We start from the raw sequence: 646570 nt of genomic DNA, 5'->3' as shown, positions 1-646570 counted from the left end.
AGTCGCCCCATTCCAGACTGGCTTTGGAGCCGATCACGCGAATGCTCTGACTATCCATGGAGCCGGCGTTCACTGCCGATGCCCACATCCTGCCCACGGCGCCGCCGTGGTAGTGCATCAGAACCATCGCATTGTCTTCCAGCGGCGCTCGCGAGGGGATGAAGCTTTGGCGATCGCACAGCAGCTCCTTGATATGCAAGTCCGGCATCACCAACTGAGAGATGTAATAGGTATGAGTGGAAATATCGCCCAACACAAAGCTCGGCCCGGAGATCTTGGGGTCAACACGCCATTTCGCCGCATCGTTGCCCTTCTCCGCCGCCGCGTCGGAACTGAAGCCGTGCGTATATTGCAACTCCACCATTCTCACTTCGCCAATTTCGCCTTTGGCGATCATGGCGCGCATCTGCATCAGCAAAGGATGACCGGAAAAGCCGTAGGTAACGCCGACAATCAGCCCTTTCTCTTCAGCCAGCGCCTTAATTTCTCTAGCCTCTGCGGTGGTGAAAAACAGCGGTTTTTCGCAAATGACATGAATACCGGCATTCAACGCCGCGCGAGTGATTTCATAGTGCGTGCCGTTAGGCGTGGCAATGCTCACCACTTCCACGCCATCCTCGCGCTTCGCTTCCTCTTCCAGCAGTTGGCGGTAATTGTCATAACAGCGCTCCGCCGCTATACCCAGATTGACGCCGAAATCCCGTCCCCGCTCGGCGTCAATATCAAATGCGCTGGCGACCAGTTGATAAGCGGTGTTATCCCGCAGGGCGCCGCTGCGATGTTTGTAGCCAACCTGACTTAGCCGGCCGCCGCCAATCATTGCCCAGCGTAACGGACGAGGTATTTTTCTTTCACCATTAATCATTTTCAGGCTCCTTAGAGGCTTTTGCACCCGGGTGCAAAAAATTTAGACAACAGACCGTGACAGAGTTATGAAGTAAAGTTGATTGATAACCACGCCTGCACTTTTGATAGAAGGCGGGATTGAAGTCAATCGTCAGGATGCAAAATTGACGTAGCTGATCACAAAATTTCAACAAAATGCACCCGATTGCAATCCGCCGCCGTCATACCGTGAAGAGATTAAATATTTTCGGAAATCAGCTCTGAAAAAACCGCAGACGTGGAAGGATCAATAAGAATAATTTAATGGGAAAAGCGTGACGCCAGTAATGATATAAGGCTGATGGCCGCCTCTCGGCAAAGCAGTAAGGGTATCGAAATTTCAAGTGCAGGTTGAGATTAACTCACTGAAACACCAGACACTTTCTTTGATTTAAGCAAGCTTGTTTTTTACAAAAACATAACAACTCCCGCCAGCCGGAAAATTCGTTGCCAGACAATGTAAATCAAAAAATATTAAATATTATTAACCATACTCAAAGAAAGGTTTCTGAGCATCCGAACGCTTTATATTCGTCTGCCTATGGCCGTTAAACATTGCCTTCCCATCCCCGCTTCATGCCAGCGGAAGCAGGCGATTTTGCACAACGTCTTTCATCACCAGAGTGGAGGTGAGGCGCCTGACCCCGGGCAGAGTGGACAACTTATCGTCATAGCATTGCTGGAAAGCGGGCAAATCCCGGGTAATAACATGGAGGATATAGTCAGGATCGCCAAAAAGCCGCTGGCCCTGAATAACCTGCGGGATCTCCACGATAGCCGATTCGAAAGCGTCTACGGCGTGGCGATCGCCTTCTTTCAGGGTAACAAAAACAATGGCGGAAAAATTAAGCCCAAGGTTGCAGGGTTCGAGCTGAGCACGATATCCCCTGATAACGCCGGACTGCTCCAGCGCGCGCACCCGACGGTGACAGGGAGAGAGACTGAGTCCGACCCGCCCGGCGAGTTCAGTGACAGACAGACGCCCGTCCGACTGGAGTTCAGCAAGAATTCTTCGATCTATCTTATCCATATGGAAGATATTTCCTTTTATTACGCGAATAGCGCAAATAATTGGCAGCACATTCTAACAAGCTAAGGATATTCTTTCCATGCATTGAACAGCAGCGGACTCAGCCAAATCCGGGACGAAATGGCGTGAGTCCGGCCAGAACAGCAATCAAGGAGAAAAAATGACAATACCGGTGAATCAACCGTTCGCCAAGCCGGCCCGCGAGAGTGTGAAACCGTCATGACGTTCAGTATCATTGCGGCATTCTGGGCAGTATCCATTCTGTTTATCATTACCCCCGGAGTGGACTGGGCCTACATGATTTCGGCCGGCATGCGCGGGCGCGTCGTGGTGCCTGCGGTGACCGGGCTGTTATTCGGTCATCTGACGGCCACCCTGATCGTCGCCGCCGGCGTGGGGGCAATCGTCGCCGACAACCCCATCGCCCTCACTGTGCTCACTTTCACCGGATCGGCCTATTTACTCTGGCTTGGCGTCAATATGCTTATCCATCCCCCTGTTCCCGGCGCGGGCCATATACAGGACTCCGGTTCATGGACGCGCTGGGCCGTCAAAGGCGCGTGCGTCAGCGGCCTGAACCCCAAAGTTTTCCTGCTATTCCTGGCTTTGTTGCCACAGTTCACCGATCCCGCCGCCGCTTGGTCGGTTCCGGCACAGATCATCGCGCTGGGGTTGATTCATGTCTTCAGTTGTGGCGTAGTCTACCTGTTTGTCGGCTTGTGTTCGCAGACCGTGTTACAGACACGTCCGCAGGCGGCACGGAGCGTCAGCAGGATTTCCGCTACTGCCATGATAATCATCGCCGTGCTCCTGATTGCCGAACAGGTTATCATCTAAGGAAAATCTCTTATATTTTTGAGGAAAACACGATGAGTGAACAATCTTCCCCGTATGGAAACGGCTCACCCTCCGGCATTACCGGGTCACGTGTACGTATCCCACACCTTCAGCAGATGAAGGCCCGGGGACAGAAATGGGCGATGCTCACCGCTTATGACATGTACACGGCGGCAATTTTTGAAAGCGCGGGGATCCCGGTGCTGTTGATCGGCGATTCCGCTTCCAACAATGTCTACGGAAATGACAGCTCGCTGCCGATAACGGTAGACGAGCTTATCCCGTTGGTGCGCGCCGTGAGCCGCTCTACCCGTAGGCCGCTGGTGATTGCCGACCTTCCTTTCGGCTCCTATCAGGCATCCCCGGAGCAGTGTTTTCACACCGCGGTGCGTTTCATGAAGGAAGGCGGCGCCCACGCCGTCAAACTCGAAGGCGGCATAGAAATGCTGCCGCAGGTCGAAAAACTTGCCCATTCCGGTATCCCCGTCATGGCGCATATCGGCTTTACCCCACAGGCGGAGCATCAACTTGGCGGCTACCGTATTCAGGGGAAAGGCGAAGATGCCCAGCGTCTTATCGATGCCGCCCGGGCCTTTGAAGCCGCCGGCGCTTTCGGCTTGCTCATCGAGATGGTGCCCGGCGACGTCGCCGCGGAGATCACCGCCGCCGTATCCATCCCCACCGTGGGTATCGGCGCAGGCAATCAATGCGACGCTCAGGTGCTGGTCTGGCAAGACATGGCCGGTCTGCGAACCGGACGCCTGCCGCGCTTCGTTAAGCAATATGCCGACATGAACACCTTGCTCCATAAGGCGGCGCAAGAATATGCCGCCGATGTTGAAGCAGGAACCTTTCCCGGTCCCGAGCATACGTTCTAATCCGGGTATGGCGCTCACCCCGGATCAACCGGGGTGTAATAACCTGATAACCATGGCGTTATCGCCCTCCGCCCAGGCAGGACACCCGCAAAATGCGGGTGTCCGACCGAGAATCGTTAAATCAGTCCGGCCTGATAAGCCAGACGCTGCAAGTTGTTATAACCCAACGTGGCATAAGTCAGCGGATGCGCCACGGCGGGATCCTGCTCGGCTTCCACCACCAGCCATCCCTGATAATTGTGCGCTTTCAGGATGCTGAAAACCGACGGATAATCGACACAGCCGTCGTCCGGCACGGTAAATACGCCGCTGAGTACCGCATCCAGAAAGCTGGTTTTACGGCTTTTGACTTCCCGCAGCACCTCGGCGCGAATGTCTTTGCAGTGGACGTGATTAATGCGTCCTATCCAGCGTTCGGCAACCGCCGCCGGATCGGCGCCGGCAAAGGTCAGATGCCCGGTATCCAGCAGCAAACCGACTTCCGGCCCGGTATGCTCCATCAGGTTGTCTACGTCCTGCGCACTTTCAATTACCGTTCCCATATGGTGATGATAGGCAATCCGAACGCCCTGACGTTGCGTATAACGGGCAAACTCAGTGAGCTTCTCGCCGTATTCCCGCCAGCGTTCGGCAGGAAATTGCGGACGCAGATGCACGGGCTTTTGCCGGTCGCCATGCACGGCGCCGGTGACCTCGGCAAATACCATCACGTCGGCGCCCAGATCGCGCAGCAGGGTGAGATGATCCTGTACCGCGTCGATCTCCTCTTCCACCGAACGCGTGAGCAACTGTCCGGAATACCATCCCGATACCAGACGAAGATCGTGCGCTTGCAAAATCGGCCCTAACACGGCGGACTGACGGGGAAATTTATTTCCCAACTCAAAACCGGCGAATCCCGCCTGTTTACCTTCTTTCAGGCAGGTTTCCAACGATGTTTCGGCGCCAAGCGATGGCAGATCGTCATTCGTCCAGGTGAGCGGATTAATACCAAGTTGAACGGCCATACTCGTTTCCCTTAATCATATTTTTAACCGAGCGAACCCGCGCTCAGCACGCATAATGAAGTTCTGAAGCCAAAATAAATAAAACATTTATTTCAATTACAGAGAAAGTAGGAATGATATTTTTGCGTACCGGTTAACATTTTCATGACAAATACCGCTATTTTTGCAATCACAATCACATGTCGAATGCACGGCAAGATGGCGTAATACGGGAAACCGCCACAAAAAACTTCCGGGAGAAGTTTTTGACGTCGCGACAGCGACGGCTGTAAGGAGACGGGCAGAGCTGGCACGCTTATGTTATAAACCCCGACGCCCCTGACCACAGGGACGCCGGGCGCGCGCTATTCCGCGCGCTGGCTGTTGCCTATCTGCCAGATGAAGGTGGGCGGCGTGCCGTTGACTTCCCAGGCGCCGATATTTCGGATCTTATAAATAACCGGATTGTGCGAGGCCAGCGTGCGCGCGTTGCGCCAATGACGATCCAATGCCTTGCTCACCCGGGTATCCGATGCGCCCAGCGCATCAAACAGCGCGGTGGCCGCACGGGGAACCAGTTCGACGGCAATGGCCTGGGCCTTTGCCGCATCGACTTCGGCCGCGATATTCGCCTCCAGTTCCGCAGCGTCGTCACCGGAGAAATGCGCTTCATAGGCGCGCTGTAGCGATACGGTCGCGTCGAGCACCGTGGCTTCGACGGCATAGGACCAGGCGGCAATCTGCCCGACCACCTGTTGCACCTGTACGTCGTCTTTCACCCGATCGCCGTTCCCGTGGCTGTAGATTCGCGTGCGCTGCCGCACGCCCTGCGACGCATCCCGGGTGACGGCCCTGCCGATACCCGCCAGCGCCGCCAGCAGCACATGCTGGTAAAACGCCGTCTGGTAGCGAAAGCGATCGGCAAAATCATAAACATGTTGCGCCTCGACGTACGCCTGATAAAAGCGGGTGGTGCCGCTGCCGGTTAGCCGCTGACCGAAACCATCCCAGTCGTCATCGCGCTGCACCCCCTCCTGCCGGGTGCTGACGATGGCGATCGCCGCACCGCCGTTGTCGGCGCGTTCGGCATAGACGTCAATCCAGTCGGCGAACAGCGCACCGGTACTGTAGAACTTCTCTCCGTTCAACAGCCAGCCGTCCTTCGTCGCAGTCACTTTGGTGTTGACCTTGCCCAGCGTAACCGCGCCGATTTCAGTCCAGCCGCTGCCCACCATCTCTCCAGCGACAAAACGCTGAAACCAGCGCTCGCGCTCGGGGCTATCCGGCGCGTTCAGCCGATCTTCGACGAAGGCCAGATGCGCGCGCCACGCCTGGGGCAGATTGGGATCGGCTTCCGCCAGTTCAATCAGCAGTTGGAATAACTGCGGCAGCGACGCCCCATGCCCGCCTTTCTCCTTCGGAAGCCGCACCGTGCCAAACCCCGACTCTTTCAGCCAGCGGATCGGTTCATAGGGAAGCTGGCGAGTGCGCTCCCGCTCCAGGGCGCCGGCGGCAATGTCGGCAAAAATCGGGCGAAACCGCGCGGCCAGCCGCGCGTAGTCGGTTCCTGTTGCAATCAAAGGGGTTGCGCTCATGCTTCACTCCTTACGTCGTTGTCGTCATCAATATCCTGTTTCGTCGGCTCATGGCGCACCGCCAACAGGAAAATAATCGGCAGAATGGCGCTGATGGAGACCAGCCAGAACATGTCGGTGCCGAATCGCGCCTGTAGAATAGGCAACACAAACAGCGCCAGCGCACTGCCTACCCCCGACAGCGAACGGCTGAAGCCCACGCCGGTCGCGCGAATGGAAGTCGGATAAGAGAGCGCCGGATAAATCATCAGTTGCGCCCCCGGGCCAAAACCTTCCGCAAACAGCCACAGCCCCAGCATGGCGATGGCAATGACGACGCCGAGGGTCGCCTGTGGCTGACCGATCAACGCCAGCGCAATCAGCGCGATAAACTGGAGGGCGAATCCGGCAATCGCCACGTGGCGCGACGGGTATTTCCACGCCAGACGCATGCCGAGCAGACCGCCGGTAAAGGCAAACAGCGCGTTTAGCCCCAACGAGGCGGAGATGGTTTCAAATACCCCGGCGCCCAGAAACTGCGCCAGAATGGAGGGCAGGAAGAACGCGATGGCGGTATATTCAAAAGAAATACACACATTCATCACCCCGGCCACGATGGTGCGCTCGCGATAGGGTTTCTGGAACAATACGCGGAAACTGGGCTGCGGCGGCCTGGGCCTCTCGACCTCGGGTCGCTCCTGCGGCGCTTCGTGCGCCTGAATACCGTACGAATCACGCAGGATACGCACCGCATTTTTCAAATCGCCCTGATTGGCGGCCCACAGCGGGGATTCATTCATGAATTTCCGCCGCACCGCAATAATCAACAGCGCGGGTACGGCGCCGAACAACAGCGACGCGCGCCACAGCCAATCCATATGCTCCGCCGGCAGCAGGAAGTAGAGGCCGAAGATAATCAGAAAACACATCGATGAGGCGGCGTACCACATCGGGCACCATGCGGCAAGACGGGAGGCTTTGTTGCCTTTGCCGCTAAATTTGGAAAACTCCGCCAGATAGGCCATCGCCACCGGCAGATCGATACCGACCCCGATGCCCATCAGGAAACGCGCGCCGATCAATACCCAGACATTCGGCGCCAGTCCCGCGGCGATCGCCGACACCACGAAGAACAGCATGTCCGCCATAAAAACCGAGTAACGCCCGTACTTATCGGTTAACCAGCCGCCGATCAAATTACCGATAATGGTGCCGATCATGATCGATGAGGTCACCAATCCGGTAACCACCGGCGTCAATGAAAACTCCCTGACCACGTCGTCAATACCGTATGAAAGCGTGGTCAGATCGTAGGCGTCCAGAAATATCCCGCCCAATGCCAAAAAGACGATCATTCGCGCATAGCTGTTATTATCGGTGCGGGTATTGATTAACCGCGCCACATCACCGGCCGAACGAACGGGCGCCGATAATGATGAGTTAAACTCATCATCGATATTTAATGTACTCATTATTCCCTCTTGATATACGTTATTTTATGCAGGTGACTCGCTATTTATAAGGTCAATTGAAATATCTAATCTCAAGTTGATTAATACGCAGTTCTGGCGTATTCGGCATTCATTAACGCCGGATATATTTATTCCCTGGATTAGGGAAATACTTTTCCGCTGGAACCTATTTCCTTTATTTAAATAACCCATTCCTATTTTTATTATGGAGGGAATAGTTTTCGATCGGATGCTAAGAAAATAAACGCCCGCGGTTCCGGTAGCGTAATACGCCCGCCATAAGCCCCGGTATGGCGTTTATCCTGATGGAAAAGAGAAATCATGGCAGTTGCTCTCCCACGCGTTCGCCCTCGGTCGCGCGCGTCGGCGCCCCCCGCCGATAACCGGCGCCCGGATGCGGCGCAGCCAGACGCGGCCCTTGTCCGAACAATTTTTCACGCAGGGTGCCTGGCGCGTAGTCGCGTTTGAACACGCCCCGGCGCTGCAACTCCGGGATCAGCAGGTCGACCACATCGGTAAAGGTTTCATGGGTGACCGCATACGCCAGATTGAAACCGTCAACGTCGGTTTCCTCCACCCATGATTGCAACTCGTCGGCCACCGTCGCCGCGCTGCCGACCAGCAGCGGCCCAAAACCGCCGATCCCCACCCAGTCGGCCAGTCCCTGCACCGTCCACTGCCGGTCGGGATCGGCGGTGGAGAAGGTTTCGACCGCCGATTGAATGGCGTTGGTATGCAGGTGCTTTAACACCTGATCCGGCCGGTATTGGCCGAAATCAATCCCGGTCCAGCCGGAAAGCAGCGCCAGCGCCCCTTCATAACTCACCCAGGACTTATATTCCCGCCATTTGTCCTGCGCATCTTTATCGGTTTCCCCGACGATAACGGTCTGTAGGTTGAAAATTTTAATCGCATACGGATCCCGACCGGCTTCGGCGGCGCGGCGGCGAATATCCGCCACCGTTTTCTTGAGCAACACGGTGGACGGCGACGCGACAAACACGCACTCCGCATGTTGCGCCGCGAACTGTTTGCCCCGGCTGGAAGCGCCGGCCTGATACAGCACCGGCGTGCGCTGCGGCGAAGGCTCGCACAAGTGAATACCGGGTACCTGAAAAAAATGGCCCTGATGGTTTATCGGATGAATTTTGCTCGGATCGCTGAAAATACGCCGCTGACGATCGCGTAGAACCGCGCCCTCTTCCCAACTGCCTTCCAGCAGTTTGTACACCACCTCCAGATACTCGTCGGCATAGTCGTAACGCGCATCGTGGTCGGTCTGAGTCTGCTGACCGATATTGCGGGCGCCGCTTTCCAGATAAGAGGTGACGATATTCCAGCCGACCCGCCCTTTGGTGAGGTGATCAAGCGTGGAAAGTCGGCGGGCAAACGGATACGGATGCTCAAAAGACAGCGAGGCGGTCAACCCAAAACCCAGATGCTCGGTGACCAACGCCATCGGGGTAATCAGCGCCAGCGGATCATTGACCGGTACTTGCGCCGCCTGCCGGATCGCCGCGTCGCCATTGCCGTTCAAGACATCGTAAATGCCCAGAACGTCGGCAATGAACAGGCCGTCAAACTTGCCCCGCTCCAGCAAACGGGCCAGATCGGTCCAGTATTCCAGATCCTTGTATTGCCATGCGCGGTCGCGAGGGTGCGCCCACAAGCCGGGCGACTGATGACCGACGCAGTTCATATCAAAGGCGTTAAGCCGAATTTCACGTTGTGATGACATAATTTTCTCCACGGTGTACCCCAAACGGCGCGCCGGCCGGGTATTGTTAGCGGTTGACTCGGGCAGATGGATTCAGGATGAGGCGGGACATCGTTGCGCGGCGGCGGACGCGGCGGCAGCCAGTAGCCGCTGAGCGATGGCCTCGGCATGGTCGGCCACCTGCGGGAAACCGATCAACTCGCCAAAGCGCCCTCGCGCCGCGGGGCCGGCGACCAGCAAATGCGGATTCGCCCGCCCATGCTGGTTAATCGCCTGACTGTCCTCATTCACCAGCAACCCCAAACCGAGCGGATCGGCGCGCAGTTCGCCGCGTCGCGCCAGCGCCCGAAACAGCGGATTGCTGTCCAGCAGCGTTCCGTGAGCCGGGCCGGTGGTGACGATCAACTTATCGGCATACAGCATTTCCAGCGGCCCGCCGCGGGGCCGCAGCGTCAGGGCGATGACATTGTCGCTGTCGGCCGCCGCCTGTTGCAGGCGGGCGGCCAGCACGCGCAGCCCGCCGGCAGCCTGTTGTTGCGCCAATAACGCGCTGACCTGCGGCGCGATACGGTAGCGGTGCGCATCCCAGTAGGCGCGCAGGTGGCGTAAAAAACGCCGCTGCTCGACGAGCGGCCACTGTTGCCACAACTGCTGTCCGTGGGTGCGGATTTCATCCAGCACCTTCTGCCAGGGAAGCCGCTGCGCCGCGGCCCGGCGGATATCCTGCCGGATGCGCCGCAGCCAGCCGCGCGGGGTATTCGGCAGCGTCGGCGCTGCCGCCGGCGTCCAGTCGGGGAAGTCCTCGGTGATATTGGGCCGGGACAGCAGACCGTGACGGGAAAACGCCACGATGGAACCGCGGTGGCCGCGCGAGTGCAACGACGCCGCCATATCCGCCATGGTTAGCCCGGTGCCGATAATCGCCACCCGATCCGTCGCCGCGACGCCATCCAGCGCCCCGTTGCGCCAGGGATCGGCGATCAGGCCGGGGTGGTTCGCCAATTTCTGCGCCAGCGGGCGCGGCAGCGACGGCCGTGGATGACTGATGGCCAGCACGACTTCGTCGGCCTTAAGGCGCACGCCCTTTTCCGTGACGACGACGCCGTTGCGCCAATCAACGGCGCGGTCTTGCAGATGGCGCAGATTACCTGCTCTGCCGCTTGCCGCCTGGACGAATTTTTCCGCCATATAGCGGCCGAACGCGTTGCGCCGCGGATAGATCTTACCGTCATGCCAGCGCGCTTCGGGGTCGTCGCGCAACCCGCCGACGGCCTCGAACCAGTGTTCAAAACTGTCCTGTTCCGCAGGCGACAACGCCATTTTTTCCGCCGGCACATTAATACGGTGCGCCGCGTCGATGGTGGAATAGGCCACGCCCTGCCCCACCTGCGCGCGCGGCTCCACCACGGTTATCTCCAGCTCCGGCCGCGCGGCGCGGGCCAGATGGATCGCCACCGCCGCGCCGCTAAAGCCGCCGCCGATAATCACTACCTGCCGTTTAGACATACTCTGCTCCGTGACGCCGACGTACTCAGCTCGCGCTGACCTGTTTAACCGGCCGTTTATCTCCGCCGATGGTTTCGCCAAACGGCCCGGTATTCACCTGACGCGCCTGGCGTTCCGCCGCTTCCGATACCGGCAACAGCGGCATCACCAGTTCGGCGAAGCGATGGGCTTCTTCAAGGTGCGGATAGCCGGAAAAAATAAAGTTCTCAATCCCCAGCGCCTGATACTCGCGGATGCGCTCGGCAACCTGTTGCGGATCCCCCACCAGCGCGGTTCCGGCGCCGCCGCGCACCAGCCCTACGCCGGCCCACAGATTGGGGCCGATGCGCAAACTGTCGCGCGAGCCGCCGTGCAGGGCGCTCATACGCCGCTGCCCGGTGGAATCCATGCGCGCAAAGATTTTCTGAGCGCTGGCGATGGTGTCTTCATCAAGATGGGCGATCAGGCGATCGGCCGCCGCCCAGGCCTCGTCCTCGGTTTCCCGGACGATCACATGTAAACGAATGCCGTAACTCAGCGTCCGCCCTGCTTCCTGCGCCCGCCGGCGCACCAGCGCCAGTTTCTCCGCCACCTGCTCAAGCGGTTCTCCCCAGGTCAGGTAGCTGTCGATCTGGCTGGCCGCCACATCAATCGCTTCGGGCGAGGAGCCGCCGAAATAGAGCGGCGGACCGTTTTTCTGTACCGGCGGGAACAGCACTTCCGCCCCTTCGACATGGAGATGTTTTCCCTTGAAGTCGACCTTCTCTCCTTTGAGCAAACGTGAATAGACGGTGAGAAACTCTTGCGTCACCTCGTAGCGTTCGGCGTGGCTGAGAAAGATGCCGTCCCCGCGGTTTTCTACCGGATCGCCGCCGGTCACCACGTTGATCAACAGGCGACCTTCGGATAAGCGATCCAGCGTAGCGGCCATGCGCGCCGCCAGCGTCGGCGGTTGCAACCCCGGACGCACCGCCACCAGATAACGCAGACGACGCGTGATCGGCGCCAGCGCCGAGGCAATCAGCCATGAATCCTCGCAGCTTTTACCCGTCGGGATCAGTACGCCGTAGTAACCGAGATTGTCTGCGGCCAGCGCCACCTGTTGCAGATACTGAAGATCCACCGCACGGCCCCCTTCAGCGGTGCCGAGATAACGGCCGTCGCCGTGGGTGGGTAAAAACCAAAAAACGTTGATATTTTGTTTCACCGGTTGGCTCATTATGCATTTCCCATATAACGATATGTCTTATTTATAGATAGAAAATCACACTTTCGTTATAACGATGCGAGCACAATGCATGCCAAAATAAACACTGGATAAAAACAATAAAAATCAATTATTTATAAATTAAAGCCGCTTTAATTCCTGCTGCAAATGCAACAGCTGGCCAATAGCGTCTGCTGCATTTGCAGCTTCTCCCATCTCGCCCCCTCTCGCCCTTTAACAATCACTCAGATAGGATTTTCACACCGCTGTAACCACGGAGCTACTTATGCATAACCGACGCCCCTTCGCCTCAGATAAACCGGTATTGATCGATCCCGCCTCCATTGCTTTTCAGACTGTACTGGATCAACTGGCGCCCACCGACGCCACGGTGTTGATTGTCGGCGAAACCGGCACCGGTAAAGAAGTGGTTGCACGCTATCTGCATCACCATAGCCCGCGGCGTCAGCAACCCTTTCTGGCCGTCAACTGCGGCGCGCTGACGGAGAATCTGGCCGAAGCGGAACTGTTCGGCCATCAGAAAGGCGCTTTCACCGGTGCGACCGAAACCCACCAGGGGTGGTTTGAAGCGGCCGAGGGAGGAACCTTGTTGCTCGACGAGATCGGCGAACTAAGCCTGTCGCTACAGGTTAAACTGCTGCGGGTGTTGCAGGAGCGGGAGATCACCCGGGTCGGCTCGCGTAAGCCAATCAAGGTTAACGTGCGCGTCATTGCCGCCACCCACGTGGATCTGGCGCACGCCATCCGTGAAAAACGCTTTCGTGAAGATCTCTACTATCGTCTCAATGTCGCGGCCGTCGCCCTGCCGCCGCTGCGGCAACGCCAGGAAGATATTCCACTGCTGGCGGAACATTTCCTGTCGCTGTACGCCCGTCGTCTGGGGCGGCCACAGTTGCAGTTGACGCCGGAAGCCCACCAGATGCTGATGGATTACCCGTGGCCGGGAAATATTCGTGAGCTGGAAAATACGTTGCATAACGCCGTGCTGCTAAGCAAAGATCCGGTGATCCATCCTCAGCAACTGCGGCTCGGCGCATTAACCGAAACGCCGTTCGCCCAGAATTCGGAGACGCTGGATCGCATTATCCGCCAGCATTTGCAGAACGATAGCGATCGGATATACCAGCGCGTTACCCAGTCGCTGGTGCGCAATGCGTTTGAAATCTGCCATCGCAACCAGATACAGACCGCGGCCATGCTGGGGATCAGCCGCAATAGCCTGCGTACCCAGTTGGCGCACCTGGGCCTGATAAAGCCGCGACAGAGCGCCGCGACGGCCATACGCTGGCATAAAGATTGTCCCGTCCCGCGTCACGACCGGGAATTGCGTATCGGCTATCAGAAGTTCGGTAATCTGGGGGTGCTGAAGGCGCGGCAAAGTCTGGAATCGCTCTTCGCCGGACAAGGCGTCAGCGTATCATGGAGCGAATTCCCGGCAGGTCCCCAACTGCTGCATGCGCTGCACAGCGACGAAATCGATTTCGGCACCACGGGAGAAGTTCCGCCGATTTTCGCCCAGGCCCAGGGCTGTCCGTTAGTGTATGTGGCCTACGAACCACCGGCGCCGCAGAGCGTGGCGTTGCTGGTGTTGCACGACAGTCCGATCGCCGGCGTCGCCGAACTGCGGGGCAAGCGTATCGCCGTGAACAAAGGTTCCAATGTACATTACCTGCTGCTTCAGCTACTTGATGAACACGGACTGAGCTTGCAGGATGTGCGCATTGTCTATGCGCCGCCGAAATACCCGCTGGCCCCCAGTGATTATCAGGCGGTGGACGCCTGGCTCTTGTGGGATCCGCTGCTTAGCGATGCCGAACGTAACGGCGATCTGCGGGTGCTTGCCGACGGCCGCCAGCGGGTGCAAAACCAGCAGTTCTATCTGGCTCGGCGCCGGTTTGCGGAACAGTCGGAGGATATCTTGCGGCAGTTGTTCGGCGCGCTACAGAAAACCGGCAATTTCATCGACCATCAGCGCGCCGAAGCCACGGCGCTGCTGTCGGCTGAGTTGGGCTTGCCCTGCGCAACGCTGGAACTTGCCCTTTCCCGCCGCCGCAACACCCCCGCCGCGATGAATAGCCATGTTATTCGCGAGCAGCAAATTATCGCCGACCGTTTCTTCGCCCTGGGATTGCTGCCTCGCGCCATTAATATCAGGGACGCCATTTGGCAAACCCATAAGCAGGCACAGCCCGTCATGACCTAAGGCTGAAAATAACCACAGGCGCAATAACCGTTGCCGGAGGCGACGACGGATTGCTATTGCCGATTTTTAGCTATCCACAGCCATAAAACGTATTTCTTCCGTTGTCGTTCAGGTAATAGATTAGTTATCCAACTGTAAATCATTTGCAACGAGTAACAAGAGGCAATCCGCCCGCGCATTAATAGGCACATCGTTAAGTGATTTTTATATTAAGCAGGATGACATCTTTAGGAGAGACAATGAACGTTATTACCCTTGCCGGCAGTCCGCGTTTTCCATCCCGATCCACCGCGCTTCTCACCTATGCCCAACATTGGCTGGAAAAAAAAGGGATTAACGTTATTCCCTGGAATTTATTTAATTTTGATCCGCAAGATCTGTTATACGCCAAATTCGACAGTCCCGGCCTGAAGGTTTTTGTCGATCAGTTGACCGAGGCCGACGGGGTGATCATCAGTACTCCGGTCTATAAAGCCTCCTTTACCGGCGCGCTGAAAACCCTGCTCGATGTTTTGCCGGAGCGCGCATTTGAAAATAAAGTGATTCTACCGGTGGCGAGCGGCGGATCTTCCAACCATATGCTGGCATTGGATTATGCGCTTAAACCGGTACTTAATGCGCTGAAGGCCCAGGAAATCCTGCACGGCGTTTTCGCGCAGGACAGCCAGATAACCCACTACGATCACCGTCCGGAATTAAGTCCCTCCCTTGAATCACGCCTGACAGACGCGCTCAACGACTTTTCGCGCGCGCTGGAACGACAGAATTATTTTAACGCCTTTTCCCGGCAACGAATCAGGCCCGGCGAACAACAACCGTCGGCAATGAGTCGGTAGCCGACCGCAAATTGTTCCTCCGCTGCAAGAAAACCGTTAAAGCCCTGTGACACGGGAGAGGGAAAATATGACTCAAAGACAGCTACCCGCCTGATACGCCATAACGTGTACCGCATCGCGCCTTTGCCTGGCGGATAATATCGTTCGCCAGTTGGGGCGGCAGTCGCTGCTCCGCCGGAAAATAGTCCCGGCCCAGCAGCCGGTATTTGTCGCGGCCTAAACGGTGGTAGGGCAGAATTTCATAGCTGACCTGCGCCAGCGGAAGAATGAAGTCGATAATCGGTTTAATGTCGTCCCAGGTGGCGTTAAACCCCGGAATCAGCGGTGTGCGGACATGAATGGGCAAGCCGGGGAACGCACGGCGTAAACGCAATAAATTGGTCAGAATGCGGCGATTGCCCCGTTGGGTAAACCGGCGGTGCCGTATGTCGCTCAGGCTTTTAACATCAAAGTAAACGGCATCGGCGTAGCCGGCGACCTCGCGCAGAACCGGCCAGTTGCCGTCGCCGCAGGTTTCCAGCAGCGTATTGATATTTCTTCTCTTTGCTTCCTGCAATAGCGCCAGCGCGAACGCCCCTTGCATCAAGGGTTCGCCACCGCTCAACGTCAACCCGCCGCCGGAGCGCCGATAAAAAATCGCGTCGGACTCCACGATATCCAGCACCTGCCCCACCGTCATCCGTTCGCCAAAATGATGCAAAGCCCGCGTCGGGCAACTGGCGATGCATTGCAGACAGTGAGCGCAGCGGCGGCGGTCAATACTTATCTCTCCCGACGGCGCATAACCCAGCGCCGCCGTCTGACATTGGGGGGCGCACAGCCCACAGATCGCGCCGCCCAGACATTTGCGGACATCAACGGCGATTTCCGGCTTGCCCATCTGGGATTCGGGGTTACTGCACCACGCGCAGCGCAGCGGGCAACCTTTCAAAAACACTACCGTGCGGATCCCCTCCCCGTCATGCAGAGAGTAACGCTGAGTATTAAATACCCAGCCCGTAGGCTGTTCGGCGCGAAACGACATGGCAGGTTTACCGTAACCGGAAGCTGTAACTAACCGTCAGCAGCGGAACATCCGTCAATGACGACATCCGTCTAAAACATTTCATGCCCGGTGCGGGCGATCAGGTCATCCTGTAAATCCGGCGACAAATCGGTGAAATAGGCGCTGTAACCGGCGATACGCACAATCAGCCCGCGGTAACGTTCGGGATCGGCCTTGGCCGCCAGCAACGTTTCGCGGTTAATGACGTTAAACTGCACGTGCCACAATTTCAGATCGCACCAGGCTCGGATCAAATCGCACAGTTTGCGCGTTCCCATCTCCCCCGCGACAATCGACGGCGTGAATTTAATATTCAGCAATCGCGCCGCCCGTTCGCGGAACTGGTAGTTCTTGGTCTGATAATTCGACAGCAGCACCGCCGTCGGCCCTTTGCTATCGCATCCCTGAGAGGCCGATGAGCCATCCGACAGCGGCATCCAGGCCTTACGGCCGTTTGGCGTGGCATGCACCACTTTGCCGAACGGCACGTGGGAAGTGAAAGGCACCAGCCGAAGGTCCAGATGCACGCCCAGCGTTCGCGAATATTTACGGGTGAATTCCAGGCACACTTTATCCAACGCTTTGCCGATATCATCGGCATAGGGATCGTTGTTGCCGTATTTAGGCGCGTTCATCAGCAGGGCGCGCAGCACCTGATGATGTTCAAAATCGTTTTCCAACGCCGCCAGCAACTGAGACATTGAAACGCGCCGCTCTTCGTAGACCAGTTTTTTAATCGCCGCCAGCGAATCAATCACCGTGCCGTAGCCCATAAATTCGAAGTAGCCTAAATCAATCCCGCCGTCGATCGTCGGCTGATGAATATCTTTGCAGGCCGCCATGGCTAAGTCATGCAAGGCCGAGCCTAGCGGCCAGGCAAAATGCTTAGCCCGTAAATCGATGATGATCTTTTGCTGGATAAAGGCGTGGCGCAGAAAATTAATATGCTGCCGGATATAGGCCTGCCAAAAATCCTCCCATGTGGCGAAATTCAGCGGGTCGCCGGTTTCCAGACCGAGCCGTTCTGAACCGTAGCGTTTCATCCGCCCGTTATAGAGCGTCATTTCCAGCGCCGCCGGGAAATTGATATAGGCGCAGGGGCTGGTATAAGTATCGCGGTTCGGCATCCGGCATTCGGCGCAGCCGGAAACCGCATAGTCATAGGCCTGAGAAAATTCGGCCCCCTTGGATAGCAGCAAGGGAACGACTTCCTCATCATTAATCAATTTAGGAAAGCCGGTGCCCTCTTTAATCGTCTCCGCGATATCGTGAAGAAAACGCGCCGGCGTACGATTGTGAATACGGGCGGCCAGATCGGGATAATGCAAAGGAAACTCGCGTTTGGAGCGTAAAAACAGGTGCGACAACGCGTTGGTGGCATCCATACCGTCCGGCGTCTGCCCGCCGATGGTCACCGCCTCCCAGTGCGCATAGCCTTCGTTAAACGCGCCCCCGGTCGGTGAGATATATAAGTCGACGAACTGCGCCATGGATACCCACACGCAGGACAACCACTCCAGCGCCTGCTCGTCATTCAATACGCCCTGCTCGATATCCCGCTGATAATAAGGGAAAAGATACTGGTCCATCCGGCCATTGGAAATAATGGTGCCGGTTTTCTGTTCCAGGCGGGAAAAGAGCTGGGTAAACCACTGCGCCTGAAGGGCATCGCGAAAGTCCCGCGCCGGGTGTTCCGGCACCCGCTCGCAGCGCTCGGCAATCTCCAGCAGCTCCTGCCGCCGCCGGAGATTATTTTCTTTCTGCGCCAATTCTCCGGCAAGCCGCGCATGACGCTTCGCCCACAGCACGATCGCATCGGCGGCGATGATAATCGCCTGTAAGAACGGCGCTTTTTCCACGCTATCAAGCGGATTAAACGGATCCAACTGCGCCAGCCGCTGCTCGGCGTCCTGACGGATACCTTTAAACCCCCGCTGCAATACCTTTTCATAGTCATGCACCCATTGAATGGATGAGCGGAAAGAGGAGGTTTCATTGACGATAAAGCGGGAAGTCTGCTGGTCTTGGGGATCATAGGTCAGGCGCAACGTCTCTTCCGGCAATGCCTGAGACAGGCTCTCATGATAGGTTTTACCTTGCCAGTATGGGGAAATCTCCTCACGGATAACCGCGCTGTCCTGCTCATCAATGGTAAACGGCGACGCCATCCGGGAAGGAAGCTGACTGATGGCGGCATCAAGAAAATCGCCATCCAGCTCGGGATAAAGAATGCCATAACGCCCCGGCTTACCGGCCCGGCCGACGATCAACTGTTCATCATCAATATAAACCGTGATGTTCTGCGCAATGTGATACATCGCCTTCGCCCAGCGCAGGATCAATAATTGTCCTTCCGTGGCGCGCATCGACGCGGTGAAATAGCGGGCGCGCTCCACGTCAATGCCGGGTTTCCCCCGCTGGATTTCGGTCAATATCTTATCTGTCCTGCGCTGTTGTCTGGCCTGTGGAGCCGCGCTGGATTGTAAAAGACGCGATTCCTGCGGACTCAGTACCGGTGCTTCCTGACTCATTACCCGTTCTCCGCTTTACGCGCGTTAGCCGGCCACGCGCTTATTCGTTAACCTGTTGGCGGTCGATCTCCGCGCTTTCCCCGGAATGCGCCTCACGCCGGTTAAAAATATGTTCCAGCACTTCCTGCTCCAGCGCCGCCAGACGAGGCAAACCCCGCTGCCTCGGCCGCGGTCGAGGCAGATCGATAGTCAAATCCAGACCGATGGTTCCCTGTTCGATCAGAATCACCCGATCGGCAATACCAACCGCCTCGCTGACATCGTGCGTCACCAGCAATACGGTAAAACCCAGATCCAGCCATAAACGCTCGATAAGCTGTTGCATTTCAATGCGGGTCAGCGCATCCAATGCGCCAAGCGGCTCATCAAGCAGCAGCAGGCGCGGACGGTGGATCAGCGCCCGGGCTAACGCCACGCGCTGCTTTTGCCCGCCGGATAACGCCGCCGGCCAGTCGTTTTCCCGCCCGGCAAGCCCTACCGCGTCCAGCGCTTCCCGCGCTTCGGCTTTCCAGTCCCCCGTCAGGCCGATGCCCACATTTTCAATCACTTTCTTCCAGGGAAGCAGCCTGGCATCCTGAAACATCAGCCGAATATCCTGACGAAATTGATGCAGCGGCTGATTTCCCGACAGTAGTTGCCCGCCGTTGGGCTTTTCCAGCCCGGCGAACAAACGCAGCAAGGTGCTTTTGCCGCAGCCGCTGCGTCCGACCACCGCGACAAACTGCCCGGCGGGGATCTGCAAATCCAGGCTATGCAATACCGAACGCTGATTAAAATGCTTATCAAGCCGCTGCGTGGCGAGCGAAATGCCCTGATTGACGGAATAGATACGGGCGCTCATGCCTCAACCTCCGGTTGATTGATAGGAAGGATGCCAACGCAGCCAGCTTCGCTCCAACAGGCGGGCGGCGATATCCGCCAATTTGCCAAGCACGGCATACAGGATAATGGCCATCACCACGACATCGGTTTGCAGAAATTCACGGGCATTCATCGCCAGATAACCGATCCCGGCGCTGGCGGAAATGGTTTCCGCCACAATCAGCGTCAGCCACATCAGGCCAAGCGCAAAACGCACGCCGACCAAAATGGAAGACAACGCGCCGGGAAGAATAACCTGACGAAACAGCGCAAAGCCGGACAGCCCGTAATTACGCGCCATTTCCACCAGCCCGGCATCGACCTGGCGCACCCCGTGGTAAGTATTCAGATAGATAGGAAAGAAGGTGCCCAGCGCCACCAGGAAAATCTTGGCCGATTCATCAATCCCGAACCACAGAATAACCAGCGGGATCAGCGCCAGATGCGGAACGTTGCGCACCATCTGCACCGTACTGTCGATCAGCAGCGCGCCGAAGCGCGATAGCCCGGTAATCAATCCCAGCAACAAACCGATGCTTCCGCCGATGCCGAAGCCCACCGCCGCCCGCCAACTGCTGATCGCCAGGTGTTGCCATAATTCGCCGCTATAGGCCAGCGTCCAACCCGCCTTAAGCACCGCGCCCGGCGCCGGCAGTATGCGGGTGGACAACCAGCCGGCCGTCACCGCCCCTTGCCAGGCGATAATCAATAACGTCGGTATCAGCCAGGGGATCAGCCGCGTCAGCGTCTGTTTAACTATGATATTCATCGAATTCTTCTCCTGATAAAACGCGTTGACGGAGTAGTAAGTGATGGATTACTGAGGCTGAGCCCACACCGCCTGCTTGATATCCAGCTTTTGCGGAATCAGCTTCAGGTCGGTGAAGGTATCGGCGATACGCTGCTGGCCGGCTATCACCTCCGGCGAAATAAACTGCGCGTCATAGCCCTGCCGCTCGACGGCAACCAGGGCGATATCCTCAGGCAACCCCAGCAGCGGCGCGACCTGACGGGTAACCGCCTGCGGGTCCTGCGTGGCTTTCTTGCCGATGAGGCGGATTTCTTCGATCAGCGCGCTGATGACCTGCGGGTGTTTAGCGGCGAAGTCGCGGGTCGCCAGATAAAACTGATAATTATCGACGATACCGCGGCCGTCCCGCAGCACGCGGGCATGGATCTGTTTTTCCGCGGCGGCGCTAAAAGGATCCCAGATAACCCAGGCATCGACGCTGCCATTTTCAAATGCCGCGCGGGCATCCGCCGGCGGTAAATACACCGGGGTAATGTCGCTGTATTTCAGTCCGGCTTCGTATAACGCCCGCACCAATAAATAGTGAACGTTAGAACCTTTATTTAACGCCACTTTCTTTCCTTTTAATTCCGCCACCGAACGCAGCACGGAATTTTCAGGCACCAGAATAGCTTCCGCCGCTGGAGAAGCCGGTTCGTTGGCGACATAAACCAGACTGGCCCCGGCCGCTTGGGCGAATACCGGCGGCGTTTCCCCGGTAAAGCCAAAATCGATGGAACCGACATTTAATCCTTCGAGCAATTGCGGGCCGCCGGGAAACTCCGTCCACTTCACCTTGACCCCTTGCGAACGCAATCGTTTTTCCAGCGCACCTTCGCCCTTCAGCAACACCAGCGTGGTGGCGGATTTCTGATAGCCAATGCGTAAAACGTCTTCTGACCAAGCGGCGGCGGAAAATGCCATAGAAATAATGAAAAGAAGACCATAACGGAGGAAGCCGATCATAAATGCACCGTAGAATAGAGACAATAATTGTGCATCCTAGCCCTATCAACCGGCAGTATGAAACATCAGTTATTGATAAGGATATCGATTATTTATCTAACGGGTTATTTAAGGAGAAATATATTTTCCACCCATCCATTAATATACGTTTTCTATTAACGCGGTTGATGACAACGTTTGACGTTGCTGTTAATTACCCCCTCCCAGCCTCCCCCTTGTCAGTTGTCTCTTAGTCACAATGATTTCCCGATAACGATATATATAAGTTCAGCGCTATTCGTGCGCGAAAAGAAAGGCTTTTTCATGCCACGTCGTAGCACGCGCCCGACGCAGGGTGGTTCAAACGCCACCACCCTCCGGACCCGGGCTTGTGGCTGAAATCACGCCGCTGACGCGGTACCTTCGGCGGACGCCCCCTTTTCCGAACCGCCAGTGACGCGTTCCCGACGCGGCACTGGCTTGAGCAGCATCCATGCTGCTCATTCGCGGGGTCGTTCACCTCAGCGTAATTTCTTACGCCGTGGGGCGAACGGTTTAAGCACTGAATATATATTTAATATCAGTATGTTAAATATAAAATATTAACAAGGGACTTTTGTGGGGATTCCTCAGCACTCCCGGCTTCCCCTTGTCAGGGGGAGGAGCTAACATATTAAATTAAAATGCCGGGTTTCTCCCTGGGTGGGGGTATCAGCAACTTCGATTAAAAAGCTAAAATGTTAATACCAACGGTGATAAATATTTAAAAAATCGCACCATTACTTGCCATTTATTTTACTCCACGTCCGAGACGCATTTACTTTTCTTAAAATAGCATTAAGGCATATCCAATAGTGAAAAACCGGCAATAAAAAGACAACTATCGTCTTTGACAGTTTTTATTTTTTTATCAAGCATAGCTTTTGTTTTCTCTATTTTATGGGATGCCAACTATGCCGCTATTATTATATTGGGCTAATCGCCGACGATTAGTCGCCTTGCCGCTGTTTTTATTATTCATTTTCATATTATCGATATTCACGCTTCCCCCGGCTCAGGCTGAATCGACGCTGCGCATTGGCTACCAAAAATCGTCTACGCTGCTCACCATTCTGAAGTTGCAGGGCGCTCTGGAAAAAACGCTCAATGAACAAGGGGTAAAGGTTACCTGGCATGAGTTCTCCAGCGGATTGCCGTTACTGGAGGCGCTTAATTTGGGCAATGTGGATATTTCCGCCGACGTGGCGGATACCGTACCGGTGTTCGCACAGGCGGCCGGGGCAAAGCTGACCTACGTGGCGCTGGAAACCCCCTCCCCCGCGGCGCAGGCGATTCTGGTGCCGGATCATTCGCCGCTCAACAGCCTGGCGGAGTTGAAAGGCAAGCGCATTGCCGTCACCAAGGCGGCAGGCAGCCACTTCTTGCTGATCGCCGCGCTCGCCAAGGCCAATCTCTCTTTTAAAGATATTACGCCGGCCTACCTGACGCCGGCCGACGGCCGGGCGGCGTTGGAAAATGGCAACGTTGACGCCTGGGTAACCTGGGAACCCTTCGTCTCCAGCGCCATCGTTCAGCAAAAAGCCAGGGTGCTGGCCGATGGCGAAGGGCTGGCAAGCTATCAGCGCTATTATCTTGCCGCAACGAACTACGCCCGCCAACATCCTGAAATTCTGAATATTATTTTTCAACAACTGGAAAAAACCGGCCAGTGGGTGAAGGCGAATCCCGATCAGGCGGCGGCGTTGCTGGGGCCGCAGTGGGGCAATCTGGATAGCGATACGGTCAAGCTGGCTAACGCCAACCGCACCTATCAGGTACGGCCGGTCACGCCGCAAAGTTTGGGTGAACAACAACATATCGCCGATGCCTTTTTTAATGAAGGCCTGTTGCCCGAGCGTATCAACGCTCAGGAGGTCGCGATCTGGCATCCGACTACGGGGCAAAGCCAATGACGGCTGGCCGCGAGCGCAACCGGACGGCGCATCGCTCGACGGTAAGCAGGTTGGTTGAACAGGCTCGTCATGCTCAGCAAGGTATTGAACATTACCATCAACAACAAATCGATCGGGTGGTTGACGCGGCGGCCTGGGCGATTATTCACCCGGAGAATAACCGGGCGTTGGCGGCCCAGGCCGTTGCGGATACCGGCCTGGGCGACATCGAAGATAAAGTGGCGAAGAATTACCGCAAAACCATCGGCCTGCTGCGCGATCTTCAGGGGAAACGCACCGTTGGGGTCATTAATGAAATTCCCGCTAAAGGCATTATTGAAATCGCACGGCCGGTGGGGGTTGTCGCGGCAGTCACGCCGTCCACCAACCCGGTCGCCACGGTGATCAATAACATCATCAACGCGATCAAATGCCGCAACGCCATTATTCTTGCGCCCTCCCCCGCCGCGGCAAAGGTGTGCGCCCGCATGCTGGAGTATATCCATCACGAACTGGATTTCGTGCAGGCTCCGCGCGAACTGGTACAGATGCTGCCTATCGCGGCGGATCGCGCCCAAACGGAAACGTTACTGCAACAAGCCGATCTGGTCATCGCCACTGGTTCGCCAAAAAATATTGCCGCCGCGGCGCAGAGCGGCACGCCGGCCTTTGGCGTCAGCGCCGGCAATGTCGCCAGCATCATCAGTGAAACCGCGGATATTGAGGCCGCCGCCGCCCGCATCGCCGCATCCAAAACCTTTGACAACGCCACCAGCTGTTCCGCGGAAAATAGCCTGATTATTCCCGCTTCCCGTTATCGGCAAACCATTGCGGCATTGCTGGATCAGGGCGGCGTGTTATTAACGCCGGCGGAAAAACGGCAGCTACAGCAGGCGCTCTGGCCGGAGGGGAAGTTGGCCCGCCACAGTATTGCCCGCCCCGTCAGCCGGCTAGCGGAAATTGCCGGATTGACGCGACAAACGTGTCATGAGGCGCGTTTTCTACTGGTGGAAGAGCAAGGGATCGGCCCGGCGTTCCCTTTCTCCGGCGAAAAACTCTCTCCGGTATTGACTCTGTACCAGGTAAAAGATTTTCACCATGCCTGTGAGACGGTACAGGCGATCTACCGCTGGCAAGGCGCCGGACACTCGGTCGGCCTGCATACCCGCGACAACAACGAGGCCTTGCAGGCCGGGCTGCTGCTGCCCGCCAGCCGGGTTATCGTCAATCAGGCGCACTGTTTCGCCACCGGCGGCAATTTCAACAACGGCCTGCCTTTTACCCTGACGCTCGGCTGCGGCACCTGGGGCAAGAATCATTTCTCGGACAATCTCAACTACCGTCATTTTTTTAATCTGGTCCGGGTTTCGTCGCCGATCCCCGAAAGCGTACCGGCGCTGGAAGACGTTCTGGGCGGCTATTTGCACAGGCGCTATCCATGAGCACGCAACCCGCTACGCTACAGGACATTTTATTGCGGCAGGCGGCTAAGCGCCCGGACGCGCCGTTTATCGTCGCCGGCGAATCGCCTGACGCCCTGAGTTTCGCCCAGCTATTACAGAGCACCACCGCCACGGCGGCATGGCTGCACGAGCAAGGCTGCCGGCCGGGAGATAACATCGCCTTTCTGTCGGAAGGCGGTTTTCATACCGTCAGACTGGCGCTCTCTTTGATGCTGGCCGGCTATGTGGTGGCGCCGCTTAACCTGCTGGCGACCGACGATGCGCTGGCGCGAATTATTCCCCACAGCGACGCGCGGATCATTTTCACCACGCGCCAGCTCACTCCCCGCTTGCAGGGCATACTGCAACGGCTTCCCGCGCAGGAAAGGCCGTTGATGATCACCCGCGAGCGCTGGCCTGCCGCCGAACAACCGTTATCCAGGCATTCCATCCCGCTCTACCGGCCGGCGCCGGCGCAACCCGCGTTACTGATGTACACCTCCGGCACCACCGGAAACCCGAAGGGCGTGTTGCTCAGCCATGCCAACCTGTTCGCCGCCGCGGGTGAAATCAGCCGCTGGCACCGGCTTGGCCCGCAGGATCGTTTGCTGAGCACCCTGCCGGTTTACCATATTAACGGCTGGGTTATCGGCGTACTGGTTCCGCTCTTTTCAGGCGGCAGTCTGGTCGCCATGCGGCGTTTCTCCGTTTCCGCATGGTGGAAAACGGTCGAGAACCATCGCTGCACCTGGCTGAATCTGGTGCCCACCATGATTGCGTTCTTATTAAATGCCGATACCGGCGGCGCACGGCGCTATCCTCGGATAAGGTTTGCCCGTTCAGCCTCCGCGCCGTTACCTCAGACACACCATGAACAGTTTGAGCAACGTTTCGGCATCCCGGTGATTGAGGGCATGGGAATGACGGAGTCCAGTTCGCTGGTTTTCTGTAATCCTCACGCACAACGGGTATTCGGCAGCGTCGGGCTACCCTGCGGCGTCGAGGCGGCGGTCATCAATAAGCAAGGGGAACGGCTGGCGGATAACCGCGTGGGGGAAATTATTCTGCACGGCGCCGGCGTCATGAATGGCTACTACAACGATGCCGTTCAGACGGCCTCCGCCATCGATCGGGACGGATGGCTACACACCGGTGATTTAGGCTATCGCAATGATACCGGGTTCTATTTTGTTACCGGCAGGCTGAAGGAGCTGATTATAAAAGGCGGCGAGAATATCGCGCCGCGGGAAATCGACGATGCGCTGGTCAGCTACCCGACGATTATGGAGGCCGCCGCTTTCGCCATTGCCGACGCCGACTACGGACAGGACATCGCCGCCGCCATCGTCCTTAAGGCCGGTTGCCGGCTGGATGAAGAGGCGCTGCGCGAATGGTGCGGGGAAAAACTGGGGAAATACAAAACGCCGCGTTATTTTTATCTGGTGACCAGCCTGCCTCGCGGCGCTTCCGGTAAAATTCAGCGCCTTAAGCTGGGTGAACAACTGATGGTTAATTCGGCGAATACGCTTAACGCCCAAACCTAGCCAGGCAACGCGCCGCGAGTGAATATCAACGGGATAACCGCTACGGCGTCCGTCCGTGCCAGGGGGTCAGCTTGCGTTGCAGGTAGCGCAGCCCGATTTCCATCACAAAAGCGATGCTCGCAATCACCAGGATCCCCAGAATCACCACCTCCGTCACCAAAAACTGTGAGGCGGCCTGTACCATAAATCCCAGCCCTTGCGTCGCCGCCACCAGTTCCGCGGCGACCAGCGTTGACCAGCCCACCCCCAGCCCGATTCGCACCCCGACCAGAATATCCGGCAGCGCGCCGGGGAAAATGACATAGCGGATAAGCTGTAACGGCGTCGCCCCCAGTGTCTGGGCCGCGAGGATCCTGGCTGGGTCCGCACTGCGCACGCCATCGGCGGTCGCAATCACGATAGGAGCGAGAATAGCCAGATAAATCAACAACACCTTGGAAAACTCGCCAATGCCGAACCAGATAACGATCAGCGGAAGATAAGCCAGCGGCGGGATGGGTCGATAGAACTCGATTAACGGATCAAACACCCCACGGGCAATCCGGCTACGGCCGATAGCGACGCCCAGCGGGATCGCCGTCAATAACGCCGCCAGTAGCGCCAACCCGATACGTTGCAGGCTGGCGGACAAATGATGCCACAGCGTGGCATCCATATATCCGACGGTAACCAACTGCCAAAACCGCCGTAATACCGCGCCAGGCGCAGGAAGAAATAACGGTTCTATGATATTGAAGCGGGTTGCCAGCCACCATGCCAGCAACAGCGCGCTGATGCTGATAGTGCTGACGGCAAAGAGCGGGAGCGGTTTGGTAACCGTTGGCCGTTTCCGGGGGGCATTTTGCTGTGTGGTCGGGTTCTCGACGGCGCTCATGGCTATGTATCCTCATCGCGGTTTGAAAACTGTTCGCGTTCGGCGAACACGCGGGAAAGAACATGTTCTCGCATATCAATAAACGACGGATCGGATTTTATGGCCCGCGCGCTTTCCCCATCCGCATAGCGTGAGCCAAATTCAAGCTTCAGATGCTCGATAATCCGTCCTGGATGGGGCGACATAACGATCAGATCGGTAGCGAGGAAGATGGCTTCTTCAATATCGTGCGTGATCAAAAAAACCGGCTTAACCGTTTTTTTCCACACCGTGAGCAACAGTTCCTGCATCTGTTCACGCGTGAACGCATCCAGCGCGCCAAAAGGCTCATCCAGCAGTAAAACCTGCGGATCGGCCGCCAGCGCTCTGGCAATACCGACACGCTGCCGCTGCCCGCCGGAAAGCTGCCACACCGCCCGGCGGTCATAGCCGCTCAATCCGACCTGCGCCAACAACCGCCGCGCCTTCTGTTCGCGCTCGACCGTCGGCACGCCGGCCAGTTCCAGCCCAAAGGCCACATTGCCCAGTACGTCCCGCCAGGGCAGTAATACATCGTGCTGAAACACGACGCCGCGATCCGGCCCCGGCCCGGCAACAGCCTCGCCGTCAAGCGAAATAGCCCCCGCAACGGGATGGAGAAATCCGGCTATCAAATTTAGCAACGTGGTTTTTCCGCTGCCCGACGGGCCCAAGGCCACCATCAATTGTCTGGCGGATAGCGTAAAAGAGATATTTTCCAATACCGCCTGTTCGCTATTGGTATAACGCGCGCTAACCCGTTCAAGTTTCAGTAATGTCATCGTGTATCCGCTGGCAAATCACGCCCGCGCCGGCAAGGCGCGCGGGCGCGTCAAACATCATTCGGGAACAAACCTGGCGGTAACATAGGGCGAGTAATCGGGTAAAACCGCATCAATGCGTCCCTGTTCCTTGAGAAACGCCGCCGTATCGCTAATCGCCTTCACGGTTGGCTCGGCAAGGGACTCCCGTTGCTCCTCCGCCAAAGGATAGGTATTTCCCTGCAACAAACCGGGGATATCTTCCGCTTTGGCGCCGGTGATTTTCACCAGCTTATCGATGTTGCTTTTATCCGCCAGCCAGGCTTGCGGATCCTGGCGGTAGCGGGTATAGGCATCCTGGGTGACGTTGGCAAACGCTTTTGCCGCCTGCGGATGCTTCTCGGCAAAATCCTTGCGTACCAGCCAGACATCAAACGTCGGCGCGCCGAGATTGGCCAAATCCCCGGAAGAGATCAAAACATCGCCGCTCGATTTCGCCACGCCAAGCGCCGGATCCCAGGTATAGGCGGCATCAATATCGCCACGTTGCCAGGCAGCGCTGATAGCCGGCGGATTCAGATTCAGGATCTGTACTTTTTTCGCATCGATATTCCAGTGCTTAAGCGCGGCCAGCAAACTGTAATGGCTGGTGGAAACAAAAGGCGTCGCGACCTTCTTGCCGATCAAATCTTCGGGCTTTTCGATACCGGCCCCGTTGCGCACCACCAGCGCTTCGCTGGCCCCCAGTTTGGAGGCGATCAACAATGTTTCAACCGGGACTTTCTGACTCACCGCGGCGGCATAGGGACTGGATCCCAAATAGGCTATCTGCACATCGCCGGAGGCCACCGCGGCGATCACTTCCGCACCGGCGTCAAATTTTCGCCAGTCTATTTTCAAACCGGTCGCTTTTTCATAAACGCCATCGGCCTGAGCCACCTGCGAAGGATCCGGAATCGTTTGGTATGCCACGGTAAGATCGGCGGCGCTCGCCATAAAGCTCAAACTGATTAACATCGTTGCGGCTAACACCGGCCGTAAAAACAGATATCTCATTGTCATCCCCTATATACTCGTCATACTTCAAGTTGCATATGCGTTGGCTTTCCCGCGACTCGAATTATTTAGCGTATTAAATAGAAATGTTACTTTCCTTTCTTTTATCAGCACAATATACGATGAAAGCAATGGATATAAACACGTTATCTATATAACTTATAAAACTAATATTTTCTAAAAAACGTCTATAAAATCGCACGATCCAAAACCGGCGAAGTAACCTATCCAATAGATTTCGAGTTATAGAAAGGCGGCGACGCAGCGAACCTAATTTCCCGGCAGCGCGTTCAAGTCATAGTGAAATAAGCAAACGCATCGACATCGAAATTTATCGATAGTCTTTTCATGGTAATAATCTTTGAAATTCTCACCGTTCATCGGTTTATCAAAATACCATCCCTGCCCGACCGAATTCGGACATTGCTCTCCGGGCGGTTCAACAAGCTCATCAAGATAGGACTGAAACTCGATCTCCAGGACGTCGTTAATATCAAGATTGATGCTCAGGTAAAAATTTCTATTCAGAACCAGAATATCCTTTAGCTCTTCCAACGCCATGCGCGTTATCTGTCGGGTGATTTGCCCGATAATTCCCAGCTTCATGCCACGCCTTTCACCTCGACCACGTCCGCGGCTTATCCTCTGGCGCAGAAAACAGGATGTAAGTATAAATATGAAATAATTATTGGAATAAAAAACTAAATATTGTGTTTTTTCATAATTAAATTGTGCCGAATCGTATCAGTGGTGTTTCATATGCCTCAACGAAACCCATCCGCTTTAACGGTGGTTTCATCAATCCTCAGACTAAAAAGGTAAATGAAAATGCGTACATCAGTAAAAAACATCACGACGGTAATCGGCTTCTCACTGGCGGCAATGATGAGTATCCCGGCGGCGCAGGCAATTGAAGGCGGCGTTGATGTCGGTAAAAACTTTACCGACGTGAATATCGGAATGGGACAACACTCTTCCGGCCTGTATATCAACGGCGGCTGGGTTAAAAATAATGAAAACGGCCGTGAAGTGGCCGGGGCCGAAACCGGGATCAATCTTCCCGCCGGTCCGGCGCGGGTCAATCTCGGCATTCAGGCTAATTATATCAAAGGTTCCAACGGCAGCAGCGAAGGCGTGGTTTTCCCGGTCGGCGCCGGCGTGCAATTACCGGTTAGCGACTCGGTCGGGCTGTATGCCAGCGCTTATACCGCTCCCCGTCAGTTGAGCAACAGCACAAAAAATTATCTGGATGTGGATTCCGGTCTGAGCTGGAAGCCGGTGCAACCGCTGACGCTGAAAGCCGGTTATCGCTATATCGGTATGGACGGCAAAAACCAGCGCCCTAATGAACGTCTGGTGGAAGGCCCTTACGTTGGCGGCCAAGTGAGTTTCTAAATAAATTTCTATCCCTACCCAACCTTTGTTGTGCGCTCGTCAAGAGCGCACGTTTATTAACATCAGGACAGATCAATGAGTCGTGGTAAATGTTATTTCTGGCTTTTTATCGCGGTAATTACTGAAATATTTGCAACCACTATGCTGATTTTATCCGACGGTATTAGTCGGGCGATCCCATCGGTATTTGCAACCCTCGGTTATGCCGTTTCTTATTACACCCTGACGCTGGCGTTGAATCGAATTCCAATGGGTTTTGCCTACGCGATTTGGTCCGGTATCGGCATTCTGGCGACCAATATCCTCGGCACTATTTTATTCAATGAAACATTACAGAGCGGGGCACTGATTGGCATGTGGTTAATTATTATCGGCGTGCTGATTATTAATTTACTGTCAAATACCGAAACACAGGCGGAAAGAATATGACAATTTTGCTTATGGCGACGTTGTGGTTATTTATCGCGGTATTGCTGGAAGTCACCGGCACCAGCCTGCTATTAAAAACCCAGAATTTTCGTAAATTTATTCCGTCAGTGCTGGTGATCGGGTGCTATTTGGTCTGTTTCTACGCACTGGCTCAGGCAATGTCGCTTATTTCTCCCGGACTGGCTTATGCCTTGTGGTGCGGGCTGGGCATCATTTTGATTGCCTGTTCAGGATTTATTTTTTATCAGCAGAAACCGGATAGATTCGGCGTAATCGGTCTGTGTTTTATCGTCACCGGCTGTATAACCATGGGATTATTCAAATGATGAACAACCACAAAAATGAATTATCCGGACGCATCAACAGGCTGCGTAACCACTATTTGCAGGCCAAGCCCTTTATTTCCATTTCACGCGCCCGGGCGGTAACGGAAATTTATCAACGCCACCCCGGCATGCCCGCCATTTTGCTGCGTGCGCTGGCTTTTCGCCGCGCCTGCCAAATCGCGCCGTTGGTGATAGAAGAAGGCGAGTTGATTATCAGCCATCCCGCGGGCCGGGCGCGCGGCGGCGAAATTTCGCCGGAAATCGCCTGGCGCTGGGTGGCGGACGAACTGGACACCATGACCGAGCGCGCTCAGGATCCTTACTTTATCAGCGAAGCCGACAAGCAGGAGCTGCGTGAACGCATTTTCCCGTTCTGGCAAGGGCGTTCACTGGATGAGATGGCGGAAACCCAACTGCGTCAGGCCGGGTTGTGGGCCTGGAGCCATGATGAAAACATTTGCGATTTAACCATTAAAACCCAGAATGGCGGCGGCGATACCTGTCCGGGGTATGACAATATCCTGCTGACCCAGGGCATGGCCGGCATTCGGGAACAGGCGCGCCAGTCGCTGCTCGCCCTCTCTGGCGTCAGTGATGAAGAGATGGAAAAACAACATTTCCATCAGGCGGTGATCAACACCTGCGACGGCGTGATTGAATATGCGCACCGCTACGCCGCCTATGCACAACAGCTTGCCGAACGGCAGACTGAGCTGTCGCGCAAGGCGGAGCTGGAGCGGCTGGCGGAAATTTGCCTGCGCGTGCCGGAACATCCGCCGCGCAACTTCCATGAAGCGCTGCAATCCGTTTGGTTCGTTCAGTCCCTGTTTATTCTGGAGGAGAACCAAACCGGCATCTCTCTCGGGCGGGCCGATCAGTATCTATGGCCTTATCTGGAAGCCGATCTGTCGAACGGCACGCTGACGGAAGCGCAGGCAGAAGAGCTGATCTGCTGCTGGATGATCAAAATGTCGGAATGCATGTGGGTATGCAGCGCCGATACCGCCATGTACTTTGCCGGCTATCAGCCTTTTATTAATCTGGTGGTCGGCGGCCAGAAACGCGAAGGCGGCGATGCCACCAATCCGCTCTCTCTGCTGTTTATGGACTGTTCGCGCAAGCTGAAGTTGTATCAGCCGGGGCTGGCGGTGCGGATCCATAACCGTACGCCGCAGAATTTCATGCGCAAAGTGGTGGAGGTGATCCGCGCCGGCATGGGCTTTCCCGCCTGTCACTTTGATGACGCGCATATCCGTATGATGCTGCGCAAAGGTTTTGACTACGAAGACGCCCGCGATTACTGCCTGATGGGCTGCGTGGAGCCGCAAAAATCAGGCAAAATCTATCAGTGGACCTCCGTCGGCTACACAACGTTTACCGCCGCCATTGAGCTGGCGATAAACAACGGCAAGCGCGCCAATGGTAAACAGGCTGGCCCCGCCACCGGCGACATCAGCACTCTGACGGACTATGCCGCTTTCGAACAGGCGGTTAAAACCCAGTTAAGCCATATTATTCGTCAGGCGGCCAGAGCCACGCTGATCGTACAGAAACTGCACAAAAGCTATGCGCCCAAACCGCTGATCTCCTGCCTGATCGAGGGCTGCGTCGCCTCCGGGCGCGATGTGATGCACGGCGGCGCCGAAATCAATAACGGCCCGGGGCTGATCTGGACCGGTATGGCGGACTTCGCCAACTCGATGATGGTGATGCGCGAACTGGTCTATCGTCAGGGCAAAGTCACGGCGGCGGAAATGGCGCTGGCGCTGCGTCATAACTTCTGCGACCACGCGGAACTGCGGGAACAGTGCCTAAATGTCGCCAAATTCGGCAACGATATCGAGGAAGTCGACCTGATCGCCCGCGATCTGATCCGCTTTATGGAATATGAGCACCGTCAGTACCGTATGCTGTACGGCCCGTTCACTCACGGTACGCTGTCCATTTCCAACAACACCCCGTTCGGACTGATCACCGGCGCGCTGCCCAGCGGCCGTCTGGCGGGGCAACCGCTGGCCGACGGCATCAGCCCGTCCCAGCAGTCGGATGTCGCCGGGCCGACGGCCATTATCAATTCCATCAGCCGTATTAACGTCGAAGAGATGGAAATCGGCATGGTGCATAACTTCAAGCTGCTGTACGGCATGCTGGATACGCCGGAAGGCGAACAGGGGATCATCCATCTGCTGCGTAGCGCCAGCCTGCTGGGCAATGCGCAGATGCAGTTCAGCTATGTGGATAACGACACCCTATTGAAAGCGCAGCAAGATCCGGAGTCCTACCGCAACCTGATGATCCGGGTCGCCGGTTATAGCGCATTTTTTGTCGAACTTAGCCGGGAGGTACAGGATGAAATCATCAGCCGCACCCTGCTGCGCCACTTCTGATCTGCGGTACTGCCGCGGTCGGGTATTCAATATCCAGCGCTTTTCATTGCACGACGGGCCGGGCATCCGCACGGTAGTGTTTTTACAAGGCTGCCCGATGCAATGCGCCTGGTGCGCCAACCCGGAGGGGATTTCACCCCATAGCGAGATGCGGTTTGCCGGCGCTTCGGCGCCGCGCCGGGTCGGCGAGATTTACACCGTCGAACAGGTTCGCCAAAAAGTCATAGCCGACGAAGCGCACTATCGGGTCTCCGGCGGCGGGGTCACGCTCAGCGGCGGGGAAATGGCGCTTCAGCCGGCGTTCGCCCGCGCGCTGCTGGCCACGCTCAGGGAAGAAGGTATTCATACCGCGGTGGAAACCTCCGGTTTTGCTCCGTGGTCAGCGCTGGAGCAAGCCTGTGAATACAGTCAATTAATCATGTATGACCTGAAGCTGGCGAATAACAGCATGCATCTGCATTACACCGGCGTCGGCAATCGGCCTATTTTGCGTAATCTGCAACGACTGCTGGCCGGGGATATTCCGGTGCGTATCCGAATTCCGGCGATCCCGCAGGTCAATGACGGGCCGGAACAGGCGGAGCAAATGATGGCGCTAATCCGTACGCTCAGCCGCCACAGCCGCTGCTTTACCGGCATTGATTTGTTGCCTTACCACCGTTTCGGCGTGAATAAATATGCGCTATTGGGCAAACCTTATCGCTATGGCGAACTGCACCCCAATCCCGGCCCGGCCGACATCGCTGTATTGCAGCGCGCGGCGGAACGTCACAGTTTGAGCACAACGGCGCTGTCGCACTGTATCGCCTGAGCCGCAGACCGGGGCTGACGCTCTGGTTCGCCGCCGGCCTCCTATTTCGACCAGGTTGCACATTATGAAAGATATGTTTAATAACAGGATCTCGCGGGTAAGCCTGTTGCTGCTGAGTTTACTGCTATCCGGGCCGGCATTGGCAACGGACGGCCCCATGGCGGCTACGGTCAGCGTCGCCAACGCGCATCAGGAAGCGGTGCAAACTTATCTGGGGCGCATTGAATCCCTGCGTTCCGCTGACATCGTCTCGCGGGTGGAAGGCATTATCGCCCGGCGTCATTTTCACGACGGCGACCGGGTTGAGGCCGGTCAACTGCTGTTTGAGATTGATCCGGCGCAGCAGCAGGCCGCAGTTGCCCGGGCCAAAGCCGCCGTCGCCAGCGCCAGAGCCGGCGCCAACCACGCCCGGCTGCATTTTGAACGCCTCGGTCGGCTTACGGTCAGTCGGGCAGTCAGCCAGGCGGATAAGGATACGGCCAAAGCCAATTGGGATATCGCCCAGGCGACGCTGGCGCAGGCGCAGGCCGAACTGACTACGCAGCAGATTTCGCTCGGCTATACCCGTATTAGCGCGCCTTTCAGCGGACGCATCAGCCATAGTCCCTATCACCAGGGAACGTTGGTCGGGCCGGCGACCGGCACGCTGGCGACGGTAACGCAGCTTGATCCGCTGCGGGTAGTTATCGCGGTCAACGAACCGGACTATCTGCGTAATCTGTCGAAAAACGATGCCGACGGCGCGCCGCGGCTTGACCGTCTGTCGCTTCGGTTACGACTGAGCGACGGTTCACCTTATCCCTATAGCGGTATCTTTGACGCCCTTGATAACCACATCGATCCGCTGACCGGCACCGTCGCGCTGCGCCTGCAAGTCCCCAATCCTCAGGAAAAGCTGCTGCCGGGCGGCGTGGTCAATGTCACGTTGCATACACCGGCGGCCGCCAGCCGCTAAGGAGGGAATCGTGTTACATTTTTTCATCAGAAGACCCAAGTTGGCGATGGTTATCGCGCTGATCACGGCGCTATGCGGATTGCTGGCGCTACGGCTTATTGCCATGGAACAATTTCCGGATATCACGCCGCCGGTGATCGGCGTCAGCGCCTTCTATCCGGGCGCCAGCGCCCGCGACGTCTCGCAGGCGGTAGCCGGCCCGATTGAGCGACAGCTCAACGGCGTCAGCCATATGCTCTATATGGAGTCGAACAGCAGCAACAATGGGCGCTACCAGTTGAATATGACTTTTGCCAGCGGAACCGACCCGGACATGGCGATGGTTGAAGTGCAAAACCGACTCTCTCAGATCAGCGCCCAGCTACCGCCGGAAGTGAACAGTCAGGGCGTGACTGTCCGTAAACGCGCCACCAATATTCTCATGGGGATCAGCATCGTTTCACCCGCGAATACCTTTGATAATCTCTACCTGAGTCATTTTGCCCGTCAGCGCCTGATTGACGTATTGGCCCGCATTGACGGTATTGGCGAAGTAGACATGTTGGGCGCACGGGATTACAGCATGCGCATCTGGCTCGATCCGCAACGGATGGAGGCGTTGCATATCAGTAGCGACGAATTGATCGCCGCGCTGAGACAGCAAAACGTACAGGCGGCGGCGGGCCAGCTAGGCGCCGCCCCGGCGCCCGTATCACAACAGCAAACGCTGACCCTGAGCGGACAAGGCCGGCTCGCCACCCCGGAAGCCTTCTCCCGGATTATCCTGCGCAGCAATGCTCAAGGCGGGATGGTGCGGCTGGGAGACATCGCTAAAATCGAACTGGGCGCGGAAAATTATCAGATTAATGCGGCTGTAAACAATACCCCCGGGGTACTGCTGATGATTTATCCGGCGCCGGGGGCTAATGCGCTGAGTCTGGTGAGGGCGATTAATCAGGAGATGGCGCGTCTGGCCGTCGATTTTCCCGACGACATCCAGTATCAGGTGAAATTCGACGCCAGCGACTCGGTTCGCGCCTCATTGCAGGAGATCCTGTTTTCGCTGGCGCTGACGCTGCTGATCGTACTGGCCGTAGTCTATCTGTTTATGCAGAGCCTGCGGGCCACTCTGATTGTGGCGCTGACCATTCCGGTCTCGCTGCTGGGTACGGTGGCCGTGCTGTATTTGACCGGCTATAGCCTGAATATGCTCAGCCTGTTCGCCATGATTCTGGCGCTGAATATTGTGGTCGACGACGCCATCGTGGTGGTGGAAAACGTCGAACGGCTAATGAGCGAAACCGTAGGGAAAAGCGCGCTTCAGGCCACCAGGGAGGCGGTCGGCCAGATCGCCGGGCCGGTTATTACCACCACGCTGGTGCTGCTGGCGGTGTTTGTGCCGGTCGCGATGCTGCCCGGCATCACCGGCGAGCTGTACCGCCAGTTTGCCGTTACGCTGTCCACCGCCATGGTGCTTTCCAGCGCCAACGCCCTGACCTTGACCCCCGCGCTGTCGGCGCTGCTTTTACGTCCTCGCCCGTCGCCACCGGCAGGATTTTTTGCCGGATTCAACCGGCTGCTTGGCGCGACCCGGGAAGGTTACGTGAAAATGAGCAATGCCATCAACCGCTATGGCACGGTTACCCTGGTGGTTATTGCCGGCGCCGTGGCGATCACTTGGCTATGTTACCGTCAGCTTCCCACCACCTTTTTGCCGCAGGAAGATCAGGGCTATCTGTTTGTGAATGTGCAACTACCGGATGGCGCCTCGTTGGAACGCACCCAGAGCGTACTGGATCAGATGTATCAGCATCTTTCAACCAATCCGGCGGTTGAGGACGTGATCAAGGTCGCCGGTTTCAGCCTGATGGGCGGCGGCAACGCCGCCAATACCGGGTTTGCGATTATCATGCTGAAACCCTGGGAAGAACGCCCGAGCGTCGATCGGCTATTGCCGGAGATCCAGCAACAGCTTATGGCCGTGCCGTCGGCGATGTTGATGGTGGTCGCCCCTCCCCCCATCAGCGGTCTGGGAAATGCCGCCGGCTTTGATCTGCAACTTCAGGCTTTTGAAGGACAGTCGCCGCAGGAGCTGGCCCGCATCAGCCACGCCATCATTATGGCGGCCAATCAGCAGCCCGAATTACAGCGCGTGTTTACCACGTTCAGCGCCAGCGCGCCGGAATATACCTTGACCATCGATCGTGAACGCGCGGCGTTGTTGCAGGTGCCGGTAGACCGTCTGTTCGCCACGCTTCAGACCGCGTTTGGCGGCACGCTGGCCGGCGATTTTACCCACCATAACCGTTTGTTCAGGGTACAGGTGCAAAATGAGATGAGCTTCCGGCAACGCAGCGAACAAATCCACCGGATGTCGGTGCGCAGCGACAGCGGCGCGCTGGTGAATCTCAGCCAGTTGGTGTCGCTACAGCCGTCGCTCGGTTCGCCCTTTCTGACCCAATACAATCTATTTCCGTCGGTGGCGATCGCCGGCTCCGGGGCGGAAGGGGTACGCTCGGGACAGGCAATGCAGGTGATGGAACAGGTGCTGTCGGAACATTTACCGTCAGGGTATGGCTACAGCTGGAGTGGATTATCCCTACAGGAACAGCAGACCGGCGGACAAATTGTCTATCTCGTCCTGGCGGCGCTGGTGTTCGCCTATCTGTTTCTGGTGGCGCAATATGAAAGCTGGAGTATCCCGGCGGCGGTACTGCTCTCAGTGGTTTTTGCGTTGGCGGGCGCCGTAACCGGACTCAAACTGACCGGTCTGTCCAACGATATTTATGCGCAAATCGGCCTGATGCTGCTCATTGGTTTGGCCGCCAAAAATGCCATACTGATCGTTGAATTCTCCCTCAGCCTGCGGAGCCAGGGATACAGTCTGCAACAGGCCGCGCTTCAGGGAGCCAGGCAACGCTTCCGCGCCGTTATCATGACCGCCGTTTCATTTATTATTGGAGTGGTGCCGCTCATGTTGGCGGGCGGCGCCAGTGCGCTGAGCCGGCAGGTCATCGGCGTCACGCTGTTCGCGGGCATGCTTGCCGCCACGACCGTCGGCATACTGTTTATTCCGGCGTTATATCTGCATATTCAGACGCTGCGGGAACGCTTTCACCAACCGGCGGCTTCCGGGGAGCACACACCATCAGAAGGACATCGGCATGAACAACATTGATCGCTCGCGTGATACCGTACTAAGAGGCATGTTGCTGCTCGCTTGCCTGGTGATAGTCATGATCGGCATTCGCCTCGCCGCACCGATTATCGTGCTGCTGTTGCTGGCTTTGTTTCTGGCGATTGTCCTGGAACCACTGATCGTCATGATGTCGCGTCTGGGGCTGCCGCGCCTTGCCGCCATTGCGCTGCTAAGCGTGAGTCTGTTGATCGCTCTGCTGCTTTCGCTGGTAAAAATCATGGGGGCGCTGCCCGAACTGACGCAAATGATCGCCCAAATGCGCGGATTGCTGGCCGCTCATCTCATTACCGTGTTGGAACCGCTTACGCGGGCGGGGCTGTCGTTGACGCCAGATGAGGTGATGGCCTTAATCGATCCCAGCCAGCTCCTGAGAATGGCGACCCGGACCGTCGGCCGGATATCCGGGATCCTGTCAGCCGTGCTGGTGGTATTCCTGATGGTGATATTTATGCTGATAGAGGCGCCTGCGCTGGCCGCCAAAAGCCATCGTCTGTTGCGGCACTCTTCCGCCGGCATTGACGCCATTCGCCAGGGAATAGGCTATGTGACGCACTATCTGGTGTTAAAAACGCTGATTAGCCTGCTGAGCGGTCTGGCGGTCTGGGCCGCCCTGTTCCTGCTGAACGTGAAATTTTCTTTCATCTGGGGCGTGCTGGCGTTTCTGCTGAATTTCATTCCGGTGGTGGGCTCCGTGGTCGCCGCCGTCCCGCCCTTGATCCAGGCATTCCTGTTCAACGGCTTTGCAACCGGCGCATTGGTGCTGCTGGCGTTTCTGTTGATTAACCTGATCGTGGGATGCTTGCTGGATCCCTACCTGATCGGGCGTAAGCTCAATTTGTCCACCAGCACCGTGATCATATCGTTGCTGGTATGGGAAGGGTTGCTGGGAATGACCGGCGTGTTGCTGGCCGTGCCGCTGACCATGTCGGTCAAATTAACGCTGGAGCAAATCCGCGGCGGCAGAAAACTGGCTTTTCTGCTGGCGGCAAAAGCCCCCGGCGCCTGAACCGACCTATTCCGCCACGTAGCAATCCGCCAGCAGTGGCGGACGTAAACTATACTTTGCGGAAAGCTCCATTATATAATCACCGTTACTTGGCAGGCCGTCCCTTTCTACAGGTAACTTGATGATTTATATCATAGCGGAGGAGATCAGATTCAATCCCGATGATTGTACCCTGGTAAACCATCAAGACGATGATTTTATTAAACTTAGCATCCCCGCCTGCCGTTTGCTCGAACAGTTGCTGCTCTCCGGCGGAGAAACCCTGACCCGGGAATATCTGCTGACCGAGGTATGGGACAAATATGGCCTGCGCGGCACCAATAGCAATCTCAACCAATATATCAGCATCCTGCGCCGCGCTCTGGCCGGCTATGGCTGTGAAAATCTGATCGTCACCATTCCCAAAATTGGTTTTCGTCTGAACACCGATATCCCCATCCATCGCGATGACGCTGCGCCGCCTTTATCCCTGGAGCAACCGCTGCCCGTGGAGGAAACGCCACCCGTCGAACAGGCGCCGTCCGCAGTTCAGCCCCCCGAAACACCGGCGAATCCGGCACAAAATGGCAGCAACAACAAAAGAAAAACCTGGTTTCTGATTTTGTGCGTCGGCTTTAGTCTGCTGCTAGTGGGATTGCTGCTTCTCCAGTTCCGGGATCCGCTGGAAGAGCGGGAGATCGAGCCGGTGAATGATGTGTTGCAGGGAGATTGCAACGTCACCTATCTCAAAAACATGGATAGCAAAGATCGGGAAGCGATCGATAAACAGATCGTAAAAATTCTTGATGAGAATAAATTACAGTGCGGCAAAAACCGAAAAATCATTTTCGATAATTATACGTCCTATTCCACACAAAGTTATGGCCGCACCATGTTGTCATTTTGTCAACTGGGGATAAAAAATGACATTATCTCCTGCGATAATTTTTATTATTACGACTGGAGATAACGTTGAAAAAATTCAGCCGCCATACGGTCATCGCCATCGGTATTCTGTCGCTGCTGATTGTGCTATTTGCCGTGCTTTTTTCCAGTCAGCACACTATCTGGCCGTTTAAGTGTTCGGCCTTTACCCGCTATAACCTGTCACAGGATGATAATCATCTGGAGTTTTATCTTGCACAGGATCTGCGCTTTCAGGACAAAAATTCAGGCTATTTTTTACTGAACGGCCGCGCTATTCATAATGAAAATATCACGGTTCTCAACCGTACACTCCATCTGGGACAAGGAGGGAAAATCGATAGCGATACCTTCCGATACCAGATCAACGACATTGTGGCCTCGCCAACGGATAACACCCCGGATGCGCTATTCAATCAGTTGCTCGCGGAATTAATCATCGATAATAGGACGCTGCAACTGGATGTGATTCCCATTCAGGACAAATCCTATCTGATTGGCGGCCCGATTTCTTACCTTTTCACCTGTACCACCTATTAAACGCCCGTTGCGTTGCGGCAACGGGAAACGATCTCAATCGGGAATAATGCCTCGTATGCGCGCTGCCGAGCATACGAGGCAAGCGTCAGCAAATACTGTCGGCGATAAATAACTGACGCGGCGCCCGGGTTAAACGGGCGTATCCCTGCCCGGTAATGGCAATGGTCTCGCTGAAAGCCAGCCCCTCGGCATAAATATACATATGAAATACCATGTCCGGTTTGAGACGCCACTCCGCGTTGGGTAAAAAGACGCGGCTGAAATCGCTGGTATGAGGCGTAGATTGCGAATAATACCCCAATGTATATCCGGTAATATTGACATAATCTTCCCGCAGGCCGGCCGCCAGCACGGCATCGCGGGCCAACGCGTCAATATCTTTCGCCAGCGCGCCTGGCCGCATGGCGGCAAACTGCGCGTCCTGAATCTTGATTAGCTGTTCCGCTATCTCCTGTTGTCGTTGCGATGCCCGTCCGACGATCGCCGGGCGCATCAATCGGGCGTGGTAGCCATGCAGAATTGGCAACAGCTCCATATGGACAATATCCCCCGTCGCCAGCGGCCGATCGTGCAGATTACCGTGCAAAAAACTGTTCCCGACGCCGCTGGTGATAATGCCGTAGCGGGAGGAATCCAACCCGTTTTGCATAAACACCTGATGGACGATAGCCGCCGCATCACGTTCGGTCTTGCCTACGCCCAGCCCGGAGACCGCGGCGGACAAAGCGATATCGCCCACCCGCGCGGCTGCGGAAATATAGTCAATCTCCCGTGGCGTTTTGCACTCCCGCAGCCGTTCCAGTACCCCGGAAAAATCGCGGAAAGGCTGGGTGGCAAGACGGCGTTGCAGGCGATTAAAACGGTTCAACGTCATACAGTAAGAATCAAAATCGACGCCGATTTTCAGTTGCTCCCAGCCACGCCGCACGATGGTGTCGACGACCACGTCGATAGGATCTTGCCAGTCGGCAAAAGTCACGGTATCCGTTATCCAACTGTTTTCCTGAAAAGTATGCTCATCCATCGCACGGAATACCATCACCGGTTCACCTTCTAGCGGTAATAAACAGGCGCGGTACATATTTTCGGAAATGCCGAATCCGGTCAGATAAAATAAAAATTCCGTTTGGTCGATCAATAATAGATCGACGTCTTTGGCGCGCATATGAGAACGCGTCTGTTCGACGCGCTGATGATATTCTTCTAATGAAAAAATCAAATTTTGATGACTATTCATTTTTATTCCTTCAAAAAACTCACAATATTGCTATCGTTTTCTTGTTATTAAGTTAGCGGTCAGCAACGTGACAATGGTAATCAGAACCAGCAATACGCTCACCGCCGCAATAGTCGGATCGAGCTGGAACTGTACGCTGTTCCATATGCGCACCGATAGCGTTTGCGCTTCATTGCCAGCCATAAACATCGCAATCAATAACTCATCAAAAGAGCTGAGAAACGCGAAAATCGCCGCCGATATCATGCCCGGGGCGGCGAGTGGAAAGGTAATACGCCGAAACACGGCAAAGCTGCCGGCGCCAAGGCTCATCGCCGCATACTCAAGCTGGCGGTCTATTCCCTGTAAAGTGGAGGAAATAATAATCGTCGCCACAGGTAATGAAATTATCGTATGACCAATAATAATCGCGCTGATGCTATTAAATATATCCACAGCGGAAAAGAAAAATAACAATGAGAGCGCCGATATAATATTAGGAACGATCATCGGCAGTAATACCAACACATAGATAATTTTCTTACCGGTAAAACGAAAGCGAACCAATGCCATCGCCATAAATAGGCTTAATATCATCGCCAGTAGCGTCGCCATCATAGCGATACGGAAACTCAGCCATAGCGAATCCAGCCAGCCCGTATCGGTCAGCACCTTTTCCATCCAGCGCAGGGAAAATCCGCCAGGCGGAAAAGTCAGATAGGCCGACTGACTAAACGCCAGCGGGAAAATAATCATGATGGGCAACGCCAGAAATAACAGCACCAGTATCGCCATAATCAGCGAAAACAGCCCCGGTTTGATGGTACTCATTGTTTTGCCTCGAACAAGCGATCTAACCCGATCAGCCGCTGATAAAGCCAGAATAGCAATAACGTACAGACCAGCAATACCGATGACAGCGCAGCGCCGAATCCCCAGTCGAAATAAGTTTCTATTTGGCTTTCAATCACCATCGAAATCATTGTCTGCTGCGGGCCGCCCATCAGCGCAGGCGTAATAAAGAACCCCAGAGACAAAATGAACACCAGCAACCCGCCGGCCGCCACGCCAGGCAAAGAGAGAGGAACGACGATCCGCCAAAAGGCCCGGCGACGGGAAGCCCCCAGGCTTTCCGCGGCGCTCAGCAATCCCAGGTCAATTCCGCGCATTACGCTGTATAGCGCCAGAATCATATAAGGCAGCAGAATATAGGTCATACCGATCAACACGCCCGTTGAGGAATACATCAGCTTAAGCGGTTCGCTGATTAACCCGGTGGTGATTAAAAGCTGGTTGATAATACCTTCGCTCCCCAATAACACCATCCAGGCATAAGTGCGTACCAGCACACTGGTGAAATAAGGAATAATCACCACAATCAGCAAGATATTCGCCGTACGGGGTTGCAGCCTTGCCAGAAACCAGGCCAAAGGATAACCCAGCAGCAAGGTGCTTAACGTCACTAACAGGGAAATACGCAGGGTGATCCACAGCACATTCAACCAAACAGGCTCATGGAGAATCCGCAGGTAGTGCATCCAGGTAAAATCCGGGCTATAGACGCTGACGCTCAGCATTTTTATCAACGGATAAATAAAAAATATCAGCAGCGCCAGCAACGACGGCGCCAGCAGCAGCCAGGGCTTCCAATGCCGCCGGGCCGGTATCGGTAAACTCATGCGCCTTGTTCTCCGGCAATAAACCACAGGCTTTCCGGCCGCCAGCCGAGAGAAATCGTCATCCCGGGGGTTATCGCCCTTTCCAGATCGATATTCTGAGTCTGAACCAGCAGCGCCGTGCCATCATTAAGCCGCACGGTCACTTTCACCGTATGTCCCAGATACAACACTTCACTGACCACCGCGTTGACCGCCAGCCGCCCCGCCGCCGCCAGACGAATCTTCTCCGGGCGCAACACTGCGGATACACGCTGTCCGCCGGACAGATGCCTGACTCCCCGCCCGCGGACCCGTTCGCCGCTATCTAACCTGACGTCATAGCCCGCGGCATCAACCCCATCGATATACCCGCCGATAAAGTTGGACTGGCCGATAAATTCGGCGACCCAGCGGTTTTCCGGCCGCTCGTACAAAGATTGCGGGGTGTCGATTTGCGCAATCCGCCCATCCTGCATAACCGCCACCCGATCGGAAAGCGTGAGTGCTTCTTCCTGATCATGGGTGACGAACAGAACCGTCGCCCCACATGAAGTATGCAGGCGTTTTAATTCCAGTTGCATATACTCGCGCAGTTTTTTATCCAGCGCCCCCAGCGGCTCGTCCATCAACAGCGCCTGAGGTTCGAAAATCAATGCTCTGGCCAGGGCGATCCGCTGTTGCTGCCCGCCGGATAACTCATCGGGCAGCCGCTGACTTTTATCGGACAACTGCACCATGTCCAGGGCATCGGCCACTTTCCGCCGGATGACTTTCCCCGACACGCCGCGCATTTCCAACGGAAATGCCAGGTTGCGGAACACCGAGAGATGCGGGAATAAGGCGTAATTCTGGAACACCACCCCCAGATCCCGTTTGGCGGGCGGTAAATCCGTCACATTCTTGCCGCCGATCAGGATCCGACCGGCGGTCGGCGCCGTAAACCCTCCGACCATCATCAGCGTGGTGGTTTTCCCCGACCCGCTGGCGCCCAGCAGCGTAACGAACTCCCCCGGTTCGACCTTCAGATTCAGATTATCCACCGCGGCCGTCTGACCAAAACGCCGGGTCAACCCTTCCAGACGAAGCTCCGCCCCCGCCTTCACCTGGCGGGAACGAAGTAACAAATTAGCGCCACTCATTAAGCCTGACCCAGGATCCACGGTTGCCAGACCTTGCCCACCTGTTCCAGATTTTCCGACCACCACTGCGCATCCTGCACAAAAGTATGTGAAAAATATGCCGGGTTCGAGGGCAGCTTCATCCGATCTTCCGGCCGCACAAAGTCGAAGGCTTTTTTATTAGTCGGGCCATAGGCGATATACTGGGTCAGCTTGGCCTGAACCTCCGGCTGCAAGGCGAAATCAATCAGCAACTGCGCATTTTCAGGGTTCGGCGCGCCTTTAACCACGCTCCAATATTGCACCTGCTGTTTAGCCTGATTCCACTCGATCGCCAGCGGCGCTCCCTGATCGATTAACGCCTGCGCCCTGCCGTTCCAGATAGCGCCGACTACCGCATCTTTGCGTTCCAGTAACTGCGCGGAAACCGCGCCGGTGTCCCACCATTTTGAAACATAAGGTTTGATTTTGCTTAAAGAGGCAAACGCGCGCTCGATATCGACAGGGTAGATCTGCGATTTATCCACACCGTCAGCCAACAACGCAAACTCCAAATCAATCCCGCCGGACCGCATATCCGCCAACGTTCGGGCGCCGGGAAACTGCCTGGCGTCCCAAAATTCCGCCCAGCTTTTAGGGTGCGATTCTGCGCTAAAAACATCGGTGTTGTAGGCGATAACGGTGGCGAACAAAAGATTGCCGACCATATTCGGGTGGCGAAGTTCCGGCAGAATGTCATTCGGATCACAGAATTTCATTGCCGAGTAATTGATGGGAGCTAATATGCCGGCTTTATCCAGATTAAACTGAATAATATCGCCTAAATCCAGAACATCGATGCTTACCCGCCCAGCTTTTACCATTGCCAATATTTGCGAGGCTGTTGTCGTTATAACTTTGACATTAACGCCGGTTGCCGCAGTAAAAGGCTTATAAATAGCGGTATCCATTGCTTCCTGATAAGCGCCGCCTAATCCCCGGACAATCACTTCCTGATTTCCTTTGGCGAATGCCGCAGGAACTGAAAAAGCGCCAAGCGCCACGCCTGCGCTAATAATGGAGCTTTGTTTTATTAACCGGCGACGTACGGTATCAATACTTTCCACTGCTGATTCCTGACCGGTGGAAAGTCTATCTTCATTTTTATTACTCATACTCATTGTCCTTTGATAAAAGATAACGAAAACCACTCCATTCTGGTATAAATAATATATTAACAACAAATATTACTTTTTATTTAATCTTTTATTTATAAGTGTTTCCCTGGTGTTGTCATTTTTCCAATGACCAAGCAATTCCCAAACTTTATCCGACTCTTGTAGTTTTCCTCTTACATTTTCCGTATTTCGCACCACCATTTGTGACATTAGCCAATCAGCTATAATCAACGTTCCGATCTGTGACCACCAGGCTACCTGCGACGTACTGTGGGCGACATAAAGCGCCTCATTAGATTCGTTAGCTAATGGAGATGAAGGTCGATCGGTCACCGCGACGATATAGGCCCCACGAAGACGGGCAAGATGCATCATTTCAATGGTATAAGGAATATAGCGTTCATACCCGATGCCGATAAAGACATCTTCCTCACTCACATGCCTTATACGGTCGGCGATGTCGCCCACGCCAATATTGAACACTTCCGCATTTTTCAGCACATTGAGCTGCATTGCCAGATAGACGGCCATGGCGTGGGTGGTGCCATGCGCCGTAACCCATATACGCCTGGCCGACACCAATTTATCGGCGATACGAACAATGGTTTCCGGTTGATTTAAGGCCGCGGTTTGCTCTATTAACAAACTGCCATTTGCAAATACCTGTTCTTTTAATTCAGTATCGCTTGATGACATCGGAGCCCATTGGAATACACCGCTTAAGCCCGTTTTTTCAATCAACGCCTCGCCCAGATCTTCACGCAGATGCGTATAACCACGGTAGCCTAATGCACGAGAAAACCGGATTATCGCCGCATCGCTCACATTTATCGCCCCCGCTAACTGCTTGGCCGTCATGAACGCCACTCGTTCCTTATTCCTTTCGATATAACGAGCAATAAGCTGCTGTGCCGGCGTCAGACTTGAAAAACGTTCACCGACCAGACTTGTGAAATTCATATACACCCCAATAATTTCGTGACTACAGTAAAATGCAAACATGTTGTGTTTGCAACAATAAAATTCATTTTTTTAAAACTGACATGCAAAAACAATGCAAATCAGACGGATATATTTAAATCAATTGCTACAGCAATAAGAAATAAACATATCAGACACATATATAGGCTGTTAATAGTTTCATTTACATGATAGCTATCATTCCATAAAAATATAAAATAGATAATATAGTTCATTATTATCTATTCCTCCTGTTAACAGGCGAAAACAAAGGCAGATTCTGTCAAAATGTAGATGAATCGCGAGGTGAGACGGAAAAAAGATCGCACTTTTTCCCGTCGATAGAGAGGTAAGTAATATACCGAGCTATCCGCCGCAGGTTTCAGTTATGCCGGCAGGACAATATGGCTGTCCGCCAACTGCCCCATATTATTGTGCATCGCACAGGCGGCATCGATCAGATGCATGGCGATGGCCGCGCCGCTGCCTTCGCCAAGCCGCATGCCCAATTGCAAATAAGGCTCCAGTTGTAAATGGCGCATAGCAATCATCGCGCCCTTTTCCGCCGAGAGATGGGAAGGGATCAGATAATCACGCGCCTGCGGCGCGATACGGCAGACGGCCAGCGCCGACGCATAGGAAAGAAAGCCGTCCAGCACCACGGGTAACCCAGCGGCCGCGGCCCCCAGCATGACGCCGGCCATGCCCGCCAGATCGAAACCGCCGACTTTAGCCAGTACGTCCACGCCGTCATGGGCGTCGGGTTGGTTAAACGCGATGGCTTCACGCACCACGGCCACTTTATGATCTAACCGTTCGCTGGGGAAGTTGGCGCCGATACCGACGACCTGATGCGGGTCGCTATCGGTTAATACGCTGACCAGCGCGGCGGCGGGGGTGGTATTCGCCATCCCCAACTCACCGACGCCAAATACCCGGACACCCTCAGACGCCTGCCGCATGGTCAGCCGCGCGCAGTCGAGCAGCAAACCTTCGGCCTGTTGGCGCGTCATGGCCGCTTCACGGCGAATATTGCCGCTACCGCGCCGAACCTTCATGTTCAACACGCCGGGCAAGGGATCGCTGTCGATGCCGACATCGACAATTTTCACCTCGGTGCCGGCATTGGCGGCCAGTACGCAAACGCCGGTAATCCCTTTTACCATATTGGCGGCCTGAATCGCCGTCACCGCGCGCGGGGAAATCGCCACCCCCTCGTCATAGACGCCGTGATCGGCCGCCATCACGATAATCTGCTTGCGGGCGACCTGATGGCCGGCTAGACCGCGCATGCCGGCAAGCTGGATTGCCAGCGTTTCCAGTCGGCCAAGGCTGCCTGTCGGCTTCAACAAGCCGTCAATCCTGACGGCGGTATGCTGCATGGCGGCCTTATCCAGCGGAGCAATGGATTCCACCAGCGATGAGAGTGTTTGCGGTAAGTGTATTTGCATCATGTTGTTCTCGTTATTAAACGCTTAGCCAACGCGCCCGATGATTAAATGCCTTCAGCGTGACAAAGCCATCCTGAATATCCAGCACGCTGTAGGCGTCTTGATCGAAATGAAAATGCCACATCGCGGAGGGTGGCATCGCCAACAGCGTCGCCAGCAATAAACTCAACCCCCCCTGATGCGCGACGATCAGTTGATTATGTTTAGTGTTCTGCGTCAGTAATGTCTGAGCGAAATTTTCCACTCGCGCCGCAAACGCAGGAAAGGCCTCTCCGCCTGTCGGGCTGGCCTGCTGCCAGTCCGCTACCCAGGCGGCCCAACCTTCGGCATCCTCATGCTGCAAGTCGCGGTGATGGCGCATTTCCCAGTCGCCAAAATGCATTTCGTTCAGGCAGGGATCGGCAATAGCCGTTATTCCCCGGGCGGCCAGCACAATTTCCGCCGTTTGCTTCGCCCGCCATAACGCGCTGCTGACGGCGGACGAAAAGACAACATCGGCCAGCCAGCCGGCCGTCTGCCGAGCCTGCGCCACGCCGTTTTCCGTCAGACCGACATCGGTTGAACCACAAAAAACGCCGCTGAGATTGGCCTCAGTCTGTCCGTGCCTGACCAGAAACAACCGCATATTTTCCCCTTATCTTTCGTCTTATCTTCACCACCTGCCGCCAATGCTTCACAGCAGAGCCAGTAAAAACGCCAGTTCGCCGATTTCCGCCGCAGCGCCAAGCGTGTCGCCGGTTTGCCCGCCCAAACGACGGCGCAGGTAAGCGCCCAGCAGCCAGATAAGCATCAGGGTGACGCCAAACGCCAACAACGCCGGCCCCTGCCCCAGCAGCCCCGCCAGCAAAACGCCGCCGCACAGCGTCGCCAGCGTTTGCCGCCCGCTAACCCGGCCGATATACAGATTGCCCAGCCCGTTGCCCTCACGGGCATAGCGCTGACGATACATCAGCAGCACAATGGCCGTGCGGCCGGTCACCGAAGCCGCCGTCAGCATCGTCAGCATCGTCAGCATCGATGTGCCGCGCAACGCCAGCTCACTGACCACCAGCACTTTGGCGATCACAATAAAAATCAGCGCCAGCCCGCCATTGGTGCCAAGTCGGCTGTCGCGCATAATTTCCAGCATTTTTTCGCGCGTTCGGGCGGAAAACACGCCGTCACAGGTATCCGCCAACCCATCCAGATGAAAGGCGCCGGTAATCAGCGCCAGCGCCAACACATAGGCCAATGCCGCCAACGGCACGCCGCTCCACGGCGCAACCGCAACAAACACCGCGCCGGCAATTCCCCCCACGATCAGGCCGATAAACGGAAAGCCGATGATGCCCCGCACGTACTGCTGCATATCCAGCCCCTGCGTCCAGCGTGCCGGCACGGGAATACGGGTCATAAATTGCAACGTGGCGAGAAACAGACGCAGACTCATTTGATTTTTACCTCAATGCCCGACACCACCAGATAAACCGATTCCGCCGCCGCGGCCAGCCGCTGGTTAACGCGCCCGGCGATATCCCGGAAGTGCCGCGCCAGACGATTTTCCGGCACAATGCCCATGCCCAGTTCGTTGGTGACCAGATAGATCGGCGCGGCGCTGTATGAGCAGGCGGCGATCAATTCGTCGATCTGCTGCCCGATAGCGGCCTCTATCGCCGGGAAATCCATCTGTTCAGGCGATGTGTCCCCCGCCTGCTCGAATAGCACATTGGTTATCATGGTGGTGATGCATTCGAGGATCACCGCTTCATCCCCGGCCACCTGATGCGCGATCACCGCCCCCAGATCGCGATAGCCTTCCCAGGTGCGCCAGTGGGCCGGACGGCCCTGCTGATGCCGCCGCACCCGCTCGGCCATCTCATCGTCGGTCACCACCGACGTGGCGATATACAGCACCCGATCGCGGCATCGCGCCGCCAGTTTCTCCGCCAACGCGCTTTTACCGCTGCGCGCACCGCCAGTAATTAAAATCACCTTCAACTCCTGTTCTGGATACGCGACTTGTCGCCCTCGGATTGCAGACACCGATATATCGCCGCGATATCAATATGCTCGCGCATCGCCGCCGCCAGGATATCGAACTGCCGCTGTTTGTGAGCGGCATAATCAACCACCTCGCCGTCAAATGCGGCCAGACCTTTACGCTGGCGCAGCGAATCCAGCAAGGCGCGGGTAAACCCGCCGTTATCAAACAGACCGTGAATATAGCTGCCGATCACGCTGCCGTCCGCGTTAATCGCCCCGTCGTATCGGGTAATCGGCTGACCGTTACTGTGCGTCAAGGTGATAAATGGCGCGGCCTGCCCGCCAAGACGCGATGTTCCCATGTGGATTTCATAACCGCTAATCGGCATCGCCGATCCGGTTATCGCCATGCCCGGCAGCGACGGCTGACAGCGTCCGCTGACGCGCGTGGTGGTTTTTTCCGCTGCGAACTCGGTTTCGATATCCAGCAACCCCAGCCCATCCATCTGCGCAAGCCCCGACTCCACGCCATCAATAATCCGTTTGCCCAGCATCTGATAGCCGCCGCAAATACCGATAATCGGCACACCGGCCTGATGCCTCGACCGCAACGCATCGCCCAGCCCGTTTTGTTGCAGCCACTGCAAATCACCCAGCGTATTTTTACTGCCGGGCAGGATAATCAAATCCGCCCCTGCCAGCGCCGACGGCCGCGTGACGTAGCGCAAGCGCACATCCGGCTGGCAAGTCAGGGCGTTGAAATCGGTAAAGTTGGCGATATGCGGCAGCCGCACCACCGCAATATCCAGCGCTTTCGCCGCCTCCCTATCGTATTTTCCGCTTTGCAGCGCCACGCCGTCTTCGTCTTCCAGTTCGATATTCAACCACGGCATAACGCCAATCACCGGCACGCCGGTCAGCGCTTCGATCTGCGCCAGCCCCGGTTCGAGCAAGGCGACATCGCCGCGAAACTTATTGATGATCACGCCTTTCACCCGCGCTTTCTCTTCAGGACGCAACAGCGCCAACGTGCCATAGATGGCGGCAAATACGCCGCCGCGATCGATATCCGCCACCAGCAGCACCGGCGCATCGGCCATTGCCGCCATGCCCATATTGACGATATCCCGATCGCGCAGGTTGATTTCCGCCGGACTGCCGGCCCCTTCCAGCACCATGACGTCATATTCGCCGGCCAGGCTGTGGTAGACCGCGTGAATTTGCTGCTGTAACCGCGGTTTATACTGATGATACTCAACGGCATCCATATTGCAGGCCACTTTGCCCATCAGCACCACCTGGGACTTACGATCGCTGGTCGGCTTAAGCAACACCGGATTCATACGCACATCCGGCTCGATCCCGGCGGCCTCCGCCTGAAATATCTGTGCCCGTCCCATCTCTTCGCCGTGCGGCGTAATACCGGAATTCAGCGCCATATTCTGCGATTTAAACGGCGCGCAGCGATAACCATCCTGCATAAAAATCCGGCACAGTCCGGCGACCAGAACGCTTTTACCCACGTCCGACGCCGTTCCCTGAATCATGATGGACAGACTCATGCGACTTCTCCTCTGCCCCGCTCACGCAGCAAGGCAAACAGCTGTTGTTCCGTTTTACACAGCGGCAAGCCCAGTTCACTGTGCAGCTTGATTAACCACGGCTGCGCCAGTCCCGCCTCATTTAGCTGCTCTCGGCGCAAAAAAACCTCGGCGGCGGCGCCTTCGCTAATCAGCCGCCCGTGAGACAGCACGTACAGGTAATCGCAAACCGTGTAGATTAAATCGATATCGTGGCTGGAGATGATGACCTGCTTTCCCTGGGCGACGATGCGCTCAATAATGGCAATCATCTGTTCACGGCCGGACGGATCCAGCCCGGCGGTGGGTTCGTCCAGCAGCAGGTATTCCGCTTCCATCACCAGCGCCCCGGCAATGGCGACGCGCTTTTTCTGCCCGTGGCTGAGGTACTGAATCGGCTTATGCCGAAATCCCTGCGCGTCCACCAGCGTTAACGCCCGATCGACCCGCTGGGCGATGAGGGTTTCATCCATACCGAGATTGCGCAGACTGAAAGCAATGTCGCTGTCGATATCGGTATAAAAAATCTGTTGTTCCGGATCCTGAAACACCGTGGCAACCTGCTGGCGCAGCCGGCGTAGCCCGGCCTTGCCGTAATCAATAGGCTGCCCGTTCCAGCGCACCTCGCCCGTCTGCGGGCGCAAAAGGCCGGTCAGATTCATAAACAGCGTGGATTTACCGCAGCCGTTCGCCCCGATCACGCCCGTGACCGGGTGCCGGCTGAAATCCAGCGTCAGATCGCGCAGGATCGGCTCATCCTGATAGCGAAAACTCAATCGTCGGGTCGCTAACATGCTTGACCTCTTTTCACAGATGAAAATCTCCCTGATAGAGTTTGATATCCAACGATGTCACCATCTGCTGATAGCGGGTCATGACCCGCATAAACAGCATGCCAATCAGCATCGACAACGAACGATAGCTGTTACCCAGCGAGGTGTAGCCAAAACGCAGCGACTGAGCGCGCTGGATAGCCACCGCCTCATCAAGAAAAATAAAGATAAACCGCCAGGTCAGCAAAATTTGCTCGGTCAGCACTTGCGGCACGCGACAGCGTTGCAGTATCTGAATCAGCTGCGGAAATGGCGTATTCAGCACGAACCAAAAGGTGGCCGACAGCGCCGCCAGACTGCGCCAGAACGTCTGATTCGCCGCGCTCAGCCCCTGCGGATCCACGCCCAGCCAGAACCGCCCCAGCGGCAGACTCCACAATAGGGTTTCCGGCTGGCGGGACACCGATAGCACAATCGCGACCAGCCCCACCAGCAGAAAGCCCAGCGGCACCGCCAGCCATTTCAGATAGCGAACCGGGCCGACGCGCAGCAGCCAGCAGGTCAACACGGCGATAAACCCCAGCAGCAGCGCCTGATACAGCGGCGGGCAGCTCATCGCCAGCAGCAAAAACAGGCCGTAAAGCGCCAGTTTGCGCATGGGATCAACCTGCCGCCAGCGGCTTTGATAACTCAGCTTGTCAATGCCCAGCATGATCGCTGCGCTTGCCGCGGTAATAGCCCAGAATGTAAAAGATCACCGCCGCGCCTAACGATCCTTGCAGCGTAAACAGTAAGCTTTCAATTTCACCGCTGGCCGGTTCATACAGCGGCTGGAACCAGGGTTGATAGTCCGGCGCGGTTTGCGTAATCAACGTTTCCGCCTCACCGTCCGACCCTCCGTATTCGCCGCCGTGATCGATAAAAAACGGCAGCAGCACCAGCGCGATCACCATCGCCAGCAGAATAAGATTCTTTTTCATATTAGTGATTCCCCGCATGAATAAGCCGACGTTTGGTCAACTGATCGTAAATCATCACCGTCAGCAGCCCTTCCGCAACGGCGATCGGCACCTGCGTCAGGCAAAAGATCCCCATGAATTTCACCACCGACGCCATCATCCCCAGTTGCGGATCGGGGAAGGCGACGCCCAACTGAACCGACGTCACAAAGTAGGTCGCCAGATCCGCCAGCATGGCGCACAGGAATACCCCGACATCGCGGCGCACGCCGGCTTTACAGGCCAGTTTCCATACCAGATAGCCCACCAGCGGGCCGATCACCGCCATCGACATGCCGTTCGCGCCCAGCGTGGTCAAGCCGCCATGCGCCAACAACAGCGCCTGAAACAGCAACACGATCGCCCCCAGCACCGCCACTACTGCCGGCCCGAACAAAATCACCGCCAGACCGACGCCGGTGGGATGCGAACAGCTTCCGGTCACCGAGGGGATCTTCAGGGCGGAAAGCACGAAAATGAACGCGCCGCACAGCGCCAGCAGGACTTTCTGATTGCTGTCTTCGCTGACAATCTGGCGCAAACGCACCAGCCCCATAAACAGGCAGGGCAGAAACAGAACCCACCAGGCCAGCGCCCACAGCGTCGGCAGGAAGCCCTCCATGATATGCATGGCGAAAGCCTCCTGCGGCGCCAGCATCAGCAACAGCGCCATTGCCAGCCCGGATAACGAGAGTTTCTTTAATTGTCGTTCCATAGGTTATTCCTCTGCATCCCACTGTTTATTAACAAGAATAGTTGAGAAGTAAGGCAATGGCTGATCGTCCGCCACTTGATCCAAACGCCGCCAGCACTGCTCACCGGGCAGCGAGGCGTCCGCCATCAGCAACGCGTGTCTGAACAACCCCAGCCGCGCCAGCAGCGCGCGCACTAGCGTAAAACGGCCGTACACTTTCATCAGCACCACGCTGTCATGGGTCAGCAGCGCCCGTTCCAGCTCGGCTTCCGGCGCGGTACAGGGCATCACGGCCAGCGACTGTCGCTCCATCGCCAGCGGTAAGGCGGAGCGCGCCGCAATCGCCGCGAATGACGTCACGCCCGGCACGATTTCCAGCCACGGCTGCCGGCCGATACGCGCCAGCAGAAACACCCAGGTGCTGAACAGCATGGCGTCCCCCAGGGTGATAAAACCGACCTGTTTGCCGTCGGCGACATCGCTGGTCAACTGCTGCGCCATATCGTCCCAGACGGCTTCTTTCGCGTCATTCCCGGCGCTCATAGGAAAATGGCGGGTGCGGACTTCCGTCGCCGGCGACAGATATTCGCGCACGATGGATAACGCCAGGCTGTCGCCGCCTTTGCGACCGGCGGGCGCATAGAGCAGATCAAGCTTGCCGATAATGCGGGCGGCGCGCACGGTAATCAGATCGGCGGCTCCCGGCCCTACGCCCAGTGCATACAGTCTGCCGGTCATTACGCGGCCTCCTGTTCTTGTAGACGTAGCGCCGCCTCAAGATGTTGAGCAAACATTTGCCGGATAAGCGGATTTTCCCCCAGCCCCCGCAACCAGCTTTGGGTGTCGATCCCGACGGCTTCGAGCCGCGATTTCCAGGAATCGGCTTCGTCAGAGGCCATATCGTTGATCGCGTGATCGCCCGCCACCAGCATCAGCGGCATCAGGTGGACTTTCCGCACCCGCTGCTGTTGCAAACGCGCAATGATATGATCGATTTCAGGGTAACTTTCCACCGCGCCCACCAGGGCGGGGAAGTTCTGCGACGCCATCAGGTGATCGAGACAGGCATAGGCCGAAAAAGCGGGATGGCTGGCGCCATGCCCCATAAACACCACCCGTTCGTCGGCCGCCAGCGTCGGCATCTGCCCCCGTAACGCCGTCATCAACCGCGGGTAGTCATCAAAGCCGCTGAGCAGCGGCGCGCCCAGCGCCAGTCGCTGGAAACGGTTGCGAAACGCATGGACTTCACGAACCACTTTTTCGAATTCATCGCCGTTAATGACATGCAGCGACTGAACGGCCACATCCTGATACCCCGCCTCGGCCAGCCGGTTAAGCGCCTGGCCGGGATTGTCTATCTGCAAGCCGTCGCGGTTATGCAGCTTGCGGATAATCATTTCGGAGGTAAAAGCGCGAAACAGATCGCGATCGCCACAGGCGGCGGCCAGATGTTGCTCGCACGCATCAATATTCTTTTCTCGGGTTTGTGGGTAGCTAGTGCCAAAGCTGATAATCAGCAGCGCTTTTTTCATTTTATTCTCCTCGCGTTATTACTCTTGCCGCGCCTGCCAGCAGGCCAGCCGACGGACAAAATCCTCCAGTGACGCAATCCGTTCCTTCGCTTCCGTCACCCCTGACGCCGCCGGGCGGCAGACCACGATGCAGGGGATATTCAGCGCCAGACAGGGGGCGACCTTTTGCCGATAACCGCCTTCGGCGCCGGACTCTTTGGTGATCACCACGTCAGGCCGACAAAGTTCATACAGTGCCCGATTGAACGCGGCGCTGAATGGCCCGCACTGGGCAATAATCTGTTCAACGCCCAGCCCCAGCGCTTCGCATTGCGCCAGCACGGACGCCGTCGGCAATACGCGCGCCAGAAGATATTTTCCCGGCAGATTTTGCCGGTATGCCGCCAGATCTTTACTGCCGGTGGTCAGCAGCACGCGCGATCCCAGCGTGCGGGCCACGGCGCAGGCCGCCTCAAGGCTGTCCGCCTTATGCAGTAATGGATGATCGATGGCGTCAATGTCGCTCGGCCGCTGATAGCGGGTCAGCGGCAGCCGGAGACGACGGCAGGCGGCGCTCACGTTCTGGTGCAACGCCTCGGCATAGGGGTGAGCGGCATCGATCACCCAACGCACCTGCCGGGCGGCGAGATAATCCGCCATGCCGTCGGTATCCATGCGCCCGACCACCACCTCACCGGCGATGTCGCCGGCCAGTTGTTTTCCCGTCTCGGTGGCGACGGACAGACGGTAGCCTTCGCCCGCCGCATCCAGCGCCTGACAAATCAGCCGCGCATCGCTGGTGCCGCCAAACACATGGATCGCCGGGGCGCTCACAGTTCATAGCCTCGTGGCGTGATCATCAGGCCGTCGCGGCAATAGGTGGTCTTGTTGCCGACGATCACCAGACTGGTCATATCCACCGGAGTGAAATCCATATCGCCGAAGGTGGTGATCCATTTTTCCTGTTTCTTTCGCCCGGCGGCTTTTACCACGCCAACCGGCGTTTGCGGCGATGTCCACGGTTTCATTAGCTCAAACGCCCGCGCCAGATGCCCTTCGCGCCCGCGACTGCGCGGATTGTAGAAGCACACCACAAAATCGGCCTGCGCGGCGGCGGCGATACGTTTTTCAATCACCGGCCACGGCGTCAGCAGATCGCTCAGGCTGATATGACAGAAGTCATGCATCAGCGGCGCGCCTAATAGCGAAGCCGCCGCAATGCTGGCGGTGATCCCGGCCACCAGTCTGACTTCCAGATCCAACCGTTGCTGACCGACCAGCTCCAGCACCAGCCCGGCCATGCCGTAAATACCCGCGTCGCCGCTGCTGATCAGGGCGACGTTGCGGCCCGCCATCGCCAGATCGATCGCCGCCTGACAGCGTTCGATCTCTTTGCACATGCCGGTTTTGATCACCTGTTTATCACCGGTTAACGGCTTCACCAGATGGGTATAGGTTTTGTAGCCCACCACGATTTCCGCCTCGCGAATGGCGGCAATCGCCTCCTGCGTCATCATGGCTTCACTGCCCGGCCCAATGCCGATCACGGTTAACATTAATGCGATACTCCCAGGGTAATAGTGACCCCCTGCTGACGCAGGGTATGACCGATCAACCGGCCCTCGCTCATCAGCCAGGCCACCGGTTGCGAAACGCTGCCGACGCCCACCGTTTGGCGCACAAATTCAGAAGCGGGAAAACGTTGTTCGTGAGGGCTGAGCTCATCAACGCTAAACAGCTCGAACGGTACGCGCCAGCATTGCGCCAGCTGCTGTAAGGCCGGCTCGTCCTTTTTAATGGCCGCGCTGCCGATGGCCCGCAACGCCAGCGGGTCGAAATGGTTTTCCGCCAACTGCCGCGACAGCAGTTCCACCAGCGTTTGCAGCGACGTCGCCCGCCGGCAGCCGATGCCTGCCACCACGCGGCGCGGCACCAGCTTATACACCGGCAACGGCAATTCCGGCAGGCTATCGCGCAGGCTGACGCACACCAACGCATCCAGTTCCGGCAACGCGTCCAGACGGTCTACCGCCACAAAACCGCGCACGTCGCAGCGCTCACGTTCGCAGGTTAACGGCGCATCCCACCACAGGCCGACTTTCCGATCGCTGACCAGCATCTGGTTGATGACTTTTACCGCATGGCGGAAATCCTGCATCTCGGCGTCCAGCTGCGTCGCCAGCGTATCCAGCGCCGCCAGTTGATTCACGTCGGTGGCGGTGGTGATCACCGGATCGGCCCCCAGCAGCCCGGCCAGATAGCGCGTCAGCGCATTGGCGCCGCCGACGTGCCCGGACAGCAGACTGATAACGTGTTGCCCTTGCTCATCAATCACCACCACCGCCGGATCGGTCATTTTGTCGCTGACCAGCGGCGCGATACTCCGTACCGTCAGCCCCGTCGCGCCAATGACCACCAGCGCGGTGTACTGTTTGAACGCCGCGCGCAGGGTATCGCCGAAGCTGCCGTTGAAGGCGACGCACCCCGGCTCCAGCAGTTTTTCGCTGGTAAAGCAGGTCAGCGGTAAATGCGCCCGTAAACGCCGGGCGAGGCGAACGCCGCCGGGCGTCAGACAAAACAGCGCGATGGATTCAGGCTTGACGATATTCATGGCTAAACTCCGCGTCATAGAGTCGTGAATAGTGGTATTCCTCACCGAGAAAGGCGCCGACCAGAATCAGCGCCGTTTTACGGATCGCCGCCGTCCGCACCTGGTCGGCAATGTCCGCCAGCGTGCCGCGCACCGTGCGGCTTTCCGGCCAGGTGGCTTTGTAGACCACCGCGACGGGGGTCGATAGCGGATAGCCCCCCTCGACCAGTTGCCCGACCACGCCGTGAATGTCCTGCACCGACAGAAAGATCGCCATGGAGGTCTGATGCGCGGCAAAGGCGGCCAGCCGTTCGCGCGGCGGCATCGGCGTGCGCCCTTCGATACGGGTAATAATCAGGCTCTGCGCCACTTCCGGTACGGTGTATTCCACCCCAAGCTGCGCCGCCGCGCCCAAAAACGCGCTGACGCCGGGAACGGAAACAAAACCGATGCCGTGTTGCGCCAGCGCTTCCCCCTGTTCGCGAATCGAACCGTACAAAGAGAGATCGCCGGTTTGCAGCCGCACCACCCGTTTGCCTTCACGCACGCCGTTCACCATCAGCGCAATGATTTGATCCAGCGTCAGTCCGGCGCTGTCATGACGGGCGGCATGCGGCGGGCAATAGTCGAGTAATTCGATATTAATCAGCGATCCGGCGTAAATCACCACGTCAGCCTGTTGCAACAGGCGGTAGCCTTTCAGCGTAATTAACTCGCGGTCGCCGGGGCCGGCGCCCACGAACCAGACTTTGCGGGCCTCAACGTGTTTGCCGGATGTTTCAGCATGCTCAGACATGGTTGCTCTCCTTGCGGCAGGAAATAAGATAGGTGGGATTATTGGGTTTAAAGTAGTGCCCGTCGCCGAGCGGCGTCAGGGCTGAAACCTGTAATTGACTGCATTCCAGCGACATAACGCTCAGCGACTGCAAATGCGCCAGCGCGGTTTGCAGGTTATCCAGCAGGATAAAGGTCAGCGCCAATCGTCCGCCGGGGCGCAAATGCGCCAGCGCCCAGTCGATCAGCGCGGTCAGTCGCCCTCCGCTGCCGCCGATAAATACCGCGTCAGCCGTTATGTCGAGCGTCATCGGCGCTTCACCGCCGATGATTTCCACATTCCGGCAGCCAAACCGCCGACGGTTCTCTTCAATCAGCGCCAGCGCCGCCGGATTGCGCTCGATCGCCGTCACTTGTAGCCGCGGATAGCGCAATGCCGCCTCCAGCGCCACGCTGCCGGTTCCGGCGCCGACGTCAATCAGGCATTGCGCCTGCGACAGTTCCAGCCGTTCCAGCGCCAGCAATCGAACCGGCTCTTTGGTCATCGGCACCCGTTGGCCGCGTAAAAACTCGTCATCTCTCATTGAGGATCACCACCACGTTGATGTCATAGTGTTGCGCCACGTCATGCGGTTGCAGGCGGTGGATACGTTCATCCGGCAGGGAAAGGTTTTCGCCGACAATCAGCGTCCGGCTGAGCCGCCGTTGCACAACGGCGTCCGCAATCGCCCGTGGCCCGATGCGTGAATCCGTCACCATCGCCACTTTGTCATGCTGTAAAATCCAGTCGAAATCCGGCGCCCGTCCGTGGCAGCTGGTCAGGTAAATATCGTTCATATCCAGCGCGATACGGGCGCATAGATACTGTATGGCGCTGATGCCGGGAATAATCAGCAGCTCGTCCGGGGAGAAATGCACCGACAAACGCTTACCGATGCCGAACAGCAAGGGGTCGCCGGAGGCGAGCACCACCACCTGATGGGATTTTTGCTCATCAAGCCACTTCATCAGCCCGTCGATATCGGCATCCAGCCTGCGGGTCTGGCCGTTAAAATCGGGAAACATCGCCAGATGCCGCGCCCCGCCGACCAGAATATCGGCGGCGGCAATCGCCTGCCGCGCTTCCGACGTCAGATACGCCGCAGAACCGGGGCCGATGCCCACGACCACAATCATCGCAGCGCCTCCACAATGTCGGTCAGCGGCCGGTTGGTTCCCAGCACCTGATTATCAAAAGAGAACAGAATGGCGTCGATGCGCGGCGGTTCATTGGAGAAACGCAGCATCTCGTTTACCCGTTCACAAATACGCTGCGCAATACGGTCATACACCGCCTGCCAGCCGTGCTGCGCGATCAGCTCCATCGCGGCTTCGGTGGTATCGCAGTGGTTGACCGCCAGCAATAAATCCTGCGGCGCGCCCATTAGCGCCAGATGGGCAATCAGCGTCTCCATGCGTCCGTCGGCGATATGGCTGTGGGTATGGAAGATCCCGGCGGCCACCTTGACCAGCTTGCCGGGATGGCCGATCAGCGCCACATGGCGAAATTTCAGCCGTACCGTTTCCTGCAACATGTAACCGACAAAGTTGCTCATGGTAACCACCCATTGACTATCCAGCCCGAGCTGTTCACGGACAAAGCGCTCGCCGTGATTGCCCGGCACCAGGATCACCTTGTCCAACCCCGCCGCGCGCTTCATTTCCAGCTCCAGCGCCAGCGAGCGTTTCCAGCTCTCTTCCGACATCGGCGTCACAATGCCGGTGGTGCCGATAATGGAAATGCCGCCGAGAATGCCCAATCGGCCGTTATAGGTTTTTTTCGCCCTTTCCTCACCCTCCGGGGCAAAAATTTCTATTTCCGCGCCGCGTGTCGGGCCGATAACCTCGCGCACCGCCGCTTCAATGGTTTGCAACGGCGTGCGGTTAATCGCCGGACTGCCTACCGGCAAGCCGATGCCTTTGCGCGTTACGGTGCCGACGCCTTCGCCGCCGCGGATATGAATATCACCGTGTTCACACAGGGTGACGCGGGCAAAAATCAGCATGCCGTGGGTGGCGTCAACATCATCGCCGCCGTCCTTGCGAATGGCGGCCGTCGCCTGCTGTCCTTCAATCAGCGGCTGTTCCACATTGAGGTACAGCGTGACGCCTGACGGCGTGACGATGGAAACCTGATCGATCACCTGCTGGCGCAGTACCATCAACGCGGCGACCCGCGCCGCGGCGGTGGCGCAAGAGCCGGTGGTGTAGCCTTTGCGGTATTGCCTGCCGTTATGCCAGACGGTGTCCAACCCGGTATCGTTGTTCACAGCGTCTCCCGAATGCGATAAAGGATGGCGTTAACGATCGCCGCCGCGACATTGCTGCCGCCCTTGCGCCCCGCCGCGGCGATACAGGGCAGATCGCTGTGCATCAGCGCCGCCTTTGATTCCGCCGCGCCCACAAAACCGACCGGTACGCCGATCACCGCCAGCGGCGACGCCTGTTGCGACGAACGCTCCAGCAGGCGAAACAGCGCCGTCGGCGCGTTGCCGAACACGAAAAGCTTATCGCCCGCCTCTTCCAGCGCAATATCCACCGCCGCCATCGAGCGCGTCATATTTTCGGCGCGCGCCCGCGCCACCACGCGGGGATCGCTGATAAAACAGCGGCATTCGCAGCCAAGTTGCGCCAGCAGCGTTTTATTGATGCCGGACAGTGCCATGGTGGTATCGGTATAAAGGATGCAACCGTCCCGCAGTGCTTGCGTAATCCGCGTTAATACCGCGGGCGAAAACCACAGTACGTCCAACCAGTCGAAATCCGCCGTGGTATGGATCACCCGTTTGATGACCGCCTCCTGATCCGGATCGACAAAACGGTAGCCGGGGCGCTCGCGGGCGATGATATCGCTGATAATGGCAAAACTTTGCCGTTCAATTTGCTGGGGTTGCTGGAGATAATTCATCGGGTTTCCTTGTTTTATACGCCGAAGGCGGCCGACAGCAAAAGAGACGTCAGGGCGAACAACAGCAGCGCCAACAGTGAGGCCACCCTCATCAGATTGATGCTGCGCGGGATGTCGTTCAGCGTAATCTCCCGGCATTCGTCGCCAATCCACGGTTTTTCCACCCGCTCGCCAAAATAGTTGTTCGGCCCGCCGAGACGTACGCCAAGCGCCCCGGCCACCGTCGCTTCCGACCAGGCGCAGTTAGGGCTGGAATGCTGATAACGATCGCGCCAGCCGATGCGCAGCGCCTGCCGATAATCGGCGCGCAGCAGCCAGGCCGCCGCGCTCAGCAACAGCCAGCTCAACCGGGCGGGGATCAGATTCGCCAGATCGTCCATACGGGCGGAAACAAAACCAATGGCGCGATATTTGGCGTTTTTGTAGCCCACCATAGAATCCAGGGTATTTACGGCTTTATAGGCCATCGCCAGCGGCACGCCGCCAAGCAGCAGGAAAAACAGCGGCGCAATCACGCCGTCCACGCTATTCTCCGCCACCGTTTCGACCACCGCGCGGGTCATCTGCGGCTTTTCAAGCTGCGAGGTATCGCGCCCCACAATCCACGACAGTTGACGGCGGCTCTCTTCCAGCGAGCCATGTTGCAAGGCCTGATGCACCGCCATCGCGGCGTCACTTAAGCAACGGCCCGCCAGCAGGGTATAAATCATCCACACGGCGGCCAGCCAGCCCAGCCACGGATGAATCGCCGTCATCAGGGCAAGCACGCCCCAACTCAGCAGCCAGGTCAGGCCGACCACCGCCAGCCACAGTAGCGCGCCGCCCAGCCACAGCGCGCGTTCACTGACGCAACAGGCGCGGATTCGGGTTTGCAGCCATGAAATAAGATGGCCCATCCAGCGCACCGGATGCGGCCAGCGCGGCGGATCGCCCAACCAGCAGTCAAGCAGAAAGGCGGCAAACCAGGCGGAGAGGATCATGACGCCCTCCCGGCATGGCTAAACCAGCGCTCAAGCAGCCCCGGACGCTGGGCAAAATGGAGATGGAGATAGCTGGCGCAGGTTTGCTGAAGCTGGTATCCCCCCCGCCACCGTTTGACGACCGCGCCATCGCGCGATTTTGTACAGTCGAAACGGGGCGACAGCGAGGTGGCGAAATCGGAATAATGAAATTCATGGCCGCGCAGAATCTCGCCCCGCGCCGCCAACAGCGTATCGGTCAAGGCCTGAGCCTGACAGTAGCCAAAGCGGGTCAGCCGTTTTCCCATCCGGCTTTCACCGGGCAGAATTCCGCTCATGCGATGCCGCCGGCCGCCGGCGTCCGTCAGCCCTTCCCCCAGATACATCAATCCGCCGCATTCGGCGTACAGCGGGATATTGCGCCGATGCGCATGCCGTAACGCATCGTGCATCGCGGTATTGGCCGCGAGTTGCGCGGCATAAATTTCAGGGTAACCGCCGCCGAGAAAGATCATCTGACAGTCGGGAAGCCGGCGGTCATGGATCGGACTGAAGCGTTGCAGGCGCACCCCCGCCTGCTCCAGCAGATCGAGATTGTCCTGATAATAGAAATTGAAGGCTTCATCGTCCGCCAGCGCCATCGTCAGACCTTCGCCCAGTTCAGGCGCGGATAAGGCGGGTAATTCGCCGTCGGGGGGCCGAACGCCGGCGCATAAGGTCAGCAGACGATCCAGATCGAGGGTTTCTTCAATCTGCATCGCCAGTTTCCGCCAGCGGCTATCATCATAGGCCTGTTCCCGCGCCGGGATCAGACCCAGGTGGCGGGAAGGCAGTTCGGTGTCGGTCATGACCGGTAAGCGGCCCAGCACCGGAATACCGCAATAGTGCTCAATGGCGCGACGCAGTAATTGATAGTGCTCCACCGAATTGACGCGATTGACAATCACGCCGGCAATGGTCAACGCGGGGTCGAACTGGCGAAATCCCATCACGGTTGCCGCCGCCGACGTGGATACCGCCTTGCCGTCCACCAGCAACACCACCGGACAGCCGAGCTGTTTAGCCATGGCGGCGGTGCTGCAATAGTCAGGGTCCGTGCCGTAGCCGTCGTACAGCCCCATAGCCCCTTCGATCACCGCCACGTCGGCATGGCGCATACGCTGGTTATACAACCCGTTAAGCGTCGCCGCGGGAAGCATGAACGCATCCAGATTACGCGACGCCACGCCGCATACCGCGCTATGCCAGCCGCTATCCAGATAGTCAGGCCCCACCTTGAAGGGCTGCACAGACAGCCCGCGCCGCATCAACGCCCGCAAGATACCGAGCGTAACGGTGGTTTTGCCGCAGCCGCTGCCGGTGCCGGCGATAACAAACGCGGTTTTATTTCGCCTCTGGCCCGCTGGCGCGTTCTTCTGCTGTTCTTTTACACACGGCATAAAAAATCCCGACGTCATCGGTCGGGACAGGTAATGTCACAGGGTGCGCAAGAGCGGCGTTGCCGCTGCACGCATCGGATGACAACCCGCTTCCCGCCGAAGGAGTTGAATCTGTCATCATCAGGTCGGTCTTCTGGCTTAGCGTCATCCTTCCCCGAACCTTCCCAATCGCAGCGATCAGTGGCTTTTTACGGGGTCGTCGGCATCACAGCAGCGGGGGCTGCGGGGGAATTTCACCCCCTTCCCAGTTGTCATGCAGCATGACAACATACAGAATCGATCGTCGTTTTCCGCGTTCGATTCTAACCTGACAACATATGGTTATTATTTCTCTACATACCCTGAACCATTACAGCCAATATAATCTTTCCATTCACAAAAAAATGGCTGAGTTTATTTTCTTTAAGGGAATATCTTGCCGCTCGATAGCAAAATATTGTCCTTTCTCCCGGGCTAAAACGCGGCTTTGCTACCTGATTGCCGCAACGGGCAATAACAAAATATAGTCATTGCCAATACCGAACGGCGTTACCGTTTAGCCATAAATGGTTAAAGCGGAGAGAACCAATCTGCATCATACTGACTTCTGAAGTCGATCCTTTGATATCGTGCATAAAATGAAGAGGAAAATCACAATGCAAAACATACGCGGCTTTGCCGCTCTAGATTCAACCAGCCCATTGGTTCCGCACCAGTTTGTCCGCCGGGATCCGCGAGAAAACGATGTGGTGATCGATATCATCTATTGCGGCGTGTGCCATTCAGACATTCATATGGCGCGCAACGAGTGGCATATGAGCCAGTATCCGATTGTTCCGGGACATGAAATCATTGGGAAAGTCGTCAGCGTCGGTAAAGCGGTCGATCGCTTCAAAGCAGGGGACTGGGTCGGCGTAGGCTGTATGGTGGATTCCTGTCAACACTGCGATGCCTGCGATGAAGGGCTGGAGCAGTATTGCGAAGAAGGCGCCACGCTGACATACGGCAGCGTCGATCGCCACGACAATCTGCCGACCTTCGGCGGCTACTCCGAGCGGATTGTCGTTGCAGATAATTTTGTGCTCAGCGTGCCGGAAGCGCTGGACATGAAATCCGCCGCACCGCTGCTGTGTGCCGGCATCACCACCTACTCGCCGCTGAAGCACTGGAACGTCGGGCCGGGCGACAAAGTGGCCGTTGTCGGGCTGGGCGGTCTGGGTCATATGGGACTGAAGTTCGCCAAAGCGATGGGCGCGGACGTCACGCTATTTACCCGCTCTCCGGGAAAAGAGCAGGAAGCGCGGCGCTTAGGCGCCGATCGTGTGGTTATCTCCACCGATTCGGCACAAATGGACGCCGTCGCCAACCACTTCGACATTATTCTGGACACGGTGCCGATGCAGCACGACCTTAACCCTTACCTGGCGACGCTGAAGCGCGACGGCACGCTGATTCTGGTCGGGTTGATTGAGCCTATCGAACCCACCCTGCACAGCGGGCCGCTGGTGATGGGCCGTAAGTCGATTGCCGGTTCGCTGATCGGCGGCATCGAAGAAACCCAGGAAATGCTGGATTTCTGTGCCGAACATGGCATTAACTGCGACGTTGAGATGATCGCTATGCAGGATATCAACACGGCATACGATCGGATGCTAAAAAGCGACGTGCACTACCGATTTGTCATTGATATTGCGTCATTAAAGGCAAGTTTTCAGGATTGATTGTCACACCAGCGCCGTTATATTCCGCTACGGGAGTAACGGTGTGAACCTCAATATGGCTTAATACGCTGATTTCTTTGTGAAAAATTCGGTCGTCATCCACGAAAACATCGGCGGAGGCACTTTACGTTTTCTAAACCCGCTTACTGCCGCTCGTGTTCCACGCTGGAACGGAACACCTGCGGCGTCATCTGATAAGTCTGACGGAATACCTTGCAGAAATAGCTGGTCTGGGAAAACCCCAGATTTTTGGCGATGCTGGCAATACTCCAGTCGCTGTGGCGCAACATTTCACGGGCGTTCGCCATACGCTGACGGTTCACCCAGGCGTTAAATCCAATTCCTTGATATTTCTTGAAAAGCTTACTGAAATAGTAAGGGCTAAGATACACTCTGGCCGCCACATCCTCCAGCCGCAGTTCCTCTGATAAATGCGCATCAATATAGCGCAGCGCCTTTTTCATTTTGGCGTCATGCGGCTTCGGAGAACGGCTTTTACCCGGTTCGCCGGATTCGTCGCTGTCTCTGATAACCACAAAATTAAGGTGCTTCTTTAGACAATTTTCCACAATCAGCTTCAGCAGATCCGCAGAGGCAATAACCCGCGAGTAATCCATGATCGGCACATTATGGAACTCATCCACCAACACGGGATCCTTTTGCCAGCGATCGTCAACATTAATCACGTTAATCAACGACACGTCATTACGCAGACGCACCTGCCCGCAGAGCACGAAACCGACAAGATGCCCGGCGATCACCAGTGGAATAGAGAAGTCCGTTAGCCCGGCATGGCAACGGTAAATACAAGGCTCATTGGATTTTGACGCTTCAAAGCCACCACAGCGATCGCTCATACGGCAACGGTAATGATTAACCGGATCCTGACGCATTAACTGGCAGAAAGAGGTAAAGTTAAACAGATCGGAAATCTCCTCTCCGTGAATATTCACCACCACCACCGCCAGTCCGGTTGCCTGAGAGAAATCCTGGGCGATTTTATTTATGAGCTCTGAGTTAAGAGAACTGGCAGAAATCATGATAAAACCCCCTTGGTGTATTTTAAATTATTGTTAATAACAATAATCAGTATTTAACAAATTCGTATTACCACTCCCCGCATCAACGCTTTTGGTTTCTTCGCCCCAAATAAATAAATAACCTTAGCAGACTATATTTGCGATTGGTCACTATTTAACCTATTCATCAATCGCGATCACGAAATTTCCTCATCCTGCCTCTTTATCCCATTGCCGGAGGGCAATCAGTTTACCGACAGCGTAAAAAATAACGGTATGCCGCCAGAATGAGGAAACACATCATGGCTTTCCGTCCTCCACGACGCAGGTATTACAGGGTAGATTCTTGCCAATTAAATAGCGGTAACAGGCGGCGCCCAGACACGCGCCAATAATCGGCGCCACAATCGGAATAATGAAATACGGAATATCGCGCCCGCCCGTCATCGCCACGTTCCCCCAGCCCGCCAGAAAAGAGAACAGTTTCGGCCCGAAATCACGGGCAGGATTCATGGCAAACCCGGTCAACGGCCCCATGGACGCGCCAATCACCGCCACCAGAATACCAATCAACAACGGCGCCAACGGCCCGCGGGGCACGCCGTTGCCATCATCGGTAATCGCCATGATGAGCCCCATCAGGATCGAGGTAATCACCACTTCCACCCCGGCCGCCTGCCATACGTTGATGGCCGTTGCCGGATAGGTACTGAAGATGCTGGCCAGTTGCAGGCTATCCACACTGCCGCGCACCATGCCGTGCGCCGTTTCAAACTCGATAAACAGATTATGATAAAGCGCATACGCCAGCGTGGCCCCGCCAAACGCGCCCGCAATCTGCGCCACGCTGTAAGGCAGCACTTTATGCCGGGGGAAACAGGCAAACAGCCAGAGCGCAATGGTTATCGCAGGATTCAGATGCGCGCCCGAAATTCCCGCCGTCAGGTACACCGCCAGTGAGATCCCCAGCCCCCACACGATGCAGATTTCCCATAGGCCTAAGCCCGCGCCCGCCACTTTCAGCGCGCAGAGACTGCCAATCCCGAAAAATAGAAACAATCCCGTGCCAAGAAACTCCGCAATACATTGAGCCTTCAGTGAATCATTCATAAACGTTACCCTGCCTTCGTTATTAATATGAAATACCGGCGTGCGATCGCGCTTTGTCTGTCTTACACGCGGGTTTCGGGCAATGCTGCGGCTACTATAGAGAGCGGGTGAAGCAAAGTGTTGGCGTAATCTGTCGGTAAACGGCAAAAAAATAGAGCGCCGATAACACTTTCTTGTCATCTCCCTGCCGCGCATTTTTGCGCAGGCCTTATTTTTCCTGATGAATAACGCCGGTTTGTTATTTAACGCAATATGAATTTATTGCTCTATTCTCTTTTCGTTATTGCTATCCATCTCGCAATTTTTATTTCCCCAATAATTTCAGCTTTATTAAAAAACGCGCGCAAATAGCATAAAACCACTCCATTGTCATGCTGATTTTAATAAAAATGGAAAGGGGAAAACGAATATTAACAATAGCGAAATTGCTTTAAATCGATTCAAAAACAAGCAGTTAATATAAACCCATGCCAATATTTTATTATCCCGTCGCCAACCATTCCCGCCAATAAACTCAACGCAGCCATTCTTTTTCATCGCTTATTTGTATAGTCATCGCATCGCTATCCTGACAATCACGTCGAGGTAATTTATGCAACAAGAAGCATTAGGCATGGTGGAAACAAAAGGGTTGACCGCCGCCATCGAAGCCGCCGACACCATGGTGAAATCCGCCAATGTGACGCTGTTTGGCTACGAGAAAATCGGCTCCGGTCTGGTCACCGTCATCGTTCGTGGTGATGTCGGTGCGGTAAAAGCCGCGGTGGACGCCGGGTCGTCGTCCGCCGCCGCCGTCGGCGAGGTGATCTCGACGCATGTGATCCCGCGCCCGCACGCCGATGTCGAAAAATTCTTACCAAAGGAAACTAGCCAATGAGCAGCAATGACCTGGTCGAACACATCATGGCCCAGGTGATGACAAAAATCGGCGCGTCTTCCCCATCCTCCACTCACACAACGCGAGATACGGCTATGGCTGAAAAAACCTGTGGTTTAACCGAGTTCGTCGGCACCGCGATTGGCGACACCGTTGGTCTGGTGATCGCCAACGTCGACAGCGCCCTGCTGGATGCCATGAAACTTGAAAAACGCTACCGCTCTATCGGCATTCTGGGCGCGCGCACCGGCGCAGGCCCGCACATCATGGCGGCGGATGAAGCGGTGAAAGCGACCAACACCGAAGTCGTCAGCATCGAACTGCCGCGCGATACCAAAGGCGGCGCCGGGCACGGCTCACTGATTGTTTTCGGCGGCAACGACGTCTCCGACGTAAAACGCGCCATCGAAGTCGCGCTGAAGGAACTGGATCGCACCTTTGGTGATGTTTACGCCAACGAAGCCGGACACATCGAGCTGCAATACAGCGCCCGCGCCAGCTATGCGCTGGAAAAAGCCTTTGGCGCGCCGATTGGCCGCTCCTGCGGGGTGATCGTCGGCGCGCCGGCGGCAGTGGGCGTGCTGATGGCGGATACGGCGGTGAAATCCGCCAATGTGGATGTGGTGGCTTACAGCACGCCGGCGCACGGCACCAGCTACAGCAATGAAGCCATCCTGGTCATTTCCGGCGACTCCGGCGCCGTGCGTCAGGCCGTGATTTCCGCCCGTGAAATCGGCAAAACGGTATTGGCGACGCTGGGTTCGGAACCGAAAAACGATCGCCCCTCCTATATCTGACGCCACAGCGAGGCAGTTTCATGAAATCGAAAAGATTTGAAGCATTGGCGAAACGCCCGGTCAATCAGGATGGTTTTGTCAAAGAGTGGATCGAAGAAGGCTTCATTGCCATGGAGAGTCCGAACGATCCCAAACCGTCGATCACGATTCAAAACGGCGTGGTAACCGAGCTGGACGGCAAACCCCAGTCCGATTTCGACCTGATCGACCACTTTATCGCCCGGTACGGCATCAATCTCGATCGCGCGGAAGAGGTGCTGCGGATGGACTCCGTCAAGCTGGCGAACATGCTGTGCGATCCCAATGTCCCGCGCAGCGCCATCGTACCGCTGACCACGGCGATGACCCCGGCGAAAATCGTCGAGGTGGTGTCGCAGATGAACGTGGTGGAAATGATGATGGCCATGCAAAAAATGCGCGCCCGTCGCACGCCGTCCCAGCAGGCTCACGTCACCAATGTCAAAGACAACCCGGTGCAGATTGCCGCCGACGCCGCCGAAGGGGCGTTCCGGGGTTTTGACGAACAGGAAACCACCGTCGCCGTCGCCCGCTATGCGCCGTTCAACGCCATGGCGCTGATGGTGGGTTCACAGGTGGGCCGCCCCGGCGTGTTGACCCAGTGTTCGCTGGAGGAAGCCACCGAACTGAAACTCGGCATGCTCGGCCACACCTGCTATGCGGAAACCATCTCCGTTTACGGCACCGAACCGGTGTTCACGGATGGGGACGACACGCCCTGGTCGAAAGGTTTTCTCGCCTCGTCCTATGCCTCGCGCGGCCTGAAAATGCGCTTTACCTCCGGCTCCGGTTCCGAAGTGCAGATGGGGTATGCCGAAGGCAAATCCATGCTGTATCTCGAAGCCCGCTGTATCTACATCACCAAAGCGGCCGGGGTTCAGGGCCTGCAAAACGGCTCGGTCAGCTGCGTGGGGATCCCCTCGGCGGTGCCGTCAGGCATTCGCGCCATTCTGGCGGAAAACCTGATCTGTTCGGCGCTGGATCTGGAGTGCGCCTCCAGCAACGACCAGACCTTTACCCACTCGGACATGCGCCGCACCGCGCGTCTGCTGATGCAGTTTTTACCGGGCACCGATTTTATCTCCTCCGGTTATTCCGCCGTCCCCAACTACGACAACATGTTCGCTGGCTCCAATGAGGATGCGGAAGATTTCGACGACTACAACATCATGCAGCGCGACCTCAAAGTCGACGGCGGTTTGCGTCCGGTTCGCGAAGCCGATGTGGTCGCCATCCGCAATAAGGCCGCGCGCGCCCTACAGGCGGTGTTTGCCGGCATGGGGCTGCCGCCGATTAGCGATGAGGAAGTCACCGCCGCCACCTATGCCCACGGCTCCAAAGACATGCCGGAGCGCAATATCGTCGAAGACATCAAGTTCGCACAGGAGATCATCAGTAAAAACCGCACCGGGCTGGACGTGGTGAAAGCGCTGGCGCAAGGCGGCTTTGAAGATGTCGCCCAGGACATGCTGAATATTCAGAAAGCCAAGATTGCCGGCGACTACCTGCACACGTCGGCGATTATCGTCGGCGACAGTCAGGTGCTGTCCGCGGTGAACGACGTCAATGATTACGCCGGGCCGGCCACCGGTTACCGGCTGGAAGGCGCGCGTTGGGAAGAGATCAAAAACATTCCTAACGCGCTTGATCCCAACGAGCTGGGCTAAGGGGTTCCGTCATGGTGGAGATTAACGAAAAGCTATTACGCCAGATTATCGAAGGCGTACTACAGGAAATGCACGACGAGAACAAAACCGTCTCGTTTAAACAGCCGGGCGCGCCGGCAACAGACGCCGTGACATCGGCCGCGGGCGACGGCTTTCTGAGCGAGGTCGGCGAAGCGCGTTCCGGCACCAGCCAGGATGAAGTGATTATTGCCGTCGGGCCGGCATTCGGATTGTCGCAAACCGTCAATATCGTCGGTATTCCGCATAAAAACATTCTGCGCGAACTTATCGCCGGGGTTGAGGAAGAAGGGCTCAAGGCGCGGGTGATCCGCTGCTTTAAATCCTCGGATGTGGCGTTTGTCGCCGTTGAAGGCAATCGACTCAGCGGCTCCGGGATTTCCATCGGCGTGCAATCCAAAGGGACAACCGTGATCCATCAACAGGGATTACCGCCCCTGTCCAATCTGGAACTGTTCCCGCAGGCCCCGTTGCTGACGCTGGAAACCTATCGGCAGATCGGCAAGAACGCCGCGCGTTACGCCAAGCGGGAATCGCCCCAGCCGGTGCCGACCCTGAACGATCAGATGGCGCGGCCGAAATACCAGGCGAAATCCGCCATTCTGCACATTAAAGAAACCAAATACGTGGTGACCGGCAAGAATCCGCAGGAACTCCGGGTGGCGATTTAACAAAGGAAAACACAATGAATTCCGAAGCTATTGAATCCATGGTTCGCGATGTTCTCAGCAAGATGAACAGCCTACAAGGGCAGACGACGACACCCGCCGATACGGCCGCCGCAAGCACGACAGGCATCAAGGCGAAGGTCGCCGATTATCCGCTGGCGAACAAGCACCCTGACTGGGTGAAAACCGCAACCAATAAAACGCTGGAAGAGCTGACGCTGGCTAACGTGCTTAACGGCGGCGTGACCCCGCAGGATCTGCGCATTACGCCGGAGATCCTGCGCATTCAGGCCGATATTGCCCGCGACGCCGGGCGCGATCGGCTGGCGATGAACTTTGAGCGCGCCGCCGAGCTCACCGCCGTTCCCGATGACAAAGTGCTGGATATTTATAACGCCCTGCGCCCCTACCGCTCCAGCAAAACGGAGCTGTACGCCATCGCGGACGATCTTGAACAGACCTACAAAGCCAAGGTCTGCGCCGCCTTCGTGCGGGAAGCGGCTGATTTGTATGTGCAGCGCAAAAAACTCAAAGGCGACGATTAGTTAACCCGACTTTTACCACCATCAGGAGCTGGTCATGCGTTACATCGCCGGAGTAGACATTGGCAACTCGTCAACAGAAGTGGCGCTGGCCGAGTGTCAAGCTGACGGGCAACTGCGCTTTGTCGCCAGTACGCTGACCGAAACCACCGGCATCAAAGGGACACAGCGCAACGTCTTTGGCATTCGGCAGGCGCTGGCGCAACTGGTGGAGAAAGCCGGGATCGCGCAGCGCGATATCAGCCTGATCCGCATCAATGAAGCCACGCCGGTGATTGGCGATGTGGCGATGGAAACCATTACCGAAACCATTATCACCGAATCCACCATGATCGGGCATAACCCGAAAACCCCCGGCGGGCTGGGGCTGGGCGTGGGACTGACGATTGGTATCGGCGATCTTATGACCCGCGATCCGGCGCAGCCTTATATTCTGGTGGTTCCGGCCGCCGTTGATTTCGCCGATGTCGCGGCGATTGTCAATGCCGCCAGCGGCGCGGGTTATCGGATTACCGCCATCATTATGCAACGTGACGACGGCGTGCTGGTCAGCAACCGTCTGCATACCCCGCTGCCGGTGGTGGACGAAGTGCTGCACATCGACCGCATTCCCCTCGGCATGTTGGCCGCCGTCGAAGTGGCCATGCCGGGCAAAGTGATTGAAACCCTTTCCAACCCCTACGGCATCGCCACGGTATTTTCCCTTAACGCCGAAGAAACCAAAAATATCGTGCCTATTGCCCGGGCCTTGATTGGCACGCGTTCGGCGGTGGTGGTGAAAACCCCGGCAGGCGATGTGAAAGCGCGTTCGATTCCGGCGGGACATTTGGAACTGTATGCCGATGGACGCACTCTGCGGGTTGACGTCGCCGCAGGCGGCGAGCCGATCATGAAAGCGGTCGACAGTTGCCGCAGGCTGGATAACGTGACGGGCGAAGCCGGCACCAATATCGGCGGCATGCTGGAACACGTGCGCCAGACGATGGCGGAACTGACCAATCGCCCGACCAAAGAGATCTTTATTCAGGATCTGCTGGCGGTGGATACCGCGGTGCCGGTAAACGTCACCGGCGGGCTGGCGGGGGAATTCTCCCTCGAACAGGCCGTGGGCATCGCCTCAATGGTGAAATCGGATCGTTTGCAAATGGCGCGCATCGCCAGTGAAATCGAAACGTCGCTGCACATTGCCGTACAAATTGGCGGCGCCGAGGCGGAAGCCGCCATTCTGGGCGCATTGACCACGCCGGGCACGCGACGTCCGCTGGCGATTCTCGATCTCGGCGCAGGTTCCACCGACGCCTCCATCATCAATACGGATGGCGACATTGTCGCCACCCATCTGGCGGGCGCGGGCGACATGGTCACCATGATTATCGCCTCGGAACTCGGTCTGGAAGATCGCTATCTGGCGGAGGATATCAAAAAGTACCCGCTGGCAAAGGTGGAGAGTCTGTTTCACCTGCGTCATGAAGACGGCAGCGTGCAGTTTTTCCCCCATCCGTTGCCCGCCGAGGTGTTCGCCCGGCTGGTGGTGGTGAAACCCGACACTCTGCTGCCGTTGCCGGGAGATTTTTCGCTGGAAAAAGTTCGCACTATCCGGCGCTCCGCCAAAGAACGGGTATTTGTCACCAACGCCTTGCGCGCGCTGCGTCAGGTCAGCCCGACGGGCAATATCCGCGATATTCCCTTTGTGGTGCTGGTCGGCGGCTCCTCGCTGGACTTTGAAATCCCGCAGTTAGTCACCGACGCCCTCGCGCACTACAAGCTGGTGGCCGGTCGCGGCAATATCCGCGCCATTGAAGGCCCGCGCAACGCGGTGGCGACCGGTTTGATTCTGGCTTACCAGAAGGAGCGCCATTGATGAATCTGCCGCCTGACGATAGACCCGCCATCCTTATCAGCGCCCATGCCACCAGCGAGCATATCTGGCGGCAGGTTCTGCTGGGCATTGAAGAAGAGAGTATTCCCTGGCGCTGGCAACAGGACGGCGACGGCGATCTCGCCCAACGGGCCTGGCAGGCCGCGGCCCGTTCGCCGCTGCTGGTCGGCCTGGCCTGCAACGGCCATGAAATGGTGGTGCATTACCGGAATTTACCGGCCGCTCAGCCGCTTTTCCGCCTGCGGGGGCAGCAGAATGAAGACGCGCTGCGCCGGCTGGGCAACAACGCCGCGCGGCTGGTTAAAGGGTTACCGTTTAAATGATCATTTTATTCAACCGGGGCGATAGCCCTAAACAGGAGAAGTAAAACATGAACAACGCATTAGGGCTGGTCGAAACAAAAGGTCTGGTGGGCGCCATTGAAGCCGCGGATGCCATGGTGAAGTCAGCCAACGTGCAGCTGATCGGTTACGAAAAAATTGGCTCCGGGCTGGTGACCGTTATGGTTCGCGGCGATGTCGGCGCGGTAAAAGCGGCGGTCGATGCCGGCGCGGCGGCGGCCGGCGCGGTGGGCGAAGTGAAATCCTGCCACGTTATTCCGCGTCCGCACAGCGAGGTTGAAGCGATTTTACCGGCATCGGCCTGATAGCTGAAAAATAGCGTAGCAGACACAGGAGCGCAGCGTGAAAACGTCACTGGGTTTACTTGAAGTTAGCGGTTTAGCGCTGGCGATCGGCGTGGCTGACGTGATGGCGAAAGCCGCCTCGGTCACGATCATCGGCATGGAAAGCACCAAAGGCTCCGGCTGGACGTTGGTTAAAATCGCCGGCGATGTGGCGTCGGTCAACGCCGCCATCGCCGGCGGCGCGGCATTGGCCCGTCAACATCATGGGCTGGTCGCCAGCGCGGTGCTGGCGCGGCCGGCCGACTCACAGAAGGTTCATTGGCAACCGACTCGGCCACCGGGCGTACCGGCCACTACGCCCCCGATCGACAACCCCGTGTCAGCGCCAGTCGCTGACATCCCGTTATCAGACGCCGATACCGCCGCTGACGCGCCGCAATTCGCAGCGGAAACGGAGACAGAAAGCGCCATCGCGGCCGCCCCCTCCGTGCGGCCGACCGCGCGCTGCAATCTTTGTCTCGATCCAGCCTGCCCGCGGCAGAAAGGAGAGCGCCGTTTTTTATGTATTCATACCGGTAAACGAGGTAAAGCGTGATGGAAAAAGCATTACTGGAACCTGTCGTCAGCAAGATCCTCGACGAAATGCGTCTTCGTCCGATCCCGCTAGGGGTGTCCAACCGTCATCTGCATCTGTCCGGACAGGATTACCAGCGGCTGTTTCCCGATCGCCCGCTGACGGAGAAGAAAGCGCTGCGCCAACCCGGCCAATTCGCCGCCGAACAGACCGTTACGCTGGTCGGCCCCAAAAGCAGCCTGAAAAACGTCCGCATTCTGGGGCCGCTGCGCAGCCGCAGTCAGGTGGAAATTTCCCGTACCGACGCGCGCACGTTGGGCATCGCCGCCCCGCTGCGCATGTCGGGTAATCTGGACGGCACGCCGGGCATCCGGTTGGTCAGTCCCTATGCGGAACTGGAACTGCCGCAGGGGGTCATCGTCGCCCAGCGCCACATTCATATGTCGCCGCTGGATGCGCTGATCTATCGGGTGCGCCACGGCGACAGCGTACAGGTCGCCATTCAGAGCCGCGGACGCAGGCTGATATTGGATGATGTCGCCATCCGCGTATCCGAGCAAATGCGGCTGGAGCTGCACATTGATACCGATGAAGCCAACGCGGCCGGCGCAGACGACCCGGACGCCGTCGCCACGCTGGTATCAGGCGCATGAATCTCACCGCGCCCCAGATGGAAAGCGCGGTGAGCCGCATCGTCACGCGGCTTGCCGAGCGCGAGCGCCGGGTCTATGCCCTGCGTTTGCATCAGCTCAGCATGGGTATCGATCCGACGATATTCGTCAGGCATGCCACGCTGCATCTGGTGTTGCCTGATTTAGCGTTTCTGCGGCAGTTTGCCGCCGCGGATAACCGCCATTCGGCGGTGGCCGCGTTGCAGGAGGCGCTGTCGTGGGGGATGCGAATCCATATCAGCCTCCATCGGCAGTTGCTGGGCGCATTGCCGGTTAAAGCGCTGAGCCGGTTGCCGCTCAGCTTCAGCGACCATCAGGGACACGATGTCAGGCTATTCGGCGGTCCGCTGCTGAGCTATCGGGATATTGCCGCGCAGAAACCGGGCTGGCTGGTTGTTCAGCGCAAGACGCTGATAACGCCGTTGGTGCGGGACAGTCTGCTATCGCGTCACATTCAACTGTTAAGGCAGGAGTAAATCATGCAGCTAGCCAGAGTGGTGGGATCGGTGGTGTCAACCCAGAAGTCGCCTTCGCTTAGCGGCAGAAAATTGTTGCTGGTGCGGCGGGTGACGGGCGATGGATCGTTGCCGCCGGACGGCGTGGAGCCGGATGAAGTGGCTGTGGATTCGGTTGGCGCGGGAGAAGGCGAACTGGTGCTGTTGTCCTCCGGTTCCAGCGCCCGGCGGGTGTTTGCCGCCCCCAATGAGGCCATCGATCTGGCGATTGTCGGCATTGTGGATAATTTTTCGCGTTAACAGGAGCGACCGTCTGATGAGCATTTATACCAAAACCGGCGACGCAGGCACCACGGCGTTATTTACCGGCCAGAGGGTGAAGAAAAGCCACCCACGGGTTGAAGCCTACGGCACGCTGGACGAGCTGAACGCCGCGCTCGGCCTGTGCGTGCGCGTAGTGGATAACCAGGAAAACGGCCGTTTGCTGGAGACGGTGCAATATCAGCTGTTCTATTTCAGCGCCGAATTGGCCAGTGAAAACGCGGAACCTCTCGCCGCCGGACGACGCTGGATCGAAGCCGGGGATATCGTGGCGCTGGAACAGGCCGTCGACCGCTGTATGTCGGCTGTACCGCCGGTCAACGGGTTTGTCTTGCCCGGCGTCTGCGAAGCCGGCGGCCGTCTTCATTTCGCCCGTACGCTGGCGCGCCGCGCCGAACGCAGGCTGGTGGAACTGGCGGAGCAGGCGCCGATCAGGCCGGTGCTGCTGCAATATCTGAACCGACTGTCGGATTGCCTGTACGCCCTGGCCCGCGATGAAGATCACCGCCATCGGCAAGCGAGGATGGTCGAAACGGTGCTCAGCCGCTATCTGGCCGCCGCCTCAGCCGCACAGCCCATCGCCTCCGCCGCGCTGGCCTTCGCCGAGGTTCATCAACTCATCAAGACGGCGGTAGATGCCGCCATCAAGCTCCATGTCCCCGTGGCGATCGCACTGGCCGATCGCCACGGCAATTCAATTATGACCTATCGCATGCCGGATACCCTGCTGGTCAGCAGCGAGCTGGCGCCGAAAAAAGCCTGGACGGCGGTGGCGATGAAAACGCCCACCCATTTGCTGGGGCCCAGCATCCAGCCGGGCGCCGAGCTGTTTCAGCTTGAGTCCAGCACCGGCGGCAAGGTTGTCACCTTTGGCGGCGGTTATCCGCTGTGGCGAAACGGCCGACTGGTGGGCGGGCTTGGCATCAGCGGCGGCAGCGTCGAACAGGATCAACACATTGCAGAAGCGGCCATATCGGCTTTACACCTGGGGAATGAATAATGAACACCACTGAGCTTGAATCTCTCATTCGCACTATCCTCACCGAACAACTGATGCCGGATGCCGCGCCCGACCATGCCGCCTGCGCTATTTTCGCCGGCGTGGATGAAGCCATTAACGCGGCGCACGGCGCTTTCCTGCGTTATCAACAAAGCCCGCTGAAAACCCGCAGCGCGATTATCAGCGCCCTGCGCGAACAGCTACAACCCCACCTGGCGACATTGTCCGAGGAAGGCGCGCGGGAAACCGGCATGGGTAATAAAGAAGATAAGCTACTGAAAAACAAGGCCGCGCTGGATAATACGCCCGGTATTGAAGATCTGACCACCACCGCCCTGACCGGGGATGGCGGCATGGTGCTGTTTGAGTTCTCGCCGTTTGGCGTCATTGGCTCCGTCGCGCCCAGCACCAACCCCACGGAAACCATAATCAATAACAGCATCAGCATGTTGGCGGCGGGCAACGCCGTCTATTTCAGCCCGCATCCCGGCGCTAAAAATGTGTCGCTGAAGCTGATTGCCCTGATTGAAGAGATCGTGTTCAACAGCTGCGGCATCCGCAATCTGGTGGTGACGGTCGGCGAACCCAGCGTTGAAGCCACTCAGCAGATGATGGCGAATGAGAAAATCGCCCTGCTGGCGATTACCGGCGGCCCCGCCATCGTTGCGATGGCGATGAAAAGCGGCAAAAAAACCATCGGCGCCGGCGCCGGCAATCCGCCCTGTCTGGTGGATGAAACCGCCGAACTGGTCAAAGCCGCGCAGGATATCGTTTCCGGCGCGTCTTTCGACTACAACCTGCCCTGTATTGCCGAGAAAAGCCTGATTGTGGTGGACAGCGTGGCCGATCGGCTGCTGCAACAGATGCAGGCTTTCGACGCGTTGCTGATTACCTCACCGCAGGATATCGACAGCCTGCGCCAGACCTGCCTGTCGCCACAAGGGCATGCCAATAAACAACTGGTCGGCAAAAGTCCGGCGCAGTTGCTGCAAGCGGCGGGTTTGCCTTGTCCGGCCAAGCCCCCGCGGCTTTTGCTGGTGGAGGTAAAAGGCGACGATCCGCTGGTGACCAACGAACAGTTGATGCCCCTCCTGCCCGTGGTGCGGGTGAAAGATTTCGACGCGGCGCTGGAGCTGGCGTTACAGGTGGAGGGCGGGCTGCATCATACCGCGATCATGCATTCGCAGAATGTCTCCCGCCTGAATCTGGCCGCACGCCGGCTCCAGACCTCCATTTTCGTCAAGAACGGGCCTTCTTATGCCGGCATCGGCGTCGGCGGCGAAGGATTTACCACCTTCACCATCGCCACCCCGACCGGCGAAGGCACCACCTCAGCCCGCACCTTTGCCCGACAACGCCGCTGCGTGCTGACAACCGGCTTTTCCATTCGTTGACTGGAGCGCGTATGAAACGCTTTTCCTTACAGACCCGAATTTATAGCGGCAACGGCAGCCTCAGCGTGTTGCAGCGCTTTCATCAGCGCAAAATCTGGATCGTCTGCGATGGTTTTCTGGCTACCTCGCCGCTGTTGACCAACCTTACCCAGACGTTGCCGGCGGATAACCAGATCGACCTGTTCAGCGACATCACCCCCGATCCGACCATTGCGACCGTGGTCAAGGGGATCGCGCAGATGCACGCGTTGCAGCCGGATGTGGTGATTGGGTTTGGCGGCGGATCGGCGTTGGACGCCGCCAAAGCTATCGTCTGGTTCAGCCGTCGGCAGGATATCGGGATTGACACCTGCATCGCCATTCCGACCACCAGCGGCACCGGCTCTGAAGTGACCAGCGCCTGCGTGATCGGCGACCCGGAAAAAGGCATCAAGTATCCGCTGTTCGACAACCAGATTTACCCCGACATCGCCATCCTCGATCCGTCGCTGGCGCTCTCCGTTCCCCCGGACATCACCGCCAATACCGGCATGGATGTGCTGACCCATGCGCTGGAGGCCTATGTCTCGCCGCACGCCAGCGACTTCACCGACGCGCTGGCGGAAAAAGCGTTGCAACTGGTGTTTCGCCACCTGCCGACGGCCTGTAGCAACGGGGATTGCGTGATTACCCGGGGGAAAATGCACAATGCCTCAACGCTGGCGGGCATGGCGTTCAGTCAGGCCGGACTGGGGCTGAACCATGCCATTGCCCACCAGCTTGGCGGACAGTTTCACATTGCGCACGGGCTGGCGAACGCCTTGCTGCTGGCGCCCGTCCTTCGCTTCAACGCGCAGGATGAACGCGCCCGCAAGCGCTACGCCCGGCTATCCCGGCTGTGTCGGTTCAGCCCCGCCAAAGGGGACGATCGCGGTGCAGTGAATCAGTTGATTCACCAGATTGAGCAGCTCAAACGCCAGTGCGGTTTACCGCGTCCGCTGGCGGCTCTTAAGGTGACGCAAAGCCAACTGCTGGCGCGCATTCCCGACATGATCCCCGCCGCTCAGGCGGACGTCACGCTGCGCACCAACCCGCGTGAAGCCAGCGCCGGGGATATCCGCCGGGTGATTGAAGCGTTATGCGATTAACGCACCGTATCGCTCGCGATAAGAGGAACAGAGGATGAGCGTGTTAACCCTGCCGAATGCGCCGATTTACGGTTCGCTGACCGACTGTGACGCGGAAACGATCCGCCAGCGGGTACGGCTGGCCGGCGTGGTGGGCGCGGGCGGCGCGGGATTTCCCACCGCCGTAAAGCTACAGGCGCGGGCAGATCTTTTTTTGGTCAACGCCGCCGAGTGCGAGCCGATGCTCAAGGTCGATCAGCAGTTGATGTCCCGGCAGGCGGCGCCGCTGATCCGCGGCATCTTATATGGCATGACGGCGACGGGCGCGCAGCAGGGCATTATCGCGCTGAAAGCCAAATATCGCGGCGCCATCGACGCCCTGACGCCGCTGCTCCCCCCGCAGATCCGCCTTCATATTCTGCCGGATGTTTATCCGGCGGGCGACGAAGTGATCACCATCTGGCTGGCGACGGGTCGGCGCGTTCCGCCCGCCGCCCTGCCCATCAGCATCGGCGTGGTGGTGAATAACGTACAGACCGTGCTCAACGTGGCGCGCGCCGTGGAAGAACAGCAGCCGGTGACGCATCGCACCTTGACGGTTAACGGCGCCGTGGCTACGCCGCTGACGCTGACCGTACCGCTCGGCGTCAGCTTCCGTGAGGTTCTGACGCTGGCCGGCGGCGCCACCATCGACAAGCCGGGGTTTATCAACGGCGGCCCGATGATGGGACACGCCCTGAGCGATCTCGATCTGCCGGTCACCAAAACCAGCGGCGGTCTGCTGGTTCTGCCGGCCGACCATTTGTTGCTGACCCGCCGCCTGCGCAGCGATCGGGATATTCTGGCGATTGCCCGCACCGTGTGCGAGCAGTGCCGCATGTGTACCGAGCTGTGCCCCCGTCATCTGGTGGGGCATGAACTGTCGCCGCATCTTTTGGTTCGCGCCGTTAACTACCAGCAGGTCGCGACCCCCGACGTCCTGCTGAGCGCGCTGACCTGCTCGGAATGCGGCCTGTGCGAAAGTTACGCCTGCCCGGTGGATATTTCGCCCATGCGCATTAACCGCCTGTTGAAACAGCAGTTGCAAACCCAGGGCGCACGCTATCAGGGCGAGCTTTATCCGGCCGATCCGATGGCGAACTATCGCATGGTGCCCATTTCGCGGCTGATTACCCGCCTCGACCTCGCCCAATGGTATCAGGACGCGCCGTTTGTTGAGATGAATTATCAGCCTGAACACGTGGTGCTGCCGTTACGCCAGCATATCGGCGCACCGGCAGAAGCGATGGTTGCCGTTGGCAGCACGGTTCGTACAGGGCAACCAATCGCCGCCATCCCGGACAACGCGCTGGGCGCCCCGGTTCACGCCAGCATTAATGGGATAGTCGCCGAAGTGAGCGCCTCCGCCATCGTTATTACCGCCCATCGCACCGCCAGAGGATAAGAGGTATGTCACACGCTATTGGAGTTGTGGAATTAAGCAGTATCGCCAAAGGCATGGAGGTGGCCGACCTGATGATGAAAAGCGCCCGCGTCGATTTGCTGGTGTGCAAAACCCTCTGCCCCGGTAAATATCTGTTGATGATTGGCGGAGACGTGGGCGCCGTAAGTCAGGCGGTACGACACGGCGAGCAGCAAAGCGGCAGCTTATTGGTCGACAGCCTGATCCTGCCCAATATCCACGCGTCGGTCCTGCCGGCGCTCAGCGGCCTTAATCCGGTGGCGAACCGGCAGTCCGCCGGCATCGTCGAAACCTGGAGCGCGGCGGCCTGCATCGCCGCCGCCGACCGCGCCGTGAAAGCCGCCAACGTAACGCTGGTACGAGTACATATGGCCTACGGTATCGGCGGTAAATGCTATCTGGTGCTCACCGGCGATATCGCCGATGTCAGCACCGCCGTCGAGGTCGCCGGCCAGAGCGCGGGGGAAAAAGGATTGCTGGTTTACCGCAGCGTGATCCCCCGTCCGCACGATGCCCTGTGGCGCCAACTGGTACAGGAGGCATGATGGAAACCACTCACCCAACCGAGCGGGTTATTCAGGAATATGTGCCCGGCAAACAGATCACGCTGGCGCACCTGATCGCCAACCCCAACAAGGCGCTATACAAAAAACTGGGGCTGAGTGATAGCAGTACCGCGATTGGTATCTTGACCATCACCCCCAGCGAAGCCTCAATCATCGCCAGCGATATCGCCACCAAGTCCGGCGCGGTGGAAATCGGTTTCATCGATCGGTTTACCGGCGCCGTGGTGATCACCGGCGATGTGTCCGCGGTGGAATATGCCCTTAAACAGGTGACCCACACGCTGGGGGATGTGATGAAATTCACCGCCTGTTCGCTGACCCGGACCTGACATGATGCGACGAATCATGCTGATCGGCCCCAGCCAGTGCGGCAAAACGTCGTTGATTCAGCGTCTGCACGGCGAAACGCCGCGCTACCAAAAAACACAGGCCATCGACTGGCGGGACGGCGCCATCGATACCCCCGGCGAATATCTGGAGAACCGTTGTCTCTACAGCGCGTTGCTGGCCAGCGCCGGTGAAGCCGAGGTGATCGGGCTGGTGCAAAACGCCGATGCCGGCCAGAGCTGGTTCGCCCCCTTGTTCGCCTGCGTATTTAACCAGCCCGTCATCGGCATCATCAGCAAGGCCGATACCGTCAGCGATCCGGCGCGGCTGGCGTGGGCGGCGGACAGCCTGCGTCAGGCGGGCGCCCACACGCTATTCACCACCTCCGCCCAGACCGGCCTTGGGATGGCGGAACTCATGGCTTATTTAGACACCGTGGGAGAGTCGTATGTCCGGTAAAATAATGGCGATTAACGCCGGCAGTTCTTCATTGAAATTTCAGCTGTTCGTCTTGCCTGCCGAACAGGTGCTTTGTCAGGGGCTGGTGGAGCGCATCGGTTTGCAGGATGCCGTCTTTACCCTGCGCGCCGGCGATAAGACGTGGAGCGAGACCCGCCCGATCGCCACCCACTATGACGCGGCGACCCTGCTGCTGGACGCGCTGCTGGCGCACGGCATTCTTGCCTCTCTGGACGAGATTGACGGCGTCGGTCACCGGGTGGCGCACGGCGGCGAATATTTCCGTGATTCCATCGCTATAACCCCGGATGTTCTGACCAAAATCGACGAACTGGCCGCGCTGGCGCCGCTGCATAATCCCGTCAACGCCGTCGGCATCCGGGTGTTTCAGCGAGCTTTACCGCACGCACCGGCGGTCGCCGTCTTCGATACGGCGTTCCACCAGACGCTGGAACCCGCTTCTTACCTTTACCCTTTGCCCTGGCGTTACTATGCCGAACTGGGCGTGCGCCGCTATGGCTTTCATGGCACCAGCCATAAATACGTCGGCGCGCTGTGCGCCGAACGGCTGGGGAAACCGCTTGCGACGCTGCGTCTGATCTCCTGTCATCTTGGCAACGGCTCCAGCATCTGCGCCATCCGAAACGGCGAATCCATCAACACATCAATGGGATTTACCCCGCAGGCCGGGGTGATGATGGGAACACGCAGCGGCGACGTCGATCCCTCCATTCTGCCGTTTATCCAGTTGAAAGAGGGAAAAAGCGCAGAGGAAATCAACCAGTTGATCAACAACCAATCCGGTCTGCTCGGCGTCTCCGGCGTCTCGCATGATTACCGCGATGTCGAACAGGCGGCGCAGGCTGGCAACCCGCGAGCGCAGCAGGCGTTGCAGCTGTTTGCCGAGCGCATCCGGGCGGTTATCGGCAGCTATATCCTCCAGCTCGGCGGCCTTGACGCGCTGATTTTTACCGGCGGCATCGGTGAAAACGCCCAAAATGCCCGGCGGCAAATCTGTCATAACCTGGGTTTTCTCGGCATCGCGCTGTGCGAAGAGAAAAACCGCCGCAATGCGCCGTTCATCCAGCAGGACGCCTCCCCGGTAGCCATTGCGGTGGTGAATACCAATGAAGAATTGATGATCGCCCGCGATGTGGCGCGTATTGCCGCAGCGGCGGCCATGCCGCGTTTCCCCGGTCAGTTACAGTGAGAACGATGATGAATAACGGAAAAGTTTGGCTGGTTGGCGCCGGACCCGGTGACGCCACATTAATCACGGTAAAAGGTTTGCACTGCATACGTCATGCGGACGTGCTGGTGTACGATCGGCTGGTGAGTTCCGATCTGTTGGTAGAAGCCCCTGCCGATTGTGAAATGATCAACGTGGGTAAAATGCCCGACCATCACCCCGTGCCCCAGCCGCAAATCAACCAGACGCTGGTCGAGTGCGCGCAGCGGGGGCTGAACGTGGTTAGGCTGAAAGGCGGCGATCCTTACGTCTTCGGGCGCGGCGGCGAAGAAGCGGAAGCGCTGTCGCTGTCGGGCATCGCGTTTGAAGTTGTGCCCGGCATTACCTCCGCCATCGGTGGACTGGCCTATGCGGGGATCCCGGTGACGCACCGGGACTTCTCGTCCGGCTTCCACGTCATTACCGGCCACCTGCGTCAGGGCAACCAACCGCAGGACTGGGCCGCGCTGGCCAAACTCGACGGAACGCTGGTGATCCTGATGGGCATGGCGCAGCTGTCCGCTATTTGTCAGCAGTTGATTGCCGGCGGTAAATCGCCGGCGACGCCCGCGGCAGTGGTGATGTATGCCAGTCGCCAGCAGCAGCGTACCGTCAGCGGCATGCTGGCGACGCTGGCCGACGAGGCGACCGCGGCCGGACTCTCTTCACCGGCGTTAATCGTGATTGGCGATGTGGTCAGGCTACAATCCGTGTTGTCCTTTACGCCGGAGCCTCTGACATTGGCCGCGGTTTCCTCGCTTATGCTATGCTGACCCCATTGAAATCAGGGAGATAATCAGGACATCATGAGCGAACATGGCGGCAATGTGCTGGAAATGGCGGCGAAAATCGGCGTGAACGCCGATGACATTATCGACTTCAGCGCCAACATCAATCCGTTGGGTATGCCCGCGTCGCTAAAAACGGCTATCGTCAGCCAGCTTGAGCGGGCAGAACGTTATCCCGATGTGGAGTACCGCGAGCTTCATGCCGCCCTGGCCCGTGCGCACGGCTGTTCAGCGGATAATCTTATCGCCGGCAACGGCGCCACCGAACTGATTTATGCCGTGGCGCAATACCTCCAGCCACGGCGGGTGCTGCTGTTAACGCCGGGGTTTGCCGAATATCGCCGCGCCCTGCTGCGCGTCGGCTGCCAGATCGATGACTATAGGATGTCGGCAGAGGACGGTTTTCAGCCCGATGCCCGACTGTTAACCGCGCTGGACAACACTCGCTACGACTGTCTGTTTATCGCCACCCCCAATAATCCTACCGGGCTGATGCCCGACAGCGTGCTGTTGCAGGCCATTGTTGAGCGCTGCCGCCAGCGCCATACGGCGCTGATCGTCGATGAGGCTTTTATCGATTTTCTACCCGATGCGCCGGGGCTGATTCCCCAGCTATCCGCCTTTCCACAGCTTTATATCCTGAGATCGCTAACCAAATTTTTCGCCATCCCCGGTCTGCGCCTCGGCTATTTGGTCAGCGCCGATCGGGCGGCTATCCGGGCCATGAAGCAGTCGCGGGAACCCTGGACGATTAACGCGTTCGCGGCGCTGGCCGGTGAAATCATGCTGGACGATCGGGCTTATATCGACGCCACTCACCGCTGGCTTTATCAGGCACGACGCTGGCTTTATCAGGCGCTGGCCGCCATGCCGGAATTACAGGTCTGGCAACCGACAGCCAACTATATTTTCCTGCGCTGCCTACGCCCGCAAACCGATCTCCAGCAAGCGTTGCTGGAACAACGCATTCTTATCCGCGCCTGCGCCAATTACCCCGGCCTCACCGCCAACGATTACCGGGTCGCCATCAAAAGCGAGGCGGATAACCAGCGGTTAGTTGCCGCGCTGCATCAGGTATTCGGTCATGGCTGACGCCCGCTGTCCCGCCTCCTGCGGCGAACTGCTTCAGGGATGGATTCTGGGCGGTGAGAAGCTGATCTCCTGCCCGGTGGACTGGTTCAGCGAGGTCTCGGTGACGGATGGGCAACCCGGCGTAACCGAACGTCCGCAGATGCGGCGGATGCTGGAAACCGTGGTCGCGCACTTCGGGCTGCCGCCGGATACCGCTTATGGCCTGCACATTGACTTCACCTCCACCATCCCGGTCGCCAAAGGGATGGCCAGCAGCACCGCGGATATTGCCGCCACCGCGCAGGCTACCGCCCGCCATCTTGGCGCAACGCTGGATGAAGCCGCGCTTGCCGCACTCTGTGTTCAACTGGAACCCACCGACAGCACCCTGTTTCGTCAACTCACGCTATTTGATCATCAAACCGCCGGTACAACGATTTCCTGCGACTGGCAGCCAACGATGGATATTTTACTGCTGGAAAGTCCGCAAACCCTGAACACAGCGGATTACCATCGCCTCGACCGTCGGCAGGCATTACTGGACAACGCCGATGCGCTGGAACGCGCCTGGCGCTTGTTCCGCGCGGCGGCGAAAACCGGGGATCCCGTCAAGCTGGGAGAAGCCTGCACCCTCAGCGCCCGCGCCAGTCAGCATATGCTGGTCAAGCCGGCCTTTATCGATCTGCTCGACCTGGTTGAAAGCAGCGGCATTTATGGTTTGAACGTGGCGCACAGCGGCAGCGTGGTAGGGCTATTGCTGGATCGTCATCATCATGATGTGGAAAAACTAAGCCGACAGCTACATCAAAAAGGAATATTGCGGCATTACCCTAATCAGTATCTGCTGCCGATGATCGCCGGTGGCGTGCGGTAAAAATGTGCTAATAATCGAAACAGGCAGGGAAACCTGCCTGTGAAAAGATAAATGTCATTGCGGATGGAAATTAACGCGGGCCCGGCTGGCCGCCATGCATTCCCTGGAAGCCACCGTGTGGGCCGCCACCGCCACCACCGCCGCCATGACCGCCGCCCGGAGGCGGAAACAGACAACCGCTTAATGCGGTAACTAATGTAATCACCCCGATGATTTTAAAAATACGACTCATGTTTACCTCTGTATTAATGGGACTTCACAGGCGAAGCATAGAGGGGAGCGAATCGGCAAACAATGCGGAATCTTCCTGAAAAGATCCTTATAAATCCTTGGTTACACTCGCTTACTTATTCTTTGCACAAAAAAATCATAAAAATATTGCTCAGCAACGGACTGAGGGGGCGAACAGGATGGCCGTCCTACGCTGCAACTTTCCCTGACAGGTATTCAATCTTGTTAATAAACAGCATCATTATTCCATTTATCGGAGAGGCTGTTTCAACGATAATATAAGTGATTTATATATCGTTGATAAAACTTACCTTCCAGGGAAAAACTTATCAATTGACGGCTTTAGCATTGCTATCAGAACATCATAAAATCTTAAGGCTACACTCGGGAAAGATTTTATGACAAACCCAAAAATAATTATTAGTAATAAAGTGAAATTTTTAAATGATGTTGCTGAAGAAAGTCCCCCTGAATTAGCTCAGGGCTTATCATACAGACACATTATGCTTTTATCGCTCGGTGGGGCTATTGGAGCTGGTTTATTTATGGGGTCAGGCGCGGCAATTTCAATCGCGGGTCCCAGTCTCTTACTTGCTTACGCTATTTCAGGCCTTTTTGTTTTTATTATTTCCCGCGCAATGGGAGAGTTGCTTGTCAATAACCTAAATCTCAAAAACTTTTCAGATTTCGCAACGGAATTTATTGGCCCCTGGGCAGGATACGTCACCGGGTGGACCTACTGGATGAACTGGGTTCTAGTTGGCATTGCGGAAATTACCGCTATCGGCATGCTGTTTAATTTCTGGTATCCCGACTTGCCACAATGGGTACCTGGCCTGATTGTCCTGTCACTTCTCGTTACACTGAATTTTTTTAATGTTCGATACTTTGGTGAAACTGAATTCTGGCTGGCATCAATCAAGATCGTCGCTATTATTGCTCTGATCGTTGGCGGGAGTATCTATATTCTATTTATGGCTGACAGTTCAGAAAATGTGTCCTTCAGTAACGTGTTTTCTCATGGGGATTTTTTTGCATCCGGATTACATGGGTTCTTGATGGTGTTACCCATTGCCGTTTTTTCTTTTGGCGGGATTGAAATCGTCGGATTAATGGCATCTGAAACCAAGCAGGCTGGAATAAATATTCCAAAGGCGATAAATGCCCTTCCTGTCAGGATTCTGGTGTTTTATATTGGTTCAATATTTATCATTATGTCTTTATTCCCCTGGACTGAAGTTCGCCCCAATGAAAGTCCTTTCATCTTATCTTTTGAGAAAATAGGCTTACAGGCGGCTGCCAGCATCATGACAATGGTGGTGATCTCTTCTCTCGCTTCTTCATGTAACAGCGGTCTTTATGCCACAACACGCATGTTATATACATTATCTCTGCGTGGTAATGCACCAGTTAGCCTGAGTAAACTAAATAATAACAGGATCCCGGCAAAAGCGTTGGGTGTATCATTTATAGCCATGCTAACCGGTGTCCTGCTTAACTATCTTGTCCCGGATAAAATATTTGGCTATCTGATGACTGGCGTACTGGTTATGTTACTGTGGATCTGGGGTATTATCATTGCATCTCATTTCCGTTATCGTAGAAAAAGAAAGTTTGACAACCTGACTTTCAGATTGCCTTTGTACCCTGTTTCAGGTTTGGTCTGCGCTGTATCTATCGCGTTCCTGTTCGTTCTGATCCTGGTGTCCAGTGATACCAGAATTGCCGGGGTAGTCGGTATTATATGGTTTTCATTGCTAACTATTTTCTGGTTGAGCAAAAAACGACACACTTCATAAAATACACTACATGTGCGCTCCGGCGCACATGCGTGCACGTCCGAATAGTCTATTTTTTATGGACGTTTACATGATTCGGTTTCTACTCTAAAGTTTACGTTTTAGCGGTGATCTTTCATTATAATGTTAAAACATATCCCCAATTTGAATGCGATCCATGCAGTTGTCATCTGCTCGAAATTTTGCAGCATTAGCAAAACTGCCCTTTTTTTACATAAAACGCAAGGCGCTGTCAGCAGACAAATTAAACAAATAGAAGAAATGTACGGTCTGACGATTTTTGAGCGCTCCCTCAGTGGCATGGTTCTCACGCCGGACGGAGAGCGTTTCGTGGAAACGTGCAAACAGATCCTTGAAATGGCGGAATACCTGAATTTTTCTGTAAAGAAGAATAAAAGAACCTTTATCATTCGTTCGCCTTCCACGTTTGCGATAAACCTGCTGATGCCAAATTATCAACGGTTGCGCTCAGTCATCGCCGATGAATATTTAAAGATTGACACATCGTTTGACGATTTACAAAAACAGGAGTCAGAACCGGGTGATACCATTGATGTAATAATTACCCGAGGTGAACAGGGGCTCCCTTCTTTTATTGCCATTGAGTTATTTTCAGAAACATTGAACATGGCATGCACACCGGCGATCGGTCATCAAATTAATGCCGATGCGGAAGAAATTTCAAAGCTTTGTTTAATTAAATCGGATAAATCAATGCATAACTGGTCTCATTGGCTGCGAGATAATGGCTTGCCATTCCTGACAGATATGAATACCGTCACTTTTGACACCTTAGAAATAAGTATGTCCGCCGCAGAAATAGGTGTCGGACTGGTCCTGACAGACCCTCTAATGGCAACATCAAGAGTACAAAATAATAAACTAATCTTCCCCTTCCCAAACAGTATTAAAACGGGGAAAAATTACTACATTAATATTCCAGAACGAAATAGACAGGATAAAAAAATCACCTTATTGGTTAATGAAATAAAAAATTTATCGTATTTATGAATAAATTTGGCGGGGGTATGAATAACTATCCATTGCTCATGCGTATTGTTTTATAGAGTATAATCTCCACACATTTTTATTTGGAGGTATTATGTCTTCTCAGCAACTTTGTTCGGACTATTTGAACGCTCTGAATGCAGGTGATCTTCAGTCCGTCCTGAGCCTGTTCACTCCAGATGCAGTGGTTCAGTCTCCGCTGTATGGTTCCTGCAAAGTGAGTGATTTTTATTACGAACTTTTCAATGATACCAGCCGTTCTGATACCACGCTGTTAAACGTATTCAATACGTCGAGCAGCAGTAATACTATCGCTCTACATTTTAATTATAAATGGACTTTCGCCAACGACGAAGTAGTCAATTTCGAATGTGTTGATGTATTCAGGATCAATAAAGATAAACCGGTGTTTGAATCCATCACCATCATCTACGATACCGCCCCCATTCGGCAGCAGTTTGAAAAAATGAAGGTGCTTGCTCACTCCTGACGAAAAAGTCGGATGGAGACATTCTCTCCCTGTGCATGGATGCCTGGGAATGAATGCGGAGTCCGCACCTTGCGGGCTTTTAGACCGGCCACACTTAATCAGCCGGATATCACTTCTATAGGCAACAGTACCGGGAAGATGGGGGTTAAATATTGGGAACTTTGCGGGACACGTACCCTTTGTTCTGCCCGTGCCGTAGCTATATTATCACGTGACAAAAAACGCCAGCGGGTTTGAATCGCTGGCGTTTTTTGCTCAGAGGCTTATCCGTAACAACTTATTCCAACCATTCGGTATGGAATACCCCTTCTTTGTCGGTACGTTTATAAGTGTGCGCGCCGAAGTAATCGCGCTGCGCCTGAATCAGGTTAGCGGGTAATACCGCGGAACGGTAGCTATCGTAATAAGCGATAGCGGCAGAGAAGGTCGGCGTCGGGATACCATGCTGAACGGCATACGCCACCACATCGCGCAGCGCCTGCTGGTACTCGTCGGCAACCTGCTTGAAATACGGCGCCAACAGCAGGTTGGCGATATCCGCTTGCTGTGCGTAGGCATCGGTGATGGTTTGCAGGAACTGGGCGCGAATAATGCAACCCGCACGGAAAATTTTGGCGATCTCACCGTAGTTAAGATCCCAGTTGTTTTCTTCAGATGCCGCTTTCAACTGAGAGAAGCCCTGCGCATAAGAGACAATTTTCCCCAGATACAGCGCCCGGCGAACTTTCTCAACGAATTCCGCTTTATCGCCATCGAACGGTTTAGCCTTCGGCCCGCTCAGCACTTTGGAGGCGGCGACGCGTTGCGCTTTCAGCGATGACAGGTAACGGGCAAACACGGATTCAGTGATCAACGACAGCGGTTCGCCCAGATCCAGCGAACTTTGGCTGGTCCACTTACCGGTGCCTTTGTTCGCCGCTTCATCCAGAATCACATCCACCAGGTATTTACCGTCTTCATCTTTCTTGGTGAAGATGTCGGCGGTAATTTCGATCAGATAGCTGCTCAGTTCGCCTTTATTCCACTCGGAGAAAGTGGCGGCCAGCTCTTCATTACCCAGACTCAGGGCCTGCTTCAACAGCGCATAGGCCTCGGCAATCAGTTGCATATCGCCGTATTCAATACCGTTGTGCACCATTTTTACATAGTGACCGGCGCCATCGGCGCCGATATAGGCGACACAGGCTTCACCTTCGGCGCGAGCGGCGATTTTTTCCAGAATCGGCGCAACCAGCTCATACGCTTCTTTCTGACCGCCAGGCATGATGGAAGGCCCTTTCAGCGCGCCCTCTTCACCGCCGGAAACGCCGGTGCCGATGAAATTGAACCCTTGCTCGGACAGCTCGCGATTACGACGGATCGTGTCTTTATAATAGGTGTTGCCACCGTCAATCAGGATATCGCCCTTATCCAGGTACGGCTTCAGAGACTCAATGGTTTTATCGGTCGCTTCTCCAGCTTTAACCATCAGGAGAATCCGACGCGGTTTTTCCAGGGAGCCGACGAACTCTTCAACGGTATAACAAGGCACCAATTGTTTACCCGGATTTTCTGCAATCACTTCGTCAGTTTTGTCTGAAGAACGGTTAAAAATGGAAACGCTATAGCCACGGCTTTCGATATTCAGCGCCAGATTGCGCCCCATCACCGCCATACCAACAACGCCAATTTGCTGTTTGGACATTAAAGCAACTCCTGTCTGAAGGATAACCTGCCTGCTACGGCTTATACCCGCAGGCAATAAAAGCAGGCCCACATGGTAACTCAGCTTAGCGCAGGTGAATAGTGATTGGTTTGATAGCCGCCCCTGGCGATCTTACCCTCTATACTATGGAGCCTTGCCACACATTTTAGACACCGATCCCTCCCCGCGCGGGCAGGAGCCTGCGGGAATCACGGGAAATGCCGACCGCCTCACTATTTCAGAATAAACAATCGTTGCAGTTCGCGCCGGTTGCGGGCGCCCGTTTTACGATACAAATTCTTCAGATGCGTACGCACGGTGTTCACACTCAAATTTAGCTGTTCACCAATTTGCTCGTTATTTATGCCAACCCCCACCAGGGTGGCGACGGCCTGCTCGGCAGGCGTGATCTTTCTGGCACCGTCGTTCACCCGCTCCCGGCAGACAACGGGCTGATCTTTCAGCAACGGAGCATAGAGCATGCGGGCAAATACGCGCGTCTGGGCCAGTTGAGCTTTCATGCTGATACTTTCGTTAGTCTGATTTTTAGCGGATTGCTGAATCCCCCATACCGCCACAGGCAACCCCAACGAGCGGATAACGGAAACCATGGTCACTCCGCCAACGCCCACCAGACGAGGCGTCACATTAAGCTCTTTCACTATGGCGTCGGAAAGCGTGCGGATCACCGGGGCATTAATGGAGGTGACGGGAGCGTCCGGGGTAATTTCCACATATTCGAAGGCAAAAGAAACCTTCTCTCTTTTCTCGATAAACACCGCCAACTGCTGCAATTCCTGCATCACCTGTTCAAGCTCGCAATTCGGCATCAGACGAATATCCAGATAAAAAATAAAATTCGCCGGGACGTGATTTAATCCGGTGCAGTTTGTTTCCGCATGCGTTGGCGTGATGGTGGAGGTGGGAGGAATAAAAAAAGGATCCGGACAGGCGTAGCGCTTGCGAATATGCTTCAGGCGAGAAATAAACAAGGCCGCCGCTTCAAAACAGTTTGGCCCCTCGCTAAAACCGGCATGATATTCTCTTCCTCGCGCATCAATACGCACCCAGGCATTACGCTTTTCCCCAATCTCGATAATACTGCCGGTTTCGTTGCCATAATCCGGCACCACAATCAGATCCTGCGGGCGAAATAGATTAGGGCTTTTATTCAGAATATGGCCGATACCTTTGGTGTAGTCGGTAAGACCGGCGCTGGTGAATATTACGCCCACTCCCATCGGGGAAGAGATATTTAATTGTTTTATTGTTTCCAGCAGTAATAAAGCGGAGACAATGCCCTGATTATTATCTTCTACCCCCCGGCCATATAGCCTGTCCCCGTCAACCCGCAGCGTAAAAGGATCGCTGACCCAATTTTCCAGCGGACCGCTGGCCGCGACATCCATATGGGTCACAATCCATAGCGTTTGTTTACAACTGGGCGGTAAATAGTGCGCCACCAGATTAGGCCGCAGCTTTTTATGTGCCCGGATATCCAGCGAGTCCATGCGCTGTACCCGGCACAGGCCATTATGATACAGCCAGCTTTCTATCCACCGCGCTTTAACTTCCTCACCCTCACCACCATGCTCCGGATTAATCGCCGGGCGGCAGACCAGTTCACGATGGAGTTCAATCACCCTGCCTTCTTTTTCTTCCAAAGCCTGTAACAACTTATGCATAAGAGCGACCATCGCTGAATGAGGAAATGTTTCTACTATATCAATTACCTGTGCAGAGGAATGTTTACCGTGATCAAGTCACAGTGTAAATATAAAATTAGTCTCACCCCCCGCCAGCCGGCTATTTTTATCACCAGGGGGGTGAGGGTCTCATGCGGAGATCATACTTTATCGATAAAACAACAGGTTATGTAAACCCAAGGGGGTGAGCATCCTCACTTATCAGCATTATCTTTTTGCTTCGCACTTACACGTTGTTTGCTGCCGCTCCCTGTCTGGCCGCGTATTCTCTTCAGATAAAAATAAATGTATTACATCTAGGGGGGTGAATATTAAATCAGACAAAAGGCGATAGGAATATTATTCTATTTCGTTAATCTGAAAACATTACAGTAGGTAGCACGCCAAAAAATCAGGGAGGATAATATTTTCCTTCCCATAGCCATATTATTTTATCCTTTTATTTCCCGGATATAGATCATCCGGATTTTATTACACGGTTGTCACATTAAATAACTACACTGGCACAGGAATAAAAAAATGAAAAAAACACTCGCCATTATCAGCCTGACTGGCGGACTGATGGTTAGCGCATATGCCGCCGCGGATACGAATGAAAAGAGCAGGCGCTTTTATCAGGATAAATTAACCGGCGGTATTGCACTGGTTTTTTTATCCGGAGAGTCTCAGGAATCGGTTTATCATCCGGATAACGGCGGGAAAAAAGCCAGTGAACTGGACTGGAAAATCAACAGCGCGGCTATTCTGAAAGCCGACCTGAATTACGATATTCTGCCCCGCCTTAGCGCAGGCCTGCGCGGCTGGACCACGCTTTCCTCTGGCGACGGCACCATGGACGATTATGACTGGATTGACGACAGTCAATCAGGCTGGTCGGACTGGAGCCATCACGCCAAAACCGATTTAAATTATGCCAATGAAATTGATGTGAATATCATTGGCTGGCTGGCCAAAGCCCCTGATTACAAAGTCGGCGCGACTTTCGGCTACCAGAGAACCGCCTTTAGCTGGTCAGCGTACGGCGGCGAGTTCAACTACGATAACGGCCAGGATATTTTCACTTACCCCAACGGCTACAAGATAATCGGCTACCAGCAAAAATACAGCATGCCTTATATCGGACTAATTGGTTTATGGCGCTTTCAGGATTTCGAACTTGGCGGCCTGATAAAATTCAGCGATTGGGTCGAAGGGAAAAGCAATGATGAACACTATGCCAGGGACTTGACCATACGTACTCAGGGAAATAATGCCCGCTACCTCTCCGCTACCGTTAGCGCCGGTTATTATATTTATCCAAAAACAAAAATTTATGCGGAAGCCTCCTACAATCGTTATGAGGAAGCCAGAGGCGGTATGGAATGGCGAGAAGAAGGAGAAACTGAGTATCTCGATGGTGACTGGAACGGGATGGATAATAAATATTACACATTATCTTTAGGCGTGAAATATATATTCTAGCCGCTATTAGCAGTGTTAATAAATCAAACAATAGATTTCGAGTTGCAGTAAAGCGGCGACTGGGAAAGTCGCCGAAAACGTGGATCATTCACATATCATGTGGGGTAATTGCAATGGGAAAATATACCAAGCCTGTTTTCGTGAACCAGCTTTTATCGGACAGAACGATAAAAACGGCAAGTAAATTTATAGCCTATAAATCCTGGAACGATGCCAATCTGTGGTTTGCAGAAGTCGTCGACAATGGAAATGCTTTTTTCCACTGGCATCAGGGGAAGAAAGCCGAAGGCCATAAGGACACCATAATCAATTATATTACCGCCGACGGCACGCAATGGCAGGCCACGATTAAAGATTATGTCTTCTTTCACTCCCCCAATGGAGATATTGCCAAAGGTCATTCAGATAGCAACATCGCTTATATCAGTGGCGATAACAAAGCTTATGAAGGTAGTTTTGCCGAATGGTTTGATGAATAGAAACCATGATTAAATGCAGATAAGCGATATAAAGGAGACGCCAGACGGCGTCTCCTTTAATCGTTGCGATGAGTAGAGGCGCGCATGACTAAAGCGGCATCGGATGGCAATCCTGTGCAGGAGAGCTTCTCGCCTGCACAGGGGGAATGCGGAAATAACAATGGCGGAAGGGTCTACGCGACAAACGCTATGCGGAGACAGCGGATCAGGCCTGCTTTGCTAACAGTGCCTTAATGCTTTCTTTGAATTCCGCCCCGAAATCCGGGTTGCGCAAACCATAGGTGATAAACGCCTGCGCATAACCTAGCTTACGACCGCAGTTAAAGTTTTTACCCGCCATCTGTACCGCATCAACCTGCTGAGTGGGGATTAGCTCGGCAATAACGTCGGTAAGCTGAATGCGCCCCCAGGCGCCGGGTACGGCTTTCGCCAACAGCGGCCAGGCATCCGCGGTCAATACATAGCGGCCGACCGCCGAAAGATCCGAACCCGCCGCAGAAGGCGCTTCCGGCTTCTCGATCATTGAGGTAATGGCTGAAGCATCACCCGCATTGACCAGCGGCTTTTCACATTCAACCACGGAATACTCCGGCAGGGCTTCATAAGGGCGGTGTTTTACCAATACCTGGCTGCGCCCCGTCTGTTCAAAACGCGAAATCAGCAACGCCAGATTGTCTTTGGTCTGATCGGCGGTATTCTCATCCAGCACCACGTCCGGCAACACCACCACAAACGGGGAGTCGCCAATAATGGGTTTCGCACAGGCAATCGCATGGCCCAAGCCCAGCGTTTCACCCTGCCGCACGTTCATGATGGTCACGCCTTTCGGGCAGATGGCCTGAACTTCCGCCAGCAGTTGCCGCTTGGCCCGCTCCTCCAACAGGGACTCGAGCTCAAACGAGGTATCAAAGTGATTTTCAATCGCATTTTTAGAGGCATGGGTAACCAGCACAATATCTTTGATACCCGCATTGGCACACTCGTTAACGATTTTTTCAATTACCGGACGATCGACCAACGGCAACATTTCTTTCGGGATCGCTTTGGTCACCGGCAACAGATTCATCCCTAAACCAGCAACAGGGATAACGGCTTTCAATGATGTCATGAATGGATTCTCTTCATCGGGTTGTTTTCACTTGGTAACACAGTAACTGCTGTGTCACGCATGACATTAAGATTACACCTAATCTTGCGCAAAGCGATCGCAGGGATGGATTTTTTCCGCGACATCGGACAATTCTGGTGTTACCACCAGCGTTGATCAATCTTAAGGATTAAAGCTCGATATCACTTTAACAAAGCAGCTCATCCTTGACTGGCCTTATGATATAGATACGCCATACTCGCCACTCACTCTGCATAACGCCGTTATATTGCATGTTGATTCAGATGATGTGCCGGAAAACTCCGGTATTACAGTAAATGAAACACTATACTGCGTGTGTGACGCTGCCATTTTTAGGGATAAAGCAGAGTTATTGGTTGTTGCAGATAGCACGTCGGATTCAAGCATTTGCAATGCACCTTGCGACGAAGACATTCTCGAAAACATCGCACGGACGCGCTTGCTATATGTTCCGTACCCTGCCGCCGTAGTCCCAATAATATCAATGTCTATTATTGCATTATGAATCTTTGACGCCTCATTAAATGACACAGTCATCAACTCGGCTCCCTTTACGCTAATGGTTGAAAGTTTGATTTGTTTCTCGATAAAAGTGGCCGCAGTCGTGTTTGAGTTCGTCAAAGATATTTGACGCTTTGCAGAGTCAATTGGGGCAACAGCTCCAGTATTAACAGCATGATATGAATCGCCAATGCCATTTAACGAAGGAATACCGGAGATGAAAGCTCCATTGGGGAAAGAACCACCGACTACGCATATCGCTGAACATGTTGAGTCAGAGTAAATAGGGCGGGTATATCGTTTAGTATACGAAGCTATATTGCTTACAAGCGGCATAACATTGCATCGTTGTGACGTTCCATAAAAACCAATCATCGGATACAAGTTATCATCAGCCGGGATCGAACGGATCGTTCCGGGATGAATATTCACACCTGTACTGTTCGTTACTGAAATGACTTCTTTCCATGTTGAAGGTAAATCATAAAACTGGTCAATATTAGGATGAATATCAACGTATGAACTGCCAATAACCTCTATCAATGCTGAGGTCGCCTTCAGTTTCTGCCCGCATTTCACGGCGGTTATATCAATCTCAATATATTGAGAGTTAATAATACGAGCAATACTCCCATCAATGTCACCAACCTCGATACCTCTAAATTGTGACCATTTAGTGCCAGTGACTCCGGCGGAATCAGCACCGATATACAGGAAGTCACCCAACCCATTGTAACTAATGATATTTGATGCGTTAGTCTCACCGTTTCTATTTTGATAGATTCTACTGATAGAACGGTCATTATACCCATTACCAGTGATGAGAATATTTGATATTATATTTCCGCCACCTTCTAATCCATCTCCAGAATTATAACCATCGGCGATCGATGTGTTATCGAGATAGTAAATGGCGTTACAGTTATGTAATTTCCAATTAGTCATTGAACTAAGAAATAGGACCTTACCGTTAAGACCATACTTAACATCAATGCAATTAATTGAATCAAATTCACTCCAAGCTAGTACATCCACATAAACAACCACATCTACCTTAAATTTATTACCATCGCAAGTAAAATTGTCAATCTTAACAAAACCACAATATTGCCCTGATTGCGTAGCGTAATTCTTAGTTCCAACAATAAAAAATGCGCTTATATCAACATTATCCCCTCCTGAATTGTCGACCTGAATTGCAGGTGTAAACCCAGATAAAGCGCGTAACCCACCATTCGTGATTCTAATTCCAGAACAACGATAACCAGATGCAATGTCATCCTGCACTTTAAGCGGCTTAGAAATATTATAGGTGTGTCCATAAAAATCTATAGCGCCTCTGTCAGTGTATTGAACAGAGAAATTGGAACCCGCATTGGGGAGAGAAAGGCGAACTGAATCAATTAATAGTTGAATGGCCGCAGTGGAATCAAAATCAGTAAATCCGGTTTCATGACACGAATGCGCACCAAAATTTCTTGGATCGTTCAGCTCCCATTGGCTTAAAAAGCCCCGACACAACCACCCCTGAAAAGACTGAGTCGGAGTCGTGGTGAAAGGTGGAAAACAATATGGCAGTTTCCCCATCCACTGGTACCACATTCCGGATGCTTCATCTAAAACGACATCGTAGTGTCGGGAAACAGTTCCGCCTGTGGAGAATGTCATTGAGCGCTTTTTATATCGCTGTTTCTCAATGCCCTCAATTAAACTTGCTCCGGTTGGCTTAGATAGCTCATTCCGTAATGCGGCATCAATCCCTTTCCCTGCACCGCCAGCCGATTCTGTCGTCGAACTGGCAGGAGCGACTTTGGGCAGGGTTCGGGTCCACTGGTCATATTCCCCATCGCTTCCGCTGGAAAGATCTTTGTTAAAAGTGCTGATGGTATTACCCACCTCAAAAGACTTCTTCGTGATATAGCCATACTTCAGCATCGCCTAGTGTCATCAGAATCAGTACCAGTCAGTGTACGGCGTTTTCGCCCCAAATGATCAAGTCAATATTTGTCACTATAGTTTGCAGCTTTATCGAGATTTTGAATATTGCAGAAAAGGTCTTTTGCGTCGTAAGCCGTTACTTACAAAAGGTATTGTAAAAAATCCTCTGACGGTTCCTCTTGAGCTAATGGAACCTGCGGTGGATAGGGCTTCATATTTCATTAGCATGATTTGTGCTATTTTTCATAAATTAGTGCTTTAAATAGGATTAAATTTAATCCTAATATAAAGATTCGTATTTCTCCGTTATAACACGCCATGTATATTCTCTATTGGCAATCGCGCTCATTTCAGGTCCTATATTGTGCTCCATATTTTTTGAGATCAACGCAATAAGCTCGTCACTATTTTTAAAATAGAATGCATTATTTTCGGTTGTATATCTATTAAAGCTACAATCAAATGCATAAATATTTACTGCAAAATGCATAGCCTCAACGAGTGAGGGATTTGTACCGCCAGCAGAATGTCCGTGGATGTAACCGATACAGTTATCTCTTAAATAGAATAACTCTTCCTGATCATACACAGGATCAATTAAATCTAAGTTAGCATACTGAGAATAATTCTTTCTCAAATTAGAACCATAAATACTATTATTCCAATTCCCCACGATTTTTAATTTTTTTGTTGTTTTTGCGAAGGAATCCAAAATCATTTTTATATTATTTTCCGGCTCAATTCTACAAACAGAAAAAAAATAATCACTTCTTTTCTTTTCAGTATTAAACTGAACAGCATGATCACCACCATAAGCTATAACTTCTGGATAAACACCGTAAGTAGTATTTACATATTCAGAAATAGCAATATTATCAGCAATCACCACGTCAGAATATTTCACTGCAAAATATTCTGATTTTTTTAAAAACCATCTAGCCAGACTGTTCCACTTATCTCGTTTCCATTCCAATCCGTCTATATTAGTAATAACCTTTGATTTAGATATATACTTCAATAATGGCAAAAAAATGCAACCTGACACACCTAAAATCAATATCACATCTGTTTTATAAAATAAACATTTAGCAAGAGAAAAAACATCGTAGAGTATACTTTGAATTCCGTTTGCTTTTAAGTTGATATACCTTAACTCTGCTCCTTTATATTCTTTTATTTTATCCTTGTATGTTTTAGAAGAACAGTAAATGACATATTTTATTCCATTTGTTCTATAGTTGTTTAAGTTATCAACAAGCGATTCAAATCCTCCATAGCATGCAGGTAGACCAACAGTGCCAACGACTGAAATTTTCTTCATATATTTACATTTACCGTTAATTATATAGAAACAATCACCGAATTACATTATAATTCATCTTACTAATAATAAGATGAAAATAAAAAAGCTATATTTCTTTTAAATGATTGCAAAGTAAATCCTTTACGGTAAATGAAATTATAAACCGAAAGTAAACCTGCAGACTCACTAATAAGATGAGTATCATATATTATTTTACGATCATCATTACCAAGGTTTTTATAGAAATACCTTTCAAATAATTTATCTTGTAAAAAAACTTTTCTCCTGAAATTTTTCACCCTTTTAAATCCTTTAAAAGAGACTAGAGAATAAAAATATCTTGTTAAACTGTTATTCTGTGCCCCTAAAACATTTCCGCCATGTTGCCTATAAAGCATTGTTGATTTTTTTACTGTAATAATTTGACCGAAATATGTAGCCACAAGAGCAAACCACCAGTCATGCATTGCAATAAAATGCTCATCTTCTATTTTTGGTAATGCAATATCCACGAGAGGTCTAGTGAGGCATACCGTACAACCTACCACATAATTCTGGAACAAAATCTGCTTCTTTTTTTTCGCCACATCTAAATCAATATTAATATATTCATAAAATGAATGACTAATTTCCTTTAGATGTGCATCAACCACTTTCAAGTCAGTATTAACCAGTAATGGTTGATGGATTCCGTGTTTATTGATCTCCTGTAGACATAATTCTATTTTATTATCTAGCCAGACATCATCTTGATCAGAGAAGAAATAAACATCAGCATCAACATTTCGAATAAGATAGAAGAAAGAGCCCGATGCGCCTCTGTTCATATCATCATCTATAATGACAATTCTATTGTCCTTATTAGCGTAACTTCTTATTATATCCTTTGTTCTGTCCGACGAAGAATCATCTCGGATATAGAGTGAGAAATATTTATAACTTTGATTCAAAATAGAATCGATCTGTTCAGAAATGTATTTCTCACCGTTATATGCGGATAATAAAATCGCCACACTGTAATTATTTTTCTTTTCCATTTACTTTATCTCTTTATTAGAACAGGGATTTCTTTATACTTACTGGCATCATTAATGAAAAAGCCTGAGAACAGAGAATATAATATTACTGATACCGATGAAATTATTACCGGGTTACTAAAGCCTGATAAAATAAAAACAAAAAAAGATAATAGGTTAAAATAACAAACACTACTTCTAGTTGTTTTCATAAACAAACCAATCATTCCGAGAAGAAGCACACATGTAACTATTGCGAAAAGCACAATACCCAGTTGCATAATCAATGCAAGTATCATTACTTCATAACCATACTTTAATCTATCATTTCTTATGTAATCAGGGAGATAAGAACCTAGTCCTTGCCCAAATAAAGGATTATTAGCTATCCCATCTAATAATGCCTTTGATTGCCGATATTTTTCTCCCGAAGACAGAGCTCCTTCCGCAAAAAGTCGATGATTAATTGAGGAAATCAGATCAAACGGAGTAAAAAGGCTTATAGCAAAAACGGCTAAGACAACGAACAATGTAAATATGGTGAAGAACACGAACTTTTTCTTTACTAACATTTCATTAACAAAAAACAGAAAAACAAAACTGACCCATATATATCGAGTAAAGGATAAAAATATTGTAACAATGAAGCATAATTTTATTATTTTTTTCCACTTAATATTGCAATAGTCAGTAAAAAAGAACAAAAACACTAAAAGATAATCATTAACGCCAACAACTCTTATAAAACCAGAAATACCTATATACCCCAATGAACTCATATCTGGAGAAAAAAGGTTTATAGCATCCTGATCAAGCATATTCCAAAAAATCAGCAAAACCAATATAAATTTAATAATTGCGTATGCAAAACCACCATATATACAAGCCTTAACAAATTGTTCAAACTTAATTGTGTCATTTTTTAATGCAACATATATTGTTATAAATATAAATATAGAAAGTAAGACACTATTGAGTAAAGTTATAGACTCTACATAAAACATCCTAGTGGTAGAAAAATATAAATAAGAAGATAATAGAATTATTATTATAGACAGCGCACTGAACATCGTTAATCTTGATATGTGCTTACCATCCATAGATAACAAAAAAGAGATCATAACAAGAACGATGACACCATATTTAATTGCAACACCAAACCCAAGAGGAAAAGAAACAAAAATAAAAGCAAGGATTAAAATACTAAAATTTAAAAGAGGTACGCGAAAACTACCTTGCATAATAATCACCCTTATCTGATGATTGTAATCATCATCATAAAATCATTAGAAATATATCAATCAATAAATTTTATATGTATATAAAATATTTAGAAAAAACCATAATAAACACATAGTTTAAACAGTTCAATAACAGACACTATTCACCTAAAACATCATCTAACCACTTGTCTAATGAATAATTATTTTTTACTGAACCAAAACTAACAGTATCTTTATTTTCTTTAATAAAGGTTATATCAATTTTAGGTTGATCTTGATCGATAATACTAATTTTTTCATCATTAAAAAAATCGTAGTAAATAACATCCTTGCCTGTTGTTATCAACTTACGATCAAGACCTAATGTTTCAATAGAACGCATTGTTAATCCGGTTTGATCTGGATGCGGTAAATCTAAAACACAGAGAGATTGCATATTCAATTTGAGGACTTTATCATACGATAACTTTCTAAAATGTATATCTCTTGATTGCCCTTTAAGCCATAGTTTTATCCAATGAGGGAAACCCGTTATTAGATAGGTATAGGTTTTTAGATCATTAGCAGCGGATTGTGCTTGTATCTCCCTAATCTGCTCTAATCGAGAAGATTGCAGAAGACCAATGAAAATAATATCATATTTGTAGGTATTATCATTACTATTACTTAATTCCTCTTTAACCCGATAGAATAAAGGTCTAAATTTAATTGAGGGGAACTTAAGTGCGTCATGCCTATCAAAAGATAAAACTTTATCAAAATAATCTAACCTTTCAATGAGCTGTGGATAGCGAGTGATTGAATCCCATTCATATAATATAAATTCACTATTAGATAATATATTTCTTAGATTTCTAATAAAATCATTACTATAGTCAGTCCCCTTAATTATGAGCACTTGCTCATACTTCTCTTTCTTTACATGATTTAATATTTTTTCTTCATGCCATTTTTGCAGATATTGAGCAGCATTAGGAATACGATAAAAAAGCCCCCCCCAGGGTCTCTGACGCAGAAAATAGGGCTTATCGATAAAAGCGGTAACATCACAACCGCGCTCAATCATGCGATTAACAATCGCATTTTCATAATCATAAAACCCTATCCCAATAAATAATATTTTACGCCCAGAAAAACTCATTTATACAACCCTTTCTCTTTCATTTCCTGGATACTGGTTTCATAGCTATCCACCTGGGTTTCTTGTGTCATTACCCAATCGACAAATTTCCTGATACCTTGTTCAAAGCTCACCGATGGCGTAAAATCCAGCACCGCTTTGATTTTATTAAGATCGGCAATATTATGCCGGATATCGCCCACGCGAAAATTACCAGTTGTTTTTACTGCCGCAGTCGAGCCATAGGCCTGAACCAGGGTATTTGCAACATGCGTAACGCTGGTTGATACACCGGCGCCAACATTAAAAACGTGCCCCGCTGCAACTGGATTTTCAATGCCGGCAATCGTGGCATTCACCACGTCATCAATATAAACAAAATCACGGCTTTCCTTTCCGTCTTCGAAAATGAAGATATCGTTACCATTACGAATTCGGGTCGAGAAAATAGAAAGTATCCCGGTATAAGGATTTGATAGCGATTGTCCCGGACCGTAAACATTTTGATAGCGGAAAGCGACGGCAGGAATATTCAGCGCCTTGCCCGCGGCCAAAACAAGCTGCTCTTGAGTTTGTTTTGTAATGCCATAGATTGAAGAAGGATGAATTTTGCTATCTTCGTGCGTAGTCAGCATTTCAACATTACGCGCGCATACCGGGCATTTCACTTCAAAATCGCCCTTCTCCATATCATCGGCATGCCGAGACTCCGGATAAACCTCACCGCACTCATCACAAGCATAACGGCCTTCACCGTAGATTGCTCGCGAAGATGCAACAACGATTTTTGAAACCTCATGCGGTTCATTCGCGAGCAGATCCAAAAAGATCCCGGTGCCTCCGACGTTAACATCGGTATATTGCTGAATCTGGTACATAGATTGACCTGTACCGGTTTCCGCTGCCAGATGAACCACGCAATTTTGACCTTTCAGAGCTTTCTGCCAGTCATCTTTTGAACGCACATCGCCATGAATAAAGGTAACTTTATCTTTAATACTTTCATACAGCGGTGAATGATCGCCATGAATCTGGGGGGATAAATTATCTAAAACTGTGACGTTCCATCCTTTTTTAATCAGCGCAAGCGCCAGGTTAGAACCGATAAAACCCGCTCCCCCGGAAATAAGAACATTATGATTTGACATATTTACTCCTTGTTTTTTTCAACAGATAACCATGACTGGGTTACCGGATCATATTTTTTAATTATTCTTGCTGGTATCCCAGCGATAACACATCCTGAAGGGAAATGTCCTTTAACAACCGAATTAGCGCCGACAATACAGTGATCGCCCAATGTTGTTCCAGCCAGAATACGTGCCCCTGCCCCGAGGAAGCAACGTGAACCAATACTGATAGGATTGTGTATTAAGGGTTGTTCTAATACATTAACATCAATATCTCTATATTCATGTTCCGTGTCATTAATCATCACGTCGATTGAGATCGTAACATCATCGCCGATATTCAGATTTCCTGCCGCAATAATGTGACATCGCTGCTGAATACTCACCCTATCTCCAAATGTTATCTCAGGGGAAAAGACCTTATCGCCATATTGGCTGATACCTTCTATTCGAGCGTGATGCCATATTAAAACATTACTTCCAGATGAAACATATTCCGGAGTCCAAAATATAGGTTTAAAAACAATGAGATGACTACCACACGATTTCATTCTGGGGCGATAGAAGAGATAGGTATAATATTTTCGAGACAAAAGATAAAAAAACTGTAATTTTCTTGAAAAAGGCATATTACTGAAATTTTTTATCTTTCTAAATATCTTATTCACTAGTGAGCTCAATTTAATGTTTATTATTTAAAGTATTGGTTATCGATATTTTATAATTATTAATATTATAACCAGTAATATATTTCAGCCTTGACTCAACCTCAACCCAGAAATCTTCAGTGCAGATTTCAGACTTTACTTTACTAATTTTAGTCATCAATGATAATTCATCATCGAAACCATCATCCATGACGTTAATACTATCATCAGCATCTTCATCAATATATCGTAAGCTTGCACAGTTATTCATATAGCTATCATAATAGGCCGTACTGTTGTACGAAATCGTCATGTGATACTTATCTGATTCCAGCAAAGACTTTATCGTGCCTGAAGCACATAAAGAAAATCCATATTTTTCAAAGATCTCATTATAATCATTGATCTGCAAAGACGGGTGCATCTTTACATCAATTTTAATTTCCGGATCCTGCAACTTCAGCGATGATAACAGTTTTAACATTTTCATGTTATTAGCGTGAAAGGTGTATCTAGACAATAGAACTAAAATACAGGGCTTGCCTTGTAATGTTCTTTTACCCAATTTTTTAGTCTCATTAGGATAACCGGCAACTAACATTTGCTCACGTGGTACACCATAACGAGAAAATTCGTTTTTTGTATATTCCCCCCAGCATAACAGCCGATCAGAAATAATATTTTCGTATGCAATCATATCTATATTTTTATTATCACAAATAAAATACAAGCCATGTTGTAGGGTGTAAGTGCGGATATTCTTATTTTTAAAAAAGGTATCTAAAACCCCTTCATCCATATGTGAACTACAAAAAGCGATATAAGCTTCTGGCATATCCACTCTTTTTTTTTCTAATGTATCGATGTAGTTCATTAAATAGGAGAAGAAAGATGAAATAAGTATTTTATCCTTAAAAGAAATCCCATCAACTCTCGAGAAAACAAATCGTATTGCTTTGATGATGTTAATTAAATTGACCTTTATCCTTTTTTTATTGTGATTAAGATCAATAAGGGGGCCTGGAACCTGTTCACGAACATAATTTAACAGTGAATAATAATCATCACGGCCATACCCCCCCATAGAATACAAAAAGAAAGGTTTTTCCTGCCCTACAGGTAGTTCAACATCTCGCGAGGAAAAAAATCGGGTTATATCCCAATAATTAAATACCTTTTTACCATAAATAATAGATGCCAACTCCACAGAAATAATTTTATGTAAGGGATACCCTCTGTAATTAAAAGATAGTTTCCCTTTATATTCTTTATATTTTAAGAAAAAGTCTTCCACCAGAATACCTCTATTAGGAATAGCCAAATACTATTTGTTTTTTTTGATGAGATAAAAAGATTTATACGCGCGCAGTAAGAAAACAGTCACTTCGGCAAGTAACGTTAATAACGCGATGTATAGCGCCATAACGTGTCCTGTAACATAGAGTACGGCTAAGCCTATAGAGTAAAAAGAAGCACCAATCATAAGAGTTTGATTAGCGACTCGATGAAATCCCAGACTGCCTAAAAGAGGAAATCCCAAAAATGACGAAGGCACGATAAACAAACAGGCAATCATAAATATTTTCACCAGAATAACTGCCGTTTCAAATCCTTCGCCAACGTACCAATAAATAACATCATCCACCCATCCCCAAAGTAAGGCACAAGCGATAAATGCAACAACCATAAGCGCACTACAAGTCATTAATAAAAAACGGACATCTTTTCTAAAAACCATAAAAGGATAAAAGGCCTGTGTTACCGCAGCAATAGCCATTTGTCCGAGTTTATAAAACTGATCCGCCACAGCATAAACGGCAGCGTCACTGGTTCCTGCAACACGTGAAACAATAAAGACCGACGCCTGCGTGTACATCGCCACCATGACTCGCGGCGCATAAAATCCCATCGCATTTTTCAACAAAAACGTCATATCCGCATAACGACACAAGGTAAATCCGTATCCCCGCCATTTGCTATATATAAGTGAAAAAATCATACAGACGATGGAAGAGAGGCCTAGCGTATAAGTAACCAGGTAAAACTCGGCAGAGCTGTGAACGAAGAAATAGATAACAGCAAGCATAACCAGTTTACTGAGCACGGTAGCAAAAGTAATAATTTTAAGGGCTTCGATACCTTGAAATAGCCAGTTCGGCTGTAACGATGTCGCCACCAGGAAAAGCCAGAAAGGTACGGCATAACTGAAAAAGTGGTGTGGGGGAGCCAACAGCACAAAAATAGCAAGGCTCAATAGCAATATTGGTATTTTTATTAAAAAGGAGGCTGATAACAATTTTCCTACATATTTAGGGTCTTCACGATGTTCCGAGACTTCCTTTATTAAATATAAAGCCATCCCTAAATCAACAATCACGAAAGCAAAGCTGGAGAGTGAGACACCTGACACATACAATCCATATTCATCTTTGCTTAATCTATTGATTAACAACGGCGTTAATATAACGCCGACAACAATTGAGCTGGCTTGAGTAATAATAGTTGCCAGAATATTAAAAAAAAGGTTTAGCTTTGGATGAATTGGTTTCATGAATGGTCTTTTAATTATATATTTTCAGATAATTTTAAAAAAATGGGCTTATTTTTAACCAAAAAGCCCATTTAAAAATAATCAATGAATTAGTCAACGTTCATAATTTTTAATACTTTTTCAACATCCTCAGGCGTATCGATTGCCAGACTATTGCCATGGAGGCTAACCATATTGACGTCATATCCCAGTTCCAGAAAACGCAATATCTCGATATCTTCCTCATTTTCAAAGGGGGTTTTTTCTTCACATGAAGAAAAATCCTGCAACGCCTTGATCGGAAAACCATAAATACAAATCTGCTTCCAGGATTTGTTAAATACACCAGTCTTACTGGAAGGAATCGCGGCACGGCTCATGTACATCAAGCGTCCATCAGGACGGAAAACAACCTTCGGGATGGTTTTACTTTCATATTCGGAAGGATCCGTAATTGGAGCCATGCCATTAACAATGGAATCCGGCTTACGCAAGCATTCGTCAATGATGGTTTTAATATCGTCTGGATTAATGATAGGTTCATCGCCCTGAACGTTGACGACAAAATCCAGATTGCCGATTTTCTGACACGCTTCATGGACACGATCCGTTCCCGTCTTGCATTCACGAGACGTCATAATAACATTTGGAGTAAATGTTAAACAAAAATCCAGAATTTTTTCATCATCGGTCGCGATGTACACCCTATCGGCTTCAACAGCCAGGCAGCAACGCTGCCAGACTCGTTTTATCATCGGCACACCATTCAACTCGATAAGTGGCTTACCAGGTAAACGGGTCGATTGATATCTTGCTGGTATCACTATGGCATAATTCATATATCACCTAATTATTTCTAAATGAGTAAAGTCCTTTATCTCATGACCGGTAAAACTTGCCGATGATCTCACTAAATTTGCTGCCGTAGATAACCCCGAAACAAACATAAAATCAATTTTATTTTCCTTGGCCGCAGTTAAATCCCCTAATGCATCACCAAACATAATGCCGTTTCGATAACCTCGTTCAAGAATTTTTTTTATATTATTAGCTTTCGACTCTGGAGAACCAAATATTCCTGAAAAATAGCTATCCAGGCTCCTCGCAGAAAATACATCCCGCAGTTCCTGTTCATCGGAACCGCTGGCCACATACTTATCTTCTTTAATAGCCGTTATAAATTCAATAAATCCTGTATTGAGTTTTGCTTCTTTATAGAGTTTTTTACAAAAATCCGCATAACGGTAAAGAATATTATCGTACTGCTGCTGATATTGTTCCTTTGAGCATAATAAAATATTTTTTAGAAAATACTCAATATGAAGGTAACGGGAGCGCCCGAAATTTTGAGAAAAATAATCGATACACTCATTGACCCGATGCACTGGGTAAGAACCCAGTGCTTTTTTCATCGCATCCAGTTTTAGCTGGTTTGAATCAAGGATAACGCCGTCACAATCAAAGATATATACATCATGATCAGACGAGAGGCGCATAAATCGAACCTTTTTTAAGCGGATAGGACGTAGGCGTTAATGAGATGATCTCTTTCTTCTCTTGATAGTCATTAATCCTAATGATCAGATCCACCATTTCCTGTTGCCTGTCATCACCTTTTTCATAGCCATCAAATCCCACCAGCCTTATGGATGATGAATTTGCGGCTAACGCTGCGGAAATCGCGTAACCGATGGTCAACTCAGAGGGGATTATGCAATAACTTTTTTCTACTGCATATTTTTCGGCCTCTACTCTTAGACCATAGTCAAAAATTTCCGTTTTCGGACTCAGGTAGGACAATTCGTCATTATTGAAACGATGCTTGGGAAGAATTAACGGCTTCGTCAGACTGCTATACTTGTTTTTATCTGCCAAAAACTTGGTGTTATGAGAAATAATATAATAACTGACGTACTCTGCCGGGATATTCTTATTCACATTGATGGATAGCACAATTGGCTGATGCTCGACAATATAATCGATAATGCCGTTCTTATAGCGCAACACACTGTCGCCGCTACCAATAATCAGTACCTCACGATTGGCGAACCGCCCGCTCAAATCATCGCCGCCTGCAACAGTATCGCTATCTTGATCGTTAAGTTTTAAAGCCTGTTCTAATACCTTACCGCTGTAGGAGGAGGCCTGCGCCTTACTGAGGTAATCTATTGCGCCGACAATTTCATCAGGCCCATAGCGCTCATTGGATAACAGGTTCTGTACATACGTTGGATGCACATTGTTCTGCGCTCCGATGAAATAGAGAAAATTACTTCCCCAACCATATGCCTTCTGCATCTTGTCAAAATGCCTGACCACCAGATCGTAAACGGGAGCCGGGTTATAAGGCGATCCGGACTTACTCAATACGGTTAGCAGGTTTTCAGTCTGCGCGTTACCTGCCCCACGCCCCATACCTGTTACAGTAACATCCAGCCAGGTAACGCCATCTTCGTAGGCCATTAACGTGTTATCAAGGGCTTTGGCCATGTTATTGTGCGTATGAATACCTAGCTCGCCTTCCCAGTGAATTCTCAGCGCCTGAATAATTCGCTGAACCTCTTTGGTATCCATATTGCCTAAAGAGTCAGCAAAATAAAGCACATCAAGACAGTTCCATGCTACAGCCTGCCGGGCTTTCTCAGAAATAACTTCACTGGGCTTGCCGCCAGATTGCATCAGATTGAATCCGACTTTATAGCCTTTTTGCTTCAATGCCTTGGCGATTGCTCCCGATTGCTCAACTTCATGAAAGTGGGCGGCAATACGCACTAAACTGATTTTACTTTCTGTCTTATCGACAAATAATTTATTAATCGCCTCTTCTACCGGCATATTTGCAGAAAGAACCGTTTTAGCATCAATCATGACACCATAAACCGGCCCCTCTGGCAGAACCAGACGGTTGACCAAACTTTCTGTCGTGTAAGCAAAAGGCCCTAAAAAACCATTTTGAGGAAAGTTACGCAATCCCAGTTCGACATAATCAATCTTAGCTGCGGCAACCGCTGCCAAATATGCATTGACGACCTCAAAATCGAAATCCCAATTGTTGTAGTAGCCACCGTCACGTAGAGTACAGTCCAGAATTTTCATTCCCATTACCTCTTTTAAGAATAAGTTTGTAATTCGATAAGTCCGCCTTAAAACACATCTGCTTCAGACAGTCTTTTCGCATTCTTGTCCTTCTCTGAAAGTAACGGCTGTATATCCAGCGGCCACTCGATACCAATACTTTCATCATTCCATAAAACGCCGCGGTCACTTATCGGCGCATAGTAATTGGTCGTTTTATAAAGAAACTCTGCTGTTTCGCTCAATGTCAGGAACCCATGAGCAAAACCGGCCGGGATCCAGAACTGTCGTTTATTTTCTGCGGAAAGATGGACCCCTACCCACTGCCCAAAAGTGGGAGAAGACTTTCTTATATCGACCGCAACATCGAACACCTCGCCAACAACACATCTAACCAGTTTATCCTGTGCGTGCGGGGCCAATTGATAATGCAAGCCGCGTAATACGCCTTTGGATGATTTTGAATGGTTGTCCTGAACAAAGTTTATAGAATATCCAATGGCTTCTTCGAAATTTTTCTGGTTGAAACTTTCATAAAAAAAACCGCGATCGTCGCCAAAAACAGTAGGTTCGATAATTTTTACAGCAGGAATTTTAGTATCGATTATTTTCATGGTTATCACTTATTTATACAGTTGAATATTCTCAAGTGCTTTTTTCCAGTCGCTGGGATGAATATCAAAGAATTGATTTATTTTACAGCAGTTCAATTTTGAAAAGTGCGGTCGCTTTGCAGGCGTGGGATACTGTTCTGTTTTTAGATCATTGAGTTCGGGCTTTCTTTCCAATATGTTTTTTTCTACCGCGATATCGAATATTTTCTCAGCAAATTCAAACCAGCTGACATAAGGTATGCCGCTGAAATGATATATACCCCAGTGGGTTGTTTTTTGAGCGTGGATTTTTTTTGCAATTATAATTAAGGCGTCGGCGATATCGCCAGCGTAAGTCGGGCCGCCAAACTGATCGGCGACAATACCGAGTGAATCACGATCCTTACCCAGACGAAGCATGGTTTTTACAAAATTATGACCATCCTCGCCAAAGACCCAGGCCGTTCTCAGAATAATATGTCGCTCACAGGCCTGCGCGACGGCAACCTCGCCGGCATGTTTACTTTTACCGTAAACGCTTTGCGGATCGATAGGATCCGATTCAACGTAAGGCTCGTCGCTGTCACCATTGAAAACATAATCGGTTGATATATGTAATATTGCCGCTCCGTTTTCCTCCGCGGCCTCAGCCAGAAATTGCGGCCCGTCTCGATTGATTTTATAAGATAAATCTATTTCCTGTTCTGCTTTATCAACTGCGGTATGGGCGGCAGCATTAATAATTACGTCCGGCTTAAATGTAGCGACGGACTGAAATACCGCTTTACGATCGGTAATATCCAGAACGTCCCGATCGACTGCAAGCAATTCCGTACAGCCTTGCAAACGCTCAACCAGACGGCTTCCTACTTGTCCATGAGCACCCGTAATCAATATTCTCATCATCATTTATCTCAAACAGTTGGTTTAAGCAGCGATATTAAATAACGGCCATAGTCATTTTTCAGCATAGGCTCGGCTAAAACGGCAAGCTCATTATCGTTCAGCCAGCCGTTGCGCCAGGCGATTTCTTCCAGACAAGCAACTTTCAGCCCTTGAACATGCTCAATGGTTTCGACAAAAGAGGATGCCTCATGCAAACTTTCATGAGTCCCTGAATCCAGCCAGGCAAATCCGCGCCCTAGCAATTCGACATTAAGGCTACCATCATCCAGATACATTTGATTGACCGCGGTAATCTCTAATTCACCTCGACTTGACGGTTTAACAGCCTTCGCAAAATCAATAACTTGATTATCGTAGAAATAAAGTCCCGTTACAGCCCAGCTTGATTTCGGTTTTAGCGGCTTCTCTTCAATTGAAAGAACTTTATTATCTGCGTCGAATTCAACCACGCCAAAACGTTCAGGGTCTTTTACACGATAACCAAATACTGTCGCGCCGCACTCCCTGCTTGCTGCCTGAGCCAGCGTTCGCGAGAATGACTGTCCGTAGAAAATATTATCACCCAGCACCAGACAACAGTTATCATTGCCGATAAATGATTCTCCGATAATAAAGGCTTGCGCCAAACCATCAGGACTCGGTTGAATAGCATATTCAATATTAATACCGTATTTGCTGCCATCGCCTAATAAGCGATGAAATGCCGTACTATCCTCTGGTGTCGTAATAATTAACACATCACGGATACCTGCCAGCATAAGCGTTGACAAGGGATAATAAATCATCGGCTTATCATAAACCGGTAATAATTGCTTTGATACACCGAGCGTGATCGGATAAAGGCGCGTTCCAGAACCACCCGCTAAAATAATACCTTTCATTATTTCTCTCCCGTACCCAAACGTTCCCGGCTATACGATCCGTCTAGAACCCGGCTCCACCATTCTTTATTATTCAAATACCACTCAACCGTTTTCTTTATTCCTGAATCAAAAGTCTCCTGAGGCCGCCAGTCTAGCTCATTGGCTATTTTACTTGCATCGATTGCATAGCGCGCATCATGCCCAGGACGATCCTTGACGTAAGTAATTAAATCCTTATAAGCACCGACATTCGCTGGCTTATTTGGTGCTAACTCTTCAAGTAGGGAACATATTTTCTCAACCACCTCAATATTAGCTTTTTCATTATGTCCGCCAATATTGTAGGTCTCGCCGATAACTCCGGTAGTCACTACGGTATAAAGCGCTCTTGCATGATCTTCAACATACAACCAGTCACGAATTTGTTTACCATCGCCATAAACCGGTAACGCTTTGCCTTCCAGCGCATTCAGAATAATCAGCGGGATCAGTTTTTCCGGAAAATGGAAGGGGCCATAGTTATTCGAGCAATTAGTAATCAGTGTTGGTAATCCATACGTTCGATACCATGCACGCACCAGATGGTCGCTTGAAGCCTTTGATGCGGAATAAGGGCTACTTGGTGAATAAGGCGTCAACTCAGTAAATAAATCGTCCTTACCATGCAGATCCCCGTAGACCTCATCGGTTGATATATGATGAAAACGAAATTGTGCTTTTTTCTCGTCGGAGAGCTGATTCCAATATTGCCGCGCAGATTCCAATAATGTATACGTGCCTACAATATTGGTTTCGATAAACGCGGACGGCCCATCGATTGAACGATCAACATGACTCTCAGCCGCCAGATGCATCACAGCATCCGGCTGATATTGTATAAAAACACGATCTAATTCTGTACGATTACAAATATCGATTTTTTCAAAAATATACCGTTCGGAATCACTAACTTTATTAACTGATTCTAAATTTCCAGCATAAGTTAATTTATCGATATTGATAACTAAGTCGTTAGTATTTTTAATAATATGGCGAACGACTGCCGAACCAATAAATCCGGCACCACCAGTAATTAATATTTTCACTATTAGCCCTTTGTGTTAAAAGAACAAGAATAGTACCTTGCCGATATATGACCAGCAAGGTAATTAAAGAGATAAGCAATTATTTATCAGATTTATAATCGTATGTATAATAATGATAATTACCATAACCATAGTAACTGGCTGCGCGTTTTACAATTGCGTTCAGAATCACACCTTTAATCTCTGCACCATTTTGCTCAAAGCGACGAATACTCACCTCAATCTCTTTTAATGTATTCAGCTCAAAGCGAGCAACTAATAGTGAGGTTCCGGCATGACGGCTAATAATAGCAGCATCAGTTACCGCTAATATAGGCGGTGTATCAAGTAACACAATATTGTAGTTCTCTCCAGCCCATTTTATAAATTCAGGGAAACGGCTATGCATCAGCAACTCAGAAGGATTAGGCGGAATTTGTCCTCTTGGGATAAAATCCATATTTTCTACCGCCGTTTTTCGAACTGTTTTTTCTGTAATTACTTGCCCAGATAAAATATTGGATAAACCGTTACCACCATCAGTTCCCATTAATTCATGAGCATACCCTTTACGCATATCACAGTCGACAATCAAAACTTTCTGTCCTGATTGCGCAATAACCGCCCCCAGGTTGGCACTAACGAAGGTTTTACCAATCGCCGGACTGGCGCCGGAAATCATCAATACATTGTTTTTCGCTTCCATCATTGCGAAATGCAAGCTGGTGCGTAAGCTACGGATAGCTTCAATAGCCAAATCCGTTGGATTACCGACAGCTAGCAACTCATTCGAACGGGCGTTAATTTTCTTGTTCTTATTACGAACAAATAGCTCTCTGTCTTTTTTCTGCTGCCATTCGGAAAGCGGTACGCTGGCGTAAACATTAATACCTAATTCCTCCAGTTGCTCCGGGCTTTCAATACCCCTATGCAACATGGTCTTAAGTACTACAAAAGCGGTGGAAAGCATTCCACCTAAAATCAGGCTTAATAAAACGATTAATGGCTTTTTAGGTTTAACCGGCTTTAACTGCGTAGCGGCCGAGTCAATAATACGCACATTACCGACCACGCTGGCTTTATTGATACTAAGCTCCTGCTGCTTATTCAACAGTTGCATATATACTTCCTGCCCAGCTTCAACATCGCGAGTTAATCGCAGAATTTCCTGCTGGGTTTTTGGCATGCCGCCGACACGTTTATTTAATTTGTCTCTTTCTTGCTCCAGCGTTACACGCTTTTCCATCAAAGCCCGATAAGCCGGGTGCTCTTTGGTATACAGCTTGGAGATTTCCGCTTCTTTAAAGGTCAGTTCATTTAGCTGCGATTCGACAGACACCATTGTGTCTAATACCGCTTTAGCCTCTAACGATAAATCAACGGATTCATTTAGTTGGCGAAATTTATTCAGTTTATTTTCAGAATCATTCAACGAATCGCGGACACTCGGCAATTGCTCTTTTAAAAACTCTAGGCTTTTCCCCGCCTCTTCTGATTTTCGCTCTACATTTTGCTGCAAGTAATTCTGGCTAATACTGTTTAAAATTTTGCTGACTTTAGCCGGGTCTTCCCCTTCCAAACTAAGCTGCAAAACGCCGGTATCTTTGCCAGTATCGCCCACAGAGAAATTAACAAGTAGCGTATTAATTGCAGTTAGCTCATTAAGTTTTTTTAATCGAAAAACAGTGCCTTCCGACGCAGCAATATCACTGACTAATAGCGAAAGTCCATTCTGCTTTTCTAACTGACCAACGGTGCCAGTGAGGCTAACAATATCGCCGGCGGTTAGCTGATAAGTTGTGTTACTTAATATCTTCAGTTCAATTTTTTCATCCTGCCAGGAATCAGGAACTTCGAGACGAGAAACCGCTATTTCCCCTGGTTCTTCATTTAAGATTCGAGCTAATCCTTTGCCAAAAACAGGAAAATATTTTTGTTCAACCACCGTATCTAAAGAAAGATCGCGAATCGTTTTTCCGATTACCATACGCGATCTAATCAGTTCAACCTCCGCCGCCGACTGTGGCTTCGCCTCCGGCAGCATACTGGAGATATCACTCAATAGCTTGTTACCTGAGTTCTGCTCTACCTGAATTAAGGCATCAGCCTTGTATATGGGGGTCGCCAGCGTGGCATATAAAATCCCGACAATAGCGAATAGCGCGGTAACACCGATAATAAACCATTTATTATCCAGCAATGTTCCTAATAAACGCCCTAAATCAATCTCATCCGAATTCGTTTCAGATGCTTTTACTGAAATTTTCTCTGCCATGGGTTTCCCTGACTTGTTAACTTAACGGCTTAATGCTTGCACCCATTTCTGGGCAGATTGCTCAAGTTGTGAATAGACGAATTCAAACGCTTCGCGGCTTTTACGATAAGGGTCGGCAATTTCCTGTTGATTCAGCCAGTAGCCGAATAGCATGGTTTTACCGCGAACCTCTGGCGCAATTCGGCAAACAGCATCGATATGGCCTTTTTCCATCACCAAAATCAGATCATACTGACGGCATAAAGCGGAGGTAAGTTGCTGAGCGCAATGCCCTTCAAGCGAAAGACCATGTTGGCTGGCCACATCTGTTGCAGTCGCCTCTGCCGGTTTGCCTACCAATGCCCCCAATCCAGCTGATGCAATCTGTTTCGCGGGTAACGCCTGTTTTAACAACCGCTCCCCGGTAGGGGAGCGGCAGATATTGCCCACACAGACCACTAAAATAGACTCAAACATTGTTATCTCTATGGCCAGTTACGGATACGTAAAGTGCCTTCGGTCAATTCATTAAAGCCAGAAATAGTCGGGACAATCTGACTGATTACACGATTCCAACGCACCAGCGGCGCCGTAGTGACATAAACAATGTCATACGGTTGTAGCTGGAATTCAGTCCCCATCACCAGCGCGGTAGCGTCTGCTGTATTTAACTGATAAATATTCGCCAGTTTTTTACCCTCGGTGCCGCGTAAGGAGCGGATCACAAATACCCCGGTGGCATCAGCAACGGACTGTGATATCCCCTCTGCATTACCCAACGCTTCGGTCAGCGTCATACCGCTGCGATCCATTTTCAGCGTACTCTGCTTACTGACTTCGCCCATCACAAAGACTTTCAGATCGTCGTTACGGGGAATATAGAGGATATCACCGGGATACAGCAGACGGTTTTGCGACAGGTCGCCATTTTGCATCAGCGCCTGGAGGGAGATACGTTGCTCTTTGCCATTATGGGTCAGGATAATATTACGCCAGTCGGCATTCTCCGTTAACCCGCCGGCTTTATTAATAGCGTCCAGCACCGTCAACGGCACGTTGGTAATTTCCTGTTGACCCGAAGTGGTCACTTCTCCGGTCACATAGGCTTTTTGCGATCTGAATGCGGCAATACTGACGTCAACCTGAGGGGATTCGATATACGTCGCCAGGCGGCCCATAATCTCATCACGCACCTCAGTCACCGTCTTACCGGCTACTTTTACCTTGCCAATATAAGGATAGAAAATCGTACCGTCGGAGTGTACCCAGTTGCCAGTATCGGCAGCCGTACGGTATGTCCCTGCCGGGGTGGTTAACTCAGGGTGATCCCACACTGTCACCATGATCACATCACCAATACCGATACGGTATTCATAGCGCTGTAACTCTTGATCCAGCTGTGGATTGGTCTGCGCCACCAGCGGCTTAAGGCGCATTTTATCCACTAAAGATGGGGTTAGCGGATAAACATTGACCAACTTATTAATATCAAAATCAGCATCCTGCTGCTTTACAACCTCTTTTCCACTGGTGGAAAGGTGCGTGCCGGGAATAATGGTGCAACCACTCAGCAGCACTGCGGATACCATCAGCGGTATCAATTTTAACCTGTGCTTTATCATCCTGTGTATGCCATCGCTTTTAATTGAAATTTGCGCAAGTCCCTATAAAACAAACAATTCTTATAGAGAAGATTTATTCAAATAAAACCCGCCATCAGACATATAAAAGGCGAGTAATTCAACATCTTAACGATGTTGCTCCGAACGACGTGTTACCGCACTCTGACCGTGGTTGATACGCCGCACCCAAGTCAGTACCCGCCATATACGTGTAATTGACCAGAAATAACCCGCGAACGCCGCCACAAACGCGCTTAACATCATAAAATCAGTTGCGCCATTGCGCTCGCCAATGATACCAATTGCGGCAAATAAAAGTGCGGCGGCAACGATAACAACCAGAACCTGCCGCGGCGTTAACCCGCCGCGCATCAAGATATGATGCAAATGTTCGCGGTCTGGTTTGAACGGGCTATGGCCTTTACGGATTCGGCGCACCATAATGGTGATCATATCCATCAAAGGGATGGCGATAAGCCATAATGCCGTAACCGGGCGCATTACTGCATCTTCGCCCTGAGTCGCCAGTATCAAAAGCCAGATGACCGTAAAACCAATCAGCGTGCTGCCCGCATCCCCCATAAAGACCTTAAATTTAGCGCCCAATGGAATGCCCAGATTAAGCATAATATAAGGCAGCGTAGCTGCAAGCAGACATACGCTCCAGCTCGCCAATTCGTGATGTTCGCCGAGATAAAATACCACCGCCAGCGCACCGAACGTCACGCAGGAAAGCGCACCCAGCAGGCCATCGATCCCATCCACCATATTAAAGGCATTGATGGCTCCCCATACGGCAAACAGCGTCACACCATAGCCTATAACGCCTAAAAACAACTCGTAACCAAAAAGAATGTTTCCCAACGAGACAAGATACAACCCGGCATACATCATCACGCCGGCGACCAGCGCCTGTAAGCCGATACGGGGCAGTACCGGCAGGTCAAAACGATCGTCCAGTACGCCAATGATCAACAGCGCGCTGGCGCAGACCATATAAAGGGAAAAATCAGGTAGCCATTCAGAATGAAGCACATACAACACCCACAGCGCCAGATAAATTGAAACCCCGCCGACCAGCGGAATATGCCCGTGGTGTTTTTTACGTACATTGGGTTTGTCCACCAACCCTACTTTTACCGCCACTTTTCTCGCCAAGAACAGCGCAACGAATGCGCTGATAAGAATAACCGTGAATTCTTGCATTTTTGCACCATCATCAACCGTTATGAATATGTAGCATCAGACACGCTACCGCCCTTGGCTTATAGCAACCAATGCGCTGTAAAAGTACGGAACGCCATCCTGCTGGCTGAGGCTTTGGATGCGTAAATCACGCCAATTACGCGACATCGCGATGCTTATCCAAAGCTGAATTATAATTAACAAAATTTTAACAATTATGTTTTATTAAAATAAGGTGACACTCATTACAAAAACCGAATTTTGTACCCTCATAGTATTGACGAGTAATTGCAGAGCACAAGGATAAGATGTTTTAAGCAGAGTTTTTCAGAATAAGACTACGCGTATCCATAACTGTGCTGCCTCCATTAGAACAAAACACTAACTTAAAGGATGAAATCAGTAGGTTTTGGTGAAAGTTTTATTAAAGATAACAGCATGTACAGCCGTAAAATTATGGTTACCATTCAGACACATTCTATGCACCGTTTGACAACACTTCAAACATTACGCGCTGGGGCAAAGCCATAAGGCTAAAAAATGTATGAATACGCGTTATTTTTAATCAGTTTTATAGCCACTGGTTAACATCACGGCTCAGATCGCGCTTATGTCCTGTTCTCCTGTTGAAATTAAGTGATACGAGTACAACTTGAGCACAACAGTTTTCATCACCGAAAAACCGACAACAAATCCTCACAAATTCTGGTTCATCGGTGTTTGCCCTGATACGCTAACAGACGTCATATGCAAATAAAGGTGAAATAAAAAGTATGGAGTGGATCGCAGATCCAACGATATGGGCCGGTCTGGCCACACTCGTCGTACTGGAACTGGTGCTGGGAATTGACAATCTCGTATTTATTGCCATTCTTGCCGAAAAATTACCCAAAGAACAAAGAGATAAGGCCAGAGTCGTTGGCCTGTTGCTGGCACTGGTAATGCGGCTGATTTTGTTATCGTCGATTTCCTGGCTGGTTTCTCTGACCACCCCACTCTTCACGCTCCTTGAGCATGCATTCAGCGCCCGTGATGTCATTATGCTGGTTGGCGGCGTGTTCCTGCTGTTTAAGGCCACGGTAGAACTCAACGAACGGCTGGAAGGCAAGGATCAGCAGCAGCAGGCACAGCGTAAAGGCGCGCGTTTCTGGCCTGTCGTGGCGCAAATCGTCGTACTGGATGCTATTTTCTCGCTCGATTCAGTTATTACCGCCGTCGGTATGACCGACCACTTGCTAGTGATGATGTCTGCGGTGACGATTGCCATCTTCCTGATGCTGTTAGCCAGCAAACCGTTGACCCGCTTTGTCAGCGCGCATCCGACCATCGTCATCTTGTGTCTGAGCTTTTTGCTGATGATCGGTTTCAGCCTGGTCGCGGATGCATTCGGCTACCATATTCCCAAAGGCTACCTCTACGCCGCGATTGGTTTCTCGGTACTCATTGAGTTGTTGAATCAGGTGTCGCAGTTTAACCGTCGCCGTTTTCTTTCCTCTTCCGTTCCCTTGCGTCAACGTACCGCTGAGGTCGTTCTGCGTATTCTGCGGGGGGATCATGATGAAGCGGAGTTGGACAATCAAACGTCAGCCATGATTGCGGATAATGCGCATACCGGCCAAGAGGTGTTCAATCGGCAGGAGCGCCGTATGATAGAGCGCGTGCTTGGCATGGCGCAGCGAACCATCAGCAGCATTATGACGTCCCGCCATGACATTGACCCGGTGGAGTTGAATACTTCTCAAGACCAACTGGCGCAGATATTAAAAACCAATCAGCACACCCGTCTGGTCCTAATCGACAGTAACACTTCAGATGAGCTGCTGGGGATAGTGAACGTCACAGACCTGTTGCAGCAACAGCTAAATCATGAACCTTTTGATCTGCGTATTCTGGTCCGCCAGCCACTGGTTTTTCCTGAACAGCTTTCGCTGTTGCTGGCCCTTGATCAATTCAGGGAAGCACGAACCCACTTTGCGTTTGTCGTTGATGAGTTTGGTTCGGTGGAGGGCATTGTCACACTCAGCGATGTGATGGAAACCATTGCCGGCAACCTGCCATTGGCCGGGGAAGAACTGGATGCCCGCCATGATATTCAACAGAATGAGGACGGCAGTTGGACGGCGAATGGTTATATGCCCCTGGAAGATCTGACCATGTACATCCCGCTCACGCTGGATGAGAAACGTGAATACTACACGCTGGCGGGGTTATTGATGGAGCATTCTCAGCGTATCCCGCAGGCCGGCGACACCCTGTCTATTGATGGCTACCAGTTCACCATTCTCTCCGTAGAAAGCCATCGTATTGTGAAGGTGCTGATCACCCCGAACGGCGGGCCGCAATCTGATTTCGAGGTCTGACGATATAGCCGCCATCGTTCCCATCTCCTCTACGTTGGCGGCGCAGACCTGAATCATTTCTCCCGACAGGCTTATCATAAGTGGATTGAAAACCTCCATTTCTCAATCTGTCTTAAAAATCTCAGCGTTATCCCCGATGAGAAAATCATGACCATCGCGCAACAGTTGGAACAGATTGGTTTTAAGAAAGGGATGGAACTAGGGATAGAAAAAGGCATCAAAAACCAGCGTACGGCAAATCCCCCCTTACCCACGACGACGTGGCGCAGTTAGCGAAAGAAGCGCATCAATCGTAAAACCTATGCTTACAGCCGATCGAGTAATTGTTTCAGATCCTTACCTTTCTGACTTTGCTGATTTTCGTCGGCCCAGTCATTCAGCCGTTTTTTCAGTTCGTTTTGCAGACGCTTACGCAGCAGTTGATCCACCTGCAACTGATAATTCAGCTTGTCCCACGAACCGTACAGCCGTAACGGAATCGCCGTATCCCGCAATACCTCAATCAACTGCTCATCGCCCTGCCAACCATCGGTAACCCGCACGTTCAGGTTGGTATCGCAGGTTCTCGCCAGAAGGTTAATCTGCCCGGCCCCGGTCAATGCCAGAAATTCAGAGCTGCCGCTCAGTTCATTTATCTTCAACTTGCCTGCGTTCAACTGCACGTTTGCCGTCAACTGCCGCACCTCGGTATAACGTTCGTAGCGTTCCTGACCTCGCACACTGTTGCTACTGCGCACGACGGCCATTTGCACCATCTGCTGAATGTTCAATCCGTGGAAACGCAGATTGCTGGCTTGCAGCGCCGCGCTCCCCCGCCACTGCTGCATCAAGGCCGGCAGAGTAAAGGAATCGCCGCCGAACTCGCCGCGCATGGAGAGCTTACCGCTCAGGCTTTCCGGCAAGGCAAATGCCGCCGTCAGCGGTGCGATATCGATATTATCCAGTTCCGGCTGAATAGTGATGACGGGAGATGCGGTGATATCCATCTTGCCAGGCAGAGAAAAATGTCCCGCTCCCAATTTTCCACTCAGCGTGGCGATATCCAATAGCCCCTGCTGATTGGTTGCCTGAAGAGTGAACTGACTGACATCAAGGCCACGGTAAATCAGCGAGTCGGCTTGCAATGACAGTCGAGCGGTAAATCCTTGCAGGTCGCCCGCACCCTTATTTGGCAGCGCTTCTTCAGCAGAGATTACCGGTTTTCCCGCTTTAATCTGACCGGCAGAGGCGCCGCGATCGGCGGCAAGTGTGATACCAAGCAGTGAATCCAAATCAAGCTTGTCAGATTTCAAATCCGCCACATACTCGGGAATATCCCCGAACGTCGCGCTGCCGCTGCCCGTCAGTTGACTTTCATTGGCGCTCAGCGCCAGTTGGTCGACGGTGATTTTTTCAGGCTGTCGCTGATAGCCGGCTTGTAAACTGCCGCTGCCGCTAATCCCGCCTTCGGGAATACCCGCACCTTGAATCTGGTAGTCCAGCTTGCTGATAGTCGCATTAACCTGCTGTGGGAAGTGCTGCATATCCATATCCGCGGACAGAGAAAAAGCCACATCCCGCTGATCGCGATTAACCCGGCTGGAGAGAGTAATACTCACCTGGCGGTTGTCATGCCGTTCCATCAATAAATTGATATCGCGGACGTTGAGTTGTTCATGGTCATTACGTTGCAGAATCAACAGACTGTCGGCGATCCTGAGTTTATCGATATCCAGTCGCCAGCCTTGTTCTTCGGCGGGCGCGGGCGAACCTGATGGGGCAATGGGCGCATTGCTGGGCTTTTTCGCTTCGCTTTCCGGCGTCAGTTGGATCACCGCGCCTTTCAGCATCACCTGCTTGACTGCCAGCCGGTGGGACAACAGCGGCAGGAGCTGTACATCAAGCCGCATATTTTCCGCGCTAACCACCGGCGCCGTCGAACCCGGCGCGCTTAACGACATACCGCCGGACAGAATGCTCAACTGCGGCCAGACATGCCAGCGCAAGTCGCCATCCAGCCGTAGCTGATAACCGCTACGCTCCTCGACTTGCCTAACCATATAAGCGCGAAAGTCATTGGGATTCACCAGCACTACCAGCGCCGTCATTCCTGCCACCAGCACAACAAGCAGAATTGCCAGCGTTGTCAGAAATCGTTTCATGCCATCCTCATTGTCATTCGCCTTAAGCCATAGTCAGTCTTTGTCGATCCGGCTCGCCACCGCGCCCTGCTGATCTCTATATTTGGCATCCTGACGACGGTTGTAGGGACGCGCCGCCGGCCCCGATAGCGGCTCAAAACTCAGCGCGCCAATCATCATGCCGGGACGTAGCGCCAGCGGCAACTTACCTGAATTATAGAACTCCAGCACAATTCTTCCTTGCCAACCTGGATCGATGCGGTGCGCGGTGACGTGAACCATCAGCCCTAAACGCGCCAGCGAAGAACGCCCGTCGAGCCAGCCGACCAGGTTATCCGGCAAAGTCACCGACTCCAGCGTGACCGCCAGCGCCAATTCCCCCGGATGCAGAAAGAAGGCTTCGCCTTCCGGCAGATTGATTTCATCGCTCATTACGCGATCCAACGCCGCGCTGACTTCATCTTTCGGACCGCTTAAATCAATAAAGGCCGCCGTATGCCCGCGGAATACCCGGAACTGATTGCCCAAACGGACATCAACGGTCGCGCCATTAATTCTTTCTGTTGGCGGGCGGGGCGTAATTGACAACCGGCCATCATCCAGCCAGGCCTCGATATCACGATCACACAGTCTCATCTTCTTCTCCACTCGACATCGGTATTAGGTAACAAAACCCCAAAAGATTACTCAAAGAACTGGCTTATCTTGGCTTTCAGAATATCAATCGCAATGCGGTTTTTCCCGCCGCGCGGCACGATAATATCGGCGTATTGTTTTGACGGCTCGATGAATTGCAGGAACATGGGACGCACCGTTTTTTGATACTGCTCCATCACCGAATCCATTGAACGGCCCCGTTCGTTGACATCCCGGCGCATGCGGCGCATCAGGCAGATATCCAGCGGCGTATCGACAAAAATGGAAAAGTTCATCTCGTCACGCAGACGGGCTTCCGTCAGCAGCAGAATGCCTTCCAGAATAATCACCTTCTTCGGCTCAAGGTGCACGGTTTCCTGCATACGGGTATGTTCAACATAGCTGTACAAGGGAAGTTCTATCGCCTGACCGGCTTTTAACATTTGCAGATGCATCAGCAGCAGGCTGTGATCCATCGCGTTCGGGTGGTCGTAGTTTGTTTTGACCCGCTCTTCCATCGTCAGGTGGCTTTGATCTTTGTAGTAGCTGTCTTCGGGTATCACACCAATATGTTCGTCACCCACCTGGTCACGCAATTCACGGTACAACGTGCTGGAAATAAGACTTTTACCGGAAGCAGACGCACCCGCTATCCCGATAATGACACACTGATGAGACTGATCAGTCATGGTATTAACGACCTGATTAACATAAATAAAGAGAGGGATACACCAAAGGTGCTGTGACGCGGCAATTATAGGGAGTTAGCGCTGTTCACGCCAGCCTTTAGGCCGACGTCGACGTAAACAGCGCAACTCGGGTGGATAATGCCGCTACTGCATACCTGTTTCGTAGCGGCAGGCAACGGCTTACACCGCGCGAAAAGCGATCTCCGTCGGAATAACCTCGCCCTGCCAGTAAAGCTGTGCGGCGACCTGGCCGGCCAGTTCACGGTATAATGAGGTAAATTCGCTCTCAGGATGGCTGACCACCGTCGGTTCCCCGCGATCCAGATCTTCACGCAAAGAGATATGCAGCGGCAGTTGCCCCAATAGCGCGCAGTGGTATTTTTCCGCCAGTTTTTGCGCGCCGCCAGTCCCGAAAATGGGTTCCAGATGACCGCAGTGGCTGCAAATATGCACGCTCATGTTTTCAACGATGCCCAGAACCGGCACGCTGACTTTCTCAAACATGGCGATCCCTTTCATGGCATCCATCAATGCGATATCCTGCGGCGTGGTCACCACCACCGCGCCGGTGACCGGAATACTTTGCGCCAGCGTCAGTTGGATATCCCCGGTTCCCGGCGGCATGTCCAGCACCAGATAATCCAGATCCGGCCACAGGGTGTCTTGCAACAGTTGCAGCAGCGCTTTGCTGGCCATCGGCCCGCGCCACACCATGGCGTTATCATCGGTAACCAGATAGCCAATCGAATTGGTCGCCAGTCCGTGCGCCATAATCGGCGCCATATGCTGGCCGTCCGGCGAGGTCGGACGTTCGCTCGCCGCCCCCAGCATGGTCGGGATCGACGGCCCGTAAATATCGGCATCCAGAATACCGACATTGGCTCCTTCCGCCGCCAGCGCCAGCGCCATATTCACCGCGGTGCTGGACTTGCCGACGCCGCCTTTGCCGGAGCTGACCGCGATAATGTTCTTCACGCCTTTCACGCCGGCCTGATCGTTCACCCGGCGCAGCGTGGCGATATTATGCGTCAAACGCCACTCTACCGCGTTGGCGCCTGACAGGCGCAGCAGCTCATCACTCACCGTCTCTTTCAACGCTTCCAGACCGCTCAGCCAGGCAAACGGCATCGTCAATTCAATATGCAGCACATCATCCAGCAGCGCGCAGTGGTGCAGCGCATTCAGCGTCGTCAGATTATTTTTCAACGTCGGGTGCTGAAACGTCGACAGTACCCCGGTAACCATGGCGCGCAGCGCTTCCGGACGCTGTTCGGGGAAGTTAGGGTTCATTCCGGCTCCTTGAAATTCTCATTATTTAACCGATAAAAAACGGTTATAGCATACCAGAAGCACAGCGCGACTTGCGCGATCGGGCGTAAAAAACCCTGACGGAGGTACTGAATCATCCGTTCGGGCCGATCAGACTTCCCTATAGCGACAGGTTTAGACGCGGCAGCGGTTTACGCCGCAAGCCGCTATCGGTTAACATCGGTTTCCCTCTATCACAAAAGAAAGCAAGTTCCTCATGACTCAAGTCGCAAAGAAAATATTGGTAACGTGCGCGCTGCCTTACGCTAATGGTTCGATCCACCTCGGTCATATGCTTGAACACATTCAGGCGGATATCTGGGTTCGTTACCAGCGAATGCGCGGCAACCAGGTTTATTTTATCTGTGCGGACGATGCCCACGGCACGCCGATCATGCTGAAAGCTCAGCAGATGGGAATCGCGCCAGAGCAGATGATTGCGGCGATGAGTCAGGAACATCAACAAGATTTCGCCGGTTTCAACATCAGCTATGACAACTATCACTCGACCCACAGTGAAGAGAACCGCGAGCTGTCCGGTCTGATTTACCGTCGGCTGAAAGAGAACGGTTTTATTAAAAACCGCACTATTTCTCAGCTTTACGATCCGGAAAAAGGCATGTTTCTGCCCGACCGTTTCGTGAAAGGCACCTGTCCAAAATGTAAAGCCGCCGATCAGTACGGCGATAACTGCGAAGTTTGCGGCGCGACCTACAGTCCGACTGAATTGATCGACCCGAAATCCGCGGTATCCGGCGCCACGCCGGTGATGCGCGAATCAGAGCATTTCTTCTTTGATTTGCCGGCTTTCAGCGACATGCTGCATGCCTGGACGCGATCCGGCGCGCTACAGGAACAGGTCGCCAACAAAATGCAGGAGTGGTTTGACGCCGGCCTGCAACAGTGGGATATCTCCCGCGATGCGCCCTACTTCGGTTTCGAAGTGCCTGACGCGCCGGGCAAATATTTCTACGTCTGGCTGGACGCGCCCATCGGCTACATGGGTTCATTCAAAAACCTGTGCGACAAACGCGGCGATATGGATTTCGACGAGTTCTGGCGCAAAGACTCCAGCGCCGATCTGTATCATTTCATCGGCAAAGACATCGTCTATTTCCACAGCCTGTTCTGGCCGGCCATGCTGGAAGGCAGCGGTTTCCGTAAGCCCACCAACCTGTTTGTGCACGGTTATGTAACGGTCAACGGCGCCAAGATGTCCAAGTCACGCGGCACGTTCATCAAGGCCGATACCTATCTGCAACATCTGGATGCCGACTGCCTGCGCTATTACTACGCGGCGAAGCTCTCTTCGCGCATTGACGATATCGACCTCAATCTGGAAGATTTCGTTCAGCGCGTGAACGCGGATATCGTCAACAAACTGGTGAATCTGGCCTCGCGCAACGCCGGGTTTATCAGCAAGCGTTTTGACGGCAAGCTGGCGGATAAGCTGGCTGACGCCGCGCTGTACCGCACCTTTACCGATGCCGCGGAAACTATCGCCGAATCCTACGCCAGCCGCGAATCCGGCAAGGCAATCCGTGAAATCATGGCGCTGGCCGATCTGGCAAACCGTTATGTGGACGAGCAGGCGCCGTGGGTGGTGGCCAAAGCAGAAGGCCGCGATGCCGATCTTCAGGCGATCTGTTCCATGGGCATCAATCTGTTCCGGGTATTGATGACCTATCTGAAGCCGGTGCTGCCGGCGCTGGCGGAGCGTGCGGAAGCGTTCCTGAATCAGGAACTGAAGTGGGATGAAATCACCACGCCGTTGCTTAATCATCAGGTGAACACCTTTAAAGCCCTTTTCAACCGTATCGATCTGGATAAGGTTAACGCCATGGTGGATGCGTCCAAAGAAGATATGGCGACGGCAAAAGTCGTGACCGGCCCGTTGGCGGACAACCCGATTCAGGAAACCATAAAGTTTGACGATTTTGATAAGGTGGATATGCGCATCGCCCTGATCAAACAGGCTGAGTTGGTTGACGGTTCCGACAAGCTGCTGCGCTTAACGCTGGATCTGGGCGGCGAAACCCGTCAGGTGTTCTCCGGTATCCGCACGGCTTATCCCGAACCGTCCGTACTGGAAGGCCGTCTGACGGTAATGGTCGCCAATCTTGCGCCGCGCAAAATGCGTTTTGGCGTATCGGAAGGCATGGTGATGGCCGCCGGCCCGGGCGGGAAAGATATTTTCCTGCTCAGCCCGGATAGCGGCGCTCAGCCGGGTATGCAGGTCAAATAATCCCCACTCAGGCCGAACATCTGTTCGGCCTGTTATTTTCCCCACTTTTCCTCATTTCGCCGCGCTGATTTTTGTTCATTATTCCGTTACACGCCATATCCCAAATTAAACACATATTTAACTCGCCACCCCAATAAATGTGATTCATATCACATAAACCATTCCCACGAATAAGTAATCAACGACTTTAAATAGTTAAATTTTGATTTCGCGCAAAACCCACAAATTGTGTGTTGATAAATTGCCTGCAATAAAAACGACACATAATAAAACAGGGAAACTAATGCAACTGAATCGAAGAGGTTTCTTTAAAGTTTGCGCGGGAGGGATGGCCGGCACCACGCTCGCGGTATTGGGTTTCACACCAACGGAAGCAATGGCATCAGTACGTCAATACAAGCTGTTACGAGCCAAAGAAACGCGCAACAACTGCACTTACTGTTCCGTTGGCTGCGGCATTCTCATGTACAGCCTGGGCGACGGGGCAAAAAACGCTAAACCCTCTATTTTCCATATTGAAGGCGATGCCGACCATCCGGTCAGCCGCGGTTCGCTATGTCCCAAAGGCGCCGGTCTGGTGGACTATATTCACAGTGAAAACCGCCTGCAATACCCGGAATATCGCGCGCCGGGCGCCGACAAATGGCAGCGCATCAGTTGGGATGAGGCCATCGACCGCATTGCCCGGCTGATGAAGGCCGACCGCGACGCCAACTTTGAACGCACCAACGCCCACGGCGCCACCGTCAACCGCTGGCTGACGACCGGAATGCTGTGCTCCTCCGCCGCCAGTAATGAAACCGGCGTTCTCGACCAGAAATTTACCCGTGCGCTGGGTATGGTCGCCATCGACTGTCAGGCGCGCCTGTGTCACGGCCCTACCGTCGCCGCGCTGGCGCCGACCTTTGGTCGCGGAGCCATGACCAACAACTGGGTCGATATCAAAAACGCCAACGTGGTGATCGTCATGGGCGGCAACCCGGCGGAAGCCCACCCCGTCGGTTTTAAATGGGCTGTGGAAGCCAAAACCCATAACGATGCGAAACTGATCGTCGTTGACCCGCGCTTTAACCGCTCGGCCGCCGTGGCGGATCTGTACGCGCCGATCCGCGCCGGCTCAGACGCCGCGTTTCTGCTCGGTATCGTCAACTACCTCATCACCCACGATAAGATCCACCGCGAGTACGTCGTCTCCTACACCAGCGCCAGCCTGATCGTGCGCGACGATTTCAGTTTCGATGAGGGGCTGTTCAGCGGTTACGATGAGCAAACCCGCCAGTATGATAAATCCAGTTGGCAGTATGAACTGGATGCATCCGGCTTCGCCAAACGCGACGTCACCTTGTCGCATCCGCGCTGCGTGTGGAATCTGCTGAAGAAACACGTGGAACGCTATACCCCAGAGATGGTGACCTCCCTGTGCGGCACCTCCGCGAAAGATTATGCGGAAATCTGCCGTACGCTGGCGGAAACCTGCGTCCCCGACAAAACCGCCACTTTCATGTACGCGCTGGGCTGGACGCACCACACCAACGGCGCCCAGATTATCCGCGCGGCGGCGATTATCCAACTGCTGCTGGGCAACATCGGCATGGCGGGCGGCGGTATTAACGCCCTGCGCGGCCACTCCAATATTCAGGGGTATACCGACCTCGGTTTGCTGACCACCAACCTGCCCGGCTATATGCCGTTGCCGTCCGAAAAACAGGTTGACCTGAAGACCTATCTGGGACAAATCACGCCGACCGCCCTGCTGCCCGAACAGGTTAACTTCTGGAAAAACACCCCAAAATTCTTTATCAGTATGATGAAGAGTTTCTACGGCGAACATGCCCAACCCGCAAACAACTGGGGCTATGACTGGTTGCCCAAGTGGGATCGCAGCTACGACGTCATGGCGCAGACCGAACTGATGATGGAAGGCAAAATGAACGGTTATATCGTTCAGGGCTTTAATCCTGTCGCCGCCTTTTCCAACAAAAATAAAGCCACGCAAGCGCTGTCCAAACTCAAGTTCATGGTGACCATTGACCCGCTGGCGACGGAAACCTCCACCTTCTGGCAAAACCACGGCGAGTTTAACGACGTCGATACGCAGTCCATCCAGACAGAAGTGTTTCGCCTGCCATCATCCTGCTTTGCCGAAGAAAACGGCTCTATCGCCAACTCGGGACGCTGGCTGCAATGGCACTGGGCGGCGGCCGAGCCGCCGGGAGAAGCGCTGCATGACGGCAAGATCCTCGGCAAATTACTGATGCGCCTGCGGGAGCTTTATCAGGAAGAAGGCGGCGCGTTTCCGGAGCCGTTGATGAATATCAACTGGAATTATCAGGATCCGCAAGACCCGACGCCGGAAGAAGTCGCGCGCGAAGCCAACGGCATGGCGCTGACGGATCTCTATGACGACAGCGGCGAACTGATGCTGAAAAAAGGCCAGCAAATCGCGGACTTCTCGCAGTTGCGCGATGACGGCACCACCGCCAGTTTCTGCTGGATTTACGCCGGTAGCTGGACCGAAGCCGGCAATCAGATGGACAAACGCGACAACGCCGATGCCGGTCTGGGCTGTACGCCAAACTGGTCATGGGCCTGGCCGCAAAACCGCCGCATTCTGTACAACCGCGCCTCGGCCGATCTGCAAGGCAAGCCGTGGGACAGCAAACGCAAGCTGCTGGAATGGAACGGCCGGAAGTGGCAGGGGATTGATGTGCCGGACTTTGCCAGCGCCGTTCCGCCGGGTAAAGATACCGGGCCGTTTATCATGCTGCCGGAAGGTCTGGCGCGGCTGTTCTCCGTGGATAAACTGGTGGATGGCCCGTTCCCTGAACACTATGAACCGATTGAAACCCCAATCGGCACCAACCCGCTGCACCCGTCCGTGGTGTCAAGCCCGGCGGCGCGTCTGTTTGCCCGCGATGCGAAAACCATGGGGTCAGCCAAAGACTTCCCTTACGTTGCAACAACCTACTCGATTACCGAACTGTTCCGTCACTGGACAAAACACGCACGGCTGAATGCCATTGTACAACCAGAGCAATTTATCGAAATCGGTGAAAATCTGGCGCACAGCAAAGGCATCAAAGCGGGCGATGAGGTCAAAATCTCCTGTCAGCGCGGCTACATCAAGGCCAAAGCGGTGGTGACCAAGCGCATCAAAACGCTGCACATCGCCGGTCGTAGCGTGGAAACCATTGGCATTCCGTGCCACTGGGGTTTTGAGGGCGCCACCCGTAAGGGGTTCCTGGCTAACACGCTCACCCCCAGCGTCGGCGACGCGAATACACAAACGCCTGAGTACAAAGCGTTTTTGGTTAATGTAGAGAAGGTGTAAGGGTAGCCAACCATGTCAATGCAATCTCAAGATATTATTAAACGTTCGGCCACCAATGCCTTCACGCCGCCGCCGCAGGTGCGTAGTGATAAAAGCGAAGTGGCGAAACTTATCGACGTCACCACCTGTATTGGCTGTAAAGCCTGTCAGGTCGCCTGCTCTGAATGGAACGATATTCGTGATGAAGTCGGTCACAATGCCGGGGTTTACGATAACCCGGCCGACCTCAGCGCCAAGTCCTGGACGCTGATGCGTTTTTCCGAGATCGAAGAAAATGACCGCCTGGAGTGGCTGATCCGCAAAGACGGCTGTATGCACTGTAGCGATCCCGGCTGCCTGAAAGCCTGTCCGTCCGCCGGCGCAGTGATTCAATATGCCAACGGCATCGTGGATTTTCAGTCCGAACACTGTATCGGCTGCGGCTACTGCATCGCCGGTTGCCCGTTCAATATTCCACGGCTGAATAAAGACGATAACCGGGTTTACAAATGTACGCTGTGCGTTGACCGGGTCAGCGTCGGGCAGGAGCCTGCCTGTGTGAAAACCTGCCCGACCGGGGCGATCCGTTTCGGCACCAAAGAAGAGATGAAACACCTGGCGCAGGAACGCCTGGTCGACCTGAAAAAACGCGGTTATTCACACGCCGGTCTTTACGATCCGCAAGGCGTCGGCGGCACGCACGTGATGTATGTGCTGCACCACGCCGACAGACCGTCGCTGTATCACCATCTGCCGGATAATCCGCAAATCTCCACCCCGGTCAATCTGTGGAAAGGCATTCTCAAACCGCTGTCGGCGCTCGGGTTTGTCGCCACCTTTGCCGGACTGATGTTCCACTACGTCGGCATTGGCCCCAATACGGAAGAAATGGAGCACGACAATGAAGGGGAGAACAAACATGAGTAAGCAGAAAATGATTTTGCGCACCAAATTCATCGATCGCATCTGTCACTGGATCGTGGTGATCAGCTTTTTTCTGGTTGCGCTGTCCGGTATCGCCCTGTTCTTTCCCACCTTGCAGTGGCTGACGCAAACATTTGGCACGCCGCAGATGGGGCGGATCATGCATCCTGTTTTCGGGGTATTGATTGTTATCTGCCTGATCCCGATGTTTATCCGTTTTGTCGGCCACAATATTCCGAAACGCGGCGACCTGCCCTGGTTTCTCCATATCGTTGAGGTATTGAAAGGCAACGAGCATGAAGTGTCCGATGTGGGCAAATATAACCCCGGGCAGAAAATGATGTTCTGGAGCATCATGGGCTTAACGCTGGTATTGCTGATTACCGGCATCATCATGTGGCGCCCGTACTTCGCGCATCTATTTCCCATTGACGTGGTGCGTTATGCCATTCTGATTCATGCGACAGCGGCTATCGTGCTGATCCATGCCATTCTGATCCATATGTATATGGCATTCTGGGTCAAAGGGTCGATTAAAGGCATGATCGAGGGCAAGGTTTCCGAACAGTGGGCGAAGAAGCACCATCCCCGCTGGGCGCGCAGCCTGAAAGAAAAATCCCAGGTGAAAAAATAACCCCGTTACGCTCCCCGCCAACGCCCGGCATAAATATTCGGCGTGCCTCGGCGTAAGCCATTACGCCGAGGCGGGCGTTCCCGCGAATGCGCCGCAGGACGTGGAGTCGGCGAATAGGCAAACTAAAGGTTATAACTTACGCCCAAAAGTCATAACGTTACCCCATTCCTCCATTATCGCTTAGCAGTTATGATGCGCTATCGTCTTAAAATAGACATCCAGACATAAAGATAGCCATAAATTGTGTATAACACACAACATTGCTGAGACACCATGGAGCTGATAATGAAGAAATTCACCCCCGCCCTGCTGGCATTAAGCCTGATCGCGTCGTTACCTGCGTTTGCCGGCCAGACAACCGCAATTGCCCCTATTCCTGCCAGTCTGGCTCAGCACGACGGCCCGGTACGGATCGCGGTTATCCGCAATCTGGGTTCTGACGACAACACCACCCAGTTTATCTCCGGCGTACTCGAAGAAGGCAAAAAGCTGGGCTTTAAGGTCAGCACCTTTCTGAGCAACGGCGACGATGCCCGCTTTCAGGACTTCGTGAATCAGGCTATCAGCCAGAAATACGACGGCATCATTCTGTCACAGGGACGCGATCCCTATTCGACCGAGCTAATCAAACGCATCGTCGACAGCGGTATTGCGGTATCGGTGTTTGATACCGCCGTTAACGGCGAGATCCCGGGTGTTACCGTCACCCAGCAGGATGATGCCTCCCTGACCGATGAGTCATTCGGTCAACTGGTTAAAGATTTCAACGGTAAAGCCAATATCATCAAACTGTGGGTCGCCGGCTTTCCGCCAATGGAGCGTCGTCAGGCCGCCTATCAGCAAATCCTGAAGGCCAACCCCGGCATCAAAGAGCTGGAATCCATCGGCGCCGTCTCTTCCGATGTGCAGGGCGATACCGCCAACAAAGTCGGCGCGGTGCTGGCCAAATATCCGAAAGGCAAAATCGACGCCATCTGGGGCACGTGGGACGCGTTCAGTCAGGGGGCTTATAAGGCATTGAAAGAAAACGGCCGTACTGAAATCAAACTCTACAGCATCGATATTTCCAATCAGGATCTGCAACTGATGCGGGAAGCCAATAGCCCGTGGAAAGTGAGTGTGGCCGTCGATCCTAAGCTGATTGGCAAAGTAAACCTGCGTCTGGTCGCCAACAAAATCGCCGGCGAACCGACTCCCGCCACTTATGAATTCCGCGGCGCATCCATTCCTCAGGCGCTATTAGCCAGTCAGCCTGGCCCGGTAAACGTTGCCGGTCTGAGTAAAATTATTCCCGGCTGGGGCCAAACCGATGATTTTATTGCGCCCTGGTTTGCTACATTGGAAGCCAAACAGGCTAAATAACAGGGAGATAACCTATGGCATCCACGCCTCTGCCAACGCCGGAATACAGCCGCAATATGCGGTTAATCGGACACAGCGATCAGGGAGGCCGACCTGATGGCGTACAGGTGATGGTTCATCGCGGTTATGCCTATATCGGGCATATGGTTTCACAGGGGGTATCGATTGTTGACGTGTGCGATCCTAAAAACCCGAAGCCCGCCGGGTTTATCGCCGCGCCGCCGGGAACCTGGAATATCCACCTTCAGACGCACGACGATCTGCTGCTGGTCGTCAATGCCCGGGATCTGTTCGCCGATGCCAGCTTTGCCGAAGAAAAAGTCTACTACACCCGCGCCGTCGCCGAGACGATAAGCACCCGGCAGCAGGGAAAAAGCTGGAGCGCCGGGCTGCGTATTTTCGATATTTCGACGCCGGATAAGCCGCGCGAAATCAGCTTCCTGTCGCTGGACGGTATTGGCGTTCACCGTATCTGGTACGTCGGCGGCCGCTGGGCCTATGTTTCCGCCCTACTGGACGGATACAGCGATTACATTTTTCTGACTATCGATTTGGCCGATCCGCAACGCCCTCAGGTCGCCGGGCGCTACTGGCTGCCGGGGATGCATAGCGCCGGCGGCGAGCAGCCGACCTGGCCGGAAGGTAAACGATATGCGCTGCATCACGCCATTATCAGCGGCGATACGGCTTACGCCAGCTGGCGCGACGGCGGCTTAACGCTGCTGGACGTCCGCGATCGCCACAAGCCTCAGCTTATTAGCCATCGTAACTGGAGCCCGCCTTTCGGCGGAGGAACACATACCGCGCTTCCGCTGCCCGATCGTGATTTGTTAATCGTTCTGGATGAAGCGGTGCTGGATAATCAGGAAGATGGCGAGAAGCTTATCTGGGTGTTTGATATTCGCGAACCGGCCAATCCGGTCAGTATCGCCACCTTTCCACAGCCGACCGAAACGGATTATGTGAAAAAAGGCGCGCACTTCGGCCCGCATAACCTGCACGAAAACCGCCCGGGCAGCTTTATCAGCTCAACGCTGATTTTCGCCACCTATCAGAACGCCGGCGTCAGGGCTTACGATATCAGCAACCCCTATCGACCGAAAGAAACCGGCGCGCTGGTGCCCGCCGCGCCGCAACGCATGATAGACAAGCGCCCCGGCCGGCCGTCGGTGATTCAATCCTGTGATGTGTTTGTCGATGCCGAAGGCATTATCTACAGCACCGACTACAACGCGGGCCTGTCGATCATAGAGTATCGCGGTTAAGTCATGCGCTCAGCCCCGTTGCACACCTGTCTCTTATACACAAATGCAGGGACTCATGACGGTTTTTCCGTTACCCGGCGTAAGAAATTATGCTGAGGTGAACTTGACCGCCGAGTGAGCAGCATGGATGCTGCGAAAACCAGTGCCGCGTCGGGAACGCGTCACTGGTGGCTCGAATAGCGGTCATGGGCGCCGAGGGAACCGCGTCAGCGGCATAATTTCAGCCGGAAGCCAGAGGTCAAGGAGCTGCGGCGATTGAGCGCTCCTTGTCGGGCGCGTGCTTCGCCGTGGCATGAAAATACCTTTATTTTCGCGCACGAAATAGCTCTGAACTCACAGAGACTATTATCGGTAAATATGTGACTAATAGACAGAGCACGAGGTGCTGAACGCCAGGCTCCCGCTGAAACTCAATCCAGCGCCAACACGCTCACCCACATCGGCCCCTGCCCCACCGCATAACGCGCCAGCGGCTGTAATCCGCCATCAGCCCCGTTAATACGATACACCTCGATATGATCCGATTTCTGTCCGGCGGAAATCAGGAACTCGCCGTTATGATCGATATTGAAGCCGCGCGGCTGTGTTTCCGTCGGCTGATGGCCGGTCAGAGACAGCGTGCTGCCATCTTCGGATACCTGGAAAATGCTCAGCAGGCTGGCGGTGCGATCGCTGATGTACAGAAAACGGCCATCGGGCGTGATGTGAATATCCGCCGCCCAGCGCGTATCGGCAAAATCGGCGGGCATGGCGTCCAACGTCTGGACTTTCTGCAATTGGACGTTCGGCGCGTCGAGCTGATAAACGTCCACCGAACTGTTCAGTTCATTGACGCAATAGGCAAAGCGTTGGTTGGGGTGGAATGCCATATGGCGCGGCCCCGCCCCTGCAACGGCGGCCATGGCCGGCTGACGATGTACGCTCAGTTCGCCCGTTTCCCCCAGATCGTATAAACGAATGCGATCTTCTTTCAGGCAAGGCGCCCAGATCACCGCATTGTGCGGGTCGATATTGGTTGAGTGGCACCCCTCCAAACCGTCCAACTGCTGGATCGGCTCGCCAACAATGCCATTCGCGTCAATCGGGCTAACGCTGACGCAAGCGCCGCTATAGGAGGCGCTGAACAGGAAACGGCCGTCCCGATCGGTAGAAAGATGGGTCGGGCTGCCGGGCAAGGATGCGGCGCCCGCGTCCGTCAGCAGACCCCGATCGTCAATGCGGTAGTTGATGACGCGAAACTCGGGGCGAACCCCCACATACAGATGGCGTTTATCAGGCGCAATCACCATCGGTTGTACCTGCCCGGGCACATCAACAACCTGTAATAATGTCAGTCCGCCTTGCGTGCCGAGTTGCCACACATGGATCTGCTGACTTTCCGGGCTGGCGACATAAACTACTTGCTGCATCGTATTCTCCTCATTCATGCGACGTTCACTGCTCAAGCATAGGCAGAGTTTTTTATCAAAAACAGAGATAAGTCATACGACTCATATTTTCGCAACCTGACTTCCAGTGTAACATCATCGTTAATAGCGTTATTCTACAGACACTTTGCGAGACTACTATGACCTATCGCGTAATTGCACTCGATCTCGACGGAACCTTATTGGATCGACAGAAAAAAATCCTGCCGGAATCACTTACTGCATTAGCGCTGGCACGTCAGCAAGGTATAAAAATCGTGATCGTTACCGGACGTCATCACTCAGCCATTCACCCTTTTTATCAGGCGTTGCAACTTGATACCCCGGCCATCTGCTGTAACGGGACTTATGTGTATGATTATCGGTCAGGTCAGGCGTCTCATGCCAATCCGCTGACCGCCGATCAAGCCAAACGCGTGCTCAGCCTGCTGCAAGAGTTTGATATCCACGGCCTGATGTATGCCGACGACGCGATGTATTATCAGTATCCTACCGGGCATGTTATCCGTACTCAGGCATGGGCCTCGACATTACCGGAATTGCAGCGTCCGCTGTTCAAACAGGTTGAAGATCTGGTTTTGCAAACGGATGACGCATTGTCTATCTGGAAATTCGCCACCTCTCACGCCGATATCCCTACCTTAAACAATTTCTCCCGCGTCGTGGAGCAACAGCTCGGTTTGGCATGCGAATGGTCGTGGCAGGATCAAGTCGATATCGCCCAAACCGGCAACAGTAAAGGCAAGCTGCTGCAACAATGGGTTGAAGAACAAGGCATCAGCATGAAAGAAGTGGTCGCCTTTGGGGATAACTTCAATGACCTCAGCATGCTTGAAGGCGCCGGACTCGGCGTGGCGATGGGCAACAGCGCCGATGAAATCAAAGCCCGCGCCGATCTGGTTATCGGCCACCATGAACAGCCCGGCATTGCCGAGGTGATCCGCACCCGAGTCTTGTCGTAACGGCTTATACCTCGCTCCACCTCAACGCCGGACAAAGCGCTCAGGGCCTTGCCCGGCACGTCGCACCTTATGGTTAGAGTACGCTGCCGAACGTTTGCCGCAAATGCGCTCCCGCGCCCAACAACCCCGGCTGTTGATGCGTAATCAGAAAAACCGGAATATCGGCAAGGTAGTCTTTAAAACGCCCTTTGTCCTCAAAGGCGGCGCGAAAACCGGAAGCCTGAAAAAAAGACAGAAAGCGCGGCACAATCCCACCGGCGATATACACGCCGCCAAAAGTTCCCAACGTGAGCGCCAAATTACCGCCAAACCGCCCCATCATCGAACAAAACAGCGACAGCGCCCGATGGCAGTCAACATCATACTCCGCCGCCAGCGCGCGCTCGGACACCGCCCGAGGCAGCAGATTTTGCGGCTCGCGCCCATCGGCCAGCACCAACGCGCGATAAAGATTGACCAGTCCCTGCCCGGAGAGCAACCGCTCTGCGGAAACATGCCCCCACTGCCGACGCAAGACTTGCAATACGCGATCTTCTTCATCGCTGCCGGCGGCGAAGTCTACGTGTCCGCCTTCCCCCGGCAAGCTGATCCAACGGTTATCCACCCGGAGCAAATGCGCGACCCCAAGCCCGGTTCCCGCCCCATAGACGGCAACGGGCTGGTTGGCGACCGGCTCGCCGCCTCCGATCTGGATAAGCGAGGTTTTCTCCAGCACCGGAACCGCCATGGATACCGCGGTAAAGTCATTGATGACCTCAAGGTGCTGCAATCCAAGCCCGGCCTTCATCTGCGCAATAGAAAACTCCCAACTATGATTGGTCATGGCGACCCAATCGCCGGTAATCGGACAGGCAATCGCCAGGCATGCCGCCTCGACGGTGACGGCCTGATCGCCCAGATAGTCGCGGATAAGCGTCTCAAGGCTGGGAAATTGCCGCACCGAATACGTCGCCAACTGTGATAACGAGCCTGTTGTCATGTCGCACAGGGCCAAACGGGTATTTGTCCCCCCCACATCGCCAACCAGCGCATAATGCGTCATTGTGTTACTTCCCCAAATTGAAAAGATAATGTGGTTACGATAACGCGACCTTATTCAAATCGCGACAACACAGCACACAATATTCAGGGAAGAAATCAAAGCGGATTTTTTCAGACAGGATTTTAAAAAAATAATCAGTATGTTAAGCCGTTATCGAAACGCTTTTTACCTGCGCATAAAGTTGCTGCTGCGGATGCAAGGCCAGATCGTCGCGCGCCCACGGCGAGATCCTTGCCCATAGAATCTGGTTGCCGACAACCAGCTTAACTTCTACCTGGTCGTCAACCTCAATGCACTCCACCACATCGGCAGGGAGAATATTACGGATACTGCTCACTTCGGGCGGCGCGAGCACCAGCGATACATCGGCGGCGTTAATGCGGATACGCAACGGCGTGTCCGTAGGCGCGTCCACCTTTCCCACCCACAGATGCCGGTCGCCCAGCGACAGCGCGGTCATCGCGTAACGGTCGTGGTGCGCAAGCACACGGACGTTCAATATGCTGCTTTGCTCTTCCCGCGGCAGCCAGGGGCGTAACGCACTGCTGGCCCAGACTTCCTCCAGCCCTCCCAGCGCCTTTACTTTGCCCTGATCCAATACCAAAACACGATCCGCCAGCCGAAGAATTTCTTCCATACTGTGGCTGACATACAGGATGGGAATGTTCACTTCTTTCGCCAGCCGCTCCAGATAGGGCAACAGTTCCCGTTTGCGCGGTAAATCGAGGGAGGCCAACGGCTCATCCATCAGCAGCAGTTCCGGCGCGGTCAATAATGCGCGACCAATCGCCACGCGCTGCTTTTCCCCACCCGATAACGTTAGCGGATAGCGATGCAGTAAATGTTCAATCCCCAACAGCGCGACAATATCATCAAACTGTTGCGACATATGCGCCGCCATGCCATAGCGCAGATTGCCGCGCACCCGATAATGCGGGAACAGGCGGGCATCCTGAAACACATAGCCGACATGACGCTTTTCCGGCGGCAGGGAAATACGCCGCCGGGTATCCACCAACACCCGATCGTTGAGAACGATGCGCCCTGACCTGGGCTGGGTCAATCCCACAATGGCGTTGATTAACGATGTTTTCCCCGCGCCGGAGACGCCAAAAACGGCGGTAATGCCGCTGGCGGGCAAATCCGCCTTAACGCTGAGGTCCAGTTCGCCAAGCTGCTGGTTAAAATCGAGTTGTAGCATTATCCCCCCAGCCGCTTACGGCTCCAGCGCGTCAACCATTCCGACAGTAACAGCGACACCAGCGAGAGCGCAATCGCAATGATGCACAGCCGCGCGGCGGCGGACTCCGCGCCGGGGGTTTCGATCAGCGTATACATCGCCAGCGGGATGGTTCTGGTCTCTCCGGGAATATTGGAAACAAAAGTGATGGTGGCGCCGAATTCCCCCAACGAGCGGGCAAAGGCCAACACCGTGCCGACAACGATGCCGGGAAAGGAAAGCGGTAAGGTAACGGTAAAAAATACCCGCCAGGGCGCCGCCCCTAACGTACGGGCAGCCTGTTCAAGACGCGTATCCACCGCTTCCAGCGACAAACGAATCGCTCTGACCATCAGGGGAAAAGCGACGATCGCCGACGCCAGCGCCGCGCCGCGCCAACTGAAACTGAAGCTAAAACCAAACCACTCATACAGCCAGACGCCAATAATCCCGCGACGCCCCATCGCAATCAGCAACACATAGCCAATGACGACCGGCGGCAACACCAGCGGCAGATGGATAATACTATCAAGCAGTGATTTACCGGGGAACCGACAGCGCACCAAAACCCACGCCATCAGTATCCCCAGCGGCAGGCTGCAAATCACAGCCACAACAGAAACTTTGAGGCTCAGCTCAACGGCCTGCCACTCATAGTCACTTAGCATCTAGTCACTTAGCATCATTAACGGGGAGTGAATCCATAGCGTTTAAAGATCGCCGCGGCTTCCGGTGTTTTCAATTGCGCGTAAAAAGCGGTCACCGCCGGATTTGTACGATCTTTTACTATCGCCATCGGATATTCCACCGGTTTATGGCTGTTGGCGGGAAATAATCCGACCACCTTGACCTTATCGCTGGCGACGACATCCGAACCATACACAATACCCAGCGGCGCTTCTTCACGCTCAACCAACGCCATGGCGGCGCGGACGCTATTCGCGCGCGCCATCAAGGGGGAAAGGGCATCCCAGGCTTTTAAGTTTTGCAGCGCTTCTTTGGCATAGATACCGGCGGGAACATGGTCCGGGTCGCCCACGGCCAATCGTCCCTCTTTCAGCAGACTTTTCCAGTCGGTATTTTCATTGATGGCGAGATCTTTCAGCGGGCTGGTGCTGGGGGCAATCACCACCAGTTCATTGCCTAACAGCGTATAACGGCTATCCGTTTCTATCAGATTTTTATCCTGGACGTAATTCATCCACTGCTGATCGGCGGAAATAAACATATCGGCAGGCGCCCCCTGCTCAATCTGGCGCGCCAGCGTCGACGATGATGCGAAGGAAGCGACAATCGTGACGTTTTTCTCTTTCTGGTACTGTGTGGCAATCTCTTGCAATGCATTCGTCAGTGAAGCCGCGGCGAAGACCGTCACCTTTTCTTCCGCCGCCATTGCCGGAACCGCCATCCCTACGCTGAGCGCCAGCGCAGCAAACCCTTTCAACCATTGCCGTTTCATCTTCGTCTCCCGACCGTTACCGTTATGTAATGAATCATATAACGAAAAATCAGCGACTGTCATGCAATTTATCGGGACGGTCGGCGCAAGCGGGAGGAAATGTCCGGCGGAACGCCGGACATCAAAATCAGGGGAGTAAAAAAGTCAATCAATGCTGCTTTTTAGCGGTGCGATCTTCTAAATGACCTATGTTCGAAAGAACGTTAAACACCTCGCCCAGGCCATAAATGGCGCCCAGAATAATCGCCATCATGACCGGCACCATGGCTATGGCAAATAGCAGACTCGTTAATAATTCCAACATGCTTACCTCACTTATCGCAACGGTCAGCGTTAATCCCGTGGCTAACGCAATAAACTGTTTCTATCATAGTCATAGTGACTTCCCCACAGTTTAACCCAATCAAAGAAAATAAGGCGGCCATTCGTGCGATTTGCCCCGGATGGAAAAAATGACGACAATACAGACTGATAAAATGAAACATCATCAGGCCCTTAGCCATGCAAGCTGAAATCCTTCTTACCCTGAAACTCCAGCAGCGGTTGTTTGCCGACCCGCGGCGCATCGACTTACTGAAACAAGTCCGTCATACCGGTTCAATCAGTCAGGGAGCCAAGCTGGCGGGGATCAGTTATAAAAGCGCCTGGGATGCCATCAACGAAATGAATCAGTTAGCTGAGCAAACATTGGTCGAGCGCATGACCGGCGGCAAAGGCGGCGGCGGCGCCCGGCTCACCCGCTATGGCGAACGGTTGATTCAGCTTTATGACCTGATGGCGCAAATCCAGCAAAAGGCTTTTGATGTATTGCAGGAAGACGATTTACCGCTGGACAGCCTGTTGGCGGCCATTGCGCGTTTTTCGCTACAAACCAGCGCGCGTAACCAATTTTTTGGAACCGTGCTCGCACGCGACGATGGGCAAGTGCAACAGCATGTGGATATTTTGCTCGCCGATGGTAAAACCTCCATCAGCGCATTGATAACCCAACACAGCGCCGAGCGGTTACAACTCAAATCGGGAAAGGAAGTGTTGGTGCTGATTAAGGCGCCCTGGGTGAACGTATGCGCGGCGTCCTCCCCGGCAACGAAAGCGGATAACCGCCTTCAGGGGCGGATCAGCAGCATTCAGCCCGGCGCTGAAAACAGCGAGGTGTTGATCGCACTGGCCGGCGGGGAGACGCTGTGCGCCACCGTTCCCAATGATGTTGTCTCACAACAGCAGCTCAGGCGCGATCAGGACGTCAGCGCGTATTTTAATGCCGACAGAGTCATTATCGCGACGCTCTGCTAAACATTAACCCGATCGAATAGACCGCCTGGGTGGGTTTATTTCCGACAAACAAATAGCATGCGCAAAAACCGCCATCGCTAAATTTTACACCCCGATGCAGGAAGGTAGAAAAATGTCGTTGTTGAAAATATCGCAAGGGTTATTCCGGCTAAGTGATACCCGTATGTTGCGTCTGGATGAACTGACCCTCGCGCAACATCAAAGCTGGGCGTTCGTCGGCGCAAACGGCAGCGGAAAATCGGCGCTGGCGCGGGCCTTGTCCGGCGAGTTGTCGCTGCTGAGCGGCGAACGCCGGTGCGATTTTCAGCGCATCGTCCGATTATCCTTTGAACAGTTGCAGCAGTTGGTCAGTGCGGAATGGCAGCGCAACAATACCGACATGCTAAGCGCCGATGAAGACGACACCGGTCGCACCACCGCAGACGTGATCCAGGATACGGTAAACGATCCGGTTCGCTGCCGGCAGCTCGCACAACAGTTTGGTATCGAGCCTCTGCTGGATCGCCGCTTCAAGTATCTTTCCACCGGCGAGACACGTAAAACCATGCTGTGTCAGGCGTTGATGCCGCAGCCCGACCTGCTTATTCTGGACGAGCCTTTCGACGGACTTGACGTGTCCTCGCGCGCTCAACTTGCCGCGCGACTGCCGGAGCTTGCCGGCCAGGGATATACGCTGGTGCTGATCCTCAATCGCTTTGACGATATTCCTGATTTCATCAATCACGTCGGTATCCTTGCCGACTGCACGTTGACCCGTAACGGAGACCGTAAGGATATCCTGTCGGAAGCTCTCATCGCTCAGTTGGCCTACAGTGAAAAGCTGTCAGGCACCGCGCTCCCTGAACCGGAAGATCCCCGGCAGTCTGCCGCGCTGCCCGCCGACCAACCGCGCATCACGCTGCGCAACGGCATCGTGAAGTACAACGATCGCCCGATCCTGCACGGATTAACCTGGGAAGTGCTGCCCGGCCAACACTGGCAGATTGTCGGCCCGAACGGCGCAGGCAAATCCACCCTGCTGAGCCTGATTACCGGCGACCACCCGCAAGGCTACAGCAACGATCTCACGCTGTTTGGCCGTCGACGAGGAAGCGGAGAAACCATCTGGGATATCAAACGGCATATCGGCTACGTCAGCAGCAGCCTGCATCTTGATTACCGCGTCAGCGTCAGCGTGCGCAACGTTATTTTGTCCGGTTTTTTTGATTCTATCGGCATTTATCAGGCGGTTTCCGACCGCCAGCGCCAATTAACCGACCAGTGGCTGGCGTTGCTGGGTCTTGACGGCGCTATCGCCGATACGCCGTTTCAATCGCTGTCCTGGGGCCAACAGCGGCTGACGCTGATCGCCAGAGCATTGGTCAAACACCCCGCTTTGCTGATCCTCGACGAACCGTTGCAGGGATTAGATCCGCTTAACCGTCAGTTGGTGCGGCGCTGGCTGGATGTTTTAATCAGCGAAGGCGATACGCAATTGCTCTTCGTCTCTCATCATGCGGAGGATGCGCCGCTGTGCATTACGCACCGGCTAACGTTCGTTGCCAGAGACGATGTCTATGACTACCAGACGGAAGAGGTTCGCCCCGCTTCTGGTTAACTAACAAAAAGTAAAATCCCTCTGGATTCCGATTGATTTTCTCAAGCCAAATCAGAATTCTATACCATCGATAATAACCGGCGCTGTTTTCGCCGTGGATCACCTTTCCCGGCAGCAAGCCATGTTATTTTTTGTCAAATCGTCACAACAGAGGTCATTATGAACGTTCTGGTTACGGGGGGATGCGGTTACATAGGAAGCCATACCTGTGTACAACTGCTGGCCGCCGGGCATCACCCGATCATTCTCGACAATTTATGCAATAGCAAAGCCAGCGTGGTTAAAACCATAACGCAATTGACCGGGAAAACCCCCGTTTTTTATCAGGGCGATATCCGTGACGGCGCGTTGCTGAATGACATTTTTTCCCGCCATGCCATTGGCTCCGTGATCCACTTTGCAGGCCTGAAAGCCGTCGGGGAATCCGTTCGGCAGCCGCTCGATTATTATGGCAATAATGTCTATGGCACGCTGACGCTGGTTGAGGCGATGAAAAAAGCCGGCGTGAAGAACCTGATTTTCAGCTCCTCCGCCACGGTTTATGGCGATCAGCCCCAAATCCCGTATCAGGAAAGCTTCCCGACGGGCCATCCCGCCAGCCCTTACGGCCGCAGCAAGCTGATGGTCGAGCAAATTTTACAAGATTTGCAACATGCACAACCGGAGTGGAGCATCGCCCTGCTGCGCTATTTCAATCCGGTGGGCGCGCACCCTTCAGGCGAAATGGGCGAGGATCCCCAGGGAACGCCCAACAACCTGATGCCTTATATCGCCCAGGTTGCGGTTGGCCGCCGGGAATCACTGGCTATTTTCGGCAATGACTATCCGACGGCGGACGGCACGGGCGTACGTGATTATATCCATGTCGTCGATCTGGCCGATGGACACGTCGCGGCGATGAATAGGCTGCAAGACCGCGCCGGAGTTCACATTTACAATCTGGGCGCCGGAGTCGGCTACAGCGTATTACAGGTGGTTGACGCTTTCAGCGAGGCTTGCGGCAAACCTGTTGCCTACCACTTCGCGCCACGCCGGCAGGGCGACCTGGCCGCCTATTGGGCCGATGCGGAAAAAGCCGCCGCCGACCTGAACTGGCGGGTCACACGCTCGCTGGAAGAAATGGCTCAGGATACCTGGCGCTGGCAATCCGCCCACCCTGAGGGCTATCCGGACTAACGTCGTGCATCACAGGAGCAACGTATGTTGGATGAAAAAACCGCGGCGCTGGCGCCGGACGGTCAGCCGTTTCAGTTAACCACGCTACAGAACCTGGCTGGCATGCGCGTTTGCTTTATGGACTGGGGCGCAACCTGGCTTTCCTGTCAGCTTCCGGTACAGGACGGGATTCGGGAAGTACTGCTGGGCTGCGCATCGCCTGAGCAATATCCGCAACAAAACGCCTATCTCGGCGCATCGATTGGACGTTATGCCAACCGCATCGCCAATGCCACGATCCGTCGCGGAAATGACATTTTTCATCTGACCGCCAATCAGGGCCGGAACCAGCTACATGGCGGACCGGAGGGGTTTCACACCCGGCGCTGGCGCATGCTCAGTCAGGATGCGTCACAGATCACCTACCAACTGTATTCGCCGGATGGCGATCAAGGGTATCCGGGGCAGCTTAACGTTCAGGTATGTTATCGTCTGACTGAACATAACGCGCTGGAAATCTCGTATCGGGCCACCGCCGAGAAACCCTGCCCGGTGTGCTTAACCAATCATGCCTATTTTAATCTTGACGGCAGCCCGACCGACGTACGCCGACACCGGCTGCAACTGTTCGCCGATTATTACCTGCCGGTAAACCAGACGGGTATTCCCAACGGCGATCTGGCTCAGGTGCAAAACACCGGAATGGATTTCCGTCAACCCAAAACGCTGGAACAGGACTTCCTGCGGGACCAGGATCAGATTGCCGTCGGCGGCTACGATCATGCCTATCTGTTGCACCGAGTCTGTGGCTCCAGCGAAAGTCCGGCGGCCAATCTGTGGTCGTCGGATGGCCGCGTGCTCATGAGCGTATTTACCAGCGCGCCGGCATTGCAGCTCTATAGCGGAAACGTTCTGGCCGGTACGCCATCGCGCGAAGGCGGCGTCTATGAAAATTGCGCCGGGCTGGCGCTGGAAAGCGAATTTCTGCCCGACAGCCCCAATCATCCTAACTGGCCGCAGCCCGATTGTTGGTTAAGACCGGGGAACGTTTATCGTTCTGATACGACGTACCAGTTTTTTTTCAGTAACGGTTAAACAATCAACAATTAACCTATTGATAACATTGACGGCGGCATCTTCCGCCAATTTACAAAACTCTTCAATTCGCCGCTTGCTGAGGTTAGATTCAGACGATTACACTGCCATGACTTTCTGTAAGGAAACGTTATGTCAGCATCCGGTTTATCGCCATCGTTCATTCATCATCTGCGCCACAAAGGCAGGTGGGGATGGCTATTAGCGTTATGCTGGCTATTTCTGAATGCGCAACTGGCCATCGCCGGACATCAATGCGACCTGACCGTCAGCCATGTCTCTCCATCCATACAGCACCAAGCGCACCTGCAACAAACAACGTCGCATTTTTCTCACCATGATGCGATGGCGAAACCTTCGGCCGACCAGCAGACGCCGCTGTGTGAAAAACACTGTGTGCCAGACACCATCAAGCAAGACAATGCCTCTCTGATATCATTGGCTCTCCCGGTCAACAATGACCTGGTCCTGGCGGCTCAGCCGCACGAGGCGAACGGCGCCAATCATGTCTGGTTCTCTCCCCCTGTCGCCGGCCCGCCGGCTGAAATCCGTTTCTGCCGCTTTAGAGAATAGCTCTTTGATGATGACACGCTTGCGCCGATTGGCGTAATCAACCGTTATTCATCGTTTTTATGGAGCTATTATTATGCGCACCGCTTATGTGGCGTTTATCGCCAGCCTGCTTTTTTCTTCCCCGTTGTGGGCGAATGGACACCAACATCACGCCATGACGCCGCCGGATACCGCCGCCAGAGTGTATCAGGCCACCGGTACGATAAAACAATGGAATGCCGACAGCGTCACCATTTCCCACCGTCCGATCGCCGATTTGCAGTGGCCGGCCATGACCATGGCGTTCAGGCTGCCCGGCGTCTCCGGCGAATTTAATCCCTTACCGGCGGATACCCTCGTGGCGTTCAGTTTTATTCAAAGCGACAGTGGTTATACCTTGACCGCGATTACGCCACAGCAACCATAACCGGGGGATAAAATATGAACACCTCCCGGCACCTCTCGGTAAGAGCGTGGTTGGCGATGTTGCTGTGGCTGCCGGCCGTGTCATTTGCGGCAGATCTGGACCTTGATCAGGCTTTACAGGCAGCGGAACGCTATTCCGCCGATCTGTCGGCCAATCAGCACCAGATTCGCGCGCTGCAAAACATGGCCGACTCCGCCACACAGCTTCCCGATCCGCAACTCAGGTTCGGCGTGGAAAACCTGCCATTAGGGGGCAACAGCGGTAGCCGACTGACGCGTGAAGGCATGACGATGCAACGTATCGGCGTCATGCAAACCTATGTCAGCAGCACCAAACGCGAAAACAAGGCGCAAACATTCCGGGTGGAAGCCGATAGTCTGCGCAGCAACAGCGAAACCATCCGCGCCCGTCTGCAACGGGAGACCGCGCAAGCCTGGCTGGAACTGGCGCTGTCCCAACAGACGCTGAAAGCAGCGCGGTCGCTGGTTAACGAAAGCCAACGGCAGATTGCCTTGCAAAAAGCCGGCGTAGCCGCGGGCGTCGAAGCCAGCAGCGTGCTGGATGCCCGTCTGACGCTGGCGGCAATGCAGGATACGCTGGCCGATGCCGAACGGGATGTTCTGATAGCAAAGGCCAGAATGGCGCAGCTTATCGGCCTGCCTGATATCAACGTTCGCGGCGATCTCCCCCGCTTTGAGCGGTTACCCGCCTCGCCCGATGAACTGAGAAAAATCATTCATCTGCACCCGGAAATGCAGTTGGCGCAGCGTGAAGCCGAACTTGCACAGGCGCGATCGGCGCAATCGGCCGTCGCGGCCATTCCCGATGTCGGCGTCGAAATTTACTATGCCAAACGCGGAAATGACTACGACGATATGGCCGGCGTGATGGTGACGGTCGATCTGCCGCTGTTCAAATCCAAACGGCAGGATAAAGACTACGCCGCCGATGTGGCCCGCAGCCAGGAGGCCCGCGACAGGGTGTTATTGGCGGGCCGGGAGCATCAGGCGCAGCTCGACACGCTGATAGCGCAATATCAGGCCGCCCAGTCGCGCTGGCAGCGCCAGAAAAACCAGGTGCTTCCTCTCCAGCATCAGCGCATCGGGCTGATTCAGGCCCAGTATCAGTCCGGCAGCAGCAACCTTGCCGACGTGCTGGAAGCCCGCCGTTCAATGCTCGAAAGCCAGATCGCCACACTGAACGCTACGCGGGAAATGGCTCGGCTTTGGGCGGACATTCGCTATCTGACGCCACAGGGAAACCCACGATCATGAATAAACCACTCGCTATCAGTCTGCTCGCGCTGGCGCTCGCCGGCGCTATCGGCGCCGGTTATTTCTGGGGCAGTCTGCAACACCGGGCGGCTACGCCCGACACGCCGGCGGCGGCCGATCGCCCGGTACTGTATTGGTATGATCCGATGGTGCCCGATAAACGTTTCGATAAGCCGGGTAAATCGCCGTTTATGGACATGCAGTTAATTCCCCGTTATGCCGATGAGGCACAAGATGACGGCGGCGTAACGATTAGCGCCCGTCAGCAGCAGAATCTCGGGGTTCGCATCGCGCAGGCGGAGATTCGCAGCGTCAACCTGCAAACCTCGGGCTATGGTTCCGTCGCACTTAACGAACGCACGCTGCGCACGCTGGTCGCTCCCAGCGGCGGCATTGTCGAACAGCTTAATGTCAACGCGCCGCAACAACAGGTTAATAAAGGGGAAACGCTGGCTATGCTGTGGAACCCCGCCTGGGCCGCGGCACAACAGGAATATCTGGCGGTACGGCAGTTGGGCGACCGTTCGCTGACACAGGCGGCGCGTCAAAAACTGTCGCTGCTGTTTATGCCGGAAGCGGTGATCCGTCAGGTGGAGCGCAGCGGACAGCCGCAGCCGCGAATGACGATTACCGCCCCCGAGGCCGGTTATGTGAATAAGCTCGAAGTCCGTGCCGGCATGCAGCTAACCCCGGCGCAACCGCTATTCGAGTTGGCAAGCCTGGATCCGGTGTGGGTGGAAATCGATTACCCGGAAGCGCAGGCGGCGCAGTTGACGGTTGGCGGCGAGATGATCGCCAGCAGCCCCGCCTGGCCGGGAAAAACCTTCCATGGAACCGTCAGCGAGCTGCTCCCGGTGCTGGACAGCACTACCCGCACGCTGAAAGCCCGGGTCATCGTGGAAAATGCCGGACAACAGTTGAAACCGGGAATGTATCTGTCCGTACGGCTCGCCAACGCCAAACCACAGCGGCTGTTGATGATCCCTCAGCAGGCACTGCTGGTTAGCGGCAGTCAAAACCGGGTATTACTGAGCGAAGGCGACGGCCATTTTGTTCCGCGCAACGTTACCGTTGGGGTCGCCCACGACGACTGGGTTGAAATCTCCGCCGGGCTTAATCAAGGCGACAACGTCGTGACTTCCGGTCAGTTCCTGATTGACTCCGAAGCCAGCCTGAGCAGTTCGCTGTCTCAGTTTGGCGATGCGCAGCCGGAGACATCACCGCAGGCGCAGACCGGCGACGGCTCAACAACCGGCTATCGGACGCAAGGGGTCATTAAGGCGATTAACGGCAATCAGCTCACCATTGAACATGACGCCGTTCCGGCGCTTAACTGGTCGCCAATGACCATGGATTTCGCGCTGCCGCCAGACGGCTTGCCGCAAGGTATCGGCATCGGCAGCAAAGTCAGCTTTGGCTTCACTATGGATGACAGCGGCATTCATATTCAGGACATCTCACCGCTCAACGATCCTCATGCCGGACATGGAGGCCACCCATGATTGCCTATGTCATTCGCTGGTCGCTGAAAAACCGGCTGCTGGTACTGCTGGCCGCATTACTGATGGCCGCCTGGGGGATCGTCTCGTTGCAGAAAACGCCGCTGGATGCCCTGCCCGATCTGTCTGACGTGCAGGTCATTATCCGCGTCAGCTATCCGGGCCAGGCGCCGCAGGTGGTGGAAAATCAGGTCACTTACCCGCTGACGACCACCATGCTGTCGGTGCCGGGAGCGAAAACGGTACGCGGCTTTTCCATGTTTGGCGATGCTTATGTCTATATTCTGTTCGAGGATGGCACCGATCCTTACTGGGCGCGTTCCCGCGTACTGGAATATCTCAGTCAGGTGCAGTCCAGTCTGCCGGCGGAGGCAAAAACCGCCCTTGGGCCGGATGCCACCGGCGTCGGTTGGATCTATGAATATGCCCTGGTCGATCGCAGCGGCAAGCATAGTCTGGCCGAGCTGCGCGGCTTGCAGGACTGGCTGCTCAGGTTCGAACTGAAAACCGTTCCCAACGTCGCCGAGGTCGCCAGCGTCGGCGGCATGGTGAAACAGTATCAGGTGGTGGTCGATCCGGAGAGGATGCGCACGCAGAATATTAGCCATCAGCAGATTATTAGCGCCATTCAGGCAGCCAATCAGGAAAGCGGCGGTTCGGTACTGGAATTGGGGGAGGCGGAATACATGGTGCGCACCGCCGGCTATCTGAAAAACGCGCAGGATTTCAACCATGTGGTCATCACCACCCGCAATGGCATTCCGGTGTTGCTGCAAGATGTCGCTTCCCTGCGGGAAGGCCCGGAAATGCGCCGGGGCATCGCCGAACTGAACGGCGAAGGCGAAGTGGCGGGCGGCATCATTGTGCTGCGCTACGGTAAAAACGCGCTGGAGACGTTATATGCGGTTAAGGCGCGGCTACAGGAAATTCAGAAAAGCCTGCCCGCGGGCGTAGAAATCGTCCCCACCTACGATCGCTCGCAGCTGATTGAACACGCTATCGAAACGCTGAGTCACAAACTGCTGGAAGAGTTTGCGGTGGTGGCGGTGATTTGCATCCTGTTTCTGTTTCATTTCCGTTCGGCGCTGGTGGCGATTATCAGCCTGCCGCTGGGGATACTCGGGGCGTTTATTATCATGCGCTATCAGGGGGTTAACGCCAACATCATGTCGCTGGGCGGGATTGCGATTGCGATTGGCGCCATGGTGGATGCGGCCATCGTGATGATAGAAAACATGCACAAAGTGGTGGAGCAATGGCGTCATGACCATCCTGGGAAAAACCCGCAGGAAAAGGAGTGGTGGCAACTGGCGGAGCGCGCCGCGACCGAGGTGGGTCCGGCGCTGTTTTGCAGTCTGTTGATCATCACGCTCTCCTTTGTGCCGGTTTTCTCGCTGGAAGCGCAGGAAGGCCGCATGTTTTCGCCGCTGGCGTTCACCAAAACCTATGCCATGGCGGTTGCCGCCGGATTAGGCATCACCCTGATCCCGGTGCTGATGGGCTATTTCGTGCGCGGGAAAATTCCCGATGAGCAGGCCAATCCACTGAACCGCTGGCTGATCGCCGGCTATCAGCCGGTACTCCAGAAAGTGCTGAGCTATCCCAAAACCACCTTGCTGGTTTCCGGCGCCTTATTGCTGCTCACGCTATTCCCGCTCAGCCGCCTCGGCAGCGAATTTATGCCGCCGCTGGATGAAGGCGATCTGCTGTATATGCCTTCCACCCTGCCCGGTATTTCCGCCCGGGAAGCGGCCCGACTGTTGCAGTTGACAGACCGGCTGATCAAAACCGTTCCTGAGGTTGAGTCGGTTTTTGGTAAAGCCGGCCGGGCCGAAACCGCCACCGACCCCGCGCCGTTAACCATGCTGGAAAGCACTATTCGCCTGAAGCCTCGTGACCAGTGGCGTCCGGGCATGACGATGGATAAATTGATCGCCGAACTGGATAGCACCGTCAACCTGCCGGGGATCGCCAACGTTTGGGTGCCGCCGATCCGTAACCGCCTGGATATGCTGGCGACCGGCATCAAAAGCCCGGTGGGCATCAAGGTGAATGGCAATAATCTGGCGGATATCGAGCGGATTGCGGCGCAAATCGAACGGGTGGTGAAGAACGTGCCGGGCGTGACATCGGCACTGGCCGAACGCCTGGCCGGCGGCCGCTATATCGATATTGATATCGATCGCCTGCGGGCCGCCCGCTACGGCGTTTCGGTAGCGGAGTTGCAGTCGCTGGTATCGACCTTGATCGGCGGACAGAACATCGGTGAAACCATTGAGGGACGCCGGCGCTATCCCATCAATATCCGTTATCCGCGCGAACTCCGCGACTCACTGGAAAAACTGCGCGCTCTGCCGGTGGTAACGGCTGACGGCGCCCGCGTCACGCTGGCCGAACTGGCCGATATTCGCGTCAGCGAAGGCCCGCCGATGTTGAAAAGCGAGAACGGCCGCCTGTCCGACTGGATATATGTCGATCTGCGCGGCCGGGATCTCAAATCCGCCGTAGAGGAAATGCAGCAGACCGTCGCACAACAGGTGACGCTGCCGGAGGGCGTTTCACTCAGTTGGTCGGGACAATTCGAGTATCTGGAGCGCGCGACGGAAAAAATGAAAATTGTCGTCCCCTTTACGTTGATCATCATTTTCGTGCTGCTGTACGTCACCTTTAACCGGATCAGAGATGCCTTGCTGATTATGGCCACGCTGCCCTTTGCGCTGATCGGCGGGGTCTGGCTGCTCTATATTCTGGGTTATAATCTGTCCGTCGCCGGGGCGGTAGGGTTTATCGCGCTGGCAGGCGTCTCGGCCGAATTCGGCGTCATTATGTTGCTCTATCTCAATCATGCGGTGGAAAAACACCGCATTCCGGGACAGTCGTTATCGCGGCAGCAGTTAATGGATGCCATTCACGAAGGGGCGGTGTTGCGTGTACGGCCTAAAATGATGACCGTCGCGACGATTATGGCCGGTCTGCTGCCGATCATGTGGGGCGGCGGCAGCGGTTCGGAGATTATGCAACGCATCGCCGCGCCAATGATTGGCGGCATGGTCAGCGCTCCGCTGCTTTCCATGCTGGTGATCCCGGCGGTTTATCTGTTATTGCATAAGAATGATCCCGATCCGCTGAAACGATAAAGCTGAGCGTGATTTTGAACAAACATAGCGCGGATAAATGACGTTGATGGGCGACTATCGATTGCCGATAGCCGCTCTCCGCCCCTATAATGGAACGAGTTATCACAGAAATCTTAGGATATGAAGGAGTTTAGCTATGGCTGTAACTAAGCTGGTACTGGTAAGACACGGTGAGAGCCAGTGGAACAACGAAAACCGCTTCACCGGCTGGTACGATGTTGACCTGTCCGAAAAAGGCCGTGCAGAAGCGAAAGCCGCCGGTAAGCTGCTTAAAGACGAAGGTTTTGCTTTCGACTTTGCTTACACCTCGGTGCTGAAACGCGCTATTCACACACTGTGGAATGTACTGGACGAGTTGGACCAAGCCTGGCTGCCGGTGGAAAAATGCTGGAAACTGAATGAACGTCATTACGGTGCTCTGCAAGGTCTGAACAAGGCCGAAACCGCTGAGAAATACGGCGACGAGCAAGTAAAACAGTGGCGTCGCGGCTTTGCTGTTACCCCGCCGGAACTGACTCGCGATGACGAACGTTTCCCAGGGCACGATCCGCGTTACGCGTCGCTGAGCGACAAAGAGCTGCCGCTGACTGAAAGCCTGGCGCTGACCATTGAACGTGTTGTTCCTTACTGGAATGAAACCATCCTGCCGCGCATCAAAAGCGGTGAGCGTGTCATTATCGCCGCTCACGGCAACTCGCTGCGTGCGCTGGTTAAATACCTGGACAACATGGGTGAAGATGAAATCCTTGAACTGAATATCCCAACCGGCGTGCCGTTGGTTTATGAGTTTGATGAAAACTTCAAGCCGATCAAACATTACTACCTGGGTAATGCTGATGAAATCGCCGCAAAAGCCGCGGCGGTAGCGAATCAGGGTAAAGCCAAGTAAAATTACCTGGTTTAAAAAAAACCCGGCCGATAAAGCCGGGTTTTTTATTGACCGTTATTCCGCCATTATCTGCTGCGGCGCTCACGCACCGCCGACGCCAACTGACGCAACAGCGCTTGCGTATCTTCCCATCCGATACAGGCATCCGTGACGCTGCGGCCATAGACCAGCGGTTCATTACTCTCCAGATCCTGATTGCCTTCAACCAGATGGCTTTCCACCATCACCCCTATAATCGCTTTTTCGCCCTGTGCAATCTGGCCGCTGACGTCTTCACATACGTCCATCTGCTTTTTAAACTGCTTGCAGCTGTTCGCATGGCTGAAGTCAATCATCACCTGTGGCGACAACCCGGCTTTCTCCAGCCCCGCCTTTACCTCTTTAACATGTTGCGCACTGTAATTCGGCGTTTTGCCGCCACGCAGAATAATGTGGCAGTCGCTGTTGCCGCTGGTATTAACGATGGCCGAATGCCCCCACTTGGTGACGGACAGGAAGCAGTGCGGCGCGCTGGCCGCATTTATTGCGTCAATGGCAACCTTGATGGTGCCGTCAGTGCCGTTCTTAAAACCGACCGGGCAGGACAGGCCGGAGGCCAACTCACGATGCACCTGAGATTCGGTCGTCCGGGCGCCGATAGCCCCCCAGCTCATCAGATCCGCAAGATATTGCGGTGTGATCATATCCAAAAACTCACCGGCGGCAGGCATACCGGAATCATTAATATCCAGCAGTAATTGACGTGCGATACGCAGACCGTCGTTGATCTGGAAACTATGATCCATATGAGGATCGTTAATCAGCCCTTTCCATCCCACCGTCGTGCGCGGTTTTTCAAAATAAACCCGCATCACCACTTCCAGATCGTCATTTAGTTCATGACGTAACTCAAGCAGGCGGGCAGCATATTCCTTGGCGGCTTTAGGATCGTGAATCGAACATGGGCCAATAACCACCAGCAAACGATCATCATTGCCGTTCAGAATTTTGTGAATGGCAGTTCGCGCGAACGAGACGGTTTCCGCGGCACGATCGGTCGCCGGGAATTTCTCCAACAGGGCGACGGGTGGCAAAAGTTCTTTAATCTCTTTAATCCTTAAATCATCATTCTGGTAATTCATAATAATTCCATCGATTCCAAAGCGGTATTTTTGACCCATATCCAACGCACGATATACAAGATAGCGAATAGATTGAAAAACTGAGCTGCCATAATGCAAGTTGACTATTATATGCCAAGCAGGCGACTTCATCGCGCTGAAATAGGCTATGTTTACATGATCAAATGCTTTCAGATGCGGAATAAGGTGTATTTTCACCATACGGAGCGCGCACGGCCTACGTAATATACACAGGCAGGCGCTTTTGATATCGCGTCAAAGCGCACAACATTGATAATCAGCAGAATATTTTTTCACCGCCGATTGCAGTACAGTGACAGGGTAATCGGCTTATACACCACTCAGGATGGACTATGGCGCATTCCCACCACCATGCAGAATCGGGCAACAGTAAACGTCTGCTCGCCGCATTTATTGTTACCGCGACGTTTATGGTGGCGGAAGTTATCGGCGGCCTGCTTTCCGGCTCGCTGGCGCTGCTTGCCGACGCCGGTCACATGCTGACCGATGCCGCGGCGCTGTTTGTCGCTCTGCTGGCCGTGCGTTTCGCGCAGCGTAAGCCCAACGCGAATCATACGTTTGGCTATCTGCGCCTGACCACTCTCGCGGCTTTTGTTAATGCGCTGACGCTGGTGGTTATTACCGCATTTATATTCTGGGAAGCCATACGGCGCTTCTATGATCCTCAGCCGGTGGCCAGTGTGCCGATGCTGATTATTGCCGTGGCCGGTTTGCTGGCGAATATTGCCGCGTTCTGGTTATTGCATCACGGGAGCGAAGAAAAAAACATTAATGTCCGGGCGGCGGCGCTGCACGTACTGGGCGATTTGCTAGGTTCAGTGGGGGCGATTATCGCCGCGTTGGTTATTCTGTTTACCGACTGGACGCCGATTGACCCCATATTGTCGATATTGGTGTCCTGCCTGGTGTTGCGTAGCGCATGGGCGCTGATGAAAGAGAGTATTCACGAGTTACTGGAAGGCACGCCCGGCCAGATAAGCGTTGATGCGCTGAAGAAAGATCTGACGCTGAATATCCCGGAAGTACGCAATATTCATCATGTGCATCTGTGGCAGGTGGGCGAAAAGCCGTTAATGACGCTGCATGCGCAGGTGATCCCGCCTTACGATCATGACGCGTTGCTGAAACGTATTCAGGAATATCTGTTGAAAAATTATCAAATCGGTCATGCCACGATTCAGATGGAGTATCACCACTGTGATGATGACCACTGCGACATTCATCACGCAGCAGGCCATCATCATTGAGGCCGTTACGGCCTGGCGTGTGATAACGGACTGGAGCGGTTTTCCTGCGCGCTTTTAATCCACAGCCAGGAACCGTTCAGCGCAATCAGCGTCAGAATAGCGTATTCCACCGCCATGGCGTACACCCCCTGATAGGCGAAAATCACCACGCAAATAACATCAATGACCACCCACAGCAGCCAGTTTTCAACGTACTTACGCGTCATCAGGATCATCGCGACAATCGACAAGACCATCATCGTGGAATCCCAGAACGGAAAAGCATCCGGCTGGAGTTCCGGCATCTGTACACCTAATCCGAGCGCTTGCATGCCTGAAACCGCCATGCGCGTCAGAACGGCGAAAACGGCGTCGATATAAAACGTCATTAACCCGATGGCGACCACACTCACGGCAGACCAGCCGATCAGCTTCGGCAAGGGAAGCCAGCGAATTTTAAGCTCAACTTCGTGAGACTCGGTTTTGCGCGTCCAGGCGTACCAACCATAAATATTGGCGGCAAAAAAGAAAATTTGCAGCAGCAGGCTGGCATAGAGTTGGATCTGGAAAAAAATCACCGCAAACAGCGTGACGTTAATCAAACCAAACAGGTAGTTAATGGTTTTTTCCAGACTTGCCAACCAGATACAAAGTAACCCAAACAGCGTGCCTATCGCTTCTATCCAGGAAAGATCGTATCCCCCCGTCCCCAAAGGAATATGAACCAAAATATTACTGGTACTGAAAAAGTCCATCTCGCCATCCTGTCTGAGTAATAATGCGCTAATTTATTTTTTACGTTGCCTACGCATAAATGAAAATCACGATCTATCAGGCATTTCCGCGTACACGTAGTTTCAGTGTAGCAGCGAATTCGAGCATTCTGTTTAACGGGATCAACGCGCCTTCCCTCAGCGCGGCATCGACGTGAATTTCATGTGCCTCCCCGCCCTGTTCCAGGCCCTGAGCAATCGCTTGCAAACCGTTCATCGCCATCCAGGGGCAATGCGCGCAGCTGCGGCAGGTTGCGCCCTCGCCGGCGGTCGGCGCTTCCAGTAAGGTTTTACCCGGACATGCCTGCTGCATTTTATAAAAAATGCCGCGATCGGTAGCCACAATCAGTTCCCGCTGAGGCAAGGTTTGGGCGGCCTGAATAAGCTGGCTGGTGGAACCGACGGCATCGGCCATCTCCACGACGCTCTGCGGTGATTCCGGATGCACTAAAATAGCGGCGTCGGGATACAGCGCTTTCATGCGCCTTAATGCCTGAGTTTTAAATTCATCATGCACAATACAGGCGCCCTGCCAGCACAGCACATCGGCGCCGGTTTGCTTTTGCACATAACTGCCCAGATGACGATCGGGCGCCCAGATAATCTTTTCGCCCAGGCTATCCAGATGTTCAATCAACTCCACCGCGATGCTGGAGGTCACTACCCAATCCGCACGCGCTTTTACCGCCGCTGACGTATTGGCGTACACCACGACGGTGCGATCGGGATGACTGTCGCAAAAACGATTGAACGCTTCAATGGGGCAACCGAGATCGAGCGAACATTCAGCCTCAAGCGTTGGCATCAGCACGGTTTTTTCCGGGTTAAGGATTTTTGCCGTTTCCCCCATAAAACGAACCCCCGCGACCAACAGCGTCGATGCGGGGTGCGTACTGCCAAAGCGCGCCATCTCCAGCGAGTCGGCGACACAGCCGCCGGTTTCCTCGGCCAGGGATTGAATTTCCGGATCGGTGTAATAATGCGCCACCATCACCGCATTTCGCTGCTGCAATAAGACTTTTATCCTGCTACGGTAATGTTGCTTTGCTTCAGCCGATAACGGCTTAGGCTTCGCAGGAAAGGGGTAAATCGTTTCATTGCTATCAAAAAGGATGCTCATTATGGGTTTCCATGATGACAACGCTGAGATCTGAAACAGCAAAAGCCGCCTAACTCAGATCGTAATGTTTTTTATCCTAAACAAAATACCGAAAAAAAAGCCTTGAGTCGCCATTTTTTGTCTAAAAATCGATAATTTGTTTATTTAACTTAAAATGAAACGATAACGTCGGCTTTATTCTTCAACCAAAGAGCCGCTGCCAATACAGCGAGATGGGAATAACCAGCAACAACGCCGGCAGAAAATTCACCACGGCAAATAACTTAATCTGGGCAATCCGCAATCCTACCGCGATCATAATAATGCCGCCGCAGGCAGAAAAATCGCCTGTCGAGACCACCGTCATAAACGGCATTATCAACTTGGCGGAGAAAAACAGTAACGATTGGATAATAAGCTGGGGAATGACGATCGACATGACCGCAAAGCCAAGCGTAATAGAGAAAATCAACGCGGTAAAAACATCCAGCGCCGACTTGATGATCAGTAATTGATAATCGCCAGTGAGCCCTTCGGTCAAGGCCCCGACTACCCCTGTCCCGCTGGCGCAAAACAGCACGATCAGCGCCGTAAAGTTCTGCGCGTAAACATCCTGCGGCAAGCGGTGTTCAGGCGCTGGCAGTACGCGGCTAAGCACGCGTTGGATCGCCATACCCGCCTGCTGAACGCCATATTCCATACGGCACAACTCACCAACCGCAACGCCGATGATGACCGCCAGCGCCACCGCCGGCAGTTGCTGGACTTTAATCACCAGCGTCACGCCCATTGCTATCGACACCATGGCAAATGCAGGAGGCAGACCATCTTGTAAACGTTGCGGGATAAAACGCCGCAATGCGATACCCAACCCGCCACCGATGAGGATTGCGGCACCATTAATCAAAGGACCTATCATCAAAACTCCCTAACCACTGCGATACGAGCTTATTACGCGACAACCGAGACCAACTTCACCGGAGTTGAAACAAACCGACTGGCTGGCTTTAGCGGGCCATTGCGCCAGGCCAAGGGAACGTAATATACCGTAAACCATCAGGTAACGCTGAGCAGGTCGTGCCGAAAAGACCTAAAAGTCAGGTTTGATTCAAGATTAGAAATTGATTTTTGTCTGGGCAGGAAAATCAGGAAGTGGTGGGTCGTGCAGGATTATTCGGCCTACGGCCTCACCCTTCGGGTCAACGCTTGCGCGTTGTTCAAAATCGACGATATCGATTTTGTCGAACCTTACGGTTCTCATCCTCACGATTCTAAACCGCTTTCCTAATTTGAAATTGGTGGGTCGTGCAGGATTCGAACCTGCGACCAATTGATTAAAAGTCAACTGCTCTACCAACTGAGCTAACGACCCGCTGTGCGGAACTGCTAATAAAACTGACTGCCGTAATGGGTGGGTCGTGCAGGATTATTCGGCCTAAGGCCTCACCCTTCGGGTCAACGCTTGCGCGTTGTTCAAAATCGACGATATCGATTTTGTCGAACCTTACGGTTCTCATCCTTCACGATTCTAAACCGCTTTTCTTAATTTGAAATTGGTGGGTCGTGCAGGATTCGAACCTGCGACCAATTGATTAAAAGTCAACTGCTCTACCAACTGAGCTAACGACCCCAATTCATGCTGCTTTAGCGTTTCGTTCTTGCCTTGGCAACGGCGGCATATATTACTAATTTAAATTTTCAGCGCAACCTATTTTCCATAAAAACGGTTCGACTGCTTATTCTTCAAACGTTAAGGCACAAAAATCACTCATAACGAGCAACTTTTGTGCCTGTGAAAAGCGATCACGATGCAGATAGGCGTTTTTGAGCCTGTTTGGCGCTTTCAGTATTGGGGTACAATTTTACGACCTGCTGGTAAACGGCTTTGGCTTTATCGGCCTGCCCTTTTTCCTGCATGATCACCCCGACTTTCAGCAAGGCTTCCGCACTTTTTGGGGATTTAGGATAGTTTTTTACTACATTGGCAAAGTAGTAGGCGGCGTCGTCTTTATTGCCCTTGTTGTAATTCAACTGCCCGAGCCAGTAATTGGCATTGGGCTGATAGGTCGAATCCGGGTATTTTTTGACGAAAGCCTGAAATGCGCTGATGGCCTGATCGTACTGTTTTTTCTCCAGCACCAGGGCGACAGCCTCATTGTAATCCGTGTTGACATCACCGGTACTGGCCGGCGCCGCACTCGTTGCGGCACCGGTATTCGACCCCGCAGCAGGCGCGTTATCTGACGGCGCAGTTGATGATGTCTGCGAGTTCAATCCATCAATTTGCTGATAGATCTGTTTTTGCCGTTCAACAACCTGATTCAGTTGATACTGACTTTCCTGAATCTGCCCGCGTAAATTATCAATATCACGCTGCGTATCAGAAAGCTGTTGCTGAAGTTGAGTTAAAAGCTGGCTGTGAGCGTTGGAAATACGCTCCAGTTGCGTGACTCGATCTTCCACCGAGCCAGAGCCGACATTACTGATTGGCGCAGCCAGGACAGTAGCGGCCCAGGGGGCCGCTACGCCAACCAGTAACGACAGACCCAACAAGTGACGTCTGAAGTTACTGCTCATGCGATTCTCTTAATAGACCAGAACGGCACGACGGTTTTTGGCATAAGCCGCTTCGTCATGACCCAGAACGGCTGGTTTTTCTTTACCGTAAGATACGATAGAGATTTGATCGGAAGAAACGCCTTTACCTTGCAGATACATTTGTACCGCGTTGGCGCGACGTTCACCCAGAGCGATGTTGTATTCCGGCGTACCGCGTTCATCCGCGTGACCTTCGATAGTCACTTTGTAAGACGGGTTGCTACGCAGGAATGACGCGTGCGCGTCCAGCATTTGAGCGAAATCGGAACGAATATCGTACTTGTCCAGATCGAAGTAAACGATATTGTTACGCTGTAATTCCTGCATCTGTAGACGAGCCTGCTCAGAAGAAGACGCATTGCCGTCCATCATACCGTTACTGCCGCCAGCGGCGCCGATTGAAGACTGATCATTGTCCGCATTTTTGTTAGAGCTACATGCGGCAACTGCCAGTACCGGCAGAGCCAACATCAGGCCTTTCAGCACTTTATTGAATTGCATCTCGTTATGTCCTTTAAATGGTTTATTGTACATATCTGCACTTATAGATACGGCGACCAGGCAGGGAATTTAACCTGTCCATCCGTCGCCGGAAGACGCGCTTTGAAACGCCCATCTGTCGAGACTAGCTGTAACACGGAACCCAGCCCTTGTTTGGAGCTATAGATAACCATGGTGCCATTAGGCGCGATGCTTGGCGTTTCGTCCAGGAACGTGTCCGTTAATACTTGTACGGCGCCCGTTACCAGATCCTGTTTGGCAATATGCTGAACGCCGCTATTGGAGCCAACCATTACCAGAAATTTACCATCGGCGCTCACTTCAGAATCCTGATTTTGGGCGCCTTCCCAAGTCAGACGTTGAGGTGAACCGCCGTTCACATTCATTTTATAAACCTGAGGACGACCGGCCTGATCCGAAGTATAGGCCAGAGTCTGACTATCCGGGAACCAGCTCGGTTCCGTGTTATTGCTGCGTCCGTCGGTTACCTGACTCATTTGGCCGGAGCTGAGATTCATGACGTACAGATTCAGGCTGCCGCTCTTGGACAGGGCAAACGCCAGTTTGCTGCCGTCAGGAGAAAAAGAAGGCGCTCCGTTATGACGCGGGAAAGAAGCGACCTGACGAATCGCGCCGTTTGCCAGCGTCTGGATAACCAGCGCCGAACGTCCGCTTTCAAAGGTAACGTAAGCCAGTTTGCTGCCGTCCGGCGACCAGGCGGGAGACATCAAAGGTTCGGGAGAGCGGTGCACCACAAACTGGTTGTAGCCGTCATAGTCCGCAACGCGCAGTTCATAAGGGAACTGACCGCCGTTGGTCTGCACGACATAAGCGATACGGGTACGGAACGCGCCTTTGATGCCGCTCAGTTTTTCAAATACTTCATCACTGGCGGTATGCGCGGCATAACGCAACCATTGTTTGGTCACTTTGAACTGATTCTGCGCCAATACGCTACCGGGATTGCCGGAGGTATCAACCAGTTGATAAGAGATAACGTAGCTGCCGTCGGCGCTGGGCTGTACCTGACCGACAACCACGGCGTCGATACCCAGCGCGGTCCAGGCGGCAGGCGTCACTTCGGATGCCGTTGCGGGTTGCTGGGGCATACGGCTGGCATCGATCGGATTGAACTTACCGCTGTTACGCAAATCGGCGCCCACGATACCGCCGATATCCTCAGGCGCGGCGCCCGGCCCCGCCCATTTGAACGGCACAACGCCGATCGGACGCGCGGAGTCTACCCCCTGGGTAATCTCGATACGAACTTCCGCGTGCGCTACCGCGGCAAACAGCATCAAAAAGCTTAATGCAACTTTAAATACCTGCTTCATTTGATCTCCCTTATCCAGACGCGAAGTCTACGATAAATATACCCTTCATCTTTCAAGTTGCAGGCGCGTTGGCTGCTCGAATTATTCGGCCCTTTTCTGGGCCTCAGCCGCCGCAAGCAGCGTTCAAATCTGCTCCAGCAAAGTTGTCACCCGAGTTACTTACTGATGTAAGCTCCTGGGATTCGTTCGATTGCCGTATTCCTGCACCTTGAAATATATTGGCTACAGCAGAATTTTAACAAAAACAAACCAATGTTAACAAAACACCATAACCTGGTTTGCTTACCATAGTAATAATCTTAAACCCATATCGGTAAACAGCCCGGATTACTGCGGTTTAAAGTCTATCGGTGCATTTTTGAAAGCCTCATAAACATCCGTACTTGGCGGTCTCGGAATTCTGGCTTGCCTTGCCGCAGCAATCGCCGCCTGACACAATGCGGGATCGCCGCCTTCAGCATTCACATCGATCAACAAGCCATCTGGCGCAAGTTTGATACGTAATGTGCAGGTTCGTCCTTTATAGAGCTGCCAGTCATAAAACTTGCTTTGGATAGCCGCCCGAACCTGACTGCCGTAGCTGTCCAGCGCCGCGCCGGACGCGCCGCTTTGTTTGTTGTTTCCAACGCCGGCCGGCGCGCCGCCGCCTGATCTGGGGGCATTTTTTGATGATGCCAGTCCGCCCAGCAAATCATCAACGGCGCTTTCCTGTTTAGCCGCTTCCGCGGCCGCCCTCTTTTTCTCATCCGCCGCTTTTTTTGCCGCTGCGGCGGCTTCAGCTTTCTTTGCGGCCTCAGCCGCGGCTTTCTGTTTTGCCAATTCAGCGGCTTTTGCCGCCTCTGCTTTGGCGGCTTCCGCCGCTTTCTGCTTCGCCGCCTCGGCAGCGGCTTTGGCTTCCTCTTCCGCTTTTTTCTTCGCGGCCGCCGCTGCGGCTTGCTGTTGAATTTCTTGTTCGGCTTTTCTCTTCGCATCAGCGGCGGCTTTCGCCTGTTGTTCCGCATCGGCTTTCGCTTTCGCCGCGGCGGCCTCGGCCTGCTTCTGCTGCTCTCTCGCCTGTTGCGCGGCGGCTTCCGCCTGCTTACGCTGCTGCTCCTGTTCCTGCGCCTGCTGTTTAGCCTCTTCCTGCGCCTGCAAACGCTCTCTTTCCAGCTCTTTCAGCCGCTGTTGCTCTGCCGCCTGCTTCTGCTGTAGTTCTTCCGCCTGTTGCTCAGCCTGTTTTTTACGCAACTGTTCGGAACGCTGAGCATCGGTCTGCTGTTGCTGCTGACGGTTGTATTGCTCGGCAACGGCGCTGGGATCGACCATGACGGCATCAATTGACGAGCCGCCTCCGCCTCCGCTGGCTTCCATCGTTTGCGTAAACGAGCTCCAGATCAGCAAAGCAATCAGTAGGACATGCAGAACCACCGAAATAATAACGGCGCGTTTCAGCTTGTCGTTTTGTTCGGTTGCTTTTAGCACAATCGATTCCCAAAAACAGTGTTGCCAGAAATATGCTCAATGTACATCGCGCTGATTCAGATTGGTTGCGTCATCAGCCCAACGGATTTGACCCCAGCCTGATGCAGCAGGTTCAGTGCTTTAATAATTTCATCATAAGGAACATCTTTTGCACCGCCAATCAAAAACACCGCTTTGGGGTTTGCCGCCAGACGCGTCTGCGCTTCAGCAATAATCTGTTCCGCCGGAAGCTGCTCCATCCGGTTCTGCTCCACCACCAGGCTATACTGCCCGACGCCGGAAACCTCGACGATGATCGGCGGGTTATCATTACTGGAAACCGTTTTTGAATCCGTCGCGTCCGGTAAATCAACCTCGACGCTCTGCGTGATAATCGGTGCGGTGGCCATGAAAATCAGCAACAACACCAGCAGGACGTCCAGTAATGGAACAATGTTGATCTCGGACTTCAGTTCACGACGCCCTCTGCGTACTCGTGCCATGCTGCCCCCTGATTATTTGCCGCTATCGCTGGAGAAAGCTTGACGGTGCAGGATGGCGATGAACTCTTCCATAAAGTTGTCATAGTTCTGCTCCAGCTTGTTGACGCGCTGATTAAGACGGTTATACGCCATAACCGCGGGGATAGCGGCGAACAGACCGATCGCCGTGGCAATCAAGGCTTCAGCGATACCCGGCGCCACCATCTGCAAGGTTGCCTGCTTCACCGCGCCCAGCGCGATAAAGGCATGCATGATCCCCCAGACGGTGCCAAACAGGCCGATATACGGACTGATGGAACCTACCGTACCCAGAAACGGAATATGCGTTTCCAGCGTTTCCAGCTCACGGTTCATGGAAATACGCATCGCGCGCGATGCCCCTTCCACCACGGCTTCCGGCGCATGATTGTTGGCGCGGTGCAAACGGGCAAATTCTTTGAAACCGGAATAGAAGATTTGTTCCGTACCCGTCAGGCTATCGCGGCGGGTCTGGCTTTCCTGATACAGTCGGGACAACTCGATGCCGGACCAGAACTTATCCTCAAACGCTTCCGCATCACGCGTCGCCGCATTCAGAATTCGGGTTCGCTGAATGATAATCGCCCAGGAAGCAATGGAAAAACAGATTAAAATCAGCATGATTAGTTTGACCAGAAGGCTTGCCTTCAGGAACAAATCAAGAATGTTCATGTCAGTCACTGCTTAAACTCCGCGACAATAGACTTAGGAAGCGCAATTGGCTTCATTTGAGATGGATCGATACATGCGATCAAAACTTCGGCATGGCTCAATAAGGTACCATGTGAATTGAGAATGCGCTGTGCGAACGTCAGCGAAGCGCCGCGGATCGAAACGATCTCGCTTTGCACTTCCAACAGGTCGTCAAGGCGCGCCGGGGCAAGATACTCCACCGTCATCCGGCGAACAGCAAAAGCAACATGCTCACTCATTAAAGCTTGCTGGTGAAAATTGCGCTCACGCAACATTTCGGTTCTCGCCCTTTCATAAAAGGCGACATACCGCGCGTGATAGACAACACCACCCGCATCAGTGTCTTCAAAATAGACCCTAACTGGCCAGCGGAACAACGTATTACTCACTCTATATCCCGGTAATGCACTAAACATCGTTACTATACGCAAGAGAAATGAGGTTTGGAATGGATTGTAACAGCGGAAAGAAAATAATTATGGGTTGCAGGCAACCCATAACAAAATGGAATAGAGGGCTATTTTAGCGAAAGAAGTAATACAAACCTGCGGCCAGGATCACAAAGGCCGGAAGGGGCGCGAAAAACGCGCGCCAGCGCAGCCGCCGAGGACGAAAACCAACGCCGTGAACCACGCCGGCGCACACCGCCCAAATCAGCAAAAACCCCTGCCATACCGCCAGTTCGCTGGTACGCGCGGCAAAGCGCGACGGATCCCAGAAAACGCAGCCGGCCACCAGCAGCGCCATGATCAGGGAAAGAGCCCGTAACGGGCTCTTATCCATCAGGCGATAGAGTCTATCGACCAAATCACTCATTGTGTTTTATCTTCACTCTCTTTGCTTGCCTCGCTCTGCTCAAGCGCCAGGGCGGTAATAATCCCCAGTGAACAAGCAAGAAGCGTTCCGAGTATCCAAGCGAAATACCACATAAATTAAGCTCCTTACTTAGTACATCGAATGAGTGTTTTGCTCAATATGTTCTTTGGTGATGCGTCCGAACATTTTGTAGTAACACCACGCGGTATAAGAAAGCACAATCGGGACGAAAATGATCGCGACGATGGTCATGACTTTCAGGGTCAACAGGCTTGAGGTCGCATCCCACATGGTCAGGCTGACATTCGGCACCGTAACAGACGGCATGATGAACGGGAACATCGCAACGCCGGCCGTCAGAATCACACAGGCAATGGTCAATGAGGAGAACAGGAATGCCCACGCGCCTTTCTCGGCCCGCGCCATGGCGATAGTCAGCAAAGGCAGCACCACGCCCAACGCCGGAATAGCCCACAGCACAGGATGATTGTTGAAGTTAATCAGCCAGGCGCCAGCCTGATGCGCGACTTCTTTATGCAGCGGGTTGGACTCGGCCGCCGTGTTCATAACCGACGTCACCACATAACCATCAATGCCGTAAACCACCCACACGCCCGCCAGCGCGAACGTCACCATCATCACCAGCGCAGAAATCTGCGCCGCCGATTTTGTACGCACGTGCAGATCGCCCGTCGTACGCATCATCAGATAGGTCGCCCCCTGCGCCACAATCATCGTCAGGCTGACAATACCCGTCAGCAGGCCGAACGGATTGAGAAGCTGGAAGAAGTTTCCGGTGTAGTACAGTCGCAGATATTCATCCACATGGAACGGCACGCCCTGCAACAGGTTACCGAACGCCACACCGATCACCACCGGCGGAACGAAGCTACCGATGAAGATGCCCCAATCCCACATGCCGCGCCAGCGCGGATTTTCGATTTTTGAACGATAGTCAAAACCGACGGGACGGAAGAACAACGATGCCAATACCAGAATCATCGCAATGTAAAAACCGGAAAACGCAGCGGCATACACCATCGGCCAGGCGGCAAATAGCGCGCCGCCCGCGGTGATCAGCCACACCTGGTTTCCATCCCAATGCGGCGCGATACTGTTGATCATCACCCGGCGTTCCGTGTCGCCACGGCCCATCAGTCGAACCAACACCCCCACGCCCATGTCAAAACCATCGGTGATGGCGAAACCAATCAGCAGAATGCCAATCAACAGCCACCAGATAAAACGCAATACTTCATATTCGAACATAGTGGACTCCTGTTTACCGTGCTTCCTGCGCAACCGCTATGGGCTGTTCAAAGTGGTAACGCCCTGTTTTCAGGCTGCTTGGCCCCAGACGCGCGTACTTGAACATCAGATACATTTCCGCGACCAGGAACAGCGTATACAGGCCGCAAATCAGCGCCATAGAGAACAGGATATCCCCTGCCGTCAATGATGAGGTGGCGACCGCGGTCGGCAGTATTTCACCAATCGCCCAGGGTTGACGGCCATACTCAGCGACGAACCAGCCCGCTTCTACGGCAATCCACGGCAGAGGGATGCCATACAGCGCGGCGCGATGCAGCCATTTTTTCTCGCCGATTTTTCCACGCAGCACAGTCCAGAAAGACAGGCCGATGATAATCAGCATCAAAATGCCGCACGCCACCATGATACGGAAAGAGAAATACAGCGGCGCAACGCGTGGAATGGAATCTTTGGTCGCCTGCTGAATCTGCGCTTCCGTCGCATCGGACACGGTTGGCGTATAGCGTTTCAGCAGCATACCGTAACCCAGATCCTGCTTGGACTGGTTGAAGGCTTCTTTAACGGCGGGATCGGTGTTGCCCGCACGCAGTTCTTCCAGCAATTGATAAGCCTTCATACCATTACGGATACGCACCTGATGCATTTCCATCAGTTCTTTCAGGCCGGTCACTTGTTTATCGGTGGAACGCGTGGCAATCAGCCCCAGCACATACGGGATCCTGATGGCATAGTTGTTTTCCATATTATCCTGATTCGGCAAACCAATCAGGGTAAAGGAGGCCGGCGCAGGCTGGGTTTCCCATTCAGCTTCGATGGCGGCGAGTTTGGTTTTCTGTACGTCCCCCATTTCATAACCGGACTCATCGCCGAGGACGATAACGGATAAAACGGAAGCCATGCCGAAGCTGGCGGCAATGGCAAAAGAACGTTTGGCGAAAGCGATATCACGGCCTTTCAGCAGATAGTAAGAGCTGATACCCAGAATGAACATCGCGCCGGTACAGTAACCCGCGGCGACCGTATGAACGAATTTCACCTGAGCAACCGGGTTCAACACCAGATCGGCAAAGCTCACCATTTCCATACGCATGGTTTCAAAGTTGAAATCAGAGGCGATAGGGTTTTGCATCCAGCCGTTGGCCACCAGGATCCATAGCGCAGAGAAGTTGGAGCCGAGCGCGACGAGCCAGGTAACCGCCATGTGTTGTACTTTTCCCAATCGGTCCCAGCCGAAGAAGAACAGACCAACAAAGGTAGATTCGAGGAAGAATGCCATCAGGCCTTCAATGGCCAGCGGCGCGCCAAAAATATCCCCGACGTAATGCGAGAAATATGACCAGTTGGTACCAAACTGAAACTCCATCGTCAGCCCGGTCGCGACGCCCAGAGCAAAGTTAATTGCAAATAACTTGCCCCAGAACTTAGTCATATCTTTATAGATTTGTTTGCCGGACAGCACATATACCGTTTCCATAATCGCCAGCAAAAACGCCATCCCCAGCGTTAATGGCACGAATAGAAAATGGTACATCGCGGTTAAGGCAAACTGTAAGCGTGACAGTTCGACTATATCAAACATCTTGACTCCTTGCTCCTCGCAGGAAGGTTTTAGCTTGCAGGATCCCGCAAGCCGCTAAACACCCGTCAGTGAACACCCAAAAAGAACACAACATTAAATTACTTCAGCCCAGGCTTTAGCAAACGCCGGTAAATTGGCGAATCAAACAGCAAGCCAAAGAAAAATCACAAATATTGCCAGTATCGTATCCTACAGAGTATCAGTATATTACGCCTGTAATCCCCTACAATAAATAGGTTTTTACGTGACATGGATTGGGTTTTTGGTTGCAAATCATTTTACCGGCAAACCCGGTGTTTCTGAATAATTGATTTGGCGCAATTTAAGCTTATTTTTTAAAATATATCCATAGGTGAATTTTGATCTAAAACAAATTAACTCCTTTTTGTTAATTAATGGTTTGCGTTAATTTCACACTTACCTGCATTGTTAAATATATGTGATTTTATAGTTTAAATTAAAATCAAGCCGGTAATATATTTTTCACTTTAATATCGATTATTCATCCTGAATGCGTTTCCGTTCCATTCCTGCACTTTTTAGTCATGTGCTTTGTTTATAGACCATAATTAAGTATTTTTATTGTTAGCGTATTGTTATATGAAATTAACAAAAATCATTACTCATTAGAACTGGCTGAATACATTAATTTTTCTCTATAAAAAAAGCCACCCTGAGGTGGCTAAACATGTCGAACGTTAACAGCATTACATTAATAACGATTGTGTTATTCGCTCATCAGCGGGAAAGCACGGATTTTACCGCCTCGCCGATATCGGCCAGACTGCGCACCGTTTTTACCCCGGCCGCCTCCAGCGCGGCAAACTTATCGTCAGCGGTGCCCTTACCGCCGGCGATAATCGCCCCGGCGTGCCCCATGCGCTTGCCTTTCGGCGCGGTTACGCCCGCAATGTAGCTGACCACCGGTTTCGTCACGTGATCTTTGATATAGGCCGCGGCTTCTTCTTCCGCCGTCCCGCCTATTTCACCGATCATCACAATCGCTTCAGTCTGCGGATCCTGCTCAAACAGTTTCAGGATATCAATGAAGTTGGAACCGGGGATCGGATCGCCGCCGATGCCCACACAGCTCGATTGCCCCAAACCGGTATCGGTGGTCTGTTTTACCGCTTCATACGTCAGGGTGCCGGAACGGGAAACAATACCCACTTTCCCCGGCAGATGGATGTGACCGGGCATGATGCCGATCTTACACTCGCCGGGCGTAATAACCCCCGGACAGTTCGGGCCGATCATCCGTACGCCGCTCTGATCCAGCCTGACCTTGACCGTCAGCATATCCAGCGTCGGGATACCTTCCGTAATACAAATAATCAGCTCGATACCGGCGTCAATCGCTTCCAGAATAGAGTCTTTACAAAACGGCGCCGGCACATAGATCACCGAAGCCGTCGCCCCGGTGGCTTCAACGGCTTCACGCACCGTATTGAAAACCGGCAGACCGAGATGTTCCGTACCGCCTTTACCCGGCGTTACGCCTCCCACCATCTGCGTACCGTAAGCAATCGCCTGCTCGGAGTGAAAAGTCCCCTGACTACCGGTAAAACCCTGGCAGATAACTTTGGTGTTTTTATCGATCAGAATGGACATTATTTACCCCCCGCTGCCGCAACAACTTGCTGGGCCGCATCCGTCAGGCTGGTCGCCGCGATAATATTCAGGCCGCTCTCCGCCAGCTTTCTGGCGCCCAGTTCGGCGTTATTCCCTTCCAGGCGAACGACTACCGGTACATTGACGCCGACTTCGGAAACCGCGCCGATGATACCGTCGGCGATTAAATCGCAGCGCACGATGCCGCCGAAAATATTGACCAACACCGCGTTGACTTTGTCGTCGGACAGGATGATTTTGAACGCTTCCGTCACCCGCTCTTTGGTTGCGCCGCCCCCCACATCAAGGAAGTTGGCCGGTGCGCCGCCGTGTAGTTTGACGATATCCATGGTGCCCATTGCCAGACCGGCGCCGTTCACCATGCAGCCAATGTTGCCGTCCAGCGCCACATAGTTGAGTTCCCATTGGGCGGCATGCGCTTCACGGGAATCTTCCTGACTCGGATCGCGCATTTCACGCAGTTCAGGCTGGCGGAACAAGGCGTTGCCGTCGGCCGCCAATTTACCGTCCAGACAAATCAAATCGCCCTGTTTGGTAATCACCAGCGGATTGATCTCGACCAGCGCCAAATCACGCTCCAGGAACATCGTCGCCAGCCCCATGAAGATTTTGGTGAACTGCGCCACCTGCTTGCCGCTTAAGCCTAATTTAAAGGCCAGTTCGCGCCCCTGATAGGGCTGCGGCCCGGTCAGCGGATCCAGCGCGGCTTTATAAATCAGCTCGGGCGTTTCTTCCGCGACTTTCTCAATCTCTACGCCGCCTTCCGTTGACGCCATGAACACCACCCGGCGACTGCCGCGGTCAACCACCGCGCCCAGATAGAGTTCTTTGTCAATGTCGGTGGCCGCCTCCACCAGAATCTGATGAACGGGCTGCCCTTGCGCATCCGTTTGATACGTCACTAGGTTTTTACCCAGCCAGCTTTCTGCGAATGCGCGGATATCCTCTTTATTGCCGACGACTTTTACCCCGCCGGCTTTACCGCGTCCGCCCGCGTGAACCTGGCATTTCACCACCCACGGGCCGACACCGATTTTCGATGCGGCTTCTTCCGCCTCGCGAGGTGTCGTACAGGCAAAGCCGACCGGCGCCGGTAACCCATATCGAGCAAATAATTGTTTTGCCTGATACTCATGTAGATTCATGATGTTCTATCCATTCAGGTTTAAAGATATGCCTATCTTATATTTATTGATAACGCCGCCGACAAGGCGGCCTGCATAGCACATACATAGATAAAGGGCGGTAAGCATTCGATGGCTTACCGCCCAATGGATCAGATATCCAACAGCAAACGCGTGGGATCTTCCAGCAGTTCTTTTATCGTCACCAGGAAGCCCACGGACTCACGGCCGTCAATCAGACGATGATCGTAGGACAGCGCCAGATACATCATCGGCAGAATGACCACCTGGCCTTCCACCGCCATCGGACGATCTTTAATCGCATGCATACCCAGAATGGCGCTTTGCGGTGGGTTAATGATCGGGGTGGACATCAGCGAACCAAAGACGCCGCCGTTGGTAATAGTGAAATTCCCCCCGGTCAGTTCTTCCACGGTCAACTTACCATCACGACCTTTCAGCGCCAACTCTTTGATCTTCTTCTCGATCTCGGCCATGCCCAGCCTATCTGCATCTTGCAGAACCGGCGTAACCAGACCGCGCGGCGTCGACACCGCAATACTGACATCAAAATAGCTGTGGTAAACCACGTCTTCGCCATCAATGGAAGCATTCACTTCCGGGAAGCGCTTCAGCGCCTCAACCACCGCCTTGATATAGAAAGACATGAAGCCTAACCGGATGCCGTGGCGCTTCTCAAACACTTCGCCGTACTGCTTGCGCAAATCCATGATGGGTTTCATGTTGACTTCATTAAACGTCGTCAGCATCGCGGTGCTGTTTTTCGCTTCCAGCAAGCGCTCCGCCACGCGTTTACGCAAGCGCGTCATCGGTACGCGTTTTTCGCTGCGGCCGCCAGGGGCAGCAGGGGCAGACTCGGTAGCCGGAGCGGGAGACGCGGCGGGCTTTTCCTCTTTCCCGGCATCTTTCTTGCGCGCCGCCAGATGTTTCTCGACATCTTCGCGGGTAATTCGCCCGCCGACGCCGCTGCCTTTAATCGCGGAAGCATCCAGGTCGTGTTCCGCAATCAGGCGGCGGATCGCCGGGCTGAGCGCATCGTTATTTTCCTCTTCCAGCGCGGCCGTATGGCGCTGTGCCGGCGTGGACTCCTTACTCTGAGACTTCTCGCTGGTTTCTTTGCCGGAACTGTCGCCCGGACGCAGGCGGGCCAGCACCTGACGAGAGGTTACCGTGGCGCCTTCATCTTCCAGAATCGCATCCAGAATACCGGCTTCAGACGCCGGTACTTCCAGGATGACTTTGTCGGTTTCAATCTCGACCAGCACTTCATCACGCTGGACGCTATCGCCCGGTTTTTTATGCCAGGTAGCCACGGTTGCATCGGCTACCGATTCAGGCAGGTCAGGGACGAGAATATCTACGCTACTCATTATCTATCCTTTTATTTAATCAACGTTCAGCGCGTCATTAACCAGAGCTTGCTGCTGTTTCTGGTGTACGGACAAATAGCCAACGGCGGGTGAAGCGGAGGCTGGACGTCCGGCGTAACGTAAAGAAGCCCCGAATGGTATGACTTCACGGAAGTGGTGCTGGCTGCAATACCAGGCCCCCTGGTTCAGCGGCTCTTCCTGACACCACACGAAATCATGTACGTGGGAGAACGGCTCCAGCGCTGCCTGCACCGCCTGGTGCGGGAAAGGATAGAGTTGTTCGATACGCACCACGGCCACATCTTTTTGATCATTTTTACGACGCTGTTCCACCAGATCATAATAAACCTTACCGGAACAGAGAACGACGCGCTTGATCGCCTTGGGATCCAGATCGTCAACCTCGCCGATCGCCGGCTGGAAATGACCGTTGGCCAGTTCATCCAAAGAGGAAATAGCCAGCGGGTGACGCAACAGCGATTTCGGCGACATCACAATCAACGGACGACGCATGCCGCGCAACGCCTGACGGCGCAGCATGTGATAAACCTGGGCCGGCGTGGACGGAATACAAACCTGCATATTCTGTTCGGCGCACAATTGCAGATAACGTTCAAGCCTGGCCGAGGAGTGCTCAGGCCCCTGTCCTTCATACCCGTGCGGCAACAGCATCACCAGCCCACACATCCGGCCCCACTTCTGCTCGCCAGAACTGATGAACTGATCGATGACCACCTGGGCGCCGTTGGCGAAATCGCCAAACTGCGCTTCCCAAATGGTCAGCGTGCGCGGCTCCGCCGTCGCATAGCCGTATTCAAACGCCAATACCGCTTCCTCGGAAAGCACGGAGTCCCAGACTTTGAATTCGCCCTGCGCATTATGCACATGTTCGAGCGGCGTATACCCCGAACCATTCTTCTGATTATGCACCACCGCATGGCGATGGAAGAACGTGCCGCGGCCGGTGTCTTCGCCTGACAGGCGCACCGAAATCCCGTCATCAACCAGCGTGGCATAGGCCAGCATTTCCGCCCCGCCCCAGTCAAACGGCTTATTGCCGTTGGCCATTTCCGCCCGATCGTGATACACCTTGGCCACCCGCGGCTGCATATCTATCGCCTCGGGAATTTCGCTGATGCGTTTGGCAAGCTCCTGCAAGCGCTTCATTTCAACCTTGTTCGGGTAGGGTTCGTCCCATTCGTGATTCAGATAGGGCGACCAGGTGAAGGACTGCATGTCCATCTCGCGCCACTCGTCCACCACGCATTCCCCGTCATCCAGCGCATCGCGATACAGATTGACCATCTCGGTGGCGTCTTCCAACGTGACCACCTGTTGCTGTTCCAGGCGATCCGCATACACTTTACGCGGCGTCGGATGCTTTTTGATTTTCTGGTACATCATCGGCTGAGTGGCGCTCGGCTCATCCGCTTCGTTATGGCCGTGCCGACGGTAGCAAATCAGATCGATAAACACATCGCGCTTAAAGGTATTACGGAAATCCAGCGCCAGACGGGTAACAAAGGCCACCGCTTCCGGATCGTCCGAATTAACGTGGAAAATAGGCGCCTGAACCATTTTACCGATATCCGTACAGTATTCCGTGGAACGGATATCCAGCAGGTTCGAGGTGGTGAAACCGATGCGGTTGTTAATCACGATACGCAACGTTCCGCCCACTTCATAACCGCGCACTTTGGACATGTTCAGCGTTTCCTGCACCACGCCCTGTCCGCTGATGGCCGCGTCCCCATGAATGGTAACCGGCAGAACCAGCGTACCGACCGGATTATCCAGCCGGTCGAGCCGCGCGCGCACCGAACCGGTCACCACCGGACTGACAATCTCCAGATGCGAAGGGTTGAAGGCCAGCGCCAGATGCACCAGCCCGCCCTCCGTTTCCAGATCCGAGGAGAACCCCTGATGGTATTTCACATCACCGGTGCCCAAATGCTCTTTATGCTTGCCGGCGAACTCATCAAACAAATCCTGCGGCTTTTTCCCCAACACGTTAATCAGCACATTCAGACGGCCCCGGTGCGCCATGCCCAGCACCACTTCACGCGTGCCGTTATTGCCCGCATGATGAACCATCTCTTTCAGCATCGGCACTAATGCATCGCCCCCTTCCAGCGAGAAACGCTTGGCGCCGGGGAATTTCGCGCCGAGATAACGCTCCAGCCCTTCCGCCGCGGTCAGCTCTTTCAGGAAACGTTTTTTCTCATCGGCGCTAAAGGACGGCTGCCCCATCACGGACTCAATACGGTGCTGGATCCAGCGTTTTTCTTCCGTATTGGTGATGTGCATGTATTCCGCCCCGATCGGCCCACAGTAGGTCTGTTTCAGCGCTTGATACAGTTCACCCAGTTGCATGGTGTCCTTGCCGATGGCAAACGACCCCACGTTAAAGGTTTCCTGCAAATCATCCTGCGTCAGATTGTGATAATCGAGATCTAGTTCGGGCACCGGGATCTGAGTGCGTAAATTCAAGGGATCGAGATTGGCCTGCTGGTGACCGCGGAAACGGAAAGCATTGATCAACTGCAATACCTTAACCTGCTTCGCATCACTATCAGGATCGGTAATCGACGAGGTGTGACGTGAAGAATCTTTCGCCAGACGGCGAAAATATTCCCGTGTCTTGGAATGAAATTGATCCGGTTTGATCCCAGCCGTTGGCAACTGCTGGAAGATCGAGCGCCAGCTGAGATCGATAGAATCCGGGTCAGTTAAAAAATCTTCATAGAGCTGCTCTATGTAGGACTGGTTCGCGCCCGCCAGATAGGAGGAATCCAGCCAGGCCTTCATTGCGCCGTTCTGCATTATGATCCCTTAAGCTAATAAGCTTCAGTTTTCGCCGTGGTTAACATGTCAATCGTGCCGTATAAAATCGGTTGCCGTAAAAACGGTTCGCTTGCCGTACATCCGTACGCGCTGTCAAGGCATCCACTACCTTTTAAGGAACCTTTAAAAACCGCTTCTGACGCGTAAGCCGGTTTTTAAAGGTTTCCTGCCATCCCCCGGAGCTTGGCGGCTTCCGGGGGATATGCCGGTCTTTACTACATCACCTGTTCCGTCACGGCCGTCTGGTTACCCATTACGCTGTAGCAACATGGATTTAATATGACCAATCGCCCGCGTCGGGTTAAGCCCTTTCGGACAAACACTGACGCAATTCATAATGCTGTGACAGCGGAATACGCTGAAAGCATCGTCCAGATTGTCCAGGCGCGGCTTGGTTTCCGTATCGCGGCTGTCAATCAGGAAGCGGTATGCGGCCAACAGGCCCGCAGGGCCGACAAACTTATCCGGGTTCCACCAGAACGACGGACAAGACGTTGAACAACAGGCGCACATGATGCATTCATACAACCCATCCAGTTTCGCCCGTTGCTCCGGTGATTGCAGATGCTCGCGCGCCGGTGGATTCTTCCCATTATTCAACAGGTAAGGTTTTATTTTCTCATATTGGGCATAGAATTGCCCCATGTCCACTACCAAATCACGCACAACCGGCAATCCAGGCAGGGGGCGGACGACAATTTTGCCGTTTCCGCGCCGCAGCGCTGAAATCGGCGTGATGCAGGCCAGCCCGTTTTTACCGTTCATGTTAACACCGTCTGAACCGCAAACCCCCTCGCGGCACGAACGGCGAAATGACAACGTTGGGTCCTGTTCTTTCAGCAGAATCAGGGCATCCAGCAACATCATGTCGCGCCCCTCCTCCGCATCCAACTGGTAGTCCTGCATCCGCGGCGCATCATCGGCATCCGGGTTATAGCGATAAATGGAAAATTCAAGTTTCATCAATCGATCTCCGCGGTCAATAAGTACGCACTTTCGGCGGGAAGGCCGGGCGCAGTTTAGGCTGCATGTTTACCTTACGGCGCGTCATGCTATCGGTTTGCGGCAGATACAACGAATGACATAACCAGTTTTCATCGTCACGCTCAGGATAGTCGAAACGGCTATGCGCCCCACGGCTTTCGGTACGGAAATTGGCGGAAACCGCGGTCGCATACGCCGTTTCCATCAGGTTCTCCAGTTCCAGGCATTCCACACGCTGGGTATTGAATTCAGTGGAGCGATCGTCCAGACGGGCGTTTTTCAGCCGTTCGCGAATCACCTTCAATTCTTCCAGTCCTTTCGCCATTGCATCCCCTTCGCGGAATACCGAGAAGTTGTTTTGCATGCAGGCCTGAAGCGCCTTACGGATTTCCACCGGATCTTCACCCGAGGGGGTGTTGTTCCAACGATTCAGGCGATCGAGCGAGGCCTCGATATCCGACTCGCTGGCGTCACGACTGACGCCCTGCTCGTCCAGCGATTCCTGCAAATGCATCCCGGCCGAACGACCGAATACCACCAGATCGAGCAACGAGTTGCCGCCCAGACGGTTGGCGCCGTGAACCGATACACAGGCGATCTCGCCGACGGCAAACAGGCCGGGGATCGGCACATCTTCGCCTTTTTCGTTGACCGTCAGCGCCTGTCCGCTGACGCGGGTCGGGATGCCGCCCATCATGTAATGACAGGTTGGAATAACCGGAATCGGCTCTTTAACCGGATCAACGTGGGCAAAGGTACGGGACAGTTCCAGGATGCCCGGCAGACGTGACTCCAACACCTCTTTACCCAGGTGATCCAGCTTCAGCTTGGCGTGCGGCCCCCACGGCCCTTCACAACCGCGCCCTTCGCGGATTTCGATCATAATAGAGCGGGCGACCACGTCGCGACCGGCCAAATCTTTGGCGTTCGGCGCGTAACGCTCCATAAAACGTTCGCCATGCTTATTCAACAGATAACCGCCTTCGCCGCGGCAGCCCTCGGTCACCAGCACCCCGGCCCCGGCGATACCGGTGGGATGGAATTGCCACATCTCCATATCCTGCACCGGTACGCCGGCGCGCAACGCCATGCCGACGCCGTCGCCGGTATTGATGTGCGCATTGGTGGTGGACTGATAGATACGGCCCGCGCCGCCGGTCGCCAGTATGGTGGCCCGCGCTTTGAAATAGACCACTTCGCCGGTTTCGATACAGATAGCGGTACAGCCCACCACCGCGCCATCCTGATTTTTAACCAGATCGAGCGCATACCATTCGGAGAAGATGGTGGTATGGTTTTTCAGGTTCTGCTGATAGAGCGTATGCAGCAAAGCATGACCGGTACGGTCGGCCGCCGCCGCGGTACGGGCCGCCTGTTCGCCGCCAAAATTTCTGGACTGTCCGCCAAAAGGACGCTGATAGATGCGGCCATCGTCCAGCCGGGAAAACGGCAATCCCATATGTTCCAGCTCCAGAACCGCTTCCGGGCCGGTTTTACACATATATTCAATCGCGTCCTGATCGCCGATATAGTCGGAACCTTTCACGGTGTCATACATATGCCATTCCCAGTTGTCTTCATGGGTATTACCCAGCGCCACGGTAATACCCCCCTGTGCGGACACGGTATGGGAACGGGTTGGAAAAACTTTGGATAACAGGGCGCAGGAGAGGCCCATCTGGGATATTTGCAGCGCGGCGCGCATACCTGCGCCACCCGCGCCGACCACAACAGCATCAAATTCTCTAATTGGCAAATTCATTACACCCCCCACACCACTATCGTTCCATAAATGACGTACACCAACAGCGCGACCACAATCGCCAACTGTAAAGTCAGGCGTAAGGCCAGCGGTTTAATGTAGTCGGTCAGCACTTGCCACATCCCTATCCATGCATGTACCAGGATGGAAAATAACGTCAGTAGCGTAAATACCTTGGTGAGGGGCATAGCGAAGAAGCCACGCCAGACTTGATAGGTGATATCGTCGGCCGCGATAATAAAGCCGAGCAGATAAATCACATACAGCACGATGACGATGGCGGAAGCGCGGATCAGTAACCAATCTTGTACGCCATTGCGTCCTAATGCAGAAGCATTGCTTACCATACGAGGACTCCAGCCAGAAATGAAAGCACGACGGAAATGATAAAAGAGAGAGTTGCAGAACGTTTACCGGCAATAAGATCTTCTTCTATATAGCCAAAATCCATCATTAGATGGCGTAAGCCACCTACTATATGATAGGCCAACGCGGTAAGGATGCCCCAAACGATAAATTTCACGATGAAACCGTCCATCATTGCTGCAACCTGTAGAAAGCCATCCTCAGAAGAAAGAGAACGTCCTAACAGCCACAGTAAAATACCGACGGCGACAAAAGTGATAACGCCGGAGACGCGGTGAAGAATAGAAGCTATCGCAGTAACGGGAAACCGGATCGTCTGTAGATCCAGATTAACAGGTCTTTGTTTTTTCACGGATTTGCCCACACAGCTTTTATTATTTTATCTTCCTCCGGACCTGAATTGAGGTCAGACAGCATAAATGTCGAAAACCTGAAGCCGGTTTTACGGTACGCGCTCAAACATCGACATTCCGGTGTCTAAACAGCGCATGATCCATTCATACTGGGTGCTCCTACTGCAGGGTATTCCGGAGACCTGGCCGAAGTATAGGTGCTTCACATTCTTATTACAATTCCCACACAAACCGTTTGGAAACATTTCCCTTGAATAGTGATTTAGGTCACGAATTTCACAATTCAGCTAAAATCAATTATCTAATTTGACAAAAACTCAACATTTAAATTACAACTACGCCGTTAAATTCCCTATGATGTGTTAAAGCTCAGCGGTTACACTTTCCCGCCGGCATAACTTATGTAACAGTGAAGGTGAGAATCCGCGTAAAAGTCATAGGTAATGGCTATGATTAATTCAGGGAATGGTTAATTATCTGGAGAACGGTGTATCCATCCGGGATGTGGCTGGCCGGGTTTCATGACCCTGCTCTGTACCCTACTGACAGATGTGTCGCTACAGAGTTTCGCCAACTTATCATTCACATCCGGTGATACAGGTATGTACGGTATTTCTTCGGTGGAAAATTTTAAAATTAAAGCGCTAAGGAGAATATAAATGGCTGATAAAAAAGCGACGCTTACTCTAGATGGTAAAGAACCTATTGAACTTGACGTACTGTCCGGCACGTTGGGGCATGATGAAATCGACATTCGTTCTCTGGGTTCCAAAGGCTATTTCACTTTTGATCCCGGTTTTACGTCCACTGCGTCCTGCGAATCAAAAATCACCTATATCGACGGCGATGAAGGGGTTTTATTACACCGTGGATTCCCTATCGCGCAGTTGGCGGAGAAATCCAACTATCTTGAAGTCTGCTACATTCTGCTGTTTGGCGAAGTGCCGACGCAAGAGCAATACGACACCTTTAAAACCACGGTGACGCGGCACACCATGATTCATGAACAGATCACCCGCCTGTTCCACGGCTTCCGTCGTGACTCACACCCGATGGCGGTGCTGTGCGGCGTTACCGGCGCGCTGGCCGCGTTCTACCATGACTCGTTGGATATCAGCATCGAGCGCCACCGCGAAATCGCCGCTTATCGCCTGCTGTCTAAAATGCCGACCGTCGCCGCGATGTGTTACAAATATTCGCTCGGCCAACCGTTTGTTTATCCAAGAAATAATCTTTCCTATGCCGGTAATTTCCTGCACATGATGTTCTCCACGCCTTGTGAGGAATATGTGGTGAATCCGGTGTTGGAACGGGCGATGGATCGTATTCTGATCCTGCATGCCGATCACGAACAGAATGCCTCGACGTCAACCGTGCGTACCGCCGGCTCTTCCGGCGCCAACCCGTTCGCCTGTATCGCCGCGGGGATCGCCTCGCTGTGGGGCCCTGCGCACGGCGGCGCGAACGAAGCCTGTTTACGTATGCTGGAAGAAATCAGCTCGGTTGAGCATATCCCCGCCTTTATCGAACGCGCCAAAGACAAAAATGACTCTTTCCGTCTGATGGGCTTCGGCCACCGGGTTTATAAAAATCATGACCCGCGCGCCACCGTGATGCGTGAAACCTGCCACGAAGTGCTGAGGGAATTGGGCCGAAAAGATGATTTGCTGGAAGTCGCCATGGAGCTGGAAAACATCGCGCTGAACGACCCGTACTTTATTGAGAAAAAACTGTATCCCAACGTCGATTTCTACTCAGGCATCATTTTGAAAGCGATGGGCATTCCATCTTCCATGTTCACCGTGATTTTCGCGATGGCGCGAACCGTGGGCTGGATTGCGCACTGGAATGAAATGCATGACGACGGGATTAAAATCGCGCGTCCGCGCCAGTTGTACACCGGCTACGACAAACGTGATTTTAAATCCAATCTGGAAAACAGCTAACCGGGTCGCTCCCTCCCAGCTCCCCCGACTGAACTGAATCCCTAAACTTGGGCATCGGTTTTAGACGGGGGAGCTAACGCTGAGTTTCTCCCTCCCCTGTCCTGTCAGGGAAAAGTTGGAAACCCTACACGCCAGGCTTGCCCTTTTCTTTATTTCTGACAGCCGGGACACCAGTAAAACGGGCGCGCCGCCAGCATGGTTTTCTCGATGATATGCCCGCACCGCACGCAGGCTTCACCTCCACGATGGAACACCTTGAGAGAAAAAACGGCGCCGTGATGCCGATTTTCATCTACTACAGCACCACGGGTGTTATAGGATAAACGCGGGATATCAAGCAGCGCCTGACTCAAAATTTGCCGTTGTTCACTGCTCAAATCCTGCGCGCAATGCTGTGGAGCCAGTTGCGCCTGCCAGAGGATCTCGACCCTGAGGTAGTTTCCCAGACCGGCGAGAAAAGACTGGTCGAGCAATAACCCGCTGAACCGACGGCGGCGAAAACGCGGCGATAATAACCGTTCGCCGACCTGCTCGGCCGTCAGCGAGAGATCCAATACATCAGGCCCGATGCGCTGCAAAAACGGGTGCGAGGAGAGCGCGTCCACCGTCAGCATCTCAATGTCAGACGCGCTGTAGAGCAGAGCGGCCCGCTCCGCCGTTGCCAGTCTGACGCGCAGATCGCGTTTCGTTTCCGGCGTCTCGTCCGCACCTGCCACTCGCCATACGCCATATAACTGGTTATGACTGTAAAGCACCAGACCATTGGTGAAATAGGTCAACAGGGCTTTTCCACGCGTCACGATCCGCTCGATCCGTTGCCCGGTCAACGCCGCCTCATACGGCTTCAATTCAGGGAACGCGAACCAAACGCGGGTCAACGGCTTTCCGACGACCGCCGCCGTCAGCATATCTGCCGCACGGCGGATTTCAGGTCCTTCCGGCATCGATTGCTCCGTAATTATTGCTCAACATTGGCTTTCAGCGACGTTCATGCCGCGGCAACGGTAATCTGATGCTGGGAAAAACAGTTACGTAACTTACGCGCGAAGGTCAGCGCATGCGGACTGTCGCCATGTATGCAGACCGTGTCCGCCTGTACGTTCACCCAGGAACCATCACTGGCGCGCACACGCTGACGCTGAATCATTTCCAACGTTTGGGCCAGTGCGAGATCGTCGCTGTTAATCAGCGCCCCTGACTGTTTACGCGGCACCAGAGAACCGTCAGGCAAATAACACCGATCGGCAAACACTTCCTGCCGGGTCATCAAGCCTAAACGCTGTCCGGCCCGAATCAACTCGCTGCCGGCCAATCCCACCAGCCGCAGGGCCGGATTAATCACTTTCACCGCGCGGGCGATGGCATCCGCCAATGCCGGCTCGCGGGCGGCCTGATTGTAGAGCATGCCATGTGGCTTGACGTGAACCAGCTTTCCCCCTTCGGACGCCGCTATCGCGGTCAGCGCGCCAATCTGGTACACCATCTGCGCAAACACCGTCTCCGCGGGCAACTGCATCTCTTTGCGGCCAAAATTTTCACGATCGGGAAAGCTCGGGTGGGCGCCAATCGCCACGCCATAGTCGATGCCCCAACGCACCGACTGCCGCATAGTCTGTGCGTCTCCGGCATGAAATCCACAGGCTATATTCGCCGAACTGACCAATTTCAACAACGCTTCATCATTCTCGCCGCCTTCGCCCAGGTCGGCATTCAGATCAATAACCATGTAGCCTCCACGCCAGTTGTTCCAGATAACGCCGCTGTTCCTGCGCCGCCTGTTGAGCCTCCGCCAGCGTACAACGGATAAAATGCACCGGTTCACCCAGACGGATTTGCGCCAGATGATACAAATCGGCGTCGATCACGCAGGCGATACGCGGATAGCCGCCCGTGGTTTGCGCATCGGCCAGCAGCACAATCGGCTGACCGCTATGCGGCACCTGCACCACTCCCGGCAACAAACCGTGCGACGGCATTTCACGCAACGTCGTTCGTTGCAGTTCCGGCCCTTGCAGACGATAGCCCATCCGGTTGCTTTGCGGGCTGAGGTGCCAGGGCGTACGCCAGAATGCCTCCCGCGCCTCTTCGCTGAACTCCTGATACTCCGGCCCCGGCAAGGCCCGTACGCGATTTCCGAACAGCAGTTGCTTAACCCCGGTTTCCCTGGCCGGCAATCGGGACGCGGCTCCCAGCAAAAGCTCATCGCCATCCTTCAGCAAACGCCCGGCAAAGCCGCCAAAACCCGCCTTTAGATCGGTACTGCGCGACCCTAACGCTTCCAGCACCTCAATGCCGCCGGAGAACGCCAGATAGCTGCGCATACCGTGACGCGGTAAATGCATTTTTAATGTTTGCCCGGCTTCCACCGCGAAACGCCAGCCGGTCCACAGCGGTTTACCATCCAGCACGGCATGGCAGTCCGCCCCGGTCAGCGCGACCCAGCAAGGCGAAGTAAAGGTGGCGACGAAATTTCCCAGCGTGATTTCCAACGCCGCGCTATTCTCCGCGTTCCCCACCAGCAGATTGGCCATTTTCAGCGCGGGAATATCAAGCGCGCCGGACTGACTGATGCCCAGACGGCGAAAGCCGAACCGCCCGGTATCCTGTACCGAGGTGTACAGCCCGGCATGAATAATCTTCAGCATATGCCCTCCTTCTGCGGCAGAAAGCGAACATTATCGCCGGGGCGCAGCAAGGTTGGCGGCATACTCTGTGGATTAAATAAGGTCAGCGAGGTGCGGCCAATCAATTGCCAGCCGCCTGGCGTGGATAACGGGTAGATACCGGTCTGGGCGCCGCCGATGCCGACCGATCCGGCGGCGACCTTCAGGCGGGGATCGGCCCGGCGTGGAGCGTGCAATTTTTCATCCAACCCGCCCAAATAGGCAAACCCCGGCTGAAAGCCAAGAAAATAGACGATATAGCGGGCGGAAGCATGCGCTTCCACCACCTGCTTTTCCGTCATATTGCAGTGATCGGCCACCCACGCCAAATCAGGCCCCGACTCGCCGCCGTACACCACCGGGATATCAATGTCACGGGGATCGAATACCAATGACTCGCTCTCTTCCCACCAACGTTGCAGCCGCTCAATGGCCTCCAACGCAACCTGTTGCGGCTGCGCCAGAAAAACCGTCAGGTTATTCATGCCGGGAATCGCTTCCTGCACCGCTTCATGGTGGTTCAAACGCTCGGCCAGCCCCCAGATGCGCTGCTGACTTTGCAGTGTCATTGGCGGTTCCAGCTCCAGAACCACGGTCTTCTCGCCCAGCAGATAACATCGTGCCCGTTGCAATCTTTTCTCCTGAATCGCGTTGTGTGCCTTTCCTATGATTATGGGGAAAGCAAGAAAGATACCAAAATGACTTTTTATGCTGTTTTTTGCCGTTTTTAATCCTATGCCTTTAATAAAAAAGCATTAACCATCAGGCCGGATTAGGGATATCAATAAAGGTCACGTCAAAACCGTGCTGCTCGGCCAACCAATCTCCCAGCGCCTGGATGCCTCCCCGCTCAGTGGCATGGTGTCCGGCCGCAAAAAAGTGCAGCCCCATTTCCCGGGCGATATGAATCGTCTGCTCCGACACTTCCCCCGTAATAAAGGCATCGACCCCGAACCTGGCCGCCTGCTCGATAAAACCCTGTCCACCGCCGGTACACCAGGCAAGGCGTTGTATCTGTTGCGGTGCATTATCCCCACAATGTAGCACCGAACGCCCCAGACGGTTTTCCAAACGATGGCATAACGCCTCGCCGCTCAGCGGCTGGAACAGCTCGCCATACGGCAGCAGCGGCTCAATGGCGCCCAGGATGTCGATTTCCAGCAACGCCGCCAGTTGCGCGTTGTTGCCCAACTGCGGATGCGCATCCAGCGGCAAATGGTAGCCATATAAATTGATATCGTTAACCAGCAATGTTTTCAACCGGTTACGCTTCATGCCGCTCACAATCGGCGATTCGTTTTTCCAAAAATAGCCGTGATGCACCAGAACGGCATCGGCCTGATATTCAACCGCCGCATCCAGTAATGCCTGAGAGGCCGTCACTCCGGTGACAATACGCCTGACCTCGCTGCGCCCTTCAACCTGCAAGCCATTCGGCGCGTAGTCCTGAAAAGCTTCAACGCTAAGCTGTTGATTGATCAATTTTTCCAAATCGCTATTACGCATACTTACTCTTCTCTGTGTGATCGTGATTCGCCCCGGCCGACATTTTCGCCGCCTGAAAAGCCGCCAGCGTCTGCTGTCTCGCCTGTTTATGATCGACAATCGGCAGCGGGTAGTTTAACTGGCGCGACTGTCGATCGGCCCAGCGATGAGGCTGGTGAATATCTTTATCGGACACCTCTGCCAGTTCTGGCAACCAGCGGCGGATAAAGGTTCCCTGCGGATCGAATCGCTCGCCCTGCGTGGTGGGGTTGAAAATACGGAAATAGGGCGCCGCGTCCGTGCCGGTGGAGGCCGCCCACTGCCAGCCGCCATTATTCGCCGCCAGATCGCCATCCAGCAACTGTGACATAAAATAACGTTCGCCCTCACGCCAGTCGATAAGTAAATCTTTTACTAAAAAACCGGCGCAAATCATACGCAGGCGGTTGTGCATCCAGCCGGTTTGATTCAACTGGCGCATGGCGGCATCCACTATCGGATAGCCGGTTTTCCCCTGCTGCCATGCGGCCAACACGTCAGGCGCGCGCCGCCATTGCACCCATTGCGTCCAGGCGATAAACGGTTTATGCCGGCACAAATCCGGCCAGAACACCAGTAAATGCCGATAAAACTCACGCCAGATCAGCTCATTAAACCAGATAAACGCCCCGCTCTCGCGCTGTTCCAGCATATCCGGGGATTCAGCGCGCAGACGGTTAAAACATTGGCGCGGCGAGATGATGCCCAACGCCAGATAAGGCGATAGCTTGCTGGTTCCCGCCAGCGCGGGTAAATCCCGCTGGCGTGGATAATCCTGAACCTGCTCACGGCAAAACCGGCGAAGCTGACGCAGCGCCGCCGTTTCACCGGCAGGAACATCCCGGTCAACCTCTTGCCGGGGATAGCTGAACGGAGTTAATGCCTGCGTGATAGCGATCGCGCCATCGCTTCTCTGCTCGGGCGCCGGAACGCTGTTGATATCGGCTTCCAGCAGGCGTTTAACGAAAGCCTGACGGAATGGCGTGAATACCTTGTACATCTCGCCATTGCCGGTCAGTACGCTACCGGGCGGCAACAGCAGGCTGTCGTCAAATCCCCGACACTCGACGCTTCCTGCCAACAGCGTCTCGACCTGACTGTCGCGCCGACATTCGTTAATTTCATACTGACGGTTGTAGAACAAATGCGTCACGGCCTGCTGCTGACAAAACTGCACCAGCCAGTTCGCCGCGGCGGAAAAATCAGCGCACTCATGGTAATAAAGCGCGATCCCTTTTTCCGCCAGCGCCTGCTGTACCAGCCGGAGATTCTCCAGCAGGAAAGCCGCCTGCCGTGGCGCCATATCATGCTGTCGCCACTGCTGAGGCGTCGCAATGAATAGCGCCAAAACCCGGGCTTGCGGATCCTGGCAGGCCGTATACAACGCTAAATTATCCGTAATGCGTAAATCATTACGCAGCCAGACCAAATGCGTGGACATGCATCATCCTTACTCGTTGGAAACTAGTGACCATACCGTAACCGCAATGCTTCCGGATAAGGCTCAAAATAACGCTGCTCCGCCAGATAATCATCCGGATACTCCGCCATGTAATGCTTCAGCAGGGTGATCGGCGCCAGCAGAGGTTGCAATCCCTGTCGATAACGGTCGATGAGTTGCGTCAGTTCCTGTCGTTGCGAGGGACTAAGCTGGCGGCGGAAATAGCCCTGAACGTGCATCAGCACATTGGTGTGATTACGCCGCGTTGCCGGATGCGTCAGCAGCTTCATCAGCCGCAGGCGATATTCCGCCACAAACTCATCCAACGACGCCCACCGATCCATCCCGGCCACAAAACGCCCCAGCTCACGGTATTCCGGCTGTGAATGCGCCAGCAGCAACAGTTTATAACGACTGTGAAACGCCATCAGCGCCCCGCGGCTAAGACCTTGCCGCCAAAGCTGGTGCAACTCGTGCAACGTATAAACCCGTTCGATAAAATTTTCCCGCAATCCCGGATCGTGCAAACGGCCATCTTCTTCTACCGGCAGCCAGGGCATCTGGCGCAGCAGCGCCTGAGTAAACAGGCCGATACCGCTTTTGCATGCATTTTTTTGCGACGCATCATAGACCTTTACCCGCTCCATACCACAGCAGGGCGATTTAGCGCAGACAATATAGCCGCACAGATGCTGTAACTGGCTGACTTTTTCGGCGGAGAAGCGCTGCATCCGTTGAGTCATATCCAGCGGCGAACCATTACTGGCGCGCAGGGTAATGTTTCCCGCCGCGTCTTTTATCAGCCGCAATGCCGGACGGGGCACCGGTAACCCGACGGCGAGTTCCGGACATACCGGCTCAAAATGGAAATATGGCGCCAGTTGCTCAACGGCAAACGCCAGACGTTTATGCCCGCCGTCAAACCGCACCGCGCTTCCAAGCAGGCAGGCGCTGATACCAACCGGGATCTGATTGAACATCATGATTTCCCCTTATAAAAAATAATCCTCTGTTTTCAGCATAGCGGATCCCACCCTGATCCTGTGCCGTGATAGGGAAATTGCGGGAAATTAAAGAAACAAATCATGAACGTGAGAACGGTGTGGCTTATATAAAGCAAAAACCCCCGCCGTAGCGAGGGTTACATAAAAATGGGGTGCGACAGCAAATTTATCCGAACTATTCATTCATACCACGCGCGCTCAAGGCCGCATACGAATGAAGCCAGCGCGCCGCAGCCGGCAAAATAGCGCTATATCAATAAAAATCACACGCCGCCGATTCTGACTGCGCCATCCAGACCGGTTTATCGCTGGTTTTCAACCAGACACGGTGCAGATAGCTATAAAAACGCGCGCGATCGCGTCGGAACAGCATTACCGGCAACGCGGCGATACCGATACATATAACAGCAATACGGCGCAGGAGAATACGGTGTAAAGGATAAGCAGTATAGAGCGACATAACGATCCTCCTCCAAAGGGGTGAGTTACCGTTCTCGGCAGGCGACTCACCGTCACGATAAAAGCAGAACAGGGAAATTGGTTAAAACTTTACCGCTTTTAGTGAAAGTTTACTACTCATCGGACCAGAAAAAGATCAAATAATCGCCAAAATTTTCTCTATTAGGTCATTAAGTTACTAATTGGTTAAAAATAAACATAATAGACGTTAAGGATTAGCCGCCTTTTAACCGAAACGTCGAGGGGTTAACGTTTTACACCGTAAATCTGGTTGTCGACGGCCCACCCGGCGTAGCATGCTTATTTTTCACCTTTCTCTTTTCTTATTCAGGGATTTCATATCATGAGTAGCTGGTTAATCTATGCCTTGCTTTCTGCCCTGTGCGCCGCGTTGGTCGCCCTGTTTGGAAAAATCGGCCTGCAAAATCTGGATGCCAATACCGCAACCGCTATCCGCGCCGTGGTAATGGCGTTATTTCTGATCGGCGTGGTGATTGCGCAAGGGAAAACCGCGCTGGTCGGCGAGGTCATCGCCAACAAAAAAGCCTTGTTGTTTATCCTGCTCAGCGGTGTGGCCGGCGCCATGTCGTGGCTGTTTTACTTTGTCGCGCTGAAAAACGGCAACGTCGCGCAAGTGGCGCCGATTGACAAGCTCAGCGTGGTATTTGCCGTGGTGCTGGCGGTGATATTACTGGGTGAAAAGATTTCGCTGATGGCCGCCGCCGGCGTGGCATTGATTTCTGCCGGCGCGTTGATGGTGGCGCTGGGATAGCCGCTGTAAAAAAGGCGCTGCATCGCAGCGCCATTCGCTTATTGGGTATTCGCCAGTACCGCGCCGACAATCTCTACCGCTTCTTTCTCAATCCGTTCCCGGTGCTCGGCGCCCAGGAAACTTTCGCAGTAGATTTTATAGGCCTCTTCAGTACCGGAAGGGCGCGCGGCGAACCAACCGTTATCGGTCATCACTTTCAGTCCGCCAATCGCCGCGCCGTTACCCGGCGCCGCCGTCAAACGCGCGGTGATGGGATCGCCCGCCAACGTATCGGCTGACACCTGTTCCGGCGATAAGCGGGATAACGCCGCTTTTTGCGCATGGGTCGCCGGCGCCTGGATACGGTTGTAGCTTGGCGCGCCGAAGCGTTTTGCCAGCTCGTCATAATGCTGCTGGGGATTTTTACCGGTCACCGCCGTAATCTCCGCCGCCAGCAGACACATAATGATGCCGTCTTTATCCGTTGACCACGGCGTGCCGTCAAAGCGCAGGAATGACGCGCCGGCGCTTTCCTCGCCGCCGAAGCCGAAGCTGCCGTCAAACAGACCATCCACAAACCATTTGAAGCCGACCGGCACTTCCACCAGCTTACGCCCCAGATCCGCCACCACGCGATCGATCATCGCGCTGGAAACCAGCGTTTTCCCCACCGCAACCGACTGACCCCACTGCGGACGATGCTGGAACAGATAATTGATGGATACCGCCAGATAATGGTTCGGATTCATCAGGCCGGCCGGCGTGACGATGCCGTGGCGGTCATAATCAGGATCGTTGGCAAACGCCAGATCAAACTTGTCACGCAGCGCCAGCAGCCCGGCCATCGCCGACACCGACGAACAGTCCATGCGGATCACGCCGTCATGATCCAACGTCATAAAGCGGAAAGTCTGGTCGACGGCATCATTCACCAGCGTCAGATCCAGTTTGTAATGCTCGGCGATGCGCTGCCAGTAAGCAATACCTGAACCACCCAGCGGATCGACGCCCAGTTTCAGGCCCGCACGTTGAATGGCGGCCATATCAATCACGCCGGTCAACCCTTCAACATAAGGTTGCACCAAATCCTGTTCGTGTACGTAACCGCTCTTCCAGGCTTGCTCCAGCGTAATCCGCTTCACATCCCGCAGTTCATCGGTCAGCAGCGCATTCGCTCGCTGTTCGATCACGCTGGTGACGTTGGTATCCGCCGGGCCGCCATTTGGCGGATTATATTTAATGCCGCCATCTTCCGGCGGATTGTGAGACGGGGTGATAACAATGCCGTCCGCCTGTGCGCCGCCTTGACGGTTATGTACCAGAATGGCATTGGAGACGGCGGGCGTCGGAGTGAAACCGTTATCCTGCTGGACGATGACATCCACGCCGTTTGCCGCCAGCACTTCCAATACCGAAATAAAGGCCGGTTCGGACAGCGCATGGGTATCCTTGCCGACGTAGCACGGGCCGCTGATGCCTTGCTTTTTACGCTCTTCGGCAATGGCCTGGGCTATCGCCAGAATATGCGCTTCGTTAAAACTATGACGCCCCGCGCTACCGCGATGGCCGGAGGTGCCAAACTTCACTGCATGCGCCGCATTCCCTACTTCCGGACGCAGAACATAATATTGTGACGTCAACTGCGCCACATTGATTAAATCGCTTTGCCGGGTAGGCTGTCCGGCTCGGGGATGATTAGCCATCGACGTTTCTCCCTGACGCTATTGAAAGTTAAATTGTTCCGCAAACCTTCTCTGTCAGTTCCGCGGGGAACTGCATTGTCAGCATAATGTGTTCCACCATGCTGCGTTTACGACCGGTATTGGTATTGGTAATAACCCAGTATGGCGTACCCGGGATATGTTTGGGTTTGGTGTGTGTGCCATGTTGAAGCAAGGTTTGCTGATCGCCGGCAAAATAAACCCGCGTGCGCCCATGAAGCGATTCCGTCGCCAGCGCGAATTCCTGCGGCGATAGGAGATACAGCGTGGACAATACCAGCATAAAACGATTGATGGCCTTATGCTGTTCTGCATATTCATCCGACAGCAACAGCTCACGCAGCGCCCGAACCCGATCGCCCGGATGCAAGGAGGCGGCGGGTTGCGCATTGACCGCCGCATCCGCCGACGGCATCGCCGTGGATTGACCGGCGGTAAATTTCAGCATACGCCGTAAAATATCCGATGCGCTTTCACCGATGTGCTGTGTGTGGCTGGCGATATAACGATAAAGCTCTTCGTCGACTTCAATAGTTTTCATCTTTATCCAGTACTGTTTTTTATTACTCAGATCAATCGTCAAGGATTATACAAGCGATCAAACTCGCTCGAACAGCGGCAGAACGCGGACAAGGCAAAAAGTCGGATTATGCCTTACTGTCTCGGTTCCCGTTCAAGCAGCCATAATTGCTTTCTTCCGCGGCAACATAATGTCGTAAGGTCATGATACCCTAAGCGCCTGTCTCTCTGAATGAACTTCACCATGAAATTGAATTATCGCAGGCATTATGCGCATCAACCCAATGGCGGATTACCCGTTGTCCTCATTCACGGCCTGTTTGGCAATCTGGATAATCTTGGTGTACTGGGGCGGGATTTGCAAAGTCAGCACGACGTTTTACAACTTGATTTACGCAATCACGGTCTGTCGCCGCGCTCGCCACAGATGACCTATCCGGCGATGGCGCAGGACGTTGTGGAACTGCTGGACGCGTTGAACATTACGCGAGCGATTATTATCGGTCATTCCATGGGCGGGAAAGTCGCGATGTCGCTTAGCGCCGTTATCCCGCAACGGCTGGAAAAGCTGGTGGCGATTGATATCGCACCGGTCGATTATCAGACGCGTCGGCATGATTCGGTCTTTGCCGCGTTGCGCGCCGTCACCGATGCCGGCATGACCTCCCGTTCGCAGGCGGCAGCCCTGATGCGTCAATACCTGAAAGAAGAAGGGGTTATTCAATTTCTGTTGAAATCATTTCAACAAGGTGAATGGCGCTTTGACGTGCCGATTCTGTGGGATCAATACGAAAATATCGTTGGTTGGCAGGAGGTTCCCGCCTGGCAGGGGCAAATTCTGTTTATCCGCGGCGAAAATTCGCCCTATCTGGATGATATCCATCGCGATGCCGTGCTGCGTCAGTTCCCGCAGGCTCGCGCTCATGCGATCGGCGGCGCAGGCCATTGGGTACATGCCGAAAAACCACAGGCGGTATTACGCGCGATTCATCGTTTTCTGGACGCCGGTTAAGCGGCCCCCCGGATTAACACAGTTAACCGTTGTCGCCGCCAGTACGGCTGGGGTATGATGACGCCCGCAGTAGAGGGAAGGCTGATTCAGCCGCAGGCATTGTAACCACATCATCAAGATGCATACCGGCTATTTAAGGACATATGCGTTTTGGTTCGAATACCTTGCAGTATCATTACCTATGGCAAAAGAACAAACCGATCGCACCACGCTGGATCTGTTCGCAGATGAGCGTCGCCCGGGCCGTCCGAAGACCAACCCGCTTTCACGTGATGAACAGCTAAGAATCAATAAGCGTAATCAACTGCGGCGCGATAAAGTGCGTGGGTTGCGGCGGATAGAATTGAAAATTGACAGCGAAGCCGTCGATATACTTAACCATCTGGCTGACCAGCAGAATATCAGCCGTAGCGAACTGATTGAACAAATGTTGCTGGCTCAATTGGCCGGGAAAAAAACCTGAAACTCCGCGTTTCTCCCGGCAGTGCGGCATCATCCCTGATGCCGGATAAAATCAAAATCAGAATTTTTCCCAATTATCATTGCCTGGCGGCAGCGCTTTTTTACTCGCCCCTGCCAGCGGGGCTTTTGGAATAAGCGTTGATTTTGCCGCCGTCGCCGGGTGTGAATATTGCTCGGAAAGTTGGAACAAGGCGATAGTCTGGTTCAGCACCGCCGCCTGCTCTTCCAGTGACAATGCCGCCGAAGAGGCCTGCTCGACCAATGCCGCATTCTGCTGAGTCACGCTGTCCATTTCCGAGACCGCCTGCGCGACCTGAGCGATCCCCTTGCTTTGCTCTTCCGATGCGGAAGCGATTTCACCCATAATATCGGTTACGTTCGTCACCGCCCGGACAATTTCCTGCATGGTATTCCCGGCATCTTCAACCAGATGAGAACCGCTATCCACGCATCTTACCGAGTCTGAAATCAGCCCTTCAATCTCTTTGGCCGCCTGCGCGCTGCGCTGCGCCAGGCTGCGCACTTCCCCCGCCACCACGGCAAATCCGCGTCCCTGCTCACCCGCGCGCGCGGCTTCGACCGCCGCGTTGAGCGCCAGAATATTGGTTTGGAAAGCAATACCGTTTATCACCGTCGTAATCTCGGCGATTTTCCGCGAACTGCCGGAAATCTCCGCCATGGTTTTCACCACGTTGCCGACAATATCGCCCCCTTTCTTCGCCGTCGTTGAGGCTTGTAAAGCCAACTGGCTGGCATGGTTGGCGTTTTCGGCGTTCTGTTTCACCGTTGCCGTTAACTGTTCCATGCTGGCGGCGGTTTCTTCCAGAGCCGAAGCCTGCTGCTCGGTACGTGATGACAGATCGTTATTGCCAGAGGCGATTTCCGAAGCCCCCTGATAAATAGAATCCGTGCTATTTCTAATCGTGCTGACCGTGTTCGCCAGGCTGGTTTGCATTTCACGCAACAGCGGAAATAATTTACCGACGCAGTTACGGCCGAAATCAATAATTGGCTTGCCTAACTGACCGGATGCAATCACGCTGAAGTGATCGCGCAAATCATTCAATGGCCGCACCAGACACATCACCAGATAACGATCGGTCAGAAACAGCAGCATCAACCCAATAATCAAACCGGCCAGCAAAATGTTCTGACCAATGGCGGTAATCTGTTCAAAGCGGGTTCCAGCGGCGGAAAACTGCTCTGAACCGGCCTTATTGAACGCCGTTAACGACGCGCCGAACTGACGACTCAGCGGCGGAACAACATTTTTCGCCTGATTCTGATAATCATCAAATTCGTTTGCCGCGGCTTTTTGGTATAAAGGTTCAACGCCCTGGGTAATCAGGTTATTCCAGTCACGGCTCACCGCCTGCACCAGCGCATCGTCCAGCCCTGCGTGGTCTATGCCATTAAACGCCGCCAAATCCGCTTTTAAGGTATTAAGCGCATTCAAAGAAGATGCCTGCTCTCTGTCCGCCGCTTCATTATCGCCGTTGCGACGTGCATCAACGGCGCGAGCCAGGCGCGTCACCATGCGAAAATATTGATCGTTGCCCTGATTAACAAAATTCATATTTTGCACCAGGAGGCTACTGGTCTTGGACGTTGTCGTCATCTCTTTGAAAGAAAACATGGTGTATATCGACACGCCGCCCCAGAGCACACAGAAAGTGCCAAGCACCCATAGCATGGCCGTTCTGATGGCAATGTTCTTTAAAAATTTCATGGTTCACTCCGAACTAAACACACATAAAAGGACATTTTCATCGTCATTCAACAATGAAACACAGAAATTCATGCCAACAAGATATGTCACCTTTATCTGGCGCTAACGTTCCGTTATGTTGAAAACAGATAAAATCACGTTAACTAAATCGACAAAGTTCAGAGAACATTTAGAGTCAGGGCGGTTCTTATGCTCATTTATTTTCTATTCTGTGAACAATTTCATAACTCGCCATACACATAATTTTTTAAGTTTAAAGAGATTACGTTAAAAAATTTAATCACCAAGGGTCGCCAGCCGGAGCGACAACTGGAAAATGCGTATCAGCAAAATACCCGCCACAATTTACCGATGCTTACCGATACGAGTTTCTCATGCCGGGCGCGTCTGCTATTATTAGCCGATAAGTGGGTAAAACACGGCATCATACCATTAAGAATCAAGAGGTTATTCAATTCATGGCACTCATAGGAATTTTCTTTGGCAGTGACACTGGCAATACCGAGAACATTGCCAAGACGATCCAACAGCAACTGGGAACCGACGTTGCCGAAGTTCATGACATCGCCAAAAGCAGCAAAGAAGATCTTGAAGCGTTCGATATTTTATTGCTCGGTATCCCTACCTGGTACTACGGGGAAGCGCAGTGCGACTGGGATGACTTTTTCCCTACGCTGGAAGAGATCGACTTCAGCGGTAAACTGGTTGCCTTGTTCGGCTGCGGCGATCAGGAAGACTATGCCGAGTACTTCTGTGACGCCATGGGCACCATCCGCGATATCATTGAACCGCATGGCGCGACGATTATTGGACACTGGCCGACGGAAGGGTATTACTTTGAAGCCTCTAAAGGTCTGGCTGATGACAACCACTTCATCGGTTTGGCCATCGACGAAGATCGTCAACCCGAACTGACCAGCGAGCGCGTTACAGCCTGGGTAAAACAGATCGGCGACGAACTGAATCTGAAAGAACTGGTAGGCTGAGCCGATTCTCTGGCTCTGATGACACTCTCGTCAGAGCCAGATTGATAGAAAAAACCTCTCATAAAAATTGATACATTTTTTTAACTTCTCCTTATAAGTATGTACAATACCCACATCGGTTCTGTGCGTTCATTGAACGTTCCTCATTTACCAACAATACATTGCATGGTACACCTGTAGTGTATGTGGAAATAATATTGTTAACATTCCATGGTTTTCATTTTGAATGCGCAGTTCTATAATTGGGACGTTATTACATTTTTTGAGCCGACCGATGACATAGGCTAGGTAGCCTCCATTGATAAGTAAGCAACAGGACTAAATCCGCATGACTGACAACAACATCGCATTAAAGAAGGCCGGCCTGAAAGTCACTCTTCCAAGACTGAAAATTCTGGAAGTGTTGCAGGACCCGGAGTGCCATCACGTCAGTGCGGAAGATTTATATAAGAAACTGATTGATATGGGTGAAGAGATTGGTCTGGCGACCGTCTACCGCGTACTGAATCAGTTTGATGATGCGGGGATCGTAACCCGTCATAATTTTGAAGGCGGTAAATCCGTTTTTGAACTGACGCAGCAGTATCATCATGACCATCTGATTTGTCTGGATTGTGGCAAAGTGATTGAATTCCGTGACGAATATATCGAAGCACGCCAACGCGAAATAGCGGAAAGACACGGTATCAAGTTGACCAACCACAGTTTGTATCTGTATGGCCATTGCAGTGAAGGGGATTGCCGTGAAGACGAAACCCTGCACGATGCAAGAAGATAAATCGACCGCATAAAAAATCGCCTGAAGCGATTTTCAGACCATTGACATAGCCTGTTATTAGGGAGAGCGTGGCGAGGGGCCGTAGCGGTGTAAGCCGCCGACAAATTTGCCAGGAGCAAATTTGAACAGCATTTATGCTGGCCCGCAGGGTGGGGCACAAGGATGTGTCCCATAATGGCCCCTCGGTACGGTAGGCCCGGGTATCTCAGGCTTACGGACGACTTTGTCAGCAACCTCTTTTCAACGTCGCTTGCGACGACCCGTAGGGTGACGGACTTCCTGTCCGTCATAAAATAAAACCGCCGAGGCGGTTTTATTTTTGGTTTACTCTGCAAGCCAATCCCGCTATCACCCCACCCAGGTATCCCGCAGGCCTACCGTGCGATTAAACACCAGATGTTGCGCGCTGGAATAAACCCGATCGGCGCAGAAGTAGCCTTCGCGCTCAAACTGATACGCTTTTTCCGCTTCCGCCTGCGCCAGACTCGCCTCAACGAATCCCTGCACCACTTTCAGCGATTCCGGGTTGATGGTTGACAGGAAATCATCCGCCGCCGCCGGATTGGCGACGCTAAACAGACGATCGTACAAGCGGAACTCCGCCGGCAACGCATGCGCTACGGACACCCAGTGAATCACGCCTTTTACCTTGCGGCCATCAGCCGGATCTTTACTTAAGGTATCCGGATCGTAGCGACAGTAGATGGCGGTGATGGCGCCCTGCTCGTCTTTATCAATATGTTCCGCTTTAATCACATAAGCGTTACGCAGACGAACCTCTTTACCCAGCACCAGACGCTTATACTGTTTATTGGCTTCCTCACGGAAATCAGCGCGATCGATATACACCTCGCGGCTGAATGCAACCTGACGGGATCCCATTTCCGGTTTATTCGGATGATTCGGCATCGTCACCCACTCTTCATGATCGGCGGGCAAGTTTTCAATCACCACTTTCACCGGGTCAAGAACCGCCATGGCGCGCGGCGCATTTTCATTCAGATCGTCACGAATACAGGATTCCAGCGCGGCCATTTCAACGTTGTTATCCTGCTTGGTAATACCGATGCGAACGCAGAATTCACGGATAGACGCGGCGCTGTAACCGCGACGACGCAAACCGGAAATGGTCGGCATCCGCGGATCGTCCCACCCCTCGACAATCTTCTCGGTTACCAGTTGGTTCAGCTTACGCTTGGACATAATGGCGTATTCGAGATTAAGACGTGAGAACTCATACTGCCGCGGATGGCAAGGTATGGTGATGTTATCCAATACCCAATCATACAGACGGCGATTATCCTGAAACTCCAGCGTACACAAAGAGTGCGTCACGCCTTCCAGCGCATCGGAAATACAGTGGGTAAAATCATACATCGGATAGATGCACCACTTATTTCCCGTTTGGTGATGTTCGGCAAACTTAATCCGATACAAAACCGGATCGCGCATCACCATAAACGACGAGGCCATATCAATCTTGGCGCGCAGACAAGCCGTTCCCTCGGCGAAGCCGCCGTTACGCATTTTTTCAAACAGCGTCAGGTTTTCCTGCACGCTACGATCGCGGTACGGGCTATTTTTGCCCGGCGCCGTCAGCGTGCCGCGATATTCACGGATCTGCTCCGGCGTCAATTCATCAACGTAGGCCAGCCCTTTGCTAATCAGTTCAACCGCATACTGATGCAGTTGATCGAAATAATCGGAGGAATAACGAACCTCGCCGCTCCATGAGAACCCCAACCATTTAACGTCGCGTTTGATTGACTCAACGTATTCAATATCTTCTTTTACCGGATTGGTATCGTCAAAACGCAGGTTGCATTGCCCGTTGTAGTCCTGGGCAATGCCAAAGTTCAGACAGATGGATTTCGCATGCCCGATATGAAGATAGCCGTTAGGCTCCGGCGGAAAACGCGTCTGAATATGGTCATGCTTACCGGATGCCAGATCTTCATCAATAATCTGACGGATAAAGTTGGTTGGGCGGGCTTCAGCCTCACTCATGCTTGCTTCCTCAATGCTAAAACGACATATAACCGCCAATGATCCAACAAGCTACGCCGGGAAACAACCGTTAGTTTCATTAAAAAACAAAAACGGGATGAGATAACGATCCCATCCCGCAAATTTCCTTTCCACCGCGTTAGCCGCGCGCGATGGAAAGCCTGAGCCAGCCTTACTCTGCGCTGACTTTCTTCAGCGCGGACGCTAGCGACTCAGCCTGAGTGCCGACCACAATCTGCACATTCTGCTTATTCAGCCGAATGACCCCCGCCGCGCCCAGTCGCTTGGCCAAGCCTTCATCAACCTGACCGGAGTCGACCACGTTCAACCGCAGGCGAGTGATACAGGCATCGATGCCCAGCAGATTGTCTTTACCGCCCAGAGCCTGCAAATAGCCCCGGGCCAGCGTGAGGGCGTCGCCGGATGACGACGTGGCCGTTGCGGCATTCACATCATAGCCATCCGCTTCGCTGCCGCTTACCGCCAGTTCGCGTCCCGGGGTCAGCAAATTGAAACGCGTGATGGTGAAACGAAACGCCAAATAGTAAACGACGAAGAACGCCAAACCCTGCGGTATCAGCATATACCACTGCGTTGCCAGCGGATTACGCGACGACAGCATCATATCCACCAGTCCGGCGCTGAAGCCGAAACCGGCAATCCAATGCATGCTGGCCGCAATAAACACCGATAGCCCGGTGAGCAACGCGTGCAGGACATAGAGCACCGGCGCCACAAACATAAAGGAGAACTCCAGCGGCTCAGTGATGCCGGTAAAGAATGAAGCAAAAGCCGCGGCAATCATAATCCCGGCGACCTTGCTTTTGTTTTCCGGGCGCGAACAGTGATAAATGGCCAACGCCGCCCCCGGTAGACCAAACATCATAATCGGGAAGAACCCGGCCTGATAACGACCGGTAATGCCGACCACGGCTTTACCGGCTTCGATAGACTGCTGCCCGGCCAGGAAATTAGGAATATCGTTAATTCCGGCGACATCAAACCAGAACACCGAGTTCAGCGCATGATGCAGACCGACAGGGATCAACAAGCGGTTGAAGAACGCATAAACCCCGGCGCCCACTGAGCCTAGCTGCTGAATAGACTCACCAAAAGCGACCAGTGCGTTATAAATAACCGGCCACACATACATCAGAATGAACGCAACCAGGATCATCAGGAACGAGGTAAGAATAGGCACCAGGCGGCGTCCGCTAAAAAACGACAGCGCTTTCGGCAACTCAACCTGGCTAAAACGGTTATACAGCTCTGCGGAAATAACCCCGACCAAAATACCGATAAACTGGTTTTCGATCTTACCAAACGCGGCAGGCACCTGATCCAGTGGAATTTTTTGAATCATCGCCACCGCCGCCGGCGAGCAGAGCGTGGTCAGAACCAGGTATCCGACAAAACCGGTTAATGCCGCGGCGCCGTCTTTATCTTTCGACATGCCATAGGCGACCCCCACTGCAAACAGCACCGCCATATGTTCAATAATGGCGGCGCCTGATTTAATAAATAGCGCGGCCAACGCATTTTCACTCCCCCAGCCGATCGGATCGATCCAGTAGCCGACCCCCATCAGGATGGCGGCAGCGGGCAGCGTGGCGACGGGCACCATCAACGCCCGACCTATTTTTTGTAAATAGCTAAGAATACTCACCTTTTCCTCTCTTTCCCTTATGGGACCCAAAACTGCCAGTCATACGTGCTCACTGCCGGGTAAAACCACTGTGGGTGGCTTTGGCATGGAGTGTAAGAAAAATATTTCGCTACGCAAATTAAACCCTAACATTATGTGATATCAATCACTAAAAAACCGCATATGAAAATTTTATATCTGAATAAAACCCCAACTTATTTCAAGATAAAAAAAAACAGGCTACACTGGCGCTCCGTTCTATTTCAGTATCGAAACGCGCCAATCGCACGATTTAGCCCGATACTTAATTTTACCGCTATCGAATAATCAGGAGACCACTGATGAGATTGATTCCTCTAACCACCCCGACGGAAGTCGGTAAATGGGCCGCCCGTTATATCGCCCGAAAAATTAACGACTTCAACCCCAGCGCCACCCGTCCTTTTGTCCTCGGTCTTCCCACCGGCAGTTCGCCGCTGGAAGCGTATAAGGCGCTGGTCGCGCTGCATAAAGCCGGACAGGTGAGCTTTAAGCATGTAGTGACCTTCAATATGGATGAATATGTCGGCCTGCCCAGCGATCACCCTGAAAGCTACCGCAGCTTTATGCATCAGAATTTTTTCAATCACGTTGATATTCCGCAGGAAAACATTAACCTGTTGAATGGCAACGCGGAGGACATTGCAGCGGAGTGTCGCCGCTACGAAGAGAAAATCCAGTCTTACGGTAAGATCCATCTGTTCATGGGGGGGGTTGGAAATGACGGACATATTGCCTTCAATGAACCTGCATCTTCTTTAGCTTCCCGGACTCGTATCAAAACCCTGACGGAAGAGACTCGCCTCGCCAACTCGCGTTTCTTTGGCGGCGACGTTAATCTGGTGCCTAAATTTGCCCTGACGGTTGGCGTTGGTACGCTGCTGGATGCCGAAGAAGTGATGATCCTGGTCACCGGACGCAACAAAGCACAGGCATTGCAGGCGGCGGTAGAAGGAAATGTGAACCATATGTGGACCATCAGTTGCCTGCAACTTCATGCTAAAGCCGTGATGGTATGCGACGAGCCTTCCACCATGGAGCTGAAAGTCAAAACCGTTAAATATTTCCGTGAGTTAGAAACGGAAAATATGAAAAATCTTTAATCTGTAGCCGGGAGTTGATGATGTACGCTTTAACAAATGGCCGGATCTACACCGGCCACCAGGTGCTTGATAATCATGCCGTGGTGATTGCCGATGGTCTGATAGAAAATGTTTGCCCCATTAGCGACCTGCCGGCCGGGCTGGAAAAACATGACCTCGGCGGGGCGCTGCTCGCTCCCGGATTTATTGATTTACAGCTGAACGGCTGCGGTGGCGTTCAGTTCAATGACTCGCTGGAATCCATTTCAGTCCAGACGCTGGAAACCATGCATCAGGCTAATCTGAAGTCGGGATGCACCAGTTTTTTACCTACGCTGATTACCTCCAGCGACGAATTTATGAAACATAGCGTGGAAGTCATGCGCGCCTATCTGGCGCAGAACCAGCATCAGGCGCTGGGTCTGCACCTCGAAGGGCCTTGGTTGAACGTGATAAAAAAAGGCACGCATAATGCGGCGTTTATTCGTCAACCGACAGCGGAGCTGGTGGACTTTCTGTGCAAAAACGCCGATGTCGTCAGCAAAATCACGCTCGCCCCGGAAAAAGTGTCATCCGTGGTGATCCGTCAGTTGGTCGAGGCCGGCATCGTGGTGTCCGCCGGACACTCCAACGCCACCTGGAAACAGGCCAAACAAGGCTTTGCCGCCGGCATCCGTTTTGCCACCCACCTGTTTAATGCCATGCCTTACCTGACCGGCCGCGAGCCAGGCCTGGTCGGCGCGGTGTATGATGCGCCGGAAATCTACTGCGGTATTATTGCCGATGGTTTACACGTTGACTGGGCCAATCTCCGTATCAGCAAACGGATCAAAGGTGAAAAACTGGTTCTGGTGACTGACGCAACCGCGCCGGCCGGCGCGGATATTGACCAGTTCATTTTTGCCGGTAAAACCATATACTATCGCGACGGCCTGTGCGTGGATGAGAACGGCACACTCAGCGGTTCTGCCCTCACGATGATAGAAGCGGTACGCAATTGTGTGGAACAGGCAGGTATCCCGCTGGATGAAGCGCTCAGAATGGCAACGCTTTATCCGGCGCGGGCCATCGGCACAGACAAACGGCTGGGCAGCATTGAAAGCGGTAAAGTGGCTAATTTGACCGTATTTGATCGTAATTATCACATTCTCAAAACTTTTGTTGGCGGCAACGACATGTTAACGGCGACAAAGAATTGACCACAGACGAGTGACTTTTTAATGACCACAGGCGGACAAGCTCAGATAGGGAATGTTGATCTGGTTAAACAATTGAACAGTGCGGTCGTGTATCGTCTGATTGATCAACAAGGCCCCATTTCACGGATACAGATTGCGGAACAGAGCCAGCTTGCTCCCGCCAGCGTCACTAAAATCACCCGTCAACTGCTGGAGCGCGGGTTAATCAAAGAGGTTGACCAACAGGCTTCAACCGGCGGCAGACGCGCTATTTCCATTGTTACCGAAACGCGTTCGTTTCATACCATTGCCGTTCGTCTCGGGCGCTATGACGCCACCATCGCGCTATACGATTTGCAGGGAAAAGCCTTGGGCGAAGCGCACTACAACCTGCCGGAGAAAACCCAGGAAACGCTGGAAACCGCCCTTTTTAAAGCCATCAGTCATTTTATTGAGCACTATCGGCACCGTATCCGTGAATTGATCGCCATTGCAGTGGCTTTGCCTGGCCTGGTCGATCCCCTTGCCGGCGTGGTTCGTTATATGCCGCATATCGACGTCAACGACTGGCCGCTGGTCGACCATATTCAGCGCCGTTTCCATGTGACCAGCTTTGTCGGGCATGATATTCGCAGTCTGGCGCTGGCTGAACATTACTTCGGGGTAACGCACGACTCGCTGGATTCGATTCTGGTGCGCGTTCACCGCGGCACCGGCGCCGGTATTCTGGTTAACGGACAGATATTTCTCGGCAATAACGGCAACGTCGGGGAAATCGGACATATTCAGATTGATCCGCTGGGGGAACGATGCCACTGCGGCAATTTTGGCTGTCTGGAAACGGTGGTGGCCAATGCGGCTATCGAACAGCGGGTGCAACACTTATTGCAACAAGGTTATCCAAGTAAGATAACCGGAGATAACTGTACGATTTCAACGATATGCAAAGCCGCCAACCGGGGCGATATGCTCGCATGCGAAGTCATTGAACATGTCGGGCAATATCTGGGTAAAGCCGTATCGATCGCCATTAATCTCTTCAATCCGCAAAAGGTGGTGATTGCCGGTGAAATCACCGCGGCCGAAAAAATCCTGTTGCCCGCCATTCAGCGCTGCATCAATGCCCAAGTGCTGAAGGACTTTCGTAACAACCTGCCCGTGGAAGTCTCCAGCCTGAACCACCTCTCGGCGATTGGCGCCTTTGCGTTGGTAAAACGCGCCATGTTGAATGGCGTTTTGTTGCAATATCTGCTGGAAACGCAGTGATATCGGATTAATGCGCTAATGTCGGATTATCAAATCACTAAAAATCCGGCCATTCCACTCGATTAATTTGTCGATTATTCATCAAAATGCCATATAAATTATTCAAACATCATCAATATGGCTTTTTTCATTAGATGATATTGAATTCTTATGGCATTTTGATGCTAAATCATTGTCACTGACACGGCATTTGTAATCATGATGCAGAAAAAACGGAAGGCGATGTCGCTATCCGTGAATGACATCTGATTAATCTAAAACATCTAGGGAGTCATCCATGTGTTCTATCTTCGGTGTGCTTGATCTTAAGACCGATCCTGTTGAAATGCGTAAAAAAGCGCTGGAGTTATCACGCTTGATGCGCCACCGCGGGCCTGACTGGTCCGGTGTTTATGCCAGCGATAAAGCGATTCTGGCCCATGAGCGTCTGTCTATCGTCGACGTGAATACCGGCGCTCAGCCGTTATACAACGCGGCGCGTACCCACGTTCTGGCGGTTAACGGCGAAATTTATAACCATCAGGCATTGCGTCAGCAATATGGCGACCGCTATGCGTTCCAGACCGGCTCCGATTGCGAAGTTATCCTGGCCTTGTATCAGGAAAAAGGCCCGGAATTCCTGGATGACCTGCGCGGCATGTTTGCTTTCGCGCTCTACGACAGTGAAAAAGACGCTTACCTGATCGGCCGCGATCACTTAGGCATCATCCCGTTGTACATGGGTTACGATGAGCACGGCAACTTCTACGTGGCTTCAGAAATGAAAGCGCTGGTTCCGGTATGCCGCACGATTAAAGAGTTCCCGGCCGGCAGCTATCTGTGGAGCAAGGACGGAGAAATCCGTGAATACTATCACCGTGACTGGTTCGATTATGAAAATGTAAAAGATAACGAAACCGACGCCTATGCCCTGCGTGACGCGCTGGAAGAAGCGGTAAAAAGCCACCTGATGTCCGATGTGCCTTACGGCGTACTGCTCTCTGGCGGTCTGGATTCCTCGGTTATCTCCGCGATCACCAAAAAATACGCCGCACGCCGTGTTGAAGACGACGAGCGCAGCGAAGCCTGGTGGCCTCAGTTGCACTCTTTCGCCGTCGGCCTGGAAGGCGCCCCGGATTTAAAAGCGGCGCAGGAGGTGGCTAACCATCTGGGCACCGTCCACCATGAAATTCACTTTACGGTACAGGAAGGATTGGATGCGATTCGCGATGTGATTTATCACATTGAAACCTATGACGTGACCACTATCCGCGCCTCGACGCCGATGTATCTGATGTCTCGTAAAATCAAAGCGATGGGCATCAAGATGGTGCTGTCCGGCGAAGGCTCCGATGAAGTGTTCGGCGGCTATCTGTATTTCCACAAAGCGCCAAACGCCAAAGAGCTGCACGAAGAAACCGTGCGCAAATTGCTGGCGCTGCACCAGTACGACTGCGCCCGCGCCAACAAAGCGATGTCGGCCTGGGGCGTGGAAGCGCGTGTGCCTTTCCTGGATAAAAATTTCCTTGATGTGGCGATGCGCATCAACCCGCGCGACAAAATGTGCGGCAACGGCAAGATGGAAAAACACATCCTGCGCGAATGCTTTGAATCATACTTGCCGCACAGCGTCGCATGGCGTCAGAAAGAGCAATTCTCCGACGGCGTCGGCTATAGCTGGATTGATACGCTGAAAGAGGTTGCCGCTCAACAAGTTAGCGACCAACAGTTGGAAACCGCGCACTTCCGTTTCCCGTACAACACGCCGACCTCCAAAGAAGGCTATTTGTACCGTGAAATCTTTGAAGAGCTGTTCCCGGTGCCGAGCGCCGCAGAATGCGTGCCTGGCGGCCCATCGGTTGCCTGTTCTTCGGCGAAAGCCATTGAATGGGATGAATCCTTCAAAAAGATGGACGATCCGTCGGGTCGTGCGGTTGGCGTGCACCAGTCCGCATACTAATCCCGGTTTTGTTTTTCGTTATGCAACGGGCCTCGCAGGCCCGTTTTCGCCGTTTGATAGATTGGAAAAGCGGGCTTTTTGACGCTTTTCTCACCAGACTGTTCACAACCCAAACAAACGGCGGCAGGGAAGTCATTTTCGGGAAAAAATTTGTTGACGCAATTAGACCAACTACGCATAATGCGCCCCGCAACGCCGATGAAGGTGACGCGGAAAAGATGGCTACGTAGCTCAGCTGGTTAGAGCACAGCACTCATAATGCTGGGGTCACAGGTTCGATTCCCGTCGTAGCCACCATCTTTTGCGGGAGTGGCGAAATTGGTAGACGCACCAGATTTAGGTTCTGGCGCCGCAAGGTGTGCGAGTTCAAGTCTCGCCTCCCGCACCATTACTTTCACGGCTTGAGATTATTTTTTAAGCATGAATCCTGTATTGGGGTATCGCCAAGCGGTAAGGCACTGGTTTTTGATACCAGCATTCCCAGGTTCGAATCCTGGTACCCCAGCCATATTTAAGCGGGTAATGCTGAAAAAGTAATTGCACAATTGGGGTATCGCCAAGCGGTAAGGCACTGGTTTTTGATACCAGCATTCCCTGGTTCGAATCCAGGTACCCCAGCCATCTATTTGATGTTTAAAGATTTTTGTTGTAATATAACAAAAATGGCAGTACGATTTGGCTACGTAGCTCAGCTGGTTAGAGCACAGCACTCATAATGCTGGGGTCACAGGTTCGATTCCCGTCGTAGCCACCACATTTTTGGGGTATCGCCAAGCGGTAAGGCACCGGATTCTGATTCCGGCATTCCCAGGTTCGAATCCTGGTACCCCAGCCAAATAGAGAAGCCCGCTAACGCGGGCTTTTTTATATCCGAATATCGGCTGACTCTTGTACGACCTTCCTCTTTTTTCTGGTTGCAGCGACGTTGGCCGCGCTTGAAATCTCCCCGGTATCACGCCGTGCGACACGGCGCGGCAACAGAGACGTCATCAAACCCCGATGGCATATTTCAGCGCCTGCTGCTTTAATTTTCCGGCCCGCTGCGCGGCCATCAAGGCCAGATTGCGGATCAGGCTCACCGGCGGCAACGCATTACTGAAAGCGTAGTAAAACAAGTCCATCCCGCTTTGCATCAGCAGATTATCAGGCATGCGACGACACTGGTAACGACGTAATACAGACTCTGAATGCCAGCTCTCGCCGGCATCCCGGGCATTGTTCAGCACATCCAGCAAAGCTTCCACATCCCGGTAGCCGAGATTCACCCCCTGCCCCGCCAGCGGATTGATCGTATGGGCCGCATCCCCCAGCAATACCAACCCCTGCTGAACATACCGTTGCGCATGACGCCGCACCAGCGGAAACGAACCGGCAGACAGCGATTTAACCGCCCCCAGACGCGCCGGGAAGGCAGCCGCAATCTCTTTGTCCAACTGTGTTAACGGCATAGCCTGAAGCTGACGGATCTTCTGAGGGCTGTCATACCATACCAGCGATCCCCAGCGGTCAAAAAGCGGCAAAAACGCACGCGGGCCGGCCGGCGTAAATTGTTGCCAGGTAACATCCTGCTGCGGCGATGGCATCTCAACGCTTATCAACATACAGGACTGACGATATTGCCAACCCCGGATGCCGATCCCCGCCTGCCGCCGTACCTGGGAATTAGCCCCGTCAGCGCCGATCACCAGTTGCGCCGTCAGGCGCTGCCCATCATCAAGCTGAACGCTCCAGCCTTCTTCCGTCTGTCGCAGGCTTTTCAAATTGGCCGGACAATAGCATTGGCACTGTTCCACTTCACGCAGACATGACCAGAGCGCCAGTTGCAATACCCGGTTCTCAACCATAAAACCCAGCTCGGGCAAAGGGATATCCGCCGCGTCAAACACCACGCGGGCATTATCCCATTCCCAGGTTTCCAAACGGCGATAGGGCGCGCTACGCATCTGCTGAACCCGTTGCCAGGCGCCCAATTGCTTTAACAGGGCGACGGACGCATACCCGATCGCCGAAATGCGCAGGTCAGGCGGACTGGCCGCATCAAACGGCGCAGGCTGTTCATGTTCAATCACGGCCACCCGAAACCCGTTCCGGGCCAGCCCCAGTGCCGCAGCTGCCCCCACCATGCCGCCCCCGACGACGATCACATCATAATGCATTCTGGTTTTGTCCCTATCCGGCTATGCTTATCAACAGCGATAAAAACAGTGTACTGGATTTCAACCGACTATTTCACCCAAGCCGGGTTTAATAAATGCGAAGGCGTTTATAAAAACGTAAAGTTTGTGGACGCTGGTCACCACGGCGGCAAAAGATTACAATACGCGCCCCGAGTAAAGGGAAAGCTTTCTTACCCGCACTGAGTAATGGCAAGTCGATGACAAAAAAACTGCATATTAAAACCTGGGGCTGTCAGATGAATGAATACGATTCATCCAAGATGGCTGACTTACTGGGAAGTACGCACGGTTATGAACTAACCGAGGTCGCGGAAGAGGCCGATGTTTTGCTGCTGAATACCTGTTCTATCCGTGAAAAAGCGCAGGAGAAGGTCTTCCATCAACTTGGCCGCTGGAAAGCGCTGAAAGATATCAACCCGAATCTGATTATCGGCGTCGGTGGCTGTGTGGCTTCACAGGAAGGCGCGCACATCCGCGAACGCGCGCACTATGTCGATGTGATTTTCGGCCCTCAGACATTACACCGTCTGCCGGAAATGATTAATCACGTCCAGGGCACCCGCAGCCCGGTCGTGGACATCAGCTTCCCTGAAATTGAGAAGTTTGACCGCCTGCCGGAGCCGAAAGCCGAAGGCCCGACGGCGTTCGTCTCCATTATGGAAGGCTGTAATAAATACTGTACCTTCTGCGTTGTGCCCTATACGCGCGGCGAAGAAGTCAGCCGCCCGTGCGATGACGTGCTGTTTGAAATCGCGCAATTGGCGGAGCAAGGGGTACGCGAAGTGAACCTGCTGGGGCAGAACGTCAACGCTTACCGCGGCGCCACCTACAACGGCGACATCTGTTCATTCGCGGAACTGCTGCGTCTGGTGGCGGCCATTGACGGTATCGACCGCATTCGTTTCACCACCAGTCACCCGATTGAATTTACCGACGACATCATCAGCGTTTACGAAGATACGCCGGAACTGGTGAGCTTCCTGCACTTGCCGGTGCAAAGCGGCTCCGATCGCGTGTTGACCATGATGAAACGTCGTCATACCACGCTCGAATACAAGTCGATTATCCGCAAGCTGCACAACGCGCGCCCCGGAATTCAGATAAGCTCTGACTTTATTATCGGTTTCCCCGGCGAAACCCAGGCCGACTTTGAACAAACCATGAAGCTGATTGCCGATGTGAATTTCGACATGAGCTTTAGCTTTATTTATTCCGCGCGCCCGGGCACGCCGGCGGCGGACATGGTCGACGATGTTCCTGAAGAAGAGAAAAAACAGCGTCTGTACATCCTGCAAGAGCGTATCAGCCAGCAGGCAATGCAATACAGCCGTCGTATGCAGGGAACCATTCAGCGTATTCTGGTGGAAGGCACATCGCGTAAGAGCGTGATGGAGCTGTCCGGCCGCACGGAGAACAACCGCGTGGTCAACTTTGAAGGCACGCCCGACATGATCGGTAAATTCGTCGATGTGGAAATCGTTGACGTTTACCCCAACTCATTACGCGGTATCGTGGTGCGTACCGAAGACCAGATGAATCTACGCGTTCATGAGTCCCCTTCCGACGTCATCGCGCGTACCCGTAAAGAGAACGAAATCGGGGTTGGCATCTACCAGCCTTAATTGACGTCACACCGGACGACATCTTGATTATGGGTGGCATTGCCACCCTTTTTTTGCGAATAGCTACCCCAATATCGGTATTGCGACTTGCGCCAATTGTCATTAGCGATAAATAATTCATGAATATGGCGCATAAAAAATCGCGCAATCCGATACCGGTCTGATAACCCCAAGAGGAATAATTTGAACCTAACGACAAAAGAAATTGCCCTTGAACCCGCGGACAACCATCGTCTGCTCAGCCTCTGCGGCCCGTTTGACGACAACATAAAACAACTGGAGCGCCGTTTAGGCATCGAAATCAACCGGCGGGATAATACATTCAAGCTGTCAGGCAAAGCGCTTTGCGTCGAGGCCGCCGCCGATATCCTGCAACGTCTGTATGTTGATACCGCGCCGGTACGCGGCGCGATTGGCGACATTGAACCCGAGCAAATTCACCTCGCGATTAAAGAATCGCGCGTGCTGGAACAATCGGCCGAAAGCGTGCCGGATTACGGTAAGGCGATTAACATCCGTACCAAACGTGGCGTGATTAAACCGCGTACGCCCAATCAGGCGCAATATATTGCCAATGTGCTCGACCACGACATTACCTTTGGCGTAGGCCCGGCGGGTACGGGGAAAACCTATCTGGCCGTGGCGGCGGCGGTTGATGCGCTTGAACGTCAGGAAATACGCCGTATTTTGCTGACGCGTCCCGCCGTTGAAGCCGGGGAAAAGCTGGGGTTTCTGCCCGGCGATCTGAGCCAGAAGGTCGATCCTTATCTGCGTCCGCTGTATGACGCGCTGTTTGAAATGTTGGGGTTCGAGCGGGTCGAAAAGCTAATCGAACGTAATGTGATCGAAGTCGCGCCCCTGGCTTACATGCGTGGCCGTACCTTGAACGATGCATTTATTATTCTGGATGAAAGCCAGAATACCAGCATTGAACAAATGAAAATGTTCCTGACCCGCATCGGGTTTAACTCCAAAGCGGTGATCACCGGCGACGTCACGCAGATTGATTTGCCGCGTAACCAGAAATCGGGCCTGCGTCATGCCATTGAAGTGCTGGCCGAGGTCGAGGAAATCAGCTTTAACTTCTTCAACAGCGAAGATGTAGTGCGCCACCCGGTCGTCGCACAGATTGTCAATGCTTATGAAGCCTGGGAGCTTGCCGATCAGAAACGCAAAGATGCCCTGGCGGAACAGCGTAAGCGCGAAGCACAGGCGGCGTCAGAACAGGAACACAAATGAGTCAGGTCATTCTCGATTTACAAATCGCCAGCGAACCGCGTCAGGGATTACCTGACGAAAAGGATTTCCAACGCTGGCTGGAAGGGGTGTTGCCCCAGTTTCAGGCGGTTGCAGAGGTGACGATCCGTATCGTCGACGAAGCGGAAAGCCACCACCTGAATCACACCTATCGGGGTAAAGACAAGCCGACCAACGTGCTGTCCTTTCCGTTTGAGGCGCCGCCGGAAGTTGAACTGCCGCTGTTGGGCGATTTAATCATTTGTCGCCAGGTGGTTGAACAGGAAGCGGCTGAACAACAAAAGACGCTGGAGGAGCACTGGGCACATATGGTTGTCCATGGTAGTCTGCATCTGCTAGGTTATGATCATATCGAAGACGGCGAAGCGGAAGAAATGGAAGCGCTGGAAACGGAGATTATGCAGAGTATGGGGTATTCCGATCCCTATCTTGCAGAAAAAGATAACCTTGCCGAATACGAATAAATAGATAATTCTGTTTTTACCCAATAGCCATTTTCCACGTCAGTCAGGCTGCACCACGTTGATTTCCAACCTGCTGATAATTATTCATTAACATGAGTGATATTATTAAAACGCCATGAGCGACGACCATTCTCAAAACAGCGATAGCCCCAGTCCCAAGAAGGGTTTCTTTTCTCTTATTCTCAATCAGCTTTTTCATGGCGAACCCAAAGATCGTAACGATCTGCTGACGCTCATCCGTGATTCGGAACAGAACGAACTGATTGATCCGGAAACCCGCGATATGCTTGAAGGCGTGATGGATATCGCTGAACAGCGCGTGCGTGACATCATGATCCCACGTTCGCAGATGATTACCCTGAAACACAATCAAACGCTGGAAGAGTGCCTGGATGTCATTATCGAATCCGCGCATTCCCGTTTTCCGGTCATCAGCGAAGATAAAGATCATATCGAAGGCATTCTGATGGCCAAAGACTTGCTGCCTTTTATGCGCAGCAATTCTGAACCGTTCAGCATGGATAAAGTGCTCCGCTCCGCCGTAGTGGTGCCCGAGAGCAAGCGCGTTGACCGGATGCTGAACGAATTCCGCTCCCTGCGTTACCATATGGCCATCGTGATTGACGAATTTGGCGGCGTCTCCGGTCTGGTCACCATTGAAGACATTCTTGAATTGATCGTCGGTGAAATTGAAGACGAATACGACGACGAAGAAGACCGGGATATCCGTCAGCTTAACCGCCATACCTACACGGTGCGCGCGCTCACCGATATTGAAGACTTCAATGAGGCGTTCGGCACCCAGTTCAGCGACGAAGAGGTTGACACCATTGGCGGCTTAATCATGCAGTCTTTCGGGCATCTGCCCGCCCGTGGGGAAACCATTGAAATAGAAGGTTACCTATTTAAAGTCGCCATGGCCGACAGCCGCCGTATCATTCAGGTACACGTCAGGATCCCTGACCATTCGCCTCAACCGCATTTGGAAGACTGAATCAACAATGGCTGTAGCCTCTCTACTTCAACGCCAGCAGGTTCGCGCCCTGCTGGCGCTCTTGCTCGGCGCTTTCGGCACGCTGGCGTTTTCTCCCTTTGATTTCTGGCCGGCCGCGCTGATTTCCTTGATGGGATTGCAGGCGCTGACGCTGAATCGCACGGTGCGCCAGTCAGCCTGGCTTGGTTTCAGTTGGGGATTCGGCCTGTTCGGCAGCGGGGTAAACTGGGTCTATGTCAGCATCGCGCAGTTTGGCGGCATGCCCGGGCCGATCAATATCGCGCTGGTGATACTGCTGGCCGCCTATCTGGCGCTCTATCCTTTGCTCTTCTCCGCGATGCTCTCACGCGTGTGGCCTAAAACCACTTGGTGGCGGTTAGCGATTGCCGCGCCGGTGCTATGGCAGGTGACTGAATTTCTGCGCGGATGGGTGCTCACCGGTTTTCCGTGGCTCCAGTTTGGTTACAGCCAGATTAACGGGCCGCTGAAAGGCATTGCGCCGATTCTGGGTGTCGATGCCATTACTTTCCTACTGGTTAGCATCAGCGGCTTGCTGACTTTCGCGCTGCATCAGCGCAGGATCGGGCCGGCGGTCATCGCCCTTGCGCTGCTGGCGCTGCCATGGCCGCTGCGTAATATTCAGTGGTTCACCCCGCTGCCTGAACGCGAGGTGAATGTAGCCCTGGTACAGGGAAATATTCCTCAGGCGTTGAAGTGGGATCCGGATCAGTTACGCAACACGCTAAACGTTTATCTGAACAACACCCTGCCTTATGCAGATAAAGCCTCGATTATTATCTGGCCTGAATCAGCCGTTCCCGATGTCGAAAACCATCAGGGAGCTTATCTTACCCAGGTTGATGAGCTGCTGCGCCGCCGCAATAGCAGTCTGGTCACCGGCATTGTTGATACGCGTCGCAATGGCGCGCAGTATGACTATTACAACAGCATTATCGTGCTGGGTGACCAAACCCCGTACCGCTACCCGACCAGTAACCGTTACAACAAACATCATCTGGTGCCGTTCGGCGAGTTTGTCCCGCTGGAGACGCTGCTGCGCCCGATCGCTCCGCTTTTCGATTTGCCGATGTCCTCTTTCAGCCGCGGCAATTATCTCCAACCACAGTTGAATGTTAACGGCTATAAGCTGACGCCAGCCATCTGTTATGAAATTATTCTCGGCCAGCAAATGCGGGATAACTTCCGTGAAGACACCGATATGCTGTTAACCATTTCGAACGACGCCTGGTTCGGTCACTCTATCGGACCGTGGCAGCACTTCCAGATGGCGCGGATGCGCGCGCTGGAATTAGGCCGCCCGTTGATTCGCGGCACCAACAATGGCGTGACCGCGGTGATCGCGCCTGACGGCGAAATCAGCGCCAGCCTGCCGCAGTTTACCCGCGCGGTACTGGATACCCGCATCGTTCCCACTTCCGGGCTTACGCCCTATGCGCGTTTCGGTTCCTGGCCGCTGTGGGCGATTAGCCTGCTCGGCGGCTTTTTCGCCATTATCTTCAGCCTGCGCCGCCGTTAGCCTCTTCTCCCCCCACTCAAGGCATGTTAACGCATGCCTTTATGCTTTCATTTTCCAAGTCACCTCCGTCGTTCCCCTTTCACGCGACGGCGGAATCGCTCAGTCGCCGACTGGTCGCGCCTTGATGCCTATCAGGTATAGTTATTAACTGGCATGTGTTTTGCTTATTTCTATTATTGTAAATGATTGTCTCAACGTTTTTTGCCGTTTCGCACTGAAAAAGCACGCTTTCAGAGCAAACGCCGCACCATGTTTGTGCATATGGGCTTTATTGCCGCCATTTGGTGCGGAGTGACTCGCAAAAAACAAACATTTCGACATCAATCTATTTACAATAAGCTACTTTTTAACAGTATACATCGTTACGTCGCTCTTTAGCGGTGCATGATTTTGGTACCGCGGAAGTAGCAGAACGTCAGCATTGATTTAGCGGCACGATTTTAGATATACAACTACAGATCCACAATTACAGCGCCATAACTACAGCAAAGGAGTTAGAACATGCAAATGCGTAAACTGGCACTATCACTGCTTCTGCTCGGCACCACAGCCAGCCTGGCGGCTCAGGCCGAAGAACTGACGGGTACGCTGAAAAAAGTAAAAGATAATGGCGTTATCGTTATCGGCCACCGTGAATCATCCGTTCCTTTTTCTTATTACGATAACCAACAAAAAGTCGTCGGTTACTCGCAGGCCTATTCGGATCAAATCGTAGAAGCCATCAAGACGAAACTGGATGCGCCTAACCTGCAAGTCAAGCTGTTGCCTATCACGTCTCAAAACCGTATTCCACTCTTGCAGAACGGAACCTTCGATCTGGAATGTGGTTCGACGACCAATAACCTGGAACGTCAGAAACAGGCCGCTTTCTCCAACACGATTTTCGTTGTCGGTACGCGTCTGTTAACTAAAAAAGACTCCGGCATTAAAGACTTCCCTGACCTGGCGGGTAAAACCGTCGTCGTCACCTCCGGCACCACCTCTGAAGTTCTGTTGAATAAGCTGAACGATGAAAAACAGTTGAAGATGCGCATCATCAGCGCCAAAGACCATGGCGACTCTTTCCGTACGCTGGAAAGCAGCCGTGCCGTGGCCTTTATGATGGATGACGCGTTGCTGGCCGGTGAACGCGCCAAAGCCAGAAATGCCGATCAGTGGGATATCGTCGGCACCGCCCAGTCGGAAGAAGCTTACGGCTGTATGTTGCGTAAAGACGATCCTCAGTTCAAACAGCTGGTCGATGAAACCATCGCTTCAGTACAAACCTCCGGTGAAGCGGAAAAATGGTTTGATCGCTGGTTCAAACAACCCATTCCGCCAAGAGATCTCAATTTGAATTTCGAACTTTCTGACGAAATGAAAGCCCTGTTCAGCGCGCCAAATGATAAGGCTTTAAACTAATTAATAATGAGAATAAGGGCAGAACGCTCTGCCCTATGATTGCTGATTCGTGGCAGGACAGACGGACATGCGCTGGTCGTTCCCCAGCGCATGTTAATGCCCAATAGATTTCGAGATGCGGGAAGACAGGCAACACGCCTGCAACTTGCAAAATAACGGGTATATCGCCGCTCATCAATCTTCGGGGTAGCTTCGCTACCCTTTTTTTACCGGAGTTTGTTATGTCAATAGATTGGAACTGGGGCATATTCCTGCAAGCAGCCCCATTCGGCAACACCACCTATCTCGGGTGGATATTGTCCGGCCTGCAAGTCACAGTCACATTGTCTATTTGTGCCTGGATCATCGCGTTTTTCGTTGGATCTTTATTTGGTATTTTACGTACCGTTCCCAATCGCTTTCTTTCAGCCATCGGGACCTGCTACGTGGAATTATTCCGTAATGTGCCGCTGATCGTACAATTCTTTACCTGGTATCTGGTGGTGCCGGAACTGCTCCCCCCCGATATCGGAATGTGGTTTAAAGCTGAACTCGACCCCAATATCCAGTTCTTTTTATCGTCCATGATTTGTTTGGGCTTATTTACCGCCGCCCGCGTGTGCGAACAGGTTCGGGCAGGCATCCAGTCGCTGCCGAGCGGTCAAAAAGCCGCCGGGTTGGCAATGGGATTGACGCTGCCGCAGACCTACCGTTACGTCTTACTGCCTAACGCCTATCGCGTTGTTGTTCCGCCGCTCACATCGGAAATGCTCAACCTGGTCAAAAACTCCGCCATCGCCTCGACGATCGGGCTGGTGGATATGGCGGCGCAGGCTGGCAAACTGCTGGATTACTCCGCCCATGCGTATGAATCTTTCACCGCGATTACGCTGGCCTATGTCGGTATCAACGCAATCATTATGCTGATCATGCAGGTGGTAGAGCAAAAAACCCGTTTGCCGGGCAATATGGGGAGCAAATAAGCCATGTATGAATTTGACTGGAGCTCAATCGGGCCGAGCCTGCCCTACCTGTTACAAGGCATGGCGGTTACGCTAAAAATCACCGTTACCGCCGTGATCGTCGGTATCATCTGGGGAACGATTCTGGCGGTTATGCGGCTCTCGCCGCTAAAACCCATCAGTTGGTTCGCCAAGCTGTACGTTAACGTGTTCCGCTCCGTGCCATTGGTTATGGTGCTGTTGTGGTTCTATCTGGTGGTGCCGAGCTTATTACAAAATGTGCTTGGCCTGTCACCGAAAACAGATATTCGGTTAATTTCGGCTATGGTAGCCTTTTCATTATTTGAGGCGGCATATTACTCTGAAATTATCCGCGCAGGCATACTCAGCGTATCACGCGGGCAGTCATCCGCGGCATTGGCGCTGGGAATGACGCAGTGGCAATCCATGAAGCTGGTTATCCTGCCGCAGGCATTCCGCGCCATGGTTCCCCTGCTGCTGACGCAAGGTATTGTGCTGTTTCAGGATACATCGCTGGTTTACGTGCTCAGCCTGGCTGATTTCTTCCGTACGGCCTCCAGCATCGGCGAACGTGACGGCACGCAAGTTGAAATGATCCTGTTTGCCGGATTTATCTATTTCATTATCAGCATTAGCGCATCAATGCTGGTCAGTTACCTGAAAAAAAGGACGGTTTGATGATTTTCCTGAGAAATATTTCTAAATGGTATGGCCAATTTCAGGTGCTAACCGACTGCTCCACGGAAGTGAAGAAAGGCGAGGTGGTGGTGGTTTGCGGGCCTTCCGGCTCCGGTAAGTCTACCTTAATCAAAACCGTTAATGGCCTGGAGCCGATCCAAAAAGGCGAGATTGAAGTCAACGGTATCATCGTTAACGATAAAAAAACCAATCTGGCTCAGCTACGCTCGAAAGTAGGCATGGTTTTCCAACACTTTGAACTGTTTCCACATCTGTCCATCATCGAAAACCTGACGCTGGCGCAGATAAAAGTGCTGAAACGGAATCGCGAAGAAGCGAGGGTCAAAGCGCAAAAACTGCTGGAGCGCGTCGGGCTGTCGGTTCAGGCGAACAAATATCCCGGTCAGTTGTCCGGCGGGCAGCAACAGCGTGTGGCGATTGCCCGCGCGCTGTGCATGGATCCCATCGCGATGCTGTTTGACGAACCCACGTCGGCGCTGGATCCGGAAATGATCAACGAGGTGCTGGACGTTATGGTTGAACTGGCACAGGAAGGGATGACCATGATGGTGGTGACGCACGAAATGGGTTTTGCCCGCAAGGTGGCGCACCGGGTCATTTTTATGGATGAAGGAAAAATTATTGAAGATACGGCGAAAGACGATTTCTTCAATAATCCGCAGTCCGACCGAGCCAAGGATTTTCTGGCGAAAATCCTGCACTGATGTACAGAAAGCGTGCCTCAGGGCACGCTTTTTCATCAAACCATTACGGCTGGAAAGGCTGCCGGTGAAAAAGATCGTGTGAACATTTCGGGCAAAGCGGCAAAATTTCCGGCGTATAAAACGCGATATGATGGTGGCATTTTTCACACACCAGATTGCCTAATCCCACGACTTCACCGCTGTGATAGACGCCGTGATGGCTGACATCCTTAAAGATTTCACGCCATTCCAGCTGCGTTTTATCCGTAATATCCACCAGTTCCTGCCATAGACTCTCCTTGATGACCCGCATAAAAACGCTATCGGTAAATTCTTCCTGACTCTCGCCGTAGCTACGTGCGAACTCCTCCAGATCCCGCTGTACCGCCTGAATCACCTGCTCGATTTCTTTTTGCGTCAACGCCGAGCTTTCCTGCAATTTCTCCCGGGCGCTTTGTACCAGACCATCAATATCCCGTTCGCCATTATTCAGCCGGGCCGTCACTGAAGCCATTAATTCGCGATAGTAGCGGGCAACTTTACTCATGCTTCCTCCTGAATATGCCGGTTGAAATACGTTGCGCAACCATTCCTGGCGTCTGACCGATTCCCCTCTATTTTAGCCTATTTTCTTTTCACAACCGGTACTCCCCCTATATTTGAATGATTTTTATCCGTTTTCGCTTCACAGATCAGAAATATTCCTCAGGCGGGAACAGGGTGTTGTTGCCTCAGTCGCTTATCAGCTATGCTATGCGGATCTTTAGTTATGAATCAGAACACGCTACTGCCGTAGCCATTCTTTACTTAATAGGACCCCTGGCAGCCATGCAAGAGCAATACCGCCCAGAAGAGATAGAAGCGCACGTCCAGCTTCATTGGCAAGAGAAGCAGACATTCAAAGTGACCGAAGAACCTGGCAAGGAAAAGTACTACTGCCTTTCCATGTTGCCCTACCCTTCTGGCCGTCTACACATGGGACACGTTCGTAACTACACCATCGGCGATGTGATCTCTCGCTATCAGCGCATGCTGGGGAAAAACGTCCTACAGCCGATTGGCTGGGATGCGTTCGGCCTGCCGGCTGAAGGCGCCGCGGTAAAAAACAACACCGCGCCCGCGCCGTGGACGTACTCCAATATTGAGTACATGAAAAACCAGCTCAAGCTGCTGGGTTTCGGCTACGACTGGGATCGCGAAGTCGCCACCTGCAAACCCGATTACTATCGCTGGGAACAATGGTTCTTCACCAAACTGTATGAAAAAGGTCTGGTTTATAAAAAAACCTCCGCGGTGAACTGGTGTCCGAACGACCAGACCGTTCTGGCCAATGAACAGGTTATCGACGGCTGCTGCTGGCGCTGCGATACCAAAGTCGAACGCAAAGAAATCCCCCAGTGGTTTATCAAAATCACCGATTACGCCGATCAACTGCTCAACGATCTGGATACGCTGGAAAGCTGGCCCGAACAGGTCAAAACCATGCAGCGCAATTGGATTGGCCGTTCCGAAGGCGTTGAGATCGCCTTTGAGGTGGCAGGCAGTCAGGAGAAGCTGAGCGTCTATACCACCCGCCCGGATACCTTTATGGGGGTGACCTATGTCGCCGTCGCCGCCGGCCACCCGCTGGCGCAGCAGGCCGCCGTTAATAACCCGGCGCTGGCTGACTTTATTGACGAATGCCGCAATACCAAAGTGGCGGAAGCGGATATGGCCACCATGGAGAAGAAAGGCATGGCTACCGGCCTGTATGCCATTCATCCGCTGAACGGAGAAAAAGTCGCTATCTGGGCCGCCAACTTTGTGCTGATGGATTACGGCACCGGCGCCGTTATGGCGGTGCCGGGACACGATCAGCGCGATTGGGAATTCGCCGCCAAGTACGGCCTGACGATCAAACCGGTGATCCTGAACAGCGATGGCAGCGAGCCGGATTTGTCCGCTCAAGCGATGACGGAAAAAGGCCGTTTGTTTAATTCCGGCGAGTTTGATGGTTTGGATTTTGAAGCCGCCTTTAACGCCATTGCCGACAAACTGGTGGCATTGGGGATCGGCGAGCGTAAAGTCAATTACCGCCTGCGCGACTGGGGGGTTTCCCGCCAGCGTTACTGGGGAGCGCCAATCCCGATGGTGACGCTGGAAGACGGCACCGTGATCCCCACGCCGGAAGATCAACTGCCGGTGGTATTGCCGGAAGATGTGGTGATGGACGGCATCACCAGCCCGCTGAAATCCGATCCGGAGTGGGCCAAAACCACGGTTAACGGTCAGCCGGCGCTGCGTGAAACCGATACCTTCGACACCTTTATGGAGTCGTCCTGGTATTACGCGCGTTACACCTGTCCACAGTATGATCAGGGCATGCTGGATCCGGCGGCGGCCAACTACTGGCTGCCCGTCGATCAGTATGTCGGCGGCATCGAACATGCCATCATGCACCTGATGTATTTCCGCTTTTTCCACAAGCTGATGCGTGACGCCGGGCTGGTCACCTCGGATGAACCGGCCAAACGCCTGCTGTGCCAGGGCATGGTGCTGGCGGACGCGTTCTATTACCTGGGCGATAATGGCGAGCGTAACTGGGTTTCCCCTATCGACGTCACCCTTGAGCGTGATGAGAAAGGCCGTATCGTCAAGGCCGTCGACAACCAGGGCCGGGAAGTCGTCTACGCGGGTATGAGCAAAATGTCGAAGTCTAAAAACAACGGCATCGACCCGCAGGTGATGGTTGAAAAATATGGTGCGGACACCGTTCGTCTGTTTATGATGTTCGCCTCGCCGGCGGAAATGACGCTCGAATGGCAGGAATCCGGGGTTGAAGGGGCGAACCGCTTCCTGAAACGCGTCTGGAAGCAGGCTTTCGAGCATACGGCCAAAGGCCCGGCTCAGGCGCTGGATGTGGCGACGTTAACCGAAGATCAGAAATCACTGCGCCGCGATCTGCATAAAACCATTGCCAAAGTGACCGATGATATCGGTCGCCGCCAGACCTTTAACACCGCCATCGCCGCCATTATGGAGCTGATGAACAAGCTGGCCAAAGCGCCGCAGGACAGCGTACAGGATCGCGCTCTGACTCAGGAAATCCTGCTGGCGGTTGTTCGTATGCTTTATCCGTTCACCCCGCACATTTGCTTTGCGCTGTGGCAGGCATTGCAGGGTGAGGGCGACATTGATACCGCGCCCTGGCCGGTCGCGGATGAAAGCGCGATGGTGGAAGATTCCAAACTGGTGGTTATTCAGGTCAACGGTAAGGTACGTGGTAAAATCACCGTTGCCGCCGATGCCACTCAGGATCAGGTGCGTGAGCGCGCTGCCCAGGAACCTCTGGTAGCGAAATATCTGGACGGCGTCACTGTGCGTAAAGTGATCTATGTCCCTGGCAAACTGCTTAACCTGGTTGTGGGTTAAGGCAAGGAGGAGCTGTGCGACATCGTCTATTCACGTTGTTGCTGGGGCTGGCGGTGTTAGCCACCGCCGGTTGCGGTTTCCATCTGCGCGGCACGACACAAGTGCCTGCGCAGCTACAAACGCTGGTGCTGGACAGCAGCGACCCGTACGGCCCGTTAACCCGCGCGGTGCGTGAACAGTTGCGTCTCAACGACGTGACCATCGTTGCGGATGCCGCACGGCAGGATATTCCCTCGTTGCGGATCCTGAACGCCTCGGAAAACAAAGACACCGTCTCGATTTTCCAGGATGGGAAAACGGCGGAATACCAAATGGTATTGGTGCTCAGAGCGCAGGTGCTGATGCCGGATGAAGATATCTATCCGCTCAGCGTAACGGTATTCCGTACATTCTTCGATAACCCGTTAACCGCACTGGCGAAAGACGCCGAGCAGGATATTATCCGGCAGGAAATGCGTGAGCAGGCGGCAACCCAGTTGGTGCGCAAGCTGCTGACTATTAACGGCAGCGAAGAAATCAAAAACCGGCAGTCGCACACGGCGGCAGCCGTCACCCCGCCATCCGCGCGTCCATGATTCGGCTTTACCCGGAACAACTCGCCGCGCAACTCCATGAGGGGTTGCGCGCGTGTTATCTGATCTGCGGCAACGACCCCCTTTTGTTGCAGGAAAGCCTGGACGGCATTCGGCGAGCGGCTCAGCAGCAGGCGTTCAGCGAACACTTTAGTTTCACGCTGGACGTTCACACCGACTGGGAAGCGATCTTCAGCGCCTGTCAGGCCCTTAGCCTGTTCGCCACCCGTCAGACGCTGTTGCTGACATTGCCTGAAAACGGCCCTAACGCCGCGATGGCTGAAAATCTGATCAAACTGTCTGGTTTATTGCATCAGGATATCTTACTGATGCTGCGCGGTCACAAGCTGACCAAGGCGCAGGAAAACAGCGCCTGGTTCAAAGCCTTGTCGCAGGACTGCGTTTATGTGAACTGCCTTACTCCGGAGCAGGCGCAGTTGCCGCGCTGGGTGGCTAACCGCGCCAAATCCATGAAGCTGGATCTGGACGAACCGGCAAGCCAGCTCATCTGTTATTGCTATGAGGGTAATCTTCTGGCGTTGACGCAAGCGCTGGAGCGCCTGGCGCTGCTTTATCCCGACGGCAAGCTCACCCTGCCCCGCGTGGAGCACGCGGTCAACGACGCGGCGCACTTTACCCCTTACCACTGGCTCGATGCGTTGCTGGCGGGCAAAGCCAAGCGCGCCTGGCACATTTTGCATCAGCTCAGGCAAGAAGACTGCGAACCGGTTATCCTGCTGCGAACGATACAGCGGGAACTGCTGTTGCTGCTTACGCTAAAAAGGAAAATGACGAACGCGCCGCTGCGGGCGCTGTTCGATCAGCACAAAGTCTGGCAAAACCGCAGAGATTTATTAACTCAGGCGCTGCAACGGTTAAGCATGGCGCAGTTGCAGCAGGCCATCGGCCTGCTGGCTAAACTGGAAATTACCTTGAAACAGAACTATGGTCAGTCTGTCTGGCCTGAGCTGGAAACGCTCTCCATGATATTGTGCGGAAAAGACTTACCGGAGAGCCTGTTGGATGTTAACGCGTTTGACCACCCCAAATGATTTAGGTAAACAAGCCGGTCCCGCTTCTCTGACCGCATTTTTCGGGGGAACGTTCGATCCCATTCATTACGGACACCTTCAACCGGTTAGCGCGCTGGCGAAAATTGTCGGGCTGAACCAGATCGTTTTGCTGCCGAACAATGTGCCGCCTCACCGGCCGCAACCCGAAGCCAGCCCGCAACAGCGGCAACGCATGGTTGAACTGGCGGTTGAAGCCAATCCGCTGTTTAGCGTGGACGACCGGGAGTTACGGCGCCAGCAGCCGTCATACACCATCGATACGCTGGAAGCGCTGCGCGCCGAGCAAGGAAATGCCGCGCTGTTGGCGTTTATCATCGGACAGGATTCGTTACAGACGCTGCATCAATGGCACCGCTGGCAAGATATCCTCAACGTTTGCCATCTGCTGGTTTGCGCCCGCCCGGGCTACCGTTCGGAACTGGCGACGCCAGCGTTACAGCAATGGCTGGAAGCCCACCTGACGCAGGACACCCGCGCCCTGCACCAACGCCCCCACGGACTGATCTTTTTAGCCGACACGCCATTGGTGGCTATTTCCGCCACAGAAATACGCCAGCGACGACAGCAAGGCCTCGACTGCGGCGATCTGTTGCCCCCGGCGGTGTTACGCTACATCAATGAGCACGGGCTATACCGGTAGCCACAGCTTTATACCACTCATCAGAACTGCGTGATATACTCCGCCGCTGGTTTCAATCACGGGAAAAACCGTTAATATCTGCAATTATGCGGCGAAAAATGGTCTTTCTATACCTAATTCAGCGCAATAAGCGTCCATCAACGTTGATGGGCAGCCATCGAGGGGGAACCTTTGCAAGGCCAAGCACTCCAAGATTTCGTTATTGATAAGATAGACGATTTAAAAGGTCAGGATATCGTTGCACTGAACGTGCAGGGTAAATCCAGTATCACCGACTATATGATCATCTGTACCGGCACCTCCACCCGCCACGTCGCGTCCATTGCCGACCATGTGGTGCAGGCGTCGCGAGCGGCCGGATTGATCCCGTTTGGCGTGGAAGGCGAAAATGTCGCCGACTGGGTGGTGGTCGATCTGGGTGACGTGATGGTTCATGTGATGCAGGAAGAGAGCCGTCAGTTATACGAACTGGAAAAGCTTTGGGGCTAGCATGAAACTGCAACTGGTCGCCGTCGGCACCAAAATGCCGGATTGGGTGCAGACAGGCTTCACCGATTATCTCCGCCGCTTTCCCAAAGATATGCCATTCGAACTGACCGAAATTCCGGCCGGCAAACGGGGCAAGAATGCGGACATCAAACGCATTCTGGAACGCGAAGGTGAACAAATGCTGGCGGCCGTGGGTAAAGGCAACCGTATTGTGACGCTGGATATCCCCGGCACACCGTGGGAAACCCCGCAGTTGGCCCAGCAACTGGAACGCTGGAAACAGGACGGGCGCGACGTCAGTCTATTAATCGGCGGCCCTGAAGGGCTGGCGCCTGAATGCAAAGCGGCGGCGGAACAAAGCTGGTCGCTGTCGCCCTTGACGTTGCCTCATCCGCTGGTACGCGTACTGGTGGCGGAAAGTCTGTATCGGGCCTGGAGCATTACCACCAATCATCCTTACCATCGGGAGTAAGGCGCTACGATGAAACACGTGAAATAAACCGCGGGATGAAAATAGAACGCAAACCCTTTCGTGATTATACGGCGGAGTCCGCCCTATTCGTGCGCCGCGCGCTGGTGGCGTTTCTGGGCATTTTGCTGCTTTCCGGCGTATTGCTCGCCAATCTCTATCATCTGCAAGTTTTACGCGTCGATGACTACCGTACCCGATCCAATGAAAACCGTATCAAACTGGTGCCGATCGCGCCCAGTCGCGGCATTATCCACGACCGCAACGGCATTCCGCTGGCGCTGAACCGAACGATCTACCAGTTAGAACTGGTGCCGGAAAAGGTGGATAACCTTCAGGAAACGCTGGCGGCGCTGAAACCTATCATCGATCTGAGCGATGAGGATCTGGAGAGCTTTGAAAAAGAACGCAAGCGTTCGCGCCGCTTTACCTCAATTCCGGTTAAAACCGGTCTGGATGATATTCAGGTCGCCCGCTTTGCGGTTAATCAATACCGCTTTCCCGGCGTGGAAATCAAAGGCTATCAGCGCCGCTATTACCCCTATGGCTCCGCGCTGACCCATGTTATCGGCTATGTTTCGAAAATTAACGATAAAGACGTCGAACGGCTGAATAAAGAAGAAAAAATCGCTGATTACGCCGCCACCCACGATATCGGCAAATTGGGCATCGAGCGTCATTACGAAGATTTGCTGCACGGCAAACCCGGCTATGAAGAAGTCGAGGTCAATAACCGCGGCCGGGTGATTCGCCAGTTGCATGAACAGCCGCCGCAGGCGGGAAGAGATATTTATCTGACGCTCGACCTGAACCTGCAAATTTATATCGAAAAACTGCTGGAAGGCAGCCGCGCCGCCGTCATCGTCACCGATCCGCGCGACGGCGGTATTCTCGCGCTGGTTTCCACGCCCAGCTATGATCCCAACCTGTTCGTGGACGGCATATCCAGCAAAGACTATAACCAGTTGCGCAACGATCCTAACCGCCCGCTGATCAACCGGGCGACGCAAGGGGTGTATCCGCCGGCCTCCACGGTAAAACCCTATATTGCCGTTTCAGCCTTAACCGCCGGGGTTATCACCCCCAACACCACGCTGTTCGATCCGGGCTGGTGGCAATTGCCGGGTTCGGAAAAGCGTTTTCGTGACTGGAAAAAATGGGGCCACGGGCGGCTTAATCTGACCAAGGCGCTGGAAGAATCGGCGGATACCTATTTTTATCAGGTCGCCTATGACATGGGTATCGATCGTCTGTCGGAATGGATGAATAAATTCGGTTACGGTGAAAAAACCGGTATTGATATCTCTGAAGAAAGCGCCGGCAACATGCCGACGCGCGAATGGAAACTCCGACGCTTCAAGAAGCCCTGGTATCAGGGCGATACGATCCCGGTGGGAATTGGGCAAGGGTACTGGACGGCGACGCCGATGCAGATGAACAAATCGCTGACCACCCTGATTAATGACGGACAGGTGAAAACGCCGCACCTGCTTCACAGCACCAGAGAAAACGGGACGATTATTCCTTACCGTCAGCCTGAGCATCAACAGATTGGCGATATCCATTCCGGTTTCTGGGAAATCGCCAAAGACGGCATGTACGGCGTGGCTAACCGCCCGAATGGCACGGCGCATAAAAGTTTTGACAGCGCGCCTTACAAGATTGCGGCCAAGTCCGGCACCGCGCAGGTTTTCGGCCTGAAAGAAAATGAAACCTACAATGCGCACAAGATTGCCGAACACTTGCGCGACCATAAGCTGATGGTGGCTTTCGCGCCCTATGACAGTCCAAAGGTCGCGGTATCGATCATCCTGGAAAACGGCGGCGCCGGCCCCACGGTCGGCACCATCACCCGACAGATCCTTGACCATATTCTGTTAGGCGATAACAATACCGAATTACCGACCGCGCCGCCGGCGCCGCCGGGCAGCGAGAGCGAGTAACAGACATTCATGACGGATAACCAACAAAAAGGCTCGATCTGGACGAAAATCCATATCGACTTTCCTTTCCTCCTCTGCATCCTGGCATTGCTGGGCTATAGCCTATTTGTTATGTGGAGCGCCAGCGGTCAGGATGTCGACATGATGGAGCGCAAAATTGTTCAGATCGTGCTGGGGTTGATTGTCATGGCGATCATGGCGCAAATCCCGCCGCGGGTTTATGAAGGGTGGGCGCCTTACCTGTACGTCGTCTGCGTTATCCTGTTGTTGCTGGTGGATATTTTCGGTCAAATCAGTAAAGGGGCCCAACGCTGGCTGGATCTGGGATTTGTACGTTTTCAGCCTTCGGAAATCGCCAAAATTGCGGTTCCGCTGATGGTCGCCCGCTTTATCAACCGCGATATGTGCCCGCCCTCGCTCAAAAATACCGGCATCGCGCTGGTGATTATTTTTACCCCGACGCTGCTGGTCGCGGCGCAGCCGGATTTAGGCACCTCCATTCTCATCGCCGCCTCGGGGCTGTTTGTTCTGTTCCTCGCCGGGATGAGCTGGCGGTTAATCGGCATCGCGGTTCTGTTGCTTGCCGCTTTTATTCCTATCCTGTGGTTCTTCCTGATGCACGACTACCAGCAAGCGCGGGTGATGATGTTGCTGGATCCGGAGAGCGATCCGCTGGGAGCGGGCTATCATATTATACAGTCGAAGATCGCGATTGGTTCCGGCGGTTTGTCTGGCAAAGGCTGGCTGCATGGCACACAATCGCAGTTGGAGTTTCTGCCGGAGCGCCATACCGACTTTATCTTCGCCGTGCTGGCGGAAGAGTTAGGGTTAATCGGCGTACTGATCCTGTTGGCGATGTACCTGTTTCTGATTATGCGCGGTTTGGTTATTGCGGCTAACGCCCAGACCTCATTCGGTCGGGTGATGGTTGGCGGACTGATGCTGATTCTGTTCGTCTATGTTTTCGTCAATATCGGGATGGTCAGCGGTATTCTGCCGGTTGTTGGCGTACCCTTGCCGCTGGTCAGCTACGGCGGTTCGGCGCTTGTCGTCTTAATGGCGGGATTTGGTATCGTGATGTCGATACATACTCACCGCAAGATGCTATCCAAGAACTTATAAACCGAGGTGAGCAATGCGTAAGGATTGGCTTTGGATTGGCGTCGTAACCCTGACGCTCTCGGCCTGTACCGTCACGGAACAGCGGACGACGCCCCCTGTCAGTGACGTATACAGCGGCCCCGTTGAAGAAATCGGCGGCGCCGAGCCGCGTTATGAACCCTATAATCAGGGCACATTGCAAGACTACACCGTCAAAGGCAGGACTTATAAGGTCATAAAAAATCCGCAAAACTTCAGTGAAACCGGTCTGGCGACCTGGTATGGCGAAGAGGCCAGCGGTAATCAGACGGCTATTGGCGAAGTGTTCGATCCCAACGCCATCACGGCCGCCCATCCTACGCTGCCTTTGCCCAGCTATGTTCGCGTCACCAACCTCAGCAACGGCCGCCGTCTGGTGGTTAGAGTGAACGATCGCGGGCCGTATACGCCGGGCAGGATCATCGATCTGTCTAAAGCCGCCGGCGATCGCTTGAACATTTCCAACAATACCAAAGTTAAGGTTGATTTCATCAACGTTGCGCCGGACGGTACGCTGTCCGGCCCCGGCACCATCGGCACTACCGTCGCCAAGCAAAGTTTCGCGTTGCCCGAACGCCCCAGCTTCGGCGCCAGCGGCCTCGGCACGCCGATGATGGAAAGCACCATGCCTGCGGCGGGCGCGATCCAGCCCGTCAGCAACAGTACCTTGAGCGCGCCGGCCGACGACACGCTGCCGCAGAGCAGTCCCTCACCCCGCAGCGGCGGTTTCCTGGGCGCCCCCTCCGCGCTTCCCGCCGGCGTGATCGAAACCACGCCGTCACCCGTTGCGGCGCCATCGGCCGCGACTGACTCGCCTGCGTCGACGCCCGCCGCCTCAACGGCCGATGGACGCTATGTGGTGCAGGTTGGCGCGCTCAGCGATCAACAGCGGGCGCAGGAGTGGTTGCGCAGTCTGCGCGAACGCTTTCACGTAACGGGCAACGTCACCAGCAATAACGGGTTATATCGCATCCAACTGGGGCCATTCCAGAATCGTCAGCAAGCGGTTGAACTTCAACAACGTTTGTCAGTCGAAGCTCAGCAGCAATCCTTTATTACCGCGGCGCCCGGCACGTTATAGCCAGGGGAGATCCCCCCTGATAAGCATGCTCCTTGCGCCGAATGGCGATGGCCCCGATCATCGGTAACGTCGCCATAAGTCATCACGGGTACAAAGGGACGCTGTGATATCAAGCACAGCGACCTTTTTGCAAAATCGCGTAACGTAATGTCTGGTGCCGGCCTATTTCTCATCTGCTATAGTGTGGCTCGTTTTTAACTCATACCCACGGATGTTGTTGTTCCAATCATGAATACTGTAAACACGTCTCGTTTTACTAAACGCACTGCGTTTGGCGCTTTGCTCGCCGTTAGTGCGTCTTCCTTTGTTTATGCCGACGACATCAATCTTAAAACGATGATCCCCGGCGTGCCGCAAATTGATGCGGAATCCTACATCCTGATTGATTACAACTCCGGGAAAGTGCTGGCTGAAATGAACGCCGACGCACGCCGCGATCCGGCCAGCCTGACCAAAATGATGACCAGCTACGTCATCGGTCAGGCGATAAAGTCAGGGAAAATCACGCCCAACGATATTGTTACCGTCGGCAAGGATGCCTGGGCCACCGGCAACCCGGTTTTTCAGGGTTCGTCGCTGATGTTTCTGAAGCCGGGCGATCGCGTGCCGGTTTCGCAGCTGAACCGCGGCATCATTCTACAGTCCGGTAATGATGCCTGCGTGGCGATGGCCGACTATGTGGCCGGCAGTCAGGATACGTTCGTTAATTTGATGAACGGCTACGTAAAAGCGCTTGGCCTGCAAAATACGCATTTTGAAACCGTACATGGCTTGGATGCGCCGGGGCAGTTCAGTTCGGCGCGTGATATGGCGCTGATCGGCCAGGCATTAATCCGTGACGTGCCGGAAGAATACGCGACCTATAAAGAAAAGGAATTTACCTTCAACAATATCCGCCAGACCAACCGCAATGGTTTGCTGTGGGACAGCAGTCTGAATGTTGACGGCATTAAAACCGGTCATACCTCATCTGCCGGTTATAACCTGGTCGCCTCCGCGACTGAAGGCCAGATGCGGCTGATTTCAACGGTCATGGGCGGGCGTACCTTTAAGGGGCGCGAAACCGAAAGCAAGAAATTGCTCACCTGGGGTTTCCGTTTCTTCGAAACCGTCGCACCGCTGAAAACCGGTAAAGAGTTCGCCTCGGAACCCGTCTGGTTTGGCGACAGCGACCGCGTTGCACTCGGTGTGGAAAAAGATGTGTATCTGACCATTCCCCGCGGCCGAATGAAAGATCTGAAAGCCAGCTATGTACTGACCACCACCGAACTGCACGCGCCGCTGAGCAAAAATCAGGTGGTTGGCGCGATCAACTTCCAGTTGGACGGCAAAACCATAGACCAGCGGCCATTGGTAGTGATGAATGAAGTCAAAGAAGGCGGTATTTTCAGCCGCATGGTTGACTACATCAAGCTGATGTTCCACCACTGGTTCGGCTAATCCCCTTGTATGGGGACGAACGGCCCCCATATAAGATAGGAAGACATCCACTCCCGCTCTTTCAGGCGGGAGTTTAATTTATACCATTCCTTTTTCACTCTGGAGCGCAGATGAAAACCAAATTAAACGAACTGCTCGAATTCCCCTGCCCTTTTACTTACAAGGTTATGGGATTAGCAAAACCCGAGTTGGCCGATCTGGTGGTTGAAGTGGTGCAGCGTCACGCGCCCGGCGATTACACGCCGCAGATCAAACCCAGCAGCAAAGGCAATTATCATTCCGTTTCCATCACCATTAATGCTACCCATATTGAGCAGGTGGAAACGTTGTATGAAGAGCTTGGCAATATTGAAATCGTACGGATGGTGTTATAATTTTCCGCATCTTTCCTTAACCTGAAGATGACACGCTTGCTACAGGATAAGATCGTCGTACGCCAATTCAGCGTACAACCTTATGAGCCGGTTTCGCTGGCGATGCATAAATTCACCGATCTGCGCGATGATAAAACGTTGGATGAAATCTGGCTGGTTCAACATCATCCGGTATTCACCCAAGGTCAGGCAGGCAAATCGGAACATGTTTTGATGCCCGGAGATATTCCCGTCATACAGAGCGACCGGGGCGGTCAGGTCACCTATCACGGGCCGGGTCAGCAGGTGATGTACGTTCTGGTCGATTTAAAACGACGTAAGCTGGGCGTCCGGCAGTTAGTGACCGCGATAGAAGAGACAGTCGTCAACACGCTGGCCCATTTTCAAATCGACGCCCACGCCCGAACCGACGCGCCGGGGGTTTATGTCGGCGAACGTAAAATCTGCTCGCTGGGCTTGCGTATTCGTAAAGGCTGTTCTTTTCACGGTTTGGCGCTGAATATCGCCATGGATTTGTCTCCTTTCCAGCGCATCAATCCCTGTGGTTATGCCGGAATGCAGATGACCCAGATAAGCGACCTGGTTCCCGGCGTCACCCTTGAAGACACCGCACCGGTGCTGGTTAACATGTTCCTGCAATTACTGGGTTATCAACAGCATGATTGGCTTAACTGGGATATGGCCGCAAACGGCGACCCGCGCCCGCAATGAAGGCATGTCTTGTTGCTCCCCGGTACGGAATATCGCCGTAGCGATCACTACTCACATTTTATTTACATAATTTCTTCATTTTGATTGCTCAACAGCTGATTGTGGTTGGGCAAGATGATATAATTTTGAGAGTTTATTAAAAAAAAGTTTAACTAAAAATATAACCCTTTGAGTTTTATTCAAAAAACGAGTCAGAACTGGAACTTACGCAAACATGAGTAAACCGATTCAGATCGAACGCGGCGTAAAATACCGCGATGCCGATAAAATGGCGCTAATTCCGGTGCGTACCGTGGTGACTGAACGTCAGGAGATACTGCGCAAACCTGAATGGATGAGAATCAAACTCCCGGCGGACTCCAGCCGTATTCAGGGCATTAAAGCCGCGATGCGTAAAAACGGGCTGCACTCGGTTTGCGAAGAAGCCTCCTGCCCGAATCTGGCGGAATGTTTTAACCACGGCACGGCCACATTTATGATTCTGGGCGCCATCTGCACCCGGCGTTGCCCGTTTTGCGACGTCGCCCACGGCCGGCCGCTCACGCCGGACGCCAACGAGCCGGAAAAGCTGGCGCAAACCATCCATGATATGGGGCTGCGCTATGTGGTGATCACCTCGGTCGACCGTGATGACCTGCGTGACGGCGGCGCCCAGCATTTTGCCGACTGTATCAGCGCCATTCGCCGTAAGAATCCGCAAATCCGTATTGAAACGCTGGTGCCGGACTTCCGCGGCCGAATGGATCGGGCATTGGATATTTTGACGGCGACGCCGCCGGACGTATTCAATCACAACCTCGAAAACGTACCGCGCGTTTATCGTCAGGTTCGCCCCGGCGCCAATTACGAATGGTCGTTGAAGCTGCTGGAAAACTTCAAGAACGCGCATCCCACTATCCCGACAAAATCCGGACTTATGGTCGGCCTGGGTGAAACCAACGCCGAGATTGTCGAGGTGATGCGCGATCTGCGCCGCCACGGCGTGACCATGCTGACGCTGGGGCAATATCTGCAACCAAGCCGCCATCACCTGCCGGTGCAGCGCTATGTCAGCCCGGACGAATTTGACGAAATGAAAGCCGAAGCCATGGCGATGGGCTTCACCCACGCGGCCTGCGGCCCGTTTGTTCGCTCTTCCTATCATGCGGATTTGCAGGCAAAGGGCATTGAGGTCAAATAAGCGCTTATAATTAGTTACATATTGGGCGTGGGTAATCGCCAACGGACGGCATTAACCGTCCGTTTGCTTTTCAGCCGCGGATTATGGCTCTTTGCGGTGTGTATCATTCATCGCCGCGGAATCGTCAGCGGCAGAGGGCTTGGAGGCTGGGTCATCATTCATCGCTTTCTTGAAACCTTTGATGGCGGCGCCTAGATCGCCTCCCAGGCTGCGTAATTTATTGGTGCCGAACAGCAAAACGATCAAGGCGCCGATGACCAACAGTTTGGCGATACTGATACCTTCCATACTTACCTACCTGATTACAGATGCCGGATAAGCCAGCGAATAAATAATATTCTCTATGTAAAACCTTACCGACAACAATACAATCACCATCTGTAACAATTTAAGACGCCGGCACAAGCCGCACCTGAGTTTTCGTGTTTACTTAAAATCGTCTGACAACTTTCACAGCGAGATAAACTGTAAAAAGATCGGCTAAAGGCGTAAACTTTTCCCTGCCAACAAAGGAGATGATATTCCTCCATAACCGCCATTTGGCTAATGATGTCTGCGCATCCCCGAAGGAGGCGTAGCGTTGTGGTTCCCTCTCTCCGAGTTACTCCGATTCACTGTTAACAAAAGGTGTCTATGTTTAGTACGTTACTCGCGGTATTTATTGGCGGTGGCGTCGGCAGCGTTGCTCGCTGGCAGCTAGGCATGCGATTGAATGGTGTTTACCCCGCCCTGCCGATAGGAACGCTATTAGCCAACTTGCTGGGTGCATTTATTATCGGCGGCGCCCTGGCTTTTTTCCTGCGCCATCCTCTCGACCAACACTGGAAAATGCTGATTACTACCGGGCTATGCGGCGGTTTAACCACGTTTTCGACCTTTTCAGCTGAAGTGGTCATGTTTCTGCAAAGCGGGCATTTTGCTGCCGCAGGCATTCACATATTGCTCAACCTGGCCGGGTCTTTATTAATGACCGCACTCGCCTTCATGCTGGTCGCCTGGGCGGCAACGCATTAGGTATGATGAAAAACCGGGGAAGTCAGGATAACTGACCGGGAGAAAAAATGCCGGGAACGATCTTGAACATCACTGAAAGCGGCCCATAGAGTGGTTCCTGCTCCCATAAAAAAAACCCACCATAAGGTGGGTTTTTCAAGAAATCGGTATAATTAAATAGCGATAACGTTAGCAGCAGACGGCCCTTTCGCACCGCTGGTGATTTCAAACTCTACGCGCTGACCTTCAGCCAGAGTTTTGAATCCATTGCTCTGGATGGCAGAGAAATGTACAAATACGTCTTTGCTACCATCTTCAGGAGTAATGAAACCGAATCCTTTGGACTCGTTAAACCACTTAACGCTACCTTTAATCTTAGACATCAAACTTACCTTTACATGAATGAAAGACACAAAATCTGTGTCAGGTACAGTACAGCAATAGATTGGCCGTTTGTCCAGTTTAAGATGGGTAAAAAGTGATAAAAATCGCTAAAAAAAGGTGTCTGAATGCTGAGCAGACAAATTTTAACGCGATCCATATCTCAGTCTGGTACGTTGAGCCCTAACCCATTACTTTTTATGGTATCCCTTGCTCAAGGAGAACGGTGATGAAAACATTAGGGCTTATCGGGGGAATGAGTTGGGAATCGACGATCCCTTACTACCGCACCATCAATGAATACGTCAAAAATCAGCTCGGCGGACTGCACTCGGCCAAACTCATTCTGCACAGCGTCGATTTTCACGATATCGAACAGCTTCAGTCGCGGGGGGATTGGAAACAGGCCGCCCAGGTGTTGTCAGATATCGCCATTGGCTTAGGCAATGCGGGCGCAGAGGCTATCGTCATCTGCACCAACACCATGCATAAGGTTGCTGATACCGTAGAGACGGTCAGCCGGCTTCCTCTTTTACACATTGCCGACGCAACCGGAGAATACATAGATAAGCAGGGGATAAGAAAAGTCGGTTTGCTGGGAACCCGCTACACCATGGAGCAGGATTTTTACCGGCAAAGAATCCATGACCGCTATGGTATCGAGGTTATCACCCCTGACAAACCGGCAAGAGAGACGATAAACCGCATTATTTTCGAAGAGTTGTGCCAGGGAAAAATTGATCCCGGATCGCGCCGGAAATACCGGGAAATCATCCAGCGGCTTGAGCAACAAGGCGCCGGCGGCGTGATTCTCGGTTGTACGGAAATACCATTATTATTGAGCGCAGAGGATGCCAATGTTCCTCTTTTCGACTCCGGAGTCTTACATGCGCTGGCCGCGGCCAAATATGCATTAGCCATTTAATAACAAACAGTTAAATTAAAATTCCTTGCGAAAAAATAATAGCCTCTTTTATTTACTCAGGTTTCCTCATTTTACGCAAAGAAAAAAGCAGCTCCCGGTGGGTAACTGCTTTATTTGCTCGATCTTCCTGGTATGCAATGGCAGGTGTAACGTTTAATTATTATTTGCGTAACATTGCTTCAATAAAATCTTTCCAATGACTCACTTCTACTTCTATCATGGGAACCTCTTGGTAATTAACGGCGACGTATTATACGCACACTTTTTAACCAGGTGAAATAGTTCTGTAAGTATAAAAAGTATACTGCCGCTCATTTTTGTTTCTCAGTTCACTGTGGATCTCGCCGTTTTTTTTCGGCATGCTGGATCACCACGATGTCAGGGCTGTTCCCCTCGCTGTGCCGCTCGACAACCCTCATTCAATCCATTAAGCAGAAAGGACATTAATAACAATGACGCTGACCATGTACGGTATCAAAAACTGCGACACCATAAAAAAAGCCCGCCGCTGGCTGGAACAGCAACAGGTTGATTACCGCTTTCATGATTATCGCGCCGACGGCCTGGACGAGCAGCGACTTCAGCATTTTATCGAGCTACTGGGCTGGCAGTCATTAATCAACACGCGCGGCACGACCTGGCGTAAACTAAGCGAAGAACAGCGCAACATCATTAATAGCAACGCCGCCGGCAGCGAAACCACGGCAAAAACGCTCATGCTGGCGCAGCCCGCGTTGATTAAACGGCCGCTGTTAGTGACAGACGCTGGAAAAGCGCTGCTTGGTTTCAGCGACGACAGCTACCAGAAATTTATCGCGGAGAACAAATAACGTGTCTTGTCCGGTTATCGAACTCGCTCAACAGTTGATTAAACGCCCTTCCCTCAGCCCAAATGATGAAGGCTGCCAGGAACTCATGACCGAACGCCTGAAAGCCATTGGCTTCACCATTGAACCGATGAATTTCGGCGATACGCAAAACGTCTGGGCCTGGCGCGGCACCGGGAAAACGCTGGCATTCGCCGGGCACACCGATATCGTGCCAAGCGGTGACGAAAGCCGCTGGCAGCATCCGCCTTTTGAACCCACCATTCGTGACGGCATGTTATACGGCCGCGGCGCGGCGGATATGAAAGGCTCACTGGCGGCCATGGTGGTTGCCGCCGAGCGTTTCGTCGCCGCCAACCCCGACCATCAGGGACGGCTGGCTTTTTTGATCACCTCGGATGAGGAAGCCAGCGCCGTTAATGGTACGGTAAAAGTGGTTGAAGCCCTGATGGCGCGTAATGAGCGATTGGATTATTGCCTGGTGGGCGAACCGTCGAGCACCGCTATCGTCGGCGACGTGGTGAAAAACGGCCGCCGTGGCTCCATTACCGCCAATCTGCGCGTACAGGGCGTTCAAGGCCACGTCGCCTATCCGCATCTGGCCGACAACCCGGTACACCGGGCAATACCGGCGCTCAATGAGCTGGTTGAGACGCAATGGGATCAGGGTAATGAATTTTTTCCCCCCACCAGCATGCAAATCGCCAACGTTCAGGCCGGCACCGGAAGTAATAACGTCATTCCCGGCGAGCTGTTGGTACAATTCAATTTCCGGTTCAGCACCGAACTGACGGACGAACGCATTAAACAACGCGTTGCAGAACTGCTGGACCGTCATCAACTGCGCTACACTATTGACTGGCAGCTTTCCGGCCAGCCGTTCCTGACCGCACGCGGGGAACTGGTCGACGCGGTGGTTAACGCCGTAGAGCATTATAATGAAGTCACGCCGCAGTTGTTGACCAACGGCGGCACATCCGATGGGCGTTTTATCGCCCGTATGGGCGCTCAGGTGGTGGAGCTTGGGCCGGTAAACGCCACTATTCATAAAGTGGACGAGTGCGTCAGCGCTGCGGACTTGCAACTGCTCAGCCGGATGTATCAGCGGATTATGGAGCAATTGATCGCATGATTACTCATGCCATGCTAACCGGGAAAAACGACAGTCATCTGGTTACGCTCAGCGGACACCATCGCCTTCAGCCTGAAGCGGCTATCGCGTTTCAGGCTTTACAGCGCGCAGCGGAAAAAGACGGATTTAACGTACAACCTGCCAGCACCTTTCGTGATTTCGATCGCCAGCGTTTGATCTGGAACGGTAAATTCCGCGGAGAACGCCCGGTAATGGGTGAACAGGGTCAGCCGCTGGACGTATTATCGCTGGATGACGGCGAACGCTGTGAAGCCATTTTAAGGTGGTCGGCAATGCCGGGCGCCAGCCGTCACCACTGGGGCAGCGATCTGGATATCTACGATCCGGACCGCCTCCCGAAAGGGCAAAGGCTACAGTTGGAACCCTGGGAATACGAATCCGGCGGTTATTTCGCCGACCTGAACGACTGGCTCAGCCGGCATATGCATGAATTCGGCTTTTATCGCCCTTATGAACACGATCTCGGCGGCGTCGCCGCCGAACTCTGGCATATCAGCTATTATCCATTGGCACAGCATGCGGAAAAACAACTCACGTCGGGCATTATTTTGTCCGCCTGGCGAGGTGAGGATATCGCCGGTTATGACTGGCTATGCGAACACCTGCCGCAGTTGTTTACCCGTTTTATACACAACGTCGACGAGGCTTAATCATGGCATGGCTGGCTGATTACTGGTGGATAATCCTGATTATCCTGTTCGGAATGTTGTTGAACGGCATTAAAGAACTGCGCAATGTCGACCATAAACGTTTTCTGCTGCATAAGCCGAAACTTCCCCCGCATCGGGACAACAACGATAAATGGGATGAAGAAGACGATGACTGGCCGAAGAAAAAACCCTGAGCAATATCCTACTACGTTACATATAGCTCATATCATCTTTCCTCACACGGATACGCAGCTATGTCCAATCTTTCTGAGCCATGCACCTACCGTGGTTGGCACCGCTGAATGGCTTGTGGCTTCTCAGGGAAGAGGATCACTCTCGGCCGGAAACCACATCGCCACTCCGCGCCCAGTTGCGCCAATACAGACTGGCAGTCAAATCGTACTCACGCAGCGCGCCAGCCGTTTCCTCACGCCACTGCCGCAGCATGGTTTTTTTCCCCGATAGGCCAAGTACGCTGACAATCCGTTCCCCCTGCATGGGTTCTTCGATCAGCAAACGTAATGCGGGAAGAGGAAGTTCTGAGCTGAAAACCAGCCGCGATAGCGCCGCGTAACAGGCTTCCATTGGCCGGTGGGCAAACGCAAAACCGGCCAGCGTGCGCCAGTCCTCCTGCTCCAGTTCCGTCGTTTCGTCCAGCGGCAATGATAAATCCAGCGGAATAAGGCGTCGCAGCCAGAACCAATCCCGCGCCAATTGCCGCACGCCCTGCGCCGCCAGCGAGCGGCCTTTCGAACTCAGGGGCAATATCGCCATCGCGTTGTAACAGCCGCTGCTGGCTTCACGATGGCTGCCGATGCGCACCAGTTGAAAACCGCATGACCGCCAGAATGCCCACAGATCCGGTTGATAGCCAAAACTGACCGACAGAAAATCCAATCCTTGTTCATCTGCCGCCCGCTGTTGAAATGCGATTAAAGCCCGCCCAATGCCCTGTCGCCGGTAAGTCGCGGCTATCGCGATGCGGCTGACTCTGCGTGAACGAAGCATCGGCGCCATCCATTGCCCGCCGTGCGCGGCCAACGACTGGGCCACCAGATTACCGCGCGGCCGTCGCCGTCCGGCCCACACCTCATGCGCCAGTTCACCGGTTAAGCCGCCTTCCTCCACCATCCACAGTATGCCGCTAAGCGATCCGGCCACGCTGGCGCTGCACACCTGCATACCCGGCGCATCCAACAGGCGACGTAAATCAAGGGGAGAGGTACGGTAGTGAGCGCTGCACAACAAAGCATAACACTGCTGTAAACGCTGCGGATGCAAGAGCCAACTTTGCGCGCTCTCCTCGCTGAGCGCCGGTGCAGCTCGCGGCGCAACAGGTGCTCCGGCATCTTCAGACCGGCATGACTCGGTGAACAGCAGCGCATTATCCACGATGCGCTCCAGCGGATCGTTTTTAGCCCAGCGTAACGGTTCATCCAGAGCGAACGCCTGCCATTGCGGCAGTGAGGCGCAGAACTTCAACAGGAACCCGCGCCCGGTGCCTTCATATCCCTGTACGGTGGTCGTGAGCAAAACTCGCGGGAAATAGCTCACCAGTTCGGCGAGCAACGGCGATGGGATCGCGGCGGCTTCATCAATCAGCAGCCAGTCAACAGGGGGGAAAGGATTGAGACGGCAATACGCCAGCAAGGCATCCGGCGCCCAAAACCGCGCGTCCTCCCGAGCATAATGTTGTAATACATCCGTCGCCGAACGAGAAGGCGCGGTGATCCAACAGGTTGCCGGACAACGGTGCGTCAACATCCCCGCCAGCGCTGATTTCCCCCGTCCTCGCGGGGCGGTGACGACATAAACTCCCGGCGATGCCGCACTCAGCGTTTGCAGAATGGACAGTTGTTGAGCGGTTGGTTGACCATCGGCGGACCGCCAGTCAGGCCGGGGAGCCAATGGACGGATAGCCGCCTCACTCCCCTGACGCCAGATGACGACATCATCATCCGCCAGCAAATGGCGCTGAAAATGCCGCACAAAATGCGGAGTGGCGATAGGCCGGGGCTGCTCACTCCAGCGCAGGCTGTCTTCATCAGGCTGCGCCGACCATGAGCGCCACTCAGGCGCCAGCAGGATCAACCAGCTCCCCGCCCGCAACGCGCCCGCCAACATCGCCCAGGCTTCCACATCCAGCCCCTGCCGGGCATCAAATACCGCATGGGTGAATTCCCGCCCGAGCAATGTGCGCACTTTGCCCACGGGCAATGCCGTCAGGCCGTTCGGCGCGCAGGAACCGATCCACAGACCGTCGCCGTCAAGTTGACTACGCAGAGTTAACGCCTGTTTGCCGCACCAGTCGGCATCCCCGCTGAGCACCATCAGGCGACGAACGCCGGCACGCTGCTGTTGGCGCTGGCCGTTGGCAAAATCGGAACAGAAAACGTTCATCGGCGGCGGAGACGATCAGGTTTTGCCGATCAACAGAGAAAGCAGACCCGCGGCGATCAGCGGCCCGACGGGAACGCCGCGAAACAGCGCCACGCCCATGACGGTGCCGACCAGCAGCCCCGCAACCACCGACGGCTGGCTACTCATTAGCGAAACGCCGCGCCCGCCCAACCAGGAAACCGCCACGCCGATCACAATCGCCAGTATCGATTTCCAGCTCAGGAACGAATTCATCACCTCGCCGGCGGTAATTTTTCCACTGGCAATGGGCGCCATCACCCCGATAGTCAGAATCACAATACCGATGCTTAGACCGTATTTTTCCACCCACGGAAAATAGTTATTCAGCGGCGTAATACGTACAGCCAGTAAAATCAGAATCGCCAGCGTAACGGTCATGTTATGGCTGATGATTCCCAGTCCGGCCAGCACCAGTAAAATTAACAGCGTCGGATCAAAATAGGCCATGAAAAATCCTTGCCCGAATAGCAGAGAAGAAAAAAGAAAATAGCGATGTTCGCGGCTTTCGCCAAGGCGGGCAATAATAGCACTAAATAAGCAGTCGGCGCAGGAGGATATCGGACATCAATCCATCAATCACGGAGAGGCCGTTTATTGAAACGGGGAATAAGTTGCCAGACCTGTTCAGCATCTGACAACCTGAAACGAAAACGATTGCGCAGTTAGTCTAATTTTACGCCGATACGCTGTGCGACTTCTTCGTACGCTTCAATTACTCCTCCGAGGCTTTGGCGGAAGCGATCTTTGTCCATTTTGTTCAGCGTGGCCTTATCCCACAGGCGGCTGCCGTCCGGCGAGAATTCATCGCCCAATACCACTTCACCTTTAAATAAACCGAACTCCAGTTTGAAATCCACCAGGATCAGACCGGCGTCATCAAACAGTTTGCTCAGGACGTCATTCGCTTTATAGCTCAGTTCTTTCATGCGCGCGAGATTCTCTTCACTCACCCAGCCGAACGTTTTGCAGTAAGACTCGTTTACCATTGGGTCGTGCATGGCGTCATTTTTCAGGAACAGATCAAACAGCGGCGGATTGAGCGCAATCCCTTCTTCAACCCCCAGGCGTTTTACCAGCGAACCTGCGGCGCGGTTACGCACAACGCATTCTACCGGCACCATATCCAGTTTTTTCACCAGCACTTCGTTATCAGACAGCAGGCTCACCATTTGCGTAGGGATTCCGGCTTCTTCCAGTTTGCTCATGATGAAATGGTTGAACTTGTTGTTCACCATCCCTTTACGATCGAACTGCTCAATGCGCTGACCATCCAATGCTGACGTATCATTGCGAAACTCCAGCACCAGCAGGTCAGGATCTTCGGTGGTGTAGACGGTTTTCGCCTTTCCACGATACAACTCAGCTAGCTTTTGCATCTTTATTACTCCACACAGTGAGGGCCAACCGCATACGGCCCGAGAATTTAACGCCTAGATTGCTTAATGAAGAAGGGCCGGATAATCCGACCCTTTCGAGTTACTGACTGAATGCCGCCTGGAATACCGATACCAGCGCATCGTTTTGCGACTGACTTAGCGTATGTCCTTTGGAGTCAATAAATTGCAGACTGCTGCGGTTATCAAGATCGCCCACCTGCAATTTGTAATCCCCGTTGGGAAGCTCAGGATTTTTCGCGCCTAGCCCATCCCATACGCTGCTGCCCGGCTCCTTGTAGGTGACGGAAACCGAACCCTGCGGACGGCTGCGATCGGTAACCGTCATACCGATTTTATTCAACGCCGTCGGCAAACGTTCCCATACCAGGGAATAAGGCCCGCGCACCACCAACAGCGGCAGACCCGTATCATCCGCCCCGCTCTGCACATCCAACGCACCGTTGGCGCGGTTTGCCAGCGCGCTTTCACGCGCGGTCGCCTGATTATCCAGGGCCTCGCTGAGCGTATTCAGCATCAACCCCGTGTAACGTTGGATTTGAGCAGGCTCAGTGACCGGATTATTCTGCTGCTGTAATGCCAACAGTTTCACCACCAGCGCGACCTGATACCCTTGCTGCTGCACGGCTATCTGATAACGGCCCTGATATTGAAGATCTTCATCCTGACGCGCCCAGGTGATCCAATCCGTCGTCAAGGTCTGCTCGGCATCCTGACGGCGGGCGATGGTGAAGCCTTTATCTTGCAGGATACCAACGACCTGAGACCAAAGCCGGCTGTTTTGCGCACTGTTTTCCAATAACAGTGTCGCCGTGCCGCCCGAGATTTGGGTACGGGAACCATTCAACAAAGCCAATGGCTGCAACGGCGGACGAATGTCCAGTTCTTTGCCTACCGCGCCATTCAGGGTAACTGGCGGTATATCATAATCCCCATTCTGCACCGGTAAAATCATTCCGGCCGGCGTGTTCAGCGCTTTCTGCGTCGGCGTCTCCAGATAGGATTCATCGCCGCTTACCTGACGCTTATAGCGCTGATCGCTGGAACAGGCAGTTAGCAACATCACTAACGATATGCCGACTACTTTTGCCACCATCGACTTTTGTAATGAATCAGTCATTAAATCTCCCTAACGATTACAGCAAACCAGCCTGCTTCAATGCGCGCGCCACCACCGTCCGACCGGAGTCGGTCAGTGGCGTCATGGGCAGGCGAAGCGTATCGGTCGCCATGAGTCCCAACTCCTTACAGGCCCACTTCACCGGGATCGGATTGGGTTCAACAAATAATTTCTGATGCAACGGCATCAGGCGCTGATTTAACCGGCGCGCCTCGACAAAATTGCCCTGCGCCGCCAGTCTGCAAAGCTCGGCCATTTCTCGCGCGGCAATGTTCGCCGTGACGGAAATCACCCCTTGACCGCCGAGTTGCATGAAGTCCAGCCCGATATCGTCATTGCCGCTCAGCAGACTGAAGTCTTCACTAACCAGCTCTTGGATCTGACTTACCCGACTTAAGTTCCCTGTCGCTTCTTTAATCGCGACAATATTTTTAATTTCGGACAAACGCGCCACGGTTTCCGGCAGCAGGTCGCAACCGGTACGGGAGGGTACGTTATACAGGATTTGCGGCAGGTCGGTATGTTCGGCAATCGCTTTAAAATGCTGAAACAGCCCTTCCTGCGTCGGCCGATTGTAGTATGGCGTGACCGACAGGCAGCCGACGACGCCGGTGCCGTGAAACCGCTTGGTCAGCGAAATGGCTTCGGCGGTGGCATTGGCGCCGGTTCCGGCGATCACCGGGATGCGGCCATCGCTCAATTCCAGCGTGGTCATCACCACATCGCCATGTTCCTCGTGGCTCAGCGTGGCGGATTCGCCGGTTGTTCCCACAGAGACAATCGCCGATGTACCGCTAGCGACATGATAATCAATCAGTTTTTTCAGGCTGACGCGGTCGACGGCGCCTTTGGCGTCCATCGGCGTAACCAGCGCAACAATACTTCCCGTAAACATTGGCCATCCCCTCCACAAACAAGTGCTTCATGGTACTTTTGACCTCTATGCAAAAGCAAGCGCGCAAGGACGTTGTAGGTATCTGACACACGTTTTTTTATGATACCGCGGGCGGCATTAAAAACTCTTCTGAGGTTTTTATTCCGAGCAGAAGGCTCCCCCACAAATCTGGGAAAAGAATTTCTGTAAGTGTAGTGAGGGTTTCGTGCGCACTAATCTCAGTCGATTTCTGCGACGGTCGCAGCACGCGCCCGACACGAGGGGCTTTTCGCGGAAATCGCATCGCTACGCGATGCCTTCGGCGTTTGTGACCGCTGATCGGGCCGCCAGTGACGCGCTCCCAGCGCGGCACTGGCTTTCGCGACGTCCTGTCGCTCACCCGGCGGTCACATCCACCTCAGCGCGATTTTTTACGCGAAAGAACTCCCTAAAAAACAATATCCTGTTATCTAAGATGATTTATCAAATAACGACTAATTATTGTAGAAATACCTCAGCCCTGCGGGCCGCCGCGTTGCGGCGTTAAAAATTGCTCCCGGCAATTTTTTATGTTTACCATGTGGCTTTGGGAAGACGTACAGGAAGCATTATTTTGCCTAGCTCACAAGAACACTATCTGGTTATCACCGCCGTGGGAGCCGATCGCTCAGGAATCGTTAACGCGATTACCCGCCACGTCAGCAGTTGCGGCTGTAATATAGAAGATAGCCGTCTTGCCATGTTGGGTGAAGAATTTACCTTTATCATGTTGCTTTCCGGGAGTTGGAACGCCATTACGCTGATCGAATCCACCCTGCCGCTAAAAGGGGCGGAGATGGATTTATTGATCGTGATGAAACGAACGGAATCGCAGGCCCGGCCGCCAATGCCGTCCACCGTTTGGGTCAAAGTGGATGTGGCGGACTCACCGCACATTATTGAGCGTTTTACCGATCTGTTTGACTCTCATCAAATGAACATTGCTGAATTAGTCTCTAAAACTCAACCAGCCAAGGGGGAACAACCGCCGCAGTTGTATATTCAGATCACCGCGCACAGCCCTGCCACGTTGGATGGTTCAATTATTGAGCCAGCCTTTTATCAGCTATGTACAGAACTGCACGCGCAAGGCAGTATTAGCGTTGTGAACTATCCACAGCATGAAGAAAAAGACGGAGAGTAGTGATGAACACACTGAAAGCCGGTGATATGGCACCGAAATTTAGCTTGCCCGACCAGGATGGCGAACAAGTAAATTTAACCGACTTCCAGGGACAGAAAGTCTTGGTGTATTTTTACCCCAAAGCCATGACACCGGGGTGTACCGTTCAGGCCTGCGGTCTGCGTGACAATATGGACGATCTGAAAAAATATGGCGTCGAGGTTATCGGGATCAGCACCGATAAACCAGAAAAACTGTCCCGCTTTGCCGAAAAAGAGTTGTTGAATTTCACGCTGTTATCTGACGAAAACCATCAGGTCGCAGAAGGATTCGGCGTCTGGGGCGAAAAGACGTTTATGGGGAAAACCTATGACGGTATTCACCGCATCAGCTTCCTGATTGATGAAAATGGCAAAGTGGAAAAGGTGTTTGATGATTTCAAAACCAGCAACCACCATGACATCGTTCTGGACTACCTGAAAACCGCCTGAGTTGTTTCGTTTTGGCGATATCGCCGGTGCTTTGCCTAGTAAAGTACCGGTTGCCTCATTGTCCTTCCTGCGCGCCGGACAAAGGATATTCCCGGTCTGCTCCACGATTTTCCTGTATAAATATTTCTTTGTGCGCCGCTGCTGTCTAAGATGCTTATCAAAGCGCTTCAATGTTGGTTGTTGATAAAGGTTGGCTTCCGTTATGTCTAGTCGGTTAAGAAAAACGGTCATTGCCGTTCTGTTAGGGACGATGCTGACCGGTAATACGCTTCCCGTTCAGGCCGAGATCCAGGATCGGCTGCCGGATATCGGCACCACCGCCGGCGGCACGCTCAGTATCAATCAGGAACTGGCCATGGGCGATTTTTATGTCCGTCAGCTACGCTCAGGCGCGCCGCTGATTAACGATCCCCTGCTGTCCAATTACATCAACCAACTCGGAAATCGTCTGGTAAAGCAGGCCGATTCCGTACGCACGCCTTTTCATTTTTTCCTGATCCGCAATGATGACATCAACGCCTTCGCCTTTTTTGGCGGCAACGTGGTGCTCCATTCGGCTTTATTTCACTATGCGGATAACGAAAGCGAGCTGGCTTCCGTTCTGGCGCATGAAATTTCGCACGTGACGCAACGCCATCTGGCCCGAGCCATGGAGTCGCAACAGCGCAGCGCGCCGCTGACCTGGGTAGGCGCGCTGGGTTCCATTCTGCTGGCGATGGCCAACCCGCAACTGGGTATGGCCGCGCTGAGCGGCACCATGGCCGGCGCGCAACAGGGGATGATTACCTTTACCCAGGGTAATGAACAGGAAGCGGATCGCATTGGCATTCAGGTGTTGCAGCGCGCCGGCTTCGACCCGCAGGCCATGCCGAATTTCCTGCAAAAATTAGCCGATCAATCACGATATACATCGAAACCGCCGGAAATTTTGCTCACTCACCCCTTGCCGGAAAGCCGGTTGTCCGATGCGCGTAACCGGGCCAACCAGATGCGCTCCAGCCCGATGCAATCATCCCAGGATTTCCTGTTTGCCAAAGTACGTACTTTCGGCATGTATGGTTCGGCGAACAGGCCGCTGAGCGATGACTTGCTGGACGCCTGGGCGAAAGGCAACGTACGTGAACAATTGGCGGCCAAATACGGTCAGGCGATCCGTTTTTATCAGGCCAAAAAATACGATGAAGCGCGGAATGTGTTGCAACCGCTGTTGAATCAGGCTTCCGACAATCCGTGGTTTCTGGATTTGATGACCGACATCGATCTGGGGCAAAACCGCGCCGCGCAGGCGATCGCCCGGCTGCAAAACACGCCGGGCGCACAGACGAATCCCGTACTCCAGCTCAATCTGGCGAACGCCTACGTTGAGGGAAAACAGCCTGCGGCGGCGAGCAGAATTCTCTATCGCTATACTTACGCCCACCCTGACGATCCCAACGGCTGGGATTTACTGGCGCAGGCGTCCGCCGCACAGGGATCGCGGGCGGAAGAGTTATCCGCCAGGGCGGAAAGTCTGGCGCTAAACGGACAGCTTGATCAGTCCATTCGTTTGCTGAGCAATGCCAGTTCACTGGTAAAACTCGGCAGTCTGGAGCAGGCGCGCTATGACGCCCGAATCGATCAGCTACGCCAGCTTCAGCAGCGTTTCCAGCAGTACCAGAAAACCTAACGCCAGATAATTGAGGATGACTGACCGTGACCGAACACGTAACCATTTACCATAACCCGCATTGCTCCAAAAGCCGGGAAACGCTGGCGCTGCTGGAACAGCGCGGCATCCGGCCCCGGGTGGTGTTGTATCTGGAAACGCCGCCCGATGCCGAAACGCTGACGCGTTTGATTCATCAGCTTGGTTTGACCAGCGCACGCCAACTGATGCGGCAGAAGGAGGAGATTTATCGGCAGTTGAATCTTGCCCGGAGCACGCTGACCGAAACACAGCTTATTCAAGCCATGGTCGATCACCCCAAATTGATTGAACGCCCTATCGTGGTTGTCGATCAACAGGCGCGGATTGGCCGTCCGCCCGAACAGGTATTGGAAATACTGTAAACAAGACGTTCCGATTACAACCCGAGGATCTCTTTTACAAACGGAATGGTGAGTTTGCGTTGGGCGGTGATTGACGCGTGATCAAGCTGATCCAGCGTCATAAATAACGTGCGCATTTCACGATCCAGACGCTTAAGCAGAAAACGGCTGACGTCTTCGGGCAGTTCGAATCCTCGCAGTTTCGCCCTCAGTTGCAACGCTTCGCCTTTTTCTTCATCCGACAACGGCTGGAGCTTATAAATCTGCCCCCAGTCGAGCCGTGAGGAAAGATCGGGCAAATGCAGATTAAGCTGACGGGGAGGACGATCGCCGGTGATCAACAAGCGGGTATGTCCGGCTTCCTGAATGCGGTTATAGAGATCGAACATCGCCATTTCCCAGGCTTCATCACCGGCGATTGACTCGATATTATCGATGCAGACCAACGCCAGTTGTTCCATGCCATCCAGCACTTCCGGCACGAAATAGGCCCGTTTATCCAGCGGCACATAGCCGACAGCCTGACCATGACGGGATAAATCAGCGCAGGCCGCGTGCAACAGATGACTGCGCCCGCCCCCTTCCCGCGACCAGAAATAGATATAACTGCCGTGCTCCTGATGCAAAGCCGCGGTAAGCGCGGCAAGGAGAGACGCATTTTCTCCCGGATAGAAACTGGCAAACGTTTCGTCATCCGGTAAATAGAGTGGCAATGAAAGCTGTGCCGGCGTGTTCAGAATCACCTCAAGCAAGACTGGCAGGAAAACGAACTGAGTCTATCACAGAAACCCAGCCCTGTTGAGGGCGTCGCAAACGCCCCGCAACAGGATAAAACGGCGCGGAGAGTAAAATCCGCCATCGGTAGAAATCACCTTAACGCTGCGCCGTTTCTTCTTCATCCGGCGCATCAAGAATCACTTCTTCTTTGCGGAACAGGCTAATAACCTTGAACAGCAGACTCATGCCGATACCGACAATCGTCGCCAGCGCCATGCCTTTCAGCTCGGTCGCCCCCAGATGAACTTTCGCGCCGCTGACGCCGATGATCAGGATAACCGAAGTTAGAATCAGGTTTTGCGCCTTGTTGTAGTCTACTTTGGATTCGATCAGCACACGGATGCCGGAAGCGCCAATGACCCCGTACAGCAGCAACGACACCCCGCCCATTACCGGCACAGGCACCGCCTGGATCGCCGCCGCCAGTTTCCCGACGCAGGACAGCAGGATCGCCAGAATCGCCGCGCCGCCGATAACCCAGGTGCTGTATACCTTGGTGATAGCCAGTACGCCGATATTTTCACCGTAGGTGGTATTGGGCGTTGAACCAAAGAAGCCCGACAGCACGGTGGAAATACCGTTGGCGAACATCGAACGGTGCAGCCCCGGCTCGCGCATTAAGTCTTTCTTCACGATGTTGGCCGTGACCACCAGATGCCCGACATGCTCGGCAATGACGACCAGCGCCGCCGGCAAGATAGTCAGAATGGCGAACCACTCGAAACGCGGGGTGTAGAAGGTCGGCAGCGCAAACCAGTGCGCCTGGCTAATGGGGGTAAAATCCACTACGCCCATGGCAAACGACAGCGCATAACCCGCCAGTACGCCAATCAAAATTGGGATAATCGCCAGAAAACCGCGAAACAGCACCGATCCGAGGATCGTTACCGCCAACGTGGTCAATGAGATGGTGACGGCCGTGGTATCCACAGAGGCGCCGTCGGCGGGCAATAATCCGGCCATGCCGGCGGCCACGCCAGCCAGCTCCAGGCCGATAACGGCAACAATAGCGCCCATCGCCGCCGGCGGAAACAGCACGTCCAGCCAGCCTGTCCCGGCTTTCTTGACAATCAGCGCCACCAGACAGAACAGCACGCCGCACATAATAAAACCGCCCAGCGCGACCTCGTAGCCCAGCGGCAACAGCAGCAGTACCGGCGAGATAAAGGCAAAACTGGATCCCAGATAGGCCGGGATTTTCCCTTTACAGATAAACAAATAGAGCAACGTCCCGATACCGTTAAACAACAATACGGTCGCCGGGTTGATTTTGAACAGGATCGGCACCAGCACGGTGGCGCCAAACATCGCAAACAGATGTTGGAAGCTCAGCGGTATGGTTTGTAACAAGGGTGGCCGTTCACTTACCCCGATGGCGCGACGAGTCATCTTTGTATCCTCTGTAACATGGCTATTTGTGGTCTGCGGGCAAACTCCCGCGCCGGTTATTACAGCCAGACTTATCCCGCGCCGCGGTAGCGGCGCAGCATTGTTCCGTGCTGCATGGTGTCGTTGTTATTCAGATGCGGCTCCGCCGAACCGCAGAGCGGCGAGTCTGAAGGCCCGCCGCAAAAAAAAGCCGACTAATTAAGTCGGCTGCTTATTATTTCGTACCAAATATTTTATCGCCCGCATCGCCCAGGCCCGGCATGATGTAACCATGCTCATTTAGACCTTTATCAATCGACGCCGTGTACAGTTCTATGTCCGGATGGGCTTTTTCCAGCGCCGCAATCCCTTCAGGCGCGGCAACCAACACCAGCACCTTAATGCTCCGGCAACCCGCTTTTTTCAGCAGATCGATGGTGGCAATCATCGAGCCGCCGGTCGCCAGCATCGGGTCGACCACCAGCGCCATACGTTCTTCAATATTAGAAACCAGCTTTTGGAAATACGGCACCGGCTCCAGCGTCTCTTCATTACGGTAGATGCCGACAACGCTGATACGGGCGCTGGGCACATTTTCCAGCACGCCGTCCATCATTCCCAAACCGGCGCGCAGGATCGGCACCACGGTAATTTTTTTGCCCTTGATTTGATCGACTTCAACCGGGCCGCACCAACCGTCAATGGTCACTTTCTCGGTGGCTAAATCGGCCGTGGCTTCATAGGTCAATAAACTCCCCACTTCGGAGGCCAACTCACGGAAACGTTTTGTACTAATCTCGTTCTCACGCATCAGGCCCAGTTTATGTTTGACGAGCGGGTGTTTCACCTCGACGATCTTCATCATTATTCTCCCCTAAGCAGTGGACGGACAAAAAAACGCCGCTTGCGGCGGCCCGCAGGGTGGAGGCAGGACGCCCGGCATAAAAAAATCGCCGGATTATACCGCTTTTTGACTGAGCCGCATACGATTTAAGCCTGATCCAGATCAACCGGCAAGGGAAATTACCAACGATAAGGAAAAATGGAAACCCGGCGACACATCGCTCGCAAACGTTTGCTCACGCTGTTAGAATTAGCGCGCTTCATGGTTGAACCACCATCGTTTTGAACTACAGATTGTGTTAACCATAACTTGTTTTTAACCACAAATTGTAACCTCCGTGGGGACTCCGCAGTGACCGACAAAACCTCTCTCAGCTATAAAGACGCAGGCGTGGATATTGATGCTGGCAACGCATTGGTGGATCGTATCAAAGGTGTAGTGAAACAGACCCGTCGCCCGGAAGTCATGGGAGGCCTGGGTGGTTTCGGCGCCTTGTGCGCCTTACCGCAAAAATACCGCGAACCGATTCTGGTTTCCGGCACTGACGGAGTCGGCACCAAGCTGCGTCTGGCGATGGACCTTAAACGTCACGATACCATTGGTATCGATCTGGTCGCCATGTGCGTTAACGATCTGATCGTTCAAGGCGCAGAGCCCTTATTCTTCCTCGATTACTACGCAACGGGCAAGTTGGATGTCGACACCGCGGCCAGCGTGATTACCGGTATCGCAGAAGGCTGTAAGCAATCCGGTTGTGCGCTGGTGGGCGGCGAAACGGCGGAAATGCCGGGCATGTACCACGGCGAAGATTATGACGTCGCCGGTTTCTGCGTGGGCGTGGTCGAGAAATCGGAAATCATCGACGGCAGTAAAGTGCGCTCAGGCGACGCGCTGGTTGCTCTGGCGTCCAGCGGCCCGCATTCAAACGGCTACTCGCTGGTACGCAAAATTCTCGAAGTCAGCAAAGCCGATCCGGAGCAGGTGACGCTGGAAGGCAAATCACTGGCCGACCATCTGCTGGCGCCGACGAAAATCTATGTGAAATCCATTCTGTCGCTGATTGAAAAGGTGGATATTCACGCTATTTCTCATCTGACGGGCGGCGGTTTCTGGGAGAATATCCCACGCGTATTGCCGGAAGGCATGCAGGCTGCGATTGACGAATCAAGCTGGCAGTGGCCGGCGGTATTTAACTGGCTGCAACAGGCCGGTAATGTCAGCCGTCACGAAATGTATCGCACTTTTAACTGCGGTGTGGGTATGATTATCGCACTGCCGGCCGAGCAGGCAAATGAGGCCGTTGCGTTGTTGAACGACAGTGGCGAAAGCGCATGGAAAATCGGCGTCATTACGCAAACCGACGCCGGAGACACAGTGGTCATTAACTGATGAAAAACATCATTATCTTGCTATCAGGTCAGGGAAGCAACTTGCAGGCGTTGATTGACGCCGGCAAGCGCGGACGCATTAAAGGAAAGATAGCGGCAGTGTTCAGCAATAATCCTGAAGCCCCGGGCTTACAGCGAGCGCAGGATGCGGGCATACCGACGCATGTCGTCAGCCCGGAAGAATTTGCCGATCGGGACGCCTATGATGCCGCCATGGCGCAGGAAATCGAGCAGTATGAACCGGAGCTCATCGTGCTGGCGGGCTATATGCGGATCCTCAGCCCCGCTTTTGTCGCGCAGTTCGCGGGTAAAATGCTCAATATCCACCCCTCGCTGTTGCCGAAATATCCGGGGCTGCACACGCACCGCAAGGCGCTGGAAAATAGCGATGGCGTACACGGCGCTTCCGTGCATTTCGTAACGGATGAGCTGGACGGCGGGCCGTTAATTCTCCAGGCCAAAGTCCCGGTTTTCAGCGATGATACGGAAGAAAGCCTGAAGGAACGCGTTCAGACGCAGGAGCATACTATTTACCCGATGGTGGTTGGCTGGTTCCTTTCCGGTCGGCTGATCATGCGGGAAAACGAGGCCTGGCTGGATGGCGTGCGCATTCCCCCGCAGGGTTATGCCGCCGAATAGCGTATACGGTCAGGCGCACACCCGCCCGGGTGCGCCTGATTTTTAATCCTCACACGGCTTCACGATAAATCTCCTGGATTCTGATGGCACCATCCAGAATATCCATAAAAGCGCTGACCACCTCAGGATCGAAATGAGAGCCTGATTGCGCCTTGATATAATCAATAGCCTGCTCATGCGGCCAGGCCGGCTTATAAGGGCGTTCTGAAACCAGCGCATCGAACACATCCGCCACGGCGACAATACGTCCCGGCAACGGAATATCCTCCCCCGACAAACCGCCGGGATAACCATCGCCATTCCATTTTTCATGGTGCGTCAGCGCGATATTGCGAGACATCACCATAAGCTGGGAATCGTCGCCGGCCAATATTTCGGCGCCGATAACCGTGTGCTGCCGCATGACTTCCCATTCGGCGGCGTTAAGTTTGTCAGGCTTGAGCAGGATCGCATCCGGAATACCGATTTTCCCCACATCATGCATTGGGCTGGAATGCAGAATCAGTTCGACGTCGCTTTCGCTCCATCCCAATTGGCGCGCCAGCAATGCGCAGGTATGGCTCATGCGCATAATATGGCGGCCGGTTTCGCTGTCACGGTATTCCGCCGCCCGGGCAAGGCGACGCACCACCTGTAGACGGGTGTCAAGCAGTTCCCGGGTGCGCAGGCGAACCATCTTTTCCAATACATCGTTCTGTTCGTATATCAGCCGATGAGCCAGATGGGCATCAAGCAGGTTACGCACCCGCATCAGCAGTTCGGTGCGATCGAAAGGTTTATTGACATAATCCCGCGCCCCGGCGCTCAGCGCTTTCAACAACCGCTCACGCCCGTGCTCCGCCGTCAGCACCATGATCGGCGGCAACAGCGGATCGTGCAACATTTTCAACTGCTGCATCAGTTGGTAGCCGTCGATATGCGGCATATTAATGTCCAGCAGGATCAGATCAGGGCGGGCTTCCAAATAGGTACGCAGCACCAGGCGCGGATCCTGAACGCTGACCAGACGGCAATAGCCTTCGCTGGACAACAGCTTTTCCAGCACCTTGAGGTTCGCCGCTTCGTCATCAACAATGAGGATACGAGCATCATTATGCTTGTTCATCATGGCGTAAATTCCCCCTATCATCGTACAGATGAGCGTCAATACTGGCCAGGAACCGACCGATATCCAACGGTTTGGTCAGGTAATCGGCAAAACCCGCCGCCATACCGCGCTCAATATCCTGCGGCATAACATTGGCCGAGACGGCAAATACCGGTACATGCCGTAGCCGGACATGAGACTTAAACAGCGCCAGCACTTCATAGCCATCCATGCCCGGCAGGTTGATATCAAGCAGAATCAAATCAGGCTGATGCGTCACGGCATACTCGATCCCCTCTTCCGGAGTATGCATCGCGACAAGTTGGATATGACGCAATTTATCCAGGATCTGCGCCACCAGCTTGAGATTCACCGGGTTATCGTCAATATATAGAATGCAATGCCGCCGCTGTCCGTCGATAAACGGCCTGGGCCGGGCCGCCGCCGGCCTCGCTTCCGTCGGCGGCAGCCGCGGATCGGCCAGCGGCAGCTCCACCCAGAAACGACTCCCCTTGCCAGGCACGCTTTCCACGCCGATTCTGCCGCCCATGGCGTCGATCAGCCTGCGGGTGATCACCAGACCGATGCCGCTTCCCTCGATAGCGCCACGCTCCTCATCAAGCCGGTTAAAGGGCTGGAACAACTCCCCCATACGCTCGCGGGCAATACCGTTTCCGGTATCGACAACGGCGATACGCAGCCCGTTTTGCCGCGTTTCCAACGCGATACGCACTTCGCCCCCGGCGTTATTGTATTTGATGGCGTTGGACAACAGATTCAGCAACACCTGCTTGAAACGAACCGGATCGGCGCTGACCGTCAGCTGTTCGGGAACATCCAGACGCAGGGTTATTTGCCTGTCCGCGGCCAGCGGTTGGATCAGTTGCCGGCAGTCGCGCATCAACGCGGACAGATCCACCGCTTCTATCGACAGAGACACGACGCCGGATTCGATCTTGGCAAGATCGAGAACATCATTGATCAACCCCAGCAAATGTCGCCCCGCCTTGAGGATTTCCGTCACATTGTCTAACTGATCATCGTTCAGTTGCTCATCGAACGCCAGGATCTGGGAAAACCCCAGAATGGCATTCATCGGCGTGCGCAACTCGTGACTCATGCTGGAGAGAAATTCAGATTTGGCCCGGTTGGCGCGTTCCGCTTCAATCTTGGCGACCTTCAGCGCCCGCTCGCCCTCTTTTTGCCGGGTGATATCAAGAATGGTGGTCAGACGCAGCCCGCGGCCGCCAAAATCCTGCTCCCTGCCGCGCACAATGGCGGGAAAAGTGGTGCCGTCCTTTCTCAGCATCTCGGACTCATAGGACTCGGACCATTTTTCACCGATCAGCTGCGTCGCCATCGGCACCGCCGTCGGACTGGTATAAGAGAGCACCGGCTGACCGATGGCGTCCTCGCGCCGACAGCGGAACAGCTCAAGCCAGCGCGAGCTGACGTCAACGATAATGCCCTGCGGGTCGAACACCACCACCCCTTCGTCGACATTATCCAGAAAGAAACGAAAACGCGCTTCGCTCTCGATCAACTCCCGCTCCGTCTCTTTGAAGCGAGTGATATCAAGATACAAACACAGCAGCCCGACCAGTTCGCCCCGCGCATCGCGCAGCGGAACCTTATTCACGCTCAGCCAGCGTTGCCCGCCCGTTTGCCGTTCGACAGACTCAACGGCATTCATTCTTGGCTGCCCGCCGTTCAGCACCGCCAGATCATCCTGACGATATTTCTCGGCCAGCGCCGGTTCAAACAGTTCAAAATCATCGCGCCCGACGATCTCGCCGGGATCGTTTCGTCCGGCATCATGAGTAAAATAGCGATTGGCGCCAAGATAGCGCAAAGAGAGATCTTTCCAGAACACGCCGGCCGGCAGGCGATCGAGGATTAATTGCCACAGGCTGCCCGAGTCCTGCGGGCACACCGCGTCAAGCAGCAACGCCAACTCTTGCCCGTCCCGCAAGGCGGGGGAAAAATAATCGACGCCTTGCTTTTGCCAGTAGATCTGCCTGGCGATACGGGTGGAACCATCAGTAAAGGCGATCCAGAGGGCAACGCGGCGCCCGTAGCGCGATAACTCATCGTGCCGCGCCGACGCAAGCTCGTCCATCCAGTCCAGCGAGGTAAGCAATATATCGCCATCGCCGACGGGTTGCGGCACGTGTTCCAGCGTGGCGCACTGCACCAATGTTAGCGAAGACAATTTTAGTGAAGACAATGAGAATTCCGACAGATCCACCCCATCACCGCACCGACCGAGCACAATCAGTCGGCCAGGAGGTTGAGCGATAGCGGATTTTATAAGTTTCTGGCGCTGATCCCCGGTCTGGCGGTACGCCCCCATTCTCTTTCTCCTGCACAGCAAGTTTTACGGGTAACATCGTATCGCATCACCATAAAATTTTCACTAACCATAGGAATTTTCTGATATTAGAGCAAACGGTAACTCGACTTTCGCCCGCCGCTTTTCGTCGCCGTCCGGCACTTTAATTATTTACTTAACTCTGCGTAATTTTCAGATCTGTAACGGTATTTTCCGCCGGCGCGAATTAACCCTACTCGCCACGTGTTGAAAACAAGAATGACAATGATTATCTTTCGCCGCCCACTTTTATGCAGAGTTAATCATGCGTATCGCCATCCTGGTTTTTTTATCCCTACTTAGCCCGTTATCGCCGGCTAAAACCGTCACGGATATGCTCGGTCGCCAAGTCGAGATCCCGGACAATCCGCAGCGCATTATCCTCGGTGAGAGCCGCATGCTGTATACGCTGGCTTTGCTTGAACCGGGCAACCCGGCAAAAAATGTGGTGGGCTGGCCGGGCGATATGCCGCGTTATGACGCGCAGAGTTGGCAACGCTATACGCAAAAATTTCCGCAGATCGCCCAAATCCCGCAATTAGGCAACGGCAGCCTGCAAACCATGAATGCGGAGTCGCTGCTGCCGCTCAAACCCGATCTGGTTATTTTGCCGCGGCTGGCAAAAACCGCCGCCAACGAAGACCGGCTGCTTCAGACGCTGACCAACGCCGGCGTCCCGGTCATTTATGTCGATTTACGCGTCGACTTACTCAATCACACCTTACCCAGTATCCGACTGTTGGGGGAGGCATTGAATCAGCCGGAACGCGCGGCGGCATTCAGCGCCTTCTATCAACGGCATATGGATAGGGTCCGTCAGCGCATCGAGCAATATCACGGTAAAAAAACCACCGTGATGCTGCATCTGCATCTTGGTCGCCGCGATACCTGCTGCACCACCGCGGTGGGCGGAAATCTGGGCGACCTGCTGAGGTTTGCCGGCGGTGAAAACATCGCCGCCGGCGTCATCAGCAGCGTCTATGGCGAACTGAGTCCGGAACGGGCGCTGGCCGCCAAACCGGATGTCTACATCGCCACCGGCATGGCGGGGCCGCAAGGCAAACGCTTTTCCAGCCTGATGCTTGGGCCGCAGGTCGCGGAACAACAGGCCGACAGCAGCTTCCGCGATTTGATCCGTCAGGAACCGATTTTGTCTCATCTCGACGCGGTGCGAAACGGTCGGGCATGGAGTATGTGGCACAACTTTTACCTCAGTCCGTATCACGTGGTGATGGTCGAAATGTTTGCCAAAGCGCTCTATCCCGATTTGTTCACCGATATCGATCCGCAACACACGCTACAAGCGCTTTATCAGCAGTTTTTACCTATTGATTTTTCAGGGACCTATTGGAGTCATCTCACTCATGAATAATAAGACATGGCGTAACGGCTGGCCGTTGCTGGCGCTGTTGCCGTTCAGTATTCAGGCCGCAACACAATCCAAAGACGATACGCTGGTGGTCAGCGCGACAACGGCGACGCAGGCGGAAGCAGAAACCGGCTACCAGCCGCACAACACGGTCACCGGAACGCGCACTGAAAGTCGTCTGCTGGATGTGCCGCAGGCGGTCAACGTGGTGCCGACGCAAGTGCTTGAAGATCGCGCGGTACGCAATATTGATGAAGCGTTGTACAACGTCAGCGGCATCACGCAAGCCAATACGCTCGGCGGCACGCAGGATGCGCTCATCAAACGCGGCTTTGGCGACAACCGGGATGGCTCCATTCTGCGTGATGGCATCCGTTCTATTCAGGCGCGTAACTTCACCCCGAGCAGCCAACGGGTGGAAGTGCTGAAAGGCCCGGCCTCCATGTTGTATGGCATGGGCGAACCCGGCGGCGTGATCAATATCATCAGCAAAAAACCGGAGTTAGTGCAAAAAACCCATATTGAAGGCTGGGGCAGCAGCTTTAACGGCGGCGGCGGCCAGTTGGATGTAACCGGGCCGCTGGGCGCCTCGGGGCTGGCTTACCGTATGGTGATCGATCACGATGAAACCGATTACTGGCGTAACTTTGGCCGCAACCGCCAGACCACCATTGCGCCGTCCCTGATGTGGTACGGCGAGGACACCACGGTGCGCGTGGCATACGAGCACATGGAATATCTGACGCCATTCGATCGCGGCACCATTATCGATCCCAATACCGGTAAACCGGTGAACACCCCGCGCGATCGTCGTTTCGACGAACATTACAATACCACCCGCGGCGATCAGGACAGCATCACGCTACAGGTGGACCGCAATCTGACCGATCGCTGGAAAAGCAGCCTAACCTATTCCTATAACCGCAACCGTTATAGCGATAATCAGGCGCGGGCCATGAGCTATAACCCCGACACCGGCATATTGACCCGCCGTCCCGACGCCACGGGGTACGCCCACGCCCAAACCCAGATGGCGCAGTTTACCCTGAACGGCGATGTTGACTGGGGACGCATTAATCACCAGTTGCTGTTCGGCTTTGACTACGAAGCCGACCGCACTTTCCGCGGCGATATGATCCGCGGAACAAATAACAGAACAGACTTTAACATCTACAATCCGGTGTACGGTCAGTTGGCCGCATCGACCAACGCCATCGCGTCAGACAGCGATCAGCGGGAAAATATCGACAGCACCGGTTTCTTTATGCAGGATGCCATTCGCCTTAACGACCGCTGGTTGTTGCTGGCCGGGCTGCGCTACGACAGCTTTGACGTCATGGCCGGTAAAGGCCGTCCGTTCGTCACCCGCACCGACAGTTCCTACAGCCGGCTGGTGCCGCGCGCAGGGGTGGTTTACAACCTGACCTCGTATTCGTCGCTCTATGCCAGCTACAGCGAGTCGTTTAAGCCGAACGTTTCCATTGCCACGCAAATCGGCGCGCTGCCGCCTGAAATCGGCACCGCCTACGAGATCGGCGCCAAGCTGGATCTGCCAAACCGGATCACCGCGAATCTGGCGTTGTTCGATATTGAAAAACGCAATGTGATGGTCAGCGAACTCGACGGCAATGGCGATAGCGTGACCCGCACCGCCGGTAAAGTCCGCTCGCAGGGAGTTGAATTGGATCTGGCGGGTAAGCTCACCGATTCGCTCAGCCTGATCGGCTCCTATGCCTATACCGATGCCAAAGTGACGGCTGACCCGGAAAATAACGGCAATGAAATGACCAATGCGGCCCGTCATACCGCGTCGCTGTTTCTGACCCAGGATTTCGGCGCCACCGGCTTACAGTCGGGGGATAACCTGCGCGTCGGCGCCGGGGCGCGCTATGTCGGCCGCCGGGCGGGGGATGCGGCAAACAGTTTCTATCTGGACGATTACACGGTCGCGGACGCCTTCCTGGCGTATAGCCTGCCGCTGAATGGCTATAAGGTGAAATGGCAGCTCAACGTAAAGAACCTGTTTGATAAAATCTACTACCCGTCCAGCGGCAACAACCTGCGCGTCGCCATCGGCGAACCCCGTCAGGTGGTGCTGCGCGCCAGCGTGGATTTCTAAACCGTATCCGCCTCATTCCGTTTCACCGCGGAATGGGGCGTGGATTCGGTCGCCCCTCCCGCCGTTCTGTATCGCTACCCGGCAAACTGCCGGAATAACGCCTTACCGCGCAGCAATCGCAATCCCAGCCAGCCGCCGCACAGCGACAGCAGCAATGCCGCCGACAGCGGCAGCGTCACCCACATCGCCACGTTCGGCTCCCAGGGGAAGTTGAATACCTTACGTTGCAATAACCATAATGCGGCTTCCGCGCCAATGGCGGCGGCGATGCCCGCCACCAGCCCCAGCACGGCAAACTCACACCATAGCGTCGTGCGCAACAAACGCAGCCCGGCCCCCAAGGTGCGGTACACCATCAACTCCTGCCGCCGCTGACGCATGCCCACCTGAATTTGCGCCATCAGCAACAGCACGCCGCAGAACAGCACCAGGATCACCATGATTTCCAACGCCCGGCTAACCTGCTGCAACACCTGCCCGACCTGACGCAGGATACTGCCGATATCCAGTACGCTCAGCGTCGGGAATTGACGGTTTAGCTGGGCGATCATTTTTTCATCGCCCTCATAGCGGAAGCTGGTCAGCCACGACTGCGGCTGACTATCCAATGCCCCGGCAGGAAAAATAAAGAAGAAGTTCGGGCGCAGACTTTCCCAGTCCACCTGACGGAAGCTGGTCACTTTGGCGCTGAATGGCTGCGTATCGCCGGTAAAGGTCAGCGTATCGCCGATCTTAATCCCCATCTCTTTGGCTTCGTTCTCTTCCATTGAGACTTCACCGGCTTGCGGCGCCTGCCCTTCCACCAGCACATTGTGCTCGGGGATGCCGTCCAGCCAGGTCAGGTTCAGTTCGCGATTGACCGTGTTGCCGCCGGGATCGTCTTCATGGATGATTTCCGTGGCTACCTGCTGATTAATTTCCGTCAGACGCGCGCGGATAATCGGATAAAACAGCTCCGGCTTAACCTGATGCTGCTCAAGGAAGGTTCTTACCTGCGGCACCTGCTCGGCGGTCATATTCATCAGGAAGTAATTCGGACTGCCCGGCGGCAACTGCTGCTGCCAGCGTTCCAGCAAATCGCCCCGCATCACCAGCAACAGCGCCAGCAGCATAAACGACAGCGAAAAAGCGGCCAGTTGACTCAGCGTCGACCACGGCTGACGCAGCAGACGGTTAATCGCCAGGCGCAGCGCCAGCCGCTTAACCGTCAAACGCCGTAGCAACAGCAACCCGCCCCAGCCAATCACGCCCAATAACAGCGACAGCACCGCCATACCGCCCAGCAATGACCACAACAGCGTACCACCGCCGGACAACACGGCCAGCATCCCGATAACGATCAGCGCCACCGCCGGCAGGTAATAGCGCAGCGGCCAGACATTGGCCACCACATCCTGACGCAGTACGCGCAGCGGTTGCGTCGCCAGCAATAAACGATACGGCCGCAGCCCCACCAACAGCGAGATCAGCACCAGCGAGCCCAACGCCCACACCCACGGCCACAGACCCGAGGCCGGCAGCGCCGCAGGCAACACCGGCGCCAGCATTTTCATCAGCAGCGCCTCAAAACCGAGGCCGACAAGGCTGCCGCACAGGGCCGCCAACCCCAACACCGACAGCCACTGCCCGACAATCAGCCGCCGCAGCGCCTGCCGTCCGGCGCCCAGCGTTTTTAATACCGCCACCAGATCGTAACGGCTGCGGCAATAGTGCCCCATGGACACCGCCACCGCCGCGATAGACAGCAGCAGCGTCAACAGCGCCGAGAGCAACAGGAATTGCTGCGAGCGTTTCAGCGACTGACTCAGCGCGCCCTCGGAATCTTCCATACCGTACCAGCGCTGATCGGGCTTGAGCAGCGGCTTGATAAAATCGCTAAAGCCGTCGATCTGCCGCGCATCCCCGGCAAACATATAGCGCCAGGTAATCCGACCGCCGGGCTGGATGGCGCCGGTTTTTTCCACATCGGCCAGGTTCATCAAAATACGCGGCGCGGTCTCAAACGGATTAAAGCCGGAATCCGGTTCCTGAATCAGCTCGCCGGCAACGCGCAGAGAGGTATCGCCCACATCCAGACTGTCGCCGACCGCTAACCCCAACAGCGCCAGCAGACGCGGCTCAACCAGTACGGTTCCGGGCTCCACCCGCAGCCCGCTCGGGCGCGTCAACAACTCGCCGTATAGCGGATAGCGTTGATCGGTGGCTTTCACCCGCGCCAGCTGCGGCGTATCGCCGGCGAAGGTCATGGTCATAAACGAAATCTGCCGGCTCAGCGTCAGCCCTTGCTGCTGCGCCGTCTGAAGCCACGCCTCATCCACCGGACGCGAGGCGCGCAATACCCGATCGCCGGCCAGAAAATCGCGGCTTTGCTGACTCAGCCCTTTTTCCATCCGGTCGCTGATATTGCCCAGCGCCAGCACACAGGCCACCGCCAGCGTCAACGCCAGCCAGACAATCAATAATGAGGGGGAGCGCCATTCGCGCCAGAACCAGCGCCAGATCATAGGTCTTCCCTCAGTTTGCCGTCCACCAGACGCAGCCGCCGTTCGCAGCGTGCCGCCAGTTGCTCATCATGCGTCACCAGAATCAGCGTGGTGGCGTAATCCCGGTTCAAAGAAAACAGCAAATCGACGATACGCTCGCCGGTTTTGCGATCCAGATTGCCGGTCGGTTCGTCGGCGAACAGCACTTTGGGACGACCGCTAAAGGCGCGGGCCAGCGCGACACGCTGCTGCTCGCCCCCTGAAAGCTGGGCGGGAAGGTGATGCAGACGCTCCCCCAGCCCCAACTGCTGCAAAAGCTGTTCGGCCTGCCCGCGGCTGTGGCTATCGCTCTCCCCGCGCAGCAGCGCGGGCAACTGCACGTTTTCCAACGCATTCAGCGTCGGCACCAGCATAAACGACTGAAACACAAAACCCACATCACGGGCGCGCAGCGCCGCGCGCCCCTCTTCGTCCAGTTTGCCCAGCGTTTCGCCCATCAGGCTGACGTCGCCTTCACTGCCGTCATCCAGTCCGGCCAGGATCCCCAGCAAGGTAGACTTGCCCGATCCCGACTCGCCGATCAGGGCGATTGTCTGCGCGGGTTTGACAATCAGCTCAACTCCGGTAAGGATGGAAAGCCGATGTTCCCCTTGACCAACGTGCTTACTAAGATGATGAACTTCAAGAATGTTTTCCGCGGGCCCGGTTTTGGTTGGCATAACGCTCGCTGGACTGGTCTTCGCAAACATGTTTTCGTCCTTTTGCTTCTGGGATTATTCAGTGTACGCGCTTTCGCGGCGGATACTTTATTGATACTGGGCGATAGCCTCAGTGCGGGCTATCGAATGCCGGCGGCCAACGCCTGGCCGGCCTTGCTGAATCAGAAGTGGCAGACGCTGCCGGAAGGCGCCGCCGTTATTAATGCCAGCATCAGCGGCGATACCGCCACGCAAGGTCTGGCGCGTCTTCCGGCGTTGCTGGAACAGCATCAGCCGCGCTGGGTACTGATTGAGCTTGGCGGCAACGATGGGCTGCGGGGGTTTCCGCCGCAAAACATCGAACAGGATCTGAGCAAAATCATTACCCTGGTCAAACAGGCAAACGCCCAACCGCTGCTTATGCAAATCCGCCTGCCGACCAACTATGGCCGACGCTACACGGATTCATTCAGCGAGGTGTATCCCCGCCTGGCAAAACAGTTTGATATTCCTCTGGTGCCGTTCTTTATGGAGCAGGTGTATCTTAAACCAGAGTGGATACTGGAGGATGGGATCCATCCAACCCGTGACGCCCAACCGTTTATTGCCGACTGGATGGCGCAACAGTTGGAACCCTTAGTTAAGCATGAGTCTTGATAAATAGGGCTTTTCAATTAGGTAAAGTTATGCAAAAAACGGTTTTAATTACCGGATGTTCCAGCGGAATCGGCCTGATTGCCGCGCAGGATCTGCAAAAACGCGGCTACCGCGTGATCGCCGCCTGCCGGCGCGCTGAAGATGTCGCGCGAATGGCGGCGCTGGGTCTGGAAGGAATCGAGTTGGATCTGGACGACGGCGCCAGCATTGAGCGCGCCGCCGCCGACGTCATTGGACTGACCGGGAACCGTCTGTACGCCCTGTTTAATAACGCCGGATATGGTTTATACGGCGCATTGAACAGCATTTCGCGTCGGCAGTTGGAACAGCAGTTTTCCAGCAATCTGTTTGGCACGCATCAACTGACGCAATTATTGCTGCCGGCGATGTTGCCGCACGGCGAAGGCCGCATTATTCAGACCAGTTCGGTGATGGGATTGGTCGCCACGCCCGGACGCGGCGCCTACGCCGCCAGTAAATTCGCCCTTGAAGCCTGGTCGGACACGTTACGGATGGAGCTGCACGGCAGCGGTTTGCACGTCAGCCTGATCGAACCCGGCCCGCTGGCGACCCGCTTTAGCGCCAATGTCGATCAGACGCAGACCGATAAACCGGTGACCAATCCCGGCATCGCCAAACGCTTTACGCTGTCGCCCGAAGCGGTATTGCCCAAACTGCATCACGCGCTGGAAAGCCCGCGCCCCAGGCTGCGTTATCCCGTCACGCTGGTTGCGCACGGCTTATCGTGGTTGCGTCGTCTGTTGCCCGGACGCTGTCTGGACAACGTATTACGCACCCGCTCCTGATATTGGCTTGAAGCGGCGCATTTTGCCCCCATTTATAGCCAAAACGGCTGAGAGAGAACTCCAATGCTAGAACAACAAGCAACGATTATTGATATCAACGAATCCAACCTGCATCAGGTGCTGGAACAGTCCGCGACCCTGCCGGTTCTGTTCTATTTCTGGTCGGAACGCAGCCAGCACTGTCAGCAACTGGAACCGGTGCTGAATAAGCTGGCGCAGGAATACGCCGGGCAATTTATTCTGGCCAAAGTCGATTGCGACGCCGAACAGCACGTCGCGGCGCAATTCGGCCTGCGCGCGATCCCGACCGTCTATCTGTTCAAAGACGGCCAGCCGCTGGATGGTTTTCAGGGGCCGCAGCCGGAAGAAGCCATCCGTGAACTGTTGACTCGCGCATTGCCGAAAGAAGAAGAACTGAAGGTCGCCGAGGCGCAGCAACTGATTCAGGAAGATAAACTGCCGGAAGCGATGGTGTTGCTGAAAGACGCCTGGCAGCTTAGCCAGCAGCGCAGCGACATCGGCCTGATGCTGGCGGAGATTCAAATTCAGCTCAACCGCAGCGAAGACGCCGAAGCCGTGCTGGCGACCATCCCGCTACAGGATCAGGATACCCGTTATCACGGTCTGGTGGCGCAGATTGAATTGCTGAAGCAGGCGGCCGACACCCCGGAAATCCAGCAATTGCAACAGCAGTTGGAGGCCGACCCGCAGAACGCGGAGCTGGCGGTACAGTTGGCGTTGCAGATGCATCAGGTCGGACGTAACGAAGAAGCGCTGGAGCTGCTGATGGGCTTCCTGAGAAAAGATCTGGGTGCGGCGCAAGGGGCCGCGCGTAAAACGCTGATGGATATCATGGCCGCGCTCGGCACCGGCGACGCCCTCGCCGCCCGCTATCGTCGCCAGCTCTATTCGCTGCTGTATTAATCGCGGTTAATTCCACCCGGCCTCCCCTTTCCCGGGGAGGAATCCCCAGAAAGTGATTAAGTATTATTTGATCAATCACGTTAAATAACAAAAGGTTGTTATTTAGGGGTTCTCTTGGCGTAAAAATTGCGCTGAGGTGGGCGGGGCCATGGGGCGGCGGCGCTTGAGCCACCCCATGTCGGGCGCGTGCTGCAACGGTTGCAGAAATCCGCATTGGTTAGTGCGCACGAAACCTCACTGCACCGACAGAAACGCTTCCCCAAATTTGTGGGGATCCCTCACCTTTCAAGGAAGGTTAAAACCCAATAATTTTAACAAGTTAGCCAATTAAGAATCGCATACTCAGTCCAGCGTTTCCAACACCGTGATCCAGCCGTGGCCGCCGTAGACCGGCCAGCCATTAAGCCAACGGCGCAACATATTCATTGCCAGCATCGCCACCACTTCCTGATGCGTCTTCAGGCTATAACGCTGCACGTTGAACTGTATCGCCTGGGCAAATGTCCCTTGCGGCGTGTGCAGCGCAATCGCCAGCCGATCGTTTTGCCGCTCGCCCACGCTCAGCGCCAGCGCCGACTGATGGCGTTCGGCCAGTTGACGGGTATCGTCGGCCAGCCGCGCTAAATCCTGCGAATCCGCTTTTGCCGGCAATTCTCCCCCGGCCAGAGGGACGTTTGCCGACTGTAGCTGCCAGTTCAGCAAGCCGGCGGTAAAATGTTCGCTTACCGCCAGTTGAAGATGCCGTTCAACCAGGCGCCGGGCCAACTGAGCGGGTAAGCCTTCCGTCCCTTCGAATAGGGCGTTTTCCCCGGCGACGGCGCGCACCTGTTCCCATAACCGCTCCATCGCCGCCCGTTGCGCGGCCGGCCCGGTCAGCTTCAACTCAATAATCGGCATGGCGGAGCGATATCCCAGCACCACGCCCGGCGGAAGCGCCAATCCATCCAACTGGCTGGCAAGATCGCTTTCGGAACGGCCAAAGGTGGTTAAGCGCAAACACAGCGGCGGCGGAGCAATCGTAAAGCGCTCGCGCAGACGCGGCATGATTTGCTGATCCACCATGACCTTGAATTCCGAGGGAACCCCCGGCGTAAAAAACATCAGGCATTGGTTCAACCGCAAGGCGAAACCGCATGCCGTGCCGACTGGATTGTCGACCATTTCGGCGCTGGCCGGGATCTGCGCCTGCTTACGGTTGCTCGGCGCCATCACCCGGCCGCGCTCGGCAAAAAAAACCTCCATCCGCGCCAGCCAGTCGGCGTGTTCGACCAATCCTTCACCGGCCGCGGTCGCCGCGGCCAGCGCGCTCAAGTCATCGCTGGTTGGCCCCAACCCGCCGTTTACAATCAGGATATCGGCAATCCGGCTACGCTGGGTAATCGCGGCGACCAACGCGTCGAGATCATCCCCCACCGTCATACGACTGGTCATCGGCAGCCCCTGTTGGAACAGGTAGTCCGCCAGCCAGGCCGCATTGGTATCAATAATCTGACCATGCAACACTTCATCGCCGGTACATAACATCTCGACCCTAAGCATGTTTTACTCCTGTTTATGGCAAACGGGCGCGATCGCTCGCGCCCGTCATAACTTCCGATACCTGTGGAGGGTAAGGCGGGTTATCAGAAATTCAGACCAACGCCGATATAGGCGGAATCGGCCAGCGTGTTATCTGAGCGGCCGCTCTCGCCGGCCATGTTGATATAACGATACCCCACATCCACATTGAGCGGCCCGACGACATGCCAGCGAACCCCCGCTTTACCTTCAACGTAGTGATCGACGTGGCTGGAGAAGGCGTCCGGCGAATAATAACCCTCGCCGTACACAGAGAAGTAACGGTTGATCGGCCACTGTACGCCGCCGCCCAGCGCCAGCGCATGTCCGTCAGAGCCGCGATCCTGATTCAGATACAGCGCCTTGCCGCCAAGCGTGACTTTCAGCGGGCCGACCGGCAGGGTGTAGCCTAGTCCGAAGCCGTAAACATCGTTATCGTTGTCGCCATGAGCATAGCTCACATTACCGGACAGCCCGGGCACCAGCAGGCCAAACCCGGCGTTTGCGCCCACATAGTCACGTCCGGCTTCCCCGGAGATGCCAATGGCGTAAACGGAAGACGTCGCCAGCAGCAAACTTCCTGCACAAGCAATCACAAACTTTTTCATTGTTAATATCCTTAAAACCGTTGTTAAACGCACGTGCAAAATATGTCGATATCGTCGCCGATTCTACCCGAATCGGGCCGCTACTCCAGCACGATATTGTGTTAAAGCGGTATTTACGCCGTTAAAACGCGCCGGAAAATTCCAGCGGCGCTCCCGGAAGCATAAAAAATGATTAGCGTCGCTTATTTGGCTAAAAACCCCATAATGAATAATAGTATTTAGGGCAAAGACTCAAAAACGTAGAGTAATAAATATAAGGAACACATGATGAGCAAGAAAAAGCTGACGACGGTCGCCGGCGCTCCCGTTGTGGATAACAACAATGTCATTACCGCCGGACGGCGCGGCCCGATGTTAATGCAGGATGTCTGGTTTCTGGAAAAACTGGCGCATTTCGATCGTGAAGTGATCCCCGAACGACGGATGCACGCCAAAGGTTCCGGCGCACACGGCACGTTCACCGTCACCCACGATATCACCCGTTATACCCGTGCGAAAATCTTCTCTGAAGTCGGTAAACAAACCGAGATGTTTATACGCCTTTCCACCGTGGCGGGCGAGCGCGGCGCCGCCGACGCAGAGCGCGATATCCGCGGTTTCGCCATGAAATTCTATACCGAAGAAGGCAACTGGGATCTGGTGGGCAACAATACCCCGGTATTCTATTTGCGCGATCCGCTGAAGTTTCCCGACCTCAATCACATCGTTAAACGCGATCCGCGCACCAACCTGCGTAACCCGGTCTACAAATGGGATTTCTTTTCCCAACTGCCGGAATCGCTGCATCAGTTGACGATTGATTTCAGCGACCGCGGTTTACCCAAGTCATTTCGTCATATTCACGGTTTCGGCAGCCACACCTACAGCTTCATCAATGCGGCCAATGAGCGTTTCTGGGTTAAATTCCACTTTATCTGCCAGCAGGGGATTGAAAATCTGATGGACGATGAAGCAGAGGCGCTGGTTGGTAAAGATCGTGAAAGCGCGCAGCGGGATTTATTCACCGCCATTGAAAACGGCGATTTTCCCCGCTGGAACCTGAAAATCCAAATCATGCCGGAAGCGGAAGCCTCGCAGGTTCCCTATAATCCGTTTGATCTGACCAAAGTCTGGCCGCACGGCGATTATCCGCTGATCGATGTCGGTTTTTTTGAGTTGAACCGCAACCCGGATAACTACTTTTCCGAAGTGGAACAGGCCGCCTTTAATCCGGCACACATCATTCCCGGCATCGGCTTCTCACCGGATAAAATGCTGCAAGGCCGTCTGTTCTCTTATGGCGATGCCGCACGCTATCGCCTGGGGGTCAACCATCATCAGATCCCGGTCAACGCCCCCCAATGTCCGTTCCACAACTACCACCGCGACGGCGCGCTGCGCGTCGACGGCAACAGCGGCAACGGGGCGACCTATGAACCGAACAGCTTTGGCGTCTTTCAGGAGCAGCCAGACTTCAGCGAACCGCCGCTCACGCTGGATGGCGCTGCCGATCATTGGAATCACCGTGAAGATGAAGACTATTTCAGTCAGCCGCGGGCGTTGTTTAATCTGCTGAGCGAAGAAGAACACCAGCGCATGTTCCAGCGTATCGCCGGTGAACTGTCGCAGGTGCCGGAGTTTATTCAGGATCGTCAGATTGCGCTGTTTAACCGCGTTGATCCGGCCTATGGCGCCGGGGTGGCGAAAGCGTTAGGGAAATAATCGGCAGGCGTGAGGTCATCCTCACGCTTTTTTCCTGTCGTTCAGGCCATCGACCCACAATTTTACCTGCTGGCGGGAGAGCTTAATCCCGCCGCTTTTCAACGCCTCGGGCAACAGATAATAGGCGACCGGACGCTGAAACCCCGGCAACTGCGGCAGCAGCCAGTCACGGATCTCATCCGGCGTTGTCGCGCCGCTTATTTCCACCACCGCCACAGGACGCTGACCGAACTCCACGTCATCAATCGGCACCACGCAGGCTTGCTGAATATCCGGGTGCGTAAGCAGCAGCGACTCGATATTTTCCGGCTGAATCCCCTCGCCGCCGCTGAAAAACTGATTATCCAGGCGGCCCAGAATGCGCCACTCGCCCTTATCGAAACAGCCGCGATCCCGCGTATGGAACCAACCCTGTTCGTCGACCAGCGGAACTAGCCGTCCGTCGCGCCAATAGCCCGAAGCCAGCGTACTGCCGCGCAGCAAAATTTCCTCGCCCGCCAGACGGATCTCCCGCCCGCTAAGCGGAAGCCCGACGCCGGCACGGCCGTCGGCGCGTTTGGCGCACACCGTCGAAGCCAGCTCGGTTAAACCGTATCCGCACCAGCACGTCACGCCGTGGACCTCCGCCTGCCGGGTTAACGCCGCCGGGATCGTCACCCCGCCCAGCAACACCGCTTTCAGCGTCGGGGGCAGCCTATTTTGCGTTAACAGCCGCCATAGCTGGGTCGGCACCAATGAGGCATGCGTACACTCCTGCAACGCCGTATCCAACGGCCGATCGGCGCGTACCACCAGCGTGGCGCCGGCGGCCAACCAGCGCCACACGATGCCCTGCCCGGACACATGAAACAGCGGCAACGACAGCAGCCAGCTATCTCCATGGGAGAACGCCATCATCTGCAACACGCCCCCGGCGCTGGCAAGGTGGGCAGCAAAGGTATGCGCGGCGGCCTTGGGCAAGCCGCTGGATCCCGAGGTTAACGTCAGCGTCGCCAGCCGCTCCGCTTGCCAGGGCAGCGCCGGTGGGGAAGAAGGCGCATCGACAGGGTCATGCCGTAACGCCGCCACCCCTGACGACCACGGCCGCCCATTCAGGCATAGGCCGTAGCGGACGTCCAGTGAATGCAGCAGGGAGTCGGTTAATGATTCAGGCAGTTGCGGATTGAGCGGCAACAGCCGCGCGCCGCACCGTAACAGCGCCAGATAACAGAACAGCATGGCGGGGCTGTTCTTACCGCGCAGCACCACGCCGCAACCGGGCGCGACGCCCTGCCGCTGAAAACCGCAGGCCAGTTGATCGACCCGCTGCGCAAGCTCCCGCCAGTTCCAGCGTCGCTCGCCGTCGATCAGCGCGTCTGACCGGGAGGCATGGCCGGCCCAGTGACGCCAGGGCCAGTCGTTCAGGATTGCCATACCCGTTCCAGTTGGTCGACCGCCAGCAGCGGTAATTCGCTTTCCGGCCAGGGCCGTATCACCTGCGACTGCATCAAATCCAGCGTATCCAGCCCGGGAATGGTATCCGGCGTCAGCCAGTGCGCCAGACGCGCCAGTTGGCTTAATCCCAGACTGGACTCAATACTGGAGCTGATGACCGCGGTCAGCCCCGCCTGATGCGCTTCCCGCACCAGTTGCCGACAGCGCGTCAGGCTGCCGACCAGCGTCGGTTTGATGACGATGGCGCTGACGCCCGGTTCGGCCTCGACCCGAAAGTCGGCTTCGCGCACGCTTTCATCCCAGGCGATATTGATGCCGGTGTCCCGCGCAAACTCGCGGGATTCCTGACGGGTTTTGCAAGGCTCTTCCAGAAAAGCGATGCGCGAACGCAACTGCGGCGCCACATAACGGGCGAACCCATCCGCTTTGGCCCGCGTCCAGCCGCGGTTGGCGTCCAGACGCAGTTTCAGATCCGGCAACGCCTCCAGCAGCACGTTGACGATCATGCCGTCACGCACCGCCTCATACAGACCGACTTTAACTTTGGCGACTTTCTCGCCCGGCAACGCCTGAAGCATGGCGAATAGCTCATCCGGATCGCCATTGCACAGCGGCGCCTTACGGTAATCCGCCGTCACAGGCAGCTCCTGATTCAGCTCAGCCAGCGCCACGCTCAGACCAAAGGCCACCGACGGCGGGACATCATCCGCCAGTTCGTCGCCGGCCGCCCAGCGCCGTAGCTGCGCAAGCGTCGCCGCTTCGGCCTCCGCCAGCGTTTCCACGCTGAACTCAGGCAGCGGCGCAATCTCGCCCCAGCCCTGCCGCTCGCCCTGCTGCAAACAAACGATCAGCCCGTCGCGGGTTTTCAGGCGCTGATTGCGCAACACCACCCCGGCCTCCATCGGCACGCGGTAGCGATAGACGTTAACCTGACGCATTACGGATTCCGTTTGAATTTACTGAAATCGGGCTGACGTTTTTCATTAAAGGCATTACGGCCCTCCTGCCCTTCGTCAGTCATATAGAACAGCATGGTGGCGTTACCCGCCAATTCCTGCAAACCGGCCTGCCCGTCGCAGTCGGCATTCAACGCCGCTTTCAGGCAACGCAAGGCCATCGGACTGTTTTGCAACATTTCTCGGCACCAGCGTACGGTCTCTTTTTCCAGCTCGGCCAGCGGCACCACGGTGTTGACCAGCCCCATATCCAGCGCTTGCGCGGCATCGTACTGGCGGCACAGGAACCAGATTTCGCGGGCCTTTTTCTGACCGACGATCCGCGCCATATAAGACGCGCCCCAGCCGCCGTCAAAGGATCCGACGCGCGGGCCGGTCTGACCGAAAATGGCGTTCTCCGCCGCGATCGTCAGATCGCACATCATATGCAGCACATGTCCGCCGCCGATGGAGTAACCCGCCACCATCGCCACCACCGGTTTCGGGCAGGTGCGGATTTGGCGCTGGAAGTCCAGCACGTTCAGATGATGCACGCCGCTGTCGTCCTGATAGCCGCCGTAGTCGCCACGGACTTTCTGGTCGCCGCCGGAGCAGAAAGCTTTATCGCCCGCGCCGGTCAGAATAATCACGCCGATGCCGTCATCATGACGGGCATTATCCAGCGCCTGGATCATCTCTTTCACCGTTTGCGGGCGAAAAGCATTACGCACCTGAGGACGATTAATGGTGATTTTGGCGATGCCGTCAGCGGATTTGTGATAGAGAATATCGACGAAATCACCGCTGCAATCGTGCCATTCCACCGGGGCGTAAAGCAGTTCTTCACTGGGATAGAGCATAGTAATTAGTCCTTAACGGGATGCGAAATAAAAGAAAGTATCCGTGCGGCATACGCCGCCGGATTGGCCTGATGCGCATTATGGCCGGCCTGCGCCACGCTCAACAGCGGCAAAGCATACTGCTGCGCCAGCGCCTGAAACTTAGCGTCTCTGGCGCCGCACAGATAAGCAAAAGGAACCGCCAACCGCCGGAGTTTTTCTCCCAGCCAGGGCTGACGCCCCAGCGAGGTGGCCTCCAGCATATCCGCCACCGCCGCGCCATGATTGTGGCGGCGCAGGGAGACGAGACTGGCGCGCTGTTCGGCGGTTAAATCAGCAAAAACCGCCTGCTGATACCAGTCATGCAGTACGGTTTCCAGCGGTTCATGGCGAAAACGCCGCGCCCAGCGCGCATCATGCAGGACGCGCTCTTCGCGTAATGACCGCACGGGCAGCCCCGGGTTTCCTCCCTCGACCAATAACCCTTGCAGACCATGATGCTGTCCGCAACAGGCATGATACATGGCGATGCGGCCGCCCAGCGAATACCCCAGCAGCCAATAACGCTCAATGCCTTGCCGCTGCAAGGTGGCGTTCAACCCCTGACTCATCTGCGCAAAACCGCCGGGCGTCACGCCGCGCGATCCGCCATGCCCCGGCAAATCCACCAGCAGCAACGGCCAGTGGGTGAAAAACGGCGCTATCGGCCGCCAGTCTTCGGCGCTGCCCAACAGACCGTGCAGACATACCAGCCACGGCTGCAAGGGCGCGGGATCGCAGCCGACGACTTTCTGGCTGTGCATTACCAAGCGGCGACCTGCGAGACTAAAGCGTTGAGGGTTTCCGCGCCGTCTTTCGGCGGGACGACCACCTCCAACAGCGTTACGCCGCCCTGCTCCCAGCCCTTCGCAACGGATTGGGAAAGCTGGGTCCAGTTATCCGCCCGGACATAATTCAGCCCGAACATGGCGGCGGCATGACTGAACTCCACGTTTTGCGGCATACAGTAAAATGCCTCCCGCTGCGCCGCCGGCGTCGGCAGCAGCGAAAATATCTGCCCGCCGTTATTGTTTACCACGATAAGCACCAGCGGCGCCGGAGCGTGGCGCAGCAAGGCCAGCGCATTGAGATCGTACAACGCGGACAGATCGCCGACGATCCCCAGCGTCGCCTTGCCATTCGCCCGCTGGACGCCCGCCAGGGTCGAGATCAAGCCGTCGATGCCGCTGGCTCCCCGATTGCCGTACACCGGGTACGCCTGCGGTAACTGCGCCAGCGCATCGATAAGGCGAACCACCAGACTGTTGCCGACAAACAGTTGCCCCTCCGCGGGTAACAATTCCGGTAGGCGGTGCGCCAGTTGGGCTTCGCCAAACCGATCGGCCAAATAGGCGGCGGCATGCCGTTGCGCCCGCAAAGCGTAAGCGCTCAGTTCGTCAGCCCAGGGCGCCCGCGTCAAAGCCGGATGCGCCGCAAGCCAGTCGCTGATATCGGCAATCAGGCGGCGACCGCGATGGTGCGCCGGATCCAGACGGCCGGGCAGCGCATCCACCAGCCAAAACGTCTGCGGCTGGCAGTGTTCCTGCCACTGTAACAGCCGTTTCCCGGTCAGATTCGCGCCGAACTGCACCACAATGTCGGCCTGCCGCAAACATGCGGCCGCCGCCGGATGCGCCAGCCAGAGATCCGCGCAAGGCAACGGCTGACCGCTTTGCGACAGTACATCGCCAATCAGCGGCCAGCCAAGCGCGGCGGCCCACTGCGCGATCTGCGCGCCCTGCGCCGGGCTGACCTGCCCGACAATCGCCACCCCGCGCTTTTGCCGCCATTCATCCCAGTCACGCTGAACCGCCAACGCTGCGCACCGCATTTCACGCAGCCAAGGTTCGTCGTGCCGCCACCAGTCGCCCAGCGCCATTAGCCAGTCGCGGTATGCGGCGTCATCATCGGCGCCATATAAGGGTTCGGCAAACGGACAATTAATGTGTAACGCACCGTGAGTAAGTTGAGCCATGACGCTGTCCAGCGCGGATACCAGCCAGCGGGCCGGAATATCGGGCGTCGGGCGCGGCAGATTCAGCGCCAGCGTTGGGTGAGCGGCATAGAGCCCGTGCTGGCGAATAGCCTGATTGGCACCGCAGTCGATCAATTCAGGCGGGCGATCGGCGGTCAGCACCACCAGACGCTCGCCGGTCAGCCCCGCCTCGATAATCGCCGGATAAAGATTCGCGGCCGCCGTGCCTGACGTCACCACAATCGCTACCGGTTCGTCGGCGGCTTTCGCCAACCCCAAAGCCAAATGCCCTAATCCCCGCTCGTCAAAATGGGTGTGGCAAATCAATGCGCCATGCTCGGCGGCGGCCAGCGTCAGCGGCGTAGAACGGGAGCCGGGCGCAATGCAGATGTGGCGGACGCCATGACGGGTCAGCGCCTCAAGCAGCAACGTTGCCCAGCGACGATTAAATACACTTGTCGACATGTTTTACTCAACAATCCAGGTTGCGGTTTCTGACAATAATTATAATTTTTTCCGTTCCGCCGACTTTGATATAAACCCGTACGGGACACAACAGACATAAAACAAAACTATGACACATCGCCCTCTAGCAGGGATTTTAACCCGGCGGCTTTGTTTTCCAGCTCCAGCCATTCCTGTTCCGGATCAGAACCCGCCACAATGCCGGCGCCGGCGTACAGCTTCAAAATATTGTCGCTGATTTCGGCCGAACGCAATGCGACGCAAAACTCCGCCTGCCGACGGGACAGATAGCCCGCGGAACCGGCATACCAACCGCGCTCGAACGGCTCATGCTCGGCGATGAAGCGTCGCGCGACGCCTCTGGGAATACCGGCCACCGCCGCGGTGGGCTGCAAATCATGGAGACAAACGGCGTCCGACCGCTCCCGCAACTCAGCCTGAATGGCGCGACGCAGATGCTGTACTTTGCGCAAACCGACGATTTCCGGCGGCATCACATCCAGCGTCAGCGCCGACGGTTGCAACTGCCGGCAAATATCATCCACCACCAGCATATTTTCGTACTGATTTTTGCTATCCGTCATCAGCCAATCGGCAAGGGCCGCGCGCTTACGCTCATCTTTATCGCTCGCCACCGTGCCGGCCAGCGCCTCGGTTTCGAGCAGCAAATCACGGCGACGATAAAGCCGCTCGGGACTGGAGCCGAGAAACGCCTGACCGGGGTCATGGGCCAGCATGAAATGGAAACAGCGGTGATTGACCGCGCGGCTGGCCGCGATAAAGGTGGTGGCCCGCAAAGGCCGCGCCAGCGTTAGCGTCGTCGCTCTTGCCAGAACCACTTTCTTCATTTCTCCGGCGGCGATATCCCGCAACGCCCGCCGCAGCAGATTGTCCCAGTCCCGGCGATCCGGCTGATGCTCAACCGCGTTGATCTCGGCCTGCAAGGGCGGCAACGGACGCATCGGCAACAGAAAATTGATGAATGCCGACGCTTCCTCGGCATCCAGTTGCAATGAGGTTTCACTGAATAAGTTTATGCGCAGGCTCAGCGTATTTCCCTGCCGTAATAACTCGACGCGCGGCAAGAAGAGATAGCCGGGGGATACGCCCCGTTCCCTCTCGGCGGAGGTCTGGTCAAAAGCGTTCAGCCCCCAGATCCGCACGTTCTGGTCACAATCTTGTTGCACAAGGAACGCTTCCGCATCCTGAATCCGCTGAAAGCCGCAGACGCGCCCGCAAACCGCCGCCTCTTCGTTTTCCTGTCGATGCTGCCAGTAAAACTGCGGATACGCGGGCTGCGTCGCCAGCCACGACAATAATTCAGACGGTTCACTGAGGGTCAATGAACGCGTTATCTGTCTGAACCCCGCGCTTGCGGGCTGTGGTTCGCGCAAATCCTGCTGCATGTATCGCAACAAGTCGGAAAGTTGTTTCAACGTAACCCCGGTATCCTAACGTAAAGGACGGGATTATACGGAAAAAATGGCGCCGTGGGTGAGAGGTTATGCAGAGAGTCCGCGGCTTATCTTTAACGCCGCCGAGGTTAACTTATCTGATTATTACGCCCTCCTTGAGCGGGAGGCGATGAACTCTTCGATTCAGCTAGGTAATTATGGTAGAAAGAAGCCCTTATTTCGTCCATTTAGGTAGTATCGTTCCATTTATGAGCACCACACTGAGTTCCGACGCGTCCTGTATCAGTCAAAAACAGCCGGGCAAAAAAGCGCAGGTCGCCACGCGTATCACTTTTTTTGTCGCCGGTTTGGCGATGGCCTCCTGGGCGCCGTTAGTGCCTCTGGTTAAAAATCGTCTGGCAATCAGCGACGCCTCTTTGGGAATGTTGTTGCTTTCCCTCGGCATCGGTTCGCTGCTGGCGATGCCATTCACCGGATTGCTGACCGGCAAACTGGGATGCAGAACCGTTATATTGCTGGCCGGCGCCGCGCTTTGTCTGGTGCTGCCGCTGCTGACGCAGGCAGATACGCTGCCGCTGATGGCGATTACGCTGCTGTTTTTCGGCGCGGCCATCGGCATGATCGACGTATCCATGAATATTCAGGCGATCATTGTCGAACAGGCCGGCGGGCGGGCGATGATGTCCGGCTTTCACGGCTTTTTCAGCATTGGCGGGATCGCCGGCGCGGGCGGGGTCAGCATGTTGCTGTGGCTGGGCTTGTCTCCCCTGATGGCGATTCTGACGATTGTCGTGGTGTTCCTTATCTTGCTGTCTGTGGCGCAAAGCCATCTGCTGCGCGCCACCCGGCACGCCGAGGGCGGCCCGCTATTTGTGATCCCGCGGGGTTGGGTGATGTTTATCGGCCTGCTGTGCTTTATTATGTTTCTGACCGAGGGAGCGATACTCGACTGGAGCGCGTTGTTTTTAACCGTGGAGCGTAACCTGAGCAGCGCCCAGGGAGGCATCGGCTATGCCGCGTTTTCCGTGGCGATGACGTTGGGCAGACTGAAGGGCGATCGTATCGTCAATGCGCTGGGGCGTTACGCCGTCCTGATGGGAGGAAGCCTTTGCGCGGCATTGGGCCTGCTGTTGGCCATCAGCATCGACAATGCGGCGATAGCCGTCCTCGGTTTCGTCATGGTGGGGATTGGCGCATCAAACGTGGTTCCGATCCTTTTCAGCGCGGCGGGTAATCAAAAAATTATGCCGGCGAATCTGGCTATCGCCTCGATTACGACTGTCGGTTACGCTGGTATTCTAATCGGCCCGACGCTGCTGGGGTTTATCGCTCAGCTAAGCAGTCTGGCGGTGGCATTTGGCAGCGTCGCGCTATTGTTATTGATCGTCAGCGCCAGCGCGCGCGCCGTTATCCGTTAATCAGGAGCGTTAATCAATGCCCGCAATAATAATGCGCTATTTTGCTTTGTTCATCGTGCTTTTGCTGCTGGTGACCGGCTTGTTTAGCTATAACTACCTCAGTAGCTGGCTGACCGAGAAAAAGCACGCATTGACGGACATCGCGCAAGGCGTCCAAAAGCGCATTGATACTTATCGTTTCTTTACCTATCAGATATATGGCGGCCTGAACAACGAGCCGCCGCTCGCCGACGCCCCGATCAACTCCATCAATCTGATGCCGAATGTGTTTTACGTGGAGAAAAACGGCCAAAAAACCGATGCGTTGATATTCGGTCAGCATGATGAAAGCACCTTGGTTTCCGTACGCCGGATATCGCGCTATCTGGACATCCTGTGGGGCGCGGAAAGCGATGTTTATACCATGTATTATCTTAACGGCATCGATAACAGCCTGACGATGATTTCAACCCAGACCTTGAAAGACATCTCATCCCAGTTCCGGGGAAACTATATCACCGCGATCGCCGAAGCGCGCCGCACGGAAATGCTGCAACAGGCCAACGCATTGGATGAGCGCGAAAGCTTCTCTCCCATTCGCAAACTGCGATTTTACAACAATTACTATTTCACACTGCGAACCACTTTCAATCAGCCCGGCCATCTGGCGACCATCATTGCCTTCGACTTACCGATTAACGATTTGATCCCGGCCAATATGTCGCGCGAGAATTTTATGCTGCGGCAAGACATACCAAGCAGTTTTGACGCCAACAGCGGCAGCGAGGATATGACGACCGCTCAATTGAACGGTTCATTCCTGGAGATATCCTCTCTGCTGGTCAATGCGCCGGTAAAAATCGTTTTCCAGGTCCCGATAAAAGTGCTGGTCACCGATATGCTGCGCAACAATGTGTGGCTGCTGTTGCTGAATCTGGTTTTGCTGCTGCTGGCGTTTTCCGGACTGTATTCGTTTCGCAAAAAAAATGCGCACCCCGGCGAAGACCTGTCGCAACGTCTGAGAAAGCAGTTGAATATCTATAATGAAACCATCGGCAATATTCCGATGGGCATACTGATTTATGACTTCAGCAGCAACAAAGTCATCATGCAGAATGAACTGGCGGAGAACTTGTTGCCGCACCTCAGTCTGCAAAAAATCACCAATATGGCCGACGAACATCAGGGGGTCGTTCAGGTCACGGTGAATAATGAAATGTATGAAATACGCCAGTTACGTAGTCAATATTCGCCCGACTATTGTCTGTTTCTGCTGCGCGAACAGGACAGAGAAATTCTGGTTAATAAAAAGCTACAGTTGGCGCAGCGTGAATATGAGAAAAACGTTCAGGCCAGAAGGCATCTGTTCAAAAATCTATTGAACGAATTCAAACAACCGTTGCTTTCCCTACGGCAGAGTATCCTTTCCCTGCGCCGCACCGATGATATTGCGGAACAGCGGCAGATCGTCCGACAGCTTTTGACCGAGGCCGGCTGCGCCATCGAATTGCTGGAAAACATCGCCTTGCAGGAAAAACTGGAGACGCAGCAATGGCAGCCCGCCCATGCGCGTTTTTCTCCGCTGACCGTCGTGGATAATTTATTGCTGGAATTATTGCCGAAGATTAACCAAAAAGGGCTCGGCCTGTTTAACCATTACAAACTGGATATTAACCAAACCTATCTGGGCGATAGCGAACTGCTGAAGAAAACCCTGTCGTTGCTGCTGAATTACGCCATCACCAATACTGACTACGGCAAGATTACGGTTTCTGTCGATCGTGACGCCAATGAGCCGAAAAAACTGATCGTTCAGGTCAGCGATACCGGCGCCGGGATCTCGGGAAACGAGCAGGATAATCTTGACTACCCCTTTTTAAATCCGACGACGGCGGATCGCTTCAGTCAAAATTCAGGATTGACCCTATTCCTGTGCAATCAACTGTGCCATAAACTGGGCGGCGAGTTGCATATCAACAGTAAACCGGGGCTGGGCACACACTATATTTTGACGGTAACCGCGGAGCCGGAAGCCTTGCCGGTCGAGGAAGAGAAGCTGCTGGACGGCATTAATGTCTTACTGGATATCACCTCAGATGAGGTACGGCATATCGTTAGCCATATGCTTACCGGCTGGGGCGCCAATTATCTGCTGGTCGACGATCGTCAGGTCAATCAGCAGGCCGATCTGTGCGTCACCGACGATCCGGAAAGAAACGCGAATTATTCCATATTGCTCAGCGGCGATGATACCGAGTTGGTTTCTCTGGGATCGCATCGGCTGCGGGCGAATTATAATATCAGCCAGCTCTTGCTGGAAGCGCTGCTGAAATTGATTGAGCAACAGCTGGAAATACCGGTGGATACGGCGTCGGCGGAGGATAACCATGATACTGATGCCTACGCCCGTCAATTGGCGTCAAGTGATTATTATTCTCTGTTTGTCGAGACAGTACCGGATGATTTAAAGAGGCTGTATACTGAGACGCAACAGGGCGATTTTTCATCACTTGCGCAAACGGCACATCGGCTGAAAGGCGTGTTTGCCATGTTAAATCTGCATCCCGGCAAACAGCTGTGTGAGCAGCTTGAACAGCATATTACCGCGCGCGATAGTGTACGGATTGAAAATAACCTTCATGAAATTGGAGGATTCGTCAGTGCATTACTACAGCAAGGTAGCCAACCTATGAGTAACCAAAACGATGAGTAACCTAAACGTAATTATTGCCGACGACCATCCTATTGTCCTTTTCGGCATCAGAAAGTCGCTTGAACAAATTGAATGGGTCAATGTGGTGGGCGAATTTGAAGATTCGACAGCCTTGATCAATAACCTGCCAAAACTGGACGCCAACGTTTTAATTACCGATTTGTCCATGCCGGGAGATAAATACGGCGACGGCATAACGTTAATTAAATACATTAAACGCCATTTTCCCCATCTCTCTATTATTGTTCTGACCATGAACAATAACCCGGCTATTCTGAGCGCCGTGCTGGATTTGGATATTGAAGGCATCGTACTCAAACAAGGCGCGCCGACGGACTTACCCAAAGCCCTGGCGGCATTGCAGAAAGGGAAAAAATTCACGCCGGACAGCGTCTCCAAAGTGCTGGAAAAGATCAGCGCCAGCGGTTACGGCGACAAGCGTCTGTCGCCGAAAGAAAGCGAAGTATTGCGGTTATTCGCCGAAGGTTTTCTGGTAACCGAAATTGCCAAGAAACTGAACCGCAGTATTAAAACCATCAGCAGCCAGAAAAAATCAGCCATGACAAAATTAGGCGTGGATAACGATATTGCGCTGCTGAATTACCTTTCTTCGGTGAACGGCCATACGCCGCAAGCAGAAAAAGAGTAAGCAAAGCGCCGACCGGCACGGCAACAGGCAGCGGATAACGTTGCCTGAGTTTCGCATCCTTTCTATTTAATCCCCCGGCCCTCCCCTTCACAGAGGAGGGCGTAAGGCGATTTTTTTACTCAGGTTTCTTTCACCTGACGCACAACGTTGCTGTAATACGTCAGTGTCTGCTGCAAGGTATCCAGCGTTACCGGTTTTGATAAACAATTATCCATGCCCGACTGTAAACAGCGCTGTCTCTCTTCGGCCAGCGCATTCGCCGTGACGCCAATAACCGGGAACGTCCGCCCTGATTCACGTAAACGCTGGGTTAATCGGTAACCATCCATATTCGGCATATTGACGTCGGTCAGCACAAGATCGATGTTGTTTTTACTTAATACGCTCAGCGCGTCTACGCCGTCGTTTGCCGTCATCGCCTTATACCCCAACGATCCAAGCTGATCGGCCAGCAAGCGCCGGTTAATCGGATGGTCATCGACCACCAGAATCATGATGTCGCCATTCTCGATACGGCCATAGCGGGTCAACGGCGTCGAAAGTGCGGAATGCGAGCTATCGTTTATATCCGCACGGTAAATTTTCTCTAGTAAATCCGGGAGATACCGTGGCGTAGAGGTACTGTGCAGCCAATGACCGGGGCTGATTTCCTGCGCCGAACCGGTATGCGAACCGCTAATTTCAATATGCGCCCGCGCCTCAAACGTCTGCGACAGCGCATAATCGCTGACGATCACATCATCAGCGGCGATCGTCTGGCGCTGATAGCGGCAAGCCTGTAGCCCGTGCGCCTGTAGAAAAGCCAGCAGGTAAGACTCCAGCCGCGCATTACGCACCATAAGCCAGCACTTTTTCCCCTGCAAACCGGCATTAATCGCCACCGGGACATAGCGCGCCTTATAGAGAGGAAGCCTTATGCCGAACTGACTGCCCAACCCCGGCTCCGACTCAATGGTGATATCGCCGTCCATTAGGTTGACCAGTTTCTCACAGATCGCCAGCCCCAGCCCGGTACCCTGGAAATGACGCTGCACGCCGCTGCCGGCCTGAAAGAACGGATCAAACAGCTTCACGGTTTCACGGGACGGGATCCCGACCCCGGTATCGCGCACCTGAAATTCCAGATAACCGTCACGGCAGCCCACCTGGAAAATAATGCATCCCGTATCGGTGAATTTAATGGCGTTGCTCAACAGGTTGGACAACACCTGCTGCAAACGCACCGGATCGCCGGACAGGCTCACCGGCACATTCGGATCGATAAAGCAGTACAGCGAAAGACGTTTTTTCACCACCAGCGGTAAATAATTGCTGGTGATGTGGCTGATCACCTCATGAGGCGCGAACTCACAGGGTTCGATTTTCAACTGTTCAGATTCAATCTTGGAAAAATCGAGGATATCGCTGATGATTTTCAACAACAGCGAGGATGAATTATTCATCGCCGCGACCAGACGATTCGCATCCTTGGGCAGGGCTTTGGTTTGTAATAAGTCCAGATTACCGATAATGCCATACAGCGGTGTGCGCAATTCGTGACTCACCGTGGCCAGGAACATCGATTTGGACTGGCTCGCCTGTTCCGCGGCATTGGCCATTTCCTGCAACGACTCTTCCATTTTCACCCGGGCGCTGACATCCAGCAGCACGCAAATCGCCACGTTTTCATTACGATAGCGCGAATGCACGAAGCTGATTTGCAGATGATGGTTTCGGCTGGTCATCACATCGACGAACTTGGATTGCTGCTCGCAGATAATGCGGGTAATGCGCAGGCGATCTTCATGCGTCAGCAAGTTCAGGTAATTATGCGCCAGCTCATTACTGAGAATATTGGTGCCGTCGTTAATGCGCAGGATGCAAATCCCCACCGGGGCGGATGCCACAATTTTACGGTTAAACTGTTCGTTTTCTTCCAACTGGAACGCATTGACTTCGGCAGGCAACAGCATTTTCCGCTCAAAGATCCACGCCAGCGCAAACAGCAATAAAGCCGATAGCGCATTCAGCGCCGCCATATTAATTATCAACGTGCCGATATGAGACAGTAATACTTTTAACGGCAACGAATAAATGATGCTGAAAGACGTGGGCGACAGATTTTTTTTCAGGATAATTTCATCATAGCCATTCACGTAGCCAAAGTAATTATGCTCTATCGGATAATTGCTCACCGAAGAGGTGTAACGGCCCACGCCCTCGGCAAACTGCAAAACCGTCTGATTATATTGATTGATCAGTTTGACATTTATCGGGAATTTCCCCAAGGAGACGAAATCGTCCAGGCGGATCGTCTGCTCGATCCCCATGATCACTTCCAGCTTATTACCGATATAAATCGGCGTCAGCGCATACAGATAACCGACGTCCGGTATTGAGGCCGGGGTAATCCAGTAGACGGTTTCATCCCGGGCGACGGAGGGAATGGAGTTTTTCTGCTCCAGAAAACGATCCTGAACGTTTTTAAGCAGGTTATCGCGATCAAGCGACGGGTTGCGGATACCGAAATCCACCATACAGCGCCGATCGCCGCCGACAAAAAATACCCGGTTCAGATCGTACACCGCCGAAAAATTTTCTCGCCAGCCGGTAAAAAAATCACTTAACGACGCCAGGGGGCTATTGTTTCCCCCACCATTAACCGCGCAACTCGCCCCGGGATATAAGGGATAAATCGATAACGTCGAGCTTTCATCCGCCGGCGGGTGTTGATTGCCGGCGGCGGCGTTCATCAGGCGGTTTGCCGCCAAATATTTAAGCTCGCGCACCACATCGGCCGCGTGACGAATATATCCCTGAGCCTGATCGAAGCTCAGGTTATATTCCTGGCGCAGTTCTGATTCTTTTTTATCCAGCGTCTTACTGATATAAAACACGGATATCAGCGCGCCAAGCACCCACAGCATAACGGCCACCACCCGAAACAAATAGCGGGAGACTTTTAATGTCGTATGGAACGAGGCGAGATATTTCAAGTGGATACCGTTGGATTAAGAAAAAGATTAACGAGCGCCATAAACCTGTCGATACACTACCGATCCTGCATAAAAAAAGCCAGCGCATCACACGCTGGCTCAGGGTTATTGCGGCTAAAACGACGGCTTATTCTTCGTCGTCTTCCGCGATGTCGTCATCGGCATCAATGTCGTCGACGGCATCGTCGTCTTCGGCAATTTCACCGTCAACGCTGACCACGCCATCCAACTCTTCATCTTCCACCGGTTCCGCCACACGTTGCAGACCAACGACTTTTTCATCTTCCGCCGTACGGATCAGCGTAACACCCTGGGTGTTGCGCCCGACAATACTGACTTCAGACACGCGGGTACGAACCAGCGTACCGGCATCGGTGATCATCATGATCTGATCGGCGGCGTCAACCTGTACGGCGCCAACCACTTTACCGTTACGCTCGCTGACCTTGATGGAGATAACCCCTTTTGTGGCGCGGGACTTGGTCGGGTACTCGCCGACCGCGGTACGCTTGCCAAAACCATTTTGCGTCACGGTAAGGATATCGCCTTCGCCGCGCGGAATGATCAGGGAAACGACACGATCTTCGCCTTGCAGGTTGATACCGCGCACGCCGGTCGCGGTACGTCCCATCGAGCGCACCGCGCCTTCCGAGAAGCGAACCACTTTCCCGTCCGCCGAGAACAACATCGCTTCGTCGTTGCCGTCGGTCAGGTCGACGCCAATCAGCTCATCGCCATCGTGCAGGTTAACGGCAATAATCCCGGCGCTGCGCGGACGGCTGAATTCAGTCAGCGCGGTTTTCTTCACCGTACCGCTGGCGGTAGCCATAAAGACGTGGCGACCTTCTTCATATTCACGCACCGGCAGAATGGCGGTGATACGTTCATCCGGCTCAAGCGGCAGCAGGTTGACGATCGGGCGGCCGCGCGCGCCGCGGCTGGCTTCCGGCAACTGATAAACCTTCATCCAGTACAGACGACCGCGGCTGGAGAAGCACAGGATCGTATCGTGGGTGTTGGCGACCAGCAGACGGTCGATGAAATCCTCTTCTTTAATCCGGGCGGCGGATTTACCGCGTCCGCCGCGACGCTGCGCTTCATAATCGCTCAGCGGCTGATACTTGACGTAACCCTGATGCGACAAGGTCACGACGACATCTTCCTGATTAATCAGATCTTCGATGTTGATGTCCGCGGTATTGACGGTGATTTCAGTACGGCGTTTATCGCTGTATTGATCCCGGATGGCTTCCAGCTCTTCGCGGATCACTTCCATCAGGCGTTCCGGGCTTGCCAGGATGTGCAGCAACTCGGCAATCTGCGCCAGCAGCTCTTTGTACTCATCCAGCAGTTTTTCATGCTCCAGGCCGGTCAGTTTCTGCAAACGCAGATCCAAAATCGCCTGAGCCTGTTGCTCGGTCAGATAATAACGGCCCTCGCGGATACCGAACTCCGGCTCCAGCCAGTCAGGACGCGCGGCGTCATCGCCCGCCCGTTCCAACATCGCGGAAACCGTACCCAGCTCCCACGATTGGGCGATCAATCCGGCTTTTGCTTCCGCCGGGGATTGGGCGCGGCGGATCAATTCGATAATCGGATCGATATTCGCCAGCGCAATCGCCAGACCTTCCAAAATGTGCGCGCGATCGCGGGCTTTACGCAGTTCAAAAATCGTCCGCCGGGTAACCACCTCGCGGCGGTGGCGAATAAACGCGGAAATAATATCTTTCAGCGGCATGATCTTCGGCTGGCCCTGATGCAGCGCCACCATATTAATGCCGAAAGAGGTCTGAAGCTGCGTCTGAGAATACAGATTGTTCAGCACCACTTCGCCGACCGCGTCGCGTTTAATCTCAATGACGATACGCATACCGTCTTTGTCAGACTCGTCGCGCAGCGCGCTGATCCCTTCAATACGCTTGTCTTTCACCAGCTCGGCGATTTTTTCAATCAGGCGCGCTTTGTTCACCTGATAAGGAATTTCATGCACGATGATGGTTTCACGCCCGGTTTTAGCGTCCGCTTCCACTTCGGCGCGGGCGCGGATATAAATCTTGCCGCGTCCGGTACGGTAGGCTTCTTCGATACCGCGCTTACCGTTAATGATGGCGGCCGTCGGGAAATCAGGCCCGGTAATGTGCTCCATCAAGCCTTCAAGGCTGATATTTTCGTCGTCGATATACGCCAGACAGCCGTTAACCACTTCCGTCAGGTTATGAGGCGGAATATTGGTCGCCATCCCGACCGCAATACCGGAAGAGCCGTTGACCAGCAGGTTAGGGATCCGGGTCGGCATGACGTCGGGAATTTGTTCCGTGCCGTCATAGTTCGGCACAAAATCAACGGTGTCTTTTTCCAGATCGGCCAACAGTTCATGGGCGATCTTCGACATGCGAACTTCGGTATAACGCATTGCCGCCGCGGAGTCGCCGTCAATGGAACCGAAGTTGCCCTGGCCGTCGACCAGCATATAACGCAGTGAAAATGGCTGCGCCATACGCACAATCGTATCGTAAACGGCCGTATCACCGTGCGGGTGATATTTACCGATCACATCCCCGACCACACGGGCGGATTTTTTGTAAGGCTTATTCCAGTCGTTCCCCAATACGCTCATCGCGTACAGTACGCGACGGTGTACCGGTTTTAGTCCATCACGAACATCTGGTAACGCACGCCCGACAATAACGGACATGGCATAGTCCAGATACGAGCTTTTCAGCTCTTCTTCAATGTTGACCGGTGTGATTTCTCTGGCAAGGTCGCTCATGGAGCCGCTATCCCTCTATTTATGCATCTACCCGAGTTCAAAAGGTGAAAAAGTATATCACAAACCGCCGTTTTGGGGAAAACTCCCCGGCAAGCGACAAAGGATATCCGCCCGGTCACGCCGTAGGAAAATCGATGATAACTACAACATTACCGGCGCTGGCGATATACTCGCAGCCAATGAAGATAACCAAAGGTCGTGATTGCATATGAATGCAGAACAGCAAACCCCGAATGTCGACCATCAGGAAATCGCCAAATTTGAAGCCATTGCTTCACGCTGGTGGGATCTGGAAGGCGAGTTCAAACCGTTGCACCGCATCAACCCGCTGCGTCTGGGCTACATTTCACAACATGCCGAAGGGCTGTTTGGCAAAAAAGTGCTGGATGTAGGCTGCGGCGGCGGCATTCTAGCCGAAAGCATGGCGCGCGAAGGCGCGGAGGTCACGGGGTTGGACATGGGCGCGGAGCCGTTGCAGGTGGCCCGTCTGCATGCGCTGGAAAGCGGCATGGCGGTAAATTACATTCAGGAAACCGTGGAAGCGCATGCCGAGGCGCATCACGGCGAATACGACGTCGTGACCTGCATGGAAATGCTGGAACACGTTCCCGATCCGCAGTCGGTGGTTCAGGCCTGCGCCAGTCTGGTCAAACCGGGCGGTCACGTGTTCTTCTCCACCATTAACCGCAACGCCAAAGCCTGGCTGATGGTGGTGGTCGGCGCCGAATACATCCTGAATATGCTGCCGCACGGCACGCACGATATTAAAAAGTTCATCCGCCCCGCCGAACTGATCGGCTGGATCGACGCCACGCCGCTGCGCGAAAAACATATCACCGGCTTAAGCTATAACCCGCTGACAGACCACTTCAAGCTCTGCCCGAATGTGGAGGTCAATTATATGCTGCACACCCGGCACGAAGCGTAAAACGCGTTATACCCGTGCAAGCGCTGAGGTAAGCGGCATGGACGCCGCGAAAGCCAGCGCCGCGCCGGACAGGAACGCTTCCCCAAATTTCTGGGGACTCTCAACTCGCAGACGGGCATCCCCTGCCCCCTACAAAGACACAACATGAATCAGACGATTCCGAGCTTCAGCGGCGGTTTTATGCATTGCGCAAGGCGATAATTCGCATCGCGAACAAGAAAGCGGCAACCGATCAATTATTTAGTTTTTTTATCCCGATGTATTGACATGAGCAGAGGCCGCGAGCGAACCGGCATTTAGCGAATCAATAACATTTACTACCCAAGTTATCCACAATTTAGCCTGATTTTGTTCACTTGCAATAACCCGTTTTTCTCACTATCTTGTTATCAAACTAAACTCACCCCCCTATATATAGTGTTTGCATCCGGCGAAAAGGTACGACTGTGCCTGGCGCTTTATTTTGTATGACGCAACCAACGTAGGGTTAAAAAAACGGATAGGTGTTACATCCCATGAACCAGAGCCTGCTAGTAACCAAACGCGATGGCAGTAAAGAAAGAATCAATCTGGATAAAATCCACCGAGTCATTACCTGGGCCGCGGAAGGATTACATAACGTCTCTGTTTCTCAAGTGGAACTGCGCTCCCACATTCAGTTTTATGACGGCATCAAAACCGCCGATATTCATGAAACCATCATTAAAGCGGCGGCCGACCTGATCTCGCGTGAAAGTCCCGATTACCAGTATCTGGCCGCGCGTCTGGCGATCTTCCATCTGCGTAAAAAAGCCTACGGCCGGTTTGAGCCGCCCGCCTTGCTGGATCACGTCGGCAAAATGGTCGAGATGGGAAAATACGACAAACATCTGCTGGAAGACTATAGCGCGGAAGAGTTTGCCGTCATGGACGGTTTTATCGACCACTGGCGCGATATGAATTTCTCTTATGCGGCGGTCAAACAGCTCGAAGGGAAATATCTGGTGCAGAACCGCGTCACCGGCGACATCTACGAAAGCGCGCAGTTCCTGTATATCCTGGTGGCCGCCTGCCTGTTCTCCGGCTATCCGCGTGAAACCCGCCTGGATTACGTAAAGCGTTTCTACGATGCGATCTCGACCTTTAAAATTTCCCTGCCGACGCCGATTATGTCCGGCGTGCGCACCCCGACCCGCCAGTTCAGCTCCTGCGTGCTGATCGAGTGCGGCGACAGCCTGGACTCCATCAACGCCACCTCCAGCGCCATCGTCAAATACGTCTCCCAGCGCGCCGGCATCGGCATCAACGCCGGCCGCATTCGCGCGCTGGGCAGCCCGATCCGCGGCGGCGAAGCTTTTCATACCGGCTGTATCCCGTTCTACAAGCACTTCCAGACCGCGGTTAAGTCCTGCTCTCAGGGCGGCGTGCGCGGCGGAGCGGCAACGTTGTTCTATCCGCTGTGGCATCTGGAAGTGGAAAGTCTGCTGGTGCTGAAAAACAACCGCGGCGTGGAAGGCAACCGCGTCCGTCATCTCGACTACGGCGTACAGCTTAACAAGCTGATGTACCAACGTCTGGTGAAAGGCGGCGACATTACGCTGTTCAGCCCCTCTGACGTGCCGGGGCTGTATGACGCCTTTTTTGCCGATCAGAACGAATTTGAACGTCTGTACGTGCAATACGAAAATGACGACAGCATCCGTAAGCAGCGCATCAAAGCGGTGGATCTGTTCTCGCTGATGATGCAGGAACGCGCGTCAACCGGTCGTATTTATATCCAGAACGTGGATCACTGTAATACCCACAGCCCGTTTGACGCGCACATCGCGCCGGTGCGCCAGTCCAACCTGTGTCTGGAAATCGCGCTGCCGACCAAGCCGTTGTATGACGTCAATGACGAAAACGGCGAAATCGCGCTGTGTACGCTGTCCGCCTTTAACCTCGGCGCCATCGACAGCCTGGACGATCTGGAAGAGCTGGCGACGCTGGCGGTACGCGCGCTGGATGCCCTGCTGGACTATCAGGACTACCCGATCCCGGCGGCCGAACGCGGCGCGATGGGGCGTCGTACGCTGGGTATCGGCGTCATCAACTTCGCTTACTATCTGGCGAAAAACGGCGTGCGCTATTCCGACGGCAGTGCCAACAATCTGACGCACCGCACCTTTGAAGCGATTCAATATTATCTGTTGAAAGCGTCCAACGTCCTTGCGCGCGAGCAAGGCGCCTGCCCGTGGTTCAACGAAACCACCTACTCGCAGGGTATTTTGCCGATCGATACCTACAAGCGCGATCTCGACGCGATTTGTAACGAACCGCTGCATTACGACTGGGAATCGCTGCGTAACGATATTAAAGAATACGGTCTGCGCAACTCGACGTTGTCGGCCCTGATGCCATCGGAAACCTCTTCGCAGATTTCCAACGCCACCAACGGCATTGAACCGCCGCGCGGCCATATCAGCGTTAAGGCGTCGAAAGACGGGATCCTGCGTCAGGTGGTGCCTGAATATGAAACGCTGAAAGACGCTTACGAACTGCTGTGGGAAATGCCCAATAACGACGGCTATCTGCAACTGGTCGGAGTAATGCAGAAATTTGTCGATCAGGCGATTTCGTCCAATACCAACTATGATCCGTCACGCTTCCCGTCGGGGAAAGTGCCGATGAAGCAGTTGCTGAAAGATTTGCTGACCGCCTATAAATTCGGCGTCAAAACGCTCTACTATCAAAACACCCGTGACGGCGCCGAAGATGCGCAGGACGATCTGCTGGCGGAGCCGCAGGACGATGGTTGCGAAGGCGGCGCCTGCAAGATTTAAGCTACGGACATAGGCTGCCGACGAACGCTCCACTTCCCCCTTTTGTCCCAGGGAGAAGCCGGGAGGGTTTGTCGGCAACCTCGCGTTCTTTTGGAGATATCAATGGCCTACACCACTTTTTCGCAGAATAAAAATGACCAACTGCTTGAACCGATGTTCTTCGGTCAATCGGTTAACGTCGCCCGTTTCGATCAGCAGAAATATGAAATATTTGAGAAACTCATTGAGAAACAACTTTCTTTCTTCTGGCGCCCGGAGGAAGTCGACGTTTCCCGCGATCGCATCGACTATCAGGCATTGCCCGATCATGAAAAACACATTTTCATCAGTAACCTGAAATACCAGACATTGCTGGATTCCATTCAGGGGCGCAGCCCGAACGTCGCCTTGCTGCCGTTGATTTCCATCCCCGAATTGGAAACCTGGGTGGAAACCTGGGCATTTTCGGAAACCATCCATTCGCGCTCCTACACCCACATTATCCGCAACATCGTCAACGATCCGTCGCTGGTGTTTGACGACATCGTCACCAATGAGGAAATTCTCAAACGCGCCAAGGACATTTCCGCTTACTACGACACGCTGATCGAAATGACCAGCTACTATCATCTGCTGGGCGAAGGCACGCATCAGGTCAACGGCAAAACCGTTACCGTTAACCTGTATGAACTGAAAAAGAAACTGTATCTGTGTCTGATGAGCGTTAACGCGCTGGAAGCGATCCGCTTCTACGTGAGCTTTGCCTGTTCGTTCGCCTTTGCCGAACGTGAGTTGATGGAAGGCAACGCCAAAATCATCAAGCTGATTGCCCGCGACGAAGCGCTGCATCTGACAGGGACGCAGCATATGCTGAACCTGATGCGCGGCGGCCATGACGATCCGGATATGGCGCAAATCGCCGAAGAGTGCCAGCAGGAGTGTTATGACCTGTTCGTGCTCGCCGCCCAGCAGGAAAAAGAGTGGGCGGAATACCTGTTCCGCGACGGCTCGATGATTGGGCTGAACAAAGAAATTCTCTGCCAGTATGTGGAATATATTACCAATATCCGTATGCAGGCGGTGGGTCTGGCGCTGCCGTTTGAAACCCGCACCAACCCGATCCCGTGGATTAACGCCTGGCTGGTTTCCGATAACGTTCAGGTCGCGCCGCAGGAAGTGGAGGTCAGCTCCTATCTGGTGGGTCAGATCGACTCTGAAATGAACGCCGATGATCTGAGCGATTTCCAGCTTTGATGGGTGCCGGAAAAGTATGACTACCTCGACCATCACGCTGCGCACGTCCGGTGCGCAGTTATGCTGTTCCGACGAGAGACGCTCCTTACTGGATGTGCTGGAATCCAACCGGGTCAGCGTCGAATATCAGTGCCGCTCCGGTTATTGCGGCTCATGTCGCGTGCGTCTGCTCAAGGGCAAAGTCGCCTACCGCCAGACGCCGCTGGCCTGTATTCAACAGGATGAAATTCTGCCCTGCTGCTGTATGCCGCTGGACGATATTGAACTGGATATGTGACGCCGGGCGTCAGGCCTGCGCCGGTTCCGCCGCAACCGGCTGCTCGGCCAGCCAGCCGAAAACTTCGTCAATGCCAAGCACATCCGCATAACGGGCGTTAAGATCCAACAGCGTAAAATCCAATACTGACTGACTTCTATCGCCGGCAATCTCGCGCGGCAATACCACGTGGAACCCATCCTGGAATGCTTCAATCGCCGTGGCGCGCAAACTGCCGCTGGCGGTCACCCCCCCCAGAATGACCGTATCCACCCCCTGCCGCTTCAGCCACGCCGTCAGATCGTGGCCGTGCAAATCGGAGATATAGCAGGTGGATTGCATCCGATCGAACGCGATGTCTTCCAACGCCGCATCGATCTGATTAAGGTAGGCATCCTCCGTCAGCGCCGTGATTGAGGAGAATTTTTTCCCCCACATGCGGGAAAAGTGGTGATCTTGCTGATAAATCGTGCGGCTGAATACCGTCGGCAATTGATGTTGCCGGGCCAGTTCCAGCAACTGACGCAGCGCGGTTTTATTAAACGACGTATTGATCGCCAGCGTGGATCCCGAATCCATAAAGGCATAGGTCACGTCCCGTATCAGAACGGCCGCCTTCGAGCCAAAACCAATTTTACTGGCAAACCCGGTCTGTGAATAAATGCGCTGGATTTCATCGGCCAGGTAGCGACGCTGGCCGCCGGGGGTGTAAACCACCTTAAGGCCATAGGTTTTCACCTCGCCATTCTCCTCCAGGCGCCTCAAAGTGCTGGCGGAGATCCCCAGCATTTTCGCCGCATCGGAAACCGTCAATAATTTATCGTACATAACACGCCATCCTGGTTAACCGGAAAAACCACCACGCACAGTCCGTGCACAAAAAAATGCCAGGAGCATTTTTCAACGCCGCTTGCGGCGGCCCACAGGGTGACGGGCAAGGATAGCCCGTCATAAAAAAAATGCCAGGAGCATTTTTCAACGCCGCTTGCGGCGGCCCGTAGGGTGACGGGCAGGGATAGCCCGTCATAAAAAAATGCCAGGAGCATTTTTCAACGCCCGCTGAATTGACCGGCGGGCAATTTATTTTCATTGCTGGCAGACCGGAGGTAAATAGGCATGCCAGTCGGTCATCTGCTGGTAGTACAACCCCAAATCCGCCAGCGCCTGTTCATTACCGTGCCGGGCGACCCACTGCATACCAATAGGCAATCCCGAACGGGAAAAACCGACCGGCAGCGTCAGCGTCGGCACGCCGGCGTTGGTAAACGGCATATTAAACGCCGGCGAACCGGTAAGCTCCAGGCTATACGGCGCCAGCGTCGGCGTGGCGGGCGTCATCAGGATATCCACCCCATCAAACAACGCCGCCAGCTCCGCACGGTAACGCGCCCGGGTCTGCTGGGCTTGCAGATACTCATGGGCGGAAATCTCCAGCCCCTGTTGCAGGAATTCCTGTAAATAAACGCCGAATAACCCCGGCGTTTTCAGGAAATTGGGGCGATGATAGGCGGCGCATTCAGCCTGCATCACAATCTGATGCGCCTGACAGGCCGCGTCAAAGCTTTCCGGCAGCCCGATACGTCTTAGCCGAACGCCGTGTCCGGCCAGTTGATCCATCGCCCGCCGACAGGCCGCGCCTATCTCATCATCCACATTGGCAAACCACGGATGTTCCACGATACCGACAGTATAATCGTGCTTCTCCCTTAATTGCAGCGGCATATAAGGCAGCGAATGGGTGGCTTCATCTTTCGAGTCCGGGCCAGACAGCGCGTTATACACCAGCACCGCATCCTCAACCGTGTGAGTAAAGGCGCCGACATGATCCAGCGACCAACTGGCGGGGATAACCCCGGCTTTACTGATGCGCCCATAGGTCGCTTTCAGCACCGTGACCCCGTTAAACGCCGCCGGACGGGACAACGACCCGGCGGTCTGCGTTCCCAGCGTCATCAGCGCCATGCGCGCGCCAAGCGCGGCGGCAGAGCCGCTGCTGGAGCCGCCGGGCGTATATTGCGGATTCCAGGCGTTGCCCGTTTCGGGCGGCGTGCCCCAATTGGCGAACTCCGTCGTCGTCAGCTTGCCCAGCAACAGCGCGCCCATCTCATCGAGCCTATCGACTACGCTGGCATTTTCGCCGGAGATCATCCCCTGACAAACTTTGGAACCGCCTTCGGTGGGCAGCCCGCGCGTATGGAAGATATCCTTGGCGCCATAGGGAATGCCGAATAGCGCAGGCTTACAGGCAATCGCCGCCATCTGCCGATCCAGCTCCACCGCCCGCCGTTTGGCGCCGTCCCGATCGAGATAGCGCCAGGCTTTGATCTGACCATCACGCTCATCGATACGCGCCAGAAAATGACTCAGCAACTCGCCTGGAGACACTTGACGCTGCGCCAGCATCCGCCGGGTGGCGGCGATAGTGGCAAAAGGCGAATGGTCCAACATGTTTTTCATAAAGCCGCTCCTTATCAGGGTTTGCTGGCGAACTGACCATCAACAATCTGTTCATAAGGCATATCCTGCGTGATATTGCCGACGAATTTCTGGATATCGATAGCAGTGGTAAACGCCAAAGGAGAAATCACCGCGTCAGCGGGATAGACACTGCTGTCGATCATCCGCTGTACCGCCGCATCCACCACTTTGGCGTCCAGGGAGGAGAACTCCAGACGGGCCACTTTTTTCGCTTCATCCGGGTGTTGGCGTATAAAAGCCAGCGACTCGTTGATGGATTTGACGAAACGGGCGACCAGTTGAGGATTGTCGGTGATGATTTTCTCCGAGGTATTGATGGTGGAAAAAGCGTACTCAGGGTAGTCGCGGGTAAAGTCGTAAATCACCTTCAGCCCCTGCCCTACCCCCTGATCGGCCTGCGGTTCATAGACCACCGCCACGTCTGCTCTGCCGGCCAGCAACGGCCCCAGTTCCGAGCCATTCTGGACTTCGTTAATCGTGACGTCTTTCTTGGGATCCAAACCATGTTGTTGCAGCAAACGCAGCAGCAGCGTGTTGGACGTACCGGGAGCCAGCCCGGAAACCAGGCGTTTCCCCTTCAGGTCGGCCGGCGAATTAAAGGTAAAGTCCGGCTTGGCCAGTATCCATACCGGCGCGCTGTTAGCGACGGCGCTGACCGCCTTGGCGGTGCCGCCTTTCTGCTGAGCGAATCCCACATGCTCAGGACCGTGAACCGAGAACTGCGCCTCGCCGGACAACACGGCCGCCAGCGCGGTAGGGCCGGACCCCGCCGACCGAATGGTCGCCACATCAATCTGATTCTGAGCGAATATCCCCTGATGTTTCGCCACATAGACCGGCAGATACAGCAGCGAATGAAACGCTTCGGTTACCAGCACGCGATCGGCCTTGCCGTCAGCGGCGAAGCTGCCGGCGGAGCCCAGAGTAAAGACAGCGGCACACAGCCATGAAACCAATTTATTCATCGTCGAACTCCTTCGATTAATGGGTTACGGAACAAGCAAACGACATGACTAACGATTGGCGGACTGGCGTTCCCAGGGCAGCAGCCAGCGCTGTAGCTGGATAACCAGCAGATAAAGTACGATAGCGACAAACAGCAGGGTAAAGACGCCGACCCAGACCACATTGAGATTGAACAGGTTGCCGGCGACGAAAATCATTTTGCCCAGGCCATAATCCGAGGAGATAAATTCGCCCCCGATATCGGCAATCAGCGCGAAACCGATATTCAGGCGGAAGGCGGAGATGATCCATGGCAGCGTGGACGGGATCACCACTTTGCGGAAAATCTGGTTCTTGTTGGCGCCGAGCGAGCGCATCAAATTCACCTGGTTGTTATCGATCTGGTGCGTTCCCTGCCACGCCGACAGCAGCGCCACGATATAGGTGGCGATGAAAGCCAGGGCGATTTTGGAAAACATGCCGGACCCGAACCAGATAATAATGATGGGAGCCAGCGCGATTTTCGGCAGCCCGTTCAAGGCGATAAAAAACGGATCGAGGATGCGCGCCAGCGCCGGCGAATACCACAACAACAGCCCGGACAACGAGCCGAGCAGGCTGCCGAGCACAAAGCCGATCACCGTGGCGTAGACCGTGACATAGGTATTGGTCAGCAGTTCGCCGTTAGCCGACAGGCGGACAAACTCATGCCAGATCCCTGCCGGAGAGCCCATCAAAAAGGCATTGACCATGCCGGTATCCACGCCGTATTGCCACAGCCCGACCATCGAGATGAGGATCAGCGCGCGCCAGCTATTATCTTTCAATAGCCGCAACAATTTCTTTCTGCGTCGGCGGTTCAGAGCCGACAGCGCGGAACGATTTTTATCCGTAGCGGTCGCTGGCATATTCATGGCCGTCCTCCCAACTGAATATCCATATCAGCCCATATATCATCGAAAAACTGCTGAAAACGCGGATCTTTTCGGGCGCCCATAGCGGAACCGTGTTGCTTGGCCAGGCCCACTTCATAGGTTTTTTTATTCCACGTCGGTCGCTGCGACATCACCACGATGCGATCGGACATGGAAATCGCCTCGCCAATATCGTGGGTGATCAGCACCACCGTCTTGCCATATTCATTGAGAATCGACAGGATCTCCTCTTCCAGCACCAGCCGGGTTTGGTAATCCAGCGCGGAGAAAGGTTCATCGAGCAGAATGATGTCCGGATCGATGACCAGCGTGCGGATCAGCGCCGCTCTTTGGCGCATGCCGCCGGAAAGCGTGGCGGGATAGGCATGGGCGAAATCCCCCAGACCATATTTCAGCAGATAGGCCATGGCCCGTTCATGGCGTTCTTTCTTCGGCACTTCGCTGATTTCCAGACCCAGGCAGACGTTATCGAGGATGGTGCGCCAGGGAAACAGCAGATCCTTTTGCAGCATGTAGCCCACCCGGCCTTTCTTAGGCATGGCGTAATATTGGTCAAAGACCTGAATTTCACCGGCGGAGGGCGCCAACAGTCCGGCGATCATGTTGAACATGGTGCTCTTGCCGCATCCGCTGGGGCCGACAATACTGATAAATTCGCGGTGATAAATATCAATCGAGATGTCTTTAATCACGTCCACCACGTTTTCATCGTGATCAAGAAACTGCTTTTTTACTCCTCGCATCGAGATTGCAACCGGAGGCGACGCGGAAGCGGTTGTCGGTGTCTTGTTTATTGCAGGTGAAAGGCTCATCACATACTCCTGATTAACAGCATTCCCAGAGACGCCATTGCCGTAGCACGGGTGCATCGCCGGATATAGATCAAGAATCAAGCAAATCGATTGCGCAAAACCACCGTAGCAAAAACTTTCCAAACTTGTCTAATACGACAAACTTATCAAACTTGTCGTATTTTTCACTCGTCCGATTTTACTCACGCGGCAAGATCGAGAGAGAAAGAATGCCGAAGGCGACAAAACGGGGGAAAATAACCACAGAACAACGGATCCCGGCTACGCTTGGGTTACACTAACGGCAGATAAAACAATCAGGAGGTTTTAGACCATGCTTACCGTCATTCCTATTTTGATCTTTGTTGCGCTCATTCTTGTCTGGTCAGGCATCAAAATCGTCCCGCAGGGTTATCAATGGACTGTCGAACGCTTCGGCCGCTACACCAAAACGCTGATGCCGGGGCTTAATCTGGTCGTTCCTTTCATGGATCGCGTCGGCCGGAAAATCAACATGATGGAACAGGTACTGGATATTCCGTCCCAGGAAGTCATCTCGCGCGACAACGCCAATGTGGCGATCGATGCCGTGTGCTTTATTCAGGTGATCGACCCGGCGCGCGCGGCGTATGAAGTCAGCAATCTGGAACAGGCCATCGTCAACCTGACCATGACCAACTTCCGTACGGTGCTGGGTTCGATGGAACTGGATGAAATGCTTTCCCAGCGCGACAGCATTAACAGCCGGTTACTGCATATCGTCGATGAAGCCACCAACCCGTGGGGCGTTAAAATCACCCGTATTGAAATCCGCGATGTGCGCCCGCCGGCCGAGTTGATTGCGGCGATGAACGCGCAGATGAAAGCGGAGCGTAACAAACGCGCCGATATTCTTGAGGCCGAAGGGGTGCGCCAGGCGGCGATTCTGCGCGCCGAGGGGGAAAAACAATCGCAGATCCTGAAAGCCGAAGGGCAGCGTCAGTCGGCCTTTTTAGAAGCGGAAGCGCGTGAACGTGCGGCGGAAGCCGAAGCGCAAGCCACCAAAATGGTGTCTGAGGCCATCGCCGCGGGCAACATTCAGGCAATCAACTATTTCGTGGCCCAGAAATATACCGATGCGCTGCAACAAATCGGCTCATCCAACAACAGCAAAGTGATCATGATGCCGCTGGAAGCCAGTAATCTGATGGGCGCGATTGGCGGGATTACCGAGCTGATAAAAGATAGTCAGGACAGTCGGAGTAAATAATGGGGATTGAACTGGTGATGGAAAATGCGCACTGGTTCTGGCTGTCACTCGGTGGCCTGCTGCTGGCGGCCGAGATGCTGGGCGCCAGCGGTTATCTGTTATGGAGCGGGATCTCCGCGATACTGGTCGGCTTACTGGTCTGGCTGGCGCCGGTGGGATGGCCGTGGCAGGGCGTTACGTTCGCCATTCTGACCATTGTCACCGCCCTGCTGTGGTGGTACTGGCTGCGTAAGCGAACGCTTACTCGTCCGGCATCGACGCTCAACCAGCGCGGTCAACAGTTAGTGGGACTGCGGGCCACGCTGACGGAACCGGTGGTGGACGGCTTTGGCCGCGTCAGAATCGGCGACGGCGCCTGGCGGATAAAATCCGAACAGGATTTGGTTGCCGGTACGCAGATTGAAGTGATCGCCGTTGAAGGCATTACGCTGCACGTGCGTCCGGTTACGCCATAACACAACCGGTCATTCGGAGCGCGATTTTGGCCCCGAATGACAACATCCGGCAAGATGATTAATAATCGGACAGTCGGCGCCGCTGTCTCCCGGGCACTGTTCCGCCAGCGAGAGTAAACGCTCGCGCATCACTTTTAGCGCCTCGATATGTTCTTCTATTTCATGTACTTTTTGCAACGTGCGGGCTTTCACATCCGCACTGTGGCGCAAAGGATCGTTAAACAACGCCACCAGTTCGCGGCACTCGTCCAGGTTAAACCCGACCTGACGCGCCTGACGCAATAGCGTCAGCTCTTCGACATGATGCGCGTTATAGCTACGGTAGCCATTTTCAGAGCGTAACGGCGCGGTCAGCAACGCTTTCTCTTCATAGAAGCGAATGGTTTTACTGGTAAGGCCGGTTTTTTTCGCCACATCGCTGATGTTCATTGTTTCCCCCTTGACTCTCCCCTTGCTGGAGGGTTTACCCTGCTTAATAACTAGTGTAAATCAGTCAGCCGGTCAATGTATTTGACCATCGATTGCGATCTCAGGAGAAGATAATTATGTCGCAAACCACCGTGTTGTCATTGCAGGGATTAACCTGCGGACATTGCGTCCAGCGGGTTAAAAAAACGCTGGAGGCGCTGCCGGATGTTGAACAGGCAGAGGTCACGCTCGATGGTGCCAGGATCACCGGCGATGCCGATGCCCAGACGCTCATCGACAGTATCGAACAGGCGGGCTATCAGGCCAGCGTACAGGAAGCCGCGCCCCCAAAAACTGAGCCGCTGGCACAGGTAGCGACCACGCCGGAAACGCTGCCAGCGGCCCAGAGTGATGTTCCGGCAGCGCGGATTGACGATGATAGCGTGCAGCTTCTGCTTCAGGGGATGAGCTGCGCCAGCTGCGTCAATCGGGTGCAAAATGCGTTGCAGAGCGTGGCGGGCGTCACGCAGGCGCGGGTTAATCTGGCCGAACGCAGCGCGCTGGTCAGCGGGCACGCAACGCAGGCGGCGCTGATTGCCGCCGTCGAACAGGCGGGCTACGGGGCGGAAATCATTCAGGATGAGGATCAGCGCCGCGCGCGTCAGCAGCAAACCGCACAACAAAATATCCGCCGGTTTCAGTGGCAGGCCGCGCTGGGTTTACTGCTTGGTATTCCCCTGATGCTCTGGGGCGTACTGGGCGGCAGCATGACCCTGACGCCGGAAAGCCGCACGCCGTGGCTGGCGATTGGCGTACTGACGCTGGCGGTGATGGTTTTCGCCGGGGGACACTTTTACCGTAATGCCTGGCGCAGCCTGAAAAACGGCGCGGCCACGATGGATACGCTGGTCGCGCTCGGCACCGGCGCCGCCTGGCTGTATTCCATCACCGTTAACCTGTGGCCCGATATTTTCCCTATGGCGGCGCGTCACCTTTACTATGAAGCCAGCGCGATGATTATCGGCCTGATTAATCTCGGCCATGCGCTGGAGCAGCGCGCCCGTCAGCGTTCTTCTCACGCGCTGGAAAGGCTGTTGGACTTAACGCCGCCGACCGCGCGCGTCGTCACGGCAGAAGGCGAGCGACAGATCCCCCTGTCCGAGGTGCAATCCGGGGTGACGCTGCGTCTGACCACCGGCGATCGCATTCCGGTGGACGGTGAAATCCTGCAAGGGGAACTGTGGGTCGATGAAGCAATGCTGACCGGCGAACCGATCCCGCGGCAAAAAACCCCCGGCGACGCCGTACATGCCGGGACGTTGGTGCAGGATGGCGGCGCGCTCTTTCGCGCCGACGCGATCGGCAATCAAACCACGCTGTCACGCATTATCCGCTTGGTCAGGCAGGCGCAGAGCAGCAAACCCGCCATCGGCCAGTTGGCGGATCGGATTTCCGCCGTGTTCGTCCCGGTGGTGGTGGCTATCGCCGTGATCAGCGGCGCGATTTGGTTCTTTGTCGGGCCGCAGCCGCAAATCGTCTATACGCTGGTGATTGCCACCACGGTGCTGATCATCGCCTGCCCCTGCGCGCTCGGGCTAGCGACGCCGATGTCGATTATTTCCGGCGTCGGACGCGCCGCCGAACTGGGGGTGCTGGTGCGGGACGCGGATGCGCTTCAGCAGGCCAGCAAACTGGATATTCTGGTGTTCGATAAAACCGGCACCTTAACCGAAGGTCAGCCACGGGTGGTCGAGATTCACACCTTTGGCGCGGTGACGGAACAACAGGCGTTAAGCTGGGCGGCGTCGCTGGAGCAAGGCTCCAGTCACCCGCTGGCGAAAGCCATTGTCGAGCGGGCGAAAGGGCTGACGCTCACCGAGGTTAACCGGTTTCGCACCCTGCGCGGGCTGGGCGTCAGCGGACAGGCCGACGGGGTATCGTTGCTGCTGGGCAATCCGGCGCTGCTTAAGCAGCATCAGATTACCGCCCGGCAAGACGATGTGCCGATCGACGAACAGGCGCAGCGCGGCGTCACGCCGGTTTTACTGGCGGCGGACGGTCAAATTGTCGCCATGTTCTCCATTCGCGATCCCCTGCGGCAAGACAGCGCCGCCGCCCTGCAACGCCTGCACCGGCAAGGTTACCAGTTGGTGATGTTGACCGGCGACAACCCAGTGACCGCCAACGCCATCGCCAAGCAGGCCGGGATCGACCAGGTGATTGCCGGCGTACTGCCGGACGGCAAGGCGGACGCCATCAAAAAGCTTCAAGCGCAGGGAAAACGCGTGGCGATGATTGGCGACGGCATCAACGATGCGCCGGCGCTGGCGCAGGCCGACGTGGGGATCGCCATGGGCGGCGGCAGCGATATCGCCATCGAAACCGCGGCCATTACGCTGATGCGCCACAGCCTGCACGGCGTGGCCGATGCGCTGGCGCTGTCCAACGCCACGCTGCGCAATATGAAGCAGAACCTGCTGGGCGCGTTTATCTATAACACATTGGGTATTCCGATCGCCGCCGGCGTGCTTTATCCCCTGACCGGTACGCTGTTAAGCCCGGTGGTGGCCGGGGCGGCGATGGCGTTGTCCTCCATTACGGTGGTCAGCAACGCCAACCGGCTGCTGCGCTTTAAACCGAAAGGATAATAGACGACGGCCGGCAATATACCGTCATCTGCGCTTTTTCAGCCGATTACCGGTACAACTTATCCCGTTTAGCGTTTAGCATAGACGTGTTGATAAGGAGACAGGATCTATGGGGCCACTGCTGCGTCGAATCGCGACTTTCCTTGGGTTTATTTCGCCGCTGGCTTACGCCTACCCGGCGGTGGACATTCAACTGGCGGATCGGCGCCAGTTTCATCTGGTCGGCAGTATTCATATGGGCAGCATGGATATGGCGCCCCTGCCTGATGCACTGCTAAAACAGTTGAAGAGCGCGACCGCGCTGATTATCGAGGCGGATATCTCGGATCCCGGTTCGCCGTTTGAACATAACGAAACGGAACCGCCGCTCGCACAGCGTCTGAGCCCTGACAACTATCGTCAGTTGCAACAGATCTGCGAAACGCTGGCTTTCAGCGAAAGCAGTATCGATCGACTTCCCGCCTGGCAGGCGGCGCTGATGCTACAGGCCAGACAGGCGCAGCTGCTGGGACTGCGCCCGGATTACGGCATTGATTATCAATTGATTAATGCCGCGAAATCTCAAGGCCTGCATATCATTGAGCTTGAGGGACAGCAAACACAGGTTGATTTACTCCAGCAGTTGCCGCATGGCGGGTTGCTGCTGCTGGAAGATACCCTTACTCACTGGCATGCCAACGCCCGCCTGTTGCAAACCATGGTGGGCTGGTGGCTGGACAGCAAACCCGACAGGCTGACGTCCGCCCTCCCCGCAACGTTCGGCAATGAAATGACCGATCTGCTGATGAACCAGCGTAACCGACGCTGGCAACAACAGCTTCAGGCGCTGCCTGCCGGAAACTATGTGGTTGCCGTCGGCGCTCTGCATTTATATGGTGATGACAACCTACCCGCGTTATTACAGGCAAATTGAGCAAAACATCATCTAAGGATATTTGAACCATGACACCCGCAGTCAAACTGCTTGAGAAAAACAACATCGCCTTTACGTTACACAGCTATCATCACGACAGCGATGAGACCAATTTTGGCGAGGAAGCGGCCAGAAAACTGGGGCTGAACAAAGATCGGGTTTATAAAACGCTGCTGGTGGCGCTGAACGGCGATGCAAAAAATCTTGCCGTCGCCGTTACGCCGGTCGCCGGCATGTTGGACTTGAAGAAAGTGGCCCGGGCGCTATCGGCCAAAAAAGCCGATATGGCCGATCCCGCCATCGCTCAACGGGTAACCGGTTATCTGGTGGGCGGCATCAGTCCATTAGGGCAGAAGAAGTTATTGCCGACGGTTATTGACCAGCCCGCGCGACAATTCGATACCATTTATATTTCCGGCGGCAAACGAGGGCTGGATATCGAACTGGCGGCGGAAGACCTCGGCCGTCTGTTACGGGCGACCTTCGCGGATATCGCCAAGCATGACGGGTAAATAACCCAATATCCCCGTCGGACGGCGGAGCCAATATACTCAGGCCGTCAGACGGGCAAAGCCGTCCCGTATTTCCTGTTCGGGCAGTTCCCGGCCGATAAACACCAATACGCTTTGTCTTGCTTCGTCATCCCGCCATTCTCTGTCCCAATCGGCGCTGTACAGACGTTGTACGCCCTGAAACAGCAGACGGCGCGCGTCGTCTTTAATCGCCAGAATGCCTTTATAACGCAATAAATTATCCGCGTAGTTCACTAGGAAACCTTCCATCAGATCAGACACGGCGGCGAGTTCCACCGGCGCATCGAAATAAATCACGATAGACTGAATATCATTTTGCGCCGGCGCCACAAAGCGGAATACCGGCGTATTCAGCGCCAGCCGGTCGTTAAGAATAAAGCCTTCAATATTGAATAAAACGCTTAAGTCAATGTCCCCGTTCACCACCGGATAAACCGGCGCTCGGGCATTAATACGCTGCAAGCGCGAGATCAGCGCGTGGTCTTCGCCGGCAATATCGGTTTTCGTCAGCAGAATTCGATCGGCATAACCAATCTGCGACTGCGCAATTGTAAACTGATCGAGCTGTTGCTGGGCGTGTACCGCATCCACCAGCGTAATAATGCCGTCCAGAACGAAACGTTCGCAGATGATTTCATGGGAGAAGAACGTCTGCGCCACCGGGCCGGGGTCGGCCATGCCGGTACACTCGATCACCACGTGATCGAAGTCCAGCGAACCGTCGTCAATGCCGTCCAGTAAATCCAGCAGCGCGTCGGCCAGTTCGTTCGCCTGACTACAGCAGATGCAGCCGTTGCTCAGCGTGGTGATTTTGCTTGCCCGTTCGCCGATCAGCGCATTATCAATCGGCACTTCGCCGAATTCGTTTTCAATCACCGCAATCTTATAGCCATGATCGGCATTGAGAATGTGCCGCAACAGGGTGGTTTTACCCGCGCCCAAAAAGCCGGTCAGAATGGTGACATAAAGAGGTTGAGTCATAACTGCTCCCGATAGACTAACAGCAACGCATCCCGCCTTTTCCATCTCCGCCATAACGCGCCTGCTGGCGTTCGCGGAAAAATTCTTTATAGGTCATAAAAGGCTTATCAGGATGGTTGGTCTGCATATGCTGGACATAGGTTTCATAGTCTGGCATCCCCACCAACATTCGGGCCGCCTGACCTAAATATTTACCTGCCTGTCCCAGATTGCCAAACATAGTTGCCTCCTGTTTAACGCCGCTTGCGATGGCCACGATAAAAATACCCCACATAACGTTTATACATTATGCGGGGTATTTATGGTATCACCCGATTAGTGGCTGGATGAGATCTGCACGCCGCCTTCCGGAACCGGTACGTATGGCGTTTCATTATCCGAACTGTTCGGATCCTTACGTGCCTTCAGCGCCGTTTTAATACCGTAGGCGATGATGCTGTAGACCACAATCAGGAACAGAATGCTCAGGCCGGCATTGGTGTAGTTATTGATCACGATATGGTTCATATCGCTGATTTGTTGGGCCGTCACCTCGGCGCCGCTTTCCGCAATCTTCTGCTTGTACACGTTGGCCTGGTAGAAGAAGCCTTCAAGCTGCGGATTGTCGCTGAACAACTTGAGACCAAGCGCCCAGGTGGTGCAAATCAGCAACCACACCGCAGGAACCAATGTCACCCAAATGTATTGGGTACGTTTCATCTTGATTAACACCACCGTACCCAGCACCAGCGCAACGGCCGCCAGCATTTGGTTGGAGATGCCGAACAACGGCCACAGGCTCTTCACGCCGCCCAGCGGATCCACCACGCCCTGATAGAGCAGGTAGCCCCACAGGCCGACGCACCCGGCGGTGCCGATAATCCCCGCGACCAGCGAATCGGTTTTCTTCAGGAACGGCACAAAGTTGCCCAGCAAATCCTGCAACATAAAGCGACCGGAACGGGTGCCCGCATCCAACGCCGTCAGAATAAACAGCGCTTCAAACAGGATACCGAAGTGATACCAGAAGCCCATGTTCGCGCCAGGAATGATTTGGTGGAATACGTGGGCAATCCCCACCGCCAGCGTCGGCGCGCCGCCGGCACGGTTCAGCACGGAAGGCTCACCGATGTCTTTGGCGGTTTGCAGGATCTGCTCCGGCGAAATCACAAATCCCCAGGAACTGACCGCCGCCGCGGCATGCGCCGAAACATCCTGCAATTGCGCCATGATCATCGGCGCGTCAGCGGTGCCCAGTTGATGCAGGTTGGGCATGGTGATCCCTAACGCGGCCGGCGGGGTATTCATCGCAAAATACAGACCGGGTTCGATAATGGAAGCCGCCACCAGCGCCATAATCGCGACGAAAGACTCCATCAGCATGGCGCCGTAACCAATAAAGCGCGCGTCGTTTTCGCTGGCCAATAGCTTCGGCGTGGTGCCGGAGGCGATCAGCGCGTGGAAGCCCGACACGGCGCCGCAGGCAATGGTAATAAACAGGAAAGGAAACAGCGTGCCTTTCCAGACCGGCCCGGTGCCGTCGACAAATTGCGTCACCGCCGGCATTTTCAGATCCGGATTCAGGATCACGATGCCGATAGCCAGACCGACAATCACCCCGATTTTCAGGAATGTCGCCAGATAATCGCGCGGCGCCAGAATCAACCACACCGGCAACAGCGCCGATACAAAGGCATAGCCAATCAGCGTATAGGTGATGGTGGTGTCTTTAAAGGTCAACGCCGGGCCCCAGTACGGGTCGTGGGCGATCACACCGCCGAACCAGATCGCCAACAGCAGCAGCACCACACCGATGACCGACACTTCGCCCACGCGTCCGGGGCGAATAAATCGCATGTAGATCCCCATAAACAGGGCAATCGGCACCGTCGAACAGACGGTAAACACGCCCCACGGGCTTTCCGCCAGCGCTTTCACCACGATCAACGCCAGTACGGCCAGAATGATGATCATAATCAGGAAGCAGCCAAACAGCGCGATGGTTCCCGGCACCGGCCCCATTTCTTCCTTGATGATTTCACCCAGCGAAGCGCCGTTACGACGCGAAGAGATAAACAGCACCATAAAGTCCTGCACCGCCCCGGCCAGCACCACCCCGGCCAACAGCCACAGCGTGCCCGGCAGATAGCCGACCTGAGCGGCCAATACCGGCCCGACCAGCGGCCCGGCGCCGGCGATGGCGGCAAAGTGGTGGCCGAACAGCACATTGCGGTTAGTCGGCACAAAGTTCAGTCCGTCATTGTTGACCACGGCCGGCGTGGCCCGCGACGGATCCAGTTTCATCACCTTCTGGGCGATATACAGACTGTAGTATCGGTACGCCACCAGATAAACGGCGACGGAGGCGACAATAATCCACAATGCGCTGACATGCTCGCCACGGCGTAGCGCGACCACGCCGAGACAGGCAGCCCCTATGATCCCTAAGATCAGCCAGGGGATGTGTTTAAGAATGGTGCTGTTCTTCATAAGACATCCTTCATTAAAATATAAATCGTCATTATTTAATTCTAAGTTTTATTAAAAAAATCAATGCGATAATAAATCCATCGCGTATTGGGCTCGGACAAATAGGGAATAATGCGGATGCAGAGGCGGTAACAGCCCGACCCGGCTCAAGGCAGGGTTGCGGATAAGTGCAAGTAACAAGGAAACCGTCATCGTGTTCTACCGAAGCACCGCTGGTGACGGGACATTACGGCAGCGTACGTAGGCGAACTATCGGTATTTCGCTAGCCGGTAAAATAGCGTACTAAGCGGTTAGAATCGTCCGGTGAGCGGTTGGCGGGAAAATGCTTTGCAATGAAAACGATTACCGTCGGGCAAAATTAAGCTGCGGCGTCAGAAAGGCATGACGAAAATATTCGCGAATAGCCTGCATCGGCGGAGTAAATTCAGCGTCACGATGCCAGGCCAGCCCGACGCTCATCGGGTGCACGGTATCTTTCAGCGAGCGAGTTTCGATGCGCCGCCCTTCCAGCGACCACGGCCGGTAAACCAGGTCGGATAAAATCGCCACCCCGAGTCCGTTCGCCACCATGCTGCGTACCGCTTCGACCGAGCTGGTGCGCAGCATAATGCGCGGACGATATCCGCTCTGATCCCAATAGCGCATCGCGCTGTGATCCGCCTCATCGACCGTCAGCATAATAAACGGTTCTTTCGCCACATCGGCCAGACTCACGTCCGCTTTGTCGCATAACGGGTGGCGGCTGGGCAGCCATAGACGGCGCTCGGAGTTAAACAGCTTTTCCGCGGTAATTTCCGGGTGAGTCAGATTCGCGGTCAGAACCAACGAAATATCAAAAGAGCGGTTGATCAGCCCCTGCTCGATGTCGCTGCGTTCCCGTTCATTCAGATTGATGGTGATATGCGGGAAACCGTAGGACAGACGTTGCAGGTGAAACGGTAAAAAATACCCCATGACCGTATAGCTGGCCGCGACATTCAGCGATCCCTGAGTGTGATTATCGGTAAGCGGCACCGTCATCGCATCATCGACGCTGCGCAGAATGGAATAGGCATGATTAAGAAAGTAGCTGCCGTTTTCGGTCAGCGTCATACCGTGAACCGACCGCAGGAACAACGGTTTGCCCACGATGTTTTCCAGCTCCTGAATCGCGGTGGTCACCGCCGACTGTGAAATATTCAGATGAATCGCCGCCTGGGATATTTGCCCCATCTCGGCGGTAGCGACGAAATAGCGGATTTGACGCAGTGTGATCATATCGTTCTCTTATTGATGGGAGCGTTCTGTTTTTCAGATATTCTGCTATCTAAAAATACGTCTTTCCGAATGGAAAAAATTCACTTTATATTATTTTTAAACATAGTAATTACAAATAAGAAATAATTATGAAATATGAAATCGATCTGAATTCCGATATGGGCGAGAACTTCGGCCCGTGGGTAATTGGCGATAACGTCGATAAAGAGATTATGCCTTATATCAGCTCCGCCAATATCGCCACCGGGTTTCACGCCGGCGATCCCAATACCATGAGCCAGACTATTGAACTGGCGAAATATCATGGCGTCGCCATCGGCGCTCATCCCGGCTTTCCTGATTTAGTCGGATTTGGGCGGCGGCATATCAATATTCAGCCGCAAGAGATCGTTAATGACATTATTTACCAGTTAGGCGCGCTGCGTGAATTCGCCACGCTTCATCAACTACCGTTGCAACATATAAAACCGCACGGCGCACTGTATATGCACCTCGCCAGGGAACAATCCGCCGCACAATTATTTATGGAAACGCTGCATACGCTGGCTCCTGATTTATTGTTGTTCTGCATGCAGGGATCTGCGATCTGGCAGGCGGCGAAAAAATTACAACATCCTGTTATTTGTGAATTTTATGCCGACAGGGATTATGACCGCAGCGGGTCGATCGTATTTACCCGCCGGGTCGGTCAACTCGATCCCGAGCAGGTGGCGCAGAAAGTGTTGCGCGCCTGTCAGGAAGGAAAAGTCCGTACCGTTGAAGGCGATGATATTCCCATCGTATTCGATTCAGTTTGTATTCACAGCGATACGCCGGGGGCGCTGACATTAATTAAAGCCACACGCGAACGGCTTAATGATGCAGATATTCATGTTAAACCGCCAGCCAGAATAATTTCTTATCCCACATCTTAATAAGTAAGGAGCATTTGAGATGAAAGAATACGAGGTATGTTCTCCCTTACCCGGCATTTTTTATCGACGACCCGCACCGGATGCCGCCGTTTTTATTGAAGAAAAAGATATTGTTACTGAAAACACCGTGATTGGCTTAATTGAAGTGATGAAACAATTCAGCGAAGTTTATGCGGAACAAGCCGGAGAATTAATTTCGTTTAACGTCAACAACGGCGACGCCGTTGAACCGGGACAGGTCATAGCCATCATAAAAACCAATACATAAGTACCACAAGAATATTTTTCCGAGGAGGTGGAAATGGGAATACCAATAACAAAACTACTGATCGCCAATCGCGGCGAAATAGCAGTACGAATCATCCACTCGGCCAAAAGCCTCGGGATCCCCACGGTGGCGGCATGCAGCGAAGCGGATGTGGATTCTCTGCCCGCCCGTCTTGCCGATGAGGTTTATGTTCTTGGTCCGGCCCGCGCCGACCAAAGCTATTTGAATTTTGATGCGCTGCTCCAGGGAGCCCGCCACTGCGGCGCCAATGCCATTCATCCGGGATATGGTTTTCTGTCTGAAAATGCCGACTTCGCACAGGCGGTTGAACAGGCCGGATTGCTGTTTATCGGCCCTACGCCGCAAACCATCCGCATGATGGGAGACAAAGCCGTTGCCAGACGCACCGCACAGGCGGCCGGCGTTCCGGTGGTGCCCGGTTCCGCCGCCGCGCTGGGCAATATTGAGGACGCCTTGCGCTGCGCGGAAGAGATTGGTTATCCGCTGCTGATTAAAGCGGCGGCCGGCGGCGGAGGCCGCGGTATACGCACCGTCGCCAATGCGGCGGAGCTGGCGCGTGAGTTTCCCATCGCTCAGAACGAGTCCAACAGCGCGTTTGGCTGCGGGGACGTCTACCTGGAACGTTTTATTCAGCGCGCCCGCCACATCGAGGTGCAAATACTCGGTGACGGCGAGCAGGTCGTACATCTCTATGAACGCGAGTGCTCATTACAACGGCGGCGGCAAAAAATATTTGAAGAGGCGCCCTCGCCGGCGCTCTCCCCTGTTCAGCGTGAAGCCATTTGCCGCAGCGCCCTGCAACTGGCGTTGCAGTTGGGTTATCGCGGCGCGGGGACGCTGGAATACCTGTTTGATGAGCAGAGCGGTGAATTCTATTTCATTGAAATGAATACCCGGATTCAGGTGGAACACCCGGTGACCGAGATGGTCACCGGCGTCGATCTGGTGCAGTGGATGCTGCGTATCGCCCAGGGCGAAAGGCTCAGTCTGCGTCAGCAGGATATCACCCTCAGCGGCCACGCCTGCGAGATGCGTATCAATGCCGAAGATCCGGATCGCAATTTTTTCCCCTGCCCCGGCGTGGTGGAAAAACTGGTATGGCCGCAGGGCCCGGGGATCCGGATTGATAGCCATCTGTTCAGCGGTTACCGCATCCCGCCCTATTACGACTCCCTGTTGGCGAAACTGGTGGTTCATGGCGGCGATCGTCAGCAAATGTTGGCGCGCTCGGAACAGGCGCTGCGCCAACTGCGCCTGACGGGGATCGCCACCACGCAATCGCTGCATCAGTGGCTGATCGCCGATCCGCGCCTGAGGGCCGGACAATTTGATACCACTGCGTTGGAAAGCTGGCTGCAAGCGCGCGCGCAAACCAAGACGCCGGCGTCCCGGGAGGCCTGATATGAAGAACACCGCAATTCGTTACAGTTTTGGCGGCGATGAGCATCTTTTCGCTGAAATTGATGAAGCCATGTCGCTGTCCGCGTTCTTTCGCGGCCTGGCGATCACCCGCGCCGTGGAGCAACAGGCGATCCCCGGCATTCTGGATATCTGTCTGGCTAATGCCTCTTTTCAGATCCGTTTCAATCCGGATATCGTTGCGCCGCAGGCGCTGCTGGACGCCGTGCGACAGGCGGAAAGCCAGGCGCAAACGGTCAACCGGCTTGAGACGCGCATCATTGAAATTCCGGTGTTATACAACGATCCATGGACGCATGAAACGCTGATGCGCTTTCGCGATCGTCATCAGGACCCCGCCGCCACCGATCTGGAATACGCCGCCCGCATCAATGGTTATCAGAATATCGACGAATTTATCGCCGCCCACAGCGGAACGCCGTGGTTTGTGTCGATGGTCGGGTTTGTCGCCGGTCTGCCGTTTATGTTCCAGATGGCCGAACAGGAAAAACAGATTCAGGTTCCCAAATATCTGCGTCCCCGCACCGACACGCCGCGCCTGTCGCTGGGACACGGCGGGTGTTTCGGCTGTATTTATTCGGTGCGCGGCGCCGGGGGTTATCAGCTATTTGGCGTCACCCCCGCCCCCATTTATGACCCGCAGCAGCATCTGGACTATTTGCGGGAATCGCTGGTGTTTTTCCGAACCGGCGACATCGTGCAGTTCAAACCCATTGACCCGTCGCGCTATGACCAGTCGGTGCAGGCGGTTGAAGCGGGAACCTTTGATCTGCGTATCCGGCCCGTGACGTTCGAACTGGATCAATTCATCGCCGATCCCGCCGGCTACAAACACTATCTTCAGGAGGTGCTGTATGCAGATTAATGTCCTCAAACCCGGACTGGCGACCTCGGTGCAGGATACGGGCCGTGAAGGGTATTACCACCTCGGCATCCCGCCTTCCGGCGGTCTGGATCAGTATTCGCTGCGCATGGCGAATCTGCTGGTCGGTAACCCCGACTCCGCCGCAGTGCTTGAAATCACGCTATTGGGGCCGGAGCTGGAATTTACCGGCGCAGGCGTGGTGGCCCTTTGCGGAGCGAGCATGAAACCGCAGTTGGATGGCGCGGAAATGCCGATGCATACCGCCTTTAGCGTCAAGGCCGGGCAGATACTGCGTTTTGGTTACGCCGCGTCAGGTTGCCGCAGTTATCTGGCCGTGGCGGGCGGTATTGACGTGCCCGTCGCTCTGGGAAGCCGCTCCACTTATACATTGGGGGCGCTGGGCGGATATCAGGGGCGTCGCCTGGCCGCCAATGATGTGTTGCCCGTCGGCGTGGCGGAAACAACAGCCCGCCCCGGCGTCACCGTACCCGCCGACTACCTGCCGGTATTCGGCAAAGACGTCTCGCTGCGCATGGTGCCCGGTCTGTACATCCATCGTCTGACACCGGAGGCGGCGACGCAGTTTTTCGCCGATAGTTGGTCGGTGGGCACCGAGGCGGACCGCATCGGCTATCGGCTGAAAGGCGGAAGCCCGCTGGCGTTCCTGCCGCGTACGCCGCCGTTTGGCGCGGGATCGGATCCATCCAATATCGTGGATGCCTGCTATCCGATTGGTTCGATACAGGTGCCGGGAGGTTTGGAACCGATCGTCCTGCTGCGCGATGCCGTGTCCGGCGGGGGATATATGACGCTGGGAACGGTGATCGCCGCCGATCTGGATATCATCGGGCAGTTGCAACCCAATCATCGCGCACGTTTTGTACCGATCACCCTGGAAGAAGCCCTGCTAGCACGACAGCAATATCGTCAACGTCTGGAGCGGCTTGAACATCTGTTTGTGAACTAAACCCGTCTACACCGGACGTCTCGCCTGTCGGTTTTGGTCTGGCTAAAACCGCGGGTCTGTTCGCCTTTAATCGACGGTTTCAATCACAATCAGGCCCACTGCTATCTGGCAAGGTATTGCCTGCTTTCTGGAGATTTACCATGGCTGATTTATCGCAAGTTGAAGATTCGTATGACGCCACATCCGCCAAAACGGTCACAGACGCGGAACGAATGGGAAAATTTTCCCTGACGATGGCCTGGTGGGCAGTATGCAGCGCTATTTTCTATATCGTGGTCGGGGCTTCGCTGGCGCTGAGCTATGGCGCTAAAAACGCCATTATCGGCATGATTCTTTCGGTGATCGGCTATGGGCTGGTTAATGCGGCGATTAGCCGTTTTGCCATCCGCAGCGGTTTATCCGTCGCGCTGTTTTCCAATTTGCTGTTCGGGCGCCTCGGTTCGGCGCTGGCTACGCTGATTTTCTTTTCGACCGCTATCTATTACGCGGTATTTGAAGGGGCGGTAATCGCCTATGCGATCCATCATCTCTTTCCACAACTGGCCTATTACTGGGCGGCGCTGATTGTGGTGTTATACAGCGTGCCGCTGATTTTCGGCAGCGTACAAAACTGGCTGGATAAGTTTAACGGCGTTTTGCTGCCGTTCTACCTGTTCGGTTTGCTAATCACCGTGCTGGTTTCGATTAACCACTATGGCTATCAGTCGCAATGGCTGGATTTGGGGCCGGGATCGCCGCCCGCTTATGGCTGGTGGAACTGCTTCACTTACTATATGGGGGTATGGATCCTGATGATGTATACCTTCGACTACGCCCGTTTCGGCAAACGGGAAGACAGCGATTACCATGCGCGGTTTAACTTCGGCATGCCATTCTACCTGATCACCTTTTTGCTGAACGGCGTAGCCGGCATTTATCTGGTCAGCACCTTTGAGCAGCAAGGGGGCGTGAGTGAAATCTCGGTGGTGGTCGCCATCCTGAACTTACTGGGGTTATGGGGATTGCTATTCGTCTGGATCACCCAGACGCGGATCAACACCGCCAATTATTATCTGGCAACGGTTAATATGCAGGTATTTTTCGACCGCCTGTTCCGCCTGCGCGGACGTAAAATCGTCTGGGCGTGCATTGTCGGCGCGGTGGTCTATGTCCTGATGCTGGCGGACATTTTTTCCTACATTCTGCAAGCATTGGCTTATCAGGGCGTATTCGTGGTGGCCTGGGTCGGCGTAGCGCTGGGACATATTTTTTCCGACGCCCCGACAGTCGAGCGGCATACGGAACAAACCTTTAGCCTGCGCGGGCTCAGCGCCTGGTTTTTAAGCGTGAGCGCCGGCATTGCGCTGATGCACGGCAGCGCGGCGCTGCAATCGTTTTCCGCGCCGACGACATTCGCGATTGCTCTACTGTTGTATCGCTTCTGGCCGCGTCGACAAACAGCGCACGTCTGACCGAAAGCAAACAGGCGGACTACGCGCTCCGCGGTCCGCCTCCCCAACAGTTTACTTATAAACAATCTCGCCTTGCGGCTCATAGGCCGCCGCGTCCAGCGGCGAGTGCTTCTCGATGTACTGTTTCAGCACCTCGGCATCAATAAAGCCGGTATTAACATAGCCGGGCAAGTTATCGATCCGCGGATATCCGTCGCCGCCCATGGCGTTAAAATTCAGCGTCGCCATACGGTAGACTTTATCTGACTGCAATGGCTCGCCGTTGATTTTTATATCGCGCACGTTTTCGCCATCCGCCGTCAGGCTGACGTTAAGGAATTGAGCATAGGCGCCGGAATCGACCTCTTTATTCGCCGCCACCGCCAGGTATTTTGCCACCTCGCTGCCTTTCATATCCACATAGACCAGCGTGTTGGAAAACGGCTGCACTTTCAGCACATTTTTATAGGTGATGTCACCGGACTCAATCGAATCACGTACGCCGCCGCCGCTCATTACCGCAAAATCAGCATTCGCGCGCTCACGCTGGGCTGACAGCAATAGCCGCGCCAGATTGGTCTGGTGGAACCGTACCTGATTGCGATCGCCTTCCAGCTTGCCCTTGACGCTCCCTATTTTGACATCCAACTGCGCCTGCCCTTTTTCCTGGAACGGGGTCAGCATTTTCAGCACCGACGCATCCTGCTGGATTTCATGCGTATAGAAAACCCGCTCTGTTTTACCGTCCGCCGTCTCAACTTTTTTCTTAAGGTTGACCGGGATCAGCTGATAGTGCTCCAGCTTCAGTTCTCCATTACGGAAGGTAAAATCCGCCCGACCGACATATTTGCCCCACTCATGCGCCTGAACGATCCAGATACCGTTCTGACGATCGGGAGCGCAAGGCGTACCCGGTACGTAGTCCACCTGCTTTTTATTCTCGCCGGCCATGCACACCGGATCCTGCGAATGGCCGCCGACAATCATATCCAGATACCCCGCCGGCAGGCTGCGCGCCATTTCCACATCGCCCGGCGCGTTCGAACCGTGTCTGCCGTCGTCATAATGCCCCATATGGGTCGCGGCAATGATGACATCGGGTTTTTCATTTTTACGCAATGACTCGACAACCTGCTTCGCTTCCGCGGCGGGCTGACGAAATTCGATATCGGTGAAATATTCAGGATTGCCTAATTTGGCGGTATCATCGGTGGTCAGGCCGATCACGGCAATTTTCACACCTTGTTTATCAAACAGGGCGTACGGCTTGAATAACCGTTCATTGGTGCTTTTCTGATAAATATTGGCTGACAACAAAGGGAAACTGGCCCATTTTTCCTGCTGTCTCAAGACGGAGAGCGGATTATCAAATTCATGATTACCCAACGCCATCGCATCGTAACCCACCATATTCATGCCGCGAAAATCGGGTTCGGCGTCCTGTAAGTCCGATTCGGGAACCCCGGTATTAATATCCCCGCCGGACAACAACAATAAACTGCCGCCTTTGCCGGCGACCTCCTGGCGGATCTGATCAACCAAGGTTTTCTGCGCCGCCAGCCCATACTCACCATGATCGTTGTGCCAAAAATGACCGTGGTGATCGTTGGTATGCAGTATGGTGATGGCATACGTTTTATCCTTTTCCCAGGCTATCGCCCCGAACGGCGCCAGCGCCAGCGATATCGCTACAGCGCAACCCAATGTTTTTGTTGAAAAACGCATGAAAAATCTCCGTTTATTTTAGATACCCGAATAGAAAGAACGGTCAGAGAAAACGGGAAAAGCGGCGATACGCTGCGTGCGCTGTCGCCATTCTCCTAACGATCGGCTCTCTATGATAGACATATATCATAAAAGAACACAGCATCGGTCTGTCCGCCCGTTGTCTTCGCATCGTAATGAATTCTTCATAATATGGAGAGTTCATAGGAGTAATCCGTTGTTATGCCTTTTATTCCCTATTTTCTATGCTTTATTACTGACGGATAGCATTTTTTTACTGAATAAGCGGAGAAATCGTAAGGTATAATCACTAAGAAGCAGGCTTAACAGTGATAATTACGCATGTTTATCAACGCTTATCTGAAGAAACCGTGCTTAAATATGTGTTACCATGTAAAAATGCTGGTAAGCTAACATTTTTAACAGAATACTTGTTTTACCCAAGCAACATTTCTCTATATGCAATAGAATTTATGTAAGAAGTCCGCTCATTCACGTTTCAAACATGGCAAAAGGAGTCGGGATGCATGCTGCAACACCTCTAATTTCAACTATCGCCGGAGGGCTGGTTCTTGCCTTCCTTCTCGGTATTCTGGCAAACCGCCTGCGCATCTCCCCACTTGTCGGTTATCTGGCTGCCGGTGTGCTTGTCGGGCCGTTTACCCCGGGATTTGTCGCTGACACCTCTCTGGCGTCGGAATTGGCCGAACTTGGCGTTATTCTGTTGATGTTTGGTGTGGGTTTGCACTTCTCTCTGAAAGATCTGATGGCGGTTAAATCGATCGCCATTCCCGGCGCCATTGCGCAGATCGCGGTAGCCACGCTGCTGGGGATGGGGCTTTCCGCCATGCTGGGCTGGAGTCTGGCAAACGGTCTGGTATTCGGTCTCTGCCTTTCAACCGCCAGTACCGTCGTATTATTGCGCGCGCTGGAAGAACGTCAGTTGATTGACAGCCAGCGCGGCCAAATCGCCATCGGCTGGCTGATTGTCGAAGATTTGGCGATGGTGCTGACGCTGGTTCTGCTGCCTGCTTTTGGCGACATGGTTGGCGCGGAACATGCCGATACCGGCAAGCTGCTGCGCGATCTGGCCTGGACCATCGGTAAAGTCATCGCTTTCATCACCTTGATGGTTGTCGTCGGGCGTCGTCTGGTGCCCTGGGTACTGGCCAAAAGCGCCAGCACCGGCTCCCGCGAGCTATTCACGCTGGCGGTGCTTGCCATGGCGCTGGGCATCGCCTTTGGCGCCGTGAAACTGTTTGATGTTTCCTTTGCGCTGGGCGCGTTCTTTGCCGGCGTGGTGTTGAACGAGTCGGAGTTAAGTCAGCGCGCCGCGCATGATACGCTGCCGCTACGCGATGCTTTTGCGGTGCTGTTCTTTGTTTCCGTCGGCATGCTGTTCGACCCGATGATCCTGCTTAACGATCCGGTTGCGGTTCTGGTTACCCTGGCGATTATCGTCTTTGGCAAGTCAGCGGCGGCTTTCATGCTGGTTCGGCTGTTCGGCCACTCGAAACGTACCGCGTTGACCATTTCCGCCAGTCTGGCGCAAATCGGCGAATTCGCCTTTATTCTTGCCGGACTGGGCATTGCGCTGGGGCTGCTGTCCGAAGAGGGGCGCAGCCTGGTGTTGGCGGGGGCTATCCTGTCCATCATGCTCAATCCGGTGCTCTTTACCCTGCTCGAACGCTATCTGGCTAAAAATGAAACCATTGAAGAACAGATAGTGGAAGAAGCGATCGAAGAAGAGAAACAGATCCCGGTCGATTTGTGCAACCACGCCCTGCTGGTCGGCTATGGACGAGTGGGTAGCCTGATAGGCGCCAAGCTTCATCAGGAGGGCATTCCGGTGGTAGTGGTGGAAAACTCCCGCGCGCGCGTCGATGCCTTACGGGAACAGGGCATCAAGGCCGTACTCGGCAACGCCACCAAACCGGAGATTATGGAAATCGCCCGTCTGGACTGCGCCCGCTGGTTGCTGCTGACCATCCCCAACGGCTATGAAGCGGGTGAGATTGTGGCGGCGGCACGAGAAAAACGGCCTGATTTAGAAATTATTGCCCGTGCTCATTACGATGATGAAGTCAGCTACATCACCGAACATGGCGCCAATGAAGTGGTTATGGGCGAGCGAGAAATCGCTAACAGCATGATTACCTTACTGAAGCTGGAAGACATTGCCAACACTCCTCAGGAATGTCCGATCTGACATCTTGCCGGCGGGCTATGCCCGCCTTTGCTTTCCGCCTACTCTGTTTTTGTCACCAGTTGTTCCAGTAGGTCAATATGCAGGGGATCGTCGTTTAATGCCGGAATGTAGCTGAATTTTTCACCCCCCGCATGCAGAAATATCTCTCTGTTTTGCTCCTGAATCTCTTCCAGCGTTTCCAGACAGTCCGCGGCAAAGCCCGGACACATGATCTGAATATGTTTAACTCCCTGCGCCGGCAGCCCTTTCAGCGTTTCATCCGTATACGGCGTCAGCCAGGGTTCACGTCCAAAACGCGATTGAAAGGTCACCAGCACTTTCTCCTCAGGTAATCCCAACGCCGCGATCAGCGCCCTGCTGGTCGCCATACAGCGCTGCGGGTAATCATCCCCCTCGCTGGCATAGCGTACCGGGATACCGTGATACGAGAGCACCAGCCGGTCTGGTTCCCCCTGTTGCGCAAACGCCTGTTCAACGCGGGATTTCAACGCGGCAATATAGGCAGGATGTTCGGCATAGTCGCGAATAAAGCGGATAGCGGGCAAGCGGCGGTATTGGCGCAACAGCTTCGCTAGCCCGTCCCACACGGCGGCGGTCGTCGAACAGGAATACTGCGGATACATCGGCAGCACCACCAGTTGAGTGACCCCTTGCGCCAACAGCTTGTCCAGCGCCGAGTGCAGGCTGGGAGAACCATAGCTCATCCCCAGCTCTACCGGGACGTCCGGCATACGGCTTGCCAGCGCCTGTTGCTGCCGACGGCTGAACACCAGCAATGGCGAGCCTTCCGCCATCCAGACCGACTGATAGAGCTTCGCCACTCGCGGGGCGCGGGTAGGCAGGATCACGCCGCGCAGCAGAGGCCACCATAGCAGACGCGAGGTATCAACCACTCGCCGGTCGCTCAGGAATTCAGCCAGATAGCGTTTCACCGCCTGCGGAGTTGGTGCGTCGGGGGTGCCTAAATTCACCATCAGCACGCCGTACTTCTGTTGCGTCATCACTGACTTCCTCTTATAGACAAGCCGGTTAACGCCAGCCTATCCGTGCTAAATATCAGGCTTCTATTGTAGCTAAAAACAGCGAATAAAGATGGCAAGATAGTGGGGATAAAACCGATGCCATCAATAGAGAGAAGTGATGTGATGCCATGCCAAAAAAAATGCCAGGCAACCGCCTGGCATCACTGGCACGGCTGAGCGGAGAATTAACCCAGAATGGTTTCCAGTTCAGCGCGCACTTCGGCAACTTTGCGCGTGCCTTCCACTTTGAAGTAGCGCGTATTGCCGGCATCCGCTTCTTTCTGGTAGTAAGCCACCAGCGGCGCCGTCTGTTGATGGTATTCCACCAGACGTTTGCGCACCGTCTCTTCCTGATCGTCTTTACGGGTGACCAACTCTTCACCGGTAACGTCGTCTTTGCCCTCCACCTGCGGCGGATTAAATTTCACATGGTAGACGCGGCCGGAAGCCGGGTGTACGCGACGCCCGACGATACGATCGACAATCAGTTCGTCAGGAACCGCAAACTCGATAACGTAATCCACGTTGATGCCCGCCTCTTTCATGGCATCAGCCTGGGGAATTGTCCGCGGGAAGCCATCCAGCAGAAAACCGTTACGACAATCGTTCTGGGCGATACGTTCTTTTACCAGGGCAATAACCAATTCATCAGTGACCAGTTTACCTGCATCCATGATTTCTTTAGCCTGTTTGCCCAATTCAGTACCGGCTTTTACCGCTGCACGCAGCATGTCACCGGTGGAAATCTGCGGAATACCGTATTTTTCCATGATGAACTGAGCCTGAGTACCTTTGCCTGCGCCCGGAGCGCCCAGCAGAATAATACGCATTGCGTAAATCCCCTTGCTATAGAGTATTTATAAAATAAATTTGAAAAACGCTAAACCATACCATCCCGGGCGCTTATCCTCAAGGAACGGGCACGTTTCAGCCTCTACGGCGCCGATTATTTTCCGGTTAATCCAGACAGTATTTTCTCAAAATCATTAAACGAACAGAAGCCATCGGCATTGACCGGGCAGTCTTTCAGCTCAAGCGTGACGCGTTGCGGCGGATTGGCCCGATTAAGCTGCGCCAGGGTTCTGATCTGATCGGTGGATTGATAGACATACTCCATTTTCAACAGCGACGCGCCGCTGGTTTTATCTTTCCAACGCTCAAATACCACTTTGCCGCCGATCGGCGTGGTTTCAAACTGATTTGGCAGTTTGTAGGGTTTAACGCCTAATGCCGAAAACAGCGATGCGACGTTTGAGTCGTGGCCCACCAGGAAAGTAAATTTCGGCATGTTCCCGCCGAATGAACGTTCCAGTTCTTTGACCAGATTCACGGAGACTTCTTTGGCGACGACCGGGGCGCTGAACACCACGCTGTTGTAGTACTCTTTGATCGACACCAACGACTCGAACTGCGCGTTGTCTTTGATTCTGCCCCAGCCGACATTCTCGATCGGCGCGCCTTCATAATATTGCAAAATAAAGGCATCCGAAATTGAAGTTCCCGTTCTTAGCGGGCCGGAGACGCCGGGTTCCTGATCCGCCACAATTTTCACTGTGGTTGGCTGGGCCGTGAGATCGCACTGCTTGTCGTTTTTACAATTTGCCGATTCAGCATAACGGATCACCTGCGCCATCTGCTGATAGGTTGGTTTCAGGCTCTCATTCAGACCATCCAGGCCTTTTTCACCTGCCGTTTTATTAATTGAATCAATGGCCCGCTGCTTAAAGTCAGCGCTGCCGTCGCGAATAATCGGGTTAAACGTCGCATCCATGGTGCCTAATTTTTCTTTATGTTCCACCGGTACGATGCAGCCCGGGAATGCGCCGATGGAGAAGTATTGCGCGGTCGCAATCGTGCGTTGCAGACTGTTGGCGTAAAAACGCACGTCTTTTTCCGTCGGGCAGGTATCAGCGGCTAACAGGTGGTTATCTACCAGCCATTCGCTGAAATAGTGGCCGAAGAAAGCTTCTAATGCGCCTCCCCGCGTGGTCAGATAGCTGCTGGGGGTGTCCCATTGCGGCCAGGCGTCCGGCGTCATTTTACCGAGGGTACTGCTGGGGCTTGCCAATGGCGCCCGCAAACCGTGGCGGCTAAATACCACCACCTGCTCCAACGCAAAATTATCGCCGCTGGCCAGAGTTTCCGTTGAAAATGGCAATAGTAAAGGCAGACAAAACAGTGCTTTCATTTTTAATGACATTCCGCACTCTCCTCGTTGAGAAAATGTTATTTCTCATGTTAAAAAAAGAAAATACTGTAAACCGATACAATATTTTTCGCCGTTAGCATCCATTACATCTTGTGCCTGATTGCGGGTTAATTACAGCTCGATGTTATAAAGAATAATCAAAGTGTGATTCAAATCATGTAACCTCTGCCGAGTATTACCGCGATTCATCGATAGCGAAAGCATTGCTTGATCAGATTCTGGTTATTTTATCTCTTACCGCGTTAATTATTTCTCTTTGTGAATTATGTTATTTTTTTGCATTCCGTTATAAAAATCAATTTAAATCATAATGTTGTAAAACACCGAACGGCGTATCAGTTGTTCCATTGGTGAATATTGAAGCAAAAAAAATCCCCCCGATAAACTCGGGGGGATGGGTTTGGAAGAGACCGGTATAAACCAATCAGAGAGACATCAGGCACTCAGCAGCTGATTCATCCGACGGATAAACTGGTTCGGATCGTCCAGCGTACCACGTTCAGCCAGTAAAGCCTGATCCAGCAGCAATTCCACCCACTCGGCGAACTGCGCGTCGTCGCTCACCTCAGCCGCGCGCTTGACCAGCGCATGTTCCGGATTCAGTTCAAAAAGATACTTCACTTCCGGCGCCTGTTGCCCCGCGGCGGCAAACAGTTTCGCCATCTGGGTGCTCATTTCATTGGCGTCAGTGGTGACAATCGCCGGCGTATCCGTCAAGCGGTGCGTCAGGCGCACGTCTTTCACCCGATCGCCCAGCAGCGTTTTCACTCGCTCAACGAAAGGCTCCAGCGCTTTTTCCGCTTCTTTCTGCGCATCGTTTTCTTCATCGGCCAACTTATCCAGCGCGTCATCGGCTTTGCTGACCGACTGGAACGGTTTGCCGTCGAACTCGGTCAGGTAGCTCATCATCCATTCGTCGATACGATCGGAGAGCAACAGCACCTCAATGCCTTTCTTGCGGAACAGTTCCAGATGCGGGCTGCTCTTCGCCGCGGCGTAGCTGTCCGCGGTGATGTAGTAAATCTTATCCTGACCTTCCACCATCCGGCCGACATAGTCTTCCAGCGATACCGTCTGCGCCGAATTGTCATTGTGGGTACTGGCGAACCGCAGCAGCTTGGCAATCGCTTCGCGGTTGCCGCCATCTTCGGCCGGACCTTCTTTCAGCACCAGACCAAACTGTTGCCAGAATGTCTGATATTTTTCCGCGTCGTCCTTCGCCAGCTTTTCCAGCATCTGCAATACGCGTTTGGTCAGCGCGTTGCGCAGGTTCTGAGTGACGCGGCTGTCTTGCAGAATTTCACGGGAAACGTTCAGCGGCAGGTCATTGGAATCAATCAGGCCGCGGACAAAGCGCAGGTAGTTCGGCATAAACTGTTCCGCGTCATCCATAATGAATACACGCTGTACGTAAAGTTTCAGGCCGTGCTTATGGTCGCGGTTCCACATGTCCCACGGCGCCTGGGAAGGAATATACAGCAGGCTGGTATATTCCTGCTTCCCTTCAACCCGGTTGTGGCTCCAGCTCAGCGGATCGGTAAAGTCATGGGCAATATGCTTGTAGAATTCAGTATATTCTTCATCGCTGATGTCGGATTTACTGCGGGTCCACAGCGCCTGGGCTTTGTTGATCTTTTCCCAACTTACCGTTGCTTCGCCGCCCTCTTCTTCACTCTCCTGACGAGACTCGATTTCCACCGGCAGAGCGATATGGTCGGAATATTTGCTGATGATGGAACGTACGCGCCAGTCATCCAGAAATTCATCTTCCCCTTCACGCAGGTGCAGGGTAATTTCAGTCCCGCGATCTTCTTTGGTGATATCCGCAATGGTGTAATCGCCTTCGCCGGCGGATTCCCAATACACGCCTTGATCGGCGGCGGCGCCCGCCGCACGGGTACGCACGGTGACTTTATCGGCCACGATAAAGGCGGAGTAGAATCCCACGCCGAACTGACCAATCAGTTGGCTGTCTTTTACCTGATCGGAACCCATGGATTCCAGAAACGCCTTGGTCCCGGATTTGGCGATCGTCCCCAGGTTATCAATCACCTCATCGCGGCTCATACCGATGCCGTTGTCGGAAATCGTCAGCGTGCGTTTTTCCTTATCGGTGGAAACGCGTACGCGCAACTCGCCGTCCCCTTCGTATAATTCAGGCGAGGACAGCGCGCGAAAACGTAATTTATCTGCCGCATCGGAGGCATTGGAGATCAGTTCACGCAGAAAGATTTCTTTGTTGGAATACAGTGAATGGATCATCAAGTGCAGCAGTTGCTTTACTTCAGACTGGAATCCGCGGGTTTCTTGGCCTTTCATACTCATTGTTGCTTACCTCAATCCTAATATTATTCAGGCTGATTAAATTAACGATAAGCAGCAGATGGGGATCATCAGAGAAGATTTCAAGGGCGGCGGAAAATTCAGCGTAGAGAAAAGAGCTGAGAAATGAAGCAATAGCCTGGCTATCAGGCGAAGGCCCGACAGCCAGGGGATTTAAAACCGGAAAGGCTGACGACCGGCCAGCGAATGAGAAAGCGTGGTGCCATCCACCATTTCCAGCTCGCCGCCGACCGGGACGCCGTGTGCAATGCGGCTGGCCATCACGCCATGCTGCGCGCACAGTTCGGCGATATAATTCGCCGTCGCGTCGCCTTCCACCGTCGGATTGGTCGCCAGAATGACCTCGCTGATGGATTCGCTTTGCAGCCGCTCCTCCAGCCGCCCCAGACCGATATCATCCGGGCCGATGCCATCCAGCGGCGACAGGTGCCCCATCAACACAAAATAACGCCCGGCGAACTGCCCGGTCTGCTCGATGGCGTGGATATCCGCCGGGCTTTCCACCACGCAGATTTGACCATTCTGCTGGCGCCGGGGATTCGAACAAATCGAACACACATCCTGTTCGGTAAAGGTGCGGCAATCTTCGCAGTGACCGATTTCAGACATCGCCCGAGTCAACGACTGCGCCAGGCGCATTCCCCCGCTGCGATTGCGCTGCAACAGGTGAAACGCCATGCGTTGGGCTGACTTCGGCCCCACGCCCGGTAAACAGCGCAGCGCCTCCATCAACGATTCAAGAAGCGGACTGGTTTGCATCAGAACGGCATCTTGAAGCCTGGCGGCAATTGCATACCGCTGGAGACCGAGGCCATTTTTTCTTTCTGCGTTTCAGCAACGCGACGGGCGGCATCATTGAATGCGGCGGCGATCAAGTCTTCCAACATATCTTTATCGTCTTCCATCAGGCTGGGATCGATCTCCACCCGGCGGCAGTTGTGCGCGCCATTGATGGTGATTTTGACCAGCCCCGCGCCCGATTCGCCAGTGACTTCCAGATTTGCAATCTCTTCCTGCATCTGCTGCATTTTTTCCTGCATCTGCTGGGCTTGCTTCATCAGATTGCCAATTCCACCTTTACCAAACATAGTTTTCTCTCTATCACTTCGGGCTGCGTACACGCAGCGGTTAAACAGGGCGGATACTTTCTTCGTCCAGTTCCGCATCAAAAAAACGCCGCAGCGTTTGGATCGTATTATCGGCCATAATCGACTGGCGCGCCTGCGCCAGCTTTTCTTCGTAAATCGCCTGACGCCACTCCAGCGGCGTCAGCACCGCCGGGTTATCGTCTTCCGTCACCGACAACGCGATGGGGTGGCCATAGTGCGCGCTCAAGGCGTCGGTCAGCGCTTTTTGCGCCGCCGGCGAATTGAGGTGACGCTGGGATGAACGCAGATGCAGATGTATTTTACCCGCCTCCGGGCGTTCCCTGAATGCATTTAACGCCAGCTGTTGTACCAGTTTTGGTAACGACAGGCGATGAATTTCCGCCGCCCACTCATCACGTTCCTGCGCTTCCTCCGCCAGGCGGGCGGCCAGCTCGGGCGTTTTTTCATGCTCCAGCGCCGAGCGCAACGCCTTTGGCGTGGTCACGTCGGCTTTGACGACTTCGGTTTTTTTCTGCGCCCGCCAGCGATACGCTTCTTGTTTTTTGGGTTCTGACGACGCGCCGTCTTTGGCATTTTGCCGCTGCATACTGCGCTCGGTCACCGAGGCTAAACGCTCAAGCGCCGAGTTCGCCGGCCGCGTTTTACTTAACGCCGCCGGCTCAGTTTTTTTTGGCGGGGTTGCCCCCTGCTTACGCAACAGTTGGCTGCGCGCCTGCAAGAGCTGTGACGTGGCATCAGAAAGCCCGTTATCGGCATTTATATCCGTCGGCTGTTCCGCCCCGGGGGGGGCGAAAGCCGCAGGCTGAAAATCAGAGGGAGCCGCGAACGACGCCGCCGGCTCAGACGGCGGCGGCGCACTCTCCTGCCGCGAGGTTTCTAATGGCGGCGCGGTTGTTGATGGCGGGGAGGAAACCGGCGCGGATTGCGGTGCGATATTCGTCTGAGCGACGCCGGAAACCGGCGACGCCGGCGCTTCGATGATCTGTTTAGGATGAAAAGCCAGCGCGCGCAGCAGCGTCATTTCGACTCCCATACGGCGATCCGGCGCATACGACAGTTCTTTGCGGCCGATCAGCAATGTCTGGTAGTAGAGTTGGACATCGGCAGGCGGTATGGCGCGGGCCAAATCCCGCAGCCGGGCTTCGACCGCCGCATAATCATGACTGAGGGCGGCCGGCAGTAGCTGAACCATGGCAATGCGGTGCAATAACGTCAGGGTTTCAACCAATAACGATTCCCAGTCGACGCCCCGCGACGCCGCCTGATCGAGCAAAGACATCACGCGCGCGCCGTCGGCTTTCACTAACGCTTCGATGATCGCCAGCGGCTGCTCGTCATCCAGCGTGCCCAACATCTGACTGACCGATTCGGTCGTCACCTGCCCTTGCCCCATGGCGATCGCCTGATCGGTGAGACTGAGCGCGTCACGCAGGCTGCCGTCGGCGGCCCGGGCCAGCAACTGCAACGCCCGGGGTTCGCTCGCCAGATGTTCCGCTTGCAACACGCTCTCCAGATGCGCCCGGATTTGCTCGACATCCAGCGCCTTGAGATGAAATTGCAGACAGCGCGACAGGATCGTCACCGGCAACTTTTGCGGATCGGTGGTTGCCAGCAGAAATTTTACGTGCGGCGGCGGTTCTTCCAGCGTTTTCAGCAATGCATTAAAACTGTGACGCGACAGCATGTGCACTTCATCGATCAGGTACACTTTAAAACGCCCGCGCGCCGGCGCGTACTGCACGTTATCCAGCAGATCGCGGGTATCCTCGACCTTGGTGCGCGAGGCCGCATCGATTTCAATTAAATCCACGAACCGGCCTTGCTCGATTTCACGGCAGTTATCACACTGGCCGCAGGGCGTCGCCGTTACGCCGTTTTCGCAGTTTAGCCCTTTCGCCAGCAAACGGGCGATGGTGGTTTTTCCTACGCCGCGCGTGCCGGAAAACAAATAGGCGTGATGGATCCTGCCTAAAGAAAGGCCATTGGCTAAGGCGGTCAGGACATGCTCCTGACCGACGACATCAGCAAAGGTTTGGGGACGCCACTTACGGGCAAGAACCTGATAGCTCATCAATACCGCAACAGTCGAGTTATTGAAGAGGTCATGCTAACACAGCCGCCCGGCTATCGGCGAGACTGTTGTGATCAATGTCCGGGGAAGTCAACCAGACTAAAGCAGGTGACGCCCATCGTTTCCAGACGCTGCGCGCCTCCCAGATCGAACAGATTAATCACAAAGGCCGCATCATTTACCGCACCGCCTAAACGACGGATCAGTTTTACCGTCGCCTCCACCGTTCCGCCCGTTGCCAACAGATCGTCGATGACCAGCACCTTGTCATCGGCGCCAATCGCATCCGAGTGAATTTCCAGGCTATCGGTGCCATATTCCAGCTCGTAGCTTTCGCTGATGGTCGGACGCGGCAATTTACCCGGTTTACGCACCGGAACAAACCCGACGCCCAGCGCCAGCGCCACCGGCGCGCCGAACAAAAAGCCACGCGCCTCCGTGCCGACGACCTTGGTGATCCCCGTATTACGGTAACGGTTCGCCAGCATATCAATGCTGGCGGCATAGGCTACCGGATCTTCCAGCAGACTGGTGATGTCACGAAACAGAATGCCCGGTTTCGGATAGTCGGGGACGCTTTTAATGCTGTTTTTAATTAATTCTGATTGTTGCGCTGTTGCGGTCATTATATGTGTGCCTGATAAAACGTTCTGATCATACCAATGCCGGCCGTTATTGCCCGCCGCGCCGCCATGATATTGATGGCCCGACGACTTTCGTTAAAAGTGAATAGCGATCCGCGCACGAAAACGCTCAAATCTAGTCAAACTGCCCGGTAAATGCAACACTCCCGGCCATCTCAGCGTATTTTTTAGAGCTTGCCGCATCCCTATCCCTATGGTTCGTTGGAAATTTTTTGTTGTTCTGAAGCAACAACCGGCAGACGAAGCATAAACGTCAGCAAAATCGCCAGAATAACCAACAACAAGACGCGCACCCAACTGATTTTAACCAGCCAGAGCGAGAGAGCAAACGTCAATAAAATGACGCTAACCGCTTTCCATTTCGCGCCGGGCGGCAAAGCCCGATATTGCTGCCAGTGGCGCAAATATCCGCCAAACCAGGAACGGTACAACAGCCAGTAATGAAAACGCGGCGACGAACGGGCAAAGCACCAGGCGGCCAACAATAAAAACGGTGTCGTCGGCAACAGGGGCAGCACCACGCCTAACGTCGCCAGAACGACGGCCATCCACCCTATGACAATCAGCACCGCGCGATACATATTCACCTTTAATCCGTTGACTGTTGACGGGTAAGTGAAACGCTACCCTACAGCCTCACTCTACCACCAACATCGACCTCCTGTTAATCGGCAATCATTGACGCGATACCTGGCAAAGAGGTTGTATCAACGGGTATTCACGGGCAAGCTGAGCTACCGACCCGCCGCTTGCTAATCGAATTAAGGAACAGCGTGAATACTCACAAACTGCTGCTGGCGCTTGAACAACAAATTGATACGCTGGCGAAAGCGATCGAGCCGCTGGCGGATAAACCGGTCCCTCGGTCGCGCTTCGATCGCCAGCTATTCAGCAGCTATGGCACCCGACTGAAAGATTATTTCAATGAGGTTAACCAAAATCTGCACGCCATCCGGCAGTTAGTGGCCGAACAACGTTCCGATCGCGTCGCGTTTATGGCCGAAAAGCTGGTGAGGCAAATCACGGCGCTGCAACGTGAACTGGCGACCCAGCCGTTACGACGTCAGGAATTGGCGGCGGAAACGCTGCCGCAGGATCTTTACCATAAGCTGGCCGAACATCAGGACTACGAGCGGCGCCTGCTGTCCATGATTCAGGACAGAGAAAGCCTGCTGAACGTTCAGACCAACTTCAGCGAACAACAACGACTGCAAAAAGAGCTGGCGGCGCTCGAAGGACGGTTATCGCGCTGCCGACAAGCACTCACGCGACTGGAACGATTAATTGAACGCAGGGAACAGGGGTTGTAAATTCTGGCGATCCCCCCTTAAATCTCTGCTATATCTGAAAGGCCTATGCTGAGCACAACTAAGGTGGATTCATTATGTCACTGGAAAATGCCGCCCCGGAAATCAAGCTGGCCGTCGATTTGATTATGCTGCTGGAAGATAACCAGATCGAACCGCAAGTTGTCCTGGCCGCCCTCGATATTGTGCGCAACGACTTTCAGAAAAAAGCGCAGCAGGAAAAAAATACGGCGTTAAAGTAAGTTCGCCCCAAAGTAGAAAAAGGCATGGACAGGTACGCAATAGCCATCGCTCGCTATCTATTGGGCTAATGGCGCGACCGCCGCTCTCTGCCTCAGACCGGCTGGCGCAACGCGGCGCTGAAGCGAAGCATATCAATAAAGGAGTCGACCAGCGCCGGAGCTTCCTGCTCGAGATCGAAACTCTCCGGCATAAACAGCCAGTTTTCCATGATGCCGGAGAAATAGGCGCGCATTGCGATGGCCGCGCGCCGGAGATGGATATCCGCCGGCAACATTCGCATACGAATACAGCGTGCCAAATTATTCTCAATATCGTCATAGCAGCCGAGATAAATCGCTTTACGGGTGTTATAAGACTGCAATAATTCACCGACAAACTCACACTTGTGAAAGATAATCTCGACCATCGAGCGCCATTGTGGGTCACTGACGGTTAAACGAAGCATATAAATCAATAATTCACGCATCACATAGAGTGGATTATCAGGAAATTTTGTCTGATACTCTATTTCAAAATCACTGATTTTTGATTCAGCCAGCGTCCATATTTCGTCAAACAGCTCAGTTTTATTTTTAAAGTGCCAGTAAATGGCACCGCGGGTCACGCCAGCGGCCGTCGCAACGTCGGTGAGGGAGGTAGCCGATACGCCATGCTCGGAGAATATTCTCAACGCCGCATCTAATATCTGTTGTCTGGTTTCCAGAGCCTGCTGTTTGGTTTTTCGTGCCATATCGCTGTATTTGAAAGAAAGTGTGATTTACATACATTCGAGTATGTATGTAACATAGCATGAACATAAAATTATCGCAGCAATGGGTTTTAAAGCGCGTGATCCATTGGTCAATTCAAATCGGACACTTGAGGTTTATCTATGAACAAAAACAGAGGGCTAACGCCTCTGGCGGCAGTTCTGATGCTTTCTGGCGGCTTAATTCTCGCAGGATGTGATAATAGTGAACAGCAGCAGGCCGGTGCGCAACAGGCGCCTGAAGTCGGAATAGTGACGCTGAAAGCGCAAGCGCTGAATGTCACTACCGATTTGCCGGGCCGAACCAATGCCTATCGCATCGCCGAAGTTCGCCCTCAGGTCGGTGGGATTATCCTGAAACGCAATTTTGTTGAAGGTAGCGATATTCAGGCGGGTTCATCGCTATATCAAATCGATCCTGCGCCTTATCAGGCTGATTACAATAGCGCCAAAGGTTCATTGGCTCAGGCCCAGGCAAGCGCTGAAATCGCCCGCCTGACCGTCAACCGTTATAAACCCTTGCTGGGAACCAGCTACATCAGTAAGCAGGATTACGATCAGGCCGTCGCGACGTCACGCCAGGCGGATGCCAGCGTGCAGGCAGCCAAGGCCGCGGTAGATAATGCCGAAATCAATCTTGCCTATACCAAGGTCAACGCCCCGATATCAGGCCGGGTGGGTAAATCGACGGTGACGGAAGGCGCGCTGGTTTCCAGCGGCCAAACGGTCGCCTTAACCACCGTGCAGCAACTCGATCCCATTTACGTCGACGTGACCCAATCAAGCAATGACTTCCTGCGTCTGAAAAAAGAACTGGAAGAAGGCAAGCTAAAACAAAGCGAAGGCAAAGCCAACGTTCGTCTGCTGTTGGAAAATGGTGCTGAATACGCTCAGCCGGGTACGTTGGAATTTTCCGATGTCACCGTGGATGAAACGACCGGTTCGATCACCCTGCGGGCGATCTTCCCCAACCCGCAACACGATCTGTTACCCGGTATGTTCGTTCGCGCACGTCTGGATTCCGGCGTGCAGGACAACGCATTGTTGGTTCCGCAGATGGGCGTTAGCCGTACCCCGCGAGGCGAGGCGACGGTAATGGTTATAGGTGAAGGCGATAAAGTCGAACTCCGCAATGTGGTAACGTCAAAAGCAATCGGTAATACATGGCTCGTCACCGATGGTTTAAAAGAGGGTGACCGCGTCATTGTTACCGGCTTGCAAAAAATTCAGCCCGGTTTACAGGTGACAGGAAAGGAAGTCGCTCAAGAGAATGATCAGTCGCAATCGTCGCAGGCTGAATCCGCGAAGTCTTAACAGGAGCCGGTAATTCATGGCTAAGTTTTTTATTGATCGCCCCATTTTTGCGTGGGTAATCGCCATCGTGGTGATGTTGGCCGGGGCACTGGCGATTGTAAAGTTACCCATCGCTCAATATCCGACTATTGCCCCGCCGGCAATTGAAGTTACGGCAAGCTATCCGGGAGCGGATGCCTCAACGCTGCAAGATTCGGTGACGCAGGTTATCGAACAGAATATGAACGGCATCGATCACCTGATGTATATGTCATCCAGCAGTGATTCATCAGGCACCGCGCAGATTACTCTAACCTTTGAAGCCGGCACCGACCCGGACATCGCACAGGTTCAGGTGCAAAACAAACTCCAGTTGGCAATGCCCCTCCTGCCGCAGGAAGTTCAGCAGCAAGGGGTTAACGTCCAGAAATCCAGCAGCAGCTTCCTGATGGTCGCCGCCTTTATCAATAATAATGGCGAAATGACGCAACAGGACATAGCCGACTACGTGGCGGCCAATGTGCAGGATCCGATCAGCCGTACCAACGGGGTCGGCGATGTTCAGCTATTTGGCGCACAATATGCCATGCGAATCTGGCTGGATCCGAACAAACTGAACAATTACCAGTTAACAGTCAGTGACGTCACTTCCGCCATTACGGTACAAAACAACCAAATCGCCGCAGGTCAGTTGGGGGGATCGCCGCCGGTTGCGGGTCAACAATTGAACGCATCGATCATTGCGCAAACGCGGTTGAAATCAGCTGAAGAGTTTTCCGAAATTCTGCTGAAGGTGAATACGGACGGCTCACAGGTACGCCTGAAAGATGTGGCGCGCGTTGAGCTTGGTGCGGAAGGTTATGACGTTATCGCCCGCTACAACGGCCAGCCGGCCGCCGGTATCGGGATTAAACTGGCCACAGGCGCCAACGCCCTGAATACGGCATCGGCGGTGAAAGCCGAATTATCCCGGCTACAGGAATTCTTCCCGACCGGATTAAGTGTGGTTTATCCCTACGATACGACGCCTTTCGTTCAAATCTCCATCAACGAAGTGGTGAAAACACTGGTAGAAGCCATCGTGCTGGTGTTCCTGGTGATGTATCTGTTCCTGCAAAACTTTCGCGCTACGCTGATCCCGACGATTGCCGTACCCGTGGTTCTGTTGGGCACATTCGCCATTCTTTCCGCGCTCGGTTATTCCATCAATACCCTGACCATGTTCGCCATGGTGCTGGCGATCGGGCTTTTGGTGGATGACGCCATCGTGGTGGTGGAAAACGTGGAACGCGTGATGGCGGAAGAAGGTTTGCCGCCGAAAGAAGCGACCAAGAAATCAATGGGGCAGATACAAGGGGCGCTGGTTGGGATCGCACTGGTGCTCTCCGCGGTATTTGTTCCAATGGCCTTTACCGGCGGCTCTACCGGCGCTATCTACCGCCAGTTCTCCATTACCATCGTTTCCGCGATGGTGCTCTCGGTGTTAGTCGCGCTGATTTTAACCCCGGCGCTTTGCGCCACGTTGTTGAAACCGATCGCCAAAGGCGATCACGGAACGAAAACAGGCTTCTTCGGCTGGTTCAACAACCTGTTTGAAAAGAGCACGCACCATTACACCGATAGCGTTGGCAACATTCTTCGCAGCACCGGCCGCTATCTGCTGCTTTATCTGCTGATTGTCGTCGGGCTGGCGTTCCTGTTCCTGCGTTTGCCCAGTTCCTTCCTGCCTGAAGAAGATCAGGGCGTACTGCTCAACATCGTGCAGTTACCGGCCGGGGCCACACAGGAAAATACCCAGAAAGTGCTGGACAAGATAACCAGGCACTATCTGGATAATGAAAAAGACACCGTCAACTCAGTCTTTTCGGTTAACGGTTTCGGCTTCTCCGGCCGTGGTCAGAATGCCGGCCTGGCCTTCGTCAGTTTGAAAGACTGGGGTGAGCGTTCAGGCGCAGAGAATAAGGTTCCAGCTATCGCCGCCAGGGCCAACGCCGCGTTCAGTCAGATTAAAGAAGCAATTGCCATCGCCGCGAACGTTCCCGCGATTGTCGAACTGGGAACGGCCACCGGTTTTGACTTCCAGTTGGTCGATCAGGCCAACCTGGGTCATGAACAGCTAACCCAGGCGCGTAATCAACTGTTGGGCATGGCCGCGCAACGACCAGATACGCTGGTGCAGGTTCGTCCTAACGGCATGGAAGATACGCCGCAGTTCCGGCTCGATATCGATCAGGAAAAAGTCCTCGCCCTTGGCGTTTCCCTGTCGGATGTCAATGCCACGCTGGCAACGGCGCTGGGCGGAAGTTATGTTAACGACTTTATCGATCGCGGCCGGGTGAAGAAAGTCTATGTTCAGGGGGACGCGCCGTTCCGTATGCTGCCGGATGATATCAAAAACTGGTATGTACGCGGCAGCAATGGGCAAATGGTTCCTTTCTCCTCGTTCTCACAAAGCCACTGGGAATATGGTTCTCCGCGTCTGGAACGTTACAACGGCCAGCCATCCATGCAGATTCAGGGTGAAGCGACGCCAGGTAAAAGTACCGGTGAAGCCATGGCGCTGATGGAAGAGTTCGTCACCAAGCTGCCGCAAGGCATTGGGTATGAATGGACAGGCATGTCCTACCAGGAACGATTGTCTGGTAGCCAGGCCCCGGCGCTGTATACCATCTCCCTGATTGTCGTGTTCCTGTGTCTGGCGGCCCTGTACGAAAGCTGGTCGATTCCCTTCTCGGTTATGCTGGTCGTACCTTTGGGGATTCTGGGTGCGGTTATCGCCGCATCCATGCGCGGCCTTGAGAACGACGTTTACTTCAAGGTGGGCATGCTGACAACCATTGGGCTGTCGGCAAAGAACGCCATACTGATCGTCGAGTTTGCCAAAGACCTGATGGAAAAAGAAGGCAAAGGGCTTGTTGAGGCGACGCTGGATGCGGTACGTATGCGTTTGCGTCCGATCCTGATGACCTCCCTCGCCTTTATCCTCGGGGTTGTCCCGCTGGTTATCAGCTCCGGAGCGGGTTCCGGCGCTCAGAACGCCGTGGGTACTGGCGTAATGGGCGGGATGATTACTGCTACCGTGTTGGCGATCTTCTTCGTTCCGGTATTCTTTGTGGTGGTTCGCCGCCGCTTCGGAAAGAAAAACGAAGATTTAGAACCACATAATCAGCAGACAGATCATCACTAATCCTCTCTCTGATTTCAAAAGGCCGCCTCCGCGGCCTTTTTTATTGCCCCCTCCCCTTCAACGCATCGCAGGCGCTGAACGAACCATGACCTTATAAATATCAAGGTTGATCCGCATGGCAAAAAAGCGCAATATTAAGTTATGTTATAACATAACAATAGAGGCGATATGAAAACAGGCATTCATCCTGACTACCGGACAGTGGTGTTTCATGATACCAGTGCCGATGCGTATTATAGGGTCGGTTCAACCATCCAAACCGAGCGTACTATCGAACTGGAAGGCGTTAGCTATCCTTATGTCACCATTGATGTTTCTTCCGCATCCCATCCTTACTATACCGGGAAGCAGAAAGAGTACGCCAAAGAGGGCAGCACTGCGCGCTTCCAGCAGCGTTTTGGGCGTTTCTTCAGTAAATAGAGAGGAATATTCAGATGCAGGTGCTTAGTTCGCTGCGCTCCGCGAAAAACCGCCATAAAGACTGTATCGTAGTACGCCGTCGCGGACGTATCTACGTGATATGCAAAACCAACCCTCGGTTTAAAGCCGTACAGGGCAGAAAAAAGAAAAAAGGCTAATCATTTACCTGTAACAATTCACTACAGCTCTGTTATATATGTAACAGAGCTTTTTTAACAATTGAATAAAAACAGACAAAACAATAGGATAAAAATGGCCCGTGACGTCTTTTCTTTACATATACGACTACCCCGCCACTTCTTATGCCATAGGGCCGGAGTCTAAACACAAATTAATTTAATAAGCTAATATTAGGATATTTCCATCACCATTCCGCTGCCTTAAAGTTCAGTGATTTAATCACGACAAATAGCACGAAAAACCTTATCTAATGTTCGAGAATCTTACCGACTCTTTTGCTATAGTTATATACAGGGCGGTATGATAGGTATCAAGATAGCATCAGCATGCCCGCGTCCATTAAAACGAAAATAGGCTGCCGATATCGGGAGGTGTAAAAACCATTGCAGGCTAAATTGTGGTTGTCGAAATCCATGACGTTGAAATCTCGCTTGTAGACACCATGATTGATTGTAGAAACATGGTAAGGCTATTCTCTTATGAGTTATGTCAGTCTCAGTCACACTGAATAACGGCTTAACGGAGGGATTGATATGGATGAGTACACACCCAAACATTATGATATTGCCCAACTCAGATTCTTATGTGAAAATCTGTGCGACGAAAGCATTGCAACGTTAGGCGATAGCAGCCACGGCTGGGTCAATGACCCGACATCTGCGATCAATCTCCAATTAAATGAACTTATTGAACATATCGCTACATTTATTCTTACATATAAAATAAAATACCCTGATGAAAGCGAGCTTTCTCAGCGAGTTGAAAAGTATTTAGATGATACCTATGTACTGTTTAGCAACTACGGCATCAATGATGCGGAGTTGCGCGGATGGCAGAAATCTAAAGAAAGATTATTCGGAATGTTCTCAGAAGGGAACATCTGTACGCCGGCTAAAACTTAAGCAATAATTTATCTTATATTAATTAACCACCAGGTACTGTTCGCATAAAGGCCAACATGAAAAAAATCGATTATTTGATGCGTTTACGTAAATGCACAACCATTGACACGCTAGAACGCGTTATTGAGAAAAACAAGTACGAACTCTCCAATGATGAACTGGAGATGTTCTATTCCGCTGCGGATCATCGTCTGGCAGAACTGACGATGAACAAACTCTATGACAAAGTCCCCACCGCAGTATGGAAATACGTCCGTTAATTCTTTGACGTAAAGCACATAAGTACCGATATAAAATACATTGCGCCGATAACATTATCGGCCTTTGTTTCTGCTGTCTTTGTAATAAAGCAAGACGTGTAAAAAAGTGTATTCCAGATAAAAGAAATAATTAGAATAGTGACTTTTATAAAAGCCATGAGAACACCATGTTTTATACTTAATCATCAATCCAACGGCTGACCGCGCCAGGTCTAATAACCCTGATTATTCAGTACCCATTTAAGTAAACATAACTCGTACAGATAAATCGCTGCGGATAGTTTGTTATTAAAAACACATCGTTTGATAACCAAATAGATTGTGCCAATAAACGCACGTTACGCGTCGGCTATTGCCGCTACATTATGTAGACCAGTGCGCGAGCATACCTAAAAGCAGTTTCCATAATGGCGTAACGAGTATGGCACCCGACAAAGCGCAGGGAATAAACACTGGGGGAGAATTGGTGGAGGCCCTGCCAGCTACATCCCGGCACACACGTCTCCTGCTGCGGCTGCTTCCTTCCGGACCTGACCGAGTCCACAGGTTAGTGTTGCGGGAGAACCGACAGGGCCTCCATTGACAGCTCTTCTACTAACACATGGGTTACTATAGAGCGGTGGGCATTATGGGTGATGGACGGTTCAATTGCAAGCTGACGCCGTCTAACCGGTGTTTTCTTGCCCAATACACTATGCCACTATAGGTTCTTCACCATTTAGCGCTGGAAATACCGAGATCCTTTGATGACCGCAGAACATGACAGTTTTCGCCAACGTGTTTTTCAAATCGTGGCCGCCATCCCTTACGGAAAAATTGCAACCTATGGCGATGTCGCTCTTCTTGCGGGTTCCCCCCGCGCTTCCAGACAAGTAGGCGGTGTATTAAAACGTTTGCCTGAAGGCAGTAAACTCCCCTGGCATCGGGTTATTAATCGCAAAGGTGAGATATCGCTTATCGGTGCCGATCGCCAGCGCCAAAAGTCAGCGTTACGGGCCGAGGGAGTTATGTTTAATCGTCAGGGGAGAATCGATCTTGATAAGTTCCGCTGGCGGTACGCGTCATAACACGCTGACGCGTACCGTTTTGGCTGGTTACCAACTGGATGATACGGGGGCCGATGGCGTTATTGACGAAGGCGCTGATGTCAATGAACCGGTGCTTTTTGCCGGTAAAGGAACGGATGCGACCGGCACCATAACCAGATCGGCATTATTCACACCATTAGTGATAACCGGTAAGACATTTTCCGTCACCATCACGATTCTGTTATCTATCGCAATAGCGGCGCTGAGTAAAATGCGGGCATTAGGTTGAATGTCCGCCGGGTTATACGGCAACACAAACTGGAACGGCGCCTGTTTCCCTTCAGTGCGGGTTACGCGCTGGGTAATCACTTTTGAAGGCGCATCTGCCAACGTTGCATCGGATACCGTTACCGTCACGACCGCATTAGGCGGTAAGGCAATACGTTGACGAATATTGACCGTCCCGCTGACCGCCGGCATTGCTACCGCCGGATGCTGGCTAGAGACGCTGGTTACCGGCGCGCCGGTATGAGGAGAAACACCATAGTCGCTCTTCTCAGCACAGGCCGCCAACGTCATCGATAACGTGATACCACCTAAAATATGCCATAATTTCATTCGGTCTATCTCCTTTTATTATTGTCAGTCTGCCGATTTCAGAGAAACCAGCGTTCTTTAAAGAGTATGAGTCACTTAATAGAATAATTATGGTGCAAAATTCTGATATTTTTTGATAAATGATTTAAATCACTAATTTCAACCCGTTAGCTCCGTAACTAAATTAGTTATGGAAGAATTCCACATCGTGTTACTTTCAAAATGATTCTCAATCAATGAGGCCGATACCATGAGCCAGGCATTACAAAATCTCCTCGACCTCCTTAATCTGGAGAAAATTGAGGAAGGATTATTTCGGGGACAAAGCGATGATTTAGGACTGCGTCAGGTATTCGGCGGTCAAGTGGTGGGTCAGGCGCTGTCAGCCGCCAAACAGACTGTTCCAACAGACCGCGGCGTCCATTCATTTCACAGCTACTTTCTGTTACCTGGCGATAGTCAGAAACCCATTATTTATGATGTGGAAAATCTGCGTGACGGCCATAGCTTCAGCGCCCGTCGGGTCAGCGCCATTCAGAACGGGAAACCGATTTTCTATATGACGGCGTCATTCCAATCTCATGAGGTGGGTTTTGAACATCAGAATGTGATGCCGGTGGTTACTCCGCCGGAAGATCTCAAGTCGGAGCAGGATATTGCGCAAAGTATGGCGCACCTATTACCGCCACAATTTCGCGATAAGTTCACCCGTCCACGGCCCATTGAGATGCGTCCGGTAAAGTTTCATAACCCGCTGAAAGGAAAAGTGGAAGAGCCGATACGACACGTCTGGTGCCGCGCCAACGGATCATTGCCGGATGATGAACATATCCATCAGTACCTGCTTGGCTATACGTCCGACTGTAATTTTTTGTTAACGGCGTTACAGCCGCACGGCGTCGGTTTTCTGGAGCCTGGCATGCAGGTAGCCACTATCGACCACTCGATGTGGTTCCACCGTAATTTTCGTCTGGATGACTGGCTGCTGTATACCGTAGAAAGCACATCCGCCTCTGGCGCCAGAGGTTTTGTACGCGGACAATTTTATACCCGCGACGGTGTGCTGGTGGCCTCCAGCATACAAGAAGGCGTTATGCGCCGACTCCCACATTAAGAAGCCATAAAAAAAAACAGGGCGCGGAGATCGTCCGGCGCCCTGTTCATCAACCTCTGTTTATACTACTTACTGGTTGTATGCATTCTCGCCATGGCTGTTGACGTCCAGACCTTCGCGCTCCTGCTCTTCCGGTACGCGCAGACCTACAATCATATCGGCCACTTTGAACGCGATGAAAGCCGCCACGCCAGACCATACGAAGCAGACGATAACGCTGAACAACTGCACCCAAACCTGCTGAGCCATAGTCACGCCTTCGGCATAGCCGACGCCGCCCAGGGATGCGGAAGTGAATACGCCGGTCAGAATACAACCCACGATACCGCAGATGCCATGGACACCGAACACATCGCATGGGTCATCCACGCGCAGCCATCTTTTCAGTACAGTGACGCCCCACAGACCGGCAAAACCACCCGCCAGACCGATGATCAACGCGCCGCCGACTCCAACCGTACCCGCAGCAGGCGTAATCGCCACCAGACCGGCGATACAACCCGAGCACGCGCCCAACAGTGAAGGCTTACCGCGCGCCATCCACTCACCGACGACCCATGCCAGAATCGCAGCGGCGGTTGCGACAACCGTATTCAGAAAAGCCAGACCCGCAACGCCATTCGCCGCACCCGCAGAACCGGCGTTAAAGCCGAACCAACCGATGTACAGAATCGCCGTACCAATAAACACCATCGGCAGATTGTGGGGTTTAAAGGCTTCTTTACCGAAACCGGCGCGTTTGCCCAGCAGATAAGCGCCGACCAGACCCGCGACAGCGGCGTTAATATGCACGACGGTGCCGCCTGCAAAGTCCAGAGCGCCATCGGCCGCCAGATAACCGCCACCCCATACCATATGGGTCATCGGCAGGTAGGAGAAAGTCAGCCACAGCGCAACAAAGATCAGCACCGCAGAGAAACGGATACGCTCAGCAATGGCTCCCACAATCAGCGCCACAGTGATACAGGCGAAAGAAGCCTGATAAGCCACATGAACATACTGATAAAATGTTCCGGTGATCGAATCAATGGTAATACCGTTCAACATGAAGTTGGAAAAACCGCCAAAGAAAGCGTTACCTTCACTGAAAGCCAGGCTATAGCCGTAGACGACCCATAGAATACAAACCAGCGCAAAAGAAATTATCACCTGAGACAGCATGGAAAGCACGTTCTTGGAACGAATCAGACCGCCATAAAACAGGGCAATTCCAGGTATAGTCATAAACAGTACCAACGCGGTACAAATCATAATAAACGCATTATCTGCTTTATCGATCGTTGGTGCGGCAGCCATCGCCCAGGACGGGAGCAAAGCAGCCACACCAAGACCTAATGAGGAGACAAGTTTTTTCATTTTCATCCATCCCTATTTACGAATCTAAGTCAGGCGTTAAAGTGCGGCTTCGTCGGTTTCGCCGGTACGAATACGAATAACTCTTTGTAATTCAGCGACAAAAATCTTACCATCGCCAATTTTTCCGGTATAGGCCGCTTTACTGATCACATCAATAACCTCATCCAGTTGATCATCAGCAATCGCGATATCAATTTTTACTTTTGGCAAAAAGTTAACGCTGTATTCCGCGCCACGATACAACTCAGCGTGCCCTTTCTGACGTCCAAATCCTTTCACTTCAGTGACCGTGAGTCCCTGAATGCCGACGGAAGATAAGGCTTCGCGCACATCTTCCAGCTTGAATGGTTTTATCACCACAGTAACCAGTTTCATTCATCATCCCCCTAACCGTTAAGTTCAGACTTACGTCCGCTGCTATCTCGGATTACGATCGTTTCGAATTATCTTCACGCAATGATTAAAGCAAAGGGTGTGCCATAAATGATTTATCTTACGGATATCAAGGAACCGAACGTGGTTCAGGTCTGTTGATGGCGAGAAAAGACTCTCCGGAGAAAAAAAATCAAATAAAGCGGCGCACGCATCGCACCACTTAGGTGCAATACGCGTAATTTTAGTGCATGGCGGCTAAAAACAGAATGAATATGCTTAGTGATGGTGCGAAGCAACGAACAGCCCGCGGCCTGTGGTTGTACTTATAGGTGCATCCCGATCACGACACCGGAGCAGACTCATGGGTAACCGCCGCCGCCAGTTCCTCTCCCGCCAGTTGCAACTGATACATCTGGTAATAACGTCCCTGCTGGCGCAACAACTGCTCGTGCGTGCCTTGTTCGACGGTTTGTCCATGATGGAGCACCATAATCGTGTCGGCCTCGACAATCGTCGATAAGCGATGAGCGATAACAATCAGCGTGGTTTGCGCCCGTATGATGTTTAACGCCTTTTGCACCGCCTGTTCCGTTCCGGAATCAATGTTCGCGGTTGCTTCATCCAGGATCAGGATCTTGGGGGTTTGCACCAGCACCCTGGCGATCGCCAACAGCTGTTTCTGCCCGGTGGACAAATTGTTCCCCTGCTCCCCAACGTGAGTATGGAGCCCGTCAGGAAACGAACGCACCAGATCGGATAGCTGCACAATATCGAGCACTCGCCATACGTCGTCTTCACTGATATCACGGCCCAACGTAACATTGGTATACATAGACTCAGCCAGCACCACGGGATCCTGCTGCACCATCGCGATGCTCTGGCGTAACGCCTGATGCGATAAGGTCGGCAACGGACGCCCATCCAGAAGAATTTCACCTTTATCCGGCGAGTAATATCCCATCAACAGGCTGGCCAGCGTACTTTTGCCGCTGCCGGTATGCCCGACCAGCGCAACAAACCCCCGGGCCGGTATAGTCAGTGAGATATGTTGCAGGACGTTTTTGTCCGTACCGTAAGAAAAGGAAACATCATTAATCTCGACGCGCCCCTGGGTAAGCGGCCGCGCGTCGCCGCCATAGCCTTGCTTCGCCCCGTCCATCAGTTCGAAGATCCGTTCACCGGCGACCACCGCCTGTTGCAACATCGACTGCTGGGTGGTCAACTCAATTAATGGCTCGTTTAGGCGCCCGAGATAATTAATAAACGCATACAGCACGCCAACCCCGACCGTGCCTACGGAACTAAAGCCAAATTGCATCAACAGCCCGCACAGCACCAGCGCCGAAAACAGGCTGAGCAACGGACGCAACAGAAACCCATCCAACCGCAGCGTCTGCATACGCGCCCGATAATGCTCGCGGCTGGCGTTGCCCAGCTTTTCACCAAAGCGCGCCTGCTGGCGAAATTGCTGAATAACGCCCATGCCGTTGATAACTTCATTGAAGCCGTCGTTAATGTCCGCCAGATAACTACGCACCCGGCGCACGATGGGCGTACTGTAACGCTGATAGATCATCATGACGGTCAACACCGCCGGGAAAATCGTCAGCGCGACCAGCGCCATCCGCCAATCCAGGCTAAACATCGCCACCAGCATGGCGCCAATCAGCGCTGCGCTGCGCAATGCCGTTGACACCACCATGACATACAGATCTTTCACCACCTCCGTGTCGTTGGTTACACGCGATATCAGCTGCCCGACCGGTTGAGTATCGAAAGTGCTGAGCGGCTGACGCAGTGCCGCGTCCATGACGTCAGTGCGCAGCTGTTGCACAACCCCGACGGCCACCCGGTTAAATAACAGTGTCTGGAAATAGTGCAGCACGGCGGCCAGAATCTGCAACAGGAGATAGGCGGCGGCCAATCCAGCGGCCAACGCATACGGAAACTCGCCTTTCGCCACAAGATGGTCAATAAAGTAACTCACCAGAACCGGGCCGGAAACCTCAGCGGCGGCGGCCACCCACAACATCACTATCCCCACCGCCAACGGCTTACGCCACGGCGAGCCGTAGGCCAGCAACCGTTTTAATGTCGGCCAAAGCTGTCGAGGACTATTCATTGTTTTCCCCTTCCGCCAGCGGCACATCATCCAGTGCGGCTTCTAATTGCTGATAGCGGTACATATCGCGATACCAGCCGGCCTGGGCGACAAGCTGACGATGACTGCCTCGTTGAATGGTCTGCCCGTGCTGGAGCACCAGGATCTCATTCGCCTCCGTTAAAGCAGAGAGTCGGTGCGCGCTGATAATCAATGTCCGCTGCTCGCCCCACTGTTTAAGATTTTGCAGGATCTGATGTTCCGTCCGCCCGTCAACCGCGGACAAGGCGTCATCCAGGATCAGAATTTCCGCTTCCAGCAATAACGCCCGGGCAATCGCGATGCGCTGTTTCTGACCGCCGGACAACATGACGCCGCGCTCCCCCACTTCGGTGTCATACCCTTGCGGAAGCCGCAGAATGTCATCATGCACGCTGGCCAGGCGGGCGGCTTGTTCGATATGTTGCCGGGTGGCGTCAGGGCGCCCCAACGCAATATTGTTCGCCACCGAATCAGAAAACAGGAACGGTGTTTGCCCCACGACGGCAAAACGGTGACGCAATTCATCCAGCCGAATGCTCGACAAGGGAACGTTATGATAGCGAATATCGCCTGACTCAATATTAAAGTGGCGAAGAATAAGCGCCAGCAAGGTACTTTTGCCTGAGCCGGTAGGGCCGCACAGCCCGAGCACCTTTCCCGGCTTCAGCGTAAAGTTGACATCTTTCAGCACCCCTCGGGGGCTATCAGGATAATGAAACGCATGAATATTAACCTCAAGCGCGCCACGCTCAGCCGGCAGGGATTGCGTGCCGTCCGTGACGACCAGATCTTCCGACAGTAGCTGGCGAATACGGCTATAGGCCGCGCTGCCGCGTTCAACGATATTGAACATCCACGCCAGCGCCAACATCGGCCAAATCATCAAACCGAGATACATAACAAAACTGGTCAATAGCCCCAGCGTCAATGAGCCATTGATCACCATCCAACTGCCGCCGCCGATAGCCAGCAGATGCGACAGCCCGATAGCAATGTAAATAGTGGGATCGAATCGCGCATCTACCCGTGCGACATACATGTTCTTGGCCCCCGCATCCGCGGCGACCTGAGCAAAACGCGCCGACTGATAGTCTTCCAGACCAAACGATTTAATCATGCGAATGCTGGTCAGACTTTCCTGCGCCTGATCGTTAAGCGAGGAAAATGCCGCCTGAGCCGATTTAAAACGGTGATGCAACTGTGTGCCGTAGTGTTTGATAATCAGCGCCATGATCGGCATCGGCAACAGCGCCAGCAATGTCAGTTGCCAGCTTATCTGGGTGCACATGACAACCAGAACCGCGCACCCCATCACCATCGAATCGACCAGCGTCAGCACCCCCTCGCCGGCGGCAAAGACCACGCGGTCAACATCATTGGTGGCGCGAGCCATCAAGTCGCCGGTGCGGTGGCGGAAATAGAAAGCAGGATGCTGGCGACTGAGTTGACGGTAAAAATCTTCACGTAACTCAACCGCCAATTGATAGGATGCGCCGAACAGCAAAACGCGCCAGACACAACGCAGCAGATAGACCATTGCCGCGGTCAGCAGCATAACGCCGATCCACTTCATGATCTCGGCCGCGGGCATATTGTGTTGCGTGACGCCATCAACCACCACGCCGACCAGTCTGGGGGGCAGCAATTGCAGAATGGCGATCATAATCAACAAGGCCACCGCGCCTAAATAGCGCCGCCATTCTCGACGGAAATACCAGCTTAGTTGAGCAAACAGTCTCACGCAGTTTTGATTCCAATATTCAGAGGAGTTGGTATGAACCCGGAAAAATGATTATACAGAAACCGATGGCTGATGAATTACAGCGATAATGGCAGTGCCGTAGTGTATTTGATGCGCTCCATGGCAAAACTGGATGTCACATCCACCAGCCCGGGAATGCCGTTCACCAAGCGCTTATAAAAATCATCATAGCTTTTCATATCAGCGACCTGCACCTGCATAAGATAATCATACTCTCCGGCCATCCGATAGAAAGACAATACTTCAGGCATTTCCGACACCACGCGGGTGAACGTTTGATACCACTCGCTATTGTGTTGCTGAGTCTTGAGCAATACGAACGCCGTTAGCCCCAACCCCAATCGTTCGTTATCCAGTAATGCGACGCGCGCCCGGATATAGCCCTCTTCTTCCAGCTTCTTCAGCCTTTTCCAGCAGGGCGTCGAGGTCAGATTCACCGACTCAGCCAGCGTTTGCAGCGAAAGCGTACAGTCCTGTTGCAATAAGCCCAATAAAGCACGGTCTATTTTATCTAACATAACGCCATTCCGTAGAAAACTTTCCTCTAAACTGCCCCATTTGAAGATAAAAAGGCAACCTTTTTTTCCTGAAAACTCGGTAATCTACTCATCATCAATGCTGAACGGACCGACATCATGACCAACACCTGGGTAAAAAACGCTATCCATGCCATAGAAGCTGATTTCCAACGTTCAGCTGATACGCACCTGATCCGACTAACCTTACCGGATTACCCCGGTATTTATTTCTATTTAAAAGACGAAAGCACGCATCCCAGCGGCAGCCTAAAACACCGGCTGGCCCGCTCTTTATTCCTGTATGGCCTGTGTAACGGCTGGATAAAACAAGGAACGCCGATCATCGAAGCCTCATCCGGCAGCACGGCCGTCTCCGAAGCGTATTTCGCCCGCCTGCTGGGGCTGCCGTTTATCGCCGTTATGCCCGCCTGCACCGCCAAACGGAAAATCGAGCAAATCGCTTTTTATGGCGGACAATGCCATTTCGTCGAACAGGCCGGACAAATCTATGCGGCCTCGGAGCAATTAGCCCGACAACTGAACGGCCATTATATGGATCAGTTTACCTACGCCGAGCGGGCGACCGACTGGCGAGGCAATAATAATATCGCCGACAGCATCTATCGCCAGATGTCACGCGAACCCTACGCAGTCCCCGACTATATTGTCATGAGCGCCGGTACTGGCGGCACCTCAGCGACACTGGGACGCTACATCCGCTATCAGGGGCTGAATACGCAACTGGTGGTGGTCGATCCTGAAAACTCCGTTTTCTACGACTGCTATCAACAGCGCGATCGCGCCCTTATCGGCAAATGCGGCAGTCGAATCGAAGGCATTGGCCGCCCACGGGCGGAGCCGTCATTTATTCCCGAGGTTATCGACAGCATGATACGCGTTCCTGACGCGGCCAGCATTGCCACGCTCTACTGGCTGGAAGGCATTCTGGGCCGCAAGGTTGGCGCGTCCACCGGCACCAATGTCTGGGGAATGCTGCATTTGGCCCGGCAAATGATGGCGCAGGGTAAACAGGGCGCGATTGTTACCCTGCTATGCGATAGCGGAGAACGCTATCTGGACACCTACTACAACAGCGCCTGGGTTGAAAAAAATATCGGCGACCTTACGCCCTATCTCAATATGCTGAACGCCAAAGCAGAATCCAACTCCGCGGCGGCGCTGGACATGGCCTGACGCCTGTGCAAGAGAAAGCGCCGCATCGCTGAACGGCGACGCTTTTTCAGGTAACATAGCGGTTTTCCCCCTCAGGGCAGCCCGTTCGCCTTGAGGCTCAATGCGTCAAGGTGAATGAAAAATGAAGCGCGCTGTTGTCGTTTTTAGCGGTGGACAAGACTCCACAACCTGCCTGATTCAGGCTCTGAAACACTATGATGACGTCCACTGTATAACGTTCGATTACGGCCAACGTCACCGGGCGGAAATCGAGATAGCCAGAGAACTCGCGCAGCAACTCGGCGCTACGGCACACAAGGTGCTGGACGTCGGACTACTGAATGAACTGGCCGCCAGCAGCCTGACGCGCGAAAACATCCCCGTCCCTGACTATGACGCCGATACGCAGGGGCTTCCCAGCACGTTTGTCCCGGGCCGAAACATCCTTTTTCTGACGCTGGCCTCCATCTATGCCTATCAGGTCGGCGCGCAAGCCGTAATCACCGGCGTGTGTGAAACCGACTTCTCCGGCTACCCCGACTGCCGCGATGAATTCGTCAAGGCATTGAATCAGGCGGTCACCTTGGGTATTGCCCGCGATATCCGTTTCGTCACGCCGCTGATGTGGCTCAATAAAGCGGAAACCTGGGCGCTGGCGGACTATTACCAACAGTTGGACACCGTCCGTCACCACACGTTGACCTGCTATAACGGCATTAAAGGCGATGGCTGCGGCCATTGCGCCGCCTGCCATTTACGCGCCAAAGGACTGGAACAGTATCGGCGCGATCCCGTTGGCGTGATGACGGCGCTGAAACAAAAAACTTCCGGGAGTAGTTTTTGACGTCGCCACGGCAACCCGCAAGGGTGGCGGCCAAGAATGGCACGCCACAAAAAAACGGCCTAAAATAGCGCGCGTAACAAATGTCAGGCAGGCCCAAATACCAGCCGAGCTTGCCTGCGCTTGATGATTTCCCTGATGCGCGATAACACTTTAAACAAACCGCCGCAGGCCAAAGACAAGGAAGCCACCGCATCTCAAGCCCGACGAATGGCGTTCAAGTACGCCAATAACTCGCCCTCCAGCGGTAACGTTTTTTGCCCGACAAGATCGATGCAGACAAATGTCAGCGTTGCGTCCGCAACAATAGTGTTATCGGACAGGCGGGTAACAGACTGACTCATCACGCCGCTTCTGGCGCCAAGCTCCAGCAATGCGCTGTCAATACGCAATTCATCCCCCAATACCGCGGGTTTGCGATAGTTGATATTGATATTCACCACGACAAAAGCAACATGCTTGCTTTTCATCCAGCCGAAAACCGCTGACTTTTCCAGCCACTGCCAACGCGCCTCTTCTAAAAACTCCAGATAACGGGCGTTATTCACATGTTGGTAAACATCAATGTGGTAACCACGAACGGTGATGAAAGTCTGCATAAAACCCTGCTCCTGCGGCAAAAGATCCGGATAACCCGTATCACTGTTATCCAGCCTAGCAGAGCGGTTCGCAACCGGCGGCCACTTCGCCACGCGGTTGCGAAAATCATCACAATTTTAAGCGTGACAGATTGCGCTCAACCAAGGCGGCGCCAATCCCGGGGACTTCCTGCAATTGTTCTAGCTGCGTGAAAGGGCCGTTCTGTTCGCGATAATTGACGATTGCCTCCGCTTTTTTAAGGCCGACGCCGTTCATCACCGCGGCCAGATCTTCCGCCGTTCCCATATTAATGCTTACCTCGTCCTCATCAGTGGCGGGCAATAACGTTTTTTCCGATTGTTGAACGCTGGGCGCAGACTTCGCTGCGTTTCCGGTACTTTCGGTGCTCGGCGCGGCCTGAGCGATTAAAGGTAACCCAGACAGACTCATGCCGACGATCAAGCAAAGCGCTTTTACTCCTGACTTTTTCATGCTGTTTCCTCCGTGTGTTTGACAGCATGGCTACCTTGCCGCAGGCGTGATTTCATCGCAAATGGCATTCTCTGAATATGGAAAAGGCCGCGAAAGCGGCCTTTTCCTGTTGCAACGATTTGCAAATTTATGCGGAGCTTATTGCTGTTCCTGCGCCGCCGCACCCATTTTAATTTTGGCTTCGCTGCGCAAACTGGTCAGCAAGGCATCAAATAGCGACCCCACCGAACTTTGCTGTATTTGATTGGCAAACTGCTCTTTCTGTTGGTCGGTCAGTTGATGCGGCGTAACGCTGTCCAGCGCCACCAATACCACATTGCCGGCCTGATCCTGAGAAATACCATAAGAAGGCCGATCGTTGACCGGCAGCGGCAGAGCAAAAATAGACTCCGCCATTGCATCCCCCTGGGAGATGGAAGAGAGGGTTTTTGGCTCGCTAAAGCTCAGATTGGCGGCTTTAAGCGCGTCATCCTTACCTTGTTTCAGCTCAGCCAGCATTTTTTCAGCTTCAACCCGCGCCTGCTGTTCCGCCTTCTGACGCTTAACCGTCTGTATGACCTGTTCGCGCACCTGATCCAACGGACGCGTGCTTTCCGCTTTATGCTCAGTAATCCGGATCACAAACGCGCGATCGCCATCGACATTAATCACATCGGAGTTACTGCCCGGCCCACCATTCTCGCCCGCCAGTCCGCCATCGAAAATCGCCTGGGTGACCGGTTGGAAATTCAATGCCGCAGGCACTTGCTCGCGGGTAAACCAGTCGGTTTGCGTGGCTTTCACGCCTGCGGCTTCTTCGGCGGAGGCCAAAGACTCGTTGTCGTTGCTGGCGGCTTCGCTGACTTTTTGCTGCAATGCATAATACTCATCGAGCGCCTTTTCATGCTTCACTTTGGCGGCGATGTCGTCACGGACTTCACTCAACGGTTTGACCTGCCGAGGTTGAATATCATCAAGACGGACGATCAAATACCCAACGGAGGATTTTATCGCCGCAGAAACCTGCCCCTTTTCCGTCAGATTGGCTTGCTTGAGCTCATCAATGGTGGAGTTTTCATCCATCCATCCCAAATCTCCGCCATTGCGGCGCGAGATCACATCGGTAGACTTTTCTTTCGCCAGCGCGGCGAAATCGGCGCCTTGCTCAAGGCTATCCAGCACAGACTGCGCATCGGCTTCGGTTTTCACCTGAATAACGCTGAATTTCCTGCGCTCAGGCTGGGCGTAGTCACTTTGATTTTTTTCATAAAAATCGGCGATTGCGGCATTATCGACCGTGATTTTATCCATGATGCTCGCCGCATCCAGCGTGATATAGCTCACCTTGAAGGCTTCCGGCGCCAGGAAACGCGCCTGGTTCTGATCGTAATAGCTCTGGACTTCATCATCGGAAACGTTTTGCGTCTTGGCGTTGGCCTCAACGTCGATGGTCGCCAGACGAATAACCCGATCCTGAGCGGCCTGCTTAACCAGATTGTCGATTTCCTGCGGCAGAATGAACGCCGTATTGCCAAATCCGCGAATAAGTTGCTGTGAGGTCAACTGCTTACGCAACAGCTCGGCGTACATATCGGGCGTCATGCCCAGACGACGAACCTGAGCCAGGTATTTTTCATTATCAAAGCGGTTATTGGTTTGAAACGCAGGGACGGCGAAGATCGCCTGTTTGATTTGATCATCGCTGATATTCAACCCTAACTTATCAGCGTACTGATCCAGCAGTACTTCATCAATCAACTGTGCAAGAGACTGCCTGCGCAGTTGCTGCATATAACCGTCATTACTCGCCAAAATAGAAAAATTCTCACCCAGCGCTTCCTGCTGGCGGCTACGTTCGTTTTGTACCGCCTGTTCAAGCTGAGCCCGGGTAATCTCCTGCCCATTAACCTTCGCCGCATAGTCTCCGGAACCACCGATAAGATAATCGCCAACGCCGGTTAAAACGAATGACGCAATAATCAAGGCAAGAATAATTTTGAGCACGACGTTATTAGCGGCCGCGCGTAAATTGTCCATCATGTGTGACAACACTCCGCTGTAGTATGGATAACACGCCCTGCGCCGGCCTGAACCGTGCGTCCTTGTATTACTATGGACTGCAAACAAGGCCTGGGGCGTTTAAGCTCTGTCTGACAATAGTAACCTGAATTGCCAGTAAAAAAACATCAGGCATGTTTTTCAACATCTTTAGCGACAGCCCGCAGGGTGACAGGTATCTCCGCCCGTCATAAAAAATCGCAAAGCGATTTTCAACGTCGCTTGCGGCGGCCCGTCATAAAAAAAGGCACATCATAAAATGATGCGCCTCATATCTTACCTTACCAATATCTTTGCGTCAGATAATGTTTGGCAACACAGCGTGTTATCCGCCAAACCTGTGACGTAATAATCAGTTAACGGCGTCTTTCAATGTTTTACCCGCACGGAAGCCGGGAACTTTTGCTGCCGGGATACTGATCTCTTTACCCGTTTGCGGATTGCGGCCGGTACGAGCAGCGCGTTCACGCACTGAGAAAGTACCGAAACCAACCAAAGCAACATCATCCCCATCTTTCAGAGACTCGGTAACGGAACCAATAATTGCATCTAACACACGCCCTGCCGCCGCTTTGGAAATGTCAGCATCTGCGGCAATTTTGTCGATCAATTGTGACTTGTTCACTCTCTCATCCCCTCTGGAATTCAACTGTCGCGCTGAAATTTCCTAAAACACGACACGTAACTTTATATCAATCCTGTCAGACCTTAGCAAGTTACAGCTAAAACCAACAGTGCTCTAACTTAGCGGTACAAAAAAAGGCTGGCAAGCACGATTTAACTTACCAGCCCTGATTTTATCAAGGGTTTTTGCGATAGGTCACTATTTTGCCTTGGCGGTGGAGTTGGAGCTAACCACCTGCATGCCATAAGGCGCATTCAGCAACGCCAGCGCTAATACTTCCTCGATGCGTTTCACCGGATGGATATCCAGATCGGCAATGACATTTTGCGGGATGTCTTCAAGATCGCGCTTGTTATCATCCGGTATCAATACCGTTTTGATGCCGCCACGGTGAGCGGCCAGCAGTTTCTCTTTCAGGCCGCCGATCGGCAGCACCAGACCACGCAAGGTAATTTCACCCGTCATCGCCACATCTGCCCGCACCGGATTCCCCGTCAAACACGACACCAGCGCGGTGCACATCGCAATCCCCGCGCTCGGCCCGTCTTTTGGCGTCGCGCCTTCAGGAACGTGAACATGGATATCGCGCTTCTCATAGAAATCCGCATTGATGCCCAGTTTTTCCGCTCTGGCGCGCACCACGGTAAGCGCGGCCTGAATCGACTCCTGCATGACCTCGCCCAATGACCCGGTATAAGTCAGCTTGCCTTTACCGGGAACACAGGCGGTTTCAATGGTCAGCAAATCGCCGCCGACCTCCGTCCACGCCAGACCGGTTACCTGACCAACGCGGTTTTCTTCGTCCGCCCGGCCATAGTCGAAACGCTGTACGCCAAGGAAATCCTTAAGATTATCGCCCGTTATCTGGATATGTTTAACTGTTTTATCCATCAGCAGCATTTTTACCGCTTTCCGGCACAGCTTGGAGATTTCACGCTCCAGATTACGCACGCCGGCTTCACGGGTGTAATAGCGGATAATGCCGACAATCGCGCTATCTTCCACGGACAGCTCGTTTTTCTTCAGCGCATTGCGCTCTATCTGCTTCGGCAAAAGATGCTGTTTGGCGATGTTTAATTTCTCGTCTTCGGTATAACCGGAAAGACGGATCACTTCCATACGGTCAAGCAGCGGCGCCGGAATGTTCATTGAGTTGGACGTGGCGACAAACATCACGTCCGACAGATCGTAATCCACTTCCAGATAGTGATCGTTAAACGCCACGTTCTGTTCCGGATCGAGGACTTCCAGCAAGGCGGACGCGGGATCGCCGCGCATGTCGGAAGACATTTTGTCGATCTCGTCCAACAGGAACAGCGGGTTTTTCACCCCGACTTTCGCCATCTTCTGAATCAGTTTGCCCGGCATGGAACCGATGTAGGTGCGCCGGTGGCCGCGGATTTCCGCTTCATCGCGCACGCCGCCCAGCGCCATACGCACATACTGACGCCCGGTCGCCTTGGCGATGGACTGCCCCAGCGAGGTTTTACCTACCCCCGGCGGCCCGACCAGACACAGAATCGGCCCTCTGATTTTGCTGACGCGGCTCTGCACCGCCAGGTATTCCAGAATGCGTTCTTTTACCCGCTCAAGACCATAATGGTCGGTATCCAGCATTTCCTGCGCCTTGAGCAAGTCTTTCTTCACTTTGCTGCGGGCATTCCAGGGAACCTGCACCATCCAGTCGATGTAGCTGCGCACCACGGTCGCCTCGGCGGACATCGGCGACATCATCTTCAGCTTTTGCAATTCCGCTTCGGTTTTTTCCCGCGCTTCCTTCGGCATTTTCGCCGCGTCGATCTTGCGCTTCAGCGCTTCATGTTCATCCGGCGCATCGTCCATTTCGCCAAGTTCTTTCTGAATCGCCTTCATTTGCTCATTCAGATAGTACTCGCGCTGGCTCTTCTCCATCTGTTTTTTAACCCGGCTGCGGATCCGCTTCTCAACCTGCAACAGGTCAATCTCGGATTCCATCATCGCCATCAGGTACTCTAAACGCTCGGTGATGTCGGACATTTCGAGCACCGACTGCTTATCCGCCAGTTTCAACGGCATATGCGCCGCGATGGTATCGGCCAGACGCGCGGCATCGTCAATGCTGTTCAGCGAGGTCAGGACTTCCGGCGGGATCTTTTTATTCAGCTTGATATATCCCTCAAACTGATTGATCGCCGTGCGCATTAATACTTCCTGCTCGCGCTCATCAATCGCCGGGGAGTCCAGATATTCGGCCTGCGCGGCGAAATGCTCGCCGCTGTCGGAAAGTGTCGTGATCCGCGCGCGCTGCAACCCTTCAACCAGCACTTTCACCGTGCCGTCCGGCAGTTTCAGCATTTGAAGAATTGAGGCTACCGTCCCTACCGAGAAAAGATCGTTAATACTTGGCTCATCCGTTGAGGCCTCTTTCTGCGCCACCAACATGATCTTTTTATCATGATCCATTGCAGCTTCAAGGCACCGAATTGACTTCTCACGACCAACAAACAACGGAATCACCATGTGCGGATAAACCACCACATCGCGCAGCGGCAATACGGGGATTTCTATGCGTTCGGAACGCTCAGGGTTCATAGAGCTCTCTCTTAGTTTCGTTTCCGCCAGGTTAAGGGAATCTCGTGAAACGCGATCTTCACGGGTTTCACCAAATAGGTATTCGAGTATATGGGGATAAATATCTCACATTCAACGACCAGAACGCGTGTAAAAGCGAATGGGGGATAAAATCCCCCATTTTTGTCTTGCAGAACGGTGTAATCGGCTAATTATTCGCCGGATGCCTGCTGCGCTTCGTGTTTGCCATAAATCAGCAAAGGCTCGGACTGGCCGGCGATGACGGACTCGTCAATCACCACTTTATCGACGCTTTCCAGCGACGGAAGATCGTACATGGTCTCCAGCAATGCGGCCTCAACGATGGAGCGCAGACCGCGAGCGCCCGTTTTACGCGCCATCGCTTTCTTGGCGATAGCCGTCAGAGCGTCATCACGGAACTCCAGTTCAACGCCTTCCAGGTTAAACAACGCCTGATACTGTTTCGTCAGGGCGTTTTTCGGTTCGCGCAGGATCTGGATCAGCGCGTCTTCGCTCAACTCTTTCAGCGTGGCGACCACCGGCAGACGACCGATAAATTCAGGGATCAAACCAAACTTGATTAAATCGCCGGGTTCGACCTGACCCAACAGTTCGCCTTCCGTCGCCTTTTCAGCCGTGCCTTTTACCGTCGCGCCGAAACCGATACCGCGCCCGGTGTCGGTACGCTGCTCGATAACCTTATCCAGCCCGGCAAAAGCGCCGCCGCAGATGAAGAGGATCTTGGAGGTATCGACCTGCAAAAACTCTTGCTGCGGATGCTTGCGCCCGCCCTGCGGCGGAACGGCGGCGATAGTGCCTTCAATCAGCTTCAGCAACGCCTGCTGAACCCCTTCGCCGGACACGTCGCGGGTAATCGACGGGTTATCGGACTTACGTGAAATCTTGTCGATTTCATCGATATAGACGATACCGCGCTGCGCTTTCTGCACGTCATAGTCGCATTTCTGCAACAATTTCTGGATGATGTTTTCAACGTCTTCACCGACATAGCCCGCTTCGGTCAAGGTTGTCGCATCCGCCATGGTGAACGGTACATCAAGGAAACGCGCCAGCGTTTCGGCCAGCAAGGTTTTACCGCTACCGGTCGGACCAATCAGCAAAATATTGCTTTTGCCCAGTTCGATGCCGTTACTGCTGTCGCCGTTGCGTAACCGCTTGTAGTGGTTGTACACCGCAACAGCCAGCACTTTCTTAGCCTGTTCCTGACCGATAACATAATCATCAAGATGGTGACGAATTTCGTGTGGCGTCGGCAGTGCGCTGCGTTCACGATGCGGCGCCACTTCTTTAATTTCTTCGCGAATAATGTCGTTACACAAGTCAACACATTCATCGCAGATATACACTGACGGCCCGGCAATCAGCTTGCGTACTTCATGCTGGCTTTTGCCGCAAAAAGAACAGTACAGCAACTTTCCTGAACCGTCTTTGCGCTTATCTGTCATGAGTAAAACCTCTTCTTAGTCTTTTGCCCGCAGGCCAATCACAGCGATATCGCTACAGCGAACGCCGATATTCATAGCCGATACGCGCCAAAAACATCGCAAACAGACCATCGGTCGAACACTGATTAAACTATCAACATAGCAGATTATCACTCACGGTGAGTAAATACAGAATCCACCAAGCCGTAGTCTACTGCCTCATTGGCAGAGAGGAAACGGTCACGTTCCGTGTCTCTTTCTATCACGTCAAGAGACTGGCCCGTATGTTTAGCCATCAATTCATTCATTCTGGCTTTTACTTTCAATATTTCTTTGGCATGGATTTCAATATCCGTCGCCTGCCCCTGGAATCCGCCCAGCGGCTGATGAATCATTACCCGTGAGTTGGGCAGGCAGATACGTTTGCCTTTCGCGCCCGCCGCCAGCAGGAACGATCCCATGGAACATGCCTGCCCCATACAAATCGTACTGACATCCGGCTTGATAAACTGCATGGTATCGTAAATGGACATGCCGGCAGTAATGACGCCCCCGGGAGAGTTGATGTACAGGAAAATGTCCTTTTCCGGGTTTTCAGCTTCCAGAAACAACATCTGCGCCACAATCAGGTTCGCCATATAGTCTTCGACCTGACCGGTCAGGAAGATTATCCGTTCTTTCAGCAGACGGGAATAGATATCGTAAGAACGCTCCCCACGAGAGGTTTGCTCAACCACCATCGGCACCAGGGCCATGTGGGGTGCTTGTGTTTCTTGTTCGCCACTGTATGACATTCACGTCTCCTAGATAAAATACGTCCTGCACCATTATCGCCCGATTCTACTTGAGATAAACGATGATGACCATGCTCATGCATTCGGCGCGCGTATCCGTGGGACAACACGGTTAGCGGACGTCCCTAATGATACCGGACTTTTCTCTTCACTTATGTGGGGCATTCATAGCGTTTTTCAAGCTTACACTATCCATTGTTTTATATTAAAGCGTAATCAGCCTCGCCCCCCGGCTGGTTAGCTTTCCCCTCTGTTACATAATAGTGCAATTTAAGGTTCGCCGTTTAACAACAAACAGAGGATACGGCTATCATTCAAATAGAAAAAACCCGCGCCATAAGGCTACGGGCTTTTATTGACAGGGAAACATCTCCCCTGACGCAGCAGCGGAATGATGCTTATGCGGTAGCAGGCGCAGTCTGATTCATCAGTTCATTAAAGCTGACGGATTTCTCAACCACTTTTGCTTTGGCAAGCAGTGTTTCAACCGCTTGTTCTTCCAATGCAACGTTACGCATGTTGTTCATCAGTTCTTTGTTTTTGCTGTAGAACTCGATAACTTCCTGCGGATCTTCATAGGCGGAAGCCATCTCTTCGATCAGTGCGTTGACGCGCGCGTCGTCGGCTTTCAGTTCATTGCTGCTGATGACTTCGCCCAGCAACAGGCCGACAATAACGCGACGCTTGGCTTGTTCTTCGAACAGTTCGCGCGGCAGTTCCAGCGCCTGTTTTTCATTGCCGCCAAAACGTTGCGCGGCCTGACGGCGCAGAACGTCAATTTCACCGTCGATCAGCGCGGCAGGCACGTCGATTTCATTCGCCTTGACCAGACCGTCGAGAACCTGGGTTTTCACACGGTTACGCACCGCGCCTTTCAACTCACGTTCCATATTCTTGCGAACTTCGGCGCGCAGACCTTCCTGAGAGCCATCTTCCACGCCGAAACGCTTAATGAATTCTTCAGTCAGTTCAGGCAACTCGCGCTCTTCCACTTTCTTCAGAACGATAGCGAATTTAGCCGCCTTACCTTTCAGGTTTTCAGCGTGGTAGTCTTCAGGGAAATTCACATCAATGGTGAACTCTTCGCCGGCTTTGTGACCCACAACGCCGTCTTCAAAACCGGGGATCATACGGTTCTGGCCCATAGCCAGTACGAAATCGGAGGCTTTGCCGCCTTCAAACTCTTCGCCATCGATAGAACCGCTGAAGTCGAGAGTAACGCGATCTTCAGCCGCCGCCGCGCGATCGGTTTCTTTCCAGGTCGCCTGTTGCTTACGCAGCGTTTCCAGCATGGTATCCACGTCGGCGTCAGTGACTTCAACCACCGGTTTTTCAACTTCGATGGCTTCCAGATCTTTCAATTCGACTTCCGGATAAACTTCGAACTCCACAGAGTATGTGAAGTCGCCGCCCACCTGATACTCACCCGGAACATAGTTCGGCGCACCAACTGGGTTAATCTTTTCTTTGATGATGGCGTCAACGAAATTACGCTGCATCAAATCGCCCAGCACGTCCTGACGCACGGATGCACCATAACGCTGAGCGACAACGTTCATCGGCACTTTGCCTTTGCGAAAGCCGTCAATACGTACTTTTTTGGCCACGTTGACCAGTTCGCTCTTAACTGCACTCTCAATGCTGTCAGCAGCAACGGTAATCGTTACACGGCGCCCAAGGCCTTGAGTGGTTTCAACAGAAACTTGCATCTTGTTACCTCAAAAAATCACAGTGCTCGGTCAACCCCAAAACTATTCTCACAACAGCAAAACCCGTTTCGAACAAGCGCCAACCGGCACGTCGAAAAGGCCTTACGGAACCGGGACGGCCACCATGTCGTTACCAGACCCGATTCCCTGTAGTCAGAAGCGTCCCGAATACATTCCGGAAAAATAGACGCGGCATTATAGCGGTATAGATAGGATGAGTCGAGGACGGCGGGCAGACTATTACAACAGGACATTCACACTTTGATGAATAACCCGTTCGCAAACGGGTTATATCAAGAATTATGACATGATGCCGGCGCCGCCGCAGGGGGGTGATGAAGGAACGCTATTCTGCAAACTCTCCCATTCTTTTCGCGTATAGGTATGCAGCGCCAGCGCGTGCACCGTAGTGGCCAATTCCGCGGCCAATAACGCATAGATAGCCCGATGGCGGCCCAACACCCGTTCCCCGGAAAAACGTTCGCTGACTATCACCACCTTGAAATGGCTTTCAGATCCCGCGGGCACGTTATGACGATAGCTTTCATCGATCACCTCCAGGTGGAGCGGCTCGAATTCCACACGCAATTTTTCTTCTATGACTTCACGTATCATACGGCTACCCCTTCGGCTTTAAAAAAGTTCGCTGTCCCACATCCATTTTAGCTGCTTTGCACAGCGCTATGGCTCTGTAACATAACTATTAAGGGAAAAATAGCAACCGGCCGACATTTATTCAGCGGTCTCGATGTGATAAAAACGATTTTGCCAGAGGTAAGGGAGAGAAAAGATAAATTTCAGGAGAAATTACCTACTCTCCGCTCTTTCCCCTGTCGGCGGCAATGATATGATATCGGGAATTTTTATCAGCTCACCACCCTAATCATTACTGAGAAAATACCAATGTTAAAAAAATTATTTTTCCCTCTTCTGGCCGTACTGATACTTGCGGGTTGCGCAAACAGAAGCAATACCCTCAATATTACGCCCAGCATCAGCCTTCCCTCACAGGATCCGACGCTGATGGGCATTACGATCAGTATTAACGGCGCGGACCAGCGTGCCGATCAGGCGCTGGCTAAAGTTAACCGCGACGGGCAATTGCTGACCCTGACTCCGTCACGCGACCTGCGTTTCCTGTTGCAGGAGGCGCTGGAAAAACAAATGGCCGCTCGCGGCTATATGATCGGCACCGGCGGCCCGGTCGCGTTGCAGATCGTGGTGAATCATCTTTATGCCGATGTATCCGAAGGCAATCTGCGTTACAACATCACCACCAAAGCGGATATTTCGATTATTTCCCAGGCGAACAACGGCAACAAGCAGGTTAAAAACTACCGGGCGACCTATAGCGTCCAGGGCGCTTTTACCGCTAACAATCAGAACATCACCAATGCCGTTAATACCGTGTTAAGCGATGTCATTAACGATATGGCGCAAGACACCAGCGTCAGCACATTTATTAAAGAGAACGCCCGTTAATTACTTCAATCCGCTTCCTTTGCTCTGCAACTTCCCCTGCGGAGCAAGGGAAAGGACTTCCCATGCTTAGTCGTATCATCAATCTGTTTAGTCAGCGTAATTCGCTTTTCCTGCTGCTGCTCGGGTTTGCTTCCGGCCTACCGCTGGCGCTTACCTCCGGCACCTTGCAAGCCTGGATGACGGTAGAAAATGTCGATCTGAAAACCATCGGATTTTTCTCTCTGGTCGGTCAGGCGTACGTCTTCAAATTTCTGTGGTCGCCCTTGATGGATCGCTACACCCCGCCTTTTCTCGGGCGCAGACGGGGATGGCTGCTGCTGAGCCAACTGTTGCTGATCGTGGCGATTGTCTGCATGGGCTTTATGAATCCCGCTCGCGATCTCTGGTGGCTGGCCGCGCTGGCGGTACTGGTTGCGTTTTGCTCGGCGTCACAGGATATCGTGTTTGATGCCTATAAAACCGACCTGCTGCCGCCGGCGGAGCGCGGAACCGGCGCCGCCGTTTCAGTATTGGGGTATCGACTGGCGATGCTGGTCTCCGGCGGACTGGCGTTGTGGATAGCGGACAGGCTATTGGGCTGGCAGGCGACTTACTGGCTGATGGCGGGATTAATGCTCATCGGCGTGCTTGCCACCCTGCTGGCCCCCGAACCGGATAACAGCCAGCCCGCTCCGCGGACGATGGAACAGGCCATCGTTGCGCCGCTGCGTGACTTTTTCGGCCGCAACAATGCCTGGCTGATCTTACTGTTGATCGTGTTGTACAAATTAGGCGATGCCTTCGCCATGAGCCTGACGACCACGTTCCTGATCCGCGGCGTCGGTTTTAACGCCGGGGATGTCGGTCTGGTAAACAAAACGCTGGGCCTGTTTGCCACGATTGTCGGCGCGGTTTACGGCGGATTGCTGATGCAACGGCTGACGTTGTTCAGGGCATTGATGCTGTTTGGTATTTTGCAGGCGGTATCCAATGCCGGCTACTGGTTGCTGGCGATCACCGATAAAAACCTGTTCAGCATGGCCAGCGCCGTTTTTCTGGAAAACCTGTGCGGCGGAATGGGAACCGCGGCGTTTGTCGCGCTATTAATGACGCTGTGCCACAAATCTTTTTCCGCGACGCAGTTTGCCTTGCTGTCGGCCCTTTCCGCCGTGGGACGGGTGTATGTCGGCCCGATTGCCGGCTGGTTTGTCGAGGCCCACGGCTGGGCATGGTTTTATCTGTTTTCGATCGTCGCGGCCTTGCCAGGTCTGTTTCTTTTAATGGTGTGCCGAAGAACATTGGAATACACGCAAAAAACCGACGCTTTCCTGTTGCGTCACTCGTTTCCCGGTTATTACAGCGCGGCATTGCGTACGCTGGCTATCGGTTCGAGTCTGTTGGGCTTGTGGTTAGTGCTGCTGATAACCAATGCCATGGGGTGGACTGCCCTGCCATGGCTGGCCGATTACGTGTTGATGGCGGGCGGCGGACTGGCGCTGCTGGGCATTCTACTCGGCAGCCTGCTGGACTATCTTTCACTGCGGGCGCCGTCGAAACGTTACGGCTGAGCGGCGTCAAAGGGATAAAAGCGCCTTATTCTGTGGTTTTATCCCCTTATTAAATTATTTTTTTGTAAATAATCGGGTAAGGGGAAAAATTTATTTCATACGGCAACCTTTTTCGTAAACCTATTTTGTTTTTTTGACGAAAATGCTTGCCATACCCAAAATATCTACTCTCTTGAAAATAAAAGTCGCTATGGGTTGTAATTTTTTATTATCAATCCATACTTTTGCCTGGGTAAAACGTTAATTACCTGTTTTTAAATACCATTTTTTATTTACTGCTGTCTTTGTGACAATTCGTGCAAAAAGCAGCAACAACTGGCTGACATAACCCTAATCATGTTTACAGTACAGTAACCTTCCCGTAAAATGCCCGCTCGCGTGAAATGACAATAGAGCCCTTGTAATTGAGGTCGCTAGATGAGACTCAGGAAATACAATAAAATTTTTGGGATGTTGTCTTTATTTGCAGCCACAGCACTGCTCAGCGGCTGCGATATGGCATTGATGAACCCCAAAGGACAAGTCGGGTTAGAACAACGATCGTTAATACTGACCGCCATCGGGCTGATGTTGATCGTTGTCGTTCCCGTCATCATTATGGCCATTGCCTTTGCCTGGAAGTTCAGAGCTTCCAATGAGAAGGCGAAATATACTCCCGATTGGTCCCACTCCAACAAGATCGAAGCTGTTGTCTGGACAGTGCCCATTATCATTATCGTTATTCTTGCAGCGATTACCTGGAAAACCACCCATTCGCTTGATCCTTATAAGCCTTTGGAATCCGACGTTAAACCCATTAATGTCGAAGTGGTTTCCCTTGACTGGAAATGGCTGTTCATTTACCCGGATCTGGGGATTGCCAGCGTCAATGAACTCGCTTTCCCTGCCGACACGCCTGTTGCATTCAAACTCACCTCTGACTCAGTGATGAACTCGTTTTTCATTCCTCGTCTCGGCGGACAAATCTATGCAATGGCCGGCATGCAAACCAAGCTGCATCTGATTGCCAACGAAGCGGGTAAATATGATGGTATTTCCGGCGGTTACAGCGGAAGAGGCTTCTCGGGAATGAAGTTCACGGCTATCGCCACGCCTACCCAGCAGGAGTTTGACCAATGGGTTGCCAACGTTCGTGCGTCTTCCAAGACACTCAACAGCATGGATGAATTCAACCAACTGGCCCAGCCAAGTGAATTTCATCCCGTGGAATACTTCTCCAGTGTTCAACCGGATTTATTCAGGAATATTATTCTCAAATTCACAGGCAACAACATGAACATGCAGCATCATGGCGAAGGCATGAAGCACGATGAAAACATGCGCCACGATGAGAGTATGAACATGGGCGAGCATGGCTCGCACCAAGGAGCCGAGGGATAATACGATGTTCGGAAAACTTACACTTGATGCGGTTCCGTATCATGAACCTATTATCATGGTCACCGTGGCGGCGATCATTGTCGGCGGCCTGGCGCTGCTGGCGGCACTTACCTATTTCGGCAAGTGGAAATGGTTATGGACAGAATGGTTTACCTCTGTAGACCATAAAAAGATCGGCATCATGTATGTCATCGTCGCGTTGGTGATGATGGTTCGCGGTTTTGCCGACGCCATTATGATGCGCGGTCAACAGGCGCTGTCCTCCGCCGGTGAAGCCGGCTTCCTCAACGCGCACCACTACGATCAGATCTTCACCGCTCACGGCGTGATCATGATCTTCTTCGTGGCGACCCCGTTCGTCGTCGGTTTGATGAACCTGGCGGTTCCTCTGCAAATTGGCGCCCGCGACGTGGCCTTTCCTTTCCTGAACTCGCTGAGTTTCTGGTTATTTGTGGTCGGCGTCATTCTGATCAACATATCGCTGGGAATCGGCGAGTTTGCCCAAACCGGCTGGGTGGCTTATCCGCCGCTTTCCGGCAAGGAGTACAGTCCCGGCGTCGGGGTCGATTACTGGATATGGAGTTTACAGATATCCGGTCTGGGCACCACGCTGACCGGGGTCAATTTCTTCGCCACCATCATGAAAATGCGCGCGCCGGGCATGACGCTGATGAAAATGCCGGTCTTTACCTGGACGGCCCTATGCACCAACGTCCTGATTATTGCCGCATTCCCGATCTTGACGGTGACTATCGCGTTGCTGACGCTTGACCGTTACCTCGGCACCCATTTCTTTACCAATGATATGGGCGGCAACATGATGATGTACATCAACCTGATTTGGGCCTGGGGCCATCCCGAGGTGTACATTCTGGTGCTGCCGGTATTCGGCATCTATTCCGAAATCGTGGCCACATTCTGTAAAAAACGCCTGTTCGGCTACACCTCGCTGGTATGGGCGACCATCGCGATTACCGTATTGTCGTTTATCGTTTGGCTGCACCACTTTTTCACCATGGGGTCCGGGGCGAACGTCAACGCCTTCTTTGGTATCGCCACCATGATTATTTCAATCCCGACCGGGGTTAAAATCTTCAACTGGCTGTTCACCATGTATCAGGGCCGCATTCAGTCCCACTCCGCCATGCTATGGACCATCGGCTTCATTATCACCTTCTCCATCGGCGGGATGACGGGGGTTCTGCTGGCCGTACCGGGAGCCAACTTCGTCCTGCATAACAGCCTGTTCCTGATTGCTCACTTCCATAACGTGATCATCGGCGGTGTGGTATTCGGGTGCTTTGCCGGTATTACTTACTGGTTCCCGAAAGCATTCGGCTTCACCCTGAACGAAACCTGGGGTAAACGCGCTTTCTGGTTCTGGATCATCGGCTTCTTCGTCGCCTTTATGCCGCTGTATGTGCTGGGCTTCATGGGCATGACCCGCCGTTTGAGTCAGCAGATTAATCCTGAGTTCCATGCATGGCTGGTGGTTGCTTCGGTAGGGGCGGTGCTGATCGGTATCGGCGTACTGTGCCAAGTGATGCAATTCTACGTCAGTATTCGCGATCGCCACCAGAACCGCGATTTGACGGGCGACCCCTGGGACGGCCGCACGCTGGAATGGTCAACCTCTTCTCCGGCGCCGTTCTATAATTTCGCCACCGTGCCGCACGTTCATGAACGCGATGCGTTCTGGGATGCGAAAGAGAAAGGCGAAGCCTACCGGAAACCGGCCGGCTATGAAGAGATCCATATGCCGAAAAACACCGGCGCGGGCGTCATTATTTCCGCCTTCAGCCTGGTGTTCGGTTTTGCCATGATCTGGCATATCTGGTGGATGGCGATTATCGGCTTTGCCGGAATGATCGTGACCTGGATCGTGCATAGCTTTAACCAGGATGTTGACTACTACGTCCCGGTTAAGGAAATCGAGCAAATTGAGAATCAGAATTTTGATCAAATCAGCAAAGCAGGTCTGAAACATGTCAACTGAAACTCTGACCAACCATAGCGCAGCCCATGCCGAGCATGGGCACCACGATGCAGGAGCCACCAAAGTATTCGGCTTTTGGATCTACCTGATGAGCGACTGTATTTTGTTTGCGTCTTTGTTCGCAACCTATGCAGTGCTGGTTAACGGTACCGCCGGCGGTCCGACAGGGCAGGACATTTTCGAACTGCCTTTCGTGCTGGTCGAAACCTTCGTCCTGTTGTTCAGCAGTATCACCTACGGCATGGCGATGATCGCCATGAACAAGGGCAACAAGTCGCAGGTTAACGCCTGGTTGGCGATGACCTTCCTGTTTGGTCTGGCGTTTATCGCGATGGAAATCTATGAATTCCATCACCTGATCGCCGAAGGCTTTGGCCCGGATCGCAGCGCGTTTCTGTCGGCGTTTTTTGCGCTGGTGGGGACGCACGGTATCCACGTTACCGCCGGCCTGATCTGGATCATCATCATGATGGTTCAGGTTTCCAGCCGTGGTTTGACCGCGACGAATAAAACGCGTCTGATGTGCCTGAGCCTGTTCTGGCACTTCCTTGACGTGGTATGGATTTGTGTCTTCACCGTTGTTTATCTGATGGGGGCGATGTAATGAGTCATTCTACCACCGATCATGCAGGCGCCAGCCACGGCAGCGTCAAATCCTACCTGATAGGTTTTGTGCTGTCGGTTATTCTGACAGTGATTCCTTTCGGCCTGGTCATGGCCGGCTCCGCTTCACATAACGTCATTCTTCTGACGGTCCTGGGATGTGCGGTGATTCAGATTCTGGTGCACCTGGTGTACTTTCTGCATCTGAATTCGTCCTCTGAAGAGCGTTGGAATGTGGTGGCCCTTGTGTTTACCGTCCTGATTATCGCAATTGTCGTTGTCGGCTCCATCTGGATTATGATGAGCGCGCACCACAACATGATGATCCAGTAACAGAGCCGTAAAAGATGATTAAGCAATACCTGCAAGTCACTAAACCAGGAATTATTTTCGGTAATCTAATTTCTGTTATCGGCGGATTTCTCCTTGCTGCCCAGGGCAGCATTGATTATGTCCTGTTTCTCGCCACCCTCGTTGGGGTATCGCTGGTTGTTGCGTCCGGTTGCGTGTTCAACAACGTCATCGATCGCGATATCGACAAAAAAATGGAGAGAACCAAGAATCGGGTTCTGGTAAAGGGACTGATTTCACTGAAAGTCACGCTGGTTTATGCGGCGGTGCTGGGTATTGCGGGCTTTGCGTTGCTGTATATCGCCGCCAATCCGTTAGCCATGTGGCTGGCCGTGATGGGCTTCGTGGTTTATGTCGGCGTCTATAGCCTGTACATGAAACGCCATTCTGTTTACGGCACGTTGATTGGCAGCCTGTCAGGCGCCGCGCCGCCGGTTATCGGCTATTGCGCCGTCAGTAACCAGTTTGACGCCGGCGCCCTGATTCTGCTGCTGATTTTCAGCCTGTGGCAGATGCCCCACTCCTACGCCATCGCCATTTTCCGACTCAAGGATTATCAGGCGGCCAATATCCCGGTGTTGCCGGTAGTGAAAGGCATTTCCGTGGCGAAAAACCATATCACGCTGTATATTCTGGCGTTTATGGTTGCGACCCTGATGCTCTCTTTAGGCGGTTATGCCGGTTACAAATATCTGGTGGTGGCCGCCGCCGTCAGCGTATGGTGGTTGGGCATGGCGCTGTCGGGCTATAAAAACGCCAATGACGACCGGGTATGGGCCAAAAAACTGTTTGTGTTTTCCATTGTCGCCATTACCTCGCTGAGCGTGATGATGTCCGTCGACTCCATCGCTCCGACGCAGGACGTGTTGCTGACCTACCTGCGCTGACAAAAGCCGCATTCGAAAACTCAGGCGGATTTATCCGCCTCAGATCATTGACAAAGCCTGTTATTAGGGAGAGCGTGGCGAGGGGCCGTAGCGGCGTAAGCCGCCGAAGCGCCCCTCGGTACGGTAGGCCCGGGTATCTCAGGCTTACAGACGACTTTGTCAGTAACCTCAGGCGGATTTATCCGCCTGTTGTTTTTTTATACCGCCCTCTTCGACTCCGCCCGCCAAATAACGTAACAAACCTGTCGTTTACGCAATGATGGATAACCAACTAGAATAGCGCCGACTGTTTTCCCGAGGTATCAATGAACGATAACAAAATGACCCCAGGCGAGCTCCGTGCGACATGGTGCTTAGGCACGGTATTTTCTCTGCGTATGCTCGGCATGTTTATGGTGCTGCCCGTTCTGACCACCTACGGTATGGCGTTGCAAGGCGCCAGCGAAGCCCTTATCGGTATTGCTATCGGCATCTATGGCCTGATGCAGGCCATTTTTCAAATCCCATTCGGACTGTTGTCAGATCGCGTTGGCCGAAAACCGTTAATCGTCGGCGGATTGCTGATTTTTGCGCTGGGAAGCGTGATTGCCGCCCTCAGCGATTCAATCTGGGGCATCATTCTTGGCCGCGCCTTGCAAGGATCGGGCGCTATCTCCGCCGCCGTCATGGCCTTGCTTTCCGATCTCACCCGCGAGCAGAACCGCACCAAAGCCATGGCGTTTATCGGCGTCAGTTTCGGCGTTACCTTCGCCATCGCCATGGTTTTAGGCCCCATCGTCACCCATGCGTTTGGATTACAGGCGCTTTTCTGGGGCATTACCCTGCTGACGCTGATCGGCATTGTGATTACCCTTACCCTGATCCCCGCCGCCCCGGCCCATATACTGAACCGCGAATCGGCGATGGTGCGCGGCAGTTTTCATAAGGTCTTGGGCAATAGCCGGTTACTGAAGCTGAACGTGGGCATCATGTGCTTACACATTCTGCTTATGTCGAGCTTCGTTGCATTGCCAAGGGTGCTGGAACAAGCCGGGCTGGCGCCGCAGGACCACTGGAAAGTCTATCTGGCGACCATGCTGATTTCATTCGCCGGCGTAGTGCCCTTTATTATTTATGCCGAATTGAAACGACGGATGAAGCAGGTGTTCGTCGGCTGTGTCGTGGTGCTTATCGCCGCCGAGCTGGTGCTGTGGTCGGCAGGAAATCAACTCGGATACCTTATCCTCGGCGTACAGCTTTTCTTTCTGGCATTCAACGTGATGGAAGCCCTGTTGCCTTCGCTGATCAGCAAAGAAGCGCCGGCCGGATACAAGGGCACGGCGATGGGCGTCTACTCTACGACGCAGTTCCTCGGGGTCGCGATTGGCGGCAGTCTTGGCGGAGGGGTATTCGAATTGTACGGCGCGGCGTTTGTTTTCATCGCTGGCGCGGCGATTGCGGTTATCTGGCTGATGGTCAGCCTGACCATGCAAGAACCGCCCTACCTCAGCAGCCTGAGAATTACGCTCTCCGATTTCGCCTTACGCAACGGCGATCTGGAGCAAAAAATGCGCACTCAGCCCGGCGTCGCGGAAGTGATTATCGTACCCGATGAGTTCAGCGCCTACGTCAAAATCGATAACCAGAAAATCAGCAGACAGCAGTTAGAGCAGTTGGTCAGCCAGCCGTGAAAAACAGACCGGCCGCGCTGACCTGTTACCGATTAATCACGGAAGTTCGTGAACTGGAACGGTTGCCCCAGGTCGGCGCCGCGCACCAACGCCATGGCGCCTTGTAAATCGTCGCGCGATTTCCCCGTCACCCGCACCTGCTCGCCCTGAATCTGCGCCTGTACTTTCAGTTTGCTGTCTTTAATCAGCTTAACGATTTTTTTCGCCAGCGTACTTTCAATCCCCTGCTTCAGTTTGGCCTCGACGCTGTAGGTTTTACCGCTGTGTTCTATCTCTTCGGGGATCTCCAGCGAACCGCCTTCAATACCGCGCTTCAGCAATTTTTCTCGTAGGATATCGATCAATTGCTGTACCTGAAAATCCGACTCGCTGGCCGCTTTGATGCTTTGTGATTTTTCATTCAGTTCAAAGCTGGCCGGAACATTGCGGAAGTCCCAACGGGTGCTCAGTTCCCGCGTCGCGTTTTCCACCGCATTACGGACTTCCTGCATATCAATTTCCGAAACAATATCGAAAGACGGCATAATTTGTTCTCCTGACAAGTTTGGCTGGCGAGCATCATAACCGCTCCTTTGTCATAAATAAAATACGAGCCGATAGCGAGCTTATCATCGTCAGACTTTACTCTTCGACGCAGACTCATTAGCCTGATATGCAAACTGCCGATAACAATAATGGCCTATGTTGGGCCTGGACAAGAACGTCTGTTCCCGTATCAACAAAGGGAGAATAAAATGAAAATAACCGTTCTTGGTTGCGGCGCGCTCGGGCAACTATGGCTCGCGGCTCTGCATCAGCAAGGCCATGATGTCCAGGGATGGCTGCGTATTCCGCAGCCTTTTTGTCCGGTCAATGTGATCCGGTTGAACGGCCAGCACTGTAACCTTAACCTGACGGCTAACGACCCCGACCATCTGGCGCACAGCGAGTTATTGTTAGTGACGTTAAAGGCCTGGCAGGTTTCCAATGCCGTCGCCGCATTACTGCCGCGACTCAGCCCGCATTGCACCATCTTGTTATTGCACAACGGCATGGGCACGCGCGAGGAGTTACCGCCTCTCAGGCAACCGTTGATTTTCGGCATCACGACCCATGCCGCTCGCCGTGATGCGACCACCGTGGTGCATGTCGCCGCAGGCACGACACATATCGGCTCGGTTAATGATGCGGACACGCACGGCTACCTTGCTGAAGTGCTGCATCAGGCTTTACCCGACGTTGCCTGGCATAACAATATTACCGCGACCTGCTGGCTGAAGCTGGCGGCCAACTGCGTCATCAATCCGTTAACAGCGCTCTATCAATGCACCAACGGAGAATTGCAGGCTTACCCGCAACAGCTTGAGTCGCTTTGCCGGGAAATTGCCGAGGTAATGGAGCGGGAAGGTTTTCATACCTCGGCGGATAGCCTGCTACTCTATGTTAACCAAATCATTCAAAACACGGCGGCCAATACCTCTTCCATGTTGCAGGATATTCAGGCTCAACGTCACACCGAGATTGACTATATCACCGGTTACCTGCTGCGGCGCGCGCGCGCCCACGGCCTGAGCGTCCCGGAAAACAGCCGTCTGTTTGAACAAATCAAGCGAAAGGAAAATGAATATGAACGCATCGGTACTGGTGTGTCTGGCTCCTGGCAGTGAAGAAACGGAGGCCGTCACCACGATAGATCTGCTGGTCAGAGCCGGCATTCAGGTGACGCTTGCCAGCGTCGCCAGCGACGGCAACCTGGAAATCACCTGCTCCCGCGGCGTGAGGCTTTTAGCCGATGCCCCGCTGGTGGCGGTGGCGGATCGGCACTTCGATGCCCTGGTGCTCCCCGGCGGGCTGCAAGGCGCCGAATGTTTCCGCGATAGCCCCGTGTTGGTGGAGTGTATTCGTCAGGCGCATCAGGAAGGGAAAATCGTGGCGGCGATGTGCGCCACCCCGGCCTTGGTGCTTGAACACCATCAGCTTTTCCCGATCGGGAATATGACGGGCTACCCGGCGCTGAAAGATAAAATCGCGCCAGAAAAATGGATGGAAAAACGCGTGGTTTACGATCCGCGCGTCAGCCTGCTGACCACGCAGGGGCCGGGAACCAGTATGGATTTTGCCCTGAAATTGATTGACCTGCTGCTGGGCAAGGAAAAAGCCGCCGAGGTGGCGGCGCAATTAATTCTGCCGCCCGGTATCTATAACTATGCGGATTAATTAATAGACTGATTGATCAATCCGGCGTGAAAATGCCGTCCCACAGGTGAGACGGCATGGTTCAAGCGTTTATATTACGCGTTCACGGTTTTATTGGTACTCAATTGGGTGCGTTGGCGTTCCAGTTCCAGCGCGCCCCGATGAGACAGATAGCAGAAAATAATGCAGCAAACGATGCCGCCCATCAGCAGGTAAAAACCGCCATGCCAGCCTGATTTATCAACGATAAAACCAAATAGGCTGGTTCCCAGGCTGGCGCCCAGAATATAGCTCATAAAGCCGCGCAGACCGACCGCGGAGCCGACGGCAAAACTGGGAACAATCTCCATAGTTTGCACGGAAGCCAAAAATTGCGGCACATAGATCAGGCAACCCACAATCGCGGCAAAGAAGGTGACCACCAGCAGTGAATCCGATTTCCAGTATCCGATCAGGCAAATGAAAATCAATGCCATACAAATCATCGCCAGCGGCATACGACGCCCGCGGAACAACTTATCCGACAACCATCCGGCAAATAAGGTTGACGGGATCGCTGCCCATTCAAAAAATAAAAACGCAACGCTCATTTCACTCTTGGTGAAATGCTTTTCGCTTAACAGGTAGATAGGCAACCAGCTAATTATCCCGAAGCGCACCATATAGACAAAAACATCGACGAAAGAAATGTACCAGGCATGTTTATTTTTCAGCACATAGGTACAAAATATCTGCCACGTGGTCATATTTTCCGGCGCGGCATGCGACTGCCCGGCGGTATCAATGACAATTTCATCCTTGATGATCCGGTGGAGAGGGGGCAGGCCTTCACTAACGGGAGAACCTTTCCCAATCATCATCACTACGCCCGCCATTAAAATAGCGATAACGGCCGGCACGATATAACTGGCGGTCTGCCAGTGTTCGCTTCCCAGAAAAGCGAAGGCGGTGCCGACTATCGGCGCGACAATACCGCCGCCCACATTATGAGAAATATTCCATACCGCGCCGACGCGTCCCCGTTCGTGCCGGGGAAACCAGTTGGCAATGGTGATAAAGGATGGCCCTACTCCCATTCCCTGGAAAAAACCATTACAGACCACCAACAGGGCAAATAGCCAGAAAGCGCCGCTGAAACCCATGCCGATATTAACCAGCGCGCACAGCAACAGGCCGATCGCCATATACATTTTGGGATTCGCCTTATCCGCCAGGGTGCTCATAAGGCCTTTACTGATGCCATAGGTCATCAGCATACAACTGCTGAGCAGGCCGATCTCCGTCGCGCTTAAATGTAACTGTTCCTTTAAATACGGCGTGGAAAGCGTGAAGTTATTACGAACAATATAATAAGACAAATAACCCAGAAAAACGCCTAAAAGCGCCTGAATTCGATTACGCTGATAAACCACCATAATTTCATTATCAGGAACTTTGTGCGTTGCGATTCTGGGTTTAATAAATGAAAACATAATTTTACCCTGGTGTTATAAATAATTAATAATCATACCCATCAACCCGAATAAAATACTCGAATGATGTATTGACGGAATAAACAACGATATATCACTATGACATGACCGGATGTTTCACTCTATTTCACTGCGGTATGAACACAGCATGAATAGATTGAAAGCAGGATGCAACCGCCTGGTTTTGAGTCAAAACTGACTCAAAAAAATAAAAATTACGAGTCAATATTATCTCAATTTAATTATTTTATTTTTTATTTCCCTTTAGGCCGGTTAAAATGGTAAAAAACGGAACAAATTATCATTAAACACTTTATTCTCTATTTTTTATTTTTTTGATGCGAGTCACACAAAACAGGTGTAAGAATGCGTTCGTTCAGGCTGGTCACGATCTGGCTTATAAACTTTCTGATGTTGTCGCCGCTGTGGGCCAATGAATTGGTTATCGCCACCACCTTCTCGCCCGAGGCAACGGCGAAGATGATGTCTCACTGGCACAGGCAATCGTCATCCCTGCCTGTGCGCACCCTGAACCGTACCAGTTCTTCGCTGGAACGCCTGATGGATACGCCATTAAATGACGGCATCGATCTGATCCTGACCTCATCCCCTATGCTGATGCAACATTTGCAGGATCGCCAACTGCTGTCGCCAATCCCTGTTCTTCCGCTGGAAAGCCAGCGTCTGGTTCCCGATTCCATTCGCGGCAGCGCCGCCGCCATCGCGATTTCCGGGTTTGGCATTCTGGCGAATTCCACGGCGCTGCAAGAGAAAAATCTGCCGCCGCCGGCTAGCTGGGATCAGCTAAAAGATCCTCGCTATCAGTCGTTGATTTTGATGAGCAGCCCTTCCCGGTCGGATACCAGCCACCTGATGATTGAAATGCTGCTGCAACAACAGGGGTGGCGGCAAGGCTGGGCGACGCTGATGGAAATTTCCGGTAATCTGGCGACCATTTCCTCGCGCAGTTTTGGCGTGGCCAGCAAAATAAAAACCGGACTGGGCGTGGCCGGGCCGATCATCGATAATTACGCCACGCCGTTGCTAAAAGATCCGCATCTGACATTCCGTTATATTCCCCAGGCCGGCGCCGCTCCTACGTTTATCGCCATTGCCCGTAACAGCGCCAATAAAGATCTGGCGATACGTTTTATTCATTTTTTGCTCAGTAAACAGGGGCAGGACATTCTGGCGGATAACGATACCGGCAAATTCCCGGTTTTCCCTCTGCCCGCGCATAACCCGCGCGCCCAGCAACAATTTATTCTGCTGCAATCATCGCCGCCCGATTACCGCCGCGTTTTACTGCGCCAAAAATTGGTTCAGCGGCTGTTCGACACCGCGATTACCTTCCGCCTGAACCAGTCTCAGGATATATGGAAAGCGCTGCATAATGCGGAAACGCGTCTGCACCGCCCGTTGCCCGACATTCGCGCCCAACTGACCGCCATGCCCGTCAGCGCGCAACAGGCCGACGACCCTGACTATCTGCGGCAATTCAATCAGTCGGCCAACAATAGCGTTCCGCTTGAATCACGCTTGATTGAATGGCAACGGTTTTTTCAGCATCAACATCAGCAGGCGCTCCAGCAACTGGAGGCGGTGGGTGATTAAATTTTTTAAAACCATGACCATCAGCAACAGCTTACGCTGGGCGTTTGCTTTCGGCGCCGTATTGACGCTCTCCGTCAGCGCCATCAGTCTGTATTCATGGCGTGAACAAAGCTCGCAGATCCGCTATGCGCTAAACGAGTATTTTCCCAAAATCCAGGCGTCTTTTCAGCTTGAGGATAATCTTAATATTCTAATTAAAGAGCTGAATGAATTTCTGACGGCGGAGAGCACCAGCCTCAGGCTACAGCGACGGGAACAAATTCTTTCCCGGCTGAATATCATTCACAAAGCCAGCCGGCAGTTAACCTTTGACGATCGCCATCTGCTGGAAGAGACGATCCGGCAGATGCGCAGCCTGTTGACCCAGCTCGACGGCATATTGGCGGCCAACCTGGTTATGCGGGAAAAAGCCAATGAAATGACCACCCGCATCAACTGGCTGCATGATGATTTTAATCTTGAATTAACCTCGCTCTCACAGGATATCAGTTGGCAGCAAAGCTCGTTGCTGGATCAATTCACCCAAAGCGCCGGGCAAAATAAAAACCCGCGCTTGCAGGATACGTTGCGGAATATTCAGGATGAGCTGCAACTGATTTACACCTTAGCCCATATCGAAAACCAGATCGTCGACGATTTACGGGAACAGCTGGCCGATCGGCATAGTGAAAATCTGGACAGCCATATACGCTATCTGAACTACCTGAGACAATCCGTCGACGACCTTATTCAGTCGTTGTCCCGTCATCCCAGCACCGTCACGCTGCGGCAAACCATCGACGAACTCTTGGCGCTGGGACTGGAAGAAAACAAATTACCGGCAATGTTGCGCGATCGAAGCCGGATTCAGGCTTCCCTCCGACAAACGACCCGTAGCAAGGAACAGGCGCTGAGCCAATTTCGCCATCAGATTGAACAGCAGTTGGGTAATAACCACCAGCAACTGCAAACCTTTAACCAGCGCCTTGAACATATTATGAATATCAGCGGCATGGTGATGGTGATAGCAACGCTGCTGGCGTTGCTATTCGCTTTTATCCTCAATCATGTCTATATCCGCTCGAAGCTTATCAAACGTTTCACCCAACTTAATCAGGCGGTCGCCAGGCTGGGGTACGGCGATCTGAATACCTCGATTCCGGTGTATGGGCGCGATGAACTGGGGCGTATTGCCGGTTTGCTGCGCAACACCCTGCATCAGATCAAGCGCCAACGTTCGCAGCTTGAGCAGGAAATTACCGAGCGTAAAGCCATTGAAAATAACCTGCGCACCGCCCAGGATGAATTGATTCAGGCGGCCAAACTGGCCACGGTCGGGCAAACCATGACCACCCTGGCGCATGAAATCAACCAGCCGCTCAATGCCCTTTCTCTGTATCTATTTACCAGCGAACAGGCCGTGAATCGGCGCGATCGGGACACTGTCGCCGCTAACCTCACGAAAATGCGCGGCTTATTACAACGCATTGACAGCATTATTCGCCAACTGCGGCAGTTTTCACGCCGCAGCGACAGCGATGCCCCGCTCGGCCCCATCGATTTACGTCACGGCCTTCTCGCGTCCTGGGAGCTATTGGCCCTGCGTCACCGCCCGCTTAACGCCCAACTCATCCTGCCGGAAACGCTGGATCGGGTGATTGGCGAAGATATCAGGGTGCAACAGGTGCTGGTCAACCTGCTGACCAACGCGCTGGAAGCGACGAGCGAGGCAGCGCCGCGCATCACCATCAGTCAAACCATGCAGGGCGGCGAGTGTCTGTTGCTGATCGAAGATAACGGCCCCGGCTGGCCGCTGATATTGGCTCCCCGGCTGTTGAAACCTTTTACCACCAGTAAAGATATCGGCCTGGGAATCGGCCTGTCCATCAGTCAGTCCATCATGCGACAATGCGGAGGAGAACTGTATCTGGCATCAACGTTGGATCGGCATGCTCTGGTCATTCTACAGTTCAGGAAATCAGATGACGTTAACTGAAGAACAACACGTCCTTTTAATTGATGATGATAACGATGTACTCGACGCCTACTATCAGATGCTCAAGCAGGCGGGCTATCAGGTCGTTCCCTGTAATAATCCCCAGCTCGCCGTTGAGATGATCCCGGACGAATGGCCTGGCGCGGTCATCAGCGATGTTTATATGCCGCAACTCTCCGGTCTGTCGTTACTGGAATATTTATTAAACCGGGATAAGCAACTGCCGGTGTTGCTGATAACCGGCCATGGCGATGTTCCTATGGCCGTCGAGGCGGTCAAAAAGGGGGCGTATGATTTTCTTGAAAAACCCGTCATGCCGGAAAAACTGCTGCGCTGTTTGCAGCAGGCGCTAAAAGAACGTCGACAGTTGATCCAACGCCGCCGCTGGCAGCGCAGTCAGTTGGCGGAAAATCTTATCGGCGTCAGCGGGTGGAGCAAGCAATTACGCGAGCGGCTGCAAATGCTGGCGGAAACCCGTATGCCGGCTTTTTTCTATGGCGAACTGGGCACGGGCCGGACGCTGGCGGCACGCCATCTGCACCAGCTCAGTATGAACCGCCACTTGCCGCTGGTCGTCTTTGACGCCGCCAGCGACCGGGCGGAAACGTTTGAAGAACACTGCGCGCGGGTACGGCAGGGAACCCTGATCGTTCGCAATATTGAACAGCTCAACCATCAGCAGCAGTATTTTTTGGCTCAACAGCAAAGCGATGAGGAGCGCGCGTTCAGGCTGCTGGCGATCGGCCAGCAGTGCGCAACCCGGTCGGCGACGCAGCAAAAAATCCTACCTGAACTTTATTATCAGTTTTCCATGACCCAGATAGAATGCGTGCCGTTATCCAAACGCCCGGGCGATATCGAACCGCTGTTTCGCCACTATCTCAAGCTGGCCTGCCAACGGCTCAACCGGGAATATCCCACGCTGAGCGATACATTTAGCAAAAGCCTGTATCGCCGCAGTTGGAGCGGCAACATCAAAGAGTTACGCAACGCGGCCGAATTATTCGCCGTTGGGGTAATGCCTATCGCCAGCGACGAAAAGGAGTGGGTCAGCCAGAGCGCCACCCCCACCCCGCTCGACGACCGCATCGAACAATACGAATGCCAGATCATTACGGAAGCGCTGGATATTCATCAGGGACGGATTAACGATGTGGCGGAATACCTTCAGGTGCCGCGCAAGAAGCTCTATTTAAGAATGAAGAAATACGGCATTGATAAAAAGGATTATCGCTTTTAACCGGCACCCGCGCCGCCGCCGGAAACCGACGGCGGCGCGGCGACGATCAGGGACGGTAGACTTTTACGTTGGTGAACCCTTGCTCATGCAGGTAAAGCGCCTGTAAACGGCTCATCACGCCACGCTCGCAATACAGCAGATAGGTTTTGCTCTGATCCAGGTCGCCGAACTGGGTGCCCAATTTATAGAACGGCAGCAGCCGGATCTCAATCTGCTCCAGCGCCAGCGGCTTATCTTCCTGCTCGTCCGGCGCGCGGATATCCAGCAACACATCGGTAGGCGCGAAAGCCACCACCGTTTCCACCTCAACCACTTCCTGACGGGTTTGCTCGGCAATTTCGCGAATATCAATATTGCGGGCTTCACTGACCACCCGATCCAGAATAGTGAAATCGAAATGGCTCTCTTCGTGCTCGATTTTCGCTTTTACCGCTTTCACCGTGGGGCTTTTGGAGATAACCCCGCAGTATTCCGGCATGGTCTTGGCAAAGTCTTCCGTGCCCAGTTCACGCGCCTGCTTGATAATGTGCTCTTTGTCATGAGAAATCAGCGGACGCAAAATCAAGGTGTCGGAGGCGTTGTCAATCAAACGTAAATTGGTGAGCGTCTGGCTGGAAACCTGGCCCAGCGCTTCCCCGGTCACCAATGCCTGCACGCCGTAGCGCTCCGCCATTTGGGAAGCCGCGCGCACCATCATACGCTTAAGCACCACGCCCATCTGACCATCGTCGATTTTTTCCAGGATCTCGCCGACCACCGGCTCAAAATCGATGGCGATAAAACGCACCCGATGCGAGCTGCCGTAACGATTCCACAAATAGTGAGCCACCTGCTTTACGCCGATCTCATGCGCGGCGCCGCCCAGATTAAAAAAGCAGTAGTGTACGCGGCAGCCGCGACGCATCAGCATGTAACTCGATACGCCGGAATCAAAACCGCCCGAAATCAGCGACAGCACATCTTCCTGCGTCCCGATAGGAAAACCGCCGATACCTTCGTAGCGGGCATTAATCAGCAGTAAACGATCCTGATCGATTTCCAGATGAACGGTAACCTGCGGCGAGGTAAGATTGACCCGGGCGGTTTCAATATGTTGATTCAGACCGCCGCCGACATAGCGTTCCACGTCCTGCGAGCTAAACTCATGTTTACCGCGACGTTTTGCGCGAACGCAGAAGGTTTTCCCTTCCAGTTGTTCACGGTACAGCGCCAGCGTTTGCTCGAAGATGTCATGAACGTCGGTATATTCGCGATCTTCAACGTCAAGAATATGGTGAATGCCGGGAATGCGCGTCAGAGCGTCGCGAATAATCTCGCGCCGGCTCTCGTCTTTTGCGCGAACTTCGATATGATCCCAGTGACGGACAACCGCCAGCGCGTCATCATAATGTTTTAATACGTTGCGAATGTTTCCGGTCAGAATCTTGATAAAGCGCAACCGCACAGATTGGCTCTTGATGGTGATTTCCGGGAACAATTTAATGATAAACTTCATGGTGGCTGTCGTTACTTGGTCAGAACGGCGTAAAAAAATTTACCCCGAGCGCTAAAATCACGTTATCGGTAAAATCGGCCGGACAAGGATGATTTTACCCATAGCATCCAGGGCGCGGAGTATATCATTATATATACTCAAAGTAATTGGCGTTGCATCCCGGCGGTAAACGCCCCCCTCGCCGGATAATCCGCCGCCCAGGCCAGGGAGAGACAGCGTCTGCGACTTGCCGGATAACGCGTATAATGGCGTCGTTATACGTTGGCGATCACACGAAACAACGCTATGCAGCGACAAGGCTACGGCGTATAAAACCAGGATCCTGAAAGACTATGCCCAAGAAAACCGAGCAGCCAGCCAGCTTTGAAAGCTCACTGAACGAGCTGGAAAAAATCGTTACCCGTCTTGAATCCGGCGAATTGCCATTGGAAGAGGCGCTAAATGCGTTTGAGCAGGGAATACAGCTTGCGCGTCAGGGACAGCAAAAGCTGCAACAGGCGGAGCAGCGGGTACAGATTCTGCTGAGCGACGAACCTGATGCGGCATTATCCCCCTTTACCCCGGACAGTGAATCGTTATGACAGACTTCACTGAGCAATTGAATGCTCACTCCCAGCGGACCAATCGTGTGTTACGTCATTTTATCGCCGCACTTCCCTTTCAGAGGAGTCCACTGGTCAATGCCATGGAGTATGGTTCACTGTTAGGCGGCAAGCGACTCCGTCCGTTCCTGGTTTATACTACTGGTGAACTGTTCGCTATGCCGTTGGAAAGTCTGGATGCGCCCGCCGCCGCGATAGAATGCATTCATGCCTATTCATTAATCCATGACGATCTTCCGGCAATGGACAATGATGATCTGCGCCGCGGTCAGCCGACCTGTCATATCAAGTTCGGCGAGGCAGGCGCCATTTTGGCCGGCGATGCCCTGCAAACGTTGGCATTCTCAATTTTGGCCGACGCGCCGATGCCGCAGGTCACCGACCGCTCCCGGCTGGCGATGTTGTCTGAACTGGCGCTGGCCAGCGGCGTTGCCGGCATGTGCGGCGGTCAGGCGCTGGATTTGGCGGCGGAAGGCCATCAGGTGGATCTCGCCGCGCTGGAACAGATCCATCGTCATAAAACCGGCGCACTGATCCGCGCAGCGGTAAGACTTGGCGCATTGGCGGCCGGCGATCAAGGTCGCGCGGCGCTGCCTTATCTCGATCGCTACGCCGACGCTATCGGGCTGGCGTTCCAGGTGCAGGACGATATTCTGGATGTGGTTGGCGACAGCGCCACGACGGGCAAACGTCAGGGCGCCGATCAACAACTGGGCAAGAGCACCTACCCCGGATTACTGGGGCTGGAAAACGCCCGGAAAAAAGCTCGGGAGCTTTATCAGGAATCACTGGCATCGTTGGATGATTTAGCCACTTTCAGCCAGGCACCACTGAATATTGCGCCATTACAAGCGCTGGCGAATTTTATCGTTGAGCGCAATAAATAAAATCTCTGAATGAGTCTCTAATGAGTTTTGATACAGCGAAATACCCGACATTATCGTTAGTGGAAACACCCGATGAACTACGTCTGCTACCGAAAGAAAGCCTGCCGAAGCTGTGTGATGAACTTCGTCAATATCTGCTGGACAGCGTCAGCCGTTCAAGCGGCCATTTTGCCTCAGGGTTGGGCACGGTCGAACTGACGGTGGCGTTGCACTATGTCTACAACACGCCGTTCGATCATCTGGTCTGGGATGTCGGGCATCAGGCCTATCCGCACAAGATCCTGACCGGCCGCCGCGACCGCATTTCAACCATCCGGCAGAAAGGCGGTTTGCACCCTTTCCCGTGGCGGGATGAAAGTGAATACGACGTATTGAGCGTCGGTCATTCCTCGACCTCCATCAGCGCCGGGTTGGGTATGGCGGTGGCCGCCGAACGCGAAGGAAAAGGCCGCCGCACCGTTTGCGTGATTGGCGACGGCGCCATTACCGCCGGTATGGCGTTTGAAGCCATGAACCACGCCGGCGACATTAAATCAGACCTGCTGGTGGTGCTGAACGACAATGAAATGTCGATTTCAGAAAACGTCGGCGCGCTGAATAACCATCTGGCGCAATTACTGTCCGGCAAGCTCTACGCCAGCCTGCGCGAAGGCGGAAAAAAAGTGTTATCCGGTCTGCCGCCGATCAAAGAGCTGGTCAAACGCACGGAAGAGCATATTAAAGGGATGGTGGTTCCCGGCACCCTATTTGAAGAGCTGGGCTTTAATTATATCGGCCCGGTGGACGGCCACGATGTGCAGGCGTTGGCACAGACGCTGAAAAATATGCGCAGCCTCAAAGGCCCGCAGTTGCTGCATATCATGACCAAAAAGGGCAAAGGCTACGCGCCGGCCGAGCAGGATCCGATTAGCTGGCACGCCGTGCCCAGGTTCGACCCCGCCAGCGGCACGTTACCGAAAAGCAAAGACGGCGCGTTGCCGACCTACTCCAAAATTTTCGGTCAATGGCTACAGGAAACCGCAGCCAAAGACAGCAAACTGATGGCCATCACCCCCGCCATGCGCGAAGGCTCAGGCATGGTGCAATTCTCCCGTGATTACCCGCAGCAATATTTTGATGTGGCGATTGCCGAACAACACGCGGTGACGTTCGCCGCCGGATTGGCCATCGGTGGTTATCATCCGGTGGTGGCGATTTACTCGACCTTTTTACAGCGCGCCTACGATCAGGTTATCCATGACGTGGCGATTCAGAATTTACCGGTGCTGTTCGCCATCGACCGCGGCGGCATCGTCGGCGCCGACGGACAAACCCATCAGGGCGCATTCGATCTGTCATTTTTACGCTGCATACCGAACATGATCATCATGACGCCCAGCGACGAAAACGAGTGCCGTCAGATGCTGTATACCGGCTATCACTATCAGAAAGGCCCGACGGCGGTGCGTTACCCGCGCGGCAACGGCACAGGGGCCGCACTGGCGCCGCTGGCTGAAATACCGATGGGTAAAGGCGTGGTTCGCCGTCAGGGTGAAGAGATCGCCATCCTTAACTTCGGCACGCTATTGCCGGAAGCGCAAAAAGCGGCAGATAAACTGAACGCCACGCTGGTCGACATGCGTTTCGTTAAGCCATTGGATGAAGCGCTAATAGTGGAACTGGCTAAAACACACGGCACGTTTGTGACCGTGGAAGAGAATGCCGTTATGGGCGGCGCCGGCAGCGGCGTAAATGAGCTGCTGATGGCAAAACGTATTACGGCTGCGGTACTCAACCTCGGCCTGCCGGATAAATTTATTCCACAAGGCGGTCAGGAAGAGATCCGTGCCGATATCGATTTAGACGCCGCAGGCATTGAGCGCAGAATAACCCAGTGGTTGAAGTAGATAACGCAGAAACAGGCCGGACAGCACATCTGGCCTGAATATCCTCTCGCGCGCCACGCTCAGTTCAGGCGCTCAATATCCGTCCCGCCCTACCAGCCCATGTCTACACAGACCCGGCATTCTAGCGTGTTTTTTTATCCGGCAACGGGAACCACCGCGCATCACTCGCCACTAAGATGGGAAAATGGAGGGGATGGAGAGGACGGAATGAACAAACGCGCTTTTCATATTGTCATGTCCCGGCTGATGAAATCATACAATATTGATACCACAAAAGCGGCTCAGAGCGGACATGACGTCTATATCATGACGCTGGAAGACGGCACCTCAATCTTTTTAATGGGCAACCAGCAGGAGTACCTGAACATCATGAGTCCCTTTGCCAGTCTGGAACAAGGGATAAACACGGCCAGCGGCACCCTGTTGTCACTTCTGGCGATCAATGCCTGGAGCCCCCGCCATCCCATGTTTACGCTTGGCGTTGATATTCACAAGATGAAAATAATACTTTCGTGTCGGCAGGCGCTCGCAGAACTGAATGACAGCGAAACGCACAAGCTGGTTCGCACTTTTATTGAAACGGTATTAACACTTCAGACATGGCTACGCCGGCAGGCGAAAGACGCGCGGAAAGCATAACGTTCGTTTCCGGTTGGAAACCGGGCCTATTACAGACCAATAAAGCAACAGATAAACAAGGAAGTCACCATGTTAAACCCATTGCAAAACCGATATTTTAGCGGCGAGAGGGCCGTCGATCCTCTGGCGAATTTCAATCGGGAATCCGTGGTGAAACTGCATGATGCGGTGAGTGCGGATTTTCTCGGCATCAGCCGTTTCGAAGGCAAAAACATTCGGGTTGACTCGTCTACCATGGAAAATCTGAACCTGGCACAGGAAACCCTGCGCCAAGTAAAAATGATGCTGCCTTATGGCGCGGGTAATCAAAAAGCCGATATTATCGCGACGCAGGGGGAAAGCGCGGTACGCGTGTTGATGCATAGGGAAAAATCCGATTCCCCTTTTCCGATGGTAAATGCCAGAGAAGCGGCCCGCTATCAGGCAGGCAACTGCCATGAACATGCCGATTTGGCCTACACGCTGCTGGCCGGGAAAAAAGTCGATGCCCCGGTACAAATCGTCGACGATAAAAACTGGGAGCATGAATACGTGTTGATTGGCGATCCGCGCGACCAGACGTGGGGTGAACAAAAAACCGTGGTGGTTGATCCCTGGGTTAGACTCCCCACGGCGGCAACCCTGGCGCAAACCAGCAACAGAAATCCAGAGTCACACGCACAATCTCAAAGAGAGCGAAATGCGGAACCCGCACCGGCGGCGCTGGCATTACATAACATCAAACACGTGACGAGCGCGGAAGTAGCCCAATTCATAAGAGAAGAGCACATGCCCCAAATCGGCCCCGAGTTTCTTGCATGGATCCTCAATCCCGAGATCCCGGAAGGGGCTGATGCAAGCGAAGCTGAATTACTCGATGAGAAAAACGTCGCTAAAGATCCAAGTACGCGCTATTCCAGCCACTTTTTCAATGCCGCATCAATGGATAGCATTGCAAAAACCACGGTTGATCACCAAAAGGCCGCGCAACGCGCCTGGGACGAGATGCGCGCCATGACGCGTGATTAATGGCGACGGCGGCCTGATACAGGACGGGAAAGAGGATCAAAAAACGGGCCAGTGATACCCCAACCCGTAAATAATCCCCGCGGAAATAACGCCTGCGACGATGTCGTCGATCATAATCCCCATCCCGCCGTGCACATTGCGATCAAACCAGCGGATTGGCCAGGGTTTCCAGATATCCAGGCAGCGAAACACCACAAAACCCGCGGCAACCCATTGCCATTTATCCGCCGGCAACGCCATCAACGTTATCCACATGCCGACAAACTCGTCCCAGACGATACTGCCATGATCGTGAACGCCCATGTCTTTAGCTGTCTGATGGCACAGATATACGCCGATACAGATGCTGAACATCACCACCAGCGAATACAGCTCAAGCGGAAGAAACGACATCACATACCACAGCGGGATCGCCGCCAATGACCCTACCGTACCCGGCATCCAGGGCGACAAACCGCTGCCGAACCCGGTCGCCAACAAGTGCCACGGGTTGCGTAAACGCAGTCGGCTTTTCGCCGTTTGCGACCCTTTAGTTTTGTTCGCTAAAATGGTCATATCCTTTCCAGTTCAACGTAATCTCTTTCTCATCCCGGAAAAAGCGCAACCCTTCCGACGAGGGGCCGATTTGCCCAATACAGGTATAATCTGCGCCCAGATGCCCTAATGCGATATCCAGAGCGCCACGATTGATTTCCGGCACGGTAAAACACAGTTCATAGTCTTCACCGCCTGACAGCGCCCAACGCAGCGCCTGCTCCTCATCCACGCGATCGCGCAAATAAGCAGAATAAGGGATCGCGTCCAGATTGATCCGCGCGCCGCATTCACTGGCTTTCAGCACATGTTGTAAATCAGAAATCAGGCCGTCGGAAATATCAATCGCCGAACTCGCCAAATCCCGCAGCGCCTGTCCCTGCAATATTCGGGGCTGCGGGCGCAGATGACGCCGGATCAGCGCCTGACGGGCGTCCTTCTCGCTAACCTGCAATTTATTCTGCAAGATCGCCAAGCCGGCGGCGCTGTCGCCCAACGCTCCGGTGACATAGATCCAGTCGCCGATTCGGGCGCCGGCGCGGGTCAACGCTCGGCCAGCCGGAACCAAGCCATAAATCGTCAGCGTCAGGCTAAGCGGACCGCGGGTGGTATCGCCGCCGATGAGCTGCATACCATAATAATCGAGCAGCTCAAACAGGCCGTCGCTATAGGCCGACAACCAGTCACTGTTGCTTTCAGGCAGGGTAATCGCCAGGGATAGCCAGGCGGGATCGGCGCCCATTGCCGCGAGATCGCTTAAGTTCACCGCCAGTGATTTATAACCCAGATCGGAGGGGGAGATATCAGGCAGAAAATGAACGCCAGATACCAATGTATCGGTACTTACCGCCAGTAATTGTTTCTCTGCGACCGTCAGTAACGCGCAATCGTCACCGATGCCCAACTCAACATCCCGGCGTGAACTTCTGACCCGATTGAAATAGCGGGCAATAAGGTCAAACTCACCTTTAACCATAACCTTTCCAGCCAGCGTTTATACCCGTCATCTTTCAAGTTGCCGGCGTATGGGTTTCCCGCATCTTGAAATCTATTGGGGATAATTCAAAAGATCAGGGCCGGATATCCGGCCCTGACTCACTTATTTCTTGCCTTTGCGCACGGTGGGCGCGGCTTTATCAAGTACGCCATTCACAAATTTATGGCTATCCTCTGCACCAAATACTTTCGCCAGTTCAATGGCCTCGTTGATAGCCACTTTGTAAGGAACATCCTCACGTTTGCTGAGTTCAAATATCGCCAAACGCAGAATGGCTCTTTCCACCTGACCCAGTTCATCGAGTTGACGGGACAGGAAGGGCGCCATCAGTTGATCCAGCTTTTCAGCCTGGGAGGCAACCCCCGCCAGCAGCTCACGGAAATAGGTGATGTCGACATCTTTGACATCCTGCTCGCTCAGGAATTGGAGTTCAATATCGGCAATATCGTTTTTAGACAACTGCCAGGAATAAAGCGCTTGAACCGCACATTCACGGGCGCGGCGACGAGCAGCAGGTTTCACGGAATTCCCCTTACTTAATCAGGCTTACTTGATAGCTTTCAATACGTTAATCATTTCTAGCGCGGTCAGGGCGGCTTCAGCGCCTTTATTACCCGCTTTGGTGCCGGCACGCTCTATCGCCTGCTCAATGCTTTCAGTGGTCAGTACCCCAAAGGCAACGGGGACTTCACTCGTCATGGCGACATGAGACAAACCGGAACTGCATTCGCCGGCAACAAATTCGAAATGGGCGGTTCCACCACGGATAACCGTTCCCAGTGCAACCACGGCGTCATACCCCCCGTTTTGGGTGCTCTTGGTCAGCGCACGCACGGCCAATGGCAGTTCATAGGCGCCGGGAACCCAAACGACGGTAATATTCTCGTCTTTAACCTGGCCGATGCGCTTTAAGGCATCAATCGCGCCTTCCAACAGGCTGTCGTTAATGAAGTGGTTAAAACGGGCAATGGCAATCGCCACGCGGGCATCAGGAGTCGCGACAACACCTTCGATAACGTTCATAACATTCCTTTATCTGGTCTTTATACCCCGCAGGGGGGCGGATTCTATCATATTCTTCCGGCCACGTATCCGGTTTTGTCGGCCCCCGCTTGCGCATTTAAAGGGCGTATCGGACATCATGAGCGAAAGAATAATAAACGATTAATTTTTCGGCTTTAAGCGCAGCCGCAAATCCGGTCCTATTTGGCGGACATCACGTATTTCAAATTCGGGCGCTTGCGATAGCCGGCTTAATCCCGGCAGCACGCAAAGCGCGCGCGCTTTCTCCCCCAACAGTTTTGGGGCAAGGTAGACAATCAGTTCGTCGACCACGCCCGCCGCTAATAACGCGCCAGCCAGACTCGCGCCCGCTTCCACCCATACCGAATTAATCTGCCGTTTCCCCAGCACCATCAGCAGCGCAACCAGATCGATGCCGCCATTGTGCTGCGGCAGTCTCAGTTGCTCGACCGTTTCCGGCCATGTCTGCTCATCCGTTTGCGAGCGCGCCAGCCAGGTTCGCCCCGGCTGCGCAATGAGGCGATGATGAGGCGTAACGCGTTGCCGGCTATCGACAATAATACGCACGGGCTGTCTTACATCCGCTTCGCTATACTTCCGCTGCGTATCGGCATCCAGTTCTTGCCAGCGCACCGTTAGCGACGGGTCATCCGCCAATACCGTGGCGCTGCTGCTCAGAATGGCGGCGCTTTCCGCCCGAAACCGCTGTACGTCCTGTCGGGCCTGAGCAGAGGTGATCCACTGGCTTTCCCCCGAGGCCATTGCCGTTCGCCCGTCCAGCGACGCGGCCATTTTTAGCCGCACATAGGGAAACCCGGTGCGCATGCGCTTCAGAAAGCCGAGGTTGATGTTCTCCGCCTCGGACATCATCAGACCATGGCTGACGGTAATCCCCGCCTGTTGCAGGCGATGTAGCCCGCGACCGGCCACCTGCGGATTGGGATCCTGCATGGCGGCGACCACGCGCGAGATCCCCGCCGCGATCAGCGCGTCGGCGCAAGGAGGCGTTCTACCGTGGTGACTGCATGGTTCCAGCGTGACATACGCGGTTGCGCCGCGAGCCAACTCGCCGGCCATCCGCAATGCGTGAACTTCCGCATGAGGCTCGCCGGCCCGTACATGGTAACCCTCGCCGACGATCCGCCCCTCCCTGACTATCACGCAACCGACATTGGGGTTAGGCGCCGTCGTAAAACTGCCGCGCCGCGCCAGTTCAAGCGCCCGCGCCATATAGAATTCGTCTTGTGGACTCACCATTCCCGCGCTTCTCATCTCTGACGCCCCGGCCGTATCATGCCTTATCCTGTAGGCGAGCGATCTCTTCGCCGAATTCCCGAATATCCTCAAAGCTGCGATACACCGAGGCAAAGCGGATATAAGCCACTTTATCCAGCTTTTTCAGCGCATCCATCACCAGGCCGCCGATCATTTTCGCCATCACCTCACGCTCGCCGGTCGCTCGCAGTTGGGATTTAATATGATTAATCGCCATTTCAACATCATCAGAACTGACCGGCCTTTTCTCCAACGCTTTAAGCATACCGCTGCGCAATTTATCTTCATTAAAAGGTTCGCGCACATCGTTGCTTTTCACCACTCGGGGCATAACCAGCTCCGCGACTTCAAAGGTGGTAAAACGTTCATTGCAAACCAGACACTGCCGGCGGCGGCGAACCTGCGAACCTTCGCCGACCAGGCGGGAATCAATGACTTTGGTATCAACAGCGGAACAAAACGGGCAATGCATGATGTCTCCTGACCACTAATCCTTCACAGAAAGACAGTTTACCCTGAATTAATAGACTAACCAAAACTCCTGAACATTGTTGCGAACAGCCTCGCACGCTCAGGCGTCGGCCTGAAAAAAGCCCGCGCGTCTATACCCAATAGATTGCAAGATGCGGGAAACCCATACGCCGGCGACTTGAAAGATGACGGGTCTATAACTTGCCCGTAATCACGACTACACTATCAATAAAGGCAACCGAAGGATTAGTAAGTAAAACCTCGAAGGGGAAAAACAGAAATGATAACCCGATACCGCATGCTGGCTATGTTGCCGGCAATGGTTTTCCTGGCTGGCTGCGCGCAACAACGCCCTTTGCCACAGTTACAGAATCAGTTGGGTCAGTTAAATCAGCAGTTACGAACATTGACCGATCGGGCAACGCTGCTGGAACAGCAAAATGCGCTGAATGCGCAATCAACCTCCGGCGTTTATTTGCTGCCTGCCGCGCAAGACGGCGCAATCGTGCAAAGCAGTATCGGCCAACTTGGCGTATCGCTCAGCAATGTCGAAACCGAGGCCAACGGCACCCGCGCGCTGCTGCATATCCGTCTTATCGACAACGGTCTGTTGCCCGCGTTCAGCGCTCAGCTCGATTGGGGCCAACTCGATCCCGTCAGCGGCAAGCCGTTAACCAGCGATATGCAGACACAGGCTTTGATTTTTTCACCGTCGCTGTTGCCAAAACCCGAGGCGGCGATTGAACTGCGGCTCAGCGGAGTATCGCCGGAACAACTGGGATTTATTCGGTTGCATAACATCCTGCGGGAAGAACAGACCTCGCCCCCGGTCGCCAGCATTGACGCACCTTGATTTTTAGCGCCGACAGGCATTCTTCCGACGAAAAAAAACCCCAAAATGGGGTTTTTTATTAGGCTATACCGAACGCTTACGGCAGTAATGAGGGTTGATCGGCGCCCTCTTTTTCCACCTTCTGCACCAGCAGGTGTTCGCGCTTCATCCCCAGCTTCAGCGCTAGCGCGGAAGCCACATAGATCGAGGATACCGTACCGATCGAGACGCCGATCAGCATCGCCAGCGAGAACCCTTCCAGCATCGCGCCGCCGAAAATGTACAGCATCAGCACCACCACCAGGGTGGTTGCCGACGTCATAATGGTACGGCTCAGCGTTTGCGTCAGAGAGACGTTCATAATCTCATACGGCGTACCGCGGCGAATTTTACGAAAATTCTCACGGATACGGTCAGAGACCACAATACTGTCGTTCAGCGAGTAACCGATGACCGACATCAGCGATGCGACAATCGTCAGGTCGATCTCTATCTTGAAGAGCGACAGCACACCCATGGTGATAATGACGTCATGCGCCAGCGCTATCACCGCCCCTAACGCCAGCCGCCATTCAAAACGGAAGCCGACATAAATCAGGATACAGATCAGCGCGCTCAGCAACGCCATCCCCCCCGCCTGGGCTAAATCGCTCCCCACGCTGGGACCGACGAACTCAATCCGTTTTACCGTCGCGTGCTGTTCAGTGCCCTGATTGATCACGCTCAATACGCGGTTGCCAAGCTCCTGACCGGAGGTGCCGATACTCGGCGGCATCCGCACCATCACGTCGCGGCTGCTGCCAAAGTTCTGGATCAGCGGATCGTGAAACCCGGCTTGCTCCAGCGAATCACGGATCAGATCCAGATCGGCTGGCTTTTCGAGATTGATCTCAATCACCGTACCGCCGGTGAAATCCAATCCCCAGTTAAAACCCCGTACGCCCATCACAATTAACGAAAGGATCAACAGCGTTCCTGAAATCAAAAACGCGACGTTGTCCCAACGCATAAAGTCATGAACCCGGCGTCCGTAGTTCAGTTGTTCAACAGTATAATCCTGTGCCACAACGCACTCCTCAGATAGACAGCTTGTTAATGCGTTTGCCGCCGTAAAGCAGGTTAACGATGGCACGAGTACCGACGATCGCCGTAAACATCGAGGTAGCTACCCCGATTGCCGTCGTGATGGCAAAACCTTTGATCGAACCCGTTCCCACAGCGTAAAGGATAATGGCGGTGATCAGGGTGGTCAGGTTGGCATCCACGATACTGGAGAATGCGCCCTTATAACCCTCATGAATCGCCTGCTGGACGCTGCGTCCGTTTCTCAGTTCTTCCTTGATACGTTCGTTGATCAGCACGTTGGCGTCAACGGCCACCGCCAGCGTCAATACGATACCGGCAATCCCCGGCATGGTTAGCGTCGCCCCCGGCAGCAGAGACATGACGCCGACGATCAACACCAGGTTCGCCACCAGCGCGGTTGTCGCAATCACGCCGAATTTACGGTAGTAAACCACCATAAAGACGATTGATGCGACCAGCCCCCACAGACAGGCCTCCAGCCCCTGGGTAATGTTCTGCATCCCCAGCGTCGGCCCGATGGTGCGTTCTTCCACAATCTGGATCGGGGCGATCAACGCGCCGGCGCGCAGTAACAAAGACAGTTGACGCGCTTCGTTGGGGTTATCAATGCCGGTAATACGGAAGCTGTTGCCCAGACGTGACTGAATGGTCGCCACGTTGATCACCTCTTCCTGTTTCTCCAGAATCGCCCGGCCGTTGGCGTCTTTCTTGCCGCTGTCTTTGTATTCAACAAACAGCGTCGCCATCAGCTTGCCGATACTGTCTTTGGTGAAGTTGGACATGGTGTTGCCGCCCGCGCTGTCCAGCGAAATGTTCACCTGCGGTCGGTTGTACTCGTCGTTGCTTGAAGTGGAATCGGTGATGTGATCGCCGGTCAGGATCACGCGCTTAAACAGCACCACCGGCGCACCATCGCGCATGTGTTTCACTTCGGAATCGCCCGGCACGCGGCCATTGGCGGCGGCGGTCGCATCGGCGTCGCTGTTCACCAGACGGAATTCCAGCGTCGCCGTGGCGCCCAGAATCTCTTTCGCCCGGGCGGTGTCCTGAATACCAGGCAATTCAACCACGATGCGGTCGGCGCCCTGACGCTGCACCAACGGTTCCGCAACGCCAAGCTGGTTGACACGGTTACGCAAGATATTGATATTTTGCTGAACCGCATATTCACGCGATTCACGCAGGCGCTCATCGCTCATTACCGCCCGCAACAGATTGCTGCCGCTGGCGCTGATGACCAGATCGCGGTGACGAGAGCTCAGGTGACTCACCCCGCTATCACGCGTTTGCGCATCGCGGAAACGAACTTCAACGCCGTAATTATCGATTTTACGTATCGCGGCGTAAGGAATGTTTTGCTCGCGCAAATCGCTGCGCAGGGAATCCATCGATTGTTCTTGCAGCTTGCCCAACGCGGTGTCCATATCCACTTCCATCAGAAAGTGAACGCCGCCGCGCAGATCGAGGCCGAGCTTCATCGGCTCCGCCCCCAGGACACGCAACCATGTCGGGGTGGCCGGCGCCAGATTGAGCGCTACAACAAATTTATCGCCCAGTTCACTCAGGAGGGCTTCACGGGCACGGATCTGAATGTCCGGATTGGAGAAGCGAGCCAAAATCGCACCATCTTCCAATGCAATCGACTTACTGGCGATATTTTGCTCTTGTAATACATTCTGGACTTGGATCAGCGTCGTTTCGCTGGCGGCGGTTCCCCGCGCGCCAGTAACTTGTACCGCCGGATCCTCACCATACAGGTTAGGAAGCGCATAGAGCAGACCAATGACCAAAGCCACGATCAGCATCAGGTACTTCCACAAAGGATAACGGTTTAACACGGCAGTTCCCTTCGGGAAAATCAAAAATTACAGGGCTTTAATAGTGCCCTTCGGCAGCACGGCAGCCACGAAATCACGTTTGATAACCACTTCGTTGGTATCATTCAACGCAATGGCTATGTAGCCAGTCTCAGACACTTTGGTTACGCGCCCGACCAGACCGCCGGTGGTCAAGACTTCATCACCCTTGCTGATGGAATCCATTAACTTTTTATGCTCCTTGGCGCGCTTTTGCTGCGGACGCAGGATCATAAAGTAGAAAATCAGACCAAAAACGGCCAGCATAATAACCAGAGAGTACGGGCTTCCCTGAGCCGGAGCGCCAGTCGCTGCTACAGCATCGGAGATAAAAAGACTCATTTAAATTTCCTCTTTGTTATCAAAAAGATAAGTTATCAATATTACAAAAGTGAATAATATAAAAATCACACTAAGGCTGATTGTCAGTTGCTATTAGACACATCTTCAACAAGCGGTGGAATCGGTTTGCCTATCCGTTGGTAAAAATCCACCACAAAGCGTTCTAATTTACCCTCTTCGATGGCCTGACGTAAACCCGCCATCAGACGTTGATAATAACGCAAATTATGAATGGTATTGAGTCTTGCGCCGAGTATTTCGTTGCAACGGTCGAGATGATGCAAGTAAGCGCGGCTATAATTGCGACACGTATAGCAATCACAGTGGTCATCAAGCGGGCGAACATCATCCTTATGCTTCGCATTACGGATTTTCACCACGCCGTCAGTGACGAACAAATGACCGTTGCGCGCGTTGCGCGTCGGCATGACGCAGTCAAACATATCAATACCGCGACGGACGCCTTCCACCAAATCTTCCGGTTTGCCGACGCCCATCAGATAACGCGGCTTGTCGGCCGGGATCTGCGGGCAAACATGCTCCAAAATACGGTGCATATCCGCTTTCGGTTCACCCACTGCCAAACCGCCCACAGCGTACCCATCAAAGCCAATGTCTACCAGTCCTTTTACCGATACGTCACGTAAATCTTCGTAAACGCTGCCCTGAATAATACCGAACAACGCATTCTTGTTATTCAGTTCGTCAAAACGCTGACGGCAGCGTTTCGCCCAGCGCAGGGACATTTCCATCGAGCGCTTGGCGTAATCCCAGTCGGCGGGATAAGGGGTACATTCGTCAAAGATCATCACCACGTCAGAACCCAGATCGTACTGGATTTCCATCGACTTTTCCGGGCTGAGGAAAATTGAATCGCCGTTGATGGGGTTGCGGAAATGCACGCCTTCTTCGGTGATCTTGCGGATATCGCCCAGGCTAAATACCTGAAAACCGCCGGAGTCCGTGAGGATCGGGCCATGCCACTGCATAAAGTCATGTAAATCGCCGTGCAGCTTCATGATTTCCTGCCCGGGGCGCAGCCACAGGTGGAAAGTGTTTCCCAGCAGAATCTGCGCGCCGGTGTCTTTGACTTCTTCCGGCGTCATGCCTTTGACCGTACCGTACGTGCCCACCGGCATAAATGCCGGGGTTTCCACCACGCCGCGCTCAAAAATCAATCTGCCGCGACGCGCCCGGCCATCGGTTTTTTGTAATTCGTATTTCACTTCACCTCCAGCATCAGAAAAACAGTCTGATGTTGCTATTGATAATGCCTGTCGAACGCCTGACAGAACCTGGTCTGCGGCGCGGATATAAATCAGAGATCGGGCGGTGACGCCACATTCTCTTGCTCAGCGGCAGGATTGCGCGTGATAAACATGGCGTCGCCGTAGCTGAAAAACCGGTATTGCTCGGCCACCGCCTGCCGGTAGGCCGCCATCGTGTGTCGGTAGCCGGCAAAAGCCGACACCAGCATGATCAATGTCGATTCCGGCAGATGGAAATTGGTGACCAGCGCGTCGATAATCCGGTAGTGATAACCAGGATAGATAAAAATACGGGTATCGCCGAAAAAAGGTGCGATAAGCGCATCCTTACTGGCCTGGGCGGCGCTCTCCAGCGAACGAACCGAGGTGGTGCCCACGGCAATCACGCGATTGCCCCGCGCTTTGCAGGCCAGAACCGCCTCTACCACCGCCTGCGGCACTTCGGCGTATTCGGCATGCATAACGTGATCTTCGATGGTCTCGACGCGTACCGGCTGAAACGTCCCGGCGCCGACGTGCAGGGTGACAAACGCCATTTCCACGCCTTTGTCGCGCAAAGCCGCCAGCATCGGTTCATCAAAATGCAGGCCGGCGGTGGGCGCCGCCACCGCACCCGGCCGCTGGCTGTAAACCGTCTGATAAAGCTCGCGATCGGCCGCTTCGTCCGGCCGATCGATATAGGGCGGCAGCGGGATATGTCCGATATCATTCAGGATCGTCAACACGTCGCGGTCATCGTCAAAATGCAGTTCAAACAAGGCGTCGTGACGGACGGCCATCGTCGCCCTGACGCTCTCGTCATCGCCCAGCAACAGCTCGGCCCCGGGTTTTGGCGCTTTGGACGCGCGGACATGGGCCAGCACCCGATGCTCATCCAGCACACGCTCGACCAGCACCTCCAGCTTGCCGCCGCTGGCTTTGCGACCAAACAAGCGGGCCGGGATCACCCGCGTATTGTTAAACACCAGCAGATCGCCGGCATCCAGCTTATCCAACAAATCGGTAAACACGCCGTGCGTCAGATTTCCCGTCGGCCCGTCCAGCGACAACAGGCGACAACCGCTGCGCTGAGCCTGTGGATAATGGGCGATTAATGATTCAGGAAGTTCAAACGAAAAATCGGCAACACGCATGACAATTCACTTAGCTGGTTAACACATTAAAAAAGGGCGGCCTAGTCTAGAGCCGCAAGCGCATGGCTGCAAGAAATAAGCACCCAAGTCGTAGAATGCATTATACTGTCGCGATGAATTTTCTTGCTCATCTCCATTTAGCCACGCTGGCCGACAGTTCGTTGCTAGGCAACCTGATGGCGGATTTCGTTCGCGGCAATCCTCAGGACAGCTATGCCGACGATATCGTCGCCGGCATTCGTTTACACCGGCGGGTTGATGTCCTGACCGATAGCCTGTCGGAAGTCAAACAGGCGCGTCAGTATTTCAGCGATGATTATCGGCGGGTGGCGCCAATTACCCTTGATGTGCTGTGGGATCACTTTCTGGCGAGACATTGGCGACAGTTGGAACCCGGCATGTCGTTGTCTTTATTTGTCCGTCAGGCGCAATCGTGCATTACGCCGCATCTGGCGCAAACGCCCGAACGCTTTCAGCATCTGAATCATTACCTCTGGCCGGAACGCTGGCTGGAACGTTATGCCGAATTGCCGTTTATTGCCGATGTGCTGCACAGAATGTCGGTGCGTCGCCCCAAACTGGCGGCGCTTTCCGGTTCATTTAGCGATATCGAGCGACATTACCCTCAATTTGAAACACTTTTCTGGCAGTTCTATCCACGGATGATGCTGCTGGCGAAGACACGGCAGCTATAAAACGGCGGGTTGATTATCACGTTGCCCGACGGTATTTACCCTTTTAAAGGCAAAGGACAATATAAGACTTTGATATATATTGCCTATTGGTTTAATAGCTGAAACCTATCTTATCGATTGGTCTGTTTGACTGTATTCATACCGGCGAAATCCCTATACTTATTGATGTTTTTCACATCAATCCAATATAAACAATTATTTACAGGAGTAATTATGGTCCTGGTAACTCGTCAAGCCCCTGACTTCACCGCCGCAGCCGTTCTCGGCAGTGGCGAAATCGTTGAAAATTTCAACCTGAAAAAACACATCAGCGGTAAGCCGGCGGTGATCTTCTTCTGGCCGATGGATTTCACCTTTGTTTGTCCGTCAGAACTGATTGCGTTCGATCACCGTTACGCGGAGTTCCAGAAACGCGGCGTTGAAGTGGTTGGTGTTTCTTTCGACTCAGAATTCGTGCATAACGCGTGGCGTAACACCCCGGTCGATAAAGGCGGCATCGGCGAAGTGAAATATGCCATGGTTGCCGATGTTAAACGTGAGATCCAGAAAGCTTACGGTATCGAGCACCCGGATGCCGGCGTGGCGCTGCGCGGATCGTTCCTGATCGACAAAGAAGGCATTGTTCGTCATCAGGTGGTGAACGATCTGCCGCTGGGTCGTAACGTTGATGAAATGCTGCGTATGGTCGACGCGCTGCAATTCCACGAAGAACACGGCGAAGTGTGCCCGGCTCAGTGGGAAAAAGGCAAATCCGGTATGGGCGCATCTCCGGACGGCGTCGCGAAATACCTGTCTGAAAACGCCGACAAACTGTAATATTTCACCGGTCGGTGGTTTATCAATCATAAAAGCCAGTCGCCAACGCGACTGGCTTTTTTATATCCATTGCTTTTTTATTCAACGCTATTATCCCTTGATACACGTTCAGTCAAAACAAAAGGAGAAGACATGCAACAGAATCTGACGCTGTGGCTGGAAAATGCGGGAGTGCAATACGCCGGCATGATTGCGCTACTGATTGTTCTGGGGCTGATACTTCTGGTCTCTGCGGTCATTCATCTTATTTTGCATCAGGTGGTGCTAAAACGGATCATCGTACGCTCGCTGAATAAACCCGGAACCGGCGCCCCATCCGGCTGGAAGTCGGCACTCACGCAGCACGGTCTGTTTAACCGCTTCGCTTTCCTGTTACAGGGGATCATTCTTAACATTCAGGTCGTGCTGTGGTTACCGGCGCAAAGCGAAACGCGTGAAGCGCTGGTGATCGCTTCTCAAGTCTGGATTATGGTTTTTGCTTTGCTGGTGCTGTTTTCCCTGCTGGATATCTTGCTCGCGGTCTCTTCACGCGCCAAAATCGCCACACAACTGCCGCTGCGGGGGCTGTTTCAAAGTCTGAAACTGATCGCCACGATAGTGATTGGCATTATGGTGGTTTCGTTACTGATAGGAAAATCGCCGCTGCTGCTGATCAGCGGGTTGGGCGCCATGACCGCCGTTTTGATGTTGGTCTTCAAAGATCCCATTATGGGGCTGGTCGCGGGGATCCAGCTCTCAGCCAATGATATGCTATCGCTGGGCGACTGGCTGGAGATGCCGAAATACGGGGCCGACGGCGCGGTGACGGACATCGGTCTGACCACGGTCAAAGTCAAAAACTGGGACAATACCATCACCACCATTCCCACCTACGCGCTGATTTCCGACTCATTCAAAAACTGGCGTTCCATGTCTGAATCCGGCGGACGACGCATCAAGCGCAGCGTAAATATCGACACCACCAGCGTGCATTTCATGACGGAGGAAGAACAGGCGCGGCTGATACGCAGCAAGCTGCTGTCGCCGTATATCCAGAATAAAACCAGTGAACTGGAACGCCATAATGCGCAAACGGATGCCGACCTTGCTTCACCGCTGAACGGCCGCCGGCTGACTAACCTTGGGACATTCCGCGCCTATCTTCAGGCCTATCTACGCGCACATCCGGGGATCCACAAGGGGATGACGCTGATGGTGCGCCAGTTGGCTCCCACGCCGGAAGGGCTGCCGCTGGAGATCTACGCCTTTACCAATACCACCGCCTGGGTGGAATATGAAAGCATCCAGTCGGATATCTTCGATCACATTTTCGCCATCCTGCCCGAGTTCGATCTGCGCGTGCATCAAACCCCAACCGGCAATGATATGCGGGTCATGGCGCAGCGGGCATGAACGCCCGCTTTTTATCTTACTTTTGCTGACGTTTTATCTTAATCACATAGCCCGCCAGCAGCAGCGCAATCCAGATCAGGCCGACATACAGGGAAACGCGGGTCGCAGGGAAATAACCGATCAGACCGATGATAAACAACAGGAAAACGATGCCGAACACCGAGGTCGCCACACCGCCGCGCAGCGGAAAGGCCAGCGACTTCACCGCTTCGCGGCTTAAACTGCGGCGGAAAGCGATTTGGGAGCACAGGATCATGATCCACACCCAGACGGTGGCGAAGGTTGCCAGCGAAGCGATAACCAGAAAGACTTTGCCCGGCATAATGTAGTTCAGATAGACCGCCACCAGCAGCGCCGACATCATCACCACGACCGTTACCCACGGAATACCTCGTTTAGACACCCGGGTGAAGGCTTTTGGCGCATGGCCTTGTCCCGCCATGCCGTGCAGCATACGCCCAACGCCAAACACATCGCTGTTGATCGCCGACAGTGAGGCGGTGATCACCACAAAATTCAGGATACCGGCCGCCGCAGTAATCCCCATATGCTGGAACGTCAGCACAAACGGGCTGCCGTTGGTGCCCACCTGATCCCACGGATAAATCGACATGATCACAAACAGCGTACCCACATAGAACACCAGAATGCGCCAGGGCACGGAATTGATGGCGCGTGGGATAGATTTTTGCGGATCTTTGGCCTCACCGGCGGTGATACCGATGATTTCCACCCCGCCATAGGCGAACATCACCAGTTGCAGCGACAGGATCATGCCCATCACGCCGTTACTGAAAAACCCGCCGTTGGTCCACAGGTTATGAATGCCCGTCGGCTCGCCGCCGTTGCCAATGCCCCAGACGATGATGCCAATCCCGGCGACGATCATGATGATAATGGTGGCGACTTTGAAAAAGGACAGCCAGAACTCCAGTTCGCCGAACACTTTTACGTTCATCAGGTTAATCGCCCCGATGATCAGCACCACGCTGAGTACCCAAACCCAGTGGGGAACGGCCGGAAACCAGACGCCCATGTAAATACCAAATGCCGTGACATCGGCGATGGCGACAATCAGCATCTCAAAGCAGTAAGTCCAGCCGGTGATATAGCCCGCCAAAGGCCCGAGATAATCCTGCGCGTAGCGGGAAAAAGAGCTGGATTGCGGGTTGTTGACCGACATTTCACCCAGCGCCCGCATAATAATGTAAGCGACGAGTCCGCCAATCAGATAAGCCAGCAAAACGCTGGGCCCCGCCATCTGGATGGCGCTGGCTGAACCATAAAAAAGACCGGTACCGATCGCCGAACCCAAGGCGATAAAACGGATATGCCGCGTACTTAACCCACGCTTGAGCTTAGTGGATTGTTGTTCCATAAATAAGCAACCCTGTTTTACAAAAGAAAAAACCACAGGCAATGGCCTGTGGTGCTAGATCAAAAACTCACCGTATTATTGATGTACCGTGACTTCCTGACGGCTACACAGCCGATCGTAAATCACCGCTGCCAGCAAAATCACTAATGAAGGCGGCAACCAGGCCAGGCCCTGCTCACTCAGCGGCAGGTTCAGACTCCACTCGGGCAGCAACGATTTGAAAGTCGACGATTTTATACCATCAATCATGCCGAACAACAGACTGATTAACATCACCGGCGCCACAATACGCGAATAATTATTCCACCATTGCCGCGTAAAACTCAGTAAAACCAGGACGATACAAGGCGGATAGATCGCCGTCAGCACCGGGATGGAAAGCTGAATCAGATGGCTTAAACCCAGGTTTGACACCACCATGGAGAAGCCGCCCAGTATAAATACCAGCGTGCGGTATGAAAACGGCAGATACTGGGCGAAGAACTCGGCGCAGGCGCACGTCAGGCCAACCGCCGTGACCATGCAGGCGATAAAGATCAACAGAGACAGGAAGCTGCTTCCCACATTCCCGGACGTATGCTGAACGTAGGCATGCAGAATTTCAGCCCCATTTTGCGCTTCCGGCACCAGCACGCCGCTGACAGAACCTAATTGGAACAGACTCAGGTACACCAGCGCCAAACCGATGCCCGCAATCAACCCGGCCCACACGGTATAGCGGGTAAGCAGTTTAGCGCTTTCGACCCCGCGCGAGCGCGCCGCATTAACGATAACAATGCCGAACACCATCGCACCCAGCGTATCCATGGTGAGATAGCCATTCACAAACCCGTTGGAAAACGGCACATGCTGATAGGTATCAATCGCCGGAAGGGGCGAACCCGCCGGCCACATGACCGCGGCAATACCCAGCACGGCCAGCGCGGCTATTTTCAACGGCGCCAGCACATGCCCCACCGTATCCAACAAACGCCCGGGATACAGCGAGATTGCGATAACAATCGCAAAATAGATCAGGCTATAAATTAATAACGGAGCAGCGCCATTTCCCACCAGCGGGGCAATGCCTACCTCGAACGATACGGTAGCGGTACGCGGCGTCGCAAACAGCGGGCCTACGGCCAGATAACAAACCGTCGCCAATACCACGCCCGCTTTCTTGCCAATCGGGGAGCTTAATGCATCAATTCCCCCGCCAACCCGCGCCAGCGCAACAATAGTAAGCACCGGCAAACCGACGGCGGTAAGCAGAAAGCCAAACGCGGCTACCCAGACGTGTTCACCCGCCTGTAACCCCACCATCGGCGGAAAAATGATATTCCCCGCGCCGACAAACAAGGCAAAGGTCATAAAACCTAATGCCACGATATCTTTGGACGTTAAACGATGACTCATAGTTATGTCGTGTTGCCTGTATCAATCGATAGAAAAGGAGAACTGTGCTGCTGATCGCCGTTCGTCACGACGGGCGTTCGCATGCTCATAAGCAGATTTATTGGAATTATATTTTGGCGCACAGCCATATTGGGGGGTAAGTAAAACGTTTATAGCGGAAAAAGACAAGACACAATCTAAAAAGCAGAGTTTTTGACTAAATCAAGACAATTATTTGGTAGATAAAATTGCTTATCGCTTATTGCTTGCTACATGATTTGTGCATTTATTGACGACTTAGTGCAATAAAACCGAAAAATAATCACTATAAATGCGCGCTTAAGCCATAAATAAATCTTATTTACTTAAAAAAAGCCGGATCTCACGATCCGGCTCAGACCGTTGACAAAGCCCGTTATTAGGGAGAGCGTGGCGAGGGGCCGTAGCGGCATAAGCCGCCGGAGCGCCCCTCGGTACGGTAGGCCCGGGTATCTCGGACTTACAGACGACTTTGCCAGCAACCGCAGCCGGATCTCACGATCCGGCTGCGGCCTATAACAGCGAAAAAGACCGGCTAACCGCCCATCACCACACCTGACGGGCAATATCGACAACCCGCTTCAACTTATTCCACTGCTGCTCTTCCGTCAGACTATTGCCCTCTTCGGTGGAAGCAAAACCGCACTGCGGGCTGAGACAAAGCTGGTTGATATCGACGTATTTCGCCGCTTCGGCAATACGCGCCTGTACGCTTTCCACGCTTTCCAGATCACCGTTTTTGCTGGTAATCAACCCCAGCACCACCTGCTGGTGGCCCGGTTTTATAAAGCGCAAAGGCTCGAAGCCCCCAGCCCGTTCGGTGTCGTATTCAAGGAAAAAGGCATCTGCGTTGACTTCACCGAACAATATTTTCGCCACTGGCTCATAGCCGCCCTCGGAAATCCAGGTAGAGCGGAAGTTGCCGCGGCACACATGCAGACCAATCACCAGATCGGCGGGTTTATCCGCCAGCGCCTTATTCAACACATCGGCATAAATACGCGCCAGCTGTTCGGGATCCTCACCCCGCTCGCGGATCTGTCGTTTCTGATCGTCGGAACACAAGTACGCCCATACGGTGTCATCCAGTTGCAGGTAGCGACAGCCCGCCGCGTAAAAGGCGTGGATCGCGTCACGCCAGGTTTGCGCCAGATCGTCAAAATAGGCGGACAGATCGGGGTACACCGTGCTGTCAATGGCTTTACGACCGCCGCGGAAATGCAGCACGCTGGGGCTGGGGATGGTCATTTTCGCCACCGCATCGCCTGAAATACTATTTAGATAACGAAAATCCTCCAACATAGGGTGCTGGTGATTGAAGCTTACTTTTTTCGTCACCCGGATAGCATGTGACTTGGTCTGAATCCCGTTAAATTGAATGCCCTGCTCCGCCTCATAACGTTCAACCCCGTTCAGTTCGGCAAAGAAATCAAAATGCCACCAGGCGCGGCGCAATTCACCATCCGTGACGACCTGCAAGCCCGTTTCACGCTGCCGCTCGACCAGCCGGAGAATTTCCCGATCTTCTATTTCGCGCAGCTGCGCCCCATCAATCTCACCGGACTGATACTGTAAGCGAGCCTGTTTGATTGCCGCGGGACGCAGCAAACTGCCGACCACATCGGCACGAAAAGGGGGAAGTGATTTAGCCATTGTTGCTCCTGACAAGCCGCCGGTGCATCAACAGAGGATGAGCGGCAAATAGTTTCGTTGTGAGATATTCCATTATGGCGTAGTAACTGACGGGATAGTCACCTTGAAAGCAAAATCAGCCATCTGGACGTCTAAAGTTGGCATTTATCCTGTCATGCGCATTGATGCAGAGCAATGGAATAATTTTCACATAACGTGAAATAAATTCATCTTGCAACGGGCTGGCGTTGGGAATCAATCAGCGCGGCAGGCACAATCAACCGATTCGGCAGCGTAAACATAAAACGGGAGCCGACGCCATCCTCGCTCACGATCTCCAAACGGGAATCATGGTGGCTGAGCGCATGCTTAACAATCGCCAACCCCAGCCCGCTCCCCCCGGTCTGCCGCGAACGGGCTTTATCGACGCGATAAAAGCGCTCGGTCAAACGAGGCAAATGTTCCGCTGCGATCCCCGGCCCGTCGTCACTGACCTGAAAGCGCGCGCCCTGTGGAACGTTCTGCCAGCCAACCTCAATGCGCGTACCTGCCGGCGTATGATTAATCGCGTTATACACCAGATTGGAAACCGCACTGCGCAGTTGTTCCTCATTACCGAAAATCTGAAGGTCTTCATTTATGCGAAACACGATCTCATGCCGCCCCTGGCTTAACGTCTGGGCTTCACGCTCAACTACGCGCAACATTAGCGGTATATCGACTTTCTCATGCAGATCGATTACCGCCGCCGCTTCGATACGCGACAGGGTTAAAAGCTGTTGCACCAGTCCGTCCATGCGCCGGGTCTGCTCCTGCATGGTATTCAGGGCTTTATTGCGCAGAGCATCATCCAGCGAGTCATCCTGCATCATCTCCAGATATCCCTGCAATACGGTCAGCGGCGTGCGCAGCTCATGACTGACATTGGCGAAGAAGTTACGTCTGGCCCCTTCCAACTGGTGCATTTGCGTAATATCACGCACCACCATCAGCTGTTGTCCTTCGGAATAAGGCATCACCCGAAATTCGAGGTGGCGGGCATGACTCAGTTGCAGCGTTAACGGACGGCTGAAATCCTGTTTTTTCATATAGCCGGCGAATTCAGGGTGGCGCAGCAAGTTGAGGATATTCTGGCCGTTATCTTCCGGCCAGCGTAGGCCGAGCAGATGCTGGGCCAGATGGTTACACCAAAAGATCGTGCCCTCTTCGGTAATAATTACCAGTGCATCCGGCAGGGACTCCGCGCCGCTGCGGAAACGCTTAATCAATAATGCCAGCTCGCGCCGACGCCGACGATTACGCAATTGCATCTGATAAAGGCCGTAAAACAGCGGCTCCCAGCTCCAGCGGCCGGGAGGCGGCGTCATGCTGCGATCGACCCACAGCCAGTGGGAAAGTTTAAGTTGGTTATAAAAATTCCAGCCTAGCGCCGCCAGAACGGCGGCCAACAGAAACCAGGGTAGATAGCCGAAGATCAAACCCAGCAACAGCGCGGGCAGGCAAAAAAAAACCAGCTCCAGCGCCAGCCTTTTCCATGAGAGACGTTCTAGCACGTTAATGTTTCTCCGCTATGCCAGCCTTCAGTAACGTGTTGAAAAACGGTATCCCGTTCCGCGAACGGTCTGCACCATTTTGTCATGACCGCTGGTTTCCAGCGCTTTACGCAACCGGCGGATATGAACATCAACTGTCCGATCTTCAACATAAACGTTAGTGCCCCATACATGATTCAGCAACTGTTCACGGCTGTAAACCCGCTCAGGATGCGTCATAAAGAAGTGCAACAGTTTAAATTCCGTTGGCCCCATATCCAGCGCCAGCTCGCCCGTCGTCACCCGGTGCGAGGAAGGATCGAGGTTCAGGCCGCGCATTTCTATGACGTCTTCAACCGCCATCGGCGAGATACGGCGCATTACCGCCTTAATGCGCGCCACCAACTCTTTAGGCGAAAACGGTTTAATGATGTAATCATCCGCCCCGACCTCAAGCCCGCGCACGCGATCCTCTTCTTCACCGCGGGCGGTCAACATCATGACCGGTATATCGCGGGTAAGCGCCTCGCGCTTCATATGCCTGATGAATTGCAAGCCCGATCCGCCCGGCAACATCCAGTCCAGCAACACCAACTCAGGGAAAGGTTCCGCCAATAGTGCGACTGCGCCGTCATAATCTTCGGCTTCGACTGGCTGATAACCATTCTGCTCCAGTACAAAGCATACCATTTCACGAATCGGTGCTTCATCTTCCACGACCAATATGCGTCTTGCCATCATTAATCCGCCGTTAATCATCGTCGCCGTTAGCATACGGAAAGCATTATGCGTCAGTTTTGTGACATATTTATGAAAAAAATGCAGGAGCATTTTTCAACCTCACCCAGTGACGGCCCGTAGGGATGGGGCAAGTAGAAAAATCGCCGGGAGCGATTTTCAACGTCATAACGTCATGTAGTACTGAGGGATCCTCAGAAAATAATTAAGTATTCTTTAAATAACACAAGGTTATTTTTTAGGGTGTTCCCTTCGCGTAAAAATCGCGCTGAGGTGGGCGGGACCGCCGGGTGAGCGGCAAGGACGCCGCGAAAGCCAGTGCCGCGCCGGGAGCGCGTCACTGGCGGCCCGAACAGCGGTCTCGAACGCCGAAGGCATCGCGCAGCGACGCGATTTCCCGCGAAAAGCCCGGGGCCATGGGGCGGCGGCGATTGAGCCGCTCCATGTCGGGCGCGTGCTGCAACAGTTGCAGAAATCCGCATTGGTTAGTGCGCACGAAACCCCTCGGCCTGGCAGAAATTCTTCCCCCAAATTTGTGAAGTTTCTTCAGCATGCAGTGAAGGCCCGGCATATTTTCGAGCCGCTTTCCAAACTCATGTTTTCGCAACGACAGTTGCCCCTACGGCTGTTTATAATCAATGGCATTGCTATTACACGCCACTCAGGGAGTTCCATGCGCATTATTCATACCGCCGACTGGCATCTGGGGCAGTATTTTTATACCAAGAGCCGCGCGGCCGAGCATCAGGCTTTCCTGCACTGGCTTATCGCCCAGGTCGAGCAGCATCAGGTGGATGCGGTAATCGTCGCGGGCGATATCTTTGATAATGGTTCGCCGCCCAGCTATGCGCGGGAAATGTATTACCGTTTCGTGGTTGAACTGCAACGTACCGGCTGCCGGTTAGCGGTATTAGGCGGCAACCACGACTCGGTCGCCACGCTGAATGAGTCCCGCGATCTTCTGGCCTGCCTGAATACACAGGTCGTCGCCAGCACCGACGGCGATCTCGACAAGCAAGTGTACGTGCTGAAAAACCGTCAGGGGCAGCCCGGCGCCATACTGTGCGCCATTCCTTTTTTACGGCCGCGCGACCTGATAACCAGCCAGGCAGGGCAATCCGGCGATGAGAAACAGCAGGCCCTGCTGGATGCCATCACCACGCACTACCGGCAGTGTTACCAGTTGGCCTGTCGGAAACGCGACAGGCTGGGGTCGCCGTTGCCCATTATTGCCACCGGACACCTGACCACCGTCGGCGTCACCGCCTCCGATTCCGTGCGCGATATTTACATCGGTACGCTGGATGCGTTTCCGGCGCAGGCGTTTCCTCCGGCGGACTATATCGCCCTCGGCCATATTCACCGGCCGCAGCGGGTGACGAAAAGCGCGCATATTCGCTACAGCGGTTCCCCTATCCCGCTCAGTTTTGATGAATTAAGCAGTGAGAAATCGATTTGTCTGGTCACCTTCGCCGCCGACAGCCCGCCAACGGTGGAGACGCTGCCTGTTCCGATGACCCAGCCGATGCAGCTTATCAAAGGCGATCTGGACGACATCGAACGCCGGCTCGCGGCCTTTAACGATTATCAGGGTGAAAAACCAGTGTGGCTGGATATTGAAATCACCACGCAGGATTATTTGAGCGACATCCAGAAACGCATTCAGACGCTGACCGACGCTTTACCCGTCGAGGTTCTGCTGTTGCGCCGCGCGCGCGAACAACATCTACAGGCGATTGTCCGGCAAGAGAAGGAAACGCTGAATGAGCTGACGGTGCAGGATGTTTTCGAACGGCGGCTGGCCACGGCGACCGATCTGGAGGAAAGCCGCCAGCAGCGCGTACGGATGCTGTTCGATCAGGTTATTGATGAATTGGAAAACGGTGAGCACGTCGAATGAAAATACTTAGCCTGCGCTTAAAAAACCTCAATGCTCTAAAAGGCGAATGGAAAATTGATTTCAGGCAGCAACCTTTTTCCAGCAATGGTCTGTTCGCCATTACCGGCCCCACCGGCGCGGGGAAAACCACGCTGCTTGACGCCATTTGCCTGGCGCTGTATCACGCGACGCCACGGTTAAAAAATATTTCCGCCAGCCAGAATGAGCTGATGACCCGCAACACCGCGGAATGTCTGGCGGAAGTGGAGTTCGAGGTCAAAGGCATCGGTTATCGCGCCTTCTGGAGCCAACGCCGGGCCAGAAACTCGCCTGACGGCAACCTGCAAACCCCGAAAGCCGAACTGGCGCGGATTGATGACGGCAAAATCCTGTGTGAAAAACTGACCGAAAAACTGGAGATGACCGCCGAGCTCACCGGGCTGGATTTTGGCCGTTTCACCCGCTCCATGATGCTGTCGCAGGGGCAGTTCGCCGCTTTTCTCAATGCGGATGCCAATGAGCGCGCCGAACTGCTGGAAGAACTGACCGGCACGGATATTTACGGGCTTATTTCCGAGCGCGTTTTCGATCGCCACAAACAGGCGCGGACAACGTTAGAAAATTTGCAGGCGCGGGCTTCAGGCATTGAGCTGCTGAACGACGAACAGCGTCAGCAATTGGAAGGGCAACTGTCGTCATTGACGCAACAGGAGCAGGCGCTGATTGCCGAGCGTGAGCAAGCGCTGACTCATCAACGCTGGTTTGAACAGCGGGAGCAGTACCAACAATCGCTGACCACCAGCCAGGAACAACGTACGGCGGCGGAAACGGCCATCCGGCAGGCCCAGCCTGCGCTCGAACGGCTGGCGCAAAATGAACCGGCGGAAAAACTCAGGCCGCTCCAGCAGGAGAAAGAACGTTACCAGTTGGAGTCCGACTCGCTGTTACAGCACATTGCCCGCCTGAAGGAACAGCAGCAAACGCAGCTAACCGCCGTGGAGACACTCCGCCGACAGGAAGAACACGCCATACAAACCCTGCGTCAGCACGCGGATTACCGTCAGCAGCAGGAGACGCTGATCGGTGAACGCGTCATGCCGCTGGATCACCAGATCCAAACCCTGCAACAGCAGACAGAGAAACAGCAGCGCGATCTGGATCAATCGCAAACGCGCCAGCAAGCCGACCGGCTTAAGCTGACGCAGACGGAACAGCAGTACCGGCTTGCTCAGCAACGGCTTGAGCAGTTACGGGACTATCGCCAGCAGCACCCGCATCATCAGCGCTGGGGGGAATATCTTTCCCTGTGGCGCACGCAGTTTCAGCGGCTGCAACAGCTTGGGGAAGACTGCATAAACCTGACGCAAAAGCAGTCGCAGTACGCTTTGCAAGCTGCAACGCTGGAGAATAACGCGGCTCAGTCAGCCACGCAGCGAACCCGACAGCAGACGGACGTCGATAACGCCCAGCGGCAGTTCGCGCAACATCAGCAAGCAATGCAGGAACAGGAAGCGCAACAGCCCATCACTGTTTTACATCAGCAGCTTAGCCAGTCGATTACGCAACGCCCCGCGCGCCAGCAGTTGTCCACCATCAGCGCATTGTTTCATGGCGTTGACGCCCGCAGGCGGCAACTGGACACACAGTGCGACCAGATACGGGAACAGATCGGACAACAGGAAGCGCAACAACGGCAACAGCGTAAAACCTGCGAGCAGCGCCGTGAATATCTGGCCGAGGTGGATAAAAACCATCAGTTGGAAATGCGCATCGTTCGGCTGGAAGCAGAAAGAACCCGGCTACAGGCGGGTGAGGCTTGCCCCCTCTGCGGCTCCACCCACCATCCGGCGGTTGAGCGTTATCAGGCGCTGCAACCGTCGGAAACCGAGCAACGCCTATTACAGTTGAGTCAGGAAGTCAGCCGCCTGGAAAGCGAGCTGACGCAGACTGACGCCACCTTGGTTGCATTACGGCAACAGCATCAACGGTTGCTGAGCGAACGCACCCAGCAGGACGAGGAATACCAGACCTTGCTGCAACAGTGGCAGGATGTCAGTAAGCGCTTACAAGTAGATTACGCGCCGCAACAGACCGCCGAGGTGGCCGATTGGCTGACGCAACGTGAAGCATCGGAACAGCAGCTCCAGCAACAGATTTCAGTGCGTGAGCAGGCACAGCGGCAATGGCAGGAAAGTAAGGATTCACTGACTCATGCGGATGCACTGCTGCAACGCACCCTACAGCAGATAGCGCTCAATACCCAGCAGCGGCAAACGCTGAAAAATGCCCAGGATGACCTCCAACGAGCACTGCAAGAGACGCAGCAACAGCAAACACAGCATCAGCAGGAGATGGAAAACACGCTGGCCGGGTTTGACCTGACCGTACCGGATCCGGCGGAGCAATCAGCCTGGCTGAAGCAACGCGCTGAAGAGTGGCAGGTATGGAAAGACGCCGAGCAGGAACAACAGCGGTTAATCAATAGCCAGACGGCATTGGAAGCGGAACGGCAGCATCTCACGAAATCCATTGCCGAGACCGAACAACAGCTATCGGCCTTACGACAACAACAGGCGGCGCATCTCAAAACGCTGGAGGAATGTCAGCGGCAGCGGCGACAGTTGTTCGGCGATCGGCAGACGGCCGAGGTCGGCAATCAGTTGCGGCTGCAAAGCCAACAGCACGAGCAAACCAGTCAACAGACTCAGGCGCAACGCCAGCAGGCGGAGTCGGCACTCAGCCGCTTAACCGGCGAGTTGACAGGGGTACAGCAGCAGCAGACCCGCGTGGCGGCATTGCATCAGCAAGCCGCGCTGAGCTTCGCTCAGGCGTTACAGGACAGTATTTTTGCCGATGAACCGGCGTTTAAACGCGCCTTACTGAATGAACAAGAGCGCGACGAACTGCGCGACCGGAAGGAAAAACTGCACCGGGAATGGCAACAGGCCGCCGCCCTTTATCAACAGGCGGAGCAGCTCCTGAACCGGCACCAACAACAGCGCCCGGAAACGCTGGCGGCAGAGGAAACCCCGCTCGCTCTGCAACAAAGACTGCTCGAATTGAGCGAAAGACTGAAAACCAACCTTCAGCAGCAGGGGGAAATCCGTCAGCAGCTCACCACCGACCAACGCCACCGCCAGAATCAGCAGGCGCTGCTGGCCGAAATCGCCCATAGCCAGCAGCACTATGACGACTGGAGCTGTCTGAACGAACTTATCGGCTCGCAGAAAGGCGATAAGTTCCGCAAATTCGCGCAAGGACTGACGCTGGATCATCTGGTGTATCTGGCCAACCTGCAACTCGCCCGTCTGCACGGGCGCTATCTGTTGCAACGTCAGGCCAATGACGAGTTGAAGTTACAGATCGTGGATACCTGGCAGGCCGATGCGCTAAGGGATACCCGCACGCTTTCCGGCGGAGAAAGCTTTCTGGTCAGTCTGGCGCTGGCGTTGGCGCTCTCCGACCTGGTGAGTAATAAAACCAGTATCGACTCGCTGTTTCTGGATGAAGGCTTCGGCACGCTGGACGCCGAAACGCTGGATACCGCACTGGACGCGCTGGATAACCTCAACGCCGCCGGTAAAACCATCGGGGTAATCAGCCACGTCGAGGCCATGAAAGAGCGCATTCCGGTGCAGATCAAGGTCGCCAAGGTTAATGGCTTAGGCATCAGCCGGTTAGCGCCGGAATTTGCGGTGTAGCCGACGTTCTGGCCGCCGATCAATCTTATTTTATGCAACATGATCCGGCTGAATTCGTTATCATGCGCGCTGCATCAATGAACCTGCGTGCAAGCTTGCACGCCCAGTCAGGGATAACGCCATGCTGTGGTTTAAAAATTTAATGATTTACCGCTTAAATCGGGAAAACGTTTTATCTGCGGATGAGATGGAAAACCAGTTAAGCGCCTTTGCTTTTACGCCGTGCGGCAGTCAGGACATGATGAAGACGGGTTGGGTGTCGCCAATGGGTTCCCACAGCGATGCCTTAACGCATGTGGTTAACGGGCAGATCGTTATCTGCGCCCGTAAAGAAGAGAAAATCCTGCCCTCGCCGGTTATCAAGCAGACATTGCAGGCCAAAATCGAGCGGCTGGAGGCGGAACAACACCGCAAGCTGAAGAAAACCGAAAAAGACGCCCTGAAAGACGAAGTGCTGCATAGCCTGCTGCCGCGCGCATTCAGCCGTTTCAGCCAAGTCTGGTTGTGGATCGATACCGTCAACGGTTTGATCATGGTCGATGCCGCCAGCGCCAAAAAAGCGGAAGACACGCTGGCATTATTGCGTAAAACGCTGGGCTCGCTGCCGGTGGTTCCACTGACCATGGAAAACCCGATCGAACTGACAATGACCGAATGGGTGCGCGCCGGCGAACCGCCCGCGGGTTTCGCTTTACAGGATGAAGCCGAGCTGAAAGCGATTCTGGAAGATGGCGGCGTGATCCGTTGCAAAAAACAGGATCTGGTCAGTGACGAAATTGCCGTGCACATTGAGGCGGGCAAGCTGGTCACCAAACTGGCGCTGGACTGGCAGGAACGCATTCAACTGGTGCTGTCGGACGATGGTTCGCTAAAACGACTGAAGTTTGCGGATACGTTGCGCGACCAGAACGACGATATCGATCGGGATGATTTCGCGCAACGCTTCGATGCCGATTTTATTTTGATGACCAGCGAACTGGCGGCGCTAATCAGCAATCTGATCGAGGCCCTGGGCGGGGAAGCGCAACGCTGATTTCAGCGTTTACGCCATTGCGCCCCCCGCCGCGACGGCGGCGGGGGGCCGCCTGATTACACTTTGAAGTGCCCGATCACCGCGTTCAAATCTTCCGCCTGCGACTGTAAGGCCGCCGACGCCGCGGCTGACTCCTGAACCAACGCCGCGTTCTGCTGCACCATTGAATCCAACTGCGCCACCGCCTGATTGATTTCATGGATGCCGCGCATTTGCTCATCCGCCGCATGGGTGATTTCAGACATCACCGTCGTTACCGTTGATACGCCGCCCACAATTTCGTTCATGGTATTGCTGGCCTGACGAACCTGGGACGAGCCGGAGGCGACGCTGTCGACGGTCGACTCGATCAGGCCTTTAATCTCTTTCGCCGCCTGGGCGCTACGCTGCGCCAGACTGCGCACCTCCCCCGCCACCACCGCGAAACCGCGCCCCTGCTCGCCCGCGCGAGCCGCTTCCACCGCCGCATTCAGCGCCAGAATATTGGTCTGGAAGGCAATGCCGTCAATTACGCCGATGATATCGCCGATTTTACCCGACGCGACCACGATATCGTCCATCGTCACAATCACATCAGACACCACTTTCCCGCCGCTGCTCGCATCCTTCGACAGCAGCAGCGCTTGCTGATTAACCTGCTGCGCCGAGCTGGCGGACTGCGTCACCGTTGCGGAAATCTGCTCTAACGCCGCGGCCGTTTGCTGAATGCTGGAAGCCGCAGACTCGGTGCGCGACGACAGGTCATTATTGCCGGCTGATATTTCATCCGCCGCCAGCTGTAGCGAGGAGCTGATATCACGGATCTGAATCATCACCACACTGAGCTTGTCGATAAAGGTATTAAACGAACGGGCGATCTGCGCCACCTCATCCTGCCCTTCATCCGGCAGGCGCTGGGTCAGATCGTTGTTGCCGTTGCTGATGTCGTCCATCGCATCACGAATCAGCAGCAAACGCTTCAGCGTGGACGTAATCATGACCCCAATCACCAATGACCCGAGTAAAGCAATCAACAGCAGCGTCCCGACAGAGGTAAACAGCAAAGAACGCATGCCTGCGGTGGCTTCGGTTTTATCCAGCGCCACCAGCATAGTCCAGTCGGTGCCGCGAATAGGCTGGGCGAGAACCATCTTCGTGGCGCCGCCAAAATCAACATCAAGCGGATCTTTTGACGCCTGCACCGTACTCAGATCGATACCCGATGCGATATCAGTAATATTCTTCAACGTCAGTTTTTCATCCGGGTGGGCGATGATGGTGCCGTCGCGGGCAATCAATACGCCAAAACTCGACGGCGTCGGATGAATTGACTTCACGTTTTCGATCACATTCTGCATCGTCAGATCGCTGCCCAGCACCCCCTTGACCGTGCCGCCATCCATAACCGGAGCCGCGAAAGAAACGATCAGTTCTTTGGTCGACACATCAACATAAGGCGCGGTGACAATCGGTTTTCTTTCCCTTACCGCCTGCTGATACCAGGGACGGATGGTCGGATCGTAATCAGCGGGGATCCCGACGGAGTCGGAAAACTTCGCCGTTTTATCCTCGTATCCCATGTAAACATTGATGAACCCGCCTGAGGCGGCGATCTGCTTAAACACAGGAACCGGATCATCATCGGTCAGTACGCTGTCGTTGAGGGCGGTTACCATCTGGGTTTTAGATTCCACCCACTCGCCGATCGCCATGCTGTGGCTGGCCGCAATCGCATGCAGCATGTTGTCGATGGATTCCTCATTAGAATTATCGGCTATGGTGTAATTAAGAAAAGTGTTAATGGCGAGAGAAAGTACAACAATTGCCGTACAGGCCGTTAGAATTCTGGCTCGTGTCGTTTTCAGCATAGCAAGCTCTTAGCATGGAAAGGTTATGCAAATCATAACGGCACAAGGAAATAAAACTTGAGGTGGCTCACAAACATGAGCGGGAATTTATCAGGAAACGAATAAGAAAACGCTAGTATGTTCTGCCGGATTTAAAACAAATATGGGTCATTAAGGTTCAAGCGACGGCCGAAAGTCAGCTGATTTCATCAAAAGTTTTAATACTCGCGGTATATAAAACTTATTGCTCATAACAAGGAAAGCTGCTCCCCTGAAGCACGAAAAGCAGCCTTGAATAAGAAACTAAATTAAACGTGGATGACTACAGGTATTTACACAAATAAGACGTGTCTTCGGCGACCTGTAAGTTGAATTCACTCTGCGCCGGAACAAAAAACGAATCGCCCGGCATAAAAACCTGCCAGTCAGGCGCCCCCGGCAACAAAACCTTCAAAGCACCGGTAATCACCGTCATCTCTTCGGCTTGACCCGTACCGAACGTATATGTTCCCTCTTCCATGACCCCGACACTGGCACGGCCGATACTGCCGCTGTCAAAACCAATAGATTTCACTTTCCCTGCAAAATACTCGTTTACCTTCAGCATAGCGCGGCACCTATAGTCGAAAAAACCTAGAAAATTCATCTTAAAAGGAGAACAGCGCCGTTGTCACTATCTATTCAACGAAAGTGCGTTGCCGGTAGCATCGACTGGCGATTATTTTAGCCATTCAGGAAAATGCCTGGACTAGGCCGCCGACAATCGCAGAATTCGCATCACATTCGCCACGATAGCGGCCGGATCTTGCCTCGCATCAATGACATGATGAGCGACTTCGCGGTAGAGCGCCTCGCGGGCGGCCAGTACGTCCGCCATTTCTTCCGCGATGGGGCGCCCGGTCAGGGTAGGCCGCTGATGATCCTGCGGGCTGGCTTCCAGGCGCCGGGCCAGTAATTCGGCGGGGGCATGGAGATAAATGACCGAACCTTTGCCGCTCATAAAGCGTCGGTTCGACTCGGACAGCACCATTCCACCACCGGTGGCGACCACGCGACGTCGGGCGGTCACATCCTGCAATGCCCGGCTTTCCCGTTGACGAAAACCGTGCCATCCCTCCTGCGCCACAACGTCGGCAACCGTCATCTGACTGCTCTGCTGCATAAACAGGTCGGTATCGACAAAATCATATCCCAACGCCTGAGCCAGTCGGTTTCCTACGGTGGTTTTACCACAGCCTCTGGCGCCAACCATAAAAATGGGTTGTGTCATCTAATGACGTATCCTTATTTTCACCAAGCCCGTTCTGAACATCATGATACCGCCGCCGGGATTACCCACTCTGTCGAGGGATGAATCATACCGATAAAATTCACGGATATGAAAGCCGCTTCGCAAAGAAAAAGCCCCGTAATCGATATAACGGGGCTATCGTTTTTCACCGACGTCGATATCAGTATGTGTGGAAATATTCCTGAATCACTGCCGGATTCGTGGTTTTCGTCAGCGCCAGCATCAACAGAATACGAGATTTAGCCGGATTCAGCGAATCGGCGACCAGCCCTGGCTGGGAAGCATCCGGCGGGACAATGCCGCTGCCGGTACGGCTGGCGCGAACCACGACCACGCCTTTACTCTCTGCTTTGCGGATACCCGCGTCGCTGCGTTTAGACACCGTACCCGCCCCCATACCGGCATAGACAATGCCCTTCACGCCATGCGCCAGCGCCGCATCATACATATATTCAGGATCATCCTGATATCCGTAAATAATATCTACTGCCGGCAGTTTTTCCAGGTTGGCGACATCGAAGACGGAACGGGTGGTATGAATTTTATCCAGACGATTCTGGAAATAGACCTTGTTACCGATAATCACCCCCAGGTAGCCTTCTTCCGGCGCCTTAAAGGTATCCAGCGTGGAAGCATTGGTTTTGGTGATAAAGCGGGCAGAACCGATACGATCGTTCAGCACCACCATAACGCCACGGCTACGCGCGTTTTTATCCGCCGCCACTTTAACCGCGCCGTACAGATTCATCGGGCCATCAGCGCTGATTGACGTCGCCGGACGCATCGCCGCGGCGAACACCACCGGTTTGTCGCTTTTTACCGTCAGGTTCAGAAAATAGGGGGATTCATCAAGCGTATCCGTACCATGAGTGATAACCACGCCATCCACATCGCTGCGCGCCAGCAGTTCATTGACTCTTTTACTCAGCTTCAGCAAAACGTCGCTGGTCATGTTTTCACTGCCGATATTGGAGATTTGTTCACCTGAAATATTGGCAAGCGTTTTCAGTTCCGGCACGGCATTGATCAGCGTATCCACGCCCAACGCCCCCGCTTTATAACCTGTCGTTTGTGTATTGGCTGCCGCAGAACCCGCTATTGTCCCGCCGGTTGCCAGGATCACAATGTTAGGCAGGTTTTCCGCCGCAGGCGACAGAGTAGAAAAACAAACAACAATCACCACAAACAGTGAATTAAATATCCTTTTCATAACCTATACCAACCCAATATGTTAAACGGCAGCCATTTCGACACGACTTGATCCGCACCCGAACGCCGCCTGTGAGTAATGGAACGATCCTTTCTGCCAGCAGACGGCCGACATTGGCGCTTATCATGCCCCAGCGCTCGCTGACTGTATAGCTTTGCGTATAATATCATTGGCATAGATTATATTTTTGCTCTATCGGCTCATCGATTGATCTGCGCCACGGCATCCTGACTTGCCAGCGCGCGCGCGGTGCCGGTCAATTCCGATAGCTGGCCGTTGTGCATTTCAAGCAGGCGGTCGGCGTGTTCAAAATAGCGATCGTCATGACTGATCGCGATAATCGTTTTGCCCAGCGCCTGAAGCTGAGGCAGCAATTCGAGATAAAATACCCGCCGAAATTGCGGATCCTGATCGGCGGCCCATTCGTCCAGCAACAGAATATCCCGCTGTTCCACCACGGCCAGCAGCAGCGCGATGCGTTTGCGCTGCCCCTGAGAGAGCTGTAGATTCGTCACGCGATAATTATCCAGCTCGAGTTTCTGGCGCATATTGAGCCGTTCCAGCCAGTCATCCATCAGCGCCCTATCAGGCGTAGCCCCCTGCGGGCCGATCATTTGCCCGAAGAGATGGAAGTCGGTAAAGACGGCGGAAAACAGTTTTTGATAATCGGGCAATGTCGCTGCGGTTATCGGCCGGTTATCCAATAATAAAGCGCCGGATACCGGAGTGTATAAGCCGGTCAACAGCATCGCCAGCGTCGATTTGCCGCTGCCGTTCCCGCCGATCAGATAAACCAGCTCCCCGCGCCGGATGGTCATATTTATTGGCCCGACTTCAAATTCCGCGCCGGCGTAACGAAACACCACATCGCGCAGTTCCAGCGTTTGCCAGCCAGTTGGCGCGGTTGCCGGAGGAAATTCAGGCCGGTAGTCGGCCAGCTTGAGTCCGTTTAATTTATTGAACGCGACCTGAGCGCTGATCAACGTGGGTAATGCCCCGACGGCCTGAAGCAAAGGGGTACGCAAAAACAACAGGGTTAATGAATAGGTCGCGGCGACATTGGTATCCGACCATCCCAGATTATTCGCCATAAAAAACACCGCGCCGATCGCGCCCAGCATCATGATGTTGGACCAGTTCACCGCGCTAAGATGGAAAGTATCCGCCCGGATGATATTCCGGCGGTAGTCCTGGGCGTTGACCTGATAAATCTCTTCATACAGCTTTTGCGCCCGCTCACGGTTCAGCGCCAGCTCTTTACGTCCTTCAATCGCCATCTGATAATCTTTCTGGAGGCGATCTTCCGCTTCGCGCACGTGGGTAAGATGATGGTATACGCGAGAAACCAGGATAAAACCGCCCCAAATGGTGATCGTAATCCACAGCGATGTCACGGCCAGCATTTTCGGCGACAACCAGGCCAGATAAACCGCAGAGCCAAGCGTTAACACTATCCCCTGAATCAACTCCGGCAGGCGGACAAAAGCAAGCGTGATATTACGAATGTCGCTGGAAAGGCTGGCAAGCAATTGCGCATTCCCTAACTGTTCGATGCGCGCAATATTGGTATCCAGAATACGTTTAATAAACTGCCCGCGCAGTTGATAGACAAAATGGTGCCCCAGCGCCGTCAATGCCAATTGAGAAGCCAACGTCACCGCCATCAGCAATATCAGCAATCCCAGGAACTGAGGCAGCACGGCCAGAGACTGGTTGGCGGTTTCAATCAACTGCACGTTGATAAACGCGATCAGGCCGATTCCCAGAGCGGCGCTGACAATGCTTAATAAGATAACGGCCAGAAAAGGCCAACGGTATTGTTGATAAACGATACGAAGCAACTCCATGACATTCTGTTCTCTATAATGATGGGAATCGCACGCAGTGTAATATGCCGGGGGTTGATATCAAGAATAATTCTCATATAAAGGCACGGTTGTACCGCGGATAAAGGTTCGGCAGACGACGACATCGCTGTTGTCAGAGTGAGATACACGGGAAAATGCATGAGGCGCGCGCCGTATGCGGCCCGGGGTAGAGTTAATCGCCAATCGTTGAATCACACATCGACCGACGGTTCCCTCCCCGACGGAGGCAGGAAAGGAACCTTGTTATTAATACATCAATAAAAACATGGCTGCGCCGAAAGACAGCAACTTTATGTTTAACTTATATTTTATTTACCTTGGCATTCTTGACCTGCCACTTGGTGTCCGTGGTCAAGGTGACATTCTTCATCGTCACCACGATGGGCTTTTTAGCATTCTCGCCATTAATCACCACCACGCCACTGGTTTTAGATGTGACATTCGTAAAGGTTATTCCGCTCCAGTCAGGAACGGTATTGCCGCTTTTTTGCTCATAAACGGTATCAATGACAATCGGCTTAGCCACATTAGTCATAGTGACGTTTTTGTAAGTTACGCCGTTGACTATGCCGGCAGCGGATTTATCGCTTTTTATTCGTAAACCGTTGGTGGTTCCATTCATGATTAAATCATCTACCAGAACGCCATATACCCCCATGGTTTCACTGCCGATCGACATCCCGTGTCCCGAGCCAAACTGGTTATGAATGATAGAAATATTTTGCGCCGACGCTCTTCCGCTGTACGCCTTTATCGCCACGTTATCGTCGCCAGTTGAAATATTGCTGTAGGCAATGGTGATGTTTTGCGACGATATCGGATCGATACCATCGGTGTTTCTTGCGGTGGCGGGGGTTTTAATCGTGGTTTTCCAGGCGGTCAATCCATCGCTATCGCTGAATACGACATGGAAATTAGGTGAATTAGTCAGTGTAACGTTGTAAAGCGTAAAATTTTTACTCTTGTTAATCTGAATCAGACGCGGAGCATTCTGCTTCATTTTTTTCACTTTGGCACTAGCCGCTAACGCCCACCAACTGACCTTTTTATCCTGAAGCGCGACGCCCCCTTGCCCATCAATCGTTCCCGGCCCATAAATGCCGCTGTTTTGCGCAGCGTTGACTTTAATCAATGGCAAACAACCTTTGCCGCTATTGTCCAACGTCCCGCAAGTCCCAGACCCTGCATTAAAAGCCGCCGCATTATTAACCGCCCGTAACGTAACGCCTTTATCTATCCACAGGCTCACACCGGAAGGGATCGTTATCGAACCACTGAGAAAGACCGCAGACTTACCCCCGGCGGCCAATTTCACCGCCTTGCCTTGAGAGCAAGAATTTAGCGCTTTCTGAATATCCTTAGTCGCAATGCTGCCCTGAGACTGTAAGACAGCACAGGCGGCCGGCGTCGTTGGCATTTTGACAACGCGGGTATCGGCGGCATGTGAAGAGAAACTGGCCATCCCGATAAAACCAAAGAACAATGATAAAGAAATTCCGTCTAATTTATATTCCATTTCCAAACCTCATTTTAATACCTATCATCTTTCACACTGCAAATAGAGTAGCGGCCCTCGCCTCGATCCTCTCCGTTACTGACTGGAGTAAATATGCGTTCGACGGCCGCCGCTCTGTATCTTTAAATTTATTAGGCATAGCGCTTGATATTAAGTAAAAATCCATTTGTATAAAATCCGCCAGATGCATTAAATTGATAATCATTCCTATTAATAGATTTTCTATCAGGATACTTTCCATGCAATATCTTATTTCTGCTTTTTGCAGTAATAAAACGCAACTGGACGCAGTCAACCATATAAAAACGATCGACAACAGAAGACATCTGAATTTATATCAGGGCGGGTCATCATATTACATTGAAATATAATTACAACACAAAATTGAAACCGTAAACGGCTCCCGCAGTTTCAAATAACATTAACTTACCTCAACTTATAATCATTAATAAAAAGTAATAAGCAGCAAACAATAACAAAGTAAATTATATCAATAAATTGATTTTATTTTAGTCATTTCGCAATATTCATCCGGTATATTCAAGAAGCCGGCCTATTTGCTTCTTATTTAAGGCGGTGATATCCCCATCACTCTATTAAAAGCTTTGCAGAAAGCGGAATCTGCAACGACGAAAATATTTCGCACGTCAAAATGTCAATGCATAAATACCCTGTACCCCCCCAAAAAAGCACGTTGCTGGATACGCACACGCTCTATATTATGCACGAATGATTTCCGCACCGGTTCATGCTCAATACGATTCACTGCGGTCTATGAAAACAGGCGCATACGGATGCTTCAAAGATCATCAATGGGAAAGCGGGCTTTTTGGCCCCGCTTTCCGATAAAAGCCATGGCAGTATTCTCCAGCATGGTCATCGGCGTTTTCCTGCTGTTGATTTCCGGCTGTACGGGCGCACAGCAGGATATCATGCCGCTGGGACAAACCTCATTTGCCCGCTATCAACAGGAAACCGCACGATGGGTAGAACAACACCGCGCTTTCCAGACTACCGATAAAAATCTCGAACTGGTCTGGAATACGCCGCAGGAAATGCGTCCGGCAGGTAAGCCAACCAAGGGCATTTTACTGGTTCACGGTCTGGGCGACTCCCCCGGTTCATTCAACGACATCATGACGCGGCTGGCGGAACAAGGCTTTCTGGTCAGAACCGTGCTGCTGCCGGGGCATGGCACCCGCCCCGCCGATATGCTGCATATTACCGTGGATGACTGGCGCAGAGTCGTCGCCGAACAGGCGGCCATTCTCAGCCATGAGGTGGATGACGTCTATCTGGGCGGTTTTTCCACCGGAGGCAATCTGGTGCTGGAATATGCACTTAGCCACCCGGAAATTAAAGGATTAGCGCTGTTCTCTCCGGCGATAAAATCCAACGAGCGTTATGATTTTCTGACGCCGCTGCTTTCCGTCTTTACCGACTGGATACTAAAACCCCGGCCCGGCAACCCGCAACAGTTAATGACGCGTTATATGGTGGTGCCGACCAACGGTTTCGCCCAGTTTTATTATTCCAGCCGCGCCGTGCGAACGCAGTTGGCAAAAACCACCTACGACAAACCGGTGTTGATGGTGCTTACCGAGCATGATTCGGTGCTGGACACGCCTTATCTGCTTGAGCTGTTCGATCGCAAATTCACCCACTCGCGCAGCAGGCTGATCTGGTACGGCAACCCGCCCGCAGGCTCTTCCCCATCGCGCGTGCTGATCCGCCGCGACTATTTACCCGAGTGGCGGATCAGTCAGTTCTCCCATATGTCGATTCTGTTTTCGCCAGACAATAAAGAGTATGGCAAAGAAGGCTCGGTGATCGTCTGCGCCAACGGACAAACGCCGGTCAGCCAGCAGGTCTGTCAGGACAGAAACAGGCTATGGTATTCCGACTGGGGCTATCAGGAAGAGGGAAAAACCCACGTCCGTTTAACCTTCAATCCCTATTTCGACTGGCAGACTCAGGTGATGAACGCGGTATTGGCTGGCGACTAATCGGGGATAATGCAGCACGTCGCTTTTCAGCTTTAAAATCAGGATCGGGAGCGCATTGAATATCAGGGGATCATCTGCCATAACATCACTATCACCATAATCGCAGGTTGATGGCATGAGATTTGATTTAACGGATCTTCGTCTGTTTTTGCATATCCAGAAAGCAGGCAGCATTACCGGGGGCGCCGTGACGTCCAATCTGACGCTGCAAGCAGCCAGTGAGCGCGTCAGGGGCATGGAAAATGAACTCGGCGTGCCGTTATTATTACGTTCAAAAAACGGCGTCACTCTGACCGAGGCGGGCTATTCACTGGTTCATCATGCCACGATCATCCTGCATCAGGTCGAACATATGCGCAGCGAGTTACATCAATACAGTAAAGGACTACGCGGCCATATTCCCCTGCTGTGCAATTCCGCCGCGCTGAGTGAGTATTTACCTGAACTGCTGGGGCAGTATTTACTCATACGTCCCAATATATCGATCGCGGTGAATGAACAGCTCAGCCGCGACATTGTTAACGAGATTAAAAATCAAACCGCGGATTTAGGCATTGTGGCGGACACCGTGCAGCTAAACGGATTGGAAACCCGCCCTTTCCGCCAGGACGAACTGGTGGCGGTGGTGCCCGGCGACAGCCGGTGGGCGCAACATGACATGATAGCGTTTGAAGCCATCGTCGGGGCGGAATTTATAGGGCTGAGCGCCGGTTACGCCTTGCAGGAACATATTGACGAACACGCCAGAAAGCTGGGCCGACGTTTAAATTATCGCGTACGGTTAGCCAGCTTCGACGCGGTTATGCATGTCATTCAGCGCGGTATCGGCGTGGGTATTCTCCCCCGACATGCGGCAAATCGTATGATGCATTCGCTTGATATCCACTGCATCGGGTTGTCTGACGTTTGGGCAAAAAGAAATCTGGTTATCTGCGCCCGCCGGTTTTCAGCGTTGCCCGGTTATTTTCAGGAATTCGTTGAGTTTATTACCCTGCGGCAAAAGGGATAAACATATACCCGCCCAGCGTCATTAACCCTGCAAAAAAGCACTGCCGAAAGGTTTTCTCACTAATGCGGTGGCGCAGACGTTGCCCAATCATCATACCGAGGATAGCGGGAAGAAGCGCGAAACACGATATCCCAAGATCGATGCCGCTCAGCCCTATTCCCTGAGCCAACTGTATCGCCAGTCCGATGGTTGAAACCGTAAAAGCCAACCCTAATGACTGCACCAGGTCGTGTTTATTCAGCCCCAGACATTGCAGGTAAGGCACAGCCGGGATAACAAAAACCCCCGTCGCGGCGGCAATCGCGCCGGTAACGTACCCCGCCAGCGGCGATAGCCAGACTTCGTGGCGGCCGGGCTGAGGCAGTTTTTTTGCCAGTATTCCCCATATGCCATACAGAACCAGAATCAGTCCGATAGCCGCCCCCGTCCAGGAAGATGAGGACGTTAAGGTCGGTAATCCTCCCCACAACGTGCCGATGATGATGCCGGCAAATAACGACCAAAATCGCTTAACCAGGCTTAGGAACGCCGGGCCGCAAATCAATTGCCAGATATTGGTGACCAGAGAGGGGATAATCAACACCCCTGCCGCTGTCGTCGGCGACATAGTGAGCGTTAATAATCCCATGGCAATCGTCGGCAGCCCCACGCCAATGATGCCTTTGACCATCCCCGCCAGTAAAAAAACGATAAGAATTACCGCCATGACCATGTCCTGAAAATAAGGTAAACAATGGCCTCATTGTCACGAAACGGTCTTGCGGGGTATATGCGGATTTACCTGAGGCTGACTAAAGGAAAAACAGACGTGAACAGCAGGAGGAAACGTATAGATGCCGGCAAGAACCGGCGACAGAACCGTTGATTTGTCGCCGATATCACCAATATTGATTAATACCCCTGCCGCGCCCGGCCAACCGCCTCACCCAGTTGCCACACCGCCATTGCGTAATGGGTACTATGGTTGTAACGGGTAATGGTGTAGAAGTTAGGCAAACCATACCAATACTGGTATCCGCTGCCGATGTCGAGACGCAGCAGACTGGCCTCTTCATAGCCACCCAGCGTACTCTGCGGCCTTAGCCCGGCAGCCTGTAACGTCGAGAGGGAATAGCGCGTATTGAAGCCATGGGCCAGCGATGGCGCCTGACCGATCGCCGGTACAGCCACAACGCCCCCTTTGCGCCAGCCGTGTGCTTTAAAGTAATTGGCTACGCTGCCGATGGCATCCACCGGATCCCATAGATTGATATGCCCATTGCCATCAAAATCAACCGCATAGTTTTTAAACGACGACGGCATAAATTGACCATAGCCCATAGCGCCCGCATAGGAACCCCGCAAGCTGAGCGGATCATTCCCCTCGTTGCGGGTCATCAGCAGAAACGTTTCCAACTCGCCGGTGAAGTACGCGGCGCGGCGCGGGTAGTCGAAAGACAGGGTTGCCAGGGCATCAATAATGCGGGTTTTCCCCATTATCCGGCCCCAGCGGGTTTCCACACCGATAATCCCGACAATGATCTCCGGGGGAACGCCGTATATTTCCCAGGCGCGTTGCAGCGCGTCTTGATGCTGATTCCAGAAAACCACGCCGTTTTGTACGTTATCCGGGGTAATGAACTGATTACGGTAACGCGTCCAGGCCCCGTTCGGCCCGGACGGCGGGCGAGGCACGGTTGGCGGCGGCGTTGGCGCCTGTCTATCCATCAGACGAATCACCCAATCCAGCCGCTGCGTCTGAGCCAATACATCGTGCAGTTGCTGGCGGTCAAAACCGTGTTCACTCACCATTTTGTCGATAAAGCGGTTCGTCGCCGGATTAAAAGCAAAATCGCCGCTCTGCAAATGACCGGTATGCGCAGGCTCGAGCAGAAAACCGCCTTTAAAGGGATTGCCCTGAGGCGCTTCGGCTGACGGCGTCGGCTTACTGCTACAGGCGGAAAGCAAGGCAAGCAGTGAAACAAGAATAGCCAAATGACGCATTGGATGTCCGTCTAAACAGATGAAAAAAGAGTCGTTGCTATGGTAAAGCATCGCCTGACGTGAAAAAACCACAAAATGCACCCTGTTTTCCGCTGAAAGCCAGGGTGCTTTATGATCAGTTTTTCTTCACAAACTCGGATTTCAGCTTCATGGCGCCAAAACCGTCAATCTTGCAATCGATATTATGGTCGCCTTCAACCAAACGAATACCTTTCACCCGCGTACCCATTTTCAATGGCGAAGAACTGCCTTTTACTTTGAGATCCTTAATCACGGTAACGGTATCGCCATCCGCCAGCAAGTTGCCGTTGGCATCTTTGACGATCGGCCCTTCTTCCTGAGCAGCCGAATCACCATCCATTGCCCATACATGCCCACACTCAGGGCAGTTCAGTAATTCATTATCCTGCCAGGTATATTCAGAGTGACATTTAGGGCAATTCGGTAGCTGTTGCATTATAAAATTCCTGAAAATAATAAAGTTTATGAAAAAAGCCAATAAAATCAAAGATTGTGTTACCAGCTACCGATATTTTAGCGCGTTATGCGCATCCTGAGTAGTCATCGATTGGCGATACCTGAATCATCTCACTATCTTGCCGTCCCGCAGAATAAACATCACTTTCCCATCCCAGAACTCAGCGATAAAAATATCTTCATCCTTGAGACTACGCTCATTCAGTTCGCCTTTTAGCCACTCTTGATCTTTTTCTATTTGTTCCAACTCTTCCTGTCTGACTTTACCGTCTTTCATAATAATAACCGAGGGCATTTTCGCGTTATCACAAACAACCGTCAGTTGACCGCTGGGTTCTATTTGAGCATAGGTGACCTGCTGGAACGAATTGATTCCCTGCGAATGTAATTGAGAAGCGATATTCAAAATATCTATTTTATTTTTCTTACGCAGAATATTGTCCATGATAAAGCGCCCCTTCTTAACGATAGGCAGCGGATTACCGATGGCTATTGCACGGAAAAAATTAACATGCTTAGTGATGGCATTGAGCAGCGATATCAGCCCGACGCCAATAAATAACACCAGCACATATTGCTGAAGCGGTATGCTATCACTGTATATCACCCCGCCGATTATCCCCCCTAGAACAAAATTCCCAATAAAATCAACTGGCGTCATCTGAGAAAGCTGCGTTTTCCCTGAAAGATTCAGGTGCATGATTACAATAAAAAATCCAATGATGAACTTTATTAATACTAAGCCGTAGTATCCCATATATCCTCTGTCCCACTCGTTTACCAAACCGCCAATCAAAAAGCCGCGCCAAGGCGCCTTCTAGGCCGTCACTGAAAAAACCTCATGCTGTTTATCCAGCCAGCACAACCGCTTCCAACCATGATGTATATAGATGAAAATCAGCAGCCCTGCTGTATTTTTCAGGAAAACCGCCCTCACGCATCGAATTCCTGCGCATCCGGAACAAGGTTTCGCCGGTAAAAAGCGCGGCAATTCAAACGATTTATTACAAGTTTCCGACGGCAGGCAAGGCGTATATCATTTAATGACGATGCTACACTTCCATCTTCTCTCGCCATTATTACCTTTATAATAATAATCTGGCTAATTATGATTCAAAAAAGACCGGATACAAAAAGAACTGCCCAATAAAGACTATTGACTCATCCACCAAAAAAATGTAGAAATCAATTAAAAACAGCCAACTCAAAATAATCTTTTTTTAAGACGCATAGCAACATGATTCCATAAATAAATACAAAAAATTTAATACTATTTATAATACGATAATCATAAACGGCGAAACAGAGTGGCAAAAGGAAAGGGATTAACATCCCTTTCCAGGATAAACGTGATATAAACAAGATATATCAGCAAAAGGTTCAATGTCTTTTATTTTTGCATCTTTGCTGTAAGGCTTTTTTGGGTGTCCACGTAGTTATTTTTCAGACGAAGTCGTTCCCTGACATTCAATCCTGAGGTTATGATTTCTTTTATCCATTACTCATTCCCTTGGTTATCCGTTCTGCTAATCAGCTAAATTTTAGCCTTTCGGCTCAATCCCCTGCTTACGAAGCGCTTTACACGCCGGTTCTTTTAACCCGTTTCCCAAGCTGACACCTTATTTTGCCACGACTTTATCAAACTGTTCGTAGTAGCTCAGGTGAGATCCCTATCCGAAAGGTATTGGTCTACCAGACAAAGACTCCCCCTGTTAAGCAAACTAACAATATGGCTATCGACAAATCCAGAAGCTCCCTTCATGAAGATCAGCATTTTCAGCATGTTAACGCGGGAGGTTTTAACCTGTTCCTGCGATTGATAGCGGGGCGCATTATGCTTGATGACACACCGTTAGAACGAGAAAAATCATCGCAGTAGCGGGCAAAGTTGCGAGCCGTTTCGCAGGCATAACCGATACTCGTAAAATCAGATACATTTACCATCGTTGCTCTGATAACTTCCTGTAATGCTTTACCAGTATTAGCGCTACGCCTGACGGGAGCACCCTGTCGCTGAATGAATAATGTAGGGTTTTTAGAGGTTCTGATTTCCCCCTGAACCCCACAGGTGAATCACGCGGCATGTCGGTGATAAGATAAGATTTCTAACAAGATACACCTTTTCTGGCATACTCCCAGGCGACAAATTAATGGGTTTAGGTAGGTTTTTGGCGCTTTTATCAGCGGCCGCCTGAGCTAACAGACAGAGTAAAAACCGAGTAAAATCAATATGAATGAGTCTATTGACAAGGACCTTTCCAGCCATACGCCAATGATGAAACAGTATTTCAAGCTCAAGGCGGAGCATCCGGAAATTCTGTTGTTCTACCGTATGGGTGACTTTTACGAGCTGTTTTATGACGATGCCAAACGGGCATCGCAGCTTTTGGATATCTCACTGACCAAACGCGGAGCATCCGCCGGGGAGCCGATTCCCATGGCCGGCGTTCCCCATCATTCCGTCGAAAACTATCTTGCCAAGCTGGTGCTGTTGGGCGAGTCGGTCGCTATCTGCGAACAGATCGGCGATCCCGCCACCAGTAAGGGGCCGGTGGAGCGCAAAGTCGTGCGTATCGTGACGCCCGGCACCATCAGTGACGAAGCGTTGTTGCAGGAAAAACAAGATAACCTGCTCGCCGCCATCTGGCAGGACGGGCGGGGCTTTGGCTATGCCACGCTGGATATCAGCTCCGGCCGTTTCCGGGTCACCGAACCGGCCGATCGGGAAACCATGGCCGCAGAATTACAGCGTACCAATCCGGCGGAATTGCTCTACCCCGAGTCGTTTGAATCCATGTCACTGATTGAACACCGCCACGGGTTGCGCCGCCGTCCGCTGTGGGAATTTGAACTGGACACCGCCCGTCAGCAGCTCAATCTGCAATTCGGTACGCGCGATCTCACGGGATTTGGCGTTGATCAGGCGAAGCTGGCGCTGCGGGCGGCGGGCTGTCTGCTGCAATATGCCAAAGATACTCAGCGCACTTCCCTGCCGCATATCCGCGGCATCACGATGGAACGTCAGCAGGACGGCATCATTATGGATGCCGCCACGCGGCGTAATCTGGAACTGACGCAGAATCTGGCCGGCGGTACGGAAAATACGCTGGCCGCGGTGCTCGACTGTACGGTGACGCCCATGGGCAGCCGGATGTTGAAACGTTGGATCCACATGCCCAGCCGCGATATCGCCGCGCTGACGCAGCGCCAACAGGCCATCAGCGCGTTGCAGGATATCACAGCGGAATTGCAGCCTTATCTACGGCAGGTAGGCGATTTGGAACGTATTCTGGCGCGTCTGGCGCTGCGTACCGCCCGCCCGCGCGATTTAGCGCGTATGCGCCACGCCTTTCAGCAATTCCCCGAGATTCGTGCGCAGTTGGCGCCGTTGGAAACGGACGCCGTCCGCCAGCTAGTCGGCCAGATTGGGCAATTCGACGAGCTGCTGGATCTGCTTGAACGCGCCATCGTCGAGGCCCCGCCGGTGCTGGTGCGCGACGGCGGCGTGATTGCAACGGGCTACAACGCCGAACTGGATGAATGGCGGGCGCTGGCCGACGGCGCCAGTGATTATCTGGACAGGCTGGAAATTCGCGAGCGCGAAAAACTGGGGCTGGATACGCTCAAGGTCGGTTTTAACGGCGTACATGGCTATTATATTCAGGTCAGCCGCGGCCAAAGCCATCTGGTGCCGATACATTACGTTCGCCGCCAGACGCTGAAAAACGCCGAACGCTATATCATCCCGGAGCTGAAAGAATACGAAGATAAGGTGCTGACCTCCAAAGGCAAAGCGCTGGCATTGGAAAAAGCTCTCTATGATCAACTGTTCGATCTGCTGCTGCCGCATCTGGCGGAACTCCAGCAAAGCGCGGCGGCGCTCGCCGAACTGGATGTACTGGCGAATCTGGCGGAGCGCGCGGATACGCTGAACTATGTGTGCCCGACGCTAAGCGATAAGCCCGGTATAAAGATCGCCGGCGGACGTCACCCGGTAGTGGAACAGGTTCTCAGCGAACCCTTTATCTCGAATCCGCTGTCTCTCTCCCCCCAGCGCCGTATGCTGATCGTTACCGGCCCGAATATGGGCGGAAAGAGTACCTATATGCGTCAGGCGGCGCTGATCGTGCTGATGGCGCATATTGGCTGCTTCGTTCCTGCCGATCAGGCGGTTATCGGCCCGGTGGATCGTATTTTCACCCGCGTGGGCGCGGCGGACGATCTGGCTTCCGGCCGCTCGACCTTTATGGTGGAAATGACGGAAACCGCCAACATCCTGCACAACGCGACGGAAAACAGTCTGGTGCTGATGGATGAAATCGGCCGGGGAACCTCGACCTACGATGGATTATCGCTAGCCTGGGCCTGCGCTGAAAATCTGGCTAACCGCATCAAAGCCATGACGCTGTTTGCGACTCACTATTTCGAACTGACCAATCTGCCGGAAAAAATGGAAGGCGTGGTAAACGTCCATCTGGACGCTCTTGAGCATGGCGATACCATCGCCTTTATGCACAGCGTGCAGGACGGCGCCGCCAGCAAAAGCTACGGACTGGCGGTGGCCGCATTGGCGGGGGTGCCGAAAGACGTCATTAAGCGGGCGCGCCAAAAACTGAAAGAGCTGGAGACGCTGTCCAATAACGCCACCGCCAGTCACATTGATGGCGCACAGCTGGCGTTGCTGGGTAATGAGGAGCCGTCACCGGCGATGGAAGCCCTGGAATCGATCGATCCGGATGCGTTAACGCCCCGTCAGGCGCTGGATTGGCTGTATCAGTTGAAGAAGATGCTGTAAGCGGCGCGTTTTTATCATGCACCTAAAAAAGCGCTGATTGCCGACAAAGTCGTTTGTAAGCCTGAGATACCCGGGCCTAGCGTACCGAGGGGCGCTCTCCCTAATAACGGGCTTTGTCAACAGTCTGAAAAGCGCTGATTTTTCAGCGCTTTTTCATTATACGCCGATGCTATTCAACGGGTGGGTCACACCGTTGGCGCGCATTCATCTGCACCTCATCGCTGTCCGGCACCAGCGCTTTGGTCATCTGTCCCTCCTCCATTGAGGGAACGATGGCGAAATGCGCCGTCAATATCGTAAACACCGGTTCACCTGCGGCGCTTCGGGCGTTCATATACTGTTTTTCCAACGCCAGCGTATTATCCACCACAAAGGTTTTTCCCGTCGCGCAATCGGTAAAGGTCGCCGCATCCGCCATATAGCGATACATGCCTTTCATCGCCATCGGCGTATCGGGTAAAGCCAGTTCTGTGGCAATCAGCCGATAGGCGTGAGAAGACGGAATAGGCACGCCCTGTTGATCCAGCATCTCCAAATCTTTTCCCAGCGGGCGAAAATAACGCTTTTCCCCCTCACTGTTGGTTAACACCAATTTGTCCGCCGTCCGCCGCCACTGACCATATTCAGCAAAGACCGACGTTCCCTCGCGCGTCGTCTGATAATGCTGACGTAAGACAAACGTGCCGTCTTTTTCCAGAAACAGCGACGTATCGATCCCCTCACAGTCAGCACAGGGCAGTGTTCCACGATAGCTTTGCGCCATCGGTTGAAGCGGTTCTTCCTGCATCCGTGAACGTGTATGACACCCAATCAACGCCGATATTACCGCAGTCAACAACACGCCAATCGCCAGTTTTCTCACCATTATTCTCCCGCTGGGGTTGTCCTGTTACCGTTATTCATTTTATTGGTGATTTCTTATACCGTTCATCAACATAGCGAACAATCATCCCTGTCTCGGGGCTATTTGCCAGTCTGCGAACGTCATTTCCAGACTATTCTCACTGTCTGACAGCCAGATAGTTCCTTCCTGCAAGGTGGCCTGTAGCGTCATATTACGCTTTGCCAACGCGGCAAGCTGCGCCAACTGGCGATCGTCCAGAAAATATATGGTCAGGTTCTTATACCCTGCCACCTTGTCCGCGATGTTTTGCCACCATACCTGCGCAGCGCGCTCGCCATAGGCGTACAGCACCACCGAACGGGATTGGTTGCAGGCTTTTTTCAGCCTCTTCTCATCGGGTAAACCCAGCTCAATCCACAGTTCCAACTCCAGCGTGTCATTACGCCGCCAGATTTCCGGCTCATCGTCAGCGCTTAACCCTTTGGTAAAACGTAAATTTTCATCCGCATGACAAATCCAGGCCAGCAAACGCAGCATCATCCGCTGTTCCGTTTCTGAAGGATGCTGGGCGATAGTCAGGTTGGCGTCATGGAAAAAATGACGATCCATGTCCGCAATATTAATCGCTGCCTTGTAAACCGTTGCTTTTAATGCCATCTGTAACCTCACGTTTATCCAGCGACAGTGTACTTGAGTTAGCGCTATCCTCACAGTAAAGGTGATATCTGCTACATAACCGAACGATTAGGTGTTTGAGGAATACTGATATCCTGCCAATGCCTATGCTATAGTCGATTTGATAAGTAGAGTTTATCTCCGTAGGCTTACAACATCGGCCACAGTCATAATCAAGGTGCATGAATGTCTACCGGGTTAAGCTTTCAAGGGAGGATATAGTGCAAAAATACGGTGAATTAGTACGCCGCTTATACGCAGAGATCGCCAGCGGCGATCTGGGCTATATACCCGACGCGCTGGGTTGTGTATTGAAAACCCTGGATGACATTGCCGCTAACGGCGAATTGCCATCCTCTGTCAGGGAACAGGCGGCTTATGCCGCCGCTAACTTATTGGTGAGCGATTATGTCAATGAGTAACGAATATCAACCCATCAACTGTGATGATTACGACAATCTGGAAGCCACCTGTCAGCAGAATTTGACGCTGACGCTGGAGCTGCGTAATGGTGAAATCGTTACCGGTAAAGCCAGTGACATGATCTCACGTAAGCATGTTGAATATTTGGTGATCGAAGAGTCCGGTTCAAAGCGGGAATTGCGCCTCGATCACATCGTCAGCTTTAGCCATCCGGAAATAGGAAAAGTCGTCGTCAGCGAGGCTTAACCAGCAAACTTTTCTCTAAAACGGACAACTTCGGTTGTCCGTTTTCATTTCAGTTACGCCAGACAATATGCCAGCACGGCTCATCGTCCCGCGCCTGTCCTTCCAGCGTAACAAACCGCCCTAGCGCGGCGATCAATCGGTCATCGTAAAAAACCAGCGGGGTGCGATCCCGCAACCACGGCGGCACAGCCAGCTCCTGCCAGAGTTTCTTGATTTGCCGCCCGCCAGCCCGCCCCACAATGCGTACCGTGCCGCCGGTGGTGAAACGTATGCTTACCTGCTCGCCGGCGCGCGGCGCGCGAACGGCGGTTCCCCCTTCATCCGCCAGCGAGAGATCCCCCAGGCCATCAGGTAACGTTAATCCGCCGGATCCCGGCGACCACGGCAATATGTGGTCTTTCAGCGAGTGCATCAGCGGCAGCACATAAAGGCGCTGGCGAAAACGCCGGATTTGCCATTGGTTTAGCCGTAACACCGGATCGGCATCCTGACGGCTGACGGCAACTTCATGCCATAACCGTTGCAACTGATCGCGCGCAGGCATCGACGCCCCCTGCTCAGCCAGCCAGCGCCGCAATAAAGCAAAGCGCCTGACCGGGCTCAACGACGACATGCCTTCAATGCTCAGGGAGCCATCCGGCCGACACAGTTCCCGTAACGACTCGGCCAAAAGTTCATCAAGCAGTTGTTCCTGCTCGGCGCAGAGCTGCGCGCTACGGGCCACCGCCGCGGGAAAATGCGGCCAGCGCCCGGTTAATAAAGGAAGCACCTTGCGGCGCAAAAAGTTGCGGTCGAAGCGCTCATCCTGATTGCTGTCATCTTCAATCCAGCGCAGTTGATGCCGCCGCGCATACTGCTCCAACTGTTGACGAGAAAAACCCAGCAATGGACGCAGCAGGGTGTGGTTATCGCATAGGGTGCTGGCGGCCATCGCGGAAAGCCCGGCCGGCCCGCTGCCACGCTTGAGCGCCAGCAAAAACGTTTCGCTTTGATCGTCCAGATGCTGTGCCGTCAAAAGCGCCTCATCATCCAGTAAATGCGCGTTTAAAGCCCGGTAGCGCGCCTCACGCGCCGCCGCCTCAATACCGCCGTTTTGCGCATCGACATTCACTTTCAGCTCCGCGAAAGACACCTGCCATTGCCGACATTGCCGGCGACAGTGCTCAGCCCAACTATCCGCCAACGGATTTAGACCGTGATTAACATAGGCGGCGCGGACAACGACATGATTACGCTGGCGCAGCGTGACCAGCAGATGCAACAAGACGCTGGAATCCAGCCCGCCGCTGTAAGCCACCAGAATCTGCCGATGTCCCGCCGTCTGTGACGCGAGGGAGGCAAGCAAAATATCTTCAGGTTCGCTCACGGATTCAACTCTCATACAGCTCTAAAGGCAACCCATCGGGATCGCTAAAGAAAGTAAACCGTCGCCGCGTGTCAGCGTCAATGCGCACCGGCTCGCAACTCACCCCGGCCCGGGCGAGCGTAATGATAGCCTGCTCGACATCCTCAACCGCAAAAGCCAGATGCCGCAAACCGCAGGCTTCCGGCTGGCTGACGCGCGGCGGCGGCGAAGGGAAAGAAAATAGCTCTACCAGATAACATCCATTTAACGCCAAATCGCCCTTCCAGGAGTCCCGCTCCGCGCGATAGATCTCATTCATCAGGGTAAAACCCAGAATATCGCAATAGAATCTTTTACTCCGCGCATAATCGGCAGCGATGATAGCAATATGGTGAATACCCTGTAGTTTTAGCATAGCGCTATCCTGTTCCCTCCCGCGAATTGTCTTGCTCATGATGATCGGCATAATCAAAAGACGCCGACCGATTGTAATCGTGATGCCTGGCGCAATCTACAGCGACAATCTGACACGGAAAGCCGATACCAAACACGATATATCACCGGGGCAGATGTTACGCCCAGGCGCAAGATATCTGCTAACCTTTATTTTTATCCTGCTGTGCTCTCCGCTGTTTCCTGCATTGCAATGAATCGTCGGCCTGATTTTCAGTCAGTTTCCTTTGTTGGTGCTAAGCAGCGGACTGACGCTGCTGAAGTGATTAGGCGGCACCAAAAAAATAACCATTTGAATCATAAAATAATATTAAAAATAAATTTATCAGTCCGGCTGTTTTAATCGTTAGCAATGGAGCAAACGTCAATGAACATTAATTTTTATGTCACCTGCCTGGGCGATGCCTTAAAAGCCAGGATGGCGCGTGACACGGTGTTACTGCTTGAGAAATTGGGCTGTAAGGTTTTTTTTCCAGAAAAACAAGGCTGTTGCGGCCAGCCGGCACTGAACAGCGGCTATGTCGAAGATGCCAAACCCGCCATGAAGTCGCTAATCATGGCGTTGGAAGAAAATGATTATCCGATAGTTTCCCCGGCCGGCTCCTGCACCTATGCCATCAAAAGCTATGCCGGGTATCTGAGCGACGAACCGGATTGGGCGCGGCGCGCGCAGGCCGTGGCCGATCGAATGCAGGATCTCACTTCGTTTATCGTCGATATTCTGGGCGTGGTCAACGTCGGCGCCTCTCTGCCCGGTAGGGCGGTCTATCACCCCTCCTGTAGCCTGTCCCGCAAACTGGGCATCACCGATGCCCCGCTCACGCTGTTACGCCATGTGAAAGGACTTGAGCTGATACCTTTCGAACACCAGGAAACCTGCTGCGGTTTCGGCGGCACTTTTTCGGTCAAGATGGCCGAAATCTCCGGTGAAATGGTCAAGGAAAAAGTGCGGCATCTGATAGCCGCGCAGCCGGACTATCTGATTAGCGCCGACGTCAGTTGCCTACTCAATATCGGCGGCAGACTCAGCCGGGAAAAACATCCCGTCAAAGTAATGCATATCGCCGAAGTGTTGATGAGCCGATAAGGGGGCCGCGTATGTCTTTGAAAACCAGCAAAATCGATTTCAGACCGCGTATCAACGCCGAAATGCAGGACGCTATCATGCGGCGTAACGTTTCAATGGCGCAGGAACGCATCGGCGCCAACCGGCAAAAGATGGTGGAAGAGTTGGGGAACTGGGAACAATGGCGCGAGCAGGCGGAACACATCCGTAATCACGTACTGGAAAACCTTGACGCCTATCTGTACCAGTTGACGGAGAAAGTGCATGACAACGGAGGACATGTCTTTTTCGCCCGCACCCACGAACAGGCCACCGACTATATTCTGAAGGTGGCGCAGGCCAAACAGGCCAAAAAAATCGTGAAGTCCAAATCGATGGTCACGGAAGAGATCGGCATGAACCCCAAGCTCCAGCAGGCGGGAATTGAAGTGGTGGAAAGCGATCTGGGCGAATTTATTCTCCAGTTGGATGAGGATCCGCCGTCGCATATCGTGGTGCCGGCGATCCATAAAGACCGTCATCAGATTAGACGCATACTGAGCGAGCGTTTGGGCTACAACGGCCCGGAAACGCCGGAAGCCATGACCTTATTTATCCGTCAAAAGATCCGTCAGGATTTTCTAACCGCCGATATCGGCATTACCGGCTGTAATTTTGCCGTCGCCGAAACCGGCTCGGTGTGCCTGGTGACCAACGAAGGCAACGGACGGCTTTGCACCACGCTGCCGAAAACCCATATCGCGGTGATGGGCATGGAGCGTATCGCGCCGACCTTTGCCGAAGTCGACGTATTGATCACCATGCTATGCCGCAGCGCGGTGGGCGCCAGACTCACCAGCTACAATACCTGGCTGACCGGCCCGCGCCGGCAAGGCGATATTGACGGACCGGAGGAATTCCATCTGGTGATTATCGATAACGGACGCTCCCGGGTGCTGGGTTCCGAATTCCGCTCGGTCCTGCGCTGTATCCGCTGCGGCGCCTGCATCAATACCTGTCCGGCCTATCGTCATATCGGCGGACACGCTTACGGCTCAATCTACCCCGGCCCTATCGGCTCCGTGCTGTCGCCGCTGTTGGGCGGCTACAAAGATTTTAAAGATCTGCCTTACGCCTGCTCGCTGTGTACCGCCTGTAATCAGGTCTGTCCGGTGAAAATCCCGCTGGCGCAATTGTTGCTCAAACATCGCCGGGTGATGGCGGAACAGGGATTGACGCCCAAAACGGAACAACGGGTTATCAAACTGTTCAACTATGCCAACGCGCATCCCGGCTTATGGAAAGTGGGGATGGTGGCGGGCGCCAAAGCCGCCAAATGGCTGATCAAGGATGGCAAGGCGCCATTGACGCTCGGCGCGCTGGGCGCCTGGACGCAGGCACGCGACTTACCGGCAGCAGACGGCGAAAGCTTCCGCAGTTGGTTCAAACGCCACCAGTCCGAGGGGAAAAATAATGCTTAATCAACAAAACCGTGACGACTTTTTAGCGGAAATTGCCCGACAGCTTGGCCGGGAGGTACGCCATACGCCGGTTGGCGCCGTGTCGGAGGTCGAACTGCTGGCGCAAACGCGCCTGACGGATCTGTCGCGGGATCAGCGCTGTCAGGCCTTTGTCGATTTCGCCCGCGACATCCTTAAAGCCCATTGTGTGCTGACATCAGCGGAGGCGCTACAGGGAAATTTGCTGGCGCTGTGCGAAGAGTATGGCCGAACGCCGGTGGTGGTCAGCGGCGACGCGCGTCTGGAAGAACTGGGCATTACGCAGACCTTGCAACGGCATTACCACGCCCATGTCTGGCGACCGGCGGCGCGGCAGGAGAATATTCGGCTGGCCGAACGGGCAAAAATCGGCGTGGTCTATGCCGAGGCGGGACTGACGGAGTCCGCGGGCGTGGTGCTGTTTTCCGCGCCGGAGCGCGGCTGCTCAATCAGCCTGCTGCCCGAAACGTCCATTTTTGTGCTGCGCAAAAGCGCCATCCTGCCGCGTGTGGCGCAGTTGGCGCAACGGTTGCATCATATGGCGCAAAACGGCGAACCTATCCCAGCCTGTATCAATCTGATCGCCGGCCCCAGCTCCACCGCCGACATTGAATTGATTAAGGTCGTCGGGGTACACGGGCCGGTGAATGCGGTGTATCTGATTATTGAAGACTGCTGATGCCGATAAAAAAACCCGCAATCCTGTTGGATGGCGGGTCTGTTTAATCGTTGCCGCGGCAACGGCGGGTATCAGCAGTAGCCGTAATTCATCAGACGTTGATAGCGGCGGTTCAGCAGTTCTTCTTCACTCAGCGCGTCCAAATCCTGGAGATCGGCCAGCAGTTGAGCTTTCAGTGATTCAGCCATCGCCGGCACATTACGGTGCGCCGATCCCAACGGTTCAGGGATCACGCTATCAATCAGCTTAAGCTCTTTCAGACGCGGCGCCGTGATGCCCATCGCTTCCGCAGCCAGCGGCGCTTTATCCGCACTTTTCCACAGGATAGAGGCGCAGCCTTCCGGTGAGATCACGGAATAGGTGCTGTATTGCAGCATGTTGACTTTGTCGCCCACGCCAATCGCTAGCGCGCCGCCGGAACCGCCTTCACCGATAACCGTACAGACGATAGGCACGCTCAGGCCGGACATTTCACGCAGGTTGCGCGCAATGGCTTCCGACTGACCACGCTCTTCGGCGCCCACGCCCGGATAAGCGCCCGGCGTATCAATAAAGGTAATGATCGGCATTTTAAAGCGTTCGGCCATTTCCATCAGGCGCAACGCTTTGCGATAGCCTTCCGGCGCCGGCATACCAAAGTTGCGGCGAATTTTTTCTTTGGTCTCACGTCCTTTCTGATGACCGATGATCATCACCGGGCGCCCGTCCAGACGCGCAATCCCGCCGACTATGGCTTTATCATCGGCATAGGCGCGATCGCCGGCCAGTTCATCAAAGTCGGTAAAGATGTGCTTGATGTAGTCAAGCGTATACGGACGCTGCGGGTGGCGCGCCAACTGCGCGACCTGCCAGGCGCCAAGATCGGAGAAAATTTTACGCGTCAGTTCAACGCTTTTCTCACGCAGGCGCTGGACTTCTTCGTCCAGATTAATATCCAATTTTTCGTCTTGACGGCTGACTGCGGTCAGCGAGTCAATTTTCGCTTCCAACTCTGCAATCGGCTGCTCAAAATCAAGAAAATTCAGACTCATAGTATTCCTATATTAGTCAAATTCCAGTTCCACCTGCTCATTACCCACTAATGTGCGCAGATCGTTCAGCAGCGTATCGGTCGGCGTTATCCGCCATGCGGCGCCGAAACGCAACCGCGCGCGCGCATCTTCGCGTTGGTAATAGAGATGCACTGGGATCGTCCCCGATCGATGGGGTTCCAACGATTGGCGGAGACGGTTTAATAGCTGGTCATCAATTTGCCTGTCAGTCAGCGAGATAGCAAGCCCGCGCGCGTATTTTTCCCGTGCTTCGCTGATATCCATTAACTCGCGGACGGTCATTTTAAGCCCGCCGCTGAAGTCATCAAAGCTGACCTGTCCACTGGCGATAAGGATACGGTCTTTTTCCAACAAATGCTGATATTTTTCCAACGCATCGGTGAACAGCATGATTTCCAGACGTCCGGAGCGGTCGTCCAGCGTACAAACGCCAATGCGGTTTCCCCGCTTGGTGACCATGACCCGGGCGGCTAACACCAGCCCCACGGCCGTGGTCATTTTGCCCCGCTCGGTCGGGTGCATATCTTTCAAACGCAAGCCGCCGGCATAGCGTTCGATCTCCTTAAGATATTGGGTGATCGGGTGGCCCGTCAGATATAGCCCCAGCGTCTCGCGCTCGCCGTCCAGCACCACCTGCTCCGGCCACGGCGGCACCGTGCTGTAAGACTGCTCGACCTGTTCAGGGGCGTCGGCCAGCACGCCGAACATATCCACCTGCCCGATGGCTTCGGCTTTTGCATGCTGATCGGCCGCTTTCAGCGCATCGCCCAGCGAATTCATCAGCGCGGCGCGATGCGGCCCCAGGCGGTCAAACGCCCCGGACATAATCAACTTTTCCAGCACCCGGCGGTTCAGTTTCTTGATATCGGTACGGGCGCAAAGGTCAAACAGCTCTTTGAAATAGCCGTCCTGATTGCGCGCCTCGATAATCGCCTCAATAGGCCCTTCGCCTACGCCTTTAATCGCGCCGATGCCGTAAACGATTTCACCGTCATCGTTGACGTGAAAATGATAAAGCCCGCTGTTGATATCCGGCGGCAGGATTTTTAACCCCATACGCCAGCATTCGTCAACCAGCCCGACCACTTTATCGGTGTTGTCCATATCGGCGGTCATCACCGCCGCCATGAACTCGGCCGGATAATGCGCTTTCAACCACAGGGTTTGATAGGAAACCAGCGCGTAGGCCGCCGAGTGGGATTTGTTAAAACCATAACCGGCAAATTTTTCCACCAGATCGAAGATTTTAACCGCCAGTTCGCCGTCGACGCCGCGAGACTTGGCGCCTTCTTCAAAGCCGCCGCGCTGTTTGGCCATTTCGACCGGGTTCTTTTTCCCCATCGCCCGACGCAGCATGTCCGCGCCGCCCAGCGTATAACCGGCCAGCACCTGCGCAATCTGCATCACCTGTTCCTGATACAGGATAATGCCGTAGGTCGGTTCCAGCACCGGCTTCAGCGACTCATGCTGCCACTCGATGTCCGGATAGGAAATCGCTTCACGGCCGTGCTTGCGGTCGATAAAGTTATCCACCATGCCGGACTGTAGCGGCCCGGGGCGAAACAGCGCCACCAGTGCGATCATATCTTCGAAACAGTCGGGCTTCAGCCGTTTGATCAAATCCTTCATGCCGCGCGATTCAAGCTGGAAGACCGCGGTGGTTTCCGAGCGTTGCAGCATGTCAAAACTCTTTTTATCGTCGAGCGGGATAGCCGCAATGTCTATCGGCTCCAGCCCCTGCTTGGATCGTCGGGCGTTGATCATCTCCAGCGCCCAGTCGATGATGGTCAGCGTGCGCAAGCCAAGGAAGTCAAACTTCACCAGTCCGGCATATTCGACATCGCTTTTATCAAACTGGGTAACCGGATGGTTGCCTTCCGCATCGCAGTACAGCGGGGCGAAGTCGGTGATCTTGGTTGGCGAAATCACCACCCCGCCGGCGTGTTTCCCGGCGTTGCGCGTCACCCCTTCCAGCTTGCGCGCCATATCGATGAGGGCTTTGACCTCCTCATCCGCTTCATAAATTTCAGGTAATTGCGGTTCCGCCGCGAACGCTTTTTCCAGCGTCATCCCCGGATCGGGAGGAACCAGTTTGGAAATGCGATCGACAAAACCATAAGGATGGCCCAGCACCCGCCCAACGTCGCGGATGACCGCTTTCGCGGCCATGGTGCCGAAGGTAATTATCTGCGATACCGCATCGCGGCCATACATATCGGCCACGTGATCGATCACCAGATCGCGTTTTTCCATGCAGAAATCGACGTCAAAGTCAGGCATGGAGACACGCTCGGGGTTCAGAAAACGTTCGAACAGTAGGTCAAACTCCAGCGGATCCAGATCGGTGATTTTCAGCGAATACGCCACCAAAGAACCGGCGCCCGAGCCACGCCCCGGCCCCACCGGCACGTCGTTGTCTTTGGACCACTGAATAAACTCCATCACGATCAGAAAGTAACCGGGGAATCCCATCTGGTTGATGACTTTAAGTTCAATATCCAGACGTTCATCATATTCAGGGCGCTTTTGCGCCCGTTCTTGCGGATCGGGGAACAGAAATTCGAGACGCTCCTCCAGCCCCTCTTTGGCCCGCTTGACCAGATAATCCTCGGTAGTCATATCCCCGGTCGGGAACTGCGGCAGGAAGTATTCGCCCAACCGAATGGTCACGTTACAGCGTTTGGCAATCTCTACGCTGTTAGCCAAAGCTTCGGGGATATCGGCGAATAGCTCGCACATTTCCTCTTCAGTACGCATATATTGCTGCGGACTGTAATTTCGCGGCCGCTTGGGGTCGTCGAGCGTATAACCGTCGTGGATCGCCACGCGGATTTCGTGCGCATCAAAATCATCTTCACTAATAAAACGCACATCGTTGGTCGCCACAACCGGCAGCCCATGTTTGGTCGCCAGTTCAACGGCGGCATGCAGATAGCTTTCTTCGTCGGGACGGCTGGTGCGGATCAGTTCCAGGTAATAACGATCGGGGAAATATTGCTGATAAAATGCCAGACACTGCTCGGCCTGCGTCTGGTTGCCGCGCAGTATAAACTTGCCGACGTCGCCGTGGCGGCCGCCGGATAACAGCAGTAGTCCGTTATTGCGCTCAATCAGCCAGTCGCGATCTATCGTTGGGCCTTCGGCCCCGTAGCCGCGCTGATAAGCGTGGGAAATCAACAGCGTGAGATTCTGGTAGCCTTCGTTATCCATCGCCAGTATGGTGAGGTGAGCCAGTTCATCGCCTAATTCTTCACTTGCGACAAACACATCGGCGCCGATTATGGGTTTGATGCCGGCGCCATGCGCGCCGCCATAGAACTTCACCAGTCCGCACAGGTTGGTGAAGTCGGTAATCGCCAAAGCCGGCATGCCCATCGCCGCCGCTTTCTTTACCAGCGGCCCGACCTTAGCCAGCCCATCGATCATGGAATAGTCACTGTGCACACGCAGGTGAACAAAACGTGGTTCGGCCATCTCCAGATCCCAGAATTTATCGATTAGTCAGCACGGCGATAAGCCACCACCGAGCCAAGAGTTAATGATGATTAAGCCAGTCCCAACGCCCGTTTAACCGGGGCGAAACTCCGGCGATGGAACGCGGTGGCGCCCAGCACCGCCAGTTTCTCTAAATGGAAAGCGGTCGGATAACCTTTGTGCTGCGCAAAACCGTATGCCGGAAAAAGTTTATCCAGCGCCACCATTTCACGGTCGCGTGTAACCTTGGCCATGATGGAGGCCGCGCTGATCTCCGCCACACGGCTATCGCCTTTCACCACCGCTTGCGCCGGCATGGGCAAAACAGGACAGCGATTACCGTCGATCAAGACAAAATCCGGCGTCAACGCCAGTCCGGCCACGGCCCGCTGCATCGCCAGCATAGTGGCATGCAGAATATTCAACCGATCTATCTCTTCCGGCTCCGCCCGTCCGAGGCTCCAGGACAGCGCTTTTTCTTTTATCTCATCATAAAGCGCCAGCCGGCGTTTTTCACTCAGTTGCTTTGAATCCGCCAACCCGACGATAGGCCGGGAAGGATCGAGAATAACGGCGGCGGTGACGACGGCCCCAACCAGCGGCCCGCGCCCCACTTCGTCAACCCCCGCAATACAACAGTAAGCCGGCGGGTAGATAAACATCTCACTCATGATTTTACTAATTCCAGTACGGCTTGTGCCGCCTGCTCGTCGGCATTACATCGAATCTGCTGATGCAAATCCAAAAACGTCGCCTGCAAAGCGGCCGTTTGGTTTTTATCGGCCAGCCACGGCATCAATGCCGCCGCCAGTTTATCCGGCGTACAATCGGTCTGTAGCAGTTCCGTCACCAGCTCGCGTCCGGCCAGCAGATTCGGCAGAGAAACCCACGGCGTCTTCACCAGCTTCTGCGCCAGCCAGAAAGTGAACGGTTTCATCCGATAGCCCACCACCATCGGGCATTTCGCCAGCATACACTCCAACGCCGCGGTTCCCGAAGCCAGTAAGGTTGCGTCGCTGGCGACCATCGCCTCCCGCGCTTGCCCATCCAGTATATGAACCGGCAGATCAGGCGCTACGGCATTTTTTATCCGCTCAAACTGTTCGAGACGCTTGTCATTCACCAGCGGAACGACAATTTCCAGCGCAGGAAAGCGCTGACGCAATAACCGGGCGGTATTCAGAAAGTCGGCGCTGAGCATCTCCACTTCAGCGCCGCGGCTGCCGGGCAACAACGCCAGACAGAGACTGTCGGCCGGGATCCCAAGCGTTGCCCTGGCGGCCTGTTTGTCCGGCTGCAAGGGCATGGCGTCCGCCATGGTATGGCCGATAAAACGACAGGGAACGTTGAAACGATCGTAAAACGCTTTTTCAAAAGGCAAAAACGCCAGCACCAGATTGGTGGCCTTGCCGATTTTAAAAACGCGCTTTTGACGCCAGGCCCACACGGAGGGGCTGACATAATGAATGGTGTTGATCCCACGCTGCTTCAGGCTGCCTTCCAGCGTGATATTAAAATCCGGGGCATCGATACCGACAAAAACGTCGGGCTTAAGCGCGGTGAAACGCTGCGTCAAGTCCCGACGAATTTTAAGCAAGCGCGGTAAACGTTCGAGCACCTCGACGATGCCCATAACCGCCAGCTCTTCCATCTCGTACCAGGCTTCACAACCTTCCGCCTGCATGCGCGGCCCGGCGACGCCAACAAAACGCGCATCAGGCGCTTTCGCTTTCAACGCGCGAATCAATCCGGCGCCCAGAATATCGCCGGAGGTTTCTCCGGCGACCAATCCAATAACCAAAGGACGCGGCGGCATGGATTAACGAATGATGCCGCGGGTCGAACGGGCGAAGAAATCGATAAACGCCTGTACGGCCGGGTGTTCCACCGCCAGCGCCTCAATTTCCGGTTTTACCTCATCCAGCGTTTTGCCGCTGCGGTAAATCAGCTTGTACACATTGCGGATAGCATGCTGGGTTTCTTTCTCAAAACCACGGCGCTTCAGCCCTTCAATGTTCAGGCCAAACGGCGTGGCATGGTTGCCCTGCGCAATCACGAATGGCGGCACATCCTGCGCCACGCCAGAGCATCCGCCGACCATCACATGCGCGCCGATGATGCAAAATTGATGCACCGCCGTCATGCCGCCGATGATCGCAAAATCATCCACGGACACGTGTCCGCCCAACGTCGCATTATTGGCAAGAATACAGCGGTCGCCAATTACACAGTCATGCGCGATATGCGTGTTGATCATCAGCAAATTATCGCTGCCGACTTTAGTCAACCCACCGCCCTGCTCCGTGCCACGATGAATCGTGACGCTCTCGCGTATACGGTTACGATCGCCGACTTCCACGCGAGTCGGCTCTCCTGCATATTTCAGATCCTGATTCACTTCGCCAATCGAGGCGAATTGATAGATTTCGTTATCGCGGCCAATCCTGGTGATGCCATTAACCACAATATGCGACTTCAGCACAGTACCTGCACCGATCTCAACCTGAGAACCGATATGGCAGAATGGGCCGATATGGACACCGGCACCAATGATAGCGCCATCTTCAACAATGGAGCTGGGATGAACAAAGGCGGTTTGATCAATCACGTTATCAGGCCTCCCGACGACGAGCGCACATCATTGACGCTTCGCAGGCGATTTCGCCATCAACCTTGGCGACACCTTTAAAGCGGGCAACGCCGCGACGCTCTTTAATGAATTCAACCTCCAGGATCATTTGATCCCCTGGCTGTACAGGGCGCTTAAAACGCGCCTCATCAATTGCCGCAAAATAATACAGTTCGCCAGGCTCCAGCCTGCCGACGCTTTTAAACGCCAGAATACCCGTTGCCTGCGCCATTGCTTCCAGGATCAGCACCCCTGGGAAGATAGGTTTGCCCGGGAAATGCCCCTGAAAGAAAGGCTCATTGAAAGAGACGTTTTTAACCGCCCGCAAAAATTTGCCTTCTTGAAAATCCAGGACACGATCAACCAGTAAAAACGGAAAACGGTGCGGTAATAATTCTAAAATCTCTTCAATATGCAGAGTATGAGTGTCAGTAGTCAAAATACTCTTCCTGTCCATAAAAACTGATGCCATCAACAACACGGCCTGCTCAGATCCTAAAAAAGGGGATCTTCAGGCAGGCCGCAAATAAGGGAACCCCAGTGATTAGCTATTATCGACTTTTCGTTCAACGGCTTTTAACCGTTTGCTTATATCATCAATATTCATCACCAGCGCGGCGGTCTTACGCCAAACTTTATTGGGTTGCAAAGGAATGCCCGAAGAGTATACCCCAGGTTCGGTGATCGGCCTCATTACCATGCCCATTCCAGTCACCGTGACTTTATCGCAGATCTCCATGTGACCGTTGATCACACTGGCTCCACCGATCATGCAATAACGACCGATTTTCAGGCTGCCGGCCATAATGACGCCGCCGGCCACGGCCGTATTGTCGCCAATCACCACGTTGTGCGCAATCTGGCATTGATTATCAATGATCACCCCGTTGCCGATGACGGTGTCATCCAATGCGCCGCGGTCGATGGTGGTGCTTGCGCCGATTTCGACCCGGTCGCCGATTCTGACCGTGCCCAACTGCGGGATCTTGATCCAGTTGCCGCGATCGTTGGCATAGCCAAAGCCGTCGGAACCGATAACCGTTCCCGATTGAATCAGGCACTGTTCGCCAATTTCAACGCTGTGGTAAACCGTTACATTGGCCCACAGCCGGGTGCCGGCGCCAATACGGGCATTCTTGCCGATAAAACAGCCCGGGCCGATGATTACGCCATCGCCCAGTTGCGCACCGGATTCAATGACGGCATTCGCCCCGACGGAAATCTGTTGCCCCAACGTCGCATCAGAAGCAATAACCGCGCTGGGCGCGATATCCGTAGCGGGAGCCGGCGTGGTATCCATCAGTTGCGCCATACGCGCATAGATCAGATAGGGGTTTTTCACCACCAGCGCCGCAACCTCACAGTAAGGTAAATCCGCTTCCGTCAGTACGACGGCGGAGGCCTGCGTCTGCGCCAGTTGCTCACGATAGCGACTGTCGGACAGAAAGGTAATCTGCCCTGATTTCGCTGAATGCATAGAAGCAATACCGGTGATGACAAGACTGCCATCACCGTGTAATTGCGCATCCAACTGTTGTGCTAACGCATCCAGTCGAATCGAATACATGAATTATTTAACCTGTTTCAGCACGTCGGCAGTAATGTCTTTGGCATTGGCGGAATAAGCGACGGCGTTAGCGTCGATCACCACATCATAACCTTCTTTGCTGGCAACAGATTTCACTGCATCCTGAATACGGGTCAGGATTTTGTTACGTTCTTCCATCTGGCGACGGCGATTGTCTTGCTCAAAAGCCTGCGCTTTGGTGGAGAACTGCTCGCGCTGCGCCATAACGTCTTTTTCCATCTTGCTGCGCTCGCTCGCTTTCATGGTAGAACCGTCACGCTGCAACTTTTGCATTTTGGTCTGCAAACTGGTTTCCATCGTTTGCAGTTCGGAAGCACGGCCTTTGAATTCATTTTCCAACTGCTTAGCGACCGTTTCGCGCTGCGGCAACTGTTGGAAAATGCTGGATACGTTAACAACGGCAATCTTGTCAGCAGCTTGAACGCTGGCTGAAGCAGCCAATGCTAAACCGAGGCCTGCGGCACACAACCACTTTTTCACTATAAACTCCTCAACCTAACCTAATTTGTGTCTTATACACATTCAATGTGCATAGCATTATCAGCCTCTCAGCCTATATCCGCTATGCGATTTGTCTTGCATACGATCTTGCCGACGTTACATTACCAGGTTTTGCCAATATTAAACTGGAACTGCTCCGACTTGTCTCCATCGTATTTTTTAACCGGCTGGGCATAAGAGAATACCAATGGCCCAAGCGGAGACATCCATTGCAGGGCGATACCGCTGGAAATACGGAAGTTACCCGGCTTGCTGTAATCAGGAACGCCCGCATCAATGGTCGCCTGCGTATTCTCCCAGTTGGTATCCCAGACCGTACCGCCATCAACGAAGAACGACGTACGCACCGAGTTGGCGTACTTCTCGCTGATAAACGGCGTCGGCACAATCAATTCCGCGCTCAACACCGCCATGGCGTTACCGCCGACCGCATCGTCCAGATTGTCTTTATCAATCGGACAATTGGCATACGAGGCCGCCCCTGTCGCACACTGATAATATGCCGCTTTAGGCCCGATGGTATTTGACTGGAAGCCACGCACCGTACTCGAACCGCCGGCATAGAAGTTATCGTAGAACGGCACTTCTTTGCTGCCCAGACCATCGGCATAGCCGGCCCGGGCGCGCCCCATCAGCACCCAGTTACGATTTTCGCTCAGCGGAACGTAAGTCGCGGAATCAAACGTCAGCTTGTAGTATTCGTTATCCGAACCGGGAATGGTGACTTTGGCGTTGGCGGAAGCGCGGGTGCCCGAGGTCGGGAAATAGCCGCGATCCAGATTGTTGTAAGTCCAGCCGGTATTCAGGAAGAAATCATCGGCGCTGAAATCGGCGCTGGATTTGTTCCCTTCCGCGACCACTTCCGGATTCACGCCGACGGAATCCAGATAGCGCCACATCGCCACCTGCGGCAACATATCCGACAGGTCGTTATGGACGTAATCCACGCCTAAACGCAGCGAGTTGTTCTCGTTGATCGGGAAGCCTAACGTACTGCCGATACCGTAGCTGGTATTGGTGTAGTCAGACAGATCCGCATCGTAGGCTTCAAACTTGTTGTAGAAGATACGGCCGCCGAGGCTGACGCCGTCCACCGTGAAGTACGGATCGGTCAGCGACAGCTCGACATAGGTCTGGTAGTCGTTTTTCGTCCCGCTGATGCCCACAGAATTACCGGTTCCCAGCCAGTTATCCTGCTGAACCCCGGCCTGGAAGCTGACGCCGCTTTCCGTACCAAAGCCCACGCCGAAGTTAAACGTCCCGGTGTTGCGCTCTTTGACTTTGTAAGTCACATCCACCTGATCGGCCGTACCGGGAACGCGTTGGGTTTCTACATCGACGCTTTCAAAGTAGCCCAGTCGATTCAGCCGCTCTTTGCCCTGCTCGACTAAATCGTTGCCTAACCAGCCGCCTTCCATCTGGCGCATTTCACGCCGCAGCACCGAGTCTTTGGAGGTATCGTTGCCATCAAAACGGATACGGCGGACATAGAAGCGGTTGCCGGCATCAACGTTGATATTCAGCCTCACGCTCTTATCCGCGTCGTTGATCTCAGGCTGAGTCACCACGCGCGGATAGGCATAACCATAACGGCCCAATAGCTTTTTGATGTCTTCTTCCATGCGGGTGACTTTCGCGCCGTTATACAGTTCACCCGGCTCAATTTTCGTCAACCCTTCGATTTCCGCTGAATGGCCGGCCAGGTTGCCCTTAACGGCTACGCCGGACAATTTATATTGATCGCCTTCGGTCAGGTTAATCGTAATGTAGATGCCCTTTTTATCGGGCGTCAGACTAACCTGAGTGGAATCAATGTTGAACCGCGCGTAACCGCGATCCAGATAAAAGCTGCGCAACGTTTCGAGGTCGCCGGACAGTTTTTGTTTCTGATATTTGCGATCGCCGACCACGTTCCACCACGGCACTTCGTCGCGCAGTTGGAAACGGGAGATCAGCTCATCGGAACTGAATGCTTTATTGCCGACGATATTGATCTGCTGGATCTTGGCGGACACCCCTTCGGTGAACACCAGCTTCAGATCGACGCGGTTACGGGGCAACGGCGTGACGACCGCTTTGACCGACGCGCTGTACTTGCCGACGCTGTAATAGAAATCTTCCAGCCCTTTCTCAATGCTGGAAAGCGCGGTACGGTCCAGCGCTTCACCGACCCGCACGCCGGATGCCTCCAGATTCTCCTTCAGCATGTCGTCTTTTACCGACTTGTTGCCGGAAAAGGTCACGCTGGCGATTGTCGGACGCTCCTTGACCTGCACGATCAGCGTTTCGCCATCGCGCAGGACACGGACATCTTCAAAATTTCCGGTAGCGAACAAAGCGCGGATGGTATTACCGATATCATCATCACTGACGGTATCACCAACACGCACTGGCATACTGAGTAGTGCCGCCCCGACGGCAACCCGTTGCAGGCCCTCGAAATGAATGTCCTTCACTACGAACCCGTCTGCACCGTATACGGTGGCGCTGCTAAACAGCAGCGACGCTATGAGCAACTTTTTCATCGCCATCGTTGTTATGCGTTTTTCCTAACCTAATCTCACGCCTAAAGGCGAGAGAAATCATTGAAAAGTGCGAGTCCCATTAACAACATCAGCAACACCGTACCGATGCGGTAGCTAAAGTCCTGCACACGCTCAGAAACCGGCCTGCCCTTCAGTTTTTCAACCGCAAGAAAGAGCAGGTGTCCACCATCCAATACCGGCAGCGGGAACAAATTGATGATCCCCAGATTGACGCTGATTAAGGCCAAAAACATCAGGTAGTAAATCAATCCGTAATCCGCTGACATTCCTGCGCCCTGAGCAATCGAGATCGGACCGCTCAGGTTATTCAGCTTAACATCACCCGTTACCAGTTTGCCTAACATACTGACGGTCAACTTCATCAATTGCCAGGTTTTATCTGTTGCCTGATAGATGGCGCTAAACGGCCCATACTGACGTACCGTTCTGTATTCCTCAGGCAGCGGCGTCACCGTCGGCATTACGCCGGCAAACCCCTCCGTCCCGCCATTACCTACCGACTTGCTGTCGGGTGTCAAGGTCAGGGGCAATGTTACACCGCCTCGCTCAATATCCAGCGCAATATTTTGACCGGGATTGTCGCGAACCGCCGTAACAAAAGACCGCCAGTGCGTTAAAACCTGCCCGCCGACTTTAACGATCCTGTCCCCAACTTGTAAACCCGCTTTTTCTGCCGCCGACCCGGGTTGTACCTGAGCAAGCACGGCTTCAATCTGCGGCCCCCGGGGAACCATCCCCAGCGAGGTCGCCGGATCCTGTTTGTCCGGCTCAAACTGCCAGTCACGCAGATCCAGCGTTTTGCGCACTACCTGATTGGAGCCTAAAGGCGCAGCGCCAATCACAACTTCACTGTCGCCGATTTTGCCGATCAGGGCCAGACGCGCCGTATCCCAGTCAGGCGTTTCGATGCCGTCAACCGACTTTAGTTCAATTCCTGCCGACATTTCAGCCTGCGATGCGATAGAGTTGGGCAATATTTCACCAACCACGGGACGAACGCCCGGCACCCCGATAATAAACACCAGCCAATACGCGACGATGGCAAACAGGAAATTGGCGATAGGCCCCGCGCTGACGATAGCGGCGCGCTGCCAGACGGTTTTGCTATTAAATGATTGATGACGAAATTCCGGCGCGACGCTATCGACGCGCTCATCAAGCATTTTGACATAACCGCCAAGCGGAATCAGGGCGATAACATATTCAGTGCCGAGCCGGTCGCGGCGGCGCCACAATGCCCGACCGAAACCGACGGAAAAACGCTCGACTTTAACGCCGCAACGACGAGCTACCCAGAAGTGGCCAAACTCATGCACGGTGATCAATATCCCCAATGCGATGATAAATGCGGCCAGGCTCCAGAGGAAATTCATCATAAATAGTCTCTAACGTCTCATGCTAAACGGCTTTAAATATCAACAGCATCAGGCAGGAAAACACCGGTACGGCTGCTGTCAGGCTATCAATACGGTCCAATACGCCGCCGTGTCCGGGGATCAAATGACTGCTGTCTTTAATGCCGGCTTCGCGTTTAAACATGCTTTCGGTCAAATCACCCAGCACCGACGCCAACACCGCCACAATGGAACAGACCAGCAGCGTCGATGACGCAACGGTCAAAGGAGCATAACGGCTGAACAGCAGGGAAATCACGGCTGAGGTGATCAGCCCGCCGATTAGACCTTCCCAGGTTTTTCCCGGGGAAACTTTCGGCGCCAGTTTACGCTTGCCAAACAATTTTCCAAACATATAGGCGCCGCTGTCCGCTCCCCACACCAGCAGCATGACATACAACAGCCACCAGGCGCCGATAAAAGAATTCACATCATAATTATATTGACGAAGGGCGACCATCCCCCAGAAAAAAGGAACGATCGTGACGACCCCGAAGACCACACGCAGAACACGCGAATGGCGCCATAAGGCTGCGGAAGCGGGATAGAACAGAACCAGAAACAGCGCGATCAGCCACCAGGCGAGAGAAACCCAGAGCGCGGCGCTGACTTGCGGTACATGTATCGAATAATGGTACGCCGGAAGCGTCAACAACATCAGCGCCAGCAAAAAACCGCACAGAATAGCCAACCAAAGCCGCTGACCATAGGAGGCGAACCCGGCAAGTTGTCCCCATTCCCAGGCGGCCAACATGCAAACAGCCAGCGTCACCAGCGTAAAGCCCACCGGGGGCAACAAAAACAGTGCTGCGATAACAATCGGAATTAAAATTAAAGCTGTAATCAGGCGATACTTCAGCAAAAGTTCCCCCTAGGATGCATCCGCATCGATAGGTGTTGTTCCCCCGAAGCGACGCTCGCGTTGTGCAAATGCATTCAGCGCACCTTCAAAGACATGTTCATCAAAATCAGGCCAAAGGACATCGGTAAAATAAAGCTCGGCATACGCAATTTGCCATAGCAGGAAATTACTTATCCGATGTTCGCCACCGGTTCTGATTACCAGATCAACCGGAGCCAGTTCATTCAGGCAAACATATTGGCATAATGAATCTTCATCAATACTGTCAGGACGCAATGTTCCCTCTTGTACCTGCTCAGCAAGCCGTCGTACGCCCTGAATGATATCCCAACGGCCGCCATAATTCGCAGCAATATTCAGCGTCAGCCCCTGATTATTTTGTGTCAGCGCTTCCGAGCGACGGATACGCTCTTGTAAACGCAGGCTAAAACGGCTGATATCACCGATGATGCGTAAGCGAATGTTGTGTTTATGCAGGCTTTTCACTTCACTGTCCAGCGCCCGGACAAACAGTTCCATCAAGGCGGTGACTTCCTGCGCGGGACGATTCCAGTTTTCGCTGCTGAACGCATAAAGCGTTAACGCATCAAGTTCATGGCTGACGGCAAAACTGACCGCCCGGCGTACGGATTTCACGCCGGCCTGATGGCCGAAAATCCGCAGTTTTCCCCGGTTTTTAGCCCAGCGGCCATTTCCATCCATGATGATGGCGACATGCCGAGGCCCAGCGAATGACAGATTATTAGCACTTTTTTGATTATCGGACGGCATAACGCGTACTTATTTCCTCAAACAAGAAATACAACAGTCCTTCCGTAACATCAGACGCTGTCAGCGCAAAAAAGCCGTGAACGATCACGGCTTAACTTCACCACCGGCGCAAAAAACATCGCTAAGCCAGTTGTTGAGCGGCGCAGACTATACCATCTCAACCCCCCATGAACAAATTGCGCCACGGAATACATTAGCTATAACGCATTAGCGTCTGTGTCGCGGTCTGCCTGGCCCATAGATCGATAGACAGAACTTCATCCACGCTTACCGGCTCCGGCAATGCGAGTTGCTCAACCACGCGCTGATTAACAGCGGCAATGTCTGTGAAACGAATTCGTGACTGTAAAAATGCAGCGACCGCGATTTCATTGGCGGCATTCAACGCCGTGGTCGCCGCCTGACCGTGATTACAGGCATCAATCGCCAATTGTAAACAAGGATATCGCTGATAGTCCGGCGCAGAAAAGGTCAAGGCGCCCAACTGGCAAAAATCCAGGGTTTTCACGCCTGACACCACCCGATTGGGGTAAGCCATTGCATGAGCAATCGGCGTACGCATATCCGGCGATCCCAACTGAGCCAGCACGCTGCCGTCAACATAACGCACCATGGAATGGATCACTGACTGAGGATGGACGATCACTTCCATCTGCTCAGCGGATGCGTTGAACAGCCAGCGCGCCTCAATGTACTCCAGCCCTTTATTCATCATAGTGGCGGAATCCACTGAAATCTTACGTCCCATCGACCAGTTAGGGTGCGCGCAAGCCTGATCGGGCGTCATGCCCGTCAGCGTTTCTAGCGGCGTTTCGCGAAACGGCCCACCGGATCCGGTGAGAATAATACGCTCGACGCCATACTGTTCTAAAGAAGAGTAGCCTAACTGGCGCTGAATTTGCTCAGGTAAACTCTGAAAAATCGCATTATGCTCACTGTCGATAGGCAATAGTTGGGCGCTGCTTTGGGCCACCGCATCCATAAACAGGCGTCCGCAGGTTACCAGCGACTCTTTATTCGCCAGCAACACCTGTTTGCCGGCGCGGATGGCGGCCAGCGTCGGCAGCAGACCGGCGGCGCCGACGATGGCCGCCATCACCTGATCGACATCATCCAGTGCGGCCAGCTCGCATGCCGCCTGCTCACCGGATAATACTTCAGTCCGGCAGCCGTATTGCGCTAGCTGTTGACGTAATAATTTGGCGGAAGCTTCATCCGCCATTGACGCATAGGCCGGTCGAAAGGTTAAGCACTGCTCCAGCATTCGCTCGACGTTATGCCCCGCCGATAATGCTTTCACCGCAAATTGGTCTGGGTTTGCCTTAATCACCGCCAGAGAACTGACGCCAATCGAACCGGTCGAGCCAAGAATTGTCAGTCGCTTCATTACAATGCTCTGAATAACTGGATTTGATTATAGAGACTAGTCTGAGACGATTGCCGTGATATGTCTACGACATTCATAACAAACGAGTTCACCGGCCAACACGGAGCTGGCCCGCAACAGTGGGTTCATTAAAAACAAAGCGCCGCCGGACAGCGGAATGCGAAACGCACCCCACTCTCCGGCGACGCTATCAAAACGAGGTGGATTAAAAATCCATCAGCTCCGCTTCTTTCTCTACCAGCGCGGCATCGACTTTTTTGATATAGCTATCAGTCAGTTTCTGCACATCCTCCTGAGCGCGGCGTTCTTCATCTTCGCTGATCGCTTTATCTTTAAGCTGTGCTTTCAGCTTATCGTTGGCGTCACGACGCACGTTGCGCACGGACACACGCCCCTGCTCCGCTTCGCCACGCACGACCTTAATCAGATCCTTACGACGTTCTTCCGTCAGCGGAGGCAGCGGAACACGAATGACAGAACCCGCAGACGAAGGATTCAGCCCCAGATCGGACGACATGATCGCTTTTTCAACCGCCGGGCCGAGGGAACGATCGAATACCGTAATCGCCAGCGTGCGGGAGTCTTCCACCACCACGTTAGCCAGTTGGCGCAGCGGCGTGGCGCTGCCGTAATATTCGACCTGAATACCGTCAAGAATGCTGGGTGAAGCGCGGCCAGTACGAATTTTGCTGATCTGATTTTTGAAAACCTCTACGCATTTTTCCATGCGCGTTTCAGCATCTTTTCTGATTTCATTAATCACGTTGTGAACCCTTGAAAACTGGTTGCCTGACAGGCCATACATCAAGCACGGCCCGGTGAATAATTTATACCAACATATAGCTGGCGATATATAACCATTTAATGACGGATATCTTACCCCATTTTCAGGATTATCCGTTATTACTGATCAACGTCCCTTCTTTCTCGCCCATGACCACGCGACGCAGCGCGCCGGGTTTGTTCATGTTGAAAACCCGGATAGGCAAGTTGTGGTCGCGCGCCAGAGTAAAAGCGGCTAAATCCATCACTTTTAACTCACGCTCCAACACTTCCTGATAGCTCAGTGTTTCATGCAATACCGCAGCGGGATCCTGTACCGGGTCAGCGGAATAAACGCCATCCACTTTTGTCGCCTTCAGCACCACGTCGGCTTCGATTTCGATACCGCGCAGACAGGCAGCCGAATCGGTCGTAAAGAAAGGATTACCCGTCCCTGCGGAGAAAATCACTACGCGATTATTGCGCAACAGACTAATGGCTTCCGCCCAGCTGTAATTATCACACACGCCATTCAGCGGGATGGCGGACATCAGGCGTGCGTTTACGTAGGCGCGATGCAACGCGTCACGCATCGCCAGACCATTCATGACCGTCGCCAGCATCCCCATGTGATCGCCCACAACACGGTTCATCCCTGCTTTAGCCAGACCGGCGCCGCGAAACAGGTTGCCGCCGCCGATAACCACGCCGACCTGAATGCCCAACTCAACCAGTTCTTTTACTTCCTGCGCCATGCGATCCAGAATGCTCGCATCGATACCAAAACCTTCGGTTCCCTGCAAAGCTTCGCCACTCAGCTTGAGCAGAATTCGTTGATATACGGGTTTTGCATTGGTTGCCATGGTGTTCTTGTCCTACAGGCTGTCATCGTATTGGGAGTTGTTTGTCACACTTACCGCTATTCATCAGAATGCGAACCGCGAATAAATGCGCTGAATTTATTTTGGCTGGATAAAAAGGAACCGCCAACTGGCGGCCCTTTTTTTATGATTAAGATTGCTTACTCATTGCGGCAACTTCAGCAGCAAAGTCAACTTCAGCTTTCTCAATGCCTTCACCCACTTCAAAACGGATGAAGCTGGTTACGTCGGCTTTATGCTCTTTCAGCAGATCGCCTACGGTTTTGCTCGGTTCCATAACGAAATGCTGACCGGTCAGGGAGATTTCACCGGTGAATTTGCGCATACGGCCTTCAACCATTTTTTCTGCGATTTCACGCGGCTTGCCGGATTGCATCGCGATATCCAACTGAATCTGGTGCTCACGGGCGACCACATCGGCAGGAACTTCTTCAGCTTTAACATATTCCGGCTTGCTGGCGGCGATATGCATGGCGATGTGCTTGATCAGCTCTTCATCGGCGCCGGTTGCTGCAACCATTACGCCGATACGCGCGCCGTGCAGGTATGAACCCAGCGCGTCGCCTTCCTGAATCGCGATACGGCGGATATTGATGTTTTCACCAATTTTAGCCACCAGCGCCGTACGCTGTTCTTCGAACTTCGCTTTCAGGACTTCAACATCGGTGATGCGCTCGTTCAGCGCTGCGGCAACCACATCTTCACCGAAAGCCTTAAAGCCGGCATCTTTAGCCACGAAATCGGTTTCGCAGTTCAGTTCAACGATGACGCCATATTTTCCATCGGCGGCGATTTTGGTCAGGATGATACCTTCAGCGGCAACACGGCCTGCTTTCTTGGCAGCTTTCGCCTGGCCGGATTTACGCATGTTGTCGATAGCCAGCTCGATGTCGCCATTCGCTTCAACCAGCGCTTTCTTACATTCCATCATGCCTGCGCCAGTACGCTCACGCAGTTCTTTTACCAGGGCAGCGGTAATTTCAGCCATTATCTTTTCCTCGGTTATCTCGCGGGGAGATAAGTAAAAAAGGGGCCTTAACAGGCCCCCTAACCAACATATCTCAATACCTGGTTAATAAGGGCTCGACAGAGCCAGTCTTATTATTCAGCTTCTACTAAGCCTTCTTCCGCTTGTTCAGCCAGATCCTGAGAACGGCCTTCACGAACGGCGGTCGCAACAGCGCTCAGGTACAGGCTAACTGCACGGATGGCGTCATCGTTACCAGGGATGATGAAGTCAACGCCATCCGGATCGGAGTTGGTATCAACGATAGCGAATACCGGGATACCCAGGTTGTTGGCTTCTTTGATTGCGATGTGTTCGTGATCGGCATCAACAACGAACAATGCGTCTGGCAAACCGCCCATATCCTTGATACCGCCCAGGCTGTTTTCCAGCTTGTCCAGTTCACGGGTTCGCATCAGCGCTTCTTTCTTGGTCAGTTTGTCGAAAGTCCCATCCTGAGACTGCGTTTCCAGATCTTTCAAACGTTTGATGGACTGACGAACGGTTTTCCAGTTAGTCAGCATCCCGCCCAGCCAGCGATGGTTCACAAAGAACTGATCGCAGCTGTTGGCAGCGTCTTTTACCGCTTCGCTTGCTGCGCGTTTAGTACCAACGAACAGAATTTTGCCCTTGCGAGAAGCAATTTTGCTCAGCTCAGCCAGCGCATCGTTGAACATCGGTACGGTTTTCTCAAGGTTGATGATGTGCACTTTATTACGAGCGCCGAAGATGAACGGCTTCATTTTCGGGTTCCAGTAACGGGTCTGGTGACCGAAGTGTGCGCCAGCCTTGAGCATATCGCGCATGGAAACAGTTGCCATGATTACCTCTATTAATTAAGTATGGGGTTAAGCCTCCACGTGTCCCATTGCGCCGACTCCTCAGGTGAAATACCGTTGGAGCACCCCGGCGAACGTGCCGACACGTGTGTGTTATATACACAAAGTGAGTTTAGTCGATGCGGCCAAATATCATGCAAAAACATCTAGCCGGATCGTCGGCGCGCTTTATATCATAAATCCCCCACAGACACCAACTTTTGTTGCTTTTCGTGCCATAGCGGCAGAATGATAATTTGGCAAGCCGGCGATAGGGCTGATAACATACGTTACTAGTTATTTAACGACCTTAATTTTTCGTGTCTTAACACGACACCTGCGGACAACATTAATGGCAATATCAATCAAAACTGCTGAAGATATAGAAAAAATGCGCGTAGCCGGTCGTTTGGCGGCCGAAGTACTGGAAATCATCGAACCTTACGTCGTACCCGGCGTCAGCACCGGCGAACTCGACAGAATCTGTCACGATCACATCACCAACAAACAACATGCGATCTCCGCCAGTCTGGGCTATCACGGATTTCCTAAATCCGTGTGCATCTCCGTCAATGAAGTGGTGTGTCACGGTATTCCGAGCGAAGAAAAAATCCTGAAAGATGGCGACATCGTCAATATTGACGTCACCGTGATCAAAGACGGTTTTCACGGCGACACGTCGAAGATGTTCATCGCCGGCAAACCCACCATTCTTGGCGAACGCCTGTGCCGCATTACGCAGGAAAGCCTGTATCTGGCGTTGAACATGGTTAAGCCCGGTATCCGCTTGCGTTCTCTGGGTAAAGCCATTCAGAAATTCGTCGAAGCGAACAACTTTTCTGTTGTCCGTGAGTATTGCGGTCATGGCATCGGTGAAGGATTCCATGAAGAGCCGCAGGTGCTGCATTACGATGCGGACGACGGCGGTGTGGTTTTGCAGGCCGGTATGGCCTTTACCATTGAACCGATGGTCAACACCGGTGATTATCGTATCCGCACCATGAAAGACGGTTGGACGGTAAAAACCAAAGATCGCGGCTTGTCAGCGCAGTACGAGCATACTATCGTGGTAACCGAAAACGGCTGCGAGATAATGACGTTGCGTAAGGATGACACCATCCCCAACATCATCACGCATCAACAGTGATATTGAGCCGGCGAACGCCGGCTTTTATTATGGCAGGCAGGGATCGCCGGCCACCCCGAGGGCTGTCGCAAGCGACGTTTAAAATCACTCCCGGCGATTTTTATAGGTTGCGCATATGACCAACAAAAACCTTTCACCAGCGATTCCTGTTGAAACCCACACGGCCGCACAGCCTCCTGATTCGCCGCTGACTTATCGTGACGACATGCTGAATTGCCAGACGTTGAAACAGCGACTGGAACAATTTCAGCTCTGGCTGGGAACGGAATTTAAATCAGGCGTCAGCGCCGAAACGCTGATTGCGGCCCGAACCGAGTTCATCGATCGTTTACTCCAGCGGCTGTGGTCTTTTTACGGTTTTGAAAACACCGCGCAAACGGCCCTGGTTGCCGTCGGCGGCTACGGTCGCGGCGAACTGCACCCGCTGTCGGATATTGACGTTCTGGTGCTTAGCCAGGACAAACTCGACGAAAAGCGCTCACAACGCGTGGGCGCTTTTATTACGTTGCTGTGGGATCTGAAACTTGAAGTCGGCCATAGCGTAAGAACGCTGGAACAATGCTTACAAGAAGGGCGGGCCGATATTTCCGTCGCCACCAACCTGATTGAATCCCGCATGATATGCGGTGATGTCGCCCTGTTTCTCAATTTGCAAAAACAGGTATTCAGCGAAACGTTCTGGCCTTCTTCGGCGTTTTTCCCGGCTAAAATCGTCGAACAACAGGAACGCCATCAGCGTTACCACAGCACCAGCTACAATCTCGAACCCGATATCAAAAGCAGCCCCGGCGGATTACGCGACATTCACACCCTGTTGTGGGTCGCCCGCCGCCATTTCGGCGCCACCTCGCTGGACGAAATGGTCGGTTTTGGTTTTCTGACGGAAGCCGAGCGCAAAGAGCTGAATGAGTGCCAGAGCTTTCTATGGCGTATCCGCTTTGCCTTGCATCTCATGCTGCCGCGCTACGATAACCGCCTGTTATTCGACCGTCAGCTCAACGTCGCCCAGCTTCTGCAATATCAGGGAGAGGGGAATGCGCCGGTAGAGCGCATGATGAAAGACTTCTATCGGGTGACTCGCCGCGTCAGCGAACTGAACCATATGCTGTTGCAACTGTTTGATGAAGCCATTCTGGCGCTGGATACCAGCGAAAAACCGCGCCCGATCGATGACGAATTCCAACTGCGCGGCAATCTGATTGATCTGCGGGATGAAACCTTGTTCATCCGTAAGCCGGAAGCCATCATGCGCATGTTTTACCTGATGGTGCGCAACCGCGATATCGCCGGCATCTACTCCACCACCCTGCGCCAATTGCGCCATGCGCGGCGTCACCTCGCCAGTCCGTTGTGCACCATTCCAGAAGCGCGGCAGCTGTTTATGAACATACTGCATCACCCGCATGCCGTCAGCCGCGCCCTGCTCCCCATGCACCATCACAGCGTGTTATCGGCCTATATGCCGCAGTGGAGCAATATCGTCGGGCAAATGCAGTTTGATTTGTTTCATGCTTATACTGTCGACGAACATACCATTCGGGTGCTGCTGAAGCTGGAAAGCTTTGCGAATGAGGATACCCGTTCGCGCCATCCGCTATGCGTGGAATTGTACCCGCGTCTTCCCCAGCCTGAGCTGCTGTTGCTCGCGGCGCTGTTCCATGACATCGCCAAAGGCCGCGGCGGCGATCATTCGGAACTCGGAGCACAGGATGTGCTGGAATTCGCCGCCCTGCATGGGTTGAATTCTCGTGAGGCGCAGCTTGTGTCCTGGCTGGTGCGTCGCCATCTGCTGATGTCCGTTACCGCGCAGCGCCGCGATATTCAGGATCCGGCGGTCATTCAGCAGTTTGCCACGGAAATGCAGAGCGAAACCCGTTTGCGCTATCTGGTCAGCCTGACCGTCGCCGATATCTGCGCCACCAATGAAACCTTATGGAACAGTTGGAAACAAAGTCTGTTGCGCGAACTCTATTTTGCGACCGAAAAGCAGCTTCGCCGCGGGATGCAAAATACCCCGGACCTGCGCGAACGCGTACGCCACCATCGTTTACAGGCGCTGGCTCTGTTGCGCATGGACAATATCGACGAAGAAGCGCTGCACAATATCTGGGGCCGTTGCCGGGCCGACTATTTCCTGCGGCATTCCCCCAACCAACTGGCCTGGCACGCCCGCCACCTGCTGGAACACGATACCAACAAGCCTTTGGTATTAATCAGTCATCAGGCCAGCCGGGGTGGAACGGAAATTTTCATCTGGTGCCCGGACCGGCCGTATCTGTTTGCCGCCGTGGCCGGTGAACTGGATCGTCGTAACCTCAGCGTTCACGATGCGCAGATCTTTACCAGCCGTGACGGGATGGCCATGGACACGTTCATCGTGCTGGAACCGGACGGCAGCCCGCTGGCGCAGGATCGTCACGAAATGACGCGTTACGCACTTGAGCAGGCGCTGACGCAGCGTGACTATCAGCATCCGCGCGCGCGCCGCCCGTCGCCGAAATTACGCCACTTCAGCGTACCGACCGAGGTCAGTTTTCTGCCGACCCATACGGACCGACGCAGCTATATGGAACTTAGCGCCCTCGATCAGCCCGGGCTGCTGGCCCGCATCGGCGAAATCTTCGCCGATCTCAATTTATCGCTGCATGGCGCCCGCATTTCCACTATCGGCGAACGGGTGGAAGATTTATTTATTCTGGCGGACAGCGACAGGCGAGCGCTGAAACCGGAATTGCGTCTTAAATTGCAAGAACGGTTGACAGAAGCCCTTAACCCAAACGATAAAGTACCATTGAGTTAATTTTCACAATCAGGAAAGAGAAAACAGGATGCATCAACAATTACAGAACGTTATCGAAACCGCCTTCGAACGCCGCGCCGAGATTACCCCGGCCAACGCGGACAGCGTCACGCGCGAGGCCGTCAATCAGGCCATCAGCCTGCTGGACAGCGGCGCGCTGCGCGTCGCGGAAAAAATCGACGGTCAGTGGGTCACTCATCAATGGCTGAAAAAAGCCGTGCTGCTCTCTTTCCGCATTAACGATAACCAGCTTATTGAAGGCGCGGAAACGCGCTATTATGACAAAGTGCCGATGAAATTCGCCGATTATGATGCTGAACGTTTCCAGCGCGAAGGTTTCCGCGTCGCGCCGCCGGCCAGCGTACGTAAAGGCGCATTTATCGCCCGCAATACCGTGCTTATGCCCTCTTATGTCAACATCGGCGCCTACGTCGACGAAGGCACTATGGTAGACACCTGGGTGACGGTCGGCTCCTGTGCGCAGATTGGTAAAAACGTCCACCTGTCCGGCGGCGTCGGCATCGGCGGCGTACTGGAACCCTTGCAGGCCAACCCCACCATCATCGAAGACAACTGCTTTATCGGCGCACGCTCCGAAGTGGTTGAAGGCGTGATCGTTGAGGAAGGTTCGGTCATCTCAATGGGCGTATTCATCAGCCAAAGCACCCGAATCTACGACCGTGAAACCGGTGAAAGCCACTATGGACGCGTACCGGCGGGTTCGGTGGTGGTGTCCGGCAACCTGCCGTCCAAAGATGGCAGCCATAGCCTGTACTGCGCCGTTATTGTCAAGAAAGTGGATGCGAAAACCCGCGGAAAAGTGGGTATTAATGAGTTATTACGCACCATCGACTAAACTGAATCTGGCGGGTTATCCAACCCGCCATTTTTATCGCCGACTCTCCCCAGCGTATTGCTGTACCCATCATATTGAATCGCGCCAGAAACACCCCGGCGTCAGGTAAGTGGGGTATGTCACAGATAAAGCAGGCTGCTTATCAGTATGATAATTGAACTATTTTAACATCAAAGGTGGCGTTATGTATGACAATCTGAAAAGCCTGGGTATTACCAATCCGGATGATATTGATCGCTATAGCCTGCGCCAGGAAGCCAGTAACGACATCCTGAAAATATACTTTCGCAAGGACAAGGGCGAGTTTTTCGCCAAAAGCGTGAAGTTCAAATATCCGCGTCAGCGTAAAACCATCATGGCGGACAATTCCGGTCAGGGTTACAAAGAGATCAATGAAATCAGCCCTAACCTACGTTATGTTATTGATGAGCTTGACCAAATCTGTCAGCACGAGCAGGTGGAAGTCGATTTAAAACGCAAAATTCTTGACGATCTGCGCCATCTGGAAGGCGTGGTCTCCAACAAGATCGCCGAGATCGAAGCCGATTTAGAAAAGCTGACCAAAAATCGCTGACCTCCTCTGCAATCACCACACAGTATAACGGGAGCCTTGGCGCTCCCGTGTTGTATTCACATCTTACTGTTCTATGGAATCCGCCCACTGTTCCACCCACGGGCAGGAAATCACTTCCGGTTCAGGGTGTTCAATGGCGTCAATATCCAGTACGTCGCCAATACGTTTTGCGCCGATTTCCTGCAACAACGCATCAAACTGATGACCGCCGCCGCAGAAATTCTCGTAGCTGCTGTCACCCAGAACAATCAATCCATAGCGCAGTTCCGGTTGATAGCCACCCTGCTCCCGCAAGGCCGCGTACAAGGGAGCAATGGAGTCAGGCAGCTGCCCCTGCCCCGTCGTTGATGTCACCACCAGCACATAATGTTCACGGTAGTTCAGCCATGACTCCAGTGACGCATCCTCATAAACCCTGACCTCATGCCCGCGTTCTTTGAGGATATTTTCTGCTTCTTCGGCTACCAGCAATGCATTTCCGTAGACCGTGCCAACAAAAATACCAATCTGCGCCATGATTCTGACTCCCTTTTTATTTAATACCCGATGAAATACCCGCTATCCTGACCCGACGCAGCAGGAAACTCAACCCTTTCAAAGTCAGGGAGAATCCCCTGCCAGCCAAACTGCGACATCACCCCCTGCCAGGCCGCATCCCAACGCGCATGCAGCGTCAGCATCCGGCCGCTTACCGGGTGAGGCAAGCTTAGTCGGCTGGCATGCAGCATGAGTCGGTCACAGGAAAAATGTGCATGCATCCCCCGATTCTGCCGCAGGTCGCCATGCGTACTGTCGCCAATAATCGGATGGCGAATATGCGACATATGACGCCGCAACTGGTGCTTGCGACCGGTTTGCGGCGTCAGCTCCAGTAAACTATAGCGTGATGTGGGGTAACGACCGATAGCCACCGGCATTTCAGCCTGTGCCAACGTCCGATAATGGCTTACCGCCGGTTGAGGCGCTTTATCCGGATTGGCAAATTTATCCGCGATTTTGTCCAGCTCTTCCGTCAAAGCGTAATCAACCACGCCGTCATCCAAAACATAGCCTCGCACCACGGCATGATAGAGCTTCTGCATCTGATGCTGTTCAAGCTGCCTGGACAACCGGCGGGCGATTTCGCTGGAAAGCGCCAGTAAAAGCACGCCGGAGGTTGGTCGATCAAGACGATGAACGGTATAGACATGCCGACCGATTTGATCGCGCACCGTCTGCATAACAACAACTTTTTCTTTGCGATCCAGCCAGCTACGATGCACCAGCCACCCGGCAGGCTTATTTACCGCCACCAGATGCTCGTCTTGATAAATGATCTCAAGCATGGCGGTTTTCATCCGATAGACGGTGACCCGGCTCATCTTTGTCAAACAAGGCATCAAGCTGCGCAATAACCATCAGAACCGGTTCTCTATCAGACGAGGCGCCTTCCAGCGCCTCTTCGAAATACGGCAACAAAGATAATTCAGCGGGTAGCGGCGCACCGCCGTCAAGCAGCGCATGCATACGCGGCAACAGCACCCACTGTAACCATTGCTCCGCCGTCATGGTGTCAATGCAGAAAGGTTCTACGCTGGCAAAAGCGGCGGCCTCCGGCGGTAATTCCTGCCAGAAAGGGCTGCCTCGTAATACACGTTCGATATCCAACAAAGACTGACGCACCTGATTCTCTAAACTCATGCGATTTCTCACGGCTTAAGCCTGTTGCAGTAGGCGGCGAAGCATACCATTGATATTAGTCTCGCCCAATATTCGCGTTTCGGTAAACAATTCGGCAAAAAAATGGGGGCACTGATTGCTCAGTACCCCCGGTTCGTTTTATAGCCATCCCGCTACACCTTTGCGTCCCTGCTCATCCGTGAAAACTTTTCCTGAGTGGTCTTCCTAACCGACTATCCCTGCTGGCGTCCTACTTTCGTCCTGACTGATCCATCCTGTATCATCCATGACTAAATTCCTTTAGGCTCCAGCCCCACCGACATTCCCGATCGGTTCTCAGTCTCCTTCCTGGAGGTGTCCCTCGCTTCTTCCTGAAAACGTCGTTCATTCGTCAAATAAACCTTGATGAACCCGCCATCATCTTTACCGACGATTACCGCTACATCCAATACAACCGGTTACTAATTTAAGTAATAAGATGTATTAATTGTTCGAATTCAGCAAGAGGCAAGCGACATAGTTTATCCGCTGCCTTTATGGCAAAAGAGAGAAAAAAACATTAACACACTAATTAATAATAGAAAAATTAAAATAAAAACCAAGCTCAATATGAAAGATACGAGATCTCTTACAGCAAGTGTAAGAGATCTCTCACATCACGAAAAGTGAAACATGATTAATCATTAGGACAGTAACGGACGAAGCTGGGAAAGAAACACTGCCAGCGTCGGCGCCAAAACTTGATGTTTTTTCGTCCCAAATTCTTCAAGAATGATCTGGCCGGAGACATTACACAGTGAAATCATCGTCATTTCAGAATCGGTCGTGGCTAAAAACAGCGTCGGAGGCAATTTAAGCCGTTTCTGCGTCAGCAGATGGCCGATCAGATTTTCCTGCATGCGGGAAAAATCCTCTTCGCTCCAGACCTGGAGCACAACACAGGAAACCGAGCCAAATTGCGCCGCCATATCGCCGGCATATTGCATGGTATAAAAAGCATGGATATCCGGGTGCAAGCTAATATCCAGCGCGCGCTCCACGCCATCCAGCGTCGCAGCGGGTAAAAATGGCTGCGGCAACCAGTAAACCGCATCATCCTTAGTGTCTGTAATACAAGGGGAAGGCACGCCGTATAAAGCCTCGCTGGCTGGCGCGCGCCCGGTTTCCTGCCGCCAGGACTCGACATAACGCCGGGTAAATGCCGTCAACGCCTGAGTTACCTCATGATCCATAATTTTTCTCATCATTCTATTAGTCGGGTTACACTAGTCATTATTGTATCTTCTTCTATCAAGGCAACAGCATGTCCGCTTACGACAAGCATCAAGCCCTGAGCGGGCTGACGCTGGGGAAACCCACTCCTTATCACGATCGCTACGATGCCGGTTTATTGCAGCCGGTTCCCCGTAGCCTGAACCGCGAACCGCTCGGCATCTTTCCGCCGGATCTGCCGTTTCATGGCGCGGATATCTGGACGCTTTATGAGCTTTCCTGGCTGAACAGAAATGGCGTTCCGCAAGTCGCTGTCGGTGAAATGCGTCTGGACGCCAACAGCCTGAACCTGGTTGAGTCCAAAAGTTTCAAACTTTACCTGAACAGCTTCAATCAAACCGTATTTGATAGTTGGGACGATGTACGCGCCACGTTAATAAACGATCTCGCCCGGTGCGCGCAAGGACAGGTCAGCATAACACTGTTTAAACTCAGTGAACTTGAGGGACAACCCATTGCCGCATTCAGCGGCGAATGTATCGACGATCAGGATATCCGGATCGACGACTACACCTTCAGCGCCGACTATCTGGCCGCGGGCAATCAAGACCAGACATGGACGGAAGAAACGCTGGTCAGCCACTTACTTAAGTCTAACTGTCTGATCACCCATCAGCCGGACTGGGGCTCGGTGCAGATCCACTACCGCGGAAAACGCATTAATCGGGAGTCGCTGCTGCGCTATATCGTGTCATTCCGCCATCATAATGAGTTCCATGAACAGTGCGTAGAGCGGATTTTTAACGATCTGATGCGTTATTACCAGCCGGAAAAACTCAGCGTGTACGCCCGTTACACTCGCCGCGGCGGGCTGGATATTAATCCATGGCGCAGTAACTATCCTTTCACCGCGCCTGACGGACGATTGCCGCGTCAATAAATGCGTAGCGCTACGCAACTTCGGTTGCCCATCGCCATCATGATTGGAAAAAATGATGGGAGCGCGCTAAGGTGGACACAGATGAAAATAAGCGCTGAATCGACGGATTTTACTGCGATTAAAGGAGCAAAATTGATTACACATATCAGCCCGTTAGGGTCAATGGATTTGTTGTCACAGTTGGAAGTGGACATGCTGAAAAGCACCGCCAGCAGCGATCTTTACCGTTTGTTTCGTAACTGTTCCCTCGCCGTATTAAATTCCGGTAGCCAGACGGATAACAGCAAAGAGCTGCTTTCCCGTTATGAAAACTTCGATATTAACGTGCTGCGCCGTGAACGCGGCGTCAAACTGGAGTTGGTTAACCCTCCTGAAGAAGCATTTGTTGACGGTTATATTATCCGTTCGCTTCAGGCCAACCTGTTTGCCGTGCTGCGCGATATCCTGTTTGTGAATGGGCAAATCACCAGCGCGGGCCATTACCAGAATCTGGATCTGGAAAATTCCGCGCACATTACCAATATGGTTTTTTCTATTTTACGTAACGCCAGAGCGCTGCACGTGGGGGAAGAACCTAATATGGTGGTGTGTTGGGGCGGTCACTCAATCAATGAAACCGAATATCTCTACGCGCGGAAAGTCGGCAGCCAGCTTGGCCTGCGCGAGCTGAACATCTGTACCGGCTGCGGCCCCGGCGCGATGGAAGCGCCGATGAAAGGCGCCGCGGTCGGACATGCCCAGCAGCGCTATAAAGACGGGCGCTTCATCGGCATGACCGAACCATCCATCATTGCCGCTGAACCGCCTAACCCGCTGGTGAATGAATTGATCATCATGCCGGACATTGAAAAACGTCTGGAGGCCTTTGTACGCATCGGTCATGGCATCATCATTTTCCCCGGCGGCGTCGGTACGGCGGAAGAGTTCCTGTACCTGCTGGGTATTATGATGAACCCGGAAAACAGCGAGCAAGTATTGCCGATCATCCTCACCGGGCCGGAAGAAAGCGCCGATTATTTCCGCGTGCTGGATGAATTTATTATCGGCACTTTAGGACGTCAGGCTCGCCGCTACTATTCCATCATTATTAATGACGCGGCGGAAGTGGCGCGCCAGATGAAGAAATCGATGCCGTTGGTGAAGGAAAGCCGTCGTCATACCGGGGATGCGTATAGCTTTAACTGGTCGTTGCGCATCGCGCCAGACCTGCAAATGCCGTTCAACCCCAGCCATGAAAATATGGCCAACCTTAACCTGCATCCCGAGCAGCCCGCGGAAAAGCTTGCCGCCGCGCTACGTCGCGCTTTCTCCGGTATAGTTGCCGGCAACGTTAAGGAAATCGGTATCCAGGCCATCGAGCAGGAAGGGCCTTATAAGCTGCATGGGGATCCGCGGATGATGAAAAGTATGGATATATTGCTACAGGGTTTCGTTGCACAGCAGCGCATGAAACTCCCTGGCAGCGCTTACATTCCATGCTACGAAATCTGTGCCTGATGTTATGCATACCGGCTATTACGCGATGCTTGATATTACCGCGCATCGAATCGGTTAAACGCGATTCGATTAGGCGATTCGATACAGACCTCACGGGGAAGTAACCCTTCCCCGCACACACGGATGACCCTATCAGGAAACTGCCTATGCCTGTACATTTGCTGATTGTCGATGCGCTTAACCTGATACGTCGGATTCATGCGGTACAAGGCTCGCCCTCCGTCACCGCCTGTCAGCATGCATTAAATCAACTGCTGCAACATAGCCAGCCAACGCATGCTGTCGCGGTATTTGACGACGAAGACCGAAGCACCAGTTGGCGTCATCAGATTTTACCGGATTACAAAGCCGGACGAACGCCGATGCCGGACGATCTCAAAGGGGAACTGCCGCAGATTAAAGCGGCTTTTGCCTCAATGGGCGTTGCCAGTTGGCATTCACCGGGCAACGAAGCCGACGATCTGGCCGCCACGCTGGCGACCAAAGTGGCGGCCTCCGGATATCAGGCAACCATTGTTTCAACCGATAAAGGCTATTGCCAGCTATTGGCGCCGACGATCCAGATCCGTGATTACTTTCAGAAACGCTGGCTCGATTTGCCTTTTGTGCAGCAGGAGTTTGGCGTCTTGCCGCAACAGCTTGCCGATTACTGGGGATTGGCCGGCATCGGCAGCAGTAAGATCCCCGGCGTCAGCGGCATCGGCCCCAAAAGCGCCGTGCAGTTGTTGCAACAGGCCGGCAGTCTGGATGCGCTTTATCAGGATCTGACGAATGTGCCGGAAAAATGGCGGAACAAGCTTGAGCAACAGCGGGAAATGGCGTTTATCAGCCGAAAGGTGGCAACGCTCAGTACCGAGCTGACGCTGAACGGCAATCTGCAACAGTTGAGATTATCGCCGCAGCATCATTAAGCCCGGCTCTCTCGCCTTCTTTCTATCTTTAACCCGTCGCCTATACATACAGCGCTTTGCCGCTGCACGTATAGGAAATGATAATGATGGAAAGGCGGTGAAAAACTATCGCTCGTCGCGCCGACCCGGCACGGCGGCCCAGAATCGCCGTGCGTGTACCGTCACCTCTTCACGATCGTGATACAACTGTTTGGCATGCACCTCGGCATTAATACCGTTCTCAGCCAGACGCGCGTTAAGCAAAGCCAGATTCTGCGAGACTTCCTCATAACGCTTTTTCATCGGCAATTTCAGATTGAATATTGCTTCGCGGCACCAGCCTTTTACCAGCCAGTCGGCAATCAGACTGGTTACCTTGGCCGGTTTTTCCACCATGTCGCACACCAGCCAGTAAACGTTATTACGCGGCGGTTCAAAGCGGAAACCATCGGCCTGATGATGCATCACCTGCCCGGTGTCCATCAGACTTGGCGCCATCGGGCCATTATCCACGGCGTGAACCATCATGCTGCGTTTCACCAGTTGATAAGTCCAGCCGCCGGGACACGCGCCCAGATCAACCGCATACATACCGCTGCCGAGCCGTTCATCCCACTCATCCGCCGGGATAAACACGTGGAAAGCCTCTTCCAGCTTCAACGTCGAGCGGCTGGGCGCATCCGACGGGAACTTCAGGCGCGGGATCCCCATGTAAAACGGAGAGTTGTTGCTACTGTAAGAGTAACCGACATAACAGCAACCGGGCGCGATAAACAGCACATGCAGCACCGGTCGGTCGGCTTTCTCATATCCCAATAAAATCTTGTTCTCACGCAACGCCGCACGTAGAGGCACGGTAAATTTGCGGCAGAATTTCATCAGTTCCTTACTTTCATTGGTGTCCGGCACTTCAACACGCAATTCACCCGCGCGCTCGATAGCCCCCGTCAGCATCCCGACAATCGGCGTAATGCGATCTTCCGGCGGCAGATCGCGCAGCAGTTCGCCGCTGATGAACATCTGCCGGGCAAAAATCAACTCATGAAACGGCAGCTCTTTTATTAGTCGCTCCGCATCTTCATGCTGATAGCATTCAAAGATCACATAGCCGCTGTTCTCTTTTACTCTGGCAAAACCATAGGCGTTATGGTGCGTGGCTTTTTCCGTTATTTCCGCCGCACACTCTTTCTCAAATCCCGGGCGACAGTACAGAATCACTTTATTCATGGCGTTCAGCCTTTCTCTTCAGACGCAGTGCGCCAACCAACATTAATAACCACCCAACCAGAAAACAGAATCCACCAATCGGCGTGACATAAACCCAAAGCCTCAGAGGCGACAGGGCCAAACAGTACAGGCTACCGCAGAACAACACCGTCCCCAGGGCCAGAAAAACGCTGCTCCAGTAGAACCACAGATTGCTGCGCTGATACATGACGATAGACAACGCCAGAATAGCCAGCGTATGAAACGCCTGATACTCCAGCCCGGTATGCAGCCAGGCGAGTTCGTTCTGGCCCAGCGTTTTGCTTAACACATGGCTGCCGAATGCCCCCAGCGCGACAAAAACAAAACCGCTGACGGCGGCAAACACCAGCATGAATCGACCATTCATCGTTTTATCCAATAGCGTCGTGTGTAAATTCGAGACGATGCGCTTCGCCTCAGCGCGTACCGTTATCATAACGAAAACGAAACTTTTCCTGCTCATTGGCCGCCCGAGCCAGGATCCAGTGTCGGAAAGCGGCTATTTTACCCAGTTCTGCCTGACTGTCATGACATACCAGATAAAAAGCATTTTTGCTGACCAAAACGTCATTAAACGGACACACCAGCCGACCGGCCTCGATTTCCGTCTGCGCCATAACATTATTTGCCAGCGCCACGCCCTGCCCGTGAATTGCCGCCTGAAGCACCATCGCGCTATGGCTGAAAATCGGCCCCTGCTGCACATTGATCTGCACGCCAAGCTGACGCGTGTAGGTCAGCCAGTCACGGCGCGAGGCGTCATGCAGCAACGTGTGCGCCGCCAGATCGTCCGGCGTTTTCAACGGATGGTTGCCGGTCAACAATACCGGCGAACAGACCGGCAACAGATATTCGGCGTACAACTTTTCCACCCGCAGCCCGGGCCAATTGCCACGGCCGTAAAAAATAGCCACATCCACATCGTCCGACAGGCGATCTTCATCCCGATCGACGGCCTGAATGCGCACATCGATACCGGGATATTCAGAGTTAAAGCTCGACAAACGGGGAACCAGCCAGTGAATGGCAAAGCTGGGCAGCAGACTGACCGTCAGCGCCCCCTTGGCGCTGCGCGACTGCAATTTACGGGTCGCTTCATTAAGTGAAGAGAAAATTTCTTTAATATCAAGGTAATAACTTTGACCTTCTTCCGTCAGCAGCAAGGAGCGGTTACGGCGGCGAAACAGTTTAAGCCCCAGGAAATCCTCCAGTGACTTAATTTGATGACTCACCGCCGCCTGCGTAACGAACAACTCTTCCGCCGCTTTGGTGAAGCTCAGGTGACGGGCTGCCGCATCAAATACACGCAAAGAATTGAGCGGAGGTAGACGTTTTGACATAAATAAAATTCTTTTATTTACCGATAAATAACGCCTTCGACGCGCGGATTTATCTATTAGTTTTTATAATCCGAGCCATTATAATTTGTCCGTTGAGGATGTACCAGCAAATACCTATATTAGCGCGACTTCCTGAGCCGGAACGAAAAGTGCGGAGGGGTGACCTGAGGTGCTTTTGGCTTGTGGTTGTGATGTTGTGTTTGCTGTTTATTGTCTGCCTTTTCAGACGCGGTAGCGAGTCTACCTTATTTCACTTCCTGTACATTTACCCTGTCTGTCCATAGTGATTTTATATATAGCACCGCAAATCGCGGTGCTTTTTTTTATCTGCAATATCAAGCCGCCGACCATAACTACTTCGCTTCCACCATTTCCTTCACGTCAGCGCGGTTAATCTGCTGATTCTGCCCGTATGCGTCGGTATAACTGATCATACCGGTATCCGTATCAACTTTCGGTTTGCCATCGGCTACAATCGTGCGCCCGTCGTTGGTATGCAGGACGTAATTGCTCGAACAGGCCGCCAGAGAAAATGCCATAACAATCGCCGCCAAAATAGAAATTTTATTCTTCATAATCAACTCCAATTGAATTTAAATGTTCTTTAATTAGCCTTATACACAAGTAAACTCTGAAACTTAACACTTTAAAGCGTAGCAAGGTTTGTTGGTTTTTCCACAAAGTAATGTTAAGTATAGTCCTAAACTTGTTTCACCCGGGAAAATGGGACAGGATCTGACTCCCCAAAAGAGGATGACCATGACACCGTTTAACGCCACAACGTTTCGCCAGCAGTTTCCCGCGCTCAGGGATGGCGCCGTGTATCTGGACAGCGCGGCAACGGCCCTGAAGCCACAGACCGTGATCGACGCCGTGCAGCAGTTTTACAGCACGGGAAACGGTACGGTTCACCGTAGCCAACATCGGGCGGCTCAGGCGCTGACGCACCATTTCGAACAGACACGGGAACAGGTGGCGACGCTGCTTAATGCGGAAGATCCCTGCGCCATCGTCTGGACTAAAGGCACGACGGAAGCGATCAATCTGGTCGCTCAAAGCTATGCCCGTCCGCGTCTGCAACCCGGCGACGAAATCGTCGTCAGCGAAGCGGAACACCACGCCAATTTAATCCCCTGGCTGATGGCGGCGGAACAGACTGGCGCGCGGGTGGTGAAACTGCCGGTCGGCGCGGATGGGTTGCCGGATATCGGGCGGCTTGCCGATTTACTGACGCCGCGCTCCCGATTGCTGGCGCTGGGCCACATGTCCAACGTCACCGGCGGTCTGCCCGATTTGGCGACAGCCATTCAGCTTGCTCATCAGTACGGCGCCGTGGTGATGGTCGATGGCGCGCAGGGAATGGCGCACTGTCCGCCCGATGTTCAGGCGTTGGATATCGATTTTTACGCTTTTTCCGCACACAAGCTGTATGCCCCCACCGGGCTCGGCGTGTTGTACGGCAAACCGGCGTTGCTGGAAAGGATGCTTCCGTGGCAGGGCGGCGGCAAAATGATGACCCAGGTTTCCTTTGACGGCTTTACCCCGCAGGCGATCCCTTACCGGTTTGAAGCCGGTACGCCGCACATCGCCGGGGTACTTGGCCTTTCCGCGGCGCTGGATTGGCTGTCCCCGCAGGATTGGCATGGCGCGGAGCAGTATAGCCGGGATCTGGCCCGCCAGGCAGAATCTCAATTGGCGCAATTCCCGGGATTTCGCAGTTTCCGCCGTTCTGATTCCAGCCTGCTTTCTTTCACGTTTTCCGGCGTGCACCATAACGATCTGGTCACGCTGCTGGCCGAAAGCGGCATTGCCTTACGTGCCGGACACCATTGCGCACAGCCGCTGATGGCGGCGCTGGGAGTCAACGGCACGCTGCGCGCCTCGTTTGCGCCGTATAATAATGAGCAGGACGTTGCCTCGCTGGTCACGGCCATCGGTAATTCACTTGAATTACTGACCGATTAATCGATATGAAAAACCATGACTGATATTGCCGATACTCCCCACCCTTTCGGATCTCAGATTAACGCTGACGATCTGCAAATCCGTTTTGATGCCTGTCGTTCATGGGAAGAGCGCTACCGGCAGCTGATTTTATTAGCCAAACAGCTCCCTTCGCTGCCGGAAGCGCTGCAAGACGACGCCATTTCGCTGTCTGGCTGTGAAAACCGCGTCTGGCTGGGCTATCAGCGGCGGGAAGACGGCACATTGCATTTTTATGGCGACAGCGACGGCCGCATCGTGCGCGGCCTGCTGGCGGTGTTACTCACCGCCGCGGAAGGAAAAACCGCGAGCGAACTGCTTCAGGACGATCCGCTGGCGCTGTTCGATCGGCTGGGGCTACGCGCCCAACTCAGCGCCTCTCGCTCCAGCGGCTTAGCGGCGCTGGCCGCCAGAATTCGGGAGATAGCGGAACACGTTTGCGCGCAATAACCGAAACAGCCTGCCGCACCGCGTGAGGTTAACCCTGTGACCGGCGCGTCGCTTTCGCCATCATCTTCTTCAACACATGGGAAACGGCGACAAAACCAAAGGTCGCCGTCACCATGGTTGCCGCGCCGAAACCAGAAGCGCAGTCCATGCGCATTGCGCCTTCGGCGGTGCGGCGCGAGGCGCAGACGGAGCCGTCCGGCTGCGGATACACCAGCGGTTCGCTGGAAAATACGCAGTCAATGCCCAGTTTCCCTTTGCTGTTTTTCACCACGTTAAAATCATGCTTCAGCCGTTCACGCAGTTTGGCCGCCAGCGGATCCTGAATGGTTTTGGCCAGATCGGCCACGTCAATACGCGTCGGGTCAATTTGCCCGCCCGCCCCGCCGGTGGTGACCACCGGGATTTTATAGCGGCGGCAGTACGACAGCAGGGCCGCTTTCGGACGAACGCTATCAATGGCGTCAATCACATAGCTGAAATTGCGGTCAAGTAACTCCGCCACATTCTCTGCGCTGATGAAATCGTCCACGCAGGTGACCTTGCATTCCGGGTTAATGGCCAGAATACGTTCCGCCATCACCTCGGTTTTCGCCTGCCCGGTATGCTGGCGCAACGCATGGATCTGCCGGTTGGTATTGCTGACGCACACGTCATCCATATCAATCAGCGTGATGGCGCCAATACCGGTGCGGGCCAGCGCTTCCGCCGCCCAACTGCCCACGCCGCCGATGCCAATCACACAGATATGAGCCTGAGAAAACAGCGCCAGCGCCTGCTGACCATATAACCGCGCGGTGCCGCCGAAGCGCTGTAAATAGGCTTCGGAAAATTGCGTACTCATTAACAACCGACCTTTGACTCAGGGAAAATAAAAACGCCTCAGGATAGCGCTAAACCCGCACCACATCCACCAGACAGCTCATGGCGTTCGGCCCCTGAGTGAGTGAAGAGGTGCCGATATCCAGCGTCAGGACGTTCGCGTTGCCCGATTGTTCGACCGGGTGCCACTCTTTGCGCCCAAACCCCGGTTCAAACCAGGCGCCGGTGGACATAATCACCACGCCCGGCGTCACGCCGTCGGTGATCCGCACGCCGGCCAAAATACGGCCGCGATCGTTTCTGACTTCCACCTGTGAGCGGTCGGTAATCTCACGCGCCGCCGCATCCTGCGGATGCATATAGAGCGTTTCTTTACCTGCCGTTTTATTGGCTTCAACCTGCGGCGTCGCCGCCAGTTGGCTGTGCAGCCGATCGGAAGGCTGGATGGAAATAAAGTGCAGCGGCCATGTTTTGCTGGCGGGCGCACCCAGCCATTCAACCGGCGGCCGCCATTCAGGATGCGGCGCAAAGTCGGGGTAGTCGTAGCCGGCAATGGTCGAACTGAATAGCTCTATTTTGCCGCTCGGCGTTTGCAGCGCATGTTGCTGCGGGTCGCGGCGGAAATCTTCAAAGAATACGAACGGCTTTTCATCCATCGGGATCTCGACATGCCCATGGCGCCAGAATTCATCGAATGACGGCCACAATTGCCCGGCGTCGTTCTGTCTGGCTCGGCAATCCGCATACAGGGTTTCCAGCCATTGCCGCTCATTACGGTTTTGGGTGAACGTCTCCTGATAGCCCAGCCGTTCGGCCAGTTCGCTGAAAATATCGAAGTCATGACGCGCCTGGTGCTGCGGAGCAATCGCCTGATGCATGGCAAAAATAAAACGGTCGCGGGAAGAGCCGCCAATATCATTACGCTCCAGCGTCGTGGTCACCGGCAGCACGATATCCGCCATCTGCGCCGCCGGCGTCCAGACGATATCCTGAACGATGACCGTATCCGGCCGGCGCCAGCCTTCAACCAGCCGGTTCAACTGCTGGTGGTGGTGGAAAGGATTGCCCCCGGCCCAGTGAATCAAATGGATATCAGGATAGGCGTGAGTTTCCCCCTGAAAGGTGTACGGCTGCCCCGGATTCAGCAACATATCGGCGATACGCGCGACAGGGATCGCCCGTCCGGCATTCGCACAGGAGGGAGAAGCCGGCGCGGGCGTCGAAATACGTTCGTTGCCCACGCTGTTCATCGAACCATGTCCGAACGAAAAACCGCCGCCCGGTAAACCGACCTGCCCCAGCATGGATGAGAGCGCGATCATCATCCAGTAAGGCTGCTCGCCGCGGTGCGCGCGCTGGACGGAATAGGAACAGGTAATAAAGCTGCGCACCCCGATCAACTGTCGCGCCAGGCGCTGGATACGTTGCGCCGGAATACCGGTGATGGCGCTGGCCCATTCCGGAGTTTTGGCAATCCCGTCGCCGCGCCCGTGCAGGTAATCCGTCAGTTGATCGTAGCCCACGCAGTAGCGTTGCAGAAAATCCTTATCGTCGGCGTTCAGCCGCTGGATTTCATAGCCCAGCGCCAGCATCAGCGCCACGTCGGTATTCGGGCGGATAGGGATCCACTCGGCGTTGACAAACTCAGGGCAGTCGTCACGCATCGGGCTGATGTTAATCACCGGAATGCCTTTTTCCACCAGCTTTTCCAGCGCGGGCTTAAGCGTATGATGCCCGGCGCCGCCGGAGGCGACCTGGGCGTTTTTCAGCGCCAAACCGCCGAAAGCGAGGAAAATATCGCAGTGTTCGGCAACGCTGCGCCACTCGGTCACTTTTCCGGTCAGGGGATGAAACGTGCCGATCACATAAGGCAGGAAAAACTGCGCCGCTCCCCAGCTGTAGTTGCCCAGTTGGTCGACCGCCCCGCCGCCGGAGAAATAGAAACGACGCACCTGCGAGCGCGCATGATGAAAACGCCCGGCGGAAGACCAGCCGTAAGAGCCGGCAAACAGCCCGTCGGCGCCATACCGATCGCGCACGCGGCGGTTCTCCGCAGCCACCAGATCCAGCGCCACATCCCAGTCAACCTCAACAAACGCTTCCTTACCCCGCAGCGTGCGATCGCTGTTCTCGCGTTTTTGCAGCCACGAACGGCGTACCGCGGGACGGCGGATGCGGCGTTCCGAATAGACCAACGGCACAATGGAGTCGAGCATGGCGGAGGGAGCCGGATCGTCCGCAAACGGCTCACAGCGGATCAATTTTCCGTCCTCAACAACCGCGGTAAACGCGCCCCAGTGTGCAAGGTGTGGATAACGCTTAATCGACATGACGACCTCGTGGTAAGTAGTTAGCGGACTATATAATAGCGTGGTTCCGCACCTTACCCAATCGCCGAAATCGCCAATGATTTATGCGTAATTCGAAATTGCTTATGCGTATTTCAACCTGTGGAACACGAATTAATTCAGTGGATTATTAACCAACAACGAGCCTGAACCAGGGGTCTTCATTGCCGGATTGCCCTGAGAAGCACTGAACAACGTATTATCACTTTGGGTGTTTTTCAGTACCCATACCCGCCCATAGTGGTTATAGAACCCCGCCGCATGACCCGCCTCATGCCCGATGCCCTGATAAATATCGAAGTGCTGGCCTTTAATCGCGCCGCCGACATCCAGCGCAATCATCACGCGCATTTCATACTTACCGGTGAATTTCCCTTCATTATCCAGCAAAGGCACCTCCGCCAGCAGTGCCGTACCCGGCGGGATCAGCGAACGATCCGACGCCACGGACGCTTTAGCCACCAGCGGCACCGCGCTGGCGCCTTTGACTGGCGCGGACATCATCGGTTTAAAGAATACAAAAGACGGGTTCTGTTCCAGCAACTCCCGCACTTCATATTCGCTGCGCTGTTCCGCCCACTTGCGGATAGCCTGCATAGACATCTCTTCACGCGCCACCTCGCCACGGTCGATCAGCACCTTACCGATACTGCGATAGGCATGACCGTTTTTACCGGCATAACCAAAGAAAGTCAGCGGGCGACCGTCGCCAAAATCGATGTAGGCGCTGCCCTGCACCTCCATCATAAAGTTATCCACCAGTGAATTCGACCAGGCCAGAATCAGGCTGTCATCCAACGCCCCGGAATAGATAGCGGCGCGATCCGGCAGGCGGCGGTTTTTCTTGCCCCGTGACGGCATGGCGTAGAGCGGATGGCGAAACTCTCCCTGACGGGTATAGCGGGCTTGCAGCACCGGCGTGTAATAACCGGTGAATTGGACGTTGCCGAAGTTATCCACGCCTTCCATCTGCCAGGCGCTCAACCCGAATTTGCTTAGCTCGCGGGTATCGGCGCCGGACATCATCCAGTTTTCTATCGCCTGAAAGGTATTGGTGTTGCGGGAGTACAGCCCCGGAGATGCCGCCCTGATTTCAGAGACCTGGGTGACAAAGTCGCGCGCATTGACCGGTTTCCCCTTGGCGCTCGGCTCATTCACCAGTTCCAGAGGCTGATTGAGGTGTCCGTCTTTATACTGCTGGCCCCGATCGGTCGGCCTGGACTGACACCCAGCCAAAATGGCGATCACCACGCCGGTCAGCACATATTTTCCCCAACATCCTTTCATCTTCGTTGCGCTCTCTTTTGACATCGACGGATTCACCGTCGAACGATAACAAACACCTATATAGAAAGAAACGACCCCGGATAAAAAATAGCACAGCCATGCCATTCAGGACGGCGAACGTCGTTTATCCACATGAAACCCCATGACATTGTGTATAAAAAACAATCTATTGGGTGGTAAATTCAGCACCCGTGCGGGTTATCCCGTATTTTTTACAGAAATAGGTTGCATAGAAGTTCATGGGGAGTATAGTGCGCATCCACGGACGCGGGGTGGAGCAGCCTGGTAGCTCGTCGGGCTCATAACCCGAAGGTCGTCGGTTCAAATCCGGCCCCCGCAACCAATTTGATGTGTGTAAACCATCAAAAGAAGTACGATATCAAGACGGACGCGGGGTGGAGCAGCCCGGTAGCTCGTCGGGCTCATAACCCGAAGGTCGTCGGTTCAAATCCGGCCCCCGCAACCAATTGATAATCAATAGCTGAACACCCTTAACGGGTGTTTTTTGCTTTCTGAGATACCCCATTCCGATCAACATTCATTTGCTACAGCCAACGCCCCTGTCTCCCTGCCTTAGTTAGCGCCCCGAATGCGCGGCAAAATAGGCCTTGATACCGGTAAGAATAGATTCGGCTATCTGTTGCTGGAACTGACTGGTGCGTAATTTGCGTTCTTCTTCCAGATTACTGATAAATGCCGTTTCCACCAGAACAGAGGGGATATCAGGGGCTTTCAGCACCGCAAACCCGGCCTGATCGACGCTATTTTTATGCAGACGATTCACCTTGCCCAGCCGGGTCAATATTTCCTTGCCGAACTTCAGACTGTCGTTAATGGTAACGGTCTGCACCAGATCAAACATGGTATGGTCGAGATAGCGATCGCCGCTCATGCTCACCCCGCCGATTAAATCCGATTCGTTCTGCGTCTGCGCCAGAAAGCTTGCCGCGGTGCTGGTCGCGCCTTTTTTGGACAGCGCGAATACCGACGATCCCCTTGCCGCGCGATTGGTAAACGCATCCGCATGAATAGAGATAAACAGGTCGGCCCGCTGCTTGCGCGCTTTCGCCACTCGCACGCGCAACGGGATAAATACATCTTCATTGCGGGTCATATACGCTTTCATATTGGGTTCACGATCGATCAAGGCGCGCAGGCGGCGGGCTATCTGCAACACAATATCTTTCTCGCGCGTTTTGTTTTTACCAATCGCGCCGGGATCTTCACCGCCGTGGCCGGGATCAAGCATAATGACCAGCGGACGATCGCGCCCGGCTTTCCCGGCTTGCGGCGCCTCCGCCGGCAGCGTGCGCTCCAGATCGCCCTTATTGTAATCCTCCAACAGCGCCAGCAACGGGTCGTCTTCGTTGTCATAACGTCCTGGCAGCGGATAGAGATCCATCACCAGACGGTGTTTGAATTCCGCGACCGGGCTCAGCGTAAACAGCTTGGCATCCGTTCCCTGCTTTAATTCCAACACCAAACGCACCGTATTTTTATCAAACTGGCCGATTCTGGCATTTTTAATCAGCGGATCGTTTTGCTGAAACTGACTGGAAATATTCTTCAGGACGTTATTAAGGTGGATATTTTCAATGTCCACCACGATGCGATCCGGATTGCTAAGGGTGAACTGCTTGTACTTAAGCGAATGATTTGATTCCAGCGTGACGCGGGTATAAGAAGAAGAAGGCCAGACGCGCACGGCAATCACCTGCGCGACCGCGGCCATCCCGACACCGCTCACGCTTAACAGCCAGGTTGCCGCAGCGCTTTGTAACAGGCGCCGCCGAGTCAGATTGTGATTCGAATGAGACATGCAACTCCGGTCTGATTACTGTGTTATTGCCAGGCACTGAGCGTAGGGATAAGAAAATTTTCAAAAACTTTAACCAATCTCCTCTCCCGTGTCATGCAAAAATCATTTTTATGCTTTACCGACGGTATCTTTCAGGCACAAAAGGGATAAATTCTTAATTTACCCTTCCGGTCTTTCAGCGATGACTTACCCCTTGCGTTTTTCCCCATAAAGAATAAAAATACAAAAATTACGAATAAAAATTCAAACAGGAGTCCCAGTGAAGGAGCGTAGTACAGAACTGGTGGAAGGCTTCCGCCACTCGGTTCCCTATATCAATGCCCATCGCGGCAAAACCTTTGTCATCATGCTGGGCGGCGAAGCCATTGAGCATGAAAACTTCGCCAGCATCATTAACGATATCGGGCTGCTGCACAGCCTGGGGATTAAGCTGGTGGTGGTTTATGGCGCCCGCCCGCAGATTGACAGCAACCTGACCACCCATCACTACGAGCCGCATTACCACAAAAATATCCGCATCACGGACAGAACCACGCTGGAGCTGGTTAAACAAGCCGCCGGGATGTTGCAGTTGGATATCACCGCCCGGTTGTCGATGAGTTTGAATAATACGCCGCTACAGGGCGCGCACATCAACGTCGTCAGCGGCAACTTTATTATCGCCCAGCCGCTTGGCGTGGATGACGGCGTGGACTACTGCCACAGCGGACGCATTCGTCGTATCGACGAAGAAGCCTTGCACCGCCAGTTGAATAGCGGCGCGATTGTCCTGCTGGGGCCGGTCGCGGTTTCCGTCACCGGGGAAAGCTTCAACCTGACCTCGGAAGAAGTCGCCACCCAGTTGGCGATCAAGCTGAAAGCCGAGAAAATGATCGGTTTCTGCTCTTCACAGGGCGTGATCAACGAAGAAGGCAACATCATTTCCGAGCTGTTTCCGGACGACGCCCAACGGCGCATCGAAACGCTGGAAGAACAGGGCGATTACCAATCCGGTACGGTCAGATTCCTGCGCGGAGCGGTGAAAGCCTGCCGCAGCGGCGTACGCCGCAGCCATTTGATCAGCTATCAGGATGATGGCGCGCTGCTTCAGGAACTGTTCTCCCGCGACGGGATTGGCACGCAAATCGTAATGGAAAGCGCCGAACAGGTACGCAGGGCGACGATTAACGACATCGGCGGCATTCTGGAGCTGATCCGCCCGCTGGAACAGCAGGGCATTCTGGTCAGGCGTTCCCGTGAACAGTTGGAAATGGAAATCGATAAGTTTACCGTGGTGGTGCGGGATAATCTGACCATTGCCTGCGCGGCGCTTTATCCTTTCCCGGAAGAGAACATCGGTGAGATGGCCTGCGTCGCGGTGCATCCGGACTATCGTAGCTCCTCGCGCGGCGACATGCTGCTACAGCGAATCGCGGCCCAGGCTCGCCAGCAAGGACTGAAAAAACTGTTCGTCCTGACCACCCACAGTATCCACTGGTTCCAGGAGCGCGGATTTTTACTCGCTGAAGTGGAAATGCTGCCGAAGAGAAAGCAGGAGCTGTACAACTATCATCGCCGTTCAAAAATCCTGGTTCTGGATCTGGCCTGAGCCCTGGCGATGCGAGAACGGTCGGAATACGTAGCGGCCTGGCTATTACGATAGGGTAAGTCTACTTTCGACAATATAAAAAAATGCTGTTCCGGGAAGGGGTTAAATATTCCGGAACAGCAAAAAGTGTAGCCAATTTACCCAATATCTGCGTTATTCCCCCCAGGGAGGCTCAATCCGGATACGCTCCAATGGCCCGACGATAAATACATAAGAAATAAGCCCAATTACGCCCATCGATCCCACATACAAAATGGCATAATCAAACGATTGAGTGGCGGACAAAATAAAGCCAATCACTAACGGCGTAACGATGCTGGCCAGATTGCCGCACATGTTAAAAACCCCGCCGGCTATTCCCAGAATTTCTTTAGGTGAGGTGTCGCTTAATACACACCACCCCAGATTGCCGAAACCTTTGGCAAAGAAAGCCAGGCTCATTGCCGCAATAACCACCACCTCCGACCCGGTGTAATTAGCGGCGACGATAGAGCAAGAGAGCAACATGCCGCAGATAATCGGGAGTTTGCGTGATATTGTCAGACTATAGCCGCGCCGAAGCAGATAATCTGAAAAAACACCGCCCATGAGTCCGCCAATAAATCCGGCGATAGCGGGCACAGAGGCCACCAGACCGACTTTCAGTATCGACATCCCTTTCGCCTGATATAAATAAGTCGGAAACCAGGTAAGAAAAAACCAGGTTATTGAAGTAACACAAAACTGGCCGATATAAACGCCAATCATCATGCGATTAACGCAAACCACTTTAATTTGTGAGAAACTGATTTTGTTTTTCTTAGCACTGCTGCCTAAATGAGGTTCTCCGCCGCCAGAACGAATATAGTCCATTTCCTCCTGATTAATGCGTTTATGCCTGAAGGGTTCCTGAACGTAGATAAACCAAAAGCCGCCCAATACAACCCCGATAGCGCCAATATAATAAAATACATAGTGCCAGCTCAGGTTATGTAAAATAACCGTCATCAATGGCGTAACGATACCTAAAGAAATATATTGTGCAGCTTGATAAACAGAGGTAACGAATCCCCTTTCGTTATTGGGAAACCATTGTACGCTAAGGCGACTATTGGCCGGGAACGCCGGAGCCTCGATAGCCCCCATCATTAACCGCAGTATAATCAAAACGATAAGCGGGGATGCAAAAAGATAAATGGTTCCCTGAAACATCGTGACAATGGACCAGGCGATTAACGCGCAACCATACACTAAGCGCGATCCAAATTTATCCAGTAATAATCCCCCTGGAATTTGCATAATAACGTAGGAAATGCCAAAAGCGGAAAAAGCCAGCCCCATGACTTCCGGATCAAAACCTAACTCCTTACTCATAAATGGAGCAACAACTGAAAGCGTCGCCCGGTCTGCATAATTAAAAACAGTTGCCAGAAAAAGAAATAATAGAATTACATACCGGACATTCGTCCGCTTTTTTAATGTATTCATGACAGACAACTCCTGTTAATAAGGGTTGCATTTAATTGGATTTGTAGGGATACAGATAAAAACCGTGACTGATGGCATAAAGATCAGTCACGGCGTTCATCAGGGACGTTTACCAAACTCGCAAGCCAGCGTGGTCCATTTTCGAGCTTGTTCACTGAGGGTAAATCCAAGCCCAAGGCGTTCAGAAACCCACATACGGCCGTCACGCAGCTCAAGCTGTTCGTTAAAGAGCGGGTTTAGCCATTCGAAATGTTCAAGCCAGGGTTCGATAGGATAGGCGGCAGCCAAATGCAAATGGACTTCCATCGCAAAATGGGGGGCCAGTTTACGACCATGCTTCGCAGCCAGATCCATGATTTTCAAAAAAGGCGAAATCCCGCCAACACGCGGGGCATCGGGCTGTACAAAATCGCTGGCGTTGCCGAGGATCAGCTGTTCATGCTCCCGAAAACTGGTCAACATCTCACCGGTTGCGATAGGTGTATCAAGGGCTGAAGTCAGTGCGGCGTGCCCTTCCACATCGTAGGCATCAAGAGGTTCTTCAATCCAGACAAGATTGAATGCTTCCATCTTGCGCCCCATGCGAATTGCCGTTTCACGATCCCATTGTTGATTGGCATCCACCATCAGCGGGAATTCATCCCCCAAGGCCTCACGCACCGCAGTGAGGCGGCGAATGTCTTCTTCAGTGTTGGGCTGCCCCACCTTCAGTTTTATTCCGCCAATGCCGCTTTCACGTGAAATAACCACATTTTTTAAAACCTGCTCCAGCGGCGTATGCAGGAACCCGCCGGAGGTGTTATAGCACTGCACGGAATCACGATGCGATCCCAGCAGTTTCGCCAGCGGCAAACCGGCGCGTTTGGATTTCATATCCCACAGCGCAATATCGATTGGCGAAATAGCCTGCACAGCCATGCCGCTACGTCCGACAGAGGCCCCGGCCCACAGCAGTTTGGTATAGATTTTGTCAATATCGCTGGGATCTTCGCCAATCAGGTTATCAGCGATTTCTTTGGCATGGGCATAGATACCTTGCCCTCCGGCACGTTTTGAGTAACTGAACCCCACCCCTTCAAAACCATCCCGACTGCGAATTTCAGCAAAAATAATCGCGACTTCGGTGAGCGGCTTTTGTCGGCCAGTAAGCACTTTTGCATCGCTGACGGGCGTTGCCAGAGGTAAAAAGGCCAACGAGATTTTCACCCATACGATCCGATCCCCTGAATCAGCAGCGGTTCTGGCATTGGTGACGTTGGCGTAGCTTACGGCATCTGAGTTAGCACTGATGGTCATCTTTCATCTCCAATAAAATGATTGCGCAATCATTAATAAACCCGATATAAAGACATGACCATGAAAAGAGCTTAATCTTGCAAAATAGATCACAAAATAATCGATAAAAACAAAAAATCGCCCATGAAAAAATAAAATATGTTTGCGCAATCATTAAGAGAAATGTTTTTTCAGAGAGCCTATCCTCCGAGCTTCAGCAGGAAATGACGGGACAGACGAAGAGAGTGATCCTGATACGGTAAGTCTCTGTTCAATGGATAGATGACTGGAAAATAAGCGCACCATCAACGATAATCCGACGGACATGAGGTCAGATGTCTTACAAAAGGGAGCCTTGATTGAAAAGCGGTAAAAATACCGGCAATAGCCAGCAACGCCCCCCGACGCTGGAAGACGTGGCTCGTGCGGCAGGACTGTCGCCAATGACAGTCAGCAGAGCGCTGAACAATCCCCAAATTGTCCGGCCGGAAACCATAGGCAAAGTGATGGAAGCCGTTCGAGCCACTGGCTATATACCCAATATGTTAGCGGGTGGTTTAGCGTCCAAACGCAGCAAGCTTATTGCTGTCGTCGTCCCTCAGATAAATAACAACATGTTCGTTGATACCGTGCAGGCGATTAGCGACGAGCTTGCGGTACGTGGTTATCACATGTTGCTGTGTGTCGCAGGATACACGCACGAATCTGAAACCGATATTGTGGCGACCATTCTTTCTCGTCGTCCGGACGGCATTGTCCTCACCGGAATTCACCACTCTTCGGAGTTAAAGAAAATTATCCTCAACGCCAGTATTCCGGTGGTGGAAATCTGGGATCTGACCCCGACACCGCTTGATATGCTGGTCGGTTTTTCTCATGAAAGAATAGGCAATGCCATCGCTCAGTATTTACTGATCAAAGGCTACTTGCGACTCGGCCTGCTCTGGACAGAAGACAGACGAGCCGGACAGCGTAAGAAAGGAATTCATGAGATTATGCAAGCGCAGCCAGGCTGCCATATCAGCGAAACATCAGTCCCTTTACCCGCGACCTTAGCCCTGGGACGTCGCGGATTAAGCAATCTTCTTGCCGATGGCGGCAGATTCGATGCCATCATCTGTAGTTCCGATACTCTGGCGCAAGGCGCCATTATGGAAGCCGGCGTAAGAGGATTGAGCGTGCCGGATAAACTGGCGGTGATTGGATTTGGCGACCTTGATTTTGCGTCGCACAATACGCCTTCGATCACCACAATCAGAATTGATCGCTGGAAAATAGGTAAAGACGCCGCCGCGATGCTGGCAGAAAAAATCGAGGGGAAAAACGTTACGGAACCCATCGTGGATATTGGTTTTTCACTGATTGAACGTGAATCCGCCTGATAAACGCTATCCGGATTACCCCCGCCGCGACGAAGCCCACGGATAGGCTGAGCAACGCAGCCAACGCAGCCAACGCAGCCAACGCACATGCAGCTTGAAGTATGACGGGTAATAAGCCTAATCATTCTCGCCGGATACAATCAGGTTTATTCGCTCCACCAGCCCGCTGTGTCGCTGGGTCGGCGTTTTCACCGCCCGACACAAAATCTTCGTATCGCCATATAACGAAAGGCGCTGACGGGCCCGGGTGATGGCGGTATAAACCAGCTCCCGCGTCAACACCGGCAGGTACTGATTCGGCAATACCAGTGCGGTATGCTCAAACTCCGACCCTTGCGATTTATGTACCGTCATGGCATAAGCGGTGTCATGCGGCGGCAAACGGCTGGGGGCCACCGCCTTGGTTTTTCCATTCGGTAACTGGAAATAGACCCGCAGTTCAGCATGTTCACTCAACATGGCAATACCGATATCACCATTAAATAATCCCAACACCGCATCATTACGTTCGATCATTACCGGGCGGCCGACATACCAGCGATTGAGTGGATTGCGGCTACTCTGAATCAGCCCGGTTTTATGCAACGCCTGTTCGATTCGCTGATTAAGCCCCGCGACGCCAAATGGCCCCTCGCGCAGGGCACACAGTTGACGATAACGCTGGAAAGCCAGCAGAACCGCTTCCGGACTGGCACCGGAGGCAAGAAGTTGTAGATAATCACGGTAGCCTTCAACCCCCTGAGCCAGCATCCGTCGGTAATCTTCCGTTTCCTCCAGCGGGTGACGGGCGATATCCGTAAACGTACCGTTCAAAACAGCAAGAACACGCCGCTCGTCACCGTTATTTACCGCCAGCGCCAGTTGCCCAATACCAGAATGCCGATCAAAGCGATAGCTCCTGCGCAGCAGACAAATGCCGTCTCCCACGCTCGCCGGGCTTTCCGCTCCATTATCGTCCAACCGGCAACCGGTCAACCGCTGTAGCTGTTGCGCTCTGGCGCTGCTATACCCCGCTTCGGCAAAACGACAGATATCCCCCAGCACCGCCCCCGCCTCGACCGACGCCAGTTGATCGCGATCGCCCAGCAAGATAACTCTTGCCTGCTCAGGCAGCGCGGCAATCAGGTTAGCCATCATCGGCAGATCCACCATCGAGGCTTCATCCACCACCAGCACATCAAGATGCAGCGGGTTCCCCTGATGATGACGCAAACGCTGGCTGTCCGGCACCGCCCCCAATAAGCGGTGAAGCGTTGTTGCTTCCTGTGGAAAACAACCGCGATGAACCTGGCTCAACGAGAGGTTATTCAACGCCGCGCCCAGCGACTCCGTCAAACGCGCGGCAGCTTTGCCCGTCGGCGCAGCCAGTTGAATACGCAACGCCCCCTCCGTATTAAGCTGAATCAAAGCGGCCAGCAGTTTGGCAACCGTGGTGGTCTTCCCGGTGCCAGGGCCACCAGAGATGATAGCGATGCGCCGGGTCAAGGCCACCGCGGCGGCAACTTTCTGCCAGTCAATCTCGTTGCCGATAGCGGGGAACAGCGTATCAAGCACCGCACGGATAGCGGGTTCATCGACCGGGAAATGGTGATCTTGACGGGCAATAAACCGCGCCACCTGCCCTTCGCTCTGCCAGCTGCGCTGCAAATAGAGCTTTTCCCGCCGTAACACCAGCGGCGTCGGACGGCTGCCATCGCCGACCGCCGGGGAGCCGAGTAAATGTTGTCGCCAGCCGGCGATATCCGGCTGACCGGCGGCCGCCAACAGTAACTGCGCCAGTTCGCGATCGCGCCCATCAAACAGCAGCGCAGACTGTAACGTATCCAGCGGCAGGCAAACATTCCCGGCACCTGACTGAGCACTCAGACAGGCCGCGGCCAACAGTAAATGAGGGTGGTCATCGTCTGCCAGCATTCTGGCGAACTGAATATCCAATGGGCGCAGAAGCCGACGCTGCAATGCCGTTTCGAGTAATTCAAGCATGACTGGCATCCTGTATCGGCGTTCCGTCAAACAGTTGATCCAACCCGGTGATAAACGCTTCCGGCGGACGGAAATAAAACACCCCGTTACCGGGGTAACGGTCATCGACACCACGCAGAAACAGGTAAAATACACCGCCAAAATGGCGTTCATAATCATAGTCCGCGATGCGGTGACGCAGGTAGCGGTGCAGCGCCAGACTATAAAGCTGATACTGCAAGTCATAACGGTGCGCGGCCATTGCCTGCATCATGGCAGGCTGCGTGTAGGCGCTGGCATCGGCCCCCAGCCAGTTGGACTTATAATCCAGCAGGTAATAGCGTCCTTCCCAGCAGAACACCAAATCGATAAACCCCTTCAGCATACCCTGAACCTGCTGAAACGACAGGGGCGGACATTGCGCGGACAAAGGATCATATCGCTTCGCCAGACGATCGAACTGTACCGCCTGCATCGGCGCCTGAATCGGCAAATAAAACTGTAGTTCCGCCTGCTTATGCCGGGCATCCAACGCCGACAATGTTATACCTTCATCATTCAACGGCGTGGTCAACACGGTGTCCATCCATTGGCGCAGTGTCGGATGCCAGAGATCTTCCAGCCCCTGCGCTTGCAGTTGTTCCGCCAGCCATGTTTCATCGACCGGTTGCGTAAAATCCAGCGTTTCAAACAGACTATGTAAAAACGTACCGGGACTCGCGCCTCGCGGGAAAGTATGCGGGGTGAACAGCGTTTCCCGCTCCCCCTGACGCTCCCCCATCGCTTCAATATCCAGACGCGGCATCAGTTCCTGTACGGCGGAAGAACCATGCTGCTGCAAACCGGAATAACTGGTCACCCGCCAGCCATCACGCAGCATTCGAACGCTGCGCCGCGCCAGTAGTTCAGGCCGGTCAGACACGCCGGGTTGCCAGGCGATTTCATCGCCAGGCTGTACCGGAGTTAATGCCACACCGTCCCCCGCCATTCCTTCAAGCTCGGTCGCCAGCGCCGCCGCATCCATCTCTTTGCCGCGTTGGAGCAAATATCCAAGCGCACTCAGGTGCATGTCGCTGCTTGCATCTTTCTTGCGTGTGCGCTGAAGTGGCGCGACCCCGACGCTACAGTGATAGATGGAACGGGTAAGCGCCACGTACAATAAGCGCAAATCCTCCGCCAGACGTTCTTCTTCAGCCAATGACTGGCTTTCCTCACCGTTATGGAGATCCAGCAAAGCCTGATAACTGCTTCTGTCGTGGTAAACCCCTTGTGACTGCACCCGAAAATTGCTGATAAACGGCAGCCAGACCAGCGGATATTCCAGTCCTTTTGATTTATGAATAGTCACGATCTGTACCAGATGACGATCGCTTTCCAGGCGGAGCTGCTGGTTCTCCGCCTGCGGATTGGGCTGGGTGATCTGCTGCGATAGCCAGCGCACTAATGCGTGCTCGCTGTCCAGCGCCGACGAAGCATCCTGCAATAACTCACCGATGTGCAGAATATCCGTCAACCGTCGCTCGCCATCGACGCTGGCGAGCAGATTCTCCGCCAGTTGGTGGCGGTTCATGATCGCCCGCAGCATCGGCAATACGCCGCGTTGACGCCAGAGCGCGCGATAACCAGCGAATTCATCAACCAGGGCATCCCACGCCGCTTCGCTGCGGCTTAATGCATCTACCGCCCGCGCGTCCAACCCCATCAGAGAGGTCGCCATTGCGCTACGTAGCGTTCTTTCCTGCTCCGGCGTCAGTACCGCCTGCAACAGCCACAACAGGTCACGGGCTTCCGGCGTGGTGAAAACGCTGTCACGGTTAGAAAGATAAACCGATGGGATCGCCAGCCTGCTGAGCGCATCGCGCACCAGCGCGGCTTCATGACGACTGCGCACCAAAACGCTCATATCAGAGGCCTGAACCAGACGCCGCGCTTTACCGGTTTCCAGCCAAGCCTCATTTCGCTGGCTGGCGGCCAGCCAGTCGCGGATCTGCGCGGCGCACTGCCGGGCCATTAACTGCTGATAGTCGCCAACGCCAATGGACTCTGCGCCCGTCAGCCACAACTGAAGCGCAGGCTGCGGCTCGCCTGCCACATTAAAAACCAGATCGCGTTTCGGCGCGGCGGGTTCGACGGCAAGAAAAGGGATGTCCTTAAAAATAAAAGGATGGTCAATTCGCTGAAATAAACGGTTCACGCCCCGAACCATCTGGTGCGACGAACGCCAGTTGGTGTCCAGCGTATAGTGGGCGCTTACCTCAGAGCGGGCGCGCATATAGGTGAAAATATCCGCCCCGCGGAATGCATAAATCGCCTGTTTCGGATCGCCGATCAACAGCAGGCCACACTGCGGCTGGCCGAGATACAGCGTGCGGAAAATCCGGTACTGCTGGGGATCGGTATCCTGAAATTCGTCGATCATCGCGACGGGATAGCGTTCACGAATTGAACCCGCCAGCAGTTCACTTCCAGGCTGCTGCAACGCTTCATCCAGTCGGCTCAGTAAGTCATCAAACCCTAACTCCGCCCGCTGGCGTTTTTCTTCCCGCACCGATCGGCGAATCTCGCTCAACGCCCGCACCATCACTAAATCACGCAGCGAGAGAGAGGCGCTGAGCAATCTGTCGGTTGCCTCAAATACGGCATGTACCGGCGGTTCGCCTTTTTTGGTTTTCTCCGCCAGCGTCTGTTGACTGAACCTGTCCAGCTCTTTCGGCAACTGATAATCCTGCGTTTGCTGTTCGGCCCACAGCGTCACTTTCTGCAACCAGTTGGGCAGATTTTTACTGCTGTAGCTGCGTTTATCCACACCAGATGCGCCGATCAGCGCCCCCAGATCCGCTGAGGCGGCCAGCCACTGCCGCTTGAAATCATCAATAGCGGCAGTAATCTTCTGGTGCCGGCTCAGCAGCGTCTCATCCTCCTCCGGGGGATGACGAAAAACCGGACTTTCACCCTGCAAGTATGGCATCAGGTCAGCCAGTAAACTCTCCGGCCCATTCCATTCCAGCCCCACCACTCGCGCCACCTCCACCGGCAGCGGATAACAATAGCGACGCCAGAAATCGGCACAGGCCTGACGACGCAACGGCTGTTCATCCTCTATCAGTTCCTGCTCAAACAAAACGCCGGACTCAAAGGCATTAGTGCTTAACATTCGCTGACAAAATCCATGAATGGTGTAGATGGCGGCTTCATCCATCTGGCGTTCGGCGCCAAGCAGTATGTCGGCCGCGCCGCCATGATCCTGGATCTCATCCAGCAGCAAGGTAAGCAGCGGATCCTGACTGCCCCCACGAATACAGGCAATACGCAGCGCGTGGATCTTCTCACGGATACGCTCACGCAGTTCTTCCGTGGCTGCCTCAGTAAAGGTCACCACCAGAATTTCTTCCACCAGCAATGGACGCGGGTAAGCGGACTGCCGCCCCAACCCCAGCAGCAGACGTAAATAAAGCGCAGCCAGCGTGTAAGTTTTCCCCGTCCCTGCCGACGCCTCAATCAGCCGCTCCCCCAGAAGCGGCAACGTCAGGACGTTCAATGATTGCGGCGCGGCATGCTTCATTTTTGCGTACCCTTGCCGATCGATGCGCCGTTATTCAGGGTAGACTCGCTCTGCAACCCGCTCGTGGCGCTCATCGCCGGCGCTTGCTGTAATGGCAGCGTTTTCTGCAACGAAGAGGCGTCAGGATAGGTATGCCAACCCTGTGGCGCGGCATACTCCGCCTGACCATGATGGCTGCCGGAGATTTGCGACAATACCGCCAGCCCTTCAGGCTTCAGCGTCTGCCGGAAGAAATCAGCCAGTTGCGTCACCGTCAGCGGCTTAATTTCGGCAATCAGCTTCTCACGGGTATCAAACGCAAAATTCTCCCGATCCAGATCGTTGGTAAAGCGTCCGACTTCTTCACTGAGCGTTTGCGGACGCTGGCTGAGTTCATTAATCACGCCCTGTTTGTACTGCGCAAAATCTTCAGCCTTCATCGCCCGCAGCCGGTTTTGCGCTTTTTGGTAGAAATCCTGATAGCGCGGATACAGATAGGCAGGCTGTTTACTGTTGCTTTGCAGCAGGAAACCCATCCCCCATTGCCGCCCGACGGACATCGGGAAAGCAAACACCGCATACCCCAACTGCTCTTCCGTTCTTAGCTGACTGTAAAACCAGGGCTGAATAATCTGCCCCAGCACGGCGCTATAGGCCATGCTTTGAATTTCACTATATCCAGTCGGAATGTACACCGCCGCCAGCGCGGAGTCGGTGCTGCTGCCCGGACGCTGCAAATTGGCCCGCTGCGTTTTACGGATCTGCACCTCAGCGCTACGCCACAGGGTTTCTCCGCCACAGTTCAGGCGTTCTTTTAACGTCTGCGCCAGTTCCGTAACCTGCTCAGGCCGCAAGTTACCCACCACCAGCATTTCCGGCGTGGCCTTTTGCAACAACGCGTTTCGATAATCAACAATATCTTGCAAGCGGATATCTTTCAGCAAATTACGGCGTTCAGAACGTTCAGTATAAGGCACCTGCGACAGCGCCTGTATTGGCTGTATGGCTTGTTCAAACGCTTTCGCTTTTTCCGCCGAGTCCAACTGTTGCAAATACCAGGATTTAGCCTGCTGAAGCTGTTCTTCCGTCGAGGCGAAAGAGGAATAGCCCTCCACCAGCGCCAGTAAAAGCTGGGGCAGCCGCTGGGTATAGCCATTGGCGTTGATCACCAAACCATCATTGCTGGAGGTGGAAAAGCTGATGCCGCCCACTGACGCCTGATAGCTCAGCTCATCCAACGCCAGACCGGCCAGATAATCATTCAGCGCGAACAGAACCTGATTGCGCGCCGAGCTGCGGGCTTCTTTATTGCGCAACAGCAGCGTGATATCCGCCTTGGGTTCGTCGGCGAAATAGCGGCTGGGCATATACATCACCCGCAACCCGGGCTGTTGCAGCAACATTTTCGGATGCGTAATGCCGGTATCCGCCTCGATCAGGGAAAAGTCGTCCGGGATGTAGGGATTGATGGCGGGTAAGGTCAGTGAGATGTTCCGCCCCAGTTTTTGCCATTTGGCGAACGTCGCCTCGGAGACTTTGTCGACCTGATAAGGCGCGTCAACAAAATAGGCCACTTTGTTGTGGGGTTCATCCGGGCCGATCAGCCAGATGCGGGCATTCTGCGGCGTCATATAATCCAGCCGCTCGGCGATGGCTTGCGGATCGTAGCGATCGGCCAGATACATGGCATCCAGCGTATGCTCTACCGGCACCCGCAACATGGTGTCCACCAGCCATTCAATATAATCCATATCGCGGCTGATAGAGGGATAGCGGAAATCCAGATCCAGCACATTGGCTATCTCATCAAAATAGCGCTGCTGGATGCCTTCCCGACGCACCAGTTGCAGGTAATTGAAGATTGCCGCAATGACGTCATCGCGCTGCGCCAGCCCTTTATCCGTTAACGATGCGGAAATCGCAAAGATGCCGCCGTTGCGATCGATAACCGGGTCCGCCCCTGCCCCAATCGATTCAACCAATCCTTCTTTTTGCAACCAGTCCGATAGCGTGTTCTGGCTGCGGTTACCGATCAAATAACCGATATAGGTGTCCGTTTTGCTGCGAAACGCCTGGCTGTTGTTTTCCACCCGGAACTCAATCCGCAGCTGTTTGCGTGGCTGGGCCGGGACATAGTGGATCATGATGCCGCGCTGTTTTTCGGTGGTTACCGGTACGGTAATCGGCGCAATGCCGGCATCATGATTGGCAATACGGCCAAAGGTCTCCGCGGCCAGTTTTGCCAGCGCCGGTAAAGGCTGATTACTGTAAATCACGCCTTTCATCAGATTGGCCGAGTAATAACGCTGATAAAACTTCACCAGTTCGTCATGCAGCTTGCTGCCTGGCTTATCGCTCAAGGTGTCGAGGTTGCCGCCGGAGAATCGCGAACCGGGATGCGCCGGATTCAATGTCTCCGCCCCCACCTGCGCCATGCGATGACCATCGCGGGAGCGCGCCATGGTCAGTTCCGCATTCACCGCATTGCGTTCGCGATCGGCGTTAACCGGATCAAGCAAGGGTTCAGCGATGGCATCCGCCAGACGATCGACCGCCGGTTGCAGCGCGTCATTTTCCACTTCCAGGTAGAACGCCGTGCGGTACGACGCCGTGCTGGCATTGTGGCTGCCGCCGTGTTTTTTCAGGAACTCAGACAACGCTTCCGGCTGTGGATAGCGCTTGGAACCCATCAAAACCATATGTTCGAGATAATGAGCCAGCCCTAACTGATTATCCGGATCTTCCAGCGATCCGACCGGCAATGCCAGTGAGGCCAGGGATTTTGTCGCCTGCGGATCGGAAACCAACAGTACGGTCATTCCGTTATCCAGTTTTATCGCCTGATACTGGCGTGGATCTTTCTCACTTTTACGAATCGTTTGCGCCAGCGGCTGCCAACCGGTTTCCGCCCAACTTAACGGAAGCCAGAAAGTGAGTAAAAAAAACAATCCGGTCATCCAGATAAACTGCTTACGCATGCATTTCTCCATAGCCTTCACGTCAACCAACTTTTTATATAAATCAAACCAGATTAGAACGGATTGGCGGCAGCAACCAGGTTTGCGCCGCTTCAATAACCTCATCCATACGCCTTTCATCCAACTCACGAACAATCCGCTGTAGGTAATAATCCTCGCTCTCACCCATCATACCCATATTGCCCTGCCAGGCCTGTAGAAGCTTGGCTCGCGCCTTACCTTGCGTTTCTTCATCCCAGAGGATCCTGTCGCCGTCACGGTCATAGCATTGGGTTAACCATGCGCTGCCCGACTTATTCAGCAGCAATAACGGCTTATTCATCCCTTGCTGATACCCCTCCAGCATCAGTTGCAGATATTCCCTTGCCTGCCCGACCGGTATGGAGGCAAAACGCCAGAGGGTTTTCTCACGCCCGAACATCCGGCTTTCTCCCTGACCGCCAGCCAGGCACCAGACCAGATGTTCCAGCCATAAGGTAATGCCGTCCGTCATTGACAATTTACCCGGCCGCCAGCGTATCAGCCCATCGTGCTGCACCTGAGCCAGCCAACCGCTGACACGCACGCCGTCAAGCCTGATATCCACCTCCAGACTGTCTGCCTTGCCCGGCGTCAGCTCTGCGCATATGCGTTCAGCCAGGCCTGACATTTCCTGTTGCTGAGCCTGCCAGTATAGTTCGCCAAAAGCGCCATACGGCAGCCCGCCCGCCGCGCGGATACGACGATATAATCGCTCAGGATCGCCCTGTGCTATCAGGGTATTAAGCAATTCGGTATTCAACTGATAGCGGCTTAGGTTATCCACGGTAAAGGGCTCTTCATCAAGCAGATCATCATTTTGCAGCATGAAATTCACCCCCAGCCGCAGTTGGAAGAAAGCCCTGATCGGATGACGATAAAAACGCTTCAGGTCATCCAGACTGATGTCGGTATAATGTTCCAGGGGCAGTTCCCGATCGAAATCAGGTTGCGATTGCCCCTGTCTGTTTGCCGCCGCCAGCCATTCCGCAGCAAAACTCAGCGGCGCAGGAGGAAGAAAATTTTGCGCATCGAACGGCATACGGCTGTGCTCATGACACAAATGGCGTGCGACGCGTTCCGCGCTGGTATCAATATCGCAATCCTTGTCTTGCGGCAGATAATAACTTTGCGCAATGTATTCCATCAGTTCACTGACCAATACGGACGGATAGCGACGGGTATTGTCCTGTATCGAGCGGCCTATATAGCTGATATACAGTTTGTGCTGCGCTGAGAGCAACGCTTCCAGAAACAGATAGCGGTCGTCATCACGCCGGCTGCGATCGCCACGCTTAAATTTCCTCCCCATCAGATCAAAACCAAGCGGCGGCAACGTCCGTGGGTATACGCCGTCGTTCATTCCCAGCAGGCATACCACTTTAAATGGGATGGAACGCATCGGCATCAGCGTACAAAAGTTGATGGCGCCGGCCAGAAAGCGCTGGCTGAGCCGCTCCTGATCGAGCCTGCGGGAAAGTTCGTCTCGCAACAGCGAAACCGGCACCAGCTGTGGATAGCGGGCCGCCGTTCCCATACTGATAATGTGCTGCCACTGTTTTTCAATCAGCGTCAAGGCGGCTTCAGTATCACTGTCCGCGTCAAAAAAAGTATCAATCAGTTGCCGACATAAAGGCAGCCATTCGGTCAGGGTTCGGGGCTGCTGCAAACGGTGGCGCCATTGGTTAAGCTTCATTAAGAGTTCAGCTAACTGACCGGCCAGTTCGGCTATCAGGCCGCTGGATTCGTCATAGGGCAACACGCCTTGCCAGTCGCCCGTAGTGCTGTCCATCGCATAGCCCAGCAACATTCTTGTCAACCCGAAACGCCAGGTATGCTGTCCTGTTGCCGGCAGCATCAGGTCGCGCACGTTGTCATCATCCAGCCCCCAGCGAATACCGGATTCCACCACCCACAGGCGCAAACGCCGCAGCCCTTCTTCCTGAATGCCAAAACGTGCCGCCAGTGCAGGCACTTCCAGCAAGGCCAGCACCTGTTCAGCGGTAAAGCGGCTGTTGGGCAAATCAAGCAGGCTAATCACCGCCGGTAACGCAGGGTGAGCATGCCGTACCCGCTGATCGGAAATGGCGAAAGGCAGATAGCGATCTTCCGCGGCATTGCCAAACACGGCCTGAATAAACGGCGTATAGCTATCGATATCCGCCATCATGACGATAATGTCGCGGGGAGTCAGCTCCGGGTGATCGGCCATCATGGCAAGGAGTTGATCGTGCAGCACTTCAACTTCCCGCTGCGGGCTATGGCAGGCATGCAAATCAATGGTTCGATCGCCAGGATCCAACTGACGTTTTCGAGTACTGGTTTCCAGAGAGGCTTTACTCAGCGCCACCACGCTGTGATCTTCCAACTCCAGGATATCACGCTGTATGGTTCGCAGCAGATTATCGGTATCCAGATCGACAAAAGCATCCACTTCCTGCACATCATCAAGCTCAGCCAGCAGATAAAGATGATCGCGGCCCAACTTCCCCCAGGAAGCGAGCAGCGGGTTATTCACCCACTGTTCGCCTTCGGTATCAAACAGCGAATCAACCTGTTGCGCATCGCGGAACAATGGACGGTAATCTGCCGACTGAGCGTTATCCCAGCAATGCAGTCGTCGGCTGCGGGTTTTCAGCCTGGCCAGAAACTTGTAATCCTGAATGTCGCTCCAGTAATCGCGACAGGGATTGGTGAACAGCAGGTGAACATCACTATGCCGGGCCAGCGCCCGCAATGCCTGCAAATACACCGGCGGCAAAGCGGAAATACCGCAGATAAATATCCGCGGCGGCAGCCCGGTCGGACAGGTTTTCGCCTGCTCCAGTTTTTTGATAAAACGCTGGTACAGATTGGCATGGTGCCACTCAGGCTGGCCCAGTTCACGGGTATAGTTCAACAGCGCACACCATGACGCCGCCTGCCACTGTTGGTTGCTCCCCAGACCGTCAACCTGTTTTCCCTGTTGCCACAGGTCTATCCACTCTGGACGGTAAATCAGATACTGATCGAAAAGGTCGGCAATACGCCCGGCAAGCTGATGCAGTTTACGCTGGTCGCCATCCTCATGTAGATAATGACGCAAGGAAGCAAAAGCGGGCTGCTCCAATTGTTCAGGCAACAGGTGCATCAATTTCCAGGTCATCGAATCTTTACTGAACGCGCTTTCTTTCGGGATATCCGGCAGAATATGACGGCACATGTCCCACAGAAAAACGCCGGGCAGCGGAAAATGGATATTGGCCGCAATACCGAAATGCTCAGCCAGCTCAATCTGTAACCACTGCGCCATCCCGGGGCTTTGCACCAGAATAACTTCCCGCTGAAAGGGATCTTGCAGAGGCTGACGTTTAATCAGCTCAACCATCAGCCGTTTTAAGATATCCAACTGATTTGAATGATAAACCGTAAACATCCTGCTCCTGTCCCGCTGATTATACTTTGTTGCCCGTTACGGATGATGTCGCGCGGCGAAGTCGCTCGCCGTCCGGCAAAACCAACGCGTAAGCTGCGCCTGATAATGCCGCGGCGTGATTGCCGTCGCCGTCACCTTGCGACATTCCGCACTCTGCGCCTGTTCCGACAGCGTGAATCGCCATCCGCCTCCCGTCGCTAATGCATCGTACTTCATTGCTTCATACGCCGCCAATTGCTGGTCGGCCAGCCGCCATGCCTGACGCTGCTGCCATTGATGATTGAACGACTGTTGCAATACCTGATGATATTGCAGCAGCCCAATCAGCGACACCGCCAACAGTAACGCAGCCACCAGCGTTTCCGGCAGGCTAAAGCCATTCTGCTGAAGCGGCCGCCCCCGGCGCGCCCTATTCCGAATCAGCACAGTGAGCCGCATCCTTATCCGGACAAAAATCCAGCCAGCCATGCGACACAGGCCGCAGCGTAGCATTCGCCGACGCCGAGGTTAACAATACGACTCTCTGATATAACACCAGCGGACGCGACTGCGCAGGGATTCTCCCCTCGCCGCGCAACAGCCACCGCCCCTCATCAGAGGCCTTTTTCAGGCAGGCCTTCAAATCCTCCGTCGCCAGTATCTGACATTGCCAGCCTGCTTCCGTTGCGCGCCAACGCAGACTCATCGCCCAATTCAAAGAGGACAGCGCCTGATTAAAGGCGCGCAGATAATGGCGCTCATCATTCCCCATCCGTACTGCCGCATCCAGTTGGCGCTGCAAACCGGACATGAGCAGTAGTCCGACGATGGATATCAGCATCACCATCGCCAGCGTTCCGCCGCCGGACTGCGAAGCCTTTTTCATTGATTGCGCCCGACGATCAGACGGGTGATTTTCCGCCGAACAACCGGCCGTTTCGTCCAGTAGCCGGCCAGTTGCAGCTCATACAGAACCACGCCCGGGCGCTCGGCCAGACGTTGCAGACGGAACTGCGTGAGCGCCACTTCCCGTGGATCAAACAGTTTTTCCCAGCGGTCGCCCTGACAATGATGAACCCCGCTTTGAATCTCCAATGCGCCGGCGCGCAGACGATAGCCAAATGATTCGGCATCCTGCTGCTCTCCCCCGTCCCAAACACCGTTACGGTTTAAATCATAGGATACATTCAAACAGCTTTGCGGCGCTTCCCCGGGATACTGCCCGATGCTGAGCGCGCGCCCCCGGCATTCGCCGGCACAAAAACCGGCTCGCCGCAGATCTTTTTCAATGCCGGAGACAACCTGACTGAACAACTGCTCCAGCCGGAAATGCTGGGCGCTGTTCTGGCTTTGCGCACGCAATATCGGATACAGCTGTGCCGCAGACAGCATAATCAGGCTGCTCAGGCTGAGCGCCAGCAGAACCTCCGCCAGCGTGAATCCCTGTTCCCTTAGCATAACGGGATAGCCAGAACCGGCTGCGCTTCGCTGCACAAACGCATACGGCCGCGTACGGATATCACCAACCGCAACCGCCCGGCCGGATTCGTCAGCGTAATGTGTCCGGCCTGGGCGGCATTGCGCAAACCGTAAAACGCAAAGGTATCGCTGGTGGATCGCAATACGGAGATATCATTATTGGCGCGCATAAACTGCTGTCCATCGCTTTCACAACAAATATGGTTTTCATCGCCGCCCGCGCCGCAACCGCTCATCTTATCGCTGCCGCCCGCCGCGCCGTTTATGCACCAGTATTCATCCTGCCGTACAAGCCGTACCGTCCGGGTTTCATTATGCCAATACGCATTGGCCTGAATCCGGTTTAAATAATCCAATAGTTGCTGCGCGTTCTGCTCCAGACGCAATGCCTGTTGATAACCGCCCCAGCTATGCAAGCCGCCGCCAGCCAGTAGCGCCACAATGGTCAGAACCATCAATAATTCAAGCAAGGTAAACCCCCGCGGTTGTCGGTTAACTGTTTTCATGCCGACAGTGTAGAAATTTTAGTGAATCAATACAGGGGATTAACGGCGTTATACGAGAAGACGCGCAATGTTTTATTGCAACGATGCAACGGGGGAAATAAAGCGGCGAGGAGAAAGGAAAAACGCGAAAAAAGTAAAGCGATAAGGGCCGTGGAAGCGGCCCTGCAAACCCGTCGACCTCAAATAGCCACCGGCGCTTTAATCGGCGGATGCGGATCGTAGCCTTCGATTTCAAAATCTTCAAAACGGTAATCAAACAGCGTATCGGGACGGCGTTTGATCACCAGCTTCGGCAAGGCCCGCGGTTCGCGGCTCAGTTGCAGATGCGTTTGTTCCATATGGTTGTTGTAGAGATGGGTATCGCCGCCCGTCCAGACAAAGTCTCCGACTTCCAGGTCGCACTGCTGCGCCACCATATGCACCAGTAAGGCATAGCTGGCGATGTTGAAAGGCAAACCGAGGAACACGTCGCACGAGCGCTGATAAAGCTGGCAGGATAATTTGCCATCGGCAACGTAGAATTGGAAAAACGCGTGGCACGGCGCCAGCACCATCTTGTCCAACTCCCCCACGTTCCAGGCGGAAACAATAATGCGGCGAGAATCGGGATCCTGTTTCAACTGGGTAAGCACTTTTTTCAACTGGTCGATCTGACGACCGTCGGCCGCGCCCCAGGCGCGCCATTGTTTGCCGTAGACCGGGCCGAGATCGCCGTTTTCATCCGCCCATTCGTCCCAGATACTGACCTTGTTATCATGCAGATACGCCACATTGGTGTCGCCATTCAGGAACCACAGCAGCTCATGAATGATTGAGCGCAGGTGGCAGCGCTTGGTCGTGACCAGAGGAAAACCGTCCTGTAAATTGAAACGCATCTGATGGCCGAAAATCGACAGCGTACCGGTGCCCGTGCGATCGGCTTTCGGCGTCCCTTCCTCAAGCACTTTTTTCATCAGATCCAGATACTGTTTCATACTACCTCACCACGAATATTAAAGAATTACGGCTGATTATTGCTGTGCCGGCCGACGATAGGCCCAAACCATCAACACAACCCCGGCTATCACCATCGGTATCGACAGAATTTGCCCCATGCTGAAGATATTGCTGAATAACCCCAGTTGCGCATCGGGCTGGCGGAAAAACTCTGAAATGATACGGAATACGCCATAGCCGATCAGGAATAACCCAGAAACGCTGCCCATCGGACGCGGTTTACGGATAAACAGATTCAGTATGATAAACAGAACGATGCCCTCAAGCAGCATCTGATATAACTGAGAAGGATGCCGCGGCAGCATGCCGTACTGATTAAAAATCGCCTGCCACTGAGGATTACCGACCGCCAGCGCCAGATCTTCGCTGCGTGAACCCGGAAACAACATCGCCCACGGCGTATCGGTGGTAACGCGTCCCCACAGTTCGCCGTTGATAAAGTTACCCAGACGCCCGGCCCCCAGACCAAACGGGATAAGCGGCGCAATAAAGTCAGCCACCTGAAAGAAATGGCGTTTGGTTCGACGGGCAAACCACAACATCACGCAGATCACGCCGACCAGACCGCCGTGGAATGACATTCCGCCATCCCAGACTTTAAACAGATAGAGCGGGTTATCCAGAAACGACGGCAACGCATAGAACAGCACATAGCCCAGGCGGCCGCCGATAAATACCCCGAGGAAGCCGATATACAGCAGGTTTTCGACTTCGTCTTTGGTCCAGCCGCTGCCCGGTTTGTTGGCGCGACGCACCGCCAGCCACATGGCAAACACAAACCCAACCAAATACATCAGTCCATACCAGTGCAAGGCCACCGGGCCGATGGAAAAAATCACCGGATCAAACTGAGGAAACGCCAGATAGCTTGTCGTCATAGTTCACCACATATTTTGTTTTATTGTTCCCGGCTACGGGGCTATTAATATGCCGAGGCAGGAATCAGCCCTGACTTATGACACCATCTGATATCAGGAACCGTCGCCGATACAGCGGTAGCGGCCTAAGCCCGGGCATTTCGATCCAGACGCGATTAAGGTTGTCATCACCGCATTTCTCATCTTTTTCCTGCAAACCGCGGTGGCGAATCATAGCATAGCGCGCCGGGTAGGTTGCTTATCCGGCAGGGAAAAGTTCTGTAAAATATTTTATGCGGCAAGGGAATAGCGAGATCGGCAATCAGCGTCCGCCGCGGATCAGCCCCCCCAGCCCGCGCTCTTCAATAAAGATCGATGCCCATTGCCTTACTTCGCTGGCGCTCTGCGCCTTCAGCAAGGTTTCAACCAGCGCCTGCGCCTCGGATAAATCGATCTGCCGCAGCAGATATTTAATCCTCGCCACGCTGCGGCCATTCATACTCAGCGTGCGATATCCCAGCCCCATCAGCATTAATGCGCCCAGCGGTTCCCCCGCCATCTCGCCGCAAACCGACGCTTCGATATTGTGACGCCGGCACGCGCTTGCAATCACATGCAACGCCTGTAGCATCGCCGGATGCAGGCTGTCATACAGAGAGGCGACATGGACGTTGTTACGATCCACCGCCAGTAAATACTGGGTAAGATCGTTGGTTCCAACGGAAACAAAATCGACGCGTGAAGCCAGATGCGACAGCAGAAAGATCATCGACGGCACTTCGATCATAATGCCGATACGGGGTTTGGGCTGAGGGAAGCCCAGCAGTTCCTCAACTTCAGCGGCGGCCTGGTCGATCAAACGACGCGCTTCATCAATTTCATCCACACTGCTTACCATCGGCAACAGAATATTCAGATTGCCGATATGCGCATTCGCCCGCAGCATGGCGCGCACCTGAATTAAAAATATTTCCGGCTGATCGAGGGTAATACGAATACCGCGCCAGCCAAGGCACGGATTCTCTTCACTGATGGGCAGATAGGGCAACGGCTTGTCGGCGCCGATATCCAACGTACGCAATATCACCTGACGCGAGGGATAGAGCCGTAACATGCGTTGATATTGGGCCATTTGTTCATCTTCAGACGGAAAACCGCTCTGAAGCATAAAAGGGATCTCAGTTCGATACAGACCTACGCCATCAACCTGATTAATAAAAAGTTTTTCATGTTCTGCGCTCAAGCCGGCATTCAGCATCACCTGAATACGCTCACCGCTTTTCAGGACGGCCGGGCGCTCCATATCGCCTTCCGTCAAACGGGTTAGCTCATTTTCCTCAATCAACAGACGTTGATATTCCTGCACCAATACCGGTTCAGGATCCACCAACAGTTCGCCGCGATAACCATCAATAATCAACAACCGCTGATGCAGCAGCTCAGGCTGAATATCCGCGCCGACCAGGGTGGGGATCCCCATGGCCCGAACCAGAATGGCGGCATGGGAATTTGCCGCGCCATCGTATACCACGACTCCCGCCAGCCGCTCCGGGGGCAGCTCCGCCAGCAGGGTGGCCGTGAGTTCATCGGCCACCAGAATGAACCGATCGGGCCATTGCCCGATACTTTGCGCATTATCGTCAAGATGGAACAGCAGCCGCTGTCCCAAAGCACGCAAATCGCCGGCGCGCTCGCGCAGATAGGTGTCCTGCAAATTGGCGAACTGCGCCGCAAAACGCTCAATCACCAGCTTGACCGCCCATTGCGCCGCGTGACCGGCATCCACTTCCTGAAACAGTTCGCGCTTTAGACGGGCGTCATTCAGCAGGTGAGAATACAAGTCGAAAATGGCCGCGCTCTCTTTTTGCGCGCTGGCGCTAAAACGTTTACTGAAGCGCCGAAACTCCGCCGTAGCGTCCTCTAACGCCTGCGTTAACCGGGCGCGCTCGCGTTCGCTATCCAGACTGGAAGCCGGAAAAACCTGATCCAGAGAAGGTTGGCTGCAATCCTGCCAGCCGGGGGCGATGGCCACGCCGGGCGAGGCCGCCAGCGCCTTGATTCGCGTCTGACGGTATTGACTGAACAGCGTTTTAATCTGCGCCTGGGAAAGAATGGCCGCCATCTGCGTGGCCAGCGTCACCATAAACGACTCTTCGTTTTTATCAAACTGTCGGTGTTCGCGCTGCTGCACCACCAAAACCCCCAGCAGTTGACGGCGATGGATAACCGGCACGCCCAGGAAAGAGCGGAAGTGCTGTTCTTTTACGGCAGGAATATATTTGAAACTGGGATGGGTGCGGGCATCCGCCAGATTAATCGGCTCGGCGCGTTGCCCCACCAGGCCGACCACCCCCTGACCGAATGCCAGCGTGACGGTGCGCCCGCGTGGTTTCTTCAACCCGCGCGTCGCCATCAGGTAGTAACATTGGTGATCGCGATCGGCCAGATAAATCGAACAGACTTCCGTGTCCATTGCCTGGCAGGTTTCATTGACCAGAATGTCCAGCGCATCATCAAGGCGGGCCGCCGCCGCTACTTTTTCGACAATTTCTCGCAAGCGCGTGAGCATGATGTGCCTGAATTACCCTCTCTTTCGCCGGGAGCCGGACGGCGGCGCAGTCCGGGCAGCAGTATTCTCCTGAAGTTGTATCACCGGGCTGATAAATTCCTTCATCACCCGACGATAAACATCACGTTTGAAAGAAACGACCTGACGTACCGGATACCAGTAACTGACCCAACGCCAGCCATCAAACTCAGGCGTGCCACTGCTTTGCATATTGATATCCGACTCATTACACATCAACTGTAGCAGAAACCATTTTTGCTTTTGGCCGATACATACCGGTTTTGTATCCCAACGCACCAAACGTTTTGGTAATTTATAACGTAACCAGTTGCGGGTAGATGCCAGAATCCGGACATCTTTTTTCTTTAATCCCACTTCTTCGAACAGTTCACGGTACATCGCCTGCTCCGCGCTTTCACCGGGGTTAATTCCCCCCTGTGGAAACTGCCAGGAGTGCTGACCGTAACGACGGGCCCACAAGACCTGTCCCTGCCGATTACAAATTACAATACCAACATTCGGGCGGTAGCCATCATCATCGATCACCGACTACCTCGATAGACTTATAATGCAAAGATGACCTGATTGTTTCACACTCCCGGCAGACGGTAAACTACTGCTTGGCTCAGTTATCTTTATAATAAGATATGGATAACCCACAGATCTCCTCGAAGTTATAAACATGTTAAGTCCCACACTCGCGGTTTATTCACTATTTCTGTGGACATCTTTGTGTAGAACCCATGAAAAAGTGAGCACAACCTATTTCCGCAATGGGTAATGAGCATCTCAACCAGATAAAAAATAATCCTTTATTTTCATCACATTAAATCATTAATCCGCGGTAAAACCACCGTCAAAGATCCTGATTAAATTATTATCATCACAATACTGGCGAAAGATCGCTCTATACCGATTTTATCCACAGGACATCATCGCAAATCAGATAAAAAACCGGCAAAAACAGCAAAACCGGCGCGCGTCAAGGCTGTAAATCAAACCAGTAATCCGTATTTATACCGGTTATCCAAGAAATCTGTGGATAAGCTAGTGTAAGATCCTGTTCATTGTCGGTGTCTACAGGTGCACAGTTTATGAAAATAAGAGACGAGGATGGTTATCGCAGCAAAAAAAATCGCTAAGAATCATGCTATTATTGATTTCCTCAACAGATCCTCTGACTGTGCGTTAATGTTTTTCTACCGCTGTGTTTTTTTTGAGCGGAAAAAATCGGACGATATACTTTATGAATTCACCCTCCGTTCTTACTACCCCGCCGCTTAGCGAACAGGAATTGTTGCTACGGGCGCAGTCGCTTGCCGGTTATAATCTGGCTGAACTGGCGGACATCGCGCAACTGCCGCTGCCGGCGAATCTGAAGCGGGACAAAGGCTGGATTGGCACGCTGCTGGAGCGTTTTCTGGGCGCCAGCGCGGGCAGTAAACCCGAGCAGGATTTCCCCGATATCGGTATTGAACTGAAGACCATTCCCATTGATGAGCAAGGCAGGCCGCTGGAAACCACGTTTGTATGCGTGGCGCCGTTAACCGGCAATAGCGGCGTAACATGGGAAAGCAGCCACGTTCGGCACAAGCTGGCGCGGGTATTGTGGATCCCGGTGGAAGGCTCCCGGCCGATCCCTTTGGGCGAGCGGCGCATCGGCGCGCCGCTGATCTGGAGCCCCAGCCGGGAAGAGGAAGATCGGTTGCGCCGCGACTGGGAAGAGTTGATGGATCTGATCGTGCTCGGCCAGGTGGAAAGTATCACCGCACGCCACGGTGAAGTGCTACAATTACGCCCCAAAGCGGCAAATAGCCGTGCCCTGACGGAAGCGATTGGTGAATTCGGGCAACCCATCCTGACCCTGCCCCGTGGATTCTACCTGAAGAAAACATTCACGGCTCCCCTATTGGCGCGCCATTTTCTGCTGTAATCAACCACGCTTTCTCTTGCCTGTTCACTTGTCTGACAGCGTATAATACCGTTTACATTTCGTTTAAGGTGCATTGATATAATGTTTGATTGGATTGTTGATCCGAATGCCTGGTTGGCACTGGGAACGCTGACTATTCTGGAAATCGTTCTTGGTATCGACAACATCATTTTCCTGTCGTTGGTGGTCGCCAAACTCCCCAAAGCCCAACAGAATAAAGCCCGTCGGATCGGCCTTATGGGCGCCATGCTGATGCGTCTGGGGTTGCTGGCCTCGATTGCCTGGGTTATCCGCCTGACCAACCCGCTGTTTACCGTATTCGGCAATGACATTTCCACTCGCGATCTGATCCTGTTTTTCGGCGGGTTGTTCCTGATCTGGAAGTCGAGCAAGGAAATTCACGAAACGGTGGAGGGGGGATCGGAAGATCACGTCTCACAGGTGCATTCATTTTTTGGGGCGATCGTGCAAATCATGCTGCTGGATATCATCTTTAGCCTGGATTCGGTGATTACCGCCGTCGGCCTGTCCGACCATCTGTTTATTATGATGGCGGCGGTGATTATCGCGGTCGGCGTGATGATGTTTTCCGCCCGGGCCATCGGCGAATTCGTTGAGCGACACCCATCGGTCAAAATGCTGGCGCTGTCGTTCCTGATATTGGTCGGCTTCACGTTGATTCTGGAAAGCGTCGAGATTCATGTGCCGAAAGGCTATATCTACTTCGCCATGTTCTTCTCCATGTCGGTGGAAGCGCTGAATCTGCTGCGCGGCAAAAAAGCCAAAACAACGCAAACGCATTGAGCCTGTCCGGGCGGCATCGCCGCCGCCCGGATTACATCGCGTTGCCCCGACTGATTATTCATTTTTTCCATTATTCTTACTTAATCCTTACCGACTATTTGCTAGACTCATTCGAGAATCTTCAATTTTTTTGCTGTAATGACGGGTAAGTATGATGAAAGTTCGGATCAAAATAGCGATAGCGTTGGCGTTGCTGTTCACCCTCAGCGGTTGTTCCAGCCACTATGTCATGGCGACCAAACAGGGGCAGATGCTGCTGACGCAAAGCAAGCCGGAATTGGATAAAGACACCGGAATGCTCAGTTACGTTGATGAACAAGGCAATAAGAAACAGATTAACCGTGATGATATTTCGCAGATCATTGAGCGTTGATTTTCGAATTGATTCTTTTATCCCGCGGCCCCGGCCGCCCATGTCGAATATATAAAGACGCTTCCCCACATGACCCGGCTTCGTTATAGTCAAATGCTGGCGCGTAAATACGCGCCCGGCTATTTTCAGACATAAAGGAAGCTGGCAATGCTATATCACCGTATTCCCCACAGTTCTTTAGAAGTGAGTGTGCTGGGCCTCGGCACGATGACCTTTGGCGAACAAAACAGTGAAGCTGAAGCTCATGCCCAATTGGATCTCGCCATTGCCGCAGGGGTCAACCTGATTGATACAGCAGAAATGTATCCGGTGCCCCCACGCCCGGAAACTCAGGGATTAACCGAAAGCTATATTGGCTCCTGGCTGAAATCCCGCGGCGGACGCGAAAAAATCATTCTGGCCAGCAAGGTCGCCGGGCCGGTGCGCGGTAACGATAGCGGTATCCGTCCTCAGCAGGCGCTGGATCGTAAAAATATCCGTGATGCGCTGGACGCCAGCCTGACCCGCCTGAACACCGACTATATCGACTTATATCAACTGCACTGGCCGCAGCGACAAACCAACTGCTTCGGTAAACTGGGCTATCAATATACGGATGAAAAGCCCGCGGTTACATTATTGGAAACGCTGGAAGCGCTGAATGAGCAGGTTCGGGCGGGTAAAATTCGCTATATCGGCGTTTCCAACGAAACTCCGTGGGGCGTGATGCGTTATCTGCATCTGGCGGAAAAACACGATCTGCCGCGCATCGTTTCCATTCAGAATCCCTACAATCTGCTGAACCGCAGTTTCGAAGTCGGCCTGGCGGAAATCAGCCAGCATGAAGGCATCGAGCTGTTGGCCTACTCCGCGCTGGCGTTTGGTACGCTGACCGGGAAATACCTGAATGGCGCCAGACCGGCCGGCGCGCGTAACACGCTTTACAGCCGCTTTGTGCGCTATACCGCCGAGCATACCCAACTGGCGATTGCCGAATATGTGGCGCTGGCGCAAAAGCACGCTCTGGATCCCGCGCAAATGGCGCTGGCCTTCGTCCGCCAGCAACCGTTTGTCGCCACGACGCTGCTGGGCGCAACCTCGGTCGATCAGTTGCAGATCAATCTGGACAGCCAGAACCTGACGCTGGACGGTGAAATACTGGATGAACTGGACGCTATCCACCGTCGCTTTACCTATCCCGCCCCCTGAGCAGAGAGCGTTTTAATGACACCGCTGAGGCGGTGTCACAGTTTGAGCGTGATATATCACGCTGCGCTGTCGGATAGTCATGGTTAATTTAAGCGAAAAAGACCGTTACCGTTTATCTTTCCCGCTGAGATCAATTCAGCGAACGCAGTAATGCCTTGCGTTGATCTTCCAGCGCGGTTACCCGGCCGCACACGTCATTGCCGAAATTTTGAAACGCCATTTCCTGATTATTCCACTCGGTCTGAATGGCTTTCTGTAAACCGCCGAGATTGCCCATCATCGCCTGTAGCGGATTGCCGCCGTTCGACATTTGCTTCACGCCCATTTCATTCAGGCTGTCTTGCAATACGCCGCCCATGCTTTGTTCGACGATCTGCCGGCCATCCTGCTCTACCTGTTTCACCGCCTGATGGTGAAAGGTCAAACCGTCGCTGCGATGCTCAATGATACGGTTCATCTGCTGTTTGAGCTGACCATTCAACGTGGTCAGCCGGTTGCGTACGTTACTGCCGCTGCCCAGCTCCTGCACGATGACTTTATCCAACGCCGCACGCGCCTTTTCCAGATGCTGCTGCGCTCCCTGATCGATCCAGGGAAGCTGCTGGCGTAAATCCGCCTGATAAGCTTTCGACTGCCGGCGCTGATCGGCATTAAGGGTCAGCGGCGTCCCGTTACGCACGATGTCTCCATCCGGAGAAATCTGCAAATTCCCGCTGGCGCCCACCACCTGCACATGTTGCGGGCTGATGATGATATCGTCCTGTGGATTAACGTTGCACTGGTACGCGGCCTGAACCTGCCAGGACAGCAACATCAATAAACCCAGAGTCATTTTACGTAACATATTTTCTCCTGAGGGAAACAACGGAGGCAGCGGAAGTGAGGAAATCCGCCCGGCGGCAGGCGGAAAAAACTGAATAACCTCGGCGTTACCCGGCCGGCCCGGAACTTAAAGCAGATCGTCGGGTAAATCCCACCAGATATCAAACAGATCGCTGACCTTAACCTCGGTCAGTTTCTGCTCTTCCAGCCAGCGGCTGACCAACTGGCGGTGTTCGTCCGTACAGTGACCGATCTTCTGTAGACAGACCAGCCCTTGCCATTGCAGATAACCGCTGCCTTCAAACGCCAGACCGTTAGGTTCAATCACATCATCAACAAACTTGTCCATCATCCGGTCGATATCTTCAACGCCGGTTCCTTCAGGAAAACGCCAACTGACGGAAAAGCCCAGTTCCTGAAACTCATCAATATGTAGTTTTTTACGTAAACGACGGCTACGAGCTTGTGCCATTATTTCATCCTCTCAAACATAAGATCCCAAACACCATGCCCTAAACGCTGGCCGCGAACTTCAAATTTCGTCAGCGGACGTGATTCCGGCCGCACAACATAGTCATTATTATCGGAAAGGTTGCGATATCCTGCGACGGCGTTCATCACTTCGAGCATATGCTGCGCGTAAGGTTCCCAGTCCGTCGCCATATGGAACACGCCGCCGATTTTCAGTTTGCGCAGCACCAGTTCAACAAACGGCGTCTGCACAATACGACGCTTATTATGGCGCGCCTTATGCCACGGATCGGGGAAGAAAAGCTGCACCATCGACAGGGAACCGTCAGGGATCATATTTTCCAGCACTTCCACCGCGTCATGACACATCACGCGCAGGTTGCCGACCGCGCTCTCCTGCGCGGAAGAGAGACAGGCGCCGACGCCGGGCAGGTGCACTTCAATTCCCAGGAAGTTCTGCTGCGGATGCTGCGCCGCCATGGTCACCAGCGATGCGCCCATCCCGAAACCGATCTCCAGCACCACCGGCGCATCGCGCCCGAAGAGTGAAGTAAATTCCAGCGCTTCAGTCTGATAGTCGACACCCATCACCGGCCAAAAGTTATCCAGCGCCTGTTGTTGCCCGTTGGTCAAACGTCCCTGACGGCGAACAAAACTGCGTATACGACGCAGCGGGCGTCCGTTTTCATCAAATTCCGGTGAGATGACGTTATTAATCATAAAGAGTGCTTACTGTCTGTCCGATTTCATATAAGGAAACGCGCATTATGCAAGGATACCGTGGTTTAGCAAGAGCGCCGCCTCGGAAAGTTCCGGTTTACAGCACATTAACTCTGTGCTGGAATCGCTGTCAGACTTTCTACCTGCCGGATAGTGATCCCTTTTATGATGCAAGCGCAACAGTTCGCGCACCAGGTGCTGAACTGGTATCAGCGTTATGGCCGCAAAACCCTGCCATGGCAGCTTGAGAAAACACCCTATAAAGTATGGCTGTCCGAAGTGATGTTGCAACAAACGCAGGTCGCTACGGTAATCCCCTATTTTCAACGTTTTATGGCCCGTTTCCCGGACGTGGCCGCGCTGGCCGCGGCGCCGCTGGATGAAGTGCTGCACCTGTGGACCGGCCTGGGCTATTACGCCCGCGCCCGCAATCTGCATAAAGCGGCGCAAACGATTGTTGCCCGCCACGGCGGCGTCTTTCCCTCGACATTCGATGAAGTCGCCGACCTGCCGGGCGTGGGGCGCTCCACCGCCGGTGCGATATTGTCCCTGTCGCTGGGGCAGCGCTATCCGATTCTGGACGGCAACGTAAAACGCGTACTCGCCCGCTGCTACGCGGTTGACGGCTGGCCGGGCAAGAAAGAGGTGGAAAAAAAATTATGGGCCATCAGCGAAGATGTCACGCCGGCGGAAGGCGTCAGTCAGTTTAATCAGGCCATGATGGATCTGGGGGCGATGGTGTGTACCCGCAGCCGCCCCAAATGCGAGCTGTGCCCGCTGAATACCGGCTGCGTGGCCTATGCCGACCACAGTTGGGCGCAGTACCCCGGCAAGAAACCCAAACAGACGCTGCCGGAAAAAACCGGCTGGTTTTTGCTGCTGCAACAGGGCTCGAAAGTATGGTTACAGCAGCGCCCCGCCGTTGGCCTGTGGGGCGGGCTGTTTTGCTTTCCGCAGTTCGGCGAACGCGGCGAATTGGAACTCTGGCTGCAACAACGTGGTCTGAACGCTGACGGACTGCAACAGCTCGTCGCTTTCCGCCACACGTTCAGCCATTTCCATTTGGATATCGTGCCGCTCTGGCTGGATGTATCGCCGCGGGACGACGCCCCAAAAAGGACCTGCATGTATGAAGGCGCGGGTCTCTGGTATAACTTAGCGCAGCCGCCTTCCGTCGGACTGGCGGCCCCGGTTGAACGCCTGCTGCGCGAGTTAGCCCAACCGCAGCCGACACGATTGAATTCCTGTGCCATTGATGAGGAAAAAGCATGAGCAGAACGATTTTTTGTACATTTTTACAACGAGATGCCGAAGGACAGGACTTTCAAATCTATCCGGGCGATTTAGGCAAACGTATCTATAACGAGATATCCAAAGAAGCCTGGGCACAATGGCAGACCAAGCAAACCATGCTGATTAACGAGAAAAAACTCAGCATGATGAACGTCGAAGATCGCAAGCTGCTGGAACAGGAGATGATCAAATTCCTGTTTGAAGGTAAGGACGTCCATATCGAGGGGTTTACCCCCCCGAGTCATTGATATCTCAGGGCCTGACGGCCCTGTTGCGTCCTTAACTCCGACACGGCTTGATATATGAAGAAAATTTTAGCTCTGCTGGTTATTGCACCGTTATTGGTTTCCTGTTCAGGAAATAAAGGCAGTACCGACAATGAAGAATTCATCAAGGACACCAACGCCTTTGATATTCTGATGGGGCAATTCGCCCACAATATCGAGAATATCTGGGGCATGAACGAAGTGCTGATTGCCGGGCCGAAAGACTACGTAAAATATACCGATCAATATCAGACCCGCAGCCACATCAACTTTGATGCCGGTACTATCACTATTGAGACGATTTCGGCGACGAACTCCACCGCCAGCCTGCGTCAGGCGATCATTACCACCCTGCTGATGGGGGATGACGCCACCAACACCGATCTGTATTCCGACGCCAACGACATTCAAATCAGCCGGGAACCCATGCTCTACGGTCAGGTGCTGGACAATACCGGCCAGGCCATCCGTTGGGAAGGGCGTGCCGCCAGCTTTGCTGATTATCTGCTGCAAAACCGGCTGCAAAAACGCAACTCCGGGCTGCATGTCATCTGGTCCGTCACGATCCAGTTGGTGCCGAACCATCTGGACCAGCGGGCGCACAAATACCTGCCGCTGGTGCGTAAAGCCGCCGAACGCTACGGTATTGAGGAGTCGCTGATCCTCGCCATTATGCAGACGGAGTCCAGCTTCAACCCTTATGCGGTAAGTCGCTCCGATGCACTGGGATTGATGCAGGTAGTGCAGCACAGCGCAGGCCGCGACGTCTTCAAAATGAAAGGAAAATGGGGACAGCCGAGCCGCAGCTATCTGTTCGACCCGGAAAACAACATCGATGCCGGCACCGCTTATCTGTCGATTCTGAAGAACAGCTATCTGGCCGGCATCAATAACCCGACCTCGCGGCGCTATGCCGTCATCACCGCCTACAACGGCGGCGCGGGCAGCGTGCTGCGGGTGTTCTCCAGCGATAGAGGACGCGCGGTGGACGTGATCAACAACATGTCGCCAAGCGAAGTCTACGATACGCTGACCAGCAAACATCCGTCAGGCGAATCGCGCCGTTATCTGTACAAAGTGAATTCGGCGCAGAAGAATTATCGTCGCTAATCTAATATAGAAATAGCCTCTGGAGTCGCATCTCCAGAGGCGAACTTTGCAGTCACCGTTCACGTCATACATCGTGCCCTCCAGCCGAACGTTCGGCGTCAAGCAAGACATGGCTCTTTTGGGCGAGGCTTTACTTTATCGCTTCGGGTATCGCTGACGCCGCCATTGCGCTGGATCTCGATATTTACGAGGGAGAACTGGCGCCGTACATTGTTGCGTTAGCCCACATAGTCACGCTTATGATCCTCATGTATCTTATCGTAACGAAAGATACCCGCCGGACGAGCAATGCCGACCCGGTAACGAAAGAACAGGAAAAACCGTCAGAAGTCCATCCCCCCAGGGAATGGCCAACAACCGCAATGTGTTCGGGCGCCACGTTTCCGACATCCCTCCGCTGTTGCACCGCGGTTATCACCCGGCTGAGATCATCAGGGCGCAGCCATAAGCTGGCAGCTATGCCGTCGTCCATCTCTGCGGTGGTGGTGCCAGGGTGGTTTGGCGCCGCAACGATATAGCCTTTTTGCACCAGCGCGTGCGCCAGCCAGAGTTGATTGCGCCAACTGCCGCCATATCCATGAGAAATAACCACCAGCGGATGTATCCCAGACTCCGGTTCAGCATTTTCGATCGCCGACAAACCGAAAAAAGCGGGATTATCCCCGATAAGCGTGGCGCGCTGTGATGATAAGGTCGGGTAAAGCACCGCTACATCGAGTTTCCGATCGGCTAAATCTTTCGTTAAAACACATGCCGCAACCCAACATTCTGCAAAGCCAGCGCAGGGAAACTCCACAAACAACTCCACATTAAAATCACAATCGCACTCTTCATCCTACATCCTCTCCTATTAAAGATAGACTGCTCTTTTAGCGTCAATCCCTAACCGATGAGACCTGAAACGCGATTCAGCTCCTTTTATTTACCACGATGATCTTTGTCTGAACCTCCCTTAACGAGGTAGGGAACAAACCGATCATCGCTATATAGACGACCGGTCTATTAATATGTATAGTGACTACATGAGCAAAACACATAAAGCGGAACTCACCCGCCAACATATCCTCGACACCGGCCGCAAGCTGGTGCTGCACAAGGGATTCAGCGGCGTGGGCCTTAAAGAAATACTCGACGTCTGCAACGTGCCCAAAGGCTCGTTCTATTACTACTTCCCTTCCAAGGAGCAGTTCGGTTGCGTATTGCTGGAGCAATACGTCAGCGATTACGAACAGCGTCTCGACGTATTGCTGGCGCCTGACACCGGCAGCGGATACCAGCGCCTGATGCGCTACTGGGCGGCATGGATCGACGATCCGCTGCTGGGCGGCTGGGCGGAACACTGTCTGGTGGTCAAGCTTGCCGCCGAAATCGCCGACCTGTCCGAAGAGATGCGCCTGATCCTGTGCAATGGCGTAACGCGACTGGTGGCCCGCATCGCCGAAGCGGTGGCCGACGGCCAGCGTGACGGTTCGCTACGATCGGTTCAGGCGCCGGCGGACACCGCCCAAACTTTATACCAGTTCTGGTTGGGTGCGGCGCTGCTGTCTAAGCTAAATAAAGACAAGGCGCCATTGCGGCACGCTTTATCGACCACTGAATTGCTGCTCGTTCCGATGGGTGGCGCGGCCGGCGCCTGATTGCATCAATAGCGCGCGGCTCCCTGAAATGCAAACCAAGGAATTCTTGATATGAAGATCTTAATCGTCCTTACCTCACACGACCGCCTCGGCGATACAGGCAAGAAAACCGGTTTCTGGCTGGAGGAATTCGCCGCCCCTTACTATGCGTTCAAGGATGCGGGCGCGCAGCTGACGCTGGTTTCGCCGCTGGGCGGTCAACCGCCGCTGGATCCCAAAAGCGACGAACCGGAAGCGCAGACCGCCGCGACCGAACGTTTCCGTAAAGATCCGCAAGCCCAGCAGGCGCTGGCCGACACCGGCAAGCTGGCCGATGTGCGCGAGTCTGATTTTGATGCGGTGTTCTATCCCGGCGGCCACGGCCCACTGTGGGATCTGGCCGAGAATGCCGACTCGATCGCGCTGATTGAAGCCTTCGATCGCGCCGGCAAGCCATTCGGACTGGTCTGCCATGCACCGGGCGCGCTGCGCCACGTGCGTGCCGCCGATGGTCAGCCATTGGTAAAAGGACGCAAGGTGACCGGCTTCTCCAATAGTGAAGAAGACGCGGTGCAATTGAGTCATGTGGTGCCGTTCCTGATTGAAGACGAATTCAAGCGTCAGGGCGGTCTGTATGAGAAAGGCGCCGACTGGCAACCCCACATCGTCACCGACGGTCATTTGATCACCGGGCAGAACCCCGCCAGTTCCGAGGCGGTGGCCGCAGCCCTTATCAAGCAGCTAGCTTGATGATTCATCCCCCTTTCAACACGTTCTGGAGTCAATGATGAATGTTTCCGATGCCGCGTCAACGCTGGCCGCGACCGTAGCCGCAATGAAGCAAGCCCATGTGCAGGATGGCCCGGCCAGCGCCGAATTGCGCCGTGATCGACTGGCGCGCGCCGCCCAACTGCTCACCCGCCATCGCCAGGAACTGGTGGCGGCTATCGGCGCCGACTACGGACATCGCAGTCCCTACCAGAGCTTGCTGGCTGACGTGCTGTCTCCTATCGGCACGTTACAGTACGCCGCAGAAAACGTGGAACAATGGATGCAAGCCGACGAACAAGCAGCGCCAGCCCCCGGCATGCAGGCACGGGTGCAATACCAGCCGCTGGGCGTGGTCGGCATCATCAGCCCGTGGAACTTCCCGCTCAATCTGGCATTCAGCCCCTTGGCGGGCGTACTGGCCGCGGGCAACCGCGCCCTGATCAAACCGTCAGAGCTGACTCCGCGTACCGCCGCGCTGCTGGCCGACCTGATCGGTCGCTATTTCGATCCGCTGGAACTAACGACCGTGCTCGGCGACGCCGATATGGGCGCGGCCTTCAGCGCGCAGCCTTTCGATCATCTGGTGTTCACCGGCAGCACCACCGTCGGCCGTCATGTGATGCGCGCGGCGGCGGAAAATCTGGTGCCGGTAACGCTGGAGCTGGGAGGCAAGTCGCCGGTGGTGATCGATACCGATGCCGATGTACAAATGGCCGCCGAGCGAGTTCTGACGATCAAAACCTTCAACGCCGGTCAGATCTGTATTTCCCCCGATTACGTGATGCTGCCTGACAGCGCCCGTGACGCCTTCGTGGAACATGCGCGCAGCTTCATCACCCGTAGCTTCCCGACGTTACAGCAGAACCCGGACTACACCGCGATCATCAACGACCGCCACTTCCAGCGTCTACAACGCCTGCTGGACGATGCGCGCGCCAAAGGCGCCACGGTCATCGGGCTGGAACCCGAGGGCGAAACCCACGCCGACGCGGCGACCCGCAAGATGGCGCCGACGCTGGTGCTCGACGCCACCGACGAAATGCTGGTGATGCAGGAGGAAATCTTCGGGCCGATCCTGCCGCTCAAAACCTACCGTCGCATTGATGAGACACTGGATTACATCAACGCTCATCCGCGTCCGCTGGCCGCTTACTACTTCGGTCAGGCTCCGGAGCGCCAACGGCAGTTTGCCGAACGCACCACCTCCGGCGCGCTGGTGATCAATGACGTAATGACCCACGCCTTGGTCGAGAGCATACCTTTCGGCGGGGTGGGGGCCTCGGGCATCGGCGCCTACCACGGTATCCATGGCTTCCGCCGCTTCAGCCATGCCAAAGCGGTGGTCGTGCAGAGTCCTGACGGTGAATTCAATCTACGCATGCGCGCGCCCTATGCCGCCAACCAGACGCAGATTGAGGCACTATTTGGCGATTGAGCCCTGTCGGCGATTGACCATGCAGCCGATCCCTGGGATCGGCTGACATTCATCGATTAATGATATCAATGACTCCAACGCAGCCAGGTCAGGTTTGCGCCTGGAGTCAGGATTAAATGCAACAAGCGCCATTGCGCAATTATCCGCCAAACCACGTCAGAATGTTTCGCTTTCCGCTCAGTCCATAAACGCATTTTTTGCTACCTGTGACGATAAAAGGTAGCATCACTGCCGTTCTTTAACGCCATGTGACCTACATTTATAAAATAACCCTATACTCGACATGGTCAGTTCAGGTTCAAAATACGCATAGCTATAAGTATTCATCTCAGCATGAATGACGGACAGGGATACAGGTAAGTAATGACGCAAAGCAATAAAACAGGCATTGGACAGGATACAAATCAAAGACGTTGGCTGGACTCGCATGAAACAGGTTATCACAAGGGATTGGGCAATCGTCACGTTCAGATGATCGCCATCGGCGGCTCAATCGGCACCGGTCTTTTTCTCGGCGCAGGCGCACGTTTACAAATGGCCGGCCCTGCGTTGGCGCTGGTCTACCTGATCTGCGGCATCTTCTCTTTTTTCATTCTGCGCGCGCTGGGCGAGTTGATCGTCCACCGCCCGACCAGCGGCAGTTTTGTCTCTTACGCCCGTGAATTTCTGGGAGAAAAAGCCTCCTACGTAGCAGGCTGGATGTATTTTCTCAACTGGGCGATGACCGGCATCGTGGATATCACGGCGGTCGCGCTTTACATGTACTATTGGGGAACATTTGCCGATGTGCCGCAGTGGATGTTTGCGCTGGGCGCGTTATCGATCGTTACCATGATGAACCTGATCGGCGTGAAATGGTTTGCCGAAATGGAGTTCTGGTTCGCGCTGATTAAAGTCGCGGCCATTTCGCTGTTTCTGGTGGTCGGTACGGTCTATCTCGGCGTCGGCGCGCCGCTGGACGGCAACCCGACGGGCTTCCATCTGATCACCGATAACGGCGGCATCTTCCCTCACGGCCTGTTGCCCGCCTTAGTGCTGATCCAAGGGGTTATCTTTGCTTTTGCCGGTATTGAAATCATCGGCATTACCGCCGGCGAATGTAAAAACCCGGAAAAAGTGCTGCCGAAAGCGGTAAACAGCGTCATCTGGCGCATCGGACTGTTTTATGTCGGCTCGATTGCGCTGCTGGTCTGTTTGCTGCCGTGGAACGCCTATCAGGCGGGACAAAGCCCGTTCGTTACTTTCTTCAGCAAGCTGGGCGTTCCCTATATCGGTACGATCATGAACATTGTCGTGCTGTCGGCGGCGCTTTCCAGTCTGAACTCCGGCCTGTATTCCACCGGACGAATTCTGCGCTCTTTGGCATTGGGCGGTTCAGCGCCCAAATTTCTGTCCCGGATGAGCGCCCAATCAGTGCCTTATGCCGGGATTCTCGTCACGGTAAGCATTCATGTTATCGGTGTATTCCTGAACTACATCGTCCCGTCTCAGGTATTTGAAATTGTGTTGAACGTCGCCTCACTCGGCATTATCTCTTCATGGGGATTCATTATTATCTGTCAGATGAAGCTGCGTAAGGCTATCCGTCTGGGTAAGGCGCAGCCCGTCTCGTTTAAAATGCCGGGCGCGCCGGTAACGTCGTGGCTGACGCTGGCGTTTTTGCTCGGCGTCATGGTGCTGATGGCTTTTGATTACCCCAACGGAACCTGGACTATCGCCTCTATCCCCGTTCTGGGATTGATGCTGGTGGCCGGATGGTCAGGGCTACAGAAGCAAAAAGTAAACCAGCCGCACACCGCACCGGAACAGGAATCTACCGCTAACTGATACGGAAAGCGCGATCTCTCAGGCCCGCTGCCGGGCCTGAGGACAGCACAAGATTTATTGCTCGATGACATAACCGTACAGCCGCTTGCCGCCATCTTCCTCGGCCACGCTGTAGACGCCTTGCAGCTCGGGCGAGAACCCCGGCAACAGGTTGATGCCGGCTTCCAGCGCCAGAAAATAACGCTGCACCGCCCCGCCCCACACTTCCCCCGGCACCACGCACAGCACGCCCGGCGGATAAGGCAAGGCCCCTTCCGCCGCGATGCGGCCGGCGGCCTGAGCAATCGGCACCAGTTCAATGTCGCCGCGCACAAACGCGCGGTTTGCGTCCTGCGGCAGCATCACCGCCGGTGGAAAAGCGTCTTTACGGAACATCGCCTTTTGCAGATCTTTCACCTTGTGGCTGGCATAAAAATCATGCATTTCCTGACAGAGCCGGCGCAACGTGTAGCCGTGATAGCGCTGTTCATATTTGTGATACAGGCTTGGCAACACCTCGCTCAACGGCGCATCCCGGGCCATCAACTGCTCGAAATAGACGATAGCCTCAACCAGACGCTGCATTTTGATACTGTCTTCCGCCGGCGTCAGCAGGAACAAAATCGAATTCAGATCGCATTTTTCAGGGATGATGCCATGTTCACGCAGATAGTTTGCCAGAATGGTCGCCGGAATACCGAAGTCGGTGTATTCGCCGCTGACCGCATCGATCCCCGGCGTCGTCAGCAGTAATTTACAGGGATCGATAAAATACTGATCCTGGGCATAGCCATCAAAGGCATGCCACTTTTCACCCGGCTCGAAATTGAAGAAACGCACGTCATGCGCCATCACGTCGGTATCATGATCCTGCCACGGTATTCCCGCCACGGTTGTGGGCACGAACGGTTGAATCAACTCACAGCGCGCCAGCAACTGTTTACGCGCCTCAATGCCGGTTTTCACGCACTCCAGCCATAAACGACGCCCGCTGACGCCCTCATGCATTTTGGCGTTCACATCCAGCGCGGCAAACAGCGGGTAGAAAGGACTGGTCGACGCGTGCAGCATAAATGCGTTGTTAAAGCGTTTATGGTTGCAAAAACGCCGCTGCCCTTTGATGTGGGTGTCTTTCTTATGAATCTGCGAGGTTTGTGAGAATCCCGCCTGCTGCTTATGCACCGATTGAGTGACAAAAATGCCCGGATCGTTCTCATTCAGCTCCAGCAGCAACGGCGAGCATTGCTCCATCATCGGAATAAACTGCTCGTAGCCCACCCAGGCAGAATCAAACAGAATGTAGTCGCACAGATGACCGATGCTATCAACCACCTGACGCGCGTTATAAATCGTGCCGTCATAAGTGCCAAGCTGGATCACCGCCAAACGGAACGGACGCGTCTCATCGGCGCGCGCCGGCGCCACTTCACGCACCAGATTGCGCAGATAAGCCTCATCGAAGCAGTGTGCGTCGATCCCGCCGATAAAACCGAAGGGATTACGCACCGTTTCCAGATAAACCGGCGTCGCTCCGGCCTGGATCAGCGCGCCATGATGGTTGGACTTATGATTATTGCGATCGAACAACACCAAATCACCCTGGGTCAGCAACGCATTGGTCACCACCTTATTGGCTGCGGAAGTGCCATTGAGCACGAAATAGGTTTTATCCGCATTGAACACCCGGGCGGCGAATTTCTGCGCGCTCTTGGCGGCCCCCTCATGAATCAGCAAATCGCCCAGCTTGACATCGGCATTGCAAATATCCGACCGGAAAATGTTTTCGCCATAAAAATCAAAAAACTGCCTGCCGGCCGGATGCTTACGGAAAAACTGCCCGCCCTGATGTCCCGGACAGGCGAAAGTGGTGTTTTCCATATCGACATACTTGAGCAACGTATCGAAAAACGGCGGCAGCATGGCATCCTGGTACGTTTGTGCCGCATTCTCCAGCACCCCGGCATGCGCACCCGCATCATCCAGCAATAGCCACTCGCTGCCGGTCGGCAACATTTCAGACAATGAATCGGCATCATTATTCCGCACCACAAAAGCCGGAATAGTAAAACCGGTATGGTGTAACAGCGACAGGATCCCGCAGCGAGCTTCCTCAATAGAGACAACTACGGCAGCCACATCGGTAAAATCAGTGTGACTCAGCGCAACAATTTCGCGTGCGGTGATTAAACGGTCGGCAACCGCCGCATTAGCCGCAATTTTTAACTGTTTCATGTAACCAAACCCAAACGGTTAAGGATGAGTGTACGTGCCCGGAAGACACAGCGCAGGGATAACGAATCCCGACCAATCACAATGCCGATCGCTGACGACAAGCGCATGATCCCTACAGTTATTACTGTAGGTTAAGAATGGATAAACTGGGGTCAGCACCATCCGATAGACATCAGTAAAATCAGAGTAAAACTCTATTTTTAATCATGCCTAACAGTGAGCGTACGGACGCCTCACCGCATGGTGGCGAGGGATAATCGAAGAAGCGAAAAGAGGCGGCTGGCAAAGGAAACATGCTGCGACGTCATCAAAGATCCGGCGCAGTAATTTCGCACCATGAGCAATGAATCCGACATATCAGCAGCCCTCTTTAACCACAGGTGAACAGGGAGTTCAGGTGAATAGTAAAGTTAAAAACCGCGCAATATTGGCATTATTTTTCATCAAATTCAAGAAACGAGCGCCCCTCATTTAGCGCCAGAACATAACATTTGCACCAAAGACGCCGCCGCCAATAAAAACCGTCGCCGCACCGATTGCCGAAAGAATAAATCAGGCCTGTCGGCTGGCGTCATTAATTGCCCGAAAATAGAGCAAGCACGCGGGTTTGTGACAGAAACCCGTTGACGACGCGCAGGCAATACGGTTTAATGCGCCCCGTTGCCCGGATAGCTCAGTCGGTAGAGCAGAGGATTGAAAATCCTCGTGTCCTTGGTTCGATTCCGAGTCCGGGCACCACCTTTCCTTTTTTATGCCTCTTTATCAATTCCTATGTGTATGCAATTCAATAAGTTGGCGTAAAAATCTTTCCCGATGCGTTTTGGTTTATTCCTTCGTATCCGGAAAATTTGGGGTCAGATTGCGGGTCGTTCAGTTCGATGAACGAAGGAGACCCTCACATGGCCCTGAATGACAGCAAAATCCGCGCAGCCAAATCTCGCGCAAAATCCTATAAACTCACCGATTCGCAAGGTCTGTACCTGACGGTATCCGCCAGCGGCGCTAAGTTATGGTATTTCCGCTATCGCCTCGGTGGTAAGGAAAACCGTCTGGCCTTTGGCCCCTACCCGCAAACTACGCTGGCGGAAGCCCGTGAAAAGCGCGACATCGTCATGTTTTTCGAGTTTATACGAATCATCAAGTAGGAGAAGAGATAACTTCCGCTTGGGGAAAACATTGTAAATAATGACGGTGGACTCAGAGCATCCCCCCACATATTCGCAAGGAGCGACCGCAAGCCATGCCGGTGTTCCATGGTGAAGGATTATCCAGGCACTATAAAGTATGTACGATTTCCATTGAAAACCAATTATTAACACTGGGACATTATGATACTAAGTATCATTTCAGACCGTTGACAAACCTATCACCCTTTATCGAACAGTGATAATGGAATGGAAGAGTAAAGCGTCCGCGCCAGGGATGGCGCGGTTCGAGCTTACAGGGACGTACTTGCAGCGTCTTTACGATCCATCCATTATCGCCGCTCACCAGACTTTGTCAGCAACCTCTTATGATACTAAGTATCATTTACTTCTTGTCGTTGGACTCTGCCATACGCTGATATGCCGGGTCAGTGTCACGCGGTGACTGTTTACTCATTTCTCTGTAATGTGTTACACCTTGACGGAAATACTCACGCAAATGTTCGACCTGCTCAGCGATGACTGGCAGAGTCATCGCTGAAGTGAAGCGGAAACAGCGTTCAACATCTTGAAAGGGATGGGGCTTAAATCTCGAAAACTTTACCCCCGGCAGGCACGCCCTGCCCACTTTTATAAGATCCCGGCCTAATCTGGTCAGTCTGTAGATTGTTAAACTTGGCGTAGTTTGCCATCGCATCCTGCGTGAATCGCCTCGACTCATCGTGGGTGACATGCGAAGAGCTTTGTTTTCGGTAGTAAGTAATCGTAATAGTTTTATCCGAACTCATGTTTTGAGTCATATAAAGTGCCATATTTCTTCTCTCTTTGGTCTGATAAAATGGGCAGGGAAAATATTTCTTGCTTGAAAATAAGGTCAAACACTAATACGAAGTAATCTTGCTGCCTTGTCAGCACTCACAGTTAAAATAGATGGTAAATAAAAAATATAACTTCATTGGATAATTAAAAATCCCCGCTCCTCAGTTGGAAATGGATGGGGTTTATTTTTAAAGATAGATATTATGCAAACTTTCGTCAAAAAATTTGTCATGCAATATATATCGACACATGATTTTCTATTTTTTATGAAATAAAACTCTTTTAAAAAGTATTAATAAAAACAATAACCAGAATTATAAAATGCAATATAATAATTGCATATGTATTATTTAGGAGTGAAACCATACAATATTCATTAATTACATAGCGCCATTTCCCCCGCCAGTAAAACGTAACTTATGAGCTTCGCTGCCCTTCAGGTCATAGCGAATCTCCTGCGTTCAGATTGCGAGAAAATTCCACTAACTAACACTCTGCTTTTTTGGGAGGATTACCCAACCCTTTGAAGTTATATCGTTGATTAACTGAGGAAAAAGCCTCTTAAAAAGAGCAATACGCTTGAAAATGTTATGGTAAGACCTCAAAAAGTTGTTTATTGATATCAACTAATTAGAGAATATTTCAGTTTTCTAAAAAGGGGGCTACGGCCCTATAATCCCCCCATGTAATACCGAACCTAGAATAATAATCCGCTAATTATTTTTGAATTAATTTCCTCCTAACTAATAGTTTCTTTACAATAGAAATACTAAAAGTATCATTTTTTAATTTTTTCTATTATTTTTCTAAAAACTAAACTATGGTTTTTTTAGGTCGATGAGACCTATTTCTCTCACTGATATTATCTGAAAATTTTCTTTCGGATAATACAGTGTTTCCATTGATAAATGTATATTTCAACGGAGAGCTATTATATGGCTTCTATTACTGATTATCCGGATTTTGACAATCCGATTACCTCCTTGCTTGAAGGCAATGATTCTTCAATCCTGACTGAAAATGCTCTTCAGCTACTAGAGGGCGATTTAATTGCCCTGTCATGGAAAAATCACACGGTCCGGACTGAAAAACTCAATGTCCGAGATTTAAACTCAATCGAAGAAGCATTCAGCAATCATAGTCTCTATGGCTCATCGACTAGCCCGGTTGTTGGCGCAAGCTGCTGTTGTTCTTGTACACCATGCTGTTGTACAGCCGTAGCTGTGGTACACGCAGCTTAATTTGAATGATTGCACTGCCATCACGACCTCCTGATGGCAGTGCAACTCCTGTTATTGAAGCCATTAACCGGGCATAGAAGGAAACTTCATGAATGATAAACTAATTCTGTTACCGATACAGATCATTGAAACGGAAGATGCGGTCATCCTTAAAAGAGGTCTGGCACAGCTATTAATTCCGGATACAAATATTTTGCTGATTATCCGGGTAATCCAAAAAGCGTTGTTACAACAGCCTTATTCTGTTGCTGAACTGAAGTCTCTGTTTGCCGCGCCGGTGCAACCGCTGGTCGAAGAACTACTGAACAAGCTTTTGGAAAAACGTTTTTTACAATTGCAAACCGATAAAGGGCCTACCGATCAACAGCTATCCGTTGATCCTGCTCAGGAAATATTTTACTGGCATTTTAATCAATATCAGCAACAGATAGCCAACACCCTCAACCAGAAATATTGGTTATTTGTCGGTATTAACAAACTCAACATGCTGTTGCTTCAGGCCATGCAACGGGAAGGATTGCAGAATTACCTGATTGTTGATGATCCGATGCTGAGAAATATTGACTTCTTTGACGATAACCACCAACTGTCGGCTGACTTCTGGCAGCAGCAGACAGACCGTATCGTCAGTGAAGACCAGCTATTTTTAGGTAAATACAATGCGCAAATCGGTTTTGTGGTTGCCGCCTCGGAATTTGGCAGCTTCTTCTTGCTTGAACGTTGGAATGAATATGCGATCAAGCAGAAACTCACGTTTTATCCCGTGTTGCTGCAAAACATGGTTGGCTATGCAGGCCCTTTGGTTATCCCGCATGAAAGCGCGTGTTTGACCTGTCTGAAATCACGACAAAACTCGCATAGCAACGGATTTGCAGAGCGCCGAACCACAGAACAATACGCCTTTGCTGGTCAGAAAGTCGCCGCTTACCACGAATCGATGCTGCATACTCTGGCAGCCGTTGCTCAATTTGATCTCGTGAAATTTATTAGCAACATTCAGTGGGAAGTCGGCACGTTGTGTGAGATTGATTTGCTCGCTGGCAGCATGACCAGACGGAAACTACTGAAAGCTCCCCGTTGCTCCATCTGTAGTGGTTTACATGACGCCCCTCAGGTCAACCTTTATCAACAAATTACCTCTGATGATGCATGGCAAGAGATTAGGCAAACGGTAGGTGATTATGAAAATTGAGTTACAAAGCCCATTATCCCGTATGGCGGACGCGATGCCGTATCTTTTAGACAACCATGTCGGCATTATCGAGCAAGTACAGGAGCATCCAGTAGAAGCTGATTCGCCGAGATTTTTCCGCTACATCTGCACGGCAGCAAATACCACTGCTTTTGGTGAGCATCGTAATTTCGCGGTTGGTGGCGGAGCTGCCACCAGCCGTGAAATGGCTCTGGCCAAAACCATTGGCGAAGCAATAGAACGTTATTGCGCGGCAATTTACGATAAGACGCAAATGCCGCTGACCAGTTATGATCAGGCGCCTTTTCCCTGCGTGCATCCAGAGCAATTTGTGCTGTATACGTCAGCACAACACAGCTACAGCGACTTCATGTTCGATCCGTTTTTACCGTCGTCGCCTGTCCGTTGGGTCCCTGCATTAAATTTAAAAACCAACCTGCAAATTCATGTACCGGCCGCAATGGTTTACGTGCCTTACTTTTTTTACAAGGATGGTGATGAGACGCCAATCGGCCAGCCAATTTCCACCGGCCTGTCCTGTCATTGCAGCTATGAAGAAGCGGCGATAGGGGCATTGTGTGAAGTCATTGAGCGGGATTGCTTTATGATCACATGGCAAGCAAGACTGAGCCGCGATCAAATCAGGCAAGATAACCTTTCTGCGGTCAATCGCGATTTAATACAACGGTTTACTGCCGTCGGTTATCAGGTGTACCTGATGGATATCAGCAATGAAAGCCAAATTCCGGCGGTCATGGCTGTTGCACGTCACAATACAGACTATGTACCGCTGGTCGTGGCGGCATCTGTCGCGCTAAATGGTGAAGAAGCGATCCGTAAGGCATTGGAGGAATTGGCGCACACGGAGCGATATGCTTTCCAGATGAAAGGCGAAGTACCGCGACTTGAAGATGATCCCGAATACGACAACATTCAGGGGCAAGCAGATCACGTCAATTTCTGGCTCGATCCGGCCAATGCCCGACATGCCGACTTTCTGCATGCATCAAACCATTTCCGTGATTATCGCGATATGCCTGATTTTACCGGCCAGACTCATGCCATCAGCTTACGGAATCTGGTCAATAAGTTGGATCAGACGGGTTATCAGGCGCTGATCTGTGACATTACGTCATCAGACGTCCGTGAACTTGGCTTTTGGGTTCTCAGAGCCATAGTGCCTGGCTATCACCCGTTGTTTATGGGGTACCACCACAGACCTCTGGGCGGTAAACGCTTATGGCAAGTGCCGCAGTTGCTTGGTTTCCCTGGCTTAGCCCCTGGCGCTACCGACAACCCATTTCCTCATCCATTCCCGTGATCGCTGCTACAAAAGGCCATTTATGCTGAATTCTTTATGGAAAAAAACCGAACTGGAATCTGACTCCGCCGACATGGCTTGGGAGCAATTCCATGAAAGTTCCAAAACTAGTCGTTATGATTTGGCGCTGCCAACTGAACAGATTGTTGCCGAAATGGATAATCTGTATACCAGTCTGCCATATAAAAACTTCAAACCCATTCCGTTACCTGAAACGTTGTCCCCCATCAACGCTGATTTCGCCACCGTTATCCAGGCCAGACAAACGCCTGTCGGGGTAACAAGCGCGCCGCTAACATTGACACAACTGCGCACTGTTCTGCATTTCGCCTATGGCGAGACCAGAGATAACAAAGACAATCCAGGTATTCATCGTCCCTTCCGAACAGCCCCCTCAGGCGGTGCGTTGTACCCGCTGGAGTTGTATTTTTACCACTCTGGACAGGTCGAAGGCTTGGCTGCCGGGATTTATCACTACTCGCCGGCACTGAATGCCCTGCATTTTATCAAACCCGGCAATTTTCATTCAGAGTTGGCACAAGCTTTAGTCGAGTTTCAGAGCCATCTGGCAGAACAGTTATCCGTGGTCATCTTTATCACCGCCATGTTTCAACGTTCCATTTTTAAATACCGTAATAAAGGCTACCGTTTCTGCCTGCTGGAAGCCGGGCACGTCGCGCAAAATATTAATCTGGCCGCCACCGCATTACAGCTTGGCGTAATCAATATTGGTGGTTTTTATGACCGTAAAATAGATGACCTGTTGGGGCTAGACGGTCTGAACCATTCCATTCTTTACATGAACGGCCTGTGTGCGGGAGGGAACGATGCCCCAGATGCCCGCTGAGCTGCCGGTGATAGTCCGTCAAATAGCGCCGCCTTTACTTGAGGTCTGGTACTGGCACCGACTTTGTGATTTACAGATTCAAATCGGCTGGCAGGATGCCAGCGCTGATTGCCTGTTCGCAGACCTGAGCTTAGGAAGCTGGCGTGGGCACTGGTTGGCGCATCAGTTGGCGGCTCAACTTGGTATATCGGCGCCAACCAAAGTACAGCCCGAGTTACACGGCAGCACGTCTTTACAGGGGCAATATGCCGACACTATTGGACAACTTATTGATAATGAAAATGAAGGGGATAAAAATTTCATTACCGCGTATCAATTTGCCCGCCGCTTGATAGCGGCATTCACGCAGCAACAACGAAAGTTTATCCTCGTTGTCGCCCCTATCGCTCATCAGCTTTGGGGCAGTGAGAATCTACAATTGCTCAGGTTATTGGCAAGTGCCGCGCCGGCTTATGGTTTCCGGCTGGGCTTGTTATTACGCACAGATGCAAACTTACCGGAATTAGCAGGCTTTCAATTCAAAGCCAATAACCAACCGGCGCAGCAATCCAACCCGGAGCGCATGACTGCGTTACAATGTGCGGAATTTTCTATTCCGGGCTTATTATCAGCAGACTGGCTGCGACCCGATTTCGAACTGCCGCCAGAGATCTTACCGCTTGCTGACGGTCAACTGCTGTTATCACCTAATTTACGACCGTCACAGTCCGTCATTCCTGTCGACCTATCACTTCTGCCCGATGAGCTAAAGGTTGTGTTTGCATTACAGCAACAGCCGCAGGATATTGAATTTTTACAACAACAAGCCGGGACACGCTTTGCGGAAGGCGGCTACGATCTGGCTTATTTAATCCTCGCACAGATCGAAAAATCGCCGTTATCTGTTTTGCAGCAGGCGCTAATAGAAGCACAAAAACAGAAGATTGCTATCGCTTTAATGGATTTTCCCCGGGCCGCAGCCGGCGCTTTACCTGATGTAAGCCTACCCGATGAAGTACGGGCCTCACTCTATCAGAGCAAAGCCTGGGGGCTGGTCATGACCGGTCAGCCGGTTCAAGCCGAGCAGTATTTTGCCAAAGCCCGCCAGTTGTTGGATCCGCAGCGCGACCCTCGTTTGTATCTTTATTTACTGAATATTTCGGCGCTAAACCAGTTGCGACTAGGGGATGCTCAAGCAGCGTTGACGATCGAAAAAAACATTGAGCAGCAATTGTCTCTGTTACACACTCCAGATTGGCACCTGATTTATATTAATTGCCTGAACCTGGCCCGCATTTATAAAAAACTGCGGAACTTCCCCAAGGCAGAGCACTATTATCGCCAGGGCTTTTTGGTGAATCACCAACTGCGTAATGAAAGCGATTTGCTCTATATGAATCTTTGTCTGGCTCAACTAGAAGCGTTACAAGAACGGCATCAGCAAGCCTTGCATTATTGGCTCCGGGCAGCGTTGCATTGGCTGTCAAACCCTATGCCGGAAGCATTGGCTCCCAGAGTCGCGCAAGCAATTTTGAACCGGCCGTTGTCAAACAAAGAGTCCAGCCCAGAGCAAATTTCCGCCAACCTGTTGCAAAGCCTACAGCAATGTTGCCAACAACTGGGTTTACCCGTGCGCAGCGCTGACCGCTGTATTGCCTTTGGTCGCATTAGCTACGCAGGCCAGGCGCAACAATGTATTGGATTACCGGGGATCAGCCTATTAATCAGCAGGGAATATTCGGTGCAAGCGCCCTTTGATGGGGTTGCCTACCGGCAACTTAATCAATGGGTGCTGGGACTATTACAGATACTACTACCGCAGCTTGAACTTGGCGGAATCCGCAGTTTGCTAACCGATCAACAATATGGCGTTGAATTACCCGCTACAGCCAGAGAAACTTTATGGTCATGCCTAACATGGCAGGTGCCGGAACTGATTTTTGCCGGTCAGCGGTATGATGTTCCCTTGAAAGACAACAGCACCACAGCAAAAACGCCGAATCCATCCCAGCTCAGTCATACGGCACTGCTCAATAGTTTTCGCGTGATGCACAGCAGAGCCATCAGTTATGTACAAAACGGCCCGCAGGGCTGGTTGGTCGTGTTTAAACGCTACCGCTCTGCTTTAAAACTGTCTTCCCGACAGCAAGCTTTATTACAATATGTACAGGAGGGGCGTGATCTGGAACAACTGTGTCAATTCCTGCAAATAGCTCCTGAAGAATGTCTGAGCTGGTTGCATCAATTGACCGCACAGCGGCTGATACAGGTGCACTGATGAACACGATATTACCTTTTACACTTGAAGCTCAGCAGGGACATTTGCAGTGCTGGGCAGCGATTGCCATCTCACTTGGGCGCTTTTATCAACGACCGCTTGTCCCAACGCAGCAGGAATTTGCCCACCAAGTTTTGGGCGCCAATTGTGATCAGGTATGTCCCCCCTTACAGGCGATGCGGCATATGCAATTGGAATACCAGGAACGAGAAGGCATGCTGACACTAAGGCAGCTCAAAGCCCAGCTACAGGCGGGTCATCCGTTATTAGCGGCGATGAGATATTTCATTGGCTGGCATCTGGTAGTCATTTATGGTGTTGATGAAGAGGAACAAGTATGGTTGGCCGATCCATTATACGGTTTGCATTGTTTGCCTTACGAGCAACTACAGCAAAGTTACCTGCAACATTATCAGTGGAGTCACAGCTACCTGTTTGTTCGCCATCTTGAACCGCTGACAAGTTCAACCGGGTTGAACTAAGCGGTCTGAATTTACACGCGGCCTTAGCGCGAGAAGTGGATAATAAACCGGGAACCCACATCGCCCTCTTCAACGGCAATACTCCAGTTGTGCGCTTTGATGATCTCCTCACAGATGGCCAGCCCAAGTCCCGCGCCCTCGCTGGTCATATCCGCAGGGCGCCAGAACCGTTCAAACAGAAACGGGCGATACTCAGGTTTTATTCCCGGCCCGCCATCGGCGATCTGTATAAAATCGTGCTGTACCAGAATCATTACTGCCCGATGGACGGGTGTGACATTAATGGCATTTTCCAGGAGATTTTTTATCAAAATAAATAACGCGCTTTTATCCGCTTTAATCCACGGAAGCGCTTTAGACACTTCCAGATTCACCTTCACCTTTTTGCTCTTTGCTTTACGGCTGAGGTAGGTAATAACGTCCAGCATTACCGCAACCCGATCCACATCCTCAAATTTATAGTTATGCCGTTCACTGACCTCGGAAAGGTGCAAAAGCTGTCTGACCTGCCGCGCCATAAAATCGATATCCTGAAATAGCACCTCTTTATTTTTTATTTCATCCTGAAGTTCAATTTGACCCCGGAGAAGCGTTAGCGGCGTTTGCAGCTCATGCGCCGCCGCGGCGAGAAAATTTTGTTGTACATAGAAACCTTGTTCTAAACGTTCCAACACGCCATTAAATGCCACGATAAGCGGCTTAATTTCCAGGGGAACATTTTTCCCTGCCAGGCGCAGACTTAAATTACCCGGCGTGATGGAAGCGGAAATGTCGGAGGCCTGTTTTAGCGGGCGAAGAATATGTCGAATGGTCAAGGGAAAGATCAGGGCGAAAATGCAGGTGACGATAAAAATACTCCAGCCAACCACTTCCAGCACCGGATCGAGCTTAATATCCAGAATCGCGCGGCCAAAGTCGAAGCTTCCAACGCTTTGTACCGTAAACCGTTGCCCCTGATGGTGAAAATTGAGTGTCGCCAAAACATAACGTTTATAATTAATGCTGATTTCACGCTGGCCTTCTGATTCCGCAACTTTCCCGGCCGGCCCCCATTTGGTCAGGCGGCCATCTTGTTTTTCTTCGGTTGAAGAGAGAATAAGGTTGCCGTCACTGTCATAAATGCGATACATCAGCGCGGTGGACGCCTCTTTGTACAGCGTTGCGCGTGGCTCATCTAACGTCACCGACACAGGTTGGCCCTGCGCGTCGTAATGGATTCCGGCGATTACTCGCCGCGCCGTTTCCAGATTTTCATCCTCTATCCACATCTGTCGGGGCGAATAGTTGAAAATACCCAGCACCATCGTTGCAATCAGTGCAAGACTTGCCGTCAGCGACACGATGCTTACCAACCATAACCTAGCCGTCAGGCTGCTCATCCAGTTTTTCATCATGCGCATGCGTCCTCTTTTTTCGCCCTGATGCAGAAAGGCTTATTGCTTGCTTTGCAGTGCGAAACCGATACCGCGGATATTGACGATATGCGTCCGGTCATTCAGTGATTTCATTTTCTTTCGCAGCCGGTGCACCGTGACCTCAAGCGCATTGGGGGTCACCGGCTCACTTAATCCCCACGCCGCATGTTCCAACGCGGCGTGCGCAACCACCTTTCCTCTGGCATTGACCAACGCCAATATAATTTGCAACTCCGCCGGCGCCAGCACCACCGAACGGTCGCCGGATTGCAATCTATGTTCACGCGGATCGACACTCACCCCGGCAAAGTTTGGCGTTAACGGGATCAGGTCAGCCGGGCGTCGTAGTTGGCTTCTGACGCGGGCAACCAGTTCCGCCATAGCGAAGGGTTTCGTCACGTAATCATCGGCCCCGTTTTCCAGGCCGGCGATGCGATCGTGTAAGGCATCCCTCGCGGTCAAAATCAGGCAGGGCGTCTTCACTCCCGAGGCGCGTAGCTTATTGAGAAAAATCAGCCCGTCGCCATCGGGTAGCCCGCGATCAATAATGATCACGGCATAGTCAGCCATCTTCAGGCCACCGGTCGCTTCAGAGATAGTGGAAAAGATATCTGTCTCAATGCCGACCTGTGCAAGAGCCTGTCGGATCATGCCGGCCAAACGCGGGTGGTCTTCAAGCAGGGCGATGCGTGACATAAATGGCCCGTCAGTTAAAATTGATACAAATAGTAAAGGCTTGCGGCAGGAACCACCGAATGATCCACTAACGGACTGTCGGTAACGCCACGACCCAGTCGCGTAAGGCTAATATCAATCCCAAGTTTTTGATGCTCAGCCAGACGATAGTCAAATCGACTGCCCAGCGAAAAGTTATAGGTTGATTCGCCATCATAGGCCGCGCGCCCTGCTCTGGTTTCTGACTCCCGGACGCCGTAATAGTAATCCACATTTTTATGGCTCAGCCATTCCGCGCTGACATAGGGCGTGAGCGACCAACGGGTATAGTTAAAATCTTTACCAAAATGAATTTTTGACTTTTGCCCCTTGCTCCCCGCGGTCAGGAACTCACCGGAGAGCGTGCCGAAACCGGTATTCCAGGCGACGGTCGGGCCATACCAGAAAGCCCCCTTACGTTTTTCCATCCCGCTAAGCGCGGAGGAATCCGAGCCTTTATAGCCATCTCCCAGCGCGTACTCGCCGCGTAAGGTCACGCTGACATCGCTCCAGCGGCCAACTTTCAGATCCAGTTTGTTCGCAAAAAAATGCACCCACTTATCGTCAAAGTACAGAAGAGGCAACGGTGAAAATGATGAGCGGACGCCCTCATAGGGTGATTCTTCATACCCGACACCGACGCCCAGTCCCCATTGTGTGACATTGGGTTCATCGCTTAACAGGGTAAAACCCGAAGCGGTGTTCTCAACCGCACGATATTTTTCATCGGCGGCCCATAAGCCTGCTGACGGTAAAAAGAGTACCGCAGTAAATAATGGTAATGGCCAGGTAAAGGTTGACGTTTTGCTCACAATTGTTCCCCAATGGCAGCGACAGATAGGGGAATCGTAGAACCGCCGGACTTACGGTTTACTTACGCTCCGTTGCTAGCTAACGGAAAATACAGCGCGAAGGAACGACACGTCTTCCGTCATCGCCTACGCTCTACAACCGTCGTGCCGCCAAACATCAATTGCTGCGCCATCGGTCGGCCCATAAAGCGTTCAGGAAAGATCGGCTCCAGAGCGCTGGCTTTTTCGAGGCGGTCACGCTGCTCTTCGCTGAAGACGACGGCCAAGGCGCCGAAATTGTCCTCGGCCTGCGCGATCGTTCGCGCCCCCACGATCGGCGAGACCACGGCCGAATTGAGCAGCGTCCAGGCAAGCGCCACCTGCGAGCGCGAGGCGCCCAGTTCCCCGGCGATATGGCCCACTACGTCGGCGATATCCAGCGCGCGTTCGTTCAGATGCCCGGTGGATGCGATAACGCCCTTGCGCGTCGGCGAGACATCGGCCGCATTCTCGTCGGAAAGATCGGCACGGCTGTATTTGCCGGTGAGGATCCCGCCGCCGAGGGGAGACCAGGGCAGCACGGCAAGGCCCAGCGCCTGCGCCATCGGAATCAGCTCGTGTTCGACGGAGCGCTCGATCAGGCTGTACTCGATTTGCAGCGCGACGAACGGCGACCAGCCACGCAGGTCGGCCATCGCCTGCATCTGCGCGACGCGCCAGGCCGGCGTATTGCAGATCGCGAGGTACAGGATCTTTCCATCCCGCACCAGATCATCAAGCGCCCGCATCACCTCTTCGGGAGTGGTGGTGAAGTCCCAGGCATGGACGTGGAGGAGGTCGATCCGATCCGTATCGAGTTGGCGCAGGCTGGCCTCGACCGAGCGTATAAGGTTGAAGCGGTGATTGCCGCCCGAATTCGGATTGCCCAGCTCACGCGCCATGGTGAACTTGGTGGAGAGGACGATGCGCTCCCGCTTGTTTTTGATGAGGCCGCCCAGGATTTTCTCAGAGCTGCCGTTGGTGTAGTTGACGGCGGTATCGATGAAATTGCCGCCGCGATCGACATAAGCATCGAAGATGCGCCTCGCCTCGGCAGCATCGGCGCCCCAGCCCCAGTCGGAGCCGAAGGTCATGGTGCCCAGCGCCAGGGGCGATACACGAAGGCCGGATCGTCCGAGCAAACGGTACTGATCGAGAGAAGTTGACGTTGTCATGCGTTGCAGTCCTTTCGGTTTACGTGATGTGTGGCTAGGTTGCCCCATCGTCGTCTGGTTGATGTAAAACCAGGTAGCCTTTTTGTCCGGCTTGCTTGCACGATCGTCCGAAATGCTGATAGGTTGAGTTTTGTGTTCTGCAATTACGGCGGCGACATGAAACCAATGAATACGCTCGACACGCTCATCGACCTCATCAGCCGCCATGCGCCAGCCGATGGCACTTATGTGAGCGCCATTCCCGGAGTATCACTGCTGCGCGCGTCTTCCCCAACCATGCCAATGCCGGTGATCTATGCGCCAACGCTCTGTCTGGTCGCTCAAGGCACCAAGCAAGCGGCCCTCGGCGCGACGACATATCGCTACGACCCCGCGCATTTCCTGGTCGCCTCCGTTGAGCTGCCGGTGATGGGGTCGGTGATCAAAGCGAGTGCGAGCCACCCCTATCTGTGTCTACGGCTCGACCTGGATTCTGCCGAACTATCGGATCTTGCGATCCGTTATCCGGCGGCGCCGTCCGGGGATGAGAGCGCCATCCCCGCCGGGTTGACGCTGAACAAAACCACCCCGCAATTGCTCGATGCAGCGATACGCCTGGTTGGTTTGCTGGATACCCCGCATGACATCGAGGCCCTCGCCCCGCTCACCCTTCGTGAAATTCTTTACCGCCTCTTGACCGGGAACGGCAGCGGCGTGATCCGTCATATGGCCCGGGGAGATAGCCGGCTTAACCAGATCGCCCGAGCCATCGTCTGGATCAGGGCACACTTCCGCGGCCCTTGCCGCATCAAACACGCCGCGGAGGTCGCAGGGATGAGCAGCTCGACCTTTCACCTTCATTTCAAAGCAGTCACGACCATGAGCCCTCTTGAGTTCCGCACGCAACTGCGGATGCAGGAAGCTCGGCGACTGATGGTGAGCGATGCCGCGGACGCCGCCAGCGCCGGCTTCCTGGTCGGCTATGAAAGCCCTTCGCAATTCAGCCGCGACTATGCGCGGATATTCGGCATGCCGCCGGCCAGGCATGCCAGCCAGACGAGACGGCAAATTATCGCAGACACGCCGGATACGCACAGGCCGGTGTGACATACCGCAACAGCGGCTGCGTGCGCACCGTGACCGATCGTGCCTTTGCCGATCTCGGCCGCATTGATGTAATCGTCTCCAATGCCGGTTATGGCATCCTCGGCCCGGCGGAAGCCGTGTCTGATGAACAAGTCCGCCAGATTATCGATACTAACCTCGTCGGCTCCATCATCCTCATCCGCGCCGCGATCGCGCACTTGCGCAGTCAAGGGGGAGGACGCGTGTTGCAAATCTCCTCGGAAGGGGGGCAGATCGCCTATCCAGGGTTCAGTCTCTATCATGCCACCAAATGGGGTATCGAAGGCTTCGTCGAGGCGATAGCCAGGGAGCTTGAACCCTTCGGCATCACCTTCACCCTCGTGGAACCGGGGCCGACCGCCACCAATTTCAAGAACGGTATAGTGCGGCGCGGCATTGATTCGGGCGCGTTCGCGTTCACCGGCGATGCGGGAAAGATGGTAGATCGGATGATCGAAACGATCGATGCGGGGACGACACCGCTGCGTCTGACGCTCGGAGCATCCGCTTTCGATGGTATCCATGCGGCGCTCCGGCAGCGGCTTGCGGCTCTTGACGCGCAGAAGGACATCGCGTATTCGGTGGAGTTGGATCGATAACGGGCAAAGGAGACGACGCTCCTTCACCTTATTTCACAGGAAGCGCGTGAGATCGTAACGACCTTTCCGCGCTTCATACTGACCGCTGACCTCCGGCGAGTTTCGTGCACGGGTATCGTTGCCGTAGCCCTAAGTGGAAACCTGAATGAGTGATTGAAGATAATCAGCCTATCACACTGAATGCCTATTGCAGTATCCAGTGTGAATGAAGGCCATGATTATCGCGGATTAACTTAATTCTCGATTAATATACTTCACTCCCTCTACACGTTGCTCTACCACATAGCCTTTTAAGCGTTCTAAAAATGATGATAGAACGCTATCTTTTCTGTTATCCCTGCTGACGAAGTAATACCCTTTTCCGGAGTAAACCGCGCACTTGAAAGGCATAACCAAGGTATTATTTTCAAGTTCCTTTTTCACCAGGTTAATATCAACAATGGCCATCCCCAATCCCTGGACAGCGGCGGCGATGGCTGAGTCCATAGACTCAAACTCATATCGATTGATGATTTTAACCTTATCCTGTAAATCGTATTCTTTACGCCATAATAACCAGTCAATCTCTTTCGATTTAGTATAAATAAGATCAATAGCAAGCGGTATACCGTTGCCAAGAGAGTGTAATAAATCAGGTGATATGACCGGCGTTATACATTCAGAAATTAATAAGGTACTATTCCAATCATTAGGGAACAAACCATCCCCATAGAGAATCATGCCATCATATCCCTGCATATCAAGAATTGACGAATAATAATCATCTCGTTTATTTTCAATAGTCACTAAAGGTAACATACTTTTTTTGCCAAGCAGCCTTAACACCGGAATAATCCAGCGCAATGCAAAAGCAGCAGGTGAATGAATACGTAATACCTTTTCATTATAGTGAAAATTCTCACAGGCCCTACACAGAATTACAAATGCATATTGGAGTTCTTTCGCCAACTGTTCTCCATCTGAGGTTAAGAATATCCTTGGTCCATTACGTTCAAACAATTTCTTACCAAAAAAATCCTCTACGGTATGTATATGTTTACTGATTGCGCTTTGTGTAATTGATAACTCACAAGCGGCATGAGTAAACGACTGATGACGCGCAGCAGACTCGAAAGCCTTTAATGCGTAGAGAGGTGGGGTTTTCATCCAATCCATTAAATTTACCTCACAAGACTCCAACTGTAAAAATCCTTTAACTACAATTCCATTTAAAGGGATAAAGCCACCCCAAAACAACCACTATAGGATTTATCTTAAAAAACAAAAACATGCATTATTATAAATAAGCACGCTAAGTATTAACCAGTATGAGAATTAGTAATCATCATAATGATAATTTTCCTTTTTCATAGGGAAAATAAACCCTGTATAAAACAAATCGAAATACGGAATTATTGTTAACTAAGAAACTTAAAAACTAATTTTATTTCCGATATTTTAAATCAGGTGGATTATATCCCTTCTTAACCGGTAAAAGGAATTAGGTTATGACTGTTTTTTCGGATTTCAAAAAATATTCGCTAACGCATTCAAACGCAACAGCTATTATCTTCAATAACCGTAATATATCTTATTCTGATGTACTTATTCTCAGCGAAAAGATTGCGGCTGGTTTGCGACGGGCTGGTTTATTCCCAGGAGACCGCATTTCCGTACATATTAGCAATCGCCCTGAACTTATCTCGGTTTACTATGCGTGCCTGAGTATCGGCGCTATTTTAGTTCCACTCAGCCTTCGGCTATCCGGTAGTGAGGCAAAGCAGTTAATTACCCATAGCGCCTCACGCTTCTATATCGGTGACACGGAACAATATCACGCATGGCGGCAAGCTGTCGATTCCTGTGAGACGCTGGAAAAACGCTGGATCTTAGATCTGCCCAGCACTGAGGAAACCGCGCGCACGCGTTCCTGGGATACGTTAACCCGCCATGCCGCCTTTTCCCCAACCGATAGAGCGCCGCAAGAAATTGCCTCTATCTTTTACACTTCCGGGACAACGGACCAGCCCAGAGGGATTGTCTATACACAACAAACCCTGATTAATTCACTAAATCAGGTCGACGCGACCATGAATCCCAAGGTCAACCAGCATAGCGGAAACCGTTTACCGATCGCCTCCATGGTGGATTTCATCAGCCCCTGGAGCATACTCACCTCTCTCACCGCACTGCGCCGCGGTCTCCCGGTGTTCATGGCCGCCGCCCACGATACCCAGGCTATTTTACACCAACTGCAAAATGACAAACTTGCCTGGGTCATCGGCACGCCAGCTAATTTTCAAGCAATCATGGATGCGACTGTCCAGCAAAACATCGCGCTTGATCTTAGCAACACGGTGTGCGTGGTCGGGGGAGATGCATGTCCGCACGACCTTAGCCAGAATTTTCTCGCCTATTTTGGCGCCCGCATGCAAAGCTCCTACGGCCAGACGGAATTAGGCGGTCCGGTGATCTATCATCCCGATCTTTGTTCTCTTGACGAGCCTGCCATTGGCTGGCCACTCCCCGGCGTTGAAATCAAAATCGACGGTGGTCCTGGGCATAGGGGCCAATTGCTGCTGCGTTCTCCGGCCAGAACGCTAGGGATTTGGAACGGCAGCGAAGTTGATCCTTTTCCGCCGGAACAATGGATAGCCACGGGCGACACTGTCCGGCAAGAAGCCGACGGCAACCTGCTATTCTGCGGTCGCCAAAAAGATCAAATAAAGATTGAAGGATATCCGGTATCACCGTTAGAGGTTGAAAAGGCGCTTGTCCAACATATCGATATCATGGCGGCAATTGTCTTTGGCATTCCTGACGCGGTGGCGGGCGAACGCATTATAGCCATGATTCAACCCGTTCCCGGACGCCGTCCCGACCCACAAGCCTTACGTTCACACTTGTCCGATCATATCGCCAATTATAAACACCCTGCCGAATTCATTTTCGTTGAAAAACTCCCGGTGATGACCACGGGGAAAATCAGTCGACGACGGATCGCGGCGGAATTTCTCTCAGCCACGCATTAGACAAACGATACCCGAAACACGCTTTGCCGTTCATGCCGGCCGGATTAGCGCTGAACTCTTCAGTGCACCGCCCGTGTCCGACATCCCTATGGAATACCCATCAATACTATTGGAGATCGTACCTTGAAAAACATAGAAAACACCATTGTCAGCATCTTAATCGACGATTTATTTATCAGTACTCCGCGTTCGGAAATCGACCTCGATGAAAATATGCGCGACGGACTGGGACTGGACTCCCTCGGTTTTAGCGAGCTTCGCGCTCAATGCGAATACGCCTTTAACGTCAAGATTGAAGACGAGTATTTCACGCCGAAATACTTCGATTCGATCCGCACGCTCTCTCGCCTGATCGCCGACCTTCGCGCCCCTTCCGACAACGGAGATAATGATTGATGAACACGGAAACTTACACCACAGAGGAACGTCAGCCGCGGGTTATGGGATTCACCGAACTCAAAGGGTGGTTACGACATCGCCATCCGATGGTTTTCCTTGACCGCGTGCTTGACTACGAACCCGCCGACTATATTAAAACCCTGATGGCGGTGTCGGGTCAGACGGACGCCATCGCCGGACACTTCCCTGAACGCGCCATTTTCCCCGCCAGCCACATGATGCAAGCCATCGCCCAGTCAGCCATCATTCTGTTTCAACTCTCGACCGCGCCGTTAACCGATGACGAAGTCACGCTGATCGGTTCGCTCAAATCCAGATTTACCCGGGTTGTCGTGCCGGGCGACCAAATCATCTTTGAACTGCATTGCGAAAGTCTGCGCGGCAACTTCCTGACGTTTTCCTGCCGAGCGGCGGTGTCCGGCCACACCGTGGGAATGGTCAAAGGTTCGCTGGTGCGACAGAAAGTATCAGACCTGGGAGTTCAATTATGGTGAATGCTCATTCATCGGTCTGGGTTACCGGAATGGCCTGGTCTACGGCGCTGGGCGATGAGGTAACGACGGTGTGGGAGTCGCTGCTCGCGGGTCACTCCGGCATCACCGACGTCGATGCGCCCTTCCCGCTGCGTAGTCATCTCGCCGCGCCATTGGCGGCGTTGCCCCTGGAGTGGCCGGCACCGCAACGTCAGCACGCGTTGACGAAAAGCACCGTGCTGAAGGCGCTGAAAGACGCCGGCATCGCACCGGACGATCCAGACATACTTCCAATATTGGGCACCAGCTACGGCCATCATTTAGATTCGCCCGACACGCGCTCGCTGTCCGAATGGTCGACCAAGGCGCTACAGGATGCCGGCTGCGTGGCGAAGCCGATAACGGTGAGCACCGCGTGCTCGGCGGGCGCCGACGCCATTTTGGCCGGGCTGAACTTCATCCGCTCGGGAGCCGCGGAGCTCTGCCTATGCGGCGGGGCCGATATTCTCACCGTGGGGAAACGACTCAGCCACTCGCGGCTTGGCACCCTGTCGACCGATGGCCTGCGCGCTTTCGATGTCAGCCACAACGGGACCGTTCTCGGCGAAGGCGCCGCCTTTCTGGTTCTGGAGTCGGCGGAACGGGCGCGGCGCCGGGGGGCGCGGCCTTATGGCATCGTAGCGGGAGCGGGGTCGGCAAATGACGCCGCCAGCGCCGTCGCTCCCGACATATCCGGTAAAAACGTGATTCTGACGGTGCAAAGGGCGTTGGACAGCGCGGGGCTGACGCCAGCGAACATCGGGATAATCAACGCGCACGGCACCGGCACGCAGGTTAACGATAGCGTGGAAGCCAAAGCCTATTCGCAGATCTTTTCCGCTGTGCCGCAACCGCCGATCTTATTCGCCACCAAAGGCGCTTTCGGACACACACTCGGCGCGACCGGAGCGATCGAAGCCATCGTCGTATTACAGGCGCTGAATACGCAACAGATCCCGCCGATTCACGGCTTGCGGCAACCGCTTGCCGCTCTCCGCCTGCCGATCGCCACGCAACAAACTGCGATACGCCACGCCGCCGCCGGACTCAGCGTCACGTTGGGATTCGGCGGTTTCAACACCTGCCTGGTTTTCCAAAGCGCCGGGAGCGAAGCACGATGAAAGAACTCGATATATTGATGCCCCAGGGCCTAATCACCTTGGGCCAAGGCGTGTCCGTCGCCCCCGACCTGGCTACCTTCAAGCCCGTGCAGAAAGTGTCGCTGTATGCCGATCCGCTCTCATGGCTCATTCTGGAAGCCGTGGAGCAGGCAATCGGCGAACATCTCGACGCCATTCTGTCGGCAAGCCCGTCCGTGGGACATATCGCCATCAGCGATCACTGTACCCTTCACACCATGCGCGCCATCGCCAAAACCATTCCTTCCGGCCATATCTCGCCGCTGCGTTTTTCCGGCGCCTGCCCGGGCATGATCTGTAGCCTGCCTTCTCAGTTTCTGAAATTCAGCGGCCCAAGCATCGTATTCTCGATGCCGCCGGAAAGCGCGCTCCCTTATGCGGCCGTGCTGGCCCGGGCATGGCTGCATGAACATTTAGCGACCCACGTCATTATCACCGTTCACGCCATGGACGCCTCGGGCCACCGCATCATCAGCACGGTCGTGACCGACAACAGCAGGGAGATGACGCAATGAAAACGCCCGTGAAAATCACCCCGGACTCGGCGCAACGCTTTATCAACCAGTTGGTTCAGGTCGACCTGCCGCAGGATGCCGCGCCGCAGATCGTCGTTGCGAAAATACTGGAAAATATTCGCGCGCAGGGAATCGAACCCGGTGAGCCGGTTATGGTCGCCATGCCGAACAGCGTGCAATTCGTGGCGGTGGTCTTCGCCCTGCTGGCCCACGGCGCGGTTCCCGTGCTGCTGCCGTCGTCGGCGCCGGCGTCCCGAATTCAGCGAATCGGCCAGGTGATTGGCGCCAATGTCCTTATCGCGCTGCACATTGCCTCCGGTCTGGCGCAAACTCAGCCGACGCGACCGCTGACTCAGGCGGCCAAACTGGCTGTGCTGGGTCAGGTTAAGGCGCGACGCTATCGTCCGGGAGAGATCATTCTTCTCACATCGGGAACCTCCGGCATCTTTAGCGGCTGTTTATTCACCATTGACGCGCTTTTTCTCAATGCCTCCTACCATGCGCAAGCCGTTGAGCAAACCCCGGCCGATCGGGTGCTTATCAACCTGCCGATGTATTACTCCTACGCCTTCGTAGCGCAGTTGCTTTCCACCTTCGCGCTGGGAAACAGAGCCATCATCGCCGGGCCGCCTTTCACGCCGCGCAATTATGAGCAAACGATAGAAACGCACCAGATAACGCAGTCATCCCTGACGCCCATGATGATCGACGCCTGGCTGCAAAGCGGTTCCGAACGGCTTCCGGCGCCGTTGCGCCGTCTAACCATCGGCGGAGACGCGATCAATCCCGGCGCGGTGGAAAATATGCTGGCGCGCAATCCGGGGATCGAACTTTATCTTACCTACGGTCTGACGCAGGCCGGCCCGCGCGTGGCGACACTCGCCGCACATCGCGAACCGCCCGATAAATACGCGTCCGTCGGTTTGCCTTTCCCGGAGGTCAAGACTTACCTGCGCAAAGAACACCCGGACGATGCCGCCGGCGAACTCATCGTCGAAACCGGCAGCGGGATGATCCGCCGGATTAACGGGCGCGACGATGAAGCGGATACGCCGCTCAATGGCGTCCGGCGCGTCATCTGCACCGGCGATCGCTTCATCATTGATGACGACGGCTATCTCTTTTTCCAACATCGCAATCCGACCTATGTCATGAGCCGTGGTGAAAAAGTCTGCCTGAAATCCGTCTGTGAGATAGCCGAAACCATCGCCGGGATTTCCCGAGCGGAAGCCTGGGTGCACCAAAACAACGGCGATAGCGGTGAAGTGGCCTTCACGCTCGACGTCTATTGTCATGACGGCTCGCTCACCGAAGGCGATATTCGGCGGCAGTTGGGGAAAGTCCTGCTGCGTAGCGAACTGCCGAAAAATCTGGAAATTCACCCGGCTTCGGACATCGGCTGGCGGAAAACCGCCTCCGCCGCAAACGCCGTCACCAAATAACAGGAGTTCACCTTATGGACGCATTTAATTTGCCTTTGATTATCTCGGGCGAATCCGAGCTGGCGCTGGCCGCTACGGCCGAGCAGTTGCACGCCGAAATCGAATCCATGCCGGATGAGGCGTTACAGGAAGTTTGCCTGCGCCATCTCGCCGCGCCCCACGCCGCGCAGCGCGGCGCGGTATTCGCCGCAGACAAAGCCGGGTTCATGAAAGGGCTTGCCGCGCTGGCGCAAGGCCGCATCGCGCGCAACGTGCTGACCGGCAGCGCCGACGCTGGGCAGCGCCCGGTGCTGATTTTTCCCGGCCAGGGGCCGCTTTGGCCGGGCATGACCACCGAACTGCTCACCGCGCTTCCCGACTATCGCCAGCGGGTTAACGATTATGGCAACGCGCTGCAATCGCACCTTGACTGGAACCCCGCCGACGCGCTCGCCGCTGGCGAAGAATTCACGCGCCTGGCGCGGATTCAGCCGATACAGTTCACCATGGCTTCCGCGCTGGCGGATGCATGGCGCGCTTTCGGCATCCGTGAAGCGGCGGTGGTGGGCCACTCGGTGGGCGAAGCCGCCGCCGCTCACGCCGCCGGCTATTTAAGCAGCGAGGATGCCGCCAAACTGGTCACGCTATGGGGCAATGCGCTCACCCGCATTGAAGGACAAGGCGCGATGATATCGGTCGCCGCCTCTGTCGATACCCTCACGCCGCTACTGAAAAAATGGAACGGCAAGCTGGCTATCGCGGCGATCAACAGCCCGAAAAGCGTGACCATCAGCGGGAGCACGGCTGACACCAATGCGCTGCTGACCACGCTGACGGAAGAGGGATTCTGGGCGTGGAAAGTACCGGGGGGCGACGTCGCCGGCCATTGTCCGCAGGTGGACATCCTGCGGGAGGATGTTATTGACCAGGCGCCGCGCCGCGTTCTGTCCTCCGCGCATGCCGCCTACTACTCCTCAGTGACCGGAACCCGACTCAACGCCGACGATTTCACGCCCGAGTATTGGTTCCGCATCCTGCGCGACACCGTTCTGTTCGAGAACAGCCTGCGCGCCCTGATTAACGACGGTCATCGCCTGTTTATCGAGGTCAGTCCGCATCCCGTGCTGACGGCGATCGTAGACGAACACCTGCGTGCCGCCGGCGTGCGCGGGGCAGCGATACCCACCCTCGACCGCAGAAAAAGCGACCGGGAAAGTTTCATTTATGCGCTGACCCACGCGTTCATCAACGGTGCGCCGATTGAGTGGCATACCGTATTCCGCTATTTCTTCCCACATCTGGCGGCGCAGTTTAACCACGCCGTGTCGCTCGCGACGCCTGCTGACAAGACGCCGCCCGCCAGGGAAAACGCCGTTTCCGGCGATGACGGCGCGCCGCCGCAAGGCGCCGACGTCGATCGCGCGGCATTGGCCGAGCGCAGCCCAGCCGAACAGCGTGAAATCCTGCTGGATTTGGTGGCTCGTGAAACCAAGGCGCTGTTGGGACATGCGTTCTCCTCGGATACCCAGGCTTTCCGGGATATCGGATTCACCTCGCTTACCGTGGTGGAATTCGCGCGCGGGCTTTCGGTGGCCACCGGGATCGATTTACCGTCCACGCTGGTCTACGACCATCCCTCGCCGCGGGCGCTCAGCGAATACCTGCGCCACGAGCTTGGACTGATCTCGCCCGACAGCGAACAGAACGCCTTTGAAAGCGTCTCCCGCGACGACGACGACCCTATCGCCATCATCGGTATGGCTTGCCGCTATCCCGGCGGCGTCACCACGCCCGAAGCGCTATGGAATCTGGTGTTGGAAGGCCGGGACGCCATCGGCGACTACCCGTCGGATCGCGGCTGGGATACCAAAAACCTGTACGATCCTGAACCGGGCCGCCTCGGCAAAATCTCCACCCGCGCCAGCGGCTTTCTGTATGAGGCTCCCCTGTTCGACGCCGGATTCTTCGGCATTTCACCGCGCGAGGCCTTAACGCTGGAACCGCAGCAGCGGCTGTTACTGGAAATATCCTGGGAAGCCGTCGAGCGGGCGGGGATCGATCCCGCAACGCTGCACGGCTCCCTCACCGGGATCTATGCCGGGGTGATGTCGACGGAGTACGGCACCCAAATTCAATACGCGCCGGAAGAGGTTTCCGGTTACGGCTACATGGGAACCGCCACCTGCGTCGCCTCGGGCAGGGTCGCCTATAGCCTCGGTCTGCAAGGACCGGCCGTCACCATTGATACGGCATGCTCTTCTTCTCTGGTCGCCATCCATACGGCATGTGAAGCATTACGCAGTAACGACTGCAAACTGGCGCTTGCCGGGGGCGTCACCGTCATGCCGACGCCGGGCGTACTGATCGACTTTTCTCAACAGCGCGTGCTGGCGCCGGATGGCCGATGCAAAGCGTTCTCGGCCTCAGCCGACGGCGTGGGGTTGTCCGAAGGCGCCGGCATGCTGTTGCTGGAACGGCTTTCGCAGGCCCAGGCCAACGGCCACCCGATTCTGGGCGTTATTCGCGGCAGCGCGGTCAACCAGGACGGCGCCTCCAACGGGCTGACCGCCCCCAACGGCACGGCGCAGCAGCAGGTGATCCGCCATGCGCTGGTCAACGCGGGTTTAGCGCCTCAGGATATTGACGTGGTTGAAGCCCACGGCACCGGCACCCGCCTCGGCGATCCGATAGAAGCCAACGCGCTGATGGCTACCTATGGCCGGGAACGCCCCGCGGAACGCCCCTTGATGCTCGGGTCGATCAAATCCAACATCGGCCATACCCAGGCCGCCGCGGGGGTGGCGGGGGTGATCAAAATGGTGATGGCTTTCCAGCATGGCGTGTTGCCGCGCAGTTTGCATATCACCGCCCCCTCGACCGAAGTGGACTGGTCGAACGGCGCTATTCGCTTACTCACGGAACAGCAACCGTGGCCGCAGGTTGACGAGCGCCCCTGTCGCGCCGCCATTTCTTCGTTCGGGGTTTCAGGCACCAACGGTCACCTGATTGTGGAACAGCCGCCGGCGTCGCCGATTGCCGCCAGCCTTCCCGACGGCACGCCGCAGGAAATGCTCTGGCCGATTGCGGCGAAAACGGACGCCGCGCTGCGTAAGCAAGCCACGCGGCTGCGCGAACATGTCCTCAGTCAGCCGACGATTGATCCCGTCAGCATCGGCTATTCACTGGGCGCGTCCCGTAGCCGGTTTGCCTGCCGCGCCGCGGTGTGGGGACAGTCACGGGACGCGCTATTACAAGGATTGCAGGCGCTTGCCGACGGTCAGGATCACCCGATGCTGATCGCAAACACCCTGACGGCGGGCGACTCAGGCAAGCTGGTCTTCGTCTTCCCGGGACAAGGCTCACAATGGCCCGAAATGGGAATGGCGCTGTATGACGCGTTTTCCGTTTACCGCCAGGCCATCGATCGGGTTGACGAAGCGCTTCGTCCCTATGTGAATTGGTCGCTGATCGACGTGCTGCGCGGCGCCCAGGACGCGCCGCCGTTGGAACGGGTCGACATCGTGCAACCGGCGCTATTCGCGGTGATGACCGCGCTCGCCCGCCTGTGGCAATCTTTTGGCTTTACGCCGAATGCCGTAGTGGGTCATTCGCAAGGGGAAATCGCCGCCGCCTATATCGCCGGAGCGCTCACCCTACAGGATGCGGTAAAAATCGTCGCCTTGCGCTCACAACTGATGCTCAGCCAGGCCGGCAGCGGCGCGATGGCGATGATCGGCCTGTCCGAGGAACAGGCCAAAACGTTCGTCGAACAGGGCGACGACGACATTACGCTGGCCGTTTTCAACAGCCCGATCGCAACCGTTGTCTCTGGCGATACCCAGGCGATCGACGCTTTGCTGCGCCGCTGCAAAAAAGAGCGGATACGCGCGAAGCGGGTTGCCGTTGACGTCGCGGGGCATTCTCCCCGTCTCGACGCGCTGCGCCCGGTTCTGATGCAGCTATTCTCCGGCCTGACGCCACAGGCGACGCGCCTCGCCTTTTACAGTACCGTGGACGGCTACCCCCATGCTACGCCGCTCGGCGGCACGATGCTGGACGCCGAATATTGGTGCGATAACCTGTGCCATCCGGTGCGCTTCGCCGATACCGCGCTGGCGTTAAGCAAGGCGGGAACCATGACCTTTCTGGAATGCAGCCCACACTCGGTGCTGCTGCCGGCGCTGGAGGAAACCGTCGGCGACGCCGCAACCGCCATCGGCTCCATGCAGCGCAATAAGCCCTCCGTCCAATGCCTGACCGAGGCCATGGCGCGGCTTTACGTCCACGGTCACGACATCAACTGGCGCGCCCTGCACCCCACGGCCAATCTGGTTGACGTTCCCACCTATCCTTTCGAGCACCGTCACTACTGGTTGAACTCGCAGGTCTCCAACGATGTCGCCACAACCGGGCAACGTTCGGCGGAACACGCCCTGCTGAGCGCGATCATTGACCTGCCGGACGATGAAGGGGTGCTGCTGACGGGGCGCATCAGCCTGACCAGCCATGCCTGGCTCGCCGATCACGCCGCCTCCGGCGTGGCGCTGCTTCCCGGTACGGCTTATCTGGATATGATCCAATACGCCGCCTTGACGACGGGCTACAACCACATCGCCGAGTTGGTCATCCAGGCGCCGCTGGTACTTCCTGAGCAGGGAGAGCTTGATTTACAACTCCGCGTCGGCCGTCCTGACGACCGTGGGCTACGCGCGGTAACGCTCCATGCGCGGCGACACGCCGACGACGACCAGGAATCCCCGATATGGACATTGCACGCCAATGCGCAATTACTGCGCGACGCGGCGTTGCCCGAATCCCCCTTCTCCAACCAGGACTGGCCGCCGGTTGACGCCGAGCAAGTGGATCTTGCCGACCTTTATCAACACCTCGCCGCCGCCGGTTATGAATACGGCCCGGCCTTTAAGGGGCTTGCCGCCGCCTGGCGCAGCGGCGATTATTGGTATGCCGAGGCAAACCTGCCCGACGACCTGTCGCTGAACGGGCACCGTCTTCACCCCGCGCTGCTCGATACCGTGCTCCATACTATCGCGCTGCCTGCCGGCGACGACCAGGATGCGGGAGAATTGCGCTTGCCGTTTGCATTCAGCGGCGTGACCATTGCCGACGCCCAACCGCGACAACTGCGCGCGCGGCTGCATTTGGCGAAACCCGATACGGTCAGCGTGGTCGCCATCGACGAAACGGGCGAGCTTGTCCTCTCCATCGAGGCGCTCAATCTGCGTGAAACGACGCGGGACAAACTGCGCGACCTATTACGCATCCAACCCGAACACGATCTGCTGCGCACCACCTGGAGCCCGTTGCCCACCGCGTCCAGGGCGAAAGATGCCCCGCCGCTCGCCGCCTGGGCGTTGCTCGGCGCCGACACGACCGACGATGCCGCATTCAGCGCCCTTTCCCGTTACCCGACGCTGCCCGAGCTGCAAACGGCGATGACGTCGGCCACGCCGCCCGATGTCATCGTCTGGCCGTTGCCGACCGAACCGGCCGCCGACGCGCCCAGCGCCACGCGTGCGCAGTGCGAAAAGGTGATTCATCTGCTCCAGACCTGGCTGGCTGACGAGAAAATGGCGCATACGACGCTGTTCGTCATCGCCCGCCACGCCATCGTCACCGCCTCGAATGAACGTGTTGATTTCGCCCACGGCGCGGCGTGGGGGCTACTGCACTCCGCTCAGAGCGAAAACCCCGGCCGGATTGTCCTGCTCGATACGGCGCGCCCGCTTGCCGATACGGCGCTGCTGAGCGCGGCGTTGGCCAGCGACCGCCCGCAGTTGGCGGTGCGTCAAGACAAACTGCTTATCCCTCATCTGACCCGGCTGGTGAAAAACGAAATGCTGACGCCGCCTGCCGATACGCCGTTCTGGCGCATGGATATTCCAAACGCGGGCAATCTCGATAACCTTACGCTCAAGCCCGCGCCCGAAGCGGCCGCACCGCTGAGCCGCGGCCAAATACGACTGAGCGTCCGCGCGGCGGGCGTCAACTTCTACGATATCGTCTGCGCGTTGGGTCTGATCCCCCCGCAGCATGAGTTCGGCACGGAAGCCGCAGGGGTGATTGCGGAAGTCGGCCCCGGCGTGAAGCGTTTCAAAGCCGGAGACCGGGTGATGGTCATGACAGAAGGCGCCTTTGGCCCGACCGTCATTGCCGATCAACGCACCACGGTTCCGATCCCAGACGACTGGTCGTTCGCTCAGGCCGCGGGCGTTCCCGTCGCATTCCTCACCGCCTTCCACGCCCTGACGCAGCTTGCGTCTCTGCGCCGCGGCGAAAAAGTTTTGATTCATGCGGCGGCCGGCGGGGTCGGCCAGGCGGCTATTCAACTGGCGCGTCATCTGGGCGCGGAAATCTTCGCCACGGCGCACCCTGACAAGTGGCCGATTCTGCGTCAGCTCGGCATTGCCGACGACCATATCGCCAGCTCGCGCACGCTGGGCTTTGCCGAACAATTCCGCGCCGTGCTCGGCGATCGGGGAATCGATGTGGCGCTCAACTCATTGACCGGCGAATTCATTGACGCCACGATGGCGTTGATGGCGGCGGACGGCCGGTTTGTCGAACTCGGCAAAACCGATATCCGCGACGCCGGCCAGGTCGCCGCCAGCCACGCCGGCCTGGCGTATCATTATCTTGATCGCCCCGACAAAGATCCGGCGCAGACGGCGAAAATGCTCGGCGAGTTGCTTGAACTGATGCGCGCCGGTTCGCTGACGCCGTTGCCCGTTACGGCCTTCGATATCCGGGAGGCGGTTCAGGCTTTCCGCCTGATGCAGCAGGGACGTCACACCGGTAAAGTGGTGCTGACCTTTACGCACGCGCTAAACCCCGAAGGAACGGTGCTGATCACCGGCGGGACCGGGACGCTCGGCGGCCTGCTCGCGCGCCATCTGGTAACCGAGCACCAGGTGCGCCGCCTGATTCTGGCCAGCCGCCGCGGCCCGAATGCCGAAGGTGCGCATCAGTTGAAAGCCGCGCTGGAAAGCGCGGGCGCCACGGTCGAACTCGCCGCCTGCGACACCGCCGACGCGCAGGCGCTGCAAACGTTGCTCGACGCCATCCCGTCCGCTCATCCGCTCACCGGGGTGTTCCACACCGCCGGGGTACTGGCCGACGCCACCATCGCCAACCTGACCGCCGATGACATCAACACGGTCTTCACGCCGAAAGTCGATGCGGTCTGGCACCTGCATGAAAAGACCCGGCATCAGGATCTCGCGGCCTTCGTACTCTACTCCTCCAGCGCCGGCACGCTCGGCAGTCCTGGCCAGGGGAACTACTCGGCCGCGAACCGGACGCTCGATGCGCTGGCCCATAACCGTCGTAGCCAGGGCTTGCCCGCCACCTCCCTCGCCTGGGGCTGGTGGCAGCCGGTCACCGGGCTTTCCAGCCAGCTAAGCAACACGGATAACGCGCGTATCGCCCGCACCGGTCTGGCTCCCATCACGCCGGAACACGGGCATGCGATGATCGACGCGGCGTTGACGCTGCCCTATGCGGCGCTCACCGCCGCCCCGCTCAATCCGCAAATGCTGCGTAAGAACAGCCGGTCGGGAAGCCTGCATCCGTTGCTGGAGCGTCTGGCCGGGCCGGCAAGCGCGCGTCGGGCATCCGCCGACAATCAAAAAGCGCCGGATCTTCGCCAATCGCTGGCCGCGCTGGAGCCCGCCGCGCGACTGAAACAGTTGCAAACCGCGATTGCCGTCAACATCGCCGCCATCCTCGGTCTGGATGACGCTTCACGCCTTGCGCCCGAGCAGTCTTTCAAGGAAAGCGGCATCGACTCGCTGATGGCGCTGGAACTGCGCAATCGCCTGGCGACGGCTTCCGGTCTGCGCCTGCCGGCCACTTTGACCTATGACTACCCCACGCCGGCGGCGCTCGCCGAATACCTCGACGAACAGCTTTTTGCCGGACTGGATACGGCGTCTGACCCGTCGGCGACGGAAGAAAAAGAGGAAGCGCGTATTCGCGACATCCTCGCCGCGATCCCGCTTTCGCGTCTGCGCGATACCGGACTGCTCGATATGCTGCTTCAGGCGGGAGACGACGCCGCAAGTCCGGCCAAAAATGCGGAAAACAATCGAGTAAAAAGCATCCAATCCGCCAGCACCGACGAGCTGGTATCCCTCGCGTTATCCACCAAGGAAGAAAATTATGACTAGCATGTCAGGACACCCTTCGGCTAAGCAGCCAAACCGTGCTCAAATGCCCGCGGAATCCTCCCCGACGTCAGGCGGAAATGATGCCTCTGCACGCCTGACTGAAGCGCTGCGCAGCAGCTTACTGCTTAACGAACAGTTAAAACGCAGTAACCAAAAGCTGAGCCAGGCCGCGCACGAACCCATCGCCATCGTGTCGATGGGCTGCCGCTTGCCCGGCGGTATCCGTTCTCCCGAGCAGCTTTGGCGGTTGCTGGACGACGGCGCGGAAGCTATCGGCCCCTTTCCCGCGGATCGCGGATGGCGGATCGACACCCTTTTTGAGCAGGATCCGACGCTTAAATCGATCGCCGATTCGTGGAAAGGCGGCTTCCTGGAGGACGTCGCCGGATTCGACGCCGGTTTTTTCAAAATTTCCGATCGGGAGGCGCTGGCGATGGATCCGCAGCAGCGCCTGCTGTTGGAAGTCGCCTGGGAAACGCTGGAACGCGCCGATATTGTTCCCGCCTCGCTAAAAAACAGCCAGACCGGGGTATTTATCGGCACCACCCATAATGGCTATCTCGCCGATATTGAACGGCGCAATCCCGCCGCCGACGGCTATCGTCTGCAAGGCGGCCTGAGCAGCATCGCTTCCGGTCGAATTGCCTATGCGCTCGGGCTGAACGGCCCGGCGCTTACGGTGGATACGGCGTGCTCATCCTCGCTGAGCGCCCTGCATCTGGCCGTCCGCTCGCTGCGCGCCGGCGAATGCTCGCTGGCGATCACCGGCGGCGCGACGGTGATCGCCTCGCCAGAGGTTTTCGCGGAATTTACCCGTCAGGGCGGCTTATCCGCCGACGGGCGCTGCAAAGCCTTCGCCGACAGCGCGGACGGCACCGGGTTTTCCGAAGGCGTGGGGCTGTTGCTGCTGGAGAAACTCTCCGACGCGGTTCAGGCCGGACATCCGGTTCTGGCGGTTATTCGCGGCAGCGCGATTAACCAGGATGGCGCCAGCAACGGACTCACCGCGCCAAACGGACCGGCGCAGGAACAGGTCATCCGCCAGGCGTTGAAAAATGCGCAACTGACATTTTCCGACATTGACGTAGTGGAAGCGCACGGCACCGGGACGACGCTCGGCGACCCCATCGAAGCCAATGCGCTGCTCAACACCTACGGCAAGCATCGGCCTGAAGATCGGCCGCTGTGGCTGGGTTCGCTTAAATCCAATATCGGTCATGTTCAATTGGCCGCCGGCGTTGCCAGCATCATCAAAATGGTGATGGCGTTTCAGTATCGCGTATTGCCGAAAACCCTTCATGCCGACGTTCCCTCCAGCAAGGTAGATTGGTCGCAGGGCGCGATCAGATTGCTTACCGCCCCGCGTCCCTGGCCGGATACCGGGTATCCCATGCGGGCGGCGGTGTCGTCGTTCGGCTTTTCCGGCACCAACGCCCATCTCATCCTTGAAGAGGCGCCGTCGCTTAACGCGTCGCCGGTGAGCGACGCCCCCGGTCTGACCTTCGCGGCGCCGGAGCTGGCGCTGCCGCTTTCCGCGGCTTCGCCAGGCGGATTGCGCGCCCAGGCGGCAGCGACGGCCGAACGGATCAGAGAGGCCGGGGAGGATGAGTTCGCCGCCATCGCCTTCTCTTTCGCCACCACCCGGACGCACTTCGACTACCGGGCCGTCGTCACCGCGGCAAACCGCGAGGGGATAATCAGCGCGCTGGAAGCGCTGGCCAACGATAGCTACGCCCCCGGCGTCGTCCAGGGCGTCCGTTCGCCGTCGGGGAATACCGCTTTTCTGTTTACCGGCCAGGGCGCGCAATGGCCGACGATGGGACAGGAGCTTTATCGGCTCTCCAGCGTATTCGCTCAGGCGCTGGATGAGGTGTGTGAGCACCTGGACCCGCTGTTGCCGCAGCCTCTTAAAACCATCATGTTCGCCGAAAAAGGCTCCGCCGAAGCCGACCTGCTGGATCGCACCGATTTCACTCAGGCGGCGCTGTTCGCCTTTGAAGTCGCCCTGTATCGAACCGTGACCCACCTCGGCCCGACGCCCGACATGGTGGTCGGACACTCCATCGGCGAAATCGCCGCCGCCCATATCGCGGGCGTTTTCTCTCTGGCCGACGCCGCCAAATTCGTCGCCGTGCGGGGAGGACTGATGCAATCGATTAGCGCTAAAGGCGCCATGGTGGCGATTGAAGCCGGCGAACAGGAGATTCTGCCTTCACTGGCGGGTTATGAGACAGCCGTTACCATCGCGGTGGTGAATACCCCGTCGTCAGTGGTGATCTCCGGGGATACCGACACCGTTCTGCAAATCGCCGAACAGTGGCAGAGCCGCGGCTATCGCACTCACCGTCTGCGAACCAGCCACGCCTTCCACTCGCCGCATATCGATGTCATCGTTGAGACGTTGCGGAGTACGCTCGCGACGCTCGCCTTTAATCCTCCCGCCATGCCGATTATATCTACCGTCACCGGCGAGCTGCTCTCCAACGAGCAGGCCTGTTCTCCTGACTATTGGGCCACTCAGGCGCGGCGGGCGGTTCGTTTCGATGCCGCGGCTAACTGGCTGCTGGCGCATAATACCGTCACCGCGCTGGAAATTGGCCCCGATGGCGTGCTGACCGCGATGGGCCGAACCAACGACGCGGCGCGTCAGTTGGACGGCGAATCCGACACCGTGTGGATCGCCCCTGTGCGCAAGGAGCGAGAGGAAGGGCGCCCGTTGTTCGCCGCGCTGGCGAAACTCTACGCCCAGGGACTGCCGCTGGACTGGACGAAGCTGCTTGCCCGCACCCGGAGCGTACCGCTGCCCACCTATCCTTTCCAGCACCGTCGCTATTGGCTGGAAGCGCCGTCGCCACGATCGGCCTCCGGCGGCGGACTACGCGCGCTGACGCACCCGCTGCTCCAAGCCGGGATCGAAATGGCCGACCGGCAAGGCTGGATATTTACCGGACAGTTGGACGCCGCTAAGCAACCGTGGGTGAGCGAGCACAAAGTGGACGGCGTCACCGCGGTGGCCGGCGCCATGACGATTGAACTCATTCAACACGCCGGAGCGCAGATCGGCTACGCCTGCATCGATACGCTGGTGCTGCACTCGCTGTTTATGCTGCCCGACGATGTGGTGGTCGACATCCAACTACGCGTTGGCGAAGCCGACGAAAACGGCATCCGCCCCGCGGACTTCTACTTCCGCTACCCGCAATCTTATGCTGACTCCGCGGAAGAGGAAAATACCTGGCAACGGCACGCCATCTGTAAACTGGCGCCGACCGATCGCAACCTTCCGGTATGGCCGGATCTGAACATGGAGACCTGGCCGCCCGCCGGGGCGCAGCCGCTCGATCTTAGCGATCTGTACCACCAGCACCGCCTCAGCGCCCTCGGCCCGGCCTTTCAGCGGCTCAAGTCCGCGTGGCGCGGCAATGGCGGCATCTATATTGAGACCGAATGTCTGCCGGAAAACGTCACAGACAACCATAAATTCGATATCCACCCTTTATTGCTGGACGCCGGAATGCAGTCCGCCTTTATCGATGCGACGCAAGAAACCGACGGACAGATACAAGTGGTTTTTTCGTTCAACGGCCTGAAATTCTATTCTTTGGGCGCCCGTCGGTTGCGCGGACACATGATCACCAAGCCCAGGAGCGCATCCACGCCGGATCACAGCGAACACCATTTGCGCCTGGTCGACGAGATCGGCACGCCCGTCGCGGAAATCGATGGCCTGGTACTCAAAGCGTTTAATCCGCAAACCCACACGGCTCCCCGTCGCCAGCAGCCCTATCATCTGGCGTGGCGCGACGTCCCCGCCGACACGGCGGCGGTAAACAACCTGTGCTGGATTATCCCTCAGACCGCTTCCCGCCAACGCCTGATTACTCAATTGAGCGAGGAGGAACAAACCCGCGTATTCAATGATAGCGAAACGGCGCTGGCTTCTTTCTCTGCCGCGTCGGACTATGCGGCCGCCCTCTTCATCTGTCCCCTCGCCGATGACGATGATATCCATCAGCCGCTGCGCCAGTTGCTCGACCTGGTGCAGAACTGGCTGGCCGCCCCGCAAACCGCGCATTGTCCCCTGGCGGTGGTCACGCAACATGCGGTCGCGACCCATGACGGCGAAGATGTGCCGAACCTCACGCAGTCTCCCTTGTGGGGACTGCTGCGTACCGCCCAATGCGAACACCCCGGCCGTTTCTTGCTGCTTGACGTCGATGACCTGGATGCCTCATGGCCGCAGTTAAGTACGGCGGTCGGCGTAGCGCTGGCGCGCGAACCTCAACTGGCGCTGCGCCGCGGCGGCCTGCTTGCGCCACGGCTGGTGAAAACCTCCGCCGCGCGCACGGCTGCCCATCAGGAGGAAAGTTCAGCCCTGATGCCCCCACGTCCTCTCGCCCCCGAGGGCACCGTTCTGATCACCGGCGGCACCGGCGCGCTTGGCAAAACCGTGGCGAAACACCTGGCCGAGAAGCACGGTATTCGCCACATTCTTCTTGCCAGCCGGACCGGACCGGACGCGCCCGGCGCTGACGACGTGATAAAAGATCTGGTCGGACTCGGCGTTGCGGTAACGATCACCGCCTGCGATATCGCCGATCCACAGGCGGTGCAAGCGCTGCTCGGCGCGATTCCACTGACGCATCCCCTTACCGCGATTATCCACGCCGCCGGCACCGTCGATACCGCGGAAATCCGCGCCATGACGCCTGAGCAGATAGACAGCGTGTTGCGTTCCAAAGCCGATTCGGCGTGGAATCTGCATCGCCTCACGCAACATCAGGATCTGGCCGCTTTTGTGCTGTACTCGTCGGCGGTAAGCCTGCTGCCGCAGAAAGGGCAAGGTAATTACGCCGCCGCCAACGCGTTTTTGGACGCATTGGCCCATCACCGCCGCCATAAGGGGCTTCCGGCCACCGCCATGGCCTGGGGGATGTGGGCGGAACGCTCAGAAATGGGTAAACAACTGGGCGCCGAAGGCATACAAGACATTATTGATTCGGGACAAATTCCACTCTCCATCCCGCAAGGGCTGGCCTTCCTGGATGGCGTTATCGGCACCGACGCCGATCCCCATCCCCCGCATCTGCTCCCGACGCGTTTGAATCTGGAGGCGTTGCGCGCTCAAGGTTTGGCAGTCTTACTCACCGAACTGTTGCCCGCCGCTTCGACGCCCCAGAGCGCCGCCGGCACGGCCCGGCAGATTGCCGCCATGCCGGAGGCGGAACGCGGCGCCTATCTGACCAAGCTGATCCTTCAGCATGCGGGCGAAGTGCTAAGCCATCCCGACCCTAAATCCATCAGGGTCGATGTGGAGTTCATCACGCTGGGATTCGACTCATTGACCTCGGTGGAAATGAGCAGCCGGTTAGCGTCTGTCGTCGGGATACGGGTGCCCGCCACGGCGATTTTCGACCATCCGACGCCACAGGCGCTGACGCTGTACTTACTCGGCCAACTGAACGAGACGAATGAGGCGCCCCGTCAGCCGCCGCAGCCCGCCTCGCGCAGCGACGGGTACTACGGCCTGTTGCAGCAAGCCGTCCAGCAAGGGATGACGCATGAAGGTCTGAGCGTCATCGCCGGCGCGGCGCGGCTGCGCCCCCATTTCGCGCATTCCGAACACCGCCGGTACGCGCCAGAGGTCACCTGGCTGCGCCGGGAACCGCAAAAGCCGCTGCTGATTTGCCTTAACTCATTCATTCCGGCGGCTGCGAATCTCACTTACCAGCGATTGTGCTCCGCGCTAAACGGTCAATACAGCATGGTGACCGTACCGCTTCCCGGCTTCCAACACGATCCTCTGCCCGATAACGACTATGCGGCGGCCGAAGCGCTGGCTACCGCGGTGGAAAACTGCGCCGCGGGGCAAGCCTTTACGCTGGTCGGCTTTTCCACCGGCGGGCTGGTCGCGCACGCGGCCGCCCATCGGCTGGAAGCGCGCGGCATCCAGCCGCAAGCCGTGGTGTTGATCGATAGTTTCCCTCCCGCCGCGATGAGCGACGCGGCATTGGAGGACGTGCTGCGGCTGTGGATGGCGTCAAAAGGCGAATTCTGGTCAGACGAGGATGACGGCATCATGGCGCTGGCCTGGTATCTCGACCTGTTCGGCATGCGGTGGTCGCCCTCGCGATTGAGCGCGCCGGTGTTGATGCTCCAGGCGGCGGACTACCCCGCTTCCGCGCAACCCGAACGTTGGGCAAGCGAATGGCCGAACCTGGTCAAAAACCTCACCACGCCGGGAAGCCACTTCCAACTGCTTACCGAGTATGTTGAGCACACGGCGCGCAATTTAGCCGTTCTGCTGCACGAGGCGGGGGACGGCGATGACCACAATGACAATGTCTCTACCAGGAAAAACCGTACGCGAGGAAAGACGCAAAAAGCGTAGCTGGCGTCTCGTTGCCGTGGCGCGTCACGGCAACGAGACATGATAACGATGGGATTTTCACAGGAGATAATCATGATTGAAAAGCATTACTTATCCCTATTCAACGCGTCGGCGCTGTTCAAAAGTTTGGGGTTTTCCATCGTCGAAATCAACGACGACGCCCTCATTATGGAAATTGCCGATGACAACCCCTGTCATCAAGGCGGATTTGGCGTACTCGCCTCAACGGGCATCAACGGCGCGGTGGTCAGCGCCGCCCTGGAATCTGCGATAGGTTTATGCGGATTCCGGGCGCTTGGCGGCCAGCCTGCCGGAGTTATCGAATTGTCGGTAAAACTGCTGAGAGTGATACGCAAAAAACCCTGCCGGGTTGAAGCCCGCATCGACAATAAAAATCATCATCTGGCCTTTGTATCCGCAACGCTGTATAGCGCGCGCGGCGGTATTTGCGCCACAGCGACGGGCATCGTCGTTAAAAGCAAAAGCAGTGAAAGCCAGTCCGACGATCTCGATGAGCCGCTCAACGGCCGGTGATCCCGATATTCAGTCTTACGTCAGCGCAAGCGTCCCGTCACGCCTCGTTCCGCTGTTTTTATAGCGAAACCGGGGCGGTGTGGAAAAGCGCGCAAATTTAGGAAATGAATTTTTTCAGACAAGGAGTACGAAAATGACTACGGATTTTGCTATTCCAAAAACCATGAAAGCCTATCTTATTCGGCCTGAACGCTATGGCGATCCTATTACCGCCATTCAACCCGAGATCGTCAATATTCCCGAACTTTCCCCCCAGCAGGTGCTGATTAAAGTCATGGCCTCCGGGCTGAATTATAACAATGTCTGGGCCGCCACCGGGAAACCGGTGGACGTCATTTCCGCCCGCCGTAAAAAAAATAAACATGCCGAACCTTTTCATATCGGCGGTTCCGAAGCCTCCGGCATTGTCTACGCCGTAGGCGGCGAAGTCAGTAACGTCAAGGTCGGCGACGCCGTTGTCATTTCCTGTTCGGTCTACGACGCGACGTCCCTTGAGTCCCGCGTCGCCGCGGACCCGATGTTTACCCGTAGTCAGGAAATCTACGGCTATGAAAGGAATTACGGTTCGTTTGCCGAATATACCGTGGTGGAAAACTACCAGTGTTATCCCAAACCCGATTTCCTGACATGGGAAGAGAGCGCAACGCTGATGCTGAACGGCCCCACCGCCTATAAGCAATTGACGCACTGGGCGCCGAATATCGTAAAACCCGGCGATCCCGTGCTGATTTGGGGGGCGGCCGGCGGGCTGGGATCCTTATCGGTGCAAATAGTGAAAGCTCTCGGCGGGCTTCCCGTCGCGGTGGTGTCCAGCGAAGAGAAAGGAGAATACGTACGCGGACTCGGCGCCGTGGGATATATCATCAGGCGGAAATACTCACATTTCGGACGGCTTCCCGATGTCACCACCGATGAACACGCCTCATGGTCAAGAACCTTCGCCAATTTCAGGCGCGACTTTTTTAAAGCGCTGGGTAAAAAGGAACTCCCCAAGCTGGTGATCGAGCATTCCGGCCAGGACACCTTCCCGACCTCGCTGCAAATCTGCGATCATTCGGGCATGGTTGTCACCGTCGGCGGGACATCCGGCTATAACTGCGATTTTGATGTCCGTCACCTCTGGATGCACCAGAAAAGAATCCAAGGCTCCCACTATGCCAATATTCGGGAATGCTGGGAATTTCTCCACCTGGTTAACCAGAAAAGAATCGTTCCGACGATGAATAGGGTGTTTAAGTTTGATGAAATACCGTATGCCCATCAGCAGCTCTTAGAAGGGAAAATATATGGCAATGCCGCGGTGTTGATCAATGCAACGTCGCCCCGACTCGGTTCGGTTACCGAGCAGGCGGATACAACAACGGGCAACCCCGACTTTAAAACACCATTGCTCGCGTAATCCCGTGACGACCGTGAATTTGTTGCAATAAAACGTCAGCGACAGCCCCCGGCATGAGCGTTAGCCTCGCCATGCTTATAAAACCTGACCGTCAGAAAGCGCTCCCGCCGGAGTGCTTTCTGATTTTCTATTAACCACTAATGGGAATGAGGAAGAATCTCCCCAGCGGCAGGCCCGCGTTTGGGGCCGACATCGCGCGTTCAGCTACAGACTTAAAGGTAAGCGCCGATGCCTGAATGCGGCATAGTTCATAAATCATCTTTTCCTGCACAAACCCGTTTCAGTCCACCAGATCCTGCAATTCACTGACTGTGGTACGGCTCGATAATGCAGAAAACTCACCAAACAACGGGTCCCATTCCTGAATATCCAACTCCGCAATGAGGTCTTCACGCATGAAAGGATCGGCGTTAACCAGCGCCTGTACTTCATCAAGGTTCTCGGCCCTGAAAATCAGAAAGCCGGCCCGTAGCGGAGTGCCTTTTAGCGGCCCGGATGCAATCAGCTTCCCTTTTTTAATAAGATCCTTCAGGTAAAGCACATGTTCCCGAACAAACGAATTCCACTTCGCGCCTGCCGGATGATCCATTCTTACAATATAGATACTCATGATTTACCTCTTACTTGATGATTAATCAAAGCGAGTGTAATGAGCATTAATAGTATTTAAAATAGGCTGTAATCGAGTACTGAAACAATCAGGAGTTGTTAATGCTGGATAAGCTCACCGGTATTCGTGTCTTTGTCGCTGCGGTGCAAACGGGTTCTTTTGTCGCCGCAGCGCAGAAACTGAGCATGTCGCCGCAAATGGTGGCGCGACACATCGCCACGCTGGAAAAACAGCTGTCGACGCGCCTGCTGAACAGAACCACACGCAGGCAAAGCCTCACCCCAACCGGCAGTCAGTACTTCAGGCGCTGCGAGGCCATTTTGCAGGCCATTGATGACGCAGACAGTGAAGCCAGTGGAACCGCTGAAATACCTGCTGGTACGCTGCGGCTCAATGCCCCGGTGACATTTGGACACTATGCCCTGGTAGGTTTCCTCTGCCAATTTCTTCAGCGCTATCCGCAAATCAGTATTGAACTCATACTGTCAGACGAAGTTATCAACCCGGCCTCAGAAGGTTTTGATGCGGTGATCCGCATAGGCGAGCTGGATAAAGACCTCCGACTGGCAGCAAAGCCGTTATCCGCGTATCGGTTTATTGCCTGCGCTGCGCCTGAATACCTGGCAAAGCACGGCTGGCCGCGGCACCCCTCCGACCTGAAACATCACCAGTGCCTTGGTTTTTCCCCCTGGCAGGCAGGGTTAACCCATCGCTGGCCGTTTATCAGCGCAGGTGGACTCAGTGAGGTGATGGTGAGTTCCCGGCTGGCGATTAACGATTGGGGCGCCATGCTGGAAGCGACGTTAAAGGGGGCTGGAGTGCTGATTGGCTATGAAAAAGCGCTTGAGCAACCGCTTAAGCAAGGACAGCTTGTGACCATCCTCGCTGACTATCGATTTCCCGAGCGAGCAATGCATCTGCTGTATGATCCCTCGCGTGCAAAAGAAACCCGCTATAAAGTTTTCATCGATGCGTTATGTCAATATTTCAACGAATGAACAATTTCATGCACTGCCAGATCGCTATCCGCCGGCGCCGGGAATAGCTGATGTTTTCAACGGAACCACTCGTTAAGTTAACCTGCCGTGTTATCCCCCATAAATAATTTAGCTGAAAAGTGCCAGCGCGATACGATTCATATGTAATACTTATTGATAACAGGCAAAGAATAAACTTTTCCTTGTGACTCTCTCTATTTTACAGAGGGATCGCATGTCGTACTAAAATCCCATGACGACGTTATCGTGATTGCCGTAATTATTGTATTTACATTACCAGCAAGCCGTTTTATCACACTACTCTATTTATTATACCCTTTAATAATTTCAAATAAAATAAATCCCATAATCAAAACTCATCATGAGTAGAAGTAACCTTTTTAATTACTATTTTCCGTTTTTATAAAAAAAATAATGCTGTATATATTCATAAACAACACAGTCCATAATAATTCATGAACCATCTGCTTTTCCGAAAAATTCATTGGGTATTAGACAAATAAACGGACCAAGTTATATGAAGAATACAATCGCTATTGTCGGCGCAGGATCTTTAGGCAGCGCATTAGTCAAAAGACTACTTGATTGTGGCTATCCGGTGTCGGTATTTAACCGAACCAGAGATAAAGCCGATCGCTTGATCGATTATGGAGCGACACCGGTTTATAAAATACAGGATATTTTTAACGACCGTTGTCTTATTGCTATCGCCTGTCTAAAAGATGCGGACAGTATCATCGCAACATTTAAGCCGCTGCTCAATAGCCACGGCAATCCTGTTCAGAAAAAACTGCTGATTAATACAAGTACGCTGGGACCGGAAGAATCCCGTCGCGTTGAAGCGTTTATGCGGAAAATTCCGTTGGAATACGCAGAGCTGCCGGTTTCCGGAGGGCCTGAAGGCGCGCTTCAAGGCAAGCTGGTTGCTTATATGGGGCCGGTAGCGGATATCTTTCGCCCGATAATCCTGGAGATTGTAGCGGCCCTGTGTAATCGCTATTCGTTGATGAGCAGTAATCACCATGCTCAGGCAATGAAGGTGGTTAATAATTATTGTGAAGCGATGAATATGGCTGTCGCCGCCGAAGCCATTTCTCTGGCGGAAGAAATAGGATTAAGCAAAGAGGAGATTTGTGAAACCTTGCCGCTGGGCCGAGGCCGATCCGTTTATATGGATGTACTATTAGATAAATATCAACGTGCTGACCGCTCTATTTCTTTTCCACTGGATCTTCGCGTTAAAGATCTCTTACTGGCCGCGCCTATTTTCGAACAGAGCGGCATCCAGAGTTTTTTCTATCCACAACTATCTGAAGCTTATAAAAAAGCATTAGCAGATAACCCGTCCCGTGTTGATCAGAGCGCCTATTTTGAGTTTTTTAAGGCCTACAACCATAAGTAATTATTTATTGATATAAGAGGAACCGTTTATGAAAAATCACCGTCATCTTACAAGCACCACGCCGGATAAACGCCGTCATACTTTGAAGCAGGTGCTGGAAAATAAACAAAGTATCCGGGTGATGGAAACGCATAGTCCGCTGGCCGCGTTGCTGGTAGAGCAGGCTTCTTATAACAAGGATGGAAAAGTAATTGAATTTGACGCCTTTTGGTCAAGCTCATTAACCGATTCAACCGTACGGGGTAAACCCGATATTGAATTGTTGTCGCTGAGTAGCCGTTTAAATAGTATTGCAGATATTTTTGATGTTACGACCAAACCCTTAATCCTCGACGGTGATACAGGCGGACAAATAGCGCATCTGCCTTATCATATCAATGCAGCGGAAAAAATAGGGGTATCTTCCATTATTATTGAAGATAAAACGGGTTTGAAGAAAAACTCCCTTTTTGGCACGGACGTAAAACAAACGCAGGATGACCCCGCCCGCTTCGCCGAGAAAATAGCCGCCGCCAAGTCAGCACAACTTACTGATGATTTTATGGTCATCGCCAGAGTTGAAAGTTTAATTCTGGATGCGGGAATGACGGATGCGATTGACCGGGCCCTCACCTACGTCGCTGCCGGCGCGGATGGCATCATGATCCACAGCCGTAAAAAAGACCCGCAAGAAATCATCGAGTTCTCACGAATATTTAAGAAGTCCGCGCCAAACGTCCCATTGGTCTGCGTTCCCACCAGCTTCAACGATATTACCTTCGATCAGCTTACTGATTATGGTTTCAATATTGTCATTTATGCCAATCATTTGCTGAGAGCATCCTATCCGGCAATGAGAAATATTCTTGAGGATATCTTAAAGAATGGCCGCACGCTGGAGATTGAGGATAAGTGCTTGCCGATAAAAGAGATCCTGGAGTTGATTCCCGGAACAAAATAACGCGCTCGACACCGTATTTAACGGTGTCTCTTTCTAAATACTCAAGAGAGATACTATGATTTCTGCAAACGATCTTATCGCGTTATTGCGTGAACACGAGGTGGATTTTTATACCGGCGTGCCGGACTCGCTGTTAAAAGAATTCTGTCGGGCGCTCTCCGCGGCAGACGATGGCATCAATCATGTCACGGCCTGCAATGAAGGGGCCGCCATGGGGATAGCCATCGGTCACCATCTGGCCACCGGCCACATTCCGGCGATTTATTTGCAAAACTCGGGGCTGGGCAATTTGGTCAATCCCTATTGCTCACTGGCCGATGTTCACGTGTACGCGATCCCTGCCCTGCTGATTATCGGCTGGCGCGGAGAGCTCACCGACAGCGGAGAGCAGTTGCATGATGAGCCTCAGCACGTCAAGCAAGGCCAGGTCACGCTGAGCTTGCTGGAAACGCTGGATATTCCTTATTACGTCGTTGACGGCAATCAGGCGGATTTACCCGCCGAAGTGGCCTCACTGCTTGAACGGGCTAAACAGGAGCGGCGTGCGGTCGCGCTGGTATGCAGAAAGAACACGTTTTCGCCGACGCTCGCCGATGTGCATATTCCCAACCCAGCGGCGGAAAAAGGGGTAATGACCCGTGAAGAGATCGTTGCCTGCTGTCTTGAAATTCTGCCGCCTTCTCTGCCCATCGTCAGCACAACCGGTATGCTTTCGCGCGAATTGTACGAACTCCGCGAACGTAACCAGATCAGTCATGAAAAAGACTTTCTTACCGTAGGCGGCATGGGCCACGCCTCTCAGATTGCGCTGGGTATTGCGTTGGCCAATCCGCAACGGCAGGTGGTGTGCATGGATGGCGATGGCGCGGTACTTATGCATCTGGGGGGATTGACCAATACCTCACAGGTAAACAACATCCTGCACATCGTCATCAATAACGGCGCTCATGCCTCGGTCGGCGGTCAGGTCACTCTGGCCGCCAACCTGCGCCTGTCGGATATCGCCCACGCCATCGGTTACAGCTATACGCAAACCGTCACCACGGCGCTGGAGCTGGCGCTAAGCCTTACCCACGCGCTGTCACGACCGCAAAACGCCTTTATTGAAGTGCTATGCCGCACCGGACACCGCGCCGATCTCGGGCGCCCTAAACGAACGCCCATCGAAAACAAAACCGACTTTATGAATTTCCTGCAAACGTAATCGTGCACCCGTCGCCATTTATGTCGGGCTGACAAGTGCCAGCCCCCGAGTGGCGCTGATGCTGACATTGTCATCTGTAGCCGGATAACGGCACGCAGAGACGCTGAAAGTTATCCACTTTGACAGGACAGGCTAATGATTAATACCGCTATTCGCCAGCACTGGATGTCAGTGCTGGCCCATAGTCCGACGTCAGAATTGACCGAACTGTGGCAGTCTCTCAACCTGACGCCCGAGTATCACCTGATTCGATCCCCCGAGGTCGGGTTGCTTCAGGTTCAGGGACGTATGGGAGGAGAAGGACGACGTTTCTTTATGGGAGACGTGACCGTCACCCGTGCGGTAGTGCAGCTTTCAGGCGATGATAACGGCGGCTACGGCCACAGTTATGTTATCGGTCGCAATAAAGCGCACGCCGAACTGAGCGCGCTCATTGATGCGCTATTACAAATACCCTCGCAGTACGATTTACTTCAGGTTCGCTTGATTACCCCGCTGCACACCCGGCTAACCGCAAAGCGTCAGCAGCGGAAACGAGAGATTGCCACCAGTCAGGTCGACTTCTTTACTCTGGTAAGGGGGGAAGACTAATGAAGCTGCTCAATGGATTTGCCGATCCCGTTGACGATGCGCAACGCGCGTTTCGGCTGATACTGAAAGCGATGAGCGAGCCCGGCTTGCCGGTTACGTTGAATGACGGCCCGGACTGGCAACCGCTATCCCCGGCGACCAGCGCCGTCTTGCTCACCCTGGCGGACAATGAGACGCCGCTCTATCTTTCCGCTCCGTTCCGCGACGATCGGATTATCCACAATCTGCGTTTTCATACCGGGGCGCCGCTAACCGACCAGGCTTCTCAGGCGGCGTTTGCGGTGCTGGATAATGCGTTTCCCGCCACGCTGCTGGATGCGTTTGCCGGCGGCAGCGATGAATCCCCGCATTACAGCACCACACTGATCCTTGAAGCGCCTTCGCTCAGCGGTGCGCCCCCCTTGACCTTAAGCGGCCCTGGCATTCAGCAGCGGCGTACCTTTAGCGTACCGCTCCCGGAACACGTCAGACACTATCTCTGCCGCCGCCCGGTCGCCTTTCCGCAGGGACTGGATTTCATTTTCACCTGCGGCCGGCAATTACTGGCCGTTCCGCGCACAACCCATGTGGAGGAGAGCTAATGTACGTTGCAGTGAAAGGCGGCGAAAAAGCGATTACCGCCGCGCATCGCCTACAGGAACGACTACGCAGAGGCAGCGATGCCGAGCTGGGTTGTCGGCAAATAGAGCAACAGTTGGAGCTTGGCGTACAGCGGGTGATGAACGAAGGGGGAATTTACGATACGCAACTCGCCTCGCTCGCCATCAAACAGGCCAGCGGCGATCTGGTGGAAGCGATCTTCCTGCTTCGCGCCTATCGAACCACGCTGCCGCGCTTTATGGTCAGCGAACCGCTCGATATGGCGGGCATCCGGCTGGAGCGGCGAATTTCCGCCATTTATAAGGATCTGCCCGGCGGCCAGATTCTGGGGCCGACCTACGATTACACCCACCGCCTGCTCGACTTCGGGCTGTTAAATGAGCATGACGCTCCGCCGCTGGCTCAGTCAGACGAACCGGCCGCAACGCCGACGGTAACCTCGTGTCCGCGCATCTTTGAAATGATGACCCGGGAAGGCTTGATTAGCGCCGAAAATGATGACGGCAGCGAACCTGATGATATTACCCGCCATCCTATCAGTTATCCCTGTAGCCGATCGGCCCGTCTGCAACAGTTGGTCAGAACCGATGAAGGATTTTTGCTGGCGCTGGGCTATTCCATTCAGCGCGGCTACGGCCGCAATCACCCCTTTGTCGGCGAAATTCGCACCGGCTACGTCAGCCTGAGCTGCACCCCGGAAGAGCTGGGTTTTTCGATTGAGATCGGCGAAATATTGCTGACCGAATGTGAAATGGTCAACAACATCAAAACCACCGACACAGGCTGCCCTTGTTTTACCCGCGGTTATGGCCTGGTATTCGGCCGGGCGGAACGCAAAGCGATGTCGATGGCGTTGGTGGATCGCGCGCTGAGAGCCGCCGAGTACGGCGAAACGGTTGCCGGACCGGCACAGGACGAAGAGTTCGTGCTATCACATGCCGACAGCGTGGACGCCTCCGGCTTCATCTCACATCTGAAACTCCCTCATTATGTCGATTTTCAGTCTGAATTGGATCTGCTTAGGCAGTTACGCCGTGACTTTGAGGAGGGGCGTCATGAGTGATGATATTTTAACCGGCTACAACATGGGTTATCTGGACGAACAGAGTAAACGGATGATCCGCCGGGCGATCCTCAAAGCGGTGGCGATCCCCGGCTTTCAGGTTCCTTTCGGCGGACGCGAAATGCCGATGCCCTATGGCTGGGGAACCGGCGGCATCCAGGTGACCGCCAGTCTGATCGGGCGCGACGATACCCTGAAAGTGATCGACCAGGGCTCGGACGACACCACCAACGCCGTATCCATCCGCCACTTCTTTCAGCGGGTGGCGCAGGTCGCCACCACTACGCGGGTCGGCGAGGCGACATTGATTCAAACCCGGCACCGCATCCCCGAAAACCCGCTGCGCGCCGATCAGATCATCGTATACCAGGTGCCGATCCCTGAGCCTCTACGCTTTATCGAACCGCGGGAGACCGAAACCCGCAAGATGCATGCGCTGGAAGAGTATGGCGTGATGCACGTTAAGCTGTACGAGGATATTGCGCACCACGGACATATCGCGACGACTTACGCTTACCCGGTATTGGTCAACCATCGTTACGTGATGGATCCCTCGCCGATCCCCAAATTCGACAACCCCAAAATGGATATGATGCCGGCGTTGCAGCTATTCGGCGCCGGACGTGAAAAACGCATCTACGCGTTGCCCCCCTTTACTTCGGTAAAAAGCCTGGATTTTGAAGATTATCCTTTTTCCGTTCAGCAGTGGGACGAACCCTGTGCGTTATGCGGCGCCAGGAACAGCTTTCTGGATGAGGTGGTGCTCGACGATCGCGGAAATCGCATGTTTGTCTGCTCCGACACCGATTTTTGCCAGCAGCAGCGAGAGGAACAAGGATTATGAAACCGTCACAAATGCAGCAGCAGTCGTTATTGAGCGTTCGTAGTCTGACCCATCTGTATGCGCCCGGCAAAGGCTTCACCGACGTTGATTTTCAGCTTTATCCCGGCGAGGTGCTGGGGATTGTCGGTGAGTCCGGCTCAGGAAAAAGCACCTTGCTTAATGCGCTGTCAGGACGCCTGAAGCCGCAGCAAGGCCAGGTTCTTTACCTCGATAAAGACAATACCGAGTTGGACGTATACGGCATCAGTGAAAACCGGCGTCGACAGATTCTGCGTCGCGACTGGGGCGTCGTCCATCAACACGCGCTTGATGGCCTGCGTTCCCGGGTTTCCGCCGGCGGCAATATCGGCGAGCGGTTGATGGCCATCGGCCACCGTCATTACGGTTATATCCGCCGGCAGGCGGAAGAGTGGCTCGAAAGCGTCGAAATTCCGGCGGATCGGCTGGATGATTTTCCGACCACCTTTTCCGGCGGTATGCAGCAGCGTCTGCAAATCGCCTGCAATCTGGTTACCTCCCCGCGCCTGATCTTTATGGATGAACCCACCAGCGGACTGGATGTCTCGGTACAGGCACGCCTGTTGGATCTGTTGCGCAATCTGGTGATGGAAATGGGGCTGGCCGTCATTATCGTCACGCATGACCTGGGCGTCGCCCGGCTACTGACCCACCGGCTGATGGTTATGCAGCAGGGTCGGATCGTAGAGAGCGGGTTAACCGACCGGGTACTTGACGATCCCCTCCATCCTTATACCCAACTGCTGACGTCGTCTGTGCTGATGTAGTCATGGGGAAAACGTTCATTACCTGTTGACGAGCAACACGGGAGCAACACTATGTGTGATTCAACATCTGAAATACAGGTTGCGGTAGAAAATCTATCCAAAACTTTTGTATTGCATAACCAGCGCGGAGTCCGGCTACCGGTACTATCGGCTATCAATTTGCAGGTTAAAAAAGGGCAGTGCATCGCGTTGCACGGTCATTCAGGCTGCGGCAAATCCACCTTGCTGCGCTCACTTTATGCCAATTATCAGGCTGATGAAGGGCATATCTGGATCAATCATCGGCAGCATCCGGTGGATATCGTCACGGCCGGCGCCCGCACCATTTTTGCCGTCCGTCGCGAAACGCTGGGCTGGGTAAGCCAGTTTTTACGCGTGATCCCGCGCATCAGTACGCTGGACGTCGTGATGCAGCCGCTACTGGAACAAGGGGTGGAGAAAGCGGAATGCGCGGCAAGGGCCGAGCAATTGCTGTCCCGGTTACGTATTCCATCGCGTCTGTGGTCATTGGCGCCTTCGACCTTTTCCGGCGGCGAACAGCAACGCATCAACATCGCGCGGGGTTTTATTACCGATTATCCCATCCTGTTGCTGGATGAACCCACCGCATCCCTTGATGATAAAAATCGCCGCACCGTGGCGGCGCTAATCGAGGAAGCCAAACTGCGGGGAACGGCGATTATCGGCATCTTTCATGACAAAGAAATCCGCGAACAGGTGGCGGACAGCCTTTTCATCATGCCGGACCCTGCATCGGGACAGGGAGAAAAACCATGATTATCAATAATGTCAAAATAGTGACGGAAAACGAGCTGATGTTGGGTTCGGTCGAAATAACCAACGAAATCATTCATCACTGTTCAGACTCCGTCAGCCATCTACCGCAGGCGCTGGATGGCGAAGGCGGCTGGCTGCTGCCAGGGTTGGTTGAACTGCACACCGATAATCTGGAAAAGTACTTTACCCCGCGCCCCGGCGTAAGCTGGCCGGCAAACTCGGCCATGAAAAATCACGATGCGGGAATTATCAGCAGCGGTATCACCACCGTACTGGATGCGGTGGCGATTGGCGATGTGCGGGCGGGCGGCGATCGCATGGAGAACGTGCAAAAGATGATCGATGCTATCCACTATAGCCGGCAGAACGGCCTGAATAGAGCCGAGCATTATCTTCATTTGCGCTGTGAGTTGCCCCATGAAACGACGCTGCCGCTTTTCGAGCGGTTGAAAAACACCCCGGAATTGTTGCTGGTTTCATTAATGGATCATTCGCCAGGCCAGCGGCAGTTCGTCTCACCGGAAAAATACCGCACGTACTATCAGGGGAAATATCATCTGAGCGACAGCCAGATGGATGCGTTTACCCAACAACAGATCGCTTTCGCCAAACGCTGGTCGCAGCCTAATCGCGAGGCCATTGCCTCGCAATGCCGGTTGCAGGGACTGGTTCTGTCCAGCCACGACGATGCGACCGCCGCACATACAGATGAGTCATATAAGCTGGGGGTCACTATCGCCGAGTTTCCCACCACCCGGGAAGCGGCGCAGACGGCGTATCAGCAAGGAATGCAGGTCATGATGGGCGCTCCCAATGTGATCCGTGGCGGATCGCACTCCGGAAACGTCTCGGCGCATCTGCTGGCGCAGGCGGGTCTGCTCACCATCCTCTCGTCCGATTATTTCCCCGGCAGTCTGCTGGAGGCGGTCTTTAAGCTTGCCCACGATGAAACATTGCCCTACACCCTGCCGCAGGCGGTCGCATTGGCGTCATTAACGCCGGCCAGGGCGCTGGGTCTGAATGACCGTGGCTCCATTGCCGAAGGAAAACGTGCGGATATGACGCTGGTCAGGGAATTCAAGGGGGAACCCTACATTCAGGCGGTCTGGTGTGGCGGGCGGAGGGTATTTTGATGGCCAGATTGATTTATCTTATCGGCGCCTCCGGCTGCGGCAAAGACAGTCTGCTGGGCGCACTGCGCGCGTCGGACACCAAACATATTTTAGTGGCCCATCGCTATATCACCCGCCCGGCGTCATCGGGCAGTGAAAACCATATCGCGCTCAGTGAGCGGGAGTTCCGGTTCCGTCATCGCCATGGGTTATTTTGTTTATCCTGGCAAGCGCATCAGTTGTATTACGGCCTGGGTATTGAAGTCGACGTTTGGCTGGAGAAAGGCATTGATGTGATTGTTAACGGATCGCGCGCCGATTTGCCGCAGGCGGACAAACGTTATGGCGATCGCCTGTTACCGATTTGCCTGACCGTTCCGCAAAAAATTTTGGAGCAGCGTCTGAGAAAACGCGGGCGGGAGAACGAACGGCAGATTGCAGAGCGTCTGCGTCGCACGGTGAACTATCAGGCAACCGTGCCAACGAGCTGCGCATATTTGTCCAATACCGGTCCGCTGGAGCAGACCGTCCAGGCTTTTTGGCAATGGTTGAATAAAACTGAAGACCCCGCCCCGGCAGGGAGACGGTTCGATGACTAACTCCCCCCGGTTCTCGCTAACCTTTACCGGCACCGGCGGCGTTCACGCCGCCCCCCTCTTTGGCTGCCAGTGCCCGGCCTGTCAGCGGGCGCGTACGATGCCAAAACATCTGCGGCGCCCCTGTAGCGCGCTGATAGATTGCGAAGGAGAACTGACATTGCTGGATGCCGGGCTGGACGATTTATCACAACGTTTTCATCCCGGTCAGCTACAACGCATTTTGCTCACGCACTATCATATGGACCATGTCCATGGACTGTTTCCCTTACGCTGGGGAAAGGGAACGCCTATTCCGGTTTACTCTCCCCCCGACCCTGTTGGCTGTGACGATCTATTCAAACACCCGGGTATTCTGGATTTTCAATTTCTCAAGCACCCGTTCCAAGCTTATCCGATGGGGAATATGCGTGTTACCCCCGTTCCGCTCAACCATTCTCGTATAACCTGGGGCTACGTTATAAGCTGGCGGCACAGCAAGATTGCTTATCTTACCGACACCAGGGGATTACCGGCGAATACCTATCATTTTCTGTCTCAGCAGAAGATAACCTGCCTGATTATTGATTGTACTTATCCGCCAGGCGAGCAAAGAAACCACAATGATATTAATCAGGCAACCGAGTTATATTACGCCCTGCGCCCCGGCAGAATGCTGCTGACGCACATCGATCATACTCTGGATGAGTGGTTAATAACCCATAGGCTTCCGACAGGAATGGCGGTGGCGCAAGACAACCAAACCCTTTGCCTTGACTAACCGCCGCCATCAGGAGGTACGAGAATAGCGGCATATACTTAATGAGCAAACTTTATTGAATATCTCTATTAAGAATAAGGTTCTAAAAATGTTTTCTTTTTATAACACAAAAATTATTACTCAATATAATTCACTGAATCTACTCTTTCCTCGATGATTTCGTTTTTCAGAAAATCATTCAGCAAGATAATATTTTTATTATAAATATGATTTTTCGGCCATACGAAATAATATCCATTTCCAGTACGGACTGCGTTTTTGAATGGCAGAACGAGCGTTTTATTTTCAAGTTCCCTCATCACCATGTTTATATCAACAATGGCTACGCCCAATCCATGAACGGCAGCGCTTATGGCAAAATCCATCGAGTCAAACTCGTTCTTATGAGCAACTTTTAGTCCAATATCCCCACGCATCCCTTCACACCATAACGACCAGTGATCTGCTTTTGATTTGGAGTATAAAAGATTAATCCGGAGACCGTTAATATCGCCGCATCGCGGCAACACGCCAGGGGCGCAAACAGGAATCAGCCATTCATCAAGCAGCCGGGTAACCTCCCATTCTTTAGGAAAATCACCGTTCCCATACTGGATAGCTCCATCATATTTACCTCCATTAAAATCAATGCATTCCAAATTAAGGCCGTTACTATCCAATCCAACCATTGGATAATCTTTCTTAGTATATAGTTTTCTGATTATCGCAATAAGCCAGCGTAACGAAAAAGTTGTCGGCGCTCGAATTTGTAACATATCCCTCTCGCCAGAAAACTGCTCGCATGCGATACATAGAGAGGTAAACGAAAGTTGAATTTCTTTAGCAAAACATTCCCCGTCAGGCGTTAACAAAACCCTGGGACCCTTTCGTTCAAATAACCTACGGCCAAAAAAAACTTCAAGTGTATGAATATGTTTGCTGATTGCGCTTTGTGTAATAGATAACTCATTCGCTGCCTGAGTAAATGATTGGTGGCGAGCTGCTGACTCAAAAGCTTTTAATGCATATAGCGGAGGCATTTTTAACCAATCCATATCCATATACTCCTATAAAGGAATAATCCTTGTTATTATTTAGTTACCACGATCGAGCCTACTTTTTACCGTAGGTAGGGAAATATCGCAATAAGATTCCTCTGTTAAAATACGATTAACAATATAATTAAATAATTTTAAATATAATAATAATAAAATAATGAATCACGGTTATTATTTAATAACAACATCTCCTGCTTTATAAAAAAGCATTTAAAGTTAAATCCCAACATGATGATTTTTTTACATAAATCTTACATAATTCATGATCGTCTCCCGGGTTAACGGCAGAGATGAGTCATGGCGTTATTTCTCGTTATCCCTTGCTAAGCTATCTGCTCCGGGAGAAGAGAATGACGAGAAATTTAGATGGCTAGGCCGTTTGGATGGCAACTTTTCCCGGAGAAAATTTGAACGCTGCTTACTGCGGCCCCAAAGGAGCGAGGCCCAGAAAAGGGCCAGGTCCCTCAGCCGACACACATGCAATGTGAAGTATGACGAGTGCAACTATTTTCCCTGGTGAAGGACATTGTTCACTTAATCCTGTGAATCTGACATTATATATATCTTTATCTTTTATGTTCGCAGTACGATTCTACGATACCGCAATACGCGCGCGTTAGAACGGGTAAAGATCACTCTTGTTTGATAAAAAAATTTATGTTATTAGCCAACTTTCAAATCAGCAAACATACTTCAATATGTTAATAATAAGGAGACGAAGAATAAAATGAATTTGAATATCACCGATAACCCGGATAAAAACGAAGAAGAGTTTGTTATTCAAAGCCTGTGGAAACACAATCAGCAATATGACGACGTGGATATTCATCCATTATTTTTAAACGTCAAGGACGATACCGGCGCCATCGTTGCCGGGCTGGTCGCCAGAACCTGGTGGGGAGGCCTTGAAGTTCAATACCTGTGGGTCGATGAGAAACACAGAAAAAGCGGACTGGGCCGCCAGTTGATGCAAAAAGCCGAGGAAGAAGCGCTCAGACGGGGTTGCCATTTGGCCTATGTCGACACGTTCAGTTTTCAGGCGCGAGGCTTTTATGAAAAACTGGGATATCGCGAATACGGGAATCTTCCGGGATATGCGCACAAGCACACACGGCATTATTTAGCAAAATTGATCCGCTGAGTCAGCATCAGTCTCAAGGGAGGGCAGGATGCCATCATCACATAAAAGCACCAATGACTATATCCGCAACCTTATTACCATGATGGAGTATCTGAATGAGCCATGGGGTATTAAAGATTTAGAGTCGCGCCATGTCTACATGAATAAAGCCGCCTATCTTTATACCAATACTCCCTTGGATTTTGATATTGAGGGGAAGCTTGATGATGAATTTCCCGCCAGTTGGGCGGAGTTATCCGATGACTTAAAAGAGCACGATCGCCGGACTGAAAATAGCGCGCAACGCGTTACCGTCATAGAAACCCATTTTTGGTATGGCAAAAAAACGCTCACGCCTTTCATTAGCGAAAAAATTCCGATATTTAATGCAGATAAAATCTGTATCGGAACCATGTGGAACGCCAGGCAACTTAATACGCTGTCTCCGTTGGTTTATATCAATCATAAAAAACCGACCATATTAAAGACCGAATTAACCGACACTATTTTCACCAAGTCTGAGCTTGATATTATTTTTCTGATATTACAGCGATTCACGCATAAAGAAATCGCCAGAAAAATGAACGTCTCATATAAAACCATAGAAAATAGAGTGTATAACATGTATCAAAAGGCGAACGTACACTCATTGAATCAATTTGAAGAATTTTGCTACCAACTGGGGCTGGATAATTATGTTCCAAACGCACTTATAGAAAAAGGCATTCAATTTATTTAAATATAAGGAAACATTTTCAGATGGAAAGAATAGATGATTACCCGGTAAGTCGGGTGCCGATGAGCGTGCGGCTTCCCTTCTTCAATGTGGCATTGGTTCACATAGGCATGCTAACCGCGCTGGATCAATTTATGCTAGGCGCGGTGCTGGGCAACTCAATGACATTGACCAATGCCTATATCTCGATTTTTATCGGCAGCGCGATCTTTGGGATTGTGACGTTGGGGCTCGGTTATGCGGGAATGAAAGAGGGGTTATCCGGTAGTCTGCTGGCCCGATGGTGCGGCTTCGGGCGCGTGGGTTCGGTATTGATCGGCGTGGTGATCGCCATCAGTCTGTTAGGCTGGTTCGGGGTGCAAAACGCCGTATTCGCCAAAGCCCTTAACTTCGCCCTGGGCGATAAATTAGGCTTTGGTTGGTCGGCCGCAATATCCGGCGCGGCGCTGACGATTCTGGTGGCCTTTGGTTTCAAAGCGTTAAAATTTACGGCGAAAATAGCCGTTCCGATGTTTATATTCATTGTCGGCTATATATCGGTCATGACCCTTACGGGGCATAATATCGCCGAACTGCTCGCTTCCGCTCCTACCGGGGAAGCCATTTCAATCAGCGCCGGGGCCACCATGGTGGTCGGCGGTTGTATTGTGGCAAGTTTAATTACCCCCGATATGACCCGCTACTCCAAAAAAGGCAACCATGTTTTCTGGATCACCATCTTGTCGATCATTGTGGGTGAATTCATCGTAAACGGTTTGGCAATATTAATCGCACGGGCGCTGAATACGGCTGATGTGGTGACGATTATGTCGCAAACCGCCGGGGGCATCGGGCTGATCGCGGTTATTTTTTCCACGTTAAGAATAAACGATATCAATCTTTATTCATCATCGCTGGGCATTGCCAACGCCATCGAAGGCATGACCGGCAGAAAACTCAGCTATATGTCGATCACGTTAGTGATTGGGTTTATCGGCACCTTTCTTTCCGTGATTGGTATTTTAGATAGGTTTGTCGATTTTCTCACTTTGCTTGGCGTTCTTTTCCCGCCGATTATCGGCATCATGCTGGTCGATTATTATATTTTACGTACCCATCGATCCTTGCTGACGGCCAGCCGGCAAGCGGGAAAACTGCCGGAAATAGCGGAAACCCCGCTGATCGGTTGGGCCGCCATCGTCGCGAGCATTGCCGGCGCCATCGTAGGATTCGCAATAGAGTGGGGCGTTCCATCGCTTAATTCATTGGTCGTAGCCAGTATTTTGTATTGGCTGATTAAAATAACGTATAGGCCATAATGTCCCAGTGGTGACGTAATTGGCGTGCTAACCGTATATCAGCGATTAATATACCGGACAGATAAAACAAGAGCGCTGCGGCGCTCCTGTTTCAAAACCGATGTGACCTCGCCCGTATTCGCGATACGGGGATTCTTTGACGCACTAATCATTGTCTGTTCAGGTCAATGGTTAACCAAGACATAAAGCAATACACTCGGGTCTATCCTCAAATAAAAAAAGGAAGTCCTGATGTCGGTAAAACAACATAGCATCGCCGTCATACCCGGTGATGGAATCGGTAAAGAAGTGATGCCCGAAGGTGTCCGCGTGATCCAACGGGCGGCGGAAAAATTTGGCATCACGATACAGTGGGACTGGTTTGATTTCTCCAGTGCCGACTATTATCTCAGGCATGGGAAAATGCTGCCGGATGACTGGTTTTCTATCCTGAAAAATTATGACGCGATCTATTTCGGCGCGGTAGGCTGGCCTGAAATCCTCCCCGATCACATTTCCCTATGGGGATCGTTGCTGCAATTCCGCCGGGAATTCGATCAGTATGTCAACCTGCGTCCCTGTCGGTTAATGCCCGGCATTAAAGCGCCGCTTGCCGGTCGTGAAGCCGGCGACATTGATTTCTATGTGGTGCGGGAAAACACCGAGGGCGAATACTCCAGCGTAGGCGGCACCCTGTTTGCCGGCACCGATCGTGAAATCGTCATTCAGGAAACGGTGATGACGCGCGTGGGCGTCGATCGTATCCTGAAGTTTGCCTATGAACTGGCGATGAAACGCCCGAAAAAACATCTGACCTCCGCCACGAAATCGAACGGTATCGCCATAACCATGCCTTACTGGGACAGTCGGGTGGCTGAAATGGCGAAACAGTATCCGGATATTAAAGTTGATAAATTCCACATCGATATTCTGACCGCCAATTTTGTCCTGCATCCGGATTGGTTTGACGTCGTCGTCGCCAGCAATTTATTTGGCGATATCCTGTCGGATCTGGGGCCGGCCTGTACCGGTACGATAGGCATCGCCCCTTCCGCCAATATCAACCCGGAACGCCATTTCCCCAGCCTGTTTGAGCCGGTTCATGGTTCGGCCCCGGATATTGCCGGCAAAGGATTGGCCAACCCCATCGGTCAGATATGGTGCGGCGCGATGATGCTGGAACATTTAGGCTATCCAGACGCAGGCGCGGCGGTATTGCGGGCGATTGAAGACGTTTTGTCTCAAGGCCCGCAGGCCGCTCCCCTCACCCGCGATCTCGGCGGCAGCGGCAATACCGCAACATTGGGTAAAGCGATTGCGGAACGGCTGTGACAGAAAAAACCGGCTTGCTGTTCCGGCGATTTACTGGCGTTAACCCATAAAAAGGCGCGTATCAACGCCCCAGTCGGTGTTAACACGATATTGTTGATAGGCTAAAATAGTGATCTACACCACATTTTTTAGCAACACCGGTTAATAGCAAGCTGATTTATAGACGGACTTTCTATAAAAACCCCAATCCGCTGGTGATGATTTTTTCACGGCAGTAGGATCGATGCGATTTTATCGTCAAGCGAAGGAGGTTAACGTGTACAAAGCGTATGACAGATATAGAAATCCGATCGATTCCGGCTGCCGTGTTATGCAAGCCGGTTCCCGCCTGGTTGGAACCATTGCGGCGATCCATGCGGAAAATCTGAAACGAGAAGAAGTGCGCCGTTCAAAATGCGTCGAGCTACAGGGCGTAAGCGGCTATTTTGCCCCGGAAGAACTGATGCGTCTTGGGCGCACCTGACGTTTATACTCGTCATGCTTCACGTTGCATGTACGCTGGCGGGTCGAATTATTTTAGTCTTTACGACCCCGCTCCGGTTATTCGGGCGCCGTTCCGTCGCCCGATATTGTGTCTCAATAAGCATCCCTCCGCCCAGCTGAGCTAAAATCAGGCATGCTCGAACCAATCGCTGTTCTGCTCGGCAATGGGCGTAATCGAGTAAATCAATTCCTGCAAATGTTCACGAATCGCCCTTTCCGCCGCATCGGGATCGCGGGCTTTCAACCCGTTGAAAATAAGATAATGTTGCTGAATCAGGCTCATCGGCGGGGAAACCTGACTTAAACTGAGAAAGCGCACCCGGTCCATTGTCGCTTTAATCGACTCAATGGTTTCCCACGCCAGCGGGCAATTTGCAATCTGCGTCAGAAATTGATGAAAGCTATCATCCAGGCTGAGAAACTCGCGCATCTGTTGGTTCTGCGCCGCCAGTTCCTGGCGGCGCAAGTTATGTTCCAGCATCAACAGTTGCTCATCGGTGACCGACTCCGCGGCGCGGCGCACGATCGCGCACTCCAGCGCCTGACGGATGAAACGGGCATCGGCCACCCGCTGTTCGGAAATTTTCATCACAAAGGTGCCGCGCTGCGGCAGGATCTGTACCAGCCCGACATCAGCCAGCTTGATGAACGCCTCTCTGACCGGCTGACGCGATACGGCAAAACGCGTTGATATTTCTTTCTCGGACAGCAGCTTCCCCGGCGAAATATTGCATTCCACAATATCTTTACGCAGCACGCGATAAATCTGTTGGTTTACAGGTTCACTGTTATTGATCGTATCCATACCGCTGCTTTCTACCCAAAATATTTATTGATTGATGATACATGCATACTCAGGGCCATATCTATCTTATTTTCCCGGTATAAATCTGGCGTGATACGCCCATGTTTATGCCGGCGATACGACACAGTCTGCATACTGGAATACTATACTGCCGCCATCGGCAGTATAGTGAGGCGATTATCAGAATCGGCTAATACGTTAGCGAACCGTACATTATTTCCCCCTGGTTTATGGCATCAGCAGATTAGGCAGGAACAGTACCGTCTGCGGAAAAATAAACAGAATACCGACGAAGACCAGGAAAGAAATTAAATAGGGAACAGAGGCGCGCATAAAGTGCAGCGTGTCGCATTTCAAAATGCCGCAAACCGTATACATACAGATCCCGACCGGCGGCGTATTTGCCCCGAGCAATGTCAAGGTGATGAACATAATGCCGAAGTGAATGGGGTCATAACCAATCTCTGTCACAATCGGCAGCAATATCGGCGTCAATAATAAGATAAGCGGGCTGGCATCCAATACCATGCCGATAATCAGCACCAGGGCAAAAATCAACAGCATGATACCCGTCGGGCTCTCGGTAAAATCAGTAATCAACTCGGTCATTGCCTGAGGCAGTTGATCCAATACGCTGATATGTCCGAGAATAAAGGCGGCCATCACCAGCAGCATAACAATACCGAGATCGCCTAACGTTTCCGTCAGCGTATCAAGAATGCCCTGCCAGGTGAGCTCCTTATAGATCAGTCCGCCGACAATCAGCGCATACAGCACGATGAAAGCACCGGCTTCCGAGGTCGTAAACAGCCCTAAACGAATCACGACAATCAGAATAACGGGAAACATCAATGCCCAAAATCCCCGCCGGAAGCTAACCCAAACTTCTTTGAATGTCGGTTTTGATAACGTTTCCGGCTGGATCTTCATCCTGCGGGCCATGATGTAATTGGTGATCATCAGGGTGATGGTGAGCAGAAAACCGGGGATAATGCCGGCCAGGAATAGCTTGCCAATCGACACATTTCCGACAAAACCAAACAAGATCAGCAGGATGCTGGGCGGTAACGTGGCGGTTATCAATGACGCGAAAGCGATAACCACCGCCGTGTAGGCGCGCGGATAACCCCGGGCAATCATCGAGAAGCCCAGCATACGTGACTGCATGGAGGCGTCGGCCACCGCCGAACCCGCCACGCCCCCCATTAACATAGCCAGTAATACGTTAATTTGCGCCAGTCCGCCGATCATCCACCCGGTTAACAAACGGGCAAAATCCAATAATCTTTCGGTAATGCCGGTACGCGTCAGTAAATTCCCTACCAGAATAAACAACGGAACGGCAATCATCGGGAATGACTGTGTCGGCGCCGCAAATTTTTGAAAGGCGATCCCCAGAGGTAAAAAGTCGGAAGTAAAAAAATAGGCCAGGCTTGATAGGGCAATGACGAATCCAACCGGCATTCCCATCAGCATAAACAGTACAAACAACAAGCCAGTTAACCACATCATGATAAGTTCCCTTCTACAGAAGACGCTCTGGTGGAATTTACTTTCTCAATCAGTTGTTCAATGCAGGTAAACATAATCAACAAGCACCCCGTCGGAACCGCGGCGCTCAGGAAGATATGGCTAATTTCCGAAACCGGCAATACGTGAGCCCGCGTATCCCAGGTAAAGAGATATCCCGCATAGGCGCCGAAACCAAGAAAGGAAATAATCAGAATTTTATTAAGATAATCAATCGCGTTTTGTATTTTTTCGGGCAAACGTTTGGATAAAAAATCGATTCCCATATTGCGGTGATTAGCCTGGGCATAATGAATAGAGAACATGCTGACCCATGCAAATAGCACCATCGATATTTCGATAGACCAGATTAATGGGTGCCCCACACAACGCCCAATCGCCGCAACCAAAATAAGTATCACCATGATGATAAACATGATTTTTGCGATGGCTATTTCTATTTTGATAATTTTTTTCATCTGCGATCTCTCAAACAACGTCCCGCCGCCAGGACGGGACTGTGGAAATGCTCATGACGATTACTGAATATCAAGAGCCTGTTGCAGACTGACCCGGGCTTGTTCCAGGCCGAGCTTATTGGGTACGTTGGCGCAGGATTGAGTAAAAGGCGCTAAATCGATGGTCGCGATCGTCGCCCCGCCTTTTGCCATTCTATCCAGCACCGCATTGCTCTCCTCGATGATCTTCTGAGACGCATAGGCTCCGGCATTGTAAGATTCTTCATGAAGTATCTGCTGAAACTCGGCGGGAAGCTGATCGAACCATTTACTGCCGACCACAATAGAGGTCATTAAATGGTAGTGGTTGGTCTTGGTGATATATTTGGCCACTTCATGGAGCTTGGAGCCATACAACGCAGTCGGGTGCGCTTCCGCGGCATCCACTACGCCGGTCTGCACCGCGGAATAGACTTCAGACCAGGCCATCGGCGTCGGCGCGCCGCCCATGCAATTGATCATTTCAATCACAATAGGCGCATCCGGCACCCTTACCCTGACGCCCCTCAAATCCGCTGGCGTAGAGAACGGTTTTTTGGTGATCATCATGCGGGAGCCCTGATACCAGTTGAACGAGAGGCTGACCAGACCTGACTTGCTCTGCAACTGGGATTCCCATCCCTTGAAAAGCGGCGTTGAGACCAGCTTTGAAGCCTCTTCATAGTTCGATAACAAGAAAGGAGCGTTAAGTATCGCCAACTCAGGTACAAATTGCGCCAACCTGCCGCCATCGGTCAGCACGCCGACGTTACTTCCGACCTGAGCCTGTTGAATCAATTCCCCATCGGCCCCCAACTGACCACTGGGAAACAGCCTTACTCTCACCTGTTTATCAGTACGTTGCTCAACATTTTTCTTAAACTCCTTAAACCCGGCATAAATAGGGTCGTCAGGCGCCAGGGCGGTGCTCAAATTAAATTCATAGGTTTTTGCCGCCAGCGAAGAAACCGCAAAGAGCGAAAGCAACGTCCCGAATACCATTTTTTTAAACATTCGTTGCGGAGATATATGAATGATTTCACTTTTTAATCTTAATGTATCGTTTGACATTTTTTATTCTCCAAAGGAAAAGTAGGGGTTTTAAACCGGCACCTTTGCATAACCTCCGCCCTGATATCCCCGGGAAAACCCGGGGAACGGGGATATTGATGCCATAAGCCGGATCATATTTTGTGACAACGATCACCTATACCGGCACGAATGAGTTAGGGTTACTCTTTCATATAACACTGCTACAGCGCTCCCCATTAAAATAAACCAACGCAACGATTAGCTTTATTTTCTCGTGGAAAGACAATTCCTTTTTTAAATACCTATTTCATATCAATGCATTAATAACCCGACTATACCGACAGGTTATTAACTCAACGTTTATTTATTCTCTCTAACGCCAAACCAACGGATTTCTTTGCGCCATGCGCCTGCAACAACGCATACGCCTCCGCAACCTGTTGCACGAAAAGCAAATTATCCGGCAGGTCATTGCCAAATACGTCGCGCAGGCTTAATAACGCCTTGATGCGTGCCTCGCCGTCCGCGCTTTGTGAAACCAGTTGCGCCAGTTTTTCCCGCTGCGGATCGCTGATGTCGATGGGTTGTCCGGCATCGTCCACGCCGCCGACGTAACGCATCCAGCCCGCCACCCCCAACGCCAGCAGGTTGAACGGCTCACCTTTCGCCAGATGGACGCGAATAGAATCCAGCATACGCTGCGGCAGCTTCAATGTTCCGTCCATCGCAATTTGCCAGGTACGGTGTTTCAGCCCGGTATTCCGATAGCGCTCAAGCAGTGATTCGGCATAAGCGTCCAGATCGACATGCTCGACATGCAGCGTCGTCGCCTGCTCATCCAGCATCAGCTGACGCGCCGCCCGTACATAGTCCCGGTCCTGCATACATTCATCAATGTATTGATAACCCGCCAGATAGCCGAGGTAAGCCAGAAAAGAGTGGCTGCCATTCAGCATTCTCAGCTTCATTTCTTCATAAGGCAGCACATCCGTCACCAGTTCAGCCCCGACCTTCTCCCATGCGGGGCGCCCGGCGACAAAATTATCTTCAATGACCCACTGTCTGAACGGTTCGCAGGCAATGCCCACCGGATCCTGAATCCCGCCGATAACCTGGGTGATTTTCGCCAACGAATCCGGCGTGATGGCGGGAACGATCCGATCGACCATGGTGGAAGGGAAACTGACGTGGTTTTCTATCCACGCCGCCAGGTCGGCATCCTGCGCTTTAGCCAGGGCAAGAACCACATTGCGGGTGACGACGCCATTATTCGGCATATTGTCGCAGGACATCACGGAAAACGGCATCAGCGATTTTTCCCGACGTAGCCGCAGGGCTTCGATAATCACCCCGGGCGCCGAATGGGGCCGCCGAGGGTGAGCCAGATCGTGCTGAATCAACGGATGATCCATATCAATGGATGCGGTTGACGGTAAGTAGCAATACCCTTTCTCCGTCACCGTCAATGAGACGATGGCAATGTCCGGTTGCGTCATCACGTCGAACACCTTCTCAATACCATCGACTTCGCCGTGGAGAGCCTGACGAACCACCCCCACAACGCGGCCGTGCCAGCGGCTGCCGCTCATTTCACAGACGGAATAGAGTAAGTCCTGCTGTTTCAGATCGGCAATTTGCTGCTCGCCGCCGATCAGGTTGACTTCGCAATATCCCCAATCGCTGGCGTGCTCGGCGGCCAACTGGTCGGCATACACCGCCTGGTGAGCCCGGTGGAATGCGCCAAAACCGAGATGCACGATGCGGGTTTTCAATACATTGCGGTCATATTCAGGGACAATCGTTCCCTGCGACACCTTATGCAGATTGCTTTGTGAAAGATTCATCGAAAGACTCTCATTTCAAATTCAGTAAGCCGCGCGGAAAGGTTTTATAAACTACCTCGCCAATTCCAGGATCTCTGCCCATACGCCGTCGTCCACCGGGATGCCATGTTGCAAATTTTCACGGCGGTTTTGAGCCGAATGTTCCCCCGGGTAATAAACCGCTTTCTGCCCTTCGGCCGGTTCCGCCGTTTTGACATAATCAGCCACGCTGTCGGCCATACGGTTGCTGAACTCGCTGCCGCCAAGCTGAGCCGGATCAAAAACCATAAAAATCTGACTGGCGCCGGTACAGCTGCCCTTGCCTACCTTATCGATCTCATTGGTTGGACGACCGGCGGAAAGCAGCGCGGCCATGGCATCCAGCAGAACCGCCATGCCGGAACCTTTCCAATATCCGGTAGGAAGAATACGCATTGATTGTTCAATCGGGCCGGGTTCATCCGTCAGCCGTCCCTGGGTATCGTAACCGCCGGGGAAAGGCAGGCGTTCGCCTTTCAGGCGCGTGACCTGCAATTTGCCGTACGAATATTGCGACATCGCCATATCCAGCACCAACGGCCCTTTGTCGCGCGGCACCGCCATCACAAAAGGGTTATTACCCAGGCGGGTATTTTTCGCGCCCCATGACGGCATACAGGATTCCGTATTGGTCCAGCAAATCGCCGCCAGCCCTTTCTCCACCGTTTTCCACCCATAGGTGCCGCCCCGCATCCAGTGCGTGGTATTACGCAATGCCACGATGCCGATGCCATTTTCACGCGCTATTGCCGCGGCCTTTTCAACGGCGAACAGCGCGTTGGTGATGCCAATACCTTGATTGCCATCGTAAATTTCAATAACGCCCAATGATTTAACCAGCGTCGGTTCGGCATGGATATCCACCCAGCCCTTCTTCACATAATCAACAAAGCGCGGGACGCGATTCAAACCGTGTGAATAAATGCCGTCGCAGCTGGATTCAGTGTGAATCTGCGCGCAAATTTCCGCTTTCCGTTCACTTAATCCGGCATTTAAAAATGCTTTTTTCACCGTCTCTTTCATGACATCAAAATTGATTCTTTGCATTTTCGTTATCTCATCTTTTAATTAGCCGCCGAGCAAATAAACCGGCAACCACAGTGCAATATTGGGATAGGCGATAATCAGCCCGACAACGATCAACTGGAGAATAACAAAGGGAATAACACCGGTATAAATCTGCGTCATTTTTATTGATTTATCCGTAATCGCGCCGCGCATATATAACAGCGTATAACCGAAAGGCGGCGTCAGAAATGACGTTTGTAATACCAACCCGACAATTACCCCAAACCAGACCAATACATCGCCCCGCCCGACAAATTCAAAATCGAATGTCATCAGGGCAATAATAGGGCCGAAAATAGGCAGGAAAATTAACGAAATTTCGATCCAATCGAAAAAGAAACCCACCAGAAAAGTCACCACGACCAGCACCATTAACAGGGTATATGGCGTTAAATCCGCGGCTTCAATGGCATCAATCAATAAATGCTCACCACCGATAGAGCGAAAAACGTAGGAGAACACCGTCGCGCCAAACACAATAAAGAAGATCATCGCCGAGACGAATGCGGTGCTCTGTACCACGTCATACAGCATGGCAAAGGTGAAGCGGCGTTTGACCAGCGTCAGAATAAACGCGCCCAGCGCGCCAACCGCCGCGGCTTCCGTCGGCGTCGCCCAACCGGCGAAGATCGATCCCAACACCATAAAAATCAAGAATACCGGGGCCAGAATCCCGCGAACAATAATAAGCAGGGTTTGCTTGATCGTGTATTCCGGCACGTCCACGGCTTTAGGCGCCAGTTTCGGAAAAAAGAAGCCGAGAGTGATAACCAGCACGATATAGAGCGCCAGATTAAGCAACGCCGGCCCGATCGTCGCCATAAACAGACGGCCGATGGAGACCTGTAGCACATCGCCCATAAAAACCAGCATAACGGAAGGCGGGATGATAATGCCGATCGTCCCTGCCGCGGCGATCGTGCCGCACGACAGCGCGTTCGAATACCCGGCCCGCTGCATACTGGGCAACGCCAGCGTCGTCATCATAATTACCGTGGCCGACACCACGCCGGTCGTTGCGCCCAGGATCCCGCCGATCAACACAACGCCCAGCGCCATGCCGCCGGGCACGCGTTTGGTCAGGATACGAATAGCATCGAGCAGATCCACCGCAATGCCGCTGCGCTCCAGCAGTATCCCCATGAAGATAAACATCGGCCCGGCGACCAGCGTCAGGTTTTCCGCAAGCTGTTGCCAGGCTCGCGGCAGGATATTAAAAAACTCAATCATGGAAAACAGATCGTACTGGCTGGCGATAAAGCCAAACAGCATTCCTGTTCCCCCTAATACATAAGCCACCGGATAACCGGAAAAAATCAGCACGGATAATGTTAAAAACATCGCAATGGGAATTAGGTATCCGGCATCCAGATCCGAGCGAATAACCCCAACCACAACGAAAATAAGCAGCAACGCAAACACCACGCAACCTAACGCTTTACGGCGCGGAGACTTTTTCCCCATGACTGTAACAGAGGCACTCATGATGGATTCCCCGATGAAGATGTGGATAACGTATGTAATTGCCGGCAGATATTAATAATACGGCTGAGGGTGGCTAATAATAATAGCGTCATTCCAATCGGAATAGTGGCCTTAATTATCCAGCGATGCGGTAAACCATGGCTGGAAATAGATCCTTCTCCTTGTTCAAAAGACATCAAGGCGAAATGATAGCCAAAATAAATCACCGCAATAAGGTAAGGCAGGGCAAGAAACAGCGCGCCGAAAAGATCCACACGGAGTCTGGTTTTCTCGCTGAAATTCTCCCTGAACACATCGACACGCACATTCATATCCTTCACCATGACCCCGGCGAACAGGAAAATAAACAGTAAGGTGTGCAGATGCCATTCCGCTTCTTGCAATCCGGTGGAGCCAATACCGCCAAACCGTCGGGAAACGACGTCATACAGCGTAACCAAGGTAAGCGGTATCAGAAACCAGGCGCAAATCCGACCGGTCTTCAGCAGAATCGCATCAATAATATTGGCCAGTTTATAGAGTCGGTTAACCATAAAAAGATTCCTTATGGAAAGCAGCGGGCCATAACCCGCTGCTGAGCACTATGCAGACTACTCAGGTAAATTGCCCGCTGATAATGCTCTCCACTGAGAGTAGGATTTTTGAAATTGGTTATATGAATCCGCCACCGCTTTAAATTCCGCATTATTACCGCTCAGTTCTTCACTGACCTGTTGCCAGGCGGTATTCAAATCATCCAGAATAGGTTGTGGGAATATTTTAATCTGTACGCCTTTTGATTTAATAAAATCAAGCGCGGAGCCTTGAATGGCCTCTCCCACGGCAATACTTTCCAGCACGGCTTTGTTACAGGAAGCCTGAATAGCCTGCTGTTGACGCGGACTCATGCCATCCCATTTGTCCTTATTGATCAAAAGCGTCTGAATGGAAGAGGTCTGATGCCAGCCGGGGAAATAATAATATTTGGCGATTTCATACAACCCCATATTCTGATCCAGCGCGGGCATCGAATATTCCGCGGCATCAATCACGCCGCGTTCCAGCGCGGCATAAATATCCCCACCGGCCATATTCTGCGTGGAAACGCCTAACTTTTCATAGGTTCTCCCGCCCAGCCCGGCAATACGCATTTTTAATCCGCGTAAATCCTGTACGGCGTTAATTTCTTTATTGAACCAGCCGCCGGCTTCAGGGGCATTAAATCCGCAGATCAGTCCTTTAATTTTATATTTTTCCAGCAGCTTATCTCTCAGATCATTACCGCCGCCCTGCTCCAGCCAGGAGATAAGTCCATTTGCGTCCATACCAAAAGGAACGGCATCAAAAAAAGCCAGCGCCGGATTTTTCTGGGCAAAGAATGACAGCCCGGCATAGCCCATATCAATTGAACCCGTGGACACGGCATCAAAGATCCCCTCATTGGGAACCAGCCCTTTAGGCTCGAAATACTGAATACGGATGCTGTTATCGGAAGCCGCGGCGATATCTTTGGGTAATTGCTGAGTAACCGGCCCTAATATCGCCAGGGAGGAGGCATAACCACTCTGCATTTTTAAGCGAATTGTTTTATCTTTTTCATTGGCGCTGACCGGCCCAAGACAAAACGCCATGATTAAACTGGCAAGAGACAGGGTACGAGGTATTTTTTGTAATACTTTCATCTTTATATTCACCTTATTGTATTCGGTGCTATCACAGGTAATCATCAGAATGATGCCGGGCGAAAATAAATCCCCCGGGCATGATTTTTACTCCACGCACAAGATAACTTTGCAACACGTGCGCTGTTCAGTTTCAAATAGCGTTAAAGCGGCCTCCGCATCATGAATATTCAGATAGTGCGTCACCAGCTTTTCCGGTTCGAGCAAACCCTGTTGCAGCCAGTCAATCACCTGCGGGAAACGATGGCTATTAAGGCGTGAGGTAAACAACGACAGTTCTTTACTGGTAAGACTTTGTTGGGTGACAGTGCAAGGCTCGCCGGAAAAACCCAGTAGTCCGATACGGGCCGCCGGCGAAGCCAGCGCAACCGCTTCCGCCAGAATGGACGGATGACAGGCGGCGTCGATAATCAGCGTCGGACGAACCCCGGCCAACTGTTCCGCCAATGGCGTCCGGCCGTTATCCAGCGTCAGGTCGGCGCCATTGTCGCGCGCCATCGCCAGGCGCTCCGGCAGGCGATCCGCCACCACGACCTGAGCAACGCCATACACCTTTTTCAGCACCTGAACCGCGGTCAATCCCATCGGCCCCGCGCCATAAATCAAGGCGATATCCTCCGGCGCCGGTTGCAGAAAGGCGCAGATATTGGCGGCGATGGTGAAAGGTTCAACCAGGCTTGCCAGCTTGTCCGGTATCGAATCGGGGATACGGTGGGCATTGGCGGCGGGCGCGCAGGCATACTCGCTGAACCCCCCGTCGCGATGCACGCCGATAACCTGTAATTCAGTACAAACGTTGGGACGGCCTACCGAACAAGGGTAGCAATGACCGCAACTGACCACCGGATCGACCACAACCCGCTCACCGATACGCAAACGATCGACGTCCTCGCCGACCGCATCAATCACGCCAAAAAACTCATGCCCGATAACCCGCGGATATTTTGCAAACGGATTATGTCCGTGCCAAATATGCACGTCAGAGCCGCAGATGCTGGCGTAATTCACCTTTACTCTGACTTCGCCGGCAAGCGGCTGGGGGATCGGGCGTTCCTGAATAACCAATTTCCCGGGCGTTTCAATCACCACGCTTTTCATATTCGCTACCTCTGTCACCAATTCCACAGCGTGCCGTCTTCCAGACGCGCGACCGGTAAATGAGCGGGTTCATAGGGATATTTGGCCGCCAGCTTTTCATCAAACTCGATGCCCAGCCCGGGCTTGTCGCCGGGGTGCATATAGCCGTCGTCAAACACCCAGCTATGCGGGAACACGTCCAGCATTTGCTCGGAATAGCCCATGTATTCCTGAACGCCGAAGTTAGGCACCCAAAGGTCGAAATGCAGCGCCGCCGCCATACAAATCGGCGACAGATCGGACGGGCCGTGCGAACCGGTACGCACCTGATACAGAGAAGCGAAATCAGCAATCCGGCGCATCCCGGTAATGCCGCCGGTATGGGTAATCGTGGTGCGGATATAGTCGATCAACTGTTCTTCAATCAGCTGTTTGCAATCCCAGATACTGTTAAACACTTCGCCGACCGCAATCGGCGTAACCGTATGCTGGCGGATTAAGCGGAAACATTCCTGATTTTCCGCCGGGGTGGGATCTTCCATCCAGAACAGGCGATAATCTTCAATGCTCTTGCCGAAGCGGGCCGCTTCGATGGGCGTCAGCCGGTGATGCATGTCGTGCAGCAGGTGTTCCGAGAAGCCAAATTTGTCACGCACCGCCTCAAACAGCTTGGGAGTGAAATCGAGGTATTTTTCCGTCGACCACAGTTGCTCTTCAGGCCAGTTGCCTTTTGTCGCCGGTTCGTAGGCCAGACCTTTGCCTTTCGCCATCCCATAGGTGGTTTTCATTCCGGGAACGCCGCACTGCACGCGAATAGCCTTGAATCCCATATCACGGTGTTTGGCGTAATCGTCCAGCACCTCATCGATGGTATGGCCGGTGGTATGGCAATAAACCATTACCCCGGTGCGCGATGCGCCGCCCAATAGTTGGTAAAGCGGCATATTGGCCGCCTTGCCTTTGATATCCCACAGCGCCATATCCACCGCGGAAATGGCCGACATCGTGACCGGGCCGCGACGCCAATACGCGCCTTTATAAAAATACTGCCAGATATCTTCTATCTGATGCGCGTCACGCCCGATCAACTGCGGGCACACATGATCCTTGAGATAAGACGCGACCGGCAGTTCACGACCATTGAGCGTCGCGTCGCCGATACCCGTCAAACCGCTATCGGTGGTAATTTTCACCGTGACAAAGTTACGCCCTGGGCAGGTAACAAACACTTCAGCGCTGACAATTTTCACATTACTTATCCTTCTCTACTCATGACGGCCCACGCCTTAATGGCAACTACCATACAAGTATATTAAGTCGGATAAATTGAATCACTTCACATTTATGCATTCAAAAAATGAATTTCTCACAACAAAGAATTAACAAAGACAAAGGAGGAAAACGCAGCCATCGCGGCCGGAACGGATAGGCGGCGATTTTCAAAAAAAATTCATTATGTTGCGGATTATTCAGGCGCTATCGAACTGAATAGCCGGGAGACTTACCCGGATAACAGGGAGTTAAAGTAGATTTGGATAAATTTTATGTGGATATACAAAGAAATAAATGTGACTAACAGCACAACCCTATCCGTGGACCTATGGTCAAATAAAAAACAATAAAAAAACAGGGGGTATATCCCCTGGATAATTCGCGCCGCACGACGAAACGTTGTGGTTTTGAACCACGCACAGGCAACGTGAAGTATGACGGGTATGGGTAAGTTAGCGATCAGAACCGGAATATTCTAAGTCAAAAATTACCTCTGATGCCAGATTGGCGCCACTTTCCGCAATGGGTTTTTGTTACAGACACAGGGATTTTCTCGTCTATCCTCAGGATGACTCAAATCCAGCAAAAGCCTATCACGATGGTTTGCTATATCGGCGCCATTTTTCAGCTGCATGACTGCAGTTTCAATGTGAAGGTTATGTTATGGAAGAATTTTCTCGCCGTCGTTTTATCGCGTATCTGGGAAGCGCGATTGTTGTCACCGGGAATTCCAGTCTCGCGCTTGCAGAGACGACGGATCAACCGACCAAAACCGCTAAATCCACTGCCGTTAAATACGGCCTGCTGCACAATGAGCAACGCTGCATTGGCTGCAACGCCTGTATCGGCGCCTGTAAAACCACCAACAACGTACCCGATGGCGTGACCAGGCTGGAAATACTGAAAACCGTGGATATTCCCGCCGAGGGGAAAACGCGCTCATTCAGACAATATTTCCGCAAATCCTGTCAGCATTGTGAGAACCCGCCCTGCGTGTCGGTATGCCCGACCGGCGCGTCATTTAAAGACGCCTTAACCGGCATCGTCGACGTCAACGACAAACGCTGCGTCGGTTGCCGCTACTGCATCGCCGCCTGCCCTTATCACGTCCGTTTCATTAACCCGGTCAGTAAAACAGCGGATAAATGTAATTTTTGCCGGGAAACCAATCTGGCGGCGGGGAAACAACCCGCCTGCGTTGAAATATGCCCGACCAAAGCCCTGGTGTTCGGCGATCTGAACGATCCCGACAGCGATATTTCAAAAATGATTAAGAGCAATTCAACCTATCGGTCGAAAGTCTATCTGGGCACCGAACCACAACTTTATCGCGTACCGGGCAGACGGGGAGAAATAGACAATGCTTAACGCTTTCCATTTTGACACGCTGGTATGGGATTGGCCCATCGCCATTTATCTGTTGCTGGTGGGTATCTCGGCGGGAATGGTGTCGCTGTCGATTCTGATTAAATACTATGTGCCTGCCGAATATAACGGCAGCAATAACATTATAAAATCGACCGCCGTCATCGCCCCGCTGGCGGTCATCATCGGGCTGCTGATCCTGATTTTTCACCTGACGCGGCCGATGACCTTCTGGTATCTGATGGTTTTCTATAGCCCCACCTCCATCATGTCGCTGGGGGTGATGTTATTTCAGATCTATTTCGTGGCGATCGCGCTGTGGATTATCAACCTCTACCGTAGCGAGTTGCTCCACCTGATAGAAACTAAAATCCATCGCCCGGCGCTGACCGCGCTGGCGCAAAAAATCACCGCCGCGATTGCCAATAAAGCCGGCCTGATTGAAAAAACGCTGCTGGTGCTGGCCATTCTGCTCGGCTGCTATACCGGTTTCCTGCTGTCGGCGCTGAAATCGTTCCCGTTATTAAACAACCCGGTATTACCGGTATTGTTTTTGGCTTCCGGCACCACTTCAGGCATTGCGGTTGCGATGCTCGCCAGCGCCATGAATCGTCATGCTTCCGGCAATACCGCAACCATGCGTTTTATACATAAAATAGAGAATCCGGTTATCTATGCCGAAGTGTTTCTGCTGTTTGCCTTCTTTGTCGGCCTGTTTCTCGGCGGCGGACAAAAAGCGGTGGCGGCGCATACCGCGCTTACCGGCTTCTGGGGCGGCGTGTTCTGGATCGGTATTGTCGGCTTGGGAATTGTCGTACCGCTGCTCGCCAGCTTTTTAGGCAAAAACCATGAACCGGGCAGAATGAATCTCGCGGCAATGGCCGCGTTAAGCCTGTTAGGCGTGTTTTTGTTGCGCATGTTCGTGCTCTATGCCGGACAAATGACGGTGGCCTGAGCCGATGAATACATCATGGGTGTTGTTCTGGATTGCATCGATCACCTTTTTTATGCAATCCCTGGATACCACCATGCTGTATATCGCCATTCCAGCCATTGCGGATTCACTGCATCAACCGGTGTTGCATATGGAAATCATCGTCATTTCCTACGTCATCACCGTGGTGGCCTTTACGCCGGTCAATGGCTGGCTGGCGGAGCGTTTCGGCGAAAAAAAAACCTATCTGTTGGCCATCGGCATATTTATGCTCGGCTCGCTGCTGTGCGTGACCGCGAACTCTATTCTTGGCTTAAGCGCCTTTCGTTTTATTCAGGGGATCGGCGGCGCGCTGATGTTGCCGATCATCAGAACCGTCATCTTAAGAACCACGCCGCAGGCCATGAAGCTGATATTCCTGAACCGCATTACCTTGCTCGGTTTATTGGGTACGATGATTGGGCCGGTATTAGGCAGCTTCGTGGTTAATCTTGTTTCATGGCGGGTTATTTTTATCGCTAATATTCCGTTATCGCTGCTCTGCCTTTTTTTGGCGCAAAAATATATTCCCGACGAAGCCATCAGCGTGGAGCGCCAGGCCGATTCTTATGGGCTGGTGTTGCTGGTATTAATGCTTTTTCTCGCCGCATTCACGCTCACCGCGATGCCCAAAAATCTACTCCCCGCGCCTGCCGCCATCCTGCTTTGTTTGTCAGGCACCGGTCTGGCTTTTCTTTATTTCAAGCGGGACATCACCAAAAGAGAGACGCTGTTTCCCTCATCGCTATTTGAAATAAAAACGTTCTCCATCGGTATCTTTGGCGGAATTTTAACCCGGGTGTTGCTGTCGTCCACGCCCGTGGTGCTCTCATTAATGTTGCAGACGACGCTGGCCTGCCCGCCGGTGGAAACAAGCATGATCCTGCTGCTTTTTTCTACCGGCGCGCTGCTGTCGAAAATGCTTTTCGAGCCAATGATTAAACGCGCCGGCTACCGCAGGCTGCTAATGATGACCACCGGTTTTACCTCGATATTTATTCTTGCCATGAGTTTCGCGGTACAGGAAAAATCGATGATGCAGATCGGCATTATCGCCACTATTCTGGGAATATTGATTTCAACGCTGCATTCCGCAGAAAATACGTTGGCATTCAGCAACCTGAACAATTCAACTTATCATAGCGGCAATAACCTGCTGACCATGACGCAATTAATCTCGGTGATGGTCAGTATGGCGCTCACCTTTCCGGTATTACGCTTTCTGTCCCAATTTGAAACCATCTTTAACGTAAGCAGCTTTAGCCTGTTATTTTTATTGCTTGGCATTGGATTACCGATTTGCTGTCTGGTATTCAAGCATCTTAATGAAGACGACGGCCATCATTTTATTCACGGCAGATAACGATTAACGGTTCAGGCGCCCGCTTTACGAAACGTCAGATTAAACCGATACTCTCCCGGCAGGTACGAAGGCACCGAACCGCCTTTCAGCGGCAAAATCCCGTGATAGCGCAGCCGCGACGCGCCGCCCCAGACCACCACATCGCCGTGCCCCAGCGGCAGCCGCTGCGCCCGCTCGCCACGCGTCATGCCGCCAAACAAGAACACGGCGCTTAGCCCCAGAGAGAAAGAGACAATGGGCTGCCGGCGATCATATTCGTCTTTATCCTGATGCAGCGACAGCCGGGCGCCGACCTCATAACGATTAATCAGACAGGCATCGGGTTCAAAATCGACAAAACCGGCTTCACCGGCGGCTTTTTTCGCCAGTTGAGAAAAGATATCCGGCATAGCCGGCCACGGCTTCCCGCTGAGCGGATCAACGGGAGAATAGCGATAGCCGGTTTCATCCGTCACCCAGCCTAGCGGCCCGCAGTTGCTCATGGCGACCGACATGGTATAGCCGCCCGGCGTCGTCATATGGCGGAACGCCGCTTGCGCGGCAACGGCGTTGACCGCCGCCATCAACGCCGGAGCCTGTTGATAAGCAAACCCGCGCAGGATAACCGCGCCGGGCGCCAGCGGTTCCGTCCAGCGTCTCGGTTCTTCCTGCTCAAATAAATCAAGATTCATGACGCGCTGATGCCTCCGCTTCTTTTACCCGTGCTTCTTTCGCCAACAAGGCGCTTTTACGCGCCACGCCCCAGCGATAACCCGACAATGAACCATCATGGCGAACCACCCGATGGCAGGGGATCGCCACGGCCAGCCGGTTAGCCGCGCAGGCGCCCGCCACCGCCCGCACCGACGCGGGTGAACCGATCCTGGCGGCGATGTCGCGATAGCTGGCGGTCTCCCCGGCCGGAATATCCCGCAACGCCTGCCACACCCGTCGCTGGAATGCCGTTCCGCGGATATCAAGCGGCAACGCCAGCCCGATTTCCGGCGCATCGACAAAGCCGACCACCTGCGCCACTCGCTGCTCAAACGCCGCATCTCCGCCCACCAGTTGCGCATTGGCAAACATATCCTGCAACGCATTCACCAGTTGTTGCGCATCATCCCCCAACAGAATAGCGCAAATCCCCCGCTCGCTCTCAGCCACCAGAATATCCCCCACCGAACAGGCGCCGACAGCGAAATAGATCGTCATACCCAGCCCTTTGTGTTGAAAGGTTGTCGGCGTCATGCCCAGTTGCGCATTGGACTCCGCATAGAAGCGCCCGGTGTCGCTATAGCCGGCATCCAGGATCGCGTCGGTAATGGCGTGATCTTTCGTCAGCCGTTGACGGAGCTGTTGCTGACGATGGGCTTTGGCATAGTGTTTTGGCGTAACGCCGGTTATCGACTTAAATAAACGGTGAAAATGAAACCGGCTTAACCCCACCGCTTTCGCCAGCGCATCCAGCGCCGGGGGCTTCTCGGTCTGCTCTATCATCCGACAGGCCCGGACAATTTGTTCCGCCTGCTGCGCCTCCCGCGATATTCCGCCCTGGCGGCAACGCTTACAAGGGCGAAATCCCGCCGCCTGCGCCTGGTCAGCGGTGGCGAAGAACACCACATTTTCACGTCTGGGCCGACGTGAGGCGCAGGACGGCGCACAATACACCCCGGTCGTTTTCACCGCATAAATAAAGTGGCCGTCCGCCGCTTTATTGCGGGCCAGCACCGCCAGCCAGCGCGGATCGTCTTCCTGATGGGATTTATCGCCCGGTTTCATTTTTCACCTCCCGCGTAATGGACTCCGGCAGCCTTATCCGCCAGGGACAGGCAATCACCATAAGATGAAAAGACCTCGCCAACACGCTCAATTCTTGCTTTTTAATTCCGCATCCCGCTCGCGGCCGCGCATGGCATAGCAGATCGCCATACAATCACCTATGCTCAGGTTCCTGACGCTTAATTTTATCACCCCAGACTTGGAAAAAGTTTATGACACCCGATCGCCAGCAGCACGTTGACCGCCTGGCCAGAGAACATCTCTGCGCGATTAATGACCGGTGGACCGATCTGATATCACAAATCGGCGACTGCCATCATCAAACGGCGCCTCACCGGGAACCTTATGAGGCATTAATTCGCGCCGTAGCCTATCAGCAGCTCACCACCCGAGCCGGCGATGCGATGGTGGCGAAACTATTGCGCGTTCATGACCAGACAGGACAAACCTTTCCCAGCGCGGAGCAAATAGCCGCCTGCTCCAGTGAAACGCTAAGACAATGCGGCTTCTCCGCCCGTAAGGCTGAAACCCTGCGCGCTATCGCCCAGGGAGCGCTCAGCGGGCTGGTTCCCAGCCTCGAACAGGCCACGGCGATGGACGATGAGGCGCTCATCGAACAACTCTGCTCGCTAAAAGGCATCGGGCGCTGGACGGTGGAAATGTTTCTGATTTACTCGCTCGAACGCACTGACATTATGCCGCTAGACGATCTGGGGATTAAGCAAGGGCTGAGTTATGTTTACGGACTGCCGGAAACGCCGTCCCGACATACGCTGCATGAATTGAGCCGCCGCTGTCAGCCTTATCGCACGATTGCGTCCTGGTATTTATGGCGGGTTCCGTCGCTGCCGGCGTATCAGGCGTTTAAAATGACGCGCCGGCGGAGCCGCTGACCGTGCGGCTTCCCTGAAAGCAAACCTGCGCCATCATCAGCGCAGGCGAGAATTCACGGATACGCCATGCGCATTGCTCATCTCGCGCCGATGAACGATACGCGCGCGCAAGATATCGTAAAGCCAGTTGTATGCCATGGTATAAGGCAGAAAGAACAGAAAAAAACCGATGTCGATCATCAACGCCTGCCACAGCGTAATATTCAGCATCCACGCCGCCAGCGGCAGGCCGATAAAAATAAATCCGCCTTCAAACCCTAACGCATGGCCTATCCGCAGCGGCCAACGGCGCGTCCCCCGCTCGACGGGCCACAGCCGGTCGAATACGGCGTTATAAATCATGTTCCAGATCATCGCCACGCCGGACAACACGATCGCCAGCGCGCCGATATCCAATATCGGCCTGTTCAGCACCCAGGCCCCCACGGGGGCAGAAATCAGCAGGGCAATAATTTCAAAACCAACCGCATGGACAATGCGTTCACGTAGCGTTTTCTTTTGCATAGCACATTCACTTCTATTCACTCGGTGTTCACTGATCGATCCCCGCCGCTTTCAAGGGCGGGAACGCGATACCGGGTGTCATTTTCATCGTAATAGCTGATAGAATAAAATTAGAATCCATCGATAAAAGCGATAGAGTGAGAGATGCGTTATTCCCCTGAATCCTTGCTGGCGTTTATCGCTACCGTCAATACCGGCTCATTTTCAGCCGCTGCGCGGCATCTGCATAAAAGCCAGTCCACCGTCAGCGCGGCCATCGCCAATCTGGAAGCAGACTTAGGGCTGACGCTGTTCGATCGCGCCGGGCATCAGCCCGTTTTGACCCAGGCAGGTAAAAAAATTCTGGCTTATGTGCAGGCGATCCTGTCCGCCAGCGATGCGCTGGATGAGTTGGCGATCCGGCTGGCCGACAATATTGAACCACGGCTGACATTTGTGCTGTCCGATACCTGGAAAACCATGCATTACGAACCCGTATTGCAACGCTTCGCCCAGCGTTTTCCTGATATTGAGTTTGAATGCCTGATTGCGGAAGATGACGATGTGATTGATTTGCTGCAATCCCAACGCGCGCACGTCGGGCTGGTGCGGGCGCAATCCGCTTATCCACCGGATATCGCGGTTTCCCGATCGCAGATAAAAACAGAAATGGCGATATTTGTTGCGGCGACGCATCCGCTGGCCGCCGAGAAAAAAGTCACCCGCAGCCAGCTCTCCACCGTGCGCCAGCTTTATCTGAACACCTATAAACGCAACGATAGGCTACAGGCTGAAGGCGTAGTCTGGTCCGCGCCGTCCTATCTTATGCTGCTGGAAATGGCGGAACAGGGTTTTGGCTGGAGCATCCTGCCGCGCTGGCTGGTTTCACAGTACAGCCAACATTTGGTCGAATTGCCCGTCGCCGGCTGGCCGCTGCTTATCGAGGTCGATATCGCCTGGTCTAAACCCTGTCCGCCCGGCCCGGCGGGCCTATGGATGATTGATAACCTACTGGCTCAGCAGGACGTTGCCGCTGTTTCACCGACAACGCCGCATCCCTAAGACACTACGCGGCGCCGGGTTTCCGATGCCGCTTACTTATATTATTTTGGACTTATGTCATCGGCTAAAAAAAATTACTGCGCTAATTAAATGATTATGATTGCCAAATAGAGGTTTATTTTAATTAAATAATTTAATTAACCAACTTAACTCCGCGTAATCTTAATAATTCAGCCTGTTTCATTACAATGATTTTACTTTTTATATTATGTTGTAAAAAAAACACTTACGCGATTTTCTTGCCAATTCTGTGATGAACCAAAGTGGTTCTACCCATCATAAAACCATACTATTATAGAGTGAATTGCTTTTGTATTTGCGCCAAATGCGGTTGCCCTGCCCTATGCAAAGGTTATTAGAATCATACGGGATATAAACCTACTAATAATGCGAACGCAAGTGAGAAAAAAATGTCGAATAAACCCTTTTATTACCAAGATCCTTTTCCGCTAAGTAAAGATGACACCGAGTATCGCCTTCTCAGCAGTGACTACGTGTCCGTTACGCAATTTGAAGGCCAGGACATCCTGAAAATCGAACCGGAAGCGCTTACCCTGCTCGCCCAGCAAGCCTTCCACGATGCATCTTTTATGCTCCGCCCGTCCCATCAGCAACAGGTTGCCGATATTCTTCACGACCCGGAAGCCAGCGAAAACGACAAATACGTCGCCCTGCAATTTCTGCGCAACTCTGAAATCGCCGCCAAAGGCATTCTGCCGACCTGTCAGGATACCGGAACCGCGATTATCGTCGGCAAGAAAGGCCAGCGGGTCTGGACCGGCGCCAACGATGCCGAAGCGTTGTCCCACGGCGTTTACAATACCTTTATCGAAGATAACCTGCGCTATTCGCAGAATGCCGCGCTGGATATGTACCAGGAAGTGAACACCGGCACCAATCTGCCTGCGCAGATCGACCTCTACAGTACCGAGGGCGAAGACTATAAGTTCCTGTTTGTCTGCAAAGGCGGCGGTTCCGCCAACAAAACCTATCTGTATCAGGAAACCAAAGCGCTGTTGACGCCCGGCAAACTGAAAAACTTCCTGCTGGAAAAAATGCGCACGCTGGGCACGGCCGCCTGCCCGCCGTACCATATCGCCTTTGTTATCGGCGGCACCTCCGCCGAAACCACTCTCAAAACCGTTAAGCTGGCCTCAACCAAATATTATGACGAATTGCCGACCGAGGGTAATGAACACGGTCAGGCATTCCGGGATATCGCGCTTGAACAGGAACTGCTGGAAGAGGCCCGCAATCTTGGTCTGGGCGCGCAGTTCGGCGGTAAATATTTCGCCCACGATGTGCGCATTATCCGCCTGCCGCGCCACGGCGCGTCCTGCCCGGTCGGTATGGGGGTGTCCTGTTCCGCCGACCGCAACATCAAGGGGAAAATCAACCGCAAAGGCGTATGGCTGGAACAGCTTGAGCACAATCCGGGTAAATATATTCCTGAACATTTGCGAGAAGCGGGTGAAGGCGAAGCGGTCAAAATCGATCTCAATCGCCCAATGCCGGAAATTCTGCAAGAGCTGTCGCAATACCCGGTTTCCACCCGTCTGTCTCTGACCGGCACCATCATCGTGGGCCGCGACATCGCGCACGCCAAACTGAAAGAACGTCTGGACAAGGGTGAAGGTCTACCGCAGTACATTAAAGATCACCCGATCTACTACGCCGGCCCGGCCAAAACCCCGGCGGGCTATGCCTCTGGTTCTTTAGGCCCGACGACGGCCGGACGCATGGATTCCTATGTCGATTTACTGCAAGCCAACGGCGGCAGCATGATCATGCTGGCAAAAGGCAACCGCAGCCAGCAGGTGACCGATGCGTGTAAGAAACACGGTGGTTTCTACCTCGGCAGCATTGGCGGCCCGGCGGCCATTCTGGCGCAGAACAGCATCAAAAGCCTGACCTGCGTGGAATATCCGGAACTGGGTATGGAAGCGATCTGGAAAATCGAAGTGGAAGATTTCCCCGCCTTTATTCTGGTGGATGATAAGGGAAATGATTTCTTCCAGGTGATTCAGGCCGCCAAATGCACCCAATGCGCCTGATGGTTCACGGTTAACGTATCAGTCAGAACCATTCCGGCACTAACGCCGGAATGGTTTTTTTACTTTATCCCCGCCGAAAAACAAATAATGTATTTTAAATACATATTTCTGGTCAGCCTGCGCGCCGGTTTATAGAATACCGACATCCCGTTTATCGACCGAGGTAAAGATGCAAGATCTGATTAGTTATAAGAAGATGCCGCAGTGGAACCCTCAGACATTGCCCACAGCCTTTCAGGAGAGACACAACACCCAGGAAGGCACCTGGGCCAAGCTCACCATCCTGCAAGGGAAAATGACCTTTGCGCTGTTACACGAAAACGGCGACATTCAGGAAACATTTCATTGCTCACAGCAACATCAGCCGCCTTTTGTAGAGCCGCAAGTCTGGCACCGTATCGTCTCCTTTTCGGACGATCTTGAATGCCAACTGAGCTTTTTCTGCACCCCGGAGGATTTCTATCATAAAAAGTACGGACTGACGCGCACCCATTCCGACGTCATTGACGCCATGCCATTTATCAAACCCGGCAAAACGCTGGATTTAGGCTGCGGCGGCGGGCGTAACGCGCTATATCTGAATCTGCGCGGATTTAATGTCACCGCCTACGATAAAAACGAACACAGCATCGGCGCATTAAATGACATTATCCGAAAAGAAGATCTGAAGAATATTCAGGCGCGTACTTACGATATCAACCTGGCGGCAATAAAAGAGCGGTACGATTTTATTCTCTCAACCGTCGTTCTTATGTTTTTGGCGCCCGAGCGCATGCCCCATATCATTCGTAATATACAGGAAAGCACGTTGCCAGGCGGACATAACCTGATTATTGCCGCCATGTCGACCGATGACTACCCTTGCCCGATGCCGTTCTCTTTCACATTTAAGGAAGGTGAACTGAAGAATTATTATGCCGATTGGGAGATCGTCAAATATAACGAAGAGCTCGGCGAATTACACAAGACGGATGAAAACGGCAACAGGATTAAGCTACGTTTTGCGACGTTGTTGGCAAGAAAAATATCATGATACGACCCGGCCTGATTCCATAAGCCGGTGGTAAAGACCAAATAACAAAGGGCCGATAGATCGGCCCTCTAACTGATTACCAGGCGTCAATGCGTGAAATCAACTTGCCTTACGTTCCGTCGCCTGACGATAGGCCACCAGGTCTTCAATGGTTAATACCGGCATATCATGTTGTTTGGCAAAAGCGATCACTTCCGGCGCATGCGCCATAGAGCCATCGTCGTTGGTCAGTTCGCACAACACGCCAGCGGGCTTAAGACCGGCCAGCGTCGTCAGATCAACGGATGCTTCGGTATGCCCGCCACGGGTTAATACCCCGCCCGGCTGGGCGCGCAGCGGAAAAACATGTCCGGGATGATTCAAATCGCTTGGCTTGGCATTATCCGCTATCGCCGCACGGATAGTGGTGATGCGATCGGCGGCGGAAACCCCCGTGGTGACGCCTTCAGCCGCTTCAATAGTGACCGTGAAAGCCGTTTGATAATGACTGGAGTTATGCGCCACCATCATCGGTAATTCCAGTTGCTGACGACGTTCTTCCGTCAGGCACAGGCACACGATGCCGCTGCCATGACGAATAGTCAGCGCCATTTGCTCTACGGTCATATTTTCAGCCGCAAAAATCATGTCACCTTCGTTTTCGCGATCTTCATCATCCAACACCAATACACCACGTCCTTGACGTAATGCATCTAGTGCGCGTTCCACACGTTCAGTCGGATTGCCGAATTCAGAAAGTAATGTCTGATTCATGGTAAAAAAACCTCAATGTTAATATGGATTACCAGAATCAGGGCGAGCTTGAGGAGTAATCATTACGACTGATTGCATTGTAATGACTAACAAAATAACGCGAGCGGGCGTTACACCCGACAGGTACCGTTACTCTCTCCCATCCGGACTTTAACCGTCGGCTCCGGAATCACACCGGATCTGCTGACCTCACGTTGGAAAACCAAACGGTGAGCGCTCGCGGGCTTCCAACACGTATACGTTATATACGGCTGGTTTACCGCCGGTGGGGAATCACACCCCGCCCTGAGAATAAGCAGGGTTACTATAACGCTAACAAAGTGGCAGGGCAATTGATTAGCCACAGGAAATGTGACATGACAACGATGAATAACGGCAATGTAAATAAGAGTTTTAGTTTATCCAACACTCAACTAGCATTACACTTACCGATATGATCATCCTACATAACATTATCAGGAAAGCGCCATGATTGACCCGAAAAAAATTGAGCAGATCGCCCGTCAGGTGCATGAGTCTATGCCAAAAGGTATCCGGGAATTGGGCGATGATGTAGAGAAGAAAATCCGTCAGGTATTGCAGGCACAATTCAGTCGGCTGGATTTGGTCAACCGCGAAGAATTCGACGTTCAGACTCAGGTTCTGCTACGCACCCGCGAGAAAATCTCCCGACTGGAGCAGCGCCTGACGGAACTGGAAGCGAAATTCTCCGCCGCTGAAAAATCAACGGCAGCAGATAACGAATAACTGCGCTCCGATAATCGATGCCGCCGACCATTTGGCCGCGGCGTTGAATCAACAGGTCGCGCATTCCGCTTGCCGACGCGCAGCCATGAACATCAATAAAAAAGCCTCCGGCACTGGAGGCTTTCACCATGATCAGGTCAGTGACGCTATCAGGTATTGGCTTTCAACACATCCCGAATACGCATTTTATAGGATTCGACTTTCTGCGGCGTCATCATTCTTCGCTCATCGTCCAGCACCACGCCGCCGACATCATCGGCGATACGCTGCGCCGACTGTAGCATCAGCTTAAAGTTCTGGCCGGCGTCACCGTAAGAAGGCACCATCATAAACATCGAAACGCCGGGAGTGGAAAACTCTGCCATGTCCTCAGGATCAAACGAGCCGGGCTTGACCATATTCGCCAGACTGAACAACACCGGCCCGGCGCCGGCCGGGTTGACATGACGGTGGAAAATATTCATTTCTCCGAACTGGAATCCTGCCTGCAACACGCTTTGCAGCAGCAGTTCGCCGCCGATGACGCCGCCATGATGCGCGGCGACATGCAGCACCAAAACGGCTTCTTTCGGTTGCTCTTCCTGAACAGGCTCTGGCGCTGCCGGCTGAGACTGGGCGGCGGTTGATTCCGTTTCCTCGTGCTGACTATCCGCCAGAGAGAAATCATCGGAAAATGCGGAGCGTTCCCGTGGCGACATATCCAGTTTGGGTTCAGCGATCTTGGGACGACCATCCCCATGAATTTGAGAACGCGGGGAATCAACAGGCGTGGCTTCATCCAGCAACGGATCATAGGCTGACTCAGGCTGAACAGTATTCCTGAATGGCGATTGGGTTTCAGGCCGTGTTTCTTCCTTTGCGCTATAACTCTTTTCGTTATAGCTGCCCAGCGAAGGCTCATTCTGCGTCCGCGCGCTTTTCACGCGCACCTCGCCGACGCCCTCATCAAGATCCTCAAGCGGAGTGTCATCACGCTCTTTTTTCAATCGCTTAACCGGGCGATCACGAAAAAGGGACGAACGCTCTTTACGGCTGGTCCACAAGCCGTGCAGTAACAGCGCTATTATAGCGATCGCGCCAACGACGATTAATATCAGACGCAAGTCCTGCATTATTGCTATCCCAATTGTTCCAATACATTGCCACCACGGCAAATGGTTATATACCACTAACTCTATTTGCCTGCGTACACAAGTGCAAGTCTGCACGGTACATTATGACAATAAAGATAGATACAACGCATTTTTTTGCTGTTTTTTCATCCAAATGCAGACTGGTCAGTCTAAAATCATCCCGATATGATGCAATCACGAATAGACGACTGAGAACAATCATCCTATGCCTTACTCAAAACAGGTTGCCAAACCCCGCAGCGGCGTACATTACTTTATCGAGGGATGGCGCCTGATTTCACTGCCCGGCATCCGACGTTTCGTCATCCTGCCCTTGCTGGTGAATAGTTTACTGATGGGGGGCGCGTTCTGGTGGCTGTTCACCCGCCTTGGCGATTGGATCCCGCAGCTCATGAGCCATGTTCCGACATGGCTTCAGTGGCTTAGCTATCTGATCTGGCCGATCGCCGTGCTGTCTGTGCTGCTGGTGTTCGGCTATCTATTCAGCACGCTCGCCAATTTTATTGCCGCGCCCTTTAACGGCCTGCTGGCAGAACAGTTGGAAGCGCGCCTGACCGGCCAGTCATTACCTGACAGCGGCATGCTGGGGATGGCGAAAGACGTTCCCCGCATAATGAAACGCGAGGTACAGAAACTGGCCTATTACCTGCCACGCGCCCTGTTTCTGCTTTTACTCTACTTCATACCGGGCATCGGGCAGACCGTCGCCCCGGTGCTTTGGTTCCTGTTCAGCGCCTGGATGCTGGCCATTCAATATTGCGACTATCCTTTCGATAATCATAAGGTCAGCTTTCCCGCCATGCGTCAGGCACTGCGGCGACACAAAATTACCAATATGCAGTTTGGCGCGTTGATCAGCTTGTTTACTCTGATTCCGTTCCTGAATCTGGTCATCATGCCGGTCGCCGTTTGCGGCGCAACCGCGCTGTGGGTCGAACGGTATCGCAATCTTTCCACGGCAATGCAAAAACAGCAGTGAGAGATGGCTCACATGAGCTGATGTTTTCTATTGTAATGAAAAGATATTTCTTAAGAACATAACGATATAGCAATTCTTTACTTCACTGGAGTGCGTGAACGAGTATTCTCTCTATGTTCGCAAAAATTTCATACAGTTATAAGGACAGGCTATGAGCAAGATCTACGAAGACAATTCTTTCACAATCGGCCATACGCCGCTGGTTCGTCTGAACCGTATCGGCAACGGACGCATTCTGGCTAAGGTTGAATCCCGCAATCCCAGTTTTAGCGTTAAATGCCGTATCGGTTCAAACCTGATTTGGGATGCGGAAAAGCGCGGCGTGTTGAAAAAAGGCATCGAACTGGTTGAACCAACCAGCGGGAATACCGGTATCGCGTTAGCCTATGTCGCTGCCGCGCGGGGTTATAAGCTGACGCTGACCATGCCGGAAACCATGAGTATCGAACGCCGTAAACTTCTGAAAGCGCTGGGAGCGAAACTGGTGCTTACCGAAGGTGCAAAAGGCATGAAAGGCGCCATCGCCAAGGCCGAAGAGATTGTCGCCAGCGATCCTGAGCGTTTTTTGCTGCTACAGCAGTTCAGTAACCCGGCCAACCCGGAAATTCATGAAAAGACCACCGGGCCGGAAATCTGGGAAGATACCGACGGCGAAGTGGATGTATTTATCGCCGGTGTGGGTACTGGCGGCACTCTGACCGGGGTTAGCCGTTACATCAAAAACACCAAAGGCAAGGCCATCACCAGCGTGGCCGTGGAACCTACTGATTCACCGGTTATCAGTCAGGCGCTGGCGGGTGAAGAGCTGAAACCCGGTCCGCACAAGATCCAGGGGATTGGCGCAGGCTTCATTCCGGGCAACCTCGACCTTACGCTGATAGACCGGGTAGAAAAAATCACTAACGAAGAAGCTATCAGTACCGCGCGTCGTTTAATGGAAGAAGAAGGTATTTTAGCCGGGATCTCTTCAGGCGCCGCCGTTGCCGCCGCGCTTAACCTGCTCAAAGAAAAAGAATTCGAGGATAAAACCATCGTTGTTATCCTGCCATCCTCCGGTGAGCGCTACCTGAGTACGGCGCTGTTCGCCGATCTCTTTACCGAGCAGGAATTGCAGCAATAAATGCGTTCTTCCATCCGCAAGGATAAGTAAAAAGAATGTTAAAAAAGCACCTGTTCAGGTGCTTTTTTTGGGCCATTTTTGTGGAGTAGTTCAAACTTTCCATCATCGATGGATTGCTTTTCTATGTCAGGTCTAGTATTTAACCGAACAATTATTTTGATGCGTGAAATAAATACCGCACCAAAATCCCTGGCGGCTGAATCGATTTAACCATGCAAAAATGGCTGCAACATCATTTTGCTACTGATTTCAAATAATGATTCGAGAACCAGGCGAGGTTTGGTGGTATTTTATTCAGGAAATACTTTTCGCCGTTTCCTTGCCGCATCCCGGCCTGCCCCTGTAACATATCAGGGCTAACCACACAGGCTAAAGTTTAGTGAATACACTAAGCTTTAGTTCCACAACATTAATTTAATCCACAAGTTGGGGAAAACAGAATGTTCCAGCAAGAAGTGACTATTACAGCACCGAATGGCCTGCACACTCGTCCTGCTGCTCAGTTTGTCAAGGAAGCCAAAGGGTTTACTTCCGAAATCACCGTAACCTCCAATGGCAAAAGCGCCAGCGCCAAGAGCCTGTTCAAATTGCAGACGCTTGGTTTAACGCAGGGTACTGTGGTGACTATCGCCGCAGAAGGTGAGGATGAAAAGAAAGCCGTAGAACATCTGGTTAAACTGATGGCGGAGCTTGAGTAACAACAGGCAAGCCTTTTTAGTGAGCATCAGAATCGAGTAAGGTAGGGTTATGATTTCAGGCATATTAGTATCACCGGGCATTGCTTTTGGTAAGGCACTGTTACTGAAAGAAGATGAAATAGTCATCAACCGGAAAAAAATCTCTGCTGACCAAGTAGAGCACGAAGTTGAACGTTTTCTGACTGGTCGGGCCAAGGCCTCTAAACAGCTGGAAGCCATCAAGAACAAAGCGGGTGAAACGCTGGGCGCAGAGAAAGAAGCCATCTTCGAAGGCCACATCATGTTGCTGGAAGATGAAGAGTTCGAGCAGGAAATCATAGCCCTGATTAAAGATGAACACGCTTCTGCCGACGCCGCCGCATTTTCAGTGATTGAAAATCAGGCCAAAGCGCTGGAAGAACTTGACGATGAATATCTGAAAGAACGTGCCGCAGACATGCGGGATATCGGCAAACGTCTGCTGAAGAACATTCTTAATATGACCATCGTCGATCTGGGCGATATCAAAGACGAAGTCATTCTGGTCGCCACCGACCTGACGCCGTCTGAAACCGCACAGTTGAATCTGGACAAAGTGTTGGGCTTTATCACCGATCTCGGTGGCCGTACTTCTCATACGTCCATTATGGCCCGCTCGCTGGAGCTACCGGCGATTGTCGGCACGACCAATGTCACCAAGCAGGTTAAAAACGGCGATTTTCTGATTCTGGATGCGGTAAATAACAAAATTTATCAGAATCCGTCCTCTGAAGTTATCGATGAATTAAAAGCGGTTCAGCAACAATACAGCTCTGAAAAGCACGAACTGGCCAAACTGAAAGATTTGCCGGCGGTCACGCTGGACGGTCATCAGGTTGAAGTGTGCGCCAACATCGGTACGGTGCGTGACGTCGCCGGCGCCGAACGCAACGGCGCCGAAGGCGTTGGTCTGTACCGCACCGAATTCTTGTTTATGGATCGCGACGCGCTGCCGACCGAAGAAGAGCAGTTCCAGGCTTACAAAGCCGTTGCCGAAGCCGTCGGCGCTCAGGCGGTGATCGTGCGCACCATGGATATCGGCGGCGATAAAGACCTGCCTTACATGAATCTGCCGAAGGAAGAGAACCCGTTCCTGGGCTGGCGTGCAATCCGTATCTGTCTGGATCGCAAAGAAATTCTCCATGCACAGTTGCGTGCTATCCTGCGCGCTTCCAGTTTCGGCAAACTGCGCATTATGTTCCCGATGATCATCTCGGTCGAAGAAGTTCGCGAACTGAAAGCCGAACTGGAGATGCTGAAAGGGCAACTGAGGGAAGAAGGTAAAGCCTTTGATGAGTCCATCGAAGTGGGTGTAATGGTCGAAACGCCGGCGGCGGCGGCCATTGCTCATCATTTGGCGAAAGAAGTTGACTTCTTTAGTATTGGGACAAACGACTTAACCCAGTATACTCTGGCGGTTGATCGTGGTAATGAGCTGATTTCTCATCTCTACAACCCGATGTCTCCAGCAGTATTGACCCTGATTAAACAGGTGATTGACGCATCCCATGCCGAAGGTAAGTGGACGGGAATGTGTGGTGAGCTCGCTGGTGACGAACGTGCTACACTACTGTTATTGGGAATGGGTCTGGACGAATTCAGCATGAGTGCAATCTCTATCCCGAGCATCAAGAAAATTATCCGTAATGCGAATTACGAAGATGCGAAGGCGCTGGCGGAGCAGGCTCTGTCCCAACCAACAGCACAAGAGTTAAGCAACCTGGTGAGCCGATTCATTAAAGAAAAAACGCTCTGCTGATTCCACATGCTGGCCCAATATTAATGCTTAGGAGAAGATCATGGGTTTGTTCGATAAGTTGAAATCTCTGGTTTCGGATGACAAAAAAGACACTGGCAGCATCGAAATCATTGCCCCGCTGTCCGGCGAAATCGTCAATATTGAAGATGTGCCCGATGTCGTCTTTGCTGAAAAGATCGTGGGTGACGGGATTGCCATTAAACCTACGGGTAACAAAATCGTTGCGCCGGTAGATGGCACGATCGGTAAAATTTTTGAAACTAACCATGCTTTTTCTATCGAGTCTGATAGCGGTATTGAGCTATTCGTTCACTTTGGTATCGATACCGTCGAACTGAAAGGCGAAGGCTTCAAACGTATCGCGGAAGAAGGTCAACGCGTGAAGAAAGGCGATCTCATTATTGAGTTCGATCTGCCGCTGTTGGAAGAAAAAGCCAAGTCCACGCTGACGCCGGTGGTTATCTCCAATATGGATGAAATCAAAGAACTGATTAAGCTGAACGGCACCGTGGTTGTTGGTGAAACGCCGGTTATTCGTATTAAGAAATAAACCGCATCGTCATTGATTGATGGTTGAAAAACGGCACCCCTGCGGTGCCGTTTTTGTATTACTTCCAGCGAGGAATACGCAGACAAATAATCAACCCGCCCTGCTCCCCGTTTTCTGCTTCAATGTGCCCACCATGGGCCAGCACAACTTTGCGGGCAATGGCCAACCCTAACCCGTAGCCTTTGCCGGAAAGCGGCGATTCGATGCGGATAAAGGGATCAAAAATGCTGGATAACTTACTTTTCTCGACCCCCGGCCCTTGATCGACCACCCGGATCGTCCATTCATGTTCATCTCCGCTGAGCGAAACGCAAACCTGTTGCGCGCGGGAGGAAAACCTCAGCGCATTACGCACGATATTATCAATCGCTCTGCGCATCAGATTAGCATTGCCCTTAACCGTGTGATCGACGCCGTCATCCGCTTGTAACAGGATTTCCACGCCGGGAACCTGCGCTTCGTAACGCGCGTCATTGACCACCGCCGTTACCAGTCCCAGCAAATCAAAATATTCTTCGTCAACGCCAGAATTTTGCGTGCGCGAGAGCGCCAGCAGTTCGCCGATCATCTTGTCCATACGGGCAGACTCACGTTCTATGCGCAACAGCGAACTTTCCGTATTGTCGGCATTCTGACGCGCCAGGCCGATAGCCAATTGCAATCGGGCCAGGGGAGAACGCAATTCATGGGAAACATCATGCAGCAGTTGTTCTCTGGTACTGACCAGGATGTCCAGTCGTTCGACCATCGAGTCAAAGTCGCGCGCCACTTCACTGATTTCATCATGCCGTTTGCGCATCACCGGCAACAGGCGCACGGAGAGATCGCCCTGAGCCACCCGACCAAAGCCGCCGCGAAGCTGATTAAGCGGCCGGGTCAGATTCCATGCCAATAGCCAACTGAAAAGCAATCCGCCTAGACCGCCGACCCAGATCAGAGGCGCAGGCATATTGAGAATTTGCGGCGGTCTGCGGGACCGAAACTCGCTATGCAGCCGTTTTATATCATAACGCACCTGATACCACTCGCCCTGTGGCCCGTTAACCTGTTCGACTATATTGCGCGGCGCGCCCCTTTTAAACTCAGCAGCCGACTCCGTTCGAGGCGCGATTTCCCGATCGGGCAATGGCTGCGATGACGTGGTTACCGATATATAGTGCCGTTCTTTTTCCGGCCACTGCGCCATCACGCCGTTCAGCGCAGTCAATCCCCCCTGCCGCAACGCTGTCGTTGCAATCGTCGTCTGCATGGTTGCAATGCGCGTAACAACGCTCTCTTCCAGCGGTTTAAACCGCTCGCCATACATAGAGAATGCCAACCATAACAGTTGCGAAATGACGATAAACGTCAACCAGAACCCCAGTAATATTTTCCAGAACAGCCGCCCGCGTATCATCATTAACGAATCCGATATCCCACGCTGCGCACCGTTTCAATCGTCATCTCATTGCCATCCAGCGCGCTGAGCTTCTGGCGAATATTACTGATATGCACGTCCACGCTGCGATCGTACGCCTCACGTCGGCGCCCAAGGCACGTTTCCGAGAGTTCATCTTTTGATACCACCCGTTCCGGGGATCGCAGCAGTAATTCCAATAAATTAAACTCCGATGCGGTCAGATCAAAAGCCTGCCCCCGCCACTCGCTGCTGCGAGTCGCCGGGTTAAGCACCAGTTCGCCGCACGAGGCGATGCCTTCATCCGATTTTTTACTTGGCTGGTCGTCATAACGACGCAGCACCGCTCTCAGCCGGGCAACCAGTTCACGCGGATAGCAGGGCTTCGGCATGTAGTCATCGGCGCCCATCTCCAGCCCGATGACGCGATCGATATTGTCGCCCTTTGCCGTCAGCATAATCACCGGCAACTGCTGGCTTTTTCTTATCTGACGCAAAACATCAATACCGCTCATGTCCGGCAACATGATATCCAGGATAATCGCGGTATACTCGCCTGATATCGCACCATCAATTCCCTCTTTGCCGGTCAGTACCCTTGATGTCGCAAACCCTTCGGCATTCAGATATTCGCAAAGCATATTTCCCAGTTCTACGTCATCATCGACCAGTAAAATTTTCATACCCTGTCCCCATTCGCGGATGTATCGTGTATTCTCAGGTCTGGCATAAATCTTCGCAGCCAGATTTACGAAATCCTTGCATATTCTTTCACTAAAGATTACCTATTCCTTTTCGTACCCGGAGTAAATTATCCTATCCAGCTGTTTACTTATTTGCCGATGTATTTTTAAGGACGCTTTTTCCTGATGCCATTACGATTCATGACAACCCGCAACGTTAGCGTGGCGGTTGGTGTTGTACTTACCGCCGTGCTTATTTATATGTTTTCATCGCGGTCGGATTCCACAGTAAATTATATCACCGCCGTCGCTGAAGTCCGCGATATGGAAGAAACCGTTCTGGCGGATGGCACCATAGAAGCACAAAAACTGGTTAGCGTCGGTGCGCAGGTTTCAGGACAGATAAAAGCGCTGCACGTGACGTTGGGAGATAGCGTCACCAAAGGGCAGTTGCTGGCGGAAATTGATGACCTTACGCAGCAAAACACGTTGAAAAACAGTGAAGCCGCATTAAAAAACGTGCAGGCGCAACGGGCGGCCAAAGTCGCCACGCTGCGCAATGACGAATTGAATTGGCAACGCCAGCAGATGCTGATAAAACGCGGCGTCGGCGCCCAGGCGGATTACGACAGCGCCAAAGCCACGCTGGATGCGACAAAAGCCGATATTGACGCGTTGGATGCGCAAATTGTTCAGGCCCAGATCGCCGTGAACACCGCCCAGGTCAATCTAGGGTATACCAAAATTCTGTCGCCGATGGACGGCACCATCGTCTCGCTGCCGGTCGAAGCGGGGCAAACGGTCAATGCGGCGCAAAGTACGCCCACCATCGCCAAAGTCGCCAATTTGGACACCATGACGATCAAAGCGCAAATATCCGAGGCCGACATCGTTAAAATCAAGACCGGCATGCCGGTATGGTTCAGTATTCTCGGCGAACCGGCCCAACGTTATCAGGCAACGCTGCGGGACATTGAGCCGGCCCCGGACTCCATTGACGACGACGACACCTCATCATCGTCTTCCAGCAGCAGCACCAGCAGTTCATCATCCAGCAGCGCCATCTATTACAACGGCCTGTTCGACATAGAGAATCCCGACGGCATATTGCGCATCTCCATGACCGCGCAGGTCTATATCCTGCTGTCGTCGGTCAAAGGCGCCATTGCCGTTCCCGCCACCGCCTTAAGCTCTCACGACGGCATGAGCTTCGTCCAGGTGGTTAACGACCAGGGACAGGTTGAATCCAGGGCGGTCACCGTCGGTCTTAACGACAACGTTTATACCCAACTGCTCACTGGCGTCAATGCGGGCGAGCGCGTCATCGTCAGCCAGCAATCAGGCAACAGCAGCAATACCACCACGCGTCGGGCCGGCCCGCCGATGGGGATGTAAGCATGTCTGAGCCATTACTCAAACTTAGCAATATCACGCGCCGCTTCATCAACGGCGAACAAACCGTCACGGTGCTGAAGAATATTAATCTGACGATCGGCGCCGGGGAAATGGTCGCCATCGTGGGGGCATCAGGATCGGGGAAATCGACCCTGATGAACATCCTGGGATGTCTGGATAAACCGTCAGAGGGGGACTATCAGGTCGCCGGGCACGCGGTGCAGACGTTAAGCAGCGATCGGTTGGCGCAGCTGCGCCGCGAAAACTTTGGCTTTATCTTCCAACGCTACCACCTGTTGGGCGATCTCACCGCACAAGGCAACGTGGAAGTTCCCGCCATCTATGCGGGTAAATCGCGCCAGCTTCGGCGGCAGCGCGCCGCCGAACTGCTTGGCAGGCTGGGGCTGGGCGAACGCCTGAACTATCGTCCCAGCCAGCTTTCCGGCGGGCAACAACAGCGGGTCAGTATCGCCCGCGCGCTGATGAACGGCGGCAGCGTTATTTTGGCCGACGAACCTACGGGCGCACTGGATACGCACAGCGGCAATGACGTGCTCGGCATTCTTAAAGATCTGCATACCCAGGGCCACACGGTGGTGATTGTGACGCATGATATGCAAATCGCGGAAATGGCCGAGCGAATTATCGAGATCCGCGACGGCGAAATCATCGCCGACCGTCAGGTGAAACCGTCGCCGGCGCTGCCGCAGCCCTCGCCCGCCGCGTCGTCATCAACAGTATCATCTCTTAACCAGGTGAAAGATCGCTTCATTGATGCGTTTAAAATGGCGTTGCTGGCGATGAATGCGCAACGCATGAGAACCTTTCTGACGATGCTCGGCATCATCATCGGCATCGCCTCCGTGGTGTCCGTGGTGGCATTGGGAAAAGGTTCGCAGCAGAAGATACTGGAGGATATCAGCGCCATGGGCACCAGTACGCTGGAGATTTACCCTGGTAAAGACTTCGGCGATATGCGATCCAGCGCGATTCAGACGCTGCGCGCCACGGATATTTCACCGCTGGCGCAGCAGCCCTATGTGCATAGCGTAACGCCTTCGGTATCGACCAGCATTACGCTGCGCTACCGCAACATTGCCGTTTCGGCAAACGTGACCGGGGTTGGCGAACAGTTCTTTACCGTTCGCGGCTACCAGCTTGAACAAGGCATCACCTTCCCGAGCAGCAGCGTTGATAATCTGACGCAAGACGCGGTGATTGATAAAAATACCCGGGATAAGCTGTTCCCCAACGGAGAAGATCCGATTGGTCAGGTCATTTTACTTGATTCGATGCCGAGCCGGATTATCGGCGTAGTCAGTAAAAGCCAGTCCGGATTCGGCAGCGATGAAAACCTGAACGTCTGGGTGCCCTACACCACGGCGATGAAGCGCATGATCGGCCAGTCTTATCTGAAAAGCATTACCGTGCGGGTGAACGACAATGTCGATCTGAACGTCGCGGAACAGGGAATTACCCAGATACTGACGCAACGGCATGGCACAAAAGACTTTTTTGTCATGAACACCGACAGCATCCGCCAGACCATTGAGAAAACCACCTCGACCATGACGCTGCTGGTGTCAATGATTGCGCTGATTTCCCTGCTGGTCGGCGGCATCGGGGTGATGAATATCATGCTGGTTTCCGTCACCGAGCGCACGCGGGAAATTGGCGTACGCATGGCGGTCGGCGCCAGAACCAGCGACATCATGCAGCAATTTCTGATCGAAGCCGTACTGGTCTGTCTGTTCGGCGGGGCGTTGGGCGTGGCGCTCTCGCTGAGCGTGGGGGTGATATTCGCCAAATTCAGCACCAATTTCGCCATGGTCTACTCCAGCGGATCGATTATCGCCGCCTTCCTTTGCTCCAGCTTGATTGGCATTATCTTCGGCTTCTTCCCCGCGCGACGTGCCGCGCAAATGGAGCCGATACACGCGCTGGAGCGGGAGTAAAGTCGAAGTCACGCCGCTGACGAGGTGTCTGCGGCGTTCTCCCCCTTATTTCGGAGCGCCATTCCATCCGAGGGGCGCTCTCTGACGAACCAGCGCCTGGCGCTCATTTTCTCCTGGAGTGGACTGACTTTCCGGTTTCTGAAACGACTATCAACTTAATAAAAAATAAACCCTGGTGTTAGCAATAATCAAATAATAATAAATATAACTTAATGATTTTATGAAGTTAGCATAAAACGACCATCCTATTATTATCAGGATGTCAACCATGCCAAAGGCGCCATGACTAACTGCGGAAACAGTACCAGCAGGAATAATACGACAAACTGGGCAAGGACAAACGGCCATACCCCCACCAGTGCCTGATTCATAGAAAGTCCGGCAATCCCTCTGACCACATTTAATACATTCCCGGCTGGCGGTGTTAATAACCCAATCGCGTTATTCATAATAAACAGGACGCCGAAATACACTGGATCAATACCAGCCTGTACCACAACAGGCAATAATACCGGAGTAAGAATCAGAATGGTTGGCGTGAAATCCATAAACATTCCGATGATAATGATAATTACCATCATGATCAGCAGCATCACCATGGGCTTATCACTAAAAGGACGGAGCATATCGGCGAAATCCGCCGGAATATTGGCAATGGTGATCATATAAGCCGAGAGCATCGCGGCAGCGACCATTAGCATAATCACCGCAGTTAACTTAGCGGCATTCAGACACAATTCAAAAATATGCCGTAACTTTATTTCCCGATAAATAACAACGCCAACAAAAAGTGAATAAACGGCGGCAACAACCGCGGCTTCGGTTGGTGTAAATAGCCCCATCCTTAAACCAACAATAATAATCACCGGCAGCATCAACGCCCAGACACTGCGACGTGTTTCATGCCAACGTTCGCGCAAACTGACTTTCGGGAAAACCTTCAACTGACCGATTTTATCCGTACGCCCCATCAATATATACCAGGTCACGACCAAAGACAGCGCCATTAATAAACCAGGTACAATACCGGCCATAAACAGTTTCGTAATAGAAACGTTTCCAATAATTCCAAATAAGATCAACCCGACTGACGGAGGTAACACCGGAGCAATAACACCTCCAGCCCCCAGCAAACCAGCAGAACGCCCAAGATCATAACCCCCTGCCCGCATCATCGGTAATAGCATGGCGGCCAGCGCAGCAGTGTCGGCCACAGCCGACCCGGATAGGCTAGCCATAATCAGGGCGGCAAAAATGACCACATAACCAAGCCCCCCTGGGACATGGCCGACCCAGGCCACCGCCAGATTAACAATACGCTTCGACAATCCGCCCGCCAGCATAAACTCACCAGCCAGCAGGAAAAAAGGGATCGCCAGCAACGCAAAATTATCCGCACCAGGAATAATGGTTTGAATAATAATTTGTGGATCAAACATACCCTGCGACACCATTAACACCACACCACTGAGCAACAGTGCAAATGCCACTGGAACGCCTAATGCCAGAGCACCTAACAGGGTGATAATAAATAGGGTTATAATCATATATTATCCTAAATTAACTGACAGTTTACTATGGCGATATATAGCGAATTAAACCGAGTTATTTTGTTTCAGAATCTGCCTCTTCGGATTTCTTTTTCCCACCAGACGCCATTGAGTACTCAGCCTCACTGACTTTATTCATCAACAATCGAGCCAGATTATAAATACATATTAGCGCCATACTTCCTGATGAAATATAAATTACCCCATAGACTAACAGCAGAGGAACACCACTGACCGGAGCCGGATCGTCGACAAATAATTCATGCTGTAACCAGAAACCATAAAACATCAGTACACAGCAAACCATGACCAGTAGCTGCGTAACCCCCCAGCATATTTTTCGTGATAATCGGGGTAATAGCTGCTGTACGGTATCCACGCTTAAATGCCGCTGATCGCGCGATGCGCTGATGACACCTAAAAATATCACCCAGAAAAAACAGAACCGAGATAACTCATCAGAAACAGGAAAACCAGAATGAAAGCCATATCGCATAACCACATTGCCAAAAACCATCACCACCATACTGATGATGCATATCACTAAGATAATATCCACTAATCTGAATAATTTATTTATGATATAAGCCATATATTCCTCATTACCAGCACGGCTATCGGTATAGAAATATTTATCTTCTCTGAACACGCTATACATTAAGGTCCGGCACAGTGACACCGGACCACAATAAAAACGCCTAGCCCCTCACTTTATTCTACTGCCTGCTGGCGAACTTTCTCTATCTCATCAATAAATGTTTTGACAAAATCGGCACCGATAATACCGGTATGTTTTTCAATAACCGGCTTAACAACGGTACGGATTTTATCCAGTTCTTCTGGCGGAAGAACGCTGATTTGCATACCGGCCTGTTCCAGTTGATTAACTGCATCGTCAGCCTGACGTATTTCTTCTGCGCGCTGAAATACCTGTGTTTCCTGAGCAATTTTATGAATAATATCCTTCTGCTGAGGGGTAAGCGAATCAAACCATTTCTCCGCCACGACCAACACTACCGGAGTATAGACATGGCGAGTTACGGTAAAATATTTTTCAACCTCGTATACTTTGTTCTGGTACATATCAACCACTGGATGCTCGTGTCCATCCAGTACCCCAGTTTCCAACGCAGTAAAAACCTCAGTGTAAGAAAGAGGTACCGGATTCATACCGATAGTCTGAAAGCTGTCAATCGCCACTTTGGTCGGCATCACGCGAATCTTCAGTCCTTTCATATCGGCCATGGTATTCACCGCATGTTTATTGTTGGCCAGATCACGAAATGCACCGCCGCTCCACGTTAATCCATACAGCTTAAGTTTCGACAGGTTCTTAAGCATCTCCTGTCCAACTGGCCCATCCAGGACTTTGGCGACTTCATCATGATTCTGGAACAAGAAAGGAAAGTCGAAAATCTGCAACGTTTTTTGTCTGCCAGCCAATGGTGAAACGGATCCCAGATAAAATTGTTGTACGTTGCTCTGGGTGGCCTGCAACATCTGTTGCTCCGATCCCAGCGAAGAAGAACCGAAAACATTAATTTTAATTTCGCCATTCGTGGCTTTATTGACTTCATCGGCAAATTTCTGCATGGCAATGCCACGCGGATGATGATCGGTAAAGCTGTGTCCCAAACGGGCTGTTTTCACGGTCTGAGCATTAACCATCTGTGCAAAGGTTACGCAACAGAAAGTAATCGCAACGATCACCCCGGCTTTTTTTAATCCGACAAACGGTTGAAATAGCATAGTAGGCTCCGTATTTATTATCGGTCAGAGATATTTGTTATAGTTGTCTGTGCCGTCGGTGCAGGGACGGGAAATCACGCCCTCTTTACCAGAGGCAAAATTACAATACGGCCAGCCACCCTCCATCAACATAGACTATCTGTCCATTTACATAGTCCGAAGCGGATGAAGACAGATAAATAGCCGTACCAATCAACTCGTCTGGATCACCCCAGCGTTTGGAGGGGTTACTCGCTTTCACCCAGGCGTCAAACTCTTGGTTATCAATCAGCGCCGTGTTCATATCGGTGAGGATGTAACCTGGGCCGATAGCGTTGGTCTGAATATTAAACTCCGCCCATTCTGCGGCCATGGAACAGGTGAGCAATTTAATCCCTCCTTTGGCGGCGGTATAAGGCGCGACAGTAGGACGGGCGGCCTGACTGGTGAGTGAACCAATATTGATAATTTTTCCGCCCTTTCCCCGTGAAATCATGCGTTTTGCCGCCGCTCGCGAAACAATAAATGTACTGGTCAGGTTGGTATCAATCACACGTTTCCATTGTTCCAGCTCCAAATCGACCATCGGTTTGCGATATTGGATGCCGGCATTATTGATCAGGATGTCCACTTGCAGGCCTTGCTGATCCAGCGCGACGAACGCACTTTCCACTGCGTCTTCATTGGTGACATCAAAGGCTATGCTGTGTGCCTGATACCCTTTTTCACATAGTTTTTGTACTGATTCATTCAGTGACGCTTCACGTATGTCGTTTAAGATCACACGGGCGCCAGCAGTGGCTAACCCTTCAGCATAGGCCAACCCCAGACCACGTGCAGAACCCGTGACCAGTGCCGTTTTTCCAGTCAAATCAAACAGAGCGGACATAGAAAATCCTCATGTTTACTATTAAGAGAAGCGAACGCCATCAACTTGTATGACATCACTCATATTTAACTTGTTATACGATTGTTTTTAAATCAACAGACATCGGTTAATTTTGCAGAACCGATCACAAAACTAACTTATACTTCATTGTTTACATTAAAGTAAAAAATTTAATTTATTGTTTTTTATAGCTTACTTTATAAGTTTCATAAATAAACATGATGCTTAAAATTTTCTTCAACAATGAATTGAACGATGATATAAATAAAATCAACTTGTAGGACGACTGCCGTGTATTTAGGAGTAATGGCCAGTAGTGGCCGGACGTTTTTTGTTGGTGGAAAGCCAGGCATACAACTGCGCGTGGAATAGTAAAATTATAATATTTAACTTTAAAAATAAGGAGTTACTGTGAGTAATATAAAAATTACTGCGGTGAAGACAATCCTGACGGCACCAGGCGGTATTGACTTGGCGGTAGTGAAGGTTGAAACCAGCCAGCCAGGTCTTTACGGGCTGGGCTGCGCTACCTTTACCCAGCGCATTCATGCGGTTAAAACGGCTATTGACGAATATATGACGCCTTTCCTGATTGGCAAGGATCCAACACGAATCGAGGATATCTGGCAGTCTGCCTGTGTAAGCGGTTACTGGCGCAGCGGTCCGATCATGAATAATGCGCTGTCGGGCGTGGACATGGCGCTATGGGACATCAAGGGCAAACTGGCCGGAATGCCGGTCTATGAACTGCTTGGCGGCAAATGTCGTGACGGCATCCCATTGTATGTCCACACCGACGGTGGAGACGAGTTTGAAGTCGAAGACAATGTCCGTGCCCGCATGGAAGAGGGGTATCAGTACGTCCGATGCCAGATGGGCATGTATGGTGGGGCAGGTACAGACGATCTGAAACTGATAGCCACCCAGTTGGCACGAGCGAAAAACATCCAGCCTAAGCGTTCTCCACGTAGCAGCACGCCGGGTATCTATTTTGATCCGGAAGCCTATGTGAAAAGCGTTCCGCATTTATTCGAGCATCTGCGCAACAAACTCGGCTTTGGCATTGAGTTCATCCATGACATTCATGAGCGTGTGACCCCTATCGCCGCCATCCACCTGGCTAAAATACTGGAGCCGTACCAATTGTTCTATCTTGAAGATCCGGTGGCGCCAGAGAATATCGACTGGCTGAAAATGCTGCGTCAGCAATCCTCCACGCCAATTTCAATGGGTGAGTTATTTACCAACATCAATGACTGGAAACCGCTGATCGCCAATAACCTGATCGACTATATTCGCTGCCACGTCAGCACCATAGGCGGTATTACACCGGCGAAAAAACTGGCGACGTTAAGCGAAATCCATGGGATCCGCACGGCCTGGCACGGACCGGGGGATATCTCGCCAGTAGGCGTTTGTGCCAACCTGCATTTGGATATGAGCGTGACTAACTTTGGTATTCAGGAATACACACCGGTGAACGATGCGCTCCGTGACGTGTTCCCTGGTTGTCCAGAGATAGAGAAAGGGTACGCCTATCTGAGCGAGCGTCCTGGGCTGGGGATTGATATCGACGAGAAAAAAGCCGCGAAATATCCCTGCATTGGCGGTATTCCATCCTGGACTAACGCCCGTACGCCCGACGGCACCGCCTCCCGGCCTTAATGGGAGAAGAAATGGCTGCTGAACGCAGCCATTTGAGGTTGCTGACAAAGTCGTCTGTAAGCCTGAGATACCCGGCCTACCGTACCGAGGGGCGCACGCCGCTACGGCCCCTCGCCACGCTCTGCCAAATAATGAGCGTTCTCAATCCTCTATTCGTTGACTGTTAAGCTTTTCAATTGCAGTAACGTTTTCTGACATCGCTTCATTAAGCACCGCTACGGCGGTAGATGCATCACGGTTCTTTATGGCCATAAATACCTTGATATGCGCCTCGACGCTCTCAAGCGAGATACCCAGTGAACGGTTCAGTTCTTCAAGGTAGTAGTAGTAAATATCCTTAATGGAGTTCATCACGTTGTAGAATACTTTGTTCTGTGAAGCCTTAGCGATCGCCAGATGGAAATCAAAATCCGCCTGAGAGTATTTCTTATAGTCATCCTTGTTTGTCAGCATACGATTCAACGCTTTTTCCAGAGCGGAAATATCCTCCGCTGTGGCATTCTGAACCGCTAACTCCATGCATTTGAACTCGACTGTCTGGCGGAATATCATCATGTCGTGAAACTCTTCGCGGCTGAGATGCATGATCGGCTGCTGCTCATTAAGCAGGCTACGTTGGCTGAAGTTTTTGGTAACGAAACTGCCTTTCCCCTGATGAGTAATGACAATACCCAGATCGCGTAGTCGTTGTACCGCGCTACGGATGCTGACTCGGCTGACGTTGAATGACACAGTAAGTTCGGATTCTGAGGGGAGCTTACTGCCCGGCGGCCAGCTACCATCCAGCAGTTTTTCCTTAATTTGCTCATAAACTGCATTGACTACATTGTGTTTCTGGATTGATTTAATGCTCATGAGGGCTATCGCATATAAGTTGTCCTACAACATATCATGGATATAACATGCAGTGTGCGGCATGTGAAGCCTGCGCCGCTGTTTTGTATTCTGAATCTAACTGAAAATTGACCGCTCTCACGCTTAGAACCTATCCGGATAGGCCATGGTATGACTTCATCCTTGTTCTGCTTTCAGAACGCCTCAAACACGCCTGTCGATAAATAGCGATCGCCGCGGTCGCAGGCGATCGCCACGATCACGCTGCCGGGATTGTCCGCCGCAATACGCAACGCGCCGCAGACGGCGCCGCCGGAACTGACGCCGCAGAAAATGCCTTCCCGGCGGGCGAGATGACGCAGTGTGCTCTCCGCTTCCTGTTGCGAAATATCCATAATGCGATCGACAAGATCGGGGCGGAAGATACCGGGCTGATACCCCGGCGCCCAGCGCCGGATACCGGGAATCTGGCTGCCTTCGGCAGGCTGTAATCCCACGGTGACGATCTCATTACGCTGTGCTTTCAGATAACGGCTGACGCCGGAAATGGTGCCGGTGGTTCCCATACTGGATACAAAATGCGTCAGCTTGCCCGCCGTTTGCCGCCAGATCTCCGGGCCGGTGGTCAGAAAATGGGCGAGAGCGTTGTCCGGGTTATTAAACTGATCGAGGATTTTCCCTTCGCCTGACTGCGCCATGTGCCGCGCCAAATCGCGCGCGCCCTCCATCCCCGCTTGCCGGCTGACCAACACCAGCTCCGCGCCGTAGGCACGCATCGCAGACTGACGCTCGCGGCTCATATTTTCCGGCATCAATAGGCGTAGACGGTAGCCTTTCAGCGCCGCGATCATCGCCAGCGCAATACCCGTATTCCCACTGGTCGCTTCAATCAACCTATCACCGGGAGCGATATCACCCCGCTTTTCCGCCTGCTGAACCATGGATAATGCCGCACGATCTTTTACCGATCCCGCCGGGTTGTTTCCTTCCAGTTTCAGCCAGACTTCACTGCCCGTCCCCTGCGCCAAACGCTGCAATTTCACCAGCGGAGTATTGCCGATACCCTGTTCAAGCGTTGTCAAAAACCGGCCCTCACAAATGCCCTAAAGCAGATTACAGCGTCAGCAGACGTTCCAGCGAAGGCGCAAAGAAATAGCTGCCGCTTACCGCCCGGGTGAAGCGCAGCATATCGTCACGCTTGCCGTCCCGCTCGCCAAACATGCTGAGCAGTTGCTGCTCAATGTTATGCAGCCGGGCGCAGTAGGCGATGAAATACAACCCGTGCTTGCCGCTCGCCGTGCCGTAAGGCAGGCTCTGACGTAAAATTTTCAGCCCTTTGCCGTCTTCTTTCAAATCCACGCGGCTGACATGAGACGTCGACGGGCGCTGTTCAGAAGAAAGCTCTTCGTTATCGAACTTGGTGCGGCCGATCATCTGCTCTTGCTGCTCAACGCTGAAACGCTGCCACTGCTTGAGATTATGTTCCCAGCGCTGAACAAAAACATAGCTGCCGCCGGCATCGGGCTGACCGTCGGGAACGATAGCCACACCGTGGCGATCGTCGCCCTGCGGGTTTTCCGTCCCATCCACGAAACCACTCAGATCGCGGTCCTCGACACAGCGAAAGCCGTGTATTTCTTCTTCCACATGGATGGCGCTGCCAAAAGCGGCCAGAGCCGCCTGCGCCAGACTGAAATTCACATCATGCCGGTATGACTGAATATGAATCAACAGGTCGCGTTGGGTTGCCGGCGCCAGCCCTTTACCCAACGGCGTAAAGGGTTTGAGCTCCAGCGCGGAATTGAGGCAATCCAGATCGCGCCACACATCATTGCCGAAAGCCAGCACCGCGCCCAAGCCCGCATCGGGAAACTGCTGTTGCAGCTCGGACAGCGCCTGACAAAACTTTTTGCATCCCTGGCGGATGGCATCAAATTCCCCCTGCACCATAGCTTCCATAAAAATGGCAAAACGGCGATGCTCCAGCAAGATACCGCTTTGAATTTGTGTCATCTGCGCTTCCTCAATCTCATTATTTTTCTTAGTCGTATTGGTAATGTGTTTATCCGCAATCCCTTATCCCCTAGGTGCAGAAGCGCTATCATACCGGAACAAATGCGGTTTTTACTTTGCTTAAACGCAATTTCAGTTCCGGCATCCCATCAATCGCGAGCCTGCGCATGCCAGATAATCTTGCTCACACGCCATGTTTTGAGAATGTCGTCAGGCGGCATCAGCCCTTCCGGCCCGCTCCACTCGCCGGAAAACAGATAGCTGACATGTTTGCTCTGCGGGGCGACGCACTCAACGCTTTGAGCGTCATCACCTTGCCCCGGCTGGCATACGCCAAACGCCTTGCTGTAGGAGGCGCTGAACGCATCGCCGATTTTTACTCCCCACTGGCTATCGATTGCCGCATCCATCACCTCGACTTTGCGAACGTGACTTTTCGGCTCACCGCTGATGATCAATTTAACTTCCTGGCCGTCCAGCGCCTGATAAAAAGCGACCAGTTGACCGTTGTCCGAACCCATTCCGCCGCGGAGGCGATAATCGCCGTTCAGCGCCTTGTGTAACACCGGCTCGGACAATGGCGTACCGGCATTAATCTCCCCAACGCCGGCGTCCGACACCTGAAGCGAACCGCCAAACCAGCTAAACGGCGACAGGCTGGACCAGGAGAAATGGCTCATCGTGCCGCACCCGGTCAGTAACAGTGGTAAACCCAGCAATAACGGGCGAAATCTCATGACTTTTACTCCTCAATATTGAACGGCCGCAATCGTTAGCCGCCATCACCAGATTTGGATTTGAGTATAAGGCGGGCGGAAAGTGCCGTAAAAGGCAGGGTAATCGGGTTTTAATTATCATTGAATCAACAATGCGGTGAGAAGACCCAGCGGCCCTGAGTCATCGATAAATAGAGGTGATCTAACGTATCCGGCGCCGGATCAGTATTCCTGATCCTCAATCAGCCGTTTACCCAGCGTCACGCAGTCCACCATCTCATAGTCCAGCTTTTCATACATGCCAATCACCGCGTCGTTATCCTCCCGCACCATCAGGTGGATCTTGGGACAACCACGGGCAATGAGTTTTTTTTCCAGACGGCTGATCAGCGCATTGGCAATGCCTCTGCCGCGGAAATCCGGATGCACGCCGAGATAATAGGCGGAACCGCGATGGCCGTCATAGCCGCCCATGATGGAACCCACCACTTCGCCGCTCACCTCCGCCACCAGAAACAGCTCGGGATCGTGGTTTAATTTGCGTTCAATATCCATTTCAGGATCGTTCCACGGACGCAGCAAATCGCAGCGTTCCCAAAGGGTGATCACTTCCTCAAAGTCATCTTGCCGGAATATGCGGATTTCCATCACGTTGGCCACTGTGCAATTAGGTAAGTTCTGATTATCGCGTGATTTTTGTCAGACGCAATATCAAATTGCCGCCGGTCAAGAGAAATGCGCCTTGCGGCCGTGGGGGATATGATTTATTGATCGGCAATAATCGTTATACTGGAGCGCTTTATTCAATTCAGTGGTGATAAAAGGAACCTTTGCGCATGTCTCACACCAGTACGGTAACAACCTTTCTGCGCGGATTACAGGATGATCTCTGTCGGCAGCTCGCCGCAGCGGACGGCGCCACCGATTTTGATGAAGATATCTGGCAGCGCGCTGAAGGCGGCGGCGGATGCAGCCGCGTATTATCCGGCGGCGATGTTTTCGAACGGGCCGGCGTCAACTTTTCTCATATCACCGGCAGTTCGCTTCCCCCTTCCGCCAGCGCCCATCGCCCCGAGCTGGCGGGCCGCGGTTTTCAGGCGATGGGCGTTTCGCTGGTCGTTCATCCGCGCAATCCCTATGTGCCCACCAGCCACGCCAACGTGCGCTTTTTTATCGCGGAAAAACCGGGGGAAGATCCGGTGTGGTGGTTCGGCGGCGGTTTCGATCTGACGCCGTTTTATGGCTTCGAGGAAGACGCCGTGCACTGGCATCGCACCGCCCGCGATTTATGTCGCCCGTTCGGCGCGGACGTCTACCCGCGTTATAAACAATGGTGCGACGATTATTTTTTCCTGAAACATCGTAATGAGGCGCGCGGCATCGGCGGGTTGTTCTTTGACGATTTGAACACGCCTGATTTTGATACCGCCTTTGCCTTTACCCGCGCGGTTGGCGAAGGGTTTTTGCATGCCTATCTGCCGATAGTCGAACGTCGCAAGGCCCTGCCGTGGGGCGAGCGCGAGCGCGAATTCCAGCTTTATCGCCGCGGGCGCTATGTGGAATTCAATCTGGTGTGGGATCGCGGTACGCTATTTGGCCTGCAAAGCGGCGGACGCACCGAATCGATTTTGATGTCCATGCCGCCGCTGGCGCGTTGGGAATATCAGTATCGCCCTCAGCCCAACAGCCCCGAGGCCGCGCTATACCGGGATTTCTTGCCCGTCAGGGATTGGCTGGGCGACAACAAAAACGGAGTAACGGAATAATGCAGATTTGGGTCGATGCCGACGCTTGTCCCAACGTCATCAAAGAGGTGCTGTTTCGCGCCGCGGAGCGCACGGAAACACAGGTAACGCTGGTCGCCAATCAGTCATTGAAAGTGCCGCCGTCACGTTTTATCCACACCCTGCGCGTCGCCGCCGGATTCGATGTCGCGGATAACGAAATCGTGCGCCGGGTTGAAGCGGGCGATCTGGTGGTGACCGCCGATATTCCGCTGGCCGCCGAAGCGATCGAAAAAGGCGCTGTGGCGCTCAATCCGCGCGGCGAACGCTATACGCCGGACACCATCCGCGAACGGCTGAACATGCGCGATTTTATGGATACCCTGCGCGCCAGCGGCATCCAGACCGGCGGCCCGAATACGCTGAATCAACGTGACCGTCAGCAGTTCGCCAACGAACTGGATAAATGGCTGCGGCAATCAATGTAACGCCCAGAGGATCAGAAAAAGCAAAGCCCGCGGTCGCATCATGCGATTGCGGGCTTTTGACCTCAACCGGCCTTACAGCGGCTGGGTTTGCGCCTCAACCACCGCCAGCGCCACCATATTAACGATACGCCGCACCGAGGCGATCGGCGTCAGAATATGCACCGGTTTGGCGACCCCCATCAGCACCGGCCCGACGGTTACCCCTTCGGAAGAAGAGACGCGCAGCAGGTTATAGCTGATACGGGCAGATTCCATATTGGGCATGATCAGGATATTGGCCGAACCTTTCAGCGGACTGTCCGGCATCTGCTCGCGGCGGATCGACTCCACCAGCGCGGCATCGCCGTGCATTTCGCCGTCGATTTCCAGCTCCGGCGCCAGTTTATTCACCAGCGCCAGCGTAGCGCGCATTTTCGCGGCGGTGGGCGAGTCAGAAGTGCCAAAGTTCGAATGCGACAACAGGGCGACTTTCGGCTCGATCCCGAAACGACGCACGGTGTCCGCCGCCATCAGGGTAATCTCCGCCAACTGCTCCGGGGTGGGATCGGCATTGACATAGGTATCGGCGATGAACGTATTCCCGCTCGGCAACAGCAAGGCGTTCATAGCGCCGGCGACGTGGACGCCTTCGCGATAGCCAAAGACTTTTTCCACCACGGCGAAATGCTCTTCATAAGTGCCGATAGTTCCGCAAATCAAGGCGTCGGCTTCACCGCGCAGCACCATGATGGAACCAATCAATGTCGGATTACCGATCACCTCGCGCTGCGCCTTTTCCTGCGACACGCCGCGACGCTTCATGATCTCGAAATATTCGCTCCAGTATTCTTTAAAGCGCGGATCGGATTCATTGTTGACCACTTCAAAGTCTTTACCAATGGTCAACTGTAACCCCAGCTTTTGCAGGCGCATTTCAATCACGTTCGGCCGCCCAATCAATATCGGAAAAGCCAGCCCCAGCGTCACCAGTTCCTGCGTCGCGTGCAGCACGCGCGGATCTTCCCCTTCGGCCAGCACCACCCGACGGGGCTGCTGACGCGCCTGAGAGAAAACCGGCTTCATAAACAGGTTGGTCTTGTAGACAAACTCCGTCAGCTTCTCGACATAAGCAGTAAAGTCTTCAATCGGCCGCGTCGCCACGCCGGACGCCATCGCCGCTTTCGCCACCGCCGGGGCTATCTTGATAATCAGGCGCGGATCGAACGGTTTCGGGATCAGATACTCCGGGCCGAACGACAGATCCTGATCGCCATAGGCCGAGGCCACCACTTCGCTCTGCTCCGCCAGCGCCAGATTGGCAATGGCGTGCACGCACGCCAGCTTCATCTCTTCATTGATGGTGGTCGCCCCGACATCCAGCGCGCCGCGGAAGATGAACGGGAAGCACAGCACGTTGTTCACCTGATTCGGGTAGTCTGAACGGCCGGTACAGATAATGGCGTCCGGGCGAACCTCCTTGACCAGCGGCGGCAGAATTTCCGGTTCAGGGTTGGCCAGCGCCAGGATTAGCGGACGTGGCGCCATGGTTTTCACCATCTCCTGCGTCAACACCCCGGGGCCGGAGCAGCCGAGGAAAATATCGGCATCGGGGATAACGTCCGCCAGCTTACGCTTGCCGTTATCCTCAACGGCGTAAGCCGCTTTGGTTTCCGCCATATCCTCTTCACGGCCTTTGTAGATCACGCCGCGCGAGTCACACACCACGATGTTGTGCGGCTTCATGCCCAGCGCCACCAGCAGGTTCAGACAGGCGATGGATGCCGCTCCCGCGCCGGAAACCACCAGGCGTACGTCAGCGATATTCTTCTCCACCACCCGCAGCCCGTTCAGCACCGCCGCGGTACAGATAATGGCGGTGCCGTGCTGGTCGTCATGGAATACCGGAATTTTCATACGCTCGCGCAGTTTCTTTTCAATGTAAAAGCATTCCGGCGCTTTGATATCTTCCAGATTGATGCCGCCAAACGTCGGCTCCAGCGCGGCAATGATGTCGATCAGTTTATCCGGATCCAGTTCATCCACTTCAATATCGAACACGTCAATACCGGAGAATTTCTTAAACAAAACCCCCTTGCCTTCCATCACCGGCTTGCCGGCCAGCGCGCCAATATTGCCAAGGCCGAGCACGGCGGTTCCGTTGGAGATCACCGCCACCAGATTGCCGCGCGCGGTGTACTTGTAGGCCGCCAGCGGATCTTCCGCAATTTCCAGACAGGGCGCCGCCACCCCGGGTGAATAAGCCAGCGCCAGATCGCGCTGGGTCGCCAACGGCTTGGTTGGAGAAACCTGTATTTTCCCGGGCACCGGATATTGGTGAAAATCAAGGGCGCTTTGCTTTAGTTGTTCATCCATTTTTTATCCCTTCTTGGTTTTTGTTGTGGCGTACATGTAGGGTCAAGGATCACCAGTATAATGTTTGAGAATTGTTAAACTTTGAAGGATGACAAAAAGCGGAAGGTTAATGCAGATTAAAATAGTTACTTTATTTGTTAGTTTTTTGTTCAATCAAAAAACATCACACCGTCGGAGGACAAAACATCGGCGACGAAATCGTCACTCCTGGTTTTGCGCGACGCCCGTTGCCCGCACTTTCACGGGCGCGTTCGACATCAACACGCCCGGCAGTACGCCCGCTACTTCGTAAACCATCCCTGAATCTGCGCGTGCTGTAGCAACATGATGGTTTTGGCATCCATGATGCGCCCTTCTTTCACCATTTCGAGCGCCTCGGTAAAAGACAGCTCCAGCACTTCAATGTCCTCATCGTCGATACCGCCGCCCTGGTTATTCCGCAGCGACTCATCATACTCCGCGGCGAAGAAATGCAGCCGTTCGGTGACGCCGCCGGGCGACATAAAAGCCTCAAACAATTTTTCAACCTTGCCAATCGCATAGCCGGTTTCTTCAATCGCTTCATTACGTATACACGTCTCCGGCGAGTTATCGTCCAGTAAGCCGGCGCAGGCCTCCAGCAACATGCCGCTTTCATTGCCATTCAGATAGGTGGGGATTCGGAACTGGCGGGTCAGGATCACGGTGCCCTTTTTTCGGTTATACAGCAGAATGGTCGCGCCATCGCCACGATCGTACACCTCCCGGATCTGACGCACCACGCCGCCATTCTTTCTTTTTAAATCAAAAACATATTTGTGAAGAATAAACCAATGATCGGACAACAGTTTCTTTTCGATGAGCGTAATTGGCGACGACATAACTGAACCACTATAAGCAAGAATCGATATCTGATGATAAGAAGATACCGACAGGATTGCACGTCGTCATAGTCCTAAAGCGGTACTGACCAGCAGATAAAGATTGAGCGACACGACAATCGACACAATCGCTTTGCCGATGATTTGTATCAGCCGATGGTTGACCAAATCGCCCATTAATTCCCGGTTACCGGTGAATGACAGCAGAGGAACCAGCGCCAGAGCAATACCAAAGCTCAGGATCACCTGACTTAATACCAGCACCCGGGTGGGATCCATACCAGACAGGATAACGATAAATGATGGCAGCATGGTCACCGCGCGCCGCACCCACAGCGGAATATGGAAATGAACAAATCCCTGCATGACCACCTGCCCGGCCAGCGTGCCGACGACCGTCGAGGAAAGCCCTGCCGCAACCAAACTCAGGCCGAAAATGGTCGCCGCCGCTTTCCCCAGCAAAGGCTCCAGCGTCAGATAGGCACGATCCAGATCGGCAATATCCTGATTGCCGCTGAAATGAAACGCCGCGGCCGCCGTCGCCATCATCGCCAGATTGACAAATCCGGCGATGGTCATGGCAATAGCCACATCGACTTTGCTCGAGGAATAACGTTCGGCGCGGGAATGCTTATCCGCGCGCTGCGTCAAAGAAGAGTGCAGATAAATGACATGCGGCATGATCGTCGCCCCCAACACGCCCGCGGCCAGAAACACCGCATCCGACGTCGGCAGGCTGGGGATAACCATCCCTTTGGTCAGGGCGGCCAGTTCCGGCTGCGAGAAAACCAATTCAACAATATAAGCCGCGGCCACAAACAGCAGCAGCCCGCCAATCACTCTCTCCAGCGGCTTTTGTCCGCGCTGTTGCAGCATCAAAATCAGGAAAGTCGCGATACCGGTGAGAACGGCGCCTTCAAGCAGCGAAACGCCTAACAACAGCTTGAAACCGATAGCCGCCCCGATGAATTCAGCCAGATCGGTCGCCATGGCGATGATCTCGGCCTGCACCCAGTAGGCCCAAACGGCGGGCCGCGGAAAACGATCGCGGATCAGTTCCGCAAGATTTTTACCGGTGGCGATACCCAGCTTGGCTGACAGCAACTGGATCAACATCGCCATGATATTGGCCCACACCACCACCCATAACAGGGTATAACCATAGGCGGCGCCGGACTGAATATTCGTCGCGAAGTTGCCCGGGTCGATATAACCGATCGCGGCAATGAAGGCCGGCCCCATCAGAGAAAGTTTGATCTTTCTTGACGCGCGGCTTGCTGACTCGACGATAGGGTTGCCCCGCATAGTATGACCTTTCTAATACTGTTGTTTTTACTACCTTCACATTAATGATAATGATTATCAACCGCATTTATAACGACAATACCAATTCTTCTGATAGTTAAAGATGATGGTGCGGCAGAAAAATAAAAAGTCCCTTTTTAACAAACCAATAGTAATTAACTATAAACAAAAAACCCCATGCCTGAAGCACGGGGTTGGGATTGATGCGAAACGAAATAGGCTGAATCAGTCTTTCGCCTTAGACACCGCGACCATCGCCGGACGCAGTAAACGCCCGTTCAGCGTGTAGCCTTTCTGCATCACCATCATTACGTGATTTGGCGGATAATCATCGGATTCCAGCATCGTCATTGCCTGGTGAACTTCCGGGTTAAAGGGAACATTCACTTCCCCCACCACCTCAATGCCAAACTTATGCACGGCATCCAGCAACGATTTCAACGTCAGCTCAACGCCTTCAATCATCGATGCCAGCGCATCGTTGGATTTGTCCGCCACATCCAGCGCGCGTTCAAGGTTATCGATTACCGGCAACATTTCACCGGCAAATTTTTCCACTGCGAATTTGTGCGCCTTTTCGACGTCCATTTCCGCACGACGACGGATATTGTCGGCTTCGGCCCGGGCGCGCAGTATGCTGTCGCGCTCACGCTGTTGCAGCTCGGCCAATTGTGTTTCCAGTTCGGCAATACGCTCATCGCGCGGGTCGGCTACGTCTGTTGCTTGCGGCGCCGCTTCCGCCTGTTGCCCTTTCGCTGTCTTCGTGTGATCCAAGACTTGCTCATCGGGCGTGTTCTGTTCTTTACTACTCATGAAATTCTCCGCGGTTTAGCATTAATCTCGCTAGTTGCTTATTATGGGGATCAAAACCGGGGATGCAAGGGAACCAGTCACATATTGGTTTCACCCGACATCGGGCACATCACGCTGAGGATAACGACAGCAATGGTTAAACCATTTAATTGTATTGGCATCGTCGGCCACCCGCGCCACCCCACCGCGCTGGCAACTCACGAAATGCTCTATCACTGGCTGACCGCGAAAGGTTATGCGGTGCTTATTGAGCAGCAGATTGCCCTCGACCTGAATCTGAAAGGCGCCCGAACCGCCAGCCTGGCCGATATCGGCCAACAAGCCGATCTGGCGGTGGTGGTGGGCGGCGACGGCAACATGCTGGGCGCGGCCCGCGTGTTATCACGCTATGACATTCAGGTCATCGGCGTTAACCGCGGCAATCTCGGTTTCCTGACCGATCTGGATCCCGATCAGGCCCAGCAGCAGCTATCCGAAGTATTAAACGGCCACTACCTGAGCGAACGGCGTTTTATGCTGGAAGCGCATATCTGCCGTGCCGATCAACCCAGCAGCAGCAGCACCGCCATTAATGAAATCGTGCTCCATCCCGGCAAAGTGGCGCATATGATCGAATTTGAAGTCTACATCGACGACAACTTCGCGTTTTCTCAACGTTCAGACGGCCTGATTATCTCCACGCCAACCGGTTCGACCGCCTATTCATTATCGGGCGGCGGTCCGATCCTGACGCCCTCGCTGGATGCCATCGCGCTGGTGCCCATGTTTCCCCATACGCTCTCGGCCCGCCCGCTGGTCATTAACAGCAGCAGCACCATCCGGTTAAAATTTTCCCACACCACCAGCGATCTGGAAATCAGTTGCGACAGCCAGATTTCATTACCGCTACAGGAAAGAGAAGAGGTGCTGATTCGCCGCAGCGAAAATTACCTGAATCTAATTCATCCTGAAAATTACAGTTATTTCAATACATTAAGCACAAAGCTCGGCTGGTCTAAAAAATTGTTCTAAATTTGTCTTCAGCTACTTTACTGTATATAAAACCAGTTTATACTGTATGTAATTACACCATGTACTTACATACAGGAAACTATCATGCTGGCGCAACTCACTATCAGTAACTTCGCCATCGTGCGCGAATTGGAAATCGATTTCCAGGCAGGAATGAGCGTTATCACCGGGGAAACCGGCGCCGGGAAATCCATTGCGATTGATGCCCTCGGTCTGTGTCTGGGAAATCGTTCCGACGCCAGCATGGTAAGGCCGGGGGCGCCCCGCGCTGATATCTGCGCCCGTTTTTCGCTGGCGGACACGCCCGGCGCCCACCGGTGGCTGGAGCAAAACCAACTGGACGACAGCAACGAGTGCCTGCTACGCCGGGTCATTGGCGCCGACGGCCGTTCCCGTGGTTTTATCAACGGCACCGCGGTGCCGCTTTCTCAGTTGCGCGAGCTTGGCCAACATCTTATCCAGCTTCACGGCCAGCATGCGCATCAGCTGCTGCTCAGGCCCGAACACCAGAAACATCTGCTGGATGCCTACGCAGACGAGCCTCAATTACTTGGCGCCATGCAGCAAATCTGGCAGCAATGGCACCAAAGCTGCCGCGCACTGGCGCAGTTGCAACAAGCTACCATCGAGCGGGAAGCGCGACGCGAACTGCTGCAATACCAGTTGAAAGAGCTGAATGAGTTTGCGCCTCAGCCAGGCGAATACGAACAGATCGATGTCGAATACAAGCGTCTGGCGAACAGCGGGCAACGGCTGGCGCTGAGCCAGCAGACGTTACAGTTGCTCAGCGAGGACGAAGAGCAAAATATGCTCGGCATGCTGCACACCGTCAAACATCAGCTCACCGAATTGGTCGGCATGGACGACAAGCTGTCCGGCGTGCTTTCCATGCTGGAGGAAGCGGGCATCCAAATCAGCGAAGCCAGCGATGAACTGCGCCATTACAGCGAGCAAATGGATCTCGATCCAATCCGACTATACGAACTGGAGCAACGGCTATCCCGCCAGTTGTCGCTGGCGCGTAAACATCATGTTCCACCGGAAGCATTGCCCGCATTCCATCAACAACTTTTGGAAGAGCAACTGCTGCTGGAACAACAGGAAAGCGACCACAAAACCTTGAGCGGCGCCGTAAGCGAATATCATCAACAGGCGCTGCATATCGCCGAGCAATTACACGCGCGTCGGCAATACTATGCCAACGAGCTGGCCCAGCTCATCACATCCAATATGCATGAACTGGCTATGCCGCACGGACACTTCACCATTGACGTGAAGTTTACGCCGGAATACCTGACGGCCAGCGGCGCGGACAGCATTGAGTTTTGCGTCACCACCAACCCCGGGCAACCGCATCAGGCGTTAGCCAAAGTGGCCTCCGGTGGAGAGCTTTCCCGTATCGCGCTGATCGTTCAGGTTATCACCGCCCGTAAAATGGACACGCCGGCGCTGATTTTCGATGAGGTCGATGTGGGGATCAGCGGCCCGACAGCGGCGATTGTGGGCAAAATGCTGCGTCAGCTTGGCGAATCGACGCAGGTTATGTGCGTCACTCATCTACCGCAGGTCGCCGGTTGCGGTCACCAGCACTTCTTTGTCAGCAAACAAACCGACGGCGCAGAAACGGAAACGCTGATGCAGCCGCTTGATAAACGCGCCCGGTTACAGGAACTGGCGCGCCTGTTAGGCGGAAGCGCCGTGACTAAAAACACGCTGGCGAACGCCAAAGAACTTCTGGCCGCATAAGGCTGAATCCTGTGACGGGCAGGGATAGCCGCCATAAAAAAATGCCGGAGCATTTTTTAACGTCACGCAGTGACGGCCCGTAAGGGTGGCGGGCACGGATAGCCCGCCATAAAAAATCTCAACTTTTTCGCCTTCTTGGGGTCATACAGGGATCTTGCAGGTTTTCAAGTCAGGCAAGGTCTATTATCATCGGCAACCTATGCCCTTAAGGAATGTAATCACTATGCGCTGTAAAACGCTGACTGTCGTCGCTGCGGTGGTTGTTATGCTGACTGCCGGTTGTTCCACGTTAGAGAAAGTGGTTTATCGGCCAGACATCAATCAGGGAAACTATCTGGCACCGGGTGATGTCGCCAAAATTCATACCGGAATGACTAAACAACAGGTCGCTTACACCCTGGGAACACCGATGTTGCAGGATCCGTTTGGCAGCGATACCTGGTTTTACGTCTTCCGCCAACAGCCGGGTCATGAGTCGGTAAAACAACAAACCCTGACGCTCACTTTTAATAGCGGCGGCGTGTTGACCCATATCGATAACAAACCCGCACTGAATTAATCGGGTACGGCCGGCGGAGTAGACGCTAATCCGACACGGCGAAGACCAACTGTTTTATCAGGAACGGTTTCCGCTGTGCGGATAAGGCTCCAGAGGCCTTATTTTTTTGAGCGCTCGGCTCGCTGACGTCGCAGCTCTTTCGGGTCGGCGATCAACGGGCGATAAATCTCCACGCGATCGCCATCATTGAGAATATCGGTCAGCTTGACTGCCCTGCTGTAGATCCCGACTTTGTTGGTCTGTAGATCAATCTCTCCCCGCAGCTCCAGCAACCCCGAGGCAATAATCGCCTCTTCGACCGAACTGCCTTGCGCTAAGGTTATCGTCCGCAGATATTGACGCTCCGGTAAGGCATAAACCACGTCAACGCAAATATCAGGCACTGTAAACCTCTTTGGCGCGTTGTGTGAACGCCTGAACCATATTTCCCGCCAGATCCTTGAAAACTTTACCGAAAGCGAGTTCTATCAAAGCATTGGTGAATTCAAAATCAAGATGCAGTTCAACTTTGCAAGCATCATTGCTCAATGGCGTAAAATGCCAATCTCCCGTCAACTGGCGGAAAGGCCCGTCAACCAGTTGCATATTGATATTCTGATTGTTGGTCAGCGTATTGCGTGTGGTAAATGTCTTGCGAATTCCCGCCTTGGCGACATCAACGGCGGCGGTCATTTCATCCGGCGTAGCGGAAAGCACCCGGCTACCGGTACAACCCGGCAAAAAAGCAGGATACGAAGAGACATCATTCACCAATTGGTACATCTGCTCCGCGCTAAACGGCACCAGGGCAGAACGACTTATTTTCGGCATACAATTTTCCGTGATTCATAAAACGCGCAAAATAATAGCACTGATAAGCCGACAGATAAAAATTCTGCGCGCACTATCGCACAATATCATCAACCGTGACCCTAGTCCTACGGCGGGGTTATTGCGTACCGCCAGCCACACAGGCGTCACCTTCAGGGATAACCGCCAACATCATATCCCGCCGTTTTAAGTGGCTCACGGAATACCTCATATTGACTATCACGACCTCTTACAGAGCATTATGTCCCGAGCGGGTCGCTCACTGAAAGAGACGATCGCATTTCGCACTTACAACACTATCCGAATACTATATGTTTATTATTATTTATATTTTTATGTCATAAGGTATTCTTTTACTCAATACCAAGCTTATCATTAAAATTATAATGATTTGAATTTAAATCACTTTAAATGACATAAAAACAAATATACAGAAAATTCCTAACCCATAAGATAAAAAAAAGCATAAGATAATCTTAACAACCCGTCCGTTTATCGGACATGGAAAATAATGGATTTCATCCTATATCGTTACCTATCACAGCCCTAAGTATGGCATCAGGGAGCATTGCGGCTGTTGAAATGGACTAATTAGTGTTAACAAAATGAGGTGATTTATGAGGGTTTTAATAACAGGAAGTAGCGGGAATCTGGGAACAGCATTATCGATTAAATGTAAAGAAAGAGGATTTGAAGTTATTGGGCTGGATAAAAGACAGTCTGAAGAAACGAATGTCATCGGCTGTATTAATAACAGAACGCTCGTCGATAGCTGTATGCAAGGTATTGATATCGTTTTTCATACCGCAGCGCTGCATAAACCGCACATCGTCACGCATTCTTATAAAGAATTTATTGAAACTAATACGCTAGGTACCTATAACCTCTTGCAGTCCGCGGCAATGCACAACGTTAAGTCGTTCATTTTCTCAAGTACCACGAGCGTGTATGGCGATAGTCTGTCGCCCGATGCGTATTTGCCATCAAGTTGGATTGATGAAAATAAACAGATCGAAAGTAAAAATATTTACGGCGTAACAAAATTGGGTTCTGAAGAACTTTGCCGAATTTTTTCGCGCAATCATGGCTTAAATTGCATTGTCTTTCGCGTATCGCGATTCTTTTATGAAGATGACGATAACCCGGCGATCAGAGCGCATTACTGTGGGGACAATGCGAAAGTCAATGAATTGCTTTACCGACGAATAGATGTCGAAGACGCGGTTAACGCCCATCTTTGCGCAGCATTAACCTATACGCCGAAAAACGGTTTTGACAGATTTCTTCTCAGCACCACCACGCCATTTAAAAAAGAACATTGCTTACTTCTCAATAAAAATGCCGACGCCATAGTCGGTAAACTCTTCCCACAATATCGTGAGATATACGCGGCATTAGGATGGAAACTGTTCCCTCGTATTGACCGCGTATATGTCAATGAAAAAGCTCAACGGGTACTTAACTGGCGGCCTAAATACACATTTGAATACGCGCTCGACTGTTTGTCTCAACAACGTTCATTTCGCAGCCCGCTTGCCGAAAAAATCGGTTGGCATAGATATCATGACCAGGTTTTTGAAAATATGCCCTACCCAATCTAAAACAACGAACGGCATCGGGTATCAAGGACAATAGCAATTAACGGAGGATTGTTATGCCACATCTGAACAAACACCAACTCATTGAGTTATTAGCGCTGAAAAAACACGAAGAAGGCGGATACTATAACGAAACTTACCGCAGTCCGGAAAAAATACAAACCGAGCGTGAACACAACAACGGTCTTAGAACGTTATCAACCTGCATTTATTATCTTCTGACTGACGACAGCCCTATCGGATATTTTCATAAAAATATTTCGCCTATCCTGCATTTTTATCATTCAGGCGCACCGCTTACCTACCGCTTTATTCATCCTGACGGAAAAACAGAGGAACATATTCTCGGGCCGGATATCCGCAACGGTCACAAACTTCAACTGGTGGCGCCCGGCGAAGTATGGAAATCAACGGAATTATCGCCCGGCGCATCATACGGACTGGTCAGTGAAATTGTTCTACCTGGTTGGGAAATCTACGACTCCGCAATCGCGCAATATCACGAACTATCGACACGCTATCCGCAACACGAAGCCTGGATAAAACGCTACTGCTATGGAGAAAAACCATGAGCAAGTCCGTCGTGATTACAGGCGCAGCCAGAGGGATTGGCAAAGCGGTGACCGAGTACTTCATCCAACAGGGCGAATACGATGTTATTGCAATAATACGACGTCACGATCGGATCGAGCAGCTCATGACGGAATGGCAAAACATCAATCCGTCATGCCGTATCGACATCAAAGCGGCGGACTTTTCAGATAGACACGCGGTCGAAAAAGTATGTCGGGCATTGAGTCAGAAAAAAAATATCGCCGTTCTGATTAATAACGCCGGTATTTTTTATAGCGGTACGGTGGATATCGATTACCAGCGATTGCTTGACCTGACGACGGTCAACTTCCTGTCACCGTTTTTGATCACCCACACGGTGGTTAATCTGATGCGGGAAAATAAGCAGGGCTATATTTTTAATATCGCCAGCAATTCGGCAAGGCGGCCCATACCGGGCATCGGAGCCTATAGCGCGTCCAAGCATGCGTTGTTAGGGTTCTCCGAATCGTTAATGCTCGACTTGCTGCCGTATAATATTAAAGTTTCCAATATCAATCCCGCTTTCGTCGATACTGACATGACTCGCGGCTTTCCCGGCGTCACCGCCAACGACAAAATACAAACGGACGATATCGTCCGTTGCATCAGCTTCTTGCTGTCTCTGTCGGCCGGGGCCATCGTGCCAAATATCGACGTGGAATGCGTCAAATTCCTGTAAAAGCCATGCATTGACAGGCAACGACACGCCGGGCACCTGTCCGGCGTCACCTTAAGGCCCCAACTCTTTAACGCAAGTCGTCCCGGACATAAAAACATCCTGCGCATCAGGGATTTCATTCCCTTTTACATCCAGTATAATGACGGCACTATGACAAAGAAAAAAGCGTACAAACCCGGTTCCGCCACCATTGCGCAAAACAAGCGCGCCCGCCATGAATACTTCATTGAGGAAGAATTTGAGGCAGGGCTTGCATTGCAAGGTTGGGAAGTAAAATCACTGCGTGCGGGCAAAGCCAATATCAGCGACAGCTATGTAACATTCAGAGACGGTGAGGCGTACTTGTTCGGCGCCACCATCACACCGCTCAATGTTGCGTCTTCGCATGTGGTTTGCGACCCGACGCGTACACGTAAACTCTTACTCAACAAACGAGAATTGGACTCGTTATTGGGGCGCGTCAGTCGGGATGGTTATACGGTTGTCGCCTTATCCATGTACTGGAAAAATGCCTGGAGCAAAGTCAAAATCGGCGTGGCGAAAGGTAAGAAAGATCACGACAAGCGTGATGACATCAAAGAACGTGAATGGAAATTAGACAAAGCCCGTATCATGAAGAACGCTAACCGATAAGCCGGTGGCTTAAGTGGTATAAGTTCTGGTATACTGGCAACAGTTTCTTGGGGGCTGATTCTGGATTCGACGGGATTTGCAAAGCCCAAGGTGCATGCCGAGGGGCGGTTGGCCTCGTAAAAAGCCGCAAAAAAATAGTCGCAAACGACGAAAACTACGCTTTAGCAGCTTAATAACCTGCTGAGAGCCCTCTCTCCCTAGCCTCCGCTCTTAGGACGGGGATCAAGAGAGGTCAAACCCAAAAGAGATCGCGTGGATGCCTTGCCTGGGGTTGAAGCGCTAAATCTAATCAGGCTAGTTTGTTAGTGGCGTGTCTGTCCGCAGCTGGCAAGCGAATGTAAAGATAGACTAAGCATGTAGTACCAACGGTAGAGTAATTCCGGACGGGGGTTCAAATCCCCCCAGCTCCACCAATTTAGACATCGGGTATTACCAGATAAGTCCGATGAAGTACGAAAAGCCTGCATGGCACAAGCTCTGCGGGCTTTTTTACGTCTACTGGGCGCTGTGGCGATCTTATGGCTTCCACCATTGTTAGGCACAATTTTAGGCACTCTATGCAGTTTCCCTCATTCCTGTTGGCCTAAACTTAGTGGAGGTACCTATGGCAAGGCAAACAAGGCCGCTTAGCGATACTGAGATCAAAGCGGCCAAACCCAAAGAGACTGACTACTCCCTGTATGATGGTGACGGGCTTGAGCTTCTTATCAAACCCGGAGGCAGCAAACTTTGGCAATTCCGCTACTATCGACCTTTAACCAAAAAGCGCGCAAAACTGAGTTTTGGTTCCTATCCTGCCGTCACTCTGGCCGACGCCCGAAAACGCCGCACTGAAACCAAATCGTTAATTGCCAAAGATATCGATCCTCAAGAGCATAACCACGCGCTAAAACGGCAAGCGCTGGAAACCCAATCCAACACCTTTAAGGTCGTTGCCGAACGCTGGCTACAGTTAAAAAAGAGCAGCGTCACCGCCGACTATGCCTCCGATATTCAGCGATCCCTCGAAAAGGATATCTTTCCCGCCATCGGCGATATCAACATTACCGACATTAAAGCGCGCACGCTGGTGCAGGCTATCCAGCCGGTGCAGGCCAGAGGCGCGCTGGCAAGAGATCGATCTGGATGCTAAAGAATGGCGCATTCCGGCCGAACGCATGAAAATGAAGCGGGTACATATCGTTCCGCTGTCAGAACAGGCGCTGGCGATTCTGGCGCTAATGAAGCTCTTAAGCAGCCACCGGGAATATGTTTTTCCCAGCCGCATTAAGCCGTTACAGCCAATGAATAGCCAGACGGTCAACGCCGCGCTAAAACGCGCCGGATTAGGCGGCATTCTGGTATCACACGGCATGCGGTCAATCGCCAGCACCGCGCTCAATGAGCAAGGCTTTCCGCCCGATGTCATCGAAGCCGCCCTCGCCCATGTGGATAAAAATGAAGTACGCCGGGCCTATAACCGCAGCGACTATCTGGAACAACGTCGCCCCATGATGCAATGGTGGGCCGACTTTGTGAAAGCGGCGGACAACGGCAGCGTGCTGGAAGGCGGGATCCGGGGACTCAAAGCGATTGGGTGATTGTATGAAGCCATGTTTTCTCTCCCGCCTCACACCATAAGCAAGTGATGGTGTGAGGCGGGAGACGCGTTATTTTTCGCTCATCGTCAATCGACAAATCCTCAACCCCGCGTCTTTAGTAACTCTTAAGATAAAGTCACTTAACGGATGCTAAAAAGGAAGAAATTAAAAATATGCCTTAGTCAGAACAAACGATTTCATCGCCTCTGACGGGCATCAACTTGGGTGACTTCGTATGATTGAACAAGACTGGCATCCGGCAGATATCATTGCTGGTTTAAGAAAGAAAGGCACAACGCTGGCTGCGGTTTCCAGAGAAGCGGGACTCGCCTCTTCCACTTTGGCAAATACACTGACGCGCCATTGGCCTAAAGGAGAACGCTTAATCGCCGAAGCCTTGCATAAACGCCCCGAAGAGATCTGGCCTTCGCGTTATAACAGCGGACAGCATCAACAATACAGAGATGGAACCTCGGATTAGCCACTAAAAATTTACAAAATTTTTTTCATACTGTTAGTGGATTTAGACGCTCCTTACTGGATTTCTATGGAATAGAAATCCAGCAAGGAGCCAACAAGCGCAGCGCGTTAGCCGCTTGATATACGGATTTTGGCGCAGTAGATTGTCAGTGTTATACCGCTGCTGCACGCAGCACTCCACGTTGCCTCGACCTTCAAGGCAACGCGCAGGCCCAGCCTGTGTGGTCAACGCCCAACCCGCCCCGCTACCAGTTTGCGGGTGATCGCTGCGGCGATGGTAGCTCACTTATCCCAACGCCTTAGGGCTGCATCTTGTTTGTTCTTCGTGAAGCAACTGCTTTTTGCATACGCATTGATGCGTACAACAACCTTATTGCTGGCGCAATCGTCTGCGGCCTTTTGCTGCCTCAGCGAATACTTCAATGAGACTGCGGCGTCACTTCATACGGCGCAAAGCCGTTGCAAGTGACGCCGCGAACAAACTCTGCGACAGCCCTTACGCCACAGCGCTTTCCGGCGCGACCTGTCATCTGACGCACATTTTCTGCGTCAATTCTCATCAACCCACTTATCAGAGGAGGACTGAACCGATACCTGAGCAGGCTTTCAGCCTGAGGGGATTACCCTGCTGATGCAGGCGGCTGCACCGAGTGCATAACCGATATCCCCGTAATACCTCAACCGCTGCCGATCCGGCGCGCAGGTATTGTTCAGTGCGGCACGGTTTCCCCGTGTCGTAAATCGCCGTGCGCCGGAGAACAGAGGTTATTGAGGATGGAGGCATAGCATATGTCACGATTAAGCCGGGAGATGCAGACGCTGGCCCGTCAGGCTGGCGGCAGCCATAAGACGGTACATGACCGACTAAAAATTGCAGAGCGACTTGCCAGTCATCTGCTATCTTTGAATATTCAGATCCGCACGGTGCAGCATCTGAAAGCAAAACATATCGAATGCTATATCGCCGAACGGTTAGAACAGGGAATTACACTGCGCACGCTGCATAATGAAATGGCAGCGGTGCGGGTGATACTGCGCACCGCCGGTCGGGATAAGTTGGCGGATGCGGAACGATTGAGCAACAAGGCGTTAGGGCTGAGCGGCGCCAGCCGGGACGGTACGCGAAAGGCGATTACGCCGGAGCGCTATCAGGCGGCGCTGGCAACCCTGCAACAGAAAGACGCCGGACTCGCGCTGACGCTGCAACTGGCTCGAATGATGGGCCTACGTTCGCAGGAAGCGGTGCAGTGTTCGCAGTCGCTCAAGACATGGGCCACCGCGCTGGAGCGAGGCGACGGGCAACTGACGGTGGTATTCGGCACCAAAGGCGGACGGCCCCGACAAACGCGGATTCTGGATCGGGAAGCGTTAATACAAACAGTAAATCAGGCGCTGGCAGTTGCCGATACTCGCAACGGTCGGCTGATTGATAAACCGGATCTGAAAAGCGCCATTAACCGCTGGCGTTCACAAACTGCTCTGGCCGGACTAAAGGGGCAATATTCTCCGCACAGCCTGCGCTATGCGTGGGCGCAGGATGCGATGCGCTATTATCGGCGACAGGGATTCAGTAAACGGGAAGCCTGCGCGCTGGTGTCGATGGATTTAGGGCATGGAGATGGGCGTGGGCGGTATGTGGAGCGGGTTTATGGGAGAATGACTAGGTCAAGATGAATAGCAACAGGGAACACTAAATATTGATAAGAGAAATTAGTGAGTAAAGGTGCTCACATATTAATTTTGGTGAAATAATCGCCAGATTGAAATTATAACATCCTCATATCTGTAGTAGCTCAGATTTGGGCTGACACTTTTGTGGCTCATGGCCATACCTAATCTGACAGACAGTTTTGTGATGCGGACATTGCTGGCATCGCAGCGCATTAATCAATGAGGCGCAAGTCAGCATTACACCGATGCAGCATATTTATCGCATAAACCGATTTTACTTATCACTACCGTTAAAAATGGGGAGATTACCATTTGATCTACTTCTCCTTATCTTACAAAGTATCTACTGATTTAGTAGCGGTGTAGTGAGGTACACGGAAATGTCGTTAGAAGACACAAGGGCTAGGCTGTTAGCTGTAAGTGAAACGGCAGAAGGTCTGCTTGCTCAGGTTAACGATTTATATGTCCAAGAAATACGTTCCGAGGAGAAAGTCTTGACAGAGGCACTATCTGAGCTTCACAACTCAGGGGAGATTGATCTCGTCGAGATAGTAAGAAAAATTGATAAAAGCTCCTGCGGAAACAAGTTTTTTACAATTCTGCATGCCTTTGAAAACGTTCTGCCTTCACTAGATGCAAGAGTTGAAAATGTCGTACAGTGTCTGGTCCATCTCACGCAACAGGCTGGTAGAGATTTAGCTATTGGTGGAGTCTATGAGGCATTTGAGCATTTCTGTCGCATGGAAGCAAATCGTCCCAAAGATAGCGTTGAATTTATCCTGACACAAAGTGATCTCAGTACATATGCCCCTTTTCTTTCTAGCTCAATCCTCGCATACGACTCAGATCGTGTGGCTGAAGCTCTCCAGACGACAGAAAGTCTGATTGTTAATAGCAATCAGACGGTCAGAAACCAAGCCTATTTTACTTTGGGGAGGCTTGATGTAAATGAAACTCAGGCTAGTGTCATTTGGGAGCTACTTATCGGCAGTGCTAGTAGTGAGCGTGAAAGTGGTTGTTATGCGTCGATACTGAGGGCAACACTCCACTTTGGAGGAACATTTCCATCTTACTGGTCGCAGATAGAAGAGCTTCTAATTACATTTGTTGAGGGAGTCCCTCCAGAGGTTCTCTATGCAATATCGGATATTGTCTCCTTTCAAAGGATCGATCTTCCAGAGAATGTTCTGCGTCTTCTCGTCAAGCAGTTAGCCAATGTATCCCCTGAGCACAAAGGTATTATAGATAATATTGATCATTTATTGGTTAAGTTGATTGAGAGGGGGTCATCTTCTCTTGCTGTCGAATTATTGGAATCAATTCTGGCTGCAGGAGTGGAATTTGCATCGCTGGACTATTTATCCAACAAGCTGTTGAACAAGCATCAAGAATTACGTAATTATATAATTACAAAATGGTTTTTATATGGAGAAGCCTCGCTTTGCCATGGTGTTTTGGATCTACTTCATGATGTAACGGGTGAGGACATTGAGCTAAAAGCAGAAACGGCATTGCTAGGTGATGAAGTAAAGCAAGTATTTGTCAGCCACAAGGCCGTCGGTTGGCTGTTTACGCGGCCTATAGCGGCGGCAAGTTTCATTCTATCTATTTCCGGTACTGCTTCGATAACCACACTTAAAGAGCTTGAACGGATTTTGTACGACCCTTTACTTTTAAGTTACCCAGGGGAGCTTAAGCAATTCTTCCAGTCATGCATTGATAAAGGTGTTCAAGAACATCTATGTGAGCGCCTGCTTGGAAAACTTAAAGCCTATCATGCTGATATTGAGAAAGTGTCTGAATTGAAGGAGTTAATGGCTCCCAACGAAAATGTAAGTGCTTATTGGAAAGACTTTGACAAAGACATGCAGAAAGCCCATGAAGAAGCATCAAAATATTCTTTTATTCGGATGATTGCGACGACGCAGAGGTTATTGTATGGCAACAGCTCTATTTATTATTTACATCAGGGAGATGGAGAATCCATACGACAGGAGATGCAAATGCAGTCCTTTTCCCATTCGACCGAAATGCCAAGATTGAACGTTATAGACCCCGAGTCACTAGATTACATTTTGCGAATTTACCGTTGTGAGAGACTGAAAAATGAAGTTAATTCTTAAGCAATATTTAGCTTCACTAAAAGAACGGACAGAATTAGATGCTGTACTGCCAGATTTGTTGAGCTGTATGGGGATGAATGTATTCATTTCACCGACGCGTGGGGTTAAAGAGTATGGTGTTGATATAGCGGCTGTAGGGCAAGTCAATGGCGAGGAAGAAAAAGTTTATTTGTTTTCTGTGAAGTCTGGAAACCTTACTCGTGAGACTTGGAATGGGAACGCAGATCAAGCTCTTAGACCTTCGTTAGATGAGATTCAAGACTCATTTATTCCTAGTCGTCTCCCCCCTGAACATAGGGATAAAAAAAAAGTTATATGCTTATGTTTTGGTGGAGATGTCAATTCAGGGATCAGGCAGGAGGTATCTGGCTATGAGCAACGGAATACGCGAGATAATATCTCTTTTGAAGAGTGGAATGGTGATAAACTGTCAGAGTTTATTCAACAGTACTTGTTGAAAGAAGAATTACTGCCTAGCACCAGCCAAGGTTTTTTAAGAAAATCCTTGGCGCTACTTGAAGAGCCTGAGAGTTCAAGCAAGCACTTCTCACTATTGATTGATGAGGTTCTTTCCAACGCCACTGACGCAGATTCTGTTGCATCGTCCATAACTCGGACAAATGTTTGTTTGTGGGTTCTATTTTCATGGTGCCGTGATGGTGGAAATTTAGAGGCAGCATATCTTTCATCGGAGCGAGCATTGCTGTTGGCTTGGGATAAGGTAAAAGGCCACTACACAGGAAAGAACAAACCCTCAAAATCATTTGATAGCATTTTAGATACCTATCAACAAATTACTGATTGTTATGTCGAACGTTGTTTAATTCCGTATGTTGAATTTAAATATGCTATTTCCCATGCGGTTAACTCACCATGCTCTATTGACGTAAATATTAAACTCTTTGATGTGCTAGGACGTTTATCAGTCAAAGGACACTGGATTTTAGATATACTGTCAAAGAGTTATGCTGAAAACCCACCAATAGATGGAGAGAGCGAAGAACAGAAAAGGTTATGTCTCCGCCTCAAGCAGATAACAAAATCAATTAACATGTTGGTTGTTAATAATCCAATACTACTGTCACCGTACAAAGATTCGCAAGCCATTGATATTGGTCTAGCTCTAACACTGCTTTCAAATAATTCAGAACTCGATGAGTTTGTGCAGAGTTGGCTCTCGGAGATTGTCAATAGATGTATATTCTCTTTTGAGAGCAATGGAATGTATCCAATTATATATGACTCTTATGAAAAACTGCTTGAACATAGAAAAAAAGACAAGACTGATAATAGTTATAAGAATAAAGTTACGGAAGCTAGTATTTTATATCCTCTATTAGTATTGTTTTGCTCTCTGTATAAATTAGCTTCAGTAAGCCAAGACTTGGAAAAATTTGCCAAAGATAAACTAGCTCATAGCACGTTACAGTATTGGTACCCAAACCAACATAGTGAACAGAGTATGTACTCGAACTCAGATATGCATGGCTCTGCGACAACTAACTTTCCGATAAATGGAAGCTTGGCACTGGAGCTCGTAGCACAAGAGTGTGAAGGCGCTGATTCGTTTAAGAAAATGTCAGCTGTTACTGAAGGGAAGGCTCCATTGATACTGACAGCTTGTCGTTGTTACCGATATCCAGTTCCTTTCCATTTTATTGAAGATTGGTTAGTGGATTCCCTTCCGCAAACAACTTCCGCCTCTCAATCTCAGCTAACCTAACGATTATTCAATCTGTCCGTTTCGCGCAAGAAACGGACACTTTACAAATGTACTGTTAATTCATCGGAAGTTGTTAAATAATCCATTGAAATAAAGAGCATTTTATTATACTTTATTTCCATATGTGTTTTCTCTGTTGAATAATATTTTTACTTCATAAGTTTATGAGAAAAAATGACAAGACTTGTAGGATTAAATTATGAAATGGAAAGAATTTAAACTTTCTTTATCGAAAAAAGATTTAATTGGTATAGATTCTGAATTCACCGCTTCAACAAGACGTTTAATTTCTTTTTTTAAAGCAGATGGAGCCCATCTTAATAAATGGTGGGTTATGACATCGGTTGACTGGGGGTGCCCGTGCTGCAAAAGAAAAAAATCAGAAATTGTTAGGCTAAACAAAAATAATTTTCTAACCTGCCAACTACACGAACATCATGATCATATGAAGGAAGTCGTAAAATCCCTTTTCGAAGAGTTTTCAAAGAGAAAGAAGCGTATTGTTGCAGATGAACTATCTGAAAAATTTTCCATTAAGGCGGCCTTTTCATTATCAGCTTATGACAATACAGTTATATGTTTTGATTGTAATAAAGCAGATGCAGACGCAAAACGTTTAGTTAAGTGCCATAAATTCTTTTCATTCTCTCCGAGGGAGATCTCAGAGTTTATTTGTGTAATTCCCAATCATGAGCACCAGATTGATGTAAAAGCTGCGAATGAAGTTTGGGCACGAATAGAGCCCATATTTAAAATGCGTTTAAATCTCGCCAGGCAATTCGCTGAAATAGCTGCAGAGAAGCAAGACTGGTATCAACCATCTGAGAGAACGGCAAAACAGACTGAGCGAATTGCAAAACGATTATTTAAGTTGAATGGATTACATGATTTTGATGAAATAGAGCCTGAAAGGCTACTATATAACACTGAACCATTTAAAGGTTCGAAAAATTCTTGGAGGATAAAAAATAATCCCACAGCAAAAAAAATCCCTTTAGCTAACGATATAGCACATTTAGCTGCTGTTAGAGGTAAATATTGGAACAGATATAATGAAGAATGGGTATGTCCATGTTGTCAGCGAAAGAAATATAGTTGCGTTAGACCATCTAAAAATAATCAATGGGTTCTTGAAATAAAAAAAGCCCCATTGTTTGATGAAAGTAAATCTAAGACCAAACATCATGAAATTGCAATGTGCATGGATTGTGTTGATTCAGCGATAAATTTAGGGCGCGAGGTCTCACACTTTATATCAAAAGGGATCGAGTTTCCTAGTTCGGTTATCACACTTGAAGAACTTTCCAAAGTTATAATTCCTCGCCCCCACTCAATGCATGCATTTCATAATGATTTAATAGAAACATTATTGCCTTCGATTATTAAAAGATACCTTAATTTTATTGATGATTAACTTAGTTTACTTCAAAAAAGCGCATTCAGAGACTCAAAAACCCTAAGTGTTTAACATCCGCTCATTGCTGCCTGTCAGATTTGCTGTGTTCTGCTTTTAAAATGCTGTCAGGTTAAGTGGTGGCTAATCCTGTTCATTACATCGCCCAAAAGCCTTTATCAAAAAACATTAACCAGAGGACTTTCTTTATAACAATTCATTTCCAATTAAAATAGATGGCATTTACATTAATATCAATCCGTTTGATTCAAAGTTAAGAACATATATTCAATAAATACTTAGTGATAATATTTTTCATTTAGCCCTCTCTCATTCCTCTGATAAATATAACCCCATACTCACACCCCTTTTATCTTAAATATTTATTATTTATAGCTCAGAATTTCCACTAAGACCAATATTATAATTGCTCTATGCTTAGCTAATTTTCTTAGTAAACATCGTTACGCACAGTTCTGCGACATGCATAAATTGGGTTCTACGCAGGTATATATTTTTCTGACTATTCACAGTCGGAGCTGTATCGAACATGAATTATATGACTATAAAACATACAATTCGATTCCTCGGCTGAAAATCTTTTTGCTACTCATGTCACAAATGAGTCCCACAGCATCCACTTTAAGCAAGCAAAAAAAATTTAGGCCCAAACTTGGGCCCATAGAACAAAAATTGAATCAGGAATAAGCCAAACAATCAAAATAATAGGTAACCTATTCAACTCCCCTCAGCCCATGAAACGACAGGCAGATGCTAGTAATGGAGAAGCTTTTGACCTCCTCCCATATCCTGACCCAGGATCAATTAGAGGATCTGTCTTTTTTGGTGACTTCGGATAAATTCTGCCGGAGTCAGATCATTTAATGAAGAATGTGTCCTGTCATGGTTATATTCTTCCCGCCAGCG

Annotated in this window: 571 protein-coding genes, 11 tRNA genes, 4 other RNA genes, 2 pseudogenes, 3 riboswitches and 1 other annotated feature; of the genes and pseudogenes, 281 read left to right on the top strand and 307 right to left on the bottom strand. The window is 53.5% G+C overall.

The window, feature by feature from the left end; all coding sequences use genetic code 11:
• Together HOY33_RS09740 and HOY33_RS09735 are read right to left on the bottom strand one after the other, a co-directional pair.
• Positions 1-865: Gfo/Idh/MocA family protein (locus HOY33_RS09740; protein ID WP_172290007.1), on the bottom strand; the 865-nt coding region annotated here is incomplete at its 3' end.
• 594 nt (positions 866-1459) lie between these two features.
• Positions 1460-1915, bottom strand: coding sequence for an Lrp/AsnC family transcriptional regulator (locus tag HOY33_RS09735; protein ID WP_172290006.1), 456 nt, complete (start codon positions 1913-1915; stop codon positions 1460-1462).
• A 219-nt stretch (positions 1916-2134) separates the two neighbouring features.
• Here HOY33_RS09735 and HOY33_RS09730 point away from each other — a divergent pair, with 219 nt between their 5' ends.
• Both HOY33_RS09730 and panB read left to right on the top strand, forming a co-directional pair.
• Positions 2135-2752, top strand: a complete 618-nt coding sequence (locus HOY33_RS09730) for a LysE family translocator (RefSeq protein WP_172290005.1) — start codon at positions 2135-2137, stop codon at positions 2750-2752.
• Positions 2753-2784: 32 nt separating this feature from the next.
• Positions 2785-3630, top strand: a complete 846-nt coding sequence (gene panB / locus HOY33_RS09725; RefSeq protein WP_172290004.1) for a 3-methyl-2-oxobutanoate hydroxymethyltransferase — start codon at positions 2785-2787, stop codon at positions 3628-3630.
• Between the two features lie 116 nt (positions 3631-3746).
• On the opposite strand, the gene iolE is transcribed toward panB, so the two are convergent.
• The 6 genes from iolE to ssuD all read right to left on the bottom strand — a co-directional run bounded on the left by iolE (position 3747) and on the right by ssuD (position 12083).
• On the bottom strand, positions 3747-4637 hold the full coding sequence (gene iolE, locus HOY33_RS09720; RefSeq protein WP_172290003.1) for a myo-inosose-2 dehydratase: 891 nt from the start codon (positions 4635-4637) through the stop codon (positions 3747-3749).
• Between the two features lie 344 nt (positions 4638-4981).
• A complete protein-coding gene (locus tag HOY33_RS09715; protein WP_172290002.1) occupies positions 4982-6211 on the bottom strand; it encodes an acyl-CoA dehydrogenase family protein in 1230 nt (409 codons plus the stop codon).
• Entirely contained in the window at positions 6208-7662 is a 1455-nt protein-coding gene (locus HOY33_RS09710) for an MFS transporter (protein ID WP_172290001.1), read from the bottom strand. The genes HOY33_RS09715 and HOY33_RS09710 overlap by 4 nt, the downstream gene beginning before the upstream one ends.
• Before the next feature lie 319 nt (positions 7663-7981).
• Positions 7982-9400 (bottom strand): LLM class flavin-dependent oxidoreductase, encoded by a 1419-nt coding sequence (locus HOY33_RS09705; protein ID WP_172290000.1) that lies wholly within the window; start codon positions 9398-9400, stop codon positions 7982-7984.
• Positions 9401-9472: 72 nt separating this feature from the next.
• Complete coding sequence (locus HOY33_RS09700; RefSeq protein WP_172289999.1) at positions 9473-10885, bottom strand: FAD/NAD(P)-binding protein; 1413 nt, start codon at positions 10883-10885, stop codon at positions 9473-9475.
• Positions 10886-10910: 25 nt separating this feature from the next.
• On the bottom strand, positions 10911-12083 hold the full coding sequence (gene ssuD / locus HOY33_RS09695; RefSeq protein WP_172289998.1) for an FMNH2-dependent alkanesulfonate monooxygenase: 1173 nt from the start codon (positions 12081-12083) through the stop codon (positions 10911-10913).
• A gap of 274 nt (positions 12084-12357) precedes the next feature.
• On the opposite strand from ssuD, the gene HOY33_RS09690 reads away from it, so the two are divergent.
• Both HOY33_RS09690 and ssuE read left to right on the top strand, forming a co-directional pair.
• On the top strand, positions 12358-14295 hold the full coding sequence (locus HOY33_RS09690; RefSeq protein ID WP_172289997.1) for a sigma-54-dependent Fis family transcriptional regulator: 1938 nt from the start codon (positions 12358-12360) through the stop codon (positions 14293-14295).
• A gap of 239 nt (positions 14296-14534) precedes the next feature.
• Positions 14535-15131 carry an NADPH-dependent FMN reductase gene (gene ssuE, locus HOY33_RS09685; protein WP_172289996.1) on the top strand — a complete coding sequence of 199 codons (597 nt, stop codon included), beginning with the start codon at positions 14535-14537 and terminating at the stop codon, positions 15129-15131.
• Between the two features lie 82 nt (positions 15132-15213).
• Here ssuE and HOY33_RS09680 read toward each other — a convergent pair whose 3' ends face one another.
• From HOY33_RS09680 to HOY33_RS09660, 5 genes are all read right to left on the bottom strand, one after another.
• Positions 15214-16155: a glycyl-radical enzyme activating protein gene (locus tag HOY33_RS09680; RefSeq protein WP_172289995.1), complete on the bottom strand. Its 942-nt coding sequence runs from the start codon at positions 16153-16155 to the stop codon at positions 15214-15216.
• 71 nt (positions 16156-16226) lie between these two features.
• Positions 16227-18707, bottom strand: coding sequence for a pyruvate formate lyase family protein (locus tag HOY33_RS09675; protein ID WP_172289994.1), 2481 nt, complete (start codon positions 18705-18707; stop codon positions 16227-16229).
• Between the two features lie 40 nt (positions 18708-18747).
• The gene (gene ssuB, locus HOY33_RS09670) at positions 18748-19548 is read right to left on the bottom strand and encodes an aliphatic sulfonates ABC transporter ATP-binding protein (protein ID WP_172289993.1); all 801 of its coding nucleotides are present in this window, start codon (positions 19546-19548) and stop codon (positions 18748-18750) included.
• 3 nt (positions 19549-19551) lie between these two features.
• Positions 19552-20337, bottom strand: a complete 786-nt coding sequence (gene ssuC, locus HOY33_RS09665; protein WP_172289992.1) for an aliphatic sulfonate ABC transporter permease SsuC — start codon at positions 20335-20337, stop codon at positions 19552-19554.
• A gap of 48 nt (positions 20338-20385) precedes the next feature.
• Complete coding sequence (locus HOY33_RS09660) at positions 20386-21324, bottom strand: sulfonate ABC transporter substrate-binding protein (RefSeq protein WP_172289991.1); 939 nt, start codon at positions 21322-21324, stop codon at positions 20386-20388.
• A 932-nt stretch (positions 21325-22256) separates the two neighbouring features.
• Between HOY33_RS09660 and HOY33_RS09655 the strand changes: the two genes are divergently transcribed.
• The 3 genes from HOY33_RS09655 to HOY33_RS09645 are packed head-to-tail and all read left to right on the top strand — an operon-like array spanning position 22257 to position 26220.
• The gene (locus tag HOY33_RS09655; protein WP_172289990.1) at positions 22257-23255 is read left to right on the top strand and encodes an aliphatic sulfonate ABC transporter substrate-binding protein; all 999 of its coding nucleotides are present in this window, start codon (positions 22257-22259) and stop codon (positions 23253-23255) included.
• The gene (locus HOY33_RS09650; protein ID WP_172289989.1) at positions 23252-24676 is read left to right on the top strand and encodes an aldehyde dehydrogenase family protein; all 1425 of its coding nucleotides are present in this window, start codon (positions 23252-23254) and stop codon (positions 24674-24676) included. Before HOY33_RS09655 ends, HOY33_RS09650 begins: the two co-directional genes overlap by 4 nt.
• On the top strand, positions 24673-26220 hold the full coding sequence (locus HOY33_RS09645; RefSeq protein WP_172289988.1) for a class I adenylate-forming enzyme family protein: 1548 nt from the start codon (positions 24673-24675) through the stop codon (positions 26218-26220). The genes HOY33_RS09650 and HOY33_RS09645 overlap by 4 nt, the downstream gene beginning before the upstream one ends.
• Positions 26221-26260: 40 nt before the next feature.
• Here HOY33_RS09645 and tauC read toward each other — a convergent pair whose 3' ends face one another.
• The 4 genes from tauC to HOY33_RS09625 form a co-directional block, all read right to left on the bottom strand.
• A complete protein-coding gene (gene tauC, locus HOY33_RS09640) occupies positions 26261-27094 on the bottom strand; it encodes a taurine ABC transporter permease TauC (protein ID WP_172289987.1) in 834 nt (277 codons plus the stop codon).
• Between the two features lie 2 nt (positions 27095-27096).
• Positions 27097-27894, bottom strand: coding sequence for a taurine ABC transporter ATP-binding subunit (tauB, locus tag HOY33_RS09635; RefSeq protein ID WP_172289986.1), 798 nt, complete (start codon positions 27892-27894; stop codon positions 27097-27099).
• A 57-nt stretch (positions 27895-27951) separates the two neighbouring features.
• Positions 27952-28929: a taurine ABC transporter substrate-binding protein gene (tauA, locus tag HOY33_RS09630; RefSeq protein WP_172289985.1), complete on the bottom strand. Its 978-nt coding sequence runs from the start codon at positions 28927-28929 to the stop codon at positions 27952-27954.
• 270 nt (positions 28930-29199) lie between these two features.
• Positions 29200-29535: a hypothetical protein gene (locus tag HOY33_RS09625; RefSeq protein ID WP_172289984.1), complete on the bottom strand. Its 336-nt coding sequence runs from the start codon at positions 29533-29535 to the stop codon at positions 29200-29202.
• Between the two features lie 222 nt (positions 29536-29757).
• On the opposite strand from HOY33_RS09625, the gene HOY33_RS09620 reads away from it, so the two are divergent.
• The 10 genes from HOY33_RS09620 (at position 29758) to HOY33_RS09575 (ending at position 40859) form a co-directional block, all read left to right on the top strand.
• Positions 29758-30324 carry a YfaZ family outer membrane protein gene (locus HOY33_RS09620; RefSeq protein WP_172289983.1) on the top strand — a complete coding sequence of 189 codons (567 nt, stop codon included), beginning with the start codon at positions 29758-29760 and terminating at the stop codon, positions 30322-30324.
• Positions 30325-30399: 75 nt separating this feature from the next.
• Positions 30400-30753 (top strand): multidrug efflux SMR transporter, encoded by a 354-nt coding sequence (locus HOY33_RS09615; protein ID WP_172289982.1) that lies wholly within the window; start codon positions 30400-30402, stop codon positions 30751-30753.
• Positions 30750-31079, top strand: coding sequence for a multidrug efflux SMR transporter (locus HOY33_RS09610; protein ID WP_172289981.1), 330 nt, complete (start codon positions 30750-30752; stop codon positions 31077-31079). Before HOY33_RS09615 ends, HOY33_RS09610 begins: the two co-directional genes overlap by 4 nt.
• Positions 31076-33466, top strand: coding sequence for a choline trimethylamine-lyase (gene cutC / locus HOY33_RS09605; protein WP_233356358.1), 2391 nt, complete (start codon positions 31076-31078; stop codon positions 33464-33466). The genes HOY33_RS09610 and cutC overlap by 4 nt, the downstream gene beginning before the upstream one ends.
• Positions 33429-34277 carry a glycyl-radical enzyme activating protein gene (locus tag HOY33_RS09600; RefSeq protein ID WP_172289980.1) on the top strand — a complete coding sequence of 283 codons (849 nt, stop codon included), beginning with the start codon at positions 33429-33431 and terminating at the stop codon, positions 34275-34277. Before cutC ends, HOY33_RS09600 begins: the two co-directional genes overlap by 38 nt.
• Before the next feature lie 64 nt (positions 34278-34341).
• Positions 34342-35232 carry an efflux RND transporter periplasmic adaptor subunit gene (locus HOY33_RS09595; RefSeq protein WP_172289979.1) on the top strand — a complete coding sequence of 297 codons (891 nt, stop codon included), beginning with the start codon at positions 34342-34344 and terminating at the stop codon, positions 35230-35232.
• 10 nt (positions 35233-35242) lie between these two features.
• Positions 35243-38389 carry an efflux RND transporter permease subunit gene (locus tag HOY33_RS09590; RefSeq protein ID WP_172289978.1) on the top strand — a complete coding sequence of 1049 codons (3147 nt, stop codon included), beginning with the start codon at positions 35243-35245 and terminating at the stop codon, positions 38387-38389.
• Positions 38376-39416: an AI-2E family transporter gene (locus HOY33_RS09585; RefSeq protein WP_172289977.1), complete on the top strand. Its 1041-nt coding sequence runs from the start codon at positions 38376-38378 to the stop codon at positions 39414-39416. The genes HOY33_RS09590 and HOY33_RS09585 overlap by 14 nt, the downstream gene beginning before the upstream one ends.
• 121 nt (positions 39417-39537) lie before the next feature.
• Positions 39538-40365, top strand: coding sequence for a winged helix-turn-helix domain-containing protein (locus HOY33_RS09580; protein ID WP_172289976.1), 828 nt, complete (start codon positions 39538-39540; stop codon positions 40363-40365).
• A 2-nt stretch (positions 40366-40367) separates the two neighbouring features.
• Entirely contained in the window at positions 40368-40859 is a 492-nt protein-coding gene (locus HOY33_RS09575; RefSeq protein ID WP_216660445.1) for a FidL-like protein, read from the top strand.
• 85 nt (positions 40860-40944) lie between these two features.
• Here HOY33_RS09575 and HOY33_RS09570 read toward each other — a convergent pair whose 3' ends face one another.
• The 27 genes from HOY33_RS09570 to HOY33_RS09440 form a co-directional block, all read right to left on the bottom strand.
• Positions 40945-42096, bottom strand: coding sequence for a Xaa-Pro peptidase family protein (locus HOY33_RS09570; RefSeq protein WP_172289975.1), 1152 nt, complete (start codon positions 42094-42096; stop codon positions 40945-40947).
• A 30-nt stretch (positions 42097-42126) separates the two neighbouring features.
• Positions 42127-42906: an ABC transporter permease gene (locus HOY33_RS09565; RefSeq protein ID WP_172289974.1), complete on the bottom strand. Its 780-nt coding sequence runs from the start codon at positions 42904-42906 to the stop codon at positions 42127-42129.
• Complete coding sequence (locus HOY33_RS09560; RefSeq protein WP_172289973.1) at positions 42903-43754, bottom strand: ABC transporter permease; 852 nt, start codon at positions 43752-43754, stop codon at positions 42903-42905. The genes HOY33_RS09565 and HOY33_RS09560 overlap by 4 nt, the downstream gene beginning before the upstream one ends.
• Positions 43751-44872, bottom strand: coding sequence for an ABC transporter ATP-binding protein (locus HOY33_RS09555; protein WP_172289972.1), 1122 nt, complete (start codon positions 44870-44872; stop codon positions 43751-43753). The genes HOY33_RS09560 and HOY33_RS09555 overlap by 4 nt, the downstream gene beginning before the upstream one ends.
• The gene (locus tag HOY33_RS09550; RefSeq protein WP_172289971.1) at positions 44872-46005 is read right to left on the bottom strand and encodes an ABC transporter substrate-binding protein; all 1134 of its coding nucleotides are present in this window, start codon (positions 46003-46005) and stop codon (positions 44872-44874) included. The genes HOY33_RS09555 and HOY33_RS09550 overlap by 1 nt, the downstream gene beginning before the upstream one ends.
• A 72-nt stretch (positions 46006-46077) precedes the next feature.
• Positions 46078-46968, bottom strand: coding sequence for a MurR/RpiR family transcriptional regulator (locus HOY33_RS09545; protein ID WP_172289970.1), 891 nt, complete (start codon positions 46966-46968; stop codon positions 46078-46080).
• Positions 46969-47354: 386 nt separating this feature from the next.
• Positions 47355-48419: a nicotinate-nucleotide--dimethylbenzimidazole phosphoribosyltransferase gene (gene cobT, locus HOY33_RS09540; RefSeq protein WP_172290032.1), complete on the bottom strand. Its 1065-nt coding sequence runs from the start codon at positions 48417-48419 to the stop codon at positions 47355-47357.
• A gap of 16 nt (positions 48420-48435) precedes the next feature.
• Positions 48436-49044: an adenosylcobalamin/alpha-ribazole phosphatase gene (locus HOY33_RS09535; RefSeq protein ID WP_172289969.1), complete on the bottom strand. Its 609-nt coding sequence runs from the start codon at positions 49042-49044 to the stop codon at positions 48436-48438.
• A gap of 48 nt (positions 49045-49092) precedes the next feature.
• A complete protein-coding gene (cobS, locus tag HOY33_RS09530; protein WP_172289968.1) occupies positions 49093-49848 on the bottom strand; it encodes an adenosylcobinamide-GDP ribazoletransferase in 756 nt (251 codons plus the stop codon).
• On the bottom strand, positions 49845-50390 hold the full coding sequence (gene cobU / locus HOY33_RS09525) for a bifunctional adenosylcobinamide kinase/adenosylcobinamide-phosphate guanylyltransferase (protein WP_172289967.1): 546 nt from the start codon (positions 50388-50390) through the stop codon (positions 49845-49847). The genes cobS and cobU overlap by 4 nt, the downstream gene beginning before the upstream one ends.
• A gap of 2 nt (positions 50391-50392) precedes the next feature.
• Positions 50393-51943, bottom strand: coding sequence for a cobyric acid synthase (locus HOY33_RS09520; protein ID WP_172289966.1), 1551 nt, complete (start codon positions 51941-51943; stop codon positions 50393-50395).
• A complete protein-coding gene (locus HOY33_RS09515) occupies positions 51940-52755 on the bottom strand; it encodes an ATP-binding cassette domain-containing protein (RefSeq protein ID WP_172289965.1) in 816 nt (271 codons plus the stop codon). Before HOY33_RS09515 ends, HOY33_RS09520 begins: the two co-directional genes overlap by 4 nt.
• A 13-nt stretch (positions 52756-52768) precedes the next feature.
• Positions 52769-53446: an energy-coupling factor ABC transporter transmembrane protein gene (locus HOY33_RS09510; protein ID WP_172289964.1), complete on the bottom strand. Its 678-nt coding sequence runs from the start codon at positions 53444-53446 to the stop codon at positions 52769-52771.
• Positions 53433-53714, bottom strand: coding sequence for an energy-coupling factor ABC transporter substrate-binding protein (locus HOY33_RS09505; protein ID WP_172289963.1), 282 nt, complete (start codon positions 53712-53714; stop codon positions 53433-53435). Before HOY33_RS09505 ends, HOY33_RS09510 begins: the two co-directional genes overlap by 14 nt.
• Position 53715: 1 nt before the next feature.
• Complete coding sequence (gene cbiM, locus HOY33_RS09500; RefSeq protein WP_172289962.1) at positions 53716-54447, bottom strand: cobalt ECF transporter S component CbiM; 732 nt, start codon at positions 54445-54447, stop codon at positions 53716-53718.
• A gap of 3 nt (positions 54448-54450) precedes the next feature.
• Positions 54451-55164: a cobalt-factor II C(20)-methyltransferase gene (locus tag HOY33_RS09495; RefSeq protein WP_172289961.1), complete on the bottom strand. Its 714-nt coding sequence runs from the start codon at positions 55162-55164 to the stop codon at positions 54451-54453.
• Complete coding sequence (locus HOY33_RS09490) at positions 55164-55958, bottom strand: sirohydrochlorin cobaltochelatase (protein WP_172289960.1); 795 nt, start codon at positions 55956-55958, stop codon at positions 55164-55166. Before HOY33_RS09490 ends, HOY33_RS09495 begins: the two co-directional genes overlap by 1 nt.
• An 18-nt stretch (positions 55959-55976) precedes the next feature.
• On the bottom strand, positions 55977-56771 hold the full coding sequence (locus tag HOY33_RS09485) for a cobalt-precorrin-6A reductase (RefSeq protein WP_172289959.1): 795 nt from the start codon (positions 56769-56771) through the stop codon (positions 55977-55979).
• Positions 56768-57493, bottom strand: a complete 726-nt coding sequence (locus HOY33_RS09480) for a precorrin-3B C(17)-methyltransferase (RefSeq protein WP_172289958.1) — start codon at positions 57491-57493, stop codon at positions 56768-56770. Before HOY33_RS09480 ends, HOY33_RS09485 begins: the two co-directional genes overlap by 4 nt.
• The gene (gene cbiG / locus HOY33_RS09475; RefSeq protein ID WP_172289957.1) at positions 57493-58548 is read right to left on the bottom strand and encodes a cobalt-precorrin 5A hydrolase; all 1056 of its coding nucleotides are present in this window, start codon (positions 58546-58548) and stop codon (positions 57493-57495) included. The genes HOY33_RS09480 and cbiG overlap by 1 nt, the downstream gene beginning before the upstream one ends.
• On the bottom strand, positions 58529-59323 hold the full coding sequence (locus tag HOY33_RS09470) for a cobalt-precorrin-4 methyltransferase (RefSeq protein WP_172289956.1): 795 nt from the start codon (positions 59321-59323) through the stop codon (positions 58529-58531). Before HOY33_RS09470 ends, cbiG begins: the two co-directional genes overlap by 20 nt.
• Positions 59316-59885 (bottom strand): decarboxylating cobalt-precorrin-6B (C(15))-methyltransferase, encoded by a 570-nt coding sequence (locus tag HOY33_RS09465; protein ID WP_172289955.1) that lies wholly within the window; start codon positions 59883-59885, stop codon positions 59316-59318. Before HOY33_RS09465 ends, HOY33_RS09470 begins: the two co-directional genes overlap by 8 nt.
• Positions 59875-60477, bottom strand: a complete 603-nt coding sequence (locus HOY33_RS09460) for a cobalt-precorrin-7 (C(5))-methyltransferase (RefSeq protein WP_172289954.1) — start codon at positions 60475-60477, stop codon at positions 59875-59877. Before HOY33_RS09460 ends, HOY33_RS09465 begins: the two co-directional genes overlap by 11 nt.
• The gene (gene cbiD / locus HOY33_RS09455; protein ID WP_172289953.1) at positions 60474-61610 is read right to left on the bottom strand and encodes a cobalt-precorrin-5B (C(1))-methyltransferase CbiD; all 1137 of its coding nucleotides are present in this window, start codon (positions 61608-61610) and stop codon (positions 60474-60476) included. Before cbiD ends, HOY33_RS09460 begins: the two co-directional genes overlap by 4 nt.
• A complete protein-coding gene (locus tag HOY33_RS09450) occupies positions 61607-62248 on the bottom strand; it encodes a cobalt-precorrin-8 methylmutase (RefSeq protein ID WP_172289952.1) in 642 nt (213 codons plus the stop codon). Before HOY33_RS09450 ends, cbiD begins: the two co-directional genes overlap by 4 nt.
• Before the next feature lie 14 nt (positions 62249-62262).
• Positions 62263-63228, bottom strand: a complete 966-nt coding sequence (gene cbiB, locus HOY33_RS09445; protein ID WP_172289951.1) for an adenosylcobinamide-phosphate synthase CbiB — start codon at positions 63226-63228, stop codon at positions 62263-62265.
• Positions 63225-64646 (bottom strand): cobyrinate a,c-diamide synthase, encoded by a 1422-nt coding sequence (locus HOY33_RS09440; protein ID WP_172289950.1) that lies wholly within the window; start codon positions 64644-64646, stop codon positions 63225-63227. The genes cbiB and HOY33_RS09440 overlap by 4 nt, the downstream gene beginning before the upstream one ends.
• Positions 64647-64751: 105 nt before the next feature.
• Positions 64752-64936: riboswitch (cobalamin riboswitch) on the bottom strand.
• Positions 64937-65281: 345 nt separating this feature from the next.
• Here HOY33_RS09440 and HOY33_RS09435 point away from each other — a divergent pair.
• Entirely contained in the window at positions 65282-66346 is a 1065-nt protein-coding gene (locus HOY33_RS09435) for an NAD(P)-dependent alcohol dehydrogenase (protein WP_216660443.1), read from the top strand.
• A 143-nt stretch (positions 66347-66489) separates the two neighbouring features.
• On the opposite strand, the gene pocR is transcribed toward HOY33_RS09435, so the two are convergent.
• Positions 66490-67386 carry a regulatory protein PocR gene (gene pocR, locus HOY33_RS09430; protein WP_172289949.1) on the bottom strand — a complete coding sequence of 299 codons (897 nt, stop codon included), beginning with the start codon at positions 67384-67386 and terminating at the stop codon, positions 66490-66492.
• Between the two features lie 279 nt (positions 67387-67665).
• Positions 67666-68475 carry a propanediol diffusion facilitator PduF gene (pduF, locus tag HOY33_RS09425; protein ID WP_172289948.1) on the bottom strand — a complete coding sequence of 270 codons (810 nt, stop codon included), beginning with the start codon at positions 68473-68475 and terminating at the stop codon, positions 67666-67668.
• 592 nt (positions 68476-69067) lie between these two features.
• On the opposite strand from pduF, the gene pduA reads away from it, so the two are divergent.
• From pduA to HOY33_RS09310, 23 genes are read left to right on the top strand one after another with little or no spacing between them, the layout of a single operon-like run.
• A complete protein-coding gene (gene pduA, locus HOY33_RS09420; protein ID WP_172289947.1) occupies positions 69068-69352 on the top strand; it encodes a propanediol utilization microcompartment protein PduA in 285 nt (94 codons plus the stop codon).
• Positions 69349-70149, top strand: a complete 801-nt coding sequence (pduB, locus tag HOY33_RS09415) for a propanediol utilization microcompartment protein PduB (protein ID WP_172289946.1) — start codon at positions 69349-69351, stop codon at positions 70147-70149. The genes pduA and pduB overlap by 4 nt, the downstream gene beginning before the upstream one ends.
• A 20-nt stretch (positions 70150-70169) precedes the next feature.
• A complete protein-coding gene (pduC, locus tag HOY33_RS09410; protein ID WP_172289945.1) occupies positions 70170-71834 on the top strand; it encodes a propanediol dehydratase large subunit PduC in 1665 nt (554 codons plus the stop codon).
• A gap of 14 nt (positions 71835-71848) precedes the next feature.
• On the top strand, positions 71849-72523 hold the full coding sequence (locus HOY33_RS09405) for a propanediol/glycerol family dehydratase medium subunit (RefSeq protein ID WP_172290030.1): 675 nt from the start codon (positions 71849-71851) through the stop codon (positions 72521-72523).
• Positions 72524-72537: 14 nt separating this feature from the next.
• Positions 72538-73065, top strand: coding sequence for a propanediol dehydratase small subunit PduE (pduE, locus tag HOY33_RS09400; protein WP_172289944.1), 528 nt, complete (start codon positions 72538-72540; stop codon positions 73063-73065).
• Between the two features lie 34 nt (positions 73066-73099).
• Complete coding sequence (locus tag HOY33_RS09395) at positions 73100-74923, top strand: diol dehydratase reactivase subunit alpha (protein ID WP_172289943.1); 1824 nt, start codon at positions 73100-73102, stop codon at positions 74921-74923.
• Positions 74923-75264, top strand: coding sequence for a glycerol dehydratase reactivase beta/small subunit family protein (locus HOY33_RS09390; RefSeq protein ID WP_172289942.1), 342 nt, complete (start codon positions 74923-74925; stop codon positions 75262-75264). Before HOY33_RS09395 ends, HOY33_RS09390 begins: the two co-directional genes overlap by 1 nt.
• 47 nt (positions 75265-75311) lie before the next feature.
• Positions 75312-75587 carry a propanediol utilization microcompartment protein PduJ gene (gene pduJ, locus HOY33_RS09385; RefSeq protein ID WP_172289941.1) on the top strand — a complete coding sequence of 92 codons (276 nt, stop codon included), beginning with the start codon at positions 75312-75314 and terminating at the stop codon, positions 75585-75587.
• A gap of 37 nt (positions 75588-75624) precedes the next feature.
• A complete protein-coding gene (locus HOY33_RS09380; protein WP_172289940.1) occupies positions 75625-76161 on the top strand; it encodes a BMC domain-containing protein in 537 nt (178 codons plus the stop codon).
• Positions 76161-76793, top strand: a complete 633-nt coding sequence (locus tag HOY33_RS09375) for a phosphate propanoyltransferase (protein WP_172289939.1) — start codon at positions 76161-76163, stop codon at positions 76791-76793. Before HOY33_RS09380 ends, HOY33_RS09375 begins: the two co-directional genes overlap by 1 nt.
• Entirely contained in the window at positions 76790-77287 is a 498-nt protein-coding gene (gene pduM / locus HOY33_RS09370) for a microcompartment protein PduM (protein WP_172289938.1), read from the top strand. Before HOY33_RS09375 ends, pduM begins: the two co-directional genes overlap by 4 nt.
• A 3-nt stretch (positions 77288-77290) precedes the next feature.
• Positions 77291-77566 (top strand): EutN/CcmL family microcompartment protein, encoded by a 276-nt coding sequence (locus HOY33_RS09365; protein WP_172289937.1) that lies wholly within the window; start codon positions 77291-77293, stop codon positions 77564-77566.
• 16 nt (positions 77567-77582) lie between these two features.
• The gene (locus tag HOY33_RS09360) at positions 77583-78587 is read left to right on the top strand and encodes a cob(I)yrinic acid a,c-diamide adenosyltransferase (RefSeq protein WP_172289936.1); all 1005 of its coding nucleotides are present in this window, start codon (positions 77583-77585) and stop codon (positions 78585-78587) included.
• Positions 78587-79981, top strand: a complete 1395-nt coding sequence (locus tag HOY33_RS09355) for an aldehyde dehydrogenase family protein (RefSeq protein ID WP_172289935.1) — start codon at positions 78587-78589, stop codon at positions 79979-79981. Before HOY33_RS09360 ends, HOY33_RS09355 begins: the two co-directional genes overlap by 1 nt.
• A gap of 11 nt (positions 79982-79992) precedes the next feature.
• Positions 79993-81108 (top strand): 1-propanol dehydrogenase PduQ, encoded by a 1116-nt coding sequence (locus tag HOY33_RS09350; protein WP_172289934.1) that lies wholly within the window; start codon positions 79993-79995, stop codon positions 81106-81108.
• A gap of 34 nt (positions 81109-81142) precedes the next feature.
• Positions 81143-82531 (top strand): 4Fe-4S dicluster domain-containing protein, encoded by a 1389-nt coding sequence (locus tag HOY33_RS09345; protein WP_172289933.1) that lies wholly within the window; start codon positions 81143-81145, stop codon positions 82529-82531.
• A gap of 5 nt (positions 82532-82536) precedes the next feature.
• Positions 82537-83094: a BMC domain-containing protein gene (locus tag HOY33_RS09340; RefSeq protein WP_172289932.1), complete on the top strand. Its 558-nt coding sequence runs from the start codon at positions 82537-82539 to the stop codon at positions 83092-83094.
• Positions 83094-83444: a propanediol utilization microcompartment protein PduU gene (gene pduU, locus HOY33_RS09335; protein ID WP_172289931.1), complete on the top strand. Its 351-nt coding sequence runs from the start codon at positions 83094-83096 to the stop codon at positions 83442-83444. Before HOY33_RS09340 ends, pduU begins: the two co-directional genes overlap by 1 nt.
• A 4-nt stretch (positions 83445-83448) precedes the next feature.
• Positions 83449-83901 (top strand): EutP/PduV family microcompartment system protein, encoded by a 453-nt coding sequence (locus HOY33_RS09330; RefSeq protein WP_172290029.1) that lies wholly within the window; start codon positions 83449-83451, stop codon positions 83899-83901.
• Complete coding sequence (locus HOY33_RS09325; protein WP_172289930.1) at positions 83891-85111, top strand: acetate/propionate family kinase; 1221 nt, start codon at positions 83891-83893, stop codon at positions 85109-85111. The genes HOY33_RS09330 and HOY33_RS09325 overlap by 11 nt, the downstream gene beginning before the upstream one ends.
• Before the next feature lie 8 nt (positions 85112-85119).
• The gene (cobA, locus tag HOY33_RS09320; RefSeq protein ID WP_172290028.1) at positions 85120-85902 is read left to right on the top strand and encodes a uroporphyrinogen-III C-methyltransferase; all 783 of its coding nucleotides are present in this window, start codon (positions 85120-85122) and stop codon (positions 85900-85902) included.
• Positions 85903-85935: 33 nt separating this feature from the next.
• Entirely contained in the window at positions 85936-87009 is a 1074-nt protein-coding gene (gene cobD / locus HOY33_RS09315) for a threonine-phosphate decarboxylase CobD (RefSeq protein ID WP_172289929.1), read from the top strand.
• The gene (locus HOY33_RS09310; protein ID WP_172289928.1) at positions 87002-87862 is read left to right on the top strand and encodes a GHMP kinase; all 861 of its coding nucleotides are present in this window, start codon (positions 87002-87004) and stop codon (positions 87860-87862) included. The genes cobD and HOY33_RS09310 overlap by 8 nt, the downstream gene beginning before the upstream one ends.
• Before the next feature lie 70 nt (positions 87863-87932).
• Here HOY33_RS09310 and HOY33_RS09305 read toward each other — a convergent pair whose 3' ends face one another.
• Entirely contained in the window at positions 87933-88094 is a 162-nt protein-coding gene (locus HOY33_RS09305) for a hypothetical protein (protein ID WP_172289927.1), read from the bottom strand.
• A 397-nt stretch (positions 88095-88491) separates the two neighbouring features.
• Between HOY33_RS09305 and HOY33_RS09300 the strand changes: the two genes are divergently transcribed.
• The 3 genes from HOY33_RS09300 (at position 88492) to HOY33_RS09290 (ending at position 91390) form a co-directional block, all read left to right on the top strand.
• A complete protein-coding gene (locus HOY33_RS09300; protein ID WP_172289926.1) occupies positions 88492-89892 on the top strand; it encodes an amino acid permease in 1401 nt (466 codons plus the stop codon).
• Positions 89893-90015: 123 nt separating this feature from the next.
• On the top strand, positions 90016-90903 hold the full coding sequence (locus tag HOY33_RS09295) for a LysR family transcriptional regulator (RefSeq protein ID WP_172289925.1): 888 nt from the start codon (positions 90016-90018) through the stop codon (positions 90901-90903).
• A 91-nt stretch (positions 90904-90994) separates the two neighbouring features.
• Positions 90995-91390, top strand: coding sequence for a nuclear transport factor 2 family protein (locus HOY33_RS09290; protein WP_172289924.1), 396 nt, complete (start codon positions 90995-90997; stop codon positions 91388-91390).
• Between the two features lie 277 nt (positions 91391-91667).
• Here HOY33_RS09290 and gndA read toward each other — a convergent pair whose 3' ends face one another.
• Together gndA and HOY33_RS09280 are read right to left on the bottom strand one after the other, a co-directional pair.
• Positions 91668-93074 (bottom strand): NADP-dependent phosphogluconate dehydrogenase, encoded by a 1407-nt coding sequence (gene gndA / locus HOY33_RS09285; protein ID WP_172289923.1) that lies wholly within the window; start codon positions 93072-93074, stop codon positions 91668-91670.
• Between the two features lie 233 nt (positions 93075-93307).
• The gene (locus HOY33_RS09280) at positions 93308-94759 is read right to left on the bottom strand and encodes a M20 family metallo-hydrolase (RefSeq protein ID WP_172289922.1); all 1452 of its coding nucleotides are present in this window, start codon (positions 94757-94759) and stop codon (positions 93308-93310) included.
• A 540-nt stretch (positions 94760-95299) separates the two neighbouring features.
• Between HOY33_RS09280 and HOY33_RS09275 the strand changes: the two genes are divergently transcribed.
• Positions 95300-96241 (top strand): omptin family outer membrane protease, encoded by a 942-nt coding sequence (locus tag HOY33_RS09275; RefSeq protein ID WP_172289921.1) that lies wholly within the window; start codon positions 95300-95302, stop codon positions 96239-96241.
• A gap of 113 nt (positions 96242-96354) precedes the next feature.
• Entirely contained in the window at positions 96355-96720 is a 366-nt protein-coding gene (locus tag HOY33_RS09270; protein ID WP_172289920.1) for a DUF4751 family protein, read from the top strand.
• A 205-nt stretch (positions 96721-96925) separates the two neighbouring features.
• Here HOY33_RS09270 and HOY33_RS09265 read toward each other — a convergent pair whose 3' ends face one another.
• The 21 genes from HOY33_RS09265 to wecA form a co-directional block, all read right to left on the bottom strand.
• Positions 96926-97828, bottom strand: coding sequence for a sugar phosphate nucleotidyltransferase (locus HOY33_RS09265; RefSeq protein ID WP_172289919.1), 903 nt, complete (start codon positions 97826-97828; stop codon positions 96926-96928).
• 216 nt (positions 97829-98044) lie between these two features.
• Positions 98045-100285: a hypothetical protein gene (locus HOY33_RS09260; RefSeq protein ID WP_172289918.1), complete on the bottom strand. Its 2241-nt coding sequence runs from the start codon at positions 100283-100285 to the stop codon at positions 98045-98047.
• A 283-nt stretch (positions 100286-100568) separates the two neighbouring features.
• Positions 100569-101609: a DUF1972 domain-containing protein gene (locus HOY33_RS09255; protein ID WP_172289917.1), complete on the bottom strand. Its 1041-nt coding sequence runs from the start codon at positions 101607-101609 to the stop codon at positions 100569-100571.
• A 62-nt stretch (positions 101610-101671) separates the two neighbouring features.
• Positions 101672-102628 (bottom strand): glycosyltransferase family 2 protein, encoded by a 957-nt coding sequence (locus HOY33_RS09250; RefSeq protein ID WP_172289916.1) that lies wholly within the window; start codon positions 102626-102628, stop codon positions 101672-101674.
• Positions 102629-102633: 5 nt separating this feature from the next.
• Positions 102634-103848 (bottom strand): O-antigen ligase, encoded by a 1215-nt coding sequence (locus HOY33_RS09245; RefSeq protein WP_172289915.1) that lies wholly within the window; start codon positions 103846-103848, stop codon positions 102634-102636.
• A 139-nt stretch (positions 103849-103987) separates the two neighbouring features.
• The gene (locus HOY33_RS09240) at positions 103988-104971 is read right to left on the bottom strand and encodes a hypothetical protein (protein ID WP_172289914.1); all 984 of its coding nucleotides are present in this window, start codon (positions 104969-104971) and stop codon (positions 103988-103990) included.
• Positions 104968-106098: an NAD(P)-dependent oxidoreductase gene (locus HOY33_RS09235; protein WP_172289913.1), complete on the bottom strand. Its 1131-nt coding sequence runs from the start codon at positions 106096-106098 to the stop codon at positions 104968-104970. The genes HOY33_RS09240 and HOY33_RS09235 overlap by 4 nt, the downstream gene beginning before the upstream one ends.
• Before the next feature lie 2 nt (positions 106099-106100).
• On the bottom strand, positions 106101-106748 hold the full coding sequence (locus HOY33_RS09230) for an acyltransferase (RefSeq protein ID WP_172289912.1): 648 nt from the start codon (positions 106746-106748) through the stop codon (positions 106101-106103).
• Positions 106749-106761: 13 nt separating this feature from the next.
• Complete coding sequence (locus tag HOY33_RS09225) at positions 106762-108021, bottom strand: hypothetical protein (protein WP_172289911.1); 1260 nt, start codon at positions 108019-108021, stop codon at positions 106762-106764.
• A 30-nt stretch (positions 108022-108051) separates the two neighbouring features.
• Positions 108052-109278 carry an oligosaccharide flippase family protein gene (locus HOY33_RS09220; RefSeq protein WP_172289910.1) on the bottom strand — a complete coding sequence of 409 codons (1227 nt, stop codon included), beginning with the start codon at positions 109276-109278 and terminating at the stop codon, positions 108052-108054.
• Between the two features lie 89 nt (positions 109279-109367).
• Positions 109368-110096, bottom strand: a complete 729-nt coding sequence (locus HOY33_RS09215; protein WP_172289909.1) for a 3-deoxy-manno-octulosonate cytidylyltransferase — start codon at positions 110094-110096, stop codon at positions 109368-109370.
• A 3-nt stretch (positions 110097-110099) separates the two neighbouring features.
• Entirely contained in the window at positions 110100-110753 is a 654-nt protein-coding gene (locus HOY33_RS09210) for an HAD family hydrolase (RefSeq protein WP_172289908.1), read from the bottom strand.
• Positions 110737-112353 (bottom strand): aldolase catalytic domain-containing protein, encoded by a 1617-nt coding sequence (locus tag HOY33_RS09205; RefSeq protein ID WP_172289907.1) that lies wholly within the window; start codon positions 112351-112353, stop codon positions 110737-110739. The genes HOY33_RS09210 and HOY33_RS09205 overlap by 17 nt, the downstream gene beginning before the upstream one ends.
• A gap of 47 nt (positions 112354-112400) precedes the next feature.
• Complete coding sequence (gene rfbC / locus HOY33_RS09200) at positions 112401-112946, bottom strand: dTDP-4-dehydrorhamnose 3,5-epimerase (protein WP_172289906.1); 546 nt, start codon at positions 112944-112946, stop codon at positions 112401-112403.
• 9 nt (positions 112947-112955) lie between these two features.
• On the bottom strand, positions 112956-113831 hold the full coding sequence (gene rfbD / locus HOY33_RS09195; RefSeq protein WP_330527777.1) for a dTDP-4-dehydrorhamnose reductase: 876 nt from the start codon (positions 113829-113831) through the stop codon (positions 112956-112958).
• A gap of 8 nt (positions 113832-113839) precedes the next feature.
• The gene (rfbA, locus tag HOY33_RS09190) at positions 113840-114712 is read right to left on the bottom strand and encodes a glucose-1-phosphate thymidylyltransferase RfbA (RefSeq protein ID WP_172289905.1); all 873 of its coding nucleotides are present in this window, start codon (positions 114710-114712) and stop codon (positions 113840-113842) included.
• Positions 114712-115782, bottom strand: a complete 1071-nt coding sequence (gene rfbB / locus HOY33_RS09185; RefSeq protein ID WP_330527834.1) for a dTDP-glucose 4,6-dehydratase — start codon at positions 115780-115782, stop codon at positions 114712-114714. The genes rfbA and rfbB overlap by 1 nt, the downstream gene beginning before the upstream one ends.
• Before the next feature lie 76 nt (positions 115783-115858).
• Positions 115859-118033 carry a tyrosine-protein kinase Wzc gene (gene wzc, locus HOY33_RS09180; RefSeq protein ID WP_172289903.1) on the bottom strand — a complete coding sequence of 725 codons (2175 nt, stop codon included), beginning with the start codon at positions 118031-118033 and terminating at the stop codon, positions 115859-115861.
• Positions 118034-118054: 21 nt separating this feature from the next.
• Positions 118055-118489 carry a protein tyrosine phosphatase gene (locus tag HOY33_RS09175; RefSeq protein WP_172289902.1) on the bottom strand — a complete coding sequence of 145 codons (435 nt, stop codon included), beginning with the start codon at positions 118487-118489 and terminating at the stop codon, positions 118055-118057.
• An 8-nt stretch (positions 118490-118497) separates the two neighbouring features.
• Complete coding sequence (locus tag HOY33_RS09170) at positions 118498-119634, bottom strand: polysaccharide export protein (protein WP_172289901.1); 1137 nt, start codon at positions 119632-119634, stop codon at positions 118498-118500.
• Positions 119635-119760: 126 nt separating this feature from the next.
• Positions 119761-120840, bottom strand: coding sequence for a UDP-N-acetylglucosamine--undecaprenyl-phosphate N-acetylglucosaminephosphotransferase (gene wecA, locus HOY33_RS09165; protein ID WP_172289900.1), 1080 nt, complete (start codon positions 120838-120840; stop codon positions 119761-119763).
• Between the two features lie 752 nt (positions 120841-121592).
• Between wecA and HOY33_RS09160 the strand changes: the two genes are divergently transcribed.
• Entirely contained in the window at positions 121593-123179 is a 1587-nt protein-coding gene (locus tag HOY33_RS09160; RefSeq protein ID WP_172289899.1) for a TerC family protein, read from the top strand.
• 147 nt (positions 123180-123326) lie between these two features.
• On the top strand, positions 123327-123452 hold the full coding sequence (locus HOY33_RS20740; RefSeq protein ID WP_256380220.1) for a hypothetical protein: 126 nt from the start codon (positions 123327-123329) through the stop codon (positions 123450-123452).
• A 32-nt stretch (positions 123453-123484) separates the two neighbouring features.
• Here HOY33_RS20740 and asmA read toward each other — a convergent pair whose 3' ends face one another.
• From asmA to apbC, 4 genes are all read right to left on the bottom strand, one after another.
• Entirely contained in the window at positions 123485-125320 is a 1836-nt protein-coding gene (gene asmA, locus HOY33_RS09155; RefSeq protein WP_172289898.1) for an outer membrane assembly protein AsmA, read from the bottom strand.
• 33 nt (positions 125321-125353) lie between these two features.
• Positions 125354-125935 carry a dCTP deaminase gene (dcd, locus tag HOY33_RS09150; RefSeq protein ID WP_172289897.1) on the bottom strand — a complete coding sequence of 194 codons (582 nt, stop codon included), beginning with the start codon at positions 125933-125935 and terminating at the stop codon, positions 125354-125356.
• Positions 125936-125982: 47 nt separating this feature from the next.
• On the bottom strand, positions 125983-126624 hold the full coding sequence (gene udk / locus HOY33_RS09145) for a uridine kinase (protein WP_172289896.1): 642 nt from the start codon (positions 126622-126624) through the stop codon (positions 125983-125985).
• A 180-nt stretch (positions 126625-126804) separates the two neighbouring features.
• A complete protein-coding gene (apbC, locus tag HOY33_RS09140) occupies positions 126805-127914 on the bottom strand; it encodes an iron-sulfur cluster carrier protein ApbC (protein ID WP_172289895.1) in 1110 nt (369 codons plus the stop codon).
• Positions 127915-128149: 235 nt separating this feature from the next.
• Between apbC and metG the strand changes: the two genes are divergently transcribed.
• The 6 genes from metG to HOY33_RS09110 all read left to right on the top strand — a co-directional run bounded on the left by metG (position 128150) and on the right by HOY33_RS09110 (position 137672).
• Entirely contained in the window at positions 128150-130177 is a 2028-nt protein-coding gene (gene metG, locus HOY33_RS09135; RefSeq protein ID WP_172289894.1) for a methionine--tRNA ligase, read from the top strand.
• A 283-nt stretch (positions 130178-130460) separates the two neighbouring features.
• Positions 130461-133508, top strand: coding sequence for a formate dehydrogenase-N subunit alpha (gene fdnG / locus HOY33_RS09130; protein ID WP_172289893.1), 3048 nt, complete (start codon positions 130461-130463; stop codon positions 133506-133508).
• Positions 133509-133520: 12 nt separating this feature from the next.
• The gene (gene fdxH, locus HOY33_RS09125; RefSeq protein ID WP_172289892.1) at positions 133521-134414 is read left to right on the top strand and encodes a formate dehydrogenase subunit beta; all 894 of its coding nucleotides are present in this window, start codon (positions 133521-133523) and stop codon (positions 134412-134414) included.
• On the top strand, positions 134407-135045 hold the full coding sequence (fdnI, locus tag HOY33_RS09120; RefSeq protein ID WP_172289891.1) for a formate dehydrogenase-N subunit gamma: 639 nt from the start codon (positions 134407-134409) through the stop codon (positions 135043-135045). Before fdxH ends, fdnI begins: the two co-directional genes overlap by 8 nt.
• Positions 135046-135330: 285 nt before the next feature.
• Entirely contained in the window at positions 135331-136407 is a 1077-nt protein-coding gene (locus HOY33_RS09115; RefSeq protein WP_172289890.1) for a sugar ABC transporter substrate-binding protein, read from the top strand.
• Between the two features lie 14 nt (positions 136408-136421).
• A complete protein-coding gene (locus HOY33_RS09110) occupies positions 136422-137672 on the top strand; it encodes an LVIVD repeat-containing protein (RefSeq protein WP_172289889.1) in 1251 nt (416 codons plus the stop codon).
• 410 nt (positions 137673-138082) lie between these two features.
• Here the strand turns inward: HOY33_RS09110 and pgl are convergent, their stop codons facing one another.
• Positions 138083-139081, bottom strand: a complete 999-nt coding sequence (pgl, locus tag HOY33_RS09105; protein WP_172289888.1) for a 6-phosphogluconolactonase — start codon at positions 139079-139081, stop codon at positions 138083-138085.
• 158 nt (positions 139082-139239) lie between these two features.
• Between pgl and HOY33_RS09100 the strand changes: the two genes are divergently transcribed.
• Positions 139240-140061 carry a pyridoxal phosphatase gene (locus HOY33_RS09100; protein WP_172289887.1) on the top strand — a complete coding sequence of 274 codons (822 nt, stop codon included), beginning with the start codon at positions 139240-139242 and terminating at the stop codon, positions 140059-140061.
• A gap of 73 nt (positions 140062-140134) precedes the next feature.
• Here the strand turns inward: HOY33_RS09100 and glk are convergent, their stop codons facing one another.
• From glk to HOY33_RS09075, 5 genes are all read right to left on the bottom strand, one after another.
• Positions 140135-141103 carry a glucokinase gene (gene glk, locus HOY33_RS09095; protein ID WP_172289886.1) on the bottom strand — a complete coding sequence of 323 codons (969 nt, stop codon included), beginning with the start codon at positions 141101-141103 and terminating at the stop codon, positions 140135-140137.
• A 142-nt stretch (positions 141104-141245) separates the two neighbouring features.
• Positions 141246-142304, bottom strand: coding sequence for a molybdenum ABC transporter ATP-binding protein ModC (gene modC, locus HOY33_RS09090; protein WP_172289885.1), 1059 nt, complete (start codon positions 142302-142304; stop codon positions 141246-141248).
• Complete coding sequence (modB, locus tag HOY33_RS09085; protein WP_172289884.1) at positions 142304-142990, bottom strand: molybdate ABC transporter permease subunit; 687 nt, start codon at positions 142988-142990, stop codon at positions 142304-142306. Before modB ends, modC begins: the two co-directional genes overlap by 1 nt.
• Positions 142991-143007: 17 nt before the next feature.
• Entirely contained in the window at positions 143008-143781 is a 774-nt protein-coding gene (gene modA, locus HOY33_RS09080; RefSeq protein WP_172289883.1) for a molybdate ABC transporter substrate-binding protein, read from the bottom strand.
• A gap of 148 nt (positions 143782-143929) precedes the next feature.
• Positions 143930-144085, bottom strand: coding sequence for an AcrZ family multidrug efflux pump-associated protein (locus tag HOY33_RS09075; protein ID WP_172289882.1), 156 nt, complete (start codon positions 144083-144085; stop codon positions 143930-143932).
• Between the two features lie 197 nt (positions 144086-144282).
• Here HOY33_RS09075 and modE point away from each other — a divergent pair, with 197 nt between their 5' ends.
• From modE to gpmA, 10 genes are all read left to right on the top strand, one after another.
• On the top strand, positions 144283-145074 hold the full coding sequence (gene modE / locus HOY33_RS09070; RefSeq protein WP_172289881.1) for a molybdenum-dependent transcriptional regulator: 792 nt from the start codon (positions 144283-144285) through the stop codon (positions 145072-145074).
• Between the two features lie 112 nt (positions 145075-145186).
• The gene (gene modF / locus HOY33_RS09065; RefSeq protein WP_172289880.1) at positions 145187-146671 is read left to right on the top strand and encodes a molybdate ABC transporter ATP-binding protein ModF; all 1485 of its coding nucleotides are present in this window, start codon (positions 145187-145189) and stop codon (positions 146669-146671) included.
• Positions 146672-146830: 159 nt separating this feature from the next.
• The gene (gene galE / locus HOY33_RS09060) at positions 146831-147847 is read left to right on the top strand and encodes a UDP-glucose 4-epimerase GalE (protein ID WP_172289879.1); all 1017 of its coding nucleotides are present in this window, start codon (positions 146831-146833) and stop codon (positions 147845-147847) included.
• 24 nt (positions 147848-147871) lie between these two features.
• Positions 147872-148921 carry a galactose-1-epimerase gene (gene galM / locus HOY33_RS09055; RefSeq protein WP_172289878.1) on the top strand — a complete coding sequence of 350 codons (1050 nt, stop codon included), beginning with the start codon at positions 147872-147874 and terminating at the stop codon, positions 148919-148921.
• Positions 148922-149053: 132 nt separating this feature from the next.
• A complete protein-coding gene (locus HOY33_RS09050) occupies positions 149054-149494 on the top strand; it encodes a hypothetical protein (RefSeq protein ID WP_172289877.1) in 441 nt (146 codons plus the stop codon).
• Positions 149495-149567: 73 nt separating this feature from the next.
• Positions 149568-149900 (top strand): copper-binding protein, encoded by a 333-nt coding sequence (locus HOY33_RS09045; RefSeq protein ID WP_172289876.1) that lies wholly within the window; start codon positions 149568-149570, stop codon positions 149898-149900.
• Positions 149901-149914: 14 nt separating this feature from the next.
• On the top strand, positions 149915-151174 hold the full coding sequence (locus HOY33_RS09040; protein WP_172289875.1) for a TolC family protein: 1260 nt from the start codon (positions 149915-149917) through the stop codon (positions 151172-151174).
• On the top strand, positions 151171-152676 hold the full coding sequence (locus HOY33_RS09035) for an efflux RND transporter periplasmic adaptor subunit (RefSeq protein WP_172289874.1): 1506 nt from the start codon (positions 151171-151173) through the stop codon (positions 152674-152676). Before HOY33_RS09040 ends, HOY33_RS09035 begins: the two co-directional genes overlap by 4 nt.
• Positions 152673-155810 carry an efflux RND transporter permease subunit gene (locus HOY33_RS09030; RefSeq protein ID WP_172289873.1) on the top strand — a complete coding sequence of 1046 codons (3138 nt, stop codon included), beginning with the start codon at positions 152673-152675 and terminating at the stop codon, positions 155808-155810. Before HOY33_RS09035 ends, HOY33_RS09030 begins: the two co-directional genes overlap by 4 nt.
• 136 nt (positions 155811-155946) lie before the next feature.
• Entirely contained in the window at positions 155947-156699 is a 753-nt protein-coding gene (gpmA, locus tag HOY33_RS09025) for a 2,3-diphosphoglycerate-dependent phosphoglycerate mutase (RefSeq protein WP_172289872.1), read from the top strand.
• A gap of 65 nt (positions 156700-156764) precedes the next feature.
• On the opposite strand, the gene aroG is transcribed toward gpmA, so the two are convergent.
• Entirely contained in the window at positions 156765-157820 is a 1056-nt protein-coding gene (gene aroG, locus HOY33_RS09020) for a 3-deoxy-7-phosphoheptulonate synthase AroG (protein WP_172289871.1), read from the bottom strand.
• Between the two features lie 353 nt (positions 157821-158173).
• Here aroG and zitB point away from each other — a divergent pair, with 353 nt between their 5' ends.
• Positions 158174-159088 (top strand): CDF family zinc transporter ZitB, encoded by a 915-nt coding sequence (gene zitB, locus HOY33_RS09015; RefSeq protein ID WP_172289870.1) that lies wholly within the window; start codon positions 158174-158176, stop codon positions 159086-159088.
• Positions 159089-159093: 5 nt separating this feature from the next.
• Here zitB and pnuC read toward each other — a convergent pair whose 3' ends face one another.
• The 26 genes from pnuC to sdhC all read right to left on the bottom strand — a co-directional run bounded on the left by pnuC (position 159094) and on the right by sdhC (position 182160).
• Complete coding sequence (pnuC, locus tag HOY33_RS09010) at positions 159094-159822, bottom strand: nicotinamide riboside transporter PnuC (protein WP_172289869.1); 729 nt, start codon at positions 159820-159822, stop codon at positions 159094-159096.
• Positions 159823-159898: 76 nt separating this feature from the next.
• The gene (nadA, locus tag HOY33_RS09005; RefSeq protein ID WP_172289868.1) at positions 159899-160960 is read right to left on the bottom strand and encodes a quinolinate synthase NadA; all 1062 of its coding nucleotides are present in this window, start codon (positions 160958-160960) and stop codon (positions 159899-159901) included.
• 181 nt (positions 160961-161141) lie between these two features.
• Entirely contained in the window at positions 161142-161858 is a 717-nt protein-coding gene (locus HOY33_RS09000; protein WP_172289867.1) for a DUF554 domain-containing protein, read from the bottom strand.
• A 234-nt stretch (positions 161859-162092) separates the two neighbouring features.
• Positions 162093-162220, bottom strand: a non-coding RNA gene (locus HOY33_RS08995) — RtT sRNA.
• Positions 162221-162235: 15 nt separating this feature from the next.
• A tRNA-Lys gene (locus tag HOY33_RS08990) sits at positions 162236-162311 on the bottom strand.
• Between the two features lie 37 nt (positions 162312-162348).
• A non-coding RNA gene (locus HOY33_RS08985) (RtT sRNA) lies at positions 162349-162477 on the bottom strand.
• A gap of 16 nt (positions 162478-162493) precedes the next feature.
• Positions 162494-162569, bottom strand: a tRNA-Lys gene (locus HOY33_RS08980).
• Positions 162570-162742: 173 nt separating this feature from the next.
• Entirely contained in the window at positions 162743-163516 is a 774-nt protein-coding gene (cpoB, locus tag HOY33_RS08975; RefSeq protein WP_172289866.1) for a cell division protein CpoB, read from the bottom strand.
• A gap of 9 nt (positions 163517-163525) precedes the next feature.
• Positions 163526-164038: a peptidoglycan-associated lipoprotein Pal gene (gene pal / locus HOY33_RS08970; protein WP_172289865.1), complete on the bottom strand. Its 513-nt coding sequence runs from the start codon at positions 164036-164038 to the stop codon at positions 163526-163528.
• A 41-nt stretch (positions 164039-164079) separates the two neighbouring features.
• Complete coding sequence (gene tolB, locus HOY33_RS08965) at positions 164080-165372, bottom strand: Tol-Pal system beta propeller repeat protein TolB (protein ID WP_172289864.1); 1293 nt, start codon at positions 165370-165372, stop codon at positions 164080-164082.
• Positions 165373-165699: 327 nt separating this feature from the next.
• Entirely contained in the window at positions 165700-166833 is a 1134-nt protein-coding gene (gene tolA / locus HOY33_RS08960; RefSeq protein WP_172289863.1) for a cell envelope integrity protein TolA, read from the bottom strand.
• Positions 166834-166889: 56 nt separating this feature from the next.
• Positions 166890-167315, bottom strand: a complete 426-nt coding sequence (gene tolR, locus HOY33_RS08955; RefSeq protein ID WP_172289862.1) for a colicin uptake protein TolR — start codon at positions 167313-167315, stop codon at positions 166890-166892.
• A gap of 12 nt (positions 167316-167327) precedes the next feature.
• On the bottom strand, positions 167328-168014 hold the full coding sequence (tolQ, locus tag HOY33_RS08950; RefSeq protein WP_172289861.1) for a Tol-Pal system protein TolQ: 687 nt from the start codon (positions 168012-168014) through the stop codon (positions 167328-167330).
• Positions 168011-168415, bottom strand: coding sequence for a tol-pal system-associated acyl-CoA thioesterase (gene ybgC, locus HOY33_RS08945; RefSeq protein ID WP_172289860.1), 405 nt, complete (start codon positions 168413-168415; stop codon positions 168011-168013). The genes tolQ and ybgC overlap by 4 nt, the downstream gene beginning before the upstream one ends.
• Before the next feature lie 133 nt (positions 168416-168548).
• The gene (gene ybgE / locus HOY33_RS08940) at positions 168549-168842 is read right to left on the bottom strand and encodes a cyd operon protein YbgE (protein ID WP_172289859.1); all 294 of its coding nucleotides are present in this window, start codon (positions 168840-168842) and stop codon (positions 168549-168551) included.
• Positions 168839-168955, bottom strand: coding sequence for a cytochrome bd-I oxidase subunit CydX (gene cydX, locus HOY33_RS08935; RefSeq protein ID WP_172289858.1), 117 nt, complete (start codon positions 168953-168955; stop codon positions 168839-168841). The genes ybgE and cydX overlap by 4 nt, the downstream gene beginning before the upstream one ends.
• Positions 168956-168971: 16 nt before the next feature.
• Entirely contained in the window at positions 168972-170111 is a 1140-nt protein-coding gene (gene cydB / locus HOY33_RS08930) for a cytochrome d ubiquinol oxidase subunit II (RefSeq protein WP_172289857.1), read from the bottom strand.
• 13 nt (positions 170112-170124) lie between these two features.
• A complete protein-coding gene (gene cydA / locus HOY33_RS08925) occupies positions 170125-171693 on the bottom strand; it encodes a cytochrome ubiquinol oxidase subunit I (RefSeq protein ID WP_172289856.1) in 1569 nt (522 codons plus the stop codon).
• Positions 171694-172431: 738 nt separating this feature from the next.
• Positions 172432-173304: a succinate--CoA ligase subunit alpha gene (gene sucD, locus HOY33_RS08920; protein WP_172289855.1), complete on the bottom strand. Its 873-nt coding sequence runs from the start codon at positions 173302-173304 to the stop codon at positions 172432-172434.
• Positions 173304-174470, bottom strand: coding sequence for an ADP-forming succinate--CoA ligase subunit beta (gene sucC / locus HOY33_RS08915; RefSeq protein ID WP_172289854.1), 1167 nt, complete (start codon positions 174468-174470; stop codon positions 173304-173306). The genes sucD and sucC overlap by 1 nt, the downstream gene beginning before the upstream one ends.
• Positions 174471-174601: 131 nt before the next feature.
• A complete protein-coding gene (gene odhB, locus HOY33_RS08910) occupies positions 174602-175840 on the bottom strand; it encodes a 2-oxoglutarate dehydrogenase complex dihydrolipoyllysine-residue succinyltransferase (protein WP_172289853.1) in 1239 nt (412 codons plus the stop codon).
• Positions 175841-175855: 15 nt separating this feature from the next.
• On the bottom strand, positions 175856-178663 hold the full coding sequence (gene sucA, locus HOY33_RS08905; protein ID WP_172289852.1) for a 2-oxoglutarate dehydrogenase E1 component: 2808 nt from the start codon (positions 178661-178663) through the stop codon (positions 175856-175858).
• A 267-nt stretch (positions 178664-178930) separates the two neighbouring features.
• Positions 178931-179647: a succinate dehydrogenase iron-sulfur subunit gene (locus tag HOY33_RS08900; protein ID WP_172289851.1), complete on the bottom strand. Its 717-nt coding sequence runs from the start codon at positions 179645-179647 to the stop codon at positions 178931-178933.
• A gap of 16 nt (positions 179648-179663) precedes the next feature.
• Positions 179664-181430: a succinate dehydrogenase flavoprotein subunit gene (gene sdhA, locus HOY33_RS08895; RefSeq protein ID WP_172289850.1), complete on the bottom strand. Its 1767-nt coding sequence runs from the start codon at positions 181428-181430 to the stop codon at positions 179664-179666.
• Complete coding sequence (gene sdhD / locus HOY33_RS08890) at positions 181430-181777, bottom strand: succinate dehydrogenase membrane anchor subunit (protein WP_172289849.1); 348 nt, start codon at positions 181775-181777, stop codon at positions 181430-181432. The genes sdhA and sdhD overlap by 1 nt, the downstream gene beginning before the upstream one ends.
• The gene (gene sdhC, locus HOY33_RS08885; RefSeq protein ID WP_172289848.1) at positions 181771-182160 is read right to left on the bottom strand and encodes a succinate dehydrogenase cytochrome b556 subunit; all 390 of its coding nucleotides are present in this window, start codon (positions 182158-182160) and stop codon (positions 181771-181773) included. The genes sdhD and sdhC overlap by 7 nt, the downstream gene beginning before the upstream one ends.
• A gap of 648 nt (positions 182161-182808) precedes the next feature.
• On the opposite strand from sdhC, the gene HOY33_RS08880 reads away from it, so the two are divergent.
• The gene (locus HOY33_RS08880) at positions 182809-184095 is read left to right on the top strand and encodes a citrate synthase (RefSeq protein WP_172289847.1); all 1287 of its coding nucleotides are present in this window, start codon (positions 182809-182811) and stop codon (positions 184093-184095) included.
• 149 nt (positions 184096-184244) lie between these two features.
• On the opposite strand, the gene nei is transcribed toward HOY33_RS08880, so the two are convergent.
• The 8 genes from nei to HOY33_RS08840 form a co-directional block, all read right to left on the bottom strand.
• Positions 184245-185039, bottom strand: a complete 795-nt coding sequence (gene nei / locus HOY33_RS08875) for an endonuclease VIII (protein ID WP_172289846.1) — start codon at positions 185037-185039, stop codon at positions 184245-184247.
• A gap of 44 nt (positions 185040-185083) precedes the next feature.
• On the bottom strand, positions 185084-185821 hold the full coding sequence (gene pxpA / locus HOY33_RS08870; protein ID WP_172289845.1) for a 5-oxoprolinase subunit PxpA: 738 nt from the start codon (positions 185819-185821) through the stop codon (positions 185084-185086).
• A complete protein-coding gene (pxpC, locus tag HOY33_RS08865) occupies positions 185811-186740 on the bottom strand; it encodes a 5-oxoprolinase subunit PxpC (RefSeq protein WP_172289844.1) in 930 nt (309 codons plus the stop codon). The genes pxpA and pxpC overlap by 11 nt, the downstream gene beginning before the upstream one ends.
• Positions 186734-187390 carry a 5-oxoprolinase subunit PxpB gene (gene pxpB, locus HOY33_RS08860; RefSeq protein ID WP_172289843.1) on the bottom strand — a complete coding sequence of 219 codons (657 nt, stop codon included), beginning with the start codon at positions 187388-187390 and terminating at the stop codon, positions 186734-186736. Before pxpB ends, pxpC begins: the two co-directional genes overlap by 7 nt.
• 130 nt (positions 187391-187520) lie before the next feature.
• Positions 187521-188264, bottom strand: a complete 744-nt coding sequence (locus HOY33_RS08855; RefSeq protein ID WP_172289842.1) for a type 2 GTP cyclohydrolase I — start codon at positions 188262-188264, stop codon at positions 187521-187523.
• Positions 188257-189723 carry a deoxyribodipyrimidine photo-lyase gene (gene phrB, locus HOY33_RS08850; protein WP_172289841.1) on the bottom strand — a complete coding sequence of 489 codons (1467 nt, stop codon included), beginning with the start codon at positions 189721-189723 and terminating at the stop codon, positions 188257-188259. Before phrB ends, HOY33_RS08855 begins: the two co-directional genes overlap by 8 nt.
• A gap of 23 nt (positions 189724-189746) precedes the next feature.
• On the bottom strand, positions 189747-190703 hold the full coding sequence (locus HOY33_RS08845; protein WP_172290026.1) for a 2-thiouracil desulfurase family protein: 957 nt from the start codon (positions 190701-190703) through the stop codon (positions 189747-189749).
• 277 nt (positions 190704-190980) lie between these two features.
• Positions 190981-191187 carry a YbfA family protein gene (locus HOY33_RS08840; protein ID WP_172289840.1) on the bottom strand — a complete coding sequence of 69 codons (207 nt, stop codon included), beginning with the start codon at positions 191185-191187 and terminating at the stop codon, positions 190981-190983.
• A 342-nt stretch (positions 191188-191529) separates the two neighbouring features.
• Between HOY33_RS08840 and HOY33_RS08835 the strand changes: the two genes are divergently transcribed.
• The gene (locus HOY33_RS08835) at positions 191530-191958 is read left to right on the top strand and encodes an EamA family transporter (protein ID WP_172289839.1); all 429 of its coding nucleotides are present in this window, start codon (positions 191530-191532) and stop codon (positions 191956-191958) included.
• Between the two features lie 38 nt (positions 191959-191996).
• Here the strand turns inward: HOY33_RS08835 and pgm are convergent, their stop codons facing one another.
• Positions 191997-193640 (bottom strand): phosphoglucomutase (alpha-D-glucose-1,6-bisphosphate-dependent), encoded by a 1644-nt coding sequence (gene pgm, locus HOY33_RS08830; RefSeq protein WP_172289838.1) that lies wholly within the window; start codon positions 193638-193640, stop codon positions 191997-191999.
• A 28-nt stretch (positions 193641-193668) separates the two neighbouring features.
• Positions 193669-194199, bottom strand: coding sequence for a replication initiation negative regulator SeqA (seqA, locus tag HOY33_RS08825; RefSeq protein WP_172289837.1), 531 nt, complete (start codon positions 194197-194199; stop codon positions 193669-193671).
• 222 nt (positions 194200-194421) lie between these two features.
• Here seqA and ybfF point away from each other — a divergent pair, with 222 nt between their 5' ends.
• On the top strand, positions 194422-195189 hold the full coding sequence (gene ybfF, locus HOY33_RS08820) for an esterase (RefSeq protein WP_253906947.1): 768 nt from the start codon (positions 194422-194424) through the stop codon (positions 195187-195189).
• 181 nt (positions 195190-195370) lie between these two features.
• A complete protein-coding gene (gene ybfE, locus HOY33_RS08815; protein ID WP_172289835.1) occupies positions 195371-195652 on the top strand; it encodes a LexA regulated protein in 282 nt (93 codons plus the stop codon).
• Between the two features lie 57 nt (positions 195653-195709).
• On the opposite strand, the gene HOY33_RS08810 is transcribed toward ybfE, so the two are convergent.
• Entirely contained in the window at positions 195710-197380 is a 1671-nt protein-coding gene (locus HOY33_RS08810) for a methyl-accepting chemotaxis protein (RefSeq protein WP_172289834.1), read from the bottom strand.
• Between the two features lie 458 nt (positions 197381-197838).
• Between HOY33_RS08810 and fldA the strand changes: the two genes are divergently transcribed.
• Both fldA and fur read left to right on the top strand, forming a co-directional pair.
• Positions 197839-198366, top strand: a complete 528-nt coding sequence (fldA, locus tag HOY33_RS08805) for a flavodoxin FldA (protein ID WP_172289833.1) — start codon at positions 197839-197841, stop codon at positions 198364-198366.
• Between the two features lie 328 nt (positions 198367-198694).
• Entirely contained in the window at positions 198695-199144 is a 450-nt protein-coding gene (gene fur / locus HOY33_RS08800; protein ID WP_172289832.1) for a ferric iron uptake transcriptional regulator, read from the top strand.
• A 348-nt stretch (positions 199145-199492) separates the two neighbouring features.
• On the opposite strand, the gene glnS is transcribed toward fur, so the two are convergent.
• Positions 199493-201151: a glutamine--tRNA ligase gene (gene glnS, locus HOY33_RS08795; RefSeq protein ID WP_172289831.1), complete on the bottom strand. Its 1659-nt coding sequence runs from the start codon at positions 201149-201151 to the stop codon at positions 199493-199495.
• 172 nt (positions 201152-201323) lie between these two features.
• Complete coding sequence (gene nagE / locus HOY33_RS08790) at positions 201324-202817, bottom strand: N-acetylglucosamine-specific PTS transporter subunit IIBC (protein WP_172289830.1); 1494 nt, start codon at positions 202815-202817, stop codon at positions 201324-201326.
• A 320-nt stretch (positions 202818-203137) separates the two neighbouring features.
• Between nagE and nagB the strand changes: the two genes are divergently transcribed.
• From nagB to HOY33_RS08740, 10 genes are all read left to right on the top strand, one after another.
• Complete coding sequence (gene nagB / locus HOY33_RS08785) at positions 203138-203938, top strand: glucosamine-6-phosphate deaminase (RefSeq protein ID WP_172289829.1); 801 nt, start codon at positions 203138-203140, stop codon at positions 203936-203938.
• A 20-nt stretch (positions 203939-203958) separates the two neighbouring features.
• Positions 203959-205116, top strand: coding sequence for an N-acetylglucosamine-6-phosphate deacetylase (nagA, locus tag HOY33_RS08780; RefSeq protein WP_172289828.1), 1158 nt, complete (start codon positions 203959-203961; stop codon positions 205114-205116).
• Between the two features lie 21 nt (positions 205117-205137).
• A complete protein-coding gene (locus HOY33_RS08775; RefSeq protein ID WP_172289827.1) occupies positions 205138-206361 on the top strand; it encodes an ROK family protein in 1224 nt (407 codons plus the stop codon).
• Between the two features lie 277 nt (positions 206362-206638).
• Complete coding sequence (gene asnB, locus HOY33_RS08770) at positions 206639-208300, top strand: asparagine synthase B (protein ID WP_172289826.1); 1662 nt, start codon at positions 206639-206641, stop codon at positions 208298-208300.
• 220 nt (positions 208301-208520) lie between these two features.
• A tRNA-Met gene (locus HOY33_RS08765) sits at positions 208521-208597 on the top strand.
• A 6-nt stretch (positions 208598-208603) separates the two neighbouring features.
• Positions 208604-208688, top strand: a tRNA-Leu gene (locus tag HOY33_RS08760).
• Between the two features lie 45 nt (positions 208689-208733).
• Positions 208734-208808, top strand: a tRNA-Gln gene (locus HOY33_RS08755).
• A 38-nt stretch (positions 208809-208846) separates the two neighbouring features.
• Positions 208847-208921, top strand: a tRNA-Gln gene (locus HOY33_RS08750).
• Between the two features lie 56 nt (positions 208922-208977).
• Positions 208978-209054 (top strand) — tRNA-Met (locus HOY33_RS08745).
• A 6-nt stretch (positions 209055-209060) separates the two neighbouring features.
• A tRNA-Gln gene (locus tag HOY33_RS08740) sits at positions 209061-209135 on the top strand.
• Positions 209136-209289: 154 nt separating this feature from the next.
• Here HOY33_RS08740 and ubiF read toward each other — a convergent pair.
• Positions 209290-210456: a 3-demethoxyubiquinol 3-hydroxylase gene (ubiF, locus tag HOY33_RS08735; protein ID WP_172289825.1), complete on the bottom strand. Its 1167-nt coding sequence runs from the start codon at positions 210454-210456 to the stop codon at positions 209290-209292.
• A 218-nt stretch (positions 210457-210674) separates the two neighbouring features.
• Between ubiF and miaB the strand changes: the two genes are divergently transcribed.
• The 9 genes from miaB to HOY33_RS08690 all read left to right on the top strand — a co-directional run bounded on the left by miaB (position 210675) and on the right by HOY33_RS08690 (position 220117).
• Positions 210675-212099 (top strand): tRNA (N6-isopentenyl adenosine(37)-C2)-methylthiotransferase MiaB, encoded by a 1425-nt coding sequence (miaB, locus tag HOY33_RS08730; RefSeq protein WP_172289824.1) that lies wholly within the window; start codon positions 210675-210677, stop codon positions 212097-212099.
• Positions 212100-212282: 183 nt separating this feature from the next.
• On the top strand, positions 212283-213338 hold the full coding sequence (locus HOY33_RS08725) for a PhoH family protein (RefSeq protein WP_172289823.1): 1056 nt from the start codon (positions 212283-212285) through the stop codon (positions 213336-213338).
• Positions 213335-213820, top strand: coding sequence for an rRNA maturation RNase YbeY (ybeY, locus tag HOY33_RS08720; protein WP_172289822.1), 486 nt, complete (start codon positions 213335-213337; stop codon positions 213818-213820). Before HOY33_RS08725 ends, ybeY begins: the two co-directional genes overlap by 4 nt.
• A 115-nt stretch (positions 213821-213935) precedes the next feature.
• Positions 213936-214814: a CNNM family magnesium/cobalt transport protein CorC gene (gene corC / locus HOY33_RS08715; RefSeq protein WP_172289821.1), complete on the top strand. Its 879-nt coding sequence runs from the start codon at positions 213936-213938 to the stop codon at positions 214812-214814.
• A gap of 7 nt (positions 214815-214821) precedes the next feature.
• Positions 214822-216351, top strand: coding sequence for an apolipoprotein N-acyltransferase (lnt, locus tag HOY33_RS08710; protein WP_172289820.1), 1530 nt, complete (start codon positions 214822-214824; stop codon positions 216349-216351).
• 501 nt (positions 216352-216852) lie between these two features.
• Positions 216853-217752 carry an amino acid ABC transporter substrate-binding protein gene (locus HOY33_RS08705; RefSeq protein WP_172289819.1) on the top strand — a complete coding sequence of 300 codons (900 nt, stop codon included), beginning with the start codon at positions 216853-216855 and terminating at the stop codon, positions 217750-217752.
• 221 nt (positions 217753-217973) lie between these two features.
• The gene (locus HOY33_RS08700) at positions 217974-218714 is read left to right on the top strand and encodes an amino acid ABC transporter permease (RefSeq protein WP_172289818.1); all 741 of its coding nucleotides are present in this window, start codon (positions 217974-217976) and stop codon (positions 218712-218714) included.
• A gap of 3 nt (positions 218715-218717) precedes the next feature.
• On the top strand, positions 218718-219392 hold the full coding sequence (gene gltK, locus HOY33_RS08695; RefSeq protein WP_172289817.1) for a glutamate/aspartate ABC transporter permease GltK: 675 nt from the start codon (positions 218718-218720) through the stop codon (positions 219390-219392).
• The gene (locus tag HOY33_RS08690; RefSeq protein WP_172289816.1) at positions 219392-220117 is read left to right on the top strand and encodes an amino acid ABC transporter ATP-binding protein; all 726 of its coding nucleotides are present in this window, start codon (positions 219392-219394) and stop codon (positions 220115-220117) included. Before gltK ends, HOY33_RS08690 begins: the two co-directional genes overlap by 1 nt.
• Positions 220118-220160: 43 nt before the next feature.
• Here HOY33_RS08690 and HOY33_RS08685 read toward each other — a convergent pair whose 3' ends face one another.
• Positions 220161-220643, bottom strand: coding sequence for a zinc ribbon-containing protein (locus tag HOY33_RS08685; RefSeq protein ID WP_172289815.1), 483 nt, complete (start codon positions 220641-220643; stop codon positions 220161-220163).
• A 281-nt stretch (positions 220644-220924) separates the two neighbouring features.
• Between HOY33_RS08685 and leuS the strand changes: the two genes are divergently transcribed.
• The 13 genes from leuS (at position 220925) to lipA (ending at position 234619) form a co-directional block, all read left to right on the top strand.
• The gene (leuS, locus tag HOY33_RS08680) at positions 220925-223507 is read left to right on the top strand and encodes a leucine--tRNA ligase (RefSeq protein WP_172289814.1); all 2583 of its coding nucleotides are present in this window, start codon (positions 220925-220927) and stop codon (positions 223505-223507) included.
• A gap of 14 nt (positions 223508-223521) precedes the next feature.
• Positions 223522-224082: an LPS assembly lipoprotein LptE gene (gene lptE / locus HOY33_RS08675; protein ID WP_172289813.1), complete on the top strand. Its 561-nt coding sequence runs from the start codon at positions 223522-223524 to the stop codon at positions 224080-224082.
• Entirely contained in the window at positions 224079-225131 is a 1053-nt protein-coding gene (gene holA, locus HOY33_RS08670) for a DNA polymerase III subunit delta (protein ID WP_172289812.1), read from the top strand. Before lptE ends, holA begins: the two co-directional genes overlap by 4 nt.
• Positions 225103-225792: a nicotinate-nucleotide adenylyltransferase gene (nadD, locus tag HOY33_RS08665; RefSeq protein ID WP_172289811.1), complete on the top strand. Its 690-nt coding sequence runs from the start codon at positions 225103-225105 to the stop codon at positions 225790-225792. Before holA ends, nadD begins: the two co-directional genes overlap by 29 nt.
• A gap of 171 nt (positions 225793-225963) precedes the next feature.
• Entirely contained in the window at positions 225964-226281 is a 318-nt protein-coding gene (gene rsfS / locus HOY33_RS08660; RefSeq protein ID WP_172289810.1) for a ribosome silencing factor, read from the top strand.
• A gap of 1 nt (position 226282) precedes the next feature.
• A complete protein-coding gene (rlmH, locus tag HOY33_RS08655; RefSeq protein WP_172289809.1) occupies positions 226283-226753 on the top strand; it encodes a 23S rRNA (pseudouridine(1915)-N(3))-methyltransferase RlmH in 471 nt (156 codons plus the stop codon).
• Positions 226754-226788: 35 nt separating this feature from the next.
• Positions 226789-228693, top strand: a complete 1905-nt coding sequence (gene mrdA, locus HOY33_RS08650; RefSeq protein WP_172289808.1) for a peptidoglycan DD-transpeptidase MrdA — start codon at positions 226789-226791, stop codon at positions 228691-228693.
• Positions 228694-228702: 9 nt separating this feature from the next.
• Positions 228703-229815: a peptidoglycan glycosyltransferase MrdB gene (gene mrdB / locus HOY33_RS08645; protein ID WP_172289807.1), complete on the top strand. Its 1113-nt coding sequence runs from the start codon at positions 228703-228705 to the stop codon at positions 229813-229815.
• A gap of 13 nt (positions 229816-229828) precedes the next feature.
• On the top strand, positions 229829-230914 hold the full coding sequence (rlpA, locus tag HOY33_RS08640) for an endolytic peptidoglycan transglycosylase RlpA (RefSeq protein ID WP_172289806.1): 1086 nt from the start codon (positions 229829-229831) through the stop codon (positions 230912-230914).
• A 228-nt stretch (positions 230915-231142) separates the two neighbouring features.
• Positions 231143-232354 (top strand): D-alanyl-D-alanine carboxypeptidase DacA, encoded by a 1212-nt coding sequence (gene dacA, locus HOY33_RS08635; protein WP_172289805.1) that lies wholly within the window; start codon positions 231143-231145, stop codon positions 232352-232354.
• A gap of 110 nt (positions 232355-232464) precedes the next feature.
• The gene (ybeD, locus tag HOY33_RS08630) at positions 232465-232728 is read left to right on the top strand and encodes a DUF493 family protein YbeD (protein ID WP_172289804.1); all 264 of its coding nucleotides are present in this window, start codon (positions 232465-232467) and stop codon (positions 232726-232728) included.
• 27 nt (positions 232729-232755) lie between these two features.
• The gene (lipB, locus tag HOY33_RS08625; RefSeq protein ID WP_172289803.1) at positions 232756-233439 is read left to right on the top strand and encodes a lipoyl(octanoyl) transferase LipB; all 684 of its coding nucleotides are present in this window, start codon (positions 232756-232758) and stop codon (positions 233437-233439) included.
• A gap of 214 nt (positions 233440-233653) precedes the next feature.
• Positions 233654-234619: a lipoyl synthase gene (gene lipA, locus HOY33_RS08620; RefSeq protein WP_172289802.1), complete on the top strand. Its 966-nt coding sequence runs from the start codon at positions 233654-233656 to the stop codon at positions 234617-234619.
• 81 nt (positions 234620-234700) lie between these two features.
• Here the strand turns inward: lipA and tatE are convergent, their stop codons facing one another.
• The gene (gene tatE, locus HOY33_RS08615; RefSeq protein ID WP_172289801.1) at positions 234701-234907 is read right to left on the bottom strand and encodes a twin-arginine translocase subunit TatE; all 207 of its coding nucleotides are present in this window, start codon (positions 234905-234907) and stop codon (positions 234701-234703) included.
• A 214-nt stretch (positions 234908-235121) separates the two neighbouring features.
• Positions 235122-235182, top strand: a riboswitch (Fluoride riboswitch).
• A gap of 70 nt (positions 235183-235252) precedes the next feature.
• Here tatE and crcB point away from each other — a divergent pair.
• Positions 235253-235633: a fluoride efflux transporter CrcB gene (gene crcB, locus HOY33_RS08610; protein WP_172289800.1), complete on the top strand. Its 381-nt coding sequence runs from the start codon at positions 235253-235255 to the stop codon at positions 235631-235633.
• A 152-nt stretch (positions 235634-235785) separates the two neighbouring features.
• Here crcB and cspE read toward each other — a convergent pair whose 3' ends face one another.
• Complete coding sequence (cspE, locus tag HOY33_RS08605; protein ID WP_009113827.1) at positions 235786-235995, bottom strand: transcription antiterminator/RNA stability regulator CspE; 210 nt, start codon at positions 235993-235995, stop codon at positions 235786-235788.
• Positions 235996-236222: 227 nt separating this feature from the next.
• On the opposite strand from cspE, the gene HOY33_RS08600 reads away from it, so the two are divergent.
• A complete protein-coding gene (locus HOY33_RS08600; protein ID WP_172289799.1) occupies positions 236223-236918 on the top strand; it encodes an aspartate/glutamate racemase family protein in 696 nt (231 codons plus the stop codon).
• Between the two features lie 160 nt (positions 236919-237078).
• On the opposite strand, the gene ypfM is transcribed toward HOY33_RS08600, so the two are convergent.
• Positions 237079-237138, bottom strand: coding sequence for a protein YpfM (gene ypfM, locus HOY33_RS20800; protein ID WP_172290025.1), 60 nt, complete (start codon positions 237136-237138; stop codon positions 237079-237081).
• 232 nt (positions 237139-237370) lie between these two features.
• On the opposite strand from ypfM, the gene HOY33_RS08590 reads away from it, so the two are divergent.
• From HOY33_RS08590 to HOY33_RS08575, 4 genes are read left to right on the top strand one after another with little or no spacing between them, the layout of a single operon-like run.
• The gene (locus HOY33_RS08590; protein WP_172289798.1) at positions 237371-237748 is read left to right on the top strand and encodes an ArsC family reductase; all 378 of its coding nucleotides are present in this window, start codon (positions 237371-237373) and stop codon (positions 237746-237748) included.
• Position 237749: 1 nt separating this feature from the next.
• Positions 237750-238877, top strand: a complete 1128-nt coding sequence (gene dapE, locus HOY33_RS08585; protein WP_172289797.1) for a succinyl-diaminopimelate desuccinylase — start codon at positions 237750-237752, stop codon at positions 238875-238877.
• Entirely contained in the window at positions 238874-239548 is a 675-nt protein-coding gene (locus tag HOY33_RS08580) for a M15 family metallopeptidase (RefSeq protein ID WP_172289796.1), read from the top strand. Before dapE ends, HOY33_RS08580 begins: the two co-directional genes overlap by 4 nt.
• A gap of 2 nt (positions 239549-239550) precedes the next feature.
• Positions 239551-239742, top strand: a complete 192-nt coding sequence (locus HOY33_RS08575) for a YpfN family protein (RefSeq protein WP_172289795.1) — start codon at positions 239551-239553, stop codon at positions 239740-239742.
• Positions 239743-239878: 136 nt separating this feature from the next.
• Here HOY33_RS08575 and HOY33_RS08570 read toward each other — a convergent pair whose 3' ends face one another.
• From HOY33_RS08570 to dapA, 5 genes are all read right to left on the bottom strand, one after another.
• Positions 239879-241948, bottom strand: a complete 2070-nt coding sequence (locus tag HOY33_RS08570) for a tRNA(Met) cytidine acetyltransferase TmcA (protein ID WP_172289794.1) — start codon at positions 241946-241948, stop codon at positions 239879-239881.
• A gap of 15 nt (positions 241949-241963) precedes the next feature.
• A complete protein-coding gene (locus HOY33_RS08565) occupies positions 241964-242416 on the bottom strand; it encodes a DUF441 domain-containing protein (protein ID WP_172289793.1) in 453 nt (150 codons plus the stop codon).
• Between the two features lie 215 nt (positions 242417-242631).
• Positions 242632-243345, bottom strand: a complete 714-nt coding sequence (purC, locus tag HOY33_RS08560; RefSeq protein WP_172289792.1) for a phosphoribosylaminoimidazolesuccinocarboxamide synthase — start codon at positions 243343-243345, stop codon at positions 242632-242634.
• Between the two features lie 100 nt (positions 243346-243445).
• A complete protein-coding gene (gene bamC / locus HOY33_RS08555) occupies positions 243446-244483 on the bottom strand; it encodes an outer membrane protein assembly factor BamC (RefSeq protein ID WP_172289791.1) in 1038 nt (345 codons plus the stop codon).
• 16 nt (positions 244484-244499) lie between these two features.
• Positions 244500-245378 (bottom strand): 4-hydroxy-tetrahydrodipicolinate synthase, encoded by an 879-nt coding sequence (gene dapA / locus HOY33_RS08550; protein ID WP_172289790.1) that lies wholly within the window; start codon positions 245376-245378, stop codon positions 244500-244502.
• A gap of 589 nt (positions 245379-245967) precedes the next feature.
• Between dapA and HOY33_RS08545 the strand changes: the two genes are divergently transcribed.
• The 4 genes from HOY33_RS08545 to arsC all read left to right on the top strand — a co-directional run bounded on the left by HOY33_RS08545 (position 245968) and on the right by arsC (position 249059).
• Positions 245968-246540, top strand: a complete 573-nt coding sequence (locus HOY33_RS08545; protein ID WP_199377729.1) for a glycine cleavage system transcriptional repressor — start codon at positions 245968-245970, stop codon at positions 246538-246540.
• 2 nt (positions 246541-246542) lie between these two features.
• The gene (bcp, locus tag HOY33_RS08540; protein ID WP_172289788.1) at positions 246543-247010 is read left to right on the top strand and encodes a thioredoxin-dependent thiol peroxidase; all 468 of its coding nucleotides are present in this window, start codon (positions 246543-246545) and stop codon (positions 247008-247010) included.
• Positions 247011-247260: 250 nt separating this feature from the next.
• Positions 247261-248676 (top strand): M48 family metalloprotease, encoded by a 1416-nt coding sequence (locus tag HOY33_RS08535; RefSeq protein ID WP_370541619.1) that lies wholly within the window; start codon positions 247261-247263, stop codon positions 248674-248676.
• Between the two features lie 26 nt (positions 248677-248702).
• Positions 248703-249059: an arsenate reductase (glutaredoxin) gene (gene arsC, locus HOY33_RS08530; protein ID WP_172289786.1), complete on the top strand. Its 357-nt coding sequence runs from the start codon at positions 248703-248705 to the stop codon at positions 249057-249059.
• A 14-nt stretch (positions 249060-249073) separates the two neighbouring features.
• Here arsC and hda read toward each other — a convergent pair whose 3' ends face one another.
• From hda to upp, 3 genes are all read right to left on the bottom strand, one after another.
• A complete protein-coding gene (hda, locus tag HOY33_RS08525; RefSeq protein ID WP_172289785.1) occupies positions 249074-249781 on the bottom strand; it encodes a DnaA inactivator Hda in 708 nt (235 codons plus the stop codon).
• A gap of 130 nt (positions 249782-249911) precedes the next feature.
• A complete protein-coding gene (uraA, locus tag HOY33_RS08520) occupies positions 249912-251204 on the bottom strand; it encodes a uracil permease (RefSeq protein ID WP_172289784.1) in 1293 nt (430 codons plus the stop codon).
• 214 nt (positions 251205-251418) lie between these two features.
• Complete coding sequence (upp, locus tag HOY33_RS08515; protein ID WP_172290024.1) at positions 251419-252045, bottom strand: uracil phosphoribosyltransferase; 627 nt, start codon at positions 252043-252045, stop codon at positions 251419-251421.
• Positions 252046-252378: 333 nt separating this feature from the next.
• Here upp and purM point away from each other — a divergent pair, with 333 nt between their 5' ends.
• Positions 252379-253416, top strand: a complete 1038-nt coding sequence (gene purM / locus HOY33_RS08510; protein ID WP_172289783.1) for a phosphoribosylformylglycinamidine cyclo-ligase — start codon at positions 252379-252381, stop codon at positions 253414-253416.
• The gene (gene purN / locus HOY33_RS08505; RefSeq protein WP_172289782.1) at positions 253416-254054 is read left to right on the top strand and encodes a phosphoribosylglycinamide formyltransferase; all 639 of its coding nucleotides are present in this window, start codon (positions 253416-253418) and stop codon (positions 254052-254054) included. Before purM ends, purN begins: the two co-directional genes overlap by 1 nt.
• A 49-nt stretch (positions 254055-254103) precedes the next feature.
• Here purN and HOY33_RS08500 read toward each other — a convergent pair whose 3' ends face one another.
• Complete coding sequence (locus tag HOY33_RS08500) at positions 254104-255162, bottom strand: HD-GYP domain-containing protein (protein ID WP_172289781.1); 1059 nt, start codon at positions 255160-255162, stop codon at positions 254104-254106.
• Complete coding sequence (locus HOY33_RS08495) at positions 255146-257494, bottom strand: ATP-binding protein (protein WP_172289780.1); 2349 nt, start codon at positions 257492-257494, stop codon at positions 255146-255148. Before HOY33_RS08495 ends, HOY33_RS08500 begins: the two co-directional genes overlap by 17 nt.
• A gap of 283 nt (positions 257495-257777) precedes the next feature.
• Here HOY33_RS08495 and HOY33_RS08490 point away from each other — a divergent pair, with 283 nt between their 5' ends.
• Both HOY33_RS08490 and HOY33_RS08485 read left to right on the top strand, forming a co-directional pair.
• Positions 257778-258884: an ABC transporter substrate-binding protein gene (locus HOY33_RS08490; protein ID WP_172289779.1), complete on the top strand. Its 1107-nt coding sequence runs from the start codon at positions 257778-257780 to the stop codon at positions 258882-258884.
• Complete coding sequence (locus HOY33_RS08485; RefSeq protein WP_172289778.1) at positions 258877-261000, top strand: TonB-dependent siderophore receptor; 2124 nt, start codon at positions 258877-258879, stop codon at positions 260998-261000. Before HOY33_RS08490 ends, HOY33_RS08485 begins: the two co-directional genes overlap by 8 nt.
• Positions 261001-261074: 74 nt before the next feature.
• Here HOY33_RS08485 and ybbP read toward each other — a convergent pair whose 3' ends face one another.
• On the bottom strand, positions 261075-263504 hold the full coding sequence (ybbP, locus tag HOY33_RS08480) for a putative ABC transporter permease subunit YbbP (RefSeq protein WP_172289777.1): 2430 nt from the start codon (positions 263502-263504) through the stop codon (positions 261075-261077).
• Positions 263501-264202: a putative ABC transporter ATP-binding protein YbbA gene (gene ybbA / locus HOY33_RS08475; protein ID WP_172289776.1), complete on the bottom strand. Its 702-nt coding sequence runs from the start codon at positions 264200-264202 to the stop codon at positions 263501-263503. The genes ybbP and ybbA overlap by 4 nt, the downstream gene beginning before the upstream one ends.
• Between ybbA and tesA the strand changes: the two genes are divergently transcribed.
• The 3 genes from tesA (at position 264158) to HOY33_RS08460 (ending at position 266568) form a co-directional block, all read left to right on the top strand.
• On the top strand, positions 264158-264838 hold the full coding sequence (gene tesA, locus HOY33_RS08470; protein ID WP_199377731.1) for a multifunctional acyl-CoA thioesterase I/protease I/lysophospholipase L1: 681 nt from the start codon (positions 264158-264160) through the stop codon (positions 264836-264838). The two genes, ybbA and tesA, sit on opposite strands and share 45 nt — an antisense overlap.
• Positions 264839-264867: 29 nt before the next feature.
• Positions 264868-265644 (top strand): SDR family oxidoreductase, encoded by a 777-nt coding sequence (locus tag HOY33_RS08465; protein ID WP_172289774.1) that lies wholly within the window; start codon positions 264868-264870, stop codon positions 265642-265644.
• A 63-nt stretch (positions 265645-265707) separates the two neighbouring features.
• Positions 265708-266568 carry a co-chaperone YbbN gene (locus HOY33_RS08460; RefSeq protein WP_172289773.1) on the top strand — a complete coding sequence of 287 codons (861 nt, stop codon included), beginning with the start codon at positions 265708-265710 and terminating at the stop codon, positions 266566-266568.
• Between the two features lie 342 nt (positions 266569-266910).
• Here HOY33_RS08460 and HOY33_RS08455 read toward each other — a convergent pair whose 3' ends face one another.
• Positions 266911-268107, bottom strand: a complete 1197-nt coding sequence (locus HOY33_RS08455; protein WP_172289772.1) for a nicotinamide mononucleotide deamidase-related protein YfaY — start codon at positions 268105-268107, stop codon at positions 266911-266913.
• A gap of 83 nt (positions 268108-268190) precedes the next feature.
• Positions 268191-268733, bottom strand: coding sequence for a YfaZ family outer membrane protein (locus HOY33_RS08450; protein ID WP_172289771.1), 543 nt, complete (start codon positions 268731-268733; stop codon positions 268191-268193).
• Between the two features lie 267 nt (positions 268734-269000).
• Between HOY33_RS08450 and HOY33_RS08445 the strand changes: the two genes are divergently transcribed.
• Positions 269001-270434, top strand: a complete 1434-nt coding sequence (locus HOY33_RS08445; RefSeq protein WP_172289770.1) for a catalase — start codon at positions 269001-269003, stop codon at positions 270432-270434.
• Positions 270435-270455: 21 nt separating this feature from the next.
• Here the strand turns inward: HOY33_RS08445 and menE are convergent, their stop codons facing one another.
• The 6 genes from menE to menF form a co-directional block, all read right to left on the bottom strand.
• The gene (menE, locus tag HOY33_RS08440; RefSeq protein WP_172289769.1) at positions 270456-271847 is read right to left on the bottom strand and encodes an o-succinylbenzoate--CoA ligase; all 1392 of its coding nucleotides are present in this window, start codon (positions 271845-271847) and stop codon (positions 270456-270458) included.
• Positions 271835-272806 (bottom strand): o-succinylbenzoate synthase, encoded by a 972-nt coding sequence (menC, locus tag HOY33_RS08435; RefSeq protein WP_172289768.1) that lies wholly within the window; start codon positions 272804-272806, stop codon positions 271835-271837. The genes menE and menC overlap by 13 nt, the downstream gene beginning before the upstream one ends.
• A complete protein-coding gene (menB, locus tag HOY33_RS08430) occupies positions 272806-273663 on the bottom strand; it encodes a 1,4-dihydroxy-2-naphthoyl-CoA synthase (RefSeq protein WP_172289767.1) in 858 nt (285 codons plus the stop codon). The genes menC and menB overlap by 1 nt, the downstream gene beginning before the upstream one ends.
• A gap of 5 nt (positions 273664-273668) precedes the next feature.
• Positions 273669-274445, bottom strand: a complete 777-nt coding sequence (menH, locus tag HOY33_RS08425; RefSeq protein WP_172289766.1) for a 2-succinyl-6-hydroxy-2,4-cyclohexadiene-1-carboxylate synthase — start codon at positions 274443-274445, stop codon at positions 273669-273671.
• Positions 274445-276121 carry a 2-succinyl-5-enolpyruvyl-6-hydroxy-3-cyclohexene-1-carboxylic-acid synthase gene (gene menD / locus HOY33_RS08420; RefSeq protein ID WP_172289765.1) on the bottom strand — a complete coding sequence of 559 codons (1677 nt, stop codon included), beginning with the start codon at positions 276119-276121 and terminating at the stop codon, positions 274445-274447. Before menD ends, menH begins: the two co-directional genes overlap by 1 nt.
• Positions 276122-276228: 107 nt before the next feature.
• The gene (gene menF, locus HOY33_RS08415; protein WP_172289764.1) at positions 276229-277557 is read right to left on the bottom strand and encodes an isochorismate synthase MenF; all 1329 of its coding nucleotides are present in this window, start codon (positions 277555-277557) and stop codon (positions 276229-276231) included.
• 227 nt (positions 277558-277784) lie between these two features.
• Between menF and HOY33_RS08410 the strand changes: the two genes are divergently transcribed.
• The 3 genes from HOY33_RS08410 to rcsB are packed head-to-tail and all read left to right on the top strand — an operon-like array spanning position 277785 to position 282295.
• A complete protein-coding gene (locus HOY33_RS08410) occupies positions 277785-278954 on the top strand; it encodes an MFS transporter (RefSeq protein ID WP_172289763.1) in 1170 nt (389 codons plus the stop codon).
• Between the two features lie 16 nt (positions 278955-278970).
• Positions 278971-281646, top strand: a complete 2676-nt coding sequence (gene rcsD, locus HOY33_RS08405) for a phosphotransferase RcsD (protein WP_172289762.1) — start codon at positions 278971-278973, stop codon at positions 281644-281646.
• A complete protein-coding gene (gene rcsB, locus HOY33_RS08400) occupies positions 281639-282295 on the top strand; it encodes a response regulator transcription factor RcsB (protein ID WP_172289761.1) in 657 nt (218 codons plus the stop codon). The genes rcsD and rcsB overlap by 8 nt, the downstream gene beginning before the upstream one ends.
• Before the next feature lie 119 nt (positions 282296-282414).
• On the opposite strand, the gene rcsC is transcribed toward rcsB, so the two are convergent.
• Positions 282415-285270 carry a two-component system sensor histidine kinase RcsC gene (rcsC, locus tag HOY33_RS08395; RefSeq protein ID WP_172289760.1) on the bottom strand — a complete coding sequence of 952 codons (2856 nt, stop codon included), beginning with the start codon at positions 285268-285270 and terminating at the stop codon, positions 282415-282417.
• A gap of 127 nt (positions 285271-285397) precedes the next feature.
• Complete coding sequence (gyrA, locus tag HOY33_RS08390) at positions 285398-288040, bottom strand: DNA topoisomerase (ATP-hydrolyzing) subunit A (RefSeq protein ID WP_172289759.1); 2643 nt, start codon at positions 288038-288040, stop codon at positions 285398-285400.
• Positions 288041-288248: 208 nt separating this feature from the next.
• Here gyrA and ubiG point away from each other — a divergent pair, with 208 nt between their 5' ends.
• From ubiG to yfaE, 4 genes are all read left to right on the top strand, one after another.
• Positions 288249-288968, top strand: a complete 720-nt coding sequence (gene ubiG / locus HOY33_RS08385; RefSeq protein ID WP_172289758.1) for a bifunctional 2-polyprenyl-6-hydroxyphenol methylase/3-demethylubiquinol 3-O-methyltransferase UbiG — start codon at positions 288249-288251, stop codon at positions 288966-288968.
• A gap of 515 nt (positions 288969-289483) precedes the next feature.
• Entirely contained in the window at positions 289484-291769 is a 2286-nt protein-coding gene (gene nrdA / locus HOY33_RS08380) for a class 1a ribonucleoside-diphosphate reductase subunit alpha (RefSeq protein WP_172289757.1), read from the top strand.
• A 102-nt stretch (positions 291770-291871) separates the two neighbouring features.
• The gene (gene nrdB / locus HOY33_RS08375) at positions 291872-293002 is read left to right on the top strand and encodes a class Ia ribonucleoside-diphosphate reductase subunit beta (protein ID WP_172289756.1); all 1131 of its coding nucleotides are present in this window, start codon (positions 291872-291874) and stop codon (positions 293000-293002) included.
• 16 nt (positions 293003-293018) lie between these two features.
• Positions 293019-293279, top strand: coding sequence for a class I ribonucleotide reductase maintenance protein YfaE (gene yfaE, locus HOY33_RS08370; RefSeq protein ID WP_172289755.1), 261 nt, complete (start codon positions 293019-293021; stop codon positions 293277-293279).
• Positions 293280-293288: 9 nt separating this feature from the next.
• On the opposite strand, the gene HOY33_RS08365 is transcribed toward yfaE, so the two are convergent.
• The 6 genes from HOY33_RS08365 to HOY33_RS08340 are packed head-to-tail and all read right to left on the bottom strand — an operon-like array spanning position 293289 to position 298428.
• Positions 293289-294086, bottom strand: coding sequence for an isochorismatase family protein (locus tag HOY33_RS08365; protein WP_172289754.1), 798 nt, complete (start codon positions 294084-294086; stop codon positions 293289-293291).
• Positions 294068-294304: a hypothetical protein gene (locus HOY33_RS08360; RefSeq protein WP_172289753.1), complete on the bottom strand. Its 237-nt coding sequence runs from the start codon at positions 294302-294304 to the stop codon at positions 294068-294070. The genes HOY33_RS08365 and HOY33_RS08360 overlap by 19 nt, the downstream gene beginning before the upstream one ends.
• 40 nt (positions 294305-294344) lie before the next feature.
• Entirely contained in the window at positions 294345-295715 is a 1371-nt protein-coding gene (locus tag HOY33_RS08355) for an amidase (RefSeq protein ID WP_172289752.1), read from the bottom strand.
• 14 nt (positions 295716-295729) lie between these two features.
• On the bottom strand, positions 295730-296701 hold the full coding sequence (locus tag HOY33_RS08350; protein WP_172289751.1) for an ABC transporter substrate-binding protein: 972 nt from the start codon (positions 296699-296701) through the stop codon (positions 295730-295732).
• Positions 296702-296749: 48 nt separating this feature from the next.
• Positions 296750-297595 carry an ABC transporter permease gene (locus HOY33_RS08345; RefSeq protein WP_172289750.1) on the bottom strand — a complete coding sequence of 282 codons (846 nt, stop codon included), beginning with the start codon at positions 297593-297595 and terminating at the stop codon, positions 296750-296752.
• A complete protein-coding gene (locus HOY33_RS08340; protein WP_172289749.1) occupies positions 297592-298428 on the bottom strand; it encodes an ABC transporter ATP-binding protein in 837 nt (278 codons plus the stop codon). Before HOY33_RS08340 ends, HOY33_RS08345 begins: the two co-directional genes overlap by 4 nt.
• Before the next feature lie 313 nt (positions 298429-298741).
• Between HOY33_RS08340 and HOY33_RS08335 the strand changes: the two genes are divergently transcribed.
• Positions 298742-299656 (top strand): SPFH domain-containing protein, encoded by a 915-nt coding sequence (locus HOY33_RS08335; protein WP_172289748.1) that lies wholly within the window; start codon positions 298742-298744, stop codon positions 299654-299656.
• Entirely contained in the window at positions 299656-300111 is a 456-nt protein-coding gene (locus HOY33_RS08330; RefSeq protein ID WP_172289747.1) for an NfeD family protein, read from the top strand. Before HOY33_RS08335 ends, HOY33_RS08330 begins: the two co-directional genes overlap by 1 nt.
• Before the next feature lie 9 nt (positions 300112-300120).
• Here the strand turns inward: HOY33_RS08330 and cueR are convergent, their stop codons facing one another.
• Positions 300121-300540, bottom strand: coding sequence for a Cu(I)-responsive transcriptional regulator (gene cueR / locus HOY33_RS08325; RefSeq protein WP_172289746.1), 420 nt, complete (start codon positions 300538-300540; stop codon positions 300121-300123).
• A gap of 116 nt (positions 300541-300656) precedes the next feature.
• Between cueR and copA the strand changes: the two genes are divergently transcribed.
• The 3 genes from copA to ybaK all read left to right on the top strand — a co-directional run bounded on the left by copA (position 300657) and on the right by ybaK (position 304592).
• A complete protein-coding gene (gene copA, locus HOY33_RS08320; protein WP_172289745.1) occupies positions 300657-303167 on the top strand; it encodes a copper-exporting P-type ATPase CopA in 2511 nt (836 codons plus the stop codon).
• 109 nt (positions 303168-303276) lie between these two features.
• Positions 303277-304080, top strand: coding sequence for a TraB/GumN family protein (locus HOY33_RS08315; RefSeq protein ID WP_172289744.1), 804 nt, complete (start codon positions 303277-303279; stop codon positions 304078-304080).
• Between the two features lie 29 nt (positions 304081-304109).
• Positions 304110-304592: a Cys-tRNA(Pro)/Cys-tRNA(Cys) deacylase YbaK gene (ybaK, locus tag HOY33_RS08310; RefSeq protein WP_172289743.1), complete on the top strand. Its 483-nt coding sequence runs from the start codon at positions 304110-304112 to the stop codon at positions 304590-304592.
• Positions 304593-304631: 39 nt separating this feature from the next.
• On the opposite strand, the gene yjiA is transcribed toward ybaK, so the two are convergent.
• The 4 genes from yjiA to HOY33_RS08290 form a co-directional block, all read right to left on the bottom strand.
• Positions 304632-305594, bottom strand: coding sequence for a GTPase (gene yjiA / locus HOY33_RS08305; protein ID WP_172289742.1), 963 nt, complete (start codon positions 305592-305594; stop codon positions 304632-304634).
• A gap of 16 nt (positions 305595-305610) precedes the next feature.
• Positions 305611-305814: a YbdD/YjiX family protein gene (locus HOY33_RS08300; protein WP_172289741.1), complete on the bottom strand. Its 204-nt coding sequence runs from the start codon at positions 305812-305814 to the stop codon at positions 305611-305613.
• Positions 305815-305909: 95 nt separating this feature from the next.
• Positions 305910-308063, bottom strand: a complete 2154-nt coding sequence (locus HOY33_RS08295; protein ID WP_172289740.1) for a carbon starvation CstA family protein — start codon at positions 308061-308063, stop codon at positions 305910-305912.
• Between the two features lie 343 nt (positions 308064-308406).
• Positions 308407-309321 (bottom strand): LysR family transcriptional regulator, encoded by a 915-nt coding sequence (locus HOY33_RS08290; RefSeq protein ID WP_172289739.1) that lies wholly within the window; start codon positions 309319-309321, stop codon positions 308407-308409.
• A 128-nt stretch (positions 309322-309449) separates the two neighbouring features.
• Here HOY33_RS08290 and HOY33_RS08285 point away from each other — a divergent pair, with 128 nt between their 5' ends.
• The 6 genes from HOY33_RS08285 to HOY33_RS08260 all read left to right on the top strand — a co-directional run bounded on the left by HOY33_RS08285 (position 309450) and on the right by HOY33_RS08260 (position 315226).
• Positions 309450-310235 carry a 5-oxoprolinase subunit PxpA gene (locus HOY33_RS08285; RefSeq protein ID WP_172289738.1) on the top strand — a complete coding sequence of 262 codons (786 nt, stop codon included), beginning with the start codon at positions 309450-309452 and terminating at the stop codon, positions 310233-310235.
• Positions 310236-310254: 19 nt separating this feature from the next.
• Positions 310255-310503: an acetyl-CoA carboxylase gene (locus HOY33_RS08280; RefSeq protein ID WP_172289737.1), complete on the top strand. Its 249-nt coding sequence runs from the start codon at positions 310255-310257 to the stop codon at positions 310501-310503.
• A 33-nt stretch (positions 310504-310536) separates the two neighbouring features.
• Positions 310537-311925 (top strand): acetyl-CoA carboxylase biotin carboxylase subunit, encoded by a 1389-nt coding sequence (locus HOY33_RS08275; protein ID WP_172289736.1) that lies wholly within the window; start codon positions 310537-310539, stop codon positions 311923-311925.
• Position 311926: 1 nt separating this feature from the next.
• Entirely contained in the window at positions 311927-312808 is an 882-nt protein-coding gene (locus tag HOY33_RS08270) for an allophanate hydrolase subunit 1 (RefSeq protein WP_172289735.1), read from the top strand.
• Positions 312798-313775 carry a biotin-dependent carboxyltransferase family protein gene (locus HOY33_RS08265; protein WP_172289734.1) on the top strand — a complete coding sequence of 326 codons (978 nt, stop codon included), beginning with the start codon at positions 312798-312800 and terminating at the stop codon, positions 313773-313775. Before HOY33_RS08270 ends, HOY33_RS08265 begins: the two co-directional genes overlap by 11 nt.
• Positions 313776-313915: 140 nt before the next feature.
• Positions 313916-315226 (top strand): cytosine permease, encoded by a 1311-nt coding sequence (locus HOY33_RS08260; RefSeq protein ID WP_172289733.1) that lies wholly within the window; start codon positions 313916-313918, stop codon positions 315224-315226.
• A 51-nt stretch (positions 315227-315277) separates the two neighbouring features.
• Here HOY33_RS08260 and ushA read toward each other — a convergent pair whose 3' ends face one another.
• A complete protein-coding gene (ushA, locus tag HOY33_RS08255) occupies positions 315278-316930 on the bottom strand; it encodes a bifunctional UDP-sugar hydrolase/5'-nucleotidase UshA (protein WP_172289732.1) in 1653 nt (550 codons plus the stop codon).
• Positions 316931-317453: 523 nt separating this feature from the next.
• On the opposite strand from ushA, the gene ybaL reads away from it, so the two are divergent.
• Positions 317454-319139, top strand: a complete 1686-nt coding sequence (gene ybaL / locus HOY33_RS08250; protein WP_172289731.1) for a YbaL family putative K(+) efflux transporter — start codon at positions 317454-317456, stop codon at positions 319137-319139.
• A 38-nt stretch (positions 319140-319177) separates the two neighbouring features.
• Here the strand turns inward: ybaL and hemH are convergent, their stop codons facing one another.
• From hemH to HOY33_RS08205, 9 genes are all read right to left on the bottom strand, one after another.
• Positions 319178-320140 carry a ferrochelatase gene (gene hemH, locus HOY33_RS08245; RefSeq protein WP_172289730.1) on the bottom strand — a complete coding sequence of 321 codons (963 nt, stop codon included), beginning with the start codon at positions 320138-320140 and terminating at the stop codon, positions 319178-319180.
• Between the two features lie 206 nt (positions 320141-320346).
• A complete protein-coding gene (adk, locus tag HOY33_RS08240; RefSeq protein ID WP_172289729.1) occupies positions 320347-320991 on the bottom strand; it encodes an adenylate kinase in 645 nt (214 codons plus the stop codon).
• Positions 320992-321107: 116 nt separating this feature from the next.
• Positions 321108-322361, bottom strand: a complete 1254-nt coding sequence (gene agp / locus HOY33_RS08235) for a bifunctional glucose-1-phosphatase/inositol phosphatase (protein ID WP_172289728.1) — start codon at positions 322359-322361, stop codon at positions 321108-321110.
• Positions 322362-322805: 444 nt separating this feature from the next.
• Positions 322806-324689 (bottom strand): molecular chaperone HtpG, encoded by a 1884-nt coding sequence (htpG, locus tag HOY33_RS08230; protein ID WP_172290023.1) that lies wholly within the window; start codon positions 324687-324689, stop codon positions 322806-322808.
• 177 nt (positions 324690-324866) lie between these two features.
• Complete coding sequence (gene recR, locus HOY33_RS08225) at positions 324867-325472, bottom strand: recombination mediator RecR (protein WP_172289727.1); 606 nt, start codon at positions 325470-325472, stop codon at positions 324867-324869.
• Entirely contained in the window at positions 325472-325801 is a 330-nt protein-coding gene (locus tag HOY33_RS08220; RefSeq protein WP_172289726.1) for a YbaB/EbfC family nucleoid-associated protein, read from the bottom strand. The genes recR and HOY33_RS08220 overlap by 1 nt, the downstream gene beginning before the upstream one ends.
• A gap of 40 nt (positions 325802-325841) precedes the next feature.
• A complete protein-coding gene (gene dnaX, locus HOY33_RS08215; RefSeq protein WP_172289725.1) occupies positions 325842-327893 on the bottom strand; it encodes a DNA polymerase III subunit gamma/tau in 2052 nt (683 codons plus the stop codon).
• Positions 326448-326512: a sequence feature (DnaX frameshifting element), on the bottom strand. (Overlaps the previous gene by 65 nt.)
• A 74-nt stretch (positions 327894-327967) precedes the next feature.
• The gene (gene apt, locus HOY33_RS08210) at positions 327968-328519 is read right to left on the bottom strand and encodes an adenine phosphoribosyltransferase (RefSeq protein ID WP_172289724.1); all 552 of its coding nucleotides are present in this window, start codon (positions 328517-328519) and stop codon (positions 327968-327970) included.
• 209 nt (positions 328520-328728) lie between these two features.
• Positions 328729-329118 (bottom strand): DUF454 family protein, encoded by a 390-nt coding sequence (locus HOY33_RS08205; protein ID WP_172290022.1) that lies wholly within the window; start codon positions 329116-329118, stop codon positions 328729-328731.
• A gap of 192 nt (positions 329119-329310) precedes the next feature.
• Here HOY33_RS08205 and priC point away from each other — a divergent pair, with 192 nt between their 5' ends.
• Both priC and rsmS read left to right on the top strand, forming a co-directional pair.
• Positions 329311-329847, top strand: coding sequence for a primosomal replication protein PriC (gene priC / locus HOY33_RS08200; RefSeq protein WP_172289723.1), 537 nt, complete (start codon positions 329311-329313; stop codon positions 329845-329847).
• Between the two features lie 74 nt (positions 329848-329921).
• Positions 329922-330086, top strand: a complete 165-nt coding sequence (gene rsmS / locus HOY33_RS08195; protein ID WP_172289722.1) for a pleiotropic regulatory protein RsmS — start codon at positions 329922-329924, stop codon at positions 330084-330086.
• A gap of 92 nt (positions 330087-330178) precedes the next feature.
• Here the strand turns inward: rsmS and acrR are convergent, their stop codons facing one another.
• Positions 330179-330817 (bottom strand): multidrug efflux transporter transcriptional repressor AcrR, encoded by a 639-nt coding sequence (gene acrR / locus HOY33_RS08190; protein ID WP_172289721.1) that lies wholly within the window; start codon positions 330815-330817, stop codon positions 330179-330181.
• A gap of 141 nt (positions 330818-330958) precedes the next feature.
• On the opposite strand from acrR, the gene HOY33_RS08185 reads away from it, so the two are divergent.
• The 6 genes from HOY33_RS08185 (at position 330959) to HOY33_RS08160 (ending at position 337077) form a co-directional block, all read left to right on the top strand.
• On the top strand, positions 330959-332149 hold the full coding sequence (locus HOY33_RS08185; protein WP_172289720.1) for an efflux RND transporter periplasmic adaptor subunit: 1191 nt from the start codon (positions 330959-330961) through the stop codon (positions 332147-332149).
• Between the two features lie 16 nt (positions 332150-332165).
• Positions 332166-335315 (top strand): efflux RND transporter permease subunit, encoded by a 3150-nt coding sequence (locus HOY33_RS08180; RefSeq protein ID WP_172289719.1) that lies wholly within the window; start codon positions 332166-332168, stop codon positions 335313-335315.
• A 168-nt stretch (positions 335316-335483) separates the two neighbouring features.
• Positions 335484-335735, top strand: coding sequence for a type B 50S ribosomal protein L31 (locus HOY33_RS08175; RefSeq protein WP_172289718.1), 252 nt, complete (start codon positions 335484-335486; stop codon positions 335733-335735).
• Positions 335736-335749: 14 nt separating this feature from the next.
• A complete protein-coding gene (ykgO, locus tag HOY33_RS08170) occupies positions 335750-335893 on the top strand; it encodes a type B 50S ribosomal protein L36 (protein WP_136165254.1) in 144 nt (47 codons plus the stop codon).
• A 555-nt stretch (positions 335894-336448) separates the two neighbouring features.
• A complete protein-coding gene (gene tomB / locus HOY33_RS08165) occupies positions 336449-336817 on the top strand; it encodes an Hha toxicity modulator TomB (protein WP_172289717.1) in 369 nt (122 codons plus the stop codon).
• Between the two features lie 56 nt (positions 336818-336873).
• Entirely contained in the window at positions 336874-337077 is a 204-nt protein-coding gene (locus tag HOY33_RS08160; protein WP_009114000.1) for an HHA domain-containing protein, read from the top strand.
• Between the two features lie 473 nt (positions 337078-337550).
• Here HOY33_RS08160 and ffs read toward each other — a convergent pair.
• Positions 337551-337647: signal recognition particle sRNA small type (gene ffs / locus HOY33_RS08155), an RNA gene on the bottom strand.
• A 176-nt stretch (positions 337648-337823) separates the two neighbouring features.
• Here ffs and HOY33_RS08150 point away from each other — a divergent pair.
• A complete protein-coding gene (locus HOY33_RS08150) occupies positions 337824-338144 on the top strand; it encodes an MGMT family protein (RefSeq protein WP_172289716.1) in 321 nt (106 codons plus the stop codon).
• A gap of 27 nt (positions 338145-338171) precedes the next feature.
• On the opposite strand, the gene HOY33_RS08145 is transcribed toward HOY33_RS08150, so the two are convergent.
• The gene (locus HOY33_RS08145; RefSeq protein WP_172289715.1) at positions 338172-338723 is read right to left on the bottom strand and encodes a YbaY family lipoprotein; all 552 of its coding nucleotides are present in this window, start codon (positions 338721-338723) and stop codon (positions 338172-338174) included.
• A gap of 229 nt (positions 338724-338952) precedes the next feature.
• Between HOY33_RS08145 and tesB the strand changes: the two genes are divergently transcribed.
• The gene (gene tesB / locus HOY33_RS08140; RefSeq protein WP_172289714.1) at positions 338953-339816 is read left to right on the top strand and encodes an acyl-CoA thioesterase II; all 864 of its coding nucleotides are present in this window, start codon (positions 338953-338955) and stop codon (positions 339814-339816) included.
• 69 nt (positions 339817-339885) lie between these two features.
• Here the strand turns inward: tesB and amtB are convergent, their stop codons facing one another.
• The 5 genes from amtB to HOY33_RS08115 form a co-directional block, all read right to left on the bottom strand.
• A complete protein-coding gene (gene amtB / locus HOY33_RS08135; RefSeq protein WP_172289713.1) occupies positions 339886-341172 on the bottom strand; it encodes an ammonium transporter AmtB in 1287 nt (428 codons plus the stop codon).
• Positions 341173-341208: 36 nt separating this feature from the next.
• Complete coding sequence (gene glnK, locus HOY33_RS08130) at positions 341209-341547, bottom strand: P-II family nitrogen regulator (protein WP_002208627.1); 339 nt, start codon at positions 341545-341547, stop codon at positions 341209-341211.
• A gap of 340 nt (positions 341548-341887) precedes the next feature.
• Positions 341888-343669 carry a SmdB family multidrug efflux ABC transporter permease/ATP-binding protein gene (locus HOY33_RS08125; RefSeq protein WP_172289712.1) on the bottom strand — a complete coding sequence of 594 codons (1782 nt, stop codon included), beginning with the start codon at positions 343667-343669 and terminating at the stop codon, positions 341888-341890.
• Positions 343662-345431: a SmdA family multidrug ABC transporter permease/ATP-binding protein gene (locus HOY33_RS08120; protein WP_172289711.1), complete on the bottom strand. Its 1770-nt coding sequence runs from the start codon at positions 345429-345431 to the stop codon at positions 343662-343664. Before HOY33_RS08120 ends, HOY33_RS08125 begins: the two co-directional genes overlap by 8 nt.
• A 77-nt stretch (positions 345432-345508) precedes the next feature.
• Complete coding sequence (locus HOY33_RS08115) at positions 345509-345970, bottom strand: Lrp/AsnC family transcriptional regulator (protein WP_172289710.1); 462 nt, start codon at positions 345968-345970, stop codon at positions 345509-345511.
• Between the two features lie 117 nt (positions 345971-346087).
• Here HOY33_RS08115 and HOY33_RS08110 point away from each other — a divergent pair, with 117 nt between their 5' ends.
• Both HOY33_RS08110 and queC read left to right on the top strand, forming a co-directional pair.
• Complete coding sequence (locus tag HOY33_RS08110; protein WP_172289709.1) at positions 346088-347164, top strand: PLP-dependent cysteine synthase family protein; 1077 nt, start codon at positions 346088-346090, stop codon at positions 347162-347164.
• A 121-nt stretch (positions 347165-347285) separates the two neighbouring features.
• Positions 347286-347987 (top strand): 7-cyano-7-deazaguanine synthase QueC, encoded by a 702-nt coding sequence (queC, locus tag HOY33_RS08105; protein ID WP_172289708.1) that lies wholly within the window; start codon positions 347286-347288, stop codon positions 347985-347987.
• A 194-nt stretch (positions 347988-348181) separates the two neighbouring features.
• Here the strand turns inward: queC and HOY33_RS08100 are convergent, their stop codons facing one another.
• The 9 genes from HOY33_RS08100 to bolA form a co-directional block, all read right to left on the bottom strand.
• Positions 348182-348583 carry a thioesterase family protein gene (locus tag HOY33_RS08100; RefSeq protein WP_172289707.1) on the bottom strand — a complete coding sequence of 134 codons (402 nt, stop codon included), beginning with the start codon at positions 348581-348583 and terminating at the stop codon, positions 348182-348184.
• A gap of 109 nt (positions 348584-348692) precedes the next feature.
• Positions 348693-349055, bottom strand: a complete 363-nt coding sequence (locus HOY33_RS08095) for a helix-hairpin-helix domain-containing protein (RefSeq protein ID WP_172289706.1) — start codon at positions 349053-349055, stop codon at positions 348693-348695.
• Between the two features lie 138 nt (positions 349056-349193).
• Entirely contained in the window at positions 349194-351074 is a 1881-nt protein-coding gene (gene ppiD / locus HOY33_RS08090) for a peptidylprolyl isomerase (RefSeq protein WP_172289705.1), read from the bottom strand.
• Positions 351075-351444: 370 nt separating this feature from the next.
• Positions 351445-351717: a nucleoid-associated protein HU-beta gene (hupB, locus tag HOY33_RS08085; RefSeq protein WP_113864766.1), complete on the bottom strand. Its 273-nt coding sequence runs from the start codon at positions 351715-351717 to the stop codon at positions 351445-351447.
• Positions 351718-351915: 198 nt separating this feature from the next.
• Positions 351916-354288, bottom strand: coding sequence for an endopeptidase La (gene lon / locus HOY33_RS08080; protein WP_172289704.1), 2373 nt, complete (start codon positions 354286-354288; stop codon positions 351916-351918).
• Positions 354289-354479: 191 nt separating this feature from the next.
• Entirely contained in the window at positions 354480-355754 is a 1275-nt protein-coding gene (gene clpX, locus HOY33_RS08075) for an ATP-dependent protease ATP-binding subunit ClpX (protein ID WP_172289703.1), read from the bottom strand.
• 149 nt (positions 355755-355903) lie between these two features.
• A complete protein-coding gene (clpP, locus tag HOY33_RS08070; protein WP_172289702.1) occupies positions 355904-356527 on the bottom strand; it encodes an ATP-dependent Clp endopeptidase proteolytic subunit ClpP in 624 nt (207 codons plus the stop codon).
• Positions 356528-356925: 398 nt separating this feature from the next.
• Entirely contained in the window at positions 356926-358236 is a 1311-nt protein-coding gene (gene tig, locus HOY33_RS08065; RefSeq protein WP_172289701.1) for a trigger factor, read from the bottom strand.
• 300 nt (positions 358237-358536) lie between these two features.
• On the bottom strand, positions 358537-358851 hold the full coding sequence (gene bolA / locus HOY33_RS08060; protein WP_172289700.1) for a transcriptional regulator BolA: 315 nt from the start codon (positions 358849-358851) through the stop codon (positions 358537-358539).
• Positions 358852-359139: 288 nt separating this feature from the next.
• Between bolA and HOY33_RS08055 the strand changes: the two genes are divergently transcribed.
• The 8 genes from HOY33_RS08055 to HOY33_RS08020 all read left to right on the top strand — a co-directional run bounded on the left by HOY33_RS08055 (position 359140) and on the right by HOY33_RS08020 (position 368152).
• Positions 359140-359718 carry a lipoprotein gene (locus HOY33_RS08055; protein ID WP_172289699.1) on the top strand — a complete coding sequence of 193 codons (579 nt, stop codon included), beginning with the start codon at positions 359140-359142 and terminating at the stop codon, positions 359716-359718.
• Positions 359719-359780: 62 nt separating this feature from the next.
• Positions 359781-361265: a muropeptide MFS transporter AmpG gene (gene ampG, locus HOY33_RS08050; RefSeq protein ID WP_172289698.1), complete on the top strand. Its 1485-nt coding sequence runs from the start codon at positions 359781-359783 to the stop codon at positions 361263-361265.
• A 417-nt stretch (positions 361266-361682) separates the two neighbouring features.
• Positions 361683-362645, top strand: coding sequence for a cytochrome o ubiquinol oxidase subunit II (gene cyoA / locus HOY33_RS08045; protein ID WP_172289697.1), 963 nt, complete (start codon positions 361683-361685; stop codon positions 362643-362645).
• 4 nt (positions 362646-362649) lie between these two features.
• Positions 362650-364641 carry a cytochrome o ubiquinol oxidase subunit I gene (gene cyoB / locus HOY33_RS08040; RefSeq protein ID WP_172289696.1) on the top strand — a complete coding sequence of 664 codons (1992 nt, stop codon included), beginning with the start codon at positions 362650-362652 and terminating at the stop codon, positions 364639-364641.
• Complete coding sequence (locus tag HOY33_RS08035; protein WP_172289695.1) at positions 364631-365245, top strand: cytochrome o ubiquinol oxidase subunit III; 615 nt, start codon at positions 364631-364633, stop codon at positions 365243-365245. Before cyoB ends, HOY33_RS08035 begins: the two co-directional genes overlap by 11 nt.
• Positions 365245-365577, top strand: a complete 333-nt coding sequence (locus HOY33_RS08030) for a cytochrome o ubiquinol oxidase subunit IV (RefSeq protein WP_172289694.1) — start codon at positions 365245-365247, stop codon at positions 365575-365577. Before HOY33_RS08035 ends, HOY33_RS08030 begins: the two co-directional genes overlap by 1 nt.
• A gap of 14 nt (positions 365578-365591) precedes the next feature.
• Entirely contained in the window at positions 365592-366482 is an 891-nt protein-coding gene (gene cyoE, locus HOY33_RS08025; protein WP_172289693.1) for a heme o synthase, read from the top strand.
• 305 nt (positions 366483-366787) lie between these two features.
• Positions 366788-368152 (top strand): MFS transporter, encoded by a 1365-nt coding sequence (locus HOY33_RS08020; RefSeq protein WP_172289692.1) that lies wholly within the window; start codon positions 366788-366790, stop codon positions 368150-368152.
• Positions 368153-368184: 32 nt separating this feature from the next.
• Here HOY33_RS08020 and HOY33_RS08015 read toward each other — a convergent pair whose 3' ends face one another.
• Positions 368185-368676: a YajQ family cyclic di-GMP-binding protein gene (locus HOY33_RS08015; protein WP_172289691.1), complete on the bottom strand. Its 492-nt coding sequence runs from the start codon at positions 368674-368676 to the stop codon at positions 368185-368187.
• A 210-nt stretch (positions 368677-368886) separates the two neighbouring features.
• On the opposite strand from HOY33_RS08015, the gene panE reads away from it, so the two are divergent.
• Both panE and yajL read left to right on the top strand, forming a co-directional pair.
• Positions 368887-369798: a 2-dehydropantoate 2-reductase gene (gene panE / locus HOY33_RS08010; protein ID WP_172289690.1), complete on the top strand. Its 912-nt coding sequence runs from the start codon at positions 368887-368889 to the stop codon at positions 369796-369798.
• Positions 369758-370348, top strand: a complete 591-nt coding sequence (yajL, locus tag HOY33_RS08005) for a protein deglycase YajL (RefSeq protein ID WP_172289689.1) — start codon at positions 369758-369760, stop codon at positions 370346-370348. Before panE ends, yajL begins: the two co-directional genes overlap by 41 nt.
• A gap of 74 nt (positions 370349-370422) precedes the next feature.
• Here yajL and pgtP read toward each other — a convergent pair whose 3' ends face one another.
• Entirely contained in the window at positions 370423-371742 is a 1320-nt protein-coding gene (gene pgtP / locus HOY33_RS08000) for a phosphoglycerate transporter PgtP (RefSeq protein WP_371734382.1), read from the bottom strand.
• A gap of 468 nt (positions 371743-372210) precedes the next feature.
• On the opposite strand from pgtP, the gene HOY33_RS07995 reads away from it, so the two are divergent.
• From HOY33_RS07995 to HOY33_RS07985, 3 genes are read left to right on the top strand one after another with little or no spacing between them, the layout of a single operon-like run.
• Positions 372211-373413 carry an ABC transporter substrate-binding protein gene (locus HOY33_RS07995; protein WP_371734381.1) on the top strand — a complete coding sequence of 401 codons (1203 nt, stop codon included), beginning with the start codon at positions 372211-372213 and terminating at the stop codon, positions 373411-373413.
• 13 nt (positions 373414-373426) lie between these two features.
• The gene (locus tag HOY33_RS07990; protein WP_172290021.1) at positions 373427-375388 is read left to right on the top strand and encodes an ATP-binding protein; all 1962 of its coding nucleotides are present in this window, start codon (positions 373427-373429) and stop codon (positions 375386-375388) included.
• Entirely contained in the window at positions 375375-376628 is a 1254-nt protein-coding gene (locus HOY33_RS07985; RefSeq protein ID WP_172289686.1) for a sigma-54 dependent transcriptional regulator, read from the top strand. Before HOY33_RS07990 ends, HOY33_RS07985 begins: the two co-directional genes overlap by 14 nt.
• A gap of 46 nt (positions 376629-376674) precedes the next feature.
• Here HOY33_RS07985 and thiI read toward each other — a convergent pair whose 3' ends face one another.
• The gene (gene thiI / locus HOY33_RS07980; protein WP_172289685.1) at positions 376675-378123 is read right to left on the bottom strand and encodes a tRNA uracil 4-sulfurtransferase ThiI; all 1449 of its coding nucleotides are present in this window, start codon (positions 378121-378123) and stop codon (positions 376675-376677) included.
• Positions 378124-378455: 332 nt separating this feature from the next.
• On the opposite strand from thiI, the gene xseB reads away from it, so the two are divergent.
• The 5 genes from xseB (at position 378456) to HOY33_RS07955 (ending at position 383145) form a co-directional block, all read left to right on the top strand.
• The gene (gene xseB / locus HOY33_RS07975) at positions 378456-378704 is read left to right on the top strand and encodes an exodeoxyribonuclease VII small subunit (RefSeq protein ID WP_172289684.1); all 249 of its coding nucleotides are present in this window, start codon (positions 378456-378458) and stop codon (positions 378702-378704) included.
• A complete protein-coding gene (gene ispA / locus HOY33_RS07970; protein ID WP_172289683.1) occupies positions 378701-379612 on the top strand; it encodes a (2E,6E)-farnesyl diphosphate synthase in 912 nt (303 codons plus the stop codon). Before xseB ends, ispA begins: the two co-directional genes overlap by 4 nt.
• Before the next feature lie 20 nt (positions 379613-379632).
• Complete coding sequence (gene dxs, locus HOY33_RS07965) at positions 379633-381498, top strand: 1-deoxy-D-xylulose-5-phosphate synthase (RefSeq protein WP_172289682.1); 1866 nt, start codon at positions 379633-379635, stop codon at positions 381496-381498.
• Between the two features lie 207 nt (positions 381499-381705).
• Entirely contained in the window at positions 381706-382137 is a 432-nt protein-coding gene (locus HOY33_RS07960; RefSeq protein ID WP_172289681.1) for a CesT family type III secretion system chaperone, read from the top strand.
• A 69-nt stretch (positions 382138-382206) separates the two neighbouring features.
• The gene (locus tag HOY33_RS07955) at positions 382207-383145 is read left to right on the top strand and encodes a type III effector (RefSeq protein ID WP_172289680.1); all 939 of its coding nucleotides are present in this window, start codon (positions 382207-382209) and stop codon (positions 383143-383145) included.
• Between the two features lie 36 nt (positions 383146-383181).
• Here the strand turns inward: HOY33_RS07955 and pgpA are convergent, their stop codons facing one another.
• The 6 genes from pgpA to nrdR form a co-directional block, all read right to left on the bottom strand.
• Positions 383182-383700: a phosphatidylglycerophosphatase A gene (gene pgpA / locus HOY33_RS07950; protein ID WP_172289679.1), complete on the bottom strand. Its 519-nt coding sequence runs from the start codon at positions 383698-383700 to the stop codon at positions 383182-383184.
• A complete protein-coding gene (thiL, locus tag HOY33_RS07945) occupies positions 383675-384655 on the bottom strand; it encodes a thiamine-phosphate kinase (RefSeq protein WP_172289678.1) in 981 nt (326 codons plus the stop codon). Before thiL ends, pgpA begins: the two co-directional genes overlap by 26 nt.
• Positions 384656-384778: 123 nt before the next feature.
• On the bottom strand, positions 384779-385198 hold the full coding sequence (nusB, locus tag HOY33_RS07940; RefSeq protein ID WP_172289677.1) for a transcription antitermination factor NusB: 420 nt from the start codon (positions 385196-385198) through the stop codon (positions 384779-384781).
• 24 nt (positions 385199-385222) lie between these two features.
• Positions 385223-385699 (bottom strand): 6,7-dimethyl-8-ribityllumazine synthase, encoded by a 477-nt coding sequence (ribE, locus tag HOY33_RS07935; RefSeq protein ID WP_172289676.1) that lies wholly within the window; start codon positions 385697-385699, stop codon positions 385223-385225.
• A gap of 141 nt (positions 385700-385840) precedes the next feature.
• The gene (gene ribD / locus HOY33_RS07930; RefSeq protein ID WP_172289675.1) at positions 385841-386956 is read right to left on the bottom strand and encodes a bifunctional diaminohydroxyphosphoribosylaminopyrimidine deaminase/5-amino-6-(5-phosphoribosylamino)uracil reductase RibD; all 1116 of its coding nucleotides are present in this window, start codon (positions 386954-386956) and stop codon (positions 385841-385843) included.
• Positions 386957-386990: 34 nt separating this feature from the next.
• A complete protein-coding gene (gene nrdR, locus HOY33_RS07925) occupies positions 386991-387446 on the bottom strand; it encodes a transcriptional regulator NrdR (protein WP_172289674.1) in 456 nt (151 codons plus the stop codon).
• Between the two features lie 279 nt (positions 387447-387725).
• Between nrdR and HOY33_RS07920 the strand changes: the two genes are divergently transcribed.
• Positions 387726-388298 (top strand): DUF3251 domain-containing protein, encoded by a 573-nt coding sequence (locus tag HOY33_RS07920; RefSeq protein WP_172289673.1) that lies wholly within the window; start codon positions 387726-387728, stop codon positions 388296-388298.
• Between the two features lie 76 nt (positions 388299-388374).
• Here the strand turns inward: HOY33_RS07920 and secF are convergent, their stop codons facing one another.
• The 5 genes from secF to queA all read right to left on the bottom strand — a co-directional run bounded on the left by secF (position 388375) and on the right by queA (position 393962).
• On the bottom strand, positions 388375-389343 hold the full coding sequence (gene secF / locus HOY33_RS07915) for a protein translocase subunit SecF (protein ID WP_172289672.1): 969 nt from the start codon (positions 389341-389343) through the stop codon (positions 388375-388377).
• 10 nt (positions 389344-389353) lie between these two features.
• Entirely contained in the window at positions 389354-391201 is a 1848-nt protein-coding gene (gene secD / locus HOY33_RS07910) for a protein translocase subunit SecD (protein ID WP_172289671.1), read from the bottom strand.
• Between the two features lie 27 nt (positions 391202-391228).
• Positions 391229-391561, bottom strand: a complete 333-nt coding sequence (gene yajC / locus HOY33_RS07905; protein WP_048635837.1) for a preprotein translocase subunit YajC — start codon at positions 391559-391561, stop codon at positions 391229-391231.
• A gap of 83 nt (positions 391562-391644) precedes the next feature.
• A complete protein-coding gene (tgt, locus tag HOY33_RS07900; RefSeq protein ID WP_172289670.1) occupies positions 391645-392787 on the bottom strand; it encodes a tRNA guanosine(34) transglycosylase Tgt in 1143 nt (380 codons plus the stop codon).
• 92 nt (positions 392788-392879) lie between these two features.
• Positions 392880-393962, bottom strand: coding sequence for a tRNA preQ1(34) S-adenosylmethionine ribosyltransferase-isomerase QueA (gene queA / locus HOY33_RS07895; RefSeq protein ID WP_172289669.1), 1083 nt, complete (start codon positions 393960-393962; stop codon positions 392880-392882).
• 113 nt (positions 393963-394075) lie between these two features.
• On the opposite strand from queA, the gene HOY33_RS07890 reads away from it, so the two are divergent.
• The 3 genes from HOY33_RS07890 to HOY33_RS07880 all read left to right on the top strand — a co-directional run bounded on the left by HOY33_RS07890 (position 394076) and on the right by HOY33_RS07880 (position 396865).
• Positions 394076-394657: an ACP phosphodiesterase gene (locus HOY33_RS07890; RefSeq protein WP_172290020.1), complete on the top strand. Its 582-nt coding sequence runs from the start codon at positions 394076-394078 to the stop codon at positions 394655-394657.
• Between the two features lie 213 nt (positions 394658-394870).
• Positions 394871-395473 (top strand): peroxiredoxin C, encoded by a 603-nt coding sequence (locus HOY33_RS07885; protein ID WP_172289668.1) that lies wholly within the window; start codon positions 394871-394873, stop codon positions 395471-395473.
• Positions 395474-395605: 132 nt separating this feature from the next.
• Positions 395606-396865 carry a mechanosensitive ion channel family protein gene (locus HOY33_RS07880; RefSeq protein WP_172289667.1) on the top strand — a complete coding sequence of 420 codons (1260 nt, stop codon included), beginning with the start codon at positions 395606-395608 and terminating at the stop codon, positions 396863-396865.
• A gap of 16 nt (positions 396866-396881) precedes the next feature.
• Here the strand turns inward: HOY33_RS07880 and proY are convergent, their stop codons facing one another.
• From proY to phoB, 5 genes are all read right to left on the bottom strand, one after another.
• Positions 396882-398243 carry a proline-specific permease ProY gene (proY, locus tag HOY33_RS07875; RefSeq protein ID WP_172289666.1) on the bottom strand — a complete coding sequence of 454 codons (1362 nt, stop codon included), beginning with the start codon at positions 398241-398243 and terminating at the stop codon, positions 396882-396884.
• Between the two features lie 75 nt (positions 398244-398318).
• Positions 398319-399638: a branched-chain amino acid transport system II carrier protein gene (gene brnQ, locus HOY33_RS07870; protein ID WP_172289665.1), complete on the bottom strand. Its 1320-nt coding sequence runs from the start codon at positions 399636-399638 to the stop codon at positions 398319-398321.
• A 564-nt stretch (positions 399639-400202) separates the two neighbouring features.
• Entirely contained in the window at positions 400203-401309 is a 1107-nt protein-coding gene (locus HOY33_RS07865; RefSeq protein WP_172289664.1) for a cobalamin-independent methionine synthase II family protein, read from the bottom strand.
• Positions 401310-401515: 206 nt separating this feature from the next.
• Positions 401516-402841, bottom strand: a complete 1326-nt coding sequence (gene phoR / locus HOY33_RS07860; protein WP_172289663.1) for a phosphate regulon sensor histidine kinase PhoR — start codon at positions 402839-402841, stop codon at positions 401516-401518.
• 27 nt (positions 402842-402868) lie between these two features.
• The gene (gene phoB, locus HOY33_RS07855) at positions 402869-403558 is read right to left on the bottom strand and encodes a phosphate response regulator transcription factor PhoB (protein ID WP_172290019.1); all 690 of its coding nucleotides are present in this window, start codon (positions 403556-403558) and stop codon (positions 402869-402871) included.
• 673 nt (positions 403559-404231) lie between these two features.
• On the opposite strand from phoB, the gene sbcD reads away from it, so the two are divergent.
• From sbcD to rdgC, 3 genes are all read left to right on the top strand, one after another.
• Positions 404232-405458, top strand: a complete 1227-nt coding sequence (gene sbcD / locus HOY33_RS07850; protein ID WP_172289662.1) for an exonuclease subunit SbcD — start codon at positions 404232-404234, stop codon at positions 405456-405458.
• Positions 405455-409138: an AAA family ATPase gene (locus HOY33_RS07845; RefSeq protein WP_172289661.1), complete on the top strand. Its 3684-nt coding sequence runs from the start codon at positions 405455-405457 to the stop codon at positions 409136-409138. The genes sbcD and HOY33_RS07845 overlap by 4 nt, the downstream gene beginning before the upstream one ends.
• 121 nt (positions 409139-409259) lie before the next feature.
• On the top strand, positions 409260-410171 hold the full coding sequence (gene rdgC / locus HOY33_RS07840; RefSeq protein WP_172289660.1) for a recombination-associated protein RdgC: 912 nt from the start codon (positions 409260-409262) through the stop codon (positions 410169-410171).
• Between the two features lie 56 nt (positions 410172-410227).
• Here the strand turns inward: rdgC and HOY33_RS07835 are convergent, their stop codons facing one another.
• The 6 genes from HOY33_RS07835 to HOY33_RS07810 form a co-directional block, all read right to left on the bottom strand.
• Positions 410228-412018 (bottom strand): methyl-accepting chemotaxis protein, encoded by a 1791-nt coding sequence (locus HOY33_RS07835; RefSeq protein ID WP_172289659.1) that lies wholly within the window; start codon positions 412016-412018, stop codon positions 410228-410230.
• A gap of 301 nt (positions 412019-412319) precedes the next feature.
• A complete protein-coding gene (gene ppnP, locus HOY33_RS07830; RefSeq protein ID WP_172289658.1) occupies positions 412320-412604 on the bottom strand; it encodes a pyrimidine/purine nucleoside phosphorylase in 285 nt (94 codons plus the stop codon).
• 141 nt (positions 412605-412745) lie between these two features.
• Positions 412746-413267: a shikimate kinase AroL gene (aroL, locus tag HOY33_RS07825; RefSeq protein ID WP_172289657.1), complete on the bottom strand. Its 522-nt coding sequence runs from the start codon at positions 413265-413267 to the stop codon at positions 412746-412748.
• A gap of 181 nt (positions 413268-413448) precedes the next feature.
• The gene (locus HOY33_RS07820) at positions 413449-414498 is read right to left on the bottom strand and encodes a type II asparaginase (RefSeq protein WP_172289656.1); all 1050 of its coding nucleotides are present in this window, start codon (positions 414496-414498) and stop codon (positions 413449-413451) included.
• Positions 414499-414698: 200 nt separating this feature from the next.
• Positions 414699-416345 (bottom strand): multidrug ABC transporter permease/ATP-binding protein, encoded by a 1647-nt coding sequence (locus tag HOY33_RS07815; RefSeq protein WP_172289655.1) that lies wholly within the window; start codon positions 416343-416345, stop codon positions 414699-414701.
• 322 nt (positions 416346-416667) lie between these two features.
• Positions 416668-417882: a glycoside hydrolase family 28 protein gene (locus HOY33_RS07810; RefSeq protein ID WP_172289654.1), complete on the bottom strand. Its 1215-nt coding sequence runs from the start codon at positions 417880-417882 to the stop codon at positions 416668-416670.
• Positions 417883-418754: 872 nt separating this feature from the next.
• On the opposite strand from HOY33_RS07810, the gene HOY33_RS07805 reads away from it, so the two are divergent.
• Together HOY33_RS07805 and HOY33_RS07800 are read left to right on the top strand one after the other, a co-directional pair.
• Complete coding sequence (locus tag HOY33_RS07805; protein ID WP_371734380.1) at positions 418755-419888, top strand: alpha/beta hydrolase; 1134 nt, start codon at positions 418755-418757, stop codon at positions 419886-419888.
• Between the two features lie 115 nt (positions 419889-420003).
• Positions 420004-420897 carry a LysR family transcriptional regulator gene (locus tag HOY33_RS07800; protein ID WP_172289652.1) on the top strand — a complete coding sequence of 298 codons (894 nt, stop codon included), beginning with the start codon at positions 420004-420006 and terminating at the stop codon, positions 420895-420897.
• Here HOY33_RS07800 and HOY33_RS07795 read toward each other — a convergent pair.
• The 4 genes from HOY33_RS07795 to HOY33_RS07780 form a co-directional block, all read right to left on the bottom strand.
• The gene (locus tag HOY33_RS07795) at positions 420875-421603 is read right to left on the bottom strand and encodes a sulfite exporter TauE/SafE family protein (RefSeq protein ID WP_172289651.1); all 729 of its coding nucleotides are present in this window, start codon (positions 421601-421603) and stop codon (positions 420875-420877) included. The two genes, HOY33_RS07800 and HOY33_RS07795, sit on opposite strands and share 23 nt — an antisense overlap.
• Before the next feature lie 185 nt (positions 421604-421788).
• Positions 421789-422880 (bottom strand): lytic murein transglycosylase B, encoded by a 1092-nt coding sequence (gene mltB / locus HOY33_RS07790; protein WP_172289650.1) that lies wholly within the window; start codon positions 422878-422880, stop codon positions 421789-421791.
• A 115-nt stretch (positions 422881-422995) separates the two neighbouring features.
• Complete coding sequence (locus HOY33_RS07785; RefSeq protein WP_172289649.1) at positions 422996-423337, bottom strand: zinc ribbon domain-containing protein YjdM; 342 nt, start codon at positions 423335-423337, stop codon at positions 422996-422998.
• Between the two features lie 126 nt (positions 423338-423463).
• A complete protein-coding gene (locus HOY33_RS07780) occupies positions 423464-424114 on the bottom strand; it encodes a DUF421 domain-containing protein (RefSeq protein ID WP_172289648.1) in 651 nt (216 codons plus the stop codon).
• A gap of 133 nt (positions 424115-424247) precedes the next feature.
• Between HOY33_RS07780 and HOY33_RS07775 the strand changes: the two genes are divergently transcribed.
• Positions 424248-424448: a hypothetical protein gene (locus tag HOY33_RS07775; protein WP_172289647.1), complete on the top strand. Its 201-nt coding sequence runs from the start codon at positions 424248-424250 to the stop codon at positions 424446-424448.
• Positions 424449-425587: 1139 nt separating this feature from the next.
• Positions 425588-428152 carry a DNA mismatch repair protein MutS gene (mutS, locus tag HOY33_RS07770; RefSeq protein WP_172289646.1) on the top strand — a complete coding sequence of 855 codons (2565 nt, stop codon included), beginning with the start codon at positions 425588-425590 and terminating at the stop codon, positions 428150-428152.
• Between the two features lie 169 nt (positions 428153-428321).
• Here the strand turns inward: mutS and nlpE are convergent, their stop codons facing one another.
• Positions 428322-429017 carry an envelope stress response activation lipoprotein NlpE gene (gene nlpE, locus HOY33_RS07765; protein WP_172289645.1) on the bottom strand — a complete coding sequence of 232 codons (696 nt, stop codon included), beginning with the start codon at positions 429015-429017 and terminating at the stop codon, positions 428322-428324.
• An 81-nt stretch (positions 429018-429098) separates the two neighbouring features.
• A complete protein-coding gene (locus HOY33_RS07760; RefSeq protein ID WP_172289644.1) occupies positions 429099-429653 on the bottom strand; it encodes a YaeQ family protein in 555 nt (184 codons plus the stop codon).
• A gap of 239 nt (positions 429654-429892) precedes the next feature.
• On the opposite strand from HOY33_RS07760, the gene HOY33_RS07755 reads away from it, so the two are divergent.
• Together HOY33_RS07755 and rof are read left to right on the top strand one after the other, a co-directional pair.
• A complete protein-coding gene (locus HOY33_RS07755; protein WP_172289643.1) occupies positions 429893-430093 on the top strand; it encodes a YaeP family protein in 201 nt (66 codons plus the stop codon).
• Entirely contained in the window at positions 430080-430340 is a 261-nt protein-coding gene (gene rof / locus HOY33_RS07750; RefSeq protein ID WP_172289642.1) for a Rho-binding antiterminator, read from the top strand. Before HOY33_RS07755 ends, rof begins: the two co-directional genes overlap by 14 nt.
• Positions 430341-430389: 49 nt before the next feature.
• On the opposite strand, the gene tilS is transcribed toward rof, so the two are convergent.
• Complete coding sequence (gene tilS, locus HOY33_RS07745) at positions 430390-431721, bottom strand: tRNA lysidine(34) synthetase TilS (RefSeq protein WP_172289641.1); 1332 nt, start codon at positions 431719-431721, stop codon at positions 430390-430392.
• The gene (locus tag HOY33_RS07740) at positions 431711-432100 is read right to left on the bottom strand and encodes a VOC family protein (protein ID WP_172289640.1); all 390 of its coding nucleotides are present in this window, start codon (positions 432098-432100) and stop codon (positions 431711-431713) included. Before HOY33_RS07740 ends, tilS begins: the two co-directional genes overlap by 11 nt.
• Before the next feature lie 405 nt (positions 432101-432505).
• Here HOY33_RS07740 and HOY33_RS07735 point away from each other — a divergent pair, with 405 nt between their 5' ends.
• The 3 genes from HOY33_RS07735 to HOY33_RS07725 are packed head-to-tail and all read left to right on the top strand — an operon-like array spanning position 432506 to position 435361.
• A complete protein-coding gene (locus HOY33_RS07735; RefSeq protein WP_172289639.1) occupies positions 432506-433225 on the top strand; it encodes a (Fe-S)-binding protein in 720 nt (239 codons plus the stop codon).
• Between the two features lie 11 nt (positions 433226-433236).
• On the top strand, positions 433237-434664 hold the full coding sequence (locus tag HOY33_RS07730; protein WP_172289638.1) for a LutB/LldF family L-lactate oxidation iron-sulfur protein: 1428 nt from the start codon (positions 433237-433239) through the stop codon (positions 434662-434664).
• Positions 434657-435361, top strand: coding sequence for a lactate utilization protein C (locus tag HOY33_RS07725; RefSeq protein ID WP_172289637.1), 705 nt, complete (start codon positions 434657-434659; stop codon positions 435359-435361). Before HOY33_RS07730 ends, HOY33_RS07725 begins: the two co-directional genes overlap by 8 nt.
• A 71-nt stretch (positions 435362-435432) precedes the next feature.
• Here the strand turns inward: HOY33_RS07725 and accA are convergent, their stop codons facing one another.
• The 17 genes from accA to rpsB all read right to left on the bottom strand — a co-directional run bounded on the left by accA (position 435433) and on the right by rpsB (position 455035).
• Positions 435433-436392, bottom strand: a complete 960-nt coding sequence (accA, locus tag HOY33_RS07720) for an acetyl-CoA carboxylase carboxyl transferase subunit alpha (protein WP_172289636.1) — start codon at positions 436390-436392, stop codon at positions 435433-435435.
• Positions 436393-436404: 12 nt separating this feature from the next.
• A complete protein-coding gene (gene dnaE / locus HOY33_RS07715) occupies positions 436405-439887 on the bottom strand; it encodes a DNA polymerase III subunit alpha (RefSeq protein ID WP_172289635.1) in 3483 nt (1160 codons plus the stop codon).
• A gap of 71 nt (positions 439888-439958) precedes the next feature.
• On the bottom strand, positions 439959-440558 hold the full coding sequence (gene rnhB / locus HOY33_RS07710; protein WP_172289634.1) for a ribonuclease HII: 600 nt from the start codon (positions 440556-440558) through the stop codon (positions 439959-439961).
• Positions 440555-441703 carry a lipid-A-disaccharide synthase gene (gene lpxB, locus HOY33_RS07705; protein ID WP_172289633.1) on the bottom strand — a complete coding sequence of 383 codons (1149 nt, stop codon included), beginning with the start codon at positions 441701-441703 and terminating at the stop codon, positions 440555-440557. Before lpxB ends, rnhB begins: the two co-directional genes overlap by 4 nt.
• Positions 441704-441706: 3 nt before the next feature.
• Positions 441707-442495: an acyl-ACP--UDP-N-acetylglucosamine O-acyltransferase gene (lpxA, locus tag HOY33_RS07700; protein ID WP_172289632.1), complete on the bottom strand. Its 789-nt coding sequence runs from the start codon at positions 442493-442495 to the stop codon at positions 441707-441709.
• 4 nt (positions 442496-442499) lie between these two features.
• Entirely contained in the window at positions 442500-442973 is a 474-nt protein-coding gene (fabZ, locus tag HOY33_RS07695; RefSeq protein WP_172290018.1) for a 3-hydroxyacyl-ACP dehydratase FabZ, read from the bottom strand.
• 87 nt (positions 442974-443060) lie between these two features.
• Positions 443061-444083 (bottom strand): UDP-3-O-(3-hydroxymyristoyl)glucosamine N-acyltransferase, encoded by a 1023-nt coding sequence (gene lpxD / locus HOY33_RS07690; protein ID WP_172289631.1) that lies wholly within the window; start codon positions 444081-444083, stop codon positions 443061-443063.
• Positions 444084-444086: 3 nt separating this feature from the next.
• Positions 444087-444584, bottom strand: a complete 498-nt coding sequence (gene skp / locus HOY33_RS07685; RefSeq protein WP_172289630.1) for a molecular chaperone Skp — start codon at positions 444582-444584, stop codon at positions 444087-444089.
• Between the two features lie 122 nt (positions 444585-444706).
• Positions 444707-447136: an outer membrane protein assembly factor BamA gene (gene bamA / locus HOY33_RS07680; RefSeq protein ID WP_172289629.1), complete on the bottom strand. Its 2430-nt coding sequence runs from the start codon at positions 447134-447136 to the stop codon at positions 444707-444709.
• A 35-nt stretch (positions 447137-447171) separates the two neighbouring features.
• The gene (rseP, locus tag HOY33_RS07675; protein WP_172289628.1) at positions 447172-448527 is read right to left on the bottom strand and encodes a sigma E protease regulator RseP; all 1356 of its coding nucleotides are present in this window, start codon (positions 448525-448527) and stop codon (positions 447172-447174) included.
• Positions 448528-448549: 22 nt separating this feature from the next.
• Positions 448550-449407, bottom strand: a complete 858-nt coding sequence (gene cdsA / locus HOY33_RS07670; RefSeq protein WP_172289627.1) for a phosphatidate cytidylyltransferase — start codon at positions 449405-449407, stop codon at positions 448550-448552.
• A gap of 9 nt (positions 449408-449416) precedes the next feature.
• A complete protein-coding gene (gene ispU / locus HOY33_RS07665) occupies positions 449417-450178 on the bottom strand; it encodes a (2E,6E)-farnesyl-diphosphate-specific ditrans,polycis-undecaprenyl-diphosphate synthase (protein ID WP_172289626.1) in 762 nt (253 codons plus the stop codon).
• A gap of 193 nt (positions 450179-450371) precedes the next feature.
• The gene (ispC, locus tag HOY33_RS07660) at positions 450372-451565 is read right to left on the bottom strand and encodes a 1-deoxy-D-xylulose-5-phosphate reductoisomerase (protein ID WP_172289625.1); all 1194 of its coding nucleotides are present in this window, start codon (positions 451563-451565) and stop codon (positions 450372-450374) included.
• A 205-nt stretch (positions 451566-451770) separates the two neighbouring features.
• Complete coding sequence (gene frr / locus HOY33_RS07655; RefSeq protein ID WP_172289624.1) at positions 451771-452328, bottom strand: ribosome recycling factor; 558 nt, start codon at positions 452326-452328, stop codon at positions 451771-451773.
• A gap of 130 nt (positions 452329-452458) precedes the next feature.
• Positions 452459-453190 (bottom strand): UMP kinase, encoded by a 732-nt coding sequence (gene pyrH / locus HOY33_RS07650; protein WP_172289623.1) that lies wholly within the window; start codon positions 453188-453190, stop codon positions 452459-452461.
• A 148-nt stretch (positions 453191-453338) separates the two neighbouring features.
• Positions 453339-454196: a translation elongation factor Ts gene (gene tsf, locus HOY33_RS07645; protein ID WP_172289622.1), complete on the bottom strand. Its 858-nt coding sequence runs from the start codon at positions 454194-454196 to the stop codon at positions 453339-453341.
• 113 nt (positions 454197-454309) lie between these two features.
• Positions 454310-455035 carry a 30S ribosomal protein S2 gene (gene rpsB, locus HOY33_RS07640; protein ID WP_172289621.1) on the bottom strand — a complete coding sequence of 242 codons (726 nt, stop codon included), beginning with the start codon at positions 455033-455035 and terminating at the stop codon, positions 454310-454312.
• A 349-nt stretch (positions 455036-455384) separates the two neighbouring features.
• Here rpsB and map point away from each other — a divergent pair, with 349 nt between their 5' ends.
• The 4 genes from map (at position 455385) to HOY33_RS07620 (ending at position 460409) form a co-directional block, all read left to right on the top strand.
• The gene (gene map, locus HOY33_RS07635) at positions 455385-456179 is read left to right on the top strand and encodes a type I methionyl aminopeptidase (protein WP_172289620.1); all 795 of its coding nucleotides are present in this window, start codon (positions 455385-455387) and stop codon (positions 456177-456179) included.
• A gap of 115 nt (positions 456180-456294) precedes the next feature.
• Positions 456295-458979 (top strand): bifunctional uridylyltransferase/uridylyl-removing protein GlnD, encoded by a 2685-nt coding sequence (gene glnD / locus HOY33_RS07630; protein WP_172289619.1) that lies wholly within the window; start codon positions 456295-456297, stop codon positions 458977-458979.
• Positions 458980-459007: 28 nt separating this feature from the next.
• Complete coding sequence (gene dapD, locus HOY33_RS07625) at positions 459008-459835, top strand: 2,3,4,5-tetrahydropyridine-2,6-dicarboxylate N-succinyltransferase (protein WP_172289618.1); 828 nt, start codon at positions 459008-459010, stop codon at positions 459833-459835.
• Between the two features lie 184 nt (positions 459836-460019).
• A complete protein-coding gene (locus tag HOY33_RS07620) occupies positions 460020-460409 on the top strand; it encodes a DUF3461 family protein (RefSeq protein ID WP_172289617.1) in 390 nt (129 codons plus the stop codon).
• A 63-nt stretch (positions 460410-460472) separates the two neighbouring features.
• Here HOY33_RS07620 and HOY33_RS07615 read toward each other — a convergent pair whose 3' ends face one another.
• The 4 genes from HOY33_RS07615 to syd form a co-directional block, all read right to left on the bottom strand.
• Positions 460473-460925 carry a flavodoxin gene (locus HOY33_RS07615; RefSeq protein ID WP_172289616.1) on the bottom strand — a complete coding sequence of 151 codons (453 nt, stop codon included), beginning with the start codon at positions 460923-460925 and terminating at the stop codon, positions 460473-460475.
• Between the two features lie 20 nt (positions 460926-460945).
• Positions 460946-461734, bottom strand: a complete 789-nt coding sequence (gene truC, locus HOY33_RS07610) for a tRNA pseudouridine(65) synthase TruC (protein WP_172289615.1) — start codon at positions 461732-461734, stop codon at positions 460946-460948.
• Positions 461727-462089, bottom strand: a complete 363-nt coding sequence (locus HOY33_RS07605) for a YqcC family protein (protein WP_172289614.1) — start codon at positions 462087-462089, stop codon at positions 461727-461729. The genes truC and HOY33_RS07605 overlap by 8 nt, the downstream gene beginning before the upstream one ends.
• 662 nt (positions 462090-462751) lie before the next feature.
• A complete protein-coding gene (gene syd / locus HOY33_RS07600) occupies positions 462752-463300 on the bottom strand; it encodes a SecY-interacting protein (RefSeq protein ID WP_172289613.1) in 549 nt (182 codons plus the stop codon).
• A gap of 71 nt (positions 463301-463371) precedes the next feature.
• Here syd and queF point away from each other — a divergent pair, with 71 nt between their 5' ends.
• The 3 genes from queF (at position 463372) to xni (ending at position 466628) form a co-directional block, all read left to right on the top strand.
• The gene (queF, locus tag HOY33_RS07595; RefSeq protein WP_172289612.1) at positions 463372-464220 is read left to right on the top strand and encodes an NADPH-dependent 7-cyano-7-deazaguanine reductase QueF; all 849 of its coding nucleotides are present in this window, start codon (positions 463372-463374) and stop codon (positions 464218-464220) included.
• Between the two features lie 132 nt (positions 464221-464352).
• The gene (gene ppnN / locus HOY33_RS07590; protein ID WP_172290017.1) at positions 464353-465717 is read left to right on the top strand and encodes a nucleotide 5'-monophosphate nucleosidase PpnN; all 1365 of its coding nucleotides are present in this window, start codon (positions 464353-464355) and stop codon (positions 465715-465717) included.
• 146 nt (positions 465718-465863) lie between these two features.
• Entirely contained in the window at positions 465864-466628 is a 765-nt protein-coding gene (gene xni, locus HOY33_RS07585; RefSeq protein ID WP_172289611.1) for a flap endonuclease Xni, read from the top strand.
• A 105-nt stretch (positions 466629-466733) separates the two neighbouring features.
• Here the strand turns inward: xni and rlmM are convergent, their stop codons facing one another.
• From rlmM to HOY33_RS07565, 4 genes are all read right to left on the bottom strand, one after another.
• On the bottom strand, positions 466734-467834 hold the full coding sequence (gene rlmM / locus HOY33_RS07580; RefSeq protein ID WP_172289610.1) for a 23S rRNA (cytidine(2498)-2'-O)-methyltransferase RlmM: 1101 nt from the start codon (positions 467832-467834) through the stop codon (positions 466734-466736).
• Positions 467827-468222, bottom strand: coding sequence for a DUF423 domain-containing protein (locus tag HOY33_RS07575; RefSeq protein WP_172289609.1), 396 nt, complete (start codon positions 468220-468222; stop codon positions 467827-467829). The genes rlmM and HOY33_RS07575 overlap by 8 nt, the downstream gene beginning before the upstream one ends.
• A gap of 49 nt (positions 468223-468271) precedes the next feature.
• A complete protein-coding gene (locus HOY33_RS07570; protein ID WP_172289608.1) occupies positions 468272-469195 on the bottom strand; it encodes a transcriptional regulator GcvA in 924 nt (307 codons plus the stop codon).
• 353 nt (positions 469196-469548) lie between these two features.
• Positions 469549-469770, bottom strand: coding sequence for a YgdI/YgdR family lipoprotein (locus tag HOY33_RS07565; protein WP_172289607.1), 222 nt, complete (start codon positions 469768-469770; stop codon positions 469549-469551).
• A 184-nt stretch (positions 469771-469954) separates the two neighbouring features.
• Here HOY33_RS07565 and csdA point away from each other — a divergent pair, with 184 nt between their 5' ends.
• Positions 469955-471160: a cysteine desulfurase CsdA gene (gene csdA / locus HOY33_RS07560; RefSeq protein ID WP_172289606.1), complete on the top strand. Its 1206-nt coding sequence runs from the start codon at positions 469955-469957 to the stop codon at positions 471158-471160.
• A 15-nt stretch (positions 471161-471175) separates the two neighbouring features.
• Positions 471176-471628 carry a cysteine desulfurase sulfur acceptor subunit CsdE gene (csdE, locus tag HOY33_RS07555; protein ID WP_172289605.1) on the top strand — a complete coding sequence of 151 codons (453 nt, stop codon included), beginning with the start codon at positions 471176-471178 and terminating at the stop codon, positions 471626-471628.
• Between the two features lie 28 nt (positions 471629-471656).
• On the opposite strand, the gene tcdA is transcribed toward csdE, so the two are convergent.
• The 3 genes from tcdA to mltA all read right to left on the bottom strand — a co-directional run bounded on the left by tcdA (position 471657) and on the right by mltA (position 476082).
• Positions 471657-472469, bottom strand: a complete 813-nt coding sequence (tcdA, locus tag HOY33_RS07550; protein ID WP_172289604.1) for a tRNA cyclic N6-threonylcarbamoyladenosine(37) synthase TcdA — start codon at positions 472467-472469, stop codon at positions 471657-471659.
• A 49-nt stretch (positions 472470-472518) separates the two neighbouring features.
• The gene (locus tag HOY33_RS07545; protein ID WP_172289603.1) at positions 472519-474777 is read right to left on the bottom strand and encodes a molybdopterin guanine dinucleotide-containing S/N-oxide reductase; all 2259 of its coding nucleotides are present in this window, start codon (positions 474775-474777) and stop codon (positions 472519-472521) included.
• Positions 474778-474909: 132 nt separating this feature from the next.
• Entirely contained in the window at positions 474910-476082 is a 1173-nt protein-coding gene (mltA, locus tag HOY33_RS07540) for a murein transglycosylase A (protein ID WP_172290016.1), read from the bottom strand.
• 266 nt (positions 476083-476348) lie between these two features.
• On the opposite strand from mltA, the gene HOY33_RS07535 reads away from it, so the two are divergent.
• Together HOY33_RS07535 and HOY33_RS07530 are read left to right on the top strand one after the other, a co-directional pair.
• Positions 476349-476425: transfer RNA gene (locus HOY33_RS07535), tRNA-Met, on the top strand.
• A gap of 46 nt (positions 476426-476471) precedes the next feature.
• Positions 476472-476548 (top strand) — tRNA-Met (locus HOY33_RS07530).
• A gap of 111 nt (positions 476549-476659) precedes the next feature.
• On the opposite strand, the gene amiC is transcribed toward HOY33_RS07530, so the two are convergent.
• A complete protein-coding gene (gene amiC / locus HOY33_RS07525; RefSeq protein ID WP_172289602.1) occupies positions 476660-477901 on the bottom strand; it encodes an N-acetylmuramoyl-L-alanine amidase AmiC in 1242 nt (413 codons plus the stop codon).
• A gap of 259 nt (positions 477902-478160) precedes the next feature.
• Here amiC and argA point away from each other — a divergent pair, with 259 nt between their 5' ends.
• A complete protein-coding gene (gene argA / locus HOY33_RS07520) occupies positions 478161-479489 on the top strand; it encodes an amino-acid N-acetyltransferase (RefSeq protein ID WP_172289601.1) in 1329 nt (442 codons plus the stop codon).
• Between the two features lie 153 nt (positions 479490-479642).
• On the opposite strand, the gene HOY33_RS07515 is transcribed toward argA, so the two are convergent.
• Together HOY33_RS07515 and HOY33_RS07510 are read right to left on the bottom strand one after the other, a co-directional pair.
• Positions 479643-480956, bottom strand: coding sequence for an MFS transporter (locus tag HOY33_RS07515; protein ID WP_172289600.1), 1314 nt, complete (start codon positions 480954-480956; stop codon positions 479643-479645).
• A gap of 99 nt (positions 480957-481055) precedes the next feature.
• On the bottom strand, positions 481056-482252 hold the full coding sequence (locus HOY33_RS07510; RefSeq protein WP_172289599.1) for an L-talarate/galactarate dehydratase: 1197 nt from the start codon (positions 482250-482252) through the stop codon (positions 481056-481058).
• 338 nt (positions 482253-482590) lie between these two features.
• Here HOY33_RS07510 and HOY33_RS07505 point away from each other — a divergent pair, with 338 nt between their 5' ends.
• Entirely contained in the window at positions 482591-483613 is a 1023-nt protein-coding gene (locus tag HOY33_RS07505; protein ID WP_172289598.1) for a LacI family DNA-binding transcriptional regulator, read from the top strand.
• 117 nt (positions 483614-483730) lie between these two features.
• Here HOY33_RS07505 and recD read toward each other — a convergent pair whose 3' ends face one another.
• From recD to rppH, 12 genes are all read right to left on the bottom strand, one after another.
• The gene (recD, locus tag HOY33_RS07500) at positions 483731-485596 is read right to left on the bottom strand and encodes an exodeoxyribonuclease V subunit alpha (protein WP_172289597.1); all 1866 of its coding nucleotides are present in this window, start codon (positions 485594-485596) and stop codon (positions 483731-483733) included.
• Positions 485589-489137 (bottom strand): exodeoxyribonuclease V subunit beta, encoded by a 3549-nt coding sequence (recB, locus tag HOY33_RS07495; RefSeq protein WP_172289596.1) that lies wholly within the window; start codon positions 489135-489137, stop codon positions 485589-485591. The genes recD and recB overlap by 8 nt, the downstream gene beginning before the upstream one ends.
• Positions 489134-492094 carry a pitrilysin gene (gene ptrA / locus HOY33_RS07490; protein WP_172289595.1) on the bottom strand — a complete coding sequence of 987 codons (2961 nt, stop codon included), beginning with the start codon at positions 492092-492094 and terminating at the stop codon, positions 489134-489136. Before ptrA ends, recB begins: the two co-directional genes overlap by 4 nt.
• 43 nt (positions 492095-492137) lie before the next feature.
• Positions 492138-495527 carry an exodeoxyribonuclease V subunit gamma gene (gene recC / locus HOY33_RS07485; protein ID WP_172289594.1) on the bottom strand — a complete coding sequence of 1130 codons (3390 nt, stop codon included), beginning with the start codon at positions 495525-495527 and terminating at the stop codon, positions 492138-492140.
• Between the two features lie 36 nt (positions 495528-495563).
• Complete coding sequence (locus tag HOY33_RS07480; protein WP_233356383.1) at positions 495564-495950, bottom strand: prepilin-type N-terminal cleavage/methylation domain-containing protein; 387 nt, start codon at positions 495948-495950, stop codon at positions 495564-495566.
• On the bottom strand, positions 495937-496392 hold the full coding sequence (locus tag HOY33_RS07475; RefSeq protein ID WP_172289592.1) for a YgdB family protein: 456 nt from the start codon (positions 496390-496392) through the stop codon (positions 495937-495939). Before HOY33_RS07475 ends, HOY33_RS07480 begins: the two co-directional genes overlap by 14 nt.
• The gene (locus HOY33_RS07470) at positions 496389-496964 is read right to left on the bottom strand and encodes a prepilin peptidase-dependent protein (protein WP_172289591.1); all 576 of its coding nucleotides are present in this window, start codon (positions 496962-496964) and stop codon (positions 496389-496391) included. Before HOY33_RS07470 ends, HOY33_RS07475 begins: the two co-directional genes overlap by 4 nt.
• Entirely contained in the window at positions 496958-497491 is a 534-nt protein-coding gene (locus tag HOY33_RS07465) for a prepilin peptidase-dependent protein (protein ID WP_172289590.1), read from the bottom strand. The genes HOY33_RS07470 and HOY33_RS07465 overlap by 7 nt, the downstream gene beginning before the upstream one ends.
• Positions 497492-497670: 179 nt before the next feature.
• Entirely contained in the window at positions 497671-498465 is a 795-nt protein-coding gene (thyA, locus tag HOY33_RS07460) for a thymidylate synthase (RefSeq protein ID WP_172289589.1), read from the bottom strand.
• Between the two features lie 36 nt (positions 498466-498501).
• Positions 498502-499365 carry a prolipoprotein diacylglyceryl transferase gene (gene lgt / locus HOY33_RS07455; RefSeq protein ID WP_172289588.1) on the bottom strand — a complete coding sequence of 288 codons (864 nt, stop codon included), beginning with the start codon at positions 499363-499365 and terminating at the stop codon, positions 498502-498504.
• Between the two features lie 301 nt (positions 499366-499666).
• Positions 499667-501913, bottom strand: a complete 2247-nt coding sequence (gene ptsP / locus HOY33_RS07450; protein WP_172289587.1) for a phosphoenolpyruvate--protein phosphotransferase — start codon at positions 501911-501913, stop codon at positions 499667-499669.
• Between the two features lie 12 nt (positions 501914-501925).
• The gene (gene rppH, locus HOY33_RS07445) at positions 501926-502459 is read right to left on the bottom strand and encodes an RNA pyrophosphohydrolase (RefSeq protein ID WP_172289586.1); all 534 of its coding nucleotides are present in this window, start codon (positions 502457-502459) and stop codon (positions 501926-501928) included.
• 700 nt (positions 502460-503159) lie between these two features.
• Here rppH and mutH point away from each other — a divergent pair.
• From mutH to HOY33_RS07425, 4 genes are all read left to right on the top strand, one after another.
• Entirely contained in the window at positions 503160-503846 is a 687-nt protein-coding gene (gene mutH / locus HOY33_RS07440; RefSeq protein WP_172289585.1) for a DNA mismatch repair endonuclease MutH, read from the top strand.
• An 81-nt stretch (positions 503847-503927) separates the two neighbouring features.
• A complete protein-coding gene (locus HOY33_RS07435; protein ID WP_172289584.1) occupies positions 503928-504650 on the top strand; it encodes a TerC family protein in 723 nt (240 codons plus the stop codon).
• 154 nt (positions 504651-504804) lie between these two features.
• Complete coding sequence (locus HOY33_RS07430; protein ID WP_172290015.1) at positions 504805-505023, top strand: YgdI/YgdR family lipoprotein; 219 nt, start codon at positions 504805-504807, stop codon at positions 505021-505023.
• A 147-nt stretch (positions 505024-505170) separates the two neighbouring features.
• Positions 505171-506211 carry an NADP(H)-dependent aldo-keto reductase gene (locus HOY33_RS07425; protein WP_172289583.1) on the top strand — a complete coding sequence of 347 codons (1041 nt, stop codon included), beginning with the start codon at positions 505171-505173 and terminating at the stop codon, positions 506209-506211.
• Between the two features lie 130 nt (positions 506212-506341).
• Here the strand turns inward: HOY33_RS07425 and HOY33_RS07420 are convergent, their stop codons facing one another.
• The 3 genes from HOY33_RS07420 to trmB form a co-directional block, all read right to left on the bottom strand.
• Entirely contained in the window at positions 506342-507055 is a 714-nt protein-coding gene (locus HOY33_RS07420) for a DUF2884 domain-containing protein (RefSeq protein ID WP_172289582.1), read from the bottom strand.
• Positions 507056-507160: 105 nt separating this feature from the next.
• The gene (locus HOY33_RS07415) at positions 507161-507505 is read right to left on the bottom strand and encodes a YggL family protein (RefSeq protein WP_172289581.1); all 345 of its coding nucleotides are present in this window, start codon (positions 507503-507505) and stop codon (positions 507161-507163) included.
• Positions 507505-508224, bottom strand: coding sequence for a tRNA (guanosine(46)-N7)-methyltransferase TrmB (gene trmB, locus HOY33_RS07410; RefSeq protein ID WP_172289580.1), 720 nt, complete (start codon positions 508222-508224; stop codon positions 507505-507507). The genes HOY33_RS07415 and trmB overlap by 1 nt, the downstream gene beginning before the upstream one ends.
• Positions 508225-508389: 165 nt before the next feature.
• Between trmB and mutY the strand changes: the two genes are divergently transcribed.
• Genes mutY through mltC form a run of 3 tightly spaced genes read left to right on the top strand, consistent with a single transcriptional unit; the run spans position 508390 to position 510893 of the window.
• Positions 508390-509496 (top strand): A/G-specific adenine glycosylase, encoded by a 1107-nt coding sequence (gene mutY, locus HOY33_RS07405; RefSeq protein ID WP_172289579.1) that lies wholly within the window; start codon positions 508390-508392, stop codon positions 509494-509496.
• Positions 509493-509765, top strand: coding sequence for an oxidative damage protection protein (locus HOY33_RS07400; protein WP_172289578.1), 273 nt, complete (start codon positions 509493-509495; stop codon positions 509763-509765). Before mutY ends, HOY33_RS07400 begins: the two co-directional genes overlap by 4 nt.
• 54 nt (positions 509766-509819) lie before the next feature.
• Complete coding sequence (gene mltC / locus HOY33_RS07395; protein WP_172289577.1) at positions 509820-510893, top strand: membrane-bound lytic murein transglycosylase MltC; 1074 nt, start codon at positions 509820-509822, stop codon at positions 510891-510893.
• Positions 510894-511077: 184 nt separating this feature from the next.
• Here the strand turns inward: mltC and HOY33_RS07390 are convergent, their stop codons facing one another.
• Positions 511078-511689 (bottom strand): alpha/beta fold hydrolase, encoded by a 612-nt coding sequence (locus HOY33_RS07390; protein ID WP_172289576.1) that lies wholly within the window; start codon positions 511687-511689, stop codon positions 511078-511080.
• 226 nt (positions 511690-511915) lie between these two features.
• Between HOY33_RS07390 and HOY33_RS07385 the strand changes: the two genes are divergently transcribed.
• From HOY33_RS07385 to ansP, 4 genes are all read left to right on the top strand, one after another.
• Entirely contained in the window at positions 511916-512530 is a 615-nt protein-coding gene (locus tag HOY33_RS07385) for a TetR/AcrR family transcriptional regulator (RefSeq protein ID WP_172289575.1), read from the top strand.
• Positions 512531-512581: 51 nt separating this feature from the next.
• Positions 512582-513259 carry a type 1 glutamine amidotransferase domain-containing protein gene (locus tag HOY33_RS07380; protein ID WP_172289574.1) on the top strand — a complete coding sequence of 226 codons (678 nt, stop codon included), beginning with the start codon at positions 512582-512584 and terminating at the stop codon, positions 513257-513259.
• 37 nt (positions 513260-513296) lie between these two features.
• Positions 513297-514715, top strand: a complete 1419-nt coding sequence (locus HOY33_RS07375; RefSeq protein WP_172289573.1) for a coniferyl aldehyde dehydrogenase — start codon at positions 513297-513299, stop codon at positions 514713-514715.
• A gap of 363 nt (positions 514716-515078) precedes the next feature.
• Positions 515079-516542 carry an L-asparagine permease gene (ansP, locus tag HOY33_RS07370; RefSeq protein WP_172289572.1) on the top strand — a complete coding sequence of 488 codons (1464 nt, stop codon included), beginning with the start codon at positions 515079-515081 and terminating at the stop codon, positions 516540-516542.
• A gap of 54 nt (positions 516543-516596) precedes the next feature.
• Here ansP and HOY33_RS07365 read toward each other — a convergent pair whose 3' ends face one another.
• Positions 516597-518753, bottom strand: coding sequence for an ornithine decarboxylase (locus tag HOY33_RS07365; RefSeq protein WP_172289571.1), 2157 nt, complete (start codon positions 518751-518753; stop codon positions 516597-516599).
• A gap of 662 nt (positions 518754-519415) precedes the next feature.
• Between HOY33_RS07365 and HOY33_RS07360 the strand changes: the two genes are divergently transcribed.
• From HOY33_RS07360 to HOY33_RS07325, 8 genes and pseudogenes are all read left to right on the top strand, one after another.
• Positions 519416-519491 (top strand) — tRNA-Phe (locus HOY33_RS07360).
• 161 nt (positions 519492-519652) lie between these two features.
• Positions 519653-519859, top strand: a pseudogene (locus HOY33_RS07355) (Arm DNA-binding domain-containing protein); the annotation flags it as partial.
• A gap of 1793 nt (positions 519860-521652) precedes the next feature.
• Entirely contained in the window at positions 521653-521958 is a 306-nt protein-coding gene (locus tag HOY33_RS07350; RefSeq protein ID WP_172289570.1) for a hypothetical protein, read from the top strand.
• 88 nt (positions 521959-522046) lie between these two features.
• Positions 522047-523150, top strand: a complete 1104-nt coding sequence (locus HOY33_RS07345; protein ID WP_172289569.1) for a TOMM precursor leader peptide-binding protein — start codon at positions 522047-522049, stop codon at positions 523148-523150.
• The gene (locus HOY33_RS07340; protein ID WP_172289568.1) at positions 523140-524471 is read left to right on the top strand and encodes a YcaO-like family protein; all 1332 of its coding nucleotides are present in this window, start codon (positions 523140-523142) and stop codon (positions 524469-524471) included. Before HOY33_RS07345 ends, HOY33_RS07340 begins: the two co-directional genes overlap by 11 nt.
• Positions 524472-524493: 22 nt before the next feature.
• On the top strand, positions 524494-525318 hold the full coding sequence (locus tag HOY33_RS07335; RefSeq protein ID WP_172289567.1) for a SagB/ThcOx family dehydrogenase: 825 nt from the start codon (positions 524494-524496) through the stop codon (positions 525316-525318).
• Positions 525299-527575 (top strand): hypothetical protein, encoded by a 2277-nt coding sequence (locus tag HOY33_RS07330; protein ID WP_172289566.1) that lies wholly within the window; start codon positions 525299-525301, stop codon positions 527573-527575. The genes HOY33_RS07335 and HOY33_RS07330 overlap by 20 nt, the downstream gene beginning before the upstream one ends.
• Positions 527575-528057, top strand: a complete 483-nt coding sequence (locus tag HOY33_RS07325; RefSeq protein ID WP_172289565.1) for a papain-like cysteine protease family protein — start codon at positions 527575-527577, stop codon at positions 528055-528057. The genes HOY33_RS07330 and HOY33_RS07325 overlap by 1 nt, the downstream gene beginning before the upstream one ends.
• Positions 528058-528080: 23 nt before the next feature.
• Here the strand turns inward: HOY33_RS07325 and HOY33_RS07320 are convergent, their stop codons facing one another.
• The 4 genes from HOY33_RS07320 to HOY33_RS07305 form a co-directional block, all read right to left on the bottom strand.
• On the bottom strand, positions 528081-529451 hold the full coding sequence (locus HOY33_RS07320) for a HAMP domain-containing sensor histidine kinase (RefSeq protein WP_172289564.1): 1371 nt from the start codon (positions 529449-529451) through the stop codon (positions 528081-528083).
• Between the two features lie 39 nt (positions 529452-529490).
• Entirely contained in the window at positions 529491-530168 is a 678-nt protein-coding gene (locus HOY33_RS07315; protein WP_172289563.1) for a response regulator transcription factor, read from the bottom strand.
• Between the two features lie 14 nt (positions 530169-530182).
• A complete protein-coding gene (locus HOY33_RS07310; protein ID WP_172289562.1) occupies positions 530183-530998 on the bottom strand; it encodes a MipA/OmpV family protein in 816 nt (271 codons plus the stop codon).
• A 119-nt stretch (positions 530999-531117) separates the two neighbouring features.
• On the bottom strand, positions 531118-532191 hold the full coding sequence (locus HOY33_RS07305) for an aldo/keto reductase (protein ID WP_172290014.1): 1074 nt from the start codon (positions 532189-532191) through the stop codon (positions 531118-531120).
• A gap of 165 nt (positions 532192-532356) precedes the next feature.
• Here HOY33_RS07305 and HOY33_RS07300 point away from each other — a divergent pair, with 165 nt between their 5' ends.
• Together HOY33_RS07300 and HOY33_RS07295 are read left to right on the top strand one after the other, a co-directional pair.
• On the top strand, positions 532357-533277 hold the full coding sequence (locus tag HOY33_RS07300) for an AraC family transcriptional regulator (protein WP_172289561.1): 921 nt from the start codon (positions 532357-532359) through the stop codon (positions 533275-533277).
• Complete coding sequence (locus HOY33_RS07295; protein WP_330527642.1) at positions 533274-533894, top strand: SDR family NAD(P)-dependent oxidoreductase; 621 nt, start codon at positions 533274-533276, stop codon at positions 533892-533894. Before HOY33_RS07300 ends, HOY33_RS07295 begins: the two co-directional genes overlap by 4 nt.
• A 228-nt stretch (positions 533895-534122) precedes the next feature.
• Here the strand turns inward: HOY33_RS07295 and HOY33_RS07290 are convergent, their stop codons facing one another.
• Positions 534123-535049 (bottom strand): LysR family transcriptional regulator, encoded by a 927-nt coding sequence (locus tag HOY33_RS07290; RefSeq protein WP_172289560.1) that lies wholly within the window; start codon positions 535047-535049, stop codon positions 534123-534125.
• A gap of 332 nt (positions 535050-535381) precedes the next feature.
• Between HOY33_RS07290 and HOY33_RS07285 the strand changes: the two genes are divergently transcribed.
• The 10 genes from HOY33_RS07285 to ccrA all read left to right on the top strand — a co-directional run bounded on the left by HOY33_RS07285 (position 535382) and on the right by ccrA (position 557401).
• Positions 535382-536905: a class I adenylate-forming enzyme family protein gene (locus HOY33_RS07285; RefSeq protein WP_172289559.1), complete on the top strand. Its 1524-nt coding sequence runs from the start codon at positions 535382-535384 to the stop codon at positions 536903-536905.
• 123 nt (positions 536906-537028) lie between these two features.
• Positions 537029-537301: an acyl carrier protein gene (locus HOY33_RS07280; protein WP_172289558.1), complete on the top strand. Its 273-nt coding sequence runs from the start codon at positions 537029-537031 to the stop codon at positions 537299-537301.
• Positions 537301-537798: a 3-hydroxyacyl-ACP dehydratase FabZ family protein gene (locus HOY33_RS07275; RefSeq protein ID WP_199377643.1), complete on the top strand. Its 498-nt coding sequence runs from the start codon at positions 537301-537303 to the stop codon at positions 537796-537798. The genes HOY33_RS07280 and HOY33_RS07275 overlap by 1 nt, the downstream gene beginning before the upstream one ends.
• Positions 537792-538937 carry a beta-ketoacyl-[acyl-carrier-protein] synthase family protein gene (locus HOY33_RS07270; protein WP_172289557.1) on the top strand — a complete coding sequence of 382 codons (1146 nt, stop codon included), beginning with the start codon at positions 537792-537794 and terminating at the stop codon, positions 538935-538937. Before HOY33_RS07275 ends, HOY33_RS07270 begins: the two co-directional genes overlap by 7 nt.
• On the top strand, positions 538934-539470 hold the full coding sequence (locus HOY33_RS07265) for a coronafacic acid synthetase (RefSeq protein ID WP_172289556.1): 537 nt from the start codon (positions 538934-538936) through the stop codon (positions 539468-539470). Before HOY33_RS07270 ends, HOY33_RS07265 begins: the two co-directional genes overlap by 4 nt.
• On the top strand, positions 539467-540912 hold the full coding sequence (locus tag HOY33_RS07260) for a class I adenylate-forming enzyme family protein (RefSeq protein ID WP_172289555.1): 1446 nt from the start codon (positions 539467-539469) through the stop codon (positions 540910-540912). The genes HOY33_RS07265 and HOY33_RS07260 overlap by 4 nt, the downstream gene beginning before the upstream one ends.
• A 14-nt stretch (positions 540913-540926) precedes the next feature.
• Positions 540927-549077, top strand: a complete 8151-nt coding sequence (locus HOY33_RS07255; RefSeq protein ID WP_172289554.1) for a type I polyketide synthase — start codon at positions 540927-540929, stop codon at positions 549075-549077.
• Positions 549070-555468 (top strand): type I polyketide synthase, encoded by a 6399-nt coding sequence (locus HOY33_RS07250; RefSeq protein ID WP_253906946.1) that lies wholly within the window; start codon positions 549070-549072, stop codon positions 555466-555468. Before HOY33_RS07255 ends, HOY33_RS07250 begins: the two co-directional genes overlap by 8 nt.
• 72 nt (positions 555469-555540) lie before the next feature.
• Positions 555541-556002: a PaaI family thioesterase gene (locus HOY33_RS07245; protein WP_172289553.1), complete on the top strand. Its 462-nt coding sequence runs from the start codon at positions 555541-555543 to the stop codon at positions 556000-556002.
• Positions 556003-556135: 133 nt separating this feature from the next.
• On the top strand, positions 556136-557401 hold the full coding sequence (gene ccrA, locus HOY33_RS07240) for a crotonyl-CoA carboxylase/reductase (RefSeq protein WP_172289552.1): 1266 nt from the start codon (positions 556136-556138) through the stop codon (positions 557399-557401).
• Positions 557402-557681: 280 nt separating this feature from the next.
• On the opposite strand, the gene HOY33_RS07235 is transcribed toward ccrA, so the two are convergent.
• A complete protein-coding gene (locus HOY33_RS07235; protein ID WP_172289551.1) occupies positions 557682-558011 on the bottom strand; it encodes a YciI family protein in 330 nt (109 codons plus the stop codon).
• A 101-nt stretch (positions 558012-558112) separates the two neighbouring features.
• Here HOY33_RS07235 and HOY33_RS07230 point away from each other — a divergent pair, with 101 nt between their 5' ends.
• The 13 genes from HOY33_RS07230 (at position 558113) to phnP (ending at position 569683) form a co-directional block, all read left to right on the top strand.
• Positions 558113-559009, top strand: a complete 897-nt coding sequence (locus HOY33_RS07230) for a LysR substrate-binding domain-containing protein (RefSeq protein WP_172289550.1) — start codon at positions 558113-558115, stop codon at positions 559007-559009.
• A gap of 517 nt (positions 559010-559526) precedes the next feature.
• Positions 559527-560411 carry an NAD(P)-dependent oxidoreductase gene (locus tag HOY33_RS07225; RefSeq protein ID WP_172289549.1) on the top strand — a complete coding sequence of 295 codons (885 nt, stop codon included), beginning with the start codon at positions 559527-559529 and terminating at the stop codon, positions 560409-560411.
• A 28-nt stretch (positions 560412-560439) separates the two neighbouring features.
• The gene (gene aepX, locus HOY33_RS07220; protein ID WP_172289548.1) at positions 560440-561351 is read left to right on the top strand and encodes a phosphoenolpyruvate mutase; all 912 of its coding nucleotides are present in this window, start codon (positions 560440-560442) and stop codon (positions 561349-561351) included.
• Between the two features lie 55 nt (positions 561352-561406).
• Positions 561407-562555 (top strand): phosphonopyruvate decarboxylase, encoded by a 1149-nt coding sequence (gene aepY / locus HOY33_RS07215; RefSeq protein ID WP_172289547.1) that lies wholly within the window; start codon positions 561407-561409, stop codon positions 562553-562555.
• 135 nt (positions 562556-562690) lie between these two features.
• Positions 562691-563146 carry a phosphonate C-P lyase system protein PhnG gene (gene phnG / locus HOY33_RS07210; RefSeq protein WP_172289546.1) on the top strand — a complete coding sequence of 152 codons (456 nt, stop codon included), beginning with the start codon at positions 562691-562693 and terminating at the stop codon, positions 563144-563146.
• The gene (gene phnH, locus HOY33_RS07205; RefSeq protein WP_172289545.1) at positions 563146-563727 is read left to right on the top strand and encodes a phosphonate C-P lyase system protein PhnH; all 582 of its coding nucleotides are present in this window, start codon (positions 563146-563148) and stop codon (positions 563725-563727) included. The genes phnG and phnH overlap by 1 nt, the downstream gene beginning before the upstream one ends.
• On the top strand, positions 563727-564809 hold the full coding sequence (locus HOY33_RS07200; RefSeq protein ID WP_172289544.1) for a carbon-phosphorus lyase complex subunit PhnI: 1083 nt from the start codon (positions 563727-563729) through the stop codon (positions 564807-564809). Before phnH ends, HOY33_RS07200 begins: the two co-directional genes overlap by 1 nt.
• Positions 564802-565653, top strand: coding sequence for an alpha-D-ribose 1-methylphosphonate 5-phosphate C-P-lyase PhnJ (locus HOY33_RS07195; protein ID WP_172289543.1), 852 nt, complete (start codon positions 564802-564804; stop codon positions 565651-565653). Before HOY33_RS07200 ends, HOY33_RS07195 begins: the two co-directional genes overlap by 8 nt.
• Positions 565650-566438 (top strand): phosphonate C-P lyase system protein PhnK, encoded by a 789-nt coding sequence (gene phnK, locus HOY33_RS07190; RefSeq protein ID WP_172289542.1) that lies wholly within the window; start codon positions 565650-565652, stop codon positions 566436-566438. Before HOY33_RS07195 ends, phnK begins: the two co-directional genes overlap by 4 nt.
• A gap of 51 nt (positions 566439-566489) precedes the next feature.
• A complete protein-coding gene (phnL, locus tag HOY33_RS07185) occupies positions 566490-567215 on the top strand; it encodes a phosphonate C-P lyase system protein PhnL (protein ID WP_172289541.1) in 726 nt (241 codons plus the stop codon).
• Positions 567212-568348: an alpha-D-ribose 1-methylphosphonate 5-triphosphate diphosphatase gene (gene phnM / locus HOY33_RS07180; RefSeq protein WP_172289540.1), complete on the top strand. Its 1137-nt coding sequence runs from the start codon at positions 567212-567214 to the stop codon at positions 568346-568348. Before phnL ends, phnM begins: the two co-directional genes overlap by 4 nt.
• Positions 568348-568926 carry a ribose 1,5-bisphosphokinase gene (gene phnN / locus HOY33_RS07175; protein WP_172289539.1) on the top strand — a complete coding sequence of 193 codons (579 nt, stop codon included), beginning with the start codon at positions 568348-568350 and terminating at the stop codon, positions 568924-568926. The genes phnM and phnN overlap by 1 nt, the downstream gene beginning before the upstream one ends.
• Complete coding sequence (gene phnP / locus HOY33_RS07170; RefSeq protein ID WP_172289538.1) at positions 568919-569683, top strand: phosphonate metabolism protein PhnP; 765 nt, start codon at positions 568919-568921, stop codon at positions 569681-569683. The genes phnN and phnP overlap by 8 nt, the downstream gene beginning before the upstream one ends.
• Positions 569684-569799: 116 nt before the next feature.
• On the opposite strand, the gene HOY33_RS07165 is transcribed toward phnP, so the two are convergent.
• Positions 569800-570717 carry a LysR family transcriptional regulator gene (locus HOY33_RS07165; protein WP_172289537.1) on the bottom strand — a complete coding sequence of 306 codons (918 nt, stop codon included), beginning with the start codon at positions 570715-570717 and terminating at the stop codon, positions 569800-569802.
• Between the two features lie 730 nt (positions 570718-571447).
• On the opposite strand from HOY33_RS07165, the gene HOY33_RS07160 reads away from it, so the two are divergent.
• The 5 genes from HOY33_RS07160 (at position 571448) to ydfZ (ending at position 575648) form a co-directional block, all read left to right on the top strand.
• Positions 571448-571861 (top strand): GNAT family N-acetyltransferase, encoded by a 414-nt coding sequence (locus HOY33_RS07160; RefSeq protein WP_172289536.1) that lies wholly within the window; start codon positions 571448-571450, stop codon positions 571859-571861.
• A 28-nt stretch (positions 571862-571889) separates the two neighbouring features.
• The gene (locus HOY33_RS07155) at positions 571890-572579 is read left to right on the top strand and encodes a helix-turn-helix transcriptional regulator (RefSeq protein ID WP_172289535.1); all 690 of its coding nucleotides are present in this window, start codon (positions 571890-571892) and stop codon (positions 572577-572579) included.
• 20 nt (positions 572580-572599) lie between these two features.
• Positions 572600-573874 carry a cytosine permease gene (locus tag HOY33_RS07150; protein WP_172289534.1) on the top strand — a complete coding sequence of 425 codons (1275 nt, stop codon included), beginning with the start codon at positions 572600-572602 and terminating at the stop codon, positions 573872-573874.
• 231 nt (positions 573875-574105) lie between these two features.
• Positions 574106-575185: a tartrate dehydrogenase gene (locus tag HOY33_RS07145; RefSeq protein WP_172289533.1), complete on the top strand. Its 1080-nt coding sequence runs from the start codon at positions 574106-574108 to the stop codon at positions 575183-575185.
• Between the two features lie 223 nt (positions 575186-575408).
• Positions 575409-575648, top strand: a complete 240-nt coding sequence (ydfZ, locus tag HOY33_RS07140; RefSeq protein ID WP_172289532.1) for a putative selenium delivery protein YdfZ — start codon at positions 575409-575411, stop codon at positions 575646-575648.
• Positions 575649-575795: 147 nt separating this feature from the next.
• Here the strand turns inward: ydfZ and HOY33_RS07135 are convergent, their stop codons facing one another.
• The 11 genes from HOY33_RS07135 to manD form a co-directional block, all read right to left on the bottom strand.
• Positions 575796-576473 carry a GntR family transcriptional regulator gene (locus HOY33_RS07135; protein WP_172289531.1) on the bottom strand — a complete coding sequence of 226 codons (678 nt, stop codon included), beginning with the start codon at positions 576471-576473 and terminating at the stop codon, positions 575796-575798.
• A 228-nt stretch (positions 576474-576701) separates the two neighbouring features.
• On the bottom strand, positions 576702-577985 hold the full coding sequence (locus tag HOY33_RS07130; protein WP_172289530.1) for a TRAP transporter large permease: 1284 nt from the start codon (positions 577983-577985) through the stop codon (positions 576702-576704).
• Positions 577982-578461 (bottom strand): TRAP transporter small permease, encoded by a 480-nt coding sequence (locus HOY33_RS07125; protein WP_172289529.1) that lies wholly within the window; start codon positions 578459-578461, stop codon positions 577982-577984. Before HOY33_RS07125 ends, HOY33_RS07130 begins: the two co-directional genes overlap by 4 nt.
• A gap of 60 nt (positions 578462-578521) precedes the next feature.
• The gene (locus tag HOY33_RS07120) at positions 578522-579550 is read right to left on the bottom strand and encodes a C4-dicarboxylate TRAP transporter substrate-binding protein (RefSeq protein ID WP_172289528.1); all 1029 of its coding nucleotides are present in this window, start codon (positions 579548-579550) and stop codon (positions 578522-578524) included.
• 314 nt (positions 579551-579864) lie between these two features.
• Positions 579865-581355, bottom strand: a complete 1491-nt coding sequence (locus HOY33_RS07115) for a mannitol dehydrogenase family protein (RefSeq protein ID WP_172289527.1) — start codon at positions 581353-581355, stop codon at positions 579865-579867.
• A gap of 51 nt (positions 581356-581406) precedes the next feature.
• Positions 581407-582420, bottom strand: coding sequence for a 3-dehydro-L-gulonate 2-dehydrogenase (yiaK, locus tag HOY33_RS07110; RefSeq protein ID WP_172289526.1), 1014 nt, complete (start codon positions 582418-582420; stop codon positions 581407-581409).
• Between the two features lie 21 nt (positions 582421-582441).
• The gene (locus HOY33_RS07105; RefSeq protein WP_199377676.1) at positions 582442-583926 is read right to left on the bottom strand and encodes a TRAP transporter large permease subunit; all 1485 of its coding nucleotides are present in this window, start codon (positions 583924-583926) and stop codon (positions 582442-582444) included.
• The gene (locus tag HOY33_RS07100; protein ID WP_172289525.1) at positions 583923-584459 is read right to left on the bottom strand and encodes a TRAP transporter small permease subunit; all 537 of its coding nucleotides are present in this window, start codon (positions 584457-584459) and stop codon (positions 583923-583925) included. Before HOY33_RS07100 ends, HOY33_RS07105 begins: the two co-directional genes overlap by 4 nt.
• A 57-nt stretch (positions 584460-584516) precedes the next feature.
• Positions 584517-585587, bottom strand: coding sequence for a TRAP transporter substrate-binding protein (locus HOY33_RS07095; protein ID WP_172289524.1), 1071 nt, complete (start codon positions 585585-585587; stop codon positions 584517-584519).
• An 87-nt stretch (positions 585588-585674) separates the two neighbouring features.
• Positions 585675-586685 (bottom strand): Zn-dependent oxidoreductase, encoded by a 1011-nt coding sequence (locus HOY33_RS07090; RefSeq protein ID WP_172289523.1) that lies wholly within the window; start codon positions 586683-586685, stop codon positions 585675-585677.
• Positions 586686-586699: 14 nt separating this feature from the next.
• The gene (gene manD / locus HOY33_RS07085) at positions 586700-587914 is read right to left on the bottom strand and encodes a D-mannonate dehydratase ManD (RefSeq protein ID WP_172289522.1); all 1215 of its coding nucleotides are present in this window, start codon (positions 587912-587914) and stop codon (positions 586700-586702) included.
• Positions 587915-588599: 685 nt separating this feature from the next.
• On the opposite strand from manD, the gene HOY33_RS07080 reads away from it, so the two are divergent.
• The 3 genes from HOY33_RS07080 to HOY33_RS07070 are packed head-to-tail and all read left to right on the top strand — an operon-like array spanning position 588600 to position 591637.
• The gene (locus HOY33_RS07080; protein ID WP_172289521.1) at positions 588600-589304 is read left to right on the top strand and encodes a 4Fe-4S dicluster domain-containing protein; all 705 of its coding nucleotides are present in this window, start codon (positions 588600-588602) and stop codon (positions 589302-589304) included.
• On the top strand, positions 589297-590256 hold the full coding sequence (gene nrfD, locus HOY33_RS07075; RefSeq protein ID WP_172289520.1) for a cytochrome c nitrite reductase subunit NrfD: 960 nt from the start codon (positions 589297-589299) through the stop codon (positions 590254-590256). Before HOY33_RS07080 ends, nrfD begins: the two co-directional genes overlap by 8 nt.
• A gap of 4 nt (positions 590257-590260) precedes the next feature.
• Positions 590261-591637 carry an MFS transporter gene (locus HOY33_RS07070; RefSeq protein ID WP_172289519.1) on the top strand — a complete coding sequence of 459 codons (1377 nt, stop codon included), beginning with the start codon at positions 590261-590263 and terminating at the stop codon, positions 591635-591637.
• Positions 591638-591648: 11 nt separating this feature from the next.
• Here HOY33_RS07070 and alkB read toward each other — a convergent pair whose 3' ends face one another.
• Both alkB and ada read right to left on the bottom strand, forming a co-directional pair.
• Positions 591649-592308: a DNA oxidative demethylase AlkB gene (gene alkB / locus HOY33_RS07065; protein WP_172289518.1), complete on the bottom strand. Its 660-nt coding sequence runs from the start codon at positions 592306-592308 to the stop codon at positions 591649-591651.
• The gene (gene ada, locus HOY33_RS07060; RefSeq protein ID WP_172289517.1) at positions 592298-593395 is read right to left on the bottom strand and encodes a bifunctional DNA-binding transcriptional regulator/O6-methylguanine-DNA methyltransferase Ada; all 1098 of its coding nucleotides are present in this window, start codon (positions 593393-593395) and stop codon (positions 592298-592300) included. Before ada ends, alkB begins: the two co-directional genes overlap by 11 nt.
• 212 nt (positions 593396-593607) lie before the next feature.
• Here ada and HOY33_RS07055 point away from each other — a divergent pair, with 212 nt between their 5' ends.
• The gene (locus HOY33_RS07055; RefSeq protein ID WP_172289516.1) at positions 593608-594288 is read left to right on the top strand and encodes a DNA-3-methyladenine glycosylase; all 681 of its coding nucleotides are present in this window, start codon (positions 593608-593610) and stop codon (positions 594286-594288) included.
• Between the two features lie 36 nt (positions 594289-594324).
• Here the strand turns inward: HOY33_RS07055 and HOY33_RS07050 are convergent, their stop codons facing one another.
• Entirely contained in the window at positions 594325-594792 is a 468-nt protein-coding gene (locus tag HOY33_RS07050) for a multidrug/biocide efflux PACE transporter (protein WP_172289515.1), read from the bottom strand.
• A gap of 144 nt (positions 594793-594936) precedes the next feature.
• On the opposite strand from HOY33_RS07050, the gene HOY33_RS07045 reads away from it, so the two are divergent.
• The 3 genes from HOY33_RS07045 to tehB all read left to right on the top strand — a co-directional run bounded on the left by HOY33_RS07045 (position 594937) and on the right by tehB (position 598920).
• Positions 594937-595833 carry a LysR family transcriptional regulator gene (locus HOY33_RS07045; protein ID WP_172289514.1) on the top strand — a complete coding sequence of 299 codons (897 nt, stop codon included), beginning with the start codon at positions 594937-594939 and terminating at the stop codon, positions 595831-595833.
• Between the two features lie 410 nt (positions 595834-596243).
• Entirely contained in the window at positions 596244-597887 is a 1644-nt protein-coding gene (gene fumA, locus HOY33_RS07040; protein WP_172289513.1) for a class I fumarate hydratase FumA, read from the top strand.
• A 169-nt stretch (positions 597888-598056) separates the two neighbouring features.
• A complete protein-coding gene (tehB, locus tag HOY33_RS07035) occupies positions 598057-598920 on the top strand; it encodes an SAM-dependent methyltransferase TehB (RefSeq protein WP_172289512.1) in 864 nt (287 codons plus the stop codon).
• A 99-nt stretch (positions 598921-599019) separates the two neighbouring features.
• Here the strand turns inward: tehB and ribB are convergent, their stop codons facing one another.
• Entirely contained in the window at positions 599020-599673 is a 654-nt protein-coding gene (gene ribB, locus HOY33_RS07030) for a 3,4-dihydroxy-2-butanone-4-phosphate synthase (protein ID WP_172289511.1), read from the bottom strand.
• A gap of 127 nt (positions 599674-599800) precedes the next feature.
• Positions 599801-599970, bottom strand: a riboswitch (FMN riboswitch).
• A 171-nt stretch (positions 599971-600141) separates the two neighbouring features.
• Here ribB and HOY33_RS07025 point away from each other — a divergent pair.
• Positions 600142-600420 carry an accessory factor UbiK family protein gene (locus HOY33_RS07025; protein ID WP_172289510.1) on the top strand — a complete coding sequence of 93 codons (279 nt, stop codon included), beginning with the start codon at positions 600142-600144 and terminating at the stop codon, positions 600418-600420.
• Positions 600421-600569: 149 nt separating this feature from the next.
• Here HOY33_RS07025 and zipA read toward each other — a convergent pair whose 3' ends face one another.
• Complete coding sequence (zipA, locus tag HOY33_RS07020) at positions 600570-601535, bottom strand: cell division protein ZipA (RefSeq protein ID WP_330527822.1); 966 nt, start codon at positions 601533-601535, stop codon at positions 600570-600572.
• A gap of 223 nt (positions 601536-601758) precedes the next feature.
• On the opposite strand from zipA, the gene cysZ reads away from it, so the two are divergent.
• From cysZ to crr, 5 genes are all read left to right on the top strand, one after another.
• Positions 601759-602532: a sulfate transporter CysZ gene (gene cysZ, locus HOY33_RS07015; protein ID WP_172289508.1), complete on the top strand. Its 774-nt coding sequence runs from the start codon at positions 601759-601761 to the stop codon at positions 602530-602532.
• A 151-nt stretch (positions 602533-602683) separates the two neighbouring features.
• The gene (cysK, locus tag HOY33_RS07010) at positions 602684-603652 is read left to right on the top strand and encodes a cysteine synthase A (protein ID WP_172289507.1); all 969 of its coding nucleotides are present in this window, start codon (positions 602684-602686) and stop codon (positions 603650-603652) included.
• 440 nt (positions 603653-604092) lie between these two features.
• Positions 604093-604350, top strand: a complete 258-nt coding sequence (ptsH, locus tag HOY33_RS07005) for a phosphocarrier protein Hpr (RefSeq protein ID WP_172289506.1) — start codon at positions 604093-604095, stop codon at positions 604348-604350.
• 49 nt (positions 604351-604399) lie between these two features.
• Complete coding sequence (ptsI, locus tag HOY33_RS07000; RefSeq protein ID WP_172289505.1) at positions 604400-606127, top strand: phosphoenolpyruvate-protein phosphotransferase PtsI; 1728 nt, start codon at positions 604400-604402, stop codon at positions 606125-606127.
• Positions 606128-606167: 40 nt separating this feature from the next.
• Positions 606168-606677 carry a PTS glucose transporter subunit IIA gene (gene crr, locus HOY33_RS06995; protein WP_172289504.1) on the top strand — a complete coding sequence of 170 codons (510 nt, stop codon included), beginning with the start codon at positions 606168-606170 and terminating at the stop codon, positions 606675-606677.
• A gap of 58 nt (positions 606678-606735) precedes the next feature.
• Here crr and HOY33_RS06990 read toward each other — a convergent pair whose 3' ends face one another.
• Complete coding sequence (locus tag HOY33_RS06990) at positions 606736-608076, bottom strand: ATP-binding protein (RefSeq protein WP_172289503.1); 1341 nt, start codon at positions 608074-608076, stop codon at positions 606736-606738.
• Entirely contained in the window at positions 608076-608756 is a 681-nt protein-coding gene (locus HOY33_RS06985) for a response regulator transcription factor (RefSeq protein WP_172289502.1), read from the bottom strand. The genes HOY33_RS06990 and HOY33_RS06985 overlap by 1 nt, the downstream gene beginning before the upstream one ends.
• 261 nt (positions 608757-609017) lie before the next feature.
• Here HOY33_RS06985 and HOY33_RS06980 point away from each other — a divergent pair, with 261 nt between their 5' ends.
• Both HOY33_RS06980 and HOY33_RS06975 read left to right on the top strand, forming a co-directional pair.
• Positions 609018-610151: an efflux RND transporter periplasmic adaptor subunit gene (locus HOY33_RS06980; protein ID WP_233356385.1), complete on the top strand. Its 1134-nt coding sequence runs from the start codon at positions 609018-609020 to the stop codon at positions 610149-610151.
• 2 nt (positions 610152-610153) lie between these two features.
• Complete coding sequence (locus HOY33_RS06975; RefSeq protein WP_172289500.1) at positions 610154-612106, top strand: MacB family efflux pump subunit; 1953 nt, start codon at positions 610154-610156, stop codon at positions 612104-612106.
• Positions 612107-612360: 254 nt separating this feature from the next.
• Here the strand turns inward: HOY33_RS06975 and HOY33_RS06970 are convergent, their stop codons facing one another.
• The 4 genes from HOY33_RS06970 to HOY33_RS06955 all read right to left on the bottom strand — a co-directional run bounded on the left by HOY33_RS06970 (position 612361) and on the right by HOY33_RS06955 (position 616273).
• The gene (locus tag HOY33_RS06970) at positions 612361-613653 is read right to left on the bottom strand and encodes a TRAP transporter large permease subunit (protein ID WP_172289499.1); all 1293 of its coding nucleotides are present in this window, start codon (positions 613651-613653) and stop codon (positions 612361-612363) included.
• Positions 613654-613711: 58 nt separating this feature from the next.
• Entirely contained in the window at positions 613712-614314 is a 603-nt protein-coding gene (locus HOY33_RS06965) for a TRAP transporter small permease (protein WP_172289498.1), read from the bottom strand.
• Positions 614315-614367: 53 nt separating this feature from the next.
• A complete protein-coding gene (locus HOY33_RS06960; RefSeq protein ID WP_233356372.1) occupies positions 614368-615405 on the bottom strand; it encodes a DctP family TRAP transporter solute-binding subunit in 1038 nt (345 codons plus the stop codon).
• A gap of 100 nt (positions 615406-615505) precedes the next feature.
• Positions 615506-616273 (bottom strand): SDR family oxidoreductase, encoded by a 768-nt coding sequence (locus HOY33_RS06955; RefSeq protein WP_172289497.1) that lies wholly within the window; start codon positions 616271-616273, stop codon positions 615506-615508.
• Between the two features lie 411 nt (positions 616274-616684).
• Between HOY33_RS06955 and HOY33_RS06950 the strand changes: the two genes are divergently transcribed.
• A complete protein-coding gene (locus HOY33_RS06950) occupies positions 616685-617938 on the top strand; it encodes an enolase C-terminal domain-like protein (protein WP_172289496.1) in 1254 nt (417 codons plus the stop codon).
• A 141-nt stretch (positions 617939-618079) separates the two neighbouring features.
• Here HOY33_RS06950 and HOY33_RS06945 read toward each other — a convergent pair whose 3' ends face one another.
• From HOY33_RS06945 to HOY33_RS06925, 5 genes are all read right to left on the bottom strand, one after another.
• On the bottom strand, positions 618080-618793 hold the full coding sequence (locus HOY33_RS06945; protein ID WP_172289495.1) for a FadR/GntR family transcriptional regulator: 714 nt from the start codon (positions 618791-618793) through the stop codon (positions 618080-618082).
• Positions 618794-618966: 173 nt separating this feature from the next.
• Positions 618967-619854 carry a cysteine synthase CysM gene (cysM, locus tag HOY33_RS06940; RefSeq protein WP_172289494.1) on the bottom strand — a complete coding sequence of 296 codons (888 nt, stop codon included), beginning with the start codon at positions 619852-619854 and terminating at the stop codon, positions 618967-618969.
• Between the two features lie 31 nt (positions 619855-619885).
• Complete coding sequence (locus tag HOY33_RS06935; protein WP_172289493.1) at positions 619886-620785, bottom strand: Dyp-type peroxidase; 900 nt, start codon at positions 620783-620785, stop codon at positions 619886-619888.
• Positions 620786-620934: 149 nt separating this feature from the next.
• On the bottom strand, positions 620935-621522 hold the full coding sequence (locus HOY33_RS06930; protein ID WP_172289492.1) for an RpoE-regulated lipoprotein: 588 nt from the start codon (positions 621520-621522) through the stop codon (positions 620935-620937).
• A 201-nt stretch (positions 621523-621723) separates the two neighbouring features.
• Complete coding sequence (locus HOY33_RS06925; protein ID WP_172289491.1) at positions 621724-622149, bottom strand: GNAT family acetyltransferase; 426 nt, start codon at positions 622147-622149, stop codon at positions 621724-621726.
• 188 nt (positions 622150-622337) lie between these two features.
• Here HOY33_RS06925 and hemF point away from each other — a divergent pair, with 188 nt between their 5' ends.
• Complete coding sequence (gene hemF, locus HOY33_RS06920) at positions 622338-623267, top strand: oxygen-dependent coproporphyrinogen oxidase (protein ID WP_172289490.1); 930 nt, start codon at positions 622338-622340, stop codon at positions 623265-623267.
• Positions 623267-623713: a YaiI/YqxD family protein gene (locus HOY33_RS06915; RefSeq protein WP_172289489.1), complete on the top strand. Its 447-nt coding sequence runs from the start codon at positions 623267-623269 to the stop codon at positions 623711-623713. Before hemF ends, HOY33_RS06915 begins: the two co-directional genes overlap by 1 nt.
• 72 nt (positions 623714-623785) lie before the next feature.
• Here the strand turns inward: HOY33_RS06915 and maeB are convergent, their stop codons facing one another.
• From maeB to grpE, 4 genes are all read right to left on the bottom strand, one after another.
• Complete coding sequence (maeB, locus tag HOY33_RS06910; RefSeq protein ID WP_172289488.1) at positions 623786-626065, bottom strand: NADP-dependent oxaloacetate-decarboxylating malate dehydrogenase; 2280 nt, start codon at positions 626063-626065, stop codon at positions 623786-623788.
• A 281-nt stretch (positions 626066-626346) separates the two neighbouring features.
• Positions 626347-626925 carry a GDP-mannose pyrophosphatase NudK gene (nudK, locus tag HOY33_RS06905; RefSeq protein WP_172289487.1) on the bottom strand — a complete coding sequence of 193 codons (579 nt, stop codon included), beginning with the start codon at positions 626923-626925 and terminating at the stop codon, positions 626347-626349.
• 66 nt (positions 626926-626991) lie between these two features.
• Positions 626992-628230, bottom strand: coding sequence for an Nramp family divalent metal transporter (locus HOY33_RS06900; protein WP_172289486.1), 1239 nt, complete (start codon positions 628228-628230; stop codon positions 626992-626994).
• A 225-nt stretch (positions 628231-628455) separates the two neighbouring features.
• Entirely contained in the window at positions 628456-629043 is a 588-nt protein-coding gene (grpE, locus tag HOY33_RS06895; RefSeq protein ID WP_172289485.1) for a nucleotide exchange factor GrpE, read from the bottom strand.
• Positions 629044-629175: 132 nt separating this feature from the next.
• Here grpE and nadK point away from each other — a divergent pair, with 132 nt between their 5' ends.
• From nadK to bamE, 3 genes are all read left to right on the top strand, one after another.
• On the top strand, positions 629176-630054 hold the full coding sequence (nadK, locus tag HOY33_RS06890) for an NAD(+) kinase (RefSeq protein ID WP_172289484.1): 879 nt from the start codon (positions 629176-629178) through the stop codon (positions 630052-630054).
• 84 nt (positions 630055-630138) lie between these two features.
• Positions 630139-631800, top strand: a complete 1662-nt coding sequence (recN, locus tag HOY33_RS06885; protein WP_172289483.1) for a DNA repair protein RecN — start codon at positions 630139-630141, stop codon at positions 631798-631800.
• Positions 631801-632023: 223 nt separating this feature from the next.
• Positions 632024-632359 (top strand): outer membrane protein assembly factor BamE, encoded by a 336-nt coding sequence (gene bamE / locus HOY33_RS06880; protein WP_172289482.1) that lies wholly within the window; start codon positions 632024-632026, stop codon positions 632357-632359.
• 98 nt (positions 632360-632457) lie between these two features.
• Here bamE and HOY33_RS06875 read toward each other — a convergent pair whose 3' ends face one another.
• Entirely contained in the window at positions 632458-632742 is a 285-nt protein-coding gene (locus tag HOY33_RS06875) for an RnfH family protein (RefSeq protein WP_172289481.1), read from the bottom strand.
• Positions 632735-633169, bottom strand: coding sequence for a type II toxin-antitoxin system RatA family toxin (locus tag HOY33_RS06870; protein WP_172289480.1), 435 nt, complete (start codon positions 633167-633169; stop codon positions 632735-632737). The genes HOY33_RS06875 and HOY33_RS06870 overlap by 8 nt, the downstream gene beginning before the upstream one ends.
• A 617-nt stretch (positions 633170-633786) precedes the next feature.
• Between HOY33_RS06870 and HOY33_RS06865 the strand changes: the two genes are divergently transcribed.
• From HOY33_RS06865 to HOY33_RS06815, 11 genes and pseudogenes are all read left to right on the top strand, one after another.
• Positions 633787-634770 (top strand): NAD(P)-dependent oxidoreductase, encoded by a 984-nt coding sequence (locus tag HOY33_RS06865; RefSeq protein WP_172289479.1) that lies wholly within the window; start codon positions 633787-633789, stop codon positions 634768-634770.
• Positions 634771-634823: 53 nt separating this feature from the next.
• Entirely contained in the window at positions 634824-635339 is a 516-nt protein-coding gene (locus HOY33_RS06860; protein ID WP_199377714.1) for a cupin domain-containing protein, read from the top strand.
• The gene (locus HOY33_RS06855; protein ID WP_172289478.1) at positions 635336-636040 is read left to right on the top strand and encodes an SDR family oxidoreductase; all 705 of its coding nucleotides are present in this window, start codon (positions 635336-635338) and stop codon (positions 636038-636040) included. The genes HOY33_RS06860 and HOY33_RS06855 overlap by 4 nt, the downstream gene beginning before the upstream one ends.
• Positions 636041-636190: 150 nt before the next feature.
• Positions 636191-636673 carry an SsrA-binding protein SmpB gene (gene smpB / locus HOY33_RS06850; RefSeq protein ID WP_172289477.1) on the top strand — a complete coding sequence of 161 codons (483 nt, stop codon included), beginning with the start codon at positions 636191-636193 and terminating at the stop codon, positions 636671-636673.
• 50 nt (positions 636674-636723) lie between these two features.
• Positions 636724-637086: a transfer-messenger RNA gene (ssrA, locus tag HOY33_RS06845) on the top strand.
• Between the two features lie 191 nt (positions 637087-637277).
• Positions 637278-638253: pseudogene (locus tag HOY33_RS06840) on the top strand (integrase arm-type DNA-binding domain-containing protein).
• A gap of 235 nt (positions 638254-638488) precedes the next feature.
• Complete coding sequence (locus tag HOY33_RS06835; RefSeq protein WP_137712680.1) at positions 638489-638734, top strand: helix-turn-helix transcriptional regulator; 246 nt, start codon at positions 638489-638491, stop codon at positions 638732-638734.
• Between the two features lie 788 nt (positions 638735-639522).
• Positions 639523-640407: an integrase domain-containing protein gene (locus HOY33_RS06830; RefSeq protein WP_172289476.1), complete on the top strand. Its 885-nt coding sequence runs from the start codon at positions 639523-639525 to the stop codon at positions 640405-640407.
• 377 nt (positions 640408-640784) lie between these two features.
• Positions 640785-642527, top strand: coding sequence for a hypothetical protein (locus HOY33_RS06825; RefSeq protein WP_172289475.1), 1743 nt, complete (start codon positions 640785-640787; stop codon positions 642525-642527).
• Positions 642511-644250: a hypothetical protein gene (locus tag HOY33_RS06820; RefSeq protein ID WP_172289474.1), complete on the top strand. Its 1740-nt coding sequence runs from the start codon at positions 642511-642513 to the stop codon at positions 644248-644250. The genes HOY33_RS06825 and HOY33_RS06820 overlap by 17 nt, the downstream gene beginning before the upstream one ends.
• Positions 644251-644449: 199 nt before the next feature.
• Complete coding sequence (locus HOY33_RS06815) at positions 644450-645664, top strand: hypothetical protein (RefSeq protein ID WP_172289473.1); 1215 nt, start codon at positions 644450-644452, stop codon at positions 645662-645664.
• Positions 645665-646468: 804 nt separating this feature from the next.
• On the opposite strand, the gene HOY33_RS20615 is transcribed toward HOY33_RS06815, so the two are convergent.
• Positions 646469-646570 (bottom strand): integrase core domain-containing protein (locus tag HOY33_RS20615; RefSeq protein ID WP_233356425.1); only part of this gene is annotated, 102 nt, incomplete at its 5' end.

The organism is Brenneria sp. hezel4-2-4, assembly GCF_013155275.1.
Lineage (GTDB): Bacteria > Pseudomonadota > Gammaproteobacteria > Enterobacterales > Enterobacteriaceae > Brenneria.
Note: the sequence above shows the minus strand (reverse complement) of the source record. Positions and strands in the feature narration are given on the sequence as shown.

What these genes read in the sequence shown, in the direction of transcription:
- HOY33_RS09735 (WP_172290006.1), bottom strand. Translation starts at nt 1,915, where the DNA reads ATGGATAAGATAGATCGAAGAATTCTTGCTGAACTCCAGTCGGACGGG.
- HOY33_RS09730 (WP_172290005.1), top strand. Translation starts at nt 2,135, where the DNA reads ATGACGTTCAGTATCATTGCGGCATTCTGGGCAGTATCCATTCTGTTT.
- panB (WP_172290004.1), top strand. Translation starts at nt 2,785, where the DNA reads ATGAGTGAACAATCTTCCCCGTATGGAAACGGCTCACCCTCCGGCATT.
- iolE (WP_172290003.1), bottom strand. Translation starts at nt 4,637, where the DNA reads ATGGCCGTTCAACTTGGTATTAATCCGCTCACCTGGACGAATGACGAT.
- HOY33_RS09715 (WP_172290002.1), bottom strand. Translation starts at nt 6,211, where the DNA reads ATGAGCGCAACCCCTTTGATTGCAACAGGAACCGACTACGCGCGGCTG.
- HOY33_RS09710 (WP_172290001.1), bottom strand. Translation starts at nt 7,662, where the DNA reads ATGAGTACATTAAATATCGATGATGAGTTTAACTCATCATTATCGGCG.
- HOY33_RS09705 (WP_172290000.1), bottom strand. Translation starts at nt 9,400, where the DNA reads ATGTCATCACAACGTGAAATTCGGCTTAACGCCTTTGATATGAACTGC.
- HOY33_RS09700 (WP_172289999.1), bottom strand. Translation starts at nt 10,885, where the DNA reads ATGTCTAAACGGCAGGTAGTGATTATCGGCGGCGGCTTTAGCGGCGCG.
- ssuD (WP_172289998.1), bottom strand. Translation starts at nt 12,083, where the DNA reads ATGAGCCAACCGGTGAAACAAAATATCAACGTTTTTTGGTTTTTACCC.
- HOY33_RS09690 (WP_172289997.1), top strand. Translation starts at nt 12,358, where the DNA reads ATGCATAACCGACGCCCCTTCGCCTCAGATAAACCGGTATTGATCGAT.
- ssuE (WP_172289996.1), top strand. Translation starts at nt 14,535, where the DNA reads ATGAACGTTATTACCCTTGCCGGCAGTCCGCGTTTTCCATCCCGATCC.
- HOY33_RS09680 (WP_172289995.1), bottom strand. Translation starts at nt 16,155, where the DNA reads ATGTCGTTTCGCGCCGAACAGCCTACGGGCTGGGTATTTAATACTCAG.
- HOY33_RS09675 (WP_172289994.1), bottom strand. Translation starts at nt 18,707, where the DNA reads ATGAGTCAGGAAGCACCGGTACTGAGTCCGCAGGAATCGCGTCTTTTA.
- ssuB (WP_172289993.1), bottom strand. Translation starts at nt 19,548, where the DNA reads ATGAGCGCCCGTATCTATTCCGTCAATCAGGGCATTTCGCTCGCCACG.
- ssuC (WP_172289992.1), bottom strand. Translation starts at nt 20,337, where the DNA reads ATGAATATCATAGTTAAACAGACGCTGACGCGGCTGATCCCCTGGCTG.
- HOY33_RS09660 (WP_172289991.1), bottom strand. Translation starts at nt 21,324, where the DNA reads ATGATCGGCTTCCTCCGTTATGGTCTTCTTTTCATTATTTCTATGGCA.
- HOY33_RS09655 (WP_172289990.1), top strand. Translation starts at nt 22,257, where the DNA reads ATGCCGCTATTATTATATTGGGCTAATCGCCGACGATTAGTCGCCTTG.
- HOY33_RS09650 (WP_172289989.1), top strand. Translation starts at nt 23,252, where the DNA reads ATGACGGCTGGCCGCGAGCGCAACCGGACGGCGCATCGCTCGACGGTA.
- HOY33_RS09645 (WP_172289988.1), top strand. Translation starts at nt 24,673, where the DNA reads ATGAGCACGCAACCCGCTACGCTACAGGACATTTTATTGCGGCAGGCG.
- tauC (WP_172289987.1), bottom strand. Translation starts at nt 27,094, where the DNA reads ATGAGCGCCGTCGAGAACCCGACCACACAGCAAAATGCCCCCCGGAAA.
- tauB (WP_172289986.1), bottom strand. Translation starts at nt 27,894, where the DNA reads ATGACATTACTGAAACTTGAACGGGTTAGCGCGCGTTATACCAATAGC.
- tauA (WP_172289985.1), bottom strand. Translation starts at nt 28,929, where the DNA reads ATGAGATATCTGTTTTTACGGCCGGTGTTAGCCGCAACGATGTTAATC.
- HOY33_RS09625 (WP_172289984.1), bottom strand. Translation starts at nt 29,535, where the DNA reads ATGAAGCTGGGAATTATCGGGCAAATCACCCGACAGATAACGCGCATG.
- HOY33_RS09620 (WP_172289983.1), top strand. Translation starts at nt 29,758, where the DNA reads ATGCGTACATCAGTAAAAAACATCACGACGGTAATCGGCTTCTCACTG.
- HOY33_RS09615 (WP_172289982.1), top strand. Translation starts at nt 30,400, where the DNA reads ATGAGTCGTGGTAAATGTTATTTCTGGCTTTTTATCGCGGTAATTACT.
- HOY33_RS09610 (WP_172289981.1), top strand. Translation starts at nt 30,750, where the DNA reads ATGACAATTTTGCTTATGGCGACGTTGTGGTTATTTATCGCGGTATTG.
- cutC (WP_233356358.1), top strand. Translation starts at nt 31,076, where the DNA reads ATGATGAACAACCACAAAAATGAATTATCCGGACGCATCAACAGGCTG.
- HOY33_RS09600 (WP_172289980.1), top strand. Translation starts at nt 33,429, where the DNA reads ATGAAATCATCAGCCGCACCCTGCTGCGCCACTTCTGATCTGCGGTAC.
- HOY33_RS09595 (WP_172289979.1), top strand. Translation starts at nt 34,342, where the DNA reads ATGAAAGATATGTTTAATAACAGGATCTCGCGGGTAAGCCTGTTGCTG.
- HOY33_RS09585 (WP_172289977.1), top strand. Translation starts at nt 38,376, where the DNA reads ATGAACAACATTGATCGCTCGCGTGATACCGTACTAAGAGGCATGTTG.
- HOY33_RS09580 (WP_172289976.1), top strand. Translation starts at nt 39,538, where the DNA reads ATGATTTATATCATAGCGGAGGAGATCAGATTCAATCCCGATGATTGT.
- HOY33_RS09570 (WP_172289975.1), bottom strand. Translation starts at nt 42,096, where the DNA reads ATGAATAGTCATCAAAATTTGATTTTTTCATTAGAAGAATATCATCAG.
- HOY33_RS09565 (WP_172289974.1), bottom strand. Translation starts at nt 42,906, where the DNA reads ATGAGTACCATCAAACCGGGGCTGTTTTCGCTGATTATGGCGATACTG.
- HOY33_RS09560 (WP_172289973.1), bottom strand. Translation starts at nt 43,754, where the DNA reads ATGAGTTTACCGATACCGGCCCGGCGGCATTGGAAGCCCTGGCTGCTG.
- HOY33_RS09555 (WP_172289972.1), bottom strand. Translation starts at nt 44,872, where the DNA reads ATGAGTGGCGCTAATTTGTTACTTCGTTCCCGCCAGGTGAAGGCGGGG.
- HOY33_RS09550 (WP_172289971.1), bottom strand. Translation starts at nt 46,005, where the DNA reads ATGAGTAATAAAAATGAAGATAGACTTTCCACCGGTCAGGAATCAGCA.
- HOY33_RS09545 (WP_172289970.1), bottom strand. Translation starts at nt 46,968, where the DNA reads ATGAATTTCACAAGTCTGGTCGGTGAACGTTTTTCAAGTCTGACGCCG.
- cobT (WP_172290032.1), bottom strand. Translation starts at nt 48,419, where the DNA reads ATGCAAATACACTTACCGCAAACACTCTCATCGCTGGTGGAATCCATT.
- HOY33_RS09535 (WP_172289969.1), bottom strand. Translation starts at nt 49,044, where the DNA reads ATGCGGTTGTTTCTGGTCAGGCACGGACAGACTGAGGCCAATCTCAGC.
- cobS (WP_172289968.1), bottom strand. Translation starts at nt 49,848, where the DNA reads ATGAGTCTGCGTCTGTTTCTCGCCACGTTGCAATTTATGACCCGTATT.
- HOY33_RS09520 (WP_172289966.1), bottom strand. Translation starts at nt 51,943, where the DNA reads ATGAGTCTGTCCATCATGATTCAGGGAACGGCGTCGGACGTGGGTAAA.
- HOY33_RS09515 (WP_172289965.1), bottom strand. Translation starts at nt 52,755, where the DNA reads ATGTTAGCGACCCGACGATTGAGTTTTCGCTATCAGGATGAGCCGATC.
- HOY33_RS09510 (WP_172289964.1), bottom strand. Translation starts at nt 53,446, where the DNA reads ATGCTGGGCATTGACAAGCTGAGTTATCAAAGCCGCTGGCGGCAGGTT.
- HOY33_RS09505 (WP_172289963.1), bottom strand. Translation starts at nt 53,714, where the DNA reads ATGAAAAAGAATCTTATTCTGCTGGCGATGGTGATCGCGCTGGTGCTG.
- cbiM (WP_172289962.1), bottom strand. Translation starts at nt 54,447, where the DNA reads ATGGAACGACAATTAAAGAAACTCTCGTTATCCGGGCTGGCAATGGCG.
- HOY33_RS09495 (WP_172289961.1), bottom strand. Translation starts at nt 55,164, where the DNA reads ATGACCGGCAGACTGTATGCACTGGGCGTAGGGCCGGGAGCCGCCGAT.
- HOY33_RS09490 (WP_172289960.1), bottom strand. Translation starts at nt 55,958, where the DNA reads ATGAAAAAAGCGCTGCTGATTATCAGCTTTGGCACTAGCTACCCACAA.
- HOY33_RS09480 (WP_172289958.1), bottom strand. Translation starts at nt 57,493, where the DNA reads ATGTTAACCGTGATCGGCATTGGGCCGGGCAGTGAAGCCATGATGACG.
- cbiG (WP_172289957.1), bottom strand. Translation starts at nt 58,548, where the DNA reads ATGAATATCGTCAAGCCTGAATCCATCGCGCTGTTTTGTCTGACGCCC.
- HOY33_RS09470 (WP_172289956.1), bottom strand. Translation starts at nt 59,323, where the DNA reads ATGTCTGAGCATGCTGAAACATCCGGCAAACACGTTGAGGCCCGCAAA.
- HOY33_RS09465 (WP_172289955.1), bottom strand. Translation starts at nt 59,885, where the DNA reads ATGAGAGATGACGAGTTTTTACGCGGCCAACGGGTGCCGATGACCAAA.
- HOY33_RS09460 (WP_172289954.1), bottom strand. Translation starts at nt 60,477, where the DNA reads ATGATTGTGGTCGTGGGCATCGGCCCCGGTTCTGCGGCGTATCTGACG.
- HOY33_RS09450 (WP_172289952.1), bottom strand. Translation starts at nt 62,248, where the DNA reads ATGAATTATCTCCAGCAACCCCAGCAAATTGAACGGCAAAGTTTTGCC.
- cbiB (WP_172289951.1), bottom strand. Translation starts at nt 63,228, where the DNA reads ATGATCCTCTCCGCCTGGTTTGCCGCCTTTCTGCTTGACTGCTGGTTG.
- HOY33_RS09440 (WP_172289950.1), bottom strand. Translation starts at nt 64,646, where the DNA reads ATGCCGTGTGTAAAAGAACAGCAGAAGAACGCGCCAGCGGGCCAGAGG.
- HOY33_RS09435 (WP_216660443.1), top strand. Translation starts at nt 65,282, where the DNA reads ATGCAAAACATACGCGGCTTTGCCGCTCTAGATTCAACCAGCCCATTG.
- pocR (WP_172289949.1), bottom strand. Translation starts at nt 67,386, where the DNA reads ATGATTTCTGCCAGTTCTCTTAACTCAGAGCTCATAAATAAAATCGCC.
- pduF (WP_172289948.1), bottom strand. Translation starts at nt 68,475, where the DNA reads ATGAATGATTCACTGAAGGCTCAATGTATTGCGGAGTTTCTTGGCACG.
- pduA (WP_172289947.1), top strand. Translation starts at nt 69,068, where the DNA reads ATGCAACAAGAAGCATTAGGCATGGTGGAAACAAAAGGGTTGACCGCC.
- pduB (WP_172289946.1), top strand. Translation starts at nt 69,349, where the DNA reads ATGAGCAGCAATGACCTGGTCGAACACATCATGGCCCAGGTGATGACA.
- pduC (WP_172289945.1), top strand. Translation starts at nt 70,170, where the DNA reads ATGAAATCGAAAAGATTTGAAGCATTGGCGAAACGCCCGGTCAATCAG.
- pduE (WP_172289944.1), top strand. Translation starts at nt 72,538, where the DNA reads ATGAATTCCGAAGCTATTGAATCCATGGTTCGCGATGTTCTCAGCAAG.
- HOY33_RS09395 (WP_172289943.1), top strand. Translation starts at nt 73,100, where the DNA reads ATGCGTTACATCGCCGGAGTAGACATTGGCAACTCGTCAACAGAAGTG.
- HOY33_RS09390 (WP_172289942.1), top strand. Translation starts at nt 74,923, where the DNA reads ATGAATCTGCCGCCTGACGATAGACCCGCCATCCTTATCAGCGCCCAT.
- pduJ (WP_172289941.1), top strand. Translation starts at nt 75,312, where the DNA reads ATGAACAACGCATTAGGGCTGGTCGAAACAAAAGGTCTGGTGGGCGCC.
- HOY33_RS09375 (WP_172289939.1), top strand. Translation starts at nt 76,161, where the DNA reads ATGGAAAAAGCATTACTGGAACCTGTCGTCAGCAAGATCCTCGACGAA.
- pduM (WP_172289938.1), top strand. Translation starts at nt 76,790, where the DNA reads ATGAATCTCACCGCGCCCCAGATGGAAAGCGCGGTGAGCCGCATCGTC.
- HOY33_RS09365 (WP_172289937.1), top strand. Translation starts at nt 77,291, where the DNA reads ATGCAGCTAGCCAGAGTGGTGGGATCGGTGGTGTCAACCCAGAAGTCG.
- HOY33_RS09360 (WP_172289936.1), top strand. Translation starts at nt 77,583, where the DNA reads ATGAGCATTTATACCAAAACCGGCGACGCAGGCACCACGGCGTTATTT.
- HOY33_RS09355 (WP_172289935.1), top strand. Translation starts at nt 78,587, where the DNA reads ATGAACACCACTGAGCTTGAATCTCTCATTCGCACTATCCTCACCGAA.
- HOY33_RS09350 (WP_172289934.1), top strand. Translation starts at nt 79,993, where the DNA reads ATGAAACGCTTTTCCTTACAGACCCGAATTTATAGCGGCAACGGCAGC.
- HOY33_RS09345 (WP_172289933.1), top strand. Translation starts at nt 81,143, where the DNA reads ATGAGCGTGTTAACCCTGCCGAATGCGCCGATTTACGGTTCGCTGACC.
- HOY33_RS09340 (WP_172289932.1), top strand. Translation starts at nt 82,537, where the DNA reads ATGTCACACGCTATTGGAGTTGTGGAATTAAGCAGTATCGCCAAAGGC.
- pduU (WP_172289931.1), top strand. Translation starts at nt 83,094, where the DNA reads ATGGAAACCACTCACCCAACCGAGCGGGTTATTCAGGAATATGTGCCC.
- HOY33_RS09330 (WP_172290029.1), top strand. Translation starts at nt 83,449, where the DNA reads ATGCGACGAATCATGCTGATCGGCCCCAGCCAGTGCGGCAAAACGTCG.
- HOY33_RS09325 (WP_172289930.1), top strand. Translation starts at nt 83,891, where the DNA reads ATGTCCGGTAAAATAATGGCGATTAACGCCGGCAGTTCTTCATTGAAA.
- cobA (WP_172290028.1), top strand. Translation starts at nt 85,120, where the DNA reads ATGAATAACGGAAAAGTTTGGCTGGTTGGCGCCGGACCCGGTGACGCC.
- cobD (WP_172289929.1), top strand. Translation starts at nt 85,936, where the DNA reads ATGAGCGAACATGGCGGCAATGTGCTGGAAATGGCGGCGAAAATCGGC.
- HOY33_RS09310 (WP_172289928.1), top strand. Translation starts at nt 87,002, where the DNA reads ATGGCTGACGCCCGCTGTCCCGCCTCCTGCGGCGAACTGCTTCAGGGA.
- HOY33_RS09305 (WP_172289927.1), bottom strand. Translation starts at nt 88,094, where the DNA reads ATGAGTCGTATTTTTAAAATCATCGGGGTGATTACATTAGTTACCGCA.
- HOY33_RS09300 (WP_172289926.1), top strand. Translation starts at nt 88,492, where the DNA reads ATGACAAACCCAAAAATAATTATTAGTAATAAAGTGAAATTTTTAAAT.
- HOY33_RS09295 (WP_172289925.1), top strand. Translation starts at nt 90,016, where the DNA reads ATGTTAAAACATATCCCCAATTTGAATGCGATCCATGCAGTTGTCATC.
- HOY33_RS09290 (WP_172289924.1), top strand. Translation starts at nt 90,995, where the DNA reads ATGTCTTCTCAGCAACTTTGTTCGGACTATTTGAACGCTCTGAATGCA.
- gndA (WP_172289923.1), bottom strand. Translation starts at nt 93,074, where the DNA reads ATGTCCAAACAGCAAATTGGCGTTGTTGGTATGGCGGTGATGGGGCGC.
- HOY33_RS09280 (WP_172289922.1), bottom strand. Translation starts at nt 94,759, where the DNA reads ATGCATAAGTTGTTACAGGCTTTGGAAGAAAAAGAAGGCAGGGTGATT.
- HOY33_RS09275 (WP_172289921.1), top strand. Translation starts at nt 95,300, where the DNA reads ATGAAAAAAACACTCGCCATTATCAGCCTGACTGGCGGACTGATGGTT.
- HOY33_RS09270 (WP_172289920.1), top strand. Translation starts at nt 96,355, where the DNA reads ATGGGAAAATATACCAAGCCTGTTTTCGTGAACCAGCTTTTATCGGAC.
- HOY33_RS09265 (WP_172289919.1), bottom strand. Translation starts at nt 97,828, where the DNA reads ATGACATCATTGAAAGCCGTTATCCCTGTTGCTGGTTTAGGGATGAAT.
- HOY33_RS09260 (WP_172289918.1), bottom strand. Translation starts at nt 100,285, where the DNA reads ATGCTGAAGTATGGCTATATCACGAAGAAGTCTTTTGAGGTGGGTAAT.
- HOY33_RS09255 (WP_172289917.1), bottom strand. Translation starts at nt 101,609, where the DNA reads ATGAAGAAAATTTCAGTCGTTGGCACTGTTGGTCTACCTGCATGCTAT.
- HOY33_RS09250 (WP_172289916.1), bottom strand. Translation starts at nt 102,628, where the DNA reads ATGGAAAAGAAAAATAATTACAGTGTGGCGATTTTATTATCCGCATAT.
- HOY33_RS09245 (WP_172289915.1), bottom strand. Translation starts at nt 103,848, where the DNA reads ATGCAAGGTAGTTTTCGCGTACCTCTTTTAAATTTTAGTATTTTAATC.
- HOY33_RS09240 (WP_172289914.1), bottom strand. Translation starts at nt 104,971, where the DNA reads ATGAGTTTTTCTGGGCGTAAAATATTATTTATTGGGATAGGGTTTTAT.
- HOY33_RS09235 (WP_172289913.1), bottom strand. Translation starts at nt 106,098, where the DNA reads ATGTCAAATCATAATGTTCTTATTTCCGGGGGAGCGGGTTTTATCGGT.
- HOY33_RS09220 (WP_172289910.1), bottom strand. Translation starts at nt 109,278, where the DNA reads ATGAAACCAATTCATCCAAAGCTAAACCTTTTTTTTAATATTCTGGCA.
- HOY33_RS09215 (WP_172289909.1), bottom strand. Translation starts at nt 110,096, where the DNA reads ATGAATTATGCCATAGTGATACCAGCAAGATATCAATCGACCCGTTTA.
- HOY33_RS09210 (WP_172289908.1), bottom strand. Translation starts at nt 110,753, where the DNA reads ATGCGCCTCTCGTCTGATCATGATGTATATATCTTTGATTGTGACGGC.
- HOY33_RS09205 (WP_172289907.1), bottom strand. Translation starts at nt 112,353, where the DNA reads ATGAAAATTCTGGACTGTACTCTACGTGACGGTGGCTACTACAACAAT.
- rfbC (WP_172289906.1), bottom strand. Translation starts at nt 112,946, where the DNA reads ATGAAAATAATCGATACTAAAATTCCTGCTGTAAAAATTATCGAACCT.
- rfbD (WP_330527777.1), bottom strand. Translation starts at nt 113,831, where the DNA reads ATGATGAGAATATTGATTACGGGTGCTCATGGACAAGTAGGAAGCCGT.
- rfbA (WP_172289905.1), bottom strand. Translation starts at nt 114,712, where the DNA reads ATGAAAGGTATTATTTTAGCGGGTGGTTCTGGAACGCGCCTTTATCCG.
- wzc (WP_172289903.1), bottom strand. Translation starts at nt 118,033, where the DNA reads ATGGCAGAGAAAATTTCAGTAAAAGCATCTGAAACGAATTCGGATGAG.
- HOY33_RS09175 (WP_172289902.1), bottom strand. Translation starts at nt 118,489, where the DNA reads ATGTTTGAGTCTATTTTAGTGGTCTGTGTGGGCAATATCTGCCGCTCC.
- HOY33_RS09170 (WP_172289901.1), bottom strand. Translation starts at nt 119,634, where the DNA reads ATGATAAAGCACAGGTTAAAATTGATACCGCTGATGGTATCCGCAGTG.
- wecA (WP_172289900.1), bottom strand. Translation starts at nt 120,840, where the DNA reads ATGCAAGAATTCACGGTTATTCTTATCAGCGCATTCGTTGCGCTGTTC.
- HOY33_RS09160 (WP_172289899.1), top strand. Translation starts at nt 121,593, where the DNA reads ATGGAGTGGATCGCAGATCCAACGATATGGGCCGGTCTGGCCACACTC.
- HOY33_RS20740 (WP_256380220.1), top strand. Translation starts at nt 123,327, where the DNA reads ATGACCATCGCGCAACAGTTGGAACAGATTGGTTTTAAGAAAGGGATG.
- asmA (WP_172289898.1), bottom strand. Translation starts at nt 125,320, where the DNA reads ATGAAACGATTTCTGACAACGCTGGCAATTCTGCTTGTTGTGCTGGTG.
- dcd (WP_172289897.1), bottom strand. Translation starts at nt 125,935, where the DNA reads ATGAGACTGTGTGATCGTGATATCGAGGCCTGGCTGGATGATGGCCGG.
- udk (WP_172289896.1), bottom strand. Translation starts at nt 126,624, where the DNA reads ATGACTGATCAGTCTCATCAGTGTGTCATTATCGGGATAGCGGGTGCG.
- apbC (WP_172289895.1), bottom strand. Translation starts at nt 127,914, where the DNA reads ATGAACCCTAACTTCCCCGAACAGCGTCCGGAAGCGCTGCGCGCCATG.
- metG (WP_172289894.1), top strand. Translation starts at nt 128,150, where the DNA reads ATGACTCAAGTCGCAAAGAAAATATTGGTAACGTGCGCGCTGCCTTAC.
- fdnG (WP_172289893.1), top strand. Translation starts at nt 130,461, where the DNA reads ATGCAACTGAATCGAAGAGGTTTCTTTAAAGTTTGCGCGGGAGGGATG.
- fdxH (WP_172289892.1), top strand. Translation starts at nt 133,521, where the DNA reads ATGTCAATGCAATCTCAAGATATTATTAAACGTTCGGCCACCAATGCC.
- fdnI (WP_172289891.1), top strand. Translation starts at nt 134,407, where the DNA reads ATGAGTAAGCAGAAAATGATTTTGCGCACCAAATTCATCGATCGCATC.
- HOY33_RS09115 (WP_172289890.1), top strand. Translation starts at nt 135,331, where the DNA reads ATGAAGAAATTCACCCCCGCCCTGCTGGCATTAAGCCTGATCGCGTCG.
- HOY33_RS09110 (WP_172289889.1), top strand. Translation starts at nt 136,422, where the DNA reads ATGGCATCCACGCCTCTGCCAACGCCGGAATACAGCCGCAATATGCGG.
- pgl (WP_172289888.1), bottom strand. Translation starts at nt 139,081, where the DNA reads ATGCAGCAAGTAGTTTATGTCGCCAGCCCGGAAAGTCAGCAGATCCAT.
- HOY33_RS09100 (WP_172289887.1), top strand. Translation starts at nt 139,240, where the DNA reads ATGACCTATCGCGTAATTGCACTCGATCTCGACGGAACCTTATTGGAT.
- glk (WP_172289886.1), bottom strand. Translation starts at nt 141,103, where the DNA reads ATGACGCATTATGCGCTGGTTGGCGATGTGGGGGGGACAAATACCCGT.
- modC (WP_172289885.1), bottom strand. Translation starts at nt 142,304, where the DNA reads ATGCTACAACTCGATTTTAACCAGCAGCTTGGCGAACTGGACCTCAGC.
- modB (WP_172289884.1), bottom strand. Translation starts at nt 142,990, where the DNA reads ATGCTAAGTGACTATGAGTGGCAGGCCGTTGAGCTGAGCCTCAAAGTT.
- modA (WP_172289883.1), bottom strand. Translation starts at nt 143,781, where the DNA reads ATGAAACGGCAATGGTTGAAAGGGTTTGCTGCGCTGGCGCTCAGCGTA.
- HOY33_RS09075 (WP_172289882.1), bottom strand. Translation starts at nt 144,085, where the DNA reads ATGTTGGAATTATTAACGAGTCTGCTATTTGCCATAGCCATGGTGCCG.
- modE (WP_172289881.1), top strand. Translation starts at nt 144,283, where the DNA reads ATGCAAGCTGAAATCCTTCTTACCCTGAAACTCCAGCAGCGGTTGTTT.
- modF (WP_172289880.1), top strand. Translation starts at nt 145,187, where the DNA reads ATGTCGTTGTTGAAAATATCGCAAGGGTTATTCCGGCTAAGTGATACC.
- galE (WP_172289879.1), top strand. Translation starts at nt 146,831, where the DNA reads ATGAACGTTCTGGTTACGGGGGGATGCGGTTACATAGGAAGCCATACC.
- galM (WP_172289878.1), top strand. Translation starts at nt 147,872, where the DNA reads ATGTTGGATGAAAAAACCGCGGCGCTGGCGCCGGACGGTCAGCCGTTT.
- HOY33_RS09050 (WP_172289877.1), top strand. Translation starts at nt 149,054, where the DNA reads ATGTCAGCATCCGGTTTATCGCCATCGTTCATTCATCATCTGCGCCAC.
- HOY33_RS09045 (WP_172289876.1), top strand. Translation starts at nt 149,568, where the DNA reads ATGCGCACCGCTTATGTGGCGTTTATCGCCAGCCTGCTTTTTTCTTCC.
- HOY33_RS09040 (WP_172289875.1), top strand. Translation starts at nt 149,915, where the DNA reads ATGAACACCTCCCGGCACCTCTCGGTAAGAGCGTGGTTGGCGATGTTG.
- HOY33_RS09035 (WP_172289874.1), top strand. Translation starts at nt 151,171, where the DNA reads ATGAATAAACCACTCGCTATCAGTCTGCTCGCGCTGGCGCTCGCCGGC.
- HOY33_RS09030 (WP_172289873.1), top strand. Translation starts at nt 152,673, where the DNA reads ATGATTGCCTATGTCATTCGCTGGTCGCTGAAAAACCGGCTGCTGGTA.
- gpmA (WP_172289872.1), top strand. Translation starts at nt 155,947, where the DNA reads ATGGCTGTAACTAAGCTGGTACTGGTAAGACACGGTGAGAGCCAGTGG.
- aroG (WP_172289871.1), bottom strand. Translation starts at nt 157,820, where the DNA reads ATGAATTACCAGAATGATGATTTAAGGATTAAAGAGATTAAAGAACTT.
- zitB (WP_172289870.1), top strand. Translation starts at nt 158,174, where the DNA reads ATGGCGCATTCCCACCACCATGCAGAATCGGGCAACAGTAAACGTCTG.
- pnuC (WP_172289869.1), bottom strand. Translation starts at nt 159,822, where the DNA reads ATGGACTTTTTCAGTACCAGTAATATTTTGGTTCATATTCCTTTGGGG.
- nadA (WP_172289868.1), bottom strand. Translation starts at nt 160,960, where the DNA reads ATGAGCATCCTTTTTGATAGCAATGAAACGATTTACCCCTTTCCTGCG.
- HOY33_RS09000 (WP_172289867.1), bottom strand. Translation starts at nt 161,858, where the DNA reads ATGATAGGTCCTTTGATTAATGGTGCCGCAATCCTCATCGGTGGCGGG.
- cpoB (WP_172289866.1), bottom strand. Translation starts at nt 163,516, where the DNA reads ATGAGCAGTAACTTCAGACGTCACTTGTTGGGTCTGTCGTTACTGGTT.
- pal (WP_172289865.1), bottom strand. Translation starts at nt 164,038, where the DNA reads ATGCAATTCAATAAAGTGCTGAAAGGCCTGATGTTGGCTCTGCCGGTA.
- tolB (WP_172289864.1), bottom strand. Translation starts at nt 165,372, where the DNA reads ATGAAGCAGGTATTTAAAGTTGCATTAAGCTTTTTGATGCTGTTTGCC.
- tolR (WP_172289862.1), bottom strand. Translation starts at nt 167,315, where the DNA reads ATGGCACGAGTACGCAGAGGGCGTCGTGAACTGAAGTCCGAGATCAAC.
- ybgE (WP_172289859.1), bottom strand. Translation starts at nt 168,842, where the DNA reads ATGAGTGATTTGGTCGATAGACTCTATCGCCTGATGGATAAGAGCCCG.
- cydX (WP_172289858.1), bottom strand. Translation starts at nt 168,955, where the DNA reads ATGTGGTATTTCGCTTGGATACTCGGAACGCTTCTTGCTTGTTCACTG.
- cydB (WP_172289857.1), bottom strand. Translation starts at nt 170,111, where the DNA reads ATGTTCGAATATGAAGTATTGCGTTTTATCTGGTGGCTGTTGATTGGC.
- cydA (WP_172289856.1), bottom strand. Translation starts at nt 171,693, where the DNA reads ATGTTTGATATAGTCGAACTGTCACGCTTACAGTTTGCCTTAACCGCG.
- sucD (WP_172289855.1), bottom strand. Translation starts at nt 173,304, where the DNA reads ATGTCCATTCTGATCGATAAAAACACCAAAGTTATCTGCCAGGGTTTT.
- sucC (WP_172289854.1), bottom strand. Translation starts at nt 174,470, where the DNA reads ATGAATCTACATGAGTATCAGGCAAAACAATTATTTGCTCGATATGGG.
- odhB (WP_172289853.1), bottom strand. Translation starts at nt 175,840, where the DNA reads ATGAGTAGCGTAGATATTCTCGTCCCTGACCTGCCTGAATCGGTAGCC.
- sucA (WP_172289852.1), bottom strand. Translation starts at nt 178,663, where the DNA reads ATGCAGAACGGCGCAATGAAGGCCTGGCTGGATTCCTCCTATCTGGCG.
- HOY33_RS08900 (WP_172289851.1), bottom strand. Translation starts at nt 179,647, where the DNA reads ATGAAACTTGAATTTTCCATTTATCGCTATAACCCGGATGCCGATGAT.
- sdhA (WP_172289850.1), bottom strand. Translation starts at nt 181,430, where the DNA reads ATGAATTTGCCAATTAGAGAATTTGATGCTGTTGTGGTCGGCGCGGGT.
- sdhD (WP_172289849.1), bottom strand. Translation starts at nt 181,777, where the DNA reads ATGGTAAGCAATGCTTCTGCATTAGGACGCAATGGCGTACAAGATTGG.
- HOY33_RS08880 (WP_172289847.1), top strand. Translation starts at nt 182,809, where the DNA reads ATGGCTGATAAAAAAGCGACGCTTACTCTAGATGGTAAAGAACCTATT.
- nei (WP_172289846.1), bottom strand. Translation starts at nt 185,039, where the DNA reads ATGCCGGAAGGACCTGAAATCCGCCGTGCGGCAGATATGCTGACGGCG.
- pxpA (WP_172289845.1), bottom strand. Translation starts at nt 185,821, where the DNA reads ATGGTTATTGATCTGAATGCCGACCTGGGCGAAGGCGGCGAGAATGAT.
- pxpC (WP_172289844.1), bottom strand. Translation starts at nt 186,740, where the DNA reads ATGCTGAAGATTATTCATGCCGGGCTGTACACCTCGGTACAGGATACC.
- HOY33_RS08855 (WP_172289842.1), bottom strand. Translation starts at nt 188,264, where the DNA reads ATGCGTAATAGCGATTTGGAAAAATTGATCAATCAACAGCTTAGCGTT.
- phrB (WP_172289841.1), bottom strand. Translation starts at nt 189,723, where the DNA reads ATGTCCACGCATTTGGTCTGGCTGCGTAATGATTTACGCATTACGGAT.
- HOY33_RS08845 (WP_172290026.1), bottom strand. Translation starts at nt 190,703, where the DNA reads ATGTTCAATCAGATCCCGGTTGGTATCAGCGCCTGCCTGCTTGGAAGC.
- HOY33_RS08840 (WP_172289840.1), bottom strand. Translation starts at nt 191,187, where the DNA reads ATGTCGCTCTATACTGCTTATCCTTTACACCGTATTCTCCTGCGCCGT.
- HOY33_RS08835 (WP_172289839.1), top strand. Translation starts at nt 191,530, where the DNA reads ATGAGTAGCTGGTTAATCTATGCCTTGCTTTCTGCCCTGTGCGCCGCG.
- pgm (WP_172289838.1), bottom strand. Translation starts at nt 193,640, where the DNA reads ATGGCTAATCATCCCCGAGCCGGACAGCCTACCCGGCAAAGCGATTTA.
- seqA (WP_172289837.1), bottom strand. Translation starts at nt 194,199, where the DNA reads ATGAAAACTATTGAAGTCGACGAAGAGCTTTATCGTTATATCGCCAGC.
- ybfF (WP_253906947.1), top strand. Translation starts at nt 194,422, where the DNA reads ATGAAATTGAATTATCGCAGGCATTATGCGCATCAACCCAATGGCGGA.
- ybfE (WP_172289835.1), top strand. Translation starts at nt 195,371, where the DNA reads ATGGCAAAAGAACAAACCGATCGCACCACGCTGGATCTGTTCGCAGAT.
- HOY33_RS08810 (WP_172289834.1), bottom strand. Translation starts at nt 197,380, where the DNA reads ATGAAATTTTTAAAGAACATTGCCATCAGAACGGCCATGCTATGGGTG.
- fldA (WP_172289833.1), top strand. Translation starts at nt 197,839, where the DNA reads ATGGCACTCATAGGAATTTTCTTTGGCAGTGACACTGGCAATACCGAG.
- fur (WP_172289832.1), top strand. Translation starts at nt 198,695, where the DNA reads ATGACTGACAACAACATCGCATTAAAGAAGGCCGGCCTGAAAGTCACT.
- glnS (WP_172289831.1), bottom strand. Translation starts at nt 201,151, where the DNA reads ATGAGTGAGGCTGAAGCCCGCCCAACCAACTTTATCCGTCAGATTATT.
- nagB (WP_172289829.1), top strand. Translation starts at nt 203,138, where the DNA reads ATGAGATTGATTCCTCTAACCACCCCGACGGAAGTCGGTAAATGGGCC.
- nagA (WP_172289828.1), top strand. Translation starts at nt 203,959, where the DNA reads ATGTACGCTTTAACAAATGGCCGGATCTACACCGGCCACCAGGTGCTT.
- HOY33_RS08775 (WP_172289827.1), top strand. Translation starts at nt 205,138, where the DNA reads ATGACCACAGGCGGACAAGCTCAGATAGGGAATGTTGATCTGGTTAAA.
- asnB (WP_172289826.1), top strand. Translation starts at nt 206,639, where the DNA reads ATGTGTTCTATCTTCGGTGTGCTTGATCTTAAGACCGATCCTGTTGAA.
- ubiF (WP_172289825.1), bottom strand. Translation starts at nt 210,456, where the DNA reads ATGCATTATGATGTGATCGTCGTCGGGGGCGGCATGGTGGGGGCAGCT.
- miaB (WP_172289824.1), top strand. Translation starts at nt 210,675, where the DNA reads ATGACAAAAAAACTGCATATTAAAACCTGGGGCTGTCAGATGAATGAA.
- ybeY (WP_172289822.1), top strand. Translation starts at nt 213,335, where the DNA reads ATGAGTCAGGTCATTCTCGATTTACAAATCGCCAGCGAACCGCGTCAG.
- corC (WP_172289821.1), top strand. Translation starts at nt 213,936, where the DNA reads ATGAGCGACGACCATTCTCAAAACAGCGATAGCCCCAGTCCCAAGAAG.
- lnt (WP_172289820.1), top strand. Translation starts at nt 214,822, where the DNA reads ATGGCTGTAGCCTCTCTACTTCAACGCCAGCAGGTTCGCGCCCTGCTG.
- HOY33_RS08705 (WP_172289819.1), top strand. Translation starts at nt 216,853, where the DNA reads ATGCAAATGCGTAAACTGGCACTATCACTGCTTCTGCTCGGCACCACA.
- HOY33_RS08700 (WP_172289818.1), top strand. Translation starts at nt 217,974, where the DNA reads ATGTCAATAGATTGGAACTGGGGCATATTCCTGCAAGCAGCCCCATTC.
- gltK (WP_172289817.1), top strand. Translation starts at nt 218,718, where the DNA reads ATGTATGAATTTGACTGGAGCTCAATCGGGCCGAGCCTGCCCTACCTG.
- HOY33_RS08690 (WP_172289816.1), top strand. Translation starts at nt 219,392, where the DNA reads ATGATTTTCCTGAGAAATATTTCTAAATGGTATGGCCAATTTCAGGTG.
- HOY33_RS08685 (WP_172289815.1), bottom strand. Translation starts at nt 220,643, where the DNA reads ATGAGTAAAGTTGCCCGCTACTATCGCGAATTAATGGCTTCAGTGACG.
- leuS (WP_172289814.1), top strand. Translation starts at nt 220,925, where the DNA reads ATGCAAGAGCAATACCGCCCAGAAGAGATAGAAGCGCACGTCCAGCTT.
- holA (WP_172289812.1), top strand. Translation starts at nt 224,079, where the DNA reads ATGATTCGGCTTTACCCGGAACAACTCGCCGCGCAACTCCATGAGGGG.
- nadD (WP_172289811.1), top strand. Translation starts at nt 225,103, where the DNA reads ATGTTAACGCGTTTGACCACCCCAAATGATTTAGGTAAACAAGCCGGT.
- rlmH (WP_172289809.1), top strand. Translation starts at nt 226,283, where the DNA reads ATGAAACTGCAACTGGTCGCCGTCGGCACCAAAATGCCGGATTGGGTG.
- mrdA (WP_172289808.1), top strand. Translation starts at nt 226,789, where the DNA reads ATGAAAATAGAACGCAAACCCTTTCGTGATTATACGGCGGAGTCCGCC.
- mrdB (WP_172289807.1), top strand. Translation starts at nt 228,703, where the DNA reads ATGACGGATAACCAACAAAAAGGCTCGATCTGGACGAAAATCCATATC.
- rlpA (WP_172289806.1), top strand. Translation starts at nt 229,829, where the DNA reads ATGCGTAAGGATTGGCTTTGGATTGGCGTCGTAACCCTGACGCTCTCG.
- dacA (WP_172289805.1), top strand. Translation starts at nt 231,143, where the DNA reads ATGAATACTGTAAACACGTCTCGTTTTACTAAACGCACTGCGTTTGGC.
- ybeD (WP_172289804.1), top strand. Translation starts at nt 232,465, where the DNA reads ATGAAAACCAAATTAAACGAACTGCTCGAATTCCCCTGCCCTTTTACT.
- lipB (WP_172289803.1), top strand. Translation starts at nt 232,756, where the DNA reads ATGACACGCTTGCTACAGGATAAGATCGTCGTACGCCAATTCAGCGTA.
- lipA (WP_172289802.1), top strand. Translation starts at nt 233,654, where the DNA reads ATGAGTAAACCGATTCAGATCGAACGCGGCGTAAAATACCGCGATGCC.
- tatE (WP_172289801.1), bottom strand. Translation starts at nt 234,907, where the DNA reads ATGGAAGGTATCAGTATCGCCAAACTGTTGGTCATCGGCGCCTTGATC.
- crcB (WP_172289800.1), top strand. Translation starts at nt 235,253, where the DNA reads ATGTTTAGTACGTTACTCGCGGTATTTATTGGCGGTGGCGTCGGCAGC.
- cspE (WP_009113827.1), bottom strand. Translation starts at nt 235,995, where the DNA reads ATGTCTAAGATTAAAGGTAGCGTTAAGTGGTTTAACGAGTCCAAAGGA.
- HOY33_RS08600 (WP_172289799.1), top strand. Translation starts at nt 236,223, where the DNA reads ATGAAAACATTAGGGCTTATCGGGGGAATGAGTTGGGAATCGACGATC.
- HOY33_RS08590 (WP_172289798.1), top strand. Translation starts at nt 237,371, where the DNA reads ATGACGCTGACCATGTACGGTATCAAAAACTGCGACACCATAAAAAAA.
- HOY33_RS08580 (WP_172289796.1), top strand. Translation starts at nt 238,874, where the DNA reads ATGATTACTCATGCCATGCTAACCGGGAAAAACGACAGTCATCTGGTT.
- HOY33_RS08575 (WP_172289795.1), top strand. Translation starts at nt 239,551, where the DNA reads ATGGCATGGCTGGCTGATTACTGGTGGATAATCCTGATTATCCTGTTC.
- HOY33_RS08570 (WP_172289794.1), bottom strand. Translation starts at nt 241,948, where the DNA reads ATGAACGTTTTCTGTTCCGATTTTGCCAACGGCCAGCGCCAACAGCAG.
- HOY33_RS08565 (WP_172289793.1), bottom strand. Translation starts at nt 242,416, where the DNA reads ATGGCCTATTTTGATCCGACGCTGTTAATTTTACTGGTGCTGGCCGGA.
- purC (WP_172289792.1), bottom strand. Translation starts at nt 243,345, where the DNA reads ATGCAAAAGCTAGCTGAGTTGTATCGTGGAAAGGCGAAAACCGTCTAC.
- bamC (WP_172289791.1), bottom strand. Translation starts at nt 244,483, where the DNA reads ATGACTGATTCATTACAAAAGTCGATGGTGGCAAAAGTAGTCGGCATA.
- dapA (WP_172289790.1), bottom strand. Translation starts at nt 245,378, where the DNA reads ATGTTTACGGGAAGTATTGTTGCGCTGGTTACGCCGATGGACGCCAAA.
- bcp (WP_172289788.1), top strand. Translation starts at nt 246,543, where the DNA reads ATGAACACACTGAAAGCCGGTGATATGGCACCGAAATTTAGCTTGCCC.
- HOY33_RS08535 (WP_370541619.1), top strand. Translation starts at nt 247,261, where the DNA reads ATGCTGACCGGTAATACGCTTCCCGTTCAGGCCGAGATCCAGGATCGG.
- uraA (WP_172289784.1), bottom strand. Translation starts at nt 251,204, where the DNA reads ATGACTCGTCGCGCCATCGGGGTAAGTGAACGGCCACCCTTGTTACAA.
- upp (WP_172290024.1), bottom strand. Translation starts at nt 252,045, where the DNA reads ATGAAGATCGTCGAGGTGAAACACCCGCTCGTCAAACATAAACTGGGC.
- purN (WP_172289782.1), top strand. Translation starts at nt 253,416, where the DNA reads ATGAAAAACATCATTATCTTGCTATCAGGTCAGGGAAGCAACTTGCAG.
- HOY33_RS08500 (WP_172289781.1), bottom strand. Translation starts at nt 255,162, where the DNA reads ATGATGAACAAGCATAATGATGCTCGTATCCTCATTGTTGATGACGAA.
- HOY33_RS08495 (WP_172289780.1), bottom strand. Translation starts at nt 257,494, where the DNA reads ATGGGGGCGTACCGCCAGACCGGGGATCAGCGCCAGAAACTTATAAAA.
- HOY33_RS08490 (WP_172289779.1), top strand. Translation starts at nt 257,778, where the DNA reads ATGCGTATCGCCATCCTGGTTTTTTTATCCCTACTTAGCCCGTTATCG.
- HOY33_RS08485 (WP_172289778.1), top strand. Translation starts at nt 258,877, where the DNA reads ATGAATAATAAGACATGGCGTAACGGCTGGCCGTTGCTGGCGCTGTTG.
- ybbP (WP_172289777.1), bottom strand. Translation starts at nt 263,504, where the DNA reads ATGATCTGGCGCTGGTTCTGGCGCGAATGGCGCTCCCCCTCATTATTG.
- tesA (WP_199377731.1), top strand. Translation starts at nt 264,158, where the DNA reads ATGAACTTCAAGAATGTTTTCCGCGGGCCCGGTTTTGGTTGGCATAAC.
- ybbA (WP_172289776.1), bottom strand. Translation starts at nt 264,202, where the DNA reads ATGCCAACCAAAACCGGGCCCGCGGAAAACATTCTTGAAGTTCATCAT.
- HOY33_RS08465 (WP_172289774.1), top strand. Translation starts at nt 264,868, where the DNA reads ATGCAAAAAACGGTTTTAATTACCGGATGTTCCAGCGGAATCGGCCTG.
- HOY33_RS08460 (WP_172289773.1), top strand. Translation starts at nt 265,708, where the DNA reads ATGCTAGAACAACAAGCAACGATTATTGATATCAACGAATCCAACCTG.
- HOY33_RS08455 (WP_172289772.1), bottom strand. Translation starts at nt 268,107, where the DNA reads ATGCTTAGGGTCGAGATGTTATGTACCGGCGATGAAGTGTTGCATGGT.
- HOY33_RS08450 (WP_172289771.1), bottom strand. Translation starts at nt 268,733, where the DNA reads ATGAAAAAGTTTGTGATTGCTTGTGCAGGAAGTTTGCTGCTGGCGACG.
- HOY33_RS08445 (WP_172289770.1), top strand. Translation starts at nt 269,001, where the DNA reads ATGAGCAAGAAAAAGCTGACGACGGTCGCCGGCGCTCCCGTTGTGGAT.
- menE (WP_172289769.1), bottom strand. Translation starts at nt 271,847, where the DNA reads ATGGCAATCCTGAACGACTGGCCCTGGCGTCACTGGGCCGGCCATGCC.
- menC (WP_172289768.1), bottom strand. Translation starts at nt 272,806, where the DNA reads ATGCGTCAGGTTAACGTCTATCGCTACCGCGTGCCGATGGAGGCCGGG.
- menB (WP_172289767.1), bottom strand. Translation starts at nt 273,663, where the DNA reads ATGCTCTATCCCAGTGAAGAACTGCTTTACGCCCCGGTGGAATGGCAC.
- menH (WP_172289766.1), bottom strand. Translation starts at nt 274,445, where the DNA reads ATGCACAGCCAGAAAGTCGTCGGCTGCGATCCCGCGCCCTTGCAGCCG.
- menD (WP_172289765.1), bottom strand. Translation starts at nt 276,121, where the DNA reads ATGTCGACAAGTGTATTTAATCGTCGCTGGGCAACGTTGCTGCTTGAG.
- HOY33_RS08410 (WP_172289763.1), top strand. Translation starts at nt 277,785, where the DNA reads ATGAGCACCACACTGAGTTCCGACGCGTCCTGTATCAGTCAAAAACAG.
- rcsD (WP_172289762.1), top strand. Translation starts at nt 278,971, where the DNA reads ATGCCCGCAATAATAATGCGCTATTTTGCTTTGTTCATCGTGCTTTTG.
- rcsB (WP_172289761.1), top strand. Translation starts at nt 281,639, where the DNA reads ATGAGTAACCTAAACGTAATTATTGCCGACGACCATCCTATTGTCCTT.
- gyrA (WP_172289759.1), bottom strand. Translation starts at nt 288,040, where the DNA reads ATGAGCGACCTTGCCAGAGAAATCACACCGGTCAACATTGAAGAAGAG.
- ubiG (WP_172289758.1), top strand. Translation starts at nt 288,249, where the DNA reads ATGAATGCAGAACAGCAAACCCCGAATGTCGACCATCAGGAAATCGCC.
- nrdA (WP_172289757.1), top strand. Translation starts at nt 289,484, where the DNA reads ATGAACCAGAGCCTGCTAGTAACCAAACGCGATGGCAGTAAAGAAAGA.
- nrdB (WP_172289756.1), top strand. Translation starts at nt 291,872, where the DNA reads ATGGCCTACACCACTTTTTCGCAGAATAAAAATGACCAACTGCTTGAA.
- yfaE (WP_172289755.1), top strand. Translation starts at nt 293,019, where the DNA reads ATGACTACCTCGACCATCACGCTGCGCACGTCCGGTGCGCAGTTATGC.
- HOY33_RS08365 (WP_172289754.1), bottom strand. Translation starts at nt 294,086, where the DNA reads ATGTACGATAAATTATTGACGGTTTCCGATGCGGCGAAAATGCTGGGG.
- HOY33_RS08360 (WP_172289753.1), bottom strand. Translation starts at nt 294,304, where the DNA reads ATGCTCCTGGCATTTTTTTATGACGGGCTATCCCTGCCCGTCACCCTA.
- HOY33_RS08355 (WP_172289752.1), bottom strand. Translation starts at nt 295,715, where the DNA reads ATGAAAAACATGTTGGACCATTCGCCTTTTGCCACTATCGCCGCCACC.
- HOY33_RS08350 (WP_172289751.1), bottom strand. Translation starts at nt 296,701, where the DNA reads ATGAATAAATTGGTTTCATGGCTGTGTGCCGCTGTCTTTACTCTGGGC.
- HOY33_RS08345 (WP_172289750.1), bottom strand. Translation starts at nt 297,595, where the DNA reads ATGAATATGCCAGCGACCGCTACGGATAAAAATCGTTCCGCGCTGTCG.
- HOY33_RS08340 (WP_172289749.1), bottom strand. Translation starts at nt 298,428, where the DNA reads ATGAGCCTTTCACCTGCAATAAACAAGACACCGACAACCGCTTCCGCG.
- HOY33_RS08335 (WP_172289748.1), top strand. Translation starts at nt 298,742, where the DNA reads ATGCTTACCGTCATTCCTATTTTGATCTTTGTTGCGCTCATTCTTGTC.
- HOY33_RS08330 (WP_172289747.1), top strand. Translation starts at nt 299,656, where the DNA reads ATGGGGATTGAACTGGTGATGGAAAATGCGCACTGGTTCTGGCTGTCA.
- cueR (WP_172289746.1), bottom strand. Translation starts at nt 300,540, where the DNA reads ATGAACATCAGCGATGTGGCGAAAAAAACCGGCCTTACCAGTAAAACC.
- copA (WP_172289745.1), top strand. Translation starts at nt 300,657, where the DNA reads ATGTCGCAAACCACCGTGTTGTCATTGCAGGGATTAACCTGCGGACAT.
- HOY33_RS08315 (WP_172289744.1), top strand. Translation starts at nt 303,277, where the DNA reads ATGGGGCCACTGCTGCGTCGAATCGCGACTTTCCTTGGGTTTATTTCG.
- ybaK (WP_172289743.1), top strand. Translation starts at nt 304,110, where the DNA reads ATGACACCCGCAGTCAAACTGCTTGAGAAAAACAACATCGCCTTTACG.
- yjiA (WP_172289742.1), bottom strand. Translation starts at nt 305,594, where the DNA reads ATGACTCAACCTCTTTATGTCACCATTCTGACCGGCTTTTTGGGCGCG.
- HOY33_RS08300 (WP_172289741.1), bottom strand. Translation starts at nt 305,814, where the DNA reads ATGTTTGGCAATCTGGGACAGGCAGGTAAATATTTAGGTCAGGCGGCC.
- HOY33_RS08295 (WP_172289740.1), bottom strand. Translation starts at nt 308,063, where the DNA reads ATGAAGAACAGCACCATTCTTAAACACATCCCCTGGCTGATCTTAGGG.
- HOY33_RS08290 (WP_172289739.1), bottom strand. Translation starts at nt 309,321, where the DNA reads ATGATCACACTGCGTCAAATCCGCTATTTCGTCGCTACCGCCGAGATG.
- HOY33_RS08285 (WP_172289738.1), top strand. Translation starts at nt 309,450, where the DNA reads ATGAAATATGAAATCGATCTGAATTCCGATATGGGCGAGAACTTCGGC.
- HOY33_RS08280 (WP_172289737.1), top strand. Translation starts at nt 310,255, where the DNA reads ATGAAAGAATACGAGGTATGTTCTCCCTTACCCGGCATTTTTTATCGA.
- HOY33_RS08275 (WP_172289736.1), top strand. Translation starts at nt 310,537, where the DNA reads ATGGGAATACCAATAACAAAACTACTGATCGCCAATCGCGGCGAAATA.
- HOY33_RS08270 (WP_172289735.1), top strand. Translation starts at nt 311,927, where the DNA reads ATGAAGAACACCGCAATTCGTTACAGTTTTGGCGGCGATGAGCATCTT.
- HOY33_RS08265 (WP_172289734.1), top strand. Translation starts at nt 312,798, where the DNA reads ATGCAGATTAATGTCCTCAAACCCGGACTGGCGACCTCGGTGCAGGAT.
- HOY33_RS08260 (WP_172289733.1), top strand. Translation starts at nt 313,916, where the DNA reads ATGGCTGATTTATCGCAAGTTGAAGATTCGTATGACGCCACATCCGCC.
- ushA (WP_172289732.1), bottom strand. Translation starts at nt 316,930, where the DNA reads ATGCGTTTTTCAACAAAAACATTGGGTTGCGCTGTAGCGATATCGCTG.
- ybaL (WP_172289731.1), top strand. Translation starts at nt 317,454, where the DNA reads ATGCATGCTGCAACACCTCTAATTTCAACTATCGCCGGAGGGCTGGTT.
- hemH (WP_172289730.1), bottom strand. Translation starts at nt 320,140, where the DNA reads ATGACGCAACAGAAGTACGGCGTGCTGATGGTGAATTTAGGCACCCCC.
- adk (WP_172289729.1), bottom strand. Translation starts at nt 320,991, where the DNA reads ATGCGTATTATTCTGCTGGGCGCTCCGGGCGCAGGCAAAGGTACTCAG.
- agp (WP_172289728.1), bottom strand. Translation starts at nt 322,361, where the DNA reads ATGTCATTAAAAATGAAAGCACTGTTTTGTCTGCCTTTACTATTGCCA.
- htpG (WP_172290023.1), bottom strand. Translation starts at nt 324,689, where the DNA reads ATGAAAGGCCAAGAAACCCGCGGATTCCAGTCTGAAGTAAAGCAACTG.
- recR (WP_172289727.1), bottom strand. Translation starts at nt 325,472, where the DNA reads ATGCAAACCAGTCCGCTTCTTGAATCGTTGATGGAGGCGCTGCGCTGT.
- HOY33_RS08220 (WP_172289726.1), bottom strand. Translation starts at nt 325,801, where the DNA reads ATGTTTGGTAAAGGTGGAATTGGCAATCTGATGAAGCAAGCCCAGCAG.
- dnaX (WP_172289725.1), bottom strand. Translation starts at nt 327,893, where the DNA reads ATGAGCTATCAGGTTCTTGCCCGTAAGTGGCGTCCCCAAACCTTTGCT.
- apt (WP_172289724.1), bottom strand. Translation starts at nt 328,519, where the DNA reads ATGACCGCAACAGCGCAACAATCAGAATTAATTAAAAACAGCATTAAA.
- HOY33_RS08205 (WP_172290022.1), bottom strand. Translation starts at nt 329,118, where the DNA reads ATGTATCGCGCGGTGCTGATTGTCATAGGGTGGATGGCCGTCGTTCTG.
- rsmS (WP_172289722.1), top strand. Translation starts at nt 329,922, where the DNA reads ATGTCACTGGAAAATGCCGCCCCGGAAATCAAGCTGGCCGTCGATTTG.
- acrR (WP_172289721.1), bottom strand. Translation starts at nt 330,817, where the DNA reads ATGGCACGAAAAACCAAACAGCAGGCTCTGGAAACCAGACAACAGATA.
- HOY33_RS08185 (WP_172289720.1), top strand. Translation starts at nt 330,959, where the DNA reads ATGAACAAAAACAGAGGGCTAACGCCTCTGGCGGCAGTTCTGATGCTT.
- HOY33_RS08180 (WP_172289719.1), top strand. Translation starts at nt 332,166, where the DNA reads ATGGCTAAGTTTTTTATTGATCGCCCCATTTTTGCGTGGGTAATCGCC.
- HOY33_RS08175 (WP_172289718.1), top strand. Translation starts at nt 335,484, where the DNA reads ATGAAAACAGGCATTCATCCTGACTACCGGACAGTGGTGTTTCATGAT.
- ykgO (WP_136165254.1), top strand. Translation starts at nt 335,750, where the DNA reads ATGCAGGTGCTTAGTTCGCTGCGCTCCGCGAAAAACCGCCATAAAGAC.
- tomB (WP_172289717.1), top strand. Translation starts at nt 336,449, where the DNA reads ATGGATGAGTACACACCCAAACATTATGATATTGCCCAACTCAGATTC.
- HOY33_RS08160 (WP_009114000.1), top strand. Translation starts at nt 336,874, where the DNA reads ATGAAAAAAATCGATTATTTGATGCGTTTACGTAAATGCACAACCATT.
- HOY33_RS08150 (WP_172289716.1), top strand. Translation starts at nt 337,824, where the DNA reads ATGACCGCAGAACATGACAGTTTTCGCCAACGTGTTTTTCAAATCGTG.
- HOY33_RS08145 (WP_172289715.1), bottom strand. Translation starts at nt 338,723, where the DNA reads ATGAAATTATGGCATATTTTAGGTGGTATCACGTTATCGATGACGTTG.
- tesB (WP_172289714.1), top strand. Translation starts at nt 338,953, where the DNA reads ATGAGCCAGGCATTACAAAATCTCCTCGACCTCCTTAATCTGGAGAAA.
- amtB (WP_172289713.1), bottom strand. Translation starts at nt 341,172, where the DNA reads ATGAAAAAACTTGTCTCCTCATTAGGTCTTGGTGTGGCTGCTTTGCTC.
- glnK (WP_002208627.1), bottom strand. Translation starts at nt 341,547, where the DNA reads ATGAAACTGGTTACTGTGGTGATAAAACCATTCAAGCTGGAAGATGTG.
- HOY33_RS08125 (WP_172289712.1), bottom strand. Translation starts at nt 343,669, where the DNA reads ATGAATAGTCCTCGACAGCTTTGGCCGACATTAAAACGGTTGCTGGCC.
- HOY33_RS08115 (WP_172289710.1), bottom strand. Translation starts at nt 345,970, where the DNA reads ATGTTAGATAAAATAGACCGTGCTTTATTGGGCTTATTGCAACAGGAC.
- HOY33_RS08110 (WP_172289709.1), top strand. Translation starts at nt 346,088, where the DNA reads ATGACCAACACCTGGGTAAAAAACGCTATCCATGCCATAGAAGCTGAT.
- queC (WP_172289708.1), top strand. Translation starts at nt 347,286, where the DNA reads ATGAAGCGCGCTGTTGTCGTTTTTAGCGGTGGACAAGACTCCACAACC.
- HOY33_RS08100 (WP_172289707.1), bottom strand. Translation starts at nt 348,583, where the DNA reads ATGCAGACTTTCATCACCGTTCGTGGTTACCACATTGATGTTTACCAA.
- HOY33_RS08095 (WP_172289706.1), bottom strand. Translation starts at nt 349,055, where the DNA reads ATGAAAAAGTCAGGAGTAAAAGCGCTTTGCTTGATCGTCGGCATGAGT.
- ppiD (WP_172289705.1), bottom strand. Translation starts at nt 351,074, where the DNA reads ATGATGGACAATTTACGCGCGGCCGCTAATAACGTCGTGCTCAAAATT.
- lon (WP_172289704.1), bottom strand. Translation starts at nt 354,288, where the DNA reads ATGAACCCTGAGCGTTCCGAACGCATAGAAATCCCCGTATTGCCGCTG.
- clpX (WP_172289703.1), bottom strand. Translation starts at nt 355,754, where the DNA reads ATGACAGATAAGCGCAAAGACGGTTCAGGAAAGTTGCTGTACTGTTCT.
- clpP (WP_172289702.1), bottom strand. Translation starts at nt 356,527, where the DNA reads ATGTCATACAGTGGCGAACAAGAAACACAAGCACCCCACATGGCCCTG.
- tig (WP_172289701.1), bottom strand. Translation starts at nt 358,236, where the DNA reads ATGCAAGTTTCTGTTGAAACCACTCAAGGCCTTGGGCGCCGTGTAACG.
- bolA (WP_172289700.1), bottom strand. Translation starts at nt 358,851, where the DNA reads ATGATACGTGAAGTCATAGAAGAAAAATTGCGTGTGGAATTCGAGCCG.
- HOY33_RS08055 (WP_172289699.1), top strand. Translation starts at nt 359,140, where the DNA reads ATGTTAAAAAAATTATTTTTCCCTCTTCTGGCCGTACTGATACTTGCG.
- ampG (WP_172289698.1), top strand. Translation starts at nt 359,781, where the DNA reads ATGCTTAGTCGTATCATCAATCTGTTTAGTCAGCGTAATTCGCTTTTC.
- cyoA (WP_172289697.1), top strand. Translation starts at nt 361,683, where the DNA reads ATGAGACTCAGGAAATACAATAAAATTTTTGGGATGTTGTCTTTATTT.
- cyoB (WP_172289696.1), top strand. Translation starts at nt 362,650, where the DNA reads ATGTTCGGAAAACTTACACTTGATGCGGTTCCGTATCATGAACCTATT.
- HOY33_RS08035 (WP_172289695.1), top strand. Translation starts at nt 364,631, where the DNA reads ATGTCAACTGAAACTCTGACCAACCATAGCGCAGCCCATGCCGAGCAT.
- HOY33_RS08030 (WP_172289694.1), top strand. Translation starts at nt 365,245, where the DNA reads ATGAGTCATTCTACCACCGATCATGCAGGCGCCAGCCACGGCAGCGTC.
- cyoE (WP_172289693.1), top strand. Translation starts at nt 365,592, where the DNA reads ATGATTAAGCAATACCTGCAAGTCACTAAACCAGGAATTATTTTCGGT.
- HOY33_RS08020 (WP_172289692.1), top strand. Translation starts at nt 366,788, where the DNA reads ATGAACGATAACAAAATGACCCCAGGCGAGCTCCGTGCGACATGGTGC.
- HOY33_RS08015 (WP_172289691.1), bottom strand. Translation starts at nt 368,676, where the DNA reads ATGCCGTCTTTCGATATTGTTTCGGAAATTGATATGCAGGAAGTCCGT.
- panE (WP_172289690.1), top strand. Translation starts at nt 368,887, where the DNA reads ATGAAAATAACCGTTCTTGGTTGCGGCGCGCTCGGGCAACTATGGCTC.
- yajL (WP_172289689.1), top strand. Translation starts at nt 369,758, where the DNA reads ATGAACGCATCGGTACTGGTGTGTCTGGCTCCTGGCAGTGAAGAAACG.
- pgtP (WP_371734382.1), bottom strand. Translation starts at nt 371,742, where the DNA reads ATGGTGGTTTATCAGCGTAATCGAATTCAGGCGCTTTTAGGCGTTTTT.
- HOY33_RS07995 (WP_371734381.1), top strand. Translation starts at nt 372,211, where the DNA reads ATGTTGTCGCCGCTGTGGGCCAATGAATTGGTTATCGCCACCACCTTC.
- HOY33_RS07990 (WP_172290021.1), top strand. Translation starts at nt 373,427, where the DNA reads ATGACCATCAGCAACAGCTTACGCTGGGCGTTTGCTTTCGGCGCCGTA.
- HOY33_RS07985 (WP_172289686.1), top strand. Translation starts at nt 375,375, where the DNA reads ATGACGTTAACTGAAGAACAACACGTCCTTTTAATTGATGATGATAAC.
- thiI (WP_172289685.1), bottom strand. Translation starts at nt 378,123, where the DNA reads ATGAAGTTTATCATTAAATTGTTCCCGGAAATCACCATCAAGAGCCAA.
- xseB (WP_172289684.1), top strand. Translation starts at nt 378,456, where the DNA reads ATGCCCAAGAAAACCGAGCAGCCAGCCAGCTTTGAAAGCTCACTGAAC.
- ispA (WP_172289683.1), top strand. Translation starts at nt 378,701, where the DNA reads ATGACAGACTTCACTGAGCAATTGAATGCTCACTCCCAGCGGACCAAT.
- dxs (WP_172289682.1), top strand. Translation starts at nt 379,633, where the DNA reads ATGAGTTTTGATACAGCGAAATACCCGACATTATCGTTAGTGGAAACA.
- HOY33_RS07960 (WP_172289681.1), top strand. Translation starts at nt 381,706, where the DNA reads ATGAACAAACGCGCTTTTCATATTGTCATGTCCCGGCTGATGAAATCA.
- HOY33_RS07955 (WP_172289680.1), top strand. Translation starts at nt 382,207, where the DNA reads ATGTTAAACCCATTGCAAAACCGATATTTTAGCGGCGAGAGGGCCGTC.
- pgpA (WP_172289679.1), bottom strand. Translation starts at nt 383,700, where the DNA reads ATGACCATTTTAGCGAACAAAACTAAAGGGTCGCAAACGGCGAAAAGC.
- thiL (WP_172289678.1), bottom strand. Translation starts at nt 384,655, where the DNA reads ATGGTTAAAGGTGAGTTTGACCTTATTGCCCGCTATTTCAATCGGGTC.
- ribE (WP_172289676.1), bottom strand. Translation starts at nt 385,699, where the DNA reads ATGAACGTTATCGAAGGTGTTGTCGCGACTCCTGATGCCCGCGTGGCG.
- ribD (WP_172289675.1), bottom strand. Translation starts at nt 386,956, where the DNA reads ATGGTGAGTCCACAAGACGAATTCTATATGGCGCGGGCGCTTGAACTG.
- nrdR (WP_172289674.1), bottom strand. Translation starts at nt 387,446, where the DNA reads ATGCATTGCCCGTTTTGTTCCGCTGTTGATACCAAAGTCATTGATTCC.
- HOY33_RS07920 (WP_172289673.1), top strand. Translation starts at nt 387,726, where the DNA reads ATGATAACCCGATACCGCATGCTGGCTATGTTGCCGGCAATGGTTTTC.
- yajC (WP_048635837.1), bottom strand. Translation starts at nt 391,561, where the DNA reads ATGAGTCTTTTTATCTCCGATGCTGTAGCAGCGACTGGCGCTCCGGCT.
- queA (WP_172289669.1), bottom strand. Translation starts at nt 393,962, where the DNA reads ATGCGTGTTGCCGATTTTTCGTTTGAACTTCCTGAATCATTAATCGCC.
- HOY33_RS07890 (WP_172290020.1), top strand. Translation starts at nt 394,076, where the DNA reads ATGAATTTTCTTGCTCATCTCCATTTAGCCACGCTGGCCGACAGTTCG.
- HOY33_RS07885 (WP_172289668.1), top strand. Translation starts at nt 394,871, where the DNA reads ATGGTCCTGGTAACTCGTCAAGCCCCTGACTTCACCGCCGCAGCCGTT.
- HOY33_RS07880 (WP_172289667.1), top strand. Translation starts at nt 395,606, where the DNA reads ATGCAACAGAATCTGACGCTGTGGCTGGAAAATGCGGGAGTGCAATAC.
- proY (WP_172289666.1), bottom strand. Translation starts at nt 398,243, where the DNA reads ATGGAACAACAATCCACTAAGCTCAAGCGTGGGTTAAGTACGCGGCAT.
- brnQ (WP_172289665.1), bottom strand. Translation starts at nt 399,638, where the DNA reads ATGAGTCATCGTTTAACGTCCAAAGATATCGTGGCATTAGGTTTTATG.
- HOY33_RS07865 (WP_172289664.1), bottom strand. Translation starts at nt 401,309, where the DNA reads ATGGCTAAATCACTTCCCCCTTTTCGTGCCGATGTGGTCGGCAGTTTG.
- phoB (WP_172290019.1), bottom strand. Translation starts at nt 403,558, where the DNA reads ATGGCAAGACGCATATTGGTCGTGGAAGATGAAGCACCGATTCGTGAA.
- sbcD (WP_172289662.1), top strand. Translation starts at nt 404,232, where the DNA reads ATGCGCATTATTCATACCGCCGACTGGCATCTGGGGCAGTATTTTTAT.
- HOY33_RS07845 (WP_172289661.1), top strand. Translation starts at nt 405,455, where the DNA reads ATGAAAATACTTAGCCTGCGCTTAAAAAACCTCAATGCTCTAAAAGGC.
- rdgC (WP_172289660.1), top strand. Translation starts at nt 409,260, where the DNA reads ATGCTGTGGTTTAAAAATTTAATGATTTACCGCTTAAATCGGGAAAAC.
- HOY33_RS07835 (WP_172289659.1), bottom strand. Translation starts at nt 412,018, where the DNA reads ATGCTGAAAACGACACGAGCCAGAATTCTAACGGCCTGTACGGCAATT.
- ppnP (WP_172289658.1), bottom strand. Translation starts at nt 412,604, where the DNA reads ATGCTGAAGGTAAACGAGTATTTTGCAGGGAAAGTGAAATCTATTGGT.
- aroL (WP_172289657.1), bottom strand. Translation starts at nt 413,267, where the DNA reads ATGACACAACCCATTTTTATGGTTGGCGCCAGAGGCTGTGGTAAAACC.
- HOY33_RS07820 (WP_172289656.1), bottom strand. Translation starts at nt 414,498, where the DNA reads ATGAAAAGGATATTTAATTCACTGTTTGTGGTGATTGTTGTTTGTTTT.
- HOY33_RS07815 (WP_172289655.1), bottom strand. Translation starts at nt 416,345, where the DNA reads ATGGAGTTGCTTCGTATCGTTTATCAACAATACCGTTGGCCTTTTCTG.
- HOY33_RS07810 (WP_172289654.1), bottom strand. Translation starts at nt 417,882, where the DNA reads ATGGAATATAAATTAGACGGAATTTCTTTATCATTGTTCTTTGGTTTT.
- HOY33_RS07805 (WP_371734380.1), top strand. Translation starts at nt 418,755, where the DNA reads ATGGTCATCGGCGTTTTCCTGCTGTTGATTTCCGGCTGTACGGGCGCA.
- HOY33_RS07800 (WP_172289652.1), top strand. Translation starts at nt 420,004, where the DNA reads ATGAGATTTGATTTAACGGATCTTCGTCTGTTTTTGCATATCCAGAAA.
- HOY33_RS07795 (WP_172289651.1), bottom strand. Translation starts at nt 421,603, where the DNA reads ATGGCGGTAATTCTTATCGTTTTTTTACTGGCGGGGATGGTCAAAGGC.
- mltB (WP_172289650.1), bottom strand. Translation starts at nt 422,880, where the DNA reads ATGCGTCATTTGGCTATTCTTGTTTCACTGCTTGCCTTGCTTTCCGCC.
- HOY33_RS07785 (WP_172289649.1), bottom strand. Translation starts at nt 423,337, where the DNA reads ATGCAACAGCTACCGAATTGCCCTAAATGTCACTCTGAATATACCTGG.
- HOY33_RS07780 (WP_172289648.1), bottom strand. Translation starts at nt 424,114, where the DNA reads ATGGGATACTACGGCTTAGTATTAATAAAGTTCATCATTGGATTTTTT.
- HOY33_RS07775 (WP_172289647.1), top strand. Translation starts at nt 424,248, where the DNA reads ATGAAAATCAGCAGCCCTGCTGTATTTTTCAGGAAAACCGCCCTCACG.
- mutS (WP_172289646.1), top strand. Translation starts at nt 425,588, where the DNA reads ATGAATGAGTCTATTGACAAGGACCTTTCCAGCCATACGCCAATGATG.
- nlpE (WP_172289645.1), bottom strand. Translation starts at nt 429,017, where the DNA reads ATGGTGAGAAAACTGGCGATTGGCGTGTTGTTGACTGCGGTAATATCG.
- HOY33_RS07760 (WP_172289644.1), bottom strand. Translation starts at nt 429,653, where the DNA reads ATGGCATTAAAAGCAACGGTTTACAAGGCAGCGATTAATATTGCGGAC.
- rof (WP_172289642.1), top strand. Translation starts at nt 430,080, where the DNA reads ATGTCAATGAGTAACGAATATCAACCCATCAACTGTGATGATTACGAC.
- tilS (WP_172289641.1), bottom strand. Translation starts at nt 431,721, where the DNA reads ATGAGAGTTGAATCCGTGAGCGAACCTGAAGATATTTTGCTTGCCTCC.
- HOY33_RS07740 (WP_172289640.1), bottom strand. Translation starts at nt 432,100, where the DNA reads ATGCTAAAACTACAGGGTATTCACCATATTGCTATCATCGCTGCCGAT.
- HOY33_RS07735 (WP_172289639.1), top strand. Translation starts at nt 432,506, where the DNA reads ATGAACATTAATTTTTATGTCACCTGCCTGGGCGATGCCTTAAAAGCC.
- HOY33_RS07730 (WP_172289638.1), top strand. Translation starts at nt 433,237, where the DNA reads ATGTCTTTGAAAACCAGCAAAATCGATTTCAGACCGCGTATCAACGCC.
- HOY33_RS07725 (WP_172289637.1), top strand. Translation starts at nt 434,657, where the DNA reads ATGCTTAATCAACAAAACCGTGACGACTTTTTAGCGGAAATTGCCCGA.
- accA (WP_172289636.1), bottom strand. Translation starts at nt 436,392, where the DNA reads ATGAGTCTGAATTTTCTTGATTTTGAGCAGCCGATTGCAGAGTTGGAA.
- dnaE (WP_172289635.1), bottom strand. Translation starts at nt 439,887, where the DNA reads ATGGCCGAACCACGTTTTGTTCACCTGCGTGTGCACAGTGACTATTCC.
- rnhB (WP_172289634.1), bottom strand. Translation starts at nt 440,558, where the DNA reads ATGAGTGAGATGTTTATCTACCCGCCGGCTTACTGTTGTATTGCGGGG.
- lpxB (WP_172289633.1), bottom strand. Translation starts at nt 441,703, where the DNA reads ATGCCGCCGCGTCCTTTGGTTATTGGATTGGTCGCCGGAGAAACCTCC.
- fabZ (WP_172290018.1), bottom strand. Translation starts at nt 442,973, where the DNA reads ATGGACAGGAAGAGTATTTTGACTACTGACACTCATACTCTGCATATT.
- lpxD (WP_172289631.1), bottom strand. Translation starts at nt 444,083, where the DNA reads ATGTATTCGATTCGACTGGATGCGTTAGCACAACAGTTGGATGCGCAA.
- bamA (WP_172289629.1), bottom strand. Translation starts at nt 447,136, where the DNA reads ATGGCGATGAAAAAGTTGCTCATAGCGTCGCTGCTGTTTAGCAGCGCC.
- rseP (WP_172289628.1), bottom strand. Translation starts at nt 448,527, where the DNA reads ATGATGAATTTCCTCTGGAGCCTGGCCGCATTTATCATCGCATTGGGG.
- ispU (WP_172289626.1), bottom strand. Translation starts at nt 450,178, where the DNA reads ATGCCGTCCGATAATCAAAAAAGTGCTAATAATCTGTCATTCGCTGGG.
- ispC (WP_172289625.1), bottom strand. Translation starts at nt 451,565, where the DNA reads ATGAAGCGACTGACAATTCTTGGCTCGACCGGTTCGATTGGCGTCAGT.
- pyrH (WP_172289623.1), bottom strand. Translation starts at nt 453,190, where the DNA reads ATGGCAACCAATGCAAAACCCGTATATCAACGAATTCTGCTCAAGCTG.
- tsf (WP_172289622.1), bottom strand. Translation starts at nt 454,196, where the DNA reads ATGGCTGAAATTACCGCTGCCCTGGTAAAAGAACTGCGTGAGCGTACT.
- rpsB (WP_172289621.1), bottom strand. Translation starts at nt 455,035, where the DNA reads ATGGCAACTGTTTCCATGCGCGATATGCTCAAGGCTGGCGCACACTTC.
- map (WP_172289620.1), top strand. Translation starts at nt 455,385, where the DNA reads ATGGCAATATCAATCAAAACTGCTGAAGATATAGAAAAAATGCGCGTA.
- glnD (WP_172289619.1), top strand. Translation starts at nt 456,295, where the DNA reads ATGACCAACAAAAACCTTTCACCAGCGATTCCTGTTGAAACCCACACG.
- dapD (WP_172289618.1), top strand. Translation starts at nt 459,008, where the DNA reads ATGCATCAACAATTACAGAACGTTATCGAAACCGCCTTCGAACGCCGC.
- HOY33_RS07620 (WP_172289617.1), top strand. Translation starts at nt 460,020, where the DNA reads ATGTATGACAATCTGAAAAGCCTGGGTATTACCAATCCGGATGATATT.
- HOY33_RS07615 (WP_172289616.1), bottom strand. Translation starts at nt 460,925, where the DNA reads ATGGCGCAGATTGGTATTTTTGTTGGCACGGTCTACGGAAATGCATTG.
- truC (WP_172289615.1), bottom strand. Translation starts at nt 461,734, where the DNA reads ATGCTTGAGATCATTTATCAAGACGAGCATCTGGTGGCGGTAAATAAG.
- HOY33_RS07605 (WP_172289614.1), bottom strand. Translation starts at nt 462,089, where the DNA reads ATGAGTTTAGAGAATCAGGTGCGTCAGTCTTTGTTGGATATCGAACGT.
- syd (WP_172289613.1), bottom strand. Translation starts at nt 463,300, where the DNA reads ATGGATCATGAGGTAACTCAGGCGTTGACGGCATTTACCCGGCGTTAT.
- queF (WP_172289612.1), top strand. Translation starts at nt 463,372, where the DNA reads ATGTCCGCTTACGACAAGCATCAAGCCCTGAGCGGGCTGACGCTGGGG.
- xni (WP_172289611.1), top strand. Translation starts at nt 465,864, where the DNA reads ATGCCTGTACATTTGCTGATTGTCGATGCGCTTAACCTGATACGTCGG.
- rlmM (WP_172289610.1), bottom strand. Translation starts at nt 467,834, where the DNA reads ATGAATAAAGTGATTCTGTACTGTCGCCCGGGATTTGAGAAAGAGTGT.
- HOY33_RS07575 (WP_172289609.1), bottom strand. Translation starts at nt 468,222, where the DNA reads ATGAATGGTCGATTCATGCTGGTGTTTGCCGCCGTCAGCGGTTTTGTT.
- HOY33_RS07570 (WP_172289608.1), bottom strand. Translation starts at nt 469,195, where the DNA reads ATGTCAAAACGTCTACCTCCGCTCAATTCTTTGCGTGTATTTGATGCG.
- HOY33_RS07565 (WP_172289607.1), bottom strand. Translation starts at nt 469,770, where the DNA reads ATGAAGAATAAAATTTCTATTTTGGCGGCGATTGTTATGGCATTTTCT.
- csdA (WP_172289606.1), top strand. Translation starts at nt 469,955, where the DNA reads ATGACACCGTTTAACGCCACAACGTTTCGCCAGCAGTTTCCCGCGCTC.
- csdE (WP_172289605.1), top strand. Translation starts at nt 471,176, where the DNA reads ATGACTGATATTGCCGATACTCCCCACCCTTTCGGATCTCAGATTAAC.
- tcdA (WP_172289604.1), bottom strand. Translation starts at nt 472,469, where the DNA reads ATGAGTACGCAATTTTCCGAAGCCTATTTACAGCGCTTCGGCGGCACC.
- HOY33_RS07545 (WP_172289603.1), bottom strand. Translation starts at nt 474,777, where the DNA reads ATGTCGATTAAGCGTTATCCACACCTTGCACACTGGGGCGCGTTTACC.
- mltA (WP_172290016.1), bottom strand. Translation starts at nt 476,082, where the DNA reads ATGAAAGGATGTTGGGGAAAATATGTGCTGACCGGCGTGGTGATCGCC.
- amiC (WP_172289602.1), bottom strand. Translation starts at nt 477,901, where the DNA reads ATGTCTCATTCGAATCACAATCTGACTCGGCGGCGCCTGTTACAAAGC.
- HOY33_RS07515 (WP_172289600.1), bottom strand. Translation starts at nt 480,956, where the DNA reads ATGAATACATTAAAAAAGCGGACGAATGTCCGGTATGTAATTCTATTA.
- HOY33_RS07510 (WP_172289599.1), bottom strand. Translation starts at nt 482,252, where the DNA reads ATGACCATCAGTGCTAACTCAGATGCCGTAAGCTACGCCAACGTCACC.
- recD (WP_172289597.1), bottom strand. Translation starts at nt 485,596, where the DNA reads ATGCTTGAATTACTCGAAACGGCATTGCAGCGTCGGCTTCTGCGCCCA.
- recB (WP_172289596.1), bottom strand. Translation starts at nt 489,137, where the DNA reads ATGAAGCATGCCGCGCCGCAATCATTGAACGTCCTGACGTTGCCGCTT.
- ptrA (WP_172289595.1), bottom strand. Translation starts at nt 492,094, where the DNA reads ATGCGTAAGCAGTTTATCTGGATGACCGGATTGTTTTTTTTACTCACT.
- recC (WP_172289594.1), bottom strand. Translation starts at nt 495,527, where the DNA reads ATGTTTACGGTTTATCATTCAAATCAGTTGGATATCTTAAAACGGCTG.
- HOY33_RS07475 (WP_172289592.1), bottom strand. Translation starts at nt 496,392, where the DNA reads ATGAAAAAGGCTTCGCAGTCCGGCGGCGGAACGCTGGCGATGGTGATG.
- HOY33_RS07470 (WP_172289591.1), bottom strand. Translation starts at nt 496,964, where the DNA reads ATGCTAAGGGAACAGGGATTCACGCTGGCGGAGGTTCTGCTGGCGCTC.
- HOY33_RS07465 (WP_172289590.1), bottom strand. Translation starts at nt 497,491, where the DNA reads ATGAAAACAGTTAACCGACAACCGCGGGGGTTTACCTTGCTTGAATTA.
- thyA (WP_172289589.1), bottom strand. Translation starts at nt 498,465, where the DNA reads ATGAAACAGTATCTGGATCTGATGAAAAAAGTGCTTGAGGAAGGGACG.
- lgt (WP_172289588.1), bottom strand. Translation starts at nt 499,365, where the DNA reads ATGACGACAAGCTATCTGGCGTTTCCTCAGTTTGATCCGGTGATTTTT.
- ptsP (WP_172289587.1), bottom strand. Translation starts at nt 501,913, where the DNA reads ATGCTCACGCGCTTGCGAGAAATTGTCGAAAAAGTAGCGGCGGCGGCC.
- mutH (WP_172289585.1), top strand. Translation starts at nt 503,160, where the DNA reads ATGAATTCACCCTCCGTTCTTACTACCCCGCCGCTTAGCGAACAGGAA.
- HOY33_RS07435 (WP_172289584.1), top strand. Translation starts at nt 503,928, where the DNA reads ATGTTTGATTGGATTGTTGATCCGAATGCCTGGTTGGCACTGGGAACG.
- HOY33_RS07430 (WP_172290015.1), top strand. Translation starts at nt 504,805, where the DNA reads ATGAAAGTTCGGATCAAAATAGCGATAGCGTTGGCGTTGCTGTTCACC.
- HOY33_RS07425 (WP_172289583.1), top strand. Translation starts at nt 505,171, where the DNA reads ATGCTATATCACCGTATTCCCCACAGTTCTTTAGAAGTGAGTGTGCTG.
- HOY33_RS07420 (WP_172289582.1), bottom strand. Translation starts at nt 507,055, where the DNA reads ATGTTACGTAAAATGACTCTGGGTTTATTGATGTTGCTGTCCTGGCAG.
- HOY33_RS07415 (WP_172289581.1), bottom strand. Translation starts at nt 507,505, where the DNA reads ATGGCACAAGCTCGTAGCCGTCGTTTACGTAAAAAACTACATATTGAT.
- trmB (WP_172289580.1), bottom strand. Translation starts at nt 508,224, where the DNA reads ATGATTAATAACGTCATCTCACCGGAATTTGATGAAAACGGACGCCCG.
- mutY (WP_172289579.1), top strand. Translation starts at nt 508,390, where the DNA reads ATGATGCAAGCGCAACAGTTCGCGCACCAGGTGCTGAACTGGTATCAG.
- HOY33_RS07400 (WP_172289578.1), top strand. Translation starts at nt 509,493, where the DNA reads ATGAGCAGAACGATTTTTTGTACATTTTTACAACGAGATGCCGAAGGA.
- mltC (WP_172289577.1), top strand. Translation starts at nt 509,820, where the DNA reads ATGAAGAAAATTTTAGCTCTGCTGGTTATTGCACCGTTATTGGTTTCC.
- HOY33_RS07385 (WP_172289575.1), top strand. Translation starts at nt 511,916, where the DNA reads ATGAGCAAAACACATAAAGCGGAACTCACCCGCCAACATATCCTCGAC.
- HOY33_RS07380 (WP_172289574.1), top strand. Translation starts at nt 512,582, where the DNA reads ATGAAGATCTTAATCGTCCTTACCTCACACGACCGCCTCGGCGATACA.
- HOY33_RS07375 (WP_172289573.1), top strand. Translation starts at nt 513,297, where the DNA reads ATGAATGTTTCCGATGCCGCGTCAACGCTGGCCGCGACCGTAGCCGCA.
- ansP (WP_172289572.1), top strand. Translation starts at nt 515,079, where the DNA reads ATGACGCAAAGCAATAAAACAGGCATTGGACAGGATACAAATCAAAGA.
- HOY33_RS07365 (WP_172289571.1), bottom strand. Translation starts at nt 518,753, where the DNA reads ATGAAACAGTTAAAAATTGCGGCTAATGCGGCGGTTGCCGACCGTTTA.
- HOY33_RS07350 (WP_172289570.1), top strand. Translation starts at nt 521,653, where the DNA reads ATGGCTTCTATTACTGATTATCCGGATTTTGACAATCCGATTACCTCC.
- HOY33_RS07345 (WP_172289569.1), top strand. Translation starts at nt 522,047, where the DNA reads ATGAATGATAAACTAATTCTGTTACCGATACAGATCATTGAAACGGAA.
- HOY33_RS07340 (WP_172289568.1), top strand. Translation starts at nt 523,140, where the DNA reads ATGAAAATTGAGTTACAAAGCCCATTATCCCGTATGGCGGACGCGATG.
- HOY33_RS07335 (WP_172289567.1), top strand. Translation starts at nt 524,494, where the DNA reads ATGCTGAATTCTTTATGGAAAAAAACCGAACTGGAATCTGACTCCGCC.
- HOY33_RS07330 (WP_172289566.1), top strand. Translation starts at nt 525,299, where the DNA reads ATGCCCCAGATGCCCGCTGAGCTGCCGGTGATAGTCCGTCAAATAGCG.
- HOY33_RS07325 (WP_172289565.1), top strand. Translation starts at nt 527,575, where the DNA reads ATGAACACGATATTACCTTTTACACTTGAAGCTCAGCAGGGACATTTG.
- HOY33_RS07320 (WP_172289564.1), bottom strand. Translation starts at nt 529,451, where the DNA reads ATGATGAAAAACTGGATGAGCAGCCTGACGGCTAGGTTATGGTTGGTA.
- HOY33_RS07315 (WP_172289563.1), bottom strand. Translation starts at nt 530,168, where the DNA reads ATGTCACGCATCGCCCTGCTTGAAGACCACCCGCGTTTGGCCGGCATG.
- HOY33_RS07305 (WP_172290014.1), bottom strand. Translation starts at nt 532,191, where the DNA reads ATGACAACGTCAACTTCTCTCGATCAGTACCGTTTGCTCGGACGATCC.
- HOY33_RS07300 (WP_172289561.1), top strand. Translation starts at nt 532,357, where the DNA reads ATGAATACGCTCGACACGCTCATCGACCTCATCAGCCGCCATGCGCCA.
- HOY33_RS07290 (WP_172289560.1), bottom strand. Translation starts at nt 535,049, where the DNA reads ATGGATTGGATGAAAACCCCACCTCTCTACGCATTAAAGGCTTTCGAG.
- HOY33_RS07285 (WP_172289559.1), top strand. Translation starts at nt 535,382, where the DNA reads ATGACTGTTTTTTCGGATTTCAAAAAATATTCGCTAACGCATTCAAAC.
- HOY33_RS07275 (WP_199377643.1), top strand. Translation starts at nt 537,301, where the DNA reads ATGAACACGGAAACTTACACCACAGAGGAACGTCAGCCGCGGGTTATG.
- HOY33_RS07270 (WP_172289557.1), top strand. Translation starts at nt 537,792, where the DNA reads ATGGTGAATGCTCATTCATCGGTCTGGGTTACCGGAATGGCCTGGTCT.
- HOY33_RS07265 (WP_172289556.1), top strand. Translation starts at nt 538,934, where the DNA reads ATGAAAGAACTCGATATATTGATGCCCCAGGGCCTAATCACCTTGGGC.
- HOY33_RS07260 (WP_172289555.1), top strand. Translation starts at nt 539,467, where the DNA reads ATGAAAACGCCCGTGAAAATCACCCCGGACTCGGCGCAACGCTTTATC.
- HOY33_RS07255 (WP_172289554.1), top strand. Translation starts at nt 540,927, where the DNA reads ATGGACGCATTTAATTTGCCTTTGATTATCTCGGGCGAATCCGAGCTG.
- HOY33_RS07250 (WP_253906946.1), top strand. Translation starts at nt 549,070, where the DNA reads ATGACTAGCATGTCAGGACACCCTTCGGCTAAGCAGCCAAACCGTGCT.
- HOY33_RS07245 (WP_172289553.1), top strand. Translation starts at nt 555,541, where the DNA reads ATGATTGAAAAGCATTACTTATCCCTATTCAACGCGTCGGCGCTGTTC.
- ccrA (WP_172289552.1), top strand. Translation starts at nt 556,136, where the DNA reads ATGACTACGGATTTTGCTATTCCAAAAACCATGAAAGCCTATCTTATT.
- HOY33_RS07235 (WP_172289551.1), bottom strand. Translation starts at nt 558,011, where the DNA reads ATGAGTATCTATATTGTAAGAATGGATCATCCGGCAGGCGCGAAGTGG.
- HOY33_RS07230 (WP_172289550.1), top strand. Translation starts at nt 558,113, where the DNA reads ATGCTGGATAAGCTCACCGGTATTCGTGTCTTTGTCGCTGCGGTGCAA.
- HOY33_RS07225 (WP_172289549.1), top strand. Translation starts at nt 559,527, where the DNA reads ATGAAGAATACAATCGCTATTGTCGGCGCAGGATCTTTAGGCAGCGCA.
- aepX (WP_172289548.1), top strand. Translation starts at nt 560,440, where the DNA reads ATGAAAAATCACCGTCATCTTACAAGCACCACGCCGGATAAACGCCGT.
- aepY (WP_172289547.1), top strand. Translation starts at nt 561,407, where the DNA reads ATGATTTCTGCAAACGATCTTATCGCGTTATTGCGTGAACACGAGGTG.
- phnG (WP_172289546.1), top strand. Translation starts at nt 562,691, where the DNA reads ATGATTAATACCGCTATTCGCCAGCACTGGATGTCAGTGCTGGCCCAT.
- phnH (WP_172289545.1), top strand. Translation starts at nt 563,146, where the DNA reads ATGAAGCTGCTCAATGGATTTGCCGATCCCGTTGACGATGCGCAACGC.
- HOY33_RS07200 (WP_172289544.1), top strand. Translation starts at nt 563,727, where the DNA reads ATGTACGTTGCAGTGAAAGGCGGCGAAAAAGCGATTACCGCCGCGCAT.
- HOY33_RS07195 (WP_172289543.1), top strand. Translation starts at nt 564,802, where the DNA reads ATGAGTGATGATATTTTAACCGGCTACAACATGGGTTATCTGGACGAA.
- phnK (WP_172289542.1), top strand. Translation starts at nt 565,650, where the DNA reads ATGAAACCGTCACAAATGCAGCAGCAGTCGTTATTGAGCGTTCGTAGT.
- phnL (WP_172289541.1), top strand. Translation starts at nt 566,490, where the DNA reads ATGTGTGATTCAACATCTGAAATACAGGTTGCGGTAGAAAATCTATCC.
- phnM (WP_172289540.1), top strand. Translation starts at nt 567,212, where the DNA reads ATGATTATCAATAATGTCAAAATAGTGACGGAAAACGAGCTGATGTTG.
- phnN (WP_172289539.1), top strand. Translation starts at nt 568,348, where the DNA reads ATGGCCAGATTGATTTATCTTATCGGCGCCTCCGGCTGCGGCAAAGAC.
- phnP (WP_172289538.1), top strand. Translation starts at nt 568,919, where the DNA reads ATGACTAACTCCCCCCGGTTCTCGCTAACCTTTACCGGCACCGGCGGC.
- HOY33_RS07165 (WP_172289537.1), bottom strand. Translation starts at nt 570,717, where the DNA reads ATGGATTGGTTAAAAATGCCTCCGCTATATGCATTAAAAGCTTTTGAG.
- HOY33_RS07160 (WP_172289536.1), top strand. Translation starts at nt 571,448, where the DNA reads ATGAATTTGAATATCACCGATAACCCGGATAAAAACGAAGAAGAGTTT.
- HOY33_RS07155 (WP_172289535.1), top strand. Translation starts at nt 571,890, where the DNA reads ATGCCATCATCACATAAAAGCACCAATGACTATATCCGCAACCTTATT.
- HOY33_RS07150 (WP_172289534.1), top strand. Translation starts at nt 572,600, where the DNA reads ATGGAAAGAATAGATGATTACCCGGTAAGTCGGGTGCCGATGAGCGTG.
- HOY33_RS07145 (WP_172289533.1), top strand. Translation starts at nt 574,106, where the DNA reads ATGTCGGTAAAACAACATAGCATCGCCGTCATACCCGGTGATGGAATC.
- ydfZ (WP_172289532.1), top strand. Translation starts at nt 575,409, where the DNA reads ATGCGATTTTATCGTCAAGCGAAGGAGGTTAACGTGTACAAAGCGTAT.
- HOY33_RS07135 (WP_172289531.1), bottom strand. Translation starts at nt 576,473, where the DNA reads ATGGATACGATCAATAACAGTGAACCTGTAAACCAACAGATTTATCGC.
- HOY33_RS07130 (WP_172289530.1), bottom strand. Translation starts at nt 577,985, where the DNA reads ATGATGTGGTTAACTGGCTTGTTGTTTGTACTGTTTATGCTGATGGGA.
- HOY33_RS07125 (WP_172289529.1), bottom strand. Translation starts at nt 578,461, where the DNA reads ATGAAAAAAATTATCAAAATAGAAATAGCCATCGCAAAAATCATGTTT.
- HOY33_RS07120 (WP_172289528.1), bottom strand. Translation starts at nt 579,550, where the DNA reads ATGTCAAACGATACATTAAGATTAAAAAGTGAAATCATTCATATATCT.
- HOY33_RS07115 (WP_172289527.1), bottom strand. Translation starts at nt 581,355, where the DNA reads ATGAATCTTTCACAAAGCAATCTGCATAAGGTGTCGCAGGGAACGATT.
- yiaK (WP_172289526.1), bottom strand. Translation starts at nt 582,420, where the DNA reads ATGCAAAGAATCAATTTTGATGTCATGAAAGAGACGGTGAAAAAAGCA.
- HOY33_RS07105 (WP_199377676.1), bottom strand. Translation starts at nt 583,926, where the DNA reads ATGAGTGCCTCTGTTACAGTCATGGGGAAAAAGTCTCCGCGCCGTAAA.
- HOY33_RS07100 (WP_172289525.1), bottom strand. Translation starts at nt 584,459, where the DNA reads ATGGTTAACCGACTCTATAAACTGGCCAATATTATTGATGCGATTCTG.
- HOY33_RS07095 (WP_172289524.1), bottom strand. Translation starts at nt 585,587, where the DNA reads ATGAAAGTATTACAAAAAATACCTCGTACCCTGTCTCTTGCCAGTTTA.
- HOY33_RS07090 (WP_172289523.1), bottom strand. Translation starts at nt 586,685, where the DNA reads ATGAAAAGCGTGGTGATTGAAACGCCCGGGAAATTGGTTATTCAGGAA.
- HOY33_RS07080 (WP_172289521.1), top strand. Translation starts at nt 588,600, where the DNA reads ATGGAAGAATTTTCTCGCCGTCGTTTTATCGCGTATCTGGGAAGCGCG.
- nrfD (WP_172289520.1), top strand. Translation starts at nt 589,297, where the DNA reads ATGCTTAACGCTTTCCATTTTGACACGCTGGTATGGGATTGGCCCATC.
- HOY33_RS07070 (WP_172289519.1), top strand. Translation starts at nt 590,261, where the DNA reads ATGAATACATCATGGGTGTTGTTCTGGATTGCATCGATCACCTTTTTT.
- alkB (WP_172289518.1), bottom strand. Translation starts at nt 592,308, where the DNA reads ATGAATCTTGATTTATTTGAGCAGGAAGAACCGAGACGCTGGACGGAA.
- ada (WP_172289517.1), bottom strand. Translation starts at nt 593,395, where the DNA reads ATGAAACCGGGCGATAAATCCCATCAGGAAGACGATCCGCGCTGGCTG.
- HOY33_RS07055 (WP_172289516.1), top strand. Translation starts at nt 593,608, where the DNA reads ATGACACCCGATCGCCAGCAGCACGTTGACCGCCTGGCCAGAGAACAT.
- HOY33_RS07050 (WP_172289515.1), bottom strand. Translation starts at nt 594,792, where the DNA reads ATGCAAAAGAAAACGCTACGTGAACGCATTGTCCATGCGGTTGGTTTT.
- HOY33_RS07045 (WP_172289514.1), top strand. Translation starts at nt 594,937, where the DNA reads ATGCGTTATTCCCCTGAATCCTTGCTGGCGTTTATCGCTACCGTCAAT.
- fumA (WP_172289513.1), top strand. Translation starts at nt 596,244, where the DNA reads ATGTCGAATAAACCCTTTTATTACCAAGATCCTTTTCCGCTAAGTAAA.
- tehB (WP_172289512.1), top strand. Translation starts at nt 598,057, where the DNA reads ATGCAAGATCTGATTAGTTATAAGAAGATGCCGCAGTGGAACCCTCAG.
- ribB (WP_172289511.1), bottom strand. Translation starts at nt 599,673, where the DNA reads ATGAATCAGACATTACTTTCTGAATTCGGCAATCCGACTGAACGTGTG.
- HOY33_RS07025 (WP_172289510.1), top strand. Translation starts at nt 600,142, where the DNA reads ATGATTGACCCGAAAAAAATTGAGCAGATCGCCCGTCAGGTGCATGAG.
- cysZ (WP_172289508.1), top strand. Translation starts at nt 601,759, where the DNA reads ATGCCTTACTCAAAACAGGTTGCCAAACCCCGCAGCGGCGTACATTAC.
- cysK (WP_172289507.1), top strand. Translation starts at nt 602,684, where the DNA reads ATGAGCAAGATCTACGAAGACAATTCTTTCACAATCGGCCATACGCCG.
- ptsH (WP_172289506.1), top strand. Translation starts at nt 604,093, where the DNA reads ATGTTCCAGCAAGAAGTGACTATTACAGCACCGAATGGCCTGCACACT.
- ptsI (WP_172289505.1), top strand. Translation starts at nt 604,400, where the DNA reads ATGATTTCAGGCATATTAGTATCACCGGGCATTGCTTTTGGTAAGGCA.
- crr (WP_172289504.1), top strand. Translation starts at nt 606,168, where the DNA reads ATGGGTTTGTTCGATAAGTTGAAATCTCTGGTTTCGGATGACAAAAAA.
- HOY33_RS06990 (WP_172289503.1), bottom strand. Translation starts at nt 608,076, where the DNA reads ATGATGATACGCGGGCGGCTGTTCTGGAAAATATTACTGGGGTTCTGG.
- HOY33_RS06985 (WP_172289502.1), bottom strand. Translation starts at nt 608,756, where the DNA reads ATGAAAATTTTACTGGTCGATGATGACGTAGAACTGGGAAATATGCTT.
- HOY33_RS06980 (WP_233356385.1), top strand. Translation starts at nt 609,018, where the DNA reads ATGTTTTCATCGCGGTCGGATTCCACAGTAAATTATATCACCGCCGTC.
- HOY33_RS06975 (WP_172289500.1), top strand. Translation starts at nt 610,154, where the DNA reads ATGTCTGAGCCATTACTCAAACTTAGCAATATCACGCGCCGCTTCATC.
- HOY33_RS06970 (WP_172289499.1), bottom strand. Translation starts at nt 613,653, where the DNA reads ATGATTATAACCCTATTTATTATCACCCTGTTAGGTGCTCTGGCATTA.
- HOY33_RS06965 (WP_172289498.1), bottom strand. Translation starts at nt 614,314, where the DNA reads ATGTATAGCGTGTTCAGAGAAGATAAATATTTCTATACCGATAGCCGT.
- HOY33_RS06960 (WP_233356372.1), bottom strand. Translation starts at nt 615,405, where the DNA reads ATGCTATTTCAACCGTTTGTCGGATTAAAAAAAGCCGGGGTGATCGTT.
- HOY33_RS06955 (WP_172289497.1), bottom strand. Translation starts at nt 616,273, where the DNA reads ATGTCCGCTCTGTTTGATTTGACTGGAAAAACGGCACTGGTCACGGGT.
- HOY33_RS06945 (WP_172289495.1), bottom strand. Translation starts at nt 618,793, where the DNA reads ATGAGCATTAAATCAATCCAGAAACACAATGTAGTCAATGCAGTTTAT.
- HOY33_RS06935 (WP_172289493.1), bottom strand. Translation starts at nt 620,785, where the DNA reads ATGACACAAATTCAAAGCGGTATCTTGCTGGAGCATCGCCGTTTTGCC.
- HOY33_RS06930 (WP_172289492.1), bottom strand. Translation starts at nt 621,522, where the DNA reads ATGAGATTTCGCCCGTTATTGCTGGGTTTACCACTGTTACTGACCGGG.
- HOY33_RS06925 (WP_172289491.1), bottom strand. Translation starts at nt 622,149, where the DNA reads ATGGAAATCCGCATATTCCGGCAAGATGACTTTGAGGAAGTGATCACC.
- hemF (WP_172289490.1), top strand. Translation starts at nt 622,338, where the DNA reads ATGTCTCACACCAGTACGGTAACAACCTTTCTGCGCGGATTACAGGAT.
- HOY33_RS06915 (WP_172289489.1), top strand. Translation starts at nt 623,267, where the DNA reads ATGCAGATTTGGGTCGATGCCGACGCTTGTCCCAACGTCATCAAAGAG.
- maeB (WP_172289488.1), bottom strand. Translation starts at nt 626,065, where the DNA reads ATGGATGAACAACTAAAGCAAAGCGCCCTTGATTTTCACCAATATCCG.
- nudK (WP_172289487.1), bottom strand. Translation starts at nt 626,925, where the DNA reads ATGTCGTCGCCAATTACGCTCATCGAAAAGAAACTGTTGTCCGATCAT.
- HOY33_RS06900 (WP_172289486.1), bottom strand. Translation starts at nt 628,230, where the DNA reads ATGCGGGGCAACCCTATCGTCGAGTCAGCAAGCCGCGCGTCAAGAAAG.
- grpE (WP_172289485.1), bottom strand. Translation starts at nt 629,043, where the DNA reads ATGAGTAGTAAAGAACAGAACACGCCCGATGAGCAAGTCTTGGATCAC.
- nadK (WP_172289484.1), top strand. Translation starts at nt 629,176, where the DNA reads ATGGTTAAACCATTTAATTGTATTGGCATCGTCGGCCACCCGCGCCAC.
- recN (WP_172289483.1), top strand. Translation starts at nt 630,139, where the DNA reads ATGCTGGCGCAACTCACTATCAGTAACTTCGCCATCGTGCGCGAATTG.
- bamE (WP_172289482.1), top strand. Translation starts at nt 632,024, where the DNA reads ATGCGCTGTAAAACGCTGACTGTCGTCGCTGCGGTGGTTGTTATGCTG.
- HOY33_RS06870 (WP_172289480.1), bottom strand. Translation starts at nt 633,169, where the DNA reads ATGCCGAAAATAAGTCGTTCTGCCCTGGTGCCGTTTAGCGCGGAGCAG.
- HOY33_RS06865 (WP_172289479.1), top strand. Translation starts at nt 633,787, where the DNA reads ATGAGGGTTTTAATAACAGGAAGTAGCGGGAATCTGGGAACAGCATTA.
- HOY33_RS06860 (WP_199377714.1), top strand. Translation starts at nt 634,824, where the DNA reads ATGCCACATCTGAACAAACACCAACTCATTGAGTTATTAGCGCTGAAA.
- HOY33_RS06855 (WP_172289478.1), top strand. Translation starts at nt 635,336, where the DNA reads ATGAGCAAGTCCGTCGTGATTACAGGCGCAGCCAGAGGGATTGGCAAA.
- smpB (WP_172289477.1), top strand. Translation starts at nt 636,191, where the DNA reads ATGACAAAGAAAAAAGCGTACAAACCCGGTTCCGCCACCATTGCGCAA.
- HOY33_RS06835 (WP_137712680.1), top strand. Translation starts at nt 638,489, where the DNA reads ATGATTGAACAAGACTGGCATCCGGCAGATATCATTGCTGGTTTAAGA.
- HOY33_RS06830 (WP_172289476.1), top strand. Translation starts at nt 639,523, where the DNA reads ATGTCACGATTAAGCCGGGAGATGCAGACGCTGGCCCGTCAGGCTGGC.
- HOY33_RS06825 (WP_172289475.1), top strand. Translation starts at nt 640,785, where the DNA reads ATGTCGTTAGAAGACACAAGGGCTAGGCTGTTAGCTGTAAGTGAAACG.
- HOY33_RS06820 (WP_172289474.1), top strand. Translation starts at nt 642,511, where the DNA reads ATGAAGTTAATTCTTAAGCAATATTTAGCTTCACTAAAAGAACGGACA.
- HOY33_RS06815 (WP_172289473.1), top strand. Translation starts at nt 644,450, where the DNA reads ATGAAATGGAAAGAATTTAAACTTTCTTTATCGAAAAAAGATTTAATT.